Below are 922,746 nucleotides of genomic sequence, written 5' to 3' on the forward strand. Positions count from 1 at the left end.
TGAGCTACGTGAGGGCGAGTGTGTCTATCAAGAGGGCTGCCTTAGCGTACCTGGCTACTACGAGGACGTTAAGCGAAGTGAGGTCGTTAGCATCAAATTTCAAGACCGCTTTGGCAAAGAGCAGACCTTAAAAACTGACGGGCTACTAGCGATCGCTATCCAGCATGAAAACGACCACCTAGACGGACATCTTTTTATAGAAAAAATAGGCTTTAACAAACGTAAAAAATTCGACAAGGAATACAAAAAGCAAAAAAAAGAAAAAGCTTCATGAAGTCTTTAAGATGTGCTACTTACGGCGATGGGCTAAAGATAATTGACGTTGAGTCTATCTTCTCTCGTGGGCTTCCTGGCTTTAGTATTGTGGGTCTTGCAAGCACCAGTATCAAAGAGAGCACAGAGCGTGTAAAGGCGGCACTTTTAGCGCTTGACTTTGCCTTTCCGGCTCAGAAAATAACCATAAATTTATCTCCCTCAGACCTGCCAAAAAGTGGCTCACACTTTGATCTAAGTATCGCACTTCTCATCGCTCTTCAAAAGGCAAAAAGCTTAGAAAAAATTTTTGTTTTTGGCGAGCTTGGGCTTGATGGCAGCGTAAAAAGCACGGCAAATTTGTTTTCGATCCTACTTTTTTTAAGCACGCAGGTGCAAAAGGCAAAAATTTTAGTGCCTAGTGAGATAGCCGCAAAAGCCTCAATGATCCCAAATTTAGAGGTTTATGGCGTTAGCACACTAGAAGAGGCGATCAAGTTTTTTAGTGACGCAGAATTTGCTAAAAGCACGCATTTTAACGCTACGCACGAGCTATTTTCAAATGTGATAGAAGTTGGCGGCAAAAGATATGTTCCAAATTTAAATTACGAGCTTGATTTTAAGGACGTTTTGGGTCAGGATCGCGCCAAAAGAGCCTGCGTTATTGCAGCCGTTGGCATGCATAATATTTTATTTGAAGGCAGCCCAGGTAGCGGCAAGAGCATGTGCGCAAAACGCCTCGTCTATATCATGGCACCACAAAGCCTAGAAGAGGTGCTAAAGTCCGCCGCCTACCGCTCGCTAAACCTGCAAGATAGCGAATTTACAAGCACTAGAGCCTTTCGCTCGCCGCATCACACCTCGACTAAAAGCTCGATCTTTGGCGGAGGCTCAAACGTCGCAAAGATCGGTGAGATCGCACTTGCAAATGGCGGAGTGCTATTTTTTGATGAGTTCCCACACTTTGCTAAACAGGTGATAGAAAGCCTCAGAGAGCCACTTGAAGATAATCAAATCCACATCGCAAGGGTAAATTCAAAAGTGACTTATGAGACTAAATTTATCTTCGTCGCGGCGCAAAATCCCTGCCCATGTGGAAATTTATTCTCACGCAATTTAAACTGCAAATGCAGCGAAAATGAGATAAAAAACTACAAAGCCAAAATTTCAGCCCCAGTGCTTGACCGCATTGATCTAAAGGTCGCGATGGACGAGAGCTCTCCAAGCGAAAAGGCTAGTTTGAGCTCGCAGCAGATGAGCGAGATGGTTTTAAAAGCCTTTATATTTCAAAAAAAGCGTGATCAAGATGAGCTAAATGGCAAGCTTAGTGACGCGCAGGTGGCTAAATTTTGCACGCTAAATGCCGAGGCAAGTGAAATTTTACAAAAGGCCACCACGAAGTACAACCTCTCTCAAAGGGGCATAAAAAGGACGCTTAGAGTGGCTAGAAGCATCGCCGATCTTGATGAGAGTGAGCAAATTTTAAAGCCGCACATCCTAGAGGCGCTTAGTTTTAGGGCATAGAATGAAAAATTTATATTTAGACACGAGGCTTTTGGACGAGCGAGCAAGCGAGAAATTTGACCTTAGCGAAGAGCTTTTGATGGAAAATGCAGCCGCAGCCATAGCAAATTTCATCCGTAAGAAATTTAAAAAAGGCGTGAGAGTGCTTGGCGTTTGTGGCGCGGGAAACAACGGCGCTGACGTGCTTTGCGCTTTAAGGATGCTAGAGGGCGAGTTTGAATGCGAATTTATCTTAGCTAGTCAGAATTTAAAGCCACTAGCCATTAAGCAACTTGAGCGAGCTAAATCTGCTGGCGTGTGTGAGAGTAAAGATGTAGAAGATAGCTTAAATGGTGCAAAATGCCTCATAGACGGGCTTTTTGGCTCTGGTTTAAATAGAAATTTAGACGAAAAGCACATAGAGCTCATCTCAAAAATAAACGCCAGCACTGCCTATACCATCGCTTGCGATATGTCAAGTGGACTAAGTAGCGAGGGCAAGGTGCTTGGCGCTTGCGTAAAAGCAGATACTACGATCACGATGGGAGCTAGAAAGCTAGCTCTTTATAGTGACGCAGCAAAAGACTTTGTTGGCAAGATAAAGGTCGCTGATCTTGGCATAAGCGCGCAAAACTACGAATGCGAGAGTGACTATCATTTGCTTGAAAAATGCGACCTTATACTTCCAAATAGAAAAAATCAGTGTGTAAATAAGGGCGACTTTGGCCACGCATTTATTGTATCTGGCGAGCACATAGGAGCTAGCATGCTTTGCGCAAAGGCAGCATTTGCCTTTGGGACTGGGCTAGTTAGCGTGATAAGCAATGAGAGTCTAAATTTGCCAACGCAGATCATGCAAGTTAGCAAGATAAGCGAGAAAATGAACGCTGGAGCTCTTGGCATGGGGCTTGGCAAAAAGGGCATAGAAGAGCTTGATGCACAAATTTTAAAGGGTAAAAAGCTAGTGCTTGACGCTGATATCTTTTACAGCTCAAAAGTGCTTGATCTACTAAATGAAAACTGTGTTTTGACGCCACATCCAAAGGAATTTTGCTCACTTTTAAGGCTTTGCAATATAGCAGATATTGATGTAAAAACATTACAAGAAAATAGATTCGCTTATGCTAAGTCTTGGAGCGAGAAATGTAAGGCAGTACTTGTGCTAAAAGGTGCAAATACAATAATTGCGAAAGATGGAAAAATCTATATCATGCCTTATGGCAAAAACACGCTTGCAAAAGGTGGCAGTGGTGACGTGCTAAGTGGACTTGTACTTGCTCTTTTAGCTCAAGACTACGAGCCGCTGAGTGCTGCTATCTCGGCTACACTAGCTCATGCACTTAGCCTTAAAAATTTCAAGAAAAATAGCTATGCGCTTAGCCCAATAGACATTATAAAAGGAGTAAAATGCTTACGAAAAAAATAGCCGTACTTTTTAGCGGTAGTGGCTCAAATTTAGAAGCGATACTTAAAAAAGTTCATAATCAAATTTTTAATGGCATAAAGATAGAAGTTTGCCTTTGTATCTGTAACAAGCCAGGTGCATACGGTATAGAGCGTGCTAAGAAATTTGGGCTTGATACGACGATAATAGAGAGTGCTAAATTTGCAAATAGAGAAGAATTTGACGCTGCGGTTGTAGAGCAAATTTTAAAAAGCGGCGCTGAACTAACGGTGCTTGCTGGGTTTATGAGGATATTAACTCCTATTTTTACATCAAAGATAAAAGCCATAAATTTACATCCTTCTATATTGCCACTTTTTAAAGGCGCTCATGCGATAAAAGAGAGCTTTGAGAGCGATATGATGCTCGGCGGAGTTAGCGTGCACTACGTGAGCGAGGAGCTTGACGGAGGTAAACTCATCGCACAAAGAGCGTTTGAAAGAGAAGATGGTATGAGCTTAGAGGATTGGGAGAGCAAAATCCATGCGATAGAGCATGAAATTTTGCCTGAGAGCATAATAAAAATTTTAACAAAGGAAACAAATGTTTGAATGGATGACTTCGCCAGAAGCGTGGATATCACTACTTACGCTAACTGGCTTAGAGATAGTTTTGGGCATAGATAATATTATATTTATCGCTATTTTGGTGGGTAAACTACCGCCAGAACAGCGCGGCAGTGGTAGGATTGTTGGCCTAGGGCTAGCTATGGTGACTAGAATTTTACTTTTACTTTCATTGTTTTGGATCATGAAGCTAACAAAGCCACTTTTTACTATCGCAGAATTTAGCATAAGCGGCAGGGATTTGGTGCTTATACTAGGTGGTCTATTTTTACTTGTAAAATCAACCCTTGAAATACATTCTAGTGTTTCTGGCGAAAGCGAAGAGCATAAAAATAGCAAAAAATCACATGCAAATTTCTTGGTTATCGTAAGTGAGATAGCTGTTTTGGATATTGTTTTTTCACTTGATAGTGTTATCACAGCTGTCGGAATGGCTGAGCATATAGAGATAATGATCATAGCTGTTATTTTAGCAGTTGGTGTAATGATGATAGCGTCAAAAGGTATTTCTAATTTTGTAGATAATAACCCGACTATAAAAATTTTAGCACTTGCATTTTTGGTGCTTGTGGGTATGACGCTAGTTGCTGAAGGATTAGGATTTCATATTCCAAAGGGATATATCTATTTTGCGATGGCATTTTCATTGGCAGTGGAAAGTATAAATATATATGCTAAAAAGAAAAAATATGGTTTGTTGCACTAATATAAATTTAACAAAATGTAGATAAAAAATATTGACCATATTGTTATTGTAGTAAGCGATATAGAAAAAGCGATTAAATTTTACTGCGAAATTTTAGGGATGCAGCTTTGCAAAAATAGTGGTCGCATCTCCTTAAAATTTGGCTCACAAAAGATAAATTTACATAAATTTGAAGGTGAGTTTTTGCCATCTGCAAAATATCCCAAAAAAGCGGTACTGATATTTGTTTTGTTGTTGATGATCTTATAGAAAAAAACGTACGTGCAGAGCTGCTTAAAAAGGGTATAAAATTTGAACTTGATATCGCAGAGCGAAATGGAGCACTTGGCGCTATGAAGAGCTTGTATCTATATGATTTTGATGGAAATTTAATAGAACTTAGCTCATATAAAAAATAATTTTTCTAGTAAACGCCCATTTGTAATTTAAATAAGTCTCTTTTTTGCACTAAGAAAAAAAATATTAGTTTAAGTATTTTTTAATTGACATTAAAAAAAAATCTAGTTAAAATACGATTTTTTAATGAGGTAGTGGCATAAACTTACAAACACGACTCAGGCGGGGTGTAGCGCAGTCTGGTTAGCGCATCTGGTTTGGGACCAGAGGGCCGAAGGTTCGAATCCTTTCACCCCGACCATGTTAGATGGTGAGTGTAGCTCAGTCGGTTAGAGCATCAGATTGTGGTCCTGAGGGTCGTGGGTTCGATTCCCATCACTCACCCCATTTTGGGCGCTCGTAGCTCAATTGGATAGAGCGACAGACTTCGGATCTGTAGGTTATGGGTTCGACTCCTATCGGGCGCGCCACTTAAAATACTTTATGCGCTCATAGCTCAGCTGGATAGAGCAACGGCCTTCTAAGCCGTAGGCCTCAGGTTCGAATCCTGATGGGCGTACCACTTTATTATTGTTGTGCGGATGTGGTGAAATTGGCAGACACGCCAGACTTAGGATCTGGTGCCCCACGGCGTGAAGGTTCAAGTCCTTTCATCCGCACCATTCTTTTTTTATAATTTGAGATAAACTTATATTATTAAAAATTAAAGTTACCCTTTATTATAGAAAGTATTAGGTACTTTTCTTGTTTCTTGACATGTAATAATGTTTTTTGTATAATCTCAATTCTTTTTTAAGTAAATGTCTTGCTAGCTCAGTCGGTAGAGCATCTCACTTTTAATGAGGGGGCCGTTGGTTCGAATCCAACGCAGGACACCATTTTTGGGTTTATGACCCTTTCGTCTAGTGGCTCAGGACTCTACTTTCTCTGTGTAGAAACAGAGGTTCAAATCCTCTAAGGGTCGCCAGATATTTTTAAATTTTAGGTCGCTTAGCTCAGTTGGTAGAGCGCCACCCTTACAAGGTGGATGTCATAAGTTCGAGTCTTATAGCGACCACCATTTTAGGTGCAGCGGTAGTTCAGTTGGTTAGAATGCCGCCCTGTCACGGCGGAGGTCGCGGGTTCGAGCCCCGTCCGCTGCGCCATCCATTAAACCTTAGGTTAAGGTCGTGTCTAATAAAGCACCCATTATTGAGTGTCAAATTAAATTTTAAGATTATAAGTTCTAAGATAACACTTTAAGATTTATTATTACTATTTAATCTTGCCTCGTTAGCTCAGTTGGTAGAGCATATCACTCTTAATGATGGGGTCGTAGGTTCGAGGCCTACACGGGGCACCATCCATTTTGGCCCATTCGTCTAGCGGTTAGGACACCAGCCTCTCACGTTGGTAACACGAGTTCGAGTCTCGTATGGGTCACCATTTTTTCTAATCCTTTTTTCTTTTTAATTTGTTACACAGAAATTTTTTATAGAAAATTTCTTAAAAATGTGTACTTATTTGCTTAGCGAATTGCTACTAAAAACGTAAAAACCAATTTTTATAATGTTGTTTAATTAGTGTGTAGCAAGTGATAAATTTTAGAAGCTAATTTACAATTAAGCTAAAAAATCTTTATAAATATAATAAAAGTACATCATAGAAACGTGATTACAGAGCGTTACAAGTTGTTTTTTTGCTTTGATCTATTGGGTAAAACTCATTAAGTATTTTTAATTTTTAAGCTTATGAATCGTAAAACAGCCTACATTTAGTATTATTGATTTAATAAAATGGCCAATTCTCTTTATTTATGAGAAAGGTGCTTAAAATTTTTAAGATCATACTAGGGCTCATGCATTAAATCACATTAGGGCTTGCGATAAAATATAGCTCTTTTTATAATATAAAGAGCATTTGATAGCAATGCAAAAAAATAATTAAATACGTAAAAAAGTTCAACTTAAATAGCAAAAATAAAGGCTAAAATTTAAGCTTAAATATAAAACTTAGCAAGCAAGCTATTTCTTTGCTTTTAGCTTTTGCCTATCATGTCAAGCTTAGCTTTGCAAGCATCTTTATACGGGCTTACAAAATTTGAATCAGAGCACTCATTTAAATAAGGTCTAGCCAACTTAAACTGTTTTTGCCTTATATAGATTTCGCTTATCAGATTTAAAGCATGTAAGCGATCTTCTGGCTCAAGCTTCATGTTTAGTATAAATTTCGCCTCATCAAGTGCCTCACCTAGGTTATCTGTCTTTAGTGAAGCTTCTGAGTAGTTAAAATTTATCTTTGGTGAAAATGTATTTATCTTGGCTTTTGTTTGTAGCTCAAGAGCTTTTTTGGCATACGTTGTAGCGATGGCGTAATCATTACTTTTCATCGCATAGTCACTTATAGCTGTATATGCTTCGATGATCTTAAAGTCTTGGCCTCTTAGCTGCTCGATAGCACTAATGGTTGAGATCGCTTCCGTAAAGCGTTTTAATGCAAGCAATGAGTAAAACCTGTCAAAAAGAGATGGTGTTGGATCTGAGTATTCGACTGATGAGCCAAGTGAAAGCGCATCATTTGCGGCAATGATCGCATGCTCGTAGTCTTTATTTTTATATAAAATTTTACTCAAATTTACCAGCCACTCGACCCTATCTTCTAAATTTTCATCTTTTGCATGAGCTTTTGCGAGCTCAAGTGCATCGTTATAGCGGGCCGTTCTGTAATAGCAGTTAAAGAGATTAAATTGCGGTAATGAGATTTTGTTTATATCGTAGTTTTCAAGTAAATTTATAACAGCCGTGCAATCATCTTTTATAAAATACTCTTTTGTAAGCTCTAGCGCAGCTTCATTTATCAGCTCCATTGCCTTGCTTAAATTTCCATCTTTTGCCATGGTTTTGTAAGATAGTGCATCGGAGAATTTACGCTCTTTAATATCCAGCTCAAGCTCGCTTATTAGAGCCTTTTGGCTAATATTTGTCCCAGCATATTTTTCAATTAGCTCTTTATATCTAGCATGAAGTGCAGTAGCATTTTTATCTTTTTCTTCAAAAAATAACCCATCTTTTGCCTTAGTGACTTCATCGATATAATCACCATATTTAAACTCTGCCTCATATCTATTTAAGTATTCGTATGCTTTTTTCTCATCTTTTGTTTTGGCTAGATTTAGTGCTAAATTTTTTAAAGCAACTTCATAAAAATCTTTCGTTCTATCGCTATTATTTATCAAGATTTCATAAATTTTAGCAGCCACATCAGGCATATCTTTACTTGCAAATGTAGTTGCAAGATTCATCGACTTTGTTGGGTTATTCATAAAAAATTTTTCATTCGCATTTGCGATTTTTAGTATAAATTTCTTTGCTTCATCAAATTTTTCTTTATCGATATTTGCATCAGCTAGGCTTAGTGCTGCTCTACTTGCAAGGTCGATATCGTTTGTGGAGTAAAGCACCTTTTCATAGTCTTTTAGCGCCTCTTTTTGTCTGCCTATCTTGTAGAGATAATCAGCGTAATCAAGCGCTGCAAGTTTTGTAAATTTTGAGTTTGCGTGCTCTTCGTTTAAGATATCAAGCATATATTTTGCATCACTTGCGATGCTATCTTTTAGGTAGGCTCTAGCGATTAGATATAGCACTTCTGGATAGTTTTCATCAGATGGGAATTTTCTAATCCAAGCCCTACCTTCACTTACGATATCTTTTGGCTCGATCTCTTCAAACTCATTTTTTGTCTCAAAAATTTTATCAAGAGCCCTTAGACGAAATAGTAAAAATTCACTTGAAAAAAGGCTATTTGGATGCCTTTTTATCGCTGTTTGAGTATCTTTTACTACATTTTCATAAGCGCCCTTTTCATAAGCTCGTTTTATGCTTATATAGATATCAATGTCATTACTATCAAGTCCAGCAATAGGTGCTTTGTTAAGATCAAGCGCTCCGATACTAGGATTTAGCATATCTTTAAAATCAGGTTTAAAATTTAGCCCAGACTTTCTCTTGCTATTTTCACTGAGCGAAGTATCTATGATTATGCTAAAGTGTTTTGAAATGGTTGTTTTTGGGCTATCTTGTACGTTTTGGCTATTATAAAGCTCAGTTTTTATATTTAGCAGTTTTGACGGTGCTTTTGGCATTATGACGATAAAAAGCTTGCCATCTTGCTTTTTATATTTTATATCCATTAATGGCAGTGTCGTATCTTCAATTTTGGGCAAAATTTCATCATCAAGCATGCAGACATAGCGTTTGGTGTCGTAAGCTAAAATTTGCTCCACGCATTCAAATTCTTGCTCATCGCTTAGCTGAAGAACGCTATAAGGCTTATCACCATTTGCGCCGCTATTTAGGCTAAGATTAAAAGCGGTTAGATAAAGCGGAAAAAATAAAATAATTAAGAGCTTTTTCATGCCGCAATTATAGTTAAATTTTCTAAAATCCTGAAGCAAAGACAAAATGCTCAATAAATTCTAAAATCGCTCCAGAAAATAAAAACGAAAAGGCCGTTCCAGCTACCGCAATGCCAACAATTACTTTTAATGCCATCGATACGTTTGCGGTGTAGAGATTTTTATCTTTTACGATTGGCTCTTTTAAAAACATAAAGACGATTAGCTTTAAATAGTAATAAATCGCAATGGCAGAATTTATCATGATAATGACACTAAGTACGACGTAATCAGACTTGATAAGCGATGAGATAAGCACCATCTTGCCCCAAAATACGCTAAAAGGCGGAATGCCAGCAAGGGCGATCATGAAAATTCCCATTATCACGGCGTAGCTTGGCAAAATTTTAATAAGCCCTGAAAATTTCTCATACGGATGTTTAAAGCGCTTATCCCAGCAGACAACGTCGTCGCACCTTGCCACCCAGAGCATAGAAAATGCACCCAAATTTGCAAACAAAAACATGATCCAGTAAAAAAACAAGGCGACATTTGCCTCGTGAGAATTCGCCACAAGCGCGCAAAGCACAACACCAGCGTGAGCTATCGAGCTAAAAGCGAGCATCCTTTTAACGTCTTTTTGCACTAGCGCCATGATGTTTGCAAGGCTCATCGTAAGCACGGCGATGATGTAGAGCATATCTTTTATCCACAAAATTTGTGAGCCCTCAAGCATGGCAAAGACGCGAAGTGCGACGATAAAAGCTGCCACCTTTGGCACGATAGACATATAGCCTGCTAGTGGGGCATTTGAGCCTTCATAAACATCTGGTATCCATGTGTGAAAAGGTATGAGTGAGAGCTTAAAACCAATGGCAGAGGCTATGAAAACGCAGCCAAGCAAAATGATCAAATTTTGATTTAGGCTAAGATCTTTTATCACAATGCCGATACGAGCGATGTCTATTGAGTTTGTCGCTAGATAAAACATCGCTATTGCCATCGCAAAAAAGCCAGCTGAGAGCGAGCCCATAGCGAAGTATTTAATGGCGGCTTCGACGCTTTTTGCCTTATTGTGAAGGGCGATTAGGGTGTAGAGGCAAAGCGAGCTGATCTCAAGTCCTAAAAAGATGATGAGTAGGTTATTTGAACTCACCATAAACAAAAATCCAGCTATCATAAATAAAAATAGCGCGTAATATTCATAAATTTTGTACTCAAAATACTCTTTTGTGCTAAGTGCCAGCGGTATGAAAAGGGCTGATGCGATGAGGATGATGACTTGTGAGATGATAGAAACCCCGTCCACTAAAAGCATATCCCAAAAGCTAAGGCTAAGACCGTTAAAATCAAGTATTAGGCCCAAATTTACAAATATTGCGATGATACAAAATACGCAGTAGAAATTTCTTGAAAGATCTTTTTTTATGGTGCCAACGATTAAGATAAAAAGCGCAAAGATTATCATACTAAGCATCGGAGCAACCGAAGATAAAGAAATTTCTTTTAGATCTAAAAAGGCTATTTCATTCATAGTTTGCTCCCACCATTTAAAGATGAAATTTTATCCTTTGTGTCGCTATTTACGGCTCTAGTTTGCATTTTGCTTATGATATTTTGCACGCTTGGCTCAAGTGGTTTTAGTATCAAATTTGGTGCGATACCAAGAGCGATTATGAGCAAGCAAAGTGGCACAAGAGCGGCTAACTCTTTAAAATTTAGATCTTTCAGGCTCAAATTTTTCTCCTTGCATTCGCCAAAAAAGACCCTTTTATAAAGTACCAGCATATAAACAGCGCCCACGATGATACTAAAACCACCAAGTAGCGCAAAGAGCTTATTTAGTTTAAAGACGCCAAGCAAGCTCAAAAACTCGCCCACAAAGCCAATCGTTAGCGGCAAACCGATACTTGCAAGAGTTGCTATAAAAAATATAAGTGCGTACTTTGGCATCACCTTAGCAAGGCCACCAAATTCGCAAATTTCTTTGGTGTGAGCTCTCTCGTAGATGACGCCAACTAGCAAAAACAAAGCACCGCTAACGATACCGTGGCTTATCATCAAAAATATAGAGCCGCCAAGACCTATCAAATTTAATGAAAAGATGCCAAGCATGATGACACCCATGTGTGAAATGGAACTATAAGCGATCACTTGTTTCATGTCGCTTTGTGCGTAGGCAACGAGGGCTGCGTAGATGATCATAATAATGGCTATGACGCAGACAAAGCCGCTTAAAAGTAGGCTCGCGTCTGGAAAAAGCGGTAGTGAAAATCTCACAAAGCCGTAAGTGCCCATCTTTAAAAGCACGCTAGCAAGCAAAACTGAGCCGATAGTTGGAGCCTGTCCGTGCGCGTAAGGTAGCCACGTGTGAAATGGAAATAGCGGAGTTTTCACACCAAAGGCAAAGAAAAACGCTAAAAATAGCCAAATTTGAGCATTTTGCCCGATACCAAGCTTGTACCAATCAAGCAGATTAAAGCTAAAGACACCGCTTTTTTGATAGCACAAATAGCCGATAAAGATGATCGCTACTAGCATAAAGACAGAGCCTAAAAATGTATAGATGAAAAATTTAATCGCAGCGTAAATTCTATTTTTACTGCCAAATGCGCCGATGATGTAAAGAAGCGGTATGAGGCTAAGCTCCCAAAAGCTGTAAAACAAGATCATATCAAGTGCGCTAAAGACGCCCATCATCGTACTCTCTAAAAATAGCACGCTAATAATTAGGTGCTTTAAATTTCCATCATCGCTAAGTGCCGCGATAGAGATGAAACTCATAAATGCACTAAGTACGATAAGTGCTAGCGAAATGGTATCGATGCCGACAAAATAGCCGATATTTAGGCTTGGTATGAGCGAGACTTGATGCGTTAGAGCAAAGTCATAACCCTGAAAATCGACATTTACGCAGATAAAAATAGCTAGCAAAAGCTCGATAAGAGCGATGCTTGCTCCATAAAATTTGATGCTTTTATTTTCTATCAAGAAGCCTAGCATTGCGCTTATTGCAGGGAAAAATATGATTACACTTAGCATTATTTGGCTCCGTTTAATAAAAATATAAAGCTTAAAAGCAAGGCAAATCCTGCAACCATAAATCTAAGCATGATGCTTAAGTCGCCACTTTGCATTTTGTTTGCTAAAAATGCAAATTTATTTAGCGCTGTTGCGACTAGATCGACACTACGATCGATTATCATCTCGTCAATCTTTTTATAAATTTGTGAAACTAACGTATAGCCATTTATGAAAAATTTCTCGTAAAATTTTGGGATAAAGTAGGCATTTTGCAAAATTTTATAAAGCCTGCCCTCGCAAATGCTCTCTTTAAATATCTCTTTTTTATAAGCAAATACCGCAAAGCCGGCGCTTGCCAGCACTAGACTAAGTGTTAAAACGAGCAAGAAAATTTCGCTGCCGTGAGATAAATTTAGTGGAAAATCTTTTAAACTTTTTTCTAAAAACTCACTAAAGTTGCTCCAAAAAAAGCCACTTATGACTGAGAGAATTCCAAGTATGCCCATGCCAGCTAGCATGTAGTTTTTAGCTTCATGCGCGTGTTTCTCGCTCTTTGGCTTTGTAAAAAAGACGAGCATAACGAGCCTAAAGCTATAAAATGCCGTAAGTACGGCACCAAAGAGTAAAATAATCCATAAAAATTTATTCTCACTAAAAGCAACCTCTAAAATTTTATCTTTAGAGAAAAAGCCAGCAAATGGATAAAAGCCAGCCAGTGCGCAGCTTGCGATGATAGAAAGTAGCGCAGTTGGCTTCATAAATTTATAAAGTCCGCCCATTTTTTTGATATTTAGCTCGTCATTCATCGCGTGCATGACGTTGCCAGCGCATAAAAAGAGAAGCGATTTGAAAAATGCGTGCGTGACAAGGTGAAAAAGTGCGATCTTGTAAGCGCCAAGTCCAGCCGCTACAAACATATATCCAAGCTGCGAAAGCGTCGAGTAGGCGATGATTTTTTTAAGGTCATTATGCACAAGCGCGATACTGGCCGCAAAAACCGCTACAAATGTGCCAAGGTAGGCGATAAAGTGCGATACTTCAGGTGCGTTTGCAAAGATAAAATTTGCTCGCACGACTAGATAGACGCCAGCTGTTACCATGGTCGCAGCATGAATGAGCGCAGAAACTGGTGTTGGTCCCTCCATGGCGTTTGCAAGCCAAGTGTGAAATGGAAACTGTGCACTTTTGCCCATGGCACCTATAAAAAGAAGTGTGGCGATAATGCCTAAATTTAGCCCAGAAAAGTTGCTTCTAGCGTTAAAAACCTCGCTAAATTTAAGTGAGCCAAAGCTATAAAATATATAAAAAATACCAATAAGCATGGCCAGATCGGCTATTCTATTCATTATAAATGCTTCATTTGCAGCGATGTTCGCGCTAGGTCTTTTATACCAAAAGCCAATGAGTAGCCACGAGCAAAGTCCAACACCCTCCCAGCCGATGAAAAGTCCTATGAAATTATCGCTTGAGACAAGGACGTTCATGCAAAAGACAAAGAGCCCCAAGTAGCTAAAAAAGCGGTTAAAGCTTGCATCGTCTTTCATATAGCCAACTGAGTAGATATGCACGATGCTTGCCACGATACCAACGGTGCTAAGCATAACAAGGCTAATGGCATCAAGATAGAAGCCAAAATTTAAATCCAGACCGCCAAAATTTATAAATTTTTTTAGTGATAAATTTAGCGGTTCATCTATGCCAAGGCTAGCTGTTAGCATGAGTGAAGCGGTTGTGCTAATTATCATTAAAAGTGAGCAAAAGATACCAAGTAAAAAATTTTTACTACTATGTGAAAAAAGTCCAGAAACGATAAAGCTAAGAAGCGGGAAAAATAGTGAAATGCAAAATAAAGTCATCTCTTAGCCTTTCATATTTGTCATCGATTCTAGGCTAATGCTGCCAGTCTTTTTATACCAAAGCACGAGCAGGCCAAGCCCCACAGCGACCTCGCTAGCAGCGATGGCAACTATAAAAAATGCAACTATTTGCCCGGTTAGATCAAAGTGGTATTTTGAAATGGCAGCAAGTGCGATATTTGCCGAGTTTAGTAAAATTTCACTTGAGAAAAATAGCATGATCAAATTTCTTCTTCGCATTATGCCAATTAGCCCTATGACAAAGACCAGACTTGCAAGGATGAGGTAGTGAGTAAGCCCTATCATAGCATCTCCTCTAGCGTATTTTGAGTATTTAGGTCTTTATGTATCAAGATAATGCCAGCAACCATTGCCACGAGAAGCATTACAGCACACATCTCAAAAGCGATTAAATACTTGCTAAAAAGCAAAATTCCAATAGCCTCGATATTGCCAAGCTCGCTAGCAATGGGACTTAATCCATCAAATTTTGCACCATAAATAGGAGCTAAAAATATAAATATCAAAAGAAGCGCTATAAAGCTACTTAAAAGATAGATAGTGATCTTTGCTTTTTTGCTACTTTTTGGCTCACACTCTTTACTGCTATCAAAAAACATCATCGCAAATGCGTATAAAACGACCACAGCGCCTGTGTATACGATGATCTGCACTACGCCTAGAAATTCCGCTCCAAGTAAGAAAAATATAGCCGAGATAAAGACCATGCCAGCAGCTAGTGCAGATACTGCATTTAGTGCGTTTTTACAAAATACGCTAAAAGAAAAACTAACTAAAACCAAGGCGCTAAAAAGATAAAATGCAAAGCTCTCATACATCTTTTGCCCTTTTAAAATTTATACTACTCATCACTTTTTGTCTCATTTTCATTTTCGCCTATAAATGCATTTGGTGTCTTTTTGATTAAGCTATCAGAATTTTTAGGAAGTGCTCCGTATCCTTCAAACTCACTTTGATCTTTTAAAAATTTATCCTTTGTCAAAAATTCATCTTTTGTGCCAAATATAATCCTGCTCTCGCTTGCGACTTCGTACTCTTGTCCGCAAACTATCGCAAGCTCAGGACAAACATCAGCGCAAAATCCACAATACACGCATCTACTTAAATTTATTGAGTAGCTTGCGACCTTTTTGCGGCCATCTTCACCAAGTGAAGTCTTCATCGAAATACAGTTGCTAACGCAAATTTTCTCACATAGCCCGCACCCAATGCAACGTTCATTTTCACTTTCAACAAATTTTAAAAGCTTGTGAATACCCCTATATCTAGCATTTAGCTCCATCTTTTGCATAGGGTATTTTAAAGTATGCGACTTGCTAAAGAGCATCTGCTTTATCGTGACTTTTAGTCCGATCAAAAGATCAGGCTTAAATGTGGCAGCGATGAAGTGCTTAAATTTATCAAACGCGCTCTTTGGCTTTAACTTTTCATCTATTAAAATATATTTTTTCTCATTCATTTTTCGCCTTAGATTAGTAGCATAAAGCCAGTGATTACGATATTTAAAATTCCAAGCGGAAGCAAAATTTTCCAGCAAAATGTACTTAACTGATCAACTCTTAAATGTGCCCATGAAGCCCTTACCCAAATAAAAAAGAAAAAGACAATGCTTGATTTTAAGATGATCATCAAAGCACCTGGGATAAATAAAAATTCGTTAAATCCACCTAAAAATAAAATCGTAATGATGATGCTAGCGGCGATCATATTTGTGTACTCGCCGATGAAAAACATCGCCCATCTCATGCCGCTATACTCGGTGCCATAGCCTGCTACTATCTCTGTTTCGTTTTCTGTTAAGCAAAATGGCGTTCTGTTGCACTCCACGAAGCTTGCTATTAAAAAGAGTAAAAAGGCAAGGGGCTGCTTGAATATAAGCCAGCCAAAAATTCCTTTTTGATAGTTGTTTATATCCACAAGTGAGAGTGAGCTAGTTACCATTACGACGCTTAAAAGAGCCATGCCAGCGACTATTTCGAAACTAAGAAGTGAGACTACTGCGCGAGCTGCACTAATTAATGCAAATTTATTATAGCTTGCAAGACCTGCTGCAAGTGGAGAAAAGACGCAAACTGAAGCAACACCAGCGATGTATAAAATACCAACATTTATATCTGAGAGAATCGGACGTAATGTATGTCCAAAAATTTCAAACTCAGGCAAAAACGGCACAGGTGCAAGCGCTGCAAAGGCGGCAATGGCTGATATTAGTGGAGCTATTAAAAAGATAAATTTATTCGTATTTGCTGGTACGATGTCCTCTTTTGTAAAGAGTTTTATCATGTCAGCTACTATCTGTAAAATTCCAGCAGGTCCCACCATATCAGGTCCTACGCGGCGCTGCATGTAGGCTAGTACCTTTCTCTCAGCATAAGTTGCTAGTCCTGCAAGGCTTGCCATGACGGCTAAGATGACCACGGCTTTAACGATAGTGCTTAGCACAAAAAATAGTGTTTCACTCATCTTTTGCCTTTATGATTTTAACTGGGGCGTAGCTTTTGCCATTAAATATAACCCCTACATCAAGCTTATCGTCATAATCGCCTAAATACGCAGCGACTCCGCCAAGCTCGCTATCAAGCTCCACGCAAATGGCAAGCTTATGCTCATCTTTTTCTAAAATAATTGCTTCATTTTGTGAAATTTCAAATTTAGCCATAAATTCGCTACTTGCATAAAGCTTCGCTCTTTTAGCTGTTTGCGTGGCATAGTTTGCAAAAAATGATGGCAAATTTATAGGATTTGCAAGGCTAACTAGAGCTTCGCCATCTTTTAAATTTGGCTCATTTTTTTCTTTAAAAAGTGACTCTATGTCCTCTTTTGGCGTGAAATTTGAAATTTCAAGCTTATAGCCTCTGTGGCTTGTGCTGTCATTTGCGTAAAAATTTTCTAAATCATCAAATTTAATGCCTTTGTAACCCTTTTCTTTTGGTAAATTTGGCGTGTAATCAATCGTATCTTTAGCCATTGCCATTAGTCCAAGTGTATTTGCGATATCGTTTAGAAAATAACCTTTGTGCGGTATCGCCACATTTGTTGGCACTAAGGCGTTATTTATGCTTGTAAATGTGCCTTCTTGCTGATTTAGTGCGCTAGTATCGATGTCGCCTTCAAAAATGCTAAATTTATAATCGCCATTTTCGTTATAGCCAAGCGTCTTGCCAGGCTTTTTTTCGCTTGTAAGAGTGCAAATTTTAGCAACGCCAAGTGAGTTTGTGCGTGGTGGTATTAGCATCACACGAAATGGCGTAGCTCTTACGATCACTCCAGTAAGTGCGGCTAGTAAATTCGCATTTTCATCCGTGTAAAAATCGCTTCCTAAAATGAGCGTAAATTTGCTTTTGCCCTCACTTAAAGCCTGTATATCTAAGCCAAAATTTTCATCAAAATTTGTCAGTTTTGATGTAAGCGCGATAGGTAAATTTTCACCCCAGTTTTTAAGTATAAAAAGTAAAATTTGCTCTAACTCTCCAGCTTCATGCGTTACATAGATAAAATTTTTAGAATATTTTTTAACGATCTCATCAGCTATGTGATGAAAGTAAATTCCAGCTGCTTTATTCATTTTTAAAGCGTTATTTAACTTAAAGCTTGTCACTGGGCTTTCGTGTCTTAAGAAACTACCAGCAGTGATGATAAAATCGCTTTTTTTAATATCTTCATAGTCTGCATTATATGAGCTAAGCCCGCTAAATTCGCTAAATTTATTTAAAAATTTTTGATAATTTAGCGCCTCATTATTTATTAAATTTAGATCAAATTTCTCTCTTAAACGCTCTAAAATAAGGGCCTCTTCGTTCGTGATGAAGCTATTAAATTTTATATTTTTGATTGCGCCATTTTTAATATTTAAAACAATCTCTTCAAATTTCTCTTCATTCTTACAGGCAAGCTCGTTGTGAAAGTCATAGCCAAACCTAGCTGCTCCACTTATTTCGCCAAATGTAAAATCATTGCTGACGCGGTAAATTTGCTTACTTCTATCGCTAGTGCTCTTTTCTTTTACGTCATAGTAAATTAGCTCGCAATCGCTTTGATGTGGATTTGCTGCTGGGATAGGGTTTAGCTCCCAGATATTTGTGCTATATTGAAAATGCGAACTAATAAGCGCTCCAGTAGGGCAAACGCTGATACACTCGCCACAAAATGAGCAGTCAAGACTCTCGCCCACGCTTGGACCTATTAGGCTTTTTTGCATCTTACTAAAAACTGCGTAGGCATCTTTTGGCATACTCTCTTTTAGCTCTTTTGGCACTTCAACGCCCCTTGGTACGGTCTTTAGCGCACTCTCGCCGATCCTATCTTTACAAACAGTGACACATCTTTCGCAGACTATGCAAAGAGCTGGATCGTAGTTGATTAGCCCCCATTTTTTATGCGGTTTGTGTGTGTCAGTAATGGCAAAGCTTTGCTCTTTTACATTTAGATGCGCCGTTAAATTTTGCAATTCACATTCGCCACTTTTGTCACAAACGCCACATTGAATCGGATGATTTACGCAATAAGTCTGCATGATTGCATTTCGCTCGGCAGCGATTTCTGGCGTGTTTGTATAAATTTGCATATCCTCTTTTGCTTTGGCATTGCAGCTATAAACTACTTTGCCGTTTGCCTCGACCATGCAAAGCCTACAAGCAAGAGTTGGCGAGCAGCCGCTAAGATAGCAAAGAGCTGGGATATAAATTCCATTTGCTCTTGCGATATTTAGGATACTCTCGCCTTCATCTGCTTCTAAAATTTGATCATTTATGCTTATTTTCATTTACTAACTACTACTTGTTTAAATGCGTATCCATCAAACTCTTTTGCGCCAAATATCGCAACTGTGCCTTTTAGCGAATGGTCTAGTTTAAATTTTGCCGTCACGCTAAAATCTTTTGCTTTAAGCTCTAGCATATCGCCATCCTTTGCCTTTGCTACGATGCCAAATTGCACGCCGCCCACGATCTCATCGCTTGCGTTTTTGTTTAGATAAACGACCGCTCCGTCAAAATTTTCAAGCTCTTTTAGCTCGTCTATTTTGTGATAATCGTTAAATTCTTTCCTGCAACCACCAGCCAAAACGACATTTTTGCCTAAAATTTCAAGTAGCCAAAAGATCGCATCTTTATCTGGATGAGTAAAAAATGAATCATCAATAACGATGTTTTTAACGTCCTTTATCCACTCGCCTAGCTCTTCAAATTCCTCTTCACCAACATTGCACTCGCCACTTATCAGCCCATCATCAAGCTCGCTAAAAAACTCATCGCAAGATAAATTTGCGTATTTGCAAAGAAGAGCTAAGACGTAGCTTATTGAGCCTATTTCACAGCGGATTAAATTTTCGCCGCCAAGCTCGCTATCTTCGATGCAAGAGATGTACTTAAACTCGTGCTCTTTTATCTTTTTTGCTAAATTTTTATCGCTCAAGCTTAGTAAATTTGCGATGCTTAAGCTTTTGCCTGCTATTAAATCATTAAATTTCATATCTTGCCCTTTTTTATAGTTAATACCCAATCAACTTGGTTAAATTTAAGCGAGTTCATCACTTCGCAGTTTAGATTATAGGCTAAATTTACAGCCTTTGTCACACCACTAAAATCGCCTATCTCAAATAAAAATATAATCACTTCGCCAGCCTCGCCAGCCTTTATCTGCTGTCCAAGAGCGCTCAAAAACTCACTCTTTAAGTGCCTAAGATCGACCCTTCTCATCTATCGACCTCGCCTAAGATGATATTTGTGCTACCAATTATCGTAGCGACGTCAGCAACGTACTGGCCTATCAATAAATCTTCATAAATAGCGCAGTGCCAAAAGCTTGGCGTGCGAATTTTTAGGCGGTACGGGCTTGCGCTGCCGTCTGAGTTTATATAAATTCCAAGCTCGCCCTTTGGTGACTCACTAGCGAAGTAAATTTCGCCCTTTGGGGGCTTTAGCCCCTGAGTTATCAGCACAAAATGCTGCATTAATGAGTAGTTTTGGCTCATTATCTGCTCTTTTGAGGCGCTCACATACTCTGGCGCGTCGGCGATGATAGCGGGGCTACTTGTCTGATACTTGCTAACGCACTGCTTTAAAATTTTCACGCACTCGCGCATCTCTTTCATATAAAGTAGATATCTCGCGTAGCAGTCGCCCTTTGTTGCGTAAGGCACGTCAAATTCTAGCTCGTCGTAGATGAGATATGGCTCTTCTTTTCTGATGTCGCGCGCGATGCCACTTGCTCTTAGCATTACGCCAGAGCAGCCGCTACTAAGGGCTAGCTCTTTGCTAACTACGCCCACATCTATTAGCCTTGCTTGCCAAATTCTATTTTCACTTAGCAGATCTTCATAAAGCGTGATGTCGCTTGGAAATTTCTCGCAAAATTTAAGCAGCTCCTCGCACCAGCCATCAGGTAGATCAAGCGGAACGCCACCGATCCTTATGGAGCTATGAGTTAGCCTTGCGCCGCAGTATTTTTCTATGAGATCAAGGACATATTCGCGCTCTCTAAATGCGTATAAAAAGACGCTCATTGCCCCCACGTCAAGGGCATGCGTGGCTAAAAATAAAAGGTGCGAGCTGATGCGGTTTAGCTCTAATAGCATAACTCGGATGATCTGCGCACGGCGAGGCACTTCTATGGCGCAAAGCTTCTCCACAGCCGCGCAAAATGCGTAGTTATTCGCACTTGATGCGATGTAATCCACCCTGTCAGTCACTGGGATAAACTCCTGATAGGTCATATTTTCAGCCATTTTTTCAACGCCTCGGTGCATGAAGCCAACCTCTGGTAAGGCTTTTACGACCTTTTCGCCGTCAAGCTCAAGCACAAGCTTTAACTGACCATGTGCACTTGGGTGTTGTGGGCCAAAATTTAGTATCATCTTGCCGTCATTTTGCTCAAATTCTAAATTTTCAAAAAATGGTTTTAAGCGGTTTGGTGACTGACTCAAGGTCGTTCCTTTACTATCTGACTCTGACTAAATTTAGCCTTTTTGACAAATTTTACGCCGCCATCTTCTTGATACTCGTACTCTTCGCTAAACACCCTTGAAAATCCAAAGGTATCTTTCTCTTCAATATAGGCTGGATCGCGGTTCTCTTCGCCGATTTGCTCTCTAAACTCGCTTCCAAAAATTTTATCCACCTCGTACCATTTGGCAGCCTCGTCGCCAGTTAGCGGGTAGCTCTTTAAAAGTGGATGTGAGTGCCAGTCATCAGGCATGATGAGGCGCTTTAAATTTGGATGATCTTTGATTAAAACACCGCTTAGATCATACATCTCGCGCTCCGCCCAGTTTGCGCTTTTATAAAGCTCGCAGACGCTTTTTAGCATTTCGTCCTTTTTGACAAAGCACTTTACTCGCGTGCGCCTATTTTTGCTAACACTTAAAAGCTGATAAAAAACCTCATATCCATCTTTTTGATTTATGAAATCAAGCGCTGCGAGCTCGCTAAGTTGTTCATAGCCAAAGCTTTTTAGTGTCTCAAGAGCTTTAAAATTTTCACTAGAATTTATATAAAGTACAAGCTGATCAAACTCTATATAGCTAGATAAAATTTCTACTCCATTTTGCTCTAAGATGGCTAGCTCTTCATCAAATTTAGAACCACTTGCTACTTCTTTTGGCATCTGCTTGGCGATATAAAATTTCTCGCTATAGTACTGCTTTTTTTGTAGGTCTTTTTTTGGCTTATACTCTCTCATATGTCTAGCTTTCTTGGCTTTTGCGCCCTAAATGCACTTTGTTTTCTTATCTTTTTTTGAAGCATCATAAGTGCATATTGAAGCGTTTCTGGGCGCGGGGCACAGCCTGGAATGTAGATATCGACGGGGATTATGCGATCTACACCTTGAACGGTTGAATAGGTGTTAAACATGCCACCAGTATTTGCGCAGCTACCCATCGAGATGACCCACTTTGGCTCAGGCATTTGATCATAAAGGCGCCTTGTAAATTCAGCGTGTTTTTTAGTTAGTGTGCCAGCTATGATCATCACCTCTGAGTGTCTTGGACTGGCGCGAAAAATGGTGCCAAATCTATCAAAGTCATACCTACTAGCTCCGCTTGCCATCATCTCGATCGCACAGCAGGCAAGTCCATAACTAAGAGCCCAAAGCGAGTTGCTTCTACCCCACTGAACTAGCTTGTCAACCGTTGTTAAAACGACTGGCAAGCCACCATTTGCAGCGTAATTTATCTGATGCTTTGCCATTTAAAGACTCCTTTTTGCCAAGCATAAGCAAAGCCGATAAGTAAAATCGCCACAAAAAGCAACATTTCGATTAGTCCAAAAATTCCAAGTAGCCTAAAATCCACCGCCCACGGATACATAAAAATGACTTCAACATCAAACAAAATAAATAAAATTCCATAAAAAAAGTAGTGGATATTTATCTTATTTGGCTGTTTTACGGTGGTTGGACCACACTCATAAAAGCCAAGTTTTAGACGCTGGGTATTGCGGTTGGCTAGTTTTTTGCTTATTTTTGAAGATAAGAATGTTATTAAACAAAATGAACAAGTCGCTAGTAAAAGTATGATAAATGCACCAAAATAGGTACTTTCAAGCTCTGAATGTGACATACTTTGCCTTTTTTAATTTTTAAGATTCTACTAAATTTAAATTTATTTGAGCTTGAAACGGCTTAAGAGTAGGGTGAGTATTGTGCTTTTGTGTAAAAATTACTCCTATTTTATCTTCTCAACTGCATCTTTTGCAGCACTTATTCGCTCGCTCTCGTCTAGCTCACGCACAAAGCCATCTTTAACTAAAATGATCCTAGTTGCTACATCAAAATAGCTATCATCGTGACTAACAGCGATTATGCTGATGCCTTTACTTTGTAAAAATGGCAAAATTTCTTTGTAAAATTTACGCTTAAATAGCGGATCTTGGTCGGCCGCCCATTCATCTAGGATAAGGATAGAGCGGTGCTCTAAAATAGCTATTAAAAGACTTAGGCGTTTTCGCTGACCGGTTGAGAGTTGCGTGGTACTAAGCTTATTATCTATGACACTTACTTTTTTATCGATCTCAAGTAAGGCTAAAAGCTCGTCTATTTCGCTTTGGCTAGCAAAGCCATTATGAGAGAGCGTTTGTGAAAATAGATAAAAATCAGCAAAAATAGCGCTAATCTTTGCTTGATAGCTTTGTAAATTTGCTTCATCTATCTTTGTGCTATCAAGGTAAATTTCGCCACTACTTGGACGCATTAGTCCACAAAGTAAATTTATAAGTGTACTTTTACCACTACCATTTTTACCGATGATAAATGTTATCTCACCGCGTTTGATCTCTAAATTTACATCTTTTAGGCTAAATTTGCCGTGAGTGTAGTTGAAATTTATATCTTTTAGTTTTATGTTTTTCCACTCGCCATTTAGACTATCATCAAATTTAAAGCTTTCCTTAAATTTATTTAAATTTAAGCTCATGATCTTTTCTAAACTCACTTTTGCGCTAAGTGCAGCCGGTATGGAGCCAACCATACTCATAAACGAGCCTCTTAAAAATAGTATCGTTAGGCTGATGCTTAGTGCTGTTTGCAGGCTCGCCCAGTCAAATGCCACGCACAAAAATACACAAAGACCAACTGAGCCAAGAAGCATAATATTTGTGAAATTATCACTTAATGCGTGATAAATATCAGCTTTTACCATATTTTGACGTTTTTTATCGCCTGTAAAATTTAACTCATCAAAGCAGACACTTGCCCTTGCTCTATTTAAACTAAGCTCTCTATGCCCCTCTACGATATCGTCGTAGTGCTTTTGCAATGCGTCATCTTGAACTCTAGAATGCTTAAAATAAAGATGAATTTTTTTCATAAAAAGTGTATTTATAAAAAGAGTCGCACCGATCCAAATGGACAAAAAGATAAAAATTTTTGGAGCGATTACACAAAGATAGATGCTAGCGCAGACGATAAAAACTAGACTTTGTATAAAGCCAGTAGCGCTCATAAAAGCAAATGTGATCGTTTTTATGTCATTGTTTAGGCTAGCTATGATCTTTGCCTTGCCGATCTCATTTATCACGCTATTTGGCGTATCTAAAATTTGCTTTATGCTTTGATATCTAAGCTCGTAGATAAATTTATGCCCAAAATTTGTAAGCGATATATTTGCGGCGATGGCGCTTACAAAAAACAAGAGCAAAACCACTATAAATTTAACTGCTATAAAGGTGTCAAATTCTTTTAAATTTACAAGCTCATTATTTATAAATGAGAGGGTCCAAACACCAAGTCCGCTAAATACGAGTGTTAATAATACTATTTTAGAAATTTGGTAGATATTTTTTTTGATTAAATTTGCAAGCATTATATCGCAGCTCGTGGCTGAATGATATTTGGCTCATACTTTTGTTCAGTATTTTCGCTCATTATACGAAGTACCTTGCTTCGTTTTATCTTAGCGTCATCTTTAAATATCGCACGCACTTTGTCCATGCCAGCATAAAAATCACGCATAAGCACGATGCAGATATATTTGCCAAAAAATGTCGGCTTAATAATGCCATTTTCTTCATATATTGCATTTACAAGCTTAAGTAAGCTAAGCTCCATAAATAAGGCTTTGTTGATGTTTGTGTTATTTTCATCGTTATATCTTTTAATATCAACTCCGCCATCAAAAAGCCTTGTTAAAAATGTGTATTTAAGTCTCTCTTTCTCGCTAAAACCACATTTTGCGATGACTGGACTTTGCCTATTTTTTATCCTTTTGCCGTATTCAAGTAGATTAAATGCGTTTATTACAAGCTCACCGTTAAGAAAGCTAAATGCTCCGCTACCAACGCCAAGATACTCTAAATTTGAGCCAACATATTCGTCGCGAAGGTCGGCACTTTTTTCATTTGAAAACGCCCAGGCGTTGCTTTGTTTGTAGTTACTTTTGCTAAATTCTTCAGTGATTATCTCATAAAATTCACGCTCGTTATCTACGTTTGAAACACCAAGCGAGCGAGCTATATTCTCTCTTGTTAGCTCTGATTTCATAAGTGGATAGAAGGTGATCTGCTGCGGATAGATCGATTTTGCAGTATTTATGTCGTTTATGAGCTGCTCTTTTGTTTGATTTGGCAGGTTAAAAATAAGATCCAGGCTAATGACTGGAATTTTGCCAAGAGCGAGCTCAAGTTTTCTTTTTATCTCCTTGGCTGAGCCAAATTTTTCATATCTGCCAACTCTCTTTAACGTTTCATCATCAAAGCTTTGTACGCCAACACTTAAGCGATCAATTAATCCATCAAATCTGGCTAAACTCTCGGGTGAAATGTGATTTGGATCGCTTTCTGCTGAAATTTCATCTATACTAAAAAGATCTTTTGCAAGCTTAAGTGTTTTCTCAAGCTCAGGCTCATTTATAAGCGTCGTACCACCGCCAACATAAAGTGAATCAAAGTCAAATCCAGCCTCTTTAACCTGCCTCATCTCTTCACGTAAATTTTCAAAGTAAATTTTCGCAAGCTCTTGCTCATAGTGGTACTTATGAAACGAGCAATACGGGCAAAATGTGTGACAAAATGGTACATGTGCGTAGAGCATATACTTTTTGTCTTTTTTGGGAGTTTTGGTGTAGGTTGTGGTTAAAATGTCTATATTAAATTCATTATATAGTGATCTTTGAATAGAATTATGAGCGTAATTTACGGCAAAATTTTCGACAATATTTTTAAAGATCATAACTAATCGCCTTAAATAAGTTTGGTTTTAAATTGATGTGTTAGGATAGCTAACTTTTAATAAATTTAGCCTTGTGTTAAAGAAATTTTTAGGTAAGGCCAGCAAATTTGACTAAAAATTTTTAAAATTTAAAACCTTCAAATTTCACATATACACCAAAATTTAGCCCTAAAGCTTAAGGATTTTACTCCTTGGCTCTTGAGATGATCTTGCTTGAGTCAAGCTCAAATTTACCTTTCTTATTTCTCTCTTGAGATAATTTTACTTGCGTCAAGTTCAAATCTTATTGTCTCATTTTTTTCACAACCTATTGCTTCTAAATAATAAAACTTTCCTAGTGTTGATAGGGCTTTGATATTGTGAAGTTTTATAACTCCGCCTGTCTCGTTTTCATCATAATAAGTTTTACTATCATCACAACATTTGCCATTTTTGAAAATTTTTTCTGGTAAAGCTCCTGCTACACTTTTTTCAATAGATAAATATTTATATTCAATGTTTGTCATCCCGAGCCAATGCAAAATTGCACCTGAGGATAACAAATATAAAATTACTAGTACTACAGTTGACACGGTCACTAAGAGTAGTTTGTAATCATTTTGTTTATAAAAATATTCCAAACCTTTAAAATATGACAGTGTCATAATAGAGAATCCAAGCATTGTAGAATAAAACCATATATCAAGATTAGTCCATTCTATTTCAAAAGAGTAATTTATTATAAAAAATAAAATAAATAAAATAAATAAAATAGATATAGTAAATATAGTAGGTACAATATATCTAATAACTTTTGTAATAAGTCTATCAATTTTATCAGTGTTGTTTTTATCATCTTCTATAATAGTTTTATTAAGTATAGTGTATGCAAAACATACAACTAATTTATCATTATTGATTTTTTTATCCACTAAAATAACTAAAAACAAGTAGATGATAGAACCACCTAAAGAATAAACCATAATATTAAATGGCATTTTATTCGTATTGATGTAATTAAATGCCGCTGTAAGAACTAATATGAAAAGGGGAAGTAAGGAAAGCCCAAAACAAAACATCCAAGTTTTTGTTTTTTTATTTTTATAGTAGCCTGGATAAAATAGACATGGCAATATAATAAAGAGTGAAATAATAGTCAATATAAAAAAGAGCAATACACCAACGTATGCTACATCTGACCCGCCCAAGTCAGGAAAATATCTTAACTCAAACCCAAAATATACAAAATAACAGATCATGCCAACCACGCTAATACCAGATAGTATCAATGGGTGTAATCTTAAAAGGTTTTTTAAGACTTTATGTAAAAAATCTTTTTCCTCTTTTCTTTCTTCACTCATATTTTTTGACTCCATAAATTTCTTTTTAAGCCTTCTTCCGATACAAAGTAACTTTTTAAAATCACATGAGCTTTTTGTATTAGATCCTTTTTTACCATCCTTGCCCATATTATTTTCAGCTTTGTTACTATTTATGGAATTTGTTTTATTTCTTGGTATTCGCTTATTTTTTTGTTTCATAAGATCCTTTCATCTAAAATGTCTTGATAACTCAAATTTTGTTCCTAAATTTAATTTACAAATTTTGTTATTTAAGCACCTTTGCGATTTCGCTCCAGCCCAAATTCTCAGCAAATTCAGCTGCCGTTTTGCCGCTTTTTGTGCGGGCATTTTTATTAGCGCCATTTTCTAGCAAGAGATTTACAAGATTTAAATTTCCAGCGATCGCCTCGTGGTGAAGCTGTGTATAGCCAAATTCATCAGCGTCCGTGACCATATTTGGGTGCTCTTTTATATATTGCTTTACTTGCTCATACGTATTTTTGCTCATTGGATGCTCTATCAAATTTTCAGGGTGCTCTTTTTGCTCGTAAACTACCAAGATATCGTTAAAATCCCTAAAATCAAGCCCCCACTCTTTATCGTGCTCTTTTAGCTCTTTCTTTTGCATGCGTGAGCGCATCGCCTGCACGCTAAATCCGCCGTATGCGCGTCCATCTATCGAAAAGAGCCAGTCACTCATCTCGTCTATCTTTGCGCTTATTTGATCGCCTAATTTCACGTTTTGCACTGCATCAGGCTCATTTATGAGCGTGCCATATATCGTTTCGCCGTCAAATTCCACATCGTCTATCCACATGTGTTCTCCGACTTCTTCGCCATTTACGATATCTAAAAAGCAAATTTTTACCATTGCATAGTCAAGCATAGGTACGATCCTGCGGCGCTCCCAGTAAACCTCACGCCAAAAATATCTAAAGCTCTCTCTGGCCTGCTCAAACGCACGCTGCATATAGTCTTCGTCGCTACTTACAAAATAGATTGGCATTTGCTTGCCAAGATCGATTTGTTTGCCGAGAATTTTCTTAAAAAAGCTCATTTTTTGTCCTTAGTGAAATAAATTTAATTGTAAATTTGCAAAAAACTGCCAAATTTAGGCTAAATAGCTAAATTTTAAATGAAAAATCTAGTGGCTATTTCGCAAAATTAGGCGAGGCGATTTAAATTTTTGTGACGGGAGTTACCGAGCCGGTAATGACCGAGTAAAAATTTAAATCAACGACGCATAATAAAGCGAAAAAGTGCGTTATTTTAGGTTTTTGAAACTTATCGGAAGCTCTAAATTTAACCCCCGCACCAGCTTTATACACTCCTGCAGATCATCTATGCTTTTGCTTGTCACTCTGATCTCTTCACCCCTGATCTGCGCGCTCACCTTGATCTTTGAGTCTTTGATAGCTTTTGTGATCTTTTTTGAGTTTTCACCGTCAAGCGTATCGTTTAGTTTTAGCGTCGCTTTTAAATTTCCACCACTCGCTGGCTCTCTTTTTGTCTCTGTGATCGCTACTGGTGGGATATTGCGCTTGATGAGTTTTGAGATCACGATGTCTTTTAGCGCGTCGATCTTGTTGTCGCTTGAGCTAAGAAGCGTGATAAATTTTTCTTTTTCGTTTAGCTCGACTTCAGCTGCAAGCCCTTTAAAATCATATCTTGCTGCGATCTCTTTTTTTGCCGTCTCAAGAGCGTTTTTAACCTCCATCATATCGACCTCAGCACTTATATCAAAGCTATGTTCGGTTGCCATTTTTATCCTTTCAAAATTTATTTAAATAGCCCTTTGATCTTCTCAAAAATCGACTTTTTGTCAGTCTCTTCTTGCTCTACTGCCTCGCTAATCTGCTGCATCGCAGTTTGTGCGTAGATGATAGCTCCATTTGGATCGCAGTTAAAGAGATTTGAATATGAGCTTGATTTGTTTAGATCAAGTGGATTTGGCTCCACGACCTCAGTGGCCTCGAGCAGGCCTATTTCTAGCTCGCATGCATAGTTTAGCGCATCTAAAAATGCAGGTAAATTTTGAGCGTAAAAGCCATCAATCGCCTCTTTTATCTCGCCATCTGCTTCATAGTCAGCCTTTAGTTTAGCTACGTTTTTAGCGTTTACATAAGCTCCACAACAGTAGTTTTCGGTGATCTCATTATAAATTTCGCCACTAAATTTATCCAAAAACTCACTTGGTAAAATTTCTCGCCAGTTGCTGACGTAGTTTTTAAATTTCTCATTTTGCCGCGCCAAAGAGCTTAGCGATGTGCCACGAGTGTAGAAATACTTTCTAAAAAATCCTTGCGTGACGGCGATACAAAAGCCGTGAGTTTTGTTAAAAATTTCATCGTCTTTATACTGCAACGCAGCACTTAGCGTATCTTTGTACTTTTGGGCGTAAAATTCCTCTACGCCAGCCTTGCTAGCAAGTGCTAAAACCTCGTCAAATTTACCGGCCTTTGTAAGCTCAAGTGCCTCAAAATACCACTTTGAAATTTCATTTTCGCTAATGGCGTGATAGCTTATATCATAGCCCATTATCTGCTCTCATTGATGAAATTTTCGATGTTTGCGACGATCTTTGCGATGAGCGTCTTTCTAGCCTCCAGGCTGCCCCACGCTACGTGCGGCGTGATGAGCAGATTTGCTCTATTTTTTACCTTTAAAAATGGGCTATTTTTGCTCATTGGCTCGCTCTCCAAAACGTCCGTACCAAAGCGTAAATTTCTCTCATCTATCGCGCTTGCCATCGCAGCTTCATCTACTATGCCACCACGTCCTAAATTTAGCACTATCGCATCATCTTTTAGCAAATTTATCTCGTTTGCGCCCAGTAAATTTCTAGTCTTTTCATTTAGCGGTGCGTGGATGCTGATGATGTCGCTACTTCTTAGTAGCTCGTCTAAGCTTTTTTGCTTAAATTCACTGTTTTTATTTGCTCCGCTTGTCGAGTAGTAGCTCACGTTTGCGCCAAATGCACGCGCCACTGCCGCCACGCCACGTCCTATCTCGCCAAGTCCGATGATGCCAAATTCTTTGCCAGCGATCTCGCTGATATCCGCGCCAAGATAGGTGAAAATTTCACTCTTCACCCACTCTCCGCTTTTTACGTAGTGATCATAAAATTTGATGCGATTTGTTAGCTCAAAAAGCATGGCAAATGTGTGCTGCACAACGCTTGCGGTTGAGTAGCCAGCGACGTTTTTAACAGCTATATTTTTAACTTTTGCATACTCTAGATCGACATTATTCATGCCAGTTGCGCTTATACAAATGAGCTTTAAATTTGTCGCCTCCATCACGGCTTTGTCGATGATGACCTTGTTTGTGATGACCACATCAACGCCCTTTAGACGAGGCATGATCTCTTCGATTTTTGTTTTTTGATAGCTGGTAAACTCGCCAAATTTCTTAAAAACACTAAGATCTACGTTTTCTCCCAGCGTTGCCGCGTCTAAACAAACGATCTTCATCTTTAGTCCTTAATGAAATGTCCTACAAATTTAGAGTAATTATCTAAAATTTTGCCGCCCTTTCTATATCCAAGCGCACACGCCTCATAAGCGTAAAACACGCCTGCTTGGTAGTTATCGCCTCTCTCATCTTGGTTAAACTCGTAAAATTCTTGATAGATGGCTTTGTTTGAGTCGTATTCGCCGTCATTACTTGCTATTTGTGCGCCGTTTTCATCGTGTATCGAGACGTTTGCACCCTCTCTACCAAAGAGTGGTTTTTTCACATATTTTTTGCCTTTTAGTGGCTCATTTGAGGTCTCAAGCAAGAGTGGGTGATTAGGATATAGATCCCAAAGAATTTTTAAAATTCCCTTACTTTGGAAAAGTAGCGTGTAGGCTGGGTTTATGATGATGGCTTTTTGGTTTTTGATGATATTTGAAAGTATGAGTGCTAGCTCGCCCTCATCGATCGCTATGCTCTCCCAAGGAACGAGTTTAAACCAATACTCGAAATTTTCATCATTTTTAAAAATGCCCTCGTTATCGTTAAAAACGACCTCATCAACGTAAGCAAAGTCGGTTTTAAAGCCGGCTTCTTTTGCGATGTATTGTAGTAATTTTACGGTTTGCTCGTCCTCGATACTGCCAGCGATAGAGCTAAAGAGTATCCCCCAGCCCTCGTAAACATCCTCGAAATTTACATTATCGTCGCCAAGAGTAATTAGACGCTTGAAATTTTGTTTTAAAGCTTCGTAAAGGTTATTAAATTGCTCTGCTTCATCCATGTGATTTAGCTTTAGCATCGCCCACTGAATGATCGCCGTCTCAAAAACTGCCGTTGGCGTATCAGCGTTAAATTCGATCAGTTTTATCGGCTTGCCATCAAGCCCACCAGCAAGATCAAATCTGCCATAAAGGTGCCAGTGAACGTCATTTTCCCAGCTTTTTTTTATACTATCAACGAGATTAAACGGTATGCCTATCTCGTGAAAAAGGTTGTTGTCAATGACGTGCTGAGCGGCATTTACATACATATCATATAACTCGTTTGCTGCTTCATAATAAGCATCTGCCTCGCTTGCTTTCACCTGTACGATCTCATCTGCGATATATGAGCTGTTATCGTTATCTGTATGCCACGCAAAGCCGATTTTCTCCATAAATTCGTTATTTAATGGCGTAATTTTTCTTAAATTTATCATTTTTTAGCCTCCAAAGCTTGATGAGCTAGAGCTTGATTTTGAGCCACCACCGAAAAATCCACTCTTGCCACCACTACTTCTTGCGGCAGAATTTGCCGCTTTTTGCTTATTAAAGCTATCAACGCTTCTTGTGTATGCGCTTGGATTTTTGTAAGAATTTTGACGAGTAGCTTGGAAATTTTGATTTCCAAAAAGCTTGCTACCTATCCAGCTACCAAGTATCGCACCAGCAGCAGAGGCAAGTATCGTCTCACCAAGGCTTAGACCGCCGCTACTTAGCTGTGCGTCGCTCGTTTTTGTTAAATTTGAAGTGCCATTGTCAATATTTGCATTTGCTTGAGCTAGGAGCTTATCGATCTCGTCTTTGCTTAGCACACGCTCAGTACCGTTTATGTCTTTTAGTACAACTCTAGTTTCAGTACTTGGATACTCTTCTAAAATTTTATAAACTCCAGGCGCGCTCTCTTCGATGATGACAAAGGCACCATTTTTTTGTGCAACCTCATTTAGTGCGTTTTCATCACCGCCATTGTCACTGCCGCAACCAGCAAGACCTGCCATAACGATCGCACCAAATCCGCCCACCGCAGCATAAGTAGCTATTTTTTTAATGTGTTTCATATCTCTCCTATCAACTCTTTTAAATTTTTATGTTTTCTAACAAGTATCACGCCTCTTTTAAATTTTATAAATTTGGAGTGGTGTATGTTTTTTATTATCTTTTCACTGACCTTTTTTGTAGCTTTTGGCTTTAAATTTAGCTCCTTTAAGTACTCGCTTAAATTTATCCATTTTGATTCATTTTCTATTTCGGCCTCTATCGCTTCATTATTTGGTATATCGTCGTTTTTTTGTGCTAAAAGTGGCCTTTGCATAGCATTTAGAAACTGCATGAGCTTTTCATCTCTATCTTTATAAATTTGCAAAATTTCATTTTTTCGCTCGATTAGCATCTGCTCTTTTTCTTTAAAAAGCCTATCTTTATCGGCTTGCAAGTTTAAATTTAAGCTCTTTAGCTCGCTTAACTCATTTAGCAAATAATTTACAAACTCATCATTTTGGGATTTGGTTTTTATACTTTTTGGAGCGGATTTTGTGGCCTTTTCGCTACTTGGTTTTTCATCAAGGATGACAAATTTTGTGCCATTTTCAATGACTGTATTTATCGAACCACGGCGGATTCTATTATAGACTGCTTCTTTTGTTATGCCTAAAATTTCTGCAGCTTCGTTTATAGCTAGCTTTTGCATCGAATTTCCGTTTAAAATAAAATAAAAAATTTGCTTTGATTATAAAAAAATAAGGCTAAAAGAAGAGTTAAACAAAGAGAGCAAAGCCCTCTTTGTCTTGGTTTTAGAGTCTTGACTCGTAGCGTCTAAGCATATAAAGACGTTTAAGCATTTTCTTGCGAGCAGCAATTTTTTGTTTCTTGCGGATCTCAGTTTTAGGCTCAAAGAAGCGTCTAGCTCTTGCTTCAGTTACTACTAAGTTACGGTCAGTTTGTTTTTTAAACTTTCTGTAACCCTCGTCAAATGACTCGTTAGGATGTACCTTAATACCAGGCAACGTCCTCACCACCTTTCAGATTAAAATAAGCCGTGAGTATAGTTTAATTTTCATAAATTTAAGCTTTTAACTATTTTTTTTTAAAACTCTTTTAATGCCATAAGCTTTATAATCATAAAATTTCAAAAAAGGCTTATTATGTCAAAGGATTTTCATCTTAGCTACGCCAAGAGGCGTTATATTTTTTTCGCCTGTATCACGCTATTTGTCTTTGTTTTACCATTTATCAGGGTAAATGACGCGCAGCTATTTTTGCTAAGTTTTGATAAAAGTAGAGTTGATCTATTTTTTACAAAATTTGATATGCAAGAGCTTTATTTGCTGCCATTTTTATTTATCATTTTGTTCTTAAGCATATTTTTCCTAACGACACTTGCAGGGCGCGTTTGGTGCGGTTGGAGCTGTCCGCAAACTATTTTTAGAACGATATTTCGTGACCTTTTGCAAACTAAAATTTTAAAGATCAGAAAAAATATACAAAATAAGCAGAATGAGCCAAAAGGACAAATTTTAAAGCGTGCTTTAGCAGTTGGAATTTGGTGTATTTTAGCTCTTGTTATTTCGGCAAATTTTTTATGGTATTTTGTGCCACCGCTTGATTTTTTTACTTATTTAAAAGAGCCAAGCGAACATGGGGTTTTGCTTGCATTTTGGCTTGTTATCGCTACTTGGTTAGTTTATGATGTCGTCATTTTAAAAGAAAATTTTTGCATTTATGTTTGTCCTTACGCTAGGGTGCAATCAGTGATGTTTGATAACGATACGATCCAAGTTATTTACAACCAAAAAAGAGGCGGCGTAATCTATAATGGAAAAGAGAAATTTAAAAAGCCAAAAGAAGAGGGCGCGCTGTGCACGGGATGTGAAGCATGCGTGAGAATATGCCCAACGCACATTGATATAAGAAAAGGTATGCAGCTTGAATGTATAAATTGTCTAGAGTGTAGCGATGCTTGCGCTAAAGTGATGAAGCATTTTGATGAAAGCTCGCTTATTGAGTGGAGAAGTATAAATTCTATAAAAGAGCAAAAAAGAGTCAAAATTTTACGCTTTAGAACGGTTGCTTATCTTGTTATTTTGGGCATTGTTTTGACAGCTGGGGTATTGATGAGTGGCAAAAAAGAAAGTATGCTTTTAAACATAAATAGAACAAGTGAGCTTTATAAAATTTTAGGCGAAAATGAAGTCGAAAATTCTTACGTATTTTTGGTGCAAAATACACAAAATAAAGAGCATACCTTTTACTTTGAAGTAGATGATAAGAATATAGAAATTTCTCGTCCAAATAAGCCATTTATATTAAAAGCTGGCGCAAAACAGCGAGTAATCGTCACATTAAAATCAAAAAATGAAAATTTAAGCGATAAAGATCTTTTAAAACATATAAATATAAAAGCCTATGCCACTGACGAGCCAGCTATCAGCGTGCAAAGGCAAAGTACTTTTATATATCCTAAAAGATGATAAAATAGCAAAAATTTAATAGGAAGCAAGATGGCGATCTCGGAAAAGGGTAAAAAAAGATACGAACTTATCGTAAAAACAGCACTTGAGCTATTTTTAGAAAAAGGATACGAAAAGACAAGCTTAAGTGATATCGTAGCGATAAGTGGCGGATCGCTTTCTAGCATTTATACATTTTTTGAGAACAAAGAGGGGCTTTTTGAGGCGATCGTTGAGCAAGAGATAGATAGCCTTATAAAAGAGATCGATGAGAAAATAGATCTTAAAATTTCTCACAGTTTGGAGGAATTTTTAAACAAATTTGCGACCATAATATTTTCTATCGTTTGCAGCAAAAGGCATATCTCTCTTGGTAGAATAATGATGAGTGAGGGTTCTAAGAATGGTGGCAAACTTGGTAAGACATTTTTGGATCAAATTTTAAAAAAGATCGATCTTGTGCTTATAAATTTCTTTGAAAGAGACGAAGTAAAAGCCAAGCTTGACTCAAAATTTTCAGCCAAATTTGCTACAAAGTACTTTATACAAAGTGTGATAGGAGCTTATTACTACGATTCGCTTTTGATAAATGAAGAACCAAAGCTTAGTGAAAAAGAGCGTAAAAAGCATGTTGGCTTGTGTGTTGAGTTGTTTTTAAATGGAATTAGTAAAAAATAAAATTGACTTTTTATTTGTTTTCTAATAGAATCGAGAACTTTAAATTTTTATAACAATTATTACAAAAACTAAATATGATATTAAAATTTAAAATTAAGAGGGGTTTTTATGTTGAAATTTAAAAGTTTTCTTGTGCTTTCAGCTGCCGTTTTTTTATTTTCTGGGTGCTTTGAGAGTGGCGATAAAAAGGCTGCTGCAGGTCGCCAGATGCCGCTATCTCATGTGGATATTTTTACCGCACAAAAAACAGACATACCTATTAGTTTTGATTACACTGCAACGGTTGCAAGTAGTCAAGATGTTATTATCTATCCAAAAGTTGGCGGAACTATCATAAAGCAGTTTTTTAGGCCAGGAAGTAAAGTAAAAGCGGGTGATAAGTTATTTTTGATAGATCCAGAAAAATATCAAGCTAGCTTTGACTCACTTGATGCAGCTGTCGGCGTAGCGAATGCAAATTTAAAAAATGCCGAGACCGAGTTTAAAAGAATTTCTGCCCTTTATAAGAAAAATGCAGTCTCTCAAAAAGACTATGACGCAGCAGTTGCAGCTTATGACATTGCAAATGCGAATTTAGTAAGCGCAAAAGCAAATTTAAAAAATGCAAAAATAGATCTTGGCTACACGACTATCATAGCGCCATTTGACGGTGTAGTGGGCGATAACCAAGTAGATGTTGGCTCGCTTGTCATAGCAAACCAAACAAAACTTGTAAGGCTTACAAAAATAAATCCTATTGAAGCAGAATTTTATATCGCTGATGTGGATAATCTAACTAGAAAGACAAATTTGGATAATGGCTCATGGCAGCAGCTAAATAGTGACGCTGTGTTAAGTGTCAATGGCGAAAATTTTAATGGTAAAGTAAATTTTATAGATAATGTCGTAAATACCGCAACTGGCAGCGTTTTGGCAAAGGCTAGCTTTGATAATAGTGAAGGTAAAATTTTACCAGGTGCGTTTGGCCATATAAAGATGAGCGGATTTGTGCAAAAAAATGCCTTTAACATCCCTCAAGTTGCTCTTCAACAAAGCGCTACAAATTCTTATGTTTTAGTCGTAAAAGACGGCAAAGTAAGTCAGAAAAATGTAAAAACAGGATATCAAACAAAAAATATGGTAGCAGTCACTGAAGGCCTTGAAGACGGTGATAAGATAATCGTTAATAATTTCCTTAAAATTGGAGTTGGTGCACCAGTTGAAACTGATAAAGACCTAAGTGCGGAATTTATAAACGGCAAAGATACAAACGCTACAAGTAGCAAGTAAAGGCAGATAGATGTTTTCAAGATTTTTCATAAACCGCCCGATATTTGCGACTGTTATATCTATTATCATAGTTATAGCAGGTTTTATGGGTATCAAGGGGCTTCCAATAGAGGAGTATCCAAGTCTTACACCGCCTACTGTCTCTGTAAGTGCGACATATAGCGGTGCTGATGCGCAGACTATCGCTGATTCAGTCGCAAGTGCGATCGAAGATCAGATAAATGGCGTTGAAAATATGCTTTATATGCAAAGCACATCAAGCTCTGCTGGTACAATGAATATAAACGTATATTTTAAAATAGGCTCATCATCAAAACAAGCTACGATCGATGTAAATAACCGCGTTCAAGCCGCCCTTTCAAGATTGCCTCAAGAAGTGCAAAATATGGGCGTAACAGTGCGCGAAAGAAGTGGCTCGATCCTTCAAGTCGTTGGCTTTACAAATCCAAATATGGATTTGATCGAACTATATAACTATGTAAATTTAAATATTGCTGATGAGATAAAAAGGGTTAGTGGTATAGGTGATACAGTATTGATAGGTAATAAAGAGTATTCTATGAGAATTTGGCTAAAACCAGATAGACTAGCTCATTTTAAACTAACTCCAAGTGATGTCATTTCTCAAGTAAAAATTCAAAACTCGCAATACGCCGCTGGCAAGATCGGCGAGCAGCCATCAAAGGGTGAAAATCCTTATGTTTACTCAGTAGTTTCTGAAGGACGCTTTAAAGATCCAAAGCAGTTTGGCGAAATTTTGATAAAAAGCGAAGATGGCACAGTTGTTAAGCTAAAAGAGGTCGCCACAGTCGAGCTTGGAGCTGCTAGCTACGCATCAGATGCTATGCTAAATGGCAAGCCAGCAGTGCCACTTTTGCTATTTTTGCAAAATGACGCAAACGCACTTGCGACATCTGAAGCAGTAAAAGCAAAGCTTGAAGAGCTAAAGAAAACCTACCCAGTTGGCTTAGAGCACACCATAGCTTATAACCCAACTGAATTTATCACCGTCTCAATAGAAGAGGTCATAAAAACTTTCATAGAAGCGATGTTGCTCGTTCTTATCGTAATGTACTTCTTCTTAAAGAGCTTTAGAGCTACCATCATACCGATGCTTGCTGTGCCAGTTTCTATCATAGGCACATTTGGCGGGCTTTATGTGATGGGCTTTAGTATAAATTTGATCACACTTTTTGCCCTGATCCTAGCCATCGGTATCGTCGTGGACGACGCCATTATCGTTATAGAAAACGTCGAGAGAATTTTACATGAAGATAAAGAGATAAGCGTAAAAGATGCGACATTTAAGGCAATGGAGGAGGTGCAAACTCCAGTTATCTCTATCGTGCTCGTGCTTTGCGCAGTATTTGTGCCAGTTTCATTTATGGAGGGTTTTGTTGGCGTTATACAAAAGCAGTTTGCATTAACGCTTGTCGTTTCTGTTTGTATCTCAGGCTTTGTCGCTCTTACTCTTACGCCAGCACTTTGTGCGGTTATGCTTAAAAAGCAAGAGAGTAAGCCATTTTGGATAGTTCAGAAATTTAACGACTTTTTTGACTTTAGCACTAGGCTCTTTACAGCAGGTGTGGCAAAAATTTTAAAACACGTCATCATTAGCTTTATAGTCATTGGCATAATGGGATTTGCGACCTATACACTATTTCAAAGTGTGCCAAAAGGGCTTGTGCCTTCAGAAGACAAGGGTGCTTTGATGGCCATCACCTCACTACCCCCTTCAACAAATATGCTAAAGACTAAAGAAGAGGTAAACTCTATTAGTAACGCCATTTTGAGCAATCCAAATGTCGAATTTACCATGGGCTTTGCAGGTTATGATATGCTCGCTAGCTCTCTTAGAGAAAACTCAGCCATTAGCTTTGTCAAGCTAAAAGACTGGAATGAGAGAAAAGGCGCAACGGACGGCGCAGATGCTTTGGTAGGTCAGTTTAACGGCATGCTTTGGGGCTCTAAGAACTCGATGACCTTTGTCGTAAATGTGCCACCTATCATGGGTCTATCAATGACTGGCGGCTTTGAGATGTATCTACAAAACAAGAGTGGCAAGAGCTACAACGAGATAGAAGCAGATGCTAAAAAGGTCACTGCAGCAGCAAACGCAAGACCTGAGCTAACTGGTGTAAGAACGACGCTTGAGACAAACTACCGCCAGTTTAAAATAACGGTTGATAAAGAGAAAGCAAGGCTATTTGGCGTAAGCGAGAGCGAAATTTTTAGCACGATAGCAGCTAGCTTTGGCTCTTACTACATAAACGACTTCAACCTTGCGGGTAAATCTTACCGCGTATATGCAAGAGCAAGCGATAACTTTAGAAACAACCCTGAAGATCTAAGAAAAATTTTCGTTCGCTCAAATGATGGCGGCATGGTGCCATTAAATTCAGTAGCGACACTTACAAGATCGATCGGACCTGATATCGTTGATAGATTTAACCTATTCCCGTCAGCTAAGATCATGGGCGATCCAAAACCTGGCTACACATCAGGTGATGCGATAAGAGCGATCCAAGAGGTCGTAAATGACACGCTAAGCAGCGAGGACTACGCTATAAGCTGGGCAGGAACTGCGTATCAAGAGGTAAATTCTCAAGGAACAGGCACGGTTGCTTTTATCTTTGGTATGGTCTTTGTCTTTTTGATCCTTGCCGCTCAGTACGAAAGATGGCTCATCCCACTTGCAGTCATCACAGCCGTGCCGTTTGCGGTATTTGGCTCGTTGCTAGCTGTTTGGATAAGAGGGCTGACAAATGATATCTACTTTGAGATCGGACTCTTGCTACTCATCGGTCTGGCGGCTAAAAACGCCATCTTGATCGTAGAATTTGCTATGCAAGAGCGTGAGAGTGGAAAGAGCATATTTGAATCAGCTGTAAATGCGGCAAAACTTCGTTTTAGACCTATCGTCATGACATCTATCGCTTTTACACTAGGCGTTTTCCCGATGGTTATAAGCACAGGAGCAGGAGCTGCATCTCGCCACTCACTAGGAACTGGCGTGGTTGGTGGCATGATCGCTTCTACTACGATAGCGATATTTTTCGTGCCTATGTTTTACTATTTGCTTGAAACTTTAAATGAAAAATACTGGAAAAAGGGAGCAAAAAAAGATGAGAAATAAGGCGTTTATACTTATAACAGCGGCGTTTTTGGCTGGTTGCTCGTTTCGCCCAGATATGCCAAATGTGGATACAAATTTCACATCTACTTACACTTATGAGACAAGTGATATAAGAGATCTTTGGTGGAGAGAATTTAAAGATGAAAATTTAAATTCTCTAGTAGAAAATGCACTCGATAAAAATACAAATTTACGTGTTGCTTATTTAAATTTAGAGAAAGCAAAAGCAAGCCTTGGCGTAGCTGAGGCGGATTTGCTTCCTGGTATAAATTTAAATATAGGCTACGAAAAAGCAAAAAGTAGCGGGGAAACGTATACTAAACAACCACAAACTCGTTATAGAAAATCAGATATAAATTTAGGATTAAACTATGAGATCGATCTTTGGGGTAGAGTAAGAAATAATGTAGCAGCGGCCGAAGAAAGCCTAAATGCAACCAAATTTGACTACGATAGCGCAAGGCTTAGCCTTAGCTCAAGTGTTGCAAAAAGCTACTTTGCGTTAGTTTCATTAAATATGCAAGAAGCTGTGCTAAGAGAGACTTTAAAAACCTATGAAGACACGCTAGTGCTTCGCAAAACACAGCTTGATCTTGGAAGTATAAATGAGATGACTTATTTGCAAAGTAAGGCAGCAGTAGAAAGCGCTAAGACCAATCTTACTTCTATATTAAATGCAAAGTCAAAGGCTATTACCTCACTAGCTATCTTGACTGGTAAAAGTAATAATGAAATTTTAAATGGAGCTATTGCTAGCTCACAAAATTTACCAGCTTCTCCCGAGATAAGTGCTGGCATTAGCTCTGAAATTTTGCTAAGAAGAAGCGACGTGGCAAAGGCACTGGCTGATTTAAAAGCTACAAATGCTCTTGTTGGTGTTGCAAGGGCTGAGTATTTTCCAAGTATTTCACTGACTGGACTTTTTGGCTTTTCAAGTATTGATTTTGAAAATATCTTTGTTGGAAATGCCAATACATGGAGTATAGGGGGCTCTTTAGCTCAGAAAATTTTTGATTTTGGTAGGACAAAAAATAATGTAGCAGTGGCTAAAACAAATGAACAAATTGCCGCTGTTAATTATGAAGCAGCGGTAAAATCGGCTCTTGGTGAAGTAAGAGATGCGCTTATTTCAAGGCAAAATGCAAAAATTTCTTTGGAACAAGTGAAAAATTTGCTAAAATCCCAACAAAGAATTTACTCGCTTGCTAAAGAGCAATATGATGCTGGCTACATTGGACATTTAGAGCTTCTTGATGCGGAGAGAAATTTGCTTCAGGCAAAATTACAAGACGTCTCAGCAAAGCTTGATGAGGTCGATAGCGCAGTCGAAGTTTATAGAGCTTTTGGTGGCGGTTTTAAGTTAGAAAAATAATTAAAAAGGAGAGAAATTGGGAACTAAGATATTAAATTTCTTGTTTTCTTGGGGTTTTTTCGTTTTTGCTATCGCTCTTGGCGTAGCATTATGGTTTGCGATAAATTACGTGGATACATTTAGGCTTGAGTCAAGCTTTTATGATATCGGTGAGATATTTATGATGGCGGCTGTTTTTTGTATTGCTTTTTATGTGATCGCAGCAATATTTGTTATTCCTATTAGAGCGATCAAAAAATCTTAATCTTTCATCTAAGGACAAAATCCTTAGATGAACTCCTTGACTTCTTATGTAAAATTCTTAGATTTTTGATTATTTATTTTAAAAAATTATTTATGAAATTTACCGCATTTATATTACTATTTCTAACAAGTATATTTTTAATAGCTTGCTCAGCTAATCAAGCAAACAAAAAGATAAGTAACTCTGAACTAGAAAACTTAGCTAAACAATATGGTGGAGTATATATATTTAATCAAAAATTTGTTGATGAGATAGAGAGAAGAGAAAAAGAAAGAAGCGATTATATGGACGATTTCTTTAAAAATAACAAAAGAAATTTTAAAAGAGCTGACCTAGAAATCATGGATCAAAAACTCCCTCAAACCCTCTCAAATGGTAAAAGATACTATACTCGTTGGATAGATTATGAAAACCAAACTGGTAAAAAAGCTAAAACTTCTGAGGTCTATATAAATAAAATAATTGAGTTTATAGGTTTAGAAAATTTTAACAAAGAAAAACCATATTTAGATTTAGGAAAATTATATGTAGATGATAATGGAGAAATAGTTCCTATAAGCATAGATGTTTATTATGAAACATACAGTACTAAATATGGCTTATTTGGAGATGAAGGAATGGGAATAAGCTTTAGTAAAAAAAGTATAGTTCCAGTAAGCGGTGGAAACAAATTCATTCTAACAAACAACAAATTTATAAAAGCAAACAAGGACAAGTAAGTGCAAACTAAAAAATCAAATAAAGAGCTAATAAATTGCTTTAAAGACTATATTGATATAGCTGATGCAAGTTATGCAATGCTTCATAATGTATTTGAGAATGAAAGAAATGGACTTGATGAGCTTTATGATAAATTTGGTAAAGATAATGTCCCTGAAAACATTGTAAATTCTTATAGAGAAGATGAAAAGAAAAAACCTATTTGGAGATATGCAGATGATATTACTTTAGGTGATAAGATTGACAAAAGCAATGAAACAGATACATCACAAGCAAATAATAGAAATTTTGGCGATTCTACTGCTTATGCTCTTTGTATCGAAGCTAGATTTATGGCTGATAAGATTATCAAAAAGCCATATACTGGTAAAAAATTTATTAAGTTAGACAATGATGTTACAAATTTTATAGATACACCATTAGGTAAAGACGGTAGCTATCAAGAAGCAGAAATTTTCTACGCCCCTGAATCCCTCTCTCCTCGCACAAAACTATTTGTTAATCGCTATGAGCTAGTAAAGCACATACCTAATCAAAAATCAGGTTTTAGCTCAACTATATTTTATGACACGCTTAAGTCAAACTATATCATAGGCTTTAGAGGAACAGAGATGAAAATGAATGATCTCTTAGATGATGCCTTTATGGCTATCACATCAAGAGCGCTTATGCAAATATCTGCCTTAAAATCACTTCAATCCTCTATGCAAGAAGCTATAAATTCTCATAGTCAAAACTTAAGTGGTTTAGATAACACCGCCAAAGACATCATCCTATCAGGTCACTCATTAGGTGGTCATCTAGCTCAAATATATGCAGTAACCTTTAAAGATAGCGGAGTAAAGGAACTTTATACTTATAACGCTCCAGGAATTTATGGTGGCATATTAGCTTCAGCTTTTACTTGGAGCTTAAGGCTTCTTAGCTTTGTAGCCAAAGCCATAGCAAAAGGTGCAAGATGGATAGCAAGGGTCATAGATAAAGATGGCTTTATAGGAAAGATGGTAGGCTCAGTCTTTAATAAGATAAAAGGCATATTTGGCTTTAAAGATGATAAGAGCAGCATAGATGAATATGTAGATGTAGTTAAAAATAATGAACAGGCTCAAAAGACTCTTGCAGATAAAAAGGTGAGCTCTAATATAAATAAAGCTAGCAAAGAAAAAGACATAGACATAGAGATACATCACGTAGAGAGTGTTAAACAAAGTATCAATAGAGATGAAGATAGCTTTTCAAAAGATGTAGCTGTTTTGATAGAACCTACCTTTTCAGTCATATCTGATCTAGGCTATAAGCTAGGCATAGATACAACTGGCGAAGTAAAGTATGAAAATACCGAGAATAGACACTTGGTTAATATATTAATTAGATCTCACTTTTTAAAAGAGAGCGTTTTGGTTTTATATATGTTGTGCTATCTTTTAGAAAACAAAGAAAATGAAGCCAAGATAGAAGGCAAAGATATAGCTGAAGCGCTTGATTATCTAAATGAATATATCCAGTCGCTTAAATTTAAACTAAAATGCATAAGATCGAAGTTAAATTTAGATGTAAATATAGATGATATAAGTGATGCCTCTATGCTAGATACGCCTTTATATATCTTTTATGCTTATTTAAATCTCTTTTACGAATATGGTAAATTTGGTGATGAAAATTTTAAGCAAGATATGGTCGGGTATATAATAGAAAATTTAGGCAGCAACATAGATAAAAATAACAATAAAGAAGCACATCTAGTAAAGATACTAGATATAGATGACCTAGATAAACTAGATGCGACAAAGATAGTAAGTGATGCTAGAGCTGGCGATATAGATATGCTAGTGGCTATTTGTGCTTTGAATTTATTTGTATTTGAAAAAAATATAGATGTAAATGAGCTTGGTAAATACTTCTCTTATAATAAAAACATCTATAAAAATATAACGATACTACGAGATAATAGAGTAGATATAGCAGAGGCTAGCATCTTTGTAAAAGATAGAATAGATATGCTAAAGAGCATAATAAATCTAAAATATGCGGATCTAGCAAAGCTAAAAGAAAATGAAAATTTCTTGGCTAGCATAGACTCTAATGACATAAGCTCTAGCGATGAAGCCATAGTAATAGCTAATAATAAATCTGCTCAAAATAACGATGATGTAGCTTACAACAATAAAGTAGCAACCGATGATATAAAAGCCCTTATGAATGAGAGCGTGGGAAGTATCTTTTATAAAAATAACGATACTCTTAGTGTAAGTGCAGTAGATAAAAGTATAGTCGATGTTGAGGTATTAAAGGAGATATTTAAGCTAGATAGTAAAAATATGAATCAAAGAATATATCTAAACTCTGCCCTTTTGTCTAAAGCCAATGAAGAGGAGGATTATCCACTTTATTTTAAAGATGAAAAATATAATAGTGATGATAATATCCCTCTAAATTTTACTCATCAGCCAAGAGATGAGGATAAAGATATAGGAAGGCTAAATGTTGCTTATAGAAATTCTCAAGCAAATATATTAAATTATTCACTATTAAATAAGAGTCTAAATATCGATCTAAAACCAATGAGCAAAAAGACTAAAGAGGCTCTTTCAAATTTAAATCAAAGGCAAAATTTACAAAAAGATAATCAATCTAAAGAAATTTCATCTACTGCGACTTCATGCCCTGTCATAGAGGACGATACTATCATTTGCCCACATGGCGGTCATGTGATCTTAAAAAGTAGGGCAGGTAGGAGCATAAGATCAGACGATCAAGGCGTGGTACTTGATGTTGATTTTATAAACTCGCCAATAGTAGGCTGCTCAGCTAGGACCCCATGCGTCATAGTAGCTTATGTGCCAAGATCAGCACTTAGTCTAAAAAGCATGAATGATCACTACGCTGTAATGCAAGATCTAGTGCCAAACTGCCTAAGCAACACCGGCTCTTCGCTAAGATGCATAAAAAAAGAGAATAAACTAAAACTAGAGCATAGTTTAAGTAATCCTATGTTTGAGAATAATAACCTTGCCGTACAAAATCCAAATTTAAATAAGCCATTGATCAGACTTCATATAAAAGCTTTTGCTTCTCAAATAGATAATCTTTTGGTGACTACCTATTATCTATTTGATAAAAAATTTGAAGATAAAAATGGCTTTAGCAAGATCAAACTCAATTTAGATGAGGGAAGAGACGTAGAGGATAAGAATTTAAAGGCTCTTTTAGCGGATAATTATGACGATAAGCGTTATGACATCAAAGAATTTAAACTAAGATATGGAGTGGATAAACTGAATTTGATATTTGTAGTTCCAAAGAATTTTAGCTCTCTTGATAAAGAGAACTACAAAAAGGCAAATAGCCCGGAAAGTGGGGTAGGCTTTTTTGCCAGTTTAGATGAATTTAATAGTTCTAATATAGAAAAGAATAGACGTACTTACACTTATGTTTTTATGTCTCCAACTGGAGCTAAAAGCATAGAGCTTGAGATAGCTAAAGGGCTAGATAGTGGCTATACAAATGACATAAACACAACTAGCTTTGTAATGCTTGTTAGTTGATAAATTTAAAGAGAGGGATCGTTCTTGAGATTAGATAATACAAAAATTATTAGAAGCATAGAAGACTTGCTTGACGCATTTGATGTTTTTGCTGACAAATATCAAAACATAACATTTTATTGTCGCGATTTAAACCATTTTCATGATACCAATATATTAAATGGAGATGCTTTATATAACAAGACAATCGCGAGACTATACAATCACAAGAAAGCCAATAAAAATGTGCTTATAAAAACATATAAGTATTTAGAAAAGTCAAATTTATTTAAAAGCGAAAAAGCTGTTAACACAACCAATAAGATAACAATCAAAGATATTGATATAGATGTAGAGGTTCTTAGTAAAGAACAAGATGTAATAGCAGAATTCGTAAAAGAGCTAATAGAACTTGCAAACAATGGTAGAAGCAAAGACAATAAGATTAAAAATTTTGACGATGCATCTAGCCAGTTGGTATCTAACTATAAAAATATAGAGACAAATTTTGAGGCTATATTAGATAAGCTAAAAAATTCGCTAATCAACAAAACCAATACAATACTAAGTCGTGAAAATTTTGATAAAAGAGATGAAACCGTAAAGGCCATAGAAGAGAGCTTTAAAAATATAAAAGAAAATCTCAAAAAAGCTTCAGATGATGGCAATAAATATATTTTAAAAGAGATCACAAAATTTCTAATCAATCTTGTCGACATAAGCGATATAAAAGGATCGTTTAAGCCGCTAGCTTTATTGCTGGCAGCTCCAGAGGCGATAACTACTACTACAAATATAATTGACTTTTTAAACAAAAGGGGCTTTTACGCGTTTTCTGGTCCAGCCGCTAGCTTGCTAGCTACTAAATTTGGCTTTATACTAGGTCTATTAAACACAGTGTCATTTAATAATATATTGGTTTTTACAAATAACGATCAAAAAAGTGGAAAATTTATAGATTTTTCATGCTTTGATATAACAGCCACTAAAGCCAAGAGCAATTATGATGAGTATATTGGTATTTGTTCTGATTTTATTTTAGAGGGCGACGAGCAAAGCTTATTTGACGCTAGAGTAAGCAAAAATGAAAATGTAGACAAGTCTAAAAATATATCTATATGTAAAAACGACAAGAACAATAGCGAAGAGAGCTTACTTAAAAGGATAGAAGAGTGCGTGATCGCAAATAGAGCAAATTTTGTCTATATGCAATATCCATTTTTTAACTCTTTCAAATTTGCAAATCTCCTAAAAGACAAATCCCTAACAACAAAAGACGATACTCACAATACAAATAATAGTAGCGGCATCTCTAAAAACTATCTTGTCGTCTCAAACGCCCCCATGAAACTAAACGCAAAGCTAAACGAGCACCTTATACAAAACATCTTAAGCTATAAGATAGAAGATAGTATAAACAGAGTTAGCGGTAAAAAGATAGTTGATCCCAAAAATGTAGGCAATGTAAAAGACTATAGTCAGTACTCTATACAAATAGGTGCCAAAAACAATGAAGACCTTTATCTTTTAAGCTTAAGTCCTTTTACGAGAGTTATTAACTCTAGGCTTGCAAAATTTGAAAAGGATATAGAGGAGTATAACTCATATATGAAAGGTGTCAAAAATTTTCATGGAGGTGACGCAAAATCAGTAGAGGTTTTAAACACCACTTTTAACGCAAAATACAAAAAATTTAATGAGGCAAATTTATATCTAGGTCGCATAAATAGACACTTTAAAAACGCCAAAGATATGGAAGAGATAGTTAATAATGAAGAGGAATTTTTAAAAGCCAATATAAAGGAATTTGAAATTTTCTTTTCAGGCTTAAATTCAAACTTGAAACATGATAAAGTGGCTTATTTTTTAAACCAATACTTTAAAATGCCTAATGAAGGGATGGAGAGTTTTGAAGAAATAGCTGATGAATCTTACAATCAAGCTTCTATAAGGACACATTATTACTACCCTGCTACAAAAATATTTCTTCTAGTGATGGGCTATTATGTCATAAGGCAGATATTTGATAGCTCTATTATTGAGCAAAAAGGATTAAAATTTTCATATCTTTCATCAAACTATGAGACACTAGAGATATTTGGTGAAACACTTAATGTTCTTTACGAAAACACATATTATATACAAGAAAATAATGCTATTGTGCCTATTTACTTCTTCAAGCAAACAAAAGAAGCAAAAAAAGAACAAGATGCTATCTGCATAGAAGAGATAGTAGAAAAAATAGAGCAAAGCCATGTAAGAAATGGTGAAAATATACTAGACGATGACTCCTATAATGAGCTAAAAGAGCTTCTTAAAAATTCTACCGGCATAGACGGAGAAAGCATAGATGATAAGAATTTTGAAAAGTATATTAAACAGATAGATGATGATGAGTATAAATATACTATAGATATATCTTTAACATCAACATTAGATGATGCCCTATATGATATATTTCCATTTTATGGCTTTTTCATAGACAAGTCTGACGATATAATGAAAAAAGTAATTGACGCTGTGTTCTCAGGTGGTAAAGGCAATATCTTTAAGAATATTTTTATGGAGCTAATAGGAGAACTAAAAGTATTTAGTATGCTAGGCGAAGCGCCAGTTGCAAAACTAGTTAACGAAAACAATAAAAAAGCCTTGAAAAAAATCAAACAAACAGCATTTGCTGGAGTGGTCAAAGTAAAAGGCAACCAACTTCTCTATATATATGTAGATAACAAAAAAAAATCCAAACACAGCATAAAAAAAACAAAACAATGGATAGATGAATTTGAAGTAGGCATAAATGTAAAAAGACAAATAGCTATAAGTGCTGGTAAAAATTTTTTAAAAAATAGCTTAAAAACTTATGCAGAAACTTTAATACAAGCTGGATTTGGCTTTTTAGTAGATAGTTTTTTCATCAACACCTACGAACAACAAAAAAGATCTTATGAACTAATACTTCATAAGTATTTCACAAATAAATTTAATGATACCTATGCTGTTAAGAATATATCTTATGAACCAAATTCCACTAAAACAAGTGAATATACCTACTACCCTATAGAGATATACTCATCTTTTATAAATATAGATCTAAAAAGAACTATCATAGGAGGAAGACTATCTAGTGGAGGACTAGACTATCATAACTTCTTCTACTATGATATAAATACCACTACAAACAAACTAGACTCTAATCTATCTAAAGATATAAGCCTAGATACTATGATATCTTATCTATGTCTAGATGAGCTAAGAACAGATAATAAAACTGATGAAGAGTTCTTTAACAACCTAAACAAAAGAAACAAGAAACTAGCATATTCACCAAAAGAGCTTATGCTACAAGGAGTTAAAACATTGCTAACAATAAGTCCATCAAACTCAATAGATATAAAACAAAGAGATGAAATTTATGATTTATATAGTCAGGGTGTCGAAGAGGGTACTGACCTACCAATAGACAAATACAACGAAGCTATGGAGATACTAGAAGACTTTAAAAATGGAAATTTAAATACCAATGTATGTGAAGTAGATAATAAATCAAGAAGACTACTAAAAGCATTAGATGTGATAGGAAACAACAATGTAAAGGGTATGTATGTGGGGTGTAAGATAGAGCATAGCAAAAAAAATAAAAAAGATATGCCACCTCGCCTAATAGGTCGTCTAGCCACTACCATAGTTATGGAAGATGGTCTATATATAGGATAAGAGATGAAAAAGATCATATTTATCATCATAGCTCTTTTAGTAGCCGGATCACTATTAATAATCAATAAAGGAAATTTAATGAGTAAAGAAAATTTAATAGATAACACTAATACATATACGGTCATAGCTCCAAATGGAGAAGAAGTCTGGTTTGATAAAAATACAAATTTAATCGTGTCTAAAACTAAAGATGACAACACAACAAAGTATTTTAAGGAAAAATCCCAAATGCTCCTTGACTCCCGCTCCATCCTAGACTCATCTTTATATAAAAACTATAAACCACTATACTATAACCCTAAACCAAACTCTTTAGGTCAAACAGACTATCTATCATTTAAACCTTGGCTAGATATTAGCTATAAATCAAGTTCAAATAAGATAGCTCCTTGGACTAAATCAGAAAAAGCTTACTATGAAAGCTTAAAAGATAAGAGAGATAGATATATCTATCTAGTAAAAAGAAGTAATCTAAAATGCACTATGGTAGATATCCCTGAAGATGCTATAGGTAGAGTAGATAGCAATGGCAAACTAACAAAGCCTGAGTATGCTGAAATTTATGATGAAGTAGATAGAAATAAAAATACACTTAAATCAAGATTATTTAATGGTGAGTGGAATATATGTGCAGGTATATTAGGAGATAGACGATCATTTTCTTCAGCTACTGTATTAAATAACTCTGGCTTTAAAACAAGAGCTAGACAAGCAGTATTCTTAGCAGCCCAACTAGGAGAAGTAGATGCTTTAAAAGTGTTAGCTAGATACTTTTCTTCTTCGTCTTATATATCAGGCTCAAATAAAGACTTGCAAGCAAAAATAAAATTTGAGAATTTATTTAAAAATCCACCACTAGATGAATATGGCATGATGCCCTATCTTGATGAGATAGTGGGAAGTTACTTTGTGATGGATTTTAATAGGGGTGGTGTAGTGATTAACCCTACAGGATCAATGCATAGAGTTTTAAGAGAACTTGTGGAAGACGAAGGCAAACTACTTGATCCTAGAGACCTAGATGCAAATGAGACTACAAGGGAAGAATTTGTGGCGTATGTAAAAAAAGAACTGCCAGAATATGCAGAGATTTTTTCTGAAAAAGGCTATCCAGCTAATTATGAAGATAGAGACATAGACCTCTACATCGACTCCACTCTTCTAGAATCTAAAATAATGTCTCTAACTCCACCAGAAGGATATCCAAATGCACCATACTATAACACTCCAGAAGAGCTAACAAGACTATATGAGGCTGGTAAATTAGATAAAAAGCTAAACCCTCTAACACCAGTAATGTATAGAGAAAGCTTTCCTGAAGATCTTAGAGCTAAGATCCTAAGCTATGCTAAAGAGCATAATATAAAGGATTAGATAATAAATTTAATATCTATGGCTCCAAACGGAGCCAAATATAAATATATTAAGCCACTACAATCAAAGACATAGGCATCTCTATGATAACTGGCCTAATAGAACTTTAAAAAACCTCATACGAAAAACTAGAAGAAAACTATAAAAAGATAATTCGCGCAGGCAATATGTTTATCACACTATTAGCTTAAAAAAATAAATTAATTTTAGGAGATAATTAGACTTTTTTATAAGAAAAATCGCAAATAGCGATCTATACAAATTTTGATAAAGAATTTCAATATATTTTAATATCAAAATGAGCTGAATTTTGAAAAAATTAAAGCATATTTTTAAACTTGCTTTTAACTTTTTTGTTATAATATCCCATCAAAAATAAAAAGGATATTTTTTATCCTAATTAAGGTTTTAAATTTGAGAGTATATCTAGACAATAACGCTACAACAATGGTTGATCCTGAAGCTTTTGAGCTTATGAAACCATATTTTTGTGAAAAATACGGCAATCCAAACTCGCTTCATAAATTTGGCTCTGAAACACATCCAGCTTTAAGAACAGCGCTAGATCAGCTCTATACCGGACTAAACGCAAAAGATAGCGATGATATCGTTGTTACTTCATGCGCGACTGAGAGTAACAACTGGGTAGTAAAAGGCATCTATTTCGACAAAATAGCAACTGGCGAGAAAAAGCGTATCGTAACAACCGCAGTTGAGCATCCAGCTATTTTGGCGACTTGTAAATTTTTAGAAAAATATGGCGTAGAGCTTACTGTTTTAGATGTAAATAACGATGGCATAGTCACTCCAGAACAGCTAAGATCTGTAATGGATGAGAATGTAGCGCTTGTTTCTATAATGAGCGCGAATAACGAAACTGGCATGATCTTTCCTGTAAAAGAGCTTGCCAGTATCGCTCATGAATATGGAGCTTTATTTCACACGGATGCCGTTCAAGCAGTTGGTAAGATAAAGATAAATGTCCAAGACCTTGACGTTGATTTTTTAAGCTTTTCTGCGCATAAATTTCACGGACCAAAGGGTGTTGGAGCACTATTTATAAAAAATAGTATGCCACTAAGTAGCTTGCTTCATGGCGGCGAGCACATGGGCGGACGCAGAAGTGGCACACTCGATGTTCCTGGCATCATCGGCATGGGTAAAGCACTTGAACTGGCAAATAAATTTATGGATTATGAGCACTCTCATGTTCGCCGTTTGCGTGATAAGATTGAAGATGCAATTTTAAAAATTCCTGACGTTAGCGTCGTTGGTAAAAAAGAGCAACGTGTGCCAAATACCATTTTGGCTTCTATAAAAGGCGTTGAAGGCGAAGCGATGCTTTGGGATCTAAACAAAGCTGGCATAGCAGCATCTACTGGCTCAGCATGTGCAAGTGAAACATTAGAGAGTAACCCAATAATGGAGGCCATAGGGGCAGATAAAGAGCTGGCTCACACTGCACTTAGACTATCTCTTTCTAGATTTAATACAGAAGAAGAGATTGATTATGCGATCGAGCATATAACAAAAGCAGTAAATAGACTAAGAGGTATCTCTAGTACATTTGCCTACGCCCCAGAATGGCATAAGAGTGGATTATAAAATTTAAAGGAAAATAACATGGCAAAGAATAATTTGATCGGAGGCTCTATCTGGGATGAGTATTCTAAGGTAGTACAAGACAGGATGAATAATCCTAAATTTATGGGAGAGATAACCGAAGAAGATGCTAAAAAGGCAAACGCAAAGCTTATTGTGGCTGACTTTGGTGCAGAAAGCTGCGGTGATGCGGTTAGGCTATACTGGCTTGTTGATGAAAAGACAGACAAAATAATAGATGCTAAATTTAAAAGCTTTGGCTGTGGCACAGCGATAGCTAGCTCTGATACGATGGCTGAGCTTTGTATCGGCAAAACAGTTGATGAAGCTGTCAAGATCACAAACCTTGATGTCGAAAAGGCTATGCGCGATAATCCAGAAACACCGGCTGTCCCGCCTCAAAAGATGCACTGCTCAGTTATGGCATATGACGTTATAAAAGCAGCAGCTGCAAGCTATAAAGGCATAGACCCAGAGCATTTTGAAGATGAGATCATCGTTTGCGAGTGCGCTAGAGTAAGCCTTGGTACGATTAAAGAAGTGATAAGGCTAAATGACCTTCACACAGTTGAGGAAATCACGCAATACACCAAAGCTGGTGCATTTTGCAAGTCTTGTGTAAAGCCTGGTGGCCATGAAAAAAGAGAATATTATTTGGTAGATATTTTGCGTGATACTAGGGCTGAGATGGAGCGTGAGAAGATCGAAGCTCAGGCAAATGCCCAAGCAAATCACACTTTAGGCGACATTAGCTTTGAAAATATGACGATGGTAGGGCAGTTAAAAGCGGTAGAGTCTGTCATAGATAAGGAAATTCGCCCAATGCTCGAGATGGATGGCGGAAATTTAGAAATTTTAGATATCAGAAATGATAACGGCGAAAATACTGATATTTATATCCGCTATCTTGGTGCTTGCTCAGGCTGTGCGAGTGGCTCAACTGGCACTCTTTACGCGATTGAAAATGTCTTACAAGAGAGCTTAAGCCCAAAAATTAGGGTTATGCCTATTTGATTTATCAACTAGCCCTTGTGGGCTAGTTTTTATTCTCTTAAGAATTTTAAAATTTCACTTCTAATTTGATTCAAATCGCCCACAAATTTCTTCTCAAACTGCGATCGGTTAAAGGTTCTCTGACGCTTAGCAAGCTGGGCTGTGTGCGTGGCGATAAGCGTTTCTAGCTCACTTTTTGAAATTTCACCCTCCAAAAACTGCTTGCACTCTTTTAGACCTATTGATTTTAATGGCTTTGGCTCGCTTTTATACTTGTCAAATAAAAACTTCGCCTCATCTATCAAGCCCTCATCTAGCATATTTTTCGTTCGCTTTGCGATGCGAGTTCTAAGCTCATCTTTGTCCCATAAAATTTCAAATATCGCTAGCTCTTTTATGATACTCTCTTTAGTATTTTCTCTTAGCCAAATGCTTGGAATTTGGCTACTAAATTTATAAATTTGATACCACTTTTCGAGGCGATAAGAGTCGTTTTGGCTAAATTTGCTTGCAAACTCAGGATCGATTTTTACAGCTAGCTCATAAATTTCTTCATTGCTTAAATTTGGCTCACATTTTGGCACATCTGGTGCAAGTCCGCTAAGCATTGATTTTAGATAAAAGCCACTGCCTCCTGTAATGATGAGTGGGCAGTCTTGTAAGCGCGCAAAATTCTTTGCATTTTTATAAATTTCAAAAAATGCCCCAACGCTAAATTCTTCATCAGGATAAATTTCATCTACACCAAAGTGTTTTATGGCTTCAAGCTGCTCTTTATTTGGCTTTGCACTGGCGATATCTATCTCTTTATAAAGTGCAAGTGAATCAAGACTTAAGATGACGCCATTAAGCTTCTTTGCAAGCTCAAATGCAAGATCGCTTTTGCCACTTGCCGTGGTGCCAATTATTGCAAATTCTTTAAACAAGTCTAGCCCTCGTAAAACGAGCTAAAGAGTAAAATTTCATCATTTTCCTCGTTATTTTTGCTATCTTTTATAAGACTAGCCAAAACACCGGCAAAATACGGAGCAAAGCTAAGTTCATTTAGTCCATAAGCTTGGTTATAGATCAAGTTACTATATATGTTATCGCGTCCAAGAGCTGGTTTATCGTTTGAGCTAAGAAGTACGTAGTTTGCCCTAAAGCTAGGCTCTTTTAGCTCGCTTATACCAAGATGTATCTTTAGTTCATTTAAAAATGCATTAATCTTTTCAGTTTTAACAAGCGTATCGATAGCGCCGACTTGTAAATTTGTAATAATCATAACGCCATTTTTAGTTGGATAAATTTTGGCAAATAGATCATTTAAAATGATTGGTTTTTTAGGGATTTGCCCTTCGTTTAGGCTAAGATCAATGGTGTAAAATTTAGCCAAAATCGCATTTAAGCTCGTGCCTAGCTTATTTGAAAGCTCTAAATTTTTTGAAGCGATCACAAAGTTATCGGCCTCATATTCGCCGTTATTGCCGGTAGCTTTTTGCACTATTTGTCCTTGCGTTTTTAGCTCATAAATTTCATCATTTATAAATTTTACCCCAAGAGAATTTAGCTCGTTTATCAAAGCTTTTTTGAGCTCATTTGTATCAATGCTTGCGTTGTTGGCTAAATTTATAGCGCCTTTTATGTTTTTATTTATTAGCCCAAAATTTGCAAGCTCTTTATCTACGCTTAAAATTTCTTGCTCGCTATGGGCAACCTTTATCTCATCAAGTCTTTTTTTAAAGCTTTCGTCATTGCTAAAAAGTAGATAAACGCCGCTTTCATCGAAATTTATCTGCGGATATTTGTTGTTTAGCTCTCTTAAAATTTCAAAGCTTTTCTTACCAAATTTTGAAAACAAAATTTGCATCTTTTTGTCGTGAGCTTTGGTTGATTTAAGTGTAAAATTTGTCATCCAAGCTCTAAAATTTTCATTTAAGCAAATACTTATATCAAGCTTGCTTTTTTTGCTAACTAGCCCCATAAATGAGCTAGATATTGCTCCATCTTTTGCAAGAGCGTGTGTGCCAAAGGGTGCTAAAATTCCATTTGTAAAATCATCTTTTTGGCTGCTAATAATTAAAATTTCTTCACCCTTTTTAGCTAATTCGTAAGCCGTAAATAACGCACTAAAACTATCTCCAATAATCGCTACTTTGCCCATAATAACCCTTTGTTTTAAATTATTCTTGTAATGATAATATAAATTCAAATTTAAAGCAAAATGGTGTAAAATCAACCATTTTTAAAGAAAATGGAAATTTGTCAAATGATAGAAAAATTAAAAATTATTGCTGAACTTATCGTTTTTAAGCATTCTGTTTTTGCTTTGCCTTTTATTTTTGTTGCGATGATAGTTGCTAGCAAGATAGAAAGTGGCTCTGCTTGGTTTGGCTTAAAACTGCTTATCTTAGGTACTTTTTGTGCTGTTAGTGCTAGAAATTTTGCTATGGCTTTTAATAGATATAAAGACGAAGATATAGATAAACTAAATCCGCGAACCGCGAGCCGCCCGAGCGTTGATGGTCGTATCGGCAGGAGCAATATGCAGCTTTTTATTGCGGTAAATGCGTTTATTTTTATTGTATGCGCTTATTTTATAAATTCGCTCGCATTTTGGCTAAGTTTTCCTATTTTAGCTGTTCTTGGTGGATATTCGCTATTTAAACGCTTTAGCGAGCTAGCACACTTGGTGCTTGGACTTAGCCTAGGTCTTGCTCCCATCGCTGGCGTGGTCGCAGTGAGCGCTGCTATACCGCTTTGGAGCGTGCTACTTTGCCTTGGTGTGACATTTTGGGTAGCTGGATTTGACTTGCTTTACTCACTTCAGGATATGAAATTTGATAAAGAAAACAAGCTCTTTAGCATACCAGCTATTTACGGCGACAAGGCTACGCTGTTTCTATCGGCTATTTTTCACGCTTTAGCTTTTATATTTTGGCTACTTTTTGCTTGGGCAGCTGGGCTTGGAGCGATGACATTTTTTGGAATTTTAGTAAGTGGCGTTATTTTATTTTTTGAGCATAGGATCGTAAGACGCGACTTTAGCAAGATAGATAGAGCATTTTTTACATTAAATGGCTATTTGGGAATTTTATTTTTTATCTTTGTTTGGATTAGCGTATTATGAGTGAGATTAAGCTGTTTAAAGCACCTCTTGATATGGAATTTGAGTCTGATAAAGATGGGAGCGAGAAATTTAAAAGAGAGTTTGACTCTATCTTGCCGGGCGAAGAGGACGCGCTTGGGGCTTGGCTAAAACGAGCTAAATCACGTGGCGAAACCAAAGAGAGTGATCAAGTTTTATTAACTTTGCTGATCGAGCTTCACAGAAAAATTGATGCGCTGAGTGATTATATTAAAAACGAGCATAAGCAATATTTGCCACTAAAAGAGAGGGCAAGTATCGAAGAAATCGGCTTTACACATATAAAAATAAGCGAAGAAAAATTTATAAAAGATGAAATTTATTATGCAAGGATTGCTATGCCTATCTTTCCAAAGAGAAATTTGAGTCTTTATTTAAGAGCTGTTAGTGAAAACTTAGCAAAGATAGAAAATATGCACGAAGAGGATGAGGCTGACTGGAACGCTTACGTAACAGCTAGAGAGCGTGTAATGATAAGAGAAATGAGAGCGAATTCGTAAAGGAAAAATATGGAAATTTATATTTTTTTAGGCTTTGGTATCGTTTTGGCGATAATAGTAGCTTTGATGTTGATAAAAGATAGTGAGACAAATAAAAAATTTGCGAGATTTGAGCGAGCGATAGAAAGCGTTATGCAAGACAATTTCAATCTAAAAAAGCAAATTTCAATGCTTGAGGGCGAGGCGTTTAAAAATAGTGAACAATATGAGCCACTTAAAAAACAGATAAAAGAAAATATTGATTTGCAAATAAATGAGAAGATTGTGCCAATAATTCGTGCGATTAAGAGCATCGAGCGAGTAATTGATGATTTTGCAACAGAGCAAAAAGATAGGATAGTTAGTCTTGAAGAGCGAACAAGAGATATTAATAAAATCGCACCAAGTGTCATCAATGAAGAAGAGCAAATTTTAAAAATGTTTAAAGATGGAAAGAGTGCAGCTATGATCGCAAAAGACCTTCATGTTGGAATGGGGCGAGTCGAATTTGTGCTTAAATTTCATAAATTAGCCTAAATTTACAGGCTAATTTTAAAAAGACTAATCTACTCTTAAACTACAAAAATTGGCTTAAATTTTTATTTTGATTTAAATCTTTTAACATATAATTGAAAAAATTATAAAAAGCTCTAACCAAGCTTAAGAAGGTGCTTTATGCTAATCGATAAATATGGTCGGGTTGTTGATTATTTAAGGATTTCTGTAACTCAGCGTTGCAACTTTAGGTGTAGGTATTGCATGCCTACAACGCCATTTAGCTGGACGCCAAGAGAGAATTTATTAACCTTTGAAGAGCTATTTTTATTTGTAAAAGTGGCTATCGATGAAGGTATAAAAAAGATAAGAATCACTGGTGGTGAACCGCTTGTACGTAAGGATTTAGACGTTTTTATAAAGATGATAAGCGATTATAATCCAGAAATTGATCTAGCGCTTACTACAAATGGCTATATGCTTTCACACTTTGCCAAAAGGCTAAAAGACGCTGGACTAAAGCGCATAAATATGTCGCTTGATACACTAAATGAGCAAAAGGCTAAATTTATAGCACAAAAAAGCGTTTTACACGAAGTTCTAGCTGGCTTTGAAGCGGCTCATGATGCTGGATTAAAGGTAAAAATCAACACTGTCGCACTAAAAGGTGTAAATGATGATGAGCTTATAAATTTGCTTGAGTTTGCTAAATTTAGAGATTCTCAGATCAGATTTATTGAGTATATGGAAAATTCACACGCTAAAGATGATCTAAAAGGGCTAAGTAGCGATGAAATTTTAAAAATCATCTCACAAAAATATAATGTCACGAAAGATGGAAAACTACCAAATGCGCCTGCGTCTATTTATAGACTTGATGATGGTTATAAATTTGGTATCATTGATCCGCACAAGCACGACTTTTGCGAGAGTTGCAACCGCATCAGACTAAGTGCCGAGGGACTTTTGATACCTTGCCTTTACTTTGAAGAGGCTCTTAGCATCAAAAAAGCGGTTGAAAAAGGTGATATCGTAGCTGCAAGTGAAATTTTAAGGCAAGTACTAGCAAACAAACCAAAAGAGAACAAATGGGCAATAGGTGCTAGCAATGAAACCTCTTCGCGTGCCTTTTATCAAACTGGTGGTTGATGAGCAAAGAGCTAGAGCTAGTTGAGGCGTTTTTAAGTATTCAAGGCGAGGGAGCTTACCAAGGCAGGCTCGCCATATTTTTACGCTTTTTAGGTTGCAACCTAAACTGCTCTGGCTTTGGCGTGCAAACAAAGTCTTTAAAAACCGGTGAAAGCCTACTAGGATGCGATAGTATAAGGGCTGTTTTTAAAGGGCATTTTGATCACAAAACATACAACGCAGATGAAATTTTAAGCTTAGTTGATGGGCTTTGCAAAGGCCTAAAGCAAAAACCTATCATTGTTTTGACAGGTGGTGAACCGCTCATCTGGCATGAAAATGAAAATTTTATAAATTTGGTAAAGAAATTGCTTGAAGATTATGAAGTGCATTTTGAGACAAATGGCACGATTTTAGTTGATTTTACTAAATATGAAATTTATAAAAAATGCCATTTTGCACTTGGTGTAAAACTAGCAAATAGCGGAGTTAGCGAGCAAAAACGCATAAATTTAGATGCTATTTTGGCTATTAAAAATAATGCAAGAAGTAGCTTTTTAAAATTTGTCCTATCACACTTTGACAAAAGCGAGTTAGACGAAATTATAAATATAAAAAATCAAGTTGATTTGCCAGTTTGGTGTATGGCAATAGGGGCGAATAGAGCTGAGCTAAACGAAAATGCTTTAAAAACAGCAGAATTTGCCATAAAGTATGGATTTAACTACTCGGAGCGTATCCACATCAGGCTTTGGAGCGATAAAGAAGGTGTTTGATGATTATTAGAAAGCTTTTTAGATTTGAAAATGCACATATTGTGAGATTTTGTAGCTCAAAGCGTTGCAGGACTAGCATCCACGGACACAGCTATGTGGCTGAAATTTTACTTAGCTCAAATTTTCTTGATAACGCCGGCATGGTTTATGACTTTGGCTTAATGAAGCAAAATATAAAAACGATCATTGATAGTTTTGATCACGCTACGACAATATTTTCAGGCGATAATGATGAGTATAAAAATGATCTAAAAAAGCACTCGGCAAGATGGATCGAGATCCCGCTAAATCCAAGTGCAGAGCAGTTTTGTCGTATATTTTTTGTACTCATAGAAAGACTGCTTGAGCTTAGCGTGATGAACAACGGCGAGCGTGAAGTGAAGCTTCATAGCATTATCGTGCATGAGACTGATACGGGCTATGCGCAGTGCTTTAAAGAGGACGCCGTAAATGCACAAATGGGCGAGATAAGGCTAGATGAGATCAAATTTTCAGACGCTATCATAGAAGAGTGGGAAGATAAAAATTTATTCGAGAAAATGAAAAATAGGTTAAAAATAGAAATTCCAAAGGACGTTTGATGAAAAAAATTATAACTTCTTTTTTATTTATAGCCGGTCTATTTGTTGGTTGTGGAGATAAAGATGAGGCTAAAAATGATATTAGCGAGCCAGTGCCGAGTGACGTGACCATAGCCCAACCAGACGCAAATGTCACAATCGATGAACAACTCCCGCCTGAGCCAGTCGTTGAAGAGAACGAGCCTTCTAAAGATAAAAAATGAACGAACATCTCTCCTCACTTTTTGCATACACTTTACCTTTTCATGTGACATTTTTTTATATGCTTATTGCTTGCAATGTACTTTATTTGCTCATTAGTCAGTTTGGTAGCAATAGTAAAAACTATGTGCTTCGTATAAGATATTTTTTACCGATTTATCATATGCTACTTAGTTTTCTTACGCTTACTGGACTTATTTTATGGGCGTATTATGGATATGGGTTTAAATTTAATGCCATAAAAATGTTAGTCATCTTAATAATTTTAATCGCACTTAGTGCCATAGGTTTTAAAAGGCTAAAAATTTATGCAGCTAATGGCGACTTAGAAAAATTTAAAAAATTCGCCCTTATTAAGGGATTTTTTGATCTTGTTTTAGTTATAGTTGCAGGGATTTAGATGAAATTTTTATATGATAAAAATGCAGGTAATGAAAGCTTAAAGATAGTAAATGAAGCCTTTTTGCACCTAAAAGCTAGAAGAATGCAAGCTGGTGAGCGAATAAGTGTTAGAAATTTACGAGATTTTAAAGAGTATATTTATGAAATTGATGAGATTGATAGGCGAAGTGCGAGCTTAAGTCTTGTCTTTGCCAGCTTAAATGGCGAGCAAAAATTCGACTTTACGATCGCTTGGGCTATCGTCGATCCAAAGACGATTGAAAAGACATTGCCATTTTTAAACGAACTTGGTGTTGGTAAAATAGCTTTTGTCTATACTAAATTTTCTCAGGCAAATTTTAAGATAGATATCGAGAGGCTAAACTACATAAATGCTCTCTCTTGCGAGCAGTGTGGGCGAACTTCACTAATGGAGTTTGAAGTTTATAAAAATTTGGACGAGCTAATGAGTGTTTATAAAAATGTCTCAGCTATAAATTTTGGTGGTAAAAGTTTAAATGAGAAAAAAGATGATGAGCTTTTAATAATCGGTCCAGAGGGTGGATTTAGCGAGGATGAGACGGCTAAATTTAAAAATAGCTACTGCCTAAATACTAAAAATATCTTAAGATCACAGACTGCGGTTATCTCAGTAGCGGCAAAATTCCTAGCTTAATTTATTTGATTTTTAGATTTCTTTTTATATAATCAGCAACTTTTAATGTAGATAATTAGCCCAAAAATAATAAAGGAAAAATGATGAAAAAAGATATCCATCCAGAATACGTAGATTGCACTGTAACTTGTGCTTGCGGAAACACTTTTAAAACAAAGTCAAACAAAAGCGAGATCAGGATTGACATTTGCGACAAGTGCCACCCATTTTTCACAGGCAGCGAAAAGATAGTTGATAGTGCTGGCCGTGTTGAGAAATTTAAGAAAAAATACGCTCAAAAATAAGCCTTGCTCTACTTTATTCCTACTCCAATAGGAAATTTAGAAGATATCTCGCTTCGTGCGATTAGAATTTTGCGTGAATGCGAGATAGCTATTTGCGAAGATACAAGAGTCTGCAAAAGTCTTATAAACTTGCTAAATGAACGTTTTGACGCAAGTATAAATATATCAAAATTTATTCCACTTCACACCCATAACGAAGATGACTTTTTCACAAATTTAAGTGATGATTTTTTTAGCAGAAATGTAGCCTACATGAGCGATGCTGGTATGCCAGGTATCAGCGATCCTGGAGTAAGTCTAGTAAGATACGCTCAAAAAAATGATATCAAATACGAAATTTTAAGCGGAGCAAACGCCGCACTTCTAAGCGTGGTCGCAAGCGGGCTTTGCGATAAAGAATTTGTTTTCCTAGGCTTTTTACCAAATACCGGCAGAGACAGAGCTTTAGCTATACAAAATGCTTTAAATTTAGCCTATCCAGCCGTGATCTATGAAAGCCCAAAACGCATACTAGGCTTAGTACAAAGTATCGCAAATCTAGAGCCTGAGAGAGAAATTTTTGCCATAAAAGAGGCCACAAAAAAATTTGAGAGTAAGTTTAAAGATAGTGCTAAAAATTTAGTCCAAATTTTAGAAAAAGCAAATTTAAGTGGAGAGTGGGCGATTGTCATCTCAAAAAGTGACAAAACAGCCACTCAAAATATCACAAAAGATGAGATACTTTTGCTTGATCTTGCTCCAAAAGTAAAAGCAAAATTGCTTAACAAAATAACTGGAGAAGATGTAAAAAAGATATATGATGAACTTACGAAAGCTTAAATTATAGGCCGCAAAACTACTAAGTGACATTGAAACGAAAGTGTAAAATTTACTCTAGTTACATACAAAAATAAGTTAAATTTTAATTGACTTTAGCTACCATAAGTTACCATGATAATATACGGAAAACAACTATTTTTACATATTTTGAACAAGCGACCACAGATATTAGAAGAGATATATCTATCAAAAGAGTGTGACAAAAAACTCTTCTATAAAATTTGTGGTACGGGCAAAAAAATTATTCGCGTGGATAATCAAAAAGCGCAGTCTTTAGCTCGCGGTGGAAACCATCAAGGTTTTTTAGCGAATGTTAGTGAGTTTGAATTTTCAGATATTACTGAGCTTAAAAAGCTAAATTTTATCGCCATTCTTTACGGCATAAGCGATGTTGGCAATATCGGTGCTATCGCTAGAAGTGCTTATGCTCTAGGCTGCGAAGGTCTTGTGATAGTGGCAAAAAGTATAAATATGCAAGGCGTTTTAAGATCAAGTAGCGGCGCTGCCTATGAGATACCAATAGCGATTTTTGAAGATGGGCTTAGTTTGCTAAATGAACTAAAGCAATTTGGCTTTAAAATTTATGCAACAGCAAGTAATGGCAAAAACGTAAAAGAGATGAAGTTTGCCGGTAAAAGAGCTTTGGTGATGGGCTCAGAGGGCGAAGGCATACCGCAAAAAGCTCTAGCAAAGTGTGATGAGTGTATTGGTATAAAGTTAAAAGAGGGCTGGGACTCCTTAAATGTAAGTGCAGCTTTTGCAATAATTTGTGACAGGATGATAGATGAATGAATTAGAGAATTTAAAAGAGATAGGTATAAAGGAAATTTCACGTAAAACGCATATTGAGCCTACATTTTTACAATATATTTTTGATAAAAATTTTGAAAAATTATCACGTTTAAACATTAGAGGTTATGCCAAAATTTTACAACGTGAATATGATGTTGATTTGAGCGAATTGCTCGCTGAATATGATGCCTTTATGCAAGAAAACACTCCAGATGAGAGTCACAAAACTAAAGTTACTCCAAAAATTTCTTCTTACACTCCAAAAGATATTACCATACAAAAACAAAGCGGTAGTGGCGGTGCTGGATTTTTATTTTGGCTCATCATTTTAGCTATTATCGCTGGTGGGGCATATCATTTTGATGCTTACAAATATATCGAGAATTTTTTATCGTTTTTAAATGACGAGAATAAAAGCGTGAGCTATTCGCAGTCAAGTATAGTAAATGAGGTGAAGAAAAATATCATCGATACAAATATCACCATCTCTCAAAATAGCCCTAAAATAGAAGCAAACATATCAAACGTAAAAATTTCAGCTCCAGTTGAGCAAAATGTGACAACAAGTCCTGCAAACATGGAGCAAAATGTTGTGAAGCCAAGCATGGTAGCTCAGCCAGCTCCTAAGATAGAGCAAAACATTACAAAGCCACTAAATGAGGCGGTTATTACACCAAAACAACGTGTCTGGATAGGGATAATTAATCTTGAAAATGGTCAAAAAGTATCAAACGACACAAGTAAAAGCATAAATATAAATTTAGACCAAAGACAGCTCGTAGTTTGTGGAAATGGCAACATTGAGCTAAAGATCGGCGATAAGGTAACAAAATATAATCCAAGTCGTCCAGCTAGATTTTTAGTGGAAAATGGAGAGATGAAATTTGTGAGCTATGATGAGTTTGTAGAACTTAACAAGGGTAAATCTTGGTAAGAAAAATAGCGATTTTCACCGCTTTTAGTGTATTTGCCTATGCTTTTAGCTTACAAACTAGTGCAAGTGCTTTAAGCAATGTTGAAAATGTGCAAATCTCTTTAGAAAATTTAGACCAAAATGGCTCACTCAATGTCAATGAGCTAGTATTAAGATTAAAACAAAACTCAAGTTACGATAGCATTTCATTTGGTTCAAATAGTTTGAATTTAAAATTTATAAGCGAGCAAAAAGTTCCTTCTATATTATTTGTAAAATCAATAAATTCAACTCTGGATGATGCCAACATAAGTATCTCAAGGATAAATTCTCTAAAAAATGGAGATCAAATTTTTTATGGAATTTCAGCCATAAAAAATGGCGGAATAGATCCAAGTTTATTAAGCTTAGCGCTTAGTCAAAACGGTTTTAAAATTTTAGGATTTGATAGAGTTGATGGTAATTTAGAGATATTTTTAGATGCTCAGAATATGATTCTTAAGGCTACAAAGGTAAATTTTGACGAAGAGACGCCACTTTTAAAAAGCGGTGGTACTTATTTTGTTGATGTTGAGGGTGCAAGTAGTCTGGATATCGCATCAAAAGAGTCAAATAGATGGATGCCACTTGTTAGGATTTATGATAAAAATTTAAATCAGATCGACTCTATAAAAGAAGAGCAAGCAAAAACCGCCATTTCTATAAATTTAGCAATAGGCGCAAAATACGCATTAATTAGCGACAATGTTGATATAAATAATATAAAAAATGAGATAATTATTAAGCTTATAAAATAGGAGTAAGCAGTGTTTGATGAGATAAGATTTAATACAATTGAGCGTTTGCCAAACTACGTTTTTGCCGAAGTAAATGCAATAAAAATGGCTGCACGAAGAGCTGGCGAGGACATCATCGACTTTTCTATGGGTAATCCTGAGGGTAGAACGCCACAGCACATTGTCGATAAACTATGTGAAAGCGCGCAAAAGGACAAGACTCACGGCTACTCAGCCAGTGCTGGAATTTACAAGCTCCGCCTTGCCATTTGCAACTGGTACAAAAGAAAATACGGCGTAAATTTAGACCCAGATACCGAAGCAGTCGCCACGATGGGTAGCAAAGAGGGCTTTGTTCACTTAGCTCAAGCCGTGATAAACCCAGGCGATGTGGCTATCGTGCCTGATCCTGCTTATCCGATACACACGCAAGCGTTTTTATTTGCTGGCGGAAGTGTCGCAAAGATGCCACTTCACTACAATGATAAATTTGAGCTAGATGAGAATAAATTTTTTGAAAATTTGATCCAAACTATACATGCAAGCTCACCAAAGCCAAAATATGTAGTTGTAAATTTCCCTCACAATCCAACGACCGTGACAGTGCAAAAGAGCTTTTACGAGCGCCTTGTAAGCATCGCAAAACAAGAGAGATTTTACGTCATATCTGACATCGCCTACGCTGATCTTACATTTGATGGTTACAAAACGCCAAGTATCTTTGAAGTAGATGGCGCAAAAGATGTCGCAGTCGAGTGCTACACACTTTCAAAAAGCTATAACATGGCTGGCTGGAGAGTTGGCTTTATGTGCGGAAATAAAAGGCTTTGTGCTGCACTTAAAAAGATAAAATCATGGGTTGATTACGGTATGTTTACGCCGATACAGGTGGCTGCCACAGTTGCACTTGATGGCGATCAAAGCTGCGTTGAAGAGATACGCCAAATTTATGAAAAAAGAAGAGATGTGATGATAGAGGCCTTTGCCCAGGCTGGCTGGGAGCTTAAAAAACCAAGCTCTAGTATGTTTATCTGGGCAAAGCTACCATCAAAAGTTAGTCATCTGGGCAGCCTTGAGTTTTCAAAGCAGCTTCTTACAAAAGCATCGGTTGCCGTTAGCCCGGGTATTGGTTTTGGCGAGGGCGGAAACGACTATGTGCGTCTAGCTCTTATCGAAAATGAAAATAGAATAAGACAAGCAGCAAGAAATATAAAAAAATATTTGAAAGAATTTGAATGAATGTAGCGATATTAGGCGTTGGAACCGTCGGTGAGTCAGTTGCTAAAATTTTACTAAAAAATAAAAAGCTAATCGCAGCAAGAAGTGGCGAAGAGATAGTGCCAGTCATCGGAGTGGTTAGAAATTTAAATAAAAAAAGAGATGCTGACATCCCTTTAACTGACGATATAAATAGCGTCATAAACCGCGATGATATCGACGTTTTTGTCGAACTTATGGGTGGTGTGAAAGAGCCTTTTAGAGTTGTGAGTGAAATTTTAAAGCGAAAAAAAGCAGTTGTGACCGCAAACAAAGCACTTCTGGCCTATCATAGATACGCCCTACAAAATTTAGCCAAAAATATACCATTTGGTTTTGAGGCAAGTGTAGCTGGTGGCGTGCCGATCATTAGAGCCTTAAGGGAAGGCTTAAGCGCAAACCATATCGTTAGTATAAATGGCATACTAAACGGAACTAGTAACTTTATCCTAACCTCGATGATGGACGAGGGCTCAAATTTTAAAGACGCACTTAAAAAGGCGCAAGAGCTCGGATACGCTGAGGCTGATCCTACTTTTGACGTGGGAGGCTTTGATACGGCTCATAAGCTACTTATCTTAGCAAGCATCGCATACGGTGTGCATGGCGATCCAGAGGATATTTTGATCGAAGGAATAAAAGGTATTACACCTGAAGATATATTTTTTGCAAAAGATTTTGAATACTCAATAAAACTTCTGGCCATTGCCAAAAAAAGTGAGGGTAAAATCGAGCTACGCGTACATCCAGCACTTGTGCCACAAAATAAAATGATAGCAAAGGCAAGTGGCGTGACAAATGCGATCAGTGTCGTTGGCGAGGTCGTTGGTGAGACGATGTACTATGGACCTGGAGCTGGCGGCGATGCAACGGCAAGCGCGGTGATCAGCGATCTTATCGACATCGCAAGAGATAGCAAATCGCCGATGCTAGGATATAAAGCACCATTTGAATTAAATACGCTTGAGCTACTTGACCGCGATAGGATAAAGACAAAGTATTACTTTAGATTAAAAGTCGAAGATAAAATGGGTGTGCTAGCAAAGATTACAAATTTAATGAGCGAAAATAATTTATCGATTGATAGCATACTTCAAAAACCAAAAGATGAGAGCGAATTTGCGGTATTGTTTTTTACGACACATACGAGTCTTGAGGCTGATGTAAGAAGGACAATTGAAATTTTAAAAGAGCAAGAGTATATAAAAGAAGAGCCATTTATGATGAGGATCGAGGAGTAGCTTGGGGTTAAAAGAGTATCTCTTCGGTAAAAACTCAGAAGATAGGGCGTGTGAATTTTTACAAAAGCTTGGTTTTGTCATTTTAGAGAGAAATTTTTACTCTAAATTTGGCGAGATCGACATTATCGCGTTAAGTAGTGATAAAATTTTACACTTCATAGAGGTAAAAGCAACTAGCGGAGAATATGAAGTAGAATACCGATTAAATAAGACAAAATATATAAAAATTTTAAAAACTATAAATTTTTATATGATGAAAAATGAGTCAAAAAGAGATTTCCAAGTTGATTTGCTCGTCATAAAAAATGAAGATTTAGAACTGATAGAAAATATTAGTTTATAATAAAATTTATTATTTAGATAAAATTTAAATTTAATTTGTATAATTGCCACATTTTAAAAATAAGGAGAAAAAATGGGAAAATACATCGAACTTACAAAAGAAAATTTTGATGTTACAAAAGAAGGAGTTGCTTTAGTAGATTTTTGGGCTCCATGGTGCGGACCTTGCCGTATGCTAGCTCCAGTGATTGAAGAGCTTGCTGAAGACTTTGACGGCAAAGCAAAAATTTGCAAGGTAAACACTGATGAAGTGCAAGATCTTGCAGTTGAGTTTGGCATCAGATCGATCCCAACATTGCTATTTTTCAAAAATGGCGAGCTAGTTGAGCAAATGGTCGGTGCACAGTCAAAACAAGCCCTAACTGACAAACTAAATTCGCTTCTTTAATGAGCGAAAAAAGAAGAGGAAGCCTACTTCCTCTTACCTATATATTTGGTTCATTTTTTGGTGCAGCTATGATAGCAGCTGCATTTGCGTATAGTAACTATCGTTTTTCACAATATAAATTTGTTGATTTTGCGAAGCTGGTTTTCTACGAAAAAAGCGAAATTTTCACTCCAAAAGAGCCAAAATATACGCTTTTAATCTTCAGTTCAAATCAATCAAAATTAGATGAAATTTTAACACCCAAAAATGAAACAGTTGTGGCAATTGATATCTTTCAAAAAAGATATGAGTCAAACTCGACACTAAAGTATATAAGCTCAGATATAAATACAGTCTTGGAGCTGATGCGAAATTTGAGTATCACAAAGCTGCCAAGTAGTGTTGAGATAGTTCATCAAAGGGGCGAAATTTATAAACAAAATTCGTCCATAAATGTTTTAGAATAAAGGAAATTTATGCTTGATTTAGCGATCATCGGAGGCGGTCCGGCAGGACTAAGCGCCGGACTTTACGCCACTAGAGGCGGACTAAAAAATGTTGTAATGTTTGAAAAAGGCGAGCCTGGCGGTCAGATCACCTCTAGCTCAGAGATAGAAAACTACCCAGGCCAAAAAGCCCCTGGCGAGAGTGGCTTTGACTTTATGAGTACTTGGTGGAAGCAGTGTAGCGCATTTGGGCTAGTTCACAAATGGGCAAACGTCATTGGCGTTAGAAAAAATAGCAACGGTAGCTTTGAAATTTTACTTGAAGGCGGCAAAAGCGAGCAGGCAAAGGCTGTCATTGTAGCGACTGGCTCAATCCCAAGACGTGCTGGCTTTAAAGGCGAGGACGAGTTCTTTGGCAAAGGCGTTAGCACATGCGCAACATGCGATGGCTTCTTTTACAAAAACAAAGAGGTAGCCGTTCTTGGCGGTGGCGACACAGCTGTTGAAGAGGCACTTTATCTAGCAAATATCTGCTCAAAAGTTTATCTAGTGCATAGACGTGACGAGTTTAGAGCGGCACCAACTACGGTTGAAAAAGCTAGAAAAAATGAAAAGATTGAATTTATAACAAGTGCAACGATAAAAGAAGCACTTGGCGATAAAATGGGTCTCACAAAGATCGTGCTTGATACCAAAAATGGTGAGCGTGTGCTTGATGTGCCAGGAATTTTTACCTTTGTCGGACTAAATGTAAATAATGAAATTTTAAAAGATGAAAACGGCAAATTTATCTGCGATATGGTCGATGGTGGACAAGTAAAAACAAATCTTAAGATGCAAACCAGCCTGAATGGGCTCTTTGTAGCAGGTGACATCAGAGAGGACGCTCCAAAGCAAGTTATAGTAGCAGCAGGTGATGGCGCAGTGGCTGCACTTAGCGCTATGAGCTACATAGAAAGCTTGCATTAATACTCAAATTTAGCCAATTTTTTGGCTAAATTTCTCTTCTTTTTTTCTATCAAATTTTTGATTTTATACGCATTTTTAAAGCCTATTTGTAATCTATCTATAATAAATTTTATGTTAAATTTCAACCAAAAATCAAAGGATAAATTTTGGTAAAAATAGGCCTTTATGGTGCTAGTGGAAAGATGGCTCAAAGTATCATTTCTTGTTTAAAAGATGAAAAAGATGCCACTTTAAGCATCGCTTTTAGCCAAAAAAATCAGGTTGAAAATTTAAATAGCGAACTTTTAACAAATGACCTTGCTAAATTTTTTGAAGCGTGCGATGTGATAATCGACTTTAGTCAAAAAGAGGCGACCATGGCACTGCTAAACTACGCTAGAACCAATCCAAAACCATTAGTTATCGGTACGACCGGGCTAGATGATGACGAGAAAAATTTGCTCCACCTAGCATCAGGAACTATGCCTATTCTTTACGCAACAAATATGAGTTTGGGTGTGGCTGTACTAAACCGCCTTGCAAGGATTGCTTCAAAAACATTAAGAGAATTTGACATAGAGATCGTAGAGCAACACCACAGGCATAAAAAAGATGCTCCAAGTGGCACTGCGATGACACTTGCAGGAAGTGTAGCTGAGGCAAGAGATTTAAATTTAAAAGATGTTTTAGTAACTGGTAGAGCCGGCATGGTAGGGGCTAGGAGCAAAGACGAGATCGCAGTCATGGCGCTTCGTGGTGGCGATGTAGTCGGTCGCCATACGGTTGGCTTTTATAATGACGGCGAATTTATTGAGCTAAATCACACCGCAACGAGTAGGGCAACCTTTTCAAAAGGCGCGATCAGGGCTGCCATTTGGCTAAAAGATCAAAATAGTGGCCTTTACTCGATAGATGATAGTTTAGGGCTTGATGATTAAATTTGTGCTTGATGATGTAGAGAACTATAAGCTAGAATTTGGTGATAAATTCTACTTGCCGGAGCGTGAAAAGCGTCAAAATTTAAGAACTGGCGATATAGTAAAGCTTATATTTAGATTTGAAGATGATGAATTTGCTCAGGTTGAGCGCATGTGGGTGGTCGTTAGTGAGACAAATAACGGCGAATTTACCGGCATTTTAGACAATGAACCATTTACAAAAGGCTATTTAAATGCTGGCGATGAGATCAAGTTTAACTACAAAAATGTTCTTGAAATTTACAAAGATGATGAAAACTAAAGGAAAAAAATGTGTGCAATAGTTGGTATTATAAATTCTAAAGATGCAGCAAAGACTGCCTATTATGCGTTATTTTCTATGCAGCATCGCGGCCAAGAGGCGAGTGGTATTAGCGTTTGTGATGATGGAGAAATTTCTACTCACAAGGGTAATGGTCTGGTTACAGAGGTCTTTAATGAAGAAATTTTAAGATCACTAAAAGGCGATATGGCTATTGGTCACAACCGATATGCAACTGCTGGTAAAAACTCGGGTCGTGATGCCCAGCCAATAGCCGCTAACTACTCTTTGGGACAAATTTCGATCGTCCATAATGGAAATTTGGTAAATAAAGATGAGGTTAGAGATGAGCTTATTAAAGATGGCGCGATATTTCAGACAAATATGGATACTGAAAATATCATCCATCTAATCGCAAGAAACCATAGCAAACACTTGCAGGACCGTATTATCGCGGCACTTGATAAGATAAAAGGCGCTTATTGTCTGCTTATCCAATCACGCCATAAAACCTTTGCCATAAGAGATCGCTGGGGTGTTAGGCCACTAAGTCTTGGCAAGCTAAAAGATGGTGGATATATCGTAGCTAGCGAGACTTGCGCTTTTGATCTTGTGGAGGCTAGTTTTATAAGAGATATTAGGCCTGGTGAGATGATAGTCTTTGAACATGGAAAAAGTGAGTTTCAAAGCATTCAAATTTATGAGCCAGATCCTAGAATATGCGCATTTGAATATATCTATTTTGCTCGCCCAGATAGCGTGATAGAAGGTAAAAGCGTCTATGAAGTTAGAAAAAAAATGGGTGAAGTACTAGCTAAAAAGAGCAAAATTAAAGCAGATTTCGTCGTACCTGTACCAGATAGCGGAGTACCAGCAGCGCTTGGGTACGCAAATGAGAGCAAAATCCCATTTGAGCTAGCTATCACTAGAAACCACTATGTGGGTAGAACCTTCATCGAGCCAAGCCAAGAGATGAGGAATTTAAAAGTCAAACTAAAACTTAACCCGATGTCATCGGTTCTAAAAGGTAAAAGTATCGTTGTTATCGACGATAGTATCGTTCGCGGTACTACTTCAAAAAAGGTGGTTGATCTTTTAAGACATGCGGGCGCTAAAGAGATTCATTTTAGAGTCGCTTGTCCTGAGCTTAAATACCCTGAGCGATATGGTATCGATACGCCAAGCTTTGAAGAGTTAATAAGCTCTAAAAAAAATGCAGAAGAAGTAAGAGAATATATCGGTGCAGATAGCTTAGAATTTTTAAGCATAGATGAACTTAAAGAAAGTATCGGCAATGAGCGAAAATATTCGCTTGTAAGCTTTGATGGTGACTATTTCATAAAGTGAAAAATTTAGCCATTTTTTTGCTTGTTGCAATATTTTTTAGTGGTTGCTCACAAAAGAGTCCAAGCAAAAAAGATGAAATTTCTATTTACGTAAGCTACTATGAGATAAATGGCACAAAACAGCAGCTACAAATAAAAACCGTTCAAAATTTCGCAGAACAAAATGCTAGTGTGCCATTTTTTGGTGTAGTAAATTTTTTAGCAGAAGATAAAATTTTAAATGCTTATTCGCTTGCAAAGGGTACTATAAACGTACTTGAAGTAAATAACAACTCTATAAATTTAAATAAATCAAGTGATATTCTGGCTTTAAAAAAAACTAATGAGATAAAATTTTATGAGATAAGGCCTGATGTGCTTGAGAGTGTTAAATTTAGCTCACAAAATAGTGTTTGTGGCGATTTTTTGTTACAAAAGTCAGTGCATGTAAATGTAGCAACAAACTACTATTTAAGAGATGATAGTTTTTTTGCAAGCTTAATAGAGGCAAATTTCTTTTATAAAAAAGGTACAAAGATATTAAAAAAAGAGTTTGTTTATAATATAGCTGAGGCTAAAACCCTAAAAGAAGCAAAAGAATTTACGCAAAAGACAAAGCAGCTTTTTTTAAATGACTTACAAAAATTGGGAAGGCTACTTGATATACTTTGTACTTTTTAAATCTTTATCTTAAAAATTAGTGTTCATTGCAGATACTAAAAAGATAAAATTTACTCTAAAATCAAACTAATACTTAATGTTTTATCCTATAAAATTTATAAAAATTTGCTTTAAATTTGATTAGTAGCAATTTAGTTTTGTGATATTCATGCCGTTTTTAAAATAAGGCGGATATGGCATATATACGGTAAATGGTGTGCTTTTTTGCTTTGGTAAATTTTTGGCTACATCAAATTTATATTCAACTGTATTTGGCCTCTCGTCCTTATCTGTGCCAAGAACCCATGAGAAAAATGAAAGCCCACTTGGCTTAAAAAATGCTTCCCCACCAAGGTCATTTTTATTTAGTGGTTGATTGATTAGTTTGACTGTCAGTGTGCAGTTACTAATTGTAAATTTACCGATATTTCTCACTTGCCCTTTAAAAACGATACTCTCATTTCGTAAAATTCGCTCACTTTTTACATTTTCGAGCATGCCTTTTTTTGTATATTTGTCAAGCACTAGCATTAAAAATACTGCAAGTGTAGTTGAGACTAGAATGTTTGTAAAAAATAGTGATAAAAATAACTTTCGCTCAGCTCTAAGCGAGAGAACAAGAAATAAAATAGAAAGCAGAGCAATCGCAAAAAGAACGATAATATGAACGATCGTAAAATATGCTGAACTCATCAAAAACACTCCACTTTTTTAGAAATATTGTAGTCTATAAATGCAAAATCATTGACAAATTCTTTAACCTCTATGCTTTGCTTTGGTAAAAATTCCTCGTTTAAGATGATTCTTTTTCTAGCAAATGGATTAAGTGAGTTAAAAAAGTCTTTCGTATTTTGCCTCGAGCTTAGATAGAAGTCAAGCTCGATTTTACAGATACTAAGTGCATTATTTGAATTATTTGTAATATTAAAATCAACCATTAGCGCATCGACATATTGAAGCTGTTTGGTAGTTATTTTGCTTATGCTAACTGGTCTTAAATTTTCATTTATATATTTGTTCGCGTAGTAATTACCTATAAAAAGTCCAAAAAAATCAGCCAAAATAAATAAAAATCCTATCTGCCACCATGACTTTATCGCTATAAAAATCCCTAAAAGCACAATTAGTATAAATGCTAAAAATATCCAGCCATAGGTTAGAAAATCAATGAGCTTTGCATTTTGCAATACAAAAAGCAAGTTGTGCTTAATGCTATTTAACATCTCGCGATCTTTTCTCTTCAATGCCGCTTATGCCAAAACGCCTTGCAAGTTCGTTTTTTACAGCATCTGGATGGATATTATGGGCCGAAAGTGCTACAAGTGCATGAAAGCAAAGATCGGCTGCTTCATAGATCAGATCATCTTTTGCTTTTTGCTCATCTTGCTTTGAGTTTTCCGCGAAACTAAGATCCTTTGCGGCCATTATAAATTCTCCAGCCTCTTCGCCAACTTTCTTTAAAATTTGATTTTCACCTTTTTTAAAAAGATTTGCTACGTATGAAGTTTCAGGGTTGGCATTTAGCTTTCTATCTTCTATCACATGGTAAAGCTCATCAAGCACACCATAATTTATTTTTTTGACTTCAACTTTTGTATCTAAAATTTTGCCGTCATGCAAATTTATCTCATTAAAAAAGCACGACCTTGCTCCAGTGTGACAAGCAGCGCTTCCGTTTTGAATCACTTTTAAAAGCAAAGTATCGTTGTCGCAGTCTAAAAAAGCAGCCTTTATCTCCTGAGTGTTGCCACTTTCTTCGCCTTTTTTCCAAATTCTATTTTTGGTGCGTGAAAAGTAGTGAGCGTAACGGCTAGATAGACTTAAATTTAATGCTTCTTCGTTCATGTAAGCAAGCATTAAAACTTCATTTGTGGCATGATCGCAAACCACTACTGGAAGTAATCCACCAACCTTTTGCCAGTCTATACTTTTTGTTACGCTATTCATTTTTATCTCTCGCTTACTGAGCTAGCTCTTGCTTTATCTTTTGCATCTAGCCAGATGTTTGGCACAGCTCCACCAGGTGTTAAGAAAATTTTAGCATCTTTGTTTTCTTTTAGAGCCTCGTTAAATTTGTTTTGCGTCTCGATCTGCTTTAAATTTAGTAGATTTTGATCAACGCTTTTTGCAACCTCTTTATTTGCATACGCGGTTGCGTCAGCCTCGATTTTAATGGCATCAGCCTTACCTTTTGCTTCAATGATCGCAGCTTTAGCGGTACCTTCTGCAAGTGCAGCTTGTTTTAAGGCTTCTTGATTTGCTCTTTCTACTTCGTATTTTGTTCTTTCAGCTTCTTGTTTTGCGATTTGGACGCGCTCGATTTGCTCTTTTACCTTTGAAGGCAAGATGATCTCACGAAGTTGCACTGTTAAAAGCTCAACTGGCTTATTTGGCTGAGAGTCGATGTCTTTTCTTATGCCATCATCGATTTGTCTTGCTAGATCGTTTCTCTTTGTTGGAAGCTCTTCTGCTGTATATTTACCAGCGATACTGCGAACTACGTCACGAACGACAGGATCAACTATCTTGCTCTCCCAGCTAAGACCCCAAGAGGCAATAGTTTGAGGGGCATTTTCTGGATTTAAACGGTATTGCACAGTAATATCAATGCTAACTGGTAAATTTCTAGCATCAAGCACTGAAATAGAATTTTTACGTAAAATTCCAGCACCAACACCTTGATATGATTTTTGCATTGATTCGCCCATATCCTCGCCAGAAGTATAGTTTATGATCCTAACTCTGGTGTCCACGATGATGATATCTTGGATAAAAGGTAAAAAGAAGTGAAAGCCTGGTTGTAAAGGATTTGGCTCATATTTACCTGCTGTAGACTTGATGCCAACTTCACCTGAGTGAATCACTTTAAATGGCTGAGTGATAGCAAAAATAGCAATAATTGCAATTACAATGTAGGCAAGTGCTCCAAATTTACCAAATCCACTTGGTAAATTTGGCATTTTAAAGTCCTTTTTGAAAGGCGGCTCTTTGTCGCTATTTTGACTAGAGCCTCTGTTGTCATTACCTGGCTTTTTTTTATTGAAATAATCGTTTAAATCAGCGGGCATTTCGTTCCTTTAAATTTTTAAATATATGTTAAAAATGATTCATATTTTTTATTTAGTCCATAAACTACGTCAAAATAAGCTTTTTGTAGTCTCTTTGTCACTTCGCCTCTAGCTCCGTTGCCGATAATGCGGTTATCTATGCTATTTATCGGTGTTACTTCAGCTGCAGTGCCAGTAAAAAATGCCTCGTCAGCTGTGTATGCCTGATCTCTTGTGATGCGCTCTCTTCTTACTTCGATGTCAAGATCGTGAGCTAGTCTTATGACTGTATCTTGAGTGATGCTAAGTAGGCTGTTGTCGTTTGGTGGAGTGATTAAAACGCCGTTTTCAACGATAAAGAAGCACTCGCCTGGACCTTCAGCCACAAAGCCCTCGCTATCAAGAAGTAGTGCCTCGTCGTATCCAGCCTCTTTTGCCTCGTAGTTTGCCATTTGTGAGCTTAGGTAGTTTGAGCTAGCTTTTGCTCTATTCATTTGGGCAGCAGGTGCAAGTTTGGCAAAGCTTGAAATTTTAACTCTGATACCTTTTTCTAGGCCTTCATCGCCAAGATAAGCACCCCATTCCCATGAGGCGATAGCGGTTTGCACTGGTGCTTTTGTGTGAGCTACGCCCATTACGCCGTATCCTAAAAATATAAGTGGGCGGATATAAACATTGCCGTCATATTTGTTTGCGCGAAGAAGCTCTATTTGCGCTTTTTCAAGCTCTTCCTCAGTGTAAGGTACATTTAAAACAGTCATTTTTGCTGATCTTAAAAGCCTTTTTGTGTGATCTTGGAGTCTAAAAATAGCTAGACCTTTTTTTGTTTTATAAGCTCTTGTGCCCTCAAATACGGCATTAGCGTAGTGCAAAGAGTGAGTCAGAACGTGTACTTTTGCATCGTCCCATTTAACTAATTTTCCATCCATCCAGATAAATTCTGAAGCATTCATTGTTAAACCTTTCTTTTTTCTTAGAAATTTTGGTCTGAGTTTATCTAAAATTGCTTTAAATTTACATTTCTAAGACCAAAATTTGCAGATATTACCCGCCAAAACTACTTATCTAAAAGCTCTTGTATGATCTTTGCCATCTCATCTATTGATGAAGCTGCGTTTAAATTTATTAAGTATTTGCCGCTTACTACAAAAGCTGGCACACCGCTGATACTTGCAACATCATAAGAGGCGAACCATGCGTCTAAAAGCTCTTTTGCTCTTTCGCTATTTAGTGCTTTTTCGTAGTCGTCCTTGCTCACGTGAGCTGCTTTAAGGGCTAAATTTATAAATTTCTCTTTGTCTTTGCCATCACTAAAATCATCTTTTTCATCATGTCTTGCTTTATAGATCGCAAATTTTGCTTGCTTAAATTTTGACTCATCGCTTAGTAGATCAGTGCCATTTGCCTCATCTATCGATATAAGAGCGGCGAAAATTTTACTTGTTGTCTCGCCAAGCTTGCCTTTAGTGCTTAGGTGATATGGGATAAATTTAACCCCATCAAGCTTTGACATCAGCTTTCTTGTGATCGTTCGGTCAAATTTATAGCAGTGTGGGCAGTCGTAGCTAAAGACCTTAACTACCGAGTTTTTAGGCACATTAAGCGATTTTGCTAGAGTTTGATACTCCACACCTTCAGTTAGTGCTGATAAATTTAGCGCAAAAAACGCACTTAAAATTAGCATTTTTATAAGCTTCATCTTTGCTCCTTATTATTTTGTTATTTACCATTGCGGCTTTACATTTTTGATATTTTCGTAGTCAGTACCATTTACTAGGCGCTTTCTACTTACATTAAATTCACCACTTATTAAGCTTCTTGAGGCATTATATTCAAGTGGTTTTGTACCTACGATGTCAGCAAAAGTATTAATGATGTCATCGCTCATAAATTTATAATCTTTTGCCACTTCTAGTTTTTGCCAAATTTGTGGATATTTTGCTTTAAATTTATCAGTGCCTATAAAAATGAGCGGAATTTCTAAAACAAAGCGGTTTGTCATGCCATGGCCTCTTATGCTATCTATCTCAAAAAGAGCCTCACCATGGTCTGAGAGATAGACTATCAAAGCCTCATCGTCTTTGAAAATTTTATAAATTTCATTTATCACGTAGTCATTATAAAGTACGCTATTTAGATACCAAGCAAAGCTCTCTTTTTGTCCAGGATTCATTTTATTTTGTAGATCATTAGCTGTAAATTTTGCAAAATCTTTTGGATACCTTAGGTTGTATTTAAAGTGGTTTCCCATTAGGTGAATGATATAAAAATTTGACTCTCCAAGGCTTTGTTTTATCTTTGAAATTCCTGGCAAAAGTATACCATCTGTTTCTCTGCCGGCATAATTTGTAGCTGATGCAAATTTTTGTGTAAAAAATGTGATATCACTTCTATCTGCAACACTTTTTTGTGTTGTGGAGTATCCGCCGATATTGCTTTGATTGCTTATCCATGCTGTTTTGTATCCTACTAGACTAAACATATCAACGATGTTTAAACTCTTGCTCCAAGGCTCTTTGCTTTCATAGTTTGAGAAATTCAAAACCTTTGAAAGAGAACCATTTGTATATGTATCAGGAGCGGTAGTATCTGTATAGACTATAGCATTGCTACTTTGCTTTAAAGCCATTAAATTTGGTGTAGTTGGCAAGCCAAATCCATAAACGCTCATCTCGTTTCTTTGCAAGCTTTCACCGATCACAAAGACTACATTTGCTACTTTTTGCTCAGCTTTTATGTTTTGATTTGCTGCTTTAGATACGTCATAGTCTTTTAAAATTTGTTTATTGCTAGCTAAAAAATTATCATCTAAAAGATACTTTTTTAAAACAAAAGCGTAGTTTATCAGGATGTGTTCTGAGAGCTTGCTTATAGCTCTATCAGTTTTATTAGACGATATTCTCATTGCTGATTTTGTAAAAAATACAGCTGCAAAGGCTATATAAATTACCGAAAGGACAATGATGGTTTTTCGGCTAAATTCTTTTGTGCTAGATCTTTTATATCTTGTCATAAAATAAAAGATGATGCATAAAAGTATAGCAACTACTAGATATTTAGCTTCAAAAAATGTCTGAAAAAACTCACCGGCTTCATCCGGATTTGTGTGTAGTACACTATCTATTATTGCTATATTTATATCTGTTTTTAAACTAGTTAGTGTAAAAAAGTTTATAAAACATAGCACCAAAATAATAAGTGCATAAAATAAATAAACTCCTTTAAAAAGCCTACGACTTAGCAAATAAAGAACGTGTGTGATAACTAAATTTAATAAAAATATAGTAGTAAGGCTTCTAGCCATATGCATAAGAGCTATGCGGTCAGTTCCTTCAAAAAAGTAAATTTTATAGATATTTGCGATAAACATTACAAGCGTCGTAATCACAAATATATTTATAAATGGACTTTTTATAAGTGTGTTAAAAAATTTAGTCATTTTTTACCTTACTTCACCAGATCAGCTAGCACTTTTGCGGCATGGTCTTTAGCTTTTACGCTTTTGTAAATTTTTACTATTTTGCCGTCTTTGCCGATCACAAATGTACTTCTAGTGATGCCAAGATACTCTTTGCCGTAGTTTTTCTTAACTTGCCAAACGCCATAAAGCTTTGAAATTTCTTTATTCTCATCGCTTAATAGAATGTGCTTTAAATTTTGCTTTGCGATAAAGCCAACGTGTGACTTCACACTATCTGGGCTAACGCCGATGATAACAGTGTCATTTTTGATAAACTGATCGTAGTTCGCGCTAAATTCGCAAGCCTCAGTCGTGCAGCCTGGAGTGTTGTCTTTTGGATAAAAATAAAGCACTACATTTTTACCCACAAAGTCCTTTAGTGCGACCTTTACGCCGTCTTGATTTAGCGCCTCAAACTCTGGTGCTTTATCGCCAACTTCAAGCGTTATTTTTCGTTCAATATCTGCTTTGCTAAATTCGCTCATTTTATCCCCTTTCTCTTATCTTCTACGCTCTCGCCGCCTACACCGATGTTGTTAGCGTCGTGAGTTTCTATGAAAATCATAACTGCTTCTTTTTTCTTGCCAAGCACTCTTACAAGCGTCTCAGTCACCTCTTTAAAAACTTGATCTTTTTGTTCTTTTGTCGGCTCTGGGCCTGCTATTTTGATATTAACATAAGGCATTTTTGCTCCTTTTTAAGATGCAAAATATTAGCCAAAATGAGTGAAATTTCAGATTAAAGCCTTTATTTAAGAATTTGGCATTAAAATACAAAAACTTGTTACTAGGAGCGAAAAATGGACTACAACAAACATAACAAAGGCTTTGTTTGCTTTATGTATAGCTTTGGACGAAACAGAGCGGTTTATGCTGTTTTGATGGTTTTAGTCATATTTTTGCTTGGTTTTTTGACATTTGGCTCAAGTGCTCAAGCTGACGTTTCAAATTTACAAATAGCCCTTGGCATCATACTTTGTGGTCTTTTACTGATCCTTGTAAATCCTAAAATTTTCATCATCAAGCTAATTGGCTACTTAATCGCTTTAGCTGGCGTTATGATCGCCCTTCACAACGCAAATTTGCTCGGAGCTGATTTTAATTTATATTTTTACGCAAGCCTTATTTTTGGGGCATTTATGATGCTTATGCTTCTTAGCTGGTTTGTCTATAATGCAAGAAGCAGCGAAATAAATGAAATTTAGTTCGCCACTCCCATTAGCACGCTTGTGTAGGTGTTTTGCTTAGGCTCTGAGCTTGTTGCATCGTTTATATTTATGCGGCCAGCCTCAAGCCCAGCTTTTATAAGCGCCTCTTTTACCGCATTTGCACGCTCATTTGCAAGCTCTACTAGCTTTGCTTTATCGACTTCGATGCCCTTTAGCGCCTCTTCTCTTAAGGCTTTATCGCTTTTATCTTTAGCATTTGGAACGAGAGAATTTAGCACAGTGATATAATCTTTGCCACTTGAGGCAATTATTTGATTTATCTTTTGATCAAGCTTTTTTTCTTTAAAGTAGAGCACATCTATTTCAGAGTAAGTAGGTGTGATGCTAAGTTTCATCATAGGCTTTGCAGTAGTTAATTTTATAAAATCAGCTATTTTTGGTGCTTCTGAGCTTATCAGCTCGCTACTTCCAGCAAGAAAATCAATAGAGCTAAGATCCTTGCTACCAAGTCCTAGAGCATTACCCAAAAATCTAAATGGAGCTAACGTGATGTCTGCAAAGAGCTTTTTAACAGCAGCCCAAATGACACCGCCATATTTAAAGTCAGGATCGTCTAAATTTCCTTCAACTGGAAGGTCGATATTTATTTGATTATTTTGATCGCTTAATATCGATATAGCAAGCGAAAGTGGCAAATTTACAGCATCTTTTGAATCAACCTTTTCTCCAAGTGTGAGTGCGTCAAAATTTATAAGATTTGAGCCGTTTAGTTTTGAATCAACAACGCTATAATTTAGATTTAAATTTAACTTACCTTTTTTTATTTTATAGCCCAAAAATTGCCCGCTGTATGGTGTTATGTCGATTAGATCGATGTCTTTAAAATCAAGCTTAATATTGGTATTTTGCTTTAATTCAAAAGGAAATAATTTTGCTGTAATCTGAGAAAAGCCATTTTTGCCAACTGTGCCTTTAAACTCGCCCGAACTTGGACGTTTTTTATCGATGTCAGTTAGCTTGCCGTTTAGATTTGAAATTTTTGTAGCAAATGGCATAAATAGTGATGCATCTGAAAAATCAACCTCGCCGTTGTTAAGTGAGAAATTTTTGATACTAAAATTTAGCTCGTCATCTTTTTTACTAGCTATCTTTTTGCTCTCAGCTTTTTGCTCATTTTGGGCTTTGTTTTTATCTTCTTTTACGATTTTGCTTAGATTAAATTCGCGCTCTTTGCTTAGATGAGCCTTGATAAATGGCGAATTTAGAGCAACTCCAGTAATTTCAAGATTATTTTTAAAAAGTGAAATTTTATCTACATCTAAACTTTTAAATGCGATTAGCTTTTCTTTATTTTTATCATCTAATCTAATATCTTTTACGCTAAGCTTCGCATCCGCTTTTATATCTTTTGCATAGTGAAGTTCGGCATTTGCGCTCATCTCTCCACTTGAAAGGTCTGCCTCTAAAAATGGCTTTGCGTAGGCAAAATATTTTGGCAAATTTTTATCTTCAAGTTTTATTTTAGCAGTTATATCAAGTGGTTCAAGTTTGATCTTTGAAGTTAGGTCTAAATTTAGCTTTTGCGAGCTTTTCATATCCACTTTTGCGTCAAATGGCTTACTAAAATCACTACTTAAATTTGCTACTTTTACAAAAAGATTATCAAATTTATGAGCGATCTTCTCGCCTTCAAAAAGATGCGTCAAAGCGATACTAGCATTATTTACATTGATATTTTTTATGTCAAATTTAAACTCATTTTCTTTACTTTTTGAAGCTGGTGTATTCTCTTTTTTGATTTTATTGCGATGATTGGCTGTTTTTGCCGGCTCTTTCTCACCAAGTCCAAGCTGGTTTATCGCGCTTAAGCCGCTATCATTTAACTCTGAGTTAAATTTTGGTCTATTTATATCGATATTCTCAGCACTTAAAGCCATATTTAAAATATCAAATTTGATCGTTTTTGTAAGCACATTAGCGATACCTAAAATCTCTTTATTTTTTGCCTTTAAATTTATACCATTTACATTAATCTCATTAAGAGTTGCAAGGCTTTTATTGGCATCTTGAGCGAAGCTAATGTTTGAGATTTTAGCCCCTGCCACATTTGCATTCGCATTTTTACTAAGCGGGGCATTGATGCCATCAAACGTTATTTTTTCAAGTGTGAGAGCTGTTTTGTTATTTGCTAAATTTGCATTTAAATTTGAGGCATTTATATCTTTTAGATTTACTAAATTTTTACTGGTTTCGTCTATTTTTAGGGCGTTTGCATTTATACTATTTAGCGCAGCTGTCGCATTTAGCTCACTTTTTTCATTTAAATTTGCTAAAAACGAAATATTGCTTAAATTTAGTGATTTTAAGCTTGCTGTTATTGCATTTTTAAATGACACATCGCTTAAATGTATGGCATTTAACTCTAATTTAGCATCTATCTTGTCTGCTATTTTACTTGATAGATCAAATTTTGGAAGCTCTAGCTCACCAAGGCTTAGTTCGTTTTTGTCCTCATCTATGTTTAGTGATTTTACATTTAAAAAGCTATCCTTTAAATTTATATTTGTAGCGTTTTCATCGGCAATTAAAGCGTAATTTATTCCTAAATTTATGACCGCATTTTTAAGATTTAGTGTGTCGTTATCGATAAAGCTAATCGCGACTGGGTCGATACTAAAATCCTTTATGCTGATATTGCCCTCAATTTTTAGTGGATTTAGCTTGATATCGCCATTTAGATCTATCTTGTGAGCTAGAGTCGAGTTTGAGTCAAAAATATGGCTGCCTGCACTATTTTTCTTTGTATTTAGCGAGCTTAGCTCGTAGTTTATATCATCGAAATTTACGTTAAATGGTTTTGTTAAATTTTGATCGCTATATGAAAATATGCCTTTGATGATTTTTGCGTTATTTAGGGCAAAATTTATAGAGCTAGTGCTGTTATCTTCGGTAGTTGCGTTATCGTCGCTTATAAAATTACTAAAGTTAAATTTTGAATTTTTATATCGTAAAATTTTGACATTTGGCTCTTGAAGCCTAAAAATATCAACTTCAACTAATTTTTTAAAGATAGAAAATGGCTTTAGCTTGATGTCGATTTGCTTTGTGCTAAAAAGTGGCGAAGTAGTGTTTAGCTCAGCATTTGTGGCATTAAACTCAAAGGTAAATGGATTAAATTTAGCGCTCTCTACAAAAAGCGTTGCGTTGTAGTCTTTTAGATATTTTGGAGCGATATTTTTAATGCCATAAGGTACTCCAAAAAATCCAAGAATAGTATAAATAACTAAAAGTGAAACTACGCAGATGGCTGAAATAAGTGCTGTTTTTTTATTTTTATTCATTGTAAAATTTGCCTTGTTGTTATCTAAAATAGGGAGAGATTTTACTTCAAAAAAGGTTAAAAGATAGTTAGAAATTTAGAACTTCTATACTATAAATTTACATTTAGCTTAATAACACTTTTATACGATTCGTATTACTATGCAGAAATATTTTTAAACAAAGGGGATTGTGATGAAGAAAATTTTGCTTGTCTTTTTTTTGTTGTTTGGTACTCTTTCTTATGCAAATGAAAATGCCGTTGTGGTCGCTATCGAGGAGCAAACACCTCGTATAAATCCACTTTACGACGAGGATCACGATCCTACGCTTTCGTTGGTTTTCTCTGGCCTTACAAGCCACGATGAAAATAGCCATGTCGTGCCAGAGCTTACGAAGTCTTGGCAAGTAAGCAACGATGGGTTGGAGTATATTTTTGAGCTAAGAGATGATGCCTTTTGGCATGACGGGGTAAAATTTAGCTCAAAAGATGTGAAATTTACCATTGAAGCGGCTCAAGATAAGAAGCTAAACGCGCCTGCTATCTCAAATTATGAAGTCGTAAAAAGCGTTGAAATTTTAGGCGATTACAAAGTAAAGATTACGCTTAATGAGCCGTTTCCGCCATTTCTTGACGCACTTAGTTTTGGTGTTTTGCCTGAGCACATTTTAAAGGGCAAAGATATCTCAACCGATAAATTTAATGAGGCTCCAGTAGGAACTGGCGCATACAAGCTTGTAAAGTGGAAAAAAGATGAGAGCTTGGAATTCGCGGCAAATGAGAAATTTTACAAGGGTGAGCCAAAGATAAAAAAGGTATTTTTTAAAATTGTTGGTGATGAAAATTTAAGGCTCGTTGGGCTTAAAAGTGGTGAGATAGACGTTGCTCTCATTTCTCCAACTGGCGTAAATTTTATAAAAGATGATAAAAAATTAAGCCTGCTTAAATTTAAAAGTGCGGATTATCGGGCATTGATGTTTAACTTTGAAAATCCTATCTTTCAAGATAAAAATGTAAGGATAGCCCTAAATTACGCGGTAAATAAAGATGAAATAGTTAAAAATTTATTTCACGGATATGCAAGTGTGGCGAACAATCCGATAGAAAAAAGCTTTGCAAACGACGGCGAGTTTAAATTTAGCTACGATCCGCAAAAGGCTAGGGAGCTGCTTGAAAAAAGCGGCTTTAAGAAAAACAAGGCTGGCTTTTTTGAAAAGGACGGCAAAGAGCTTGGCTTCGATATCTACGCCTTTAATAACGACATTTTAAGGGTCAATCTAGCCAAAATTTTAAGCAGCGAGCTAAATAAATTTGGCGTGAGAGCCAAAGCCTACGCAAAGCCAAGAACAGCCTTTAGCATAAGCGAGGTTGATAGCTTTATTATTGGCTGGGGAAGCCCATTTGATCCAGACTTTCACACATATAGAATTTTTGGCGGATTTGCCGACATCGATCTCAATGAAAATGGCTGGAATTTTAGCCACTACAAGGACGCAAACGTCGATCTTGCCCTAAAAAACGCAAGATATACAAAGGACGTGGAGCTTAGAAAAAAATACTACAAAGAATTTCTAAAAGCGCTTTTTGAAAATCCACCTTACATTTTTATAGCCTATCTTGACTATCCGCTTGCCTTTAACAACAAAATTTCAGGCATAAAGACGCAAATTTTAGGCCACCATGGGGCTGGATTTTTATGGAACATAAGAGAGTGGCAAGTAAAATAGTGGATAAAAACTTTGTTTAGAGCCATTTTAAAAACAGCGATCTCAAGCCTTGGGTTGCTGTTTTTTATCTCATTTTTTCTATTTTTGCTCATATATTTTTTGCCAGGCAATGTCACTGATGCGATGTTTTTGCGAAGTGAGGCGGTGAGCGTGGCTGTAAAAGAGCAAATTTTAGAAAATTTGGGGCTAAAAGATAACTTTTTCGTGCAGTATTTTAGATGGCTGGCTCACTTTGTCACGGGGGACTTTGGCACTAGCTTTGTAAGTGGAGCAAGCATTTTTTTACTCATTAAAGAGAGACTTTTAAACTCGCTTATTTTGTTTTTTGCTTCGTTTTTTCTGATAGTTTTTTTGTCATTTTTCTTGGGACTTTTAAGCGCCATTTATAAGAATAAATTTGCCGATATCTTTATAAATTTTAGCTCCTTTTTGCTAGCTTCATTGCCACATTTTTACATCGCACTTGTGCTAATAGCGATCTTTAGCGTCTATCTAAACGTGCTGCCAAGCTCTGGCGCAAACGAGCTAGGATCTAGCGGAGTAGGAGCAAAATTTATCATCTTGCCAACGCTTGCCATCATATTGCCACACCTTGGCGCAAACGTGAAATTTGTAAGAGACAGGCTAAATCAAAGCCTAAATGCTGATTTTATTCAGACAGCTCACGCTAGAGGCTTGGGGCGTGGCAAAATTTATCTCTTTGCGATAAAGCACGCAAGCACCGATATAGTCTATTATTTTGCCACACTTGTGGCTGGCGTTTTTGCTGGCTCATACGTCATTGAGAGCATTTTTTCATTTCCTGGCATAGGCAAGCTTAGCCTTGATGCGGTCATCGCCAAAGACTATCCAGTTGCACTTGCGACCATTTTGCTAACGGCTGTTTTTGTCGTTTTTGCAAATTTACTGGCTAAAATTTTTGCCATCTTGGCAGATAAGAGAAATTTATGAGAAAAGTCATATTTTTCCTAGCCTGTTTTGTCTTTTTAGCTCTTGTCACATTTGCCTTTGTTACGCCATTTTTTTCTAAATTTGATCCAAATTTCACTGACTTTATGGCGGTAAATTTAGCCCCAAGTAGCGAACATATCTTTGGCACTGACATCCTAGGCAGGGACAATCTCATAAGAGTGGCCTACGCGCTTAAAAACTCGCTTATTATCTTGCTTTTAGCTGGCTTTTTAACGACGCTTTTCTCGCTCATCTACGCATATCTTGGCACAAGCAAGAGCAGAGTTTGTGAGAGCCTTTTTGACAAGGGACTTGATGCATTTTTAAGCATCCCAAACATCGTTTTTATCATGCTTTTTAGCTCATTTAGTAGCGGAGATCTACTTATCACCTCTTTTATCATCGCCATTTGCTCGTTTATGCAGGGCGCAAAAGTTTTTATGCAAAATTTTAGACTTAATAAAAAGTGCGACTACGCCGAGCAGGCCGTGATAAATGGGGCTAGCAAATTTAGCCTTATCTGCTTTGAAATTTTGCCAAATTTAAAGCATCTAATAGTTAGTATCTTTGGCATAAACGCGATAAACGCAGTCGTCATGGAGGCCACGCTTGGCTTTTTTGGCGTGGGTAGCGACGCAAATAAAATAAGCCTTGGCATCATGCTAAATGAGAGCAAAGAGGCACTTTTTCTTGGCTCTTGGTGGATGGTGCTTTTCCCTGGTGTGACGCTCTTTTTGCTCATCCTTGCAACCTCGATCATCACGTCAAATTCAAAAAATGGCAATATAAAAATATGATAGAGATTAAAAATTTAAACGTTTTTTATAAGGATAAGAAGCTTTTGCGTGAGCTTGATTTTGCCATGAGTGAGGGTAAATTTATAGGTATCACGGGTGCAAGTGGCAGTGGCAAATCGCTCTTTGCAAAGAGCTTAATAAGGCTTTTTGATGATGATTTTAGAGTGAGAGCGGATAAATTTAGCATTTATAAAAAAGATATCTTAAAACTTAGCCAAAATGAGCTAAAAGAGCACCGAAAAAAGGTCGCTGCGCTCGTTTTTCAAAACTCCGTTGCAAGCCTTCATCCGCTCTTAAACGTGGGTGATCACTTTAATGCCTATCTTAGCGGCGATAATAAATCAAATAAAGAGCTTGCATTTGCTTATTTTAGGGAGTTTGGGCTGGGTAATGCCAATCTCATCTGGCACAAATACTCATACGAGCTAAGTGGCGGCGAGGCGAGCCGTGTGCAGATCGCTCTGGCGCTTTGCCTGAAGCCAAAAATTTTAATCTGCGATGAGATAACAAGCGGGCTTGATAGCATTAGCGGTAGCCACGTGGCGGGCATCTTGGAGAGTTTAAAGGGCAAGATGAGCGTCGTTTTTATCTCGCACGATGAGGCGCTAACAAACTATCTTAGTGATGAAATTTGGCAGATGAGAGATGGGCGGCTAAATTTAAAGGAAAATGCGTGAAAATCAGGCTTGAAAACGTCTCAAAAAGTTTAAGCTTTAAGGAGCATTTTAACGCTAGAGCTGAAGTGCTGCACCTTTTAGAGGGGATAAGTTGCGAGCTTGATGATGGCGAAAATTTAGCCATTTTGGGGCAAAGTGGCAGTGGCAAAAGCACGCTTGCAAAGCTCATATCATTTAGCGAGCCAAAAAGTGGGGGCAAAATTTATATAAATAATGAAGAGATCACAGACAAAAATGAGCTCAAAAAAGATATCAGATATATCTTGCAAAACCAAAAACAAGCCCTAAATCCAGCGCTAAAAGTAAAAACCGCCATCGCTCATGTGAGGTCGTATCTTAAGCTTAGCTTTAGCGAAAACGAGCTCAAAGAGCTTTTAATAAATTTAAATTTAAAAGATGAAATTTTAGAAAAATATCCATCTCAGCTAAGTGGCGGCGAGGCGACGAGGGTCGGGATACTGCTAGCGCTTCTTTCAAAGCCAAAAATCTTAATCTGCGATGAGATAACAAGCGGACTTGACAACGAGACGAAGCAAAAGATCATAAATTTGCTTTTAAGCTTAGATGAAAAGATCAGCATAATTTTTATCACGCACGATATTTTAAGTGCGATGAAGATAGCACAAAAAGTGCTAATAATCGAGGCTGGCAAGCAGGTGGCGTGGGGTAAATTTGAAGATCTCATAAGCCAAAATGTCCTTAAAAAATACCTCAATGCTGCAAAAATTTATAAAAATAATCTTTGATATAATGCGAGCAAAAAAGGTCAAATTTGCTAGTTCATATCTGCTGCTCGGTCGATAGCCACTACTTTTTACAGCGCCTACGAAAAGACTATCCAAATGAACGAATAGTAGGCTATTTTTACGATCCAAACATACATCCATATAGCGAATTTTTACTGCGTTTTGAGGACGTGAAGCGAAGCTGCGAGAAGCTAGGTATCGAGCTAATATGTGGCGAATACGACTACGAAGCGTGGCTTGGTGGCACAAAGGGGCTTGAAGATGAGCCAGAAAAGGGCAAAAGGTGCGAATACTGCTTTGATTTTCGTATGAAAGACTCTGCTAAAAAGGCGCTTGAGCTAGGACTTAGTAAGATCACGACAACGCTTTTGATGAGCCCAAAAAAGGACTTTTCTCAGCTTAAAAAGGCGCTTGATGAGGCGGTGGCTGGCTCAAATTTAGAGGCGGTTGCGGTTGATTATAGAAAAAATGGTGGCACAAGCGAGCAGTTTATCCTCGCTAAAAAAGACAAGCTCTATCACCAAAACTACTGCGGCTGCGTCTTTGCGCTAAAAAAACAGCGCGACTCTCAAAATTTGCCCCAAAGTGAGCTAATGAGCGAGCTGCACGCAAGGGCACTTTATGGCAGCATTGAAGCTAGGCTTGAGCTTTACAAAAAGGTGCGCATTTGCGAGGCGAGAGGTGAGAAATTTCACATTTTTAGAAGGCGATTTTTAAACTACAGACTTTTGCGCGCTAGTGTTAAATTTGAAGCAGTTGTGGTGCCAAGCTACTTTGTGCTCTACTCTGGCTTTAAAAGAGAGAATTTAAAGCTAAATGTGGAGCGCGACTGCGAAATGGACGATGAGCTAAAAGAGGGCGTGGTTTTTATGAGCTTAAATCGATTTAATAAATTTACAAATAGTAATTTTGCAAGCATAGATGAGCTTTGCAAAAGACCGCTTGAGCTTAGTGATGAGATGAAATTTCGTCGCGATATAAGTGGGGAATTTTCACAAAATCCTATTATCATTTTAGATGAGATCAAAAAGGGTAGCTACGAAATTTATGCAAAGGCTGTTTTTTATTATGACAGCGAAGAAATTTTGGTTTTAGAGCACTAAATTTAAATTAATCAAAGCTAAATTTCAGAGATTTTTAAAAGAAGCTAATAATTTTTTTCTTAGTATAAATTTGTTACAATCGCCAAAAATTTACATTACTAAGGCTAAAACGTGATAGACGTCGTAGAAATTCAAAAAATTCTCCCACATAGATTTCCATTTTTACTTATAGATAGAGTTGTTGAGCTAGAGCCAGCTAAAAACATCGTTGCTTATAAAAATGTAACCATTGGTGAGCCGATATTTCAGGGGCATTTCCCAGGTCACCCAATATATCCTGGTGTTATGATAATCGAAGGCATGGCGCAAGCTGGCGGCGTGCTAGCGTTTAAGAGCATGAGCGACGAGCACCAAGCTGGTATCGAGAATAAAGTGGTCTATTTTATGAGTATAGACGGAGCAAAATTTCGCCATCCTGTCCGCCCTGGAGATAGACTAGAGTATAGACTAAATGTGCTAAAACACAAAGGAAATATCTGGGTACTTGAAGGCAAAGCATACGTCGATGAAGTACTTTGTGCCGAAGCTGAACTAAAAGCGATGATAGTCGATAAATAGGCTTTTGCTTAAGAAAAAGAGAAACAATGAAAAACATCCACCAAACAGCTGTAATAGAAGATGGAGCGATAATCGGAGATGACGCAAACATCGAGGCCTATGCATTTGTTAGCAAAGATGCAGTCCTTGGCAACAATGTCACGATAAAGCAAGGCGCAAGAGTGCTTGGCAAGACCAAGATTGGCGATAACTCTCGTGTATTTAGCTACGCGATAGTAGGTGACATCCCACAAGATATTAGTTATAAAGATGAGGTCGATACTGGTGTCATTATCGGTGAGCACGCAACTATACGTGAGTTTTGCACGATAAATTCTGGTACACACAAGGGTGATGGCATAACAAGGATCGGCGATAATGCTTTTATCATGGCGTATTCTCACATTGCACACGACTGCATAATAGGCAGTAACGTCATTTTGGCAAATAACGCAACTCTAGCAGGCCACGTCGAGCTTGGCGACTACGCTGTTGTAGGCGGCCTTACACCTATTCACCAGTTTGTTAGAGTGGGTGAGAGCTGCATGGTCGCAGGGGCTAGTGCGCTCAGCCAAGATGTAGTGCCATTTTGCCTAGCTGAGGGCAACAGAGCCTATATAAGAAGCTTAAATTTAGTTGGCATTAGGCGTAGATTTGACAAAGAGCAGGTTGAAGAGCTTGTTCGCGCTTATAAATTTTTGTTTAATCAAGGCATCAGCCTAAAAGATCAAGCAAACGAGCTGATCGCAAAAACCAGCGACGAAAATGTTAAAAAAATGTGTAAATTTATATTAGAAACGACAAGAGGAATTCCACTTGCAAAAGGAAGAGATTAATGGCTAGAAAGTGTAATTTTTGTGGCGAGGCTGAGTCTGCTGAGAGAAGATTACTCGCTGATATCGAAGGAAACGCCTATATATGCGAGTACTGTATCGCTGCTGCATACGATATGATACATGGAGATACTAGCGTAGAAGAGAGTAAAAATGACGAAACGATAGAGTATCAAAAGCTCACACCAAAGGAGCTAAAAGCGGTACTTGATAACTATGTGATCGGTCAAGACAGGGCTAAAAAGGTCTTTAGCGTCGGCGTATATAACCACTATAAGAGAATTTTTAAACAAAGCGACATCAAAGACGATACTGAAATTTCAAAATCAAATATCTTACTTGTTGGCCCAACTGGAAGTGGTAAGACGTTGATGGCTCAGACTTTAGCGAGATTTCTTGATGTGCCTATCGCGATTTGCGATGCAACAAGCCTAACTGAGGCTGGATATGTCGGTGAGGATGTTGAAAATATCCTAACAAGGCTCTTGCAAGCCGCAAATGGTGACGTGAAAAAGGCGGAGCAGGGCATTGTTTTTGTAGATGAGATCGATAAGATCGCTAGAATGAGTGAAAATAGAAGCATTACAAGGGATGTTTCAGGTGAAGGCGTACAGCAAGCACTTTTAAAGATCATCGAAGGAAGTGTTGTAAATATCCCACCAAAAGGTGGCAGAAAACATCCAAACCAAGACTTCATCCAGATAGATACGACAAATATTTTATTTGTTTGTGGCGGCGCATTTGATGGACTTCTTGATATCATCGAGAGAAGAGTTGGTAAAAACGTACTTGGATTTAACCAAGAAAAACGTGGCAAAAATGAAAAAGAAAATTTACTAAGCCTACTTGAGCCAGACGATCTTGTAAGATATGGCCTCATTCCAGAGCTTATTGGCAGACTTCACGTAGTAGCTACTTTGAACGAGATAACAAAAGAAGATATGGTAAAAATTTTAACCGAGCCAAAAAATGCGATATTAAAACAATACCAAAAGCTTTGTGCGATTGACGGCGCTACGCTTAAATTTGATGATGAAGCGCTTGAAGAGATAGCAAGTCTAGCTATTGAGCGAAAGACTGGAGCCAGAGGGCTTAGAAGTATAATGGAAGAGCTTATGACAGACATAATGTATGAGTTGCCAGAGCTAAAAGAATATGATATTGTTATCTCAAAAGAGACTGTAAAAGATAAGGCAAAGCCAATTTTAATAAAGCACGATAAGAAAATAGCGTAAAGGAAATAGATGTTTTTAGATCAGGTTATAGGTTTTTTCTCAAGTGATATGGGCATAGATCTCGGTACGGCAAATACACTTGTTTTGGTAAAGGATAAAGGCATAATAATAAATGAGCCTTCTGTTGTTGCGGTAAGGCGTGAGAAATATGGCAAACAAAAAATTTTAGCGGTCGGACATGCTGCAAAAGAGATGGTAGGAAAAACTCCAGGCGATATTGAGGCGATAAGGCCGATGAGAGATGGTGTTATTGCTGATTTTGATATGACTGAGCGCATGATACGCTATTTTATAGAAAAGACTCATAAAAGAAAAAGCTTTTTACGCCCAAGGATCATCATCTCAGTTCCTTATGGACTTACTCAGGTCGAAAGAAAGGCCGTTAGAGAGAGTGCCTTAAGTGCTGGTGCAAGAGAGGTATTTTTGATCGAAGAGCCTATGGCAGCAGCGATTGGTGCAAATTTACCAGTTCGTGAGCCACAAGGTAACCTAGTAGTTGATATCGGTGGTGGTACGACTGAGATAGGTGTTGTCTCGCTTGGTGGTCTAGTCATCTCAAAATCAATCCGCACAGCTGGCGATAAGATTGATATTAGCATTGTTAATTACATAAAAGAGAAATATAACCTACTAATAGGCGAGCGAACTGGCGAGGAGATAAAGATTGCCGTAGGTTCTGCTGTGCAGCTTGAAAAAGAGCTAAGCGTAGTGGTAAAAGGTCGCGACCAAGTGAGTGGCCTTTTGAGTAGAGTCGAGCTAACAAGCGAAGATGTAAGAGAGGCGATGAGAGAACCACTAAAAGAGATCGCAGATGCGCTTAAAACCGTGCTTGAGATGATGCCGCCTGATCTTGCGGGCGATATCGTGGAGACTGGTATCGTACTAACTGGTGGTGGAGCGCTTATTAGAGGACTTGATAAATTTTTATCTGATATCGTTAAACTTCCAGTTTTTGTAGCAGATGAGCCACTTCTCGCGGTTGCTAGAGGAACGGGCAAGGCACTTGAAGAGATTGGGCTTTTACAACAGCTGACAAATGAAGAGTAAGATTGTTCTTTTTGTTTTTATAGCATTGCTTGCTATGGCCTCAGTTTTCAAGGGAGAAATTTTAAGTAATCTTTCTATTGGGTTTAGTAACTATGCTACAAATTCATACGACAATTTTGCTAAAAGCGTGAAAGACTATATAAACGAATATTTTAGGCAGGCTAGCGAGATAGAAAAACTAAGAGCGCAAAATGAAGAGCTAGAGCGCTCAGCCACGCTTCTTTCTACTTTTGCGAACGAGCTAAATCAAATTTTAAAAGATAAAAACTCAACTGCCTACGCCCCAGCCATAAAGCTAGTAAAAGGGCTTAGCTACGTGCATATTGGGGATTATAATAAAATTTGGATAAGCGAGTTTGAAGGATACGATCCAAATAAAATTTACGGGCTCATCTATCAAGGAAATAGCGCTGGTATCGTCATCGCAAAAGATGGCAAGCCACTAGCTTACTTGCAAAATGACCCAAAAAGTATATTTGCAGTTTATATAGGAAATGACAAAATTCCAGGCGTCGCGCATGGAAATCAAGGCCAAATAATGGTGAAATTTATCCCACAATGGCTCAGCCCAAAAGAGGGCGACGAGGTCTTTACGAGCGGGCTTGACGGGATATTTTTTAGTGGGGTGCCAGTAGGGCGTGTGAGTAAAATTTTAAAAGAGAGCTCCTATCAAAGCGTGATAGTTGAGCCCTATGCGAAGCTAAACATACCAAACTATCTATACGTTGTAACAAAGGAAAAATGATGCCAAAAAGAACAGATATAAATACCATTTTGCTAATCGGCTCAGGCCCTATCGTCATCGGTCAAGCCTGCGAATTTGACTACTCAGGCACGCAAGCAGCCAAGACGCTAAAAGAGCTTGGATACCGCGTAGTGCTTATCAACTCAAACCCAGCCACCATCATGACTGACCCAAATTTTGCTGATGCAACGTATATTGAGCCGATCACAAAAGATAGCATTTTAAAGATCATCGAAAAAGAAAGCATTGATGCCATCTTGCCAACGATGGGTGGTCAAGTAGCGCTAAATGCTGCGATGGAGGTCTTTGAGAGCGGACTTTTAAAGGACGTAAAATTTCTTGGTGCAAACCCAGAAGCGATAAAAAAGGGCGAAGATAGGCAAATTTTTAAAGCGACTATGCAAAAGATCGGCATGGACTTACCTGAGAGTAGATATGCCTACAACATGGACGACGCGCTAAATGCGGCAAACGAGATAGGCTTTCCGCTCATCATAAGAGCTAGCTATACGCTTGGTGGTGCAGGAAGTGGCGTGGCTTATAATATGGATGAGTTTAAAGAGCTAGCCAACACCGGCCTTGACGCAAGCCCGATACATGAAATTTTGATAGAAGAGAGTTTGCTTGGCTGGAAAGAGTACGAGATGGAGGTTATTAGAGATAGAAATGATAACTGCATCATCGTCTGCTCTATTGAAAATTTTGACCCAATGGGCGTGCATACAGGCGATAGTATCACGGTCGCACCAGCACTAACACTCACAGATAAAGAGTATCAGGCTATGCGTGACGCTAGCTTTGCCATACTTCGTGAGATCGGCGTTGATACGGGCGGCAGCAACGTGCAGTTTGCCATAGACCCAAAAACAGGCCGTATGATCGTTATCGAGATGAACCCACGCGTTAGCCGAAGCTCTGCACTTGCTAGTAAAGCTACTGGCTATCCGATCGCAAAGGTCGCGACACTACTTGCAGTTGGTTTTAGCCTAGATGAGATCAAAAACGACATCACAGGCACGCCTGCTAGCTTTGAGCCGGTGATCGACTACATCGTGACAAAGATCCCGCGTTTTACATTTGAGAAATTCCCAGGATCAAACCCATATCTAGGCACTGCGATGAAGTCAGTCGGCGAGGTCATGGCGATAGGCAGGACATTTAAAGAGAGTATCCAAAAGGCTCTTTGCAGCCTAGAGCGTGATCTTTGCGGATTTAATAGCCTTAGCCTAGAGAAAAACGCTTTCATTTATGGCATCAGAAATGCAAATGAGAGGAGAATTTTATATCTAGCACAAGCCTTTAGAGATGGCTTTAGCGTGGCTGAGGTGCATGAGTTTAGTAAGATCGATCCATGGTTTTTAGAGCAAATTTATGAGATAGTTAAATTTGAAGATAAGATCGACATGGATATCTTAAATAACGAAGAGCTGCTGCGAGAGGCCAAAAGTATGGGCTTTTCAGACAAGATGATAGCTGTGCTTATAAATGAAAAAGACGATCTTGAGCTTAGCCAAAATGATATCTATTTTGCTAGGCAAAAGCTTGGCATCGAGCTTGAATACAACGAGGTTGATACTTGTGCGGGCGAGTTTAAGGCGCTAACGCCGTATCTTTACTCAACCACAAATATCACTAAATTTCCTAAAAAAGAGCTAGCAAAAGACGCTAAAAAGGTAATGATAATAGGCGGCGGTCCAAATAGGATCGGCCAGGGTATAGAGTTTGACTACTGCTGCGTGCATGCAAGCTATGCTCTAAGAGACCTTGGCATAAAAACGATAATGTACAACTGCAACCCAGAAACTGTCTCAACCGACTACGACACGAGCGATATTTTGTACTTTGAGCCGATTGATTTTGAGCATGTTAGATCAGTCATCGAGCGTGAAAAGCCAGACGGCGTGATCGTGCATTTCGGCGGCCAAACTCCGCTTAAATTTGCAAAACGCCTAAGCGTGATCGGCGCTAAGATCATCGGAACAACTGCGAGAGTGATCGATGTGGCCGAGGATAGAAAGAAATTTAGCGAATTTATAAATAAAATAGGCGTTCTTCAGCCTAAAAATGACACCGCCACTAGCCTAGAAGAAGCTTTGCAAAAAGCTGCTACTATCGGCTATCCAGTGCTAGTTCGCCCAAGCTACGTCCTTGGTGGCAGGGCGATGAGAAGGGTGCATAACGAGAGCGAGCTAAAAGAGTATATGAGCGAAGCGGTCAAAGTTAGTAATCACTCACCAGTACTACTTGATAAATTTTTACAAGATGCAAAAGAGCTCGACGTAGACGCGATATGTGATGGCAAAGAGGTCTATATTGGCGCGATAATGGAGCATATCGAGGAGGCTGGAATTCACTCTGGTGACTCAGCTTGCATACTGCCACCGATGAGTTTAAGCGCAGAAATGATAAAAAAAGTGGAGAAGCAAACTAGAGATATCGCGCTAAATTTAGGTGTTGTCGGCCTTATGAATATCCAGTTTGCCATCTATGAAAACGAGCTTTACATGATCGAGGTAAATCCTCGCGCGAGCAGGACTGTGCCATTTGTGAGCAAGGCTACTGGCGTGCCTATGGCAAAGGTGGCGACAAGAGTTATGTGGCAGGGAAATTTACGTGAGGCGCTTAAATTTTATGATGATTACAGAGTTGTTTATGAAGAGGGCGACATCTTAAAACCTCGCGTAAGTTCGCATATTTGTGTAAAAGAGTGTGTGTTGCCATTTAACAAGCTAAGTGGCGCCGATCTCATCCTTGGCCCTGAGATGAAAAGCACTGGCGAGGTAATGGGCATAAGCCACGATTTTGCAAGCTCATTTGCAAAGAGCCAGATCGCTGCTAGCAACACTTTGCCAAGCAAGGGCAGGGTATTTTTAACGCTAGCTGACGCTGATAAATCTTACGCGCCTGATCTTGCAAAAGAGCTAATAGCACTTGGTTTTAGTATCATCGCAACTGGCGGTACGCATAAAATTTTAAGCGAAGCTGGCGTTGAGGCTGAGTTTGTCTATAAGATAAGTGAGGGCAGACCAAACGTCGAAGATAGGCTCAAAAACGGCGATATCGCACTTGTCATCAATACAAGCGATACAAAATCAAGTGTGGATGATGGCAAAAAGATCCGCCAAAATGTACTTAGATTTAAAATTCCATATTTTACAACGATCCGCGCAGCACTCGCAGCTGCTAAGTCGCTAAGCACAGTTCAAACTGGTAAAGCACTTGAGGTAAAAAGTCTACAAGAGTATCTAAGCGAGAAATGAATCAAAAAGAGCGCGTAGTAGAAGCGTTGGCTAGCCTTGGTGGGATGGCAACGCTTTTTGATCTTTATCATAAAACTGATGTTAGCACTTGGGGTAGCAAAACTCCATTTGCTAGTATAAGACGGATAGTGCAGACTAATAAAGAATTTTATAAGATCAGAGCCGGACTTTGGGGACTTTGTGAGTTTAGAGATAAAAATTTAGCCAAAACAGGTGATAGTAAGAGTGAGCAAAATGAGAAATTTACACATTCTTATTTTCAAGGCGTTATCGTTGAGATAGGAAATTTAAGACATTTTCAAACATTCATCCCAGCTCAAGATAAGAACAAAATTTATAAATCAGATAAGAAACTTTGCGAACTTGCGAGCTTGAGTGAGATATATAAATTTAGTTATGAAGATATCGTTAAAAGAGCAAAAACAATAGATGCAATATGGTTTAATGAAAGAAATTTACCAAACTCATTTTATGAAGTTGAACATAGCACAGACTTTAAAAACTCACTAAACAAATTTTTTGAGCTTCAAGACTCTAATGCTAGGATGTTTATAGTCGCATACAAAAAGAGGCAAAGAGAGTATGAAAGCGTTTTAAGAGCTAGCATCTACGAGCAGATAGCCCAAAAGGTAAAATTTGCTAGTTATGAAGATATATCAAGGCAGCTTGAAAGAGAGAGAGCGAGCAAGCATCTATAAAAATGGGGATTTAATGAGTGAATTTGAAGTTGAGATAACTGAAATTTTAAGTAAAAAAATAAAGTTTAAAGCAAAAGATCAGCATGAGGCATGTAAGATCGCCAAAAAGGCTTATGAAAAGAGTGAGATCGTGCTTGGAGCTGATGATTTTACTGAGGTGAAATTTAAATCTTGTCCACAAGTAAGCCAAAAGATCAAGGTAAAAAATGAATAATATAACTCCTTTTGATGAATTTATGGCAAGTTTAAAAGAGACAAATGCTACACTTGGCTACTTTTGTGATTTTGAAAAATGTTCTAAGAACCTTGCGAAGGTCGCTATCAAACTTAATGCTTTAAATTCTTTGCTTGGTTCAAAAGATTTGAAAACAGATATTTTCACACTTTTTAGAGAATATCGAAGCTGCTTTGAGGTACTAAATTTACTAATTGCCGTTCGAGAAAGTGGTAGAAAAGTTGTGAGCTCAAGCGGTAATTTACTTGAGCTAAAGAGTTATTTTGATGAGCCAGAGAAAATTTACAGCTTTCTTTTAGAGACTGGGCTTGATGAAGTTTTCAAGGATAGAAAAATTAAAAATTTATGTGATTATGTATTTGGCGTGGAAGTTGGACTTGATACAAACGCTAGAAAAAACCGCAGTGGAGCAAATTTTGCGAATTTAATTTCAGAAAGGTTTCATTCTGAAAATATCTGCTTTCAAGCTGAAGTATCAAGCTCAAATTTTTCATTAAATTTAGGTAGTGATGTGAAGATATTTGATTTTGCGACTCGCATAGAAAATATCACTTATCTAATCGAAGCAAATTTTTATAGTGCCGGTGGCTCAAAATTAAACGAAGTAGCAAGAGCTTACATCGAAATAGCCAAAAGGATCTCCTATTTGCCAGAGTATAAATTTATCTGGATCACTGATGGCTGGGGTTGGCACGATGCTAGAAATAAGCTACAAGAGGCCTATAAGTGTGTGAGGATTTATAACCTTGCAAATTTGCACCTTTTTATAAATGAGCTTAAAAATGCATAACGATTTCAGGCTCATAAATGGCGACTGCTTTAGCGAACTAGCTAAATTTAAGGGAGAGTTTGATCTTATCTTTGCGGATCCACCATATTTTCTTTCAAATGGCGGACTTAGCATCCAAAACGGGCAGATAGTTAGCGTAAATAAAGGCAAGTGGGATGAGGGCACAAATATCGATGAAATTGATGAGTTTAACCTAGAATGGCTCAAACTCGCTAAAAACGCACTTAGTAATAACGGCAGCGTGATGATAAGTGGGACATATCACAACATCTTTTCTATAGGTAGAGCGCTTCAAAAGCTTGATTATAAAATTTTAAACATCATTACATGGCAAAAGACTAATCCTCCGCCAAATTTTAGCTGTAGGTATCTAACGCATAGTACTGAGCAGATCATTTGGGCTAGAAAAGATGAGAGACATAAACACATCTTTAACTATGAGCTTATGAAGCGAATAAATGGAGATAAACAGATGAAAGATGTGTGGAGTTTTGCTGCGATTTCTCCTTGGGAGAAAGCATGCGGTAAGCACCCTACACAAAAACCACTTTCGCTTTTGATAAGGCTTATTTTGATGGCAAGTAATGAAAATAGTGTCATTTGTGATCCATTTGCAGGCTCTGCAACAACTGGCATAGCTGCAAATTTGTTAGGTAGAGATTTTGTTGGTATCGAAAAAGAGCAGGGATTTATGGATATAGCACTTAAGCGAAAGGCTGAGCTAGAAGCAAATTCTATAAAATTTAGAGATAAATTTAGTGATATAAAGTTGCTAGACAGCTTAAAATTTGGTTAGATTCAAGATACCTTACTTTACAACGATCCGTGCAGCACTTGCTGCTGCTAAGTCGCTAAGTGCAGTTCAAACTGGCAAAGCACTTGAGGTAAAAAGCTTGCAAGAGTATTTATCTAAAAAGTAATAAATTTAAGGCAGTTTAGCTTATAGCTAAACTATTTTTTAAAGTATTATTAGAAGCAATAGATGTCCATATATGGCATTTTGCTTTGAATTTTAGTCTAGCTTTCATTAATCTAGTAATATTAAAGCTTATGTTTAATATAATCTCACTCAAAAGGAGAGATTATGAAAATTTTAAATGCTTTTTTTACGGGTATTATATTTGTCCTTGCTCCTATTTTTACGTTATTTGTTGGAATTTACAACAACTACTTTTCTTACTATGGTATAAGCGAGTATTTTAATGTTATTTTTGTTGATAACGTGCCTTTCTTATGGCTTTTGCCCGTATTTTTTATATTTGGGTATTGCTTTTTTTACGCACCTTTTAGAAAAATTTTTAGAGCCTTTTATTTAGTTTTGCTAATAGTTTGTGCTTTTAGTTGGTATCCTGACTTTGGACGCACTTTAGGAGAAAATTATTTTATGAGCAAATCGCTATCTTTAGATATTTCATCAAATTTAGAAAATGAGCAAAAGACTGATGGAAAGATACTTTATGAAGGACGAAGAGAAATTTATTTTTTAAGAAGCGATAATAATAAAGTCGTTAAAATTTCAAAGTAAAGTTTTACCTTTATTTAGTTAAAATGGCATAAAAATTTAAAGGTTTAAAATGCGTTTAAAACTCCCACACGTTCCGTATATTTCACATAAAATAGCAATAGATCTTCTAAATTGTGGTTTCGTAAGACTAAATAAAGGCATTGAGCCAATCGTAGCAAAAACAAGTGAAATTTTAACAGTCGATGTTCAAAAAGAAAGAGCTTTAGATGAGCGAGTAAATGAGCTTTTGGAGAAAAATGAAGACGAGATGCAAACTATGCAAATTGACCGCAAAAATATGTTTTGGCTCGTTAAAAAGAAGCTCGCAGGCGAATTTGATGTAATCTTAACCCACGAAGATAGATTTAGCAATATCGCTCACAAAGTGCTTGAAACTATTTGGAAGAGCGGTCTTGTTGATTATAATGTATCTGAAAATCGCGTAAAAAATGTGATTTATAACTCAATAGACGAGTACTTAAAAAGCTATGAGAAGATAGAAGATGATGTTTATGAAATGATACAAAATTATAAACATAAGCTAATCCCAGGAACTGATGAATATGATCTTGTTTTTGAGCGTTTGTATCAAGATGAGCTTAAAAAAAGAGGCATGCTTTAATGAAAGCTTACATTTATATTGAAAATGGTGTTTTTTTAGAAGCAAAAGCTTTTGGTACTCACGGCGAGTGTGCAGGTGAGCTCGTTTTTAATACCTCAATGACTGGCTATGAAGAGATCATGAGCGATCCAAGCTATGCTGGTCAGTTTATCGTCTTTACTATGCCAGAAATAGGCATAGTAGGTATAAATGAAGATGATATGGAGAGCCTTAGAATTCATGCAAGTGGCGTTATAATGAGAAGCTACAACGAGACCCCGTCAAACTACCGCTCGCAAAAATCTTTGGGAAAATTTTTCGAAGAGCAAGGTAAATTTGGCGTTTATGACGTTGATACTAGATACCTCACAAAGATGCTACGTGACGAGGGTGCGCTTATGGCCTATATCTCAACGCAGATAAGCGACAAAGATGAGCTAAAACGCAGGCTTGAAAGTAGCGGGCGCATCGAAAATATAAACTACGTAAAAACAGTTAGTGCGATGGATGAATATGAGCACAAAAGAGGTGCATGGGATAGAAATTTAAAGTCATATAAGCCGTTAAAAAGTATTGGTAAAAAGATAGCTGTTTTTGACTTTGGTGTAAAGAGAAATATCTTAAATGAGCTATGTGAAACTGGTCTTGAAGTCATTGTCGTGCCACACGACACTAAGGCTGAAATTTTGATAGAAAAATTTAAAAATGGCGAGATAAATGGGGTATTCTTATCAAATGGTCCTGGTGAGCCAAAAAATTTAAAGGCCGAAATAGGCGAGATCAAAAAGATGATTGAGGCTAGGATACCTATATTTGGCATTTGTCTTGGACATCAGCTACTATCAAACGCCTTTGGATACGAGACATATAAGCTTAAATTTGGTCAGCATGGAGCAAATCACCCAGTGCTAAATTTAGAGACAAAGGCGATCGAGATAACAACACAAAATCACAACTACAACGTACCTGAAAGTATCGCAGAAGTAGCAGTTGTGACGCATAGAAATTTATTTGACAACACGATCGAAGGTGTGAGATACAAAGAATATCCGATCTTTTCAGTTCAGCACCACCCAGAAGCAAGTGGTGGTCCAAGCGAGAGTAAATATATATTTAAGCAGTTTTTAGAAATTTTATAAGATGCAAAACATAAACCTTTACATGATTATCTCAGTTGCATTTTTAAGTAGCTTTAGTCATTGTGTAGGTATGTGCAGCGGATTTTTGAGTTTACAGACTCTATTTTTTAAAGGTAAGAATAAAATAGAAATTTTAATGCTAAGTACGCTTTATAGTCTAGCTAGAATTTTTGCTTATGTAGTTTTAGGAGCTTTACTTGGCACCTTTGGAGCTGTTATTAGCTTTAACATGCAAGCAAGAGGCGTGATATTTTTCATAGTTGGCTTAATGATCGCGTTTATCGGCATTGCCTTACTTTTTAGGGGTGAACTTTTAAAATTTGTAGAGAATCAAAAGGCGCTTAATTTTGTAGCAAGAATTGCAAAAACAAGGATTCAAAAGAAAAATTTAACAAATTTTTTATTACTTGGTTTTTTAAATGGCTTTTTGCCTTGTGGTGTGGTTTATTATTTTTTGGCACTTGGGATTTTAAGTGCAAATTTTATTGATTCGGTTTTTATAATGCTTGTATTTGGTCTTTGTACATTGCCAGCTATGCTTTTAGCTAGCTTTGTATTTGGAATTTTAAATGAAAAATTTAAAGACATAATGTTTAAGATCTCAGCTAGCATAATGATAATAAATGGAATTTATCTATCATTTTTAGGATATAGAGCAAATGCTTAAGATAGTTAAAGTAAGAGAGATAATTGTTAATTACGTCAAAATTTATGATGTTTGATAAATATAACCAAAAAGGAAGAATAAATGAGCAAGATTCTTAATAATCTAACTGTTCTTATCGTTGAGAATGAGGGAGATGGTAAAAAAATAGTACAAGAAGTTATGCGAGATAAATTCGAAAAAGTTATCACTGCTCAAAATGGCGATGAAGGACTTAAGAAATTTAAAAAATATAATCCAAATATGGTTATAACAGACGTTTTTATGCCTATAATGAATGGCCTTGATATGGCTAAATGCATTAAAGAAATTTCAAAAGATACACCTATTATAGTTTTTAGTACAAATAGTGAAAAAGAAACACTTCTAAAAGCGATAGATGTTGGTATTGATAAATACGTTTTAAAGCCGATTGATCTTGATGATTTTTTAGTTACGTTAGAAAATGTCGCTAAAAATAAGATAGAAACAGCAAATATTATTCAGGTTACAAATGGATATAGTTTTAATAAAATAAAACGTGTGCTTATCAGAGATGGTGTTGAAATTTCTCTTACAAAAAAAGAACTTGCTTTTATATCTTTACTCATAAAAAGACTTGGTACGCTTGTGCTTCACGATGAAATAAAAAATGTTGTTTGGGTTGGTGAGAGCGTGACAGAGGCTGCTATTAGGACCTTTGTTAAACGTGTTAGAGATAAAGTCGGTAGTAATTTTATAAAAAATGTTCCTGGACTTGGTTACAAAATAGATAGAAGACTCTCTTAGTAAAAGATAATTTATATTAATTAAGTCTTTTTATAGTTTTTCTACTCTAAAATAACCGAAAATTAATATAAATTTAACTAGGAGGAAAATTTATGCGACCATCCCAGTTGCTACATTATGATTATAGTGTGGCAAAACTCTTTATGTTTTCCACAATATTTTTTGGTATTGTTGGCATGGCTATTGGTGTTTTGGTGGCTTTTCAGCTTGCCTGTCCTGATCTAAACTATATAGCTGGTGAGTATTCGGCCTTTGGAAGGTTGCGTCCTCTTCATACCAATGGCATTATATTTGGTTTTATGCTTTCAGGTATTTTTTCTACTTGGTACTATATCGGACAGCGTGTTTTAAAAGTTTCAATGAGTGAGTCGCCATTTTTGATGTTCATTGGTAAGCTTCATTTTTGGCTTTATATATTTGTTATGATTCTAGCTGTTGTGACGCTTTTTATGGGCGAGAGTACATCTAAGGAGTATGCCGAGCTCGAGTGGCCAATAGATATTGCAGTAGTAGTAGTCTGGGTGCTTTGGGGCGTTAGTATATTTGGACTTATTGGTATACGCCGCGAGAAAACACTTTACATCTCAGTTTGGTATTACATTGCTACATTTCTTGGCGTTGCCATGCTTTATCTATTTAATAACATGGAAATTCCAACAAGGCTAGTTAGTGGATATGGCTCATGGCTACACTCAGTTTCGATGTATGCTGGCTCTAATGATGCTTTGGTTCAGTGGTGGTACGGTCACAACGCAGTTGCATTTGTATTTACAGTAGCGATCATTGCCCAAATTTATTATTTCTTACCAAAAGAGAGCGGACAGCCAATATTTTCTTATAAGCTTTCGTTATTTTCATTCTGGGGCCTTATGTTTATCTATCTTTGGGCTGGCGGTCACCACCTAATATATACTGCTGTGCCTGATTGGATGCAGACTATGGGTTCGGTTTTTTCTATTGTTTTGATTTTACCTTCTTGGGGTTCAGCTATTAATATGCTTCTTACAATGAAAGGCGAATGGACACAACTTCGCGAGAGCCCGCTTATTAAATTTATGATTCTAGCTTCAACTTTTTATATGTTTTCAACTCTTGAAGGCCCTATCTTAGCTATCAAATCTGTAAATGCACTAGCTCACTATACTGACTGGGTGCCAGGACACGTACATGATGGCGCACTTGGCTGGGTTGGTTTTATGACTATGGCAGCACTTTATCATATGACGCCACGTGTCTTTAAGCGTGAAATTTATTCAAAATCCTTAATGGAAGCTCAATTTTGGATACAAACAACAGGTATCGTTTTATACTTTGCTTCTATGTGGATTGCTGGTATTACGCAAGGTATGATGTGGAGAGCGACTGATAGTTATGGAAATTTACTCTACTCATTTATTGATACTGTTGTAGTGCTTATACCTTATTATTATATTAGAGCTATTGGTGGGCTTTTGTATTTGATTGGCTTTTTGATGTTTGCTTACAATATTTATAAATCAACTTCTGCTAAAGCTATTTTGGCAGAGCCAAAAAGTGCAACGCCTATGGGCGGTGCTAAAGCCAATGCGGAGGTGATGTGATGTTTGCTTGGTTAGAAAAAAATCCATTCTTTTTTGCAGTTTGCGTCTTTATCGTCATAGCTTATGCTGGCGTGGTAGAAATTTTACCTGATTTCGCAAATAGAGCTAGACCACTCGAGGGTACAAAACCTTATACAGTTTTAGAGCTTGCTGGAAAAAATATATATATACAAAATGGTTGCAACACCTGCCACTCACAGATGATACGTCCGTTTAAAGCTGAGACTGATAGATATGGCATGTATTCGCTAAGTGGCGAATTTGCTTATGATCGTCCGCATCTTTGGGGTTCAAAAAGAACGGGCCCAGATCTTATGCGTGTGGGTAATTATAGAACGACAGATTGGCATGAAAATCATATGTTAAACCCAGCCTCTGTTGTGCCAGGTTCGATCATGCCAGCATATCCATTTTTATTTAAGAAAAATGCTGACATAGAGACCGCTTACGCTGAAGCACTAACTGTTAAAAAGGTCTTTAACACGCCTTATGATGAGAAAGATATGCCAGCTCTTGGTACTTTTGAGCAAGCAAATGCCAACGTGAAAGAGCAGGCTGCAAGTATCGTTGAAAGTATGAAAGATGAGCAAGTAAAAAGTGCCTTTGCAAAGGGTGAAATTCGCCAGATCGTGGCACTTATCGCCTATCTAAATAGCCTAAAATAGGAGTTAATAATGGATATTAGAGAACTTCAAGCTTATGGCTATTTTATTTTGACAGCATTCTTAGCTATCACTTTGTATGCTTATTTTTTTCATCTTTACAAAAGTGAAAAGCAAGGTAGAAGAAATTATGAGAAATATTCGAAATTAGCCCTAGATGATGAGATCGGAAGTAAAATTTTAGAGCAAAAGGCTACAAAGGAGAGCGTATGCAATGGCTAAATTTAGAAGATAATATAAATTTACTTGCGTTAATAGGTGCCATCTTAATTATCGTACTAACTGTCGTTGTAGCTGGCAAGTATGTTGGTCAAATGAAAGTTAAAAAAGATGAAAGCGTAGAGCTTAGCGAGCACAACTGGGATGGGATAGGCGAGTATAAAAACCCAGTTCCATTTGGTTGGGCGATAGTTTTTTTACTAACTCTTGTTTGGGCTATTTGGTATTATTTACTTGGTTATCCACTAAATTCTTACTCACAAATCGGTGAATATAATAAAGAAGTAAAAGAAGCAAACGCTAAATTTGAAAAAGAGTATGCAAACCCAAGCAAAGAAACGCTTCATGCTATGGGAGAGAGCGTATTTTTGGTGCAATGCTCAGCATGTCATGGCATCACAGGCGATGGCATTGGTGGCAAAGCTGCAAATTTACAAATTTGGGGTAGCGAACAAGGAATAGTTGATACGATACTAAATGGCTCAAAGGGACTTGATTATCCTATGGGCGAGATGCCAGCAGGTCTAGCTGATGCTGATGGAGCAAAGGCCATTGCAGCTTATGTTGCAAAAGAGATAAGTGCTATAAAAAGTACAAAAAATGAAAATTTAGTAGCTATGGGAAAAGAGCTTTACGTAGCTTGTGCTGCTTGTCACGGAGATGATGGCAAAGGCATGGATGGTATGTCGGCTGATCTTAGTAAATATGGTTCAAGTGAGTTCATCGTAGATGTACTAAATCGTGGTAAAAACGGCAACATCGGTGTTATGCCTAAATTTAATGATGGCAGATTAAACGAGATACAACAAAAAGCAGTTGGCGAATATGTCATATCGCTATCAAAGGGCGAATAATGGAAAATAAAAATAGAAATATCTTTGCTTTAAATGGCATTAGCGGTTATTTGGTGGCAGTTTTGCTTTTGCTATCTATCCTTGGCGTACTTACTTATATTGGTATTGGCTTGCAAAAAGATGTAGCAACCAAACCTTACTCATTAAAAGATGCAAGTAGCATTGAGATGAAGAGCGTTGACAACGCTAAACACGTCATTATAAAGGAGTAGTGATGCTAGGCATAATAGAAAAAGCCATAATCTTGCTGATAGTTGTTGCAGGAGCTATTTGTGCGTGGTCAGTGCTTACATCAAACCACCTTTTTGTAGGCTAGGTGTGAGAAAATTTATACTCATTTTTATATTTTTGCTCTCACAAAGTTTGGCTTTGGGAGCAAATTTTGTGATAAATAATGATGAAATTTTAAGCCAAAAAGTAAGTGTAAAGCTAAATGAGATCGGCAGTGAGCTTTACGCAAAAAGCGGTATAAATTTAGTAGTTGGCGTATATAAAGATGGTGAGCTAGAAGCTCTTTTTAAAGAGCAAAACCTTAGCTCACCTTATGCTTTTTTACTGCTTATAAAGGATAAAAAGAAAGTAGAAATTTTTGCCGATTCTAATACTTCAAAGCTTTTTAATAAAGAACAAATTTTAAGTGTAAATCCAGAATCAGGAACGATAATTCCTATTTTAGTTTCTAAAAATGGCAAAGATATCTATAATGCCGCTATATTAAATGGCTACGCTGATATTGCCGAGCAAATCGCATCTAGCTTAAATTTACAGCTTGAAAGTAGTGTTGGAAATTCAAACAAAACTACGTTAAATTTTTTAAGATTTTTCATCTATGGCTTGGTTGCATTTTTTATAGTTGTTATCTTTTATAAAAAGGTAAAAAATGGATAAAAAAACCTTTTGGCCTTATGCTATCGTGCTTAGCTTCATTGCTATCATTATCGCTTGCGCAGTAACGATCATCATAGCACTGAAATATCCAGTCGAGATGGATAGCTCTTATATGCAAAGCTACCAAAATGTCGATGAAAATATAACCTTTATCAAAGAGAGTGAAAAACGCTTTGATGAGAAATTTGATCTAAAATTTGAGCCAAATTTTAATGCCCTAAATGCTAAGTTTAAATTTCATCTAACTCCCCAAAAAGGAGAAATTTCAGCTTTAAAATATGAAATTTTACTTACTCGCCCACAGACAAATAAAGAAAATAAAATTTTAAGAGCTTCATGGCAAGAAAATGATCTAGTAAGTGAAGAAACAAGTCTAAGAGAAGGTAGATGGCAGCTACTTTTAAGGCTAAGTGACACTAATGATACAAGGTATTATAAATTTGATCTTAATGTCACAAAATGATCTTAAAATCGCAGCTTTGGCATCTGGAAAAGATTTCAAAGCCGAGTTTAAATTTTAATAAACTAATCTTTTTAGCTAAATCTAAAACCAAAATACTAAGTTTTTATCAAATAAAACTATAAATCAAATCTCTTTAAATCCAAAATTTAATCCCAAACGCTCACAAGTACCGACATATTCTTTAAATTTATAGATTAATGGATGCCATTTTTGCGTATCTATCTTTTTATCTTTTAGTAAATTTTCATCTACAAAAATGCCTGTAATCTTGCAAGTAACTATGCTAAACCACTCTTTTAACTCTATCTTTTCTACAACCGTTTCTATCTGTATCTTACACTCTTTTATCCTGACGGTTTTTGCATTTATGCCAGGTTCTTTGCTGAGATTTGCTACCTTAAATTTATCGTGCTCGTAGGTGTAGCCAAGATTCTTTTTTTCTTCTGGCACGTCACTATCACCAGTTAGTTTTTCCATTTTTTGCACAGCTTCTAGCAGGCTTTCATCACATAAATTTAGCGTGATATCTGAACCGTTTTTAATATTTTTAAAGCCTTGATTTTCAATGCCTATGCCAAGCACTACTGTATTTCCTAACGTCCAAGAAGATGAAAGCACCGTGATATCATCGTTTGCATTTTTATCTTTTGTAGTGGCTAGCAAAACCGGAAAGCCGTAGTAAAAACCTTGTCTGTTTAACTCTTTATGCATTTTTGCTCCTTTTTTTGTGATTGTAGCTTTTGGCTCTTTAAGGCTTAAAATTTTAATGTATTTAGATGAAAATTTAAAGCTTTGGCTAAGCGTAAAAAGCGCTCTTTTATCAGCATTTAGCTATCATTGCTTAAAAATTTAAGAGAGAAAAATGCATAACCTAAACCAACTTTTTGTCTTTACGAACTCGCGTAAGATTCGTGAATTTAATGCAAGTTTTAATGATGAGCTAATCCCAAAAAGCCTAAGTATTGCCGAGTTTTATAAAAAGATAGTTTATGTAGATGGTAGATTTGAGATTGATAGCACCTATGCTTTAGTGCTTATGAATAGAGCCTGTGCCAGTGTCAAAAAGGCAAACTCGGTGCTTAAAATCCCAACTGAGTTTTTTGAATTTTTGAAAAATAATGACTATCTTTTTTCATTTTTTAAAGAGCTAGCTATTAGTAAAAAGAGTATCTCTGAGATCAAATTTAACGATATTTACGCTAATTTTGAGGAGCATTTAAACATACTTGAAGCGGTTTTAAAAGAGTATGAGAGCTTACTTGATAGAGAAAATCTCTACGATGATATAACCTTGCCAAAAATTTATAACATAAATGAAGCTTACATCAAAAGCTTTAGTGAAATTTCACTGCATATAGATGGAATTTTAAGTGAATTTGAGTGGGAAATTTTAGAGAAAATCTCAAAGCTAACTACGCTAAAAATTATCTTTCAAACCAGTGTTTTCAATGCAAAGCTAATCAATAAAATAAAGCAAATTTCAGCTATTAGCGAGATTGAAAGTTACAAAAAATATGAGTTAAATTTAAAGACAAATGAGCTAATTTGCTTAGAAAATATCAAAAAATTTGAGCCAGTCTTAGAGAAGCGATTTGCCACTAGAAGCCTGCAATGTGCCTATGCTATGGCAAAGGCGAGCGAGTTTGTGCGTGAGGGCATAAAGCCTGAAAACATCGCTGTTATATTGCCAGATGAGAGTTTTAGTGAAATTTTAAGGTTTCATGATAGAGATAAAATTTTTAACTACGCTATGGGCGAGAGCTTTAAAAATACAAGATTTTATGAGGCACTTTTTTACATTACAAGAGCGATAAACGAAGAGGTAAGGCCGGTTTTTGATCAAAGCAAGTGTGAGAGCTACGAGGAGCTTGGCTTTATCTTGAGCACGCTTGGCGTAAATGAAGAGCTTTTTAATAAATTTAAATCAAGCTATTTTGATCTTTGCGACTTTGCTAAATTTAAAGAGCTAATAGATGAGCTTTTGGTGCTTGAAAATGAGCCAAGATGCGAAGAGAAGCTCGCACTTGAGCTTTTTAGGATCGAGAATTTATGTAGGTATTTTAGCTTTAGCTTAAAGCAGTTAAGTGAAATTTTTTTGCTAAATATCTCGCGTCTTAGCATCGATGATGTGGGTGGCGGAAAGATCAGCGTCATGGGCATGCTAGAGAGCCGTGGAATGAAATTTGATGGTGTGATCATAGTTGATTTTAATGATAACTTCATCCCAGCAAGAAGTACAAATGAGATGTTTTTAAACTCGAAAGTGAGGCAAAAAGCAGGACTTATAAGCTACCTTGAGCGTGAAAATTTGCAGAGATTTTACTATGAAAGTCTTATAAACAATGCCAAAAAGGTCGCCATAAGCTGTGTTTTAAACGAAGAGGGTATTCCTTCAAGATTTCTAAAAAATTTCAAAACAATAAAAGACGAGAAATTTAGTGATGAGGCGTATTTAAAATTATTTTTAAAAGGAAGTACAAGCCTAAATTTAAGCGATGACGAGATCATCTTGGAGCATGATTTTTTCACTAAACCGCTATCATTTTCGACGCTAAATTTATTTCTAACTTGCCCAAGAAAGTATTATTATGCAAAGATAGCTGGCATAAGGCCTGCAAAAGGCGTAGCAACTGAGCCAGGATCTAAGCAAGGAAATAGCGTGCATAAGGCGCTTTATGAATACTACACGAGTGATTTTTATAGACAAAAAAATATATTTGATTTGGCTATTTTTAAAGAAATACTTGCAAAGCAAGATTTTTCTTCGCTTGAGCTTGAGATTTGGTCGCAGAAATTTAAAGAATACGCAGAGTTTGAAAATGAACGTTTAAGTGCTGGCTTTAGAGTGCTTGAGTGCGAAAAAGACATAGAGAGCAGTTTTTGTGATGCAAAGATAAAAGGCATTATCGATAGGATCGATGCTAGCCCTGATGGTGAACCTTTTATACTTGATTATAAAACTGGTGATGCAAATGCGAACTCACTTCAGCTTGCATTTTATGAAGCGCTTTATGGTAGCGAGGTAAAAAGTGCTTATTTTGCTCTAAAGAATGAACCTGTGCTTATTAGCTCAAAAAAAAGCGTAGATGATCTAAAGGTCGAGATAGAAAATCTAAAGAGCATAAATAACACTAAGATAAATTTTGAAAGAAAAAGCGGAGCTTGTAAATTTTGCGAGTATGCCATACTTTGTAGGAGAGAGTTATGAAAGATTTTTTAGCCCTAAAAGCAAGCGCTGGAAGCGGGAAAACATTCGCTTTAAGCGTTCGTTATATCGCTTTGGTACTTAGAGGCGAAAATATAAACGAGATCATCGCTCTAACCTTTACCAAAAAAGCGGCCAATGAGATGAAAGAGCGCATAATCGCAACTTTTTTGGACTTGCAAAACAAAAAAGACGAGCTTGATAAGCTTTGCAAAGAGCTTAGTTTGAGCCAAGATGAGGTCATAAAAAGACGCGATGAGAAGCTTTATAGGTTTTTGCAAAGTGAGTTAAAAATTTATACATTTGATGCATTTTTCTCTGGAATCCTAAAGAAATTTAGTCAAAATTTAGGGCTTAGTCCTGATTACAGCGTGCAAGATAGTCTGCAAGATCTGGCGTGGAAAAAATTTGTAAAAGAGGCAAGTAAAGATCAAAAGCTTCTTAGTGAGCTTGCACTCATGATGATAATCTCAAGTCAAAAAGAGGCGAGCTTTTCGCAGACTTTGGCTAAATTTTATGAGAGCTTTGGTGGTGAGCTAAAGGATAGTGGTGCAAGCTATCCAGATGATAGCAAGGTAAGAGCAGCGCAAAAGGAGATAAATGAGTATATAGCCTTGCAAAATGGTGCTAGCGATACGGCCAAAAAGACATTTAAAGAGCAAAATTTGTTTGAGCTTTTTAAAAATAAGGTCTTTGAAAGAGAGAGCCTGGATTACCGCACTTTTAGCAAAATTTATACAAGTGAGCTTGATAGGCTCTTTAACGAGCTAAAAGAGGCGGCAAAAGAGTATATTTTGGAGGTTGAAAGATACAGACTTAGCGGCTTTAGCAAGCTCTTAAACGTTTATAAATACTCAAATTTAGAGCTAAATAAAGAGATAAACGCTTTAAGTTTTGCTGATATAAATAAGCTGGTCTTTAAGCTTTTGGTTGAAAATTTTGATAAAGATGTGCTTTATTTCAGGCTTGATGGCCGCATAAATCACCTTTTGATAGATGAGTTTCAAGATACAAATGTGATCCAATATGAGATCATCTTGCCAATTATCAATGAAATTGTTTCGGGATACGGACAAAACGGGCTTGGAAGCTTTTTTTACGTTGGAGATACGAAGCAGAGTATCTATAAATTTAGGGGCGGTAAAAAAGAGCTTTTTGATAAGCTTGGAGAGAAATTTGAGCAAATTTTTGTGGAAAATTTACCTAGTAACTACCGCAGTTTAAAGGCTCTAGTGAAATTTAATAACGCTGTTTTTGAAGAAATTTATCATAGATATGGGCTTAGTTTTGAGCCACAAAAACCAGCTAAAAAAGATAAGGAACTAAGCTACAAAGTAAATGGCGAGTGTCCTTATTTTGAGGTCAATGAAGATGACTACGGCTACTTGCGTGTGCTAAGTTACGAAGATATCGCGGGTGCAGTCGTTTCACAAGTAAAAGAGCTACTTGCTGCTGGCGTAAATGCAAGCGAGATAACTGTGCTTTGCTGGAAAAATAGTGACATTAGCCTCATCTCAGAAGTGCTTAGCAGTGAGGGGATAAAAAGCATAAATGAAGGCACCTTGGAGCTAAAGCGAACGCCGTTTGTTGCAGCGATCATTGAGTATGCGAAATTTTGTCTTTTTGGTGAAGAAATTTATGAAAAAAATGTAAAAGCACTTGTAAATACAAATCCTAAAAAATTAAAAATAAAAGCCGAAGATAGTGCAACAAAAAGCCTATTTTATCTAGCTAAAAATTTATATATAAATATGGCTGATGTTGATATTTTAAGGCTTTTTGAGTTAAGCAGTGGCTATAAAAATTTAAGCGATTTTATCTTTAATCTTGAAAATTTTAGTTCTAAAATCAGTCCTAAAAATGCTGATGGCGTAAAGATAATGACTGTTCATAAGTCAAAAGGGCTCGAGTTTGCTCACGTGATAGTTTGCGATATGATGAGTAAGGGCAGGAGCGATGACTCAAGCTTTATAACCGAATATAGCGAAAAAGGCGAGTGGATAGTAAAAAGCCGAATTTCTGGCAGAGAAAATTTTGACCCTGAGTATGCTGGTGTGTTAGAGCAAATAAAAGAGCTTGAGAAGCAAGAAAATATCAATAAAATTTACGTCGCTTTCACTAGGGCTACAAAGTCGCTTATTATCATTAAACAAGCCGCTCCAAGTGGAAATAGTCCTAGCTTTTTTTCTTTTTATACTAGAAGTGATAAAAGCGAAGTAAACGACTATCTTGATCTAAAAGAGTTTAGCTTTGGTAAAATTTTACCTAGCAAGAGCGAGCAAAAAGAGGCTATAAAAGATGAAAAAATGCCTGAAATTTTAAAGATAGAAAGGCAAGATGTAGAGGCAAGAGAGCAAAAAACGAGCGGTAAAAATTTAGAGGCAATTTATTTTGGCTTAGCGTTTCACTATTTGCTTGAGATGAGTGAGAAATTTGATGAAAATTCGCTTTTAAAAGCCAAGAGTTTAATGCTAAATAAATTTTACAAATTTCTCTCACCTGATAGGCTTGAAGATGCCTTTAAACGGGCAAAAATGCTAATAAATGAGCCAAAATTTATAGAGTGCATAAAAGATAAAGAAATTTACAAAGAGCAGCCATTTAAAGTAAAAAATGAACTAAAACAGATGGACTTATTTTGTATTGGAGAGAGCGAAATTCGTGTGATTGACTATAAAACGACAGATAAAAATATTGAGGAAAATAAAAAACAAGTTGGAGAATACAAAGAGGCATTAAGTAAATTTTATCCAAAGCATAGTATAATCGCCGTCATCTTCTACGCTCTTGATGGAAAAATTTCATATATTGAAGTTTAAATGCTACTTAATTTAAGCTTTATAAAAGCATTGTTTAAATACAATCACAACTCAAAAATTAACTTGGCAAAGGTAAGAAAATGACAAAAATAACAAAGCCAAACGAAGTTAAGCGAGACTGGATCGTTGTTGATGCAGCTGGTAAACGTTTTGGTAGATTGCTAACTGAGGTAGCAACTATACTTCGTGGCAAAAACAAACCATGCTTCACGCCAAACGTAGATTGTGGCGACTATGTTATCATCATAAATGCTTCAAAAGTAGAATTTACTGGTAATAACAAAGCTGAAGATAAACTTTATCACAGACACTCAGGATACTTTGGTAGTGTAAAGAGTGAAAAATTTGGCGATTTGATAGCAAATAAGCCAGAAAAACTATTTAAATTAGCTGTTCGTGGAATGCTTCCAAAAACTAAACTTGGAAGAGAGATGATAAAAAAACTAAAAGTTTATGCTGGCAGTGAGCATCCTCATACGGCACAAATAGCTAAAAAAGAAGGAAAATAATTATGGCAAAAGTTTATGCAACTGGTAAAAGAAAAACTGCCGTAGCAAAGGTTTGGATAAAGTCTGGAAGCGGTAAAATCGTAGTAAATGGTATGGATCTTAATACTTGGCTTGGCGGACATGAAGCTATAAAGCTTAAAGTAATTCAGCCACTTCTAGTTACTAAACAAGAGAGTTTAATAGATGTAGTAGCCACAACTTTAGGTGGTGGTTATTCAGCACAAGCAGAGGCTCTAAGACACGGCATTTCACGTGCTTTAGCTGATATGGATGCTGATTTTAGAGCAGCACTTAAACCAAAAGGCTTGTTAACTAGAGATTCTCGTGTTGTTGAACGTAAGAAATTTGGTAGAAGAAAGGCAAGAAGAAGCCCACAATTCTCTAAACGTTAATGAATTTTTGCAAGTGCTTTTGCATTTGCAAAATTTAAGTTGTGTAAATTTCAAATTTACATTGTTAATTAAATTATGATTTAGAGTCGGTTAAATTTTATTCAGTTAAAATGTAACCACTTTAAAATAAATCCTAAGAAAGGAATTCTAAATATGAAAAAGATTGCTTTAGCTATGGTTGCCGCAACAGCGGTTTTTGCGTCTAACGCAGCATATAATTATGAAGTTACTCCAACTATTGGTGGTGTTCACCCAGAGGGAAATCTACGTGTAAAAGACCATAACTTCGTTGGTGTTAGAGCTGCTAGAAATCTTGAAGATTTTTTCTTTGATCAAGTAGAACTTGGTGTTGATTACACTCAAAAAGCAAAAGAAAAAACAGGTAGCTTAACAAGAGAAGGAAGAGTTCTTAGATATCATGCAAATCTTGTAAAAGATATAGTTGATTTTGGACCAGTTAGTCTGTATGGCTTAGTTGGTGCTGGTTATGAAGATGTTCCAGCTATTTTTGTTAAAAATGAAGATGGTGGTTTTGGTCAATATGGTCTTGGTTTAAGATATCAAGTAACTGATAGATTTGCTCTTAAAGCAGAGGCAAGAGATGCTATCAAATTTGAGCATGCTGATCACAACCTATTCTACTCACTAGGCTTTGGCATCGGTCTTGATTCAAAAGCAGCTCCAGTAGTTGCAGCTGCTCCTGTTGTAGTTGAGCAAGTAGCTGTTGTAGTTCTTGATGATGACAACGATGGCGTGCCAAACGATATCGATCAATGCCCTAACACTCCAGCTGGTGTAGTTGTTGATGAAAGAGGATGTGAAAAAGTTATCGTTCTTAGAGATCTAGATGTTAACTTCGCATTTGATAGCTACAAAGTCGGACCAAAATATGCAGCTGAGATCAAAAAAGTAGCTGACTTCATGGGCGAACACCCAGATTATAAAGTTGTACTTGCTGGTCACACTGATAGCGTAGGTGCAGAAGCTTATAACCAAAAACTATCTGAAAAAAGAGCAAAAGCTGTAGCTGATGTTCTTGCCGGCTATGGCGTAAGCGAGGATAAAATTTCAACAGTTGGCTACGGTGAGCTTAAACCAATTGCTACAAACAAAACTAAAGAAGGCCGCGCTCAAAATAGACGCGTTGAAGCTACTTTCAATAAATAATCTTATTATTTAAAGTTACTTCTTTTTGGGGCTTAGCTTCGGCTAGGCCCTTTTTTATTTCTACGGAGAAAATGATGAAAAAAACCATACTTTTTGATTTGGACGGTACGCTTATTGATTCAACTTCTGCTATTTTAAAAGGATTTGATAGAGCTTTCTTGTCTCATGGTAAAAAAGAGCCAGACCATAATGCATTAAAGTCTTTGGTTGGTCATCCGCTTGAAATAATGTTTGAAAGACTTGGTGCAAGCAAAAATTTAATTGATAGCTATATAAAAGAGTATAAAGCTTGCTACGAAAAAATTTATCTTGATGAGACGGTACTCTTAGATTATGCAAGTGAAGCATTGAAGGAGGCAAGTAGCTTTGCTAATGTTGGTATAGTTACTACGAAAACTTCAAAATTTTCTATTATCTTGCTTGAGCATTTAGGAGTTATGAAATATATAAAAACTGTTATTGGAAGAGACGATGTTACTGATCCAAAACCAAATCCAGAGCCAATAAATTTGGCTTTAGGTAGACTTAATAAAGATAAAAATAATGCATTTATGGTAGGTGACACCATTATGGATCTAATGGCTGCACAAGCTGCTTTTGTTACAGGCGTAGGTCTAACTTGTGGATATGGTCAAAAGAGTGATTTGGAGAAATTTAGTAAACATATTTTCTCAAACCCATTTGAAGCCGTTAGCTTTATAAAAGAAGTTTGATAATCTAATATTCCCGAGCTGCTTATATTTTAAATTAAATTCAACATAACGTTTAGCTTGCTTAGCTATAAAATTTATTCCAAAAATTCGTTGCTTTTGTTTGGCATAAAATCTTTTTAAAGTATTTATTATGAATTTTTAACATCTAAATTACTTAAATTGATTTTCTTAAAAGCCTACTTTCCTTTCATATTAAATCTATTTTATTTAAAATATGAAAATTTATCTAAAATTAGCTAATTTTAGGAGATCATAGATTTAAGACCCTAGCCACTTTTAGAGCGCTCGCAAATGCAAAATGCAAGTTGTATCCACCAAGCATACCAGTGATATCTAAAACTTCACCTATAAAGTAAAGCCCTTTTACGCTTTTGTACTCTAAATTTTCATCTAAAAAATTAGTTTTTACGCCACCTTTTGTAACTTCAGCCCTTTCAAAGCCAAATGTCCCAGCTGGGGCAAATTCGTAAGCAAAAAGCCTTTTTATGATACTTTTTTCATCATCACTAAATTCATAATAAGCTCTATCTTTTAAGCCAAAATTTCTTAAAAACTCCAGCACAAATCTCTTTGGTAAGGGCAAAACCGAACTAAGCTGCTTTTTGCCATTTATTAAATTTTTCTCACTAAATTTGGACAAAAAATTTATGCAAATTCGCCCCTTTTGCCAAAATAGCGAGGCATTTAGTATCGCTGGTCCGCTTATGCCCCTATGCGTAAAAAGCAGATTGTCACTAAAATTATGGCTTTCATTTTTGCTATTTATCTCCACCTCGGCGTTTAGGCTGATGCCACTAAGCTCTTTAAACCAAAACTCATCTTTTTGTACGCTAAATCCAACAAGTGCAGGCGCGAGAGTTGATGTTTCAATGCCAAAATCATTTGCTATTTTATAGCCAATATCGCTTGCGCCAAGGGCTTTGTAGCTTAGTCCGCCACTTGCGATGACTAAATTTATAGCTCTAAATTTCTCATCTTTTGTCAAAATTTCAAAAATTTCATCTATTTTTTTAGCGCCAAGAACTTCTTTGTTATAAAAAATATCTGCATTTTGCCTTTTTAAAAGTACGCTCAAGACGCTCTTTGCGCCGCTATCACAGAAAAATTGATTTTGCTTTTGCTCACTAAATCTAAGCTCGCAAAAAAAATTTAAAACTTGATCTGGAGTCAGCACTTTTAAAATTTGCTCTATAAATTTTTGCTTGCCAAGGTAGTTTTTAGCGCTTATGAAGCGGTTTGTGATGTTGCATCTGCCTCCACCGCTTGCTAGGATCTTTTTGCCAGCGCTGCTATTTTTTTCTAAGATGGCAACCTTTTTACCCTTTAAATTTGTCCCTAAAAAGAGCCCACTAGCGCCAGCACCAACGATGATGACGTCGTAGATCAAAACTTCAAGCTCTCTTTTAAAGCCGCCTCGCTTGTTAGGCGAGAGTCAAATTTGATTACTTGATTTTTCTCGTTTTTGTAATAATCCACCACGCCTTTTTGGCTATTTAGTAACTCTAAATTTAAGCTTACTTCAGGGCTTAAATAGATATTTTTAAAAATTCTTGGATCGCTTAGGCTAAAGAGCAAAACAAGCCAGATCACGCAAAGCACCACGCAGATGATTGCGAGTACTTTAAAGCCAAAGGCGTGCAAGATATACCCACCAAATGCACCTCCAACAAAGCTTCCTAGATAGCCAAATGAATTAAAGACACCAAGGGCTGAGCCTTTTTGTGAGGATTTTACAAATTTTGTTGCGGTTGATTGCATGATGGGCTCGTGAAGGTTAAATCCTATAAAAAATATAGCAACTCCCAAAACGAAGATAAAAAGTGTAAAGCTAATGGCAAAAATAGTGTAGGTTAGGGCAAAAAGTAGCGTACCAGATATCAAGATAACCTTGCTAAGTCCCTTGCCATCGCCCAAGGCGCCAGCTAGCCCCATAGCCAAAAAGCCAAGTACGGCACCAAGCGAATAGATCTTGTAAAGCTCACTACTTTCGTAACCATACTCTTTTACCAAAACGATAGGGATCACCAAAAATGCGATGCTTGCTAGCATCTTTTGCATAAAAGAGGTGAAATTTATGATCATGTAGTCTTTTTGTAAAAAAAGCTTACCAAATGGCACTTTTTCACTTTTAGCACTCACTTTTATCTCTTTTGGCACAACGGTGTAAAGAAGTACAATGCAAAGTAGGCTAAGAGCGGCACTTAGGTAAAAGAGGCTTGAAAGTCCATAGTCTTTGGCAAGAAGCGGCCCAAGTACCATAGAAAGTGTGAAACTAAGCCCTATAAAAGCACCCATTATCGCCATAGCTTTTGAGCGTTTTTCTTCTGTTATATAGTCACTTATCATCGCAGTTGCAACTGCTCCGATAGCACCTACGCCTTGTAAAAATCTACCAAATAGCATGGTAAAAATATCGCTTGTAAGTGCACAAATTATTGAGCCGATGATAAAAACCAAAAGTCCGATCGTTAATGTTTTTTTGCGTCCTATCCTATCCGAGAGCGCTCCAAAAGGCACTTGAAATATCATCTGTGAGATCGCATAGACGCCTACTATTAGCCCTACTAAAAACTCGTTTGCTCCGCGTAAATTTAAGGCATAAAGGCTAAGCACTGGCAAAACTATAAAAAGACCTAAAAACCTACTTGCTATGATAAAAGATAATGGTAAAACGCTTTTTAACATAAAATTTTCCTTATTTTTAAAAGGACTAAGTTTATCATTTTAACGCTAATTTAAATTTAAAAATTTAATCTACTTTTTTGTAAAATACGCCCAAAAATTAAGGAGCTCTTGCAATGAAGATCGTGCTTGCGACGTCAAATCTAGACAAAGTAAAAGAGATAAAAGAGTATTTAAAAGGCTATGAAATTTACGCCTTAAGCGAGGTTATAAAGCCATTTGAGATCGTTGAAGATGGCAGCACTTTTCAGCAAAATGCACTCATAAAGTCAAGAGCCGTCTTTGCAAAGCTTAAAGAGCAGGGACTTGATAGTGAGTTTATCGCACTTAGTGATGATAGTGGCATCAGCGTGGATGCACTTGGTGGCGAGCCAGGAATTTACTCAGCTCGTTATTTTGACCTTGATGAAAATGGCAAAGTATGCGGCAAAAACGCAAATGACGCAAACAATAGAGCAAAACTCATTAGCAAGCTAAAGGTTCTAAATTTAAAGAGTTCATCAGCGCACTATACTGCCTGTATCGCTATTAGCTCGAAATTTGGCGACTACACAACTCATGGCTTTATGTATGGCAAAGCGATAGATGAGGAGCGTGGTACAAATGGCTTTGGCTATGACGCACTTTTTATCCCAGATGGCTTTACTAAAACGCTTGGCGAGCTAGATAATGAGACGAAGCTTAAAATTTCTCACCGTTCAAAGGGACTTGAGCTTGCAAATTTTGTGCTAAAAAGTCTAAAGAAAAACTTTAGTTAAGCTCTTTTAGTCCTTTGTTGGCTCGCTCTAAAAGATCCCGTGCGCGAGGATTTTGCTCTTTTCCATTTAAAATTTCAAGCACTTTTTTGTAGTTTTTGGCGGCTTCGTCCTTTTGCTTAAGCTTTGCTAGGTCGTTAGCAAGCTCTACTAAAAGCTCTGATCGCACAAGCTCGTTGCTGCTTAACTCTGGCGTGATATCAAGTAAATTTAGCGCTAGAAGGTGGTTTTCATGGGCTTTGTCAAAGTCGTTTTTTAGGTAGTAGGTGCTAGCGATGCCTTTTATACAGATGAGTTCGTCGTGCATCGGAGCATTTGGCACGTCGTCATAAATTTTTAGAGCTTCTTGAAAATTAGCAAGCGCCTCGTAGTATCTGCCTAGCGCCTTTTGTGCCGCACCTAGGCTGTGATAAGAGCGCGCTAGCAGAAGTTTGTCACTAACGTTTGCTGCGAGCTCTAGGGCTTTTTGCGAGAGCTCTAGCGTCTTTTGTGGCTCTTTATTTACCATGCACATGCTAGCGCCATTTATGAGCGAAGTGATCGCCTGCTCAGTGTTGCCCTCTTTTAAGCAGACATCAGTCGCTTGCTCGGCTAAATTTATGGCTCTCTCCAAATTTCTATCGCTTTTATAAAACTCCCTCACACTCTCTTGTATTAGCTCGTCACAGCTACTTGCAAAGAGGCAAATAGGCGCTAAAAATGGCAAAATTTTCTTCATCTTTTTACCTTTAAATTTTTGCCTTATTTTACCTTTTAAAGCGAGAAATTTATATTAACTTCGCTAAAATCACTAAAATTTTAAGGAGCCAAAAATGTCAAATATCTTAATCATCGGAGCAGGTGGCGTTAGCCAAGTCGCAACCGTAAAATGTGCGATGAACTCGGACGTTTTTACAAATATCACCCTTGCAAGCCGCACAAAAAGCAAGTGCGACGCGATCGCTAAATTTATAAAAGATCGCCTAGGCGTGCAAATTGGCACCGCCCAGATTGACGCGGACGACACCGACGCGGTCGTAAATTTAATCAAAAAAACGGGCGCCGAGCTACTGCTAAACGTCGCGCTACCGTATCAAGACCTAACCCTCATGGACGCGTGCTCTCGCGCCGGTATCCCATACATCGACACCGCAAACTACGAGCACCCGGACACCGCCAAATTTGAATACAAGCTGCAGTGGGCGAAGGACGGCGAGTTTAAAGCCGCAAACACGATGGCGCTGCTGGGAAGCGGCTTTGATCCGGGCGTAACGAACGTATTTTGCGCCTACGCACAGCAAAATCTCTTTGACGAGATCCATGAGATCGACATCCTAGACTGCAACGCAGGAGATCACGGCTATCCGTTTGCGACAAATTTCAACCCAGAGATAAATTTACGCGAAGTTAGCGCAAAGGGTCGCTACTGGGAGCGCGGCGAGTGGAAAGAGACCGAGCCGATGCAGATAATGTTCAAATGGGACTATCCGAAAGTGGGCGTCAAAGATAGCTACCTGCTCTATCATGAGGAGCTAGAAAGCTTAGTAAAAAACATCAAGGGGCTAAAGAGAATCCGCTTTTTCATGACCTTTGGACAGAGCTACCTAACCCACATGAAATGCCTAGAAAACGTCGGTATGCTGCGCATCGACGAGGTAGAACACAACGGCGTAAAAATCGTGCCGATACAGTTTCTAAAGACCTTACTGCCTGATCCTGCGTCGCTAGGCCCTCGCACGAAAGGTAAAACCAACATCGGCTGCGTGATACGCGGCTTAAAAGACGGCAAAGAGCGTCAAGTCTACATCTACAACGTCTGCGACCACGAGGCTTGCTACGCCGAGACGGGCGCGCAGGCAGTAAGCTACACGACTGGCGTGCCTGCGATGATCGGCTCGATGATGGTTGCAAAGGGCATTTGGAGCGGCAAGGGCGTCTTTAATATGGAAAATTTCGATGCCAAGCCTTTCATGGATGAGCTAAATAAGCAGGGCTTGCCGTGGGAGATAATCGAAATGAAACCAGGCGAGAGGTATGAGGTAAGGTAAGAAATATTCTAACAAGATGGTAAAATTCTTTACCATCTTTTATTTTCTATTAAATATGCAATCTTCAAGCTCTTTGTAAACCAAAGTATCTGATAAAATAAAATTTGATAAATTTTCTTTAAAGATTTCAATATTAATAGGCGTCGTTATGCCACAACACTTTTTAATTTCTCCACCATTATCCTTCACATTGTTATTTACTACATCTGTTACTACAGCATCATACCTACTCTCATCAAATTGGTGCCCATTTTTGTCACAATAAGCCTTTAAAATCTCTTTATCAAATAAATAATTTTCTATTTCCCATCTTTTCATAACTCTAAAGCTATTTTCTTGACCATTAAGGTATTCTTGCCTATCAAATTCACTCACATTGCCGCCTGAAGCTATATCCCTATCTTTAAATACCCAAATTTCCAAGTCATTAAATACTTTTCCCAGTATGGCTATCGCTATTCTACTTCTATAGTCTAGCTCAGTATTCCCACCACTTGATACAAATAAAGTATCTGGATATTTTTTATTGAAAATATTATTTAATACCTTTGCATCCAATCCTTTTTCGTAGCTATCTTTTGATTCTGCTCTCCCTTCGCAATAAATTATTCTTTTGGGTGCAATTAAGCCTGTTAAATCGTCTAAGGCAGTTTCAAAAATTTCTTTCCATTCATTATAGTTTTTATCAATGGGTTTTAGTTCTATTTTATCGGATAGATTAATGTTTTTATGAAATTTAATAATTTGACTATTGCCTATAAAATCGTTTTGTAAAGCCCTTAAAAAACCTATGCTGTGCGTTGTTATCCAAATTTGACCTTCATCATCGATTAGATTATTTATCTCTTTCATAAGATTTCTTTGTATACATGTATTTATATGAAGCTCCGGTTCGTCTATCAAATAAATAGAGCCTTTATATTTTTCTTTTCTCAAAAATAAATCTAAAAGTATATCAACTACTTCTTTTTCGCCAGAAGATAAACTATTGAAAGAAAATTTTACATCAGAATCAGACTTTTTGAAAAATAAAGTGCCATTGCCACCTTCAACTTCTCCCATACTAACTATTTCTAAATCTAAACAGTTTTTAATTGAATTATTTAGTTGGTCTACAACATATTTTCTGGCTTCAGATGGTTTTAAATCATTGTCATCTCTATATGAATTAAAATATGCAAGCAGTCTCCTATAGTTTTCTTCTATTTTTCCATCAATACTAACGGAATAGCTAGCGCCATATTTATTTTCCTCTATTGGGTTGACCGCTCTAATTTCTTTAATATTTAAATCATTGTTATATCTATATGGGCTTCTAAACGAAAATAGACTATTTAGACTATTTTTATATTTTTCTATATTACGCAGTTCATTCTTTCTATAAACAATGCCATCTACAACAAAATCTATATCGATTAGTTCATAGAAATTTTTATTATTTGATCTAAAAAAATTATCCTTAACACTACCGTATGGATCTGCTCCTATATATGCACCCAAAGATGGGCCTAATGCGATAAAAGCGTCCAATACACTACTTTTACCACAACCATTTGGGCCGACAAGAGCAATGATTTTCTTTGGGCTATCTCCTAGATCAATAGTTAAGTCCTTAAAACGTTTAAATTCTTGTATACGCACTTTAGATATCTTCATTGTTAAACCTCATTATTTTTAATTACACTTCTCAAATTTCTGCTTTAAAATTTTAAAAATCTCGTGCTTTGAGAGCTCGTATTTGTCGTATATCACGGTGTCATCATCGCCGGTAGGCTGCATGAGGCCGTATGCTATCGCGCTCCAGCCCGCCTTTTTTAAATTTTACATTTAAAACGCTAATTTTGCGCTTAGCGTCTATCTCGCGGATGCCGATTTCATCGATATCTTTAAAATAAAATTTCGCATTCTTACCGCCTTTTTGTATGAAAAACCCGCCATCTTCGATTTTTCGGTATCACAGAATAAGAAACTAGGATAAAGAGGTAACTTCGGCGCAAGCTAACTTACTGGCGCCGAATTTGAAAGTTATTTTATCGCTGCTTCAAAGCCAACATCTACATCTGGATAGCTCTTTCCACCATGAAATGGTTTGGCAGCAGCGGCAAATTTATCAAAGCTCTCATTTAGCTTCAAATCATTTACAAGATCAACTAAAAATTTTGCCATTAGCTTGCCATTTTGCACTTCATATTTTGTTTTAAAAATTTTTGAGTTACCATTTATGCTAAGCTCAACATCCATTTCTCCGGCTTTATCATCGCCATTTACTGCTACGATCTTACCATCTACGGCCTTGCCATCGAAAATAATGCCAATCCTTTTATCGCGGTCAGGTAGCTTTGTGTCGATATCTTTTGGCTCTAGCTTAAATTCAAAGCTCTTTAAAAAATCAGCAAAATTTGCATTTTCTTGACTTTTAAAATTTATCGTCTTAAAAGTACCTGGTACGGCTGTTTTATTTGCTAGCTTGTAACCAGTAAATGTTACCTTTGGTTCACCTTCTACACTAAATGCAAGAGCTGAAACTGCAAAAAATGAAGCTGCTAAAGCAACAGAAGTAAGTTTGTTCATAAAGAATCCTTTTTATAATATTGATAATAAATATCGCAAATTATATATCCACTTACTTCAAAAAAGACTTAAAAACTCTTTTTAATTAATGAATAAATTTTTAATAGCTTCTTACTCTGGATCATCGCTAAAATCGTTATCCTTAAAGATCACATAAAAATTTATGAGCCAAAAAACAAAAGCGATTGCTATGAGTGTCGCTGGTAAATGAATGTAAAAGCCACCCCAAAAATAAGCCAAAATTCCTCTGCTAACACCAGCTAAAAGAACTAAAATAAAAGCAACCTTACTAAGACGTAAAAACTCAAGCTCTTGTCCGCTATGACGAAGTCCTGCGACATTAAATATAAGCATCACGCTAAAAATTACTGCATTTATTGCTATTAGATGCATAAAATTTGTTTCAAGATGGAGCCCAAAGATACCGCTAAAGCCGATTCCTAAAAACCCAACTGCTAAAAATAGCTGCATAAAATAGTATAAAAGCACAAAACTATGCCTAAAAAGCTCTTTATAGTGCCACTCTTTAAGCTTTGCAAGTACCGCGCTTCCACAAGCTATCGCAGCATAATAGACGCCCATGCTTGCTTCAAAAAATATATTTAAAAGTAAAAAGGCACAAACGCAGCAAATAGCGATATTTTTATAGATAAAATTTGGCACAAAAACAGCTTCATCCATGCCTTTTTCTCTTTTTAATGCTTCTTTTCCAAGTACGACACTAACGCGGTAGGAGATGAGTAAGATAGCGATTACGTGGATAAAAACTTGTAAATTTAGAAATTTTTCGTTGCCGCTTATTAGATAATAAATTTCAAAGCCTAAAATGCCAAACAAAAAGCCAAGTACGCCAAATTGATCATCATTTTTATCTCGCCAGATCATATAAAGGCAAAGCAAAACCAAGTAAAGCCAAAAAAGAGCGATAAAGCAGTGTGCTAAAAATAGGCTAAAAAATGCCAAGATAAAGCTTACGATAAAGAGTGAAAATAATATATAGGCGTGTATTTTTAGAGATGCTTGAAAATTTGTCCAATCAGTTAGTCCAGTTAGCAAAAATCCAGCATAAGCAAGCGCTAAAAAAAGTTGCAAAAATATAAATTTATGCAAACTCACAAAATCAGTTGGAGTAAAAAATACACTTGCGCCAAGCACCGCACAGGCGGCACTCATTAAGAAAAATATCCTCATAGGATGAGTAAAAAAGTTATTAATCATAATAAATTTGCCCTTTGAAATTTTCATCTATCATCTTGCTAATAAACGTAAAATCACGCTCTTTGAAATCTTTATCTATTTCAAGTTCTCTTTGTATGACTGCGCCTTTACTTGATAGGAAATAAATTCTATTTGACATCTTTACAGCTTCCATTCTATCGTGTGTGACAAGAACCACACTCATACCTTCGCTTACTCTTTGTCCAATAATCTCAATTAAAATTTCTTTCATATCATAATCAAGCCCAGAAAAAGGCTCATCCATCAAAAGTAGATCAGGTTTTGTTACGACCGCCCTTACAAAAGCGACCCTTTGTCTCATGCCACCGCTTAGCTCGCTTGGGTATTTTAAAATGTCTTTTTGGCTTAATCCAACCTTTTTAAAAAGCTCTAAAACAGCGTTAATGTCTGGTTTATCCATAACTAAAAGCACATTTTCAAGAGCATTTTTCCATGTTAGCAGGCGATTTTCTTGAAAAAAATATGTAATCTTTTTAAAATTATTAACAATTTTCCCTTTTCTAGGCTCATTTAGTCCGCTAATAAGCCGAAGTATCGTCGTTTTGCCACATCCTGATGGTCCAAAAAGCGTCACTACCTCGCCACCTTTTACATTTAGGCTAAAATTCCTTACGACCTTATCTCTTAAAATTTCATACTCTACATTTTTAAGCTCAAGCATCATCTTCTCCAAGGCATCAAAGCTATTTTTAGTGGCTCGATGATGAGGTATTCAAAAAGCATGATAAGAGTGATGCTTAAAAGAACATATGCCATTACCTCGGTTGTTTCAAGCATTGCCCTTGCATTTGCTATCTTTGCTCCCATGCCGTTATTTGCACCTAGTAGCTCAGCCATTATCACTATCTTTACACCCATTGCGACAGCTACGCTAATAGAGCTTATTATGTAGCTCGTAAGATGCGGGATGTAAAGGTGTCTTATCTTTTTTAAAATTCCTAGATTATAAGCGTCAAACATCTCTTTTAGCTCCTCATCTACGCTACTCATAGCAACTGCTGAGCTTGCAAAAGTAAGCGGTAAAACGGTTATAAAGATAGTAAAAACGGTGCTAAAATTTCCAAATCCAAACCAAAAAATAGCAAGTACTATCCAAATAATTGGTGGCATTGATAAAAGCAAGGTAATAACAGGCTTTAAAAAGGCTGCAAAACTTTTAAAACTACCTGCTATTAGCCCTAGAAATATACCAAAAAATGTTGCCGAGCAAACTCCGATCAGTGATCTGCAAAGCGTTATATTTATCTCGCTGTTTTTATAATCTTTTAAAATTTCACAGGCTTTTAAAAATACATCTTTTGGTGGCGGAAGCAAGAGTGGGGAGCTAAACTCGCTTCCCACTTGCCAAATGGCTAAGATCAAAAAAACTACGGCAAATCCACTAAATCCGCCCCAAAAATAGTCAATTATTTTTAAAAAGCTTGAGCGATCTTTTTTAATGCCATCGATTAGTATCATAAAAATAGACCTTTATCTGGCATCTTGCCACCTAGAAATTTTGGATTAAACTGATAAATTTCTTCAAAAAATGCCATGATCTCATTTTGTAGTTCATTTGCTTTTGTCACTGTTAGATTTGCCTTATCAAAAGCATTTGCAAGTGCTACTTCTGGAGCTGGCAAGTAGCTTGAGCCTATCTTTGCTGCACTTTGCTTGTTTTCAAGTATCCATGAAAGTGCATTTTTAAGATCGCTATGAAGCGTGTCAAATAGACTTAAGTTTTTCTCGTAAAAGCCTCTTTCTACGATGATTCCAGCCATTGGGATTATAGGTTTTGTACCAAAACTCTCGCCCCAAATTTTTGGAAAATCAACTGAATAATGCACGCTAACGCCTGCTTTTTTACCGCGCAAAATAGTCGCTTCGCCAAGAGGTTGTGGAACTATTAAAATGTCAAAATCTTTTTGTAAAAATAAAAGCAGAGCCTCAGGTGGTGTTGCTGTATAGGTAATGTCTATTTTGCTAACGTCTATGCCTCGCTTCTTGCAAAGCGCTCTTAAAACAAGATCAGGCATATCACCTCGAAATGGCATGATAAGCTTTTTGCCTAAAAAATCTTCTAAATTTTTGATCTTTTCATCCTTGACCATAGCGTTCATAACGCCAAGAGTCAGCAAATTTAACATCGCAAAATCAAGCCCTTGGTTTCTTAAATTTGCAGCGACATTTGATGGTGACATCGTGACCTTGATATCCCCACTAGCTACGCCTGCACGCAGCTGATCTGGTGTTTTCCATATATTTAGACTTACATCATAAGTTTTGTTTAGCTCGCCTTGCAGTGAAGCAACTGCCATGATAACGCTTGGGATCGCTGGTGCGCCCCACATAGTAAAGCTCTCTTTTGCAAATAAATTTGGCGCAAATGCGCTAACGCCTAAAGCTGTGCTAAGTCCTAAAAATTTTCTTCTATCTAACATCTTTTTCTCCTTTAAAAACTGCTGTGAAAGCTAATGAAAAATGTCCTGCCAGGGGCATGAACGACTACCGGATCAAGTGCTGCTACGTGATCGCCGCTGATAAATTCTGCATAATCTTTGTCAAATAAATTTGCTACGCCAAATCTTATGCCAACTTTATTTTTAAACTCTACACCACCATAAAGATCAAGCAAGCCAAATCCCTTTGCGGCCTCTTTTTTATCGATGCCTAGACCATTTTGCTTGCTAAAATCACCTCTAGTTTGCTTTGAAACTAGCCTTAGTGCAGTGCCTAGGTTGTAGCTACCAAAGCTTGCATAGTCTTTGTAGTCAAATGCAAAATTTGCCTCAAAAGGCCTTATCTGATAAAGTGACCTGCCATCAGTTTTGTTTTGTCCGTAGTTGTAGTAAAGTGAGCTTTTTAAGCCAAAGTGCCTTGCAAAGCTATATTCTGTATTGAAATTTACACTATAAAGCGTTGCATCAACGTTTCTTGAGATGACAGCATTTTTGTTTAGCGACATTGGGGCTTTTGAGTGGCGTCTATCAAAAATGATCAAATTTTTAACGCTATCAGCGATGAAATGCCCACTAAAGCTAAATGCATCTTTGTTTTGAAGCGAATTTAGATACTCTTTGTAAAACTCGCTGCCAAATTTAAAGCCAAGAACTGCTCTATTGTGCCTTTCTGGCTCTAAATTTGGATTTGCTATCCAGCCTTTATCGCCTGTGCCATAAAGTGCGTTAAAACGCTCCATATTACTTGGCAAGCGAGATAAACTCTCAAGTTTTGCAAAATAGCTATCCTTATCGTTTGGTGTAAATTTATATTTTAGGCTTGCACTAAAAGCGTCTTTTTTGATCTTATCACTTACGTCCTCACCATAAATTTGGCGAACTAATTTACGAGTGGTATTAGGTGCGATCGGATTTTGCACAAAAAATTTAGTGTCGATGCCATTTAATTTACTTCTTTGCTCTTCATATTTTAAGGCAAGAGAGGCTTCATTTGCTTCATTGAATTTATAAGCAAGTGTGTCAAAAAGCATAAATTTATCATTTCTGACATCAGCAAATCTGTATCCGTTAAAGACCCAGTTGTTGCCTTGCTTCATGTATCTTTTGCCGTCATGTTTATCTTTTTCAAAGCCAGCGCCTATTTGATTGTGAAAGCTTGCAAAGTCAGCGTCATACTTTAAATTTGCCTCAAATATATTTCTCTTTAAATCCACTTTTACATTTGGAGTAGCATCTCTTAGATGAAAATTATCAGCTTTTCGCTCAACCTTTTTTAGGATAAATTCAAAATTTAGCGTATTTGAAAGATCTTCTTCGCCTAATCTAATATTTAGCTTGCCAACTTTTCTTGTCGTTTTAAAGGCATCCATCACGTGCTCTGGCTGCTTGTCTTTATCGATATTATCCCTTAAAAACGTAAGTCTAAGCTCGCTAAGATCATTTGGCACGAAGCCTAAGATAGCGCTTTGGCCTTGCCTGTTGTAGCCATAGTCCCATTTTTTGCCACTTCCGTCTTTATAATTATTTGCTTTGGTGAAATTTGCATTTAAGATGGTGTAAAAATTTGCGCCACGATATTTAAAAAGTGATGAATTGTAAAAGCTTTTGCCATACATTCCAGCCGAGATATGAAACATATCAGCTGAGTTATCAAGTAAATTTGTAACAAATGGATATTCGTTTCTTTGAGTGCGGTCAAATTGATTTTCCACAAAGGCGCTTTGTGCAACGTTTGGCGTGATGACTGGCGGCGGAGCAAATTCTCTAATAGGCTTTATAATGTCTAAATTTGCTTCATTTGCTAGAAGCAGTGATGAAAGAACTGCTAGGCTTAAAATGGGCCTCATGTAAACTCCTTTTAAAGATATAATTATGATTTCTTTTATCATAATTATAGTAGCAAAACCATTTATAAAAGTTGATGTAAGTCATCCTTTAAATTTTTAATCCATAATTACGAGTCTATTGTAGATAAAATGCTTAATTTTATTTTTGCAAGAGTAGCTAAATGGTGTAAATTTAATGTGAAAAAATGTATAAAAATTTTGATAATTGTTATATAAAATTTTAAATCGTAGGTCGATTTAATTAGGCTCTAAAATTATTAAGCCTATCTCTTAGCTCTTTTGAAATGGTAAATTTTGAGAGTTCATATTTATCAAAAATGATGATCAAATCATCACCTAGTGGTTGCACTAACCCAAAGCAAACATCTCTATTAAGACGGTTTTTCTTAAATTTTACGCTTAAAGTTTCTACTTTTTTCTTATCGCCAAAGCTCTTAATGGCGATTTCGTCGATATCTTTAAAGTAAAATTTTATACTTTTTGAGCCTTTTGTGATAATAAATCCATCATCTTCAATACGTAAAAAGTTGTTTTGAAAAATTTTTCTAACACAAAAGAACGCTGAGAGAGCACCAATGATGATGCCAAAGAGAGACGCTGTGCCAAGAGCTAGATAAAAGTAGCCAAAAATGCTAAATATAAATAGTCCAACGCCAAACGCCAATGTTAAAAATAGATCTTTTTTACTCTCTTTTGTTGTCACCATATCTCCTTATTAAGCTAAAATACCAGCACCATTTATCGTTTGGCTGCGCTCTTTTGCATAAATTCTCTCGCCATTTATCACGTCATATTTCCAGATCGGCGCATTTGCCTTAAAGTCCTCGACAAACTCATTTATAAGCCTTAGTGCGACCTTTCTTTGAGGGCTTACTACACCTGCTACGTAAGAGCTCGTATGCACCGGCACGTCGCCTTTTGAGTGAGCAAAGAGCACGTAGGCATTTTCTTTTTTGGCTTGCTCCTGCCAAGCATCTAGCCATTTTTTAAGGATCGGCTCATAGATGTCAAAACTAAGCGCCGAAATGCCACCTTCTTCTCTTACGATTCCAACAAAAGTGATTAGCGCTCCGCAGTTTTTATCCTTAAAGCGTTCATACCACTCGTTTGTGATGCTTTGAACGTCCAAGCTTCCATTATAAATTTGCATCTTAGCCCCCACAAACTGGTGGTAAGATAGAAATTTTATCGCCTGATTTAAGAGCAAAATTTATATCGCTTACGATCTCGTCATTTACAGCCACAGCACAGATATTTAGCCATTTTTTAAGCTCTTCTTTCTGGCTTAAAGCCTCTTTTATCTCGCCTAAATTTTTTGCCTCTACTTTTATATTTTCAAGCCCGATAGGCCCAAGAAATTCGATCTCTATCACGTTTTATCCTTTGAGATTTTTGCTGATTTTACTTAAAAATAAATTTAGATATACTTATTTAAAAATTTAAAAAGCGAGCAAAAATGAACGAAATTTTAAAGAGCATAAAAACCCCAGCCTACGTTTGTGAAGAGGCAAAAGTACGTAAAAATTTAGAGCTTTTAAGGTATGTAAAAGAGCAAAGCGGAGCTAAAATTTTAGTCGCACTTAAGGGCTTTGCATTTAGCGGCGTGATGGATATGGTGGGCTCTTATCTTGACGGAGCGACTTGTAGTGGGCTTCATGAGGCAAAATTTGCAAGTGAATACGTAAAAGGCGAGATCCACACATATAGCCCAGCCTTTAAAGAGGAGGATTTTGATGAAATTTTAAAAATTTCAAAACACATCACATTTAACTCTTTTGCTCAGTGGCAAAAATTTAAAGGTATTACCCTGCAAAACGGCATCATCTGCGGCCTGCGCGTAAATCCTGAAGTCTCACTAGCCCCAACTGATAGCTACAACCCATGCGGTAAATTTAGCAGGCTTGGCATCACAAGGGCAAATTTTAAGCCAGAACTTCTTGACGGCATCACTGGGCTTCATTTTCACGCGCTTTGCGAGGAGAGTGCGAGTAGCTTGCAGACCGTGCTAGAGGCGTTTGAGGAGAAATTTGGCGAGTTTATCCCAAAGATGAAATGGATAAATATGGGCGGAGGACATCACATCACGAGGGCTGATTACGATGTGGAACTGCTTATAAAAATAATTAGGCGCTTCCGCGAAAAATACGGCGTAGAGGTCTATCTGGAGCCAGGCGAGGCTGTGGGCTGGCAAACTGGCTTTTTGATAAGCAGCGTGCTTGACATCGTGCACAACGAGAAAGATATCGCCATCCTTGATACCTCAGCCGAGGCGCACATGCCAGATACCGTGCTCATGCCTTACCGCCCAGCCGTTAGAGGCGAGAGTGAAAATGGCAAATTTGCTTATAGATTTGGCGGCAATACCTGCCTAGCTGGCGATATAGTGGGGCTTGAAGCGGGCGATGCGGAGTATAAATTTGATAGTGAGCTAAAAATCGGCGACCGCGTCATCTTTGAAGATCAAATTCACTACACCATCGTGAAAAACACGACATTTAACGGCATAAAACTGCCTGATCTTCTGCTTTTAAAAGAAAATGGCGAGATAAAGATGATCCGTGAATTTGGATACGAAGAGTATAGACGCAGAAACTAATCACTAGTGTTTTGGTTAGCTTTTGGTAGCTAAATACTAAAAGTTCATTTGTATGTTTGTATGTATATCTATAAAATTTTTATAGATTAATATCCATAAATTTTGGTAAATTTATCTATCTTTGCACTCTTTTGCCAGTTGTATTCGGTTTCATTTGCGATACTTTGAGCTAATTCTTTACCGAAATGATCACTTATGAAGCCAAGAGCCATATCCATGCCGGCAGCCACGCCTGAAGCTGTGTAAAATTTATCATCTTTTACCCACCTGGCGTGTGATTGCCATTTTACGGCATCACGGCACTGTTTTACCCATTCAAACGACTTTTTATTTGATGTGGCTTTTAGTCCATCAAGCACTTCGGCACGAGCTAGCAAAGCTGAGCCAGTGCAAACACTAAGGCAAAAATTTGAAGCCAAAACACACTCTTTAAGATGTGATATAAACTCGTTGTCTTTTACTAAAATCCTTGTGCCCTGACCACCAGGTACCAGCAAAATACTATTTTTTGGTAAAGTGACCAGCTTTTTTGTTTTTACTTCAAAGCCTTGCTTACTTTTTATTGCTTTACCATTAAACGATACAAAATTTAGATTTATTCCAGGTACTCTTGCTAAAAACTCTACAGGACCCATGAGATCAAGTGTCTCGTAATCATCAAAAAGAAGACAAAATAGATTCATCGCTCTGCCTTTTGGATAGAAATTTCAAAAATACTTTGATATTTTAGTTTAAATTTTTAAGAAATAAAGGGGAAAATATAAATTTTGAAAGAATTTTTATCTAAAAAATTGAGATAACTGAAAATTGTTTTTAAAATTTAGATAATAAATTTTTAGGTATATTCTAGTAAAAAATTAACAAAACTTAAATATATTTTATCAAATTATTAGTAATTTTTTTTACTAAGGTTTACTTGTGATTAGCTCTGATATAATAGCAACCAAAACAGCATAACTATGTGATTTTAGCATATTTAACTAAAAGCTCAAATCATTAAGTTTTATGCAAATAAAGGAATAAAATGACGAGAATTCTTACTCTACTTTTTACATTGTCTGTTGCGGCAATGGCCATTGAGGGACCAACTGGCGTCAATCAATTTGACAGCACCATTTGGGCAGCACAGAGGATAGAAAATATCAAGCCTTATGGGCATAGCTGGGGTCCGATATTTACTTTTATCCAAGGTAATGATTATTTTGCAATAGCAGCACTTTCTATCATTTTGGCTGTTATTGGAGCATTTGCATTACACTTTTTAATCATTGGACCAAAACATTTTAGTCATGATGGTAAAAAGGTATTTGCTTTTTCATTGATCATACGTATAGCTCATGGTTTGGCAGCTATCTCATGGATCATTTTAGTGCCAACTGGTATCATCATTATGTGGGGTGCAGAGCTTGGCGGTGGAACATTTGTGCGTTTCTGTAGATATTTGCACGATATAGCAACTGTGATCTTTGCTGTTTCTGTGCTTCCTATGTTATTTACCTGGACAAAGAGAATGCTTCCGGCAATTTATGATATCAGATGGATGATGATAGTTGGTGGCTATTTATCAAAGAAAAAGAGACCTGTTCCGGCTGGTAAATTTAATGCTGGTCAAAAAGCATGGTACTGGATCGCTATCCCTGGTGGTATCGTTATGATAATTACTGGTGCGATTATGTATTTCTTAGACTTCAAAGAGCCAGCAGTTGCTTCTTGGTTTGGTCTTACACAAATTGATCTTTTAAGATACAGCGTAATTATCCATAACTGTCTTGGCATCGCATGTGCAGTATTTTTCTTGGTTCATATTTATATGGCAGCTATTGCTATTCATGGTGCTATTTGGTCGATGATTACTGGATATAAAGAGGAAGAAGAAGTTTATGTTCTTCATCACTACTGGTATCAAGAGCTCGTTAGAGAGAATAAAATTCCAGTATCTGATTATGAAAAGTCTTATACAAATTTAAAATAATTAACTTTACTCTGACCTTGCTAGTAAGCGAGGTCAAAGCTCTCTTTTATCTCAAATTTATACATTAAAATTTTTAAAATAATTAATATTTTTTTAGCTATAATCTAAAACTAGTTTCAAGGTTTGAAATACTAATCATAAAAGGAAAAATAATGACAACAATTGATTGTAGAAATTTAGAATGTCCAAAGCCAGTCATCATGACTAAAAACGCGCTTGATAGTTTAAAAGAGGGTGAAAACTTAGAAATTTTAGTAAATGCATTAGCGCCAAAAGAGAATATCTCAAGATTTTTAAAAAATCAAAATATAAATTTTAGCCTTGAAAACAATGGCAACGAGACTAAAATTTTAGCTACAAAAGGTAAAAATGCGCTTGAGCTTACAAATTTTGATGAGTTTGTCTGCGACATAACACCAAAAAATAATAAAGTACTCTATCTGAATGAAGAGCGCGCGGGAAGTGGCGAAGTGGGAATAAATTTACTATCAAAATTCCTAGGAGCATTTCTTCAAGTTGAGAAAAAACCAAAGATAATAATATGTGTAAATAACGCTGTGAGAATGACAACAAATCGCTCACATCCAAGCTTTAAACCGCTTAAGGAGCTTGAAGCTGCTGGAGTGCAAATTTTAAGTTGTGGGAGCTGCTTAGAGTCATATAAACTAGTAAGTGATCTTGCAATTGGTGAAATTTCAAATGCCTATGAGATCATTGATATACTTTCAACTCACGAGCAGATCAGCCTATGATCTATCACGATAAAAAGCTTACGCAGTTTGTTAGAGCCGCTGGCTGAGCTGCTAAGCTTGACCCGTCGGGTCTACACAAAACTATTAGTAGTTTAAATTTATCTCATTCGAACCTACTCTCAAGCACTAACTCAAATGAGGATGCAAGTGTTTTTAAAATTTCAAGCGACCTTGCATTAGTTCAAACGCTTGATTTTATAACGCCTGTGGTAAACGATCCATTTATATATGGACAGATCGCAGCTGCAAATAGCTTAAGTGACGTCTTTGCAATGGGTGGTGAGGTGATAAATGCTCTAAACATCGTAGGCTTTGATAGTTGTAACTTGGCACCTGAAATTTTAGGTGAAATTTTGCAAGGCGGAGCCAATAAAGTAAAAGAGTGTGGTGGCATTATAGTTGGCGGGCATACGATCGAGACACAGCAGATGTATTATGGGCTTAGCGTCACTGGAAGGGTACATCCTGATAAATTTTGGGCAAATAATACAGCTATAAATGGCAATGTTTTGATACTTACAAAGCCCCTTGGAAGCGGCATTTTAAGCACAGCAATAAAGGCTGATTTATTAAGCATGGAGCAGATAAAAGAGGCTGCAACTATCATGGCACAGCTAAATTTTTATGCATTAAAGGCACTTGATGGCATCAAAGTTTATGCGGCTACTGATGTGACTGGATTTGGCTTTTTGGGACATTTAAGCGAAATGCTAAATGAAAAGATCAGTTTTGAAATTTATGAAAAAAACGTGCCAATCATTGTAAGTGCAAAGGAATTTGCCAATATGGGTATCATTCCAGAAGGAAGCTATAAAAACCGCGAATTTGCAAAGCATTTTATAGACAAAGAAGCTGATATTTTGCTATTTGATGCACAAACTTCAGGTGGACTTTTGCTTGCAGTTGGTGAAAAGGACGCGATGCTTGCAGTAAAACGCTTAAAAGAAGTAGGTTATGAAAGCTCGGCTATCGTTGGCTCTGCGGTATCAAAGAGCGAGTTTGGTATATTTTTAAGATAAATTTTTAAAAATAGCATGCTATCTCATTGCGTTAGAGAAATCTTTTAATTTACTTAACCATTCTATAATTTCAAAAACTATAAAGGAGAAATGATGAATTATCTTGAAATTTTAAAATTTCGTCATGCTTGCAAGGTTTTTGACGAAAGCAAAAAAATCGGTGCTGGAGAGTTTGATTTTATACTAGAAGCTGGTAGATTAAGCCCTAGTTCAACTGGTCTTGAGCAGTGGGATATCTTAGTCGTTCAAAATAAAGAGCTTAGAGAAAAAATAAAAGCTCTTTCATGGAATCAAGCACAAATCACATCTTGCTCGCATTTAGTTGTCGTTTTAGCTAAGATCAAAGAGGTAAAATTTGGAAGCACATACGTTAATAAAATGATCGCTAGAAATACCAATAAAGATCCTGAAGCCATTGTTGCAAGGCAAAAATTTTATCATGACTTTTTGCTAGCAAATTTTAAAAATGATGATGAGCTAACATTTCAGTGGTCGCATGAGCAGTGCATGATAATCGCCACAAATATGATGAATGCAGCTGCAAGTTTGGGCATTGATAGTTGCCCGATAGAAGGCTTTGATAGACTCGCTTTAAATGAGCTTTTAGGGCTTGATGAGAGCTTTCAAAGAGTGGCCATCATGGTGCCATTTGGCTACCGCCTAAATCCACAACCAAAAAAACTTCGTAGAGAAATTTCTGATATCGTTACTTGGATCTATTAAGATATTTGAGCCAAATTTTAAATAAATTTTTGGCTCAATTTTAAATAAATCAATAAATTCTAAATAAATACTTACCTTTATAAACCCAAATCAAGTAAAAATGGGATAAAATCAGAGCCAAAACCTAAACTAACGAGGTGTCTATCGTGCTTGAGAAACAAAAAACCAGCCTTCAAATAGTAAAAATGTTTTATACAAAGGCTATTTTACTTTTACTCTCATTTATATTTTTAGCATTATTTGTAGTTTGTGCCGGCACGAACGATATAAAGTATGATCTTAGCTCAACTAATTCAAATATAAAATCATCAATCTCAAATAGCTTTTTTATAATAAAAAACGATCTATTTTTAAAATCAAAAATGGTTGAAGCAGGTCTTAGCGATATGCTATTTGATAAAAATTCAACAAAAAACGATCTTTATATAGCTTTTTATGTTTTTGATAAAAATAGAAATTTAATCTATTCAAAGAGATTTTTAGGTGCTGATGACATAGCCGAAAAGGATCTATCTCAGCTAAGTTTAAACGAGACAGATGCCGGGAAATTTACAGTATCAGATCGAGTTTATAAAAACAATCGTTTTAGAGACATTTATGCATCTTATGGACTAAAAAATGGAGGCAGTATTTTAGTTCAAATTGATATAAAATTTTTGCAAAGTTACACCAATGTAGATTACGATGATAAAAGTAAAACTTATGCTTATTTGGTAGATAAATATGGAAATTTATCAAGAGATGAGTTTTATAAAAAATTTGATGAATCGATGTTTTTACCTTATGTGAGTCTTGGCGACGAGTTTAAAGAGGATAAAATAATATTTTCTTTAAGCCATATGAGCTTTTATCTCATAAGCTATATGCCAGAGTATAAAATTTTTGTTATTACTGCTTCAACGAAGCATTTTCATATCTTTATGCAGTTTGTGTTATTTTGGCTATCGATCTTTTGTTTTATATCTTCTTTAATTTTATGGGTTAGAGATGTAAAATTTGTAAAAAATAGAATAATGCCAGCTTTAAAAGAGGTAAGAGATACTTTAGATGGCGATGAATACGAGATAAGACGAAGCCTTAATGTAACAGAACTTGAAGATATAAAAAATGGAATAAACAAGCTAAAGATAGAAACCAAAAAAGCAACTGATGGACTAGAAGAATACAAAAGTAGATTCGGCTATATTTTTGAGCAAAGCTTTTTGAAAATAGTAGTTTATGATGCTTATAGCGGCGATATTATTGATGCTAGTAATGCATTTTTATCTTCCGTTGGCTACACAAAAGATGAGATTATAGAGCTAAATTTAAATGATTTAATAGATGGCGATTTTGCATTGTTTATGCAAATGAAACAAGACGCTCAAAATAGCGATATGAGTTTTAAAATCAAGCTAAGAACAAAAGATGGTAGCACTAAAGAGGGATTTTTACAAGAGTCGCAGATCGAGCTAAGGGATTCTAGGCTAAATTTTATGCTTATACACGAACTTGACGATGGAAAATTTACGAAAAAGGATAACGAAGCAATAAATGATTATTCGTTTTTATCGCCAAATGTAATAGCAGAAGCATTAAACAGCGATCCATTTTCTATCGTAAGAAGTACGCAAAATATCGATAGTGTCTTTAAAGTCCCGCAAGATAAGAAGCTTATAAATTTAAAAAATCTAATAAGCCCTGAAAGTTTAGATGAGTTTGCTGTAAATGTTTCTAATGAATCTAAAAAATTCTTTGAAAAAGGTAGCAAAAATAGCGAGATAAATCTCGTAGCCAATATGCAAACAAATGAAAACAACAAAACGCCATTTAAAATAAAAGTAAAATTTATAGATAATGGTGCTGATAAAGAGCGAAAGATCATCTACTTTTTTAATGACTTAAGCGATATAGCAAAGTTGCAAGAAAAATATGATGCTGAATTAAAATATTTTCAAAGCATACTTTGGGCAAGCCAAGCGCTTGTCTTTTCATGGGATAAAAAAAGCGATACCCTTTATATCCCAAATGCTATTGCCAAGTCGCTCGGATATGCATTAAATGGGGATATGAGTATAAATTTTGAACGCGCAAAAACTATATTTGTAGATGAATTTGTAAGCTTTAAGGACTTTTTTGACCTTATAAAAAAAGGTGAAGTATATGATGGCGAAGTGCGTTTTTATAGGGCTGATAAAGAGATTATTTATGTAAGGATTAGAGCAAAAGCAATAGCTTTTTATGATGGTGAAGTAAGCGTCATAAAGGGCGCAATGCAAGATCTTAGTGTGCAAAATAGCTTTTTTTCTTATCAAGACCTTTTAGCAAAAATTTTCTCATACGCAAAAGAGCAAATTATTATGCTTGATGATGAGTTTAGGATCATAGATGCTAATGACGCTTTTTTTGATACGCTTGATATTTCTAGAGATAAAAATTTTATAGAGAAAATTTACTCAAAAGATATAATAAATTTTAAAAACGGACTAAAAGATATTAAAGATGAAATTTTAAATTCACTTAAAATAACTAGCTTTTGGCAAGGTCTTATTCATGATGTTCGAAGCAGAAATAGACTCGAAGTCATAAGTATAAGCAAGCTTTTAAACACGTTTGGCGATCAAGAGGGATATATATTGTTAGCTTCAAGCGCAAATGATGATTGCTACAATAAAGAATATCTCGAATTTATCGCGTATCACGATACGCTAACCGGACTACCAAATAGATTTTTACTTTTTAATAAGCTAGAAAATCTACTAAAACAAGCGAAAAAAAGCTTAAAAATAGCAGCATTTTATGTTGATTTTGATAATTTTAAATCGATAAATGACGGATACGGACATCAAGTAGGCGATAAAATCCTAATAGAAATTTCAAAAAAAATAGATGAAATTTTTCCAAAACAAGGAATATTTGCAAGAATAGGCGGGGACGAGTTTATAGGTGCTATGCCTTATGAAAATTTGGGAGAAATTTACGAAACTGCTGAAAACATCTTAAGAGTGGGTCAGAGTAAAATTTCTATTGATGATGAGAAAAAATTTAGCGTAAGTATTGGTATTAGCTTAAGTAGCGATGCGCTTAGCGTTGATGATCTAATTGAAAGAGCCGATTGGGCTATGTATCAAGCAAAGCTTAATGGAAAAAATAAATATTATGTATTTAATTCGAAAAAAGATACATACTTTAAAAATGAATATAGAGACGACTCAAAGATCATTGAAGCTATCGATGCTGGCGAGATGTTCTTGCTTTATCAGCCTGAGATTGATATAAAAAGCGGGGAAGTTAGCAGTTTTGAGGCATTTATTAGATGGAAAAATGGCGATAAGATATTAAGACCATCAGACTTCTTGCCACTTGCAAAAGGCTCAAAAGCAGTTGTTGCTATCGCATTATTTACACTAAAAGATGCTTTAAAAGCTAGGGCTGTATGGCTAAAAGAGGGAATAAATGCAAAAGTTAGAGTAAATTTGTGCATTAAAAAGCTAATGACTTCTGAGTTTTTTGAGAAATTTAAAAAGCTTTTAGAAGATGAGCAGCTAGATGCAAATGGGCTAATCATAGATATCGTTGACTCCGCAAGTGGCGTAAATTTAGATGATGTTGTTAGATATATTGATGCTTATAAGGAGCTAGGCGTTAGCTTTTCACTTGATGATTTTGCATCTTATTCGGGCTCGGTAGAAGCTTTAGGTATGTTAAAAACAAATAGATTTAATATAGATAAAAGATTTTGTAAACAAATTTTTGATTCAGTAGAAGCGCTAAAGACCATACGCATGATAAAGTATGTATCAGATACATTTGATTTTGATGTCATGATAAAAAATTTAGAAGATAAAAGCATGCTTGAAATTTTTGTTGGATTTGGCTTTAGTAGATTTCAAGGACGGCTTTTTGCGCCAGAGCTTAGCCTGGATGATGTGCTCAAATTTAAATTCACTCTATCATCTCAGCTAAATGTAAGAAATTTTCAAGATGATGAGAACTACAATATGCTTTGCAAAATAGTAGGTGCAAAAGAGCTTATGACTCGTTTGATAAATTTGCTTAAATGCGATGAAAAAGTAAGCGAAAAATTAAAAGGCGAAATAGCAGATCAAGTAGATGATATCAGAATAATAAATGAAAAATTAGCTGAAATTTTAGATACGATCCTTATAAAAATAGACAAAGAGAACGTAATAAATTTAGCTAATGAGGCAATTTTGTTATGCGACAATGATCTAAATTTGAGTGGAGCGAATAAATAATGAATGAAAATGCTTTAAATGTTTATGAGCACGAAATCCCAAATGGAAGCAAGCTATACTTTGCCAGTAGCGCAAAGCTAAAGAGGCAGATCGAGCAAAAAGCTAGTGAAATTTTAGAAAATGAAGGCTTTAGCGAGATCGTAACGCCATTTTTCTCATATCACCAGCATTTAAGTGTAGATGCGACAAATCTTTTGCGTTTTAGCGATAGTCTAAATCACGAAATAAGTCTAAGAGCTGATAGCACGGTAGATACTGTAAGGATCGTGCTTAGAAGGCTAAAAGCAAACGAATCAAAAAGATGGTTTTATATCCAGCCAGTCTTTCGCTATCCAAGCCAAGAAATTTATCAAATCGGAGCCGAACTAATCGGTGAAAATGATGTTTTAAAAAGCATAAATATCGTAGCAAAGCTTCTTAATGAGCTAAAAATGGATACATTTTTGCAAGTAAGCAATATACAAATTCCAAGAGTGATTTGTGAAATTTTAAGCGTGCCTATTGAAATTTTTGAAAATGGACAAATGGAGAAAATTTTATCTCAAAATGTTCCATGGCTAAGCGCTCTTGCTCTTTTAAAGTCAGTTGATGAGTTGGATGAAGTGATTAAAATTTCTCCAAGCAAACTAAAAGAACCGCTTGAAAATTTGAGAAATTTAGCCAGTGCTTTAGAATATAAAAATTTAAGAATAGTTCCGCTATATTACTCGAAAATGAGATATTACGATAGTTTATTTTTTAGATTTTTAAGAAATAATAGCATAATAGCAAGTGGCGGCAGCTACGAAATAGACGGAAAGATAAATAGTGGTTTTGCTGTTTATACAGATGCATTGATAGAAGAAAAAATTAATTTAAGGAAGTAAGAATGAGAAAGGCTGATTTAGTAGTTGGAGTTCAATGGGGTGATGAGGGTAAAGGCAAGATAGTTGATATGCTAGGACTAAACTATGACATGATCTGTCGCTCACAAGGCGGCCACAATGCCGGCCATACGATCTGGGTTGATGGCGTTAGATACGCGCTTCACCTTGTTCCAAGTGGAATTTTGCATAAAAATATCATAAATATCATTGGCAATGGTGTTGTTGTTTGCCCAGAAGTATTAATCACTGAAATGGCTCAGTTTGAAAATTTGGAAGGAAGACTTTATATTAGCGATAAAGCACATTTAAATCTAAGCTATCATAGTCAAATCGATCAAGCAAAAGAGAGACTAAAAGGCGAAAAAGCAATCGGTACGACTGGCAAAGGCATAGGACCAACTTATGCTGATAAAATAAGTAGAAGTGGCCACAGAGTAGGCGAACTACTTGAGCCAGAGCGTTTGTGCGATGCTTTAATGCATGATTTTGAGACAAACAAATGCGTATTTGACGCACTTGGTGTAAAAATTCCTAATGAAAATGAATTGCTTGAAGAGCTAAAAAGATATAAAGAGGTTTTGGCTCCATTTATCGCAAATACTACAAATTTAGTTTGGAAAGCGCTAGATGAAGATAAAAAAGTCCTACTTGAAGGCGCTCAGGGCACACTTTTAGATATCGACCATGGCACATATCCATACGTAACTAGCTCAAATACTATAAGTGCAGGTGCTTGCACAGGTCTTGGACTAAATCCAAAAGAAATCGGTGAAGTAATAGGCGTCATAAAGGCCTATACGACTCGCGTTGGTTTTGGCCCTTTCCCAACAGAAGATAAAGGTACAAGTGGCGATAAGATGTGTGATATCGGTAAGGAATTTGGCACAACAACAGGCCGCCGTAGACGTTGTGGCTGGTTTGATGCTGTGAGTGTAAAATACGCATCAAGACTTGATGGTGTTGATACCTATGCACTTATGAAGCTTGATGTACTTGATGGATTTGAAGTGGTAAAAATTTGCAAAGCTTATCAATATAATGGTGAAACTATCGATTATATGCCGACAGATCTTGAAAATGCAACTCCTATCTATGAAGAACTAGCAGGCTGGGATAGCGTAAAAGGCATAAGCAAATATGAAGATCTGCCAGCAAATGCAAGAGCTTATATCGAGAGAATAGAAGAGCTAACTGGCGTAAAGATCGGCTACATCTCAACAAGCCCTGAAAGAAGTGATACAATCATTAGATGAAAAGCAAATTTACCTCTATTGTTCGTGTAAAAAAGCAAGAAATGGACAAAGTAGAGGCCAAGCTCGCCGTTGCCAGGCTTAATGTGAGAAATTTTGAAGAAAATTTATCGCGTTTAAGAGCTAAACTTGGCGAGTTTGTTTTGCCAAAAAGTGGCAATATAGGCGAACTAAAGGAAAATTTAGAGCTGATAAATATAACAAGGCAGGAGCTAAATGCTTGCAAAGAGAGCCTTGAAATAGCCAACAAAGAAGTTTTACACTACGAGCATAAATATAAAAATGTAAATTTAGAGTACGAAAAGATGAAATATCTAGAAAAAGAAGAGTTCAAAAAAGAGATAAAACGCATACAAAAGGCCGAAGCACTTGCACTTGACGAGTTTGCTGTGATGAAATTTGTTACTAAAAGTGAGCAGTGATGAGAGGGTTTTTATTATTTTTCGCGATCCTAAATTTTGCATTTTGCTACGAAGTGCCTGTTGACTGTACGCAAATTTTTGAAGCTAGAAAAGAAGAAATTTCAAAGGAACTTGAGATTATAGATGAACAGCGCCAAGCTTTAGAGGTATTTCGCGCAAGCTCGGCAGCAGCCTATGAAGAAAATAATAAAAAACTTACCAAAAAAGAAGCTGACCTAAATGCGACAATGAAAGTGATCGAGCAAAAACGCAAAGAGATCGATGAAGTGGTCGCCAAAAATGAAAAAATTTTAAAAGAACTTCGCACAATGACTAGCGATAAAGTCAATGAGTCGTATTCTAAGATGAAAGATGGCGCGGCAGCTGAGGTACTCTCTAAAATGCCTAGATCAAACGCAGCCACCATACTTTATGCCCTTGATGCCAAAAAGATATCAACCATCATGGCGAAAATGGATCCAAAAGTAGCATCTGAGATCACTACTTTGCTTCAAAAAGGACCACCATTTGCTGATGAAAAAGGCGATATGCCAACTCCAGCCGGTAGCATAAATATACAGTAATAAATTTTTGCACAAGCAAACAAAATTTTAAAAAATTTAGACACCAAAATATAAAGCACTTGCTTATAAATTTTTAATTTTAAGCTCACCTAACTTTAGCTTGTATACTTTTATGGTAGTTATTTTTTAACCAAACTTGCTAGGACACCAACTCCAAGGATGGCTAGAATGATAAAAAGGCTAATTTGTGCAGAAATTTCAAAACCGATATGAAAGATATGAGCAGTCGCATTTACAGCTAGCTTTGCTGCGATGAAAAACAAAAGCACGATCACAGAAATTTCTAAATACTTTAAAAAATTTTTGAGTGCTTCAAGCACAAAATAAAGCGTTCTTAGCCCAAGTATTGCAAATATCATCGCTGAATAAACAATCACAGGATCTTTACTCACAGCAATGACAACCGGAACGCTATCAAAAGCAAATATCACATCGCTTAGCTCAATCACGCAAAGACACAAGAATAATGGTGTTGCTATCCAAGTGGCTTTTAGCCTTAAAATTTGATCGTTAAGAGCAGTTTTTTGACTATCTGAAATTTGCTTAGAAATTTCGCTAAATTTAACAAAAAAACTATGTCCAAAAAGCCGTGGTAAAACCGGAAAGAAGCGATAAACTGCCCTATAAGCTATGTGGTTTGAATAATCTTTTATATCTTCATCACACTTATCTTTTTTTATCATCATTACGGCACTATATGCGACTATTGCTGCAAATATTAGCTCCATCCAAGGCGAGATGGCAAAAAGCATTGTACCTACGGCTACAAAGATGAGCCTAAATATCATAGCTCCTATAACGCCAAAATAAAGCACTCTGTGGCGGTAAATTTCAGGTATATTAAACCATGAAAAAATCGCCATCATCACAAAAAGATTATCTACTGAGAGCGACTTTTCTAGCGCATATCCTGCAAAATAAAGACTTGCTATTTCACTGCCTCGCTCAAAATATAAATATATGCCAAAAAGTACCGAAACTCCTATCCAAAAGATAGACCAAATACCAGCTTGTTTTAGTGAAATTTTCTCATCATGTTTATGAGCAAAAAGATCTATTCCAAAGGCAAGTGATGCCATTATAAGAAAAACTATAATTGTTTGAATTTCTAATGCGTTCACTTTTATCCTTAAAATTTTAACAAGGCATCATCAATACTTCTACTATCTCGCCTTTTGCGATAAATTCTGTTTCTTTTGGGATGATAAGCAACGCAGCCTCATTTGTTAGGTTGTTTACGATTGCTGAGCTACCAAGCTTTTTGCCATCTAAATTTACAAAAATTTTGCCCTCACGGTTTTCTAAATTTACAGCCGTAAATTCTAAAAATGGTGAGCGTTTTTTATAGTCTTCATCCATTATCGCCGTGATCTTTGGCTCTTCTTGACCAAACCACGCATTTATTAGGACTCTTACGTAAAGCACACACATAACCATTGCCGAGTACGGAAATCCTGGCAGTGCAAAGATATATTTATCACCTGACTTTGCTACTCTAATGTGGCGGCCTGGCTTGATAGCAGCGCCCTCAATAATGAGTCTGAAATTTTCATTTAAAGCGCCTTTTACAAAGTCATAGTCCCCCATACTTATGCCACCAGTCGTCACTAATATATCAGCTGATTTTAGCGCATTTATGATCGCTTTTTCGACAAGCTCAGCCTTATCTCTTACGATCTCACAAAGGACCGGCTCTGCGCCCATTTTGCGTATCTGCATAGCGATGCCTACGTGATTTGAGCTGTGAATTTGCGCTGGATTTTCTAATGGCTCGCCAAGGTCTTTTATCTCGCTACCAGTTGCAAGTATCGCCACTCTTGGGCGTATGAAAACGCTTACGTGAAAGACACCAAGCTCAGCAAGAAGTGCTATCTCAGCGTAGGTTAGACGTGTGCCTTTTTTGATCAAAATTTCACCTTTTTTGTAGCTTTCTCCTACTTCGCGCACGGCAAAACCCTTTGACACACTCTTTTTGATAAGTATTTTTGATCCGACAACCTCGACATTTTCTACCGGCACAAGAGTATCAGTGCCTTCACTCATTAGTGAGCCAGTGAAAGTTTTTACACATTTACTACCCTCTATGACTAGTCCTTTGTCGCTTCCAGCAGGCAGGTCTGTGATGAGCTCAAGCTCGTTTAGACCATCTTTAAAAGCAAAAGCGTAGCCGTCCATCGCTGAAACTGGCTTTGCTGGGTAATTTTCGGCGGCCGTCACGTCGTAGGCGATATTTCTATCAAGTGCGTCCGTGATAGCTACTTTTTCGACCTTTTCCCACGCATTTATTGTATCTTTTAGAATTTTTAGGCTATCTGCGTAACTCATAAAATCTTTCATTTTTATCCTTTTTATGAAATTTTTGCATATTCTATCCATTTCGCTCTTAAAAAATTAACCTTTGTTTTATTTAATGATTATTAAAATGTCGTTTAAGAAATCAGTTTGATTTTACCCTATACACAGGAATATTCATGAATAAAACAGTGCTTTACATCATTGCAGGTGCAAGCTTAGGCATTCTTGGCCCAGTGCTTGTTTATTTTGGCAACCCAGCAAATATGGGCGTTTGCGCGGCTTGCTTTTTAAGAGATAGCGTAGGTGCTCTTGGCTTTCACCAAGCTAAGGTCGTGCAGTATCTAAGGCCAGAAATTTTAGGGCTTATCATCGGGGGCTTTTTAGCAAGCCTGCTTTGGAGTAGAAATTTCACTCCAGTGTCAGGCAGTGCGGCATTTTCTAGATTTTTCTTAGGCGTGTTTGCTATGATTGGTTGCCTTATCTTTTTGGGTTGTCCATGGAGAGCGTTTTTGCGTCTTGGCGGAGGAGATATGACCGCCATTGCTGGTCTTGTCGGTCTATTTGCTGGAGTTTTTGTTGGACGATTTTTCAAGAAAAATGGTTACGTCATACCTGAAAATGATGCCACAACAAAACCAGTTGCGTTTTTGCCATTAATCATTGCTATTTTGCTTTTAATAGCCCTTGTTTTTGGTTTAAAGCTTGGCGATAATGGTGCATTATTTAGCTCAGAAAAAGGCCCAGGTTCAATGCATGCAAATATCTTTATCTCACTTGTTTGTGCTATTGTTATTGGTATTTTTATGCAAAGAAGTAAATTTTGCTCAGTTGGAGCGATTAGCAAAGTTTTTGAGCGTGATCTTTCAATGTTTTATGGCATTGTATCTATCATCGTTTTTGCAAGTATCACAAATTTAGCTCTTGGACAATATAAATTTGGCTTTGAAGCTCAACCTATCGCTCATAATGATGTTCTTTGGAATTTCTTAGGTATGAGCTTGGCTGGTCTTTGCTTTAGCCTAAGTTATGGCTGCCCAGGCAAACATTTAGTACAAATGGGAGCTGGAAATTTAAGCTCAGCTGTATTTGTTTTAGGTATGGGAGCAGGCGCTGCGATAAGCCATAACTTCATACTTGCAAGCTCATCAGCTGGCATCACTCCTTATGCTCCATATGCCGTAGCGATCGGCTTTATCTATGCTATTTATGTCGGAGTTTTTACTAAAAAAGCATAATATAAATTTGGCTGCTTTTGCAGTCAAATTTACTCACTTTTTATATCTATCACTTCATCAAAAGGTTTAAAAAGCTCGCGTTGGTGTGTGATCATTAAAATACTAGCCTTAATCTTAAAATTTTTTAGCGGCAATAGTAATGCATTTTGTTTTAAGATATGGCAAACGATAATTCTAAATCGAACTAAAATTTTAACAATGAATTGATAAAATTAATAAACATCAATATAAAGTAAATATTTTAAGCTATTTTGATATAGAATATCGATTTTAATTTTATCTAAAGGAATTCTATGAAGTTTAGTATACTTGCTTCATCACTGATCTTTAGCTCGCTGTGGGCTTTAGATACAAATAACAGTGATTATTCAGTTGTTTTACCAACTATCGAGGTGGAAGGTATCTCGGAGCAAAATACCCTAAAAGGTTATATCGCGTATGATAGCGCGGATATCAATAGGAATGGACTCAGTAACAAAGAGACGCCACAAACTATCGAAAATATAGATATACAAAAGAACAGAAACTACGGTACAAATGATCTCTCAAGTATCCTAGAAGGAAATGCTGGTATTGATGCAGGCTATGATATGAGAGGCGAGAGCATCAAGATAAGAGGCTTTAGTGTTGATGGCGGTGATATATATAGAGATGGTGTTAGAGACTCTGGTCAGATAAGACGTAGTACAGCAAATGTTGAGAGAGTTGAAATTTAAAAGGGCCAGCTTCGATCTTATATGGAAGAAGTGATGGCGGCGCAGTTGTAAATTTGGTTAGTAAAAAGGCAAATTTTATGCCTGTTTACAAGCTCTCAGGCAGGGTTGGTAGCTGGAGCAGATATGGCGGTGGTGTTGATATAAATCATGTAGTAAATAATCAATTAGCCGCAAGACTAACGACTGATATGGAGCGTGGAAAATCATGGAGAGAGGGCGTAAAATATAAAAATTTTATGATAAGTCCAAGTATTATTGTGACAAATGATGGTGGAACGGTGAGCTTTGAGGCGCAATACACATATGATAATGCTTGGCGCGTACCTGATAGAATGCCAACAAAAAGTGTCTATGACAAACTTGGTATCGACTATACAAAGGGATTTTCTCACGATGGAGACTTTGTTGAAGATAAGCTTCGTTTCTTCCGTACTGAGCTAAATGCGCAACTAGTAAAGGATATAAATTTAAAATGGGTTTTTGGATACAGAAAAGCTAGTCAAAATTTTGATCATTATTTTAGTGGTACCATCATGCCTGGAAATAGATTAAAGCAAAACTATGCTAAACAACAAACCGATAATGACACGCTCTCAAATGCCATAACGCTTACAAAAGAGCTTGAATTTACAAGATTTAAGCATAATCTTACTTTTGGATATGACAACAGCGTAGAAACTCGCCATCCAAGGCTTTGGTTTGATAGCGCAAAAAATGTAACTATAAATCCATATGCATCAAGATCAAGTTGGGGTAGTGTGGGCTACATACCACTTAATACTGATAATAAGCATAAAGCTACAAATAATGGAGTGTTTTTAGAAGATCTAATAAGCTTAGATGACAAATATAGGCTACTTCTTGGTGGCAGGTTTGACTTTTATAAATTTAAAACAAGAAATATTGCAGATATGACAAATAGCTACAAAGGGCACTCTTTTAGCCCAAGAGTTGGCTTGCTGTGGGACTTTTTACCAGAGCATACCGCGTATGCTTCATACTCAAAGAGTTTTGCCCCATACGGCGGTCGCGGGAATATAGGTATAAGTATAGGCGATACAACGATACTTGATCTAAAACCGCAGAACAATGAGCAATACGAAATCGGCTTAAAAAGCACATGGGCTGATAATAGATTTAGCTCAAACCTAGCGATATTTCAGATCGAGCATAACAATATAAGATATAGACCAGATCCTATAAATGATCCATATACTTGGGCGCAACGTGGTAAAGAGCGAAGTCGTGGTATAGAGCTAAATATCTTGGGTAAAATTTATGAAAATTTATATCTAAGAAGCTCTCTTGGATATATGAGGGCCATTATCGCAAGTGATAAATCAAATCCATTAAACGAAAGACTCAGTCTAAACAATACAACCAACTGGCAGGGCAATGTTTTTTTAAGATATGCTAAAAACGACAAATGGTATGTCGAAAGTGGCGTAACAGGATACTCTAAGCGATATAGCTACCGCACAAGTAATGGTAGAGTCATAGACGAACATCTTCCTGGTTTTGCTAGATTTGATGCAAGTGCTGGATATAACTTTAACGAACACGCTCAAATAACACTAGCGATAAATAATATCTTAAATAAAAAATACTGGCGTTCTGATTCAAGACCTGGCGACGAGAGATCGTTTATGCTAAATATGCACTACACTTTTTAACTAAAATTTACACCGCCTTCTATTTGGCGGTGTAATCTTTTGTCATGTGAAATTTGGAGAAATTTAGCCACCAAAGATGGCTAAATTTGAAGTTATCTTAAAATTTGAATCTTTGCTTTTGCGCGGAGTTTGTCAAAATAATCAGCCATAAGTTTTTCTTGCTCACCTTGATAAAGCTCGTTTATAACATTATCCTTAACATCTGCAAAGCTTGGTGTGTATGAGCCTATTTTCTCTTTTACATAAAACATATCAAAACTATCAGCGCCTTTTAGTATTTGGGTAAATTCGCCATTATTTGTGCCAGCTATGATAGCTGCTAGTCTTGGATCTATGCTTTGATAGTCTAAACTTAGCTCTTGTGTTTGTATGCTGCTAAGTAGTGATGGACTTGTTTTTTGAGCTTCTAGTTCTTCAGGATTTTTTGCCCTATAAAGGACCACTTTAGCAGTGCTAAAGACCTTAAATTTATCGGGATTAGCATCAAAATACATCTTTGCTTTTTGCTCATTTACATTTTTGCCAGCTTCAGCCAAGATGCTTTTATAAAGCTTTTCTTGAAGCATCTTTTTTTCTATGTTGTTTTTAAACTCCAAAAAGTCCATGCCTTGAGCTTGGATAGAGCTTCTAAACTGAGAATTTGTCATGCCATTTTGCTTTGCGATTGATTCGATTCTGTCGTTTAGCTCAAATGGTGTTACGCTAATGTTTAAATTTTTTATTTGAGCATCTTCGAGTCTATCCCTTATGAGTAAATTTAAAGCATCTTGTTCGCTAGCTCTTAACTGCTCTTTCAAGCTATAAACTTCATAAAGTGTGATGGGTTCGTTCTCTACAATGGCTGCGATACCATTTACCATCTGAGCTGAATATAAATTTAAAGCACTTAGCATACCAGCAGCCAAAAAGAGCATTTTTTTCATAATAAAACCTTTATTTAAGTATTTAGTAAATATAATTTTGGGCAATTATAACATAAAAATAAGGCACAAAATGATAGTTACTAGATTTGCTCCTTCGCCTACTGGATACCTACATATAGGTGGACTTAGGACAGCTCTTTATAATTATTTATACGCAAGAGCTAATAACGGAAAATTTTTACTTCGCATTGAAGATACTGACCTAAAACGAAATTCAGAAGAAGCCACACAGGCCATAAAGGAGGCTTTTGCTTGGTGTAAGCTAGATCATGACGGTGAAGTAACATATCAGTCAAAAAGATTTGATCTTTACAAGGAGTATGTAAAAAAGCTTCTTGAAGAGGGCAAAGCATATAAATGCTACATGAGCAAGGACGAGCTTGAAGAGCTTAGAGCTAGCCAAGAGGCCAGAAAAGAGCGCCCAAAATATGATAATAGATATAGAGACTTTACGGGCACTCCTCCAGCTGGTATCGAGCCAGTTATCCGTATAAAAGCCCCGCTTAGCGGCGAGATCGTGATAAATGACGGTATAAAAGGTGAAGTTAAATTTAGAGTTGAAGATATATTAGACGACTTCATCATCGCAAGAAGCGACGGCACACCGACCTATAACTTTACGGTCGTGATAGACGACGCACTAATGGGTGTAACGGACGTAATCCGCGGCGACGATCACCTCTCAAATACCCCAAAACAAATTGTGCTCTACGAGGCGCTTGGCTTTAAAACACCAAAATTTTATCACGTAGCGATGATAAACGGCGAGGACGGCAAAAAGCTTAGCAAGAGGCACGGCGCAACCGATGTCATGGAGTATAAAAAGATGGGCTATCTGCCTGAAGCGCTCTTAAATTTTCTCGTTCGTCTTGGCTGGAGTCATGGCGATGATGAAATTTTTAGCATTGATGATATGCTTAAATACTTTAATCCAAACGATATCAACAAAAGCTCAAGCACATACAATGCTCAAAAGCTTGACTGGCTAAATTCTCACTACATCAAGACTTTGTCTTATGAGAGACTAGCGCACGATATGCTTGAGTTTGGCGTTGATTTTAAGGCTTTGGTAAAAGGCGAGCTACTGCTAAATTTGCTCCGTGAGAGATCAAAGACATTAATTGAAATGGTAAATAGCGCAAACGCGATAATCAACGCTCCAAAAAGCTACGATGAGAAAGCTTGGGCTAAATTTATAAATGAAAATAGTAAAGAAATTTTGGCTAAATTTGCTCAAATTTTAGATCGTGACCTTGACGCAAAGGGCTACGAGGAGCTAACAAATAAATTTTTAGAGCAAAATAGCTTAAAGCTAAAAGACCTAGCTCAGGCTCTAAGAATAGCGCTAACTGGCTCAAGCGTGAGCCCAAGCATCTTTGAAGTGCTTGAAGTAGTGGGCAGTAGCGAGACGAAAAATAGAATACAAAATTTATTAAAGGAAGAGAAATGACACATGTAACTAAAGAAGAAGCACTAAACTACCACATAGGCGGTAAGATCGAGATAAAGGTAAAGACGCCTTGCGAGACGTCAAGAGACCTTTCAATGGCCTATACGCCTGGCGTTGCAGAGCCTTGCAAAGAGATAGAAGCTGACAATGAACTAGCTTATAAATATACAAATAAAGCAAATCTAGTAGCCGTTATCACTGACGGCACGGCTGTTCTTGGACTTGGAGACATCGGCGCCATTGCTGGTAAGCCAGTTATGGAAGGAAAGTCGGTCTTATTTAAAAAATTTGCAAACGTGGATGCCTTTGACATCGAGCTAGACGAGCATGATCCAGATAAGATCGTTGAGATTTGCAAGGCTCTTGCTCCGACATTTGGTGGTATAAATTTAGAAGATATCCGTGCTCCAAAATGCTTTGAGATAGAAAGAAAGCTTCAAGAAGCAGTCGATATCCCTGTAATGCACGATGATCAACACGGTACAGCGATGATAACAAGTGCTGGTATGATAAATGCGATGGAAATTTCTGGCAAAGATATATCTAAGATAAAAATCGTAGTTAGCGGCGCAGGTGCGGCTGGCATTGCATGCGCGAAGATGTATAAAGCGCTTGGTGCAAAACACATCGTGATGATAGATAGTAAAGGCGTAATTCACTCAAAAAGAACAGACCTAACACCTGAAAAGGTAGAGTTTGCGCTTGAGACTGAGGATAGGACTTTGGCTGATGCGATGAGGGGTGCTGATATGTTTTTAGGTCTTTCTAAGCCTGGTGTGCTTACAAAAGAGATGGTTACTTCAATGAATAAAGAGCCTATCATCTTTGCTTTGGCAAACCCAGTGCCTGAAATTTATCCAGAGGATGTTGAGGCTGTAAGAAGTGACGTTATGATGGGCACAGGCAGAAGCGACTATCCTAACCAAGTAAATAACGTTTTAGGTTTCCCTTTTATCTTTAGAGGTGCGCTTGACGTTAGAGCTAAAAAGATCACTGAAAATATGAAAATGGCTGCAGCTAGAGCACTTGCACAACTTGCAAAAGAGCCAGTGCCAGCTGAGGTTTTAAAGGCAAGTGGCGTTAGCGAGCTAAAATTTGGTAAAGAGTACATCATCCCAAAACCATTTGATAAACGTGTGCTAACAGCGGTTGCTCCAGCAGTTGCAAAAGCTGCGGTTGAAGATGGTGTAGCGAGAGTAAAAGATTTTGATGTTGAGGCTTATAGAGCCAAACTTGCAAAAGGATTTTAAAATTTAGCCCAAATTTTGGGCTAAACTCTTTTTGGCATTTTGTAAAGATAAACCCTGTAAAAATAGTAAATTTAAGGATAAAAAATGCAAAACGTGAAGCTCATCTCGCACCCACTGATCGAGCATAAATTAACCATTCTACGTGATAAAAACACCCAGCCTTTTCAGTTTCGCATGCTAGTTGATGAGATCAGTTATCTTATGATCTTTGAGGCAACTAGAAATTTAAAGGTAAAAGATGTAAAAGTCCAAACTCCAGTTGCGGTGGCAGATGCAAAGAGACTTACTACAAAAGTGATGATATGCCCCATCTTAAGGGCTGCTCTTGGTATGCTTGATAGCGTTTTTACCATCATTCCAGATGCGAGTGTGGGCTTTTTGGGCTTTCAGCGAAACGAAGAGACAGCACAGGCTGAGTTCTTCTACGCAAAGCTTCCAAAAGATGCAAAAGAGCGCATGGCGATCATCATCGATCCTATGTTTGCGACTGGTGGTACGGCGATAGACGCGGTCAAATTCTTGCGTGAAAAGGGCGTTAAAGAGATCAAATTTATCTCTATCATAGCTGCTCCTGAGGGGCTAAAGAGATTTAGTGAAATTTACCCGGACGTCGAGGTCTATACGGCATCGATTGATGAGAAACTAAACGAGAAAAACTACATCGTTCCAGGTCTTGGTGACGCTGGCGATAGAGTTTTTAACACGCTTTAAGGGCAAAATTTGAACAAAAGACTTTTGCCAGCCTTAGTCGCCTTTGTCATTGCTATTATTGTTGGCACTTTCTTTTTCTCAAATAATGGTAGTGAAGCAAATAAAAACGCTCAAATTTTACTTGAGCAGCTAAACAAAGAGGGACAAAAAAGCCAGAGCCTTGCAGAAAATGGCTCATACACTTCAAAAGATGAGGTCGCTCTTTATATCTATAAATTTAACAAGCTGCCAAAGAATTTCATAACCAAAAAAGAGGCACTTGAACTTGGCTGGGACGCAAAAAGCGGAAATTTATGGCAGATAAGCGGCGGCAAAAGTATCGGCGGGGATAGGTTTTCAAACAGAGAAAAGAAGCTACCTGAAGCTGATGGCAGAAAGTGGTTTGAGTGCGATGTAAATTACAATGGCGGCAGGCGCGGCGCTGAGAGAATTTTATACTCAAACGACGGACTTATCTACTACACGCCCGATCACTACGAGCATTTTTACCTGCTTTATGAGAAGAGGATGCAATGAAAAGCGTAATCCTAGATGCCAAAAAGATGTCTGAAAAAGAGAAGATGCATGAGTATTTTGCTAAGAAATTTGACCTGCCAGAGTACTACGGCAAAAATTTAGACGCGCTCTTTGACTCTCTTTGCGAAATAAATGAGCCAACTCTTATAAAGCTAAAAAATGAAAAATTTTTGGATGATAGTGCAAAAGAGAGCTTGACTCGGCTATTTCGCGATGTTTGCAACGAAAATGAGATGGTTAAATTTGAGCTTGTAAAAGATTAAAAATGATATTTGGAAAGATTGATTATCTAAATTTACTCCCATTTCACGTTTTTTTAAAATCAGCCCCACTAAGCTCTCAGATAAAAAAGGCGATCGAGTTTAAAAAGGGCGTGCCAAGCAAGTTAAATAGAGCCCTAAACGCTAGAAAAATCGACGCTGCGGTGATCTCAAGCATAGCTAGCAAAAAGGCAAATTTAAAGAAGCTAAATTTTGGAATAGTCGCCAAAAAAGATGTAAAAAGCGTGCTTGTGCGCAAGAACTCAGCCCCAAAGCCAGATCCTGCCTCAGCCAGCTCAAACGCCCTAGCCAAGGTGCTTAAACTAAATGGAGAGGTGATCATAGGCGACAGGGCGCTAAAGGCATACTTAAGCGAGGGTAAAGAGTGCTTTTATGATCTTGGTAAAATTTGGCACGAAAAGACAAATTTGCCCTTTGTTTTTGGGAGATTTTCTTACGTAAAAAATGGCTCGTTTTACAAAAAACTGGTCGCAAAATTTCTACAAAAAAATGTAAAAATTCCAAATTATATATTAGCCCAGTATGCCAAAAGTAGAGGCATAAGCGAGCAAGATATCAAGTGGTATCTTAAATTTATAAGCTACAAAATAGGACCAAAAGAGCAAAAATCACTCAGAAAATTTTTTAAAGAAAATAGATTATTAAAAGTAGCAAAAAAGAATTAATTTTTTATAGCTTCTTAGTAGCTGCCAAGAAGCTATAAAATTTAGTGGTGCATATGCATATTAGTTGAGTTATCATCACTCATATTTTGCATCATCATCTTGTGGTGATCGTGCATTGGCATATCTGCTGGCATGTTCATTGGCATATTCATATGCATACCCATCTCACCGTTTTCAGCCTTGTAGCCAGTTATGCTAGGATCAACCATGCCAAATATCATTGCGACGTGTGCGACGATCAAGGCAAATATGAGTAGGCAAAAGTGAAGCTTTAGCTTTGCCTTTTCGCTTGCGTTTTTGTAGATCAAATTTAGCTCTAAAAGCGCGATGCCAAGAAGTGGTATTACGCTGATGAGATATGAGTAGACAGCGATGACATCGGCATATCCACGCCATTTTATACTTGGATAAATTTTTGCCATAAAATAGATCACAAGAGCTGTAAAATAGACCCCAAGCACTATGCCAGCAAATTTGCCAACAGCCTTAAAGCCAGCATTTTTGCCGCTATCCATGTGATACATAGTGAGAAACTCCATCGCCACTAAAAGCTCCGTAAGCCCCACAGGTATCACCATGAAGAGGATTAGATTGTAAGGTTGATTGAGCGATAAAAGCTCCATGTAGTGTGTCATTACCATTGTAAGTCCTTTGTAAAAAATTTAAAGAAGATTAACGCCAAATTGCTAATAATTATAAAATATCAAGATAACAAATTTAAGCTAGTCTTTAAACTCGTGTGAGATGACTGGAGAAAATTCTTCCCAATGAAGTTTGGTTTTAAATGTTGGCATCTTGCTTTGAAATGGCTCTTTCTTAAGTGCTGCCATGGCGACACTATCGCCTTTTGGCTTAGCCGGTGCTTCTACGTTTAGTATAGAGCGTTCAAGATCGATGAAATCTTTTAAAATAATAGTATATGATTTAAAGAAATTTGCCTCTTTGTGAGCTAAAAGTAGCGAGCCAAACTCATCTACAAATAAATTTAAGGTCTCAGAAAATAGCTTATTGCTAATATTTTTTGCATCATTAAACTCATCTTTTAAAAATGTAGCCATCGCTAAAAATATAAATCCAACGTAGTCCTCGCTGTCTTTGCAAAGCTCGCTATCACGTCTATATGGGCTTAGTTTTAAACATTCAATAACCCTAAGCCTAGCTGCTCCGTTGTCTCTGCCTTCTTCATAAAATGAGGCACTTAAAGGGATATTTGTAAAGCCAAAAAGAACGTCATTTTGTTCTTTTGAAAATTCTTCAAAGCTAAATTTATCTAAATTTTTAAACGCAATATCACTATCCTCGCTTAAAGGATTTGCGCTTAAGTATTTTAGCTGCTCTTTCCACCTTGCAAATTTCTCATCATTTGTGTAAAAAAACATAGGATATGCTAGAAATTCGTAAAAATATGATCTTGCTTTTATAATGTTTTTATCCATTTAATAAATCCTCTTTCATCGCGTTTATTTGGGCTTGAACCATTAGTTTGGCCTTACAGTCAGCACAGCAGTAAAGCGCTTTTATCTTGACCCTATCGTTGCCAAATCTTGGTTGCATTATAGTTGCGATCTTTTCGACCGCTTTTTTAGTCGCAAACTCTTTTCCGCACTCAACACAGGCAAAAAGCTCATCTCGTGCCAGCTCATTATATGTAAAAAACTCAGGCTTAAGAGAAATTTTTCCAACCTCAAGGCTTATGGTATCTTTTTCAGCACAGCTTAGTTCGCAGTATCCGCAAGCTGTACAGACGCTTGGATTAAATAAAATCGAATTTGTCTTTTTATCAGCCACTAGCGCACTTACGTTACAAGCGCCAACGCAACTTAGACAAAGCGTACAGCTATCAGTGTTTATCTTGACATCGCCGTATCTTATCATCTCGCCGCTTTTTACCACGCCAAGATCTTCACTACCTACTAAAAACTCGAGCCTTTTTGCAAAAATTTCTCTTTTTGGTAAGGCATATTCGTTTATTGTGTGTTGTGAGTCAGCTATAAATTTTGCCTTTTTGAGTGTATCTTCAAGCTCATTTTTATCTTTAGCGTGATAGATCGCCGTCTCTTTAAATTTAAGCTCATAAATTTGATTTAAGATGCTAATGGCGTCTTTTTCGCCTTTGCCAAGAGTTTTGCTAAATAAAATCACACTCGCACCACTTTCTTGAAGCAATGTAAGAAGATGCGCTTGATTTAACATATGCGGTGCTGATATGAAAAAAGGTAGGACATTTTCAGGTAGGCTTATATTTAGCTCGTCTAAATTTGTTTCATTAGAGATTATTAGTGGAATTTTGCCTTTGTAAAGTTTGGCAATAGTAGCAAATGAGTTTTGTGGCATAAGTGTAGAGTCAAGAGATCCGCTAGGGCAGACGCTAATGCAGTTGCCACAATTTACACAATCAATTTGTGAGAAAACAAGATGCTTTGTCTCATCTTCTTTTAAAATGGCCACAGTTGGACAAACATCAACACAGCGTCCACAAATTTCATTTCTTCGTTCATGGTATTGGCAGATCGAAGAGTCATATTGAGTTAGACTTTTGTACTTAAATTTTGGAGTTTTTTCATTTAAAATTTTAAGCACAGCTTCATCTTCTAGCCCAGCTATCTCGTAACAGCCGCTTTGCTTTAGCATATAATCTCTTGCGTTTTCAACCAAGAAAAAGTCACAATCGACCTCAAATTCGTCATTTGCTCTAAGTATCAAAACACTAAGTTCGCCAGCTGCTCCATAAATAAATTTTACTTCAAAATGCGTTAATTCAATGACTTTATAGCCATTTTCTTTTAATAAATTTGCTAGTTCCTCACGGCCTGAGTTGCTTACTATTACGACATTTTTGCCGACTTCTTTTTCGTAATCAACATCCTTTGCCATATCAAATGCAGTTGCTCTTGCTTCATAAAGCAAAAGTGTATTTTTAGCTTTTTCTAATACGCTTGCAGTTGTATTTTTTAGATAAAAATTTATCTCAGGTGCGGTAATGTTTGATTTAAGCTTTGGTGAGTTAGAAACTAAATATTCTTCCTTTTCGTTATTTATTTCTATCTGTTCATTTAGCATTAAAGTATCGTCAAAATCGTTATAAAAGCCAAATTCTTTCATAATTTCTCCTATTATCAAAAACAGGCTTATTTTAATATTAATGAGATTAATGGACTCTGAATTTTATATGTTCCTTTTTGCTCTAAGTTTTAATTTATAATATTTTTTATGTTAAAATCACGGCTTGGTAAAACTAACTTACTAGGAGCACAAATTGAGCGATTTAAGAGATATCCCACAAGTTGATAAGATCATAAAAAACGAAGCATTTTCAGGATTTGATATAAATTTAGTCACATTGCTTGCAAGGCAAATTTTAAATGAAGTTAGAGCTAAAATTTTAAATGAAAATGCAAATTTTGCGTTACAAGAAATAATAGATTTAATCCTAAACGAATATCATAAATTTAATGAATCAAGTCTTCAAAGAGTGCTAAATTTAACTGGTGTGACCATACATACAAACCTCGCTAGAAGTGTCATCGATAAAGAAATTTTAAGCCGTGCAACTCCGGTAATCACAGGGTATTCAAACCTTGAATACAACCTAAAAACAGGCAGCCGCGGCAACAGATATGACTATATCGGTGAGATGATCGCAAGAGCATTTGGTTTTGAAGACGCTATCGTCGTAAATAATAACGCAAGTGCAGTATTTTTGGTGTTAAACACCTTTGCAAGAGGCAGAGAAGTCGTCGTTAGCAGAGGCGAACTAGTCGAGATCGGCGGTAGTTTTAGAGTGCCAGAAGTTATGGCAAATGCGGGCTGCTTTTTGAAAGAGGTTGGCACGACAAACAAAACTAAGCTAAAAGACTACGAAGAGGCGATTAGTGAAAATACGGCGATGCTTGTAAAGGTTCATCGCTCAAATTTTGACATTGTGGGTTTTAGCGAAGAGGTTGCAGCAAATGAACTAAGTAAATTGGGATGTGAGCAAAATTTGATAGATTATTTTGATCTTGGCAGTGGATTTTACGGAAATTTGCCGTTTAACTTAGATAAAAATGAGCCAGATCTAAAAAATTTAAAAGATGTTTCGCTAGTTAGCTTTAGTGGCGATAAGCTGCTTGGTGCGGTGCAGTGCGGAATCATTGTTGGCAAAAGAGAGCTCATCGCAAAGCTTAGAAAAAATCAGCTTTTAAGAATGCTTCGCGTAGATAAAGTGATCATCTCGCTTTTGGCTGAGAGCATGAAAGCTTATTTAAATAAAGAATTTGAGCTAATCACAACGCAAAAACTGCTTCACAAAAGCGTAAAAGAGCTTGAAATCTTAGCAAATTTTATAAATAAAAATCTAAAAACTCTGCTTGAGATAGTTCGCACACAAACCTTTGTGGGGGGCGGTGCGATGCCAAATAAAAAGATCCCAAGCGTGGCTTTGGCAGTTAGTGGAGATGCAGTTTTAAATGAGCAAAAATTTAGGCAAAAAAAGGTGATCGGCCGCATAGAAAATGATAAATTTTTACTTGATTTAAGAACACTTTTAGATGAAGATGTAAATGAACTAATAAAAATAATAAATGAAACGGAAGAAAAATGAGTCTAATAATAGGAACAGCAGGGCATATCGACCACGGAAAAACTGCACTCATAAAAGAGCTAAATGGCTTTGAGGGGGACAATCTTGAAGAGGAGAAAAAGCGTGGCATAACGATCAATCTAAGCTTTTCAAATTTAAGTAAAAATGATGAAAATATCGCATTTATCGACGTGCCAGGGCATGAAAATCTCATAAAAACGATGATAAGTGGCGCGTATGGCTTTGACGCGTGCTTGTTTGTGGTGGCGGCAAATGACGGACTTATGCCTCAAAGCTTGGAGCACCTTGAAATTTTAAATCTTCTTGGTGTGAAGTCTTTGATCGTGGCACTTACTAAGTGTGATCTCGTAGATGAAGCGACTATAAATTTAAGGAAAAAAGAGATAAGAGATGAAATTTCTAAATTTAAAAATCTGCAAATTTTAGAAATTTTTGCCGTTAGTATAAAGGATAAGGCAAGCATTGACGAGCTTAGAAACTACCTCTTTACGCTAAGAGCTAAAAAGCGCGATGAAGAGGGCGTTTTTAGATACTACATCGATAGGGTCTTTAGCCTAAAAGGTATCGGAAATGTCGTAACTGGCACCGTTATAGAGGGAAGCGTTAGTAAAAATGAGAAGCTTTTTAACTATGACGCTGGCAAAGAGGTGCTAGTAAGAAGCGTGCAAAGCCACGATAAATTCGTAGATAGCGCAGGGGTTAGCAGCCGTGTGGCGCTAAATCTAACTGGCATTGAGCTTAATGAGTTAAAAAAAGGGCAGCTACTTAGTAAAAAGGGCTATTTTAGGGGATTTAGAGAGGTTGATGCGGTCGTAACTGCTAAAAATCTCATTCACTCGCAAAGCGTAACCTTTTGTGTGGGTGCTAAAAACGTCCCTGCAAAGGTGCTTATACTAAGCCAAAAAGATGATAGCTACTTTGTTACCTTTAAATTTCAAAGCGATATGTTTTTGAAATTTGACGAGGCCTTTGTGCTTATCTCAGACGCACGCGTAATAGGCGGTGGCAAGGTGTTAAATCCTGTGCTTGAGCCACTGAAAAAAGCTGGCAAAATTCTCTTTTTGGCTGCACTTTTAAAGCATGATTTCATTGGGGCATTTTCTATACTTAAAGAAGCCCACAAAAATGGCTTTGGCATCATCTCGTCTTATCAAAGGTTTGGACTAAGTCACGAAGAGGCCGTAAATGTGGCTAAAAAAGTCTCAAATGTCTTTGTCGATGAAAAGGCTTTAAATATCTATGATCTAAGCGCGGTTGAGCGGATAAAGTCTGTGGTTAAATTTATGATAGAAAAAAATGAATTTGCCGTTTTCTCAGCTCAAAGTATAAGCCTAAAGCTTGCTTGGGCTAGTCAAAATTTAGCTCAAAAAGCACTTGATGAGCTTGAAAGTATAAACTTAATCTCTAAAAATGATGGCGTCTATACAAAAAAAGGCGTTGATATAAGCAAACTAAAGGTAAGGCTTGAAGAGAAAATTTATGAAATTTTAGAAAGCGGAAAGCTAGCTCCAACGGCACCTTATAATATATATGATGAGCTGGAAATAGATAGGCTAAGTGGCGATAATGCACTTAAAAAACTAACTGCAATGGGCAGAGTTGTAAGGCTGGAGCATAATCTTTTTATCACTAGAAATTCGCTAAAAATGGCACTTGATAAGCTAAGAGAGATCATCAAAAATCAAGGTTTTGTAAATGTTACAAACGCCAAGGATGCACTAAATTTAAGTAGAAAATATGTAATCGCTTATCTTGAGCAACTTGACCTTGAGAGTGACATAATGAAGCAAGGAAATGATAGAGTCTTTCGTGGTTAGTATTCATTTACAAAAAGTAAATATAATCCGCCAAATTTTTAAAAAGGAAAAAAATGAAAAAAGTGGTTTTGGCCTCAATAATAGCGGCAACTAGCCTAATGGCAGCTAGCAATAAGCAAATAGAAGATTTTTACTCAGAAGTTTTTAAAAATCAAAATATCGATGGTGTTAATGTAAAAGTCGTAGAACGCACTAAAATTTTAGATGATATAGAAAAAGTAAGCTTAAAATTTAGCAAAGGAGATATGTCTCAAGAAGATGTGACTTTTGTTAAGGGCGATCTTATGTTTCCTGATGTTGTAAATTTAAAGGAGCAAAAGTCTTATTTGGCTGAAGAAAAAAAGGTAATCGCAGAAAAAGCAGCACTTGATTTAGTAAAATCACTAGCTAAAATTTATAAAAATGAAGACAAGGCAAATGTTATAACTCTTGGTAATGATAGCAAAAAGCCAACTCTTATCATGTTTTCAGATCCTGAATGCCCATATTGTAGAGCCGAGCTAGCAAAGATTGAAACGACATTAAAAGACAATAACGTTGAAATCATCCTAACTCCAGTGCATGAACTATCGTCTTTGCAAAAAAGTGCTTTGATCTATAAAGATATAAAAAATGCAAAAAGTGATAGCGATAAGGTTAAAATTTTAAGAAAGTATTTTTCTGAAGATTATAACGTGGATGAAAAAAATGTTAGCAAAGAAGAGAGCGACAAGATCGATACTTTACGTAAAAAATATTTCTCAGCTGGCGTTAGATCAGTGCCATTTATCATAAACAAAAGTGATCTAAAATAATCTTTTCTAGGGAGCTCTCCCTAGAATTTCTTCTTTTAATAAAAATTCTTAAATTTTAAAATACATTTAACTATATTTTTAATAAATACTTAACAAATATAATTAATATTATATATTTACTTTTATTATTTTATAAATATGCTAAATTTACATAGTTTAATTCTAGGCTCTAAAAGCCCTGAAATATACTGTTTGCAATATTTTAGTATCTCTAAATATGCAAATTTTACATATTACGGAACCAAATTTCTCAAATTTTTAAGATTTGAGGGGCAAGGAGAAAAAATGCAAGGATCAAGAAGAGATTTTTTAAAGAAATCTCTAAAAGTTGGTACTGCTGGCGGAATACTCGCAGTTTCTGCAATAGCAAAAACAACTAGTGATGACTTAGCTCCTGATGGCAATGGCGTCGTCGTAGGTAAGTCAAACAAAAAAGAGGTGCTTTATAAAAAAAGCAAAAATTGGGAAACCTACTATAAAATCGCTTATTAAGGGAGAAAACCATGAGTGATGCACGTATAGGGAGACGTTCATTTTTAAAGCTAGCCGCACTTGGTGCTGGCACCACAATGGCTTTTGGAAAAAATGATACGATAAGAGAGGCGAGTGCGGAAGAGATAAAAGATCCTTTTCCTGGCTCAAAAAAGGTTAGGACTATTTGTTCTATTTGTTCAGCAGGCTGTGGTATCGAGGCTGAGGTAAAAGATGGTGTTTGGATCCGCCAAGATATGGCGATGTACCACCCAATATCTCAGGGCTCACACTGTTCAAAGGGTATCGATCAGATCGATCTTACACATAGCAAACAACGCATCAAGTATCCTATGAAAAAAGTTGATGGTAAATGGCAAAGAATTTCATGGGATCAAGCCGTAAATGAGATCGGTGATAAGATGCTTCAGATCCGCAAAGAAGACGGTCCTGATAGCGTTATATTCCTTGGATCTGCGAAATTTAACAACGAGCAAGCATATTACTTTAGAAAATTTGCTGCGTTTTGGGGCACAAACAGCAACGACCACGTAGCAAGAATTTGACATAGCGCAACAGTCGCCGGTGTGGCGAATACTTGGGGTTATGGCGCGATGACAAACCACTTTGGAGATATGGCTGCAAACTCAAAATGTATATTTATCATTGGAGCAAACCCAGCTGTGGCAAACCCAGTTGGTGGCATGAAGCACACTTTACAAGCAAAAGATAGAAACAATGCAAAAGTAATTGTAGCTGATCCAAATTTTACAAAGACAGCCGCACATGCTGATCTTTATTTGAGACAAAGATCAGGAACTGATATTGCACTTGTTTATGGTCTTATCCACATTATTCTTAAAAATGGCTGGGAAGATAAAGAATTTATAGAAAATAGAACTTACGGTATTGATGAGATAAGAAAAGAGGCTGAGCACTGGACACCAGAGGTCACATCTGACGTTACAGGCGTGCCAGTTGATAAGTTAATGGAAGCTGCAAATATCCTAGCTCATACAAAGCCAGGCACTGTGATCTGGGCACTTGGTATCACTCAGCACTCAGTTGGCAGCTCAAATACGAGAATTTTACCTATACTTCAATTAATCCTAGGCAACATGGGCAAACCAGGCGGTGGCTGTAACATCATCCGTGGTCACGACAACGTTCAAGGTTCAACCGACATGTGTAACCTCTCAGACAGCTTGCCGATGTATTACGGACTAACTGACGCATCTTGGAAATACTACTGTCAAGGCTGGGGCGTTGATTATGATGAGTTTGTAAAACGCTTTGCAGTCTCAACAAAAGAGCCAAAACAAGGCGGCACACCAGTTAAAAACACTGTTTTTGAAGAGTATTATTACCACGATCCTAAAAATCCAGAGGATAGAAACTGGAGAAATGAAAAAGGCTGGTCACTTTCAAAATGGTGGCAAGGCGTCTTAAAAGAGGAAAATACCTTTAGTAGTGGTGCATTAAGAGTTCTTTGGGTTCAAGGAACTGGTCTTACATCTATGGCGCACCTAGCTAAAATTCAAGAAGCAGCTTCAAAACTAGATATGATCGTTGTAGCCGAGCCATTTGTAAATGAAATTTCTATCCTTTCAGATAGAAAAGATGGCGTTTATATCTTGCCGGTGGCAACTGCCTTTGAAAATGAAGGTCACTTAAACGCTACAAACCGCTCAGGTCAGTGGAGAACAAAAGTCGTTGATCCACTTTATGAAAGCAAGGGCGATCATGAAGTAATGTTTGCATTTGCTAAGAAATTTGGCTTTTATGATGAGTACGTAAAAGGCATGAAGATGGCTGTCGTAAATAGAGAGTTAAAACAAGTAAAAGATGATTTTGTATGGCCTGATGATGCGACAAATGAGATAGCAAGGGTTGGAAATTCTATAGGTTATGGTGGTAGAACAGCTGAGATGTTTAGACGTCACCAAGCAAACTGGGATAAATTTGACCCAGATACGCTAATAGGTCTTGGCGGCGAGGTAAAAGGCGAGTACTACGGCAAGCCATGGCCAGCATGGGATGAAAAACACCCTGGCACACCGATACTATATGATATGAGCAAGCCTTACGCAGAGGGTGGCTCTGGCTTTAGAAACCGCTTTGGACTAGAGCATAACGGCGTTAGCCAGCTAGCTAGCGAAGAGAGCACACTTGTTGGCTCAGCTATAAAAGGTGGCTACCCACAAATCACAAAAGAGAATATAGAAAAAGTCTTAGGTATAACTCTAACTGAAGAAGAGAAAGCTAAGATGGGACCAAGCTGGAGCATGGATTATAGTGGTATTATCTTTGAAAAATGCCGTGAAAAAGGCGTAGTGCCGTATGGTAACGCAAGGGCTAGAGCTATCGTTTGGGAATTTCTTGACCCTATCCCAAAACATAGAGAGCCTATCCACTCACCACGTTGGGATCTTGTTCAAAAGTATCCGACATTTGATGATCAAGCTAGAAATTTCCGTGTTTCTACAAGATTTAAGTCAGAGCAACAAGCAAAAGATTGGTCAAAAGAATTCCCTATCGTGTTTAGCACTCAACGTGTCGTAAATTTAAGTGGTGCGGGAATGATAGAAAGAACAAGTAAATACCTCTCAGCTATCACACCTGAGATGTTTGCTAATGTTCACCCTGAGCTCGCTTTAAAATACGGCATAAAAGATCGCGATATGATGTGGATCCACAGTCCACAAGGCACGAAGATCAAAGTAAGGTGCTACCACAGCTACATGGTAACTCCAGATAGAATTTGTATGCCTTATAACTTCGCTGGCGTTATGCAAGGTGTCGATCTCTCAGCTCGTTACCCAGAGGGCACTAAGCCTTATGTTATCGGCGAGAGCTTTAACACAGTTACTAACTACGGATTTGACCCAGTTACTCAAATTTCAGAATTTAACGCAGGTCTTTGCCGCATAGAAAAAGCTGAAGAGAACACCTTTAAAACATCGTTTTATCACGAGTATGGCGAGAGAGACGCCTTAGGTAAAGAGTAAGGAGAGATAAGATGGCAAGAATGAAATTTTTTGTAGATACTAATAGATGTATCAGCTGCTATGGATGTCAAGTCGCCTGCTCTTCTGCTCACGAGCTTCCAGTGGGAATTTATAGAAGAAAGGTCATTACACTTCACGATGGTATCGAAGGTAAGGAGGTTTCAACTACCATTGCATGCCAACACTGTACTGATGCACCTTGTGAGCAAGTTTGCCCAGTTGATTGTTTCTACATTAGAGCTGATGGCATCGTGCTTCACGATAAAAATATATGTATAGGCTGTGGTTACTGCTTATATGCTTGTCCATTTGGTGCGCCACAGTTCCCTAAAGATGGAGCGTTTGGTGTAAAAGGCGTAATGGATAAATGTACTATGTGTGCAGGCGGTCCAGAGCCAACAAACTCACACGAGGAGAGAGAGCTTTACGGTCAAAATAGAATGGCCGAAGGAAAAGTGCCTATGTGTGCGGCTGTTTGTGCTACAAATGCACTTTTGGTTGGTGATGCGGCTGAAGTATCAAACGTATATCGCAAACGCGTTATGCTAAGAAATACAGGACTAAATGTCTAATATTCAGAGGAGGGCACTTTGCTCTCCTTTAAATTCTAAATTTTAAACTTAAAAACCTTTTCATTATTTTATAAAGTTGCTATTTTTTATTCAAAAGATAAATTTTAAATTTACATTAGAAAATTTCTAAAACTATTTAAAATTGGCTATTTGAATACAAATTTCTCTTTATTATCTCAATTTGCTCTATTTTATGATAATCGTTTTTATTTTAATCAAAGTAAAGCCTTGGTAATATTCCCTTGAAAAAAATCTCACAGGTGGTTTATTTAATGAATAAATTCTTAAAATTTATGCTAATTATGTTGTTGCCTATTTGGCTCGTGGCAAAAAATGACGACTATGAGCAGGTCGCAGCTCAGATAAAAGAGTCGCTACAAAAAGTAATAACAGAGTATAGAGCTGGCAATGTTGAACAAGCAGTCAGTGATACTCAAAATGCTTATTTTGGCTTATTTGAAGATGTTGAAGCTGGCATTAGAATAAATTTAGGTCAGAAAAAAGCTTACTCTATGGAGAAGCAATTTGGCGAGATCAGAAAGGCGATAAAAGCTGGCGAAGCACCAGATGACGTGCAAAAAAGAATAGACCAGATAAATAGCGAAATAGCTGAAGTTCTGCCAGTTATTTTAAATGGACATAAGCTTGTTGGCGAGTACTCAGACACCCCAGCACAAGCTGCTGCAAGTGGCTATGACACTTCTAAATTTATCCCTGAGTGGAAGGTGGCATTTGCAAATTTATCAGCCGATCTAGATAAAGCAATAGCAAGCTATGAGAGCGATAAACAAGATGACGCCAAAAGTGCTATTCAAGATGCCAAATTTACAGATTACAGAAATACTCAACTTGAAATCGCTATTCGCCAGCATATAGAAAATGGCAAAAGCATAGATGCTGACATCCAAAGAAAGATGGGCGAAGCGATCAGCGGCATCACAAATGGTATAAGCAAAGATGATTTTAAAACTAAGCTAGAAGAGATCAAAAAGCTAGCTTATGACGCTGTCTCAAAACTCCCAGCTGATACTGCAAAACTAGCAAAAGTTGATATGAGTGATGTAGAAGCAGCTTCTGAAGAAGATAGTGGTGTAGATTATACCAAAGTCGTTCAAAACATAAACGACAAAATTCAAGCTGCTATCACACTTTATAAAAATGGTGATGTAAAAAAAGCCATGGGCGATATCCAAGACATCTACTTTGATGAGTTTGAAGGTAGCGGCATGGAGAATAAAGTAGGCGCAATAGATGTAAATTTAAAAACAGCTATTGAAGCTACATTTGGCAATCTTGTAGCCCTTATGAAGTCAGGCGCAGACGAAAAAACACTTCAAGAAAGTGCAAGTAAGATGTCATCTCAGCTAGCAGCTGCACTTGAGAAAACTAGCAGTTCAAGCTCACCTTGGTCTTTATTTGTTTGGGCTTTGACTATCATCTTAAGAGAGGGCTTTGAGGCACTTATCATTGTTGCTGCTGTTGTTGCATATCTTGTAAAAACTGGTAATGCTAAAGCGATGGGCAAAGTTGTTTATAGCTCAGTTGGCGTGGCTGTTATCTTAAGTTTTGTCATGGCGTGGCTAATGAATGTCATTTTTGGCGAGGCAGCAGGTCAAAAAAGAGAGCTTATGGAAGGTATCACGATGCTTGTTGCAGTGGGACTTCTATTTTATGTTGGTTTCTGGCTTCTTTCAAATGCAGGTGCCAAAAAATGGAATGACTACATCAAATCACATGTATCTGAGTCTATCTCAAGTGGCTCAACCACAACACTTTGGTGGACTGTATTTTTAGCAGTATTTAGAGAGGGTGCTGAAACTGTACTATTTTATCAGGCGCTTATTTTTGGAGCTAAAGATTCAGCTAGTTACTCGATGATTGCAGCTGGCTTTGTGATAGGACTTGTCGTTCTTTTAATAGTCTATTTCTTATTTAAAATTTTTGCTGTTAAAATTCCTATTAAACCATTTTTTATATTTACGTCAGCTATTATCTTTTATATGTCGATCGTCTTTGTTGGCAAGGGTGTTGGCGAACTAGTTGAGGGCAAAATTTTCATCCCAACTATCATAAATGGACTTAGCTTCCCTGACTGGATGAGAGACTGGCTAGGACTTCAGCCATATTACGAGAGCTTAGTGCCTCAAATCATTATGGTGCTTGCCCTAGTTATAGGCATCGTTATCATGAAATCAAAACAAAATAAAAATTAATCTTATTTAAAGGAGAGAATATGAATAAAATTCTTAGTTCAGCTCTAGCACTTAGCCTAGCAGCTGGTTTTGCACTTGCTGGAGAGCACCCAATCGGCGAGCCTGTAGAGGCTAATGGTATGGAGATAGCTGCAGTTTATTTGCAACCAATCGACATGGAACCAAAGGGTATTGACCTAGCTCCAAGCCTAGCTGATTTTCACCTAGAAGCTGACATACACGCTATTGCTGGTAATAAAAACGGCTTTGGCGAAGGTGAGTGGATCCCATACCTAAAGATTAACTACGAGCTAAAAAACCTTGATAACGGCAAAGTTAAAAAAGGTACCTTTATGCCAATGGTTGCAAGCGATGGCCCACACTATGGTGCTAACGTAAAAATGGATACAGGCGTAGGCAACTATGAGCTTAAATTCCACATTGATAATCCAGAAAAACAAGGTTTTGGTCGTCACGCTGACAAAGAGAGCGGTGTTGGTAAATGGTTTGAGCCTTTCACAACAACTTATAAATTTCAATGGACAGGTGGTCCTGTTAAATAATCACCAGGGGCGTTCTCGCCCCTTTTAAAAAATTCTCACAGGGTTTAGTTATGTCAATTTATTTCTATCAGGTCTTTTTAGCCCTCCTTGGATTTACGCTTTTTGCTGCCTTAAATAACAAGGATAAAAGTTTAAAAACACTTTTTTTACCGTCACTTTTTGGAGTCGTAGCTGGCGTATTTATTTTTAAAGTCGTTCGTCACGCACTTATAGATGATCAGTTTAAAATTTTCATCGATTCAGTGACGCTAGTTTTTCTACTAATTAGCATTTTATGGATATTTCTTGAGCTTAAGATAGCAAAAATTGTAACGTTTTTTATTTTAGGCATCGGCTTTGGCTTTGGCTATAGTTCAAGCAGTGTGTTATTCCCGCTATTTGGTGGTGAGCTACTAGATACGCTTTCGGTCATTAGCTTCTTTCTAATGATATTTGCAATGATTTTGCTCGTATTTTTATTCTTTTTTATTTCGAATTTAAAATCTAGCATTTCTCCATTAATAGCTAAAATTTTAGCCCTTATCACTTTAGTTTTCTTACTAATCGATAGGAGCTCTCAGACAGCACTTGAGCTTTTGCGTGCTGGGGCTCTAAAAATAAGTAGTGAGTTAAACTCTCAGATTCTATCTATTAGTGCAAAAGGTATTTACGTATCAGAATTTGGTACTTATTTTTATATCTTTGTGATCTTACTTTTATGTATCACCACACTTTTCTTTATGCCAAAAAGTATTGATAAAAATAAATTTGGTTCTATCAAATACCGCTTTACGAAAGCCATTAGAGAAAATATTTCTGATAATGCAAAATTTGCATTTTGTAGTATTTTGATAGCACTTGGATTTTCGCTCTATTATGATCTTTACGCATCTCGTCCACCTGAAATTTCAGAGCCAGTGATAGTTGAGCCAGTAGGTGATAAGTTTATATTTGACGTAGAAATGTTAAAAGATAATGAGCTTCACAGATTTGCCTACATCACAGATGAGGGCAAGCAGATAAGATTTTTCTTACTAAACCGCTTTAGTGACCGTGTATCACCTGTTATCGTCTTTGACTCATGCATGATTTGTGGCGATATGGGCTATATAAAAAGAGGCAATGACCTTATTTGTATCTCTTGTAATGTTAGAATTTTCTTGCCGTCAGTTGGCAAAGAGGGCGGTTGCAACCCGATACCAATGCCATTTATCTTCGATGGCAAAAATATCATAGTTGATTATAAAACTATTACAGATGGAGCAAATTTCTTTAGTAAGGTTGTCGAAAAAATGGTGCTTGACCCAGTTAGTCGCAAAAAAGTGAGCAACCTTGATTCAAGATCATATTTATACTACGGACGCACATATTTCTTTGAAAATAATGAAACTCAGGCGAAATTTGAAGCAAATCCAGAAAAATATGTAGAAATAAATGGAACGTTAAAATGAAAAATATGCAACTAAGAATGATAAAAAGCTCGATCACGGGCTCAAAGGTGCAAAAGACGATGGCGTTTATCACTATCTTGCTAGCTGCTCTTTTGATAGCTTGCATGCTAAATATCACGCTTAAAATTGGCGATCAAGTGGCAAGTGAGCTTAGAGGATATGGCTCAAATATCGTCGTTTTACCACGTGGTGAGAGCCTAAGCATCGAGATCGAGGGTAAAAATTTCACTCCACTAAAATCACAAAATTTACTCCCAGAAGCTGATATCTATAAGATAAAAGAGATCTTTTGGAGAAATAACATCGTTGCTTTTGCGCCGTTTTTAGAGGCAAAAGTTAAAGATGAAAAAGGAATTGAATTTGCCTTTGAAGGAACCTATTTTGATAAAAATATCGGTCTAAAAGATGAGCCAGAATTTAGTACAGGCGTTAAGAGTTTGTATGGATTTTGGGGCGTTGAGGGTGTTTGGCCAAAAGATGAAAGTATGGATGAAATTTTAGTTGGCGAAGAACTTTCTAAGGCTAAAAATTTAAAGGTTGGCGACAAGCTTAGTCTTGTGGGCAAAAATGGTACAAGAGAGGTTAAAATAGTTGGAATTTTAAAAGGAGCTAGTGACGAGACACATAAGCTAGTTGGCTCACTAAAGCTTGCTGGAGATCTTTCTGGGCATGCAAACTCATACACAAAGGCTGAAGTCTCAGCTATGACGATCCCAGAAAATGACTTATCGCTAAAAGCAAGAAGAAATTTAGACAATCTTGATAGCGCAGAGTACGATAAATGGTACTGCTCAGCCTATGCAGGATCAATCGCATTTCAGATAGAAGAAAATTTACCAAATGTTAGCGCAAAGGCAAGCCTTCAAGTAAGCGATGCAGAGAGTAACATTGTAAAGAAAATCCAAAGCCTAATGGGCATCGTTAGCATCATCGCTCTTGTGGTTTCAGCTATTGGCATAACGTCGCTAATGACAAGTGAAATTTATCGCCGTAAAAAAGAGATCGGCCTTTTAAAAGCCATAGGTGCTAGTAACTTTGAAATTTATGCCCTTTTTGCTAGCGAGAGCCTTGTAGTAGCCTTTTTTGCAGGTATCACGGGAGCATTTTTAGGATACGCACTAAGCTACGTGATGTCTTACATCATCTTCTCTCACGGTATAGGCATAGCTTGGATAGTGCTGCCAATAAGCGTGGCATTTGCCCTGCTTATCTCAGTCGTTGGCTCGCTAATGCCAATGAGAAACGTCATAAATTTACTACCTGCGGAGGTGCTATATGACCGCAAATAGCAAATTCTTTTACAATACAATTTATAAAAGTTTAAAAAACGGCTCATCAAGAGTAATGGTCATCGTGATCTCTATCTTACTTGGAGCATGCGTGTGTGCTGCGTTTGTCAATGTCTATCTTGACATAGACTCTAAGGTCTCACGCGAGCTAAAAACTTATGGCGCAAATATGATCTTTGCTCCAAAAGATATGGCTACAAGCGATGATATGAGTGAAAAAACTTACAATGAAATGATCGCTAAAGTGCCAAAAGACAAGCTTCTTGGTGAGAGCGGTTATCTCTTTGCTCAGGCAAATATCGGTCCAACAAACGCTATCGTCATGGGAACAAAATTTAGCAATCTAAAAAAAGTTAAACCATTTTTAGATGTTAGAGATGGAACGATGATAAATGTTGATTTTGACGATAAAAATGTGCTAATAGGCGTCGATCTAGCTCGTCAGGCTGGCTTTAAAGCAGGCGATGATATAGAAATTCGCGCCATTGGCTCAAATGAGAGCATAAATGTAAAGATAAAAGGCGTAGTCGCAAGCGGCGATAAAGAGGATGCACTTTTGATCACGTCACTATCTTTGGCTCAAAAAATTTCAAATAAAGCTGGCAAAATAAACTATGCTGAAGCTGTTGTGCTTGGTAACTTTGACGAGATAACATCGCTCGCAAAGACTATTAGTAATGATGAAATAGCTGCAAAACCAGTGGCAAAGGTCTCAAAGTCTGAGGGCTATATTTTGGAGAAAATAAAGCTATTAATGGCACTTGTTAGCCTTGTTATTTTGCTCATTACTTCAATGTGCGTAAACACAACGCTTAGTGCTATCTTGCTCTCTCGCTCAAAGGAGATCGCACTTCTAAGAGCCATAGGTGCAAGCAAAAAAGATGTATTAAAGCTATTTGGCTTTGAGACATTTGTGACAGCGCTCATCTCAGCATTAGTTGGTGCATTTTTAGGATATTTACTAGCTCAAATTTTAGGTTATGCGATATTTGATTCTAGTATTGATTTTAGAATTTTAAGCATCCCAGTAGCTGTGATAATATCGCTTTTATTTGCAGCGATCGCAGCATTTTATCCGATCAAACGGGCACTTAATAATAAAATGGCAGATACATTAAGAGGAGAATGATATGCAAAATGCACTAGAATTAAAAAATATTTGTAAAATTTTTGGCGATGTTAAAGCACTTGATGATATAAATTTTGAGGTTAAAAAAGGCGAGTGGGTCAGCGTCATGGGACCAAGTGGTAGTGGTAAGAGCACGCTTGTAAATATCCTTTCACTAATGGATACTCCAAGTAGTGGTACTTATATGCTTGGTGGCGATGATGCGAGCAATCTAAATGCTGATGATACACTTAAATTTAGACGCGAGAAAATCGGTCTTATTTTTCAGCAGTTTCACTTAGTGCCATATCTTAGCGCACTTGAAAATGTGATGATCGCTCAGTACTATCACAGCTCAGTTGATGAAGAGGACGCTAAAAAGGCACTCGAGGCAGTTGGTCTTTCACATAGGCTAACGCACAGACCAAGTCAGCTAAGTGGTGGTGAGCAACAACGCCTTTGTATCGCACGCTCGCTCATAAACGATCCTGAAATTTTAATAGCAGATGAGCCAACTGGTAACCTTGATGAAGCAAATGAAAGAGTTATACTTGATCTATTTTGCAAGCTAAGAAAAGATGGAAAAACTATTCTTCTAGTAACTCACAACCCTGATCTCGGCGAGTATGGCGATAAGATCGTCTATCTAAGACATGGCAAGCTAGAGAAAATTCGCACTATTGAAAACCCAAAGGTACCAAATGAGATATAAAATTTTATTTTTATGTCTAGTCTCAGCCCTAGTTATGGGCTGCGTCAAGCAGTATGAGAAGCATCATATCACGCTAAATGACTCAAGCGGCATTGATACGCAATTTTTCCCAACAGAAAAGCGCCTAAAGATAGACGATAAGCCATATATGCTATTTTTCTTTGGCACTGACTGCGGAGTATGCAAGGCCGCAATACCTGATCTAAATACGCTTGAAAAAGAGTATGGTAAAGAGGTTCAATTCATAGGAATTTTGGGGCCTAGCAAGGGTTTTGATAAAGATATTGAGCTTTTAAAAGAGCACAACATTACATTTAAAACTACGAGTGACAAGGTTTCAGTTGATTACTTTAGCAAGGCAGTTGGTGGCGTCATGGGTGTGCCAGTTATCTATTTTTTTGATAAAGATGGTAAGATGCGATCAAAATTTATCGGTCTTACACCAAAAAGCGTACTTGAAAGTGCTATAAGATCGCTCTTGTAGGAGTGAATATGAAAAATTTCCTTTTGTTTGTCTTAGCGGTATTTTTTGTTGGATGTGCTAGTAGCACTCCAAATATCTCGGTTAAAACGAGTGATCCGATCTTTTTTACGCTTAATGAATCAAACAGAAGCGTCTATGTAAATTTTAAAAATAGTGCGACCGGGCAAGATGTAAATGCTGAAATTTTAAGCGAGTTTGCAAAGGCTGGCTTTAGAAACGAACCAAATATCAAAAATGCCGATTTCATCATTCTTGGCGATGTGCAAAGCTTTTCTAGGATAATCAAAAGAGATCCTAGATTTTCAATGGGGATGGGATATGGCTTTGGCAGACCAAGCTTTGGCTTTGGCTACTCGATGTTTTTTCCATTTGGCTATTACGATGATGATGACTTTAGCACGAATAGCTATACTTATCACATGCAAGTAAGCGTGCTAGTGCGTCCAAAAAATGGTGGAGAAAAGGCGACAAATATCTCGCTTATGCAAGTTGGCAATGTCTATTCACCAAGTTACATTTGGCCATTTTTTAAAGAACGTCTAGCAAAACAGATCGTTAGCTTTTTTTATAATGTCTCGCAAAAATAGGAGAAATTAGTAAATTTAAAAGGATTTAAATGCTAGTTGATGGAAGCTATGAAATTTCATCTTGTGATGATATTGAACTTGGTATAAAAAGAAGCTCTCCTCTCTCCTTTTATTCCTGTTATGACGATGCCAAGGACGCAAAAGCCCTCTTGGTGATTATTCCTGGGCTTGGAGAAGACTCTGATCTTGGATATAGAGCCAATCTTATTCGGACTATGGCAGAGAGTTATGATGTTGCATGCATTAGTGTGGATTATCACTGCATAGGCAACCGCCCACAGCTTGGGGCGAAATTTGGGCTTGATGATATAGATCGTGAAATCTTAACAAGAGAACTATCAAGTATAGGTATAAATTTACCAATTGATCTAAAAAGTATCGACTGCCACGAGAAGGTTGATTTGCTACTTAAATTTCTCAGCAAAGAGATTACTATTCGAAAAGAGAGAGATATTTTGCCGGCTGATTTTAGACTAAATGCTAGCATTACGATGGTGCCAACAAAAAATGAATATCAAAATTTTGGCGTTATGCAAGCAATGGATGTGCTAAATGCTGTGCTTTATACAAAAAAATATATAAATAATGCCAAATTTGAACATCTGCCAGTGATAATGGTAGGCAGCTCACATGGTGGATATCTGGCACATATGTGTGCTAAGATCGCTCCATGGCTAGTTGATGCCGTGATAGATAATAGCTCTTATGCCATATTTTTATGGCGTCTTATTGGCTTTGGTAAAGAGATAAATTTTACTAACTATTTTTGTTTTGGCACTGACACTTTGTATCAAAATTTATATATTTATTTTTTTGATAAGACCTACTGGACACTTAATGAAAAATCACCATACTATTTTATTGACGCAAGAGAAGAGATAAGAAACATCCTAAATTTAGATCATTTAAATGTTCAAAGCAGCTATAAAAAGCCAATTTACGTGAGCTATCACTGTATTTGTGATAAAGAAATAGCTCCAGCAAAGGATAAAATCGAGCTTTACGAGGCTCTTAAGAAGCTAAAATTTGACGCGACGCTTCATATGGTAAAAGATGAGAGTGAGGTTGATGGCAAATTTATAAAGTTTTTAGCGCATGGAATGGGGATGTCTTATAAACTACTTTTACAAAAAGAGCTTCCCAGTATGATGGAGAAAATTTTATCTCAAAAAAACAATAAGAGCAGCAAGAGTATTGAGTATAAATGCGGCGATACGATCTATAAATTTAGTGAAGTCTTAGATCAAATAAATCTTGAAATTTTAGATATTGCTTAGTATTTAACTAGGCTCATAAAGACCTAGTTTTTATCAGTCATTATCTATCTCAAAGTCGTAAAATTCGCTTTCATACTCAACATTTCCTATTTTGTTGTATTGTATAAGAGCTGCTTTTATGTTGTCTATCTGCTGATACATTAGGCCAAGAGCTATTCTATTTTCGATAGCACTAGCATCATTTAGTTTTGTTAGCTCTAAAAGTGCGATCGCGTTTGATACTTTTCCAGCTCCTGTTGCAGCCACAGATGCTAAAAATAATGTGCTAGCGTCATTTACTTTAAACTCATCGATTGCCTGATTATAAAGTTTATAGCTCTCTTCAAAGTCGTTTGTAAAGATATCGACATAGGCTAGAGTTTGGATTAAATTTATATTCTTTGGAGCATTTTTTAGCTCAGTTCTTAACTTATCACGCTCTCTTGTAAGTAGGCCCGAAATTTGAAGTAACTTGATGTATTGCTTTTTGATGATATCAGCGCCGTGATAGAAAGCGTTTGAATCAAGCTGCTTGCCATTAAAGTGAATTTGTATTGCTTTTGCATACTCTTTGACATTTTGCTCTTTGTTTTTCGAGATAAAATTTAAGATATTTGCAATAATATCATTTGGCAAAATTTTTAGTAGCTCATCAGCTTTTTTTACCATTAGCTCATCATTGTTTGTTATTTTTGCGATGATGATATCAAAGGCTAAATTTAGCATTGTCTGCTCTTTTGGCTCTTCAAGCCATCTTATCATCGCACTTTGGTTGCCGTTAACCAGGCTTAGAAGCGAGGCGTATAAATTTACAGGCTTTAAACTCTTGTCATTTTCTAAATTTTCGCCGATCTCTTCAATGAGTTTTGGGTTTAAATTTCTATTTATATCTAGACAAATCGCCCCAAAAATACCTGCAAGATGGTTATTTACATCCTGGTGATAGCTTGCTATGAAGTGCTTTGCTGCAAGGCTAAAATTTCCAAGCTGAGCGTAGCTTAGGGCGAGGTTGTATTGCAAGATAGAGTGATTTGGATAAGTGCTAGCTAGCTCTTCAAACTCTTTATTTGCTTCTTTTAAGCGGTAGCTTAGTGCTTTTGCAATAGCTTCACTAAGTTTTGCATTTACTTTTGAAGCAGCTGCACTTTGGCTAAGATAGTCGTTTGCTGCTGATGTATCGTCTAAAAAGACGCTAACGCCGCCTTTTCTTATCTGCTCGATGCTCTGTTTTGCGTCAAAGACCTTGTAGGGTGCGAAGTAGAAAAGCGTCTCATAGCGCCTTGTTCTATCAAAAAACATATCATCACTAAAGTGTGCCTGAGCTAGGCTGACATCAAAAAGATCAGGCTTTAGTATCGTTTTTATCTTATAAATTTTGCTTGGTAAAGAAGCATTGTAGTCGTAAACGTCTTTGATAAATGCCGCTGCATCGCCGTAGTCAGCAGTTTTTAGATCAATTAGCGCCTCAGTCATCTTGATAAGATCGATATTTGGCGTATTTTTAGAAGCTTTTGTTAGATAATCCCTTGCTTTATCGTATTTGCCAAGTCTTGCATAGAGCTGTGCTAGCGTGAAGTCGGCCTTAAACGCCTTTTGGCTCTCAAGCTTAGCTATTGCTCTCTCATCATCTCCAAGAAGTGATAAAATTTTTGCACTTAAATATGCATATTCGTTTTTATAATCTGCAGTATTTGGATGAGAAAGTGCTTGAAGCGCCTCGTAATAGTTGCCTTTATAGTAGTTTATAAGCGCGTAGTAATAGCTATAAAGTGGCGAGTTGTTTTCATACTGCAAAAATGAATCAGCAAGTCCTATATAGTAGTTAAAATTTTTAGTGTTATTTAGCTCAAGTGAGCAAACGGCTGCGTTTATCGCACTAACCGCCGTGTTTTCTCTATCGGTTATAGCTTTGTTAAAAGATACGATCGCCTCATCACATCTTTCTTGTTTCATCTGCGAAACACCGAGGTTGTAGTTTGAGAGAGACTGGTTATAAACAGCTACGTTTTCATAAATTTTTAACGCTTCAAATTTATTGCCACGCTCATAAAGCTGATTGGCTTTATTTATCATTTCATCGATCTTTGAAGCGCCAAAATTTTGCGTTTGGTAGTTGTTTTCTATATTTTTTACGATACTTGCAGTATCTATGTTCTCTTTTTTGTCTTTCTTTAGCAAGATAACTAGCAAAACCACTATCAAGATGATAAGCACTAGAGCGACCACGCCTGCTATTATAAAGAGCTTTTTATTGCTCTTTTTTACAGGGATTGGCTCTGGGATGCTCTCATCTTGTAGCACACCCTCACTTGCGATACTCTCAAGCGAGACGATCTCTTCAGGTGCTTCGGCTTTTGCCTCTTCAGGTGTTTCTTGCTCTGCTTGCTCGCCAGGTGGTTTTAAAACTACAACCTCTTCTTCAGCCACTACATATACCTTTTAAGAACTTCTGGAATTTTGATAGTGCCATCTGCTTTTTGGTAGTTTTCCATTATCGCTATTAGTGTCCTACCAACAGCTAGACTTGAGCCATTTAGCGTATTTACAAGCATATTTTTCTTACCATCTTTAAAACGAATTTTTGCACGCCTTGCTTGAAAATCACGAGTATTGGAAATAGAGCTTATCTCTCTATATTTACCTTGACCAGGCAACCAAACCTCAAGGTCTATCGTCTTTGCCGCGCTAAAGCCTAGGTCACCACTGCAAAGAAGCATATGGCGGTGAGGAAGTCCAAGGCTAGTTAGTAGATCGCTCGCGCATGCTACCATTTCATTTAGCACGTCTTCGCTTTGATCAGGTCTTGTGATGCTTACCAGCTCGACCTTTTCAAACTGGTGCTGGCGGATCATGCCTCTAGTGTCACGTCCTGCTGAGCCAGCCTCTTGACGGAAGCATGCTGAGTAGCAAGTCATCTTTATAGGCAACTGCTCAGCTTCAATGATCGTGTCATTGTATAAATTTGTCACAGGCACTTCGCTAGTTGGGATGAGATAGAGGTCCTCGTCGCGTACTTTGTAAAGGTCCTCTTCAAATTTAGGCAGCTGGCCAGTACCAAAAAGTGTATTTGAGCTTACTAGATAAGGGACATTTACAAGCTCAAAGCCTCGCGCGCTGTTAAAGTCGATCATGTAATTAACAAGCGCTCTACTAAGCCTTGCTCCCATACCACGAAGTACGGTAAAGCGAGATCCTGAGAGCTTTGCACCTCTTTCAAAGTCAAGCCAGCCAAGACTCTCACCTAACTCCCAGTGCTCTTTTGGTGTAAAGCTAAATTTAGTTGGCTCAAGCACCGTTTTTATGCAGACATTATCGTCCTCGTCCTTACCAAATGGCACATCATCATCGGTGATATTTGGCACGTTAAATGAAATTTGCTCAAGCTTTTCTTCATATTGTTTAACGATATCATCAGCATCAGAAAGTGCAGCTTTGTTTAAATTTAGCTCATTTTTAAGCTCACTTACGTCTTCACCTGCTCTTGCCTTTATGCCAAGCTCTTTACTCTTTGCGTTTTGGATCGCTTGAAAATTTTCAAGTGCTTTGCGCTTTTGTTTTAGCTCGTTAAAGGTTTGTAAAAGCTCGTCAAGTAGCCCAGCTTTTACATTTTTTCCCTCAAGTTTTTTTACAAATTCATCGTAATTTGTCTCGAGTAGTTTTAAATTTATCATTCCGTATCCTTAAACCATAAACATAACTTTTGCAAAAAGTACGATAAAAACTGCCGCTGTTAGCGCAAATGGGTGAATGTTGCCAAGTGGGCTAGGGCGTTTAAATATAAATTTGCAGCTTAAATTTGTTATAACCGCAGCTACGATTAGCATTGCTAAGAAAAATTTGATCATAAAAATGATTTGTAAATTTGTCTCAAAGTAGCCTCCAGCCTTTGATCCGACCCAGTTACTCATCATCATGCCTCCAGTTAATACCAAAAGCAAGATGCAAAGTGGCATTATCTTAATAGCAACTGAACCGATAGATTGCTTTGCCTTTTGAGCAAGCTCAGGTGGCATTTTTTTACAAGCTGCCTTAAAAATGATTACATCAAAAAAGAGGTAACCAACAAAGATGATTGCACAAAAAAGATGAACTATCTGTGCGTATGGATATAAATTTTGCATATTTTTCCTTTATTAATAAATTCCGACTGTTTCACGAACTTTTTTTATTGTTGTTTGAGCAACATTACTTGCCTTTTTGGCTCCTATTTCTAAAATTCCAGACACTTCGTCAGGATTATTTTGATAATGCTCAAATTTCTCTCTCGCATCTTTAAAATAGTCCCAAATAAGCTCATTTAGATAAGCTTTAAAGTGCCCATGTCCCTCGCCACCACGCTCATATCTAGCTTGAAGCTCTTTTTGCCCACTCTCGTCTAAGAAAAGTTTGGCGATATTATAGACGTTGCAGTTTTGCCACTGCTTTGGCTCTTCAAGCGGCGTGCCATCTGTCACGATGCTAGAAATTTGCTTTTTAAGCGTTTTAGCATCAGCAAAGATGTCGATTGTATTGCCGTAGCTTTTACTCATCTTTTCGCCATTTGTGCCAGGCACGGTGGCGACATTTTCATCGATCTTCGCCTCAGGCAATGTAAAAATTTCTCCATGCTCGTTGTTAAATTTTATCGCGATATCACGTGCGATTTCTACATGCTGGATCTGGTCTTTGCCCACGGGTACGACCTGTGCATTATAAAGCAAAATGTCAGCTGCCATCAAAACTGGATAGCTAAAGAGTCCGTGGTGCGAACTAAGACCTTTTGCGACTTTATCTTTGTAACTATGCGCGCGCTCAAGTAGGCCCATAGGCGTATGCTGGCTTAGCACCCAGTAAAGCTCAAGAACGTCTTTAACGTCACTTTGCACCCAAAATATGCTTTTATTTGGATCGATCCCAAGTGCCAAAAACGCACATGCAGCCTCAAAAGTGTTTTGTTTTAGGGCTTTGGCCTCACTAAGGCTCGTCATCGCGTGGTAGTTCGCTATAAACATAAACATCTCATTTTGCTCTTGCATATCAACCATCTGCTTTATCGAGGCAAAATAGTTGCCAAGGTGTAGTTTGCCGGAGGGTTGGAGGCCGGTTAATACTCTCATCTTATCCTTTCAAATTTTGGCTTTTTCTCGTGAGCGCTTTTGATAGAGATTTTAAATCTTAAGCTTTCGGCAGACTATGTGTCTAGCCTCGGCTTAAAATTTCTACACAACTATCAAAATCATCTCGCGATACTTCGCCAAAAATACTTTTTAAATTTTAACGTTACATTAGAGTTTTTGTATCTAATCTAATCTAATCTTAAAATTTAACTGGTAGACCATGCGTCTAGCCTTTGATTAAGAACAAAATTTTGCCTCGCCTAAACAAAAATTCTTTGCTAAAACGTCTAAATTTTTAACATCAGGTTAGACTTTTTTGGCATCTAGCCTGATCTTAAAATTTATCGTTGCAAGTAGCCCTTGCCACTTTACAACTAAATTTTTAAAAGCATCCTTATCTCTTTTACGATTTGCTTTGGAGTTTTACCCTCGACTTCGACGATGTAATCAGCCTTTTTCTCATAAAGCTCCTCTCGCTCCAGATGAAGTGCCTCGGCTCTTTTTAGATCACTTAAAAGTGGACGTTTGGCAAGTTTTTTCTCGCTATTTTTGCTATTTTTTAGCCTTTGCATGATCGCATCAAAACTAGCTTTTAGATAGATCACGGTGCCAATTTTCTTTAAATTTTTAACCTTCGCAAAGCCTCCGCCAGTTGAGATGATTGCATTTTTGACATTTGTTGCTAGAAATTTAGCCAGATCCTTTTCAAGCTGCCTAAAATACTCCTCCCCATACTCTTCAAAAATAGCTTTTATCTTCATATTTTGAGAGCTCTCTAGTAGGTCGTCGCAGTCAAGATTCATCGTCTTTAAAGCTTTGCTTAGCGCCCTTGCGGTCGTGCCTTTGCCAACGCCCATAAATCCTATCAAAACGATATTATTGTTCTTTGTTTTCATCACTCTCTCCACGTTTTTTAGGGATTAGCACGATAGGTACGCCAGTTAGATTAAAGCTCTCTCTAAGCTTATTTGTTAAATAGCGTTTGTAGCTAAAGTGCAGGCATTTTGGGCGGTTCATTATGAGCGCTATCATGATGGGTGCAGTCTTAAACTGTACTGCGTAGTAGATTTTCACGACCCTGCCTTTATCTCGTGGCAGCGGGTGCGCTTTGGTCGCTTCGCCGATCACTTCATTTAGCTTTGAAGTTTGGATTTTTTGAGTGTAGTTTTTATAAATTTCAACTATGAGTGGGTAAATTTTATGCACTCTTTTACCACCAAGTGCCGAAACGCTGATGATCGGTGCGTATGCTAGAAACTTAAACCTATCCTTTATCTCTTTACAGAGTTCGTCAAATTCTTCGCTACTTTTATCCCATTTGTTTAGCACGATGATGACGCCGAGCTCAAATTTAGAGGCGATGCCAGCGATACGCTCGTCAAGCTCAGTTAATGGCTCAGAGCTATCAAGCACTAGTAGCGCTACGTCCGTCTCTTCTAAAATTTTCTCAGTTCTATTTAACGCGTATCTCTCGATGCCCTCGATCTTGCCACGCTTTCTAATACCAGCAGTATCGACAAACTCAAAAACTCTGCCATCATGCTCGTAAATTTCATTAACTGGGTCGATCGTAGTGCCTGCCACGTCGCTAACGACGGCGCGACTCTCTTTTACAAGCGCGTTTAGAAGTGAGCTTTTGCCGACATTTACGCGACCTATTATGCCAACTCTTATGTTTTTGCTCTCATAGTCTATCTCGTCGCTTAGCTCGCCCTCGTCGTTGTAGTTTTCTAAAAAATCATCAAAATCTTCGCTTGTATCAGCCTTTATCTGCGCTTTATCTTCTATGTGCTTTGCTAGCCACATACTAAGCTCATCTATGCCTGTGTTGTGACTTACGGAAATTCCAAATGCATTTTTTGCACCAAAGCTTACAAATTCCCACTCTCTTTGCTCATCTTTTTTGCTGTCTATTTTATTAATGATAAGTGCGATTGGTAAATTTAGCTTGCTAAGCTCGTAAAAAATAGCTCTATCCTCGTCATCTGGCATCATTTTGCCATCGACCATGTATAAGATGACGTCTGAATTTCTAGCCTCTGCCAAGGTCTTTGCTTTTACATTTTTAAAAAGCTCGCTACTATCATCAAGACCGCCACTGTCGATTAAAATGCACTCTTTGCCCTCAACTTCAATCTTGGCTTTGTTCGTATCTCTTGTCGTTCCGCTAACATCGCTTGTTATGGCGATACGACGACCAGCTAAGCGGTTAAAAAGTGAGCTTTTGCCGACATTTGGCTTGCCTACTAATATTACTTTTTGCAAATTTTGTCCTTTTCGTGATGGCTGATTATACAAATTTTTGACTTATATAAAGTATAAAAATTTGCTTAAAAGCACTAAAATAAAAGAAAAAGAAACTGAAATTTAAGCCATTTTTTATTAAAATGCTTGCTTTAAAAATAAAGGTTTTTTGATGTTAAAAAGGTTTTATATTTCACATCTTGGCATCTTTTACATGCTATTTGCTTGCTTTATGTTTGCTGTAACTGGTGCATTTGCAAAATATCTTAGCAAAGATATGCCTTCGATCGAAGTAGTTTTTTTTAGAAATTTGATAGGCCTTTTTATCGTTATTTATGCCATTTATAGATTTCCATTTAAGCAAGCTGGCGGACATTTTTTCTTACTGATGTTTCGTGGTTTTGTCGGCACGGTGGCACTTTTTGCTTTTTTTTACAATGTCGCTCATGTAAATTTGGCCACAGCTTTTACATTTCAAAAGACAAATCCAATCTTTACGGCTATCCTTGCAGCTTTTATTTTCAAAGAGCGTCTAAGCTCACTTGGCTGGTTTGCTGTATTTTTGGGATTTGGCGGAATTTTGCTTGTTATACAGCCAAATTTAGGCATAAGCAAGACTGATATTATCGGCGTTTGGAGTGGCCTTGGTGCGGCGATCGCATATACGAGTGTAAAGGAGCTAAACAAGAGTTACGGCACGAATGTTATCGTACTAAGTTTCATGCTTTGGGGCTCATTTTTGCCGCTTATTTGCATGGGTCTGGCAGAATTTTTCACCTACGAGCCACTTGATTTTTTGTTTTCAAAATTTAGCATGCCAAGCTGGTATAACGTTGTTTTTATCTTGCTAATGGGGCTTAGTGGATATTTTTTTCAGTCGTACATGACAAAGGCGTTTGCGGTTGGCAAAAAGGCTGGAGTGATCGCTGCGGTTAGCTATGCAGACGTTATTTTTACGCTTATAATTGGCTATTTTATGGGTGATGTATTGCCAAATCAAACGGCACTTTTAGGCATCTTACTAGTAATAGTGAGTGGAATTTTAGTTGTGAAAGAAAAATAAAGGAGAAAAAATGATACTAATAGCAGGGCCTTGCGTCATCGAGAGCGAACAGCTCGTTTTCGACGTGGCAAAAAGGCTAGTTAAATTTAACGAAGATAAGCGGATAGATTTTTATTTCAAATCAAGCTTTGACAAGGCAAATCGCACGAGTATAAGCTCGTTTCGCGGGCCCGGACTTGAAAAAGGGTGCGAAATTTTAGCCAAGGTAAAAAAGGAATTCGGTTTTAAAATTTTAACCGATATCCACGAGAGTTATCAGGCCGCACCCGTAGGCGAAGTAGCCGACGTACTGCAAATACCTGCATTTTTATGCCGCCAGACTGATCTGCTCGTGGCCGCGGCTAAGACAAAAGCGGTCGTAAATATCAAAAAAGGGCAGTTTTTAGCGGCGTCTGCGATGAGGCACTCTGTTAAAAAAGTGCTAGAAACGCGCGGCGTAAAGGGCGACGGATACGAGATTGCTAAACAAAACGGCGTGTGGCTAACGGAGCGTGGAAGTACCTTTGGCTACGGAAATTTAGTCGTAGATATGCGAAATTTGGTGCTGATGAGAGAATTTGCGCCGGTGATTTTCGACGCTACTCACAGCGTGCAGATGCCAAGTGCTCTTGGCGAAAAAAGCGGCGGGGACGCGAAATTTGTGCCGTATTTGGCGCGTGCTGCGGCAGCTGCGGGCGTAGACGGATTTTTTTATGAGACGCACGTAAACCCTTGCGAGGCGCTTTGCGACGGGCCGAATATGCTAAATTTAGACGAGCTAAACGCAAATATCGCTCAAATTTTTAAGATAAAAGACGCCCTAGGCGATGCAAACTAAGGGCTTTTTGTGGGTGCTAGGCGGCGCGGTGGCTGAGTGTGGCTGGGCGTACGGGCTAAAACACGCCCAAAACGCCGTAGCATTCGCGCTTACCGCCGCGTTAGTCTGCGTTAGCTTCGTATCGTTTATGAAGGCTATGAAATACTTGCCCGTTAGCGTTGCATATACCGTATTTGTGGGATTTGGAGCATTTTTTATCGTGGTCGCCGAAAGCGTTAGCGAATACAGCTCAAGCGGCCAGATACCAGATGCTTTGCGGCTATTTTTCATAGCGACGCTGATCGCGGGAGTGCTGGGGCTAAAAAGGCTAAAATCTTGACGCATATTTTAGCTCTTTTGGCGGCCGGGTGCTGCGAGGTCTCGGGCGTATTTTTTCTAACCAAATTTCAAAAAAGCTTCGGCGTGAAAAAGGCGGCGAATTTTTTGATTTTGGTCGCAAATTTCGCCCTTTCGCTTTGGCTTCTTAGCTACGCGATGCAGGCGATGCCAATGTCGGTGGCGTACGCGATCTGGACGGGCATGGGAGCGGTCGGAGCCGTGAGCGTCGGGATAGTGTTTGATAAAGAAAAAATGAGCGCGCAAAAGGCGTTTTATCTATCGCTAATAACGTTAAGCGCGATAATGTTAAAAATAATCTAAGGGTTAGAAATGATAAATTTAAATGACACAAAATGTGCGATTAAATATAGACTAAAAACTGCAAAATAGGAAGACAATGCAATTTGGAACGCAAAGAGTTAGTGAAGACACCATAAGACAATATGCGGCAAATCTACTAAACTTTCAAGACGATAAAAACGCCAAGAGTGGTACTGGACAAATTACTACGTTTAACGAGCTAGGCTTTGACGGTATTTTAAAAAAGCCTGACGGTTGGTATTTTCCGCACAACGAAAACGATACTGCCATTATTTTAGAAACCAAGGCCTATGAACCCAATTCAAATTTAAGCTCAAATTTGCCGCAACTTCAAGAATATATAGAAATCGCTCAAACTAAATACAACCAAGTCGTCGGGATTTTATATAACGGTAATGAAGCGATAATTTATAAAAACGACAAATTTTACCGTGAGGATAATGAGCTTTTTAGCAAAGATTATTATCTGAAGCTTTTTACTCAAAGTAGTATAGATAAACCTAAAATTTATTCTTGTACCAAGTCGATAAATGATAATCTTCATGTAAATTTCGGCATAAACAATCTAAAACATCGGATGATTTTTACCGCTTGCGCTTTGGTGGCAGATAGAAAAGGCGCTAATTTAAAAGGCTTAAAAGGCAGAGATTTTGCGACTTTACAAAGCATTATTATTTCAACGCTTGAAAATTCGTACAGCGAACAAAAAGCCTTAAATTTAAAATTAGATATCATAAAAGAGCAGTTTAATCTAATCAGCTTTAACTATACGAAAAATCAAAAGGCTATTGATAGCTTTATCGATGATGTCGTGGCGATTTCGGACTACATAAAGGCTGAAAGCTGGAACGGCGAAGACGTGATGGGAATTTTCTTTAATGAATTTACCCGCTATAAAGGCAAAAGTGAAGCAGGACAGGTTTTTACGCCCGATCATATTACGAGCCTTATGTACCGTATCGCTAACGTAAATCATAAGGATAACATTCTTGACGCGTGTTGCGGGAGTGGTGCATTTTTAGTAAAGGCCATGAATAACATGATAAACGAAGTCGGCGGAAATTTTAACGAAAATGCCGTAAAGCGGATCCAAAACGAAAGGCTTTTCGGGATTGAATTCGATAAAGAGTTATTTGCCTTGGCTTGCGCTAATATGCTAATTCATAAAGACGGCAAGACAAATCTAACTCACGACGATGCAAGAAGCGAAGCGGCTTGCGAGTGGATAAAGAGTAAAAATATCACAAAAGTTTTGATGAATCCGCCGTATGAGAACAAATTCGGTTGTCTGACGATAGTAAAAAACGTACTTGATAATGTGGAAAGCGGTGCGACTTGTGCATTTTTACTACCGAGCAATAAACTTGAAGTAGGCAAAAAACAAGTTTTAAAATGGCTTAAAAAGCACTCTCTTTTAAAAATTATTAAACTTCCCAAAGAAGTTTTTGCTCGAATGAAAGGTGCAAACGAAACATCTATTTTTATTTTTAAAGCACACGAGCCGCAGGGAAGTAAGGAAATTTTCGGATGCTATATAAAAGAAGACGGACTAGAAACCGTTAAAAATCAAGGACGCCACGATTTAAAGGGCAAATGGCAAGAGCTTGAAGATTTTTGGGTTGATGTAATATACAAACAAAGTGGCGACGAAAGTTGCCAATGGATAAAACCGAATGAAAGCTTGCAATACAAAATGCCCGAGCCTAAATTTGAGATAACCGAGCAAGATTTTAAAAAAGTCGTACTTGATTATTTGCTTTTTGAAAACGGCATAGATAAAAAAGAATTTGAAAAAACGATTTTAGAGAGTGTTTTATTTGGAAGCGATATAAATTTAGATGATGATGAGATAAAGATTAAGGTTTAAAGTGCAAAAATTTGAGAATTTTAAATTTAAAGAAATATTTGAGCATATTATGCAAGGTAAAAGACTAAAAATATCCGATCATATAATCGGCAATACTCCGTTTGTAATGGCGGGATATGTAAATAGCGGAATTTGCGATTATATTTCGAATTCGGAAGCTAGACGTTTTCCGACCAATTCCATAACAATAGATATTTTCGGAAATTGTTTTTATAGAAGTTACGAATTTGCAGCAGGTGACGATGTTGGCGTTTTTTGGAGTGATAAAGAGATAAATAGTAAAGCAATGATGTATATTTGTGCCGTTATAGGCAAGTCATTGTCGAGCAAATTTGATTTTGGAAATAAATTAAGAGCCTCTCAGACTTATGATTTTGAAATACCTTTGCCAGTAATTAAAAACAAAGAAATAGATTTTTACTTTATGGAAAATTACATAACAAGCATAGAAGCTAAAATGCAAAAGTTGATTTTATATCATAGCGTGCTTACCCTTCGAGAGAGAGAATCGCGCGGCGATTTTAATCTTATTTTTAGCAAGGATTCTAGTATTTCAAACTTTATCAAAGAGGCTATTATGCAAATAGCTGCGAGCCTTTTTGGTAAATTGGGCGTGGAATGGGGTGAATTTAGACTTGTAGATTTATTTAAAATATTACTTGCCAAGGGTGATTTGCAAGCTAAAAAGTTAGAAGTCGGTGATAATATTTTAATAAGTTCCGGAAATTTTAATAATGGCGTCGTGGCATATGTACAAGATTGTGATGAATTTAGTGAAAAATTTGGATCAAACTCTTTAACTATCGATATGTTCGGCAAATGTTTTTATCAACCGAAACCTTTTTATGCGGTATCTCATGGACGGGTGAATATTTTAGAGCCAAAATTTAAGCTAAATATTTATGTAGGATTTTTTATAGCCGCTATTTTGAACAAAACACTGGAAAATAGATATTCTTTTAATAAAATGTGCTCCCAAACGGCCTTAAAAGCTGAAAATATCCAGCTTCCATTGAATGAATTTGATAAGCCGAATTTTTCTTTAATGGAAAATTTTATAAAAGATATAGAACGGAATAGTGCGCAAAAGTTAATAGACTACTATAAAAATTTAACTTATAGTAAAGATTAGTTTTAATCTGGTGCTCATAAAATAAAAAACTGCCTTTTATCAAGAAATGGGTCAATCTTGTAAATTCTTTAAATTTATTAAGTTTTTAGATAAAATCCTAAAAATTATGAGGAGAAATTAATGAAAATAATCGAAGGAAATTTGGCTTTAAAAGGCGGCGAGAAGATCGCTATAGTGGGCGCGAGATTTAACCACATCATCACCGATAGGCTGGTCGAGGGCGCGAGGGACGCGTTTTTGCGTCACGGCGGGGATGAGGCGAATTTGAGCCTCATTTTGGTGCCGGGCGCGTTTGAGATACCGATGGCGCTAGAAAAGGCGCTAGCCAGCGGTAAATTTGACGCGGTTTGCTGCGTGGGAGCGGTGATAAGAGGTTCAACTCCACACTTTGACTACGTGAGCGCCGAGACCACCAAAGGCATCGCAAATGTCACGCTAAAATACGGTAAACCGGTGACATTTGGCGTACTAACGGTAGATAGCATCGAGCAAGCCATCGAGCGAGCGGGCTCAAAGGCTGGGAACAAGGGCTTTGAGGCGATGACGGGCGTGATCGAGATGCTAAGCTTATATAAAAATTTGGAGGCGTAAAATGGCGACTCGTCATCAGGTTAGGCAGGCTGTCGTTTCGTTACTATACTCAAACGAGATAAATCCGGTAACTGCTGCATTTGAAGAGGAATTTCTAGAAGAGAAAAAGATAAGAAACGAGCGCAAACATGAGGCGCAGCAGACTTTTAAAGAGGTGCTCGCAAACAAAGAAAAACTAGATGAAATTTTAAAGCCATATCTAAAAGACGGCGATTTTAACAAGGTTGGTGCGACTGAGCTTGCCATTCTTAGACTTGGGCTTTATGAGATGAAATTTAGCCAAACTGATAAAGCTGTCATTATAAACGAAGCGATCGAGCTTGCGAAAGAGCTCGGAAGTGATCAGGCACCAAAATTTATAAACGGTGTACTTGATAAGCTAAAGGGCGATCTGTGAGGCTCTGTGTCGCACTTGATATGGCTAGTCGCGAAGAGAATTTAGCCCTTGCTAGAGAGCTAAAAGGGCTTGATCTTTGGCTAAAAGTTGGGCTTAGAAGCTACCTTAGGGATGGGGCAAAATTTATAGAAGAGCTAAAAGGGATTGAAGGTTTTAAAATTTTTCTTGATCTAAAACTTTATGACATACCGAACACGATGGCAGATGCGGCTGAAGTCGTCTCAAAAATCGGTGTAGATATGATAAATGTGCATGCTAGTGCTGGCGAGCGTGCGATGAAGACAGTTATGGATAGGCTAGCTGGTCTTAATAATCGCCCTTTGGTACTTGCAGTATCGGCACTTACTAGCTTTAGTGAGAGCGAGTTTGACGCTGTTTATAATGATACGATCGTAAGAGCTGTTAGAAAATTTAGCCAGATGAGTTTTGAAGCAGGACTTGATGGAATGGTCTGTTCTGTTTTTGAAAGCAAGCTCATTAAAGATGTAACAAATGAGAAATTTATCACCCTTTGCCCTGGTGTTAGGCCTTTTGGCGAGAGCGCTGGAGATCAAAAAAGAGTAGCAAACTTAATGAGCGCAAAGCAAGAAGGTAGCGACTTTATCGTTGTTGGCAGGCCGATTTATGAAAATGCAAATCCAAGAGAAATTTGTGAACGAATTTTGGTTAATATTTGAGCTTATGTAAAGTTGTTTTAATCATAGTTTTTATACAAAAATTTTTACAAAATGTTGCACATAGGTGCTTGGTCGCGGTAGCGATAAGCGTTTTTATATGTTTTATCGTATGATTTGCTACTACGCCAATACGCCGCGCTTAGACAAAAACCAAGCTAAAATGGTAGCCTTAGAAGGACTAAATTTATAAATTTTTATTTTTAGATTCTCTATCTGAGTGCTATAATTGTGAAATGCAAATTTAAGCAAGATATCAGCAGTATTCAATTATAATGCGATTTCTTTTTTATGGACAGATGGGTGAGCGGCTGAAACCACACCCCTGCTAAGGGTGCAGCTCTTAATCGGGGCTCGAGGGTTCAAATCCCTCTCTGTCCGCCACCACTTATAAATAATCACAAACTTTTATCAACTTTTGCAAACATTGAGCTGCGATTTTAACTTTATTTTAAAGTCTTTATCCATAAAATTGCAAACTATTACAAACAATAGCAAACTATTATTATCATAACTTTTTAGCTGACTTTTGGCTGATTGCCTTTAAAAAAGTAGCTAAAAAAATAAAAATAGTCAGCCAAAAAGGATTATAAATGCCTAAACTATCACGCCAACTCACGATCACGCAATTTAAAAATCTAAAAGCCAAAGAGAAGCCATATTTTGTCAGCGACGGCGATAACCTGCTAATTAAAATAATGCCAAACGGCACAAAATTTTTCATATATGAGTTTCGAGAAAATGGCAAACGTCACCGCCTAACTCTTGGCAAATATGATGAAATGAGCCTAAGCGAGGCAAGAGATAAAAGAAGCGAGCTAAGATTAAAACTCAATCAAGGCGAGAGCCTAACGCAAACAGCAGAAAAAACAAAATTTAAAGCAGTATTTGAAGCGTGGTATAAAACAAAAAGTAAGTTGAGTGAAAAGCAGCAGTTTTGGATGAAAAGGCGGTTTGAAGCGTTGTTATTACCAAAACTTGGCGAGATGGACATAAAAGAGATAAGCAGAAAAGACATAATAGCTGCCATTAGCCCCCTGCTCGAGGACGAAAAGCTAGAAACAGCCGATAGAGTGCTAAGTATATTAAGCGGCTTTTTCAAATATGCTCTATTACACGAGTATGTAGATCACAATATAATAGCGGATATTGACAAAAAGACACTATTGGGGCGTAGAGAAGTGAAACATTTTGCCTACCTAAAAAACGATGATGAGATAAGAGCCGTATTAATGGCGATAAGAGATTATTTTGGGGATATAAGGGTAAAAACTTGTGCGGTTTTTCAACTATATACCGCAGTAAGAGGGCAAAATGCCAGAAATGCCAAATGGTCGCAGATAGATTTTGAAAATTGCCTTTGGCATATCCCAGCTGACGAGATGAAAACGGCAAAGCCCCACGAAGTATTTTTAAGTAAAAGTGTAATCAACCTATTAAAAACATATCGTGAGCGCTTGCCTTTAAAAAGTGAGTTAATTTTTCCGTCCATAAAATCAAACATTGCCCCACTAAGTGACAACACTATCCGTGTAATGCTTAGAAATCTAGGTTTTAATAAGGATATGGTAACTCCACACGGCTTTAGAGCCACGTTTAGCACGATCGCCAACGAAAACATAGATAAGCACGGCTGCAATAGTGATGTTATTGAGCTTTGCCTAGCACACGTTGAGAACAACAAGGTTAAAGACGCATACAACCACGCCAAAAATTTAAAAGCAAGAGCTAAGCTTATGCAGTGGTGGAGTAATTATTTAGATAGTTTGGGCGGTTTTGCCTGATTTGTAGACACGGATAGATTTTAGCGAGTAGTAGATTACCCGCGAATTGACCTTATTTGCTACGATCACGCCTTGCTTCACTTTGTCATAAAGTGATCGTGCAGATATGCCTAGCTCTTTTAGGGCTTCATCTTTAGTTATAAATTTATCGCTCATTTCTTGTCCTTTATATAATCTTTCAAATCTCGCAAAGCGCGCCGTAAAAAACGGACGTCGCATTTAAATAAAAGAGCTTGTATTCGCTCAACTAAGCTCATCTTTTCATTGTGCTCCTCACAAAACGCTTCTAGGTTTGCAAGTGCTGCTAAATGTTTATCTCTTTCAGGGCTACTCATTTAGTAACCCCTTATTCTCATAGATATTGCCTAAGACTTCTAATTCATAAACATCATCAAGACACTCCATGTAATGCTCTTTAGTGATAAATCTTATGCAAAAGGTAAAAAAATGAGAATAGATAAAAATGTGAAGCAAATAGCGTTAGAAACTTTGTTTGGGTAGGTGTGGACGTAAGGTAAAAAATGAGAACCCGAAATGCAAAATTTAGGCATTTTTTTGCATTTTGAAAGTCAAAGCTTCAATCTACTTCAAAATTACTTCAAAACTTCAAAAAATATTTTAAAATAGCGTAAAATAGGCTTTATGCTAATATTAAACCCGATGGAAGAACTTTTTTAACGACGCCTACAATCCTAAGCTGGTCTAGCTCATCGTCTTCCTAAAGTTCATTCATAGAGGTTAAGCGAATACACTTTTTTATCGGGCCTTTAAGTAACTTTTTGACATATAGATCGCCACCGAGGTTTGCTATAACTATCTCACCGTTACTGGCCTCGTGTGTAGGTAAGACAAGCACCATATCGCCGTCTTTTAAAAACGGTTCCATACTGTTACCAAGCACTTTTATGACATCGTATTGTTTGGCCGGTATACGCAATATAGTCGTTAAAACCTTGAGCTTAAAGGAGAAACAAAGATCAAATTTAATGCACAAAATATCCTTGATATTACTGATAATCCTGATACGGTGCTTAAAATAAAAGGTGGTGATGTTGATGCTAATGGCAATAAAATCACAAAAGTTGATCTAGTTCATAAATGGGCCGCAGATCATTCATATGATACTGCTGGATTTAAAGGCTACTCAAGCATAGATCAAATAAATGGAAAAACTATCCATATCCAAATAGACGACAAAATCCATACCGATCTTTAATCCCCAAAATGAGTGCGTAAATTCGCACTCATTTCAAACTCAAACTCACATTATTTTTTAAGTCTTGTTTTACTAATATTTGCTCCTTAAAGGAGAAAATATGAAAAATTTAATAGCCGTTATTATAGTTATTGCTGCACTTGCTTTTGGTGCTTTTAAGTATATAAATTCATTTGTTGCACTTGATGAAAATGTAAATGCAAAGTGGTCGCAGGTGTTAAATCAATATAAAAGAAGAGCCGAGCTTGTACCAAATTTGGTTGAAACTGTAAAAGGCTACGCAGCTCATGAGCAAAAAATTTTTGAAGATGTGGCAAATGCTAGAAGCAAGAGCATGCAAGTAAGCGTTGATGCAAGTGGTCTTAGCGATGAAGCTAAGATGAAAGAATTTATGACAGCACAAAGTTCATTTGGCTTGGCACTTGGCAGGCTTATGGCAGTTAGCGAGAACTATCCAGAGCTAAAAGCAAATCAAAATTTCTTATCTCTTCAGAGTCAGCTTGAAGGTACGCAAAACCGCATAAGTGTAGCAATGCATGATTATATCGAAGCTGTAAAAGAGTATAACGTAGCCCTTAGAAGCTTTCCAAATAAATTTATAGCAAGTGCTTTTTATCCTGAGCTAAAGCCAAAACAAAATCTTGAAATAAGTAACGAAGAGAAGATAAATCCAAAAGTTTCATTTGAGAAATGATGAAGAAAATTTTTGCTCTTTTGTTTTTTACATTTTGCTTTTGTTTTGCCATAAATTTTAACGAGCAGATAAATGATGAGGCTCAAATTTTCTCTAAAAATGAGAAGGCTGAGCTTTTAAGTTTGGTGCAAAATTACGAGCAAAATAGTACGACGCAAATTGCTATCGTGACTCTTAAATCACTAGAAAATAAAAGCATAGAAGAGATCTCTCTTGAGATAGCTAGAGGCTACAAGCTGGGACAAAAACAAAGTAGTAATGGAGTGCTTTTAATAATCGCTCCAAACGAGAGAAAAATACGTATAGAAGTTGGTTATGGACTCGAAGGTGTGCTAACTGACGCTATATCAAGCCAGATCATAAATGATGTGATAGTGCCTAAATTTAAGCAAGGCGATATGGGCGGTGGCGTGATAGATGGCATAAGAGCCATCATAAAGGTAGCTAGTGGTGAAGAATTTGAAAGTGCGAGTGATGATGAAGAGATACCGTTTGGAATAGTTGCCTTTTTTGCTGGCATGATCTCGTGTTTTGTCTCTGGCTTTTTAGGTAAATTTTTTATGCGAGTTGGCTTTAGTGCGTGTTTTGCAGGACTGATATCTACGGTATTTGAGCAATTTTTTGGCGTGCAAAATTACTTCATTGTCTTTGCCATTGTGTTTGTAATATTTTTTATTATTTTAAAAAATGCTTTTAAAAGAAATACTCAAAGCAAAAATACACATAGTGATTTCGGGCGTGATAGATCAGACTCAAATAGCAGTGGCAGTGGCCATTCAAGCAGTTCAAGAGGTGGTGGCTTTAGTGGCGGCGGAGGCTGTTTTGGCGGAGGTGGAGCAAGTGGCAGTTGGTAAAATTTCATCAAAGATTAGCTTGTAAAGCTCAAACCCTTTAAAATATATAAAAACTTAGGAGCAAAGATGCTAGCTGGCGAGCTACTTAAAAGCCATTTTGCTAAATTTGATCTGGTGGCAGTGCTTAGTAAATTTTTGGAGCAAAGTCATTTTGATAAAGAAAAATTTGATCTGCTTAAACAAAATAACTTTAAAAATTTAGATAAAAATATAAAGCAAGAGATAGTTGGGACTGCTTGCTTTAAAGAGTTTTTTGACGATAAATTTCAGAGTTTTTTATGCGAGCTTATGCAAAGTAAAGTTTTGATTGTTTCTGGCAAAGAGTATAAATTTAGCGAGCTTGAAATTTATACTTGTTTTGACGCAAATACCTACAAAAGGCAGTGTGAAGCCGGAGAAATTTACTTTCATAATTTTGGCTTTGACATATCTTTTAAAAGTGAGCCATTGCTTTATGGTGGCATTTTAGTAAGAAGCCTAAAGCCCTTAAACGGGCAAAATTTTATCTTTGGGCCAAGAAAATGTGCCTTGCATATCTTAAATAGCAAAATGAGCAATTTAAACTTTGATCTAAAAGAGGCTGATTTTAGAAAAGATGGGATTACTTTTACGCCACGCATTAGATCATTTGGCGATGAAAACCAGCAAAAAAATGATCATCTTAGAGCATTTACTGCCGAGTTTGAAAAAGCCTTAGGGTTTGATGAAAATTATAAAAAGAGATTAAATGCCTATAAAAAGGGGTGAAATTCATCTTTTTATCAGCTTTTGTGGTGAGAAATTTAGCCCAAAAATGCTAGATAAAAAAGATCGCAGAAGAGTAAAAAAATACCCAAATTTAATAAAACAAAACTCATTTAAAATATCTCGCTACTTAAAATTTAAAGCAAAGATGCGAGGTAAAATCTGTCTTTCTCATAAAGAAAATATCGCAGTTTTAGCCATTTCAAAAGAAAAGGTCAGAGTCGAAAATTTAAAAAAGAAATTTTAGCTCTAAAATCAATGAAGGATTTTAATAAATTTGTCCTTGATGAAAATACTAGCGTAGCTTAAGTGAGCGGCTTTGTAAAGGGCTTGGCAAGTGATGAGGTGCTTGCTCGCCACAACGCTTTTAGCCTAAATTTTGCTGATTCGCTAAATGAGAGTCTAACTCAGGCAAAAGAGCTTGCTCTGAAGCTAAAAATGGCAGCACTTGTAGTCGCGTTTTTACTGCTATGGTTTTACTTTGGTGCGCTTATTTCGGCACTTGTGATGGGTGTCATCATCTTTGGTGTACTTCTTACGCTCTTTATCTTTGCCATTTTTGGCGTAAATTTAAGCATCTTTGGCGTCTTTGGGCTCATACTTGCAAGTGCTGTTGGGATTGATTACATGATATTTGCGCTAAATGATAGCCTTAGTGAAAAAGAGCGAATTTATGGGATATTTTGCTCATTTATCACGAGTTTTATCTCGTTTTTTACTCTTTCTTTTAGCCAGACCGCGGCTCTTAGCGTATTTGGACTAAGTGTTAGCCTTTGCGTGCTGATATATGGGCTATGTGCTAGCGTTTTATCTTGTAAAAAGATAAAAACTTAGTTTGATTTTCAGCCCCCAAGCGGCTTGTCTAGCTCGGGGCTTTGATGGTTTTTGTTATTTTAACTCATTAAATTGCGCGTAAGGGTTTTATAAAAGACAAAATTTATGCGAAAAATATCTCACTTTTTAGGCGAAGTAGACATAGATAGGCGCTCAGAACACTCTGCTCTCTAATGTAGTTGCGATCTCCTTTTAAAAGAAGTCTCTCAACCTCGATATTGCCGTTTCTATCGCCAGCTGCGACGTAGACCGTGCCAACTGGCTTACTAGCTGTCCCGCCGCCCGGTCCTGCGATACCGCTAATGGCAAGAGAAAAGTCCGCATTTGTTGTGCTTAGCGTACCTTTTACCATCGCCTTTACGCAAGGCTCGCTCACGGCGCCATAGGTATCTAAAATTTCATCCTCAACGCCTAGCCACTCGTGCTTTATATGGTTTGCGTAGGTTACCAAGGAGCCGTCAAAGCTAGCTGAAATACCACCATATCTTGCAAATTTTGCCGCCGCAAGCCCAGCCGTGCAAGACTCGGCAAATGAAATTTTAAGCCCCTTTTGCATGAGTCTTTTTGCTACAAAAGCGATCACATCTTTTTGCGGGATAAATTTTTGCGAAAATAGTGTTTTTACTCCCTGTAAAAAGCTCTCGATCTGGCCAAATTTATTACTTTTTGCCCTTACTAGTATCAAATTTGGCAGGGTCTGCGCAAGCGTGATATCGACCTCATAAGTTTTAGCAAGTGGCAGCATAAGGATCTTGGCGCTGTCAGTATCAATGTCTATTAGATGAAAGTAGCTAAAATCAGGCTTAAAATCAATCAAAAACTCGCCGAGTTCTTCATTTGGATTAGCTTTTATGAGATTTATTTGAGCGTTATTTAGCTTGACTAAAAAGCTATTTTTTGAGTAGTCTAAGCTATCTTTAAGTGCAAGTGTCGTGCTATCTTTTAGCTCAAGCGAGCCCCCAGTTAGAGTCGCTATAATCTTTGCCGCGATAGCAAAATTTTCATCCGAGCCAAAAATGCTTACAAAGTCGTAATCTTTTGATAAATTTTCGATTATAAAAGGTAGCTCTTTGCTATTTTTTGGAGCAAAACTAACCACTCCAAGCTCGCCAAAATGATCCTCGTAACTTTGAAAAATGTAGTTTAGAAATTCTCTATTTATCTCAAGATCTTCGCCTATTATTAAGATACTTTGTCTCATTTTTAAGCTCCTTTTTTTGCCTCATTATACTATTTTTCAGTGTGATTTAACCAGCACAGGTGTAAAATTAGCAAATTTTAAAATCAAGGTAAAAAATGGACTACAAAGAGACGCTTTTACTCCCAGAGACAAATTTCCCGATGCGCGGAAATCTCCCACAAAATGAACCACAAAGACTAAAATCATGGTACGAAGACCGCAAGGTTTACGAAAAAATGAAGAAAAATCGCCAAAACGCGGCTAAAAATTTCAACATCCACGACGGCCCTCCGTATGCAAACGGCCACCTTCACATCGGCCACGCGTTAAATAAAATTTTAAAAGATATCATCACAAAAACGCACTATTTTTATGGCGAAAACGTCCGCTATGTGCCAGGCTGGGACTGCCATGGCTTGCCGATCGAGCAGCAAGTCGAAGTAAAGCTTGGCGATAAGAAAAAAGATCTTAGCAAGGTCGAGATCAGAGAGCTTTGCAGACAGCACGCGAGAGAATTTATAGACATTCAGCGAAATGAATTTAAAAGCCTTGGCATCATCGGCGACTTTGAAAATCCATACATGACGATGAAATTTGAGTTTGAGGCTGACATCTACAAAGCGCTTTGCGAGATCGCTAAAAAAGGCCTTTTGGTAGAGCGAAGCAAGCCAGTTTACTGGAGCTGGGCGGCTAGATCGGCACTAGCTGAGGCTGAGGTTGAGTATGAGGAAAAAGAGGACTACTCGATATATGTAGCATTTGGCCTTGACACAGACGCACTTGAGAAGCTTGGCGTAAAAGAGGCAAGCGCTGTCATCTGGACGACCACGCCTTGGACACTTCCAGCAAATCAAGCCATAAGCCTAAAACCAGATGAAATTTACGTGCTAACGGCTGAAAATTTGATCTTTGCAAAGCCACTACTTGAAAGCGTTGTGCAAAGTGGCCTAAGCAAAGGCGAGATCAAAAAAGAGTTTAAATCAAGCCTACTTGAAAATACTCACGCGATAAATCCACTAAACGGCAGAAAATCGCGATTTTTACTAGGCGATCACGTCATGATGGACGGGGGTACTGGACTTGTTCATACAGCTCCAGGACACGGCGAGGACGACTACTACGTATGTTTAAAATATGGCTTTAGTGAAATTTTGATGCCAGTTGATGACGGCGGCTGCTACGATGAGAGCATAAAACATCACGGACTATTTAGAAGCGACGTGGTAGACGAGTTTGTCGGCATGCACATCTTTAAAGCAAATGAGAAAATTTTAGAGCTACTTGGCAAAAGCTTGCTTAGCGTCTCTAAATTTAGACACTCTTATCCATTTTGCTGGAGAACGCACAAGCCTGTCATTTATAGAGCCACAAAGCAGTGGTTTATAGCTATGGATGAGGCTAAACTTGGTGGCAAAACGCTTAGACAAACAGCGCTAGAAGAGCTTGAAAAGGTTAAATTTTATCCAAGCGTTGGCATAAAAAGAATAGGCTCGATGATAGAAAATCGCCCAGACTGGTGCATCTCTCGTCAGCGTGACTGGGGCGTGCCGATCGCGTTTTTCAGAGATAAAGCGACAAAAGAAGTTATATTTGATAGTGAAATTTTAGACCACATCGTGGCTATCTTTAAAGAAAAAGGCGCTGATGCGTGGTGGGCGCTAAGCATAGACGAGCTTTTGCCAAAAGGCTCAAAATACAAGGCTGAAAATTTAGAAAAAGTGATGGATATCCTTGATGTTTGGTTTGATAGCGGCTCGACATGGCATGCGGTCTTACAAAGTGACAACTACGACGCTGGCAAATACCCTTCAAGCATGTATCTTGAGGGCTCAGACCAGCACCGCGGCTGGTTTCAAAGCTCGCTTCTAGTAAGCACAGCTATAAATTCTCACGCACCTTATGAGAGCATATTAACTCACGGCTTTACTGTCGATGCTAAGGGCGAGAAAATGAGCAAGAGCAAGGGTAACGTCATCGCTCCGCAAGACGTGGCTAAGACTCACGGCGTGGAAATTTTACGCCTTTGGGTTGGCATGAGCGATTATTCAAGCGATCTAAAAATAAGCGAAGATATATTAAAGCAAATCAGCGAGCAATACCGCAAAATCCGTAACACTATACGCTTCTTGCTAGCAAACGTAAATGACCTTGAAAGCTTAAATACAGAGTTTAACATCCTTGATAAATGGATACTAGCACGCGCTAAAAAGGTCTTTGATGAGGCGAGCGCTTGCTTTAAAAACTACGACTTTTCAAAGGGCTTTAACATCCTTTTAAATTTCCTATCAGCCGATCTTAGCGGCGTATATCTTGACGTTTGCAAAGATAGACTCTACTGCGACGCAAAAGACGCCCCAAGAAGAAGATCAGCCCAAAGCGCAATGGCGATCATCACAAAAACACTACTTCCACTCATCGCTCCAACGCTTACTTACACCGTTGATGAGGTGATGGACTATGCTCCAAAGATCATCAAAGGCGATGCAAAAGACGCATTTGATCTAGTTTATGAGCCGATCAAATTTGATCTTAGCTTTGAAAATGAGCTACTTTTTGCCAGCAGGGAGAAATTTAACGAGATCGTGGATGTTCTTAAAAAGGATAAAAAGATAAAGTCAACCCTAGAGCTAAGCCTAGAGACCACAAGCCACAACATCACAAGCTACGACGAGCGAGAAGTGGCAGATCTTTACATGGTAAGCTCAGTTAGACCTTACGATGATAGCGAGCCATTAGCCGAGTTTGAGCTTGAGAATGATAAATTTAAGATCATAGCAAGCAACCTTCACAAATGCCCAAGATGCTGGAAATTTAACGCTAGCAAAGAAGATGCGCTATGCCCAAGATGTGAAGAGGTCATAAGTGCTAAGTGAGCCAGTAAGCGCAACTATCATAGTCGCAACGATCGCTGTGGTGGTCGTTGTTAGCTTGTTTGGCATATTTTTGGTTAATAAATTTAAAGGATAAAAATAGTGGTAACTTTAAAAGAAGCTTTAAAATTTTCAGCTGAAGAGATAAAAAATTTACGAGCTGAGCTTGAGGCAAAGATCATAAAAGAAAAAGAGCTTGGCGCTTATGTTGAGCAACTAGCAAATTTAGAGATCGCGAAACTAGGCGAGGGTGTACCAATTGCTATAAAAGACAACATCCAAGTAAAAGGCTGGAATGTAACAAGTGCCTCAAAAATTTTACAAGGCTACTTCGCACCTTATAACGCAACTGTCATCGAAAAGCTACTTGGTAAAAATTTAGCTCCATTTGGCCGCACAAATATGGACGAATTTGCGATGGGAAGCACAACTGAGAGCTCATTTTACGGCAAAACACTAAACCCACTAAATCACGCTCACGTCCCAGGCGGCAGTAGCGGTGGCTCAGCAGCAGCAGTCGCAGCTGGCCTTGCAGTCGCAGCACTTGGTAGCGATACTGGTGGCTCGATCCGTCAGCCAGCAGCATTTTGCGGATGCGTAGGACTTAAGCCAACTTACGGCAGAGTGAGCAGATACGGCCTTGGCGCATACTCAAGCAGCCTTGATCAAATAGGCCCTATCGCTCAAAACGTAGAAGACGCAGCCATTTTATATGACGCGATCGCTGGACACGACCCAAAAGATAGCACGAGCGCAGATGTGCCATTTGTGAGTATTAGCGACAAGATAGATGGCAACAAAAAGCTAAAAATTTGCGTCATCAAAAACTACGTCGAAAACGCAAACGAGCAGACAAAAGCTGCTTTAAATTTAGCGATCGAGAAGCTAAAATCACACGGTCACAGCATAACTTACACAAATTTTGAAGACTCAAAATACGACGTCGCAACCTACTACATAATAGCAACCGCAGAGGCAAGCGCAAATTTAAGCCGCTATGATGGCGTAAGATACGGCAGGCGTGCGGATGCTAAAAATTTAAAAGAGCTATATATAAACTCACGATCAGAAGGCTTTGGTGAAGAGGTAAAAAGAAGAATTTTGCTTGGTACGTTTGTATTAAGTAGCGGATATTACGATGCTTACTACATCAAAGCACAAAAAGCAAGAGCACATATAAAAGCTCAATACGAGAGAATTTTAGAAGAAAACGACCTTATATTTATGCCAGTAGCTCCGAGTACAGCCTATAAATTTGGAGCCCACAGTGATCCGCTTCAGGCCTATCTAAGCGATATCTACACGATCAGCGTAAATTTAGCAGGCCTACCAGCTATCTCTGTGCCAGTTGGCAAAGATGATCAAAATTTAAACGTGAGCGCCCAGCTCATCTCAAAAGCGTGGGACGAACAGACCTTGATAAATGGTGCCAAGAGCCTAGAAAATTTAATAAAAGGATAAAAATATGAAGATAGTAAAGAGAGCTTTAACATTTGAGGATGTGCTTCTTGTGCCGCAATACTCTGAAATTTTGCCAAAGCAAGTTGATGTCAAAACCAGAATCAGCAAAAACGTCACGCTAAATATCCCGATCGTCTCTGCTGCGATGGATACGGTGACTGAGCATAGAACTGCTATCATGATGGCAAGGCTGGGCGGTATCGGCGTCATCCACAAAAATATGGACGTCGAAAGCCAAGCAAAAGAGGTCAAACGCGTCAAAAAAAGCGAAAGTGGCGTCATCATCGATCCTATCTTTATAAATCCAGAAGCGACCGTGGCTGAAGCTCTAAGCCTTATGTCAGATCTTCATATTTCAGGCGTTCCAGTCATCGACAAAGACCGTAAACTAATAGGAATTTTAACAAACCGCGATTTGAGATTTGAGACAAATATGAGCACTTTGGTAAAAGACCGCATGACAAAAGCACCGCTTATCACTGCGCCAAAGGGCTGCACTCTTGATGATGCGGAGAAAATTTTCTCTCAAAACAGAGTTGAGAAGCTACCTATCGTCGATAAAGACGGCAGACTTGACGGACTTATCACTATAAAAGATCTAAAAAAACGCAAAGAGTATCCAAATGCGAACAAAGATAGCTACGGCAGACTTCGCGTGGCTGCGGCTATCGGTGTTGGTCAGCTTGATCGCGCCAAAGCACTTGTTGATGCTGGCGTAGATGTCATCGTCATCGACTCAGCTCACGGCCACTCAAAGGGTATTATTGATACTTTAAAAGAGGTAAAGGCAAATTTTAATGTCGATGTCGTAGCTGGCAATATCGCAAACCCAGCGGCTGTAAAAGACCTAGCAGGAGCAGGAGCAGACGGCATAAAAGTGGGCATCGGACCAGGATCTATTTGTACCACAAGGATCGTTGCTGGTGTTGGTGTGCCTCAAATTTCAGCGATTGACGACTGCGCAAGCGAAGCAGCGAAATATGGTATCCCAGTTATTGCTGATGGTGGTTTAAAATACTCAGGCGACGTAGCAAAAGCCCTTGCAGCAGGGGCAGCTTGCGTCATGGCAGGTAGCTTACTTGCAGGTTGCGAAGAGAGCCCAGGCGAGCTTATAACATTTCAAGGTCGCCAGTACAAAGTATATCGCGGTATGGGCTCAATAGGCGCTATGACAAAGGGCAGCTCGGATCGCTACTTCCAAGAGGGCACCGCTCAAGACAAGCTTGTACCTGAAGGCATCGAAGGCCGTGTGCCATTTGCTGGCAGCATAAAAGATGTGATCCATCAGCTAATAGGCGGCCTAAGAAGCGCTATGGGCTATGTAGGCGCAAAAGATATCCCAACTCTTCAAGAAAGAGCCGAATTTGTCGAGATAACAAGCGCAGGACTAAAAGAGAGCCACGTCCACGACGTAGTTATCACTCACGAGGCACCAAACTACAAAGTTAATTAGTGTTAGACCTGCAAACTAGAACTATTAAATTTAACGAGCCACTCTATCTTGAGAGTGGCCGTATGCTATCAAATTTCAAGCTTATTTATGAGACTTACGGCACGCTAAATGCTGATAAAAGCAACGTTATCGTGATCTGTCACGCCCTAACTGGCTCACACCACGCTGCTGGCACCTACGCAGGCGATGAGAAAGCTGGCTGGTGGGACGGGCTAATAGGCAACAAAAAGGCGGTCGATACCGATAAATTTTACGTTATTTGCGTAAATATCCTAGGCTCGTGCTTTGGCTCGACTTCGCCACTAAGTGTGGATAGAAGTAGCGGTAAAGAGTATAGACTAAATTTCCCAGTCCTTGCCATAAGCGACGTAGTAAAGGCGCAAATTAGGTTATTTAGCGAGCTTGGCATCACAAGGGCAAGAGCCGTGATAGGTGGCAGTCTTGGCGGTATGCAGGCACTTTGCTACGCTATCGAGTTTCCAGAATTTGCGCAAGATATCATAATGCTTGCAAGCACCTATCAGACTAAGCCTTGGGCGATAGCGTTTAACAAGATCGCCATTGAAGCCATTTTAAACGATGAAAATTTCAAAAACGGCGAATATGACGCGGAATTTATAAGAAAAAATGGTCTAAAAGGCATGGCTTACGGCAGGATGGCAGGGCATATCAGCTTTTTAAGCCCTGATAGCATGGATAAAAAATTTGGACGAAACTACGTAGAAACTGACGGCCTTTACGATCTTTTTGGGCATTTTCAGGTCGATCGCTACATGGAGTATAACGGCTACAACTTCCCAAAGAGGTTTGACCCGCTAAGCTACCTATACATCGTAAAAATGATGAACATCTTTGACTGCACAAGGCACTATGATAGCCTAAAAGACGCCCTTGCGCCGATCAAAGCAAATTTACACCTTATTGCATTTAAAGGCGATCTGCTATTTCCGCCAAGCTGCATGAGAGAAATTTATGACGCACTTTGCGAAATGGGCCGAGACGCAAAGACAAATTTTGTAGAGATAGATAGCAACTACGGCCACGACGCCTTTTTGGTCGAGATAGAAAAATTTGATGGATATATAAAAAATATATTAAAAGGATAGAAAATGGAGCAAAAAGAGCAAAGCTTTGAAGAAAAATTAGCCCTAGCAGATAAAATTTTAAACGATCTAAACAAAGATGATGTGAGCCTAGAAAATAGCATAAAGCTGCACGAGCAGGGCAAAAAGCTCTTAAATGAAGCAAGAGAAATTTTAGAAAACGCAAAACTTAGCATAAAGCAGGTGGATGATGAGTAGAATTTGCGCCCTTCAGCTACCAACTCAGCCTTTAAGTGAGGCAAGGCTGGATTACTACCTAAAAATTTGTGCTGACGAAAACGCAAGGCTGGTTGTGCTTGGTGAATATGTGCTAAATAGCTTTTTTAAAGAGCTCATTAGCATGCCAAAAAGCCTCATAAAAGAGCAGAGCGAGCGCAAGAAAGAGGCTCTTTTTGCAATGGCAAAAAAGTATGATCTAAATATTGTTGCACCCATTGTAAATCTAAAAGGCAAGGAAATTTTTAAAAGTCTAGCCAAATTTACCCCAACACAAGTCAAGCTATATGATCAGCAAATTCTCATGCCTTACGCTCACTGGAATGAGGCTAAATTCTTTAATAACACAAGCGATGAGCTAAATTTACCTATCTTTACATATGATAAATTTAAAGTTGGCGTTATGTTTGGCTATGAGGCGCACTTTGATGTGTGCTGGGCGTATATGAGTGCTAAAAAGGTTGATATCGTGCTCGTGCCAACGGCTTGTACATTTTTCTCGCAGGCGCGCTGGGAGGAGCTTTTAAAGGTTAGAGCCTTTACAAACAACGTCTATGTGCTACGCGTAAACCGCGTAGGAAGCCACAAGAGCGAAGATACTCAGTGGAGTTTTTACGGCGATTCGATGCTTATTAATCCGTTTGGTGAAGTTAAAAATAGACTCGGCAAGAACGAAGAGATGATGATCGATGAGCTTAGCAAAAAGGAGCTTAGCGAGGCTAGAAGCACTTGGGGCTTTATGCAGATAGAGGCTAAATTCAAAAGATAAAACGCTGCGACTAGGTAGAAAGAGCAAATTTAACAAAAGTTATCACGATTGTGAGTTGAGTAATGTGCCATCACAACTATGATAATGATCGCTTTTTAAAAGAATTTTGGAGTGAAATTTGAAACGAAGCGAAATTGAAAAATATATAAAAGAGAAATTTGACGTTTTTGGCGAGCAAATTTTTCCAAAGTATCCAAAAATTAATGTCTTTCGTCACAAGAAAAATGAGAAGTGGTTTGCGCTACTTATGCAGTTAAGCGCTAGCAAACTTGGGCTTGAAAGTGATGAAATGATAGAAGTTTTAAATCTAAAATGCAGCCCTGATCTAGCCATGGTGCTAGTTGATGAAGAGCAAATTTTTAAAGCATATCACATGAATAAAAAGCACTGGATAAGCGTAAATTTAAACTCCAAAATCTCACAAAAAATAGTTTTTGACCTGATAGATGAAAGTTTTGCCTTAAGCAAATAAAAGCCATTTTCAGCCTTAAATTTAGTAGTTTTTGTTAAAATCACAAAAAAATTTAAGGATAAAATTTGCAAGAGCTAAACAACGAGATCAGAAAAGTCCATTTCATAGGCATCGGCGGTATCGGCATCTCAGCCATCGCTAGATTTTTACACGAAAAAGGCCACAAGATAAGCGGCAGTGATATCAAAGAGAGCAAAACGACGCTTGAGCTTCAAAATGAAGGCATCGAGGTCATCACACCGCACTGTAAAGAGGCGATAAAAGACCAAGATTTCGTGGTCTACTCAGCCGCGATAAAAGAGGACAACATCGAGCTAGTGGAGGCCAGACGAAAGGGCATAAAGTGCTTTTCAAGAAAAGAAATTTTGCCTTATGTGCTTGAGGATAAGTGCGTTTTTGCAGTAGCTGGCGCGCACGGTAAGAGTACGACCTCTGCGATGTTAGCAAGCCTAATCGAGGGCTCAGTCATCATCGGCGCCATCTCAAAACAGTTTGGCTCAAATATGCGCTATGCTAAAAGCGATAACGTCGTATTTGAGGCGGATGAGAGCGACTCAAGCTTTCTAAACTCAAACCCATATCTAGCCATCGTCACAAACGCAGAGCCAGAGCACATGGAGCACTACGACTACGATCTAGCTAAATTTTACGCAGCCTACAAGGGCTTTTTGGAGCGCGCAAAGGTTAGAGTGATAAACGCTGAGGATGAGTTTTTAAGCACGCTTAAGCTTGATGCGATCAGGCTTTATCCAAGCACCGATATCACCGAGCTTACGATGGTTGTAAGAGACTATCAGCCATACACCAGCTTTAACCTTAAAAATTTAGGCAAATTTGAAGCCTTTGGTATGGGCGAGCACATCGCCATAGACGCCTCTTTGGCCATTCTTGCTGCTATGCATGAGACGCCGCTTAAAGACATAAGAGAAAATTTACTAAATTTTAAAGGGATCAAAAAGCGTTTTGACATACTTTGTGCAAACAAAAATTTTGTCCTAATAGACGACTACGCGCACCATCCAACTGAGATAAAAGCGACGCTAAAATCAGTCTTTGAATACGCCAAAATTTTAGGCATAAAGAGCGTCACAGCGATATTTCAGCCACACCGCTACACAAGGCTTAGTACAAATTTAGCTGGCTTTAAAGAGTGCTTTAAAGGCGTTGATGAGCTTGTCATCTTGCCAGTTTATGCAGCCGGAGAAAATCCGATCGAAGTTGATATGAAGAGCGAATTTAGCGAGTATAACCCGATCTTTACAGACAAGGTCGAGAGGGTTGAAGAGGGCATAGAATTTACAGATGAATTTGGCGTAAAAAATCGCCTAAGTGATGGCATCGTAGTTGGCTTTGGAGCGGGCGATATCAGCGTGCAGCTAAGGGGCGGATATTAATGGATCTAAGTACTTTTAAGCCTCAAGATGAAAATGAAATTTTAAAAGAGATAAATGAAAAAGAGTTAAGCGAGGATGAAATTTCAAGCCTTATAAATTTAGGCAAAAAAGATATCTTGATCGCTCTTGCAAGGTCGCAAAAGCTAAGTAGCGCTCAGATAAAAGAGATGCTGCCAAATGCCTCGTATATGGCTGTTTGCTTGTTAGTTGAAAAACAAGATATCAGTGAGGTTAAGGCTGAAATTTTAGAAAAGATCGAGCCTCATGCTGAGCTTTACAAAGAGCTCATCGCAAAATATAAGGGCGTAAAATGGTAAGAAATTTGATAATAATCGCCGGCGTGATGCTACTTTTTGGAGCGATCTGGGCGATAAAAGATGAAAAGATCAGCAAAGGCATAAAAGCGCTCGTTAGCGCGGTGCTTGTAGCGATCCTTATTTGCGTCTATTTTTACGAAGAGAATTTATCAAAGAACGAGGATGCCATCTCAAAGCTAGTTAGCGATTTTAAACAGGGCAAAACACTAAAATGTGGCGAATACAACGTGAGCTCTGAGAAATTTAACTACGAATTTGGCACGGCGTCATTTTTGGCTAAAAGAGAATTTAGTGATCTCTCAGGCGTCATCGTGCCTATAAAAAGTTGTGAGCAATGACTGAAGAGATATTTTTAAAGCTCGATCTAGGCGAGTATTTAGAGAAATTTAACTCCTTTTTAGCAAGGCAAAAACCGCTATTTTTACAAGGCGACAGCAAAATCCACTTTGAAAATATAAACGAGCTTTCAAAGTATGATTTTAAGGCGCCTGATGAGATAAAAGAGCTTGATGACGCGCTTATGAGACTTAGCAAGCAAGCAGTGCTTCACATCAGCGAAATTTACGAGTTTGCAAAGATCATTAAGTATTTTTCATATCTAAAAAAGCAAAAATTTGAAGGCAGGCTTGGCGAGTGGATCGCAAAGGTAGAGATCCCAGAAGCGATGAGCCAGATGGCAAACAGCTTTGATGAAAACGGCGAGTTTAGCGACAGCGTGGATGAGAGATTTGCTGCGATAAAGCAGGCATTTGGCGAGAAAAAGCGCCAGATCGACGCTGAGCTTAAAAAGCTCATCTACTCAAAGCACATCACGCCCTATCTAGTCGATACCCAGACGCACTACATCAACGCGCAAGAGGCACTTTTGGTGCGTGGCGGCTTTAATCACGCCCTAAAAGGCACCGTGATCGCTAGAAGCTCGGGCGGCTACTTCTACGTCGCACCTGCAAGCACCGAGCGCCTAAAAAAGGAGCAAAGCGAGCTGCTTGATAGAAAAGAGGAGATCATTTTTGAGCACTGCAAGAAATTTAGCCTGCAGATGAGCAAGAGCTTGCTCTTTTTGAAATTTATAAATAACGCTTTTGACCAGTTTGACGCATATCAGGCTCGTGTAAATTTGGCTAGGTCACGTGATTATGAGTTTGTTTTGCCAAATAGCTCGCATGTTATCAAGCTTGAGAAATTTGCCCATCCAGCGCTAAAAAACCCAAAGAGCGTGAGTGTGGATTTTAGCAAAAAGGTGCTTTTAATAACCGGCGTAAATGCTGGCGGTAAGTCGATGCTTTTAAAATCAATCATCTCAGCCACGTTGCTTGCAAAGTATTTACTACCTATGCGTATCGACGCAAACCGCTCAACGATCGGCTCTTTTAAAGAATTTGACGCGATCATCGAAGATCCGCAAAGTGTGAAAAACGACATCTCGACCTTTGCTGGCAGGATGGTGCATTTTGCAAGGCTTTTTACTAAAAAATCGATCATCATCGGCATCGACGAGATCGAGCTTGGCACCGACTTTGAGGAGGCTGCGAGCTTGTATGGCGTCATGATAGAGCGTCTCATCACTCAAGATATCAAAATGATCATCACGACCCACCACAAGCGCCTTGCAATGTTGCTAGCTAAAAACAAAGAGGTTGAGCTAGTGGCGGCACTTTACGACGAGGCGGCTCAAAGGCCTAAATTTGAGTTTTTAAAGGGCACGATCGGCAAGTCTTATGCCTTTGAAACTGCAGCAAGATACGGCATATCTCAAAATTTAGTGGCGCAGGCTAAGAAAATTTACGGCGAAGATAAAGAGAATTTAAACGAGATCATCACAAAGACGCTAAATTTACAAACCAAGCTTGACGAGGGCATAAAAGAGGTCACGGCAAAAGAGGAGCGGCTGGAGCGCTTACTTGAGGAGCAAAAAGAGCTAAAAGAGAAAAATGAGATCAGGCTAAATGCGACTATTTCGCGCCTCGAAAAAGAGTATTATGAAGCGATAAATGCGGCAAAAGCTGTTATAAATTTCAAGGATATAAAAGACAAGCAAAGGGCGCTAAACGTGGCAAATGAGAAAAAAGCTGCCATCGTTAAACCTAAAAAAACTGAGCGCGAGAGCCTAAAAGTAGGCGATAGAGTGAAGTATGAAAATATCAAAGGCACGGTTTTAAGCATCTCTAAAAATGACGCGATGATCGAGTCAAATGGTATAAATTTGCGCGTGCCACTCGAGCTTTTAAGAAAAAATGGCAACGAGGTAGTCTTGCCTAAAAAAGGCGGCGTAAGTTTAAGCGTAGATAAGCCAAAAACGGCCTCGTTCTCGCTTGATCTGCACGGCATGAGAGCTGACGAGGCGATAGCTAAGCTTGATAAATTTATCTCAGATAGTCTTGTTATGGGATTTGACGAGGTTAGCGTATTTCACGGTATCGGCACTGGCAAGCTTGCCTTTGCGGTTAAAAATTTCTTAAAAGAGCATCCAAGCGTGAAAGAATTTCACGATGCACCGGCAAATCAAGGCGGATATGGAGCTAAAATAGTCAGGCTTTAACTTCTTCCTAAAAGTTAAAATTTATTTTAAGGTTGATATAATCAGGGCAAGTACACAAAATAAGGGAAGTAACTTTTGAGTAACAAGGATGAGCAAACGGGCAAAAATCTACACATCACTAAAACGATTATAGGTTTAGTGTTTGTTTTGGGAAGTATTTTTTTAGTCGAAAACCTGGCAGTTTTTTATTTTAAATTTAATAATGCTTCTGCTGAAAATGGTTTTAATCTTCGAAAGAAAGTTGATTATTTGACATATCAATATGTTGATTATTTCAAAAATGTCAGCAAATATGATGTCGCAAATTTTCAATCTTACATTAACGATAGTGCTATGGGCGATGTCCTTTTATTAAAGGATGATAATAAAAATGGATACAAGGTCGTAGCGTCTTCAGATAAAAGAATAATAAATCAAGAATTTAACGACAAAAGCTGTGGAAATATCTTTGCTCATAATTTCCAAAAAGATTATTTTTGGGCAAAAATTTTGCCAGAAAATGCCGCTCAAGTTTGTATGTTTGTGCCAGTTGGAGAGTATATATTAGGCTTTAAAGGAAAGGTCGATCAACGTATTACTGGTACGCATGATGAGTACTTTTTTGAGTGGCTTTTAAATAATATGGCTTTAACATTCATCTTAAGCCTCATTGGTGCAATAGTTGCTTTGTCTACTTGTATATGGTATGCGGTTAAATATATAAAAGAAAAAAATAACTATAACGCATTAAAAACAGATGCTAAAAAACAGATAGAAGAGCTTGGAGAAAAGCTTTATATCGATCCGATGACTGGACTTTTAAATAAAACAGCATTGGTGCGTGATATTAATAGCTATGAAAATCCTAAAGTAGTGCTTATAGATATTGATGATTTTGGTAAGATGAATGACTTTTACGGTAAATTTGCATGTGATCAGATTTTGGTAAAGATGGCTGATTTGATCAGTGAATTTGCCAAAAATGAGAATATGAAAGCTTACTGCATAGAAGCAGATAGGTTTGCTCTGGTAGAAGATAGTGATAGCTTTATCGATAGATATGAAGATATGGTTGAAGATTTGATAGAAATTTTTAAAGGTCGTATGCTAAGTATAGTCGATGAAGATGGTAGAGAGATAGAAGGTATCGAGATACATAGTACAATAGGCTTTGCTCTTGATAGTGACCAAACACTAAGAAAAGCAACAATAGCATTAAAAACAGCAAAAGAGCAAGATAAAGACTATGTTTGTTATTTCAAAGGGCTAAATCAAAAAGAGGAATATGCAACTCAAATAGAACGCTCTAAACTGATACAATACGCCACTATAAATAACAATATTGTTCCTTATTTTCAGCCGATAGTTAATGATCAAAAGGTACCTGTAAAATATGAATGTTTGATAAGACTTTTAGATAGAGGCGACGTTATATCACCAAATGTCTTTTTAGATATCTCAAAGCGCATTAAGCGTTATGCTGATCTTGAGAAACAACTCATTAAAAAGTGTTTTAAGCAGCTTGTAGAGGATAAGAATTTAGTACTTTCTATAAATTTAAGCAGTAGAGATATGATTGATGGTGATGTTAGCTCACTTGTTTTAAATTTATTGAACAAGCACAATGTTGCTGGTAGAGTAGTATTTGAGATCGTTGAAGATGAAGAGCTTAAAAATTTAGAGAGAGTTTCAAATTTTATCGAGCGTGTAAAAAGCATGGGCGCAAAGATCGCTATCGATGATTTTGGCTCAGGATATTCAAATTTTTCTTACATCATAAAGATCAAGCCTGACTACGTGAAGATCGATGGCTCTATTATAAAAGATATAGACATAAATAAAGATTCACACTCTATCGCAAGTGCGATTGTGGCATTTGCAAAAGACCTTGGTATAAAAACTATTGCTGAATATGTGCATTCAAAAGAGATATTTGAAATCTGTAAAGAGATCGGCATAGATGAGTTTCAGGGCTTTTATTTTGGTGCGCCAGAGCGTGCCGGCTCATAAGGCCTTTAGTGGTAATTAGCTTTTTAAAAGAGCTTTTAAGCTTTCGCTCTATCACGCCTAATGATGCTGGAAGCTTAGAACTTATCGCTAAATTTTTGCCTGATTTTGAGGCGAAATTTATAGAAAAAAATGGCACCAAAAATATCATACTTTCTAAAATTTATGGTGATGGCGAGCATCTAGCTTTTGCTGGACACGTTGATGTCGTGCCTCCAGGAGATGGCTGGCAGAGTGAACCATTTACCCCGCTAGAAAAAGATGGCTACATCTACGCAAGAGGTGCACAGGATATGAAAAGTGGCGTGGCTGCTTTTGTTTGTGCTGCTAAAGATACGAAATTTAATGGTAAGCTAAGTCTTATTTTAACAAGCGACGAAGAGGGCGACGGCACATATGGCACGCCTTTAGCACTTGAATATTTACGCGAAATAAGTGATTTGCCAAAATTTTGCGTAGTGGCTGAGCCAACTTGTGATAAAGAATTTGGTGATAGCATAAAAGTTGGCAGACGTGGCTCTATAAATGGCAAGATCGTGATAAAGGGCGTTCAAGGGCACGTGGCGTATCCTGAAAAGTGTGTAAATCCGGTAAATTTAATAGCTCCACTTTTAAATAAGATAGCTGATCACGATATGGACGGTGGAAGCGAGTTTTTTAGTCCAAGCAAGATCGTGGTAACTGATATCAGAGGTGGCATGCAAGTTTGCAACGTCACGCCAAGCGAGCTTAGCATAATGTTTAATGTGAGAAACTCAAATTTAACTGACGTAAATGATGTTGAGAGCTATCTTAGAGAGGTCTTAAAAGCGCTTGATTACGAGCTTAGCATAAAACAAAGCTCAAAGAGATTTTTAACAAATAAAGATAGCAAAATCGTAAAAAATTTAATGGCTTCTGTCACAAAGTTTACAGGCGTTACACCGGTTCTAAATACAAAGGGCGGCACGAGCGATGCAAGGCACTTTGCTGAATTTGGTGTAGATGCGATAGAATTTGGCGTCATAAATGACCGCATACACGCCAAAAACGAACGAGTTAGCACCCACGAAGTAAATAAACTTTATGAAATTTTTAAAGATTTGATAGAAAAATTTTAATCCATAAATTTCATTATCCTTAAACCAAAAAGTTATTAAGTGTCTGAAAAATACTTTCAAAAGCTATTTTGATTGATATTTCTTGTCAAAGAATTTTAAAAATAAGAAATTTTCTTTATTTGGCAATATTGCTATTATCTGTTACAATTCATGAAATAGCTGGGTTTTGGCCATTTCAAGTAAAACCTAATGGAATGCTCTTTTTAACGAGCATATGGTAGAAGTTATAAATACATTTGTGGGCGAGAAATATATCCAGTATAATCCTGGCTTTAAAGATGGTATGGATATCATTTCTAATTTATAAAAAAGTAAAATTTCAAATAAATAAAAAAATGCAAGTAAAACGAAAAATATACAAATCTTTTCAATACGAGAAAATGAGACATAGCTTGCGAGCTAGATTGCTCTTTTTAGTCGTAGCAGTCGTGATTTTAGCAATCGAAATTTATATCGCAACTTTTGTTAAAGGTGGCTTCGTGCGACATTATTTGGGTGATGTGCTAGTTACGGTGATGCTTTACGCATTTGGACGAGCTATATTTAAAACTGCACCAAAAATTTTAGCATTTGAAATATTTATCTTCTCGCTATCTATAGAAATTTTACAATACTTTAAAGTACTTGAAATTTTAGATATTCATAATTTAATAATACGCATAGTCTTTGGCGGAACATTTGACGTTAGCGACATCGTATGTTACGCGTTGGGCTGCTTGCTGGCTTATTTGATTGATGTCATTTGCTTTCTGCAAAAGTATAAAAGTCCAAAGATATAGTGATAAATTACAATTTTATTTTTAAGTATAAAGCAGGAACTAATCATCTTAAAAGCTCTAGCAAAATTTATCTATCTATTTTAGCTCACCCCAGTTTTTGGCGATATTTAGCGATGTTTTAAGTGGCACGTTAAGGGTGTAAATTTCCTCCATCGTTTTTTGCGTCGCTCTGCCAAATTCCTCCGCAAATTCGTCTTTTACTTCAAAGATCAGCTCGTCGTGGATCTGAAGCAACATTCTCGCGTTTTCATCTAAATTTGCTCTAACTTTTACCATCGCCATCTTGACTAGATCGGCCGCAGAGCCTTGAAAGACCGTATTTACCGCCTCGCGCTCAAACATAGCTATTTGCATAGGTGTGGCACTTTTGAAGTCAAAGTAGCGCCTTCTGCCAAGTAGTGTCTGCACAAAGCCATCGTTTTTGGCTGAAATTTTTATGCTCTCCAAAAAGTCTTTTATCGTCTCAAATGCCTTAAAATAGCGCTCTATATACTCTTTTGCCTCGGCTCTTGTGATATTTACTTGATTTGCCAGCTTGCTTGAGCCCATGCCGTAAATGAGGCCAAAATTTATACTTTTTGCCACGGCTCTGTTTTGCCCGTCGCTGCTGCCAAATATGCTAATAGCCGTCCTTGCGTGGATATCCTCATCATTTTTAAATGCCTCAAGCAGCGCAGGATCTTGACTAAAGTGAGCTAGCAGTCTAAGCTCGATCTGGCTGTAGTCAAGCCCTACAAAGCTATACCCCTCGCGCGCCTCAAAGCACTCTCTAACATCCTTTGCAAGGCTACCACGAGCTGGGATATTTTGTAAATTTGGATTTTTACTTGAAAGTCTGCCAGTACTCGTGCCAGTTTGCAAAAAGCTCGTGTAAATTCGTGAGCCCTCATCCTTTTTCGCAAGTGCTAAAAGTGGCTCGCAGTAGGTGCTTTGCAGTTTATATAGCTCCCTGTAAGCTAAAATTTTCTCTATCACTGGGTGGGCATCTATGAGCTCAGCAAGCACGCTCTCATCGGTGCTATAGCCAGTTTTTGTCTTCTTTTTGGTTGGAAGCTTTAAGTGTTCAAAAAGTATGACGCCAAGCTGTTTTACGGAGTTTATGTTGAAATTTTCGCCGCTTAGCTCGTAAATTTCACTTGTTAGTGCCTTTAGTTTGGTGTCGTTTTCAAGGATGAGCTTTTGCATTTTGGCTTCATTTATCTTGATACCGTTTTGTTCCATGTCAAAGAGCGTGAGGATAAAAGGAAATTCGTGTGTATCGGCAAGGGCGAGTAAATTTTTATCAAGTGTGTTTTGAAAAGTTTTATAAAATTTAAGCGTTATCCAAGCATCCTCACTCGCGTATTTTGCGGCATTTTCTAGCGGCACATCGCCAAAAGTTTGCCCCTTTTTGACCACATCTTCAAATTTTATCGTGTCGTAGTCATAGAGCCTTTTTGCCAGCGCGTCCATGCCAACGCTCGAGTTTGGATCGCTAAGCCAAGCAAGTATCATCGTGTCTTTAAAATTTGCTGGAGGATTTAGACCTAGGTTATTTTTAACTATCTCAAAGTCATACTTCAAATTTTGTCCGATCACGCAGCCTTTATAAATTTGACCTATCGCCCAAGTTGCAAATTTTAGGCTGATTTGCTGCGGCACACCAAGGTAGTTGTGAGCTATCGGCACGTAGTAGGCGTCCTCGTCGTTAAAGCAAAAGCTAAAGCCAACGATCTTTGCGCTCCTGCTATCAACGCCCGTGGTCTCAGTGTCAAAGGCGACGATGGTCTCTGGTGTGACGTCTGATAAGAGCTTTTCAATGCTAGCTTTATCAAGGAGTAAATTTGCTCTAAAGCCAAGCTTAAATTCAGCATTTTCCTCTTTTTGCAAGCTCTTAAGAAGCCTATTTAGATCATACTCTTTTAAAATTTCTGAGATATTTATCAAAGGATTTTGCTCTGGAAATTTAGAGTGCTCAAGATCAAATGAACTAACTGCGTCATCAAATAAAGTGGCTAGCTTTTTGCTCAAAAATGCTTCGTCTTTTGCTGCGGCAAGCATATTTTTAGTGCGCTCGTTTCTAAGAAGGGCTAAATTTTCATAAATTCCCTCTAAGCTGCCATACTCAGCCAAAAGCTTTTTAGCTCCCACTGCGCCGATGCCTTTGACACCTGGGATGTTGTCCGAGCTATCGCCTGCGATCGCTAGAAAGTCCCTTACTTGTGCCGGATAAACTCCATACTTTTCAAAGCAGCTAGCACTGTCGTGATCGATCTTGCTTTGCGGGCTGTAGATGCTCACTTTGCCATCCTCTATGAGTTGATAAAGGTCTTTATCGTGGGTGACTATTCGCACAAATATATCTTTGTCTTTACAAAATTTAACCGCACTTGCGATGATATCATCGGCCTCGTAGCCCTCGCGGCTAAGGCTGTAAAGCCCCATTTTTTCTATCATATCTATGCAAACTGGAAGCTGTTCTTTTAGCTGAGCTGGTGGCTCGCTCCTGTTTGCTTTGTAATCACCTAAAATTTCGTGACGTAAGGTCTTGCCTTTGCTATCAAGTGCGAAGATGAGATAGTCACTTTGGTATTCATCCTTGAGGCTTGCTATAAAATTTGCAAAGCCACTTATCATACCGCTTGGCTTGCCCTCGCGGTTTTTAAGTCCGCTCATGGCGTAGTAGAGCCTAAAAAAGAAACCAAAAGTGTCAATAATCGTAAGTGTTTTCATTTTTATCCTTTGTGTAATTTTATGAAATTTAGGCAAAAAATAGGCTGATTTATAAAAATTTTTGATATTATGGCGGACATTACAAATAAAAAATCACAAAAATAAAAAGCTTTGAGGTCATGAAAAAAATAGTTTTTTTACGTATCAATCCAAACGCAGTCGGTGGTGCCGAACGCTATTTAAGAAGGCTTACTAAAGCCCTAAAAGACGTAGGTATAGACACATCTATACGCTCATATTTAGGAGAGGCTAGGACCTCGTCATGGAAAAAGGCTTTGAGATTTAACGCACAAGTAAGACGCCAAAAACAAAGCGATGAAGTATATTTTAGCTTGGAGCGAGTGAGTTGTGCGGATATTTATAGAGCAGGGGATGGCGTGCATAAAATTTATCGTGCCACAAAGCCATTTTGGTGGGTTAATCCTCTAAATTTTGTCTATCCATATCTAGAAAAACGCTGCTTTAAAAATTCTAAAAAGATAATCGCAAACTCAAACTACATAAAAGAGCAAATCATTTCAGCTTACGGTATCGATGAGTCAAAAATAGTTACCATTTACAACGGTATAAATTTGCCGCAAAAAGTAGAAAAAGGAGAAGCAAAACTTAGCGTATGCGAAGAATTTGGACTCGATTACAATTTACCAATTGTGCTATTTGTAGGAAACGGCTTTAAAAGAAAAGGAGCAAGGGATTTTTTGCTTCTTGTCTCAAAGCTAAAAACGCCAGTAAATGCGCTAATAGTAGGTAAAGATAAAAATTTAAATTCATATAAGAAGCTAGCAAAAAAGCTAAAGATAAAGGCATTTTTCACAGGTGAGCAAAAAATGACTGCAAAATTTTATGAAGCAAGCGATATTTTTATATTTCCAACACACTATGAGCCATTTTCAAATGTCGTTTTAGAGGCACTTAGCTTTAAAAATATTGTCTTTACAACGGCTCAAAATGGTGCAGCTGAAATTTTAGAAAATCGTTTTGTCATGCGTGAACCAAATGATGAAAGTATACTGGAGCTAGTGGAGCAGGTGCTTAATGATAATGAGATGATGAGAGAGCTGCAAGAGAAGTCATTTTTACTTTCACAAAAATTTAGTATAGAAAAAAATGCAAGCAAAACTCTTGAAATCATAAACGAAGTGCTAAATTTGGAGCAAAAGTGAGAGTGTTTATAGAGCTTCCAACTTGGCTTGGAGATGCTGTGATGGCGAGCGCAGCGATAGAAAATTTAAGTAAAAATGCTAAAAATATTGTATTTTTTGGCTCTTATGTGGCCTGTGAGCTTTATAAATCACATCCAAAGTGCGAAAAAGTAGTTATTGACAATAGTAAAAAGCAAAGCTCAAGATATTTAAGCCTTATAAAAACAGCTAGAAAGCTTGGAAAATTTGATATTGCTATTAGTTTTAGAAGCTCATTTGCTAGTAAATTTTTGCTATTTTTTCTAAAAGCAACGCAAAAATTTTGCTTTAAAAAGAGTGGTGAAGGCTTGCATCAGGTGCAAAAATATCTAAAATTTGTACAGCAAAGCCTAAATTTAAAAGAAATTTCAAACGAACTAAAAATTTACTATGATGCACAAAAAAGCGAGCAAAAGCTCCTCGTGCTAAATCCAGGTGCTAGCTACGGAAGTGCCAAAAGGTGGTACCCGCACTATTTTGCAGATGTTGCACTTCATTTTAAAGACGAATTTAATGTGAAGATCACTGGCTCAAAAGCTGAGCTTGAAATTTGTAATGAAATCGAGCAAATACTTACACAAAATGGTGCAAAATGTGAAAATTTAGCTGGAAAAACGAGTATAAAAGAGCTTTGTGAACTAATAGGCTCTATAAAAAATGGCATCTTTTTGACAAATGATAGTGGTCCTATGCATATCGCAGCTGCTTATAAAGTGCCACTTGTGGCTCTTTTTGGACCGACTAAATTTAAAGAGACTAGCCCATGGCAAGATGAAAGCGCAAAGATAGTGCATTTAAATTTAGAGTGTATGCCATGTATGAAGCGAGTGTGCCCTATAAAAACACATGCCTGTATGAAGGAGCTCACGCCAAAAATGGTTATTGCTGAAATAGAGCTATTAAGAAAGAAATTAAATTTTTGAAATTCTAAAAATATTAAACATATACATACAAAATTAAAAATTTTAGTTTTTATTTGACTACATTTTTACTAAATATTTGACATTGGTTATCAATATAGCTATAATCACGCAAAAATTTTTACTAAGAAGGTATTATGGAGCTAATTAAACATCACATTGATCATGTAATTATTGCGATTTTAGGCATTATGAGTTTTTTTGTACTTTGGTATACGATTGAGCGTATTATTTTTTATTCACGCGTTGATATAAAAGGCTATAAAAGTATCGAATCGCTTGAAGAAGCACTAACCAAAAATTTAACCACACTTTATATTATCTACTCAAATGCACCATATATAGGACTTCTTGGTACAGTTGCTGGAATTATGATCACATTTTATGATATGGGTATGGCAGGCGGAATCGATACTAAAAGCATAATGGTCGGCCTCTCTCTTGCGCTAAAAGCAACTGCTTTTGGACTACTTGTGGCGATACCAACTTTGATGATTTACAATGGTTTTGTCAGAAAAGTAGATGTAATGCTAAATAGATACAAGGCTGAAAATGCGTCTAAATAAAAAAGATGGGTTAAATATTGTCCCATTTATTGATATTATGCTTGTTTTGCTTGCTATCGTGCTTAGCATTTCGACTTTTATTGCTCAAGGCAAGATAGCTATTGATCTTCCAAGTGCAAACAGTGCTGAGCAAAGCAAAGAGGACGATAAAAATGTAAGCGTAGTAATTGATAAGGATAATAAATTTTTTATAGATGATGTAGAAATTTCTGAGAATGAACTCAAAGATAAGCTAAATGCTGTTGATATAAAGACATTGATCGAACTAAAAAGCGATAAAAATTCGAAATTTGATAGCTTTGTTAAAGTAATTGATATATTAAAAGAGAAGGGCCACGAAAATTTTGCAATCCAAACAATCTCTGAATAAAATTTCAAATTACAGCGGCTTAGCTGTTTCGCTTGTAGTGCATGGAGCAGCAGTATATTTTTTGCTTTCATATAATTTTGATGAGATAAAAATAGGTGAGCAAAAACCGATAAAAATAGCTCTTAATTCATTTACTCCAGTGCCACAAGTCTCAGCACCTCAAATAGCGGAGCAAATGCTTATCCCAGAGCCAACTCCACCAGCCCCACCACCACCGCCAGAGCCTCCAAAACCTGAGCCAAAGCCAGAACCAAAACCTGAACCTAAAAAGGTGGAGAAACCAAAGCGTGAAATAAAAAAGGTAGAGCCTAAAAAAGAGAAAAAAATAGAGCCCAAGCCTGAACCGATAATTGCTCAGCCAGTGCAGCCTATTGTACCGCCAGCCAGTGTAAATACAAATTTACCAGCCAATAACAAGTCTATCGCTGCAGCTCCAGCTCAAAATATAACACCTGAGCTAAATTTATCAAATTCACAAGGTGATGAAGATTTTACGAAGGTTATAATCGCAGTTAAGAGACATAAAAGTTACCCAAATAATGCTAGACGTATGAAGCATCAAGGTGTTGTAGAAGTTAGGTTTTTACTCAAGCAAGACGGCAGCATAGATGAACTTAAAGTTAGTAAAAGCTCTGGTTTTGAGTCGCTTGATAATGGTGCTTTAGAAAATATTCAAAGAGCAAGTTCTGAGTTTCCAAAGCCTAAACAAGATCGTTATCTGCGCTTTCCTATTTCATATACACTAAAATAAATTACAAGCTTATTTAAGCTCGTAATTTATTATTTGCTTTGTAGAATTTCTTTTGTATTTCAAGTCAAAATAGAAAAACATAACTTATTTTATTTAAAAAAGTGTGTATTTTAAACTTGCTTTAAATATTAAGCATGTATAATCTGACTTTCTTTAACGGGTGGTTGGATAGCTCAGTCGGTAGAGCAGCAGACTGAAAATCTGCGTGTCGGCAGTTCGATTCTGCCTCTAACCACCATTAACCTTTCCTTAAATATTAATCCCTTTCTCTTAGTTCTATTAAATTTCGTATTTACAAGACTTCTAGGTTATTTATAAAATTTAAATAAATTTTTGTTATTAATAAATTTAAAATATAACAATGCTATTTTTGTCTTATACATTCTAGGATTAATAAAATCTGCAAGGTCAAATAAATTTTTGCAAAAGACAATCTTATAAAAATTTACCCTAAATAAGCTTTTTAATCAAAATGTTATATTTGTATCAAATCATCCTTAAAATATAAGTTTAATCTAAATCCATAAGAGATATAATCTTGATTAAATTTATATTAACTTAGGAGGTTTCATGGATTTTCTCATGAATTTAAGTGAAGGCATGCAGTTTGCTATCCAGCTTCTCATCGTCCTTATCTGTTTGTTCTACGGAGCTAAAAAAGGCGGTATCGCACTTGGTATGCTAGGTGGTATCGGTCTTATAGTCCTCGTTTTTGGATTTAATATCGAGCCTGGTAAGCCAGCAATTGATGTTATGCTAACTATCCTCGCTGTTGTTGTGGCAAGTGCTACGCTTCAAGCCAGTGGTGGTCTTGATGTTATGCTTCAAATAGCAGAAACCATACTTAGAAAAAATCCAAAATATGTAAGTATCTTGGCTCCTTTTGTAACATGTACACTTACTATTTTATGCGGTACTGGACACGTTGTTTATACCGTGCTTCCTATCGTTTATGATATCGCTATCAAAAATGGCATCCGCCCAGAGCGACCAATGGCAGCAAGCTCGATAGCCTCACAAATGGGCATCATCGCTAGCCCAGTTTCAGTTGCTGTTGTAACTCTTACAAGCTTTCTTATTAATGCTAAAACTCACTTAGCTGGCTTTGATGGATATTTAGATCTTTTAAAGATTACTATCCCTTCGACATTTTGCGGTGTTTTGGCGGTAGGAATTTTTAGCTGGTTTAGAGGTAAAGATCTTGATAAAGATGAAGTATTTCAAACAAAGCTTCAAGATCCTGAGTTTAAAAAATATGTTTATGGCGATAGTGCGACACTTTTGGGCAAAAAGCTTCCTGGGTATCAATGGGCTGCAATGTGGATATTTTTAGGCTCTATTCTTGTAGTTGCGCTTCTTGGATATTTTAAAGATCTTCGTCCAAGCTGGACTACTTACAAAGACGCAACGGTCGTTCAAGTAATAGCTAACCTTCCAACTGAACAAAAAGTTTTAAAAACCTTAAAAATAAAAGACGCTAGCATCCAAACAGAGGCGGCTGAGCTAAAAGTAGCAAACGATAAGCTAAATGCCAATCAAAAAGCTCAATCAGTCAAAATCATCGGCAAAGATGCAAATCAAACTCTTACTCGCACAGCTGATGGTGCAGTAACATATATAAATGAAAAAGGCGCAAAAGAAGAATTCCAAGGTGCTTACATTAATATAAGCAACAAACAAGCATCTTCAAAAAGCCTAAGCATGGTTCATGTTATCCAAATTTTCATGCTTTTAACAGGCGCTATCATTTTAATCTTTACACCAACAGATGCTAGCAAGATCGGTAAAAACGAGATATTTAGATCAGGCATGATCGCTCTTGTTGCAGTATTTGGTATCTCTTGGATGGCTGAGACTATGTTTGCAGTGCATACTCCGATGATGAAAGAGGCGCTAGGAAGCATCGTAAAAGAGCACCCTTGGACTTATGCGGTTATGCTCTTGATTATCTCAAAATTTGTAAATTCTCAAGCTGCAGCCTTGGTTGCTTTTGTGCCATTAGCATTAAATATCGATGTTAATCCTGCTATCATTCTAGCTTTTGCGCCAGCTTGCTACGGATACTACATCCTACCAACATATCCAAGCGACCTTGCAGCTATTCAGTTTGATAGAAGTGGTACGACACATATTGGTAAATTTGTTATCAATCACAGCTTTATCATTCCGGGTCTTATTGGTGTTATATCCTCTTGTATATTTGGCTATATTTTTGCAACTGCTTTTGGATATCTATAATAGATAAATTCTCTTGCTGCTAGTAATTTCTAGTGGCAAGAGTAGAATTTATCAAAGCTTATCTTTAAATTTTTGTTTATTGCTCATATAAACGAAGCTTAGCACTTCGGCCACGGCCCTAAAAAGATGTGCTGGTATCGTATCATCGACTTCACAAATTTTATAAAGCTCTCTTGCGAGTGGTGGGTTTTCATAAATTTGCACACCATTTTCAACGGCTATTTTTTTGATTTGCAGTGCTAAAAAATCAACACCTTTGGCAAGTATTATCGGCGCCTCGTCGCGACTTTTATCATATCTTATCGCCACGGCGTAGTGAGTAGGGTTTGTGATGACTACGTCAGCTTGTGGGATATTTTGCATCATTCGACGCTTGGCTGCACGCATTTGCGCTTGACGAATTCTGCCTTTTACCTGAGGATCTCCTTCCATTTGCTTATACTCATCTTTTATCTCTTGCTTGCTCATACGAAGGTCTTTAAAGTATTGAAAACGCACGATGAGAAGGTCGATAAGTCCGATCACAAAAAGAATAAAAAGCATGACACTAACAAGAATGATGAGCTTTTCTTTTAGCCAAGCAAGCTGATCAAACATAGAAAAAAAGAGCGTGTGCGGTAGCTCCTTTATAAACTGCAAGAAAAAATAAAATCCAACACCAAAGACGATACTAACTTTTAGTACGATTTTAATGCTGTCTATCACTTTTTTCATCGAGAATAAATTTTTTAGCCCTTTTAGCGGGTTTATCTTGCCAAAATTTGGCATTATAGGTTTTGTGGTAAAGATAAATCCAAACTGCATTACATTTGCGATGACACCAGCGATCGCCACACAGATACAAACTGGAAGTATCATAAGAAGTGACCTTGCAAAGGTATTTACAACGATCATTTTTACAGTTGGTAAGGTAAGTGGCTGACCGATAAATTTTGAATAGTATATATAAAGTGAGATGATCTGTTCTTTCATAAAATTTAGCATCGCAAGTAGTACGCCAATAGCGATGACAAGGGTCACGAACCCAGCTAGGTCCTGACTTTTGGGTACGTTACCATCCTTTTTTGCATCTTCTATCTTTTTGGGGGTCGCTTCTTCGGTTTTTTCCTGATCTTCGCCTGCCATCTTTATCCTAAGCTTGCTTAAATTTGGGGCGATTATAGCCAAAATGCGGTTAAACTATCCGCTAAAACCACCTTTTGCATATAAAAAGAGCTAAGCTATCTTAGTCATTTTTAGCTAAAATCAACAAAAACAAGGGGTAAACAAGATATTGTCTTTAGAGTCAAAAAAGTACAAAAATTTTAGGTAAGTATGCAAAGATTTATGCTGAGCTAAATGGGAGAAAATCAAGTGATTACGACTATTTGTTTGAAAAGTGCCTAGAAGATGGCGATGTTGAGGTGTTGAATAATCTCCTCTTTTAGTATGCAAAGCTAAATTTACTCCCCAGGCTGCAACGGCGGATATAACCAGTGTGGGAGGCTCTTTCAAGAAGAAATTCCTAGGCCAAAACTCTATTTTGTTTTGCCACCTGAGTTTGAACTGATAAATATGATCTTAAATGCGCCAGTAGCTAAAACTCTGATACATCAGCCTTATTTACCAAATGACAAAACCTTTTTTCTGGATCATAGCTCTATGATAAGAAATTTAGCCGATGAGATCATAAAATCAGGGGCATTAAAGTAGAATTTATAAACTTTTGGCTAACATTCACACCTTACAACCAATAAAGCTCCATAAATCTTTTGCAAAAAAGTGCTTTTTGGTCTTACCAAATTTTAGAAAGGTAGAGTATGTCAAAATACGCTATATTTAAGCATGGTGGTAAGCAATATCGTGTTAGCGAGGGCGAGTACCTTAAGCTAGATCACTTTAGTGCTGAAGCTAAATCAACCGTTGAGATTACAGAAGTTTTGGCTGTAAATGACGGCGAAGTAAAGGTAGGTGCGCCATTTGTGAAGGGTGCAAAAGTTGTTCTTGAGGTCATTAATGAAGGCAAAGACAAAAAAGTAGTTATCTACAAAAAACGCAGACGTAAAGACTCAAAACTAAAACGCGGCTTTAGAAGACAATTTACACGTGTAAAAGTCGTAAGTATCGCAGCTTAAGGAGATAAGATATGGCACACAAAAAAGGTCAAGGTTCAACCCAAAATAACCGTGATAGTATCGGACGCCGATTAGGTGTTAAGAAATTTGGTGGCGAGTTCGTTCGTGCTGGAAATATAATCATCCGCCAAAGAGGAACAGCAACTCACGCTGGAAATAACGTAGGTCTTGGCAAAGATCACACTATTTTTGCATTAGTCGATGGCTTTGTAAAATTTGAAAGACTTGATAAAAACAGAAAAAAAGTATCTGTTTATCCAGCTGCATAATCTCAGGGGCAATCGCCCCTTTCTTTCTTGAAATTATTCAAAAATCAAAATTTTTATTTAGTGTTTAGAATTTTTCAAATAGCTATTTGGGAGAAATTTTAAATCAACCATAGCTTTATATTTTAGGCTTTATACTGATTGTCTTTGCTTTATTCTAGACAAGATATCACGATTTAATTTCAGTAAAGTTGGATATAATCCAAATAAAAAATTTAAGGTAAAAAATGTTTATAGATAGTGCAAGATTGACTCTAAGTTCGGGGCATGGTGGAGCTGGAGCTGTGAGTTTTCGCCGTGAAAAACACGTCATTTTAGGCGGTCCTGATGGCGGAGATGGCGGAGATGGCGGAGACGTTTATTTTGTTTGTGACAACAATACCCATACTTTAGCAAATTATAAGGGTAAAAGAGCCATGAAAGCTGGCAATGGTGAAGCTGGCATGGGCAAGCGAATGACTGGCAAAAAGGGCGAAAATTTAGAACTCATAGTCCCTCCTGGCACAGCTGTTTATGATGCACAGACAAATGAACTACTCTGTGATATAGTTAGCGAGGGTCAAAAGACGCTATTTTTAAAGGGCGGTAAAGGCGGACTCGGAAATTTTCACTTTAAAAGCTCTATCAACCAAGCTCCAGAATACGCACAAAAAGGTATGCCTGAAGAGAGCATTGAAGTAAGGCTCGAGTTAAAGCTCATTGCTGATGTTGGTTTGGTGGGCTTTCCAAATGTTGGTAAATCAACTCTTATTTCAACAGTATCAAATGCCAAACCACAGATCGCAAACTACGAATTTACAACGCTTACGCCAAAGCTTGGCCTTGTTGAGGTCGATGAGTTTAGTGGCTTTGTCATGGCTGACATCCCTGGTATCATCGAGGGGGCGAGCGATGGACGTGGCTTGGGCGTTAAATTTCTAAAGCACATCGAGAGAAATAAAATTTTGCTTTTCATGATAGATAGTGCGAATTATAGAAGCATGAGCGAGCAGTTTAGCGTGCTAAAAGAGGAGGTTGCTAAATTTTCAAGCGTACTTGCTAGCAGGGACTATGCGATCGCTATCACCAGAGTCGATGCGGCAGAAAATTTAGATGAAAACATAAAAGAATTTATGAAATTTTTAAAGCTAAAGCCAGAGCAAAACGGTAAATTTATCTACAAACAAGATTTACTCAGCTTTGATCATTCAAAACCATATTTTATTTTGCCGATCTCGTCAGCGACAAACGAGAACATCGACGAGCTTAAATTTGCACTGCTTGAGCTACTTAAAAATGAGCTTTGAGTTGCGACTTTTTAGCGCTTTGAACATAGAAATTTAAGAACATAAAATGAAGAAAATTTTTTGCATTATGCTATTTTACTTTAGCGCATATAGCTGTGATCCGGCGGATCCGGCGTATATGTTTTTGGATTACAATGACATAGATCGTGACGGCATGCTAAATTTAGATGAATGGATGGCTTGCGAGGTGCCACCAGGACTAAAAATAGCACCAGATCTATGCACTAGTGAGGAATTTAAAAGGCTGGATCTTGATCGTAGTGGCAAAGTTAACATTAATGAGCTAGGAAATTTGACATTTCAAAAGATTAACTGGCAAGAAGATCCATGCGCCTCTTGGTTGACTGGCAGTAAAAACGCAGATCAAAATAAAAGTCGTTGAAATTTAAAGGAAAAGTGATGAATGTAGTTTTTATGGGGACGCCTGATTATGCCGTTAGGATACTTAGGCATCTAAAAGAGGCTGGCTTTAATATAAAAGCAGTCTTTACCCAGCCTGATAAGCCAGTTGGCAGAAAGCAAATTTTAACCCCAAGCGAGGTGAAAATTTACGCTCAAAATGAGCTAGTAGGCGTGCCAGTGCTTACACCAAATACGCTAAAAGATGAGGCGGTGGTTGCCGAGCTAAAGGCATTTGAGCCTAAATTTATCGTGGTGGCAGCTTATGGCAAAATTTTGCCTGGGAGCGTGCTTGACGTGGCGACTTGTATAAATTTACACGCTTCTATCTTGCCAAAATATAGAGGTGCTAGCCCCATTCAAAGCGCGATCCTAGCAGGCGAGAAGCAAACTGGCGTCACAGCTATGCTAATGGATGCTGGGCTTGACACTGGCGATATGCTAGACTTCATCTACACGCCTTGCGAAAATAAGATGTCAAGCGAGCTTTTTAGTGAGCTAGGCGAGCTTGGCGGCGAGCTAATCGTAAAAGTGCTTAAAAATTTTGAAAATTTAAAGCCACAAAAGCAAGACAACACGCAGGCCTCGCACTGCAAAAAGATAAGTAAAAGCGACGGGCTTTTTAGCTTTGATGAAGAGGCGGGGCAAATTTATAATAAATTTCGCGCGCTCACACCTTGGCCAGGGCTTTATCTGGCAAGTGGGCTAAAAATTTTATCGCTTGAGCTAAGCGAAAAAAGTGGCAAAAGCGGAGAAATTTTAAGCATAGAAAAGGACCACATCGTGGTTGCTTGCAAGGGTGGGGCGGTCAAAATTTACGAGCTTCAAGAGCCAAGCAAAAAGCCAACAAACGCAAAAGCCTATATAAATGGTAAGCGCCTTAGCGTTGGCGATGAATTAAAATAAATTTAAAGGAGCGGTTATGAAAAATGCGTTAAGTATAGCAGGGGTTGATCCAAGTGGCGGAGCTGGAGTTTTAGCTGATATAAAGGTATTTATAGCACACGGCGTATATGCGATGGGAGCGATTACGGCGGTCACTGCTCAAAATACAAAGGGCATATTTGGCATGCAGCTAGTTGATACTAAGCTCATTGAGGATCAGATCAAGGCGATATTTGATGATATAAAAGTTGATGTGATAAAAATAGGCGTTGTCCCAAGCGTTGAGATCATAAAATGCGTCGCAAAAACGCTAAGAGAGATCAAAAATTTACCACCAGTAGTGCTTGACCCAGTTATGAGCTGTAAAAATGGCGACATCTGGCTAGAGGGCTCGGCAAAAGACGCGATCGTGGAGGAGCTTTTCCCACTTGCAAGCGTAATCACGCCAAATATCTTTGAAGCGCGCGAAATTTTAAAGCATGAGCTAAAGGGCGAGAGCGAGCTAAAAGAGGCTTGCAAGGAGCTTTTGAAATTTGGCACAAAGAGTGTTTATCTAAAGTGTGGCGAACTTGATGGCAAGTCACTTGATATATTTTATGATGGCAACGAGTATGAAATTTTTAGCGATGAGCGCATAAAAACGACTGCCACTCACGGCTCAGGCTGCTCGCTATCAAGCGCGATCGCTTCAAATTTAGCAAATGGCCATGGTCTAAAAGAAAGTGTAAAAAATGCGCATGATTATATCTTTAACGCTATCAAAAACGCGGTTATCATCGGTGGTGGACAAAATCCAGTAAATCACTTCTATAAATTTAAGGTGTGATTTGAAAGTAGAGTTTTTTCAAAGTTTGCCTTCGACGCAGGAATTTTTGATAGAGGCCCTAAAAAACGGCGATATAAAGCCACCGCACATGATCGTAGCGTACAATCAAACCAAAGGGGTCGGCAGCCGCGGCAACAGCTGGGAGGGACTTGGCGGAAATTTGTTTATGTCATTTTGCATAAGTAAAGATGAGCTGCCAAGCGATATACCTCCGCCCTCAATCTCGATATATTTTTCTATGTTGATGCGTGAAGTCTTGAGCGAACTTGGCTCAAAGTGCTGGCTAAAATGGCCAAATGATTTTTACGTAGATGATCGCAAAATAGGCGGTACCTTGACAAATAAAGTGGATGAAATTTACATCTGTGGTATAGGGATAAATTTAACGAGTGCGCCTGAAAATGCGGGCATTTTAGACATAAAAACTAGCGTAGATGAGCTAGTTTGGGGCTTTGTTAGCATGCTTGATAAAAAGATTTTATGGAAGCCAATTTTTAGCAAATTTAGGATAGACTTTTGCAAGTCAAAAAGTTTTATTACGCATATTGCAAATAAGGCTGTTTCGCTTCAAAATGCTGAAATTTGCGAAGATGGAGCGATCTTACTAAATGGGGAAAAGGTATATTCTTTAAGATGAGCGAGATAATAACAATAGCTAATCAAAAAGGCGGTGTTGGCAAGACTACAACAGCCGTAAATTTAGCCGCGTCACTGGCGGTTGCTGAGAAAAAAGTATTATTAATAGACATCGATCCGCAGGCAAACGCGACGACTGGACTTGGCTTTAGCAGAAGTGACTATGAGTTTAATATCTATCACGTCTTAACAGATAGAAAAAAGCTCTCGCAAATCGTATTAAAAACTGAGATCCCAACACTTTTTTTAGCTCCATCAAACATCGGACTTGTCGGTATTGAGCAAGAATTTAATGATCAAAATAAGGACTATAAACTAATCCTTAAAAATAAAATTTCAGAAGTTGTAAACGACTATGATTTTATTATCATTGATAGCCCTCCGGCACTTGGCAGCATCACGATAAATGCTCTTAGTGCAAGCGATAGCGTTATTATCCCGATTCAATGTGAATTTTATGCACTTGAGGGACTAGCGCAGATCCTAAATACAGTTAAGATCATCAAAAAAACGATAAATCCAAAGCTTAACATAAAGGGCTTTTTACCGACTATGTTTAGCTCGCAAAACAATCTCTCAAAAGAGACAATTGCTAATTTAAAGCAGCATTTTGAAAATAAGCTCTTTAAGAGTAAGGACAGCAAAGAGGAATTTGTGGTTGTTCCAAGAAATGTGAAACTTGCTGAAAGCCCAAGTTTTGGCAAGCCAGTCATACTTTATGATATAAAATCACCAGGCTCGATCGCGTATCAAAATTTGGCATATTGTATTTTAAACTAAAAAATAAGGAAAAAAATGGCTAAAAAAGGTGGATTAGGGCGCGGACTTAGTGCGATACTTGAAGATGTAGAGCAGGCCTACAGCAAAGAGATTGCAAATTTAAACGACTCTGAGATAGTCGAAGAGATAAATATAGATGAAATTTTACCAAACCCATACCAGCCAAGAACGCATTTTGACGAAGAAGCTTTAAAAGAGCTAAGTGCCAGCATCAAAAGGCACGGACTAATACAACCAATAATCGTCATCAAAAAAGATGATGGCTATATGCTAATAGCCGGTGAGCGAAGATATCGCGCTACAAAGATGCTTGGAGCAAGCAAGATAAAGGCGATCATCGCTGATATCAAGTCTCAAAATTTAAGAGAGCTTGCACTTATTGAAAATATCCAACGTGAAAATTTAAACCCAATCGAACTTGCAAAGTCGTATAAAGAGCTCATAAATGAGTATAAGATCACACAAGACGGCTTGGCAAATATCATTCATAAAAGTAGAACACAAATAACAAATACGATAAGGCTTTTACTTCTTAGCGACTATACGCAAAAACTTTTACAAGAAGACAAGCTCACACAAGGCCACGCTAAAGTTATAGTTGGGCTTAGCGCCGAAGAAGAAAAGATGGTTGTTGATACGATCATCGGTCAAAAGTTAAGCGTTAGAGACACAGAAATTTTAGTAAAAAAGATAAAAAATAAGGAAGAGATAAAAGACAAAAAGCCAAAAATTTCTGAGGAAATGAGTAAAAAACTATCAAATTTACAAGAAATTTTTAAAAATTTAAAGATAAAGACAAAAGTAAAATCTAGCAATCTAGTTTTAGAATTTAATAATATTTCACAGATAGAAGAATTTATTTCTAGGCTAAAATAGAATTACAAATTTATTTTTATTTTTAGTAATTTATTGTAAAATCAGACTTTAATTTGAATATTAAATAAAACTTAATGATAAAATAAGGAGAGTGGATGTTAGAAATAGATGTGCCATTGATGCTTTTAACGGCTGTCGTTTTCTTGGTATTGATCGCTATTTTGAATTCCTTGCTTTATAAGCCAATGCTCAAATTCATAGATGACAGAAATGCCTCTATAAAAAATGATGAAGAGAGTACTAGTAAAAATGCAAGTGATCTAAGTGTTCATGAAAAAGAGATTGAAGAGATTATATTAAACGCAAGGACTGAGGCCAATAAAATAAGACAAGAAGCCTTAAATTCGGCGATAGAAGAGTCTTTAAAAGAGGTTAATGCTGTAAAAAGTAGCCTAAAGGCTGACTATAATGAATTTCTAAACGCCTTAAGCTCTCAAAAAGATAGCCTAAAAGCAGACCTATCAGCTAAACTACCAGAACTTAGAGCTGCTTTAAATGCTAAACTCTCTAAAATATAAAGGAAATTTATGAAGATAAAAATTTTATTTTTTATAGCACTTCCATTTTTAGCATATGCGAGCGAGTATGGCGGAACAAACTATGATATAGTTGAGAGAACGCTAAACTTCTTACTTTTCTTTGGTATTTTGGTTTATTTTGCTGCTAAGCCACTTAGGGCTCTTTACCAAAGCAGGATTGATGGGATCGCAAATAAGCTTGAGAGTATCCAAGAAAAACTCCGTGATTCTAAGGCCAAAAAAGATGACGCTCTAAAACGTGTAGAAGAGGCTAAGCAAAATGCAAACTCTTTAATCGAAACTGCTAAAAAAGAGGCTTTAAATCTAGCTGCTAAGGTTAAAAAAGAGGCTCAAAATGATATCGCAAATATTGAAAAGGGTTATAAAGAGCAAAAAGAATTTGAAGAGCGCAAGATGACAAAAGGCGTTGTAAATGAAATTTTGAGCGACATTTTCTCAAGCGATAGCCTAAAAGTCGATCAAAAAGAGCTTGTAAATATCATACTTAAAAAGGTTAGCTAATGAATGAAGTAGTAGCCAAAAAATATGTTAAAGCGATCCTGAGCGATGCAAAGCCAGGTGAGCTAAATGCCTTTATCGAAAATTTAGTTGAGCTAGCTGCAGCTTTTAGAAGCGAAAAATTTAAAAGTATCATAAGCTTGCCAACTTTAAAAGCTGCAAAAAAGGTTGAATTTATACTTTCTTTAGTAAAAAATTCAGACGCCAAATTTGCAAATTTTATAAAGCTTCTTGGTGCAAATAAAAGACTAGAGCTTATCCCAGCGATCTTAAACGAGATGAAGATAGAGCAATCTTTGCTTGAAAATACATATCGTGGCGAGGTTATTGGAAATTTTGATCTAAGCGCTGATCAGTTAAAAGCTCTAGAAGAGAATTTCTCTAAGAAATTTAACTCTAAGATCAAGCTTGATGGCTCAAAGAGCGATTACAACGGCGTAAAAATTGAGTTAGATGATTTAGGTGTCGAGGTAAATTTCTCTATCGATAGACTAAAAAGTCAAATGAGTGAATATATATTAAAAGCAATTTAAAAAGGAGTGAAAGCGTGAGTGCAAAAATTAAAGCTGACGAAATTAGCACGATAATCAAAGAGCGTATTGAAAATTTTGATTTAAGTGTTGATGTAGAAGAGACCGGTAAAGTCATCTCAGTCGCTGATGGCGTTGCTAACGTTTATGGTTTGAAAAACGTTATGGCTGGTGAGATGGTTGAGTTTGAAAGCGGCGAAAAGGGTATGGCTCTTAACCTTGAAGAGAGCAGTGTTGGTATAGTTATCCTTGGAAAAACTAGCGGCATTACAGAAGGAAGCTCTGTAAAAAGACTTAAAAAACTTCTACGTGTTCCAGTTGGTGACGCATTGATCGGCCGTGTTGTAAATTCACTTGGTGAGCCAATCGACGCAAAAGGCCCAATTGAAGCTACCGAATCTCGCTTTGTTGAAGAAAAAGCAAAAGGTATTATGGCTAGAAAGAGTGTTCATGAGCCACTTCAAACAGGTATCAAAGCGATTGACGCACTTGTGCCAATCGGTAGAGGTCAAAGAGAACTAATTATCGGCGACCGCCAAACTGGTAAAACAACAGTTGCTATCGATACTATCATCAACCAAAAGGGTCAAGATGTTATTTGTATCTATGTAGCTATCGGTCAAAAACAATCAACCGTTGCTCAAGTCGTTAAAAAACTTGAAGAGTACGGCGCTATGGACTACACGATAGTTGTAAATGCTGGTGCTAGTGATGCAGCTGCACTTCAATACCTTGCTCCATACGCTGGTGTAACAATGGGTGAATACTTTAGAGATAACTCTCGCCACGCATTAATCATCTATGATGACTTATCAAAACACGCGGTTGCTTACCGTGAGATGTCTTTGATCTTAAGAAGACCACCAGGCCGTGAAGCTTATCCGGGCGATGTTTTCTATCTTCACTCAAGACTTCTAGAAAGAGCAAGTAAGCTAAATGACGCACTAGGTGCGGGATCTTTAACAGCTCTACCTATTATTGAGACTCAAGCAGGCGACGTTTCAGCTTATATTCCAACAAACGTTATTTCTATTACAGATGGTCAAATTTTCCTTGAGAGTGACTTATTTAACTCAGGTATCCGCCCAGCGATCAATGTTGGTCTTTCTGTTTCTCGTGTTGGTGGTGCAGCTCAGATCAAAGCTATCAAACAAGTTTCTGGCACACTAAGACTAGACCTTGCTCAGTATCGCGAACTACAAGCGTTTGCTCAATTTGCAAGCGACCTTGACGAGAGCTCCAGAAAACAACTAGAGCGTGGTCAAAAGATGGTTGAAGTACTAAAACAACCTCCATATTCTCCACTTCCAGTTGAGAATCAAGTAGTTATAATATTTGCTGGTGCTAAGGGTTATTTAGATGATGTTGCAACTGCAAATGTAACAAAATTTGAGGCTGAGCTATATCCATATATTGAGGCAAAATACCCTGAAATTTTTGAGCAAATCAGAACTAAAAAGGTTCTTGATAAAGAAGTAGAAGAAATTTTACATAAAGCGTTGAAAGATTTTAAAGCGACTTTTGCCGCTAACTAGGGCCAAGATATGTCAAATTTAAAAGATATAAAACGAAAGATTAAGAGCGTTCAGAATACTCAAAAGACGACGCGTGCGATGAAGCTTGTTTCTACAGCAAAGCTTCGCAAAGCTGAAGAGGCCGCACGCTACTCTAGAGTTTACGCACTTAAGATCAATGAGGTTTTATCGGAGATAGCTTATAAGATCAATCAATATGCTTCAGTTATGACTGAGAGTAAATTTTTTAACACAACAAAGAGTGTAGAAAAGGTTGATATTATATTTGTTACCGCTGATAAAGGGCTTTGTGGTGGCTTTAATGTCCAGACTATAAAGACAGTTAGGCGCATGATTGATGAGCTAAAAGCAAAAAAGATCAAAGTCAGACTAAGAGCTGTTGGTAAAAAGGGTATAGAATTTTTCAATTTCCAAGGCGTTGAACTACTTGAGACTTACGTCGGAGCTAGCTCTTCTCCTACATATGAAAAAGCTCAAAAAATCATAAAAGATGCCATCGATGACTTTACAAACGGCATAACTGATAAAGTCGTGCTAATACACAATGGCTATAAAAATATGATTTCTCAAGAGATTAGGGTAAATGATATTGTGCCTATTGAGCCGTCTAAGATAGTTGCAGTTGAGACAAAATCTTTGATGGAATTTGAGCCAGAAGACAATTATACTAAGATCATGGATGAATTGCTCAATAAATATTTTGAGTATAGTATGTATTATGCTTTAGTTGACTCTTTGGCGGCTGAGCACAGTGCTAGAATGCAAGCTATGGATAATGCAACAAACAATGCTAAAGAGCGCGTTAAACAGTTAAATCTTGCTTACAATAAAGCAAGACAAGAGTCTATTACCACTGAGCTTATTGAGATCATCAGTGGTGTTGAATCAATGAAATAAAAGGAGTATGAATGAAGGGTGTTATTAGTCAAGTTATGGGCCCTGTGGTCGATGTTGACTTTAATGACTACTTGCCGAAGATCAATGAAGCTATCGAAGTTTTCTTTGAGGTTGAGGGCAAGAAACATAAACTAATATTAGAAGTTGCTGCTCACCTAGGTGATAATAGAGTCAGAACTATTGCTATGGATATGAGCGAGGGTCTGACTCGTGGCTTAGAGGCTAAAGCACTTGGTACACCTATTAGTGTGCCAGTTGGTGAAAAAGTTTTGGGTAGAATTTTTAACGTAGTTGGTGATTTGATCGACGAGGGTGAGGGTATAAATTTTGATAAACGCTGGTCTATTCACCGCGATCCCCCTCCATTTGAAGAGCAAAGCACAAAAAGTGAAATTTTTGAAACTGGCATCAAGGTGGTTGATCTTTTAGCTCCTTACGCAAAGGGTGGTAAGGTAGGTCTATTTGGCGGTGCTGGTGTTGGTAAAACGGTTATTATTATGGAGCTTATCCACAACGTTGCGTTTAAACACAGCGGTTATTCTGTATTTGCAGGCGTTGGCGAGAGAACTCGTGAAGGAAATGACCTTTATCACGAAATGAAAGAAAGTAACGTTTTGGATAAAGTTGCCTTGTGCTACGGCCAAATGAACGAGCCACCAGGAGCAAGAAACCGTATCGCTCTAACTGGTCTTACAATGGCTGAGTACTTCCGTGATGAGATGGGGCTTGATGTTTTGATGTTTATCGATAATATCTTCCGTTTTTCTCAATCAGGCGCAGAAATGTCAGCTCTACTTGGACGTATCCCATCAGCTGTTGGTTATCAGCCAACTCTTGCAAGTGAGATGGGTAAATTCCAAGAAAGAATCACATCAACTAAAAAAGGTTCAATCACATCTGTTCAAGCTGTTTACGTTCCTGCGGACGACCTTACGGATCCAGCTCCTGCTACTGTTTTTGCTCACCTTGATGCTACAACGGTTCTTAATAGATCGATCGCAGAAAAAGGTATTTATCCGGCTGTTGATCCGCTTGATTCAACATCAAGAATGCTTGACCCACAAATTTTAGGAGCAGATCACTATAAGGTAGCTCGCGGCGTTCAAGCTGTGCTCCAAAAATATAAAGATCTTCAAGATATCATCGCTATCCTTGGTATGGACGAGCTTAGCGAAGAAGATAAGTTAACAGTTGATAGAGCAAGAAAGATCGAGAGATTTTTATCTCAGCCATTCTTTGTTGCTGAAGTATTTACAGGTAGCCCTGGTAAATATGTAAGTCTTGACGAAAATATAGCTGGCTTTAAGGGAATTTTAGAGGGTAAATATGATCACTTACCAGAAGTAGCATTTTATATGGTTGGAAATATAGATGAGGCTTTAGCTAAAGCTGAGAAACTTAAGGCTTAAATTTAAAAAGGAAGCGTAATGGATAAATTACATTTAGAGATCGTAACTCCTCAAGGTCAGATATTTAATGATGACGTGAGCAGTGTAGTGCTTCCAGGTAGTGAGGGTGAGTTTGGCGTTTTACCAAACCACGCCTCATTAATATCTCTTTTAAAAGCAGGTATTATAGATATAGAACATAAAAATAAAAAACATGATGTTGTTGCGATTAACTGGGGCTATGCAAAGATTGACGAAGGCAAGGTAGTAATACTTGCTGACGGTGCGGTTTACGTCTCTGGCGATAGTGAAAGCGAGCTTGCAAATTCATTGGAAGCTGCTAGAAATTTGATAGAGAGCATGAGCAGTGATACAAATGCTTTTGCAGCAACTATATCTAAAATGGAAAATGTAGTGAGAACTAGATAAGTGGGCGGCATAGATTTATTTTTAAATTACATTCAAAGAAGTAGTTTTATTACAATTATTGTTTTAACTTGGCTGTCAATATATTTTATAGTTAGTTTCACAATTCTTTTTTCAAGAATGGCTGGTATTGGAGCTTGGCAAAAACGTGAGCAAAATGCACTTGAAGCACTGCTTATGGGTGCTAAAAATATTCCAAATGATTCGTCTTTGAGAAAATGTGCAAATGGAAGAATCTCAAGAGAAAAACTAAATGTATGTATAAGCATAGCCGAGAAAAATGCTACAAGTGGACTAACGTGGCTAAGTGTCATAGCATCTACTTCGCCTTTTATCGGTCTTTTTGGAACCGTTGTTTCTATTTTAGAGACATTTTCACAGCTTGGAAATGGTGGAGGTTCATCACTTGGTATTATCGCTCCAGCTATTTCAGAGGCACTTGTTGCAACTGGTTGCGGAATTTTTGTTGCCATCCCAGCATATACATTTAACTTACTCATAAAAAGAAAAGCTTATGAATTAATGAGCGTTATTGAGCGTCAGGCTGATGTAATGATAGCACTTAAAAAAGATGATGAGATACTATAAATGGCCGTTAAATTTACCGATGAGACACCAGAGCTAAATATAACTCCTCTTGTTGATATTATGCTTGTTTTACTAGCCATTTTAATGGTTACTATGCCAACCATAACATATCAAGAGGATATTACTCTTCCAGATGGTTCAAAGGCAAAAACTTCAACATCTAAGCAAAAAGACCTTATAGTATCTATAAATTCGCAAGGACAAGTTAGAGTTGATCAAAGTACTATGAGCCTTGCTGAGTTTCCTGATAATATCGCATTAATGAGTACAAAATACGATAAAACCTCGCCTATCTATATAAAAGCTGATAAAAATTTAAAATACGATGATGTTATGTTTGTATTAAAGACTTTGAAAGGTGCTGGTTTTAATAAAGTAGCTTTAGAGACAAACGGTTAAAATGTCAAATAAAGTTAAATTTCCAACGCTTAGTTCGTTTCTTGTAGCATCTTGTATTTACGTTACAATTATACTTATTTTATTTATAAAGCTTACATTTTTTGTAGAACCTCCTAAGAAATATACCGATGATAAAGATGCTATTATGGATGTGGTTATGGTTGATAGAGAAGTTGATCAAACCATTAAAGCTCCAAAACAAGCAGATGAAGTAGTTAAAGAGACAAAGCCCGAACCAAAAAAGGAGTCTGAAGAAGATAAGCAAGAGACTACAAATAAGCCTGTTGTACCAGATGAACCATTACCTACCCCAAGCTTACCAACTCCTCCAAAAGAGGAACCAAAACCTGAGCCTAAAAAACCAGAACCAAAACCAGAAATTTTAAAACCAAGTGAAGAACCCAAAGAAGATGTTAAGCCAGAGCCAAAACCTGAGCCTAAGCCTACACCAAAACCAGTTGAAAAGCCAAAACCAAAAGAGCCAAATATAAAAGACCTCTTTAGTGACATAGATTCTACGAAACTTAAAAAAGATGATGGTATAAAAAAGGCCGAAAGTAAAGTGCAAAGCCGTAAAAAAAGCGAAGCTTCTAGTTCAAAAGCCGCAAAAGAAGCTAGTGATATAATAAAGAGTTTAAAGATAGATCAAAATCCAACTGCTCCAAAATCGCAAATGACAGGTACTTATGATAAATTATTTGGTGAGATAACAAAACAAATAGAAAGAAGATGGCAAAGCTATAAGGCCGACTCTGCAAATTTAGCTAAAGTTAAAGTTATGATAGATCAGAGCGGAAATTTTAGCTATGAAATTTTAGAGCTATCATATAATGAAGAATTTAACGCAAAAGTAAGAGAGTGCTTAGAGAAACTTACAACGGAGAAATTTCCATTCAATCCAGACAAAAGCACTACTTTTAATTTAAATTTAGAAGATAAAATAAACTAAAATTTATAAAATTATGGAGTAGAGATGAAGAAAATTTTTCTTTTTTTATGTGTTGCTCTAGGGCTTTATGCTGCTGATGCAACCATATCTGTTGTAAATCAAGGTATTGCCTTGCCAAAGATAGCTTTGCAAGATGCAACAACTGCTGTTAGCGATATGGGTTTTAAAGACAAATTCTTTAAAATCATGCTAGGAGATCTAAAGGTTAGTTCCGATTTTGAAGTAATCGAAGACCATGTGCCTTCTACCTATGAAGGGGATGCGACTACTAATACAATGAGTGATAAAGGCGTCGAGCTTATCTTTAGATATGCACTTGAAGGCTCTATGGGCTCACCTCTTACTTTAAGAGTAAAACTGATAAACGCTAAAACAGCAACTACAAGATATGAGAAGGTTTACACTATGCCAGACGGCGCAAAGTATCCGTTTTTGGCGCATAAAAGTATAGTTGAGCTTACTAATGAGCTAAATTTACCACCAGTTGGCTGGATGGAAAAATTTATTATTCTTTCAAAATATACTTCAGCTCGCCAAAGCTCTATCATAGTTGCTGATTATACACTTACATATCAAAAGACCATAGTAAGTGGCGGTCTAAACATTTTCCCAAAATGGGCAGGAGCCGATCAAAGTAAATTTTACTATACATCTTATGTGAATAATAAGCCAACTTTATTTAGATATGATCTAAATTCTGGTACAAAAACGAAGATAATTGATAGCATTGGCATGCTTATAGCCTCAGATGTTAGTAAGGATGGAAGTAAAATTCTATTAACTATGGCACCAAAAGATCAACCAGATATCTTTATCTATAATACAAATAGTAAAAATTTGACGCAGATTACTAATTATCCAGGTATAGATGTAAATGGAAATTTTGTAGATAATGATAGTAAGATAGTTTTTGTATCAGATAGACTTGGTTATCCTAACGTTTTTGCAACTCCTGCGATTTCTGGCGGAAGTGTTGAACAAATGGTATTTCATGGTAAAAATAACAACTCTGTAAGTACATTTGAAAATTATGTTGTTTATTCAAGTAGGGAAGCAAGCGGTAGTTTTAATATATATCTAATTTCAACTCAAACGGATTTTATACGCCAGCTTACAGCAAATGGCAAAAATAACTATCCAAGATTCTCAAGCGATGGGCAAAGTGTTGTCTTTATAAAAGAGCTTGGCGGTCAAAGTTCATTAGGGGTTGTTAGGCTAAATGAAAACAGAAGTTTTCAGTTTCCTTTAAAAGTAGGAAAAATTCAATCTATAGATTGGTAAGATTCTGATAAAATTTAAAATTTTTGTGATATAATTCGACCAAATTTCTAAAAAAGGATAAGGAATGAAAAAAGTAGTTCTAGCAAGTGTTGCAGTTGCAACTTTATTGTTGAGCGGTTGTAGCTCAAAAAACCCTGAAGTTGATATGAATTCAAATTCAAATCAATCTGCAGACAATTCAGGTAGCATGAGCGATGCTGATAGATTAGCAGCTCTTATTGCTAATATCGAGAGTCAAGTTAAAAGTGTATACTTCGACTTTGATAAATTTAACATAAAAGCTGATCAACAAGGTGTTGTTAGCTCAAATGCATCAGTATTCAACCAAGCTGACGCCCAAGCTCTTTCTATAAAAGTAGAAGGTAACTGCGATGAGTGGGGTACAGATGAGTATAACTATGCTCTTGGTTTAAAACGTGCTAAAAGTGCTAAAGATGCTCTTGTAAGAAATGGCGTTAGTGCTGATAGAATCGCTGTAGTTAGCTTTGGCGAAAGCAATCCAGTTTGCACAGATAAAACAAAAGCTTGCGATGCTCAAAATAGACGTGCAGATTTCAAAGTACTTCCATAATTTATAATTAAATAATAATGAACAAAAAATCAATTATAGTGGCTCTGATTGGAGCCACTATCTCCGCTACCCTTGGCCAAGAGATTTCAGCTTTTGATGCTGGCAATATGGATAGTGCGAATCCATATGGTCTAACTGACAATGAAAAAGTTACCTTAAATAATAAGCGAAGTGTTCAAAATATTGAAGAGAATATGAATAGTGTTTTAGAACAACTTCAAGGTTTGCAAAGCTTGTTTGAAAGCATGAGTGCTAGAATGAATAAGCTTGAGCAAAGAATAAATGATATAGAGACGAAGGTAAATGGTGGCATAAGTGATTCTGGTGTAAGTTTGACATCACTAAAGGCTTATGTTGATGAAACTAGAGATATACAAGACAAAAACTACAAAAATATTACTGCTGCCTTAAATAAATTAGGTGCAATAATGGATAAAAATGCTGCCCAACCAAAGCAAAATGCAAATCAAAAACAACAAAATAAGCCAACTTCAAATTTTAGTGGAAAAAGCGATAAAGATATTTTGGCTGATGGCATTAAACTTTTAAATTCTGGCAATAGCACAGAAGCAGCTGAATATTTTGAATATTTAAATAAAAAAGGCTATAAAACTGGTGCAACAAATTATTATTTAGGTGAAGTTGCTTACAGTCAAAAATCATACAGCACAGCTATACAATACTACAAAAAAAGCATACAGGACGAAGATAAGGCTGACTATACACCAAAACTTCTATATCACACAGCTATAAGCTTTGATAAGATAGGTGATACGCAAAGTGCAAATAGATTTTATAAGGCTTTAAAAGTCGGTTATCCAGATAGCAAAGAAGCCAAAGCCTCTCCCAATAGAAACTAAATTTTAATCTTTTTTAGATATAATCCCACATTAATCAAAAAACCAAATCTAAGGAGATTATTGTGAGTAAAGATCAAGTTATAACTATGTTTTACGAACTAAAAGATGCTAACACTGGTGAAATTTTAGAGTCAAACATGCAAGAAGGTGGCCAAATTTCATTTATAACAGGGCATGGCCATATTATAGAAAAGCTTGAAGAAGAAGTAAGCAAATTAAAATCAGGCGAAAGAGCAACTATAAGTGTAAAGGCAGCAGAGGGTTGTGGTGAATATAATAATGAAGCCATTCAGTCGTTACCAAAAGAGCAATTTGCTGGTATAGATTTGCATGAAGGAATGGAACTTTTTGGTCAAAATGAGGATGGCTCAAGCGTTCGTGTTATTGTTAAAGAGATCAGAGATGATGAAGTGACAGTTGATTTTAATCATCCATATGCTGGTAAAGATTTACTATTTAATGTTGAAGTTTTAGAAGTTAGAGATGCGACAGAAGATGAAAAAGCAACAGGCATGGTGGCTGGGGCTCATACTTGCGGTTGCGGTGGTCACGATCACGATCACGATCATGAGCATGAGTGCTGCGGGGGTCATGGACACGGGCATGGACACGGACACGAGGATGGTGGTTGCGGTTGCGGTGGACATGGACATCACCATCACTAAGAAGCTAAAATGAAAAAATTTGCTTTTGTTTTTGCGGGCCAAGGCTCGCAAAGTATTGGTATGGGAAAAGACTTTTACGAAAATTTTTCTACTGCTAAGTTACTTTTAAATGATGCTTGTAATGACACTGGCATTGATTACAAAGAGCTTTTATTTACACAAAACGATAAGTTAGATAAAACAGAATTTACTCAGCCAGCTATCGTCTTAAACTCGCTAATGACTTATTTGGCTTTTTCAAATTTTATTAAAGAAAAACCAGAATTTAGTCTTGGGCACTCACTTGGAGAATTTACCGCTCTTGCAGTTAGTGGAGCATTTAATTTTATTGATGCGATTAGGCTTGTGAATTTACGTGGTAAATTTATGCAAGAAGCCTGCGTTGGCAAAGATGCTGGCATGATGGTAGTTCTTGGACTTAGTGATGAAGTGGTTGAAGAAATTTGTAAAAAAGCAAGAGAAGAAGGTTTACAAAATTATGCTGCAAACTACAACTGCGATGGACAAATCGTTGTCGCTGGTGTAAGAGCTGATCTTGCTAGCTATGAAACAAAATTTAAAGAAGCTGGCGCAAAAAGAGCAATGCTTTTAAATATGTCGGTGGCAAGCCATTGTCCGATACTTGAACCAGCTAGTGTTAGGCTGGCAAGCGAGCTTGAGAGTACTTTGGCTACCAAATTTTCTCCAGTTGTCTCAAATGTAAATGCTAAAATTTATACCGATAAAAGCGAAGCACTAGTCCTACTAAAAGAGCAGCTAATAAAACCAGTTTGCTATAAACAAAGCATTAAAAACTATGAAAATGATGTTGATTGTTTTATCGAGCTTGGTGCTGCGACGTTAAAGGGCATCAATAAAAAAATTACTGAAAAGCCAACTTATAGTATTACTGATATGGCAAGTCTTGAAGAAGTTGTGAAAATTTTGGAGGAGAGATGATAGCGATACTAGGAGCTATGCAAGAAGAGATAACGCCGATCCTTGAAATGGTCGGTGAATATAAAACTATTCAATATGCAAATAATAAATTTTACTTAGCAAACTATAAAGGAAAAGAGCTAGTCATTGCCTATTCAAAGATAGGCAAAGTAAATGCAGCTATAACAGCAACTTTAATGGTAGAAAAATTTAAGGCCTCAAAGTTACTCTTTACCGGCGTAGCTGGCTCTCTTGATGAGAGTTTAAAAATAGGCGATATGCTTTATGCTACTAGCTTAGTACAACATGATCTTGATATTACGGCTTTTGGCCATCCTTATGGCTATGTGCCAGGCACAAGTATTTTTGTCAAAAGCGATGAAGGGCTAAATGAACTGGCAAAAAAGATAGCTGATAAAAAAGATATGAGCTTAAGTGCTGGTATTATTGCAACCGGAGATCAGTTTATCTGCGATAATGAAAAGAAAGTTTGGATTAAAAAGATATTTAATGCGAGCGTTACCGAGATGGAAGGTGCTAGCGTTGCACTAGTTTGCGAAACACTTGGTGTGCCATTTTTTATACTAAGAGCTATCAGCGATGGAGCTGGTGATGCAGCAGAGTTTGACTTTGATAAATTTTTGCAAGATTCAGCAAATGTTAGTGCAAAATTTATACTTGAAATGGTAGAAAATTTATGATAGAGCTTAGTAAAAGGCTTCTTAGGCAAGTTGGTCAGACAAATGCCAGATACAAGATGATAGAGGGCGGAGATAAGATCTTGCTTGGTCTTAGCGGTGGTAAAGATAGCCTCGCACTCGCTCACGTACTAAAGCATATCCAAAACGTCACACCTGAGAAATTTGAGTTTAAAGCAGTAACACTAAGCTACGGCATGGGTGAGGACTACGCTTATCTTACGAAGCATTGCAATGAGCACGGAATAGAGCATGAAGTAATAGATAGCTCAATCTTTGAAATTTCAAAAGAGAAAATCCGTAAGAATTCTAGTTTTTGTAGTTTCTTTTCTCGTATGAGAAGAGGTTATCTTTATACTTACGCCTTAAAGCATGGTTTTAATAAACTTGCGATTGCTCATCATTTAGACGATGCAGTGGAGAGCTTTTTTATGAACTTTACATATAATGGTGCACTAAGGACGCTTGCTCCAAAATATACTGCAAAAAATGGTATCACGATTATTAGGCCATTTATCTTCGTTCGCGAGAGACAGCTTCGCGAAAATGCTATCAAAAATGAATTAAGAGTTATCGGTGATGAAGCATGTCCTGCAATGAGATTTGACGTAAAGATGCCGCATGCTAGATATGAAACCAAACAGCTTTTAGCGACTTTAGAAAAAGAAAATCCAAAACTTTTTACTTCGCTAAAAGCAGCATTTGAAAATATCCATACTGATACTTTTTTTGCTCTCAATAGCAGTAGTGAAGAGTAAAATTTTACTTGCTTTTTGGGACTAATCCCAAAAAGCAAGCTATAAATATTTCTATTTTAATCTTCTTTTTAAAAATTTTTGCCTTTGGTTATAATTTTATAACTTAGAAAATTTAAGCTTAAAAAAATAGTCATGTGTTTTAAACATTAAGAAATAGCTATTTAAAATAGCAAGCTATAGCCTAAAGTCCATCAAGTAAAATTTTATAAAGTCGGTTTATCTCATCGTCATTTAGCTCGATCGTGCTTTTTGTATCAAACAAATTTTTGATCTTGCTAGTGTCAAATTCGCTCCTGTCAAGGCAGTGCTTATGAGAGGGCAAAAAGCCACGAGTTAGGCAAAGCTCGTTTTCTATCTCCTCATCGCAGATAAAGCACTCAAGCTCGCTGTGAAGCCTACCTTCATACTCTAAAATTTTAGCGTAGCTTTCGATGATAAGGCGCTTTGGATTTTGTAGCTGCATCTGTTTGGCGCAGCGATCAAGCTCGTTAAAATAAATTTCATCGAGCTGCTCGACCTCTTTTAGATGATCATAAAGTAGGCGCATGAACTGCTGCCAAATAATGAGTTTGTCGCGCTCTAGCAGCCATTTAAAGCCAAGATGAAGTATGCTTCTAAGCTTTGGTAGAAATTTTGCCTCTTGCTCTAGCTCAAAGTCGATCTTGTAGCCGGTCATGATATTTGAGTGGCGTGCGCCAAAAAATCTATATGACTTTACGAGCAAATTTGGCGTTAGCACAAAGACTAAAAGGTCCTCGTCTCTGACCTTTTGCACGCGCAGGATATAGCCTTGCATCTAGGCAAAAAACTCCCTTATACGCTCTCTCATCGCTGTCACATCTTTGATGAAATTTATATTGTTTCTAAAGGTTGTTGCACCGTCGATGCCTTTGCTGTATTGATGTAAGTGTTTTCTAAATATGCAAAGTCCGTGCTCACCGTAGTGCTCAATCATCGCATCAAAGTGAGCTAGGATGATCTTTTGTTTTAGCGCCTTATCCACGCTACTTTTGGTCTTTATCTCGTGAAATATCCAAGGATTGCCTATGCTTGCTCTGCCGATCATTAGGGCGTCACACTTTGTAAGGTTTAAAATTTCATCTGCATTTTGTGCATTTATATCACCATTTGCGACGACTGGAATTTTTACACTAGCCTTTACTCTAGCGATCGCTTCGTAATCAACCTTTGCACTGTATCCGCCAGCTCTTGTACGCCCATGCACTGCGATGTAGTCTGCGCCGGCTTCTTCGCAGGCTTTTGCTATCTTTTCTTCATTTTTATCGTTAAAGCCAAGTCTAAATTTAACACTTAGGCTCTCTTTGTTTGAGACGCTTTTTATGGCTGAGATTATATTTTGAAGTTTGTTAAGATCGTTTAGTAAAGCAGAACCCGCTCCTTGTCTAACGACCTTTGGTACGGGGCAGCCACAGTTTAGATCGAGCCCATAAATTCCATCAAATTTATTGATGATTTGCACAGCTTTTTTTATATTTTCTGTGTCATTACCAGCTATTTGAACGATATAAGGCTCTTCGTTTGAGGATTTTTTAATCATTTCAAACGTTTTTTCACTGCTCTCATAGACCAAGGCGTTTGCACTGATCATTTCGCTAATAGTGACATCACAGCCAAATTTTTTAACTACGCTTCTTAGTGGCAAGTCAGAAAAGCCAGCAAGAGGTGCTAAGAAAAGTGGCTTTTTGCTAAAGTCTATCATTTAAAAAATAGTGAGCTAGGCACCATTTTGCCGTTATCTCGTAAAAACAGCAAGACCTTTATCTCTTTAAACTCATCTGGGTCGCTACCTTCGATAGCCTCTCTTACTTTATCAAGCATCTGAAGCTCAAATAGCGCATATACGTAAGCCTCATCAGCGTCAGCATGGATGCTTTTTAGCTTCTCAAAGATGCCGATAAATGCATCTGGTTTTAGCTTATTTTTAAGCATTATAGCTACTTTGTCGTATTGTGCTTTTGTCACTTTTGCGTTGTTTAAAAGATCAAAAATTTCATCACTGCTTAGATCGATCTCGTCATTTACAAAGCGGGTAATAATAAGCATTATATCTTCACTCGCTAGTTCAAAATTTAATCTTTTGATCTCGCTAAAAGAAGCTACTTTTATGAGTTTATCAAATGCGGCTTTTTTAAGGCTCTCGTTTTGATCTTGATTTTTAAGTATGTCAAGATAGTAAGTAGGTAGTTGCTCGATTTTATTTAGCTCATTTAGGATATTTAACTTGCTATCTTTTGCTAGTCTAAATTTCTTTAGATCGACAATCTCTTTATTTTTTATACTTTTTATAGTTTGTAAGATATTGTTTATCTCGGCATCATCTACACCGACATCTTTAAGCTCGCCTACTGGTGAGATAGAACGAGTAAGCTGTGAGGCGATCTTGTAAGTATCGGTTTTAAAGTCTTTGTTGCTCTCAAAGCCAAGAAGTGTCTCTTTGGCTAAATCTTTATAAAGCTGGCTATCTTTTTTGATCCATTTTTTATATCTATAAAAAGCATATCCATGATAAGCGATATGAAGTAGAGCAAGAAGTGCTAAAACAGCTACTGGAAGAGCGACCCAAATAGCAATTGGCAAAGTTATAGTTTGGCCTAAAAGCTCAAATGTGTAATCAGAACTATTAAGAGAATAAGCAAGTCCTGCAACAACTACTATATAGATTATGCAATAGACGAGAAATTTTCTAGTTTTCATATTTTCTCCTTAGTTTTTTGCTGTTTTTTCGATTATTTCACGGCAAGTTATGCAGTATTTTGCATGCGGTTTTACCTTTAGTCGCGGTATGCTGATCTCCTCTTCGCACATATCACAAATTCCATAAGTTTTATTTGCTATCTTCTCTAGTGCTTCATCTATCTCTGATAGCTCCGCTCTTTGTTGTGTCGAGATCGAATGCTCTATTAGCTGGTCTGTATTCACTGAAGCTATATCAAACTCATCGCTTACACCACTATCTCTTAAGCCATTTACTTCAACAGATGAATCATAGATATTTTTTTTGATCTGTAATTTTCTTTCTTCAAGTAATTTTTTAAAAAAATTTAGCTCAGTTTGTGTCATTTATATTCCTTTATTTGTGATATGGATGGTTTGCATTTATGCAAAGTGCTCTAAAAATTTGCTCAAAAAGTACAAGCTTGGCAACCTTATGCGCCATCGTCATCTTGCTCAAACTTACGACTTTTTGTGCTTTATTTTTTAAATTTTGGCTAAGGCCATAAGCTCCACCTATGAAAAAGTTAATTTGTGAATTTGAGTTTAAAATTTGTGCAAATTCTTGGCTGTCAAGTTGCAAACCATTTTCATCAAGTATTACGCAAAATCCTTTTAAATTTGGCTCGTAAATTTCATCATAAGCTCTTAGCGCATCGCTTCTGCCAATACTTTGAGCTTTTGCTATTTTTTCATTGAAAAAGACTTTATCGTTTATCTTGGCAAATTTTGTACTCATTTTTATATATTCTTGTATTTCGTTTTCAAAGTTGTCACGTGATGATTTTTGAATGCTAAAAACTGAAATTTCCAAATTTAGCCTTTGGTTTTTAGCTTTAGTTCAAAGTTGTTTCCACTCTCATCTTGGTTATCTTTTTGATGTATTGTCTTATTATTTGTGAGAAATTTAACCATATCGCTTATATATTTTTTATGTTCGCTTCTTGGCACAATAGCATCGATTAAGCCATGTTCTAATAAAAACTCGGCTCTTTGAAATCCCTCTGGAAGGTCAGCACCAATGGTTTGTTTGATGACCCTTTGACCAGCAAAGCCTATCAATGCGCCAGGTTCAGCGATTATTAGATCTCCAAGCCAAGCAAAAGAGGCACTAACACCACCCATCGTCGGATCAGTAAGTATTGAGATATAAGGTAACTTTGCTTCATCGAGTAGTTTTAAAGCAGCTGATGTCTTTGACATTTGCATCAAAGAGAATGTACTCTCTTGCATTCTAGCTCCACCTGAAGCACTCACTATGACTAAAGCTTGGCATTTTTCTATTGCTCGTTTTATCGCTCTTACGATCTTTTCACCCTCAACTGAAGCTAGCGAACCACCCATGAAGCCAAAGTCAAAAACAACTAGCTGGATCTCTTGTCCGTCGCATTTACCTTCGCCACATATCACTGAGCTTGTGCGTCCTGTTTTTTCTTTATTTTCTGTGATTCTTTTTTTGTATGATTTTTTATCAACAAAATTTAGTGGATCTACCGGTTTTAAATTCGCGTCAAATTCTACAAAGCTATCTTCATCACAGATTAAATTTATACGATCGGTAGCTTTTAATCTCATATGATAGCCACATTTCGGACATACATTAAAACAAGCTTCAACTTCTTTGTAGTACATCAGTGAGTGACAATTGTCGCATTTTACCCAGTGTGTAGGCGCTTCTTCTGGACGAGGTTGAGCTTTTCTTATCTTTGAAAAAATATCTGAGAAATTCATATTTTTACCCACTTATATTAAAAATTGTGGGATTATATCTAATGTTTGCCTTGCTTTTTCTTATATGACTTAAAGTTTGTTTATTTGTAGAGGTTTAAAGGGGTAAGTTGGCCCCTTTAAAAAATATCTTGTTAGAAGCGTCTTCCGATAGTAAATTCAAATGTATTTGTATCATCGCCCTCTTTAGGTTTAAGAGCTTTTGCAAAGATTAGTTGAAGTGGTCCAATAGGAGTTATCCATTCTATGCCGGTTCCAACTGAAGATCTTTTTATCTCATTTAGGCTATTCTCACCGATCATGCCGTAGTCATAAAATACAACACCACGCATTTTGACACGATCTATTATAGGGAAGCTTATTTCAGCTGAATTATTAAACGAAGTTTCGCCACCATATTCGTAGTAGTCGCCATTATATTTTACCTTTGGAGATACGGTTCTACTCTCGTAACCACGTAAGCTTCTTATACCACCAAGGTAAAGTCTTTCGTTGATTGGAGTATATCCTCTTTCCCAAATTTTGCCAAAGCTTGCTTTGTATCTTAAGATAAGATCGTAGTCGATGTATTCTCTAAGACCTAGATAATAGTTGAAATTTGTGCGATTTTTGATAAAGTCTATATCGCCACCAAGTCCAGCTATCTCAAATGATGTACTAGCTATGATGCCACGTCTTGGCAAGTAATAATCATCGGTGCTATTATATGTTAAAGCCGGAGTTATAGCGCTTTTTATAGCCTTGCCTTCTCTATAAATTTCTTTTCCAGTTTTTTCGTTGATATTTTTTAGCTCATCATCTTTTAGAGTAACTTTACTTTGCTCGATATTATAAGTAAGTGATGCACTTAAATTTCTAGTTAATTTTCTACCAAGTGTTGTGCTAAAGCCGTAGCTTCTCTCTTTATATGTTCTCCAGTCATAGTCATTTGCGTAAAGTGTTCCACCAAGGCTATACTCTGAGTCAAAAATTCTTGGGTTTGTAAGACTTATCTGGCCTGAAAGCTCTCTGTCGCTCTTATCTACGCTTACTTGTCCTTGAAGACCAGAGCCAAAGATATTTGTATCAGAAAGTGCTGCATTTAGTAGTAGTCCGTCACTGCTGCCGTATCCGATACCGCCGCTTATTGAGCCAGTTGAGGCTTCTTTTACTTTTACTTTTAGATCGACTGTATTTTTATCGACTGGATCTTCTTCTATCTCGACATCGTCAAAGTAGCTTGTTCTTTTTAGCGCATCTTTTGAGTCTTGAAGGTCGGTTCTACTATATAAATTTCCTTCAGTTAGATAAAGTTCGCGTCTTACAACGCGGTCAACAGTCCTATCGTTTCCTGAAATTTGAACATTTCTTATATATACTTTTTCTCCAGGATCGACTTCATAGTCAATATCGACAGTTTTATTTTCATCAAATTTATCAGTCTTTGGATAGACTTTTACAAATGCATAACCTTTATCAGCAACCATATCATCGAGCTTTTTCATATCTTGGCGAAGCCTTGCTGAGTTCATCGTATCGCCAGCCTCAAGTCTAAAGTCATCTATGATCTTTTTAGTATCAAGTCCTAGCTCTTCAGGTGCTGTGATGCTTACATTTGAAACCTTATAAGGCTCGCCCTCGTGGATGTAGTATGTAAGATCAGCTGTGTAGTTATCAAATGACGCATTTAGGTAAGGTGATGAAACTGTCGCATCTAGATAACCTTTTTGAAAATATTTATCTTGAATCCTTGCTGGGTCGTTTTCAAGTTCAAAAAGTTTAACTTTTCCGTCGTTTCTGCCCCAAAGCCAGCCCATAAATTCTCTACTTTTGTTTGCAACTACTGGCTCGATATCGTCATAGTCAAATTCTTTTGCCCCGACTAAATTTACATTTTTGATTATCATATTTTCGCCGCGGTTTATGTTGAGTGTTATAAAAAGTGAGCTGTCGTTATCTGCAACTGGTTGTTTTTCTACGTCTACAACGGTATCAAAATAACCCTTTGACTCATAATACTGACGAATTCTCTCTTTAGTTTTTTCTATTGTAAGCTCATCATACATATTGCCTGGTTTGATGTTGATTAGCGACTCGATCGCAGTTTTATCATTTGTTACAACACCTTTTAGATCAACTCTCGCAACACTTGGCTTCTCTTTTACAGCTACTAAAAGATTGCCATTGCCTGTATCTTCTATGTAGATATCGTCGAAATAATTTTGTTTGTATAAATTTGTGATCGCCTTATCGCTAAGCTTTGGAGTCAGATCCTGACCGACTTTTAAGCCCATTATTTGGCTTGCTACTTCAGGCGAAAGGTGAATTAGGCCTTTAAAATTTATTGACTGGATTGTTTGTGCACTTAGGCCGCTGAAAGCTAATGCTAATAAAAATAATTTCTTTTTCATTAAATTTAACCTAGAGTTTTAGTATAAATGCGTATAATATCATATTTTATTTTTAATAAATTTAAATTTTATAATTTTGAAGGTTTTTTATGAAAATAGGTATCATCGGACTTGGTCTTATGGGTGGCTCACTTGGGCTAGCATTAAAAGATGAAAAATTAATCTCTTGTGTTAGTGGATATGACAAAGATGAAAATCATAGCAAAAAGGCCTTAGAGCTTGGCTTGGTGCATGAAATTTTAAGCATTGACGAGATGAAAAAGAAGTGTGACATCATCTTTTTGGCTGTGCCAGTCGAGGCTATCGTGAGCATCGTGCAAAATTTAACCGATATTAGCGAAGATACAACTATCATTGATTTTGGCTCAACCAAACAAAAGATAATAGAAGCTGTGCCAGAAAAAATTCGTAAAAATTTCATCCCAGCTCATCCAATGGCAGGTACTGAGTATTCTGGTCCAGAGGCTGCCTTTAAATCACTTTACACAGGAGCAACTGTTATCGTTTGTGACTTTGCAGAAAGTTCAGAAAAGCATGTCAAAAGAAGCGTTGAGCTATTTTCTTGCCTTGGTATGAAAATCATTTTTATGAGTGCGAAAGAGCATGATCATCACGTGGGTCTTATTTCGCATTTGCCGCATGCTATTGCGTTTTCGCTTGCTAGTGGGATTTTAAAAGAGGAAGACAAAAGACACATCGTAGCGCTTGGCGGACCTACATTTAAGGGCATGATACGTGTCGCAAAGAGTTCGCCTTTTATGTGGAGCGATATTTTTAAGCAAAATAAAAATAATGTTGTTGAAGCCATAAATATGTTTGAAAAAGAGCTAAATTTGTGCAAAGATCTCATCAAAGATGAACGCTGGGATGAGCTTTTTGCATGGATGAGCGATGCTAGAGCTGTAAGAGAAATTTTGTAATTAACTAAAAATTTATTGATTTACGTGTAAAATTTTGCAAATTGAATTTAAGGTAAAAATATATGTATAGACGTGGAATTGGCGGTTTTGGTATTGTTGTGCTTTTGCTAATTTTAATCTTAGCCGGTGGTTTTGGCTATGCTTTGATGTCAAAAGATTTTGAGCGAAATGAACCGATAATCGGTGTTGCTGATAAAGTTTATTGGAATCTTAGAACCCCAATGAATATCAAATTTAAAGACGATAGTGGTATAAAATTTGTACGAATTAGTATGAATGATGGGAAAAATGATCTAAATTTGTTAAATCAAATCATACAAAATCCAAGTACTGAGCTTGATGTAAATTTAACCTTTCCAAAGACTGGCTTTTTTGCTCAAAAAGATACCTATGAGATGAATATCGAAGCTGTAGATACTAGCAAATGGAGTTTTTTTACTGGCAATAAAGCTAGTAAAAAGGTTGAAGTGGTGCTTGATACTTCAAAGCCTGATCTTTACGTGCTTTCGCAGTCTTATTCTATCTCAAAAGGTGGTAGTGCGGTTGTGGTCTTTAGAGCGACTGATAATCAGCTAAAAGAGGTTTATGTGCAGACAAATTTTGGTAAGAAATTTAAAGCTGTCCCATTTTATAAAGAGGGCTTTTATGCAGCACTCGTTGCTTGGCCAGTTCAGGTTGAAAATTTTAGTGCTGAGGTCATTGCAAGAGACTTTGCAGGCAATGAAAGCAAGTCACATGTCAGATATTTTTACGAAAATGTAAAGTATAAAACTTCAACTATTGCATTAAATGATAGATTTTTAGATGGTAAGATAGTTGATCTAACTGATCAATATGCAAAAGATCCAAGTGCACTTTCAAGACTTGAGAAAATGAGATTTGTCAATGAAACGCTTAGAAATTCAAACGAAGAAAAAATAACAGCACTTACTACAAATCCTGGTGATGAGATGTTAACTGACTTTAGTGTGACACCATTTTATCCACTAAGAAATGGTAAAAAAGTGGCTGACTTCGCCGATCACCGATACTACACATATAATAACGAGCAAGTAAGCGAATCTTGGCATATGGGAATAGACTTTGCAAGTGTGGCAGCAGCTCCTATAATAGCTAGTAATGCTGGTCGTGTCGTACTAGCATCTGAAAATGGAATTTATGGATTAAATATTGTGATCGATCATGGATTTGGGCTTTATTCGCTTTATGGACACTGCTCAAGCGCTAGAGTAAAAGAGGGCGATATGGTGGCAGCTGGCGATCAGATAGGTACTACTGGAACTAGTGGTCTTGCACTTGGCGATCACCTTCACTTTGGAATTTTGGTTCAAGGCGAAGAGGTAAGACCACAACAATGGATGGACAAAAAGTGGATAAAAGACAATATCACAAGTGTCTTAGATGCTGCAAAAGCGATGATAGACAAGAACTAAAAATTTGCAAAATTGATTTTTTAGTGCTATCATAAGCGCATTAAAAATATAAGGAAAATTCTTGAAACAAACTACTATCGCAAGACGCGTTGAGACCGTTGGTATAGGGCTTCATAAAGGTGAGCCGATAAGACTTATACTAGAACCTCTTGATGCAAATTCTGGTATTATTTTGCACCGCGAAGATCTTGGTATTAGTTTTAAAGCTGAACCTAAAAATGTTATAAATACGCAAATGGCAACCGTTGTTGGTAACGAAAAGGGCTTTATTAGTACGATCGAACACCTGATGTCAGCCATAAATGGTTATGGCATTGATAATATTAGAATCTCTGTTGATGCAAATGAAATTCCAGTGATGGATGGCAGTGCAATAAGCTTTTGCATGCTACTTGATGAAGCTGGCATAAGATATCTTGATGCTGGCAAAAAAGTAATTCTTGTTAGGCGCGAAGTTGAAGTCGTTGAGGGTTCTAAATTTGTACGAACTTCACCTTCAAGAAGTCCAAAATTTGACTATACGATAAAATTTGATCATCCAGTTATTGGTGAACAAAGATATGTTTTTGATTTTAGTAAAAGCTCTTTTATAAAAAATATAGCTCGTGCTAGAACTTTTGGCTTTTTAAAAGATTTACAACGTTTACAAGCTCAAAATTTAGCCCTTGGTGCATCACTTGATAATGCCGTGGCAATCGATGATACGCATATTCTAAATCCAGAAGGTTTGAGATTTGAAAATGAGTTTGTAAGGCACAAAATTTTAGATGCGATTGGTGATTTAAGCTTGCTTGGAGCGCCTTTATTGGGCGATTATACAGCATTTGCTGGAAGTCACGATCTAAATCACAAATTAACTCTTGCTTTGATGGCCGATGAGAAAAGCTACGAGATCGCAACTCTAAATGGCGAACTTTTAAAAGAGTATCAAAAGGTATTTGCATAGAAAATATTGAAATTTTAGTTGTCTCTTTATCGACTCCGCTCTTGGTTGGAGTTTATAAAGACGGCGTAAAATTTGATGAAATTATGACTGATGAACATGTCAGTGAAGCTTTGATAAAAATCTTAGAAAATTTATCCTCTAAATTTAATATCACAAAAATTATCTATGCAAATACGCCAGGAAGCTTTATGGGGCTAAAGGTGGCCTATGTCATTTTAAAGACTTTCTCTTTAGCAAAGGGTTGCGAATTTTATGCGGTTAGCGGCTTTAGCTTAAATGGCAGCCAAGCGATCAGAGCAAATAAAAATTTAAGCTTTGTTTTAAAAGATGGCAAAATTTTACTTGAAAAAGTAGGGCCAGTAGGATTTATTTTGCCTTTAAATTTAGATGAATTAAAACTAAATTCAGATACACTTCCAGATTATATCATCCAAGCAGTTTAGGAGAAATTTTGAATATCTTAGTGCCTGCAACAAGTGCAAATTTGGGTCCTGGTTTCGATGCTTTGGGGCTTAGTCTGAAGCTTTTTAATAGCGTGAAAATCGAGCCAGCAAAATTTAGCTCAGTATCGATAAACGGCGAAGGCAGTGAAAGTGTAAATTTAAAGAGAAATAATATATTCTTAAGTATTTTTAATGAAATTTTTTTTGAGCTAACTGGTAAAAATGAAAATTTTAGAGTCGTTTTTGAAAATAATATCCCATTTTCAAGGGGGCTTGGCAGTAGCTCCGCTGTTATCGTTGGAGCCATTGCTTCAGCCTACGAAATGGCTGGCTTTAAGGCAAGTAAAGAGGCAGTTTTAAATAAAGCTATCATCTATGAAACCCATCCTGATAATATCTCGCCAGCAGTTCACGGTGGATTTATCAGCGCAATCGTAAAAAATGGTAATGTTTACGCAAATAAAATAAATTTAAGTGATGAGATAAAAGCAGTAGTTGTCATCCCAAATAAACCGATGAGTACATCCTCGTCGAGACAAATTTTACCAAAGAACTATACGATGAAAGAGTGTGTAAATAACTTATCTCATGCTGCTTTTTTAACATCTTGTTTTTATGAAAAAAAGTATGACCTCTTAAAAATAGCAAGCAAAGATTTGATGCATGAAGAGCGTAGAATGCACACTTTAGAAGAACTTTTTGAAGTTAGAAAAGTAGCTTATGAAAATGGTGCTTTAATGAGTACGCTTTCAGGCTCAGGCTCAAGCTTTTTAAATATCGCTTACAAAGATGATGCTAAAAATTTACAAGATATTTTAAAGAGTAAATTTAGTGATTTTAGGGCTGAGGTTTTTTCATTTGATAACGATGGATACGAAATTACGCAAAGCTAAAAACAAGTTTAAAAAGATATAATGAACAAAAACAATCCTGTAAGGACATGTGTCGCTTGTAAAATTAAAATTTCTCAGAGCTTGCTAAAAAGATACCGCTTGGTAGGTAAAAATTTAGAGCATGGCAAAGGAAATGGTCGTAGCTTTTATCTGTGCGACAAATGTATGCAAAAAGATATAAAAATTTTAAAAAAAATAATTGATAAACAAACTAAAGGTGCTTTTATTTGTGATGCACCTAAGTTAAAGGAGATACTCTTAAATGAGCAATGTTAGGATTTCAGAGATCGCAAACGAGCTTGGCTATCCAAGTAAAGAGATAGTAGAAAAAGCTCAAGAGTTAGGATTAAAAGTCAAAACTCACTCAAATGCAGTTAGCCTTGAAGAGGCCGAAGCTATATATGAATATGTTCAAACTGGTGTGATACCAGATAAATTTAAAAAGAAAAAGAGTGAACCTAAACCAAAAAAAGAGCCTAAAAAAGAAGTAGAAAAAGAGTCAGTAAAAAAAGAAGAAAAACAAAAAAGTGAACCTAAAAAAGCTACTACTAAAACTGAGTCAAAGTCGGTAAAAGCTGAGCCTAAGAAAGAGGCACAAATTTTAGAAGAAAAACAAAAAATTGAACCTAAAAAAGAAGAAATCAAAGTAGAGCAAAAACAAGTCGAAGCTCCAAGACCAAAAGAGAGCTTGGCTGATGTGACTCAAAAAAGACGTGGTCTTGTGATAGTAAAAAAGAAAAAAGATTATGAGGCGCCAATTGCTACAAAAGAAGAGAAAAAGCCTGAACCAAGCATAGCTAATATAAGCGATTTTAAAAGTATGTTTTCAGCAAGTGATGAAAATTTAGCTAAGAAAAAGAAAAAAGATAAAAAAGTAGTTGTTGCAAGTAAAAAGGATAGCGCCCAGAAGATGGACCTGCTTGGTGGAAGTGATTTTGGTGACATCGTACTAGAAGATGAAGATGTAGTCGTTCTTCCTGATTTTAGTTTTAAAACCCCAATACCAGCACCTGTACAAAAGACAAAACAGCCAAATGTTATGAGAACTACAGTCAACAATACGATAAATTCATTTGGCGAAGGCGGCATTCAAAGAAGAGCTAGAAAAAAACACAAAAAGCCTGAAAATAAACAAAACAATGAAGCTGTGACGTCTATAAATATTCCAAAAGAAATTCGTGTTTATGAATTTGCTGAAAAGCTAAACAAACAGCCAAGTGAGATTATTGGTAAGCTTTTTATGCTTGGTATGATGACAACAAAAAATGACTTTTTGGATGAAGATGCGATAGAAATTTTGGCCGATGAGTTTAATGTAGAGGTTAATATCATCGACGATCAAAAAGAATTTGACTACGTAGCAGCCTATGAAGAAGAGATAAAAGACGATGAAAATCTACAGCCAAGAGCACCAGTCATAACCATTATGGGTCACGTTGATCATGGTAAAACTTCATTGCTTGATTACATAAGAAAATCACGCGTAGCAGCAGGAGAGGCTGGTGGTATCACTCAGCATGTCGGTGCTTACATGGTAAACAAAAACGGCAAAAATATCACATTTATCGACACTCCAGGTCACGAAGCGTTTACTGCTATGCGTGCAAGGGGTGCTGGCGTAACTGATATAGTTATCATCGTTGTTGCGGCAGATGACGGCGTAAAACCACAAACAAAAGAGGCGGTTAGCCACGCAAAAGCCGCTGGCGTACCGATAATCATCGCTATAAATAAAATGGATAAAGAGTCGGCAAATCCTGACCTAGTAAAGACTGGTCTTGCTGAGCTTGATGTCATGCCAACAGAGTGGGGCGGAAAGTATGAATTTGTGCCAATCTCTGCAAAAACAGGCATGGGTATAGATGATCTACTTGAGATCGTACTTTTACAAGCTGACCTTCTAGAACTAAAGGCAAATCCAAAGGCAAATGCAAAAGCAACTGTTATCGAGAGCTCACTTCAAAAAGGCCGTGGTCCAGTAGCTACTATTATCGTTGAAAATGGCACACTTCATGTTGGAGATACTGTCGTAGCTGGCGTTGCATATGGAAAGATAAGAAGCTTACTTGATGACCAAGGTAAACCTTTGCAAGATATAAAACCAGGCGAATGCGGTGTTATAGTAGGTCTTAGCGAGATAGCAGAGGCAGGCGAGACGCTAATAGGTGTAAAAACTGATAAAGAGGCTCGTGAATACGCACAGAAAAAGGCTGAATATATCCGCCAAAAAGAGCTTAGCAAGAGCACAAAAGTTAGTATTGATGAGCTTAGTGCTAAGATCGCTGAGGGTGAGTTAAAGACGCTTCCAGTCATCATCAAAGCTGACGTTGGTGGCTCACTTGAGGCACTAAAAGCAAGCTTAGAAAAACTAGCAAATGATGAGATCAGAGTAAATGTCATCCATTCTGGTGTTGGCGGCATCACGCAAAGCGACGTAGCACTTGCTAGTGCGAGCGAAGATTGTATAATCCTTGGTTTTAACATAAGACCAACTGGCGAGATAAAAGAAAAGGCAAAAGAGAGCGGCGTTGAGATTAAAACTTACAACGTTATTTATAATCTAATTGACGATGTGAAAGCGATCTTGGGCGGACTAATGTCACCGATAATTAGAGAAGAGCAGCTTGGTCAAGCTCAGGTTCGCCAAGTGATCCATGTGCCAAAAGTTGGTGCTATTGCTGGATGTATCGTCACTGAGGGCACGATAAACAGAGGGGCAAAAATTCGCCTTATTAGAGAAGGTGTGGTTGTTTATGAGGGCTCGGTAAGCTCACTAAAACGCTTCAAAGATGACGTTAAAGAGGTTGCTAAAGGCTACGAGTGTGGCGTTGGTATCGAAAATTTCAATGACATTAGAGAAAACGACTATATCGAAAGCTTCAAAGAAGTCAAGGAGAAAGCTACTCTATGAACGCTAATGAAATAAAGCGTATGAGAACAGAGAGTGTGCTAAAAGAGCTCATCCCAGAGGCTCTAGCTACTCTTGAAGATGGTATTTTAAAGGGGCTTTGTGTCACTGATGTCGAATGTAAAAAGGGCAGATACGACGCCTTTGTTTATCTTGACAAAATGGCATTTGATGAGCGTGAACAAGAGTATATTTTGGGGCATTTAAAGCGAGTTTGTAGGCATTTGCAAAACCACTGCATGGCAGCTGAGGGCTGGTATAGATGTCCAAATTTTCACTTTAAATTTGACGATAGATTAGAGTATCAAAACCATATGGATAAGTTGTTTGATAAAATTTCAAAGGATTTAAACAAAAATGGATAATTTAGACAAACTAGTACGCGAATGCGGTGTAGAGCTTTACGACAGCGAGATCGCAAATGAAAATGGCAGGACTATTTTTAGAGTTTACATCACAAAAAATGGCGGAGTGAGTCTTGATGACTGCGAAAAAGTAAGCCGTCTACTCTCGCCCATCTTTGACGTGACACCGCCAGTTAGCGGGGATTATAACCTAGAGGTTAGCTCGCCTGGTCTTGAGAGAAAGCTTAGCAAGCCATCTCACTTTAAAGCGAGCGTTGGTGAGCTAGTTAAAGTTCAAACCGAGGCTGAGAAATTTGCAGGAAGGCTTGTAAAAGCAGACGAAGATGGCATCGCAGTTGAAAACGAAGAGGGAATCTTTGAGATCAACATCAGTGAGATAAAAAAAGCAAAAACATATTTGGAGTGGTAAATGCTAAGCGACATCGAGATAACTCACCAAACGAAACTAGAACACATCAGTAAAGTTGCTGCAAGACTAGGCTTAAGTGAAGACGAGCTTGAACTTTACGGCAAATATAAGGCAAAAATTTCTCCAAGGCTTGAGCCATCAAACTCAAAGCTTATCTTGGTTACTGCGACTAATCCAACCCCATACGGTGAGGGCAAAACGACTATGTCTATCGGTCTAGCCGACGCACTAAATTCGCTTAATAAAAAGGTTTGCCTAGCGCTTCGTGAGCCATCTCTTGGGCCAGTTTTTGGTATAAAGGGTGGAGCAGCAGGTGGCGGCTACTCGCAGCTTGCGCCGATGGAGGATCTAAATTTACACTTCACTGGCGATTTTCATGCTATAACATCGGCAAATAACCTTATTTCAGCGATGATAGATAATAGCCTCTATCAAGAAAACCCGCTAAAAATCGAGAAAATTTTATGGAAGCGCTGTATGGATATGAACGACCGCGCGCTTAGGTTTATCACTGTGGGTCAGGGTGGCAGGACGGATGGCGTGCCAAGAGAAGATGGCTTTAATATCACCGCTGCAAGCGAGATCATGGCTGTGCTTTGTCTAGCAACAAGCCTTTCTGATCTAAAAAAGCGCGTGGCAAATATTATGGTCGCCTACGATAGTGATAAAAAGCCTATCTATGTGCGTGATCTAGGCTGTCAAGACGCTGTTTGTATACTTTTAAAAGATGCAATTAAGCCAAATTTATTTCAAACACTAGAGCACACACCTACACTCGTGCATGGTGGCCCATTTGCAAACATCGCGCACGGCTGCAACTCCGTTATCGCAACTAAAACAGCTCTAAATTTAGCTGACTACGTCATCACTGAAGCTGGCTTTGGCTCTGAGCTTGGTGCGGAGAAATTTTTAGATATAAAATGCAGGGTTGCTGATATCAGACCAAGCGCTGTGGTGCTTGTAAGTACGATCAGATCGCTAAAATATAACGGCGAAGCAAATAAAGACGAGATCACAAAACCAGACATGAACGCTCTTAAAAAAGGTATCGAAAACCTTGGTGGCCACATCGAGAATTTAAAAGGTAAATTTGGTCAAAACGTGGTTGTGGCGCTTAATAAATTTGGCTTTGACACCGATGAAGAGATAAATTTCGTAAAAGAGTATTGCCGTGAGCTTGGCGTAGAAGTGGCTGTTTGTGAGAATTTCTTAAAAGGTGGCAAAGGTGCGCTTGAGCTTGCCGAGCTAGTTTTAAAAGCGTGCGATAAACCAAGCAAGATAAATTTCACATACGAGATGAGCGATGATACAAAAACTAAAATAGAAAAGGTCGCTAAGGAGATTTATGGAGCTGGCGAGGTGGTCTTTGAAGAGGCCGCTCTTAAAAAGCTTGAGATGATAAAAGAGCTAAATTTGAGCCATTTGCCAGTTTGTATCGCAAAAACTCAGTACTCATTTAGTGACGATGCGAAGCTTTTGGGTAGAGCAAAGGGCTTTACTTTTAGCGTAAAAGATCTTGACATTAGAACGGGAGCTGGCTTTATCGTCGCGGTTTGCGGTAAGATCATGCTGATGCCAGGACTTCCAAAAGTGCCAGCTGCGGTCAATATGAGGATAGACGCAGAGGGCAAGATTGACGGCTTGTCGTAAATTTATGAAAACACACTGGCAAACGCTGGTGTGTTTTTTAAAGAGGCATGGATGAACGACGAATTTTACATGGGTCTTGCTTTAAGCGAGGCTTGGAAATTTCAGATCCTGACCTATCCAAATCCAGCCGTTGGATGCCTTGTCCTTGATGAAAATGGGCAAATTTTATCTTGCAAGGCTCATGAAAAAGCTGGATATTTACACGCTGAACCGACAGCGATACTCTTTGCGCTTTGCAAAAAAAGTGAAAAATTTAAAGATGATTTTATAAAAGCATATAACGCTAAATTTAGCTCTAATATAAAAGAGGACGAATTTGGCCTTTTGGAGCCAAAATTTACCTATGAATTTATACTAAAAAATCACTCAAATTTACTAAAAAATGCAAAAGCTTACGTTACGCTAGAGCCTTGCTCGCATCATGGTAAAACGCCACCTTGTGCAAATTTACTAAAAGAGCTTGGTTTTAGAGATGTGATAATAGGCAGTCATGATGAAAATCAAATAGCAAGTGGTGGTAGTAATTTGCTTAAAAGCGCTGGTATAAAAGTTAAATTTGGCGTTTTAAAAGAGCGCTGCGATAAGCTGCTTGAACCATTTTTGGCATATCAAAATGGTGGTTTTAGTTTTTTAAAAATCGCAATTAGTAAAAATGGCGTAGCAAGTGGTGGCATCATCACAAATGAGCTTAGCCGCACGCACGTCCATAAACTAAGAAGCATCATAGATACGCTAGTGATCGGCGGCAACACAGTGCGAGTTGATCGCCCAAAGCTTGATAGCAGGCTAGTAAGTGGTGGCAAAAATCCAGATGTCTTAATCTACTCAAGAAGTGATAAATTTGATAAAACTATACCGCTTTTTAGCGTGCCAGGGCGCAAAGTTAGTATTCAAAAAAAGCTTATCTTAACAGGACTTAGTATGTTTGAAGGTGCTGGCGAGTTTTTAAAACTTGCAAAAGATGGCAAGCTAGCAAACGTAAAATGGCTACTTATCTATCAAAGCTCAAATTTTAAGGATGGTAAAAGCTTGAGCCTTGATCTAAATTTAAAGCCACTATTTAGTGGGAATTTTGGAAACGATAGCTACACTTGGTATGAAATTTTGGATTAAATATCTAGGCCAAAATAGTGCTTAACTAAAAAGCCAATGCCAAATGAAATGATCGCAACACCAAAAGTTATCACACACATTTCAATCACTCTTGGCAAAAATTTAAGCTCTTTTGCCACGCTTATGTAAAAGTTGTAAGTGATAATGGCAATAAAGGCAAAGAAAAACATCGATAAGACAGCGTAAAGACCACTTGAAAAGATGAAAAATGGAAGTATCAAAAACGCCGTTGTTATGATGTATGAACCACCTGTGTAGAGCGAATAGGTAAGCGGTTTGATCTCGTCACTTGGATTTTCTTTTGACTCAAGATATGCTGAGCCAGCCATGGAAAGAGCAGCTGCAATACCCATGATAAGGCCTGTTGCGCCAACTGATTTTGTATTTGAAAAAGCTAGAGCGATACCACTTAGTGTGCCAGTTAACTCAACTAATGCGTCATTCATACCAAGAACAATGCCACCGGCATTGACTAGTTTCATATCTTTTAACATAGAGATTAAATTGTTTTCATGATTTACTTCTTCTTCATAAATATCTCTAGCTTCAGGATACTCATCAACAATACCAAGATAAAATTGCTCTGCGTCTTCTTCGCGTGACTCCATAAATTTTAAAGTAAAAGATGTACCAAAAATTTTAACGAGTATCGTATAGAAGATAACTTTGAATAAATTTGCAGTTCTACTCTCACCTGTTATCTTTTGGCAAAAAGCATAGTGTCGTTTTTCTTCAGTGATTAATTTACGAAGTATTTTTTTATTTTCTTCATTTTTTTCACTAGCTTCAAGTAACGTATAGATAGCGGTATCATCTGCTTCATTTTGTAGCTGTTTTAAAGCACGTTTTTTATCTAGCATAAATTCCCCTTTTTTTAATTTTGTAAGATTTTGGATTTTGAAGTGTAAGATTAGATGGTGCGATCAGCGAGACTCGAACTCGCACACCTAGCGGCACTACCCCCTCAAGATAGCGTGTCTACCAATTCCACCATGATCGCAAAAAGAGTAAAAGCCCCAAAGAGGGGCCAAATTTAAGCTTTACGCTTAGCCAAGCATTGGGTTTGCGTAAAGAACGATAAGCGTAATAACAAGTGCATAGATAACTTGTGCTTCGATCATCGCAAGAGCGATAAACATTGTAGTCATAAGTTTGCTACCAACACCTGGGTTTCTAGCTGTTCCGCTAATTGTTGCAGCAGCTGTATTGCCCATACCAATAGCGCCACCAAGGGCTGCAAGGCCAAGGCCAATACCACCAGCGATAACTGAATATGATCTAATCATCTCGCCATCAGCGCCAAATGCAAATGCAGCAAGACCAAGAATTAAAAACACGATCTTTTTCATCGTTGCTCCTTTAAAAATTTTAAAGCTCTTTCGGATCTGTCCCCTACTTAAACTTTATGAGCCGTAATATTACAAAAACAAAACTTTGTTTCAAATAAAAACACTAAAAATTTAAATTGCCCATAAAAAATTCTTGGCTTAGAAAAATAAAAGTTTTTTTATGTTATCTTTGAAAAAATTAATTTATTCTTAATCTCAGGTAATCAATGATAAATGAAAAATTTTCAAAAATAGGCTTTGTTCTTGCGATGGCAGGATCGGCTGTTGGACTTGGTAATGCATGGAAATTTCCAACAATGGTGGGAAACAACGGTGGTTCAGCGTTTATAGTTTTATATTTGCTTCTTACGTTTGCTATCGCTTTTGTGGCGTTTTTAGCAGAGCTTAGCATTGGTAAGCTTGGTGAGAGTGACGTTGTAAGCTCTATTTATAAACTTGCTCCAAAACATAAAAAAATATGGTCCCTTTCAGGCTTTTTTATGATAGGAGCGATACTTATTGCTTCATTTTATATGGTTGTCATTGGCTGGATATTAAAGTATATCTATCTTAGTTTTTCGCCACTTTTGGCTGATACTAAAGAAGCAGCAGCGCAGTTTAATACACTTTTGGCAAATGATCTAACCAGTGCCGTGCTTTGCTTTAGTCTAGTCTTTTTAATGGTATTTTTTGCTGTTTCAAAAGGTGTGAAAAGTGGTATTGAAAAGCTAAATATCTGGATGATGCCGGGTCTTTTTATACTGCTTGTTTGTATACTTTTTTATGCAATTAGTATGGGTGATGGTTTTGTTAAGGCGGCTAAATTTTTATTTGTACCAAATTTTAGCGCGATCACGCCAGATGTTGTTTTGCAAGCTCTTGGACTTGCGTTTTTCTCGCTATCTATGGGTGTTGGCGTCATACCGACATACGCTGCAAATTTACCGGAGCAGACAAATCTTATAAAATCAACGCTTTCTATCATCTTTATAAACATATTAATAGGCATTATGATGGGGCTTGTGGTCTTTACATTTATATTTGCTTATGGGGCTGATAGTACGGCAAGTGGACCAGGGCTTATTTTTATCTCACTTGTTACGCTTTTTGCAAAGCTTGGGATAGTTGGCAATATTATGGCTATCGCATTTTTTGTTTCGCTTTTATTTGCTGGTGTTACAAGTGCTGTTTCGATGATAGAACCATTTGCTTACTATTTGGTTAGAAAATTTGAAATTTCACGTAAAATGGCTCTTATTTATATTGGAATTTTTGTCTATATTTTAGGCCTTTTTTGTATTTTTTCATACTATTCTGATACGGCTAGCACATTTAGTATATTTGGCAAGCCAGTATTTGACGCACTTGATTTTCTTACTTCAAATATAATGATGCCAATAGGTGCCATAATTTTTAGTTTTTTTGTTGGCTATAAACTTAAAAAAGAGAGCTTATATCTACTCTTTGGTGAATTTATGGGAAAAGTATTTTTTGAAATTTGGTACTTTACTCTAAGATATATAGTGCCAATTGCAATTTGCGCCATCATGATCTATCAAATAGCAGGTAAATGATGGATAGATTTAGTAAAGTTGGTTTTGTTCTTTCTATCATTGGAGCGGCTATTGGCCTTGGTAATGCATGGAAATTTCCATATATGGTCGGTAGTAATGGCGGTTCAGCATTTATTCTTATATATCTATTTTTTGCTTTTGTTGTTGGGCTTAGCATATTTTTTGCTGAGATGGCAATGGGAAAAATTTCACGCCTTGATACGGTTGGGGCATTTAAAAGTCTAGCTACAAAGGGGGCAAATTCTTGGAAATTTGCTGGTGTTGTGATGGTGACCGGGATATTCATCGCATCTTTTTATACGCTCATTATCGGCTGGGTTTTAAAATACGTTATCTTAAGTCTTGGTGAGCTTCCAAAAGATATGGCAAGCTCAGAAGCGCTTTTTGTAAATTTTACTTCAAAGGGAATAGAGGAGCAAATTTTATATTTTAGCATCGCTTTTTTTGCATACTTTTTTATACTTACAAAAGGTATAAAAAGTGGAATAGAACGTATAAATGTATATCTTATTCCAGCACTTTTTATTTTGCTTTTGCTTATGCTTGGCTACTCTTTTGGCATGAATGGATTTGATGAGGCGGCTAAATTTTTACTAGTACCAGACTTTTCAAAGATAGATCAAGGCGCTATCTTAAATGCTCTTGGGTTAGCTTTTTTTACGATGTGTATTGGCATTGGCTGCATTTTAACCTACTCATCAAGCCTAGGCAATGATACAAATTTGTTCACTTCATCGCTTTATGTGGTCTTTGCAAATATAATCATTAGCGTAATTATAGGACTTATAGTTTTTACATTCACCTATGAATTTGGCTCAGAGCCATCAAAGGGTGCAGGGTTAGCATTTATCTCGCTTCCAACGCTTTTTGCAAAGCTTGGTTTGCTTGGAAATTTCTTAGCTTTTGCATTTTTTACATCTTTATTTTTTGCTGGTATAACATCGGTCATTTCGCTAGTTGAGCCATTTATATTTTTCTTAAATAAAAGCTTGGGATTTATTAGAAATAGATCAATTATTATTGTCGGTGCCGTAGTTTATGTTTTAGGGATTTTATGTGCATTAAGCGGTATTGGCGATTTTAAAGAAGCACTTACATTTTTTGGCAAGAGCTTTTTTGATTTGCTTGATTATCTTAGCTCAAACATTATGCTCCCACTTGGTGGCATTATATTTGCCATTTTTGTTGGGTACTTTATGAAATTTGAGCTTTTAAAAGAACTATTTTTGCCTTATATGGGTGAGATTGTTTTTAAAATTTGGTATTTTTTAATAAGGTTTGTGGCACCAGTTCTAGTTTTTGTGGTGTTAGTAAGGGAGATTGCATAATGGCAAAAGAACAGTTTTCTAAAATAGGTTATGTTTTAGCAGTTGCAGGGTCAGCTGTTGGACTTGGCAATGCGTGGAAATTTCCATATATGGTCGGTGAAAATGGCGGATCAGCATTTGTTATTTTATATCTTTTGATAACGTTTTTAGTTGGCATACCTATCTTTATGGCAGAGCTAAGTATCGGCAAGCTTAGCGAAAGCGATAGTGTAAATGCCTTTAGAAAGTTGGCGGATAAAAATAAAAATTTATGGCAACTAGTTGGAATTTTAGCTATGGTAACCGCAGCTATAATCTCATCTTACTACATTGTGATCATCGGCTGGGTCTTTAAGTATTTCACACTATCTTTTGCCGGTCTTCCAAACGATATAGAAAGTTCAAAAGTAATATTTAACGAGCTTCTTACGCATGGTCTTGGCGAGCAGACGCTTTATTTTGTTATAGCATTTGTAGCTTGCTTTTTTATCCTTTCAAAAGGAGTGAAAAGTGGCATTGAAAAGCTAAATGTTTGGATGATGCCAAGCCTATTTATCATGGTTTTAATCATGCTTATCTTTTCTATGACAATGAATGGCTTTACAAAATCTGCTGAGTTTTTACTTGTTCCTGATTTTAGTAAAATTTCATTTAACTCACTCTTGCTTGCTCTTGGGCTTGCTTTTTGGACACTATCTCTTGGTATGGCAGCGATCATTACATATTCAGCTAGCCTAAGCGATGATACAAATTTAGCCACCTCTACGCTAAGTATCGTCTTTATAAATATCGTCTTAGCCATCATGATGGGTCTTGTTATCTTTACATTTATATTTGAATTTGGTGCCGAGCCGTCTCAAGGACCAGGACTTGTCTTTATCTCGCTTCCAACGCTCTTTGCTAAGCTTGGCGTGATAGGTCAAATTTTAGCTGTAGCATTTTTTGCTGCACTTATCTTTGCTGGTATTACTTCAGCTATCTCTATTGTAGAGCCGTTTGTATTTTTCTTGATCAGAGAGTATGGCATTAGCAGGATAAAAGCTCTTAGTATAGTTGGAGTTGGTGTTTTTGTTTTAGGATTTTTATGTCTTTTATCAAATATAGAAAATGTTGGCGACAAATTTATGCTCTTTGGTAAAAATTTCTTTGATTTTCTTGACTTTACCGCTTCAAATGTTCTGCTTCCAATTAGTGGTATTGGTGGAGCGATATTTGTTGGATATTTTATGAAAAGAGAAGCACTTTATGTGCTATTTAGTCCATATATGAACGACTTTGTATTTAGTGCATGGTATTTTTTATTAAGATATGTGGCGCCAGTTTGCGTATTTATCATCATGATAAATAAATTGTTTTTTTAAGGGTTGTTTATGCAAAAAGTTGAGAAATTTTTTGATAAGGTCGGTGATATAGTCGGCTATATTTGCATGTTTATTATGGCTTTGATGATAATAGATGTTTTTTTTAACGTTGTGGCAAGATATTTTTTCTCTTATGGAAACGTTGCATTTCAGGAGCTTGAGTGGCATTTTTTTGCTGTGATATTTTTGCTTGGCATGAGCTATGCATTAAAAGAAGATGCGCACGTTAGAGTTGATATCTTTTATGCTAAATTTTCACCAAAAAATAAAGCTCTTGTAAATATGATAGGAACTGTTATTTTTGTAATACCATTTGCACTTTTAGTTTCAAATTTATCATTTGAATTTGTGAGTGACGCTTATACTTCAGCTGAAGCTAGTGCAGATCCAGGTGGTCTTACTCACAGATGGATCATAAAAGCACTTATTCCTTTTTCTTTTTATCTGCTTGTATTTTTTGCGACTGGCTTTTTTATAAGAAATTTTAATCTTTACAAAAAAGCTAAAAAGGGGGAATAATGGCTGGCTTGATAATGTTTATAGCTGCACTTTTGATGCTAGGTATTGGCTTTCCAGTAGCCTTTACCTTTGGTGCGGTTTCTATGATATTTGGCATGATTGGTAGTATTGTTGAGAGTATTGGAGACGGAGATGGGCTACTTGGAAGCATCGAAGTTTTTAAAGATATGTTTAACTTCATGCCTTATAGAATTTTCTCTATCATGGAGAGTAGAATTTTTATAGCAGTTCCACTTTTTGTCTTTATGGGCGTTGTGCTTCAAAAGTCAAAACTAGCTGAGAGGCTACTTGAGAGCATGGGTATGCTTTTTGGAGAAATTCGCGGAGGTATTGCTATTAGCACTATCTTGGTTGGAGCACTTCTTGCAGCTTCAACCGGTGTTGTAGGTGCAAGTGTCGTTGCAATGGGCGTTATAAGCTTGCCTGTCATGCTAAAGTATAAATACGACCAAGCGCTAGGTTGTGGCACTATATGTGCCGCTGGTACGCTTGGGCAGATCATTCCACCTTCTATCGTGCTGATTATTTTGGGTGATATATTTTCAGTGCCAGTTGGTGAGCTTTTTCATCAAGCCATCATCCCAGGACTCACACTTGTAGCAGTTTATATCATTTATATTTTGATTATTGCTTATTTGAAACCAGATACTGCACCGGTAGTAAAAGATGAGAGCGGTGTTAGTAAATTTAAGCAGATCATGAGAGCGCTAATCGCTATCTTTCCGCCGCTTTTGCTGGTTATTTGTGTATTGGGTTCTATATTTGCAGGTATCGCTACACCAACTGAAAGTTCAGCTTTTGGCTGCGTTGGAGCCATTATTTTAGCTATTTTTTATAGGACATTTTCATTTTCTATGATAAAAGAGGCATTGGCAGAAAGCGTAAAAACCACAGCACTTGTCTTTGCCATACTTGTTGGTGCGACAGCCTTTTCTATGGTATTTAGTTACACTGGTGGCGATGAGATTGTTGAAAAATTTATGACAAATTTGCCAGGCGAGAAGTGGGGCTTTATTATTTTTAGTATGGTTGTCATCTTTGTGCTTGGCTTTTTTATCGACTTTGTTGAAATTTCATACATTGTGCTTCCTATCTTGGTGCCAATAGCCGCAAAGCTTGGTATAAATCCAATTTATCTAGCAATCTTAGTTGCGATGAATTTGCAAACTTCATTCCTAACGCCGCCATTTGGTTTTAGCTTATTTTTCCTAAGATCAGTCGCACCAGCTGAGATAAAAACGACTGCTATTTATAAAGGTGTTGTGCCTTATATTTTTATTCAGCTTGCTGTACTTGTATTTTTCTGCGTCTTTCTAATGGAATTAAAGCCAATGCTTGATGTGAGCCACGGCGGATTATTTAACTTCTTGCTCTCACTTTTTAAATGATATAAAAGTTTTTGGTTGTAAAATACCAAGAAATAAGCAAAGTGGCTAATTTGAGTTTCTAACCAGATTAGCCATTTTCTATGAATTCTTTAAATAAATTTATAAATTTAATGAGGTGAAATATGGCAAAGAAATTTATCGATGTTATGGATACGACCTTTAGAGATGGCATTCAGTCGGTTTATGGCGCTAGAGTGCTTATGAACGACTTTTTACCCGCGCTTGAAGCAGCCAAAGAGGCTGGCATAGAGCATTTTGAATTTGGCGGTGGGGCTAGATTTCAAAGCCTTTATTTTTACCTAAATGAGGACGCTTTTGCGATGATGGATAAATTTAGAAGCATCGTAGGACCAAAAGCAAACCTTCAAACCCTAAGCAGGGGCGTAAATACTGTAACACTTGACACCGGTAGTCGCGAGCTAATCGACCTTCACGCAAAACTTTTCAAAAAACACGGAACTACTACCATTAGAAATTTTGACGCACTAAATGATGTTGAAAACTTAAAATATTCAGGCGAGAGGATCGCTCATCACGGACTAAAACACGAAGTCGTCGTTACTATGATGGATCTGCCTAGTGGCTGTGTGGGAGCTCATGACGTTAAATTTTATGAGAAAATTTTAAGAGAAATTTTAGATGCAAATATCCCTTATCACAGCGTTTGCTTTAAAGACGCAAGTGGCACAAGTAGCCCACAAAAGGTCTATGAAACCATAAAAATGGCTAGAAAATTGTTACCAGAAAAAACTCATATCAGACTTCACACACATGAAACCGCAGGTGTAAGTGTCGCTTGCTATCTTGCAGCGCTTGAGGCTGGTGTCGATGGTATAGATCTAGCCGCAAGCCCAGTAAGTGGTGGTACAAGTCAGCCAGATATCCTAACCATGCTTCACGCAGTAAAAGGCAAAGACTACGATCTTGGCGGACTTGATGTGGAGAAAATTTTAAAATACGAAAGCGTTTTGAATGATTGTTTAAAAGAGTATTTCTTGCCACCTGAAGCTGTGCAAGTAAGCCCACTCATACCATTTTCACCGATGCCTGGTGGCGCGCTCACTGCAAATACCCAGATGATGAGAGATAACAACATTTTAGATAAATTCCCAGAGGTCATCCTTGCTATGCGCGAAGTGGTGCAAAAGGGCGGATACGGCACTTCAGTAACTCCTGTTAGCCAGTTTTACTTCCAACAAGCATTTAATAATGTAATGTTTGGCAAGTGGAAAAAGATCGCTGAGGGATATGGCAAAATGGTGCTTGGCTACTTTGGCAAGACCCCAGTTACGCCTGATAAAGAGATCATTAAGCTTGCTAGTGAGCAACTAGGCTTAAAACCAACTACAAAACATGCAGTTGATATAGCTGATAAAGATGAGAGTAAGTCGCTTGCTCACGTAGAAGAAATTCTAAAGCAAAACAATATAAAAATCACTGAAGAAAATATATTTATAGCAGCAGCTTGTAAAGAAAAGGGTATCGCATTCTTAAAAGGCGAAGCCAAAGTAAATGTAAGAAAGATCGATCCAAACGCTAAGGCAAATGAATGCAGACAAACTCAAAGTGGCAGATATAGTGTCGTTGTAAATGGTAGCCGCTACAATGTCGAAGTAAGCGAAGGCTTTAACGATAGCATCCAAGTAAAATCGATCACTGAAGTTGAAGGCAAGAGCGTAAAAAATGCTAAAAGTGCAGCAGCAGGCATAACAGCAAATGATATCGTTGCTAGCTTGCCAGGCACTGTGCATAAAATTTTAGTAAGTCCTGGCGATCAAGTCAAAAAAGGGCAAGCTGTAGTCGTGCTTGAGGCGATGAAGATGGAGATAGAGGTCAAAGCCCCAAAAGATGGTGTGATAGGCTCTATTGAGGTTAGTAAAGGTCAAAGCGTTGCGAACAATCAAGTAGTGGCTAAATTTAAATAAATTTGCCACTTTTAAAAAGATAGTGTTAAGCGAAATTTGATTAACATTTTGATGACTTTTAGGTCAGAATTTATAAAGAAATGAAAATTTTAAAGGAAACAACATGATAAATAAACTAGACGAGCTAGGTCTAAAAGAGATCAAAAAGATAAATCACAATCTAAGTTACAACGATCTTTTTGAGCTTGAAAAGGCAAACAACGAGGGCAGGGTTTCAAGCAACGGCACATTTATGGTTGATACAGGAATTTTTACTGGAAGAAGCCCAAAAGATAAGTATTTCGTCAAGCAAGACCCAAGCCAAAAATATATCGCTTGGGGCAAGATAAATCAGCCTATCACAAAAGAGCTATTTGACAAGCTTCTTAAAAAAGCAAAAGAGCAGCTAAGTGGCAAGGAAATTTTTATCCAAGACGCATTTTGTGGAGCTAGCAAAAAGAGTAAAAAATCAGTCCGCTTTGTCACCGAAGTAGCGTGGCAAGCGCACTTTGTAAAAAATATGTTCATCCGCCCAAGTGAAGCGGAGCTGGCTAAATTTGAGCCTGATTTTGTAGTATATAACGCTTGCAAGACAAAAAATGAGGACTACAAGGCCGATGGGCTGCATTCAGAGGTCTTTGTCATCTTTAACGTCGAGGAAAATGTCGCGGTGATCGGCGGCACATGGTATGGTGGCGAGATGAAAAAGGGCATTTTCTCTATGATGAACTACTGGTTGCCACTTGAGGGCAAGCTAAGCATGCACTGCTCTGCAAACGTAGGTGAGAAGGGCGATACAGCGCTATTTTTTGGCCTATCTGGCACTGGTAAAACGACACTTTCAACCGATCCAAAACGCAAACTAATAGGCGATGATGAGCACGGCTGGGACGATGATGGCGTGTTTAACTTTGAGGGCGGCTGCTACGCAAAATGCATCAACCTTGATCCAAGTAGCGAGCCAGAAATTTACGCAGCGATCAGGCGTGACGCACTACTTGAAAACGTTGTGGCTGACGAAAACGGCGTGGTTGATTACAAAGATGGTTCAAAGACTGAAAACACACGCGTGAGCTATCCGATCTATCACATCGACAACTACGAGCCAAGCTCAAGCGCTGGCCATCCAAAAAATATCATCTTTTTAAGCGCTGACGCTTTTGGCGTGCTCCCTCCAGTTGCAAAGCTGACAAAAGAGCAGGCGATGTATTATTTTCTAAGTGGCTACACAGCAAAAGTTGCTGGCACAGAGCGTGGTATAACAGAGCCAGTCGCTACTTTTAGCGCTTGCTTTGGCGAGCCATTTATGCCACTTCACCCAACTGTCTATGCAAAACTACTAGGCGAGAAGATCGATGAACACGGCGTTAATGTCTATCTTGTAAATACAGGCTGGAGCGGCGGTGCTTACGGTGTTGGCAAGCGTATGAGCATAAAAGCGACACGTGCTTGCATAAATGCGATCCTTGATGGCAGCATCACAAAATGCGAATTTGAAAATTTTGATAAATTTAACTTCGCTATCCCAAAAGAGCTTGATGGCGTCGAGACAAAGCTACTAAATCCTATAAACACATGGACGCATCCGGCTGAGTATAACGCTTCACGTGACAAGCTAGCTAAAATGTTTGTTGAAAATTTCAAACGTTACGAAGATGTAAAAGAGGGCGTTGAGTACGCTAAAGCTGGTCCAAAAGCTTAATTTGCATAGCCTTGCAAAAAATTTTGCAAGGCTAGTTTTTTTAGTTGGCATTTTTGATATTAAAGTATCTTTCTTCTAAATTCCAAGTTCAATTGTTACATTTGTAAATTTATTCTAGTAAGTAACAAAATATTAGATATTGCCAAATATATGAGTTGCTAATAAAATTTTCCTATTACACTTAGCCTAGTTTTTTCTGTGCTTGAACCAAGTATCAAATATCATTTATTGTGCTACTGTTTTCTAAAAATTTTTATAGGTTTGAGGAGGAGATAGATTGCATAAATTTAGGGTAAAAAGAAAAAATAAGGGCAAAGTTGCCCTTATAGTTATAAATGTATATTATGAGTGAAAGTGAAATTCTTCTGGATGATCTAGCGCATATCTAAATTTATCCATATCGACTTTTTTATCCCAGATAGAAACTATCATGCAGCCAACCGCGTTACCGCAGAGATTACCAACTGCACGCATCTCTGACATAAATTTATCAACGCCAAGTAGTACGGCCACGGTTACGACTGGTATGCCAGTGCTTGGGAGTGCGCTTAGTGTGCCTGCAAGGACGACAAAACCAGATCCCGTAACGCCAACAGCGCCTTTACTTGTGATCATTAGTACGATTAGTATACTTATTAGATGCTCAAAACTTAGTGGGATGTTAAATGCTTGAGCTAGGAAAATAACACTTAGACTTAGATAGATGTTGGTGCAGTCAAGGTTAAATGAGTAGCCAGTCGGGATAATAAGTCCAACTGCGCCTCTATTTATACCAGCTGATTCTAGCTTTTGCATAAGTGGCGCAAGAGCTGTTTCGCTCGAGCTTGTCGCAAAGACTACCAATACCTCTTTTGAAATAAAACGCATAAATTTAAAGACATTGATTTTTGCAAAATAGCAAATAATGCCAAGCACGACAAAGATAAAAAAGCAGCTCGCAAGTGCCATAACAACCAAAAGCTCCATCATGCCAAGAAGCGTTCCGATACCAAATTTGCCGATTAGATAAGCCATAGCTGAAAATGCAGCCACTGGGCTAAAGAGCATAAGCCAACTAAGAAGTTTTAAGACATAGTGCTGGATAAATTCAAGTGGCTTTAGGCAAGCTTGTTTTTTATCATGAGCTAGCAGCGAAAGCACGATGGCAACGATAATAGCCATAAAAAGTACTTGAAGTGTGTTTGATTTTATAAATGGATCAAGTATATGCACGTATGGGAAAATGTCATCTACTGGCACTGCACCTCTTAAAAGATGAAGTGTATGTGCTACAAACCCACTATTTGCGTCCATATTTGCAGCTTGAGATGTAAATTTAGCTACGCTTGAGGCATCAAGCTGAGTATAGTCAAGATTCATACCATGTCCTGGACGAAGTGTCTCGCCAAAGATGATACCGACAGCAAGTGCAAGTGTGCTAACTATCTCAAAATAGATAAATGCCTTTAATCCAATAGACCCAAGATCTTTTAAACTCTCAAGCCCAACGATACCTGAAACGATCGTTAAAAAGATAATAGGGCCGATTAAAATTTTAAGTGCTTTTATAAAATAATCAATGCCTGGCTTGCTTGCTATACCAAGCTCAGGTGCGACCATGCCAACGATAACGCCACCAACAATACCGATCACAACCCAAAAGGCAAGATTGGTAAATAATCTTACAGCAAGATTTCCTTGCTTTTTAGTATTATTCATAAATTTCCCCTTTACAGGCTTTCTCTGATCTTAGCAGAGATGATCTTATCGCCTTGTCTTATAGCGTCAAGCACCTTTAGGCTCTCTTCATCAACGCATTTTCCAAAGACTGTATGTACGCCATCAAGATGAGGTTGTTTGCTATGACAGATGAAAAACTGTGATCCGCCAGTATCACGCCCCGCGTGAGCCATGCTTAGGCTACCGCGCTCGTGTTTTACCTTTTGGTTGTCGCATTCGCATTTTATTCTCCAGCCAGGACCGCCTGTACCTGTGCCATTTGGACAACCGCCTTGGATGACAAAATTTGGTATAACTCTGTGAAAATTTAGACCATTATAAAAGCCTGATTTTATCAAATGGATAAAATTTGCGACAGCTTGTGGAGCTTCCTCGGCAAAAAGTTCAAGTCTGATCTCGCCTTTGTCTGTCTCTAAAACTACAAATTTATCTTTTTTAAGCTCGTCTAAATTTATATCATAAACTTTTAATTCATCAAAACGCATGTATTTCCCTTTTATTCGATATTTGTATAAACTGCTTGAACATCATCATCATCTTCTAGCTTATCAAGAAGTCTCTCAACCTCAAGCATTTGCTCTTCGCTTAGATTCACGGTTTGATTTGGTAAGTATTGAAGTGAAGCTTTTTTAACCACTAAATTTAGCTTTTCGATACCTTCATGAAGTGTGCCAAAATTTGCATAATCACCGTATACAAATAGCGTCTCATCGTCAGCCTCGATATCGCTTAGACCATAATCTATCAGCTCAAGCTCGATCTCTTCAATGTCTACGCTTGGTTTTTCAAGCTCAAAAACGCTCTTTCTTGTAAACATAAAGCTAAGGCTGCCACTTGGTAAAATTTCTCCACCATTTTTGCTAAATATCGCTTTAACATTGGCAACCGTTCTTGTTGGATTGTCGGTCGCACACTCAACGATAATTTGCACGCCGTGAGCTGCTTTGCCGTCATAAAAAATAGTCTTAATATCGGCGCTATCTTTGCCATTTGCTCTTTTTATAGCTGCATCGATGTTATCTTTTGGCATATTTTCAGCTTTTGCCGCTGCGATAGCTGCGCGAAGTTTAGGGTTCATATCCGGATCACATCCGCCATCTTTTGCCGCTACTGTTATAGCCTTTGCAAGTTTTGGAAATACCTTGCTCATCTTATCCCATCTAGCTTCTTTTGCCGCTCTTCGGTACTCAAATGCTCGTCCCATAAATATCCTTAAATAAATTTTTTACGGATTATAACTAAAAAAATTTTATACTTTTTTAAAACATTTTTAGTTTGCCTATTGGGGATTATTTATTTGTAAATCGCAGGTTGATATTTGGTAAAAATTTAAGCTAGAGTTTTATAATGACGCACATGATACAAAATGCTCAAAAACAAGATGCAAAAAGATGCATAAAGCTACTAAATCTAGCAATGGAGGATATCGCCTACAAGCTAAGTGGCTACGATGATCCTATTAAAAGTGATGAAATTTTAGAAATTTTTTTCAAAAGTGAGACAAATAGACTTAGCTATAAAAATGTCTTTGTTTATAAATATAATGAGGAAATTATCGCTGCGATGTGTGCTTACTTTGGTGGCGATGCGGCAATGCTTGATAGAGAAATTTCACAACATTTAGTGGCTCTTGGCAAAGACGCTCAAGTAGAAAAAGAGTGTTTTGATGATGAGTTTTATATAGATAGTATCGCTGTTGATGAAAATTTTAGAGGCCAAGGGCTTGCAAAAGAGCTTATAAGGCATTCATTTGTCAAGGCAAAAGAGCTAGGGCATAAAAAGGTTTCATTAATAGTAGATACAAACAAGCCAAAAGTTCGTAAATTTTACGAGAGTTTGGGCTTTAAATTTAATGTTAAGAAAATTGTAAATTTACATGAATACGACCATATGATAAAGGAGATAATATGAAAACATTTGAAGCAAACAATATCCACTGCCAAAACTGCGCAAACACTATAAAAAACGCACTTGAAGATTACTTTGGCGAGATAAAAGTTGATCTTAGCAAAGAGCCAAGACAAGTTAGTCTTGATATAAAAGATAGCGATGTTGAGAAATTTAAGTCTGAAATGGCTGATTTGGGATTTGATATAATAAAAGAGCTCTGATATGTCTTTAAAAGTCAAGCTAAATATAGCGGGAATGAGCTGCGTAAACTGCTCAAATGCTATCGAAAAGGTTTCAAAAAAGATAGATGGAGTACTTGAAGCAAATGTAAATTTTGCAAACGCAAGCGGCGAGTTTGTCCTAAAAGACGCGAGTGTGCGTGAAATTTTAGAGCAAAAGATAAAGAAGCTTGGCTATTTTGTGGCAACTGATATTGATGAGTTTGAAGCAAAAAGAAAAGCTCACATTAGAAATATTAGAAATAAATTTATATTTGCATTTATCGCAAGTATCGTAATAATGGCACTTGAGATGTTTGCACCTCACAGCATGCTAGTAAATTTAGCTATGCTAGCTTTGGCATTTTTAGTTCTTATTTTTAGCGGCAAAGGCTTTTTTACTCATGCCTACGAAGCGGTAAAAAATAGAAATTACGATATGAATGTGCTTGTCGCTCTTGGAAGTGGTAGTGCGTTTTTATACTCGCTTTTTGTAGTGCTTTTTGAAAAATTTCTACCAAATGATCTAAAAAATATCTATGTTTCAGGCGTAGCGATGATAATAGCTTTTGTGCTTCTTGGCAAGTATCTTGAAGAGCGTTCAAAGGCAAAAGCAGGGGATTATCTAAAGAGACTACTTAAAATTTCTCCAAAAACTGCATTTTTACTTATGCCAGATGGAAGAAGCAAAGAAGTACCAGTAAATGAGCTAAAAATAGGAGATATCGTCGTTGTAAAGAATGGCTACAATGTTCCATGTGACGGTGTGATAGTCCAAGGCGGAGCTGAAATCGATGCTTCGATGCTAACGGGCGAGAGCCTGCCAGTTTATAAAGAAGTGGGCGACAATGTATTTGCAGGTACATTAAATACAAATGGCTATATAAGTGTCAAGATGGCAAAAAGCTCGTTTGAAAGCTTGCTATCTCAAATTTTAAGCTTACTAAATGATGCTAGTACGAAAAAGATGCCAATAGGCAGGCTCGCTGATAAGATAGCAAATATCTTTGTGCCAAGCGTGGTAGCGATATCGGTGCTTACGTTTTTGGCTTGGATCATTTTTGATGGAAATTTTGCTTATGCGATCTCTTGTGCGATCTGCGTTTTAATAATCTCATGCCCATGCGCTCTTGGACTTGCTACGCCAATAGCAATAGTAAGCTCGCTTGCACGTGGTGCAAAAGCTGGAATTTTAGTAAAAAATCCAGAAGTTTTAGAGCTAATAAAAGATGCTAAATTTGTAGCATTTGACAAAACTGGCACACTTAGTAAAGGGCAAATCAGCGTCAAAAGCTCAAATTTAAGCGAGCAAGATTTAGCTCTTATCGCTTCTGCTGAAAATTTAAGTGAGCATCTCATCTCAAAAGCTATCGTTAGATATGCAAAACAAAAATGTATAGATTTACAAAAGCTAAATGGTAAATTTCAAAATATTGTCGGGCAAGGCATCATCTATGAGGATGAGAATAATCAGATAATAATCGGAAACGAAAAGCTGCTTTTGGCAAATGAAGTGAGTTTAAATCCGGATGAAAGTAAAGCTATAAAAGGGGCTACAAATGATGGAAGTGGCATCATACTTTGTGCTATAAATAAAAAATTTGTTGGTTTTTTAACGCTTAGTGATGAGCTAAAAGACGAAGCAAGCGATGTTATAAACGAGCTTAGTAGTCTAAATTTACAAAGTGTGATCCTCTCAGGCGATGACAAGAAAGTAGTTGCAAGTATCGCCAAGAAGCTAAATGTAAGCAAATATCACGCAAATATGTTGCCTGAAGATAAATTTAATGAGATAAAAGAGCTTGCAAGCCACGGTGGCGTTATCTTTGTTGGAGATGGCGTAAATGACTCACCATCACTTAAAGAAGCAAGTGTTGGTATCGCTATGAACTCAGGCTCAGATATAGCAAAAGGTGCTGGAGATATCGTGCTTGTTAAAAATGATTTGCATGGTGTGACAGGACTGGTTAGACTGGCAAATGCTACTATAGCAAACATAAAAGAAAATTTGTTTTGGGCGTTTATGTATAACGCTATTTGCATCCCAGTTGCTGCTGGTGTGTTTTATCCAGTCTTTGGACTACTTTTAAATCCAGTTTATGGCTCAATGGCGATGTGTTTTAGCTCAGTCACAGTGGTTTTAAACGCACTTAGACTTAGATATCTACGACTTAAGGATTAAAATTTGAAACTTGGAGAACTTTATAGTGTTGTAGCGGCTGCACTTGCTACAAATTTTAGTGGCATTTTAGATGTTTCATCTTTTATGCGTATCAAAAAGACAAATGCGTGGATAACGCAGACAAATAGCGAAGCAAATAAAAAAGGTAACGAGCTTTATGCCAAATTTATCAAAGATGAAAGTAGTGCGGCTTTATGTGATGATTTTGTCATTTTAAAGTCAAAATTTGAGGCAAGTTACTATTTTTCTTCTGCAAAAGATGATCTAGCTCAATTTTATAAAGCTATAAATTTTCAGCCAAAAATTGGCGAGGTTGATAGCATCTCAAATCAGCTAATTTTAATAGCAAATATTTTAAAAAGTGAAGCATCTAAGGAGTCTATGAAGCTTCTTGCAGCTTTTAGTGTCTCATTTTTCTTGCCTTATGCTAAACAGCTTTCAAAAGATATCCAAAAAGACGCAACTAGCAATTTTTATAAATCAATGGGATATTTTTTAGAGGATTTTTGCTTAGTTCTAGAAACTATTATTGGTAAGGCTTAGTTTTAAGCCTGTGCCATCTCTATCATTTGAGTTTTAATACTTAAAATGTTATTTTGAATGGTTGACTGCTCTAAATTTAAGTAATGAAGCATTTGCATAGAATTACGATCTTTTAGGCTTTGGATGCTTGAAATTTGATGTGAGATATCTAGCTTTTGATCTTGTAATTTTTCTAAGTCTTTTTGTAACTGTGTGGCACTCGCCTTATTAATAATTATAGAGGAAATTTTAGCATCTTCTCTTTGTTCTACATGTACTTCATTGCTTCTAACAATATTTTTCTTGTCATAGCCAGAAGATACTAGCATGCTTGTTTTTGAGCTATTTGAAGAGATAGATGTATAGCCATCATGATAGAAAATATTTGAGTTCATGTTCGCATCTATTTGCATATCATCCTTCCTCTTATAGATTATTTTTATTTTAAACTATATTCAATAGAAAATTAAAATAGTTTTTAAAAAGTTATATTTTGAATTATATTTCTATATCCTTAAAGATAAATTATATTTATAACTTTTTTGCAACTTTATAGTTAAAATACCCAGTTAAGTGCTATTTTGTTAAAATCACGCAAAACTAATCAAAGGTAAAGCTATGAAAAAAGATGAAAACGCACATAAAAAGATGTGGGAGGGTAGATTTAGCGAGGCTAGCTCGAAGCTGCTTGAGGAATTTAATGCCTCTATAAATTTTGATAAAAATCTTTTTGAAGAAGATATTGCCGGTAGCAAGGCTCACGCAAAGATGCTTGGGGTTTGCGGAATTTTGAAAAAAGATGAGTCAGAGGCAATCATAAGGGGGCTTGATGAGGTTTTATCTGAGATAAGAGCAGGTAAATTTGAGTTTAAGTTAGAAGATGAAGATATACATATGGCAGTTGAGAAGCGCCTTAGCCAGATCATCGGAGCTGAGCTTGGTGGTAGATTGCACACAGCTAGAAGCAGAAACGACCAAGTTGCGCTTGATTTTAAATTTTACGTTTTGAAGAAAAATTTAGAAATTTCTTCATGTATAAAAGAGCTCATCGCCACGCTTACAAATTTGGCAAAAAACCACAAAGATACGCTAATGCCAGGCTACACACATCTTCAACACGCTCAGCCAGTAAGCCTTAGCTATCACTTGCTAGCATATGCATTTATGTTTAAAAGAGATTTCGAGCGTTTTGTTGGCTCATATGAGCGAAACAACCTAAGTCCGCTTGGTTCAGCAGCCCTTGCAGGCACTCCTCATAAGATAGATAGAACTATCGTTGCAAGTGAGCTTGGCTTTGCAGGTTGCACGCAAAATGCGATGGATAGCGTGAGCGACCGTGATTTTGCGCTGGAAATTTTATTTAACATTAGCGTTTTTATGACGCACGCTTCTAGGCTTTGCGAGGAGCTCATACTTTGGAGCTCGCAAGAATTTGGCTTTGTAAGCATCAGTGACGCTTATAGTACAGGAAGCTCTATCATGCCACAGAAGAAAAACCCTGATGTAGCCGAACTCATACGCGGTAAAACTGGACGTGTAAATGGAAATTTAGTAGCGCTACTAACTACGATGAAGGGTCTGCCGCTTGCTTATAATAAAGATATGCAAGAAGATAAAGAGGGTGTGTTTGACAGCGTCTCAACCATTTTAAGCTCGGCTACCATCCTAAATGAGATGATAAAAACGGCTAAATTTAATGAAAAAAACATGTTAAAAGCGACAAAAACTGGACATCTAAGTGCCACTGATTTGGCGGATTATTTAGTGCGTGAAAAAAATATTCCATTTAGAACGGCGCATTTTATCACAGGCAAAGCTGTCGCAAAGGCTGAAAACTTGGGACTTGATTTAAGTGAATTAAACGAAGAGCAGCTAAAAAGTGTGGATGAAAATTTAGATGCAAATGCTATTAAATTTTTAGATCTTTATGCTTCCAAAGAGGCACGCACTTCAAAAGGCGGCACGGCAAATAAAAGCGTTGATGAGCAGATAGAAATTTTAGATTACTGGCTCTAAGAAAAAAGAGTTATAATTACGCAAAATCTACAAATTTTAAAGGATGAAAAATGTTTTTTGATGGCAAAAATAAAGAGCTTTCTAGTAAAAACGAAGCTTTAGAGAGAGAAAATGAAGCTTTAAAGGCTGAAATTTTAGCACTTAAAAATGAGCTAAAAAACGTTAAAATTTGCGAACCAAAAGAACAAGCTAAGGATAAGCAAGAGGCTGTAAATTTATTGCTTTCAAGTTATCAAGATGGTATAAATTTCTTGCAATTAACAATGGAAGAAAATCTAAAAATGCTTGAAAGTATAAATGGACTAAATGAAAAGACTTTCAAAGAGACGGGCGAACTCAAGTCGCAAACGGCTGAAATTTTAAACTCGATCGAGCAAGTAAGCCAGATGAGCAATGACCTTTCAAATGACGCTTCTTCGCTTAATGGAAGCGTAAATTCGATTGCTGAGATTATAAATCTGATTAAAGATATCTCAGATCAGACAAATTTACTAGCTTTAAATGCTGCTATCGAGGCGGCCCGTGCTGGTGAGCATGGACGAGGTTTTGCTGTCGTGGCAGATGAGGTTAGAAAGCTAGCTGAGCGCACTCAAAAAGCGACACTTGAAGTAGAAGTAAATATAAATGGCCTTAAGCAAAGTGCGAACACGATGATCGAAATGAGTGAGAATTTTTCAAAAATTTCTGCAAATGCTATGAAAATTTTAGGTGGATTTGAAGGAAATATCTCAAGCGTAAACTCAAATACGCAAAATATCCTAAATCAGGCTCTAAATGTTACAAATGAAGTCTATGTAAGTAATGGAAAAATAGATCATATAAATATGAAGCTAAATGGATATAGAGGCGTACTTTTAAATGAGTTTAATAAGATTCAAGATGTTCATGAGTGTAGATTTGGCAAATGGTATGAAAAAGATGTGAAAAATACTCTTGTAAAAGATGCCAAAATTCTCTCAAGTATCGCAGCTCATCATGAAAATGTTCATCATGGACTAGAAAAAGCGATGGTTATTTTTGCTGATAAAGACAAAGGAAATCTACCTGGCGTTGAAATATTAAAAGATGTCGAAAACTCAAGTAAAGTAGGTTTTGAAGAGTTGCTTGAAGCTATTAAGTCTGCAAGAAAATAAAATTTTAGACTCATGCTTTGAGTCTAAAATTTAGAAGTTATTAAAATGTGCTTTGTGGATCAGCTACGCCTTCGCTCCAGCCAAGCTTAGCTCCGCCAAGCAGGTGAAAATGTAGATGCATAACTTCTTGACCGCCGTTTTCACCGCAGTTTGTTATAAGGCGGTATCCGCTCTTATCAACGCCCATTAAGGTCGCCACTTCTTGGATAAATTTTGTCATCTCTCCCATTAAAATCGGATCCATCTCTTGGAAATTTTTATAGTGTTTTTTTGGGATGATTAGGATGTGGATCGGCGCTTTTGGATTAATGTCGTTAAAAGCTAGAAATTTCTCGCTTTCAAGCACTTTGTTGCAAGGGATTTCACCAGCTACGATCTTTTCAAATATGGTCATTTTAGCTCCTTTGAAATTTTGCAAAATTATATCAAAGTGTGCTTAAATTTCGTGCTCTTTATCTTGATTTTAACTCTTTTTCTATAAAATCGACTCAAAAATTTATAAAGGCAAAAAATTGCAAGATTTCGTTAATAAAATCAAAAATGAAATTTCAACGCTTGATGATTTGGAAAAAGTCAGGGTAGAAATTTTTGGCAAAAAGGGCATCTTGGCGCAAGGCTTTGCAAAGCTAAAAGAGCTTGGCGAGGACGAGAAAAAGGAATTTGCAGCAAATTTAAATAAGCAAAGAGATGAGCTTGGCGCGCTAATAGAAGCTAAAAAGGCTGAGCTTAGCGAGCAAGAGATAGATAACAAGATGAAAAAAGAAGCTGCTGATATCACGCTCTTTAACGAGCCTGTTGCTAGTGGGGCGCTGCACCCTGTAATGGCCACGATGGATAAGATAATTGAATATTTTTTAGCTCTAAATTTCTCACTTGAAACTGGGCCGCTTATAGAAGATGATTTTCACAACTTTGAGGCGCTAAATTTACCAAAATACCACCCAGCAAGGGACATGCAAGATACATTTTACCTAGATGATTTTAGACTTTTAAGGACTCATACAAGCCCAGTTCAGGTGCGAACCATGTTAAATCAAAAGCCGCCTATTCGCATGATAGCGCCTGGCACCGTCTTTAGACGCGATATGGACTTAACGCATACACCGATGTTTCACCAGGTCGAGGCCCTTGTGGTTGAGGATGCTGAGAAAGTTAGCTTTGCAAATTTAAAATCAATGCTAGAAGGCTTTTTAAAGCATATGTTTGGCGATGTTGAAGTACGTTTTCGCCCTAGCTTCTTTCCATTTACGGAGCCTAGCGCAGAGGTTGATATTAGTTGTATATTCTGCCATGGCAAGGGCTGCAGAGTGTGCAAGCAGACCACTTGGCTTGAGGTACTTGGATGTGGCGTCGTTGATCCAAATGTATTTAAGGCAGTTGGTTATAAAAATGTAAGTGGATACGCCTTTGGCCTTGGCGTTGAGAGATTTGCGATGTTGCTTCATAGAGTGCCTGATCTAAGGTCGCTTTTTGAGGGAGATTTAAGATTGTTGGAGCAGTTTAAATGATAATTTCAAAGCATTGGTTAAACGAGTGGATCGACCTTAGCGACGTTAGCGGCGAGACACTTTCAAAGACATTAAATTCTATCGGGCTGGAGGTTGATAGCTATAAAGAGATAAATTTACCAAAGAGTATTGTGGTTGGCTACATAAAAAGTAGAGAGAAACACCCAGATGCTGATAAACTAAGCATTTGTCAAGTGGATGTTGGTGGAGAGACGCTTCAGATCGTGTGTGGGGCTAAAAACGTTGAAGCTGGCCAGTTTGTGCCAGTTGCACTTATTGGCACGACTATGCCAAATGGTCTTGAGATAAAAAAAGCAAAGCTAAGAGGTATCGAGTCAAGTGGTATGATCTGCTCTTCAAGTGAGCTGGGACTTCCAAAGGTAAACGATGGAATTTTACCGCTTGATGAGAGTATCGGCAAGCTAAAACTTGGTACAAGTCTTAGCGAATTTGAGATATTTAAAGATACGATAATCGAAGTTGATGTCACAGCAAACAGGGGTGATTGCCAAAATTTACATGGCATCGCAAGAGAAATTTGTGCAGCGCTTGATTTAAATATGAAAGATAGCCACGAAGACGATGAAAGCGAAAATTTACTAGGTATTGGCAGAATAGCTTCTGTGCGAGCAGAGGATAAAGTAAATGGGTCATTTTTGTATAAGGCTTTTGAGCTAAAAGAGGGACTATATGAAAATCTAATAACTCGCATGCGTCTAGCATTAATAGAGTGCCAAAAGACAAATTTAGTTGAGAGATTGCTTGAATACGCGATATTTTGCACGGGTGTTTTATTTAGGGCTTATGATCACGCTAAATTAGTAAGTGAAGGCGAAAAAGCTGTTTTTGATATAAAAAATGGCGAAAATGGCGAATGTGTCGTTTATTGCGGGGATAAAAATTTAGGCATTGCTGGAATTTACCAAAGTGACGTAGCAAGGGTAGATGAGAAGTCAAAAGTGATCCTAGTAGAAGCTAGCTACGTAAAGCCAGATGTTGTTTCAAAAGCTATTTTTGAAAATAAAAATTTACCAAAGGGTGATCAAATTTATCGCTCAAGTCGTGGTAGCGAGCCAAATTTAGCTTATGGAGCGGATTATTTATTTAAAAGACTTGCTAATTTTAAAGATACTCTAAATCTCTTTGCTGGCTCACAGCAGTCGCTTTTAAACACCGAGCCTATAACACTAAGCATCTCTCTTTTTGAGCTTAAAAATATGATCGGTCAAGATATTGCTAGAAATGACGTCGTTAAAATTTTAAAGAAACTTGGCTTTGAGATCGCAGTAAATGTTGAGCAAGAGAGTTTTAATGTAAAAGTACCGTTATTTCGCCATGATATAGTAAATTCTCACGATGTTTGCGAGGAGATTGTAAGGATAGTAGGCATAGACAATATCGCCTCAAAACCACTAAATTTCTCTGAGAAAAATAGGCTAAATAAGACATATTTTGACTATAAAAACGCCCTAAATTTAAGACGCCGTGCAGCTGATAATGGCTTTTTTGAAAGTGTGCACTATGTCTTTGATAGTGAGGACGAGCTTAGTGAGCTAAATTTTAAGCCATGCAAAGTCAAGATACTAAATCCTATAAATAACGAGTTAAACACGCTTAGACCGACACTTGTTAATCACCTTCTAAGCTCAAGCGAGAAAAATATCAAAAACTCGAAACGCTCAGTTAGACTATTTGAGCTTGGAGAAATCTTTGATGAAAATGCAAATCAGGGCTTAAATTTAGGCTTTGTTGTGTCTGGACTTTTGAAAGAGCCGACTCTGATAAACGGCGCAAAAGGTGAGGAGGCAAATTTCTACGCATTTGCATCGATGGTGCAAAACGTCATAAGTAAATTTGAGCTAAAACCTTGCCAGGGCATCTCATATCTTAGCCCATACGAGCAAGCACACATCTATCAAAATGGCGAAAATATCGGCTATATCGGTAGAGTTGATGCAAGAGTTGAGGCAAAGAGAGATCTGCCAAGAACTTACGTCTGTGAGATTGATTTTGCTAAGCTTAAATTTGAGCCAATTTTGGCAGTGCCATACTCTAAATTTCAAAGCACAACAAGGAATCTTAGCCTCATTGTGCCTGAAAATTTTGAGGCTGGACGAATTTATGAGTGCATAAGAGGACTAAATTTAAAAGAGCTAAAAGAATTTTTACCAGTTGATATTTATAAAGATGCGAAGCTAAATGGCTCGATCAGTCTTAGTTTGAAATTTACATTTCAGGATATGGAAAAAACGCTTGAAGATGATGATATAAACGCACTTATGGATAAAATTTTAAATGAGCTAAAAGATAAACTAAATATCGGAATAAGATGAGAATTTATCCATTAGAAAAAAGTCTAAATTTAACTATCAACGATATTGCAGCGGATAAATCAATATCGCATAGATGTGCGATTTTTTCGCTTTTGAGCGATAAGCCATCTCGCATTAGAAACTATCTAAGAGCAGGCGACACGCTAAATACTCTAAAAATAGTCGAGCTTTTAGGCGCAAAAGTTGAGGACAATGGTTTCGAAATAACAATCACACCGCCGCAAAAGATAAAAGAGCCAAATGAAATTTTAGAGTGTGGCAACTCAGGCACAGCGATGAGGCTTTTTATGGGATTACTAGCCGTACAGGATGGCTTTTTCGTACTAAGTGGCGATAGATATTTAAACTCACGTCCAATGGCTAGAATAGCAAAACCTCTAAACGATATGGGTGCAAAGATAGATGGTGCAAACAACGCAAGCAACGCTCCACTTTGCATAAGAGGGACGAAATTTGAAAGATTTAGTTTTGAAAGCAAGATTGCCTCAGCCCAGGTAAAAAGTGCGCTTTTGCTGGCAGCTCTTTACTCAAATGGTTGCAAATTTAGTGAGCCAGAACTAAGTAGGGATCATACTGAGCGCATGCTTGCTGGCATGGGAGCTGATATAAAGCGTGACGGCCTAGAGATCAAGCTAGAGCCGATGAAAGCCTCACTTGCGCCACTTGATATAGACGTACCAAATGATCCAAGCTCGGCATTTTTCTTTGCAGTCGCAGCACTTATCATTCCGGACTCGCACATTATTTTAAAAAATATCTTACTAAATAAAACTCGCATCGAAGCTTACAAGATTTTAGAAAAAATGGGTGCTGAGATAAAATTTCACAAAACTTCAAGCAAATACGAAGATATCGGTGATATCGAGGTCAAATACTCACCAAACTTAAAAGGTGTAGAGGTTAGCGAAAATATCTCATGGCTCATCGATGAAGCTCCAGCTTTGGCCATCGTATTTACCTGTGCCAAAGGCCAAAGCAAGCTAACAAATGCAAAAGAGCTTCGTGTAAAAGAGAGCGACAGGATAGCTGTCACGATAAATGCGTTAAAGCAGTGCGGCGTTGATGCTAGCGAGCTTGAAGATGGCTTTATCATAAATGGTTCAGAGGCTAAATTTGCCACGATAGATAGTCACGGGGATCACAGGATCGCGATGAGTTTTGCTGTGCTTGGGCTAAAGTGTGGCATGCAGATAGAGAAGAGTGAATTTATCACCACTTCATTTCCAAATTTTGCTGAAATTTTAAAGAAAATGGGAGCTAGAGTTGAAGATTGAGCTTGCTAGTAGTTATGGATTTTGCTTTGGTGTAAAAAGGGCGATAAAGATTGCTGAAAATGCAGGAGATGCTGCAACTATTGGGCCACTCATTCATAATAATGAAGAGATAAACAGGCTTGAGAAAAACTACAATGTAAAAACACTTGAGGGCATAGACGAGCTAAAAGATGAGAAAAAGGCGATCATCCGCACTCATGGCATCACCAAAAACGACCTTGCAGAGCTAAAAAAGAGCGATATAAAAGTGATAGATGCAACTTGCCCATTTGTGACAAAGCCACAGCAAATTTGTGAAAAAATGAGTGAAGAGGGCTACGATGTGGTGATCTATGGTGACATGCACCACCCTGAGGTAAAGGGCGTGAAGTCATATGCCAAGGGTAACGTCTATGTCGTGCTTGAAGAGAGCGAGCTGGAGGGCATTAAATTTAAGCAAAAGGTCGCACTTGTTAGCCAAACGACTAGAAAAGTCGAGAAATTTATGCAGATCGCAAACTACCTTATGCTTCACGTAAAAGAGGTGCGTGTTTTTAATACGATTTGCAACGCAACATTTGAAAACCAAGAGGCTGCTAAAAATTTAGCAAAAAGGGCTGACGTGATGATAATCATCGGCGGAAAAAATAGCTCAAACACAAAACAACTCTATCTAATATCTAAAAATTTCTGCGAAGATAGCTACCTGATAGAAAGCGAAGAAGAGCTTGAAAAATCATGGTTTGATGGCAAAAATTTGTGTGGCATAAGTGCGGGTGCAAGTACGCCTGACTGGATCATACAAAAAGTCGTTGACAGAATCAAAAAAGTATAAAATTTATCCTAGCTAAAGCCACAATTAACTATAATAAGCCAATTTGCCTCTACTGGCATAATAAAATTTAAAGGATCAAGATGGCTGTGAACAAAAGTGTTCAATTAGGAAAAGCAAAAGACGAAGATATCGAAGATATTGATTTTGCTGCGATGTTAGAGGAGTCTTTTAAAAAGACTGAAGAAGATAGTGACGCAAAGATCGTCAGTATCAATGGCGATGAGGTTTTGATTGACGTTGGCAAGAAGTCAGAAGGCATTTTAAATGTTTCTGAGATCACTGATGCAAACGGCAACCTGACACATAAAGTTGGCGATACGATCAAAGTTGTAATAACTGGATCAAGAAATGGAAGACCTATAGTGTCGCACAAAAAAGCACTTAGAAAAGAGAAAGTTAAAGCTTTCATCGAAGCTTACGATCCTGAAAATTCTGGCGAAATCGACGTAAAAGTAGTTGGAAAAAATAAAGGTGGCTTTATAACTCAAGATGCAAATGGGGTGGAATTTTTCTTACCAAAAACTCACAGCGGCTTTAAAAACGCTGAAGGCGTAATTGGTAAAACATATAAAGTAAGAGTTATAAAAATTGATAAAGAAGAAAATAGCATAGTTGTCTCTAGAAAGAAAATTTTAGATGACGACCGCAAAAAGCGTAAAGAAGCTCTATCAAGCATAGTAGAAAATGATAGCGTTATAGAGGGTACAGTTAAAAAAATTACAACTTATGGTATGTTTGTTGATGTTGGCGGTGTTGATGGGCTTGTGCATTACAGCGAGATAAGTTATAAAGGCCCAGTAAACCCTAGCTCACTATATAAAGAAGGCGATAAAGTTTTAGTTAAAGTTATCAGTTATGACAACGAAAAACGCCACCTATCTTTATCTATCAAGGCAGCTACTCCAGATCCTTGGGAAGAGATCATAAATGATGGACTAGAGGTTGGTGACACTATCAAAGTTACAGTTAGCAATATCGAGCCTTATGGCGCATTTGTTGATCTTGGAAATGATATTGAAGGATTTTTACATATATCTGAAATTTCATGGGATAAAAATATCAAAAATCCAAAAGATCACATCAATGAAGGTCAAGAGATTGATGTTGAAGTTATTGAAATTGATGCTAAAGGACACCGCCTAAGAGTAAGCCTTAAAAATTTACTTCCAAAGCCATTTGATGAGTTTAAGGCAAAACACAAAGAGGGCGACGTAGTAAAAGGCGTTGTGACAACTATCACAAATTTTGGTGCATTTGTTAGAGTGGGTTGCGTTGAAGGCTTACTACATAATGAAGACGCGTCTTGGGATAGAAACGATAAATGCAAAGATATGTTTAAAGCTGGTGACGAGCTTGAAGTAAAAATAATCAAAATCGATAGTGCTGAACAAAAAGTTTCACTTAGCCTAAAAGACCTAAAACAAAGTCCAGTTCAAGCATTCGCTGATAAATTTAATGTAGGTGATATCGTAAAAGGAACAATTCGCGACATTAAAGACTTTGGCGTATTTGTAGAGCTTGGTGATAACGTTGATGCGCTGATCCGCAAAGAAGATTTAGGTAGTGTAGACGTTAGTACACTTAAGATTGGCGATGATATCGAAGCAGCTATCGCATTTATCGATGAGAAGAAAAATAGAATTCGCCTGAGCATACGCCGTTTAGCAAAACAAAAAGAGCGTGAAGTGTTAAATGAGATCAATGATAACGATGATAAAGTAACACTTGGCGATATTATAAAAGAACAATTACTTTAGTTTAAATGGGCAGACGCATACTTTTATTAGTAGTTGTCCTGCTATTTGTAATATTGGGTTTGGTTGGAATTTCTCTTGTTAAATTTGCAAGTGTAAATTTCAGCCAGATATATGAAGAAAATATCACAAATGAGCAAACTTTAACCAAAAATACGACCAGCAATACCAACTGGATGAGTGAGCTAGCAACTATTAGAAAAAGAGATTATGTGCTGCCTGTAAATGAAATTTTTATAGAATACAACCGACCCAAAATAGAAAAGCCAAAGATTACTGCATATGAGCTTTTGATAGATAAAAATGATATCTATTCAATGTTTTGTTTGATGCAGACTTTAAGAAAAAGTGAGGTCGATTTTACTGTTGTAAAAGATGGTGCAAAAAGCCAGATATTTTTAAATACTCAAGACTCTAAACTTCTACAAAATATCATTTTAGAACTAAGAGCTTATGATATCCATTCAAGTGTGAGAGAGGTAAAATTATGAAAACTATCATTGTTTGCGATGCGATACATCCAGTAGGTTTTGAACTTTTAAAAAAAGAGCAAGATATAAACGTAATAGATGCAGTTAATACTCCCAAAGATGAACTTTTAAAAATTTTAGGCGAGGCTGATGTTGCTATAACAAGAAGCTCAACTGAAGTAAACGAGGCCTTTTTAAACGCTGGTAAAAAACTAAAAGCCATCGTTAGAGCTGGTGTTGGTGTAGATAATGTCGATATAGAAGGATGCTCAAGGCGTGGCATAATAGCTATGAACGTTCCAACTGCAAACACTATTGCTGCAGTTGAGCTAACAATGGCGCATATGCTAGCTTCAGCTAGATCTCTTGAATACGCTCACAACGATCTAAAACTAGATAGAATTTGGAAACGCGAGAAGTGGTATGGGGTTGAGCTTTTTAAGAAAAAGCTTGGCGTGATCGGCTTTGGAAATATTGGCTCAAGGGTAGCCGTTCGTGCAAAAGCTTTTGGTATGGAGATCATTGCTTATGATCCATATATTGACCCATCTAAAGTTATCGATATGGGCGGTACTTACACTAAAAATTTTGATGATATTTTAGCATGTGATTTTATCACGATCCATACGCCAAAGACTAAAGAGACAACCAATATGATCGGCGCCAAAGAGATCGCAAAAATGAAAGATGGTGTAAGACTTATAAACTGTGCTAGAGGTGGTCTTTATAATGAAGAAGCGCTTTATGAAGGACTAAAAAGTGGCAAGATAGCATTTGCTGGTATTGATGTTTTCACAAGAGAGCCAGCAACTGATCATCCACTTCTTGATCTAAACAATGTAAGTGTCACCCCACACCTTGGAGCAAATACGCTTGAATCGCAGCGAAATATCGCAGTAGAGGCAGTCGAGCAAGCTATTTTAGCAGCTCGTGGTATAAGCTATCCAAATGCGTTAAATTTACCTATAAAAACAGAAGATCTACCGCCATTTGTTGAGCCTTATATCGATCTTACAAGCAAGATGGCATTTCTTGCTGCACAGATAAATAAAAGCGCTATCAAGGCTATCCGTATAGAAACTCATGGTCAAATCAGCGAATATGCAAATTCAATGCTAACTTTTGCAATCGTAGGTGCTTTAAAAGAGAGTCTTGGTGATGCGATAAATTATGTAAATGCTAAATTTTTATGCGATGAAAAAGGTATAGTGACCGAAACTAGTCTTGGCGGAGATAGTATTTTTAAAAATAAAATCACCGTTCGCTTAACTACTGAAAATGGCATTGTAACCGTAGGTGGAACGGTGTTTGGTGAAAATCAGCAACGCATCGTAACGATAAATGGTTTTAAGACCGACTTTAAGCCAAAAGGTAAGATGATCATCTTTAAAAACCATGACGTGCCAGGCGTTATTGCTCAAATCAGTAAAATTTTAGCTGACGAGAAGATAAACATTGCAGACTTCCGCCTTGGTAGAGATGATCACAATATGGCACTTGCTGTAATCTTGGTTGATGAACATATAAAAGCAGAAACGTTAGAGAGACTAAACGCACTTGAAGCTTGCGTTTGGGCTCAATACGCAGTTATATAAAATTTTGAAAGGATAAAAAATGGCTTCATATTCAATGGGCGATCTAAAAAAAGGGCTAAAGATCGAGATCGATGGCGTTCCTTATAAAATCGTAGAATATCAACACGTTAAACCGGGCAAGGGTGCAGCTTTTGTTCGTGCGAAAATCAAATCTTTTATCGACGGAAAAGTGCTTGAAAAGACTTTTCACGCAGGCGATAAATGCGAGCAACCACATCTTGAAGAAAAAGAGATGCAGTATCTTTATGATGATGGTGAGTATTGTCAGTTTATGGATACGGTTACTTATGAACAAGTTGCTATTAGCGATGAGGATGTGGGTGATGTAAAAAAATGGATGATCGATGGCATGATGGTTGAAATTTTATTTCACAATGGCAATGCGATCGGCGTTGAAGTGCCACAAGTAGTTGAGCTAAAGATAGTTGAGACTCCACCAAATTTCAAGGGCGATACGCAAGGCGGTAAAAAGCCAGCTACTCTTGAGAGCGGCGCGGTAGTTCAGATACCATTCCATGTACTTGAGGGCGAAGTTATCCGTGTGGATACTGTTCGCGGCGAGTATATCGAGCGTGCAAATAAATAAAGCAGCTTAATCTTTCTTGCTAAATTTACGTTTAGTAAGCCCAATGCTTAGCTAAAGTCACTATTTAAAAAAAGTATTGGCTTTAGCAAAAACTTCATTTCATATATTGTAAAATTTTAAGTAGCACTAGTATAGAATGCATAAAATTTTTATGCTCGATAAAAATCAAATATGGCCAAACATCAGCTAGTAAAATCTTTAAGAATCAAAAAATATATAAAAAAATGAAAATTCTTAGCGAGATAGACTAATGTTTTAATTATAAAATTTTTATATCAAGATAGTAGAATTGCAAGTTAAAAATGGGAAAAAACGAGACGGTTTCCCGTCTCGGTAGCTAGCATTAAGCCGACTTTTCTTTAAGATATTTGTTTATAAGAGTTGTGATCTCTTCACCGTGAGGAAATCTCGCTTCATCATTTCCGATGCGATCTTTCTTAGAAAATATAACATCTCCATCAACCTCGACGATGAAATTTCCACCATCACCTATAACCTTTTCGACTCTTGCATCACTAAAGTTCGCTTTTATTTCATCTTCTACACGAGAAGCTACCGGACGATAGTTTCAAGAGTTGCAGTAAATAATTTTTACTTGCATGCTCTGTCCTTTCTTGTGAAATAAGCCAAAATTATATAGAATTTTACTTAACAAACAGGCAATACTACTTCAAAGGAAAAGTCATGAAAAAAATAGCTGTGATTTTGGCTGACGGATTTGAGGAGATAGAGGCGCTAACTTCTGTTGATGTTTTGCGTAGAGCCGGGGCGATAGCTTCTATTGTCGGGCTAAATGATGTAAATATCAAGGGATGTCACAATATATACGTAAAAGCCGATGTGACGCTTCGTGAAATGAGAGAGCTAGACTATGATGCGATCATCCTTCCTGGTGGACTCCCAGGAGCTAGTAACCTAGCAAATGACGCAAGACTTAAAGAAATTTTGCAAAATTTTGATAAAAGTAATAAACTTATTTGTGCTATTTGCGCTGCTCCTATGGTGCTTGAGCATGCTGGTGTACTCAAAGATCGTTTTGTTTGCTATCCTGGATTTGAAGAAAATGTAAGAAGCGACAAAAGAGGCTACGTGAGCGATAAAAACGTGCTAAAAGATCAAAACATCATCACAGGAAAGGGTCCTGCATTTTCAATGGAATTTGCACTTTTTATAGTTAAAAATTTACTTGGCGATGAAGCCTATCTTCAAGTAAAGAATGATTTACTTTATAAATAGCTTATAAAGATAAAATAGTTTTTTATTTAATTATTCTTTTTAAACTTAAGATTAGATTTTGTTTAGCGATAGTTATAGAAGCTCTATATATACGAGTTTGTAGCTTTTAAGAATATTTTTCAAAAAAATATAATAAATTTTTGATTTTTTACATCTTTTTGACGAAAATTAGCTATTATCACACTAACCGAATAAATCGGTAATTTTTTTAAGGAATACTCCTGTGAATATTTATGTAGGAAATTTGTCGTATAGGACGACAGAGGCAGAATTAAAGGAAGCCTTTGCACAATTTGGTGAAGTAAGGCGAGCAAAAATAGTAAAAGATAGAGAAACTGATCGCTCAAAAGGCTTTGGCTTTGTTGAAATGGACGATGCAAATGAGGGACAAAAAGCTATAGACGCGCTAAATGAAAAAGAACTAGGCGGACGTACTTTAAGGGTAAATGAGGCTAGACCAAGAGATTAATGACTATTTGCCACCAAGTGGTGGCATAGTATCCCGTATAGCTCCTACGCCTAGTGGGTTTTTGCATGCTGGCAATGCTTATAACTTCATCTTAACTTATCTCTTGACACGTTCGGCAAATGGCGTTTTGTACTTACGTATCGATGATTATGATCTTAGTAGATACCGGCAAGAATTTGTTCAAAATATCTTTGATGTTTTAGATTTTTTGGGGCTTGAATACGATAAAGGCCCAATTAGCTTAAGTGACTTTGAGCGTAATTTTAGCTTTAAAGTAAGAGCTAAAAGATACGAAGACGTACTTGAAAAACTAGATGAAATTTATATCTGTGAATGTTCAAGGACTACAAAAGGTGCCTACAAAAACGGCATTTACACTAAAATATGCAAAAATAAAAATCTAAAATTTATAAAAGACAGGACCGCCATTAGACTAAGCGTGGATGAGGGTGATCCTCTTGGTAAGCTTGTGGCAGAGCAAATGGGCGATTTTGTGATTTACAAAAAAGATTTTACTCCTGCTTACAACTTTGCAAGCGTGATAGATGACGAGGATATGGGTATAAATTTGGTTGTTAGAGGTGAGGATTTAAAGGCTTGCACGCTAGCTCAAAGATACCTTGCAAAAAGGCTAAATCTTAACTTTTATAATGCTAATTTTATTCATCATAAGCTACTTTTAAAAGATGGCAAAAAGCTCTCAAAAAGCTCAAAATCACCACCAATTAATCTAAAAGATAGCCCGCAAATTTATTACAAAATTTTAGCAAATGATCTTGGTTTATATATAAAATCAGCAGACAAAATCCAAAATCTACTTTATGAGTTTAAGCTAAAAAATATAGCCAAAAAATTTTTGCAAAGCATGAGCTAAATTTATACTATATATGCAGTTTATCGCCGCCCTGATCTTTTGCTTTGATTAGCCATGTGTTGCTTTGATTATTTAAGCTTTGTCTCGAAAAATGCGTTAAAAAGCGAGTTTATGCCTTGCTTTGTAAATTTCTCCATTATCTTTTCGATCTGCGGTTTTTCTTGCCAGACTGGCTCATCTACGAGGCTCATTTTAGCTAGCTCGTTTTGAGCGTCTATGTAGCTGCCAAGGCTATCAATTAGCCCCATTTTTAGGGCATTGTGCGCTAAAAAGACCCTTGCATTTGCCCATTCATCTTTTTTATTGATATCTAAATTTCTAGCCTCCGTCACGTCACTTACAAAGAGCATATAAGCGTCATTTACGAGCCCTTGCAAGCTCTCACGCTCCTGCTTACTCCAGCTCCTCATAAAGGTGCCAGCCTCTTTAAACTCGCCAGCCTTCACCACCTGCTCGCTCACGCCTAAATTTTTGGCTAAATTTTCGATGTTTGCCCCTTGCATGATGACGCCTATCGAGCCGATGAAAGCGCCAGGGTTTGCGATGATGGCGTCGGCATTTACGCCAGCGTAGTAGCTACCACTCGCCATGTTGCCAGCTGCGTATGCGAGCACTTTTTTGCTCTCCTTTAGCCGCTTGACCGCCATGGCTAGCTCCACACTGGGGCTTAGTGAGCCGCCTGGGCTGTCGATGTAGAGCAGTACGCCTTTGATGTTGTTATCAAGCCTTGCTTTTTCTAGCGACTCTAAGATCTCGCTTGTGTCAAGTATTGTGCCGACGATGTCTATGCGGGCTAAATTTGGCTCTTGCATCTTGCCATTTGGCGCAAATACGAAAAATAGGATCAGTAAAAATATGAGCGCCTTAAAGTAGTTGTTGATAAATTTAAAAATTCCCAAAATTCCTCTAAAAATAAGCCTTAAAATTTGCAAATTTTGCCTCCGATATATAGTTTTTTAGCCTCGTTTGTGTGAAGTATGAGTTGCAGTATTAGCTCGTTATCATCGCACTCTAGGTCGCTATAGATTGCGATATCAGCTGCGCGTCCTGCCTTTATCTCACCGTTATTTGTCCTAAGCGCCTTTGCGCCCCCGTGCGTTGCAGCGACAAAAAGCCTCGTGGCAAGCTCGTTTAGATCAAGGCTTGTATGGGTAAATAGGGCGGCTCTTAGCTCATGCCAGAAATTTAGGCTGATATTTGAGCTAAGGCCGTCTGTGCCGATGTTTAGGCTAACGTTGTTTTTAAAAATTTCTTTTAAATTTAGCGCCTTTTTGCCAAGCAGTCTATTTGAAACGGCACAGTGCGTCACGCTGTGATGGGGCTTAAATTTAGCGAAATCACTCACATAAACACAGTGTATAAACAGCGTATTTATCTCACGAAACATCGCAAAATAGCCCTCCGCGTCATACATCGGCTTTGGATCTGGGCTAAATCTTAAAAGATGCTTTTTAAAGCCACCACTGCCGTGCTCTAGCCACTGCTTTTCAGCCTTGCTCTCTAAAAAGTGCGTGCTAACTAGCAAGTCATCTTTTTTGGCTATCTCAAGGGCAGCTTTAGCTAGCTTTGGGTGCACAGAGTAGGGCGAGTGCAGCGAGATGGCTGGGGTGAAATTTTTACTTTTATAGCCCTTTGTTTTTTCAAATTTAGCTAAGAAATTTTGCAAATTTTGATCAATCATCTGCTCGCTTGAGCCTAAAATTTCACTAAAAAGCACGACTTTTAGAGGGCTAGCGGCTAAAATTTCAAGATCACTGCCAAAGCTAGATATCTCGCCAATGGTGCAAACTCCACTTTTAAGCAGTGAATTTATAGCTTCGCTCATCGCTTTTTTAGCGTCTATTTTGGCTAGATCACCACCTTTATCGATGATAGAGCCAAGCCATTTTATGAAGTCGCCGTATTTTAGGGTGCTGATGTTTGAGCTAAACTCTAAATGAATGTGAGTATTTACGAAGGCCGGGGTGATCACGCTGTCACCAAAGTCGCAAATTTTAGCCTCTTTAAATTTCTCAATCGCTGCTTTTTCGCTTAAAATTTCTAAAATTTTATCGTCATCGATGACAACACAAGAATTTCTTAAAATTTTTGGATTTTCTCCGCCAGTGATGATCTTTTTTGCTTTTAGAATTTCCATTTTTGGCCTTAAATTTTTGTTATTGTAGCGAAAATTTAGGAACGAAAATGTATAATTTAGGTTATTTAATCAAAAAGGAGTGACATGGATAAGAAGCTAAAAATAATGGTTATCCAAGGCCCAAATATCAACATGCTTGGCGCTAGAGAGCCTGGAATTTACGGCGTTATGAAGATGGAGGACATCCACTCTCAAATGAAGATTGTCGCCGATCAAAATGACGTCGAGATCGAGTTTTTTCAAAGCAACCTTGAGGGCGAGCTAGTTGATAAGATACAAGAGTGCTTGGGCGATGCTGATGGCATCATCATAAACCCAGCCGCTTACACTCACACGTCAATAGCTATCCGTGATGCGCTAAGTGCGGTCGCTTTACCGGTTATCGAGGTGCATATCAGCAATGTTTATAGAAGAGAAGAGTTCCGCCACAAAAGTCTTATCGCGCCAGTTGCAGCAGGTCAGATCGTGGGCTTTGGACCAGTTGGCTATCATTTAGCAATGATAGGAATGCTTCAAATTTTTGAGCAAATAAAAGCAGTAAGAGCAAATCAAAACGCACAATGAATTTCATCTTAAAGGACGAAAACGCCGTATATTACGAGTGTGGATATAGCTGCGATAATGAGTTTTTGCTATGTCTTGATGGCGTGAAATACTTTTTCACGGACGCGAGGTATTATTTTGAGGCAAAAAGCTGCGCAAATGCTGGTGTAGTCGTTCTTTTGGCGCAGAGAAATTTAATAAGCGAGGTCAGGGCTTTTTTAAGAAAGATGAAACCAAAAAGCCTTGTTTTTAATCCTGATGAGCTAAGTTTGAGCGAGTATAACGCACTTAGCAAAGGTTTTAAGATAAATTTTAAGCCAAAGGCAAATTTTTCTAGACTAAATAGAATTTGCAAGAGCGAAGATGAGATAAAAATTTTAAAAAAAGCTAGTGAATTTGGAGTAAAATGCTTTGATGAATTTGCTAAATTTGTGCGTGAAAATGGCGAAGGAATGAGCGAAAAAGAGCTTCATTTTAACGCAACGCTTATTTTTAGGCAAAAAAACGAGCTAGGTCTTAGCTTTGATCCGATCGTGGCGATAAACGAAAATGCCGCAAAGGCGCATGCGCTACCTGGGGATAAAATTTTAAAAAGAGATGATTTGCTGCTACTTGACGCTGGGGTTAAATTTAAGCGTTACTGCTCTGATCGCACCAGAACTGCTTGCTTTGATGAAAATTTTAACTTCTCAAAGGAGCAAAAATTTACAAACGCCAAAATGCAAGAAATTTACGAGATCGTAAAAGAGGCTCAGGCTGCTGCGATAAAGGTCGCAATGGCTGGAGTTAGGGCGTGCGAGATAGATCTTGCAGCAAGAAATGTGATAGCAAAGGCTGGATATGAAAAAGCCTTTTTTCACTCGACAGGGCACGGCGTGGGTGTCGATATACACGAGCTTCCAGTCATCTCAGCAAGGAGCGAAACGCTTATAAAAGAGGGCATGGTCTTTAGTATAGAGCCTGGAATTTATCTAGAAAATGAATTTGGCGTACGCATCGAGGACGTGGTGGTCGCAAGAGAAGGTGGGTGCGAAATTTTATGAGGCTAGCTGGAGCAAGAAAGATCGTAAAAAGCCGTTTTTGCCCTAGTTTTTTTCATAAAAGAAATGAGTTTAAGTATGAGGCGCTAGTTGGCATGGGTGGCAACATCGGCGAAAGCGCAAAGAGGTTTGATAGATTTATAAGAGCGATTACAAGTGATAGCAGATTTCATGTAGTTGAAGTTTCGCCGATCCTTATAAATGCGGCGTTTGGCTACGAAGCGCAGGATGATTTTAGTAACGCTGTTATAAATTTACAAACATCTCTGGGGTCTAGAAATTTACTAAAAATTTTAAGGCACTATGAGAGTAAATTTAAGCGTATCAGGACATTTAAAAATGCCCCACGTACGCTTGATCTGGATATTTTGTATTTTAGTAAAAAAGTCTATAAGACGCCGCGCCTTATCGTTCCGCACCCAGGAGCTAGCAAGAGGCTTAGCGTGATCGTGCCACTAGGGCTTATGAGAGGTTAAAAGGATATAAATGGCTACAAAATTTCATACTTTTACAGGCGAGAGCACCATTGAGGCTTTAAAAAAGGCTCAAGAAATGTGCGGCGAAAAGGCCATACTAGTTACTACAAAACAGATTCAAGCCAAAACTATAAATAAAAAACCGCTTTATGAAATTTTAGTAAGCGTCGAAGAAGACGACGTAAAGCAGCCCGCAAAACCAAATACAAAAGCCATAAACTACGAAAATGCCTACTCTAAATTTAATAAAAACTATGAACCTGCTAAGCCAAAATTTGAGATAAAAGAAGAGCCAGCTAAATTTGAGGCAAAGACAGCGTCGCCCGAGCCTTACGATCCAAATGAGAGCGTGCTTTTAAATATCTCAGCTGCTGCAAAAGAGATAAGTACGATCGCAAATGTAAATATCGATGATGTCAAAGATAAGGAGTCAAGCATACCAAATGGTATGAATAAAAAAATAGACGATGTGGCAAAGCAAGTAAGCATGCTAAGCGAAAAAATAGGGCTGATAACTGACATGATCTGGGACGAAAAAGCCCCAAATCGAAACAATCTTTCGATCCCACCTGAGTTTGCCAGCATCTATAAGCTCGCAAAACAAAGCGGCATGAAAGATGAGCATTTAGAGGCTATCATGCAAACGACGCTTGAAAATTTGCCAGTCTCGATGAAGAGCAATCCAACCGCAGTAAAAAGATATTTTTACTCGCTTTTGCGAAATATGCTACCTTGCAGAAAAGAGCCAAACGATAAAAAACAACGTATTATGATGCTAGTTGGTCCAACTGGAGTTGGTAAGACGACGACTCTTGCAAAGCTAGCGGCTCGTTTTGCTTACGGCAATGAAAAGCGGTATAAAACAGGCATCATCACGCTTGATACGTACCGTATCGGAGCGGTTGAGCAGCTATTTCAATACGCTAAAATGATGAAGCTGCCTATTCTCGATGTTATCGAGATAGATGACTTTCAAAATGCTATCAAACAGCTTAATTATTGTGATGTGGTACTTATTGATACGACTGGAAATTCACAGTATGACAAAGAAAAGCTTGAAAGGCTTGATAAATTTTTAAAGCATAGCGGTGCAAAGATTGATGTAAATTTGGTCCTTTCGGCTGGTTCAAAAGTTGAGGATCTGATAGAAATTTATAATGGATTTTCGTTTTTAGACATCGACACACTTATAATAACCAAATTTGATGAGACAAAAATTTTTGGCAATGTCTTTTCGCTGATATATGAGACAAATACGCCAGTTAGCTATTTTAGTGTGGGCCAAGAGGTGCCTGATGATCTTGTGGAGGCAAAGAGCGAATTTTTAGTAGAGTGCGTGTTTGACGGCTTTACAAAGCAAAAGGCTAGCGATGAATAATCAAGCACAAAAACTACAAAATTTAGTCCAATCTCAAAACAAGAGCAAAAATACGCATTTTATAGCGATCACAAGCGGCAAAGGTGGCGTTGGTAAGAGCACAATAAGTGCAAATTTGGCAAATGTTTTGTCGCAAAATGGCTATAAAGTAGGGCTTTTTGACGCTGACATCGGCCTTGCAAACCTTGATGTGATCCTAAATGTAAAAATGGGTAAAAACCTGCTTCACGTGCTAAAAGGCGAGTGCAATTTAAAAGATATCTTGATACCTATAAATAAAAATTTGATCCTGATCCCTGGCGAGAGCGGTGATGAAATTTTGAAATTTAACAACCAATTTTTATTTGAAAGATTTTTAGACGAGGCGAGCGAGCTTGATGAGCTTGACTTTTTGATAATTGATACTGGAGCTGGCATAGGCGGCAGTACGCAGCTCTTTTTAGAAGCGGCTGATGAGGTAGTTGTGGTGACTGTGCCTGACCCTGCGGCGATAACTGACGCGTACGCTGTTATAAAGATCGTTTCAAGGTTTAAAAATAGCGAGCTTTTACTGCTAAATATGGTAAAAAATGAGGCTGAGGCGATTAGAATTTATGAAAATATAAAGCGAGTGGCAAATGCAAATATCGGACCTAGCTTAAATTTAGAGCTTATAGGATTTGTGGCTTCTGATAAGAATGTTTCAAGAAGCATAAAGCAACGAACGCTTTTTACAGACGACGCTGCTTATGCTGAGCCTAGCGCTCAGATAAAACAGATAGCTTCGAATTTGCTTTATAGGTTGGAACGAAAAGTGCTTAACAATGAGCAAAGCAGGAGCTTTGGGGGCTTCTTTAAGCGTTTGATAGAACAATTTTGATGGAGATTGAGCTTTGCGTGCAGAAAATTTTATAGCATTTTTTACGGTTTGTGGTTTTTTTGTAGGTATAGTTTTTACCTTGCTAAAGGTGAGTGAGCCTATCGAAATGCTTGTTTATACACTAGTTATTACTTTGTTTTTTTATCTTATAATTCACATTGTTATCATGAACTACATCGATGTGAAAAGGGCTTTAACTAAAATTTTTGACAAACAAAAACACGAAGAGATCGCAGACTATCTCATCTCTGAGCTAAATACTAGAGAAAAGCGTATGGAAAATATAATGGTAAAAATGACTGCTGAAAATTTTGATTCTGGTAAACGAAATGCACGAGTTAAAGCAAAAGCAGCTTAACGCTTATAAAAACACGATAAAAAAAGAACAAGACGAGATCGTCTTAAAATACATGCCAGCACTGCGTGCAATGGCGTTTAGACTTAAAGAGAGGTTGCCATCAAGTATAGATACAAATGACCTAATAAGCATTGGTGTTGAAGAGATGATAAAACTTAGCAGGAAGTATGACAAGGAGCAAAATGACTCTTTTTGGGGTTATGGCAAAAAGAGAATTTATGGCTCTATGCTTGATTATCTAAGGACGCTTGATGTTGTTAGCAGAAGTGATAGAAAGCTGGTAAAGAGTATAAATAGCGAGATAGATAACTACTTTAACGAATTTGAAGAAGAGCCAAGCGATGAGTATTTGGCCGAAAAGCTTAATGAAGATATTGAGAAGATAAGAGAGGCAAGAGGCGTTAGCGGTATCATTACTATTTTGCCAATAGACGAGCAAATGGAGCTAATTGGTCAAAATGATGTCGAGAAAAGTATTGAGAGAGAGGATCTCATTTTAAAAATAGAAGAGGCTTTAAAAGATTTTGACGAAAGAGATCAGATGTTGGTTCAGCTTTATTATTATGAAGAGCTAAATTTAAAAGAGATAAGCCAGATCATGAATATCAGCGAGAGTAGAATTTCACAAATTCATAAACGTTTGCTTGATCGTATCAGGCGTAGCTTGGGGGTTTAATGGCTGATATTTTAAGTCAAGAAGAGATAGACGCGCTACTTGAAGTTGTTGATGAAGACGGCGATACGAGTAATATCGAGGTTGAAGAGAGATCGCAAGGCGAACAAAAACAGATTATTATTTATGATTTTAAGCGTCCAAACCGCGTTAGTAAAGAGCAACTCCGTGCGATAAAAGGCATCCATGATAAGCTTGCTAGAAATTTGGCTAGTCAAATTTCTAGTGTGATGAGAAGTATTGTTGAGATCAGACTTCACAGTGTCGATCAAATGACTTATGGCGAATTTTTGATGAGTTTGCCAAGTCCAACTAGTTTTAATGTCTTTTCTATAAAGCCGCTTGATGGAAACTGTGTTTTGGAGATAAATCCAAGCATTGCCTTTCCGATGATAGATCGTTTGCTCGGCGGAACTGGTGAAAATTTCGAGGCAAATAGAGAATTAACTGACATCGAGGTAAATTTACTCGATGCAGTGCTTAGAATGATCATGCAGCGTCTTAAAGAGAGCTGGTCGATGATAACTGATATGTACCCAAATGTGGAAGCAAAAGAGAGCAGTCCAAATGTCGTACAGATCGTCTCTCAAAATGAGATCGTCATCATGGTCGTTATGGAGATCATAGTTGGTGGCTCAAGCGGTATGATAAATTTATGCTATCCGGTTATCTACCTAGAACCGATACTCTCACGCCTTGCAAACAGAGACATTATGCTTGGCGAAACGAGTGCAAAAAAAAGTAGAAACAAAGAGCTAAAAACACTTATCGGACGAGCAGAAATTTTATATGAAGCCATACTTGGCAAATCGATCATCAGCGTAAATGAGTTTTTAAATTTAAAAGAAGGCGATATTTTAAGGCTTGATAGAGGAGCTGATGATAAGGCGATCGTTTGTATCGATAAAAAAGAAGTTTTCTTAGCTGAAGTTGGGCTTCATAGATTTAGAAAATCTATAAGGATTGAGCAATTAATACGCTCTGATAAAGACGAGATCAAAAATATCTTAGAAAAATATGAAGAAGAGCGAAAAGCAAAGCTGATGGCGTATGAAGCTAATGAGCGCAAAATGGAAGAAGAAGAGGACGACGAAGATGATGAATGATTTTTTTAATATATTTTCTAACGAATTAAAAGCTACTATCGAAGGACTTACGGGCAGAGCTCCAGAGGTTGGTGAAAGAAATGAGTTTGACGCGCCAACGCAAAATGGCATAAAGCCGCCGGTAGTGATGGCCAATATCTCTTTAAGTGGCGATATCAATGCTAAAACAGAGATAGTATGCACTCCGGTTTTAATAAGTGCCATTAGCGAATGGATGATGGGCGAAGAGGAAATTTCAAAGAATGAAAATTTAGGCAGTGATGAGCTTGACGCCGCAAAAGAGATATTTTCAAACCTTTTTAGTGCTTTTAGTACATCCTTGGGTGCTCAAAAGGGCATGCCAAAGATAAATTTTGAAGTAATAAATGTAAATTTTTTAGATGAAAATTCTTCGCTTGATTTTAGTGTTTATGAAAAGTTATTTTTATTTAATGTCAAAATCGAAGATCTAAGTGAGCATATCGGTTTTGCTTGCGATCATTCGCTGATGAAATTTTTTGAGCCAACAAAGACCGAAGCACCAGCTGCACCAGCGAGCACTCCTCACGTAGCTAAGGGCGATTTTAGCGCTGAAGAGATGAGAAATATCGGTCTTATAATGGATGTTAGGCTGCCTATTCGTGTTCGTATCGGCTCAAAAAGAATGCTTTTAAAAGATGTGCTTACCATGGATATTGGCTCAGTTATCGAGTTAAATCAATTAGCAAATGATCCGCTTGAAATTTTGATCGGCGATAAGGTAATAGCTCTTGGCGAAGTTGTCATAATCGATGGAAACTTTGGCATCCAGATCACTCAGATAGGCTCAAAACGCGAGAGGCTTCAACAGTTAAAATAATGAATAATGAATTAGTTAGTGATCTTTTAAATTTTCCAAACGTCTTAAAATATAAAAATAAAAATGTTACCTTCTTTGGCTCGGCTAGATTTGATGAAGAAAATTTCTACTGCAAAAAGGCTTATGAACTAGCTTATAAGCTAAACGAGCTGGGATATGCCATCTTAACTGGTGGCGGAGACGGCATAATGAGAGCCGCAAACAAGGGCGCGTTTGACAGTGCAAAATCGCCAAGCATAGCTCTAAATGTAAGACTTCCGTTTGAACAAAATACAAACCCTTACGTCACAGCAAAATATCTCTTTTCAAATTTAAGCCCAAGAAAATTTGCACTCACCGATCGTTCAGTCGCATTTGTTGTCTTTCCAGGTGGCTTTGGCACTCTTGATGAACTTTTTGAAATTTTAGTACTTGCTCAAGTTGGTAGTAAAAAAGTAAAAATTTTTCTTTTTGGGAGCGAATTTTGGCAAGGGCTTGATGAGTTTATAAAAAATACGCTAGTTAGCCAAAAAACAATAAAAAAAGAAGATGTAAATTTATACAAAATCACCGATGATTTAGAGCTTATTGTAGATGAAATTTTGGCTATTTAAAAATAAGATATAAAATATCCCCTTTTAAATTTCAAAGAGGTAAAAAATATGAAAATAATGGTTGCAATGAGCGGTGGTGTAGATAGCACTATGACTGCTAAATTTCTGCAAGAAGCTGGTCATGAAGTGCAAGGTTGCTATATGATGCTGCATCAAAAGCCAGGATATCACGAAGAAAATATCAGAAAAGTGAAAAAAGTAGGCGAGTATCTTGGCATAAAGGTGCATATTTTGGATCTGCAGGATAAATTTAACGAGTTTGTCTATGATCCTTTTGTGAAGCTCTATAAAGAGGGCAAGACGCCAAATCCTTGTGCTTTGTGCAATAAATTTATAAAACTTGGTGCACTGCTTGATTTTGCAAAGGCAAATGGCTGTGAGAAGCTTGCTACTGGGCATTATGTGCAAGTTATTGATGGATTTATCACATGTGCAAAAGATCCTAGTAAGGATCAAAGCTACTTTTTAGCCCAAGTGCCAAAAGAGATACTAAAAGATGTTATTTTCCCGCTTGGGGATAAATTTAAAAAAGATATAAAAGAGCTTGCAAGAAGTGTAAAAGTGCTTGAAGAATTTGCTACGCAGGCAGAAAGTAGTGAAATTTGCTTTGTGGAAGATACTTATATCGAAGTTTTAAATAAGCATTACAATACAAATTTACCAGGAAACGTAGTTGATAAAGATGGCAAAATAATCGGCCGTCACCAAGGCTATATGCACTATACTATCGGTAAGCGCCGTGGTTTTGAAGTTTTTGGCGCCCATGAGCCACACTTTGTTATAAAGATAAATGCCGACAAAAATGAGATCGTTGTAGGAACAAAAGATGACTTGGCTCAAAAGGTAGTCGAGCTTGAAAACGTAAATTTATTTATAGATAAAGATAAATTTGAGTGCGAAACCAAGATAAGATATAGAAGCCCTAAACTTGATGCTTTTGTTGAGGTTGATAAAGAGAATAAAACAGCGAAACTAACGCTAAATCAAAATGCACTTGGTGTGGCGCAAGGCCAGCTTTGTGTTATGTATGATGGCGATAAGGTTATTGCAAGTGGATTTATAAAAGGCTAGTTTTGGCCTTTTATAAAAATTTATTGAGCTCTGTGCGATTTTTTCTAAATTAAGCTAAAATTTATTGACAAAACATATCTTTTCGTCTATAATACGAACTCTTTTCAAGTGTTCCGGATTAGCTCAGCGGTAGAGTAGGTGACTGTTAATCACTTGGTCGCTGGTTCGAACCCAGCATCCGGAGCCATATATACCCAAAAATCCCTTTCAAATTCCGATTTTACCGATATTTCAAGAACTTTAAGTTTTCTTAGTTTTATAAAATTTGTTCCCTATTTGTTCCCGAAATTTTTTAATATTCCAATTTCTCGTCATGTTTTCTAAGTCAACCTAAGATGCTTTATTTTTGTTTTTAAAAACAAGAAAACAATTTTTTTACTCTCGACTACTCTAAAATACTCTAAGGAACCATAGGGTATTAAAAATTTTTCAAAAACTATCCAAAAACTACTCAAAATAGCAAAAGTAAATGAAAAGTTGCCGTAATTAGTTATGTAAGAACTAAGCAAAAGGAGAAAAATAAAATACTTAATGATTTATTTTACTAACACGGAATACAAAGTGCTTCTTGAGCACATATCTAGCCAATATAAAGGAAAGGTGGTTTTAGACAGAAAGCAAACCGCAGCGGTTCTTGGTATTGGTATATCCACTCTTGATCTTCGCATATCGCAGGGCAGGAATATTCCGCGTTATATCAAAATGGGAGATGCAAATAATTCTCGCATGGCGTTTGCGATAACCGATATTGCAGCTTATATTTTTTAAAAAAGGGTTAAAACATGCTCTTAATTTCTATAGTAGATAATAAAGAAAAGGATCAAAAATGAGTAATGCCCTTCAAATAGGCGGACACAGCCTAGTGTTTTGCGTGAGAAGCGAATTCTTGACGCTCAAAAAGGCTACTATAAGGTATGAGCACAATGTTAGAGAGGCTAAGCATGCCTCTAAAATCGGATATCTTAGAGGTAACAGCCGAAATAATAGATACATAGTGCTTAGTGAGTATAACAACAACGGCCACATGCGAGAGATCGCAGTCGGAGATAAAGAATTTAACGATAAGAAATATATAAAAGCGATATTGCGAGAATATCACGAAAAAATGAAAGCCGACTACGAAGCCCAAACTAAAATTGATAAAAACGGCAAGGCGGTAAAGAATCGTTGGCGTGAAAATATGGTCGGATTTTCAGAGATAGTTATTAGCTTTGGTACTCAAAGGCCAAAAGAACCCAAAGAAGGTTTAAGCCAAACCGAGACAAATTTTATCAACGCCCAAGTCTCGCTTGATAGAGTCCTTAAATTTGCGAGATCATACTGTGCAAAATACGGCGTAAAGTGTTTATTGATTAGCGAGCACAACGACGAAAAGACTAAACATTATCAGCTTATTTTTACGAATTATCTCTTTAAAGAACATAGAAATTTAAGATTCGACGGAAAAGGAAATACGAGTAAATTCGGTAGAAGCATGCAAGAAATGGGCGGTATAGTATTTGACGGCATCGCTCTAAGAGGCAAAATCGGCAGTAAGGCAAGACATAAAAATCTAAAGCAAATGCACCTAGACGAAAAAGAGTTTAACGACAAGCAAGAGCTAAAAAATTAAAGGCTCAATTAAACTTAAGCGGATTCTCTCTTATCAATTTTAATAGTTTTTGATAAGTTTTCCTGTGTAGTTTTAGTATTATATCTAAATTCGCACTCTTTAAGATGAAGCAAGAAATTCTCTTTCTTAATGCCTTTAAATTTAGATAATCTATGTTTGGCATATCCCCAAAAGTTTTCTATACCGTTGATATGATTTTTATCATTTGCTAATTCATTTTTAGAGTGCTTCACTCTATAATGCGCTTTGGCTCCGTAATCAACCAAGCCATCATAAGCCTTCCAACAATCAGAGTAAATAACGCTCTCGTCCAGATCACTAAACTCCGATAATATCGATATCAGTTCATTAGCAGAACAGTTTTTAACTATTTGGGTATAGACCTTACCGTCACGCTTTAACATTTCGAACGCCGGTGTTTTATTTGCCGCGCTTCTGCCTCTTTTCTCAAAGAGAGCGCAAGCGCAAGACCTCTTACTCTCTTAGCTCCAAAGTAGCTTTCGTCAATCTCTATCTCGCCTGAAAACTTAGATATCTTCTCGCGCTCTTTAGACATAAGAATTCTTATTTCTCTAAAGATTTTACATAGGGTTGCTTCTGAAATTTTAGTTAAATTCGATATCTTTGATGCTTCTATATCTTCCGCGAAGTACTTTAGAATTTCTCTAAATTTCTTCTCTGAAATTCGGGAACGGATTATATATTTGTTTTTCATCGAACTCATCGTAACTTAATGCTCCTTTGCGTGAGCTTAAGTTAAAGAGAGCTAAAAATTATAAAGAAAAAATGCTGAAAGAACACACTCTTTTAGCAGTATTTTCTTTGCCTTCGGATGTCTTTCATTCCGACTCTTCTTTAGTAGCGTGTTGTATGGTTTTTGAATTGGGTGTTAGGTATTCTTACACCCATAAAACATTTTTTGGATATTATAAAGATGATGCTTTTCAAAAAAGAAAAAAATTAGGTAGAGTAGAGAAGGCTGAGGGCTCGTGGGCTTAAAAAAAAATTAAAAAGACGGAATCCCTGTTTTAAAAACAATAAATGCAAATGACGAATGGTTGGCTGAAGCATATATGAAAACAAACTATTCTAGTATATCAATAAAGAATTTTGAAAAAACCGTAAGAGAATATGCGTCTTTTGTCGTAAAATTAGGAAAAGCAAATCTGAGCAATACTGCACCTAAGATGCAAAAAATAAATAAAAATTTAAATATTTCTAATTGGAAGTATTTTGAATTGGGAACTTTATTTAAAATTGAATCAACAAAAGGAAATAATACTAATAATTTAATAGAGGGGGGGGGCGAGACATTGCGTATATAGCCGCAAAAAAGAATCAAACGGATACGAATTTATGTGGTCGCTTAATGACAATAAAGAATACATTTCAAGGGGCAATTGTATTTATTCATACAACTTGAGCAAGGAAGCGCAGACTACTCGCTGTATCAAGGATATGATTTTATCGGAATGAGTGGAAAGACTTCCTGTGGATACAGTGAACGCCTAAATAAATATAATGGATTGTTTTTAACCACTATATTAGACTTAGAAAGAAATAAATTTTCATACGGTAGAAGTTGGACAGGCGATAGGCTCCTAAAAACAAACATTTTGTTGCCAGCCATAAAAATAGACGAAACCGATTTTGAGCCAGATTGGGATTTTATGGAAAATTACATAAAAACACTAAAATTTGCGAACATTATTTAGATTTAATAAAAAAATGAATTTGTGCGGATACTACATAATGCCGAAAAATATCGGAGCCGAAAGAAGAAGCAAAAGTTAAAGACGAAACGATAGAAAATTTACAGGATAAGTTAACTATATCAGAAAACTTTAAAACGAAAGTTATTAATTTTATCTTAAAAATAAGCAATTTAACACCGAATTTTAGTAAGCTGCTGGATGACGAGCCTACGGAGATAAAAAATGAGATAAAAGGCAAGTATAGTAGGGATAGGATGGAGATATAATCAAGTTATCGGCAGCGAGAAATTTTTAATAGATTGTTATAGAGTGGTACCGGTGGGACAAATTTTACCAAAATGACTAATATGTTATTTTATTTTCAAAATACGATTTTAAAGACAAATTTAGCCAAAAGAGTAATATGCTAAATTTGCATATTACTTAAATAATTCTTAAAAAAATATATTAATTTTAAAATTAAATTTATATTTGCCATTGTATAATAATCTCATAATTTTCAGTAATACCAGAAAGGAGCAAAAATGGAAGAGATCGTAAAGACCACCTGTCCATATTGCGGTACGGGCTGCGGCATCGATCTTATCGTGCAAAATGGTAGAATCGTAGATGCCAAACCCAGTAAAGACCATCACGTAAACGACGGCGAGCTTTGCTTGAAAGGAATGTTCGGATGGGAGTTCGTAAACTCTCCTAAACGCTTAAACCGACCGATGATGAGAAAGCTAAACGGCGTCTACGACAAGCACGGAGAGCTTGAAGAAGTGAGTTTTGAGGAGGTTTATGATTTCCTCGCGGATAAATTTAAATCCACCGTCGCAAAATACGGCCCAAGCTCGATCATGGGCTTTAGCTCCGCGCGCTCAAATAACGAAGACAACTACGTTTTCCAGAAATTTTTCCGCGCCCAGGGCAGCAACAACGTCGATCACTGCGCTCGTCTTTGACACGCTCCTACAGTGGCAGGTCTTGCCAGCACGTTAGGAAACGGAACGATGACGAACGATTTAGTCGAATTTGCGACCGATACGGACGTGTTTTTACTCATCGGTACCAACACGAGCGAGTGCCACCCGATTATCGCTATGCAGATGCAGCGCGGCCTTCAGCGCGGCGCAAAGATGATCGTCGTGGATCCGAAGCGCACTGATATGGCCAAAAAAGCCGATATTTTCTTGCAAATCCCGATCGGAGCGAATATCAAAACGCTAAATACGATGATGCACGTCATAATCGCCGAAAATTTGCAAGATAGCGAGTTTATCGAGAAGTACTCCGAGGGATTTGAATATCTAAAAGAAGCGGTTAAGGACTTTACGCCTGAGCGTTTCGAGCGAGAAACCGGTATAAAAAAAGAGCTCATCATAGAGGCAGCTAGAATGTATGCTAAAGCAGGCGCGGCGGCGATTTGCTACACGATGGGTATCACGCAGTTTAGCGACGGCACGTCAAACGTCTTTTCGCTATCAAATTTAGCCGTTCTAACGGGAAATTTGGGTAAAAAGGGCGCGGGCGTAAATCCTCTGCGCGGTCAAAACAACGTCCAAGGCGCATGCGATATGGGTGCGCTGCCTAACGTCATCCCGGCCGGCGCGGTAAACAGCCCTTACGCACAGGAGCAAGCGCGCAAAGTATGGCACTTTGAGCTAAATCCGGTTCCGGGCTTTAAGCTAACGCAAGCGCCCGATAAAATGGATAGCGGCGAGCTAAAAGTCCTCTATGTCTACGGCGAAAACCCCGTAATGAGCGATCCTTGGACCGAGCACTTCGTCCACGCCGTGCACCATCTAGACTGCTTTATCGTGCAGGATTTGTTTTTCACAGAAAGCGCGCACAAGGCCGACGTCGTATTACCTGCCGCTGGCTGGGGCGAAAAGGACGGAACGTTTATCAACACCTCTCGCCGCGTCCAACGCACGCGAAAGGCTAGCGAGCCCGTTAGCGGCGTGGAGCCTGACTGGAAAGTCGTTTGCAACATCGCAAACCGCATGGGACTAGAGGGATTTGACTTTGCGAGCCCTGAGCAAATTTGGAACGAGCTAAGGGAGCTCATGCCTAAATTTTTCGGCGGCATAAGCTATTATAGACTAGGCAAACTAGGCGGTATCAGCTGGCCGTGCCCAGACGAGGAACACCCTGGCACGCCGGTACTTTACGCAGATCACAAGTCCATGCTGCCGGGCGGTAAATTCCGCTTTGCGCCGGTGCTTTACTTAGACGATAAAAACGAACGCGCAAAAGCAGAAGCCGAATTTAGAGCCAAGATGAATATCCCGGAGGGCTATCCGGTCGGTAGCGGCGCGCTTAGCGAAGTGCCCGACGAGGTATATCCGTGCCTATTTACGACCGGACGCAAGGTCTATCACTACCACACGGGTACTATGACTAGAGAGTGTCCGGCTCTTGAATACGGTGCGGGCATCGAGGGCGCGCTCATAGAGGTAAGTCCCGATATCGCTCGCGAGAGAGAGCTGGAGGAAGGCTGCTACGCGCTCGTGCAAAACAAACGCGGCCAGATCGCGGCCAAGCTTCGCGTAAATCCGGATCTAAAAGAAGGCACGATATTTACGACCTTCCACTATAGCGAGGCCGACGGTAACGAGCTAGCCAACGCGGGCGATCCCGATCCGCTCTCAGGCATCACGCCGCTAAAGATGACGATAGCAAACATCAGGCGTCTAAGCGAAGAGGAATTTATCAAATTCAGAGAGCAAAACGAGATGTCGATGCACTCGGCAAATCCTTATTTGTCGCCTGTTAGGGCTTAAATTTAGGGCGGGAGACCGCCCTTTTTCTACTTAAATTTTATCTACTTTTTGATTTCAAATTTACCCGTACCACAAATTTAACGCTCAAATTTAATAAACCGTTCGCGCAAAATTTGATTAAATTTAAAGAGCTAAAGTGGGAGAAATTTGATGAAGTTTTAAAACCAAGTCGAGCAGGATTTAAATTTGAGTCAAATTTGACGCAGACAAACCGCGTCAAATTTGATGAGATTATCCGCCGTCGAAGCGAGCGGAGCGGATAAATTTAGAAGCTGTATTTTAGCCTATCGCCTGCGTAATAAGCAAGCTTCCAGGTCGGAGTTTGTTTTAGGTCTTTAAAGCCGTAGCCGCGAGCCTTTACTCTGTCGCCGTAGATTTTCTCTATCATTGCAGATTCGCCTACTAGCAGAGCCTTTGTAGAGCACATAGCCGCACAGACCGGCACTTTGCCCTCGGAAATTCTATTTTGACCGTATTCCTCGCGCTCTACTTCGCTATTTGTAGCCTCCGGACCGCCGGCGCACATCGTGCACTTATCCATCGAACCTTTGGCACCGAACACTCCCTCGCGCGGGAACTGAGGCGCGCCGAACGGACACGCGTATAGACAGTATCCGCAGCCGATGCAGATATCTTTGTCGTGTAGCACGACGCCGTCGGCTCTGATGTAAAAACAATCAACCGGGCAAACCAGCGAGCACGGAGCGTCCTCGCAGTGCATGCAGGCTATCGAGGTTGATATCTCTTTACCTGGCACGCCCTCGTTTAGCGTGATGACGCGGCGGCGGCGGATGCCAAGAGGCAGCTCGTGAGCCTCGTCGCAAGCTACCGCGCAGCCGTTACAGTCGATACATCTATCGTCGTCGCAGTAAAATTTAAGTCTATTATTATCGTTAAATTCGCTCATTTTACGCCTTTTCTATGCGGCATAGACCGCCTTTTGTTTCTGGAATTTGAGTGACTATATCGTAGCCGTAGTTGGTGACGGTATTTGCGCTCTCGCCTACCGTATAAGGCTTCGTGCCGTCAGGGAAATTGCCCGTCATATCGACGCCCTGCATGTATCCAGCCCAGTGAAACGGCAAGAAAATCATATCAGGCTTGACCGACGGTACGATTCTAGCGCGTACCTTGATTTTAGTGCCTTCAGGCGAATGAATCCATACGAAATCCCAGTTTTTAATGTCGTGTTTAGCCGCAAGCTCAGGGTGGATATCCGCAAACATCTCAGGCGTGATACGCGACAAATACATACTAGCACGCGTCTCCATGCCCGCGCCGCTAAAGTTTACGAGACGAGCCGTGACTAGATTTATCGGGAATTCTTTCGAGAAGTCCTTACTTAACTGCAAGCTCTTATATTTCGTAAATACGCGGTAGTGGTTCGGCTTATCCTCAAAGCTCGGATACTTCTGCGCAAGGTCTTGGCGCTGCGAGTGGATAGGCTCTCTGTGCTGCGGTATCTGATCGACGAAGGTCCAAACTACCGCTCTAGCTCTTGCGTTGCCGTACGGAGCGATGCCCTTTTCCATGCATTTTTCGGCGATTATGTTGCTAGCGTCGGTTGCCCACGTCGCTCCCATTTTTTCGCGCTCTTCATCAGTTAGCGTGATGCCTAGTATCTTTTCGATGTTATCTTTTTTGATCTCCGGATATCCGCCGCTTTGAGCGCCGCCTACAGGCGCGCTACCGTCGGCCGCTAGCTGATTTACGCCGTTATGCTCTAGGCCAAAGCGGTTTCTAAAGCCCATGCCGCCTTGCATTACCGGTTTATTTATATCGTATAAATTTGGACTGCCCGGGTGCTTTTCCGTCCAGCAAGGCCACGGCAAGCCGTAGTATTCGCCGGCTACCTCGGTACCCTCTTTGCCCATTAGCGTTTTTTCGTCAAATTTATCCCAGTTAGCTTGATGGCGTTTTAGGCGCTCCGGCGTCCAGCCCGTTAAACCGATGCTTTTTACGATGCTAGCGATCTCGCGAGTAGCTGCTTCAGGCCACTCGATCTTGCCTTCAGAGTCTCTGATCGTGCGAGTTAGCTCATCGTAAAAGCCTATTCTCTTTGCAAGCTCAAATAAAATTTCTTGATCGGGCATACTCTCAAACAAAGGCTCTACAACCTGGCTTCTCCACTGGCCGCTGCGGTTTGTAGCTACGACCGTGCCGCCACCCTCAAACTGCGTTGCCGCAGGTAGTAGATAGACGTCGTCTTTTTTATTTGTTATAACGCCGGCATCGTTTACAAACGGGTCAGCCAAAACCAAAAGTTCGAGCCCGTCAAGGCCCTCTTGTACTTTTGCTTGTTGCGCTGTTGAAGTTATACCATTGCCGATGACGATTAGCGCTTTTAGGCTATCGCCTGCGTTTTCTATCGCATCGTTTCCGTTTTTACCGTCAAGTACGCCAGCCCACCAACGAGCTAGCGTAAATCCAGGCTTCGTCATCCACTCTGGTTTTACGTAGTTGCCCTTTAGCCACTCGTAATCCACCTGCCACATTTTGGCGAAATATTTCCACGTAGCTTCGTTTTTAGGATAGTATCCGGGCAAGCTATCGGGCGCGTTTGCCATATCGCTAGCACCTTGTACGTTATCATGACCGCGCAAGATGTTACAGCCACCGCCGCTTACGCCCATATTTCCTAGTATTAGTTGCAGGATCGGAGCGATACGAGTGTTTGAGCTACCTATGGTGTGCTGAGTTAAACCCATCGCCCAAACAACTGATCCCGGTCGGTTTTTTGCAAAAACTTCGGTTATTTCTTTTAGCGTCGCAGCAGGTACGCCGGTGACATTCTCGACCACTTCAGGCGTCCATTTTGCGGCCTCTTTACGGATCTCGTCAATGCCGTATGTGCGGTCTTCTATAAATTTCTTATCTTCCCAGCCGTTTTCAAAGATGAGATTCATCATACCGTACATAAAAGGTATGTCCGTGCCCGGGCGAATTTGAGCGAAATAATCAGCCTTAGCCGCAGTTCTCGTGTATCTTGGATCAACCACGATTAGCTTCGCGCCGTTATTTTCCTTCGCTTTTAGAAAATGTCTGAATCCTACCGGGTGATTTACAGCCGGATTTGCGCCGATTATAAAGATAGACTTCGCGTTTTGGATATCTCCAAGGTGATTAGTCATAGCTCCATAACCCCACGTATTCGCCACACCGGCGACTGTTGCGCTATGTCAAATTCTTGCTTGGTGATCTAGGTTGTTCGTCCCAAACATCGCAGAGAATTTACTGATGTAATAGCTCTGCTCGTTGCTATCTTTTGCTGAGCCCAGAAACATAACTTGCTCCGGGTTTTTTTCGCGGTAAGCTTTTAGTTTGGCGCCGATCTCGTCAAGCGCGTCTTTGTAGCTGATACGTTTCCATTTGCCGCCTACTTTTTTCATCGGGTATTTTACGCGGCAATGAGAGCGCACCATATCGATGACATCGCTGCCCTTACAGCAGTGACCGCCCGCGCTCACCGGGTGATCTTGAGCTACCTCTTGGCGTACCCAAACGCCATTTTCTACCTCGGCTAGCACTCCGCATCCCACGGAACAAACCGTACAGATAGTTTTTACGATTTTAGAGTTTGGAAACGGATTTGCCATCTCTTCTTTGGTCGCGCTTCTAGTTACGCCGCTAGCAGCCAGTCCGCTCATGCTGCCCGCAACGCCCGCTAGCGCGGCCATTTTTAAAAACGATCTTCGCCCGACTGCGTTTGAGTGGGGCATAAGACGTAAATTTGCCTCAGACATATTTATCCTTTCTTAAATTTTATTATTTTGCTTGTTCGTAGTATAGATCCCAGTTTTTGCTTCTTTTATAAAGCACTTCGGTCTTTTTGCTTTTACCGTATTTTAGGTTTGACGCCGCTGCCGTCGCTACTCCGGCCGTAGCCGCTACCGCTCCGACTAGCCCCGCCTTTTTTAAAAATTCTCGCCTATTTTTTTGCATTTTCTTCCTCCATAGCTTTTAGCTTTCTCACTCGGTTTTTTTGTCTTCTTATAGCCTCAGATCTTGAAACTCCGTCCAAAGTCTTTTTGTTTTCGCCGTGATTTACAGGACGCGGCGCGCTTAAAACTACGCGCTCAAACTCGATAAATCCTTGCAGTAGTACTGCGACGTCTTTGTAAATTTCGCTACTTTCGTGATTAAAAAGACTCTCTATAAACTCATCGACGTTTGGATTTATGACCTCTTTAAAAAGCTGCTCCTCAAGCTCGCCGTATAGCTCCAGCTCGCTCTCTCGCGCGATAAATTCACTCATCAGCGCAAATAGAAAGCCCACGTTGTCTTCGTTTTCTTTAAATTTAGCCTCGTCGCGTCTAAGGTCGGTGCGGGCTAAAATTTTACGCACTTTCGCGCAGGCATGCCCGACCTCATAACCCTCGTCGTAGTACGATAGCGAGTTTCTAAGCGGACTTGGCGGAGCGTGGAAAATTTCATCGAATTCATCCACTAAATTTTGCGGATTTTTCTCGTCGAATTTTGCCTGTATGCGCATTATGGCAGCGGCCGATTCCTCGTTTAGAGCGTGCGCTGCGGCAAGGCCTAGCATCGCGTTTACGCCTGCAAATCTATCGGCGTCTTGGCTAAAAACAAAAAAACGCGAAAACAGCGAGTAGTAAAGCCCGCGTCCCGCCGCAAATTCGCCCTTGCTAGTCATCGCCTTCCTTTATCATTTTTGTCTATTTTTTGATATTTTTTTCGATCATGAAACTATACTACTTTTTGGCTTACTTCTTATACTTAAAAAAAAATAAATTAAAAAAATTAATATATGCTTAAATATGCCTTAGTTGCATATTACTTACGGCGAATTTTAGGGGATAAAATAAATATGAAATTTCCGCATATATATTGTATTTACGCTTCATTTTGATATTTACTTTTAACTAGGCTCTTTTAACGGGCGTTAAACGAGTCTAAATTTAAAATTTGAAGCGAAATTTGCAAAATTTCGGGGCTCACTCAAGCCCCAAAAACGCTTCCTCGTCAAATTTAAAATAAATATTTTCGCCGACGTTAAAATTTTGCGAATTTGCCGCCAGCGTTTTAATCAAAAAGTCGCCGACTCTGATTTTCACCAAAAGCTCTTTGCCAAGATAGAGCGAAACCGAGTGCAAAATACCTTCAAGATAGCCTTCTATCGGCGTTTTACTCAGCATTATTTTGCCTGGGTTTATGGCGATCTTTACGGCGCTACGCAAATTTGGCGGCAAATTTACGATCGCGTTTTCGTCAAATTTCAAAACCCCGTCTCGCGCGTCGAATATATTTTTGTATTCGAATTCGCACACGCGCCCCTTGTGCAAAAAGACGTTTTCTTCGGCGATCGCGGTTAGCCATTTATCGTCGTGACTAGCGATCACAAAGCCGCAGCCGTATCTTTGCCGCATGTAAAGCACCGCCTTGCCGAAAAGCTTTGATGTGCCCACGTCCACACTATTTGTCGGCTCGTCGAGTAGATAAAGACGCGATCTAAGCGCCAAATTTAGCGCAAAACTAACGCGCTGCGTCTGTCCCGAGCTAAGCTCAAAGTGACGCTTGTTTAAAAAGCTCTCGTCAAGCCCGACCAAATTTAACGCCTCGCTCGCCCTTTGCTCAAATTCCGCCAGCACTCCGCGGCTTTTTAAAACGGCCCTAAAGTTTTCCCTCACGGAGCGTTTTAAAAGCGCGGGTTCTGGTAGCAAAACGCTAATGTCGCGCAGTAAATTTAAGCTAGGCGCACTGCTTCCCCACAGCCGCACTTCGCCGCTAGTTGGCTTTTGTAAAAACGACATAACTCGCATCAGCGTGCTTTTGCCGCTGCCGTTGCTGCCCGTTAGCGCGGTGATTTTGGTGACGTCGATATCAAGGCGCGGGATGTTTAAAATCTCGCTCGCGCCGTAGTTTAGGCGTAAATTTCTAACGTTTATCACTTTGCGCCTTTCTCGTTAAATTTAAATAAAAGGCTCAAATTTGACGCGCCCAGCCCGCTTTTTACGAGCTTAAAATTTTCAAATTTATCAAATTTCATTTATCCAGCCTTTTTAGCGCGTGTATCGCCAAATTTACCGCAAATGCGATAAAGATGAGCACCAAAGCCAGCGCGATACCCATCGCAAACTCGCCTTTGTTCGTCTCTAGCGACACCGCGGTCGTGATCGTGCGGGTAAAATATTTGATGTTGCCACCTATCATCATCGCAATGCCCACTTCAGCCACGATTCTGCCGTAGGCTGTGGCGATAACTACCATGAGAGCGTAGCGCAACTCATAAAGCACGCAAAAAACTAGCTTTGCTGGCGCAAGGCGTAAATTTAGGATAGTTAGATAGTGCTTTGTCTCCATATTTTCAACCACGCTTGCAGTAAGCGAGATGATGATAGGAAGGGCTAGCACAAACTGGCCTAGCATGACCGCTTTTAGTGTAAAGAGTAAATTTAAGCTGCCAAGCGGTCCATTTCTCGTGATAAACGCATATAAAATAAGGCCGATCGCAACCGTTGGCATGGCAAGAGCTGTGTCACTTAGAAGGCGTAAAATTTTGCGGCCTTTAAAGTCGTAAAATCCAAGTGAAAAACCAAGTGGAAAGCCCACTAGAACGGCAAAAAGTATCGACACGCTTGATGTGTAAAGGGTAGCCTTGATGGCTGAATATGTTTCAAGATTGCCGTTTAAAAGTAGATTAAAGGCTTCTGCAAAGCCGTGAAGTAAAAAATCCAATTATTCTTTCCTAGCATATTTCTTAAGATTATTTTAAATGTGCTATAATATCACAATTTTTTAAAGGAGAAAAATGAAAAAGATTATTTTAGGCTCACTAGCAGCCGCAGTTTTGGCGTTTGGCGCTGATAATGAACTAATCATGGCGACTACAACAAGTACAGATAACACTGGCTTGCTTGACGCGATCTATCCAGTTTATAAGGCAAAAACAGGCGTTGATATAAAATGGACAGCTGTTGGCACAGGCGCTGCACTAAAGCTTGGCGAAGACTGCAACGCTGACATACTTTTCGTTCACTCACCAAAAGTTGAGAAAGAATTTGTAGAAAAAGGTTTTGGCTTAAAAAGAAATGCCGTAATGTATAATGACTTCGTCGTTATCGCTGATAAATCAATCGCTGATAAATTTAAAGGTAAAGATATAAAAGAGAGCTTTGAGCTTATCAAAAAAGATGGTATCAAATTCTTCTCACGTGGCGATAAATCAGGCACAGACAATAAAGAAAAAGGCATCTGGAAAAAGATCGCTGGTGAAGTCCCTGAAAAAGACGGCTGGTATATGCAAACAGGCCAAGGTATGCTAGCTACGATAAATGCTGCTGCTGAGCAAAAAGGCGTTACATTTACTGATCGTGGTACTTACATTAAATATGAAGCAAACCAAAAAGGTCATCCTGAGATGGTCATCATCAACGAGGGCGACAACGATCTTAAAAACTTCTACTCTCTAATCGCAGTAAATCCAAAACACTGCCCTAAAACTGACATCGAAAATGCAGAGAAATTCATAAAATGGGCTACAAGCGAAGAGGGTCAGAAATTTATAGGTGACTTTAAGCTACTAGATAAGCCGCTTTTCACGCCTGACGCAAACAGTCGCAAAAACTAATTTTCGCGCGTTTAGGTCAAATTTGACTCTACTCGCGCAAATTCAGGTGCGCTTTGCGCCCTTTTCTTATGGAAGCATCTTAATAGCTTAAAATATTAAATAAATTTGAATGTACGCTATCTCTAGCTTCGTTAATATTTTTAATCGCCAAATTGGCGTATTTTTCCATTTTTTCAATTCCTATAAAATTTCTATCTGTTTGTATGGCGGCTACAGCTGTTGTTCCGCTTCCAAGAAAAGGATCGAGAACAATATCGTTTCTGTCAGTGTATAGTTTAATTACGCGTTTAGCTAACTCAAGCGGAAACATAGCCGGATGATCGCTATTTTTTCTTACGCTTGATATTTCCCAAATTTGCCTGTAACCCCACTCCTTCCATTCTTTTTCAGACAACCTATCTCGATTTACGGTATATTCGCCAGGTTTCCAAAATACATACAAATCCTCACTTTCGCTTACAGCCTTCAAAGTATTAGTCGTCCAGCGGCTATTTGCCCATGCTGGATCCTTTTTCCAAATTCTTTTATCGTATAAATACAGACCTACTTCATAAGCATAATCCTCCAATCTAGCGCCGGATAATTTCACTCTTGTTCCTGTAGAATATCTTCCCCCACGGATGTTATTACCGTTCAGTCTTCTATCTATAGTTTGCTCGCTACAGTTTAGAAGCGCGGCTAGTTGGTTTCGATTATAATCAGGATAATTCGACTTAGCTTCAAGAATCATCTCTAAGGTAACGGCACATTTGCGGTTAGACGGGTTTAGTCCCATGATTTTAGGCATATTTACATCTTTAAAAGCAAGAATATCCGCAATATTAATAACTAAAAAGCCGCCGGGCTTTAAAATATCAAAATGGAGCTCTATTACAGATTTTAATAAAGATTGCCAGTCATCATATGTTAGCCCTTCTTCATAGTCTTTACCTAAAAAATATGGAGGCGACCAAAACGATAGGGATATAGACTCTGGAGAAATTTTTTTTAATAATTTACATGAATCTCCGCAATATACAGAATTAATATGCAATTTATTCATATTTTAAATTTCTACTTCAGAGACACGCCAGTTGTCAATTTGTTTCAATATATCAAAAGAAACTCTGGCTCTAATTTTTCTAGTGTCTTTGTTTTTGTCATCTTTGCCTGGAAAAAATAACTGCGGATACTTTTTTAAATAATTTGGCTGATGAGTTAAAAGTATGCCATTTGGAATTGATGCAATTTTTATCTTATGTATAGGTTGGCCTATGTTATTCCCTTTATCAAATATCATTTTATATACTGGCTTAATTACAAATGTAATCAATGGAGCGACCGTTCCGTCGCTTAGGACATAAATTGGAGACAAGGAACATGAGAAATTATGTGCTTTTCTATTGCCTTTGGCTACAATATTATTATTTATTAAACCAATATCGATCGCATTCCAGTTTCCCGATCCGGATATTTGATTGGGAGACATAACCGCATGATTAAAATCATCTCTTGGGCCTGCAGATTTTATATCAACAAATACCCAAATAGAATCGGTGAAATTTAAAATTTGCTCAATTTTTGGGCTAGAAATAATACAGCGATCATCTGACCCTGACGGTATCCCAGAATCTTTTATTCTAAAATTTGCAGAAAAATACCTTAAGAGTTTATTGCCAAAAACTTGCTCTCCAACTTCAATCCAAGGATATTGATCACCCTTTGGAGAGCGTCCACGATCTAAAGGTGGGTAATTTTTCCAAAATGAGTATAAATAAGACGCTTCATTGTAATCTCTCTGAATTTCAGGTAAATATAGATCAATAAAATGACATATTTCCTTCATAATAAAATACTCTATATTTATTAAATTTTTATAATTTTTTTTATAAAAATCGACAGCGCGTTGATATAAATCAAATTGATCTCTTGCATACTGCGTAAACATTACTAAACCTTCCTAAATTTTAATATTTCACTATTATATCGTTTTTTTAATGGCAATATATATTAAATCTTCCCGCCAAACATCTCATACATCGCCTTTTCCTCGCCCCAAAACTCGCGGTGCTTTTTGATGCAGGATTTTATCGCGCCTACCAGATAACGCACGTCTTGCTCGATATGCGTGTAGTGCAGGCTCACGCGCACGAAGCCGGGCTTGGCTTCTGGCATGCGCCCCTCCTTGATACCCAGCAGATCGTGAGCGTAGGGCCCAGCGCACATCACGCCCGCACGCGTCTGGATGCCGAAGTCGTTGCTAAGGCTCGCGGCGAAATCATACGCCGAGACGCCGCGCACGTTAAAGGAGATTATCGGCAGCCGCGGCGTGCCCTTTGGAGCGTAGTTTATGACCTCGTCTACGCCCGCTAGCTCGCTCTCAAAAAGCCGCGCTAGCTCGTCCTCGGCACTTTTTATTTGCTCGAAGCCCACCTCGTTTCGCAGCGCATATGCCAAATTTGCCCGCATAAGCCCGATAATAGGCGGCGTACCACCTTCTTCTAGCTGCTCTGGATTTTTCAAAAACACGTGGCCCTCGCGGTTAGCGTAGGCGACCGTCCCGCCCGCGGCAAAGGTCGGTACGTCGCTGTTAAACAGCTTCTTTTTGATCGCCAAAAGCCCGCAGCTAGCAGGTCCGCCGAGCAATTTATGAGGCGAGAGGAAAATCGCGTCAAAGTAATCGCAATCTAAATTTGCGTGTGAGCTCAGCGCCGCGCAGTCAAAGGCCACGATGCCACCCGCAGCTCTGATTAGCTCGCTGATCTTTTTATAGTCGCTAATGACGCCCGTGACGTTTGAGGCGGCGCTAAACGAGCCGATGATGCGGCGTCCGGCATTTAGCTTCAGGATGCGCTCAAGCGCTAGCAGATCGATCTCGCCGCCCTCGCTAAGAGGTACGCGCAGGTAGTCGCAAAGCCCCTCGCGATAGCTAAGCTCGTTTGAGTGGTGTTCGTAGGGCGAAACGAGCACGAGCGGAAGCTGCGCGGTGCGTAAATTTGCCTCGCCGATCGCACTTCTGGTCGCAGGCGGCAGGTAGATACCTAGCAGCTCCTGAAATTTCTTGATCGCGGCCGTCGCGCCATGTCCGCAGGCGATGAGACAAAACCGCTCGTCAAGCCCAAGTAGCTTTTTTAGACTCTCTCTCGCACCCTCGTAGCGCCGCTGCGTGATGATAGCGCTGGAGCTACTGTCGGAGTGTGTGTTGGCGTAGGTTTTTAAAACGTCCGCTATCTCGCGCTCTACGGGCTCATAAGCAAGCCCCGAAGCAGTGTAATCAAAATAGTGCACGCCTTGTTTTAGGATGATATTTTTTCTTATTTCGTCTAAATTTGCCATTTTTACTCTTTAAATTTGATACGGTAATTATAGTAAATTTTCGCAAATTTGGGACTTTTGCGTTGGAAATGATTTAGTAAATTTGGAGATTAAATTTGAGCAAGTTAAATTTAACCGCAAAGCGGCAAATTTAACTTGATAAAGCATAGAAGCGCGAGACACAGAGGCTCACAACCATTTTATTATTTGTTTATAAAATTTTTCTCTAGCCACTCGATAGCTTTTGCTTCGGTTTCAAAGCGTCCGCTTTTAGCGACTTGATTTTGCCCCTCGTAGAAGCGGATCCTGATACCGTCTTGGACGCTATCTACCTTTATTCTAGTGATCTTGTCTTTGTTTAGATAGACCCTATCGTTTAGTTTTACGTACATTTTTTCTCCCTTAAATTTGATGTGGTTTTATTTATTTTTATCGTTTGTCTCGTCTTTTTTCTCGCCGTCTTTTTTCAAAAACAACTCCTTAAAGCGCTTATCCGCAAAGTCCTCGATATCGTTTTGTAGCTGTCTATAGGCGTTTATGAGCTCATGCGCGCGTTCATTTAGCGTCGTGCCGGCGTTTTCGCCGCCGCCTTGTTTGGTGGTAAAGAGCTCCTCTTTTAGATTTTTTTGCAAAATTTGCAGATGATTCCAGCATTTTTTATAGTTCATGCCTAGGATTTCGGCGGCCTTTGAGATCGAGCCGACCTCGGCGATGACGTCCAGGACTTCGGTTTTGCCCTTACCGAATATCAGCTCGCCCTCGTCGTTTTCTATCCAAGTTTTGGTTTTTACTCTCATCTTTTTTCCTTTCTTCTCCTTAAAACACCCCAGCTGGCAGTATTTTACGTCGATTTTATAGTCTTTTAGCGTCGATCGGATCGTCTTTAGTCCCACGCCCGCAGCCGCGTCTCTAGCGTCTTTGCACAGTATCCTGTCCTTTTCGTCGGTCATCTGCTTTAGCTGCGTCATCACGGTGTATTTGCCGCGTCCGTTTTCCAGCCTGCCAAACTGCCCTAGCTCGCAGTTGTCGATCTTTACGCCCATTTTTTCGGCCTCGTCGCTAACCAGCCCGACCTCTACGCCTAGCTTTGCAGCGATCTTAAACGCCGCGCCGCAGTCTAGCCTACCCTTTGGATTTAGAAGTTTTGCGATCAGTTCTCGGATTTGCTCACTCATGGATTCTCTCCGCGCCGCTATACACGTTTATGTTTTCGCCGCGAGCAAAGCCGCATAGCGTGAGGTTAAATTTACGCGCTATCACGACGCCTAGGCTAGTCGGAGCCGTGCGCGAGACGAGCACGGGGATGCCGTGCATGACGGCTTTTGCGACCATCTCGGAGCTGAGCCTGCCGCTCACCATCAAAAACGAATTTTGTAGCTGCGAGCCTGCTAGTACCGCTTTGCCGACGGCTTTGTCTATGGTGTTGTGCTGAGCGATATCCTCGCCGATGTAAAACTGCTCGCCGCTCACGAAAAGCTTGGCCGTGTGCACGCAGCCAGTCATCTCGTAAAGCTCGCACTGCGTGTAAAATTGCCCCATCTGGCGTAAAATTTCGTCTTTGTTAAATTTAACCTCGCCCTTTATCGAGCGCGCCGCCATAGCCTCAGGATCGATATTTGCCGTCGAGCTGCGTCCGCAGCCGCTGATTATCACCTTTTCCTCGTCAAACTGCTCGAGGCGCTTTTCGTTGATTTTGGCCTTGACCTGCACGCTTAAAGCGTCGTCTGAGAGCTCGATACTCTCGATATCCTCAGGACTCTCGATCAAATTTTCGCTGATGAGATAGCCTGCAGCTAGTGCCTCCTGATCGGTCGGAGTTGCCATGAGCGCGCCGAAACGCTTGCCGTTTATGTAGATCTCAAGCTTGATCTCACGCACCAAAATATCATCCACGGCGCTTTTTTGCGCGCCTTTAAATTTGATGATTTGCGTCGTAAAAATAGGTTGCATGATTTTCCTTAATTTTTGCGAAATGATAGCTTGAAAATCTAAATTTAGGATTTGATTGTAGTGAAATCTTGCTTAAATCAAGCAAAAACTTAAACTATTTTTAGTACGATTTTATCGGTATCTGATGATGATTTATATATGCAAATTTAGCATATATCTTAAGATATTTTTTGACTAAGATTTTATCATTATCTATTATTTGTATAAGAAATAAAAGAATAGTAAAAAATAGTATAAGGCTAGAATTGGATCGCACATAACTTGCTATATATAGGTTAAATCTTGAAAAATTATAAATATAATTTGCGGCCTGACGTAAGACCGAGAAGGAAATTTATATTATAGAGTCAAGTTAAAAAAACTAATTTTTATCAAGCTGTATTTTACTGTTATATGGCCCGTGCACGACTCAAGCACGCCGACCGTATATAAAAAGCCCTTAATTATATTCATTAAGGGCTTTTTATATGAAAACTTAGACATTTTGCCGATGAAAAATCATTTTCGAGCGATAAGGTTTCGTCTAAGTTTTTATATTTTTCTTTTGCTCGGCCAAAGAAAAATATCGGCCGTCTGCCAAGACCTTATAGCAAACTCATTTGAGTTTGCTAAGTAAGTATTAACATATTGTTCTATGTAGAGGTTATTTGTTCTTAATATTTTGATAAATGATATTAAGTTCTAAGACTATACGACGGAATTAGAAGCTGTTATTTTTTATTAAGTTAAAGTAAATTTTGGTTTATAGGGAAATTTACTTTTGTTTTTTTATTTGGTATTTTAGCACAAATTTTAAAAATTGAGATTTTGTTGGTTTTTATATAGCATAAATAAAGATTAAAGTAGAGATTGTTTTTTGAGCAAGAAATAAAAATCAAAAAGAAGAGTATTTTTGTGCGGGATTAAGATTATTTAATAAAACAAGCGTCGCTATAATATAGCCGTATTCGTTTTCGCAGTCGTATTAACCCCTCGATTTAGTTGCGTTTTGAATATGCCCATGTTATAAGAGCCTTATTTTTCCAAATCCTAACTATCGTATCCGCAAGAATCCCGTCTTGAGAATCGACAAAGCTTAATACTTTTCTCCTGTGTCGGCTTGAGTATTTATTAGATAATTAGTCTCACTCAAACTATCGCCACTCTTTTACCGCAAGCTTTTATGTAGTTAAAGAATGTTTTATACTTGATATTATACGCTCCGCTTTCTATCCTAGCTACGGCAGACTGAGTTATGCCCATCCTTTTAGCTACTTCGCTTTGAGTTAGTCTGGCCTCGTTTCTGGCGTCTATTAAAGCTTATATGGCTTTATATTCGTCCTCTAGCGCATCGTATTGCGCTTTAAATTCTGGGTCTTTTAGCTCCTCTTTTAAAACTTCTCTAAAATTAACGGTTCCCATCTTTAAACTCCTTTAATCTTCGTTCCGCCAAATTTAGTATGCTTTTTGGTGTCTTTTGCATTTTTTAACAAAAGTTAACAGGATTATTATCCTTTTACCCATTTCATAACAATATATACTTCTAGCTATACCTTCATCAGACTTTATGCGTATCTCAAACAGTCCGCCTTTTAGGCTTTTAGTATACGGCTCTCCTAAGGTATTGCCCCTAGCCTCTAAGAGCTCGAACATTTTATAACCTCTTTGCCTGAGACCGGTCGGTAGCTCCAAGAACTCATCTTTTATGGCTTCGTTTGCAAATTTTACGCTCCGCATCGTAACCATTTTATGCGACTAAGTCTTATTGTGCCATATATGATATAAAATGCAGTTTGTTTTATATGCTTATTGCTGAATAAACAACTTGATATAAACCTATTCATACAAAGATTCCACCATCTCTCGTCCGCTGTCGGGCATCAGCTTAGCGTATCTTAGGGTGTGATTGATGTCTGAGTGATTCATGAGCTTTTTTATCGTTAGTATAGGAGTGCCTTTTATAGCAAGATGCGAAGCGAACGTATGCCTAAGGGTATGAATAACTACTCTATTGGTTGCGTCGCTTATATCTAAATTTTGATTAAAAAGCTTATTTAGTAACGGCTGTAAGACGTTTTGGATAGTGGCTTTTGGCTTATTTACTAAAAAATCGTTCGGGGATAGGGCGGTATAAATTTGATTTATCATTTCTAACGCCATTTTGCTTAAAAACCCTGTATACGTGCTCTTTGTCTTAAAGTCGCTTATAGCGACCGACTTGGTCGATAGCGCTAAATCCTTTTTCTTGATATTTAAAATTCCTTCTAACCTAGCTCCCGTACATAAAGCAAGCTCAACAAACAGCCCTAGGGCGAAGTCTTTCTTGTCCGCTACTTCTTTGCGTAAAAGTTCTATCTCGATAAGCTCCAAAAACCTTTCTCGCTTGTTGTTTGGTTTTTTTAGCTCTATTTTGTACGGGCTAATATGATCGATAAGGTCATTTTTTATAGCGTGATTAAAAATCGTCCTAACTATACCCATTATGGCATTTATGCGAGATTGCGATAATTTACGTTTGGTTTTAGGAGAGATGATTTGAGAGATATCCTTATGGTGCTCGCTTATCGTCTCGGGCGTTATCTGCGTCGTGGCTAGACCACCTAACTTATCCTTATGGTAAATTTCATAATCTCGCCTTTGCTCTTTTATATTGATGGCGTTATCAGGTTCTTTTTCTAGTTTAAAATTAAAAAAGGCGTCTGCGATCTCATCAAATTTAAGCGAGTTTTTGTTATTCTTGGCAGCTATTTTCTTGGATATGCTATCGGGAAGCTCTCCGTTTCTTTGCTTTGCGTCGAATTCTTTCTTTTTGTTATATGCGTAGGTTATATTTACACCTTCGGATTTCGATCCGATTTTGACGTTTGCCTTTTTACCATCAAGCGTAACTCTCATATAAAAAACTACGTCGCCGCTAGCTAGATTATTAAAGAAAATTCCCGGGTATTTATTGACTCCGAACGATGAGTTGTAATTTTTAAGTTTTCCTGCCATAATACCCCCTAAATTTGTTCCCTGTTTATTCCCAAAATTTGTAAAAATGCATGATATTTTAGGGATTTATAGAGTATTTTGGAGTGTTTAAGAATTATATATTTTTGAACCAGCATCCGGAGCCATTTATATTCAAAAATTCCTTTTAAACCCACGATTTTAATGATGTTTCAAGAGCTTTAAGTTTTCTTGTTTTTTGTATTTTTCCTCTTTATTTCCCTTCAGATTTATTTGCTGTTTCAAAGTATATTATTTTATTTGCTGTCAAAATGCAATTAGATATTCATATTTAAACGAAGTTAAAATAAATTTTCCTTTATTCATCCTAGCTTCATTTAAGACTTTTATAATGCGCTCATCCAAACAAAGAGTTGGAAATAAAAAATAAAAAGGACAAACAATGAACAAAGTATTAAGCGCAGCTGTTTTAGCAGCGATTTTAGGTGCCACAGGCTTACAAGCGGCTATCACATATAATGATGCCTTAAACATAGCGGAGAAAAACTTCCCAGGCTCAAGCGTCAAGGATATCTCAGTAGATGTTAAAAAAGGAACGACATTTTATGAGATAGAGTCTTTTAAAGATAATGTAAAAAAAGAGATCAAGATCGACGCAAACAGCGGTCAGATCGTAAAACAAAAGGATAAAAATAAAAAATTGATCCTACCAAATGAGGCGATAGACTTTTCAAAGCTCACCCTCAATATCGACGAGGCCGTAAATAAAGCGCTCGCCCTTGAGGCTGGCTGGAGTCTTGATGAGGCAGATCTTGATAATAAAAACGGCACTTGGATCTACAAGGTCGAGCTTAAAAAAGGCATGAGCGAGAAAAAGGTGATAATAAACGCTCAAACAGGCGAGATCATCGGCAACTACACGAAGTGATCTTGTGCGCCCAGAGAAATTTGGGCGCTAAATTTAACTAAGGAAAAAAGATGAACGAGAATGTAAATAAAAACTTAGACGAAAATTTAGATGTTGAGATGGCTACTGCAAGCAAAAACGAAAACCAAATTTTAGATGAAAATGCTAGCCAGACTTTAGATAAAACAGAGCAAAGAAGAGAAAATTTAGAAGAAAATATTAAAAAAATAAGCTGCGGCGCTAACTGGGCTCTTAATTTAGCCAAAAAGACATTAGAAGTTTCACTCCAAAGCGCCGGTGGCGTGCTAGCTTGTGCCGGTAAGGCTGGAGAGTGGTTGGGAAATTTAGCAAACGAGCTAAAAGATGAGGCCAAAAAGGCGAAGCTTTCAAAGGTAAATGAAGAGCAGGCTAAATTTGACGGCGCACAGATCATCTCAAGTGATCTAGTCAAAGATATCGTCGCTAAACGCTTAAAAACAGAGGCTGACAATGTTGAATTTAGTCAAATTTACCTAGGCAAGATGGAGGCGTTTAACAAAGCTAGCAGGGAGTATTTTTACGAGGCGAAGGCTAAATTTAACGACTTTTTATATTGTTTTAAAATAGCAGCCGGCAACGGAGAGATACTTAGCCTAAAAATAAAGAGTTAAATTTGATAAAATAGCGAGCAAAACCAAAAAGAGGCAAAGATGAAAATTTTAGTCGTTGAAGACGAGATAGACCTAAACAACGTCATCACAAAGCACCTTAAGAAAAACGGATATAGCGTCGATAGTGCGTTTAACGGCGAGGAGGCGATGGACTTTACCGCCGTGGCGCACTACGACCTCATAGTGCTTGATATCATGATGCCGGTGATGGACGGCCTTACATTTTTGCAAAGATCGCGCGCCGCAAAGCTTGCGACACCTGTGCTGATACTAACGGCAAAAGACGATGTGGACGACGTCGTAAAGGGGCTCGATGCGGGCGCGGATGATTATTTGGTAAAGCCATTTGACTTTAAGGAGCTACTAGCTAGGGTACGCACGCTCATTCGCCGAAATAGCGGCAATACGGCTAATGAAATTTATGCAGGCGAGCTAAAGGTCGATCTTTCTAAAAAGTCAGTTGAATTTGGTGGTGAGCAGATAGAGCTAACTGGCAAAGAGTATGAAATTTTAGAGTTTTTGATGTTAAATAAGGGCAGAATTTTAACCCGCGATCAGATCAAAGAGCACGTCTGGGACTTCGACTACACGGGCGGCTCAAACGTCATCGACGTGCTTATTAAAAATATCAGAAAGAAGCTCGGCGAGTGCGAAATAATCCAAACCAAAAGAGGGCTTGGCTATGTTGTTAAGGATTAAACAAGCGCTTGCAAACATACCAATAACGGCGCGCGTAACGCTTTGGTACTCGTTTTTTATCATCGCTATCGTGGCGGCGCTCATCGCTATCTCAGCGGTTGTTGCGGATGAAATTTTTGAAGATGTGAGCCAAAAAAAGCTAGCTAAATCAGTCACTAAAATCGCCAATGATACGGAAGAATTTGAACCTTATGATGATGGGATATTTTTTATAAAATACAGCGCAAACAGCGAAGTGCTGGGCGGTTTAGTGCCTAAAAATTTTGATGGCTCGCTTAAGATGGATAGTGGCGAGGTGAGATACTATGAAAACGGCGAAAACCGCTTTTACTACTACGACATCGCGGCCAAAGGCAAAAAGGTCTGGATCAGAGGCATCATAAATGCGGAGAGATTTTTCAAAAAAGAGGGGCTATTTTTGCTGGCCCTTGGCGTCTTTGTGCCGGTTTTATTTGCCTTTGTACTTTATGGTGGCTACAAAACGATAAAAAATGCCCTAAAACCAGTCGCCACGATGTCTAAAACTGCGCTTGAGATAGGCAGCAGCCGGGACTTTTCAAAGCGTATCGACCTGCCTGCTGGCAAAGACGAGCTGCACGCGCTTGCGAGCGTTTTTAACCAGATGCTTGACTCCCTTGAGAAGGTCTATCAAAGCGAAAAACAGCTCACCTCAGACGTCTCGCACGAGCTGCGAACGCCGCTATCTGTCATCATGGCTGAGAGCGACTACGCTAAAAACTACTCACAAAATTTGGACGAGGCCAAAGAGTCACTGGAGGTCATCTCTAGGCAGTCAAGGAAAATAACTTCGCTTATAGATCAAATTTTGGAGCTCTCAAGACTGGAGGCTGGCAGAAATTTAGAGCTAAAACGCATAAATTTAAGCTCTATCTTGCAAAATTTAGCCACCGACTATGAGAAGCTAGCAGACGCAAAGGGGCTAAAATTTAACTGCGTGGTAGCACTAGGTGCCGTAATCCTCGGCGATGAGCTGATGATATCAAGGCTGGTGGATAACTTTTTAAGCAACGCACTAAAATTTGCCTTAACCAAAATAGAACTAAATTTAAGCATGTCAAAAACACACGTACTTTTGTCTGTAAAAGACGATGGTGCGGGTATCTCTAAAAAAGATAGCGAGCTAATCTGGAATAAATTTTATCAAGCTGATAGCTCAAGAAATAAAAGCCTAAACACAGGTAGTGGTCTTGGCCTAGCTATTGCTGCAAACATCGCTAAAATTCACGGCGCAAAGCTTGGCTTAAAAAGTGAAGCTGGAGCTGGGAGCGAATTTTGGGCTGAATTTGAGCTTGTAAATTTAAAAGAAGTGAAAATTTAGGCAGTTTGTTAAGACAAAATTTACGCAATAGCAAACAAATATGAGCATAAATTTAAACGCCGCATAAAATGATGTCTATATTTTTAAAGCAAAGTTAAATTTATAAACTTTTTACAGAAATTTCATGGTTAGGTTGCTTCAAAAGAGCTCTGAGAGCGTACTCATATCATAAGCATTAACAAAGACTTCAAAGCTACGAGATAGATGAAGATAGTAGCGGTTGAGGTCTATATAGTAAGTAAAGCATTAAGATGTCTGATTTAAAGCTCACTTAAATGGCTTTTAAAAGAATTTGTAAAAAGATGTTTTGCAAAGTAATGTAAAGAATTTTTGTCACTTTGTTTTTGAGCAAAGCTTGCTCTAACTGCAAATTAACCGCACTTCTCAGTGCCTTTTTATAACTTTGATATCTAACAAAATTTACAAAATTTGGCAGAGAGCTACAAGTAAAAACAAAAAAACAAAAATGCAGAAGGCACTAAATTCAGTGCCTTCCTTTTATCTCTATCTTTCGCCAAGTTTGCCACATGCATCAGCACGACATCTACTGCAATGCGACATTTGATTTATGTCACTACCTATTGATCTACGGATGCGGTGGATCTCATCAGTTGAAGGGGATTTTAAATTTTCAAAAGGCGTATCATGCACCGGTATCATCGCCATGCAGTTCATTATGTCAGCTCCCCACTGCTTTGCCTTTGCCGAGATGCTTTGGACGTGGTCCATATTGACACCAGGGATGACAACGGTGTTTATCTTTACTAACATGCCAGCCTCTTTTAGCTTGCGGATGCCCTCGTCCTGGCGCGCTAGCAGTATCCTAGCAGCCTCCTCGCCGTAGTAGTTTTTATCCTCATACCTTACCCACGAATATACCTTCGAGCCAACATCTGGCGTCACGGCATTAACCGTCACTGTCACGTGGCTCACGCCAAGACGCACGATCTCATCCACATGCTCAGGCAGCGCTAAGCCATTAGTTGAGAGGCAGAGTAGGGCGTTTGGGAAGTAGGACTTGCACTTTTCAAAGGTTGCTAGCGTCTTGTCAGCGTCACACATCGGATCGCCAGGACCAGCGATGCCGATGGCGGAGATGTCTTGTCTAAATTTAAAGAGCTTTTCTAAAAATTTCACCGATTCATCTGGCGTTTGCACCTTTGCCGTTACGCCAGGGCGATTTTCATTAGCGCAGTCATATATGCGGTTGCAGAAGTTGCACTGGATGTCGCAGTGAGGGGCAACTGGCAGATGCACGCGTCCGTAGTTGGCGGATGCTTTTTTGTTAAAGCATGGGTGGTTGTCTAGTTCAGCCTTAGTGCGAAAGATCATTAGCTCTTTTTCCTTCCAAATTTAATAGCATTTGCATGGCAGACATTGAGGCAGTCACCGCAGTTTGTGCAGTTTATCTCATCAGGTCTCGTCCCCATTTCGCACTTACGCAAGCACGCGTCACAGTCGTCACAGGCACTTGTTTTATAGACGAGAAATATCGAAAATTTACGCAAAATTTCAAGCACGCCACCTGATGGACAGACAAAACGACACCAAAGGTTAGCTACGATCAGTGAGGCTAGCATGACCGAGATGATGATCACCGTGCGAGTGACCCACTCCCATTCGCCAAAGCGAAGTGACAAAGTAAGAGCGGTTAGGTACTCATCGCTCGTTCTTATAGGTATCATCATGCGAGGATTACCCCAGATGAAATAGACCCAAAGGCTGATTGCTATGGCAATTAGCATGCCTATTTGAGCGATTATCAGCTTTTTGCTGCGAATTTTTAGCTTGAAAAAGGCAAATTTACCAAGCATTTGATTGACAGAGCCTGCTGGACAGGCCCAGCCACAAAATGCCCTACCAAAGAGGATGACAAGCGCTGGGATAAATAGCCAAAATCCAAAAAACAGCGATGTGATCCGCCCCCAACAGGTGATGATAGGGCAGTTTTGGCAATTTACAAATGGCACTACAAAAGGGCATCTAAAAATGCCGTAATACGTCCATTGACCGATGCCTGCTATGAAGATGATCTGCACTAGGCGTCTTATCTTTGTTGTGGGAGAGTTTTAAATTTACATTGCCGCATGCACTGCTATTAGAGCATGCGCTATTACAGCTACTACACATCTTTTACACCAAACCTTTCTATAAGCTCTAGCCCACGCGCTGAATAAATGGAGGTAAAGCCATGTTTTTCAAAAATTTCTTGCCCTTCAGTGCCGCAAACAAAGTCTGCAAAGTCATTTGCGAGCCTTTCATCTTTTACATATTTCATTATATTTAGCGTAAAAATGAGCGGTCCAGGCGGGATGAGCTTTTCATCGATGGGCATATACTCGATCTTGTCTTTGAACCTATCGTGTGTTGTTAGGCGCTTTTCGATGATCGAGGCATCGCCCTTGCCATCAACTAGCTCGCGCATAATATTTATGACGCATGATCCGTTTGCGACTAGGTTTTTCATCACCGCATCAGTAAGGTTTGAGTTTTTAAGATCCCTTTGACGGGGCCACTGCCAGGGGGCGATGATCTAAGAGGCAGCATCACTCTAACTCCTGGCTCAGCAAGGTCTTTTAAGTCGCGAATGCCAGCAGGGTTTCCTTTTGGCACGACTAGGACGTAGTCGGTAAAGCATAGTGGCCTAAAGTGAAGGCTAAGGTCAGCTTTGCGAAGTTTTTTAGAAAGCTCTAAAACCCTTGCTCCAAAGAGCTCGGTCGTGCTTTGAAGTGCTAAAAGCGACTTGCCAAGAGCACCAGCAAATGCGCCAGTGTATTGGATATTGTGCCCTGTTCTTGCCTCGTAAATGGCATTTAGCTCATTAAATGCTTCAGATAGGCCACCGCACGACCAAACTTGAAGCGAGTCAGACTTAAAGGGCGTAAAGCCAGCTAGCATCGTTTGCGGAGTGGCAACAGCAGCTGTGGCTAAAGCACCTTTTAAAAAGCCACGGCGTGATATACCGGTTTGTTTTAATTCCATGAAATCTCCTTTTGGGATTTAAGAAATGTAAATTTGATATTTTCGGCACGCGAAACTTGTGAAATTTGACTTTTGAAATTTGCAAAAATGGTAGTTGAAGGTAAATTTATGCAAATGTAAATCGCAACTGCGACCAAATTTGGTGTAATTATAACCAAAAGTAAGTTTAAAAAGCGAGATAATTTTAATGAGATAAAAAATTTATATTGTAAATTTAATGTCTAAAAAATAATTAAGGTTTTAATTATTAAATCGTAAAAAATATTGTAAAATACTTCCTTTATTTTAAATGGAATTATATTCACAAAATGGAGGTTTATCTTGAAAAATAACAAATTCGGTATTTCTATCGCTTTGGCAAGCATTTTATGCGCTTGTGCAAATGCGCAGGTTATGGATATAGGAACGAATTATTATAGGGATTATCTTGATTTCGCGCAAAATAAGGGAGCTTTTGCTCCACAAGACGCTCCGCTAGAATTTGCGCAAAGAAACGGCGACAAATTCACGTTTGATAAAATCCCAAATAGCGGCGCTAGGAATAATAAAGGAAATTTTACTTCACTCGGACGAAATTTCGTCGTAACGGCGAACCATACGTTAGATGCTGCCGCGGCTAGTAATTTTAACGAAAATAGGGGATGGTTTGGTAATACTAAATACGAATATCTAACATCACATATGGCAACTTCTACGGAAAAATTATACAACTCCGATACCACTTATATGCGAACGACTAAATACATCGTAGAGGGACAAATAGATCCGATAGACGTACCGAATTTAGATATTTCAGGTGATAGCAGGGCGACTGATGAGGCTAATATAGATAAAATACAAAACTATTTAAATGATATAAAAAATAGCGGCGGCGCTAGAGGCGATAACGTTCTTGCCTATCAGGCGGGTACCGGAGCGCTCGGGCTAGAAAAACCGAAAATAGATACCGATGGATATAGCGACGTCGTAAGCGCAAGAGAATTTGAAGATCAAAATATCGTTAATCAGGCTTTGGGCGGAAGCGTAAACGAAATAAGCACGCATTATTCGGCTAATTATAAAACGCATATCTCGAGTATAAATAGGCCCGGCATTTATATGTTTATGACCTCTGATAGGGTTTTTAGGAACAGGCTTTTGCCCGGCGATAGCGGTTCTGGATTTTTCGTATACGATACGGTAGCGCAAAAATGGGTTTTAGTAGGGGTTTTATCGGCGGTCGCCGATAATAGCAATCACGCCTCAATCGTAACAATGAGAGATTTTAGCGACTATAGGAGAAATTATGAAAATTTAGTCAGCGGTTTAAACGTCTCAAATGCCCAACTCGTAAGAAATAAAGATAATATATTTAACGCCGCAAACGGTTCAAACATTACGCTAAATTCTAACCTTGACTTAGGCCACGGCGGAATCGTCGTAAATAGCGGAAATTTTACCCTTCTAAACGGTATCGGAAGCAATAAAATAACTAGACTTGCTGGATTTGACGTAGCTAGCGGCGCAAGTTTGAGCTTAAACGTAGCGGCCGATACTAGCGTACATAAAATCGGCAAAGGAAGTTTAATCGTAAATTCTAGCGGTAATAAAACCTTAAGATTAGGCGACGGTATCGTGGATATAAGAGCCGTAAACGCTTTTGAAAAAATTTATTTAACGAGCGGTAGAGGCTTATTAAGACTCGGCGTAGACGATAGTTTAAACGATAAAATTTTCTTTGGAAACGGCGGAGGAAAGCTTGATTTAAACGGATTCGATCAAATTTTTAGTAACGTTTCGGCTAATTCAAACGCCGCTAAAATCACGAATTTATCCGCTCAAAAAGCAACGCTTAAAATAAACGGCGAAAGCGACAAGGATACTATATTTCATGCGAGCGTAGATAAAAATATAGACGTAAAACACGATGGACAGGGACGAGAGCTTGTATTTGACGGCGGTTTTGATATAGACGGAAGCCTGACTCTAAACAACGCCAATGTGACTTTGCAAGGGCACCCGACCGCTCATGCTACGGCAGATAATAGCATTTTAACGCAAACGGTAAAGGATAAAATAGCCGCCGCCGGTTTAAGCGAACCTTCGTATATGGATTTAACTCGCCCCTCTACGCTATCGCAGCCTGATTGGGATAAACGAAAATTTAATGCGAAAGAGGGCATAAAAATAAACTCTTCAGAACTTACGATAGGTAAGGACGCGGACGTAAATAGCGATATAGAGGCGAAAAATTCCGTTATAAATTTAAGCGGCGAATTAACTCACTATATCGATAAATTCGACGGCTCAAATACTTATGACGACGGCTTAAAATACCGCCAAGACGTAGAAAAAGGAAATTTGCTAGTTAAAGACGTAAGCTTTAAAAATAAAATCGTCATGGATAGCGACAGCATGCTAAAAGTAGGCGGCACGACTACAAAGCTAAGAGAGCTTGTAGTAAACGGCAAAAATACGGCTCCTGCTCGTAGCATAGCGGCTGGAAGCGGTAAATTAGAAATAGAAGATTTAGAGGTTAGCGGAGCAAATAAACTAACCTTTGACCCCGATACGACCGTAACAAAAAATTTAAATATTAAAGATTTCGGCAACGCAAACGAGCCGATTTTGGACTTTAAAAAGGTTTTGACGCTTGGCGCTGGGATGAAATTTAATATCGACTTTACGGCTGCTTTGGAAGGGCAAATGACGGCCGATAAAACCTATACGCTAGTAAGCGCTACAAATATCGTAAATGAAGGTGCAATATTTAATACCGAGCAAAAAATCGGTGATCTTTTTACAACTTATACTATAAAAGACAATAAAGTCTTGATGAGTTTAAATAAAACTGAAAAGCCTGAAACAAAGCCTGAAACAAAGCCTGAAACAAAGCCTGAAACAAAGCCTGAAACAAAGCCTGAAACAAAGCCTGAAACAAAGCCTGAAACAAAGCCTGAAACAAAGCCAAACGATAATAATCATCATAATTTACGAAACGGGCTTCGTGTGGTAAATTTTAGCGAAAGACAAAACAAGATCCTAAATATGCTAAAAAATACGCCTGAATACGAAAATGCCGTTCAAAGCGGCGATATGGAAACGATAAAGGGTATGGCGCTAAAGGCGGAATCCGATATGAATGAAATTTCGGCTTCGTCTTTAAAAATCAGCGCTAAGGCTCTGCAAAGCAACAACGATCTAATCAACTCAAGATTGTCGCGAATTATACAATTAAGAGCAAGGGCCGATATCTCTCGATTTAGTCTGGCTGGGCTTGAGAGCGACTTTAAACCGACTGCTGCGATGGCTTATGAGGCGGCTGAGGCGGATAGGCCGAGAAATAACTTCTGGGCGAACGTAAACGGAGCGTACTTTAAAGATAAAGATAGCAGCGGAGATTTAAAATTTTACGGTACTAATATCGGCTACGACAGGAGCTACGACGAATTTATTTTGGGCGCTAGTGCGGGCGTGAGCAAGGCTAAATTTAACTCTGGCGCCATGAGCGACGATGCTAAAATTTACAGTTTTGGAGCGTATGGAGTTTTTGAGCGAGACGCTCACGAGATACAGAGCAATTTAAATTTAGCCTTCGTAAACTCTAAGCGCAGCTTAAATGATTTACAAAAGGCTAGCGTAAGAAGCACGGGTATCCTTTCGAGCAACTACTATAAATATAAAATTTCGCTCGGATCAAACGGCGAATACGCTCAGGCTATCAAGCCCGTACTTGCGCTAGAATTTGGCGCAAACGGCGCAAACGGCTTTAAAAACGATAGATACGATCAAAAAGACATAAACGACTTTAACGTAGCTTTGGGAGTCGGCGTCGAGTATGTGTTAAATAGCGATAAAAATGCATTTGCGGTACAATTTTTGTTAAAACAAAATGTCTATAACTCTGACGATAAATCTTACATTTCGCTAAATAACTCAAACGAATACGTCGACTACAAGCTCAACAACAACAAACCGGTCTATAAACTAAATTTAGCGGCAAGCACGGAGTTTAGCAAAAATTTTGCAGTTTCTTATCAGCTTAGCGGGATGCTAGATAACGATAGAAGCTACGGCGTAAGCGGCGGTATGAAACTAGAATATAAATTTTAAGATATTAGATCAAGGTGAATAAAAGTTCACTTTGATTCTTAAATCAAAAGCAAAATAGTCTCAAAGTTTAGATTTTAGAAGATTAAAGATTATAAATAAAATAAAAAGTGGTGGGTTCACCAGACTTCAAATTTATTCATATAATGCCATATTTACCGCCATTTTATGCAATATTTTAATAAACCACATTAAAGCAACCACACGATTAAGTTGTGATATAACCTTAAAAATATAATAACAAATCTAAGCCACGCTAAACACCAGATAATCCCTAAAAATCGTAGTTTTTTAGTATTTTATAGTTTTTACACTTTTTTATAGTTTTTTAACTCCTTTAAAAAAACTAAAATACCCCCGTATTATGGCTTTTAAGAATTATATTTATAAGAGTTTGTTAAATTTTTTATTTGTATATGCTAAGTAAATTTTAAGCTATATAAAATCTCGTAAAAAGTCCTATAAGTCGGACTAGACCACTCATTAATTAAAGCTATTTAAGTTTTAGACATATCCTTAAAAATAAAAGTTAATTTTAACCACTTCTTTTATGAAATCTAACAAAATTTTAAAAATTACCAACAGCTCGCACACAGCTTAGTAGAGTTAGTATTACAGAGTTTTAAAACCAAAAATCACATTAGAAAAAGGAGAGCCGATGTATATCACACAAATCGAAAATGATGAATTTTTAACTCCAACACAGCTTAAAAGTCTTTTAGGGCTTAGCATACCCACACAAGCAAAAATGAGAGCTAGACGCGGTTGCTTTGCAAAAGATACCAATCCACTCCCGTTTTTAAAGTTAGGTGCTAGGGTGCTTTATCGCAAAAGCTCAATTGAGGAGTGGCTAAAATCAAAAGAGAGTAGTAAAAAGGTGGATGAAAATGAAGGATGAAATGGGGGCAAATGCCCCACTTAAAAGCAGTGATGACATTATAACAAAAGTAGCTAAAAATGCCATAAAACTAAGCAAAAACAAGCTTTTGGCTCACGAAGTTTCGTGGCTCGTGCCAAATTTCTTATACAAAAATAGCCTTGTGATGATTTATGCTGCAGCTGGCAGTGGCAAGAGCTGGTTTGCCTACGCTCTTGCAAACTTAATCGCTAAAAATAGCACTATAAATGTCTGCTATATTGATGCTGATAATGGACTAACAACGCTTAAAAATCGCAATGTCACGCAAATTCTAGACAAGCAGAATTTTAAACTCATAATGCTAAATGGTGCTGAGAATAGCGATATATTTAAAAAGCTAAAAACGCATGATTTAAGCGATACTTTCATTGTGATTGATAGCATTCGCAACTTTATGAGCCGTGTTAATCTAATCTCAGATAGTGAAGTTTTAGCCTTTTTAAATGACTTGCAACAGATGAGAAACAACGGAGCCACTATCGTTTTTTTACATCATCAGCCAAAGCAAACGCAAGGCGAGAATAACAAACTTTACAAAGGTGCAACCGCTTTTGCTGATAGTGTTGATGAAGCATACTATCTTTGTAATGTCGGCAGTGATAAAAATGAGTTTTTGTTTTACCTAGAGCCACAAAAGTGTCGCGATGAGACGAAACAAACAGCTTTTAGGCTCACGCCAAATGATTTTTGTCTAAGTGTTTTAGAACAAAGAGATATTGAAATTTTAACGCTTAATGACAAAGAAAAAATCACACTCTCTCTCGTGCGTGAAGTGATAAACTCATGCAAACAGATAAATCAAAGCACATTAGCTAAAAAAATTTTAGCTCTAGCAAATGAGCGGTCTTATGAGACGATAGGTAAAAACTCACTTTGGAGTTTGCTAAATAAATTTGACGGAGTTTATTTTAAAATCACTCACGACGCAAACAAAAATCAAAAAAATTTCACGCAAATTTTATAGAGAAATTTTAAAACTTTTTGCAACTTTTTTAAAAGAGCGTAAAAAGTTTTTCCCTTTTTTTAAAAAAACTTGTTTTTTTAAAAAATCTTTATCTAACGCCCAAATCTGGGGCTTTTGATAAAAAAGTGATATATAAAAGGGGTTATCCTGCCACTTTACACGTTATCTTTTTTTACGCTAATATCTTTTTTGGTTACGCAAAAATATTTTTACAAAATTTAGGAGCTAGTTTGAATTTTAAAAATTATGATGATGAACTTAAAAAAATAAAAGCAGGTAAGACTCGCAGTGAAAAATCATTTCATCAGCATATATTTTTTGGAGGCTCGACTAAATTTTCAAGCTCTCAGGTAAAAAATGCAACTAATCCACGAGGCAGTAAGCAAGTTGTTGTTAAAATGATTTCAAACTTACCTAAGAGCTCAGTAAAAGGTGTATCGACTACACTTTGCAAAACGCACACGATGGCTTATGTGTAAATGAAAAAGGGGAGAGAGTTGGCAGTGATAAAGTCATGCGTGAGTGGGGCAAGGACTTTGACACAAATAAAAACTTACGTGACGCTTGGCATTTGGTTTTTTCTATAAAAGAGCCAATTGACTATGAGCGAAAGTTAAAGGCTTTGGAGGCTAGTGTGCGTGAGACTATGGGGACAAATTTCTTTGGGCATAAGTACGTCTGTGTGCTTCACACTCATCAAAACAATCCGCACGTGCATGTGGTACTAAATAAGCGAAGCAATTTTACAAAGAAAAAACTACACTTTGACAGCAGGTCTGAGATAAGTGAATTTTTTGATAATGTTTGCACTAGCTTTGCCGTCTCTCTTGACTCTCGTGGGCTTGATTATGACAATAAGCACTCACTGCAAAAGGATTTAAAGCAGGAGTTTAACCGCCTTAAAACTAGCGTGAAGCTTGAGACTGACGAATACACTACAAAGGATAAAATTAACGATTATTAAGATAAAAATAGCGAAATGATGACGGCTAGTGCGAAGCGTTTGCAAGTTTATCGTGATGAGTTTTTAGAAGCTAGTAAAAAGCACAATGAGCTATTTGAGCTGTTTTTGCTCGAGTATAGAAAAATAGCAAGAAGCGATTTAAGCTCGGTTGTGAGGTCAAGGCTTTAAAGCAGGAGCTTCGTGAGAAAGAAATTTTATTAAAGCGAGAGATGAGAAACTATAAACGCCTTGAGTTTCGCTCTAAGCAAACTGAAAAAGCACAGCTTGAAAATTTTGCGGATATGTCAAAGTCTTTGGCTCTGCTTGAAAATTTTACTTACAACTACACAAAGCTTTTTCCAAAAAATAGGGGCGCGAGCAAGTCTGATGTGATGATGTTTAAAAGTGCCAAGCGTAGCATTGCTGTGCTTAGAGAATGCAAGGATGATCTATCACGCAAATACTTTGATGATAGCTTGGTTACTACTCGTTTGGTCGGTGGGTCGCAGAGCTTGTTTAAGCTTTCTGAAAAACTAGAAATTTTAGACAAAAACTTGCAAATTTTAGCTAGTTCAGGGCTTGGTGCTGACGAGGCTAGTGCGTTTGAGAAGCGACTAAAATCAAATCAAGAGTTTATAACTGAGCTTTGCAAGGACAGGCTTGGCTATGTCGAGCGAACGCTTTTAAAAGGGGATGAAAAAGCTAAAAATGATTTTTTAGTGCGTGAGTATTTTAAGGGCGTAGAGGTGCTTGGCATTAAGCCTGATGAACGGCTCGTGGCTTTAAAACCGAAGCCAAAACTAATGAGCGAGAGGCTGTCAAATTCTAGGGTAAATACTCAAGCAAAGTCTATCGAGAGCGGTAAAAATAAGGGATTTGAGCATGAATTTTAAAGTATTTTGCTTTCATCTACACCCAAGCCCTTAAAAAATTCTATCCCCTTTTGCTTAAATTCTTCTGGGCTTAATGACTCAATTTCGCCACGCTCGTATCGTTCCATTAACTCTAAAAAGTCCTTAGCTTCTGCTTCGTTTAATTCTGCGTCTTGACGTGCAGTGTCATATAGCTCGATATCTGTGTGTGGAGCTAGGCTTTTGATTTCACCGAGTTATTGTATATGGACTGCGTTTCTTGCGGTGTCAACTCTTCTTTTATGCTTATTCTTACTTCCATCATAGATTGTCCTTTGTTTGTTTTTGCGCAGTCTTCTCTATGTCTATTTTGGCATTGCTATTTTGCATTTCCTTTGACAGTAATTTAAAATTATAGCATATTTTACTATGTTTTCTTTTATGCTTTTTGCACATTTTGAACTTTAAAAGAGCATTTTAAGACATAATAACGTATTAAGAGTAGAGTAACTTTTTAATCTACTAAGAAAATTTTAAAAAAATGAGCACTTTTTGATTTGTTTTTGATTGGTTATTTTGATTAAGAAATAATAAAAGTGTTTAAAACAAAATATCATATTAAATAAAAATATATAAAAATAAAAATATTAAAACAAGTAAAAAAGCATTAATTTTTTACATATACTTTTTCATTTCTTAATAATTATTTCAGATTGAGCTATTTTTGTAACCTTAAAGCTTGTTCTAAAAACTCTCTTGCTTTTTTTGTTTATTTACATAATCAATAAACTTCTTTTTCATCCATCAACTCTAGCTCTCCACGCTTGTACTTAGATAAAATTTCAGTCAAATCGGCTTTGTCGTTTTCACTTAAATAATCTCCGCAATCTTGCCAATCTACGCTCATCTCAGGATCTAGCTTGGCTACTTCTATGAGTGCGTTTTGCAGTATTTCTTCTATTTCTATGGTTGCTTTGCAGTTTATTGTTATTGTCATTTTAGTCCTTTATAGTTTTTCAACTATATATTTTTGATACCACTCATCAGCTTCTAATTCATTCAAATCCGCCTTATATGCTTCATCAAATATAGAGTATAGCTCACTATACTTCTTGTCTTTTTGTATGATAGTTTTTATCTCTGTGGTTTGTAAAGATGTTATTTTCATGCCTTTTACACGATTAGATCTATTATTTGCATTATAATTTGCACCATAAAAAGCATAACTTCTGCGATTTATAAAATCACTTAGTGTATTTATATCCAACCGAGTTGTGGCAAATACACAATATGAGTTTAAATTATCACTTTCTAACAGGTGCTGTCCCAAGTGTCTTGTAACAGGCTCTAATTCCATTTGTCTTTGACCTGCTTTATTTGAAAGTGTAGCTTCAAGTAATAGCGTGTGTTTTGGATAGTGTTTGGTTTTTTCATATTCATAAACAATATCTGCTTTGCCACCACCTGCGTGGGATTTTGGTAATAAATTTGCATCAAGACTTAATTTCATATAGTCTAAAATTTTGCCCTTTCTTTCGCTGATTTTATACCATACAATCCCTAAAACATACTCAAACAAAGTATAAACTTCGGCATTATCTGTGATATACTCTTTAATTTTGCTATCATCTCTATTTTCAAAATTATCTAACAATTCTATCAGGTTTATATCACTAAATTTCTCATCAATTAACTTATTAAACCTAGCGTAACGCTCTTTTTCAAGCTCGTTTATAGCATCACTAAGATTATCGATACTTAGCCCTAACTCGCTGTTAATTGAGCCAATAATTGTATCATCATCTATTATTAACACTGATGAAATCTCATTTAATTCACAGTCATCTTGCAATAAATCACTCTTTTTATAAGCATCATTATATAGTTCATCAATTACACTATTAAAAAAATGTTTTGGAACAATATCGAGTTCTATTTTGCTATCTCTAAACAAAAATATATCACTAAGCCCCATATATCTGCGATTTAAATCAAAGTAATCATAAAGTGTGGCTTTTGCTTTAAACAGGTGCATTGTTTTAAAAAATGCTGTTTTTAGGTCGGCTTCATTTGCAATATCGTTAAAGATAGTAAAATTTAAGACTTCATCAAGCTCTTTTTTAATCTTATTCTCTGTTGTTCTAGGTTTAAAAATATAGCTATTCCACCACTTTTTTAAGTTTAGTTTTTGTATAGACAAAAATAATTCTGTAAGGGAATTTTCATCTTTATTACCATCTAAAAAGACATTTTTTAAAGCCAAAAATACTCTAAAATATGGCAAATCAAATGTAGCACTTTTTCTGTTCATACCTATTTCAATAATAGCGTTTTTGCTAACACTGGAACAATTTAAAAACCACTCTAATGCATCTTTGTAATTTTGCATTGAAAGAAGCCTGTTTATAATAATTTCATCAATGCTAATTTTATTTTTTCGCAGTCGTGAAATTTGATTAGAGATAAAATCTGTATATTCGGCATTAGTGCAAAGTGGCAATAAATATGCAAATTCATCATCACTTAAATATTCGTGGCGACTTAGCATATATAAAGTAACAATAAAAGGCCTTACTACGCTATTTTCTATTTTATAGTTGTTGGTTTTTAAAAGTTGTTTTAGATAGACAAAGCTATCTTTTGAAATCTGTAAGGCATTGTCTATGCTAAAATCTCCGTCCTTACTAATCTGCAAAACTCTAATCCCAGCATTTGTTAGCTTTCTATTATTTGTAATAAGCCCCAATTCAACTAGTCCTGATGTTTTTTCTCTTGCATCCTTATCTTTTCTTGTTGCACTTCCATCTACAAATTCGTTTTGTTTTAAAAAGTCATAATATCTATCTTGCAAAGAACTATTTCCATTCCAAACTTCTTTTTGATTTTGTGGTAGTTGCCAAAATTTATCTAGCAAATCAAGTTGAATTTCAATAGTCCTATTAAATTTTTCAGTCCTAAAACTTGTAGTTCCCAAGTTCCAACAATAGCTTTTATATGCAAATTTCCCCATTTTTATCCCTAATAATTTGTTATTAAAACTTCATCACTAAAACCGCTTTTATCTTTTATTTGGTAATTTGAATTTGAATATTTGTGCCTTAAATGGTGCGTACTAAACTGCCTTTTTTCTAGCCAAGATAGCAAAATTTTATTTGTTTTCCCTTTGCTTGTTAATACATTTGAAATGGCAAATTTTATCCCCTTTTTATCTAAGTTATCAATAAATTTAAGCAAATCAAGCTCGTCTTTTTCGCTCCAACCGCCATTTTCGTTATAACTAGCACAAGTTATTAAATATGGTGGGTCGATATATACAAAATCATCTTCGCCAAGTCTTTTAGTGTCAAAATTTCTAAAATCAAGACAAGAAAACTCACGACTTTGCTCTTGTAATCTAGTCATAAACCTAAGTAGCTTTTCTTGCATTTTAGCGTTAAAATCACGTTTGCCAACAGGTAGGTTAAACTCACCATTTGCGTTAAATCTTATTTGGTTATTAAAGGCATAAACTATTGCAACATAAAGCATTATGCAGTAGGCTTCATCTATTATATTCTTGTCGTTTAACTCATTTCTAAGCCTCAAAAAACCATTTTTGTTATACTCTCCAAGCCCCTTGTTGCTCGTGCTTTTATAAAATTCATAGCCATTTTTGCTACTTAGCGAAAGGTTGTATTTTTCTATTATTTTATAGACCGAACTTAGTAAAATTTCAGGCTTTTGAGTGCTAAAAATTTTATAAAGTTCGTGTAGTTGTGGGCTAATGTCATTATAAATTACTTTGTGGCTTTTAACATTTATGCCGACATTTGCTCCACCGCAAAATAAATCTATAAATGTGTTTATTTTTTTTGGAAAAAGAGGGAGAAGTTGTGGGAGTAGCTTAAATTTACCGCCTGTATAGTTAAGCGGTGAAGCTATGAGACTTCGCACAAAAATAGCCTTTCAGCATTGTCTTTTATCTCTGATTTGCCTGTGCTAAACGCCTTATATTTTTGTAAAAATACCAAGACCTTGCCTTTTTTGCCAAGTGTATCCATAATGACTTCGTCGCTGATTTTTGCATTTGAGCGATCGTTTCCTTTATTTGCCATGTTATTGTATGAAAACAAGATGTATTTTGCTTGGGTATTTTCTATTAAATCCGCAAAAGCTTCATTTGCATTAGCTCCGCAATATTGGCTTTTTATCGCCAATCTATCCATCTTTTTTGCGACACCACTTACCTTTGGCTTCTGCCATGTTGCTACATTTTCTAGCAGGTGGTAGCTGTCGCTGTATTGTCTTGAGTTATAAGGTGGGTCTATATAGACAAGGTCTGCACTAATCTGCCTAGCAAGTTTGTTTGCATCTTCATTAAAACAGCGATTTTTAGGGTTGTTTTTGCTATTTACAAGTGGTATAGCTAGGGTTATGTTGTCTGTTAAAATCGCCCCTTTTCTATATGCATCATAATGTCCGCAAGTAGCTGCAATTTTGTCCATTGCGTAAAGTAAAGAAGTGATTAAAATCGCTCTTTCTCGTTCATTTATTTCGCCATTTTTAAATTTATTCTCAATATTTTCACGAATGTAACCTATTTTAGAACAGACTTTTTTGCTAAAATATGTGTTGCTAAAATTTTCACTCATATAGTTGCTTTCTAACTCGTTATAGTTGTTAAATTCTTTTAAAATTTTAGCTATTTTTGTCTTGTCAAATGGTTCTGAGCCAAACCAAGCTAGGTTGCAAATAAAGTTGCTTTGCATTAGGTCGTTTGTTATGATAATTTTGTCGTTAAAAGCAGAGGCAACTGATCCAGTCCCAGCAAAAATGTCCGCTACAACGTCTATTTTGCCACAGTTTTGACGGACTACGTCCAGTATAAAAGGCCTCAGTTTGGACTTATTACCTAGATACCTGCGGTTTTGTATATTAAATGTGCTTAAATTTTTCAACTATCACTTCTTTTTGGTTTTATCTTACATTATAGCAAATTTTGTATTTACCATAATTTAAATCCATTGTTCTTGAAGGCCTTAATAAATACTAAAATAATTTTTATTAAAAAAATTTAAATATTTTATTATTTTTTTGTTGTATTAAGTGGTTATAAAAAAAGTTTAAAAAAATATCTTAAAAAAATAATATGATTTTTTTCTGTCTGTAAGAAAGTTTTAAAAAGTAATATTTAATATTTTATTAAAAAAATAATAAAAAGATTAAATATGCAAGTAAAAATAACAAATAAAAAAATAATAAATGAAAAAAAGTAAAGTAAAAAAATAAAAAAACGCTAATTTTTTTCGCATATAATTTTTAAATTTTTAATGATTGTTTAAGATTAGAGCACTTTTTACTTTTTATACTTATTGAAAAAAATACTAAAAATCAAGTTACAAAAAAACGATATTTATTTGAGTATTTTTTTGGTATATTTATCATTTAATAAAAAGATATAAAAAAACATATTAAAAAAATACAATATATCATAAGAAAAATTTTTAAGAAAAAAATGTATTCTTTTTTTGATTTAACTTTAAATTGGCTATTTTGATTAAAAAAATAATAAAGATATTTAAAAATAAAAATAACATATTAAATAAAAAAATACATTAAAAATAAAAAGTATTAAAATAAGTAAAAAAAACGATAAATTTTCGCATATATGTATCAGAAATTTTTAAGTTTTTGATAGCCATTTCGCTAAATCTATTTTCTTCCCTTTTAGGGGTCTGGGGTGCCCCCAGTGTTAAGTAAAAGTTCAAAATCAGCTTTAGCTGATTTTGATTTACCTATGCAAATTTTGGTCTTTTTTTATAAAAAGACACTATTTGCCTTTCCTTTATACTTTCGTAAGTTTTAATTTTAGAGTAGAAAATAATCCTAATGATACCTTTTTAAAATAAACTACAATTAAATAAAATCAACTATATTGCATAAATAATTGGCATACCACTGCATTAAAGCCCTATTTTGCTCTATTGTAGCCATTTGTCTTTCGTATGCGAATTTTACGTTGTTACGCTCTTTGTGAGCTAGTGCGTTTTCTACTGCTTTTTCGCCTATACCAAGTGATAAAAGTTCGGCTTCGTTTATAGAACAAATCGTCTTAAATGTCGCTCTAAAACCGTGAGCCGTTGCTTTGTTTGAGTATTTGCCATTACCGCCTAGATTTCGTATCGCCTTGCCCATGCTGTCCCTATGCAAATGTCCGTCTTGGCTAAATGTTGGGAATATAAATTTGCTCTCTATGGGACAATAAAGCTTTTGTTCTTTTAAGATTCTTATGGCTTGTGTTGGTAGTGCGATTTGGTGTGAAAAGCCCATTTTCATCTCGTTTGCAGGTATGCTCCAAATACCGTTTTCTAGGTCTATATGCTCCCATTTGGCACTGACTGTATTCATAGGGCGATTTACACATAGTATGTGTAGTTTTAAAGCTCTTTTGGTTTGTAAATCCATCTTATTATCATCTCTTAGGTCGGTCAAAAACTCCTTTAGCTCTACTTCGTTCGTTAATGCCTGATACCTTGTGTCTATGCCATTTTTAGTATTAAAACTGCTTGACGTTGGGAACTGCTTATGCAGTGCTTTTCTAGGGTTGTAGTCGATGTAGCGATCGTAGTTGGCTAGATCAAAAATTTCACCTATATAGTTTATTAGACGGTGTATTGTCTCTAGGTGCGATTTTTGGGGATTATGTGGGTTAAAAAGTGGTTCTAGAACTTCTAAAATATCGCTAAATTTTATCTTTGCTATATCGATGTTAGCAAACCTTGGCAGGATGTACTTTTGCATTTGGCTTTCAATTTTTATAGTGTATGAGGGTGCTAATTTTAGCTTCTTTGTCCTGATGTAGCGACTATATAATACGCCGAAGTTATACTTGTTTTGCTTAAGTTCAGGGTTGTCTTTAAGCCACTTTACCTTTTTAAAGGCATCTTCTCTTGCTTGTTCTATGCCGTATTTGCCCTGTTCGAACCTTTCAAGTTTATGTGCTTTTTGATTAAAAAGAACAAAAAATGTCTTTATACTGCTTGGATTTACCATAATATAAAGCTCTTTTGGGTTACCTACGGCTTTTCGGTATTGCTTCTCTTTTGGCTCTAGCTCTCTTATAATTTTATCAGTTAGGTTTGCCTTTGACACATTAGCCATTTTTTGCTCCATTTTTAAAAACCGCACTAATTTTTTATAACCACATTATTTAACCGCACGGATTTAATGGATTATATCAGATTTTAAAAAAAATTGTAGAGCATTGAAATTGTATCAAAAGACCATATATCAAGACTTTGTAGAGTTTTTGATTTCTATTTGGAGAGTATGAAAAATAAAAAGTGGTGGGTTCACCAGGACTCGAACCTGGGACCATCCGGTTATGAGCCGGATGCTCTAACCAACTGAGCTATGAACCCACAGTTGAAAGAAAATCGTATTATACAAGAAAAAGCTTATCTAAATATAAAAATGATCTTTTTTATGTGGCTCATAAAACAAATAAATTTAAAAGAAAAAGCCCTAACATAGAGCTTGTAAGTTATTTATAATTTTTTATCGCAGCGTCTAAAATCTCTTTTGCAGCATTTGCGTCTTTAAATTCTTTGACTTTAACCCATTTGTTTGGCTCAAGAATTTTATAAGTTTCAAAGAAATTTTTGATCTTATTTAGTGTCGCAGTTGGCAAGTCTTCGTAGCTTTTTATCGCCTCATATCTTGGATCGATCTTTGTAATTGGCACAGCTAAAAGCTTCTCGTCCATACCTGCTTCATCCTCCATCACCAAAACGCCTATCAAGCGGCAAGGGATGACGCTACCAGCTTGGAGCGGATACTCATTTAGCACCAAAATATCAGCTGGATCGCCGTCGGCTGCAAGTGTGTTTGGCACAAAGCCGTAGTTTGCTGGGTAGAACATCGCTGAGTAAAGCACGCGATCAACTACGACTGCACCGCTATCTTTGTCGATCTCGTATTTGATATTTGAGCCATAAGGTATTTCAATTACGGCATTGATTTTGTCTGGGTTTGAGCCAGATTTTATCTTTGAAACGTCCATTTTAATCCTTTGTAAAGCTCCTATCTCGCCAAAAAGTTTTGAGATAATTGCCTAGAAATTTAAGTAAGGGATTATATAAAATCTCGGCTAAATTTGGAGTAAAACGAGAACTTTTGTAAGCTAAATTTTGACTGGCTTATGGCAATAAATTTACTTTATTAAAATTTGGCAGCGATATTTATCGACTGTAAAAATTTAAAGGTGGTATTCGCGTAGTGGTGCTGTTTTTAGATTTTAACCGACTTTAACGAACGACGGATTTTGGTTGCGCGGGAAAAATTAGAATTTTGCTAGTTAAATTTACGTTTTGGAGGATTAAATTTAGAGCGGTAAATTTAAGATAAATTCGGGCGGCGAACCGCCCTAAAACTATTTGATTATTTCGATAGTTTTTATATCGACAGAGGTTTTAAGAAGGTCTTTATCGATCTTACCGAAGATGCGCACCAGGCGTAGTTTCATTGACGCTTATGCCTCTCCAGTCCTCGTTGTTGATCTCGACTTCGATAGCGTCACCATTTTTATCGACGAACTGATAGTGGTCAGGACGAAACTCGGCAACGATCTTGCCCTCAAGCACGACGCGAGCGTCATCGGGTAGCTCTAGGGCTTGTTTTACGGTACTTGCACTTCATGGTGCCTTTGCCGACGAAGCCGCCTGCAGCAAACATAGCGCTTGCAAGAGCTGCTGATAAAAATATTTTTTTAAGCATTGTGTGTCCTTTAAATTTGATGTGATTCTCGAGAATTGTTGAGCGGATTATAATGATATTTTGTAATTTTTTATCAATTTTGACTTATGGGAAGCTTAAATTTAGAGCCTAGCTTGAGGCTCTAAATAATGTTTATAGGCTATTTATGAGAGCTTTGATATCAGCTACGATCTCGTCTATACCGCGTTCACCGTTTACTACATAAAGTAGTTCTTTTTTGCTGTAAAATTCACGGATAGGCACGATCGGATCAAGATATACTTTCATGCGGTTATTAAACACTTCGTTGTTGTCATCAGCGCCTCTTGCACGGCCGAGTACTCTTGCTCTTGCTACATCTTCACTAACGTCTACTTCGATGACGCCTTTAAGAGAAATTTCTTTTTGCTCACTTAATACCTTGTCAAGCTCTGTCATTTGCTCAACGCTTCTTGGATATCCGTCTATTATGATGTTTGATTTTTCTGAGCCTTTAATGGCTGATACGATCGCATTTACGACAACATCAAGCGGAACCAAATTTCCTTTTGAGATAAAGCCATCTATAAGTTTGCCAAGCTCGCTACCGCTAGCAACCTCAGCTCTTAAAAGATCGCCAGTTGAAAAGTGTGCAAATTTCTCATCTTGTTGTGAGATGATCGATGCATCTGTTGTTTTGCCGGAGCCTGGAGCGCCGATGATTAAAAATAAATTTTTCATTCTTTCCCTTTTTATATTTTTTGAGCGCCTTTGAATGAGTTTGAAAATTTCACCCTGCAGCAGACTATATGTCTAACTTTGGGATGAAATTTTCTGTACAACATCCAAAATCATCTCAAAAATTTAATCTTTAAATAAAATAACTCAAATTTAGACATCTAAAAGTCTAAATTTATTGCAAAAATTTTAATTTTTTTGCTCTTTTTCTCTTATCCTTAGTCCTAGCTCCCTAAGCTGTTCGTTGCTAGCGTGGCTTGGTGCCTTTGTTAGTGGGCACTGAGCACGTTGTGTTTTAGGAAAGGCTATAACATCGCGGATCGAGCTTGCTTTATTTACGAGCATATTTAGCCTATCAAAGCCGATCGCGATACCACCATGTGGAGGCGCACCAAATGTCAATGCATCAAGCAAGAAGCCAAATTTCTCACGCTGCTCCTCTTCATCTATGCCAAGAAGCTTAAAGACTTTTTGTTGGATATCGTTTTTATGAATTCTTATACTTCCGCCGCCAAGCTCAAAGCCGTTTAGTACGACGTCGTGAGCGATAGAGAGGATATCCTCAAGATCAGGCTCGTCTATATTTTTTGGCATAGTAAATGGATGGTGCATCGCAGAGTAACTGCCATCGTCGTTTTGCTCAAACATTGGGAAGTCAAGCACCCATAAAAACTCAAGCTTGTCTTGATCGATGATACCCATTTGTTCAGCTAGGAAAATTCTAAATCTTCCCATATAATCAAGCACGATTTTTTTCTTGCCAGCGCCAAAGAATACGACGTCACCAACTTTTAGCTCACATCTTGAGACTATCTCATCAAGATCGCTTTGCTCAAAAAATTTACAAAGTGGTCCTTTTAGTCCTTCTTCTTTCATTTGGAAGTAGCCAAGACCTTGCGCACCAAATTTACGTACAAATTCCTCAAATCTATTCATCTCGCGCTTACTAAAGATGTTGTCGCCATTTGGCACTTTTAGCGCTTTGATACGGTTTTTCTTCTTATCTTTTGCGATAGAGCTAAAAATTTCATTGCTTGAGCGCTCGAAAATATCGATCACATCGACCATTTTGAGGTCATATCTAAGGTCTGGCTTGTCTGAGCCGTAAGTCTCGGTAGCCTCTTTGTAGCTCATGCGTCTAAATGGCGTTTTGATGTCGTATCCGCAGGCTTTAAAGATATCTTTTAGCATCGTCTCGGCCATATTTATGATATCTTTTTGTTCTACAAAGCTCATTTCGATGTCTATTTGAGTAAATTCTGGTTGTCGATCAGCCCTTAAGTCTTCGTCGCGGAAGCATTTTGCTATCTGGAAATATTTATCAAAGCCAGAACACATCAAAAGCTGTTTAAATAGCTGTGGGCTTTGTGGGAGCGCGTAAAACTGACCCGGATATACACGGCTTGGCACTAGATAGTCTCTCGCTCCTTCTGGAGTTGCGCGTGTTAAAACCGGAGTTTCAAACTCGATAAAGCCCATTTTATCTAGGCTGTTTCTAGCCGCTATCGCTGCACGAGAACGCATTTTAAAGATATTTTGCAAGCGTTCGCTTCTAAGGTCTAAAAAGCGGTATTTTAGCCTGATGTCCTCGTTTACGCTCTCATCACCTATCATAAATGGCAATGCCTCGCTTGGATTTTCGATGATTAGCTCACTTACTATTACTTCTATCTCGCCAGTTTTTAGCTTTGGATTGGTTAGCCCTTCGCCTCTAGCCCTTACTTTTCCTTTTGCTTTTAAGACATATTCATCTCTTACTTTTGCAGCCACGTCGTGTGCTTCTTTGCTGTCAGCAGGGTCACAGACTAACTGTATAAGCCCACTAACATCTCTTAAGTCGATGAAAACAACGCCACCGTGGTCTCTATACGTGTTTGCCCAGCCACAAAGTATTACTTCTTTGCCGATATCAGCTTTACTAAGATCGGTGCAATAATGACTTCGCATAAAATGCTCCTTTGCAATGTTTTTTAGGCAATTATAGTCGCTTTTTTCTTTTGAAAAGCTTTGTTAAAATAAAATATGTTACAATCATTTCTATGAAAAATGAACAAAAATTTAATACCACAAACGCCAAAAAAGTGGGACTTATTGCCAAAGATTATCCATTGTTTAGGCAAGATTTAAAAAAGCTAGAAAAAATTTTATCAAAGTATAACGCAGAAATTTTGCTTGAAAAAAATTGTGCCAAGCGTATAGAAAAAGATGGTTTTGAGCTTATAAAATTAGCTAAAGAGTGTGAATTTTTGATCACACTTGGCGGTGATGGCACTATAATCTCGACTTGTAGAAAACTAGCTCATATCTCGCCACTTGTCCTTGGCATACACGCTGGTAAGCTAGGCTTTTTGACGGATATCACGATAAATGAGAGTGAGAAATTTTTTAAAGACTTTTTTGATAATAAATTTGAGGTAGAAACGCCTTTTATGCTTGATGTGACGCTTCACAAAAATGATGGCAAAACTGAGCAAAAGATAGCATTTAACGACGCAGTCATCGTTAGTAAAAATGGCGGCTCGATGACGCATATCGAGGCGTTTTTAAATGAAAAATACTTTAACTCATATTATGGTGACGGCGTTATAGTAGCGACACCTGCTGGAACAACGGCATATAACATGAGCGCAAATGGCCCTATTATCTATCCATTAAGCGAAGTTTTTACAGTAACTCCCATCTGCTCGCACTCACTTACACAGCGCCCAGTTGTACTTACAAAAAATCACACGGTTAAATTTAGAACAAATAGCGACGCCATTTTAGTAATAGACGGACAAGATAGATTTGATATGAGTAAAATTTCAGCCGTTAGCATGAGCCTTAGCAACAAAAAAGCGAGGCTGATACGCCACATCGGCAGGGATTATTTTCAAATTTTAAAAGAGAAACTTCACTGGGGTTATAATGATTGATCGAATTTTGATTAAAGATTATCTAAATTTTAAAAATGTCGAGCTAAATTTCAAAGAGGGTCTTAGCGTATTTACGGGCGTTAGCGGCGCTGGTAAGTCGGTGCTAATGAGCGCGATAATGGCTGTTTTTGGGCTAAAAGATAGCGAGGCAAGGCTAATAGAAGCTGATGTGGAGCATAAATTTGAGCTTGATGAGTTTGGCATAGAAAACGAAGAGGTTAATATTTTTAAGCTTTTAAAAGATAAGAGCACGAGATATTTTATAAATCAGCAAGCCATTTCAAAGAAAAATTTAGCCCAAGTGGCGCGCGAGCATATCAAATATCTCTCGGCAAAAGAGGCAAACGAGTTTGAAAATGAGAAATTTCTAAATTTGCTTGATAGGCTAGAAATTTCGAAAAATGAGAAATTTAAAGAAACAAAGCAGGAATTTGAAGAGGTCTTTTTGGAATTTTCTAAAATTTCAAAAGAGCTAGCCACTATAAAAGAGGAAGAGAAAAAGGTCGAGGAGCTAAAGGAGCTTGCTAGCTTTGAGATCGAGAAGATAAAAAGTGTAGGGCCTAAAAAAGGTGAGTTTGAAGAGCTTATGGAAACTAAAAAGAGGCTTAGTAAAAAGGATAAGATAAATGAGGCGTGGGCTAGAGCTGATCGGATATTTGAGCTAGAGCATAGCGTAAATGAGGCACTAAATATCAGCGACCTTGATAGCGGCTTTTTTGAAGATGCGATGAACGAGCTAAGGGTCGCAAGAGATAGCCTAAATATGGAGGAGCTTGACGATGTCGACGTGGAGAGCGTGCTTGATAGGATAGAAGCGCTAAATGCCATCATCAGGCGCTATGGCAGCGAGGAGGAGGCGTTAGAAGCGCTTTCTAAAAAAGAAAAAGAGCTTGCCAGATATGAAAATTTAAGCTTTGAAAAGAGCGAGCTAGAGAAGAAATTTGAAATTTTAAGCAAAAAGGCAAATGAGCTAGCCAGTGCTTTAAGCAAGGCAAGGAGCGTAAATTTAAAAGAGCTTGAGGCGATGATAAATTTATACCTAAAAGAGCTTTATATGCCAGATATTACGCTGAGTATTGAGGCTAAAAAGCTTGATATCTTGGGGCTTGATGAGGTTTATCTAAATTTAAATGAGACCTCACTTAAAAATTTAAGCTCAGGCGAGCTAAACCGCCTAAGGCTGGCCTTCATAGCTGCCTCTAGCGAGATCACAAAAACTGGTGGTGATGTCATTATTTTAGATGAAATAGATGCAAATTTAAGTGGAAAAGAGGCGATGAGTATCGCAAATGTCTTGCTTAAGCTCGCAAATTTTTATCAAATTTTTGCCATTTCACATCAGCCACAGCTTAGCTCAAAGGCAAATTCACACTTTTTGGTAGAGCGTCACGGAGAAAACTCGGTCGTAAGAGAGCTCGATAAAGAGGAGCGTGTAAACGAGCTTGCGCGTATGATAAGCGGCGAACATATAAGCGAAGAAGCAATAAATTTTGCTAAAGGGCTTTTAAAGTAGCTTAATTTAAATTATTAATTTAAGCTTTGTAAATAAATTTATTTGATAAAATCGCCACTAATTTGATAAAAATTTTTGTAGGAATAATATGGAAAGAATCCTTGTAGTTGATGATAATAAGGCGTTAGCAAAGCTGATTGTTATGCAAATGGAAAAGACTATTGATGAGATGGCAATTGATGTCGCATATAGTTTTGCCGAGGCTAAGACATTAATTAGCGAGCATGACAAAGATTATTTTATGACTATTTTGGATTTAAATTTACCAGATGCTCCAAATGGAGAGATCGTTGATTATGCGCTTTCCAAAGGACTTTCGGCTATCGTTTTAACAGGTAGCATTGACGATGAAACAAGGCAAAATTTTATAAATAAAGATATTGTGGATTATGTTTATAAAGGGAATATGGACGATATCAACTATATCTTTCAAATGATAAATAGACTGAGCAAAAATAGACAATACAATGTTTTGGTTGTTGAAGACTCGCTTCCTTTTAGAAATATGATAAAAAAGATATTAACCAGCCTTCAGTTTAAAGTCTTGGCCGCAGCTCACGGCGAAGAGGCGATGAATTATTTTGCGGATAATCCTGATATAAATCTTATAATAACTGATTATAGAATGCCAGTAAAAGATGGCCTTGAAGTTTTAAAAGAGGTCAGAAAAGAAAAAGATAAAAATAGTCTTGGCGTAATTGTTATGACATCGCCTAGCGAAAAGACTGACGCATCAATATTTTTAAAAAATGGTGCGAGCGATTTTATAGCAAAGCCATTTTCAAAAGAAGAGCTAATATGCCGCGTTAATAATACGATCGAAGCTATGGAAAATATAAACAAAATAGCAAATTTTGCAAATCGCGACTTCTTAACCGGAGTTTATAATAGAAGATTTTTTTATTCTGACGTAGAAGAGTATGTTCAAGTAGCTGAAGAGGCTAATGAGCCTTACGCTTTTGCAATGATTGATGTTGATTATTTTAAGAAGATAAATGATAAATATGGCCATGATGGCGGAGATAAGGTACTAAAATCAATCGCAAAAATTTTAAATGACAATACAAAAGGAAGCGATATCGTTGCTAGATTTGGCGGTGAAGAATTTTGCGTTGTCCTTAAAAAGATAAATAAAGAAGAAGCTGTTAAATTTTTTGTAAATTTACGAGCCAAAGTGGCTGAAAATGAAGTAACTATAAAAAAGGAAAAAGTAAAAGTTACTATATCAATAGGTGTATCTTTTGGCAATGGGCATTGCGAGATAGACGATATGCTTGAGGCTTGCGATTCAGCACTTTACACCGCAAAAGAAAATGGTAGAAATAGAGTAGAAATAGCTTTATGATTATAGATACGCATTGTCATTTAGATAGTAAAGTTTATGATCCTGACCTTGATAAAATTTTAGATGAAGCTAGAAATTTAGGGCTAAAAGGCTTTATTATCCCGGGAGCTGATATCAATGATTTACCAAAAGCGGCTAAAATAGCGCATGAAAATTCTGACATTTTCTTTGCTGCTGGAGTTCATCCATATGATAAAGAGAGTTTTAGTATTGAAATTTTAAGAAATTTTGCTAAAGATGAAAAGTGTGTGGCGATTGGTGAATGTGGTCTAGACTACTTTCGCTTACCAAAAGATGAAAATGAAAAGATAAAAGAAAAAGAGGATCAAAAACGTATTTTTTTAGCTCAACTTGATTTAGCTGTTGAGTTAAAAAAACCCGTTATTCTTCACATTAGGGAGGCTAATGAGGACTCTTTTAATATCTTAAAAGAGTATGCACCAAAGCTTGAAGCTGGAGCGATTTTGCACTGTTATAATGCTTCGCCACTTCTTTTAGAGCTTTGTAAATTTGGGAATTTTTACTTTGGCATAGGCGGTGTTTTAACATTTAAAAATGCTAAAAATTTAGTCGAAATTTTGCCAAAAATCCCATTTGACAGGATAGTTATTGAAACTGACGCTCCTTATCTCACGCCAGAACCAAATCGTGGTAAGAGAAATGAGCCGGCGTTTACGACATTTGTTGCTAAAAAGATAGCTGAAATTTTAAACCTTGAGTTTGAAGTTGTTTGTGAAAAAACTTCGAATAATGCCAAAAGGTTGTTTAAGTGCTTTGCTTAAATTTTGAGCGTTGCACTTGTTTAAGATGCTAGCATCTTAAGTTTTGACACGAAAAAGGATAGAAATGAAAGCAATGCTTAAAATATTTTTAATATTTGCATGTAGTACCTTGCTACTGGCAAATACGCCTGAAAAGAGCTCATACGATACTCAGGTAAAAATTTTAAAAGAGCTGGATATTGACGCTAGCTTTATGAAGACTTCTCACTATGCAAAGATGAGGCAAGGTATCAAACAATCACAACTTGAAACATTTACAGAAGCTCTAAAAAATGGTTATATGTATATACCGATGGTAAAAGAGCAGATCAAAAAATCAGGCGTACCTGAGTCATTCTTTTATCTAGCTATGATAGAATCAGGCTTTTCAAATCACACAGTCTCAAACGCAAAAGCTACTGGCATGTGGCAGTTTATGGAGCAAACGGCTAGACTGCATGGTCTAAAGGTAGGACAGTATGTCGATGAGAGAAAAGATCCAGTAGAGTCTACTGTTGCAGCTACAAATTATCTAAGATCACTGAAAAATCAATTTGGTAAGTGGTATCTAGCAGCTATGGCTTATAACTGCGGCGATGGTGCGTTAAAAAGAGCTATACAAAAAGCTGGCACAGATGATCTTGTAACACTTCTTGATGCGGAGAAAAAATACCTTCCAGCCGAAACTAGAAATTTTGTTATTAAAATTTTAAGAGCAGCGTATACCGCAAAAGACGCGGACTTCTTGATGTCTAAAGATTCATCTTTGTTAAACATAAACGGAGGACTAAAGCTTGTAAAAGTAAAAGTACCTGGCGGTACAAATTTAGCTCAAATAGGCGATAGTATCGGCCTTAGTACAAAAAAGATGAAAAATAACAACCCGCATTTAAAATTTGTATTTACTCCACCAACTCTAAAAGATTATTATGTTTATATCCCTGAAAATAAAAAGCAGCTTTTTGCAGAAAATTTCAAGCCATTTAACGGTAAAAATAATTTTTATACCTACGTTGTAAAAAAAGGCGAAACATTACTTTCTATCTCTAAAAAAACAGGTGTTAGTCATAGAGCGATCAAGGACTACAACGAGCTTAGCACAAATGCCGTAAGCTATAATCAAAAACTAATTATTCCATTTTCTGCCCAAAATAAATCTCAAAACTATATAGTTCAAACTGGTGATACGATAGCTTCTTTATCTAAAAAATTTAATGTAAGCGAAAAAGATTTAAAAGATGCAAATTCTTTTGCTAGTTCAAATTTAAATGTTGGAGCAAATATTGTCATACCATAAGAGCCTAAAATTTTATATAGGGCTAAGTTTTACTCTTCTAGTTACTGGTTGCTCTTGGAACGGGGCACCATTTACACCAAGTGGCCCAACTAATGTAAAGGGCAACAATTCAGCTTCTATCCAAAAAGCAACAATGAGACCTTACACTATAAATGGCAAAACATACTACCCAACCGTTGTAAGCGTGGGTGATAAGGCAAGTGGTACGGCAAGCTGGTATGGTCCAAATTTTCATGGCAAAACAACCTCAAACGGCGAAATTTATAATATGTACAACATGACTGCAGCACACAAAACTTTGCCGATGAATACGATCCTTAAAGTAACAAATTTAAGAAATCAAAAAAGCGTCATTGTTCGTGTAAATGATCGCGGACCTTTTGTGGCTGATAGAGTTTTAGACCTTTCAAAGGCGGCTGCAACTAAACTTGATATTATCGGTACAGGCACGGCTCCGGTCAGTATGGAAGTCATAGGCTTTAATGAAGATATTAATGCTGTTGCAAGCATTAATACTCAAGTAAAACCAACAAGCACTGGCATAAAAGTGCCAAATCCAGTCTCTCCGACAGCTCCAACTGGAGGCATTATTATTTCGTCAGAGCAACGAGTCGTAGGTGGAGATTTTATGGTGCAAATTGGCTCATTTAAAAACCTTGAGGGCGCAAACAGATATCAAAGAGAACATCAAAGCATAGATGGCTATAAGTCGGTAGTTAAGACATTTACTATAGATGGATCTACCATTTATAGAGTATTTTTAAATGGCTTTAGAAGTGAGGACGAGGCCAGGGATTATGCAAGAAGCGGTAAATTCCAAGGTGCATTTATAGTAAGAGGCTAGGGCGTGAGAGAAGAAATTTTAGAATTAACTAGAAATACAAAAGAGACACAAATCTCAATGAAACTTAAAATTTATGGCTCTGGTGTTGCAAAGATAGATACTGGCATTGGTTTTTTTGACCATATGCTTGAAGCTTTTACAAAGCATTCTTTGCTTGATCTTGAAATTTCATGCAAGGGCGACACGCATGTGGATTTTCACCACAGCGTTGAGGATGTTGGCATAGTTTTGGGTCAGCTTTTAAAAGAGGCCTTGTACCCTTTAAGTGGCGTTGAGAGATTTGGTGAGGCAAGCGTTGTTATGGATGAGGCGGCTGTTTTTTGTGCGTTAGATCTTAGCAACAGAGCCTACCTCGTATATGAAAATTTTAATGAAAATGCCAAAGTAGGGGAGTTTGACACTGAGCTTGTGGAAGAGTTTTTTAGGGCAGTTGCTATAAATTCTGGTATCACGCTTCATCTAAATCAAATTCGTGGTAAAAACACTCACCACATCATCGAAGCAACGTTTAAATCATTCGCCGTCGCACTTCGTAGAGCGCTTGCTAAAAACGCAAGAATAGGCACGCCAAGCACAAAGGGTGTTTTATGATAGAGATTATATTTTTAGATGTTGATGGCTGCCTGACTGATGGCAAGATCATCTACAATGCAAACGGCGAAGAGCTTAAATTTTTTGATGTAAAAGATGGCTATGCGATAGAAAGCTGGCTAAAGCTTGGTAAAAAAGTAGCTATCATCACTGGCAGAAAGTCAGCCATCGTTGAGCGAAGGGCTGAAGATCTAAAGATAAATCACGTCTATCAAGGTGTTGGTGATAAATTTGAAGTGGCGAGCGAGATATTAAAATTTGAAGGGCTTAGCTTTAAAAACGCAGCAGCTATCGGCGATGACTACAATGACCATAAAATTTTAGACGCTGTTGCTTGGAGTTTTAAGCCAAAAGACGCGATAAAAGAGCTTGATGTAAAGACAAAACTAAAGCACAAAGGTGGCAATGGCGCGGTTAGAGAGATGATCGAGCTTATTATAAAATCAGAAAATTTATATGACGAGTGGTCGAAGCGTTGGTTGTAAAAATTTTCTACTTCGTCGTGGCTATTTTTAGTGTCGTGATGATATTTTTGGCAGCTCAAGATCCATACCTTGCAAATGTTTTAAAGATCGACACAAAGATATCAAATATGCAAATAAATGATGTGATAGATTATGAGATAAATTCCACAAAAATAAGCGGAGTCTACGAGGCTGATGAGCTAAATAGATACAATGATAAAGATGAATTTTTGAGTTTTAAAGCAAAAATTTTAAGAGGAAATTTAAAACATTTTCTAAGCTCAGACAAAGCAATCTCACAAAATGATGAAATCATCTTTCAAAAGAATGCGAACTATGAAAACAACGATAGTTTGAGATTTATAAGTGACGAAGTGATATATGGAACAAAAACAAAAATAGTAAGATCTGAAGCAAATTTCACGCTCATAAGAAATAATGATAAGGCACTGGGTGAGAGTGGAAGCTATGATCTTGGCAAAAAACAAACGCAGGTAAAAGGGTTAAGGGCATGGGTAGAAGAAAATCAGCGATTTTAGCGGTGATATTGGGTTTTACATTTTTAAATGCAGAGCAAGTTGAAATCACATCAAATGATTTTTTTGCAGATGAGAATAAGCAAACTAGTGAATTTATAGGTAATGTAAATATCAAAAAGGGTTCATTTGATGAGCTTAAGGCAGACAAAGTGGTCGTCTATTTTGACAAAAAACGCCAACCTATAAAATATATAGCCACAGGCAATGCTACGGCAAAAATTTTTATGAAAGATAAACACTACGAAGGCAAGGGAAATACACTTACGTATGAGCCAGCAAAGCAGACTTATACGGTTGTTGGAAATGGCTATTTGCACGAGATAGAAACTGATAAAAATGTTTATGGCGAGAAGATCGTTGTAAATCAAAAAGATGGTACATATAGCGTAAACAGCGACGATAAAAAGCCTGTCAAATTTATCTTTCAAATCGAGGATAAAAACAAGTGATAAGAGCACTGGGTGCTAAATTTATTACATCTTGCCCAAGTATAAAAGAGGCTCCAAGTTTTGTGACAAGTGAGATTGTCTTTTTGGGTAGGTCAAATGTTGGTAAAAGTAGCCTTATTAATGCCCTTGTCAATCAAAAAAATCTTGCCAAGAGTTCATCAACTCCAGGTAAAACACAGCTTATAAATTTTTTCGAAGCAGAGTTCTGCGAGCAAAAAGAAGATCAAGATGAAAAAGAGAAATTTAAGCTCATTTTGGTTGATTTGCCAGGCTTTGGCTATGCAAAAGTGGCAAAGTCAAAACATGATGAATGGCGTAAAAATTTAGATGAGTTTTTGAAATTTAGAAGCGATATAAGGCTTTTTATACATCTAATTGATGCTAGACATTTTGATTTAGATATAGACGCAAATGTGGATGCTTATCTAAAAAGCTTTTTAAGGGCTGATCAGAAAATTTTAAATTTATATACAAAAAGCGATAAGCTAAATCAAAGCCAAAAGAGTGCGGTAATGAAATTTGATCCAAGTGGCATCTTGGTCTCAACTCTTAATAAAAGCGGTATCGAAAAGGCTAGAGAAGCTATCATAAATAACGCTCTTGGTAGATAAAATGCAAACCATAAGCAGCTTAGATATTAAAATTTTTAAAGAATTTTGGTGGGCTGTTTTTTTATTCTCGTATGAGATCGCAACTACGCAATTTGGCTTTTTGCCGCCACTCATTGGCATTTTTTTTACTTATATGATTTTGGAGTATTCAAGAAAACAAAAGCAATACGACGAGTTTAAGCATAATTGGTACTTTGCGATAATTTTTATAATATTTGCTGAGCAAATCCATGGATTTCATCTTTTTTCAACGATTATTGCTTTTTTACTTTTTTATAATTTTATTCTAGACTGGCTATATACCACGATGAAGTGGCGAAACTGCCTACTTATCATCTTTGTAGCAGCTGGATACGCTTTAACCTTTCTTGTAAATAATCTATTTGCTTACGTTTTAAATGAGCAAAATTTAGCATTTTCGACTGAATATCTATTTTTTATAGCATTTGAAAGTATCCTTGCTATCGTTCTTTTTAGGGATAAAGTGCTATGAGGATGCGCATCGTCTTTAGTGTAATCGCTCTTTTTTGGATTATACTTTTGGGACGAATTTATCACCTAAGCATCAACTCAAATACTTACTACAACGAGATTGCAGAACAAAATGCGATAAAGACTATTTATATTCCGCCAGTTAGGGGTATTATTTTTGACGCACATGATAAGCCAATGGCTGTTAATCGTCTTGGCTTTTCAGTATCCATTAGACCTCATTTAAGTGCTAATAAAAAGGTAAAAATTTTAGATGATGAGCTAGCTTACATTGGCTCACTATTTAGTGATCTAAATGTCACTAAACTTAAAAATGAATACATAAAAAATGATTCAGCTTATAACCAAGATTTTATAAATGTGGTCGAATTTATTGATTATGATAAATTTTTACCATTTTTTGCATCACTTTCTTTGCGTGAAAATTTAGAGATAAGACCCGCCTCAAAGCGCCACTATCCATATAACGATCTAGCTTCTCACATCATCGGCTACGTTGGTAGGGCAAATCAAAAAGATATGGATAATGATCCTTTGACAAAGCTTACAAATTACATTGGAAGAAGTGGCGTGGAGCGGTTTTATAATCCGATCTTACAAGGAATTCAAGGGTTTAAAAAGATAAAGGTAAATGCCTTAAATGAAGAGATCGAGCAGATAAACTATCAAGCGCCACAAAGTCAAAATATCAAGCTTGCAGTCGATCTTGAGCTTCAGCAGTTTGTGGCTGATGTCTTTGGCAAAGATGCAGGAAGCGTCATAGTCATGAGTCTAAAAGATGGCGCTATCATAGCTGCTGGTAGCTTTCCAGAGTATGATCTAAATCCATTTGTACTTGGAATTTCTCAGCCTGAATGGGAAGAGCTTGTAAAAAACGTCGATCATCCTTTTACAAACAAGCTAATAAACGGCCTTTATCCGCCAGGTTCGGTCGTAAAAATGGGTATGGCGCTTGCGTTTTTGGATAATGGCATGAGTAAATACGATAGCTTTTTTTGTAGTGGCTCGTATGAGCTTGGAGGACGTAAATTTCGCTGCTGGAACTCTCACGGACATGGAAATGTTAATATGAATACGGCAATTAGAGAGAGCTGTGATGATTATTTTTATAAAGGTAGTCAAAAGATAGGGATCGACGCTATTGTGCCGATACTTGAACGTATGGGTTTTGGTAGAAAAACAGAGGTTGATTTGCCAAATGAGTTTGTGGGGACTTTACCAAGTAGAGAGTGGAAGATGAGGAAGTATGGCAAAGCGTGGTTTCAAGGCGAGACCCTCATCACTTCTATCGGCCAGGGAAATTTCTTGGTCACGCCTATGCAAGTGGCAAAATATACAGCGGGCCTTGCAACTGGGCTAAATGTGACTCCACATTTTTTAAAGAGCATTGATGGCAAGGATGTTGATTTTACGCCAACAGATGATGCTTTTACGCCGTTTGAGAAGTCGCAGTTACCAGCCATTAGGCATGCAATGTATGAAGTGGCAAACCACCCAAGAGGAACGGCAAATAGGCATTTTATTGGAAGCCTAGTTAAAGTTGCTGCAAAGACCGGTACTGCCCAGGTCGTTGGAATTTCTCAAACTGAAAAGAAACGTATGAAAGAGGAGGATATGGCGTATTTGCAAAGATCTCATGCATGGATGACCACATATGCGCCTTATGAAGATCCGCAATATGTCATCACAATGGTTATCGAGCATGGTGGCCATGGTGGAAGTGCGGCTGGGCCAAAAATTGCTCAAATTTATAATAAACTCGTTGAAATGGGATATATAAATTTAGAAAAAATCCAAAGCGATCAAAATAAGAAACAAGATAATAAGAAAAAATAAAGATCACTAAAAAGTCGTGGTAGCGATCGCTTACTTAGAAATTTTTACTGTACCCTTGGCTAAATTTATTAACTACTTTTCAATCCTCCTTATTAAATTTTTGGCAAGCTTGATCGAGAATTTATGTTTTTGGTAGCTAGCAAGAGTCTAAGCGTTGATATATCTTTAAATTTGTTAAATACCCTTGTTTTAGAGGCTCATAAGGAAAATTTTTGATTTTTATATGCGATTTTATCAGTGGCGTTTGCCTTTTTAAAGCCATTTAGCCTTAGCCTGCAGCTATCGCAAAGTCCGCATGCCTCGTCATCGCTCTCGTAGCAACTCCAGGTTAACTCTAATGGCGAGCCAAGCTCAAGCGATTTTGCTACGATGTCAGCCTTACTTAAATTTACAAGTGGAGTAATTATCTCACACGAAAAACTAGGCGATGTGCCTAAATTTATAGCCTCGTTTATGCTTTTTATGAAGCTTTCTTTGCAATCAGGATAGCCTGAACTATCTTCTTCTACGACACCGATATAGATAGCTTGTGCATTTTCTTTTTCAGCAAGTGCGGCAGCAACCGAGATAAAAATACCATTTCGAAAAGGCACATAGGTATTTGGCACATCTTTTTCCACTCCATCTTTTCTTATTTGCAAGCTTTCATCAGTTAAAGAATTCCCGCCTATTTGGGCAATAAAACTAACATCTAAACTCATCTTTTTTGTAATGCCTAGTCTTTCGCAAATTTCGTTAAATGCACGTTTTTCACGTTTCATCGTTCTTTGGCCATAGTCAAAATGAAGTGCTACGATATCATATCCAGCCTTTTTTGCCATTACAGCACAAAGCGTACTATCCATACCACCGCTCATTATGCAAACTGCTTTTTTCATATTTTGCCTTTTATTTTTGCTAGAATTATACAAAAAAGTTACTAAGGAGAGAGCCTAAAATGATACTTTGCGAAGAGAGCTATCCAAAAATTTTAGATGAAATTTGCGAATATTTGACACTGGGAGAAATCGAGCTAGTTTTTGTCGATAAGGAAGAAATGAGAGAACTAAATAAAACTGAGCGAGGCATTGATAAAACGACAGATGTTTTAAGCTTTCCACTTGAGCTTGTCATTCACGCCCCACTTGGCTCAATCGTTATAAACAAAGATATGGTAAAAGAGAAAGCTGCTGAGCTAAATCATAGTGAAGAGGCCGAAACCGCACTACTTTTTACACATGGATTGCTTCATATCTTGGGATTTGATCATGAAAAAGATGATGGCGAAATGAGAGAAAAAGAGTGCGAGGTTATCAAGAAATTTGAGCTGCCTAAAAGTCTAATAGTAAGAAGCGAGGATGTTAGGCTGATTGATCTTATAAATAATAAAAACTAAAAGAGTAGATTTTCTTCAGATGTTTTGTGAAGCTCTTCTAAAAGCTCCTCTTTTTGGCATAAAATCAATATGTAGATAAAATTTTTAAGCTTTTTTATCTCGCTTAAATTTTTAAAGTAGATTGCGTTTTGTACTTTTAACAAAGAGCCTTCTGGCAAGCAAATTTTTATCTCATCAGGGCTAAATTTTTTATTTAAAAATATACTTTGGCTTATGAATAAATCTTCATCGCTTTCAGTAATTATGGCTCTAAAGCTATTTCCAAAACTAGTAGGAATAAAATTTTTATCTATAAAAATCGGGTCAAAATGCCCGTGAATCCTACCTTCGTAAGGCTTAAATGAAATTTTATTGCTATCAAGAAATTTTAAAAGCCCATAAAACATTCCAGCAAAAACTCGTGGTATGTTTAAGTTTTGATAGTATGTTTGCTTAAAGACTGTGCTTGTAAAAAATATCGAGCTTGGATTTATCTCGTGCATAGTCGTATCTGTGTAAATGGTCTCAAAAAGAGGCGATATTCGCTGAAGTGTTCTTGTATCATCGCCGAAAAAGACATCAAAGACCTTTGCGTGAAAAATTTGATTAAAAAGCTCAGTGATATTTTTTGACATGACGTGTGCGTTAGAGCCAAGTTTTGATTTTTCTAAAAAATCATTTATAAAAGGATTTACGGCGCAAAATTTTAGATCTTTGTGAGTTGACTCAAATCTCATAAGCTTTATCATGGCAGTTTGTAAGCTACTAACTTTTAAAAAAGCGATCTCTTTATCGATAATTGGCACATTATCTTCGCTAATTATGGCGTATGCACCTTGTTTGATTGCCGTTTCTATATCGCTATCGTTTGCATTCAAGCAAATATATGCAAAGCCACGCCTTACGTGTTTTAGCTCAAAAACAAACTCACTTACGCTAGTTATTGTTGGTGCGTTTAGAGCCTGGGCATTTATGAGGCGAGTTAAGTTTTCTATTGTCATTTAGCCAACGATCGCACCATTTTTGACCTTGCCCTGTGTGCCAAGTAGAGTTAATGAGCCATCAGATGCACTTAGGATCATGCCTTGAGAGACATATTTTTTCATCATAGTTCGTTCTTTTAAATTTGCTAAAACGCAAACTTGTTTGCCAATAAGTGAGCTAGGCTCGTAGTATTTGGCGATTCCAGAAAGAATTTGACGCGGCTGCTCCTCGCCAAGATCTATCTTAAATTTAAGCAGTTTCTCACTACCCTCGACTCTCTCGCACTCGAGCACTTCACCTACTTTTATCACAATCTTGGCAAAGTCATCGATGCTAATGGTTTCGTCCTCTTTTTTCTCCTCTTTTGGCTCAGCTTTCGTCTCAACCTTTGGCTCATTTGCCTCGCTCATTAGCTCTTTTTCTATCCTTGGAAATAGCGGCTCGGTAGCTTTTGCTACAAAATTTGAAATTTCATTTTTCAAAACAAGACTTTCATAAGATGCCGTATCTATGCTAAAGCCAAGCGTGTCAGCTATCTTAGTACAAGTTTTTGGCATAGCTGGGCTAAGTAGTATCGCTACTTTTGCAAGTAAATTCGCGCAAAGTGCCACAAGCGCATTTGCCTCGTCAGTTTTACCAGCTTTTACAAGCGACCATGGCTCATACTTCGCAACGGCTGCGTTTGCAAGCGTTACGACCTTCCAAAGATCCTCTAAGTAGCGGTTTGTAGCTAAATTTTCTAAATTTTTAATAGCCTCATCAAGATAACCTTTTGCCTCATTAAGCTCGGCGCTGTGAAGTCTTGAGACATCTTTCGAGTTGATTTTATAGTCGCTATACTTTGCGCTCATGCCCACTATTCGGCTTAGCAGGTTGCCAAGACCGTTGCCAAGTTCTGAGTTTATGCGCTCGATCAAAGCCTTTTGGCTGTAGTCGCCATCTTGTCCAAACGGCACTTCTCTAAGTAAAAAGTATCTGAAATTTTCAAGTCCATAAGCGTTTGCGACCTCTCTTGGGTTTATAACATTACCTTTGCTTTTGCTCATCTTTTCGCCATTTATCGTCCACCAGCCGTGTGCTGCGACGTGTTTTGGTAGTGGCAATCCAAGGCTCATCAAAAATGCTGGCCAATAGACCGCATGAAAACGCAAAATATCCTTGCCGACAATGTGTGTTGTGCTTGGCCAAAAGTCCATTTTAGCGTTATCTCTTGAGTATCCTAATGTTGTTAGGTAGTTTATGAGCGCATCAAGCCATACGTACATAACGTGCTTGTCGTCGTTTGCGCTCTTTGGTAGTTTTATGCCCCAGTCAAAGCTCGTTCTCGTCACAGAAAGATCTTTTAGTCCACCTTTTACAAAGCTTACGACCTCATTTTTCTTTCCCTTCGGGATAACACAAAGCTCGTCGTTTTCGTACCATTTTAAAAGCGCATCTTCATATTTTGAAAGCTTAAAAAAGTAGCTTTCTTCTTTGACCAAGGATGTCACACGGCCGCAGTCTGGACAGCAGTTGTTTTCTAGTAGATCTCTTTGATTGAAAAATGTTTCGCAGCTAACACAGTAAAAGCCCTCGTACTCACCCTTGTATATATCGCCATTGGCTTGCATTTTTTCAAAGATATTTTGCACGGTTTGTTTGTGCTCTTCGTCGGTTGTCCTTATAAAATGGTCGTAGCTTATCTCAAACTCATCCCAAAGTGATCTAAATTTTGCACTGATCTCGTCAGCATACTCTTTTGGAGTTTTGCCTCTAGCATGTGCTGCTTGCTCGATCTTTTGTCCATGCTCATCTGTGCCTGTCATAAAGTATGTATCTTTTCCTTGTAAGCGATTAAATCTAGCAAGTGTATCGGCGATGATGGTCGTATATGCATGACCAATGTGTGGCACGTCGTTTACATAGTATATTGGGGTCGTTATATAAGCTTTTTCTTTCATATTTTTATCCTTTAAATTTTTAGAAATCAAATCCACCGTCGTTGCCAGTATTGCCTTTTGACATCGAGTTATAGCAACTGTTTACATATTCTTTTCTTGTCTCGCAGTCAAAAAATACTTCGCAGTTAAAGCAGCTTTTTTGCCCTTTTTGTTCTTGGCATTCTTGTAGGATCTTTGCCTTTTGCTTCAAGGCTAGTTCAAATGCGTCCAATTGCTCGTTTTCTTGCATTATTTTTGCTCGTAAAATTTATGCAAAAGAGAAATTTCATCACGTGAGCCAAAAAAGCATGGCGTTGTTTGGTGAATTTTTTCTATTTTTATATCAAAAAGCGTTTGGTTTTTACCGTTTGTCGTTGCGCCCTTTGCGTTTTCATATATGAAGGCAAATGGCAATACCTCAAAGACTACTCTTAGCTTGCCATTTGGATGATCGCTAGTTGCTGGATAGCTAAAAAGGCCGCCACCTTTTAGTAAAATTTGATGTAGGTCGCTCACCATAGCACCTGAGTATCTTAGCCTATAGCCCTCGTTAAATAGCTCATTTATAAAATTTCTATGCGTTTGGCTCCAGCCTTTTTGCGTAGCTCCCGTGGCATTTAGCTTACCTTTTTCTTTTAGCTCAAGCTCTTTTACAAATTTAAACTCGCCATCTTTGCCAAGTCTATAAAATTTAGGCAAAGCGCCCTTTTTCTCAGCAATTACCAGCTCAAGTCTTGGGCCATATATACTGTAAGCTGCGGCTATTAAATTTTCTGGTTTTACTTCATTTTCATAGATACCAAAGATCGAGCCAACGGCGAAATTTACATCAACTAGGCTTGAGCCATCAAGCGGATCATAGGCGATGATAAAATTTGCATTTTTGTTTATCTCAAGCGCGTCCTCTTTTTCTTCGCTGATCAGCGCTTTTACGCAAGCAAGCTGCTTAAATTTAGCTGTGATGATCTCGTCGCTTTTGACATCAAGTTTTAGTTGCGTGTCGCCAGTCGCGTTTTCATGGGTTGTGTAGCCAAGATCGGCGTATTTTATCACTTCGCTTATCTCTTTTGCGATCTCTTTTATGGTGTTAAAAATTTGGTTTAATTCTTGCATTATACAGCCTTTGCATTTTCTAATATCCACGCACAAATGGCGTTTGTATCGTCTAAATTGAGATTTTTTATTTCGTAGGGAATTTGCTCTTTATAAGTGGCGATCGCGTCTGAAAAGCTAAGATAAGATTCGTCGATCTCACCTTTAAAAACGCTTAGCCTTGGTAGTGGCAGAGTCTTTAGCCCCTCGACTAAGAGCATGTCAAACTCGCCGAGCATTTTAATAACATCGCTAATTTCTTGTGAGTTTTGTGAAAAATAAGTTGTTCTAGTTGGGCTCATTACAACAACATCAGCCCCAGTTTGAGAAAATTTAAAGCTATCCTTGCCTTCAACGTCAAATTTAGCCTTGTCGCCCGGGTCGTGTTTTACTATCGCGACTTTCAAACCATCATCTATAAATTTTTTTGCTACCTTTAAAATAAGAGTCGTTTTTCCGCTATTTGAAGGGCCAGAAAAAGCGATAGCAAGTCTTTTCATAAGAACCTTTTTTGTTAAAATTTCTCGCGATTATAACTTATGTTGGCTTTAAAATTTATGAGTGAAATTTAAAAATTAAAATGCTAAAATGGCAGAAATTTTAAAAATTTAAGAGTTTTTATGAGTAAATTTATATCGTTTTTTGTATTTATTTTGATGATATTTGGCTGTGCTGGTGAAAAAGTAATTGTACATGAGCCGTTAAAAAATGAGCTTTTGGCTTACACAAGCAAGAGCGAGATTATTGATGGTGCTGACAGGACGCTCATTATCGCTACCTATTTAAATCCGATCTACAATTCAAATTTAGACCAGAGCAAAGAGCATTTTTTGGTTGCCATAAATCCAAAAGAACATGCACAAAATTTAAAGAACATAAAAGTAAATGGTGACTCAAATGCCACAAATGCAAGGCTGCTTGATGAAAATGACGAGATGCTAAAATTTGCTGGATTTTCTATGCCTTGGGCGCTCTATTATGAAGTGACCGCACCAAGTAAGCAAAGTGACGATCTCGCGCTTAGTTTCGAAATTTATCAGTCAAAGCCGGTTTTGTTAAATTTTCGAAAAGTTGCGAAATCTTTATATTGGAACCAGTAAGTGCCATATAAATCACGTAGTTTGCAAGCACCTTTTTGCCGTAGTTTCTAGTCTCTGCCACAGGGACAAATTCTAGTGATAAAAATGGCTCAAATTTTCCCTCTTTAAACATATCATCTCTTGTGATAAGCTTTTTGGTAAAGCCGATACCGCCATTATATGCATAGGCTGTAAATAGCGGATGGTAGAGAAATTTATCAAGATAGTTTAGGTGGTGATTTGCAAATTTAAATGCAATATCTGTTTTAAAAAGATCATCCTCATCAAAATTTGGGATTTTTAACTCTTTTTTACCGATCGCATTTGCAAGAAACGGCATAAACTGCATCATACCAAGGGCGTATGAAGTAGAAACTACGCTTGGGATAAAGAGACTCTCTTGTCTAGCCAGAGCGTAGATCATTGACTTTCTCTCGTTGCTGATGCCCTCAAACTCAGGAGAGCTTGGCATCAAGAAGTATTGCTTCTCCCAGCCATGTGCCTTTTGCATGAAGTATGCATAAGCGCCGATACTTTCGTTTGTATAAAATTTCTTCGCAAATTCGCTTGCTTGCGTGGCATTCATATCTTTTGCAAGGGCTACAGTTTTGTTCCATAAAAACGGATCGCTCACGTCAAAATTTTCGATATTTTGCTTATTAGGCCTTGGCACGATGACTTCAAGTGGTTCGCCACCGATCAAATCTCTTGCGTAAAGCGAGTAGATATTTGCATCCTTGCTGGCACTTAGCTCTTTTAAAAAGCTTTCGTTTTTGCTTATCTGGTACTGCCAAAAGGTCGCATTATCTCTTTGCCAAGCTCTTTCAAATGTGCTCTTGGCTCTTGCAAAAAGACTAAAAGCGATATCGTCTTGTCCTAGTAAAATCGCATTTAATCCAAGCGTAAAAGCGTCATTTTTTTCAGTGACAGCTGGATCGATGCTTAGCAAATTTCTCCTAAAGCCTTCATATTTTTTATTAAAAACAATATCGTTTAATAAATTTGTAAAACCCTTTTGTGAGTAGAGCTTGGTCATGAAATTTGCATCAAAACTTTCGCTAAAAAGTATACTTTTATTTTGCGGGCTAGAGGCGTTAAATAGCTCTAAAAAGCTCTTTGTATCGTTTAAATTTTCAAAAGCTTTAGCCGGATTTGCTTCATTTAATACGAGTAAAATTTTTGATTTTTCTGGATTTGTCTTTGCAAGATTGGCTGCTAAAATTTCACGAGTGTGATTATCAAGCTTTAAGCTAAAAGAAATGGATGTTAGCAAATTTTGGCAGGTTAGATTTGCCTGGGTGATATTTTTTGTATTTACACCAGGGCATTTGCTAGGAGCCGCTTTTGGAGGTAAAATTTTATCGATTGATTTTTGAACAAGGCCCGCTTTTCTAAATACATCACGCGAAAGATCTGCAATCTGTTCTTTTGTATAACTACCCTCGTTAATAAGACGGTTGATGTAGTAGTCTTTTGCTAGGCTTTTTGGCTCGTTTTTTAGCTCTTCGTAGGTATAAATTTTAGCTAAAAGAGCAACGCAGGCAAGAGAGAGAATACTAAAGTGACGCAGCAAAACCAAATAAAAGCCTTATTAAAAATTGATCTAAAAATTGAAGTGCTAAAAGCACAATAAGCGGAGTAAAGTCGATGCCGCTAAAATTTGTCTTTATATAGCGTCTAATAAAGCTATAAACCGGCTCAGTTAGCCTATAAAGTAGCTGCACGACCGGCGAGCTAGGATCAGGTCTGACCCAGCTAATCAGAGCTGCTGCGATGATGACCCAAGTATAGACCGTGATAATAAGGTGCAAAATGTTTGCGATCGCTGAAAATAGAGTGGAAAGTATCATTTTTGCTCCTAGATTAAAATTTTGGCCAGATCATCTTTGATAAGAGGATAGAGCTCGCTTAGCTCAGGACCGTGAAGGTCGTTTGTAAGAAGCGCACGTAGCGGCATGAAAAAGTTTTTGCCTTTTAAATTTGTAGCGTCCATAAGCTCTTTTTTAAACTCATCAAAAGTTTCGCAAGCTTTTAAATTACGAGCTGCTTTTTTGATGATCTCAAATTCGTTTTTGTACTCATCTGGAGCTATTTTTGGTGAGTATATAGCCTCTACTTTTGCCTTTATCTCAGGCACTAATGAGCTTTCTTGAGTGTAAAATTTAACTAACTCAGCCTTACTCTCATCTACGCCAAAAATTTCTTTTATACGCTCTTTTGAAGCAAGCTTGATGTGTTCTCTATTTATTTGCTCAAGTTTTTTCACGTCAAATCTAGCCGGCGAGCGTGAAATTTTGGTTATATCAAACCACTTCACCGCCTCTTCGATGGTAAAAATTTCAGTCGGAGTTTTGTTACCAAGAAGTATCAAATAGTTTGCGATCGCCTCAGGCAAAAATCCCTGCTCAAAGAGCCATTTTACACTTGACTCATTCTCACGCTTGCTCATTTTTTTACCTTCAATATTTAAAAGTATAGGCAAATGCGCGTAGTTCATCTTACCGGTATAGCCAAGGCCCTCGCGTATGAGGTCTTGCTTTGGTGTATTGCTCACGTGGTCCTCGCCGCGTATGACAAAGGTTACGCCCTCAAGCATATCATCAACTGCGCAGGCGAAGTTGTAAGTTGGAGTTTTGTCCGCTCTCATGATGACAAAGCTATCAACAGCGTCTGGCTCGAAGCTTAGCTCGCCTTTGATCGCATCTGTAAAGCTCATAGTGCGTGTTGGCTTTTTCATGCGGATGACAAATGGCTTCTCGCAGTTTAAAACTTCGGCGTCACTTAATCTCTCGCAGGTACCGTCATATCTATATGCCACGCCTTGTTCTTTTGCTTTTTGTTTTTTTGCCTCAAGTTCTTCTTCGGTGCAAAAGCAAGCAAAAGCTTTTTTGTCGATGAGGAGCTTTGAAGCTAGCTGTCTGTGGAATTTTAAATTTTCACTTTGGATGTAAATTTGCTCTGGCTTTATACCAAATTTGCTTAAAATTTCTAAGATATCTTTCTCTTTTCCCTCGATATTTCGCTCTTTGTCGGTATCTTCTATGCGTAAAATAAAGCCACTTTTATCTTGTAAAGAACAAATATAATTAAAAATAGCGGCACGTAAATTTCCTATGTGCATATCTCCTGTTGGAGAGGGTGCAAAACGATACATAAGCTCATTCCTTACGTTAAATTTTGAGCTTGGATTATAACACCAGCTTGATAAATTTAAAGTTATGTAATTTGATTTTTTTAGCCGAAGCAAAGCATTTCTTGAATAAAATCCGAACAAAAATTTAACATTTTTAGGAGAAACAATGAGTTTTATAAGCGAATTTAAAGAATTTGCGATGCGCGGAAATGTCATAGATATGGCTGTTGGCGTTGTTATAGGCGGCGCGTTTGGAAAGATCGTTTCATCACTAGTTGGTGATGTTATAATGCCAGCTGTTGGAGTTTTAACTGGCGGTGTAAATTTCACTGATCTTAAGCTTACACTAAAGGAAGCGGCAGAGGGAGCGCCTGCTGTTACGATAAACTATGGCTCATTTATACAAACAATGGTTGATTTTTTAATAATCGCATTTTGTATTTTCTGCGTTATCAAAGCTTTAAATACACTTAAAAATAAATTACCAAAAGAGGAGCCAGCTACAGCAGAGCCTGAAACTCCAGCTGACATTGCACTTTTAACTGAGATTAGAGATCTACTTAAAAAATAATTTCATACAATTCGAAGGGAGAATTCCCTTTGAAAATCTATTAAAATTTATCTTATTTTTATATGCTAAAATGTTTTTTATTTTAAAAAGGCGAGTAAAAATATGATAGAGAAAATCCCGTTTTTTCAAGGCTTAAACGAAGAAGATTTAGCCAAACTTGAAGCCATAAGTGTCGTAAAAAAGTATAAAAAAGGTGAATTTTTATTTATAGAAGGCGAGGAGCCAAAATGGTTAATATTTTTGATAAGTGGCTCTGTTAAGCTTTATAAAACCACGGCAAACGGAAAAGAAATTTTTATTCATCAGTTAGCACCTATGAATTTTGTAGCTGAAGTCGTAAATTTTGAAAATATTGTCTACCCAGCTAGTGCTATTTTTACCATATCTGGCGAGGTATTAAAGATAAATTATGAAAAATTCGCGGCAGAATTTTTAATAAAACCAGAAATTTGTATGAAATTTTTAAAGTCAATGTCTGAAAAGATAAGAATCACAACAAATCTACTTCATCAAGAGTTAATTTTAAGCTCAGAAGAAAAAGTGGCTAGGTTTATTTTAGACCATGAAGATTTATTTAATGAGCTAAAACATACAAAAATTTCATCAATACTTAATATGACTCCAGAAACTTTTTCAAGAATTTTAAATAAATTTAAAACAAATGGATTGGTTAAACTTGACGAAAAGAACCAAATTTTGGAAAAATATGTAGGTGGACTGCAAGAAATTTATTCTTATTGAAAGTTAATATCAAATAAATATTTTTATTTACTTAAAGAAAAAATTTATATATTTTTTGATAGTATTCACTTAAAATTTTAGTAAAAATTTACGATATATTGATAAATTCAGGAGGAAGTTTTGGCTGAAGTTAAGAAGAAATTTTTTGTTTGGTCATCTGTGATAATAGGCATCGTAATCGGCCTTATCGCTTCTATGGGCATAGCTGATGCACTTCATGCGACTGGTAGTGGCTACATCTGTACCATTTGTCACACGATGGATCCTATGAATGCTGCATATCATGAAGATGTACACGGCGGCAATAACAAGCTTGGCATAAAAGCTGAATGTTCAGCCTGTCACCTAAATCATACAAGTGCCTATACCTATGTACTTACAAAGCTTAAAGTATCGATAAATGATGGTTATAAGACATTTTTTACAGATACGGACAAGATCGACTGGCGTAAAAAACGCGAGCATGCATCTCACTTTGTCTATGATAGTGGATGTTTGACTTGCCACTCAAATTTAAAAAATGTTATTCAAGCTGGTAAATCATTCTTACCACATAGAGATTATTTCGTTCTTGGAAATCCTAATAAAAAATCATGTGTTGACTGCCACGAGCACGTTGGTCACAAGAATTTAGGACTACAAATCGATAAATTTGAAGCAATTAAAAAACAAGAAAACAATAAAACCAAGTAAGGAGGAGAGATGTTTAAAAAGTCGCTAATGTTATTAGCCTGTCTAATGTCTTTTGGCTTTGCCTCAAACATGGATGCAAATAAATCTGACGCTTTAAACCTTAATGTTGTAAAAAACATTAAAGTTGCTCACAAAATGTCAGACTTATCAAAAAGCTGTGTTGAGTGCCACGCTGAAAAGACACCTGGTATAGTTGCCGATTGGAAAAATAGTCGCCACGCTCACGTTGGCGTAAGTTGTATGGATTGCCACTCTGTAAATGCAGATAATCCTATGGCTTCAGTTAAGGTGCATCCAAAAGATTCTAACAACCATGTTTCAATGCTAGTTAGCCCAAAAACTTGTGCTAAGTGCCACGAGAATGAGGTTGAAGAATTTGTTAAGAGTGGTCACGCAAGAGGTGCTATGCAAATGTATGCTAACCCTGCGATGGTAAAACTAATGTATCACTATGAAGGTATGGATCATCCAGAATACAAAATGGCTCCAGACGCTACTGGTTGTACACAGTGCCACGGAACCGTCATCAAACTAGACGCTGATCACAAACCTACAAAAGAGACTTGGCCAAACTACGGTATAGGTAATGTTTATCCTGATGGTGGCGTAGGCGGATGTAAATCATGCCACAGCGCACACACATTTAGCATAGCTGAAGCTAGAAAACCAGCTGCTTGTGCATCTTGCCACCTTGGACCTGATCACCCAGATATTGAGATCTTTAACAACTCAATGCACGGACATATCTATAATAGCGAAGCTCACAAATGGAATTTTGATGCTGCTCCTGATACATGGGATGTACCAGACTTTAGAGCTCCAACTTGTGCAGCTTGCCACATGAGTGGTGTTGGTGAAACAACAACAACTCACAATGTTTCAAGAAGACTAAAATGGAACCTATGGGGCGTCAGCAGTAAGCTAAGAACAGCTGGTGATGAACAAGCTGCTGTTGTTTACGAAAAAACTGGCAAACTAACCATAGGAACGCCACTTGCAGGTCATCCAAATGGACCAGAAGCAGCAAGAGCTGAGATGAAGCTAGTTTGTAAAGCTTGCCATACATCAACTCATACAGATAACTTCTTCATTATGGGTGATAAGCAAGTAGAGCTTTATAACGTTTACAATGCTGAAGCAACTAAGATGCTTGAAGAGTTGAAAGCTAAAAACTTACTACTCGCAGACGCTTGGGAAGATGAATTCCAAGATGTTTACTATCATATGTGGCACCACGAAGGTCGCCGTATGAGACAAGGTGCTCTAATGGGTGGTCCTGACTATTCACACTGGCATGGAGTATTTGAAGTTAAGAACGACATTAGAAAACTTCGTGAGATCTATAAACAAAGAATTGAGACTGGTAAAGTTAAATAATTCTTTATAAGGTGGGTTTTCTCCCACCTTACTTTCTTAAATAACTATTAGATTTACTCAACTTAAATCATTTTTTATACGTTCAAAACTATACAATTTTTAAGACTAATAACATTAAAAGTAAGATATTAATTTTTATAGTACAAATTTAAAAATATAAAATATAATTTTTTATTTTTACAAGGAGAATTTTTGGGACTTTTGAGAATTATTATTGGAGCATTTATATTTAGTTTTCTTATAAATTTTTATTCATATAACCGTTTCATAAAAAAGGTTTCATTTTTTATACCACATCTTGCAAAAATCAGGATACTTTTATATGTTATTTGTATTCTTGAGTTTATATTTGTTCTTCAGATCAGGTTTTCATTCTTAAGCATTGAGCTTTATTTGATCGCTGGTACGCTCATAGGTTTTTCACTATTTTTGTTTGCTGTTAGTCTATTTTACGATATTTTACGTAGCATTTTTTCTAAAAGTAGCTTTAGTCCAACAAGACGAAAATTTATAAAATTTTGCTTTGATATTACATTTGTCATTTTTGTAATTGCTTGTTTTTTAAAAGGTATTTTCAATGCTTTAATGCCACCAAAGATAAGGCAAGTAGATATAAAAATAAAAAATTTACAAAGCAGCCTAAAAATAGCCATGATAACGGACGTGCATATAGGAGAATTTTTACAGAAAGACTTTATTAAAAAACTCGTCAATGACATAAATTTGGCAAATCCTGACATCGTAGTGATAGTGGGTGACTTAGTTGATGTAAATGCCGCTTTTATAGAAGATTTTCTAGAGCCATTAAAAAGTCTTAAAAGTACTTATGGGACTTTTTATGTACCTGGCAATCATGAATATTATCACGGAATAGATGGCATTTTAGAAAAGATCAGTTCTCTTGGCATAGAAATTTTAGGTAATAAAAACAAAAAAATTGCGAGTATAAATCTAGCTGGCGTTTACGATTTGGCTGGCATTAGGTTTAAACATTTAGAGCCAAATTTAGATGAGGCATTGACAGGACGTGATCCATCGCTACCTACTATCTTGCTCTCTCATCAGCCAAAATTTATAAAATCAATGCAGCAAGACGTTGATCTAGTGCTTTGCGGACATACACACGCTGGTCAAATTTTTCCTTTTGGTCTTTTGGTTTTACTTGATCAGGGATTTTTACATGGCCTTTATAAGATTAATGATAAAATGCAAGCTTATGTTAGCAGTGGTGCTGGATTTTGGGGGCCTCCTGTTAGAATTTTTGCTCCAAGCGAGATTGCAATATTAAATTTAAGTAAGGAATAAAATGAATAAAGACAATCTATTTTCTCAAATTTTTGGAAAGGTTGCAAAGATTAGCTTTTTCAAACCACTTCAAGAGACCATAAATTCTTTTTATGTAAGACTATTTAAGATAGATATGAGCGAGTTTAAACCAGCAAATGAATATAAAAATTTAAATGAGCTTTTTACTAGAAGGCTCATAAAACCAAGAGATTTTGATACAGTAGATGAGATGTTTATAAGCCCAGTTGATGGTATTTGTCTTAGTTTTGGCAGCACAAAGGAACTAAAGGCCTTTAGTATAAAAGGCATGGAGTATAGTGTAAGTGAACTATTGGGGCAGAGTGAGCTTGAGGGCGAATATGACTTTGCAAATATCTATCTTAGCCCAAAAGATTATCATCATTATCATGCGCCTTGCGATATTGCCATTAAAAAAGCCATATACATTCCGGGTAAGCTTTACAGCGTGGCTGCAAAATGGCTTGCAAAAGTAGACAGCCTTTATACAAAGAATGAACGCGTAGCGCTATCTTGTGAGATAAAAAATGGTAAGAAACTTTGGCTTGTTTTTGTAGGTGCGTTAAATGTCGGAAAGATGAAATTTTGTTTTGATGAGCGTATACAGACAAATGCGATGGCAAATTTTACACAAATTTACGAGTATGAAAATTTACATATCAAAAAGGGCGAGCGCCTTGGGAATTTTGAGCTTGGCTCAACTATCGTGATACTTAGCGAAAAAGATGCAATTGAATACAATCTCTTTGAAAATAAAGAGCTTAAATTTGCCGAGACCATTGGAATAATAAAATAAATACGCTAGGTATATAAGTAAAATTTTTATACCCTACTTGGCCGGTGTCTTATTTGCTCAGACTTTGGTGGTTTTTCATATATTCATTATAATATGAGCTTAAAAAAGTATCATGTTTTTTATAGTCATAAGCTCATAGGCTTCAAAATATTATAGATATGAAAGCTTGTAAAATATAATGAGTGTATTATTTTATCTATCGAAATCTTTCTTGCTTTAATTGTGTTCTTCATTAAACCATCAACCTCTGCAACTAAGAGCTATTATCTTTACTTATAAAACCCATATTGATATCACAGAGCTGATAACTTTTACATCATTGCTTGTATAGAAAAGCTTATGTATCAATAAAGATATTAATAAGACGATATAGCTTAGTATATTTTTCAAAAGAATTTTTATCAACTATAATAAGGAAGTTTTAATTTACCTTATGCAGCCCAAGGATTAAATATTTTTTAACTATTTAGCCCAAAAGAGGGCTAAATTTAAACATTAAACCTAAAGTGCATAACATCGCCATCTTGTACGATGTAGTCTTTGCCCTCAAGTCTCATCTTGCCAGCCTCTTTGGCTCCGTTTTCGCCGCCATGTGCGATGTAGTCATCATAGCTTATCACTTCAGCTCTGATAAATCCTCTCTCAAAGTCATTGTGTATGACGCTTGCTGCTTTTGGCGCTTTCCAGCCATTTGTGATCGTCCAAGCCCTAACTTCAACGACGCCAGCGGTGAAATAGCTTATCAAATTTAGCTTCGCAAAAGATGTTTTGATGATCTTTTCAAGACCGCTCTCGTTCGTGCCAAGAGATGCCAAAAACTCGTGTGCCTCTTCGTCGCTTAGGCCGATTAGCTCCTCTTCAACCTTGGCGCAAAGCTTGATCACCTCGTGGTCTGAGGCTTTTGCGTACTCTCTTAGTGCTTTTACAAATTTATTATCTTCGCTAAGCCCTTCTTCATCGACGTTTGCACCATAAACTACCTCTTTGGCGCTTAAAAGCCTTAGCTCTCTATTAAGCGCTAAAAACGCCTCACTATCTTTTTGCTCAAAGCTACTTGCGCTTTTGCCGTCGTTTAGGTGAGCCAAAAGTAAATTTGCCACCTCAAGCGCTTCTTTTGCGCCTTTTGCGTTTGCTTTCGCCTCTCTTGTGAGCTTTTCTATCTTTTTGTTTAGCTGCTCGATGTCGGCTAGTATCAGTTCGGTTTGAATGATCTCGATGTCTCTTACTGGATCGACGCTGCCCTCGACGTGAGTAATATTTTCATCTTCAAAGCAGCGAACGATGTGTAAGATAAGCTCGGTTTCTCTGATGTTTGATAAAAATTTATTGCCAAGCCCCTCGCCTGAGCTTGCACCCTTTACAAGGCCTGCGATATCAACAAATTCTATGGTTGAGTATTGAATTTTATTTGGACTTACTATCTTTGCAAGCTCATTTAGACGCTTATCAGGCACTGGCACGATGGCTTTATTTGGCTCGATCGTACAAAACGGATAGTTTGCACTCTCAGCGTTTTGCGCCTTTGTAAGCGCGTTAAATGTCGTTGATTTGCCCACATTTGGTAGGCCTACTATTCCAACTGAAAGTCCCATCAATTCTCCTTGCTAAGTGCTTGTAAAAAGTATAAATTCATCCTAACGCCAGCTCCGCTTGCACCTGCTTGGTTGTATCCCCAAGCCTTTTCGCGGTATGCTGGACCTGCAATGTCGAGGTGTAGCCACTTATCTTTGTACTCTTCTTTTATAAATTTAGCTAAAAACATGCCAGCTGTGATCGCGCCGCCATATCTACTTGATGCACAATTACTAACGTCTGCGATCTGGCTTTTGATAAGCTCGCTAAGATAAGGGTTAAAATCAAGCGTAGTTGCTAGCTCACCACTGTCTTTTATCTTGTTTTTAAACTCACTTTTTAGGCTCTCGCTGTTGCCCATGATGCCTGTTGTGTACTCGCCAAGCCCCACGACGCAAGCGCCAGTTAGGGTTGCCATATCTATTAAAATGTCTGGCTTAAAGTCCTGTGCGTAACTTAGGCAGTCAGCTAGCACTAAACGTCCTTCTGCATCGGTGTTTCTAACCTCTATGCTAACGCCACTTCTTGAAATTAGCACATCATCAGGCTTATAAGCGTTGCCGCCGATCATATTTTCAGTAGCGCCTAAAATGGCATGAATTTCAAATGGTAAATTTAACTCCGCTGCGCCTTTTATGATGCCAAGAGCCGCTGCTGCACCGCTTTTGTCTGATTTCATAGTGAGCATATAATCAGCCGGCTTTAAGCTAAGGCCACCGCTATCGTATGTTAGGCCTTTGCCGACAAAGATTATGCGTTTTTTAGACTTTTTAGATTTGTAGGTTAGGTGAATGAGCCTTGGCTTATGCACGCTTGCACGATTTACCGCCAAAAATGCGTTCATATTCTCTTTTGCTAGAAATTTCTCGTCATAGACCTCGCATTTGATACTAGCGTGGCTCTTGGCCAAATTTTGCGCGTCCTCGGCCATCTTTTGTGGTGTATAAATTTCTGGGATTTCATTTACGATATCTTTTGCAAAATTTGTAGCATTTGCTATTACCTCTGCCTCTTTAAAGCTCTCATTTGCTGCCTTTAGATCGACCTTTTTGCCAGCAAATTCTTCAGTAGAAAAGATGATCTCTTTAAGGGTGTATTTCTCTTTTTTTTCTTTATACTTGTTAAATTCATAGCTTCCAAGCAAAAAGCCCTCAGCTAGCGCCTCAAAGCTTAGTTTTGGACAATCTGCTATGTATGAAGCTAGCTTAATACTCTTAATATTTAGCGATTTTAGCGCGTTATAGGCCTTTGCTGCCGCAAGCCTTAGTTCATCAAATTCTAGCTTAGCAAGTGGTACGTAAGCCCTTTTTACCTCGCTTAGAATGAGGACGCTCTCACCTTTATAATTATTAAATTTAATAGCCTCTTTATCGCTTACGAATTTATGTTTTAAGTCCTTATCTACTACGAAAATTAGTTCAATATCAGCTTTTATATCTTTTAACTTTTTATCAACTATTTGAAACTGCATGTCTTCTGTCTCTCCTTTCGTTTAAAATTTTATTTTCAATGCGCTTAAATGCATAGATCAAAAGCCCCATAAATATAGCAACTACTGGGATAGCGACGTACCAGTGCTCTTTTGCTTTTTGAAGTAGCACAAGTATATGCTCGCCAAGTATCCAAGCAGGTATGGTGGTGATCGCCGCCCAGCACCAGGCGCTGATCAAATTTATAAAGGCGTATTTTTTAGCATCATAGCCGGTAAGTCCTATGCAAAGCGGTATGATGACACGAAAGCCGTACATGTAGCGCTGTAAAAAGATGATCGGCCAGCCGTATTTTTTCAGCATTATGTGCGCCACTGCAAATTTTCTCCGCTGCGCGTGGAGCCTTTTTGCGATGTATTTTTTATTGTAACGGCCAAGATAGAAGTAAATTTGATCTCCCACAAAGCCTCCAAGTCCAGCCACAAAGATAGCAAGCGCGATGTGCATATGAGTGGTGTGAGCGAGAATTCCAGCCATTATTAAGGCCATTTCGCCTTCCATGATACACCAGACAAAAAGTATGATGTAGCCGTACTCTTTAAGCAGTTCTATAAAAAACTCTTCCATTCTAAACCTCTAAAACGCTGTAAATTTTAGTAAGCGACTTTAGCTTTTCGCTACCTTTTAGATCAACTAGATCTACGATAAAGCACGCTTCTACGCAGGTTGCGTTAGTTTGATTGATAAGCTCGACTGAAGCCTTTGCAGTGCCTCCAGTGGCTATGAGATCGTCCATCAAAAGCACTCTAGCGCCCACTTTTTCTCCAAAAGCATCGATGTGAATTTGCACTTCATCGACGCCATACTCTAGGCTATATTTTTGAGAAAGCGTGATAAAAGGCAGTTTTTTTGGCTTGCGTATCGGCACAAAAGGAAGCCTTAGCCTTGCTGCAAGCGCTGCGCCAAAGATGAAGCCACGAGACTCGATACCAGCGATGTAGTCGATCTTTGCATCCTCATATCTAGCCACTAAATGATCTATCAAAAAGTTAAATGCTTCTTTGTTGTTTAGTAGTGTCGTGATGTCGCGAAAGACTATGCCAGGCTTTGGAAAGTCGTTTATGCAGCGAATAGAGTTTATTAAAAATTCTTTGCCTTTTTGATCTAAAATTTTCATAATTTTCCTTAAATTTGATCTTATAGCAACGCTTCGATCTTGCCCTCAAGCTCACGAATGCGCTGTCTTAGCTTATCGTTTTCTAAACGGTACTGGGAATTTCTTGTGCGAAGCGAGGTCACGTCGTTTTTAGTTTTGTTTAGCTCGTCTGTTAAGATGTCGATGTTGCCTAGACTTCGTTGAAGTTGGATCTGAAATTTTCTTATGACGACCTCGGTGTCTTGGAGGTTATTTTTCATAAAATCTTTTGTTGCACGCTCTTTTTTTAGAAGCGTTTTGAAGTAAAAAACCATGACAGTTAGGTAGATCGCAGCACAAACAAGAGCGGTAAAAACGATCCACTCGCCTATCATTTGGCTTCCTCAAGCTCTATTTTTTTGACTCTTCTTTCGTGTCTGCCGCCTGTAAACTCTGTCTTTAAAAATGTTTCAAGTGCTGCTGCAGCCACGCCAGCTCCAATAACCCTTGCTCCAAAAGCGATAACGTTTGCGTCGTTGTGTTCTCTTGCAAGTCTAGCGGTAAATTCGTCGTGACAAAGGGCACACCTTACGTTTTCATGCCTGTTTGCAGCGATTGATATGCCAATACCTGTGCCACAAATGAGCACGCCGTAGCAGTTAGGCTCAAGCTTGCTCGCTAGCAAATGCGCATAGTCAGGGTAATCAACGCTATTTTTGTCATTCGTACCAAGGTCAATGGCTTCATGTCCAAGCTTTTCTATGACTTCTTTTAGCTCTGCCTTAAGCTCTACTCCAGCGTGATCGCAAGCGATAAAAATTTTATCTATTTTCATGAAAAATCCAATAAATTTTTTGCAGATTATAGTCAAAGTTGCATTAAAATAAAATTTTGCTTGCATGTGAGAAAAGGCTATAATTTTAGAAATTTTTAAAAGGGAAAAATATGAAAAAGACGCTCTTTTTAATGGCTTCAGTGCTAGCCTTTGCAAATGAAAATCTAATAGAGATCTACACAGATCAAACCATCATCACTCAAAAATTTAGTGACGCAAACAGCTCTTTTAGCGCCTTTGTGCCAGAGGGTGTGGAGAGTGAGAGCATCACTATAAATGGGGATTGTGACGCGAATGCTAATCTAAAAAAGATCAGCGAAGAAAATAACCCAAGTTATATAAAATGGAAGCAAGAAGTTGTAAATTTAAATAATAAACTTGAGGCGCTAAATGCAAGAGGTAGGTTTATAGAGCAAGCTTTGATAGGAGAAAATAAAAGTAACGATGTGACAAAAAGAGCTGAGGAGTTTTATAAATTTAGCCTAGAAAATATCGAGAAAATTTCAGCTGCTAAAAGTGAGCTTGAAGCGCTTAAAGAAAATGAGCCAAAGAGCGAAATGGCTGGATTTTTGCAGCTTGATATGAAATTTGCTTGCAGCCCAAAAGAGGCGACGCTTTCATATATGGATGATGAGGCGCCAAAGACGCTAAATGAAATTTATGCGGATACAAAAAACAAAAATATCTTAATAAAACAAGAAATTTTGCTCACTAACCCATATGCTAGTGAAGTTAAAAATTTAAAGCTCGCTATCTATCCAACCAGATATCAAAAGGCTCTTGCGCCAAATAGTTTTTATCCTTGGTACGAGGAGAGCGAGGCAGAGGCTGCTAGTTACGGCGCTTCAAAAAATATGCTAAGAGCTGCAAAAGTCACTGCTGAGGTCGCTGATATGCGTGTGCAAAGAGATGAGAATGAATTTGCCAAAATTTGGAAGATAGATGGGATAAATTTAGCAAAAGGCGAGAGTAAATATATAACTTACGATACACAAAAAATGGATGCAAATTTTAGCGTTTTTGCTGATTTTTACGGCTCACTAAAGGCATATAACGTAGCTAGCTTTAAGCTAAATGACGATCTAACTCCAGCTAAAACGCAGTTTTACGTTAATGGTGTGAGTGTTGGTAGTCCTAGCGAGTTTGAGATGAAAGCAAAAGATGAGCCAGTGCAGTTATTCTTAGGACAAAACGAGCTAATTGAGCTTAAAAAAGAGCGATTAAATAAATTTAAAAAGAGCTCGCTTCTTGGCAAAGACCGCATAAGCGAAGAGGGCTATAAGATAAGTGTCAAAAATAGTTCAAGTAAAAGTGTCGATGTCACCTTGGTTGATCGCGTGCCAGTATCTGCTGACGAGGCGGTAAAGGTCGAGATAAAGGGCTTTGATAAAAAAGATATCAGCAAAGATGGCAAGGTGGAGCTTAAATTTAGCCTTGCACCAAAAGAGGAATTTAAAAAAGAGTACTATTATAAGATCACAAAGCCAAAAATTTAGAGCAAATTTGCTCTAAATTTAGCCATTTATAAAGGCGCTTGCGATATCTAAAACGTATCTTGTCGGATAAAAGATAGTATCTTTTAAAGGCGAAATTAGGATGATGATAAGGATGACAAAGCCATATCTTGAGATGCCCTCAAGCTTTTCTGCCAGTGCGTGAAAGCCAAAATTTCTAAGCGCATACTCGAGCGCGTGAAAGCCGTCAAGTGGTGGGATCGGATAGAGGTTAAAGATGGCTAACATCAAATTTAAAAGCGCAAGCGTAAATAAAAACTGAAGTAAAATTTCAAAGGTTTCTATGTTTAGCAAAGCTTTTAACACAAAAAGCGACAAGATGCCTAGGATTATGTTGTAGCAAATGCCAGCTAGACTTACGTAGATAGCTGCCTTGTATCCGCCATTTCGCACGACTGTGTAGGTATTTACAGGCACTGGTTTTGCCCAGCCAAACATCATGCCAGTGCTTAGATAAAGCACCAGTGGCACGATGATAGTGCCAACAAGATCGATGTGTTTTATAGGATTTATGCTAAGTCTGCCAAGGCTTTTTGCGGTGTTGTCGCCAAATTTATAAGCGACATAGCCATGAGCGATCTCGTGGCCTACGATGGCGATTATTAAAGAGATGACGATAGTTGCGACTTTTATGGGATCAAAATTAGTGAAGTCCATCAACTTCTCCCTCTTTTAGAGCTTGTTTTGTGAAAAACTCATCATTTTCTATCGTATCTACAAAGCGTCCGATACGCTCCCAGCGCACATTGTAGTTGCTATCCCAGCTAAAATAAATAAACCAAGGCTGACCGACTATGTCCTTGTAAGCCACGCTTCCCCAAAAACGGCTGTCGTTTGAGTGATCGCGGTTGTCACCTATCATAAAGTATTCATTTTTTGGCACTTTTACGTAAAATGCATTAAAGTTAAAATTTGGATTTTGCGGTAGTGAGCTAATGAGCGCTGGCTTCATAAAAACGTTTGATTTGTTTGTATTTAGCATGAAAACCATCTGCTCAAATAAATTTACATTTTCATCGTAATGGATGCCACTAAATCTATATGGCTCTTTTATGAAAAGTTTGCCATCAAGCTCGGCTACATCGCTGCATGAGTAGCCAAATTTACTCTCTTTGCCATTTAAATTCTCTCGGCAGTTTGCCTTTATGAAGCTATCCCCCTCTTTTGGACGCAAATACAAGGCTTTTTCGGTAAATACTATCTCATCTTCGCTTGTGGCAAAGCAGCGTTTTACAAAGTGGGTCTTTTCGTCTTTTGGATAACGAAAGACGACTATATCTCCTCTTTCTGGGCCACTGCCTGTGACAAGATGTCCGTTGTCATTTAACTCAGGTAAAATTTTTACTTCAAGCCACGGAATTCTTGGTGTTGGTATGCCATAAACAAATTTTTTTGCAAATAAAAAATCACCAACCAAAAGCGTATTTTTCATCGAACCAGACGGGATAACAAAGGCTTGAGCTATGAAAAATATAACAAAAAGCACGATGATGACAGTGCCTGTCCAGCTCGAGCAAAAGTCATAAAATTTAGTAAAAAATTTTTTCATTATTACGCTCTTTTGTGGCTAGCTATCTTAGCTTGGGCTGCAAGGATTGTGTTGTTTAAAAGCATAGCAATCGTCATAGGACCCACGCCACCAGGAACTGGTGTGATGTATGAGCATTTTGGTGCGACCTCGTCAAAATCCACATCGCCTACAAGTCTGCCATCATCGAGTCTATTTATGCCCACATCAACGACTACTGCGCCATCTTTTACCATGTCAGCCTTTAAGAAAAATGGCTTGCCAATGGCCGCGACGATGAGGTCGGCATTTTTGCAAATTTCTTTTAAATTTTTAGTCTTGCTGTGAGTCACGGTAACGGTTGCTGAAGCGTTTAAAAGCAAATTTGCCATAGGCTTGCCAACGATATTACTTCTACCTATAACAACCGCGTTTAGTCCAGTCACATCAATGTCATACTCTTTTAAAATTTCCATTACGCCAAGCGGTGTGCAAGGCACAAAGCCATCTAATCCACTAACAAGTTTGCCGACATTTACAGCGTGAAAGCCATCTACGTCTTTTGCTGGATCGATCGTTGCCAAAACGGTATTTGTATCTATATGTTTTGGAAGTGGCAACTGCACCAAGATGCCGTGGATACTATCGTCTAAATTTAGCACATTTATAAGTGCTAGAAGCTCTGCTTGGGTTGTATTTTCGCTTAGACGGTGAGCCACGCTTTTTATGCCGTATTCGTTGCAGGCTTTTTCTTTGGCTCTAACGTATGTTTGAGATGCTTTGTCTTCGCCTACTAAGATAACAGCTAGGGTTGGTTCTACGCCAAATTTTTTTAGTTCTTCAGCTCTTACTTTTACGCTTTCTTTGACCTTTAAAGATACGGCTTTGCCGTCTAAAATTTTCATATTGGATCCTTATTTAAAAGCTTTTTTAATCACAAGGGTGGTATCATACCTAAAATTAAATTAAATTTTTAAAAGAGAGGTTTATGCGGTCTGTTTTTTTGATTTTGCTTTTTTGTGTGGCGATTTTTAGTGCTGATTTTATTACAAAGACCGAGTACGCCAAGATGCTATACCTAAATCCACGTGGCATAGGATGTGACAAATGTCACGGTACAAAGGGCGAGGGCAGTCTCATATCTAAATACAAACACTTTGACAAAAAAGCAAACAAAACAGTTGACGATGAGCTTAGAGCGCCAAAGATAAATGATATAGATTTTGAGAGCTTTAAAGCCGCTTTAACAAAGCCAAAAGGTGTCATGCCAAGCTACTTTTTGACAGATGAGGAGACAACCATCCTTTATGAGTACATCACAAATAAGATGAAAACTCCTGCAAAGGCGGCAAAAGCGCAAAATTTAGCCAAGCCCACAGTACCTGAAGCTACACAAAAACAGCCAGAGCAATCTGCCAAAGCCGCCCCTTCTACAAAACCAGCAGAGCCAGCTAAGACTACCACGGCTAAGCCAGCTGAGTCAGCAAAAACTGCTACTACGCAAGCACCAAAGTCGCCAGCAAAACCAGCTGCAAACCCAAAAGATAATCAAAAGACAAATTTAAAACCACAAAATCAAAAGGATAAAAAATGACAAATAAAGAGGCATTTAGCGAAGCCAAAAAATATATCCCAGGTGGCGTAAATTCGCCTGTTCGTGCATTTGGAAGCGTTGGTGGTGAGCCTGTGATGATAGACCACGCAAAGGGCGCTTATCTATACGACGTCGAGGGCAAAAAATACCTTGATTTCATCCAAAGCTGGGGACCGCTCATATTTGGCCACTGTGACAAAGATATCGAAGAAGCTATCATCTCTGCTGTAAAACAAGGCGTATCTTACGGCGCGCCATCTCCAAAAGAGACCGCTCTAGCAAAGCTAATATGTGATGAGTTTAAACAAATAGATAAAATTCGCTTCGTAAGCTCTGGCACAGAGGCTACCATGAGCGCTATCAGAGTGGCTAGAGGATATTCTAAAAAAGATGGACTAATAAAATTTGAAGGCTGCTATCACGGACACAGCGATGCACTTCTTATCAAAGCAGGAAGTGGCGCAACGACATACGGCAATGCTTCAAGCAGCGGCGTGCCACAAGACGTTGTGAAAAACACCTATTTAGCAGTTTATAACGATATCGAGAGCGTAAAAGCTATCTTTGAAAATAATAAAGACAAAATAGGCGTCGTCATAATCGAGCCTATCGCTGGAAATATGGGGCTTGTGCCAGCTGATAAGAAATTTTTAGAGGAGCTTAGAGCGCTTTGCGATAAATTTGGCGCTGTGCTTATCCTTGATGAGGTTATGAGTGGCTTTAGAGCCTCACGCCTTGGCTCATATCCATTTCATGAGGTGGACGCTGATCTCATCACATTTGGCAAGGTTATAGGCGGAGGCATGAACGTCGCTGCATTTGGTGGCAAGGCTAAGATCATGGACTGCTTAAGCCCAGATGGTGCTGTCTATCAAGCAGGCACGCTAAGTGGCAACCCAGTGGCTATGAGCGCTGGTATAGCAGCGATTTCAAAGATAAATAGTGATCCAAATTTATACGCTAGACTCGAAAAACTTGCCACAAAACTGATGGCTGGCTTTAAAGAAGCTGCAAAAAGCGTTGGCATCACCATCCAAACTGATGTTCGTGGCTCGATGTTTGGCTACTTTTTTACAGATCATGCCGTGAAAAACTACGACGATGCGTTAAAGAGTGATACAAAGCTATTTGCTAAATTTCACCAAGCTATGCTTAAGCGTGGAATTTATCTAGCGCCAAGTCAGTTTGAGACTGGATTTGTCTGCGATGCGATGAGTGAGGCGGATATCGATCTGGCGGTAAATGCAGCTAAAGAGGCATTTTTGGAGATAAAAGCTTAATGGCAAAAATTAAGATAAAAGATATCGTAGCAGGTGCTGAGCAACTAAGTCTTGGCGTTTCAATCGTAGTTGCGATTTTGCTTGGCACCGGACTTGGGTATTTTATAAAAAAGGCTACAAATTTTACGCCAGCTCTTTGGATAGGCTTTGCTATTGGCATCGCAGCTGCTATTTTAAATGTCTATAAAGCTTACAAAGCACAGATAAAAAGCTTAGATGAGCTAAAAGATGAAAGCAGATATAAAGGCTACACAAAAGGCGATGATGAGGACGATTAGTAGGCTTTTGATTTGCTATTTTGTGCTTTGGTTAGCTCTTAGCGTGGTTGGCAAATTTATATCAAATCAATTTTTCATAAGCTCACAAATTTCATTTTTTGCCTCGCTTATCATCTTAACAGCTAGTTTTTTTGCCTATAAAAACCGCATAAATTCTCGGCTAGAAAATGCAAGAGAGGAAATTTTAGCCAAGATAGAAGAAGAGGATGATGAAGATGATGAAAATTTGGTGCAAAATGAGGCAAAAGAATTTAGCCTAAAAGAAGAAAAAGCAAGGCTAAAAAAGCAGAAATTTTCATTTAAAGATAAGAGTTTTTTAGCAGCCTTTATGCCTTACCGCTTGGTCGCTTACGCGATACTTTTTTTTGGATTCATTTTTTTAAAAAATGAAAATTTACTAAATGTGTCTGGTTTTTTAGTTGGGCTTGCTCCGATGCCTATTGGTGCATTTATTTTTGGGCTTATGGAGAATAAATTTAATACCGCAAAGGACACTGATGGCAAGTAGCTTTAGGATCATCCGCTCGATGGGACCGCTATTTTTGGGCATGAGTTTACTTTTTATCGGAAATGGCCTAGTCATCGCATCTTGTAGCGCACTTCTTAAGCAAAATGGAGTGGGTGAGCTAGAGATCGGATTAATTAACACGGGCTTTTTTGTGGGTGCGTTAATTAGCACCATTACAGCTCACAGAGTCATCTCAACTACTGGCCACATCAGAGCATTTGCCATCTTTTCAGCCATTTTTGCAGTCTCAGCTATGCTTCATGCGGTAAATCAAAATTTAGTATTCTGGGCGATATTGCGTGCATTTTTGGGATATTGCTACTACGCGCTTTTGATGGTTATAGAAAGCTGGCTAAATGCAAAAATTCCAAATAAAATAAGATCTCGTGTGATAGCCTTTTATGAAGGCGTTTTTTACACAAGTTTTGGACTTGGCATTTTGATCTTAGCGCTTGATCTTAATACCTTTGAAATTTTCATCATAAGTGCAGCTTTTATCATGCTCTCAAGCATTCCATTAAATTTGATCCGTATAAATCAGCCTCAAATCCCAGAGCGTCAGCCCATAAATATCCCAAAAATTTTTGGTATCGTCCCGCTCGCTCTTGTTGGTGCGCTCATTGCAGGCTTAGCAATAAATGGCTTTTTTTCGATGGCAAGCCTTTTTGTCTTGCTTCAAGGATACGGCACAAAAGAGGCGTCATTTTTTATGACGGTTGCGATGATCGGAGGCTTTTTAGCTCAAGTTTTTATCGGTAGTTTCTCTGATAGATATGGCAGAAGGCCAGCTATTTTGCTTTGTAGTAGCGTGGCTTTAATAAGTGCGGTTTTGTTTTTGCTAAATGGCAAAAATTTAACGATTGAATATCTACTTTCATTCTTTTTTGGGGCTGGAATTTTTTGCACATATGGACTTTCTTTAGCTAGAGCAAATGATGAGATCACAGACAAGACAAAGAGCGTGCAAGTTGCACGTGCTTTGTTATTTAGCTACTCTTTGGCTTCGCTTTTCTCGCCGCTTCTTATGAGTTATGCGATGAAAATTTTTGGAGCATTTGGCTTTATCTATGTTTATTTGGTACTTTTTGCTGGGCTTATTTTATTTGCACTAACGCAAAAGACAATACCGCAGCACATGAGAAAAGAGTACAACGACAGGCTCGTTGCAAGGACGGCTGGCATCGCTACTATTGAGCAAAATGGAAATTTTGCCGATAGAAAAAATAAAAAGTAAAAAATGGACGTAGGAAATTCTTTGAATATATCAAACACTTCGGTTCAAACCGGGCAAAATACTACTCAAAATGTGCCAGTTCGTAAAAATGAAGGCTCGCTTTTTAAAAATCAGCCAAGCGTACAAACGCCTAATGAGCAGAGCATTTCAGAGACACTTGATAATGTTGGAAAACTCGTTGCAAGAGTGCTTGATGATCTAAAAAGCGCTTCAAGTCTTAGCAAGGCTGAACAAATTTTATCTCAGGCAAAAGACACGAAAATCGCTCCAAATTTAGCAGGCGAGCTATCAGACCTTGCAAAAAGTTTAGAAGCAGAAGCAATCCAAAATGAAAGCCCTGAGATAAAGAGCCTTGCACTAAAGCTAAAAGAATTTCTAAAACCAATAGCCGATCTAAAAGCCGGCTCACTAAATGACCAGATCAAAAACTCAGGCGTAATGCTTGAAGCAAATTTAAAAGATGCACTCAGTCCAGAGAAGCTTCCAAGCTCGGTTCAGAAGCTACTAAGTGATATAAAAAATCTCTCAAGCGGGAATTTGCTAAATCAAATTTTAACCCTAAATGATGAAAAATTAGACAATCAAAATTCTTTTTCAAAGCTTGCTTCTATACTTGAAAAAGCGAGTAGTGACGCAAAAAATATCCTTGATAACTCAAACATAAAAACGCTTTTAAAAGATGTTGATAAGCTTGATAGTGTGGTTAAATTTTTAGATAAAAATTTTTCAAAAGATCAAAATGGCGAGCTAGTAAAAAATCAAATAAACAAAATGCAAAATTTCATCTCAAATTTAAGCGAGAAAGTCGCAAGCCTAGCAAATGAAAAGCTAAATCAAAATTTTGGTTTTAGCCAAAATCACAAAGAGCTAAAAACTATCCTTGATAGCATAAAAAATGATCTAAAAACGCTAAATAACATAGGCGATGAAGTGGGGCTTGTAAAAGCGTTTAATGAGATGAGTGATGTTTCAAAGGATGGCAGCTTACAAGATAAGCTCCAAAGTGCAGCGAGGCGTCTTGCTCATAGCCTAAGTCTTGCTGATGCTAAGGCAAGTTTGGCTAAAAACGAGCTAAGTGAGAGCAAGGCGCTTTTAAAGCAGCTAAATCTCGCTACAAACGATATAAATAACATTACAACTAAAAATAGTGGCGAAATTTCAAAGGTGCTAAGCCAAGATATAAAAAGTACGCTTTTAAATATTAGTGAAAAGAGTCAAAACCAGCAAAGTGTAAATGCTGCAAATAAGATGATTTCACAGATCGAGATGCATCAAATGATATCAAGCCTTCAAGGCGGGATCCAAACTTATATGCCTTATATTTGGGACGGCGTTGAGGGTGGAAATATCGCATTTAAGCAAGGTAAAAAGGATAAATTTTACGCTCAGATCGATCTAAATTTTAAGAAATTTGGACAGATAAATGTGATGATTGGACTTATTGATAAAAGGTACATTGATCTCTCGGTAGCTACGCAAACAAATGAGTTTAAGGAGCTAATCCTCACAAACTCTAGCGAATTAAAGCAAGCAATATCAAAGCTTGGACTCATAGTTTCAAACTTTAATATCAAGACTTTATCAAAAGTAAAGCTAAATGATAGATTTAAAAAATTTGGCGGCCTTGATGTGGGCTTTGATAAGAAAATTTAATGCAAGTAAATAAGAAAAAAGCAGTAGCTCTTGGTTACAACAGATCTAAAGACAATGCTCCAAGAGTGCTGGCTAGTGGCGCTGGCGAGATAGCAAATAGAATAATTGATCTAGCAAAAGAGCATGATATACCGATCAAAGAGGATCCTGATCTTATTGAAATTTTAAGCAAAGTTGAAGTTGATCAAGAAATTCCACCAAATTTATATAAAGCTGTTGCTGAAATTTTTAGCTTTTTATATAAGATCACAAAGAAATGATCTATAAATTTGCTTAAAAATTAGCAAGGCATATAAAGAGTGGCAAGGATATTGACGATATACAAAAAGTGGTGTAAGCTAAATATTAAATTAAAATTTTAAAGGCTATTTGTGGCACAAAAATTAATATTAATAGGGGCGTCTACTGGCGGGCCTGGGCATTTAAAAAAGTTACTAAAAAACGTAAAACTAAATGGAGCTATCATCGTGATAGCCCAGCACATGAATAAAATGTTTATAAACTCTTTTGCTATGCAAATCGGAAAAGAGTGTGGCTTAGATGTTGAAATTTTAAATGAGAGGAAAATTTTAAAAGAAAATACCGTATATGTCTGCGAACAAAATGTAGTGGTATCACCAAATTTACCAATCAGCGCAAAACCAAATACAGAAGAAAAGACTATATATACGCCAAATGTTGATGTGTTGTTTAAATCTGGAGTTGGAATTTGCAAAAGTGCAAATGTCTTAGCTATCTTGCTAACTGGCATCGGAGACGATGGTGCATCTGGGCTTGATAAGCTTTATAAGGCTGGAGCAAAATGTATAGCTGAAAATGAAGAGAGCGCGATAGTTTATGGTATGCCAAAACGTGCAAAAGAGCTAAATCAAAGCTTAAAATCATTAAATCTAACTATGATAAAAAAAGAGCTGGAGGATTTTTTAAATGCTACTAACTAATGACGCAAAAGATACAAAAACAATGCAAACAAATACTCCACAAGATATGGATAGTTTTAATGAATTTATGAACGTTATCAAAACCCTTTGCGGAGTTGATCTGGAGCCAAAAAGAGATATTACGTTGCAGCGAATTACCATTTTTATTAGAGATCGCCAGATAAAAAGCTTTAAAGATCTTGTTTCGATGATAAGATATAACACAAGCTTACGACAAGATATTTTAAATCTAGTAACTGTAAATGAGACTTATTTTTATAGAGAGTTGCCTCAACTTAAAGATGTGATCTATTACGCAAAGGAGCTTGGAGGAGCTAGGATTTTGTGTGCTCCTTGCTCTACTGGAGATGAGTCATATTCGCTTGCAATGCTTGCTTATGAGATGGGATTTAAACAGCATGAAATTTCAATCGTAGGTATAGATATAAACTCAGAAGCCATAGCAAGCTGTCAAAATGGTATTTTTAGTGAGAGGAGCTTGCATAGGTTAAGCGATTTTCAAAAAGAGAGATTTTTTACAAAAGTCGATGATAAATTTAAGATAAAAAAAGAAAACTTACCGAGGTGTGAGTTTAAAATTTTAAATGTTTTTGATGATGCTATTTTTAACCTAGGAAAATTTGATATCGTACTTTCAAGAAATATGATGATCTATTTTGATGATGATTTTAGATTAAAATGTGTTGAGAGGCTTCATAAATTGCTTAAGCCAGATGGTAGGCTTTACGCTGGGCACGCCGATCTTGTGCCTTACACTCCAGCTTATGAAAAACGCTTTTCAAATGGAACTACCTACTATCTAAAAAAATAAAAATTTACCAAGTCGCCTTTTAACTTAGGCGACTTAATTTAAAATTAATCACCTTATTTTGTAGCTTTTTAATACTACGTGATAGTAAAAGGCCCCTATAAAAAAGAGACTTCCCATAAAACTCGCAATCATCTCAACACTAAGTCCAATATCATAAAGCAGACCAATGATAAATGAAATGAGAGCGCTAAAGCCAAGAAAAACCATATCGTTATATGCAATCACTCGGCCATAAAATTCTTTTTTGCAGTTTTGCTGAAGCATCGTATAGGTGTAGCTCCAAAGACTTGATGTGCAAAATCCAGCAAAGATAATGCCAATAAGCGATAGATAAAAATTCCAAAGCGATAAAGCCCAAATGATAATACCAAGACCTTGACCGATATATACGAAAATAAGCGTGTTTTTATTTATAAATTTACTAAGTATGGCTGGAGCAAACATAAGTGAAATGGATCTTGAAGTATTTAATAGTCCTATAATTAATGATGTCGAGAGTAAATTTGCATATTTGTAATCAGCCAAAAGTGCGATCAATGCGTCATAAGCGGTAATGCCAACAAAGGCGTGCAAAAATATAAGATGCACGATGAGTCTATTTTCTTTTAAATACACAAGGCCATTTTTTAGCATTTTTAGTGGTTTTTCTATAAATTCTGGCTTTAGACCTTGCAAATTTAAAAAATATAAAAATCCAAAGCTAAAAATGTATAGTATACCATCAAGCAAAAAGGCGCTTTTTATCCCAAAAAAGTGTATATAAACTCCAGCAAGCCCCATGCCAGCAGTGTATGAGACTGCCCAGATGATAGAGTGGATCTCGTTTGCGAGTTTGAGATTTTCTTTGCTTAAAATTTTTGGCAGCACGCTCATCTCTACTTGAAAATACATTCCACCAGTGCCATTTCTAATAAAAATGATAAGTAAAAGTAACCATAAAAAATCAAGTGAGTCTATAAAAAGAAGCATAAAAACGCTTATCGTCTCAACTGCCATCATGATGACAAGCATTGGTTTTGGGCTAAATTTATCAACTAAAATTCCACTAAATGGAGCTATGACAACACCTGGGATAAATGCCATCGCTGCACTTAGCGTAATCGCCCAAACAGGAGCGTCAAGCTTGATAAGAAGGGTAAAAATACCTGTGTGCGAAAACCATACGCCAAAATAGCATATAAGCTGAATGATGCTTAAGAGGCGAAAATTTTTCTCCTCTTTTAAAAGTTTAAGATATTCTTTCAACTTATTGATTCCACATTAGCGTTATTTGCTCTATCTTTGTTTCATCTGGGATATCGTTTAGGCTTGTTATATCTTTGGCAAGTGGATTTTTTAGTGTGATTAGCATATCGTGGCTATCTATTTTTAGATAGATATTGTTTTTGTCACTACTAAATTTAGAGATAACAAGAGAATTTTTTATATCTTTGAAATTTGATTTAAGGCTGATATTTTCTGGAGTTTTAAACTCGTTTGAGTAAATTTCAATGCTTGTGATAATGCCATTTAGTAAGGTGTATTCAAAAATTCTTTCATTTTTGTTTGTTACGATGTAGCTGTTTTCTTTTTTTGTGTTATCCCGTTTTATGTTTTTTGAGCCATAAATTTTTATCACATCTCTATTTGCTAATTCGTTTGTCAGCTCTGCAAAAAAGCCTTTGCCAAAGAGATTTTTTTGATCTTTATCTTTTTTATATCGTCCGCTTATGTGAGCATTTTTACAAATTTTATCGTTTGCTACTAGAAAAATTGCATTATTTATCCTGTGTATGCTTAGAGCAATGCCTTTTTCATCTAAAAGGTAAAAAATTCCCTTGTCGTAAAGTAGCTCCGAACTAAACTCGCAAAGTGGTGAGCCATTTTTTAATGATGAATAAAAACTTATTTTCGCGCCATTTTTACTTGGCACGATTACGATATCTAAAAAGTTATCTTTGTTTTTAAATTTATAAAATTTAGCAAAAAAACTATCTTTGTAAGCTTTATTTACTGGCTCGAAATTATAAATTTGAGCTAGCACGCCAACTCGCTTATTTTTCTTATCATCAAGCTGAAGAAGTGAGTTTTTATTTGGCGCGAAATAGCTAAGATTGCCATTTTCATCTTTTAAAATGATAGCACTATCATCAACATCAAATGTACCATTTTTTTCAACCAAGCTTACTTCTTTATCCATAGTAAGCATTGTTTTTGTGTAGGTTTTATCTTTATTTAGCGTAATGATAGTTTTTATGCCTTCGCAATTTGGGCAAGGCAAAATAGTGTGAAAACTACTATAAATTGAGTTTGGAAGTATTAGCTTTTCTGGCTTTTTGGGCGTATTTGCCTGAACTAGTGGTTTGTCTTCTTTTACTGTATTTTGTGTGTTTTGTTTTGGCTCTAAATTTTCATTTTTTGCGCAGCCAAGGATGAAAAATGAGATAAGTATGGCAAAAAGATATTTCATTTGCAACTCCTTAAAAATTGCAAAATTATATCATTTTGCCTTTAAAATTTATTTTACGCGTTTAAAGATGTATTTATCTTTTAGCTCGCCAGTGACCTCTTTTTGATCCATGTCAAGCATCTTTAGGCTCTCTCCCTCGATCTTATAAAAGCTCTTCTCTTTATACTCATCAACGGTTGTGATAATGCCATTATTGAGTGAGTATTTGCCCTTGCTAACGGCTTTGTAGTTGTCTTTTGACTTGTAGTTCATTACACTTTCAAATGTGCCGTCCTTTTTTAGTGTGAGGGTTGAGTCTATACCCATGCAGCTAGCGCAAGGTAAAAACGCCTTATAAGTGCCTTCGATGCTGCTTACTGGAGCCATGCAACTACCTTTTACTTCACATTTGCCTTGTGGGACGCTCGCGCTTTGGTTTGACGTAGCGCAACCTGCTAAAAGTAGAGCCGCACTTAGTGCAAAGATAAAATTTTTCATGCTGATCCTTTTTGAAAATAAAATTTAAAATGTATTATAATACTTAAGAAAATAACAAATTATAAATTAAAGGAGAGAAGATGCAAGTTGAGACATTTGGCGTTTTAGTCGTTGTTTTGGTCATTTTTGCATTTTTGTTTTTAAAAGCTGGCATCAAGATCGTGTCGCAAGCAGATAACTTGCTGATCGAGCGACTTGGTAAATTTCACAAGGTGCTTGACGGGGGATTTCACATTATCATCCCATTCGTAGATCAGATAAGGGCGATCATAACTATAAAAGAGCAGCTTGTTGATATCACAAAACAGCAAGTCATCACAAAAGATAACGTTAATATTAGCGTCGATGGGATCGTCTTTTTAAAGGTTTTTGACGCAAAAATGGCGGTTTATAATGTTGATAACTACAAACGCGCCATTGCAAATTTAGCCATGACAACGCTTCGTGGCGAGATAGGTGCGATGAACCTTGATGATACACTAAGCTCACGTGACCGCCTAAATGCTGCACTTCAAGTGGCTCTTGGCGATGCAGCTGGCAACTGGGGCGTAAAGATCATGAGGGTTGAAATTTCTGAAATTTCTGTCCCACTTGGCATCGAAGAGGCGATGAATATGCAGATGAAAGCCGAGCGTGAAAAGCGCGCTATCGAGCTAAAAGCCTTGGCTGAAAAAGAGGCACTAATACGCAACGCAGAGGCGCTAAAGCAAGAAAAAGTGCTTCAAGCAGAGGCGATCGAGCGTATGGCTGATGCGAAAAAATACGAGCAAATCGCCATCGCAACGGCTCAAAAAGAGGCTATGGATATGATAAATGACAGCATGAGCAAAAACGCAAATGCGGCTGAATTTTTGCTTGCGCGTGACAGGGTCGGGGCATTTAGCGAGCTAGCTAAAAATAGCTCAAAAGATAAAATTTTAGTCCCTTATGAAGCGGCTGAGCTAATTGGCTCGCTTAGCGTTTTAAAAAATTTCTTAGCTAAGGATAAGGCGTGATAAGTCCTTTTATAATGATAGCCATCGGCGCGCTCTTGTGCGCGGCTGAGCTTATGCTATTTTCATTTTATCTGCTATTTTTTGGCTTAGCTTTTATCATCGTTGGAGCGGTAAATTTTGGCTTTAATTTTGAGTGGAGCTTTCAAATTTTAGCTGTCTTAGTGCTTGCATTTATCTTGCTTGCGCTCTTAAAGGCGCCGTTAAAGAGTAAATTTATGGCTAAAAAAGAGAGCTTTAACGAGGAGTTTTTAGATGAGCCAGGAGTTGGCGAGATCAGAGAAAATATGGTCTATTTTAAAGGCACTCTTTGGAAGTATGACGGAGCGCTAAAAAACGGCGAGAAAGTGCAGGTTTTAGGCACTAAGGGAGATAAGGTTATATTAAAATAAAGTGCCATTTGGCACTTTATCTATTTTGCGTGAGCTGGGCAGCCTGCTGGCATTTGCTCATGCATTGCACCTTGCATGCCATGATGAGGGCAGCTTGGCATATTTTCTTGCATCATTTTTTGATGATGAGCACATCCGCAACTTGCACCTTGAGGCTCAGCTGGCTTTGGCTCATTTTTAGCACAACCAACTAAAAATAGACCGCAGATAACGGCAAATATAACCTTTTTCATAACTCGCTCCTTTAAAGAATTTCTCACATTTTAGCCTTTAAAAATTAATTTTTCATAACGCCTGATTTATCATATTTAAAAGCATTTTTGGCTAAACTCTCGCCCAAAAATAAGCAAAATAAAAGGTTAAATTTGAAAAGACTTAGTGTAAATGAAGCCATCGATCTTATAGAAAATGCACCGCTTCACGAGCTTGGCAAGATGGCGCTAGCTAGAAAAAAAGAGCTTCATCCAGAAGGCATTACGACCTTCATCGTAGATCGCAACATCAACTATACAAATGTCTGCTGGGTGGATTGTAAATTTTGCGCATTTTACCGCCACGCAAAAGAGGAAGACGCTTATGTGCTAAGTTTTGAGGAGATTGGCAAGAAGATCGAGGAGCTTATCGCCATTGGCGGCACGCAAATTTTATTTCAAGGTGGCGTTCATCCAAAGCTAAAGATCGAGTGGTACGAGGAGCTTGTAAGCTACATCAGCAAGCACTATCCAAGCATCACGATACATGGTTTTTCGGCCGTTGAGATCGACTACATCGCAAGAGTTTCAAAAATTTCTACAAAAGAGGTCCTAAGACGCCTAAACGAAAAGGGCTTATACTCGATGCCAGGGGCTGGAGCAGAGATTTTAAGCGACCGCGTTCGTGACATCATCGCCCCAAAAAAATGCGACACCACAGACTGGCTTCGCATACACAAAGAGGCGCACGAGCTTGGCATAAAGACAACTGCTACTATGATGTTTGGCACGGTTGAGAGCACTCGTGAGATCGTAGAGCACTGGGAGCACATCAGAAATTTACAAGATGAAACAGCTGGGTTTAGGGCATTTATACTTTGGAGTTTTCAAGGGCTAAACACAAAGCTCATGCAAGAATTCCCTGAGATCAAAAAGCAAAGCTCAAACGTCTATCTAAGACTTCTTGCGGTCTCAAGGCTCTTTTTGGATAACTTTAAAAATATCCAAAGCAGCTGGGTCACACAGGGCAGCTACGTTGGTCAGCTAGCGCTTCTTTTTGGCGCAAACGACCTTGGTAGCACTATGATGGAGGAAAACGTCGTAAAGGCCGCAGGGGCTAGCTTTAGGATGAATCAAGACCAGATGATCGAGCTTATAAAAGATGTCGGAGAAATTCCAGCTAAGCGCAACACAAACTACGATATTTTGGAGAAATTTTAGATGAAAATTTTAGATATCAATGTAAAAAATGTAAAAATTCCAGTCGTTTTTGAAAGCTCAAAAGTGATGCCAGTAGTGAGCCTCAGACTTGTTTTCAAAGCAGCTGGTAGCTCACAAAATGGCAAGCTAGCAGGCCTTGCAAGACTAAGTGCAAATTTACTAAACGAGGGCGATATGAAGCTAGGCTCGGCTAAATTTGCCAAAGAGCTTGAAGTAAGGGCGATTAGCCTAAATGCAAGCTGTGGCTTTGAGACATTTTGCATAGATCTAAACTGCCTAAAAGAGCACTTTGCCTTTGCGTGCGGCAAGCTAAAAGAGCTTATAAGCGCTCCAAATTTAACTGATGAAATTCTAAATAGGTGCAAAACCGTCACACTTGGCGAGATCGCAGCAAATGAAAACGACTTTGACTACTTAGCAAGGCAGGGGCTTTTTGAGCTTTTGTACCCAGAAAGCGTGCTTGCCATGCCAAGTATCGGCACTAAAAAGAGCATAAAAGCTATAACGCTTGAAGACGTAAGGAAATTTTTAAACGAGCATTTAGACCTTTCAAATTTGCTTTGCGTGCTAGGCGGCGACATCGACGAGAAACAGACAAAAGAGCTTGCTAGTGTTTTAGAAATTTTAAAACCTGGTAAAGCTCGAAAGTTAGAGCACTTTAGCCCAAGCGATAAGTGCGAAAGCAGCGAGATCATCAGGCAAAGCGAGCAGGCATACATCTACTTTGGTGCACCATTTAACGTAAAACCTGAGGAGAAATACAAAGCTGCAGTGGCGACATTTATCCTGGGTGAGGGTGGCTTTGGCTCGAGGCTCATGGAGGAGATCCGCGTAAAAAGAGGGCTTGCATATAGCGCCTATGCTAGAAATTTGCTAAATCTCTCTTACAGCCAGCTCTACGGCTATATGCAGACAAAAAATGAAAAAAAAGATGAGGCTATCGCCGTTATAAAAGAGGAAATTTTAAAATTTAGCAAAAAAGGCGTTAGCAAGGCCGAGCTTGATCAGGCGAAGAAATTCTTACTTGGCTCTTTGCCACTTAGGCTTGAGACGCTATTTAAACGCCTTGATATCGCGCAAAGCGAGTTTTATGAGCATGGCGAGCTTGGGGCATTTTTAAAGGATCTTGATAAAATTTCAGTCCTTTCGCTAAACGAGCTAAATAGCTTCATAAAAGCCCACGCAGAGATCAATCAGCTAAGTTTTTACGTCCTAAAAAATGAAATTTGAAGCAAGCGATAGAGTAAAACTTCTAAAAATAGGCGTGCTTAGCCTACTTGACCTTGCTCTTGTGCTACCAAAGGGCTTTGAGGATACGACGATCGCTAAGAGTCCAAGAGAAGGGCAGATCTGCATAAATGTAAAGATCACATCACTCGCCTCGCGCCCTGGCATGCTAACGGCGCTTGCCTTTTGTGAGCAGTGGCAAAGTAGCGTAAAGATCATCATTTTTAACGCAAAGTCTTGGCACTACGGCACTTTTAAGATCGGCAAAGAGATGGCGATATATGGGCTTTGCTCCTACGCCTTTGGCTCTTGGCAGATCGTAAATCCAAAAATCACCACAAAAATAGGCCAGATAGTGCCTAGATTTAAGACCGAGCTAAAAGACGAAGAGCTAAAAAAACTCATCTTAAAATATCTAAATTTACAAAATTTACTAGCCGAGGGCTTAAATGAAAAAGAGGCTAAATTTCTAGCTGATTTGCAGCGGCTAGACGAGCAAAGCGTGCAAATTTTATACCGCCTAAAAAATGATGGCGAGGGTACGCACATTTTAAAATTTGTAGAAATTTTTAACTATATAAAAAAGCTAAGTGCGAAAAAAACCTACTTTAAAAGCCCAAAAATCAAGCTTTTTGATATAGACTCTTGGCTTAAGAGCCTGCCATTTACGCCGACAAACGACCAGATAAATGCTGTAAATGACATCAGAGACGACCTTAGCGCTGTGCAGGCAAAAAGGCGCGTCATAATGGGCGACGTGGGAAGTGGCAAGACGCTAGTGATCCTAGCAGCAGCACTCAGTGTCTATCCTCAAAGTGCCATTTTGATGGCTCCAACAAGCATCTTAAGCGAGCAAATTTATAATGAAGCAAAGAGACTGCTACCGCCTTTTATGAATGTGATGCTCGTGCGAAGCGGGGAGAAAAAGATAGACTTTAGTGGGGTAAATTTGATCGTTGGTACGCATGCGCTGCTCTTTCACGAGCTACCAAATTCGCCGCTTGTCATGGTCGATGAGCAACACCGCTTTGGCTCAAATCAGCGCAAAAAGATAGAAGAGCTTGCCTCAAACGAGGACGAGCGAGCAAATTTCGTGCAGTTTTCAGCTACGCCCATACCAAGGACGTTAAGTTTAATTCAGTCTGAGATCGTAAATTTTAGCTTTTTAAAGCAGATGCCATTTAAGAAAAATATAATGAGCCAAATTTTGGGTGCTAGCGAGTTTGGCTATCTGCTCGCTCACATCAAAAAGCAGCTAGAAAACGGCTTTCAAGTAGCCATCATCTATCCATTAGTTGAGAGCAGCGAGAGCTCAAACTATCAAAGCCTAAACGAGGCGCAGGGCTTTTGGCTAAAGAATTTCAAAAATGTCTTCGTCACGCACGGCAAGGATAAGGAAAAAGAGGAAATTTTAAGGCGATTTAGAGAAGAGGGCGAAATTTTACTCTCGACCACCGTTGTTGAGGTTGGAATCTCACTGCCAAGGCTAAATACGATAGTGATTGTAGGGGCTGAGCGGCTCGGCCTTGCCACGCTTCATCAGCTAAGGGGTAGAGTAGGGCGAAACGGTGGCGATGGATACTGCTTTTTATTTACCAAGCTAAAAGAGACACCAGCTAGACTAAAAGAATTTTGCGCGACAAATGACGGCTTTAAGGTGGCCGAGCTTGATCTGAAAAACCGCCAAAGTGGCGACATACTAAATGGCTTTTTCCAGCACGGAGCGACATTTAACTTCTACGACTACGAGGATGATATCACACAGGCTGCAAAGGCTAGAGTAGCAGTACTTGCTAAAAATAATACCCAGTTGCTTTTAACTTAACTTAAAATTTTTGATTTTCTTTTACTGGCTCTTTTGACTTGTTTAAATTTTTATAATTTATCGAATTTGAAGTGAGTGGCAAGGCTAAGCTTTGTAAAATTTATAAAATTATTTTTCTATTCTGCGCTCTTTGCATACATTTTCGCATGGTATGCCGTCACGATCACGGTCAAATCCACTGCGTCCGCATTTTCTTAGATAGTGATATGCTTCTTCACAACTCTTCATCTCTTTGCAGTAGCGTTTAGAGCAATCAAATTTATCAGCCGCATTTGCTATTAATGCAAAAAATAAAATCAAAATTAACTTTTTCATTTTTACTCCAAAGGCAGTATGTGTGAAATAACAAAAAGTACAAAAAGTGCTTTCAAAAGAATTTATCCTTTTGAAAGCAGATAAATTTAAAGAGGATATGTTAGGCAGCACTCTCTTTGCACTTCGTCGATGTAGCTCACGTTTAAATTTAGTCCGTAAAGCTGGCTTAAATTCTCACTTCTGATGATCTCATCAACCGTGCCAAATCCAACCTCGCCATCACCTTTTACAAGTGCGACATATCCGCCAAGAAGCACAGCAAAGTCAGGGTTGTGAGTGGTTAGCACGACCGAGTAGCCAAGCTCTTTTAGCCACTTGACGGTGCGTAGGAATTTATACTGGTTGCCAAAATCAAGCGCGCTCGTTGGCTCGTCAAATATAATCATCTTTGGTTGCGCAGCCATCGCACGAGCGATCATACACATCTGCTTTTGACCGCCACTCATCTGCGTGATGAAGCGATCCTCAAGATACTCGATCTCAAGCTTTTTGGTGTAAATTCTAGCGATCTCTTCGTCCTCTTTGCTAGGTCTTGCAAAGATACCAAGGTGCGCCGCACGGCCCATCGTGATAAACTCAAGCCCGGTGTAGTCATACTCAGTAACCTCGCTTTGAGCGACGTATGCCATGATCTTAGCGCGCTCTTTGTTGCTTAGGCTATCTACATTTTTGCCATCAAGAAAGATCTCTCCAGAAACTGGCTTTAGTGAGCCGCTTATCAGCCCAAGGGTGGTTGATTTACCAGCTCCGTTTCGTCCAAGTATGGTTAAAATTTCACCTGCACCTATCTTTAAATTTACATTTTCTAGTTTGCCAGCTCCATTTGAGTAGCTAAAGTTTAAATTTCTAACTTCAAGCATCACGCAACCTTTTTATTTCGCCACAATACCCAGACGAAAAATACTGTGCCGATAAAGCCAGTAAGTACGCCAAGAGGCACTTCACTTACGCTTATACTACGAGCCAAAGTGTCCACAAAGAGTAAAAACATCGCACCCATAAATATGCTTGCTGGCATGCTTTTTATGTTGTTTGCACCAACTAGCATACGAGCCAGGTGTGGCATGAGGAGCCCCACCCAAGCGACTATTCCGCTTATGCAGACGCTGCATGCTGTAAGAAGCGTAGCGCAAATGATAACGATAGCACGTTCAAAAGCCACATTTACGCCAAGTCTAGCCGCGCTCTCGTCGCCAAGAGATAGCAAATTTATACGCCAGCTCATGGCTATTAGCAAAATGGCACAGATGATCATTACTGGGGCTATAAATTTTAAATTTTCGCTATCAAGCTTTGCAAGGCTGCCAAGCTGCCAGTAAACGATGTCAGGTAGCTTTGTTTCAGGATCAGCGACATATTTTAAAAAGCCGATCACCGAGCCCATAAGACCGCTTACGATGATACCAGAAAGAACTAGCATAAGCGTGCTTGTGCGCCCCATCATCTTTGGTATGGCTAGAGTGATAGCAACGGCTGCTAGGCCAAAGCCAAAAGCAAAAGCCTGCACCCAAAATAGCGATAGATCAAAGATAATGGCAGTTGCAGCTCCTACGCAGGCACCTGCTGATACGCCAAGAAGATCAGGGCTTACTAGCTGGTTTTTAAAGACGCCTTGATAGGCTGCACCACTCACGCTAAGAGCAGCTCCAACAAGGATGGCTGCGATGATACGTGGGATGCGTAAATTTTCTATCACGTTTGTGATGTTGCTAGCTGTACCCTCGCCAAAGCCAAAGCCGTGAGCAAGCACGCTAAAGACATCGCTAAATGGTATGTAAAATCTACCAACGCCAAGTGCGACAAAGGCGCAAACAAGCGTTAGTAGAGCTAAAAAGATAACAACTATTGAAAAATTTGTGTTTTTCATAATCTTACTTGCTGCTACCGTCTGGATTTAGAGCTTTTAAGATATAGCCATACTCTTTGTCACTAAGATCGTGATTTAAAAACTCTTTATAAAACTCTTTTGTTTTTACTTTCATATCGACATCTTTAAATAGATCTGGTTGGATAGTTTTTGCTGCCCATAAAATTTGAAGTACGTTTTCAGCACCATATCTATCCCAGCTAAATACACCTTTTGGGTTACCATAAATTTTGCCGTTTTTAACAGCGTTTGAGCCAGAGAATGCAGGGTGCTCTTTTATCTTTTTGATCTGTGCGTCTGTGTCATTACCACCAACGATGATGATATCAGGATTTGCATTGATGATCTCTTCAGCGCTAACTTCGATCATTGAACCCTCAGTATTGATAGCATTTACACCGCCACCTAGCTTGATCCAAGTGTTTTGGATGGTGTTTGTACCATCAACTTTTAGCAAATTTGCACCACCAAGAAGGTGAAGTACTTTTGGACGTTTAGCATCAGGGATGTTTTTTGTTCTTGCTGTTACAAACTCAGAGTTATCGTGGATTTTATTAGCAAGTTTTTCAGCTTTTTTTCTAGCATCATCAGTGCCTATGACTTCAGCTGTTGCATAGATGCTTTTCTCCATATCTGGATAATCTCTAAAGATCAAATTTACCGCGCTAAAGCCATTTTTGATAAGTTCATCTTGAAAATTTTTGTTATACACTATGATAACGTCAGGTGCAAGTTTAACAAGCTCTTCGATCTGAAGGTCTTTGCCATTTAGTGCAGCTGGTAAATTTTTAAGTTTTGGATAGACGTGCTCAAACCACTTGTTGTTTTTGATCAGATCAGTTGTGGCTACAACCTTATCCATACCGCCAAGTGCTAGGATGATCTCGTTGTTTGCATTCCACAGTGCAGCGATCTTTTCTACCTTTTCAGGTACGCTTACTTTGACACCTTGCATATCAGTGATGCTTCTTGCAGACTCAGCTGCGTTTAGACTAAGAGCCATAAATAGTGAAGCAACAAGGCTAAATTTGGTTACTTTATGCATAAAATTTGTTTGCATATTTTTTCCTTTATTTTTGAAGTATAAACATGTATATTAATAATATTTATATTAATTCTATGTAAATTTTGCATATATATTATGAAGAATTTGCATATATTGTAAATTCTTATAAAACTAATAGGATAAATTCTCTCCTTTTGTTGACATATGTCATTATTTGCTTTTTTAAAATGAGATAAACTTCGCCTTAAAATTTTTAAAAAAAGGAGAATCAATGCGTGAATACAAAAAGTATTGGCTAGCACTTGTTGCAGTACTAGTAATTTGCTTTAGTATTTTAGGCTACTACGGCGTTGAGGTTTATAGAAGCTCGCCACCAGTTGTAAATTTTACAGATGAGAATGGCAATGTCGTGATCGACAAAGAGAGCATCTATAAAGGTCAAGAGGCCTGGCAAAGCATAGGAGGTATGCAAGTTGGCTCTGTTTGGGGACACGGCGCATATCAAGCACCTGATTGGAGTGCGGACTGGCTTCACAAAGAGTTAGTTATATTTTTAGAGTTAAAAGCAGATGAAATTTATCACTCAAAATATGCTGACTTAAATGATGAGCAAAAGGCAAATCTAAAAGTTCTACTTAAAAAAGAGTACCGAGAAAATGGCGTAAAAGACGATAAGATCGTACTTAGCAGCGATAGATTAAAGGCTATGAAACAAGTAAGCCAAGAGTATTCATCACTTTTTGGAAATGACCCTAAGTTTAAATCTTTAAGAGAAGCTTATGCGATGAAAGAAAATACTCTTCCAAATGCTTCTGATAGAGATGATCTTAATAACTTTTTCTTCTGGTCGGCCTGGGCAACCGCAGCAAACAGACCTAATAGCGATGCTACATACACAAACAACTGGCCACATGAGCCACTAATCGATAATGTACCAACAAGCGAAAATATCTTTTGGTCAATCGCAAGCGTTGTAATACTTATTGCTGGTATTGGATTTCTTGTTTGGTTTAGCTCTTTTTATGGCAAAAAAGATGATGAAAAGTTAGAAGCTATTAGCGAAGATCCACTTAGTAAATTAAGCCTAACTCCATCTCAAAAAGCTCTTAAAAAATATCTTTTTGTGACTTTGGCTCTTTTTGCATTCCAAATTTTAATAGGCGGCTTTACAGCTCACTATACAGTAGAAGGACAAGAATTTTACGGTATAAATTTATCAGCTTATATTCCTTATTCACTTGCTAGAACATGGCACATTCAGGCTAGTATCTTCTGGATTGCGACAGGATTTTTAGCAGGCGGTCTTTTCCTAGCGCCTATTATAAATGGCGGTAAAGATCCAAAATTCCAAAAGCTTGGCGTAGATTTATTATTTTACGCATTACTAATCCTTGTGGTTGGCAGTTTTGCTGGTGAGTATTTAGCAATCGCAAATATTATGCCTATAAATTTAAGCTTCTGGTTTGGACACCAAGGATATGAATATATCGAGCTTGGACGTGTTTGGCAAATTATTTTATTTGTTGGCCTTGTTATTTGGATGCTACTTTTACTTCGCGGATTTATCGGTGGATTTAAGAATAAAGGTGATAAAAATTTACTTGCTATCTTTGCAGCTTCAGCTGTTGCAGTTGGATTATTTTACGGAGCAGGATTATTTTACGGCCAAAGAAGTCCGCTTCCAGTGATGGAATACTGGCGCTGGTGGGTTGTACACCTTTGGGTTGAAGGCTTTTTTGAGGTCTTTGCTACCGCTTCACTTGCTTTTGTATTTGTTAGTCTTGGTCTTGTTTCAAAGAGATTTGCTACGTTTTCAACACTTGCGAGTGCATCACTTTTCTTAGTGGGCGGAATTCCAGGAACTTTCCACCACTTATATTTTGCGGGTACTACAACACCTATAATGGCAGTTGGCGCTAGCTTCTCAGCACTTGAGGTAGTTCCTCTTGTATTGCTTGGCGCTGAAGCTTATGAGCATTATAGACTTCAGTTTGCTCAAACTTGGGCTAAGACATTAAAATGGCCACTTTACTGCTTTATCGCAGTTGCTTTCTGGAATATGCTAGGTGCTGGTGTATTTGGATTTTTAATCAATCCTCCAATTTCACTATTTTATATCCAAGGCCTAAATACGACTCCAGTTCACGGACATGCTGCGCTATTTGGTGTTTATGGATTTTTAGCACTTGGATTTGTTTGGCTAGTAGCTACTTATCTATTTAAAGGTCAAGAATTTGACGAGAAACTTATGAAAGTAGGCTTTTGGGGCTTAAATATAGGCCTTATGCTAATGATCGTGCTTTCACTACTTCCAATAGGAATTTATCAAGCATTTGCAAGCCTAGAGCAAGGCATGTGGTATGCAAGAAGCGCTGAGCTTTTACAACAATCACACTTACAAAATTTAAGATGGGTAAGAATGATTGGCGATACGATTTTAATAATCGGTGGAATCAGCTTCCTTGCACAACTTCTAAAATTTATGCTTAATAAAAAAGCTTAAAACTAAAGGGGTATTTTGCCCCTTTATTAAGCTATCTTTTCATAAAATAACGCAAATTTAAAAGGAAAGAAATGATTACATTTTTTAAAAGAATTTGCGTTATTTTTATCGTACTCTTACACTCTTTTTTGGCTCTTGTAGTTGATTATTCGTTTCCACACTATGCAAATGTGCAAATCACAGGTGGCGATGTCAAACGTATGGACAAAGATGGTATCATCGACGCTAAAAATCCGGCAGATGGCCCTACCAGAGATGTTTATTTTATCTACACTAAAGATTCTAATAATTCAAATAAAGTCATGGCTTATAGAAATGAAGATACTGCATGGGGTTTTCCGTTTTATTTTAAATTTAACTCAGCTGATGTACAAGCCAAGGCTCAAGGCTTTGCAAATAGCGATAAAAACGTAACTGTAAAATATTATGGATATAGAATTTCTATGCTTCAAGAGTTTAGAAATGTCATCTCACTAAAAGAAAGTGGCACTGGTACTAGTTGGCCGGTAGCTAGCTATGTATTTTACTTTATCTTATTTATCTCGCTAATCATTTGGATAAGAAAGATAAATAAGGCCTTTAGACCAAAAACTAGTGAAAATTTAGAGAAATAGATAGTGTTTATTAGCTATTTGATATTTTAAAAATCAAAAAGAGAGCTTTGTTTCTCTTTTATTTTTAAAAATTTCTAGTACTATCAAGCATTTTTAGCTCGTTTGCTCTGCTATATTATTTACCACATTCATCTACGTTTTTCCAGCTTGTAAAGTAAAATTCCACATCTTGATGCTTGCAATTATTTTTAAGAAAATCACCTACTTTTTTTATGGCATGTAATTCTTTGCCTTGCCATTCATCGGTTGTGACCTAGTTTAGTTCGCCAAGATCTTCTTAAAATGGCTTACAGGGAAGCCTTCTTGTATCTAGATCTATCTTATACAGGGATATCTATTCCGTAAAATTTTAGGTACTTTTTGACTTTAAAGTTCTCTTTCATTATATTTGGACGTTGAGTTAAAAACCAAAATTGATAATTTGATAAGTTTTGCAACCTTAATAATCTCATAAACAAAGCTAAATAAAAATTGCTCATAAAATTTATAAAAATATAGTTGGATTTTTAATACTGAAAGGTTCGCTCAGACGCTTGGGTAAAATTTTAAATTTAAAGCCATTTGCTGGCGTAGTAGTCTTTGTAAGTAGGGTTTTGGACTCTAGGAAAAAAATTTATAGTAGATTAGCATAAATTTTAGGGGCAAAGCTGCCCCTATTTTTAGTAAAGACCAAAAGTTCCGTCTGTTCTTTTGTAGATGACGCGCATTTTGGCATCAACATCGTTAAATACGTAAAATTGTTTATCGCTTGATTTTAGTTTATCAAGTGCTTCTTCGACTTCAAGTGGTTTATAAATTTCAAGCTCCATAGGCACGATCTCCTCGACACCTTCGATCTTTTCTTCGCCTATTCTTGAGCGAAATTCTTTATCGTCAGCCTTGCCTTTAACAGTAAATTTCTTATCATGCTCTCTTCTTAAAACTTTTGATGCTTTTTCGATGGCAAGATCGATCGCAGCGTAAAGATCTTTATCTTTTTGGCGAACGACTATGGTGTCTTTATGGGCCATATTTAGAGAAAATTCTGCATTAAAGCCCTTTTTTCCTTGTTTTTCATCGGCTGCTACAACACATCTTGCTGAGATGATGTCGAGATTGTATTTGCCAAGCGTATCAAAAGCGTCTTGGATATAGTTTTTGATTGGCTCTGTTAGCTCAAATTGTTTTCCTACAATGCTTATGTTCATCGTAATCTCCTTTATAGAAAGTAAGATGATTATAACACGCTAAAACTAAAAACAAATTAAACTAAAATCTTTATAAAATTTTAAAGTTTCTGAAGAGTTCGTTTGTGAAAATTTATAGGATTTGGTGTTTTTTTATCTTTTGATTTTACAAAAACATCAAAGATCATGTTGCCAGTACTTGCGACTCCGTTTGTTCCTGGCATGATGGTCGGTGGAGTGCATATGCCGATATCGCCAAAGTAAGTTATTGTTACATTAAAGTCGAACATATCGTTAAATTCTCCATCTACTTTATCTAAGCATTTGTTTGAGAAATCAGTTCTAAAAATTTCAAACATTGCATACTCTGCTGCTGCTTGAGCAACGAGTTGTGCTTGCTCTCTTAGATAAATTTCACTGCTTTGTCTAGCTGATGTGCTAGCTATCGAAAGGGCAAGAGTACTGATAGAAGCTGCTACAACTAGAAAAAATATCGCTGCTATTAACGTAAATCCTTTTCTCATCAATAAACCGCCTTTGACTTGCAAATGGTTATTTCTGATTTTTCTGCTTTAAGGCAGAGCTTTAGCGCGATGACTCCATTTTTTTCTGTAAAGACAAATCTTGTTACGTGTTTAGCTAGTGTTGCACTTTCGGCTTTGATATCCTTTGTAGATGTTGAGCTAAATTTTTTAAAGCCTTCGTTTAGCCATGGCCTATAGTTGTAGTAAATTTTAAGGTCAAAAGAGCCGTTTTGTACATCCTCGGCACTTTGCTCAGCTGGTGCTATGGCAATGGCTGTATAAGCTAGTTTATACTGTTCTGAAATTTTTTTATTTTTAAAATCACTTGAAATCTTAAGCGTGTCGATTGATTGTATGCCAACTTTTGCGATATCTAAGTGCCTTTGGTCTAAATTTTCTTGATAGCCAAAGCTACTACCAACTCTATAAAGTATGCTAGAAAATATTGCTACTAAACCACCATTTTCATTATCGGCGTTTATACACCTAGAGCCGCTATTTACATCTTCTTCATTGCTATCATTTTCGCAGGTCAAGTCCATTACGCCGTTTCTAAAAGCATCATTAAATTTGCTTCCAGGGCTTTTTAATCCATTTGCAATAGAGCTATTTGCAAGATCTACATATCCGCTATATATGCCTTCTTCGATGATAGGATCTCCGTTAGTATCGTCTCCTTTATATTCGTTTATGCCATCAAATAGCTCATATGCAGCTGGGATAAATTCTAAAATTTCAAAGTCGCTACTTAAATTTACGCCACTATCATTTAGAGCTAGGTAATCTCCATTTTTTTTCCTAGCGATAACGCTTTGTTTGATTCTGTGGCTAAGTAGCATTGAAATTTGCTCTAGAGCGATTTCGCTTTGTGTTTCTAGTTCGTTTATTACTTTGCTTTGAAAATAGTTTTGATATAAATTCATAAGCGTGTTAAAGCTCATAAGTGAGATAACGCCAAGCACGGTGATGACTATTATTAGCTCAATTAATGTAAAAGCTTTTTTTGTTTTTTTCATTTCCATTCTTTTACACTTAGAGTACTGCTTTCACCTATGTTAAAGGCATATCCATAAAGTACGCTTTTACTCTCTTTTGTAGTTTTCATAGTCGTATCTAACTTTATCTGTAAAACGTCACTATCATTTAAAGGAGAGCTAACTACAAATTTATCAGCTCCATTTGTTATGGTTGGAGTCGTTTCTGTATCTATGATAAAGTCACGTTTAGTGGTGCTAGCAGTTGGCGAGATGGATTTTTGGGTATTGAAATTTTTGATAGATTTTACTTTAAAATTTACGCTTTTGATTGATTCTGGAAGCTTTGAATCACTAGGCCTTGTGGCACATGCAGATGAATTTTGCACCGGATACGCAAGTATCCTATGTCCTTCTCCTTTTACACCGCTTTTTTCATAAAAATCTGGATTTGCCCCTTGGTTGCAGATAATAAGAGGAAAAATTATAGCCTCTTGAGTCGTTATAGAAGATGGCATGGTATTTTTACCGGCTATTAAGACTTGATCACTAAATGGTGCTTTTAATATTAATGACATATAAGTTTTAGCATTCATTAGTCCTTCTTGCATTAAGGATTGCTCGCTTAAATTTGAAGTAGTTCTTACCGCTAGTGGCAGGCTTGCACTTACTATGGCTACTACAAGTACTGACAAGATAAGCTCTATCAATGAAAAGCCACCTCTTTTTACCACTCTATTCTCCTGTTTGTCTTGTCACTTATATCTAGGTTACTATCACTATTAGATTTTACTCCTATAAAACCTCCAACTGCACCGCTTGTCTTATCTTCTATGTTATTGCTTTTTAGGACTTTACCAGCCCATTCGCCATTTGGTACTAGAAAATTTAGATTAAAATTATTTGTTTCAGTTTTTTCATCAAATTCACTATAAAGAAGCCAACTAGGTGCTCTCATTTTAGCCACATCAGTAACTGCCGAAGGGTTTCTTATAAAAATTATTTGCTCACCATTGCTTATGTTACTTACATCATTTCTTAAAACAGTACCGCTGTAAGTGTTTGTAAAGCTAAAGTCGTGATAGTTAAGTACTCCTGCGCTATGTTTTGGATTGGTAGCCCAAAATGGTGCAGCTGGAAAGTCTTGCCATAGTTTGCCATTATCTTTCATATAGATATTTTTATTGCACCCATCGCAGTAGGCACCATAATAAATTTTGGCATAAAAGCCACTATAAAGCCCTTCATAAAATGGTGCATAAACCCTACCAAAGTAAAATTTTGCTGTCGTTTCTGTTGCTGGTTTTTCATATTTTTTTACTGTATCGGTGCTATCTGACATGCCGCTAAAGCTAAAATCATTACTTGAAATAGTAAAAGGATTTTTAGCATGATTTACTTTTCTTTCAAAATTAAAATATACTTCACCTTTGCCTACGCCATTTACAAAAGTATTTTTCTCTACATAAAATGTTGATTTTGTAGCACTTGGATCTATTGCTTTTCTAGTATTTGAGCCAGGAATTTCAAAAAACAAAATTTCTTCATTTGCTTTTGCTAATGTACCGGCATTGCCATCATTATCTGTAAAATTTAAAGGAACTCTATCTAGCTTTATGTCAAAGTTCATATTTTTTGCATAGCAATCTTCATTATAAAGTTTTGCAGGATCATCGTTAAACAACCTAGCAGTTACTTCAAAGTCAAGCTTTGCTTTTTGTATGCCTTCATTATCAAGGTATGTTATATCGCTATCTTTTGTTATCTTTAACTTGCTTATTTGTATATCTTTTGGCCTAAACAAATAATCTCTATTACCTTCTAGCTTTATACTACATCCGATCCTTCCTTCTTGAGCAGTGTCTTGTGACGGATCGTTGCTAATTGAGTTTTTTACACAATCATCAGCTCTTGATGGTGTATGTTGATCAGTTGCTGTATAGTCTTTGTCTAATACATAAAAATATGTATCGCCTATATCTGAGTAAGAGAAGCCAACAGGTCCACTTGATGTGTGACGGAAAATTTTACCCAATGCTTTATTTGGATCGTTAAAATCTACGCTTAGTTTGTTCTCGCTATCTATAATGCTAGGATCGCAAGTCGCACTATATGCTGGTACAAGTTTTATCTCTCCATTTGAGCCACTTATGTTATTTATATAACCATTTGCTAAGCCACTATCAAGAGGTTTCATAGCTGCAAGAGCAATGTTATTATAAACTTTGCCGCCTATTAAAACATTGTTATTATTTATCGTATTCTTGTCAGTATCCCATAGCCTAAAGTGACTTGGTCTTATAGCAAAATCATCTAATTTTTCGCATTCAACCTTTGTAGTATTTGTTACTGGATCAAGATGAGAAATTCTAAATTTTACGCTTTTATAGGCTCTGTCAATACTAATGCCTGACAACAAAATAACAGTTACACCATTAAATGTTATATCTTGTTCATATAAATTTGTTGGAGCACTGCAAGACTCGACCAACTCTACTTTTACATCTACTGGGGCATCTGGTACTTTTTTGTTGCCATCTGTATCATAGTTCGTGATATAGACATTAAATGGCGTAGAAACGATTTTAGTTAGAAGTCTATTTTTAAATTTAGTTTTAAAAGTTACTGAACCATCGTCTTGTCTATTACTTGCGACGAAATTATTTGGACTGGCACTAACGCCTAAAGTAATGTTGTAATTTTGATTGCTACATCTTCTTATATATGTATCATAGGGCTGTAAATTTATATCAGCATTTGCGACCGTGGCTTTGTAGCTATTTGGCTCAAATTTAGATTTAAGGGTAGTTTCATATATGGCATAAGCGTAGTTGCCTTGATGAATTAGCATTTCTCCACCCTTATTTGCAGCCGCACCTTGTCCTAAATAAAAAGTTAAGTCATTTCCGCTTAATTGCTGTAAGCCTGTGTTGTCGTTATAGTGTACTTGTCCTGACATAGTGAGCAGATCGCTAGGCCCTTGTGATGCTTTATCTGCGTAAATGTAAGTTGAGTTTGGATTATAAATTTGGCTTGGATCTATTGTGGCTTTTAGTGCAAAGTCTTGGGCAGCTTCATTGGTATTGTTTGTAACTTCAACGAAAGTTTTTAAAATAGTATTTGCTGGCACTACCGTTGGGGTATTTTCTTGCACCTTTGTAAAAGTACTATCGCTAGGTTTTTTCGCATAAATATATTCCATATAACAAACATCTGGCTTATATATACGAGTAGAAAAGCCAACTAGAGCTAAATTTATACGGTCAGCACTTACGACATTGGCACCGCCTGAATTTTTAATTGTTGTAACTGTAAATTTTATATCTACTTCTTTTTGGGAATGTGACATTTTGTCTGATATATCAAATATATCCAAGTCTGCTTGGGAGTGAAATTTTTTACCTGGATTTATAAGTTGTCCAAATTTTGTCATAGTTGAGTTAAACTGATCGCCTTGAGCATTATATCCGCTGGTAATACTCTGATAGCTGCCACCATTTTTTATCTTGATATCTTCACCTTTTGTTTCTGGCTTGCCGCCAAAGGAAAACATTGTAAACGAAGCATCTATATTTCCTGCTTTTGGCGTATAGATGTTTTCAAATTTTACATCTACGGTTGAGCTTTTTACAGTACCAAATGGATCGCTTGACTTCATCCAATCTGCTGCAAGCCTTTCTAGCCCATCAAATATACTAACAAGCTTTGGCTCTATATTGTTTGCTGCGGCAGTTTTATCATCAAAGTCATAAATGATGACCAAACTCCAAGCTGCAAATTGTGGTGCGATGGATTGTATCCAGTAACCGTTTTGCCCTTGAACTGGTGAGAATAGTAGCGTACCGTATGTTTTTTTTAGTTTTCTATTAGTAGAGTTGTTTACCTTATATATGCCATCATTTGGGTCTATAAATTCATCACTAAAGGGAATCGTAGTTGATCTGATATTACCGGCATAGAATGTCCTATCTGACTCACTAGTACCAAGAGAGTCTCTAACTATATCTGTTACATCAGCGCTTGCTACATATTGGTAGTTTATTCCAGCCTTTACATAGTAGCTATTAGACTCGTTTTGATTATATGATTCAAGAGTCATTGATTTTGGTTTATACTCACTAAATGAACCAAACCAAAAGACATCTTTTGGATCAGCATCTATTGTGATTACACTCTTTCCAGGAGCTTTAAAATCAATCCTGCTATATCCTTTTATGTAATTTAAGGCGCTTACATATAAATTTGACCCTAGATTTTTTATTGCCCAGTTTTGATAAAGAGAGCCACCCCAGTAAAGTCTGGCATAGACTACGTTTTTACCTTTTAAATTATTTTGTATAAAGGTATTTTTCTCACTAAAATCAAATGTGGAAGAGGATGAATTTTTACAATAAGGATGCTTGCTAGGATTATAAATATATGTTGTTTGACAAAGTGTGTAATTGCTAGACGCAAAACTACCAGTATTTAAAAATATTCTATCGGCTGTAGATGATGTTTTTGTTACGTTAGATGGATCTGGAACAAAATTATATCCAGTGTATTGTGGAATCATAATAGTAGCACCAATGGTAGCTATATCGCCATTTACTCTAGTATTTAGATTGCCATTTATTGACCTCTGTCTTAAGCCTTTAGAGTGATCATCCCACATACCAATTAATGGTTCATACCCCCATGGAGAAGATTGTCTTGCATAAATGTGATAATGATCTTGTGCTACACCGGAAACAAAGTTGTTAGTATCTATCGTCCAAGTTCTATCAGATTTTCTTATACAATGTGGGATATTTTTAGAAGAGCTGTCTTGGTACTCTTCAGCGTCTATAAAGCAAGAATAATTTGCTCCACTACAACCAATAGATGCTGCTTCTGCTGTCGTACAAGCTCTGGGTGCACAAAAACCAAACGTGACAATGAAACAGAGTAAGTATGCTATCTTCACAACAAATCCTCTAAATAACAATAAAAAATCTCTCCTTAGATTTTTAAAAGCTTTTAGCTACTATTTTTGTATAAAATTTTCTATCATTTCAGCTTGCCCGTATTGAGGATATTTGGCAATGTCTAAAACGACTTGAGATAAGGTCATATTGTCCATATTGCAAACGATAGGAGCTATAAAATTTACAGTTGATTTTTCAAGCGGGAGTGCAACAACGATAATGTTATAAATTCTAAGTTGAGAGCTTTCTTTAATCTCCATAAGATCTTCATAATAGCTTGGAATATCGAATTCGTAGCTTCTTAATGCAAAAGGATTTATCATTGTAAAAGATGTCTCATCATCTTTGCTTGCTAGCTTAACAAAAAATTTATCAAGTTCAATTAACTCCATCGTCTTAATATGCTCAAAGCCTAAAATAGGGCTTTTAACACTAAAAATCATACTAACTCCTATTTTGTAAAGTTGCCGTATTTTATCATAGTTTTAAAAAATTTATACAAAAATAATAGCAAAAAATGTAGAATACGAGGATTTAAATTTTTTAAGGAAAAGCATGAAAAGATTTTCTAAATTTCTAGCAGTTGTAGCTCTTTTGGGGCTTTTTAGTGGTTGTGCTGAAAAATATACCGAGCTTTACAATCTAACTCCTGATGAGTGGTATGCTCAGGTTATAGCTGATATAAAAGATGGCGATCTTGAAGCGGCCGATAAACACTATGTCTCAATGGCAAGCGAACACGTAGCAAGCCCACTTTTAGAGCAAATTTTACTTATCCTTGCCCAAGCTCACGCAAATGATGAAGAGTATCTAATGGCAAATCACTATCTTGACGAGTACATCAAAAGATATGGTGACAACGGTCCAAAAACAGAATTTGCCCAGTATCTAAAGATAAAAGCAAATTTTGACTCATTTACTCAGCCAAACCGCAACCAAAAGCTTATGGAAGATAGCGTAACAGAGATCGAGAAATTTCTTTATATGTATCCAAATACTGAATATAAGCCACTTATTGAGACTATGCTTATTAAATTCAAACTCGCGCTTTACTTCCTAGATATGCAAATAGCTGATCTTTACAATAGGACTGGTCGTGACGTTTCGGCTAAAATTTACGAGCAAAAGCTTGAAGAGTCGCCGTTTAAAAACTCAGATCTTATCAAACCTGACGTAGCATGGTATAGAAAACTGTTTGAATAGGAGAAATTTTGCAAATAAACGAAAATAAAGGCTTCCCAACTGAAATTCCTATTATCGTTGAGGACGAGCTATTTTTATATCCATTTATGATAACTCCGCTTTTTTTAAGCGACGATGAAAATTTAAAGGCACTTGAGCTTGCCATACAAGAAGAGACTCCGATCCTTGTAGTGCCTACAAAGCCTCAGCAAGACGGCGCTAGAGACTTTGATGGTATCTATGATGCTGGTGTGATCGGCACGATAATGCGCCGTGTGCCACTACCTGATGGACGCGTAAAAGTACTATTTCAGGGCATCGACAAAGGTAAAATTTTAAAACAATCAGGCATAAATCCACTCCGTGGTATCGTCGATATGCTCCACGTCAAGCGCCCATCGCAGGTCAAAACAGACGCTCTTATCGTGGTTTTAAGAGAAAAAGTAAGAGAGCTTTCGCAGTTTAGCCACTTTTTCCCGCCTGATCTTTTAAAAACGATCGAAGAGAGCGCTGAAGCGATCAGGGTTTGTGACCTAGTCTCAAGCGCGCTTCGCTTAAAAAAACAGATCGCTTATGGCTTTTTTGTCGAGGAAAATTTAGAGCAACGCCTACTAAAGCTCATCGACTACGTTATCGAAGAGATAGAGGCAAATAAGCTTCAAAAAGAGATAAAAAATAAAGTCCATTCAAAGATCGATAAGACAAATAAAGAGTACTTTTTAAAAGAGCAGCTAAAGCAAATTCAAGCTGAGCTTGGAGCAGATACGAGCCGTGAAGAGGAGCTTGAAGAGTACCACAAAAAGCTTGATGCGAAGAAGAAATTTATGGCCGAGGACGCCTACAAAGAGATTAAAAAGCAAATAGATAAACTTTCGCGCATGCACCCAGACTCAGCTGACGCAAACACCTTGCAAAGCTACCTTGACTGGGTACTTGAAATTCCATTTGAAAATATAGCTAAGAAAAAATCATCCATCACCGAAGTGAGCAAGCATTTAAATGCCGATCATTACAGCTTAGAGAAGCCAAAAGAGCGCATAGAGGAGTATTTTGCTTTGCGTGAACTTTTGGAGCTTAGAGGAGTTGGCGAAAAGGTAAATAATGGCGCCATTTTATGCTTTGCAGGCCCTCCAGGTGTGGGCAAAACAAGCCTTGCAAACTCGATCGCAAAGGCGCTAAAGCGTGAGCTAGTTAGGATCGCTCTTGGCGGACTTGAGGACGTAAACGAGCTAAGGGGTCATCGCCGCACCTATATAGGCGCTATGCCAGGCCGCATCGTGCAAGGGCTCATAGAAGCCAAGCAGATGAACCCAGTGGTTGTTTTAGACGAGATCGACAAGGTTGGCAGAAGCTATAGAGGCGATCCGACCGCTGTTTTACTTGAAATTTTAGACCCAGAGCAAAATAATAAATTTAGAGACTACTATCTAAATTTCAACATCGATCTTAGCAAGATTGTCTTCATCGCCACAGCAAATGACGTGAGTATGATCCCAGCCGCACTTCGCGACAGGATGGAGTTTATCGAGCTTAGCTCATACACACCACAAGAAAAATTTGAGATCGCTAAAAAATATCTATTGCCTCAGGAGCTTAAGAAACACGGCCTAAAACCAAGTGATGTAAGTATCAGCAAAGAGGCGCTTGAGCTAATCATCAGCGACTACACAAGAGAGAGTGGCGTGCGAAATTTACGTCGTAGGATCGCTGATATATTAAGAAAAGTCGCTAAAAATATCCTCACCAAAAAGAATGATGGCAAGATCAGTGTCACAGCTAAAAATTTGAAAGAATTTTTAGAGAAAAAGGTTTATGAGATTGAGCCGGCGGATAAAAAAGATCAGATCGGCTTAGTAAATGGCCTTGCGTGGACGAGTGTAGGTGGCGACGTGCTAAGGATAGAGGCTATCAGGATCCAGGGCAAAGGCAATATGCAGATCACTGGCCAGCTAGGCGACGTGATGAAAGAGAGCGCGCAGATCGCGTTTAGCGTGGTAAAAGTGCTAATCGATAACAAAAAACTCAAAGTACCTATGGCGATCGTGCCAAAACTAGATGACGATAAGCGTAAACTCGAAGCCAGCGATGTTTATAGGCGCTATGACCTTCACTTACACGTGCCAGAGGGCGCGGTGCCAAAAGACGGACCAAGCGCTGGCATCACGATGGCAACTGCGATCGCATCGATATTAACCGATACAAAGGTAAGACACGACATAGCAATGACTGGTGAGATCACGCTAACTGGTAGAGTGCTACCGATCGGTGGTCTAAAAGAGAAGCTCATTGCTGCTCACAAAGCCGGTATCAAAACAGCTCTGATACCTCGTAAAAACTACGACCGCGATCTTGTAGATATACCAGCTGAAGTAAAGGGTGATATGAAGATCATTGCCGTAGATACGATAGAGGATGTTTTGAAAAACGCTCTTGTAGCTAAAAAATAATTTTTCTCTAGTCCTAAGTAAGATTAGGGCTAGAGAAATTTATAAATTTTGACGATTCTAAAATCCAAACAAAAAGCCATATAACGCATAAAAGCAATTAATAATTTAAACATTATAAGCACATGCAGCACACTAGAGAAAAACAAATTTTAAAATTTATGAGCGAGCATATCACGCTTCGATTTCAGTGACAAGCAAATAATGAAAACTGAATTTGGTAAGTTGCTAAGATAAGTGCGTAAAGTTTTAAAATTTGTAAAGACAGCTTGATTAAATTTGTAAATTCCTTTTGATTCAAAAGAGAGACAATGGGGCTTGAATTACGAGCCCGTCCTCTTATTTTCCTTTTTAAATCTGCTAGATTCCTCACGTTCAAGGTGCATTCAATGGCGCTAAAACGTAGCATGTGGTTTAAAACTCTAGTAAGCTTAAATTTGGAGATGTGATATACTCGTTCATAAATTTTAAAATTTGCCGGACTTTTATTTTGCTGTAAATTTTTAGCTATTTATGCTTTGCTTCATGCTCTAAAAGCCAAATTTTAGTTGGCAAGCCCTCGCCGCCCGAGTATCCGCCAAGCCCACTGCTAGCTAGCACTCTGTGACAAGGGACGATGATAGGCACTGGATTTTTAGCATTGGCCGATCCTGCTGCTCGGTAGGCATTTTTGTGACCTATAGCAAGTGCTAAGGCCGCGTATGTGGTCGTTTCTCCATATGGTACTTTTTGTAAAGCCTCGTAAATTTTTGCTCTAAAATTAGTTGTTTTTATATCAAGCCTTACGCTAAATTTTTTAAGCTTGCCATTAAAATAAGCCTCTAGCTCATCAAGGCAAAGCCTTAAATTTTCATCTTTTACTGCAATTTTTTCAAATTTATCTACAAAATTTATCTCACAAATTCCATTTTTACTGGCAACGATCTCCAAAATTCCAATGGGAGATTTTAGGTAAGCTTTTGACACATTTGCTCCTTGAAATTTGAAATTTTGGGCAAATTTTACTTTAGTTTGTTTTGCTTTTTGATAAAATGCAAGCAAAACTAGCGATTTTAGACTAAAAATAACGAGCAAAAACCACAAAGGAATTTCATGAGCTTTTTTACCGACTACGAAAAACACGTGAGCGAGCGAGAAAAAGAGGGCGTGCCACCGCTTGCGCTAAATGCCAAGCAAACAAGCGAAGTTTGCGAGCTAATAAAGCTTGCCAGCAAGTCTAGTGGCGACGAAAAGGCGCAAAGCGAGCTAAAATTTCTTATAAGTTTGCTTGAAACTCGTATCAATCCAGGCGTTGATGACGCAGCGAAGATAAAGGCAGAATTTCTTGGTGAAGTGATAGACGGACTTACTGTTAGCGGTCTTGACGCGATGCGTGCTATTAAAATTTTAGGCAAGATGCTTGGCGGATATAACGTGGAAATTTTAGTACGAGCTCTAAAAAGTAGCGATGAAAATATCGCTCGCGCTTCGACAAATGAGCTAAAAAATATCATCCTGGTGCATGAATATTTTGACGAGATCGCAAAGCTAAGTAGTAACAATAAATTTGCAAAAGAGGTGCTTACTTCTTGGGCAAATGCGGAGTGGTTTACGCATAAAAAGCCAATCGAAACCTGTATAAACGCAGTCGTTTTTAAAGTACCTGGTGAGACAAATACTGACGACCTAAGTCCAGCGAGTGAGGCCTATACAAGGGCCGATATACCACTTCACGCAAAAGCAATGCTTGTTAAAAAGATGCCTGAGGGTCTAGAAATTTTAAAAGAACTTAAAGCTCGTGGTAAAAAAGTGGCGTATGTTGGCGACGTGGTTGGCACTGGCAGCAGCAGAAAGAGCGGTATAAACTCGATCCAGTGGCATTTGGGCGATGAGATAGAGGGTGTGCCAAACAAAAAAACGAGCGGCATCGTGATAGGTACGACCATAGCTCCGATATTTTTTAACACTGCCGAAGATAGCGGTGCAATGCCAATAGTTGCAAATGTAAATGAGCTTGAGATGGGCGATGAGATAGAGATTTATCCATTTAAAGGCGAAATTTATAAGCTTATTGGCAGCGAGAAAAAGCTCGTGGCAAATTTCAAACTAAACCCAAATACTCTAAGCGATGAGATAAGAGCAGGTGGCAGGATACCGCTTATAATAGGACGCCAAGTGACCAAAAAGGCCAGAGAGGCTCTAGAGCTTGGCGAGGAGCAAATTTTTATAAAGCCAGATCAGCCAAAAGAGCAGGGCGGTGGCTATACGCTGGCTCAAAAGATGGTCGGCAAGGCTTGTGGTAAGGCTGGAGTGAGAGCTGGAGCTTATGTGGAGCCAGAAATTTTAACTGTTGGCTCGCAAGATACAACAGGGCCGATGACTAGAGATGAGGTAAAAGAGCTTGCTAGCCTTAGTTTTGGCGCGGATTTTGTTCTGCAAAGCTTTTGCCACACGGCCGCTTATCCAAAGCCAAGTGATCTTGTGATGCATGAGAGCCTGCCAAAATTTATAAATTTACGTGGTGGCGTGAGCCTAAAACCAGGTGATGGCGTCATCCACTCGTGGCTAAACCGCATGGTGTTGCCTGATACAGTGGGTACTGGTGGCGATAGTCACACGAGATTTCCTATCGGCATTAGTTTTCCAGCAGGAAGTGGTCTAGTGGCGTTTGCAGCGGTGCTTGGAATGATGCCACTAAATATGCCAGAGTCGGTTTTGATCAAATTTAAAGGCAAGCTAAAAGAGGGCGTGACGCTTAGGGATCTTGTAAATGCGATACCTTATTTTGCGATTAAAAAAGGGCTTTTAAGCGTTGAAAAGAAAAATAAAAAAAACATTTTTGCGGGTAAAATTTTAGAGATAGAAGGGCTTGAGAGCTTAAAAGTAGAGCAGGCGTTTGAGCTAAGTGATGCTTCGGCTGAACGCTCGGCGGCTGCTTGCGTGGTAAATTTAAGCGTTGATAGTGTCGTGGAGTATGTTCGATCAAACGTTGCGCTAATTGATGCGATGATAAAAGCTGGTTACGAGAGCCGTGAGACCCTGCTTAGACGAAAAGAAAAAATGCAAAAATGGCTAGAAAATCCAACGCTTTTAAGAGCCGATAAGGACGCAAGCTATGCTGAAATTTTGGAGATCGATCTAGCTCAGATAGATGAGCCGATTTTGGCGTGTCCAAATGACCCAGACGATGTGGCAACGCTAAGTAAAATTTTAGCTGATAACAAAAGAGTGCATAATATCGATGAAGTTTTTGTGGGAAGCTGTATGACAAATATCGGCCATTACAGGGCGCTTGCTAGAATTTTGGAGCATGAGAGCAAGCTTACAACTAGGCTTTGGATCGCACCGCCAACAAAGATGGATAAAAGCACGCTTGAAGATGAGGGCGTTTATGAAATTTTTAAAAGATTAAATGCGAGGACAGAGGTGCCAGGTTGTTCGCTTTGTATGGGCAATCAAGCAAGAGTAAACGACAATGCAGTGGTGTTTTCTACATCAACTAGAAATTTTGATAACAGAATGGGCATGGGTGCGAAGGTCTATCTAGGAAGTGCCGAGCTAGCTGCCGTTTGTGCTCTGCTTGGGCGTTTACCAAGCGTAGATGAATATAAAAAGATAGTAAAAGATAGTCTTAGCTTAAATAAAGATGAAATTTATAAATATCTAAATTTTAATGAAATAAGCGAGTTTAGTATATAAATTTGTTACAATATCGCGAAATTTTAAGGAGCTTTGATGAAAAAAGTAGTTTTTTTTCTCTTTTTTAGCGTTTGTTTTTTGATAAATTTACACGCTTTAGAGTGCAGTGATCTTGCTAAAAAAGAGAGCTTTAAAACTACTCCAAACGGGCTTGCATATATAAATGAAAGTCTATTTTATTGCGATGGCTCACTTATAAATTTACAAGAGATAAAAGAGCTTTTTGATGCTAGCATGGCTGTGAGAAGCGAGTCTCAAAGCTGTGTTGGTGATGGCGTTTATAAAGAAAATTTAAATAAGCTTAGATGGCTTTTGCTAAAAGCATCATTTGCACCTGAATTTTACGCAAAAGAGCTTGCAAAGCCTGATATTGCTGAAGAGCAAAAAGACGCCAGGATGGAGTATTTTAGATACTGGGCAAACGAAAGTTTGTTTAATTTTTTAAAATATAAAAAATTTTTAGAAGCCTATAAAAACGCCCAAACTCCGCTTGTGAAATTTTATGAAAGCCTTGGACTTGATACCGCAAGTGCTGCGTATTACGCAACTAGTGTGGTAAATGAGTTTTTGACATTTAGTGTTGGCAAAAATGTAAATAAGGCTAAAATTTTAACTCCTGAACAAAAGATGATCGCTCAAAAGATAAGTTTTGATGAGCTGGCAAATTTGCTTTACTCGAAAAATTTCAGTACCGCTGAGCTTACAAATTTGCTTAATATTGTACTTTTGAATGAAAAGAGTGGCGATATGATAAAAGAGATCATAAGGCGTGGAGCGGATGTAAATTTAGGTGATGAGACGCCGCTATTTTTTGCGCTAAAAAATATAGAAAATGTAAAAATTTTACTTGCAAATAAAGCTGATGTAAATCATAAAAATTTCTTTGGAAAAAGTGTGCTTTTTTATGCTGTGCAGTTTAGCGATAAGCCACTTTGTGAGCTTTTGCTAAAAAATGGTGCCAATGTAAACGAGAGTTACATAGACGAAAATGCCAAGATGAATATGATAAATTTGGGTATGACTCAAGTTGAAGATACATGTGGGTTGGAGCATACAAACAGAAGCGTTTTTATGCACGCAGCAGCTCACGCAACGCCAGAAATTTTAAAGCTTTTGATAGATAACGGCGCTGATATCAATGCCACTGATGACGCTGGATTTAACGCGCTTGACTATGCCATGAAAGAACAAAACGAAAATACGATCAAATTTTTAGAAAATTTGGGTTTAAAACCAAATTTCAATTAGGAAAAATCATGAAAAAGACAGCTTTTGTAACCGGTGCAACATCTGGATTTGGCGAGGCGATCGCCAGAAGACTCTCAAAAGAGGGCTACAAGATAGTCGCTCTTGCAAGGCGAGAAGATAGGCTAAAGAAGCTTGCAGGTGAGCTTGGCGATACACATATCATTGTAGCTGACATACGCGATAAAGAAGCTGTTTTTAAAGCGGTAGAGAGCCTGCCTGATAAATTTAAGGACATTGAAGTGCTCGTAAATAACGCTGGCATGGCACTTGGGTTTGAAAAGACGATAGATGCGAAGGTGGAGGACTTTGAGGCGATGATAGACACCAACGTCAAGGGTCTTATCTACTCGACAAAGGCGGTTTTGCCGCTACTTTACAAACAGGAAAAGGGCTATATATTTAACTTAGGCTCGACAGCTGGCTCATGGCCATATCCTGGAAGCAACGTTTATGGTGCCACAAAGGCCTTTGTAAAGCAGTTTAGTTTAAATCTAAGAAACGATCTAGTCGGTACAAATATCAGGGTGACAAACATCGAGCCAGGGCTTTGCAAGACTGAATTTAGTGAGGTTAGATTTAGGGGAGATAAGGCAAAGGCAGATAGCCTTTATGAAAATACAAATTTCATCACATCTGAGGATATCGCGACGATTTTGGTAAATTGTCTAAATATGCCCGGAAGCGTCAATATAAACAGAGTCGAAGTCATGGCAAATACGCAGACTTGGGCTGGGCTTGCGATAGAAAAATTTTAAGGAGTTCTTGTGAGACAAATTTTATTATTACTTTTTTTTAGCGTTGCTCTTTTTGGTGTCGATCCAGAAGTGGCAAAGAGAAACGCTGAAATTTATGGTGTATTTACGCTTATACCGCCTGTTGTGGCAATAGCACTTGCTTTTATCACAAAAGACGTCATCTTGTCGCTATTTATAGGCGTTTTTAGCGGAACATTTCTCATAAATATCATCAATGAAAACATCTTTATGGGTATCGTAAAAGGCTTTACAGGTATTGTTTCAAGAGTCGTTGAATCAATGGCGGATAAGACTGATTCAGGTATTTTGCTTCAAGTGCTTTGTATCGGTGGTGTGGTCGCACTCATTACAAAAATGGGTGGTACAAAGGCGGTTGCTCTTTGGCTTAGTAAAAAGGCAAAAAGTGGCATTTCAGCTCAAATTTCAACATGGCTGATGGGAATTTTTGTGTTTTTTGATGACTATGCAAATGCCCTAATCGTAGGTCCTATCATGAGACCAATAAGCGATAAATTTAAAATAAGCCGCGAAAAGCTAGCTTTTATCATTGATGCTACTGCGGCACCGATCGCTGGTATTGCTATCATCTCGACATGGGTTGGCCTTGAGGTTTCACTCATTGAAAAGGGCTATGAGCTAGTTGGAGAGACTGGAATTAACGCTTATTCTATATTTATCGAGACAATTCCATATAGATTTTACAACCTTTTTATACTATTTTTTATAGTTTGTACTGCCTTGATGCAACGTGAATACGGCCCAATGCTATTAGCTGAAAGACGTGCCAGAAAGGGCGAACTTCACTCTGGCAAAACTCAGATCCAAGACCTTGAAGACAAAACACTTGAGCCAAAAGAAGGCGTAAAACTAAGCGCCTCAAACGCTGTCGTGCCACTTCTTGTGCTAGTTATTGGTGCTTTTACTAGTTTTTATTTTAGTGGTCTTGCTGCACTTGAGGGCGATGCTCTTAAAAATGCACTTGCTAATCCGCTTTCATTTTCTACATTTAAAGATACTTTTGGTGAGGCAGACTCAGCTACGTCGCTATTTCAAGCAGCATTACTTGCTAGTATCGTAGCTATCACAATGGGCGTTTGGCGTAAAATTTTTGACGTAAAAGAGGCTATCAGCACATGGGTAAAAGGCTGGAAAACTATGATAATTACAGTTGTGATTTTGCTTCTTGCGTGGAGTCTTAGTGCTGTTATAAAAGAGCTTGGCACATCAAGATATTTGGTTGATCTATTAAGCTCATCAACACCTAAATTTATCCTACCAGTGGCTGTTTTTATCCTTGGTTCATTTATAAGCTTCTCAACAGGAACAAGCTACGGCACGATGGGTATTTTGATGCCTTTAGCTATTCCACTAGCTTACGCTGTTGGTAAAAATTACGGCTTAGACGGAGATGCTATGCATGCATATATGATTGTAAATATATCAGGCGTACTTACAGGTGCGATCTTTGGTGATCACTGCTCTCCGATCTCGGATACTACGATACTTTCATCAATGGGTGCAGGATGTAACCACATCGACCACGTCTCTACACAAATGGTCTATGCTTTAAGCGTTTGTGCGGTGAGTGTTTTAGTCGGCTATCTACCTGTTGCATTTGGCGTTAGCGTTTGGATAGCACTTCCATGCGGATTTTTAGCGATTTGGGCATTAGTTAGATTTATCGGTAAAAAGGTGGAAGCATAAATTTGGATTGCAATTATCTAAAAGAGTGCGGCTCTTGCACTCTTTTTACTCCTTATGATGAGCAAATTTTATTTAAAACTGATCTTGTAAAACAAAATTTTTCAGAGTTTTATGATGGCGAATTTGATGTGTTTGGCTCCAATCCAAAGCACTACCGCACGAGAGCTGAGTTTGGCATCTGGCACGATGGCAGCGAGCTTAGTTATACCATGCATGCAAGTGAGAAGGGCAAGAGAATTTTTATAGATGAGTGCCCAAAGGTCTGCGAGCAAATTTCTTCTCTTATGCCAAGTTTACTTAAAAGTTTGCAAGAGAGTGAGATGTTGCGTACAAAGCTTTTTGGAGTAGAATTTATCTCTTGTAAAAGCGGCACTTTAGTCACGTTGCTTTATCATAAAAAGCTTGATAGTGAGTTTGAAGTAGAGATTAAAAATTTAGCCAATAAGCTTAATATCACCATACTTGCTAGATCTCGCGGACAAAAGCTGCTAAGTGGCGAGCTAAATCTGATCGATGAGCTAGATGTTGGAGGTCAAATTTATAAATTTAGCCTCTCTGAGAATGCCTTTATCCAGCCAAATAGAGCCGTAAATGAAAAGATGATAGCTTGGGCAAAAGAGTTCGTAGAGGCTGGCGCTGACCTCCTTGAGCTCTACTGCGGACATGGAAATTTTACTATCCCGCTTTCGTTTAAATTTAAAAACGTTCTCGCCACTGAAATTTCAAAAAGCTCGATCGCAAATGCCATTAAAAACTGCGAGCTAAATGGGGTTAAAAATATCAAATTTCTACGTATGGACGCTGACGAGCTTATGAGTGCATTTGCTGGCGTTAGGGAATTTAACAGGCTAAAAGATATAAATTTAAGCGACTTTAATTTCTCGCATGTCCTTGTTGATCCGCCTCGCGCAGGACTAAGCGAAAATGTTGTAAATTTCATCAAAAATTTCAAAAATATCATCTATATATCGTGCAACCCAGAGACATTGAAAGAAAATTTAAAAGAGCTTTGTAAAAGCCATAAAGTGATAAAATTTGCCATTTTTGATCAGTTTGCAAACACTCATCACATTGAGTGTGGCGTTCTACTAAGGGCAAAAGAATAATTTTAAAAAGGAAAATTTGAAAAAATGGTTTCACTAAATAAAATCATCCAAGCAAAGATCACGATCGGTCATTTTGTGACTAAGACCCCATTTGCGCTAAGTGCAAAGCTTAGTAAAATTTTAGGCGCAAGTGTTTACCTGAAAGAAGAAAATTTACAAAGAACCGGCGCATATAAGATAAGAGGCGCATACAATAAAATAGCTAGCCTAAGTGATGAGGAGAGAAAACGTGGCGTTGTGGCTGCAAGTGCTGGCAACCACGCTCAAGGCGTAGCTATAAGCGCAAAGGAATTTGGCGTGCATGCTTGCATCATCATGCCAGAGTCTACGCCACTTCTAAAGGTTGCTGGCACAAAGGACCTTGGCGCAGAGGTCATCTTAAAGGGCGACAACTTTGATGAGGCATACGCTTTTGCGATAAACTACGCCAAAGAAAAGGGCATGACCTTTGTTCATCCATTTAACGACGAGTACGTCATGGCAGGGCAGGGCACTGTGGGGCTTGAGATGCTTGATGAGATAAGTGACCTTGATATGGTCATCGTCCCAGTTGGTGGCGGCGGATTAGCTAGTGGTGTGGCTAGTTGTATAAAGCAGGTCAATCCAAAGACAAAAGTGGTCTGTGTTGGTGCAAAGGGTGCTCCAGCTATGTTTAATAGCTACGGCGCTAAAAAGAGCATAAACTCAAAATCAGTCCGCACCATAGCTGACGGCATCGCTGTGCGTGATGCGAGTGAGATCACACTAGCAAATATCGTTGAGTGCGTAGATGAGTTTGTGCAAGTCGATGACGAGGAGATCGCGACTGCGATTTTGTTTTTGCTAGAGACTCAAAAGATCGTTGTGGAAGGAGCTGGCGCAGCAGGTGTGGCAGCACTCATGCATGATAAGATAAAATTTAAAAAAGGTGCAAAGATAGGCGTGGTGCTAAGTGGTGGAAATATCGACGTTCAGGTACTTTCTATCATTATCGAAAAGGGTCTTATCAAGTCTCACCGCAAGATGACACTACAAATAACGCTTGTGGATAAGCCAGGAGCGCTCATGAGCCTAACAGATAGCCTCAAATCAGCAAATGCAAACATCGTAAAGATCGACTACGATCGCTTCTCGACAAGGCTTGATTATGGTGATGCAAGTATTACGATTACACTTGAGACAAAGGGTCTTGAGCATCAAGAAAAGATTAAAGAAGTGCTTGAAAAAAGTGGTTTTTCATTTTCTCAATTGTTTTAAAAATTTTTGCTATTTTGTGGATTTCAAGATAGCAAAAACAAGCTAAAATTCCTTTTACTTTACAAAATTAAGCTAAAATAGCAAGCTTTAAAGGAGAAAGAATGAGTGAATATATAAATTTGATATTAGCCCTTTTACTTGCAGTTCTTGTATTTGCATTTTATAGGGCAAACAAGGCTTTAAAAAAGGCTAAAGATGAGAGTCAAAATTTATCTGTAAGTACTGAAATTTCACAGCTAAAAAGTATCGGTGAGCTATCTGTTTTTCAAGTATATAGCAAAGAGATCGTCACAAAAACCGACCATGCGTTTGGAAATTTTGGCAAAGAGTATCTAAGGTGGCTGGTAAGCGAGAAGAAGCTTTCAATGATATTTGAGTTTGAGATAAATTTCATCTACGATCTAACTAGCCCAAAACTTGAGATCATGCAGATCGCAAACTCTAGCTACAAGATAAAAATGCCCCCATGTAAGTATAAATTCTCAATCGCCGATATGAAATTTTATGATGAGAAAAACGGTAAATTTATACCATTTTTGCTGCCTGATTCGCTAAATGGCTTTTTTGGAAGCACTTTTACAGAAGAAGATAAAAATAGGCTAATAGAAGAAGCTAGAAACGAAGTCAAAAAGATGAGCGTTCGTCTTATCTCACAGCTTCAATGTAAGATACATAAATCGGCTCGCGACACGCTTGAAGCGATAGCAAAGAGCTTTGGGGCAAACAAGGTCGAATTTGTTTTTGATGATAACGATGAGCAGATAAATTCACAGCTAAATTTAGAAAATATCGCATAAATTTAAAGGAGAAAAAATGAGTTTTAATTCACAAGAGGTTACACAAACTCCAGGAAATAACACCGTCTTTCAAACTTGGGTTTTAAAATATGATAAAAAGGCGTGTAAAGAGGGTTTTGCTAGGCTTTGCGCTTTGGTTATAAATTTAAACAAAACTGCAAAGGTTAGATTTGGTGCGGGTGAAAATGTAAACTGTGTCCTTGGTGTCGGACACGATGCATGGAAAAAACTTGCTATCACAAAGAGCCTACCAAAAGAGCTTGTAACTTTTAAAGCGATAAAGGGCGACAAACACGAGGCCGTTAGCACAAAGGGTGATATACACATCCACATTCGTGCGCTAAATGCTGCTGACTGCTTTGACATGGCACAAAGTGTAAAGGATGTGCTATATAAATTTGCTGATCTTGTAGATGAGGTGCAAGGCTTTAAATACCACGACGGCAGGGCGATCATAGGCTTTGTTGATGGCACTGAAAATCCTGATGGCGAGGATAGAGACCATTTTGCAAAAGTGGGCGACGAGGATGCTGAATTTAAGGGTGGAAGCTACGTTTTTGTGCAAAAATACTTTCATAAAATGCAAGAGTGGAACGCCACAAGCGTTAGTGAACAAGAAAAGGTTATAGGCCGCTCAAAGCAGCTTGATATCGAGATGAGCGAGGATGAAAAGCCTAGCAACTCACACTCAGCTGCAGCAAATGTTGGCGATGATAAAAAGGTCGTACGCGGCAATATGCCTTTTACTGAGGGCAGCAAGAGTGGCACCTACTTTATCGCCTATGCGAGCACATTTTCTACCGTTGAGGCGATGCTTAAAAAGATGTTCATAGGCGAGCCAAAAGGCAACTCAGATAGACTACTTGACTTTAGCACTCCAGTAACTGGTGCACTATTTTTTGCACCGACTATCGATATGCTAAGCGAGTATGAGGGTTAAATTTATAGTGGGGCAAAGCAAATTTGCCCCTTTAAATTTATAAGGAAAAAGATGCCAGAGTGGTTTATCTACGCAGCCCTTTCGGCTATATTTGCCGCACTTACGGCGATCTTTGCAAAGCTTGGTGTAAGGGATATCGACAGCGATTTTGCAACATTTGTGCGAACGATTGTTGTAGTTTTTATGCTTGTTTTGCTTTTAAGCGTGGCTAAAAAATGGCAGCCTTTAAGCTCACTAAGCCCTAAAAACTGGCTCTTTCTCATACTAAGTGGCATAGCAACTGGACTTTCTTGGCTTATGTATTTTAAAGCGATGCAAGTTGGCAAAGTTTATCAAGTGGCGCTGGTTGATAAATTTAGCGTTGTGCTTGCTATTATTTTGGCTGTTATTTTTCTTGGCGAGAGGTTAAATTTAAAAGAAATTTTAGCCATTTGTCTTATCGTGTCTGGCGTGTTTTTACTCATTTTTAAATAAAATTTCCTGCATTATTCTTAAATTATATTTTTAATTTTAATTTGTAATTAATTAAAAAGCTCCTAAAATTTGAACAATTTCATTTTGAAGGGAGAAATATGAAAGAAATCATTCTATCAACCATCGTGGCTTGTGCGGCATTTGGTGCTAGTGTAAACTACACAGATGTTGTAAAAGATGTTTACGGTGATGCTAGCTCAACAAAAAGTATAGGCAGACTGCTACCAACCAACGCAGTTGAAATTTTACAAACAAGCGGTGACAGAGCGCAAATTAAAGTAAAAGGCTATCAAAACCCAGCTGTTAGCAACGTAGTTTATTTTGCTGATGGCGCGAGGATTATCTCGGTGGCATTTGCAAAAACTGCACCTTTTGATATTAAAGTGATCAAAGAGGGCAAAAACGGCAAATGGAACGAGGTAGAAACAACAGTTTTTGTTCAAAAAGATGGTTTTAGCACTGACGTAAACGCGATGTTTGCAAAAGCTGACAAGATGTATAAGGAGAGTTGTGGTGTTTGCCATGCGTTGCCTCAAACCACACATTTCAACGCTAACCAATGGCCGTCACTTCTAAAATCAATGATCGGCAGAACCGCAATAGAGAAAAAAGACGAGTGGTTGGTTGTTGAATACCTTCAAAAACACTCATCTGACGTAAACCTAGGTAAATAAGCAAAACTTTTGTAGCGGCGAGTAAAAACAAATATTAAAGTTTAGCTTATTCAAAAGAAAACTTAAAAATGAAAGGGAGATAAGATGAACGAGAACAGACGAGAATTTCTAAAAAGAGGTGCTACAGCAATTGCAGCGACACCTTTGCTTTCAAGCGTAACAGCATCAAATTTATTTGCTGATGGCGTAAAAAAGAGTGTTTTAAGAGATGGCGAGGTCATCACAGCCGCTCACTGGGGGATGTTAAAAGTGACAACCAAAAACGGCGTTGCAGTAAAGTCAGAGCCTATCCAAAAAACAAGTGAAATTTACAACCCACTTCAGTACTACACACCAGATATGATCTACAAAAGTCGTATCAAACGCCCAGCAGTTAGAAAGAGCTACCTTGAAAATCCAGATAATCCAAAGCCAGAGCTTCGCGGCAAGGATGAGTGGGTTGAGGTGCCTTACGAAGAGGCGATCAAACTAGTTGCAAGAGAGCTTAAAAAGACAAGAGCACAAAAAGGCTTGCAAAGCGTATTTGCGGGTAGCTATGGCTGGAAATCAAGCGGCAACGTGCATAACTCAAGAATTTTGCTTCATAGATTTATGAATTTAAGCGGTGGCTTCGTTGGCTCTCTAGGGGACTACTCAACAGGTGCTAGCCAGATCATCATGCCTCACGTTGTTGGTAGTATCGAGGTCTATGAGCAGCAAACTAGCTGGCCAGTCGTACTTGAAAACTCAAAAGTCGTAGTCATCTGGGGTGCAAATCCACTTGCGACACTTCGCATAGCTTGGACATCGACTGATGAGCAGGGCTTTAAATATTTTGAAGAGCTCAAAAACAAAAAAGATATCAAAGTGATCATTATCGACCCTATCAAGAGTGACACAGCGCAATACTTTGACAACGCTCAGTGGATCGCCCCAGTGCCAAACACCGACACAGCGATGATGCTTGGTATGATACACTACTTATATGAAAGCGGCAAGTATGATAAAAATTTTATCGAGACCTACACAACTGGCTTTGATAAATTTCTCCCATATCTACTTGGCAAGACAGACAACACTCCTAAAAATTTAAAGTGGGCGAGTAAAATTTGTGGTATCGATAAAGACGCTTTAAAAGAGCTAGCCGATACATTTGTTGCAAACCGCACTATGATAATGAGTGGTTGGGGTATGCAGCGCGCTCACCATGGCGAGCAACCACACTGGGCGATGGTGACACTAGCAGCTATGATCGGTCAGATAGGACTTCCAGGTGGAGGATTTGGCTTAAGCTATCACTACTCAAACGGTGGCGCACCAACATGCAAGGGCGCAGTCATTGGCGGCGTAAATAGCGCAAGTGTGGGTAAATTTAACGATAAAGGCGAGTTTATCGGCACAGACACAGGCGAGTTTGACAAACGCGGTCGCTTCGTCGCAAAGGCAGCTGCAGCAGCAGGTACAGGCCAAAGTTGGCTACAAAAAGCAACCAATTATGCCTTTCCAGTAGCAAGGATTGCTGATGCGTTGCTACATCCTGGTAAAGTGATCGACCACGACGGCAAAAAGATCACCTATCCAGATATCGACTTTATCTACTGGGTCGGCGGCAACCCACTTGTGCACCACCAAGATACAAATACAAATTTAAAAGCGTGGAGAAAGCCAAGAACGGTTGTCGTACATGAATCATACTGGACACCGACAGCAAAAATGGCTGATATTGTATTTCCAATCACTACAGAGTATGAGAGAAACGACATTACCATGACTGGTGACTACTCAAATATGAACATCGTACCGATGAAACAAGTCGTTGAAAAATACCACGAGGCAAGAGACGACTACCAAATTTTCATCGATCTTTGTAAGGCTTATGCTAAAAATTTAGTCGTTGCCTACACAGATAACGGCAAGGATGAGTTTGACTGGATTAAAGAGTACTATGACGCAGCCTACGCTCAGGTCAAGGCTGTGCCAGAGCTCACAACTGATATAAAGCCATTTGAAGAGTTTTGGAACGAGAACAAGCCAGTTACATTTGCCTCATCTCAAGATAGCGATAGCTGGGTGAGATTTGGCGAATTTAGAGAAGATCCCGTATTAAATGCTCTTGGAACCCCAAGCGGTCTTATAGAAATTTACTCAGAGACTATCGAGAAAATGGGTTATGACGACTGCAAGGCGCACCCAATGTGGTTTGAGCCGATCGAGTGGCTAGGCATGAAAGATAAGCCAGCTAAATTCCACATGATAAGCGCTCACCCAACTGACCGCTTGCACTCACAGCTAAGCCAAACTTCACTTCGTGACAAATACGCTATCGCAAATCGCGAGCCTATCTGGATCAACGAAAAAGACGCAAAAGAGCTTGGCGTACAAAGTGGCGACTTGGTGCGTGTATTTAATGCACGTGGCGAGGTTTTAGCAGGTGCTCATGTCACTAAAAACATCAAAGAGGGCGTTGTAAAACTAGCTGAGGGCGCTTGGTATGATGGCTTTGATAGTGGAATTTGCAAAAACGGCGGTGCAAACGTGCTAACTATAGATATCCCAACAAGTAAGCTAGCAAATGGTAACATAAGCCATACAGCTCTTGTAAATATCGAGAAATATAAAGGTGGCGAGGCATTAAAGCTTACAGCTTTTGCTGAGCCAAAATTTTCTAAATAATTTCAAAGCAGGGGAGCGATCTCCTGCTTTTGAACTTAAAGTTTAAAATAAATCTACTACTCACAAAAGCTTAAATTTATATTAAAGCTTATAGCTTTATAAATTTTTATTTTGCAATGGATGTTGAGGTGATAGGTATAATTTTTGTTGATTGTTAAATAAAAATTTTTACATTTGAATGACTAGTTATAAATTTTTATAAAGCCTTTTTAAAAGCCAAGCTACCGGACTTTTAAAGATAAAATAATCACTAAAAAAACTCGCTTTTTTACCTTAATGAATACAATTTTTGATTAATTGTTTAAAAGGCGTTAAATGTAGTATAAAATTAATTTTAGTTTTAATTCTTTTTCGATAAATTAAAGCGATTTTAACTTTTTAAAGGAGGAAAGATGAAGTCCATAACTTCAAAGATAGCGATGATTATCATCTCATTGCTAGTTATTTCGTTTGCTGCTATTTCAGCAGTCAGCTACTATACAGCGGAAAGTAAGGTAGTAGAGTTGGTCAGCCAGACCCAGGATCAGATTCTAAGTGATATCAAAGCAACCACGGATTCTTTTTTTGAAGATTATTTAGAAGTTGCCAAAAAGTCTGCTTCAGATATAGCACAAATACCAAATAATGATGACTCGTACATGGAAAAAACAAAAATGCAAAAAGAAAGCGTTAGTCATCTAGTTACTGATATTTTTTATGGTCGCGAGAGTGATGGACATTTTTTCCAGTCTGACGGCACTAGAACAACTCCAGCCGATAACTACGATCCTAGAACTAGAGGCTGGTATAAAGCAGCAAAGAGTGCAAATGGTGCTATATATACCGAACCTTACAAAGCTGCCTTGTCTAATGCTTTAGTAATTAGCTTTGCCGCTCCAGTAAATAAAAATGGAAATTTTGATGGTGTTTTGGGGCTTGATTTAAATATAGATGCTTTAAGTAAAAAAATCCTTGAAATGGGTAAAACAAAATACGGCTATGTTTATCTAATGAATAAAGACGGCCTAATACTAATGCATAACGACCCAAACAACGTCGGTAAAACCGTTCCCGCAAGCAAATATCTAGCCGAGGCGTTTGCAGCTAAAAAATTTGACGAAAACGGGCTAATCCCTTACACCAACTATAAGGGCGAAAACGTAACAGCAAAAGTAATGGCCATAAACGATCAAGGCTGGCTAGCCGTAGCCGCTATCGGAGCAGATACTTTTTCGTCTAATACTTTACCTTTATTAAAAGCTCAAATAATCCTAGCCGTAGCTTTTATAGTCATACTTTCGGCTATCGTATTTACTCTTCTTAAAAAATCCCTTAGCCCTATTAGAACTATTCAAACCAAGCTTGAAGACGCGTTTAAATTCATCACCTACGAAACCCCTAACGCTCCGGAAAAGCTAGTAGTAACTACCAAAGACGAATTCGGCAGAATGAGCGAATCTATTAACGATAATATAGAAAAAGTCCTTAACGGCGTTAAAAAAGACAGCGCCTTAATAGAGGAGATGAACGGTATAGCAAATCTCATGATAAAAGGACACATGGGGGCTAAGATTAACTCCGTCCCTAATAATCCGGCTTTAGTTCAGTTAAAAGATTTGTTAAATAAATTCTTTGCGTCAATTTCTGAAAATTTAAAAGGAATAGCCGTAGTTTTAGCTTCTTACAATAAAAACGACTACACTCCTAAACTAGAGCTAAAACCGGAGCTTGAAAGCGATCTAAGAGATATGATAGTAGGCCTTCAAAGCGCGGGCGACGCCGTAAGCAATATGCTAAGGGAAAATTTAAAAGAAGCTCAGGTCCTAGAAGAAAAAGCCAAAATCCTAGCAGAATCTATGAGAACCCTAACCGACGGAGCCCATAAGCAAGCCGACTCCATACAAGAAAGCGCGGCGGCTATAGAAGAGATGAGCAGTTCTATGAACGCTATTAGCCAAAAGGCTAGCGACGTAACTAGACAAAGCGAAGAGATTAAAAATATCATCGTTATTATTAGAGATATAGCCGATCAAACCAATCTACTTGCTCTAAACGCCGCTATCGAGGCAGCTAGAGCGGGTGAACACGGCAGAGGCTTTGCCGTAGTTGCCGACGAGGTTAGAAAACTAGCAGAGCGAACTCAAAAATCACTTGGTGAGATCGAAGCTAACGCAAATGTTCTAGCTCAAAGCATCAATGAGATGAGTGAGAGCATTAGAGAGCAAAGCGAAGGCATAAATATGATAAATCAAAGTGTAAGTCAGATCGACAGTATTACAAAACAAAATATAAATATTGTTGGTACAACAAACGAAATTACTGATCAAATAGACGACATGGCTAAGACGATAGTAGCCGACGTTAGAAAGAATAAATTTTAATCTTAGACCGAATTTAGGGGTTTGCTTCCCCTAAATTCTAATTTTATATCGCTGATTTTAACTACCTAGAATGAAAAAATAATTCAAAATTATTATTTAATGTATACATCACTATTTTGTAATTAATATTATTTAATACTATTTAATATAAAAAAATATAGAATCGCATCTTAAAAATTTTTGTAAAAGGAAAGTAAATGCGATCAATTGCAAACAAAATATCTTTAATGCTTATACTGGCATTATTCATATCATTCTCGCTAATATCTTTAGCTAGCTATAACACAGCTCATGATAAAGCCATTGAGTTAGTAATACAAACTCAAAAGCAAATCTTAAAAGATGTGAAAATCGCACTAAATAGCTTTTTTACTAATAATCAGTATGCTATAGAAAAAATGGCTGAGACTCTTAGTAAAATAAGCGAGAAAAGTGATGGCTCGATGAATGCTGATGGTATAAATTTAGCTTTATCTCAAGCAAAAGCTATATCTGGAAAAGAGATCACTCTTGTTTATGCTGGATATGAGAATGGGGCTATGTTTAGATCAAATGGGCAAAATAAAGCTGGGTATGATCCAAGAGTTAGAGGATGGTATAAACAAGCTAAAGCCGAGAATAAACCAATATATACTGATCCATATATGGCAGCTTCATTAAATGCGATGGTTATAACTTTTGCTGCACCTATTAAAAATATTGGAGTTACGGGTATAGATGCATCTATTGAGGAGTTGAGCAATAATATATCGCAAATTAGTAAAACTGAATACAGCTATGCTTTTGTTACAGATCAAAATGGCAACGTTATAATGCACCCAAATAAAGAATTAGTCGGCAAACCTCACGAGATCGCAAAGAGTCTAATAAAACAATATAATGAAAAGAAATTTGATGAAAATGGATTGATAGCATATAAAAATACAAAAGGCGAAGATGTCTATGCTTATATGTTAGAGATAAATGACAAAGGTTGGTTGGCAATAACAGCAATGGATCAAAATATCTTTAGCTCGCATACTTTGCCTATTTTAAAAGTTCAGATTATTTTAGCCTTTATATTTATAGTTGTCTTGTCTGCGTTTGTATATTTCTTGCTAAAAAGATCGCTTAATCCTATTAAAACTATTACAGATGCTTTGGTTAGTTTCTTTAGATTTTTAAATTTTGAGATAAAAGAGCCAGTTGTTTCAAAGGTGGCAACAAAAGATGAATTTGGCGTAATGAGCAAACTAATAAATGATAATATTGCTAAAATTTTTGACAATGCCGATCAAGACTCTAGAGTGGTATCTCAATCTGTTGAGACTGCAAAGGCGATAGAAAATGGAAATTTAAAAGCAAGGATAGTAGATGTTCCAGCTAATCCAAAGCTAATCGAATTAAAAGATGTCTTAAATAAAATGCTAGATGTTTTGGAAAAAAGAGTCGGTAGCGATTTAAATATGATCCAAAAAACTTTTAATGATTTTAGAAATTCTGATTTTACTTCAAGAATTTTGGATGCCAAAGGCAATGTCGAACTAGTAACAAATGAGCTTGGCGAAGAGATAGCTAATATGCTTGCGTTTAATCTAAAACAAGCACAATTCTTAGAAGAAAAAGCCAAAAATTTAGATGCATCAATGAAGCAAGTAACTCAAGGTGCTAGCACACAGGCAAATTCTCTCCAGGAAAGTGCTGCTGCGATCGAACAAATGAGTAGCTCAATGAGCGCAATTAGCCAAAAGACTGTAGATGTTATAAAACAATCTGAAGAGATTAAAAACATCATCGTTATTATTAGAGATATAGCCGATCAAACAAATCTACTTGCTCTAAACGCTGCTATCGAAGCAGCACGTGCTGGTGAGCATGGACGAGGCTTTGCCGTAGTTGCCGACGAGGTTAGAAAACTAGCTGAGCGAACTCAAAAATCACTTGGTGAGATCGAAACTAACGCAAATATACTTACTCAAAGTATCAATGAGATGAGCGAGAGCATCAGAGAGCAAAGCGAAGGCATAAATATGATAAATCAAAGCGTAAGCCAGATTGATAGCATTACAAAGCAAAATGTTGATATAGTGAGCTCAACGAATGAAATCACTGCTCAAATAGATGAAATGGCTAAGACAATAGTAGCTGATGTTAAAAAGAATAAATTTTAACCTTGCGGCTTGATATTTAAAATTTCATTAATATTTCATCCTCAAAATTTGAGGATGAAAATAACTCCTTTTTATCTCTAATCTTAAAATTATTTTTTGTTTTTTAAATATAATAAAATTTTTAAAAATAATCTAATATTTATAGCTTTATAGTGATATTGCTAGTTAAATTTTTATAGATTATGTTTGTCGTAATGTAATAAAAATTATTAGAATTTATTCTTACAATTATTGCTATTTCAGTAAGGAGATAAAATTTTTAATAATACTTTATGTTACTTTTTTACTCAAATATTTAAAAACAATTTTACTTTGTTTTCTTTAGCTTTTTTGATAACTACTCTAAAATTTTTAAATTTTATTAAATAGTATTTTCTTTTAAAATCGTACTTTGTGAGAAAATTAATATTTTTATGTAGAAAAATATTTACATTTTTAGCTTAAGTTTTTTGAAATTTTTGTAAATGTAAATCAGTTGTAAATAAGTTTTGCAAGGTTAATATCAATTAAATTTGTTTTAAATCTTTAAAGGAGAAAGAATGAATCGACGAGAATTCATAAAAAGTGCTGCGGCTAGTGCTGCTTGTGCTAGTGCTGGTATAGCCGTACCAAGCTCGCTAAGCGCGGCAAATGAAGCTGAAAAAGGCTGGCGTTGGGATAAGGCTGCCTGTAGATTTTGTGGAACCGGATGTGGCATCATGGTCGCTACAAAAGAGGGCAAGATAGTAGCTGTAAAAGGCGATCCAGAAGCACCAGTAAATCGTGGTCTAAACTGCATTAAAGGCTATTTTAATGCTAAGATCATGTACGGCGAGGACAGGATCACTCATCCGCTTTTACGTGTAAATGAAAAAGGAGAATTTGATAAAAAGGGTAAATTTAAGCAAGTAAGCTGGAAGCAAGCATTTGATGTTATGGAGGCTCAGTTTAGAAAAGCATATGATGAGCTAGGACCTCATGGTATCGGAGTTCTAGGCTCTGGTCAATATACAATTCCAGAAGGTTACGCTGCTGTTAAGCTTATAAAAGGTGGCTTTAGAAGCAATAGCATCGATCCAAACGCAAGACACTGCATGGCAAGCGCGGTTGTTGGCTTTATGCAAGTTTTTGGTATAGACGAGCCATCAGGCTGTTTTGATGATATCGAACTAACTGATACTATCGTGGCTTGGGGCGCAAATATGGCTGAGATGCACCCGATCCTTTGGGCACGTGTGAGCGATAGAAAGCTTAGCGATCCTGATAGAGTAAAGGTCGTAAATTTAAGCACCTACTCAACTAGAACATCAAATTTAGCTGACATCGAGATCATTTTTGCTCCGTCATCTGACCTTGCTATCTGGAACTACATCGCTCGCGAGATAGTTTATAACCACCCAGAGATGATCGATGAAGAATTTGTTAAAAAGCACTGTGTCTTCACAGCTGGCCCAGTTGATATCGGATATGGTCTGCGCCCAGACATTCATCACAAAAAATATGCTCCAAGCGAGCTAGATACTGCTGCGACTGAGAAGTCAAAGGTACTAAGCGAGGCTGAGGGCGTTACGCTTTCTTATCTTGGACTAAAAGCTGGTGATACACTTGAAAATAAAAATGCTGCAAAGGCTGGCGATCACTGGCAAATAACATTTGAAGAGTTTAAAAAAGCTCTTGATCCTTACACGCTTGACTTTACTGCAAAGGTGGCAAAGGGCGATCCAAACGAAGATATAGAAGAATTTAAGAAAAAACTAAAAGCACTTGCTGATCTTTATATCGAAAAAAACCGCAAAGTTGTAAGTTTCTGGACTATGGGCTTTAACCAACACCAACGTGGCACATGGGTAAATGAGCAAGCTTATATGGTTCACTTCTTACTTGGCAAACAAGCACTTCCAGGCTCAGGTGCTTTTTCTCTAACTGGACAACCAAGTGCATGTGGCACTGCAAGAGAGGTTGGAACATTCGTTCACCGCTTGCCAGCTGATATGGTTGTCGCCAATCCAAAACACAGAGAGACAACTGAAAAAATTTGGAAACTACCTGCTGGAACACTAAATGCCGTTCCAGGCTCACACTACGTAAAAATGATGCGTGACGTTGAGGATGGCAAGGTTAAATTTATCTGGGTTCAGGTAAATAACCCATGGCAAAATACTGCAAACGCAAACCACTGGATCAAAGCGGCTCGCGAGATGGACAACTTTATCGTCGTAAGCGACCCTTATCCAGGAATTTCTGCAAAAGTGGCTGACCTTATCCTTCCAACTGCGATGATATATGAAAAATGGGGCGCATACGGTAATGCTGAAAGAAGGACACAACACTGGAGACAGCAAGTGCTTCCAGTTGGTGAAGCGATGCCCGATATTTGGCAAATGATGGAATTTAGTAAGCGCTTTAAGCTAAAAGACGTTTGGGGCGAGAAAAAACTAAACGACAAAGTGACACTTCCAAGCGTGCTTGAAGAGGCAAAAGCTATGGGATACAGCGAAGAAGATACGCTATTTGACGTGCTTTTTGCAAACGAGGAGGCTAAGAAATTTAGCGCAAACGATCCGATCATGGAAAACTACGACAATACAGAAGTATTTGGCGATAGCAGAAAAGTGATCGGCTCAGATGGTAAAGAATTTAAAGGATATGGATTTTTCATCCATAAATATCTTTGGGAAGAGTATAGAAAATTTGGCGTTGGACATGGTCACGACCTAGCTGACTTTGACACTTACCACAGAGTAAGAGGTCTTAGATGGCCAGTAGTTGATGGCAAAGAGACTCAGTGGAGATTTAATACTAAATTTGACCCATACGCTAAAAAAGCTGCCCCAAATGAGAAATTTGCGTTCTATGGCAACAAAAATGCAGCACTTCCAACAGGTGATCTAAAAGGCGTGAAAAATCAAGAGAAAACTCCTCTTGCAAACAAAGCGAAAATTTTCTTCCGTCCTTACATGGATCCATGCGAGATGCCAAGCAAAGATTATCCATTCTGGCTATGTACTGGCCGTGTTCTAGAGCACTGGCATACAGGTACGATGACTATGCGTGTTCCTGAGCTTTATAGAGCGGTTCCAGAGGCGCTTTGCTATATGCACGAAGATGATGCTAAAAATCTTGGCGTAATGCAAAACGAGATCGTTTGGGTCGAGTCACGCCGTGGCAAGGTAAAAGCAAGAGTAGATCTAAAAGGTAGAAATAAGCCGCCAGTAGGTCTTGTTTATGTGCCTTTCTTTGATGAAAACGTATATATAAACAAAGTATGTCTTGACGCTACTTGCCCAATCTCAAAAGAGACTGATTATAAAAAGTGTGCGGTTAAAATTTACAAAGCATAGGTGAGCGATATGGGATTTTCAAGTAGGCGAGAGGCTTTAAAATTTGGAGCAAAAGTAGCACTTTTAGCTCTTGGCGGAGGCTTTGTTTGGTCGCTTAGCGCTAAAGCTTCGCCACTTATGCTTCTTAGGCCTCCTGGTGCAAAGGAAGAGAAGCAATTTTTACAAAGCTGCATTAGGTGTGGACTTTGCGTAGAGGCTTGTCCATTTGATACGCTAAAGCTCTCATCGCTAGAAGATGGCATAAGCATTGGAACGCCTTATTTTGAGCCTAGAAAAATTCCTTGCTATATGTGTGAAAATATCCCTTGTGTGCCAGCCTGTCCGACTGGAGCTTTGGACGTAAATTTAGTAAGCACAAAAGGTAAGCTTGACATAAATAAGGCCAAAATGGGTGTTGCGGTGGTCGATATGAAAAACTGCGTGGCGCACTGGGGCATACAGTGCGATGCTTGTTACAGGGCTTGTCCTCTTTTGGATAAAGCCTTATATCTTGAGTATCGCCGCAACGAAAGGACGCAAAAGCATGCCTTTTTACTTCCAGTGGTCGATAGCGACATCTGCACCGGATGTGGCCTATGCGAGCGAGCCTGTATCACTAAAAAAGCGGCCATTACCGTGCTAAATCGTGACGCGGTGCTTGGCAAAGTAGGCGATAACTACGTCAAAGGCTGGATAAAAGAAGATGAAAGACGCATAGACGATGCAGACAGCAAAATAAAGCTTGACATTAAAAAAGCGACTGATTATCTAAATGGTGGTGAGCTATGAAATTTTTAATCTTAAGACGAATAACTCAAATTTCTATCCTAGCACTATTTGTCCTAGGAAATTTTTACGGAGTTAAGATACTTAGTGGAAATTTAAGCTCATCTTTGCTTTTTGGAAAAATTCCACTAAGCGATCCATTTGCTTTGGTTCAAATTTTACTTGCAAGCTTTAGTGCTGGCATAAATGCAATTATTGGAGCTGGCATTATCTTTGCATTTTACGCGCTAGTTGCTCCAAGAGCGTTTTGTTCGTGGATATGCCCAATAAATTTACTAACCGATATCGCTTTTAAACTAAGAGGGAAATTTGGCTTTAAGGGCGAAAAAGTCTTAAATGTGAGTAAAAATTTACGTTATTACTTGCTGGCTCTTGCTCTTATATTAAGCCTTGCTTTGTCTTATCCAGTATTTGAGAGCGTTAGCTATATTGGCATTATTCAGCGTGGCATTATTTACGGCTCAGCTAGTGCTTTAGGCATAGCAGTTGCGATCATTGCTTTTGATATGTTTGTGTTAAAGCGTGGCATTTGCTCGCACGTTTGTCCACTTGGTGCCTTTTATGCCATTATCTCAAAATTTGCCCTAATTAGAGTAAAACATGATGCCCAGGCTTGCACAAAATGTATGAAATGTAAGCTTATTTGCCCAGAAATGCAAGTGCTTGACATGATCGGTAAAGAGAGCCGCTCAGTTAGCTCAAGTGAGTGCATAAGCTGTGGCAGGTGCATTGATGTTTGTGGAGACGGGGCTTTGAAATTTAGTATTAGAAATTTAAGGAGAGAAAAATGAAAATAAAAATAATGATGCTTGGAGGATTGTGTGCTGCGTTTTTTGCGGCATGTACTTTTAATAATCCAAGTATTAGTGATTCGCAAATCGGCCTTAGAAATATCGATTTGCTAGACGATAAAGACGTTGTATTAAAAGATGTGAACTACACAAAAGAGCCAGCTGGTATGTCAAAGAAATTTGATAGGTCTTTTGAAAATGCACCACCATTTATCCCACACGATACTGAGGGTTTAGTACCTATCACAAAAGATATGAATATGTGCGTAACCTGCCATATGCCTGAGTTTGCAAAAGATAGTGGAGCAACACCGATACCATCATCTCACTTTTATGATATCAGAAACAAAAAAGATCTTGCAGGCAAGCTTGATGATGAAAGATATAACTGCACAACATGCCACGTTGAGCAACAAAATGGTGTAACGCAGCTCGTTGGTAATAAATTTAAGCCTGATTTTAGAGATAAAAACGGCACTCATAAGTCAAACTTGCTAGATGTTTTAAACGATGGTGTTAAATAATGCAAAGCAGGCGAGAGCTTTTTAGTAAAATTTTGGGGGCAAAATCTGCTCCCAAATTTATAACTCCGCCATTTTTTAGCGGAGAGTTTGACTGCGGTGGATGCGATGCTAGCTGTGTAAATGCTTGTAAAAAAGAGCTTCTTAGCTTTGAAAATGAAAGGGTAGTTTTTAAAGTTAAAAAGCTGGGCTGTGACTTTTGCGAAGAGTGTGCAAAGGCTTGTGAGAGTCTTGGTAAAAAGACATTAAGCCCAAGCTCACCAAAGAGTATAAATGCAAAAGTTAGCATCGATGTTTCTAGCTGTCTAGCATGGAACGATACAATCTGCTACAACTGCCTTGATGCTTGTAAATTTAAAGCAGTCGAATTTCTTGGCGTTTTTCGTCCTATTGTTAATCAAAAATGCGTAAGTTGCGGCGAATGCTTTGATGTTTGCTTTAAAAATTCACTTCAAATGGAGGCCTTATGAGAGCTTTGTTTTTTATTTTTTGTTTATTAAATTTTATCTTTGCAAGCGAGATCACCACTCCATACAAGCAAATAGAGGCTAGTGCAAATGTGCTAAGCACAACGCTAATAAATGGCAAACTCTTTATCGCGACTGATGGAGGGACGGTTGAAATTTATGATCCTAAAGAGTCTAAATTTGAAGAGATCATTAAGATGGATGATATAAAAACCTACGTTAGTGATCATGAAAGACCAAAAATTTTAAGCATTGATGAATTTGATGGCAAAACTCTTATACTTAGCGAAGGTGACTATGCTACAAAGGTGCTTCATCTAAGAGAAAATGGACAGATGAGAAGCATAAAAATGGATAATCAAGCGATAAAAAAGGCATTATTTTTAGATAATGAGCATGTTGTGCTTGCTTCAATTAGCAATGAAATTTACTTTTTAAACCTAAAAAGTGGCGAAATTTATGATAGTTTTAAGATCTCTATCGCGATGCTCTCAGATATGGAGATAAACGAAGATAGAAGCACTCTAGCTATCGCTTGTGAGAGCGGGAAGGTCTACTTTTATAATATAAAAGCTAAAAAAATGGATCAAATTTTAGACATTCATACAGACAATATCTACGACATCTCATATAAAAATGGAGTCATGATCAGCGGAGGTACCGACAGGATCGTGGGGATATTTTCAGCTGGAAGCCTAAAAAAGATAAATACCGGCTTTTTGGTCTATGGTGTCGGCCTTAGCGATGATGGTAGAGTGGCAGCTTATATGAGCGATGAGATGAGCGATGTAAATTTAGTTGATAGCAAAAGCTTAGAAAATATCGCAATGCTAAAAACTGGACAAAGTACGATAAATAGCATAGTTTTTATAAGCGATAACGAAGTCGTAACTTCAGCCTATGAGAATAAAATTTTGTTTTGGAGAATTAAATGAATATTTCAAGTTTAATAGTTTATACGGATAATAAAAATGAAAGTGTAAAAAATGAGATAAAAAAGCTAAAAGAGTGTGAAATAATAACCGATGCAGACGATAGAATCGTAGTGGTAGTTAGTTCAGATAGCATTGAGGATGAGATAAAAAATTTTAAAAAGATAGAAGCTATCAGTGGAGTGGTGAGCGTTGCGATGGTTTACAGCTATCAAGAAGATGCCGAAGAAAATAGGAAAAAACTAGAAGAAAATGGCAAGATAAGTGAAATTTTAACAAGTGATGAGGTAAAAGCTGAAGATATTACTTATGGCGGTAGCGTGCATTATAGAGTGAAATAGTAAAACTTAAATTTTTTAGCTTTTGCATTATCATTAAAATTTATAGTGCAAAAGCCTACTTTTCGTACAGATCTTCTTAATAAATTCGTTGCTAGTACTACTATCGCTTAATCAACTTTATTTGGTTTGTAGATTTAAATTTATGTTCAATGGCTTAATTTAGATTTTTGGTGAAAAATCACTCAGTAAGCATTAAAATCAAAAAACATAACAAGTGAATTAAATTTTAGCTTAGAAGATCTTGAGATGATGCTTGCATAAAGAATTTTAGTAGGCCAGTTTTGGCTTACTAAATTTATAGCCTAAGGTCTATCTTTAATCAAATTTAATAAATTTTCTCTAATGTTTTCATTTGTTAGATTTGAAATTTCTTTATAAAAATTTCCTTTTTTGTCTATTAAATATATTGAAGAGCTGTGAGCAACAGAGTAGCCCATGGCTGAGTTTTCAAGACGGACTTTTTGAAATTTTACACCATAGGTTTTTGCCACTTCTCTTAAGGCATTTAGTTTTAATCCATCGGCATCTTTATAGAAATTTTTTGCCATTAGAGTTAAATTTTCAGGAGTGTCGCGTTCAGGATCAAGCGTAATAAAAAGTAACTCAAAGTCATCTCTTTTTAGCTTGTTTAGTTCATCGCCAATCAAAGAGAGCGCAGTAGGGCAGACATCGGGGCAAAAAAGATAACCAAAATATATAACTTTGTACTTTCCGTCGTAATTTTTAAGACTTACTTCACCATTTTGCGAAAGTGCCTTAAAATCATACTTGTTTGGCTTTATCAGCAAAAGTGCAACACCTATACAAATTAAGATTATTATTAAGCCCCAAAATGCCTTTTTCATCGTTACCCTCTATAATTTTAGATCAAGATCTACAAAAAAACCAGTTTCTTTTTCATCATCAAGCACTTTAAATCGATATCTCATAAGCTCGACAACACAAGCACTTAGCACTACTTGAGCAGTTAAGTTATCACCTCTTGGCTCAAGTCTTGCTTTGATTGATCCCATGTTCATGTTTATGCCGTCTATCTCAAGACTAGGATTTTTTAGCCCTAAATTTTTACCGTTAATGATTTTAAAGCTAAAAGGTCTCATAGCATAAATAGGTCTTGGCGAGATGTCTATTTTTAGCTTTACGCCTTTAAATTCCATCTCACAAGATTTATTGTTTAGATCACATTTTAAAGGATCTAGCGATGTGTTTACATCGGCAAATTCAGGTGGATCTTCTTTACTTGTTGTCATAAGCTTATAGCCTATCGAAAAAGCACCTAGAACAATAAAGATAAATGAAAAAATAATTATGATTTTTTTCATTATTTAAAGTTTTTAGTTACTCCGATATTATCAAGCTTTATACTCTCGCCATTGCTAAATTTTAGCTCTAAATCAACTTTATCACCATCTTTTAATGGTTTATTTAGATCCATAAGCATAATGTGTAAACCGCCAGGAGCTAGTTTTGTTTCGCCATTTTTTGGAATCACTGCATCTTCGATTTGAACCATAGCCATCATACCATCATTCATTTTGTGTGTATGAATTTCTGTACTTTTGCAAACGCTTGAATGAGCACCAATAAGCTTTACATCAGAATTTGAAGCATTTTTTATATCCATAAAAATTGCACTATTGTTTGTGCCAGGTTTTGTATCTCTAGCTCTAACATTTTCTAGGCTGATATCAGCCGCCATAAGAGTAGAAGCTACAAGCATCGCACCAAAAACGATTTTCTTCATATTTTTCCTTTGTGATAAAATTAATAATGGTTTTCACATTATACATTTAAAACTACTTAATTTACCTTTAAAATCTAAAAATATAAATTTTTAGGATATAATTACGGACTAAATTTTACTTTTTGGGACATTTCACTTGAAAAAAATTATATTTTTCTTCATTGCGTTATCGCCTTGTCTTTTTGCCCAAAATTACGAAGAAATTTACTTAAAAAATGGCTCAGCTGCTGTTATTGACGCCATCGAAAAAAATATTTTAAGTAAGGATTACTGGCTAAAAAAGCTTGAGGGCAAGGATGTAAGATATGGATATTATGACAATGAGATACTTCTAAGTGTAGTTGATAAAACTAAAAAGAAGCTTGAAGTGATCTCTTATAATGGTGGCATTACAAAAAAGCTTTTTAGCTCAAGCGTTATAGTTGGCAAAAATGGTGATAAGCTTCTTGAAGGCGATCTAAAAACACCGGTTGGAGTGTATCAGCTTACACGTAGATTTACGCCAAATGATAGATATCTTGGCCCACTCGCATTTTCGCTTTCATATCCAAATTTACTTGATAAACTTGCAAAGCGAAATGGTGGCGGTATTTGGATACATGGCTATCCACTTGATGGTCAAAGGACAGATGAGCTAAAAACAAAAGGCTGCGTGGCTATGCAAAATGATACTTTGATGAAATTTGATGATGTAGTGGATCACAAAAAAACACTTGCATTTATCTATGAAGATAAGCGTCCAGAAGCTAGCGCAAAAGATATTGCAGTTATCATTTCTGGACTTTTGGGCTGGAAAAAGACATGGAGTGAGAGCGACATTGAAAACTATCTTAAATTTTACGATAAAAACTTTGAGCGATACGATGGTATGAGCTTGGAAAAATTTAAAAGTATGAAGCGGGCTATTTTTTCTAAAAAAGAGAAAAAACGCATTTCTTTTTCAAATTTTCTCATCACGCCTTATCCAAATCTTAAAAATGATAGGCTTTTTCGTGTGAGTTTTTATGAAGATTATGTTTCAGATACACATAAATTTGCTGGTCAAAAGACGCTTTATGTGAAGCTTTATAACGATGATATGAAAATTTTTATAGAGGAGTAAAAGTGGAAAAATCTCAAGAAGTAAAAGAAAAAATCGAAAAAATTTTAGAGGCAAGGAGTGCGTTTTTTGCTGAGCTTGACCGCCAAGTTCCAAAGAAAGATGGTACTGATGTTTTTGATTTTAGCAAAGTAAAAGAGGCTGATCTGAAAGAAATTTACGCTAAATTTTATGCATTTGATTACAACGTAAGAAAACTTTTACCGGATGTTTATACTGCTTTTAATGTGAATTTTAATGTCTGAAATACGCCTAAATAAAGCTTCATATATCCATAACCTCACTCAAATTTGTACTAAAGCTGGTGGCAAAGAGAAAGTAATAGTTGTATTAAAAGACAATGCTTATGGTCATGGCGCAAGGCTTATTGCAAATGAAGCTAAAAAATTTGGCATAGAAATTTGTGCTGTAAAAAGTGAGTTTGAGGCAGATGAAATTTCTGACATATTTGAAAATATTCTCATTCTCTCACATATCCCAACCGGAAATGAAAGTAGTAAATTTATCTATGCGATAAATGACATAGAGGCGCTTTTAAAGATAAAAGGTGGCTCAAAAATCAACCTTGCAATCGACACTGGTATGCATAGAAATGGGCTTGATATTAGCGAGCTTGATTACGCCTTTGAAATTTTAACAAGAAGGAATTTGGAGCTTCTTGGAGCTTATACTCATTTTCGTGCAAGTGATGAGCTAAATGCTGATTATTTCGTGCAAAGAGAAAATTTTAGGGCAGCAAAAGAGAAAATTTTGGCTCTTTGCGATGAGTTTGGTATAAAAAAACCGATCTTTCACTCTCACAACTCAGCTGCGCTTGAAAGAGCAAGCAAAATCGATGATGATATGGTGCGTGTTGGCATCGCTCAGTATGGATACACTCAGTTTGGTGATAGTTTGGACTTAAAGCCAGTACTTTCACTATGGGCAAAAAGAGTTAGCAGGCGTATTTTAAAAAGTGGTCAAGGTGTTGGATATGGTGCTAAATTTAGTGCAAAAGAAGATATAAAAGTAGCTACTTATGATCTTGGATATGGTGATGGATTGCTAAGATACAATGGATGTGGCGAACTAAGACTTGCTAATAATGAGCCAATATTAGGCAAAATTTCAATGGATAGCTTTAGCTGCAAAGATAGCGGCGAATGTGTCTGTGTCTTTGAGGATGCAAATATTTGGGCGAAATTTTTTGATACGATAAATTATGATATTTTAGTAAAGCTCTCGCCAAACATCACTAGGAAATTTATATAAAGGTAATATGTGAAAAAGATCGTTTTATTAGCTTTTGCTAGCCTTGCTTTTGGTGTGCAAGAGAGTGAGTTTAAAATTTATGAGCAGATATTAAATCAGCTTGATACTAAGCAGATCCCAGCTTTTGTCGTCCAAACTACAAAGCCAAATTTGCCAAGCAGAGTCGATGAGATGATTACGCTAAAAGATGTGAGTAGCAGCGGGCTAAACATACATGGCGAGTTTGTTTTAAACGAGACTAAGACAAAGAAGATAAAAGGCTACAACAAAGCTCAAATTTTAGCTTTAAAAGATGAGTTTTATAAAAACGGAAAAGATGCGCTTTGCAATTCAGGTATGGCTAGAGCTGTGCTAAATCGTGGCATCACGCTAAGTGGTAGTTACGGCTTTGAAGGCAGGCATTTTTTTGATATAAATTTGGATAAAAGTAGTTGCGAGTAGTCATTTTTTTACTGTTTTTTTACTCGCTTGCCCTGGCTCTTACGCCAGATATGGCAGCGAAAAATCATGCAACTTACTACAAAAAAAAGCTTCCATTTATCTGCACACCAACACTTATACTAAACGATATCCTAAATGTCGGCGATACGCTCGTTTATAGATATGCCATCAAACACGCAAGAAAACAAGAGATCAAAAGGCTTGAAGAGAAAGAGCTTTTGGAATTTATCGAAGCTATCAAAAAGGAAAATTTACGAACCGCTTGCAAAGATAAAGAAATCTTAAATATGCTGAGTATAGGTGTTACCTTGGACGAGCTTTTTTATTCAGAAAATGGTGAGCTGATCTTTGAGTACACTATAGAAGATCGCGACTGCAAGAAATTGCAGTGAAATTTGGAATTAAATTTCGGTTTTTTGGTTACAAATTTGATCCTTTACAATTTTAAAATTCTATTTACTCACAAGAATCGACTACTAAAATTTGATTTCGCTTGCTGATTGTCTCAAATTTTAGAGTCGCGATATACTCACTCGTAAATTACAAAATTTGCCATGGTCTTTTAATCGCATTCAGTACATTAGTAAGTTTGCATGCCCCTTGAGAGTGTCAGGGGTAGAGTGATTATTAAGGGGGAAGAGAGTTCTTTTGCTTCGCGAGCTCACAACTGCAAGCAGACCGTAATTCAGGCTTCTTCCTTCTAGCAATAGAATTTATATTTATGTTGTGTAATTACAAGCTTGCAAAGTATAATTCAAGTTTCCTTTTTCTTGAACAAACAAATTTGTAAATTTTGAAATCTTATTCATTTGTCTTAGCAGACTATTAAACTTAATTCTCATGGATACTTGCCACTAAATTTATAGTCGTTATATACTCGCTCATAAAATTTAAAATTTCTTGAAAATGTCTATATTTAAAGCCAAAAAAAGATGGTAAAAAGAAGAAGTTTAGCCCAAATTTTACTAGAACTAAATTTTTACATGCCTCTTTTTATCTCTTGTTTAAGTCTTTCAAGCTCAGCGATCCTGTCGCTTGTGCTTGGATGCGTTCTAAAAAGCACGCTAAGCTTGTCGGTAAGCGAACCAAATGGATTTACAATAAACATATGAGCACTTTGTTCACTTGCGTTTTGCATGACGTAAGAATTTGAGTAGTTTTCAAGCTTGGTTAGTGCGCTTGCAAGCCACTCTGGATGCCCAGTTAGCAGTGCTGCGCCCTTGTCGGCCTTGTACTCGCGCTCCCTTGAGATTGCCATTTGTACGATAGTGGCAGCTATTGGCATTACGACCGCTATGATTAGCATAACTATGCCATTACTATTTCGCTGTGAGTTTTGATTTTGACCGGCTATGGTACCTATTTTGGCAAAATTTGCGACCATTGCTATTGCGCCAGCTAGTATGGCTGCGACTGAGCCAGTTAGTATGTCGTAGTGCCTTACGTGGCTTAGTTCATGAGCCAACACACCTTCGATCTCGTTTTCGTTTAAAATTTTTAAAAGCCCTTCAGTTACTGCTACGGCCGCATGGCTTGGATTTCTGCCTGTAGCAAAGGCGTTTGGTACTTGCTCTGGGATAATATAGATTTTTGGCATCGGCAAATTCGCCTTTTGCGTGAGGCGAGAGACGATCTCGTAAAGGCCGTGAGCGTTGCTTTCGTTAACAGGGATGGCGTTATATCTTTTGAGCACCAGCTTGTCGCTAAAAAAGTATGAAAAAATGTTTGTACCAGTCGCTATCAAAAAGGCGATCATCATGCCATGCTCACCGCCAATATATCCGCCAACAGCGATAAAAATCAGCATTAAAGTAACCATTAAAAAAGCAGTTTTAAAAATTTCCATTTCTTTCCTTATTGTTTTATGGCGTTTGGCAAGATCGCAGCGTCTATGTTAAATTTTGCAAGTTGTGTCAGCTCGATTTCATCTTTTATCAAAACAGCTATAAGCGCGTCAAATAAATAACTCTCAGCAATCTTTGCTAAATCTTTTGCAATGTCAATATCGGCAATAATAAATTTTGCTCCAGCGGCGTTTGCGACTATCGCTTCGTTTAAATTTTCTGCAAAAACGCTAAAGCTAGCACCAAGACTTAACGCTTTTTTTATCAAATTTCTATCAAATTTAAAGAGATTTTGCCTACCACTTAGCACGTCTGCCTCGCTCTTGCAAAGAAACAGTGGCTCAAATTTGATCAGTTCATCACCTAAAATTTTCATCTCTCACTCTTTATGCACTCTTTGCAGATGTATTTTCCATCTCGTAGCACCATTTGGTCAATGTCTGTAAAGACACCGCATTTGCTGCACTCTTCGAAGTTGCTGCTGCTTACCTTGTCACTATTTTTTCTATTTTTAAAAAATATAATGTAAATCGCAACTAAAATCGCCGCAAAAAGCAAGTATTTCAATGTTTTTCTCCATGGTTTTTTAGATTAAAAAATATGTAGTTTCTATTTTTTTCATTATAAATTTGCGCGTTGATGCCTGAAATTTCATCCATGACGCTTGAGCCCTTGTAGATGAGAAATTTAGTGCTCTCATCATAAAATCCCTCACAAATTTTTATAAGCTCTTTTGTCTTACTAAGCGCCCTTGAGGTGATGAGATCAGCCGTAAATTTATCTGCAAGCTCGATCTTTTGGCTATGAACTTCTAAATTTTGCAAGCCAAGCTCGATCTTAGCGTAGCTTAGAAATGATGACTTTTTGACTATCGGCTCAAAAAGGTGCCATTTCGTTTGTGGCATTGCGAGTGCTAAAAATATCGCTGGAAAGCCAGCCCCACTTCCAACATCGATCGCAGTTTTGGCACTTAGATCAAAAATTTCAAGTGGCCTAATGCTATCAAACACCTGCTCGCTTATATCTTTATAGTTGCTTAAACTATGAACTCGGTTAAATTTAGCAAAAATTTGAGCGTAAGCCTTTACTTTTTCGTCAAACATAGCTAGCAAACAAAACTCATTTTTCATCACAGGATGTGTCCCATTTGCTCTTTTTTTACTTTCAAGTAGCCTTCGTTAAATTTGTTTGGTTTTATGATAATAGGCACGCGTTTTACGATCTTTACTGAGCTTAGTCCGTGAAGTTTTAAAGGGTTATTTGTGAGTAAATTTACCTCTTTTATGCCGTAGTGATTTAGGATAAAATCAACCACTTCGTAAGTCCTCTCATCAGCCTTAAAACCTAGCTGGTGGTTGGCTTCAATGGTATCAAAGCCTTTATCTTGTAGGCTGTAAGCGTTTATCTTGTTTAAAAGCCCGATATTTCTGCCCTCTTGACGCAGGTAGATGACCATGCCGCCATTTTCTTCGATATATTTTAGGCTCGCTTCAAGTTGGTCGCGACAGTCGCACTTTAGGCTCCCGATCGCATCTCCAGTTAGGCATTCGGAGTGAATTCTAAGATTTACCACCTCGCTTAAAGGCTCTTTGTAGATCACGAGGTGCTCTTTTGCCCCTTCTTTGAAGGCTTGAACCTTATAAGTGCCAAATCTTGAAGGTAGATTTGCCGCATTTGAAATTTCTATTTTCATTTTAAATTTACTCCAACTGTGCTAAACTAGCTAAAAATCACGCATTTTAACAAAGAAAAGGCAAAAATATGTTTAAACGTTTTAGAAGATTAAGAATAAATCCAGCTTTGAGAGACATGGTGCGAGAGACTAGCCTTAGCGTAAATGACTTCATTTATCCGCTCTTTGTGGTCGAAGGTAAAAACATTAAAAACGAAATTTCTTCGATGCCAGGCGTTTATCAAATGAGTATTGATGAAATTTTAAAAGAGTGTGAGGAGATAGTAAATTTGGGCATAAAATCGATCATTTTATTTGGCATACCAAGCCTAAAAGATAGCGTTGGCAGTGACGCACTAAGTAATGACGGTATTATCGCAACTGCGCTTAGAGCCATAAAAGATAAATTTCCAAATTTGGTAGTCGTCACTGATCTTTGCTTTTGCGAATATACAGACCACGGCCACTGCGGCATAATCGACCACGTACATAACACCATCGACAACGACGCAACGCTTGAAATTTCAGCTAAACAAGCCTTGATACACGCTAAAAATGGCTCTGATATGATCGCACCAAGCGGTATGATGGATGGCATCATCGCAACGCTAAGAGAGACGCTTGATAGCAATGGCTTTGAGAATTTGCCAGTGATGGCATACTCGACTAAATTTGCTTCAGCATACTACGGACCATTTCGCGATGTGGCACAAAGCGCACCAAGCTTTGGCGATAGAAAGAGCTACCAAATGGACAGCGCAAACCGCCTAGAGGCGATCAACGAGAGCTTGCAAGACGAGGCACAAGGCGCTGATATCTTGATGGTAAAGCCAGCACTTGCCTATCTTGACGTCGTTAGAGAGCTTAGAAATTTAACACTTCTGCCTATCTGCGTCTATAACGTAAGCGGCGAGTACGCACTGCTAAAAGCTGGCGCAAAAGCTGGCATCATTGACTACGAGCGCGTTATGATGGAGACATTAATCGGCTTTAAAAGAGCAGGGGCAAATTTGATCATCACATATCATGCAAAAGAAGCAGCCAAAATTTTAAGGGGCTAAGATGAGGCACTTTTTGACGCTAAATGACTTTAGCAAAGATGAAATCGAGCAGATGGTAAATTTAGCTCGCAAGATCAAAAAAGAGGCGAAGGCTAGAGAATTTAAGCCATATCTTAAAGACCAAAAGCTTGCGATGATATTTGAAAAAAGCTCAACTAGAACTAGAGTAAGCTTTGATGTTGGTATGCATGAGCTTGGCGGATATGCGCTATTTTTAAGTAAAAATGATATACAAATAGGCCGCGGTGAGCCAATCCGTGACACCGCTAGAGTTATAAGCAGGATGTGCGACATGGCTATGCTAAGGGTCGATAAGCATGAGACGCTAGAAGAATTTGCTAAATTTTCAAGCGTGCCAGTTATAAATGGCCTAAGTGATAAATTTCACCCAGTGCAGCTCATGGCGGACTATCTAACTATGCTAGAATTTAGCGCGGGCGAGAAGGTCGCGTACGTAGGGGACGGCAACAACATGACTCACTCGTGGCTCATGCTAGCTAGCAAACTTGGGCTTGAGCTAAGGGTCGCCACGCCAAAAGGCTATGAGGTAGACGCTGAAATTTTAAAGATAGCTAATGAAAACGCAAAAATTTCAGGTGCAAAAATTTTTATCACAAATGATATAAAAGAAGCGGTAGATGGTGCCGATGTGGTAACTACGGATACTTGGGTATCGATGGGGCAAGAAGCCGAGAAAGAGAAGAGACTAAAAGACTTTGCTGGATACTGCGTGGATGAAAATTTGATGAGCCTAGCTAAAAAAGATGCGATATTTTTGCACTGCTTGCCAGCTTATAGAGGCTATGAGGTGAGTGAGGCAGTTTTTGAAAAGCACGCGGATGAAATTTTTAGCGAGGCAGAAAATAGGCTTCATGCGCAAAAAGGCGTTATGGTCTGGCTAGATGAGAGAAGAATATGAGCAAAGAGAAAAGTATATATGATGAGATAGATGAGATCGGCAATAGTCTTGGGCTAAGTAGTCCTGAAAAGACGATCTTTGAGATAGTTTCAACCAAAAATCCAAATGAGCATATTTTAAATTTAAAAAGTGGCTCTTGGGACTCAAAAGAACCATGGTTTGGCATTGATGAAAATCAAAATTTACACACAGTAATCTCTGTAAAATCGCTTTCGGCTTTGATTGAGGCTTATAAAGAGTCTCAAAAAGAAAATTTTGATCTAAGGCTTGAAAAGACGATCTGGCAAAATATACCGGTTGATTTTAGTGATGTTTGGGTAGTTGCTATGGATGAGATAAAAAAGATCGCAAGCGATAAAAAGAGCAGGCAGTTTAACATCGACCTTGATAAGCTGGTAAAAAATATCAAAAAAGAGCATCCAAATTTATTTGTAGACATAAAAGAGGTGATTCAAATGGCAAGGAGTAGGGCAGATGATTGATTTTAGTGCTTATGTGAAGTATTCAAGGCCAGGGCCAAGATATACTAGCTATCCGACAGCACCAGAGTTTAGTGATAAATTTAGCTATGAGGCATATATAAAAGAGCTTGAAGGCCGTGATCTAAAGCGACCGCTTTCATTATATTTGCACTTGCCATTTTGCAGAAGTGCTTGTTATTTTTGCGGCTGTAATGTCATTTACACTAGCAAAGAGGACCGTAAAGAGAGATATATAAGATATATAGAAAAAGAGCTTGAAATTTTAGCTCGCCACCTGGACACCAGTGCCGAGGTCTTACAGATGCACTTTGGTGGCGGTACTCCGACATTTTATAATGCCGCACAGCTTGATGAGATCATAAAACTAATCAAATCTAAATTTAAAAATTTCTCAAAAGAGGCTGAGATAAGTTGCGAGATAGATCCAAGATTTTTAACAAGAGAGCAGCTTGATGTACTTGTTTCTCATGGATTTAACCGCATAAGCTACGGCGTGCAAGATTTTGACGAAAAGGTGCAAAAAGAAATTCACAGAATTCAGCCCTATGAGATCACTCAAAATGCTGTAAAAATGGCTAGAGAAAAGGGCATAAAGTCGATAAATATGGACCTAATCTACGGTCTGCCGTATCAAAGTCTAGATAGCTTTAAAAAGACACTCGAGCTAGCTCTCACGCTTGATCCTGACAGACTTGCAGTCTTTAACTATGCTCATGTGCCATGGATAAAAAAATCAATGCGTAAATTTGATGAGATGACATTGCCAGATCCTGAAGTAAAGCTTGAGATTTTGAAATTTACAGCTGAGTTTTTAACTAAAAATGGCTATAAAATGATAGGCATGGATCACTTTGCAAAACCAAATGACGAGCTCTTTGGCGCTTTAGCAAATGGCACTTTACATAGAAATTTTCAAGGTTACACAACAAAAGGTGGCGCTGATCTTATTGGTATAGGCGTGACAAGTATTGGTGAGTGTAAAAGACACTACGCACAAAATCATAAAGATATGGACGAGTATGAAAAGGCGATTGATAGTGGAAAGTTGCCATATGCAAAGGGAATTTATCTAAATGATGAAGATCTACTTAGAAAGAGTGTGATTATGAACTTAATGAGTAATTTTGGGCTTGATATCAAAGCCATCGAGAATGAATTCCATATAAATTTCTTTGAACACTTTAAGGACGAGCTTGAGGAGCTTAAAAATTTAAGCGAATTTATCAATGTTACAGCAGATAAAATTAGCGTAAATGAAACTGGAACATTGATAATACGAAATATTGCAATGTGTTTTGATGAATATCTAAAGAAAATTCCCGAGAATTTAAGGCGTTTTTCTAAAACTATATAAAAATTATTTTTTTGTCATAAGATATTTAAAATGCATTTAATATTTCTTGGTGTATAATTCGTGTCAAAATTTAAGTATAGACTTAATAATAAAAATAAGGTAAAAGGATCTTAGTTTATGAAAAAGATGTTAGCAATTAGTGCTTTGGCAGCAACTGTACTGTCAGCTCAAGATGCTCCTTATAGGATTTTTCTAGCTTCATTTGCACAAGATGATAATCAGGCTAGAATCGACAGTGCTATTAATAAAGTCAATAGCAAAATCTCTGACAGCAGACTAACTACAGGTATCTATGAGGTTGGTGGACGAAAATTTTTATATGTTGACACAACTCCAGTCTCTGAGGATGAAGCTAATAGTCTATTAGTTAAAGTTCAAAACGAATCAGGCTATAAGGATGCTTTAATGAGACCAAAAGCACCTGTAGCTGATACTCAAACAACAAAAAAATCTAATATAGAACAAGCTATATCAACTGAAGTAAAACCAGTAGCACAAGTTGATGATGGAGTTTTGACTTTAGATCAAGTTATAAAGACTATTTTAAATGAAAATCCAAGTTTAAAAGCTACAGAATTTAACTATCTACAAGTTGGTAAAGATCTAAAAATAGCAAAGAATGCCTATTATCCAACACTTGACGCTGCTGCTAGAGTGGGATATGAGAAAAAACGCCTTGATGATGGAGTTTCTACAAGAAGAGGAGATGGAAGAATTTCTGGTACATCTCTAACCTTGGTTGAAAATTTATACAATGGTGGTGCTGATAAAAATAGAATAAATTCTCAAAGTGCAAGACTTGATTCAGCTGCTTATTCAGTAGCACAAGCTGCAGATAGACTTACATTAAATGCTGCAAATGCTTACTTGCAAGTTCTTCAAACTAAGAAAATTTTAGACATTGAAGAAGAAAACGTAAAGAGTCATGAGGAAATTTATAGCCAAATTAAAGATAGAGCAAGATCAGGTTATGGCGTAGCTTCTGAAGAGAGACAAGCTGGATCACGCTATACTTTAGCTCAATCAAACTATACAGCTGCTAAAAATAACTATGAAGATGCACTTTCTACATTTGAGAAATTATATGGAAAAAAAGTTGCAGCTAAAAATTTAGTAATGCCTGAGTTTAGCCTTCCTTTGCCTAGCACAAAAGAAGCTGTTTACAACAAAGCAATTCTTTGCAACCCATCACTTTTAGTTCAAAAATCAAATATTGCTATGGCAGAGTCAGTTGTAAAAGAGAAAAATGCGCCATTCTTACCAAAATTAGATCTTGTTGTATCTGGTGCATATGATCATTCAAATGTTTTATATGACAATTATGAAGAACAAACGTTTGACGCACTTTTAAGACTAAACTATAATCTTTACAATAAAGGTAATGATAAACTAGATAAAGAAAAAAGCCAACTTGCCGTTCAACAAGAGCAACAAACTTTGGATAATCTTGTAAGGGAGCTCAAAGAATCTTTGGAATTTTCATGGCAAAATTATGTTCTTAACCAAGAAAAAATGGGATACTTAAATCAACACGTTGAATATGCTAAAGCTACACTTGATGCTTATCAGGATGAATTTAGAATCGGTCGTCGTGATCTTATAAACTTGCTTGATGCTGAAAATGAATATAACTCTGCATTAAAAGAGATCGCTACAACCGAGACAGCACTATCTTATGCAAAATACAGACTATTAGATAATATGGGAATGATCTCAGATAGCTTTGAACCAGGTTTTGCAAAAAGATACATTCAAGGTGCTTGCAGCATTCAAAACGATTTAAGATAAAGATGTAAAAAGTAATGACCATGAGGGTCAAGATAAATTTTTGGACGCTTATTGTAAGCGTCTTTTTTTTATTATTAGCAAGTGCTATTGGAGATTTTATAAAATCAACAACTATAGCAAAGGTAGCTAAAATTTATGGAGAAGATGCAAGAAGAAGGGCTTCTGCTCTAAATTCTTTAATGACTTCATTGCAAGATGCAACTGAACAAGAGAAATTAATAAAAGTAAATGACTTTTTTAACTCTTTTAGATGGGTTGATGATATGCAGCTTTGGCACAAAAAGGATTATTGGGCTACTAGAATGGAATTTATAGGAAAAGGTGCTGGTGACTGCGAAGACTACGTTATTGCAAAATATTTTACACTAAAGCAGCTAGGAATTCCAACTCAAAAATTATACTTCACATATGTTAAAGCCTTAAGATACAATCAAGCTCATATGGTTTTAGCATACTACGATACACCAAAATCTATTCCATTAATTTTAGATAACATAAATGGTAAAATAAAAATCGCAACTCAAAGAACAGACCTTGTTCCGGTTTATAGTTTTAATGGTGATTCGCTATACTTGGCAAAACAAGAAGGTCTTGGTCAAGCAATACCAGGTGGAAATAAAAAACAAAATCCTAAGTGGATGGAACTAATAGATAGGATAGGAAAAGAGGATTTATGACGCTATTTAAACAAATTATGATCGCCGTGATAACTTTTGGTATCATGATTTTTATGGCTGTTGGCTACTTAAATTTTAAGAGCCTAAATGGATATATTAATGACCAGCTTGGTGAAAACGCAAGGCATACAGCAAATTCGCTTGGACTTGCTTTAAAGCCTATTATCGATCCAGATGACATGTCCTTGGCTCAAACAATGATAAATTCTATGTTTGACAGCGGCAGATACAAGCTTATCAAGCTTGAAGATGTTGATGGCAAGGTTCTTATTGAAAATTCTCAACAAACTGTTGTTAAAGATATTCCTGAATGGTTTTACAAAATAGCCAAGTTCGAAGCGCCAATAGCAGATAGCGAGATTATGACTGGCTGGGCAAAATTTGGCACGCTTTATGTTCAAGGTAGCACCGCACTTGCCTACAATGAGCTTTATACTAACTCAAAAAATATTTTTAATTTTCTTCTTCTAATGATAATTGTCACTCTCGTGGTGGCATATTTCGCTCTAAAAGCTATTTTTAGGCCGCTTATGAAGGTTCAAGATCAGGCTGAGGCCATACTTGATAATAAATTTATTATTCAGAAAAGAATTCCATTTACAGCCGATCTTAAAAAAATGGTTCTGGCTATGAACTCTATGGTTAGCAAGGTAAAAGACATTTTTGAGAGAGAGGCAGCCACACTCAGTAAATATCAAGAGCTTTTATATAAAGATACAATGAGTGGCGCTAATAATAGAAGATTTTTTCAAACTAAATTTAGTGAGTATCTAGCTAGTGAAGAATATTCAAGTGGAGTTACTTTGCTTGTTAGTTTTAAAGATCTAATAAATTTAAAAAGTACGCTTGGCTTTGAGAAATGGCAAAGCGTTGTAATGAAAATAGCTCAAATTTTACAAGAAAAATCAATTCATAATGATAAAAATGCGATTGTTGCAAGGCTCAACGATAATGATTTCATCGTACTTTCGTATGGTAGAAATTCATCAAATTTCTTGGCTCTATGTGATGAAATTATGAACGAGTTTAAAAAGCTTTATGCAAATTTTGCACTAAATGATAGCGAGTATCCAGTAAATGCTGCGATAGTAGAGTATTCACCAAATACTGATATCAAGACACTTCTTACTTCAGCTGACGTTACATTGGCTAGCTCAAGACTTGCTGGTAGCTTTACATACAAGGTATTTAATGAAAATCAAAATACTTTAGTGATTGGTAAAGAGAAGTATAAAGAACTTATTTTTGACTCAATAAAAGAAGATGAATTTAAATTTGCAGCTCAAAAAGTGATTGATCTTAATTCAAATTTTGAGCAGTATGAGCTTTATTTGAGGCTTGTTGATAAAGATGGCGTATGGCGTATGGCCTCATATTTCATGCCGATGGTAAATGAGCTAAATTTAGGTGCAATGCTTGATCTTCATATCTTAAATAGGGTAGCTAGAATTTTACCGGAAAATATCTTACCAAGTGGCAATTTAGCCATAAATTTGGGAAAAGAGATATTAAATTCAGATGAAAATTTTTCAAAACTTGAAGCTACACTTAAAAAGATAAGTCAAATTTCGAAATATAAAAACTATATAGAAATTCCAAATAAAGACGATATTAGCATAGAAAGTATAGTTAAGCTTACTAAAAAATTAAAAGAACTTGGCTTTGGCTTTGGATTTGACCACTTTGAGCTTAACGCAAAAGGTATCGAGAAACTAAAAGAATTTAACCCTGATTATGTAAAAATTCAGTCAAATGTTTTGATTGACTTCTTAAGTGATAAGTCAGGAGTAAATACAAAACAATCACTTGATGTTGTCTTGAGTTCAAAAGATATTATTTTGATCGCAATCGGTGTTGAAGGCGAAGAGCAGAAGAAAAAGTTAATCGATCTTGGCATTAAAAATATGCAAGGAATTTATATAGATGAAATCAAGAACATTGGATGATAGATGCATAGTGATAAGATAAAAGATGAGCTGCTTCAATGTTTGGTTATTTTTACCAAGCTTCATAATAATCCATACAGTGCCGATGCTTTAACTATTGGCTTGCCAGTAAAAGATGGCGATGAGATTGAGCTTTTTTCACTTAAAAGCTCAAGGTCTTTATTTTCTCGTGCTGCTTCTCGTGCCGGCTTTGCTTCTACCCTTGTAAGAAAAGATCTTGAACAAATCTCTCCTTTAGTTTTACCTTGCATTTTAATGCTTAGAGGCAAAAAAGCTTGCATCTTGCAATCTTTTAGTAAAGATAAAAAGACAGCAAATATCATAACACCAGAACTTTCAACTGGTACTAGCGCGATAGAAATAAGTAAATTAAAAGAAGAATATTTGGGCTATGCGTACTATTTAAAGCGCGAGTTTGTTCCAGAGGATACTAGCTCAACAAAGCTAATTGATGCGGGCAATGATCATTGGTTTTGGGGAACTCTAAAACGTTCAAAAAAGATTTATTTTGATGTTGTTCTTGCAAGTTTTATTATAAATTTATTTGTTCTTGCTAGTCCGCTTTTTACGATGAACGTATATGACCGTGTTGTGCCAAATAATGCGGTTGAGACGCTTTGGGTCTTAGCACTTGGCGTAAGTGTAGTTTATGGCATAGATCTTTTTTTAAAATTTGTAAGATCATATTTTCTTGAGATTGCTGGCAAAAAGAGCGATATCATAATGAGCTCTATTTTATTTGAGCGCGTTATGGATATGAAATTTAGCAATAAACCAAAATCTGTTGGCTCATTTGCTAGTAATCTAAAAGAGTTTGATACGGTTAGAAATTTCTTCTCATCAGCCTCATTGGCAGCTATTGTCGATCTTCCATTTGCGATCATTTTCTTGATAGTTACTTATTTTATAGGAAGCTATATCGTACTCGTGCCAATTGTTATCATGATAGCTATTTTATGCTATACATTTTTTATAAAAGATCCACTTCAAAATGCTATTAAAAGTACATTTGAGGCTTCGGCTATAAAAAATGGAATTTTAATAGAGAGCCTTAGTAGTCTTGAGACTATCAAAACTCTTGGTGCTAGTGGCCATATACAATGGAACTGGGAAGAGGCAACTGGTGAGATAGCAAATAGAAGCATTAAATCAAAAATTATTACAACTTCGATAACGACTGTTACATCTTTTTTAGTGCAATTAAATACTATTGCCATCATCGTTCTTGGCGTTTATATGATACAAGATACGCATCTTACAATGGGTGGTCTTATCGCTGCGGTTATGCTTAGCTCTCGTGCTATCGCTCCTATGGGGCAGGTAGCTTCACTAGCTGCAAATTTTGAGCAGACAAAAACAGCCTATCAAAGTCTTAGTAAGATTATGCAAATGCCTGTTGAAAGGCCAGAAGGTAAAAAATTTGTTAGAAGAAATTCTTTTGATGGAAAGATCGAGTTTAAAAATGTAAGCTTTACTTATCCAGATACCACAAAAGGTTCGCTTGATAGGATAAATTTTGTTATTCAGTCAGGTGAAAAAGTTGGCATTATAGGCAAAAATGGCTCTGGAAAAACTACTTTACAAAAGCTCATTTTGGGACTTTACTCACCAACTGAAGGCTCAGTGCTAATTGATGGTATTGATATTAATCAAATCGACCCAGCTGACCTTAGGCGAAACATTGGCTACGTTCCACAAGATGTTGTGCTTTTTAAAGGAACGGTTAGAGAAAATATTGTTCAAAAAGCACCATATGTTGATGATATTCAGATTATAAAAGCAGCTAAAGTAAGCGGAGTTGATGAGTATGTAAATGCCCATCCACTTGGATTTGATATGCCAGTCTTTGAAAGAGGTGACGGCATAAGTGGCGGACAGCGTCAAAGTATAGCTGTGGCTAGGGCATTTTTGCTAGATAGTCCTATTATTTTGCTTGATGAGCCAACAAATTCTCTTGATAATACAGTTGAAAATAAGTTAAAAATAAATTTAAAGACAAATACAGCAAATAAAACGATGCTGCTTGTCACGCATAGGACGTCGATGCTAGATCTTGTTGATAGACTTATAGTTATGGACAATGGCAAAATTTTATTGGACGGACCAAGAGATGAAGTTTTAGCAAGACTTAGTGGGAAGTGATCATGCAAGAAGATATCAAGAATAAACAAAGTGAAAATCAAAAAAATGAAAAAAGATTAATTTCTGAAAATAACATAAAAGAACAAGAGGAAGCTAGTAATAAAATTTTAAATAGTGTAGATGACATAAAGTCTAATCTTCAAACAAAAAATTATGATGCTTATGATTTGAAATTTATGTCAAGTCTTTCTGAGGCTGTCTTGGCTAAAGCTCCATCTACATCTAAAAAGATACTCTATACAGTTGCTATAACTATGTTTTGGCTTCTTATTTGGGCCTCTTGGGCACAAATAGATGAGATCACAAGAGGTAGTGGCAAGATCATCCCGTCTGGAAAAAACCAAGCGATACAAAATCTCGAAGGCGGTATAGTCGATCAAATTTTTGTAAAAGAGGGTGATGAAGTCAAGAAAGATCAAATTCTAATAAGGCTAGATAATAAAAATTTTACGAGTAGCTATGGTGAGTCAAAACTAAGACTTGATGAACTTCAAGCAAAATTTATGAGACTTGATGCTGAGGCGAATGATAAGGAATTTGACTACGATGAAGCTAGAGATGCGAACAATAGCAAAGCCATAAGATATGAGCTAAGTTTGCATAATTCAAATATCGATCACTTAAATGAACAGATAGGAATTTTAACAGAGCAAATTCATCAACGCCAGAGTGAATTAGTCGAATTAAAAAATAAAATTTCTCAAACTCAAAATAGCTATAATCTTGTTCTAAAAGAAAAGGCCATTATGGAGCCAATCTTTAAAAAAGGTCTTGTTAGTGAGGTTGAATACATCCAGCTTCAAAGGCGTGTAAATGATTTAAGAGGCGAGCTTGACGCCGCTGTTCTTGCTGTGCCAAGAGTTGAGTCAACTATAAAAGAAGCAAAAAATAAGATTGAAGAAGCAAAGCTTGCTTTTAAAAATAATGCAAAAAAAGAGCTTAACGAAGTTTCGGCAGAGATTGCAAGGATAAATGAGTCTCAGATCAGCCTAAGTGATAGAGTGGAAAGAACATATGTAAGATCTCCAGTAAACGGTATTGTTAGTAAAATGATGGTTCATACAGTATCAGGAGTTATCAAGCCTGGCGAAAATATTGCCGAGATCGTTCCTCTTGAGGATAAATTGGTTGCTGAAGTAAAAGTAAAACCAGCTGATGTTGCATTTTTGAGGCCTGGACTTGATACGATGGTTAAATTTACGGCTTATGATTTTAGTATTTACGGTGGTTTAAAAGGCAAAGTAACGCAGATTAGTGCCGATACGGAGACTAATGAAAAAACTGGCGAGAGCTATTATTTAGTCAGGATAGAAACTGAGAAAAATTATCTTGGTAGCGAAGAAAAACCGCTTAGAATAAAAGTAGGTATGATAGTCTCAGCTGATATCATTACCGGCAAAAAGACAATACTTGATTATTTATTAAAGCCTATTTTAAAGGCAAAGCAAAATGCCTTAACGGAGAGGTAATGGGCAAGATCGCTTTTTATGATAAGAAATTTGGTGAATATGAGATCGAAAAATTTCAAAATTTACAAAATTTCTATCTCATAAAAGATGATCATTACTGCGATATAGTTAATGATGAAATTGAACGATTTAAATTTAGTGATTGTGAAATAGATTTTTTACAATTAGTAGATGTTGCTAGTAGACATAAAAAACTATTTGAAAATATAAAAATTCAAGATGATATAGTAAGAAGCATTAAAATTTTAATAAAAGGCTGTGACCAGAGTTTGGATAAGTTTGACTTTGATCCTGGAATTTTAAATTTAAATGCTCCTTATAAATATGCTATATCACAAGATTTTTTCGAAATGACCATTCTTTTAGAAGAAAAACCTTCTGTGGTTACTAAATTTTTCTCATCAATAGATTACAAGATATACAAAAATGGCGAAAGTCGTCATATAGAATTCTTTATAAATAGTAAAAAAATTTATGAAAGAATCATATAAATAATCCAAGGAAAGGTAATGCAAGTTATTTTATTTACACAAAATAGTGCATTAAACAATATTTGGAGAAGCTATTTTACTGGCAATAGAGATGTGAAATTTATACATAATAGAAAAGAGTTTTTTTCTCATATAAATGATGATGTTGATATTATAGGTATTGATATTGATGTTTTTAAAGATAATATTGATGATGTTATAAAAAATATAATTGAAAATTCCCCAAATATAAAAATACTCATACTCTCAAATAGACCAACGATAAACGAAGGCAAGCATCTGCTTACACTTGGAATCAAGGGCTATGCAAATTCCCACATGAGAAAGACTCACTTTGAAGATGCTTTTGAAACTATTTTTAATGGAAATATATGGCTTTACCAAGAATTCGTTCAGGCAATGATTAGTGAGCTAACCGGTTCATATATTAATAGTGAAAGTGAAAAGGTAGACAAAAAGACCGACCTCTCTGAACTTAGTTCAAGGGAAAGAGAAATTGCAGATTTAATCTATCATGGTCTAACAAATAATGAAATTTCAGAAAAAACAGGTATTACACTAAGGACGGTCAAAGCGCATACAAGCTCGATTTATAGTAAGCTAAATGTAAAAGATAGAATAGGGCTTGTGCTTTTAATGAAGCAGCTTGACGCATAAAATCTTGATTTATTTTTGTGAGAAATTTAAGATCCTTCTCCAAAAACTATAAATTTTTTATACATGCACCCATAAGAAATATATACATAACTTTTACTAGCTGAAGAATACAATAAATATAAAATTTTCAAATAAAAAATGATTTGCTAAAATCTTAAATAAAAAATTCTAGCAAATTTATTAATAGCCGAGATAAGAAATCAGAAACTTTAGTCTTCCAAATCGATATCTACTTTTTCAACATTTGTTATGATGTCTTTTGTATTTTTTTCGATATCGTGTTTATTTTTTTCAATAAGTGATCTATTTTGTCCAATCAAATCCCTATTTTCTTTAATGCCATCACTATTTTGTTCAATTAATTTGCTAAGAGTCGATATTCTTTTCTCATAACGTATCATTAGAAAATAAATTACGTAAATTAGTAATAAAATTATCGCCCAAGGTAAAAATTGCATATTAAATCCTTATATATTTTTTGTAATTATAGAAATTTTAGCTTTTAAAAAAAATAAAACCATAAAAATTATACATATTTTATAAATACTTAATAATGCATTACGGATTTAAATGTAATAAAAATTTGTATTCTTAAATGGTTATATTTTATGATTTTAATTTTTATGAAAATTTTTTAAATTTCCCTTGACTTTTACCTTGTTTTGATATATAATTGCCACTTCACAAAACAGGTGCTGGTGTAGCTCAGTTGGTAGAGCTACTGCCTTGTAAGCAGTGGGTCGGCGGTTCAAGTCCGTTCACCAGCTCCATTTTTGTAACAGTGTTTGACCAGAAAATACCAAAATAGTTTATTAATGTTTAAGGTGAGATACTCAAGCGGCCAACGAGGGCAGACTGTAAATCTGCTGACTATGTCTTCCGTGGTTCGAATCCACGTCTCACCACCATTGTTATGCGGGAGTAGCTCAGTTGGCTAGAGCATCAGCCTTCCAAGCTGAGGGTCGCGGGTTCGAGCCCCGTTTCCCGCTCCAAAATTTGGGAAAATAAACTGGGAGCTGTATCTAGATTTTACTAAACACAGTTATTCCTTACTTTATTTTCAAAATTTTTAGTTGTTTGTATTATTTAATTGAAATCATCTCTGCCAAGCGTTTTTCGCTCATATGGCTCAGAGGTAGAGCACTTCCTTGGTAAGGAAGAGGTCGCGGGTTCAAGTCCCGCTATGAGCTCCACTGGTTAATATGATTTTATTATGATTATACAAATTTGGTATGAAAAAAGACATATATCACATACGGAGGAAAAGATGGCTAAAGAAAAATTTTCACGTAACAAGCCGCACGTAAACATAGGTACTATTGGTCACGTAGATCATGGTAAAACTACATTAACAGCTGCAATATCTGCTGTTCTTTCACGCAAAGGACTTGCTGAGCTAAAAGATTATGATAATATTGATAATGCTCCAGAAGAAAAAGAGCGTGGTATTACAATTGCTACTTCACATATTGAGTACGAGACAGAGAAACGCCACTATGCTCACGTTGACTGCCCAGGTCACGCCGACTATGTTAAAAACATGATTACAGGTGCTGCTCAAATGGATGGCGCCATTCTAGTTGTTTCTGCAGCAGACGGTCCAATGCCACAAACTAGAGAGCACATCTTGCTATCTCGCCAAGTTGGTGTTCCTTATATTGTTGTTTTCATGAACAAAGCTGATATGGTTGACGACGCTGAGCTACTTGAGCTAGTTGAGATGGAAATCCGCGAACTACTTAATGAGTATAACTTCCCAGGCGATGACACTCCAATTGTTGCTGGTTCAGCTCTTCAAGCTTTAAATGAAGCAAAAGCTGGACAAGATGGCGAATGGTCAGCAAAAATTATGGAACTAATGGATGCAGTTGATAGCTATATTCCAACTCCAGTTCGTGCTACAGATAAAGATCTTCTTATGCCAATCGAAGACGTTTTCTCAATCTCAGGTCGTGGTACAGTTGTAACAGGTAGAATCGAGAAAGGTGTTGTTAAAGTTGGTGACACAATAGAAATCGTTGGTATCAAACCTACACAAACAACAACAGTTACTGGTGTTGAGATGTTTAGAAAAGAGATGGATCAAGGCGAGGCTGGCGACAACGTCGGTGTTCTTTTAAGAGGCACTAAAAAAGAAGACGTTGAGCGCGGCATGGTTCTTTGTAAGCCAAAATCAATCACACCCCATACAAAATTTGAGGGTGAGGTTTATATCCTAACTAAAGAAGAGGGTGGTCGCCATACTCCTTTCTTTAATAATTATAGACCACAATTTTATGTAAGAACAACTGACGTTACTGGTTCTATTACTCTTCCAGAGGGTACAGAAATGGTTATGCCAGGTGATAACATAAGAATTTCTGTTGAGCTAATCGCTCCAGTTGCACTTGAAGAAGGTACTCGTTTTGCTATCCGTGAGGGTGGTAGAACAGTTGGTTCAGGTGTTGTTTCAAAAATACTTGGTTAATTTATAAAATTTTGCCAAAGGGAATTCCCTTTGGCTTTCTATAATAAGGAATATATATGAGAATTAAAATCGGTTTAAAATGCTCTGAGAGTGGTGATATAAATTATACTACAACAAAAAATAGTAAAACTACTACAGAAAAGGTTGAGCTCAAAAAATATTGCCCAAGATTAAAAAAACATACTGTTCACAAAGAAGTTAAATTAAAAAGCTAATTAAGAATAAGTAGCTATTAGGGCAATAGCTCCAACGGTAGAGCGCTGGATTCCAAATCCAATGGTTGGGGGTTCGAATCCCTCTTGCCCTGCCACAACTAAGGTTAAGTTTATGGAAAAATTTATAAATTATATTAAGCTTTCTAAATTGGAAATAATGAAGGTTATTTACCCTACAAAAGAACAAATTAGAAATGCTTTTTTTGCAGTTTTTATCGTAGTTGCTGTTGTTTCACTTTTTTTAGCTCTTGTTGATGTTATTATGTCCTTTGTTTTATCTAAAGTTATATGAGATAAGGAAAAGTAATGTCACATAAATGGTATGCTATACAGACTTACGCTGGAAGCGAAATGGCAGTAAAAAGAGGAATTGAAAACTTAGTAAAAGATCATGGAATAGAAGATCAACTAAAAGAAGTTATAGTTCCTACAGAAGATGTAATAGAAATAAAAAATGGCAAGCAAAAAATCAACGAAAGAACTCTTTACCCAGGCTATGCTTTTGCATTCTTAGATCTTGATACAGCTCTTTGGCATAGAATTCAGTCTTTGCCAAAAGTTGGACGTTTTATCGGTGAAGCTAAAAAGCCTACACCATTATCTGAAAAAGATATAAATACTATTTTAGAAAAAGTTCAAAAAAGAGCTGCACCAAAACCTAAGATATTCTTTGAAGATGGCGAGAGTGTTCGCATAACAGAAGGTCCTTTTGCTAACTTTACAGGTATTGTTGAAGAATATGACATGATACATGGCAAACTTAGACTAAATGTTTCTATTTTTGGTAGAAGCACCCCTGTTGATATTTTGTATTCGCAAGTTGAAAAGATAATTTAAGGAGCAAGAAATGGCTAAAAAAGTTATAGGTGAAATAAAATTACAAATTGCCGCAACAAAAGCAAATCCTAGCCCTCCAGTTGGTCCAGCACTTGGACAAAAGGGTGTTAACATTATGGAATTTTGTAAAGCCTTTAATGAGAGAACAAAAGATATGGTCGGATTTAATATCCCAGTTGTTATTACAGTTTATGCTGATAAAAGTTTTACATTTATCACAAAGCAACCACCTGCGACTGACCTTATTAAAAAGGCTGCAGGTATAACAAAGGGAACTGATAATCCTTTGAAAAACAAAGTAGGTAAATTAACTAAAGCTCAGGTTCTTGAGATAGTTGAGAAAAAACTTGTTGATTTAAATACAAATGATAAAGAGCAAGCAGCTAAGATCATTGCTGGTTCAGCTCGCTCAATGGGTGTCGAAGTAATAGACTAAAACCTTTACCGTCAGGTTGATTAGCAAAAGACGGAAGCAATTTATATGCGGAGAAATTTATGGGAAAAACTAGTAAGAGATTTCAAGAATTGCTCAAAAAAGTAGAGCAAGATAAAATTTATAACCTTAGCGAAGCTATTGACACAGTTAAATCTTTGGCTTCTGCTAAATTTAATGAAACAGTTGAGATCGCATTAAAATTAAATGTTGATCCAAGACATGCTGATCAAATGGTTCGTGGTTCAGTTGTTTTGCCGGCCGGTACAGGTAAAACTGTAAGAGTTGCTGTTATTGCTAAAGATGCTAAAGCTGATGAGGCAAAGGCAGCTGGTGCTGATATTATTGGTGCAGATGATTTAATTGAAGATATACAAAAAGGTATAATGAATTTTGATGTTCTTATAGCTACTCCAAACTTAATGGGTCTAGTAGGTAAAGTCGGTAGAATTTTAGGACCAAAAGGTTTGATGCCAAACCCAAAAACTGGAACAGTTACAATGGACGTTGCTCAAGCTGTAAATAATGCAAAGAGCGGTCAAGTAAATTTCCGTGTTGACAAACAAGGAAATATCCATGCTGGCCTTGGCAAAGTAAACTTTACTAAAGAACAACTTAGTGAAAATATTTCAACATTTATAAAAGCAATAAATAAACATAAACCAGCTGCTGCAAAAGGCAGATATGTTAAAAATGCTTCATTGTCTTTAACAATGAGCCCATCTATATCTCTTGATACTCAAGAAGTTATGGATTTAAAATAAAAATTTAGACAAAATTTATATCTTAGATTGGAGATAGCCGAGGCCTTTGGGCTTAATCGATTCGACCCGCTCTGCTTGAAATCACCGGTCGGAAAGGAGAAAAAGTGACACGTAACGAAAAATCTGAAGTTGTTGCAAAATTAGAGAGTGAATTTAAAACTGCTGAAGCTGTTGTAGTTTGTGACTATCGTGGTCTTTCAGTCAAAAAACTTGAAGTTTTAAGAAATTCTGCAAAAGAACAAAATGTAAAAGTTCAGGTGATTAAAAATACTCTTGCAAATATTGCTCTTAAAAATTCTGATAAAGTCGGAATGGAACTCAAAGATACAAATATCTATCTTTGGAGCGAAGATCAATTAGCAGTAACTAAAGTAGCCGCAAAATTTGAAGAGTCTAATGCTGATCTTTTCAAAATAAAAACAGCTTATATTGATGGCGAAGTTGCTAGCGTTGATAAAGTTAAAGCTCTATCTAAAATGCCTAGCCGTGATGAGCTTATTGCGATGCTTTTACAAGTTTGGAATGCGCCAATTCAAAATTTCACAATTGGTTTGAATGCGCTTAAAGAGAAAAAAGAACAATCAGCTTAATTTAAATTAAAAAAATAATAAGGATTAAAAATGGCAATTACTAAAGAAGATGTGTTAGAGTTTATATCTAATCTTTCTGTACTTGAACTTAGTGAACTTGTAAAAGAGTTCGAAGAGAAATTTGGTGTTAGCGCAGCTCCTGTAATGGTAGCTGGTGGTGCTGTTGCAGCAGGCGGTGCAGCAGCTGCAGCAGAGGAAAAAACAGAATTTAACATTGTCTTGGTTGATTCTGGTGATAAGAAAATTAACGTTATTAAAGTTGTTAGAGCGCTTACTGGTCTTGGCCTTAAAGAGGCCAAAGACGCAGTTGAGGGAACACCATCTGTTCTTAAAGAAGGCGTTAGCAAAGATGAGGCTGAGGCAGCTAAAAAAGAGCTTGAGGAAGCTGGTGCTAAGGTTGAACTTAAATAATTTTTTATTATTTGAGCTTAATATTTCAAGAGAGGGCACAGGCTCTCTCTTTTTTAAATTTTAGATGCCTTGTTAAAAGGCTATACTTTTCTTTCAAAATTACCACGAGGTAGATGCAATGTTAAATAGCTTATACTCAGGAAATCGTCTTAGGGTTGACTTCTCTAATGTCGTTAAGGAGATAGACGTTCCGAACCTACTACAACTACAAAAAAAGAGCTTTGATAATTTTTTAAATCTAAATAACAATCAAACAGAAAGCGGTATAGAAAAAGTTTTCAAATCAATCTTTCCAATACATGATCCGCAAAATCGTTTGACTTTAGAATATGTTGGCTCAGAAATTGGAAAACCAAAATATACGATCAGAGAGTGTATAGAAAGAGGTCTTACATACTCTGTAAATTTAAAGATGAAAATACGTCTTATCGTTCATGAGAAAGATGATAAGACAGGTGATAAAGTCGGTGTTAAAGATATAAAAGAACAAGAAATTTTTATACGCGAAATTCCACTAATGACTGATAGAATTTCATTTATTATAAATGGTGTTGAGCGTGTTGTTGTAAATCAACTCCATAGAAGTCCAGGTGTTATTTTTAAACAAGAAGAGAGTGCGACTGTTGCAAATAAATTAATTTATACAGCTCAAATAATACCTGATCGTGGCTCTTGGCTACATTTCGAATATGACACAAAAGATATTTTATATGTTAGGATAAATAAACGTAGAAAAGTGCCAGTAACTATATTATTTAGGGCGCTTGGATATAAAAAACAAGACATTATTAAGTTGTTTTATCCAATACAAAATTTAATTATTAAAAATAACAAATTTTTAACTCTTTTTAATCCTGAAGATTACTTGGGAAGAGTTGAATATGATATAAAAAACGAAGATGGAGAAATCCTTCATCAGGCAGGCAAACGTCTTACTAAGAAAAAAGCTGACAAGTTGATCGAGGATGGAGTAAAATTTGTTGAATACCCAGTTGAAGCACTTATTGGTAGATATTTGGCAAACCCTGTAATAAATACAGAGAGTGGAGAAATTTTATATGATATGTTATCTGCTCTTGACGAGAATAAACTTGCGAAGATTTTAGCTGAGCATGAAAGTATTGAGATTATAAATAACTCTGCTGCTGGTGTTGATGATGCGATTATAAATTCTTTTATAGCTGACAACGATATGCTTAAGGTTTTAAAACAAACTGAGGGCGTGGATGATGAAAACGATCTTGCAGCTATTAGAATTTATAAGGTTATGAGACCAGGAGAGCCAGTTGTAAAAGAGGCTGCAAAGAGTTTTGTAAATGATATGTTATTTAATCCTGAGAGATACGATTTAACAAAAGTTGGTCGTATGAAAATGAATCATAAGCTCTCTCTTGATGTACCAGAATATGTTACTTTACTAACAAGTGAAGATATCATAAAAACTGCAAAATATCTTATAAAAGTTAAAAATGGACAAGGTCACATTGATGACCGAGATCACCTTGGCAACCGCCGTATAAGATCAATCGGCGAGCTACTTGCTAGCGAACTTCACCTTGGTTTTGTAAAGATGCAAAAGGCTATCCGCGATAAATTTACAAGTTTAAGTAATAATACCGAAGAGATTATGCCATACGACCTCATTAATCCAAAAATGATTACTGCAACAATTATGGAATTTTTCACAGGTGGACAGTTAAGCCAGTTTATGGATCAGACAAACCCACTTAGTGAAGTTACTCACAAGCGCCGTCTGTCTGCGCTTGGCGAGGGTGGCTTAGTAAAAGAGCGTGCTGGCTTTGAGGTGCGTGACGTTCACCCAACCCACTACGGCAGAATTTGTCCGGTTGAGACTCCAGAAGGTCAAAATATTGGTCTTATCAATACGCTTTCAACCTATGCAAAAGTGAATGATCTTGGCTTTGTTGAAGCTCCTTACAAAAAAGTTATAGATGGCAAAGTGACTGATGAGATAGTTTATTTAACCGCAACTCAAGAAGAGGGCAATGTTATAGCTCCAGCATCAACTAAACTTGATGAAAATGGACACATCGTTGAGGATTTGATTGAGGTTAGAAAAGATGGCGAGATGATGCTTGCGCGTAGAGAAGATGTTACTCTGATTGACCTTTGTTCTGGTATGATAGCTGGTGTTGCGGCTTCACTTATTCCATTCCTAGAGCATGATGATGCTAACCGTGCTCTCATGGGCTCAAACATGCAACGTCAGGCAGTGCCACTACTTCGCTCAACTGCTCCTATTGTTGGAACAGGTATGGAAAGCGTTATCGCAAGAGATGCATGGGAAAGCGTAAAAGCAAAACGTAGTGGTGTGGTTGAAAAGGTTGATAATAAAAATATATTCATTTTAGGCGAAGACGAAGCTGGTCCATATATCGATCATTACTCTTTGGAGAAAAACTTAAGAACAAACCAAAATACGACTTTTTCTCAACATTCGATAGTTAAAAAAGGTGATGAGATCGTTGCTGGTCAAATAATTGCTGACGGTCCAAGCATGGAAAAAGGCGAGCTAGCTATCGGTAAAAACGCACTAATCGCGTTTATGCCTTGGAATGGCTACAACTACGAGGATGCGATCGTTATTAGTGAAAAAATGATACGTGAAGACGCCTTTACGAGCGTTCATATCTATGAAAAAGAGATCGAGGCTCGTGAGCTAAAAGATGGTGTTGAAGAGATAACAAAAGATATACCAAACGTCAAAGAAGAGGAGCTTATGCATCTTGATGAAAGCGGTATCGTTAAAATTGGTACAGAGATCAAGCCTGGCATGATCCTTGTTGGCAAAGTATCTCCAAAAGGCGAGGTTAAACCAACTCCAGAAGAAAGACTTTTGCGTGCAATCTTTGGCGAAAAAGCTGGCCACGTTGTAAATAAATCGCTCTATGCTTCAGCTTCGATGGAAGGCGTTGTTGTTGATGTTAAAATTTTTACCAAAAAAGGTTATGAAAAAGATAGCAGAACAAACAAGGCTTACGAAGAAGAGAAAACTCTTTTAGAAAAAGAACATCATGATAGACTACTTATGCTAGACCGCGAAGAGATGCTAAAAGTTACAGCACTTCTTTCTAAAAATCCACTAGCAAGCGATCAAGAGGTAAATAAAAAAGAGTATAAGAAGGGCTCAAAGATCAATAAGGCTGATCTTGAAAATATAAATAGGTTTACTCTAAATGCTATCGTTAAAAGCTTTTCAAAAGATATCCAAAAGAAATATGACGAGCTAAAAAATTACTTCCAAAACGAAAAGAAAAAGCTCAAAGAAGAGCACGATGCTAAAATAGAAATTTTAGAAAAAGATGACATTTTACCAAGCGGTGTTGTAAAACTTGTAAAAGTTTACATAGCTACAAAACGCAAACTAAAAGTCGGCGATAAAATGGCTGGACGTCACGGAAACAAAGGTATCGTTTCAAATATAGTAAGAGAAGTCGACATGCCGTATCTTCCAAGTGGTCAGATCGTAGACATTGTGCTAAACCCACTTGGTGTTCCAAGCCGTATGAATATCGGTCAAATTTTAGAGAGCCACCTTGGTCTTGTTGGCTACCGCTTAGGTGAGCAGATCAATGAAATTTTTGAAACTAAAAAAGGCGAGTGGATAAAAGAGCTAAGAGCTAAGATGATAGAGATAGCAGGTGTTGCTAAGCTAATGGACGCTAAAAAAGCTCTTGGTAAGATGAGCGATGAGAAGCTTCTTGAATATGCAAAAGATTGGAGTAATGGCGTAAGATTTGCAACTCCGATTTTTGAAGGCGTTAAGGCTGACGAATTTGCAAAACTATTTGAGATGGCAAAGATAGATAGCGACGGCAAAACTGAGCTATACGATGGACGCACAGGCTCAAAGATAAGAGAACGCGTTAATGTTGGTTGTATGTATATGCTAAAACTTCACCACTTGGTTGATGAGAAAGTTCACGCAAGAAGTACTGGACCATACAGTCTTGTTACGCAGCAACCTGTCGGTGGTAAGGCACTATTTGGTGGTCAAAGGTTTGGTGAGATGGAGGTTTGGGCACTTGAGGCTTATGGTGCTGCTCATACACTAAGAGAGATGCTAACTGTAAAATCAGACGATGTTGAGGGAAGACTTTCTGCTTACAAAGCTTTAACAAGAGGTGAAAACGTTCCTGAGACTGGTATCCCTGAGACGTTCTTTGTTCTAACAAACGAGCTAAAATCACTAGCTCTTGATGTGGAAGTATATGATGAGGATGAGACAAATGAAACTAACTAATTTAAAACCAGTTGAGATAAAAGAAGAGCATAGGCCTCGTGATTTTGAAGCTTTTCAACTTCGTTTAGCAAGTCCTGAGAAGATAAAATCTTGGAGTTATGGCGAGGTTAAAAAGCCAGAAACTATCAATTACCGCACGCTTAAACCTGAGCGTGACGGCTTGTTTTGTGCGAAAATTTTTGGACCGATCCGTGACTATGAGTGCCTTTGTGGTAAATATAAAAAGATGCGATATAAAGGCATCAAATGTGAAAAGTGCGGTGTTGAAGTAACGACATCTAAAGTTCGTCGCTCTCGCATGGGTCACATCGAGCTTGTAACTCCAGTGGCTCACATCTGGTATGTAAATTTCTTGCCAAGCCGTATCGGTGCACTTCTTGGTATTAAGATGAAAGATCTTGAGCGCGTACTTTACTATGAGGCATACATTGTTGATAATGCTGGCGAGGCTTATTACGACAATGAAAATTCTAAAAAAGTTGAAAAATACGACGTTTTAAACGAGGAGCAATATCAAAGCCTAGCTTCAAGATATGAGGATACTGGCTTTACAGCTAGAATGGGTGGCGAAGTTATCTATGATATGCTAGCTGAGCTTGATTTGATGCAAATCCTAAATCAACTAAAAGAAGAGATGGAGTCTACAAATTCTGAGGCTAAGAAAAAGACTATCGTAAAACGCCTAAAAGTTATCGAGAGCTTTTTAAATTCAGGTAACCGCCCAGAGTGGATGATGATAACAAATTTACCAGTTCTTCCACCTGATCTTAGACCGCTAGTCAGCCTTGATGGTGGTAAATTTGCTGTTTCAGACGTAAACGACTTATATCGCCGTGTAATAAATAGAAATAGCCGTCTAAAACGTCTACTTGAACTTGACGCACCTGAGATCATTATCAGAAATGAAAAGAGAATGCTTCAAGAAGCAGTTGATGCGCTATTTGACAATGGCCGCAGAGCAAATGCAGTAAAAGGCGCAAACAAACGTCCACTAAAATCACTAAGTGAGATCATCAAAGGTAAGCAAGGTCGCTTCCGCCAGAATTTGCTAGGTAAGCGTGTTGACTTCTCTGGACGTTCTGTTATCGTTGTTGGTCCAAAACTAAAGATGGATCAGTGCGGTCTTCCAAAGAAGATGGCCCTTGAGCTATTTAAGCCACATTTGCTTGCTCGCCTTGAAGAAAAAGGATATGCGACGACTGTTAAACAAGCTAAAAAGATGATAGAAGATAAGACAAATGAGGTTTGGGAGTGCTTAGAGGAGGTCGTTAAAGACTATCCAGTTATGCTAAACCGTGCTCCGACACTTCACAAGCTTTCTATCCAAGCGTTTCACCCAGTGCTTGTTGAGGGCAAGGCTATCCAACTTCACCCACTAGTTTGTGCGGCGTTCAATGCAGACTTTGACGGTGACCAAATGGCTGTTCACGTGCCACTATCTCAAGAGGCTATCGCTGAGTGCAAAATTTTAATGCTTAGCTCAATGAACATCTTGCTTCCTGCAAGTGGTAAGGCTATTACAGTTCCTTCACAAGACATGGTTTTAGGAATTTACTACCTAAGCTTGGAGAGAAATGAAGAAAAAGGTGCAAATAAAATTTTCTCAAGCGTCGATGAAGTTATGATCGCTGAAGAGGCTAATACACTTGGCCTTCACGCTAAAATCAAAACAATGGTTGATAACAAGATCATCTTTACGACTGCTGGTCGCTTGATTTTAAGAGCTATACTTCCTGATTTTGTTCCTGAAAATATGTGGAATAAGATTATGAAGAAAAAAGATATCGCAAATTTGGTTGATTATGTTTATAGAAATGGTGGCCTTGAAGTAACGGCCGATTTTCTTGATAAGCTTAAAAATTTAGGCTTTAGATATGCTACAAAAGCGGGAATTTCTATCTCTATCGCAGATATCATAGTGCCAGATAGCAAGCAAAAATATATCGACGAAGCTAAGAAAAAAGTTCGTGAAATTCAAAAGCAATATGGCGCTGGTCTTTTAACAGACAGTGAGAGATACAACAAGATCATCGATATCTGGACAGATACAAACAACAGTGTTGCAAGCGAGATGATGAAGCTTATCCAAAATGATAAAGGCGGATTTAACTCAATTTATATGATGGCAGACTCAGGTGCGAGAGGTAGTGCAGCACAAATTCGCCAGCTAGCTGGTATGCGTGGTCTTATGGCAAAACCTGATGGCTCAATTATTGAAACACCGATTATTTCAAATTTCCGTGAAGGTCTAAATATAATGGAGTACTTTAACTCTACCCACGGAGCTAGAAAAGGTCTTGCGGATACCGCGCTAAAAACCGCTAACGCCGGTTACTTAACAAGAAAACTAATCGACGTTGCTCAAAACGTTAAAGTAACAATGCACGACTGCGGTACGCACGAGGGTGTTGAAATCACAGATATTACAGAGAGTGGAGAGCTAATAGAAAGCCTTGAAGAAAGAGTATTAGGCCGTGTTTTAGCAGATGATGTGATCGATCCTATAACAAATGAAATTTTATTTAGCGAAGGTACGCTACTTGATGAAGAAAAAGCTAGAGCTATAACTGAGGCTGGTATAAAATCAGTGAGCATCAGAACGCCTATCACGTGCAAGGCACCAAAAGGCGTTTGTGCAAAATGCTACGGCTTAAACTTGGGTGAGGGCAAACTTGTAAAACCAGGTGAAGCAGTTGGTATTATCTCAGCTCAGTCTATCGGCGAGCCAGGTACACAGCTAACGCTAAGAACATTCCACATCGGTGGTACGGCTTCTACTGAGCAACAAGATCGTCAAGTAATCGCCCAAAAAGAGGGCTTTATTAGATATTACAACCTTAGCACATACGAAAATAACGGCAAAAAGATTGTTGCGAACAGAAGAAGTGCTGCCGTGCTACTAGTAGAGCCAAAGATAAAATCAACAATCGATGGCAAAATAGAGATCGAATATGCCCACGAAGATGTAAATATCATAATAAAAGGTAAAAAAGAAGAGGTTAAATATACAATTAGAAGAAACGATCTTGCTAAGCCAAATGAATTAGCTGGTGTTAGCGGAAAGATCGAAGGAAAGATGTATATACCTTATGTAAGTGGCGATAAGGTAAAAGAGAATGAAAGTATCGTTGAGATCATAAAAGAGGGTTGGAATATCCCAAATCGTATCCCATACGCTAGTGAACTTAAAATTTCAGACGGAGATCCTGTAACTCGTAAAATTTTAGCCGACGCAAATGGTGTGGTTAAATTTTTCATATTAAAAGGTGATTATCTTGATAGGGTTAAAGATATCAAAAAAGGTCACAAAGTAACTGAAAAAGGTTTCTTTGTAGTTGTTTCTGATAAAGATGGACGTGAGGCGGTTCGCCATTATATCCCAAGAAATTCTATCATTCAAGTTTCTGATAATGATGCAGTTGAGAGAGCGACAGTAGTCTCATTGCCTGAAAAAGATGACAAGTTGATTATTGCTGAGTGGGATCCATACTCAACTCCAACTATTGCTGAAGAAGCCGGTGTGGTTAGTTTTGAGGATATTGAGCCAGGATACAGCGCTACTGAGCAAGCAGATGAGGCGACTGGACAAAGACGTCTTGTTATCAACGAGTATTTGCCAAGCGGTGTAAAACCTGCGATTATTATCGCTACTAAAAAAGGAAATTTAATCAAGTATCCGCTTGATCCAAAAACTGCGATCTTTGTCTCAAGTGGTGATGAAGTAGCTCAGGCTGATATTTTGGCCAAGACCCCAAAAGCTGTTGCTAAGTCAAAAGATATTACTGGCGGTCTTCCAAGAGTTAGTGAGCTATTTGAAGCAAGACGCCCTAAAAATACAGCTATCGTTGCAGAGATCGACGGCGTTGTTAGATTTGACAAGCCACTTCGCTCAAAAGAGCGCATTATCATCCAAGCAGAAGATGGCACGACAGCTGAGTACTTGATCGAAAAGAGCCGCCAGATCCAAGTAAGAGACGGCGAATTTGTTCATGCTGGTGAAAAACTAACAGACGGACTTATCTCAAGCCACGATATCTTAAGAATTCTTGGTGAAAAGGCACTTCACTACTATTTGATCAGCGAAATTCAGCAAGTTTATCGTCGCCAAGGTGTTGCGATCGCAGATAAACATATCGAGATCATCGTCTCTCAAATGCTTCGCCAAGTTAAAATCGTTGATAGCGGAAATACAAATTTCATCGTTGGCGATATGGTATCAAGAAATAAATTTAAAGAAGAGAACGAGCGCATCATGAACATGGGTGGCGAGCCAGCTATCGCTGAACCGATCCTCCTTGGCGTTACAAGAGCAGCTATCGGAAGTGATAGCGTGATCTCTGCTGCATCGTTCCAAGAGACAACTAAAGTCTTAACAGAAGCATCGATTGCTGCTAAATTTGACTATCTTGAGGATCTAAAAGAGAATGTCATCCTTGGACGTATGATCCCAGTTGGAACTGGTTTTTATAAAGATAAAAAGATAAAGATCAAAGAAAACTAATATATTAAGCCCCTATTTTTGGGGCTTAACCTCTTTATAGAATTAAATCAATTAAAAATTTATAAGCTATTAACTATCACCTAATAAAATCCTTATATTTGAAAACATATCATGGAGAATTTATGAAAAACGTTGATCTTGGACTTTTATTTATACGTTTAGGACTTGGTATCTGTCTTTTTATGCATGGTTTTGGTAAAATTTTACATGGACTTAGTATGGTAAAAGGTATATTAGTAAGTGCTGGTTTGCCTGGATTTTTGGTATATTTTTCTTACCTTGGAGAGGTCTTAGCACCCATTATGCTAATTATTGGTTTTTATTCAAGAGTAGGCGCTATCCTAGTTTTAGGTACTAGTATTACTATTTTATACTCGTACTATGGATTTGCAAATTTATTTGCATTAAATGAGGTTAATGGCTTTAAATCGGAACTTATCTATCTTTATATTGCTATTTCACTTTGTATTCTTTTGATAGGTAGTGGCAAATATGCTGTCAAACAAGACTAATACAAAATAAAGACGGCAGAGTTTTTATAAAATCAAGAATTAGATGAGTAAGTCTAACTTATTAACCGTTATTTAAGTTTATTTTAAATAAAATTAGGTCTTTTTAATAAATTTAGTTGAAAGGAATTATTGTGCCAACCATAAATCAATTGGTCAGAAAAGAACGCAAGAAAGTGACTGTTAAGTCAAAATCTCCAGCGTTAAAAGAGTGCCCTCAAAGAAGAGGAGTTTGCACTAGGGTTTATACTACAACTCCTAAAAAACCAAACTCAGCTTTGAGGAAAGTTGCCAAAGTCAGGCTAACAAGTGGTTTTGAAGTCATCAGCTATATCGGTGGTGAAGGTCACAACCTACAAGAACACAGTATCGTTTTAGTTCGCGGCGGTAGGGTTAAAGACTTACCAGGTGTTAAATATCACATCGTTCGTGGTGCACTTGATACTGCTGGTGTTGCAAAAAGAACAGTTTCTCGTTCTAAATATGGTGCGAAACGCCCTAAAGCTGGTGCTGCAGCTGCAACAAAAAAGTAAAAATTTAGGTTCGCAGACGTTGCTAAAATTTGCAAACGTTTGAGTAAAATTTCATAAAAATTTGAAGGAAAGATCAAAATGAGAAGAAGAAAAGCCCCTGTAAGGGAAGTCTTACCTGATCCGATTTACGGAAATAAAATAATCACTAAATTTATTAATTCTCTTATGTATGATGGCAAAAAAAGCGTCGCTACTGAGATAATGTATGGTGCTATTAAAGCCATAGAAAAGAAAAATGCTGAGGTTAAAGGCATCGACGTTTTTAACGATGCTATTGAAAATGTAAAACCTATTTTAGAAGTTAAATCACGCCGTGTTGGTGGTGCCACTTATCAAGTACCAGTTGAGGTTCGCCCAGCTCGCCAACAAGCTCTTGCTATTCGCTGGCTTATAACTTACGCTAGAAAGAGAAGCGAAAGAACTATGATAGATAAACTAGCGAATGAGCTCTTAGATGCGGCAAACTCAAAAGGTGCATCTTTCAAGAAGAAGGAAGATACTTACAAGATGGCAGAGGCTAATAAAGCATTTGCTCACTACCGCTGGTAAGAAAGAATTAGTATGGCAGAGAGAAAAACGCCTTTACATAAGGTAAGAAATATCGGTATTGCGGCTCACATTGATGCTGGAAAGACAACTACTAGTGAGAGAATTTTATTTTTTACTGGCATGAGCCATAAAATAGGTGAGGTTCATGATGGTGCTGCTACCATGGACTGGATGGAACAAGAAAAAGAGCGTGGTATTACTATTACTTCAGCTGCAACTACGGCATTTTGGAAGGGTTATCAAATAAACCTAATCGACACTCCGGGACACGTTGACTTTACTATCGAAGTTGAGCGTTCTATGCGTGTTCTTGACGGTGCTGTTTCAGTATTTTGTTCTGTTGGAGGTGTTCAACCACAATCAGAAACTGTTTGGAGACAAGCAAATAAATATCACGTACCAAGAATTGTTTTTGTTAATAAAATGGACAGAATTGGTGCAAATTTCTTTAGAGTTGAAGAGCAGATCAGGGAAAGACTAAAAGCAAACCCAATTCCTATTCAAATTCCTATAGGTGCCGAGGATAACTTTAGAGGTGTGGTTGACCTTGTAAGAATGAAAGCTTATGTTTGGAATGATGAGAAAAAACCAACTGACTATGTTGAAGAAGAAATTCCAGCTGAAGTTAAAGAAAAAGCAGAGGAATACCGTGCAAAACTAATCGAAGCAGTTTCAGAGACAGATGATAGCTTGATGGAGAAATTTTTTGCTGGTGAAGAGCTAAGTGAAGAAGAGATCAAAAAAGGCATAAAAGCAGGCTGCTTGAGAATGACTATCACGCCTATGCTTTGCGGAACTGCGTTTAAGAACAAAGGTATCCAACCTCTACTTGATGCTGTTGTTGATTATTTACCAGCTCCAGATGAGATCGCAGCAATAAATGGTGTTTATGAAGATGGCGCTGAAGTAACTGTTGAAAGTACAGATGATGGCGAATTTGCCGCTCTTGCGTTTAAGATTATGACTGACCCATTTGTTGGACAGCTAACATTTATCCGTGTTTATAGAGGAAGCCTTGAAAGTGGTAGCTATGCTTACAACACAGTTCAAGACTGCAAAGAGAGAATCGGTCGTTTGCTAAAAATGCACTCAAATAAACGTGAAGAGATTACTGAGCTTTTTGCTGGTGAGATCGGCGCTGTTGTTGGTCTAAAAAATACTCTAACAGGCGATACTCTAGCAAGTGAAAAAGATAAAGTTATCCTTGAAAGAATGGACTTCCCAGAGCCAGTTATTAGTGTTGCAGTTGAACCAAAAACAAAAGCAGATCAAGAAAAAATGGCGATCGCTCTTCAAAAACTAGCTCAAGAAGATCCAAGCTTTAGAGTTAGCACTGATGAAGAGAGTGGTCAAACTATTATTAGCGGTATGGGTGAGCTTCACTTGGAGATCATAGTTGATCGTATGCTTCGTGAATTTAAAGTTGATGCTGAAGTTGGTCAACCACAAGTTGCTTATCGCGAAACTATTCGTAAGACGGTTGAGCAGGAATATAAGTATGCTAAACAATCAGGCGGTCGTGGTCAATATGGTCACGTATTTTTACGTATTGAGCCGCTCCCAGCTGCTAGTGGATTTGAGTTTGTCAATGATATCAAAGGTGGTGTTGTTCCAAAAGAATATATTCCAGCTGTTGAAAAAGGTTGTAAAGAAGCGCTTCAAAGCGGTGTTCTTGCTGGATATCCAGTTGAAGATGTTAAAGTTACGCTTTTTGATGGTAGCTACCACGAAGTTGACTCATCTGAGATGGCGTTTAAACTTGCTGCTTCAATGGGCTTTAAGGAAGGTGCTAGAAAAGCAGGTGCGGTTATCCTTGAACCTATGATGAAGGTTGAAGTAGAAACTCCAGAAGAGTATATGGGTGATGTTATAGGTGACCTTAATAAACGCCGTGGCCAAGTAAATTCAATGGATGATAGAAATGGTGTGAAGATCATTGCAGCTTATTGTCCATTAGCTCAAATGTTTGGCTATTCAACAGATCTTCGCTCAATGACTCAAGGCCGTGCAACTTATTCAATGGAATTTGATCACTACGAAGAAGTTCCTAAAAATGTAAGTGATGAGATCATTAAAAAGAGAAATGGCTAATTAACCAAAGAAGGGCAGAGTAATCTGTCCTTCAAAAATTATTTATTCTGATAAAATCTATCTACAAAATATATGAATTGTCCTCATAGCTCAGCTGGATAGAGCGTAGAATTCCTAATTCTAAGGCCACAGGTTCGAACCCTGTTGGGGACACCATCCATCATGCAATCATCTTTGTAAAATACAAAGTATCCAAACAAGTATTTTTAAAATATACTAAAATGTGTAATAAGATATAGCAATTTATAAAAATACTCTTATGCTGATCAGTAAATAGAGTAAAAGGAAAAATACAAAGAATAGACTTTTAAAAATAAGATCATAAGTGATATACAAATAAGATAACTAAAATCAAAGAAAAATTTTTATAAAAAATGTGTAATGGTAAGCAGATATATTTTTTATCAATCTAGTCGGTTTATCTATAGATGTATTTGTAGTAGATTTAGTTTTTATTAACACGTTATATTATTAATTTTTATCTAAACTAATAAATTTTATCAACAAAAATTTTTATATATTTAATAATTCGTGCTAATATTTCAAAAATTTATTTAAGGAGAGTAGATGAAAAAAATTTTACTTTTAGGAGCTGTTTGTTGTATGTTGTCAGCTGATGTTAAAACTGTTAATATAAGCCCAGATGAGATCAAAAAATATGATCAGATTATCGATATAAGAACTCCATCTGAGTGGCAAGAGACTGGCGTTATCGCAGGTGCAAAGACTATAACTTTTAATCCAAACGATAAGAGTGCATTTTTAGAGGAGCTTTCAAAGGCAGTTGATATCAAAAAACCTATTGCTCTTGTTTGCAGAAGTGGCAGAAGAAGCACAGCAGCAGCCGCAGCGATAGATAGTTCAGATCTTAAGATAATAAATTTAGATGGAGGCATGAGTAGCTTGATCGAGCAAGGCTACAAAACTACACCCTATAAAAAATAGACAAATTTTATAATTCTATATTTGACTACAAGATAATTTTATTTTGTAGTCAAATTTTATATCAAGTAATAAAATTTATTATTTGATTAACTACCGATTAACTCTAACTATATATAATTTCATCATATTTATAATAAAAAAGGAGACAAAATGTCAAAAGTTATTTTACAGTTAAATGTTATTCAGGCTGATGCAAATGCACTTTATATTAAATTTCACGACCTTCACTGGAATGTAAAAGGTATTCAATTTTTTAGCGTTCATGAATACACAGAAAAAGCTTATGAAGATATGAGTGAGATATTTGACGATGCAGCTGAGAGAGCTCTTATGCTTGGTGGCAGACCTATCGTCAAGGCTGAGGAGCTAGCAAAAGTTACTCATATCAAACACGAGCCAAAAGAAATTTACACTCCAACTGAGGTTTTAGAGATTGTCTTGGCTGATTATAAACACCTTTTGGGTGAGTTTAAAAAGCTTGACGAGCTTGCAGAAGGCGATACAACAACTCAAATGTATGCACAAGATCAAATCGCAAAATTTGAAAAAGCGATCTGGATGCTAAACGCAACGCTTAGCAAATAACTACTAGCGGGAGTTTTCCCGCTCTATCTAAATAAATTCTACTTTTTGGCGATATTGATTTTATAAAATTTAAGGAGCCAAAATGAAGATTTCTCAAATCGCAAACTCATATAATAGTTCAAGTCTAAAAGAAAATGTAAAATCAGAAATTTCACTTCATAAAGATGAAAAGGATATCTCTAAAAAAGAGTCTGAAATTACAAATTTAACAGCCAAAGATATTTCAAATAGCTACTTTTTGCAGTATCAAAAAGAGATCGTTAAAAGCAGTAGTTCAAATTTATTAGCCCAAGGTGGCTTAAGCTTTAATGCGCCTAAAAATTTATCAGAAATTTTATCAGGACTTGATCTTGTAAGTATCGGCTATAACGGTAAATCTTTAAACGAGCTAAGTAGTGACGAGGCAAATGATCTTATTAGCGAGAATGGATTTTTTGGTATCACAAATACGGTTGATAGGATAGCTAGCTTTGTGTTAAATGGTGCAGGTGATGACATAGAAAAACTAAAAGCTGGTAGAGAGGGTGTGGCAAAGGGTTTTGAGGATGCGAAGAAAATTTGGGGAGGCGAGCTTCCTGAAATTTCACAAAAAACTATCGAAAAGACTCTTGAGACACTTGATAAAAAGATCGCTGAGCTTGGCGGTAACGTTTTAAATGTTTCAGCTTAACTATATTTAGGCAGGCTCGCCTAAGATAAATTTGTATGATCGTGTATATAAATTTAGATACGAGCCTTTAATTTTCCGCAAAATTTATTTAATCTTAAAAGTTATACTTCGCCGTTTTACACTAAGGAGAAGAGATGAAAGCTAAAATTTTACTTCCACTGGCAACTGCTATCATGTTTTTGGGTTGCTCATTTTTTGAAGACAATCCACCAGTGCGAAAACAGCCAAGACAGGTCATGCAAAATGCACCAGCAAAAAGCTCGATCAAAGGTTTTATAAAAGAGGTTACTTATAAAGATTCAAAATACTGCTATGAAATAGTGGCGAGCGATACAAAAAACCACAAACTTAATAAAGCAAATTTTTGTGCAAATAGATACTATTATGATAAAGGTGACTTGGTCTATGCGACCTTTTATGCAGATAAACTTATAGATATGTTGCTTATAAAAGAGGGTGGCTCTAGTGGCTTATATAATGGTATAAAAAAGCCGCAAAATGAAGTGGTTATTAAAAGAAAAAATGTAAAAACAAATATCGAAGTGCCAAAAGAGGAAAAAATTTCTTTTTAATTACCGTTGATTTACTGCTTGCTTATATAATTTCAACAGCAATCAAAACTAGAACTCCTTTTAAGGGGCAAAGCAATAGCCCCTTTTTCTTTTTACTCATTTTAATTTTTATCCTTAGTCTGTTTAAAATTATCAACTTTTATCTATTCTTGATTAATTACGGTAAACGATCGGTAACTGAAATTAAAAATTTTAAGCTTCATATTAAATTTTATTGATTATAATCGTCAGCACAAAAACCTTAAAAGGAGAAAAAATGAAACTAACAAAAATTAGTTTAGCCGCTTTGGTTGCTTTAGGTGCGTTTTCAAGCGTAGCAAGTGCTACTCCACTTGAAGAAGCTATAAAAAATGTAGATCTTTCAGGATTTGCAAGATATAGATATACAAATACTAGAGATAAAAGTGCTGATGCTTCAGCAACTCCTTCAGAAAATAGAAGTGATGCAAAACACAACTTTAAAATGATCACAAATTTTAAGGCTGCCATCGATGATAATTTCTTTGGTGTTGTTGGTCTAAGATATAATGCAAATGACGGTTCAGGCGATAATGCTAAAGCTGGAACAGATAAAACAAATACAACTGATTCATTTAAAGTTTATCAATTTTATCTAGGCTACAAAGTAGGTGCTACTACTATAACAGCTGGTAAACAAGTTATAGGTTCATACTTTACTGATGATGCTGTCGGTACTGGTGTAAGAGTAGTAAATGAAGATATCGAAGGTCTTACTCTAACAGCTTTAGCTTTTGATGCGATTGAGGGTAATAATATTGAGAGCGATGGTGATCTATATGATGCTATAGGTAAAGATAAAGATAAAGGAATAAATAAATACGACGTTGGTAATCTATATGCAGCTGGTATCGCTGGCTCATATGATCCTATCAATTTCCAACTATGGTATGCTAGCCTAACAAATCTAGCTGATCTACTTGCAGCTGACGTTTCAGCAAATTTTGCTATTAATGATGATGTTAGTTTAGGTGGTAGAGTTAACTATATAAATACTACTGTAGATAAAAGTGCAAAAGCACATCTTTATAAAGATATAGATGAATCTAATGGCGTTGCAAACTATAATGATGGTAACTTCTATGCTGGCGAACTTACAGCTTCATTATTTGGCTTTGATTTGAGAGCTGGTTATATGGGTTGGAAAGTTGATAATAAAGGTGTAACATCATTTGCTCTTGAAGATAAAGGTAGTCTAATAGATGTTGGTGAGCTTACACTTGATCCAACTTGGGCTGATGGAAAAGCAAACCTAGTATATGGAACAGCTGGATATACATTTGATAAATTTACAGTTGGTGTTGATTACATAAAAGGCCACATTAAACACGCTGCAGCTCCTGACAAAAATGGCAAAGAAAAAGTTGAAGAGGTTACTCCAAGATTTGCATATGAATATAGCAAAAAGCTAACATTTAGCTCATACTATGCATTCAAAACTTCAAAATTTGCTGATGAGGCTAAAAACAAAGAAGATCAATTCAGATTTGAGGCTAAATACTCATTCTAATCGTAGCTCATTAATCAACTTATGATATAATCCCGGGTCGGAGCAATCTGATCCGGGATTTTTAAATTTAGAGCAAAATTTCAAGGAAAATTATGAAAAATATTAAAATTTCTTTTTTGGCGTGTTTTTTGGTGGCAAATGCCTTTGCAGCTTCGCAAGTTTACTATATAGAAGCTCGTGGTGAGTTTGGTAAAGAACTTGTAGAAATGGCAAAAAAGCAGGCCAATGATAGAAATGAAAAAGTAAATGTCTATGTTGATGAAGATCCAAGACGTTATAAAGATAATAGAATTTTAAAATTAGGCGTTGATAGAAAGGGCAGATATAGTGTTTCTTTGGGTAAGGAGCTTTATGAAAAGCAATGTGCTAGCTGTCATGGCGAGAATGCTGATAAAAGGCCATTTGGTTCAATGCCTCTAAAAAATATGGATGCTAAAGATATTGAAGATAGTATCATCTCTTATAGAAGTGACTCAAGTTTTGGTGGAAGCGGTAAAAATGTAATGCAAAACCAAGCCAAAATTCTTTCAAATAATGATCTTGGCGCGATTATCGCCTATCTAAAAGGCAAAGATGCATTTGCTGAACAAGACACAAATGAAAATAAACCGGTCTCTACTCAAACAAAGCAAGGTAGTTATTTAAGATAAGTTTCGCTTTGGTAGCTTTGTCATATTATAAACAAAAGGAAACAGATGTTAAATCCAAAATCATTATTTTTAAGTATGGGCTCAGCTATCGTTTTGATGATAATCTTTGCCATAGCTAGTGGAGCCGCTACGATAATAGAAAGTAAAACTAGCACAGAAGCTGCATGGTACTATGTTTATGGTGCCAGCTGGTTTGCGCTCATTCAACTACTTCTTGGTATAAATTTGACCTATAATATCTTTAGATATAACTTAATAGATCCCAAAAAACTCCCTTCGCTTACCTTTCACCTTGGTTTTATCGTTATCTTAATCGGTGCTGGAATAACAAGATATCTTGGCTTTGAGGCTGATATGCATATAAGAGAAAAAACTCAGTCAAATATCGTTACGACAAAAATATCCTATTTAAATTTAACCGCATTAAACGATAATGGAGAAGAGATAAACGCTGCTTTGCCACTAGGACTTTCTGATGCAAAAAAAGGTTTTGATCTAAAGCTAAAAATAGCAGATAATGAAGCTAATTTAAAATTTAAAGAATTTGTGCCAAATGCAAGTTATAAGTTTGTGGATGATAAAAACGGGCAACCAGTAGTGGAATTTGTGGTTTCAAACGAGAGTGAAAGTGAAGAAATCTTCTTGTTAGAAGAAGAGGAAGCAAGAGTTGCAGATATTAGTTTTATCTTTAATGCTAAGCCAGACGAGAGTAAAAAATATGTACTTTTTAAATTAGTGGACGGAAATTTCACAGTTACTTCAAATACCGATCTTTCAAAATTTACAATGAGTGATAGCTCAAAAACTGAGTTAAAAGCTGGTAGTGTAAATGATTTTGGCATAGGCAGTCTTTATACTATTTCAAATATAAATTTTGCTCCAAGATTAGTTTCTGCTTATGCCTCAAGGAAGCTAGTTAGTACAAAAGATAGCGAATTTAACGCCTTGATAGCTGAATTAAATTATAAAGGCGAGAGTAAAGAGATGCATATTTTTTATAACCTAACAGAGCCTTCACGCTTGGCTGTGGCTGGACAAAAATTTAACGCTTCATGGGGCGCACAGCAAGTTAAACTTCCGTTTAGCTTATACTTAAAAGACTTTGAACTTAAAAGATATCCTGGTTCAAATTCGCCTATGAGCTATTCAAGTGAAGTTATTGTAAAAGATGATACAAATATGTCGGGGCTTGACTATAAAATTTATATGAATCATGTGCTTGACTATGATGGTTATAGATTTTTTCAAAGTTCATACGATACAGATGAAAAAGGAACGATTCTCTCTGTCAATAAAGATCCAGGTAAGATACCAACTTATATCGGGTACTTTTTACTTGGGCTTGGCTTTGTGTTAAATGTTGTAAATCCTGGTAGTCGTTTTAGAAAGCTAGCTAAGTTAATCGATAATGAATCAACAAAAGGCGGTAAAAAGGTTATTGCTATCATTGCCATTATGCTTTTAAGTTTAAATTCTAGCTCATTAAAGGCTGAAGACTTTTTGCCTAATATCAGCAAAGAGCACACACAAAAGCTTTCTAGACTTATTGTGCAAAGCTCAGATGGTAGAATGAAGCCATTTGATACTCTTAGCAAAGAAATTTTAAATAAAATACATAGAAGTGAGAACATAAATAGCCTAAACTCAAATCAAGCAATGCTTTCAATAATGGTAACACCTGATTTTTGGCGAAGTGAAAAAATTATCTCACTTGGGCAAAGTAAAGAGCTAAAAAAAGAGCTTGGCATAGATGAAAATGCAAAGTATGCAAGTTTTAATGACTTTTTTAGAGCCACAAAAGATGGCGGAAGTGAATATAAACTCACAAAATTTGCCGAAATTGCTAATCGTAAGCACCCTGGATCACGCAATACATTTGATAAAGATGTGATAAAGATCGACGAGAGATTGAATGTTTTTTATATGATATTTATTGGTGAAATTTTTAAAATTTTTCCAAAACAAGATGACCCATCAAACTCTTGGTATTCGCCTGCTAGTGCAATGATGTACTTTCCGCCTAAGGAGGCCGATCTAGTCATTAATATGATGAGAGAGTATTTTGCAGCAGTTGATGCAGCAACAAAAGATAGTGATTGGAACAAGGCTGATGCTGCACTTGATAAAATTTCAGCCTATCAGCAAAAGTACGGCTCTGCTGTAATGCCAAGTGAAGAAAAGATAAATATAGAAATTTTGTTTAATAAAATTCAAATTTTTGAGCGATTGACACCGGTTTATCTTTTGGCTGGCCTTGCGCTTTTATTTTTTGTTTTTGTCAAAATGCTAGCTCCAAAAGTTCAGATAAATGGCATTGTAAGAGTTGTATACATTATAAATTTACTAGCTTTTCTTGCTCATACTGTCGGACTTGGGCTTCGTTGGTACATTGCTGAGCATGCGCCTTGGAGTAACGCTTATGAATCGATGGTCTATATCGCTTGGGCTCTAGGATTTTCTGGTATCGTCTTTGCAAAACGTAGCCCTATCGCTCTTGCTCTTACGTCTATATTGGCTGGTGTTACATTATTTGTTGCGCACCTTAGCTGGATGGATCCACAGATCACTACACTTGTGCCAGTGCTTCAAAGCTACTGGCTAACAATACACGTTTCTGTCATTACTGCAAGTTATGGATTTTTAGGGCTTTGCGCGTTACTTGGTGGCTTTACACTATTGCTTATCATTTTACAAAATAAGAAAAAGCCAAATCCAGAAATTTCTCGCAATATCCTCGAAGCTACCCGTATAAATGAGATGGCTATGATACTAGGACTTAGCTTGCTTACTCTTGGAAATTTCCTGGGCGGTGTTTGGGCGAACGAGAGTTGGGGTAGATATTGGGGCTGGGATAGTAAGGAGACTTGGGCGCTAGTTTCGATACTTGTTTATGCCGCAGTTCTTCATATAAGATTTATCCCAAAACTAAACAACCAGTATGCATTTGCAGTGGCTTCGTTCTTTGCCTATTGGTCGATTATTATGACTTATTTTGGTGTAAATTTTTATTTAGCTGGCATGCACTCGTATGCAGCTGGCGATCCATTACCAGTGCCTGATTTTGTCTGGATTAGTATCATGATAATGGTGCTTATGAGTGTTTTAGCATTTACAAAGCGATCACTTTGCTCAAGGCTTTAGATGCTAATAAAAGGCCTAATAGTTTTCTTTATTGTATTGCTTTTAATCGCAATTTGTGCGTTAATCTATTTACTTTTAAGAAATAGAGATTATAGCGCCGAAATAAAGGACCTTGCATTAGAAAAAGAAGAGATAACGATTGAAAAGCTTGAAAAGCTTGCTGGTGATAATAGCCTAAGTAAAAACGAGCTTTTCGAACTTATTCAAATCTTTGTAGGAAATTTTAGTATACCAGCCAAAAATAACCAAATCATGCCAAAAGAAGCAAATAACTATATAAATTTCATAATTTTAATCTGCTCTCATAAAAATTCTGATGCAAAGCTCATTAGTTTTTTAGACAAAGAGGCTAAAAAGAAAAATCCAAGCTACATTGTTGAAATAGAAGAGAGTGAGAAAATTGGCATAGAAAATCGTAAAAATCGTAGATAAATTTATTCAAAAAAGTGTAGTTAAAATATCTTAAAATTAAATTTGGTATAAAAATGAGTTCTTATGATTTTGATTCTATGTACGTGATATTTCTTATTTTATTTTCAATCGTATTGCCTATATTTTCGATAATCCCTGCAGGTAGATATAATATAAAGGTTTATACGAGTAAATTTGATCTAATTGGACTTCATCTAATTTTTCCAATTATTATATTGCCTGCTTTGGTAGGTACTTTTATTTTAGTTTGTAGCTTTTTAAATATTTCAGATTATGCTGGTTTAGGCTTTATATTCTATGCTTTTTTGATTCTAATGATAGCTTATATAATTTATGGTTTTTATGTTTGCATCAAATATAACTACGGCTTTTTTCATTGCATTGTAGCGCTTTTTTTAAGATTTAATTATGTTACCCCGCTTATTTATCTGCTCTTTTTAGGCGGAAAAAACTACAAAGATGACAAAGAGATAACCTCTAAAAATATTAAAGACTTAAATCTTTTCGATCAGTTTAGATTTTCTATTTATAATTTAATTGCTATTAGAAACTAAAAGTATTTTAAGGGCATTAAAGGTTTTGCAATTAGAGAAAATGCCAAAAAGCAAGAGAAATTTTACATTTAGTTTTTGCTTAGTTTTTAGGTCTTTTTTGTTTTTAAAATTTTAGTCCAAAGCAGGTTTTTGTTTTGTCTTGTCGTTTTTAAGTTTATCTTTTTTGGCTTCAAACTCAGCTATTACATTTGCATCAGGAAATAAATATCCATCCTCAACCATCAGATCAACTGCTTTTTTAAACATAGGCAAGGCACTTTGAGCACCAAAGTAGTAGTAAGGTCTTTTAGGATCCCTTGCTAAAACGCCTATTGTGTAGCTATTGCCTCTTGTGTCATTTACAAAGCCAAAAAATGAGCCATTGTAGGTATTGCTGTATCCACCACTACCTGAGGCAATGTGTGCAGTTCCAGTCTTGCCACCTATCTCAAGTCCTGGCGTAAAGGCTTTTAGTCCAGTACCTTTCTCAACCGTTTTTATTAAAATTCTCTTCATTATCTTTGCGGTCTCTTGTGATACAACTTGAGCTGGCTCGGACTTTGGCAAATCGTATCTTTTTCCATTTCTCTCTAAGTATGCAACCATGTGAGGAGTAACTTCAATGCCTTTATTATTAAATGTATTATAGGCTTTTAAAAGCTGCATAAATGTAGCTTGCAATCCGTATCCATAGCTCACAGTTGCCTTATATGTCGATGAGTTTAGCTTTGTAACTGTTGGCATCATACCTACTTGCTCGTAAGGTAGATCTATGCCAGTCTTTCTTGAAAAGCCAAAATTTAAAAGTCCTTGATAAATTTGTGGACCATTTAAACGTTCAACAAGTTGAATCATACCGATGTTTGAGCTATGTACGATTATATCTTCAGCACTCATAAAAGGCTCTGGATGGGTATCTTTAATTATCCTTTTACCAAGTTGATATCGGCCACTATAGGTATTTACAAGCTCAAATGGATTTACTTTCTTCTCCTGAAGTAAGATGGAAAATATAAATGGCTTAAAAACTGAGCCAACTTCATAAGCATATTCACTAACGGTCGAATTTAGAGCGCTATAATCTTGCTTTCTTATGTTTGAAGGATCATATCTTGAGCTAGAGGCTAGAGCTAAAATTTCTCCATTTTTGCTATTCATTATACAGATGACTAGCTCTTTTGCATCTAGAAATTCACGCTTTTCATCTAAAATTTGCTCTAGTTTGGTTTGAAATTTTAATGGTATAGAAAGCACCGCATTGTAGCCATCTACTCTTGTTGCTAAATTCGAGTCACTTGTTAAAATGATATTGTTTCCAATATCACGAGGCCCTAAAATTTTTGCATTTTGTATAGGAGCTAAATAATCTTCATAATATCTCTCAAGACCTTTTACGCCTTTGCTTTTTGTAAGTGTGTCACTTTCGGTTTTGCTCACGTAGCCAATAGCTGGTGTGAGAGCATCTTTTGACATAAATTTACGATTTTGTCCGCTCTCCATTACTCTCATACCCTGAAATGAAGCAAGGCCTGTTTTTGGGTCAAGATATGAAACCAAAATACTCTTGCGATTTAGCTTTCTTGAGAGCTCTTGAAGGTAGGTAGCACCCTTTGCATCAATACTATATGAGAGTGTAACGATACCTTTTGTACCATTTATGATCTTTCTTACTTTGTTTGGATCGTCGCCGCTGTAAAGCGAATATAGCTTGATAAACATCTCTTTTTTATTAGGATCAATATTTCTAGTGTCAAGCATTACTTTGTAGAGTTTTTGACTTGAAGAGATGCTAAAGCCATCTTTTGTGATTATATTACCACGAATTGCTGTGTTTATATCGCTTGTTTGAAGTCTAGGAAGCTTTCGCTCGATACTTGCTCTATAAAATATGACAAGCACAAATATTGAAATTCCAAAAGTAATTAATAAAAAAAGTATGGTTATTTTTGATTTTCTGGAATTCATTAATGACTTAAATTTGTGTTCTAGAAATTTCTTTATAAGCACTTAGTGCTTTGTTGCGAATTTCTAGCATAAGCTTCATGCTAGTCTCTGCTTTACCTATCGCAATAGCAGCTTGGTGAAGATCTTTTACCTCGCCAGTTGCAAGATCAGCTATGGCTTTATCAGCGTTTATTTGGACTTTATTTAGCTCTTTTAAAGAGTCGTTTAAAGCATTTTCGAAGCCACCTTGTTCGCCTGCTTTTGCTATTTTATTTGAATTTTCATTTTTATTTATTTTGTCTAAATTTATACTATTTATCATTATGCTTGTCCTGAAATAAGTGATATTGCACTTTGTGCTATTGTTTTTGCGTTTTGAAAGGCTGCCACGTTTGCTTGATATGCTCTTGTTGCTTCAAGTAGGTCAGACATCTCAATAACCGGATTTATATTTGGAAATGCGACGTAGCCATTTGCATTTGCGTCTGGATGGCTCGGGTCATATTTTAGCTGAAAGTCCTTATCGTCACGCACCACTTTATCTACGATCACGCTAGTTAGAGCAGGGTGAGCGTTTCTTGGTGAGCTTGGGTCGTCGAGTGGATTTTCATACTCGAGTAGACTTTGTGAGCTTTTAAGCTGATCGTTTAAAATTTTATCAAAGTTCATCTCCTTAAAGATGACCTCTTGCCTTCTATAAGGGCCACCTTCAGCTGTTCTTGTGGTTTGAGCATTTGCTATGTTTGAGCTGATGACGTTCATCCTGAAGCGTTGTGCGCTTAGTCCGTATCCGCTAATATCAAAATCATTTAAGTATGACATCATCTCTCCTAGTTCTTAGCACTTGCGTCTATTACGCTTTTAAAGATATTGCCCTGAGCCTTGTAGGCGTTATCAAGAGCGTTTATCATAACTGTATTTTTGCCCATTTCTGTTGTCTCAACATCAAGATCAACTGTGTTTGCGTCATTTCTAGCCATGTGACCATCACGCAAGAAAATTTGAGCTGTGTCGCTTTTTGGAAAATCAACCACAGCCATATGCGCTTCGTTTGTCTTAGCAAGCTGTAGCCTTTTTTGGCTTGAAGTGTTATAAATTTCATTTGCTTTTTCTTTTAAGACATCTTCAAATCTTATATCTCTAGCTTTATAAAATGGTGTATCAACATTTGCAAGATTGCCAGAGATTAGTTTTTGGCGTAGTTCTCTGCCTGCAAGAGCTGATTCAACAAGTGGGCTAGATTTTGATTTATCTAAAACAAACATTTAAAATCCTTATGAAATTTCACATTTTTATAAGCAAACGATGTTCCAAATATAGGGCAAATTTATTTTGTCTCATAAATTTTTGCCAGATCTTCTTTCATTTTTGTGACTTTTATACCACCAAGATAGTATTTTACTCCGTATTGTCCGCTATCTACGTCTGTTAAAATTTGATATTCGCCATTTTTTATCACGACCTTAAAAGGTAGTGCGATCTCGTGTTTGTATTCGATGTCTCTTACGATCTGCTCGGCAAGTCTGTCATTTATCTTTTGATCGTTTGTTATGAAGTAGTAGGCGTTAAATTTTTGCATAAATTCGTGCAAAACATACTCATTTGTGACATTTTCAAAATGAGTTAGTCCAATTAGTGTAAATTTATCTTTGTTTTCAAGCTGATATTTTGTAAGCTCAGCTGCCTCTTTTTGGCAAGGTGGGCAAAATGTACCAAAAATATCGATCATTAAAACTTTATTTTCATCATTTTTGATAGCAAAGCCATGATTTTTTCGAACTAAAGTAAGCTCCTTGCCGCTTACATCTACAAGCTTAACCTCTTCATTTGGACTAAATTCTTTAAAATTTACACTACTGCTCTCATCGTCACCACAGCCAAAAAAAGCAAATAAAGTGATTATTAAAACAAGCAAATTCTTCATCTTATCCCTTAAACATATCTTTTTATGGCAGCTCTTGCCTCTTTGTCTGCCTCGCGTCTTTTTAGAGTCTCGCGCTTGTCGTGTAAATTTTTACCTTTTGCGAGTGCAAGCCTTGCTTTTACGATGTTTTTATCACTCAAATAAAGTGCTAAAACAACTAGTGCTAGTCCATCTTGTGAGACTTGACCGAAAATTTTATCGATCTGCTTTCTATGCATCAAAAGTTTTCTGGCTGCTCGCTCATTTGGACGAAATGCGCTATGTGTAGTCTCAAGATAGCTAATGTGGGCGTTTAATAAAAAAAGCTCACCCTTTATGACACGCACAAAGCTATCTTTTAAATTTGCTCTACCAGCCCTTAGTGCTTTGACTTCGCTACCTTTTAATACAATGCCAGCCTCGAAGGTCTCAAGTATACTAAAGTCGTGCAGAGCTTTCTTGTTTTTTGCTAGATCTTTTATCAAAATTTTACCTTTTAATTTACGCTAAATACGCTACTGCCACTGCCACTTAGAAATTTATCTCTAAACTCATTCATCTGTGGATAGAGGTTAAAACATGGCGCAAAAAGATCGTTTAGCTCCTCGTTTTTATAAATTTCAAGTAGCTTTTTGCTCTTTAAATTTTGCATCTTTTTTGCAGCATTAACGTCTATGTATTGTAAGAAATTGCTTCTAAATTCTTGATAAACCATCGGTGTGGAGCAAAAAACATTTGGTGTGAAAATATTTAAATTTGGCACTTCGTCATCAAATTCTTCTATGATCTCGCCTATGCCGCTTGCATTTGCTGCCTTGTAGCCACTTACGAAAAAAGCTACATCTGCGCCGATTTTAGACGCTATTTGCATCAAATTTTCGCGTTTTATATTTAAATTTAGCTCGTCATTTACCATAAGTAAAAAGGTGGCAGCGTTTGAACTACCTCCACCAAGACCAGCACCAATTGGAATATTTTTGTTGATGATGATTTTATGAGAGCTAAAAAACTCATCAAGCTCGTTTGAAAAGCCGGCTTTTTTTAGCTCATCTACCGCTTTTTGGATGATGTTATCTTTTATATCGTGGTTATTGCATTCTATGGCAAAAGAATCTGACTTTTCAAAATAAATTTCGTCAAAAAGCTGCTCACAGAGGATAAAGCGCGATAAAATTTCGTGGTAGCTGCCTCTAGTGCCAACTATCTTTAAAAATATATTTATCTTTGCAAAGCTTTTCATTTCTCAATTTTTTTAGCTAGCTCATGAATATCGGCTTCACTTGCAGTTTTTGTGGCATGGATATTTTCGTTTTTGATATCGTTTGCTAGTTCGCTTCTTAGTATCATTGTATTTCGTGGCGCTTCGATACCGAGTTTAACAGTATTTTTTGAAATATTTACTATGACAACTTTTATGTCATTTCCTATTAAAATTTCTTCATTTTCTTTTCTTGCGAGGATTAACATTTTTCAACCTTATTTAGAGTGTAATTTATAGTATCATCCGTGATTTGGATTACGCTCATAAATTTATCATAATTTAGCAAATAAATTCCTTGCTTTTGTGTTTCAAAATCGTTAATTTTTAATTTCTTACCATCAAGAATATCATTTATTTCCCCAAAGTATGTATTCTTCTGAATGTTTAAAAAATCGCAAATATTCAAAAATTTTTCATTTTCGTAGCAAAATTTGCCTTCACTTATCCTTTTTAATGAGCTTAAAGTTACATTATAACCAAACTTTTTTCCAAAAATTTCTGCATAAGAGCGGATGTAACTACCCTCACTTACACTTAAACGAAGTGTCAAAAAAGGGTGTGAATAATTCAAAATTTCACTCTCATAAATTTCCATTATCTCTGGCTTTAGCTCAAATTCCTCGCCGCTTCTTGCTAACTTGTAGGCTCTTATGCCATTTACATGTTTGGCGCTAAATTTTGGCGGGACATAGCTTATCTTGCCTGTTAGCTCGCCTCTTATGGCTTCAAGTCTTTCTAAACTTAGCTCTTTTACATTTGAAATTTCAGTGATATTTTCATTATCCATGCTAGGACTGCTCGCCCCAAGCCATATAGTAGCCTCATAGACTTTTGGACTTTTATCTAAAAATCTAAAAAATTTTGTATACGAGCCAAAAGCGACTATTAGACAACCGCTTGCAAATGGATCAAGTGTGCCAGAAAATCCAGCTTTTTTAACACCATATTTTCTTTTAAGCTTTCCTAAAAAGTGATTTGAGCTCATGCCGGCAGGCTTGTTTGCCACAAAAATGGCGTTCATACAGCTTTTTCCACGAAGCTTGACATGATCTCTCTTACGTTACCACCAAAATTTATAGTTAGTTTAAACTCTTTTTTGATCTTACTGACCGCGCTCACCCTGCCTATACCAAAAATTTTATGCTTAACAAGGTCGCCTTTTTTAAATTCATTGCTCTGTTCGATAACTAGCGAGCCATGCGTGATACCGCTCTCGCTTAGAAATCTACTTTTATTTAGTCTTGTTCGCTGACCCTTATAAAAGCGCGAGTTTGCAAAGCTTAGACTAAGTGTTTTTTTGGCCCTTGTGATCGCCACGTATGCAAGCCTGCGTTCTTCTTCGATATCGCTGCCGTCGCCAATGAGTGGAAAAAATCCCTCTTCAAGGCCGATCACAAAAAGGTGCTCAAACTCAAGACCCTTGCTCGCATGCACGCTCATAATGCTAATAGCCTCGTCGCTAATGCCGTCTTGCTCGCTTGTTAGCGTGATTTCGTTTAAAAACTCCTCCAGATCAAAGCTAGGATTTTGCTTAATCTGATCTTTTAAAACAGCGTAAAACTCGTCGATGTTCGCCGCTCTTTCAGCGCCATCTGGCAAGCTCTCATAGTACTTTTTCACGCCAAATTTAGCTTCAAATTTATCTATGAGGTCAAAAACCGAGCTACTTTCTTGAAGCTCTTTTAGGTTGTTTGCAAACTCAACAAGAGCTGATTTTACCTTTTTGCTAAAGGCTTCGTCGTTATCAGAGATGTTTGAGATCGCCTCAAAGATGGAAATTTTGCTATCAAATGCCATTTTTTCAAGCTTATCAAGGCTTACTTTACCAAGGCCGCGTTTTGGGCGGTTGATGATGCGCCTTATTGAAAAGTCATCATTTGGATTGTTTATCAGCCTTAGGTAGCTTATGATATCTTTGATCTCGGCTCTTTCATAAAATTTAACGCCACCGACCATTTTATAGGCGATCTGCTCTTTGTTTAGTCCATCTTCAAGCGAGCGAGAAAGTGCGTTTATGCGGTATAAGATCGCGATATCTTTTGCTTGCACGCCTTTGCTTAAAAGCTCTTTTATGCATTTTGCTATCTTACCAGCCTCGACGCTCTCATCAAAGCTCTCTATCAAATTTACAGCCTCGCCTTCGCCTTTTGTGCCCACAAGCTTCTTGCCAAGGCGGTTGCGGTTGTGGTCTATTAGCTCGTTTGCTGCTTTGAGTATTGCATTGCTTGAGCGGTAGTTTTTCTCAAGTCTAATGATCTTTACATCTTTAAATTGATCTTTAAAATTTAAGATATTATCTATTTTTGCACCGCGCCAGCCGTAGATACTTTGGTCATCGTCGCCCACGACACAGATATTTTCGTGGCACAAGCAGAGCTTTTTTAGGAGTTTGTACTGAAGGTCGTTTGTATCTTGATACTCATCGACCATTATGTATTTGTAGCGATTTGAAATTTCTCTCGCAAGATCTTCGTTTTCATCTAAAATTTTATATGTAAGGCCTAGTAGATCGTCAAAATCAACAAGATTATTTGTTTTGAGATAATCTTCATATTTTTCATAAATTTGAGCTGCTTGCTTGTAAAAATTATCTTTGTTTTTATCAAATGATGAAAAATTTGCGTTTTTATAGACCTCTTCAACGCTTAAAAGTGAGTTTTTGTAGTTTGAAATTTCACTTGAAAGTATCGCTGTTGCAACCGGACTTTCAAAGCTTTTGATGATGCGTTTTTTGTCGTCTGTGTCTATAATTACGAAATTATTTTTTCTGCCAAGCTTTTCAATATATAGCTTTAAAAACAAAAGCCCAAATTTATGAAATGTACAAAGTAGTGGCGAGTAGTTTTTGCCACTTTGGCTGAGCATTGCCATGGCTCTACTTCGCATCTCGTTGGCGGCTTTGTTTGTAAAAGTAAGAGTTAGTGTATTTGCTGCGTCTATACCGACCTCGCCGATGAGGTAGGCGAGTCTAGTAGTGATCGTCTTTGTCTTACCGCTTCCAGCTCCTGCAAGTATGAGCATCGGACCATCTATATGAGTGGCTGCTTCGCATTGGGCTTCGTTTAAATTTGATAGTAGTTTTTCCATTTTTTACTTTTTAAATTTTCTTTTGATTTTAGCCAAAAATGCTTAAAACTACTATTTTTTCTTAAATATATCTTTATTTTTTGGGTTTTGTAAAAAAACAGAAGCCGATTTTTTTGTGCGGTCCGCTTGCTTCTCTTTTGGCTTATGAATAGAAAAATTTACAAGGATCGGGCTATTTTCAACCAAAATTTGAACCACTGCACCGAGTGGAAAGGAGACCACTGAGGCAAAATTTTCACTACCAAAGCCAGCCTCAAAACTAAGCTCATCTTGCGTTAACTTTGCACTCTCAAGCGTATAGCCACCAAGTGAAAACATAATGACAGGCATGCTAAAGCTTCTACTTATCTCATCTGGCAAGCTTGGCTCAAAGCTAACTAGCGGCAAATTTGCCATAACTGAGAAATTTACCCCTTTTTCAAGCAAAAAATCAATGCACTCATAAACGTGCATTTTCATCAAAAGCGCAAATTTCTCATCATCTAAAATTTCATCTAACATCTTATTCCTTTTGAAATTTCTAAAAACTCATCTACTAACTTTTTAACTTCATTTATGCCTATCTGCCAGAAATTTTTATCATCTATGTCAAAGCCGAATTTGCCTACAAGCTCCCTTGGGCTAAGACTGCCGCCAAGACTCAAAAACTCGGTGTAAATTTCGACAAAATTTTTGCATTTGCCGCTTTTGTAAAGTCCAAAAAGTGCAAGTACTAGAAGCTGCGCGTAAGAGTAGGCGTAGCAGTAAAACGGCGTGTGGATGAAGTGCGGGATGTAGCTCCACCAAATTTTATAGTAGTCATTTAGCGTGACGCTTTTACCAAACATCTTTTTACTTTCTCTTAGCCAAATTCTATTTAGCTCATCTAAACTGATCTCGCCCTCATGTGCGTGCACAGCTCGCTCAAATGTGGTGAAATTTATCTGGCGGTAAAGTGTGGCAAATATATCCTCGATCTTGCCAGCAAGCAGTGAAATTTTATCTTTTTTGCTAAGACCATCTTTTATGTGGTCAAAAACTAACATCTCACAAAAGACTGAAGCCGTCTCAGCCGTGGTTAGCGGAGTGTCTGAGTTTAGGTAGCTTACGTTATATGAGAGCTTTTGATGCACGGCATGGCCAAGCTCGTGAGCAAGCGTAAAAAGGTCTCTTCGTTGATTTGTGTGATTTAGCAAAACATAAGGATGCGTGTCGCTTGATCCAGAGTGAGAAAATGCCCCGCCTCGCTTGTTTGGCGCTGGATAAACGTCGATCCAGCCGTCAATAAAGGCACTTTTAGCGATTTCACCAAACTTGCTTGAGAAATTTGAAAATGCTTTTAAAACTATCTTTTTACACTCATCAAATTTATACTCACCCTCACTGCTAAGAGGCGCATATCTATCGTAATCATAAAGCCTTTTAAGGCCTAAAATTTCTCTTTTGCGCTCGTAAAATTTAGCAACCAGGTCAAAATTTTTCTCAGTTACAGCAATGAGCGAGTCAACGCTTTTTTTGGTGATTTGATTTTCAAGGTGTCTTGGCTCTTCTGGTAACTTAAAATTTCGCAGCTCGCAGCTAGTTTTTAGATCAGTTTTTATCATATTATATATATAGCCTAGCAGGTGCTGGTGCTTACTAAGCTCATTTGAAAGGCTTTTGGCAGCTAGTTTTCGCATGCTCTGATCATTATCATGAAGCTTAGCTAAAATTTCCTCTTCGCTTAAAAGCTCGCCTTTAAATTTAAACCTCATCTTGCTCATGCTCTCATCAAAAAGCCTCGAAAACCCATCAGCTCCGGTACTAGCTGTGCGTAGCAAGACCTTTTCTTCAGCTATGCTTAGCTGGTGCGGTTTTGCTTTGGCAAGATTGCTTAGATAGTAGCCATATTTTTTGGAGCTTTTGATGATCTCTTCTTGTTTTTCAGGGCTAAGCTCATTAAATTTGATCTCAAAAAATATCAAATTTTCATTTGCTTTTGTCGCTATCTCATCGATCTTTGCATAAAACGCTCCCTTGCTTGTATCTTTAGCAAAATTTAAAAAAGCGTAAGTCATTACTTTTGAAATTTTAGCGATTAAATTTTCATATTCGCCAAATGCCTTTAAAAACTCGTCTGTTTTTAAATTTTCATAATTTTCTAGGTATTTATCTTTAAATTTCTCGCACTCTTTTTGTAAATTTAGTGCGTTTTGCTCGCACTCTTTTTCGTTTGCAAAAAGTGCCTTTAGATCCCAAATTTGCATATTTATCCTTTAAATTTTTGGGACATTTTACAAAAAAATGGATAAAAGTAAAATTTCAGCCAAAATTTAGCTGAAATTTTATGAAGATTAGTTTGAAGTCTCTGAAGCTACGGCTGTAAAAAGCACGTCTGATGAGCTATTTAGCGCAGTTTCAACTGAGTCTTGGATGACGCCAATCGTAAAGCCAACTGTTACAAACTGCATAGCGATATCATTACTGATACCAAAAAGACCGCACGCTAATGGCACTAGAAGAAGTGAGCCGCCAGCCACACCAGATGCGCCGCACGCACCAAGAGCTGAGATGAAGCAAAGAAGTAGCGCATCGCCAAATGTAACTGTGATAGATGGGATAGAATTTACCGCAGTAAGCGCTAGGATGCTGATGGTAACTGCTGCACCGCCCATGTTTATGGTAGCTCCAAGTGGGATCGAGATCGAGTAAAGCTCCTCTTTTAAACCAAGCTTTTTGCAAAGTGCCATATTTACAGGGATATTTGCGGCTGAGCTTCTTGTAAAAAATGCCGAAATAGCACTCTCTTTTAAACAGATCATTACAAGTGGATAAGGATTTTTTCTAGTTAATACAAAAACCATGGCTGGATAGATGATAAATGCGACAACAAGCATTGCTCCAACAAGAACTAAAATCAGTTTTAGATATCCTGCAAGTACTTCAAATCCAGTTTCATGAATGCTAATAGCTACCATGCCAAAAATACCAAATGGAGCTAGTCTAATGATAAATTTAACAATATGAGTTACACCATCGCTTATGTCTTTAAATACTTTTTTGGTCTCAGCTGTGGAATTTCTAAGTGCTATACCGCTACCAACTGCCCAGGTGATGATGCCTATATAGTTACCATTTGCAAGGGCGTTTATCGGATTTTCGACCATTTTATAAATGAGATCTTTTAAAACATTGGTAATCCCTTGAGGTGCTGACATATCAGCACTTGCAAGACCTTTTAAAGAAAGCTCCACTGGAAATAAGAAACTAGCAACAACTGCAACAACGGCTGCTAAAAATGTACCAATTAGATAGAGTGTAATGATCTTTTGCATACCTTTTGTATGACCAAAATCTCTTAAAATGATAGATGTTGCTACTAAAACAAAGACAAGAATAGGTGCGATCGCTTTTAGAGCACCTTTAAACAAATCTCCTAAAACCGAAGCTGAAGTTGCAATAGAATCGGCTGAACTAGCTTTTTCTTTGGCTTCGTTTAGCTGCTTGGCTTCATCTTGACTAAGGCGAGTTTTTATAACTTCATCTACACTCAAACCACTCTCGTTTTGAATAGTTTGAATTTTAGCTGAGATCTTGCTATAAGGAGTAGCTTCGTAGTGTGTGTAAAAGCCAACTAGGGCACCTAGAATGATACCAACTAAAATTTGAACGATCAAATTTCCGTCAGCGTATCTTCTTGCAATGTTTTTAAACATATTCATTTGACACCTTAATAAATTAGTTTTTGTCGATTTTAGCTAAACAATTTTTAAATATAAAGAATTTGATAAAGATTAATTAGCCTTTTAAATAGATTTGTTACAATTGCACAAAATTTAGTCAAGAAAAAAGGATGAAAATGTATCTATTTACCTCTGAAGTTGTAAGTCCAGGTCATCCAGATAAATGTGCTGATATAATCGCTGATAGCATAGTGGATACTATTTTAACACAAGATCCAAATGGGCGTGTTGCAAGTGAAGTCTTTGTGGCTGGAAAAAACATAGTAATAGGTGGAGAGATAAACTCAAAGGTGAAACTCTCTTATAAAGACTACGAAAAGATCGTAAAAGATGCTCTTGCGCACATTGGGTATGATGGTAAGAGCAACTTTACAAAAGAGCAGTGTTTGCACCCAGACGATATCGAGGTCAAAGTTTGTTTAAATCAACAAAGCCCAGATATAAATCAAGGCGTCGATCAAAGTGACGGTGAGATCGGAGCAGGTGATCAAGGCATCATGTTTGGTTTTGCAAGCTGCGAAGCGAAAGAATTTATGCCAGCAGCTATAACTTACGCAAGAATGCTTTGTGAAAAAGTCTATAAATTTGCCAAAGCAAACCCTGATAAACTTGGCGTTGATATAAAAACACAAGTTACGATTGATTATGGCAGCAAAGATAACTTTGAAAACTGCAAACCTCAAAGCATCCACACTATCGTCGTCTCTGTGCCTTGCGTGGAGAGCATGAAGATAGAAGAGCTTCGCGCACTAATACAAAATTTAATAGATGAAACTGGCCTTCCAAAAGAGCTATATAATAAAGAAAAAACGATCATCTATATAAACCCAACAGGCAGATATGTAAATCACAGCTCACTTCACGATAGCGGCCTAACAGGCAGAAAACTAATCGTCGATAGCTTTGGCGGATATAGCCCGATAGGTGGCGGTGCTCAGTCAAGCAAGGACTACACGAAGGTTGATCGCAGCGGACTTTACGCAGCGCGCTGGATAGCCAAAAATATCGTCGCAGCTGGTCTTGCTAAAAAATGTATCGTTCAGATAAGCTACGCTATTGGCGTTGCAAAGCCAACCTCGGTTAGCGTTGATACGATGGGAACTCATGCAAATGGCGTAAATGACGATATGCTTTCAAATTTTGTAAGCGAGCATTTCGCACTAACTCCTCGCTGGATAACAAATAAATTTGGTCTTGATAAACCGAGCAAAGATACGTTTTTATACGCAAAAGTAGCTGCAAAAGGTCAAGTGGGAAATGCAAAATACCCTTGGGAAAAGCTTGATGCGGTCGATACTTTCAAGGCTTTACTAAAAAAATAATCAAAAAAGTGGCTTTATTTTAAAAGCCACTTTAAATTTCTTTTAGAACTCATTCCAAAACACTTTTTTTGGCTTTATTATCTCACTTTTTGAGCCATTTACGCTGTGATAGACTGCTTTATTGTATTTTGTGGCAAGGTGCTTTATAAGCAACTTTTGAAGCACAGGCTCACTGCTTGGCACAAACCAGCCATTATTTGTGATAGCTACAACCACATCAAATTCGCCCTTGTAAAGCTCTTCTCTTGTCGCCTCGTAGCAGATAGCATTTCTGATTTTAACTCCGTCTATCTCATAGTCACTAAAATTTTCAGCCTTTTTAAAGTCACTAGCTCCACCAAAAAATAGTTTATTTACTGCGTCTTGCATAAATTTTGGCAAAGGAATTTCTTCACCAAATGGCACTAAAAATTTTTTATCCATTCGTCTAAGAGTGCCATCTTGAAACAAAAATGCAGAGTTATAAATTTGCTTATTTTCATAGGCAAGTGCGCCAGCTACGATGGTTATCTTTTTTGAAAGCTCTTTTAGCTCATCAACAAGCAGAGGCTCATTTGTCATAAATAGTGGAAATGCGCTCTCTGGTAGTACGATAAGGCGTTTTTGCTCGGCTATAGCGTTATTTATTAAGTCTAAATTGTCATTTGTAAATTTCATGCGTAAGCTTTTATCCCAGCGCACCCTTTGAGCGATGTCAGTATTTATTAGCTCCACGTCAAATGGCAAAGTTTTTGCCTCGCTACTTTTAAACTGCAAAGCGGCGATTATGCAGATAAAAGCTAGGATAAATTTCAAAATTTTACCCTTTAGGCTTAAAAAAATAGCTGCTAAAAATATAAATATCAGCCCTCTTGTGCTTGGCTCAAAAGCCCCCAAAACAAGCGTTGCTTCAAGATTAAACCAGTTAAAGCCAAATGGATGAACGTAGCTTACTAAAAATAGCAAAACAGCCCTAAGCGATATAAAGCTTGGGAAAGAGGCCACCCAGAACATAAACCCATAAACAAGGGCTACAAAGAGAATGACAAAAGGTATAAGCCAGATCAGATCGTAGTAGATAAAACTAAAGCTGATCCAATAAAACCATAAAATTCCAGTGAAAAATCCAGCTGCAAAAAATCCAGCCCTGCTTAAATTTATGATGATGCCAATTCCAGTCAAAGTTAGAAACGGTGAGATGAAATTTAATAGCAAATTCTCGAAGAAACTTAAAAAAATAAAGTTGGAAAGCAAAAAAGCACCGACAAAGGCTTTTATTATAATTTTAGTGCTAAAATGCCCATTTAAAAATCTTACAAATAAGGAAATCCATGCAAAACGCTGATTTTTTAACATCATTACTACCTCTTGTTGTGCTTTTCGCCATATTTTACTTTTTGGTTATTAGACCTCAACAAAAACAACAAAAGGCCCATGCAGCAATGCTCGCTGCTCTTGATAAAGGTGATAAGATAATAACTAATGGCGGACTTATCTGCGAAGTGATTAAAGCCGAAAATGATTTTATCAAAGTTAAACTTAACGATGATGTAATCGTTCGCATAGCACGCGAGTTTGTAGCTAAAAAGATTGAAGATAAATAATGCGTAACGCAAGAGTCACGTATAGGCTAATTATCTTAATATTAGCCTTGATTTTTGGTTTTGGCTTTTCGGTGCCATCTTTTTTTCAGACTCAAAATGGGGCTAAAATTTCACTTGGCCTTGATCTTCAAGGCGGCCTTCATATGCTGCTTGGTGTTGAAACGAGCGAAGCTATTCACTCAAAAATAAAATCAATAGCCGGAAGTATAAATTATTATGCTAAAAAAGAAGATGTGTTAATTGATAAATTTAAGATTAAAGAAGAGAACATTGACTTTACTCTCCTTGATGGCGACGAGGCTCCAAAAGTAGATAAAGCACTAGCCGAGATAAAGGGGCTTAATATTAAAAAAGATGGTTTAAATTACAGCATATCTTTAACCGAGCAAGAAAGAACGGATACGATCGAATATGCGATCTCGCAAGCTGTTGAAACCATCAGAAACAGACTTGATCAGTTTGGTCTAGCTGAGCCAACTGTTGCCAGACAGGGCAAAGATAATATCCTAGTTGAGCTTCCTGGTATAAAAACTGAAGAGGATGAACAAAGAGCAAGAGATCTCATCGCAAAGGCTGCTCACTTGCAGCTTATGGCAGTTGATGATAAAAGACAAGATCAGGCTAATGCAATGAGCGAGGCTGAAGCTGAAAGCTACGGCGATGTGATCTTTAAAGATGCTAAAAATGACCGCGTGAAATACGTCGTTAAAAATATCCCAGTGCTTGACGGCTCGATGCTAACTGATGCAAAAGTCGCATTTTCTCAGCAAAATAACTTGCCTATTATAAATTTCACTCTTAACTCAGAAGGCGCTAGAATTTTTGGTGATTTTACTGGCGCAAATGTCGGCAAAAGGCTTGCTATTGTACTTGATGGCAAGGTTTATTCAGCTCCTGTTATAAATGAAAGAATAGGTGGCGGAAGTGGTCAGATCAGCGGCGGTTTTACTCTTGATGAGGCTCACGATGTAGCGATCGCACTTAGAAGTGGCGCACTTTTAGCACCTGTGAAGATGCTAGAAAAAAGAAGCGTTGGTCCATCTTTAGGCCAAGAGAGCATCAATCAAAGCATGGTTGCTCTTGCTGCTGGATCTATCTTGGTTGTGCTATTTATGCTAGTTTATTATGGAATTTCTGGAATTTTTGCAAATATCGCGCTAGTTGCGGATGTCGTTATATTAGTTGCTGTCATGGCACTTTTTGGAGCTACGCTTACCTTGCCAGGTATGGCTGGTATCGTGCTAACGATTGGTATGGCAGTTGATGCAAACGTCATCATAAACGAGCGTATACGTGAGCTTTTACGTGAAGGTGTTGCGATAAGGACAGCTGTCCAAAAGGGCTATGAGCACGCCATGAGTGCGATCATTGACTCAAACTTAACTACTATCATTACAGTTGCTGTGCTTTATGCTTATGGTACTGGCCCAGTTAAAGGCTTTGCTGTGACAATGGCCATAGGTATCATGGCTTCGATGCTAACAGCCATTTTAGGCACACATGGCATGTTTGATGCAGTCATGGACAAGATAGAAAAAAGCGGAAATACCAGACTTTGGTTTGGTTATAAAAGGAGCTAGGGATGCAAATTTTTACTAAGGCAAAAGTTTATGATTTTATGCGGTTTAGATTTGCTTCACTAGCATTTTCTATATTTTTATTTGTTGGCTCTATTGTTTTACTTACTACAAAGGGGTTAAACTACGGCATTGATTTCTCTGGCGGTACGCTTATTCAGCTAAAATACGACACCAAAGCGCCACTTGATAAAATTCGTGATGCTTTTGGCACAAATGAAGTGTTAAAAAATGCTTCAGTTACTGAGTTTGGGAGTGACGATGAGGTGGTTATTAGATTTTCAGGTTCAAGCTCAAATTTAACTGGTGACATCGGCACTGAGATAAAACAATTTTTAAAAGATACTGGAAATTTTGAAGTAAGACGTGTTGATATCGTTGGTCCAAAGGTTGGTGACGAGCTTAGGCAAAAGGGTTTGATGGCTCTTGGAATTTCACTAATTGGCGTGCTTCTTTATATCACATTTAGATTTGAATGGCGTTTTGCGCTAGCTGCGATCGCAACTGAAATTCACGATATAGTTATAACTGTAGGTGCTATTTCGCTATTTAATATTGATGTAAATTTGGACACGCTAGCGGCTGTTTTAACGGTGCTTGGCTACTCTCTAAATGATACGATTATTATCTTTGATAGGATAAGAGAAGGTATCAAAGAGAGCAAGCGAACTGATATTGAAGGTGTTATAAACGAGTCAGTTTCTGCTACGCTTTCAAGAACTATCTTAACTTCAGCCACTACGATGATGACAGTTCTTGTGTTATTTTTATTTGGTGGAGATATGATACATGGATTTTCATTTATTCTTATCGTTGGTATTGTCATAGGAACGATCAGCTCGATCTACATCTCTTCGCCATTTCTTATCTGGTTTAAATTTAGCATCGAGCATTTTAGAAGCAGAGAGGCTGAAAAACAAAAGATAAAAAAAGAGCGCGAAAAAGAGCGTGCTATGTTTGAGAAAGGCGTTGTGTAAGGAGGGATAATGAACTGGGGAAAAGTTATCTACATATTTTTTGCGCTGATGAGTCTTACGACTACGGCAGAATTTTTATATGATAAAAATGAGATTGCGCTCTTTGTGGCGGCTAGTATAAATTTGGTTTCAACGTTACTTAAGATCGGTGTTAAAAATTTACTCTCAGCTGAGCTTTTTGCAAGCTCGCTGGTTGCTGATTTGCACCTTATACCAGCTTTTGTTATTTTGCAAGTCTCTGAAAATATAACACTTAGCTATTCACTAGCTATCGGTGCAGTCATCGCAAATATATTTTCACTAGCCTTGGTTTTAATAGAATCAGGTAAAGCTCAAGAAGAATTTTAGGAGAAAAAATGGCTGAAAAGAGAAAATATGAGCCTTTAAAGATAGAAAAAAAATGGCAAGAAATTTGGGATAAAAATGAGGAATTTGAACCAAAAGACGATCTAAGTTTGCCAAAAAAATATATCCTAAGTATGTTTCCTTATCCAAGCGGACGCATACATATGGGGCATGTAAGAAACTACTCTATCGGTGATGCACTTGCTAGATCATATAGAAAAAGCGGATATAACGTGCTTCATCCTATTGGCTTTGATAGCTTTGGCATGCCAGCTGAAAACGCAGCCATAAAACATAAAATTCACCCTAAAATTTGGACCTACGAAAACATCGATTATATGAAAAAAGAGCTTGCAAGCCTTGGCTTTTCATTCTCTAAAAAGAGAATTTTAGCCACATCTGATCCACTTTACACAAAGTGGGAGCAAAGCTTTTTTATAAAGATGTTTGAAAAAGGACTTGTATATAGAAAAAGTGCCGTTGTAAACTGGTGCGAATACGATCAAACTGTGCTTGCAAACGAGCAAGTAGAGGACGGCAAATGCTGGAGATGCGGCAACGAGGTTGTACAAAAAGAGCTTCCAGGATATTACTTTAACATCACAAAATATGCTAGCGAGCTACTAGATGATCTAAAAACGCTTGAAGGTAAATGGCCAAATCAAGTCATCACAATGCAAGAAAACTGGATCGGTAGAAGCTACGGCTTGGAGTTTAAATTTAGCCTTGATGAGGCATCAAAAGAGACTTTGGGTGGTAAATTTGATGGCTTTGAAGTATTTACAACAAGGCCTGATACGATTTACGGCGTTAGCTACACAGCCCTTGCGCCAGAGCATCCTATCGTAAAAGCACTACTTGAAAATGCTAAATTTGATGAAAATAAAAAGGCAAAGATAAAAGCCATACTTAATCAAAGCCCAAGAGAGCGTCAAGTTAGTGAAAAGGATGGAGAGTTTTTAGGAATTTACGTCATTCATCCGCTCACAAATGAAAAGATTCCAGTTTGGGTGGCAAATTTCATCTTAGCTGACTACGGTAGCGGTGCTATCATGGCTGTACCTGCTCACGATCAAAGAGACTTTGAGTTTGCAACTAAATTTAATCTACCTATAAAACCAGTCGTAAAGCCACTTGAGGGCGAGAGCGACGGCTCTAAGGCATATTCAGAGTATGGAATTTCCATAAATTCTGAGCTGATAAACGGTCTTGCTTCAGAGGAAGCTAAAAGCTTTATAATAGAGAAATTTGAAAAAGATGGTTTAGGCAAAAGGATCACAAACTATAAGCTAAGAGACTGGGGAATTTCTCGCCAAAGATACTGGGGTGCGCCAATACCTGTCGTGCATTGCAAATGCTGCGGCGTAGTGCCAGAAAAAGAGGAAAATTTGCCTATTGCACTGCCTGAAGATGTTGAGATCACAGGCGAGGGCAACCCACTTGACAAACACCCAACTTGGAAATTTACAAAGTGCCCAAAATGTGGCAAAGACGCGATCAGAGAGACTGATACGATGGATACATTTGTGGAGAGTAGCTGGTATTTTGCTAGATTTGCAAGTGATGAGAAGACGTGGGAGCAAAAAGCGCTTGATGAAAAGAGCGTGAACTACTGGATGAACGTAGATCAGTATATCGGCGGCATCGAGCACGCGATATTGCACCTTTTATACGCTAGATTTTTCCAAAAGGTCTTAAGAGATCTTGGCTATCTAAGAGACGACGAGCCATTTGAAAATTTGCTAACTCAAGGCATGGTCTTAAAAGATGGCAAAAAGATGAGTAAAAGCAAGGGCAACGTCGTAGATCCTGACGATATTATTAATAAATATGGCGCCGATACGGCAAGGCTTTTTATACTTTTTGCTGCTCCTCCTCAAAAAGAGCTTGAGTGGAATGACAGTGCAGTTGAGGGTGCATTTAGATTTTTAAATAGACTTTGGGAAAAGGCACAAACTATCAAAAAGATGGATAAAATCCCAACTATAGACCATGAGAGTTTAAGCAAAGATGAGAAATTTGCAAGGCTAAAAATTTATGAAGCGCTTAAAAAATCAACCGAGGTTTTTGGCGATACATTTGCTTTTAACACGTTGATTGCAGCATGCATGGAGGCACTAAATGCGCTAAACGCACAAGATAATGAAGACGTAAATACTGAAGGCTTTTTCATCATCTTAAATTTACTAGAGCCTATCGTGCCGCACATTGCAAATGAGCTTAGTGAGGAGCTTTTTGGTAGAAAAAATTTCACAAAGATAGCTGTAAAAGAAGAGGTCTTTGTAAAAGATAGCATTGCTCTTGCAGTTACAGTAAATGGCAAAAAAAGAGCCGAGTTTGAAGTGGCAGCGAGCGAGAGCGAGGATGAAATTTTAAAACTAGCTAAGCAAAACGTAGCTAAATGGCTTGAAGGAAAAGAAATTTTAAAAGAGATTTATATAAAAGGCAAATTAGTAAATTTTGTCATTAAAGGATAAATTTTGAGATATTTTTTAGCGTTTTTTATTGCGATATTTATCTGCGGATGTGGTTATAAACCAGTTTCAAAGATCACACATGATCTAGTTGGCGATAAAATTTACGTTGATGTGATTATCAGCAAAGAAGAACCAAAAAATAGCGTTTGGATAAAGGACGCTGTTAAAGAGGGCATGGTCGCAAGGCTAAATAAAAATTTATCAAGTAAAGAGAGTGCTGATACTTCGATAATTATTTCGGTAAAAGATTTAAATTACGAAGCAATTATTTATGATGAATTTGGCTACATTACGTCATACAAAGCACATCTTAGCTTAAATTATAAGACTAAATTTAAAGATGGTAGCGTAGTTGATATTCCAGCCACTGGCGAGTATGACTTTAGTGTCGCAAGACGTCAAAAAGATGTAAGATTTGCTGACAGCGTTCTTAGTGATACTCAAAAATACGAAGCTATCAAAGAGGCATCAAAAGAGGCCTTTGATGAGTATATCGCAAGTTTAGCTGTAAAAGGATATAGAAATGGCAGCAGTAACCGTTAGTCAAATAGTCAAGGAGGCCTTAAATGAGATCAAAGATCGTCATTTGATGCTAACGCCAGAGAATTACACTGAAGTATATAATGAAATTTCTAAAAAATATGGCTTTACAACAGAAGAGAGTAAAAAGATAGAAAAATATATCTCAAGGCTTGGCGATGAATATAAAAATCAAGCCCTAAGCCTTCATATAAAGACGGTCGATGAGTTTGTCGCTTTTATGACTGCCAGGCTCTCTAGAGGTGCTCAACAGGGAGCAGGACTTGCGACTGATGATAAAAAACTACAATCACTAAACGCATTTGCTAGAAGAATTCTACAAGCTATCTCAATGCTTCACAATAAAGATGCAAAAAGCTTAGCAGAGCAAAGTATGCAGCTACTTGCTAGAAGATATGATGAGAAAAATCTTGAAGAAATGTGCCTTAGATGGTTTGATTTTGTTAGCTCGTACGACACTGAATTTTTAAAATTTTTGAAATATTATGGTGTTAGAAATTTTGATGATTTAAGGACGATGAGTTCTGAACTTGAGAAATTTCTTACACAAAAAGATGAAGATGGCGAAGAAGATGTTTTGATTCAGCTTTTAAGCCTTACTCTTGAACCTTCTATTACAAAGGATCTTGATGAAGAGCTTAGCACGATAAGAAGTACTTTGAAGCAAAATCCTAAAACCTTAAATAGCAAAGAATTTCAAGAAAAGGTAAAGGCATTTGTTGATCGAAGAATAGAAGAAGATAGAACAGAAATCATAGAAAAAGTTGGTTCGCTAAATAATGTCTTGCAAAATATAAGCGAGAGAATTTCTGATATTGCAGTTAGCTCGCAAAGTAGTTCTGATAAAGTAAAAAGCATTAAAAATGATCTAAAAAATGTAAATTTAAATACAAATAGCATTGATCAAGTAAGAAGCATGCTTATTGAGATCGCTGGTGCTTTGGAGATCGAGAGTAAAGAGCTTGGTATCGAGATGCACAATAGACAAGCTACTATTTTAGAGCTTCAAAATAGAGTGAACAGCCTTGAAAAAGAGCTTGAGGAAGCTAAACTGGAGAGCAAAGAGGACTTTTTGACAAAAGTATCTACTAAGCGTGCTTTGATGAACGAGATTCAACGCATTGAAGAGGCATATAAACGCTATGGGACTGATTACTCTATATGCTTTGTTGATATTGACTTTTTCAAAAGTATAAACGATACTTATGGGCATGAGGCTGGAGATGTTATACTTTCGGCGGTAGCTCAAGTACTTAAGAAAAACGCTAGAAAGGTTGATTTCGTTGGTAGATATGGTGGCGAAGAATTTGTAATCTTACTTCCAAGTACTGGCTTAAAAGATAGTGTTAAATTTGGAGATAAGCTAAGAAGTATGATAGAAAATTTTAAATTTATCTATAAAAATGAGCGTATCAAGGTTACTATAAGCTCCGGCATAGCGACAAGAAGTGCAAATTTAAGTGAGACGATGACGCTTGAAGCTGCTGATAAGATGCTTTATCTCTCAAAAGAAAATGGCAGAAATCAAGTAATGCCAAAGATAATCGAGGAAAAATGAGCCTAGCGAAATTTCTTGATGGCAAGCCACTTTACTACAAAGAGATCGACTATGGTAGGATCATAAGGGCTTATGATACGATCAAAGGTCATCTAAAACCTTTTAAGATAATCCACATCATCGGCACAAATGGCAAAGGTAGCACAGGCCGCTTTTTAGCACAAATTTTAAGCCAAAAAGGGGCAAAAGTAGGGCATTACACGAGCCCACATATATTTAAATTTAACGAGCGATTTTGGCTAAATGGCGAAGTCGCTAGCGATGAAATTTTAGAGGTGGCTCACGAGCGATTACAAGCTCTTTTAAGTGATGAATACAAGATAAAAACGAGCTATTTTGAGTATATGACGCTGCTTTCTGCGGTGCTTTTTGAGGGTTGTGACTACTTTGTCTGTGAGGCTGGCATGGGTGGCGTGCTGGATGCTACAAATGTCTTTGAAAAAGAGTTAAGCATTTTTACACCTATTGGGCTCGATCATACTGCAGTTCTTGGAGATAGCTTGGAAGAAATTTCACGCACGAAATTTGAAGCTATGGGCAAAAGAGCTATTTTAAATGATGAGATGAACGAGATAAGCGTTGCTATCGCAAAAGAGATTGCAAGCGAGAGGGGCACAATTTTGAGCTTCCCAAGAGAAATTTTAACCAAAGAAAATTTAAACGAGATCGCAAACTATGCAGATAAATTTAATCTACCAGAGTTTTTACGCTCAAATTTAACTCTAGCCTACGCTGCGGCTAAAATTTTAGATAGCAGTATAGACATAAAAAAGCTTGGTGCTCTTACGCTTCGTGGCAGATGTGAAAAGATCGCTTCAAATTTATACGTTGATGTCGGTCACAACGAGCTTGGCGCAAAGGCTGTGGCTAATAAATTTAGCTCTGATGAATTTAACGGCAAGAAGATAACGCTAGTTTATAACTCATTTTTGGATAAAGATTTCAAGGCAGTTTTGGCAGCTCTAAAGCCAGTCATCGAGGGCGTGCTGCTTTATCACTACCACTGCGAGGGCAGGGAGCTTGGTGGAGAGCTCATAAACAAAGCGCTAAACGAGCTTGAAATTTCTCATAGAGAGTTTGAGTCAAGCGATATGAACGATATAAAAGAGGCAAAAAACGGCAAAATTTACTTAGCTTTTGGCTCATTTCATCTAGTTGAAGCCTTTTTAAAAGAGTACTATGCAAGCAAAGGTCTATGAGTATCTCTTAACACACGCTCCGCAAATTCTTATCTGTGAAGATGATAAGGAGGCAGCTCTTTGCACTGATGCGGCTAGTTTTGCTGGTTTTAGTGCATTTAGGTTGCCTGATTTTAGAGCTAAAAAGGGAGATGATCTAAGAAGTTTTAACGAAGAGCTCTTTGAAATTTCATCCGTTCTTAGCAAATACTATAAATTTGATGGCAAAAAGATCATCATAAGCCCATTTAGCACCCTTTTAAACCCACTTCCAACGCAAAAAAACCTAGAAAGCTCAACAATCAAGCTAAAAGACAGTCTAAATTTAAACGAATTTGCCGACTTGCTCATACGCTTTGGCTACGAGTGCGTCGATATCGTTGAGAGCGTTGGCGAGTTTAGCATACGTGGCGAAGTCGTGGACATTTACGGCGTAAATATGGATGATCCTGTTAGAATTTTACTCTTTGGCGATGAGGTAGAGAGCATTAGAAACTATAACACCGCCACGCAAATTAGCAACAAAAATGAGCTAAGCGAAGCCGAGATCGTGCCATTTATCGCAAATCTAAGCAAAGATGAGTTTGAAAAAGTGAGCCAAAAGATCGAGGATATGCAAAGCGACGCCTTGGTGAGCGACCTAAATTCGCTTGGATTTTGGGCGATAGATAGCTTTAGCGACTATTTAAAAGTTTTTGACTCAAAGCTGGTTAAGAAGATCGATTTTGAAATTTATGACGCATCTGAGGAGAAATTTAAGGGCATTGAAATTTTGCCTGAGCCAAAGGTCTATAAAGACCTAGAAGTTACTTTAAATTTTGACTTTTTTGAACTAAATAAGAGCAAAAATATAACCGTTCTTTCAAGAAACGAGGGGCTTTTTAAGGGCTATGAGCTTGATGGCTTTACAAATGTAAAGCTTGAAATTTCGCCCCTTGTGGTAAATTTAACCTCAAGCGACAAGATCGTAGTCTCACTAAATAAATTTGAGAAAAAAAGGCGAGTTAAACGCTCAAGCCTCGTGGTGGATGAGCTAAAAGTAAATGACTATGTCGTGCATGAAGAGTATGGCATAGGCCGTTTTTTGGGGCTTGAAAAGATCAAGGTTTTGGGTGCTACGAAAGAATTTGTGGTTATCGCCTATCAAAATGACGACAAGCTTCTTTTGCCAGTTGAGCATCTAAATTTGATAGATCGCTATATCGCGCAAAATGGCTCTATGGCGGTGCTTGATCGCCTTGGCAAGGCAAATTTTGCCAAGATAAAAGAGAAGGTTAGAGAAAAACTCTTCGCGATCGCCTCAAAGATCGTAGCGATGGCGGCAAAAAGGGAGCTAATCGCAGGCAAGATTTTACAAAAAGAGGACATCTCTTATCTAAATTTCGTCCAAGATGCTGGCTTTTCATATACGAGTGATCAGCAAAAGGCGGTAAATGATATAAAAGATGAGCTAAAAAGCGGAAAAGTTATGGATAGGCTGCTTAGCGGAGATGTTGGCTTTGGTAAGACTGAAGTTGCGATGAATGCCATTTTTACCTGCATAAAATCAGGCTTTAGCGCATTTTTCTTCGTGCCAACGACACTTCTTAGCTCGCAGCACTACAAGACGCTAAGCCAAAGATTTAGCAAATTTGGCATAAAGGTCTTTAGGCTAGATCGCTTCTCAAGCGCTAAAGAAAAGGCAAGCTTGCAAAAAGCACTAAAAGAAAATGAGCCCATAGTTTGCGTGGGTACGCATGCGCTTCTTGGGGTAAAGGCTGAAAATTTAGGGCTTATCGTCGTTGATGAGGAGCATAAATTTGGCGTTAAGCAAAAAGAGCAGCTAAAAGAAATTTCTCAGCACTCACACATCTTAAGCATGAGCGCCACGCCGATACCAAGAAGCCTAAATATGGCGCTTAGCAAGATAAAAACATATAGCATTTTAGCCACTCCGCCAAGCTCAAGGCTGGATGTGAGAACAAGCGTGAGAGAGTGGGACGAAAAGGTCGTCAAAGAGGCGATCATGCGTGAGCTAAGACGCGGCGGTCAGACCTTTTACATCCACAACCACATCGCAGACATCGAGCAGACGGCAAATGATCTAAGAAAAATTTTGCCAAAGCTTAGAATTTTGATACTTCACTCAAAGGTAAATGCGAAAGTCACCGAAGATGAGATGATGAAATTTGAGCGGGGCGAGTATGACCTACTACTTTGCACCAGCATCGTTGAAAGCGGTATCCACTTGCCAAATGCAAACACCATAATCGTAGAAAATGCCAATAAATTTGGCATGGCTGACCTGCATCAGCTGCGCGGACGCGTGGGTAGAAGCGACAAGCAGGCCTACTGCTACTTTTTGGTGGAAGACAAAAACGCCATTAGCAAAGACGCACTAAAACGACTTGTCGCACTTGAGGGCAACTCATTTTTGGGCGCTGGCTCGGTGTTAGCCTATCACGACCTTGAGATAAGGGGTGGTGGTAATATCATCGGCGAGGCACAAAGTGGCCACATCGAGGCTATCGGCTACTCGCTATATCTAAAAATGCTAGAAGATGAAATAAACAAACTGCTAAATCAAGACTCTGCAAAGCTTGACAAGATCGATCTAAAGCTTAGTGTGAGCGCCTTTTTAAATCAAGAATTTATAAGAGAAGATAGACTACGACTTGAAATTTATAGACGTCTTAGTAAATGTAAAGAGGTGGGTGAAGTCTATGAAATTCAGAGCGAGCTTGAGGATAGATTTGGCAAGATAGATACGTTTACAAAGCAGTTTTTAGACGTCATTATCATCAAAATTTTAGCTCTAAAAGCTGGCATAAAAACGATCTTAAATAGCGAGCAAAATATACTAATAACAAAAAATGATGATGAGAAGATCAGGTTAAAGTCACGTAGCAAGGATGATGACGATGTATTGGCTGAAATTCTGGTCTATCTAAGAAAGGATAAGAAGTGATAGATTGGGGCGTGAAGTATGCAGCGATTTACAGAAGTACAAAAGGCATGCTAAAACCAGTTGATGATATTAATTTTGTTGATATCGACTCACTTTATGGGCTGGAAAAACAAAAAGAAATTTTACTAAAAAATACTCTAAATTTTATCGAAGGCAAGGATGCAAACCACGTGCTTCTTTGGGGTGAGAGAGGATGTGGCAAGTCAAGTCTCGTAAGGGCTGTTTTTACTAAATTTTATAAAGCAGGACTTCGCATAGTTGAGCTCGGATGCGAAGATCTAAAATACCTTGGCGACATCATCGACGAGATTAGAAAAAGTGAGTTTAAATTTATTATTTTTTGCGATGATCTAAGCTTTGAAAATGGCAGCAATGAGTATAAATTTCTAAAGCCTATCATGGACGGCTCTATCCAAAAGCCTCCAAAAAACGTGCTTTTATACGCCACATCAAACCGCAGACATCTAATAAGCGAGTTTAAAAGTGAAAATGAAAACTCAGAGCTAATAGACGGCGAAATCCACTATAGCGACGCAACTCAGGAGAAAATTTCACTCTCAGATCGCTTTGGTCTTTGGATTAGTTTTTATCAGGGTAACTACGATGAGTACCTAAAAATGGTCGATTTTTACTTTAAAGATTACACTGGCAACAAAGACGAGCTTCACACACTTGCTAAAAATTTCGCCACCCTTAGAGCTAGCAGAAGTGGCAGGACTGCAAAGCAGTTTTATCTCACATTTAAAGAAAATTTAAAATGAGATCAACTGATCTGTTTTTAGCTCTGCTAAATCACAAAAAGAGAAATTTAGACGAGCTAAAATGGCCGGGCGAGGGCACTTTTGAGGTTGTTTTGGGAGCTATCTTGGTGCAAAATACCAACTGGAAAAATGTAGAAAAAGCGCTAGATAATCTAAAAAAAGCGAGCAAAGATAGCCTGCAAGGCATTTGTGCGCTTGAAAACAGCGAGCTTGCCACGCTCATAAAGCCAAGTGGCTTTTATAACACAAAGGCCAAACGGCTAAAAACGCTTTGTCTAGCCATAAAAAACGAGTTTGGCGATTTTGAAAATTTTAAAGAAAATGCCAGTCGCGAGTGGCTAATAAATGTAAAAGGCGTTGGGGCTGAGACTTGTGATGCGATACTGGCATATGCTTGCGGCAAGCCTTATATGGTCGTTGATGCTTACGCGCTTAGGATAGTGGCGTATTTTGACTATAATTTCGAGTGCTATGACGAGGCGGCTGAGTGGCTTAGCTCGCTTGATTATGATGAAATTTATAAATTTCTTGATAGCGAGGAATTTGATGAAGTTGAAATTTTAAAGCTCTATCATGCTCTTATTTTGGAGTTTTGTAAAGAAAATTTCAAAGGTAAAATTTTAAGCCAAAATGGTCAAAAAATATTAAGTAGCATTAAAAATTAAACTACTAATATGTAACAACTCTTTATAAATTTGCCAAAGATTGGGGCTTTTTATAGTCTATTTTAAAATTCTGTGCTAAATTTACACAAAATTTATCTTATTTAATTTAGGAGGAGTGATGATTTACGATAACATCGTTAAAACGATTGGTAATACACCTATTGTAAAGATAAAAACAGGTGCTGATGAAGCCGAAATTTATGTAAAATTAGAGTTTTTTAACCCAGGTGGCTCTGTAAAAGATAGGATCGCATTTAATATGATAACTAAAATGCTAGCTGACGGTACGCTAAAATATGGTGATACTATCGTTGAGCCAACGAGTGGAAATACTGGCATTGGTGTAGCGATGTGCGGTGCTGCACTTGGTTTTAAAGTGATACTTTGCATGCCAGAGAGCATGAGTATCGAAAGACGCAAAATAGTGGCTGCTTATGGCGCACAGCTTGAGCTTACTCCAGCGTCTGGTGGTATGAAAGCAGCGATCGCAAGAGCTACAGAGCTAGCAGCTCAGCCAAATCATATAATGCTAAGCCAGTTTGAAAACAAGTATAACCCACAAGCTCACGAACTAACAACAGCTGCTGAAATTGTGGCTGATTTTAGTAAGCTTGATGCATTTGTAGCTGGTGTTGGCACAGGTGGTACAATAAGTGGCGTAGCAAAGATTTTAAAAGAAAAGGGCTATGATACTAAGATCATCGCAGTTGAGCCTGAAGCATCGCCGGTTTTAAGTGGTGGCAACCCAGGACCACATAAAATTCAAGGCATTGGAGCCGGATTTTTACCAAATACTATGAATATGAGCCTAGTTAGCGAGGTAGAAAAAGTAAGCAACGATGACGCACTAAACGCAGCTAGAGCAATCGCTAAAAGTGATGGACTCATGATAGGTATAAGCGGTGGTGCTGCTTACGTGGCTGCAAAAAGAGTGGCTAAAAGACTTGGCGCTGGCAAAAAAGTACTTTTCATAGCTCCAGATAATGGCGAAAGATACTTAAGCACAGAGCTTTACGGAGCATAAAAATATGTGGGAGAGTCTAAAAGAGCTAGTTCAAACCGTCCGTGAAAAAGACCCATCGGTACATAAGTGTTGCTTTTTAGCAATACTTATAAACACTCCTGGCATCCATGCGGTTTTGTTTCATAAAATTTCTCATTTTTTATATAAAAAAGAACATTTTTTTCTAGCTAGACTCATCTCACAAATTGCAAGATTTTTAACAGGCATCGAGATCCACCCTGGCGCAAAGATCGGTAGGAGATTTTTTATAGATCATGGCATGGGTGTGGTTATCGGTGAGACAGCTGAGATAGGCGATGATGTAATGATGTATCATCAAGTAACACTTGGAGGCACTGGAAAAGAGTGTGGCAAAAGGCATCCGACTGTAAAAAATGGCGTGACTATCGCAGCTGGCTCAAAGATACTAGGTGCCATAACTATCGGTGAAAATGCTAAGATCGGCGCAAACTCAGTCGTGTTAAAAAATGTCCCAGCAAACGCGACAGTCGTTGGTATACCAGCGAGAATAGTTCGAGTAAATGGGACAAAATTTGAACCAGAGTTTATTATCTAATCTCAAAGACTAGATAAATTTATTCTTACTTTTTATGCTTTAAAATTTGAGCATAAATTTCGTCTTTTAGTTTTAACTTCTCTTTCTTTAAATTATCAATTTCAGATGGTTTTGCCAGATTGTCGTCTATTTTTTTATTTAGTTCATCATGCTTTTTGCAAAGAGCAGCAAAACGAGCATCTGTTTTCTTTAGCTCATTTATAAGGTCTGTATATTCATGTAACATATCGGCTCCTATAAAAATTTGAGAAATTTTATCAAGACTTTGTAAATACTTGGATATAAAAAAGGCGCTAAGCTATTGCTTAAATTTTTAAAAAGAGCGAGTAGAAAAATTTATTTTATACGTATTTAAATTCTTCAGGTTTGTGTTTGCTTTTTACAACACGCTTGGTTAGACGTATTCCATCAACGGTACCGATAACCAAAAGTTTTGATCCTGTCCCCACTAATGTATCGCCATTTGGCATTGGTACAAAATTATTATTTATATCTCTAATGCCCACTATGTCTGCATTTGTTATATTTCGTAGATGAGTTTCTTTTAATCTTTTAAATCTTATCCAAGAATAATCAGGCACAAGAATTTCTTCTATATCGATAGGTGAATTTTTTGTATACAAAAACTGCTCTAATAAATTTTCCATGTCCGGCCTTACGCTCATAGCACTTAACCGCTGTGCGACTAAGCGAGATGGGCTTACCACATTGTCAGCGCCTAATTTTTTTAATCTTTGCGTATCGTCTTCTGTCTCTGCATTTGTGATGATATGATAAGGCTTTCTGCGACCTATCTCTTTTTCATAAAGTCTTACAGATGCTATAAGGGCGATGTTATCAGCAATATTTGAGCTAAGAGTTATAAGACCTTTTGCGCTTGATAGATGTGTTTTTAAAAAGGCAATTTGTGTATGTGGCTGAGCTTTTATGAAATATGGATATTTATAAATTTGAGCTAGCTCTGCGATATCTTCTCTGTCATCGACCACTACAAAAGGTATATGATTTTCGCGAAATTGAGCACTAAGTTCTATTGTGTATAGATTGTGATAACAAATAACGAAGTGATTTTTTAGTCTTGCGATCCTATAAAGCATGCGTCGTTCCTTTAAAATGCTAATTAATGTACCTCTTTTTAAAACCTCAACCACAATACCGATCGATAGTGTAAATATAATAAAACCAATAAGTATAAACGTGATAGTAAAAATTCTGCCCTTTGGAGTTATTGGAGCAACTTCGGTAAAGCCAACTGTTGTAAAAGTCATACCAGCTTGGTAAAAGGCATCTATTAGCGAGAAATTATCTATTAAGACATAACCTAATGTTCCAAAAAGTAACAGCAATACGACTGAAATTAGTGGAAATCTAAAAGGTTTTAATTGTTCGTAAAGCTCAGTATCTAGGCTTATTTCTGGTTTTGTAGAGTTTGACCAGTTGAGGAATTTTAAAAGTCTTGAGAGAAAAGACATAAATTCCTCTTCATTTTATATTCTTAGTTTGATTGTTTTTTCATCGTTCTTAGAGTAGAAGCAGCAACTTTTATCTTTCTTGTAGTACCATCTTCTAGTGTAACGCGAATCGTTCTAAGATTTGGCAAGAATCTTCTTTTAGTTTTATTGTTAGCGTGGCTCACATTGTTGCCTATCATCGGTCCTTTGCCTGTTATCGCACATCTTTTTGACATTTTTTTTCCTTATAAACAAAAATTTCTGCTGATTTTATCTAAAACAAACAAAAGTAATGCTTAAATAGATTCTTTTTTAAAAGAATTGATTTTTATTAATAATCTAGATAAAATAACACCTTTGCCTATAATTATAAATAGCAAAAATATTTAGAAATCTTGAGTGATATAAAATGCTTAGTAAAGAGTTGATCGAAAAAAATGTTGATTTTGTTTTACAGATGCCAACTCTTTTTGAAAAGGTCGAGCGTTTTTTATTAGCTGGTAATCTAACTGAGGCAGTTACTACTTTACAAAATATAGCATCTTTTAAAACTTATTTTAACTCCATTTTTAAACGTGCAAAATTTGATATTCCTTATGATGGCAACGATTTGGTAGTAATAGTAAATATGCTTGGCATTGATACTTTTAGAGCGATAGTGCTTTCTTATTTTATATTTTTAAAATCCCCAAAAATTTATAAGGTATTTAATTTTAAAATAGTCGATTTGATAGAGCTTAATGCTAAAATTTTATCAGATTGGCTAAAGGTATTAAATTCTTTTAAAGAAAAGCACTATAACTATTTATCGCTTGCTCCGTATTCTATAGCCTGTATTATAGTGTGTGAGAATTTATTTTCGAAATTTCCATCTTATATGTCAGATGTTATTTCGTATTCTGATGTAAGCTATAATAAAATTTTACAAAAAAAATATGGCTTTAGTCTTTGGGATATTTTTTTAAAAGCAATGAATATGAGTAAGCAATCATTAAGCAAGATTGATAAAGAGATGCTTTGTTTTTTTAAAATTTTACTCTCTTATGAGTCCAGCAGGTCTGAATTTTATGATTTTGGAGTTGATAAAATTTTAGATATCAATGTTTATCCAGAGATGCAAACCATTATATTTATTAAAAAAGCTCTACAAAAATGAAATTAACTTTTAATGGTTCTATGGCAATTATAAGGCCTTTTGGTTTTTTGGAAGCAGAGAATGTTCCATTAAAATTAAGTGAAAAATATATAAACCAAATTTCATCGCGTGATATCAGTGCTATACTGCTTTCACTAAAAAATGTTACATTTTTTAGCCCTATTTGGCTTGGTAGAGTAATTGAAAATTTAAGCGAAGAAGCGCAAAAACTTGGCGTGGTATTTGCGATTTGCGATTACAATGAAATTTTTTATGAATTGATGATGAGAACAGTTAAGAATATTTTAAATATTTCAATGTTTGAAAGTGAAAATATCGCAAGCTTGTTTTTAAATAAATTTCTAAACAATGCAAATGACAAAGTATTCATTTATAACTCAACTGAGCAGTACAAGCACTATTTAGCTAATTATCTCAAAAATCGCTCATTTAATGTGGTTGAGGCTAGAGATGCGACCGAGTTTAATAAAAAAAAGAATTTATATAGTTATGCAGTATCACAGCTAAATCATGTAAGATTAAGACAAAATCAGATAGATACTTTTATAAAAGATGGTGTCGTTATTTATGCCATAAAAAGTTTTATGGACTCAGATTTTATTGAAGATTTTGATATGTCAGCTCATGACATTATGCTAAAAATCGGATATAAATTTTTTATTTTATGGGTAAATATTTCCGGTGCTCTAAATATAAGGGGTGCAAAATTTCTAATCAAACTTGCTAGCATTAGCAAAAGATCAGGTGCATTTATTTCGCTTTGTGGCATAAACGAATCAAATTTATCTATTGAATTAGTAACGTATCTTAAAGATGCAAATATATTTATCTATAAAAATTTAAATGACTTTTACAAAGACGACACTATTTTTTATCTTAAAAAAAGAGACTTTGATGCAGAGCCGGTAGATATTAACAAGAGCGTTGCTCAAATTTCATTTTATGTGACGCAAATTGCGAGCAAAATTATCTCACAATTAGCAGAAGAAGAAATTTTGTGTGTTGATACCAAAGTTAGTGCACTTGACATAGAGGATGAGTGCGATTATTTGCGTATTTGTGTTCAGTATTATGGTGATATTTACGCAAGAGTGCTATTTGGAGTAAAAAAAGATAAATTAGACAAAATTTGCTCTATTTTTATGCCTGAAGGCAATGATTCAAATGATTATTTAAGTGGATATTCTCAAATTTTTAGTATCATTACAGATAAATTTTTGACTCATCTTTGGCAAAAAGGCATAAAAGTAAAAGTTAGCTTGCCTAAAATTTTATCTGATGATGTTTTTTTCGATCACAATAGTGTAGGCATCATGAATAGACTAGATGTAAAAGATGATGAAATAGGCTTTGTATTTGTAACCAAGTGAGGAGAAGAAATGTATGTTGCACCTAGTATTTTATCGGCTGATTTTGGAAATTTGGCAGCTGAGATAAGAGCCATTTGCGAGGCTGGGTGCGATCTGGTGCATGTTGATGTTATGGATGGGCATTTTGTGCCAAATCTAACCATCGGACCAGTTGTGGTAAATGCCGTTGCAAAGGCCGCTACAAAGCCGCTTGATATACATTTGATGGTTGAAAATAACTCATTTTTTGCTGACCTTTTCTTACCGCTAAAGCCAAAATTTCTAACCTTTCACATCGAAGAAGAGAAGCACCCAATGAGACTCATTGATCACATCAGGAAAAATGACGTTAGCCCTGGCATCGTGCTAAATCCACACACGCCAGTTAGTGCGATTGAGCATATCATTGATGAAGTCGATATGGTGCTTTTGATGAGTGTAAATCCTGGCTTTGGCGGTCAGAAATTTATGCCAGTTGTGCTTGAAAAAACAAGGGCGCTAAGAGAGCTAATAGAGCGTAAAAACGCCAAGTGTCTCATTGAAGTGGACGGCGGCGTAAATGGACTAAATGCACCTGATCTTGAAGAGGCCGGAGCTGATATTTTGGTGGCTGGCAACTACATCTTCTCATCAAATTCTTACGAACAAGCCATCCGCGCCATAAAGCTTGAGTTTTGAAACCAAAAAAACAGCGTTTAGAAAATAGCATTGAAATTTTAGCTAGGCAAAATTTAAGCTATCATGAGTTTATTTTAAGATTTAGTGATATTGAAGAAATTTCGTCGCTCATTGACGTTCGTGATCTTGATATGTGGCGAACCCTTGGGCTTGACATCACCAGAAATGAAGAGAATGAGATCGAGCTTGGCACGAGATTTAGAGATATTAGTGAGCAGGAATTTTGCGTGGTTGATATCGAAACGACTGGTGGTACGACGAGCGGACAGATCATTGAAATCGGTGCAATAAAAATGAAAAATGGCATTGAGATAGGGCGTTTTGAAAGCTTTGTAGCAGCTAATGTGGTGCCTGAAAATATCACCGAGCTAACCGGCATAAAGGCGAGCGATCTAGTTGGCGCTCCAAATTTACTAAATGTACTTGAGCGGTTCAAAATTTTTCTTGGAACTAGCGCCTTTATCGCGCACAACGTAAATTTTGACTACGGATTTATCTCTCATAGCCTAAATGAGATCGGCCTTGGCGTGTTGCTAAATAGAAAGCTTTGTACCATCGATCTTAGTCGCCGCACTATTGCTTCGCAAAAATACGGACTTGGCTCGCTAAAAGAGCTTCTTGGCATAAACAATACCCACCACAGAGCGTTAAATGACGCAATAGCAGCAGCTGAAATTTTTAAAGTCTGCCTCACACGCCTACCTTTTAGTATCCAAACTACAGAGGATCTCATAAGCTTTAGCAAAACAGCTCCAAGTGTGAAGCTAAAACCTGAACCAGTTTTGTGTGCGAATTAGCGGTAAAAAATTATCCATAATCCTAAATTTAATCATTAATTTTTATGCGATCTTTGTTTTTAAAGGATTGTGGGCAGTTTGCTAAATTTTACAAAAAAGGAGGCAAATGAGCCAGAAAAATTTAGTTTCAAATTTTATCTCAGCTGACGATGAGATACTCGCTTTTTTATCAAATTTTAGCAATAAGTGGTGCGTGAGTAACGATGGGGCGAAATTTATAGAGCAAAATTTTACCTTCATTGGCTCAAAGCCAGTTTTGCAAAATTTAAAAGATTACAAAACGGCTGAATATAAAAATTTTGCAGACATTAAAAAATTCCTCAGCTCAAATCTAAGCATCAAAAGTAAAATTTTAAGTGGCGATATAAACTACATCGGCGACAACTTAACAAATATAGAGATTAAATTTACACCTGAGGATTTTTACGATTTTTTAAAATTTATAGTTGAAAATATCCCAGAGCATCACTATTTTTGTAGTCCCAAGGAGGGCTGGATATTGTTTATTGCGATGGAGGGATATGTGGAATTTGGTGTTTTGCACTAATAAATTTATTTTTAAGCAGTTGTCTAAAATTGTTCATAAAAACAAAACGTGAAAGAAAAATTATTCGTAAAAATTCTTAAAATTAACAAAAAACTGGGCTTGCATCCTAACACCGCTTGTTGCTAGCAAAATTTAATCAATTTTTTTATATAATCCCTATTTTTCATAAAGGCAAAAAGATGGATAGAAAATCTTGGAGTTCAAGGCTCACATACATTTTAGCTGTTGCAGGAGCTACGGTCGGCTTTGGTGCGACGTGGCGTTTTCCGTATTTGGTGGGGCAAAATGGTGGTGGTGCCTATGTGCTCGTGTTTTGTATCGCGATGATCGTGATTGGCATACCGATGATTTTAGTTGAAAACGCGATCGGTAGACGTCTAAAATGCAACGCTGTGGATGCTTTTGGTGGATCAATAAATGGCAAAAAGATCAGCAAAAAGTGGCAGATCGTTGGCTGGATGGGGCTTGTTGGTGCTTTTGGTATCATGGCTTACTATATGGTTATTGGCGGCTGGGTGCTAAACTATATCGCCCAAATTTCATTTGGTTTACTTGATCTCTCACATGTGGTTAGTTTTGAGGAGACAAGTGCGTTTTATGAGCAAAATATCGTAAGCAATCCACTTGCTATCAGCTTTGCGACTCTTGTTTTTGTGCTAGTTAATTACGCTATTTTGGTACAAGGTGCGGTCGGTGGTATCGAGCGATCAGCGAAATTTTTAATGCCGCTACTTTTTATTTTAATGCTTATTATGATCGCTAAAAATATCACACTTGATGGTGCAATAGAGGGCGTAAAATTTTACTTAACACCTAATTTCTCAAAGATAAATTTAAAGCTTTTTGTTGATGTTTTGGGGCAGGTCTTTTTTGCTCTTTCGCTTGGATTTGGTGTGATGATCACGCTTTCTAGCTTTGTGAAAAAGGATGAGGGTTTGGTTAAAATTTCTATCATTACAGGTATTTTAAATACGGTAATTGCCGTGCTTGCAGGATTTATGATTTTTCCTTCTCTTTTTAGCTACGGTGTATCGCCAGATAGCGGCCCAAGCCTCGTGTTTAAGAGCCTGCCGATCGTTTTTTCACACATGCCATTTGGTGGTTTTTTCGCGGTTGCGTTTTTCGCACTATTAATGATCGCTGCACTTACAACATCGCTACCAATATATGAAGTAATAATCACAACACTTCAAGAAAAATTTAAAATAAAACGCAAGAAAGCAATATTTTTAGTCCTTGGAGGTATATTTATTTTAGGAAATTTGCCTTCGCTGATGGCTACAAACATACTAAGTCACGTAAGCATTTTTGGTAAGAATATTTTTGATGCATATGATGCAATAAGCGCAACAATATTTTTTGTATTTACATCATTTGGTTGTGCAATATTCGTAGGTTGGGTGCTAAAAGATGATGCAAAAAAAGAGATTTTGCAAGGTAGTGAAAAACATGCAAAACTAATAAATATCTGGTTTTGGTATATCAAATTCGTCGTACCGTTTATCATTTTGGTGCTTTTTATCAGCTCGTTTTACGATAATTTTTTGAAATAGGGCGTAAAAATATGTTTTATTTTTTACTCGGTATTTACTTTTTTTACGTCGCCGCAAAGGCGATTTTGGCAATTTTGCAGATAAATTTTATACGCGCAGAGGCTAAAAAGCCGGCCGTCGTGCTAGAGCAGGGGGAGTATAAAACCGCCGCCACCGTAGCGATAAGCAATCAAAAATTTGAGCTAATTAGCCTTCTCTATCACGCCGCGATATTTATGATGTGGGCGTGCTGGGGGCTTGGCACGATATCAGGGCATGCCTATAAAACGGGAGATATAGGCGATAACGTCTTTATGGTTATGGTATTTTTGCTCGTTTCGTCGCTGCTAGAACTACCGCTAAATATTTACGAAACCTTCGTCAAAGATAAAAGGCTCGGCTTTTCAAACGTAACGCCCAAAATTTTCGTGCTCGATCTACTTAAAACGCTCGCACTAACGCTGGTTTTTGGCGCGCTATTTGTGTGGCTGGTGCTGCTTTGTATTAGATTTTTGGGCGATTTTTGGTGGTTTTGGGCGTTTTTGCTTAGCTTTGCGGTCGCGCTTGTGATAAATCTCATCTACCCAACGCTCATCGCGCCTATCTTTAATAAGATGCAGTCACTGGAAGAGGGCGAGCTAAAAAGCCGCATAGAAGGGCTTTTAGCGCGGTGCGGATTTAAAAGTAGCGGCGTTTTTACGATAGACGCCAGTAAGCGCGATAACCGCTTAAACGCCTATTTCGGCGGCCTTGGCGCAACTAAACGCGTGGTGCTTTTCGACACGCTCGTTAAAAAACTAAGCTTAGATGAGATAATCGCCGTTTTGGGGCACGAGCTGGGGCATTTTAAGCACAAAGATATCCTAAAAATGATCGCCCTAAGCGCGGTTATGCTTTTTGCGATGTTTTTTATATTCGGCAACATCCCAGACGCGGCGTATCAGGCGCTGGGGCTTCATAGCGGAGGCGGCGGAGTGATCGTGTTTTTGCTACTTTTTTCGCCGATTTTCGGATTTTTATTTTCGCCGGTGAGCTCGTATTTTAGCCGCGCGAACGAATTTGACGCCGATAAATTCTCAGGCGAGGTTTCAAACAAAGCCGACATGATAAGCGCGCTAAAAAAGCTAGGCTCCGAAAACAAGGCCTTTCCGAAGGCTCATCCGCTCTACGCGTTTGTCTATCACTCGCACCCAAGCCTCTTTGAGCGTATAAACGAGCTGGAAAATGAAAATTGAAGAAGCTCTTAAAGAGGTTAGTTTAAGGCTAAGCTCGCTTTGCCAAAATCCAAGTAGAGTGGCTAAAATTTTGCTTATGAACTATCTTGATGTGAGCATTGAATGGATATTTTTAAATCAAAAAAATGAATTTGACGAGAGCGGCTATTTTGCTCTAGTTAAAAGGTATGAAAACTACGAGCCTCTTGAATATATAACTGGTAAAGCTAGCTTTTATGGGCTTGATTTTTACGTGGAAAGTGGAGTACTTATCCCAAGACCTGAAACAGAAATTTTAGTGGATAAAGTAATAGAAATTTCACGCGAATATAATGAACCAAAGATCGCAGAAATAGGCACAGGAAGCGGAATTATTAGTATCATGCTAGCTCTAAAAACAAATGCAAATATTGTAGCGACAGACATCAATGAAAAGGCTTTGATGCTTGCTAAAAAAAATGCAGATAAATTTGATGTAGGTGGGAGGATCAAATTTTTAAACTGCTCTTATGTGGATGAAATTTTAGAAGATATTGATATTTTGGTTTCAAATCCACCATATATTGCAAAAGGCTATAAACTTAGTAAATTTGTACTAAATGAGCCAGAAAGTGCGCTCTTTGGAGGCGAAGTAGGAGATGAAATCTTAAAAGACATTATTCTCATAGCCAAAGATCGCAATATCAAAAACGTTGCTTGTGAGATGGGGTACGATCAAAAAGCAAGTATGCAAAAATTCTTAGAGGCCAATGGTTTTGAATATAGCTTTTACAAGGATTTGGCTGGCTTTGATAGAGGCTTTTGCGCGAAGTTAAAAATATAAAGGAGAGAGTTTGAGAGGAGTTTATTTTTTGCTTTTGGCAGTACTTATAGGAGCTGAGCTAACGCTTGGTATTTTGGTGGCGCCAGTCATATTTTTCCCACAAAGCATCATAGGAGATGGCATACTTACGCATTTTATGAGCGGCCAAATGATGACAAAGATATTTTTGAAATTTAATTATATTTTGCTTTTTGTAAGTATAGTTATAATGATTGGCGAGCTATTTGATCTTAGAAAAAAGCTTATTTTTTCACTAAAATTTAGCATGTTAATGCTTGCTTTTTTAAATTTGGCTTTAGCTTTGAGTTTTGTATTTTTCTTTACGCCTTTTATAGTTTACGCTCAAAATTTGGGTATTGACGCGACACAGACGGCTGAATTTGCCAAAATGCATAGTGCGAGTGAATATGTGATGAAAATCATGCTTGTTTTGCAAATCATTTTATTTTTTGTGAAATTTAAGATTAGCCAAAATGAACGCAAAGCCTGATATTCAAGTTTTAACAAATTTTTTAGCCGAATACACGACGGCGATGGTGAGTGCTGGCACCTACACAGCGCGCGTAGAAAAGTGCGTAGATCGCATAGCTAAACACTACGGCTACGACATTAGCGTGACGATTTTCGTGAAGTATTTTACCATTAGCGTCATGGACTCGGCCGACAACTCCCTGCGCCGAACCTACGTGAAGAAGATCCCTCTGGGGCAGGTGAGCTTTAACCGTATTTCCGAGCTTTCGTCGCTTAGTTGGAGGATCTTGGATGAAAATTTAAGCTTAAACGAGGCCAAAGAGCAGTTTGAGGGCGTCATGCGTATCGGCGCGAATAAATTTGCAAGTTCGCTTATTTTAATAAGCCTTGCAAATGCGGCGTTTTGCAAGCTTTTTGGCGGCGATATGGGCTCGGTCGTATGCGTATTTTTCGCTACGCTCGTGGGGTATAGCCTTAGATTTGCGCTTGCTAAAATGGGCGTAAATTTAAAAATCCAGTACGTTCTAGTCTCGTTTGCGGTCTCTTTTATCGCCTATCTTGGCGTATTTTACGGCTTTACGCACACTAGCGACGTGGCTATCGGCTCGTCGATACTATTTTTGATGCCGGGCGTTTTTCTCATAAACTCGGTCTTTGATATCCTAAACGACAACACACTCGTAGGCATCAGCAGGGCCGTGAGCACTGGCATCCTGATACTTTGCATAGCAGTGGGCGTCTATATCACGCTCTCGCTTAGCAATGCGGAGATTTTACATGTTTGAGCTTTTTACTGCGACTCTTATAGACGGCGCTTTTGCCGCGGTGGCGGGGCTTGGCTTTGCCTACGCTAGCTCGCCGCCTAAAAGGACTCTCGCATTTTGTGCGCTGCTTGCGGCGTTTGCGCACGCTAGCCGCTTTTGGATCATGCAGATGGGATTTTTTAACATCAGCGTCGCCACGCTTATCGTCTCGTTTTTAAGCGGGATTTTAGGTATGCTCTTTGCCAAACGGCTAAAAGTGCCCGCCGAGATCATCGCATTTCCCGCGCTTTTGCCGATGGTGCCGGGAGTTTACGCGTATAAGGGCATTTTGGCGCTGTTTTCGTTTCTAAACGAGACTGATATCGCTAAGAAAAACGAATATCTAATCATATTTTTCGATAACGCGATCACGACCACGACGGTCTCGCTAGCCCTTGGCGTCGGGGTTTCTGTGGTGCTTATTTTATTTTACGATCAGTCCTTGATGATTACTCGCGGTGCTAGGTGCGATCTGGCGACGAGAAAGATGCGCGAGTAATTTTAACTTTCGGCATAGAAATTTTGTATGGCTTTTTGATAGTTTTTATTATTTTTACTAGATATTTTTTAATTTTTGCCGATATAGCTTAAAACGAAATTTTAAAAGGATTTATGATGTTAAGCGGTATCGGCGGATTTTCGAGTGTCGCTAAAAATTTTCAGCTAAACGAAAAACATAGCATAAAGAGTCAAATCATATATAAAAATGAAATCTCGCAGCCGGATACGGTCGAGCACAAATTTAACGAAGTTTTAGGCTATAAAGTTGATGAGGACGGATATTTTACGTCCAAATTTAACGAAGCCGCAGGTATCCCAAAGGACTACAAAATCCACTCAGATACCTTAAAATCGCTCGTGAACGTAAATACTAATTCGGGAATTTTAAAAGCCGATTTTAAAAACATAGATATAACCAAAACAGTCGGCAATGCATATAAAATTTTATCCCAAGTAGTCGGCGAGGACGTTTTAAATTCCAAAGAAAGTTTTAACAAAGAAGACCTCGCTAAATTTCCTCAAGGATACGAATACGACAATAAAACGCTCAAGGTATTAAAGCTTCATAGCAAAATATCAGACTATATGGGAGCCGATAGTAGCTTTCAAAGAAATGAACGAACTAGCATAACGACTACTTTTTATAATAGCTCCACGATTGGTTACTACTCAGAGCATAAGAGCTTAAAACCATCTACTGATATATTAAACAGCAACAGCGGCGGCAAAGAGGATATAAACAGCGGGATGTATTTTGATACTACAAAAGACAAATATACCGATAAAGACGGCAATATAACCAAAGGCGGGCTTTTGGTAGGCATTTTAAACAAAAATAGTCACGCCATAGAAGGTGAAACCACCTATCACGGCAAGATTAACGGTCTGGACAAAAACATATCCTCACAAGAGTACCAAGCAAAAATTAAAGCCTTTACCGACTTGCACGGGCATAAATACGATAAATACTCGCAATCTTTAGTAGATTCATTGCCTCAAGATTTAAAAGATTTTGTAGATTTTGCGAGGAGTTTAAAATTTGTCGGCGAGATAAACGTCAGTGACGACGGCAAAGAATCAAAAAGCCTCTTTGAAATAATGCAAGAGGATATGAAAGAGGCGCAAAAACGCCTAGAAAAGCTAATAGAGCGAGAAAAGCGAACGCAAAAGATGCTGGGTAAAAACAGAAAATACGACAAAGAGCTAGAGCAAAATACTAGAAAAAATTTAGAAGAACTTGAAGCGATAATAAAATTTAATGCTAAGGGCGTGGATATAAAGGCTTAAAAGGATTAATATGATAAGCGGCGTAAACGGATTTAACGCAAATGCAAATCTTGATTTTAGCGGCGCTCGCAGGCAAAATTTAAAAGCACGCGAGGAAAAAGAGGCGGATATAATGGGGTTTTTAAGAAAATTCAGTAAAATTGGGCTTAATGTAAAAGCCTAAGGAGCGGCCTTGAAAATACGAATCTACTACGAAGATACCGATGCGGGCGGCATAGTCTATCATACAAACTATATTAAATTTTGTGAGCGAGCCAGAAGTGAAGCATTTTTTCAGGCTGGATTAAACTTCACAAAAGAGGGCGGATACTTTGTAGTTTCGTCGCTGGAGGCTAAATTTATAGCTTCTGCTGTGCTTGGCGATGAAGTATTTGTTAGAACCAAAATTTTAGAGCTTAAAAAAGCTAGTCTTGTTTTGGAGCAAGAAATTTATAAATTTGATGACAAAAATGCCGAAAAGCTACTTTTTAAAGCGACGATTACGTTAGCCTTTATGAAAGAAGAGAGACTTGCAAAGATAAATGACGAGATAAGGAAATTCTTGGAGAATTCTAAATTTTAGATCGTGGCTAAGTTTAGAAATTTGACTTTAGCCACTTTGTGCTTTTACATCGAGCTATTTTGATCGAGCAAAATTTCTTGATTTGCTTCGTCAAAGTGGTCGCCTTTTGCGTTATAAATTTTAACTCCATATAAAACTTGTGAGTTTTCAACTCTTTCGGTAAAAATTCTATCAGCACTTTTATCTATAAAATTTGTATATATATACTCGGCACCAAAAGCACTTGAATAACCGATCTGAGAATATCTAAAATCCACATCAAAAAGATCACCAAGCCCCAAAAATAAGTCGTTAATAGGATTTAGTGAGTTTGCGATGAAAAGATTTTGTCTATCTCTTTGTGCGATGGCATTAAAGATATTTGGTAAAAAATTTATCTGCGTGCTTAAAAGTGCGTATGGTTTTATCTCAAAGCCTCTCATCTGCGTTGCTACAAGAGAAGCTTTGACGATTGGGATGTTTAAAAATATACTTGCATCATTAAATTTGGATTTTTTGCTTAAAGTATCATTTAAATTTATATCTTTGGCTACGATAGAGGCTTCATGATAATCGCTACTTTGCATGCGGACATATTCATTTAACTTTTGTCCTAATGAACTACCGTCGTCAAATGCAACTATCTTTTCATTCGAGTAAGCTAGCAAAGCTGAAATTTGCTCTTTATAATCAATGCCACCAAAGATCAAATTTGGCTTTGGATTTATGATAAAAGAGCTATGAACACTTGGAATGTAGATAAGCTCATTTGATAGAACTAGCGAATTTATAATGTTTGCACCATTTGATGTAAGGGCTGCGATAAAATAATTAAAGCCTTGGACTCTAGCCGTTTGCATAGCATTTGTAAGACTTTGTGGGCTTTCATCGTTGCTATTTATAAATTTGATTTCAATATCTGCGTCTTGCTTTAAGACATAGCTTAAGACTGCATTTGATACAACATTTGCATAAGATTTTATAATCTTTTGTGGGATGATTACAGCGATTTTGCCGTTTTTATTAACTTTTAAAATAGCTTCACCGCCAAGAGAGATATAAAGCTCTAAAAGAGCGTTATCGTCTATTTTTGCTGGCTCAAATCTTGCCATAAAACTAGCCAGTAAATCAGACTTAATAAGCTCATTTAAGCAGGCATTATCACAAAATTCTGGTTCTAAATTTATATAAGTAATCTTTGCTGGAGATATGCTTGATAGACTTTGGTCTTTTGTAACATTACTCTCAAAATTTATCTCATCTTGCGATGCAAAAATAGTCGAAAAAATGGCTAAAAAAAGTAAAATTTTTCTCATATCACTCCTTTGATCTTTCTTAAATCATCTATAAAAATATTTTCAAAACTAGGATTTTTGCTGATCCACTCTGGCGAAAACGTTGGTAAAATAAGGCTATTTTCATTTTTTAAAATACTGCCTCTTATGCTTGAAAATCCGCCTTTTAGCAATAAATTTGGATATAAATGCATAAAGGCTTTCTCTCCTAAAGTCACAATTATCTTTGGCTTTATCAGCCTAATCTCTTCAAACAAATAAGGACGACAAAGTTCAATAGAACGGCTTAAAATCGGACTTTTATCATCATTTTGTGAAATTTCACACCGAAGTAGAGAACTTATATAAATTTCTTTTATATCTAAATTTAAACTTTTTTTTATGGCATTTTCTAAAAAAATTTTACTATTATTTTCATAAGGGCCACTTTTTTTAGAAAATAATATAAACATGATTTTGCTATTTTCATTGCCGATGCCAGCTGTTACGCCTTTTGAGCTATTTCGCAAAGGGCAAAGAGAACATTTTTTTATCTCGCGGTTTAGCTCATCAACATTGTTGTAATCATGATAATTGCTTAGACTAAGAAAATTTTTATCAATAAACTTATAACCAATTAGTTTTAAGAAAAATAATTTTTTTAAAAGCCTATTATCTTCATTAAAATTCATTTTTGGATTATAACTTGATTTGCTTAAAGTTTGAGTTATGGCTTTTTAAGCTAAGTTATTCAAAGGAATTTAAGTATTGCTTTGATAAAATCCCACTTTTTATATTAACTTTAAGGATAGAAATGAAAAGGACTTATCAACCTCATAAAACCCCTAAAAAACGCACTCACGGCTTTCGCTTAAGAATGAAAACTAAAAATGGCCGAAAGGTAATAAACGCTAGACGTGCCAAAGGTAGAAAAAGATTGGCTGCTTAGCTGGTTTTGAGTCGTTAAGCGGCTCAAAAGAATTCTCTCAAGTTTATAAAGAGGCTAGCAAGTGGCATTGTGATGCTTGCATTGTTTTTTATAAACCAACAAATGAAAAAAAAATAGCAGTAGTTGCTAGTAAAAAAGTAGGAAAAGCGGTAGTTAGAAATAGAGCAAAAAGACTTTTGAGAGCCGCTTTTTTTAACATTTCTAGTGAATTAAAAGATGGCACATATATTATGATCGCAAAAAATGGAATTACAGAGATTTCATTTGAAAAAATTTGTAAAAATTTAAGTTGGTCTACAAAAAAAATGGGATGTTTAAAATGAAAAAAATTGCGATTAAAGCTATCGCTTTTTATCAAAAATATATTTCCATACTTCTACCAAAAAGCTGTCGCTATTACCCGACTTGTTCACAATACGCGATTTGGGAATTTCAAACAAATAGTTTTTTTTCTGCTTTTTTTGCAACCTTCATGCGAATTTTAAAATGTAATCAGCTTTTTAAAGGCGGTATCAATTACCCAATCATCTACAAAAAATTTAACTTATGTTTTATATCTCAAAAAAGTGATACCAAAAATGTAAATTTTTGGTTTGTCCCTTGTCGGAATAGTAAATTTTATGTCGTAAAAGTATTAGATAAATTAAAGGAAAAAATATAAAATGGAACAGATGTCTATGCAAAAAAGGTTGCTTCTTGCAGCGCTTTTATCTATTGTTTTTTTTATAGTGTATGATTTTTTTATGCCAAAAAGGGTGATACCTGAGCAAAACCAAACTACAATGTCTCAAACAATAGATCAAAATAAAGCTCCAAATATAAATCAAAATACACCAAAATCAAATGAAAATTTGGCTTCAAATGAGATAATCGCTACTATCAAAGGCCAAAGCTACGAAGCAAAGATAGATAAGCTAGGAAGAATTTCAAAATTCTATTTAACTGAAGAGAAGTATAAAACTGAAGATGGTAACAAAATCGAGCTTGTTTCACAAAATCCATTGCCACTTGAGCTTAGGTTTAACGATAGTATGCTAAATGCCGATGCTTTTAAGGTTGCATATAGTAGCGATGCTAGCGAGATAGATGTCAGTAGCGAGCCTAAAACTATAAAACTTACTCAAAATTTAGATGGCATTACAATTACAAAAAATATCAAATTTTACCCAAATGGTAGATATGAAGTTGAAGTAAATTTAAGTAAAAATGTTGATTATTTCATCACTCCTGGCTTTAGACCAAATATCGCGATAGATAGCTACACAGTTCATGGCGTTATGCTTAGAAACACGGATGATAGCCTAAATATTATTGAAGATGGCGACGCTAAAGAGGTTAAAAACTATGCAAATACCACAATAGCAGCCGCATCTGATAGATACTATACGACGCTATTTTACTCATTTGAAAAGCCATTTGAAGTAGCCGTAGATAAAGATTCTAACAATAATCCTATTCTTTTTGTAAAGGCAAATGATAATTTAAAATTAGGCGCATATATCGGACCAAAAGAGCATAAAATTTTAAGCTCAATGGACGAGAGACTAAACGACGTTATTGAGTATGGTTGGTTTACATTTATAGCAAAACCGATGTTTGCATTTTTGAATTTCTTACATAACTACATTGGCAACTGGGGTTGGGCGATAGTTGTGCTAACGCTTGTTATAAGGATAGTTTTATTCCCGCTTACATATAAGGGTATGCTATCCATGAATAAGCTTAAAGAGCTTGCTCCAAAGGTAAAAGAGCTTCAGACAAAATATAAAGATGATAAGCAAAAAATGCAAGTTCATATGATGGAGCTTTATAAAAAGCATGGCGCAAATCCAATGGGTGGATGCTTGCCGATCTTGCTTCAAATCCCAGTATTTTTTGCGATCTACCGCGTCTTACTAAATGCGATCGAGCTAAAAGGTGCTCCTTGGATACTTTGGATACACGATCTTTCAGTAATGGATCCATATTTTGTACTACCTATTTTGATGGGTCTTACGATGTTTTTGCAGCAAAAGCTTACACCAACGACATTTACTGATCCTATGCAAGAAAAGGTGATGAAATTTTTACCTCTTATCTTTACATTTTTCTTCGTGACATTCCCAGCAGGTCTTACGCTTTACTGGTTTGTAAATAACGTTTGCTCGGTCGTTCAACAAGTCTTTGTAAATAAACTTTTTGAAAAACATAAAAAAGCTGCGGAGGTAAAGGCTTAATGAAAATAGAAGCAAATACCCTTCAAGAGGCATTTCAAAAGGCAGCTGAGCAGCTTAACTGCTCAGTAACTCAGCTTGATATAAAAGTTTTACAGCATCCAAGCAGTGGCTTTTTTGGATTTTTTAAAAGAAGTGCGATCATCGAAGCAAATTTAGAAAATCAGCCAAAACCACAACACAAGCCAAAAAATGATAAAAATTTTGTTAAAAAAAATGATGAGAATGAGGCTGTAAAAGAAGATAAAAAGCAAGCTAAAAAATACGATCATAGCGATAAAAAGCGAGGCTCTAAAAAACATAGAGATGAAAAAAACGAAACTAAATTTGAGCAAAAAGAGCATAAAAATGAAAAGTCAAATTTAAGTGAAAAAAATGAAGCTCTAGCTAAAGATGCGTTTGCTCAAAAGAGTGAAGAAGAAGCTGAACCAGGATATGTGATAAAGAGACTTGATGAGCCAAAAGAAATAAAGGAGCCACAAGCTGGTAAAAATGCTCCTAAAAATATTTTAGATAATTCTATTATTGAAAATTTTAACCAAACTGATGAAGAGAGTGCGGCTCAAGCTTTACAAAAAGAAAAAAAAGAAAAAGCAACAATCGACTTTGATAAAATTTTACCTGAGATCAAAGATGGCATGAACCGTCTTTTTAAGGCAAGTTGTTTTGATATTAGTAAAATTGAAGTTAGCAAATTTGACGATGAAACGGTGCTTATAGAGCTTGATGGTGCTGACGCGGCGCTACTTATCGGCAAAGAGGGTTATAGATATAAAGCGATATCTTACATGCTTTATAACTGGTTAAATTCAAAATACAACCTCGCTATCCGCCTTGAGATCGCGCAATTTTTGCAAAATCAAGAAGCGATGATGGATCAATATCTAAATGGCGTGATCGAGCGTGTGCAAAATAGTGGCAGAGCTCAAACAAAGCCACTTGACGGGGTTTTGGTCAAGATCGCGCTTGAGAAGCTTCGCGAGAAATTCCCAGATAAATATGTCGGCATAAAAAGCGGCAATGACGGCAAATTTGTCGTTGTAAATGACTTTTTCAAAAAATGAGTGAAACCATTGCAGCCATTGCCACAGCTTATGGCATCGGCTCAGTTTCTATCGTAAGGCTTAGCGGCAAGGACGCCCTAGCCATCTCTTTAAAACTCCTTAAACTTTCAAATTTGGAGCCAAGATACGCAAAACTAGCCAAAATTTACTCCCTTGATGATGAAATTTTAGACGAGGGTATAGTTATGTATTTTAAAGGCCCAGCAAGCTTTACAGGTGAGGATATTGTCGAGTTTCAAACTCATGGCGGCGTTATGGTGAGTGAGAGAATTTTAAATGAGCTAATAAGAGCTGGTGCAAGGCTTGCTATGCCAGGTGAGTTTAGCAAGAGAGCGTTTTTAAATGGCAAGATGGATCTAGCTAAGGTTGAGGCGATGCAAGGGCTCATCACTTCCAAAAGTGAGATCGCAGCTAAAATTTTGACCCGCCAGATGCAGGGCGATCTTAGTAAATTTGTAGGTGAGATCAGGGGCGAAGTGGTCAAGACTCTTGCTTTTGTTGAGACAATGATTGATTATGCTGATGATGATTTGCCTGCAAATTTACTAGAGCAGACTAAGCAGATGCTTTTAAAAAATAGCGAGAAGCTAGAGCGTATAGCCACTCTTAGCGAGCAAAGAAGAGGGCTGATTGATGGCTTTAAGATCGCTATCGTTGGTAAGCCAAATGTTGGCAAAAGCTCCATTTTAAACTCGTTTTTGGCATACGAGAGAGCGATCGTTAGCGACGAGGCTGGCACGACCAGAGATAGGATAGAAGAAAATTTCAAGATCGGCTCGCATCTAGTTCGTATAATAGACACCGCAGGCATCAGAAAAGATGCTGGAAAGATCGAGCAAATCGGCATAAACTACTCAATCTCAGCCATAAACGAGGCCGACATCATCCTAGCTGTTTTTGACGGCTCTTGTCCAAGTGACGAGCAAGACAAAGAGATAATCAAGCTCGTTTTAGACTCAAATAAAAAAGCCTTTTTTATACTAAACAAAAGCGATCTGGCATTTAAATTTGATACTGAGTTAGAGGATGCGATCAAAATTTCAGCAAAAACCGATACGAGCGTAGTTTTAAAAGAGCTTGAGAGCTACCTCAAGACACAAGATACCGACGAGATCATGCTAAGCTCAAACCGCCAAATTTTAAGCTGCAAAGAGGCGAGCGAGGCTTTAAAAAGAGCGTTTTTAAGGCTAAACGAAGATGAACTAGAAATTTTCGCTTACGAGCTAAATACTGCTATAAAGGCACTTGCAAGTATCACAAAGCCATTTGAGAGAAGTGAAATTTTAGACGAGATGTTTAGCCATTTTTGTTTAGGAAAATGATAGTTTTTTTGGTTAAAATTTTCGTTTTTTAAAGGAGATACGATGAAAATTTTACTTATAAATGGTGGTAAAAAATTTGCCCACTCAGATGGCAGACTAAATCAAACACTTCACGACCTTGCATGCGAGAAGCTCGCAAAAATGGGTCACGAGATAAAACAAACTACAATAGATCATGGCTATGATATCGAGGCTGAAGTTGAGAAATTTCTCTGGATGGAAGCGGTAGTTTGGCAGATGCCAGCTTGGTGGATGGGCGAGCCTTGGATAGTGAAAAAATATATCGATGAGGTCTTTACTGCAGGCCACGGCAAGCTTTATACGAGCGATGGCAGGCATAGGGTGGATCCAACTAAAAACTATGGCAAGGGTGGCTTGCTAAATGAAAAGAAATTTATGCTAAGCCTTACTTGGAATGCCCCAGCTGAGGCATTTAGCGATCCAAGCGAGTTTTTTGATGCGCGCGGGATCGATGGGGTTTATTTTCATTTTAGAAAGGCAAATGAGTTTTTGGGCATGAAGCCACTTCCATATTTTATGTGCAATGATGTGATCAAGATGCCAGATGTACCAAGATACATAAAAGAGTATGAAGCGCATCTTGAAAAAGTTTTTAAAAATACGAAATAGAAATTTAAAATAGAAACAAAACTGCAAATATGAATAAAAGTGGCAACAAAATAGCTACGAGCTAGGTTTGAAAATTTTGCCACTTTTTATTACCATGCTAGCAAAAATAAAACACTGGCATAAATTTTAAAATGCTAATATAAAAAGGCCTTATCAAAGTAGGCAAAATTCTCTCAATAATGCTTTATTCTGCTAAATTTCAAAAGGCTTTTTAGTAACTTTTTATAAGCAAGATTGTAAAATGGCTTAAAATTCTTAAAAGGTTACATCAATGGATAAAGCTACCATACAAGCACATAAAATTAGCGACGAAGAGTATGAAGAGATCTTAAAAATTTTAGGCCGTGAGCCAAATTTACTAGAGCTTGGTATATTTTCAGCGATGTGGAGCGAGCACTGCAGTTACAAATCAAGTAAAAAATACCTAAACGGCTTTCCGACAAAAGCTCCTTGGGTCATCCAAGGACCTGGCGAAAATGCTGGCGTCATCGATGTTGGCGATGGGGTTGCCGCTGTTTTTAAGATGGAGAGTCACAATCACCCAAGCTTTATCGAGCCGTTTCAGGGCGCTGCAACTGGCGTTGGTGGAATTTTAAGAGATGTCTTTACGATGGGCGCAAGAGTTGTTGCGAACATGAACTCACTTCGTTTTGGCGAGATAAGAGGCGAGAGCGAGCTAGCAAAAAAGCATAGATATTTGTTAAAAGGAAGTGTCGCAGGTATCGGGCACTATGGTAACTGCATGGGTATTCCAACTATCGGCGGCGAAACTACGTTTGATCCTAGCTTTAATGGCAATATCCTAATCAACGCCTTTGCGCTTGGGCTTTGTAAAAGTGATGAAATTTTCTACGGCAAGGCCGAAGGTGTAGGCAACCCAGTCATTTACGTGGGCTCAAAGACCGGTAGAGACGGACTTGGAGGCGCCGTGATGGCGAGCGATAGCTTTAACGACGAGAATAAATCGCTTCGCCCAACGGTGCAAGTGGGCGATCCATTTGCCGAGAAGCTGCTTATGGAGGCGTGCTTAGAGCTCTTTAAAAAAGACTACATCATCGGCATCCAAGACATGGGCGCAGCAGGGCTAACAAGCTCTAGCTTTGAGATGGCTGGTAGAAGCGGCAGCGGTATGAAGATGTATCTAGACCGCGTGCCGATGCGCGAAGTTGGCATGACGCCTTATGAGCTAATGCTAAGCGAGTCTCAAGAGCGTATGCTAATATGCGCAAAAAAGGGCTATGAGCAAAAGGTGCTTGAAATTTTTAGGAAGTGGGACCTTGATGCTGAGATCATCGGTGAGGTCACAAGTAGCGGTGTGATGCAGCTTTACTGGCATGGTGAGCTTGCAGGCGAAATCCCTATCGGCCCACTTAGCGAGGCAGCTCCAGTGCTTGATCGTCCAGTCGCATGTCCAAAATACCTTGATGAGATAGCAAATTTAAAAATCCCAAATAATGTTGATAACAAAACCGCATTTTTTAAGCTTTTAAAAGAGCCAGAGGTGCTAAATAAAAGCTTTATCTACGATCAATACGATGCAAATATTCAGACAAATACTATAAAACAGCCAGGTTGCTTGGGTGCTGCAAGTATTAGGGTAAAAGGCACTAAAAAGGCCGTCTCTATGGCTGCGCAGTGCGATCCTAGAGCAAATTTCGTTGATCCAAAAATTGGCGCTGCAAGAGCAGTTGCTGCAGCTGGCAGAAAGGTAGCGATGAGTGGCGCTGTGCCACTTGCGATCACCGACTGCCTAAACTACGGCAACCCACAAAATCCAGAGGTAATGTGGCAGTTTAAAGAGGGATGTGAAGGTATAAAAGAGGCTTGCCGTGAGCTAAATACGCCAGTTGTTAGCGGTAACGTGAGCCTTTATAACGACACTGACGGCGTTAGCGTCTATCCGACACCAGCCATCGTCACAGTTGGTGTAAATGAGGATGCAAACTTAAATCTAAAAAGCACATTTTTAAGCGAGGGCAGGGCGATTTACCTACTTGGTGAGACAAGCGGGGAATTTGCTGCCTCACTTTACGCAAAGGCGCTATTTAACGTGGTTGGCGGAAAGCTAAAAGAGGTTGATTATAAAGCTGAGCGAGCCCTTTGGGATCTAGTGATAGAAGCAAATAAAGATCAAATTTTAGAGTTTGCAAATAGCGTAGGTGTGGGCGGTCTTGCTATTACACTAGCAAAAATGGCTAGTATCTCAAATATCGGCGTAAACTGCGAGGCGAAATTTAAAGAGTCAAATTTTATATTTGACGAGAGCTTTTCAAGAGCAGTTGTGGGTGTGAAAGATGAGGCTAAATTTGAAGCGCTTGCTGCTAAATTTGGTGTAAAATTTGAAAAGATCGGTGTTAGTGACGGTAGAAGATTTAAACTAAATGATATCGATGAGAGCGTGGATGAGATAAGAGAAATTTATCTAAATGAGTTTGCAAAAATCGTTAGAAAAGAGGATTAAGAAATGGCTTTAAAAAAGAGCAAGGTTGCTGAGGCTGAAAATGAGCAAAAGGAAGCAGAACAAGTTGAAAAACGAGGCGTAGCAAAGCCGCCAGTACTTTTTAGTAAGACACAAAATTTAATAAAATCAATCGAAAAAAGACTAAACGCTACTTTGATAACTTACTATAATTCAAACGCTGGTAGTGTTTGCGGCAACGATGCAAGTGCTATGTATGAAATTTTAAAGGGTAAAAAGATAGATACTGCTTATCTTTTTATAAAAAGTGACGGCGGAAGTGGTATTGCCGCTCTTAGGATCATCACTACACTTAGAAATTACTGCAAAAATTTAATAGCTCTAATACCTGCAAACTGCGCCTCGGCTGCTACCATGATGGCACTTGGTGCAAATGAGATCGTCATGGGGCCACTTGCCTATCTAACGCCTGTCGATACCTCGCTCAAACACGAGCTTAGTCCGACGAACAAAGGCAATGAGCTTGTGAGCGTTTCGATGGATGAACTTAGTCGTGTGGTCAAGCTTTGGAAAGAGCAAGATAAAGATAGGCCAAACGATACAAACCCTTATAACTCACTTTATGAGTATATCCATCCGCTAGTATTTGGTGCGGTTGATCGTGCTAGCTCGCTATCTCTTAAAATTTGTACCGAGCTTCTTAGGTATCACATTGAGGACGATAAAAAGATCGCAGAAATTTCTGAAAGACTAAATGGCGACTACCCAGCTCATGAATATCCAATCCTCTTTAGGGAGGCGCACGAGATCGGCCTTCATGTAAAAAAGATGGATGATGATCTAAACGAGATGCTTCAAGAGCTAACGCTACTTTACTCTGAGATGGGACAGCGAGCTTTTACTGACTATGATGAAAATAGCTACCACGATAACAATATCGCAAATATTATTGAAACAAATGGCAAGCAAATTTACTATCAGATAGATAAGGACTGGTTTTATCGCCCTGAAGAGCGTCGCTGGAATGTGATGAATGACGAGAGCTCTTGGCGTAAAAACGAGCTAGTAAATGGCAAAATAAAAAATACCATCTATCACTTGTGGTAACATGTCTGGTATCTTATTTTTATTGATACTAGGTGGTGCTATATTTTTGCTGCTAAAGGTACAGTTAAGCAATAACCGCAGAAAACAAGCAAACGTAAATGAGGCCAAATTTTTAGTCTCACTCTTGGCAAAAGTGGCTAAGAGTGACGGTAGAGTTAGCGAGCTAGAGGCTAGGCTGATCACTCAAGTGCTTGATGATCTAAGCCAGAAAGTTAGCGGCGTTAGCGGCGTGCGTGAGTATCTAAAAGAGGTTTATAACAGCCAAAAAGAAAATGTAGATAACGCCTATGAAACCGCCAGAAACTACAAGCGCGAGTTTAATCTAAACTACGATACCTGCGTGGCTAGGCTCACTTTTTTTCTAAATTTAGCCTACATCGATGGAGAATTTAACAAAAGCGAGCAAGATGTTATAAGAAACATCGCTTATGGATTTGGCATAGATAAAGAGACGCTTGATGAGATAATCTATAAATTTGATAGCTTTTATGGCTCAAGATTTGGGGCAGACCGCGATGAGATGAGCCAAGAAAACGATGCATTTGAGGTTTTGGGACTTAGTAAAAATGCAAGCCTTGATGAGGTAAAGGCTCGCTACAAAGAGCTTGTGAGGCAGTATCATCCTGACATTTTGATGGGTAGGGGCGAGAGCAAAGAGGTGATAGAGCGCTCGACTAAGAAGCTTCAGGAGATAAACGAGGCTTATGGGCGATTAAAAGAGAAATTTGGAGTTTAGATGAAGAAATTTATTATTTTGCTGCTAGCGGTGGCTGGCTTTTGTAATGATTTTAAAGTGGTAAATGTCGATGGAAAAGAGATAAAATTTAAGCTTACGCAAAGCGAGCTTTATCAAGATCAAAGGTTGGTCATCAGTAACTACGATGTTAAAGATAGCAATGTGAGCATAATATTTGTTGATAAAGATGGCAACAAGAGCGACATTATGTCAGTTCAAGCAAAAAAAATAAATGAAATTAGTGAGTATATCTTTTCGTATGATCGCGGCATAAAGGTGATGAAATTTAGCTCAAAAAAGCCGATATGCGAGGCGCTTGAGAAAGAGGAATCTGTAAATTTAAGCGTATTAGATGCACGTTATTTTGATGGCAATCAAATTTCAAGCTATGCCTTTAGCGTTGATATTGTTGGTCAAAAGCGTGAAAACTTTATAGAGAGAAAAGACTATTATATAGATGTAGCTACAAATGTTATGGTTACGCTAGAAGCCTTATCTATAAAGAATATCGCAAAGGATATAAAAATGGGGCAGCTTTTGCTTGTAAAAGGTATGTGTTTAACAAAAAGATAAAAAATTTAATAAAGGAGAAAAAATGAGAGCATTGCTTAGCGTTAGCGATAAAGAGGGCATTGTAGAGTTTGCAAAGGGGCTGGAAGAGCTTGGCTGGCAGATACTTTCAACCGGCGGCACCTATAAACTTTTAAAGAGCGAGGGTGTCAAAGCTACTGAAGTTAGTGAATTTACAGCTTCACCTGAGATGTTTGAGGGCAGGGTAAAGACGCTTCATCCAAAGATACATGGTGGCATTTTGCACAAACGTGACGACGATACGCACATGGCTCAGGCAAAGGAGTATGGCATCGAGGGCATAGACCTAGTTTGCGTAAATTTATATCCATTTAAAGAGACTACCATCAGGACTGATGACTTTGCCGAGATCATCGAAAATATCGACATTGGTGGCCCAGCCATGGTAAGAAGTGCGGCTAAAAATTTTAAAGACGTGCTAATTGTCACAAATGTGCTTGACTACGACGAAATTTTAAAGCGTCTAAGAGAAAAAAGCGATGATTTTGAGTTTAGAAGATCGCTGATGATAAAGGCTTACGAGCACACAGCGGCCTACGACAGCACGATCGCAAACTATATGAATGATAGATTTAATGGCGGTTTTGGCGATGCTAGATTTATCGTGGGAAGTAAGGTTTTTGATACAAGATACGGTGAAAACCCTCACCAAAAAGGGGCACTTTATGAGTTTGATTATTTCTTCACAAACAACTTTAGAGCCTTAAAAGGCGAGGCAAGTTTCAATAATATGACCGATATAAATGGCGCCTTGATGCTTGCAACTAGTTTTGATGACGCGCCAGCTGTGGCTATTATCAAGCACGCTAACCCTTGCGGCTTTGCAGTAAAAGATACTTTGCTTGATAGCTACGAGGCCGCACTTAAATGCGATCCGATCTCAGCTTACGGCGGTGTAGTCGCAATAAATGGCACACTTGATGAAAAACTAGCTAAAAAGATAAATGAAATTTATGTTGAGGTAATAATTGCTGCAAATGTTGATGAAGCAGCTCTTAAAGTATTTGAGAGTAAAAAACGTATCAAAATTTTCACTCAAGACAATAAATTTTTAGTTCGCTCAAATGATAAATTTGACTTTAAGCACGTTGATGGCGGATTTGTATTTCAAGAAAGAGACTATGTAAAAGACGAAGAGCTTGAAAATATGAAGCAAATGAGTAAGAAATTTGCAACTGGTAGCGAGCTAAAAGATGCTCAGATCGCGTGGAAAGTAGCTGCGCTAACGAAGAGCAACTGCGTGGTTTATGTAAAAGATGGCGCAATGGTGGCTATTGGCATGGGTATGACAAGCCGCGTTGATGCTGCTCGTGCGGCCGTGGCAAAGGCAAAAGAACTAAAGATCGATCTAAACGGCTGCGTACTTGCAAGCGAAGCGTTCTTCCCATTTAGAGATAGTATCGATATCGCTAGTAAGGTCGGCGTAAAATGCGTCATCGAGCCAGGTGGTAGCATCAGAGATGATGAGGTGATAGAGGCTGCCAATGAGCATGGCATGTCACTATACTTCACTGGCGTTAGACACTTTTTACACTAAAATTTAGGGGCGCTTGCCCCTTTCTTCACACTTTATAACTTTAAATTTCATATAATCTTTCAAAACGAAAGGAGATAGAATGAAAAAGATCTTAAAATTTATCTTAATGGCGGCAGTACTTTTTGGTCTAAATTTGATGGCAAAAGATGAGCTTATAAAGGAGCAGACGATGGCAGGGCAAAATTTAAAAGAAATTTATCTAGCAGGTGGTTGCTTTTGGGGTATGCAGGGATATTTTAAAAAGATATTTGGCGTAGTGGATACAAAGGTAGGCTATGCAAATGGCAAGAGCGAAAATACTAGCTACCGCGAGCTTCATGAGAGCGATCATGCTGAGACACTTTATGTAAAATACGACGAAAACAGAGTCGCTTTGGCTGAAATTTTGGCTCATTTTTTTAGAGTGATCGACCCGACCTCATTAAATAAACAAGGCAATGACGTTGGTAGGCAATATAGAAGTGGAATTTACTATGTGAGCGAAAGTGATCTGCCAACGATAGAGAGCTTTATGAAAATAGAGCAAAAGAAATTTAAAGATAAGATCGTGGTTGAGGTGGCACCACTTAAAAATTTCGTCTTAGGTGAGGAGTATCATCAAGACTATCTTGATAAAAATCCTTTTGGATATTGTCACATTGACCTAGATTTAGCTAATAAACCGCTTTACGATGAGGCAAAATTTAAGCCACTCAGTAAAGACGAGTTAAAGAAAAATTTAAGTAGCGAGCAGTATGCCGTGACACAAGAAGCGGCGACTGAGAGGCCATTTAGCAGCGAGTATGATAAATTCGATAAAAAAGGAATTTATGTAGATATAACGAGTGGAAAGCCACTTTTCTCAAGTGCAGATAAATTTGATGCAGGATGTGGCTGGCCAAGCTTTACAAAGCCTATCACGACAACAGCTCTTTCATATAAGGAGGACAACTCGTTTATGATGAAAAGGGTCGAAGTTAAGTCGCAAAATAGTGACGCGCACCTTGGGCATGTTTTTGACGATGGCCCAAGCGATAAGGGTGGGCTAAGATATTGCATAAACGGCGCGAGTCTTAAATTTATACCGCTTGAAGATATGGCAAGACTAGGGTATGAGGAATTTATACCTTATGTAAAATAGCTTTTGTTGAAGCAAATCAATAGTTTAAAAAGTTTAATCAGAGTATAATTCTCCAAAATTAAAAGGAGAAGAAATGAGTGATTTTTTCAAAAATGCGGAGCAGTTTAATGTCGATGGTGCAACCGTGCCATTTTATAAATTTAATGAAAATGGTGTAAATTTTGTTGGCTTTGACTCACGTCCTTGCGTGCCGCCAGAGCCGATGGTCAATGCATTAATCGCTATTAAATTTGCTGATAAAAACACAAAAATTATGATGCTAAATCATAAATTTCCAGCTGGTCTTATACCAAAGATAGACAAGAGCTTTGATATAGAGCGTGAAGATATAGATGGTGGGGCTGTAAAGATGATTTTTAGCCTAAAAGACGGCGCAAATATAGAAGACGTAGATACGAGTCTTTGCCACTAAGATGCTTTTAAATACTTACGCACCACCATTTAAGTTAGTCGGTGGATATTTTATTGCTGGAATTTTGTTTTTGGCATTAAGTGTGCCGGCATTCTTTTATGCAGATTTTGATGCGATTAGCTCACTAAACACAGCTGGTTTTTTGCATATATTTTTTGTTGGCTTTGTTATGAGCATTATCATCGGAGCGCTCTATCAGCTAACCTCAGTAATTTTAGAAAAGCCATTTTTTACCGCAAAAGGTGCTATTTTAAATTTGGTTATTTTTTGTCTATCGTTGCTGGGCATGTGCTACGGGATGTTATTTGCTGAGGCTAAAATTTTACAAATTAGTGGAGTTTTGCTTTTTTGCTCGCTCGCTTTTTTTGCAACGACTTACGCATTAAGCTTTATGGATAATGAAAAAAAGAGCTTTGCGGCCTTTGCACTTTTTGTTTCAGCTATCTTTTTGCTAATTGGAATAACGCTTGGTTTTTGCTTGCTTATGATACTTAGTGGCACGCTGATGCTTGATTTTGAGATGACACTAAAATTTCACGTTTATTTTGTGCTGGGATTTGTATTTCTTGTGATACTTGGAGCTGCTAGCGTACTCCTACCTATGTTTGCATTGGCTCACGATCTAAAATTTACACTTAGCAAGGCCTCACTAGCATGCTATATTTTGGGTGGTATCTTGCTAGCTTTTAATGAAAATTTATCTATTTTGTCAATATGTGTGGCAGCTTTACTTTTTATAGCTCAAGCGCTTTATATTTTAAAAAAACGCATTAGAAAGGCGTATGATTACTGGAATGTAAATATCGTACTTTCACTGCTGGCTTTACTTGGTGCTGCTGTTTTTATAGCTTTGGATAAATTAAATTTAGCTGCATATTTTTTAATATATGGCTTTTTGTTTGCTTTTATCGTAGCTCATCTTTACAAGATCGCACCATTTCTCATATGGTATCACTACGTAGCACCTTTTGTTGGAAAGGTAAAAGTGCCACTTCTTGATGCCATGATACTAAAAAAGATAGCTTATTTTGGTATAGCTTTTAATGCTATCTCGCTTCTTTGCTATCTTTTCTCAACTTGCTTTGAACTAGAAATTTTAGTACATGTAGGTATGATTTTTATAGCTCTTAGTATAGTTTTGCTATCAATCAATATAATAAATATTTTTAGATTTACTGGTTTTAAAGGATAAAAAATGAAAGAAAAAATTTATAACGCACTGTCAAATATCGTTGATCCAGAAGTTGGCTTTGATATCGTTTCGCTCGGACTTATATATGATGCGAGCTGCGATGAGAATGGCAAAGCAAAAGTTACTATGACGCTTTCAACTAAATCTTGCCCACTGCACGAAATGATACTTGGCTGGGTAGAAACAGCCGTGCTTGATATAGAAGGTGTCAAAGAGTGCGAGATCGACCTTGTTTGGGAGCCTGAGTGGAATATACAAATGGCAAGTGATTTTGTAAAAGCACAACTTGGAGTTTAATTTTTAAGTTTTTAGATTTGAAAGTTTGTAAATTTTTATAAGCTAGAGAGCAAAAGCTCTCTAGAAATTTTAAGGAGTTTGTTTTTTATTAGTCCATTTGATGGCGCATAAATGATGGCACATCAAGCTGTGACATATAGTCTTCGTCATATCCACCACTAACTTTTTTAAGTCTTAATATACGCTCTTTTTTTATGATATCGTTTGCATTAGAAGTTTGTACTTCATCTTTTTTCTCAGCTTCTTTTTGTGAGCTTTGAAAACCTGTGGCTATTATTGTAACTTCAACTTTATTGTCTTCTATTTTGTCATCAGTTGTTGTACCAAATATAATTTCAGCATCTTCATCCGCTGCCTCATGAATAATACTCATCGCATTATTGATATCAGCTAGTGGGCAACTAGGGCTTATTCTAAAATGAACTAAAATACCAAATGCACCATTTATTGTCATGTTATCAAGAAGTGGTGATTGTATAGCATTTTTTATAGCTTCTTGCGCTGCATCCTCGCCACTTGCTTCGCCAACACCCATTAAAGCTAGTCCTCTATGGCTCATAATCGTTCTAACATCTGCAAAGTCTAGATTTATATCGCTTTTTCCTGAATCAAGTACGATCGTACTCATGCCATTGACGGCTCTTGCAAGTACTTCATCGACCATTTCGAAGCTTTCTTTTATACCAGCATTTTTATCAATTAATGTTAGGAGTTTATCGTTTGGAATGACAACAATAGAATCGCTTTCTTTTCTAAGTTCCTCAAGGCCACAATCAGCCAATTTTCTACGTTTTTTTCCTTCAAACATAAAAGGCATAGTAACAACTGCAACTGTTAGTGCACCAATATCTTTTGCAGCTTGAGCAACAACTGGAGCAGCACCAGTACCAGTTCCGCCACCGAGTCCTGTACCAATGAAAACTATATCTGATGTCTCAAGTGCACTTTTTACTTCATCGTAGCTCTCTTCAGCAGCAGCTTTTCCTATTTCAGGTCTCATGCCTGCACCTAGGCCTTTTGTTGTCTTTTCTCCAAGCTGTATTTTTGTATGTGCAAGAGAATTTTCAAGAGCCTTAGCATCTGTATTGGCAACAATAAGATCTATATTTAAATTTGGATTAACTCTTATTATGTGGTTGACCATATTGCCACCACCTCCACCTACACCTACGACCTTTATCTTTGCACCATAGATGCTTTTATTTTCTTCTACTGTGAAGCTACTCATTTTTGAAATTCTCCTTAAAATAATTGTGTAATACTATACCAAAATTTTGCAAAAGCATTTGGCTTTTTTTCTTGTTTGCTAATATCTGCAATATTGGCAAGCTCTTCTTTGTTTTTTGATTTATTTGCTACCTCTAATTCAAAATCTTTATCTGAAAAACTATCCTCTTTTTCATTTGGATCCTGCACCTCTTGTCCAAAATTTTGTACATTTTCCTCTTCTACAAAAACATTTCTAAAATTTGCTTTTGGTTTTGAGGCTATTTCCCCTTGGTATCTCATTTTTTTCTCAGAATCAATCTCGTATGGGCTAAAGTTGCCAGCACCATATAAACAAAGCCCTATAGCACAAGAATTTGCTGGATCTCTTAAAATTTCAAATAATCCATCCATTTCTTTTGTTTTTGCTATACGAACTGGCATTTTATCAAATATCGCAGATGCAAGATCTCTAATACCTTCTAACTTAGTCATACCGCCAGTAAGTATTATTCCAGCACCAATGCTATCTTTATAGCCGCTATCTTCTAGCATCTTAGCAAGTACCATAAGGGTTTCTTCTGCTCTGGCATATATAACATTTGATATTATGTCTAGTGAAACTTCATGACTTTTTGTTTCATCTCCAAGGATCGGAAGCTCTATTAAATCAACTGACTTATTTATTAAAGCACCATAACCTAATTTTATCTCTTCTGCCTTTGGAAGAGGTGTATGCAGAGCCATAGAAAGATCATTTGTAATATTTGCTGAGCCAACAGGTAAAAATTCATTGTATCTTATAGAATTTCCAGAATGTACTACAAGATTACAAGTAGCGCCACCCATATCAACAAGTGCAGCACCAAGCTCTTTCTCATCTTTTGTTAATGTTGCTATCGCAGAAGCATATCCTGAAAGGACTATGTTATCTAGTTGAACACCTGCTAAATTTGCGGCTTTTCTTAGGTTGCTAATAGATGACTTTTGTACTGTAACAATATGTGTTTGAACTTCTAGCCTGCTACCATTCATGCCTATTGGATCTTCAATATGTTCTTGTCCATCTACTTTAAAATTGTAAGGAAGAACATGTAGCTTTTCATACTCATGAGGTATATCAGCTGTATGATCGGCCATTTGCATAGCACGTTCGATCTCTTTTATACCTATTTCATGATTTGGTATATTTACTACACCACTACTGTCAACGCTTTTTGTATACGCACCAGAAATAGAAACTATGACTTTTTCATAGCGTGTTCCTGCAACTCTTTGTGCTTCTATTAATGCATTTTTTATTGACTTTGCAGCTTGCTCAATATTGGTTATAACACCTTTTCTTATTCCTTGTGTTTTTTCAGTTCCAATTCCAATTATCTTAATACCATTTTCATCATGTTGTGCTATTACTGCACAAATCTGGAAAGAGCCGATATCTATACCTAAAATTTTTGTACTCAAGATAAATTACCTTTTGATATATTCTTTAATTTCATAGTATTTTTTCAGTTTGTTTGTTAAATCTTTTATTAACTCATTATTTTTAAGCATTGTAACGTTTTGCTGTGTTATTTGCTTATAGTTATTATCCATATTATCTACAAGCAACCTTTGTTCCAAAATATCGTATATAACGGCCTTATCCTCTAATATAACATAATCTTTTTTATTGTTAGTTTCAAAAAGTTGAGAAACAAAAGCTCTAGTCTCACTTTCATTTAGTCCTGAGATAGAGCTATTTATATCTCTACTAATAAAGCCTATATCAGTTCCTTTGAAATTTTGTAAAGACTCTTTTGCCATAGTTGTTAAGTTTTCTTTTTTCTTTTTATCTTTGTAAATTTCAAGTACCATTACTCTTGCTTGTTCAAAACTCATAGGTTGTGGAGGAGTTATGCTTTTTACTCTAACTATCAAATATCCATCTTTATATGTAAATGGTTTTATAATCTCACCAACTTTTGCCCCTTTTATTTCATCAAGTGAGAATGTCGCATTATCTTCATTTACACTAACAAATTCATTTGTTGCAAGCTCGGCTTTTTTGATAGAGGTATATTTTTTTAAAGCATCAGTCTTGCTTTTCTCGATATTGTAGTCTTTAATAACTTCAGTCTTTACTTCGTCAAATGATTTGATTTTATCATCAGAGCCTTTATATCTCTCCTTATTTTCGTTATAGTAGTCACTCAAAGTAGTTTGATTTACATCATTTTTATTTGACTCTATAAAGTATGTTTCTAGACCGTATATGGTCTTTGTCATATAGTTGTTTTTATTTGTTTCCCAAAGATCCTTTAGCTCTTTTTCATCTATTTTTATATCACTTTGATTAGCATTTATTATCTGTATTGCTAATTTGTCTTGCATAAAAAAGCTTGCTTCCATCATTGCAATGTCTTCTTTGTTGGCTGGTAAATTTAAAATAGTTCTAAGTTTATCAAGTAGTATTGTTAGTTTTAAATTTTCTTCAAAATCAGTTGGATTTATTCTAGCTCTTCTTAAAATATCGTAGTATAAATTTTTATCAAAAGCACCATCTTTTTGAAATGTTGGATCCGCGATTATATATTTTAAAATATCATCTTTGCTAACACTAAGACCTATATCGTCTGCAAAATTTAATAGTAAATTCTCTTGAATTGTAGCCTGAAGTGCAGCATTTTGTAATCCTAACTCATTAGCCTTTTCTTGTGTTAATTTGCCATCGAAAAGATTGTTATAGTATTGATATAAGCTATCGTATTTTTGTTGTAGTTCTTGAATGCTTATATTTCTGTGTCCTACTTTTGCTACTGAGGTGGCTCGATTGCTGTTTAAATCATATGCTCCCCAGCCTACAAAGCCTGCTCCAACAAAGGCTATTGTACTTACCCAAATGGTAACAACTAGGTATTTTTTATGTTTTTGCATCCAAGACAACATTAAATTTTCCTTTAAAAGACTAACGAAATTTGTATGATATATTATATAAAATTGCCTTAAATAAGCTTAAAATAGGGCTTTAAAAATACCTTTGTGAAGAATTTTGCTAACAATTTTTTAGCATTGTTAGCAAAATTTTTAAATACTATAATCGCTATAACCACTAGTTAAATGAAGCAATTTGCAGCTATTTTCTAGCAAAGCTATCTCTTTTGCAAGAAGCTGAGGGCTTCTACTGTATGCGTAAATGCCATATCCTTTAACGATAATAATGTTTGTGTTTTTTTCTAGCATATATCTATAAATTTCAGTTTCTGCACGTTCATACCAGTCATCATATTGTTTTGGATCATAAACAGAAATTTTATCAAATCTCATATACCCAAAATAATCTTTCGGTACAATTTTTTCATGTTTCATCGCGTAGGCAGTTGCGTATGGTGGTATCGCGTAGCAAACAAATCTTGCCTCATTTATATTTTTATAAATATTTAAGTGTATATCAGCATCAAGACTAGCTTCATTCCAACGATAGTCTTTTTTTGATGAAAGAAGTGTCAAATCATCATCTTTTAAATTATCAAAAATGGCATTTTGTTTATTGATTATAAATTGATTTTTTTCGACTCTTGCCGAAATCGAGCCATGAAAGACGCCAAAAAAATTCTTTCTAAACATAGAAAGTGATATCGTTTTTATCTCATTTATTGAGTGTTCTAGCTCCATTTTTCCTCCTACGTTTAAGCGATTATATTTAAGCTATCTTAAAATTTATGTAAAATTTTGTGTAATGATAGCTTTTTAAGTAAAATTTCGATAAATTTTCCACACTATTTACTATAAAGAGGCAGTGTTGCAAAGTCCACATATCAGTGTTTTACTTGATGAAGTTCTATCCTTTTTTAAAAATTTAAATGGAAATTTTATAGATTGCACGCTTGGATATGCTGGACACTCTAGTGCTATTTTGTCTCAAAATGAAAATTTAAATTTGATCGCTTGCGATAGAGACAACGAAGCTATAAATTTCTCACTCAAAAAACTTGAGCCATTTGGCAGCAGAGTGAAAATTTATAAGAGCAATTTCTCTGAGCTTATTAGCAAGCTTAGTGGCGATGAAATTTCAAATGTTAGAGCAATTTTAGCTGATATTGGCGTTAGCTCTTTGCAGATAGATAAAGATGATAGAGGCTTTAGTATCGGCTCAAACACACTTGATATGCGTATGGATAAAGAGCGAAGTTTTAGTGCATATGACGTGGTAAATGGCTACTCTTTTGATGAGTTAGTTAGGATTTTTAGGGATTATGGTGAGCTAAAAAATGCCTCTGGGATCGCAAACAAGATAATAAATGCTAGAAATTTAGCCAAGATAACAAGCGCAAAAGAGCTAGCAAATTTGATCGGCACGGCTCAGATAAAAGGACGAGGAGTTAGCCCTGCGATACTGGCTTTTCAGGCGATCAGGATAGAGGTAAATGGCGAGCTAGACGAGCTAACAAATTTGCTTGATAGTATAGAAAAGGGCGGTTTTAAAGATTGCTTAGTGGCGATCATAACATTTCACTCACTTGAAGACAGGATCGTAAAAGAGCGCTTCAAAAAGTGGGCAAACAGCTGTATCTGCCCGCCTGGTATCTACCGATGTGAGTGCGGAAATAACCACGAGTTAGGCGAAATTTTAACCAAAAAGCCACTAACAGCAAGCCAAAGTGAGCTAGCGCAAAACTCACGAAGCAAGAGCGCAAAACTGCGTGTTTTTAAGATAATAAGATAAAGGGATAAAGATGCAAGAAAAAGAAGAGCTGCTAACACTTCACGACGAGGAGCAAAAACGTGAGGTAAATTTAAGCTTTAAGACGCTAGTGATGGTCTATCTTGCGGTTTTTATAGCACTAGCTCTATTTTTGCCAAAAATTTACATAGCAAATCAAATTTATTATATAAGTAGAGATATCGCCGACATCAGTGGCAAACGAGATATGCTTCTTGAAGAGAACAGAGCTCTTAGCATAAAGCTTGAAAATTTACGTTATAAAAATCAAATTTTAAACAATATGCAAGAGCGTCAATGGAAATAATCAAGAAATTTAAAAGCTTCATCCACTACTACGACCCTGCAAATTTCCAGCTCATTTACTCGCTAAAAGCTGCCACAACCATAGCTTTTAACTGTTTTTTGTGCTTTCACTTCTTTCATCTAAGTGGCGCCATCATGGCTGTAAATATCACGATGGGTATCTTCTTTCTTGGCGAGCTTGAGTGTAAAGATAGGAGTAAATTCGCATTTTTACTACTCTATATCGCGCTTTCTTGCGCTTTTATGCCATTTGTTGATCCATTTATCAGCCTTGGCGTTTGGCTCTCGCTTATCGTATTTGTCTGGATATTTATGGTCGGCATTAGCCAAATTTATAGTTCAAATTTAAACAAAATTTTACTTGCCGTAAATGCAACAGGGCTAGTTGCCTTTGTGACAAAGGCTGCAGTTGGGCTAAATGTGGTTGAAAGCATCGGCGGTCTGGTGCTTGCAGGCGTGCTAAGCATCATCATAAAATTTGAAAACTTTGGCAAATACGGTAAATTTACTAAAAAGAGCATCAGCTTTTTACTAGACAACGCCATCTTATCGAGCAAAGCACTTGGCACGAGCCATTTTTACGCAAGTATCGCAGATTTGATGAGTTTGATCGACAAATCAAAAGAAATTTTCGCAAATAAAAGCCTAAAGATAAAAGATGTTAAGTTAGTTAGAAATCAAGCCAAGGCTCTATTTTATTTTTATAAAGTTGAAGAGATCGCTGTTTTGCTTCGAACATTAGGCGCTTCGTTTGAAAGGATCGATGACAAAGCGCTTTTAAATGAGGTAAAAAATGAGATCGCTTACAATCTTTTTGAACTTAAAAATATCTTTAAAAATCAAACTCCAAAGCTAAAATTTGAAGCGCTAAATTTAGCTAAAAACTCAAATTTTAAAATTTTTGCAAGCTCGCTTGGTGTGCTTTATGATAAATTTTTGCTTATAAAAGAGGGCGGCGAGGATAAGCTCTCTTTTAATAATACAAAAAAGATCACGCTAAAAGAGGCATTTAAAAAGATAAATTTAAAAAATGAAATATTAAAAGAGTCTTTAAGGCTTGCCATTTGTATGTCGCTAGCCATTTTTATAGCGCAGGCCATGCATATAAATCATGGAATTTGGATCGCCATAGCTGTGATGAGCCTAAACAAAAGCGACGAAGATGCTTTAAAAAATGCTGGCAGAGATAGCCTTCTTGGCGGAGTTATCGGCTTTTTTATCGCACTTGTTTTTGTGAAATTTATGGGTGAATCATACGCATTTTACGTGGTTGTCTTTATCGGTATGTTTTTGGTTTATTACCTTAAAGCCTATAAGCAAATTGTCTTTGCAACGGCTTTTATGTTTGAATTTACAGCCATTTTTTCGCTTATAAAAAGAGACTTTTTAGCTCTTATGGTTGATAGATTACTTGATGTGGCGGCTGGTTTTGTGATAGTTTTTGTCACATATTTGCTAACTAGGAAAAATGACTATACAACTATAAAAGATAGCTTAAGCAGTGCCTTGATGTGTTTTAGAAATTTAGTGCAAATTTCTCTAAATGAATCAAACAAAGATGCTTTTAGCACGGATGAAAAAGGGGTTTTGGGATCGTTAAATGAGCTAAACTACGCTATCAAAGTTAGTAAAAATTTAGACAATGATAGTATGAAAAATGCAAAATTTATAGCTAGCAAGCTTGATGATATAAATAGCGATCTGGTTAAACTTAGAAATTATTTAAACTTAGACGAGTTAAAAGAGAAAAACACCTTGCAAAATGATGTAAAAATCATCTCAGATAGATTTTTAATGCTAGATAAAAAGATCAAGAAGCTTCCATATTACTTTATAAGTGATATAGAAGCGAAACTACTTTGCAAAGACGAAAACGCTAAAAAGTTAATTTTACGAGTTACTTTAGGGCAAAATGAAATTTACTCAGCGCTCTCTTTTTGAGAAATTAGCTTTTCATATATATATTGTTCTAAATCTTTTTTTGAAACATCATTTTTAAGAGCGGTGTTATAAATTTCTTCAACCTTGCTTGAATATTTTTCGTAGGCAAAATATGGAAAATGCACGCTCCAAGCCTTTTTTATAAGCTCTTCACTCATCTCTCTTCTGGCCCAGACTTTAAACATATCAAAGCCAATAAAAACGGCTGATGTGACGACAGCAGTCGCTATTATCGATATATGCGCATCAGTTTTTGCTAAAAAATGATGCGTGATGATTAACAATGGAAATAAAATGACAAAACAGATAAGTGCGTAAATCTGATAGAGTTTGATGTGATTAAATCTAAAATTTAACTTTGCTCCATCTATTAGCATACCTTCGTTAAAAAGGGCATTTGCTTCAAGTAGATCCCTGAATAAAACTGGCTGTTTTGAAACAAAAAAAACGTTTTTTATGATTCTATCTTTTAAAGTTTCTTGCATTTTTTATAAACTTTTTACCTTTGAAATTTTGACTAATTATATCTAAGAATCTATAAATTCAAACAAAATTAGATACAATTTGCCCAAAATTTAAGGAGCTAAAAATGGCAGATCAAGCTTTACAAACCGTCTTTTTAAATGGAGAATTTTTGCAAAAAAACGAGGCAAAAGTTAGTGCTTTTGATAGAGGATTTATATTTGGCGATGGAATTTATGAGGTTGTGCCTGTGATAAATTCAAAAATGGTTGATAAAGATGGATTTTGGGCGAGATTTGAAAGAAGCTTAAATGAAATAGATATAAGTTTGCCCTACGAAAAGGAAAAAATTGAAGCGATCTTAAGCGAGATAATCTCCAAAAACGCCTTGAAAGAGGGCGGAATTTACATGCAAGTAACAAGAGGCGTGGCGTTTAGAAATTTCTATTTTATAGAAAATTTAACACCAAGTGTCTTTATTTTCTGTTACGAGAGTGAAATTTTAAACAATCCTGCTGCAAAAACTGGCATAAAAGTCGTGAGTGTCGAGGATATCAGGTGGAAAAGGCGTGACATCAAGTCTATCTCACTTCTGGCTCAGTGCTACGCTAAAAATGAAGCTCACAAAAAAGGTGCAGATGAGGGCTTTATGGTGGAAAATGGCTTTGTGACAGAGGGTTGTAGCTCGAGCGCTTTTATCATCAAGGATAAAACTTTAATCACAAAACCGCTTTCAAATGAAATTTTGCCAGGAATTCGCCGAATGAGACTTTTAAAGATCGCTAAAGATATCGGCCTTAAGATAGAGGAGCGAAAATTTAGCATGGATGAAGTTTATAGTGCTGATGAAGTCTTTATCTCGGCTGCTACACTCATACTCTTACCAGTCGTTTATGCTGATGGCAAGGCGATAAATGGCGCAAAAGTAGGAGAAATTTCAAGCAAACTTCGTGAAATTTATGCTAGTGAACTTTTAAAAGAAGCTGGACTTTGAGAGAAAAAATCCTAATAAGTGCTTGCCTAGTTGGTATAAATTGTAAATTTAACGGCGAAAATAATCTTTTAAATAAAGATGTTTTGGATGAAATTTCAAAGAGATATCATCTGCTTTTTGTTTGTCCTGAAGTTTATGGTGGACTTAGCACGCCAAGAGAACCGGCTGAGATGAAAAATGGTGTGGTTATTTGTAAATTTTCAGGTAAAGACGTGAGCAAAAATTTCAAAAAAGGAGCAGAAATTTGCCTAAAGATAGCCAAACTAAATGGTTGTAAAAAGGCTATTTTAAAATCAAAAAGTCCAAGTTGTGGAAGTGGGCAAATTTATGACGGAAGCTTTAGTAAGAGGCTTATTTTAGGTGATGGCATCACAGCAAAACTGCTAAAAGAAAATGAAATTTTAGTTTACAGCGAAGATGAGATAGTAGGGTTTGATGTTTGATAGGCTAAAAGACAACATTATGCTTGAGGTGATTTTTAAGTACATCATCTTGTTGCTACTTTTTATCTGTGTGATCGGTCTTTTTATGAGCGGCGTTCTTTTCTTAAATGGGGAGATGAGTGAAAATTCGCTGAATTTACACATTTTCTTTGGTTTTAGTTTGGTTGTTTTGACGATTGTTCATAGTTATGTTAAGAAGAAAAAGTTAAAGAAGCTAAGCCTTGAGTTTAAAAATATCTTAAATCATAAGCCGGTGCAGATGGATTGTAACACTACTAGATTTTTAAACGCTTTAAACGATGTAAAGGTTGGCGAGTTATCAAAGAAATTTGGCTCTGATATTGTAGAAATTTTAAAATCAAATGATATAAAAATAAAAAGCGAGAATGAGACGATGAAGCAAATTTGTAAAAATAACGATGAAAAGATGTTTTACATTTTTGTTTTGATTGTAGAAGCTATTTTTAAGGATAAGGAAAAAAATTGAAAAAGGGTATATTTTTAGCATTTAGTGTTGCTTTGTTTTTGGGATGTTCGCAGACCCAGCCAAAGCCAAGTGTGCAAAATTCTTTACCAGATGAAAATGTATATAAGCCAAATGAACGCATTAGTTTGCTTGATTTTGAAATGAAACAAGATGCCTCGTCGTTACCGCAAAATATACAAAGTGCAAGCTTTGACCAAGAAGAAATTTTACAAAGAAGGTTTAAGGTTTTTACATTAAGGGGCGTAAAATTTAATCCAAACGATGTTTTTTGGGCATTTAATATATATAAACCAAGCGAGAAGAGAAAGTATTTTGGCTCAAATTTTAGACAGATACCTAAAAGCTGGTTTGACGCACAAAAGGACAATGCAAATTTTTCAGCTCTTTCAAGCATCTCTGCTTATGCTTTAACTTCGGCAAACACAGCTGTAAGAAATTTCCCAACCGACGAGCCGATATTTTTAAATCCACAAACTCCAGGCGAGGGCTATCCGTTTGATTATCTGCAAGAATCAATCCTAAGCATCGCTCATCCGCTCTTTGTATCACACCTCTCAAAGGATAGGGCATGGGCGTTTGTGAGTGATGATGCGGTTTGGGGCTGGGTGAAGGTTGAGGATATCAAATTTATAAGCGACGATGAGGCAAATGCCTATCAAAAGTCAAGTTTTGTGACTATAAAAACGGATAAAATGCCAGTTTATGACAAGGCTAGAAATTTCTTGTTTTATTCAAGAGTTGGAGCGATACTGCCTGTTTTGGCGCAGGATAGTAAAAACTACTACGGCAAAATTTATGTAAGAAATATGCTTAGGGAGTTTGTCCTCCCAAAGTCTTTTAGCGCCCTTTTTCCACTTAAATTTAATGACTCAAATTTAAAAACAATTCTTAGCTCGCTTCTTACTCAGCCTTATGGCTGGGGCGGGGTGGATAAGCTAAGAGACTGCTCGCTTTTTACAAAAGACTTGCTAGCAAGCTTTGGCGTGTGGTTACCTAGAAATTCAAGGGCTCAAGCAAATATGGGACAAAAATTTGATCTAAAAGGACTTAGTAACGCTGCTAAGACAAAAGAGATAAAAGAAAAGGGTGTGCCATATCTTACGCTTGTGCATCTGCCAGGACATATCATGCTTTATGCTGGATATAAGGGCGATGATATATATGTGGTGCATGATGCTTGGGGGTTAAAAACCGAAAATAACGGCAGAGCGTTAATCGGTGCTACGGCAGTAACTACGTTAAACATCGGACAAAACAGAAACGACATACAAAACTCAAATTTGCTCATTTCAAAAGTCGATTCTATAAATGTGATAAAGCCAGAAAATGTAATAAGCGATAAAGCTAGAAAAATTTCAGCTTTACAAAGGGCTTATGGTGTTAAGGTTGAGGATAATTTGGTCAAATTCGGTGATGGAACAATATTTGTCTATGATGACTTTAAACAAAAAGATGATGAGTGTAGTATTGGTGCTGATATAGAGGATATGAATGCGCTTGATTACGCTGCATTTTCGCCACTTAGCACCGCACTAAGTGATGCTGGCAGATGTAGAAACTACGAGCTTTTAGGCAAAATTTATGGCTCAAGCGAGAGCGAGGTAAAAGCAAATTTGGTAGATGTTGTTTGGCTAAAAGATAGCCTTGCGCTAAAGTTGCCATTTAACTCTAAAAATGGAGCCGCAGCTGCTTTGCAAGACGTAAGCAATGAGCTAAACGATATGGTAAAGAGCGATCCAGCCTTGCTTGAATACCTAAAAGATCCAGGCGGGACATTTAAGTGGCGAGTGATCGCTGGTACAAACCGCTTGAGTCCGCACAGCTACGGCATTGCGATCGATATAAATGTGAAAAAGAGCCACTACTGGCAGTGGAGCAATGGCTACCAAAACCTCATCCCTGAAAAGATAGTGCGTGTTTTTGAAAAACATAAATTTATCTGGGGTGGACGCTGGAAGCACTTTGATACGATGCACTTTGAGTATCGCCCAGAGATGTTTGAGTAGATGAAAGAGCAAATTTTAGAAATTTTATCTCACTCAAACGTCTTTTTAACAGGTGGCGGGGGTGTTGGCAAGAGCTATCTAACTGCCTCCATCATCAGACACTACAAAGAAAATTTTAAAAACGTCATAATCCTTGGCTCAACTGGCATAAGTGCCGTTAGTCTTGGAGGAGTTAGCTTGCATAGTTTTTTTAAATTTGGCTATTGCAAAGACTATGAGGAGCTAAGGCGCTTTGACTATCATCAAAAAGACAAACTAAGCAAGCTAAGAAGTATGCTTGATGCATGTGATCTGCTTGTAATTGATGAAATTTCAATGGTGAGCTCAAATCTAATGGAGATGATAAGATACCGACTACTTACTTCCAAATTTAAAGGTAGGGCGCTTATAGTGGGTGATTTTTATCAGCTTCCACCAGTGCAAAAGGAGCAAAATGAAAATAGACTTTTTAATTTTTTATACGCTTTTAACTCCAGTGCGTGGGAGGAGATGAAATTTACAAATGTTGAACTACTAATCTCAAAACGTACAAACGATCTTAAATTTTATGAAATTCTCTCTCGTCTTAGAGTAGGCGAGCTAGATGATGAGATAATGAGCTATATAGAGAGTTTAAGAGTGACCAAGATAGAGCCAGATGATGATACGAGCGTGCTTTTTGGCAGAAATGCCGAGGCTGAAATGCTAAATCAAAAAAGGCTTTCAGAGCTTAGCACGCCACTTGAAATTTCAAACTCAGATGTAAGCATTTTGGATGAAAATTTAGATAAAAAAGAGTTTGAGAAATGGGCAAATACGCTAAATATCTCAAGGGATTTGGAGATGAAGATAGGCGCTAAGATTATCTTTACGTCAAATAAGTGGGGCGAGTACTATAACGGCGAGCAAGGCAAGATCATACAAATTTTAAAAGAAAACGGAGTCATTTCAAGCGTGATTGTAAAAAAAGATAGCGGCGAAATTTGTGAGATAGAAAAAGCCGCTTATATATTTAGTTCGTTAAATTTAAATGAAGATGAGATCGAAGAAAATGTACAGGCATCGCTCCATCAGTTTCCATTTAAGCTTGCTTACGCTCTAACTATCCACAAGTCTCAAGGTATGAGCATAAACTCGCTCATTTGTAATATCAACCACATTTTTGCCAAAGGACAACTCTATGTCGCACTTTCTCGTGCAGTAAGTCCTAAAAATTTAAAACTTTTTTATGATAAAAAAAGTGATTTTAGGCAGCATTTAAGAAAAGTGGTTAAAATTGACGACGAAGTTAAGAAATTTTACCAAGAAAACGTATTTTTGCATATTAAGGAGAATTTATGAAAAAGCTATTTTTAAGCCTTGCTTTTTGTATTTTTGCATTTGCAGACGTGCTAAAAGTAAGAGATTTTCAAACAGATATCTACTCAAAAGCTGGACAAAATTTAACAAAAAAGATAAATATGAACCTTGAGGTTGTCGGACGTGATGTTGAAGAAAATGAAGCGTATGTGCTTGATGCTTTAAACATAATAGTTGGTAGCTTTTACGTGGAAGATATTTTAACCTCAATGGGAAAAGAGAAATTTAAAGAGCTTTTCATAAAATACGCAGCCAAAAAGCACTCTCTTGACATCGATGATGTGCTTATCTTAAATATAAAAGTGATAAATAATCTTGAGCTAAGCGAGATCATAAAAGCAATAAAAAGCCAAAATTTATGCTCCGATCCAAGTGTTAATGAAGAGATTGTAACAAAACCAGAAAAGAAGAAAAAAGGCAATGAGATCATCATCTCACCAGATCCAAATGACGTAGTTCAAAAGCCTATTGATCTAAATAATGTTCAAGAATTTGGAAAAGACTTTGGAGAGAAGTGAGTAAATTTGGCTAAAGCTAGCCAAATTTATTGATTTACAATGTCATAACCTTGAGGAATGACAGGAGTTAGCGTTTCTTGTGGTATGAGCGCATCTTTTACTGGATTGCTTAGAGTTATTTTAATTTTATTTGAAAGTTTATCTTTATAGTCAATCGTCGTTGGAAGCGTGTTTTTAATAGTTATAAAATACTCAACTCCGTCGTATATCGCTTTGTAAAGTGTTGGTTGGATTTGCTCCGCATGGGCTAAGATTTGTGTCAAATTTGGCGTATCATCAAGTTTTGAAATGATAGCTTGCTCAAGCTCATCCTCAATCACGATCACACGCTCTTTGTTAAAATAAATTCTCTTTGGCGTTGGACTTTCATATATCCAAAGCGCAGTATTGTCGTTTTTTGCGTAAAATCTACCTTTGTAATTTATGCTTTTGCCTTCGCTAAATACAGTTTGCGTAAAGTCACTTTGCAGGCTTTTGAAATTTAAGCCAGCACCAAATGAGCAAACTGCAACGAGAGATGCAACTAGAAATTTTCTCATTTTTTATCCTTTTTTAGCGTATTCTAGCCCAGTTTAATTAAATAAATAGTTAAACTATGCTAAGATCCAAAGTTTAAAAATTTAGGAAGGTAAAATAATGATTTCATCGGTATTTAGAAAGATTTTTGGCACCAAAAACGATAGAGAAGTCAAAAAATACATAAAACGTGTGGCGCAGATAAATGCACTTGAGTCAACTTATGAAAAGATGAGCGACGATGAGCTTAAGAGTAAATTTAATGAGCTAAAAGCCCAAGTAGTAGAAGAAAAAGTCACTTTAGATGAAATTTTAAATGATGTTTTTGCGATCGTTAGAGAGGCTAGCAAAAGGGTGCTTAAGATGCGCCATTTTGACGTACAGCTAATAGGCGGCATGGTGCTAAACGAGGGTAGGATCGCTGAGATGAAAACTGGCGAGGGTAAGACCTTGGTGGCGACTTTGCCAGTTATCTTAAATGCGATGAGTGGCAAGGGCGTGCACGTAGTAACCGTAAACGACTACCTTGCAAAGCGTGACGCTACGCAAATGGGCGAGCTTTATAACTTTTTAGGCTTAAGCGTCGATGTGATACTAAGCGGTGGATACGATGATAACGTAAGACAAGCTGCTTATAACGCTGACATAACATACGGCACAAATTCAGAATTTGGCTTTGACTATCTGCGTGACAATATGAAATTTGAAGCTGGTCAAAAGGTACAAAGAGGCCATAATTTTGTTATCGTGGACGAGGTCGATAGTATCTTGATAGACGAGGCTAGAACTCCGCTTATAATCTCTGGCCCAACAAACCGCACACTCGATGGCTATATAAGAGCCGATCAGGTCGCAAAACAGCTTACCAGAGGCACTCCAGCTGATCCAAATGTGCCAGGCTCAAAGCCAACGGGAGACTTTATAGTAGATGAAAAAAATAGAACGATAATGATCACAGAAGCTGGCATAAGTAAGGCTGAAAAATTATTTGGTGTTGAAAATTTATATAACCTTGAAAATGCTATACTAAGTCACCACCTAGATCAAGCTCTAAAAGCTCACAATCTCTTTGAAAAAGACGTTCACTACGTTGTAAAAGAGGGCGAAGTTGTTATAGTTGATGAATTTACCGGGCGTCTAAGCGAGGGCAGACGCTTTAGTGAGGGACTTCACCAAGCACTTGAAGCGAAAGAGGGCGTGAAAATTCAAGAAGAGAGCCAAACGCTAGCCGATACAACATATCAAAACTACTTTAGGATGTATAAAAAGCTTGCAGGTATGACTGGTACGGCCCAGACAGAGGCTACTGAGTTTTCTCAAATTTACAACCTTGACGTTATCTCGATCCCTACAAACGTTCCGGTTATAAGGATCGACTCAAATGACCTTATCTATAAAACCCAAAACGAGAAATTTAAAGCAGTCATTGACGAAATCAAAAAAGCTCATGAAAAGGGCCAGCCAGTGCTCGTAGGAACTGCAAGTATCGAGCGTAGTGAGGTGCTTCACGAGATGCTTAAAAAAGTTGGCATCCCACACTCTGTGCTAAATGCTAAAAACCACGAAAAAGAGGCTGAGATCATCGCACAAGCTGGTGTAAAAGGTGCTGTAACTATCGCTACAAATATGGCTGGACGTGGTGTTGATATCAGGATCAACGACGAGGTTAGAGACCTTGGCGGTCTATATATCATAGGTACCGAAAGGCACGAAAGTAGAAGGATAGATAATCAGCTGCGTGGCCGTGCTGGACGTCAGGGGGATCCTGGTATGAGTAGATTTTATCTAAGTCTTGAAGATAATCTTTTAAGAATTTTTGGTAGTGACCGCATAAAAGCGATCATGGATAGGCTTGGTATCGACGAGGGCGAGAGTATTGAGAGTCGCATGGTGACAAGAGCGGTTGAAAATGCTCAAAAGAAAGTTGAGAGCTTGCACTTTGAGGCTAGAAAGCATTTGCTTGAGTATGATGATGTGGCGAACGAGCAAAGAAAGACTATTTATAAATACCGCGACGAGCTACTTGATAAGAGCTACGATATGAGCGAAAAGATTGCCCAAAATAGAGTCGAATACGTTACAAATTTACTTGACACGGCTGAAATTTTCCATGGTGGCTTAAAAGATGACTTTGATATTAAAAATTTATGCTCTATCATCCTTGCTGACTGTGGCGAAGAGATCGACGAGAGTGAGCTAAAAGGACTAGAATACAATGAGCTTATCGACAAGCTTGTTGAAATTTTTAGTGCAAGATATAACGAAAAGATGAGCGTGCTAAACGAGGAGCAAAGAAGAGATATAGAGAAAATTTTATACCTTCAAGTGCTTGATAATGCGTGGAGAGAGCACCTTTATCAGATGGATATATTAAAAACTGGTATCGGCCTTAGAGGGTATAACCAAAAAGATCCGCTTGTGGAGTATAAAAAAGAGAGCTACAACCTCTTTATGGAGCTAGTAAATAGGCTAAAAACTGAGAGTGTTAAGACACTTCAAGTAGTGAGATTTAAGAGCCGTGAGGAGCAAGAAGAGCAAGCCAGAATGATGATCGAGGCTAACCAAAATGATGAAAATGAGCGTTTAAGCTACAACGACCAGGACGAGAAATTTACACCAGAGAAAAAGATTCCAAGAAATTCGCCTTGCCCTTGTGGAAGCGGAAAAAAATATAAAGATTGCCACGGCAAAAGTGGCCCTAAAAAAGGCATATTTGCTTAAAATTTCTACTTTTAAGGCGCCAAAGCGCCTTAATCTTTTAAAGGCTATTTGATGACAAGCTTACCAAAGTACCTACTTTTTAAATATTTAAGATTTGATAAAACTCAGCCATTTATCGCCCTAAGCGCTTTGCTCGCCTTTCTTGGTGTGAGCATAGGGCTTATGGTTTTGATCGTTGCTATGGCTATTATGAATGGATTTGACAAAGAATTTGAGCGTAAACTTTTTACGATGAACTATCCAATAACTATTCAAAGTGCCTTTAAAGGCTCCATTGATGACAACTTTGTAGATGAGCTAAAGGCTAAATTTAGCGATCTTAAATTTAGTCCATTTATTAGCACGCAGGTGATCTACCGCTCGGCAAATGCGCTTGAGGGTGGGCTGGTTTATGGCGTAAATTTTAAAGACGAAAAGCAGATAAACTCAGTCGTAAACGAAGCCTTAAAAGATAAGGAGCTAAGCGGCTTTGAGATACTTGTGGGAAGTGGCATCGCAAATGAATTTAGACTAAGAAATGATGAGAAACTAACACTCATTTTTACAAAGGCTGACCCAGCTGGTTTTTCATTAACGCCAAAGATGAAGCGATTCGATATCGGTGGCTCATTTACATCTGGGCTTATCGCCTATGACAAGGCATTCTCATATACTTCGGTCGAGGCTTTGAGGAAAATTTTGGACTATCCAAATGGTGTGTATGATGGTATTCATATCTTTTCAAGTAAGCCATTTGATGATATAAAAAGAGTGCGCGAAGGGCTTCCGGCTGGCACTGTAGCCATTGGCTGGTGGGAGCAAAATGGCAACTTTTTCTCAGCGCTCGCACTTGAAAAAAGAGCGCTTTTTATCGTTTTGATGCTTATTATCCTTGTGGCGTCGCTAAATATCATAAGCTCACTACTAATGACTGTGATGAACCGCAGGCAGGAGATCGCCTTGCTTTTAGCGCTTGGTGCTAGTAAAAGTGAGATAAAAAGAAGCTTTTTCTATCAAGGGCTAGTAATCGGGGGCGGTGGCATTATATTTGGCTTGATACTTGGCTTTTTAGGGCTATTTTTACTTGGAAATTTTAATATCATAGACCTACCAGCTGATGTCTATGGCTCAAGTAAACTGCCACTAGAACTTTCTTTGATTGACTTTGTTCTTATAATAGTTGGGGCTATTTTTATCGTTGCTATATCGTCTTATTACCCAGCTAAAAAAGCCACGGAAGTAAATGTGCTTCAAACTTTAAGAAATGAGTAGAGCCTAGAGACTTAGGCTTGCTCGTTGCTTGTAAAAGTTATTTTTAAAAGATTATTTTAAAACCGAACATAAACTCGTAAAATTCTAGGATAAATTTATACTTTTATGCTCTTATATCATGATCGATTTTGCATTGAAGAGCCTCGTGTACGAGTATTTTTGCCATGACGCGCTCTTCGCTTATTAGGTGGAAATTTGCACCTAGCTCGCCAAAGATATCTTTGTTGCCCTCGCCATTTGCTTTGATGATAGTCTGGATATTTGCTCCGTAGTCTTTGATCTTTTGTGCGATTAGCTCAACTCTTTGCTCGTTGCTAACTGTTATGATAACGGCTGCTGCATCGCTTAGGCAGGCATTTTCAAGAGTGTCGCTTTGCAGCACGTTTCCTAAAAATACATTTTCCCCGCGACTCCTACCAAGCTCAACTAGGCTGATGTCATTATCAAGCACGATGTATAAAAGCTTTGTCTCTTTTAGTCTTAAAACCACCTCTTGACCAAGCCTATCATAGCCAAAGACTACGATATGATTTTTTAGTTTTTGTGGCTTTAAGGTCTCGTTTGACTCGACTACCACCTCGCGCTCTACAAGATCAGCTAAGACGTCAAGCTTTTTAAGTATAAAAGGTGTCGCAAACATCGATATAACAGAGGCTGCGATGAAAATTTGAGCAGTTTGGACATCTAGTAAATTTCTAGTAGTCATCAACCCAAAGACAGCCAGTGCAAATTCGCCGATCTGACAGACGCTAAGTGCGGTTTTAGCAGCGACCCTGCGTTTTAAGTAGATATTTAAAACGGCAAAAACGACGATAGCTTTTACGACCATTATGCTAAAGACTAGACCTAGAACTAGCCAGATATTTGAGAGCACGACTACAAAATTTATCTGCATGCCAACGGTTATGAAAAATAGTCCAAGAAGTAGATCTCTAAAAGGTATGAGATCGACCTCGATCTGGTGCTTATACTGCGTCTCTGCCATCATCATGCCAGCTAAGAACGCACCAAGAGAGTATGAAAAGCCAAAGAAGTGAGCTAGCGTGCTGGCGCCAACTACTAAAAAGAGGATCGTAGCTATAAAGACCTCTTGAGAGTTTGTCTGAACGACTTTGTAAAATATCCAGTTGATGACATATTTGCCGAGCAAAAATAGCACAACGATAAGGATAAACGCGCTTGTAAATGTCTTTAGTAAAAGCTCATTTATCGAGGCATCTTGCGAGCTAAACATATCTATCATAAGAAGGATTGGGATGACGGCAATATCTTGAAATAGTAAAATTCCAAGCGCCTTTCTACCATAAATTTTACTTACATCGCCATTGTCATTTAGCGTTTTTAGCACGATCGCAGTTGAAGATAGAGCAAAGGCAAGACCAGCGATAAGCGCTGTCTCGTCCTTTAGATGAAGCGCGTAATAAAGCATCACGCCCATCACAAAGCCACTTAAGCAAACTTGCAGACCGCCATTTAGAAAGACCTCTTTTTTCATGCTCATCAGGTGTTTAAAGCTAAACTCAAGTCCGATCGTAAACATCAAAAATGCGATACCAAACTCAGCTATATGAGAAATTTCATTGTTGCTTTTTAGGTTGAAAAACTCAGATATAAGCGTGCCTGTTACGATGTAGCCGATGATGGTTGGTATCTGAAATTTCTTAAAAATGACATTTAACGCGACTGAGATCGCAGCGACAAGCAAGAAGCCTTCTAAAATTTGTTCCATATATTATTTTTTGCCTTCGTAAAATACAAGATCAAAGCTACTTTTTCTCTTCACAAGCGATCTTTTGGTGCTAGTTTGACTGGTAGCTTCGTGTAATTTTTTATTTAACTCATCAATAGTCGATTCTAAATCGTCAATTTTCTCTTTTAGCTGAAGTATCACATCAACGCCTGCTAAATTTACACCAAGTTCTCTGGTTAAATTTAGTATCGTTTTGACGCGATCAACGTCTTTTTGTGAGTAGAGCCTCATCTTGCCATCTGTTCTTGATGGCTCTACTAGCCCCTCTCTTTCGTACTGCCTTAAAGTTTGTGGATGTATGCTTAAAACCTTTGCTACAACGCTTATTAAAAAAAGTGGTTCTTCATAATTTTGCATTTTTTACTCCGGTAATTTTTCTTTTAACTCTTTTACTAAGCCTTCATCAAGCTCACTAATATTTGGAAGTTTTACTCTGGCTTTTAAGTAAAGATCGCCATAAATTCCGCTCTTTCTATTTTGCACGCCATATCCTTTTAAACGGATCTTTGTGCCTGTTTTTGAGTTTTCGGCTATTTTAATGGTGACATCTTTTTTGTAAGTATGCACATCGACTTTTCCGCCAAAAAGCATAGTTTTTAGTGGAATTTCTATATCTTTATAAAGATCGTCTCCGACTCTTTCATATTCGTCGCTTGGCTCAACGCTAATAGCAAGTATAAGATCGCCTTTTTGACCACCAGCACTCTTGCCTTTGCCTTTTACGCGAAGCTTCTCGCCGCCTTCTATGCCACTTGGAATTTTTATCTTAATGCTTTCGCCATTAAAATTTATCTTATGTTCGCCGCCAGTTACAGCTACGTCAAATGGTATAGAAATTTTTGCATTTACGTCTAAATCAGCTCCGCCAAAGCCAAATCCACCACTACTAAATCCGTCAAAGCCTCCAAAATTACTACCAAATCCACTGCTAAATTTAGCTCCACCGCCGCCAAAGCCACCTGAGAAGATATTCTTTAAAATTTCATTTAGATCGCCCATATCGGCTGAGCTACTAGCAAAGTCGTGGAAATTTTGACCACCAAACATAGTATCGCCGTACTGGTCGTATTGAGCTCGTTTTTTATCGTCGCTTAAAATTTCATAAGCGGCATTTATCTCTTTAAATTTATCTTCTGCTCCAGGGTCTTTATTGATGTCTGGATGGTATTTTCTTGCAAGTTTTCTATAAGCTTTTTTTATCTCGTCGCTTGAGGCACCCTTTGAAACCCCTAAAGTCTCATATAAGCTTTCACTCATATATTCTCCTTATATTTTTTTGATACGGATTATATCACAAAGCTTTAGTCTATGCAAGTCAAGTTTATTTTTGTTTAATAACAAGAAAAAGTGTTAAGATTTTATTTTTTCACTATATTTATAATTTGCAAGAAATTTTAGATTAAAGGAAAAAAATGAAAAAGATTGTGCTAATTTCATTAGTAGCAGCTTCTTTTTTAGTGGGGGCTGATATTAAATTTAATGAAGCTAACTCTAATATCACGAGAGTCTCGCCACTTAGCGATAAAAATAGCGTACTTTCTTATTATGACTCGATCGCTCAGGCAAAGCTTTCAGTTGTAAATATTTCAACTACAAAAACTGTAAATAATGCTGGTATTGAGCAGATGTTTAACGACCCTTTTTTCAATGAATTTTTTGGATTTAATTTTGCAAAACCAAAAGAAAAAGAAAAAGAAAAAACTACTTCGCTTGGTTCTGGCGTTATTATCTCAAATGATGGATATATCGTTACAAACAACCACGTGATCGAAGATAGTGATCAAATAGTCGTAACTCTTGCAAATGGCGGCAAAGAGTATAAAGCAAAGCTAATAGGAAGTGATCCAAAAACCGATTTAGCCGTCGTAAAGATAGAAGCAAACGGACTAAATGCAATTACTTTTGCAGACTCATCAAAACTACTTGATGCAGACGTTGTATTTGCTATAGGAAATCCATTTGGCGTTGGTGAGAGTATCACTCAAGGCATCGTCTCAGGTCTAAATAAAGATAATATAGGCCTTAATCAATATGAAAATTTTATCCAAACAGACGCCTCTATAAATCCTGGCAACTCAGGCGGTGCTTTGGTTGATAGTAGGGGCTATTTAGTTGGTATAAACTCGGCCATTCTTTCAAAAAGTGGCGGCAATAACGGCATTGGCTTTGCAATCCCATCAAACATGGTAAAAGACATAGCTAAAAAACTAATCGTCGATGGCAAAATAGAGCGTGGCTTTATCGGCGTTACGATTGCAAATTTAACAGATGAGCAAAAAGAGCTTTATACAAACAAAGAAGGTGCGCTAATAAGCGGTGTAGAGCAGGGTATGCCAGCAGATGAGGCTGGACTAAAAAGAGGCGATTTGGTTATATCGGCTAATGATAAAGTTATCAAAAATGCAAATGATCTTAAAAATTTCATCGGCTCACTAACTCCAAATAGCGGCGTTGATATAACTTACGAGCGATCAAATAAAATAATGAATGCAAAAATTAAGCTTGCAAACGCTGATCACAATTCAAAAGACATAGCAAAAAGCATTATCATCGAAGGACTTAGCGTTAGTAATCTAAGCGATGAGATAAGATATAAATACAAAATTAGCCCAGATACTCAAGGCGTGCTAGTAACTGATGTGAAATCTGGCTCAAAAGCTGAAGACTTTGGCTTTGAAAGAGGTGATGTGATCGTGCAAGTTGGCGAAGAGAGTATAAAAGATCTTCAAACATTTGCAAATACTGTCAAAAATACAAAAGGCAAAAAGACACTAGTGTGGATAAATCGCGGCGGTATCATACAAGGCCTTGTTATAAAATAATCATCCAAGAGCTGAAATTTCAGCTCTTAACCCTTTTAAATTTTTAAAATCTTAATCTGCTATAATCCTTAAAAATAAATTTACAACAGGAAAGATCATGACTAGAATTTTAATGATAGAAGATGATATGGAGCTTGCTGAAATTTTAACCGAATATCTAGAAAACTATGATGTTGAAGTGGTGACTGCTGAAGAGCCATATATCGGACTTTCTACGCTAAATACAAGTAAATTTGACCTAGTTATACTAGATCTTACATTGCCTGGTATGGATGGATTAGAAGTTTGTAAAGAGATCAGGAAAAATCACAATATTCCTATTATCATATCAAGTGCAAGGCATGATATAACAGATAAGGTAAATGCTCTTGATAACGGCGCTGATGACTATTTACCAAAGCCATATGACCCACAAGAGCTTTTAGCTCGTATCAAAAGTCATCTAAGAAGGCAGAGTATCACCCCAGCAAATGAGGCGAGAAATTTAAATAAAGACTTGGTTTTAAAAGAGTTTGAGCGTGAAATTTTATTCAAAGGAAATGTGCTAAATTTAACTGCCGCAGAATACGATATCTTAAAATATCTACTTTTAAAAGAGGGTGGAGCAGTTACTAGAGAGGAGCTTATCTATAACTGTGAAAGCATAAATGAAGATAGCTCAAACAAAAGTATAGATGTTATCATTGGTAGGATTCGCCAAAAACTAAATGAAAATCCAAAAGAGCCAAAATATATCCATGCGATCCGTGGTATCGGCTACAAATTGGTTCTTTAATGCCAAGATCGTCTATTTTTATAACCATAACTTTTATCTTTGCTCTTGCGCTCGTTTCGATATTTCTAGCTTTTTTGTGGCTTATGGGCTTTGATAAGCAAAACTATACAAGAGAGCTAAACAACAAATACTCAAACGTTGCTAGGACAAATTTGTTTTATATGGGTGGCATCATAAATAAAACTCAGTATGACCGCCAGCTTTCAAACATTGATATGCCAGAGATCAAAGATGAGAAGAAAAAAGATGAAATTTTAAAGCAAGCAACCGTTTTAGAAGAAATTTCAAGCGATCTAGGCTCAAGTGCGATCTTGCTTTATGATAAGCATCATTACTTAAGGATTGAGCATTTAGATGAGCTAAAGCTTTTAATGGATAAAGAATTTCAACCTTACAGATACGAGGTGATAAAGGCTGTCTTTCTGGTGGTTGCGGTTATTTTGCTAGGTGCTTACATTTTTGTCATCTATAAAATAAAACCGCTTAGAAAACTAAAGCGTCAGATCGTAAAATTTGCAAATGGTGAGCTTGAGGGTGTGCAAAATGTCGGCAATGGCAAGGATGAAATTTCTGAAGTTTCAGAGGCATTTTATGAGGCAGTTTGTCAGATCAAGGCACTTAATGACTCAAGGCATCTTTTTTTAAGAAATATAATGCACGAGCTAAAAACCCCTATCACAAAAGGCCTAATAGCTGCTCAAATGATAGAAAAAAGTAAAAATCAAGAGAGGCTGATCTCTGTCTTTCACAAGCTTGAAAATTTGATAAACGAGCTTGCAGCAATAGAACAGATAACATCAAAAATAGGGCTTAGTAATAAAACGCCATGTTTTATGAGGGATCTCATCGATGAGGCAATCGATATAGCGATGGTCGAAAAAGAGTGTGTTGGTGTCAGTGAGCTTGATGAGGTTAGAGTGCTTGTTGATTTCAAGCTATTTTCAGTTGCTATAAAAAATATGATAGACAATGGCATAAAATATTCAACTGATAAGCACGTAAATATCGTTGTTAGCAAGGATCATATGAAATTTATAACTCAAGGCGAGAAGCTAAAAAATGATCTTGACTTTTATATCCAGCCATTTATCAAAGGAGAGGATACGCAAAAGAGTTTTGGCCTAGGTTTATATATAGTTAGCAATATACTTGATGCTCATGGACTCAAATTCAGATACGAATATAAAAATGGAATGAATGTCTTTGTTTTTGAAAATTTACAAGATATAATAGTGACTTAAATAAAACATAATAAACAAAAGAGGGCTAAAAATGGCAGCAAAAATTTTCTCACCAGTTGATATCTTATCAATAATAGATCTTGAAATAGCTTTTATAAATCGTTATAAAAATGTAAAAGATTATGCAAAAAATTTATCTTTGATATATTTTTCTTTGCCAAGTACTAAAGAGTATAGTGAACTATTTGAAAAATTTTTAAGACAAACTGATGTTGTTGTAAGAGAGAATGAACATTATGTGGTCGTGCTTCATGGAACAAATGAAAGAGGAGCTAGCGAACTATTATCAGGTATTCAAGAGTTTTTAAACGCTGAGCCAATTGATTTGATAGTAAGCTATCCAAAAGACGGAAGAAACGCTAAAGAGCTTACTACTAAGCTTCAAGATGAGATAAAAGACAATTATGGCGTATTGCTTGAAATGCTTTCAAATCAAGAAAGATTTGAAGCTTTTGAAAGTATGATTTAATATAATTTTGTGGAGTTTATTTGGAGAATTTACTACTATTTTTTGCAGTTTTGCTTATAACTAGCATTCTTTTAAGTAAGATCTCTGATAAATTTGGAATTCCATCTTTAATAATATTTTTAGGTGTTGGTATGCTAGCTGGCTCAGACGGCTTGCTTGGTGTAAATTTTGATGATCAAATGATCGCTCAAAATGTCGGCATGCTAGCACTTATTTTTATACTTTACGCTGGCGGGCTAGATACTGATTTTGCAGCGATTAAGCCTATTTTTGGTAGAGGTTTAGCGCTTGCTACACTTGGCGTTTTCTTAACCGCGCTAGCCATCGCTCCAGTAGCAAAATATCTGCTTGATTTTACTTGGGCAGAGGCATTTTTGCTAGGTTCCATCATCTCTTCGACAGATGCAGCAGCAGTATTTGCCATACTAAGAGCCAAGAAAATTTCACTTAAAAATAGCATTGCGCCATTGCTTGAACTTGAATCTGGCTCAAACGATCCAATGGCGATATTTCTAACTATGACGATCATTCAAATGATCTCACTAAATACCACGCCGACAGTATCTGAGTGGGCTATTACACTAGTTAAGCAGTTTGGCATAGGTATCGCTATGGGCTATTTATTTGGCGTCACTTTGCCAGCTATCTTTAATAGACTTCGCCTAAAAAGCTGGGGCCTTTATCCAGTTTTTTCTATCGCTTGGATATTGCTTTTATACACACTTTGCTTTAAGGTTGGCGGCAATGGCTATTTGGCTGTTTACATAGCTGGAATTTTTATAAATAAAAAAGAGTTTTCTCATAAGAAAAATTTAGTCGGTTTTCACGATGGCATCGCTTGGACTATGCAAATAGTTGTCTTTTTGACACTTGGTCTTTTGGTAAATCCTTCCGAGCTTCCAGCAACGGCACTAATGGCGCTTGTTTTGGCCTTATGGCTTATGTTTTTTGCAAGGCCACTTGGTGTTTTCGCATCGCTTGCATTTTCAAAATTTAAGATAAATGAGCAAATTTTTATCTCCTGGGTTGGGCTAAGAGGCGTCGTGCCAGTGGTGCTAGCTACCTATGTTTATGTAGATGGCGTGCGTGATGCGGATATGATTTTTAACATTATATTTTTTATGGTTTTGATTTCGATTTTGATACAGGGTATGTCACTTGGCTTTGCGGCTGATAAATTTAAGGTTAAAGAGAGCGAGCAAGAGGATGTTAAGGCAGTAGAAAACTCCCCGATCCTAAGCTACACACTTCGTCAGCATACCATTCACTATGGCTCAAAACTAATTGGCAAAGATTTGGCTCAGCTTGAGCTTCCAACTGAGTTTTTAATCATCCTAATAAAGCGTAAAAACGAGTATCAAAAGCCGACTGGTTCAACAATCTTTGAAGAAAATGATCTGCTACTGATACAATGCGAAAATCAAGTGCTGTATCAAGATACGGTTAAGTATTTGACATATTAAATTTATGCTATTTTACCAATAAAATTTTATAAAACACATGCGGTAAAAAGCGCAACCGTATAACCTCTATAATGGGCGGTAGATTTTTAATTTGAATTTGTCTTGCAGCCAAGTTTAGACAAGGTATTTAAAGTTAGACTAAAATTTAAATTTCTAGCCCAAAATGAGCTAGAAATTTGATTATTCTAAAGCTTGAGCTAGATCAGCGATCAGATCCTCTGCGTTTTCAAGGCCTATGCTAACTCTTATTAGCTCTTTTGTGATGCCGGCTTTGATTAGCTCTTCACTGCTTAGCTGTTGGTGAGTCGTTGAGGCTGGATGCGTGATGAGCGACTTTGTATCGCCGATATTTACCACTATCTTAAATAGTTTTACACGCTCTAACATCTTTTTTGCGCGCTCAAAGCTATCAGTCTCAAAGCAAAATAACCCATTTGCCATGCCATCTTTAAAGTATTTTTGCGCCTTTGCGTGATCTGCGTTGTCAGCAAGCCCTGGATATGCCACGCTTTTTATATGCTTGTGTGAGTTTAAAAATTTAGCTACCTTTAGGGCATTTTGCGAGTGTCTTTCAACTCTAACAGCAAGCGTTTCAAGCCCTTGTATAAGCTGCCAAGAGTTAAACGGAGAGATCACGGCGCCGATGTCGCGCACGATAGCAAGTCTCATTCTTAGCGTATAGATGTCAAAACGATCCGTCATATCAGCGTATACGATGTCGTGATAGCTCGCGTCTGGCACGTTAAAATGCTCATATCGTTTGTTGCCTTTTAGCTTTTCGTTTAGGTGATTTGCACTTACGACCACACCTGCTAGGCTAAGGCCCTGACCACTCATATATTTGCTCGCACTATGCACGCAAACATCGACACCGTGGCGAAGTGGCTGAAAGATGATAGGCGTTGGCACGGTGTTATCAGTGATGCTGATGATGCCATATTTGTTTGCGATTTCTACGATTTTTTCGATATTTGGGATAGAAATTTGCGGATTTGAGAGCGTTTCAAAAAATATAGCCCTAGTTTTATCATCTATCAAACTCTCCAGATCACCAGCTGTATCGCTGTCAAAGACTCTAGCCTCTATGCCAAATCTTTTTAGCGTGTGTGTAAAAAGCACCGTCGTACCGCCGTAAATTTTCTTAGCAATGATGATGTTATCGCCTGCTTGGGCTAAATTTATGATGCTGTAAAACAAAGCTGACTGACCGCTCGCAGTCGCTATCGCAGCGGCTCCGCCCTCAAGTGCGGCGACCCTTTTTTCAAAGATATCTGTCGTTGGATTGCCAAGTCTTGTGTAGATGTGGCCGCCATCTTTTAGATCAAACCTTGCTGCCGCAGTTTCGGCGCTTCCAAAGTCGTAAGCCGTGCTTTGAAAAATAGGCACAGCCATCGTGCCAAAGCCCTCGTGTGTATCGTAGCCTACGTGAATCGCAGCGGTTTCTTGCCTCATTTTTGCTCCTTTTAAGGTAATTTTGGCGTAAATTATACATTAGCAAAGCCAAAATTTAGGGGATAAAATCAATTTTTGATATAATTTGCCAAAAAAAAGGAAAAATTTGAACCAAGTTACGGACAAATTTAAACGTGTAAAATATCTTCGTGCGCTAGAAAAATTTGCAAAATCAGCGATAAATGGGCTAAAAAGAGATGACTTTGACGAGGCTGAATTTCGCCAAAGAGTGGAGAAAAACGCGAAAGTCATCGAAAAAGTCGAAGCTGTCTATCTTGATCAGCCATACTCAAAGGCACTAGAAAATTTTATAAATTTGCTTATCAAAAATGCCCCAAAAGAGGAGCTTTTAAAGGCGGCAAACCTACTTGATAAGCTCAAAAATCAAAAGACATATAAAAAAGAAAAACATAAAAATAAATTTAAGGATGAGGATTGAAAGTAGTTATTTTCGATATGGATGGTACCGTGATCGATAGCGGCGAGGCGATATATAAAACGGTAAATGAAGTAAGAGATGAGCTAAATTTGCCGCCACTTGAAAAAGAATTTATCATAAAAGCGATCAATGAGCCAGGTAGAAATTTACCCCTTGAGTTTTACGGCATCGACACACCAAGCAGGAGCTTAAAAGAGGGCTTTGAAGAGAAATTTAAGAAATTTTACGATGAGTGTGCGACTACATATGAGGGCGTAAAAGAGCTTTTGCAAAAGTGCAAAGAGGCTCATTACAAAGTCGTTTTGGCAAGCAATGCACCACACGATACGCTAGAGAAAATTTTAAAGAAAAATGAAATTTATGAGCTATTTGACGAGGTTATCGGCGCTAGCAAAGAGATACCGCAAAAGCCAGATCCTGCGATGCTTCACCTAGCTGTTAGTAAAACTAAAGCTAACAAGGCGATCTTTGTTGGGGATAGCCTAAAAGACGAGCTAGCGGCTAAAAATGCAAATATGCCTTTCTTGCAAGTTAGCTGGGGATTTGGCGAGGAGAGCAAAACTGCGACCTATAATGCCAAAAATGTTAGCGAGGCGTGGGAGATAATATTAAATTTCTAACTTAGTTTTAATTGGCTATAATCTTAAGAAATTTTCAAAGAAACAGCGATGATAGATATATTTGAGGGCAGTGCGAGAGATAAATTTTATGACATTTTGTTTAACGCAAATGCCGTTTTGGTTAAAAACGAGATAGATAAAATTTTTGAGAAATTTGTGGCTATGAGCGAGCTTTGCGAAAAGCATGGCATTAGCGAGGGCGAGATCAGAAATTTTATAGTCTCAGAGCAAGATAAAGTTTATAACGGGGTAAATGACCTATATATCGAGCTTAGCGGAGAAATTTTAAGCCAAAATGAGTAGAATTTTTGCGCTCATTGCTTTGCTAGCCGCTCTTCTTTTTGCAAAAGAGCCAAATTTCGACCCAAATTCGGTGCATACATTTGAGCTTAAAAAAGATGAGTGGGCGAGGGTCTTTATAACTGAAAAGCGAACTCAAAGGGTTGAAACGTTTGACTTTCGCTGGACGCTATTTGATAGTACAAATATCACCGTGCAAAGCTTTTTTAGGCGCTATCCAAGGCAGATGGTCTTTTCGCTAAGACAAGGACAAAACACCTACATGCAGCGAGTTTTGCCTGATTTTATGATGCCGCCAAACGAGAGTGTGAGCCTTTATATATCATTTATTGATTTTAAGGATAAAAAGGCGCATTTTAGGGTGGCGCTGCTAGATGAGAGCAAGCGTGTGGATGTGGGTTTTAGAGATCCGCACGAGGATAAATAGAAGGATAAAAATGGATAAAATCGATGAAATAATGGGTAAATTTATAAGCGAGCTTGGCTATAAAGAGGCGTTTGAGATGTTTTTAAAGATAAGCTCAGGCAAGAAGCTGCGCTCAAAACTTCTTTTAAAGATCGCAGGAGAGAGCGAAATTTCGCTTAAGCTTTGCGCTATCATCGAGCTCATCCACCTTGCAAGCTTACTGCACGACGACGTCATAGACGAGGCAAACATAAGACGAGGCAAGCCAAGTATAAACGCACTTTTTGGCAGTAAAAACTCAGTAATGCTAGGTGACATCCTCTACTCAAAGGCATTTTTTGAACTAACTAAATTTGAGCCAAGCATCGCAGCTGTCGTTTCAGATGCAGTTAGCAAGCTAAGCATCGGTGAGATGATGGATGTAAAAATGGCTGAAAATTTTAATGAAAACGAGCAAGAATATTTAAAGATGATTTATTATAAAACAGCTGTTTTGATAGAAGCCACGGCTATTTGCGGGGCAAAGCTAGCTAGCAAGGATAGCGAGAAATTTGGAATTTATGGCAAAAATTTAGGTATTGCATTTCAGATCGTTGATGATATATTAGACATAACTCAAGATGAAAAAACGCTTGGCAAACCAGCATTAAACGACTTTGTCGAGGGCAAAACGACACTTCCTTACATTTATCTTTATAAGAGCTTAGACGAAGCTGGTAAGACAAAGCTTAGATCGCTTTGGGCAAAGAAGCTAAACGTGAGTGAAATTTCATGGCTAAAAGAAAATTTTGATAAAACTAGCTCGGTTAGCAAAGCTATAAGCGAGGCAAAAAGGCTTGGGACTGAAGCGATAGAAGCGATAAGAGAGTATAAAAACGCCGAGCTTGAAGGGATCATAAAAAGCATGATAGATAGGGAATTTTAATGCACTATTTAGATATAAGTTTTACATATAAAAATACTGATATTTCAGTTAGAGAAAAGCTTGCATTTGATAGCGATGAGAAAAAAGAGCAAATTTTAAAACTACTAAGATCAAACAAAAGTATAAACGAATGTATGGTTTTAAATACATGCAACCGCGTCGAGATAATTGCAAGCGTTAGTGATCTAGAAAGTGCAACGACGCATGCATTTAGGTGTATGTCTGTATTTTCAGGTGTTTTTGAAGATGAGCTTTATGAAAGGGCTGATATTTATGAAGATAGCGGAGCCGTGCACCACCTCTTTGCCGTGGCAAGCTCACTTGATAGCCTAGTCGTCGGCGAAACACAGATCGTTGGCCAGTTAAAGAATGCCTTTAAATTTGCTTACGATAGCTCAGCTTGCGGCGAACAAATCAGTAAAATCATCCACTATGCATGTAAATGCGCTGCTAAAGTCAGAAACGAAACTCAAATTTCTAAAAACCCGATCTCTGTTTCAAGCGTTGCTGTGGCAAAAGCAAAAGAAATTTTTGGTACGCTTGAAGGCAAAACCGCTATCGTCGTAGGAGCTGGCGAAATGGGCGAGCTAGCAGCAAAGCACCTCATATCAAGCGGTGCAAATGTCATCATCGTAAATAGAAGCTCTGAGCGTGTTGAGCAGCTAGTTGATAGTCTAGGAGATAACGCTAGCTGGGATAGCATTTTAAAATTAAAAGAGTATGTAAATAATTACGATCTAATATTTTCAAGCACCGCAGCCCCACACGCTATCATCACAAACGCCATAATCGAACCAAGAGAATTTCATAGATACTTTTTTGATATTGCCGTACCAAGGGATATTGATCTTATAAATACGGAATTTATTAGCGTCTATACGGTCGATAGTTTAGAGGAGATAGTAAGGAAAAATTTAGCCCTAAGAGAGGAGCAAGCACAAAAGGCTTATTCGATCGTAGGTCAAGGCACAAGCGAATTTTTAAAAATTTTAAAAGAAGATATGAGCGTTCCACTCATAAAATCGATCCGCAAACAAGCTGAAATTTGCGCTAAAAACGAGCTAGAAAAAGCGATAAAAAAAGGCTATTTAAAGCATAGTGATTATGAGGAGGCACAAAAGCTCATTCATCAAGTTTTTAAAGCATTTTTGCACCAGCCAACGATGAAGCTAAAAGGGCTTGCGGATGAGGAGAGAGCGAGTGAGCTTTCAAATGGAGTTAAATTTTTATTTGACATACAAGATGAACAAAATTTTCAAGCAGGAGATATAGATGAAATTTAGTAAATTTTACGCCCCAACGACCAAAGAAGCACCAAAAGACGCATCTTTGCCAAGTCATCAGTTTTTGATCAGGGGTGGATTTGTCGAGCAATTTGGCTCCGGACTTTACAACTATCTGCCGCTTGGAAAGATCATGCACGATAAAATTTCACATGTGGTAAAAGAGGAGATGGACGAGGCTGGCGCGCTAGAGGTAAGCTTTAGCGTGGTTACTTCAAGCGAGCTTTGGAAACAAAGTGGCCGCTACAATGTCTTTGGCAAGGAGCTTTTACGCTTTAAAGATAGAAAAGAAAATGACTTTGTACTAAGCCCAACAAACGAAGAGGCAGCCGTTGCCTTGGTGCGTGGTAAGGTTACTAGCTATAAGCAGCTGCCATTAAATTTATATCAGATAAATACTAAATTTCGTGACGAGGCAAGACCACGCTTTGGCTTACTAAGAGGGCGTGAATTTACTATGAAAGATGGCTATAGCTTTCACTCGAGCAAAGAGGATCTAAAGCGTGAGTTTGACCTTATGGAGGCAACTTATAGTAAAATTTTCACTCGTTTGGGGCTAAATTTTAGAGCCGTTGAGGCTGATAGTGGAGCTATCGGGGGTAGCGGCAGTAAAGAATTTATGGTGCTTGCAAGTAATGGCGAAGATGACATCCTTTGCTGTGAGGCTTGCAAATACGCTGCAAATATAGAGGCTGCTAGAAGAAAAGCAAGAACAACCGATGCTGAGGCACCAGAGGCTGACGCGGCTAAATTTAAAACGCCAGATACAAAGACTATAAAAGGTGTGGCTGAGTTTTTCAAAGTTAGCGAGTTTTACTGCATAAAAGCCGTTATAAAAAAAGCAATCTACGAGGACAAGGAAGAAGTTGTGGTCTTTTTTGTAAGGGGCGATGACGAGCTTCAAGAAACAAAGGCGCAAAATGCTTGCAAGGCGCTCGAGCTTGTCGATGCTAGCGAAGAAGAGATTATAAAAGCTGGGCTTGTGGCTGGATTTTGCGGACCAGTTGGGCTAAAAGATGTAAAATTTTACATAGACAACGAGCTAAAAGGCGCAAATAATATGATATGTGGTGCCAACGAAAAGGATTACCACTTTGTTGGCGTTAGCGTTAGCGGATTTAACGAAGAGAGATTTAAAGACCTTGTAAAGGTAAAAGAGGGCGATAAATGCCCAGTTTGCGGCGGAAATTTAAAACTTAGCAAAGGCATAGAAGTCGGTCATATCTTTCAGCTAGGCGATAAATATTCAGCTGCGATGAATGCGACATATCTTGATGAAAACGGCAAGGCTAAGCCATTTTTGATGGGCTGCTACGGCATCGGCATCAGTAGGCTGATCGCTGTGATGATAGAGGCTAGCCACGATGAGAAGGGCTGCATCTGGAAAAAAGAGTGCGCGCCATTTGATGTGGAGATCATCATCTCAAATTTAAAAGATGAAGCTGGCGTAAAATTTGCATTTGAGCTTTATGAGAGCCTTAAAAAAGCTGGCGTTAGTGTTATCATCGACGATAGAAACGAGAGATTTGGCGTTAAGATGAATGATTTTGAACTCATCGGCTTCCCTTATGCGTTGCTTGTGGGTAAAGAATTTGCAAATGGCAAGGTCGAGTTTATAACAAGAGATGGTTTAAGCAAAGAAACGATCGACGCAAATGAAGCCTTTAAAAAGATAAAAGAAAGCTTATGAGATTTTTTGCATTTTTGTTTTTTTTGATAGAAGCGATATTTATCTATCTTTTTGTTGATAAATTTGGCTTCTTAAACTATTTTCTCGAGGTGCTTGTTTCTGGATTTGTAGGCATTGCACTTCTTTTAAATGCTGGATTTTCTAGCTTAAATTCGCCTCAAGTGGCGTTTAAAAGCTTTCTTGGTGGAAATTTATTTAGCCAGCTAGGGCTTAGCTTTGGCGGAATGCTTTTGTTTCTGCCAGGAATTTTAACAGATGTTTTTGGTATAGCCGTAGTCGTTTTTTCTTTGATATTTAAGAAAAATGTAGCGAAAAATGAGAGCTATCAGGAGTTTAAATTTCAAAACTTTAGCGAGCAGGGCAGTAAAAAAGATGATGGCGAGATCATCGACGTTGAGGTCGTTGAAGAGCCAAAAAGAGTAAATTAGGAGTGATGATGAAAGAGATAAAAATAGCAACTAGAAAGAGTATCTTAGCGCTTTGGCAAAGCGAGCATATCAAGGCTAGGATCGAGGCGCAGCACAAGGGCATGAAGGTCGTGCTTGAGGGCATGAAGACAAAGGGTGACGTGATCCTTGACACACCACTAGCTAAGATCGGAGGTAAGGGGCTTTTTACAAAAGAGCTTGAAGATAGCATGCTAAAAGGCGAGACCGATATCGCGGTACATAGCCTAAAAGACGTGCCTGTCGTATTTCCAGAAGGGCTTAAACTAGCGGTCATTTGCTCACGCGAGGATACTAGAGATGCGATGATAAGTGAGAAATTTGCTAAATTTAGCGACCTACCGAACGGTGCAAAGGTTGGCACAACGAGCCTGCGCCGCAAGATGCAGCTACTTATCATGAGGCCTGATCTTGAGATCATCTCGCTTAGAGGTAATGTGCAAACTAGACTTAGAAAGCTAAAAGAGGGCGAATTTGACGCGATAATTTTGGCGATGGCTGGCATAAACCGCCTAAATTTAAAGGCTGAAGTGGCGCACATCTACACATTTGGCTTTGACGAGATGATACCTGCGATGGGTCAGGGCGCTCTTGGTGTCGAGGCTAGAGATGAGAAGCAAATTTTAGATGAGATCTCTTTTTTAAATGATGAAAATGCAGTCATAGAAACGACTATAGAGCGTGACTTTGTAAGCGTTTTGGAGGGTGGCTGCCAAGTGCCAATAGGCATAAGCGCAAGGCTAAAAGGAGATGAAATTTCTATCGATGCGATCGTTGGCCTATCTGATGGAAGCGAGTTTATAAAAGATAGCTTAAAAACCAGTAAGGATAAATTTCAAAGTGTCGGCAAGGAGCTAGCGCATAAATTTATAGAAAAAGGGGCGAGAGAGCTGCTAAAACGTGCCGAGGAGATGGTGTAGTGTATATCTCTGAAAATAAGGAGTAATTTATGCAAATAGATATAAAAAATATAGGGTTAATAAAAAATGCTTCTATAAATCTTAATGGATTAACTATTATAGCTGGTGAAAATGATAGTGGAAAAAGTACAATAGGAAAGATTTTATTTTCAATAGTAAAGGCTGTTAGTAGACACAAGGAGGAGTTTGAAGAAGATAGAGAAAATAATATTAGAAACATAGTAGAAAACATATATTTTATATTAAGGCGTGAAACTAATTTTGAAGAAAATATCAAAATAAGAGAGTTGTTTTATCCAACATATTTTCTTGATGATATAAATTCGAGAGGTGTCGATGCAGTAAACGATAGAATACGTGAAGTTGAAAAAGATAACACTAAAAAATTAATGTATGACTTACTTATTAAATTAGCTAGTGTTTTATTGCAAGAAGATAATATAATTGAGAATATTAAGCGTGCCTTTAAAAAAATAATTTATTCTGAATTTTTAGATGATGTTATTAATAGAAAAAGTAAAGAAGCAAATATTGTAATAACTGAGAATGCAAATAGTATATTAGAGATAAAAATGTTCAGTAATAGTTTGTGTGATATTTTTGTATATGATGATTTATTTTTTAATGACGCAACAATTATTGAAACTCCAATGATGTTAAATTACCAAGAAAGCATATATAAAGCAAGAACTTTTTTTGAACCTAGAAACAGGGCTGAAATGTTGAGAAGATTAGGAACTGCCAATATTCAATTACACACAAAGGATCTTGATATGAAATTAAGAGAATCTATTTATGGTGGTGATCCAAGCAACAACAATATAAGTAGTATTATAAAAGGAAAAATAAACTATAATCGCAATAGTAGAGAATTTGAATTTGCAAAAAAAAATAATGATATTTATAAAATTCTCAATGTTGCTAGTGGAATTAAAGCTTTTGGCATTTTACAAATGCTTATCAACGGTAATTTTATGGATAGTCGAAGTTTGCTGATTATTGACGAGCCAGAAGTGCATTTGCACCCTAAATGGCAACTCGAGTATGTTAAAGTAATAGTTGAAATTTGTAAAATTTATGATTCTAAAGTTATCATAACTACTCATAGCCCTTATATAGTTGATGCTTTTGAAACATATTCTAAAGAAAATACGGAATTTTACACCTCAATAAGAAATGAAGACGGTAGCTATAATATTGAAAAGGTAGATAATATGGATATTATATATAAAAAGCTACATGAGCCTTTTTTAAAGCTAGAAAAAGACTCTTTGAGAGATTTTGAATGGTAGCCAATATAAAACAAATATTTAATAATAATTTTTTTAAAGAATTAAATAATGTTAGTGATGGTATATGCAACGACAATGGCAAACAATATTTAAAATTTGATAGTTTTGTAAAATCATTGCAATATCATGGGGATACGGTATGTTCTTGCGATACGATACTTTTTAATTGTATTCAAGAGCATATTATTTTTGTTGAATTTAAGGATATGAATTGTGTAAATAGTTTAGATGATTTAAAAGTTTGGATGAATAAAAAAGAGGATAATTTGTGTTTAAAGATTGCAGAAACACTGCTAGTTTTTATGCATGAGATTAGACAACATGGTCTTTACTGTAATGATTTTGTAGATTTATCTAAAAGCTTCTTTTATGTATACAAGTCTGATAGTTATAAAAAGGCAATTAAAGACCATATTGGCAACAAGTTATCAAGATATAATTTTATTTTCAAGAATACTAACACTTTAGATGCCTCAATTTTTGAAAGTTTTTTACAAAAACATAATTTGTAGAAGTAGGTTTTAATGGACTACATCAAGCTTTTAAAAGAAAATAATCTACTTCGTGTTATCGACGAGCCAACAGATATTGATCTTGAGATCGCGCATGCAAGCTATATCGAGGTCAAGCGCGAGGGTTCGCAAGCGCTACTTTTTAAAAACCCAGTTTGCAAAAAAACTGGGCGTAAATTTGCCCCAGTGCTTACAAATATCTATGGCTCAAAACGCGCGCTTGAGCTTATCTTTGGGCTAAATCCTGATGAGATCGCAGCCGAGATAGAAAAGCTTTTAAAGCCCAGAAAACCTCGTAATTTCAAAGAAAAGCTTGATTTTTTAGCCTATCTTTTTAATATGAGAAAAATTTTTACTAAGAGATTAAAAGGTGAGGGTGAGTGCCAGCAGGTGAAATTTATAGGTGAGGATGCTGATTTGCTATCGCTTCCGGCGCTAAAGACATGGCCGCATGACGGAGGTGCTTTTATCACTATGGGCCAGGTTTATACGCAAAGCTTGGATGGAAATTTGCAAAATTTAGGCATGTACCGCCTACAAATTTATGATAAAAATCGCCTTGGCATGCACTGGCAGATCCACAAAGACGGTGCAAATTTCTTTCACGAGTACAAGCGTGCAGGCAAAAAAATGCCAGTCTCTATAGCCATTGGCGGCGATCCGCTTTATATTTGGTGCGGACAAGCGCCGCTTCCAAAGGGAGTTTTTGAACTTTTGCTTTATGGCTTTATCCGTAAAGAGCCAGCCAAACTTGTAAAATCCTTAACGAATGAAATTTACGTTCCGCACGATGCGGACTACGTGATAGAAGGTTTCATGGATACGGCTAAGTGCGAGCTTGAAGGGCCATTTGGCGATCACACTGGCTTTTATACACCTATCGAGCCTTTCCCAGTGATGGATGTAACGGCGATAACTAGCAAGCGTAAACCAGTATTTCACGCGACTGTGGTTGGAAAGCCGCCACTTGAGGATAAATATATGGGCTGGGCGACTGAGCGGGTTTTTTTGCCGCTTTTGCGAACGACCGTGCCTGAGCTTTTAGACTACAATATGCCTGAAAATGGTGTTTTTCACAACCTAATCTTAGCCAAGATAAATACGCTTTATCCAGCTCATGCAAAGCAGGCCATGCACGCATTTTGGGGCGTTGGGCAGATGAGCTTTGTAAAACATGCTATTTTTGTTGGAGCCGATGCGCCTGAGCTTAAAGATTATGATGAATTTACTAGCTTTGTTTTAAATCGTTTTGGTAGCCAAAGTGTGCTAATAAGCCAAGGTGTGTGCGATCAGCTTGATCATGCTAGTCCAAATTCGTGTTTTGGTGGCAAACTCGGCGTAGATGCAACGCAGGACTTTTGTAAATTTAACCCTATGGTTTTAAGCGACAGTGAGCTTTTAGCTAAGTTTCAAAGTATATCGCCAAATGTAAAAGAGCTTAAGCAGTTTAAAACGGATACTAAAACGCCTATTTGTGTGGTGAAATTTGAAAAAGATTATGTGGTAAAAGAGCTTTTTGACAAGCTTTTGACATTTAGAGAATTTTTTAAACTCCTTATCGTTGTGGATATGCAAAATCATCTTGAAAACCCATATATGCTACTTTGGCGTGTGACAAATAATATCGATGCGTTGCGTGATATTTTCATAGATGGTGAAAATTTCTGCGTAGATGCCACTAGCAAAGATGAGCGTGAGGGATATACACGTGGCTGGCCGCTACAAACGGATTGTGACCGTGAAGTAGTTGCTGATCTAGTTAAGCGCGGCATAGTAAAAGATGAGCCAGAGTTATTTAAAAAATTTGAAATATTTGGCTAGCTTTAAGGTACTCAAGTAAATTTATAAATTTTGCTTTTTGCTGTGGATTTGAAATTTTTAATAAGACTTGCTTAATCAAATGCTAGTGTTTTTATGCTAATTTAAAAATAGCTTTTAGACTATAGGTCTAAAAGCTTAATTTATTTTTAGCTCTCTTTTAAGAGCTTGCTTGCGAGCATATCGGCTTTTGCTTTGTCGGTGTCTTTTTTTACGGATTTATAAATTTTAGATATATAATTTTCCAAAACTTCGTGGCAAGATATTACTTTTTCATTTTCGTTTCTTGCTACTTTTACGTATTCACCGCTATTTTGTAGCTCAAAAGCTAGGTCATTATCGCTTAGCTGAAGCTCTAAAATTTCAAGCAACCTCTCTTGAAGTCTTGGCTCAAAAATAGGTGTCATAAGCTCCAAGCGACGCTCTAGATTTCGCGGCATCCAGTCAGCACTTGAGATATAAATTTTTGGCTGAGCATGTTTAAAATATAAAATTCTAGCGTGCTCTAAGTATTTGCCGATTATTGAGCGAACTTTTATATTTTCACTTTTGCCTTTTATGCCAGGCCTTAGTCCGCACACACCACGAACTATAAGGTCGATCTTCACACCTGCGTTTGATGCGCGGCTAAGCTCATTTATCACATCTTCGTCGATTAGCGCATTCATTTTGGCAATGATCCTACCCTCGCTGCCTTTGCTTGCTTCCACTCTTATCTTTTCGATGATACGCTCTTTTATCTGAAAAGGCGACATGCTAAGAGCGTTTAGACGGCGGTTTTTATTATATCCTGAGAGGATGTGAAAAAATGAGGTCGTATCCTGGCTAAATTCTTCTTTGCTTGTAAATAGGCTCACGTCGGTGTAAATTTTAGCCGAACTGCCGTTGTAGTTGCCTGTACCAAAGTGCATATAAAATTTAAGCTTATCGCCGATTTGGCGAATGACCTGGCTAACTTTTGCATGTACCTTAAAGCCTGTGATGCCATATATCACGTGCGCGCCTGCGTCTTCAAGCGCCTTTGCCCAGTGCAGGTTATTTTCTTCATCAAACCTTGCTTTTAGCTCAACCATCACAGTTACTTGTTTGCCATCACTTGCGGCGTCTATTAGGCTTTGAATTATTGGTGAGCTTTTATCGACTCTATAAAGTGTCATTCGAATAGATATGACTTTTGGATCTTTGCTGGCTTCTTTTATAAAGCTTACAACTGGATCAAAGCTCTCAAATGGATGCACTAAGAGCACATCTTCTTTATCTATGGCGTCAAATACCGAGATACCATTGCCAAATGGTGGTAGTGTCTTTGGAACGTAAGGCGCATTTGCTAGGTGGGTAAAATTTTTACTTCCAGCTATCTCCCAAAGTGAGCTAAGAGTGAGCGGAATACTTGAAAAATAGACATCTTTATGAAAAATTTTCATATGAAAATTTAAGAAGTCCAAGATGTCAGCATCTACGTTTTTATCGATTTGCATACGAACAAAAGCTCCTTTTCTGCGAAGCTTTAGCCCTTGCTCAAGTATCATCATAAAATCATCCGCTTCTTCTTCTTCGATGACGATATCAGCGTTTCTCGTCACTCTAAAAGCAGCCGAGCTAAGTAGCTTATACCCTGGAAAAATTTCTTCTGCATGGCGGTGTACGATCGTTTCAATCGGCACAAAAACATTGCTACTTGGCTGTGTAAAACGTGGCAAGACTCTTGAAATTCTTATCATGCCGTATTTTAAAATTTCTGGATGTTCGATATCAGCAAGTTTCACGGCAAGTGAAAAGCTAAGGTTGTTTAGGTGCGGAAATGGATGAGTTGCATCGACAGCGATAGGAACGATGACTGGTAAGATATTTGAGAAAAAGTATTCGTCACACTTTTGCTTCAAGCTATCATCAAGCTCGTCATAATTTTTTATAAAAAGCCCCTCTTTGCTAAGAGCATTTACTGTTTTTTTATAGTGATCTTCTACTAAATTTTGCTCATTTTGTAGATATTTTCTAATCTCTCTTAGCTGATCAAGTGGGCTCATTCCATCGCCACTGCTTGTAGTAGCTCCAGCTGCGAAAAGCTGCTTTAGGCCAGCGACTCTGATCATATAAAACTCGTCTAGATTTGTCATATAAATGGCTATAAATTTTAGCTTTTCAAGTAAAGGAATTTCCTTTTCACACTGAGCGAGCACCCTTGAATTAAAGCGTAGCCAGCTTAATTCTCGGTTTATAAAAATAGTTCCATTTTCGCTCATCTTTTCTCCTTGTGCGTTTTTGAGTTATTTTATGATATGTGCGGTTATAAAGTTCTTACTTTATTTAAAATTTTGGTTACAATAAGCCAAAACTTAAATTTAAAGGCTTGTTATGTCTGATTATGTGATATTGGTTGGTATCTTTTTAGTGGCAGTCATTTTTTTGCGCTTATTAAAAAGATATCGTTTTAGCTTTTAAATTTCTCCCACCACAAATAAGCAAAGATAAGCCCAAAACCCTTGACTTTGCTCTCGTCAAAGGCAAATTTCATCATGTCTTCTCGTTTTATAAAAACAAGCTCTATATCTTCGCCATCGACGCCACCGCCAGAATTTACCTTCATGCTCTCATCGATCTTTGCGTAAAACATCGTTTGCATATTGCCTCCAAAGCCAAAAGCACCGTATGTCATCGTGATACGCTCTATCTCTTTTAGCTCATAGCCCACTTCTTCGATCGCTTCTTCTCTAGCTGTTTGCTCTTCGCTTAGTCCTTTATCCATAAGCCCTGCGCAAAGCTCATAAGTAAAGCCTTGCTCATTTGTTTTTAAATTTTCTTTCTCTTGCGAGTACCAAACAGCCGGGCGAAACTGCTTTACAAACAAAAAGGCATCCTTTTGCTCGTGATATAAAAAAATACTAACGCTATTCATCACTTTTACGCAGTCCCAGTCTCTTTTAACCCCATTTTGCTCAAATTTAATCTTAAAGGGCTTTAGATATTTTGACTCGCCCAGTGGTAAAATTTCTAAATTCGTTATAGTAGTATCCATTTTGCAAGTCCTAAAAAGCTAAAAAATCCTATCGCATCAGTAAAAGTAGTAAGAATGACGGCTGAGCCAACAGCTGGATCGATATTAAAACGCCTTAGTGTAAGAGGTATGATCGTGCCAAAAAATCCAGCAAAGAATAAATTCGTAACCATACTAAGTCCGATAACAACGCCAAGCATACCTTTGTCAAACCAAACAGAGGCGATTATACCCATTACTACACCAAAGATTAGTCCATTTATGAGTGAAATACTAACCTCACGTTTTAGAACATGTTTGGCATCTTTAAACTCTATCTCGCCAAGTGCTAGACGGCGAACCGTAACGGCAAGTGCTTGTGTGCCGGTATTTCCACCCATTGATGCAACTATTGGCATTAAAACAGCAAGAGCGACGTAGGCTGCTATTGTCTCATCAAAAAGTCCGATTATAGACGAGCTAAAAAGAGCTGTTAGTAAATTTACACCAAGCCAAACCGCACGACCACGACCAGCCTTAAAAAGTGTATCGTCCTCTTCTGACTCGTCATCAACGCCGGCTAGGTTGTAAATTTGCTCCGTTGCACTCTCTTGAATGTAGTCGTGGATGTCATCAGACGTGATACGACCAAGCAAAATTCCAGTGCTACTAGTAACAGCGATAACGTTTAGATCGTACTCTTGAAACATATCAGCGACATTTTGCATAAGGTCCATATCATTTGCAACGTGTGGTTTGTAGTGATCGATCTGCGCTGACTCGATATTTTGCTTTAGTGTCTTTGTAAAATCAAAAAGTATAAGATCTTCAAGTGGGATAGCGTATTGTAAAACGCCATTTTTATCGATGATAAAAAGCTGAGAGATATTTTCTAGCTTGCCTTCTTGCTTTTCTCGTCTAAGTCTTGCTACTGCATTGCCAAGCTTTTCTTCAAGGTGAGCCGAAAAAAGCTCTGTTTGCATGTGAGCACCAGCTCTATCTTCTTCGTAGCTTCTAAGTCTTAAAATTTCATTTTGGTTTTCTCTATCAAGCTCGTTAAAAAGCTCTCTAGCTTTATCCTCATCGATATCCTCGATGTATTGAAGCAAATCAGTCGCATCATCGCTCTCTAGCTCTTCAAGAGCTTCTACGATCTTTTCAGCTGGAAGTTGTTCGATCACATCTTTTAGCATGTGATCAGGTAGCTCGATAGCAACATCACCTAAAATTTCAGGATCTAGCTTCTCAAGATACTGAGCAAAGAGCTCTTCGTCGTGTTTCTTTAGCGTTTTTAGGTGTTGGGCTAGCTCGTAAGGTGAGAGTTCATTATCTTCTAAATTTTCATCTAAATGCTGATCTATCAGCTCTTTTGCTTCTTCTAGTTCTTGGCTCAAGTTTTACCTTTAAAATTCTATTACATTAGGAAAAAATTCCACTTTGTGGTACTCTTTTTCATTATTTAAAGCATTTTTTATTAGCTCATCATTTTTACTAACAACTGCTTTAAATTTAGCTGATTCTTTCTTATCCTCTAGGCTTTTAACGACCTTTATTGCACTTTCTGGATTGATAGGCTTATTGTCCCTATAAAGACCAAAATGAAGATGTGGCCCTGTGCTCATACCGCTTGTGCCAACGTAGGCTATAAGCGTGCCTTGCTTGACTTTTAGTCCGCCTTTTATGCCTTTAGCAAAGCCATTTAGATGAGCATAAAGCGTCTCGTAGCCACCAGCGTGAGAGATGATAACGGTTCTGCCATATCCGCTTTTTTGTCCGACAAATTTAACTGTACCATCGCCTGCTGCCTTGATAGGTGTGCCTTTTGGAGCACCGTAGTCAACACCAAGATGCGCTCTATATCTTTGGAGAATGGGGTGCCATCTTTTTAGGGTAAAAGCTGATGTGATTCTAGCGTTTGCAAGAGGGCGGACTAGTAAAAATTTATCATTTTTCTTGCCATTTTTATCATAAAATTTATCTTCAAATTTATACATAACATATCGTTTATTTTTCGTTTCTATCATCGCAGCATAAATTTCTGGAGTGCCAAAAGAGCGGCCCATACGTATTTTTTGATTATAAACGATAGCAATCGTATCGCCTTTGTTTATCTTTTTAAAATCAATGCCACTTCCTTTAAAAATTTCTTTAAAGCCAAGAGCTAGAGTGCCAGAGCCAGTGTAGTCAAAAATGTCTTCAGAGACTGATTTGTCCACCTTTAAGGCTAAAAATTTATCCTCGCTTTGATAAGAGATAGGAAGAAATTCGAGTTTAAATTTATCATTATCATCTCTAAAAATATGCATTTGAAGTTCGTCACTAACAGGGATTAATACTTGTTTGGTGTTGCCATTGTCGTCTTTGTAAATTTGATATTTTGTGCCAGCGATGATCTCTTCTGTTAGCTCTTGATCTTCGGTTGTTAAGTTGTAGTAAAGTGAAAGTGGGATTTTGTTTGTCTCTAAGAAATTTAAAAAATTGCTACCATTTGGCCAACTGAGCTCTTCGACACTTGGTTTTATAGCGTATAAATTTATAGATAATATTACAAAAATTATAAAAATACGAGGCATTAATGTCCTTTTAAAAAGCTGGTGGGATTTTAACTAAAACTTGCTTTAATTTTGCAAAAGATAAAGCATTTTAGGCTATAATCGCTCTAAAAATTTAAACTTAGGAGATATTTTTGAAACGTATATTTGTGATTTTATCGCTAGTTTTTGGCTTTGCTTTTGGGGCTGATTTTTCTTTAAATGAGTATAGAACTCCTATAATTAGCGTCGATAGTGATGGCACAGCGACGATAGTTGATAGTCCAGAAATTTTAATCGGCTCAAGTGGTGTCGTACTTCATAAATTTGATACTGATAGCTCTATCATCGCAAGAGTTAGTGTTATCTCAAAAAATTCTGGCTTTGCTAAGATTAGATTTGAGGTGTTTGATCTGCTTGAGCAAAAGGCACTCCCACTTCCAGGCATTGCGCCTGCAAATGGCGATATGGTCGTGCTAAACTATCTTTATAACCGCTCATTAATTATCGTGCCAAATAAAGAAATTTATGAAGAGATCACATCTGCGTTTCCAAATATGATATTTATTCATCCAGATATTATAGGAGCGTATCTAAGCTACGAATACAAGCCAAATCCAAGCAGAGATGACTTTAGAAAAATGTGTGCTCAAAGTGCAGCTGGTTTAATTTTCGTAGCGATGGATGGCAGAAGTGTTTTTGCTGATTGCCAAAGTTTTAAAGTGCTAAAAGAATTTAAAAGTGGCGAGGTTGAGTACTATCAGCTACCATTTTATACAAGAGTTAGCGACATAGACACCGTGTTTTGGAAGCTAAATAGCGAGCACATTAACAACTACGACGCTCACTACGAAAAACTTTTCGAAGAAGACAACTGATAAATGAGCCGTTTGTCCTTAAGTAAGCAAAGCTTAAAAGAGTTTTTAAATTTGCTCCCAACGCTTAAGGACAAAGAGCTCTTTCACTATGCCTCAAGCCTTAGTTTTCATACGATTTTATCGATCATTCCGATACTTCTTATATCGTTTTCTATCTTTACAAAACTGCCTAGTTTTGAGGATTATTACGCCAAGATTCAAGATTTTATATTTTCAGCTCTTTTGCCAAGTAACCAAGAGATCATCTCAAACTACTTGCAAAATTTCTTAAAAAATAGTGGAAATTTAGGTATAGTTGGCTTTGTAGCGATGATATTTACATCGGCTATGTTTTTTAGCGACTACGAGTATGTAGTTTTGAAAGTGACACGTGCAAATAAGGCTAGAGGATTTTGGTCAGCACTTAGCTCGTATTGGACGCTTATCACGCTTGCGCCACTTGGTCTTGCTGGTAGTTTTTATCTCTCAAGCCTTATTCAAGAGATGCTAAACTCAAACGTTATCACAAGCTCTATAAATTTTTTAAGCATATTTCCATATATCATCATTTGGGCGATATTTTGTGTCACATATCTCATCTCAGTAAATGACGAGATAAAATTTAAAAGCGCACTTTTTAGCTCATTTGCAGCCTCGCTTATTTGGTATCTTGGTAAGTCAGCGTTTGTCTACTACGTTCTTTATAACAAAACCTATCTAAGCGTTTATGGCTCGTTTTCGGCTGTGCTTTTCTTCTTTGTCTGGATCTACATATCGTGGATCATCTTTTTATATGGGCTAAAACTTTGTGCTTATCTTTCAAATAGCTCAAAATTTAAAAGATAAATTGAATAGTTTGTGCCAGCTGGTAATATATTTTTATAAATTTACCAGCTAGCGTGATTTGTATTATTTTATGTAAAAATTTTATGTGGATCAGCGTTTAAACTCGCAAATTTCTATCTTTATACCAAGCTCTTTGCTAAATTTACTAGCAGTCTTGGCTAGTTCATCTTTATCAAAACAGATAAGATCTATGTAAGATCGCATCTCGCCATTTGCTTCACCTATGATCTCGCAAATTTCACTCTCTTGTAGTGCGTCTGATATTTTGTTTTTGCTATCAACACCAAACTGTACGTCGCCACCGTGAGATAGGGCTAAAAAGCAAAAATTTATGCCAAGTTCAAAAGCTTCGTTGTAAGTATCGCTTATGCCGTCGTAGTACTCGTTTAGTAGCTCGCTAAGAGATGTATATCCTGTAAAAACGTCGTCACGTAGTTCATTTGAACGAGGCTCTAGCTCATAGACCATAAAATTCTTAAGCGGCTCGTTTGAGGCTTCTTTACCAAATTTATCATCTATAAGATCGGCAAAGTCGATCAGCGGCACGCCTTTTTCTCTTGGCTCGTCCACGATCTCAAACTCTCCAAGCATATTTATCATGATCATCTCACCAACTACGTTGTCACAAAGTATGAGCGATAATGTATAAGCCTTATTTTCATCTTCGCTTTTAAGCTTGCTTAGAGTTTCGTTATAGAGACACATATCTACGCTTTTGTCATTGAAATTTGCATAGACTATGATATCATTTGCATCAACACTTACGCCATACATTTGTATAGTAGCGACGTTTCGTGGTACACGTGGCTTGCCAAGTGTGCAAGTAAGTTTTGCTTCATACTCTTTTGGCATACGCGACTTTATAAATTTAAGCCACAAAAGTCTATGCTTAAGTCCTTCTGGAGTGAGTACTAGATCGATCTTTCCATCAATAAGCCCAATCATAAAGTTAGGATCAACCAAACATAAATTTAGCGCCTCTTCGGTCATTTTGCTTGCGGCTTCAAAGTTTTTATCTTCTAAATTTTGTTTGATGGCGTCTAAATTTTTGCCAAATTCGCTCCAAAATTTATCAACTCTGCTTGCAAAGCTAGAGCTCTTTTTAGAAAACCACATTTTTATCCTTGTTTATTAAATTTTTCAATATTTTTTTGCGTATAAATTTTCATCGATGGAAATTCTAAGGCACTTAGCTTATCATATCCTTCTTCGTTAAAAACACATCCTGTATCGATATTGGCGCTATTTGTATAGAGCTTAGCCTCACGCACTGGCGTGTGTCCGTAGACGTTAAATACGCCTTCTACTTGCGTCATATCGCCTCTGCCTGATAGTACATGCCTTCTAAACTCGTCTCTTGATCTATCATCATCTCTTAAGTCCCAAAATTTACCAACGGCCGAGTGCGAAACAACCAAATGCTCGCCGTTTTGGTTTTTGTGATCTTTAAACTCTAAATATACTGGAATACTCTCTAAAAATTCTATGTGTTTTTCTCTGAAATTTATGCTTTGAATTAGATATGATCTGTATGTTTCTTCGCCGCCATTATTGTAAAACCAACTTGTATCAAATGGTATTTTGTTTTTTAAAAAGAAATCTTTGTTGCTTAGCAGCCTGCGCTCATGATTTCCCATTACCATTTTGTAGCCATTTTGTATGATTAGCTCGACTGTCTCACAGCTATAAGGCCCTCTATCTATCACATCTCCTACAAAGCAAATTTGTGATTTTTCTTTGTTTGGAAACTGGTCGATAAGCTTTAAGAGTGTATTAAAACAGCCGTGCACATCGCCTATAATATAAATTTGCTCGCTCAAATTTTCTCCCTTGCGCCAAATTTTAGTCTATTAAGCCTAAAAATGAAGTGAAAATCGTTATAAAGTGATAAGTTGAAATTTAAGTAGAATTTTTTAAAGCAAAATTAGAAATTTAAAGCAGAAGGGAGCCTAAGCTCCCTAAAATCATTGTGCGTAAAAGCCGCTAACCTTGCCGGTGAGATCGATCATGATGTTTTTCATCTGAGTGTAGTGCTCAAGGATGATCTTGTGCGTTTCACGGCCGATACCTGAGTTTTTATATCCGCCAAATGGGCTACCTGCTGGGATTTGGTTGTAGGTGTTGATCCAGACCCTGCCAGTCTCCATCGACCTTGCAACGCGAAGTGCTTTTGTGATGTCTTGCGTGAAAATTCCACCACCTAGGCCATATTCACTATCATTTACCATTTTGATAAGCTCGGCTTCATCTTTAAATTTGATGACAACGCCAACTGGTCCAAAGATCTCTTCTTGAGCCACTCTCATATCATTTGTCACATCAACTAGCAACGTTGGCTCTACAAATGCGCCCTTGTCGCAACCATTTGCGGTGTAGGCTTTACCACCAACTGCCACTTTTGCGCCTTCTTTTTTGCCGATCTCGACGTAGTTTAGAATTTGCTCAGCTTGTTTTTTATTGATTTGTGAGCCCATTTGAGTGCTAGGATCTAACGGATCGCCAACCTTTATAGTGCTAAATTTCTTAACCGCAGCCTCTATAAATTTGTCATAAAAGCTCTCTTCTACGAAAATTCTTGAACCTGCGCAGCAAACTTGACCTTGGTTAAACAAAATTCCAAGCTGAAGGCCGTCAAGCGCTTTGTCTAAATTTGCGTCGCTAAAGAAGATATTTGCGCTCTTGCCGCCAAGCTCAAGTGTAGCTGGGATGATACGGCGAGCAGCAGCTATGGCGATATCGCGGCCGATCTCGGTTGAGCCAGTAAATGCTAGCTTATCAAGGCCTGGATGGTTTTTAATCCACTCGCCGCTCTTGCTACCTTTTCCAGTTATTATGTTGATAAGACCTTTTGGCAAAATTTTATCTATCAGCCTAAATAGCTCAAGCACGCTTAGGCTTGTCTCGCTTGATGGCTTAAATACACTCGCATCGCCTGCTGCGATCACTGGAGCTAGCTTCCAAGCTGCCATCAAAAATGGAAAATTCCAAGGCACTATCTGACCCACGACGCCTATTGGCTCGCGTAAAACGATAGAGAGTTGCTTCTCGTCAAGCACGTTTGCGCTGCCTTCTTCGCCTATGATAACGCCAGCAAAGTATCTAAAATGCTCTGCTGCAAAAGGGATATCAACATTTAGCGTCTCGCGGATCGGCTTGCCGTTATCCATGCTCTCAACTTTTGCCAAGTGCTCTTTGTTTTCATCAATGATGTCAGCGATCTTGTTTAAAAGCTTTGCACGCTCGCTAGTTGTGGTGTGTTTAAATTTCTTAAAAGCCTCACGTGCAGCACGAACTGCGTCATTTACATCTTCTTCGGTAGCATCAGCGATCTTTGCAAGGTGCTCGCCGTTTGCTGGATTTTTTGCATCAAGTGTAGCGCCGTCTTTTGCGTCACGCCACTCACCATTTATGAAAAGCCCATATTTTTCTAGTAGTTTCATACTTTTCTCCTTGATTAAGATTTTGTAAAAGGATTATAATATTAATAAAATTTATCAAAAATAAATTTTGGACATAAATTATCTTTTTTAATAAATTTTATTATTTAAAGTAGGATTATTTTAAAATTTAACTCTGCCAAGAGAGCAAAAACGTAGTCTCGCCATCAAGTTCGCTTTGGCATTTTACGACGATATCATTTTTCTTACAGCACTCTTTAACTAAATTTAGCCCTATGCCAAAGCCGCCTTGATCGTCGTTAAATCTCGTGTAACGATCAAAAATTTGAAGTTGCTGCTCTTTGCTGATGCCTCGACCGGTGTTACTTATGCTAAAGAAATTTGGCTCTAAAGTGATGCGTACTTTTGAATTTGGCGCTGCATATTTGGAGGCGTTGCTAAGAAGGTTGTCTAAAATTTTGCTCACATCCCCAAGATCTGCATTTATAAAGCTTGGCTTTAGGCTAGTATCTATCTCAAGTCCACGTTTGGCAAAAAATGGCGAGAAATAGTTCAGTCTTTGTGTGGTTAGTAAATTTAGATCTATGAGCTCCTTTTTGCTAGGCTTATCTAGGTTAAAGCTTAGATGAACGAGCGCGTCATAAATGTTATTTAGGCTCTTTGCGGCAAGGCTGATATTGTTAAAACGCTTTAAATTTCGCTCATTTAGGTTGTCAAGATCGGCCGTTTCTATACTCATCGAGATGACGCTTAGAGGCGTTTTTATCTCGTGTGTTGAGTCTTTTATGAAGCGGTTTAGCGTATCTATCTTTTCATAAAGCGGTCTTAGGCTTAGTTTTGCTAGGTAAAAGGCGACAAAGAGCAGGGCAAAAAAGAAAAAGAGTGCCTTTAGCGTGGTTGAAATTTGTAAAGACAAAATTTCAGCCTTGATATCTTTGCCAACTAGAAAAATATCTGCGTGTGAGAGCTCGTCTGTGGTGTTGTCGTCCATGTACTGGATCTTTTCAAATATCGCAACCTTGCCGCCGATCAAATTTACATTTTTACTTTTGTCGATTTTTTGGCAGTCAAAGTCTTTATAAATTTTCTCGCCATTTTTTAGCACGATGCAAGCATGCACGCCTTTTTCTTTTGTTAGACTTGAAATTGAGTCAAGTCCATTCATTCTAGCTTTCATGTAAATGCCCATTTTTATCTCTTTTAAAGACTTCGCCTCGTTTAAAATGAGCGTTTCTTTTTTGTTTTTATAGTCGTGTATGAAAAAATATCCTAAAAATAGCACAGTGCTAACAAGATAGAGGGATAAAATTTTAAATAAAATTTGCGTCTTTTCAGACATAGACATAGCCGTCCCCACGCCTATTTAAAATGGCATCTTTGCCTAAAATTTGGCGTAAATTTTTGATATAGACACGAAGGCTAAGTTCGCTTGGTTCCTCGTCAAATTTCCAAATTTTATTAAAAATTTCATCTTTGGTTAAAATTTTGCCTTTGTTTTGCAAAAATAGCGCGAGTAGGTCGCTCTCTTTACTCGAGATATTTACATTTTTGCCATCTTTGCTTAGTGTTTTGCTCTGCGGATGAAAGCTAAATTCACTTGAAATTTTGATCGCATCGCCGCTATGATGTGAGAAATTTCTCTTTAGAAGTGCTTGTATACGTATGAGTAGTTCTTTTAGCTCAAATGGCTTTTTTAGATAGTCGTCGCAACCACTTTTGTAGCCTTTTTCAAGATCATCTATGGTATTTAGCGAGGTGGTAAAGATGCTAGGTGCGCTAACACCTAGCTCTCTTAAGGAAGAAAGAAGTGAAAAGCCATCTCCTTGTGGGAGTTTGACGTCAAGTATAAGCAGGTCGAAATTTTGCTCGTAGGCGAGATCAAGCGCTTCTTTGGCGTTATCTGAAGTGGTTACTTCATAGCCATTTTCAACTAGATACTCACTGATGAGATCAAGTAAAATTTCATCATCTTCAACGAGCAAAATTCTAACCATTAAGCACCTTTACATGCCTTTTTTCATTTCGTCTTTTTTCATACCCATGTCGTCTTTTTTCATTTCGTCTTTCATGCCCATGTCATCTTTTTTCATCTCATCTTTTTTTATCATGGGTTTTTTGCCCATGTCATCTTTCATCATCTGCTCTTTCTTCATCATCTCGTCTTTGCCCATGTCATCTTTTTTCATCATTTCAGTAGCATTTGCAAGACCACCAAGCATAAACATAGCACCAAGTGCAACTAGTAGTAATTTCTTCATAACGTCTCCTTTAAATGAAATATGATGAAATACTATCTCTTTAGTGTTAAGTGAGTGTGAATTTACGCAAATACAAAATATATAACTGGAAGCGTGATAAATGAAAAAAGCACGCCTATGGCCACTGATGAGATGGCTAGCGAGCTATCAAGGCCAGCTTTTATGACCATCGCACTTGCAAGGGCTGATGTTGGCATTGCACATTGAAAAAGACCAACTACCCATGTTCTATTCATTTGGATACCTGAAAATTTTAATATGATGAAAAATACGATAGCTGGCAAGATCATCTTACACAAAAGCACAACGCTAACGCCTTTATATGAGCTTGTGATGCTGCTAAAGTTAAGTCCAACACCAATCGCAAAAAGTGCTACCGGAGTAACGCTACCTTCAAACATCCTAAGTGGAGCAAAGATAAACTCAGGCAAAGGGACTTCTTTTAAGATAAGAGCCATAATAAGCGCGATAAATGGCGGAAATTTTAAAATTTTCATCGTATTTTGAAATAATGAAACCTTCTCTGGTGCAGCAAAAGAGAGAATAAGCGGCCCAAGGATCGAAAGCGGAATACCAGTGGCTATTTGATCGTAAAAGATGACTTCATTTACCATCGCATCACCAAAGAAGCCCTGAATGACAGGCATACCAACAAATAGGGTATTACCAAAAAGGCTTAGCATGACCATACTAACAGTTGTTACTTTAGTAAATTTAAAGATCTTGCCAAGCACCAATGCTATGACAGCACTGATAGCTGTTGAGCCAAAGCCAATTAAAATTGTATTTATAAGCGAAACGTCGACGTTTACGTGATAAATTTTGTCAAAGATTAGCGCAGGCATTGCAAAACAAAGGACAAAATCCACAAATGGGATCGAGTGCTTTTGCTCAACAATGCCGACTTTTTTAGCAAAAAAACCAGTTGCGATTATGAAAAAAATTGCAAAAAGTGGAGTGAAGTTCATAGCATTCTCTTTATAAATCTAAATTTTTACGGAAAATTGATTATAGGACCCATAAGATTAAATTACAATAAACCTTTTTTAAAATTTGCTCTTAAAATTTATACCTTAATATCAACCTTTTTATAAAATTTATCTCTCTCATCTATCTTTTCTTTGCTCTTTAAATCATTCTCAAGATAGCTGATATTATAAATTTCTCTTGTAGATATGCTTTTACCATTATTTAGACTGATTAAAAATTTACTCTCAAATTTATTAGATAGATTGGCAATAGCGATCGCTCCAGCATCTTTTAGGCTTACGATTTTATCACCTTGCATGAAGCCAATATCTTTAAAATCCAAGCTATTTAACTGCACATTATTCATCTCTTTTGCCTCTAAATTTATGCTAGTTTTTAGCTCACTTGATGTATTTAGCTTGCCAGTATCGTTATAGAGCTCTTTTACGTCTATCTCTCTACCACTATCAAATTTTAGCCTTATGGTGCCATCTTTGTTTAGCTTCATAGCTATAACGCTATCGCTATCTTGCAAAGATGCAGCAGCTGTGGCTTCATTTGTTATAAAAGCCTTTTTTACTTTTTTTAAATTTGAGATACTAAACTCAAGTCCAGTTGCTTGCTTAAATTCATTTTCCATCGCGATCATTTTGGCTGATTTTGTATTCTCAAGCTTTGATATATAAGCGTCTGCATTTTCTTCAAATTTCTTTAAATTATTGCCAAGATTTTCTATCATTTTGTTGTATGCGTCAAACTCAGCGTTATAATCTTTGTAAAATTTCATAAAACTATCTTTTTGAAATTTTGTATATGAGAAATTTTCATCTTTTTTGTGCTCTTTGCTTGGCTCAATGATCGGATTAAACTCGCTTAGTCTTGCAGTATCATCAAAACCCACTTTAAGATAGGCAAAATTTTTAAAAGAGCTATCTTTGCCAAAGATATTATTGCGTCTTAGATCGACCCAGCCGTCATTTTGGGCATATTTTTTAAAGAAATTATTTATATCATTTTTCTCTATCTTTTCATATCTGTTTTCTGCAGCAAACAAAGTATTTGGATCTGAGGCGTAGTAAGAGTGCCTATAATCAATATCTTTTGTATCCACATAAAGATCGGGATTATTTGTGATCGTTGCTTTACGATTTAACTCTTCTCTTTTTATTTGATTGTGATTTATGACATTTGTGCTGATAAACTGCCTAAGATCAACCCTTGGCATCACATCGCTTAAATTTGCTATTTTTTCATTTCCATCTTTGTCGTAACCCCTTACTTTTAGCTTATCAAAGAGTATATCTTTTTGGTCTAGCACACCATCACTATTACTATCAAAGCTAAAAAGATAACTATTATTTTCTAATTTTGTAGTGCCAAGTTTATCGTTATCGCCGTAAATATCTAAAAATACTTCTACTTCGCCATATTTTGTTTTTAGAGTGTTTGAATAGGCGTAATCATTTAAATTTTTAAATTTTGTATTTTCTAAGTATCCACTTTTTAGTGTAGATAACATGCTGCTACTATCTGAAGCTTTTATATTTTTAAAGTAGGCATTTTCACTAAAATGATAGCCTCTAGAAAGTTCATCGGAGTGGATTTTATTGTTACTGTAGATGAGATTTTTTGAGTAGTTATTTAAAATTTCTTCTACTTTTTGTAGGATTTTGTGTCTGTTTTGCTCTTTTATCTCGGCATCAGTAACATTTATAACTTTGCTTGCTTCTATACTTTCTTTTAAATTTGAAATTTGTTCGTTGTTTATCTCTAAATCTTGTTTATCCTTAAAGGCATGGAGCATATCTGTAGGATTTTTTAAATCTTTTAAATTTATAAAGTTATATTTTAAAGGTGCAATATTCATCTAAAATCCTTTTTAAAGATGTTGCAGACAATATCGGATAAATTTAGAAATTATTTAGGTATATAATGGTGCCCGAGGTCGGACTCGAACCGACACAAGGTTGCCCTTACCAGATTTTGAGTCTGGCGCGTCTACCAGTTTCACCACTCGGGCTAAGTTAAGATTGAAATTTTATATTTGTGAGAAGAAAGAAAAAAGGGGAGACTTGCTCCCCTAAAAAGAAATTATTTCTTTTTACCTTTTTTAGCAGCACCAGCAGCAACTGCTTCTTTAAGTTTTTTGCCAACTTTGAATTTAACTGCTTTGCTAGCAGGAACATCGATAACTTTTTTAGTTCCAGGAACTCTAGCTTTTCTTGCAGCTCTGTCAGCAGTACCAAAAGTACCAAAGCCTATAAAGCTAATTGTATCGCCTTTTTCAAGAACTGCTTGGATTGTCTCCAAAGTAGCATCAACAACTTTTAGAGTATCTTTTTTTGAAAGACCAGCCTTATCGGCAACAGCTTGAATAAATTCAGCTTTTTTCATGAACCATCCTTTTAAGAAGTTATGTGGCTATATTACACTCTTTTAAAAAAAAATACAATACTTTTTCCCTAAATTTAGCTCTTTTTTACATTTTTTTAACAAAAAATACAATTTTTTAAAAATTTACTCGCAAATTTCAAACATAAGCTCGGTCTTTAGACCAAACTTTTTCATATCAATAAGCTTTAAATTTTTAAAATTTAAGCTCAATAATTCATCTTTATTTTTTACAAGCTTATTTGCTATCTGGCGCAAGACTTCGCCTCTATACGCTTTTGCGTGATGACTCACTATTTTTTTATTTTTTACAAAACAAAAAGTTATGTATTCTTTTTTTATAGTGTAAAATTTTTCATAAAACTTAGCTCTAAGGTCTAAAATCTCATCATTTTGCAAAAAATCATTAACCGCTTTACTAAAATTTTTTTCATAAAATTTTGAAATTTCAAAGCCACCTAGCTTTTCACCTTGCTTTAGTTTGTACTCTGGTATCTCATCTTTTGCTAAGATAGGTCCAAATAAATTTGAAAATATTAAAACATTATTATCTATATATTTTTGTGCCTCATTGTCTAAACCACGATAGTTTAGATGTTTATAAGCCACTCCATCATACCTTAAAATAGCTTTTATACTGCCTTTTTGAGATAGGCTTTCTCGCAGCTGCTTACTCTCTTCAAGTTCTTTTAGCCCAAAAAGCTTTTTTATCTCGTCTAAATTTGCGTTTTTTAAAAACTCATCGTATTTATTTAAAATTTCAACTCTTTTATCAAAAAGCTCTGGAAATATCAAATCTTTGCCATTAAATTTATTATTTGTATTTAGAGAAATTTTACTTTCGCTTGGAGAAAAGAGAATTTTTAGTGCCATTTTTTTCTTACCTATTTTTTTATATAAATTTTTGTTGGATTATACAATAAACTTTTTTTATGCTAAAAAAATCAAATTTTTACCGATATAAAAAAACAAGCGGAATCATTTTTGCTTAGAGTGAATAAAAATTTAGGAAAAAATTATGAGAATAACAAACCAACTACGTTTTAGTCAGACTTTGCATGACTACCAAAAAAACATGACCGGTGTAAATAAAAGCTATAAGCAGCTCTCAAATGGTTTGAAAATTCAAGATCCATACGATGGTGCTGCGACTTATAATGATGCAATGAGGCTTGATTATGAAGCGACTACTCTCACTCAAGTAGTTGATGCCACTGGTAAATCTGTAAATTTCTCAAAAAATACAGATAATGCGTTGCAAGAGTTTGAAAAACAGCTTGAAAATTTTAAGACAAAAGTAGTCCAAGCAGCTAGCAGTGTGCATAGTAAGACATCGCTAGAAGCTTTGGCAAATGATCTTCAAGGTATAAAAAATCACCTTGTAAATATTGCAAACACTTCGGTTAATGGGCAGTTCTTGTTTTCTGGAAGCGCTGTTGATACAAAGCCAATAGACGGTGCAGGAAAGTATCAAGGCAACCGTGATTATATGAAAACATCAGCTGGAGCACAAGTCGAGCTTCCTTATAATATCCCAGGATATGATCTATTTTTAGGAAAAGACGGTGATTACAGTAAAATTTTGACAACAAATGTTCGTTTGGCTGATCAAACTAGAACCGACATCGCTTATGCGCCAAAATTTTTAAACGATAACAGCAAGATAAAAAGTATGATCGGACTAAATTACGCTAGTGATTCAGTGGTTAGAAGTGACGGCTCTTACAATGGAACAATAAATCCAGATTATGATTTTTTAGATAATTCAAATGTAAATTTTCCAGATACATATTTTTTCATGCAAGGCAAAAAGCCAGACGGCACGACATTTACCAGTAAATTTAAGATGAGTGCAAATACAACCATGGCTGGACTTATGGAAAAAATCGGCATGGAATTTGGCAATACAAAAACAACAAAAGTTGTTGATGTAAGCATAAATAACGATGGACAATTTAATATAAAAGATCTTACTAAAGGTAATCAAACTATTGACTTTCATATGGTTGCAGCTACTTCTGTCGCGGCAAATCGTGATACTATCGCTCCAAGCACAGCGCTTGATACCGTAAATTCGCTAGAGGCGCTTGAAAATATGGCAAATGCTGTGCCAAAAACGGTTCATATCACTGAGTTTGTAAAGAGCAAATATACTGATAAAGATGGAAACGCGACAAATGCATTTGACTATGATAAGGTTAGATTTGAAAGAAAAGATAATGAGCTAATCGCAAATTTACCTCAAGTAGCTAGAAGAACGGGCGAATATGCAACAGATCAGACAAAGCTAAGTGAAGTCTCTGGTACAAAAGAGAGTTACGATAGAAATTTATATCCAAAAGATGTTGACGCTAGAAAGAGAGAACTTTTTAATATCGACGACCAAGAGATAAATTTACAAGTAAAGTCAATAACTGGCACAAAATATGACATAAAGGTAAAAATGGGCACAGCAGGGGGCACAAATACTCCAGTGCAATTTGAAATAACATCTACACCACCAGGTGGCACACCTTCTGCAACTAGAACTTTAACAGTTTATAACTCAGATGAGTTTGGAAGTTACAGAACTTATGCTAGCGATTTTACTTATAGGCAGCTCATGGATATCGTTGCTATGGCAGCAAGTGATAATATCCCAAATCCTCCACATGCAGAAAACGCAAATTTTGATACAGATATTGAAAAAGTAAAAAGAGATCAAAACTATAATGCCTATAAAGAGGCTTTATCAAAGACAAAGGGTGCAGTAGAGACGACTTTAGATGATAAAGGTAGAATGGTTTTAACCGATAAGACAAAATCAGTAACAAACATAGAAGTAACTATGCATGATGCAAAAAATAGCGATAAATTTGATGGCGATAGTACTGGTAGAGATACAGCTGGTAATGCTGGTCACCCTCAAGGAAAGGGTTCTGTCTTTAGCTTTAATGAAAATAATGCTTTAACTATTGATGAGCCAAGTACGAGCGTTTTTCAAGACCTTGATAATATGATAGAGGCTGTTAGAAAGGGATATTATAGAGCTGATGCAAATAGCAATGACCCACGAAATACCGGCATGCAAGGCGCATTACAAAGGCTTGATCATCTAATAGATCATGCGAATAAAGAGCTTACAAAGATCGGCTCTCAATCAAAACTTTTAACAGCTACAAAAGAGCGAGCCGAAGTAATGAAAGTGAATGTGCTAACTGTTAAAAATGATGTAATTGACGCAGACTATGCGGAGTCATATCTGAAATTTACGCAGCTTTCACTATCTTATCAAGCAACTCTACAAGCAAGCGCAAAGATAAATCAACTAAGCTTACTAAATTATTTAAATTAAAATTTAAATCAGCAGGCCACCTAGCTTGCTGATTTTTTAAAATTAAACTCAAGCGTGCTATAATAAGCCTTTTTTATAAAGGATCTAAAATTTTACGACATATCTTATTTACAATTTTTGTTTGCATTTTTATATATTTTGGTATCGCTACAGCTGCTCCAACTGCTGATTTTGTTGGCTTGCTTGGACAAAGCCTTGGTATTTTAAATATCAAATATTTTGGACTTATAGCGTATGTTTATCCATTTTTATTGATCATTTTGGGCTATTTTGTCTATAAAAATTTTAAGAAATTTGACTTTGATTTTGCTCAGTTTTTGGTAGGAATTTTTCTCTTTTTTATAGCTTTTTTAATGTTTCAAGCCTTGAGTGCTTCGAGCATAAATGGCGGTATAATTGGAAATTTTATAGTTAGTGCCTTAAAAGAGGTGATCGGCTCTATCGGCACTGCGGTTGCTATACTTATGATGTTTATTATTTCACTTGGGCTTGCTTTTAGGGAAAATTTTATCATTGTTTTAAGAAAGGCTTTTGTAGATAAAGAGATAAAAGTCCATGAAGAGAGAAATTTAAAAGAGATAAAACAAAAGCAACTTCCAAAAATCGAACGCAAAAGACAAAAGAATAATGATATAAAAGAAGAAGAGCTTATAGAAGCTCAGGTACTAAATGATGATGAGCAGAATTTAGATGAAGAGATAGAGCCTGAGTTAGAAAAAGAGAGTAAGGCCTCGACTATAAACGGAGTTGAAATTTTAAACGAAGTGGCTGAAAACAAGAAGTTGCTTGATCAAATAGAACGAGGAAATGTGGAAAAGCCAAAGAATTTTGTCTTGCCACCGCTTAAATTTTTAAACGATCCGCCAAAACGCTCGCATAGTGTCAATGAAACGGAAATCGATCAGCAAATTTCTAATTTGCTTGATAAACTCCGTAAGTTTAAAATAGATGGCGATGTGGTTAGAACTTATACTGGACCTATAGTCACGACATTTGAGTTTCGTCCAGCCCCACATATCAAGGTAAGTAAAATTTTAACACTTCAAGATGACCTAGCGATGGCACTAAAGGCTCAAACGATCCGTATCCAAGCGCCGATCCCTGGTAAAGATGTGGTAGGCATCGAGGTGCCAAATCAAAATTTAGAAACTATATATCTAAAAGAAATTTTAGAGAGTGAAGTCTTTAAAAATGCAAGTAGCCCGCTAACTATGGCACTTGGTAAAGATATTGTTGGTGCCCCTTTTGTGACAGACCTTAAAAAACTACCTCATTTGTTAATCGCTGGAACGACGGGATCAGGCAAGAGTGTTGGTATAAACGCGATGCTTTTAAGCTTACTTTATAGAAATAGCCCACAAACTTTACGTCTAATGATGATAGATCCAAAAATGCTTGAATTTAGCATATATAACGATATCCCACATCTTCTAACTCCAGTTATCACAGAGGCTAAAAAGGCGATCACAGCGCTTGCCAATATGGTCGCTGAGATGGAGCGAAGATATAAGATAATGAGCCAAACTCGTACGAAAAATATAGAGAGCTACAATGAAAAGATGAAAGAGGAGGGCGGCGAGCAGTTCCCATACATCGTTGTGATCATCGATGAGCTTGCTGATCTCATGATGACTAGCGGGAAGGATGTTGAGCTTTATATTGGACGCTTAGCGCAGATGGCAAGAGCTAGCGGCATACACTTGATAGTGGCAACTCAGCGCCCAAGTGTCGATGTCGTGACTGGCCTTATAAAAGCAAATTTGCCAAGTAGGATAAGTTACAGGGTAGGGCAGAGGATCGATAGCAAGGTCATCTTGGATCAAATGGGAGCTGAGAGCTTGCTTGGACGAGGAGATATGTTATTTACACCTCCAGGAAGCCCTGGAGTGATCAGACTGCATGCGCCATTTGCTAGCGAAAAAGAGATAGAAATGGTTGTAAATTTCTTAAAAGAGCAACAAGATGTAGTTTATGATGAGAAATTCTTAATAGAAGAAGGCACAAGCGGAAGTGTGGCTGCTGGTACTCTAGGAGAAGATGAACTTGATGAGCTTTATGAAGAGGCCAAAGAGATCATTTTAAGTGAGCAAAAAACGTCAATAAGCTACTTGCAAAGACGTCTAAAAATAGGCTATAACAAAGCTGCAAATATAATCGAGCAAATGGAGAAAATGGGTGTTTTAAGCCCAGTGAATGCAAAAGGACAAAGAGAAATTTTATAGCTAAAGTCATAAATTATTTTAATTTTAGAATTTTAATTTTTATTAAAATTCTAAAAAGCCTTGACAAAGCACATTAAAATCTATATAATTACAACTCTTAAAAACATTGGGGTATCGCCAAGCGGTAAGGCAACTGGTTTTGGTCCAGTCATTCAGAGGTTCGAATCCTCTTACCCCATCCACTTTTTGAATCCAAAATAATACTTATCGCGGAGTAGAGCAGTGGTAGCTCGTCGGGCTCATAACCCGAAGGTCGGCGGTTCAAATCCGTCCTCCGCAACCAAATGCCCATTTCATCGATATTTGAAACACTTTTTAAAATGCTTAAATTATTCTGAAATTGATTTTAGTAAATTTTCGATAGTTTCTTTTGATTTTTTGACGTTTGCAGTAATATATTTTTGTGTTGTAGTTATATTTGTATGACCTAAAGTAAATGATACTTGCTCGATAGGAATTTTTAAATAATTTATTGAATATGTGCCAATTAGATGCCTTATATCGTGAAGTCTGATTTTAGGTAAGTTATTCTTTTTAAGAAGTGAAGCCCAGCTTTTACGCAAATCTTTAAATTTATCGTTAGTCATAGGATTAATAAAGACGTAATCATTTAGCTTATTTTCTTTCTTAGCTATCAAAAATCTTTTATAAAGACGATTAAAAAGCTCATCACTCATTTTATAAATCATATTTCTTTTGGCCTTATTGATTTTAAAGGGGATAATGTAAGTCCTGGTCTTAAAATTTATATCACTAAATTTTAAGCTTAATACTTCGTTTTTTCGTCTGCCATGAAGTAGAAAAAAGAATATATCAGAGCTTGGATCTGTATTTTCACTAATAGCCTTAATAAAGCGTTTTTGAATAGTGATCGAGTAATCAAAATACCTTTTGTTATCAAACTTTGGCAGCTCAATAAAATCGCAAGGATTTTTATTTATTAACTCCAACTTTATACCCAGTTTGAAAATAACCTTTAGCTTTGCAACGATATTCTTAATAGTCTTTATCTTGTAGTTTTGCTTGATAAGATCATTGCAAAACTTTTGAATATCGATAAAACTTATATCTTTTATCTCTTTTAAGCCAAGAGAGTTTTTAAAATGCTTATTATAAGTAGCTATATCGCTTCTTAGAGTGGTTGGACTTAAAATAAGCTCATAAAAGCTAATGTAATTATTAAAAAGCTCATTTAGTGTCATTAAATATGCTCAAAACTATCATAATCAAATTTTTTAGCAAAGGAATCAAGAAGATCATCAAAACTAGAAAAATCACATAAACCATATTTAGAAAAAGAATAATAAGTTTTAAAAAAAGTAGTATCAAATTCTTCATAATTATATAAATCAAATTCTTCTACAGAAATGCCTAAATCTAATTGTGGAAAATAACAAAAAGGATAGTGAGAACAATCAACTAATAAATTTTTCATAATATACTCCTTAAAACTCATTACATATCAAAAATCTATCTACAAAGCTATCAATATCAGGGGCGTTAAGATCGTGCCTTTCATGATAGTGTGTAAAATTATCTAAATTTCTATCAAGCATTAAATTTTCAACATAGGCTAAATGCTGGGCATTTACATCACCGCCCAAGCTTTGATAATAATTGACTAACTCGTAATCTTTCATTCTACTCACTGGTTTAGACTTTTCATCGCTTTTAAAAAGCTCATCGCAAAGCTTTAAAATTTGCCTTTGTTTTAAAGAGTTGCCAAAGCTCTTTATTTCATCGCTTGCATCTTCATATCGTTTAATAGTGTTGCTATCTTTAATTATTCTAGTCTTTTGCCAAAGTTCGCCAAATTCATCAAATATTTTTAAAGGCTTCCTGGTATTAGGATCAACGACAACAGTAACCAAGCCTTTATTATAATTTTTAGTAAGAGATATTAGGTCAATACTGCCGTTTAGCTTTCTATAAATTTCAAGACTTACAAACGTTTTTGACATTGTAAAACGTCTAATTTTATGCTTTAAATACCAGTAGCTAATATCGGTTAAGTTATCTAAATCAGGGTTTTGGCGTAAATCATCAAGAGTTTTAAAAATATACTTCATAACATACGAAGTAGCATTTTTAATATCAGTTTCAACCCTGCTATGAGTATCTAAAAAACGATCTTTAATAGCAGAAACGCACTTATCCAAATTTTCTTTAGGGACAAAAACAAGCAAATTTAAATGACAAGTTCCGTCCAAATGCGGTTCTTTAGTAGTTATATAACATCTTTGATTTTGTGATAGACTTCTAAAATGCAATGAATTCATAATACTTCTAACTAAGGATTGAAGCTTACTAGCACCTGCGCTAACGCTATGATCTTCATCATCGATATACTTTTTATTATAAACAAGCTTTTTCTTGCCACTCTTAAGAGTTATAAGCTTTTGTTTATGATACTCACTAGGCAAGGTAAAAACTGCGAAAATAGGACAAAGCCCTTGACTTTGAGCATAATCATTAAGGCTGGCTACTCGGTTATTAAGTTCAGCAATGTATCTATTCGAGTTATGCCAGCTGGAAAAATAAAAATTTGAGTAAGGGACATACTCGCCATTTATCATAAAGAAATTGCTATCAAGAAATTTCTTTTGATTTTCTAGTTTAGTTTTTAAAAAGATTTTATCAGTTTCACTAATTCCATACATCTTATTCCTTTAGGTTACACACTTATATTATATATAGCCAAGAGCGCACGCTCATTCCCCACTACGTGGGGCCCCTTTTGCGTTGCGCGCTGCGCTCGTCAAGTAGCGTTCTAAGGCAAGGTGTTTATCTTTTGGATCATAATAAAACTCAGAAAAAATATCTTTTTCAGACGGAAGCATTGTAATAAATATACTAAAACTATAATCAGTTGTCTTTTCGCTCTTATATGTAGTTATATCGCCAAGAATAGGGATATTTTCAACAAAAGGAATAGTTTTCGTTGATTTTATTGTTTCTTTGCTATTAATACCACCAATAAGAAAAGAATTTGAATCAGTAAGATATACATTTGTTTTTAAATGCCTACTAGAAATTCTAGGAGTCAATGTATCATCAAGCAAACTTTCTATATATAAATCCAAAGTAAAGCTAACGCTATCATTAGTAATTAAGACATTTGTAATATAAAGCTTTAAGCCAACATCTTGGTAATCAACTTGGTTTGTAGTCATTCTTTGGTTGTTCTGAATTTCGATTGATGATTTTTGAATAGGAGTCTTTATAACGCTCTCAATTACACTATCTTTATTATCAATAAGGGTAACTCTAGGATTATAAAGTAGATCAGATACACCCTTTTCTTTAAGTAAATTTATAAGACTGGTGACAGAATCTTTATTGACTTTGGTGCTATCGACCGTAAGAACGTTGGTAATAATTTTAAAATAAAAATGATCTAGTGGATTTAAAAGTGATTCTATACGTGGGCCAATTTCTTTAAGTTTTGTGTTATCTGTGCTAATAATTGTAAAGCTAAGTTGCCTTAATTGATAGCTAGTGTCAAGCCCATTAATAAGATTATTAATAATCTCATACTGGCTTTCAGTAGTAATAAGCAGTATCCTATCACTATAAACAGTGTATTTTATGTTTTCACTAAATAAAGAAAGAGCAGATACAACATCTTCTTTGGAAACGTGCTTAAATTTGATTATATAATCATTCAATACTGGCTTATCTTCAGTAGTTGGATTATATATCAACAAGACACTATCTTGTATCAAATAATCAAGACCATTAACATTTAAAATATCTTTTAGCAACTTAGAAAAAGTATCAGTATTGCTTAGATCAAGCGTAGGTAAAAATACATCAAAGTTGGTATCAACATTACCACTAATAACAATATTTTTGCCAGTTATAGAACTAATCTCGCCTAAGAAATCGTTAAAGGTAATGTTACGATATTCTAAGGCAGATAAACTACTTGAGAGTAGGAAGCATAGGACTAGAATCAGTCTTTGGAGATTTTTCATTTGCAAACCCTTGTGATGAATTTTCTAAGCTTTTTAAAACCCTTTCAAAATCTGCATGGCAAGAAACAAAATAATCAATGTAGTTGCCTGACTTCTTATCTTGTAAGAATATATGGCAGTTTGAGAAAGAAAGAAGTTCTAAGAAGCTATCTAAAGATAAATCAATGGCGTAATTTCTAAATTTACAACCATTCGGAAAGCAAGTTATCTTTAGATAGATTCTATTGTTATTAAAAATAGTGGTGTTTATGTCTGAATTATCCAAGCTATTTGAAATTGTTTTAGGCTTTTTAGAATCAGAAGTATTTAAATCAACAAACCTGGTATCTTGAATAGATGACTGATCTGGCTCATGCTTAGGCTCTAAAAATTTATAAAGTAAATAAGAAAAAACTATAAAAGCTAATAAAAATAGGATTTTTTTAGTCGCATAGCTTTTATAAATTTCTTTTGAGCCACTACTATATAAATCTGATACTTTTTGATTAAATTTTAGATTTTCAGAGCGAATAAGATTATAATTAAAATTAGATGAAGTGCTATAAACTTTATATTTAAAAAGACTACTAAAGAGCCTTTTGCCACTAGGCTGGGCCATATACATTAATTCAGTATGAACTAAATATTCTCTATTTGTCTGACGTTTAGACTGAAATAAAAAAATAATATCAATGCCAAAATGTCCGTGATAACTTAAAAACCTACCAAGACTATCGTTAAATGTTTTTGTAAAGGTGTTGTAAGCTTCATCAAGAACTATCAAGCAATGATGATAATTTTCATAGATGCCATTTTTTAAAGCATACTCATCATAATTGTCTATATTATCTAAAAAGCCATTTTCATATTGAGAGTTAAGCGTATATTCTTGACTAACCGCAGTAAGAAAATCATTTTTATCATATTGCTTTACAAAGCCATCAAAATGATCAAATTTTAAGCCGTTAATATTAGTATAAATAAATCTATACTTTGATTCATCTTTTAAATGTAATTCATATTCATCATTTATTATATGAACGGCTTTGTAAGTTTTACCAGAACGTGGCGGACCTATAATCAAACTTAACATTTTATCTACTCATCAATGTTAATAGATCAGTTATGATCTTAGTAATGTTGGCTCTAACATACAAGATAACCCTATAAAGCTGCAAAGCAAAGAAAAGACTAAGAATAGAAATAAATAAAGTCATAGCAGTTGAAAAAGCAGAAGCTAAACCACTTTGATGTAAAAACTCCATAGCAGAGTTTAAAACAGTCTGAGTAGGTAAACCGCTAAAAGAACCGCTAACACTAGAGCCATAATCAAACATCTTAGGGATATATTCTCTTAGCAAATTCCAAATTTTCATAATAAATAAAATGGCATAGCCAGCAAATGCAATAAGAAAAGCTACAAAAGAAGCATAAATAGGCACAACAAAAGCTAAAATGGTATTTCTTATACCAATTTTCTTGACTAGAAATTCAATAAAATTAACTATAAAACCGCCAACGGCACCGATTAACCATTTCATGAATCACCACCCACCCTAAAGAGATATTTCAAAGAAAACATAATAATCTCAAAGCTAAACCAAATCGTAAAAAATAGAGTAAGAATAGACCTATAAGGAGTAACAATACGACAAGGATCAATCACAAATAAATTATTTTTCTGACTACCAGGAGTTGGACCGCTAATAGTAAAAGGACAAGTACCTTTAGGAATTTCTGGAGTATCTATGCCATTCTTAAAGACTTCTAGCGACTCATTGAAATTATTCATTAAATTGTCAATATCGCTTTTAAAATTATTCAAAAAATTAAAAGCGTCATTAACAGACACATCAAATTTAGCAAGCTCGCTTTGTAAAGCTGAAAAAGAAGTAGCAGTATTAATATTAGGATCATAATTCCATTGCTCTTGCTGTTGATTCTTTATAGAGGTTAAAGTATCGTTTATAGTATCAAGCTTAGCACCATTTCTATTTATAGCTTGCTCTAAAGAGCTCAAATCAATAGACTGGGAGGGCTGGGAAGGTGTGGTAGTAGATGAACCACTACCGCCATTACCTGAACCAGACGAGTTTCCACCTGAACTTGACGTACCGTCTTTAGGGATAGAATTAGTAACTTTATTATCAGAAGTAATAGTATTGACATAACCAGTTGAAAATTTACTACTGCCTTTTGGAGTTTTATAAGTATAAGAATAAGTTACATCTTGAACCCTTGAACCAGTTTGTGTGGTAGTTTCTACAACATCAACATCTATAATACTTTGATCAGGTGTAACAATATTACCTTTGTAGGTTGCTTTATTGCCAGTATTGCTAGTTTGCTTAATTGTCATCGGCAAATTAGGAGTAGGTTTATCGGAAGTTTTAAACATAGTATTTAGATCATAATCGAGATTTATATTTTTAACTTCGTTTGGAACAGTTATTTCTTTTGTAGGGATAGGCTTAGACATATCCTTTAGCTTTGCAGTAACAACAGTATTGTTTTCAATTTTAGAAACAGAGGCATCTTTTGGCAAATCAAATTTTCTTAAATTTGGAGAAACATCGGCTAGTTTTTGTGGAGTTTTTATAATATTTGATGAAGTTGAAATAGTAGAATCAATCTTGCCAGTTTCTCTAAAGGTATTATTTAAAGCAATAGCGGAATCATCAACTGGCTTAAAATCAAAAACTGGCTCAGGGCCAGCCTTAGTAGCTTTAATATCAACTAATTGAGGTCTATACTCTAATAAATTTATCTTAGGCGCTTTTGAGCCACTAGCAAACAAACCTTTAAAAAAATTAGATAAAGAAGTAAGACCATTTTTTATAGAATTAATAGGCAACGGAATCATAAAACCGCCCATAAGAAAAAGATCACTTTCGAGCTGTTGCTCGGCTTCAAGTTTATAAAGGGTAGAAGTTGTATAACAACCTTCAGGGAAGCTCATACAAGCAGTTAATTCAAGACCATAAAGATCAGCACAATCATGATAAACCATGCCAAATGATTTACACTTATCCCTATCAATGTTAGGATCAGGAAGACACTCTTCAACAATTTTATCTCTTAAAAGAAGCTCCACCTTTCTTTCATTGTAGATCATAGGAGAAGGACACCAATCAGGACGTTTAAGTTTAGGCTCACATTTACCAGTTTCTTTATTGAAAATTTGATCAGCTGGACAAGTATCAACGCAAGTATTTTTTTCAACGTCCCATTTTTGACCAACTGGACAAGAATCAACGCACTGCATAGTTTCGGTGTTAAATTCTTGATTTAGCTTACATCTTGCAACGCTCTTGGTATTAAATTCAAGATAAGTATAATAAGTAAAAATAGGGTCTTTTGGATTATCAGAAGCAACATAATATTCATAATCGCCAGCACCACCACGTTGACCAAAACGGCCAGTTTTAGCAGGACCGCCTATATAATAAAGAGAATAACCAGAATCTCGATAAAATCCTGGAGATTTTGAGCCAGCAAAATAATAGGCATCTCGTCTAATAGTAACAGAAATAATTTCATATAAATCCCAAACTGGCATTCTAAAGCCAATGAGATTATCCCCTTTTAAAAATTTAGCATCAGCTGGAACAAATGTGCTAGGTAAGTTATAGTCACGCATAACATCATAAAGGCCGTTATCGCCGTTTTTAGAAAAAGCAAGAGAGTATAAAAGAGATAAGAAAATGAAAGATCTAACTAGAAATTTCATATAAAATCCTTAAATAAATTTTTATTCATAAATATTTATCTCCTATAAATTACTGACGCCCTTCGGTTGTCGCTTCATTTTTTCAGGAAAAAATGAAGTTTAAAATTTAATATCCAGCGTCTTTAAAAATTAAAACCTACTTGACAAAAGAAAGAGCTATAACGTAAATAAAAATAGGAACGAAAAAGAGAGAAAAAACGTTTAAAAAATAGTTAAATACATCGTTGTTAAATACTTCAATCATCGTGTAGCTCCGACTATGATTAAGCCAATAAGGAAAGAAAATGCTATAAGTATCGCAGAAAGACCCATTAAAAAATTAAATTGATGTTCATATATACCTAAATTTGGAATTAAATCATTTTTTTGTATGTAGCAAATATTAGTTTCAGTGTTAAATATATAGTTTGTTTGAAAATTAGAAAGAGAATAATAAGAAGTAAAAACACTATCATCAAAATTTACAAAAAATACTTTTTTATCTTTTATGTAGAAATCTTTAACGCAGATATTTAAATTAGGGATATATATAGCATTTTCTTTCATTATTATGCACCTTTAAAGGGGCAAGAAGCCCCTAAAACTACTTGATGAAAGACTTAACTCTGCCAGCAATCATAAAGATGAAAGCAACAGCGATAACACCAGCAAATACGTAGTCAAATAAAGCATAGTCAGCTTTTAACGGCGTAGTTGGAATAACTGGAGCATCTCCAGCGAAAAGAGCAGGAGCTGAAAGCAATGCAGAGCTAACAGCAGCAACTTTAACCTTAGTAGATTCTAGAAAATTTTTAGTTTTTTCCATATCTAACTCCTTTTTATAAAATTATGAGTTTTAAACTCTAGAAAATCTATAAAAATAAACTTTCTAGAGATTAATGCGGGAGAGTGGTTTGCTACTCACATTAAGGCATAGCCCCCGCTTTTTATTATTTAGATGGCTTTGTTTCCTTTAAAAAAGGGTTTTCATTGAAAACTTGGAAACTCAAACTCTCATCAGGGAACATATAAGCGCCATTACGAGTATTTAAGAAACGATATGGAACGGCAATATATTTGCCTTTGACAGAATCAAATTTTGGCTTAAGAGAAAAGTCATAATTGATAGTTTCGGTTGATTTGACAAGATAACCATGCTGGTCACGACTTTCAAAGGTAATAGTTACATCAATAGATGATGAAACTTCGCCGGTCTTTTTGTCGATACGAGAAATCGGACGAACTTCGTCACAAAAGCCTAAAAGGTAAGTGTACATGTGTAGCTCCTTAAGAAATATTTGTTTGTAGCTTAGTATTTTAGGGGCAGAGCTACACCACCCCCAACAGTTTTACAACGTATTAAGGTTGTAACAACTAAGCCCCAAAACATCTTCACTCTGTTGCGGGCAGTCAGTTAAGTTATAAATTTATAAGATATTGCTAAAATCCTTTTGCCTAATTAGAATTAATGCAATTTCTTAAAAGGAATTATTGCATAATAATTATAAAACAAATCTTAAATATTGGAATAATTTCGAGAAATGAATAAAAAAAACGTAGCCGAATTTATCGGCAAAGATGTAAAAACTATCTACAACTGGGAAAAAACTAACCCCAACCTATACAAAATACTAGAATTTTATTTCCAGGAAGAAAAAGAAATAAATCCAAGGCATAAAGAGCTAGTAGAACTATTTGATAAGTTAAGTGAAATGGAACAACAATTTTATTTATCAGATATAAGAGCAAGAATATTAAAAAAAGAGATAGGATAATAAAGTGAGAATACTAAAAACTTTATTATTGCTTTGCATTTTTTTAATAGCAGACCCCATAGAAATACACATAGAAAAAAAGAACAACCAAGAAAAATATATAAAAGATTTAAATTTAGTAGGAGAGTGGAGCATTGAAACGGAAAAATACTTTACAGATTTTATAATGACTGCAGGGAATAAATGGAACGTAAGTTTTGAAAAAAATCAAGAAATTTTACTTGATAATCGACCAAGACAAATGTTTTGGGATTATGATAACGAAAAAGGCAAAATTAATATTTATAATAAAAAGTTGATTACTTTTTATAATGGAGATGAGATAATTTTAAAAGAATATATAGGGAATAAATGTTTTAAAGCTGATCTAAACAAAGATGTAAGAGTAAAGATATGTAAAATAAAGGGGAAAATAGTAAATAACACAAAAGAATTAATAAAAATAGAAATGAAGTAAAGTATATAGTATTCAAATACCTAACTATTTGCCACAACCCAATTTTTTAAGGCAAATTTTTCAATAACTTTTGATTTTACTATATAGAATAAGGCTCTTTTAAATTCTTCGATATCGCCATCAGACAAAACCTGATTTAAATACTCTTTTCTTAATTCATCGGTTGCTAAATAGTCTTCTAGATTAAATTTTGTAAATTCTTCTTTCAAGATCAAACCTTAGATATTTTTACACCAGCCCAAGTTACTAAAACAGCAAAAACAACTATTAAGAATAAACCAAATATTGACATTATAATAATCCTTTCATTTCTTTTAATACGTCTAAACACGCTTTCAAAAGATAACAAAATAAAATACTTACTAAAAAGATTGCAATGGTAGAGCAAAAATTTAAAATAAACCCATTTTTATCAAAATTAAGAAAGATAAAACCTATTAAACCAGCATCTAAAAGTAAAAGCGTGGTAAGAAAAGGCTTTAAGAAATCGAGTTTAATTTTTAAAAACTCCCATAAATTCTTATTTTCCATAACTATCCTTTGCAAACATTATAACATAAAATAAGAGCATAACGCTCATAACCCGAAGGTCGGCGGTTCAAATCCGTCCTCCGCAACCAAATGCTCATTACTTTTACCATCTTTTTACTAAGCACCAACCACCCCCCCCACACCATCACGTATATCATCAACATTGAGATTGGACATAATGCAAGCTACTTTTAATATCTGTATGACCCATAAAAGCCATCAGTTTATGAGCATTAAATCCCTTCAAGCTCACTAACCTAGAAGCCACTGTATGGCGTAATATATATAGTCCGTGAGTGTTGTTTTCTCCCTTATATCCTAGATGGTTTCTTACAGCCCACCACATACGATTTGCTGTATCGTGGTTTAGATGAGTTATATAGGGCACTTGTTTAAGGGTAGGTCTTTGCAGTTAGCATAAGCACCTTGAGATACCCAGTAGTAAGCCATACGAAGCACTTGGTCGTCTTTTGTTTCAGTAAAGAGTTTACGAACCTCTATTTTACTTACGTTCTTAGCTATCTCTAAGCATTGTTTTATGGCTTTGAAGATTAGAATAGTTTTGTTTTAATATGCAAAAAGAAAGATTAGTAAATAGGTTTCATAACTTTTAAATATAAAAAGATAAATTCCTACCTAGTATTGTTTTATGGATTATTAGTATAAATTTAAAATGTAGGAGGGGCGAATGCCCCTAATTATTATTTTAAAGTTTGGATGTATTCAGCTACTGCTTTTGCATCTTCGTCGCTCATTGGAGTAGCGATTGGTTTCATCATAGCGCCAAGACCAAATTTATTTGCTCCTGTTTTATAACCCTTTAGTGCCTCTTCGATAGCTGCTGCATCAAGAGATGTTAAAGCTGGAACTTTATTATTGAACATTTTTTCAGCTTTTGCACCATGACAGGCGATGCATTTTTTGTAGATAGCAGCACCATCTGCAGCAAAGGCAGCAGTTGAAAGTAGAGCCGCAACGCTAGAAACAATTAGTAATTTTTTCATTTTTCATCCTTTGTAAAAAAGTTTATGCATTATAGTACAAAAAGGTAAATTCGCAAGAAGCTAGTTAAAATATTTTGGCTATAATCACCAAATGAATAAAAATGAGCCTATTAAAGCACTTTTTCTGGATCGAGACGGCGTAATAAACGAAGATGCTGGATATGTTTACGAGATAAAAGATTTTAAATTTATTGATGGCATTTTTGACGCATTGAGAGAATTTAGCGATGCTGGCTATAAGCTCTTTGTCGTGACAAATCAATCAGGTATAGGTAGAGGCTACTACACGCAGGAGCAGTTTGACGCTTTAAGCAAATTTATGTTAGAAAGCTTGAAAAAAGAGCAAATTTTTATCACTAAAGTCTACTTTTGCCCACATGCCCCAGAGTCAGATTGTGCTTGCAGAAAACCAAATCCAAAAATGATACTTGATGCTTGCGATGAGTTTAATATAGACCTTGAAAACTCGCTCATGATAGGCGATAAGCCAAGTGACGTCGAGGCTGGCAAAAGGGCAGGCGTTGGTAGAAATTTCTTGCTTGATGGGATAAATTTTAAAGATGTAAGAGATGTTTTAAATAAGCTAAAAAAGGAAAAATCACTATGAATTTAAATGGAAAAAAGATAGTTATAACTGGCGGTGCTGGCTTTATCGGCTCAGCCTTAGCGCACTATTTTGACGAAAATTTTAAAGATGCTCACGTGCTTGTCGTGGATAAATTTAGAAACGACGAGACATTTAGCAATGGCAACCTAAAAAGCTTTGGCCATTTTAAAAATTTACTTGGCTTTAAGGGTGAAATTTACGCCGGCGACATCAACGATGAGAGCACACTTGAAAAGATAAGGAGCTTTCGTCCAGACGTTATCTACCACGAGGCAGCGATCTCAGACACGACTGTAAAAGAGCAAGATGAACTAATAAAAACAAATGTAAATGCCTTTGTAAATTTGCTTGATATCTGCGAGAGTTTGGGCGCAAAGATGATTTACGCTAGCTCAGGGGCGACTTATGGCAACGCAAAGAGCCCACAGACCGTTGGCGAGTGTGAAGCACCAAACAACGTCTATGGCTTTAGTAAACTAAGCATGGATAATATCAATAAAATTTACGCAAAGTGTGGCGTGAGCGTGGTTGGACTAAGATATTTTAACGTTTTTGGCAAGGGCGAGTTTTTCAAAAACAAAACCGCCTCGATGGTGCTTCAGTTTGGACTTCAAATTTTAGCCGGCAAGACCCCAAGGCTCTTTGAGGGTAGCGACCAGATCAAGCGTGACTTTGTCTATATAAAAGATATCATTGACGCAAACATAAAAGCACTTGACGCACCAAGTGGCGTCTATAACGCAGCTACTGGCAAGGCTAGAAGCTTTCAAGATATCGCAGACATCTTGCAGCGTGAGATCGGCGTAAATTTAGGCAACGAATATATAAAAAACCCATTTATCGGCTCATATCAGTTTCATACCGAGGCTGACGTGGCCCCAGCTAGAGAGGCATTTGGTTTTAGCGCGACTTGGAGCTTGGAAGAGGCGATAAAAGACTACTTGCCAGAAATAAAGAGAATTTACAAGGAAGAGATAAATGGCTAAGAGAGTTAAAATTTTAGTCGTCGGCGACCTCATGCTGGATCACTATATCTGGGGCAGCTGCGACCGTATCTCTCCTGAAGCGCCAGTGCAGGTAGTAAAGATAAATAACGAAACCTACACACTTGGAGGTGCTGGCAACGTGGTGAGAAATTTGCTTTCCCTTGGCGCAAATGTGAGCGTAGCTAGCGTTTTGGGAGATGATGAGGCTGGTAAAAAGATAAAAGAAAGACTTGCTGAGCTAAAAGTAAAAGATGAACTGATCCTTACTGAAAGAGGACGCGAAAGCTCGATAAAAAGCCGTATCATGGCATCGCACCAGCAAGTTGTTAGGATCGATAAAGAGAGCGTTGTCAAGATAAATTTAGAAGATGAGTTCGTCTCAAAAGTAAAAGAAAACCTTGCAAATTTTAAGGCTGTCTTGCTAAGCGACTACGGCAAAGGCGTGCTTAGCAAAAAGGTTTGTCAAGAGATCATAAACGAGTGCGTGAGGCTAAATATCCCAGTGCTCATAGACCCAAAAGGCAGCGACTACTCAAAATACAAAAACGCGACCCTTCTAACGCCAAATAAAAAAGAGGCGAGCGAGGCTACAAATTTAAAGATAAAAGACAAAGCCGAGCTTGAAAAGGCGATAAAGCAGCTAAAAGACGAGCTAAATTTGACCTATTCGATCATCACGATCTCAGAAGAGGGTATCGCGCTTTATGACGACAAGCTACACATCTTTGCTGCTAAGGCAAAAGAGGTCTTTGATGTCACTGGTGCTGGAGATACGGTGCTGGCTACACTTGGCTATATGCTAGCAAACGGAGCTGATATAAAAGAGGCGATAAAGATAGCAAACCTCGCAGCAGCCGTCGTAGTGGCTAAAATAGGCAGTGCAACGGCTAGCTTTAGCGAGATCGAGCAGCTGCTAAATAGCTCATTTGGGGCAAATTTCGAGCACAAGCTAAAGAGCCTTGATGAGCTTGAGGAGATTTTGAGCCAAAAGGGCAAGAAAAGGGTCGTTTTCACAAATGGCTGCTTTGATATCTTGCACGCTGGGCACGTAAAATACCTAGCGCGCGCAAGGGAGCTTGGCGATCTTTTGGTCGTTGGGTTAAACTCGGACGCTTCGGTTAAGAGGCTAAAAGGGGATGCTAGGCCTATAAACTCGCAAGATGATAGAGCCTGCGTGCTAAGCGGGCTTGGATTTGTTGATTATGTCGTCATTTTTGATGAGGATACGCCATTAAATTTGATAACAAAGATAAAGCCTGACGTGCTTGTAAAAGGGGCTGATTATAAAGGCAAAGAGGTCGTTGGCAGCGATATCGTAAAAGAGGTTAGGCTCATCGACTTTGTCGAGGGTAAAAGTACGACAGGGATAATAAAAAGGATAAAAGATGTTAAAAACGATGATAAAAAATGAGCTCGAGGCTCACCAAAAGACCTTTAACGAGCATGTAAATTTGCTAGATAGCCTAGAGCGTGCTTGCCAGATGGTAGCTGATACGCTAAAAAATGGAAAAAAGGTGCTAATATGTGGCAACGGCGGTTCTGCGGCGGACGCACAGCACTTTGCAGCCGAGCTAACTGGCAGATATAAAAGCGAACGTCAAGCACTACCAGGCATCGCGCTAACTACCGACACTTCGGCACTTACGGCCATTGGCAACGACTACGGCTTTGACTATGTTTTCTCACGTCAGCTTGAGGCTTTAGCTCAGCCAGGCGACTTGCTCGTGGCGATCTCAACTAGTGGCAACAGCAAAAATGTCCTTGAGGCTATAAAAAGTGCTAAGAAAATGGGTGCATTGGTGCTTGGACTTAGCGGCAAAGGCGGCGGTGCGATGAATGAAGGATGTGATCTAAATTTAGTCGTTAGCTCAAGCGACACTGCAAGGATACAAGAGTCGCACATATTTTTCATTCACACGATATGTCAGGCTGTAGACGAAGCTTTTAGGGGTTAATATGCAAGAAGTGATGGATAAATTTTTAAAAGAGCCTAACCAACAAAATGAGGTAAATTTGATAGCGGCTTTAAAAAAGGCTAGCTTTTTTGCTCCGGTGCTTTTAAACCAAGCGCTCGCAAAGCCTGATGGTGGTGTGGTTTATGAAGAAGAGGGCTCAAATATCAAATTTATCCTGCTTGAAGATGAGGGCGATAAGCTTAGCTATTTTCCGGCATTTACTAGCAAAGAAGCGATGAGGCTTTGGCGAAACGACAGTGAGCAAGAAAGCATAGAGATAGGGCTAAAAGAGTATCTTGCGATGCTAAAAGAGAGCAGTTACGCTGGCGTCGTGGTTGATGCATTTAGCTATGATTTTATTCTTAAAAAAGAGCAGATAGCAAGAATTTTAGACTAAAATTTTCATCACACTATTGCCAAAGTCGCTGATTTGCTATTTAGCAAGTTTTTATTAATTTTAAGCTAAAATCAGCCAAGCTAAATTTAAGGAAAAAAATGAAAGACAATCTACTTGAATTAACCCAAGATATCGCGTCTGTTGATATCGAAGAGTCTATAAAAACTAGCTATCTTGACTACTCCATGAGTGTCATTGTGGGACGTGCTTTGCCTGATGCTAGAGACGGACTAAAGCCAGTTCACAGAAGAATTTTATACGCTATGGACAATCTTGGCGTTGGTAGCAGAAGTGCCTATATGAAGTCAGCTCGTATCGTTGGTGAAGTTATTGGTAAGTACCACCCACACGGCGACACAGCGGTTTATGACGCACTTGTTCGTATGGCCCAGAAATTTTCTATGCGTTATCCAGTCGTTGATGGACAAGGAAACTTTGGCTCGATAGATGGCGACAGCGCAGCTGCGATGCGTTATACCGAAGCTAGAATGACAATGCTTACTGAAGAGCTTTTAAAAGATATCGATAAAGATACGGTTGATTTTGTGCCAAACTACGATGATAGAGAGGTCGAACCAGACGTACTTCCAAGCCGTGTACCAAATTTATTGCTAAACGGCTCAAGCGGTATCGCGGTTGGTATGGCGACAAATATCCCACCACACAGTCTTGATGAGCTTATAGATGGTCTTTTACTACTTCTTGAAAACAAAGAGGCGACACTTGAAGAGGTGATGGAATTTATCAAAGGTCCAGACTTTCCAACTGGCGGTATCATCTTTGGCAAAAAGGGTATCATAGAGGCCTACCGCACAGGTCGTGGCAGGGTCAAACTAAGAGCCAAAACTCACATAGAAAAAAAGCCAAACAAAGATGTCATCGTCATTGATGAGCTACCATATCAAACAAACAAAGCAAGGCTTATCGAGCAGATCGCTGAGCTTGTAAAAGATAAGCAGATAGATGGCATCAGCGAGGTTAGAGATGAGTCTGATAAAGACGGCATCCGCGTAGTCATCGAGCTAAAACGCGACGCTATGAGCGACATCGTGCTAAACAACCTCTTTAAATCAACCACGATGGAGAGCACTTTTGGCGTTATTATGCTTGCTATTAACAACAAAGAGCCAAAGGTGTTTAACCTTATCGAACTACTTAAGCTATTTTTAAATCACAGAAAAACGGTCATTATTAGAAGAACGATATTTGAGCTTGAAAAAGCGCGCGCAAGAGCCCACATTTTAGAGGGTTTAAAGATCGCACTTGATAATATCGATGAGGTGATCGAACTTATTAGAAATAGTGCCGATACAGCGGTTGCCAGAGAAGGCTTGATGAGTAAATTTAACCTCTCAGAACTTCAAGCAAACGCTATCCTTGATATGCGTCTAAGCAAGCTTACAGGCCTAGAGAGAGAAAAACTAGAGGCCGAGCTAGCCGAGCTTATGGCTGAGATCGCAAGACTTGATGAAATTTTAAAGAGTGAGACATTGCTTGAAAATTTGATCAAAGAAGAGCTTCTTGAGATCAAAAATAAATTTAAAGTACCAAGAGTGACTGAGATCGTTGATGACTACGATGATATTGACATTGAAGATCTCATACCAAATGAAAATATGGTCGTAACTATAACCCACCGAGGTTACATCAAGCGTGTGCCAAGCAAGCAGTACGAGAAGCAAAAACGTGGTGGCAAGGGCAAAGTAGCGGTCACGACATACGATGATGACTTTATAGAGAGTTTCTTTACTTCAAATACCCACGATACGCTTATGTTTGTGACTGATCGCGGACAGCTATACTGGCTAAAAGTCTATAAGATCCCAGAGGGAAGCCGCACGGCAAAGGGCAAAGCAGTTGTAAATTTGATCCAGTTGCAGCCTGATGAGAAGATCAAAGCGATCATCCCAACGACTGACTTTGACGAGAGCAAATCGCTAGCGTTCTTTACTAAAAATGGCATCGTAAAACGCACAAATTTAAGCGAGTTTAAAAATATCCGCTCAGTTGGTGTAAGAGCTATAAGCCTCGATGAGAACGACGAGCTAGTAACTGCGCTCATCGCTCAAACATACGATGATATGCCAGTGACTGACCCTGAAAATGAGCTAAGCGTAGAGACAGAGGTGCTTGAAGTTGAAGAGCTTCAAAATGAGATCGACGAAGATAGTGCAAATGCTGAAGAGGACGCAAACTCAAGCGATGAGATAATGCTATTTGTCGTTACTAAAAAGGGTATGTGCCTTAAATTTAAGATCAGCAAAGTTCGCCAAATGGGTAGAACTGCACGCGGCGTAACTGGCATCAAATTTAAAGAGCCAGGCGATGAGGTCGTAGGCGCAGCAGTCATCGAAAGCAATGATCAAGAAATTTTAAGCATATCTCAAAAAGGTATCGGCAAACGCACAACTGCTGATGAGTACCGCTTGACAAACCGCGGTGGTAAAGGCGTAATCTGCATGAAACTAACAAACAGAACGGGTGATCTAATCGGTGTTGTGATGGTTGACGAAGAGCAAGATCTAATGGCCCTAACATCAAGCGGCAAAATGATTAGAGTAGATATGCAAAGCATCCGCAAAGCAGGACGTAATACAAGTGGCGTGATCGTTGTAAATGTAGATGGCGATGATGTTGTAAGTATCGCAAGATGCCCTAAGGCCGAAGATGGTGATGATGAAGAAGCATCAAGCGAAGATATGGGGCTTTTGGAATAAATTTTGCTGTTAAATTTTAAATAAAAGCATAAAAAGGTTGTTTATGAAGATTAAAATTTTATTTTTTGCTGTAATGGCGACACTTTTTAGTGGTTGTACATTTAACGGCTTTATGGGCGAGCCGACAAGCACATCAAATCGCAATGTAGTCATCCAAAAGGTCGATAAAGACGATCTTAGAGAGGTGATGAAAAAAGAGAAGATGATATATGATAGCGCTCCAAGAGAGACTACTTTTAGGGCTACAGGTGAGGGTATAGCTCCGTTAAATTCGCTCTCTTATGCTCAGTCTGTAACTTTAGCAAAAAGAGCGGCGATGGCTGATGCTTATTCGCAGCTTGCTGGTAAGCTTTATGGCGTAAAGATCAACGCTGAAGACACCGTAAGAGACGCGATGCTAAACGACTCATCTATCACTTCAAAGGTTCAAGGCCTTGTCAAAAACGCAAGGATCGTGAATGAAAATTTCAAAGACGGGCTTTATAAGGTAAATATGGAGCTTAAGATAGACGAAGATAAGTGGCGAGAAGTCTTTTCTTACTAACGATACTTTTAAATTTTGCCTTTTGCTTGGAAGAGTTTATCTTCTGGGCGAAGGTTGATACGAAAAATCAAATAGTTGCCTTTGAAGAAATTTCATTTTCAAAGGCGATGACTTTAACACCAAACCCAAAACCAAAATTTCTTTGCCAGATAGACGCTTTTAAAGATGAAAACACCACAACTCTTGGCTTTTTAAATTTACACAAAGATGAAATTTTTGACTGCTTTGCCTTAAAAAAAGTGATGATAAAAAATGAGCTAAATGTCAAAAATGCACAGATCTCAAACGCTTCAAATTTGAAAATTTTGCCAGTTAGATTTATGGTGGAATTTAAGCCAAAATCCGCTATCATCGGCACACTTCAATAAAAAAGAGATCAAATGAATATCGTCATAGTAGAAGATGACATCAATATGCGAAAGTCGCTTGAGATCGCACTTGGCGAGTATGAAGAGCTAAATATAAAAAGCTATAAGAGTGCAGTTGAAGCCCTAAAAAAACTAAGCGATGACACTGATCTAATCATCACCGATATAAACATGCCAAAGATGGATGGACTTGAGTTTATTAAGGAGTTAAATGGCAAATTTGACGTCATCATAATGACAGGAAATGCGACACTTAATAAGGCGATTGAGAGCGTTAGGCTCGGCGTGAAGGACTTTTTAACAAAGCCATTTGACGTCTCAACTCTATATGAAGCGATAAAAAGGGTAGAGACGCTAAAACAAAAGACTCCAAAAAGCATAAAAAAAGTTGAAACTAAAAGCGAAAATAACGGCTTTTTAGCCACTTCAAAGGCGCTTGAAGCTACGCTAAATATCGCGCTAAAAGCCGCGAGGACTGACGCTTCAATAATGCTTAGTGGCGAAAGTGGCGTTGGCAAGGAGGTCTTTGCTAAATTTATCCACGCAAACTCACCTAGAAAAGATGCTGTATTTGTTGCTTTAAATATGGCAGCGATCCCTGAAAATTTGATAGAAAGTGAGCTTTTTGGCTTTGAAAAGGGCGCATTTACTGACGCTGCGACTACCAAAAAAGGGCAGTTTGAGCTAGCAAATGGTGGAACGCTATTTTTAGATGAGATCGGCGAGATGCCTATAAATTTACAACCAAAGCTGCTTCGTGCCTTGCAGGAGCGCGAGATAACAAGACTTGGCGCTACAAAGAGCGAAAAGATAGATGTTCGCATCATCTGCGCTACAAACGCAAATTTAGAGCTTGCGATGAAGGAGGGCAGGTTTAGGGAGGATCTTTTCTACCGCCTAAACACGATCCCGCTTTTCATCCCGCCACTTCGTGAGCGAAAAGATGAAATTTTACCTATCGCGCAGGATACTTTGGAAAAATGTTGCAAAGAGTATGGCTTTGAGGCTAAAAATTTCTCAAAAGCGGCAAAAGAGGAGCTTTTGAGCTACGACTATCCAGGCAACATAAGAGAGCTCATTTCAGTCGTGCAGCGTGCAGCGATACTAAGTGAGGGTGATGAAATTTTGCCAAATGATCTATTTTTACAAGCTAGAAGCAAAAAATAGCCATAAATTTAAGTAAAATTACGAAAATTAAAAAAAGATAAGGAGAGCAGATGAGAAAATTTAACGTAGCTGTCGTTGGTGCTACTGGAGCGGTCGGCGAAGAGCTTTTTAGAGTGATGGAAGAGGTTGAGTTTCCAGTTGGAGAGCTTTTGCCGCTTGCTAGTGCAAAAAGTGCTGGTAGTGAGATCGAATTTAATGGTAAATATTACAAAGTAAAAGAGCTAACCGAAAAGGTTTTTAGCGAGCATGAGATAGATATTGCTTTTTTTAGTGCGGGCGGTTCAGTCTCAGAGAAATTTGCCAAATTTGCAGCTGATAGTGGTGCAGTAGTCATCGATAACACCAGCCATTTTAGGATGGATAAAGATATCCCTCTTGTTGTGCCAGAGTGCAATCCAAGCGACATTGCTATGTGGAAAAACCGCGGCATCATCGCAAATCCAAACTGCTCGACTATCCAAATGGTGCAAATTTTAAAACCATTAAACGACGCTTTTAGTATCAACAGAGTCGATGTTTCTACCTATCAAGCAGCAAGCGGTGCTGGCAAAGAGGGCATGGAAGAGCTTGTCGTTCAGATGCAAAAATTCTTTGAGTTTAAGCTTGATGAGTGCGAGCCAAAGGTATTTGCACACCGCCTAGCACTAAATGTGATCCCTCACATCGATGTTTTTTTGGATAACGACTACACAAAAGAAGAGATGAAAATGGTCAATGAAACGCAAAAAATTCTTCACAAAGATATCGAAGTTAGCGCTACCTGTGTGCGTGTGCCAGTGCTTAGAAGTCACTCAGAGGCGATCACTATCCACTTTGACAAAGATGTGAGCGCAGATGCAGCAAGAGAAATTTTAAGCAAAGCTCCAAGCGTCGTTGTAGTCGATAATCCGGCAAATAAAGAGTATCCGATGCCTATCATTTCAAGCGATACAAATGAGACTTATGTCGGTAGGATCAGAGTTGATAATTACAGACCTAATGTGCTTCACCTTTGGTGCAGTGCCGATCAGATCCGCGTAGGGGCTGCGACAAATGCCGTCAGGATCGCACAAAAGTGGATCGCGATGCAAGAGTAAATAAAAAGGATTTTTATTGCGTAAGATATTTGAAAAAATTTTGCTTGCTAGCAACAGCTTTACACTTTTTCCAGTAGTTTTTGGACTTTTAGGTGCGATCGTACTTTTTATCATTGCAAGCTATGACGTCGGCAAGGTACTTTTAGAGGTTTATAAATATTTTTTTGCTGCAGATTTTCACGTTGAAAATTTTCACTCAGAAGTCGTTGGCGAGATCGTTGGAGCGTTGGAGCGATCGATCTATACTTGATGGCGCTTGTTCTTTATATATTTAGCTTCGGAATTTACGAGCTTTTCATCTCAGAGATCACACAGCTAAAGCAGTCAAAGCAGAGCAAAGTCTTAGAGGTTCACTCTCTTGATGAGCTAAAAGACAAGCTTGGCAAAGTGATCGTCATGGTCTTAATCGTAAATTTCTTCCAAAGAGTGCTTCACGCAAACTTTACAACTCCGCTTGAGATGGCATACCTTGCGGCTTCTATCCTTGCACTTTGTCTTGGACTTTATTTCCTCCACAAGGGAGATCACTAAAATTTTAAGCGTTTTTACGCTTAAAATTTCTTCTATATCTTTTCTTTAGCTATTTTTAGGTAATATCCCTTTAAAAATTTAAAGGAAATTTAATGATTTTTATAGACGCTTGTCTTAAAAAACCTACCCCTTATACGCCTGTTTGGATGATGCGCCAAGCCGGTAGATATTTGCCAGAGTATATGCGAGTACGCGCGCAAGCAGGGGATTTTTTATCTCTTTGCAAAGACTACAAAAAGGCTAGCGAAGTTACGCTTCAACCAGTTGAAATTCTTGGCGTTGATGCGGCGATTTTATTTAGCGACATTCTCGTTGTGCCTCTTGAAATGGGCATGGATCTACGTTTTGAAAAAGGCGAGGGACCAGTTTTTACAAAGCCCTTGCGTGATAAAGCCGCACTTGACGCGCTAAGTATCGAAAAATCGACTAAAAATTTAGCATACGTCTATGACACGATCAAGCTCACAAGAGAAAATTTAGCCAAAGATAAGGCTCTCATTGGCTTTTGTGGCGCACCCTGGACGATAGCTACATATATGATCGAGGGTGGTGGCAGTAAAACTTATGCGATCTGCAAAAAAATGCTCTATCAAAATCCAGAATTTTTACATCAAATTTTAGAAAAAGTGACGCAAGCACTCATCCTTTACGTCAAAGAGCAGATAAGAGCAGGCGTAAATGCCGTGCAAATTTTTGATAGCTGGGCGGCTGCGCTTGAAGAGCAGGCATATTTTGAGTTTGGATTTAACTACATTAATAAAATAGTTGATAGCGTTAAGGCTGAATTTCCAGAAATTCCGGTCATTGTTTTCCCAAAAGGAATAAGTGGCTATCTGGATAAAATTTCAGGTAAATTTGATGTTTTTGGCGTTGACTGGAGCACACCAATTGAGCTAGCAAAAGAAAAACTTAGCCCTAGATACGTCCTTCAAGGTAATATGGAGCCAACAAGGCTTTATAGCAAAAAAGCGATAGATGAAGGCGTGGATAAAATTTTAAGCACGATGAAAGGCACGCCACATATTTTCAACCTCGGTCATGGAATTTTGCCTGATGTGCCAGTTGAGAATGCAAAATATTTTATAAAACAGGTACAAACAAAAAGTGCAAGGTAATAAGCCTTGCATCGTCTTTGGACCGATAAATTCTCGCCGTTTTGGCATGAGCCTAGGCATCGATCTAAGCCCAAATCAAAAATCATGTAATTTTGACTGTGTTTATTGTGAGCTAAGCGGTTCAAAGACTGTTGAAACAATAGAAAATCCGCCAAGCATTGATGAGATCATAAACGCTTTAAAAGAAGCATTAAAAACTCATCAAAACATCGATGTCATCACACTTACAGCAAATGGCGAACCAACTCTTTACCCGTACTTAAAAGAGCTGATAGCAAAAGTAAATGAGCTAAAAGGTAGTGCAAAAACACTCATTCTAAGCAATGGCTCAGGTGTAAGAGATCAAAAAATTTGTGAAGCCTTGCAAGGGCTTGATATAGTGAAATTTAGCCTTGATAGCGCGGTGCAAAGCACTTTTAAAAAGATAGACCGCAATAAAAGTGGTATAGAAGTAAATGAACTTATAAAAGCAATGGCTAAATTTTGCAAGGAATTTAAAGGCGAACTTGTGCTTGAAATTTTGGTCGTGGCTGGATTTAACGACGAAGAAGAGGAATTTATAGCGCTCAATGCTGCGATAAATGAGATAGCTCCGCACCGAGTGGATATTTGCACGATAGATCGCCCACCAGCTTACAATGTAAAGGGTGTAGACGCCAAAAAACTAGAGGAGCTAGCCAAGCAGATAAGTGGCGTACCGGTTAATATAGCTAAAGCTCACAAAATAGAGCAAAAGTATAACTTTAGTGAGGATGAAATTCTAGAAATGCTAAGACGTCGTCCGCAAACTATCGCAAATGTTGAAGAAAATTTTTCTGACTCTTCAAAGCAAACTCTAGCAAAATTCTTGCAAGATGATATGGTTTATCTAGCCGATGTTGCTGGAGTAAAATTTTATAAACTAAGAGCATAAATGAAAAGAATCCTTACAATACAAGATATCTCGTGTGTTGGCAAATGTTCCCTTACTGTTGCACTTCCCATAATAAGTGCTCAAGGCATTGAGGCGTGCATATTGCCTACTGCGCTACTTTCGACTCACACTGGCTTTAAAAATTTCACATTTTGTGATCTGACTGATGAATTTGACGAGATAACACAAGTATGGCACAAAGAAAATATCACATTTGATGGAATTTATACCGGATTTTTGGGTAGTTTTAGCCAGCTTGAGCTGATAGAGAAAATTTTTAATGAGTTTAATAGCTCTGCTCCGCTAATACTTGTAGATCCTTGCATGGGTGACAATGGCAAGCTTTATCACGGCTTTGATGAGAAATTTGTGGCAAAGATGAGGGAGCTTTGCACAAAGGCTCACGTCATCACGCCAAACATAACTGAGGCAAGTTTTATGTGCGAAAAGTCATTTTTAAGCGAGGGATACGGCGAGGATTACATTTTGGAGTTGCTTAAGGGCTTGGCTAGTTTTGGTGCGCGAAAGATCGTTTTAAAGGGCATTAGGTATAGGCAAAATGAGTGTGGCATCATAGCATATGACGCAAAGACGAAAGAAAAAGTGGAGTATTTCCATGAGTATTTGCCATTTCATGCAAGTGGCACTGGGGATATTTTCGCTTCAGTGCTTTTTGGCTCTTTGATAAATGGCGAAAGTATGCAAAATGCTATCAAAAAGGCAGCAAATTTTGTGCTTAGTAGCATTAAAATCACGCTAAAAGATAAGAACCGCACATGGTATGGTGTGCAGTTTGAAAAGGTACTTGGCACTCTTGCAAAATAGGCGGGCAAACTACTTATTTAAAATTTTTAATAACACAATGATATGGCAAAGATTTATATCTTTGCTAGCTGTTAGAAGTGCTATATCGCCATGCTCTTTTTCTAGTTTTTTTAGCATTTTAAAGCAAGATTGCGCTTTTTCATTATCAAGCTCGAGCTCAAATTTCTCACAAAACTCATCAAATCTAGCTTCTCTATCTTCATGAAACCACTCTCTTAAAGTAGTGCTTGGTGTGATATCTTTTAACCAAAGAAAATTTGAAAATATCTCTTTTCTTATGCCTCTTGGATAGAGTCTATCAACAAAAGCCGCCCTCATATCCAAACTATCATCTTTGATAAAATCATAAATTCTATAAGCTTTAAACATGTTGTGATTGTAATCCTATAACGTTTATAAATAAAAAAATATTCTTAGTTATCTTATATTTTTTATTCTTGTTTAAATTTTAAGGTTTGTAAAATTAAAGCTCAAATTTTTGATTGTGGCGATAAGAGTTAAACTAGGGCTAGAAAATAGTCCTAAAAAGAATAAATTTAAATTAAAGCTCGTTTTGATAAAATCCCAACATAAAAATCACTAAAAAGGTTATCATTATGAGAGGCTATAAAATTTTCTCAGGAACGGCTAATATTGAGCTTTCAAAGAAAATTTCGCAATATCTTTCACTTCCTCTTAGCGAGGCAAGTATAAAAAGATTTAGCGATGGAGAGATTAGCGTGCAAATCGGCGAGAGCGTGCGCGGAAAAGATGTTTTTGTCATTCAGCCAACATGTGCACCGACAAATACAAATTTAATGGAGCTACTTATTTTAACTGACGCTTTAAAACGCAGTAGTGCAAGCTCTATAACAGCGATTGTGCCGTATTTTGGCTACGCTAGACAAGATAGAAAAGCAGCTCCTAGAGTGCCGATCACTGCAAAACTAGTGGCAAACATGATGCAAACAGCAGGTATTGATAGAGTCGTCACTATGGATCTTCATGCAGGACAAATTCAAGGATTTTTTGATATTCCAGTTGATAACCTTTATGGAAGTATCATTTTTAATGACTACGTAAGAGCTAAAAATTTACCAAATCCAATCGTTGCAAGTCCTGATGTAGGCGGCGTGGCTCGTGCTAGAGCCTTGGCTAAAAATCTAAATCTTGACATGGTTATCGTAGATAAGCGCCGCGAAAAAGCAAACGAGAGCGAAGTGATGAATATAATCGGCGACGTAAATGGTAAAGATGTGATTTTGGTTGATGATATGATCGATACAGCTGGTACTATTGTAAAAGCAGCTGAAATTTTTAAAGAGCGTGGTGCAACTAGTGTTATGGCTTTTTGTACGCACCCAGTCCTTAGTGGACCAGCTTACGATAGGTTAAAACTAGGCTTTTTGGATGAGTTAGTTGTTACTGATACGATACCTTTAGCAGAGGAACTTCCTTGTATAAAAGTGCTAAGTGCGGCTTCATTGTTTGGCGAAGTGATACGCCGTGTATATCACAATGAAAGCGTAAATAGCTTATTTTAATTAATCTTGGCTTTTGCTTTGAGTGTTTCAGGCAAAAGCCAAATCTTTCAATATTTATTAGAATTTAATTTTTGATAAATCAAAATTTGTAGCAAAAAGATAGCCTCTATTTATAGCTGGAATTTTTAAAATTCTAGCCTTCTCTTTAAAAATTTTTGGCATTATGGCTTTGCAAAATGGAGTTACTAAAAGGTAAGTGTCTGCGTATCCGACAGCGATCTTGCCGCTTAGCACCACGCTTGTTTGCTTTGCTAAATTTGTGCTTAGCTCATCTTTTTGAGCTTTGCTTAGAAGCACGTTTAGCTCTTTTGCGACCATGTCGACGCCTCGTATCGCATTACTATCATTTTTTATGATAAAAATTTCATCACTTATTTTTGTGATATTTGGCATTAAAATTTGTCTATCGGCTTCTAAAAACTCAAAGCTTTTTTTTACGCCATTAAAATAATTATCTAAAAATGGCTCACTAAAATTTAGCCTCATGAAGCTTCTTTTAAACTCACCTTTTAAATTTGTCTCATCGATAAAATAGTGTAAATTTCTCTCGTCAAGATAGCTTTGAAGCTCTTTTTTGCGTAAATTTAAAAGCGGCCTAACTAGCCAGAAGTGCTTTCTTTTTTCAAGCTCACTCATGCCAAAGAGCTCTTTTAGTCCAGCACCCTTACTAAGCTGCATCAAAAACCACTCAAATTTATCGTCAAACTGATGAGCTAGGATTAAATTTTCGTAGCCAAATTTTTGGCAAATCTCTCCAAAAAACTCATATCTTACCTCGCGCGCGTTTTTTTCAAAATTTGACTTATCTAAAAAAACGCTTTTGGTATAAATTTTTTTACCAAATTTATCTGCGAGCTCTTTTGCGCTTTTTATCTCGTTTTTGCTTTGTTCTCGCACATTATAATCAACCATCGCTAGATCAAATTTGATCCCAGCTTCGTCTAAAATGTAAAAAAGAGCAGTGCTGTCTATACCGTGCGAGAAGGCAAGTAGGTTTGTACCAAGGCCCAGTCTTTCTCGCACATTTTTGCTTATCATTTTACTTTTTTGATGATTCGTGCGATTAGCTTTTGATCGACCGTGTCGCTTACTTCGCAGAGATAAAGCGAGCCGATCTCAAGCTCTTTGACATCGCTTTCATTGATCAAGATCTCGCCGTCTATATCTTTGTCCCAGATATCTTTTTTGGCTGCGTAAAACATTTCGCCCTCACTACTGATGCCCTCAAGGGAGGCAAAAATTTCTTTGCCGATCTCTTTTTGTAGGCTTTCATTGATTGATTTTTTGGTTATCTTTTCTATTTTGGTTAGTCTTTTTGAGATGACCTTGGCTGGAACCTGCTCCATGTCAAAAGATGCAGTGTCCTCCTCTTTTGAGTAGGCAAAGGCTGAAATTCTATCAAATTTAAACTTTTCTAAAAATTCGCAAAGTTCCTCAAAATCCTCCTCGCTCTCTCCTGGATGGCCCACGATGACACCGGTTCGTAAGAATGAATTCTTGGCATTTCTCATTAAATTTAAAAGCTCTTTGATCTTTTTAGCGCCACTTCCACGCTTCATTATCTTTAGCATGTCTTCGCTGATGTGTTGGATCGGCATGTCAAAGTAGTTGTGAAAGACAGATGAGGCGATGATACGTTCAATTAGCTCTTTACTGGTTGTGCTTGGGTAGAGGTAGAGTATCCTAGCACTTCTTACGCCCTTTATCTTTTCTATCTCGTCTATTAAATTTATTAGCCCATCGCTAATGCCGTGATCGCGCATATATGAGCTTGAGTCTTGAGATAAAAAGCTAAAGTCGTAGTAGCCTTTTTTGACTAAATTTTTAACCTCATTTACGATGTTTTCGAGCGAGCGTGATTTTAGCTTGCCTTTAAATGTCGGTATCGCGCAAAAACTGCATTTTTGGTTGCAGCCCTCTGAAATTTTGATGTAGGCATGGTAGTTTGAGCCAGTTATCACACGCTCTTCGTTTGCTTGCAGATATGTCTCTGGGCTAAATAAATTTTGCTTTTTTAGAATGATCTCATCAATCTTGTCATAGTCAGCCACGCCGGTAAATAGATCAACCTCAGGCAGCTCCTTCATAAGCTCGTCTTTATAGCGTTGCATAAGACAGCCAGTCACCACGAGTAATGAGCCATTTTTACGAGCTTCGTGCATCTCAAGTATGGTTTGTATGCTCTCTTCTTTGGCGGATTTGATAAAGCCACAGGTATTTACGATGATAACATCGGCATCGCTGATATCGTCAGTGATATCGTAGTTTTGCAATCTGCCAAGCATTATTTCCGAATCAACTAAATTTTTGTTACAGCCAAGTGAAATTAAGTGAAGTTTTGGCATTTTTAGATCCAGATGTTGTCTATTAGCCTAGTTTTACCAACGTAAGCTGCTACTAAAATGATGGTGTTATTTTTTTCTACTTTAGAAATTTCATTTAAATTTTTATCTGTAATAGCAACATAATCAACCTTTAGTGGCTCTAGCACTTCAAGTATCTTTGTTTTGATCTCACTTGCATCTTCCTCGCCATTTTGGATCAAATTTTGTGCTTTATTTAGCGATCTTGAAAGCCTTAGCGCGTTGCACTTATCTTCGTCGCAGATATAGACGTTTCTGCTTGAAAGCGCTAAACCGTCTGGCTCTCTAACGATATCGCAGCCAACTAGCTCGATGTTTAGGAAAAATGTCTTTATCATATTTTGCACGATGATTAGTTGTTGCGTATCTTTTTTGCCCATATAGACGCTATTTGCACGAGTTAGTCGAAATAGCTTGTTTAGCACCCTTAAGACGCCATCAAAGTGTCCTGGTCTAGTTTTGCCCTCTAAAATGGTTGAAAATTTCTTTGGAGCGATAATTAGTGGTTCATCTTCAAAGTAAAGTTCATTAGCATCCGGAATAAAAATAGCACTAACGCCATTTTGCTCGCAAATTTTAATGTCATTTTGCTCGTTTCTTGGGTATTTATCTAGATCTTCACCTGGTAAAAATTGTGTTGGATTTACAAAAGTTGAAACGATACTTGTTTCGTTTTGGCTGACACATTTTTTGATAAGGCTAACGTGTCCGTCATGAAGTGCACCCATGGTTGGTACGAAACCTATCTTTGCACTTGCGTTTGAGACGAAATTTTGAAGTTCTTTTATAGTTCTTATGATTTGCATTTTGACTCTTTTTGTTTGAAATTTTAACTTGGCATTGTAACAAAAAAGGATTAAAAGGGCGTAAATTTAAAAATGTAAGCAACTTTTGGTTAAAATCGGCAAAAATTTTTGGAGAAAAACTTGGATAGTTACGAATACAACGAGCTTTTAAAGAAGCTACAAACAAAAGTTGAAAACATAGGCTCTATCGTAAAGCCTGAAGAGATCAAGGCTAGGCTAAAAGAGATCGAGGCCACTGAGCAAGACCCTGACTTTTGGCAAGATATCGCTAAAGCTGGGGCGCTAAATAAAGAAAAAACTAAAATTTCAAATATGCTTGCAAAATTTAACGACGCTAATCAGGCAGTAAGTGATGCAAAGGAGCTTTTTGAGCTAGCAAATTCTGAAAATGATGAGGATACTATAAATTCTTTATTTGATGACGCTAAAAATTTAGATGAAAAGATAGTAAATCTTGAAATTTCTATGCTTTTAAGCGGTGAAGATGACGGCAAAAATGCGATCGTATCGATCCATCCTGGAGCTGGTGGCACTGAGAGCAACGACTGGGCGAGCATGCTTTATAGGATGTATCTTAGATTTTGTGAGAGAGAAGGTTTTAAGGTCGAGACTCTTGACTTTCAAGAGGGCGATGAGGCAGGGCTAAAAGACGTGAGCTTTATCGTAAAAGGCGAAAACGCTTATGGATATTTCAAAGCAGAAAATGGCATCCACAGGCTCGTTCGCACAAGCCCATTTGATAGCGCAGGACGCCGCCACACAAGCTTTTCTAGTGTCATGGTAAGCCCTGAAGTAGATGATGATATAGAGATCGAGATCGAAGAAAAAGATCTAAAGATAGATACTTATAGAGCAAGTGGTGCTGGTGGTCAGCATGTAAATAAAACAGAATCAGCCATTCGTATCACGCACATACCAACAGGTATCGTCGTGCAGTGTCAAAACGACCGCAGTCAGCATAAAAACAGAGCCACAGCAATGAAGATGCTAAAGTCTCGCCTTTATGAGCTTGAGCTGATGAAACAACAAGAAGCTAGCAATAGCGTAGAAAAAAGCGAAATCGGCTGGGGGCACCAGATAAGATCGTATGTACTTTTCCCATATCAGCAGGTAAAAGACAACCGCAGCGGCGAGGCCTACTCACAAACTGATGCGATACTTGACGGAGATATCAAAAAGATGATAGAAGGCGTTTTGATTGCTCAAAAGGCTGAGGCGTAATAAATTTATAAAAAGAGATGAGAGCTAAAATTTCATCTCTTTTAGCTTCGTGCAGGCTTCTTCTTTGCTATGGTAACAAGCCTCGTCAAGATAAATTCTCGCTTTTTTATAGTCATTTTTGTCTAGGTAGATGAGCCCAAGATCGTAGCTAGCTTCGTTTGAGCCAAGACTTACGGCTTTTTCATAAAAATATATCGCTTTTTCTAAATTTTTGTTTACACCAAGGCCGTACTCGTAGATATATCCGGCACTTCTTAGGCCGTCTATGTTGCCGTATCTGCCAGCTGTTTCAAACCAAAAGAGTGCTCTTAAGATATCTTTGCTAAAGCCTTTGCCGTCACGAAAACAAACGCCAGTTTGTTGCATGGCTAGGACATTGCCATCTTTTGCATAGTCGTAAAATCTCTTGCAAGCTTTTGGATAGTTGCCCTCGTTATATAGATAGATGGCGTCTGCGATCTGCTCGACTTCAGGATCAAGTGGTGGCTCGCTAAGGCCAAAATTTTGTGAAATTTGCTCTAACGAACATCCCCAAAATAGCAAAACACTAAACACAAAAATGATAAATTTTTTCATATTTGTCCTTGAAAATTTAGGCGATTTTATCCAATTTTATCTTATAATGCCCGCAAATTTTAAGCAAAAGGAACGATATGGATCATAATGCACTTTTAATCCAGCTTGGCTATAACGTCAATGAAACGACCACTGCTCAAATGTGTAGAATTTTAAACAATACTGATGGTCTTTTGCCAAAGAGCATAATTGAACTAAACGATCATTTAAAGCCGCATCTTTGTTTTGTGGCTATGAGTGGAAGTGAAGATAGACTAAAGATAAAAAATGTAGCTACCGTTAATGAAATAAAAGAGCGAGTTGATGAGATCATAAAAAACTGGGCTAATAAATATAAAATGGAGCTAAAAAAGATAAATGAAACAACTTACTATGTAATGGGAAAGATAAGGGACTGAAAATGAAATATGATATTGTAATTATTGGTTTTGGAAAAGCTGGCAAAACGCTAGCGGTTAAAGCTGCCGCACTTGGCAAAAAAGTGGCTCTTGTAGAGAGATCGCCAAAGATGTATGGAGGCACTTGCATAAATGTTGGCTGCATACCAACCAAACGTCTAATAACAGCCGCTAAAGAGGCAAAATTTGTAAATAATAGCGTTGAAAGCGAATATTACACGCTTAGTGTGGAAAATAAGAATAAACTAATCTCAGCTTTGAATGCTAAAAACTATGCGATGCTAAATGATAAAGAAAATATCGATGTGATCGATGGTGTTGGCTCATTTGCTAGTGAAAATAGCGTACTTGTAACAACGCCAAGCGGCGAGAAAAAGATAATAGAGGGCGATTTTATTATCATAAATAGCGGCTCAAAAGAGGCAGATACTCCTTTTGAGGTTGTAAGCTCAAATGTATTTTCAAGCCAAACTTTGCTTGATATAAAAAATTTACCAAAGCATTTTGTCATTATCGGTAGTGGTTTTATCGGTATAGAGTTTGCATCAATGTTTGCAAATTTTGGCTCAAAAGTGACTATTATAGGGCGTTCAAAACTACTTAAAAACGAAGATGATGATATAGCTAATAGCGTAAAAGAAGCTCTTAGAGTCCAAGGCGTTGAAATTTTAGAGGGTTGCGAGATAGAGTGCATTAAAGAAAATGTATTAAATTTCAAGCAAAATGGCGAGCAAAGATGCCTTAGGGCTGATGCATTTTTGATCGCACTTGGCAGAGTAGCAAATGTAGATGATTTAAATTTAAAAGCTGCTGGAGTTGAGCTAAATGAAAAAGGCTTTATAAAGACAAATGAAAATCTTCAAACAAATATGCCAAACATCTATGCGGTAGGCGACGTGCGCGGCGGAGAGCTTTTTACCTACACGAGCTTGGATGATTTTAGGATAGTTTATTCACAAATTTTTGGTGATAAAAAGAGAAATACTAAAAATAGAAGCATTCATGCAAATGTGCTGTTCACCGACACTCCACTAGCAAGAGTTGGAATAAACGCCAAAGAAGCAAGTAAATTTGGGCTAAATTTTAAAGAGCTAAAGCTTAGCATGGCAACAGTACCAGGCGCAAAAGTACTAAATCACGATGTAGGCATGCTAAAAGCTATCGTTGATGCACAAAGTGGAGAAATTTTAGGAGCTAGCTTTCACTGCATCTATGCAAATGAGCTGATAAATGAAATTGCAATTGCTATGAATTTAAAAGCAAATGCAAATTTCTTTAAAAATCAAATTTTCACTCATCCAAGTATCAGTGAAGCACTAAATGACTTATTTGGACAATTTTAAAAGGAAAAGAATGAAAAAATATTTATTGCTTTTATCGGCTTTATTTTTCACTGGCTGCTTAAACGTGATTGGTGTAGGACAAAAACAAGATGATTCGTGGCAGCAACCAAAGGATGAAAAAATAGTGCAAAATAAAGAGCAAATTTCAAGAAATGCGATCGAAATTTTAATACCAAAATGCGAAGAAGGCGATACGGAAGCTTGCAACGATTTGGGTGTAAATTACGAGCTTTTAAAAGAATATGAAAATGCTTTAACAAATTATAAAAAGGCTTGCGATGCTAAGGTGCAAGTCGGTTGTGCAAATTTGGGCACTCTTTATGAGCTTGGACTCGGAGTCAAAAAAAATCCAAAAAAGGCAATTTCGATTTATAAAGAAAGTTGCAATGGCGGAGGCATGCAAGCTTGCTATCATTTAGGCAATGCTTATAGAAAAGGTGAGATCGTTAAGCAAGATTATTACTTAGCAATGCAAGCTTATACAAATGCATGCAATGCTGGCGATTTGCCAAGTTGTGCTAATATCGGAGCGATGTATGAGCTTGGTCTTGGTGTCAATAAAGACGAAAAAAGGGCTTATGGAATTTATAAAGTCGCTTGCTTTCGTGGGCTAAGCAAGGCATGCCCGCAGATGAAAAGACTAGGCACAAAGCTAGGAATGTAAGTGAAAAAGGTCTTAAATTTTGGTCTTATTTTGGCTATGTGCTTTATGCTTAGTGGTTGCTGGTCGTGGCAAAAGATGGTAAGCTTTGGCTTTTGGCAAAGTGATGAAGAGGCGAGGGCAGAGCGTCTTGAGCTTGAAAAAGAGAAGATGGTGCAAAACTGCGAGAGCGGAAATAGCATCGACTGCAACAATTTAGCCGTAAATTTTAGCAACGAAAAGGACTTTGTAAAAGCAAAAGGCTACTACGAAAAGGCTTGCAATGCTGGTCTTGCGACGGCTTGTTCTAATTTGGGTCAAATTTATGAGCAAGGGCTTGTTGATGAGCAAAAAGATCTAGAAAAGGCTCTAAAACTTTATAAACTAGCTTGTGATAGTGGCGATGGCGTTGGCTGCTATAACGAGGCAATGGGGCTAAAATCCTACATCGAAAGCGAAAATTTAAAGACTCATAAGATAGATAGAACTAAGGCTGAGGCTAGAGTTTTAAAGCTTTTGGCAAAGAGCTGTGAGCTTGAGTATGCTCAGTCGTGCTTTTTGCTTGCAAAGCTAAGCGGCGATGAAGCAAAGGCAAATGCTCTTTACAAAAGAGCTTGCCAGCTTGGCAAATGTGTGGATAAAAAGTAATACTAGTTAAAATACTATTCTAAAAATTCGTAATAAATCAACAAAGGCTCTTCTTGAGTCTTTTAAAATTTTATGTTTTAATCGAGAAATTCTAAAAATACCTTCAAACTTGTGCGGATCTGGCCAACATACATTTTGTTTGGAGTAGTCAGTTTCAAGACTCATATAGCTTACACCAGCTTCTTTGCTGCTTCTTTTATCTTGTTTGTTTCTATTGCATAAGTGTGACAGCCACTTAAAACGATATCTGTTGCACCATCTGCTTTATATTCATCTACAAATTTTTAATAGCATCAGATATTGCGTCGTTTTTGTACATTACAGAAGAGGGGCGTCTTTAAGTAACGTTTGGCGATATTTTCTACAAGGTTACCTTGTGTACTCATATTATTTTTAAATTTTTAGTTCCTGTACAGTTTTCAAAAACTACTACATCCTTGCCAAGTTCTTCTATTTGTTTTATCGATTTTTTTATATGTCCTGGGCATTCTTTAATGATAATGTGCTTTTTATGGTTTGCTTTAGACACATATCTTTTTTGTTTTAAAGCTTATATGTATGAGTGAAACATTTTTATCTTTTCTTTTTTATCATATATAAAATCACTTGCAAATAGCACTTGGTGCATCTCTTTCTTTATTAAAAATTTCTATTGTCTCTTTTAGCTTTTCGTCTGTATTTTTTACACCAAGACATTTCTCAAGATAGTCTTTAAAATTACTCATCTCATCTATTCAAAACTCCAAACTACGCTTCTTTGTCATATTTGGAAGTTCTAGGGCATGCACTTCTAAAAAGCTTATATATCTTGTTCTTGCCATCACAGGTTATCTCACCTATGATAATATCACTAGCATTCATATATGGATATTTTTTGGTTACAGTATATCCGTAGCTTGCTTTTATAAGCGAGCAAAGATTTCGTGGAAACTCAGCGTGAGTAGTATTTATAGGACTTTCACCATAGGTTAAAGGCTAATTAGCACAGTACCAGTAACATAAATCAACTCCTTTGGAGAGTATATACAAAATGTGCCAATTACGTTTTTCTATTTTAATGGCTTTTGTATCTTATCTGCCGACATCTATAACTATGCAGTCTGGCTTAAATAAATGGTGAGCTTCAAACCCCTGACAAAGTATTTCGCTTGCACCAATATTTGCGTATTCTACACTTGCTCTTCCATATTCAGTAGCTACGATCGAGGCATATTGATAGCTTTTTTGTTCTAAAAATTCTTTTATATCGCGTACTATTTTTATGGCACTAAAACTACTTGATAACAAAAAAATAGATCACAAAAATTATCTTGATTATCTAGTATTGTTACTTTTGTAGATGTTGAGCTTATATCAATACTGATGAAATACATAAATTTATGTCCATAAAAATATGATTTCTATAACTAAGAACTTGAGAGAAATGTTATCTATTTGTAGCTTTTTATTAAATGAAATCTAAAATTTTACTTCAACCCAAAAACTTTTATATTAAAAGTAGTATGGATTTTATCCTTTTCGCCTTTCATGACGATAGGAAATTCTGTCTTTACGATACTATCATAGCTGCTAAGCGCATCTAAAAAGTCATAAAATTTTTGTGGTGTCCTTAGAGAGCTAGTTACATTTAGGCGAAATCTAAAAAATTTCTCACTAGCGTTATTATCACTTTCTTCTATTTTACTAAGGCTCACTTCACTGAAAAATTTAGAGGCAAAATCTATAAATTTATCTTTATCAAATTTAGCCTCAAAAGCTGAAATGATAGCTCCATCTTTTTGTTTAGTTGCTTCAAGAGCTTTAAATTTGGCTTCAAATTCATTTTTTACTTTTGTGTAAGATGAGGTCTGTGAATAATTTTGTCTAGTTAGGCTTTTAAATTCTTTTATATTTGGCACGATAAAACCAAATATCATAATGAAGCAAACTATAATAAAAGCAAATATAAAAAGTAAAAGCTTGACGGGATCTATTTTTTCTAAGCTCGTATCTTTTTTACTCATTATATCCCTCAGAATTATCAATTTTGTTTGTGCTTATAAAGCCGTACCAGCCGTTTTTACTTTGATAAAAGCTAGTATTTGAAGTCGTAAAAATAGATCTTAAAGGTGAAGCTAGAAGCTGATTAAATACATCTTTTGTCGGCGTTATACCACGAATGATAAGTGAGTTTTTATCCATAAAAACCTCTTCAAGTGTTATGCTGTCAGGCACTAGATCAAAAAGATTGTGCAAGCTTTGCTTGAGAATAGAATTTGAAGTGAAAATATCATTTGCAGATTCTATTTGTACGGCTAGTTTAGCCAAAATTTCATCTGTTGTGACTATTTTTTGACTAAGTTCTTTTTGCTCATTTGATAAAAAATTTATATTTTTTTCGATTGAATAATTTTTATAGAGTATAAAAAAATTTGTTGCCAAAAGAGCTACAAAAACAAAGCTTATAAGGCTTAGCCAAATTTTGCTAAAGATAGATATAAGTGGTCTTGGTTCTGGAACAATAAAGCTAAATCTCATAATATTATCTCTTCTTGCATGATTTCATTCATAATATGATTTGTATTCACTGGATACACCGAAGTCTCCACTAAAAGCTCGGATTGCAGATATTGTAAAAAGGTTGCACTTGTTTTTGTATTTTCAAAAACAATGATTTGCTCAATAAAATCACCGCCATATAGAGGATTTTCGTAAAATTCTTTTACAGCTTTTACGATGTAATCAAACATCTTCATGTCATACCCAAAAATAGCAACCGATTTTTCCACATTTGTAGAAGCTGGCATATTTAGTTCATAATTTAGATCTTCAAATTCTTTTGGCTTATCATCACTTAAAAAATCATCTAAACTTTTAAAATCATCAAGCGATGTTGCGTCATTTTCTTCTTTAATGATTAAGTTGTCAATATCTGTTATATCTTCTTCTTTTAGGCTTTCAGCTTCCTGGTTGGTTTCCTCAATGCCAGACATATTTAAAAAAGTGGATAACTTCATTTGTTTATCTTTAAAGATCGCAAGCGTAAACGAATGTGCATGGATATAAAGATAAAGTGTAGTTTTTGGAGAAATTCCGCGTTTTAAAAGCTCGTGAAAGAGTAGGGCAATAGGTGAGTAGATGAGATCTACACTATCTTGTCCAAATAAATTTTTATATTTTTTTATAGCATTTAAATTTGCATAAATACTCCAGCTATCTTGCATGATAAGGCTTGTAAGATTTTTAGTATTTATATTAAATTTTTTGTATTCGTCAAAGCTAACACTAGGAAGCGCGCCTTGCGAGTCGTCGTTAAAAAAAACTGAGACATATACGCCAAAATATGTTTTTTCTTGCTCTTCTATATATTTTATGATTTTTTCATCGATATTATCGATATTTATATCTGTAAATTTGGCATTTATGGTTTTTAAAAGTTTGCCATTTCTAAAGACTTGACCGAAGAATATGCACTCATTGCCCTCCAACACGACGCTTAAAAAAAGGTTAGAAAAAAGCTTTTTAACGCTAAAAGACATAAATCTCCTAAATTTAGTGCATAATTTTCGTTATGGTAGCTAAAAAGGGATTAAATAAGTTTAAAACAGCTCGTTTTTAAGTTTAACGAAAATTTCTTTTGTATTTAAAGCTTCATTTTTTAGTTCATTATCAAGTAGGGCCGAGTTTTTAAGGTCGTCAAAATCCTCTATCATCACATCACACATCATCTTAATGCGTTCGCTATCAGCCTTGCTTACGCTACTTTGGCTCATTTTTTTGATACGCTCAAGATACTCTTTGCCGTTTTTTATGTATGAGCTAAATTTGATAGCAACCTTGCTTTGGTTTAGTACAGTATTTGCCATTTTGTTATAAATATCTATATCAAGTGCTTTTTGGCTTAAATTCAAGGCTTTTTCATATTCTTTATTTTCGTATAAAAATTTTGCTTCAAGGGCGAGCTTGTAGGAGTTGTCGCTATAAAAAAATAGTCCAAATAAAACAATTAGAAAGATGGCTATAAAAATAGATAGTTTATTTTTCATAAATTTCGTCCAAAATTTCTCTTATCTCGTTGCTGATTTGCGGATTTTTATGCGCATATTTTTTCCACCAAATTTTTAAATTTGATTTAAAATCATCTTTGTTTTGCTCTGCGCTCTTGCCGCCATCATTTTGTGAGGCTTGCCAAAGTTCGTTTTGTATCTTCTCTTTTGCATCTTTTTGCTCCAAATTTTCCACATTAAAAGGAGCTGAGAGGCTAAAATTTATAGTTGAAAATGGCTTAGGAAGTATCATCTTATCCCAGCTTTTAAACTCCCAAAACGAGCTTGCTTCAAAATTTAGAGCATAAATTTCGCAAGATGACTTTTGTGCGATCACCGTAGCTCCGTCTGCCACGCTGTGCCTTGGTCCTCTTGGGCCATCTGGCGTGATGATGACGTCGTGGCCTTGTTTTATCTCTCTTAAAGCTTCTATTAGTGCTCTTGCACCGCCTTTTGAGCTACTGCCTCTAATAGTGCCGATACCAAACAATTTGATTATTCTGGTGATTAGCTCGCCATCTTTGTGGTCGCTGATTATCACCTTGCCTTGTTTTCTATTTTGTCTGCTCCACCACTGCCTGTAAGCAAAGCTCATAAAGCTAAGTCTGCCGTGCCAAAAGACGACGACGCAGCCATTTTGTGGTAAGAAATTTGGAGTGTAGCTCTTTTTGCAGGTTAGAAAAATGAGCCACATCAAAATGTAGATGAAAAAAACGCCCACGTTTAGGGCGAGCTTTTCAAAGGTGTTTTTAAATTTGCAGCTCGCCATACAAAACCATTCTTTTTGGGTTTGTAATCTTTACTTTTTGCGTAGTGCCAAGAAGCTCTTCGCTGCCATCAACTTGAACTAAAAAGTTGTTAAAACTTCGCCCAGCAATGCCGCCATTTGCCCTTAGCTCTTCAAAATAGACATCAAAAATTTTATCTTTTTGCGCCGCCACGATCTCGTCTAAAATTTCGCTGTGGCGATTTTGCAGGCGTGTTAGCCTAGCTGAAGCGGTTTTGTCATCTATTTGATTTGTAAAAGTAGCTGCCTTTGTGAGCGGACGAGGTGAATATTTAAAGCTAAAAATTTGCTCAAACCTAACTTGCTCAAGCACGTCCATCGTATCTTCAAACTCACTATCGCTCTCACCTGGAAATGCGACGATGATGTCAGTTGAGATGCTAACATCTGGGCACATTTTTCTAAGTCTTAGCGCGCGGTCTAAAAACCACTCTTTTGTGTATCCGCGCTTCATCTCGCGCAAAACTTTGGTGTTTCCGCTTTGAAGTGGCATGTGCATAGACTTGCAAATTTTAGGATTATTAGTGAAAATTTCAAGAAATTTATCATCCATATGAAGTGGGTGTGGACTTGTAAATCTTATCCTTTCAACGCCATCTATCTCGCTTATCTTTACTAAAAGATCGCTAAAATCAATATTTTCTTGCACGCCTGAAAATCTTTTACCGTAGTTATTGACATTTTGTCCTAGTAGAAATATCTCTTTTGCGCCGCTTTTTGCAGCCTTTTCTACCTCTTTTAAGATGAGACTTGAAGGGATGGAAATTTCATCGCCTCTAGTGTGCGGGACGATGCAGTAGGTGCATTTTTTATCGCAGCCGATCGAGATGTTGATGTGGCTTTTATATGGCGAGCCTCTAAACTCGCCAAATGCGTATTCGCTCTCGTCGTGGTTGATGTCGGTTGAGATAAATTTAGGCGTATTTACCGCCTTTGTAATCTTGCTGACATTTCTTGCGCCAAGGACAAAATCAACATAAGGTGCGCGCTTAAAAATTTCACTTCCTAAATGGCTTGCAGTGCAGCCGCAAACGCCTATTTTTGCCCCTCTTTTTTTGGCTTTTTCAAAGGCTCCAACCTCGCTAAAGAGCTTATGAACTGGCTTTTCGCGAACCGAGCAGGTATTTATAAGGATTAAATCAGCTTCTTCGATGTTTTGTGTTAAGGAGTAGTCTTCTTTTTGTGAGAGCTCGGCTATGATATGCTCGCTGTCACGAACATTCATAGCACAGCCTAGAGTTTGTATAAAAAGTTTTTTACTCATTAAAGTATATGCACTTCATACATGTAATCACTCTCATCAAGGCCGTATTTCACGGTTCTGTGATAAACACTAAGCCCTTTTTCTTCAAAATGCTCGACTAAGGCGATTAGTTGTTTGTGTGTGTTTTCTTTATCAAAATAGAAAATTTTCTGACCCTCTTTTTCGACAGCTGTCTCTATCTTTTCTAGTGAAATCGTTTTTGGTTTTGCGTCTAATTCGGCTCTTGCAAGTTTTAGCTCCATTTTTAATCCTTTCAAAATCTAAAATTTTAATCGGTCAATATACCCAAATCATCATAAAAAAAGGATTAAATAGAAGTTAATAACAAGCTTAAAGTTATTAAAAGTATGGCTTATGTATAATTTCAAAACTTCACGAAAAATCCCCGAAATTTATCGTCACAATGGAGAAAAAATGGAAAGAATTTCAGATATTATTGAGTCAATTGCAAATGAGAAAAATTTAGAGATAGAAGATGTAAAAGAGCGCGTTATAAGAGCCTTGATAAACACTGCAAAAAGAGTTTATGGTGAAAATTATGAGTATGATGTGAGCATTGATGCTAATAAAAATTTAAAGCTTTATCAAAAAATTTCAATAGTAGCAAACGACGATGAGAGGCTTGAAGAGGACAACGAGCACTTTTTGAGCTTAAAAGAGGCAAAGAAAATAGACAGTGGTGTTGAAATCGGCGATGAACTAACTTACGAGCTAAGTCTTGATAACCTTGGAAGAACCGCAGCCCAAACGCTTCATAAGGAGCTTGAATACCACATCCAGCGCCTAGTCGAAGAGAAAATTTTACAAAAATATAATGAGATGAGCGGTCACATGGTCTTTGGTCCAGTTGTTAGAGTTGATAATGACGAAAATACATTTATTGAAATAGATGAGCTTCGTGCTGTTTTACCACGTAAAAACCGTATAAAAGGCGAGAAATTTAAAGTAGGAGACGTCGTAAAAGCTGTTATTAGAAAAGTCTTTACAGATAAAAATTTAGGCATAAAAGTAGAACTCTCAAGAACTTCACCAAAATTTCTTGAAGCACTGCTGATTTCAGAAGTGCCTGAGATAAAAGATGGCGGTATTATCATCCAAGGAAGTGCTAGGATACCTGGCGAAAGGGCTAAAGTAGCGCTCATTTCAACTACTCCAAACATCGATCCAGTCGGTGCAACAGTCGGCACAAAGGGCGTTAGGATAAATGCCGTAAGCAAAGAGCTTCATAACGAAAGCATCGATGCGATCGAATATGCCACCGAACCAGCGATATTTGTCGCTCGTGCGATGGGACCAGCTATCATCACATCGGTAAAGATAGAGGAAAACAAAGCGATTGTTACACTTGCAAGTGAGCAAAAGAGCAAAGCGATCGGTAAAAACGGCATAAATATCCGCCTTGCAAGCATGCTAACAGGCTATGAGATCGAGCTAAACGAGCTTGGCTCAAAAACCAGCAGTGGCGATAGCGACGGTGGCATGATCAAGGATCTAAAAGCACTTTTTGGCGATAACTAATGAAATTTCAAATAAGAAAAGCAACTAGAGACGACATAGACGTGATCTGTGAGCTTGTAAGAGAACTTGCAAGCTATGAAAATCTGAGTGATCAAGTCACTTTTACAAATGAAATTTTTGCAGACTCCATCTTTAATAAAAACCATGCAAAAGCTCTTATCTGCGAGATTGAGAACGGGGTGATAGGATATGCTATCTATTTTTACACATTTTCTACATTTTTGGGGCTTGGTGGGATCTATCTTGAGGACATTTACGTAAAAAAAGAGTTTAGAAATCAAGGTGTCGGCAAGGCATTTTTTAAATTTTTAGCTCAAATTTGCAAGGATGAAAATTTAAAAAGGCTTGAGTGGTGCTGCCTAAACTGGAATGAGCCAAGTATTAAATTTTATGAAAGTATGGGTGCTACAAATCAATCTCTTGAGTGGAGAAATTATCGCTTAGACGGCGAAAATCTAGAAAAGCTAGTAAATTTATAGCTTATTTTTTGAAATTAAAAGCTCAAATTTCCTTTTGAATTTGAGCTTTTTGAACACTAAAATTTATATGTATATCCCAAATAAAGACCAACGTTTGTCTCTTTTGTTTTTGCATTGTCATATTTTGTTATAGAACTATATTTAGTTCTATCTGCTTTTACGCCAAACTCAACTGCATTGTTTTCGTTGATAGAGTATTCAGCGCCGACTTTTGCTCCAATTATCCAGCCATTTGTACTGGCATTTTCCATTGGATTTTCAGCATCGCCACCTTTTATTTTTAGTTTTGAAAAACCAGTATAGCCACCAAGAACTAGTTTAAGATCTTTTGCTACGCTTGGAGTGTAGTCAGCTCCAACTATAAATTTATGAGTTTTCCACTCAGCTACGCTCTTATCTTCATCATTTGCTGTTTTTTTTAACCTTAAAGTCGTATATGTAAGCTCCATAAACTCTAGCAATGTCAAAGTCATAACTAGCTTTTATACCAAGACCTGGCTGTGCTTTTTTAAATTTGATCTTTGAGCCATCATCACCTTTTAAAGTAAGCTTTGAACCAAAAGAGTAATCTCCTTCGATCCCAATGAACGCTCCTTGTGCTAAAGCAGCTGTACTAGCTAGGCTTAAGCCTAAAGCAACTTTTAAAACTACATTTTTCATTTTTACTCCTTATTTAAAAAATGTTTGACTGGTATTCTAAATTTTATTGGATTAAATAAAGTTTAAATATTCAATTAAATATATAAAAAACATAAAATAATTCAATTGTTTTCTTATCAGAATAAAATTTATAAAATCACTCGAAAAAAGGAGTGTAAAGTGGCTAAGATGACAAAACGTGATATGGCTTATCATTTAGACGTTGATGTCGCGACGCTTTACAACTGGCGAAAACACAAGCCCAACCTTTATCGTATTGTGATGCTTGGATTTAAATTTGATGAGCTTATAGAGCAGAGCAAAAAGACTTGTAATGAGCTTTGCGAATATGAAAATTTGATCAATCAAGACATAGAAAAATTTAGTAAATAATCGTTTAAAAATCGTAAATTCTTTTATAATTGCAAGAGCTAGAAAATTTAAAATTTCTAAGATATTTTTAGCTGGATATTTTAAGTGAAGAAATTTGAGCTCAAAGCAACTGCTTCAAGCTCGGTAAATTTACTCGTTTAGGATAGAGAGAAGCTCTTTGTTGTCTTTTGTCTTTAGCATTTTTGCATACAAGAATTTAAGCGCTTCGACATCGTCCATTGTAGCGATCGCAGAGCGGATAGCCCAAATTTTTTGAAGCTCATCAGGCTTTTGAAGTAGCTCTTCTTTTCTGGTGCCTGATTTTAAAACGTTGATAGCTGGGTAAATTCTGCGGTCTGAGATGTTGCGATCAAGCACGATCTCGCTGTTTCCAGTGCCTTTAAACTCTTCAAATATCACTTCATCCATGCGTGAGCCAGTGTCTATTAGTGCGGTTGCGATGATAGTTAGTGAGCCACCATGCTCGATATTTCTAGCTGCACCAAAGAAGCGCTTTGGTTTATGAAGCGCATTTGCGTCAACACCACCTGTTAGTACCTTGCCGCTTGGCGGGGTCACTGTGTTGTAGGCACGCGCTAGACGGGTTATGCTATCAAGTAAGATGATGACGTCTTTGCCCATCTCAACTAGACGTTTTGCCTTTTCGATGACAAGCTCTGCGACGCGGACGTGATTAAGCGCTGGAAGGTCAAATGTCGAGCTAAAAACCTCGCCTTTTACGCAGCGCTGCATATCGGTAACTTCTTCTGGTCTCTCATCGACCAAAAGCACCATGAGCTGGGCTTCTGGGTGATTTTTAGCGATACCGTGAGCTAGCTCTTTCATAAGTTCAGTTTTACCACTTCTTGGAGGTGCGACGATGAGGCCACGTTGACCCTTGCCAATAGGCGTAAAAAGGTCAAGCACACGGCCTGTTAGCTTCATCGGATCATACTCCAAATTTAGCTTTTCAGTTGGAAAAAGCGGGGTTAGGTTGTCAAATAATGGCCTCTCTTTTGCGTCTGCTAGAGGCATATAATTTACCGCTTCGATCTTTAAAAGAGCGTAGTATTTTTCTTGATCTTTTGGCTCTCTTACTTGGCCGGTGATGATGTCGCCCACGCGAAGTGCAAATTTGCGGATCTGTGAGTTTGAGACGTATGCATCGTTTGAACTGTCGCTTAAATTCGCATCAACAGCTCTTAAAAAGCCGTAGCCCTCGTTTGTGATCTCTAAAATTCCAGTAAATAGTATAAAGCCGCCTTGTTTTGTCTGGGTTTTTAGTATCTCAAATATCAAATCCTGCCTACGAAATTCTCGTGGATTTTCGACACCAACGCTATTTGCGATCTGTACTAGCTCATCTAAACTAAGCGTTCTTAGCTCTTCGATCTTGTGTCCGTCTACTGGTATGTGTGTTCTTGATGCTTGATGCTTTTTTGTAGTTTTTGTGTTTTGAGCAGCACTTTGCTCGGTTTGGTTATTTTCCATATTTCCTCTTTAAATGCGGGGATAATTTTGCAGAATTTCTAGGTTTCAAAAAGAAGTTTTTGAAAGTTTTGGCATTTTATAAAAATAAAACTTTGTTGTCAAGAAATGGCATAAAATAAAATTTTTGCTCAAAAATGGTTGATTTGCTATAATCTCGCCATTTTATAACGATAATAAAAGAAGAAATTTGTGCCTATTTTTGTAGTTTGCCTACCATAAATTTATATGGTGCGTAATAGGCATGTGATGCAATAATATTGGTAAAAATTTTAGATAAAAGAAAGTAAAAATGCCACAAAGTAGATGTGCTCATTGTAGATTAAAATTTGATGAAAGCGTGATGATCTCAAATGAAAGCGGACTTAAATTTTGCTGTGTTGGTTGCAAAGGTGTTTATGAAATTTTAAATGAAAATGGGCTTAGTGAGTTTTATGAGCGTCTTGGTAAAAATACGCTAAATCCTGCAAGTAGCGGAGCAAATATCAAAAATTTAGCGGCAAATTTTAGTGAGCTTGTGACAAAAGAGGGCGACTTTAGTCAAATTTCATTTTTAATCGATGGTATCACTTGCTCAGCTTGCATCTGGCTACTTGAAAAGGCACTTTTTAGCTTGTCTGGAGTCTTGGAGGTAAATATCAACTCACTTAATCAAAAAGCGGTTATTGTTTTTGATGAGCAAGAGCTTTTGGTAGAGCAAATAATTGAAAAAATTTATGCCGTTGGCTACGTCCCAAAGCCATATGCTACGAGTCAAAAAGAGGACGAGCTAGCTAAGAAAAGAAGGAAATTTTACACAAAAGCGCTAGTTGGTATCTTTGCTACGATGAACATTATGTGGCTAGCCATTGCTCAGTATAGCGGGTATTTTAGTGGTATAAGAGGCGATATAAAAGATATTTTAAGCTTTGCGCAGTTTGTATTAGCAACGCCTGTACTTTTTTATACTGGTAGCGAGTTTTTCAAAGGAGCAAAGATAGCCATAAAAAACGCTTCGCCAAATATGGATCTGCTTGTTATCACCGGAGCTAGCATAACATATATCTACTCGATTTATGCGATGTTTACGAGGAGTGGCGAGAGCTATTTTGACTCGGTTGCAATGATCATCACCTTTGTTTTTATCGGTAAATTTTTAGAAATTTTGGGTAAGAAAAAGGCACTTGAGACTTCAAATTTCTTAAATGATATGCTGCTTGCAAAGGTATGTATTTTAGAAGATGGTAAGGATGTTTTAAAAGAGCCAAGAGATGTAAATTTGGGCGAAAAGATCGTGCTTAGATCTGGCGAGAGGGCGCTACTTGATGGAGTAGTGCTTAGTGGTGAGGCAAGTGTGGATAGCTCAAGTCTAACTGGAGAGAGCCTGCCTGTGACCTTGGGAGTGGGGCAAGAGGTAAAAAGTGGCGTCATTTGTCAAAATGGACAAATCATCTACGAAGCAAAGGAAATTTTTAAAAATTCTTATCTAAATCAGCTTATAAATTTACTCCAAAATGCAGAGCTAAAAAAGCCAAATATCGAGCTAGTAGTCAATAAAATCGCTTCTAAATTTTCTCTTAGCGTGCTGACTTTGGCATTTTTTACATTTTGGTTTTGGTACTTTAAATATGGCTTTTCAGAGGCTATTGTCACGGCTGTTAGCGTCATCGTGATCGCTTGCCCTTGTGCGCTTGCGCTTGCCACGCCAGTTAGTAGTGTCTGTGCCCTTGGTGTGGCCTTTAAAAATAGAGTACTTTTTAAAGAGGCTAAATTTTTTGAAAGCCTTGCAAAGTGCGATGTAGCGGTATTTGACAAGACTGGCACGCTCACAAAGGCGGAATTTGAAGTTAGTGATTTTTTCATAAAAGAGAGCATAAGTTTAGATGAAATTTATTCGCTAGCTCTTATATCAAATCATCAAATAAGCGTGGCAGTGGCTAAATTTCTAAAGCAAAAAGGCGCAAGGAAAATAGAGCTTAAAAATATAAATTTAAGCGTGGCAAAGGGTGTTGAGGCTGAAATTTCAGGTAAAAAATTTTATGCAGGAAGCAAGCGATTTTTAGTTGAAAATGGTATTAGCTTTGATGAAACTGAAGAAAATGTGAGCTTTTTTGTGGGGCTTAATGGTGAGTTAGTGGCGAAATTTTATCTAAAAGATAGTGTAAAGCCCGAGGCAAAGACCTTGATAGACGAGCTAAAGAGCGCTGGCATGAAAGTGTGTATCTTAAGTGGCGACGTGCAAAAAGTGGTAAAAAACGTGGCAGATGAGCTTGGCGTGAGTGAGTTTAGAGCAGAGATGTTGCCTGAAACGAAAGCTAAATTTATAAGCGAACTAAAAGAGCAGGGCAAAAAGGTGCTAATGGTAGGGGATGGCATAAACGACGCAGCAGCGCTTAGCCTTGCTCATGTTGCCATTTGTATGGGAAGCGGGGCGGCAATAAGCTTAGAAAGAAGCGATGTAGTGCTACTTGATGATAGTTTAAAAAGTCTAGCGAAGGCCATAAAAATCTCGAAATTTACTTACAAAACGATAAAGCAAAATTTGCTCTTTTGTCTTCTTTATAATGTTCTTGCTCTGCCATTTGCCGTATGTGGCTATGTCATACCGCTATTTGCTGCACTTTTTATGTCGCTTAGCTCGCTAAGTGTTATCTTAAACTCGCTTTATATTGTTAGAAAATTTAAGGAAAAATAATGGATAGTGCGACACTTGCGATACTAGTTTTTATCTCAGTTTTGATGGGAGCATTTTTGCTTTTTGGCGTGCTTTGGGGGATAAAAAATAAGCAATTTGAGGACTACCGAAAATTTTTAGACGGAGCAAATTTGGACGATGAAGATGCACTAAATGAAGCTTACGAGTTAGAGCTTCGCAAAAAAGAAGCTCTAAAAAAAAGAGCAAAATCTAATAAAGATAAAATTTAGCTCTCAATCGTTGGCTCACCAAAAAGTCTATTAGCCTCTTTTAGCACACCTTGTTCTCTTTGCCTTTGAAGCTCTTCTGGCGTTTTTGGCTCTTTATTTAGCATCAAAGCAAAGTTATTTTTTTCGTTTTGTAGCTCGGTTTTTATCTCGGTTTTTGGCTCATTTTTAGTTTCAATGTTATTTGCATTTAGTCTTGAAATTTCCTCATCAAGCTCGTCTAATTCGCTTTTTTCATTATTTTCTAAAGAGGCTTTAGGCGTCTTAGTTTGTGCTTTTTGCTCATCGCTCTTTGCATTTACTATCTTCGCATTTTGTCCAAAAAGCGTATGCAATATCTCATTTAAAATTTTCCAATTTTTCTTAAAATATTTAAGATTTTCATCTTTTGCATTTACTATCAGTCCAAGCTCATTATTATTAAAGAAGCTAAATTCTACAAATTCTTTAAAAAACTCGCCAAGATCGTAATTTCTATCATAAATTTTTGTTAAGAAGAGTTCGTATGGACCTTGCATTTTAGCAGGAGCTGCTTGGCTTTTTTGAGTGATGACTTCTGTGATTTGAGTGGAATTTTCGCTATTTTTTGAGATCACTTCATTTATAGCGTCATCAATGTCTTGTAAATTTAACGCTTCTATCATCATAAAAAGCATTAGCATTAGCACAAAGCCATTGTCACTACTTATGTTTAACATGCCCTTAGCTTGAGCCAAGATCCTAAAAAACCTTTCGTAAACCAGTAGAGAAATTTTGGAGTCATTTTCTAAAAATTTTTGTTTTAAATTTGCCAAAATTTCATCTATTATCATCTCTGGATCATAGCTTTCAAGTTTGCTTACGAGCACTCTGATAGCATTTTTATCGTGATTTAAAACATGAGCTATTATCTCTTCGATCTTTTCTGGGTCAAGAAGCCCTAGCATCGATGCTACGCCATTTGCCGTGACATTATTTGCGCCGTAAATGATAGCTTGATCAAGAAGCGTCAAAGTATCTCTTAGCGATCCTCCGCCGCTTCTTGCTAAAATTTCAAGTGCCTCTTTTTCGTAGCTAATGCCTTCTTTGCTTAAAATAAACTCAAGATGTTTAATGATGCTATATCTGCTTATTTGCTTAAACCTAAAATGCTGTGTTCTTGAAAGCACCGTTGTTGGGAGTTTTAATGGATCAGTCGTCGCTAGGATAAATTTTACATAGCTTGGTGGCTCTTCAAGTGTTTTTAAAAGAGCGTTAAATGCCTCTTTGGTTAGCATATGCACTTCATCGATTATAAAAATTTTATATCTTGCCATTGCTGGAGCATATTTTGTTTGCTCTATTAGCTCTCTTATATCATCTATCTTTCTGTGGCTAGCTGCGTCCATTTCGATGATGTCCATATGTCTTGACTCATTTGCCATTATGCATTGTGGGCATACTTCACATGGTTTTGAGGTAGGTCCTTTTTCGCATACTAAAGCTTTTGAAAATATCCTAGCACTTGAAGTTTTACCACTGCCTCTAAGCCCAGAAAATAGATATGCGTGGCTTATACGACCCTCGTCAAGTGCGTGTATAAGACTTTTACTAACTGCTTCTTGACCGATAAGTTCATCAAAATTTTTAGGGCGATATTTTAAAGCTAGTGCTTGCAATGCGGTATCCTTTTTATAAAGTTCAAGGATTTTATAAAAAAAGGCATAAATTTATGATTATTTATCCTTTTCATATAGTTAAAATTTTCGATCTTTTAGATTGCTTTTAGTTAAATTTTAGATAATTGGTAATTTAAAAAGGATGAAAATGTCTGCATTTTGGAGTGGTTTTTTTACTAGTTTATCGTTGATATTGGCCATCGGTGCACAAAACGCGTTTGTTTTAAAACAAGGAATAAAAAAGGGGCATATTTTTGTAGTTTGCTTGATATGTGCATTATCCGATGCCTTACTTATATTTGCTGGTGTTTTTGGCATTGGACAAGTGATACAAAAATTTACTTTTATAAAACAAGTCGCCATATATGGTGGTTTTGCTTTTTTGTTTGTATATGGTTTTAAAAGTTTGTATAGTGCTTTTAAAAACCATAAAAGCCTAATCCCAAACACAAATTATGAACATAAATTTGGCAAAATAGTACTTTTAACGCTTGCATTTACTTGGCTAAATCCACATGTATATCTTGATACGATGCTTTTAATAGGATCGGTTTCAATAAAATTTGGTGGTGAAAACATAATTTTTGGCATCGGTGCTAGTCTCGCATCATTAGTCTTTTTCTTTTCTTTGGGATACGGCGCTAGAGTCTTAGCACCAATTTTTGCCAAAGAAATTTCATGGAAAATTTTAGAAATTTTTGTTGGAATTGTTATGTTGGTAATAGCTTTTAGTTTACTATTTGTCAAGGTATAAGGATAAAATACATAAAATTTTATGTTAAATATTTTGTATTTTTGTATGAATTTTTAAAAATGCCTTGGCGTGTGTGCCAAGGCAAAATTTACTAGATTAGCAAGAGAAACAAGTTTTAAACTCATAAGCGGTTGGACGCGCTTCATAAGGCCAAACCTGAGTTTCAAATTTCACGTGCTGATATGTGTCGATGAAATCATCTGACATTATCGGTTTTAGATATTCGTTGTCACGAATTAGTGCTTCTAAGCTACCACGAAGCGTGTGTGGAAGCTGCTCTATGCCACGCTCTCTGATCTCATCAAGATGAAGTTTAAATAAATTTTCATCCATTGGACCAACTGGCTCGTATTTGTGTTTAACGCCATCAAGGCCAGCCATTAGCATCGCTGAAAAAGCTAGATAAGGGTTTGCTGTGCTATCAGGAAATCTCATCTCAGCTCTTACTGAGTTTTCGCCTGCACCATAAGGTATACGTATGCTAGCTGAGCGGTTTTGACTTGAATATGTCAGGATAGACGGTGCTTCAAAGCCTGGGATTAGGCGTTTGTAGCTGTTTGTGCTTGGGTTAGTAAAGGCTGCGACGCTTCTTGCGTGTTTTAAAACACCGCCGATGTAGTACCTCGCAAAGTCGCTTAAATTCGCATATCCGCCATCTTTATAAAATAAATTTTTGCCATCTTTCCAGACTGACTGGTGCACGTGCATGCCGCTTCCGTTGTCGCCATAAAGTGGTTTTGGCATAAATGTAACTGTCTTGCCGTTTAGGTGAGCGACCATGCGAACGACGTATTTATAAATTTGGACATTATCGGCGGCTTCGACTAAGTTACCAAATTTTACGCCGATCTCACCTTGTCCTTGAGCGACTTCGTGGTGTCCTAAAAAGACTTCAAGACCAACTTGCTCTAGAACTTGCATCATCTCGGCTCTTAGATCTACCATGCTGTCGATTGGCTGAGTCATCAAGTAACCGCCTTTTCTGCGTGGGCGATGACCTGTGTTGTAGCTATCTTTGAAGTCAGTAGCATCGTTCCACTCGCCTTCCTCGCTATCTACTTGATACATCGCACAGTTTGGGCTATCGATGATTTTGACGTTGTCAAAGACAAAAAATTCATTCTCAGGGCCAAAATACGCCTCGTCACCAAGACCGCTATCTTTTACGTACTGCATTGCTCTTTTGGCTATTGAGCGAGGGCATTTCTCATAAATTTGACCTTTGTAAATGTCGTAAATATCGCAAAAAACAACGACTGTAATATCAGAAGTAAATGGGTCTAAAAATGCGGTTGTAGCTTCTGGCTTCATTATCATGTCGCTCTTATCAATTGGTTGCCAGCCATGCATAGAACTAGCGTCCATCGGGATACCATTTATAAAATTTTCTTTCGTAACAGCTTTTATGTTGTAGCTAATGCTATGCCAAGCACCACCTAAATCAGTAAACCTAAAATCTACAAATTTGACTTCATTTTCTTTACAAAAATCAAAAAAATGATCTATATTTTGGACGAATTTTCCCACTTTTTCTCCTTTTAATTTTTAAATTTTTCGTATTCTATCATAAAACCTAATATTTAAGATTAAATTTATATTCTATTTGAACCCAATCTAAAATTTTACTAATTCTCTATCTCTGTTTTTGAAAATAGCACATTTTGAATAGCCTAAATCTCTAGCTATTTGCTCGCAAATTTCGCCATTTTTACCGATATCTTCTTTTGTGTGGGCATCTGAGCCAAAAGTGATAGCTATATCTTTTTCACCTATAAGCTCTAGTAAATTTACGCTTGGATATTGCTCGCCGATAGGCTTTCTAAAGCCAGCTGTATTTATCTCAACTACTAAATTTGCCTCTTTTATCGCATTTATCGCATCACGCGCTAAAATTCTAATATCTTTTTTGGGTAAAAATTTAAAAATTTTAAGTAGATCAATATGCCCCATTATGTCAAATTTGCCAAGCTTGGCTGATCTTTTAACATGATCAAAATACTCTTGCCAAATTTGATCTAAATCCTTGCCAGCATATCCTCCTATAAATTCAGGATTGTCAAATGCCCATCCATTAAAAAAATGCACAGAGCCTATTAGATAATCAACCTTTCTACTAAAAACTCGCTCGTCCATAAAACCATCTAAAAAATCCATCTCATAGCCAAGTAAAATTTCTATCTCACCACTAAATTCATCTCTTAAATGTAAAATTTTATCTTCATAGCCTTGCATTTCATCAAAGCTCATTCTGTAAGCTTCATCGTAGTTCATCGGTGCGTGATCGCTAAAGCCAAAGTATTTTGTGCCAGCTTTTATTGCATTTTGTACATACTCTCTTGGCTTGCCAACTGCGTGTTTGCAAAGTGGCGTGTGGTTGTGAAGATCGACGGTCATTTTTAGCCTTTTAAGGTCGTTTATTTTTAAAAATGCTATCTAAAAATTTATAAATTTAAAGATAAAAGCATTGCCTTTAAACTTACTTTTTATTTAAATCCTATATAATCAAGCCAAATTTTATTAGGAGCTTTTATGACCCAAGAGGAACTTGACGCACTTATGGCAGGTGGGCTAGATGATGAGTTAGATAATGCTAAAGAAGATGCTGGCCAAGAGGTTGCGGACGTCAAAGAGGATACGGACGAGGTAACAGAAGTTGCAGAAGCAATTGATACTAAAGATGAGACACAGTCAAAACCAGAAAGTAATTCAAAGAATGCAGAAAATTACAGAGTAAGTGCAGATGGCGTTTGGCCACCACCACCACCAACGGAAGATCACAAAATGGTTCATCAGCTTGATGACGTAACAAGAGATAGCGAAGAAAAAGCTACTCAGATGTTTGATAAGCTTGAAACGATAAATAACTTTTTTATGGACGCTGAGAGCGACTCAAATAGCCTAAAAGACACAATAAACTCAAATATCGAGCTATTTACGACACTAAGTGAGAAATTTCCAAATATTGTTGCATTTAGCGAAGCTTTAGAGAAAAACAACTCACTTCTTGGCACGATCGATAATATTATCGGAAATTTACAAATGGGACAAGATGAGATAATGATGGCTATGGATATGATGCAGTATCAAGACATCCATAGGCAAAAGATCGAGCGTGTTATCAACGTTATGAGAGCACTTAGCAAATATATGAATACCTTGTTTGAAGGTAAAATCGACGATGATAAGCGTGTTAGCTCTGCTGTTCACATCGCTGGTGATACAACGACTGAAAATCTTGTCAGCAACGACGATATCGAAGCCTTGATAGAAAGTTTGGGTAAAAAATAGTGCTAAAAAGGCCTGAGCTTTTATCCCCAGCTGGAAATTTAACAAAACTCAAAATCGCCCTTGAGTACGGGGCTGATGCCGTTTATGGCTCAGTGGCTAGTTTTTCACTAAGGACTAGATCAGCAAGGGAATTTAACCTTGAAACATTCAAAGAGGCGATAGACTACACACATGCAAAGGGAAAGAAATTTTATGCGACCATAAATGCTTTTCCTTTTAACTCTCAGATTGAGCCACTAAAAAGGCACTTGCAGACTATCTCGGCAATGAAGCCAGATGCCTTTATCATCGCAACTCCAGGAGTCATGAGTCTAGCAAAAGCCATCGCTCCTGATATCGAGATACACCTCTCAACTCAGGCAAATGTCATGAATGTGCTTGATGCAAAAATTTATCACGATATGGGTGCAAAACGTATCGTCGTAGCACGCGAGATGAACTTAAAAGATGTCATAAAGATAAAAGAAGAAATTCCAACTCTTGATATCGAAATTTTTGTACATGGCTCAATGTGCTTTGCTTATTCTGGTAGGTGCTTAGTAAGCTCAGTGCAAAGCGGGCGTATGTCAAATCGCGGCAGCTGTGCCAACGACTGCAGGTTTAAGTATGAACTCTATGCCAAAAACGAAGAGAGTGGCGTGCTTTTCCGCTTAGAAGAGGATGAAAATGGCACTCATATTATGAACTCAAAAGATCTTTGCCTCATCTCTCACATTAAAGAGATCGTTGATAGTGGCGTGATAGATAGCCTAAAAATAGAAGGTCGCACAAAGAGCGAGTACTACGCAGCTTGCACAGCAAGAGCTTATAAAATGGCGATAGATGATGCCATGGACGATAAATTTGACGCACAAATTTATGAAAATGAGATAAATACACTAAAAAATCGCGGCTTTACGGATGGCTACTTGGTGCATAGACCTTATGAACGAACCGATACACAAAATCACGTTAGCAGCCTAGAAGAGGGCACACATCAGGTAAATGCAATAAGCGAAGATGGAGAATTTTTTAAGTGTAAATATAAAATTTTTCCAGGCAACAGCTATGAGATCGTGGCTCCTACCGGCTCACATATAGATGATAGCGAGAATGAAATTTCAAAGGTTTATTCACAAGAGGGCAAGAAATTTATCAAATTTAAGCAGCTCATCACCAAAAAAGGCAAGGTCATGAGCGAAATTCACAGTGGCAATGAAAATGAGATAAACCTCGGCGTTAAGCTGCCAAAATTTAGTTTTTTAAGGGAGAAAATATGAAATTTGTTTCTATTATAATGGGAAGTAAAAGTGACTATGAGATCGTTAGCGAGGCGGCAAAGACTCTGGAGAAATTTGGCGTAAAATATGAACTGATAATCAGCTCAGCCCACAGAAGCCCAAAAAGAACTAGTGAGTACGTCGCAAATGCTGAGAAAAAGGGCGCAAAAGTGTTTATCGCAGCTGCTGGTATGGCGGCTCACCTAGCTGGTGCAATCGCAGCAAATACAACAAAACCAGTTATCGGCATACCAATGGCAGGCTCAGCTCTAAGCGGCGTTGACGCTTTATACTCCACCGTGCAGATGCCAGGTGGCATGCCTGTGGGCACCGTGGCGATCGGTAAAGCCGGCGCGGTAAACGCAGCCTATCTGGCGGTGCAAATTTTAGCTCTTGAAGATGATAGTCTGGCAAGTGCCTTAAAAGCCGATAGAGAGGCGAAAGTAAAGGCCTTAGAGGAAGACTCTTCAAAGGTTGAAGTGATACTGTAAAAAGGAGAAGCGGTGCAGACCTATCTTGGTGTTGATGAATTTTGCAAACTTGTACACTTGGAGCGTGAAGTTATCGAAGATATGATAAATCGTGGCGTTTTGAAAACCAAAGAGGAAAATGGAGAAACTTTGATAGAAGCGAGCGAAGGAACGATGAGCGTGGTGCCTAGTGTTTCGCAAAATTTATCCTTGCAGCCGCAAAGCCAAGATGGTATCAGCTTTGTTGAAAAGACGATTGGAACGATATTAAATTTACACGAAAAAGTGCTTGACGCAAAGGATGAGACGCTTGAAACCCTAAGAAATGAGAATAAATTTTTAAAAGAGGCGCTTATTTCGATGCAAGAGCTCTATGACGAGGATAGAAAAACGGTCGAGACGCTCACAAAACAGCTTAAAATTTCACAAGATGAAGTTGAATTTCTAAAACGAAAATACAAGCTCATGTGGAACCAAGCGGTTGAAAATTTTAACGGACAAAAGTAGTTTATGAAGATTATAAATTTAGAGGATAGCTTTGAAATTTACGGAGTAAAAACTCGCACTAAAAATGAAGATGAGATAGGTGGCAAGGGTAAAATTCCAGCTTTATGGTCTAAATTTATGAGTGAGCACTACGATGGCAAGAGTGAAATTTATAGCATTTACTGCAACTATGAAAGCGATCTGAATGGATATTACGATAACTTCATCGGCACAAGATCAAGCCACAAAAGTGATGAAATTCTAGGGATAAAAAGTGGCAAATATGCCGTTTTTACTTTTGCAAGAGAGCCGCAAAACGTAGGAAAATTTTGGGGTAAAATTTGGAAGTATTTTGAAAATAGTGAGCTAAAAAGAGCCTATGAAACGGACTTTGAGCTTTACGGCAGCGATGAGATAAAAATTTTTATATCTATTTTAGGTTAGAAAAAATGAATAAAAAAAACAATAGTTCAATCTTAAGTTTTATTGAAAATTTTGGTAATAAATTACCAAATCCAACTATGCTTTTTATCTATCTTTCGATTATTACGATAATAATATCGTTTGTATTAGAAAAGATGGACATTGGTGTAAGCTATCAGGCTATCAAAGACGGACAAATATCACAGCTTAATGCAAATGTTATAAATTTGCTTTCTGCTGATAGTCTTAGATCTTTTGTTTCGTCTGTGCTTAAAAATTTTACTAGTTTTTATCCTTTGGGAGTAGTCTTTGCAATTATTCTAGGTATTGGTATTGCAGACAAGTCTGGACTTTTATCAGCACTTATGACAAAGATTGCCTTAAAATCTTCCAAAATATGGGTAACTCCAATCGTTATTTTTCTTGGCGTAATGTCAAATGTTGCTTCCTCAGTTGGCTATGTTGTACTAATCCCGCTTGGAGCTATTTTATTTGCTGGATTTGGTCGCCATCCAATTGCTGGACTAGCTGCTGTTTTTGCTGGTGTTAGCGGTGGCTGGTCGGCAAATTTATTAATCGGTACAAATGACCCTATGTTTGCGGCATTTTCTATGCAAGCAGCTAGCGTGTTAAATCCAGATTATGTAGTGTTAGCAACTGCAAATTGGTACTTTATGATCGCTTCGACATTTTTGATCGTATTTGTTGGCTGGTTTGTAACAGATAAAATCGTAGAGCCTAGGCTTGGTAAATTTGATTTTTTAGGTGATTTTAGTCTAAAAGAGCATAGCGAGATAAGTGCAGAGCAAAAACGTGGCTTAAAATTTTCACTAATAGCGTTGATTGTTTTTGTGATTTTACTGCTTGTGGCTATTTTACCTTCAGGCTCTTTATTTGGAGCAAAAGGCAATGAAAGCTTTATGAAATCTACTTTTATGCATTCTATTGTTGTTTTTATGATGTTGCTTTTTATAGTGGTAGGTGTAGCTTACGGTGTAGGTGCTAGGACTATAAAAAGTAGTAATGACGCCATAAAATTTATGGAACAATCTATCTCTGAGCTATCAGGATTTTTGGTTTTGATATTTTTTGCAGCCCAATTTACATATCTTTTTAATACCTCAAATATTGGGCTAGTGCTTTCTATAAAAGGTTCTATTTTTCTAAAAGAGATTGGATTAACCGGACTTAGCCTTATTATAGTTTTTATTTTCTTGATCGCTTTTATAAATTTATTTATAGCTGTTGATTCTGCAAAGTGGGCGATGATGGCTCCGATTTTTGTACCAATGTTTATGAATCTTGGACTCTCGCCAGAGCTTACACAGGCTGCTTTTAGAATAGGCGACTCTACTACAAATATCATAACGCCTTTGATGCCGTTTTTTGTTTTGATAGTAGCTTTTATGCAAAAATACAATAAAGAGTTAAAAATCGGATCAGTTGTTTCTATTATGCTTCCTTATACGGTTGCATTTTTAATTTCTTGGACAGCGCTAATGTCATTTTGGTACATTTTTGATCTACCACTAGGACCTGGTGCAGTTATACACTATGTAAAGTAAAATTTTAAAAGGAAAGCAATGACATTTTCACAAATAATATTAACCCTTCAAAACTATTGGCAAGAGCAAGGTTGTGTTATACTTCAGCCATACGATATGCCTGCGGGCGCGGGCACTTATCATCAGGCGACATTTTTAAGAAGCCTTGGACCAAAGCCGTGGGCTACTGCATACGTTGCCCCATCTCGCCGCCCGACTGATGGTAGATACGGTGAAAACCCAAACCGCCTAGGAGCTTATTATCAGTTTCAGGTGCTTATAAAACCAAGCCCAGAAAACATACAAGAGCTTTATCTAAAAAGCCTTGAAAAGCTCGGGTTAAATTTGAAAAATCACGACATTCGTTTCGTCGAGGATAACTGGGAGAGCCCGACTCTGGGCGCTTGGGGGTTAGGCTGGGAGGTCTGGCTAGATGGTATGGAAGTGACGCAGTTTACCTATTTTCAGCAAGTAGGTGGCATCGCATGCGAGTTGATCTCTGGCGAGATAACATACGGGCTTGAGCGTTTAGCTATGTATCTACAAGATGTAAATAGTGTTTATGACATCGCTTGGGACGATAGGGGTGGCAATATCGTAACCTACGCCGACGTTCACAAACAAGGTGAGTACGAGTGGAGTAAATATAACTTTGAAGTAGCAAATGTTGATATGCTTTTTAACCAGTTTGAAAATGCATTTGGCGAGTGTAAGCGTTGCTTGGAGGCTAAAATTTCACTGCCTGCGTATGATTACTGCATGCTTGCAGCTCATACATTTAACGTCCTTGATGCGCGTGGAGCGATTAGTGTTACGCAAAGACAAGACTACATCCTAAAAATTCGAGAGCTTGCAAAAGAGTGTGCACTAACCTATAAAGAAAGCCTAGAGCAAAAGTAAAATTTTATGAAAATAGCTGAAATTTATAAAATTTTAGATGAAATTTGCCCATTTGCGAGCCAAGAGTCTTGGGACAATAGTGGCCTACAAGTTGGCTCATTTGATAGCGAATTTGAGCGAATTTATCTAAGTCTTGATTTAGATGGCAAACTTTTGCAAAATGTCTTGCCAAATTCGCTTATTATCACTCACCATCCACTCATTTTTAAAGGGCTAAAAAGCCTAGACTACAGCCTTTATCCAAGCTCACTCATAAGAGAGATGATGATAAAAAATATCTCGCTCATCTCGCTTCATACAAACGCTGACCTTGTATTTTTAAATGAAAAATTTGTAACGCAGGTTTTGGGGCTTGAAATTTTAAGCAAAGAGGGCTTTTTGATCTACGCTGATGTGAAGATGAAATTTAGCGAGCTTTGTGAATTTGTAAAAGAAAAACTTGGTCTAGAAAATTTAAGAGTGGTTCATGCAAAAGATGAAATTTCTAAAATTTGTATCTGCACTGGAAGTGGCGGAGATCTCATCCAAGATGTAAAAGCAGACGTCTTTTTAACGGGTGATCTAAAATATCACCAAGCTCTTTATGCAAAGGAAAATGGGCTAAATTTAATCGATATAAATCACTATGAAAGTGAACGTTATTTTGGCGATTTTTTAGCAAAATATTTGCAAAATCTGAAAATTGAAGTTATAATACGCAATTCTAAAAATCCATTTACATATTGCTAACAAAAAAAGGAAACATTATGAATAAATACTTACAACAATTAGTTGAATTATCTGATCTTGATAAACAAATAGATGGCTTTATACCACGCATTCAAGACATAGAAAAGGCTTATAAAAATATAGAAGAAGAGTGCGAAACCATAGTGGTTAATATAGAAAGACTAGATGAAGAGGTAAGCGACTTAAAGTCTCAAAAATCAGGCACAAATGCTCATATTGCCGAGTTTAGTGCAAAGATAAAAGATGTAGCTAAAAAAAGCTCAAGTGCAAAAAGCGAAAAGGAGATAAAAGCTCTAAGTCTTGAAGAAGATATTGCAAAAGAGCAACTTGAGGCTGCAAATGAGGAGATCGCTAGACTTGAGAAACTAATAGATAGTAAAAATAGTCAAAAAGATGAGCTTGGTTCAAAAAAAGCTGAACTTGAAGAGAATTTAAAAAATATAAAAAGCAAAACTTCATCTGAGCTTGAAAATATCGAAAAAGAACGTAAAGAAGTTTATGCTAAAAAAGACAAGCTTATCGCCACTATGAATCAAAAAATTCTCGCATTTTATGAAAAAATTAGAAAATGGGCTCATAACACAGCCGTTGTTCCTGTAAAAAAACAAGCTTGTTATGGTTGTTTTATGCAGATAAATGACAAAACTTTCTCTGCTGTTATCAAGGGCGAAGATATCGTTACATGTCCGCATTGTGGCAGAATTTTATACAAACAAGAGCAATAACACATTTCGTGATAATAATATATTACTTTCTAGCCTCAATACTCTATCTATTTGGGGCTATCTTTTTATTTTTTTTAAGTTTTAAAAAAAAGTATCATAAGTCGATTCCGGCACGTTTTTTTCTATTTAATAATCCTAAATTTCAAGATGCAGATGTACATTTTCACGCTTGCTCATTTGGCGAGGTGCAAGCACTCAAACCTTTGATACAAAAATTTGATAGTAAAGCCATAAGTGTGGTGACAAATACAGGCTTTGAAGCGGCAAGTAAAATTTGCTCTAACACGAGATTTTTGCCATTTGAAATTTTTTTGCCATTTTGGCTAAAAAAGAGCAAAATTTTAGTTATTTTTGAGGCTGAGCTTTGGCTTATGCTAGTTTTCATGGCAAAGCTAAAAGGCAGCCGCGTGATCCTCATAAACGCTAGAATTTCAGATAGAAGTTACAAAAGCTACTTGAAATTTGGCTTTTTTTATAGATATCTTTTTAAATTTATAGATAAGATTTACGCCCAAAGCGAGCTTGATAAAGAGCGGCTAAAGTCGCTTGGAGCAGGCGAAATAGCGGTTGCTGGCAACATAAAAGCTGCGTTTTTGCCAAGTGTGAGTAGAGTTTATGAAAAGCCAAAAGCTAGAGTGATCGTGCTAGCAAGTACTCACGCTGGCGAAGAAGAGATGATTTTAGAAAATTTAAATTTAAAAGAAAACGATCTTTTAATTATCGCACCACGCCATCCTGAGAGGTTTGCAGAGGTGGAAAAGCTAGCGAGCGATTACGCTAAAAAGCATGATTTTAGCTTTGCTAAATTTAGCCAAATGCATAAATTTGAAGCTAAAGTAAATTTACTTGATACTTTAGGCGAACTTGTAAATGTCTATACTATTAGCGACATAGTCGTGCTTGGAGGCAGTTTTGTGCCAAATATCGGCGGGCATAATCCAATCGAGTGCGCGCAATTTAACCCAGTGGTAATTAGTGGTGAGTTTATATTTAACCAAAAGGCGCTATTTAGCCTAGTTGAAAACATCTATATCGCAAAGGCTAGCGAGATAGACGGCATAATAGATAGTGGTGCTAAGAAGAGTAAGATCGCCGTGCAAGCAAGCGCTGATGCGATTATAGAAGATATAAGGAGCACTTTATGAGTGAAGAAAAAGCGTATAAAATTTTAGCCAAACAAAAAAATATCTCAAACAACGAGGCAAAGGAGCTTATCGACAGTGGGCTAGTCTATGCCAAGGGACAAAAGGTGATGATCGCTCGTGCGCTAATGAGCGAAAATACTAAATTTAACGTCGAAGAGATGCCAAGGCCAAGCGTTATCTTTGAAGATGAAAATTTAATAGCCATTAATAAGCCTGCTGCCATAACTAGTGAAAAAATCAGTCAAATTTATAAATTTCCACTACTTCACAGACTCGATAAAGATACGAGCGGGGTGCTACTTCTTGTAAAAAATGACGAATTTGCGAACCTTGCCGTAAATGAGTTTAAAAAGATGAAGGTTGAGAAAATTTACGTGGCAGCAGTTAGGGGCATCATGAGCGAGGAAGTGGTCGTAAATGAGCCGATCTTAACGATAAAAAATAAAAATGGTGCCATTTCAAAGATATCAAAAGATGGCAAAGAGGCGATCAGTGAAATTTCACCTCTCATGGTTGTTGGCAAAAAAACGCTGGTAAAAGTTGCCATAAAAACAGGCAGAACGCACCAGATAAGAGTACATTTGGCTAGTTTAAATTTACCTATCGTTGGTGATGAGAAGTACGGCAAAAATAGGGCAAATAGAATGTTTTTGCATGCCTATTCTATCTCTCTTTTAAACTATAAATTTAAAGCGCCGATTCCAAAAGAATTTAACTCCCTTGGATTTGAGCTATCTAATAAATTTGAAATTTAAAGAGCAATAAAGAAATTATTTAGTAATATACGCCCTTTAATAACAACTTAGAAAGGTGATTAGTGTTTGAACAAATTAGCGAGTCTTTTAGATTAGCCGTTAGCAAGATACGTTTTGTAGATGACGAAAAAGCTCTAAAAAACGCACTTGACGTGCTTAAAAAAGCTCTTTTAAAAGCTGATGTTCACCATAAAGTCACCAAAGATCTACTCGCATCTATCGAAAGCGAGCTAAAACAAACTGGCGTTGGTCAAAAGAATTTCTTAGATGCGATCAAGTCAAATTTAACGACTATCTTAACAGCTCCTGGCAACCAAGGCTTTGTTTATGCGCCAGTTGCACCGACCATTGTTTTGATGGCTGGTTTGCAAGGTAGTGGTAAAACAACGACAACTATCAAGCTTGCAAGCTATCTAAAACTAAGAAAGAAAAAAGTTTTAGTTGCGGCTTGTGATTTGCAAAGATTAGCGGCAGTTGAGCAGCTAAGACAGCTCTGCGTTGCAAACGAGATCGATCTTTTTTATATAGAAAATGAAAACAACCCTATAAAAGTAGCAAAAGAGGCATTAGAAAAAGCAAAAAGTGGTCTTTATGACGTGCTTTTAGTGGATACCGCTGGTCGTCTTGCGATCGATGAAAAGTTGATGCAAGAGATAAAAGATGTAAAAAATGCGATAAATCCGCATGAAATTTTCTACGTAGCTGACGCTATGAGTGGTCAAGACGCCGTAAAAACAGCTACAAGTTTTAATGAAATTTTGGGAATTTCTGGAGTTATCCTTTCTAAATTTGATTCTGACTCAAAGGGTGGCGTAGCTATTAGTATCGCAAAACAGCTAAATATCCCACTTAGATTTGTCGGTACTGGTGAAAAAGTTGCTGATATCGAGAGTTTTATACCAGACCGTATCGTAAGCCGTATAATGGGCGAGGGTGACTTAGCTACTTTGGTTGAGAAAACATCGACTATTATAGATGAAAAAGAGGCAAAACGCCTAAATCAAAAGATAAAAAAAGGTCAGTTTAACTTTAATGACTTTTTAGATCAGATGGAGAGTGTTAAAAAGCTTGGCAGTATGAAGTCTTTAATGGGAATGATACCTGGACTTTCAAATATTGCAAATCAGATAAAAGATATAGACCTTGATAATTCAAAAGAAATTTTGCACATTAAAGCTATGATAAACTCTATGACGCAAAAAGAGCGTGAAAATCCTGAACTTTTAAACAATAGCAGAAAAAGACGTTTAGCGGCTGGTTCTGGACTTTCTCAGATAGAGGTAAATCGATTTTTAAAGCAGTTTGAAAATGCCTCAAAACTTGCTAAGAAATTTTCAGGAAAAGGTGGAGCAAAAGGACTTGCAAATATGCTTTCTCAAGCAAATTTTAAAAGACCTGTTTGATAAAAGGGTTTAAATTTGGATATTTGTTATCCAAATTTAAGCTTTATTTAAAAACAAGAGGAGAATATAATATGGCAACAGTAGTAAGACTAACAAGAATGGGACGTAAGAAAAGACCTTTTTATCGTATAGTTGTTACAGATAGTAGAAAAAGACGTGATAGTGGCTGGATAGAAAGTATTGGCTATTACAACCCTATGGTTGAGCCAAATGTTATAAATTTCAACAAAGAGAGATTGGATTACTGGAAAAGCGTCGGTGCTAAACTTAGCGATAGAGTTGCACAAATTACAAAATAATGGTTAAAAATTTTTTATACGAATATGCCAAGTTGATTGCTGATTTTCCTAATAAAGTAAGTGTTGATCGTCAGGAACTTGGTGAAAATTTTGCTGAGATAATTATAAGTGCCGATAAGGTTGATACAGGAAAACTTATCGGTAAAGATGGCAAAATGATAAACGCTATAAAGACCGTTATTATTGGTTGTAAAGCCAAAGATAATACAAGTTATAGAGTAACGGTAAAAGCTATTGAATAGTGATATTGTTGAAGTCGCTACCATCGGAAGATGTGTTGGTTTAAAGGGCTACTTAAAGCTTCACAATAAGAGCGACTTCCCAGAACAGTTTAAAAAAGGTGCAACCTTTTTTGATAAAAACAATGATCAGCTGACCATAAAAGACTACAATAGACAAAAAGAGCTGGTTTTATTTGAAAAATTTGATGACTTAGATCTTGCTAAAACGCTTGTAAATAGAACTATATATACCACAAAAGAGCTCACTAGAAAAAACTGCAAATTAAAAAAAAATGAATTTTTTCAGTTTGATATTATTGGTTTAAAAGTTATAGAAAATGGTGAAATTTTGGGTATTGTAGAAGATATCCAAGATAATTTTGCAAATTCACTTTTATGCATAAAAACAGACGAAGAGCTTACCTTGGGTGGTAAACCAAAGAATTTTTACATTCCATATTTAGAGCATTTTATTATAAGTGTAAATTTGAATAGTGAAGAGATTTTGGTAAAAGGTGCTAGAGACATTTTAGAAAATTCATGAAATTTACATTTATTACGCTTTTTGAAAATTTAGTTAAACCTTATTTTTGTGATTCTATTTTAAAACGTGCGATTAATAATAAATTTATAGAAATTGATTTCATAAATCCAAGAAATTTTACTAACGATAAACACAATAAAGTTGATGATTATATGATCGGAGGTGGAGCAGGGCTTTTGATGTTTCCACAGCCTTTGGATGAGTCGATCAAATTTCTAAAAGAAAAAGATAAAAATGTTCATGTGATATTTTTAACGCCAGCTGGTAAAAAATTTAATCAAAATGACGCAAAGAGGCTTTCTAAAAAAGATCACATTTGTTTTGTTTGCAGTAGATATGAAGGCCTTGATGAACGAGTTGTTGAGCTTTGGGCAGATGAAGTTTTTTGTATAGGTGATTTTGTTTTAACTGGTGGAGAGCTTCCTGCGCTTTGTATGAGCGATGCAATATCAAGAAATATACCTGGAGTTTTAGGAAACGATATAAGCCTTGAAGTTGAGAGTTTTGAGGATAATTTGCTTGAAGCCCCATCTTTTACAAAGCCTGATAATTTTAGATCAATCTTTGTGGTTTCAGAGTTTTTAAAGGGTAACCATGCTAAAATCCACACTTTAAAAAATAAGATGGCTCACTGCAAAACAAGGTTCTTTCGCCCTGATTTATATCAAAAGCTTAAGCCACATAAATAAGGAAAAACATGAGAAATAAATACATTGAAGCATTTGAAAATGCTCAAATTGCTAGTAAAAATATTCCTGACTTCCGTGCAGGAGATACATTACGCGTTGCTACTCGTATTCACGAAGGCGATAAAACTAGAATTCAAAATTTTGAAGGTATTTGTATAGCTAGACGTGGTAGCGGTACCGGCGAAACATTTATCATTAGAAAAATTAGCGCTAATAGTGTTGGCGTTGAGAGAATTTTTCCAATCTTTAGTGACTCAATCGAAGAGATAAAAGTTCTTAGAAAAGGTCGTGTTAGAAGAGCTAAATTATTCTATCTACGTGACCTTCGTGGTAAAGCTGCTAAAATCCGCGAACTTAGAAAATAATCTTACTATCTGTCCTGAAGTCTATTCAGGACTTTTAATCTTCTTTTTAAATTTAATTTTTTTAAATATTTTTTTGTTTTTTAATATTAAAAAAATCTATTTATTTTTATTGTTTTTGCCACTAGTCTATAAAAATTTAAAATATATAAAAAATTTCTATATAAAGTTTCAGATACCTCATATACTAAATTTATTTATTTTCTACTTCTTCTTATTTGTATACCAAAATAAAAAAATAACACAACAAAGAATTACTCCAAACATTATTGATACAACTATTATAGTAGCATTTTTAGTTTCATTAAATGGCAGGCCTTGTGTATTCATACCAAAAAACCCAGTTATCAGATTTAGTGGTAGCATTACAGCCGATATCATTGTTAAAATGTAAATGTTTTGATTGATTTTGTCGTTTTTTATACTTTGTATAAATGTATAAATATCATCGATTCTGCAGGCATATTCATTAGCCATTGTTCTAAAAACATTTGCCTCATGAGTACTATTTTTAAGCTCTTTTTTTAAATTTTGTTGCTCGCTTTGACAAATCGAAAGGGTTTCATAAAAATGAGATATCTTGTTTTGAAATTTTCTAATCTCGTATTTTAAAAAGTGGTGTCTTTTGATAAATTGATTAAAGTTTTTTCGACTAGCATAAATTTTTTCATACTCGTTTAGCTCTTCTTGATGCTCTAAAATTTTATTTGCATATTCATTACATAGTTTTTTAAGGGCCGCTTCAAACTCGTTTTTATCGCATTCGTGATCAAGATCTTCTTTATAAATCTTGCCATTTTTAAATAAAAATTTATAGCTTTGCTTTTGTGTGAAAGAAACAAGCAAAATATAGTCGTATTCATCGCCATAAAAATATCCACAAACTGAACTTTTATAGCTCATTTTTTACCCTTTTAGCATAAAAATTTTTCTTAAATTTGGCAAATTCGCCTCTTTCTATCGCCTCTCTCATCTCTTTCATTAAATTTAGATAGTAGTGCAGGTTGTGAAGGCTTGCTAGTCTAAAAAACGTGAGCTCTCTGGCCTTAAAAAGGTGGTTTAGATAGCCTCTGGAGTAGCGCTTGCAGGTGTAGCACTGGCAGGCTGGATCGATCGGCGAGTGGTCGTTTATGAAGCGGGCTGATTTTATATTTATCTTGCCAAAGCTAGTAAAAAGCGTGCCGTTTCTTGCGTTTCTTGTTGGCATAACGCAGTCAAACATATCAACGCCTCGCTCCACGTTTTCTACAAGATCTTCAGGCGTGCCAACGCCCATTAGATAGCGTGGTCTAAGCTCATCCATAAATGGCATAACCGCCTCAACCGTGTCATACATCGTCTCGTTGCTCTCACCGACACTTAGACCACCGATCGCAAGGCCGTCAAATGGCATTTCATTTAGTGCCTGCGCGCAAAATTTACGTGCCTCGTAGTCGGTGCCGCCTTGAACGATACCAAAGATATTTTGCTGCAAGCCAACGCCCTTGCTCTGCATAAATTTATGATAGTCTATCGCCTCTTTTGCCCATTTTATCGTCCGTTTTATGCTTAGATCTATCCTTTTTGGCTCAGCAGGTAAAGCCACTAGGTCATCAAGTATCATCATGATGTCGCTGCCCAGGTCATACTGCGTGTCAAGGACGGATCTTGGCGTGAAGTAGTGCGTGCTGCCGTCTATGTGGCTTTTAAATTTTATCCCGCCATCGTCGTTTTTAGTGTTTGACCTAAGTGAAAACGCCTGAAAGCCGCCGCTATCAGTTAAAAACGAGCGCTCAAATTTAGAAAATCCATGCAGTCCGCCAAACTCACGCACGACCTTGCTGCCAGGGCGCAGATACATGTGGTAGGTGTTTGCTAAAATTATCTTTGCGTCTAAAATTTCACTCATATCAAAGGCATCTAGGCTTTTAACTACGCCAACCGTGCCAACTGGCATGAAAACTGGCGTTTGTATCACGCTGTGAGCGGTTGCTAGGACGCCTCGCCTTGCATTGCCATCTTTTTTTATAACTTCAAATTTCATCTAAGTCCTTAAAATTCTTGATTTTTTATTTTAACAAAAATTATAATATAATACAGAAATTTTAAGGCAAAGGAACTTTTTGCAAAAGAGAAATGATATCGTTTTTACCGAAGCAAACGGCACTGCGACCATAAAATTTGCAGGCGAGTTTAGCTATAAAGACGCAAAAAATTTACAAAGCATTTTTAAAAAAATCCAAAAGCTTAAAGGCAATGTTAAATTTGACTTTAGCGAGCTAAAGAGCATTGATTATGCTGTTTTGATCCTTTTAAAAAACACGCTAAATGGCAAGAAATTTGAGATCATAACAAATGATGAGAAGATAAAGGCGATGAGCGATCTTTTAAATGACGAGAAGATCGACTTTAACTACATGCCACCTCACAATAGCTTAAATTTCTTCTCACGTCTCGGTGAGAAAATTTGCGAGGGATTTGTAAATTTGCTTGAGTTTGGCTCGTTTTTGGGCGAGTTTTTGATAAAGAGTGTGAGGATTTTATTTAATCCTGCAAATTTAAGATTTAGAGAATTTAGCAACTACATAAAAGATGGCGGTGTAAATGCCGTTTTTATCGTATCACTCACCGCTTTTTTGATAGGCGTCGTGCTTGCATACCTTGGTAGTGCGATGCTTGCAAGCTTTGGGGCAAGTATATTTATAGTTGAGATCATGGGCATGCTAACGCTTAGAGAGGTGGCCCCGCTCATCGCTGCTATCGTCGTGGCTGGCAGGTCGGCCTCTAGCTTTACCGCGCAAATTGGCGCTATGAAGCTAACTGAGGAGATAGACGCGATGAAGACGATGGGCTTTGAGCCTTTTAACTTCTTGGTGCTGCCGCGCATCATCGCCATGGTGCTTTGCGTGCCTGTCATCATCTTTATAGCTGATAGCATAAGCATCTTAGGGCAGATGATCATTTGTCAAACGATACTTGATATCAGCTTTAGCGACTATCTCAATAGATTTCGCGAGATGGTCGAGCTTAGGCACTTTGCTGTTGGTATGATAAAGGCTCCGTTTTTTGGCGCGGTGATAGCGATCATTGGCTGCATGAGGGGGTTTGGCGTGAGTCAAAATGCTCAGAGTCTTGGAGCAATGACAACTGTTAGCGTTGTAAATGCGATATTTTGGGTCATCGCGCTTGATGCTTTTTTTGCGATAATTTTTATGTGGTTAAAAATATGAATGAGATAATAGTTGGAAAAAATATAACTACAAGTTATGGCGATAAGATCATGCACGATAACGTGAGCTGGAGTGTAAAAGAGGCAGAAATTTATGGCTTTTTAGGTGGTAGCGGCACTGGTAAAACGACGCTCATGAAGACGATGATATATCTAAAAAAGCCAAATAAGGGCGATATAACCTTTGATGGCGTCAATATGTGGAAAAGTAACCCCAAAGAACAGCAAGAGATAAAGCTAAAAAGTGGGACAATGTTTCAGTTTGGTGCACTTTATAGCTCTATGACAATTCTTGATAACGTAGGTGTTTTACTGCATGAGTACTCTAAATTTAGCAAGCGCCAGATCGATGAGATAGCGATGTTTTGGATACAAAAAGTTGGACTTAAAAAAGAGGTTTCTATGCTTTATCCAAGTGAGCTAAGTGGCGGTATGAAAAAGCGTGCTGCGCTAGCAAGAGCCTTGGTGCTAAGTCCTAGGGTGCTATTTTTAGATGAGCCAAATAGCGGCCTTGATCCTGTTAGTTCACGCCAGATGGATGCACTCATAAAAGAGCTTCGTGATAGCATCGGCGTGACCGTTGTCATGGTGACACATGATGCGGATAGTATTTTTGATATTTTGGATAGATTTTTGATAATAGATAACAAAAAAATAGCCTTTGAGGGAAATATAAAAGAGCTTGAATATCTTAAAAACAACCCACTTGAAGAGCTATTTAAAATGAGGAAAAAGTAGATGGAAAATAGAAATTCTTATACTATTGTTGGCATGTTTTTTATGGCTTGCCTTACAGCATTTGCGATATTTATCTGGTGGATGACTAGTAAAAATAATACAAAGGTTGATTTTAAAGAGTATTACATCCACACGACTGAGCTACCAAGCGGTCTAAAGGTTGATTCAACAGTTAAATTTATCGGTGTGCCAGCCGGAAGTGTTAGTGATATAAATTTTGTCGATGATAAAAACGCTCTTATAAACATTACGATGAAGATAAGAGAAGATCTGCCGATAAAGGCCGATAGTGTGGCAAGTATAGAAGTTCAGGCTATTAGCGGTGTGGCTAGTATAAATATAAGCCGTGGCACAAAAGACTTTACATCAGGTCAAAAGCCTATCTTGCAGCTTGAAGAGAGCCTCTTTTCAAAGCTTGGAAACAACGCTGAAAACATCACCTTAAAGATAAATCAAACACTTGATAAAGTCGATAACTTTTTTTCACCTGAAAATATTGCTCACGTAGAGTCAGTCCTTAAAAATATTGATAAATTTACACAAGTTTTAACAGACGAAGAGGGGCTAAGTGAGGTTGATAGTATCGTTAAAAATGTGAAAAATTTTACAGATACTTTAAACAAAACCGACACAAAAGAACTGGTTAAAAATTTAAATAGACTAATTTCAAATGCAAACCAAGTTTTTATATCGGCAAATTCGGCTATCACCGGATATAATTCGCTGCAAGAGCTCATCACTAAAAAAGCTAAAGATGGTGAATACGACCTTAGAAATACGGTTGGTCCGTTATTAAGAGAAGCGAGTGATTTTTTAAATGGATTTGACAAGACACTTCGTGAATTTAGAGGCGCGCTTCAAAGGCTTGAAGATAATCCTTACGAGTTTTTCTTCACAAATCCAGTGCCAAATGACAAAGGAGATAAAAAATGAGAAATTTAATCTTTCTAACGGCTACGCTTTTATTTCTTGGCTGTTCGCTAAAGACGGATGTGCCAGTTGCAACGATGTATGAAATTCACTATTCAAATAAGGCTTGCTCAGCTGAAAATAAACAAAAAGAGCTAAAAAATGTCTTCATCGAAAATGTAAGCGCTCTTGATATGGTCGATACTAGAAAAATTTTGATCGTAGCTGAAAATAATAAAATCAGATATCTAACAGATGCTAAATTTGTCTCTGAGCCAAGCGAAATGGTTTATAAATCGCTTGTAAAAGGGTTTTATTCAAACTGTGCTGCAAAGCCGATATTTTCACCAAATGCAAAAGATCTTAGACTAAAAGTAAGCATCATCTCTCTTCAAATAAGAGGCGACAAAGCCGAAGTCTCGCTAGCTTACGAGCTGTTTAATGCAAACACTTCGCTAAAATCAGGCATGATCACAAAAGAAATTTTTTGTCCAGATCCAAGCTCAAGTACTATTTTTGATACGATAAATAAGGCTACAAATTTAGCAATCGATACGCTAATCTCTGAAATAATCTCTTAAATTTTCTTGGCTGTAAATTTCTAAATTTATAGCCAAAATAGCTTATTTTAAAGACCTTTTGTTATAATGTGAGCTTTAAAATACGGAGAATTGATGAAGAAAATTTTAATAATCGCAGATGGAACTTTCGCAAGAAATTTTTTAAACAGACTACTTGAAACAAAATCAAATTTACATCACTATATCGTTGTTTCAAGTGAAGATTACAGCCAAAAATCAAATTATGAAAATTTTACATTTTACCAGTTTGATCCAACCAGTCTTTCAAGGCTAAAAAGCGTGAGTGATGGCTATTTTAGTCAGTTTTGTATAGTTTGCGATGATAAAAATGAGGCGGTTGCTGTTTATGAAAATTTAAGACAGATCAGCACAAAGACCGAGACTGTTTTTATGAGCTCATGGGAGCTTGATGAAAAATGCAAAGAAACATTTGCAAGCGATAAACACTTAAGTGTAGTTGATATCAGAGATATTGCAGCATCAAGACTTATGGACTATTTACCAGATTTGCCAGTTTTAGCCGATAATATCGGACTTAGTGAGGGCGAGATCATGGAAGTTAAGGTGCCAATAGGTAGCTCTTATATGTATCGTCACATTAGCTCAGTAGCTCAAAAAAAATGGCGAATAGCTCTCATATATCGAGGCAGCGAGATCATCTTGCCAAAGCCAAATGTAATGATACAGCCAAGCGATATACTACTAATCGTTGGTGATCCAAATGTGCTTCAAAATGTTTACCGCTCGATCAAGCGTGAAAGTGGGCAGTTTCCAAGTCCATTTGGTAGCAACATCTATGTGCTGATCGATATGATCTCAATGGATAAAGAACGTGTTAGCAAGCTCATAAAGGATAGCTTGTATTTGCATTCAAAGCTAAATAATAAACGCCTTTTTTTTAGAGTGATAAATCCAACTTTAGGTGAAAATTTAGATACTTTAAAAGCGATAAAAGAGAAAAATATCATTGTTTTGATGGATTATTTTAATAGTGATAACAAATCTATAAAATATGATGTTTTAAAGCACGATATCGGCCTAATCTTAAGCGATGATAAATACTTTTTTAAATTTAAAAAGCTATTTTATGAGCTAAAACTTCCAGTGCTAAAAACGGGTAAAATTTTGCTCTCGAATATAAAAGAGGGCGTTATACTAGGCGATCAAAGTCAAGAAGTGGAGAATCAATCAGCTGTGATAACAGACTGCTGTGCACAGCTTGATTTGGAGATGAAATTTTACTATTTTGATAATAAGCATAGCGATGATGAGGCGTTAAGAGAGCATTTTGAGAGCATTAGCGCGCTATTTTCTAAGCGTATAAAGATAGAAAATCACAATCTTAAAAATCCGCTTGTAAAACTAAAAAATACAAAAGATTTGCTTCATTTTGTAATGTTTAGCAAAAGCGTGGCAAATGGTGGGGCATTTGCCTTTTTATCGACAAATTTAAATAGGCTTTATAAAAAACTAAGCCAAAATGCACAGCTTTTTGTGCCAGTAAGTGAGTAAAAATGCAGATAAACTTAAACCTTAAAGAAAAAGCATCAAACTATAAAATTTATATAAACGAGCTTCAAAGACTAGAGCTAAAAGGCAAGGTTGGCATCGTCACAAACGCTAAAGTAGCGGGGCTTCATCTTAAAAAGCTACTTAGTGTTTTGAAGTGTGATGAGAAATTTATCATAAGTGTGCCTGACGGCGAAGAGTATAAAAATCTTGAAACGGTAGAGCAAATTTTGGAGCAGCTTTTTGTCAGCAAATTTGATCGCTCATCTACGTTAATCGCCTTTGGTGGTGGCGTCATAAGCGATATGACTGGCTTTGCGGCGAGTATCTATGAAAGAGGAATAAATTTCATAAATATCCCAACTACGCTTCTAGCGCAAGTTGATGCGAGTGTGGGTGGAAAGACCGGAGTAAATAATAAATTTGGTAAAAATTTAATAGGATCATTTTATCAGCCAAAGGCGGTTTTTTGTGAGATAAATTTCTTAAAGACATTACCAAAGAGAGAATTTGCAGCTGGTGTGGCTGAAGCTTTAAAGATGGCGATAACTTTTGATAAAGAGATGTTTGATTGGTTAAAAAGCATAAATTTAGACGATGAAAATTTAGCTAAGCTGGTTGAAAAGTCTATAAATTTAAAAGCAAAAGTGGTTGAGCAAGATGAGAAGGAAAAGGGGCTAAGAGCCATCCTAAACTACGGCCATACCTTCGCTCACGTTATAGAAAATGAGACAAATTATAAAGAATTTTTACACGGCGAAGCAGTAGCAATAGGTATGAATATAGCAAATCGCTTAAGTGTAAAACTAGGGCTCATGAGCGAGGCAGAAGCAGAGGATATCAAACAGGTTTTAGTGAAATTTGGCCTTCCAGTAAACTACAAAATAGAAAATGAATATGCATTTTACGAGGCATTTTTTATGGATAAAAAGACAAAAGATGATAAGATAAATTTCATCATTGCAGATAAAATCGGCAGTGCGATCATAAAAAATGACGTCAAAAAAGAAGACGTTTTAAAAATTTTAAGAGAATTTAAATGAAAAAGATCCTAGTTTTAATACTTTTTTGCTTTACCCTTTATGCCGAAGAAAACGTTACGCTTGAGCAAAATGGCTCACAAAATTTACAAAATAACGAGCTTGTAAAAGATATTTCAAATCTAGATAACTCCCTAAAAAACAATATCTGGATCACAAGATATGCTAACTATAACACTTATCAAAGGCTTATTGATGAGCTTGAAAAAAATGAAAATGAACTAAAAAAGCTAGACAAAAGCTCAAGAAGAGGCAGTGATATTATAAAGAGAATCCAAACTCTAAAAGAGCAGATAAATTTACTAAAAGAGTATGAAAAAACGCCATTTTCAAATATGCTAGCAGCCCCTGAAATGGATACTCCACCAAGGATAACAAGTCCTGTTGCACTTATATCTGGCTTTTCGTATATCAAAAAGATAAAGAGTGATAAGATCGAGTATCAAAGGCATATAAAAGAGCTTGATACGCTTTTAGAAAAGCTTGAAACAAAAGAAAATTTACTAAATAGACTAAATTTGATTGAAGAAAATGAGCAAAATAGGGAAAGCCTAAACTTGTTAAAACAAGAAATAGGCGACTTTAAAGCGGCAAAACAGATCGCTGATACAACTTATAATGTCTATGAAAAAAGAGCTGATGAGGCTATAAATTTAACCACCTCTGATATAAAAGCTCAGTTTTTAAGTATGGGCTATACAGCTATCATCATTCTTTTGACGATTGGACTAACATTTATCGCTAAATTTATCGTTAAAAGAACGATTACTGATAATGAGAGATTTTACACAGTCAATAAATTTTTAAACGTTTTAAATATCACTGTTATCATCATAATCTTACTTTTTTCGTATATCGAAAACGTCACATATCTAGTAACCGTGTTAGGTTTTGCTTCAGCTGGTATCGCCATTGCGATGAAAGATATGTTTATGAGTATGCTTGGCTGGATGGTGATCATGTTTGGTGGCTCTATACATGTGGGTGATAGGATAAGGGTGCTTCATGATGGTAGTGAATTTGTGGGCGATGTGATCGATATCTCTTTGCTTAGGTTGACCGTTTTTGAGGATGTTAGCTACTCGACTTATAAGACAAACCGCCGTGCAGGTAGAATCATCTTTGTGCCAAATAACTATATCTTTACTGACCTCATCGCAAACTATGCTCATTATGGTATGAAGACCGTTTGGGATGGTATAGATATCGTTATAAGCTTTGATAGCAATCATAAAAAAGCTGTGTATCTAGCAAGAAATGTCGTTAAAAAATATTCAAAAGGCTATACCGATATCGCAAAACGCCAGATGAATAAACTAAGAAGTCAATACAGCATCAAAAATCCAAACGTCGAGCCAAGAATTTATACATTTTTTGAGCCTTATGGCATAAATGTCTCATGCTGGTATATGGCAAATTCTTATGCGACTTTGGCTCTTAGAAGCACTATTAGCGCTGAGATTATAGAAGCATTTTTAGCTCAAGATGATATAAAGATCGCTTATCCAACACAAACCATGTTTATAGGCAAAAAAGAAAATCCAAGCGACCATACCGCTCACAGTGAGCAAGAGAGTGAAAATATTTGATGCAAAAGATATTTTTTAAAACATTTGGATGTCGTACAAATATCTATGATACCGAGCTTTTAAAAAGCTACATCAAAGACTACGAGATCACAAATGATGAAGATGCTGCTGATATTGTCGTGATAAACTCTTGCACAGTCACAAATTCTGCCGATAGCGGTGTCAGAAACTACATAAACGGTGTAAAAAGGCGTGGAGCGAAGGTGGTGCTAACTGGGTGTGGTGCGGTTAGCAAGGGTAAAGAGCTATTTAATAGCGGTATATTTGGCGTGCTTGGGGCTAGTAAAAAGAGCGATTTAAATGAGCTTTTAAAGCAAGAAAAACCATTTTTTGAGCTTGGAAATTTAAACTCGGTCGATAGAAATATAGTTACAAATTACGAAAATCACACAAAGGCTTTTATAAAAATTCAGGAAGGTTGTAATTTTAACTGCAGCTACTGTATCATCCCTTCAGTGCGTGGTAAGGCTAGAAGCATGGATGAGGCTATGATATTAAAAGAGGCAAGAATTTTAGCCCAAAACGGCTATAATGAGCTTGTCCTAACTGGCACAAATATAGGCAGTTACGGTAAAGACACAAATAGCTCTCTTGGTAAGCTTTTGGCAAGCTTGGGTAAAATTTCTGGCATTAGACGTATTAGGCTCGGAAGTATTGAGCCAAGCCAGATAGATGAGAGCTTTAGAGAAATTTTAAAAGAAGAGTGGCTAGAACGTCATCTTCATATCGCACTTCAGCACACGAGTCAGGCGATGCTAAAGATCATGCGAAGACGCAACGATGCATTTAGTGATCTGGAGCTTTTTAATGAGCTTGGCTCACTTGGCTTTGCGCTTGGTACGGACTACATCGTGGGACATCCGGGCGAGAGTGAGGAGATATGGGCAGAGGCTGTGGAAAATTTTAAGAAATTTCCTATCACGCATCTGCATGCTTTTGTCTATTCACCAAGGCGTGATACGTATTCAGCGACACTAAAGAGTGATGTTAGCGGTGATGTGGCAAAAAGTAGGCTAAAAATTTTACAAGGTATAGCTTTGCAAAATAATGAAAATTTTAGAAAAAAACATTATGGGGCTTTAAAAATTTTAGTCGAGCAAAAAAACGGTGACCTTTACGAGGGCTTTGATCAGTTTTACAATAAAGCTAAAATTTTTAGCGAAAAAGACATAACTAAAGAGTGGGTGGAGGTAAGCGAATATGAAATTAAGCCAGATGCCAATTATGCAAAAATTTAAATTTAACAGAAAAAATATCCTAATAATCGCCGCTATCGCTTTAATAGGTGTGCTACTTTTTGCCGTTAGCAAAGAGCCACGAAATATCACATACTCTCAGTATATGCAGCTCATGGAGGGAAATTTTGTCGATAGAGCAGTGATAGACGGTGATGAAGTCATACTTTATGCACAAAACAATCGCTTTTCTATCATAAAAGAGGGCATTGATTTAAAAGAGCTTATCAAAAAAGTGCCTGTTGAAAAGACTAAGCAATACATCACTCCTGGTATGGTTTGGGGATTTATCATCTTTGTTTGTTTTATTCTTTGGTACGCTTACATTTTTAGGAGTATTAACAAAAAAAACGAGAGCCTTTTTAGTAAAAAAGATGGTGCTTTAGAGATAGAAAGCGTGCTAAATCAAAATGTGATGCCAGTTATTTCAAATGTTAGATTTAGTGATGTGGCTGGCATTAGCGAAGTCAAGAGCGAGCTTAGTGAGATAGTTGACTTTTTGAAAAACCCACAAAAATACAGAAATTTTGGTATCAAAATGCCAAAAGGTGTGCTAATGGTAGGTCCTCCAGGTGTTGGCAAGACACTTGTTGCAAAGGCCGTTGCAGGCGAGGCAAATGTACCATTTTTCTACCAAAATGGTGCTAGCTTTGTGCAAATTTATGTTGGTATGGGCGCAAAAAGAGTAAGAGAGCTTTTTAGCAAAGCTAAGTCTTATGCTCCGTCTATTATATTTATTGACGAGATAGATGCTGTTGGTAAGAGTAGGGGCGGTACGAGAAACGATGAGAGAGAGGCTACACTAAATCAGCTATTAACAGAAATGGACGGCTTTGAGGATAACTCAGGCGTCATTGTTATAGCTGCAACAAATAGAATCGAGATGATCGATGAGGCACTGCTTAGATCGGGTCGCTTTGATAGGAGAATTTTTCTTTCGATGCCTGATTTCAACGACAGAGTGGCTATTTTAAATACCTATTTAAAAGATAAAAAATGCGATGTTTCAGCCGAAGACATCGCTAGGATGAGCGTTGGTTTTTCAGGTGCGGCACTTAGCACACTTGTAAATGAAGCTGCGATAAATGCTCTAAGAAATAATGAGAGCGTACTAAAAATAAGAGACTTTGAAGCTGTTTTAAACAAGGTTTTGCTTGGTAAGAAAAAGGTTCTAAGCTACAGCGAAAGTGAGAAAAAAATCCAAGCCGTCTATCAAGGTGCAAAGGCACTTAGTGCTTATTGGTTTGATGTAAAATTTGAAAAAATTTCACTCATTGAAGACCGCTTCATGGCAACAGAGCAAGAGATCGAGTCAAAATCACAGATGATCTCTCGCATTAAAGTATTAATCTCTGGCATGTGTAAGCTTGAAATAGATGAAAATGATATTTTTTCAAACTCGAGCAGTGATCTAAATTTAGCCAAAGAGATCGCATCAAAGATGGTTTATGAATACGGCATGGGAAGTTCATTTGTCCCTAATCCAAATGATGTAGAAGAAATTTTAAAACAAGCAAAAGAAGAGATAATGTCCTTTTTAAAGGGTACAAACGAGCAGATCGCAAAGATCAGCTCATATCTGCTGGCCTACGAGAGTGTAGATAAAGAGACGCTGGCAAAAATTTTAAGCGAAAACTATTAAAGGAGAAAAAGTGAAAGCAAAAATAGGTATATTAACCCTTTCTGACCGTGCAAGCGAAGGTACATACGAGGACAAATCAGGCCCAGCGATCAAAGAGGTGCTTGATAGCTGGATAGTGAGCGAGCGTGAGTACTTTTACGAGGTTATACCAGATGAGTTTGAGCTGATAAAAGAGAGGCTTGTGCACATGGTAGACGTGCTTGGCTGCGACCTTGTGCTAACTACCGGTGGTACTGGGCCAGCTCTTAGAGATGTGACACCAGAGGCAACAGAGGCAGTTTGTGAGAAGATGATGCCAGGCTTTGGCGAGCTGATGAGAGCAGCAAGCTTAAAATACGTCCCAACAGCGATCCTATCACGCCAAACAGCAGGCATCAGAGGCCACGCGCTCATCATAAATTTACCAGGTCAACCAAAGGCGATAAAAGAGTGCTTGGAGCCAGTATTTCCAGCGGTGCCATACTGCATCGATCTCATAGAGGGTGCATTTATCGAGACTGATGAAAACGTGATGAAAGTTTTCCGCCCAAAACAAAAGAAAATCTCGTAAATGGGTTTGACAGATAGCCTAAATTTAAAAGCCACTGCCTTTGCAAATAGGTGGCGACTTGTTATTAAAATTTGGCTTGTTTTTTCTTTTTTATCCTATGCGCTAGCATATTATTTTGGGTTAGAGGTTTTTGGCTTTATCTCGGCCACTTCTATCTTTGGCTGTGTTTGCCTGCTAGCCTTTAGCTCACTTCTTTGGTTTATCGCTAGCCTTGTATTTTTGCAACCCTTGGTATTTTTACTACTTGAAAAATTTGATGAAAGCATTACTGTTTATGCTTTAGCCTGCGCAATTTGGCTGCTTGGATGGATCACTTTGTCGATTGTGGTCGATGATAAATTTGCAAGACTGGGAAATGACATCTTGCTAAAGGTCTCTCGCATAGTTCTTGTTGGCGACTTTGCCTTGCTATATTTTTTAAACTACAACAACAGCTTTGACATAGAGACTTTAATAAAGTCAAATTTGACAAAGTCGCTGCTTTTAGTGCTAAACTCCTATATGCTGCCATCGCTTGTGACGCTACTTATATTTGATATAAAAACATATATCGCTAGCAAAAATGAGTAAAATTTTACGTATTATTTTATGTAATTTATACTAAATTTAGCCGTTTTTGCTCTCTACTATCTTTTTTATAAGCTCTATATCGCCGCTCATTGCTAGGCTCATGAAGCAAATGCCATTTGCGCCAGCTTTTATGGCCTCTTTGTAGTTCCCACTATCTAGTCCGCCAAGTGCGTAAATTTTTTTATCAAAGCTTTTTAGTTCGCTTATAAAATTTACCCCTTTTGGCTCTAAGTCTTCCTTACAAGAAGTGGCAAATATATGAGAGGCCACTAGTGTGTCAGCAATAGCGGCTGAAATTTTAGCCTGCTCTAGGTCGTGAGCTGGGGCGTAAATTTTAGCTGTTTTTCTAAATTCATCTAAAAAAACGCCGTGATTTTTAAAAAACTCAAGCTGCGCCGAAGTGAGCCAAAAGTCGCCTTTTAGCTTGCAAGCTACGTCAAAAAATTGATTAATGATAAATTTCTTGCGGTAGTTTTCACAAATTTGAGCCACAACCCTGGCAAGATCGTAAAAATTAGCCTCGTTTAGACCCTTTGCACGAAGCAAAATTTCATCCACGCCAGCCTTGCAAAGTAGCTGAATTCTCTTTAAAAAGTCATCACCTTTATAGCTTTCAAAGTCGGCCACGCAGAGAATTTTAAACATAGACATACTCGCTCATCAAGGGCTCTAGGCCGTTTGCTTTTATCATAGCTTTGATCTCGTCCACGCTTCTGTCGTCGCTTATCTCAAACTGCTCGTCGCCCTTTTTCTCTTCGCCGTGAGCGCCGATGCTCACTTTTACGCCAGCGCTTATCTTATTTGCAGCGATCTTTACGGCGTTGTCGCGAAATTTCGCCTTTTCTCTGGTTGAGATCGTTATGCTAGCTGTTGGCATAAAAATTCTATAAGCGCAGATCACTTGTAAAAGCTCGCGCTCGCCCACGTCACGTGGATTGATGCGGTCGTTGTTGATGATAGGGCGAAGTCTTGGGCACGAAAATGCGATCTCAGCGTGCGGATACTTTTTTTGAACTAAGCTTGCGTGAAGTGCCGTAGCAAAGGCGTCAAGTCTAAATTCATCTATGCCAAGAAGTGCGGCAAAGCCAACCCCTCTCATGCCTCCAAGAAGCGCTCGCTCTTGCGCATTTATGCGGTATGGGAAAATTCTCTTGTTGCCGCCAAGGTGGATTTTCTCGTATTTTGTGGGATTGTAGGTCTCTTGAAAGACGGTCACGTAGTCCACGCCGCTTTTGTGAAGCAGGGTGTAGTCGTCCGAATTTAGCGGGTAAATTTCAACCCCAACGACTTTAAAAAATTTCTTTGCCAAAGCGCAGGCATTTGCGATGTAAGCGACACTTGAATTAGTCTCGCTCTCGCCAGTTAGTATTAAAATTTCTTCTAAGCCGCTCTTTGAAATTTCTCTTAGCTCCCTTATGATCTCCTCGTCGCTTAGCTTTGCCCTTTTTATATTATTTTTAGCATTAAAACCGCAATAAACGCAGAGGTTATCGCAGTAGTTTGCTATATAAAGCGGAGTAAAAAGCGTGATGTTTGAGCCAAAATTTGCCCTTGTTTTTGCTTGGGCGAGCTGGGCGATTTGCTCTAAAAATGGCGCTGCAGCAGGCGAGAGTAGGGCTTTTAGATTTTCAAGTGAGCAGTGCTTTGCATTAAGAGCGGCTTTTACGTCTTCTTCTGTGTAAATTTCTGGCTTGTAGCTCGCGCGCTCTTTTAAAATTTCATCCATGATCTCGCTGCCAACATCTTGCATGTGAGGTAGCAGCTGCATGTGATTAGTTCTTGTAAATTTCATCAGTCTAAAAAACCAGTGAGCGGCGATGAGGCGTTTGCGCTTTTGCTCTTTGTACCAAGGCCTGCTAGATAGGCGTTGCGACCAGCGATGATCGCCTCTTTAAAGGCTCTTGCCATGAGTGGGATGTTTTTAGATGAGGCGATAGCTGTGTTTGCCATTATTGCAGCCGCTCCCATCTCCATTGCTTCGCATGCTTGTGAAGGCCTGCCAATGCCAGCATCAACTATGATCTGCGTATCAAGCTCGTTTATCAAAATTTCAATAATATCTTTAAAAACTAGCCCTTGGTTTGAGCCAATTGGTGCAGCTAGAGGCATTATGCAGCTTGCTCCTGCACTTAGCATCGCTCTTGCGGCGTTTAGATCCGGAAACATATATGGCATCGGCACAAAGCCGTCATTTGCCAAAGCTTCGCAAGCTTTTATCGTTTCAGCGTTGTCTGGAAAGAGAAATTTAGAGTCAGTTATGATCTCTATCTTAACAAGCTCGCCGCATCCAAGCTCACGTGCGAGCTGGGCGATACGAACAGCCTCTTTGGCGTTTCTGGCGCCACTTGTGTTTGGCAAAAGCGTCACGCCTTTTGGGATAAAGTCAAGTATATTTCGCTCTTTGCTCTCGTTTATGCGCCTAAGAGCAAGGGTTAGGATCTGCGCTCTAGCCTCGTTTATGGCTGAGTCGATGAGCTCGTGCGAGTACTTGCCAGAGCCAAGGATAAAGCGGCTTTGAAATTCCTTGCCGCCAAGGATCAAACTATCACTTTGCAACTTACGCCTCCAAACCCATAAGTAGTCTAATGGCTAAATTTGCCTCATGATTTGCGCAGATCGCAACACGTGGCGCCATGAGCCCTTGACCGATCTTCGCCTCGTTTGTGAGGTCGCCACAAAGATAGACATTTTTGGCAAATTTCATGGTTTTTATGAGATTTGAGCTAAAGTATCCTGCCATGCCAGAGGCGCCGATGATCTTTTTATATTTTAAGCTAGCTCCTGCTTCGTTTAGTATCATCGCCTTGCCAGCTACATTATCAAAGGCTTCGCATAAAATTTCGCACTCGCCAAAGACACTAGCCACGTTTTTTTCATCCAAAAATATATCGTGAGTTTCGACCTCGACAAAGGGATTGACGTCATTTATCAGCTCTTTAAGCGCCTGCGTCTTTTTTAAGCCGATGTGGCGGACGAAATACTGCTGGCGGTTTAGATTGCTTGGCTCAACGACGTCAAAGTCAGCAAGCACTAGCTTTTTTACGCCAACTCTTGCAAGACTTAGCGCGATATTTGAGCCAAGTCCGCCAAGTCCAGCCACGCCGACCACGGCTTTACTTAGGGCTAAATTTAGCTCAGGGCTGTTTCTTGAAGCGATCATCGAGCGTAAAACTTCACGCTCAGGCATCACGCCACGCCTTATAAATACGACATTTGAGCCATCTTTTAGCTCGCTATCTTCTTTTATAGCAAAGCCATCAACGATAAAAATGTCCGGCTTTGTTGCGTTAAATTTCTCTAAAAATTTATAAATTTCACTCTCTTTATCGCCAAGAGCAAGCTCTTTTAGCTCGCTAAGGCTTTTTGCTGGCACTTTAAATTTTGTGCCATTTAAAACTATCTCTATCATTTTCTCCTCATCCACCGCCAACTAAAGTGACGATCTCATAAGCTTTGGCCTCGCTCATAAAGTGCTCACTCCAAAGCTTTTTTGGCAAAATTTCTCCGTCTCGCTCAAGGGCTATAAATTTAAGCTCATAGCCATTTTGAGCTAAAAAATCATAAACGCTCATATCGTTTTCAAGCTCGAAAATTTTGCCATTTAGTATAAATTTGATCATTAAATTTTGTAGCTTTTTACAAAATTTTCGATCCTCTCGATCGCTTTTTTTATGCTCTCGATGTCTGTCGCAAAGGAAATTCTAAAGTATCCCTCCATGCCAAAGCCCACACCTGGCACGGTCGCTACGTTCGCCTCTTCAAGCATTTTTTTGCAAAATCTAAGCGAGTCACTATCTACATCTTTGCATTTTACAAATAGATAAAACGCGCCATCAGGCTTAACTACGCTTAGCCCAGGGATGGCATTTATCATCTCAACTGCCACGTCGCGTCTTCTCTCATACTCTTTTCTCATGTTTTCGATATCGTCGTCGGTTTCTCCAAGAAGTGATGGGATAGCACCTATTTGCACGATCGAGCTAATGTTGCTTGTGCTTTGGCTTTGAAGCTTTTTGATGCCAGCAATTAGCCAGTCCATCGAGCTTGCTATATAGCCAAATCTCCAGCCAGGCATCGCGCCACACTTGCTTAGTCCATTTATCGTGACTGTTCTTTTGAAAAGATCCTCGCTCACTGAGGCTACTGCGTGAAATTCTTTGCCGTAGATCACTTTTTCATAAATTTCATCGCTTGTAATGATGATGTCAGTGCCCTTTAAAACCTCGCCAAATGCCGCGATCTCCTCTTTTGTATAGACAGCTCCAGTTGGATTTGTCGGGTGATTTAGTGAAAATACTTTTGTTTTTGGTGTGATCGCTTTTTTTAGCTGCTCGGCTGTGACTTTGAAATTTGTGCTCTCGTCTGCCTCAATAAAGACAGGCACGCCACCACAAAATTTAACTATCTCAGGGTAGCTCACCCAGTATGGAGATGGGATGATGACCTCGTCGCCTGGGTTGATAAGCGCTTGAAATACATTAAAAAGTGAGTGTTTTGCGCCGATGTTTGTGACGATTTGATTTGCTTTGTAGTCAAGTCCGTTATCTCTTTTTAGCTTTGCTCTAATGGCATCTATAACCTCAGGCAGGCCCGGCACTGGTGTGTATTTGCCGCTTTTGCTATCGTTATCAAGTGCGTTTTTTACAGTTTCTCTTATCTTTTTTGGAGTCATAAAGTCAGGCTCACCAGCTGAAAGCGAGATCACGTCGATGCCAGCAGCCTTCATCTCTTTGGCCTTTGTGCTGATAGCGATTGTGATTGATTCGCTCAATGTTTGCATTCTGTTTGCTAGTTGCATTTTCGTCCTTTTTTAGTTGATTGTCTTTAAGTAGCTATTATCATTTAAAAATAGATAAAGTTCGCCCAAAATTTGCTTCTTTTGTGTTTCGTTTATCAGAGTTGATTTCTCTAAGCGCTCATTTAGAGTGTCTTGGATCTCGTAGATATCGTAGTCCATGTCCTCCATGATATCAAGGATCGACTGGCTCTCTAGTAAATTTGTAACCTTGTAGCCGTCACTTGTTATCTCCACGGTAGCTTCTGTTGGATGAGTAAAGAGATTGTGCTTCATGCCGATCACCTCTTGATATGCGCCAACTAGGAAAAATCCCAAGAAATAATCCTCCTTCTCCACATCCACGTCGTGCAAAAGCAGTGGATTTTTCTCGTCATCATAGCTGATCTCACCGTCGCTATCGCATGTGATATCCCAGATCGAAGCTGGCAGGGTAGGGCGCTCATCGAGCCTGTCAAGTGGCATGATAGGGAAATTTTGCTTTAGCCCCCAAAAGTCTGGCAAGCTTTGAAAGATTGAGAAATTTAGCAGGTATCTCTCTTGAACCTCTTTTTGAATTTTGGTTAGATCGCTTGAGTTGCTCTTGTTGCCAAGCATCACGACAGCCTTTTTGCTAATGAGCCTTAAAAGCACCTCTGCGTTTGATCTATCTTGCAGATCGACATAGCCTAGATCAAAGAGCGTGAGGATGCTCTCGGTGTGGTGGATGGCGTCATGCAGGTATTCTAGAGCGTTTGAAGGCTTGATTGACTTGTAAAGATCAACTAGCTCGGTTATCAAATTTGGATTGTTTTTCTTTAAATTTAGCTTCTCTTCGGTGTATTCTTGAGAAAATAGCTCAAGCACGGGAGCAACCAAAAGTGCATGAGAAGCGGCGATGTAGCGACCTGACTCGATGAAAATATCTGGCTCGATCTCCTTTTTTTGCTCGCTTATGGTTTTAAGCATATAAACAACGTCGTTTGCGTATTCGTTTAGCGTATAGTTTCTGCTGCTCTCCTCTTTAAACTGCGAGTACTCGATCGCTAGACCACCACCTAAATTTATCGCTTTTAAATTTGAGGCGCCCATTTTTCTAAGCTCAGCGTAGATGTTGCCAGCCTCGATGAGTGCTTTTTTGAGCGGATGGATTTCGCTTATTTGAGAGCCGATATGAAAGTGTATCATCGTGAAATTTTCAAGTAAATTTGCCTTTTTTAGCATCTTTACAGCTTCTATTAGCTCAGTTGATGTTAGTCCAAATTTAGAGTGTATGCCTCCACTTTTTGCCCAGAGCCCCGATCCTGTCGAGTGCAGTCTTACTCTAAGTCCGATCTTTGGTTTTGGTTTAAAACGCTCTTTTGCGATGGCGATTATCGCTTCAAGCTCGTTTAAGCCCTCGATCGTTAGCGTGATATTATGACCCATTTCAGCGGCGATAAAGCCTATGTTTATCATCTCTTTATCTTTAAAGCCATTTACTGTTATAGGCGCTTTGTCGTTGTTATAAGCCATAGTTAGAAGTAGCTCAGCCTTACTACCAGCCTCAAGGCCGTAGTTGTAGGGCTTGCCAAGGCGAACTAGGTTTTTTACAAAGCCTGGATATTGATTGACCTTAAGCGGAAAGACGGCATTAAAGCTGCCTTTGTAGGCAAATTCTTTCTTTGCCTTTGCAAAGCTTGCGTGGATCTGCTCGATCTGCTTTTGGATAAGGTGCGGAAATCGAAGCAGCAGCGGCCCTCTGTAGCCATCGTCTCTGATCTCTTTAACGATGTCGATGATCGCTGGCTTGCTAGCTTCGTTTATGCAGACTTTGCCATCTTCTATCACAAAATTTGAATTGCCCCAAATGCTAAGTCCAAAATCATTCATCCCAGCTCCTTTTCAAGCTCATCTAAATTTATTGTTTTTTCGTCTTTGGTCTCTAAATTTTTATACCAAATTTTATTCTCTTTCATCTCATTTTCGCCCACGCAAAGGAAAATTTTTGCATTTTTATTGTCGGCATTTTGCAGATGTTTTTGAAGCTTTTTAGCTTCATATGAAATTTCAACCTGATATTTTTTGCGAAGCTTTGAGCCAAGCGCATAGACAAAGTCCAAATTTGGCGCATCAAGCGCGCAAAGATAAACCCCAGCTCGCTCATCTTCAGCTTCGCCTAAAATTTCCATTATCCTCTCAACTCCCATCGCAAAGCCAACGCCATAGCTTGCTCTACCGCCAAGATACTCAACGAGCCTGTCGTATCTACCACCACCTGCGACCGCGCTTTGTGAGCCGATCTCGTTGCTGATAAACTCAAACGCCGTCTTACAGTAGTAGTCTAGGCCACGAACTAGCTTAGTGTCTATCTCAAATTTGACGCCATTTGCGGTTAAAATTTCTTGAAGTTTTGTAAAGTCAGCCTGCGCCTCATCGCTTAGACTATCAGTAATGACTGGAGCATTTTTATAAATTTCTTGGCAGCTCTCGACCTTGCAGTCAAGCACACGGATAGGGTTTAAAAGCTTGCGTCTTTTGCAGTCTTCGCAAATTTTTTCGTCGTTTTCATCTAGAAATTTGACAAGCTTCTCTTTGTACGACTTCATCGAGCTCTCGTCGCCAAGCGAGTTTATTTTTAGGGTTGTTTTTATATTGAGCCTGTTAAAAATTTCGCTCACCATCAAAATAATGCTCGCATCCTCATATATGCTGCCCTCGCCAAAGCACTCACAGCCAAACTGGTGAAACTCTCTTAAACGGCCTTTTTGTGGGCGCTCGTAACGAAACATCGAGCCGTGATAAAAGCAGCGTTTTGTCACATTTGCCCTATCAAGCTTCGCCTCGATAAACGCTCTAACCACGCCAGCAGTGCCCTCAGGACGTAAGCAAACGTCGTTGCCACCTTTGTCTTCAAACTGATACATCTCTTTGCCCACGATGTCGCTACTCTCGCCAACACTTCTTTTAAAAAGCGCCGTCTCTTCGAGGTGCGGAGTTAAAATTTGCTCATATCCGTAGTTTTTTGCGACTTCCTCGCAGGTTTTGATTATTTGTGCATAAAGTTTCGCACGAGCTGGAAGCATATCTTTCATGCCACGAAGTGCCGTTATCATCGCATTATCCTTTTTTTATTTTTTGTGATTTTACTTAAAATTTATAAAATTTTCTATCTCTTTTGAAATTAGCTCTATGCTTTTAGAAGCATCTATAAAAAGTGTATCAAAGTAGTTTTTGATAAGAATTTGCTTCATTAGGCTTTGCACTTTTAAAAGATATTCTAGGCCGCGAGCCTCGATCTTATCGCTTGTACCTCTACTTTTTAGGCGTGTACCTATTAGCTCATAGCTCGCCTCAAAAAAGATGATCTTATCTGCAAATTTATTATTTAGTGCAAATTTATTAAGCTCTAAAAGCACGTTCTCATCTAAGTTTTCATCATTTGCCAAAGCGTAGGCGATGCCAGAGATAAAGCCTCTGTCGCTTAAAATGAGCCTACCTAAATTTGGTTGGATCAGCTTTTCAAAATGCTCAGCTCTGTCAGCCAAAAAGAGTAAAATTTCAGCCCTTTTGCCTATTTTTATGCTCGAGCTTAGCAAAATTTCTCGCAGATTTTCACCTAGCTGCGTGCCACCTGGCTCTTTTGTGACAATGGCGTCAGGAAATTTAGAAGCTAAAATTTCTATCTGCGTGCTCTTGCCAACGCCATCTATGCCTTCAAACAAAACATACATTTTTACGCCTTTAAATTTTTAAGAATTTTTGCTGGCACTAGGTTGCTCACGTCGCCGTCGTGGCGTAAGACTGAGCGGACGATCGAGCTTGAGATGAAGGCGTTATTTAAGCTTGGCATAAGATAAACCGTCTCAAATTCGTCCCAAAGTGCTGCGTTTGCGTAGCCTATTTGTAGCTCATACTCAAAGTCACTAACCGCTCTAAGGCCCCTGATTACGGTGTTTATGCCGTGTGATTTAGCAAAATCAACAAGCAAGTTATCAAAGCCAAGCACGCTTACATTGTCAAGCTCACAAACTGCTTCTTTTGCCATCTCGATGCGTTTTTCATGTGTAAACATCGGCTGCTTGCTGTCACTTTTTGCAACTGCGACGATTACCTTATCAAAAATTTTCGTAGCCCTTATGATAACGTCTAAATGGCCGTTTGTGATGGGGTCAAAGGTCCCTGGATAGATGCAAGATTTTTTCAAATTTGCCACCTTTTGTAAAGATTATTTTCGATTTTTAAGGCATCAAGCCACTTGCCGATGATAAAATTTTCCATATCAAGAAGGCTCTTTATCTCTGCGTAGTAGCCTAAAACTGGGGGTGCGATGATAGCTCCAAGAGACGAGAGTAGCTGCATTTGAGAAAGCGCGATCGTAGAAAATGGCATCTCTCTAACGCCTAAAACAAGACCCTGTCTCTCTTTTAGTGCGACACTTGCGGCTCTTGTGATGAGCGTGTCGCTTATGCCGTTTGCAACTTTTGCTAGGGTGTTGGTAGAACAGGGCGCTATGATCATCGCCTCCGTGCCAAACGAGCCAGAAGCCGGGCCTGCACCAAGGTCTTGATCATCATAAATTTTCACACCAATATCATCTAAATTTAACTTCAAATTTTCCTCAGCCTCCAAGACTTTCATGGCATTTTTACTAACTATGACATGCGCCTCACAGCTATCTTTTGCAGCATTTATTAGCTTTAGAAAAAGCCCAGCCCCACTTGCTCCGGTGGCTGCAAAAACTACCTTTTTCATCTTATAACTGCCTCATCTTTGCCTGAAACTGTGGCCTGTAAAATTTTATTATCTTTTGTTCTTATCTTTATCATATCACCTAGATTTCCATCCTCAAGAGCCTTTACCTCAGCAATTATGTTAACTCCATCCTCGCTTAAAACTGCATTTAGCATTTGACCTTTTTTGACTAAGCTTATGGCGTTAAACTGACGCTTGGTTAAAATTTCACCACTTTTTATCTGCACTTTTGTTATAAGAGCTAAGCTATTTGAGCTAGAAAGTGCATCTTTTGGCCATTTGCCAAACTCGATCATCGTTGGCTGATAGTCAAGCAGGCTTAAAATGTGGTTTGTATTCATTGAATTTATTGCTATGAAGGCTGGCATCTTAGCGTTAAAGCTAAATTTAAAATAGATGCTTTTTAGACTCAGATCAACATCCTCAAATGATGCTCTAAATGTACCTTTTTGACTATTTTGATCACCTAAAAAGATATTTTTTAGGACAAGTTCTTTGAAATTTGCTGGAAGTTTATTTTGTGGACTGATGCTAAGATCGCTTATGCTGATACCAGGATATTCATCGCTAATTGATCTTAAAAATCGCATTTGAATCTCATCCATAATAGAGCAGTTTTTTACAAAAGCAACGCTTCCACCGCTTTTGTCATTATATGTTTTAAAATTTGCTGTTAGAATTTCATAGAGTTTTTTGCTATCTATCTTGGCTGCTCTTTTGCCCTCTAGGTTTAAAATTTCATTGTCTTCGCCTTCAAAGCCAAAAGTACTAAGTGAAATTTGGTCATTTACAACGCAATACATTGGATAGATGCTGACTTCATTTGCAAAAAGTTTTGTGGAAAGTAAAAAAATGAGCATAAAAAAGATGGAGCGGGAAACGAGATTCGAACTCGCGACCCCAACCTTGGCAAGGTTGTGCTCTACCCCTGAGCTATTCCCGCAATCAAAATGAAGTCCGCATTTTAACAGATTGTTTTTCATTTGTCAAGGATTATGGAAGTTTTATTAGTGAAATTTCATCATTTTTCAAAATTTCACTTTGATCTGGGCTGGTTATCAACACAAAATCACTCTTTAAGATATGTTTTATCATGCCTGAGCCATATTTTCCGCCGTCAGTTGCTTTAAATTTACCATCAGTTACATTGCCAAATACCGCATTTGCTCTGCCAGATTTTACCTTTAAATTTTCACCATTTACTGCTTTTTGCGTCACAAAACATTCGTCTTTTAAAAGTGGTAAAACAAGCATCATTAGGCATAGATATGCTGCCATTGGATTTCCAGGGAGCACAAAGACAAGCTTGCCATCTTTTTCATAAGCCTTACAAGGTCTGCCAGGTCTTATGTCAAGATGTGAGAAAATTTCGCTGTATCCAAGCTCGCTTAGAGCTATTTTCATAAAGTCGGCCTCACCAGCGCTTGCTCCGCCAGAGCAGATAACAATATCGTAGTGCGCAGCGTTTAAAAATGCCTCTTTTACGGCGCTAAGTTCATCTTTTATGATGCCAATATATGAGCTTTTTTGACTTATGGAGCTTAAAAGTGCGGTTATGCCAAAGGCATTTGCGTTGTAAATTTCATCTTCGCTCGCTCTTTGCCAAGGCTCAATGATCTCATTTCCGCTTGAGTAAACTGCAATGCTTGGCTGCTTTTTTACATCTATAAAGCTTATGCCCTGAGCCGCTAACATCATCACGCTTCTTGTATTTAAAATCTCACCACTTTTTAGGAGAATTTCGCCTATTTTCGCCTCTTCGCCTTTAAAGCGGTAGGCATCACCTTTTTTAAGCTTCTCTGGCGCTTTTACAAACTCGCCCTCAACGATGCAGTCTTCAAACCTCATGACCGTGTCAGCACCCTTTGGCATCTTAGCACCTGTCATTATCTTCACGCACTCATTTTTGCCGATGCTTAGCTGCTCTTTGTCGCCTGCAAAGGCGCTTGCGATGATCTTGTAAGGCTTATCTTTTTCATAAAATTTGACCGCAAATCCATCAAGCGCTGAGTTGTCAAAGCAAGGCAAGTCTTTGACTGCTATCACGTCATTTGCTAATGTTTTACCAAGAGCCTCACTAAGAGGTAAAATTTCACTCTCATTTTTTGGTTTAAATTTAGCTTTTAAAGCTTCAAGTGCATCATTTGCAAGCATTTTTACTCCTCAAGCCTAACAATATTTGCTCCAAGGCTTTTAAATTTCTCTTCCAGCCTCTCATAGCCTCTATCAAGGTGGTAAATTCTATGCACCAAGCTCTCGCCATTTGCGATGAGAGCGGCTAGTATTAGGGCTGAGCTAGCTCTAAGGTCAGTCGCCATCACGTCTGCTGCATTTAAATTTGCAGGGGCGTAAACGCTTGCGATATGTCCATTTAGGCGGATGTCAGCGCCCATTCTAGCTAGTTCACTAACGTGCATAAAGCGGTTTTCAAAAAGTCTCTCATCTATCGTGCTAACGCCATTTGCCGCAAGGCAAAGCGCCATAAATTGAGCTTGCATATCTGTCGGAAAGCCCGGATACTCGGTGGTTCTTATCTCTACTGGTTTTATCTCTTTTGCTGGCAATATCGTGATCTTGTCGCCATCTACTTCGATACCAAAGCCCATCTCTTCAAATTTATTTAAAATGGCTGTCATATGGGTTGCATTTGCCTTTGTGACTGAAATTTTGCTATTTGTTATAGCTCCAGCACAAAGGTATGTGCCAGCTTCGATCCTATCAGGGATGACCTCGATATCGCAAATTTCAAGTAACTTTTGACCGCTGCCAGTGATCTTTAGCTCGCTCGTGCCGATGCCTTCTATTTTAACGCCACTTTTTGCCAAAATTTCACAAATTTGCACCACTTCAGGCTCAAGTGCTACGTTAAAAAGCTCTGTCGTGCCGTGAGCTAGGGCTGCTGCCATGATGATATTTTCGCTGCCAGTTACGGTGATCTTATCAAAAACGATCTTTGCTCCTTTTAGTCCATTTGGTGCTGTTGCAACGACGTAGCCTTGCTTTATTTCGATATTTGCTCCCATTTTTTCGAGTGCATTTAGATGCAGATCAATAGGTCTTTGTCCGATCGCACATCCTCCAGGTAGGCTCACTTCGCAGTGTCCAAAGCGCGCTAGAAGCGGACCAAGTGTCAAGATAGAAGCGCGCATCTTTCTAACAATGTCGTAGTTTGCCGTTGTCGAATTTACACTGCTAGTGTCGATACTTAGCGAGTTTTCATCTTTAAATTCACACTTTGCTCCTAGATTAGTTAGCAGTTGGCAAAGCGTTTTTATATCAGCGACATTTGGGATATTTGTTAAATTTACACTTTTTTTTGCAAGTAAGGTTAGGGCGATAATCGGTAGAGCAGCATTTTTGGCACCGCTTATTTTTACTTCGCCACTTAATTTTGCATTTCCTTTTATCTTTAAATAGTGCATCATTGTTTTTTTGCCTTAAGAAAATATATTTTTTGCCGATATTATATTGCTTTTTAACTTAGAATAAAGAAAGCAAAGCACTATTTCCGGTTCATTTACGTTTAAAAGTTAAAATTGCAAACACTAAAATTTTGGATATAAATATGTCAAATTCAATAAATAAAAAAATCTTTTTTATGCTTAGTATTATATTTTTTACAGGTTGTTCTTTTACCTCTAATCAACCGACAACTCCGCAAAATGAAACAAATCAAACCGTAACTTCAAGTGTTGATTTTAGTGAGCAAATGATTGGTGAAATCATAGATGAAGATAATGATAGAGAAGATAAAAAATTTGGTTCTTTTTTTAAAAAATACCTAAATACAAGAGCTGGTGGTGATTGCTCAGGATTCGTTTCTATCGTAAATGCAAAGTATCAAAATATGTATTTTGATGAAAAGACAATAAATCGCTACTACGATAATGGCGGTAGAAAGTCAAAAGCGATCTATAATTTTTATGAAAGTAAGAATTTAATTACTCATAAAAATCCAAAAATAGGTGATCTTGTATTTTTCTCAAATACTCTTGGCAAGGGCGTTCAAAAAAATAAAGATAAGAAAAATATCACTCATGTTGGTATAGTTACGGCTGTTCTTGGCGATGAGACAGTAAAATTTATACATAATTCTGGCGGAAAGATAATTCATAGCTATATGAATCTAAAACAAAAAAATGTGCATCTAAAAGGAAATCAAGAGATAAATAGCTACCTTGTAAGATGTTCAAATTCAAGTTGCTTGGCAGCAAATAGATTTGCTGGATATGGCAAAGCAAAATAAACAGGAATTTTTACTAAAAACCTTTAAAAACAAATACTAGGCTCAAATTTTAAGCATTATTTATATAAATTTACACTTGTAAATGCAGATTTAAATAAAGAGAAAATATGAATTTTTTTGATGAAATTTGGGAAATTTTAAATGAAGGCGAGATTGGGCTTAAATTTTTAAAATTTGAGCTATTTTATGAGAAATTTAAACGAGATTTTAATATAAATTTTTACGAAAGCTCTAAGCCAAACGAGCTAATAACGCCTAGCTATGCAAAATTTTGTGAAGTAGTTAGCATGAAAGAGCTAAACAAAAAAGTAAAGCCAAAAGATAAAAATTTAAATTTTATCCATTCGGTAGCTCATATTGAATTTAGTGCTATTGATATCGCGCTTGATGCTTGTTATAGATTTAGAAATTTGCCAAGAGAATTTTATGAAGACTGGCTAGAAGTAGCTGAAGATGAGATCAGACACTTTTGTATGATAGAAAATTTGCTCTTAAAGCATGGCAGTAGATACGGCGAGCTAAGTGTGCATGATGGGCTTTTTATCGCACTTCAAAAGACTTCAAGTAGTCTAACTAGCCGTATGGCGCTACTGCCAAGATATATGGAGGCAAACGGCCTTGATGCAAACGCTCATATTATAAAAAGGCTAGAAGCTGAAGGCGGGCAAAAAGATCTAATAGAGTGCCTAAAAGTCATCTTAAAAGAGGAAGTCTCTCACGTTTATAAGGGTGATAAGTGGTTTAAATTTGCTTGCAAAAAAGAGGGCATAGACGAGAAAAGCTACTTTGATATTATCTTAAGTTTGTATCCAAATTCATTTAAAAATGTTAGAGAGATCAATGAACAAGATCGCTTAAAAGCTGGATTTAGCAAAGAAGAGCTTTGCTTGATAAAGAATTTCTCAAAGGAGAGATAGTGAGTAAAATTTATTTCATAAGACATTCAAAAGCGGTTGATGAGAATAAGGACGGAGCTAAAGATGCCTTAAGGGAGCTTAGTCAAAAAGGCAAAGAAGACGCTAAATTTATGGCAAATAGACTAAAAATGTATGATGTGATGCCAGGGGCTATCTTTTCAAGCAGCGCTAAAAGGTGCGAGCAAACGGCAAAGATTATCGCTAAAACTTTAAAATTTAAAGAAGAAATCGATCTTATAGATGAGCTTTATGATATAAGCTTTGAAGATCTTTTAAAATTTGTCAAAAATATAGATGAGAGTTTGGATGAGATTTTTATCATTACACATAACCCGAGCATTACCGAAATTTGCGAGTATTTAAGCGATTCATCAATAGACAATATCCCAACTTCTGGAATATTTTGCGTTGAGTTTGGATGTAAATTTAGTGAGTTAAAAGAGGGTAGTGCAAAAGCGTTATTTTTTGACCACCCCAAAAAACATCAAAGATAATTTAACACTTTAGTTTTTATCTTTAAAAATTTCGTTATATGAAGTAAAAATTTGCTCGCTTAGATCTTCTATTTTTTTAGACTTATCAACAAAATAATTTAAATTTTGTTCGTTGTAGCCAGAGGCTGACTTCTCGAGCAAGGGTTTGATTTCATTATTTAGCGACGCTGTAAGCTCTTTTGACTTATCAAAATTTTTATTTTGCTTGTGTTCGCTTATACTCTCGTTCTCGTACCAATCTAGCAGGCTTTGCGCTAAATCACGTATTTCTTCACTATATCCTTGTTCGTTTATAAGATCAGAGTACACTTTAGTTTTGTAGGCAATTTGCGAAATTTTTGCAATTATGGCAAAGGTTTTATTTTCGACATATTTTGATGTTTGAGCAGTATTTTGTGCGTTTGCATTAAACTCGCTCAATACCTTTTTGAAATTTTCTACATTTTGTGTTGTTAGTTTAGAAATTTCATCAATTTTTTTAGAATTTTCATCGATATCATTTACCTCTTGCTGAAGTGTTTTTATATTGACTTCTATGTCGCTTGCGGCTTTTTGTGTGTTTTCAGCTAGCTTTCTTACCTCATCAGCAACTACCGCAAAACCACGTCCGTGCTCTCCTGCACGAGCAGCTTCAATGGCGGCATTAAGAGCAAGCAGATTTGTCTGATCGGCAATATCTTTTATTAAATTTAAAACAGAGCTTATTTCAGAAGCCCTAGCGCTTAGCATGCCAGTAGCATTTGAGCAGCTTTGTACTAGACCATCAAGCTCTCCCATGTTTTGACTAAGCTCGACGATGTTTGACATATTTTCTCTTGCTATTTGTGCAGTTTGTCTAGCATCTGTTGCTGTTTGGCTTAGGTTTTTGATACTTTCATTTAGATCATCTCTTACATAATTTATACCACTTATACCGTTTCCAAGTTTGTCAAGCTCGCTTGATAGAAGACCTCTAACCTTGCTTTTTTGGCCGTCTTTTATACCTGTGACACCCTTGCTCATAGATATGGCATTTCGTTTAAATAAACCCCTAAACCCTTCTACAAATATATTTCTATATGTTTTCGAGTTTTGTGCAGCTTGGACTGAGGTTGAAATTTCACGTTGAAGCGCCTCAACTTGATCTAATAGATCATTTATGCCAAGGGCGACTTCATACATCTCGTCCTTTTCTCCAACATTTACAATGCGAGGCTCTAGTATGCCATTGCTTGCCGATTTGACAACACTTAAAATCTCATTTATTGCATTTGATTTTTTCTTAAACATATCTAGAACCTTTGCAAGTTATTTATAAATTCATCATAGCTTGTTGATTTTTCCTCAAGGAAATTTAACAGATACTTTTTAGATGCCTCGATACCGCCATCACGCTCTAGCTCAAGTAGTTTTGCATAAAGCGGTTTTATGATCTCTATTGCTTTTGCATTTGGTTTACGTCTAACAGAATAATATCCAACTACATTATCTTGTTGATCTAAAGAGGCGGTGATATTTCCAAATACCCAGTAGTATCCGCCATTAAGAGTTTTATTTTTAATAAAAGCAAACATTTCTTCTTTGTTTTGTATACGTTCCCAAAGTAGCTTAAAAATAACCCTTGGCATATCTGGGTGTCTTATGATGTTGTGCGGTTTGCCCAAAACATCGCCTTGTTTTACACCTACGATTTCTAAAAATGGCTCGTTGCAATAAGTGATTCTTCCTTTTGGATCAGTTTTTGAAACTAAAAATGCGTTCTCATCAACGCCATATTCTCTTTCTATAGGCATTTTACTCCTTTAAATGTTGATTTAATTTTTAACAGCTTTTGCCATATCCCACATTGGCATAAATATACCAAGGGCGAGCAAAAGCACCATAGCTGCGATAAATATTAGTAGTATCGGCTCAATATAGTTTGAAATATTATCAATAATATCATTAAATTTCACTCTATAATAATCAGTAACTTTTTGTGTCATGTCGTCTAAGCTACCACTTTGTTCGCCAGCACCTATCATCTGTATAAGCATACCCTCATAAAGTCCAGTTTGCCTAAAGGCCTCGGTTAAGCTTATGCCGCGGCCAACCAGTACTTTTACAGCAGTTAGCTTATTTCTTATGTCTTGATTTGAAACAGTTACAACGGCAGTATCTAGCGCATCAGCGATAGGAAGTCCCGCACGAACAAGCTCTGTAAAGATTAGATTAAACCTACTCATATTTGCAAAAAATATTATTTTGCCCACAAGATAGACTTTTAGTAGATATTTATCGACCTTATCCCTAAAATTTTCATCATTTGAATATTGCCTTTTTAGCAAAAAAGCAAATGCGACAAGAACAACTATTATGTATATACCATAATTGCTCATAATGTATTCAATGTTTAGTAAAATTTTAGTAGGAAGGGGGAGGTCAGCATTAAGCTGGCTAAAAATTTCTCGAAATTGTGGAACAACTGATGTCATAAGCACAATAAAAGCCAAAATTATAGAGCATATTACGGTTATTGGATACCTTATGGCTTTTTTAAATTTTTGCTGGTTATCCCAGACTTCTTGCAAGATAGAAGCTAGCTTTGATAATGCATCAGCCATATTACCAGTACTCTCTCCAAGCCTTACCATAGCGACAGTGACATCGCCTAGCTCTTCTTGAAAATTTTCTATACTTTGAGTTAAGCTAGCACCTTGATTTAGGTCTTCATCTAGTGTTTGAAATATTGTTTTTAGCCTTTTATCCTCAGTAGCATTTGCTGTCTCTTTTATGCCATCATGTATCGATATACCAGCATTAGTCATAACGCTAAGTTGCCTTATGGTAGCAACTAGAGCTGGAATTTTTACTTTTGAAGAAGAGAAAATTTTGTTAAATTTTTCTTGCAAGTCCAAAAAATCATTGTTGATGCTTGAGACCTGAGTTTCTTTTATCTTTACTATCATGCCTTGAATATTTGCACGATTTTTTACATCATTTTTGCTATTGGCCTTTAGGCTCATCTTTTGGCGTTTGCCATCTTTTATATATTCTATTTCGTAAAATTTCATATCTTGGCAACTCTATATACTTCTTCGATGGTTGTTACACCATTTGCTGCGCGTATAACGCCATCATGGAACATATCTATAAAGCCTTCGTCATAGGCGGCCTTTTTAAGCTCTTCTTTTGAAGCGTTATTTGCTACGATACTTGCTATGTGATCACTGATAGATAATATTTCGCTTATCATTTCACGCCCTAGATATCCGGTTTGTGAGCAGTGTTGGCAACCTACGCTTTTATAAAACTGATAATCTTCAGGGAGAAATTTCTTAATCTCATCAAGAGCTTTTTGAGATAGCGTGACTTTTTGTTTGCAATACGGACAAAGCTTTCTTACAAGCCTTTGAGCCTCAATGCAAACTAGTGCACCACTTACTAGATATGGCTCAATGCCCATATCAACCATACGAGGCAAAGCGCTAATAGCGTCATTTGTATGAAGTGTGGAAAAGACTAAGTGACCAGTTAGTGCCGCTTGAATCGCGATCCTAAGCGTCTCTTGATCTCTGATCTCACCTATCATAATAATGTCTGGATCTTGCCTTAAAATAGAGCGAAGAGCCGAGATAAAAGTAAGCCCAGCCTTTTCATTGACATGTACTTGTTGGATCATATTTAGCTGATACTCGACTGGATCTTCAACGGTAATAATCTTAGTTTTTACACTTTTTATATCATTTAATGCACCATAAAGTGTAGTCGTTTTTCCTGATCCTGTCGGACCAGTAACCAGGATAATGCCATAAGGTGCTTTCATACTCTTTTTAAATTTAGCAAAGTTATCTGGATGCATACCAAGGTCTTCAATGTTTATGATAACCTTTGATTTGTCCAAAATTCTTAAAACTATGCTTTCGCCGTTTAAAATAGGTAGCGTAGAGATACGAAAATCATACTCTTTATCTAAAATTTGAGCTGAAAATCTACCATCTTGTGGGCGGCGGCGCTCCGCGATGTCCATATTTGAAAGTAGCTTCATTCGGCTTACCATCGGCGGATAAATATCTTTATCAAATATAAATGTCTCACTTAGCATACCATCTATTCTGCTTCTTACGATACAGTTTGTCTCGGTTGGCTCGATATGAATATCGCTCGCTCTGCTTTGAATAGATGTTTTTAAAATTATCTCAATTAGTTTTAAAATTCCAGAGCTTTCTGTGCTTTGCCCTTGGCTGCTAGAGCTTGAAAGCTCTTTTCTGATCTCTGTAATAACGTCTTTAATGCTTTCATTAAGAGCTATTTTATTTATATATTTCTCTATCTGGGCTGGATCGGCGCAAGCTACTTTTAATAGCTTTCTGTTAAATAAATTTTGAACTTTATCTTGAATGATCACATCAAAAGGATTTTTAAAAGCTACATAAACGCTTATCTCATCTTCTTTTACGGGTATGGCGTTATATGATTTTAGCTGTGAGGTGCTTAACTTTTCACTGATACGGTAGTCGATATCTATATCATCAAGATCAAAAAATGTAATTTTAAATTTATCACATACATATTGAATAAAGCGCTTTTGATCTATCTGAAGACTAGTCGAAATTTCATCAATGTCAGTGTGTCCTCTTCTATAAATATCAGATAGAATTTCAAAAAAAATCTCTTCTTCTAGCATATTTTCTTCAAGCAAAATAGCCAAAAGACTTTTTTTATTTATCTTTTTTATCTCTATAATCTTTAAAATTTGCTCATCATTTAGTTTATTAAGTTGCTCTAATGTTTTTAGCGTTAAATTTTCTAAATTATTCATCTCTTCTCTTTATCTATACTCAATCTGCGAAGTAAGATCGTCATTTTTAAAAATTTTTAAAATCATTTTTGCAAAATTTGGGCTAACGATTGTACTAAGTTCATATCTTGTGTCTGAATTTGGCTCTTCAAAAATAAATACGCCAAGCTCCTCAACGTATTCTTTTTTTACAAATTTATCAAATATAAATGAAAGAATGTAATCGCTCTTTGGAAGTCTAATATAGCTTATATCAGCCCCATCCAAGATAGCATGAAGCAGTAACTTTTTTTTAAGCAATATATCTGCAAAATATGCTGCATTCTCTCTCGAGCTTTGTGTTTTTGATAGTTTGCTTGCTGGAAGAGCGAGCCTATCTATATCATTTGTTTTTAAGCAAGATATACCAAAGATATTAAGAAATTCTTCATTTTGTGAATCTTTTAATAGATCTTGTATTTTTTGATTACAAATTTTAGGATATTCAGCTTTTTCAAAATAACTTTTAATGTCAGCCATCCCAAGTGCAAAGGCATTTAATGATAAAAATATAACAAGCAAAAATTTCACAACGTATCGCTTTTTATCTTATTTATTAGCTCATTTATCTCGGGCTTATTTTTATTTTTATTATATTCTTCTAATGCGCGCAATGCGTCATCTTTTTGTTTTAGCATATATTTTGCCTTAGCAAACATGACCCAAGACTCCTCAATGCTACTATCTAAATTATTTGCCGATAGTGCCCATTTTATAGTGTCGCTATATCTTTTATCTTGATAGCATTTTCTTGCTATTTTAAGGGCGATTTCTGGATTTTTATTTTTATTAAAATCTTCTTTTAGCATAGAAATTTCATTGTTTTCACTTGAAATTTGAATATCAATTTTTGGCTTTGCCTTTGGTTCTAGTTCTATTACCTCTTCATTTGGTAGAGGCTGTCCATTTTGTATATTTTCATTTTCAGTTGGTAAATTTAGCTTTAGCCAACCGCCACCACTTCTTTGTTTTTTATCTGATGCCTGCCCTTTATTGTCTTCATTTAGTTTTATGGATTGTTCTAGCTTTTTAGCTATTTTCTCAGCAAGCTCATCTTGTTTTTTATCTGATTCAAACCTCTCTTTTGCCTGCTCGCTTTTTTGTTTGCCATCTTCCAAAATATTTTTGCTGACATTAGTTTCAGCAAAGGTTATGTTTTTTTCTTTTATATCTGTTTGTATTGTCAAATTTTTCTCAACTAAAGTTGGAGTATTGGTTGTCTCTTTTTTGTTTTTAACATTTGAGAAAAATAAAAAAGCACTAAAGATAAAAACAATTAGCAAGATCGTAATTATTAAAAGGCTTAGCTTTTTATGTGATAACAATTTTAAAAGGCTATTTTTATTCTTTTTTTCGTACTCTTCATAGAGCTTTTCTAGTCTTTGAATTTCTTGTAATTCAAGCATGAATTATTCCTGTATCAAGTGCAGACATTGTTAAAATTTTAATATTTGCGTCCTCGCTACTTAATTTTGATGGCTGATTTTGTTCATAATATTCACAAATTTCATAAAATTTATACATAATTTTATTTAGTGTGCGTAGATTTCCACAACAAAGCTCATAGACTTTGTCATAGTCTTTTTTCTGAAAATTTAGGTATTTATCGTAGCCTTTTTGTCCTATTTTTCTTTGTAAATAAACTATGATTTCATTCGTGTTTGCACTTCCAAGCTCTATGCTCTCCCAAATCCTAGTTTGAAAATAGTCCTTTGCTAACACATCTTCGTTTTCAGTTTTATGAATCGTAAATAAAAATTTAAATAATCTTGTATCGGCCATCAGCCTTATTTTTTCGATCAATTCAGTAGGATAAAGTTGTGCTTCATCCAAGATAACGACTATTTGGTTTTGTAAAATTTCATCTTTATTTTTAAATTCTTTTGAGTAGTGTGCAACAAAACTTTCAAAATTATTTATATTATCAAGTTTATTTCTGTATATATCTTCACAAAGAGCTTCTATAAATGTAGCCTCGCTAAAAAAAGGATGTGGGAAAAAAATTAATTTTTTATCCTTTTGAAGATCAGAGGCTATCTTGTTTAACAAAAAGGTCTTTCCACTACCAGGCTTGCCATAAAAAAGTATAAGCTTTAATGGCTTTTTTAGAGCCGAGACAATCTTATTGTAACAAGTGATTGAGTTATCTAGATTAACAAAATCAGCTACTTCGTCTTCGTTGATAAAGATATCTTTTATATCTGTATAAATATTCTTGTTATTCATAGATCGTTTTAGAAAAACCTAAGTCTTTTAATGATTGATTAAGTGGCTTTTTTTTGTCAAAATCAACCACATGAGGAGTGATGACAAAGATAAGCTCTGTTGTTTTTATATTGTCTCTTGTGCTTTTAAAGACACCACCTATAAGTGGGATATCAGAAAGAAGAGGTACAGAAGTATTATTTTTACCCTTTGTCTGGCCTATTAATCCACCAAGAATAATAGTATCACCGCTATCAACTTGAACAACAGTTGAAAGCTTCTTTTGCACTGTATCCGGAGCAATCTCTCTTAACGCATTTTGTCTTGTGTCGTCTTCAGCGTATTTAAAGTTACTAAGCGATGGATTGATTCGAAGCATGATTTTATTATTATCAGAAACTTCTGGTAGTAAATTTAATAATATGCCTATAAAAACAGAGTATTGTTTATAAGTAGTTGTTAGCCTATCACTATTGCTGTTTCCATTGTCAGTTTTTTGTTGAACACGGTAGTTTATGTTATCACCAACTGAGATTAGCGCTTGCTGATTATTAAGTGTTGTTACTTTTGGACTTGATATAACCTTTGTCTTTCCATTTGTTTCAAGAAAATTTATCATTCCATCAAGGCTAAAATTTAAATTAGCTGCAATATTTAATGTACGTCCAAATCCATCACTTAGGCTATTTCCTTTATTTGTCCAAGTAGCACTTGAGCTCGGATTGTTTCTTGAATTACCAATGTATGTATTAAACCCAAGTTCAAATTTACTCCAATCAACGCCTTGCTTGTATTCATTATTTAACTCAACTGAAATAATAGAAACATCAATAATTACTTGTTTTTTTAGTCTTTTTTGCATTTCATCTATATATTTCTCAACTCGCTTAAGTTGAGAAGGAGTGGCCGTAACAGTGATAAGGCCCGCATTTTGATTTATGATAGGATCAGGCGCTGTGATATGTTCGCTACTATTATTTAAAATAGCTTTAAGCTCAGCATCTAGTTTTTCCCAAAAGTCAAACCTTTCAGTAGTTTTTATAAGGTTGCTTGAGCCTTGAGAACTATCATCTTGGGAATTATCGCTACTACTTGAACCACTAGAAATTTCAGATGGAGTGGCATCCACTGAAGCTTGGGTGACAGCAGTTCCTTCTCTAATAGAAGTTATATAATCTAGTTTAAAAATTTGAGTTTTTAAAGATGAAATTTTTAATACATTATTTGAAAACTCGTAGCTTAAATTTTTCTCACTTAAAAGCAGGTCAAAAACTTCGCTAAGACTCATATTTCTGATATTAACGCCGAAAACTTTATCTTTTAGCTCTGTTTTGCTATAAGTATCCTTTGCAACAATACTAAAGTTACACATTTCTGAAAGCTGATTTAACACATCTACTAGCGCAACATCATCTGAAATTTTCATATTAAAATTATTGCTTAAACAACTACTCTCATTAGCACTAGCATAATTCATATTCAAGCAAATGAGTGCACCCATTATTAATATTTTACTTAATCTTAATCTCAACATTTTTACTTCCATTTTTTAAAATTAGCTCTTGTTTCTCATCACCTTTTACTAAAAAAACACTATTTTTAGTAATATTGGCTATTTTGTAACCATCAACAATATCACCGACAGCATACCACTTGGAATCAATATTTGCTTTGTTTAATAAAATTGCTTTTAAACTAAGCCCTTTTGAAGCCTGAGGGGCAATTGATAAATTTTGATCTGTTACCGTCTTGATAGGTTCTTGTTTAAAAGGATTTTTTATACTAGAAAGCTCAATATCGCTAAGACCGCTTCTTTTTTCCTTTATTTTTTCAAAAATTTTATCATAAGAGTCCATTTCCTCTTGAAGCTGATTAGCAAAAGCAATATTTAAAAATAAAAAAGCCAATAAGATTTTTATTTTCATTAGTATTTCATCCCCCAAACAGATATTGAGATCTTAGCGCCAAGCTCTTTTTGGGTAGAATTTACATCCATTTTATGAAGATCAACTACTAGCTTTGATTCTTCAAGGCCATTTATATATGAAATCATATCTTTAAAACCTCCCAAAAATGTCAAGTCAATATTTAAAATTTGCTCAATCTTTTGGAAATTTGGCTCTTTTATATCGCTTTTTAACTCTAAAATTTTTATATTATTTTGCTTTGCTAAAGATACGATGTTGTCTAAAAAATTTGCCCAATTTTGATCGTTAAATAATAAAAACGATAGTTCTTTTAGCTTTGAATCAAAATGAGCATTAAATTTTAAAACGCTAGAATATTTGCCTTTTAGCGCTTCAAGTATTTTGAACTCTTCATTTATTTTAAAATTTTTATCCCCACTAGGTGAGCTAGTCGATCTTAAATAATCTCTTGCTCTTGAAAGATCATTGCTAATTTTAGTATGCGAATTAAATCTTTCATCATAAAAATCTTGCGACGGATCAAAGCAAAGCATATAAACAATATAAATAATAATTAAAGCTGAACCCAAAAAAATTATATTTGTTTCACTTTGTTTTTTTGCGTCAAAATACTTATCTATTTTACTTAAAACGTCTTGTCTCATTGTCTAATCTCTATACTTATATTGCTTTCATACTCGTTGTTTTGCCTATCTTCTTTAATTTTTTTTGTATTTACTGAATATTTAGGCATCTTGCTAATATCTTTTATTAGCTGCGTAATCCTTTTTTCATTATCGCTAACAACTGTTACTGTTAAATTTTTATCGTTGTTTTTAATATTTGTTATAAAAATGCTATTGTTGTTTATCATATCTGTAATTTCAAAAAGATTTAAACCTTTCATTACGTAGTGATCTTTTTTGTTTTCAATTTCTTGAAGCAACCCTTTTCTAAAATTTAACTTCTCTTCCTCTTTATCAGTTAATCCTTTTATATCATTTTGCTCTTTTTTTAGTCTTTCAAGAGTACTTCTTATTTGTGCTGCTTGCGCATTAAGCACATCAAGCTCATCACTTAGTCTTTGCGAATCTGCCTCTAAAATACTGCCAGCTATATAATTATAAAGAGGATAGGACATGCTTAGGCAAAAAGTAGCGGCACACGTCAGTATAAATTTACCGCTTTTTCTTTTTGTAAACGGATCAGGCCTAAGCAAATTTGAGAAGTTAAAATCAGCATTAAAGGACTCTTTTTTATAAAAATTTGCATACAAAGCCATCATATTATGTCGTTCACTAATGGCTAAATTTTTAGAATTTATTACAGTGCTTGTATTTAATTTCGTAGCATTTGTGCCGAGCTTTGTATTGATAAATTTTTCAAAACGTTCTATTTTATAGTCACAGTCAATATAGATATTTTTTATATTTATGCTGTAAATTCTATTAACAACATTTATCGTGTCATTTACGTAAAATATATAGTCCTCAAAAACAGTATTTAGATCGTAGCTAAAGCCTTCTTCATTGCTATCTAAAAGCCCTCTTGTTTTTAGGATATTTGAAAAGCTTTCTAGACTTACTCTTTCGCCACTTTGCTCTATAAATTTATCTTTTAGATAATTTAGTGTGTATCTTAAACCTCTTGATGTAAGATATTCTCCATTTACATAAATGCTTATAAATGCTTCATCGGCCCTAAATGTCAAAAAACAATCACTCTGAGTGCTAGGAAGTAAGCCTTTTTTATATATAGCACTATATAAAAGCGGTTCTACAACGACATAATCTATAAAAGGGACTCTTTTAGAAATATTTTTAAAAATTTTATTTATCGTTTCATTTGTAGCAATAAAAACATTAAAAATTCTATCTTCTTTTTCAACATTGCTTTCAAAATAAACTATTTTATAGTCAATCGCAGGATCAAGAGAGAGCTCTTCGTAAATTTTGATAGAGATATTGTTTTCAATATCCTCATCATCTATTGTTCTTGAGATGTTTATGGTGGCTGTTATTATATCTTTGTACTCGATATAAGATATAAAAAAGTCTCGCTTTAGAATATTCTTTGAAAGACTTAGTGTATCAACATTGCTATTAGAAAATCTAAAACCTTCGTATTCATAAGGATTTAGCGTAACAATGGGAGTATCGTTAATTTTTTTAAGTTTTAGCACAAATTTACCTCATACAGCTCTAATTGGATCGTATTTTAATGTTTTTCAAACAAAAAATCAATAGCCAATTATTTTATTAAGGCTCTTTTCTTCTTTACTCCAGCCTTTCTTAACGACTACATCGAGTTTTAAAAAGACCTTTGATCCGGTTAAATTTTGTATTAACTTTCTTGCAAAAATTCCTATTCGTTTTATCGTTTCACCATTTTTACCGATGATCATACTTTTATGGATTTCACGCTCAGTGATGATAATTGCAAAAATTTCAGTAATGCATGGCTTTTCTTTTACACTTTTTATTATTGCTTCGCTAAGATATGGGATCTCGTCGCTTAAATTTTCATAGATCGCTTCAAGTATAAATTCTCTAAAAATTTCCTTCTCATTTGTTGAAGTAAGAAATTCTGGATCGTAAAAATACTCATGCTCTGGCAACAGCTTGCAAATTTCATCAAGAAGTGGCTTTTTATAGGTAGGCTGCTTGGTACTAAAAGTAAGCAGGGCTGCAAATTTATCTTGAAATTTTTGATATTGGGTGATCTTTTCTAAGACTTTCGCATTTGAGCTCTCATCGACTTTTGTTAGCACTAAGATGTGTGGTTTTTCAGGATTTAGAGCTAGAAATTTCTTATAGTCACTTGTATCATCATGAATAGGCGCTAAAAATACGATGAGATCGCAGTCTCCCATCGATTTTATCGCTTGACTAATTAGTAGTTGATTTATCGCCTTGTTGCTTTCATGAAGTCCTGGCGTGTCGGTGAAGATGATTTGATCTTTACCATTCATAACTATACCATTTATCTTTCTACGAGTCGCATTTTGTTTGTGCGAGACGATAGCGATCTTTTCGTTCAACAAGGCATTTAAAAATGAGCTTTTGCCAGCATTTGTGCGTCCTATGATGCTAACAAAGCCTGATTTCAAAGTATGTACCTCGCTAGATCTTGATCTTCTACTACATCTTTTAGGCGCTCTTTTACGAGCTCTTTTGTCACACTTATCTTCTCGCCGCTCTTTTCGCTAGCCTCAAAGCTGATATCTTCTATCACGCGCTCGATCACCGTATGAAGGCGTCTAGCACCGATATCTTCCATCTTTTCATTTGCAGCGTGAGCTATCCTAGCTATCTCTTTTATCGCTTCATCGTCAAATTCTAGCTCAACATTTTCAGTTGAAAGAAGTGCGATATATTGTTTTAAAAGCGAATTTTTTGGCTGGGTTAAAATTTGATAAAGCGCGTCCTCATCAAGGCTATCAAGCTCGACTCTTAGCGGGAAACGGCCTTGAAGCTCAGGGATTAGATCGCTTGGTTTGCTTATGTGAAAGGCACCAGCAGCGATAAATAAAATATGATCTGTCTTTAAATTTCCAAATTTGGTATTTACATTTGAGCCCTCAACGATAGGTAGCAAGTCTCTTTGTACGCCTTCTTTGCTAGGATCTTGCCTGTTTGAGCTACCCGAACCAACAGCTACTTTATCTATCTCATCTATAAAGATGATGCCTTCGTTTTCGGCTCTTCTTAAAGCCTCAGTTTTTATGCTCTCGATATCTAAAATTTTATCATTTGCCTCGCTTTGAAGGGCTTTTTTGGCGTCTTTTACCTTCATCTCTTTTTTGATGTTTTTACCACCGATGCCAATTATCTTTATAAAGCTCTCTTGCATCTGCGCCATATCAGGTGGTACGTTTGAGCCAGCTTCAAGCGGATTTTGCTGTACCTCGATCTCGATGCTTAGCTCGTTAAGCTCGCCATTTCTTAGCCTATTTAGCATCTTCTCATAGCTCTTAGCGTATTCTGCTTGCTTCTCCTCGCTTGCCCCTTTTGGAAGTGGCGGAAGTAGTTTTGAGACGATCTTTTCTTCGATGTAGGCGTTGATTTTGTCTTGATTTTTCTCGCTTTGCTCATTTTTTACGAGATTATATGAGGCCATAGCAAGGTCTCTTACCATGCTCTCAACATCGCGACCAACAAAGCCAACTTCAGTATATTTGCTAGCCTCGACCTTTATAAATGGCAGTCCCATCATCTTTGAAAGACGCCTTGCGATCTCAGTTTTACCAACGCCAGTTGAGCCGATCATCAAGATATTTTTTGGCATGATGTCATCTTGCAAGCTCTTTTCAAGCTTCATACGGCGGTAGCGGTTGCGAAGTGCGATAGCTATGATCTTTTTGGCATCCTTTTGACCGATCACATAGTCATCTAAAAATTTAACAATTTCTCTTGGTATTAAGTTCATTCTCTCTCTTATTCTAAAACATAAGTTTTGATGTTTGTATTTGTATAGATGCAAATTTCGCCGGCGATCTTGAGGCTCTCTTTGACTAGCTCCTCTTCGTCGATATCGGCAAATTTATCTAAAGCACGGGCTGCTGAAAGAGCGTAGTTGCCGCCACTTCCGATAGCTGCTATCTTGCCATCTTCAGGTTCTACTACATCTCCAGTGCCACTAAGTAAGAAAATTTTATCCCTATCAAGCACGAGCATCATAGCTTCAAGCTTCCTTAGATACTTGTCTTTACGCCACTCTTTGCTAAATTCTATCACCGCCTTTAGCAAATCGCCCTTTGTATGCTCTAAATTTTTCTCAAACATATCAAAGAGATTAAACGCGTCAGCGGTGCTACCAGCAAAGCCAGCTAGAACTTTGCCATTATGAATTTTACGAATTTTTACGGCATTGCCTTTTAAGACGGTATTTCCAAAGCTCACCTGTCCGTCGCCGCCGATGACTGACTTGTTTTTGCCTTTGTAGGCTAAGATGGTTGTAGCATGAAACATCTACTCTCCTTGCACATCAACCTTTAAGCTCGCATTTATCGAGTGTCCAAGCTTTACATGAACGTCATAAAGACCTACCGCTTTTAGATGCGTATCCATATCGATCGCTTTTTTCTCGACAACTAAATGATGCGTTTTTTCAAGCTCTGCTGCGATCTCCTCTTTTGAGACCGAACCAAAAAGCGAGCCATTTGCGCCAAGAGTTTTTTTGATGACGACTGTCACTTTTGCAAGCTCTTCTTTTAGTTTTTCTAAATTTGCGATCTCATATTTTAGCTCTTCAGCCTTTCTTTTTTGAGCTGCTTCATATTGACGAAGAACATCTGGAGTGGCTGCTTTTGCAAAGCCTTTGCCGATTAAGAAGTTATTACCGTAGCCGTCTTTTACCTCTTTTATCTCGCCAGCTTTTCCAAGTCCTTTTACATCTTTTATTAATAATACTTTCATTTTTATCCTTTTTAAATTTTATTATTAGTCAAATTTTCGCCCATTTTTGCGTGCGATTATAAAGCGAAGTGCATTTAGCTTGATAAATCCCTCTGCATCTTTTTGGTCATAAACGCTGTCCTCTTCAAACGTGCAGTATGCCTCGCTAAATAGATTATCATTTTTGCTGCTTCTGCCAAGGATGATCACATTGCCTTTATAAAGCTCAACTTTTACAGAGCCATTTACGTGCTCTTGGCTCTTGTCGATGAGCGCTTGGAGCATATTTCGCTCAGGTGACCACCAGTAGCCGTTATAGACTAGCTCGGCGTATTTTGGCATGATCTCATCTTTTAAGTGAGCCGCACCGCGGTCAAGCGTGATGCTCTCGATCGCGCGGTGAGCTTTTAGCATTATCGTACCGCCTGGAGTTTCGTAGCAGCCGCGGCTCTTCATACCAACTGAGCGGTTTTCTACTATGTCAAGTCTGCCGATACCGTGTTTTGCGCCAAGGCGGTTTAGCTCGGTTAAAATTTCAGCTGGGCTCATTTTTTTACCATTTATGCTTACTGGATCGCCTTTTTCATAGCCGATCTCAATAATCTCGCTCTTGTCTGGGGCATTTTTAGGGTCAACACTCCATCTCCACATATCATCTTCTGGTGCGTGGCTCGGATCTTCGAGCACTAGACCTTCGTAGCTTATGTGAAGTAAATTTGCGTCCATTGAGTATGGGCTCTTGCCTGGTTTTTTAGTGATATCTATGCCGTTTTTCTCAGCGTATGCTAAAAGTTTTTCACGGCTATTTAGATCCCACTCGCGCCATGGAGCGATGATGGTTAGATTATCGCCAAGTGCGTAGTATCCAAGCTCAAAGCGAACTTGGTCGTTGCCTTTGCCTGTTGCCCCGTGACTCACACCATCAGCGCCAACAAGTCTTGCGATCTCGCTTTGGCGTTTTGCTATTAGCGGGCGCGCTATCGATGTGCCAAGCAGATACTCACCCTCATAGACTGCGTTTGCTCTAAACATTGGAAATACATAATCACGTACAAATTCTTCTCTTAAATCTTCTATAAAAATATTTTCAGGCTTTACACCAAGCGCTAAGGCTTTTTTACGTGCAGGCTCTAGCTCTTCGCCTTGTCCGATGTCAGCTGTAAATGTAACTACTTCGCAGTTATATTCATCTTGAAGCCATTTTAAAATGATACTTGTGTCAAGTCCGCCAGAGTATGCTAAAACCACTTTTTTTACGTCTTTTTTCATAGCTCTTCCTTTTGTTAAAATGGTCGTATTTTAGCCTAAATTGATTAATCTTTAATAAATTAATTTAATAAATAATTTAAGATTTTACTAGAAATTTTTACAAAAAAGGTTATTGTTTAAAATTATGATAATTAATATTATTTTTATATACACTTTGTTAAATTTTTTGGTTTTAAAATTTAAAAAAGGAATAGTCATGAGAAAAACAAATTTTATTGCCATTTGCCTTAGTGTTTGTGTGGCAAATTCTCTTTTTGGAGCAGAGCATAAAGACAATAACGAAACAAAACTTGATGGCATTGTAGTAAGTGCTAGTGGTTTTTCACAGGAGATTAAAGAAGCTCCTGCAAGTATCAGCGTAATAAAAGGCGATGAGCTTACAAAAGATAGCTTTACTTCGCTCCACTCTATCGCTCAAAAGGTGCCAGGCGTAAATGTCGTTGGCGGCGAGGACGGAGCAGCTAGTGGTATCTCGATACGTGGCATGGAAAAATCTCAAACTCTAGTTTTAATTGATGGCAAAAGAGTAAACTCAAGCAGCGCAAACCCAAAAGGCGGAGCAGGGGATATGAACTCAAATTTCATCCCACCAGCTGAAGCGATCGAGCGTATAGAGGTTATCCGTGGCCCTATGAGCTCGCTTTATGGTAGCGACGCGGTTGGAGGCGTTATCAACATCATCACCAAAAAAGACTTTTCAAAATTTAGCGGCAACGTCGGCATCTCAACCACGATAAACACACATAAAGGCATAGGAGACGGCAGGCAGGGCGACTTTTATCTAAATTTACCTCTTTATAAAGAGTTTTTAGCGCTTCAGCTTTGGGGATACAAAAAGCTAAGAGACGAGGATAACTATAAAGGCGGTTATCAAAAGAGTGATAAGAGAAATTTAAGTGCAAAGCTCTGGATCACACCAGATGAACACAATAAATTCTTCATCCTTGGTTCAAACGAAAGACACGACTACTCACGCACCGTCGGCAAAACAGCCACTATAAAGACAAATAAGCTTTTAAACGCTTACGACTACGAGAAAAAGAGCTACGGAGCGGGCTACCTTGGCGAATTTGATAATCTAAATGCCGATCTTAGTTACATTTATGATGAGACGCAAAGAACGAGTCTTTTTGACAGCCTCATACCTGCAAAAGCTAAAAATCACAACTTTAACTCCAAATTTACAACGTTTTTCGGCGCACACACTCTAACTTTTGGCTATGACTTTAGCAAGCAAAATGTCGGCACTACCTTCATCGTCTCAAACGCCTCAAAAAATGGCCTTAAAAGCCCAAAAAGCTACTCGATGAGCGAGCATGCAGGATTTATCGAAGATGAGTGGCAAATTTTAGACGAGAAACTATTTTTAACGCTTGGTTCAAGGCTCACGCACAACGAATTTTTTGGCAACCACCTCTCGCCAAGAGCCTATCTAGTCTATAACGCTACAGATACATTAAGCTTAAAAGGTGGCGTAGCAACTGGCTATAAAACGCCAAATGTCAATCAAATCTCCCCAGAAGTAGGCACTATTCAAAATGCTTGGAGAATAGTTGATTTTGGCAACAAAGATCTAAAGCCAGAAAAGAGCACGACTTATGAAGTTGGAGCATATTATGACGATCAGGCTGATTTTAGAGGCTCGGTAACGCTTTTTAGAAATGAGTTTAAAAATAAGATCCTAGACACCGACGGTAGTAATGTCAATAATATATCAGCCTTTGGCACTTGCCCAGCGGGCTTAACAGTAAAAAAAGTGGGTTGCCCTGGCTGGGGAACTTACTTTAACATAGAAGGTGCGACCGTTTGGGGCGTAGAGTTAAGCGGAGACTACGACATCCTTTCAAATCTAAATTTAAGCTCAAACTATACCTATAATAAGTCAAAGATAAAAACTGGCAACCCAACAATAAACACGCCAAGAGGCCCTATGAAATTTAGCCAAACTGGGCTTAACAGACTTGATGGCAAAAGCCTAACAGCAACGCCAGAGCATGTATTTCACACTACGCTTACATATAAGCCTGTAAAAAGCGTCAAGACATTTTTTGGCGCAAACTACGAGAGTAAGCTAACAAGCGTAAATTTTGGTGCTGGTAATAGTATAAGAGAGAACACAAAAGACCTGCTTACCTTTGATACAGGTGTCAGCTGGGACGCAAACAAGCACCTAACTCTTAGCCTAAATGCCTACAACATCTTTGATAATGTAAGATACGATGAGGCGCTAGCAGACGACGACAAATATTACTTTTATCCGCAAGAGGGCAGGAGATTTTGGTTTAAGGTCGCTGCAAAATGGTAAAAGCGTTTAAATTTTTGCTTTTTACGCTTGGCGTGACGCAAATTTTACAAGCAGCTCCGCAACAAACGCCTGAGCCACTTAGCCAAAAAGCTGCTAGTAAATTTGAAATTTCAACCTTTAAAATGAGTGCAAATGATGAAATTTATAAAATTTTCACAGCCAAGCTAAAGGGGCAAAATGAGTTTAAAAATGTGCTTTTCTTACTTGACGCAAACGCCCAGTTTAACATGCTTTTAAATGAATTTGATGGCAAGGCTGCACCGCTAATAATAGGCATAGGATATGACACGAACAAAAGCTACGAAGTAGAAAAACGCACAAGAGATCTCACGCCAAAGGCAGATGGTGAGGAGTTTAGCAAGGGTGGTGGCTCGGATGCGTTTTACCACTTTTTAACTAAAAATTTAGTGCCGTTAATTGATGAGAAATTTAACGTACAAAATAGCCAAAAAAGCCTTTATGGACACTCTTTTGGCGGCCTTTTTACGCTCTATGCCATGCTTAAAAATGAGGGCATATTTTCAAATTTCTTTATCGCTTCACCATCTCTTTGGTGGGGCGAGTCTGAAATTTTAAAGCAAAATGTGAGCGAGGGTAAATTTAAAGAGAAAATAAAAGCCAAATTTGTCTTTCTTAGCGTTGGCGAGCTTGAAAAGAGAAAGGGCAAAACTGACAAAGCTGGCATTTTAAAGGCGAGCGATCTAGCCCAAATTTTAAAGCAAAGTGGGGTAAAATCTCACTTTGAGCTTTTTAAAAATGAAACCCATGGCAGCGTCATACCTCTAAATTTAAAAGAGCTTTTAAAATATCTAAAGGATTAAAAATTTAAGGCTATTTTTGTTAAAATCCGCCGCATGAGAGTAGATAAATTTTTAAACGTAGTAAATATCACTAAAAGGCGTGCCGTTAGCGAAGATATGTGCAAAAGCGGCGTTGTGAGCATCAACGGCGTGCAGGCAAAAGCGGCAAAAGATGTTAAGATCGGCGACGTGATCACCATCAAATTTCTAACGCGAGAGGCGAGATATGAAGTGCTAGCGATCCCAACTACAAAAAGCATACCAAAAAGCGCTCAAAGCGAATATGTAAAAGAGCTTTGATGGTTTTTGAGCTTTTAGAAAATGAGCTTGATGAGCTTGTGCGAGTGCTTCCAAAAAGTGGCGTGGTGCTACTAAGTGGCGATCTAGCAAGTGGCAAAACGACGCTTGTAAAGGCGATCATCAAGGCGCACGGCATAGACGAGAGCGTGACGTCGCCGACATTTTCTTTGATGCAAATTTATGGTAAAGATATCTACCACTACGACATTTACCAGATAGGATTTGAAGGGATGGCAAAAAATGGCCTTTTTGAAAATTTGTTTGAAGAGGGGCTTCATCTAGTAGAATGGGGCGATGAAAATTTAGAAAAAGCTCTAAAGAAAAACGGCGAGAGCTATACGTTAGTAAAAATTTCTCCTTGCAAAAATGGCAGAAAATACGAGGTTATAAGTGCATAAACTAGAAGTAAAAGATCTAAAAAAGACGATCAAAAAAACTGAGATCATAAAAGGCATATCTTTAGAGGTAAATAGTGGCGAAGTGGTGGGGCTTCTTGGGCCAAATGGTGCTGGAAAGACGACTACTTTTTATATGATTTGCGGACTCATCTCACCAACTAGTGGAGATGTCTTTTTGGATGATCAAAAGATTACAAGCGTTCCGCTTCACAAAAGAGCTCACCTTGGCATTGGCTATTTGCCGCAAGAATCAAGCATATTTAAAGAGTTAAGCGTCGAAGAAAATTTGCTCCTTGGGGCTGAAATTTTAAATCAAAGTGAAGAAGAGATAGCAAAAAGAGTAAATGAGATGCTAAATATGCTAAATATCGAGCCTATCCGCCTAAGAAAGGGCGTTAGTCTAAGTGGCGGCGAGCGTAGACGCTGTGAGATCGCTAGAAGCCTCATCATAAAGCCAAAATTTTTGCTGCTTGATGAGCCATTTGCAGGCGTCGATCCTATCGCAGTTAGCGATATCCAAAGCATCGTTAGAGACCTTAAAAAGCTAGGTATCGGTGTTTTGATAACTGACCACAACGTCCGTGAGACGCTAGCCATTTGTGACAGAGCCTACGTCATCAAAGATGGCTCGCTGCTAGCAAGCGGCAGTTCGAGCGAAGTGGCAAACAACAAGCTCGTTAGAACGCACTATCTTGGCGAAGAATTTAAGCTGCTTGAGTAGATGATGCTAAGGCAAAAGCAAACTTTAGCGCCAAAGATCAAACTAAACCAAACGCTAAGAAGCTGGCTTCCTATCCTTCAAAGCGGGCTTGATGAGCTAAAAGAGACGCTTGAGCCTTTTATAAAAGAGAATCCATTTGCCACGATTGAGCATAAAAATTTAGAAAAAAGCGAAAAAAAGCGAAATTTTTTCGAGCAAGTTGGCAAAAATTCTGTTACTGAGAGTATCGAGGCTTTAAGTATTTACAAAGAAAGCCTCTATGAAAAGCTCGTTAGCCAGATAAATCCACCACTTTTCCCCACACAAAAGTCCCAAGATATCGCATATAAGATCATTGAGTGTTTAGACGATGAGGGGTATTTTTCTTATGATGATGAAATTTTTGCGGGTTTTAATGAGAATGAGGTAGAGCGAGTTAGGGCGAGATTTGCCTATCTTGAGCCCTGTGGCGTGGGTGCAAAGGATATCAAAGAGAGCTTTTTGTTTCAGCTTGGCGAGGCAGAGGCGAGTGATGAGATCATAGAGTGCGCTAAAAAGATCATCTTAAATTTTGAAAATATAGAGAAGCTTAGAAAGCTTAAATTTTACGACGACGCGCTAAAGATCATAAAGAAATTTAAAAATCCCCCAGCCATTGAGTATCTAGAAGAGGCGAACCAAAAGGTCCCTGACATCTTCGTGCTAAGCACAAGTAGTGGCATAAGCGTGCAGATAAATGACGACTATTATCCTGAAATTTCTATCGACACCGAGGGGCTAGACGAGAAAGAGGCCTTTGTAAGCTCACGCATAAAAGAGGCTAGCGAGCTCATAGACGCCCTTGAGATGAGAAAGGCGACACTTTATAAGATAGGGCTCATGATAGTTGAGTATCAGTATGACTACTTTTTGGGTGGCGACATAAAGCCTATGAAGCTAAAAGACCTAGCTGACGAGCTTGGGCGCAACCCTTCAACCATCTCAAGAGCGATCGCGAACAAATATCTAAGCTCTCCAAGAGGCACGGTCGCGCTTAAAAATTTCTTCGCAACTGGCTTTGACGAGGAGACTTCAAATGCTGCGATAAAGGAATTTTTGCTAGAGCTTATCAAAAATGAAGACCACAAAAAGCCACTTTCTGATCTAAAAATTCAAGAGCTAATCCAAGCTAAATTTAACATCCAAATCGTTCGCCGAACTATCACAAAATACCGCAAAATTCTAAACATCGGCAGCTCAAGCCAGCGAAAAAGGGTCTATCAGATAAACGGCTAACTACCACTCATTTACAGCAAAAAGTATGGCCTTACGCATCTGTGTAAAAAGCTCGCTACTAAGCTCTTCGTACTCTTTGCCACGTTTTTTATATTGTGCCATGCCCGCTGCATCGTCGTTCCAAGAGCCCATACCGCCAAAGACATCAGCCAAGCTTGCCGCATCAAAAAGGGCTAAATTTTTCTTTGGCATAAGCGGTGCATTAAATATCTTTTGATCATTATTGCTTGAAGATCTAAGTGATTTTAATGCCCTGCGAAAACACTCACCAAAATTCTCACACTCTATCTCATCTGCAAAGGTCGCTATCTTAGTAAGTATGGCCATAAAAGCCTCTGTGTTGTCGCTAAAATTTTCTAAATTTACATCTTTTTCAAGACCAAATTCTTTATATATTATGTCCCAGCCTCTTTGATTTTTGTTGTATTTCCAGTAGGGCACGAAGCAGCTCATGTGCTCTTTAAAAATGCAGATGATCGATTTTTTGGTAGAGTTTGAAAAGCTAAGCAATAAACGTTCATCTGATGAGCCAGTTAAATTTGCAGTAAGTTTTACATCGCTTAATCCAAGTTTTAACGCGTGCTCAAACCACTCATTTACGCCATTTGCCCTATGGCCTGAGAGAAAGTGAAAATTTATACTATTTTCGTAGCTAGTGCCATTATACAGGATAGGAGAATCTGACTTTATGGCCTGCTTTGTGGCAACAATAATGGCGCATATATTAAACATTTCACCATTCATTTTTGCTCTCTTTAATAGCTCTCGTGGTAAGCCGTGCTCTAGCCAACCATCACAAAATTTTCTTGATTTTTAAAGTATGGTTTTAGACTCTCATAAGCAGATTGAATATTTTTAAATTTCTTTGCGTATTCTTCTTGTATGAGAGGATTTTTGTTGGCGTGCCTATCTGGGTGATAGATATTTACGAGTGAAAGATAACTTTGTCTAATAGTTTCAAAGTCATCATCTTTTTTGCAACCCAAAATCCCAAAATTTTCCTCAAGTAAATTTGCAAGCACAGAAAATCTACTTACAAATTTAGATGAACTTTTTATTTTTATGCCTTGTTTAAAGGCTTTGTAGTCTTTTTCATCATAGATAAAATTTACGCTAAATTTTGGATAGCTTCTTTTGTAGAGCAGTTTGTTTAATGTGTTTATGTCGTTGTCGTTTGAGATGGTGATGTTTAAAAAATCATCATTTTTGCTAAAAGTAACATTGCTTTTTACTAGACTCTCGCTGATGTAGCTAGCAAAATCTCTGCAAAGTACATCTTTTAGTTCAAATTTGACTTCATTTTTTACAAAATTTACGTTTAGGCTAATGACTGGAGTTAGGGTATTTTTTTGAACAAAGCCAAGTTTTATGGTTTTATAGTTTGCAAAACGAATATCGAGCTTATCATCACTTTGCTTTTCATAAAGTTTTTTTATAAATTTTAAGAAGCACTTGCGTTGTGGGATCTCGCTCTCTTCGTAAAACGAAATAACCTTATTTTTATTAGATAAAATTTTTGTAAAATTTCTGCTTATCATATCTCTAAGCTCACGAAACAAAGCGTCATTATCAGTTAAAATGCTTAGAGATTCTAATGTTTGCGTAACTTTCATTGCCTACTCCACATAAAATATTACATGTTTTAGCAATAAGCATTCCAAATTTATATTTTTCTTATATCTTGGCCTTTAATGTACTCTGCAAATTCGTTTTTTAGTTTATTTTCTTTATATGAGATCGCCTCTTCTTTTGTATGAGAAACGGCTTCTTTTTGAGTTTTTTTGATCTCACCTTGTTCTTTAGTAAGTTCTTTTTTTATCTCTTTTAAACTATCGAAAAAATCATTCATTTTTACTCCTTTTGTTTTATTGGATTTTACTAAAACAGTTATAAAATTAAAATGAATACAATTTTTCTTTAAGGAAAGTTTGGCTAATATCTCGACTTAACTTTCTTGTGCGCTCGTAGCTCAGCTGGATAGAGCATTTGATTGCGGTTCAAAAGGTCAGAGATTCGAATTCTCTCGGGCGCACCATCTTAATGACAAACTTCATAATTTTTATAGTAAAATAAGCAAAAAAATTAAAAGAGAAAAAATGGATTTTCAAAATATTCAAAAACAAATTTCGGTACTAAAAGAAAGTTTGACAGCATTAGAACAAAATAGTGAGCACGAGATCGGCTTGGCAGTTGGGGTTGTTGAGTTTAATAAAAATGCTGATGAACTTAAAAAAAAGCTTACAAATTTAAAAGGTGAAAGCGATTTCTTTAAAAGTGTCTTCAATACAGAAGACTATTATGAAAACATTAGTACTTATTTGGAGCAGATAAAGAGAAGCTTAAATTATAAAATTGAAAAAAATGGTGTGAGTTTTAAGGCAAATGAAAATTTACAAGAAAGCTATGTCGCCATTTTAAATATAATAGAAATTTTGGTAGCAGAGTATCAAATACAAAACAAAAATAAAGCGAAAAATCTCTTTTCTAGGACAACAGATACTACTCAAATAAAATCACTACTTGCAGAGCTAAATACTCTACAAGAGCGTATACATAATGTTTTACATATTCATTCTAGGATAGTTTCAAATGTTATTTTGCAAAATTTTAAGATAATTTATACGTTCTTTTATAATTGTATTAAGGCTGCAAAGCAACGCAAAGATGAACTTTTACTGGTGGAGATCGCGGGTATAACTGATAAGATAATAACTATGATAAAACCAGTCTTTAGTGCAAAAATTTTAAACACAAATGAGCTTATTTATCATTACTTGATCTTTGAGCTAAAAGAACTAAAATCTTGTGCGATAGGCGAGGAACTAGTTTAAAATTTTATCAATTATCTCTTTTGCTCCATTTGGCAAAAGGATCTCTTTTAGAGCTTTACTGCTTTTGTTTAGATCAAAATTTTCTATCATTTTTATAACTTCGTCTTTGTCTAAATTTTCTCCATTTTGCAAGCAAATTTCAGCAATGCCCTTATCTTTTAAAAAATTTGCATTGTAGTATTGATGATTACCAGCAGCATAAGGAAATGGCACAAAGATAGATGGAAGGGCGTTTGCGCAAAGCTCCCAAAGCGAGCTAGCTCCTGCTCTTGATATGGCAAGGTCAGCCTTGCTCATCTTATTTTCTATCTCTTTACTAAATTCAAAAATTTCTAAATTCGTTTCATTAAAGCCAAGTTCATCATATCTTTTTTTAAGTTCATCAAAGCCGTTTTTACCACATTGATGAATTATATTTATGCCTTTTTCTTTAAGATATGGAGCTAAATTTATAGCTAGCTCGTTTATCGCTTTTGCACCTTGCGAGCCGCCCAAAAACAAAATAGTCTTTAGCTCCTCTCTCACTCTTGCACTATCAAAAAATTTCTTTGCTACGGGATAAGGGTATGGCGAAGCTTCATCATAAGAGCTAAAAAAGCCTTTCGCATAAGGCTTTAAAATTTTATTTAGTTTGCCCATTACAGCATTTTGTTCGTGGATGAAAAGCGGCACTTTTGAGATAATGGCTGCAATGGCTGCTGGAGCTGCTGAATAGCCACCAACGCTAATGACTGCCTTAACGTCATTTTGCTTAAAAATTTTTCTACATTTTAAAGCAAGATTTACGATATTTGTTAGTGATTTTAGTTTAGCAAAACCTCTCTTATTTACCACGCCACTGCTTGGTAAGAAAAATTTTTGTAAAAAATTCTCGTCATTTTCAAACCAAAATTTATCTTGACCGCTAGTTGAACCAATAAAAATGGGCTTGATACCACGAGTATTAAGCTCCTCACAAAAGCTCTTTGCAATCGCTAAATGCCCACCAGTGCCTCCACCGCAAATAACAATCATAATTTTGCCCTTTTACTAACCATCAAAACCATGCCGATACCGATACAAATCGCAAGCACGGAGCTACCGCCGTAACTAAGAAATGGCACAGCAATACCCTTGATAGGCGTGATCGATGTGATGCCATAGCTATTCATTAAAAATGAAAACGATAAGATAAGCCCGACACCAAGTGTAAATAGATGATAGACCTTATTTTCGCTTCTGGCTGAAATTCTAAAAATTCTATAAAGTAGCGTTATAAATATAGCTACGATACACAAAATACCAAATACACCGACCTCTTCAGCGATACCAGCTAATACAAAGTCAGTATGGACCTCACTTAAAAAGCCGAGCTTAAAGATACCAGCACCAAGTCCTTCTCCAAAAAATTCGCCATGCTTTATAGCATTTAATGAGTGAGAAATTTGATATGGCTCTGGTGCATCAGCCACTCTTAATACATCTGCAACGCTGTCAGGCAAGAAAGAAAGTACCATATTTTGTATCGTACCCCACCATGATTTTATACGTAAAATTCTATGCTCAGAGCTGATTATCGCTACTGTCATAACAAAAGCGGCCCCTAAGATACCGATACTAAAAAGTCTTGCACTTGCTCCTGCGAAAAGCGCCATCGTCACAAATGTAAGTGCCAGCACGACCACTTGACCAAGGTCATTTTGCATAACAGCAATAAGAAAGATAGCAACACCAAAAAGAATAATATAAGGCATAAGTATCTTAATCTCATCTAGCAGGGTCCTTTTGCCTTCACTAAATTTTCTAGTAAAACTCCAAGCCAAGAAGTAGACAAAACCGATTTTAAAAAACTCAACTGGAGCTAGTGAAAAGCCAGGTAACCTGATCCAACGCCTAGCACCACCAGCATCAGTCACCATAGAAGCTGGCAATGCATGCATTAGCCCCATGGCAATACCGCAAGATATAAGAAGGCCAAACCCTATCCAAACAAGCGTTTTTTCGGGATTGAGCCTAGAGAGCCACCACATAATGAAAATTCCGATACAACCAACAACAAACTGGCGGATGAAAAAGTGAAACTCGTCGTAATTAAAAAATAAAACTGTAAAAACTGGCAAAGATAGTGAAAAAATAATGCTTATAGCGATCAAAGTCGAACAAAGATAGAAAATGATCTTATCAACTGCCAAAATTTAACTCCAAGTTTAAAAAGTGCCAAAGTATAATAAAAAACGGCTTACAAAGATATTATTTGCTATAATTGCAGGCTTTAAGGATGGGCATGAAGATAGGTATATTTGACTCAGGACTTGGCGGACTGAGTGTCTTAAATGAAGCTTTAAGCAAGCTTAGCGAGCATGAATTTTTATATTACGCAGACGTTAAAAATGTCCCATACGGACAAAAGAGCAGGGATGAGATCTTAAAATTTAGCTTTGATGCGGTGAAATTTCTCATAGAAAATGGCGCAAACGCCGTTGTAGTAGCTTGTAATACGGCAACAAGCGTGGCGATAAAAGAGCTTAGAGCAAATTTAAATGTACCCATAATCGGCATGGAGCCAGCTGTAAAAAAAGCTCATGACTTAAGCCATAATGATGCCTTAAAGACGCTTGTCATAGCCACTCCGGTCACCGTAAATGGTGCAAAACTAAAAGAGCTGATCGCAAATTTACACGCAAAAGATAAAACTGAGCTGCTCGCTCTACCACGCCTTGTAAATTTTGCTGAAAATGGGGAATTTGACACCGAGAATGTAAAATCATATCTAAAAGAAGAGTTAGCTAAATTTGATCTAAGCAAATTTAGCTTTTTGGTGCTTGGCTGCACGCACTTTAACTATTTTAAAGATAGTCTAAGAGAAATTTTGCCGCCAAATATAAGCATAATTGATGGCAACGAAGGGACAATAAACCGCCTTATAAGTGAGCTTGGAATAAAAATTTCTACTTTAAATAAAGCCCCAAAAGTTAGATTTTTCTATTCTGGTGATGAAGTATTCAGTAAATTTGAGCTAGATAAAATTTCAAGGAATTTAGCTAGATTAGAGAAGATGAGGGCGATTTGTTAGGTTAAATCTAACTAAATATCACAAGTAAAAATTTTATAAAATACACTAAATTTTACATATTTTTATATGTATTTAGGCTTTTCTTTGCCTTATTATATAAACCACACTTATTACTGCAACAACAGCCAAAAGAGCGATCGTGATTATTAAAAGTGTTTGTTTGCTAGGATTTGAACCTAGAAAATAGCCAACTCCAAGCAAAACAGCACACCAAATCCCAGCTCCAAGTGTGGTAAATAGACAAAATCTAAATATATTCATCTTAGCAAGTCCGGCTGGTAGGCTGATGTATTGGCGAATGCCAGGAATCAGACGTGAGTTAAATGTAGAAATTTCGCCGTGTTTATTGAAAAATGCTTCAAATTTATCCATTTTTTCGTGAGTAATTCCCACAAATTTGCCGTATTTTAAAACGATCTCACGTCCAAAAAAGTAGCAAAGATAATAGTTAAAAATAGCTCCAAGTAAGCTACCGAGCGTACCTGCAAGAAAGGCCAAAATTAAACTCATTTCACCTTTATGTGCCAAATAACCAGCTGGTATCATCGCTACCTCGCTTGGAAATGGAAAAAATGAGCTTTCTAAAAACATCATCACAAATATGCCAGCATAACCCCAGCTACTTACGCTCGCAACTATAAAATCAATAACATCATGCAGCATTTAAATTCCTGAAAAATTTTAAAGTGAGCCATTTTAGCAAAGCATAGCTTAAGCTTTTTGACAAAAATAAAGAGAGTTTGTAGCTTGTAAAACAAAATAAAATTAGAAACAAAATAGGGCGAAAGCTCGCCCCATTTTTAAAATGCAGGTATAACTTCACCTTTATAGCGAGTAATGATGAAATTTTTAGTATCAGGGCTAAGTACCGCATCAATCAAAGCTTTGATCTTAGGGTTATTTTCGTTGCCAGCCTTTGTGACGATGATGTTAGCGTAAGGACTATTGGCGTCTTCAAGCAAAAGTGCATCTTTTGCCACACTCATACCAAGATCAAGGACGAAATTTGTACTAATGGCAGCGATATCGACATCGTCAAGCGTTCTTGGTATCTGAGCACCCTCAAGCTCTACAAATTGTAAATTTTTAGGATTTTTAGTTATGTCATTTATAGTTGCGACTTTTACGTTTTTATCGATCTCAATAAGACCAGCCTTTTCTAAAATTCTAAGCGCTCTATTGCCATTTGATGGATCATAAGCGATCGCAACTTTTGCACCATCTTTTAACTCTTTTATGTTTTTTATCTTTTTAGAATAAAAGCCAAGTGGCTCAACATGGACATTTGCAACACTTACAAGATGCAAGCCTCTAGCCTTGTTTTGCTCCTCAAGATATGGTAAATGCTGAAAGAAATTTGCATCCAAACTGCCATCTTCTGTCGCGACATTTGGGATAGAGTAGTCTGAAATTTCAGAGATAACAAGGTCGTAGCCTTTATCTTTTAGCTTTGGCTTTACAAATTCTAAAATTTCAGCGTGTGGTACTGGCGAGACGCCGACTACGATAGTGTGGTCTTTGTCGGCTGCGTGAAGGCTTAGAGCAACTAAAGATGCGGTTAAAAGTTTGATAAATTTCATTGTTTTTCCTTTTTTGATTTGATTTGAAGCGACGCTAAAAAGGTAAAAGCTTTTACGTCGCTTTTTTATAAATTTGACTAAAACGCTGGGATGATAGCGCCATTATATTTTGTCTCGATAAATTTTTTAACCTCTGGTGAGTTTATCGCTTTATCAAGCGCTTTAGTTTTAGGGCTATTTTCATTACCAGCTTTTACAACTACGTAGTTTACGTATGGGCTATCTTTGCTCTCGATCACAAGCGCGTCTTTTGTTGGATTGAGATTTGCATTTAGAGCGTAGTTTGTGTTGATAACTGCGATAGTAACGTCATCAAGCGTTCTTGGCACTTGAGCAGTCTCGATCTCTTCAAATTTAAGCTTTTTAGGGTTATCAACTATATCAAGCGGAGTTTTTAGCGGATTATCGTTTAGCTTAATAAGTCCAGCATTTGCAAGAATATCTAAAGCACGGCTTTCATTTGTCGGATCATTTGGGATAGATACGGTCGAACCATCTTTTAGATCTTTGATGTCTTTTATCTTTTTAGAATAAACTCCCATTGGCTCAAGATGAACGCCAACTGTTTTTATAAGGTGAGTGCCTTTGTTTTTGTTAAATTCTTCAAGATATGGGATGTGCTGAAAGAAGTTTGCGTCAAGGTCGCCGTCCTCTGTTGCAAGGTTTGGTGTGGTGTAGTCGTTAAATTCTTTAATCTCAAGCGTATAGCCATCTTTTGCCAAAATAGGCTTTACAACCTCTAAAATTTCAGCATGTGGAATAGGTGTAGCACCAACGATTATTGTTTTTGATTTATCAGCTGCATTTGCACTTACACTAAGACCAAGAGCAACTAAAGAAGTGAGAAGTAGTTTTTTCATTTATTATCCTTTTAAAATTTGCTAAGCACTAAAAAAGGATAAATTTAAGCTAGAGGGTTAAATTTCTTTTTAAGCGCTTAAGCTAGTTCTAAGCACTTAAAAAGAAATTTGTGCTTAGAGATTAGTCTTTCGACAACGCGTTTTTTAGTAGGCGGCACATGTGGCACATATCTGATTTCATCTTTTATCCTTTCAGCTAAAAATTAATTCGGGCAATTTTAAGAAAAAAAGCTTAAAATCAGATAAAAACAAAGACCTATTTTTTAGAAATTTTATATAAATAGTTACCTAAAACTTGAAAAATTTGAACCATAATGATAAGAATAACCACGGTGTAGAGCATGATATCTGGGCGAAATCTTTGATATCCGTAGTTTATAGCGACAGATCCTAGTCCGCCGCCACCAACTGCTCCAGCCATCGCTGAAAAGCCGATATTTACGATAAGCGTTAGTGTAAAAGCCGAGATGATGCCAGGAAGCGCCTCTACAAACATCACGCGAAAGATGATCTGAAATTTCGAGCTACCAAAGCTTTGAGCAGCTTCGATGATACCTTTATCAACCTCTTTTAGCGCATTTTCAATGAGTCTTGCCACAAATGGAGCTGCTCCGATAGTTAGCGGAACGATCGCAGCTGTGGTACCGATACTTGTACCTACGATCATTTTTGTGACTGGAAATAGCACGATGATGAGGATGATAAACGGAAAGCTTCTAAGTACGTTTATAACGATATCAAGGATAAAGTAAAGCTGTTTGTTTGGCTTTAGTCCATCTTTATCTGAAAGGATGAGCAAAACCGCAGGTATAAGGCCTATGGCAAAGGCAAGTAGGGTGGAGACGATGCTCATATATAGCGTTTCGCCGATAGCTGGCAAAAGTATCCTAGAAAAAACATCTGGAAATTTAGAAAAATCAATACCAAACATCAAGCAACCTCCCATAAAACGCCACTTTGCTTGATGTAGTTAAGTACGTTTTCTTTATCTTTTTCATCTATGTTTATGACAAGCGAGCCAAGAACATTTTCGTTTAGCTTCTCAAGCTTACCCCATACTATGTTAAAGTCGATATTTAGACTTCTAGCCATGTGCGTGATCACGCTATTTTGAGCCACTTCTTTTGGAAAAAATAGCCTAATATTTGTACCAGTGCTCGGCAAAATTTCCACTTCACCCAAAAACTCTTTCATCTTATCATCTGGCTTTAAAAATAGCTCTTCAATGCTTCCAGAGCCTATTATCTTGCCGCCTTCAAGTAAAATCGCGCGTTTTGCGATCGATTTTACTACCTCCATCTCGTGCGTGACGATGACGACGCTGATGTCTAGCTCTTTGTTTATCTTTTCAAGCAATTCTAAAATTTGATTTGTCGTGTTTGGATCAAGAGCCGAAGTCGCCTCGTCGCTTAGTAAAATTTTAGGATTTAAAGCAAGCGCTCTAGCGATGGCGACACGCTGTTTTTGACCGCCGCTTAGCTCACTTGGATAGCTTTTTGCCTTGCTTTCAAGACCGACTAAATTTAAAAGCTCTCTCACTCTTTTTTCGGTTTCATCGCTTTTATAGCCCCAAAATTTAAGCGGAGTAGCGACGTTTTCAAAGACATTTTTTCTAGCCATCAAGGCAAAATGCTGAAATATCATCCCAACATCCCGCCTTAAATGTCTCTGCTGCGTCTCATCTAAATTTTTTATCTCTTTATCAAAGACTTTTAAGCTGCCACCTTGATAGCTTTCAAGCCCGTTTATGCACCTTAAAAGCGTTGATTTACCAGCGCCACTGTGTCCAACGATAGCAAAAATTTCACCCTTTTTAACCTCTAAATTTATATCAAAAAGGATCTGCGTATCACCATAAAATTTACTTAAATTTTCTATTTTTATCACTATTTTTCTCCAAGAGCTTCTAATTCTTCACATACTTTTTTAATTTTAGCCTCAGCGCTATCTAAAGCCTCTTTGTTTGCCTCTATAACTTCTTTTGGTGCATTTGCCACGAAATTTTGATTATTTAGCATGCCTGAGAGCTTAGCTATCTCTTTTTCAAGCTTCGTCTTTTGAGACTTGAGCCTTATGATAATACCGCTCATATCAAGCCCTTCAAGCGGGACAAATGCCTCTAAATTTTCGCTCACATCTCTGATAGAATTTTCTATTTTCTCATCTACAAAGCCGATCTCTTCGCATTTTGCAAGCAGCTTGATATACTCTTTTACTTCGTCTAGATCTATTTTTTCATTAAATTTAACAAAGGCTTTTGCTATCTTTGAGTTGCCAAGATCGATGGTCGCTTTTGCACGGCGAATAGCCACGATCGCTTCGATAACTAGCTCAAATTTTTTCTCAACCTCTAAATTTCTCTCTTTTATCTCTGGGTAGCTCATCACCATTATAGATTTTGCATTTTCAAGCTGTGTGCCACTAAGCTCTTGAAATAGATACTCTGAGAGAAACGGCATGAAAGGATTTATCAGTTTCATCGCCTCTTTAAATATGCTTCCAAGCTCTTTTACGCTCGCTTTGTCAGCCTTGCTAAGCTCGATGCCCCAGTCACAAAACTCATCCCAAAAGAATTTATAAAGTGTGTTTGCAGCGTCATTGAAGCGGTAAGCGTCAATATTTTCGCGCACCTCTCTCACGCACTCATTAAAGCGGCTATTCATATAAATTCCAAGCTTTGTTTGAAGCTTGATATCCTCTAAATTTGGGAATTTACCCTCATTTAGCATGAGGTATTTGTTTGCGTTATAAAGCTTGTTTGTGAAATTTCTTACTTGCTTCATCTTGGCGTCGCTTAGCTTGATATCGCGTCCTTGAACGGCTAGAAGTGTTAGCGTAAAGCGCAATATATCGGCGCTATATTCATTTATGCTATCAAGCGGATCGATGACGTTACCAAGACTCTTGCTCATCTTTCTGCCGAATTCATCCTTTACAAGTGCATGCAGGTAGATGTCGTCAAATGGCAACTTACCAAGGGCATTTTCACCCTGAAACATCATCCTAGCAACCCAGAAAAATAATATATCAAAGCCAGTTATAAGAAGGTTGTTTGGATAAAACTCAGCCAAATCGCCTTCAAACCATTTTTCATTTTTTAGCTCATTTTCATTACCCCAACCAAGCGTACTAAATGGCCAAAGACCAGAGCTAAACCACGTATCTAGCACGTCTGGATCTTGGTGGATGTTTTTACTTTTACACTTTTTGCACTCGCACGGCTCACCCTCGTCAGCCCACATATGACCGCAATCATCGCAGTAAAATACTGGAATTTGGTGTCCCCACCAAAGCTGGCGTGAGATACACCAGTCTCTTAACTCTCTCATCCATGCGTTAAAGCTGTTTATCCAGTGCGGCGGATAAAATTTAGCAAGGCCTTCTGATACTTTTTGTATCGCTTCGTCTGCGATCTCTTTTTTGACAAACCACTGCTTTGAGATGTATGGCTCGACGACGTTTTTGCAGCGGTAGCAGTAGCCTACTTGGTTTTCGTAGTCTTCTATCTTTTCGACATTGCCAAGTTTTTCAAGCTCGGCCACGACGATATCTCTAGCCTCAAGCCTCTCAAGACCTGCAAATTTATCGCACTTGTCGTTTAAAATACCTTTTTCATCAAATACAGTGATAAACTCAAGGTCATGCCTTTTGCCAACCTCGTAGTCGTTTTGATCGTGCGCAGGAGTGACCTTAACAAGGCCCGTTCCAAACTCCATATCGACGTGCTCGTCTGCGATGATCTCGATCTCTCTATTTATGATAGGTAGCACCACCTTTTTGCCGATTAAATTTTTATAGCGCTCGTCGTTTGGATTTACCATTACGGCAGTGTCACCAAAGTAGGTTTCTGGACGAGTTGTTGCAACAACAACAAATTCACTTGGCTTATCTGCGAAGTAGTATCTCAAATGATAAAGTTTGCCTTTGTTCTCCTTGTGTTCGACCTCGATATCAGAAAGCGCCCCATCATGCGTACACCAGTTTATCATATAGTTTTTCTGAACGATCAGTCCTTTGTCGTATAAATTTACAAAGGCTTTTTTTACAGCTTTTCTTAAACCCTCATCCATAGTAAATCTCTGGCGAGACCAAGCCGGAGTGATGCCAAGCTTGCGCATCTGATGGACGATCATGCCGCCGCTTTTCTCCTTCCACTCCCACACTTTTTCTACAAATTTCTCGCGTCCAAGCTCTTCTTTTTTGATGCCTTGAGCTAAAAGCTGCTTTTCAACGACATTTTGAGTGGCGATACCAGCGTGGTCAAGTCCTGGCTGCCAAAGCGTCTTGTAGCCGTCCATTCTCTTGTAACGAGTCATGATGTCTTGGAGCGTGAAGGTTAGGGCGTGTCCGATGTGAAGCGAGCCAGTCACATTTGGAGGTGGCATCATAATGCAAAATTTACGTCCATCTTTTTGGATATCTTTGTTCGCGTCTATCTCGAAGTACCCGCGTTCTTCCCAAATTTTATAAAATTTATCTTCTATCTCTTTTGCATTGTAAAATTCTGCCACTTTTGTCTCCTCAGTTTCGTTTAAAAAATGCTTAATGTTATCTAAAATTTGTTTAAAAAAATCTTTGCAAAAGTGGGAAATATGGGCTTGGGGCGTTTACCGCCCCGGAGTTTAAATAGCCTATTTGACGTTAAAGCTTCGCTGAGCTAGGTCGTAGTCGTTTTGTCTTTCGTTGTACATATTTTCAGTTGTGACTGCACCAAGTGAGCATTTGCCACCAAGTCTTACACGATAAGGTGTGTAAAACACAGCCTCTCTCTTGTCACTATCTAGTGCATAAAAGCTTAAAACGCGATCATCTTTTATGCTCTGATATTCAAGCTCAATGCTATCTTTAAGGCTCTTATTAAAGCCACTTAAATTTTCATTTATCGGCTCAAAGCAGCTACTTACTATCTCGTTTATTACGCCATTTTTAACCATAGCTTTAGAATTTATCACTATTTTTGAATAGATAACATCATTTACTCTTAGGCTGTCAAGACCTAGCTCTTTGCCTTTTTCATCGACAAACGTTCTATAAATATCAAGCTCTTTTGGCTCTATTTTGTGTTTGATCTCAAGTGGCACATAAGCGTAGCTTAATATAGTTGCATATAACTTGTTTTCGCCAAGTGGTGTAATGGTGAAATTTCCATCCTTTGTTGTAAAAGATACGCCTAAAAGGCCATCAAATTCTTTACTTGAACCGTTGTAGGAAAGCTTAAATTTATTGTTTTTCTCGCCACTATCTTTGCCAAAGTAGGCATTTAGCGCTCTAAGTGTAAAAGCGCGCTCCTGCGTTGAGCTAAGCTCATTTAAATTTGTTATCAAGAAATTTGCAAGATCATCTGAGTAGTCGTTTTTCTCAAAATATTTTGCGTGCAGATACAAGATAAATGCATTGTCTCTCATCTTTGAGCCAAAGCTAGAATAATCCCTGCTGTAATCAGCTATCTGAGCTTTTTTAATATCTTTTAGCGCCACTTTTGCTTCGTCATTTAAGCCGTTTAGTTTTAAAGCTGCTGCCATTAGATATTTATTAAGCGCGGTTGTATTGTAAGCTTGGTGATCATAAATTTTATTTAGCACCGATTTATCAGCAACATTTGCGCGGGAGCTTACATAAATAGCATATAGGGCTTCAATATCTGTGTTTGTATATTTTAAGAGCGAATTTAATGCTCTTTGCTTTACATTTTTATTTAGCTCATATCCAGCCTCTTCAAGATCAAGCAACACATCAGTTGCATAGATCGAAGCAAATGCATTTGTGCTACCTAGATCGCTCCAGTAACCAAAGCTACCATCTGGTTTTTGCATCTTAATTAGCTCGCTCATTCCGCTTGTAATAAACCTCTTTTGATCATTTTTTTCAAGCTCATCTTTTGGCTTTAAATTTAAAAGCGCAAGTAATCTTGAGCTCCTTTGCTCCGCACATCCGTAAGGGTACTCGACTAAATTTTTAGAAGCTGCTAATAGCACGCTTGAGACTGAGCTTGACGCATCTATACTAACATTGTGAAAGCCTTTTGGAAGAGAGATCATGCTCTCTTTGTCAAAGACGCTACTTTTTGCATAGGTGCTTATCGTATAAGGATTAACTACATCAAGTAAATTTTGAGCAGTTTTTGAGCTATTTTTGTCACTTATTGTTATATTGTATTCGCCAGCTCCAGCTTCAAGAGCTGAAATTTTAAATGTAAAGGCTTTATTTTCAAGCGGCTTTAAATTTACATTTTCTTTTGTTTTGATGTTTAAATTTTTACTGCTAGCCACTTTTATGGTTAAATTTTTATCCTCATTTGTTGTGTTTATGAGCCTTAAGTTTGCATTTAGCTCATCGCCTTTTAACAGATAAACTAACACACTTGGCTTAATAATCACATCATCTTTTACTAAAATTTCTTTATTTACCGCATTCATGCTATTTTCATTATTTGCCACGACATCTACTCTAATGGCAGAGTTAAAGCCATTTGGCGTTTTAAACTCGTATAAAATTTCACCATTATCGTCAGCTTGAAGGCTTACTAAATTTGCGTATGTTTTTATATTTTTGCTATCGACCGGGCTAGCATGTTTTGCCATTTTTGCCTCCATAGCAAGTGCTGCCATATCGCCACCAAAGCTTAAAGTTTTGCCCTCAACTTTATAGTTTGTGAGCATATTATAAATGTCATAGTCAAAAACGCCATCTGGTAAAATTTTGTCAAAAAATTTAAGTGGGTCGGCTGGCTTTTGTGACGTTATATCAAGCACGCCAACATCTGTGATAAATAAATTAACATAAGCTTTTGGCTTTGTTTTTAGCGAAATTTTTATATTTTCATCGCTTTTTGCTGTATTTGGTGCATCAACGCTTAGATCAAGTATCCTTGATGACTTATCAGCCTTAGCATAAACCTTGCCATAAGTCCTAAACGGAGTTAATCCACCATCTGTCATGCGGTAGATATTTGCACTCACGTAAAGTCCGCTAAAATCAAAGTCAAGTTTAAATTTCACATTTGCTGAGTTGTTTTTTATCTTAACAACTTTGTAAGCTTTCACGCCACCATCTTCAAGTGTAACAAGGGCGATACCTTCTTTTATAGCTGAGCTTATATCAGCACTTAGTTCATCGCCTTTTTTGTAGATATTTTTATTTAGTTTGATTTGAGATTTGCTAAGCTCTTTTGTAGGCGCTAGAGTCGAGTAGTTGTAGCCACTTACGTCCATATCAAGGCTTGTGCTTGCTCCACTTACTAGATTTGTAGCGATGATCACATATGAGCCACTTTGTGTAAATTTATAGCTAAACTCGCCATTGTCTTTATAAAAATTATCCACATCTTCTAGCGTTTGAAACCACTTTATATAGCCATTTGCATCTCTTTGGTATTGCCAAGTAACACGTTTTATATCAAATTTTAAATTTGATTTTACGGCCTTTTGACTTGACATATCTACTACAACCGTTCTTATTTTTACATCTTCGTTTGGCTCAGCAAATGTCGTGCTTGCTGCGATACCGACCATATCTTTGTAAGGATAGAGCGTAAAGCTTTTTGTATCGCTTACGTTTTTGCCATCATCATTTACATTAAAATTTATCACGCCTGTTATGATAGAAGAGGCATTTTTAGTGCTAAAGCTAAGATCTATCATTTGGCTTGATTTACCATCTTTTGAAAGAGTGAGATCGTTTTCAAAAGATGGATAAGCGCTCGGCTTTAGCGTATTGTTTTTAAATTTATACTCTTTAAACTCGCTATTTTTATATTCATCATCAAAAAAGCTAACCTGCATGCTGCCATCAAGCTCGCTAGCAGCGCCACCAAAGAGATAGTTACTAGCTAGATTTGCTCTAATAAGCTCATTTGCGAAAAATTTATCCCTCTCAAGCGTTATCTCATTTTTTATCCTATTTGGTATAAAACTCTCAACAAAAAATGGCACATTTGAGATCACTTTGCTTGCATAAATTACTTGCATATTAAATCTACCGCTAAGATCGCTTAGTATCTCTTTTTCAAAATTTACCATGCCAACGTCATTTGTATTTTTTGAAATTTCAGCACTACTTTTGCCTTGTGGATCGAAAAATTTTATCTTTATAGGCATATTTTTTAAAGGATTAAAATCTCTATCCCTTAGATAGATTGCACCCTTTAAACTCTCATTTGGTCTTATGATATTTGAAGCAAAATGAACGTACGCATCGATACTCTCACTGGCATTTTGGCTCATAAAATTCGCTTCATTTAGCGCTTCATCTTCTTTTAAAATAAGAAAATTTTGCTCTTTTCCAAGAGAGACAACTACTGAAGAGATATCTTTGTAAATATCTTTTTTGTTAAATTTAAAAACGCCTATATCATTTGTCGCACCAACTGCGATCTCTTCGTTTTTCTTGCCATAAATTTTCACATTTGCATTTGGCAGCATTGTATTTTCGCCAAGACGATTTGCAAATACGAAAATTTCATCCTTGCCAAGCTTTGCATTTACGGCGATATCGCTTAGATAGACAACCTTTGAGACGCTCTTATCTTTGCCGTAGTTTAAATTGATCTTATAAACGCCGTCTCCAGCTCCGGCAAAGTCGAGTTTGATTTTATTTAGCGAAATTTCATTTAATGCGCCATCAAGCTTATAACTTTTGCTTGCTACTTTTGTGCTGAAATTGCTTAACTCTTCGTTATTGTCATTAAAATTTAAGAAATATCTAAAATTTTGATCGCTTAGCTTTTCAATGCTTACATTTAGCTCAGGCAAATTTGCACTTCTGATACCGATTTCGCCAACACTTGAGATATATGGCTCATTATTTATAAAATTTGCAAATGGAGTGAAATTGCCAGCTACTACTTCATAGCTACTTTCTTCTCTTACTACATTTCTATCGTCGCCAAAACCGGGCTTAATGGTGATTTCATAACTATTTTGTGGCTTAAAATCGTCACTTGTAATATCAATGTAGTAATAATACTCGCTAAGCTCTGAGTTTTCTTCATAGTTGTCACTATATTTAACGTCACTAATGCTAAAGTTTTTTACACCTTTAATGTTTATAAATTTTTTTAAGTTAATGTCGTCATCAAGCCAATTTTTTAGATAAATTCTAAAGCCCAAGATACCATTATCAAGGCTCACTGGATAAATTTCTGGTATCTCAAGACTCTTTGCATTATCATTTATATTTACGCTTTCTTCGCTTATTTCATCGGCAAAATTTACTATCGTTTCACCTGAAAGCGTTGCACCAAATTTGCTCTCAAATTTTTCACCAAAATCAAAAACTGGATTGCTTAAATTTTTATCAAGATTAAGCTCAAAGCTATTGTTAGAAAGCTCAATTGCTTTAAATTTTGCATCTTTTACGGCAATATTTTTGATAGCTTCAATATTTACTTCATCATTAAATTTAAGTATATATTTGCTATCACTTATTTTTTCTATCTTTGTTAGCTCAAATTCTTTCGTGGCAAAACTAGCAGTGCTTCCATTTTCAAGCTTGCAGCTATAATCCAAACCAGCATGCATATCTTTTGTAAAAAGCAGCAAGCTTTGATTATTAAATCTAACCGTACCATTTAATGCTGGTTGGCACAAAAGTAGCTTTTTATCGCTTAGCATACCAACAAAATTTTTATCTACTTTATCTTCTAGTCCAAACTCTACGCTTAGGGACGATTTTATCTGCGCAGCGCCATTTAGGCTCAAAGCATATAAATTTGTCATTCCCAAAAGTGCTAGAAGTGCTACTTTTTGCCACATTTTATCTCCTTATTTTTATTGTTATTTCACTTTGATTTGAGTTTTGATCAAGGCATTTTATATTGTGCTCGCCAAGAGTTAGATCAAACTTTTTTTCGCTTGCATTTTCTATCTTAGAAAAGTTCAAATCATCTATTTTTAGGTAAATTTCATCGCCTAAAAACGCGTAGCATTTTACCATAACTTGTGTAATATTTTCATCTGTCACTATCTCTTCATTGTCATACGGATAGGCAAAAACTGGCTTTTTATCTTTAAAAATTTCAGCACAAGGGCTTTTTTGTATCTCATCTTTATCCAAAAGCTCATTTTTAACCAAAAAATCAAGCTCTTCGCCTCTTAAACTTTCACATTTATCCTTTAAATCTACACCCTTTATCCTATCATCAAGCGCCATTTTTTTACACTTTTCATAGTTAAAGGCATCGAGGCAGGTTGGTAGCTTTTCTATGCCATCTGGCTCACTCATAAATCTTAATTTCTCTTTTTGAGCGATTATCTTAAACATATCAAAAAGACTCTTTGATACGTCATTTAGTCCTGTTAATTTATCAGTTTTGCTGGCATTAAAATTTCCAATCCAAATAGCAATTGTGTAATTTTCATCAACGCCTATGGCATAAAGATCACGTGAGTTTGCGCTTGTACCAGTTTTAAAGGCTATTTTAGGCGTATTTTGGGCGTACTGCCAAGCATTTTTTAGATATGATCTTGAGGCTTCGCTCATCATTTTAGCAGTGAGGTAGGCACTTTGAGGTGAAATAAGAGTTAAGTTTTTGTCTAAATTTTTATAGTTTTTGCCTGCAAACTCAAGTGGCATAAAAATGCCACCATTTGCATATATAGTATATAGATGTGCAAGTTCTAGTAAACTCATCTCAGCGCTGCCAAGCGTTATAGAAGCTCCATAATACTCTTTATCTTCATCTACTAAATTTACCTTTTCAAGTAGTTCGTAAAGCGAATTGTCTTTTAGTTTTAAGTTTAAATTTATAACTGGGATATTTAGGCTAAAATTTAGAGCATCTTTCGCACTTACGATACCTAAAAAATCATTACTAAAATTTTTTGGAGCATACTCTTTTATATAAATTTGAATGTCTATTAACTGCGAATTTGGCGTAATGAGGCCACTATCAAGAGCAAGCGAATAAATAAAAGGCTTTAGCGTACTGCCGGTGTTTCGCTTCATATTTAGAGCTGAGTTCTTGCCGTCACGCGCATGCTCATCATGTGAGCCTATAAAGGCAACAACACTCATTTTTTTATTATCAATGACCACGGCTGCTGCGTTGTTTGCATTTTTAGCCTTTAGCGAAAACATCGTATCTTTTAAAATTTTAAGCATATCTTTTTGTAAATTTAGATCCAAGCTCGCCTTTGAAATTTGGTTTTTAAAAGCGACATTTGCATAATCTTCTGCAGTTACGATAGCTTTTGCTCTTACATTTTTAAATGGCTCAGCCTGCGCTCTTTTAAAAGCACTTAGATCTATCAACTTTGCCTTGTAAAGCATCTTTATGACTCTGTTTTTTAGAGCATTTATGTTTGAAACGCGGTCCAGTCTATTTTTATTTGGATTTTTAGGGATCGTGCTTAAAAGTGCGGCCTGAGCGTAGCTAAGCTCGTTTAGCTCCTTGCCAAAGTAAAAAAAACTAGCCGCCTTTGCACCCTCGATATTGCCGCCATATGGGGCTAAATTTAGATAAAAATTTAAAATTTCATCCTTGCTAAAGTGAAGCTCGAGCTGAAATGCTCTAAAAATTTCTTTTATCTTATTTTTATAGCTCCTATCACTTGGCTCAAGCATTCTTGCCACTTGCATCGTGATAGTGCTAGCGCCTATGCGGTTGTCACTTCTTAGGTTGTGGAAAAATGCTCTAAAAATGGAGGCAAAATTTACGCCAAAATGGTAGTAAAAGTACCTATCTTCAAAGAGAACGACGCATTGTTTTAGCGAGTTTGGGAAGCTTTGCTCGTGAAATCTCCAAATTCCATCGCTACTAAGCTTCATATTTATGATCTCGCCATTTTTATCAAGCAAAATTTTGGCTTCGTCTTTTTTAAGCGCGTCTAAATTTAGTGGATAAATTTGATCAAATATCAAAAAAATAGCGACCACTAAAGCCAAAAATAGGGCAATAAATTTTAGAAATTTAAACTTTTTCATCCGCGTGATTATAGCTGTTAAAGTTTAAGTAGCTATAATTAGCCCTTTTTAAAAAAGAGGAAGACATGCCCTTATCTAGGTTAAACAAAGAACAATACACCGCCGCAACTGCGCCATTTGGACACAATCTCATCATTGCTTCAGCTGGCACTGGCAAGACTAGCACTATAGTGGCACGCATAGCTCATCTACTAAATTTAGGCGTTGCGCCAGATAAAATTTTACTACTTACATTTACAAATAAGGCCGCAAGCGAGATGATAGAGCGACTAAATAGATACTTTGACAAATCAGTCACCTCTAAAATCACCGCAGGCACCTTCCACTCAGTCTCGTTTTCACTTTTAAAAAGCCTTGATAAAGGCGTCACGCTAAAGCAACCAAGCGAGCTAAAGACGCTTTTAAAAAGTCTTGTTGAGAGACGAAAATTTTACCATTTAAGCGACGTCAAACCTTATGGCGGAGCTTATCTATACGACCTTTACTCGCTCTTTCAAAACAGCGAGCAGGGCACTACTTTTGGCAAATGGATAAGCGATAAGAGTGAAGAGCAGGGCGTTTATGCTGAAATTTATGAAGATGTGCTAGAAGAGTTTGAGGCTGAAAAGGCTAAATTTGCCTACGCTGATTTTAACGATCTGCTCATAAAAATACGCGACGAGCTAAAAAAGGGTGCAAATTTAGCTTATGATGAAATTTTGATTGATGAGTATCAAGACACAAATACACTTCAAGGTAGCCTCATAGACGCATTTGCGACGAAGAGCCTATTTTGCGTGGGCGATTTTGACCAGAGCATTTACGCATTTAACGGCGCAAATATCGAGATCATTGGCTCGTTTAAAGATCGCTTCCCAAACGCAAATATCTACGCTTTAAATGTAAACTATCGCTCAAGCTCAAGCATACTTGCCCTTGCAAATAAAGTCATCAACAATAACCCAAGGCTTTATGAAAAGCACCTAACCGTAAGCCGCGAGGGAAATTTCAAGCCTCCAAGACTGCTTGTTTATAACGAGCTTTTTGATCAGTATCAAAACATCGCTGATATCATCTCGCTTTCGCCATTTAACAGAGAAAACATCGCCATCATCTTTAGAAACAACTCATCAGCTGACGGCATCGAGGTCGCGCTAAAAGAGCGAGGCATCAGCTCAAAGCGAAAGGGTGGAGTGAGCTTTTTTGAGAGCCGTGAGATCAAGGCGCTCATCGACATAATGGGAATTTATGTCAATCCAAAAGATATAATGGCATTTATCCACATCTGCGAATACGCAAAGGGTGTTGGTAGCGCAGTTAGCAAAGAAATTTTTGATGCACTACTTAAGCTTGGGCATGGAAATTTGATAAAAGGGATAGTTGAGCCAGACGAGAGTGCAAATATCTCATCAAATAAAAGGCGAAACTACCAGCTGGGACTTTTTGACGACCTTGACGAATTTGCCGAGGTTTCAAGGTTTTCTAAGCTTGGCTTTAGCGATAAATTCCTAGGCCATCCAGTGCTAAAACTACAAAAGCTAAGCGAGAGTGGGGCGCAGTTTTTATATGAAATTTACAACTTTTTAAGAGGCATGAGAAATATCTCAAAGCCAGCCACGATGATAAATGAGATAAAAACTAGCAAAATTTACTCGCTAATCGTCGAAAACATCAGCACAAAAAGGGCAACTCTAAAAAATGGCAACGTCGATCTAGCTCTAAAAGAAGAGGTCAAAGAGCGCATAATGGCAAAGAGCGTGGTGCTAAGCGAGCTAGCTAAAAAATATCAAGACATCAGTAAATTTTACAACTTCTTAGCCCTTGGAAGCAACGAAATGAGCGAAGGGCAGGGCGTTAGCTTGCTTAGCGTGCATGCGAGCAAGGGGCTTGAGTTTGACCAAGTCTTTATCGTCGATCTCGCGCAAAACCGCTTTCCAAATTTAAAACTAATGAGCATGGGTGGCAGCCTAGAAGAGGAGAGGCGACTCTTTTACGTAGCAGTGACCAGAGCAAAAGATGAGCTATATCTAAGTTATGCAAAATACGACAAGATAAAGAAGGTGAATTATCAGCCAAGTAGGTTTTTGATAGAGGCTGGCATGGCAAAAGAGGAAGTTTAAAGAGAATTTTAATCTTATTAAGTAAAATTGACTAATTTTTTACAAAGAGAAGCAATGAAAAAATCTAAAATTTTAATAATCCTGCTTATTTTAGGCGTCGGTGGATACTTTATCTATGATAAATTTTTTAAGATAAAAGATGAAAAGGTGGAGTTTATCACCAAAAAGGCAAAGAAAGGTTCATTTAGCAAAAAAGTCGATGCGACTGGAGAAATTTTCGCTACCGAGCTAGTTGATGTGGGTGCGCAGGTGAGCGGCCAGATAAAAAAGCTCTACGTTAAGCTTGGAGATCAGGTCAAAAAGGGCGATATGATCGCAAGTATCGATAGCTCGACCCAGCAAAATAACATCGATAATAAAGAGGCGCAACTAGCTATCTACAAAGCTCAGCTTGAAAGCGCAAAAGTGGCTCTAAATATCGCTAAAACGCAGTTTGATAGAGAAAATGCACTCTTTGCTAAAAACGCCACTTCAAAGCAAGAATTTGAAAGCGCAAAAAACACTTTTAGCTCAAATAGTGCCAAGATAAAGGAGCTCGAGGCTCAGATCAAGCAGACAAATATCGAGCTAAGCACCGCTAAGATAAATTTAGGCTACACAAAGATCACCGCTCCAAGAGATGGCATAATAGTAAGCGTGCAGGTCGAAGAGGGACAAACCGTAAATGCCAATCAAACTACGCCAACCATCGTAAAGATCGCAGATCTTGCCTATGTCAAGATGAAGATGCAAATAGCCGAGGGCGACATCACAAAGATAAAAGTTGGCACGCCAGTTGAATACTCGATCCTCTCTGAGCCAACGAAAAAATTTCAAACGACGGTTAGCTCAATCGACCCTGGCTTAACGACATTAAGCGATGGTAGCTACGGCTCTAGCAGTAGTAGCAAATCCACAAGCTCAAGCACTTCAAGCAACTCAGCTGTTTATTATTATGCTCAAAGCATAGTTGAAAATAAAGATAAAATTTTAAGAATAGGCATGACAACACAAAATGAGCTTTTAATAGCAAATGTAAAGGACGCTATCATCGTACCAAGCATCGGCATCAAAAAAGATGAAAACGGCACTTTTGTCTATATTTTAAAAGACGGCAAAGCGGTAAAAACAGCGGTCAAAACTGGCATAAAAGACAACCTTGATACGCAGATCATTAGCGGCGTGAAAGATGGCGACGAGATCATCACATCACAAGGCTCAGCAAGCGAGATAGCCAAGATGATCGAAAAAGAAAATAAGAAGTTTTAAGTGATAAGCCTAAAAAATATCACAAAAAGCTTTAAGCTTGGCGATAATGAGATAGAAATTCTTCATGGCATAAATTTAGAGATAAAAAAGGGCGAATTTATAGCCATTATCGGTCAGTCTGGCTCTGGCAAATCAACGCTTATGAATATCCTTGGCTGCTTAGATAGCCCAAGTGGCGGACAGTACTTGCTAGATGGCAAAGATATATCAAAATTTGATAGTGACGCACTTGCTAAGCTTAGACGAGATAAATTTGGCTTTATCTTTCAAAGATATAACCTTCTTAGCACAATGAATGCTCTTGAAAACGTCGCACTTCCAAGCATTTACGCAGGGGCAAATAAGAGCGACCGAGAAAAAAGAGGAATGGAGATTTTAGACTCTCTTGGCCTTAGCGAAAAGGCTAAAAATTTACCAAATAAACTCTCAGGCGGACAGCAGCAAAGGGTCTCCATAGCAAGGGCGCTGATGAATGGTGGCGAGATCATCTTGGCTGATGAGCCAACAGGCGCGCTTGATAGCAAAAGTGGTCTAAGAGTGATGGAAATTTTAGTGGATCTTTACAAAAAAGGTCACACCATCATCATCGTCACGCACGACCCAAAGATCGCCGAGTACGCGAGTAGAGTGATCGAGATAAAAGATGGCAACATCGTAAGTGATAATATAAAAAATAGTGAAATTTTTGAGGCCACAAAGCAAACTCAGCCAGAAAAAAGTAAATTTACCTACTATAAAGATCAGCTAATTGAAAGCTTTAAAATGTCGGTAAATGCGATGCTAGCTCATAAATTAAGATCGCTTCTTACTATGCTTGGCATTATAATTGGCATCACGGCGGTCATTAGCGTCGTAGCTCTTGGCAAAGGCTCACAGGAGCAAATTTTAGCTGGCATTAGAAAGATCGGCACAAATACGATCGATATAATGCCAGGAAAAGGCTTTGGCGATATGCTCTCAGGCAGGGTAAAAACGCTCTCTATAAGTGACGCAAATATGCTCTCAAAGCAGTCGTTTCTTGACTCAGTCACTCCAAATACAAGTACTTCAGGCGTACTAACATATGAAAATATCTCCTTAACAGCGACACTAAAAGGCGGTGGAGTAGGGAGCTTTGACGTAAATGGACTAAAGCTAGAAGAGGGTAGAATTTATGATGATGACGAGGTTTTAAACTCTGATTCAGTTGCTCTAATCGATCAAAACACCAAAAATAGTATCTTTAAAAATGATGACCCTATCGGCAAGATCATACTTTTTAACAAAAAGCCGCTCCGTATTATCGGCGTTTTGCAAAAGGATGATTTTAAGATGGGCGACGCCAGCACGCTTAAAATTTACGCCCCTTACACGACTGTGCTAAACAAGGTCACAGGGGATAAATTTATAAGCTCGATCACAGCTAAAGTAAATGAAGGTGTCAATGCGCAAATCGCCGAAAAGAGTATAAGCGAGCTTTTAGAGATCAAGCACGGCAAAAAGGACTTTTTTACAAGAAACTCAGACAGCATAAAGCAAACGATCGAAGAGACCATCTCAACCATGCGCCTTCTCATCTCAAGTATCGCCGTCGTCTCGCTCGTAGTTGGGGGCATAGGCGTCATGAACATCATGCTAGTCTCAGTCACCGAGCGCACCAAAGAGATAGGCATAAAAATGGCGATCGGAGCCAGACAGAGCAACATCTTGCAGCAGTTTTTGATAGAGGCGGTGCTACTTTGCCTTATCGGCGGAGCCATCGGCATAGGATTTTCTTACGCGATCGGCTACATATTTAATAACTTTTTAGATGGCTTTAGCATGATCTTTTCAAATGGCTCGATCATACTTGCACTTGTTACGTCGATGGCTATTGGCATCATCTTTGGCTACATGCCTGCCAAAAATGCCTCAAAACTAAACCCAATAGATGCGCTTTCAAGGGAGTAATATGAAATTTCTTAGCCTAGCTTTAGTGCTCGTTTTAAGCGGCTGCGCTGTTAAAAATATAGATGAAAATTACAAGCAAATTTTACTTGAAGATAACGCTAGCAGGGAGTTAAATTTAAACACTTCTTGGTGGAAAGAGTATCATCAAAGCTACCTTGATGAGCTTGTAGAACTTGCGCTTAAAAACAATACCGACCTTACAAAAGCAGCAATAAATGTAAATAAAGCACTCGCTCAAGCTGGTATTTTGGAGGCAAATCTTATCCCAAACTTTAACGCTGGTTTCGAGGCTGGAAGTAGTAAAAATATAAAAGAGGGTGGTGCTTCTAGTAGAAATTTTAGCTCAAATATAGGGCTTAGCTACGAGCTTGATCTTTGGCAAAAGCTAGCAAATAGCAAAGACGCAGCGATGTTTGAGACAAAAGCAACTAAATTTGATCTGGAAGCTAGCAAACTAAGCGTGATAAACTCTGTGGCAGACGCGTATTTTCAGATATTATATCTAAATGAGAGCATTAAAACTTATAAGCAAATTTTAGAAATTTATAATGAACTAAATGAGATAGTTAGGTTTAAATTTGAGCTTGGCAAAGAGGAGGCGCTAAGCTTAAAACAGATAAACTCACAGCTTTTAAGCGCTCAAAACAAGATAGAAAATGCCAAAAAAGAGCTAGTCGTAGCCAAGAAAATGCTTAGGATTTTGCTAAATGAGAGGCCGGATTTTGAGCTTAAATTTGAGGGCCTCACGCTAAGTCCTGTAAAAAAAGTGGGCGTTGATCTAGATGTGCCAACAAGTGCCATAGCAAACCGCCCTGATATAAGAGCGGCCATTTACCGCATAGAAGAGGGCATCCTAAACTATAAAGCTAGTCAAAAAGATTTTTATCCAAGCATCACGCTAGGAGCTAGCCTAAAAAGTAGTACCAACAAAAAAGAGGAAGCGTTTAGCCTTAAATTCCTAAATGGCAACATAGCTTTAAATTTACCATTTTTAAACTACCACAAACTAAAGTCAAATTTAAAGGTCAGCGAGGCAAATTTTGAGCTTGCAAAACTAAACTACATAAGCACTCTAAATAGTGCATTAAACGAGATAGACGCATTTTACAAAGGCTACTTAAACGACGAAGCACTACTTACAAACTACCGAGAGCAGATAAAAAACTACGAGGAAATTTCAAAAATTTACGAGCTAAAATACTCTTATGGCAAGATTGAGTTAAAGCAGTTTTTGGAGGCAAAAAATAGCGAGCTAGAAGCCAAAATAGGGCTATTAAAGGCAAAATATACTCTCTTACAAGACGAGCTAAATATCTACAAAGCCATGGCTGGTAAATTTAATAGGTAAATTTCTTAGTTTGGAGCTATGAGACAAACGAGTTTAGCGCAGATAAAACTAAAACAAGCAAAAAAAGTTGTGAAATTTCTCTCATTTATGAGAAGATATGCTAGAAATTTTAGACTCACCAATCTTTATACTAAAGAATATACACTGAATGTCCGTATATTCTTTCTTTAGTTAAATTTAAAAAATAGGTTAGCTAAATTTCTTTCTACCACAATCGCTTAAATTTCTTAAACTACAACAAAAAAATCTATTATTTTTTTTAAAAAAATTGTAAATTTTTAACTGATTTTTTTACAAATATTTTTTTACATCAAATTTAATGGATAAATTAAATCATACAAAAGATAAAATCCAAAATAAGCCTATAAATCAATATTTAAATTTATTTAAAAGAAAAAACAAGAAAATTAAAATAATAATTTGAAAATTATAGTTTTCAATACAAATATATAAAAAAGCTTGTATTTTACCCTTTAACATATTCATATAAGTATTATGCTTTTAAAATTATCTTTTTAAAATGAAAGTCGTATTTGTTTTTTTGAAAACTTACAAGTAAGTTTTCAAAATTAAAATTTTTATAAGATTGTAGATTTTAAGCCAAAAGCTCTTTTGCGATCATGCTTATGCGTTTTGCCTCAGCACTCGCTCCGATTTCATCTTTTGCCATTTTCATCACAGCACCAAGGTTTTTACCAGTTTTTTGGATGATAGTCTCGATCTTTGCCTTTAGCTCCTCATCGCTTAGTTGCGCTGGTAAATATGTCTTAATCAGCTCAATCTCACCCTGCTCTTTTTTAGCCAAATCCTCTCTAGCACCTTTTATATAAAGTTCAACCGAGTCAGCCCTCTTTTTGATCTCCCTTTGAAGTAGCGGAAGTACCACTTCATCAGTCATTTCAATCCTTTGATCGACTTCAACTTGCTTAAGTGCTGCATTTAGCGTTCTTAAAGTATCTCTTTTAAACTCATCTTTTGCCTTCATAGCCTCTTTTATGTCAGCTAAAATTTGCCCTCTTATGCTCATTTTCTCTCCTTTAAATTTTTGAAATATTAACTAAAAATTTGTGATAATTTCTTGAAATTTTCCTTGCAGATAGGTCACCCCAACACCCTCTCTAAGCCCATCATCTATCACTATAAATTTCGCTTTTTGCCCTATTAGTAGCTCTTTTAAGAGCAGTGTCCCAGCTATGAGCGGATACTTTCTACTTCTTCCAACCACCACGTCAGCGCTCTTATCGTCCATCTTTAAGAGCTCATTTACAAACCAAGCAAGATCGTCGTTTTTAAGCTCAAATCCGCTTACTTTTTTTGGATCATAGTTCTCGTAGTTAAGTCCAAGTCGTAGCGCTGCGATAGTAGTTGGTACACCGGAAGTCAGTACGATAAATTTATTTTTTAAGCTATTTAAAAATTCTCTTGCATCTTTTGTATAAAATTTTGCATTTTCTTGCATTAAATCAAGTGTTTTAAATTTTTCAAAAAATGTAATAATGCCAAATTTAAAGCTCATAAAATTTCCATCTTCGCCGATCTCTGAGCTTGCTCCACCAATGTCAATGACGCTAAAATTTTCATTGATTCCAAGCTTTTTAAAAGCATTTTGAACACCCAAAAATGTAAGCTTTGCTTCTACTTTACCACTGATGATATGAAAATTTATGCCAAATTTCTCTCTTATCTCGCTAAAAATTTCCTCGCTATTTGACGCTACCCTAAAAGCCTCAGTCGCGACTGCTATGCATGTAAATTTATCAAAATCAAATTTATTTTTAGCCTCTGCTATCGCCTTAAAGAGCCTATTTTTGGACTCATCTGCTATCTTGCCACTTTCATTTAGCCTTCTAGCAGCTCCTACTATCTTTTCATAAATTTGCTCATTACTAAAACCATTTTGCTCTTTTTTGACAAGCGCTACGCGAAATGTGTTTGAGCCAAGATCGATCGCTATAACCAAAATTTATCCTTAAAAATTTTTGCAGATTCTAACATATGATAATTTAGTATCATTTAAAGTTGAAAAATTCTAAAAACTTTAATATTTTTCAAGATATAATCCATATCAAAAACCTTATAAGGGGGCTTGATTGCTTCGAGATAACTTATTGGCATTTGTTATTTTCGCAATTTGTAGCGTTGGATTTTTCGTTTGGGGCTATCAATACATCCCGACAAATAACTACTTTTTATTCTTGATCGCCAGCATGTTTGGTCTTTTTATGGCCTTTAATATCGGTGGAAATGACGTTGCAAACAGCTTTGGCACAAGCGTTGGCGCTAAGACTCTTACGCTTAAGCAAGCTCTCATCATTGCAGCCATTTTTGAGCTTAGCGGTGCTATATTTGCAGGATCAGAGGTTACAAATACGATTAGAAACGAGATCGTGAAATTTCCAAGCGATCTAAATCCGATGAAATTTGTCATCATCATGATCTCAGCCCTTCTTAGCTCAGGCCTTTGGCTATTTTACGCATCCAAAAAAGGTCTACCAGTCTCGACCACCCACTCGATCGTTGGCGGCATCGTTGGTGCAGGACTTGCTATGGGCTTTATGATAAAAGATCCAGAACCATTTAGCATGGTCTCATGGGGTGAGATTGGCAGGATTGCCGTAAGTTGGGTTATCTCACCACTGCTTGGAGGTGTGATGTCTTACATTATATTTGGCTACGTAAAAAGTAAGATTATTGAGCCAACACATGAACTTAAAATGAATCTAAAAGCTCTAAAAGCTGAGCGAAAAGCTTATAAAGAAAGCTTTATAAAGGCACTAAAAACGAAGCCGGCTGAGGAGCAAATAGCTACTCTTTCAAAGATCGCAGTTATCGATGAGGACGAGATCGAAACCACTGAATACAGCGAGTACCGTTCAAAAATTCGCATTATGAAAGATGGTGAAAAAGAGATAGACACTTTTAAGGCAATGAAAAAACATATCCCAATCATCGCTGGATTTGCCGCAATGGTGATCTCATCGATGATGCTTTTTAAAGGGCTTGAGCATATAAATTTAGCCTTTAGCATCATCCAAACTATCTGGATTATCTTTGTTATCGGAGCTCTAGCATATCTTGCAAGCCTTGCTATCATAAACGTCATGAGTAAAAACGATAGCGAAAAGAGCATCAATAGAATTTTTTCATGGTTTCAAATTTTTACAGCTTCATCTTTTGCGTTTTCACACGGCGCAAACGACATCGCAAATGCAGTTGGACCATTTGCAGCTGTACTTGACGTGCTAAAAACTGGCTCTATAAACGAAAGCTCACCGATACCTAGCATCGCAATGGTAACCTTTGGTATCTCACTTGTCGTTGGACTTTGGTTTTTAGGTAAAGAGGTGATCACTACCATCGGCTCAAAACTAGCTGAAATTTTGCCTACAACTGGTTTTAGTGCCGAGCTTGCGTCAAGTATCGTCATACTTCTAGCCACAAAGCTTGGCATACCAGTTAGCTCAACTCATATCCTAATAGGCGCAGTTTTAGGCATCGGCATCGTAAATAAAAATGCAAACTGGAAAATGGTAAGACCAATCATTCTTGCTTGGCTCATCACGCTCCCAGCAGCTGCTATCTCATCAGCTATATTTTATTTTGCCCTTGCTAAATTTTTAGGCGTTTAGTCATATTTTTAAGTAGCAAAAACCGCCCTATTTTTTAGATATTTTTTGTATAAATTTTATATGAGAGCTTGGCAAGTTGATCCAACCTGCCAAGTAAATTTGAAGTTATTTTTTCTTAATGATGATCTTCTCGCCATCGCTATCAATGGTGATCTCATCGCCACTTTCAAGCCCATCTTTTAAGATCATATCAGCGATCTTATCTTCAACTAGCTCATAAAGCGCTCTTCTAAGAGGCCTTGCACCATAAACTATGTCAAAGCCAGCTTTTGCGATAAATTTCTTAGCCTCTTCGCTCAAAATTGCCTTGATACCGCGGTTATGAAGAGTTTTTTCAAGCTCTTTAAACATGATCTCAACGATAGAGATTAGGCCTTGCTCATTTAGAGGATTAAAAATGATAGTATCATCAAGCCTATTTAAAAACTCAGGTTTAAAGTAGTTTTTAAGCTCGTTTTTAACAGCCACATCACGATCTTCGCCCTTTAGCTCCATTATGAAATTTGAAGCGATGTTTGAAGTTAAAATGATGATAGTATTTTTAAAATCAACCGTTACACCCTTGTTATCAGTAGCGCGTCCATCATCTAAAATCCCCAAAAGTATGTTAAACACATCCTTATGTGCCTTTTCAACCTCGTCAAAAAGTATGACTGAGTAAGGTCTTCTACGAACTGCCTCTGTTAGCTGACCACCCTCATCGTATCCTACATATCCTGGAGGCGCACCAAGTAGCCTGCTCACGCTGTGTTTTTCCATATATTCGCTCATATCAAAGCGGATAAGTGCCTTCTCATCGTCAAATAAAAACTTGGCCAAAGCCTTAGCAGACTGAGTTTTACCAACGCCTGTTGGTCCAAGAAATAAAAACGAACCAATCGGCCTTTGACCCTCATTTAGCCCTGCTTTGTTTCTCTTAACAGCACGTGCAAGTGCGTGTAGTGCGTCATCTTGACCGACAACACTCTCTCTTAGATGCTCTTCAATGCGCAGATATTTCTCTTTTTCGCTTGTTAGCATCTTTTTAACTGAAATTCCAGTCCATTTGCTCAAAATTTCAGCCACAAGCTCTTCATCAACTTGATTTTTAAGAAGCACGCCCTCTTTTTTCATGCTCTCCCATTTTTCTTCAAGCTCGTGTTTGTGCTTTTTAGCGTCAGCTATCTTGCCGTATTCTATCTCGGCAGCCTTTTGAAGATCGCCATTTCTTTTAGCTATCTCAGCTTGTGATTTTAAGCTATCGATCTCTTTTGTAGCTTTTGAAATTCCGCCGAAAACTGCCTTTTCATTTTCAAATTTAGTATCAAGCGCTAGCTTTTTCTCGTTCAGGTCAGCTATCTCTTTTTCGATCTCGCCAAGTCTTTCTTTGTTTTTATCAGCATTCTCCATCTTTAGAGCTTCTTTTTCTACTTGAAGTGTTACGATCTCGCGTTTTATCTTTGAAAGCTCGTATGGCTCGCTCTCTATTTGCATCTTAAGCTCAGCTGCTGCCTCATCTATAAGGTCGATCGCCTTATCTGGCAAGAAGCGGTTTGCGATGTAGCGGTCACTTAACCTTGCTGCGGCAACTAGCGCACTATCTGTTATCGTGATGCCGTGATGAACTTCAAGGCGCTCTTTTATGCCACGTAAAATTTGAAGTGCCTCATTTACGCTTGGCTCTTTGACGTCTATTGGCTGGAAGCGCCTTTGAAGTGCCGCATCTTTTTCAAAGTACTTTCTATACTCTTTTAATGTCGTCGCACCAACAGCGTGAAGCTCGCCACGTGCAAGAGCTGGTTTTAGGATATTTGCAGCGTCCATTCCGCCCTCGCTCGCACCAGCTCCTACTATGGTGTGAATCTCATCTATAAAAAGTATGATATTACCAGCTTTTTTGACCTCGTCGATGACAGCTTTTAGCCTGTCTTCAAACTCACCCCTATACTTTGCGCCAGCTACAACTGCGCTCATATCAAGCGCGATGACACGCTTGTTTGCAAGACTTGTTGGCACATCGCGAGCCACTATCTTTTGAGCTAGCCCCTCAACGATGGCAGTTTTACCAACACCTGGCTCACCAAGCAAGATAGGGTTGTTTTTGCTCTTTCTTATTAAAATTTGCATCATCCTAGTGATCTCTTCATCGCGGCCGATGACTGGATCAAGCTCTTTATTTAGGGCTTTTTGCGTTAGATCGATACCAAATTTCTCTAAGCTATCAAGGGTATCATCGCCAGTTTGGCTATCTATCTTTTTACCGCCTCTTATGCTTTCAAGGTTCTTTTTAATCTCTAAGATGTCGCAAAATTTGCTTAAAATTTGTTTGATCTCACTAAGCTCAAGAGCCGAGATGATCCATGTATCAACAGCTATGTAGCTATCGCCCATACTTACCATCAAAGCTTTTGCGTTTTCAAGCGAATTTATAAGCTCTCTTGAAACCGAAACGTTATCTTTTGTGACATTTGAGCTACTTGGAAGTGAAGAAATTTTACTTTTTACTTCAAGCTCGACAGCATCTTTACTTACATTCATTTTATTAAACACTTGGTTTAAAATGGAATTGCTATCTGCAAGCAAAGCCCAAAAAATATGAAGCGGAACAACTTGCGGATTTTTAGAAAATATCGCTAAACTAATACCTTTTTCAAGAGTTTCTTGCATCTGAGCTGTTAAATTTTCTGTTATATCAGCCATTAAATCTCCTTGGATTATTTTATATGGTCGCCATTATATAACTTTAGTCTTATATTGTCAAGTATTTTTATAATGCTTGTCACTCTTTTTATTTAATTGCTAAAATTCGCTGTTATAAATTTGTATCAAAAACTATTTAAAAGCAAAAATATAAGCTTAAATTTATACTTTTTTTAGCCAAAAGCTAATAGAATTGAGCCAAAAAATATAGGAGATAGTTTGAATAAATTTACTAGATCTTTTGCGCTAAAAATAACAGGCGCCTTACTCATCTCAAGCGTAGCAGTAAATGCACTTTTTGCTAAAACTGAAGATGAGGCGAGTGCAAAACTTGAAGCACTTTCAAAACTTACAAAAACCATCTCAACTGTTGAAAAATACTACGTTGATGACATTAAATTTAAAGAGATAATTGACAAAGCCATCGCTGGTTTGATGCAAAATTTAGATGCTCACTCAAGCTTTTTAAATGAAAAAGCATATAAAGATATGCAGGTGCAAACAAGCGGCGAATTTGGCGGACTTGGCATAACAGTTGGCATGAAAGATAGCGCACTAACCGTTATCTCGCCTATCGAGGACACTCCAGCTGATAAAGCAGGCATAAAAGCAGGCGATATCATTTTAAGGATCGATGGCAACTCGACTATCGGCACAACGATAGATGAAGCCGTAAATAAGATGCGCGGCAAGCCAAAAACTCCAATAACTATCACAATTTTGCGAAAAGGCGAGCAAAAGCCATTTGACGCAAAGATCATAAGAGATCTTATAAAGGTTGAGTCTGTCTATGCAAAAATGATAGAAAACGATAACATCCTTTATATACGCGTCACAAATTTTGACAAAAACGTCGTTACAAAGGTAAAAGATGCTATCAAAGAGCATCCAAAAGCAAATGGCATCATACTTGATCTTAGAAACAACCCTGGTGGTCTTTTAAATCAAGCTGTCGATCTAGTGGATCTTTTCGTAGATAATGGCATCATAGTATCTCAAAAAGGTCGTGATGCATCTGAAAATGTAGAGTATAAAGCAAGTGCTAGCAAAACCTTATCAAAACTCCCACTTGTTGTCCTTGTAAATGGCGGAAGCGCAAGTGCTAGCGAGATAGTAAGTGGCTCACTGCAAGATCACAAGCGTGCGGTGATAATTGGCGAAAACACATTTGGTAAAGGCAGCGTTCAGGTAATCTTGCCAATAGACGACACTGAAGCGCTAAGACTAACCATTGCAAGATACTACTTGCCAAGTGGCAGAACTATCCAAGCAGTTGGCGTAACGCCTGATGTAATAGTACATCCAGGCAAAGTGCCACAAAGCGATGATAGTGCATTTAGCATCAAAGAGAGCGAACTAAAAGCACACCTAAAGAGCGAACTAAACAAGATAAATCCAACAAGTGAAGGCAATAAAACTGAAGCAAAAGATGATAAAAACATAATCACACAGAAAAAAGTCGATGAGGATATTCAGTTAAAAACAGCGATTGATACGATCAAAATTTTAAAGATAAAACAACAATAATCTAAAGGAGAACAACATGCAAAAAAGAGAGCTTATCTATGAGGGAAAAGGCAAGAAAATGTACGCCACAGATGATCCAAATCTACTTGTGGCTGAATTTAAAGACGATCTAACAGCATTTGACGCTCAAAAAAGAGGCAACGAAGCTGGCAAAGGCGCACTAAATAACAAAATCTCTACTCAGCTTTTTAAACTGCTAGAGAGCAAAGGTATCGTGACTGACCTAGTTGAGACAATAAGCGACACTGAGCAAGTGGTGAAAAAATGCGAGATTATACCTCTTGAAGTTGTTGTGAGAAATATTGCAACTGGCTCACTTAGCAAAAGGCTTGGCATAAAAGAAGGCACAGTTCTACCTTTTACACTTGTTGAGTTCTACTACAAAAATGACGATTTGCACGATCCACTAGTTACTGACGAGCACTGCATCATCATGGGTCTAGTAAAGAGCGAAAAAGATCTTCAAACTCTAAGACACACAGCAAGAGAGATCAACTCTATCTTATTTAAATTCTTTGCAGAGAGAAATTTAAAACTAGTTGATTTCAAAGTCGAATTTGGTATAGACAAAGATGGCAACATCATCTTAGCTGACGAGATAAGCCCTGATAGCTGCAGATTTTGGGATGCTACAACAAACGAAAAACTTGACAAAGATAGATTTAGACAAGACCTTGGTAGCGTAAAAGTAGCTTACGAAGAAGTTTTAAGAAGAATTCTTTCTTAAGGACAAAGATGAAAGCTGTCGTAAATATAGCATTAAGAAGTGGGGTCTTAGACCCTGCTGGTAAGGCAGTGGAGCACGCGCTAAATTCGCTTGGATTTAGCGGTGTTTCAAATGTCAGGATAGGCAAACAAATCGTTTTAGACATCGACGAGAGCGATAAAAACAAAGCAAAAGAGCAGCTAAAAGTGATGTGTGAAGAGCTTCTAGCAAACACTGTCATCGAAGACTACGAGATCGTGCTATGAAAGTAGCGATCATACTTTTTCCTGGCACAAACTGCGAAGAAGACACAGCTCACGCTTTTAAACTACTTGGCTGCCAAACGCAGATCATCTGGCACAAAGAAGATAAGATCGAAGCTGATCTAGTCGTTTTGCCTGGTGGTTTTAGCTACGGCGATTACCTAAGAACGGCTGCGATAGCTAAATTTAGCCCAGCGATGCAAGCTGTAAAAGAGCATGCGAAAAAAGGCGGCTACATCCTAGGAATTTGCAATGGCTTTCAGATGCTTCTTGAGCTTGGACTTTTAAAAGGTGCAATGAGAAGAAATAAAAATTTAAATTTCGTCTCAAAATATCACCATCTAAAAGTGATCTCAAATAGCAATAAATTCCTAGCAAATTTAGCCAAAAACGAAGTAGTAAATATCCCTATCGCTCATGGCGAGGGCAACTATTATACTGATGAAAACACTCTAAAAAGCCTTTACGACAACGATCAAGTACTACTAAAATACTGTGATGCTAAAGGTAACGAAATAAATCCAAATGGCTCAGTCGATAGCATAGCTGGAATTTGTGATGAGAGCAAAAAGATTTTTGGTCTTATGCCTCATCCTGAGCGTGCTTGTGAGAAAATTTTAGGTACAGATGATGGTATGAAGATGCTAAAAGGTCTAGTTTGGTAAAACATTTTCTTTTTATCTCCCTACTCGTACTAAATTTATTTGCTGTAAATACCGACGAGGTAAGCGTTTTTGACATGATGGACGAAGCTAGGGAGGATAAATTTGTAAATAGCCCTACTTCAAATCCAAAAACTCAAAAACCGCCAAAAGAACAAGATTTTTCAAGAAAATTTGTGTCACCACAGCCAGAACGTATCACTCCAGAGCAGATGCGAAACATTGTGCCAACAAACGAGCCAGACATTAGCGTTCCAGACAATCAAGTATATGACAAGATCAAAGTAAAAGAGCTTCTTTTAAAAGCCACAAATGTGCCAAAAAATGTTGTTATAGGAGAAATTTTTAGTATTGAGATAGTGGCTGATACGCAAAATGACTTTGAGTTTGAGTTTGAGACACAGCTTGATGAAACAAATATCAAATGGCTAAATAAGAAAAATTTTCAATGGGTAAAAAGTGAAGACAACAAATATGTAGGTACTTTTTATCTTGAGGCAACAAGCATTGACGCAAAGACTTTAAAAGTTAGCTTAACCCTAAAAAGAAATGGCGAAAACTATCAGAGCTCAAGCATAAATATCTTTTTGCCGAAGTTAAAAGAGCTTAGAAGTGATGAGAACTACAACCATATCGTGGCTGATAATCTTGAAGTTAAGAAATTTAAGACAACAAAATTTGATGATATAAACAATATCATGGTTGTAGAAATTTATGGCAACAATGTCGATCTAAGCGCCTTTAATATTGAAAATAAAACGATATTAAAGCAAGGCGTAGATACTATAAATGGCGACTTTAACTCACAAAGTGCATATTATTTTGCAGTATTTAAGCCAAACAAAAAATCGCTTGACTTTAATTATTACAACCTAAAAAAGGCTAAATTTGAAAGCTTTTCTTTACCAGTTAGTGTCGAAGATGACGATGTCAGCACACAAATCGGACTAAACCCAAAACAAAGCGAGTTTAGCACCTATAAAGATGTCACGATCTACTCTTGTGCGGTAATTTTTATATTATTAGCTATTTGGCGCAGAAGGCTTAGCTACTTTTTCGTAGCAACCATTTTTATAGCACTTGGAATTTATACCTACAACCCTTTTGGTAAGGCTGTTCTAAAACCAGATATTAGCGTTTCGATCTTGCCTACAAAAAACTCAACCATCTTTTACACATCCCGTAAAAATGAAAATGTAGAAATTTTAGACACTAAAGGTGACTACTCTAAAATTTTATTTGCTGATGGTAAGATTGGCTGGGTAAAAAAGGATAATCTTGTCAAAAATTAGAGCTTTATTTTTTGCTATTGAGTTTGTTATCAGCGTTATTCTAGTCGTCTTTTTTATGTGGCTATTTAATGATAAAAATAGAGACATAAGAAAATTTTGGGGAAGGTCGCAAAGATTTTTTGGTGGATATAAACTTGAAGTGATAGGCGATTTTAGTGATGAGGCAAATATCTTGCTCATAAACCACCAAAGTATGCTTGATATTATTGTCCTTGAAGAGGTTCATCCAAAAAATCTTTGCTGGATAGCAAAGGTACAAATTGGCAAGATTCCTATAATTGGTAAAATTTTAAGCTTACCAAAAATGATAGCGGTTGAGCGTGAAAATAAACATTCACTAATAAAGCTTTTAAGTGAAGCAAAAGATAGGGTTGAAAATGGTCGCGTTTTAGCCATATTTCCCGAAGGAACTAGATCTCAAACCAATAAGCTTTTGCCTTTTAAGGGTGGTGCAAAATTATTAGTTGAAAAACTAAATTTAAAAGTCCAGCCTATCGTTATCGTAGGAAGCGATGCGATGAAAGTAAAAGAATTTAGCTTTAAAAAAGCAGATATCAAGCTCTTTTGCCTTGATCTAGTCGATACTTCAAAAGAAAACTGGTTAGAGACAACTAGAGAGAGTATGCAAAAAGTCCTAGACGAAAATAGAAAATAAATTTAGTTTTGCAAATTTGCAAAGCCCCTACTCTATATCATTATCTATAAAAATTTGACTTTATATACTAGAAATTTTTATCAATAAATTTAAAAAGGTCTAGCGGAGAGCTAGACCTAAAAATATTAGTTTTGTAGATAAGTTCTTAAGTTCTAAAGACACTAAGTTTTGAATTTAATGCATCTGTCATCTTGTTTAGATGTTCTGCCGCTGAAGCTATCTCTTCGACACTTCTAGCATTTTCGGATGAAATTTGGTTGATATTTGAGATACCTTCCATGATTTCATTTACATTTTTGCCAGTTGCGATGTAGTCTTGCATAGTCTTATCAGACATTGCTATAGCGTTATTCATCGTTTCACTCATAACATTTATAGTTTTTTCAACGTCGCTTGCCACGTGAGTTAGCTCTTGGATCTGTTTAGAGTTGATACCCATTTGCTCACTGCTATCATTAATCGCTTGAACAATAACATTGATAGTTGCATTTATCTCAGTTAAACTCTTTTGAGTCCTCTCAGCCAACTGTCTAACTTCATCAGCAACGACGGCAAAGCCTCGTCCATGCTCACCTGCTCTTGCAGCCTCTATAGCTGCGTTAAGAGCAAGTAAATTTGTTTGATCAGCTATATCATTGATAACAACAAGGACTGATTTTACCTGCTCGGCATCACGGCTAAGCTGATTGATCTTATCAGCCATTTGATTTTCAACATTAGCAGAGTCAATAATCTGTGTCGATAGCGATCTTATGGCTTCAGTTGCCGTTTTTATATGCGTGCTTGCCTTTTGAAGGTCATCTTTACCAGCTTGAGCTACTGCTAAAGATTCTTTCATATTTTCTTGCATTACTTTACATCTTTGATTTGTCTCTTCCACTATTTCAGTTGATTTTTCTACACGTTTGCCTGTTTGAAGAGATGTAGAACTAAGCTCATTTGCAACGGAGCTATTTTCACTTGAAAGGTGCTTTGTATCACTTATTAATACCCTTATTCTTTCAATAAAATCATTTATGTCTTTACTTATCTTAGCTATTTCATCTTTACCATAAATAGGAATTTTAATTGTAAAATCAGATGTTATCGCATTTAAATTTGTTCCTAGCCTATCGATAGGATTTGCAACCATCTTCTTAAGCAAGAACATCGAAACAACTATCAAAAGTAAGGTAACTATGATACTTGCTATGATGAAATTTTTACTAACTACTTTTAATGGTGTTAAAAAATCATCAGTAACAGCTGAACCTAAAACCATCCAGTCTAGTTTATCAAATGACTCAAAAGCAACTATGCAGTCAACCCCATCAATTATAATGGGCTCAACACCTTTTCCTTTTTTAACAATATTATCCATAGTAGTTTTTAGCTCACCACTTAGCTCTTGATTTGCCTTGGTTGGATGGAAGTCAAATTTACCAGTTTTAGTATTGTACAGAGAAAAATATCCATGCTTACCAAGTTTCATCTCAGAAAAAGTCTTTTTCATATTGTTTAATCCCTCGGTAGGATCATAGCCAACAAATAAAATTCCTATTACCTCGTTATTTTCAATAATAGGATCATAAACGCTCATATAGTTGCGTCCAAATAAATTTACAACACCTATATACCTATCTTTATTCATGATATTTTTATAGGCTTGACCGCTTTTGTCAAGCATTGTACCAACAGCTCTACTACCATCAGCCTTCGTCACCGATGTACTAACTCTTAAAAAATTATCACCTGATTTTGCAAAAATCGTTGAAATTCCGCCTTTTGTAGCGTTGTTAAATTTATCTAGAATATCGTAGTTATTGTTTAAAATACCATTTTGAGATATTAGTTCTATCGCTTCGTATTTACCAGTCTTACTCATCTGGTGATTGGTTGAAATTTTTCCGATCATCTCTTTAAAAACACTCATTATTAGCTCTGCACTACTTGCATTATCTTTCTCAAATAATTTAACCGTATTCATAGCAAGCTGGACGTTTTGTTCTACTGTCGTAAGCACACCATCTTTTATCTCGCGCTTTAAAATATTTGATGTATATATGACAAAACATGTCATAGATACAGCCAAAACCGTAGCAATCGTTGCTGAAACTTTTACCAAAATGCTTCGTAAATTCATTTTGTCTCCTTTTTCCAAAAAATTTTCGCCTTGATTATAGCACTATTTTAAATAAACTTTATACAAGAATGCATAATTAATAATAATTAATAAATTATCATTATTATTTTATTTATAAATTATAACTTTTTTGAAATTATTTTAAAAAATTAATTTAAAAACCTTGATAGTATTACTATCAAGGTTAAGTATATTTTTATCACTTTGTGTTATAATCTGCCAAAAATTTAAAAAAAGGAAATCAAAATGGCAGATAAATTTGAATTTCAAACCGAGGTTAATGACCTTCTAAATTTAATGATTCACTCTCTTTACTCAAACAAAGAGATATTTTTAAGAGAGCTCATCTCAAACTCAAATGACGCTCTTGACAAGCTAAACTACCTTTGCTTGACTGATGAAAAGTATAAAAGTCTAAGCTACACTCCAAGGATAGACATCAAAGTAGATGATAAGGCTAAGACTTTAACCATCAGTGACAATGGTATTGGTATGGATAAGGACGAGCTTATTGAAAATTTAGGCACGATAGCAAGAAGTGGCACAAAAGGTTTTATGAAAAATTTAAGCGGCGATGCAAAAAAAGATAGTTCGCTAATAGGCCAGTTTGGTGTTGGCTTTTACTCAGCCTTTATGGTAGCAAACAAGATCGAAGTCATCAGCCAAAGAGCACTTGGCGATAAGGCCTACAAATGGACATCTGATGCAAAAAGCTACGAGATAGAAGAGGCCAGCAAAGAGAGCTTTGGTACTGATATCACTTTGTATCTAAATGACGATGAGTTTGCAAATTCTTGGCGCATTGAAGAGATAGTCAAGAAGTATTCAAACCACATTCCTTATCCTATATTTATGGATAAGCAAAGCTATGTTGCTCCAAAAGAAGGTGAAAAAGAAGGCACTTATGAGACCAAAAACGAGCAAATAAATAAGGCAAATGCGCTTTGGAGGCTAAATAAAGCTAGCCTTAAAGAGCAAGATTATAACGACTTTTATAAGCAAATTTCTCACGACAGTAGCGATCCTCTCCTTTATATTCATACAAAGGCTGAAGGCAAGATCGAGTACTCGACGCTATTTTATGTGCCAAGCTCTGAGCCATTTGATCTATTTAGGGTTGATTATCAAAGTGGCGTAAAACTTTATGTAAAAAGAGTTTTTATCACAGATGATGCAAAAGAACTCTTGCCGCCATATTTAAGATTTATCAAGGGTATCATTGATGTTGAGGATCTGCCATTAAATGTGAGCCGTGAAATTTTACAAGAAAATGCGATCATGAGAAGTGTCAAAGAACAAAGCGTGAAGAAAATTTTAAGCGAGCTTGCAAAGCTAAAAGATAATGACCGTGAAAAATACATAAAATTTTACAAACTATTTGGTAAGGTTTTAAAAGAAGGTCTTTATGGATTTAGTGCTGAAAAAGAGCAAATTTTGGATCTTTGTCTATTTAAAAGCTCAAAAAGAGATGGTTTAATTAGCCTAAAAGAGTACAAAGAAGCAATGAAAGATGATCAAAAGTCGATCTATTATATCAGTGGCAACAACGAAAATATGCTAAGAAATTCTCCACTTCTTGAGAGCTTTAAGAAAAATGATATTGAGGTTCTTATTATGGATGAAGAGATAGATACGATCGTTATGCCAATGGTGAATGAATTCGACAAAACTCCTATAAAATCTATCTCGCACGCTGATATTAATGACGAGATAAAAAGCGATAAAAAGGTAGATGAGAGTAAAGTTGCAAATACACTTGTTAAAATGAAAGAAATTTTAAAAGATGAAGTTAAAGACGTAAAACTTAGCTCAAGACTCTCAAGCTCTGCTGCGGTGCTTATCTATGATAAAAACGATCCTGACTTTGCTATGCAAGAGATGCTAAAACAAATGGGACAAGGTGCAAACGCTCCAAAAGTTAAGCCGATCTTGGAAATCAATGCTGATCATGAAATTTTTGCAAAACTAGAGAAGAATGAGGCTATGATTTACGAGATCGCGCCTTTACTTCTTGATATGGCAAGGTTAAATGAAGGCATGAGCCTAGAAAATCCAGTTAAATTTTCAGAGCTACTAACGAAAGTTATGCTAAAAGCTATCTAAATTTATAAAGCCCAAGAGAAATTTTGGGCTTTAACCTACTTCTATAAATTTAATTTCTTATATTTATTGTTTTTATTGTAGTAAAAATTTAATTGTGTAAGCTAAATTTCCCACGCCAAAAGACGTGGGGTAAAATTTACGCTATCTTGGTAGCGTCGATGATGTTTAGATCAAGTCCAAGATCTTCAACAGATAGTCCAAGTGCAAGACCTACAAGCTGAGATAGGTGAATGATTGGCTTTCTCACGTTTGAGTGGTTCTCATCTTGATATCTCTCTTGGTAGATGTCAAGTTGCATTTGACAAAGCGGGCATGGTGTGACAACTACGTCAGCGCCGTTTTCATCGGCGTTATTTACGATCTGACTTGACATTTTTCTTACAGATGTGCCAGCTGGATAACTAGCGTGGAAACCACAGCAATCAAGTCTTTTCTCAAATGGCACGATAGTAGCACCAAGTGCGCCTACAACAGTTTCAAAGCTCTTTGGATTGACTGAGCTTTCTCTATTGTGCAGATCTTTTTCAGGCCTTAGACTGTGGCAGCCGTAAAATAGCGCTACTTTTAGCCCGCTAAGTGGTTTAACAACCTTTGCTCTTAGCGTTTCTACGTTTTGATAAAGCACCCAAAGAAGGCTTGTGATCTCGGTTGAACCATTGTATTTCATATTACCCTCAGCCAAGAAAGTATTTATGCGGTCCTTTGCACCCTTATCAAGCGTAGTTTTAGCTCTTGTTAGAGTTAGCATGCAAGTTGAGCATGTCGTAAGCATAGGCATATTCATCTGTTCAGCAAGCGCTATATTTCTAGCATTTGCCACAAGCGTAGCGATAGGATCGACGTCTTGTGCTTGTTGGGCACCACAGCAGCTCCAGCCCTTTATCTCGTGAAGCTTCCAGCCAAGTATCGGAGCGATAGCCTCAAGCGACATCTTAGCCTCTTTAGCTGCTTGAGAGAGTACGCATCCTGGGAAAAAAGCGAATTCGTTTTGCATAATTACTCCTTACTAGCAGCTTTGCGAGCCGCATTTATCATTTTTACTAGATCATCATGTCCTTCTATGTCCTCTTCGCCGAAAATATGAAGCGGATTCATCTTACCTGCAAGCATTAAATTTGCAGCGATATCCATTTTGCCCATATTTCTAAACACTCCCTCAGAGCGAAGTGCAAGCTTGATCTCATTTAGTCTGCCTGAGCCATCAACTAGATCGGTTAAAAACGCCTCAGCATGATCTGGTCCCATACCATCATCAAAGCCTTTTTGTATAGCCATAATGCGAAGATCAGTTATATCTTTGCATGCGCTTATGCCTTTTGGACAGCGATCAGCGCACTCTTGGCATTTTACACACATCCAAAGCCCATTATCTATAGCTGGTTTTAGGTGCGGCATAGGATCTTTACTACGTGAATCAAAGGCCGCTCTATAAGCATGAACAAATACAAATGGCTGCATATAATCGCTCGCATCAGCTTCAAGTTTATTACACTCGCTAGCGCACGCACCGCAAAGTATGCAGTCCCATTCAAGCGCTACTTTTTCATACTCTTTTTGGCTTTGCTTACAGCCTTTTTCTGCGCTAAATTCTGACTTAGCAGTGATGCTAGGCCTAATCTTGCGTAAATTTTCGATACTTGGCTCCCAGTCCACCATAAGATCAGATATAACCCTGAAATTTCCAAGTGGAGAAATTCTTATGCTCTCTGGATTGTCATACTCCGCCAAAAGCTCATTCATCTTCGTATCACAGGCTAGATATGAGTGGCCATTTACTCTAACAGCGCACGCACCGCATATCGCTGAGCGGCAAGATGCTGTGAAATTTAGCGTCGCATCCTTTTTTTGTTTGATATCAAGAAGCACTGTTAAAAGAGTTTTCCCTGCGATCTCTTCATTTGTTAGTTCATAAGTTGATTCATATTTTTTAGTTCCGTCAAAACGGTCGATAATAATTTTCATCCTAGCTCCTTACTCTGGCTTCTTGCCGTCAAGTGAAAATATGCCTGTCACAACGTCTTTGTAGCTAAGTTCAAGCTTGCCGTCTTTTAGTGTGACTATGCTGTGTTTTAAGAAATTTACATCATCTCTTTTTGGATAGTCCTCTCTTGTGTGAGCGCCACGGCTCTCAAGACGATTTTGCGCTGCAAGGCATGCTGCACGAGAAAGAAGTATAAGGTTGCCAAGCTCGACATAGTCAGTAAATGCTGTGTTCATGACTGGGTTTTGATTTGGCACTTTAAGGGTGTCATATTTTGCTTGGATAGCTTCTAAATTTTTAGAGAGCTGATCTAATTTTGCGCCAGTTCTAAAGATACCCATTAGATCCCAGTTGTTTTTACCAAGCTCTTCACGAAGTGCGTACATGTCGTTCACACCGCCCTCGCCTGTTGCTATGGCTTTAAATTTATCCTGCCACATTTTTGCTAGCTCAGAAGTCTTTTTGCCGCTTGCAAATTTTGCATTTTGAGCGTAAGCACCAGCACCTTTGCCAGCTAGATCGCCAGTTACAACTGCATCAGTTAGGCTGTTTCCGCCAAGGCGGTTTGCACCGTGGATAGACACGCATGAAGCCTCACCACCTACATAAATTCCAGGAATTTTTGTGCTCATATCATCAAATTTAGCTACCTCTATACCGCCCATTGAGTAGTGAGCTGTTGGACGGATAGGCACTGGTTGCTCGATTAGATCGATATTTTGGAAAAGCATAGCTGTGTGGCGAATTTTTGGAAGCTTTTTCATAATAGTATCTTTGCCAAGGTGGCGAACGTCACAAAGTACGTAAGCGCTCATGCCCTCACCAAAGCCTCTGCCTTCGCGAATTTCTGTCTCGATCGCACGAGCGACAACATCACGTGGAGCTAGCTCCATCTTTTCGTGATAGTTTTTCATAAAGCGCTCGCCCTTGTTGTTTAACAAGTATCCACCCTCGCCGCGAGCAGCTTCTGTGATTAATGTGCCACCATTTTGAACGCCAGTTGGGTGAAACTGAAGCATCTCAGGGTCTTCAAAACCAAGACCTGCTTTAAGCGCAGCAGCGATGCCATCACCAGTTGCTATAAATGGAACTGATGTGCGGTTATAAAAAATTCTAGTGTATCCGCCAGTTGCGATAACAAGAGATTTGCAAAGAACTGGGTAAATTTGACCATCTTGGATGTTGCGAAGAACGACGCCCTCAACCTTGCCATCTTCAAGACCGATCTCAAGCAGCTCGTGATCCATTAGAAATTTAACGCCAGCTGTGATAGCGTCATCAAGACAAGCATGCATCAAAATGTGACCAGTTTTATCAGCTGCGTAGTTACAGCGCTTTTTGCTAGCGCCACCCATGAAGCGAAACGCAACATCACCATTATCTTTACGGGACACATCGCCATTGTCTATACGAGAAAAGAGCATACCATTGTGATCTAGCTCATGTATGACTGCGCCTGCTGCCTCGCAAAATTTCACAACTGCATCTTGATCGGCAAGATAAGCCGCACCTTTAACTGTGTCATAAGCGTGAAGCTTGAAGCTATCACCATTACTAAAGTCAGTAACGCCGTTTATGCCACCCTCCGCCATACAGGTTGCATTGCGAGATGGCATCATCTTTGTAGTGACAACGACGGTTGAGTTTGGATATTGCTTGCGAACGGCTGTTGCTGCACGAAGTCCAGCACCACCAGAGCCGATTATTAGCACATCAACAGATGGTAAGCCATTTTCATTACCTTTTGGCAACTCACCAGCAAAAACATTGGTCGCACCAGCTGTTGTAGCTAGCGCACCTACGCTGATACAGGCACTTTGTAGAAATTCTCTTCTGGTAAATTTTTCACTCATTGATAACTTCCTATCTTAGTAAATTTTTAGCGTTTAAAACGCACCGCCAGTTCATTTCTTAATATTTTTTAAAACAACTACATTAATTAAATAATTAATAATGAAACATTACATTAAATTTACTTAAAAGAAACATAAAGATTTATTTTAGATTAAGAAATGAGAGCTGATATTAAAATCAAAAAGGATAAAATAGGCTTTTAAAGGTAATTTATATAAATATAATGGTAGAAAAATTTATAAGATATATAAAAATTTCTACCGATTTGAAGTTTATTTTTATTTTTGAGTTTTTAAGCTTTAAAAGCTCTTTTTTAGGATATTTTAAAGATAAATTTACTTTTTATACTTAAATAAATATATTAAATATAATAAATAACCTTATTTTTGTCCTATTATCAAAATTCACCCTTTGGGTGCAAAATTTCTTTTAGCTCGCTATCACTTAGCTTGTAGTTATAAAATCTCTCGTAAAACTCTCTTGTTTTTTGCTCTAAATTTAGATCACTAAATTGCTCTGGGTAAAATGTCTTAGCCAGCCAAAGCGGATATAACGCACCTTCAGCACTTCTTACATTCCAAAGATAAACACCACTTGGCACTACAAAAATTTCTCCATTTTGCACAGCTTTTAGCTTAGCAAATGATGCGTTTTTGGCGATAGCATCGGCACTTTTTTGTGAATTTGTGATGATGATATCTGGGTTAAAGATGATGACTTGCTCTTCGTTTATCGCTTTTGAAATTTTAAAATCATCATCACTTAGCTCTGAGCTTAAATTTATACCACCGGCCACGCTAATATACTCTGCGCCGATATCTTTTGAGCTGATGGTATTAAAGTTTCCTGAGTTGTAGTTAAGCACCAAAACTCTCTTTTTTGGCGTTAAATTTGCTATTTTTTGACTTACAAATTTTATGTTGTCGTTAAAATAGTCATTAAACTCATGCGCCCTTTTTACGCTCTTTTCACCCCAAATTTCAGCGATCTTGCTAAAGCTATCTTATATCTCTTTGATGCTTTGAAATTTATCTATCTTCACAACTGCGATGCCAGCGCTCTCTAACTGAACCTTGCTATTTTCATCAAACATCATACCAATTGGCCCAAAAACAACTTGCGTTTTTGACGCGATGATAGTCTCGACGCTGCTACTTAGCATGCCGCTTTTATTGTCGTTGCTCTTTATTTTTGGAAAAATTTTTGACATAAGTGGAGGCAGTTTTGGCGCACCGCTAATTATATGATCTTCGTTGCCAAGCATCGCAGAGACCTGCACAAAAGCCCCTATCAAAGGTGTCGCACGCTCGATCACGTCAGGCACTTCTACCTTTTTATTGTCGCTATCAAGCACCACTCTTGCTTGCAAACTAACAAGCAAAAAAGCCAAAAGTAAAATTTTCTTAAACATATATTCTCCTTTTAATCCACCATCACGCAAGAGTAATGCTCGCGCTCATCGATGATATTTTTCACCACTCGTATATCTACGCCGTAAATTTTCTTTAAATTTTCGCTACTCATCACCTCGCTAGCCTCGCTGTAGATGTAGTTTTTATCACGCCCAAGCATCGCAACTTTTGCGTTTAGATAAAAGACCTGCTCTGGCTGATGTGAGGTCAGGATGATAATGTAGCCTTGCTTTGCGAGCTTTTTTATCTCTTTTAAAACTCGCATTTGGTTGCCAAAGTCTAAATTTGCCGTTGGCTCGTCAAGTAGCATCACCTTTGAGCGTTGCGCTAATGCCCTAGCTATGAGCACCATTTGCCGCTCGCCGCCACTTAGATCGGTATAAATTTTATCTTTAAAGCTCTCTAAATTTAGCGTCTTTAACGCATCTAACGCTATTTCTTCATCCTTTTTGCTAGGCCGCTCAAATATACCAAGCCTTGCATTTGCACTCATCATCACCACGTCAAAAACGCTAAAGGCAAATGGCGGAGTGTGAGCTTGCGGGACGTAGCTTATAAAGCTTGCTCGCTCTTTCTCGCTCATCTTTAGCGCGTCTTTGCCGTCTATTAAAATTTCTCCCCCAAGTGGCTTTAAAAAGCCAAGTATCGTCTTAAACGTCGTCGTTTTGCTAACACCGTTGCTACCAAGCAGGCAAAAGATGTCGCCATCTTGTAAATTTGCATTGAAATTTTCTATAACGACCTTTTTATCGTAGCCGCAGCTTAAATTTTTGATCTTAAATTTCACGCAAAACCCTTTTTGCTCTTATAGAGCAGATAGACAAAAACAGGCGCGCCAACTAGCGAAGTGATGAAGCCAAGTGGGATCTCACTTGCCATTAAGCTGCGTGAAGTGGTATCAACTATCAGTAAAAACAGCCCTCCGCCAAGCAGCGAAGCTGGAAAGAGCGTGATGAAATTTGCTCCCACGACAAAGCGCATAATGTGAGGGATGACGAGCCCCGCCCAGCCCACGATACCGCAAAATGAGACGCAAGTAGCGGTTAGAAGCGTTGAGGCGATGATGATTATGATGTTGTAAAATTTGACATTTAGCCCCATAGCCCTAGCCTCTTCTTCGCCAAAACTAAGCGTATTTAGCTTGAAGCGAAGCATGAAAAGTGGCACAAGGCAGATCATGACTACGCAAAAAAGTAGAGCTAAATTTTTATATCCGCCACTTCTTACAAGGCTTCCCATCAGCCAAAAAGTAACTTCAGGCAGCTTATCTTCGCTGTCAGCTAGAAATTTTATGAGCGAGCTAAGCGCTCCAAAAAGAGATGAGATGACGATGCCAGTTAGCACCATCACGAGTAAATCTAGCCTACCCTTTGCGATGACGCTGCTTATAAAAACAACGGCAAAAACAGCAAAAAGACCGCAGGCAAAGGCGCTAAGCTGCAAGCCTATGTAGTTGAAATTTAAGATGATAGCCACGCTCGCTCCCACAGCTGCACCACTTGAGACGCCAAGGATGTCAGGCGAGACTAGATGGTTTTTAAAAAGACCTTGATAGACCGCTCCGGAGCTAGCAAGCGCTGCTCCAACTAGAATGGCAAAAAGCACCCTTGGTAAGCGAATGAGCGTAAAGACCGTATATCCTTGCTCGTCGCTTGGCTGCTCGTTTAAAATGGCTGATCTTATAAACTCAAAAATTTGAGCGTAACTTATCTCGTAGCGTCCGATGCCTAGAGAAAAAAGAGCACCAGCAAAAGTAGCGCAAATAATGCGAAAATGATCTTTTGACTACTCAAATTTCATCTCCCGTACGTCCCACCAGATGAGATAGCTCTTGGTTTCTCTTTTAAATTTATATCCGTCATTTGTTTTAGTAAGATACTTTTCTACGTTTCGTTTGTAGATTTCTTCTTTTTCGGGCGCGATCTCGCCGACAAATCTAAAATAAGAAAACGCCTCTTCAAGGCTAGCAAAATCTCTCTCGTAAGTGGTATCTATTATCTTTAAATTTGGATTTGCTCCCATGTCATAGACGATATTAAAGATAAAGTTATAGCCAAATCTCCTGTCGCTTAGACCTGTCTCGTTTTCATTTTTTATCCCTTTTAAGAAGTCTTACCAGATATCTTTAAGGCTTGGATGATCCATTAAAAAAGAGGTCATCACGACATATTTTTTAGCAAATTTGCAAAGCTTTCTTATATCAAAAAGTCTAACTGAGCGTGATGCTAGCACGATATCGTGTTTTGGCAAGTCTTTTAAGCCCTGCTCATCACTCCAGTCTTTTTGGATGAAATTTATATTTTTTACTCCAGCCTCTTTTGCATTTTTTTAGCGTATTCAAGCATTTTCGCAAACGGATCTAGCGCGCTTACACTCTTTGCTAGCTTTGCAAGTGGCACGCTAAGCCTTGCTGGACCACATCCCACGTCAAGCACGCTGTCATCTTTTGTGATAGGTAAATTTGAGAGTAAATTTAGCGTAGAAGCCGTCTCCATGCCGGTCATCTCGTTATACATATCTGCATAATCATCCCAGTTTACGCCGCCATCTTTGCCTTTTACTTTTTGCAAAGTAGGCGAAAACACTCGCTCCAAAATCGCTTGATAATCAACCAACCCTTGCATCTTTCTCCCTTTGGTTATTTAAATCTGCCCTACGAAAAGGGCAAATTTAAAGAGCCTAAAGCCAAAATAAATTTGGCTTTGGTTTTAGAATTTAACCTGAGCTGAAAGCATGAAGGTTCTTCCGTAGCCCCTAAACATGCTTGCGCCAGAATAACTGCTTGGAACAGATCCATCAAGATCGCCAGAGAAGATGCTGACCCAGTATTTTTTATCAAATACGTTATTTACATTAAATCTAATAGATGTCTCTTTACCTATCCAAGCTTTTGTAGTGTATCTAACACCAAGATCGGTTGTAAAGTATCCACTTACGCTTGCAGTATTCATCTCATCAACATAGCGTTTGCCTGTGTAGTGGAAATTTGTTGTAAATGCAAGTTTATTTGTGCCTGGCACAGCGTAATCAAATAACATATTTGCTTGAACTTTTGGTTTACCAACGATAGTTTTTCAAACTACTTTTTGATTTGCTGACTTATTCATTTTTGGATCTATAAATGTTATACCACCATAAGCGCTTAAACTATCTACTATTTTTCCGCCAGTTGTAAATTCTATTCCTCTATTTCTTTGATCACCTTGTCTTCCAAATATTCCATTAACTTCATAATAAGTTGGTCTTGTTATTTGGAACACAGCAGCACTAAAGTCGATCTCATTTACTCTAGTTTTTACACCTAACTCATATTGTGTGCTTCTATAAGGATTAAAGCTAATAGTTTGTCCATATAGAGGATGAGAAGGAAAATAATCAGCTGGATCATAGAATTTAGAAGCACCATCTTTTAAGCTATCAGCATATGTAAAATATACATTAAAATCGGGCACGATTTTATACACTACGCTTCCGGCCCAGCTTATGCCATCTTTTTTATAATCAGTCTTTTTAAACCAAGTATTTGAAGCTGAAAGTATGACATTTAAACTATCATTAAGAGCGATATCATCGACTACTGAGATATTTTTCATATCTGTTAGCAAAGATTTAGTTTTACCACTTGACCATCTATATCCATTTAGCTCAGTAGCAAAGTTATGTTTGATGCTTCCGGTATTAAAATCAGTCTGAGCTTTTAAAAATGCACTAGGTACAGTAAATACACTATCGCCATTTCTGCTTCTAATAGCCTTTTGCCATTGATAGCCGCCTTCAAGATACCATCTATCAGTTGGAGCATATTTAAATTTACCACTAGCTGTTATGGTCCTCATAAATCTCTCACCATTAGTTTCTGTAGTTACATCTGAAAAACTAGGCATACCATGATACTTAACACCAATTATTTGTCCTCTTCGTCTAACAGGAGAGTATCCTTGATATATTCCATCTTTACTTGCAAAACTAACACCATTGTAATAGCCACCCATAGTGTGTTTGTAGTAGCTAAAATTTGTCTCAAATGTTAAGTCATCAGTTGGATAAAAATCAAGTCCTATAGAAGCTAAGCGGCGTGAAGTTTTACTATCTTTTGGCTCTCTTTCTCCATCTGTATAATAAAATACTCCACGGTAGCCTATTTTTTCAAATTTATTTGATGTATCAAATCCTACACCCAAATTTCCACGAGAGATATAATCTGTCCAAATAGCGTTGTAATCAGTAACAGGACGTTTGCGAGAGTAGCTAAAAATACCTGCTGGATCTTGTCCGCCATATAGTGAGCCAGCAAGTCCGTTTTGAATTTGTAAGCTCTCAAACATTACCATAGGTATAGCTGTCGTAGAAACTGCGTAAAAGCCGTCCCAAAGGACGTTACCTACGACTGAGCCTTGAAAACCGCGAGTTTGTGGGCGACCCATTTCGCCACCGCCTCTATATTGAAGTTGTGCTGATGGAAAATATTTAACAGCTTCATCAAAAGCTTGAACGCCTTGGTTATCAAGAACCTCTTTTGAGATCGTATTTACTTGATAAGGCATATCTATAACTTTTTTGTCAGCCAAAGGACCAGCGGCTACTCTTTTGTTTAAAATTCCCTCGTCGATACCACTCTCGCTTATGTTATCGCCAACTGAATTTACTTCAATGCCCTCAAGCTTTGTCGTTTAAACAGCAAAAACTTGACTTAAAAAACCACTGCACATCAAAAGCGCAGCACATGTTGCAACTGAGATTTTATAACTCAATTTTTACTCCTTTTATAAAAATTTTACGTCTGAAATGTTACTAAAACAAATCTTAAATATAATTTATTAATTTATTAAATATTTAAAAATATATTTTATTTAAAAAAGGTAAAATAAGGCATTGTGAGAACGATTTTTAAAAATTTCATAGCTTTGACAAGATAAATAAATACTATAAATATAATCTTTTATATCGATAAATAATGCTTTAGATTTTAAGAAAAGTAATAATTGATAAAAATATAATAAAGGCTGATTTTTTTATTTTTAGTAGAAATTTTGGCTAAAAATTAGCCAAAATTTATTTTAAAAGCTCTTTTGCGTATTTTAGGCCTAGCTCATAAGCTTTGGCATTTGCCTCTTTGACTTTCTCAGGCACACTTGCTAGCATCTCTTCACGCACTAAATTTTCATCCATACACTTGCTCATCGCCACAGCCACGCCAAGAGCCACAACGCTTTGAGTGATAACATTTCCGACCTCGTCTTTTGCGATAGAAATGATAGGAATTTCATAAATTTTCCAACGCTTTTTGTCTTCATCGCTCACCTTTACCAAATTTGGCTCAACAACGATCGCGCCGCCATCTTTTACGCCGCTTTTAAAGGCATCGTAGCTTATCTGCGCGGTAGCAAGCATAAAGTCTATCTCGCCCTCGTTTGCATAAGGGTATAAAATTTCCTTCTCATCAAGGATGATATCGACCTTTGTTGGTCCGCCACGTACCTGAGACGTGTATGTAGAAGCCTTGACGCCGTATCCGCCTGCCTTTATTTTGGCAGCTGAGAGGATCTCACCTGCTAGTATGACGCCCTGTCCACCAACGCCGACAAATCTTAATTGTGACTTCATGCTAGCTCCTTAAAATCGATCGCTTGGCCGCTCATAGCAGCCCTTCTTACCATGTCGTAAGCCTTGGTATATTCAATCTTTTCTTCATCTTTATGAAGTACACCAAGTGGGAAAATACCCTTTTTCTCCTCATCACTTAACATGTCAAATTTAACCTTGCTCGTCGTGCGGCCCTTTATCCACTCTAAATTTTTCACCGCCTCGCCCATTTTGTTCTTGCGACCTAAATTTATATGGCAGTTTGAAAATACATCAAAAAAGCTGTATCCATCGTGGCTAAAGCCCTCTACAAAGAGCTTTGTAAGCTTCTCTGGCTCGATGACGCTTCCGCGCGCGACGAAGCTAGCACCTGCGGCGGTTGCGAGCTTACAGGCGTCAAAGCTAGGATCGATGTTGCCGTATTGCGCTGTGACCGTCCACATGCCCTTTGGCGTAGTTGGGCTGGTTTGCGAGTTTGTTAGTGCGTAGATGAAGTTATTTATTAGGATGTGATTTAGCCCGATATTTCGGCGGCATCCGTGTATCGTGTGGTTGCCTCCGATCGCTAGCCCGTCGCCATCGCCAGTTACCACGATGACGTGCTTATCTGGATTTGCCATCTTTACACCAGTGGCGTAGGCTACGGCTCTACCGTGAGTTGTGTGGATGGTATTGCAGTCAAGATATCCGCTAAAACGGCCAGAGCAGCCTATGCCTGATACCACGCAAACATCATTCATATCCCAGCCCATAGTGTCGATCGCGCGGATGAGCGCCTTTAGTATGACGCCGTCACCACAGCCCCAGCACCAAAGAGTAGGCATTTTATCTGTTCGTAAGTATTTATCATAATTAAAAGCCATAAATTTCTCCTATCTTCGCCTCGATCTCGCTTGGGCTTATCGGTCTGCCGTTTGCTTTTAGCAGTTTTGCAAAGTCATCTCTTAAGATGATCTTTGAAATTTCACCGCTATATTGACCTAAATTTAGCTCGCAAACTAAAATTTTATTAAATTTATTTGATATCTCTTTTAGCTTTTTAGCTGGAGCTGGGAAAAGTGTAAGTGGCTTAAATAGCCCTACTTTTAGCCCTTTTTCACGTAAATTTAATATCGCTTGCTTGGCTGAGAGAGCCACACTACCAAAAGCGATGATACAAATTTCTGCGTCATTTAGCATAAACTCTTCATAACTCTCGCACTCATCGGTGTGTAAATTTATCTTATCAAATAGCCTATTCATTGAGTATTCAACGATTTTTCCATCTTCTGTTGGAAAGCCAGTTGCTCCGTGATGAAGCCCAGTGATATGGTAGTGGTAGCCTTTAAAGAAAGGATTTAGCGTGGCTGGCTCATCTGGTGCGGCCTCATAAGGTTTATACTCTTTTGGCTCACCGCCAAATTCTCTTCTTTTATAAATTTCTAGCTCGCTAATCTCTGGCAAACGCACCTTTGCTTGCATGTGTCCTATCGTCTCATCAAGTAGCAGCATAACTGGCGTCATAAACCTAGCTGCAAGATTAAACGCTCGAACCGTTTGCGTATAGCACTCCTCTAGGCTGCTAGGTGCTAGCACTATCATATTTACATCGCCGTGAGTTGGGTTTTTAGCCTGCAAGATATCGCCTTGTGCGACGCGGGTTGGCAAGCCAGTTGAAGGGCCGCCGCGCATTACGTTTACGATGACAAGCGGTATCTCAGCGATAAAGCCAAGGCCTATTTGCTCAGCCTTTAGTGAAATTCCAGGTCCTGAGCTAGCAGTCATCGCCTTAGCACCACTCGCACTTGCGCCAAGAGAAACTGAAATCCCAGCTATCTCATCTTCCATTTGTATAAATGTGCCACCATGTTTTGGCAAAAGCACGCTTAGCTCGTGGGCGATCTCGCTACTTGGAGTGATCGGATATCCTCCAAAGAAGTTACAGCCACACTCGACAGCAGCCCTTGCTACTAGGGCATTTCCAGTTGATACTAGCTCTCTCATGCGCTCTCTCCAAGCTTTGCAAATTTATTTGCCTTTACGGCAGCAGCCTGCTCTTTGCTCTCAGCGGTTAGTTTTGCAAATTTAAAGCCTTTTTCAGCCACATAAATGGCAAAATCAGGACAGTGAAGCTCGCAGTCGCGACAGCCTATACATGAGTCAGCATAGACGACCTCTATCATCTTACCAAGCACCGCCTTTGGCTCAAGCCTCATCGCTAGCACGCCTGCTGGGCAGTAGCTCACGCAGACATCACAGGCTTTACACCTGCTCTCATCGACCCAAACAGGTACGTTTTCTTTTACTATCATCTATATTCCTAATCCAAATTTTCTTTTAAAAATTTAATGTTTTTTCTAATATCAGCTTCGCTTTTACTTAGCTGCTCTTGCTCACTTTCATTTATATTTAGCTCTAAAATTTCTTTTAAGCCCTCACGTCCAAGCCTTACTAGCCTTCCGCAGCTTAGCTCATCATCAAGTATCACGCTAGCGCTTAGTATTTCATCACTCTTGCCCATGATCGCTTCACACATTTTCACAACTGCAGCCGCTGGTGCGTAGTAAGCTGAAGTACCAAGGAGCTTAACGATCTTTGCACCACCTGTGCTTGTCTCTTTTTTAAGAGTTGTAAGCTCATTTTCGTTTAAATTTTCGCTAATGTTGCTAGCAGATACGATCATCTCGTCGTTGTGAGCGCCAATTATCTTTGTCTTTAGCCCTTTTGCATCCTTGTCTTTTAAAAGTGCTAGCTCATATCTGCATCTTGCACCATCCAGCTCACCAGCCATGCCGATCACTTTATTTTTGCTAAAACCACTAAATTTATGAGCCGTCCAGACCATCACATCAAGCGGATTTGTTACGACGATTATCACCGCATTTGGTGCAAATTTTGCAATATTTTGAGCTGTTTGTTTTACAACTACGGCGTTTTTAAGTAGCAGATCCTCTCTAGTTTGACCATCTTTTCTAGGGCTTCCAGCAGTTACCACTACGATATCACTGCCCTCTATTAGCATAAAGTCATCGCCACCACAAACGATAGTTTTTGCATTAAAAACGCAACTTGACTGTGCTAGATCGATCGCTTTTGCACGTGCCACATCACCAAATATATCCACAAGCGCGATCTCATCGCAAATTTCTCTCATACAAAGTGCATAAGCTATGCTTGCACCGACGTTTCCAGCTCCAACTATACTTATTTTCATTTTCTCATCCTATTATTTGATTTAAAATTTTACTTGGTCTCATGACCTCATTTGCCCTCACTTCATCTGGCAAATAATATCCGCCAAATTCCACGCTTGCACCATCATTTTGTCTTAACTCTTTTAGAATCTCATTCTCATTTTTCTCTAGCTTGTCTGCTAAATTTTCAAAAATTTTACTTAAATTCACGCCACTTTTTGCCATCTCTCTTGCCCAAAAAAGCGCTAGATAAAAGTGCGATTCTCTGGTATCAAGAGTGGCATTTGGCGTTTTATTTTCATCTAGATAGCTAGCAACCGCTCTATTTAGCGCATCACTTAGCTCTTTTGCCTCTTTTTTTTGCTTAACAAATGCCAAATGCTCGAGCGAAGCACTAAGCGCTAAAAACTCGCCGAGACTATCCCAAAGTAAGTGATTTTTCTCTTTTAGCTCTTTTACAAGCGTTGGGGCCGTTCCACCAGCACCTGTTTCAAACATCGCTCCACCAGCAAGTAGCGGCACAACTGAGAGCATTTTCGAGCTACCACCTAACTCAAAGATCGGGAAAAGATCGGTTAAATAATCTCTTAAAACGTTACCAGTTACGCTTATAACGTTTTTGCCAGCTCTTATCAAGCTAAGCGTTTTTGTAGTCGCTTGCTCGTAGTTTAAAATTTCAAATTTTACGTCAGCTCTAACAAATTTATCTCTAAATTTTTCAAATTTAGCTATCAAATTTCTATCATGTGCACGGCTGCTATCTAGCCAAAATATAAGCTCATCTTTTGAAATTTCGCCTCTTTTTAAAGCAAGCTCAAACCACGCATTTATTGCGTCGTCTTTAGCCTGCGTCATCCTAAAAATATCGCCACTTTTAACACTAAATTTAAAGACGCTCTTGCCCGCTTCGTCAAAAACTACAAATTCTCCGTCCTCTTTTGCGATAAAAGTCTTATCGTGACTGCCATATTCCTCAGCCTTTTTAGCCATTAGCCCCACGTTTGCTACGCTGCCTATGCTGCTCACATCAAGCGCACCATGCTCTTTAAAGTCCGCCACACAAGCCTCATAAACCCTAGCATAGGTCCTATCTGGGATCATGCAAAGTGAGAAATTTAGCTCGCCGCTTCTATCTTTTACCTTGCCAGAGTTTCTAATTAGCGCAGGCACTGAGGCGTCTATTATGACGTCATTTGGCACGTCAAAGTTGCTGGCATTTTCATTTAATGCCCAAATTTTTGCCTTTTTGCTCAAAATTTCATCAAATTTAGCCAAAATTTCATCTTTGTTTTTAAGCTGCGAAATTTTAGAAAACATATCTTTTAAGCCGTTTTTTGCCTCCACGCCGTGAGCTTTAAACTCCTCACCAAATAGCTCAAAAACCTCTTTAAAATAGCTTTTTATCGCATGCGCAAAGATGACTGGATCGCTAACCTTCATCATTGTGCATTTTAGGTGCAGGCTCAAGGTTAAATTCTCTTTTTTTGCCTCTTCAAAACAGCTTTCATAAAATTTATCTAGCTCATCTACACTTAAATATGTAGCATCAACTATCTCACCACTTTGAACGGCAAGCTCTTTTAAAAGCTCTTTTTTACCATCCAAACTTATGAAATTTACATAAAATTTCTCATCTTTACTGGCGATAATTGAGCGCTCATTCTCATAAAAGTCGCCCTTTTGCATGTAGTAAATTTTTGTCTTATTTGTCTTGTCCCAGTCGCCATTGCTGTGAGGATGCTTTTTGGCAAATTCTTTAACCGGAGGCAAGACTCTTCTATCTGAGTTTCCTTGCCTAAGCACTGGATTTACCGCGCTTCCTAGCACTTTTTGGTATTTTTTAGCGATCTCTTCGTCGTAGTCTGTGATGATCTCATCTGGATAAAAAGGCACATTTATGCCCTTACTTCTAAGCTCCTCTATCGCTGCTTTTAGCTGAACAAGCGTGGCTGAGATGTTTGGCAGTTTTATGATATTTGCCTCTTTGTGACTAGTCAGCTCACCCAAAAGCTCTAGCTCATCGGCCTTATTTAGCCCAAGCTCTTTGCTAAAAAGAGATAAAATTCTCCCAGCTAGGCTAATATCGGCCCTAGTTATGCTAATGTCAGCACGTGATAAAAAGCTCTTTACGATAGGAAAGAGAGAGTAGCTTGCAAATAGCGGTGCTTCGTCAGTTTTGGTCCAGATAATGTCACTCATTTTAGCCCTTTTAGTTTTTTAAAATTTATCACTTTCTTTATTAAATCTCGTTGTATTTTAGGCATTTGCCGAAAATTCTAGCTCTATTTTCCTATATTTTGGTTGTGCTCGCTTAAGGTTTTTGAAAAAATGTGTTTTTTCGCCTTTTTATCAAGCACAAAGTATAAATAATCGCTCTTTGCAGGATTTATCGCCGCTTTGATCGCACTTATCGAGACCGAGCAGACTGGACTTGGCGGGATACCATCGTTTAGATATGTGTTAAACTCGCTCATATCGCTTCTTATGCGCTCAGCCGTGATCACATCGTGTGAATAAATTCCGTAGTTTAATGTGCCGTCCATTTGCAGCCTCATGCCCTTATTTAGGCGGTTATATATAACTGAAGCAACTAGTGGCATTTCAGCATCATTTGCAGCTTCTTTTTGAATTATCGAAGCAATCGTTAAAATTTTAAACCATTTTTTCTCGTTGTATTCGCCAAAAATTTTATTGCTGATCTCGCTTTGAGCCTTTCTTGATGAATTAACAAGATAAAAAGCAAGGTGCCTTTCACTGATACCTATTGGGATTTTGTATGTATTTGGCATCAAAAAGCCATCACTCACTGGAGCAAGGGCGTTATATTCGCTATTTAATTTGACTGGATCAAGTCCTAGCTGGGCGGCGATCTGGTTTAAAAAAACAATAGTTGTTTCGCCTGGTATTAGCGTTATCTCGGTTAAAGCCGCTTTCGATTTTGCAAGTTTTTTTAAAAAATCAACCCTTGAAATTTTATCTTGGCCGATCTCTATCCAGCCAGATTGCGGAGAGCCGATAAAAAGTATGGCGTATTTGTCTATCACGCTTAAGTTAAAGTTGCGATTAGCTAAATAAGATATAATCTCGCCCACACTTCCCTTTGGTATAAAAACGACCTTGCTTGTGTTTATAGGGCGTGCCAAATAGACAAAAATACTTAGGAAAATTATGGCTACGATATCAAAAAAAATGTCTAAATATGGCTTTTTCATAAAATTTTTTATCATCTTGATTCTTTCATTTATCTTACTTTTAAAATACGGCATAAAAATTAACGATTTCGAGTTTTACGGCGTAAAATTGGAGCAATTATATATAAAATTAGATAAAAAAATAATTGCAAGAGCAAAGCAGATAAGGCTTCCAAATTTTAAGAAAGAGAGCAAGCAAAAAAGCAGCGACGAGCGCCTTTTAAACCTTAGTAAAAGCGTAGATTTTATAGATACTATTTTTCAAGAAATTTCACTTGAAAATGTGCAAATAGGAGATGATTTTAAACTAAAAATTCTATTTTTAGATGATATATTTTTTGTTGATAGTCCTTATTTAAATGTAGATATCAAATTCCAAAACGAACAGCAAGACGGAATAGATCTTTTTAGCGTTAGAAATTTAAGCTTTAAGGATTTTAACGTCAGCATTAGCGGCGAAGGGAGTGCAAATTTTGATAAAAATGACTATAAATTTGAGGGAAATTTTACCTCTCATGAGCTGCATGGTAAGCTAAATTTTGCCCTAAAAGATACATTTTTAACCTACAAAGCTTACGATGTCGAGGCTGGAAGCATTAAAAACTTCATTGATGAGCTTGATAGACGCATAGAGCTAAATAGTGAAGTTAAAAACTGGATATATGGATACATCGTTGCTGATGATTACGAGCTTAAAGAGATAAATGGCAAGGCTGATCTAGCTAAAAATAACTTTTATCTAAATGATCTAAATGCCACCGCAAATACTAAAAATTTGCTCGTTAAATTTGAAAAAGGCTTGCCAGCCATAAATGTAGGTGAGGCAAATATCACGCTTAAAAACTCAAAGCTTAAATTTGATCTTATTTCGCCTATTTACAAGGGCAAAAAGCTTGATGGCTCAAGCGTTGTGATAAATAATATCTTTGATGAAAAAAGCGCAAATTTAGAGCTACTTATAAAGACAAAATCGATCTATGATGAAGCTATAAATGAGATATTAAAAGCTTATAAAATCATCGTGCCAGTAAGGCAGCTTAGCGGAAAAATGGATGCTAGCTTAAAAATTTTGATAAAGCTTGATGAGAAAAGCTTAGAAAATTTTGATGAAAAAAGCGTCATTGCAAATGGAGAATTTAAGCTAAGTGACGCAGTTTTAGAGATTGCTGGAAGTAAATTTAATACCAAAAATGCTCTCATAAAGCTTATAAATACGACGAATTTAAACATCGATGCTACTGGCTTTGGACTTGAGTTTTTTAAAGCAAATGCCAAGGCCGATATAAATTTACAAAAAAGTACTGGCGAGATAAAAGGCGTGATAGAAAGCTTTGATCTAAAAGAGAAAAATGATGAAATTTTAACTTTTAAAAATGAGCCATTTAACGCATTTTTAGACTTTAGCAAAGCTGGTGAAACTTTGCTTAAGATAGAGCCATTTGGGCTTGATATGAGCTTTGGCAATGAAAGCAAAATAACAACAAAAAATAGTAAATTTTTCATAGAAAGCTCGCCTGTTTTAAAGGAAAACGGCGTGTATGGTTTTGATGAGCTTAGCATAAAAAGTAAGGATTTTACTGATCTTGAAATTTTTGCCAAAGAGGCAAACTTTGATTTGCCGTTTTTAGATAAAAATGGCTCAAAATATGAAAACGATGATCTTAAAATTTTAGTCTCAAAAGCTGGTGTGAAGGTAGATAGCGCAAGTAAAAAGCTAAGCCTAGACATAAAAGAAAAAGTCATAAGCGTAAAAACTAAAGATCTAAATTTGCTAGTGCTTGATGATAACAAAACCAGCGAACAAAGCACGCCGCTTGAGCTTTTAGCAAAAAATGGCGATATCATTTTAAGGGATCTAAACAAGACCTTGCCATTTGCTAGCTTTAGTGCCGAGAAAAAGGGCAAAAGCACCTCGCTAAATGGGCTGGCGCAGCAAGGAAGAGTTGGCTATTTTAATGATGAAAAGAGTATAAATTTAGACGCAACCGACATAAGCGGAGAATTTATCAACGACCTTTTTGGCATCAAGAGCTTTGAGGGTGGTAAATTTCGCCTAAAAATGCTTGGAGAAAACTCAAAGAATTTCAAGGCAGAGGTGAGATTTTTTGATACTTTTTTAAAGGATTATATCTTTTATCAAAGACTACTTAGCTTTTTAAACTCAGTTCCATCGCTTCTTAGCCTTAAAACACCTGATTTTAACGACAGGGGCTTTACTGTTAAAAATGGTAAAATCTTACTCACTAGAAATGGCGATATGATCGAATTTTTAGCGATTGAAATGATAGGCACAAGCGCTGATATCGGTGGACGTGGTACGATCGATCTAAAGAGCAAAAAGATAAATATCGACCTTGAGCTAAAGCTACTAAAAGACGCTAGCAGTATCATTGATAAAATTCCACTGGTAAATCAAATAATCCTTGGCAAGGACCGCTCGCTCTCAACTGTCATCGCCATACGAGGCACTACCGATAAGCCTGAGTACTCGACGCAGATCCTGCAAGATGCCCTGCTCTCGCCACTAAAGATAATAAGAAACGTGATTCAGACTCCGTTTTTGATATTTGAGTAGTTTAAATCTGCAACGCATGGAAATTATAGAAAAATTATTGACTGCTTCTAAAGCTAAGAGTGGTGCTCATTTTTGATTATATATATTATCCTCGGCTCGCAAAGCGCGTAAAAAGGATATCAAAAGCTAAAGATTAAGGCTTTGATAGCTCTATTTTTTGATACTACAACTATTAAAATATTTTGATAAAAAACATAAAATTTTACATATAAAAATATGTAAAATTTACTTCATCTCAAGGCGCATAAGATACATATCCTCGCCATCAGTCACCTTTAAATTTTGGCTCTTGCACTTTGGGCAAGTAAAGTCATTTTCGCTAAGTTCCCCACCAAATCCGCAATCCAAGCACTCAATAACCACGGCTTGTAAATTTATCACAAGCTCGGCGTTTTCGCAGATCGTACCAGCCTTATAAACATCAAAGGCACTCTCTAAATAGTGTGGCTCAACACTGCTTAAACGACCGACCTTTATCTCTATCTTGCTTATCTCTTTGGCGTTTTCTTTGGTGGCATTTTTCTCGCAAAGGCTAACTAAATTTTGAACGATACTAAGCTCGTGCATTAGCAGATCCTTGGTAGTAGCTCGCCTTTTGGCGGCTCGAGAAATCTTCTTGATTTATAGGCGTTTTCGATGATGACACGCTCGTTTTTAGCTTCCATTACCTCGCCTATTATCATCGCGTTTTTATCAAATTCTCTTAAAATTTTAAGCGCGTCCTCGGCCTCGCTCTCATCGACAGCCATCACAAAAGTACCCTCATTTGCAAGCTCATAAGGCTCAAATCCAAATAGCTCACAAACACCCATCACTTCGTTTGCAACCTTGATATTTTCTTCAAAAACCAAGATGTCAAATTTACTAAATTTAGCCCACTCATTTAGCACGGCACTTAGTCCGCCCCTTGTCGCATCACGCATGCACTGTGGCTTTATGCCAGCGCTAAATAGCTTTAAGGCAACCTCTTTTAGGCTCTTGCAGTCACTTTTCAGATCAAGCCCAAGCTCAAATTCTTCTCTTGCTGCAAGCACCACGCCGCCGTGTCTGCCAACATCTCCAGAGATTAAAATTTTTGCCCCTGCTTTTAAATTTTTAAGCTCCACGCCTTCGCAAACTATCTCGCCGATGCCTGCTGTGTTTATGAAAATTTTATCGCATTTGCCCTTTGGTACGACCTTTGTATCGCCACAAACTACGCTTACACCGCTCTCTTTGCAAGTTTTTGCAAGCGAGCCAAGCACGTGCTCAAGCTCCTCTATACTTAGCCCCTCTTCAATGATGAGCGAACAGCTTAGGTATTTAGCGCTTGCACCAACCATCGCAAGGTCGTTTATCGTGCCGCAAGCTGCGATCTTACCGATGTCGCCACCATTAAAAAAAATGGGAGTTACCACAAAGCTATCAGAGCTAAATGCGATCTTGCCGTTTAAATTTAATATCGCTGAGTCGTTACTCTGTCTTAAAATTTCGTTATCAAAAATTTTAAATATCGTCTCGTTTATAAGCGAGTTCATCTCCTCGCCGCCGCCGCCGTGGCTTAGCATTATCTTTTTCATTAAATTCCTTAACCAACTCTTGCGTATTTAAAATATGCCGCACAAGCGCCCTCGCTTGAGACCATGCACGATCCTATCGGATTTTGCGGGTTACAGACCTTGCCAAAGACTTTACACTCTGTTGGCTTTGCTAGCCCTCTTAAAATTTGCCCACAAATGCAAGCCTTGCTCTCGCCCGCGCTCTCTACACTGCAGTCAAACTGCACTCTGGCGTCAAGGTAAGCAAACTCGTCTCTTAGCTTCATGCCACTTTGTGCTATCTCGCCAAGGCCTCTCCAGACAAAATCGCACGGCTCAAAGTACTTAGCTATGAGCTCTTTTGCCTTAACATTACCCTCTTCTTTGACAGCCCTCGCGTACTCGTTGTAGACTTCATGTGTGCCTGCATTTTGCTGACGGACTAAATTTAAGACACTTGCCATGATGTCAAGCGGCTCAAAACCGCTAATGGCAATCGGTCTTTTAAACTCATCTGCTAGCTCTTTGTAAATTTTACTACCAGTGATGACGCTCACGTGACTTGGGCCTAAAAATGCGTCTATTCTTACATTTTCATCGCCCATTATCGCTCTAACTGGAGCTGGGACGGTTACGTGATTTATATGAAAGTATAAATTTTTAATGCCCTGCTCAACTACTTTTTCAACCAAATTTGCGCTCATCGGAGTCGTCGTCTCAAAGCCTATGGCAAAAAATATGACCTTTTTATCTGGATTTTGTTGTGCTATATTTAGCGCATCAAGTGGCGTGTAAAGTGCTCTTATGTCGTGCCCTTCGCCACGAAGCTTTTGCAGGCTAGTCTTTGAACCAGGCACTCTTAGCATGTCAGCTAGCGTGCAAAAGATCACATTATCCATGCTAGCTAGCTTACAGGCCTCATCTATGCGACTCTTTGGCATCACGCAGACCGGACAGCCTGGGCCGTGGATGAAATTTATATGCTCTCCAACCAAGCTTGGCAGTGCAAATTTCATAATGCTATGCGTGTGACCACCACAAATTTCCATGATATTTAGGGGCTTTGTGCTCTCTTTTTGGATGAGTTTTGAAAGGGCTAGGATTAAATTTTTATCGCGAAAGTCATTGATAAGATCCATCAAATTTTCCCCGCGTTCATATCATCAGCGATCTTTTGATAGACCTCTAAGCTCTCAAGCGCAAACTGCGTATCGATCTTTTGCATAGCGTATCCTACGTGGATTAGCACGTATTCGCCCACTTTTACCTCTTCAGAGATGAGATCTAGGCTTACCTTTCTAGTAACGCCCAGAGTCTCAACGGTGGCAACGTTATTTTCATCTATTTCTATTACTTTTGAAGGGATTGAGAGGCACATTATCTTAGCTCTTTTTTAAATTCCAAATAACTTATCCATTTATCAATGCCTTCACCAGTTTTGCTATCTATCACAAAGATATCGACCTTTGGATTTAGCTTTCTAGCGTCGTTTTTCACTCGCTCGATGTCAAAGTCAAAGTGTGGCGCAAGCGAAGCTTTTGTGATGAGAAGCACGTCAGCAGCCCTAAACATCACTGGATATTTGCTCACCTTGTCATCACCCTCTGGCACTGAAAGAAGCACAGCGTTAAAGTGTGAGCCAACGTCGTAGCTTGCAGGACAGACTAAATTTCCAACATTTTCTATAAAGACTAGATCAAGCTCGTTTAGCGGCAAATAATGAAGCCCTTCATGCACCATAAATGCGTCCAAGTGACAGGTCTGACCTGTGCTTATCTGATGAGCCTTTGCACCAGCTTTTACTATGCGATCAGCATCTTGATTTGTCTCCAAATCGCCCTCAACAACGCCTATTTTAAATTTACCAGCCTTTATCGTAGCCTCTAAAAGCGTCGTCTTACCAGCGCCTGGGCTACTCATCAAATTTACACAAAGTATCTTTTTTTCATCAAGATGAGCTCTGTTGTGAGCAGCTTCTTTATCATTTTCACAGAGAATTTTCTCTATCACGTCTATGGTTTTGCTCTCGTTTAGCACAGGGTGTGCATGAGCCTCATGGCTATGCTCATGTGCGTCATGAGCGTGATCCGTATGCCCATCATGAGTATGTGGGTGCGAGTGAGTGGTGCCATCTACATGAGTGTGGGCATGGGCGTGATTACCCATTGAGCAACCGCAATCTTTGCACATTTTTTTATCCTTTTTTATTAATTTATGGAGATTTTAACTCTTAAATTTAAAAATAAAATTAAAATTTAGGAGTTTAGCGTTAATAAAATAAAACTAATTAATTTTTTAAATTTTTATTTAAATTTACTTTACTCTTTTTGCCTAATATCATCCAGCTTATCAAAATTTTCATTACCAAATAATTTTTTACTATTCTTTCCGGCACTCTTTTGAATTATTAGATCCTTTAATCTAGCCTTGCCATTATCCATCACCATCAAAACCGCATATGCATTAACATCTTCTTCTCTCATTTCATTTTCTGCCTTAGCCGCACTATCAGGTGACATATAAAACTGCTCTATGCCGTATTTTACGAGTGAGTAGCCGTCATATCTACCAGCTAAAAACACTCCATTGTCTGGCTTGCTTATACTAAATTTAGCAAAGCTGTAAGTGCCATTAACATCTGGTTTTAAAACAGCATAAACTCTAGCCCCATCTCTTACTCTCTCATCGTATTGGTCGATATAGCGGTCATCTTCATCATTTTCGTCAAAATTTCTTGAATGGAAATTTGAAAATTCATAGTTTAAATCAACATAGTTTCCACGAAAAAGATCTCTTGGATCATAAAGATTAACCCTTACTCTTACCTCTTGCCCAAAATAAAGTGGCATAAGTGCGTAGCCAAGCATAATGCCAATAAGTGAAATTTGAAAAACTACAGCTACTATTAATACTTTTATCTTCATTTTTTACATCCTTTTCTAGCGACAACTAGCACTATGAAAGCAAACACCATAAATAGCGCCGTAGCACCAATATAATCACCTATGAGTTGGAAATACCTCACGGCTGCAACCAAAAATATCATACAAAGACCGAGTTTTAACTCACCCTTTTTGATAAGAACCGCAGCTGTTATGATATTTGCGAGCGAAAAAAATATATTTGCGTAGCCAGGACCGTAGCTAAAGACAAAGGGTAACGACACGAGCAGTGCCCCAAGCAGCAATCCACTCTTGTTTTTTTCTTTAAAAAACAGTGCAAAATAAGCAACACTAAATAAAATAAAGACAAAGCCAAAATTGCTTTTAAAAAACGACTTCACAAACCAAAGCTCTTCATCTCCAACCTCAAATAAATTTCTTTCTTCAAATAAAAATAGACAAAATAACAACACAAAAACGCCAAAATTTTTACCAAATTCTTTCGTAAATGCGCCAAGCCCTACTCTAAATTTATCTAGTAGCGGCGAAATACCAATAAGCAAAAGTGCATAAGATAGCGATACGATCGCAACCATAGGAAGTCCAAACAAAAAGTCATAATCAAATATCGCCCTAAGACCACTAATGTAGCCGCAAAATGAAATGATGTATATAAAAATATCTACAAAAAGCACAAAAGCAAGCCATTTCGAGTCGTCTTTGTAAAGCGTATATGCGCCAAGTGCTATAAAAATGATAAAGCCAAAACCAAAGTCGCCCTGATAGCCCACCATAAAAAACCAAACTGTCGCAAAGATAAGGCTTTGGGCTACCAACACACCTTTTTTACTAGCAAAAGAAACTGCAAACGCTCCGATACTCCAAAGCAAAATACCACCGCTTGGCTCATCGCTAATGTTATAAATTTGAGCAATAAGAGCAATCGCCGCACCAAAGCAGAAATTTCCAAGAAAAAACATCGCCGTTGATAGATTTTCCTTTCCCTTTGCGAGATAGTAAATTCCACCAAAATTTACAAGCCCAAGTACAAACAATACAAGTGCTAAACGTCCTAGTCTTGGTATCTCTTCCCAGTTTGCACCAACGAGCGTAAAAAAAGCTAGCGCAAAAAATAGATATGCTACGAGCTTTAAGACAAAACTTATCTTGTCGCTATGAGCATCAGGGTCGATGTCATATAAATTTGCTATTTTTATAGCGGTCTCTTTATCGACTATACCGTCACTTTGCCACCGATCCAGCTCTTTTGCTAGAAAAATTTTATTTAAAAAGTTCAACAACAACTCCTTTGCAAGCTCATTAAAACATAAGAAGCCTATTAGCCAGCGTAGAAATGTGGTAATAAGGATCAAATTTTTGTTGTTATTATATAAAAATATAATTTAAATGCTAAGAAGAATTACTTGTATGAAATTTGAGCTTATCTTTTATAAATTCTAGCCTTAAACTAAGCTCAAGAAAAAGACTACAAACTATATTTTATTTAAAAGATATGGAGTTTGCACGAGCAAATCAGCAAAAACTCCATATCGATTTACAAAAACCACAAAAACCGCTTAAAAACTATTTTGAAAGACAAATACAATAAACAACGCAACTATGAGAAACCAACTGCTTGCTATACTTGTTAAAAACTCCTAAATTTCCTACCACCGCAAAGACTTTAGCGCGCTAAAATTTAGGAACAGCAGCCTTTGTGAGTTTAGAAAATTTTACACCCTTTAAGCCGGCGATCCTTTCAGCAAAGCGTTCAATTTTGCCAGCCTCGCCTCTTATTGAAATCGTTTCTAAGCAGTTATGATGATCGACATGAACATGGTTTGTACAGATGATTTTCACATCAGAGCTATGCTCTATATCCATCTTTTTATTCACCAAATCGTTGTGATGATGCATATAAATGAGCGTCAAAACCCCGATCAACTCCTCACTAGCGTCCTTCCAGCTATCACTTACGATCTTTTCGCGTATCAGATCCCTCGTAAATTCGCTCCTAGAAGCGTAGCCTTGTTCGCTAACCTTTTTATCTAGTTCGTCTAGTAACTGACTAGGTAAAGAAACACTAAAACGTATAACACTATCCATTTTCTGCTCCTTTCTCGTTTGATTACCGTTTATAATCATTATACATCACTTATTAGAAAATGTGGATAAATAATAATAAATTTGCCCTAAATTTACGTTAGAATCGTTGCTACAGAATTTTTTATTGATATAGAATTTCAAATTTGATTTAGTAAATTTTTTGTAAATAAGTTCGAGTAAAGTCTTATTTTGAAAAACTCCACCGCTTAGCAAAATTTCTATTTTTTCTTTTTTTGAAATTTCAAAAATAATATCAGCCAAGCCATTTATAAATGCCGTTGCAGCCGCTCTTGGCTCATCTTTTAAAGCACTTTTAAAAGCTTCTTCAAAGCCGATCACTCCATCATCTAGGCTAAATTTATAACACACATCTAAATTTTTATCATAAAGTGATTCAAGTCTCATACCACTCTCGCCCTCAAAACTCGAGTGAAAAAGCCCACAAATAATCGCTCCAAATGCGTCAAATATCCTACCAACTGAGCTAGTCTTTACTAAGTTTAATCCTTTTTGCTCCATTTTTTTAAAATTTGCAAGCATTTTTTCATCAAAATTTACTAAAAATTTACTAGCTTCGTCCTCAAGAGAGTATTTTAAAATAATAGAATATGCGATTAGATAAATATTTTTGATGCTGTTTTCGCCCCCAAATAGACTAAATTCATCAAAATGATAAACTCGCTCGTAACTCTTTTTATCAAGCCTAAAGACCTCGCCACCCCAAATTTTACCATCCTCCCCGTATCCAGTGCCGTCAAAACAAAATCCAAGATACTTTTTATCTGCTAGATCGTTTTCAAGGATCACGCTTAGCAAATGCGCGTAGTGGTGCTGCAAATGAACTAGCTCAAAGCCCTGATCCTTTGCCCATTTTGTATTTAAAAAATTTGGATGCAGATCGGCTATGACCTTGTCTATTTTTAGGTTGTAAGTCTTATAAAAAAGGGTAAAAATATCTTTAAATCTATCAAAAGTCGCTACGTTTTTTAGATCACCAATATACGGGCTAATCATCAAAAGCCCGTCTTTATAGATACAAAATGAGCTTTTTAGCTCCGCTCCAAGGGCTAAAAATGTCCCTTTTTGCTTGAAATTTGTATGAATGAAATTTGGATTTAGCCCACGGCTTGTCCTTGTAAAAATCGTCTCATCACCAGCACAAAATGCGATACTATCGTCACTTGGCGAGTAAATTTCTCGGTCGTGATCAAGGTAAAAGTCTATGACGTCACCTAGCTTTTCTCTTAGCTCACCCTCATCTTTTATTACAACTTCGCCTGATATGTTTGCGCTAGTTGCAATGATGTCGTGCAAAAGATAGTCAAATAGCAAAAGATGTATGCCACTAAATGCAAGCATAACGCCAAGCTTGTTTAAATTTGGAGCGACACTTTTTGCGATATTTGAGCCATTTTTTGCTTCAAGCAAGACGATGGGTTTTAAATTTGAGTTAAGTAGCTTCGCCTCTGCCTCTGAAATTTGCGCTATTTTTCTGGCGTTTTGTAAATTTTTACTCATCAGCGCAAAAGGCTTACTTGGGCGGTGTTTTCTGGCTCTTAGCTCGCAAACTGCGTCTTCGTTTGTCGCGTCGCAAACTAGATGAAAGCCACCAAGCCCTTTAATGGCTAAAATTTTGCCCTCGTTTATGAGCTTAGCTGCCTCTTTGGCTGCTTCGTTTTTACTAGCCAAGACTTTGCCAAATTTATCTTTTAGATAGAGTTTTGGTCCGCAGTTTGGGCAAGAGATCGGCTCTGCGTGATAGCGGCGATTAAGCGGATCTTTGTACTCGCTCTCGCAAAATTTGCACATTTTAAACTCATTCATCGTCGTATTCACCCGGTCATAAGGCAACGCTTTGATGATCGAAAATCTAGGCCCGCAGTTGGTGCAGTTTATAAATGGATATTTGTAGCGTGGATTTGTGGGGTCATAAAACTCGCACAAGCAGTCATCACAAAGTGCGTAATCAGGCAAAATAGGCGCTTGTTTGGTGGCTGACTTTGAAGCGATGATCTCAAGCTTTTCATAAATTTTATCTATTTTAATCTTCTTTAGCTCATCAATCCTAGCAAGGGCTGGCAGCTTCTCATAAAGCTCTTTTTCAAAAGCCAAAAAGTTAGCCTCTTCGCCGCTAAAATTTAGCTTCACACCCTCGTCGTCGTTGTAAATTTCACCAACTAGCTTAAATTTATCCGCCAAAGTATAGACAAAAGGTCTAAAGCCCACACCTTGAACTAAGCCTTTGATCTCATATCTAAAGCTTGATCTCAACGCCAAATCCGGGGTCAAAATTTGTTTTTATATTTGGGTTTAGGTGCTTTTTTATCAAGTTGCTAACTACCTTATTATAAAATAAATCCCCGCTTAAAGTAATATTTTTGATGTTAAATTTATCTCGTTTTTCATAGCTAAAATCGCTCAAAAAATGTGCCAAAGACTCGGTGCAACCAAAGCTGATGTTCTTCTCTCCAGCGCCAGCAAGGATGAATGAAATGATACTTTTTACAAACTTAACCCCGTCTAAACCAAACTCATCTTTCATCTTGTAATCAATCCTAACTCCCTTTTGACCGCTAAAATCAGCTGCCATAAGAAGCAAATTCTCCCCTGCTTTTTTAAAGTCATCGCCTAAGCCAAGTATGCGCCCAGCTATGCAAAATATCGAGAAAAAGCTAGCATTTGAACTAAAATTTCCACTTGGTAAAGTATGCTCTTTGCTGAAATTTTCAAGTAGCCTTTCGCCGCCCTCATCAGCTCTTATGAGCTCATAAATTTCTTCAAAGCTACTAAATTTTGGCAAAAATAGAAGCTGCGTTTTGCTTGATTTTGAAAGCAGGCAAATTTCGTCATCACTAAATTTGCTAAATTTTAACCCCAAAGCTATATCGCTAAAATTACTAAGCTCAAATTCCTCGTTTTTTGCATAGAAAAATGGGCTTAAAACTGCGCTACTTTCAAGCAAAGTAAGCCTTGAAAGAGCATTTTTTTGCTCCTTTACTTTAACGCTTAAAAAGCTAAAGCTCTCTTTGTTTAGCTGCTCGCAAAGGGCGTAAAGAAAAAGATCATTTGGCGCCATCACGTCAAAAAATAGTGGTGCATCCTCGTGATTTTGTCTATAAATGGCTGTCGTCTTTAGAGCTAAAAGTGGCTTTTCAAAGCTAGCTAAAAATGTCAAAACTCTATCATCGGCAATAAAAATTTTTGGTAGATGCTTTAAATTTACAGGCATCAAGAAATTTGCGTCAAAATTTACGCCAAGAGAAATTTCATATAAATTTTCATCCTGTTCTATACAAACACTCTTGCCGTTTTTTAACAAATTTAGGCAAGCTTTTAGCTTTTCATTAAAATTACCAAGCGTTATCTCGCTCTCAAATTTACTCTCACATAGCACGCCACTTTCATTTAAGATAGCCTTTTCGCTAGCCAAAAAAGCGCTCGCTTGAGTCGGAGTTAGGCCGCCAAATTTTATCTCATTTATCTTGCTATCTTCATCAAGCTCACTTACAGCCAAGACCTCACTGTGCTTTATAAAAAGACTAAAAGGCAAGAGCGTACTTGCTTTATTTGCCACGCTCTCAAGCTCGCTGGCATTACCACTTACCTTTAGACAAATTTCATCTTCTTTGCACTTTATACTATGAGCTAGATCGCCAGCAAGCAAGCGTAAAAATGGCGCTAGAAACGAAGCGTCTTTGTGGCAAGTAAATTTAAAAGCAAGTATCATTTTAAACCTTTTTTAGCGTATTCATCAACGATATCATTTAGGGTAAAATTTGCCACCTTTTCACACTCAAAATCAAGCTCTTTTAAGTGTTCAAGCAGCGTTTTTTCTAAAATATTAGAAGCTTTTATAACCTCATCTGAGAGGCTAAAATTTGATGATTCTATGCGGCTAGGCACGATGCCTAAGATTTTGGTTGTCGGCCTGTCGCCTGCAAGCTCCATTAGATGAAGGGTTTGAAGCATCTCGATCTCGTGAGCCGAGCCGTCCCAACTGATAAAATTTGGCACGTTTAGAAAGTCGAAAAAATAAACATCGCCCACGCTTGCGCCATTTGCGCTAATGCAATCAACGACGATAAGATAGTCAAATTCGCTTATTATGTGAGTTAGAGCGAGGGCTAAAGTGCCCCCGTCCATTAGAGTAAGCTCGTTTTTAGAACTTGTAAAGTTATAGTTTTTAGCCATCAAATTTACAAAATGAACACCTATGCCCTCATCGGCAAACATCACGTTGCCGATACCAAGAACCAGCACTCTCATCAGTGTTCTTTTACAAATTTATAGCCACTAACGATAGCGTCCATCGCTCCATTTTTGCCTTTAACAGCGTTAAATACCGCCATATAAACATGAATAGGCACAAATATCATGATGATCCACATGCAAATTCTATGTATCGTTCTAACATTTGCTAGTCCGCCCATAAGCTCTTCAAAAAACCTAGCTGGCTCATAAAGCGCTCCGCCAAGTCCCTCATGATAAACATGAACATAAAGCACAAGACCGCTTAGGCAAATAAGAGTCAAAATAAGATAAAAGAAGAAGTATGAGGCAAACTGCAAAGGATTATAAACGCCCCTTAAATGCGGATGCGGCCCCATAAAAAGATAGTATTTGATCTGTGCGATCCAAATTTTTGGATTTAGAAAATCGACCACACTCATCCACTCTTTTTTACTATGTTTATCAAAGACAAATAGATAAAATTTAAAGATAAACGCCGCTATTAGCACAAAGCCAGCGATCTGGTGAGTCATACGCCACTTTGCTTGCATAAAATTTGTAGGCTCGCTCGTGATCTCTGGACTCACAAAAACGTATGAGATATAGTAGCCACTCACAACCAAAAGTGTGATCGCTGCAAATCTAATCCAGTGTGTCAGCCTAACGCCGATGGAGAATTCATATTCGCTGATCCTGTCAGGATTTTTATGTGACATCTTTTCTCCTTACAAATTTGGATTTATCTTATAAGTACTCAAATCATTTCCCTTTGTATCCATAACATGCACAGCGCATGCGATGCAAGGATCGTAAGAGTGAATTTTTCGTATTATCTCGAGTGGTTTTGAAAGATCAGCGATCTTTAAACCAACTAAGCACGCCTCATAGCTTCCCATTTGATTTTGCGCATCTTTTGGAGAGGCGTTCCATGTGCTTGGTACGACTGCTTGCCAGTTTGTGATAACACCATCTTTTATGCGGCACCAGTGGCTAAGCGCACCTCTTGGAGCATTGCCTTGAAAATTTCCTTTGTACTCTTTTTTGTTATCGATTACATATTTTGCGCAAGTCTCTTGATCTGATTTTAAATTTTCTACCAAGGCATTAAATGCATCCATTGTGTGCTCTGCTACTACTTTTGCCTCAAGCATACGAGTAGCGGTTCTGCCTAGAGTTGAGAAAACTGCGCTTAGCGGTAAGCCACTCTTTGCTAAAAATTCATCAACTACTTTTTTAACTCTCTCGTTACCTCTAGCGTAGTTTATAACGATACTTGCTATTGGACCTACTTGCATAGGCATGCCATCATATCTTGGTGCTTTGATCCAGCTATATTTGCCTTTTGTATTAAAAAGCTTACTGTGAGCTAGTTTACCCTCGGCGTCTACGCTCTCGCCGTCAATAAGACCTGTGTAGTTCGCCTCAGTCTCGCCGTCATATGGGTGAAGCGCTTTGTCGTTTTTATACCAAGACCTAGTAGCTTCTTCGGTGATTTTATTTTCATCGATATCATAAACCTTGTTAAGATCGCCATTTAAGATATAGCCACCTTTAAATAGATGATCATTTTTGCCTATCAAAAACTCATCGTAGCAGAGTAAATTTGCCACACCAACGTCGTTTAGAACGCTTGGCTCATTACCATAAGCTTTAGCTGCCATCAAGATATCTGGATAGTAAGCTCTATCTACAAATTCTTTGATCTCGGCAAATTTGCTCATATATTCGCCCATTCTAGCTGGATCCATAAGGTCCATCACGCAGGTCACACCGCCAACTGTTAGGCTTTGTGGATGTGGGTTTTTTGCGCCAAAGATAGCCATCATCTGAGCTGCTGTTCTTTGAATTCTTAAACACTCTAGATAGTGCGAGAGGACGATTAAATTTTGCTCTGGAGTAAATTTATATGTACTATGTCCCCAGTATGCGTTGGCAAATGGTCCAAGGTTGCCCTTTTTAACAAAGGCTTCAACTCTCTCTTTTACCTCTTTTAGCTTGTCAGCTCCTGTGGCAAATGGCAAATCAGTATATTTAAACGCCTCTTCGCTAGCTTTATGCACGTCTGCGCTTAGTGCAGAGACCACGTCCGCCCAATCCATGCCATGAAGCTGATAGAAATGCACGATGTGATCGTGAAGATATAAAGCTGCGTTCATAAGCGTTCTAGTTAGCTCTGCATTTAACGGAGGCTTGATACCAAGAGCATTTTCAACTGCGATAATGCCTGCTCGGTAGTGTGAGTATGTACAAACGCCACAAATTCTTTGCATGAAAAAGCCAGCATCTCTTGGGTCTCTACCTTTTACGATCTGCTCTAAGCCACGCCAAAGAGTTGAGCCAGAATACGCCTCTTTTACGACATTATTTTCATCTACGACAACTTCTATTCTTAAGTGTCCCTCGATACGTGTTATAGGGTCTATTACTATTCTTTTTTCACTCATTTTTTCGCCTTATTCTTTATCTTTACTCATAGAAGCTATAACAGCGTGAGCTGCTATACCAATGCCTGTAAGAGCTAAAATTCCAATGCCAACTTTATCGCTGACGTTATCAGCTCCAAGACCTAAAACAGTATCAAAGAGTCTATCTGCCATAGGCTCTTCAAATGGTCCCATTGTATCCCAGAAGTCTGGCTCTGAGCAGCCTATACAGCCGTGGCCTGCTTGAACTGGCCATGATGTGTGCTGGTTAAATCTCTCGCGTGAGCAGTTATTAAATGTATATGGACCTTTACAGCCTACTTTGTATAAGCAGTAGCCATTTTTTGCACCTTCATCGCCGAAGTTTTGGACAAACTCGCCAGCGTCAAAGTGACCACGTCTTTCGCAAAGATCGTGAATTCTTAAGCCATAAGCCCATTTTGGCCTATTATAAACATCAAGCGCTGGAAGTGTGCCAAAAAGTAAGAAGTGAAGCACGTTGCCAACGATATTTTTCTCACTTGGTGGACAGCCCGCAACATTAATAACTGGCTTATCAGTGACCTTTGAAAGTCCCACTGAATTTGATGGATTTGGCCTTGCTGCTTGAATGCCACCAAAGCTAGAACAGGTGCCGATCGCAAAGATAGCAGCTGCGTCTTTTGAAGCATTTACAGCATGAGTTTTACCTGTTGTGCCATGAGGTCCAACAGTTAGAAAATTTTCAGTCGCACCAGTTGGGATACCGCCCTCAACTAGCAAAATGTATCTGCCTTTGTATTTTTCGATCGCACTCTCTAAATTTTCTTCAGCCTGCCAACCAGAAGCTGCCATGATAGTTTCGTGGTATTCAAGGCTTATGTAGTCAAATATAAGACTATCTATGCTTGGAGCATCGGTTCTTAGTAAGCTCTCGCTACAGCCTGTACATTCTGCCATATGAAGCCATATCACAGGAAGCCTATCGCTAAGCTCAGCAGCACGAGCAACCATCGGTGTCATCGCACTTGGTAGAGCCATAAAAGCTGTCATCGCACCAGCCCACTTCATAAAATCACGCCTCGTAAAGCCCTTCTCTTTTAAAAGTTGCGCAATACTCGAGTCGCTTTTCATCTTAGGCAACGCACTAAGCTCACTTAAGCGTCTATCTATCTTTTGACGCAAGTCATTATTCATATAAGCTCCTTTGCTTGAAAATTTTACTTTTGTTAATAATATCTTTGTTTAAAGAAGTAAAAAATTATTTTATAAAATTAATATTTGTAATTAAATAAATTTTAACTAAAAAATTTAAAATCCCTTTTTTTGCGATATATTTTCAAAATATAAAAAATAATATTTTGAGAAATTTTATTTTATTTTGATGAATCTTCAATATTTTAAGCATATTATTCTGAAAGTAAATATCAACTATAATTTTTAATAATTTCTAAAAATTTAGCATATTTAAGGCGAGAGAAATTTTTGAGATAAAAATTTTTAAAAGCCCAAATGGATGAAATTTAGGCTTTTAAAGTTGCATTAAAATGGCCAGATAGCTTCCATAAGCCTTGTGCCCCAAGGTTTTTTGGTAGATTTGTCTAGCTCGCCCTCGGTTTTATACAAAATTTTGGCATCAGCTATATATTTTGAGTCGATTTCGTTGTTTTGTGAGATGTCGTAAGGTCTGATAACGCCACTTACTTGCATGATCTGCTTTTCGCCGTTTATAAGTAGCTCGCGGCTACCTTCTATGAAATAGTTGCCGTTATTTAGGATTTTTATGATCCTAGCTGAAATGGTTGCGGTAAATTTCTCGCTTCTATTACTCGTACCACTTCCTGTAAATTTATTGCCACCACCTGCTTTAAAGCCGATGTCGCCGTATTTGTTTAGATTATCAGCTATATTTGAAAGTGGAGCGGCTCCAGCCGTAAATACACCTCCACCAAGCGAGATGGTGCTATCTTTATTTGTGCTTTTGCTACCAGTTGAAGTTTGGCTTGCATTTTCTGAGATAACGATAGTCACGATATCATTTACATTCATCGCTTTTCTATCTGAAAATAGCGGATTCTCGCCCTTGCCAAAGAGGCTGCCAGCATTGCTTTGTCCGGTTCCACTATCTTTTGAAGGGAGTTGCTCGACATAAACTGGGGGTTTCATATTGATATGAGGATCAGCACTTGGCGTGCAGCCAGTGCAAATAATGCCCGCAGATAAGACGAGCCAAATCGTTTTATGGTTCATAAAAAATGCCTTAAAATAAGTATCTTTGTGCTAGAATTAAGCAATTTAAGTTCCTAAAAAGGTCGCAAATGAAAAGTTGTTACGTTTTTACAGACAAAAATTTAGCACATCTGCAAGAAATTATAGCTACAAAATTCAAAAAAGTTGAGATTTTTAAGATAATCCCAGATGAAAACGATAAAAATAACTTAATAAATTCAAATGAAAAAGAGTTTTTTCTAAAATTTATAGATAAATATGAAGATTTAAAAGCCAAAAGCGACTTTGTCATAGTTCTTGGCTGTGAGGACTTTAGCGTCTTTGGCAAAAGCGAGCTAAATTTAAAGCTAGCAAGAAATTTAAACGCTCCAGTTTTTGACGAAAATGCAAGCGAGCTAAGGGCACTAAATCCAAACTCAAAGCTTCTAATCACCGATAAATTTGATAAAATTTTGAGCTACAAAGCTGACATCATCACACCATTTAAATTTCAAAGCCTGCTTCTAAAAAGAGCTAAAGCTGCAAACAAGACCGTCGTTTTACCAGAGAGTGACGATGAGAGAATTTTAAAAGCAGCTCACATCGTGCTAGAAAAAGATGCGGCAAATATCATATTGCTAGGACTTGAAGATGAAATTTCAAAAAAAGCGGCCGCTTTGGGGCTAAATCTAAGCAAAGCCAAAGTGATCAATCCAGAACAAAATGAGCTGACAGATGAATTTGCAAAGAAAATTTATGAGCTAAGAAAACATAAAGGCGTTGATGAAGCCAAGGCAAACGCGCTTGCAAAAGATAAAATTTACTTTGCTACGATGCTAATTCACGAAGGCTTAGCCGATGCCTTGGTAAGTGGCGCTACGATGAGCACGGCTGATACGATCCGCCCAGCTTTGCAGATCATAAAAACAAAGCCAAATGTAAGCGTGGTAAGTGGGGCATTTTTTATGGCGCTTGAAGAAGAAATTTTGCTTTTTGCCGACTGCGCCGTCACGCCAAATCCAAGTGCAGATGAGCTAGCTAGCATCACACTAAGTAGCGCTCAAACGGCAAGTGCCTTTGGTCTTAACCCAAAGATCGCTATGCTGAGCTACTCTACGGCTGATAGTGGAAGTGGGCCTGATGTGGAATTTATAAAAGAAGCTGCCAAAAAGGTGAGCGAGCTTGATGCAAATTTAAAAATCGCAGCACCTATTCAGTTTGACGCAGCCGTTGATCTAAGCGTGGCTAGTAAAAAGATGCCAAACTCAGAGGTTGCTGGGCATGCAAATGTCTTTATCTTTCCAAATTTAAACTGCGGAAATATCTGTTATAAAGCAGTTCAGCGAAGCGCAAACGCTCTAGCTGTGGGTCCAATACTTCAAGGGCTAAAAAAGCCAGTTAATGACCTAAGCCGCGGTTGCCTCGTTGAAGACGTGGTAAATACTATCTTAATCAGTGCCATACAAGCAGGAGAATAATATGAGAATTTTGGTTTTAAACTCGGGTAGTAGCTCAATAAAATTTCAACTTTTTGCAATGGATACCAAAACCAGTCTAGCAAGCGGTCTAGTCGAGCAAATCGGCAGCTCCAGCTCAAGAGCGGTGTTAAAAGCAAATGGCGAAACCTACGAGATAAAACGCTTTATAAAAGACCACCATGACGGACTTGAGGCGATGAACGAGCTCTTTGTCACATCACACACCTTGCACGATCTAAGCGAGCTTGATGGTATCGGACACAGGATAGTTCACGGCGGAGAGAGCTTTTTTAGCTCAATGATCGTTGATGAGAGCGTCATCAAAAAGATCGAGGAGATAAGTCCACTTGCCCCTCTTCATAACCCAGGGCACCTTGCTGGCATCAAAAATGCGATGAAAGAGAGCAAAAACGTGCCTCACGTGGTTGTTTTTGACACGGTATTTCATCAAAGCATGCCAGAGTATGCCTACCGCTACGCTCTACCTTATGACGTTTGCAAGACTCATCACATCAGAAAATACGGCTTTCACGGCACTTCGCATAGATACGTCTGCAAGCAAGCGGCCAAAATGCTTGGCATAGAATTTGATAAATTTAACGCTATCTCGCTTCATCTAGGCAACGGCGCCTCAGCCTGTGCGGTACAAAACGGCAAAAGTATCGATACCTCGATGGGTCTAAGTCCACTTGAAGGGCTCATAATGGGTACAAGAAGTGGCGATATGGACCCAGCAGTGGTTATCTACCTCCTAAATATCGGTGTTTTAAAATGGAACGAGATAGATAACTTTTTAAACAAAAAAAGCGGACTTTTTGGAATTTGTGGCTCAAGTGACATGAGAGAGGTCGTAGCCAAGATGCAAAACGACGAGCGAGCCAAGCTTGCTTTTGAGATGTTTTGCTACCGAGTAAAAAAATATATTGGCTCATATTACGCCATTTTAGGACGCGTTGATGCACTTATATTTACTGGCGGTATTGGCGAAAATGCACCAAATACAAGGCAAAAAATTTGTGATGATCTAAAACATCTTGGCATTCACATAAATCACGATCTAAATTTCCAAGACATGCGAGGCGAGAGATGCATAGACGGGGATCACGCTAAGATAAAAACGCTCATCATCCCAACAAACGAAGAGCTAGAAATCGCGATAGAAACGGCTAGAGTAATAAAAGAGAGCAAAGCCAAATAAATAGATGTTTAAGCCAGACTTGATATATAAATTTTAAGCCTAATTAGTTTTAAAATAGAATTAGCATTATTTTTAGGTTATAAGATAAAAAGCTTTTGCGATTTTAAGCTCGCAAAAGCTTGCAATCAATTTTTCTTAAAAAATCTCAAAATTTTTGCTTGGAGTTTAAACTGATCTGAAAGCTCCATTATTGGATAAGCTCCGGCGTATTTTTTGCCGCCAGGCAGGTCTTTGCTAACACCGCCGCGTGCAGCGATCTGTGCAAAGTCACCCACTTTTACATGACCAGCTGAGCCGCTTTGACCGCCCATTACGACGTTTCTGCCTAGCACTGTTGAGCCAGCAAGGCCAGTTTGTGAGACGATTAGGCAGCCATTTCCAAGCTCGCAGTTGTGGCCTATTTGAACGAGATTGTCTATCTTTGTGTAGTTTGCGATCATCGTGCTTTCAAAAACGCCACGATCTATCGTCGTGCAAGCGCCGATCTCAACAAAATCACCTAAAACAACATTGCCATTGTGATAAATTTTTACATGCTCGCCAGTTTTTGTATGTGCATAGCCAAAGCCATCGCTGCCTATAACGCAGTTTGCCAGCAGATGGCACTCATTGCCGATGACGCAGTCGTTGTAGATGACGACATTTGGATGGATGATGCAGTTTTTGCCTATAGTTACGTTATCGCCCAAAAATGCTCCAGCCATTACTACCGTATTTTCGCCAACACTAACATTTGAGCCTATGTAGACATTTGGCATTATCTTTGCACTCTTAGCGATATTTGATGGCTTTGGCTCGCAAAAAAGCGGCTTAGCATAATCTTTACTAAGCAAGGCAAATGCAAGGTGTGGATTATCACACACAAGTGCAACCATGCCAGCTGGTACCAAGCCTAAAAGCGATTTTGTCACCAATATGGCTCCAGCGTTTGATGTGCTTATAAATTTTGCATTCTTCTCGCCATCGCAGTATGTTAGCTCAGCTTTATTTGCATTTTTTAAAGAATTTAAGGCAAAAATTTCTATATCTTCTCCACTAAAAGTAGCATTTACTTTTGAGGCTATTTCACTTAGTTTCATCATATATCCATTATCACAGATCCGCCACGTACGACGTCAACTGGGTTAAATTTCTTTATCGATTTTAAAAAGCTCTCGATCCTACTCGCATCGTCAGCCACCATGACAACGATGTAGTTTTCGTTTGTATTTGTGACGATGCCATTGTACGACTTTAGTATCGCCTCAAGACCGGCAAAATTTTCACCAAGTGGAATTTTCACAAGAGCCATCTCTTTTTCGACAAATTCGCCACTTTCTATGACTTTATACGTTGGTATGAGCTTGTGAAGCTGTTTTACGATCTGCTCTAAAACTCTCTCATCGCCACTTGTTACGATACTTAGCCTTGAGAAGTTGCTCTCAGGTATTGGAGCAACGGTTAGTGTATCGATATTGTAGCCCCTGCCCGCAAAAAGTCCAGAAATTCTAGCCAAAACACCGTGTTCATTTAAAACTATAACCGAAATCGTTCTTCTGATACTCATTTATCTTCCTTGCTCTTTAATATCATATTATAAATCGCAGCTCCAGCTGGAACCATAGGAAGCACATCCTCAAAGCGGTCGATCCTAACGTCGATCATCGCTGATTTTTTGCTATCGATCGCTTCTTTTAAAGCCTTTCTAAACTCATCCTTACTCTTGCAAACAAAGCCAACTCCGCCAAATCCTTCAGCGATCTTTACAAAATCAGGCTGCAAGCTAAGATCAGTCGATGAGTAGCGTTTTTCATAAAAAAATGTCTGCCACTGGCGCACCATGCCCAAGAAGTTGTTGTTTAAAATGATGTTTATAACAGGCATATTTATCTCATGAGCCGTCATTAACTCTTGGATATTCATAAGTATTGAGCCATCGCCTGTAAAATTTATAACAAGATTGTCTGGTTTTGCACATTTTGCGCCGATCGCTGCAGGGAGGCCAAATCCCATTGTGCCAAGTCCGCCACTTGTAACAAGCTGTCTTGCTCGGTTAAACGGATAAAACTGCGCCACCCACATTTGGTGCTGACCGACGTCTGTTGAGATTATCGCATCAGCTCCTGCTATCTTTGCGGTCTCTTTGATGACCCATTGTGGTTTTAAGACCTTGTCGCTATCTGTGTAGCCAAGTGGATTTAGTTTAGAATATCTATCTAAAATTTCTCTCCAAGGTGCGTAGTTTTCAGGCTTTGCATTGACTTCTTCATAAAGCTCAGTTAGCACGTTTGTAAGATCACCAACTATCGGATAGTGAGCGTTTATAATCTTTGAGATAGAGCTTGGATCGATATCTATGTGAATTATCTTTGCATGTTTGGCAAACTCATCCGTCCTGCCAGTGATCCTGTCACAAAACCTAGCTCCAAGTGATATAAGAAGGTCGCACTCGCTAAGTGCCATATTTGAAGCGTAGCTACCATGCATGCCTGCCATGCCTAAATTTAGCTCATCTTTTGCGTCAAGTACACCAAGAGCCATCAGTGTCTCAACCGCTGGGATGCCAGTTTTTTTCATAAATTTACGTATGATCTCGCTTGCTCCAGATGCGACCGCACCACCACCGATGTAAAGAAGCGGCCTTTTAGCTTCATTTATCACAACTGCTGCTTTTTTTATCTGTTTTGAGTTGCCCTTATAGGTCGGTTTGTAACTTGGAATAGAAATTTCTTTTGGATAGACAAAGTCGCCAAGTCTTGATGTGATATTTTTTGGGATATCGATATGAACTGGTCCTGGACGGCCTGATCTTGCGATGTAAAAAGCCTCTTTTATGATGCGAGGTAGCTCTTCAACGCTATTAACTAAAAAGTTGTGTTTGACACAGGGGCGTGAAATGCCAACTGCATCGATCTCTTGAAAAGCATCTGTACCGATCATAAATGTTGGTACTTGACCACTTATAAGCACGATCGGAATACTATCACTATAAGCTGTTGCAAGGCCAGTGACAGCATTTGTAAAGCCGGGGCCACTTGTCACAAAAGCAACGCCAACTTTACCACTAACTCTAGCGTATCCATCGGCCGCATGAACGGCTGCTTGCTCGTGGCGAACCAAAACGTGTTTAAAATAAGTCTGCTTGTATGTTTCGTCGTAGATATTTAAAGCTGCACCGCCAGGATAGCCAAAAACTATCTCAACGCCCTCTTCGTGCAAGGCCTCGCTTATCATCTGTGAACCAGAAATCTGTTTTATCATCACTTTAGCCTTTTGATAAATTTATCGCAGATTATATCCCAAAGCATTTTAAATCCATTTTAACTTTCTAGCGAAATTTAGGTATTGCTTTGATTTCCTTGAAAAATTTTTAACTAGTTTAGAAGAATAATACAAAATATTTTACATAAAATTAAACATATTATTTTTAGTAAAATTAATAAATTTAAGTGAGCAAAGGCTATAAAATTTTAAGAGCTAAAACTCATTTGTATAAATTCTAGGCTTAATTTTTTAATTAAAATAAGCCTAAAATTTTGCTTCATTTTTTATATTATTTAGCTTTTTAACGGCCTCGTCAAAGTTATCAGAATTTATAAAAACATTAATATTTTCATTTTTCTTATAGACTTTATCGTAGTATTTTGTGAGTAAAATTTCAGCTACTTTAGCAATATCATTTTCATTAAATTTAACCACAGCTTCATCTCTAGCTTTTTTATCGATAAATGGCGAAATTTTCTTCATACATTCGTCAAAAAAGGCTTTATCCACACTTTTATAGTCATCTACTATACAAGAAATTCTTTTTTCTAAACTTGCGCTCACTTCGACATTTATGCCACTACGCATCGCATCATAAAGGCTCTTTGGCAAGCTTAATGAGCCTATTCTTCTACTTTCGCCCTCAATAAAGCAAATTTTATCTTTTAGCGTTATGAGCTTTTCAAACAACGCATCTTCAAAGCTTTTTTGGCTTGGCTGCGCGCCATTTATCGCCCCAAAGACAGAGCCTAAATGATTTGCCATAGCTTCAAGGTCTATTGACGGGCTTAGAGACCTTATGAGCTTACTTTTATAGCAGCCAGTATTTCCAAAAAGAGTGATAAATTTTGTACTTAAAGGTCGATTTAGAAATTCTAAAACATGATTTCTATAAGCTTTATAGCCACCACTAAGCCTAAAAACTCTATATCCTATCATGCTTAGAACATAGCCAATAGAATTTGATCTAAGCCCGCCTTTAGCGCAGTAGATGCCAATAGCTGAACCAACCTTGGCTCTTTTATAAACCTCATCAATGATATTTTGTAAATTTTTGCAGATATATTTTGCGCCAAGGCTCTTTGCTAGGGATCTATCGCTTTTATAGAGTGTGCCTACCTCTTTATGTTCTGCATCATTTAAAGCGTATAAATTTATAGCATCTTTTATGTGTGAATATAAAAATTCATGCGGCGATCTTGCGTCTATTAAAATTTCAAAAGAGCTTCTTTTCTCTAGCCACTGCTCTACATCAAGCTCAAATAACGGCACTAAATGCCTTTTTTAGTTTCTCAAAAAGTGGATGAAATGGCGTGCCATTTACTCTCACATCAGAGATGGTGGTTATAAAATTTGTATCCCCGCTCCACCTTGGCACAAGGTGATAATGCACATGCTCAGCTATGCCAGCTCCTGCTGCTTTGCCTAAATTCATACCTATATTCACGCCATTGGCATAAAGCTCTTTTTTTAAAATTTCAACTCCAAGCCTTACAAATTTACTCATCTCAAACCAAGTCTGCTCATCAAGCTCTTCGATCTTGTCGGTATGCTGATTTGGTATTATCATAAAATGACCTGGAGAATACGGATATAAATTCATAATCCCAAAACAATGTTTAGCTCGAAAAAGTACGCCGTTTTTCTCATCATCATTTGAGTTTATAACATCACAAAAAACACAGCTATCTTTTTTAGCGCTAAAGTATTCGCTTCTCCAAGGGGCACAAAGGTGCTGCATTACTCGCCCTCCTTTATCTTTTTGACGGCATTTTTTATATCGTCTTGCCTCATAAAATGCTCTCCTATCAAGAAAGCATCTACGCCTATTTTGCTTAGCTGCCTAAGCTGTTCATGCTCGTAAAGACCACTTTCAGCTACTATTATCTTGCCATTTGGCAAAAGTGGTATGAGCTTCTCACAAAGGCTCATATCCATCGTAAAATCATCTAAATTTCTGTGATTTATGCCTATTATATTTGCTCCTGCAAAGATAGCCTTTTTCACATCACTCGCGTCGTGAGTTTCAACCAAAACTTCAAGCCCTAAGTGATGAGCGTAGTCTAAAAGCTCTTTTAGCTCATTTAGAGTTAACGCTTTTGCGATGAGCAAGATAAAATCTGCCCCGTAAACAAGAGCTTCAAGAATTTGATACTTGTCAACGATAAAATCTTTTCTAAGGATCGGCCTTGATGCATAGCGCCTAACTTGAGTGATATACTCGATGCTACCTTTAAACCAATGTGGCTCAGTTAAAATACTAAAGGCATTTGCGTATGGCTCGTATTCCTGAGCGATTTTTATAGGCTCAAAGTCTTCTCTTATCACACCCTTACTTGGGCTTGCTTTTTTGATCTCTGCTATGATTTTTATAGGCTCATTTTGACTTGCTCTAAGTGCATTTAAAACATCTCTTGGCACGTATGGATTATACGCGAGCGAGCGACCAAGCCACTCCTCAGGGAAGTCTGCTTTTCTTTTTTCAAGATCATCTTTAGTTTTTTTAATTATCTCATCAAGTATCATTTTTTAAGCCTTTTGTTTAGATTTATTATACAGCGCTCTATTAGGTGCAAATGCTCTTTTGCCTCTTTTGAAGTCCTAAAATCAATATCTTTCATCGCGTGCTGCATAATGCTTTTTGCCTTTTTGCACTCACCAAGCTTAAAATATCCCCACGCTAGCGAATCCTCATAATAAGGCGACTCAGGCGAGATGGCAAGCGCCTTTTGCACAAGCTCTATACCCTTTCTAGGATCAATATCATGATCTATCAGCAAGTAGCCATAATAGTTAAAAAACATATCATTTTCTAGTTTTGGCACACTAGCTTCAAATTTATCTAAAATTTCAGCCATTTTTTGTTCGTTCAAGGCATCTTTATTCATCTCGTATTCGTAAATCGCGGCTTTTGCTAAAAAATTTAAATCCCTGCTATCATTATAAATTTTAACAGCAAGTATGTATGCGTCACCAAAATTACTAGTCGCCGCATAAAGATCCATAAGAGCTATATCGTTGTAGCTATATTTTTTTAAAATTTCAATTGCTGCTTTGTAATTTTTATCATAGATAAAAAACTGCACGATCTTATCAATATACGAAGTATCGTGATTTAGCTCATAAAGCTCTTCAAAGAGTTCGATCACTTTTGGGAAATTTCTTTGCTGGGAGTAAATTTCAGCCAAAAGCTCGCAAGTCTTTAGCGTGCAGCCTTGTTCATCTCTAAATTTTTCAAGATATTTTGTAGCGTCTTTTATCTTATCCATACGATTTATCAAAATATCAACGATACGGAGCAAGTTTTCTTCTTCTTGCTTTAGTGAGTATGCCTCTTCAAAGTATTTTAGTGCAGTCGTTGTTTCATTTTGCATCATACAAATTGTGCCAAGCATGAGTAAATTTTGGGCATTTGGCTCTTTTGTAGCAAGCTCTTGCATTAAACTTTTAGCCTCATTTAGCTTTGAAAGATTTACTAAATTTGCCACCTTTATACGGATAAAATCGCTATCGTCTTTTAAGCTTTTTTCGCCTTCACTTATCAAAGTGTCTAAATTTTCATTTTTTGTAGCAAAGGCGAGTTTGATCGCCTCTTTTAAATAAGCTTTTTGATTTGTATCTTTAAAAATGTTTGAGTAAGCTTGAATGCTAGCATTCACATCTCCGCTATCTTGAAACAATAAAGCCTGCATTAGACGTAAATTTATACTTTTATTATCGTCAGCCAAAAGTAGCTGCGAGTTAAAAAATATGCTCATAAAAAATACTAAAATTTTACGCCAATACATTCTGCTTTTAGCTCCTTTAAATTTTTTTTAAAATAATTCCAAAACGGAAAAGTCCTACATTGCTGTGGCCTTAGCTCATAAACTGAGCAGTTTTTATTTTTTTCATCAAAAAATACACAAGCAAAGCCATCTTCATAAGGCTTCTCTTTTATGCTACACCTTAGCCCAACTCTTATTAAAAACTGCTTTTCAAACTCATCTTTACTCATATGAAATGCGGTGCAAAATTTTGAAATTTCTTCTTCATTTATCCAGATGTAGCCACTCTCTCCAGTGCAACACTTACCGCCACAGCTCTCGCAAAAGCTGGCATCAAACTCATAATTAAAGCCTTGCACCCTCACGCTAGCTCCTGATAATCGACGCTATTTGTATCAGCTTTTTTAAAAATTTCAATCGCCTCTTTTGTATGTGAGCCATTTTTACTCATCACTAAAGGCGGCAAAATTTTTAGCTTTGAGTTTGAATTATTTCTTACCTCAAATAAGGCCAAATTTGCTGGTTTATCAGCCTTTGTATGAATAAATTTTAGGCTTACTAAATTTAGCTTAAACTCTTTTAGGCACGCTACAATCTGACCAAGATCATCAGGTGCATAGCAAAAAAATGCCCTTTTGTGAGGCTTTAAATTTAGACTTATACCTTTTATAAAGTATTTTAAATCCAAAGAGCTTGTGTATCTACTAGCCTTTATATGCTCATCTTCGCTTTGTTTCGTACCCTCGTGATAAAATGGAGGATTTGATACGATGAGGTCAAATTTCTCGCTATCTTTAAATTTTGCAAAGTCAGTATTTATAATTTCTGCTTTCAGGTTATTTTGGCTGGCATTAAATTTAGAAATTTCACCATTTATCTGCAAGATATCAAGAGAACAAAGAGTCGCTTTTTCAAAGTCGCGTTTAAGCAAAAGCCCAAGTATCCCACATCCTGCGCCAACGTCTAAAATCCTACCTGAAAAATTTTTCAAACTTGATCTTATAAAATCATAAAGTACCAGCGTATCGCTGTTGTAGCGATAGCCACTTTTTAGCTGAGCCAAGATCATCTATAAACCTTGATGATAAAGCCACGCGTGACATCTTTTACGATCACTTCGGAGCTAAAGCTGATCCTTGCAAAATCGCCAAATTCCTCTTTTATAAGCTCAGCTGCTGCCTTTGCACGCTCTTTACCAACGCCGTAATTTACATAGTTATTTAGCCTGCCAAGATCATCTTTTTTGATACTTTGAGCTACATTTGATGGGATAACAAAATTTTTCTTATCTACGATCGGAATTATCTCATAAAGATAGTTTGAGTTAAATCTTTGCAAAAATTCGCTCACTCTATTCTTGCACATCACGCTAATCTTATCTTTTGCGTCCATGTCATCACACTCAAGGCTAGAGATCAAAACTAGCTTTGTTGGCGTCTCTGGCTTAGTTGTCGCCTGTAAGATATTTTTTAAATTTACATTTTCATTTTCAAGCTCATCTTGCCTATTTAAATTTTGCTCGATATCTTTTTGAAGTTCGATGATCTTGGCATTTACTGGACTTCCTTTTACGCTAGATGAGCTAAGTTCATTTATTTTAGAATTTAACCTCTCAATCGTCTTATTACTCTCATTTAACTTATGTTTTGCGCTTTCAAGCTCATTTTGTAAGCTTAGTAAATTTTTACCACCGCTTTTATTGCTATCAGCAAAAAGAGCCGACGTATCAGCTATCTTTTTTTGCAAAATATTTATTTGCTGACGCAAAATTTCATAGTTTTGCATATCGATCTTTAGCGTCCTTTTTTGAGCTTCTAGCTCACTTTGCTTTGCTGCTAGCATTTGGCTTGTTTGCGTGAGATTATTTTCCAGCTCTTTTATCTTTTCATCTTTTAAGTTTATCTTTGCACCTAAATTTTTCAACTCGCTGTCATTTAACCCAAGCTTTTGGGTCTGCAAAGAGATAGTTTGATTTTGCTCAAACAAAGTTTTTAAAAATTTATTCGTCTTTGTATCAAGCGTCTTTAGCTCATCTCGTGTATTTTTAAGGCTCTCTTCACTTAAATTTAGCTTTTTATTTAGCTCACTTAAACTTGCATTTGCATCTAAATTTTGCTTCTCTAGCTTTTTATTTATCAAATTTACCCGTTCAAGCTCTTTTTTAAGCAAATTTATATTTTCATTTGCGAGTTTATTTTCCTGCTCGCTTTTAAGATTTTTTTCTTTTAAATCATTAAAACTTTTATGAAGTGCCGCAAGAGAGGCATTTAGCTCTAAATTTTTACCATTATAGTTTTCAACTGCCAAATCTTTTGAGTTTAAATTTTTCTTTATCTCATCAAGTTCATAAATTCTATCTTTTAAGGCAGTCTTGCTTGACTCAAGAGCCTCCTCAAGATCAATTATCTTATTTGCCTTTTTTGAAAGCTCATCCTCCATAGCACTCTTTTGCGTTTCAAAGCCGTCAGTTAGTGCATTTATCTCTTTTTCGTAGCTAAATTTTTGTGTATTAGCGTCATTTTTTGCTCGCTCGATCTCCTCTTTTAAAAGCAAAATTTCTTTTTTTTCGTTTTTATCTTTTTCATTTTGAGTATTTTCATACTCTTTTATTAGTGCGTCTTTTTGAGCCAGTGTCGTATTTAGCTCTATATTTTGCTCTTTTAAAGCCGTGTAATTTGCCTCAGCTGCCTCTTTAAATTTAGCAAAATTTGCTTCGATATCTTTTACCTTACTTTCATCGCCATTTTTTGCCTCATTTATCGCATTTTCAAGGTCTATTATCTTTTTTTCATAGGCTTTTGAGCTCTCTATCATATCAGCTTGAGCTTCATTTAGTCGTTTTGTGAGAGTTTGTATATTTTCAAAGTGTTGTGCTTCAAGCTCGCCAAGCGTCTTTTGATTTTTTTCAACTATCTCATTTTTTTCATTTTCGATATTTTTTTTCATCTCTGAAATTTTGCTTATAAAGTCTAAATTCTTCTCGCTGATATCGACATTATCAGTAGCTAAAATTTTATTTTTTTTACTTAGCTCACGAACTTGTTCTTGAAGTTCATTTACATCATTTGATAAATTTTGATCGTTCGTTTCAGTAAAATTTTGGATATAGCTTTTTGGAGTTATATATCCGCCATATTCGTAAAGATCGTCTTTGCTGATGTACTTTTGTCTCTCTTCTTCTGGCAAATTGTCAAAATTTATAGAATAAATCGTTTGATTAGTATCTTTTGGTGTCTCATCTTCTTTTGGAGATTTAAAAAACGATAGGCAAAAGCCAACTATCAAACAAAAAATAGCTAGTAAAATTTTATTTATCAAGCTTATGCCTTGCCCTTTAAAATGTCTTTTATGACGTGATGAGCGTGATTTAGAGCAACGACTATTGAGCCGCCATTTTTTAGCACGATGTCACCGCCTACATAAAGTCCTGGCACGCTACTTTGGTAGTTACTATCAACTATTGGAGTGCCTTTTTCATCAATTTTTATCTGACATTTTTGTAAAAAATCAACCGGACTTGAGCCACCTATTGCATAGACAACTCTGTCATAAACGCGAATTTTGCCATTTTCGTAATGCACTCTAACTTTGCCTGATTCGTTATCTATCTCTTTTATATCGTGATTTAGCCTAACTTTTATCTTACCGTGCTTTTCTAGCTCCCAAAGCGCGCTTAAATTTGTCTCATTTACACGGCTAAAATTATCTTTTCTATAAGCGATTGTGGTTTTATTGTATTGGCAAAGCTCGATCGCATACTCAACTGCTGAGTTTCCGCCACCTACGACAAGCACCTTTTCGCCGTTTGTACAGCTATCAAGGTTAAAATTTACAACCGAGTTTAGTGAAGGTGGGATTTTATAATCAGGCTTATTTGGTCGTCCCATTTTGCCAATTGATATCATCACATTTTTAGCTTCATAGACGGCTTTTGAGGTAGTTACTTTAAAAATTTCTCCATCTTTTTTCACGCTCTCTACTTCAGAATTAAAAAAAGCTTCAATCTTTTCAGTATCAAGTAGCTTATCAAAATAATCAAGCGTACTCTCTTTCGTGCCATCTTCAAACGAAACTACACCATGTATTGTACTATCTTGCCCTTTATACTCTTTATCTACGCGTTTATTATCTTTATAAAATTTTCTTATCGTTTGGCTGTGATTATCGCCTTTTTCAAGAAGCAAAACGTTGTTTAAGCCATTTCGTTTTGCCTCGACTACGCTAGCAATTCCACAAGGTCCGCCACCAACAACAATTAGATCATAAACATTTACCATCTTCTTCTCCAAATTTTATAAATTCTAAGCTTTTTTAACTAGATCAGCCATCAAAAATGCAAGCTCAAGTGCCTGATCAGCATTTAGCCTTGGATCACATTGTGTTTCATATCTTTGCTCAAGCGAGCTTTCAGTGATGTTTAATGCCCCACCCGTGCACTCAGTCACGTCTTGACCCGTCATCTCAAGATGCACGCCACCAGCTCTTGTACCCTCAGCTTTGTGAATTTCAAAAAAGCTTCTAACTTCACTTATTATCTTGTCAAATTCTCTGGTTTTGTAGTTATTTGATGTTTTTACAGTGTTGCCATGCATCGGATCTATACTATAAACGATACTTAGCCCTTCTCGCTTTAGCTCTCTTAAAATTTTTGGTAAATTTTCGCCTATCTTATCAGCACCCATTCTGATTATCACGTTTAGTCTGCCAGCTTCATTTTCTGGATTTAGTTTATTTGCAAGAGCGACGACATCTTCAGCCTTTGCACTTGGTCCGATCTTTACACCGATAGGATTTTTCACACCACTTAAAAAATGTACGTGAGCGTCGTTTATACCACGTGTTCTTTCGCCTATCCAAAGCATATGAGCCGAGCAGTCGTACCACTCACCACTAAGACTATCAACCCTAGTCAATGCCTCCTCATAAGGTAGCAAAAGCGCCTCGTGAGATGTATAAACCGCAGTTTGATTTATGACTGGCGTATTTGCTGAAGTGATGCCACAAGCTGCCATAAATGAAAGCGTCTTTGTTAGCTCATCAGCTAGTTTTGCGTATTTCTCGCCGATCTCTGGCTTTTTGACAAAGCCTAAATTCCACTTATGTACTTGATGAAGGTCGGCCAAACCGCCTCTTGAAAAGGCTCTAAGTAAGTTCATCGTAGATGCACTTTGATAATACGCCTCGATCATGCGTTTTGGATCAGGCACTCTTGCCTTTTCGTCAAATTCAAAGCCATTTATGATGTCACCTCTATAGCTTGGAAGCTTAACGCCATTTACCTCTTCAAAATCGCTACTTCTAGGCTTTGCAAACTGCCCTGCCACGCGGCCCACTTTAACCACTGGATAGCCACCAGCAAAGGTTAAAACTATCGCCATTTGAAGTAAAACCTTAAACATATCTCTGATGTTGTTTGCATTAAAATTTGTAAAGCTCTCAGCGCAGTCGCCACCTTGAAGCAAAAATGCCTCGCCATTGCAAACTTTTGCAAGTTCTTCTTTTAAACTTCTAGCCTCGCCAGCAAAGACCAAAGGAGGAAGCGATTTTAATTTTTCTTCGACCTCTTTAAGCTCTTTTAAATCTGGGTATTTTGGTTGTTGCAAGATATTAAATTCTCTCCAGCTATCGCGGTTCCAAGTCATTTATTTTCCTATCTTTTTTGCCTTAAATTAGACGCTGATTATATCACGGCAAACTTAAAAAATAAAAGCCATTAATGGGTTATTAAAGATATTTTGCATACAATCGCTACTTTAAATTTACCCAAAAAGGAGCAGAATTTTTTCATGATAAAAGGCATATTTTATTCGCTTTTGGCATCTGTTTTGTTTAACTGCATCTACTACATGTCAGTGCTCATGAACCCCATCAGCACGCAAGCTCTTGTTGGATACCGCATGATCTTTGCCATGCCTTTTGTCATCGCAGCCATTTTTTTGTTAAAACAGCAGCGAAATTTCAAATTTTTACTTCTAAAAATAAAGCTAAAACCTAAAATTTTACTAGTTTTACTAGCTACCTCGCTCATTGTCTCATTTCAGATGTGGCTCTACCTCTGGGCTCCAAGCAACGGATCAGCGCTAAAAGTCTCTATCGGCTACCTCATCATGCCAATAGTCATGGTCCTTTTTGGACGGATATTTTTTAAAGAGCACCTCTCTAAAACAAAGCTAGCCTCGATATTTTTTGCAGCCCTTGGCGTCTTTAGCACAGCTATACTAAGCGGCGGCATCTCGTGGGAGAGCGCTGTAGTTTTTTGCCTTTATCCAGTCTATTTTGCCATTAGAAAGTACTACAACCTTGCAAATTTCTCAAGCTTTGTTATAGAGATAATTTTTATGTTTTTATTCTCATTTTATTTTGCGCTCACAGCCGATATGAACTACGTGATGAGCCAAAATCCAAACATCTACTATCTGCTCATCTTGCTTGGTGCTATCAGCGGCATAGCCCTCATCGCCCAGATCCTCTCAAGCACGCTCGTGCCGATAAATGTACTAGGTTTGCTTACATATTTTGAGCCTATAATGATGCTTTTTGTCTCATTTGCTATCGGCGAGAGACTGGAGAAAAGCTCATACTTTTTAATGATCTGCCTAGCCATCTCGGTCACACTTTTGATGATAGATAGTATAAATTCTATAAAAGGCGACAAAAATACCAAGACTAAATGAGAGCCAAAAAGGCGTTATTCTCGCGCTTAGCGCCTTTTTTATGTGGGGGTTTTTGGCGGTTTATTTCAACCTCTTTAGCAAAGATGTCGATGCTTATGAAATTTTAGCCCACAGAGTCATTTGGTCATTTTTCTTAATGGCTGGAGTGCTTTATTTTAGTGGCAGAATGGGCGAAATTTTTGCGCTTCTTAAAGATATCCACTCGCTAAAGGCTCTATTTTTAAGTGGTATTTTTATCACCATAAACTGGGGCGTTTATGTCTATGCGGTGGGTAGCGGTAAAATTTTAGACACGAGTTTGGGATATTTTATAAATCCCTTGATAAGCATGCTCCTTGGCGTCATCATCTTTAAAGAGCGCCTGAGCAAAGCTGGCGCCATAGCTGTTTGTATCGTCATCGCAGCCGTTTGCGTGCAAATTTATGCCAAAGGCGGTCTGCCACTTGTCTCTATCATCTTGCCACTTTCATTTGGTTTCTACGCGATGGTTAGAAAGATGGCGAAGATTAGCGCATTTAATGGGCTTTTTATCGAAACATTTTTTATGTTTCCATTTGCGCTTGGCTACGTTTTTTACATAGCATTTTTAGGCAAAAGCCACTTTGGACTAAACGAAGACTCGCTTTTAATGATCGCTTCAAGCATCGTCACTATCGTGCCGCTTGTCGCATTTAACGCAGCTGCTACAAGGATAAATTTAACGACGATTGGCTACTTGCAATACATCTCGCCAACCATCGCGATCCTTTGCGCGGTCTTTATTTATGGCGAAATTTTAGACGGCTACAAAGTCGTCTCATTTTGTATGATCTGGCTGGCTTTAGCGATAATTAGCATGGATAAATTTAGAAAAAGGAGTAAAAATGAATAGCGTTACGATTTATTTGCTGCTTGCGTTTTTTGCAGCGCTTATTTTATATTTTCAGATACAAAAACTAACCAAAAAACTTGACGATGAAGGAGCGGTGCCAGCCTGCCAAAAAGCCGTTCAAGAGGCCATAGAAAGCTTAAACAACAGTGAAAAATATCCTAAATTTTGCGGCATTATCCTAAAAAAGATAAATGGCTTAAGACAAGATATTTTATTTGAAGATGCGCTAAATAGTGAGTCTGATAAAGATAAAGCATTAGATGCCTTAGAGCAAATAAGAGAAAAACTGGAAACTTTATCAAAGCAAGAAAATTTAAGCTGGGAGAGTGAGCTCTTTGCGATCTTGGACGATCTAGATGGCTTTATAAAGATAAATTTCAAAAACGGCGAAGATAGAGCTGAAGAGCTAAGAGACGAACTAAAAAAAGAATTTGATGGGTTGTGATATCAACTCAAATAAATTTTAGATTTAAAGGAATAAGTATGTTTGAAGATATAGATTATGACAGTTTTAAAGATTATTGTAAAAAAACTTTAAGTAAAAATACGGTTCAACAATATCAAACCTATTTAAGAAATTTTATTAGTTTTTTAGAAAACAATAAAATTTACTCAATTTTTGACTATTATGATGCAAAGAGCAAAAATCCAAAATATCTAGAAGAAGAGTTTATAAAATCAGGAAGACCTAAAAAACATTTTTATAATTATAACTCTGCAGTAAACAAATACATAGAATTTAAAAATGGCAAAGGAGATACAATGCCAATAGAAAACAATGGACAACAAAAAGCTAAGGTAAATTTTCCACTTAATCAAATTTTATATGGCCCTCCAGGAACTGGAAAGACATACAGTACAGTGACAAAAGCTATCGAGATAATAGAAGAAAGAGAAGTTGATAGAAGTAAACAAGAGATGATCTAAAAAATAATTTTAATGAATACATTCAAATCGGACAGATAAAATTTGTAACATTTCATCAAAGCTATGGATATGAGGAATTTATTGAGGGCATAAGGCCTGTTTTTGATGGTGAAAACAAAAACAACGAAATATCTTATAGGATAGAAAAAGGTATTTTTTATCAGTGCTGTGAGGATGCTTTGCACTTGGCTGGATACAAGGATGGACTCAATAAATTTTGTTCTTTATCAAAGAGCGAGCGGATATACTTAACGACAATGTGCCAAAGTATGTTATTTTGATCGACGAAATAAACCGAGGCAATATATCTAAAATTTTTGGTGAGCTTATAACTCTTATAGAGCCGTCAAAAAGGCTCGGAGCAGATGACGAGATAATAGTGGAGCTACCATACTCAAAAGAAAAATTTGGAGTGCCGTCAAATTTATACATAATAGGCACGATGAATACAGCAGATCGCAGCATAGCCCTTATGGATACGGCTCTTAGAAGAAGGTTTGAGTTTGTGGAGATGATGCCAGAATATGACAACCTAAACGAAATAAATATCGAAGGCATAAATATAGGTGAAATGCTAAAAACGATAAACGAACGCATAGAGTATCTTTACGACAGAGACCACACGATAGGACATGCTTATTTTATAAATGTGTCAGACATTAAAACGCTTGCAAATGTCTTTAAAAACAAAATTTTACCGCTACTACAAGAGTATTTTTATGACGACTGGGAGAAAATAAGACTAGTTCTGGGCGATAATCAAAAAGATGAGGATTTGCAGTTTATTAAAGTCAAGAAAAATATTGCAAAAGAAAAACTATTTGGAGGAAAAATCGACAATATAGACGATAAAGTCTTATACGAGATAAACAATCGAGAAAATTTCAACAACCCTCAAAGCTATATAAAAATTTACGAATGAAACAAAACGCAAAGCAATGACCAAATACTTAATAGAGTTTGAAAAATTTCGCCCGGAAGACGACCAAGACCTATTTAACGCAGTAGATGCATTTACTAGAGAAAATTTTGCCACAGTAGAGTTTCTAAGGCCCGGCAGAGACAAAAAGGGAGATTTTTTACAAGCTCAAAACTATGTCGGTATCATCCAGACAAAAAGTGGCAATAGTCTTGAGATACTTCCAAAAATCCATGATAATGACAATGGCAACAATAAAGAAGCGGTAGAAAATTCTAAAAGAATTTTACTAAGAATGTTAAAAACTTTAAAAAACCATCCATTTAAAAATATAAACATAGCGAATTTAAAAAGCTTGAATCTACCACTTCTTGAAATTTTTATATCAATGTTCTTAGATGAAGTATCAAAACTCATAAAAATAGGCATAAAAAGCGACTATGTGGAACTGGAAGATAATCTAAAATTTTTAAAAGGAAAGCTAAAAATCTCGGAGCAAATACGTAAAAATATCGTGCATAAAGAGAGATTTTATGTTTGCTATCAGGAATTTTCCATAGATAAAGCCGAAAATCGCCTCATAAAAAGTACGCTCGAGTTTTTATATAGACGCTCAAAATCAAGCAAAAATCAACGACTTATTAGGGAATATTTATTTATTTTTGATGAAATTTCATCTAGCTCCGATATAAACGCAGACTTTAGCCGATTAAAACTAAATCGCCAAACAAAACACTATGAACAAGCGCTTTTATGGAGCAAGATATTTTTACAAAATAAGTCGTTTAGTCCGTATAAAGGTAGCGATGTGGCTTTTGCTTTGCTGTTTGATATGAATACGCTTTTTGAAAACTATGTTGGAAATTTTATAAAGAAAAAGCTTCCAGATATTATATTGCAGCATCGAGGAAAATATCTTATTGAAGAACCAAGAAGAGACTTCGGGTTAAAACCAGATATATTTTTAAGATATAAAAACCAAAATTATATAGCCGACACAAAATGGAAGATCGTCAAGTCAAAAGACGATATTTCACAAGCCGACTTATATCAGCTATATGCTTATGGTAAAAAATATAATTGCAGCAGGCTCTATCTAATATATCCAAAAATAGATGGGGTAAAACAAGAGTCTATGGGTTTTAAATACAACGATGAAATGCGGCTTGAAATTTTATACTTTGATTTAGAAAAAGACGAGATTGCTAGAAATTTACTAGTCTGAAGTACTTTTTAAAGTCTCTTTAAATTCCACTCTCATTTTCTATTTCTTAATAAGTGGATTGTAACTCATCAGAGCAACTCTTAAAGCTTTGCCTTTAGAGCCATTATCCTCTTATATGAAGCGTCGATTCGCTCTTTGCTGATCTTTTTTTCATTTACTGCATCGACTATGATCCGAGTGACTAGATCAGCCGTTCTTTGGTTGTTTATCTTAAACTCGCTAAAAAGTAAGATATCGCCTCCAGCATTTATAAATTTCACCACCTTTTGTGCTAAAGACTCGTCGCCAACGCCTTTCATCAGCATATCATCGCTGATAACCACGCCATTAAATTTAAGTTCATTTCGCAAAAGATCGGTTATTATTTTTTTAGAAAGCGTGGCTGGATTGTCCTCGTCTATGCCTTTTACAAAAAGGTGCCCGACCATGATGATCTGCGCTCTACCCGTGCTTATAGCGTCTTTGTATGGCAGCAGCGCATCTTTACTTAGCGTGACTTCGCTCTTATTTTTATGCGAGTCCTCTTTTGAGCTGCCGTGTCCCGGAAAATGCTTAAGCGTCGTTAGAATGCCCTGCTCTTTAAATGCGTCCATAAAAGCATCAGCATAGATCACCACCTTGCTTGCATACTCACTAAACGCCCTTTGCTTAGCAGCAATGATCGGCGAGTTTTCGTCGTGCAGATCGACCACTGGAGCGAAATCTAAATTTATGCCGCACTCTTTTAAATTTATAGCCATTTTTGAGTAGAGATCATATGCGCTTTTGATGTCAAGCGTACTTGCTACCTCGTATGCGCTAGGATATGGGCCATCAAAGCTCTTATCCTTCATTCGGCTCACATTTCCACCCTCTTCGTCTATAGCGATAAAAATTTTAGGACTTTTTTCTTTGATTGCTTTTATGCTAGCTTTTAGCTGAGCTTTGTTGGTGATGTTTCTGCCAAGTAGCATCACACCGCCAAATCTCTCATATCCAGCGTCGCTTAGCATAGCGCGAAACGCAGCGTCTTTTGTACTAGCTCCATTAAAGCCAACCATTATCATCTGCGAGACTTTGGCTCTTAGGCTCACTTCTGCGCCGTTTAGCCCGAGAGTAAAAATAGTCATAAAAAGTATAAATTTAAAAGCTCTCATCTTCTTCCCAAAAGCGATTTTACGCTCTCAAAAACATCTTTACCATTTAGCATGTTTTCGACCTCGCTAGCGATGGGCACATATATGTCCTTTTCTTTAGCGATCTTGCTAATAGCCCTTGCAGTATCCACACCCTCTGCCACTTCACCAAGCTCATTTAAAATTTTCTCTAATCTCTCGTGCCTTGCGATGCCTAGACCTACGCGGTAGTTGCGTGAAAGTATCGATGAGGCAGTCAAAAAAAGATCTCCTGCGCCACTTAGCCCCATAAATGTCTCATCTTTTGCGCCAAAAAATTTGCCAAATCTAGCCATCTCGACAAGCCCACGTGAAATGAGGCTTGCTCTTGCATTGTTACCAAGACCAAGTCCGTCACAGATACCGCCAGCTATGGCGATCACGTTTTTATAAGCCCCACATACTTCAGCTCCGATCACATCATCTGAGGTGTAGGCTTTCATGTAGCTTGGGAAAAATGAAGCAAATTTTAAAGCTAAATTTTGATTTTTAGAATTTACCACCAAAGCGCAAGGCAGCTTCTGCATGATCTCTTTTGCAAAGGTCGGTCCTGAAAGAAAGGCTAAATTTTCACTATCCACAAAATCCTCATAAATTTCATTTAAAAATTTAAGATTTGTCGTGTCTATGCCTTTGCTAGCGACTAGGATCTTTTGACCTTTGTTTTTGTAGTTTTGCTTTAGCCATAAATTTGTAGCTTGCGTTGGGATCGTGCAGACTAGATATTCGCACTCCAAAGCCTCTTCTAAGCTTACAAAATTTGGCATCTCTCTTGGCGTTCTTGAGCTGATGACGCACTCGTTATTTTCACTAAATGCGTGAAATAGCGCACTGCCCCACTTGCCAGCTCCGATGACTGCTATGCTCATTTTAGCCCTTTTTTAGCCTATTTTGGCCTTTAAAAGCTCATTGACCTTGCCTGGGTTAAAGGCACCCTTGCCCTCTTTCATTACTTGACCGACAAAGAAGCCAAACATCTTATCTTTGCCGTTTTTATACTCTTCGACTTTGTCGGCATTTGCAGCTAAAATTTGATCTATGATCGCGATGATCGCTGAGTCGTCACTCACTTGTTTCAAGCCAAGTTTTTCGATGACACTATCGACGTCCGCGTCATTTTCCATAAGGTAGTCTAGCACCTCTTTTGCAGCCTTGCCGCTTATCGTGCCATCTTCTATGCGTTTTAGTAAATTTATCATTTTGACACTATTAACTGGGCTAGTCTCGATCGTTACGCCGTTATTTAAACGACCAAGAAGCTCAACTATGAGCCACGTAGTAGCAAGCTTTGGTTGAATTCCAGCGGCGATCAGCTCTTCAAAATATCTAGCCATCTCAACACTTTGAGTTAAATTTAGAGCATCACTCTCTTTTACGCCTAGCTCACTAACATATCTTGCGACCTTTTGCTCGGCAAGCTCTGGAATTTTTATCGCCTCTTCATACATCTGCTCTGACACTTCAACAGGCAGCAAGTCAGGATCAGGGAAGTATCTATACTCCGCACTATCCTCTTTGCCACGCATAGATCTTGTCACTAAATTTGTCGTGTCAAACAGCCTTGTCTCTTGATAGACTTCTTGGTCGTATTTGCCATCTTCCCAAGCTGCACTTTGGCGCTCCACCTCGTAATCGATCGCTTTTTGGATAAATTTAAATGAGTTTAGATTTTTTATCTCAACTCTTGTATAAAGCTTGGTATCGCCTTTTGGACGGATAGAGACGTTTGCGTCGCAGCGGAAGCTACCTTCCTGCATATTTGCGTCGCTGATATTTAAAAAGCGAAGGATTGAGTGCAGTTTTTTAAGATAAGCCACCGCCTCGTCGCTACTTCTAAGGTCTGGCTCGCTAACTATCTCAAGAAGCGGCGTACCGGCTCTGTTTAGATCAACCAAACTCTCAGTTTCTTCATGGATGTTCTTTCCAGCGTCCTCTTCAAGGTGCGCTCTAGTTACGCCGATGCGCTTTTTAGTGCCGTTTACGTCGATGATAAGTTCGCCACCTTCAACGATAGGTATCTCAAACTGTGAAATTTGATAGGCCTTTGGAAGATCTGGGTAAAAATAGTTTTTTCTATTAAATACTGATTTTTTATTTATCTTAGCGTTTATCGCTGTACCAAAGCTGATCGCCTTTTTGACTGCCTCTTTGTTTAGCACAGGTAGCGCTCCAGGCAGAGCTAGGCAGGTCGGACAAACGTGGGTGTTTGCCTCGTCGCCAAAGCTAGTCGAGCAAGAGCAGAAAATTTTAGTTTTTGTATTAAGCTGAGTGTGAACTTCTAAACCGATAACGACTTCAAACATATTTTTACCTTTAAATTTATACAAATTTTTAAGGCGTATTTTAGCGATACTTTCTTTTAAAATATCTAAAAATGAGCGTTTTGACTGGAAAAATAAAGAATGTGATTTAAAAATTTAAATAGTTTTAAAAAGGAAAAAGCCATATAAAAATATGGCTTTAAATTTTAATGCTCGTGCTCACTAATAGCAACGGCACCAGCTAGATAAACGTAAGTTAGCATCATGAAAATAAATGTTTGCAAAACAGCCATAAGCGTTAGAAGTGCGAAAGCTGGAAGCGGAGCAAACCAAGGTGCAAGTGTAAGCATCGCTAGTAAGAATAGATCATCGCCCTTGATATTACCAAAAAGACGAAATGATAGCGAAACTACGCGTGAAAGATGTGAGATGACTTCGACTGGAAACATTATCGGAGCTAGAAATTTGTTTGGTCCCATAAAGTGTCCAAAGTATTTAAAAAATCCATTTTCTCTAATGCCCTCAAAGTTGTAATAAACAAATACAACTAAAGCCAAAACTAGAGTTAAATTTAGACTTGATGTTGGTGACTCAAATCCAGGAATAATACCTACAACATTTGAAAAAAATACGATAAAACCGATAGTTGCAACAAGTGGAAGATATTTCCTAGCTAGTTTTTCACTGCCTAAAGTATCTCTTCCCATCGATATAACGCCCTCCAAATAAGCTTCAACTATATTTTGAAGACCTCTTGGTACAAGTTGCATCTTACTCCTTGCTATATAAGCAACTATGATAACAATCAAAGCTACAAGCAGAAAGTGAAACGCATAGATAAAGGCGTGGGAGCTATTTAGGAAATTTGAAAATAGAAACAAATCTTTCATTAATTTACCTTGGATTTAGAATTTTGCGTGATTGTAACAAAATTATTGTTAAAACATTTTTAATTTTAAACTCTGAAATAATCGAAAATCAATTTACAAATAGTCACTGCAACTACCATTAGAAACATTGTTCTAATAAATTTGACCTCTTTTTTAATGACAAGATTTGATCCAAAATATGCGCCTAAAATTTGACCAACTGCCATCAAAAGTCCAACAACCCAAAGCATCTGTCCGCCAGCTATAAAAATGCCAAGAGCAACGATATTGCTAGTAAAATTTAAGAGTTTCGTATGGGCAACAGCTTTTTTTAAATTTAGCCCAATTAATGCCACTATCGCAAATGTCCAAAAAGAGCCTGTTCCTGGACCAAAAAAACCATCATAAAAGCCAAGTATTAGCCCAAAAACTACATAAAATAGCTTTTCATTCATCTTTGCAGCTCTATCATTTTCGCCGACTTTTGGCATAAAAAGCGTATAGATAAAAATAGAAATCAGTAAAAATGGGATAATTATCTTTAAAAAATTTGTATTTAAAAATAGAATAACCACTGCTCCGATGATAGCTCCAATGAAAGTAAAAACGATACCTACAAAGCACTCTTTATAATTAATTAATCCCCGTTTTGTGAAATTTAGAGTCGCTGTAAAGCTACCAAAAACTCCTTGGAGCTTATTTGTACCAAGTGCAAGGTGTGGCGGCACACCCATCGCCATAATAGCTGGAAGCGTTATAAGCCCACCTCCACCAGCGATAGAATCGATAAAACCACCTAAAAACGCAGCTACAAAAAAAACGACATAGCTAAGTAGATCAAATTCCATTTTTTGCTCTTTTGATAATTGAAATAAAAGCAGATTGTAATTTATTTGTACTTATCTTTTTGTAAAATTTTTATATTTGAAATGAGAGATTTTTAAAATTTATAAATTTTAACGAGCCTTTAGATCTAGCTCAAAGACTCGTTTATTAAAGTGATTACTTAATAACGCCACAAAGCATTCTAGCACCGCCACCGCCAAGTGCTTTTGGATTGTCGCTGTGATTATCGCCACCAACATGAACCATTAGTGAGTGACCTTTTAGCTCGTCAAGATTTTTTATCTTTGGGGCTAGCACTGGATAGTTCGCATTGCCCTCAGCATCTACGTAAAGTGCTGGCAAATCGCCTTTGTGGCCCTTGTCGTCCCATGCAAAAGAGTGCATCTTTGTGCCAGCTGGATCCCAGTGACCGCCTGCTTTCATGCCAAGGCCTTTTTCAGTCGCACCACAGTCAGCATTTTCATGGATGTGAAAGCCGTGTAGTCCTGCAGTAAGTCCCTTTAAATTTGGAAAAAATGCAACGCCGTAGTTTGTCTTAACAGCTACTACTTCGCCGACACTCTTATCGCCCTTCTCACTTAGTTCATTAACAGGTATAACTAGATGCTCTCCAGCTTTTGCATCAAAGTGATGACCTTCGTGAGCAAAAAGCAAAGTTCCTAAAACTGCACTTAGTAAAACGATTTTTTTCATACAAGCTCCTTATGGATAAAATTGTATGGCAAGTCTACCCTAAATTTAAAAATTTAGCAATAATTTTTATTTTTTAAGATTTTTTACGATAGTTTCTAGCTCTTTGCTCTGCCCTATTCTATAAAGCGCAAAGTCGTATTTTATCGGATCAAACTCGTCAAATTCTCTAAGTTTTTTTGTAAGATCCATGACTGCTTTGAAATCGTAGCTCTTTCTGTTTATAAGTCCTAAATTTAAAGAAACTCTATGTGTATGCACGTCAAGCGGTATCAAAAGCCTATCTTTTGGCAAATTTTTAAATAGTCCAAGGTCAATATCACTATCCCTTACCATCCAGCGAAGATACATGTTATAGCGTTTATATGGGCTTTGTGGCTCTTTGTCAAAACTCTTACCAAAGAAAAACTCATATCCGTCCGAGCGGTAAGAATTTAGCTTATATATAAATTTGATAAGCTCATTTACGCCCTCTATCATCTCGCCATTTTTTGCAAGACCTTGGCGTAAAATTTCCTCTATCTCGCCCTCTTTTTTAAGGCGTGAAAGAGTGATAAAAATTTCTCTTACATCATTTTCATTTTGAAAGCGGTATTTGAAATTTGATAAATTTTTTTTGATATTTTGCTCACTCTCATCAAGCAAACCAAAATCAAGCGAATTTAGAAATTTTACTATCATTTTTGCATTACCATAAGCAAATAACGCACAAATGAGCGCTATGTTTGGCTCTTTAAATTTAGTGGCTACTTGAAGTGGATCTGGGGCTTCAAACAGCCCCAAATTTGTATTTTTGCTAAGTACGTGTGAGTCTAAAAGGCTCTTTAGCTCACTCATTGTTTTAGCGAAAGAAGCGTGTCAAGCATTTGATCAACTGTCGTGATGATCTTTGCCGCTGCGCCGTAACTTGCTTGAAAGCGGATCAAATTTGTAAGCTCTTCATTGGTATCTACGCCACTTGTTGATTGAAATTCCTCTTCAGCTGTCTTTTGCAAAGACGTATTTGTATCGTGGATCGTATTATTCGCCTCTGTATCACTCGCCATATCAGTCGTAAGATAGCGGTAATATCCCTCAATCGTCTCATCTCTATCAAGCGCTATACCACTTGAGTAAAAGGTCTGCTTTTGATACTGAAGCTGGATCATTTTATTAGCAACTTCATTATTTCCGATAACTGGCTTTGAGTAGGCACGAAGCTTTGTGTGGTCTTGGGTAAAATTTTGATTTATGCCGATACTATTTGAGTCAGTACCTGAAAAAAATCTATTTATGCCAACAGCGCCTGGAAAATTTGTGCCGTGATCGACTATCGATATGCTATAAAGCCCTTGAGCTTGTTTTGGAATGAGAGAAAATGTGCCTTTTTTAGTATTTTTATCATAAAAATATGACGCCTCAAAAAAGTCATCAACGTCATTTAGCATATTATTGTCTTTATTGTCATCTGAGTTTGAGTTAAAGTCTTTGACGATAGAGTTGCCATATCTTGTATCATTCATCGTCGTCGTGCCATTTACATTTATAGTTTTTCTGGCCACGACATTGCCTTTGTTATCATAAACAATAGCTTCAAAACTTCCGTTTCTTATACTATTATCATGATTCATCAACGTCTTATCGCCTTCTAAATAACTTATCGGATCTGAGTTAGAAATTTCAACTGCGGATTCGGCATAGATATTATTTGTACTTGTTATCAAGGTTTTACTAAATGTATTTAGATTATCAATGTATTTTTGGATCGTTCCGTCGCTAAATTTATCATTATCTGGCTCGTAGTTTCGGCCTCTAAGATCAAGTGCTGCTCCGATTTTACCGCCTGTAATCTTTTCTTCCATTGGGATTCTTCTGCCATCTTCTCTTTCATAATAAATTTTTGTATATCTTCCACTTTCAGTTGAACTCATAGAAATTTCATGAAAATTTACACCATCAACGATACTTACACCGCCAATGTTTAGATTGTAGTATTTTCCTTGATCTGTTATTCCTGTATCTACCCTAGAATTGCTCTTTAGATCACTTTTATAAACTGCTGTATTCACTAGCTTTGACATAGCAAGCTCAAGCTCATCACGTTTATCACGAAGATCATTTGCATTTATTTTTATACCAGCGTCTGCGCCTGATTCTATTCTTTGGATTTGCTTATTGATATTTGCTATTTGTCTGCCTAGAGAATTTATCTCTTTTATATTTATTTTTATCGTTTCATCAATCTTTTCATGCATATCATAAAGCATCTTTGATGAGCGGTTGATACTTGCAGTCAATACACTTGCTTTATTTATCAAATTTACTTTCTGAGCACCTGCATTAGGGTTTGAAGCAAAGTTATTCCACGCGGAAAAATACTCCTGAATATCCTTCACCATTCCATTATCTTTTAGATCAGGAAAATATTTTGTAGCTTCTTGCAAAATTCTTTGTTTATAGGCTGTATTTTCTAAATTTGACGATGAGTACTTTAGTCTTGAGTAGGCAAACTCATCATGAAGCCTTGTTATAGTATCTACTTGTGTACCTGTGCCAACTCCACCAGGGACTGTATTCATCGCTGGAGATGCGGATTGGACAACACGCTGTCTTGTATAGTAGTTGCTATCAGCGTTTGCGATATTATTTCCGGTTGTACTTATTTGAAGCTGGGCCGCATTTAGCCCTGAAACACCAGTGCCTAATGACATAAAGATATTAGCCATTTTTTAAACCCTTGATTTATAAAAATTATTATCTATGCTATTTCCATCTTGGCCGTATTCACTTGTTTTAGTTCCAAAAATTTTTTCATTAAGTGAGTCAAAAAATTCTTTAACAGCAACAACATGTCTTGCATATTCTTTATTGACTTTATGTAAATTTTCAAGCTTTGAACGCATAAGTACAAGCTTTGACTTCACTTCATCGTCTAAAACACTAGCAAGTGTAGTCGTACCGCTCTCTTTTGATACCTTTAAAAGCTCTTTATCTAGTACTCTTTTTGTATCTTCAAATGCACGAACTAAGGCATTTTTTTTCTTTACACTCTCATCAACACTTGAGTGTTTAGCCTCTTTTATATTTGCGATATCTTGTATGGTTAAAGTTATAAGCTCATCAAGCTCGCCTATAGCCTCGTCCAAAAGCTTTTTTATCATTTAAATTCCTTAATTACAGCAACGCATCAGCCACAGCCCTAGCCGTTTTTGAGATATCAACCTGATAAGTGCCATTTGCTATGGCATCAGCTATCTCTTTTAGCTTTGCGTTTTCGTTTGTTCTTACTTCTTTACTCTGAGTTTCGACCTTGGCATCGCTATTTTTATTTAGCGTATTTGCCTGAAAATTTGGTCTTTGATTCAAAGGCCTTATCATATTCATACCTCTTAAAATAAAATATTTATATCACTACATCGGCAGAATATAAATTTACTTAAGAGTCTCTCTTTAAAAAATCGTACAAAAGTTCTGAAAAACCAAGATTTCCGCTCAATGCTTTACTAATTGCATCGTTATACATCGACCTATAAATGTCGCTACCAGCAGCCTTTGGATATAGCGAGTTGTGCTCATCTTCTTTTAAAGCAATATCAAGCACAGCCTTTACCATATATGCCTCAAATGCATCAGTTTGCTCTTTTAAAAGTGCATCTTGTTTAGCATTTGCGTTTTTTATCTTATTTGTAGAAATTTCATTGTATGAATTTAGCGCTAAGGTGTTATCTATTTGCATTATATTATCTCCAGATCGACTTGTATCGCGCCAACTCGTTTTAAATTTTCAAGTATCGAGATGATGTCACTTGGTGTTGCTCCAAGCTTATTTAAGGCCCTTGTGACATTCGCAACGGTTGTTTTTTCACCTGAAATTTTAAGTAAATTTTGACTAGGTGCGACTGATGTGTCACTTCCTATGTTTATATCATTTTGCGCTGCCTCATCATAGCTATTTGGCTCTATTTTTATTGTAATTGCACCGTGAGTTAATACAACTGGACTAACCACAGCATTTATACCACTTACTATTGTGCCGGTTCTTTCGTCAACCACTATCTTTTCATCTGGCTTATACTCCACATCAAGATCAAGCACAGCGCTTGCAAGCTCGATAATGCTAACATCATCTGGCTTTTTAACGATAACCGTTCTTGGATCGATCGCCTTTGCGGCATCATCAGAGATATTTGCATTTATAGCATTTTGGATATCAAGAGCGGTTTTAAAATTTGTATCTTTTAGGCTTAGTCTTATGCTATCTTGATTGTAAATATCATAAGTCACTTCTCGTTCAACCAAAGCTCCATTTAGGATAGAGCCAACGGTTGGGTGGTTGCCACCTGATCTACCCATGCTTTTTCCGCCGATGCTTAAAGCACCCTGAGCCAAAGCGTAAATATCACCATCAACACCTTTTAGTGGCGTCATGAGAAGGGTGCCACCTTGCAAACTTTTTGCATCGCCGATAGATGAGATCACGACATCGAGTTTATCACCATGCCTTGCAAATGCAGGAAGCTTGGCTGTTACCATAACAGCAGCTGCATTTTTTGACTTGATATCATCTGGGTTTATCTTTACGTTTACGCCTTGAAGCATGTTTGATAAAGACTGGATCGTAAATTTTGACGTTGAGCCATCACCTGTGCCGTTTAGTCCTACAACTAGGCCGTAGCCTATTAGCTGGTTATCCCTTACGCCAACGATGTTTGCAAGCTCTTTTATCTGCGTAGCAAAGGCTGAAGTAGCTATCACTGAAGCTGCTACAAAAGATAAAAATTTTTTCATATTTTTTCCTAAAATTTAGCTATTTTAGGTTTTTAAAGCAAAAGATGTTCCAAATTTTACTATAAATTTTTATTGAAAATAAGAGAGCGAAGTAGCTCCAAATTTTTTAAATTTTACAAGTTTATATGTAGAAATTTCATCGCAAAATTTAAAGTCGCTGTTGTGTTCAAAAACTATCATATAAATTTTCTCTTTTTTTAGCTGTGAGATTAAATTTACAAGCTTTTCGTAGATCCCATCAAAGCCAGCTCTTATGTCAAATGGTGGATCAAGGTAGAGCAACACCTTGCCACTTTGAGAATTTATAAGATCAGGCAAGACAGAAAAGGTATCGCCATTTATCGCTTTTAAATTTGAGCACCCTAGGCTAGCAAGATTGCTTTGTGTGATCTTAAAAGCGGCTCTATCTTTTTCGATAGCGATAGCCTCACGTGCTCCGTTGCTAATGGCCTCGCTTGCCATCACGCCACTTCCACCAAAGCCCTCTATAAATGTAAGCGAGTAAATTTCATCTCTAATGACGTTAAAGAAGGACTCTTTTACGATGCTTTTTGTGCTTCTAGTCGTGCTTAGGCTTGGCAGTTCAAGCCTTTTACCTTTAAATTTACCACTTGAGATTTTAGTGTAGAGTTTCACTGGTTTGCCCTTAGAATTTCAAGAAGATCAGCTTTAAATTTATCTATCAAAAGTGAAATTTTCTCTTCTAAGCCCTTTTCATTTTTAGCTTCATTTAGCTCATTTGCTTTTGAAATTTGCATAGCTGAGTAAAATTCTTCAAGCGTATCAAGAAGTGTCGTCTTGGTAAAAGGATGAGAAAGATGAGCATTTTTACCTATTATAAATAGTGGTTTTTTTGTCGCAATCTCGCGGTCACTCACTACAAAATCACAATCCTTATGATGAGCAGCCAAATTTCCACAAAAAAGCAGCAGTGTCTTTTGAAGTAAAATACACTCGCACTCAAATGAAATTTTCATATCTCTTCCTATAAATTTTTGCTTGATTTTAGCCTAAATAATCAAAAATTTATATAAACACTAAAGGATTTTAAAATTTTACCGATGTAGAAGTTAACGTAAGTTTTAAGGAGTAAAACTATGGAAATCTTTAAGGCAGCAGCAAATCAGGTACTAGATACGAGCATGAGTACATCTGCTCAGCGTCAAATAGATAGCAGACCTATCGAGCATTCTGATGTTAAATTAAGTGCTGATAAAAACAATGAAACAAAAGACATTAACGAGCTAGACGGACTTAGCAACGAAGAGCTTGCCAAAAGAACAAGAGAGGTCACTGACAGACTAAACTATCAAATGCAGCAACTCGATACTAATGTAAGGTTTGCTTACAATGAGAAGCTAAATTTAATGGTTGTGCAAGTAAAAGATGCTAAAACTGGCGAAGAGATAACACAACTTCCAAGTAAGGAAGCTATAAGAATAAGTGAGTATTTCAAAGAAAGTATCGGAATACTTTTTGACAAGGAGAGTTAAAAATGGCAGTAGGTAACGTAACAAATTTAGGCATTGGTACAAAAAATAGCGGACTAAATGATGATCTTATCAAAAAGCTAAAAGAAGCAGATGAAGCAGGACAGATCAAGCCTTTAACAAAAAGACTAGAAAGAAATGATCTAAAGCAAAAAGACCTTGCAGCACTAAAAACTCTAGTTAGCAACGTAAATGTAAGTGGCAAAACACTTGGTGGAGAGGCACTTTATCTAAAAAGAACTACAAATAATGCTGGCAAAAGCGTAACAGCCTCAGCGGCAAATGGCGTTAGCGTGCAAAATTTTAGTATCGATGTGCAAAAACTTGCCCAAAAAGATACATTTCAAAGCTCAAATTTCAAAAACACTTCAAACTTAGTAGGTGCGACAAATAACGGCTCTTTTGATGTTGAGATCGATGGACAAAAATTTTCTATTAGCGTAACTAGATCAACCACATATCAAGATATTGTAGACAAGATAAATGATATCAGTGGTGGTAAATTACAAGCTAGAATTTTAAATGTTGGCGGAGATAAGCCAAATCAAATCATGCTTCAATCAGGTAACACTGGCGCAACACAGACTATTAAATTTTCAAATGATACGGCTGGTATTTTAGATAAGCTTGGCTGGGATAGTACGCAGTTTCAAGATAAAGATGCAAACGGCACTCTACTAACAAATCCTGATGGCACACCAAAGATGACATCAAATTTTGAAAAGAATAGAATTTTAAAGGCGCAAGATGCGGAATTTACATATAACGGAGTAAATGTAAAAAGAAGCAAAAACACCTTCAACGACTTAAGGCCGGGAATTTCTATTACATTAAATGAAACTGGTAAAACAAACGTAAGCGTCTCTCAAGATACAAAAGAAGTAATAAAAGCGGTTGAAGAATTTATCAAAGACTACAACCTAATGACCATGAACCTTGGTATAGCTACAAAATATGACGAGGAAAAAGGAGCTGGCACTTTCCAAGGCGTTAGCGAAATTTCAAGCTTAAGATCAAACATTGGTCGTCTTGTAAATGGACAAGATAGCGAAGGCAAAGCATTAAGCAAATATGGCATAGTGCCTGATAAAGACGGACAGCTTCAGCTTGATCTAAATAAACTAAATGCAGCTCTTAGCAAAGATCCTGAAGAGATTCAGAAATTTTTCATGGGATCAAGCAAGATCGAGCCAATAAGCTATATGGGAGCATCGACTGTTAGCGCTGGAGCACTAGACATAAAAGCTGGTGATCTTACGATAAACGGCAAGTCAGTTACATTCTCAACTACAGCCACAGCCACAGCCGAAGAGAACGCACTAAAGCTTCAACAAGCTATAAATGATGCTGGCATAACTGGAGTTACAGCTAGTCTTGATAAAAGTGGCAAAAGAATCGTTTTAAAAAGAAGCGATGGCGAAAATATCGAGGTAAAAGGTAAAAATTCAGCCTTAACAGCTCTAGGTATGAATGAAGCTACTATAAATCCAGTAACCAAAAAGACAGATGGGCTATTTACAAAGCTAGCTAAAATGCTTGATGGTGTCGTTGGCAAAAGTGGTACGATGGTTGCTATGCAAAATCAGTTAAAAGACGAAAATGAGTCGATCACAAAAAACAAAGAGAGCACACAAAAGCTTTTAGATGAGAAATATACAACAATGCAAGAGCGTTTTATCAAGTATAACGCTATCATCGCAAGCTTAGAAAATCAGTTCTCGACACTAAAATCAATGATCGATGCAGAGATAAATAGCAGAAAATAAGAGAGAAAGATGAATCAAAGTGCATATAGTGCATACGCACAATCTAGTTTTGGGGGCATTGAGTCCCCAACTAAATTAATAGAAATGCTTTATGACGGAATTTTAAAATTTATATTTCGTACAAAAAAGGCGATAGAAGCTGGAGATATAGAGAAAAAAGTTTATTATATAAATAGGACAAACGCTATTTTTGTTGAGCTTTTAAATTCACTTGATTATTCTCAAGGCGATGTAGCGCACTATCTTAGCGGCCTTTATACAAGACAGATGCAGCTTCTTGCTATGGCAAATATACAAAACGATATCGCAGCTTTAAATGAAGTAACCAATGTTGTAAAGCAACTATCTGAAGCATGGAGAGAGGTAACGTCAGGTGAATAGTTGGATCAATGAATTTAAATTAGCATTGATAAACGAAGACACAGGCAAGATAGCTGCTTTATCACAAAATTTTAGTGAGGATATGTTTACGAGCCTAGCTTCAGCACAAGAAGCACAAGCATTAATCGGCGGAGCAATAGAGCTTTTAAAAAACAAGTCTTCGCACATCCAAAATGAGCTTATAAAGCTACAAAAAGCTCAAAAATACGTAACAAACTAATCTAGTAAATTTAAAGGCACGGCGTTAAGCCGAGTTCTGTCTTGAGCGATCATTTATCTACGCTTGCTTTTACAAACAAGCTCTAGCGAAGGGTTTTAATATAAGACCAAAACCATCCCTTCTTGCTGCAGGTTGGGTTTATATGGCCACGCAAGTTACCAAGCGTGCCGGTGGGCTCTTACTCCGCCGTTTCACCTTTACCGCCGAAGCGGAAGTCTACTTTCTGTTACACTATCCCTTAGGTTTCCCTAGCCATCCGTTAGATGGAACCTTGTCTTATCGCAGCTCGGACTTTCCTCTTTTGCAAAAATCAAAAGCGATCGCTTACCGTGCCAGAGTGAAATTATAGCGGCTTTGGCTTAAATTTCTAGTTTTTAAAACTTTAAACTTTATGTTCTTTTATTTAAAAGGCAGATTTGCAAACAGATAGAGTACTTTGAGTAAATATTTAGCGTATGCTTTTATAAAAGAACGTATAAAATTTTATCTCAAAGCGCGATAAATTCAGCATTATTTATAGGTCGTAAATCGTACAAGTTCCCAAATTTCTCCATTATCTCGTGCGTGGCCTGCGTAAAAGGCTCACAGCCAAAGTGCGGCACGACGCAAAAATCAACCAAATTTAACCCTGTAAAATCGCTCGTTTTCGCGCTATTTTCATCCATTAGCGTAGCATATCTCGTATCTGGTGCAGCCACGATCGCTCCCGCCGACTCGCCGACGTAAATTTTACCTACTTTGACCGCGTCTTTTATGGCTTGCCAGGCGCGCGATTTTCGCAGCTCGTTAAGCAGATAAAACGTATTTCCACCACTAATGTAAATGATGTCGCACTGACTAATGGCAGATAAAATTTTATCTTCACAAGATGGCTCATCTTGGCTAGATACTAGCGCTGCCGAATCCTTGGCGCAAGAGACATCAAGGTGTCTTAGCTTCGCACCAAAATTTTCTAAAATCTCCGCCGCTTCGCCGACGTAGAAATTTACCTCTTCAAATTTTGCTGCCGTATCGATAAAAGCAACATGCTTACCTTGAAAATCTACCACTTCATTGATCTTACTCGCAACCTCCGCAAAATAAGAGCAAAGAAAAATATTTGCCATTTTTAATCCTTTTAAAATATAAATTTGCAAACCCATTATATCCAAACGAGCCTAGAAACGATTGTATTTCGCGCCGTCAGCGCCTTGCTCCACAGATAAATTTTAGCGATTTAAGATATGGATCTTGGTATAAAAATTTGATAAATTTTTCCTCAAATTTGAGCTTAAAACGATAAGGTAAAGTTTTTGCACCGCTTGGCTCACAGCTTTTAAAGAGCATTAGGCGAGGCGGATTTTGATTTACAAAATTTAAGAAAGTTAAGGCAAAGTCTTGCGAGATGGTTTTAAGTGTTTTCTGTGTCACTATGCTCGTAGCCAAACAAAAGAAGTAAAATTCGTCCCAAGATAAGGCATATAGCCTATCACGGAGCGAAATTTACGTTTTGCTTGTAGTTGCGAATGCAACGAAGTAAAGCGCTCGCAAGACAAGCCGCCGCCCTACTCAAAGATGTTTTTATGCAAGATTTCTTCTAACACCACCGTCGCATAGCTTCCTTTTTGCAGCGTAAAATTTATCGTAAAGTGCGCTTTTTCCTCGTTGTATTTGTAGCTTGTATCCTCCAAGTAGCACCACGCAAAGCGCCTAGATCCCGTCATTTTAGCCTTGTATTCATTTGCCTGCGCGAAAATTTGATCCTCTACTGCCCTCGCCGCACCCTGCGCCTCATACGCCTTTGCGCCCGCGATCAGCCCGCAGCTAGTGATATCTCTAGCGTCAAAGCGCGCGCCCTCTGCGTCCAAATCCTCGCACAAAAAGCACTTTCCGTGCGGGTAGTGACCCAAAACTTCGCCCTCTATCAGCTTAAAAAATCTCTTTTGCGATTTTAAATTTTTCAAAATCGCGCCGTCAAGATACGGGTAAATTTGAGCTAGCTCAGAAAGGCTAAAGTCCTGTACAAACCTCGAAATCTCCACGCGTTTGCTAAGCCAGCGGTTAAAAAGATCGCTTTGATATGCTGAGATCAAAAAGTCGTTTAGCTTTACATTTTTACTCTTTTTGCCGTTTATCGTCCCGTTTTTAAGAAGCTCCAGTCCAGTTGCAGCGTTGTCGCCAAATTTACCAAAACGCTGATAGCCAAAGTAGTTTGCATAGCCCGCCTCGTCAATGTTTTGCACGGCTTGCTCGAGTTTAGCAGCCTCGCTAGGCATCACTTTTTTTAGGCGGATGAAAAAACTATTACCCTTTAAATGTCCGATGCGAAGTTTATTGTCATGGGCGGCGAGGCTTAAGATTTTCATCTTTTCGTGGCTAAAATTTGCAAGTGTGGCCTCAAATTTGCGCGGCATCGAGATAAACTGCGTCGTCATGCCCTGCTTGTCTTTTAGCCCCGCGTAGCCGAAATCCCGCATCTTTACGCCGCTAACCTCGCTTAGAACGTGCAAGACTTCTTGCGTCGTCATATCTTTTTTACAAATTTCAACGATGAGGTGCTCCCCCTGCCCGCTAAATGCGTAAAGCGGAATCTCGCGCACGACAAAATCGTCCGAGTTTTTACTAAAATACGCGTTGATGGGCGCATGAGTGAGTGCATAAAGTGGCTTAAAAGTGATGGTTTCTTGCATTTTGTTTTAACCTTTTATTTGAAATTTTTGCAAAGACGCTAATCTTTGTCCGTGTTTTTGCGGCAATCCTTTTAATGGCATTTAATTTTTTAGGACAAAAAGTAAATAAAATTTCATACTCTTCGCCGCTACTAAGCTCAAATTTACTTAGTTTTTTTGTAAATTTAGCACCCTTTTTGGTAGCCTTTAAAAGCTTAGCAAGATCGGTATTTAGCCCATCTGAGATATCCATAGCGGAGTTTATAAGATGAGCTGCTTTGTAGAAAAAATTATCTCTTAAAGTAGGCTTTTTAAATCGTGAGTTTTTTGAAATTTTAGCTAGCCTTAGAAGCGAATTTAGCCCTTTTTTGCTACCTCCAAGCTCGCCAGTAAAAGCCACCAGATCGCCGTATCTTGCATTTTTTCTAAGCACAGCTTTGCCATTTAGCTCGCCAATTACACTAACACTTATATTTAAAATTTTGCTACTTATCGTGTCGCCACCGATTATCTTTACGCCAAACTCCTCGCACGCTCTGTTTATGCCGGCGCTTAGCTCTTTGATTTGCTGCGGCGAAAAATTCTTTGGCAAACTAAGTCCAAGAAGCGCAAATTTTGGCCTAGCATTCATCACGATCGTATCTGAAAAATTTACGATCATCGCCTTGTAGCCGATCTCTTCAAGGCTTAGCCAGCCATGCTTAAAGTGCGAATTTTCAGCAAAGATGTCCTTGCTAAAGACCTGCTTGCCAAGCACAGCCGCATCATCGCCAATATAAGCGTTACCAAAGCATTCAATCGTGAAATTTTCTTTATCCATCGGGCCATTATAATGAAACTCCTTTTAATTTTAGGATAAAATAAGCCAAAAAAGGAGTCAAATGCAAAAAATAGAAATTTTTAGATTTAATGCAAAAAAGGATATTTTGTCGTATTTTAAACCATATTTTTTAGAAATTTTAGATTACGCAAACCTTGACGAGCTATTTTTGCATATTAAAAAAATTGATCCCTATTTTCAGCCAACAACTGGCTTTGTGAAAGTAAATGATGTCGTAGTGAGCACTACTGAACCATTAGTAAATTTATATGAGAAATTTGTAGGCGAGCTTGTGATTTCGCCACTTGATGAAAAAAGAGCGGTTTTGGATCTTGAGACAAATGATGACGACTTTTGGGAGAAATTTAAGCCGTTTGATAAATTTTGCGATCAAGCAGACAAAGAATTTTATGCAAGCTTAAAGCCATATTTTTATGCTGATTTTGTGAAAGAATACGAGTCAAATTTTATAGGTGCAGCGGCCATCATACTGGCTCATCATCTTTATAAAAAAGAAAAAAATGATGAGATCATGAGGCTTATCAACAATGAAAATGGTATTTTGATAGCTTGTAAGATTGATGATTTTATCTTTGGTGAAAGCGAAATTTATACCGAAGCGATTAGGTTTTTTAAAGAAATTTTAGGGATAAAAGAGGATGAAACCTCAAAAAATGAGCTTGAAAAAATAAAGAGCTTGGATAAATTTAAAGAGTTCAAAATAGCCGTAAGCGATAAAATCTCTGAAAATTTAGATAAATTTAGAGCAAATTTTATAAATCTAAACAATAAATTTCCTTGTGGATTTGAGCTTTTAAAAGTAAACGAAAAGCTTGCATTTGCACTTGCAAGCAAGACCATCTTTAATGCGTTTGATAGCGGAGCTGATTTTTTACTAGCTAGCAATGATACTGAGTTTTATATGTTTGACACACTTTCAAAAAAGCTTGAAAAATTTGCAAACAGAAGTTTGCAGGATTTTTATATTTTAAGAGTTAGCGAACTGATAGAGCTTGAAAATGGCAAAATTCCAGCAAGCCTAAAAGAGCATACGCTAAAAGTAAATCTAGTCTAAAACTAGAGAATTTATTTTTGCAAAGTCACATTTTGCTCGCTTAAGGCTTCTTCTTTTTCGTCTTCTTGCCTTATCTCATCGTACCTTGCTTTGGCATTTTCATAAACACCAGCTGGAAGGCTTATGTTTAAATCATCCCTTAAGCTCATCACATCATCACAAGCATTTTGGTAGCCAAGGTCGCAGCTTTTCATATAATAACTCACACCAAGCTCGATATTTGAGTGCTTTTTTAGATCACTATCCATTTGCTCATTTATCTCTTCATTTACAAACATATCGCCCAAAGCTTCGCACGAAAGCACATCTTTTTGCTCACAGCCATCATAAAAAATTTCATACGCAGTTGCGTAATCTCCGGCATTTAGCGCCTCAATGCCTCTGTCATAATCATCGATGTCAAAGCTAAATGCTAAATTTAAAGCTAGGATTAAAAAAACTATTTTTTTCATATAAAGCTCGGTGCGTCGTTTGAAAATAGTATAAGATCGCCAGCACGCGTATTTTGAGCTAGAATTTCTTGCATTTTATTTTTATCCTTTAAGATGATGATCTTTGGCTTTACGATGTGCTTTAGTAAAACTTCAGCATTTAGTGAGCTTGTGATGATGACAAGATCAAAAATTTCATTTATCACCTTGGCTAAATTTGCATTTTGCTCCGCATCACTCTCGACGATGCCTGGTGTTAGTAGCACTTTTCTGCCAGCATATGTACTTACAAGCTCGTAGCTTGCACTCATACCTGAGAAATTCCCATTAAAACTATCATCAATTATCAGCTTGCCGCCAGCCTCGATCTTGCTTAGGCGGTGCTCGACGTTTTTCATCTTAGATAGCGCTCTATCTACCGCCTCATCGCTCATTTTTAGGTATTTTGCCACCTTGATGCAAACGGCTAAATTTGTAGCGTTAAATTTGCCAAGTAGCGGTGAAGCATAGTTTTTGCCATCAAGCGTAAATGAAATTCCATCTAAATTTGCATTTATATCTTTTAGGCTCTCATCGTAAATTTCTAAATTTTGGCTTGGCTCTTTCTTTGTCGAGCTATGTAAAAATGCCATTTGCAAACGGTTGCTTTGAAGTGCTTCAAGCTTGGTAGAGCGGATATTATCAAGTGTTTTAAAGTACTCAATGTGTTGCGCGCCAATCTCGCCTACAATTACGATTTGTGGATTTAAAAATCTAGTGATCTCTAGGATGTCGCCCTTTAGCCTAGCGCCTGCTTCAGCGATGTAAATTTGCGTTTGCTCGTTTAAATTTTCATTGATATCTTTGATGATGCCAGCCATTGTATTTACGCTGCGAGGCGTCTTGTAGCAGACGAAGCTATCTTTTAAAATTTCAAAAAGAAAATTTTTGATGCTAGTTTTGCCGTAGCTTGCTGTGATCAAGATGATTTTTAGATCTTTATTTGCACCCAGTTTTTTAAGTGCCTTATTTTTAAAGCCTTGAAATTTTATCTTTTCTAAAATTTCACTAAAAAATAGGCTCACGACCAAGACAAAAAGTGGCATAGGAGCCAAAAACGCCTTGTGGATGATGAAATTTAAAGCGTAGTTTAAGATGATAGCACAAGCAAGGATCACAAAAAAATGCTTGATCCTAGCAGTAAAAACTAACTTTTTATCAAGTTTTTTATGCCACATATAAAGTGCTGGCAAAAGTGCAAAGTAAAAATAGATAAAAAACCACTTGCCAGTCGTGTAAAATAGCACCAAAGGCACGATGAAGAAAAAGACGTGCCAAGCGGGCTTTGTGAAGTGAAAGAGTACGCGCTCAGGCTTATATGAAAACCACTGAAAGCAAGTAATCACATAAAAAGTGAGCGCAAAGATAAATAAAACTGTGCTTATGCTTAAAAATATATTCATCTTATCTCCTCGATCCCGCTCTCATCGTCATCTATCACGACATTTTTAGCCTCATTTAGCTCAAAATTTATCCCTTTTTCTATCTCTTCGCTTATAAATTTAGCGTGAAGCAAAAAGAAAAAATGATCACCACTAAGCGGAAAAAATGAACTATTTTTTATGAGCTTATGTATACTCTCCCCGCTTGTTATAGGCGTTGCCTTGTCATTTTCGCCCCAGAATATCAAAGCCTTGCCACTAAAGTCAGCAAAATGCTTCGTAAAATCCTCATCAACTACGTTTTTTAGGGTCTCATACATCACTCTACTCATACCGCTCACATCTTTTGTGGCAAAGAGTTTATAAAATTTTCCAAATCCAAAAAGCTTAAAAATTTTAAAAATAACGATCTTTGCGCGCACGATAAATGGCTTTTTGACAACTATGCCAGCTGAGCTCAAAAGCACAAGATATGGCGGCTTTAGAAGCGTTGCGACCTTGCCACCAAAGCTATGACCTACTATAATATCTGGCTTTATGCCAAGCTCAGCGCAAAAATTTTCAACGATTTTTGCATAATCACTTGTTTTTAAAGGATCAGTAATTGAGCTTTTACCAAAACCTGGCATATCGATATAAACGTGGCAAAACTCGTTTAGATAGTGCCCAAAAGCCTTTTTCATTATCTCTTTGTTTGCACCCCAGCCGTGCAAGAAAAGCACTATTTTTTTGCATTTCGGATTTACTACTTCGTAGCTGATCTCATACTCGTCTGAGCCGTACTTTACCGCCCTACTCGCCATCGTTCTCTCTTTTTTTTGCAGTATAAATGCTCTCAAGCACACTCACTGCTTCGCAAAGGCGCTCATACTCTTCCATATTTAAAAGCACTGCTTCAAATTTATTATTTTTTACAATAACCGCTCTTTTTAATTCATTAGCTCCCACACGAGAGAGTACCGAACTAAAATTTCTAACCACTTCAGTTGCTGTATAAATTTCATCTTTTGTAAAAGTTACCATTGTCGCTCTTTGTGTAAAATTTTACGTAAAATATCACAAACTACTTTATAATCTACTAAATGGTCTAAATTTTCCCACGACCTTTTACTGAAGTGATCGAGTTTATAAAGCTATAATCGATCTTTATATTACGCTCTCTTGGAAGTGAGTTTGCAAGAGCATTTAAAGTACTCTCAAAATCCTCAAATAGATAGTTTGCAAGGCTTCCTGGGTTTGGATTTATCTCATTTAGATAGACCTCATCATCTATCACAAAGAAGTCGCATCTAATGATCGCTCCGTCAAAACCGCAATCATAAATTTTTGAAAAGTTAAATTTAAGCTTTTGTTTTAGCTCCTCAGAAATTTCAGCCTCTTTTACCTTGTTTTCATTTGAAAAGCTAAGATATTTTTGCTCGTAGTCAAGAAATTCTTTCTTTTTTGGCTCTTCGATGATAGAAAATTTTATCTTTCCATCTATCTTACAGCCTGCAAGGTTATACTCTTTTACTCCCTTTATAAAAGGCTCGACAAGCACATCTTTATCAAACTCAAATGCTATGTCTTTTGCATAAGCTAGCTCGCTGGCGTCATGCACTATATTTACGCCGATACTACTTCCAAGTCTTGCTGGCTTTAAAATAATAGGATAGTGAAATTTTGGCTGGCTCTCACGAGTTAGCATCTCATAGTCAAGCGCCTTTACGCCAGCTTTTTGCGCTAGAAATTTAGTAAGCTCTTTGTTGTAGCTAAGCGCACTTACTTCAAGCCTTGGACCTATATATTTTATGCCGTAAAAGTCAAAAAGCGCTGCTATCTTGCCATCTTCGCCGTCCATGCCATGGATCAAATTTATAATAACATCACACTCTACTTTTTTATCGCCAAAAAGAGAGTGTATGAAAAATCCGCCTTTAGATAAAATGAGCTTTTTTGAATTTTTGTATTTACCAGAGCTAAAAAAATTTGCTCTCATATCTTTTTGCTCGATAAGATAAAAGTCTCTATTTGCGTCGCAAAATATAAATTTTAGCTCTTGTTTTAGGACATTTTTTAAAACTATCGCACTAACTATGCTTATCTCATGTTCATAGCTCTTTGCTCCAAATATCACACCTAAATTCATCTTTTTAATCCTTATCCTAATTTCTTTAATGCTTCTTTTATAAGATCACTCGTATTTTCACTCTTACACTCAGGCAAAATTTTCACTATCTTCTCACGTTTAAAGCCAAGCGCCTCAAGTGCCAAAAGTGCCTCATTTTGGTAGCTTGGCACACTCTCGTCACTTATTAGCTTTGCGTCACTTAGCTCGGCTATAATGCGTCTAGCAGTCTTTGGTCCGATGCCTGGCACGCTTTTAAAAGTATCTGCATCGCCGCTTATTATGGCGTTTGTAAATGCTTGCGAGCTAAGGCTTGAGCAAACCGCCATTGCTGTGCTAGCTCCGATACCATTTAATTTAATAAGCATCTCAAACATCTTTTGCTCATTTGCATCCAAAAAGCCGTAAAGTAAATTTGCATCCTCTCTTATGATCTGCGTTATGGCAAGCTCGACTTTTTCGCTCTTGCTAAGCTTGGCTGAGCAAAAAAGTGAGATAAAAATTCCATAGCTTACACCGCTATTTGTCTTTAACACCACAAATGCAGGGTCTTTTTTGCTGACGACACCTTCGATCGCTTTTATCATCATTTAACCTTTTATTCTTAGAAATTTGTATCTGTGTAGTCTTCTAATTTATTTGACTTTTTGATCTTATACTCAGCCTCATCGCCATCGCCGATCTTCTCCAAAGTAATGGCATGAGCGGTTTCATTTTGCTTTGAGATATAAGTGACATTTTGTGGAGGATCAACGATAACAAATCTAATCTCATTTAGTTCAACCCAGTTGCCTCTATTTATCACTTTTGCAGAAAATATTCCATTTTGCATGATTTCAAGCTCATCTTTTAGAGTAGCTAGCAACTCTTTTTTATCTTTAAAAATTTTTAACAAAGTGTTGTATTCATTGACTAGACCTTGATACTCTTTTAGCTTTTTCATAAAGGTAACTGGCGGTATCACTTTAGCTTTTGAGAGCTCTTCTACCTTTGCTTTTATGGTATAAATCGAGTCTTTATTTTCATTTATGACATTTTTCTTTGTTTCAATATTTTTTAGAAGAGAGGCAAGCTCTGCTTTTGTATTTTCGATCTTATTTAATTGCTCTTGCGTAGCCTCAGCACTTTCAGGCATTTTGCTAGTATCGATTATAAATTTATTGTCAGTGCCTCTTAGATATCTTACGTCTATTAAGTGTGAAGCTGTGATAGTGCAGTTTGAGCCAAGCGTATTTATTTGGATATTTTGAGCGGTTATAGAGCCACCAACGACGCTATTTATCTTAACTCTTTTTGCTACGACATTTCCGCCTTCTAGCCTATCTATCTCGACATTTTCAGCTTCAACCTTACCGATATGGATAGAAATTTTTGCATTCTTTGCATAAATTTTAGCCTTTTGGTGTGTTTGACCGCCGATTATTACTTCATTTGCTTTAACCATCGCATTTGCACCGACGTTTCCTTTAACCTCGATCTCGTCAGCCTCCACGATGATGCCAGTGCCAATGGCATCTTTTATAGTATCAGTTTCCCTAACCACCAAAGTTACATTTGTATCAGTACCTGCTTGAATAGAGCCAGTTGTTTTAAAATTTGCTTCATTTATCTCTATACGCTCTTCAATATCAAATGAGCCATTTTTCTCAACTACATATCCTGATTTTTTAGCGATATATATTATGCTATCGTCATTTTCTACTCTCTCTATATTTTCGCTTATACTTATCTCTTTGCCAGTATCTTCTTTTGGCTTTTCTACTGCTAATAATTTGCCTCTCGCATCACGGCCATTTTGCCCTTCGTGAGACTTTTTCTCTTCCATTATCACTTCATCTTGTGCCACGCCAAAAACAAAACCTCTATCAGCGTAATCAATCTTATCTTCCTCTTTTATCGCATCAAGTTTATCTTTGTAGTAGTAAAGTATCTTTGCATCGGTAGCTTTTTTTGGATTTATACCTTGTGTTATGTTTAGTATGTAGTCTTTATCAAGTTCGCCCTTTACATGCACAACTGAGGCGATTTGTTTTAACTCGTCTTTTAGTTTGCCGATTCTTATACCTATTAAAATTTGAGCTTTCATAAGCTGTTTGGCGATATATTCAAAAAGTTTATCTTCGTAATGCTGTTCGTATTCACAATCTTTTGTGGCTTTTACCTTTGCGACTACTTTTGTAACCGTTGAATTTACACCGATTTCTATCTTTGGAAGCTTTGGTACAGCATTTAGCCTAACATCAAAAAATTCCACGTCATAGACCTGCTCGATCTCTAGTGTCTCGTCAAGATAAAATGCATTATCATCAAAAAAGTCTAAATTTTCTTCAGGGACAAAAACTAGCTCTTCATTATCTTTATTTTTATAATAAGTCAAAATATCTAAAATTTTAAAATCTATAAATTCTACCGGTACGCTGTGTTGCTTGCTTAGTTCTTTAAGCGATATATAAGGCGTTGAAGTTTGAATTTGCGTTGGCGGTAAAAATCTCTCGTTTTCTTGCACGTTCTCGCTCAAAATTGATCCATTTCACATAAAATTTGGCTCTTATTATCGCCAAAATTTTATTAAATTTAGGTTATGTAAGCTTTAAAGCATCTTTTGTTACTATTGCGTTTTCAAATTTAATTTAGGCGAGCGATGTTTATAAAAGGTTTTTTTTCAAACTCAGTTGGCATTATGGTTTCAAGAATTCTTGGACTTATAAGAGACCTTTTAACAGCTTCCATCCTTGGAGCTGGCATATTTAGCGATCTTTTTTTTATCGCTTTTAAAATACCAAATTTATTTCGCCGTATCTTTGGAGAAGGTGCCTTTACACAGGCATTTTTACCAAATTTTACAAACAGCAAGAAAAAAGCGATCTTTCAGGCTGAAATTTTCATCAAATTTCTACTTTTTATAGGCGCATTAACGCTTCTTGTAAATTTATTTACGCCCTACTTTATAAAGATCATCGCAAGCGGCCTAAGCGAGCAAAATATCATGGACGCAGTGCCGCTTGTGCGTATAAATTTCTACTATCTAGCTCTTGTTTATATTGTCACATTTATGGGTGCTCTGCTTCAGTATAAAGGGCACTTTGCCACGACTGCGTTTTCTACTGCACTGCTAAATTTAGCCATGATCGCATCGCTACTTTTGGCTCGTGGCAAGAGCGAGAGCGTGGTCGCACTTTATCTTAGCTTTGGCGTCGTTGCAGGCGGCATTTTGCAGGTTTTGGTGCATCTAATTGCTATGAAATTTAACACCTTAAATAAAATTTTTTGGGGCGGTCTAAGCGGATATTTTAAAGGCAAAAGAGCGCAAAGCAAAGGCTTTTTTATAAATTTCTACCATGGCTTACTTGGCTCAAGTGCGATGCAAATAAGCGCATTTATGGACACTTGGCTAGCTAGCTTTTTAGTAAGCGGCTCGATAAGCTACCTCTTTTATGCAAATAGAATTTTTCAGCTTCCGCTTGCCATCTTTGCGATCGCGCTCTCTCAGGCACTCTTTCCAAAGATCACTAGACTTTTAAAGCAAAAAGACGAAGCCAACGCCCTAGTTTGGACAAAAAAGAGCTTTTACTTGCTACTTTGCGCCCTACTTGCAGCCACGATCACAGGCGTTGTGCTAAGTGAATTTATCATCTGGCTATTGTTTGAGAGAGGAAATTTCGTAAGGGCAAACACCATTGAGTGTGCGAAGGTGCTAAGTGCCTATTTGGTGGGGCTTACGCCATTTGGACTGGCTAAAATTTTCTCACTTTGGCTCTATGCAAATATGAAACAAAAAGAGGCAGCCAAAATTTCTATCATCTGCCTTGTGATAAATTTGATCCTAGCTGTCATTTTAATGCAGAAATTTGGAGCTGCTGGCCTTGCATTTGCAAGCTCGCTTGGGGGATTTTTGCAGCTTATTTTATATATAAGAGCCTTTGGAGCTAAGCGATTTTTAGCTATAATCAAGCCTAAATTTATAGCCGCTATCACTGTTGCGGCGGTTTTGCTCTATTTTAGTTTAACATTTTTAAAGGATATATTTAATGCGAATTTTTGATACTTCTAAAAGAGAAAAGGTTGAGTTTAGCCCGATAAGAGAAGGTGAAGTTAGCATCTATCTGTGTGGTCCAACGGTCTATGACGACGCACATTTGGGGCATGCAAAGTCAGCCGTTAGCTTTGATCTTTTAAGAAGGGTCTTAAAAGCGCTTGGCTACAAGGTCAAATTTGCAAGAAACTACACCGACATTGACGATAAAATTTTAAACAAGATGGCGCAGACTGGCCAAAGCCTAGAGGAGATCACAAACAAATATATAGCGCACTACGAGAGCGATATGGGCGCTTTAAACGTGCTTGATCCAGACTTTAAACCAAAGGCTACGCAGTGCTTGGAGGCGATCATTAGCTACATCAAAGTGCTTATGGATAGAGGCGTGGCGTATAAAACGAGCGATGGAATTTACTTTGACACGAGCAAGGATAGTGGCTATTTTAGCATTAGCGGCAAGTATAATAACACCGATCTAATCGCCAGAGTGGCAAGTTTTGGCGAAAAAAGAGATGAAAAAGACTTTGTGCTTTGGAAATTTGATGAAAAATGGTACGAGAGCCCATTTGGCAAGGGTCGCCCTGGCTGGCACACCGAGTGCGTGGCGATGATAAGGGAGTTTTTAAGCGATAAAGAAAATGATAAATTTGAGATCGACATCCACGCTGGCGGCATCGACCTGCTCTTTCCACACCACGAAAATGAAGCTAGCCAGTGCAGATGTGCTTATCATAAAAATTTAAGCAAATACTGGATGCACAACGGATTTATAAAAGTAAATAACGAAAAGATGAGCAAGAGCTTAAATAACAGCTTTTTTGTAAAAGACGCCCTAAAAAACGTTCATGGTGAAGTACTTAGATATTACTTGCTTACGAGCCATTACAGGGCTCATTTTAATTATTCAGATGAAGACTTAGTGGCTTCAAAAAAGAGGCTAGATAAAATTTATCGCCTTAAAAAAAGAGTTGATGGCGTGCAAGCAGGCGCAATAAATGAGAGCTTTAAAAATGAGCTACTTGAGGCACTAAGTGATGATCTAAACGCTTCAAAAGCACTTGCAAGCGTCGATGAGTTTGTAAAAACGGCAAATGAAAGACTTGATAATAATCCAAAAGATAAAACCTACAAAGCCGAAGTAGTGGCAAATTTGGAGCTTATAAGTGAAATTTTAGGTATTGCCAGCACAAACTATGTGGAGTATTTTCAATTTGGTGTAAGCAACGAGCAAAAGGAGCAAATTAAAAGGCTTCTTGATGAGCGCGCATTTGCCAAAAAAGAGAGAAATTTTGCAAGAGCTGATGAGATAAGAGACGAGCTAGAAAAGATGAATATCTCTATCATGGATACACCAAATGGCGCAGTTTGGGAGAAAAACAATGACTAACTTTGGCTTAAAAGATGTACTAAAACGCTTTGGTCCATATTTTAAAGACTACATTCCGCACTTCATCCTAGCCTTCATTGGCATGGGGCTTGCAAGTGGTGGAACAGCGGTCAGTGCGTATTTGGTGGAGCCAGTATTAAATAAAATTTTCGTTGAAAAAAACGAAACACTGCTTTATTTGTTACCATGTGCGATCATTGCTATTTATCTGTTAAAAAATGTTGGAACTTTTATGCAGGCCTATTTTACCGCGTATATTGGTCAAGATACGATTAGAAGATTTCGCGAAAAGATGGTCGAAAATTTACTAAATTTGGACATGAAATTTTTTAATGATTTTAGAACAGGCGAGCTAATAAGCAGAACTACGAACGACATAGAGCGCATAAGATCTATTGTTTCAAGCATCATACCTGAGCTTATTAGAGAGCTTGTAACTATCATAGGTCTGCTTTGTGTAGTTATATATCAAAGCCCTAAATTAGCCTTTTTTGCACTTGTTATTATGCCATTAGCGATTTATCCGATCTCGCGCCTTGCTAAAAAGATGAAAAAAATTTCAAAGCAGTCACAAGAAAAGACATCTGATATCACCTCAGCATTGAGTGAAATTTTTACAAATATCGAGATCATCAAGGCAAATAATGCCCAAAAATACGAGCACTCACGTTTCGTTGAAGAAAATAACAAATTTTTTAAGTTAAACCTTAAAACCGTAAAAATTGAGCAACTATTAAGCCCACTAATGGAAACAATTGGCTCAATTGGCGTGGCAGCTGTCATCATAATAGGTGGCAAAGACGTCATCGACGGAAATATAAACATGGGTGCTTTTTTTTCATTTTTAACTGCACTTTTCATGCTCTACACCCCACTAAAGCGTATCGTAAATATATACAATAAAATGCAAGATGCGATCGCCGCAAGTGAGAGAACCTTTTTCTTGATGGATAAAGTAAGCCAGATAAAAGATGGCGAAAAAGAGTTAAGTGAAGAGATAAATCTGATCAAATTTAAGGGTGTCTGTCTAAGTTACGGCGACAAAGAGGTCTTAAAAGGTATAAATTTGGAGGCCCGCAAGTCAGAATTTATAGCCCTGGTTGGTTCAAGCGGTGGCGGAAAAACCTCGCTCATGAATTTGCTTATGAGATTTTACGACGTAAATAGCGGAGAAATTTTAATAAATGAGACAAATTTAAAAGATATCAAAATCCATTCACTTCGCCAAAACATCGGTCTTGTCACGCAGCGTGTCTATATCTTTAACGACACGATCGCTAAAAACGTGGCTTACGGCAGAGAGTTTAACGAAGATGCCGTAATAAATGCACTAAAAATGGCAAATGCTTATGAGTTTGTAAGCAAACTAGATGATGGTATCCACTCTATCTTAAATGAATTTGGTACAAACCTTTCGGGCGGTCAAAGACAGCGTATAGCAATAGCCAGAGCACTTTATCAAAATCCACAAATTCTTATCTTTGACGAGGCCACTTCAGCACTTGATAATGAGAGTGAAAAAGAGATCACAAAGGCGATAAACAATCTAAGAAGCAAAAAGATCATCTTTGTCATCGCTCACCGTCTAAGTACGGTTGAGAGTGCTGACAAGATCGCGCTTTTGTGCGATGGAAAGATAGTTGATATCGGAAGCGATGAAGAGCTTAGCAAGAGAAATGAAATTTATGCAAAACTTAAAGGCAAAGCCTTAGTTTAAGGCGATTTTTGCTAAGATTTGCACAAATTTTTAGGCATTTTAAAGAGGTTAAAATGAGCTTAAACTACGATACTTTAAAATCTATATTTTTTAAATTCGATCCTGAAACTGCCCATAAAATCGCAGAATTTTTAATGATCGGAGTAAATAAAATTTTTCCAGGATCATTAAGCTTTGTAGCAAATAAGTGCGTGGTCGATGACAATGCGCTAAAACAAAATTTATTCTCAAGCACTTATCACAATCCAGTTGGCATAGCTGGGGGCTTTGATAAAAATGCCACAATGTTTGAAGCACTCACGGCTCTTGGCTTTGGGTATTTAGAATTTGGCACATTTACTCCAAAACCTCAACCTGGCAACAACAAACCAAGACTTTTTAGGCTCATAGACGAAGAGAGCATCCAAAATGCGATGGGCTTTAACAACGATGGTTGCGAGGCTATTAAAAATAGAGTCAAAAAACTTTATCCTTATACTTTACCTATCTGGGCAAATATCGGTAAAAATAAGGTCACACCAAATGAAAATGCGATAAAAGACTATGAAATTTTAGTAAAAGAATTTAGTGAAATTTGCGACACATTTGTCATAAACGTCTCATCGCCAAATACTCCAAATTTAAGAGCTTTGCAAGATAAAAATTTTATAAAAGAGCTTTTTAGTGTCATTTTACCACTTACCAAAAAACCAATCATCTTTAAAATCGCTCCTGATATGAGCCACGAATATGCGATCAAGCTTTGCACCTGCGCGGTAGAAAATGGCGCTAGCGGCGTGCTTGTCTCAAATACAAGCGTTGATTATACACTTTCTCACTCATCAAATTTAAAGGATTTTGGCGGACTAAGCGGCAAAGTGATAACTCAAAAGTCAAAAGATATTTTTAAAGCCGTTGCAGACGAACTTTACGGCAAGACGACGCTTATAGCGTGTGGTGGCATAGATAGCGGTGCAGAGGCATATGAGCGCATAAAAATGGGAGCAAATTTGGTCCAAATTTTTACAAGTTTTATCTTTAAAGGGCCAATGATCGCAAGAGATATAAATTTAGAAATTTTAGAGCTCTTAAAGAGAGATGGCTTTGCTTCTATTAGCGAAGCAGTCGGCATAGATGTTAAAAAATAAAAGGCAAAAGATTGATAAAATTTAATAAAACAAAACTAGAAAACGGACTAGAAATTTATCACGTACCAGTAAATCCTGGCTCAAAAGTGATAAGTGTCGATGTATTTTATAAGGTTGGCTCCAGAAACGAAGTAATGGGCAAAAGCGGCATAGCTCACATGCTAGAGCATCTAAATTTCAAGTCAACCAAAAATTTACGTGCTGGCGAATTTGACGAGATAGTAAAGGGGTTTGGTGGCGTAAATAACGCAAGTACAGGCTTTGACTACACCCACTACTTTATAAAAGCTTCAAATGAAAATTTAGATAAAACGCTTGGTCTTTTTGCTGAGCTTATGAAAAATTTAAGCCTAAAAGACAAAGAATTTCAGCCAGAGCGAGAGGTGGTGCACGAGGAGCGTAGGTGGCGAACAGACAACAACCCTATGGGATACCTCTACTTTAGACTCTACAATCACGCATTTATCTACCATCCATACCACTGGACTCCGATAGGCTTTATAAAAGATATCGAAAACTGGAACATCAACGATATAAAAGAATTTCATGCTACTTTTTATCAGCCAAAAAATGCCATTTTGATGATAAGTGGCGACATTGACAAGGATGAGGCATTTAAGCTAGCTAAGAAAAATTTTGGTGGCATAAAAAACAAAAGAGCCATCCCAAAATCCCACTGTAAAGAACCTGAGCAAGACGGCGCAAGAAGAGCTATCATCTACAAAGATAGCCAAACGCAAATGCTAGCTATCGCTTATAAAATTCCAGACTTTAGGCATGCTGATCAAGTAGGGCTAAATGCGATAAGTGAATATTTAGCCACTGGTAAAAGCTCAGTTTTACAGCAACACCTTGTCGATGAACTCATGCTTGTAAATCAAATTTATGCTTACAATATGAGCTGCGTTGATGAAAATTTATTTATATTTTTAGCAGTTTGCAACCCAGATGTCGAGGCAACTGCGGTTGAGGCTGAAATTTTAAAGATTATAGAGGATATTAAAAGCAAACCTATCGACAAAAACGATGTTTTGCGAGTTAAAAATTTAATCAAAAGCGACTTTATATATTCGTTTGAAAGTGCAAGTAAGGTTGCAAATTTATACGGCTCGTACCTTGCTAGAGGCGACATAAAGCCACTTTATGAACTTGAAAAAAATATCGATAAAATCGATGCAAAACTTTTAAAAGATATAGCAAATAGATATTTTAATGAAAAAACTAGCACGACAATAATTTTAAAAAAGGAATAAATGTGGAAAATTCGCTTCAAGGTGCGATGACAGCACTCATTACGCCATTTAAAAATCAAAAATTAGACGAAGCTGGCTTTGAGAAACTGATAAAAAGACAGATAAAACATGGCATCGATGTAGTCGTACCAGTAGGAACCACTGGCGAGAGCGCAACTCTAACTCATGATGAGCATAGAATTTGTATCGAAATAGCCGTTAATGCATGTAAAGGCACAAACGTTAAAGTGCTTGCTGGTGCTGGTAGTAACGCCACTCACGAGGCTATTGGTATCGCTAAATTTGCTCAAGCTCATGGAGCTGATGGCATCCTTTCAGTTGCGCCTTATTATAACAAACCAACTCAAGAAGGACTTTATGAGCATTACAAGGCCATTGCGAATAGTATTGAAATTCCTGTGCTTCTTTATAATGTTCCAGGTAGAGTTGGCGTGGATATCTTGCCATCTACCGTTTTTAGGCTTTTTAAAGAGTGTAAAAATATCTACGGTATCAAAGAGGCTACAGGCAGTATCGATAGATGCGTAGATCTGCTAGCTCACGAGCCAAATTTAGTAGTCATTAGCGGCGAAGATGCGATCAACTATCCTATCATATCAAATGGGGGTAAAGGCGTTATCTCAGTTACTGCAAACCTCTTGCCAGATCAAATTTCACAGCTTACGCACCTTGCGATGAACGAAGAGTACAAAAAAGCAAAACTAATAAACGATAATCTATATACGATAAATAAAACACTCTTTTGCGAAAGCAACCCGATACCGATCAAAGCAGCGATGTATCTAGCCGGACTCATCGACTCTTTAGAGTATCGCTTACCACTTTGCAAACCAAGTAAAGAGAATTTTAAAAAAATCGAAGAAGTAATAAAAAATCATGAAATAAAGGGATTTTAATGAAGGACACACTAAACGAATTTAAAGGTAAAACGCTAGTTATCAGTGGTGGCACTAGAGGTATCGGTAGAGCCATAGTTGAAGAATTCGCAAAAGCTGGTGTAAATATAGCATTTACCTACAACTCAAACGAAGAGCTTGCAAAAGAACAAGCAAAAGAGCTTGAGACTACTTACAAGATAAAAGCCAGAGCCTACGCGCTAAATATTCTCGAGCCAGAGACTTATAAAGAGCTATTTTTAAAGATAGACGAGGATTTTGATAGGATTGATTTTTTCATCTCAAATGCTATCATCTCAGGTCGCGCAGTAGCTGGCGGATACACTAAATTTATGAAGCTAAAACCAAGAGGCATAAACAATATCTTTACAGCAACAGTAAATGCCTTTGTAGTAGGCACTCAAGAAGCTGCAAAACGCATGGAAAAAGTGGGTGGTGGTAGCATCATTAGCCTAAGCTCAACTGGAAATTTAGTCTATATCGAAAACTATGCAGGTCACGGCACAGCAAAAGCAGCCGTTGAAGCGATGGCAAGATACGCTGCGACCGAGCTTGGAGAGAAAAACATCCGCGTAAACGTCGTAAGTGGTGGCCCTATCGAGACAGACGCACTAAGAGCCTTTACCAACTACGAAGAGGTGCGCGATATGACAGCAAAGCTTAGCCCACTAAACCGCATGGGACAGCCGACTGACCTAGCCGGAGCATGTCTATTTTTATGCTCATCTAAGGCTAGCTGGGTAACTGGACATACATTTATAATAGATGGCGGCACGACTTTTAAATGAGAAGATTAAAAATTTTAAGCATAAAGGCATATTTGTGAGTTTAAATTTACCAAACGCATTAGCATTTTTTAGGATACTACTGGCTCCACTTATGTTTTTTATGCTTGTAAATGCGCCAGGAATTTTTACGCAAATTCACATGAGCTGGATAAACTACTTCGCAGCTCTTATCTTTGTGATCGCCTCGGTAACTGACTTTTTTGACGGCTACATCGCAAGAAGCTGGGATCAAAAGACCAAACTTGGAGCGATCCTTGACCCACTGGCAGACAAGATGCTAATTCTTGCTGCATTTTTAGGGCTCATGATGCTTGAAAGGGCTAGTGCTTGGGCTGTTTATCTCATCTTGGTGAGGGAATTTTTCATAACTGGCTTTCGTGTCGTGATGGCAAGTGATGGCGTCGAAGTCGCTGCATCAATGGCTGGCAAGGTAAAGACAGTTTCACAGATGTTTGCGATTGGATTTTTACTGATGAGCTGGCCTGGTGGCGAACTTTTGCTCTGGATAGCTGTTGCGCTTACACTTTATTCTGGGTTTGAGTACATTTTTGCCTATGTAAAGGCGATGAAAAAGAGTTAAAATTTCTTTCACTCGTAAGACCAAAAGTTTTTACTTGCAAATTCTTATATAAAATAATCAAATCTTCATTTTCAAAATAAGTAAAATCAAGTTAAAAATTTCTCCTAGCTAAAAGAAATTTTTAGATAAATGCCGTTTGAGAGTAAATTTATAAATTTTGGCTAAAATCTCATCAATTTTTCAAAAAAGGTAAGTTTTGAAAGGTATTCTCTTCACGCTAGTCCTACTTTGTCTTGGGCTTTATGCATATTCGTTTTATTTTTTAGTGACTGTTTTAGCCATTAGTTTTCTTATATTTTTTCACGAGCTTGGCCACTTTTTGGCAGCAAGATCGCTAGGCGTCAAAGTAAATACCTTTAGTATCGGCTTTGGCGAGAAAATTTATACCAAAAATGTTGACGGCACCGACTACTGTCTAAGTGCGATCCCGCTTGGTGGATACGTACAGCTAAAAGGTCAAGACGACACCGACCCAAAAGCCAGAAACTACGACCGTGATAGCTACAACGTGCTAAGCCCTATAAAGCGAATTTACATCCTCTTTGCAGGGCCTTTTTTTAACTTTATCTTGGCATTTTTTATATACATTTTGCTTGGATTTATCGGAATTGAAAAACAAGCACCAAGTATTGGCTACATAGTTAAAGGCTCGGCTGCTGAGAGTGCTGGACTAGTTAAAAACGATAAAATTTTAGAGATAAATGGCGTAAAAATAACCGAGTGGGATGAGATCAGCAAAAATGTAAAACTCGAGCCTAGTACTATTTTGATAGATAGAAACGGCTCAATTTTAAGCATAAATTTAACACCAAAGATAGGTGAAACGATAAATATATTTAATGAAAAGATCCAGCACCCACTAATCGGCATTAGGTCAAACGGCGAAGTGATAAAAATTTATCACACAGGCTTTAGTAGCCTAAAATTTGCTTATGATGAAACTCTAAAGGCTTCAATGCTCATCTTTAAAAGTCTTGAAAAGCTAATCATTGGAGACATATCACCAAAAGAGGTTAGCGGTATCCTACAAATCACTGATATAACCTCAAAAGCCGCAAAGATCGGCATCAGCGTACTCCTAACCATCATGGCATTCATCTCTGCAAATTTAGGTGTATTTAATCTACTCCCTATCCCTGCACTTGATGGTGGCCACATACTTTTTAACTTATATGAGCTGATTTTTAGACGCGAGGTAAATGAGCGAGTGCTCATCATGCTCACCTACTGCGGTTGGGCACTACTGCTTGGCATAATGGTACTTGCGACTTTTAATGACATTATGAGATTAAGCGGAGGTTTATGATGATAGTTTTAAAAGATCTACTTAAAAAGATAGAAAATTTAAGCAAAGACGTGACACTAATCGCTGTTAGCAAAAATGTCACAAGTGCCGAAGTAAGAGAGCTTTACGCACAAGGGCAAAGAAATTTTGGCGAAAACAGAGTCCAAGAGCTATCTAAAAAAGAGCTAGAACTGCAAAATTTTACTGATATAAAATGGCATATGATCGGCCGCTTGCAAAATAACAAAATAAATCAAATGATAAGTTTAAAGCCAACACTTTGGCAAAGTTGCGATAGCTTTGAAAGGGCCGTAGAGGTCGATAAAAGACTCAGCTACAAGCTCGATACCTTGCTTCAAATAAACTCGGCTGATGAAGATACAAAGCAAGGTGTAAGCGTAGCAAATGCGGCAGAAATTTATGAGCGTATCCAAAACGAGTGCAAAAATATCAATCTAAAAGGTGTGATGAGTATCGGAGCGCATGTGGATGAGCCAAAAGAGATTCAAAAAAGCTTTGAACTAACTTATAAAATTTTTGAGAGCCTAAAGCCAAAAGGTGCAGCTATATGCTCGATGGGTATGAGTAGTGACTTCGAGCTAGCGATAAAATGCGGCTCAAATATGATCCGCCTTGGCACTATGCTTTATCTATAAATTTATCGCTTTTGCATGCCCCTACTGCTAACGAAATAAATTACTGCTGGAGCTATGTAAATTTCTACCCAAAGAGACTTGAGAAAAATTAAAATTTAATATTTAGCATCAGCCAAAACTAGAGCAAAAAGTACTTTTACGCCAGCTTTTTCTAGAGTATTTCTAGCCTCAAGTATCGTAGTGCCAGTAGTTACGATATCATCTACTAAAATAACTGGAGCAGTGATCTTTTTTAGGATTTTAAAATTTCTTGGGTTATTTTGTCTAAATTGCAAATCCCTACCACTATAACTGGTCTTGCTGGTTGCATGCAGTGCGTGAAATATAGGCTTTAGATTTTTAGCCCTTAGTGCATTTGCCAAAATAGCCGTGTGTGAGTAGCCAAAATGAACTCTATCATCTATAGGAAGAGCATAGACTTGCTCCGAAAAGCTAAAACTTTTGGCAAATTTCTTAAATGCAAATTTGGCTAAGTTTTTATATATAAAATATCCGTGCATTTGATGCTTGGAGTGGATAAGTTCTTTTATTTCAGAGTAGCCGTAAAAGCTGTAAATTTTAAAGCCCTCTAGTTCTCTTACTATTGGGCTTGGTTCGCTTAAAATTTGTGAGCAAATTTTACAAAATGTATTTAGCGTAAAGCTCTTGCAAAATGCACAAAACATTAGCTATTTAAAATAGCAATTGCTGTGCGTTTGACTGCATCGTTTATAATATCAGTTAAAAATGGCTTAAATGCTCCGCCTGTACGAATCAACTCAAATTTGGTTTGATTATTTGAAATATTTTTAACGATACTTTGATCGCCTTTTTGGATCTTAAGTGTAATCTTAATATTACCTTTTGTATTATCAGTGCCGTATCCGCTCATATTTGCTTCAAACTCGTTGATAAAAATTTCAACCACAACTCCACCCATGCCATTTACATTTGCACCGCGCGCCATAAGCTCTTTTTTGAGCGAATCGCTAAAATAAGTAGCAAGATCGTTTTGAAGCACGACATATTCTTTTACAGTGCCTTTACTATCAGTGATCGTAGCAATGGTACTTTTGTTTTTGCGGTTGTCATGCACCGCACTTATATAGGCCTCAAAGCCGCTATTTTGATGGCTAGCAGCAGCCTTATATGGATCAAATGCGACAACACTTTGACTTGGTGCACAACCAGTTAAAAACAAAACAAAAAGTCCAAAAATAGCTAAAAATTTAAATTTATTCATCGTTTTTCCTTTTAAAGTTTAGTGATCTCATCGGCTACTTTTATCGCAGCTTGCTTAACTAAAAGTGCGATAAAAAAGTCAAACTGACTAGACTCTGAAGCCTCTAGCTTCTCCACATGGTGCCTAGTCGAGATAGGTAACGTTTTTTTGAAATTTATATTTGAAAGCACAAGAAGACCATTTAGATGACCATTTAAAATTTCTGAAGCTCCTGAGTAACTTCCTCTAAGCTCGTCAAATCTAAAATCAAGTCTATATGTATATGGCGATGTTTGTGTATCAACAACAACGATTCCGCGAGAATTTAACTCACGCTGTAAAAACATGTAAAAAAGCACTTCAAGGCGTGGGTTTGAGTTAAAAACTGCGGTATTTCCTTCAACGCCCGTGTAATATATCGATCTTGCACTACTTCTAGCATCGACAATCCTGTGAAAATAAACTTTTTTTAGCCCAACATTAGTATCGATCATATTTTTTTCCAAGCAGCAGTTTATTGCTACATCACTTTTATATTTGACACCATTTATAAAAAGACCATCACCCCTGCCTTTACAAGCACTACAATCAGCCGGTATCCTCATAACCTCTTCAAAGTACATCTTATCTTCACTATTTATGCTCGCACTTTGCACACCGTCTATACCCTCACATGAGAGGCAAAGGCTGGCTTTAGCCATACAGCCCGTCATAAAAATAGCCATAAGTACCGTTAGTAGTGTTGTTTTTAGCATTTCACTTCCTTTTGCTCGTTTTGTTTTTTACGAAGATTTTTCACACTCTCTCCTGCTATACCGTAATTATTAGTGTCTATCTCTTCAATGATAACAACAGTATTTTGAGCATTTCTTCCTAAAATTTCGCTTATTAGTTTAGTGACTCCGCTTATCATCTTCTCTTTTTGCTCTACACTCGGACTATCGCCCTCTTTTGTCACACAAATTTTCACAAACGGCATAGCGCTCCTTTTTACAAATTTAGCATTTGGGATTTAATCAAAACCTATCCACCAAAATAATATCCTTGCTGCGGCAGTATCGCAAAGTCAGACGAGGCCTGGGTAAAATTTACGACGGGAGTTACCATGGTAGGTAATGACCGAGTAAATTTTAGACACAACAAAGTATGACAAAGCGAGACAACGCATTAGTCTATTTTTAAGACAGATAAAAACGCCTCCTGCGGCAAATTCACCTTTCCTATCGCCTTCATCCGCTTTTTACCCTCTTTTTGTTTTTCGAGCAACTTTCTCTTACGCGTGATATCGCCGCCGTAGCACTTAGCGGTGACGTTTTTTCCCATTGATTTTACGGTTTCTCTAGCAATGATTTTGTTGCCAATGCTCGCTTGTATCGCCACTTCAAAAAGCTGGCGTGGCACGATCTCTTTCATCGCCTTTACAAAGTCCCTACCCTTTGTCTGCGCCTTACTCTCAGGCACGATGATAGAGAGTGCATCAACAGTCTCGCCAGCTACTTTGACGTCAAGCTTTACTAGATCGCCCACGCGGTAGTCACTAGGCTCATAATCAAAACTTGCGTAGCCTTTTGTGCTTGACTTTAGCTTGTCGTAAAAGTCCATCACGATCTCGTTCATCGGTATATCATATTCAAGCAAAACACGATCAGTCGTGATGTAGTCCATCTTTGTTTGTATGCCACGGCGATTGTTTAAGAGCGTGATGATGTTGCCCAAAAACTCGCTTGGCGTGATGATAGTCGCTTTCACATATGGCTCAAGGATTGAGTCTATTTTATTTACTGGTGGCAGCTGGCTTGGGTTTTGAATCTTTAAATTTAGCCCATCTGTTTGAATGACTTCGTAAGTCACAGTTGGCGCTGTGGCGATGAGATCAAGGTCAAACTCACGCTCCAGCCTCTCTTTAACTACCTCCATATGAAGAAGACCTAAAAAGCCAACCCTAAAGCCAAATCCAAGTGCGACCGAAGTCTCTGGTTCGTAGCTTATAGAGCTGTCATTTAGCTTTAGTTTATCCAGCGCATCACGTAGATCTTCAAATTTATCAGTTTCAATAGGATAAAGTCCCGCAAATACAAACGGTTTAGCCCTCTCAAAGCCGCCAACTGGCTCTTTTAGGGGATTTCTTGACTGCGTTATCGTATCACCAACCTGCACGTCACTAACGTTTTTAAGTCCTAAAACCACGATACCGACTTCGCCAGCGCTAAGCGTTTTGGTCTTGATCGGTGCGATAGGATTTGGATACATTAGGTCAAGCACAATATGTTTTTTACCTGTGCCCATAACTAAAATTTCATTATTTTTTGAAATTTCACCATCATAAACACGCACAAGTGCAAGCGCACCAAGGTAGTTGTCAAACCAGCTATCGTAAATAAGCGCCTTTGTAGGCTTGCTTACGTCGCCATTTGGTGCAGGGATCCTCGTGATGATCGCCTCAAGTAGCTCTTTTATGCCAACGCCTGTTTTTGCGCTCACTTCGACCGCTCCTGAGCAGTCAAGGCCGATGATGTGCTCGATCTCGTCTTTTACCCTAGCAGGGTCAGCCGCCGGCAGATCGATCTTGTTGATGACTGGTATGATCTCTAGGTTGTTTTCAAGTGCGATATAGACGTTTGCGATGGTTTGTGCCTCTACGCCCTGGCTAGCATCCACGACAAGCAGCGCGCCCTCGCAACTAGCCAAAGAGCGGCTCACCTCGTAGCTAAAATCAACGTGTCCTGGGGTGTCTATCAAATTTAGAACAAAATTTTGCCCATTTAGTGCGTAGTTTAGGCGGACAGACTGAGCTTTGATCGTGATGCCACGCTCTTTTTCTATATCCATCGTGTCCATGATCTGCGAGCTCATCTCACGGTCACTTACGGCGCCACACTCCTGAATGAGACGATCAGCAAGTGTACTTTTGCCATGGTCGATGTGAGCGATGATGCTAAAATTTCTAATATTTTTCATTTACTCTTTTACTTTTTTGTTAAATTTTTGGCTTTTATTTTGCCTAAAATTGATTTAAAATTTGCATAAGAAAAGCGATGTTAATGCTTGTGACCAAAGTGTTTGTGCTCATCTTTGCTCTTTAGCTCACAGATGAGATCATCTTTATGCCCGTGGCCGCTACCCTCAAACTGAAGCGTGACATGACCAATGCCAACATGAGATAGCTCGTGTTCGATCTGCTTTATCATCTTTGATATCTCACCCACGCTTAGCTCATCATCCACCACCACATGAGCAATGAGTGCATTTGAACCGGCACTTATCGCCCAAATATGCAGATCATGCACCTGTCTAACGCCATCTACGCCCTTTATAATATCTAAAATTTCATCCGTATTAAGCTCGAGCGGCACGGCTTCGATAAGGATATTAAAGCTATCCTTTAGCAAGCCAAAGCCACTTTTTATGATAAGTATCGAAACAAATATACTTGCAATACTATCAGCCTGCGTAAGGCCAAATTTCATGATGACTAGTGCTGCAATGATCGCTCCAACCGAACCAAGCGTATCACCAAGGACGTGAAGATAAGCTCCTTTTATATTCAAATTCTCTTTTATATCGCCACTTTTATGCATATAAATAGCTACGATCAAATTTATAATAAGCCCCAAAATACTAATAACAAGCATCGTTTCGGCTTCGATCTGCGGCTCGCTAAAAAATCTCACAAACGCTTCAATTATCACAAAAATACCTAGAGCAACAAGAGCCGAGGCATTTACAAAAGCAGCGATGATCTCAACTCTTTTATAGCCAAAGGTCTTTTTTAAATTTGCCTTTTTTTCTGAAATTTCAAACGCCAAGAGCGACAAAAATAGTGCAGCTGCGTCTGAGAGCATGTGAAATGCGTCGCCGATGAGCGCCAGAGAGTTTGATAGGAAGCCAAAGATAGCCTCGACCACCATAAACGCAAAAATAAGTAAAAACGAATTTCTAAGAACGCTCTTGTTGTGCATTATTGTCCTTTTTTTTGGGCGTCGATCCTCTTACCGATATCTTTTAAATTTGAAAATTCCTCGATAAGTTTTGGTGAGTCGTCAAGACTGATGACAAAATTCCAGGCATAAGTCATCACAGAGTAGATATGGCCAGCATTTGTCTGCTGCGAGCTTAACACTATTATCGCTACCAAAAAGAGCAGCGAAGCGCTAATGCCGATGATAAAATAGCTCATCGCCTCCCTGTTTGAGATCGCTATGCGAAATTTAGAAACGACGCCATAGTGCCTATCTAGCGTGCTTTTGTTAAAAACGCCTATAACTTTCGCCTCTTTTTCTAATCGGTCATTTAAGCGAAGATAAAGATTATCATTTTTCTTAACATATCTTGGCAAAAATATAAGAAAAAAGACCATCACTCCAAAACACGCCACAGCCACCTTTGGCTCGACAAAGATGAGCATAAATGCTGAGCCAATGATAGAAACAACAGAGGTAAAAAACATCGGAAAGTGCGTCTCAAAGAAATTTACAAACTCTCGCGAGAGCGCTACTCTGGCGATGATGGCGGAGTCGTCTTTGGCGTTTTGCTTTTCATTCATGATGACATTTACAGCAAGCTTTGCATAGATACTTGCAAAAACTTGCGTATCCACGCGGCGCCTAATGGCTCCTACAAGCCACGCTATGAGCACAAAAAGTGCGTAAATGAGAGCATTTAACGTATTTCCTTGCATAATTGCGTTGATCGCAAAGCCTGCAAATATCGGATAAGCTAGAAAAAGCCCGTTCTCAGCTAGCACAAAGGCAAAGGTCAAAATGAGCTTTTTGTTATGCTCGGTCGCTATGCTCTTTAGCGTTTTAAAGGCGTTATTTTGCAAATTTACTCCTAAAAATTTTGCGAATTTTAGCTCAAATTTATAAATTTTGAAAAATTTTTATTGTAACTCTTGACATTACAACAAAAAATAAATATACTTCGCTCATCGGTTGTAAATAAAAATATTACAACACAAAAACAAGGAGAACAAAATGAAAAATTATCAGGTTGCAAAGATCACAAACGAGCCAAGAGTTGAGCTAAAAGAGGCTTTAAATTTAACTGGCTGTGAGGTATCTATAAACGAACTTCCAGCCAATGTGGGCGTGCCATTTGTCCATGCGCACAAACAAAACGAGGAACTTTACATTATCTTAGATGGTGATGGTGAGCTTTTTATCGACGGTGAAATGCTAAAAGTAAGCAAAGGAGACACACTACGCATAGACCCAGAAGGCAAAAGGTGCTTTAGAGCTGGCAAAAGTGGTATAAAAATGATGTGTATCCAAAGCAAAAAAGGTAGCCTAGAACAATACACTATGAGCGATGGTGTGATGGTTACAGACATCAAGCCAAGCTGGCTATAATCTCAAAAACGTTGTTGCCTAGTAGTCAAAAAACAAAAATTTAAAGGAGAAATGATGAAAATAGCAATCATAGGTGCAAATGGTAAAAGTGGTACAAATTTGGTGAACGAGGCTTTAAAACAAGGCTACGATGTCACAGCGATAGTTAGAAACAAAGAGTATAAAAATGACAACGTTAAAGTCATATATAAAGATATTTTTGATCTAGCTAAGTCCGATCTAGCAGGCTTTGATGCAGTTATCAGTGCATTTGCCGCTTGGACACCAGAGACCTTCCCACTCCACAAAAAGGTTGCTGCTCATCTTGCAAATTTGCTAGAGGGTATCGGCACAAGACTACTTGTAGTTGGTGGCGCTGGTACATTATTTGTAGATGATAAGGGCACAATGGTGATGGATACGCCAGACTTCCCAGCTGCATATATGGGTGTGGCAAAGGCGACTGCAGAGTCTTATTTTGAGCTAAAAGGCAAGAGTGATTTGCTTTGGACATATGTAAGTCCAGCAGGTGACTACGACGCAAATGGTGCTCGTACTGGTAAATACGTGCTTGGTGGAGATAATCTCATCTTAAACTCAAAAAATGAGAGTTATATAAGCTATGCAGACCTTGCGCTTGCGATCATAGACGAGCTAAAAAACAAAAAATTTATACAAAAACGCTTCACAGGAGTTAGTGAGCGAGCATAAAATTATAGTTTTGACATAGCTGGCAAAAAAGCCGGCTTGTCAAATCTAAACTAAAAAACTGCTTTTAGTAAAAATTTAAAGTATAATCAGAGAAAATTTCAAGGACGATTGTGCAAGTAGGGATTAAGTTTTCAACCGCGGTTCATGTAGTTTTAGCAGCTTGTTTTTTTAAAGACGAAAAAGTCACGAGCGAATTTATAGCAGGTAGTATAAACACAAATCCTGTCATAGTTAGGCGTCTGCTTGGCACTCTAAAGGCTGCGGGACTTGTGAATGTCGTAGCTGGAGTTGGTGGTGTGAGTCTTGCGAAAGAGCCAAAAGATATAACCCTCCTTCAAATTTTTAACGCAGTAAATGATAAAGAAAAACTTTTCAAGATCCACTCTGACTCACCTAAAGCCTGCCCACTTGGTGGCAAGATCGAGGGACTTTTAACCGGTCACTTCCTAAAAGCACAAGAAGCTTTAGAAGATAGTTTAAGAAGCATTACTTTACAAGATCTATTAGATGAACTTATTAATTAAAAGCAGGTAAACTAAGTTATAGAATTTAAAAAGCAGGCAGATATATAAAAAACCAATCTATTTTATTAGTTAGAAGCACCATACACTCCTAACTATTTTTATATACTTTATGTAAGAATTTTTATAAATTTCTAGCTTTTATTACTCTTTACTCTTCTCTTTTTTAGCTTTACTCTTTTTCTCTGTTTTATCTTTTAGGCTTTCTTTCTTATCTTTTATCTCTTTTATACTATCATCTTTAGCACTATCTTTTTTCTCTTTTACTTCATCACTCTTTTTACTTGCTTTTTCTTTTATCTCATCTTTTTTAGATTTTATTTTTGATTTTGTGTCATCTATCTTTGTAGTACCTGATACTGATATATCTGATTTTAAATTTTCAAATGTCTTATCACCTATACCATTTACATTTTTTATGTCTTCTATTGAGTTAAATTTATTTGCTTTTCTATACTCTATTATTGCATCTGCCTTTGAAGATCCTATACCATCTAAACTCATTAACTCTTCTTTTGTAGCTGTGTTTAAATTTATGGCTGCTAGTAATGTAGAAGCTGCTACTAATAGTGAGAATACAATCTTTTTCATTTTTGTCCTTTTTGGGTAAATTTGGGTTTGGAGTCTATCATATTTGGTGTTTTTAGTCAACACTCGTATAAAAGCATAAACTAAAAGATATTTATAAATGTAAAGATAAAAAGTCTAATTATTTAAAAATATAAATAAATATAAGATTTGATATTTTGTTATAAATTAAGAAATAATATTTTAAAAGATAATTGTTTAGATAAAGAATATTAAAAATTAACAAAGCCCGCAACGACCTACTTTTCCAACATCCCAGTAAGGGAGAGTATCATCAGCCAGGACGAGCTTAGCTTCTTGGTTCGAGATGGAGCAAGGCGTTTCCTCGTCTGTATAGTCACGGGCAGTGTTAAATAAAAGATATATTAGATAAATCTCTTATTTAACACTACTTGATAAAGTTAAAAGTCATAAACAAAGTTTTATAAAAACATATCTTATTAAGTTTTTATCCTTAACAAGGAAGTGATGCTTATTAAAAGATAAGCAGACGAGCTATTAGTACTGGTCAGCTAAAGGACTTTCATCCATTACACACCCAGCCTATCAAACACATAGTCTATATGAGCTCTTAAAAGAAGATTCATCTTGGAGTTGGCTTCCTGCTTAGATGCTTTCAGCAGTTATCACATCCCAACATAGCTACCGAGCGGTGCTCTTGGCAGAACAACTCGTACACCAGTGGTTGGTTCGACCCGGTCCTCTCGTACTAGGGTCAACTCTCCTCAATCTTCTTGCGCCCACGGCAGATAGGGACCGAACTGTCTCACGACGTTCTGAACCCAGCTCGCGTACCGCTTTAAATGGCGAACAGCCATACCCTTGGGACCTGCTCCAGCCCCAGGATGCGATGAGCCGACATCGAGGTGCCAAACCTCCCCGTCGATGTGAGCTCTTGGGGGAGATCAGCCTGTTATCCCCGGGGTACCTTTTATCCTTTGAGCGATGGCCCTTCCACACAGAACCACCGGATCACTAAGACCGACTTTCGTCTCTGCTTGACGTGTATGTCTCGCAGTTAAGCTGGCTTATGCCTTTATACTCTACGAACGATTTCCAACCGTTCTGAGCCAACCTTTGTAAGCCTCCGTTACATTTTGGGAGGCGACCGCCCCAGTCAAACTACCCACCAGACATTGTCCTACTTGAGGATAACTCAAGCTAGTTAGCTATCAGAATAAAAAAGAGTGGTATCTCAACAACGGCTCACCATAAACTGGCGTCTATGGATCAAAGCCTCCCACCTATCCTGCACATTTTTATCCCAATAGCAGTGTCAAGCTGTAGTAAAGGTCCACGGGGTCTTTCCGTCTTGCCGCGGGTAGGAGGAATTTTCACCTCCACTACAATTTCACTGGATCCCTCTTCGAGACAGCTCCCATCTCGTTACGCCATTCATGCAGGTCGATATTTAATCGACAAGGAATTTCGCTACCTTAGGACCGTTATAGTTACGGCCGCCGTTTACTCGGGCTTCGATCAAACGCTTCGCAGAGCTAACGTCATCAATTAACCTTCGAGCACCGGGCAGGCGTCACACCCTATACATCCTCTTACGAGTTAGCAGAGTGCTGTGTTTTTGGTAAACAGTCGGGAGGGACTCTTTGTTGTAACCTTCAATGCTTACGGAGTAAATCCTTCACAAAGTTAGGCACACCTTATACCGAAGATACGGTGCTATTTTGCAGAGTTCCTTGAAGAGAGTTCTTCCACGCGCCTTAGAATACTCATCCCACCCACCTGTGTCGGTTTACGGTACGGGCAACTATAACTAAACTTAGAAACTTTTCTTGGCTCGACAGTATCAGCAATTCGCTATCCATTCCGAAGAACTTCAAACGCCTGTGGGGTCTCGGCTTAAAAAGATCCGGATTTGCCTGGATCTTAACCTACACCTTTCGACTAGCACTACCATCCGCTAGCTTGCTTAACTCTAAGCGTCCTTCCATCGCACATTATAGTTGGCATTGGAATATTAACCAATTTTCCATCGCATACCCCTTTCGGACTTTGCTTAGGACCCGGCTAACCCTACGATGACGAGCATCGCGTAGGAAACCTTGGGTTTACGGCGTTGGGGATTCTCACCCCAATTATCGCTACTCATGCCTGCATGCTCACTTGTATTCGCTCCAGCACTCCTTACCGGTATACCTTCGACGCAAATACAACGCTCTCCTACCACTTAGTAAAACTAAGTCTAAAGCTTCGGTACTCATTTTAGCCCCGTTATATTTTCCGCGCAGAATCACTAGACCAGTGAGCTATTACGCTTTCTTTAAAGGATGGCTGCTTCTAAGCCAACCTCCTGGTTGTTTAAGTAACTCCACATCGTTTTCCACTTAAATGAGATTTAGGGACCTTAGCTGTTAGTCTGGGTTGTTCCCCTCTCGACGACGGATTTTATCACTCGCCGCCTGACTGCCATGATTACACACTAGGTATTCGGAGTTTGATAGGGTTTGGTACATTGGTGTATGCCCTAGCCCATTCAGTGCTCTACCCCCTAGTGTTACTACATGACGCTATACCTAAATATATTTCGGAGAGAACCAGCTATCACGATGTTTGATTGGCCTTTCACCCCTATCCACAAGTCATCCCATAGCTTTTCAACGCTAGCGGGTTCGGTCCTCCACCGGCTCTTACACCGGTTTCAACCTGCTCATGGATAGATCACATCGTTTCGGGTCTGCAACGTCTGACTAAACGCCCTATTAAGACTCGCTTTCGCTATGGCTCCGTGTTTCCTTAACCTTGCCAGACATCACAACTCGCAGGCTCATTATGCAAAAGGCAGTCCATCACCCTGATAAATCATAGGGCTCTGAATGATTGTAAGCAAATGGTTTCAGGTTCTATTTCACTCTGATCACCTCAGTTCTTTTCACCTTTCCCTCACGGTACTTGTGCACTATCGGTCTAGTAGTAGTATTTAGGGTTGGATAGTGGTCTACCCAGCTTCAGACAGAATATCACGTGTTCCGCCCTACTCAGGATACTGCTAAGTAAAACAAAGCTTTCATATACGGGAGTATCACCCTCTACGCTTAATCTTTCCAGATTATTCTATTAGCTAAGTTTAGTCTATATTGCAGTCCTACAACCCCGTTAGTAAACTAACGGTTTGCCCTCTTACGCGTTCGCTCGCCGCTACTAGCGTAATCTCTTTTGATTTCTTTTCCTGAGGGTACTAAGATGTTTCAATTCCCCTCGTTCGCTCCGTTATACGGTAACTAATATCTCTATTAGTTGGGTTGCCCCATTCAGAAATTCCCGGATCAAAGCCCCTTGACGGCTCCCCGAGACTTATCGCAGCCTGGCACGTCTTTCATCGCCTCTACTAGCCAAGGCATCCACCACTTGCTCTTTGTAGCTTACCTTTTCTATATTAGATTATTCTAATTCGCATCACTTCCTTGTTAAAGATAACTTTAATGTTATTACATTTAAATTCTAGCTCTCAAGACGGAAAGCATTGACTACTATTTAGATAAGTTTTAAATCCTAATTAGATTGTGATGTCAAACTTTTGCATTAAATGCAAAGAGAATAGAAATTTAAATCTTTAACAAGTCCTGTAAAATTGTTTTTAAAACTTGCTTGTGACTATTAACAATATTAATTAAAAGAACATTTAGACAAAAGTCTAATTAGAAAGTTTAAATTTTTAAGCTCTCTAATTAGACTTAATATAGTTAAACTATTTTATGGTGGAGAATAGCGGGATCGAACCGCTGACCTCCTGCGTGCAAAGCAGGCGCTCTCCCAGCTGAGCTAATTCCCCAATTAAATTCTCTGGTGGGCCTAACAAGACTTGAACTTGTGACCTCACCCTTATCAGGGGTGCACTCTAACCAGCTGAGCTATAGGCCCCTATAGGTCTATCAATCTTTCAAAACTAAACAAGGATGATTGAGAATATCTTTCTTATAGATATCTTGTGAGAGAATATCTATATGTACTCTAGAAAGGAGGTGATCCAACCGCAGGTTCTCCTACGGTTACCTTGTTACGACTTCACCCCAGTCGCTGATTCCACTGTGGACGGTAACTAATCTAGTATTCCGGCTTCGAGTGAAATCAACTCCCATGGTGTGACGGGCGGTGAGTACAAGACCCGGGAACGTATTCACCGTAGCATGGCTGATCTACGATTACTAGCGATTCCGGCTTCATGGAGTCGAGTTGCAGACTCCAATCCGAACTGGGACATATTTTATAGATTTGCTCCATCTCGCGATATTGCTTCTCATTGTATATGCCATTGTAGCACGTGTGTCGCCCCGGACATAAGGGCCATGATGACTTGACGTCGTCCACACCTTCCTCCTCCTTACGAAGGCAGTCTCATTAGAGTGCTCAGCCGAACTGTTAGCAACTAATGACGTGGGTTGCGCTCGTTGCGGGACTTAACCCAACATCTCACGACACGAGCTGACGACAGCCGTGCAGCACCTGTCTTAACATTTCTGCAAGCAGACACTCTTCTATCTCTAGATGATTTGTTAGATATCAAGTCCGGGTAAGGTTCTTCGCGTATCTTCGAATTAAACCACATGCTCCACCGCTTGTGCGGGTCCCCGTCTATTCCTTTGAGTTTTAATCTTGCGACCGTACTCCCCAGGCGGTATACTTAATCCGTTAGGTGCATTACTGCCAAGACTAGCTTAGCAACAACTAGTATACATCGTTTAGGGCGTGGACTACCAGGGTATCTAATCCTGTTTGCTCCCCACGCTTTCACGCATTAGCGTCAGTTGAGTTCCAGCAGATCGCCTTCGCAATGGGTATTCCTGGTGATCTCTACGGATTTTACCCCTACACCACCAATTCCATCTGCCTCTCCCTCACTCTAGATTATCAGTTTCCCAAGCAGTTCTATGGTTAAGCCATAGGATTTCACAAGAGACTTGATAATCCGCCTACGCGTCCTTTACGCCCAGTGATTCCGAGTAACGCTTGCACCCTCCGTATTACCGCGGCTGCTGGCACGGAGTTAGCCGGTGCTTATTCGTTAGGTACCGTCATTATTCTTCCCTAACAAAAGGAGTTTACGCTCCGAAAAGTGTCATCCTCCACGCGGCGTTGCTGCTTCAGGGTTTCCCCCATTGAGCAATATTCCCTACTGCTGCCTCCCGTAGGAGTCTGGACCGTGTCTCAGTTCCAGTGTGACTGATCATCCTCTCAGACCAGTTATGCGTCATAGCCTTGGTGAGCCATTACCTCACCAACTAGCTGATACAATATAGCCTCATCCTACACCGAAAAACTTTCCCTATCTAACTTATGTAAGACAGGAGTATAGAGTATTAGCAGCCGTTTCCAACTGTTGTCCTCTAGTGTAGGGCAGATTAGCTATACATTACTCACCCGTGCGCCACTAACTCATAAGAGCAAGCTCTTACTTGTCCGTTCGACTTGCATGTATTAGGCACGCCGCCAGCGTTCACTCTGAGCCAGGATCAAACTCTCCATATTAATTACCTAGCAAAATTTATTTTGATAGGATTTTATTATGAAGTTTTTAATCAAAAAAACTTTTAGTTTTATTTATTAGTTTGTCTAATCTATTATAAATTATAAAATAATAGACTGGCTCAATCGATCACTTGTTTAGATTTCAAAGATTGACTAATAGTTTAACAATTGTAAGTTAAAAGAACTTTCTGCTCTGCGTTTTGCAAAACAGAAAGTGAAGTATATAGAAGTGATGCTTAAATACAGATAAAAATCAGGCTAATTTTTAAAAACCCATAAAGAAATTTTGAAGTCCAACTTTTCCATTAAATATAATATCTTTTTTATTTGGATCATATTTAAATTCGCTTATTACTTTTTTATCCTCTTCTTTAAAATATCCAGCAGATATCAAAGTAGGCTCAACAAAAGCTACTTCTGGTACTAATGTATCAAAAAAATTCGTCAGACTTTCATCGACACTTATTTTTCCACCAAGAGATAATTTATCAAAAATTTCTGACTGATTTGTTCCCTTTTTAAAGCCATTTACTGCTGCATCCAAATTTAGCTTTAAAGCCTTATCTCCTTTTTTAAAGCTTAATGTATCTATTTTTATACTTGGATTCTTTTCTAAGATTTGATCTATTATCTCATCAAAATTTAATCCAGCTAAAACATTATAATTTTCTTCATTATTTAAATTATTAAGCTTGTCTAATACATTATTTAATGCAGGCACATTGATATTTGCGATTTTGCTATCAAAGACAAAATCTGTATATTTTACTTTATCAACTGCTACTATACCTATTTTTATAACATCGTCTGATCTTCCAAGATCATTTGAGATTTCAAATTTTGAGTCATACTTAAAGTCATCTATCAAAATATTACTTACATCATTAGATGCGAAAGACACCCTTTTAAATTTAACTTTTGCTAGATAAGGTACAAGCTGACTCTCTAAAATTTTTGAAATCTTAACTGGCTCTTTATAACTTGAGTCAACATAAAATCCTTCGATATTTAGATCAACTTTGTTGTACTCACTAAAATCTTTCAAAACAATCTTGTCTGCTTCAACCTTTAAGCTGTTTATACTATCTTTTGAATCAAGCGTCATACCAATCTTTATATCTTTTGTATTAACGGCGGTTTTTTGCTTATCATTAAATTCAATATTGCTAAATTTAATATCCACATCTTTATCGCCAGTTAAGCTAACTTTTGTTTTAGTTGTTGCAATAACATTTGAACCCATAAATGTTGCGATAATGTTTTTAATCATATCGTTTTGAATAGAAATTTTTGAGTCTATTTCAAAGCCATCTATAAAAGCAAGCGCTGTATGAGAAATTTCATTTTCTACTTTAAAAACCAAATCCTCATTTACATTTTTACCAAATATATTTTCCAAAAGATCTTTTGAAACACTAAAATCAAATGATCCTTTTGAGCCAAAAAAACCTTTTTTGTAATTGTTATTAGAAATTTTAAAGCCCTTAATATTATTTAGATCATTCACTATCCTTTGATAGTTTTTCTCCACCTCATTTGAAGCAAAATAAACCGCTCCAATGACTACCACGATAACTACGATTAAAGCAGATATCACCTTTTTCATGCTTTTCTCCTTTTTGTAATATGTTGTAAAAAAAACCAAATTCCAAGCAACAAACAAACCATGGCAAGAGGCATAATATATCCATGCTCGCCAAGATAGTCGCTTGCACCTACAAAATAATCACCCGCTTTAAAGCTGGCAAATCCGATAATGACCGCCCAAAGCACTGACGAGATCGAATTTATAATGCTAAATTTATAAAATGAATACTTCGTAAGTCCAAGCGCGATAGGAACCAAAGTTTTGACGCCGTAGATAAATTTCTTGATAAATATTATCTTATCGCCGTGTTTCTTGGCCAAAATTCCTGCATAAGCAAGCTTTCTTTTATGATTTTTGATATAAGGCATAAGTGAGTTTTTATTAAATCTTGCGACATAAAAAATTAGCGTGTCGCCGATTGTATTTGCCACAGCAGCGACAATTATACTAAGAGTGATATCCATCTTGCCAGTAAAACTTAAAATTCCAGCGGCGATTAGTGCAACCATGCCGCCACCAAGGCTATAAAAAAACAATACAATATAGCCGTATGTTGAAACTGAGTTTATGATATCTTGCATTAATCTCCTAAAAGTTTAGATGCAGAGGCTATTAGCTGTTCATAGGCATAGCCACTTTGCTTTAAAATTTCTTCCCTTGCACTGATGACTGCTCCACCAAAGCTAGCTCCCGCAAAAAACCCATCATTTGCGGCATATGCGTAGATATCACTTGAAAATTTAAAATCGCTTACTTTACTGTAATTGCGTCCAATGTCACCAAAAGCTACTGAAAGCTTCGTATCAAGCGTGATCTTGGCATCTTTAATATCGTGGATAATGCTATCTTTAAATATAAAAAGCACAAGCGAACTATCTTCATATCCAAGCTGTATACCGATGCTACCGCCACTTATGCTAACTGGTAAAATTTCACTTGGCGAGTTAATGTTACCAACAACCATGATGCCATCTCCACCCATACCACCAACTACAAAACCGACCTTTTTAACACTTGGAAAGATGATCGTTGCTTTTGACTGCTCGATTAGCTCTTTTATAGGAGCGTTTCTAGCGCCTCTCATCGTTGTTATAAACGAGTTTGCCGAGTCCAGCACGAGCTCCTCGCTGGCAAAGCCAATTGAGAAAAATAATAAAATTGAAAAAAGAAATTTCATATCTTGCCGTTATTTTGCAAAATCAACAGCACGAGTCTCTCTGATGACGCTTACTTTTATCTCGCCAGGATACTGCACCTTGCTCTCGATCTCTTGAGCTATCTCTTTTGCTACAAGCACTGCTTCATCGTCGTTTATGAGTTTAGCATTTGCTATGACACGAATTTCACGGCCAGCGTTGATCGCATAAGCTTGCTTGATGCCATCTTTGCTTTTTGCGATGTTTTCGATCTCTTCGACACGCTTTAAGAAGCTCTCAAGTACCTCACGCCTTGCACCTGGACGAGCCGCACTTAGTGCATCAGCTGCGCAAACAGCTGCACTTTCTATACTTGTCGCCTCTTCGTGGCCGTGGTGAGCGTAGATAGCGTTAATGACAACTGGATGCTCTTTGTAGCGCTTACAAATTTCTGCTCCAAGATCAACGTGACTGCCCTCGTACTCGTGAGTTAGCGCCTTACCGATATCGTGAAGTATGCCAGCTCTTTTTGCAAGCTTCTCATCTCCGCCACACTCAGCTGCAATGATGCCAGCAAGGTGAGCCACTTCAAGGCTGTGTGCAAGGGCATTTTGTCCGTAGCTTGCTCTAAATTTAAGCTTACCTATCAGTTTTACGATCTCTGGATGAATTTTATTTAGACCAAGATCCATGACGATATTTTCGCCCTCTTCTTGTATACTTTGCTCAAATTCTTCAGTCACTTTTTTGTGAAGATCTTCTATCCTCGCAGGTTGGATTCTTCCATCCTCTACCAAAAGCTCGATCACTCTTGTTGCGATCGCACGTCTGTAAAGATTGAAGCTGCTTAGTATGATCGCGTGAGGCGTATCGTCGATGATGATATCAACGCCAAGCACCATTTCAAGGGTCTTGATATTACGTCCCTCTTTGCCAATGATCCTACCTTTTAGCTCATCGTTTTTAATATTTACGACATTTATCAGACGCTCAGCCGCAAATTCTCCAGCAAATCTTGACGTAGCCTGCGCCAAGATGTAATTAACTCTCTTTTTAGCCTCTCTTTTAGCCTCTTCTTCATATTTTCTGACGATGTGAGCGATATCTGCACGAGATTTTTCCTCTACTTTTTTTAGCACAACTTCTCTAGCCTCTTCTTCTGTTAAGCCAGCTGCGTGCTCAAGTACCCTAATAGCCTCTTCTACTTTATTTTGATAAGCAGCCTTTAAATTTAACCCCTCTTCGTAAGTTATCTTTGCGTCTTGCTTATCTTTTTCAAAAAGCTCTTTACTTTCGTTTAAAAGCTCTTGCTCATTTAGCAAAATTTTCTCTTTTTTGGCTAGTTCATCAAATTTACTCGCATACTCTTTTTGAAGCTTTGTTGTTTTGTCATCGTATCTTTTTTTAGCCTCAAATTCAGCCTCTTGTACTGAAATTTTAGAATTTTTAAGCGTTAGTTCAGCTTCGTACTCGATAGCTTTTGCCTTTGCTTTTGCTTGTTCTAAGAAGATGTTGTAGTTTGCATCATTTATCTTTTTAGCGTATAGATACCCTGCTCCAACGCCCGCCACACCGGCTCCTAAGCCTATTAAAACCTCTATCATTTATTCCTCTTTTTATATAATTTTTATTTGGGGTTATATAAAAGTCTGCTACCGCGTCTTGTGCATTTGAAAGCACATCTTTGGTGTAAAAGTCTTTTATCTCAAGAAAAACTATCCGTTTTGGCTTAATAGGCAAAGAGTCAAAAAATCTATCATAAAATCCTTTTCCATGCCCTATCCTAGCCATAGCTCCATCCACCCCAATCGCTGGAACTACTGCCATATCAAGTCTAACATTATCCATTTTTTTGCCAGATGGCTGTCTGACGTTAAATTTATAAGTTATAAATGGCAATCGCAATCTTACCATCTTTAAGCTAAGACCTACCATAAAAGGGGCAAAAATTTCACATTTACGTAATAAATTTCGTTTGATTTTAAGCACATCGACCTCGTAGTTAAGCGGCAAATAAAACAATACTTTCTTGGAATTTGTAAAATTTATCAAATTTAAAAGAGTTTTTGTAGCTTTATAATGTGAGCATTTAGCCTTAAATTTAGTAAGTTGTATCAAATTTGCTCTTGCATTTTTTCTAAATTCATTTTTTTCTAAATTAACGCTCATTTTATGCTCTTTCTTGTATAATCCTGAAATCTTATTCAAAAGGAAATTTATGACATTAAAACGAGCAATTATAACATCACTTTGCCTTTTTGCCTTTTTTGGATGTGGCGACGAGAACAAGCAAAAAAACGAGCAAAATACAAGCGAACAAACGCAAGGCAAAATTTTAGATAAAAATGCTAGCAAAGATGAAAATTTAAGCAAAGACTCACTCACTCCAAAAATGAGTGAAAATGCCCAAGAAAACGAGATAAAAGAGATAAATCTAAAGCTGCTAAGTGGCACAACTATGCAGATTACAAAAAGAAGCAATGGCTTTGACGTAAAAGATGGTAAAAAAGCGACTCTTTACGTATTTTTCGCCACTTGGTGCCCTCCTTGCAAGGCTGAGATCCCACACTTAAATAACCTAAGCGAGAAATTTAAAAACGAACTAGATATCGTTGGTGTGCTACTTGAAGACAAAAGTGAAGATGAGGTGAAAGATTTTGCTCAAAAATATAAAATCAAATACGAAGTCGCAGTTGGTGAGGGAAATTTTTTATTTGAAAAAGCGATGGGCGGCATAAAAGGCTTGCCTGCGTCAGCACTTTTTAAAGCAAATGGCGACTACGTTCAAGGCTACATCGGTCTTGTACCTGAAGAGATGCTTGAAAATGACATAAATAGGGCAACAAAATAATGCTTGATTTTCTAAAAAAAGGCTTTGAGAAGACTTTTGGAGCGATAAGCTCAGCGAAGAAGTCAAAAAAGATAGACAAAGAGAGCTTAGAAGAAATTTTACTTGAAGCTGACGTAGCTTACGAGATCGTGGAAGAAATTTTATACTACTTGCCGCCACAAGATGAAGTAAGTAGAGCCGATCTTAGACGCGTTATGAGTAGCTATTTCATCTACGAAAACGAGCGTGTGATCGAGCCTGATAAGCCATTTGTCGATCTCATCCTTGGCGTAAATGGCGCTGGCAAGACGACAACGATCGCAAAGCTTGCAAATTTATATAAAAATAACGGCAAAAGCGTCATTTTAGGCGCTTGTGATACATTTAGAGCTGGAGCGATCGAGCAGCTACGCCAGTGGTCAATTAGGCTAAATGTGCCAATAGTCGCCACCCAGCAAGGGCATGATCCTTCAGCTGTTGCTTACGATACGATTAGCTCAGCCCTTGCAAAAGGCATCGACCGCGTTATCCTTGACACAGCCGGCAGACTTCAAAACCAGACAAATTTAGCAAACGAGCTAGAAAAGATCGTTCGTATTAGCAAAAAAGCTTACGAAAAAGCGCCTCACCGCAAAATTTTGATTCTTGATGGCACGCAAGGCAATGCCGGAGTTGCGCAAGCGAAAGCGTTTAACGATATCATCTCGCTTGATGGTGTCATCATCACAAAGCTTGATGGCACTGCAAAGGGTGGAGCGCTATTTGGCGTGGCAAGAGAGCTTGAGCTACCTATATTTTATATAGGCGTTGGCGAAAGCATGGATGATATCATCAAATTTAACCCAGATGAATTTTTAGACGAGCTGATGGACGCTATTTTTGAGTAGAGTGAAATTTCTTAGTAAAATTTGCTTTTTTATTGCTCTTTTGGCGATCGATTTTCTTGCATTTACTCCAAAAAGTCCTGCGATCATCGAAAATTCGTGGGACAAAGCAAACTATTTTTTAGCTTTTTGCGTCCTATACATCCTGCTCTATCTTGGCTATGAGTTTAAAATTTTTAAAAATTTAGCCCTGCTTTTAGCCTTTGGTGTGCAAATAGAACTCGTTCAAGCATTTTTACCAAACAGGAGCTTTAGCTTGCTTGACATCGTGGCTGACATGATTGGAGCAGCTTTTGGAGTGATAGTAGTTGAAATTTAAAAAGGATAATTTATGGCAAAAGCAAAGCCAGTTTTTGAGTGTCAAGCCTGCGGTAATCAACAGGCAAAGTGGCTAGGCAAATGCCCACAATGTGGGGCTTGGGATAGCTTTGTCGAGCTTAGCCAGCAAGAGATAAAGATAAGCAAAGAGATAGCAAAAAGTAGTGGCGCACCTAGCAAAGCCATAAGCATAGACGAAGTTGAAATTCAAAATTTTACGAGATTTAGCACCAAAGATAGCGAGCTAGACCTTGTTCTTGGTGGTGGCGTTGTTGAGGGCTCGCTTGTTTTAATAGGCGGTAGCCCTGGCATTGGCAAATCAACATTGCTTCTAAAAATCGGCTCAAATTTAGCAAAAGACGGTAAAAAAACGCTCTATGTAAGCGGCGAAGAGAGCCAAAGCCAGATAAAAATGAGAGCTGATAGGCTAAATGCTGTGGATAAAAATTTATACCTATTAACTGAAATTTGCCTAGAAGATATCATGCTAGAGGTGCAAAAGAGCGACTACAAGGTGCTAGTCATTGACTCCATTCAAACGCTTTATAGCCAAAATATAACCTCCGCGCCAGGCTCGATCACGCAGGTTCGTGAGATCACGTTTGAGCTAATGAGGCTTGCAAAGAGCCAAAACATCTGCGTTTTCATCATCGGTCACATAACCAAAGAGGGCTCGATCGCAGGGCCTAGAGTGCTTGAACACATGGTCGATGTGGTACTTTATTTCGAGGGCGACGCGAGCAGAGAGTTAAGAATTTTGCGTGGATTTAAAAACCGCTTTGGATCGACAAGCGAGGTTGGCATATTTGAGATGAGCCAGCACGGACTCGTGAGCGCAAACGAGGTTTCTAGTAAATTTTTCACGCGTGGCGGAGCGATGAGCGGCAGTGCGATCACCATCATAATGGAGGGCTCAAGGGCGCTTAGCATCGAAATTCAGGCACTTGTTTGCGAAAGCGCCTACCCAAAACGAAGCTCAACTGGCTTTGAAAGAAACCGCCTAGATATGCTGCTAGCACTTCTTGAGCGAAAGCTAGAAATTCCACTTGGGCACTACGACGTCTTTATAAACGTTTCAGGTGGCGTTAAGATAAGCGAAACTGCAGCCGATCTAGCCGTCATTGCAGCGATAATCAGCAGCTTCAAAAACCGCCCTATCAGCAAGGACAGTGTATTCATCGGCGAGCTAAGTCTAAACGGCGAGATAAGAGAAATTTTCAACCTCGATCAGCGCCTAAAAGAGGCAAAAATGCAGAAATTTAAAAATGCGATCATCCCAAACAAACCGCTTGACACGCAAGGGCTAAAATGCTTTTACGCAAAAGATATCACGCAAGTGCTTGAGTGGATGTAAATTTATCTTGCCAGCAACTTAATATCAATACTTTGCTGGCTAGTCCATGTTTTTTGAAATTTATCTTTTGTATAGGTCTGAGAGCATCTATGCTTTTTCTTTGAAATTTAAATTATAAAAATTCTATTCTTTGCTTATAAAATACCTATGCCCTCTTATCTACTTTAAGCTTTGCCACTTTTTCTAAAATTTCAAACATACTCTTGCCGCTATCAAATTCACTCTTTATAAATTTATAAAGCTCTTTAAATCTCTCATCAGCTTCAAGCTTATAGGTGTAAGATTTTTTAGTAACTTGTATAGGTGTAAATTTCTTCTCTTTGGCATTGTCTTCTTTTTCAAGATTATCTATATTCTGAATACCTTTTTCATTCATCTCTTTTAGTATATTGACAGCATTTTTAGTATCTTCGCCAGATAAAGTTATATTAAACCGCTCTTTTAATACATATTTAGCCCACTCCTCTTTAAACTCATCAATGCTCATATCGCTATCAAGCAGATCAATAGTCCTTGAGTTTTGCATAAATAGCAAATCGCTATCGCCACGATATTCATTTAAAAATTCATTTACAGTGTATGGGGTATCTCTTAAAATTTTTGGCTTATCATTGTCTGGTTTTGCTTGCTGACCTTGTATATACTCTACAAATAAACCCTTGCTTTCATTTATGAAATTTTTAAGATCTGATAGCTGCTCACTTGTAAAGCCAGGATCATAACCTCTAAGCTTTCCTATGATAGTGACTTTTGCTTCATCGCCCTTTGTAAAGCCAGATAGTGGATATATGTGCCTATCATAGCCGCAGCTTGAGCTTTTCTATCAAGCCTTGCATATTCAGGAAAGCTCATACCATATCCCATATCGTTACTAAGTATCTCGTTTATATCGTTAAATTTAAACCCCATCTCTCTTGCTATGTTCTCTCTTGAGAGGTAGTTAGTAGTTGGGAGGTTATTAGAAATTCGCATTTTACTATCCTTAGTCTCTTTAGCTCCACTCAATCTTAATTAAAGATATCGTCTTTTCTTTAAAAAATTTTATAAAAATACGTTTTTTAAATTTATCAGAAGTAGTTAAAAGATATTAAAAAGCTTTGTAAAAATGTATAAATTTTAGACAATCATCACTGCAGCTACAGCAAAACCACCGTCGTGAGTTATGCTAAGGCTTGCTTCTTTGATATTAAAATTTGTATAAATTTTTGGGCTAAATTTTATCTTTGGTGCATTTTTTGTATCTTTACTTATAGTTATGTCTAAAAAGCCACACTCTTTGCTGATGCCCACACCAAGGGCTTTGCTAGCTGCTTCTTTGGCTGCCCAAAATCCAGCCAAAGTTGCATCCTTTTTTGCTAGTGCGATCTCATCATCGCTTAAAAATCTTTTTAGAAAAAGCTCGCCATAACGAGCTTTAAGTCTAGAAATTCTATCTATTTTAATGATATCAATACCTATCATTGAACCACAAAATCAGTAAAAAATATGTTTTTGATGTAGCCATCATTTAGCACTTCATTTAGCTTGCCCACGATCTCGTCTTTTAGCCTATCTTTGCCTTTTGCAGTGCTTACTTCTTCGTAGGTTTTTGACGAAAGTGTTCTTATAATAATATCTCTTAAAAGTGCTTTTTTCTTATCAAGCTCAGGAGTTAGCAACTCATCGCTTTGCTCCATATCAATCTTGGTTTTAAGAAATCTTGAGCCATTTTCGCTAAGCAAATTTACAATAAACTGATCAAGCGGATATATCGGCCCCATATTTGAATAGTCATTACTACCATGCTTTGCCTTATTTTGAGCTGGCATGGACTGCGTTTGAGTCTGAGCTGGTGCTTGCATCATGTTTGCCTCTTTTGGCTCGTCAGAACTAAGCATCAAAAACGCAACTAGCCCTCCAATAACTAGCAGCAAAACAAATATCGCAATGATAATTATCATTAATGCACCATTGCCACCTTTTTTTGCTTTTTTCTCTTCAACTTCTTCAGCCATCTTTCCTCCTTTAAGTTTTGGCTATAATTATACAAAAAATTCGCAAAAATGAGAAAAAATGATACATAAAACAAATGCTGCTAGAGCTTTAGACAAGCTAAAAATTAATTATGAAATTTTAGAGTATGAAGTTGATTTGAACGATCTTTCAGCCCTCCACGTAGCAGCTAGCACCAAGCAAGATATAAAGCAAATTTATAAAACTATCGTTTGTGAGTGTGAGCCTAAAAATTTCGTTGTTGCTTGCTTGCAAGGCGATTTGGAGCTTGATCTAAAAGCACTTGCTCACGCGTGTGGCGCCAAACGCTGCGAGCTTATAAATTTAAAAGACTTAGAAAAGATCACTGGCTACATCAGGGGTGGCTGCTCGCCGCTTGCTATGAAAAAACACTTTGCAACATTTATCGATGAACGTGCAAAAGAGCAAGAATACGTGTTAGTAAGTGCTGGAGTGAGAGGCAAACAAATCAAAATAGCACCAAACGATCTTTTAAAGGCTTGTGAAGCCAAATTTGCACCTATCGCTAGGCTAGCTCTTTAAAAACTCTATAAATTTAAATTTCTCTCCCAAAAACTCAGGTGAAAGTAGAAATTTTGCTTGTTTAACTGCATTTTCATAGGCTTGCTTGCTACCTTTTTCAAGCACCAAAGATAAAATTTCATCCACACCAAAATCACAGACTAAAGCTTCATTTTGTTTTTTAAATTTAAGCATCTTAAAGCCAGCCTCACAAAAAGCCTCTTTTACTTGCTTAAAGCAAAGGCTATATGTTAGATCCGATCTTTTAAAGTATAACGCGAGGTTTGAAATTTCAAATAAAGAAAATACTTGATGGTTTTTAAAAATTCTTAGGCTAAACTCATTTTTTGGCTCAAATTCGCCGTAATCAAAGCTTAAAAATCTCACCTTTTTTGCTGCATTTGCAAGCTGGGTTGCAAATTTAGCGTAGCTAGTTGATATCTCGCCCTTTTTTATGCCAAATTTCTTTGCAAGAGCTAGCAAGTTTTGATCTGCTTTTTGCCAGTGAAATTTTAGATCACTATCCACAAAAAGCATATTTTGCCCCTCTATCACCTCACAGCTAAATGCGTCAAGTAGCTCATTTGAGATGACAAAAATTTCATCAAACGAGCACTCGTCTAAATTTTTATAATGTCTTATTTTGACATCATTGCCAAAGCGCTTTGTAAAAGTTTCAAGCTGCTTTTTCCTTAAATTTTCGTGAGGCTCAATGATAATAAACTCTAAATTTTTTAAGATCTCTGGCTCAAGCGTAAAAATTCCTTGCGCAAAATCAGCAATCGTATCGCCAGAGTTTGTGCCGATCTCTACGACCTTGCAAGAGCTAGAAATTTCGCCGTTTCTAAGCAGCTTTAAAAAGTAGTTCGCAAGGCAAACACCAAAAAGATAGCCAACGCTTACATTTGTGTAAAAATCGCCCTTTTTGCCGATATCTACGCCAAACTTATAGTAGTTTTCATTGACCCAGATATCAAAAAACTCGCTAAATTTCATAGATCAGGTAGCTTCCAGCCTCTATAAAATGCAAACATCCTAACCGTAATGCCAGCAGCAAGCAAGAGCATAGTAAAAAAGATATTACTAAGCCCAAGATGATATAGCACAAAGTAAGCAAGCCCCACACCAAGGCTTATAGTGCCGTAAAGCCCAGTGCGTAAAAACCATGGAATTTCATTTAGCAAAATATCTCTTAAGATACCGCCACCAACGCCGTTAAAAAAGGCGATCATCATCACGCCAAAGATGTTATAGTTGTACTCAATAGCAACCATTGCTCCAACGATCGAAAAACAGATAACATCGATCGCATCGGCGAAGATGAATACAAATTTTCGCTCCAAACCTTCTCTTTTTATGTGTAAATTTGCCACTCTTGAAACAATCAACATAAAAATAACAACACTTACTGGCATATAGTGCGTAAATGAATAAACTGCCCTACCAACAAGCATATCACGCATGATACCGCCACCAAGTGCGGTCAAAAATGCAGACAAAAAGACTCCAAGCCAGTCGCACTCCTTTTTTACTGCAAATAAAAACCCACTAAGTGCAGCTGATGCGATACCGACGTATTCGACAAAAAGTATCAAACTCATATTTTTCCCTTAAAAGGTCGCATTTTATAATGAACTCTCATAAAAAATCATTAATAATATTTTTACCATTAGTTTATTTTAGGCTATAATAACGAAAAATTTAAGGAAGGAATTTTAATGAAAAGACTATTAATCATATTTCTTGCTGGTTTATTTTTCACGCCATGCTTAAATGCTGATGTGATCCAAAATCAAAAGCTAAAAAATGCAATAAATATTTTAAACGCTTTTGGTACAAGAAATTTAAAGCCAAACACTAAATTTGAAGGCATAAAAGCGATTGCCATAATCCCTGATGTGACAAAAGCAGGCGCTATCGTTACTGGCTCAACAGGTAAAGGCGTTTTTATCGCTAAAAACGATGATGGTGAATGGTCAAGCCCATTTTTTGTAAATTACACATCTGGTAGCATAGGCTTACAGCTTGGTTACAGCTCAGCTGACATGATTATATTATTTAAAAATTCAGAAGCTTATGCAAATTTATTTAATGCAAAAGATACGATCAGTCTAAAAGCAGAAGCAACTGGTGGCATTGGTAACGAAGTAGCGATCACAAGTGATTTGCCTGAAATTTCAGCATTTGCTGAGGAGCGTGGCAAGACAAGTGGTGCTTTTGTAGGAGTTAGCTTAGATGTGGCAAGACTAAAAATAAATAGACAAGACACAAATGATTACTATGAGCGAATGTATGATTTTGAAAATATCTACAATAATAGCCCAAAAGCTAGTAAATACACACTAAAATTTAAAGAAATAATCTCAAAATACTTCTTATAGCTCAAATTTCTTGGCTCATTAAGTGGGTCAAGGGCTCTTTTTATTTTTACTTTTTTGATTAATTTTATAGAAGTTATGGCTTAGCTTTTTGCTAAACCATAAATAGTGAAACAAAGCGTTTTTTAGGGATTGGAGAAAATTGGGTCATATACTCAAACGCTTCTTCGTAATCGCCATCTGTATATTGTGCAACTTGCTCGATAAGCTCATAAAGCTCCTCGTCATCCATAGAATCAAAACTGCCTCTATTTTCTAAAACCTCTAACAAAACGGCGTCTAATTCAAGCTCGTCGTAAGTCATTTTATTCCTTAATTCTGATTTAAAAAATGCGACACTATACCAAAACAATCTTATAAAATACTTTACTTGTATTTCGTATTAAATTTTATGCTTTTTTTATATGTAAGGTTGTAAAATCCTAACATTCATTATCATTTTAATTGGGTTTTTGTGGAAAATTTTGAACTATTTTATAAGCATTTTAAAGAGTTTTTAGAAGCCTTTGGGCAAAAAAAATCAGATATAAAAGAGCAAATTTTATATGTGCTTTTTACCAGCAACTCTCATCTAAGTGCTCAAGAAATTTCTTCAGAAATTTATAAAATATATAAAAATGAAATTTCAATGACTTCTATCTACTTATTTTTAAATTTTCTCGAAACCCACCATCTAGCAAATTCCTTTGAGGAAAATGGTGTAAAGAAATTTGAGTTAAATTTAAAATCCTCTCACGATCATTTGATATGTGAAATTTGTGAGAAGATAGTTGATTTTGAAGATGAGATGATAGAGCAAAGGCAAGAGCAAATTTGCAAAGAAAAAAATTTTAGCGAGCAGTCGCATACCATGATACTTTATGGCATTTGCAGTGATTGCCAAAAGAAAAATGGAAATTAAATTTTATCATTTCATTTTACTTTTTGATAATGAAAAACAAAAAAATTTCAGATTTATTTAAGCTGTGAAATAGATAATACGCAATTAAAAAAAGGATGAAAATGGATATAAAAACACAAACTTTAGCACAAGTTGCAAGCTATTTTTCAATGATAGCTCACACAAACGGCAGACTAAGAGTAAGAGTTAGCCCAAAGATAAAAGAGCTAAGTAGTAGCGTAAATTTAGCTAGTCTAGATGATGTTATAGCTCAGATAAATGGTATAAAAAATGTAAAATTTAACAAGCTAATCGGCTCTGTAACGATCGAATATGATCATGAAATTTTTCCAAAAAACCTTTGGGAAGATCTCTTAAAAGGGCAAAATTTAGAAGAGATCTCAACTAGGGTAAATGAAGTTGCAAAAGAAGTGAAATATGCTTAATGAACTTTTAAATGCATCATATACCAGCGAAAAGAATGCACTTAGCTTATATGAAAATTTAGCTTCATTTGGTGATGTTTTTAACGAGATCGCAAATATCAGAAAAAATGCGATCATCTTGATAGAAAAATTTGCGAGTGCTCATGATTATGAGCTTGCTTGCGAAAATGAAGCTATATTTTTGCCAGCAAAAAATAAAGAAGATGCGCTGATACAAGCTTTAAACTATGAGTTAGAACTAAATAAAATGTATGAAAAATTTTGTGAAAGCTTAGATGATGAAGAGCTAAAAGATCTATTTTTTAGACTTTGGGCTACTTCAAATAATGAATATGTCACCTCTTTAAAACAACGCTTAAAAGAAATTTATAGTGGCTGCGAAATAAAAAATGAGCTAAATTTAAATGAAATTTCACAAAATTTTGAGCAAAATGGCATAACAAATATTTTAGAAAACTATCAAAACGACTTTAATGAGATAACTAAAAGCTTGCAAAATATCGCAAGTGGCAAAGCTGATAAAAGCGAGTTAGCAAAGATAACCAATAATCCAAATTTCTCGTTTTTTAGCGGACTTGCGCTTGGGGCATTAGGCATTTCAGTAGTTAGCAAAAATTTTAATAAGGATGAAGAAAATGAATAATTTACAAAATCAAACAAAGAAAGGATTTAAAATGGCATTACCATTTTTAGCAGGTTTAGCAGTAGGCGGTTTAGCAATAGCTGCTTGGAATAAAAGAGATAAGATCAAAGAGTACGCCCAAGATGGCTTTGATAAAGGCAAAGAGGCCGCAAAAGATCTTTACAAAAAAGGTAAAAGTGTTGCAAAAGATGCAAAAGACTTTATAGTAAAAGAAGAAAAAAAAGCAAAACGTGGTGCTAAAAAAGTAGAAAAAGAGGCTGAAAATGTGGTAAAGAAAACAAGAAAACCACGCGCTAAAAAGCCAGCCGCTCCAAAAGCTATCACACCAAACGATATAGCTTAAGGATAGAGAATGCAAGAAAATAGTCTTTTTACACTTTCAAGCACAAGACTTCCATTTGATCACTTCATCAGCGGTGCTTTAATCGCTGGTATGGGTGCAGCTGCACTTGGCTTTAGCGACTATCTAAATAATAGAGCGACTAAAAAAGATGTCGCTAAAAAGATAGCAAAATACGCTGTAACAGGTGGTTTTGTAGGTGCTGTTGGCATTCATGCTTCAAATTTAATAGCACAAAAAAAATATCTAAATGCGGCAGCTTTTACAGCAGCTGGCATCGGCGGTCTTTTGATAGCAGAAAAACTAATAAAATTGGAGAGTAAATAATGAATAACCCTTACATCAACGAAGAAAACGTAGCAAGTGAAACTGCAGCTAACAATGTAGCAGCTACTCAGCCAAGTGCAATCGATAATGCAATAAACAATGCAGCTCAAAATTTACCATTTGTACCTGAAAATTTTAATGCTGCTGGCTTTGTAAAAGGCCTAGTTTTAGGCGGTATCGCAGCTTATGTACTAACTAATCCAAAAGCACAAGAGTGCGTATTTAAAGCGATTATCAAAGGTGGCGAGCTTATAAATGCTGGCATAGAAGAACTAAAAGAGCGTTTTGAAGATGTCAAAGCAGAACTTGACTCACAAAAATAAGATCACTCTAGCTCACAAGAGTAAAAATAGAGCGAGGTTTATTTGCGAGAGCCTAAACGCTAGAAGCGACGTCAGCGCTATCGAGGCTGCGATCTCAGAGCGAACTGATGCACTAAGTGTTCGTGTAAATAAATACGCAAAAAGCATTATCGTTGAATACGATAAAAACTACGATAAAATTTTAAACTTTATCAAGAGCTATGAATTTCCAACAAAGGCAAAAGATCCAAATTTGCCAAGCAAGGCAAATATCTATAAGGCTGCTGCTGCACTTGGCATAACGCCATTTATGAGTAACAAAACTCTAAAATCAGCCGTGACTCTTTACGCCACAGCTCCAAATCTAATAGAAGGTGCAAAAGAGCTAAGGCATGAGGGTATCACTTCAAAAGTGCTTGAGGCAACTGCCATTGGTACTAGCCTAGCAATGGGCGATCATTTAGCAGCAAATAGCACAAATTTGATGATAAATATCGGCGAATATATGGAAGAAAGTGCTAGCCACAGAAGTGATGATCTCATCAAAGAGCTAGCAAAACCAAATATCGAAGAAGTCTGGGTCGAGAGAAATTTAAATGGTGAAAAGACGCTTGAAAAAGTAAAAACCGAAAATTTAAAAAAGGGCGACATCGTAGTAGTTGGAGCTGGTGAGACGATAGGTGTTGATGGTTATATCGTTGAAGGTAATGCCGATGTAAATCAAGTCTCAATGACCGGAGAGGCTGAGCCTATACCAAAAGCTAGAGGCGACCGTGTTATAAGTGGCACCGTGGTTGATGAAGGTAGGATAAAAATTTGGGCTGAAAATGTAGGCAGCGACACAGCGACAGCTAGGATCAAAGAGTACATACAAACTTCACTCAATGAAAAATCAGCCATTGGTGTAAAAGCGTTAAAACTAGCTGATAAACTTGTGCCTGTTACGCTCTCGCTTGCTGGACTTTCATACATTATAAATAAAAATATGAATAGCGTTGCTAGCGTACTTCAAGCGGACTACTCTTGCGCATTAAAGCTTGCTACACCAGTTGCTTTTAAATCAAGTATCTCAAAAGCTGGTAGAAATGGCATTCTTGTAAAAGGTGCAAAGGCGATCGAGGCTTTAAGTTCAGTTGATACTTTTGTATTTGACAAAACTGGCACTCTGACACATGGACGCCTAAGTGTAGTTGAAATTTACTCATTTAAAGAGGGCTTTTCTCAAAATGATATATTAAATTTAACTGCAAGTGCTGAGGAACACTACTTTCATCCAGTAGCCGAAGCAATAGTTGAAGCTGCAAATAAGCGTGGTTTCCACCATATTCATCACGATGAAGTTGAATTTATTGTAGCTCATGGCGTAAAAACTGCGATGCACGGCAAAGAGGTAGTTATCGGCAGTAGACACTTCTTAGAAGATGACGAGATGATAAGCTTTAAAGCTCATGAAGCTTTAATAAGCGAAGCATTAAATAGCGGTTTAACCTTACTCTACGTAGGATATGATAAGGAGCTGGTCGGCGTCATTGCTATGAAAGATGATATGAGAGAAAACGCAAAAGACATGGTGGCAAAACTACGCAGTCTTGGCGTAAAAGAGGTCGTCATGCTAAGCGGCGACATCAAAAGCAAGGCTGAAGAAGTAGCACGTGAGCTTGGACTTGATAGGGTCTATGCGGAGTGCTTACCAACAGATAAAGCAGCTATTATCGAAGAGCTAAAGAGTGAGGGCAAAAAAGTAGCCTTTGTGGGAGATGGCATAAATGATGCTCCAAGCCTAACTAAAGCAAATGTGGGCATAAGTATGCACAAAGGTGCTGATATAGCTAAAGCGACGGCTGACATAAGTCTTTTAAAAGACGATATCATGAGCGTAGCTCTCGTAAAAGAGCTAGCAAATAAAACAATGGATTTAATTAGCTCAAATTTCCGCTCAACCGTTGGCGTAAACACAGCTATACTAAGTGCTGCGACACTTGGTATGTTAAATCCAATAGCAACTGCCATGCTTCATAATGGCACAACGATTTGGCTTTTATTAAATTCAATGAAGGGTGTAAAATTCAAATCAAAATAAATTTGAAAGGGTAGATGGTGCTTGATAGTTTCTTAAGTTTTTTAAACGGCAAAATGGACGTAGCCAACGACTTTTTATATGGATATTTTTTAGTCATTATTCTTGTGGCTACGGGAATTTATTTTAGTTATTTGACTCGTTTTGTGCAGTTTAGGATGTTTTTTGAGGCTTGCAGAGTCTTAGTAGAAAAAAAAGACAAGTACAACAAGCACCATTTAACGCCATTTCAAGCACTTATGATCTCGACTGCTTCGCGCGTTGGTATAGGCAATATCGCTGGAATTTCAGCAGCTATCGTCGCGGGCGGTCCGGGTGCTCTTTTTTGGATGTGCTTGATGGCATTTTTAGGATCAGCTTCAGCTTTTATAGAGAGTACACTTGCGCAAATTTATAAGACAAAAGACGTTTTTGGGTTTAAAGGCGGTCCAGCTTATTACATCAAAAATGGTCTTGGTATAAAATGGCTGGCTTCGCTTTTTGCGGTAATTCTCATCATCACCTACGCATACGGCTTTAACGGACTTCAAAGCTATACAATGACATCAGCTTTTGAAATTTACTACGACAAAGCTGGTAGCAACGTTAGCTTTGCACAAAGCGGACTACCTGTTGGCATCGGCCTTATACTTACGGCATTTGCGGCGGTTATGTTTTTTAGCAAAAGCCACATCATCGGTAAAGTAAGCTCATACATCGTGCCTTTCATGGCACTTGCCTACATCTCGCTAGCACTTATTGCTATCGTTTTAAATTTCAAAGAAATTCCTGATGTTGTTAAGATGATTTTAGAAAATGCCTTTGATTTTAAAGCGATATTTGGCGGATTTGCTGGCAGCGTGATCGTAATAGGCATCAAAAGAGGCCTTTTCTCAAACGAAGCCGGTATGGGTTCAGCTCCAAACGCAGCAGCCGCAGCACATACTAGCCACCCAGTAAAACAAGGCCTAGTTCAAGCAATGGCAGTCTTTATAGACATGACGATATGTATCGCTTCTGGTATGATCGTGCTATTTTCACAGGCCTATCTTACGAAGCAGACTGGCTCAAGTGGCGAGGTGCTAACAGCACTTCCTCTCGTTCAAGCCGCAATGAAAGAGTATTTTGGTGAATTTGGAGTTCATTTTACCACTCTTGCAGTCGTACTTTTTGCCATCACTTCGCTTATTGGCAACTACTACTACGCTCAGGCAAATATGAAATTTTTAACCAAAAACCACAAGCTTACGTTGCTATTTAAGATAACAGCTGTCGTTATGATATTTATTGGTGCTCAGATGAATTTAAAGCTCGCTTGGAATATCGCTGATATCACAATGGCTGCAATGGCAACTATTAATATTATCGCTATATTCCTACTTTCAAAAGTAGTGATAATAGCAGTCAAAGACTACGAAGCTCAAAGAAAAGCTGGGCAAAATCCAGAATTTGACCCAGAAAGTCTTGGTATAAAAAATACAAGTTGCTGGAATAAAAACTAAATGGAGAAGAATTTGAAAAACGAAACAAAAATAAGTGGCAAACTACTTGATATAAACACTCATAGACAAGTATCAAAAGTCGGTATGGGCATCACTTTAGCCTCAGTTTGCTTAAGTGCCCTTTTTATGAAAAAAAATAAAAGCATTAAGAAATTTCACGTTGCTTCAGGCATTGCATTTACTTGTTTTGCCCTTTATCATGCTGGGCTTTATGACAATGGAATCTTTAAAAAAATGATAATAAAAGCAAAAAATGAGGTAAAAAAGGCATAAAATGATACTTAGCGACGCAGAAATTCTAAGCTATATAAATGAAGATATACCTTACTTTGATCTTACTACGTCGCTTCAAAATATCGATAAAAAAGCCTCACTTGAAATTTATTCACGTGATGAAATTTGTGTTAGCTGCGTTGATGTGGCCGCAAGTGTTGCAAGGCTACTTGGGTGTGAGAGTGAAATTTTTGTGCAAAATTCTCAAATTTGCAAAGCTGGTGATGTAATCATAAAAATTTGTGGTAGCTATGAAAATGTGCATAAAACTTGGAAACTAGCTCAAGTCGCACTAGAATATGCCAGCGCCATCGCAACTTATACAAACAAAATGGTAAATGCCGCAAAGTGCGTAAATAAAAAATGCGAAGTGTTGGCAACTAGAAAGAGTTTTCCATTTGCTAAGAAATTTTGCGTAAAAGCCGTACTTGAAGGTGGTGGTGGCATCCATAGACTTGGGCTTAGCGATAGCATTTTATTTTTTAAAAACCACATGAAAGCCTATGGTAGCTTTGATAAATTTTTATCACATTTGCCAGAGTTTAAAGCAAAAATGGCCGAGCGAAAAGTATGCATCGAAGCTGAAAATTTAGACGAAGCAAATAAGCTTTTAAAAGTAAACTGCGACGTCGTGCAGTGCGATAAATTTAGTCCAGAGCTCATCGAAAATGTACTCTCTTTAAGAGATGAGATTTCGCCAAATAGCATTATCCTAGCAGCTGGCGGCATAAATTTAGCAAATGTAAAAGAATACGCAAATGCCGATACGATAGTAACATCAGCGATGTATTCAAAAGGCGTTGCTGATATCAGCACCAGACTTGAGATTTTATAAATTTTTACAATGACCGATACAGCAAAACATCTATCAAAGTTAAAAATTTACAGAAAATGCATTTTGGCTCTGGAATTTGAACGATACGCAACAAAAAATTAACATTTTTTATTTAAAATTTATCTCATAGCTACAAGCAAAAATACAAACCAATAAAGTTAAATTTTCTAATTTGTTTTCTCTAAAAAATAAGGACACTCATATCTTGCTTTACACCACGTGCATAAAACTCAATCAAATTTTAAAATTTACAAACAAGTATATCACGCTTTTAAATTCAGTAACAAACGATAACGAGTGAGTAAAATTTAGAATTTGCCTAGAAATTTTCAAATTCCAGGCAAATTTCACTCAAATTTACTCTCTAACAACATGTAAAAACTGCATGTGTTTGCGGTATTGCTCGATGACGTCGTTTATCAGCGTGGCTTCGCTCCAGCCAAGCACGTCGTAGTCCTGACCGCCCTCTTTTAGATAGACTTCAGCTCTATAGTAAAGATCATCGCCGTCAAGCTCTCTGGTGTAGTCTGGGCTCTGGCTTTTGGTGAGATAGACGCCATATCTAAAGTCCATCTCATCGCCAAGTCCAACGTTTAAATTTACAAAATTTTCACCATTTGTGACCTTTGCTTCAAGCCCATTTTTGGCAAATTCCTCTTTTAGCTCGTTAAACGCTTTTAGTACGACTTCGTTTAAAAATTTCTTGCCATCTTTCTTGCCTGGAAGCGTGATGATCGCGCTTAGTCGCTCCTGCCAAGGTTTTGAAAGATCGCTAAGAGGCATGTTACTAAAGTTATTTGTCTCTTTTTTGGTTAGATCCACACGTAGCGCCTTAAATAGCCCGTAAATAGCGCCAAGTAGCACGATCGCAAATGGCAGTGCTGTGGTGATAGTAAGCGCTTGAAGTGAGGCAAGTCCGCCAGCTAGCATCAAAAATGCCGCCACAATGCCCACTGCAACGCCCCAAAATACCTTTTGCCAAACTGGCGTATCGTCTTTGCCGTTTGAGCAAAGCATGTTCACAACGATCGCTGCTGAGTCAGCAGAAGTTACAAAAAATATGACGATCATAAAGACTGCGATCACGCTTAGCACGCCTGAGAAGCTAAATTTTTCTAAAAACATAAATAGCGCTGAGGCTGAGTCAGAATTTACGGTCGTTGCTAGCTGGCTAAAGCCATTTTGCACGAGCGAGATCGCTGAGTTGCCAAAGAAACTCATCCAAGCAAAAGTAAAGCCAGTCGGCACTAAAAGCACGCCTATGACAAATTCTCTTATCGTTCTGCCTTTTGAAATTTTAGCGATAAATAGCCCCACAAACGGCGACCAAGAGAGCCACCAAGACCAGTATAGCAGCGTCCAGCCACCAAGCCAGCTATCATTTTGCTTCTCGTAGGCGTAGAGGTTAAATGTGTTTGAAATAAGCGTAGAGACGTAGTCGCCGCTATTTTGTACAAATGACTTTAAAAGCTGCGTCGTATCGCCCAAAAATAGTATGAAAAACATAAAACAAATAGCTAGTGCGATGTTTGCGTTTGATAAGATTTTGATGCCCTTATCCACGCCACTTGCCGCTGAGATGGTTGCAGCTAGGCAAAGCACTATTAAAAGCGTGATATGCATGGTTGGCAGCCCAAAAACGTGTGTAAGACCCGCATTTACCTGAAGTACGCCATATCCAAGCGAGGTCGCCACGCCAAAAAGCGTCGCCACGACGGCAAATGTATCGATAGCATTGCCTATCTTGCCATAAATTTTATCGCCAATTATCGGATAAAACGCCGATCTAAGCGTGAGTGGCAAGCCGTGCCTATACGAGAAAAAAGCAAGTATTAGCGCCACGATAGCATAAACTGACCATGCCCCCATGCCCCAATGAAAGAAAGTGATATTCATCGCAAGCTTTGCTGCAGCGATGCTTTGCGGGTCACCAACTGGTGGGTTTAGATAGTGCATAAGCGGCTCAGCCACACCAAAAAATACTAGACCTATGCCCATACCAGCGGCAAAAAGCATAGAAAACCACGAGATATTTTTATGCTCTGGCTTTACGTGATCGGCTCCTAGTTTGATCTCGCCAAGCTTGCTAAAGCCAAGGATGATGACGCTAAGAAGTATGACGGCAACAGCAAGGATGTAAAACCAGCCAAATTTTGCCGAGATGTAATCTTGCATACCCTTAAAAAATTCATTTGAGAAATTTGGAAATACCGCTGCAAATGCTGTTATTAAAACTATCACAATAAGTGATGGGATAAATACTGAATTATTAAATTTTGATCTTTGAAATTTGATCATTTTTCCTCCTTTTTGTAATGTCAGCTTGCTTTCAAACTAACAAAAAAGAGTAAATAGGTCAAATTTTCTCTTTAAATTTTTTATGAAATTTTAAGCTTCAGCCACCAAAAATAGCCACTTTGAAATTTATCTCAAGTCTCTTTCATCTCTCTTTGGTTTTGCAAGAGTTGTTAGCACTATGACGACAAAAGCAATGCCAAATGTGATATACAAGATGATCTTTGGCGAGTCAAACTCTATCCTAGATCTCGCGACCTCTTCGCCGCTTGCCTCCACTAGCTCGCCGCGCTTTATCATCTGGCTGATATCTTTTGCGCTAAGCTCTTTAGACGCTCTTGTTAAAATTTCAATTACGCTAAGATCAGCCACCTCATAAACGCTATGTCTAATGCCATAAAATGGCTTTATATTGCTAAAAAAATAGACCTTATCGCCGTTTGCATAGACTGCGCCATACTCGCCATCTTTTACCAGTCCTATCTCACGCCAAGAGCCATTTGGGGCAAATTTATATAAAGAGACAGTTTGTGCCACTAAGTGCCTACCATGCTTTGAGCGTTGCCACTCTTCGCCTTGCTGTAAAAAATACGCTGAGCCCTCATCTACAAAAACGTCAGCATAGAGCCTTTTTAGCTCGCCTTTTAGCTGATAGTCTGAAATTTTAACTTGTTCGTTTTTACTGCTATCCCAAAAGTAAATTCCATCTTTGCTGGCAAAAAGAGGCCAAAACGAGTGCACGTTATCCACGCTATAAATGGCGCTATAAGGCATATTTTGGGCGCTAAATTTGAGCTCATTTGCAAACACCGCCCCACTTTTTGGCTCAAAAAGATATTCTATATCGTGCTTTGGGTCATAACATATACGGCGCGTCTCATCTGAGTAGCTCGCATCAAGCCTATAAAAGCCCATAAACAAGCTTTTGCCATCTGTGTAATATCCGCTAGCAGCGCCATTTTCTGTCGTGATGTATCTTAGCTCGCTAGGCTGCGCGTCAAGCTTTTCGCCCTTGTAGTAAAGCGTGCTGCCGTCTCTTGCAAAGCCAGCGTCAAAGATAGGCTCTAAATTTGTGCTTTCAACCCTTTTTATCCTGTAAAAATAAGGGCTATCATCGTAGCTTTTTATAAAAACGTGAACAAGGTTTTTCATAATGGCGCTAAATTCGCTAAATCCCGCCTCTTTCTCGCTTCTAGTGGCGCAATAATAGCTTATCTTGCCATCACTTAGATAGCCATTGCCAAGCACTTTGGTGCTGTTTGGATCAAGACCAGGCAAAATTTCTCTAGCGCAATAGACACTGTTTTTATCAGCCGCCACATTTGAGTAGTCGTATGCGTGTTTTAGCTTTAAAACCCTAAAACTAGCTTCATCAACGCCTTTTAGCTCATACTTGCCACTGCCTGAAATTTGAACATAAATTTTACCATCTGGCGAGCGGTAAAACTCGCTATTATCAATGTTTGCAAAGCTTCTTTGATACTCGCCCTCATGCCACAGATAAAGCATCGCCAAAACAAAAAATAATGTCAAAATGACAAAAAGATAAAGTATCTTAGTCGCAATTTTTCTCATAATCTATAATCATCTACCCTTTTTTTAAGCTTGTTTGCTTGCTTTTTATTTTTAAAAATAGAGCCAACCACCGAGACAATAAATGCGATGGCTAAAAATATCCAGTAGGCATATTTTTGCGAGTAATCATCAAAGTCGCTTATCGCATCGATCACCACCTCGCCTTCAGTCGGCGTCATAGCGCCTTGATCTACCATTTTTACTATCTCATCAAGTTTTAAATTCTTAACATTTGGGCCATAAGGACGAGTGAGAATTTCAACCACGCCAAGGTCGTTTATATTATAAACGCTGCTGTTAAAATGCCAGCCGTAGCCGACGTTATCAAAATAATATGTCTTATCTCCGTTTGCATAAACCGCTCCGTAACCATCGTTTCTTACAAGCCCTATCTTTCGCCACTGCTCTTTTGTATCAAGCCTTACAATACACGTGTGGCGTGAGCTTAGGCTGTGGTCATTTTTTGTGTTGTGCCAAATTTCATAGGTTTTTAGAAAATATGTCTTGCCATCACTTATCACCACATCGCCATATAGCGGCGTTATCTCGCCTTTAAAAGGATCGTCGCCGTCTCTTACAAACTCGCCCTCATCTATGCTGTTATACCACTGCCACTTTCGCTCCCAGTGATAGATACCGCCTTTACCACGAAAGAGCGCATGATAGGAGTGCTCATCTTTTAGGTTAAAAAGTGGCTCGTATGGGGCAAATTTGGGGTCAAATTCGTGATCGTTTGCATAGACCATGCCAGAATTTGGCTCATAAAGATAGTGAATGCGCCATATCTCGCCGATATCACGCATTTGCGGGTTAAATTTAATCCCTAGTTTTGAGCTGTCATAATAGACATTTTCTCCGTCAGTCGTAAAATGCACGCTCTTTCTGCCAGATGCCTGCTCGATGTAGCGCATTTTGCTGGCATTTGCGCCCTCTAGCTCTTTGCCATCATGATAGACCTTAACGCCGTCACTTGCGTAGCCAAAGCCCAATATCGCTGCTAAATTTACGTTATCAACCTCTCTAAATTTATAGATGTGAGTTTGCGCTTTTGGAGTGTTAAACATTTTATGTGAGACGATGTCCCAAAACTCTTTAAATGCGGATATTTCGAGGTTTGTCTCGCTTACGCTATCGCAAAAATATGTGATCTTGCCATCGCCAAAGTAGCCATTGCCAAGCGCTCTAACGCCATTTGGATCAAGCCCACTCATCACGAGATTACCGCAATATACCGCCTTATCGCTAGCGCCAACGTTTCTGTTGTCGTATTTGCCGGTGTCAATGTATCTAAATTTACTGGCCCTCACGCCTATTAGCTCAAATTTACCACCACTTGGTACCATGGCATAGACCTTGTCGTCTTTGACGTAAAAAAAGCTATTATTTAGCTCTTTACTATCGCCAATGTCGTCATCTAAAATAGTAGTCAAACCAAAGATAAAAAAATAGACAGCAAAAAATATCACAACAATAGCGATCACTACAGAGATTAGCGGATGTTTTTTTAGCATTTTAGCCCCATTTCAAACAAATTTAGCGACCTCATCAAGCCGCAAAACCTCATACATTTAAATTTCAAAGTCCTATACAAATATAAAATATCTAAATATCAAAAACTTAAGATATGCAAATTTACCCATCAAAAACAGAAAACAAGCGACTGCTAATGTAATAATAAGCCTAATAATATTAAATTCCAGCGTAACCCCATAATAAATAAAGACTGACGCAATAAAGCATAAATAAAAATAACTAAGCATGAAGATCAAATTTTTAATCCTTGCAAAAAGCCCTAACTCCTCGCTGCTTTTTGCGATTAGCCTAATGGTCTCTATATTATTTAAAAATCCAACCTTGTTATATTAGATCGCCTACTTCATATTTTTCTATCTCTGGTGAAAACACCCCGCTAAATCTCTCTTTACCTATCAAAAGGCTCATGCTTGTGGCTAAATTTTGCCTAACAACTCTTCTATTTAGCGCGCTTATCCTACCGATCTTTTTCAAGCTACTCGAGCTCCTCAGCGATCTCAAGCACTTCAAAATAGTCATTTTCTAGGCTTTCAAGCTCGGCTTTTGCCTTTTCTAGCTCTTCATAAAGCTTAGTAAGCCCCACTTCTTGATAAATTTTAGGATCGCTAAGCCCCTCGTTTAGCTCGGCTACTCTTGCTTCAAGGGTTGAAATTTTATCTGGATATGTGTTTAAAATTTTCGTCTGTTTATAGCTCAGCTTTGCGCCAGATTTGCTCTTTTGTTTGGTTTCATTTTGGCTATTTGAGAGCTCTTTTTCAAATTTATCAAGCTCTTTTAGTTCATCTTCAAGCTCCAAATAGACGCTATACTCTTCATGTAAGACATTTATCTTTGTGCCCTCAAACGCCCAGAGCTTATTTGCCATCTTATCGACAAAATATCTATCGTGGCTTACTAGCAAGATAGCCCCCTCAAAGCTTTGCAAGTAGTCTTCTAAAATGTTGATAGTTGCGATATCAAGGTCGTTTGTCGGCTCGTCAAGCACCAGCACATCGTAAGTTTTGGTAAAAAGCATCGCAAGTGCGACACGGTTTTTCTCGCCGCCACTTAAAACGCCTATCTTTTTATCCAGAAATTCCTTTGGAAAGAGGAAATTTTTAAGATAGCCATAAACGTGCATATTTCGCCCACGAACAAGCACGTGATCGCCGCCGTTTGGGCAAAAGGTCTCTATAAGGCTCTTTTCATCGTCAAGGACATTTCTAGCTTGATCAAAGTAGCCGATACTCACCTCGCCTCTTTTTATCTCGCCGCTACTTGGCTTTTCAAGTCCTAGCAAAATTTTAAGTAGCGTGCTTTTGCCGCTACCATTTCGCCCCACTATGGCGATCCTCTCGCCTTGTAATACCCTTGCGTCAAATTTTTCAAAAAGCACCTTGCCGTCTATGCTTTTGCTTAAATTTTTAAACTCAAAGAGCATTTTTTTGCGGTTTTGGCTCTGCGTTTGGTTGAAATTTTTACTCGCACGCTCTAGCTCAAGTCTCACACGCCTTATCACGCCTGGGTTTTTCTTGGCTTCTTCTCGCATAGCAAGCACCCGCTCTTTTCTACCCTCGTTTCGCTTTAGCCTAGCTTTCACGCCTCTTCTTAACCACTCCTCTTCAGCCTTTAGCTGTTTTAGCAGAGTCTCATGCGACTTTGCAAGGCTTGCTAAAATTTCCTCTTTTTTGGTTAGATAGTTTGCATATCCACCCTCGAAATTTTTTAAGCTTGCATCCTCAACCTCAACGCACCTGGTTGCCAGCGCATCGATAAAATACCTATCGTGGCTTATAAAAACTATGCTTTGATTTGAGCTTTTAAGCATATCTTCAAGAAATTTGACCATATAGACATCAAGGTGGTTTGTTGGCTCATCAAGTAGCAGCACATCTGGCTTTTTAAGGATGAGCGCACCCAGTGCCACGCGTCTGATCTCGCCGCCACTTAGCGAGCAAATGGGTCTGTTCTCATACTCTTTTAGCTTAAATTCTTGCAAAATTCGCTCGATCTTATGCTCGATATTCCAGCCGTCCTTTGCCTCTATAAATTTTAAAAGCCTCTCTTGCTCTTTTAAAATTTCTTTGTTTTCAGGATCATTTGCTAGCAAAACACCGCTCTTTTCATATTCGCTTATCGCGTCAAATATCTCTTTTAGCTCGTTATTTAGTGCCTGCCTTACGGTAAAAGTTGCGTTAAAATTTGGAGTTTGAGCTAGCATCTCTACGCTTATTAGGTTTTGCACTATGCGTCTGCCACTATCTACTGCCACCTCGCCAGAGATGATCTTCATAAGCGTGCTTTTACCGCTGCCATTTTTGCCGATGATAGCTATTTTCTCATTTTCATTTACACTAAAATTTACAGCGTTTAAAATCTCGTTTGCGCCAAATTTTTTACTTACGTCTATCAGGTCGATTAATGCCATTTTTCTCTCATTTTTTAAATTTCTCGCGATTATATCAAAAGGGAGCTAAAACCTAATTTTGGCTATAATCGCCAAAATTTTTAAAATAATTAAGGAAAATTTAATGAACTTATCTATGAGAAAACTCGTAGTTCCGATATTTTTAGATATGTTTTTACACTTCATTACGCTCATTATCAACACCTACATGGTGACAAAAGTGAGTGTGCATCTAGTTGGTGCAATGGGTGCTGGTAATCAAGTGATGGATCTTTTTATGACCATTTTTAACTTCCTAAGCATTGGCTGCTCGGTTGTCGTCGCCCAAGCACTGGGAGCTAAAAAGAACGATCTTGCCTCAAACGTCATACACGCAAGTATCACGTCAAATACACTCTTTGGTATCTTCTCAGCTATCATTATCTACGTCTTTGGCTACAACATCTTAAATTTACTAAACGTGCCAAAAGAGCTTATAAATGATAGCTTCTTATATCTTCATATCCTTGGCTTTGCCCTACTTTTTGATGGTATCGGTATGGTGCTAGCTGCTGTGCTTCGTGTTTATAACCTAGCAACTGCTGTTATGCTAACTTCGGTTTTAATGAACGTAATTACGATTTTAGGCAATGCTATCTCCCTTTTTGGCTGGTTTAATCTGCCAAATTTAGGCCTACAAGGAGTCGCTATCTCGACACTTGTTGGCAGATTAGTAGGCATTTTTGTGCTAGCTTATATGCTGAGTCAAAAGGCAAAAGTTAAAATTTATTTTAAAAAGCTACTTGTCGTACCATTTGAAATTTTAAAGAAAATCCTCTCAATCGGCCTTCCAAGCGCAGGCGAAAATTTACTCTGGATGGCGCAATACATGGTCGCTTTTGGCTTTGTGGCAAGTATGGGTGAGGCTAGCCTTAGCGTACAGACCATTTACTTTCAGATCACGCTTCTTATCTTGCTTTGTGGAGCGAGCATTAGCGTGGCAAACGAGGTCATTGTAGGACATTTAGTTGGAGCAAGCGAGTTTAACGAGGCCTATACAAGGACATTTAGGGCGTTAAGACTTGGAGTTTTTATAACGCTTGTAGTCGTGCTTATAGCTTATGCGCTAAAGTATCAGATCATGGACGCACTAAATTTAAACGAAAATTTACGTGCGATCATGCTACCACTTTTTACACTTTCGATATTTCTTGAAGCGGGCAGAACCTTTAACATAGTCATCGTAAATGCCCTTCGTGCAAGCGGTGATGCAAAATTTCCTCTTGCGACTGGCCTTATCTTTATGTGGGGGCTTTCGCTGCCACTTGGATATTTCTTAGGCATCTATCTTGGCTGGGGAATTATCGGCGTTTGGATAGGGTTTTGTGCTGATGAATGGCTAAGAGGCCTTGCAAATACATGGCGTTGGAGAAGCAAAAAATGGCAAGAAAAACGCCTAGTTTAAAGCAAAAAATGGCAAGAAAAACGCCTAGTTTAAAGCAAAAGAGCATAAATTTAGACTTTTATGGGCTAAGCATTTTAATAAATTTTAAAACAAATGTAAAATCCATGCGTTTAAGAGTTGGTAAGGACGCTAAGATCACGCTATCTATGCCATTTTACAGCACACAAAAGATGGCTCTTAGCTTTCTTGAGATGCATAAAATTTGGCTTGAAAATACTTACAAAAAAGCTCTTGTAAATTTGCCAAAAGATAATGAGATGAAATTTCTTGGACAAGTTTATAAGATAAAATTTGATGAAAATTTTAAAGAGCCATTTTTTGATGGCGAGTTTGTCTTTACGCCAAATTTAAAAAGCCTTGAGTGTTTTAAAAAAGTAAGAGCAAAAGAGCTGTTTTTAGAGCTTGTAAGCCATTTTCAGCCTTTTATAAATAAGCCAATCAAGCGCATCGTCATACGAAATAGCAAAACTCGCTGGGGCAGCTGCAATCATAAAAAAGGCTATATAAACCTAAGCCTAAGACTCATAGAAAAGCCACTCTCAGCCGTGCGCTACGTCGTTCTTCACGAACTAACACACATGCTCTATCCACATCATCAAAAAAGTTTTTACGATTTTATAGAAAAAATCATGCCTAATTATAAAAAACAAGAGCAAATTTTAAAAGCGTAATTATTTTTCATCAAGTAAGTGTAAAAATTAATATGCTAAAATTGCATGTTAATTCACAAAAAAGGGAATTTCAATGAAAAAAATGATTTTTATCTCAATCTTAGCTGCTTGTGCTTTTGCAGGTAACTTTGAAGATGGCCTAAAGGCATATGGGAGCTCGAATTTCAAAGAAGCTTTAGCTAAATTTGAAGCAGGATGTGCAGAAAATGATGTAAAATCATGTGTAAAAACTGGCGCCATTTACCAACTAGGAAAAACGGCTCTGCCTAATCCAAGCAAGGCCTTGGAGTACTATAACAAAGCTTGCGAAGCTGGCGAGGTTGAAGGTTGCTCGGCAGCTGGTGGACTTTATCTAAATACTGAGCCACAAAAAGCAAGAGAACTTTTTAATAAAGCTTGTGAGAAGAATGATGGATATTCTTGCGAGATGGTAGGTTCTATCTTGATAGAGGCTAAAGAATTTAAAAAAGCTTATGAATTTTTAGTAAAAGGCTGCGAATTAGGCGATAAGATGTCTTGCGAATTTGCAGGCGATCTAAGACGCTCAAAACAACTATAATTTTTAGGCTTACGAGCCTAAAAATTTCTTAAAACAAAAAAATCCAAAAAATACTTATTTTAAATAAAAATTACCCAAAGTATAAAGGTAGTCTAAAAATTTATATTAGAAATTTAGGCAAGAATGCTCTTGCCTAAGATTAGATTATTTTTATTTGATCAAGTGGTTTATCTTTAATGCCCCATTGAGTCATAAAAACAAATCCATAAAGTACAGCAGCTACGATATAAGCAGTGTATTCGTTTGGTATAAGATTAAATTTCGCACATATATTTGGTACAAGAGCTAGTGGCACAACCGGAATCAAAAGAATACGCTCCCAAATTCTAAGCTTTGTGACATAGTAGCCTTGAAGTAAGCTTGAAAATGCAAACATTCCCACGATCGCCATACCAAAGACAAGTAAAATTTCAAGCGGATTACTCATCCAGACTATTCCTTTTGAATCAAGCGGATCGCCCTCATTTACGCTATCTATTAGCATAAGTTTGTTGTTAAAGAAAAAAGCAAATGGTAAGATCGCTGTTCTTAGATCATAAAAGAATCCTTGAACGCCAACAGTTATAGGATTTGCTTTAGCGATACCAGCTGCTGCATAAGCTGCGATACCAACTGGTGGTGTATCATCGGCTAAAATTCCAAAGTAAAAGACAAAAAGATGCACAGCAATGGCTGGGATCAAAAAGCCATTTTTGTGTGCCAAAAATAAAATAACAGGTGCCACAAGACTTGAAACTACGATGTAGTTCGCTGTTGTTGGAAGGCCCATTCCTAGTATAAGTGACATCATCGCAGTAAGAAGCAATATCATAACTATATTATCACCAGCAAGTAACTCAACTAAATCTGAAAGTACTTGGCCAAGGCCAGTTAAAGAGATAGAGCCCACGATGATGCCAGCAAGCGCTGTTGCGATGGCAATAGTAGTCATACTTTTTGCGGCTGTAACCATCGCCCAAAATATATCCTCAAAGCCAATAAGTACGTCATTTATACCAACTTTTTCGCCACTTGCTAGCTTTTTAGTTGGCTCTTGAAAGATCATTATTAAAAATAAAAATCCAATCGCATTAAAAGCCGCCGAGATAGCTGATTCTTTTGCGATTAGCAATGTATAAAGTAAAATCAAGATCGGCGTTATGTAGTGAAGACCGCTCACAAAAATTTTAAATCTTGAGTGAAATTCGCTCTGATCTATGCCTTTTAGCCCAAGCTTTACGCTCTCTAAATGCACGATAAAAAATAGCGACAAATAGCATGCAAATGCAGGAATTACCGCTGCCATCATAACATTTGTATATGTCATGCCTAAAAACTCAGCGATAATAAAAGCAGCCGCACCCATGATAGGTGGCATGAGCTGTCCATTTACACCGGCTGCAACCTCGATAGCACCAGCTTTTGTGCGCGAAAGACCAGCTTTTTTCATAAGCGGTATGGTAAATGTACCAACAGTTACGACATTTGCTGTTGAGCTACCTGAAACCATGCCTGTTAGGCCACTTGCGATGACTGAGGCTTTGGCTGGGCCACCTCTATATTTGCCAAGAAGCGAGAAGGCTAAATTTATGAAGTATTGTCCAGCTCCTGCCCTTTCAAGCAATGAGCCAAAAAGAACGAAAAGGTAGATAAAACTAACGCTAACGCCGATAGGCACACCAAAGACACCCTCTGTTGTTAAAAACATATGTCCTGCGATCTTTTCTAGGCTAGCACCCTGATGAGCGATGATGTCTGGCATATAAGGGCCAAAGTGATCGTATATCAAAAATATAGCACAGATGATACCAAGAGCTGGCCCCATCACGCGTCTACCACCCTCAAGCAAGATAAAAATAGCGATAAATGAGATGATCACATCTTGCTTGATATAGTCCCCCGTCCTATCAGCAAGCTCGTAGAAATATACTGCTGGATAAAGCACGGCAACAACGCCTATCACGCAAAAAACTAGATCGTAAAACGGCAAACTTGAGTGAGCCTTTTTATGAAAAGTGACTGGATAGAGCAAAAATACAAGCCCAACCGCAAAAGCTAGGTGCACTGAGCGTGAAATGTTAGTATTTAGCGGGAAATACGCTATATAAAGCTGAAAAACCGACCAAGAAAAGCATACAATCGCAATGAAATAGTTGTAAAAATTGCTATTTATCTCCCTTGTTTTTACCTCGACAAATTGTTCTTCATTGTCTTTAACTTCGTTCATCTCTCTCCTTTAAAATTTAAATATATAAATTTAAAAGAATTTGCATATTTAAATTTTATCCAGAGGCAAAAGCCCCTGGAAATGGACTATTTTAAGATACCAGCCTCTTTAAACGCAGCCTCTGCAGCTGGGTGAAGCGGAGCTGAAAGACCTTGAACGAGATCTTCTTTTTTAACTGATTTTAGTGCTGGGTGAAGAGTTTTATACTCATCAAAGTTGTCTAAAATAGCTTTTATCACAGCTTTTACAGCCTCATCTTTTGTGTCTTTGCTAGTTACTAAAACAGCTTTTACGCCAATAGTATTTACATCGTGATCGACGCCATCATAAGAGCCTTTTGGGATGACGCCTTTTGCAAAGTATGGTTTCTCTTTAAGAAGCTTATCGATCTCACTACCTTCGATATTTAGGATATCAATCGGCAAAGATGTCGCAGCATCAGTGATGTTTGCAGTTGGATGGCCGACGACAAAGCTATATCCGTCTATCTTTTTATCTTTTAGTGCGTGTGGGCATTCGCCAACTGTTAAAACGCCGCGGTATCCTAGTTTTGAAACGTCAAAGCCTTTTGCTTTAAAGACTTCAAGTGTGCTCACTTCGTTGCCGCTGCCTGGGTTGCCAACGTTGTATTTTTTACCTGCAAATGAAGCAAGATCGCTTGTCAGACCGCTATCTTTTGCTACAACAAATGCAAGAAGTTCTGGATAGATCGCAACTACTGAGCGTAAATTTTCATCTTTTGCTCCGTCAAATTTGCCAGTGCCGTTAAATTTATCATAGACAACGTCACTTTGAACAAAGCCAAATGTGAGCTCTTTTTTCAAAACGTTATTTACGTTATAAACAGAGCCGCCAGTTGATTGGACTGAGCATTTTACATTAGTATTTTTGTTTGCTAAACGGCAAATCGCTCCACCTATCGGATAATAAGTGCCTGTCATGCCGCCAGTGCCGATACTGATAAATTCTTTTGCTGAAAGAGTTGTTGCTAAAAGCAAGCCAGCAAGTGCCAAAGAAGTAGTTTTCATCTAAGATCCTTTCAAGAAATTTAAGGCTATTTTATTCTATAAATTTAGCTTTTTACCTTATTTAATATGATATTTTCATGCCGTTTTGGTAAAGTTGCAACCATTCTACACAATCAAGACTTAAAAAAATATTTTCTTAAGATTAATTTTATATTTCTTTATCAGCCAAAATAAATTTGATAAATCAGCTATTTAAATATCATTTTTTATTGTATAATCCACCGCAGTTCTAAGTTTTAGAAAAACTGTTGCAAATTTACAACTAACCAATAGCTTTTATAAATGTTAATAATAATCAAATTTTGGAGGTTTTTATGAAAAAATCACTTATGTTGGCCGCTTCTATGCTGCTTTTATCTTTAAATTTCGCTTCTGGCGCGGATGAGAAAACGCAAGTTAGCTTTAGTGGCTCATCTACTCTAGCTCCGGTCATCGCTAAAATTTCAACTGACTTTATCGAAAAATACGAGACTTGGGATAAAGTAGATAGCACTTTACCAAACAAAAATATCACCATTTTTGTCTCAGCTGGTGGCTCTGGCGCTGGCGTAAAAGCTGTGCTTGATCATGTCGCTGACTTTGGCATGCTAGCTCGCGACATAAAAGATAGCGAAAAAGCAAAGATCAAGGATATGAAAGCCTATACACTTGGTATAGACGCACTTTGCGTGGCTGTAAACCCAGAAAATGAGGTAATAAAGCTAAAGGGCGGAAATTTGAGTAAAGATGAGATTATCAAAATTTTCTCAGGCGAGTACAAAAAGTGGAGCGACCTTGACAAATCTCTACCAAATGACGAAATAGTCGTAGTTACAAGAGATCTTGGCGGCGGTGCTCACGAGGTATTTCAAAAAAAGATCATGAAAGATGTAAAAGTTAGCAAAAACGTCATCCAATCACCTTCCATGGGCGCACTTGTCTCAAAAATAATCGAAAATAAAAACGCAATTGGCTACGCTTCTTTTGGTATCACAAATCAAAACAAAGGCAAACTAATACCGCTAAATGTTGACGGTGTAGAGCCAACTGTGAAAAATATAGTTGACGGCAAATACTACATCTCTCGTCCACTCATCATCGTAAAAAGTGGCGATCTAAGCAAGAGCGAGCAAATTTTTGTTGATGTGCTAAATTCAGCCGAAGGTCAAAAGACTATCGAAAAAATGGGATTTATACCAGTAAAATAGTCTAATGACAGGGCAAATTTTTAAAGGCGGGGTATATGCTTTCACACTTTTATCCGCCGTGCTTTTGCTTTTACTCGTGGGGTTTTTACTACTAAATTCCACGAGTTTTTTTGCAGAAGTAAACCTTTTTGACTTCTTGCTAAATGACGACTGGGACGTTAGCACAGAGCCATTTAGCTTTGGGCTGTTTAATATCCTAATCGCAAATTTCGCAGTCGCATTTTTAGCTTGCATATTTTCATTTTTTATCTCGCTTGGCGTTACTATCTTTATCTGCTTTTTTGCAAGTGCTTGGCTTAGGCATGTGCTAGACTGGATGATAAGAATTCTAGCTGGCATACCCTCTATCATATATGGATTTTTCGCGCTTTACACGGTTGTAAAAATTTTAGAGTCAGAGCTAAAAATGTCCGCTGGCGAGTCAGTCTTGGCAGCTAGCCTCATCCTTAGCGTCATGATACTGCCCTTTTTTACTTCGCACTTGCTCCAAAGCGTGGGTCTACTAAAACAAAATTTCAAAACAAACTCAGACGCGCTTGGCGTAAGCACTGGATACTTTATACGTAAGGTCATTTTAAGAAAATCGATCAAAGCAAGCATTTCAGGCTTTATACTCGCATTTTCAAGAGCAGCTGGCGAGACTATGGCTGTGATGATGGTCATAGGCAACACCCCACTTTTTCCGCACCTGCTCTCAAAAGCTCAGACCATACCATCTCTAATAGCCCTTGAAATGGGTATGAGCGAGGCTGGCAGCTTGCACTATCACGCTCTTATTGCAAGCGGATTTATCCTGCTTGTTTTTATATTTATGCTAAATATTTTTATCTTTAAATTTGAGAAAAACAATGAACACTTTTAAAGATCATCTAGTCAAATTTTATGCTTATCTTTGCGTATTTATAGTGGTTGCGGTGATATTTTGGATATTTTATTTCATCTTTGTAAATGGCATCTCTCAGATAAATTTAGACTTTCTGACCAAAAACCCGCAAGGTTTAAATTTAGGTGAGAGTGGTGGCATAAAAGACGCCATCATAGGCTCATTTTTGCTGATGATACTATCTATGATATTTTCTGCGCTTCTTGGCGTTAGCTGCGCCATTTATAGGCAAATTTACTGCGCTTCTAGCACGATCAAGCTTGGGCTTAAATTTATCATCCAAACGATGGCCTCCATACCTTCTATCTTACTTGGGATGTTTGTTTATGGGCTTTTTATCGTTAGTCTTGATATCCCTAAAAGCCTGCTAACAGCTAGCATTACGCTTGCCTTGATGGTCTTTCCATTTGTTGAAGTAAGCACAGAAAAGGTGATCTCGCAGATCGATGAAAAGATCTTAAGAGATAGCTTCGCGCTTGGCGTTGATAAAAATTTCATGGCTAGAAAGCTGGTTTTGCCAACTATTAGAAAAAATATAATATCTATCTTGATACTTGCTGGCAGCTACGCCATAGGGGCTACCGCACCGCTACTTTTAACAGGGGTCGTTTTTATGGCAAAGGCAGAAGGCCTGCTCTCGCCAGTTATGGCACTGCCTTTTCACCTGCACATGCTCCTAAGCCAGTCAGTCGCAACGCAAAATGCATATGCCACGGCGCTCGTGCTAATTTTTATTTTGATCATTTTGCACCTACTTTCAGCTGTAGTTTTATTTGATATAGGAGAGAAAATTGCCAGATATTTTAAACATAAAAAATCTTAGT

921 protein-coding genes, 29 tRNA genes, 3 rRNA genes, 1 other RNA gene and 16 pseudogenes (2 of these 970 only partly in view) are annotated in these 922,746 nt (G+C 37.5%); 574 read left to right on the top strand and 396 right to left on the bottom strand.

From position 1 onward, the window contains the following. From def to CVT15_RS00875, 17 genes are all read left to right on the top strand, one after another. Positions 1–274: the 3' portion of a peptide deformylase gene (gene def, locus CVT15_RS00795; RefSeq protein ID WP_087586756.1), read on the top strand. Its footprint begins 245 nt before the window's first position; the window shows 274 of its 519 coding nt (coding positions 246–519); its start codon lies beyond the left edge, outside the window; it ends in the stop codon at positions 272–274. Further along, positions 271–1,776: a YifB family Mg chelatase-like AAA ATPase gene (locus CVT15_RS00800; RefSeq protein ID WP_107898198.1), complete on the top strand. Its 1,506-nt coding sequence runs from the start codon at positions 271–273 to the stop codon at positions 1,774–1,776. Before def ends, CVT15_RS00800 begins: the two co-directional genes overlap by 4 nt. A gap of 1 nt (position 1,777) precedes the next feature. Next, positions 1,778–3,181 carry an NAD(P)H-hydrate dehydratase gene (locus CVT15_RS00805; protein ID WP_103577226.1) on the top strand — a complete coding sequence of 468 codons (1,404 nt, stop codon included), beginning with the start codon at positions 1,778–1,780 and terminating at the stop codon, positions 3,179–3,181. After that, the gene (purN, locus tag CVT15_RS00810; RefSeq protein WP_103577227.1) at positions 3,163–3,750 is read left to right on the top strand and encodes a phosphoribosylglycinamide formyltransferase; all 588 of its coding nucleotides are present in this window, start codon (positions 3,163–3,165) and stop codon (positions 3,748–3,750) included. The genes CVT15_RS00805 and purN overlap by 19 nt, the downstream gene beginning before the upstream one ends. Then, the gene (locus CVT15_RS00815) at positions 3,743–4,471 is read left to right on the top strand and encodes a TerC family protein (protein WP_103577228.1); all 729 of its coding nucleotides are present in this window, start codon (positions 3,743–3,745) and stop codon (positions 4,469–4,471) included. The genes purN and CVT15_RS00815 overlap by 8 nt, the downstream gene beginning before the upstream one ends. Positions 4,472–4,570: 99 nt before the next feature. Next, positions 4,571–4,720, top strand: coding sequence for a hypothetical protein (locus CVT15_RS09880; RefSeq protein WP_230853956.1), 150 nt, complete (start codon positions 4,571–4,573; stop codon positions 4,718–4,720). A 310-nt stretch (positions 4,721–5,030) separates the two neighbouring features. After that, positions 5,031–5,108, top strand: a tRNA-Pro gene (locus tag CVT15_RS00825). Positions 5,109–5,117: 9 nt separating this feature from the next. After that, a tRNA-His gene (locus CVT15_RS00830) sits at positions 5,118–5,194 on the top strand. Positions 5,195–5,200: 6 nt separating this feature from the next. Then, a tRNA-Arg gene (locus CVT15_RS00835) sits at positions 5,201–5,277 on the top strand. Positions 5,278–5,292: 15 nt separating this feature from the next. Continuing rightward, positions 5,293–5,369: transfer RNA gene (locus CVT15_RS00840), tRNA-Arg, on the top strand. A gap of 15 nt (positions 5,370–5,384) precedes the next feature. After that, positions 5,385–5,469 (top strand) — tRNA-Leu (locus CVT15_RS00845). A 140-nt stretch (positions 5,470–5,609) separates the two neighbouring features. After that, a tRNA-Lys gene (locus CVT15_RS00850) sits at positions 5,610–5,685 on the top strand. A gap of 13 nt (positions 5,686–5,698) precedes the next feature. Further along, a tRNA-Glu gene (locus CVT15_RS00855) sits at positions 5,699–5,774 on the top strand. A gap of 17 nt (positions 5,775–5,791) precedes the next feature. Continuing rightward, a tRNA-Val gene (locus CVT15_RS00860) sits at positions 5,792–5,867 on the top strand. Positions 5,868–5,875: 8 nt separating this feature from the next. Further along, a tRNA-Asp gene (locus CVT15_RS00865) sits at positions 5,876–5,952 on the top strand. A 121-nt stretch (positions 5,953–6,073) separates the two neighbouring features. Continuing rightward, positions 6,074–6,149: transfer RNA gene (locus CVT15_RS00870), tRNA-Lys, on the top strand. A gap of 8 nt (positions 6,150–6,157) precedes the next feature. Further along, positions 6,158–6,232: transfer RNA gene (locus CVT15_RS00875), tRNA-Glu, on the top strand. Between the two features lie 592 nt (positions 6,233–6,824). Here the strand turns inward: CVT15_RS00875 and CVT15_RS00880 are convergent. The 26 genes from CVT15_RS00880 to rpsU form a co-directional block, all read right to left on the bottom strand. Continuing rightward, on the bottom strand, positions 6,825–9,200 hold the full coding sequence (locus CVT15_RS00880; RefSeq protein WP_103577229.1) for a tetratricopeptide repeat protein: 2,376 nt from the start codon (positions 9,198–9,200) through the stop codon (positions 6,825–6,827). A gap of 22 nt (positions 9,201–9,222) precedes the next feature. Beyond that, positions 9,223–10,713 (bottom strand): NADH-quinone oxidoreductase subunit NuoN, encoded by a 1,491-nt coding sequence (gene nuoN, locus CVT15_RS00885; protein ID WP_103577230.1) that lies wholly within the window; start codon positions 10,711–10,713, stop codon positions 9,223–9,225. Beyond that, positions 10,710–12,221 carry an NADH-quinone oxidoreductase subunit M gene (locus tag CVT15_RS00890; protein ID WP_103577231.1) on the bottom strand — a complete coding sequence of 504 codons (1,512 nt, stop codon included), beginning with the start codon at positions 12,219–12,221 and terminating at the stop codon, positions 10,710–10,712. The genes nuoN and CVT15_RS00890 overlap by 4 nt, the downstream gene beginning before the upstream one ends. Beyond that, positions 12,221–14,059 carry an NADH-quinone oxidoreductase subunit L gene (nuoL, locus tag CVT15_RS00895; protein ID WP_103577232.1) on the bottom strand — a complete coding sequence of 613 codons (1,839 nt, stop codon included), beginning with the start codon at positions 14,057–14,059 and terminating at the stop codon, positions 12,221–12,223. Before nuoL ends, CVT15_RS00890 begins: the two co-directional genes overlap by 1 nt. A gap of 3 nt (positions 14,060–14,062) precedes the next feature. Continuing rightward, complete coding sequence (gene nuoK / locus CVT15_RS00900; protein WP_103577233.1) at positions 14,063–14,365, bottom strand: NADH-quinone oxidoreductase subunit NuoK; 303 nt, start codon at positions 14,363–14,365, stop codon at positions 14,063–14,065. Continuing rightward, positions 14,362–14,898, bottom strand: coding sequence for an NADH-quinone oxidoreductase subunit J (locus CVT15_RS00905; RefSeq protein WP_103577234.1), 537 nt, complete (start codon positions 14,896–14,898; stop codon positions 14,362–14,364). Before CVT15_RS00905 ends, nuoK begins: the two co-directional genes overlap by 4 nt. A gap of 23 nt (positions 14,899–14,921) precedes the next feature. After that, positions 14,922–15,539, bottom strand: coding sequence for an NADH-quinone oxidoreductase subunit NuoI (nuoI, locus tag CVT15_RS00910; protein WP_103577235.1), 618 nt, complete (start codon positions 15,537–15,539; stop codon positions 14,922–14,924). An 8-nt stretch (positions 15,540–15,547) separates the two neighbouring features. Further along, a complete protein-coding gene (nuoH, locus tag CVT15_RS00915) occupies positions 15,548–16,543 on the bottom strand; it encodes an NADH-quinone oxidoreductase subunit NuoH (protein ID WP_103577236.1) in 996 nt (331 codons plus the stop codon). After that, the gene (locus tag CVT15_RS00920; protein WP_107898259.1) at positions 16,536–18,842 is read right to left on the bottom strand and encodes an NADH-quinone oxidoreductase subunit G; all 2,307 of its coding nucleotides are present in this window, start codon (positions 18,840–18,842) and stop codon (positions 16,536–16,538) included. The genes nuoH and CVT15_RS00920 overlap by 8 nt, the downstream gene beginning before the upstream one ends. Next, positions 18,839–19,549 carry a hypothetical protein gene (locus CVT15_RS00925; protein ID WP_103577238.1) on the bottom strand — a complete coding sequence of 237 codons (711 nt, stop codon included), beginning with the start codon at positions 19,547–19,549 and terminating at the stop codon, positions 18,839–18,841. The genes CVT15_RS00920 and CVT15_RS00925 overlap by 4 nt, the downstream gene beginning before the upstream one ends. Continuing rightward, the gene (locus CVT15_RS00930; RefSeq protein WP_087579452.1) at positions 19,546–19,776 is read right to left on the bottom strand and encodes an NADH-ubiquinone oxidoreductase subunit E family protein; all 231 of its coding nucleotides are present in this window, start codon (positions 19,774–19,776) and stop codon (positions 19,546–19,548) included. Before CVT15_RS00930 ends, CVT15_RS00925 begins: the two co-directional genes overlap by 4 nt. Then, positions 19,773–21,002, bottom strand: a complete 1,230-nt coding sequence (gene nuoD, locus CVT15_RS00935; protein ID WP_087586770.1) for an NADH dehydrogenase (quinone) subunit D — start codon at positions 21,000–21,002, stop codon at positions 19,773–19,775. The genes CVT15_RS00930 and nuoD overlap by 4 nt, the downstream gene beginning before the upstream one ends. Further along, positions 20,999–21,757, bottom strand: a complete 759-nt coding sequence (locus CVT15_RS00940; RefSeq protein WP_107898260.1) for an NADH-quinone oxidoreductase subunit C — start codon at positions 21,755–21,757, stop codon at positions 20,999–21,001. Before CVT15_RS00940 ends, nuoD begins: the two co-directional genes overlap by 4 nt. After that, positions 21,754–22,266, bottom strand: coding sequence for a NuoB/complex I 20 kDa subunit family protein (locus CVT15_RS00945; protein WP_021083979.1), 513 nt, complete (start codon positions 22,264–22,266; stop codon positions 21,754–21,756). Before CVT15_RS00945 ends, CVT15_RS00940 begins: the two co-directional genes overlap by 4 nt. Beyond that, positions 22,248–22,637 (bottom strand): NAD(P)H-quinone oxidoreductase subunit 3, encoded by a 390-nt coding sequence (locus CVT15_RS00950; RefSeq protein ID WP_021090439.1) that lies wholly within the window; start codon positions 22,635–22,637, stop codon positions 22,248–22,250. Before CVT15_RS00950 ends, CVT15_RS00945 begins: the two co-directional genes overlap by 19 nt. A 105-nt stretch (positions 22,638–22,742) precedes the next feature. Next, positions 22,743–24,377 (bottom strand): multidrug ABC transporter permease/ATP-binding protein, encoded by a 1,635-nt coding sequence (locus CVT15_RS00955; RefSeq protein ID WP_107898261.1) that lies wholly within the window; start codon positions 24,375–24,377, stop codon positions 22,743–22,745. After that, entirely contained in the window at positions 24,377–25,741 is a 1,365-nt protein-coding gene (locus CVT15_RS00960; RefSeq protein WP_103576631.1) for a coproporphyrinogen III oxidase family protein, read from the bottom strand. The genes CVT15_RS00955 and CVT15_RS00960 overlap by 1 nt, the downstream gene beginning before the upstream one ends. A gap of 239 nt (positions 25,742–25,980) precedes the next feature. Then, on the bottom strand, positions 25,981–27,261 hold the full coding sequence (locus CVT15_RS00965) for a hypothetical protein (protein WP_087586775.1): 1,281 nt from the start codon (positions 27,259–27,261) through the stop codon (positions 25,981–25,983). 67 nt (positions 27,262–27,328) lie between these two features. Then, positions 27,329–28,120, bottom strand: coding sequence for a YegJ family protein (locus CVT15_RS00970; protein ID WP_107898262.1), 792 nt, complete (start codon positions 28,118–28,120; stop codon positions 27,329–27,331). 207 nt (positions 28,121–28,327) lie between these two features. Beyond that, positions 28,328–28,825, bottom strand: coding sequence for a YajQ family cyclic di-GMP-binding protein (locus CVT15_RS00975; protein WP_021089472.1), 498 nt, complete (start codon positions 28,823–28,825; stop codon positions 28,328–28,330). 17 nt (positions 28,826–28,842) lie between these two features. Continuing rightward, positions 28,843–29,601, bottom strand: coding sequence for a hypothetical protein (locus CVT15_RS00980; RefSeq protein ID WP_103576547.1), 759 nt, complete (start codon positions 29,599–29,601; stop codon positions 28,843–28,845). Next, the gene (locus CVT15_RS00985; protein WP_103576546.1) at positions 29,601–30,536 is read right to left on the bottom strand and encodes a D-2-hydroxyacid dehydrogenase; all 936 of its coding nucleotides are present in this window, start codon (positions 30,534–30,536) and stop codon (positions 29,601–29,603) included. Before CVT15_RS00985 ends, CVT15_RS00980 begins: the two co-directional genes overlap by 1 nt. Positions 30,537–30,538: 2 nt before the next feature. Continuing rightward, positions 30,539–31,720: a glutathionylspermidine synthase family protein gene (locus CVT15_RS00990; RefSeq protein ID WP_103576545.1), complete on the bottom strand. Its 1,182-nt coding sequence runs from the start codon at positions 31,718–31,720 to the stop codon at positions 30,539–30,541. 3 nt (positions 31,721–31,723) lie between these two features. Then, entirely contained in the window at positions 31,724–32,341 is a 618-nt protein-coding gene (locus CVT15_RS00995; protein WP_054196034.1) for a UPF0323 family lipoprotein, read from the bottom strand. Then, complete coding sequence (locus tag CVT15_RS01000) at positions 32,338–32,970, bottom strand: DNA-binding protein (protein WP_103576544.1); 633 nt, start codon at positions 32,968–32,970, stop codon at positions 32,338–32,340. Before CVT15_RS01000 ends, CVT15_RS00995 begins: the two co-directional genes overlap by 4 nt. Positions 32,971–33,073: 103 nt before the next feature. Next, positions 33,074–33,286 carry a 30S ribosomal protein S21 gene (gene rpsU / locus CVT15_RS01005; protein WP_009294994.1) on the bottom strand — a complete coding sequence of 71 codons (213 nt, stop codon included), beginning with the start codon at positions 33,284–33,286 and terminating at the stop codon, positions 33,074–33,076. Positions 33,287–33,424: 138 nt separating this feature from the next. Between rpsU and ccoG the strand changes: the two genes are divergently transcribed. From ccoG to CVT15_RS01065, 12 genes are all read left to right on the top strand, one after another. Beyond that, positions 33,425–34,750, top strand: a complete 1,326-nt coding sequence (gene ccoG, locus CVT15_RS01010; protein ID WP_103576543.1) for a cytochrome c oxidase accessory protein CcoG — start codon at positions 33,425–33,427, stop codon at positions 34,748–34,750. A 30-nt stretch (positions 34,751–34,780) separates the two neighbouring features. After that, a complete protein-coding gene (locus tag CVT15_RS01015) occupies positions 34,781–35,407 on the top strand; it encodes a TetR/AcrR family transcriptional regulator (RefSeq protein ID WP_103576542.1) in 627 nt (208 codons plus the stop codon). Positions 35,408–35,515: 108 nt separating this feature from the next. Continuing rightward, positions 35,516–36,676, top strand: a complete 1,161-nt coding sequence (locus tag CVT15_RS01020; RefSeq protein WP_103576541.1) for an efflux RND transporter periplasmic adaptor subunit — start codon at positions 35,516–35,518, stop codon at positions 36,674–36,676. Positions 36,677–36,686: 10 nt separating this feature from the next. Further along, on the top strand, positions 36,687–39,812 hold the full coding sequence (locus CVT15_RS01025; RefSeq protein ID WP_103576540.1) for an efflux RND transporter permease subunit: 3,126 nt from the start codon (positions 36,687–36,689) through the stop codon (positions 39,810–39,812). Then, positions 39,802–41,184, top strand: coding sequence for an efflux transporter outer membrane subunit (locus CVT15_RS01030; protein ID WP_103576539.1), 1,383 nt, complete (start codon positions 39,802–39,804; stop codon positions 41,182–41,184). The genes CVT15_RS01025 and CVT15_RS01030 overlap by 11 nt, the downstream gene beginning before the upstream one ends. A 16-nt stretch (positions 41,185–41,200) precedes the next feature. Continuing rightward, entirely contained in the window at positions 41,201–41,428 is a 228-nt protein-coding gene (locus tag CVT15_RS01035) for a hypothetical protein (RefSeq protein WP_021090435.1), read from the top strand. Between the two features lie 92 nt (positions 41,429–41,520). Further along, the gene (locus CVT15_RS01040; protein ID WP_103576538.1) at positions 41,521–42,147 is read left to right on the top strand and encodes a tRNA 2-selenouridine synthase; all 627 of its coding nucleotides are present in this window, start codon (positions 41,521–41,523) and stop codon (positions 42,145–42,147) included. After that, the gene (locus tag CVT15_RS01045; RefSeq protein ID WP_159070263.1) at positions 42,148–45,693 is read left to right on the top strand and encodes an Mbeg1-like protein; all 3,546 of its coding nucleotides are present in this window, start codon (positions 42,148–42,150) and stop codon (positions 45,691–45,693) included. It begins immediately after the preceding gene. Between the two features lie 24 nt (positions 45,694–45,717). Continuing rightward, positions 45,718–49,386, top strand: a complete 3,669-nt coding sequence (locus CVT15_RS01050) for a hypothetical protein (RefSeq protein ID WP_180998514.1) — start codon at positions 45,718–45,720, stop codon at positions 49,384–49,386. A gap of 3 nt (positions 49,387–49,389) precedes the next feature. Beyond that, positions 49,390–50,760: a thioredoxin reductase gene (locus CVT15_RS01055; RefSeq protein WP_196088049.1), complete on the top strand. Its 1,371-nt coding sequence runs from the start codon at positions 49,390–49,392 to the stop codon at positions 50,758–50,760. Between the two features lie 414 nt (positions 50,761–51,174). After that, positions 51,175–52,365, top strand: coding sequence for a NifS family cysteine desulfurase (locus CVT15_RS01060; protein ID WP_107898103.1), 1,191 nt, complete (start codon positions 51,175–51,177; stop codon positions 52,363–52,365). Between the two features lie 18 nt (positions 52,366–52,383). Next, positions 52,384–53,376, top strand: coding sequence for an iron-sulfur cluster assembly scaffold protein NifU (locus CVT15_RS01065; protein ID WP_054196048.1), 993 nt, complete (start codon positions 52,384–52,386; stop codon positions 53,374–53,376). Positions 53,377–53,405: 29 nt separating this feature from the next. Here the strand turns inward: CVT15_RS01065 and miaA are convergent, their stop codons facing one another. Continuing rightward, positions 53,406–54,281, bottom strand: coding sequence for a tRNA (adenosine(37)-N6)-dimethylallyltransferase MiaA (gene miaA, locus CVT15_RS01070; protein WP_103577351.1), 876 nt, complete (start codon positions 54,279–54,281; stop codon positions 53,406–53,408). Between the two features lie 2 nt (positions 54,282–54,283). Next, positions 54,284–55,498: an FAD-dependent oxidoreductase gene (locus tag CVT15_RS01075; RefSeq protein ID WP_087586856.1), complete on the bottom strand. Its 1,215-nt coding sequence runs from the start codon at positions 55,496–55,498 to the stop codon at positions 54,284–54,286. Between the two features lie 105 nt (positions 55,499–55,603). Between CVT15_RS01075 and mqnP the strand changes: the two genes are divergently transcribed. The 20 genes from mqnP to CVT15_RS01175 all read left to right on the top strand — a co-directional run bounded on the left by mqnP (position 55,604) and on the right by CVT15_RS01175 (position 69,405). Continuing rightward, positions 55,604–56,464 carry a menaquinone biosynthesis prenyltransferase MqnP gene (gene mqnP / locus CVT15_RS01080; RefSeq protein ID WP_087586855.1) on the top strand — a complete coding sequence of 287 codons (861 nt, stop codon included), beginning with the start codon at positions 55,604–55,606 and terminating at the stop codon, positions 56,462–56,464. After that, the gene (locus tag CVT15_RS01085; protein ID WP_087586854.1) at positions 56,461–56,982 is read left to right on the top strand and encodes a hypothetical protein; all 522 of its coding nucleotides are present in this window, start codon (positions 56,461–56,463) and stop codon (positions 56,980–56,982) included. The genes mqnP and CVT15_RS01085 overlap by 4 nt, the downstream gene beginning before the upstream one ends. 9 nt (positions 56,983–56,991) lie before the next feature. Continuing rightward, positions 56,992–57,498: a DUF6115 domain-containing protein gene (locus tag CVT15_RS01090; protein ID WP_103577350.1), complete on the top strand. Its 507-nt coding sequence runs from the start codon at positions 56,992–56,994 to the stop codon at positions 57,496–57,498. 138 nt (positions 57,499–57,636) lie between these two features. Next, positions 57,637–58,605 carry a GTP 3',8-cyclase MoaA gene (gene moaA / locus CVT15_RS01095; protein ID WP_103577349.1) on the top strand — a complete coding sequence of 323 codons (969 nt, stop codon included), beginning with the start codon at positions 57,637–57,639 and terminating at the stop codon, positions 58,603–58,605. After that, the gene (locus CVT15_RS01100) at positions 58,605–59,360 is read left to right on the top strand and encodes a 7-carboxy-7-deazaguanine synthase QueE (protein WP_103577348.1); all 756 of its coding nucleotides are present in this window, start codon (positions 58,605–58,607) and stop codon (positions 59,358–59,360) included. The genes moaA and CVT15_RS01100 overlap by 1 nt, the downstream gene beginning before the upstream one ends. Next, positions 59,360–59,941 (top strand): 6-pyruvoyl trahydropterin synthase family protein, encoded by a 582-nt coding sequence (locus tag CVT15_RS01105; RefSeq protein ID WP_103577347.1) that lies wholly within the window; start codon positions 59,360–59,362, stop codon positions 59,939–59,941. Before CVT15_RS01100 ends, CVT15_RS01105 begins: the two co-directional genes overlap by 1 nt. Further along, a complete protein-coding gene (locus CVT15_RS01110) occupies positions 59,941–60,144 on the top strand; it encodes a hypothetical protein (RefSeq protein WP_021090529.1) in 204 nt (67 codons plus the stop codon). The genes CVT15_RS01105 and CVT15_RS01110 overlap by 1 nt, the downstream gene beginning before the upstream one ends. Continuing rightward, the gene (locus CVT15_RS01115) at positions 60,141–60,542 is read left to right on the top strand and encodes a hypothetical protein (RefSeq protein ID WP_087586850.1); all 402 of its coding nucleotides are present in this window, start codon (positions 60,141–60,143) and stop codon (positions 60,540–60,542) included. The genes CVT15_RS01110 and CVT15_RS01115 overlap by 4 nt, the downstream gene beginning before the upstream one ends. Then, positions 60,543–61,199 (top strand): 16S rRNA (uracil(1498)-N(3))-methyltransferase, encoded by a 657-nt coding sequence (locus CVT15_RS01120; RefSeq protein ID WP_087586849.1) that lies wholly within the window; start codon positions 60,543–60,545, stop codon positions 61,197–61,199. Between the two features lie 83 nt (positions 61,200–61,282). Further along, positions 61,283–61,483 carry a 50S ribosomal protein L31 gene (rpmE, locus tag CVT15_RS01125; protein ID WP_002942443.1) on the top strand — a complete coding sequence of 67 codons (201 nt, stop codon included), beginning with the start codon at positions 61,283–61,285 and terminating at the stop codon, positions 61,481–61,483. A 3-nt stretch (positions 61,484–61,486) separates the two neighbouring features. Continuing rightward, positions 61,487–62,302: a 16S rRNA (cytidine(1402)-2'-O)-methyltransferase gene (gene rsmI / locus CVT15_RS01130; protein WP_087586848.1), complete on the top strand. Its 816-nt coding sequence runs from the start codon at positions 61,487–61,489 to the stop codon at positions 62,300–62,302. A gap of 111 nt (positions 62,303–62,413) precedes the next feature. Continuing rightward, positions 62,414–63,094, top strand: a complete 681-nt coding sequence (gene rlmB / locus CVT15_RS01135) for a 23S rRNA (guanosine(2251)-2'-O)-methyltransferase RlmB (protein ID WP_087586847.1) — start codon at positions 62,414–62,416, stop codon at positions 63,092–63,094. Continuing rightward, positions 63,087–64,028 carry a phosphatidylglycerophosphate synthase gene (locus CVT15_RS01140; RefSeq protein ID WP_103577346.1) on the top strand — a complete coding sequence of 314 codons (942 nt, stop codon included), beginning with the start codon at positions 63,087–63,089 and terminating at the stop codon, positions 64,026–64,028. The genes rlmB and CVT15_RS01140 overlap by 8 nt, the downstream gene beginning before the upstream one ends. Beyond that, the gene (locus CVT15_RS01145; RefSeq protein WP_103577345.1) at positions 64,022–64,804 is read left to right on the top strand and encodes a hypothetical protein; all 783 of its coding nucleotides are present in this window, start codon (positions 64,022–64,024) and stop codon (positions 64,802–64,804) included. Before CVT15_RS01140 ends, CVT15_RS01145 begins: the two co-directional genes overlap by 7 nt. Before the next feature lie 9 nt (positions 64,805–64,813). Next, positions 64,814–66,022 (top strand): LL-diaminopimelate aminotransferase, encoded by a 1,209-nt coding sequence (locus tag CVT15_RS01150; protein WP_103577344.1) that lies wholly within the window; start codon positions 64,814–64,816, stop codon positions 66,020–66,022. Further along, positions 66,019–67,281 carry a homoserine dehydrogenase gene (locus CVT15_RS01155; protein ID WP_103577343.1) on the top strand — a complete coding sequence of 421 codons (1,263 nt, stop codon included), beginning with the start codon at positions 66,019–66,021 and terminating at the stop codon, positions 67,279–67,281. The genes CVT15_RS01150 and CVT15_RS01155 overlap by 4 nt, the downstream gene beginning before the upstream one ends. A 1-nt stretch (position 67,282) precedes the next feature. Further along, entirely contained in the window at positions 67,283–67,624 is a 342-nt protein-coding gene (locus tag CVT15_RS01160; protein ID WP_103577342.1) for a YraN family protein, read from the top strand. A 72-nt stretch (positions 67,625–67,696) separates the two neighbouring features. Continuing rightward, positions 67,697–68,011 carry a thioredoxin gene (gene trxA / locus CVT15_RS01165; protein ID WP_012001054.1) on the top strand — a complete coding sequence of 105 codons (315 nt, stop codon included), beginning with the start codon at positions 67,697–67,699 and terminating at the stop codon, positions 68,009–68,011. Further along, positions 68,011–68,457: a hypothetical protein gene (locus tag CVT15_RS01170; RefSeq protein WP_103577341.1), complete on the top strand. Its 447-nt coding sequence runs from the start codon at positions 68,011–68,013 to the stop codon at positions 68,455–68,457. Before trxA ends, CVT15_RS01170 begins: the two co-directional genes overlap by 1 nt. Before the next feature lie 9 nt (positions 68,458–68,466). Next, entirely contained in the window at positions 68,467–69,405 is a 939-nt protein-coding gene (locus CVT15_RS01175; RefSeq protein ID WP_103577340.1) for an NAD(P)/FAD-dependent oxidoreductase, read from the top strand. Here CVT15_RS01175 and CVT15_RS10135 read toward each other — a convergent pair. Continuing rightward, a complete protein-coding gene (locus CVT15_RS10135; RefSeq protein WP_269059539.1) occupies positions 69,402–69,530 on the bottom strand; it encodes a hypothetical protein in 129 nt (42 codons plus the stop codon). The two genes, CVT15_RS01175 and CVT15_RS10135, sit on opposite strands and share 4 nt — an antisense overlap. Before the next feature lie 21 nt (positions 69,531–69,551). Here CVT15_RS10135 and dapB point away from each other — a divergent pair, with 21 nt between their 5' ends. The 4 genes from dapB to CVT15_RS01195 are packed head-to-tail and all read left to right on the top strand — an operon-like array spanning position 69,552 to position 72,629. Continuing rightward, positions 69,552–70,322: a 4-hydroxy-tetrahydrodipicolinate reductase gene (dapB, locus tag CVT15_RS01180; protein ID WP_103577338.1), complete on the top strand. Its 771-nt coding sequence runs from the start codon at positions 69,552–69,554 to the stop codon at positions 70,320–70,322. Then, entirely contained in the window at positions 70,315–70,623 is a 309-nt protein-coding gene (locus CVT15_RS01185) for a DUF2314 domain-containing protein (protein WP_087576539.1), read from the top strand. The genes dapB and CVT15_RS01185 overlap by 8 nt, the downstream gene beginning before the upstream one ends. 9 nt (positions 70,624–70,632) lie before the next feature. Next, positions 70,633–71,970, top strand: a complete 1,338-nt coding sequence (gene purF / locus CVT15_RS01190; protein ID WP_103577337.1) for an amidophosphoribosyltransferase — start codon at positions 70,633–70,635, stop codon at positions 71,968–71,970. Positions 71,971–71,987: 17 nt separating this feature from the next. Beyond that, on the top strand, positions 71,988–72,629 hold the full coding sequence (locus tag CVT15_RS01195; RefSeq protein ID WP_196088051.1) for a hypothetical protein: 642 nt from the start codon (positions 71,988–71,990) through the stop codon (positions 72,627–72,629). Positions 72,630–72,749: 120 nt separating this feature from the next. Here the strand turns inward: CVT15_RS01195 and CVT15_RS01200 are convergent, their stop codons facing one another. The 9 genes from CVT15_RS01200 to CVT15_RS01240 form a co-directional block, all read right to left on the bottom strand. Continuing rightward, positions 72,750–73,301 (bottom strand): DUF2393 family protein, encoded by a 552-nt coding sequence (locus tag CVT15_RS01200; RefSeq protein WP_021090969.1) that lies wholly within the window; start codon positions 73,299–73,301, stop codon positions 72,750–72,752. Continuing rightward, the gene (locus CVT15_RS01205; protein ID WP_103577335.1) at positions 73,301–73,831 is read right to left on the bottom strand and encodes a DUF2393 family protein; all 531 of its coding nucleotides are present in this window, start codon (positions 73,829–73,831) and stop codon (positions 73,301–73,303) included. The genes CVT15_RS01200 and CVT15_RS01205 overlap by 1 nt, the downstream gene beginning before the upstream one ends. After that, positions 73,821–74,555, bottom strand: a complete 735-nt coding sequence (hisIE, locus tag CVT15_RS01210; RefSeq protein WP_103577334.1) for a bifunctional phosphoribosyl-AMP cyclohydrolase/phosphoribosyl-ATP diphosphatase HisIE — start codon at positions 74,553–74,555, stop codon at positions 73,821–73,823. Before hisIE ends, CVT15_RS01205 begins: the two co-directional genes overlap by 11 nt. 2 nt (positions 74,556–74,557) lie before the next feature. Continuing rightward, the gene (locus CVT15_RS01215; protein ID WP_021090685.1) at positions 74,558–75,676 is read right to left on the bottom strand and encodes a prohibitin family protein; all 1,119 of its coding nucleotides are present in this window, start codon (positions 75,674–75,676) and stop codon (positions 74,558–74,560) included. Positions 75,677–75,693: 17 nt separating this feature from the next. Beyond that, positions 75,694–76,608: a branched-chain amino acid transaminase gene (locus tag CVT15_RS01220; RefSeq protein WP_021090882.1), complete on the bottom strand. Its 915-nt coding sequence runs from the start codon at positions 76,606–76,608 to the stop codon at positions 75,694–75,696. A gap of 104 nt (positions 76,609–76,712) precedes the next feature. Further along, positions 76,713–77,354, bottom strand: coding sequence for a thiol:disulfide interchange protein DsbA/DsbL (locus tag CVT15_RS01225; RefSeq protein WP_103577332.1), 642 nt, complete (start codon positions 77,352–77,354; stop codon positions 76,713–76,715). A gap of 24 nt (positions 77,355–77,378) precedes the next feature. After that, complete coding sequence (locus CVT15_RS01230; RefSeq protein ID WP_087586831.1) at positions 77,379–79,094, bottom strand: phosphoethanolamine transferase; 1,716 nt, start codon at positions 79,092–79,094, stop codon at positions 77,379–77,381. An 8-nt stretch (positions 79,095–79,102) separates the two neighbouring features. Beyond that, positions 79,103–79,600 (bottom strand): thioredoxin-dependent thiol peroxidase, encoded by a 498-nt coding sequence (bcp, locus tag CVT15_RS01235; protein ID WP_103577331.1) that lies wholly within the window; start codon positions 79,598–79,600, stop codon positions 79,103–79,105. Next, a complete protein-coding gene (locus tag CVT15_RS01240) occupies positions 79,597–79,800 on the bottom strand; it encodes a tautomerase family protein (protein WP_103577330.1) in 204 nt (67 codons plus the stop codon). The genes bcp and CVT15_RS01240 overlap by 4 nt, the downstream gene beginning before the upstream one ends. Before the next feature lie 114 nt (positions 79,801–79,914). Between CVT15_RS01240 and CVT15_RS01245 the strand changes: the two genes are divergently transcribed. Then, on the top strand, positions 79,915–80,319 hold the full coding sequence (locus CVT15_RS01245) for a hypothetical protein (protein WP_103577329.1): 405 nt from the start codon (positions 79,915–79,917) through the stop codon (positions 80,317–80,319). On the opposite strand, the gene CVT15_RS01250 is transcribed toward CVT15_RS01245, so the two are convergent. Then, positions 80,316–83,624 carry a DUF748 domain-containing protein gene (locus tag CVT15_RS01250; RefSeq protein WP_107898102.1) on the bottom strand — a complete coding sequence of 1,103 codons (3,309 nt, stop codon included), beginning with the start codon at positions 83,622–83,624 and terminating at the stop codon, positions 80,316–80,318. The two genes, CVT15_RS01245 and CVT15_RS01250, sit on opposite strands and share 4 nt — an antisense overlap. 172 nt (positions 83,625–83,796) lie before the next feature. Here CVT15_RS01250 and CVT15_RS01255 point away from each other — a divergent pair, with 172 nt between their 5' ends. The 29 genes and pseudogenes from CVT15_RS01255 to CVT15_RS01390 all read left to right on the top strand — a co-directional run bounded on the left by CVT15_RS01255 (position 83,797) and on the right by CVT15_RS01390 (position 108,325). After that, positions 83,797–85,329, top strand: a complete 1,533-nt coding sequence (locus CVT15_RS01255) for an ABC transporter substrate-binding protein (RefSeq protein ID WP_107898101.1) — start codon at positions 83,797–83,799, stop codon at positions 85,327–85,329. A 12-nt stretch (positions 85,330–85,341) separates the two neighbouring features. Next, the gene (locus tag CVT15_RS01260) at positions 85,342–86,280 is read left to right on the top strand and encodes an ABC transporter permease (RefSeq protein WP_107898100.1); all 939 of its coding nucleotides are present in this window, start codon (positions 85,342–85,344) and stop codon (positions 86,278–86,280) included. Beyond that, the gene (locus CVT15_RS01265; protein ID WP_107898099.1) at positions 86,277–87,077 is read left to right on the top strand and encodes an ABC transporter permease; all 801 of its coding nucleotides are present in this window, start codon (positions 86,277–86,279) and stop codon (positions 87,075–87,077) included. Before CVT15_RS01260 ends, CVT15_RS01265 begins: the two co-directional genes overlap by 4 nt. Then, on the top strand, positions 87,074–87,754 hold the full coding sequence (locus tag CVT15_RS01270; RefSeq protein WP_103576865.1) for an ATP-binding cassette domain-containing protein: 681 nt from the start codon (positions 87,074–87,076) through the stop codon (positions 87,752–87,754). Before CVT15_RS01265 ends, CVT15_RS01270 begins: the two co-directional genes overlap by 4 nt. After that, positions 87,751–88,500, top strand: a complete 750-nt coding sequence (locus CVT15_RS01275; RefSeq protein ID WP_103576866.1) for an ATP-binding cassette domain-containing protein — start codon at positions 87,751–87,753, stop codon at positions 88,498–88,500. Before CVT15_RS01270 ends, CVT15_RS01275 begins: the two co-directional genes overlap by 4 nt. Positions 88,501–88,526: 26 nt before the next feature. After that, positions 88,527–89,603 carry an epoxyqueuosine reductase QueH gene (locus CVT15_RS01280; protein WP_103576867.1) on the top strand — a complete coding sequence of 359 codons (1,077 nt, stop codon included), beginning with the start codon at positions 88,527–88,529 and terminating at the stop codon, positions 89,601–89,603. Positions 89,604–89,714: 111 nt separating this feature from the next. Continuing rightward, entirely contained in the window at positions 89,715–90,161 is a 447-nt protein-coding gene (fabZ, locus tag CVT15_RS01285; RefSeq protein ID WP_087578292.1) for a 3-hydroxyacyl-ACP dehydratase FabZ, read from the top strand. 26 nt (positions 90,162–90,187) lie between these two features. Beyond that, on the top strand, positions 90,188–90,976 hold the full coding sequence (gene lpxA, locus CVT15_RS01290) for an acyl-ACP--UDP-N-acetylglucosamine O-acyltransferase (RefSeq protein ID WP_103576868.1): 789 nt from the start codon (positions 90,188–90,190) through the stop codon (positions 90,974–90,976). Further along, entirely contained in the window at positions 90,976–92,208 is a 1,233-nt protein-coding gene (gene clpX / locus CVT15_RS01295; protein WP_021090629.1) for an ATP-dependent Clp protease ATP-binding subunit ClpX, read from the top strand. Before lpxA ends, clpX begins: the two co-directional genes overlap by 1 nt. 9 nt (positions 92,209–92,217) lie before the next feature. Then, the gene (locus CVT15_RS01300; RefSeq protein WP_021090637.1) at positions 92,218–93,255 is read left to right on the top strand and encodes a rod shape-determining protein; all 1,038 of its coding nucleotides are present in this window, start codon (positions 92,218–92,220) and stop codon (positions 93,253–93,255) included. Further along, positions 93,245–94,000, top strand: coding sequence for a rod shape-determining protein MreC (gene mreC, locus CVT15_RS01305; protein ID WP_103576869.1), 756 nt, complete (start codon positions 93,245–93,247; stop codon positions 93,998–94,000). The genes CVT15_RS01300 and mreC overlap by 11 nt, the downstream gene beginning before the upstream one ends. Beyond that, the gene (gene carB / locus CVT15_RS01310; protein ID WP_103576870.1) at positions 94,000–97,260 is read left to right on the top strand and encodes a carbamoyl-phosphate synthase large subunit; all 3,261 of its coding nucleotides are present in this window, start codon (positions 94,000–94,002) and stop codon (positions 97,258–97,260) included. Before mreC ends, carB begins: the two co-directional genes overlap by 1 nt. Beyond that, the gene (locus CVT15_RS01315; protein WP_103576871.1) at positions 97,257–97,958 is read left to right on the top strand and encodes a hypothetical protein; all 702 of its coding nucleotides are present in this window, start codon (positions 97,257–97,259) and stop codon (positions 97,956–97,958) included. Before carB ends, CVT15_RS01315 begins: the two co-directional genes overlap by 4 nt. Positions 97,959–97,971: 13 nt before the next feature. After that, positions 97,972–98,172: a DpnD/PcfM family protein gene (locus tag CVT15_RS01320; protein ID WP_103576874.1), complete on the top strand. Its 201-nt coding sequence runs from the start codon at positions 97,972–97,974 to the stop codon at positions 98,170–98,172. Then, positions 98,165–98,983, top strand: a complete 819-nt coding sequence (locus CVT15_RS01325; protein WP_107898098.1) for a type II restriction endonuclease — start codon at positions 98,165–98,167, stop codon at positions 98,981–98,983. The genes CVT15_RS01320 and CVT15_RS01325 overlap by 8 nt, the downstream gene beginning before the upstream one ends. Next, positions 98,976–99,779: a DNA-methyltransferase gene (locus CVT15_RS01330; protein WP_230853957.1), complete on the top strand. Its 804-nt coding sequence runs from the start codon at positions 98,976–98,978 to the stop codon at positions 99,777–99,779. The genes CVT15_RS01325 and CVT15_RS01330 overlap by 8 nt, the downstream gene beginning before the upstream one ends. Beyond that, a pseudogene (locus tag CVT15_RS10140) lies at positions 99,769–99,903 on the top strand (hypothetical protein); the annotation flags it as partial. The gene CVT15_RS01330 and the pseudogene CVT15_RS10140, both read left to right, overlap by 11 nt. Before the next feature lie 164 nt (positions 99,904–100,067). Next, positions 100,068–100,508, top strand: coding sequence for a hypothetical protein (locus CVT15_RS01335; protein ID WP_021090558.1), 441 nt, complete (start codon positions 100,068–100,070; stop codon positions 100,506–100,508). Between the two features lie 49 nt (positions 100,509–100,557). Continuing rightward, on the top strand, positions 100,558–101,109 hold the full coding sequence (locus CVT15_RS01340; RefSeq protein ID WP_103576744.1) for a DUF507 family protein: 552 nt from the start codon (positions 100,558–100,560) through the stop codon (positions 101,107–101,109). Continuing rightward, positions 101,109–102,227, top strand: coding sequence for a glutamine-hydrolyzing carbamoyl-phosphate synthase small subunit (carA, locus tag CVT15_RS01345; protein WP_103576745.1), 1,119 nt, complete (start codon positions 101,109–101,111; stop codon positions 102,225–102,227). The genes CVT15_RS01340 and carA overlap by 1 nt, the downstream gene beginning before the upstream one ends. Before the next feature lies 1 nt (position 102,228). Next, complete coding sequence (locus tag CVT15_RS01350; RefSeq protein WP_230853958.1) at positions 102,229–102,894, top strand: sulfite exporter TauE/SafE family protein; 666 nt, start codon at positions 102,229–102,231, stop codon at positions 102,892–102,894. A gap of 81 nt (positions 102,895–102,975) precedes the next feature. Beyond that, positions 102,976–103,659 carry a response regulator transcription factor gene (locus tag CVT15_RS01355; RefSeq protein ID WP_084041627.1) on the top strand — a complete coding sequence of 228 codons (684 nt, stop codon included), beginning with the start codon at positions 102,976–102,978 and terminating at the stop codon, positions 103,657–103,659. A 92-nt stretch (positions 103,660–103,751) separates the two neighbouring features. Next, positions 103,752–105,239, top strand: coding sequence for a cytochrome-c oxidase, cbb3-type subunit I (gene ccoN, locus CVT15_RS01360; RefSeq protein WP_103576746.1), 1,488 nt, complete (start codon positions 103,752–103,754; stop codon positions 105,237–105,239). Next, a complete protein-coding gene (gene ccoO, locus CVT15_RS01365; protein WP_084041629.1) occupies positions 105,239–105,904 on the top strand; it encodes a cytochrome-c oxidase, cbb3-type subunit II in 666 nt (221 codons plus the stop codon). The genes ccoN and ccoO overlap by 1 nt, the downstream gene beginning before the upstream one ends. 6 nt (positions 105,905–105,910) lie before the next feature. After that, positions 105,911–106,123, top strand: coding sequence for a cytochrome c oxidase, cbb3-type, CcoQ subunit (locus CVT15_RS01370; protein ID WP_081004420.1), 213 nt, complete (start codon positions 105,911–105,913; stop codon positions 106,121–106,123). Next, positions 106,111–106,974 (top strand): cbb3-type cytochrome c oxidase N-terminal domain-containing protein, encoded by an 864-nt coding sequence (locus tag CVT15_RS01375; RefSeq protein ID WP_103576747.1) that lies wholly within the window; start codon positions 106,111–106,113, stop codon positions 106,972–106,974. The genes CVT15_RS01370 and CVT15_RS01375 overlap by 13 nt, the downstream gene beginning before the upstream one ends. Beyond that, positions 106,974–107,186, top strand: coding sequence for a DUF4006 family protein (locus CVT15_RS01380; protein ID WP_021090794.1), 213 nt, complete (start codon positions 106,974–106,976; stop codon positions 107,184–107,186). The genes CVT15_RS01375 and CVT15_RS01380 overlap by 1 nt, the downstream gene beginning before the upstream one ends. Positions 107,187–107,292: 106 nt before the next feature. Continuing rightward, the gene (locus CVT15_RS01385) at positions 107,293–107,862 is read left to right on the top strand and encodes a hypothetical protein (protein ID WP_103576748.1); all 570 of its coding nucleotides are present in this window, start codon (positions 107,293–107,295) and stop codon (positions 107,860–107,862) included. Then, entirely contained in the window at positions 107,855–108,325 is a 471-nt protein-coding gene (locus CVT15_RS01390) for a FixH family protein (RefSeq protein ID WP_103576749.1), read from the top strand. The genes CVT15_RS01385 and CVT15_RS01390 overlap by 8 nt, the downstream gene beginning before the upstream one ends. A 123-nt stretch (positions 108,326–108,448) precedes the next feature. On the opposite strand, the gene CVT15_RS01395 is transcribed toward CVT15_RS01390, so the two are convergent. Beyond that, positions 108,449–109,036 carry a flavin reductase gene (locus CVT15_RS01395; RefSeq protein ID WP_103629025.1) on the bottom strand — a complete coding sequence of 196 codons (588 nt, stop codon included), beginning with the start codon at positions 109,034–109,036 and terminating at the stop codon, positions 108,449–108,451. A 151-nt stretch (positions 109,037–109,187) separates the two neighbouring features. Here CVT15_RS01395 and CVT15_RS01400 point away from each other — a divergent pair, with 151 nt between their 5' ends. The 6 genes from CVT15_RS01400 to CVT15_RS01425 all read left to right on the top strand — a co-directional run bounded on the left by CVT15_RS01400 (position 109,188) and on the right by CVT15_RS01425 (position 117,130). Beyond that, on the top strand, positions 109,188–111,533 hold the full coding sequence (locus tag CVT15_RS01400; protein ID WP_107898097.1) for a PD-(D/E)XK nuclease family protein: 2,346 nt from the start codon (positions 109,188–109,190) through the stop codon (positions 111,531–111,533). Then, entirely contained in the window at positions 111,530–114,349 is a 2,820-nt protein-coding gene (locus tag CVT15_RS01405; RefSeq protein ID WP_103577064.1) for a RecB-like helicase, read from the top strand. Before CVT15_RS01400 ends, CVT15_RS01405 begins: the two co-directional genes overlap by 4 nt. An 80-nt stretch (positions 114,350–114,429) precedes the next feature. Further along, positions 114,430–114,858 carry a 50S ribosomal protein L13 gene (gene rplM / locus CVT15_RS01410; protein WP_002939292.1) on the top strand — a complete coding sequence of 143 codons (429 nt, stop codon included), beginning with the start codon at positions 114,430–114,432 and terminating at the stop codon, positions 114,856–114,858. 2 nt (positions 114,859–114,860) lie between these two features. Beyond that, positions 114,861–115,250, top strand: coding sequence for a 30S ribosomal protein S9 (gene rpsI / locus CVT15_RS01415; RefSeq protein ID WP_002939337.1), 390 nt, complete (start codon positions 114,861–114,863; stop codon positions 115,248–115,250). Positions 115,251–115,403: 153 nt separating this feature from the next. Next, positions 115,404–116,417: an OmpA family protein gene (locus CVT15_RS01420; protein ID WP_103577063.1), complete on the top strand. Its 1,014-nt coding sequence runs from the start codon at positions 115,404–115,406 to the stop codon at positions 116,415–116,417. 74 nt (positions 116,418–116,491) lie between these two features. Further along, on the top strand, positions 116,492–117,130 hold the full coding sequence (locus CVT15_RS01425; RefSeq protein WP_107898096.1) for an HAD family hydrolase: 639 nt from the start codon (positions 116,492–116,494) through the stop codon (positions 117,128–117,130). Between the two features lie 250 nt (positions 117,131–117,380). Here CVT15_RS01425 and CVT15_RS01430 read toward each other — a convergent pair whose 3' ends face one another. Continuing rightward, positions 117,381–118,517 carry an NAD(P)/FAD-dependent oxidoreductase gene (locus CVT15_RS01430; protein ID WP_103577061.1) on the bottom strand — a complete coding sequence of 379 codons (1,137 nt, stop codon included), beginning with the start codon at positions 118,515–118,517 and terminating at the stop codon, positions 117,381–117,383. Then, entirely contained in the window at positions 118,514–119,815 is a 1,302-nt protein-coding gene (locus CVT15_RS01435; RefSeq protein WP_103577060.1) for an MFS transporter, read from the bottom strand. Before CVT15_RS01435 ends, CVT15_RS01430 begins: the two co-directional genes overlap by 4 nt. A 113-nt stretch (positions 119,816–119,928) precedes the next feature. On the opposite strand from CVT15_RS01435, the gene CVT15_RS01440 reads away from it, so the two are divergent. Then, positions 119,929–120,570, top strand: coding sequence for a non-canonical purine NTP pyrophosphatase (locus CVT15_RS01440; protein ID WP_103577059.1), 642 nt, complete (start codon positions 119,929–119,931; stop codon positions 120,568–120,570). On the opposite strand, the gene CVT15_RS01445 is transcribed toward CVT15_RS01440, so the two are convergent. Beyond that, the gene (locus tag CVT15_RS01445) at positions 120,563–121,285 is read right to left on the bottom strand and encodes a tetratricopeptide repeat protein (RefSeq protein ID WP_103577058.1); all 723 of its coding nucleotides are present in this window, start codon (positions 121,283–121,285) and stop codon (positions 120,563–120,565) included. The genes CVT15_RS01440 and CVT15_RS01445 overlap by 8 nt on opposite strands. Positions 121,286–121,379: 94 nt before the next feature. Here CVT15_RS01445 and CVT15_RS01450 point away from each other — a divergent pair, with 94 nt between their 5' ends. Continuing rightward, positions 121,380–122,594, top strand: a complete 1,215-nt coding sequence (locus CVT15_RS01450; protein ID WP_107898095.1) for a saccharopine dehydrogenase family protein — start codon at positions 121,380–121,382, stop codon at positions 122,592–122,594. A gap of 39 nt (positions 122,595–122,633) precedes the next feature. Here CVT15_RS01450 and CVT15_RS01455 read toward each other — a convergent pair whose 3' ends face one another. The 10 genes from CVT15_RS01455 to CVT15_RS01500 form a co-directional block, all read right to left on the bottom strand. Next, the gene (locus tag CVT15_RS01455) at positions 122,634–124,250 is read right to left on the bottom strand and encodes an AAA family ATPase (RefSeq protein ID WP_107898094.1); all 1,617 of its coding nucleotides are present in this window, start codon (positions 124,248–124,250) and stop codon (positions 122,634–122,636) included. A gap of 369 nt (positions 124,251–124,619) precedes the next feature. Beyond that, entirely contained in the window at positions 124,620–125,165 is a 546-nt protein-coding gene (locus CVT15_RS01460) for a hypothetical protein (protein ID WP_103577055.1), read from the bottom strand. Between the two features lie 111 nt (positions 125,166–125,276). Then, on the bottom strand, positions 125,277–126,383 hold the full coding sequence (locus CVT15_RS01465; RefSeq protein WP_103577067.1) for an NnrS family protein: 1,107 nt from the start codon (positions 126,381–126,383) through the stop codon (positions 125,277–125,279). After that, complete coding sequence (locus tag CVT15_RS01470; protein WP_103577054.1) at positions 126,376–127,065, bottom strand: ABC transporter ATP-binding protein; 690 nt, start codon at positions 127,063–127,065, stop codon at positions 126,376–126,378. The genes CVT15_RS01465 and CVT15_RS01470 overlap by 8 nt, the downstream gene beginning before the upstream one ends. Continuing rightward, the gene (locus CVT15_RS01475; protein WP_054196111.1) at positions 127,065–127,862 is read right to left on the bottom strand and encodes an ABC transporter permease; all 798 of its coding nucleotides are present in this window, start codon (positions 127,860–127,862) and stop codon (positions 127,065–127,067) included. Before CVT15_RS01475 ends, CVT15_RS01470 begins: the two co-directional genes overlap by 1 nt. Continuing rightward, positions 127,859–128,824 carry an ABC transporter substrate-binding protein gene (locus tag CVT15_RS01480; RefSeq protein WP_103577053.1) on the bottom strand — a complete coding sequence of 322 codons (966 nt, stop codon included), beginning with the start codon at positions 128,822–128,824 and terminating at the stop codon, positions 127,859–127,861. Before CVT15_RS01480 ends, CVT15_RS01475 begins: the two co-directional genes overlap by 4 nt. An 11-nt stretch (positions 128,825–128,835) precedes the next feature. Further along, positions 128,836–130,689 (bottom strand): TonB-dependent receptor domain-containing protein, encoded by a 1,854-nt coding sequence (locus CVT15_RS01485; RefSeq protein ID WP_107898093.1) that lies wholly within the window; start codon positions 130,687–130,689, stop codon positions 128,836–128,838. A gap of 241 nt (positions 130,690–130,930) precedes the next feature. Beyond that, the gene (locus CVT15_RS01490; protein ID WP_103577052.1) at positions 130,931–131,392 is read right to left on the bottom strand and encodes a molybdate transport repressor; all 462 of its coding nucleotides are present in this window, start codon (positions 131,390–131,392) and stop codon (positions 130,931–130,933) included. A 12-nt stretch (positions 131,393–131,404) separates the two neighbouring features. Continuing rightward, entirely contained in the window at positions 131,405–131,839 is a 435-nt protein-coding gene (locus tag CVT15_RS01495) for a molybdopterin synthase catalytic subunit (protein ID WP_103577051.1), read from the bottom strand. A gap of 1 nt (position 131,840) precedes the next feature. After that, positions 131,841–132,062: a MoaD/ThiS family protein gene (locus tag CVT15_RS01500; RefSeq protein ID WP_087585430.1), complete on the bottom strand. Its 222-nt coding sequence runs from the start codon at positions 132,060–132,062 to the stop codon at positions 131,841–131,843. An 83-nt stretch (positions 132,063–132,145) separates the two neighbouring features. On the opposite strand from CVT15_RS01500, the gene nspC reads away from it, so the two are divergent. Next, positions 132,146–133,285: a carboxynorspermidine decarboxylase gene (nspC, locus tag CVT15_RS01505; RefSeq protein WP_103577050.1), complete on the top strand. Its 1,140-nt coding sequence runs from the start codon at positions 132,146–132,148 to the stop codon at positions 133,283–133,285. A gap of 86 nt (positions 133,286–133,371) precedes the next feature. On the opposite strand, the gene CVT15_RS01510 is transcribed toward nspC, so the two are convergent. After that, on the bottom strand, positions 133,372–133,968 hold the full coding sequence (locus CVT15_RS01510) for a DJ-1/PfpI family protein (RefSeq protein ID WP_107898092.1): 597 nt from the start codon (positions 133,966–133,968) through the stop codon (positions 133,372–133,374). A gap of 341 nt (positions 133,969–134,309) precedes the next feature. Here CVT15_RS01510 and CVT15_RS01515 point away from each other — a divergent pair, with 341 nt between their 5' ends. The 9 genes from CVT15_RS01515 to CVT15_RS01555 all read left to right on the top strand — a co-directional run bounded on the left by CVT15_RS01515 (position 134,310) and on the right by CVT15_RS01555 (position 145,090). Beyond that, positions 134,310–135,257 carry a formate dehydrogenase subunit gamma gene (locus CVT15_RS01515; protein ID WP_087585433.1) on the top strand — a complete coding sequence of 316 codons (948 nt, stop codon included), beginning with the start codon at positions 134,310–134,312 and terminating at the stop codon, positions 135,255–135,257. A 152-nt stretch (positions 135,258–135,409) separates the two neighbouring features. Next, positions 135,410–136,009 (top strand): sulfurtransferase-like selenium metabolism protein YedF, encoded by a 600-nt coding sequence (gene yedF, locus CVT15_RS01520; protein ID WP_087585434.1) that lies wholly within the window; start codon positions 135,410–135,412, stop codon positions 136,007–136,009. Beyond that, positions 136,006–137,028 carry a selenide, water dikinase SelD gene (selD, locus tag CVT15_RS01525; protein WP_430516346.1) on the top strand — a complete coding sequence of 341 codons (1,023 nt, stop codon included), beginning with the start codon at positions 136,006–136,008 and terminating at the stop codon, positions 137,026–137,028. Before yedF ends, selD begins: the two co-directional genes overlap by 4 nt. A gap of 93 nt (positions 137,029–137,121) precedes the next feature. Further along, on the top strand, positions 137,122–137,751 hold the full coding sequence (locus tag CVT15_RS01530; RefSeq protein WP_107898091.1) for an NAD(P)H-dependent oxidoreductase: 630 nt from the start codon (positions 137,122–137,124) through the stop codon (positions 137,749–137,751). A gap of 146 nt (positions 137,752–137,897) precedes the next feature. Continuing rightward, a complete protein-coding gene (locus CVT15_RS01535; protein WP_107898090.1) occupies positions 137,898–141,989 on the top strand; it encodes a diguanylate cyclase domain-containing protein in 4,092 nt (1,363 codons plus the stop codon). Further along, a complete protein-coding gene (locus CVT15_RS01540) occupies positions 141,989–142,855 on the top strand; it encodes an ATP phosphoribosyltransferase regulatory subunit (protein ID WP_021090725.1) in 867 nt (288 codons plus the stop codon). Before CVT15_RS01535 ends, CVT15_RS01540 begins: the two co-directional genes overlap by 1 nt. A 2-nt stretch (positions 142,856–142,857) precedes the next feature. After that, entirely contained in the window at positions 142,858–144,108 is a 1,251-nt protein-coding gene (locus tag CVT15_RS01545) for an adenylosuccinate synthase (protein ID WP_072593906.1), read from the top strand. A 41-nt stretch (positions 144,109–144,149) separates the two neighbouring features. Then, positions 144,150–144,527 (top strand): flagellar export protein FliJ, encoded by a 378-nt coding sequence (locus CVT15_RS01550; protein ID WP_230853959.1) that lies wholly within the window; start codon positions 144,150–144,152, stop codon positions 144,525–144,527. Next, positions 144,527–145,090 (top strand): MotE family protein, encoded by a 564-nt coding sequence (locus tag CVT15_RS01555; RefSeq protein WP_103577221.1) that lies wholly within the window; start codon positions 144,527–144,529, stop codon positions 145,088–145,090. Before CVT15_RS01550 ends, CVT15_RS01555 begins: the two co-directional genes overlap by 1 nt. A gap of 119 nt (positions 145,091–145,209) precedes the next feature. Here CVT15_RS01555 and CVT15_RS01560 read toward each other — a convergent pair whose 3' ends face one another. Together CVT15_RS01560 and CVT15_RS01565 are read right to left on the bottom strand one after the other, a co-directional pair. Further along, positions 145,210–146,211: a TerC/Alx family metal homeostasis membrane protein gene (locus tag CVT15_RS01560; protein ID WP_103577220.1), complete on the bottom strand. Its 1,002-nt coding sequence runs from the start codon at positions 146,209–146,211 to the stop codon at positions 145,210–145,212. Positions 146,212–146,227: 16 nt separating this feature from the next. Further along, positions 146,228–147,427, bottom strand: a complete 1,200-nt coding sequence (locus tag CVT15_RS01565; RefSeq protein ID WP_103577219.1) for a molybdopterin molybdotransferase MoeA — start codon at positions 147,425–147,427, stop codon at positions 146,228–146,230. A 134-nt stretch (positions 147,428–147,561) separates the two neighbouring features. Between CVT15_RS01565 and yedE the strand changes: the two genes are divergently transcribed. From yedE to CVT15_RS01575, 3 genes are all read left to right on the top strand, one after another. After that, entirely contained in the window at positions 147,562–148,620 is a 1,059-nt protein-coding gene (gene yedE / locus CVT15_RS01570; RefSeq protein WP_103577218.1) for a YedE family putative selenium transporter, read from the top strand. 293 nt (positions 148,621–148,913) lie between these two features. Then, the gene (locus CVT15_RS09890) at positions 148,914–149,336 is read left to right on the top strand and encodes a TonB-dependent receptor plug domain-containing protein (RefSeq protein ID WP_230853960.1); all 423 of its coding nucleotides are present in this window, start codon (positions 148,914–148,916) and stop codon (positions 149,334–149,336) included. A gap of 77 nt (positions 149,337–149,413) precedes the next feature. Beyond that, entirely contained in the window at positions 149,414–151,009 is a 1,596-nt protein-coding gene (locus CVT15_RS01575; protein ID WP_230853961.1) for a TonB-dependent receptor, read from the top strand. 92 nt (positions 151,010–151,101) lie between these two features. Here the strand turns inward: CVT15_RS01575 and CVT15_RS01580 are convergent, their stop codons facing one another. Further along, positions 151,102–151,932 (bottom strand): peptidylprolyl isomerase, encoded by an 831-nt coding sequence (locus CVT15_RS01580; protein ID WP_103577217.1) that lies wholly within the window; start codon positions 151,930–151,932, stop codon positions 151,102–151,104. A 70-nt stretch (positions 151,933–152,002) separates the two neighbouring features. Between CVT15_RS01580 and gltX (CVT15_RS01585) the strand changes: the two genes are divergently transcribed. The 6 genes from gltX (CVT15_RS01585) (at position 152,003) to CVT15_RS01610 (ending at position 156,805) form a co-directional block, all read left to right on the top strand. Further along, on the top strand, positions 152,003–153,382 hold the full coding sequence (gltX, locus tag CVT15_RS01585) for a glutamate--tRNA ligase (protein ID WP_107898089.1): 1,380 nt from the start codon (positions 152,003–152,005) through the stop codon (positions 153,380–153,382). Continuing rightward, a complete protein-coding gene (locus tag CVT15_RS01590) occupies positions 153,379–154,632 on the top strand; it encodes a malic enzyme-like NAD(P)-binding protein (RefSeq protein ID WP_103577215.1) in 1,254 nt (417 codons plus the stop codon). The genes gltX (CVT15_RS01585) and CVT15_RS01590 overlap by 4 nt, the downstream gene beginning before the upstream one ends. 84 nt (positions 154,633–154,716) lie before the next feature. Beyond that, complete coding sequence (gene upp / locus CVT15_RS01595; protein ID WP_004317747.1) at positions 154,717–155,343, top strand: uracil phosphoribosyltransferase; 627 nt, start codon at positions 154,717–154,719, stop codon at positions 155,341–155,343. Between the two features lie 9 nt (positions 155,344–155,352). After that, entirely contained in the window at positions 155,353–155,859 is a 507-nt protein-coding gene (locus CVT15_RS01600; protein ID WP_103577214.1) for a ribonuclease domain-containing protein, read from the top strand. Continuing rightward, complete coding sequence (locus CVT15_RS01605; RefSeq protein WP_103577213.1) at positions 155,856–156,122, top strand: barstar family protein; 267 nt, start codon at positions 155,856–155,858, stop codon at positions 156,120–156,122. Before CVT15_RS01600 ends, CVT15_RS01605 begins: the two co-directional genes overlap by 4 nt. A 2-nt stretch (positions 156,123–156,124) precedes the next feature. Beyond that, positions 156,125–156,805 carry an MqnA/MqnD/SBP family protein gene (locus CVT15_RS01610; RefSeq protein ID WP_103577212.1) on the top strand — a complete coding sequence of 227 codons (681 nt, stop codon included), beginning with the start codon at positions 156,125–156,127 and terminating at the stop codon, positions 156,803–156,805. A gap of 41 nt (positions 156,806–156,846) precedes the next feature. Here CVT15_RS01610 and CVT15_RS01615 read toward each other — a convergent pair whose 3' ends face one another. The 3 genes from CVT15_RS01615 to CVT15_RS01625 form a co-directional block, all read right to left on the bottom strand. Then, positions 156,847–157,446, bottom strand: a complete 600-nt coding sequence (locus CVT15_RS01615; RefSeq protein WP_103577211.1) for a DUF6803 family protein — start codon at positions 157,444–157,446, stop codon at positions 156,847–156,849. 81 nt (positions 157,447–157,527) lie between these two features. Then, positions 157,528–158,241 (bottom strand): hypothetical protein, encoded by a 714-nt coding sequence (locus tag CVT15_RS01620; protein WP_021090953.1) that lies wholly within the window; start codon positions 158,239–158,241, stop codon positions 157,528–157,530. Continuing rightward, positions 158,234–159,907, bottom strand: coding sequence for a 4Fe-4S binding protein (locus CVT15_RS01625; protein WP_103577210.1), 1,674 nt, complete (start codon positions 159,905–159,907; stop codon positions 158,234–158,236). Before CVT15_RS01625 ends, CVT15_RS01620 begins: the two co-directional genes overlap by 8 nt. Positions 159,908–160,061: 154 nt before the next feature. Between CVT15_RS01625 and selA the strand changes: the two genes are divergently transcribed. From selA to CVT15_RS01705, 16 genes and pseudogenes are all read left to right on the top strand, one after another. After that, the gene (selA, locus tag CVT15_RS01630; protein ID WP_103577209.1) at positions 160,062–161,387 is read left to right on the top strand and encodes an L-seryl-tRNA(Sec) selenium transferase; all 1,326 of its coding nucleotides are present in this window, start codon (positions 160,062–160,064) and stop codon (positions 161,385–161,387) included. After that, positions 161,384–163,204, top strand: a complete 1,821-nt coding sequence (gene selB, locus CVT15_RS01635) for a selenocysteine-specific translation elongation factor (RefSeq protein ID WP_103577208.1) — start codon at positions 161,384–161,386, stop codon at positions 163,202–163,204. The genes selA and selB overlap by 4 nt, the downstream gene beginning before the upstream one ends. A gap of 53 nt (positions 163,205–163,257) precedes the next feature. Next, positions 163,258–163,998 carry a thioredoxin domain-containing protein gene (locus tag CVT15_RS01640; protein ID WP_087585452.1) on the top strand — a complete coding sequence of 247 codons (741 nt, stop codon included), beginning with the start codon at positions 163,258–163,260 and terminating at the stop codon, positions 163,996–163,998. A 285-nt stretch (positions 163,999–164,283) separates the two neighbouring features. Then, a complete protein-coding gene (locus CVT15_RS01645; RefSeq protein ID WP_087579573.1) occupies positions 164,284–164,490 on the top strand; it encodes a twin-arginine translocation signal domain-containing protein in 207 nt (68 codons plus the stop codon). Between the two features lie 77 nt (positions 164,491–164,567). Next, positions 164,568–164,762: pseudogene (locus CVT15_RS10265) on the top strand (hypothetical protein); the annotation flags it as partial. A 60-nt stretch (positions 164,763–164,822) separates the two neighbouring features. Further along, on the top strand, positions 164,823–167,477 hold the full coding sequence (locus CVT15_RS01655; protein ID WP_230853981.1) for a formate dehydrogenase subunit alpha: 2,655 nt from the start codon (positions 164,823–164,825) through the stop codon (positions 167,475–167,477). An 11-nt stretch (positions 167,478–167,488) separates the two neighbouring features. After that, complete coding sequence (gene fdh3B / locus CVT15_RS01660) at positions 167,489–168,049, top strand: formate dehydrogenase FDH3 subunit beta (protein ID WP_103577006.1); 561 nt, start codon at positions 167,489–167,491, stop codon at positions 168,047–168,049. 272 nt (positions 168,050–168,321) lie between these two features. Next, on the top strand, positions 168,322–170,262 hold the full coding sequence (locus CVT15_RS01665; RefSeq protein WP_107898088.1) for an FTR1 family iron permease: 1,941 nt from the start codon (positions 168,322–168,324) through the stop codon (positions 170,260–170,262). Between the two features lie 20 nt (positions 170,263–170,282). Continuing rightward, complete coding sequence (locus CVT15_RS01670) at positions 170,283–170,804, top strand: iron transporter (RefSeq protein WP_084041674.1); 522 nt, start codon at positions 170,283–170,285, stop codon at positions 170,802–170,804. A 50-nt stretch (positions 170,805–170,854) separates the two neighbouring features. Continuing rightward, complete coding sequence (locus CVT15_RS01675) at positions 170,855–172,234, top strand: Fe-S-containing protein (protein WP_103577008.1); 1,380 nt, start codon at positions 170,855–170,857, stop codon at positions 172,232–172,234. Continuing rightward, complete coding sequence (locus tag CVT15_RS01680) at positions 172,231–173,523, top strand: ABC transporter permease (protein WP_103577009.1); 1,293 nt, start codon at positions 172,231–172,233, stop codon at positions 173,521–173,523. Before CVT15_RS01675 ends, CVT15_RS01680 begins: the two co-directional genes overlap by 4 nt. Next, positions 173,510–174,652 carry an ABC transporter permease gene (locus CVT15_RS01685; protein ID WP_072593884.1) on the top strand — a complete coding sequence of 381 codons (1,143 nt, stop codon included), beginning with the start codon at positions 173,510–173,512 and terminating at the stop codon, positions 174,650–174,652. Before CVT15_RS01680 ends, CVT15_RS01685 begins: the two co-directional genes overlap by 14 nt. Before the next feature lies 1 nt (position 174,653). Further along, positions 174,654–175,343, top strand: a complete 690-nt coding sequence (locus tag CVT15_RS01690; RefSeq protein WP_054196145.1) for an ABC transporter ATP-binding protein — start codon at positions 174,654–174,656, stop codon at positions 175,341–175,343. Next, positions 175,333–175,827 (top strand): TlpA family protein disulfide reductase, encoded by a 495-nt coding sequence (locus CVT15_RS01695; RefSeq protein WP_103577010.1) that lies wholly within the window; start codon positions 175,333–175,335, stop codon positions 175,825–175,827. Before CVT15_RS01690 ends, CVT15_RS01695 begins: the two co-directional genes overlap by 11 nt. Positions 175,828–175,835: 8 nt before the next feature. Continuing rightward, on the top strand, positions 175,836–176,414 hold the full coding sequence (locus CVT15_RS01700; RefSeq protein WP_103577011.1) for a hypothetical protein: 579 nt from the start codon (positions 175,836–175,838) through the stop codon (positions 176,412–176,414). Positions 176,415–176,443: 29 nt separating this feature from the next. Beyond that, complete coding sequence (locus tag CVT15_RS01705) at positions 176,444–177,691, top strand: DUF2920 family protein (RefSeq protein WP_103577012.1); 1,248 nt, start codon at positions 176,444–176,446, stop codon at positions 177,689–177,691. Between the two features lie 33 nt (positions 177,692–177,724). Here the strand turns inward: CVT15_RS01705 and CVT15_RS01710 are convergent, their stop codons facing one another. The 6 genes from CVT15_RS01710 to der all read right to left on the bottom strand — a co-directional run bounded on the left by CVT15_RS01710 (position 177,725) and on the right by der (position 185,031). Next, on the bottom strand, positions 177,725–180,097 hold the full coding sequence (locus CVT15_RS01710) for a tetratricopeptide repeat protein (RefSeq protein WP_103577013.1): 2,373 nt from the start codon (positions 180,095–180,097) through the stop codon (positions 177,725–177,727). Continuing rightward, positions 180,097–181,341 carry a serine--tRNA ligase gene (gene serS / locus CVT15_RS01715; protein WP_103577014.1) on the bottom strand — a complete coding sequence of 415 codons (1,245 nt, stop codon included), beginning with the start codon at positions 181,339–181,341 and terminating at the stop codon, positions 180,097–180,099. The genes CVT15_RS01710 and serS overlap by 1 nt, the downstream gene beginning before the upstream one ends. Positions 181,342–181,350: 9 nt before the next feature. Further along, entirely contained in the window at positions 181,351–181,791 is a 441-nt protein-coding gene (locus CVT15_RS01720; RefSeq protein WP_103577015.1) for a copper resistance protein CopD, read from the bottom strand. 12 nt (positions 181,792–181,803) lie between these two features. Beyond that, a complete protein-coding gene (trpS, locus tag CVT15_RS01725) occupies positions 181,804–182,766 on the bottom strand; it encodes a tryptophan--tRNA ligase (protein WP_103577016.1) in 963 nt (320 codons plus the stop codon). 374 nt (positions 182,767–183,140) lie between these two features. Then, complete coding sequence (locus CVT15_RS01730) at positions 183,141–183,662, bottom strand: shikimate kinase (protein ID WP_103577017.1); 522 nt, start codon at positions 183,660–183,662, stop codon at positions 183,141–183,143. Continuing rightward, positions 183,643–185,031, bottom strand: a complete 1,389-nt coding sequence (der, locus tag CVT15_RS01735; RefSeq protein WP_103577018.1) for a ribosome biogenesis GTPase Der — start codon at positions 185,029–185,031, stop codon at positions 183,643–183,645. Before der ends, CVT15_RS01730 begins: the two co-directional genes overlap by 20 nt. Before the next feature lie 151 nt (positions 185,032–185,182). Here der and CVT15_RS01740 point away from each other — a divergent pair, with 151 nt between their 5' ends. The 12 genes from CVT15_RS01740 (at position 185,183) to CVT15_RS01790 (ending at position 193,974) form a co-directional block, all read left to right on the top strand. Beyond that, positions 185,183–186,073 (top strand): DMT family transporter, encoded by an 891-nt coding sequence (locus tag CVT15_RS01740; RefSeq protein ID WP_072593874.1) that lies wholly within the window; start codon positions 185,183–185,185, stop codon positions 186,071–186,073. Positions 186,074–186,083: 10 nt separating this feature from the next. Beyond that, on the top strand, positions 186,084–186,890 hold the full coding sequence (gene kdsA, locus CVT15_RS01745; RefSeq protein ID WP_103577019.1) for a 3-deoxy-8-phosphooctulonate synthase: 807 nt from the start codon (positions 186,084–186,086) through the stop codon (positions 186,888–186,890). Next, on the top strand, positions 186,880–187,209 hold the full coding sequence (locus CVT15_RS01750) for a DMT family transporter (RefSeq protein WP_103577020.1): 330 nt from the start codon (positions 186,880–186,882) through the stop codon (positions 187,207–187,209). The genes kdsA and CVT15_RS01750 overlap by 11 nt, the downstream gene beginning before the upstream one ends. Next, positions 187,206–187,529 (top strand): DMT family transporter, encoded by a 324-nt coding sequence (locus CVT15_RS01755; RefSeq protein ID WP_103577021.1) that lies wholly within the window; start codon positions 187,206–187,208, stop codon positions 187,527–187,529. Before CVT15_RS01750 ends, CVT15_RS01755 begins: the two co-directional genes overlap by 4 nt. Before the next feature lie 76 nt (positions 187,530–187,605). Next, a complete protein-coding gene (locus CVT15_RS01760; protein ID WP_103577022.1) occupies positions 187,606–189,396 on the top strand; it encodes an HsdM family class I SAM-dependent methyltransferase in 1,791 nt (596 codons plus the stop codon). A gap of 1 nt (position 189,397) precedes the next feature. Then, the gene (locus CVT15_RS01765; protein ID WP_107898087.1) at positions 189,398–190,528 is read left to right on the top strand and encodes a restriction endonuclease subunit S; all 1,131 of its coding nucleotides are present in this window, start codon (positions 189,398–189,400) and stop codon (positions 190,526–190,528) included. A gap of 120 nt (positions 190,529–190,648) precedes the next feature. Continuing rightward, positions 190,649–191,119, top strand: coding sequence for a 6,7-dimethyl-8-ribityllumazine synthase (ribH, locus tag CVT15_RS01770; protein ID WP_103576413.1), 471 nt, complete (start codon positions 190,649–190,651; stop codon positions 191,117–191,119). Between the two features lies 1 nt (position 191,120). Further along, positions 191,121–191,516 (top strand): transcription antitermination factor NusB, encoded by a 396-nt coding sequence (gene nusB / locus CVT15_RS01775; RefSeq protein WP_103576414.1) that lies wholly within the window; start codon positions 191,121–191,123, stop codon positions 191,514–191,516. Beyond that, positions 191,513–192,193: an orotidine-5'-phosphate decarboxylase gene (gene pyrF / locus CVT15_RS01780; RefSeq protein WP_103576415.1), complete on the top strand. Its 681-nt coding sequence runs from the start codon at positions 191,513–191,515 to the stop codon at positions 192,191–192,193. Before nusB ends, pyrF begins: the two co-directional genes overlap by 4 nt. A gap of 64 nt (positions 192,194–192,257) precedes the next feature. Then, positions 192,258–192,383, top strand: coding sequence for a hypothetical protein (locus tag CVT15_RS10145; protein WP_269059540.1), 126 nt, complete (start codon positions 192,258–192,260; stop codon positions 192,381–192,383). Positions 192,384–192,483: 100 nt separating this feature from the next. Further along, positions 192,484–192,574 (top strand) — tRNA-Ser (locus CVT15_RS01785). A gap of 209 nt (positions 192,575–192,783) precedes the next feature. Beyond that, complete coding sequence (locus CVT15_RS01790) at positions 192,784–193,974, top strand: tyrosine-type recombinase/integrase (RefSeq protein WP_107898328.1); 1,191 nt, start codon at positions 192,784–192,786, stop codon at positions 193,972–193,974. On the opposite strand, the gene CVT15_RS01795 is transcribed toward CVT15_RS01790, so the two are convergent. The 3 genes from CVT15_RS01795 to CVT15_RS01805 form a co-directional block, all read right to left on the bottom strand. After that, positions 193,948–194,130, bottom strand: a complete 183-nt coding sequence (locus tag CVT15_RS01795; protein ID WP_107898327.1) for a hypothetical protein — start codon at positions 194,128–194,130, stop codon at positions 193,948–193,950. The two genes, CVT15_RS01790 and CVT15_RS01795, sit on opposite strands and share 27 nt — an antisense overlap. Continuing rightward, entirely contained in the window at positions 194,127–194,309 is a 183-nt protein-coding gene (locus tag CVT15_RS01800; RefSeq protein ID WP_196373524.1) for a hypothetical protein, read from the bottom strand. The genes CVT15_RS01795 and CVT15_RS01800 overlap by 4 nt, the downstream gene beginning before the upstream one ends. A 383-nt stretch (positions 194,310–194,692) precedes the next feature. After that, the gene (locus tag CVT15_RS01805) at positions 194,693–194,911 is read right to left on the bottom strand and encodes a S24 family peptidase (protein WP_141083202.1); all 219 of its coding nucleotides are present in this window, start codon (positions 194,909–194,911) and stop codon (positions 194,693–194,695) included. A gap of 90 nt (positions 194,912–195,001) precedes the next feature. Here CVT15_RS01805 and CVT15_RS01810 point away from each other — a divergent pair, with 90 nt between their 5' ends. The 6 genes from CVT15_RS01810 to CVT15_RS01835 all read left to right on the top strand — a co-directional run bounded on the left by CVT15_RS01810 (position 195,002) and on the right by CVT15_RS01835 (position 198,316). Next, the gene (locus CVT15_RS01810) at positions 195,002–195,190 is read left to right on the top strand and encodes a hypothetical protein (RefSeq protein ID WP_087585479.1); all 189 of its coding nucleotides are present in this window, start codon (positions 195,002–195,004) and stop codon (positions 195,188–195,190) included. 100 nt (positions 195,191–195,290) lie between these two features. Continuing rightward, a complete protein-coding gene (locus CVT15_RS01815; RefSeq protein WP_054196173.1) occupies positions 195,291–195,884 on the top strand; it encodes a LemA family protein in 594 nt (197 codons plus the stop codon). Continuing rightward, on the top strand, positions 195,884–196,738 hold the full coding sequence (locus CVT15_RS01820; RefSeq protein WP_159070247.1) for a TPM domain-containing protein: 855 nt from the start codon (positions 195,884–195,886) through the stop codon (positions 196,736–196,738). Before CVT15_RS01815 ends, CVT15_RS01820 begins: the two co-directional genes overlap by 1 nt. A 66-nt stretch (positions 196,739–196,804) precedes the next feature. Next, complete coding sequence (locus CVT15_RS01825) at positions 196,805–197,485, top strand: ABC transporter substrate-binding protein (protein ID WP_103577026.1); 681 nt, start codon at positions 196,805–196,807, stop codon at positions 197,483–197,485. Continuing rightward, complete coding sequence (locus CVT15_RS01830; RefSeq protein ID WP_103577027.1) at positions 197,466–197,729, top strand: hypothetical protein; 264 nt, start codon at positions 197,466–197,468, stop codon at positions 197,727–197,729. Before CVT15_RS01825 ends, CVT15_RS01830 begins: the two co-directional genes overlap by 20 nt. Positions 197,730–197,791: 62 nt before the next feature. After that, on the top strand, positions 197,792–198,316 hold the full coding sequence (locus CVT15_RS01835) for a hypothetical protein (RefSeq protein WP_103577028.1): 525 nt from the start codon (positions 197,792–197,794) through the stop codon (positions 198,314–198,316). Between the two features lie 103 nt (positions 198,317–198,419). Here the strand turns inward: CVT15_RS01835 and CVT15_RS01840 are convergent, their stop codons facing one another. After that, positions 198,420–199,517: a CinA family protein gene (locus CVT15_RS01840; protein ID WP_103577029.1), complete on the bottom strand. Its 1,098-nt coding sequence runs from the start codon at positions 199,515–199,517 to the stop codon at positions 198,420–198,422. A gap of 95 nt (positions 199,518–199,612) precedes the next feature. On the opposite strand from CVT15_RS01840, the gene ileS reads away from it, so the two are divergent. From ileS to CVT15_RS01910, 14 genes are all read left to right on the top strand, one after another. After that, the gene (ileS, locus tag CVT15_RS01845) at positions 199,613–202,369 is read left to right on the top strand and encodes an isoleucine--tRNA ligase (protein ID WP_103577030.1); all 2,757 of its coding nucleotides are present in this window, start codon (positions 199,613–199,615) and stop codon (positions 202,367–202,369) included. A 99-nt stretch (positions 202,370–202,468) separates the two neighbouring features. Next, the gene (gene gatA / locus CVT15_RS01850; RefSeq protein WP_103577031.1) at positions 202,469–203,827 is read left to right on the top strand and encodes an Asp-tRNA(Asn)/Glu-tRNA(Gln) amidotransferase subunit GatA; all 1,359 of its coding nucleotides are present in this window, start codon (positions 202,469–202,471) and stop codon (positions 203,825–203,827) included. 4 nt (positions 203,828–203,831) lie between these two features. After that, positions 203,832–205,280, top strand: a complete 1,449-nt coding sequence (gene guaB, locus CVT15_RS01855; protein WP_103577032.1) for an IMP dehydrogenase — start codon at positions 203,832–203,834, stop codon at positions 205,278–205,280. Continuing rightward, on the top strand, positions 205,280–206,386 hold the full coding sequence (gene metX, locus CVT15_RS01860) for a homoserine O-acetyltransferase MetX (RefSeq protein ID WP_103577033.1): 1,107 nt from the start codon (positions 205,280–205,282) through the stop codon (positions 206,384–206,386). The genes guaB and metX overlap by 1 nt, the downstream gene beginning before the upstream one ends. A gap of 3 nt (positions 206,387–206,389) precedes the next feature. Next, the gene (xseB, locus tag CVT15_RS01865) at positions 206,390–206,581 is read left to right on the top strand and encodes an exodeoxyribonuclease VII small subunit (protein ID WP_004317712.1); all 192 of its coding nucleotides are present in this window, start codon (positions 206,390–206,392) and stop codon (positions 206,579–206,581) included. Continuing rightward, positions 206,574–207,368: a carbon-nitrogen hydrolase family protein gene (locus CVT15_RS01870; protein ID WP_103577047.1), complete on the top strand. Its 795-nt coding sequence runs from the start codon at positions 206,574–206,576 to the stop codon at positions 207,366–207,368. The genes xseB and CVT15_RS01870 overlap by 8 nt, the downstream gene beginning before the upstream one ends. 118 nt (positions 207,369–207,486) lie before the next feature. Beyond that, entirely contained in the window at positions 207,487–207,840 is a 354-nt protein-coding gene (locus CVT15_RS01875; RefSeq protein WP_103577034.1) for an MmcQ/YjbR family DNA-binding protein, read from the top strand. Between the two features lie 86 nt (positions 207,841–207,926). Beyond that, the gene (gene murC / locus CVT15_RS01880; RefSeq protein WP_103577048.1) at positions 207,927–209,234 is read left to right on the top strand and encodes a UDP-N-acetylmuramate--L-alanine ligase; all 1,308 of its coding nucleotides are present in this window, start codon (positions 207,927–207,929) and stop codon (positions 209,232–209,234) included. Further along, on the top strand, positions 209,234–209,551 hold the full coding sequence (locus CVT15_RS01885; RefSeq protein WP_103577035.1) for a hypothetical protein: 318 nt from the start codon (positions 209,234–209,236) through the stop codon (positions 209,549–209,551). The genes murC and CVT15_RS01885 overlap by 1 nt, the downstream gene beginning before the upstream one ends. Beyond that, a complete protein-coding gene (locus tag CVT15_RS01890; protein WP_103577036.1) occupies positions 209,545–209,889 on the top strand; it encodes a hypothetical protein in 345 nt (114 codons plus the stop codon). Before CVT15_RS01885 ends, CVT15_RS01890 begins: the two co-directional genes overlap by 7 nt. Continuing rightward, positions 209,886–212,090, top strand: a complete 2,205-nt coding sequence (locus CVT15_RS01895; protein ID WP_107898057.1) for an endonuclease MutS2 — start codon at positions 209,886–209,888, stop codon at positions 212,088–212,090. Before CVT15_RS01890 ends, CVT15_RS01895 begins: the two co-directional genes overlap by 4 nt. Before the next feature lie 75 nt (positions 212,091–212,165). Continuing rightward, positions 212,166–214,079 (top strand): EAL domain-containing protein, encoded by a 1,914-nt coding sequence (locus CVT15_RS01900; protein WP_107898056.1) that lies wholly within the window; start codon positions 212,166–212,168, stop codon positions 214,077–214,079. A gap of 8 nt (positions 214,080–214,087) precedes the next feature. Further along, positions 214,088–215,176 carry a succinyl-diaminopimelate desuccinylase gene (dapE, locus tag CVT15_RS01905; protein WP_107898055.1) on the top strand — a complete coding sequence of 363 codons (1,089 nt, stop codon included), beginning with the start codon at positions 214,088–214,090 and terminating at the stop codon, positions 215,174–215,176. Positions 215,177–215,556: 380 nt separating this feature from the next. Next, the gene (locus tag CVT15_RS01910) at positions 215,557–215,955 is read left to right on the top strand and encodes a DUF2809 domain-containing protein (RefSeq protein ID WP_230853962.1); all 399 of its coding nucleotides are present in this window, start codon (positions 215,557–215,559) and stop codon (positions 215,953–215,955) included. Between the two features lie 75 nt (positions 215,956–216,030). Here CVT15_RS01910 and polA read toward each other — a convergent pair whose 3' ends face one another. After that, the gene (gene polA / locus CVT15_RS01915) at positions 216,031–218,667 is read right to left on the bottom strand and encodes a DNA polymerase I (RefSeq protein WP_103577041.1); all 2,637 of its coding nucleotides are present in this window, start codon (positions 218,665–218,667) and stop codon (positions 216,031–216,033) included. A gap of 119 nt (positions 218,668–218,786) precedes the next feature. Here polA and CVT15_RS01920 point away from each other — a divergent pair, with 119 nt between their 5' ends. The 7 genes from CVT15_RS01920 to CVT15_RS01950 all read left to right on the top strand — a co-directional run bounded on the left by CVT15_RS01920 (position 218,787) and on the right by CVT15_RS01950 (position 224,693). Continuing rightward, on the top strand, positions 218,787–219,830 hold the full coding sequence (locus CVT15_RS01920; protein ID WP_103577042.1) for a glycosyltransferase family 4 protein: 1,044 nt from the start codon (positions 218,787–218,789) through the stop codon (positions 219,828–219,830). Then, a complete protein-coding gene (waaF, locus tag CVT15_RS01925; RefSeq protein WP_103577043.1) occupies positions 219,827–220,771 on the top strand; it encodes a lipopolysaccharide heptosyltransferase II in 945 nt (314 codons plus the stop codon). Before CVT15_RS01920 ends, waaF begins: the two co-directional genes overlap by 4 nt. 134 nt (positions 220,772–220,905) lie before the next feature. Then, entirely contained in the window at positions 220,906–221,334 is a 429-nt protein-coding gene (exbB, locus tag CVT15_RS01930; protein WP_103577044.1) for a TonB-system energizer ExbB, read from the top strand. Next, entirely contained in the window at positions 221,321–221,704 is a 384-nt protein-coding gene (gene exbD, locus CVT15_RS01935; RefSeq protein WP_103577045.1) for a TonB system transport protein ExbD, read from the top strand. Before exbB ends, exbD begins: the two co-directional genes overlap by 14 nt. Further along, positions 221,679–222,455, top strand: coding sequence for an energy transducer TonB (locus CVT15_RS01940; protein ID WP_103577046.1), 777 nt, complete (start codon positions 221,679–221,681; stop codon positions 222,453–222,455). The genes exbD and CVT15_RS01940 overlap by 26 nt, the downstream gene beginning before the upstream one ends. A gap of 162 nt (positions 222,456–222,617) precedes the next feature. After that, positions 222,618–222,693, top strand: a tRNA-Phe gene (locus tag CVT15_RS01945). Positions 222,694–223,025: 332 nt separating this feature from the next. Beyond that, positions 223,026–224,693 (top strand): anaerobic C4-dicarboxylate transporter, encoded by a 1,668-nt coding sequence (locus CVT15_RS01950; RefSeq protein ID WP_087585498.1) that lies wholly within the window; start codon positions 223,026–223,028, stop codon positions 224,691–224,693. A 51-nt stretch (positions 224,694–224,744) separates the two neighbouring features. Here CVT15_RS01950 and flhB read toward each other — a convergent pair whose 3' ends face one another. Then, the gene (flhB, locus tag CVT15_RS01955; RefSeq protein WP_035167257.1) at positions 224,745–225,818 is read right to left on the bottom strand and encodes a flagellar biosynthesis protein FlhB; all 1,074 of its coding nucleotides are present in this window, start codon (positions 225,816–225,818) and stop codon (positions 224,745–224,747) included. 429 nt (positions 225,819–226,247) lie between these two features. Here flhB and CVT15_RS09900 point away from each other — a divergent pair, with 429 nt between their 5' ends. From CVT15_RS09900 to CVT15_RS02090, 27 genes are all read left to right on the top strand, one after another. After that, entirely contained in the window at positions 226,248–226,385 is a 138-nt protein-coding gene (locus tag CVT15_RS09900; protein WP_230853963.1) for a hypothetical protein, read from the top strand. A 107-nt stretch (positions 226,386–226,492) separates the two neighbouring features. Continuing rightward, positions 226,493–226,807 carry a 50S ribosomal protein L21 gene (gene rplU / locus CVT15_RS01965; protein ID WP_054196211.1) on the top strand — a complete coding sequence of 105 codons (315 nt, stop codon included), beginning with the start codon at positions 226,493–226,495 and terminating at the stop codon, positions 226,805–226,807. 11 nt (positions 226,808–226,818) lie between these two features. After that, entirely contained in the window at positions 226,819–227,076 is a 258-nt protein-coding gene (rpmA, locus tag CVT15_RS01970; RefSeq protein WP_002942569.1) for a 50S ribosomal protein L27, read from the top strand. 224 nt (positions 227,077–227,300) lie between these two features. Continuing rightward, positions 227,301–228,359, top strand: a complete 1,059-nt coding sequence (gene obgE, locus CVT15_RS01975; RefSeq protein WP_107898054.1) for a GTPase ObgE — start codon at positions 227,301–227,303, stop codon at positions 228,357–228,359. A 46-nt stretch (positions 228,360–228,405) separates the two neighbouring features. Next, entirely contained in the window at positions 228,406–228,741 is a 336-nt protein-coding gene (locus CVT15_RS01980; protein WP_103576912.1) for a GDP-mannose dehydrogenase, read from the top strand. Positions 228,742–228,758: 17 nt separating this feature from the next. Next, complete coding sequence (fmt, locus tag CVT15_RS01985; RefSeq protein WP_103576911.1) at positions 228,759–229,664, top strand: methionyl-tRNA formyltransferase; 906 nt, start codon at positions 228,759–228,761, stop codon at positions 229,662–229,664. A gap of 16 nt (positions 229,665–229,680) precedes the next feature. Continuing rightward, the gene (thiD, locus tag CVT15_RS01990; RefSeq protein ID WP_087585504.1) at positions 229,681–230,469 is read left to right on the top strand and encodes a bifunctional hydroxymethylpyrimidine kinase/phosphomethylpyrimidine kinase; all 789 of its coding nucleotides are present in this window, start codon (positions 229,681–229,683) and stop codon (positions 230,467–230,469) included. A gap of 1 nt (position 230,470) precedes the next feature. Continuing rightward, positions 230,471–231,106, top strand: coding sequence for a biotin--[acetyl-CoA-carboxylase] ligase (locus CVT15_RS01995; protein ID WP_087585505.1), 636 nt, complete (start codon positions 230,471–230,473; stop codon positions 231,104–231,106). Further along, positions 231,103–231,885: a ParA family protein gene (locus CVT15_RS02000; protein ID WP_021090449.1), complete on the top strand. Its 783-nt coding sequence runs from the start codon at positions 231,103–231,105 to the stop codon at positions 231,883–231,885. Before CVT15_RS01995 ends, CVT15_RS02000 begins: the two co-directional genes overlap by 4 nt. Before the next feature lie 15 nt (positions 231,886–231,900). Next, entirely contained in the window at positions 231,901–232,761 is an 861-nt protein-coding gene (locus tag CVT15_RS02005; protein ID WP_103576910.1) for a ParB/RepB/Spo0J family partition protein, read from the top strand. Between the two features lie 95 nt (positions 232,762–232,856). After that, entirely contained in the window at positions 232,857–233,279 is a 423-nt protein-coding gene (locus CVT15_RS02010; RefSeq protein WP_103576909.1) for a FoF1 ATP synthase subunit B', read from the top strand. Between the two features lie 9 nt (positions 233,280–233,288). Further along, positions 233,289–233,801, top strand: a complete 513-nt coding sequence (locus CVT15_RS02015; RefSeq protein ID WP_103576908.1) for a F0F1 ATP synthase subunit B — start codon at positions 233,289–233,291, stop codon at positions 233,799–233,801. Beyond that, entirely contained in the window at positions 233,801–234,331 is a 531-nt protein-coding gene (locus CVT15_RS02020; protein WP_087585509.1) for a F0F1 ATP synthase subunit delta, read from the top strand. The genes CVT15_RS02015 and CVT15_RS02020 overlap by 1 nt, the downstream gene beginning before the upstream one ends. Positions 234,332–234,345: 14 nt before the next feature. Next, the gene (gene atpA, locus CVT15_RS02025; protein WP_009294343.1) at positions 234,346–235,863 is read left to right on the top strand and encodes a F0F1 ATP synthase subunit alpha; all 1,518 of its coding nucleotides are present in this window, start codon (positions 234,346–234,348) and stop codon (positions 235,861–235,863) included. Positions 235,864–235,872: 9 nt separating this feature from the next. Further along, on the top strand, positions 235,873–236,760 hold the full coding sequence (atpG, locus tag CVT15_RS02030; protein WP_087585510.1) for an ATP synthase F1 subunit gamma: 888 nt from the start codon (positions 235,873–235,875) through the stop codon (positions 236,758–236,760). 11 nt (positions 236,761–236,771) lie between these two features. Further along, positions 236,772–238,169: a F0F1 ATP synthase subunit beta gene (gene atpD / locus CVT15_RS02035; RefSeq protein WP_103576907.1), complete on the top strand. Its 1,398-nt coding sequence runs from the start codon at positions 236,772–236,774 to the stop codon at positions 238,167–238,169. Positions 238,170–238,187: 18 nt separating this feature from the next. After that, on the top strand, positions 238,188–238,577 hold the full coding sequence (atpC, locus tag CVT15_RS02040) for an ATP synthase F1 subunit epsilon (RefSeq protein ID WP_021090667.1): 390 nt from the start codon (positions 238,188–238,190) through the stop codon (positions 238,575–238,577). Continuing rightward, positions 238,578–239,162 (top strand): MotA/TolQ/ExbB proton channel family protein, encoded by a 585-nt coding sequence (locus tag CVT15_RS02045; RefSeq protein ID WP_051288435.1) that lies wholly within the window; start codon positions 238,578–238,580, stop codon positions 239,160–239,162. Next, on the top strand, positions 239,163–239,561 hold the full coding sequence (locus tag CVT15_RS02050; protein WP_021090535.1) for a biopolymer transporter ExbD: 399 nt from the start codon (positions 239,163–239,165) through the stop codon (positions 239,559–239,561). A 1-nt stretch (position 239,562) separates the two neighbouring features. Then, positions 239,563–240,510, top strand: a complete 948-nt coding sequence (locus CVT15_RS02055) for a TonB C-terminal domain-containing protein (protein ID WP_107898053.1) — start codon at positions 239,563–239,565, stop codon at positions 240,508–240,510. Positions 240,511–240,534: 24 nt separating this feature from the next. Beyond that, on the top strand, positions 240,535–241,791 hold the full coding sequence (tolB, locus tag CVT15_RS02060; RefSeq protein WP_084041265.1) for a Tol-Pal system protein TolB: 1,257 nt from the start codon (positions 240,535–240,537) through the stop codon (positions 241,789–241,791). Between the two features lie 64 nt (positions 241,792–241,855). Beyond that, positions 241,856–242,362 carry an OmpA family protein gene (locus tag CVT15_RS02065; RefSeq protein WP_021090913.1) on the top strand — a complete coding sequence of 169 codons (507 nt, stop codon included), beginning with the start codon at positions 241,856–241,858 and terminating at the stop codon, positions 242,360–242,362. Positions 242,363–242,379: 17 nt separating this feature from the next. Then, positions 242,380–243,222, top strand: coding sequence for a tetratricopeptide repeat protein (locus CVT15_RS02070; protein ID WP_087585513.1), 843 nt, complete (start codon positions 242,380–242,382; stop codon positions 243,220–243,222). 56 nt (positions 243,223–243,278) lie between these two features. Beyond that, positions 243,279–243,887: an FKBP-type peptidyl-prolyl cis-trans isomerase gene (locus tag CVT15_RS02075; RefSeq protein ID WP_230853982.1), complete on the top strand. Its 609-nt coding sequence runs from the start codon at positions 243,279–243,281 to the stop codon at positions 243,885–243,887. A gap of 9 nt (positions 243,888–243,896) precedes the next feature. Beyond that, positions 243,897–244,826, top strand: coding sequence for an ACP S-malonyltransferase (gene fabD, locus CVT15_RS02080; protein WP_103576904.1), 930 nt, complete (start codon positions 243,897–243,899; stop codon positions 244,824–244,826). Next, positions 244,823–245,506, top strand: coding sequence for a 5'-methylthioadenosine/adenosylhomocysteine nucleosidase (locus CVT15_RS02085; protein ID WP_103576903.1), 684 nt, complete (start codon positions 244,823–244,825; stop codon positions 245,504–245,506). The genes fabD and CVT15_RS02085 overlap by 4 nt, the downstream gene beginning before the upstream one ends. Then, complete coding sequence (locus CVT15_RS02090; RefSeq protein WP_103576902.1) at positions 245,503–246,261, top strand: tRNA 2-thiocytidine biosynthesis TtcA family protein; 759 nt, start codon at positions 245,503–245,505, stop codon at positions 246,259–246,261. Before CVT15_RS02085 ends, CVT15_RS02090 begins: the two co-directional genes overlap by 4 nt. Positions 246,262–246,442: 181 nt before the next feature. Here CVT15_RS02090 and recO read toward each other — a convergent pair whose 3' ends face one another. The 7 genes from recO to bamA form a co-directional block, all read right to left on the bottom strand. Beyond that, entirely contained in the window at positions 246,443–247,057 is a 615-nt protein-coding gene (recO, locus tag CVT15_RS02095) for a recombination protein RecO (protein ID WP_087585518.1), read from the bottom strand. Further along, positions 247,058–247,981, bottom strand: coding sequence for a tRNA dihydrouridine synthase (locus tag CVT15_RS02100; protein WP_103576901.1), 924 nt, complete (start codon positions 247,979–247,981; stop codon positions 247,058–247,060). After that, a complete protein-coding gene (locus tag CVT15_RS02105; protein WP_103576900.1) occupies positions 247,978–248,976 on the bottom strand; it encodes a uroporphyrinogen III synthase HEM4 in 999 nt (332 codons plus the stop codon). Before CVT15_RS02105 ends, CVT15_RS02100 begins: the two co-directional genes overlap by 4 nt. Positions 248,977–248,985: 9 nt before the next feature. Further along, a complete protein-coding gene (gene dksA, locus CVT15_RS02110) occupies positions 248,986–249,342 on the bottom strand; it encodes an RNA polymerase-binding protein DksA (protein WP_035167251.1) in 357 nt (118 codons plus the stop codon). 10 nt (positions 249,343–249,352) lie between these two features. Then, entirely contained in the window at positions 249,353–249,808 is a 456-nt protein-coding gene (locus CVT15_RS02115; protein WP_103576899.1) for a 23S rRNA (pseudouridine(1915)-N(3))-methyltransferase RlmH, read from the bottom strand. A gap of 2 nt (positions 249,809–249,810) precedes the next feature. After that, positions 249,811–250,725, bottom strand: coding sequence for an acetyl-CoA carboxylase, carboxyltransferase subunit beta (accD, locus tag CVT15_RS02120; protein ID WP_103576913.1), 915 nt, complete (start codon positions 250,723–250,725; stop codon positions 249,811–249,813). A 131-nt stretch (positions 250,726–250,856) separates the two neighbouring features. Further along, positions 250,857–253,112, bottom strand: coding sequence for an outer membrane protein assembly factor BamA (bamA, locus tag CVT15_RS02125; protein WP_103576898.1), 2,256 nt, complete (start codon positions 253,110–253,112; stop codon positions 250,857–250,859). Between the two features lie 89 nt (positions 253,113–253,201). Between bamA and CVT15_RS02130 the strand changes: the two genes are divergently transcribed. From CVT15_RS02130 to ribD, 11 genes are all read left to right on the top strand, one after another. Further along, on the top strand, positions 253,202–254,032 hold the full coding sequence (locus CVT15_RS02130; protein ID WP_087585523.1) for a prephenate dehydrogenase: 831 nt from the start codon (positions 253,202–253,204) through the stop codon (positions 254,030–254,032). Positions 254,033–254,094: 62 nt separating this feature from the next. After that, on the top strand, positions 254,095–255,465 hold the full coding sequence (locus CVT15_RS02135; RefSeq protein ID WP_103576897.1) for a M23 family metallopeptidase: 1,371 nt from the start codon (positions 254,095–254,097) through the stop codon (positions 255,463–255,465). A 61-nt stretch (positions 255,466–255,526) separates the two neighbouring features. Continuing rightward, positions 255,527–256,411, top strand: coding sequence for a UDP-3-O-acyl-N-acetylglucosamine deacetylase (gene lpxC / locus CVT15_RS02140; RefSeq protein WP_103576896.1), 885 nt, complete (start codon positions 255,527–255,529; stop codon positions 256,409–256,411). Positions 256,412–256,494: 83 nt separating this feature from the next. Further along, a complete protein-coding gene (locus tag CVT15_RS02145; RefSeq protein WP_087585590.1) occupies positions 256,495–256,854 on the top strand; it encodes a glycoprotease in 360 nt (119 codons plus the stop codon). Between the two features lie 8 nt (positions 256,855–256,862). Next, the gene (thrB, locus tag CVT15_RS02150) at positions 256,863–257,747 is read left to right on the top strand and encodes a homoserine kinase (protein ID WP_087585526.1); all 885 of its coding nucleotides are present in this window, start codon (positions 256,863–256,865) and stop codon (positions 257,745–257,747) included. A gap of 99 nt (positions 257,748–257,846) precedes the next feature. Beyond that, the gene (locus CVT15_RS02155) at positions 257,847–258,023 is read left to right on the top strand and encodes a hypothetical protein (RefSeq protein WP_223154486.1); all 177 of its coding nucleotides are present in this window, start codon (positions 257,847–257,849) and stop codon (positions 258,021–258,023) included. Further along, entirely contained in the window at positions 258,010–260,658 is a 2,649-nt protein-coding gene (gene infB, locus CVT15_RS02160) for a translation initiation factor IF-2 (protein WP_087585527.1), read from the top strand. Before CVT15_RS02155 ends, infB begins: the two co-directional genes overlap by 14 nt. Next, positions 260,655–261,020: a 30S ribosome-binding factor RbfA gene (rbfA, locus tag CVT15_RS02165; RefSeq protein ID WP_084108756.1), complete on the top strand. Its 366-nt coding sequence runs from the start codon at positions 260,655–260,657 to the stop codon at positions 261,018–261,020. The genes infB and rbfA overlap by 4 nt, the downstream gene beginning before the upstream one ends. Beyond that, positions 261,013–261,429 (top strand): ribosome maturation factor RimP, encoded by a 417-nt coding sequence (gene rimP, locus CVT15_RS02170; RefSeq protein WP_103576895.1) that lies wholly within the window; start codon positions 261,013–261,015, stop codon positions 261,427–261,429. Before rbfA ends, rimP begins: the two co-directional genes overlap by 8 nt. Continuing rightward, entirely contained in the window at positions 261,430–263,079 is a 1,650-nt protein-coding gene (locus tag CVT15_RS02175) for a formate--tetrahydrofolate ligase (protein ID WP_103576894.1), read from the top strand. Positions 263,080–263,130: 51 nt separating this feature from the next. Next, entirely contained in the window at positions 263,131–264,192 is a 1,062-nt protein-coding gene (gene ribD / locus CVT15_RS02180) for a bifunctional diaminohydroxyphosphoribosylaminopyrimidine deaminase/5-amino-6-(5-phosphoribosylamino)uracil reductase RibD (protein ID WP_103576893.1), read from the top strand. Here ribD and CVT15_RS02185 read toward each other — a convergent pair. The 3 genes from CVT15_RS02185 to CVT15_RS02195 form a co-directional block, all read right to left on the bottom strand. Next, positions 264,189–265,052: a VIT1/CCC1 transporter family protein gene (locus tag CVT15_RS02185; protein WP_103576892.1), complete on the bottom strand. Its 864-nt coding sequence runs from the start codon at positions 265,050–265,052 to the stop codon at positions 264,189–264,191. The two genes, ribD and CVT15_RS02185, sit on opposite strands and share 4 nt — an antisense overlap. 55 nt (positions 265,053–265,107) lie before the next feature. Further along, positions 265,108–265,192 (bottom strand) — tRNA-Leu (locus CVT15_RS02190). A 46-nt stretch (positions 265,193–265,238) separates the two neighbouring features. Further along, on the bottom strand, positions 265,239–265,541 hold the full coding sequence (locus CVT15_RS02195) for a F0F1 ATP synthase subunit C (RefSeq protein ID WP_004317263.1): 303 nt from the start codon (positions 265,539–265,541) through the stop codon (positions 265,239–265,241). A 206-nt stretch (positions 265,542–265,747) separates the two neighbouring features. On the opposite strand from CVT15_RS02195, the gene CVT15_RS02200 reads away from it, so the two are divergent. From CVT15_RS02200 to pckA, 7 genes are all read left to right on the top strand, one after another. Further along, a complete protein-coding gene (locus tag CVT15_RS02200; protein WP_103576891.1) occupies positions 265,748–267,094 on the top strand; it encodes a sodium-dependent transporter in 1,347 nt (448 codons plus the stop codon). Continuing rightward, entirely contained in the window at positions 267,091–268,422 is a 1,332-nt protein-coding gene (locus CVT15_RS02205; protein WP_107898052.1) for a sodium-dependent transporter, read from the top strand. The genes CVT15_RS02200 and CVT15_RS02205 overlap by 4 nt, the downstream gene beginning before the upstream one ends. Then, positions 268,422–269,762, top strand: a complete 1,341-nt coding sequence (locus tag CVT15_RS02210; protein ID WP_103576889.1) for a sodium-dependent transporter — start codon at positions 268,422–268,424, stop codon at positions 269,760–269,762. Before CVT15_RS02205 ends, CVT15_RS02210 begins: the two co-directional genes overlap by 1 nt. A gap of 9 nt (positions 269,763–269,771) precedes the next feature. Next, positions 269,772–270,281 carry a TRAP transporter small permease subunit gene (locus CVT15_RS02215; protein WP_087585537.1) on the top strand — a complete coding sequence of 170 codons (510 nt, stop codon included), beginning with the start codon at positions 269,772–269,774 and terminating at the stop codon, positions 270,279–270,281. Beyond that, positions 270,281–271,669, top strand: a complete 1,389-nt coding sequence (locus CVT15_RS02220; protein ID WP_103576888.1) for a TRAP transporter large permease — start codon at positions 270,281–270,283, stop codon at positions 271,667–271,669. Before CVT15_RS02215 ends, CVT15_RS02220 begins: the two co-directional genes overlap by 1 nt. A 122-nt stretch (positions 271,670–271,791) precedes the next feature. Continuing rightward, positions 271,792–273,594, top strand: a complete 1,803-nt coding sequence (locus CVT15_RS02225) for a biotin/lipoyl-containing protein (RefSeq protein WP_103576887.1) — start codon at positions 271,792–271,794, stop codon at positions 273,592–273,594. Between the two features lie 106 nt (positions 273,595–273,700). Next, positions 273,701–275,275 carry a phosphoenolpyruvate carboxykinase (ATP) gene (gene pckA, locus CVT15_RS02230; protein ID WP_180998539.1) on the top strand — a complete coding sequence of 525 codons (1,575 nt, stop codon included), beginning with the start codon at positions 273,701–273,703 and terminating at the stop codon, positions 275,273–275,275. A gap of 342 nt (positions 275,276–275,617) precedes the next feature. On the opposite strand, the gene CVT15_RS02235 is transcribed toward pckA, so the two are convergent. Genes CVT15_RS02235 through CVT15_RS02245 form a run of 3 tightly spaced genes read right to left on the bottom strand, consistent with a single transcriptional unit; the run spans position 275,618 to position 278,198 of the window. Beyond that, positions 275,618–276,973 (bottom strand): cation:dicarboxylate symporter family transporter, encoded by a 1,356-nt coding sequence (locus tag CVT15_RS02235; RefSeq protein WP_103559637.1) that lies wholly within the window; start codon positions 276,971–276,973, stop codon positions 275,618–275,620. A gap of 11 nt (positions 276,974–276,984) precedes the next feature. Next, positions 276,985–277,479 carry a peptidylprolyl isomerase gene (locus CVT15_RS02240; RefSeq protein ID WP_103576885.1) on the bottom strand — a complete coding sequence of 165 codons (495 nt, stop codon included), beginning with the start codon at positions 277,477–277,479 and terminating at the stop codon, positions 276,985–276,987. Between the two features lie 11 nt (positions 277,480–277,490). Beyond that, complete coding sequence (locus CVT15_RS02245; protein WP_103576884.1) at positions 277,491–278,198, bottom strand: YebC/PmpR family DNA-binding transcriptional regulator; 708 nt, start codon at positions 278,196–278,198, stop codon at positions 277,491–277,493. A gap of 152 nt (positions 278,199–278,350) precedes the next feature. Between CVT15_RS02245 and CVT15_RS02250 the strand changes: the two genes are divergently transcribed. Genes CVT15_RS02250 through CVT15_RS02265 form a run of 4 tightly spaced genes read left to right on the top strand, consistent with a single transcriptional unit; the run spans position 278,351 to position 281,827 of the window. Continuing rightward, entirely contained in the window at positions 278,351–278,905 is a 555-nt protein-coding gene (locus CVT15_RS02250; RefSeq protein ID WP_103576883.1) for a GNAT family N-acetyltransferase, read from the top strand. Continuing rightward, positions 278,902–279,105, top strand: a complete 204-nt coding sequence (locus tag CVT15_RS02255; protein ID WP_103576882.1) for a heavy-metal-associated domain-containing protein — start codon at positions 278,902–278,904, stop codon at positions 279,103–279,105. Before CVT15_RS02250 ends, CVT15_RS02255 begins: the two co-directional genes overlap by 4 nt. A 1-nt stretch (position 279,106) precedes the next feature. Further along, positions 279,107–281,284: a heavy metal translocating P-type ATPase gene (locus CVT15_RS02260; RefSeq protein WP_103576881.1), complete on the top strand. Its 2,178-nt coding sequence runs from the start codon at positions 279,107–279,109 to the stop codon at positions 281,282–281,284. A 3-nt stretch (positions 281,285–281,287) separates the two neighbouring features. Next, the gene (locus CVT15_RS02265; protein WP_087585544.1) at positions 281,288–281,827 is read left to right on the top strand and encodes an oxidoreductase; all 540 of its coding nucleotides are present in this window, start codon (positions 281,288–281,290) and stop codon (positions 281,825–281,827) included. A 2-nt stretch (positions 281,828–281,829) separates the two neighbouring features. On the opposite strand, the gene CVT15_RS02270 is transcribed toward CVT15_RS02265, so the two are convergent. Beyond that, entirely contained in the window at positions 281,830–282,219 is a 390-nt protein-coding gene (locus CVT15_RS02270) for a hypothetical protein (protein ID WP_087585545.1), read from the bottom strand. Positions 282,220–282,424: 205 nt separating this feature from the next. Here CVT15_RS02270 and argH point away from each other — a divergent pair, with 205 nt between their 5' ends. The 3 genes and pseudogenes from argH to CVT15_RS10275 all read left to right on the top strand — a co-directional run bounded on the left by argH (position 282,425) and on the right by CVT15_RS10275 (position 284,955). Then, on the top strand, positions 282,425–283,822 hold the full coding sequence (argH, locus tag CVT15_RS02275) for an argininosuccinate lyase (RefSeq protein ID WP_087585546.1): 1,398 nt from the start codon (positions 282,425–282,427) through the stop codon (positions 283,820–283,822). 461 nt (positions 283,823–284,283) lie between these two features. Beyond that, positions 284,284–284,577, top strand: a pseudogene (locus tag CVT15_RS10270) (methyl-accepting chemotaxis protein); the annotation flags it as partial. Positions 284,578–284,646: 69 nt separating this feature from the next. Beyond that, complete coding sequence (locus CVT15_RS10275) at positions 284,647–284,955, top strand: CZB domain-containing protein (protein WP_374048490.1); 309 nt, start codon at positions 284,647–284,649, stop codon at positions 284,953–284,955. 40 nt (positions 284,956–284,995) lie between these two features. Here the strand turns inward: CVT15_RS10275 and CVT15_RS02285 are convergent, their stop codons facing one another. Further along, on the bottom strand, positions 284,996–285,349 hold the full coding sequence (locus CVT15_RS02285) for a histidine triad nucleotide-binding protein (RefSeq protein WP_072594719.1): 354 nt from the start codon (positions 285,347–285,349) through the stop codon (positions 284,996–284,998). A 118-nt stretch (positions 285,350–285,467) separates the two neighbouring features. On the opposite strand from CVT15_RS02285, the gene pheS reads away from it, so the two are divergent. From pheS to efp, 8 genes are all read left to right on the top strand, one after another. Then, positions 285,468–286,463 (top strand): phenylalanine--tRNA ligase subunit alpha, encoded by a 996-nt coding sequence (gene pheS / locus CVT15_RS02290; protein WP_087579706.1) that lies wholly within the window; start codon positions 285,468–285,470, stop codon positions 286,461–286,463. Next, positions 286,460–288,796, top strand: a complete 2,337-nt coding sequence (pheT, locus tag CVT15_RS02295; protein WP_107898051.1) for a phenylalanine--tRNA ligase subunit beta — start codon at positions 286,460–286,462, stop codon at positions 288,794–288,796. The genes pheS and pheT overlap by 4 nt, the downstream gene beginning before the upstream one ends. Continuing rightward, a complete protein-coding gene (aroA, locus tag CVT15_RS02300; protein WP_087585550.1) occupies positions 288,793–290,070 on the top strand; it encodes a 3-phosphoshikimate 1-carboxyvinyltransferase in 1,278 nt (425 codons plus the stop codon). Before pheT ends, aroA begins: the two co-directional genes overlap by 4 nt. Further along, positions 290,060–290,884, top strand: coding sequence for a 4-hydroxy-3-methylbut-2-enyl diphosphate reductase (locus CVT15_RS02305; protein WP_087585551.1), 825 nt, complete (start codon positions 290,060–290,062; stop codon positions 290,882–290,884). The genes aroA and CVT15_RS02305 overlap by 11 nt, the downstream gene beginning before the upstream one ends. 80 nt (positions 290,885–290,964) lie before the next feature. Continuing rightward, positions 290,965–292,641 (top strand): 30S ribosomal protein S1, encoded by a 1,677-nt coding sequence (locus CVT15_RS02310; RefSeq protein ID WP_103576878.1) that lies wholly within the window; start codon positions 290,965–290,967, stop codon positions 292,639–292,641. A gap of 5 nt (positions 292,642–292,646) precedes the next feature. After that, positions 292,647–293,129: a hypothetical protein gene (locus tag CVT15_RS02315; protein ID WP_103576877.1), complete on the top strand. Its 483-nt coding sequence runs from the start codon at positions 292,647–292,649 to the stop codon at positions 293,127–293,129. Further along, positions 293,123–294,703: a phosphoglycerate dehydrogenase gene (gene serA, locus CVT15_RS02320; protein ID WP_230853983.1), complete on the top strand. Its 1,581-nt coding sequence runs from the start codon at positions 293,123–293,125 to the stop codon at positions 294,701–294,703. The genes CVT15_RS02315 and serA overlap by 7 nt, the downstream gene beginning before the upstream one ends. Before the next feature lie 19 nt (positions 294,704–294,722). Then, on the top strand, positions 294,723–295,289 hold the full coding sequence (gene efp / locus CVT15_RS02325; protein ID WP_021090997.1) for an elongation factor P: 567 nt from the start codon (positions 294,723–294,725) through the stop codon (positions 295,287–295,289). Positions 295,290–295,632: 343 nt separating this feature from the next. Here efp and CVT15_RS10150 read toward each other — a convergent pair whose 3' ends face one another. Further along, a complete protein-coding gene (locus CVT15_RS10150; RefSeq protein WP_255349566.1) occupies positions 295,633–295,890 on the bottom strand; it encodes a SelT/SelW/SelH family (seleno)protein in 258 nt (85 codons plus the stop codon). An 83-nt stretch (positions 295,891–295,973) separates the two neighbouring features. Between CVT15_RS10150 and CVT15_RS02335 the strand changes: the two genes are divergently transcribed. The 3 genes from CVT15_RS02335 to CVT15_RS02345 all read left to right on the top strand — a co-directional run bounded on the left by CVT15_RS02335 (position 295,974) and on the right by CVT15_RS02345 (position 297,868). Then, entirely contained in the window at positions 295,974–296,525 is a 552-nt protein-coding gene (locus CVT15_RS02335) for a DJ-1 family glyoxalase III (RefSeq protein WP_103576876.1), read from the top strand. Between the two features lie 223 nt (positions 296,526–296,748). After that, the gene (locus CVT15_RS02340) at positions 296,749–296,994 is read left to right on the top strand and encodes an RNA recognition motif domain-containing protein (RefSeq protein ID WP_009294719.1); all 246 of its coding nucleotides are present in this window, start codon (positions 296,749–296,751) and stop codon (positions 296,992–296,994) included. Continuing rightward, positions 296,972–297,868, top strand: coding sequence for a glutamate--tRNA ligase family protein (locus tag CVT15_RS02345; protein ID WP_103576875.1), 897 nt, complete (start codon positions 296,972–296,974; stop codon positions 297,866–297,868). Before CVT15_RS02340 ends, CVT15_RS02345 begins: the two co-directional genes overlap by 23 nt. Before the next feature lie 68 nt (positions 297,869–297,936). Here the strand turns inward: CVT15_RS02345 and sppA are convergent, their stop codons facing one another. Next, positions 297,937–298,800, bottom strand: a complete 864-nt coding sequence (sppA, locus tag CVT15_RS02350; RefSeq protein ID WP_103577309.1) for a signal peptide peptidase SppA — start codon at positions 298,798–298,800, stop codon at positions 297,937–297,939. Then, entirely contained in the window at positions 298,788–300,005 is a 1,218-nt protein-coding gene (gene mqnF / locus CVT15_RS02355) for an aminofutalosine deaminase family hydrolase (protein ID WP_103577308.1), read from the bottom strand. The genes sppA and mqnF overlap by 13 nt, the downstream gene beginning before the upstream one ends. 84 nt (positions 300,006–300,089) lie before the next feature. Between mqnF and aroQ the strand changes: the two genes are divergently transcribed. From aroQ to CVT15_RS02420, 13 genes are all read left to right on the top strand, one after another. Then, entirely contained in the window at positions 300,090–300,569 is a 480-nt protein-coding gene (gene aroQ, locus CVT15_RS02360; RefSeq protein ID WP_009294223.1) for a type II 3-dehydroquinate dehydratase, read from the top strand. After that, the gene (locus CVT15_RS02365; RefSeq protein WP_103577307.1) at positions 300,566–301,591 is read left to right on the top strand and encodes a M24 family metallopeptidase; all 1,026 of its coding nucleotides are present in this window, start codon (positions 300,566–300,568) and stop codon (positions 301,589–301,591) included. The genes aroQ and CVT15_RS02365 overlap by 4 nt, the downstream gene beginning before the upstream one ends. Beyond that, positions 301,588–302,064: a 2-amino-4-hydroxy-6-hydroxymethyldihydropteridine diphosphokinase gene (gene folK / locus CVT15_RS02370; RefSeq protein ID WP_103577306.1), complete on the top strand. Its 477-nt coding sequence runs from the start codon at positions 301,588–301,590 to the stop codon at positions 302,062–302,064. Before CVT15_RS02365 ends, folK begins: the two co-directional genes overlap by 4 nt. A 10-nt stretch (positions 302,065–302,074) precedes the next feature. Then, positions 302,075–303,442, top strand: a complete 1,368-nt coding sequence (gene flhF / locus CVT15_RS02375; protein WP_103577305.1) for a flagellar biosynthesis protein FlhF — start codon at positions 302,075–302,077, stop codon at positions 303,440–303,442. Continuing rightward, positions 303,435–304,301: a P-loop NTPase gene (locus tag CVT15_RS02380; protein ID WP_103577304.1), complete on the top strand. Its 867-nt coding sequence runs from the start codon at positions 303,435–303,437 to the stop codon at positions 304,299–304,301. The genes flhF and CVT15_RS02380 overlap by 8 nt, the downstream gene beginning before the upstream one ends. A 13-nt stretch (positions 304,302–304,314) precedes the next feature. Then, on the top strand, positions 304,315–304,659 hold the full coding sequence (locus tag CVT15_RS02385) for a hypothetical protein (protein WP_021090750.1): 345 nt from the start codon (positions 304,315–304,317) through the stop codon (positions 304,657–304,659). Beyond that, positions 304,631–305,335, top strand: a complete 705-nt coding sequence (locus CVT15_RS02390) for an RNA polymerase sigma factor FliA (protein ID WP_021090868.1) — start codon at positions 304,631–304,633, stop codon at positions 305,333–305,335. The genes CVT15_RS02385 and CVT15_RS02390 overlap by 29 nt, the downstream gene beginning before the upstream one ends. Beyond that, positions 305,335–306,438: a flagellar motor switch protein FliM gene (gene fliM, locus CVT15_RS02395; protein ID WP_054196277.1), complete on the top strand. Its 1,104-nt coding sequence runs from the start codon at positions 305,335–305,337 to the stop codon at positions 306,436–306,438. Before CVT15_RS02390 ends, fliM begins: the two co-directional genes overlap by 1 nt. Beyond that, the gene (gene fliY / locus CVT15_RS02400) at positions 306,428–307,276 is read left to right on the top strand and encodes a flagellar motor switch protein FliY (protein ID WP_072594737.1); all 849 of its coding nucleotides are present in this window, start codon (positions 306,428–306,430) and stop codon (positions 307,274–307,276) included. The genes fliM and fliY overlap by 11 nt, the downstream gene beginning before the upstream one ends. Continuing rightward, entirely contained in the window at positions 307,276–307,869 is a 594-nt protein-coding gene (locus CVT15_RS02405) for a TIGR00730 family Rossman fold protein (protein WP_103577147.1), read from the top strand. Before fliY ends, CVT15_RS02405 begins: the two co-directional genes overlap by 1 nt. Before the next feature lie 48 nt (positions 307,870–307,917). After that, positions 307,918–308,940 carry a tRNA 2-thiouridine(34) synthase MnmA gene (gene mnmA, locus CVT15_RS02410; protein ID WP_087576724.1) on the top strand — a complete coding sequence of 341 codons (1,023 nt, stop codon included), beginning with the start codon at positions 307,918–307,920 and terminating at the stop codon, positions 308,938–308,940. Positions 308,941–309,052: 112 nt separating this feature from the next. Further along, a tRNA-Asn gene (locus tag CVT15_RS02415) sits at positions 309,053–309,127 on the top strand. A gap of 639 nt (positions 309,128–309,766) precedes the next feature. Beyond that, positions 309,767–310,552, top strand: coding sequence for a hypothetical protein (locus tag CVT15_RS02420; RefSeq protein ID WP_230853964.1), 786 nt, complete (start codon positions 309,767–309,769; stop codon positions 310,550–310,552). A gap of 4 nt (positions 310,553–310,556) precedes the next feature. Here the strand turns inward: CVT15_RS02420 and CVT15_RS02425 are convergent. Further along, a pseudogene (locus CVT15_RS02425) lies at positions 310,557–311,276 on the bottom strand (IS1595 family transposase). Between the two features lie 17 nt (positions 311,277–311,293). Here CVT15_RS02425 and CVT15_RS02430 point away from each other — a divergent pair. The 5 genes from CVT15_RS02430 to CVT15_RS02455 all read left to right on the top strand — a co-directional run bounded on the left by CVT15_RS02430 (position 311,294) and on the right by CVT15_RS02455 (position 315,298). Then, entirely contained in the window at positions 311,294–311,551 is a 258-nt protein-coding gene (locus CVT15_RS02430; RefSeq protein ID WP_141089756.1) for a hypothetical protein, read from the top strand. Between the two features lie 59 nt (positions 311,552–311,610). Further along, entirely contained in the window at positions 311,611–311,877 is a 267-nt protein-coding gene (locus tag CVT15_RS02435) for a hypothetical protein (RefSeq protein ID WP_103648878.1), read from the top strand. A gap of 75 nt (positions 311,878–311,952) precedes the next feature. Then, the gene (locus tag CVT15_RS02440; RefSeq protein WP_107898050.1) at positions 311,953–312,267 is read left to right on the top strand and encodes a hypothetical protein; all 315 of its coding nucleotides are present in this window, start codon (positions 311,953–311,955) and stop codon (positions 312,265–312,267) included. 524 nt (positions 312,268–312,791) lie between these two features. Beyond that, positions 312,792–315,035, top strand: coding sequence for a molybdopterin oxidoreductase family protein (locus tag CVT15_RS10220; protein ID WP_343219219.1), 2,244 nt, complete (start codon positions 312,792–312,794; stop codon positions 315,033–315,035). 113 nt (positions 315,036–315,148) lie between these two features. Beyond that, entirely contained in the window at positions 315,149–315,298 is a 150-nt protein-coding gene (locus tag CVT15_RS02455; RefSeq protein WP_159070245.1) for a hypothetical protein, read from the top strand. Positions 315,299–315,300: 2 nt separating this feature from the next. On the opposite strand, the gene fdh3B (CVT15_RS02460) is transcribed toward CVT15_RS02455, so the two are convergent. The 6 genes from fdh3B (CVT15_RS02460) to tupB form a co-directional block, all read right to left on the bottom strand. Continuing rightward, a complete protein-coding gene (gene fdh3B / locus CVT15_RS02460; protein ID WP_107898048.1) occupies positions 315,301–315,942 on the bottom strand; it encodes a formate dehydrogenase FDH3 subunit beta in 642 nt (213 codons plus the stop codon). Position 315,943: 1 nt separating this feature from the next. After that, positions 315,944–318,754, bottom strand: coding sequence for a formate dehydrogenase subunit alpha (locus CVT15_RS02465; protein WP_196373547.1), 2,811 nt, complete (start codon positions 318,752–318,754; stop codon positions 315,944–315,946). A gap of 46 nt (positions 318,755–318,800) precedes the next feature. Further along, complete coding sequence (locus CVT15_RS02470) at positions 318,801–318,977, bottom strand: twin-arginine translocation signal domain-containing protein (protein ID WP_009496297.1); 177 nt, start codon at positions 318,975–318,977, stop codon at positions 318,801–318,803. Beyond that, positions 318,964–319,689, bottom strand: a complete 726-nt coding sequence (locus CVT15_RS02475) for a TorD/DmsD family molecular chaperone (protein WP_103577138.1) — start codon at positions 319,687–319,689, stop codon at positions 318,964–318,966. The genes CVT15_RS02470 and CVT15_RS02475 overlap by 14 nt, the downstream gene beginning before the upstream one ends. A gap of 301 nt (positions 319,690–319,990) precedes the next feature. Further along, positions 319,991–320,944, bottom strand: coding sequence for a tungstate ABC transporter ATP-binding protein TupC (gene tupC, locus CVT15_RS02480; protein ID WP_103577137.1), 954 nt, complete (start codon positions 320,942–320,944; stop codon positions 319,991–319,993). A 94-nt stretch (positions 320,945–321,038) separates the two neighbouring features. Beyond that, positions 321,039–321,731, bottom strand: coding sequence for a tungstate ABC transporter permease TupB (gene tupB, locus CVT15_RS02485; RefSeq protein WP_103577136.1), 693 nt, complete (start codon positions 321,729–321,731; stop codon positions 321,039–321,041). Positions 321,732–321,804: 73 nt separating this feature from the next. Between tupB and tupA the strand changes: the two genes are divergently transcribed. Continuing rightward, entirely contained in the window at positions 321,805–322,623 is an 819-nt protein-coding gene (gene tupA / locus CVT15_RS02490; RefSeq protein ID WP_103577135.1) for a tungstate ABC transporter substrate-binding protein TupA, read from the top strand. Between the two features lie 79 nt (positions 322,624–322,702). Here tupA and CVT15_RS02495 read toward each other — a convergent pair whose 3' ends face one another. From CVT15_RS02495 to CVT15_RS02535, 9 genes are all read right to left on the bottom strand, one after another. Next, positions 322,703–323,665, bottom strand: coding sequence for a DNA-methyltransferase (locus tag CVT15_RS02495; RefSeq protein WP_103577134.1), 963 nt, complete (start codon positions 323,663–323,665; stop codon positions 322,703–322,705). 3 nt (positions 323,666–323,668) lie between these two features. Beyond that, positions 323,669–324,550, bottom strand: coding sequence for a BglI family type II restriction endonuclease (locus tag CVT15_RS02500; protein WP_107898046.1), 882 nt, complete (start codon positions 324,548–324,550; stop codon positions 323,669–323,671). A 62-nt stretch (positions 324,551–324,612) separates the two neighbouring features. Next, complete coding sequence (locus CVT15_RS02505) at positions 324,613–325,938, bottom strand: aminotransferase class V-fold PLP-dependent enzyme (RefSeq protein ID WP_103576242.1); 1,326 nt, start codon at positions 325,936–325,938, stop codon at positions 324,613–324,615. A gap of 182 nt (positions 325,939–326,120) precedes the next feature. Beyond that, positions 326,121–326,309: a hypothetical protein gene (locus tag CVT15_RS02510; RefSeq protein ID WP_002951016.1), complete on the bottom strand. Its 189-nt coding sequence runs from the start codon at positions 326,307–326,309 to the stop codon at positions 326,121–326,123. A 27-nt stretch (positions 326,310–326,336) separates the two neighbouring features. Beyond that, a complete protein-coding gene (locus CVT15_RS02515; RefSeq protein WP_103576241.1) occupies positions 326,337–327,092 on the bottom strand; it encodes a winged helix-turn-helix domain-containing protein in 756 nt (251 codons plus the stop codon). After that, a complete protein-coding gene (fdhD, locus tag CVT15_RS02520; RefSeq protein WP_103576240.1) occupies positions 327,085–327,867 on the bottom strand; it encodes a formate dehydrogenase accessory sulfurtransferase FdhD in 783 nt (260 codons plus the stop codon). Before fdhD ends, CVT15_RS02515 begins: the two co-directional genes overlap by 8 nt. 1,128 nt (positions 327,868–328,995) lie before the next feature. Beyond that, positions 328,996–329,160 (bottom strand): helix-turn-helix domain-containing protein, encoded by a 165-nt coding sequence (locus CVT15_RS09920; protein ID WP_198426216.1) that lies wholly within the window; start codon positions 329,158–329,160, stop codon positions 328,996–328,998. A gap of 141 nt (positions 329,161–329,301) precedes the next feature. Beyond that, entirely contained in the window at positions 329,302–329,592 is a 291-nt protein-coding gene (locus CVT15_RS09925; RefSeq protein ID WP_343219220.1) for a type II toxin-antitoxin system RelE/ParE family toxin, read from the bottom strand. 90 nt (positions 329,593–329,682) lie between these two features. Beyond that, positions 329,683–330,840, bottom strand: coding sequence for a tyrosine-type recombinase/integrase (locus CVT15_RS02535; protein ID WP_103576239.1), 1,158 nt, complete (start codon positions 330,838–330,840; stop codon positions 329,683–329,685). Between the two features lie 400 nt (positions 330,841–331,240). Between CVT15_RS02535 and CVT15_RS02540 the strand changes: the two genes are divergently transcribed. Genes CVT15_RS02540 through CVT15_RS02555 form a run of 4 tightly spaced genes read left to right on the top strand, consistent with a single transcriptional unit; the run spans position 331,241 to position 334,393 of the window. Then, positions 331,241–331,726: a PepSY domain-containing protein gene (locus CVT15_RS02540; RefSeq protein ID WP_103576238.1), complete on the top strand. Its 486-nt coding sequence runs from the start codon at positions 331,241–331,243 to the stop codon at positions 331,724–331,726. A 50-nt stretch (positions 331,727–331,776) separates the two neighbouring features. Then, complete coding sequence (locus tag CVT15_RS02545; protein WP_103576237.1) at positions 331,777–332,355, top strand: hypothetical protein; 579 nt, start codon at positions 331,777–331,779, stop codon at positions 332,353–332,355. Positions 332,356–332,394: 39 nt separating this feature from the next. Further along, entirely contained in the window at positions 332,395–333,054 is a 660-nt protein-coding gene (locus CVT15_RS02550; RefSeq protein ID WP_103576236.1) for a response regulator transcription factor, read from the top strand. Then, on the top strand, positions 333,038–334,393 hold the full coding sequence (locus CVT15_RS02555; protein ID WP_103576235.1) for a sensor histidine kinase: 1,356 nt from the start codon (positions 333,038–333,040) through the stop codon (positions 334,391–334,393). The genes CVT15_RS02550 and CVT15_RS02555 overlap by 17 nt, the downstream gene beginning before the upstream one ends. Before the next feature lie 504 nt (positions 334,394–334,897). On the opposite strand, the gene CVT15_RS02560 is transcribed toward CVT15_RS02555, so the two are convergent. The 4 genes and pseudogenes from CVT15_RS02560 to CVT15_RS02575 form a co-directional block, all read right to left on the bottom strand. Next, on the bottom strand, positions 334,898–335,725 hold the full coding sequence (locus CVT15_RS02560; protein ID WP_103576234.1) for a radical SAM protein: 828 nt from the start codon (positions 335,723–335,725) through the stop codon (positions 334,898–334,900). Next, positions 335,725–336,432 (bottom strand): 4Fe-4S binding protein, encoded by a 708-nt coding sequence (locus CVT15_RS02565; RefSeq protein ID WP_230853966.1) that lies wholly within the window; start codon positions 336,430–336,432, stop codon positions 335,725–335,727. The genes CVT15_RS02560 and CVT15_RS02565 overlap by 1 nt, the downstream gene beginning before the upstream one ends. 83 nt (positions 336,433–336,515) lie before the next feature. After that, positions 336,516–337,375 (bottom strand): annotated as a pseudogene (locus tag CVT15_RS10280) (substrate-binding domain-containing protein). Further along, positions 337,366–337,533 (bottom strand): hypothetical protein, encoded by a 168-nt coding sequence (locus tag CVT15_RS02575; RefSeq protein ID WP_196373539.1) that lies wholly within the window; start codon positions 337,531–337,533, stop codon positions 337,366–337,368. Before CVT15_RS02575 ends, CVT15_RS10280 begins: the two are co-directional and overlap by 10 nt. Before the next feature lie 163 nt (positions 337,534–337,696). Between CVT15_RS02575 and CVT15_RS02580 the strand changes: the two genes are divergently transcribed. From CVT15_RS02580 to CVT15_RS02610, 7 genes are all read left to right on the top strand, one after another. After that, positions 337,697–341,467 carry a S6 family peptidase gene (locus CVT15_RS02580; RefSeq protein ID WP_196373540.1) on the top strand — a complete coding sequence of 1,257 codons (3,771 nt, stop codon included), beginning with the start codon at positions 337,697–337,699 and terminating at the stop codon, positions 341,465–341,467. 655 nt (positions 341,468–342,122) lie between these two features. Next, positions 342,123–342,362 carry a helix-turn-helix transcriptional regulator gene (locus tag CVT15_RS02585; RefSeq protein ID WP_103576231.1) on the top strand — a complete coding sequence of 80 codons (240 nt, stop codon included), beginning with the start codon at positions 342,123–342,125 and terminating at the stop codon, positions 342,360–342,362. Continuing rightward, positions 342,352–343,347 (top strand): AAA family ATPase, encoded by a 996-nt coding sequence (locus CVT15_RS02590; protein ID WP_159070244.1) that lies wholly within the window; start codon positions 342,352–342,354, stop codon positions 343,345–343,347. Before CVT15_RS02585 ends, CVT15_RS02590 begins: the two co-directional genes overlap by 11 nt. Positions 343,348–343,577: 230 nt before the next feature. Further along, positions 343,578–343,826 carry a hypothetical protein gene (locus CVT15_RS02595; protein WP_103576229.1) on the top strand — a complete coding sequence of 83 codons (249 nt, stop codon included), beginning with the start codon at positions 343,578–343,580 and terminating at the stop codon, positions 343,824–343,826. Further along, positions 343,796–344,311, top strand: coding sequence for a relaxase/mobilization nuclease domain-containing protein (locus CVT15_RS02600; protein ID WP_103576228.1), 516 nt, complete (start codon positions 343,796–343,798; stop codon positions 344,309–344,311). Before CVT15_RS02595 ends, CVT15_RS02600 begins: the two co-directional genes overlap by 31 nt. An 18-nt stretch (positions 344,312–344,329) precedes the next feature. Beyond that, positions 344,330–344,479 carry a hypothetical protein gene (locus CVT15_RS02605; protein ID WP_159070243.1) on the top strand — a complete coding sequence of 50 codons (150 nt, stop codon included), beginning with the start codon at positions 344,330–344,332 and terminating at the stop codon, positions 344,477–344,479. Between the two features lie 41 nt (positions 344,480–344,520). After that, the gene (locus CVT15_RS02610) at positions 344,521–345,183 is read left to right on the top strand and encodes a hypothetical protein (protein ID WP_107898044.1); all 663 of its coding nucleotides are present in this window, start codon (positions 344,521–344,523) and stop codon (positions 345,181–345,183) included. A 739-nt stretch (positions 345,184–345,922) separates the two neighbouring features. Here the strand turns inward: CVT15_RS02610 and CVT15_RS02615 are convergent. The 10 genes from CVT15_RS02615 to aspS form a co-directional block, all read right to left on the bottom strand. After that, positions 345,923–346,138: a hypothetical protein gene (locus tag CVT15_RS02615; protein WP_103577071.1), complete on the bottom strand. Its 216-nt coding sequence runs from the start codon at positions 346,136–346,138 to the stop codon at positions 345,923–345,925. A 9-nt stretch (positions 346,139–346,147) separates the two neighbouring features. After that, the gene (locus CVT15_RS02620; protein ID WP_103577070.1) at positions 346,148–348,151 is read right to left on the bottom strand and encodes an AlwI family type II restriction endonuclease; all 2,004 of its coding nucleotides are present in this window, start codon (positions 348,149–348,151) and stop codon (positions 346,148–346,150) included. 8 nt (positions 348,152–348,159) lie between these two features. Further along, positions 348,160–349,074: a Dam family site-specific DNA-(adenine-N6)-methyltransferase gene (locus CVT15_RS09930; protein ID WP_198426212.1), complete on the bottom strand. Its 915-nt coding sequence runs from the start codon at positions 349,072–349,074 to the stop codon at positions 348,160–348,162. Continuing rightward, a complete protein-coding gene (locus tag CVT15_RS09935) occupies positions 349,059–350,078 on the bottom strand; it encodes a DNA adenine methylase (protein WP_103577068.1) in 1,020 nt (339 codons plus the stop codon). Before CVT15_RS09935 ends, CVT15_RS09930 begins: the two co-directional genes overlap by 16 nt. Positions 350,079–351,036: 958 nt before the next feature. Then, complete coding sequence (locus tag CVT15_RS02630; RefSeq protein WP_103577105.1) at positions 351,037–352,281, bottom strand: tyrosine-type recombinase/integrase; 1,245 nt, start codon at positions 352,279–352,281, stop codon at positions 351,037–351,039. A gap of 183 nt (positions 352,282–352,464) precedes the next feature. Beyond that, positions 352,465–352,541, bottom strand: a tRNA-Ile gene (locus tag CVT15_RS02635). A 122-nt stretch (positions 352,542–352,663) separates the two neighbouring features. Beyond that, entirely contained in the window at positions 352,664–353,182 is a 519-nt protein-coding gene (gene ppa, locus CVT15_RS02640) for an inorganic diphosphatase (RefSeq protein ID WP_103577106.1), read from the bottom strand. 430 nt (positions 353,183–353,612) lie between these two features. Then, on the bottom strand, positions 353,613–353,762 hold the full coding sequence (locus CVT15_RS09940; protein ID WP_230853967.1) for a NirD/YgiW/YdeI family stress tolerance protein: 150 nt from the start codon (positions 353,760–353,762) through the stop codon (positions 353,613–353,615). Between the two features lie 265 nt (positions 353,763–354,027). Beyond that, entirely contained in the window at positions 354,028–354,594 is a 567-nt protein-coding gene (locus tag CVT15_RS02650; RefSeq protein ID WP_103577107.1) for an adenylate kinase, read from the bottom strand. Positions 354,595–354,780: 186 nt separating this feature from the next. After that, a complete protein-coding gene (aspS, locus tag CVT15_RS02655) occupies positions 354,781–356,538 on the bottom strand; it encodes an aspartate--tRNA ligase (protein ID WP_107897999.1) in 1,758 nt (585 codons plus the stop codon). 92 nt (positions 356,539–356,630) lie between these two features. Between aspS and CVT15_RS02660 the strand changes: the two genes are divergently transcribed. From CVT15_RS02660 to mrdA, 13 genes and pseudogenes are all read left to right on the top strand, one after another. After that, positions 356,631–357,506, top strand: a complete 876-nt coding sequence (locus tag CVT15_RS02660; protein WP_103577109.1) for an NAD(+) kinase — start codon at positions 356,631–356,633, stop codon at positions 357,504–357,506. Next, on the top strand, positions 357,499–359,019 hold the full coding sequence (locus CVT15_RS02665) for an AAA family ATPase (RefSeq protein ID WP_180998542.1): 1,521 nt from the start codon (positions 357,499–357,501) through the stop codon (positions 359,017–359,019). Before CVT15_RS02660 ends, CVT15_RS02665 begins: the two co-directional genes overlap by 8 nt. Before the next feature lie 88 nt (positions 359,020–359,107). After that, positions 359,108–360,364, top strand: coding sequence for a GGDEF domain-containing response regulator (locus CVT15_RS02670; RefSeq protein ID WP_103577110.1), 1,257 nt, complete (start codon positions 359,108–359,110; stop codon positions 360,362–360,364). Then, positions 360,361–361,146 carry a TatD family hydrolase gene (locus CVT15_RS02675; RefSeq protein ID WP_087585603.1) on the top strand — a complete coding sequence of 262 codons (786 nt, stop codon included), beginning with the start codon at positions 360,361–360,363 and terminating at the stop codon, positions 361,144–361,146. The genes CVT15_RS02670 and CVT15_RS02675 overlap by 4 nt, the downstream gene beginning before the upstream one ends. Positions 361,147–361,210: 64 nt before the next feature. Further along, a complete protein-coding gene (locus CVT15_RS02680) occupies positions 361,211–362,422 on the top strand; it encodes a lytic transglycosylase domain-containing protein (RefSeq protein ID WP_087585604.1) in 1,212 nt (403 codons plus the stop codon). 127 nt (positions 362,423–362,549) lie between these two features. Next, positions 362,550–363,266, top strand: a pseudogene (locus CVT15_RS02685) (septal ring lytic transglycosylase RlpA family protein); the annotation flags it as partial. Between the two features lie 15 nt (positions 363,267–363,281). Continuing rightward, positions 363,282–363,857 carry an imidazoleglycerol-phosphate dehydratase HisB gene (hisB, locus tag CVT15_RS02690; protein WP_072594985.1) on the top strand — a complete coding sequence of 192 codons (576 nt, stop codon included), beginning with the start codon at positions 363,282–363,284 and terminating at the stop codon, positions 363,855–363,857. Beyond that, positions 363,854–364,342, top strand: coding sequence for a KdsC family phosphatase (locus CVT15_RS02695; protein ID WP_103577112.1), 489 nt, complete (start codon positions 363,854–363,856; stop codon positions 364,340–364,342). Before hisB ends, CVT15_RS02695 begins: the two co-directional genes overlap by 4 nt. Further along, complete coding sequence (locus CVT15_RS02700; protein ID WP_230853968.1) at positions 364,321–364,860, top strand: LPS export ABC transporter periplasmic protein LptC; 540 nt, start codon at positions 364,321–364,323, stop codon at positions 364,858–364,860. The genes CVT15_RS02695 and CVT15_RS02700 overlap by 22 nt, the downstream gene beginning before the upstream one ends. Next, entirely contained in the window at positions 364,833–365,309 is a 477-nt protein-coding gene (lptA, locus tag CVT15_RS02705; RefSeq protein ID WP_087585607.1) for a lipopolysaccharide transport periplasmic protein LptA, read from the top strand. Before CVT15_RS02700 ends, lptA begins: the two co-directional genes overlap by 28 nt. Further along, positions 365,306–365,920 carry a ribosome biogenesis GTP-binding protein YihA/YsxC gene (gene yihA / locus CVT15_RS02710; protein ID WP_103577113.1) on the top strand — a complete coding sequence of 205 codons (615 nt, stop codon included), beginning with the start codon at positions 365,306–365,308 and terminating at the stop codon, positions 365,918–365,920. The genes lptA and yihA overlap by 4 nt, the downstream gene beginning before the upstream one ends. A gap of 1 nt (position 365,921) precedes the next feature. After that, positions 365,922–366,413: a hypothetical protein gene (locus tag CVT15_RS02715; RefSeq protein WP_084109265.1), complete on the top strand. Its 492-nt coding sequence runs from the start codon at positions 365,922–365,924 to the stop codon at positions 366,411–366,413. Then, positions 366,410–368,248: a penicillin-binding protein 2 gene (mrdA, locus tag CVT15_RS02720; RefSeq protein ID WP_054196312.1), complete on the top strand. Its 1,839-nt coding sequence runs from the start codon at positions 366,410–366,412 to the stop codon at positions 368,246–368,248. Before CVT15_RS02715 ends, mrdA begins: the two co-directional genes overlap by 4 nt. 197 nt (positions 368,249–368,445) lie before the next feature. Here mrdA and queC read toward each other — a convergent pair whose 3' ends face one another. After that, positions 368,446–369,159 (bottom strand): 7-cyano-7-deazaguanine synthase QueC, encoded by a 714-nt coding sequence (gene queC, locus CVT15_RS02725; RefSeq protein ID WP_258033307.1) that lies wholly within the window; start codon positions 369,157–369,159, stop codon positions 368,446–368,448. 26 nt (positions 369,160–369,185) lie between these two features. On the opposite strand from queC, the gene ybeY reads away from it, so the two are divergent. After that, complete coding sequence (ybeY, locus tag CVT15_RS02730; protein WP_103577114.1) at positions 369,186–369,623, top strand: rRNA maturation RNase YbeY; 438 nt, start codon at positions 369,186–369,188, stop codon at positions 369,621–369,623. Here ybeY and CVT15_RS02735 read toward each other — a convergent pair. From CVT15_RS02735 to mobB, 5 genes are read right to left on the bottom strand one after another with little or no spacing between them, the layout of a single operon-like run. Beyond that, positions 369,620–370,603 (bottom strand): ferrochelatase, encoded by a 984-nt coding sequence (locus CVT15_RS02735; RefSeq protein WP_107897998.1) that lies wholly within the window; start codon positions 370,601–370,603, stop codon positions 369,620–369,622. The two genes, ybeY and CVT15_RS02735, sit on opposite strands and share 4 nt — an antisense overlap. Beyond that, positions 370,604–372,526, bottom strand: a complete 1,923-nt coding sequence (gene metG, locus CVT15_RS02740; protein ID WP_103577116.1) for a methionine--tRNA ligase — start codon at positions 372,524–372,526, stop codon at positions 370,604–370,606. It lies immediately after the preceding gene. 19 nt (positions 372,527–372,545) lie between these two features. Next, positions 372,546–372,755 carry a hypothetical protein gene (locus CVT15_RS02745; RefSeq protein ID WP_087585614.1) on the bottom strand — a complete coding sequence of 70 codons (210 nt, stop codon included), beginning with the start codon at positions 372,753–372,755 and terminating at the stop codon, positions 372,546–372,548. Continuing rightward, entirely contained in the window at positions 372,755–373,618 is an 864-nt protein-coding gene (locus CVT15_RS02750) for a class 1 fructose-bisphosphatase (protein WP_103577117.1), read from the bottom strand. The genes CVT15_RS02745 and CVT15_RS02750 overlap by 1 nt, the downstream gene beginning before the upstream one ends. Continuing rightward, entirely contained in the window at positions 373,618–374,097 is a 480-nt protein-coding gene (gene mobB / locus CVT15_RS02755) for a molybdopterin-guanine dinucleotide biosynthesis protein B (RefSeq protein ID WP_103577118.1), read from the bottom strand. The genes CVT15_RS02750 and mobB overlap by 1 nt, the downstream gene beginning before the upstream one ends. A 120-nt stretch (positions 374,098–374,217) precedes the next feature. Here mobB and CVT15_RS02760 point away from each other — a divergent pair, with 120 nt between their 5' ends. After that, positions 374,218–374,697, top strand: coding sequence for a hypothetical protein (locus CVT15_RS02760; RefSeq protein ID WP_103577119.1), 480 nt, complete (start codon positions 374,218–374,220; stop codon positions 374,695–374,697). Here CVT15_RS02760 and CVT15_RS02765 read toward each other — a convergent pair. The 3 genes from CVT15_RS02765 to gltX (CVT15_RS02775) are packed head-to-tail and all read right to left on the bottom strand — an operon-like array spanning position 374,618 to position 377,830. Continuing rightward, a complete protein-coding gene (locus CVT15_RS02765) occupies positions 374,618–376,255 on the bottom strand; it encodes a lytic transglycosylase domain-containing protein (protein WP_103577120.1) in 1,638 nt (545 codons plus the stop codon). The two genes, CVT15_RS02760 and CVT15_RS02765, sit on opposite strands and share 80 nt — an antisense overlap. Continuing rightward, positions 376,233–376,526 (bottom strand): YggT family protein, encoded by a 294-nt coding sequence (locus CVT15_RS02770; RefSeq protein WP_021090481.1) that lies wholly within the window; start codon positions 376,524–376,526, stop codon positions 376,233–376,235. The genes CVT15_RS02765 and CVT15_RS02770 overlap by 23 nt, the downstream gene beginning before the upstream one ends. A gap of 8 nt (positions 376,527–376,534) precedes the next feature. Next, entirely contained in the window at positions 376,535–377,830 is a 1,296-nt protein-coding gene (gene gltX / locus CVT15_RS02775) for a glutamate--tRNA ligase (protein ID WP_103577121.1), read from the bottom strand. Between the two features lie 145 nt (positions 377,831–377,975). On the opposite strand from gltX (CVT15_RS02775), the gene mscL reads away from it, so the two are divergent. The 6 genes from mscL to CVT15_RS02805 all read left to right on the top strand — a co-directional run bounded on the left by mscL (position 377,976) and on the right by CVT15_RS02805 (position 383,292). Next, entirely contained in the window at positions 377,976–378,380 is a 405-nt protein-coding gene (gene mscL / locus CVT15_RS02780; protein WP_103577122.1) for a large-conductance mechanosensitive channel protein MscL, read from the top strand. Between the two features lie 102 nt (positions 378,381–378,482). Next, a complete protein-coding gene (locus CVT15_RS02785; RefSeq protein WP_103577123.1) occupies positions 378,483–379,121 on the top strand; it encodes a Crp/Fnr family transcriptional regulator in 639 nt (212 codons plus the stop codon). Positions 379,122–379,241: 120 nt separating this feature from the next. Continuing rightward, positions 379,242–379,814 (top strand): cytochrome c3 family protein, encoded by a 573-nt coding sequence (locus CVT15_RS02790; protein WP_009294580.1) that lies wholly within the window; start codon positions 379,242–379,244, stop codon positions 379,812–379,814. A gap of 9 nt (positions 379,815–379,823) precedes the next feature. Further along, positions 379,824–381,191, top strand: a complete 1,368-nt coding sequence (locus tag CVT15_RS02795) for a multiheme c-type cytochrome (protein ID WP_103577124.1) — start codon at positions 379,824–379,826, stop codon at positions 381,189–381,191. A 192-nt stretch (positions 381,192–381,383) separates the two neighbouring features. Continuing rightward, positions 381,384–382,496 (top strand): metallophosphoesterase, encoded by a 1,113-nt coding sequence (locus tag CVT15_RS02800; RefSeq protein WP_103624070.1) that lies wholly within the window; start codon positions 381,384–381,386, stop codon positions 382,494–382,496. 1 nt (position 382,497) lies between these two features. Continuing rightward, a complete protein-coding gene (locus CVT15_RS02805; RefSeq protein WP_107897997.1) occupies positions 382,498–383,292 on the top strand; it encodes a phosphatidylserine decarboxylase in 795 nt (264 codons plus the stop codon). 488 nt (positions 383,293–383,780) lie between these two features. Here the strand turns inward: CVT15_RS02805 and ychF are convergent, their stop codons facing one another. From ychF to rpiB, 6 genes are read right to left on the bottom strand one after another with little or no spacing between them, the layout of a single operon-like run. Continuing rightward, a complete protein-coding gene (ychF, locus tag CVT15_RS02810; protein WP_103576451.1) occupies positions 383,781–384,884 on the bottom strand; it encodes a redox-regulated ATPase YchF in 1,104 nt (367 codons plus the stop codon). Beyond that, positions 384,884–386,335: a leucyl aminopeptidase gene (locus CVT15_RS02815; protein WP_103576452.1), complete on the bottom strand. Its 1,452-nt coding sequence runs from the start codon at positions 386,333–386,335 to the stop codon at positions 384,884–384,886. Before CVT15_RS02815 ends, ychF begins: the two co-directional genes overlap by 1 nt. After that, positions 386,316–386,921, bottom strand: coding sequence for a DedA family protein (locus CVT15_RS02820; RefSeq protein ID WP_103576453.1), 606 nt, complete (start codon positions 386,919–386,921; stop codon positions 386,316–386,318). Before CVT15_RS02820 ends, CVT15_RS02815 begins: the two co-directional genes overlap by 20 nt. 1 nt (position 386,922) lies before the next feature. Then, positions 386,923–387,471: an adenine phosphoribosyltransferase gene (gene apt / locus CVT15_RS02825; protein WP_103576454.1), complete on the bottom strand. Its 549-nt coding sequence runs from the start codon at positions 387,469–387,471 to the stop codon at positions 386,923–386,925. A 20-nt stretch (positions 387,472–387,491) separates the two neighbouring features. Next, positions 387,492–387,824 (bottom strand): hypothetical protein, encoded by a 333-nt coding sequence (locus CVT15_RS02830; protein ID WP_002939538.1) that lies wholly within the window; start codon positions 387,822–387,824, stop codon positions 387,492–387,494. Next, positions 387,821–388,264: a ribose 5-phosphate isomerase B gene (rpiB, locus tag CVT15_RS02835; protein ID WP_107898001.1), complete on the bottom strand. Its 444-nt coding sequence runs from the start codon at positions 388,262–388,264 to the stop codon at positions 387,821–387,823. The genes CVT15_RS02830 and rpiB overlap by 4 nt, the downstream gene beginning before the upstream one ends. Positions 388,265–388,374: 110 nt before the next feature. Between rpiB and CVT15_RS02840 the strand changes: the two genes are divergently transcribed. After that, positions 388,375–389,760 carry a DUF4139 domain-containing protein gene (locus CVT15_RS02840; protein ID WP_107897996.1) on the top strand — a complete coding sequence of 462 codons (1,386 nt, stop codon included), beginning with the start codon at positions 388,375–388,377 and terminating at the stop codon, positions 389,758–389,760. Positions 389,761–389,778: 18 nt separating this feature from the next. Here the strand turns inward: CVT15_RS02840 and CVT15_RS02845 are convergent, their stop codons facing one another. From CVT15_RS02845 to folD, 3 genes are read right to left on the bottom strand one after another with little or no spacing between them, the layout of a single operon-like run. After that, the gene (locus tag CVT15_RS02845; RefSeq protein ID WP_103577295.1) at positions 389,779–390,435 is read right to left on the bottom strand and encodes a site-2 protease family protein; all 657 of its coding nucleotides are present in this window, start codon (positions 390,433–390,435) and stop codon (positions 389,779–389,781) included. Further along, complete coding sequence (gene lepB / locus CVT15_RS02850; protein ID WP_103577296.1) at positions 390,422–391,327, bottom strand: signal peptidase I; 906 nt, start codon at positions 391,325–391,327, stop codon at positions 390,422–390,424. Before lepB ends, CVT15_RS02845 begins: the two co-directional genes overlap by 14 nt. A 2-nt stretch (positions 391,328–391,329) precedes the next feature. After that, entirely contained in the window at positions 391,330–392,190 is an 861-nt protein-coding gene (folD, locus tag CVT15_RS02855; protein WP_103577297.1) for a bifunctional methylenetetrahydrofolate dehydrogenase/methenyltetrahydrofolate cyclohydrolase FolD, read from the bottom strand. Between the two features lie 83 nt (positions 392,191–392,273). Here folD and CVT15_RS10225 point away from each other — a divergent pair. From CVT15_RS10225 to CVT15_RS02900, 9 genes and pseudogenes are all read left to right on the top strand, one after another. Beyond that, positions 392,274–392,609, top strand: a pseudogene (locus CVT15_RS10225) (c-type cytochrome); the annotation flags it as partial. 266 nt (positions 392,610–392,875) lie between these two features. Beyond that, positions 392,876–394,159: a glutamate-1-semialdehyde 2,1-aminomutase gene (hemL, locus tag CVT15_RS02865; RefSeq protein ID WP_103577299.1), complete on the top strand. Its 1,284-nt coding sequence runs from the start codon at positions 392,876–392,878 to the stop codon at positions 394,157–394,159. Beyond that, entirely contained in the window at positions 394,159–394,437 is a 279-nt protein-coding gene (locus CVT15_RS02870; RefSeq protein WP_103577300.1) for an AtpZ/AtpI family protein, read from the top strand. Before hemL ends, CVT15_RS02870 begins: the two co-directional genes overlap by 1 nt. Further along, positions 394,388–394,945 carry a hypothetical protein gene (locus CVT15_RS02875; RefSeq protein WP_230853969.1) on the top strand — a complete coding sequence of 186 codons (558 nt, stop codon included), beginning with the start codon at positions 394,388–394,390 and terminating at the stop codon, positions 394,943–394,945. Before CVT15_RS02870 ends, CVT15_RS02875 begins: the two co-directional genes overlap by 50 nt. After that, positions 394,935–396,179 (top strand): MFS transporter, encoded by a 1,245-nt coding sequence (locus CVT15_RS02880; RefSeq protein WP_084040818.1) that lies wholly within the window; start codon positions 394,935–394,937, stop codon positions 396,177–396,179. Before CVT15_RS02875 ends, CVT15_RS02880 begins: the two co-directional genes overlap by 11 nt. 21 nt (positions 396,180–396,200) lie before the next feature. Next, positions 396,201–397,832, top strand: coding sequence for a flagellar hook-length control protein FliK (locus CVT15_RS02885; protein WP_196088073.1), 1,632 nt, complete (start codon positions 396,201–396,203; stop codon positions 397,830–397,832). Further along, the gene (locus CVT15_RS02890) at positions 397,832–398,092 is read left to right on the top strand and encodes a FlhB-like flagellar biosynthesis protein (RefSeq protein WP_021090972.1); all 261 of its coding nucleotides are present in this window, start codon (positions 397,832–397,834) and stop codon (positions 398,090–398,092) included. The genes CVT15_RS02885 and CVT15_RS02890 overlap by 1 nt, the downstream gene beginning before the upstream one ends. Before the next feature lie 111 nt (positions 398,093–398,203). Beyond that, on the top strand, positions 398,204–398,773 hold the full coding sequence (locus CVT15_RS02895; RefSeq protein ID WP_103576374.1) for a CheB methylesterase domain-containing protein: 570 nt from the start codon (positions 398,204–398,206) through the stop codon (positions 398,771–398,773). Next, entirely contained in the window at positions 398,760–399,584 is an 825-nt protein-coding gene (locus tag CVT15_RS02900; RefSeq protein WP_103576375.1) for a CheR family methyltransferase, read from the top strand. The genes CVT15_RS02895 and CVT15_RS02900 overlap by 14 nt, the downstream gene beginning before the upstream one ends. A gap of 48 nt (positions 399,585–399,632) precedes the next feature. On the opposite strand, the gene CVT15_RS02905 is transcribed toward CVT15_RS02900, so the two are convergent. The 3 genes from CVT15_RS02905 to CVT15_RS02915 are packed head-to-tail and all read right to left on the bottom strand — an operon-like array spanning position 399,633 to position 402,510. Then, positions 399,633–400,829 (bottom strand): MFS transporter, encoded by a 1,197-nt coding sequence (locus tag CVT15_RS02905; RefSeq protein ID WP_103576376.1) that lies wholly within the window; start codon positions 400,827–400,829, stop codon positions 399,633–399,635. Between the two features lies 1 nt (position 400,830). Then, entirely contained in the window at positions 400,831–402,033 is a 1,203-nt protein-coding gene (locus CVT15_RS02910; protein ID WP_107897995.1) for a copper resistance protein NlpE, read from the bottom strand. Between the two features lie 48 nt (positions 402,034–402,081). Then, positions 402,082–402,510, bottom strand: coding sequence for a copper resistance protein NlpE (locus CVT15_RS02915; protein WP_103576762.1), 429 nt, complete (start codon positions 402,508–402,510; stop codon positions 402,082–402,084). An 80-nt stretch (positions 402,511–402,590) separates the two neighbouring features. Here CVT15_RS02915 and CVT15_RS02920 point away from each other — a divergent pair, with 80 nt between their 5' ends. Further along, positions 402,591–403,505, top strand: coding sequence for an SPFH domain-containing protein (locus CVT15_RS02920; protein ID WP_021089647.1), 915 nt, complete (start codon positions 402,591–402,593; stop codon positions 403,503–403,505). Continuing rightward, on the top strand, positions 403,502–403,894 hold the full coding sequence (locus CVT15_RS02925) for an NfeD family protein (RefSeq protein WP_103576761.1): 393 nt from the start codon (positions 403,502–403,504) through the stop codon (positions 403,892–403,894). Before CVT15_RS02920 ends, CVT15_RS02925 begins: the two co-directional genes overlap by 4 nt. A 20-nt stretch (positions 403,895–403,914) precedes the next feature. Here the strand turns inward: CVT15_RS02925 and CVT15_RS02930 are convergent, their stop codons facing one another. Then, a complete protein-coding gene (locus tag CVT15_RS02930) occupies positions 403,915–404,127 on the bottom strand; it encodes a hypothetical protein (RefSeq protein WP_087581098.1) in 213 nt (70 codons plus the stop codon). A 132-nt stretch (positions 404,128–404,259) separates the two neighbouring features. On the opposite strand from CVT15_RS02930, the gene CVT15_RS02935 reads away from it, so the two are divergent. Genes CVT15_RS02935 through recG form a run of 3 tightly spaced genes read left to right on the top strand, consistent with a single transcriptional unit; the run spans position 404,260 to position 408,358 of the window. Beyond that, positions 404,260–405,306 (top strand): dehypoxanthine futalosine cyclase, encoded by a 1,047-nt coding sequence (locus CVT15_RS02935; protein WP_107897994.1) that lies wholly within the window; start codon positions 404,260–404,262, stop codon positions 405,304–405,306. Further along, positions 405,307–406,536: a M16 family metallopeptidase gene (locus CVT15_RS02940; protein ID WP_107897993.1), complete on the top strand. Its 1,230-nt coding sequence runs from the start codon at positions 405,307–405,309 to the stop codon at positions 406,534–406,536. Continuing rightward, positions 406,526–408,358 carry an ATP-dependent DNA helicase RecG gene (recG, locus tag CVT15_RS02945; RefSeq protein WP_103576758.1) on the top strand — a complete coding sequence of 611 codons (1,833 nt, stop codon included), beginning with the start codon at positions 406,526–406,528 and terminating at the stop codon, positions 408,356–408,358. The genes CVT15_RS02940 and recG overlap by 11 nt, the downstream gene beginning before the upstream one ends. Before the next feature lie 108 nt (positions 408,359–408,466). On the opposite strand, the gene CVT15_RS02950 is transcribed toward recG, so the two are convergent. The 4 genes from CVT15_RS02950 to CVT15_RS02965 all read right to left on the bottom strand — a co-directional run bounded on the left by CVT15_RS02950 (position 408,467) and on the right by CVT15_RS02965 (position 411,600). Further along, positions 408,467–408,673 carry an excalibur calcium-binding domain-containing protein gene (locus CVT15_RS02950; protein ID WP_103576757.1) on the bottom strand — a complete coding sequence of 69 codons (207 nt, stop codon included), beginning with the start codon at positions 408,671–408,673 and terminating at the stop codon, positions 408,467–408,469. An 86-nt stretch (positions 408,674–408,759) separates the two neighbouring features. Then, a complete protein-coding gene (locus tag CVT15_RS02955; protein WP_103576756.1) occupies positions 408,760–409,533 on the bottom strand; it encodes an ABC transporter ATP-binding protein in 774 nt (257 codons plus the stop codon). After that, positions 409,533–410,540 carry a FecCD family ABC transporter permease gene (locus tag CVT15_RS02960; protein ID WP_103576755.1) on the bottom strand — a complete coding sequence of 336 codons (1,008 nt, stop codon included), beginning with the start codon at positions 410,538–410,540 and terminating at the stop codon, positions 409,533–409,535. The genes CVT15_RS02955 and CVT15_RS02960 overlap by 1 nt, the downstream gene beginning before the upstream one ends. A 4-nt stretch (positions 410,541–410,544) precedes the next feature. Then, positions 410,545–411,600 (bottom strand): ABC transporter substrate-binding protein, encoded by a 1,056-nt coding sequence (locus tag CVT15_RS02965; RefSeq protein ID WP_103576754.1) that lies wholly within the window; start codon positions 411,598–411,600, stop codon positions 410,545–410,547. Between the two features lie 217 nt (positions 411,601–411,817). Here CVT15_RS02965 and CVT15_RS02970 point away from each other — a divergent pair, with 217 nt between their 5' ends. Continuing rightward, on the top strand, positions 411,818–414,049 hold the full coding sequence (locus tag CVT15_RS02970; RefSeq protein WP_103576753.1) for a nitric-oxide reductase large subunit: 2,232 nt from the start codon (positions 411,818–411,820) through the stop codon (positions 414,047–414,049). A gap of 71 nt (positions 414,050–414,120) precedes the next feature. Next, entirely contained in the window at positions 414,121–414,663 is a 543-nt protein-coding gene (locus CVT15_RS02975; RefSeq protein WP_107897992.1) for a DUF1523 family protein, read from the top strand. A gap of 659 nt (positions 414,664–415,322) precedes the next feature. Here the strand turns inward: CVT15_RS02975 and hpf are convergent. The 6 genes from hpf to fliW form a co-directional block, all read right to left on the bottom strand. After that, a complete protein-coding gene (hpf, locus tag CVT15_RS02980) occupies positions 415,323–415,850 on the bottom strand; it encodes a ribosome hibernation-promoting factor, HPF/YfiA family (RefSeq protein WP_087579818.1) in 528 nt (175 codons plus the stop codon). An 80-nt stretch (positions 415,851–415,930) separates the two neighbouring features. Continuing rightward, a complete protein-coding gene (locus CVT15_RS02985) occupies positions 415,931–416,353 on the bottom strand; it encodes a hypothetical protein (protein WP_103576256.1) in 423 nt (140 codons plus the stop codon). After that, positions 416,353–417,369, bottom strand: coding sequence for a type II secretion system protein (locus tag CVT15_RS02990; protein WP_230853970.1), 1,017 nt, complete (start codon positions 417,367–417,369; stop codon positions 416,353–416,355). Before CVT15_RS02990 ends, CVT15_RS02985 begins: the two co-directional genes overlap by 1 nt. Then, complete coding sequence (locus tag CVT15_RS02995) at positions 417,366–418,061, bottom strand: type II secretion system protein (protein WP_103576244.1); 696 nt, start codon at positions 418,059–418,061, stop codon at positions 417,366–417,368. The genes CVT15_RS02990 and CVT15_RS02995 overlap by 4 nt, the downstream gene beginning before the upstream one ends. After that, on the bottom strand, positions 418,055–422,272 hold the full coding sequence (locus tag CVT15_RS03000) for a hypothetical protein (protein WP_141089727.1): 4,218 nt from the start codon (positions 422,270–422,272) through the stop codon (positions 418,055–418,057). The genes CVT15_RS02995 and CVT15_RS03000 overlap by 7 nt, the downstream gene beginning before the upstream one ends. Positions 422,273–422,332: 60 nt before the next feature. Then, positions 422,333–422,716 (bottom strand): flagellar assembly protein FliW, encoded by a 384-nt coding sequence (gene fliW / locus CVT15_RS03005; protein WP_054196362.1) that lies wholly within the window; start codon positions 422,714–422,716, stop codon positions 422,333–422,335. A gap of 112 nt (positions 422,717–422,828) precedes the next feature. Between fliW and CVT15_RS03010 the strand changes: the two genes are divergently transcribed. Further along, positions 422,829–423,476 (top strand): outer membrane protein assembly factor BamD, encoded by a 648-nt coding sequence (locus CVT15_RS03010; protein ID WP_021091013.1) that lies wholly within the window; start codon positions 422,829–422,831, stop codon positions 423,474–423,476. A gap of 8 nt (positions 423,477–423,484) precedes the next feature. After that, positions 423,485–425,902, top strand: a complete 2,418-nt coding sequence (lon, locus tag CVT15_RS03015) for an endopeptidase La (RefSeq protein WP_103576246.1) — start codon at positions 423,485–423,487, stop codon at positions 425,900–425,902. A gap of 504 nt (positions 425,903–426,406) precedes the next feature. Here lon and CVT15_RS03020 read toward each other — a convergent pair. Next, positions 426,407–426,865 carry a methylated-DNA--[protein]-cysteine S-methyltransferase gene (locus tag CVT15_RS03020; protein ID WP_103576257.1) on the bottom strand — a complete coding sequence of 153 codons (459 nt, stop codon included), beginning with the start codon at positions 426,863–426,865 and terminating at the stop codon, positions 426,407–426,409. Positions 426,866–426,991: 126 nt separating this feature from the next. Here CVT15_RS03020 and CVT15_RS03025 point away from each other — a divergent pair, with 126 nt between their 5' ends. The 22 genes and pseudogenes from CVT15_RS03025 to CVT15_RS03120 all read left to right on the top strand — a co-directional run bounded on the left by CVT15_RS03025 (position 426,992) and on the right by CVT15_RS03120 (position 452,810). Further along, a complete protein-coding gene (locus tag CVT15_RS03025; RefSeq protein WP_103576247.1) occupies positions 426,992–429,577 on the top strand; it encodes a bifunctional aconitate hydratase 2/2-methylisocitrate dehydratase in 2,586 nt (861 codons plus the stop codon). Between the two features lie 36 nt (positions 429,578–429,613). Then, a complete protein-coding gene (locus tag CVT15_RS03030; protein ID WP_103576248.1) occupies positions 429,614–430,825 on the top strand; it encodes an ankyrin repeat domain-containing protein in 1,212 nt (403 codons plus the stop codon). Positions 430,826–430,833: 8 nt separating this feature from the next. Beyond that, positions 430,834–431,580, top strand: coding sequence for an SDR family NAD(P)-dependent oxidoreductase (locus CVT15_RS03035; protein WP_103576249.1), 747 nt, complete (start codon positions 430,834–430,836; stop codon positions 431,578–431,580). Positions 431,581–431,589: 9 nt separating this feature from the next. Beyond that, complete coding sequence (locus tag CVT15_RS03040; RefSeq protein ID WP_103576250.1) at positions 431,590–433,284, top strand: Na+/H+ antiporter NhaC family protein; 1,695 nt, start codon at positions 431,590–431,592, stop codon at positions 433,282–433,284. Between the two features lie 2 nt (positions 433,285–433,286). After that, the gene (trmA, locus tag CVT15_RS03045) at positions 433,287–434,390 is read left to right on the top strand and encodes a tRNA (uridine(54)-C5)-methyltransferase TrmA (RefSeq protein ID WP_107897991.1); all 1,104 of its coding nucleotides are present in this window, start codon (positions 433,287–433,289) and stop codon (positions 434,388–434,390) included. Between the two features lie 24 nt (positions 434,391–434,414). Then, complete coding sequence (gene ilvA / locus CVT15_RS03050; RefSeq protein ID WP_107897990.1) at positions 434,415–435,626, top strand: threonine ammonia-lyase; 1,212 nt, start codon at positions 434,415–434,417, stop codon at positions 435,624–435,626. Positions 435,627–435,727: 101 nt separating this feature from the next. After that, positions 435,728–436,423: a DUF4230 domain-containing protein gene (locus CVT15_RS03055; protein WP_087585657.1), complete on the top strand. Its 696-nt coding sequence runs from the start codon at positions 435,728–435,730 to the stop codon at positions 436,421–436,423. 16 nt (positions 436,424–436,439) lie between these two features. Beyond that, positions 436,440–437,363: a Dyp-type peroxidase gene (locus tag CVT15_RS03060; protein ID WP_103576253.1), complete on the top strand. Its 924-nt coding sequence runs from the start codon at positions 436,440–436,442 to the stop codon at positions 437,361–437,363. Between the two features lie 51 nt (positions 437,364–437,414). Then, positions 437,415–437,837 (top strand): EamA family transporter, encoded by a 423-nt coding sequence (locus CVT15_RS03065; protein WP_107897989.1) that lies wholly within the window; start codon positions 437,415–437,417, stop codon positions 437,835–437,837. Between the two features lie 98 nt (positions 437,838–437,935). Then, positions 437,936–438,511 carry a cytochrome C gene (locus CVT15_RS03070; protein WP_087578577.1) on the top strand — a complete coding sequence of 192 codons (576 nt, stop codon included), beginning with the start codon at positions 437,936–437,938 and terminating at the stop codon, positions 438,509–438,511. Positions 438,512–438,595: 84 nt separating this feature from the next. Continuing rightward, positions 438,596–441,163: a molybdopterin-dependent oxidoreductase gene (locus CVT15_RS03075; RefSeq protein ID WP_107897988.1), complete on the top strand. Its 2,568-nt coding sequence runs from the start codon at positions 438,596–438,598 to the stop codon at positions 441,161–441,163. Positions 441,164–441,582: 419 nt separating this feature from the next. Beyond that, a pseudogene (locus CVT15_RS10285) lies at positions 441,583–442,287 on the top strand (cache domain-containing protein); the annotation flags it as partial. Between the two features lie 795 nt (positions 442,288–443,082). After that, on the top strand, positions 443,083–443,523 hold the full coding sequence (locus tag CVT15_RS10290) for a methyl-accepting chemotaxis protein (RefSeq protein WP_374048479.1): 441 nt from the start codon (positions 443,083–443,085) through the stop codon (positions 443,521–443,523). A 227-nt stretch (positions 443,524–443,750) separates the two neighbouring features. Then, a pseudogene (locus tag CVT15_RS10295) lies at positions 443,751–444,491 on the top strand (cache domain-containing protein); the annotation flags it as partial. A gap of 657 nt (positions 444,492–445,148) precedes the next feature. Continuing rightward, on the top strand, positions 445,149–445,673 hold the full coding sequence (locus CVT15_RS10300; protein ID WP_159070040.1) for a methyl-accepting chemotaxis protein: 525 nt from the start codon (positions 445,149–445,151) through the stop codon (positions 445,671–445,673). 539 nt (positions 445,674–446,212) lie between these two features. Beyond that, positions 446,213–448,993: a nitrate reductase catalytic subunit NapA gene (napA, locus tag CVT15_RS03090; RefSeq protein ID WP_103577088.1), complete on the top strand. Its 2,781-nt coding sequence runs from the start codon at positions 446,213–446,215 to the stop codon at positions 448,991–448,993. 9 nt (positions 448,994–449,002) lie between these two features. After that, the gene (gene napG / locus CVT15_RS03095) at positions 449,003–449,761 is read left to right on the top strand and encodes a ferredoxin-type protein NapG (protein ID WP_087577164.1); all 759 of its coding nucleotides are present in this window, start codon (positions 449,003–449,005) and stop codon (positions 449,759–449,761) included. Then, positions 449,758–450,549, top strand: coding sequence for a quinol dehydrogenase ferredoxin subunit NapH (gene napH, locus CVT15_RS03100; RefSeq protein ID WP_054196377.1), 792 nt, complete (start codon positions 449,758–449,760; stop codon positions 450,547–450,549). Before napG ends, napH begins: the two co-directional genes overlap by 4 nt. Continuing rightward, positions 450,546–451,073 (top strand): nitrate reductase cytochrome c-type subunit, encoded by a 528-nt coding sequence (locus tag CVT15_RS03105; protein ID WP_054196378.1) that lies wholly within the window; start codon positions 450,546–450,548, stop codon positions 451,071–451,073. The genes napH and CVT15_RS03105 overlap by 4 nt, the downstream gene beginning before the upstream one ends. Next, positions 451,073–451,540: a 4Fe-4S ferredoxin gene (locus CVT15_RS03110; RefSeq protein ID WP_103577087.1), complete on the top strand. Its 468-nt coding sequence runs from the start codon at positions 451,073–451,075 to the stop codon at positions 451,538–451,540. Before CVT15_RS03105 ends, CVT15_RS03110 begins: the two co-directional genes overlap by 1 nt. Continuing rightward, positions 451,537–452,472: a WD40 repeat domain-containing protein gene (locus CVT15_RS03115; protein WP_103577086.1), complete on the top strand. Its 936-nt coding sequence runs from the start codon at positions 451,537–451,539 to the stop codon at positions 452,470–452,472. The genes CVT15_RS03110 and CVT15_RS03115 overlap by 4 nt, the downstream gene beginning before the upstream one ends. After that, positions 452,469–452,810 (top strand): chaperone NapD, encoded by a 342-nt coding sequence (locus CVT15_RS03120; RefSeq protein WP_103577085.1) that lies wholly within the window; start codon positions 452,469–452,471, stop codon positions 452,808–452,810. The genes CVT15_RS03115 and CVT15_RS03120 overlap by 4 nt, the downstream gene beginning before the upstream one ends. A 302-nt stretch (positions 452,811–453,112) precedes the next feature. On the opposite strand, the gene CVT15_RS03125 is transcribed toward CVT15_RS03120, so the two are convergent. Genes CVT15_RS03125 through CVT15_RS03135 form a run of 3 tightly spaced genes read right to left on the bottom strand, consistent with a single transcriptional unit; the run spans position 453,113 to position 454,554 of the window. Further along, positions 453,113–453,655 (bottom strand): SCO family protein, encoded by a 543-nt coding sequence (locus tag CVT15_RS03125; protein ID WP_107897985.1) that lies wholly within the window; start codon positions 453,653–453,655, stop codon positions 453,113–453,115. A gap of 9 nt (positions 453,656–453,664) precedes the next feature. Beyond that, positions 453,665–454,132 (bottom strand): hypothetical protein, encoded by a 468-nt coding sequence (locus CVT15_RS03130; protein WP_035167203.1) that lies wholly within the window; start codon positions 454,130–454,132, stop codon positions 453,665–453,667. Continuing rightward, positions 454,132–454,554 carry a copper chaperone PCu(A)C gene (locus tag CVT15_RS03135; RefSeq protein ID WP_103576483.1) on the bottom strand — a complete coding sequence of 141 codons (423 nt, stop codon included), beginning with the start codon at positions 454,552–454,554 and terminating at the stop codon, positions 454,132–454,134. Before CVT15_RS03135 ends, CVT15_RS03130 begins: the two co-directional genes overlap by 1 nt. 136 nt (positions 454,555–454,690) lie before the next feature. On the opposite strand from CVT15_RS03135, the gene CVT15_RS03140 reads away from it, so the two are divergent. The 5 genes from CVT15_RS03140 to CVT15_RS03160 are packed head-to-tail and all read left to right on the top strand — an operon-like array spanning position 454,691 to position 457,737. Further along, entirely contained in the window at positions 454,691–455,656 is a 966-nt protein-coding gene (locus tag CVT15_RS03140; protein WP_021090919.1) for a L,D-transpeptidase family protein, read from the top strand. Positions 455,657–455,658: 2 nt separating this feature from the next. Next, positions 455,659–455,898 (top strand): CmeU family protein, encoded by a 240-nt coding sequence (gene cmeU / locus CVT15_RS03145; protein WP_103576484.1) that lies wholly within the window; start codon positions 455,659–455,661, stop codon positions 455,896–455,898. Continuing rightward, the gene (locus CVT15_RS03150; protein WP_103576485.1) at positions 455,891–456,904 is read left to right on the top strand and encodes an alanine racemase; all 1,014 of its coding nucleotides are present in this window, start codon (positions 455,891–455,893) and stop codon (positions 456,902–456,904) included. Before cmeU ends, CVT15_RS03150 begins: the two co-directional genes overlap by 8 nt. Positions 456,905–456,913: 9 nt before the next feature. Further along, positions 456,914–457,345: a peptide deformylase gene (locus CVT15_RS03155; protein ID WP_107897984.1), complete on the top strand. Its 432-nt coding sequence runs from the start codon at positions 456,914–456,916 to the stop codon at positions 457,343–457,345. Continuing rightward, entirely contained in the window at positions 457,336–457,737 is a 402-nt protein-coding gene (locus tag CVT15_RS03160; RefSeq protein WP_103576487.1) for a flagellar protein FlaH, read from the top strand. Before CVT15_RS03155 ends, CVT15_RS03160 begins: the two co-directional genes overlap by 10 nt. A gap of 587 nt (positions 457,738–458,324) precedes the next feature. Here the strand turns inward: CVT15_RS03160 and htpX are convergent. Genes htpX through ribA form a run of 5 tightly spaced genes read right to left on the bottom strand, consistent with a single transcriptional unit; the run spans position 458,325 to position 460,882 of the window. Next, entirely contained in the window at positions 458,325–459,191 is an 867-nt protein-coding gene (gene htpX, locus CVT15_RS03165) for a zinc metalloprotease HtpX (protein ID WP_103576488.1), read from the bottom strand. 8 nt (positions 459,192–459,199) lie between these two features. Further along, positions 459,200–459,565, bottom strand: a complete 366-nt coding sequence (locus CVT15_RS03170) for a hypothetical protein (protein ID WP_103576489.1) — start codon at positions 459,563–459,565, stop codon at positions 459,200–459,202. Further along, positions 459,562–459,756: a hypothetical protein gene (locus CVT15_RS03175; RefSeq protein ID WP_087585674.1), complete on the bottom strand. Its 195-nt coding sequence runs from the start codon at positions 459,754–459,756 to the stop codon at positions 459,562–459,564. Before CVT15_RS03175 ends, CVT15_RS03170 begins: the two co-directional genes overlap by 4 nt. Further along, positions 459,753–460,319, bottom strand: a complete 567-nt coding sequence (gene rsmG, locus CVT15_RS03180) for a 16S rRNA (guanine(527)-N(7))-methyltransferase RsmG (protein ID WP_103576490.1) — start codon at positions 460,317–460,319, stop codon at positions 459,753–459,755. The genes CVT15_RS03175 and rsmG overlap by 4 nt, the downstream gene beginning before the upstream one ends. Beyond that, positions 460,319–460,882: a GTP cyclohydrolase II gene (gene ribA / locus CVT15_RS03185; protein WP_103576491.1), complete on the bottom strand. Its 564-nt coding sequence runs from the start codon at positions 460,880–460,882 to the stop codon at positions 460,319–460,321. Before ribA ends, rsmG begins: the two co-directional genes overlap by 1 nt. Positions 460,883–460,950: 68 nt before the next feature. Between ribA and hemB the strand changes: the two genes are divergently transcribed. The 11 genes from hemB (at position 460,951) to CVT15_RS03240 (ending at position 473,847) form a co-directional block, all read left to right on the top strand. After that, complete coding sequence (hemB, locus tag CVT15_RS03190; RefSeq protein ID WP_103576492.1) at positions 460,951–461,922, top strand: porphobilinogen synthase; 972 nt, start codon at positions 460,951–460,953, stop codon at positions 461,920–461,922. A 1-nt stretch (position 461,923) separates the two neighbouring features. Continuing rightward, complete coding sequence (gene argF, locus CVT15_RS03195; protein ID WP_107897983.1) at positions 461,924–462,841, top strand: ornithine carbamoyltransferase; 918 nt, start codon at positions 461,924–461,926, stop codon at positions 462,839–462,841. Next, complete coding sequence (locus CVT15_RS03200) at positions 462,838–463,323, top strand: DUF2603 domain-containing protein (protein WP_103605032.1); 486 nt, start codon at positions 462,838–462,840, stop codon at positions 463,321–463,323. Before argF ends, CVT15_RS03200 begins: the two co-directional genes overlap by 4 nt. Next, entirely contained in the window at positions 463,316–464,677 is a 1,362-nt protein-coding gene (gene hemN / locus CVT15_RS03205; RefSeq protein WP_103576494.1) for an oxygen-independent coproporphyrinogen III oxidase, read from the top strand. Before CVT15_RS03200 ends, hemN begins: the two co-directional genes overlap by 8 nt. A gap of 117 nt (positions 464,678–464,794) precedes the next feature. After that, positions 464,795–466,465 (top strand): TolC family outer membrane protein, encoded by a 1,671-nt coding sequence (locus CVT15_RS03210; protein ID WP_087585681.1) that lies wholly within the window; start codon positions 464,795–464,797, stop codon positions 466,463–466,465. Between the two features lie 20 nt (positions 466,466–466,485). Next, entirely contained in the window at positions 466,486–467,142 is a 657-nt protein-coding gene (locus CVT15_RS03215; protein WP_103577489.1) for a transglutaminase-like cysteine peptidase, read from the top strand. Next, positions 467,139–469,088 carry a bifunctional diguanylate cyclase/phosphodiesterase gene (locus CVT15_RS03220; protein WP_087585682.1) on the top strand — a complete coding sequence of 650 codons (1,950 nt, stop codon included), beginning with the start codon at positions 467,139–467,141 and terminating at the stop codon, positions 469,086–469,088. Before CVT15_RS03215 ends, CVT15_RS03220 begins: the two co-directional genes overlap by 4 nt. 3 nt (positions 469,089–469,091) lie before the next feature. Further along, the gene (locus CVT15_RS03225; protein ID WP_103577131.1) at positions 469,092–471,230 is read left to right on the top strand and encodes a type I secretion system permease/ATPase; all 2,139 of its coding nucleotides are present in this window, start codon (positions 469,092–469,094) and stop codon (positions 471,228–471,230) included. 2 nt (positions 471,231–471,232) lie between these two features. Then, entirely contained in the window at positions 471,233–472,699 is a 1,467-nt protein-coding gene (locus CVT15_RS03230; RefSeq protein WP_103577130.1) for an HlyD family type I secretion periplasmic adaptor subunit, read from the top strand. After that, positions 472,699–473,190, top strand: coding sequence for a DUF5416 family protein (locus tag CVT15_RS03235; RefSeq protein ID WP_103577129.1), 492 nt, complete (start codon positions 472,699–472,701; stop codon positions 473,188–473,190). The genes CVT15_RS03230 and CVT15_RS03235 overlap by 1 nt, the downstream gene beginning before the upstream one ends. 18 nt (positions 473,191–473,208) lie before the next feature. Next, positions 473,209–473,847, top strand: a complete 639-nt coding sequence (locus CVT15_RS03240; protein WP_103577128.1) for a response regulator transcription factor — start codon at positions 473,209–473,211, stop codon at positions 473,845–473,847. Positions 473,848–474,056: 209 nt separating this feature from the next. On the opposite strand, the gene CVT15_RS03245 is transcribed toward CVT15_RS03240, so the two are convergent. Then, complete coding sequence (locus CVT15_RS03245) at positions 474,057–474,305, bottom strand: hypothetical protein (protein WP_021090800.1); 249 nt, start codon at positions 474,303–474,305, stop codon at positions 474,057–474,059. Positions 474,306–474,541: 236 nt separating this feature from the next. Between CVT15_RS03245 and CVT15_RS03250 the strand changes: the two genes are divergently transcribed. The 29 genes from CVT15_RS03250 (at position 474,542) to CVT15_RS03390 (ending at position 501,088) form a co-directional block, all read left to right on the top strand. After that, positions 474,542–474,617, top strand: a tRNA-Thr gene (locus tag CVT15_RS03250). Between the two features lie 53 nt (positions 474,618–474,670). Then, positions 474,671–474,755, top strand: a tRNA-Tyr gene (locus CVT15_RS03255). A 7-nt stretch (positions 474,756–474,762) separates the two neighbouring features. Continuing rightward, positions 474,763–474,839: transfer RNA gene (locus CVT15_RS03260), tRNA-Gly, on the top strand. 126 nt (positions 474,840–474,965) lie between these two features. Beyond that, positions 474,966–475,040, top strand: a tRNA-Thr gene (locus CVT15_RS03265). Between the two features lie 74 nt (positions 475,041–475,114). Continuing rightward, positions 475,115–476,314 carry an elongation factor Tu gene (tuf, locus tag CVT15_RS03270; protein ID WP_087585685.1) on the top strand — a complete coding sequence of 400 codons (1,200 nt, stop codon included), beginning with the start codon at positions 475,115–475,117 and terminating at the stop codon, positions 476,312–476,314. 56 nt (positions 476,315–476,370) lie between these two features. Next, positions 476,371–476,529 (top strand): 50S ribosomal protein L33, encoded by a 159-nt coding sequence (rpmG, locus tag CVT15_RS03275; protein WP_087585686.1) that lies wholly within the window; start codon positions 476,371–476,373, stop codon positions 476,527–476,529. A gap of 19 nt (positions 476,530–476,548) precedes the next feature. Next, positions 476,549–476,624 (top strand) — tRNA-Trp (locus tag CVT15_RS03280). 17 nt (positions 476,625–476,641) lie between these two features. Next, positions 476,642–476,821 (top strand): preprotein translocase subunit SecE, encoded by a 180-nt coding sequence (gene secE / locus CVT15_RS03285; RefSeq protein WP_087585687.1) that lies wholly within the window; start codon positions 476,642–476,644, stop codon positions 476,819–476,821. 14 nt (positions 476,822–476,835) lie between these two features. Beyond that, the gene (gene nusG / locus CVT15_RS03290; protein WP_087585688.1) at positions 476,836–477,366 is read left to right on the top strand and encodes a transcription termination/antitermination protein NusG; all 531 of its coding nucleotides are present in this window, start codon (positions 476,836–476,838) and stop codon (positions 477,364–477,366) included. 10 nt (positions 477,367–477,376) lie between these two features. Next, positions 477,377–477,802, top strand: a complete 426-nt coding sequence (gene rplK, locus CVT15_RS03295; RefSeq protein ID WP_084040690.1) for a 50S ribosomal protein L11 — start codon at positions 477,377–477,379, stop codon at positions 477,800–477,802. Between the two features lie 59 nt (positions 477,803–477,861). Then, complete coding sequence (gene rplA / locus CVT15_RS03300; protein WP_087585689.1) at positions 477,862–478,563, top strand: 50S ribosomal protein L1; 702 nt, start codon at positions 477,862–477,864, stop codon at positions 478,561–478,563. Between the two features lie 104 nt (positions 478,564–478,667). Beyond that, a complete protein-coding gene (gene rplJ / locus CVT15_RS03305; protein ID WP_087585690.1) occupies positions 478,668–479,153 on the top strand; it encodes a 50S ribosomal protein L10 in 486 nt (161 codons plus the stop codon). Positions 479,154–479,183: 30 nt separating this feature from the next. After that, a complete protein-coding gene (gene rplL / locus CVT15_RS03310; RefSeq protein ID WP_021090592.1) occupies positions 479,184–479,564 on the top strand; it encodes a 50S ribosomal protein L7/L12 in 381 nt (126 codons plus the stop codon). 118 nt (positions 479,565–479,682) lie between these two features. After that, positions 479,683–483,828, top strand: coding sequence for a DNA-directed RNA polymerase subunit beta (gene rpoB / locus CVT15_RS03315; protein WP_103577484.1), 4,146 nt, complete (start codon positions 479,683–479,685; stop codon positions 483,826–483,828). After that, positions 483,815–488,329, top strand: coding sequence for a DNA-directed RNA polymerase subunit beta' (rpoC, locus tag CVT15_RS03320; RefSeq protein ID WP_107897982.1), 4,515 nt, complete (start codon positions 483,815–483,817; stop codon positions 488,327–488,329). Before rpoB ends, rpoC begins: the two co-directional genes overlap by 14 nt. Before the next feature lie 122 nt (positions 488,330–488,451). Next, positions 488,452–488,841: a DoxX family protein gene (locus tag CVT15_RS03325; RefSeq protein ID WP_103576750.1), complete on the top strand. Its 390-nt coding sequence runs from the start codon at positions 488,452–488,454 to the stop codon at positions 488,839–488,841. 131 nt (positions 488,842–488,972) lie between these two features. Next, complete coding sequence (gene rpsL, locus CVT15_RS03330) at positions 488,973–489,371, top strand: 30S ribosomal protein S12 (protein WP_021090705.1); 399 nt, start codon at positions 488,973–488,975, stop codon at positions 489,369–489,371. A gap of 78 nt (positions 489,372–489,449) precedes the next feature. Beyond that, on the top strand, positions 489,450–489,920 hold the full coding sequence (rpsG, locus tag CVT15_RS03335; protein WP_021090980.1) for a 30S ribosomal protein S7: 471 nt from the start codon (positions 489,450–489,452) through the stop codon (positions 489,918–489,920). Positions 489,921–489,932: 12 nt separating this feature from the next. Continuing rightward, on the top strand, positions 489,933–492,011 hold the full coding sequence (gene fusA / locus CVT15_RS03340) for an elongation factor G (protein WP_087576841.1): 2,079 nt from the start codon (positions 489,933–489,935) through the stop codon (positions 492,009–492,011). Between the two features lie 79 nt (positions 492,012–492,090). Next, positions 492,091–492,167, top strand: a tRNA-Arg gene (locus CVT15_RS03345). 411 nt (positions 492,168–492,578) lie between these two features. Continuing rightward, entirely contained in the window at positions 492,579–492,956 is a 378-nt protein-coding gene (locus tag CVT15_RS03350) for a rhodanese-like domain-containing protein (RefSeq protein WP_021090898.1), read from the top strand. 150 nt (positions 492,957–493,106) lie between these two features. Further along, entirely contained in the window at positions 493,107–493,541 is a 435-nt protein-coding gene (locus CVT15_RS03355) for a Dps family protein (RefSeq protein WP_021090517.1), read from the top strand. Positions 493,542–493,623: 82 nt separating this feature from the next. Continuing rightward, a complete protein-coding gene (locus CVT15_RS03360; protein WP_103576464.1) occupies positions 493,624–494,211 on the top strand; it encodes a hydrogenase-4 component G in 588 nt (195 codons plus the stop codon). 134 nt (positions 494,212–494,345) lie between these two features. Next, positions 494,346–494,783, top strand: a complete 438-nt coding sequence (locus CVT15_RS03365) for a hypothetical protein (protein ID WP_107897981.1) — start codon at positions 494,346–494,348, stop codon at positions 494,781–494,783. Positions 494,784–495,039: 256 nt separating this feature from the next. Beyond that, entirely contained in the window at positions 495,040–496,311 is a 1,272-nt protein-coding gene (locus tag CVT15_RS03370) for a major outer membrane protein (protein ID WP_107897980.1), read from the top strand. Between the two features lie 92 nt (positions 496,312–496,403). Continuing rightward, positions 496,404–496,961, top strand: a complete 558-nt coding sequence (locus CVT15_RS03375) for a c-type cytochrome (RefSeq protein ID WP_107897979.1) — start codon at positions 496,404–496,406, stop codon at positions 496,959–496,961. Positions 496,962–497,006: 45 nt separating this feature from the next. Then, positions 497,007–500,102 (top strand): cytochrome c biogenesis protein CcsA, encoded by a 3,096-nt coding sequence (ccsA, locus tag CVT15_RS03380; RefSeq protein ID WP_103576467.1) that lies wholly within the window; start codon positions 497,007–497,009, stop codon positions 500,100–500,102. Beyond that, complete coding sequence (locus CVT15_RS03385) at positions 500,103–500,534, top strand: fatty-acid--CoA ligase (protein WP_103576468.1); 432 nt, start codon at positions 500,103–500,105, stop codon at positions 500,532–500,534. A gap of 53 nt (positions 500,535–500,587) precedes the next feature. Beyond that, positions 500,588–501,088, top strand: a complete 501-nt coding sequence (locus tag CVT15_RS03390) for a hypothetical protein (protein WP_230853971.1) — start codon at positions 500,588–500,590, stop codon at positions 501,086–501,088. A 111-nt stretch (positions 501,089–501,199) separates the two neighbouring features. On the opposite strand, the gene CVT15_RS03395 is transcribed toward CVT15_RS03390, so the two are convergent. The 13 genes from CVT15_RS03395 to sstT all read right to left on the bottom strand — a co-directional run bounded on the left by CVT15_RS03395 (position 501,200) and on the right by sstT (position 512,936). Beyond that, on the bottom strand, positions 501,200–503,032 hold the full coding sequence (locus CVT15_RS03395; protein WP_103576481.1) for a peptidoglycan D,D-transpeptidase FtsI family protein: 1,833 nt from the start codon (positions 503,030–503,032) through the stop codon (positions 501,200–501,202). A gap of 7 nt (positions 503,033–503,039) precedes the next feature. Further along, positions 503,040–503,333, bottom strand: a complete 294-nt coding sequence (gene fliE / locus CVT15_RS03400) for a flagellar hook-basal body complex protein FliE (protein WP_054196419.1) — start codon at positions 503,331–503,333, stop codon at positions 503,040–503,042. Beyond that, on the bottom strand, positions 503,333–503,833 hold the full coding sequence (gene flgC / locus CVT15_RS03405) for a flagellar basal body rod protein FlgC (RefSeq protein WP_054196420.1): 501 nt from the start codon (positions 503,831–503,833) through the stop codon (positions 503,333–503,335). The genes fliE and flgC overlap by 1 nt, the downstream gene beginning before the upstream one ends. Before the next feature lie 8 nt (positions 503,834–503,841). Further along, complete coding sequence (gene flgB, locus CVT15_RS03410) at positions 503,842–504,276, bottom strand: flagellar basal body rod protein FlgB (RefSeq protein WP_103576469.1); 435 nt, start codon at positions 504,274–504,276, stop codon at positions 503,842–503,844. Between the two features lie 62 nt (positions 504,277–504,338). Next, on the bottom strand, positions 504,339–504,935 hold the full coding sequence (locus CVT15_RS03415) for a thioredoxin (protein WP_103576470.1): 597 nt from the start codon (positions 504,933–504,935) through the stop codon (positions 504,339–504,341). A gap of 8 nt (positions 504,936–504,943) precedes the next feature. Beyond that, positions 504,944–505,396: an SsrA-binding protein SmpB gene (smpB, locus tag CVT15_RS03420; RefSeq protein WP_035170093.1), complete on the bottom strand. Its 453-nt coding sequence runs from the start codon at positions 505,394–505,396 to the stop codon at positions 504,944–504,946. Between the two features lie 14 nt (positions 505,397–505,410). Beyond that, positions 505,411–506,154, bottom strand: coding sequence for a 4-(cytidine 5'-diphospho)-2-C-methyl-D-erythritol kinase (locus CVT15_RS03425; protein WP_103576471.1), 744 nt, complete (start codon positions 506,152–506,154; stop codon positions 505,411–505,413). After that, complete coding sequence (gene csrA / locus CVT15_RS03430) at positions 506,151–506,381, bottom strand: carbon storage regulator CsrA (RefSeq protein ID WP_021090864.1); 231 nt, start codon at positions 506,379–506,381, stop codon at positions 506,151–506,153. The genes CVT15_RS03425 and csrA overlap by 4 nt, the downstream gene beginning before the upstream one ends. Further along, positions 506,375–507,196, bottom strand: coding sequence for a tRNA pseudouridine(55) synthase TruB (gene truB, locus CVT15_RS03435; RefSeq protein ID WP_087585706.1), 822 nt, complete (start codon positions 507,194–507,196; stop codon positions 506,375–506,377). The genes csrA and truB overlap by 7 nt, the downstream gene beginning before the upstream one ends. Then, on the bottom strand, positions 507,193–509,262 hold the full coding sequence (locus tag CVT15_RS03440) for an ATP-dependent helicase (RefSeq protein WP_103576472.1): 2,070 nt from the start codon (positions 509,260–509,262) through the stop codon (positions 507,193–507,195). The genes truB and CVT15_RS03440 overlap by 4 nt, the downstream gene beginning before the upstream one ends. Before the next feature lie 51 nt (positions 509,263–509,313). Next, positions 509,314–509,763, bottom strand: coding sequence for a hypothetical protein (locus CVT15_RS03445; RefSeq protein WP_103576473.1), 450 nt, complete (start codon positions 509,761–509,763; stop codon positions 509,314–509,316). Continuing rightward, entirely contained in the window at positions 509,757–511,487 is a 1,731-nt protein-coding gene (locus tag CVT15_RS03450) for a M3 family oligoendopeptidase (protein WP_103576474.1), read from the bottom strand. Before CVT15_RS03450 ends, CVT15_RS03445 begins: the two co-directional genes overlap by 7 nt. 87 nt (positions 511,488–511,574) lie before the next feature. Then, positions 511,575–512,936, bottom strand: coding sequence for a serine/threonine transporter SstT (gene sstT, locus CVT15_RS03455; protein ID WP_107898000.1), 1,362 nt, complete (start codon positions 512,934–512,936; stop codon positions 511,575–511,577). Positions 512,937–513,079: 143 nt separating this feature from the next. On the opposite strand from sstT, the gene metK reads away from it, so the two are divergent. Then, positions 513,080–514,285, top strand: a complete 1,206-nt coding sequence (gene metK / locus CVT15_RS03460) for a methionine adenosyltransferase (RefSeq protein WP_103576475.1) — start codon at positions 513,080–513,082, stop codon at positions 514,283–514,285. Positions 514,286–514,327: 42 nt separating this feature from the next. On the opposite strand, the gene CVT15_RS03465 is transcribed toward metK, so the two are convergent. Then, on the bottom strand, positions 514,328–515,620 hold the full coding sequence (locus tag CVT15_RS03465; RefSeq protein WP_180998509.1) for an apolipoprotein N-acyltransferase: 1,293 nt from the start codon (positions 515,618–515,620) through the stop codon (positions 514,328–514,330). Between CVT15_RS03465 and yajC the strand changes: the two genes are divergently transcribed. From yajC to epsC, 13 genes are all read left to right on the top strand, one after another. Continuing rightward, positions 515,596–515,868: a preprotein translocase subunit YajC gene (yajC, locus tag CVT15_RS03470; RefSeq protein WP_021090619.1), complete on the top strand. Its 273-nt coding sequence runs from the start codon at positions 515,596–515,598 to the stop codon at positions 515,866–515,868. The genes CVT15_RS03465 and yajC overlap by 25 nt on opposite strands. Continuing rightward, positions 515,868–517,448, top strand: a complete 1,581-nt coding sequence (secD, locus tag CVT15_RS03475) for a protein translocase subunit SecD (protein WP_087585712.1) — start codon at positions 515,868–515,870, stop codon at positions 517,446–517,448. The genes yajC and secD overlap by 1 nt, the downstream gene beginning before the upstream one ends. Positions 517,449–517,450: 2 nt before the next feature. Then, positions 517,451–518,422, top strand: coding sequence for a protein translocase subunit SecF (gene secF, locus CVT15_RS03480; RefSeq protein WP_103576477.1), 972 nt, complete (start codon positions 517,451–517,453; stop codon positions 518,420–518,422). 9 nt (positions 518,423–518,431) lie between these two features. Further along, entirely contained in the window at positions 518,432–518,770 is a 339-nt protein-coding gene (locus CVT15_RS03485; RefSeq protein WP_103576478.1) for a DUF6394 family protein, read from the top strand. An 8-nt stretch (positions 518,771–518,778) separates the two neighbouring features. Continuing rightward, positions 518,779–521,244, top strand: a complete 2,466-nt coding sequence (gene leuS / locus CVT15_RS03490; RefSeq protein ID WP_107897978.1) for a leucine--tRNA ligase — start codon at positions 518,779–518,781, stop codon at positions 521,242–521,244. A gap of 3 nt (positions 521,245–521,247) precedes the next feature. Further along, on the top strand, positions 521,248–521,787 hold the full coding sequence (gene lptE / locus CVT15_RS03495; RefSeq protein ID WP_072594887.1) for an LPS assembly lipoprotein LptE: 540 nt from the start codon (positions 521,248–521,250) through the stop codon (positions 521,785–521,787). Then, the gene (locus CVT15_RS03500; protein ID WP_107897977.1) at positions 521,768–523,342 is read left to right on the top strand and encodes a GGDEF domain-containing protein; all 1,575 of its coding nucleotides are present in this window, start codon (positions 521,768–521,770) and stop codon (positions 523,340–523,342) included. Before lptE ends, CVT15_RS03500 begins: the two co-directional genes overlap by 20 nt. After that, positions 523,339–524,541, top strand: coding sequence for a Mur ligase family protein (locus tag CVT15_RS03505; protein WP_103576445.1), 1,203 nt, complete (start codon positions 523,339–523,341; stop codon positions 524,539–524,541). Before CVT15_RS03500 ends, CVT15_RS03505 begins: the two co-directional genes overlap by 4 nt. Continuing rightward, on the top strand, positions 524,522–527,467 hold the full coding sequence (mfd, locus tag CVT15_RS03510; RefSeq protein WP_103576446.1) for a transcription-repair coupling factor: 2,946 nt from the start codon (positions 524,522–524,524) through the stop codon (positions 527,465–527,467). Before CVT15_RS03505 ends, mfd begins: the two co-directional genes overlap by 20 nt. Beyond that, a complete protein-coding gene (locus tag CVT15_RS03515; RefSeq protein ID WP_103576447.1) occupies positions 527,464–528,228 on the top strand; it encodes an ATP-binding protein in 765 nt (254 codons plus the stop codon). The genes mfd and CVT15_RS03515 overlap by 4 nt, the downstream gene beginning before the upstream one ends. Next, positions 528,225–528,893, top strand: coding sequence for an endonuclease III domain-containing protein (locus CVT15_RS03520; RefSeq protein ID WP_103576448.1), 669 nt, complete (start codon positions 528,225–528,227; stop codon positions 528,891–528,893). The genes CVT15_RS03515 and CVT15_RS03520 overlap by 4 nt, the downstream gene beginning before the upstream one ends. Positions 528,894–529,011: 118 nt before the next feature. After that, entirely contained in the window at positions 529,012–529,917 is a 906-nt protein-coding gene (gene cysK, locus CVT15_RS03525; protein ID WP_072594893.1) for a cysteine synthase A, read from the top strand. Between the two features lie 4 nt (positions 529,918–529,921). Then, positions 529,922–530,473, top strand: a complete 552-nt coding sequence (gene epsC, locus CVT15_RS03530; RefSeq protein WP_084041512.1) for a serine O-acetyltransferase EpsC — start codon at positions 529,922–529,924, stop codon at positions 530,471–530,473. A gap of 25 nt (positions 530,474–530,498) precedes the next feature. Here the strand turns inward: epsC and CVT15_RS03535 are convergent, their stop codons facing one another. The 3 genes from CVT15_RS03535 to rpmB all read right to left on the bottom strand — a co-directional run bounded on the left by CVT15_RS03535 (position 530,499) and on the right by rpmB (position 532,160). After that, positions 530,499–530,699, bottom strand: a complete 201-nt coding sequence (locus CVT15_RS03535; protein WP_021091004.1) for a YdcH family protein — start codon at positions 530,697–530,699, stop codon at positions 530,499–530,501. 115 nt (positions 530,700–530,814) lie between these two features. After that, positions 530,815–531,945, bottom strand: coding sequence for a potassium channel family protein (locus CVT15_RS03540; protein ID WP_021090478.1), 1,131 nt, complete (start codon positions 531,943–531,945; stop codon positions 530,815–530,817). A 23-nt stretch (positions 531,946–531,968) separates the two neighbouring features. Then, a complete protein-coding gene (gene rpmB / locus CVT15_RS03545) occupies positions 531,969–532,160 on the bottom strand; it encodes a 50S ribosomal protein L28 (RefSeq protein ID WP_021090707.1) in 192 nt (63 codons plus the stop codon). A gap of 173 nt (positions 532,161–532,333) precedes the next feature. Between rpmB and CVT15_RS03550 the strand changes: the two genes are divergently transcribed. From CVT15_RS03550 to CVT15_RS03615, 14 genes are all read left to right on the top strand, one after another. Then, positions 532,334–533,080 carry a hypothetical protein gene (locus CVT15_RS03550; RefSeq protein WP_107897976.1) on the top strand — a complete coding sequence of 249 codons (747 nt, stop codon included), beginning with the start codon at positions 532,334–532,336 and terminating at the stop codon, positions 533,078–533,080. A gap of 47 nt (positions 533,081–533,127) precedes the next feature. Further along, positions 533,128–534,450, top strand: coding sequence for a hypothetical protein (locus CVT15_RS03555; protein WP_196088086.1), 1,323 nt, complete (start codon positions 533,128–533,130; stop codon positions 534,448–534,450). Positions 534,451–534,459: 9 nt separating this feature from the next. Next, positions 534,460–535,107, top strand: coding sequence for a ribulose-phosphate 3-epimerase (gene rpe / locus CVT15_RS03560; RefSeq protein WP_103576678.1), 648 nt, complete (start codon positions 534,460–534,462; stop codon positions 535,105–535,107). Then, positions 535,104–535,904 (top strand): 3'-5' exonuclease, encoded by an 801-nt coding sequence (locus tag CVT15_RS03565; RefSeq protein ID WP_103576679.1) that lies wholly within the window; start codon positions 535,104–535,106, stop codon positions 535,902–535,904. The genes rpe and CVT15_RS03565 overlap by 4 nt, the downstream gene beginning before the upstream one ends. A gap of 106 nt (positions 535,905–536,010) precedes the next feature. After that, complete coding sequence (locus tag CVT15_RS03570; RefSeq protein WP_103576680.1) at positions 536,011–536,451, top strand: hypothetical protein; 441 nt, start codon at positions 536,011–536,013, stop codon at positions 536,449–536,451. Between the two features lie 179 nt (positions 536,452–536,630). Then, positions 536,631–538,004, top strand: a complete 1,374-nt coding sequence (locus CVT15_RS03575; protein WP_103576681.1) for a sodium-dependent transporter — start codon at positions 536,631–536,633, stop codon at positions 538,002–538,004. 11 nt (positions 538,005–538,015) lie between these two features. Next, positions 538,016–539,218, top strand: a complete 1,203-nt coding sequence (locus CVT15_RS03580) for a M48 family metallopeptidase (protein WP_103576682.1) — start codon at positions 538,016–538,018, stop codon at positions 539,216–539,218. After that, positions 539,208–540,020 (top strand): peptide chain release factor N(5)-glutamine methyltransferase, encoded by an 813-nt coding sequence (prmC, locus tag CVT15_RS03585; RefSeq protein ID WP_103576683.1) that lies wholly within the window; start codon positions 539,208–539,210, stop codon positions 540,018–540,020. The genes CVT15_RS03580 and prmC overlap by 11 nt, the downstream gene beginning before the upstream one ends. A 10-nt stretch (positions 540,021–540,030) precedes the next feature. Continuing rightward, positions 540,031–540,510 carry a DUF4149 domain-containing protein gene (locus CVT15_RS03590; RefSeq protein WP_103576684.1) on the top strand — a complete coding sequence of 160 codons (480 nt, stop codon included), beginning with the start codon at positions 540,031–540,033 and terminating at the stop codon, positions 540,508–540,510. Next, complete coding sequence (locus CVT15_RS03595) at positions 540,494–541,276, top strand: threonine/serine exporter family protein (RefSeq protein ID WP_103576685.1); 783 nt, start codon at positions 540,494–540,496, stop codon at positions 541,274–541,276. The genes CVT15_RS03590 and CVT15_RS03595 overlap by 17 nt, the downstream gene beginning before the upstream one ends. Continuing rightward, positions 541,269–541,793 (top strand): threonine/serine exporter family protein, encoded by a 525-nt coding sequence (locus CVT15_RS03600; RefSeq protein WP_103576686.1) that lies wholly within the window; start codon positions 541,269–541,271, stop codon positions 541,791–541,793. Before CVT15_RS03595 ends, CVT15_RS03600 begins: the two co-directional genes overlap by 8 nt. Positions 541,794–541,909: 116 nt before the next feature. After that, positions 541,910–543,082, top strand: a complete 1,173-nt coding sequence (locus CVT15_RS03605) for a Cj0814 family flagellar-dependent secreted protein (protein ID WP_103576687.1) — start codon at positions 541,910–541,912, stop codon at positions 543,080–543,082. A gap of 10 nt (positions 543,083–543,092) precedes the next feature. After that, complete coding sequence (locus CVT15_RS03610; protein ID WP_159070237.1) at positions 543,093–543,245, top strand: hypothetical protein; 153 nt, start codon at positions 543,093–543,095, stop codon at positions 543,243–543,245. Between the two features lie 9 nt (positions 543,246–543,254). Further along, positions 543,255–543,644 carry a YbgC/FadM family acyl-CoA thioesterase gene (locus CVT15_RS03615; RefSeq protein ID WP_103576688.1) on the top strand — a complete coding sequence of 130 codons (390 nt, stop codon included), beginning with the start codon at positions 543,255–543,257 and terminating at the stop codon, positions 543,642–543,644. 44 nt (positions 543,645–543,688) lie between these two features. Here the strand turns inward: CVT15_RS03615 and CVT15_RS03620 are convergent, their stop codons facing one another. Continuing rightward, positions 543,689–544,939, bottom strand: a complete 1,251-nt coding sequence (locus CVT15_RS03620) for a hypothetical protein (RefSeq protein ID WP_107897974.1) — start codon at positions 544,937–544,939, stop codon at positions 543,689–543,691. Then, complete coding sequence (locus CVT15_RS03625) at positions 544,936–545,589, bottom strand: uracil-DNA glycosylase (protein ID WP_107897973.1); 654 nt, start codon at positions 545,587–545,589, stop codon at positions 544,936–544,938. The genes CVT15_RS03620 and CVT15_RS03625 overlap by 4 nt, the downstream gene beginning before the upstream one ends. A gap of 122 nt (positions 545,590–545,711) precedes the next feature. Here CVT15_RS03625 and rpmH point away from each other — a divergent pair, with 122 nt between their 5' ends. From rpmH to CVT15_RS03705, 16 genes are all read left to right on the top strand, one after another. Next, a complete protein-coding gene (gene rpmH, locus CVT15_RS03630; protein ID WP_002940373.1) occupies positions 545,712–545,846 on the top strand; it encodes a 50S ribosomal protein L34 in 135 nt (44 codons plus the stop codon). Beyond that, positions 545,834–546,169 carry a ribonuclease P protein component gene (rnpA, locus tag CVT15_RS03635; RefSeq protein ID WP_072594909.1) on the top strand — a complete coding sequence of 112 codons (336 nt, stop codon included), beginning with the start codon at positions 545,834–545,836 and terminating at the stop codon, positions 546,167–546,169. Before rpmH ends, rnpA begins: the two co-directional genes overlap by 13 nt. Continuing rightward, positions 546,166–546,507, top strand: a complete 342-nt coding sequence (gene yidD / locus CVT15_RS03640) for a membrane protein insertion efficiency factor YidD (RefSeq protein WP_107897972.1) — start codon at positions 546,166–546,168, stop codon at positions 546,505–546,507. Before rnpA ends, yidD begins: the two co-directional genes overlap by 4 nt. 1 nt (position 546,508) lies before the next feature. After that, a complete protein-coding gene (gene yidC / locus CVT15_RS03645; protein ID WP_107897971.1) occupies positions 546,509–548,062 on the top strand; it encodes a membrane protein insertase YidC in 1,554 nt (517 codons plus the stop codon). Further along, a complete protein-coding gene (locus tag CVT15_RS03650; RefSeq protein ID WP_107897970.1) occupies positions 548,062–549,123 on the top strand; it encodes a Jag N-terminal domain-containing protein in 1,062 nt (353 codons plus the stop codon). Before yidC ends, CVT15_RS03650 begins: the two co-directional genes overlap by 1 nt. Continuing rightward, positions 549,120–550,445 carry a tRNA uridine-5-carboxymethylaminomethyl(34) synthesis GTPase MnmE gene (mnmE, locus tag CVT15_RS03655; protein ID WP_107897969.1) on the top strand — a complete coding sequence of 442 codons (1,326 nt, stop codon included), beginning with the start codon at positions 549,120–549,122 and terminating at the stop codon, positions 550,443–550,445. Before CVT15_RS03650 ends, mnmE begins: the two co-directional genes overlap by 4 nt. Before the next feature lie 42 nt (positions 550,446–550,487). Then, positions 550,488–551,075: an NAD(P)H-dependent oxidoreductase gene (locus CVT15_RS03660; RefSeq protein ID WP_054196461.1), complete on the top strand. Its 588-nt coding sequence runs from the start codon at positions 550,488–550,490 to the stop codon at positions 551,073–551,075. A gap of 271 nt (positions 551,076–551,346) precedes the next feature. Further along, positions 551,347–553,536 (top strand): phosphoribosylformylglycinamidine synthase subunit PurL, encoded by a 2,190-nt coding sequence (gene purL, locus CVT15_RS03665; RefSeq protein WP_107897968.1) that lies wholly within the window; start codon positions 551,347–551,349, stop codon positions 553,534–553,536. A gap of 3 nt (positions 553,537–553,539) precedes the next feature. Further along, on the top strand, positions 553,540–554,601 hold the full coding sequence (locus CVT15_RS03670; protein ID WP_087578654.1) for an SDH family Clp fold serine proteinase: 1,062 nt from the start codon (positions 553,540–553,542) through the stop codon (positions 554,599–554,601). Between the two features lies 1 nt (position 554,602). Beyond that, the gene (locus CVT15_RS03675; RefSeq protein ID WP_107897967.1) at positions 554,603–555,337 is read left to right on the top strand and encodes a TerB family tellurite resistance protein; all 735 of its coding nucleotides are present in this window, start codon (positions 554,603–554,605) and stop codon (positions 555,335–555,337) included. Next, positions 555,338–555,910 carry a hypothetical protein gene (locus tag CVT15_RS03680; protein ID WP_107897966.1) on the top strand — a complete coding sequence of 191 codons (573 nt, stop codon included), beginning with the start codon at positions 555,338–555,340 and terminating at the stop codon, positions 555,908–555,910. A 22-nt stretch (positions 555,911–555,932) separates the two neighbouring features. Further along, the gene (gene purH, locus CVT15_RS03685; protein WP_107897965.1) at positions 555,933–557,465 is read left to right on the top strand and encodes a bifunctional phosphoribosylaminoimidazolecarboxamide formyltransferase/IMP cyclohydrolase; all 1,533 of its coding nucleotides are present in this window, start codon (positions 555,933–555,935) and stop codon (positions 557,463–557,465) included. A gap of 79 nt (positions 557,466–557,544) precedes the next feature. Then, a complete protein-coding gene (gene msrB / locus CVT15_RS03690) occupies positions 557,545–558,585 on the top strand; it encodes a peptide-methionine (R)-S-oxide reductase MsrB (protein WP_107897964.1) in 1,041 nt (346 codons plus the stop codon). Positions 558,586–558,658: 73 nt separating this feature from the next. Continuing rightward, positions 558,659–558,997 (top strand): hypothetical protein, encoded by a 339-nt coding sequence (locus CVT15_RS03695; protein ID WP_021090578.1) that lies wholly within the window; start codon positions 558,659–558,661, stop codon positions 558,995–558,997. Position 558,998: 1 nt separating this feature from the next. After that, the gene (locus CVT15_RS03700) at positions 558,999–560,189 is read left to right on the top strand and encodes a peptidase M50 (protein ID WP_087585747.1); all 1,191 of its coding nucleotides are present in this window, start codon (positions 558,999–559,001) and stop codon (positions 560,187–560,189) included. A 3-nt stretch (positions 560,190–560,192) separates the two neighbouring features. Then, positions 560,193–560,486 (top strand): metal-sulfur cluster assembly factor, encoded by a 294-nt coding sequence (locus tag CVT15_RS03705; RefSeq protein WP_021091019.1) that lies wholly within the window; start codon positions 560,193–560,195, stop codon positions 560,484–560,486. Positions 560,487–560,574: 88 nt separating this feature from the next. On the opposite strand, the gene ftsZ is transcribed toward CVT15_RS03705, so the two are convergent. The 4 genes from ftsZ to CVT15_RS03725 form a co-directional block, all read right to left on the bottom strand. Then, on the bottom strand, positions 560,575–561,714 hold the full coding sequence (gene ftsZ, locus CVT15_RS03710; protein ID WP_087584329.1) for a cell division protein FtsZ: 1,140 nt from the start codon (positions 561,712–561,714) through the stop codon (positions 560,575–560,577). A gap of 14 nt (positions 561,715–561,728) precedes the next feature. Further along, positions 561,729–563,156 (bottom strand): cell division protein FtsA, encoded by a 1,428-nt coding sequence (gene ftsA / locus CVT15_RS03715; RefSeq protein ID WP_107897963.1) that lies wholly within the window; start codon positions 563,154–563,156, stop codon positions 561,729–561,731. A gap of 6 nt (positions 563,157–563,162) precedes the next feature. After that, a complete protein-coding gene (locus tag CVT15_RS03720; RefSeq protein WP_087585749.1) occupies positions 563,163–564,620 on the bottom strand; it encodes a peptidylprolyl isomerase in 1,458 nt (485 codons plus the stop codon). A 138-nt stretch (positions 564,621–564,758) separates the two neighbouring features. Further along, positions 564,759–565,346, bottom strand: coding sequence for a class II aldolase and adducin N-terminal domain-containing protein (locus tag CVT15_RS03725; RefSeq protein ID WP_103576612.1), 588 nt, complete (start codon positions 565,344–565,346; stop codon positions 564,759–564,761). Between the two features lie 127 nt (positions 565,347–565,473). Between CVT15_RS03725 and rsmH the strand changes: the two genes are divergently transcribed. From rsmH to CVT15_RS03740, 3 genes are read left to right on the top strand one after another with little or no spacing between them, the layout of a single operon-like run. Beyond that, a complete protein-coding gene (gene rsmH, locus CVT15_RS03730; RefSeq protein WP_103576611.1) occupies positions 565,474–566,397 on the top strand; it encodes a 16S rRNA (cytosine(1402)-N(4))-methyltransferase RsmH in 924 nt (307 codons plus the stop codon). Between the two features lie 10 nt (positions 566,398–566,407). Next, positions 566,408–566,701, top strand: a complete 294-nt coding sequence (locus CVT15_RS03735) for a hypothetical protein (RefSeq protein WP_002940285.1) — start codon at positions 566,408–566,410, stop codon at positions 566,699–566,701. Beyond that, positions 566,692–568,641 carry an FUSC family protein gene (locus tag CVT15_RS03740; RefSeq protein ID WP_107897962.1) on the top strand — a complete coding sequence of 650 codons (1,950 nt, stop codon included), beginning with the start codon at positions 566,692–566,694 and terminating at the stop codon, positions 568,639–568,641. The genes CVT15_RS03735 and CVT15_RS03740 overlap by 10 nt, the downstream gene beginning before the upstream one ends. On the opposite strand, the gene CVT15_RS03745 is transcribed toward CVT15_RS03740, so the two are convergent. Then, complete coding sequence (locus CVT15_RS03745) at positions 568,620–569,126, bottom strand: hypothetical protein (protein ID WP_054196475.1); 507 nt, start codon at positions 569,124–569,126, stop codon at positions 568,620–568,622. The two genes, CVT15_RS03740 and CVT15_RS03745, sit on opposite strands and share 22 nt — an antisense overlap. A gap of 104 nt (positions 569,127–569,230) precedes the next feature. Here CVT15_RS03745 and CVT15_RS03750 point away from each other — a divergent pair, with 104 nt between their 5' ends. Genes CVT15_RS03750 through CVT15_RS03775 form a run of 6 tightly spaced genes read left to right on the top strand, consistent with a single transcriptional unit; the run spans position 569,231 to position 574,889 of the window. Further along, on the top strand, positions 569,231–570,097 hold the full coding sequence (locus CVT15_RS03750; protein ID WP_103576609.1) for a D-amino-acid transaminase: 867 nt from the start codon (positions 569,231–569,233) through the stop codon (positions 570,095–570,097). Further along, complete coding sequence (locus CVT15_RS03755) at positions 570,094–570,540, top strand: DUF523 domain-containing protein (RefSeq protein ID WP_087585753.1); 447 nt, start codon at positions 570,094–570,096, stop codon at positions 570,538–570,540. Before CVT15_RS03750 ends, CVT15_RS03755 begins: the two co-directional genes overlap by 4 nt. Then, positions 570,533–571,027 carry a chemotaxis protein gene (locus CVT15_RS03760; RefSeq protein WP_087585754.1) on the top strand — a complete coding sequence of 165 codons (495 nt, stop codon included), beginning with the start codon at positions 570,533–570,535 and terminating at the stop codon, positions 571,025–571,027. Before CVT15_RS03755 ends, CVT15_RS03760 begins: the two co-directional genes overlap by 8 nt. Continuing rightward, the gene (locus CVT15_RS03765) at positions 571,024–573,033 is read left to right on the top strand and encodes an SH3 domain-containing protein (RefSeq protein ID WP_103576812.1); all 2,010 of its coding nucleotides are present in this window, start codon (positions 571,024–571,026) and stop codon (positions 573,031–573,033) included. Before CVT15_RS03760 ends, CVT15_RS03765 begins: the two co-directional genes overlap by 4 nt. Further along, positions 573,034–574,353, top strand: a complete 1,320-nt coding sequence (locus CVT15_RS03770) for an ATP-dependent DNA helicase (protein WP_103576813.1) — start codon at positions 573,034–573,036, stop codon at positions 574,351–574,353. Next, positions 574,350–574,889, top strand: a complete 540-nt coding sequence (locus CVT15_RS03775; RefSeq protein ID WP_087584339.1) for a hypothetical protein — start codon at positions 574,350–574,352, stop codon at positions 574,887–574,889. Before CVT15_RS03770 ends, CVT15_RS03775 begins: the two co-directional genes overlap by 4 nt. A gap of 26 nt (positions 574,890–574,915) precedes the next feature. On the opposite strand, the gene lolA is transcribed toward CVT15_RS03775, so the two are convergent. After that, on the bottom strand, positions 574,916–575,428 hold the full coding sequence (lolA, locus tag CVT15_RS03780; RefSeq protein ID WP_054196481.1) for a LolA-like outer membrane lipoprotein chaperone: 513 nt from the start codon (positions 575,426–575,428) through the stop codon (positions 574,916–574,918). Between the two features lie 97 nt (positions 575,429–575,525). On the opposite strand from lolA, the pseudogene secA reads away from it, so the two are divergent. From secA to CVT15_RS03790, 3 genes and pseudogenes are all read left to right on the top strand, one after another. Next, a pseudogene (secA, locus tag CVT15_RS03785) lies at positions 575,526–577,922 on the top strand (preprotein translocase subunit SecA); the annotation flags it as partial. A 102-nt stretch (positions 577,923–578,024) separates the two neighbouring features. Next, positions 578,025–578,126 (top strand): annotated as a pseudogene (locus CVT15_RS10305) (SEC-C metal-binding domain-containing protein); the annotation flags it as partial. 51 nt (positions 578,127–578,177) lie between these two features. Next, the gene (locus CVT15_RS03790; RefSeq protein WP_087585759.1) at positions 578,178–579,377 is read left to right on the top strand and encodes an ABC transporter permease; all 1,200 of its coding nucleotides are present in this window, start codon (positions 578,178–578,180) and stop codon (positions 579,375–579,377) included. Positions 579,378–579,480: 103 nt separating this feature from the next. Here the strand turns inward: CVT15_RS03790 and CVT15_RS03795 are convergent, their stop codons facing one another. The 3 genes from CVT15_RS03795 to CVT15_RS03805 are packed head-to-tail and all read right to left on the bottom strand — an operon-like array spanning position 579,481 to position 582,384. Next, entirely contained in the window at positions 579,481–581,106 is a 1,626-nt protein-coding gene (locus CVT15_RS03795; RefSeq protein WP_103576814.1) for a cation:proton antiporter, read from the bottom strand. A gap of 3 nt (positions 581,107–581,109) precedes the next feature. Continuing rightward, positions 581,110–581,484 carry a heat shock protein transcriptional repressor HspR gene (locus CVT15_RS03800; protein WP_103559065.1) on the bottom strand — a complete coding sequence of 125 codons (375 nt, stop codon included), beginning with the start codon at positions 581,482–581,484 and terminating at the stop codon, positions 581,110–581,112. A 3-nt stretch (positions 581,485–581,487) separates the two neighbouring features. Continuing rightward, positions 581,488–582,384: a DnaJ family protein gene (locus tag CVT15_RS03805; RefSeq protein WP_054196486.1), complete on the bottom strand. Its 897-nt coding sequence runs from the start codon at positions 582,382–582,384 to the stop codon at positions 581,488–581,490. A gap of 155 nt (positions 582,385–582,539) precedes the next feature. On the opposite strand from CVT15_RS03805, the gene CVT15_RS03810 reads away from it, so the two are divergent. The 5 genes from CVT15_RS03810 (at position 582,540) to CVT15_RS03830 (ending at position 587,897) form a co-directional block, all read left to right on the top strand. After that, positions 582,540–583,949, top strand: coding sequence for a Do family serine endopeptidase (locus CVT15_RS03810; protein ID WP_103576815.1), 1,410 nt, complete (start codon positions 582,540–582,542; stop codon positions 583,947–583,949). Positions 583,950–584,046: 97 nt separating this feature from the next. Beyond that, complete coding sequence (locus CVT15_RS03815; protein WP_103576816.1) at positions 584,047–584,724, top strand: response regulator transcription factor; 678 nt, start codon at positions 584,047–584,049, stop codon at positions 584,722–584,724. Then, entirely contained in the window at positions 584,724–585,965 is a 1,242-nt protein-coding gene (locus CVT15_RS03820; protein WP_107897961.1) for an ArsS family sensor histidine kinase, read from the top strand. The genes CVT15_RS03815 and CVT15_RS03820 overlap by 1 nt, the downstream gene beginning before the upstream one ends. Before the next feature lie 31 nt (positions 585,966–585,996). Next, positions 585,997–586,434 carry a pyridoxal-5'-phosphate-dependent protein gene (locus CVT15_RS03825; protein WP_107897960.1) on the top strand — a complete coding sequence of 146 codons (438 nt, stop codon included), beginning with the start codon at positions 585,997–585,999 and terminating at the stop codon, positions 586,432–586,434. Between the two features lie 20 nt (positions 586,435–586,454). Next, a complete protein-coding gene (locus CVT15_RS03830; protein WP_107897959.1) occupies positions 586,455–587,897 on the top strand; it encodes a potassium/proton antiporter in 1,443 nt (480 codons plus the stop codon). Positions 587,898–588,077: 180 nt separating this feature from the next. On the opposite strand, the gene CVT15_RS03835 is transcribed toward CVT15_RS03830, so the two are convergent. Beyond that, the gene (locus tag CVT15_RS03835) at positions 588,078–589,349 is read right to left on the bottom strand and encodes an O-acetylhomoserine aminocarboxypropyltransferase/cysteine synthase family protein (RefSeq protein ID WP_103576819.1); all 1,272 of its coding nucleotides are present in this window, start codon (positions 589,347–589,349) and stop codon (positions 588,078–588,080) included. A gap of 106 nt (positions 589,350–589,455) precedes the next feature. Here CVT15_RS03835 and CVT15_RS03840 point away from each other — a divergent pair, with 106 nt between their 5' ends. Genes CVT15_RS03840 through CVT15_RS03895 form a run of 12 tightly spaced genes read left to right on the top strand, consistent with a single transcriptional unit; the run spans position 589,456 to position 600,003 of the window. After that, on the top strand, positions 589,456–589,788 hold the full coding sequence (locus CVT15_RS03840) for a hypothetical protein (RefSeq protein ID WP_072594946.1): 333 nt from the start codon (positions 589,456–589,458) through the stop codon (positions 589,786–589,788). Then, positions 589,785–590,408, top strand: a complete 624-nt coding sequence (locus tag CVT15_RS03845; protein WP_103576820.1) for an HAD family hydrolase — start codon at positions 589,785–589,787, stop codon at positions 590,406–590,408. Before CVT15_RS03840 ends, CVT15_RS03845 begins: the two co-directional genes overlap by 4 nt. A 48-nt stretch (positions 590,409–590,456) precedes the next feature. Then, the gene (locus CVT15_RS03850) at positions 590,457–590,711 is read left to right on the top strand and encodes a DUF2018 family protein (RefSeq protein ID WP_103576821.1); all 255 of its coding nucleotides are present in this window, start codon (positions 590,457–590,459) and stop codon (positions 590,709–590,711) included. Then, positions 590,704–591,135 (top strand): hypothetical protein, encoded by a 432-nt coding sequence (locus CVT15_RS03855; protein ID WP_103576822.1) that lies wholly within the window; start codon positions 590,704–590,706, stop codon positions 591,133–591,135. The genes CVT15_RS03850 and CVT15_RS03855 overlap by 8 nt, the downstream gene beginning before the upstream one ends. 10 nt (positions 591,136–591,145) lie before the next feature. Continuing rightward, positions 591,146–592,039: a polyprenyl synthetase family protein gene (locus tag CVT15_RS03860; RefSeq protein ID WP_103576823.1), complete on the top strand. Its 894-nt coding sequence runs from the start codon at positions 591,146–591,148 to the stop codon at positions 592,037–592,039. Continuing rightward, positions 592,039–593,322 carry a glutamyl-tRNA reductase gene (gene hemA / locus CVT15_RS03865; RefSeq protein WP_103576824.1) on the top strand — a complete coding sequence of 428 codons (1,284 nt, stop codon included), beginning with the start codon at positions 592,039–592,041 and terminating at the stop codon, positions 593,320–593,322. The genes CVT15_RS03860 and hemA overlap by 1 nt, the downstream gene beginning before the upstream one ends. Then, complete coding sequence (locus CVT15_RS03870) at positions 593,312–595,012, top strand: proline--tRNA ligase (RefSeq protein ID WP_103576825.1); 1,701 nt, start codon at positions 593,312–593,314, stop codon at positions 595,010–595,012. Before hemA ends, CVT15_RS03870 begins: the two co-directional genes overlap by 11 nt. Beyond that, the gene (locus tag CVT15_RS03875) at positions 595,009–595,440 is read left to right on the top strand and encodes an FxsA family protein (protein ID WP_103576826.1); all 432 of its coding nucleotides are present in this window, start codon (positions 595,009–595,011) and stop codon (positions 595,438–595,440) included. The genes CVT15_RS03870 and CVT15_RS03875 overlap by 4 nt, the downstream gene beginning before the upstream one ends. Positions 595,441–595,448: 8 nt before the next feature. Beyond that, positions 595,449–596,378 carry a hydroxymethylbilane synthase gene (gene hemC / locus CVT15_RS03880; RefSeq protein WP_103576827.1) on the top strand — a complete coding sequence of 310 codons (930 nt, stop codon included), beginning with the start codon at positions 595,449–595,451 and terminating at the stop codon, positions 596,376–596,378. 29 nt (positions 596,379–596,407) lie between these two features. Then, on the top strand, positions 596,408–597,670 hold the full coding sequence (locus tag CVT15_RS03885) for an AAA family ATPase (protein ID WP_107897958.1): 1,263 nt from the start codon (positions 596,408–596,410) through the stop codon (positions 597,668–597,670). After that, a complete protein-coding gene (locus CVT15_RS03890) occupies positions 597,664–598,182 on the top strand; it encodes a hypothetical protein (protein WP_087585778.1) in 519 nt (172 codons plus the stop codon). The genes CVT15_RS03885 and CVT15_RS03890 overlap by 7 nt, the downstream gene beginning before the upstream one ends. 12 nt (positions 598,183–598,194) lie before the next feature. Further along, the gene (locus CVT15_RS03895) at positions 598,195–600,003 is read left to right on the top strand and encodes a menaquinone biosynthesis decarboxylase (protein ID WP_107897957.1); all 1,809 of its coding nucleotides are present in this window, start codon (positions 598,195–598,197) and stop codon (positions 600,001–600,003) included. Between the two features lie 146 nt (positions 600,004–600,149). Here CVT15_RS03895 and CVT15_RS03900 read toward each other — a convergent pair whose 3' ends face one another. The 4 genes from CVT15_RS03900 to CVT15_RS03915 all read right to left on the bottom strand — a co-directional run bounded on the left by CVT15_RS03900 (position 600,150) and on the right by CVT15_RS03915 (position 605,547). Continuing rightward, a complete protein-coding gene (locus CVT15_RS03900; protein WP_103576976.1) occupies positions 600,150–602,243 on the bottom strand; it encodes an RNA degradosome polyphosphate kinase in 2,094 nt (697 codons plus the stop codon). Positions 602,244–602,431: 188 nt separating this feature from the next. Further along, positions 602,432–603,016, bottom strand: a complete 585-nt coding sequence (locus CVT15_RS03905; RefSeq protein WP_103576977.1) for an NUDIX domain-containing protein — start codon at positions 603,014–603,016, stop codon at positions 602,432–602,434. Next, the gene (gene mgtE / locus CVT15_RS03910) at positions 603,001–604,368 is read right to left on the bottom strand and encodes a magnesium transporter (RefSeq protein WP_103576978.1); all 1,368 of its coding nucleotides are present in this window, start codon (positions 604,366–604,368) and stop codon (positions 603,001–603,003) included. Before mgtE ends, CVT15_RS03905 begins: the two co-directional genes overlap by 16 nt. Before the next feature lie 9 nt (positions 604,369–604,377). After that, positions 604,378–605,547: a peptidoglycan DD-metalloendopeptidase family protein gene (locus CVT15_RS03915; RefSeq protein ID WP_103576979.1), complete on the bottom strand. Its 1,170-nt coding sequence runs from the start codon at positions 605,545–605,547 to the stop codon at positions 604,378–604,380. Between the two features lie 113 nt (positions 605,548–605,660). On the opposite strand from CVT15_RS03915, the gene CVT15_RS03920 reads away from it, so the two are divergent. After that, positions 605,661–606,383, top strand: a complete 723-nt coding sequence (locus CVT15_RS03920; RefSeq protein WP_021090557.1) for a plasminogen-binding N-terminal domain-containing protein — start codon at positions 605,661–605,663, stop codon at positions 606,381–606,383. 3 nt (positions 606,384–606,386) lie between these two features. Continuing rightward, positions 606,387–607,208 carry a YihY family inner membrane protein gene (locus CVT15_RS03925; RefSeq protein ID WP_103576980.1) on the top strand — a complete coding sequence of 274 codons (822 nt, stop codon included), beginning with the start codon at positions 606,387–606,389 and terminating at the stop codon, positions 607,206–607,208. Between the two features lie 90 nt (positions 607,209–607,298). On the opposite strand, the gene CVT15_RS03930 is transcribed toward CVT15_RS03925, so the two are convergent. The 11 genes from CVT15_RS03930 to CVT15_RS03980 form a co-directional block, all read right to left on the bottom strand. Continuing rightward, positions 607,299–608,324: a hypothetical protein gene (locus CVT15_RS03930; RefSeq protein WP_103576981.1), complete on the bottom strand. Its 1,026-nt coding sequence runs from the start codon at positions 608,322–608,324 to the stop codon at positions 607,299–607,301. Positions 608,325–608,326: 2 nt separating this feature from the next. Further along, positions 608,327–609,028, bottom strand: coding sequence for a metallophosphoesterase (locus CVT15_RS03935; protein WP_087585787.1), 702 nt, complete (start codon positions 609,026–609,028; stop codon positions 608,327–608,329). Positions 609,029–609,172: 144 nt separating this feature from the next. Beyond that, entirely contained in the window at positions 609,173–610,648 is a 1,476-nt protein-coding gene (locus CVT15_RS03940) for an aldehyde dehydrogenase family protein (protein ID WP_107897956.1), read from the bottom strand. A gap of 127 nt (positions 610,649–610,775) precedes the next feature. After that, positions 610,776–611,945 (bottom strand): sensor histidine kinase, encoded by a 1,170-nt coding sequence (locus CVT15_RS03945; RefSeq protein WP_107897955.1) that lies wholly within the window; start codon positions 611,943–611,945, stop codon positions 610,776–610,778. Beyond that, entirely contained in the window at positions 611,938–612,600 is a 663-nt protein-coding gene (locus CVT15_RS03950; protein WP_084108128.1) for a response regulator transcription factor, read from the bottom strand. The genes CVT15_RS03945 and CVT15_RS03950 overlap by 8 nt, the downstream gene beginning before the upstream one ends. Before the next feature lie 9 nt (positions 612,601–612,609). Then, positions 612,610–612,864: a pyruvate kinase gene (locus CVT15_RS03955; protein WP_054196512.1), complete on the bottom strand. Its 255-nt coding sequence runs from the start codon at positions 612,862–612,864 to the stop codon at positions 612,610–612,612. A gap of 62 nt (positions 612,865–612,926) precedes the next feature. Continuing rightward, a complete protein-coding gene (locus CVT15_RS03960) occupies positions 612,927–613,832 on the bottom strand; it encodes an AEC family transporter (protein WP_103576985.1) in 906 nt (301 codons plus the stop codon). A gap of 98 nt (positions 613,833–613,930) precedes the next feature. After that, positions 613,931–615,700, bottom strand: a complete 1,770-nt coding sequence (locus tag CVT15_RS03965) for a response regulator (protein WP_107897954.1) — start codon at positions 615,698–615,700, stop codon at positions 613,931–613,933. A gap of 66 nt (positions 615,701–615,766) precedes the next feature. After that, positions 615,767–615,853 (bottom strand) — tRNA-Leu (locus tag CVT15_RS03970). 71 nt (positions 615,854–615,924) lie between these two features. Next, a complete protein-coding gene (locus tag CVT15_RS03975) occupies positions 615,925–616,227 on the bottom strand; it encodes an HU family DNA-binding protein (protein ID WP_012001719.1) in 303 nt (100 codons plus the stop codon). A gap of 123 nt (positions 616,228–616,350) precedes the next feature. After that, positions 616,351–617,097 carry a YaaA family protein gene (locus CVT15_RS03980; RefSeq protein ID WP_107897953.1) on the bottom strand — a complete coding sequence of 249 codons (747 nt, stop codon included), beginning with the start codon at positions 617,095–617,097 and terminating at the stop codon, positions 616,351–616,353. A gap of 145 nt (positions 617,098–617,242) precedes the next feature. On the opposite strand from CVT15_RS03980, the gene flgL reads away from it, so the two are divergent. The 4 genes from flgL to CVT15_RS04000 all read left to right on the top strand — a co-directional run bounded on the left by flgL (position 617,243) and on the right by CVT15_RS04000 (position 622,063). Next, on the top strand, positions 617,243–619,558 hold the full coding sequence (gene flgL / locus CVT15_RS03985) for a flagellar hook-associated protein FlgL (protein ID WP_107898085.1): 2,316 nt from the start codon (positions 617,243–617,245) through the stop codon (positions 619,556–619,558). A gap of 131 nt (positions 619,559–619,689) precedes the next feature. Next, positions 619,690–621,780: an FtsK/SpoIIIE family DNA translocase gene (locus CVT15_RS03990; RefSeq protein WP_103577287.1), complete on the top strand. Its 2,091-nt coding sequence runs from the start codon at positions 619,690–619,692 to the stop codon at positions 621,778–621,780. A gap of 107 nt (positions 621,781–621,887) precedes the next feature. Then, positions 621,888–621,962 (top strand) — tRNA-Gln (locus tag CVT15_RS03995). Between the two features lie 26 nt (positions 621,963–621,988). Further along, positions 621,989–622,063 (top strand) — tRNA-Met (locus CVT15_RS04000). A 46-nt stretch (positions 622,064–622,109) separates the two neighbouring features. Here the strand turns inward: CVT15_RS04000 and CVT15_RS04005 are convergent. From CVT15_RS04005 to CVT15_RS04050, 10 genes are all read right to left on the bottom strand, one after another. Then, positions 622,110–622,982 carry a tyrosine-type recombinase/integrase gene (locus CVT15_RS04005; protein WP_103644434.1) on the bottom strand — a complete coding sequence of 291 codons (873 nt, stop codon included), beginning with the start codon at positions 622,980–622,982 and terminating at the stop codon, positions 622,110–622,112. Then, positions 622,982–623,215 carry a hypothetical protein gene (locus tag CVT15_RS04010; RefSeq protein ID WP_103644433.1) on the bottom strand — a complete coding sequence of 78 codons (234 nt, stop codon included), beginning with the start codon at positions 623,213–623,215 and terminating at the stop codon, positions 622,982–622,984. Before CVT15_RS04010 ends, CVT15_RS04005 begins: the two co-directional genes overlap by 1 nt. A 10-nt stretch (positions 623,216–623,225) precedes the next feature. Then, positions 623,226–624,440 carry a replication endonuclease gene (locus CVT15_RS04015; RefSeq protein ID WP_107898084.1) on the bottom strand — a complete coding sequence of 405 codons (1,215 nt, stop codon included), beginning with the start codon at positions 624,438–624,440 and terminating at the stop codon, positions 623,226–623,228. Positions 624,441–624,491: 51 nt separating this feature from the next. Then, entirely contained in the window at positions 624,492–625,757 is a 1,266-nt protein-coding gene (locus tag CVT15_RS04020; protein ID WP_196373541.1) for a type II secretion system protein GspD, read from the bottom strand. Further along, a complete protein-coding gene (locus CVT15_RS04025) occupies positions 625,705–626,829 on the bottom strand; it encodes a zonular occludens toxin domain-containing protein (RefSeq protein ID WP_107898083.1) in 1,125 nt (374 codons plus the stop codon). The genes CVT15_RS04020 and CVT15_RS04025 overlap by 53 nt, the downstream gene beginning before the upstream one ends. A 1-nt stretch (position 626,830) precedes the next feature. Then, the gene (locus tag CVT15_RS04030; RefSeq protein ID WP_103576420.1) at positions 626,831–627,277 is read right to left on the bottom strand and encodes a hypothetical protein; all 447 of its coding nucleotides are present in this window, start codon (positions 627,275–627,277) and stop codon (positions 626,831–626,833) included. Beyond that, positions 627,274–629,466 (bottom strand): hypothetical protein, encoded by a 2,193-nt coding sequence (locus CVT15_RS04035; protein WP_103576419.1) that lies wholly within the window; start codon positions 629,464–629,466, stop codon positions 627,274–627,276. Before CVT15_RS04035 ends, CVT15_RS04030 begins: the two co-directional genes overlap by 4 nt. Positions 629,467–629,706: 240 nt before the next feature. After that, positions 629,707–630,012: a hypothetical protein gene (locus CVT15_RS04040; protein WP_107898082.1), complete on the bottom strand. Its 306-nt coding sequence runs from the start codon at positions 630,010–630,012 to the stop codon at positions 629,707–629,709. 37 nt (positions 630,013–630,049) lie between these two features. After that, entirely contained in the window at positions 630,050–630,271 is a 222-nt protein-coding gene (locus CVT15_RS04045) for a phosphonate transporter (protein WP_087585149.1), read from the bottom strand. 124 nt (positions 630,272–630,395) lie between these two features. Further along, positions 630,396–630,722: a hypothetical protein gene (locus tag CVT15_RS04050; RefSeq protein WP_103640294.1), complete on the bottom strand. Its 327-nt coding sequence runs from the start codon at positions 630,720–630,722 to the stop codon at positions 630,396–630,398. A 264-nt stretch (positions 630,723–630,986) separates the two neighbouring features. Here CVT15_RS04050 and CVT15_RS04055 point away from each other — a divergent pair, with 264 nt between their 5' ends. Both CVT15_RS04055 and CVT15_RS04060 read left to right on the top strand, forming a co-directional pair. Further along, positions 630,987–631,220, top strand: coding sequence for a histidine kinase (locus CVT15_RS04055; protein ID WP_107898081.1), 234 nt, complete (start codon positions 630,987–630,989; stop codon positions 631,218–631,220). 4 nt (positions 631,221–631,224) lie between these two features. Next, positions 631,225–631,677: a hypothetical protein gene (locus CVT15_RS04060; RefSeq protein WP_107898080.1), complete on the top strand. Its 453-nt coding sequence runs from the start codon at positions 631,225–631,227 to the stop codon at positions 631,675–631,677. 20 nt (positions 631,678–631,697) lie between these two features. Here the strand turns inward: CVT15_RS04060 and CVT15_RS04065 are convergent, their stop codons facing one another. From CVT15_RS04065 to CVT15_RS04080, 4 genes are all read right to left on the bottom strand, one after another. Further along, positions 631,698–631,886 carry a DNA-binding protein gene (locus CVT15_RS04065; RefSeq protein ID WP_230853973.1) on the bottom strand — a complete coding sequence of 63 codons (189 nt, stop codon included), beginning with the start codon at positions 631,884–631,886 and terminating at the stop codon, positions 631,698–631,700. Positions 631,887–631,968: 82 nt separating this feature from the next. Next, positions 631,969–632,208: a hypothetical protein gene (locus CVT15_RS04070; RefSeq protein WP_072594132.1), complete on the bottom strand. Its 240-nt coding sequence runs from the start codon at positions 632,206–632,208 to the stop codon at positions 631,969–631,971. A 157-nt stretch (positions 632,209–632,365) separates the two neighbouring features. Next, on the bottom strand, positions 632,366–632,596 hold the full coding sequence (locus CVT15_RS10310; protein WP_087585796.1) for a tyrosine-type recombinase/integrase: 231 nt from the start codon (positions 632,594–632,596) through the stop codon (positions 632,366–632,368). Between the two features lie 313 nt (positions 632,597–632,909). Next, on the bottom strand, positions 632,910–633,212 hold the full coding sequence (locus CVT15_RS04080) for a c-type cytochrome (RefSeq protein WP_072594134.1): 303 nt from the start codon (positions 633,210–633,212) through the stop codon (positions 632,910–632,912). Positions 633,213–633,303: 91 nt separating this feature from the next. Here CVT15_RS04080 and gmhB point away from each other — a divergent pair, with 91 nt between their 5' ends. From gmhB to CVT15_RS04150, 14 genes and pseudogenes are all read left to right on the top strand, one after another. Continuing rightward, on the top strand, positions 633,304–633,819 hold the full coding sequence (gene gmhB / locus CVT15_RS04085; protein WP_087585797.1) for a D-glycero-beta-D-manno-heptose 1,7-bisphosphate 7-phosphatase: 516 nt from the start codon (positions 633,304–633,306) through the stop codon (positions 633,817–633,819). Next, positions 633,816–634,805 (top strand): ADP-glyceromanno-heptose 6-epimerase, encoded by a 990-nt coding sequence (gene rfaD, locus CVT15_RS04090; RefSeq protein ID WP_103577278.1) that lies wholly within the window; start codon positions 633,816–633,818, stop codon positions 634,803–634,805. The genes gmhB and rfaD overlap by 4 nt, the downstream gene beginning before the upstream one ends. Further along, positions 634,798–636,216 (top strand): D-glycero-beta-D-manno-heptose-7-phosphate kinase, encoded by a 1,419-nt coding sequence (rfaE1, locus tag CVT15_RS04095; RefSeq protein ID WP_103577277.1) that lies wholly within the window; start codon positions 634,798–634,800, stop codon positions 636,214–636,216. The genes rfaD and rfaE1 overlap by 8 nt, the downstream gene beginning before the upstream one ends. Continuing rightward, a complete protein-coding gene (gmhA, locus tag CVT15_RS04100) occupies positions 636,191–636,760 on the top strand; it encodes a D-sedoheptulose 7-phosphate isomerase (RefSeq protein ID WP_087585800.1) in 570 nt (189 codons plus the stop codon). Before rfaE1 ends, gmhA begins: the two co-directional genes overlap by 26 nt. 1 nt (position 636,761) lies before the next feature. After that, positions 636,762–637,157, top strand: a complete 396-nt coding sequence (locus CVT15_RS04105; RefSeq protein WP_103577276.1) for an SseB family protein — start codon at positions 636,762–636,764, stop codon at positions 637,155–637,157. A gap of 98 nt (positions 637,158–637,255) precedes the next feature. Then, positions 637,256–639,874, top strand: coding sequence for a DNA gyrase subunit A (gyrA, locus tag CVT15_RS04110; protein WP_103577275.1), 2,619 nt, complete (start codon positions 637,256–637,258; stop codon positions 639,872–639,874). Positions 639,875–639,917: 43 nt separating this feature from the next. Beyond that, positions 639,918–640,418: an LPP20 family lipoprotein gene (locus tag CVT15_RS04115; RefSeq protein WP_103577274.1), complete on the top strand. Its 501-nt coding sequence runs from the start codon at positions 639,918–639,920 to the stop codon at positions 640,416–640,418. After that, positions 640,394–640,786 (top strand): hypothetical protein, encoded by a 393-nt coding sequence (locus CVT15_RS04120; protein ID WP_103577273.1) that lies wholly within the window; start codon positions 640,394–640,396, stop codon positions 640,784–640,786. Before CVT15_RS04115 ends, CVT15_RS04120 begins: the two co-directional genes overlap by 25 nt. Positions 640,787–640,798: 12 nt before the next feature. After that, a complete protein-coding gene (locus tag CVT15_RS04125; RefSeq protein ID WP_103577272.1) occupies positions 640,799–641,953 on the top strand; it encodes a sigma-54-dependent transcriptional regulator in 1,155 nt (384 codons plus the stop codon). A gap of 50 nt (positions 641,954–642,003) precedes the next feature. Then, complete coding sequence (locus CVT15_RS04130; RefSeq protein ID WP_085657435.1) at positions 642,004–643,029, top strand: aspartate-semialdehyde dehydrogenase; 1,026 nt, start codon at positions 642,004–642,006, stop codon at positions 643,027–643,029. Positions 643,030–643,045: 16 nt separating this feature from the next. Continuing rightward, positions 643,046–643,560, top strand: a pseudogene (locus CVT15_RS04135) (YqhA family protein). Between the two features lie 92 nt (positions 643,561–643,652). Continuing rightward, positions 643,653–644,675, top strand: a complete 1,023-nt coding sequence (gene hemE, locus CVT15_RS04140; RefSeq protein WP_103577271.1) for a uroporphyrinogen decarboxylase — start codon at positions 643,653–643,655, stop codon at positions 644,673–644,675. 46 nt (positions 644,676–644,721) lie between these two features. Next, a complete protein-coding gene (locus CVT15_RS04145) occupies positions 644,722–645,588 on the top strand; it encodes a radical SAM protein (RefSeq protein ID WP_103577282.1) in 867 nt (288 codons plus the stop codon). Beyond that, a complete protein-coding gene (locus tag CVT15_RS04150) occupies positions 645,589–646,413 on the top strand; it encodes a pyridoxamine kinase (RefSeq protein WP_103577270.1) in 825 nt (274 codons plus the stop codon). A 9-nt stretch (positions 646,414–646,422) separates the two neighbouring features. Here CVT15_RS04150 and CVT15_RS04155 read toward each other — a convergent pair whose 3' ends face one another. Then, positions 646,423–646,782, bottom strand: a complete 360-nt coding sequence (locus tag CVT15_RS04155; protein WP_103577269.1) for a DUF488 domain-containing protein — start codon at positions 646,780–646,782, stop codon at positions 646,423–646,425. Between the two features lie 227 nt (positions 646,783–647,009). Between CVT15_RS04155 and CVT15_RS04160 the strand changes: the two genes are divergently transcribed. Then, entirely contained in the window at positions 647,010–647,936 is a 927-nt protein-coding gene (locus CVT15_RS04160) for a ribose-phosphate pyrophosphokinase (protein WP_087576962.1), read from the top strand. Positions 647,937–647,993: 57 nt separating this feature from the next. On the opposite strand, the gene tilS is transcribed toward CVT15_RS04160, so the two are convergent. The 3 genes from tilS to panC are packed head-to-tail and all read right to left on the bottom strand — an operon-like array spanning position 647,994 to position 651,105. After that, complete coding sequence (gene tilS, locus CVT15_RS04165) at positions 647,994–648,974, bottom strand: tRNA lysidine(34) synthetase TilS (RefSeq protein ID WP_103577268.1); 981 nt, start codon at positions 648,972–648,974, stop codon at positions 647,994–647,996. Then, positions 648,971–650,281, bottom strand: a complete 1,311-nt coding sequence (gene rimO, locus CVT15_RS04170) for a 30S ribosomal protein S12 methylthiotransferase RimO (protein WP_103577267.1) — start codon at positions 650,279–650,281, stop codon at positions 648,971–648,973. Before rimO ends, tilS begins: the two co-directional genes overlap by 4 nt. A 2-nt stretch (positions 650,282–650,283) precedes the next feature. After that, positions 650,284–651,105, bottom strand: a complete 822-nt coding sequence (panC, locus tag CVT15_RS04175; protein ID WP_103577266.1) for a pantoate--beta-alanine ligase — start codon at positions 651,103–651,105, stop codon at positions 650,284–650,286. A gap of 120 nt (positions 651,106–651,225) precedes the next feature. On the opposite strand from panC, the gene prfB reads away from it, so the two are divergent. Further along, positions 651,226–652,326 (top strand): peptide chain release factor 2, encoded by a 1,101-nt coding sequence (gene prfB, locus CVT15_RS04180; protein ID WP_103577265.1) that lies wholly within the window; start codon positions 651,226–651,228, stop codon positions 652,324–652,326. Between the two features lie 24 nt (positions 652,327–652,350). Here the strand turns inward: prfB and CVT15_RS04185 are convergent, their stop codons facing one another. Further along, positions 652,351–652,902, bottom strand: coding sequence for a tetratricopeptide repeat protein (locus CVT15_RS04185; RefSeq protein ID WP_103577264.1), 552 nt, complete (start codon positions 652,900–652,902; stop codon positions 652,351–652,353). 77 nt (positions 652,903–652,979) lie between these two features. On the opposite strand from CVT15_RS04185, the gene CVT15_RS04190 reads away from it, so the two are divergent. The 4 genes from CVT15_RS04190 to CVT15_RS04205 are packed head-to-tail and all read left to right on the top strand — an operon-like array spanning position 652,980 to position 655,931. Beyond that, positions 652,980–653,300, top strand: a complete 321-nt coding sequence (locus tag CVT15_RS04190; protein WP_021090811.1) for a hypothetical protein — start codon at positions 652,980–652,982, stop codon at positions 653,298–653,300. 2 nt (positions 653,301–653,302) lie between these two features. Continuing rightward, positions 653,303–654,643, top strand: coding sequence for a dihydrolipoyl dehydrogenase family protein (locus tag CVT15_RS04195; protein WP_103577263.1), 1,341 nt, complete (start codon positions 653,303–653,305; stop codon positions 654,641–654,643). 10 nt (positions 654,644–654,653) lie between these two features. After that, positions 654,654–655,307, top strand: a complete 654-nt coding sequence (locus CVT15_RS04200; RefSeq protein ID WP_103577262.1) for a tetratricopeptide repeat protein — start codon at positions 654,654–654,656, stop codon at positions 655,305–655,307. Next, positions 655,308–655,931: a tetratricopeptide repeat protein gene (locus CVT15_RS04205; RefSeq protein ID WP_103577261.1), complete on the top strand. Its 624-nt coding sequence runs from the start codon at positions 655,308–655,310 to the stop codon at positions 655,929–655,931. Positions 655,932–656,313: 382 nt separating this feature from the next. On the opposite strand, the gene CVT15_RS04210 is transcribed toward CVT15_RS04205, so the two are convergent. The 11 genes from CVT15_RS04210 to CVT15_RS04260 form a co-directional block, all read right to left on the bottom strand. Beyond that, positions 656,314–656,460, bottom strand: a complete 147-nt coding sequence (locus CVT15_RS04210) for a hypothetical protein (RefSeq protein WP_180998550.1) — start codon at positions 656,458–656,460, stop codon at positions 656,314–656,316. 73 nt (positions 656,461–656,533) lie between these two features. Then, positions 656,534–656,656: a 2-hydroxyacyl-CoA dehydratase family protein gene (locus CVT15_RS04215; protein ID WP_141083682.1), complete on the bottom strand. Its 123-nt coding sequence runs from the start codon at positions 656,654–656,656 to the stop codon at positions 656,534–656,536. A 22-nt stretch (positions 656,657–656,678) separates the two neighbouring features. After that, positions 656,679–656,882: a 2-hydroxyacyl-CoA dehydratase gene (locus CVT15_RS04220; protein ID WP_141083685.1), complete on the bottom strand. Its 204-nt coding sequence runs from the start codon at positions 656,880–656,882 to the stop codon at positions 656,679–656,681. Between the two features lie 120 nt (positions 656,883–657,002). Continuing rightward, positions 657,003–657,218 carry a hypothetical protein gene (locus CVT15_RS04225; protein ID WP_180998549.1) on the bottom strand — a complete coding sequence of 72 codons (216 nt, stop codon included), beginning with the start codon at positions 657,216–657,218 and terminating at the stop codon, positions 657,003–657,005. A gap of 179 nt (positions 657,219–657,397) precedes the next feature. Continuing rightward, positions 657,398–657,934: a hypothetical protein gene (locus tag CVT15_RS04230; protein ID WP_084041406.1), complete on the bottom strand. Its 537-nt coding sequence runs from the start codon at positions 657,932–657,934 to the stop codon at positions 657,398–657,400. Next, a complete protein-coding gene (locus tag CVT15_RS04235) occupies positions 657,927–658,448 on the bottom strand; it encodes a hypothetical protein (protein WP_107898079.1) in 522 nt (173 codons plus the stop codon). Before CVT15_RS04235 ends, CVT15_RS04230 begins: the two co-directional genes overlap by 8 nt. Continuing rightward, positions 658,445–659,449 (bottom strand): hypothetical protein, encoded by a 1,005-nt coding sequence (locus CVT15_RS04240; RefSeq protein WP_107898078.1) that lies wholly within the window; start codon positions 659,447–659,449, stop codon positions 658,445–658,447. Before CVT15_RS04240 ends, CVT15_RS04235 begins: the two co-directional genes overlap by 4 nt. Before the next feature lie 60 nt (positions 659,450–659,509). After that, positions 659,510–659,956, bottom strand: a complete 447-nt coding sequence (locus CVT15_RS04245; protein WP_107898077.1) for a hypothetical protein — start codon at positions 659,954–659,956, stop codon at positions 659,510–659,512. Further along, entirely contained in the window at positions 659,946–660,725 is a 780-nt protein-coding gene (locus CVT15_RS04250) for a lysophospholipid acyltransferase family protein (protein WP_107898076.1), read from the bottom strand. Before CVT15_RS04250 ends, CVT15_RS04245 begins: the two co-directional genes overlap by 11 nt. Continuing rightward, positions 660,706–662,007, bottom strand: a complete 1,302-nt coding sequence (gene miaB / locus CVT15_RS04255) for a tRNA (N6-isopentenyl adenosine(37)-C2)-methylthiotransferase MiaB (RefSeq protein ID WP_107898075.1) — start codon at positions 662,005–662,007, stop codon at positions 660,706–660,708. Before miaB ends, CVT15_RS04250 begins: the two co-directional genes overlap by 20 nt. Continuing rightward, the gene (locus CVT15_RS04260) at positions 662,007–662,249 is read right to left on the bottom strand and encodes an HP0268 family nuclease (protein ID WP_087585823.1); all 243 of its coding nucleotides are present in this window, start codon (positions 662,247–662,249) and stop codon (positions 662,007–662,009) included. The genes miaB and CVT15_RS04260 overlap by 1 nt, the downstream gene beginning before the upstream one ends. Positions 662,250–662,421: 172 nt before the next feature. Here CVT15_RS04260 and nusA point away from each other — a divergent pair, with 172 nt between their 5' ends. After that, entirely contained in the window at positions 662,422–663,525 is a 1,104-nt protein-coding gene (gene nusA / locus CVT15_RS04265; RefSeq protein ID WP_107898074.1) for a transcription termination factor NusA, read from the top strand. Then, positions 663,525–664,004 carry a GNAT family N-acetyltransferase gene (locus CVT15_RS04270; protein ID WP_103576343.1) on the top strand — a complete coding sequence of 160 codons (480 nt, stop codon included), beginning with the start codon at positions 663,525–663,527 and terminating at the stop codon, positions 664,002–664,004. The genes nusA and CVT15_RS04270 overlap by 1 nt, the downstream gene beginning before the upstream one ends. 56 nt (positions 664,005–664,060) lie before the next feature. Here CVT15_RS04270 and CVT15_RS04275 read toward each other — a convergent pair whose 3' ends face one another. Continuing rightward, a complete protein-coding gene (locus CVT15_RS04275; RefSeq protein ID WP_230853974.1) occupies positions 664,061–664,453 on the bottom strand; it encodes an outer membrane beta-barrel protein in 393 nt (130 codons plus the stop codon). Then, complete coding sequence (locus tag CVT15_RS09950; RefSeq protein ID WP_230853975.1) at positions 664,407–664,664, bottom strand: hypothetical protein; 258 nt, start codon at positions 664,662–664,664, stop codon at positions 664,407–664,409. The genes CVT15_RS04275 and CVT15_RS09950 overlap by 47 nt, the downstream gene beginning before the upstream one ends. Positions 664,665–664,823: 159 nt before the next feature. Here CVT15_RS09950 and CVT15_RS04280 point away from each other — a divergent pair, with 159 nt between their 5' ends. After that, positions 664,824–665,036: a transcriptional regulator gene (locus CVT15_RS04280; protein WP_002941953.1), complete on the top strand. Its 213-nt coding sequence runs from the start codon at positions 664,824–664,826 to the stop codon at positions 665,034–665,036. Positions 665,037–665,165: 129 nt separating this feature from the next. Here CVT15_RS04280 and rho read toward each other — a convergent pair whose 3' ends face one another. Continuing rightward, a complete protein-coding gene (gene rho / locus CVT15_RS04285) occupies positions 665,166–666,506 on the bottom strand; it encodes a transcription termination factor Rho (protein ID WP_021090510.1) in 1,341 nt (446 codons plus the stop codon). A gap of 289 nt (positions 666,507–666,795) precedes the next feature. Between rho and CVT15_RS04290 the strand changes: the two genes are divergently transcribed. Together CVT15_RS04290 and ccoS are read left to right on the top strand one after the other, a co-directional pair. Beyond that, complete coding sequence (locus tag CVT15_RS04290; protein WP_103576342.1) at positions 666,796–669,177, top strand: heavy metal translocating P-type ATPase; 2,382 nt, start codon at positions 666,796–666,798, stop codon at positions 669,175–669,177. After that, positions 669,177–669,407: a cbb3-type cytochrome oxidase assembly protein CcoS gene (gene ccoS, locus CVT15_RS04295; protein ID WP_103576341.1), complete on the top strand. Its 231-nt coding sequence runs from the start codon at positions 669,177–669,179 to the stop codon at positions 669,405–669,407. Before CVT15_RS04290 ends, ccoS begins: the two co-directional genes overlap by 1 nt. Here ccoS and CVT15_RS04300 read toward each other — a convergent pair. Next, the gene (locus CVT15_RS04300) at positions 669,404–671,041 is read right to left on the bottom strand and encodes a DNA polymerase III subunit gamma/tau (protein ID WP_103576347.1); all 1,638 of its coding nucleotides are present in this window, start codon (positions 671,039–671,041) and stop codon (positions 669,404–669,406) included. The genes ccoS and CVT15_RS04300 overlap by 4 nt on opposite strands. A 148-nt stretch (positions 671,042–671,189) precedes the next feature. Here CVT15_RS04300 and CVT15_RS04305 point away from each other — a divergent pair, with 148 nt between their 5' ends. Beyond that, entirely contained in the window at positions 671,190–671,795 is a 606-nt protein-coding gene (locus CVT15_RS04305) for a LysE/ArgO family amino acid transporter (protein ID WP_103577072.1), read from the top strand. 96 nt (positions 671,796–671,891) lie between these two features. Here the strand turns inward: CVT15_RS04305 and glnA are convergent, their stop codons facing one another. Continuing rightward, the gene (gene glnA / locus CVT15_RS04310; protein ID WP_087585831.1) at positions 671,892–673,322 is read right to left on the bottom strand and encodes a type I glutamate--ammonia ligase; all 1,431 of its coding nucleotides are present in this window, start codon (positions 673,320–673,322) and stop codon (positions 671,892–671,894) included. An 87-nt stretch (positions 673,323–673,409) separates the two neighbouring features. Beyond that, positions 673,410–674,189, bottom strand: coding sequence for a histidinol-phosphatase (locus tag CVT15_RS04315; RefSeq protein ID WP_103577073.1), 780 nt, complete (start codon positions 674,187–674,189; stop codon positions 673,410–673,412). Between the two features lie 135 nt (positions 674,190–674,324). Here CVT15_RS04315 and CVT15_RS04320 point away from each other — a divergent pair, with 135 nt between their 5' ends. From CVT15_RS04320 to rplS, 17 genes are all read left to right on the top strand, one after another. Beyond that, a complete protein-coding gene (locus tag CVT15_RS04320; protein ID WP_103577074.1) occupies positions 674,325–675,083 on the top strand; it encodes a chemotaxis protein in 759 nt (252 codons plus the stop codon). Next, a complete protein-coding gene (locus CVT15_RS04325) occupies positions 675,083–676,342 on the top strand; it encodes a peptidase U32 family protein (protein WP_103577075.1) in 1,260 nt (419 codons plus the stop codon). The genes CVT15_RS04320 and CVT15_RS04325 overlap by 1 nt, the downstream gene beginning before the upstream one ends. Next, positions 676,339–676,833, top strand: coding sequence for a 5-(carboxyamino)imidazole ribonucleotide mutase (purE, locus tag CVT15_RS04330; RefSeq protein WP_103577076.1), 495 nt, complete (start codon positions 676,339–676,341; stop codon positions 676,831–676,833). The genes CVT15_RS04325 and purE overlap by 4 nt, the downstream gene beginning before the upstream one ends. Before the next feature lie 12 nt (positions 676,834–676,845). Next, positions 676,846–677,319, top strand: a complete 474-nt coding sequence (locus tag CVT15_RS04335; RefSeq protein WP_103577077.1) for a DUF3972 domain-containing protein — start codon at positions 676,846–676,848, stop codon at positions 677,317–677,319. Positions 677,320–677,322: 3 nt separating this feature from the next. Continuing rightward, positions 677,323–677,742 carry a GyrI-like domain-containing protein gene (locus CVT15_RS04340; protein WP_103577078.1) on the top strand — a complete coding sequence of 140 codons (420 nt, stop codon included), beginning with the start codon at positions 677,323–677,325 and terminating at the stop codon, positions 677,740–677,742. Between the two features lie 5 nt (positions 677,743–677,747). Continuing rightward, positions 677,748–679,286 carry an AbgT family transporter gene (locus tag CVT15_RS04345; RefSeq protein ID WP_107898073.1) on the top strand — a complete coding sequence of 513 codons (1,539 nt, stop codon included), beginning with the start codon at positions 677,748–677,750 and terminating at the stop codon, positions 679,284–679,286. 18 nt (positions 679,287–679,304) lie between these two features. Next, positions 679,305–680,165: a glycine--tRNA ligase subunit alpha gene (glyQ, locus tag CVT15_RS04350; RefSeq protein WP_087585838.1), complete on the top strand. Its 861-nt coding sequence runs from the start codon at positions 679,305–679,307 to the stop codon at positions 680,163–680,165. 6 nt (positions 680,166–680,171) lie between these two features. Further along, entirely contained in the window at positions 680,172–680,894 is a 723-nt protein-coding gene (locus CVT15_RS04355) for a Nif3-like dinuclear metal center hexameric protein (protein ID WP_087585839.1), read from the top strand. Positions 680,895–680,911: 17 nt separating this feature from the next. Further along, positions 680,912–681,619 (top strand): zinc ribbon domain-containing protein, encoded by a 708-nt coding sequence (locus CVT15_RS04360; RefSeq protein ID WP_087585840.1) that lies wholly within the window; start codon positions 680,912–680,914, stop codon positions 681,617–681,619. Between the two features lie 8 nt (positions 681,620–681,627). Further along, positions 681,628–682,764 (top strand): lipid IV(A) 3-deoxy-D-manno-octulosonic acid transferase, encoded by a 1,137-nt coding sequence (gene waaA, locus CVT15_RS04365; protein WP_087586010.1) that lies wholly within the window; start codon positions 681,628–681,630, stop codon positions 682,762–682,764. Next, positions 682,761–683,519, top strand: coding sequence for an RluA family pseudouridine synthase (locus CVT15_RS04370; protein WP_087585841.1), 759 nt, complete (start codon positions 682,761–682,763; stop codon positions 683,517–683,519). Before waaA ends, CVT15_RS04370 begins: the two co-directional genes overlap by 4 nt. 62 nt (positions 683,520–683,581) lie before the next feature. Beyond that, positions 683,582–684,922, top strand: a complete 1,341-nt coding sequence (gene ffh, locus CVT15_RS04375; protein WP_087585842.1) for a signal recognition particle protein — start codon at positions 683,582–683,584, stop codon at positions 684,920–684,922. A gap of 71 nt (positions 684,923–684,993) precedes the next feature. Then, positions 684,994–685,221: a 30S ribosomal protein S16 gene (rpsP, locus tag CVT15_RS04380; RefSeq protein WP_009293992.1), complete on the top strand. Its 228-nt coding sequence runs from the start codon at positions 684,994–684,996 to the stop codon at positions 685,219–685,221. Beyond that, a complete protein-coding gene (locus CVT15_RS04385; RefSeq protein ID WP_103576741.1) occupies positions 685,221–685,463 on the top strand; it encodes a KH domain-containing protein in 243 nt (80 codons plus the stop codon). Before rpsP ends, CVT15_RS04385 begins: the two co-directional genes overlap by 1 nt. Then, entirely contained in the window at positions 685,456–685,986 is a 531-nt protein-coding gene (gene rimM / locus CVT15_RS04390) for a ribosome maturation factor RimM (protein WP_103576740.1), read from the top strand. The genes CVT15_RS04385 and rimM overlap by 8 nt, the downstream gene beginning before the upstream one ends. Then, positions 685,983–686,675, top strand: coding sequence for a tRNA (guanosine(37)-N1)-methyltransferase TrmD (gene trmD / locus CVT15_RS04395; RefSeq protein WP_103576739.1), 693 nt, complete (start codon positions 685,983–685,985; stop codon positions 686,673–686,675). The genes rimM and trmD overlap by 4 nt, the downstream gene beginning before the upstream one ends. Before the next feature lie 8 nt (positions 686,676–686,683). Beyond that, entirely contained in the window at positions 686,684–687,040 is a 357-nt protein-coding gene (rplS, locus tag CVT15_RS04400) for a 50S ribosomal protein L19 (RefSeq protein ID WP_103576738.1), read from the top strand. 201 nt (positions 687,041–687,241) lie between these two features. Here the strand turns inward: rplS and CVT15_RS04405 are convergent, their stop codons facing one another. Together CVT15_RS04405 and tgt are read right to left on the bottom strand one after the other, a co-directional pair. Further along, a complete protein-coding gene (locus CVT15_RS04405; RefSeq protein ID WP_107898072.1) occupies positions 687,242–687,940 on the bottom strand; it encodes a CorA family divalent cation transporter in 699 nt (232 codons plus the stop codon). After that, positions 687,930–689,060, bottom strand: a complete 1,131-nt coding sequence (gene tgt / locus CVT15_RS04410; RefSeq protein ID WP_107898071.1) for a tRNA guanosine(34) transglycosylase Tgt — start codon at positions 689,058–689,060, stop codon at positions 687,930–687,932. Before tgt ends, CVT15_RS04405 begins: the two co-directional genes overlap by 11 nt. 79 nt (positions 689,061–689,139) lie before the next feature. On the opposite strand from tgt, the gene CVT15_RS04415 reads away from it, so the two are divergent. From CVT15_RS04415 to CVT15_RS04465, 11 genes are all read left to right on the top strand, one after another. Further along, positions 689,140–690,246: an MlaE family ABC transporter permease gene (locus tag CVT15_RS04415; RefSeq protein ID WP_021086221.1), complete on the top strand. Its 1,107-nt coding sequence runs from the start codon at positions 689,140–689,142 to the stop codon at positions 690,244–690,246. Beyond that, a complete protein-coding gene (locus tag CVT15_RS04420) occupies positions 690,243–690,983 on the top strand; it encodes an ABC transporter ATP-binding protein (RefSeq protein WP_072594189.1) in 741 nt (246 codons plus the stop codon). The genes CVT15_RS04415 and CVT15_RS04420 overlap by 4 nt, the downstream gene beginning before the upstream one ends. Then, positions 690,984–691,916, top strand: a complete 933-nt coding sequence (locus tag CVT15_RS04425) for an MlaD family protein (protein ID WP_103577186.1) — start codon at positions 690,984–690,986, stop codon at positions 691,914–691,916. Beyond that, entirely contained in the window at positions 691,913–692,473 is a 561-nt protein-coding gene (locus CVT15_RS04430) for an ABC-type transport auxiliary lipoprotein family protein (protein WP_103577187.1), read from the top strand. The genes CVT15_RS04425 and CVT15_RS04430 overlap by 4 nt, the downstream gene beginning before the upstream one ends. Before the next feature lie 93 nt (positions 692,474–692,566). After that, positions 692,567–693,985, top strand: a complete 1,419-nt coding sequence (locus CVT15_RS04435; RefSeq protein ID WP_107898070.1) for a COG3400 family protein — start codon at positions 692,567–692,569, stop codon at positions 693,983–693,985. A 2-nt stretch (positions 693,986–693,987) separates the two neighbouring features. After that, positions 693,988–695,025, top strand: coding sequence for a 3-dehydroquinate synthase (gene aroB, locus CVT15_RS04440; protein WP_107898069.1), 1,038 nt, complete (start codon positions 693,988–693,990; stop codon positions 695,023–695,025). Beyond that, a complete protein-coding gene (locus CVT15_RS04445; RefSeq protein ID WP_103576847.1) occupies positions 695,022–696,611 on the top strand; it encodes a mechanosensitive ion channel domain-containing protein in 1,590 nt (529 codons plus the stop codon). Before aroB ends, CVT15_RS04445 begins: the two co-directional genes overlap by 4 nt. Continuing rightward, positions 696,608–697,849, top strand: coding sequence for a tRNA (N(6)-L-threonylcarbamoyladenosine(37)-C(2))-methylthiotransferase MtaB (mtaB, locus tag CVT15_RS04450; protein ID WP_180998537.1), 1,242 nt, complete (start codon positions 696,608–696,610; stop codon positions 697,847–697,849). The genes CVT15_RS04445 and mtaB overlap by 4 nt, the downstream gene beginning before the upstream one ends. Next, positions 697,812–699,488 carry an ATP-dependent metallopeptidase FtsH/Yme1/Tma family protein gene (locus tag CVT15_RS04455; RefSeq protein WP_430516347.1) on the top strand — a complete coding sequence of 559 codons (1,677 nt, stop codon included), beginning with the start codon at positions 697,812–697,814 and terminating at the stop codon, positions 699,486–699,488. The genes mtaB and CVT15_RS04455 overlap by 38 nt, the downstream gene beginning before the upstream one ends. A 10-nt stretch (positions 699,489–699,498) precedes the next feature. Beyond that, positions 699,499–700,038 (top strand): molybdopterin adenylyltransferase, encoded by a 540-nt coding sequence (gene mog, locus CVT15_RS04460; RefSeq protein WP_103576845.1) that lies wholly within the window; start codon positions 699,499–699,501, stop codon positions 700,036–700,038. Continuing rightward, on the top strand, positions 700,039–700,608 hold the full coding sequence (locus CVT15_RS04465; RefSeq protein ID WP_103576844.1) for a nitrogen fixation protein NifR: 570 nt from the start codon (positions 700,039–700,041) through the stop codon (positions 700,606–700,608). It abuts the gene before it with no gap. A gap of 36 nt (positions 700,609–700,644) precedes the next feature. Here CVT15_RS04465 and CVT15_RS04470 read toward each other — a convergent pair whose 3' ends face one another. The 15 genes from CVT15_RS04470 to murA form a co-directional block, all read right to left on the bottom strand. Next, positions 700,645–701,259 carry a thiamine phosphate synthase gene (locus tag CVT15_RS04470; protein WP_223155388.1) on the bottom strand — a complete coding sequence of 205 codons (615 nt, stop codon included), beginning with the start codon at positions 701,257–701,259 and terminating at the stop codon, positions 700,645–700,647. Continuing rightward, complete coding sequence (gene thiH / locus CVT15_RS04475) at positions 701,246–702,400, bottom strand: 2-iminoacetate synthase ThiH (RefSeq protein WP_103576842.1); 1,155 nt, start codon at positions 702,398–702,400, stop codon at positions 701,246–701,248. Before thiH ends, CVT15_RS04470 begins: the two co-directional genes overlap by 14 nt. After that, positions 702,400–703,164 (bottom strand): thiazole synthase, encoded by a 765-nt coding sequence (locus CVT15_RS04480; protein WP_103576841.1) that lies wholly within the window; start codon positions 703,162–703,164, stop codon positions 702,400–702,402. Before CVT15_RS04480 ends, thiH begins: the two co-directional genes overlap by 1 nt. Before the next feature lies 1 nt (position 703,165). Further along, positions 703,166–704,017, bottom strand: coding sequence for a sulfur carrier protein ThiS adenylyltransferase ThiF (gene thiF, locus CVT15_RS04485; RefSeq protein ID WP_087585858.1), 852 nt, complete (start codon positions 704,015–704,017; stop codon positions 703,166–703,168). A gap of 7 nt (positions 704,018–704,024) precedes the next feature. Then, entirely contained in the window at positions 704,025–704,228 is a 204-nt protein-coding gene (gene thiS / locus CVT15_RS04490) for a sulfur carrier protein ThiS (protein WP_087585859.1), read from the bottom strand. Further along, positions 704,228–705,406, bottom strand: coding sequence for a pyridoxal phosphate-dependent aminotransferase (locus CVT15_RS04495; protein ID WP_103576839.1), 1,179 nt, complete (start codon positions 705,404–705,406; stop codon positions 704,228–704,230). The genes thiS and CVT15_RS04495 overlap by 1 nt, the downstream gene beginning before the upstream one ends. Positions 705,407–705,418: 12 nt before the next feature. After that, entirely contained in the window at positions 705,419–707,254 is a 1,836-nt protein-coding gene (speA, locus tag CVT15_RS04500; protein ID WP_002940876.1) for a biosynthetic arginine decarboxylase, read from the bottom strand. Beyond that, positions 707,251–708,477 carry a histidine--tRNA ligase gene (gene hisS / locus CVT15_RS04505; protein WP_103576838.1) on the bottom strand — a complete coding sequence of 409 codons (1,227 nt, stop codon included), beginning with the start codon at positions 708,475–708,477 and terminating at the stop codon, positions 707,251–707,253. Before hisS ends, speA begins: the two co-directional genes overlap by 4 nt. 30 nt (positions 708,478–708,507) lie before the next feature. Continuing rightward, the gene (gene tmk, locus CVT15_RS04510; RefSeq protein ID WP_103576837.1) at positions 708,508–709,095 is read right to left on the bottom strand and encodes a dTMP kinase; all 588 of its coding nucleotides are present in this window, start codon (positions 709,093–709,095) and stop codon (positions 708,508–708,510) included. 2 nt (positions 709,096–709,097) lie between these two features. Continuing rightward, positions 709,098–709,568: a pantetheine-phosphate adenylyltransferase gene (gene coaD, locus CVT15_RS04515; RefSeq protein WP_103576836.1), complete on the bottom strand. Its 471-nt coding sequence runs from the start codon at positions 709,566–709,568 to the stop codon at positions 709,098–709,100. Beyond that, the gene (locus CVT15_RS04520; RefSeq protein WP_103576835.1) at positions 709,565–710,116 is read right to left on the bottom strand and encodes a UbiX family flavin prenyltransferase; all 552 of its coding nucleotides are present in this window, start codon (positions 710,114–710,116) and stop codon (positions 709,565–709,567) included. Before CVT15_RS04520 ends, coaD begins: the two co-directional genes overlap by 4 nt. Continuing rightward, complete coding sequence (gene flgA / locus CVT15_RS04525; RefSeq protein ID WP_103576849.1) at positions 710,113–710,919, bottom strand: flagellar basal body P-ring formation chaperone FlgA; 807 nt, start codon at positions 710,917–710,919, stop codon at positions 710,113–710,115. The genes CVT15_RS04520 and flgA overlap by 4 nt, the downstream gene beginning before the upstream one ends. Before the next feature lie 65 nt (positions 710,920–710,984). Next, positions 710,985–711,059 (bottom strand) — tRNA-Gly (locus CVT15_RS04530). A gap of 50 nt (positions 711,060–711,109) precedes the next feature. Next, a complete protein-coding gene (locus tag CVT15_RS04535; RefSeq protein WP_103576834.1) occupies positions 711,110–712,270 on the bottom strand; it encodes a molybdopterin molybdotransferase MoeA in 1,161 nt (386 codons plus the stop codon). A gap of 2 nt (positions 712,271–712,272) precedes the next feature. Then, the gene (murA, locus tag CVT15_RS04540; protein WP_103576833.1) at positions 712,273–713,541 is read right to left on the bottom strand and encodes a UDP-N-acetylglucosamine 1-carboxyvinyltransferase; all 1,269 of its coding nucleotides are present in this window, start codon (positions 713,539–713,541) and stop codon (positions 712,273–712,275) included. A 173-nt stretch (positions 713,542–713,714) separates the two neighbouring features. Here murA and CVT15_RS04545 point away from each other — a divergent pair, with 173 nt between their 5' ends. The 3 genes from CVT15_RS04545 (at position 713,715) to CVT15_RS04555 (ending at position 715,773) form a co-directional block, all read left to right on the top strand. Further along, positions 713,715–714,362 (top strand): NlpC/P60 family protein, encoded by a 648-nt coding sequence (locus CVT15_RS04545; protein WP_180998536.1) that lies wholly within the window; start codon positions 713,715–713,717, stop codon positions 714,360–714,362. A 107-nt stretch (positions 714,363–714,469) separates the two neighbouring features. Then, on the top strand, positions 714,470–715,279 hold the full coding sequence (locus CVT15_RS04550; protein ID WP_103576831.1) for a ferritin-like domain-containing protein: 810 nt from the start codon (positions 714,470–714,472) through the stop codon (positions 715,277–715,279). Continuing rightward, positions 715,279–715,773, top strand: a complete 495-nt coding sequence (locus CVT15_RS04555; RefSeq protein WP_103576830.1) for a SixA phosphatase family protein — start codon at positions 715,279–715,281, stop codon at positions 715,771–715,773. Before CVT15_RS04550 ends, CVT15_RS04555 begins: the two co-directional genes overlap by 1 nt. 9 nt (positions 715,774–715,782) lie before the next feature. Here CVT15_RS04555 and CVT15_RS04560 read toward each other — a convergent pair whose 3' ends face one another. From CVT15_RS04560 to CVT15_RS04635, 16 genes are read right to left on the bottom strand one after another with little or no spacing between them, the layout of a single operon-like run. Further along, on the bottom strand, positions 715,783–717,042 hold the full coding sequence (locus tag CVT15_RS04560) for a methyl-accepting chemotaxis protein (protein WP_103576829.1): 1,260 nt from the start codon (positions 717,040–717,042) through the stop codon (positions 715,783–715,785). Positions 717,043–717,044: 2 nt separating this feature from the next. Beyond that, positions 717,045–717,545, bottom strand: a complete 501-nt coding sequence (locus tag CVT15_RS04565; RefSeq protein ID WP_107898068.1) for a PAS domain-containing protein — start codon at positions 717,543–717,545, stop codon at positions 717,045–717,047. 21 nt (positions 717,546–717,566) lie between these two features. After that, positions 717,567–718,805, bottom strand: a complete 1,239-nt coding sequence (locus CVT15_RS04570) for a type II secretion system F family protein (protein ID WP_072594213.1) — start codon at positions 718,803–718,805, stop codon at positions 717,567–717,569. Then, positions 718,802–720,553, bottom strand: coding sequence for a GspE/PulE family protein (locus tag CVT15_RS04575; RefSeq protein WP_087580060.1), 1,752 nt, complete (start codon positions 720,551–720,553; stop codon positions 718,802–718,804). The genes CVT15_RS04570 and CVT15_RS04575 overlap by 4 nt, the downstream gene beginning before the upstream one ends. A 9-nt stretch (positions 720,554–720,562) precedes the next feature. Next, positions 720,563–721,102, bottom strand: coding sequence for a hypothetical protein (locus tag CVT15_RS04580; protein WP_107898067.1), 540 nt, complete (start codon positions 721,100–721,102; stop codon positions 720,563–720,565). Further along, a complete protein-coding gene (locus tag CVT15_RS04585; protein ID WP_107898066.1) occupies positions 721,099–721,977 on the bottom strand; it encodes a transformation system protein in 879 nt (292 codons plus the stop codon). The genes CVT15_RS04580 and CVT15_RS04585 overlap by 4 nt, the downstream gene beginning before the upstream one ends. Continuing rightward, complete coding sequence (locus CVT15_RS04590; protein WP_107898065.1) at positions 721,970–722,797, bottom strand: ATP-binding protein; 828 nt, start codon at positions 722,795–722,797, stop codon at positions 721,970–721,972. Before CVT15_RS04590 ends, CVT15_RS04585 begins: the two co-directional genes overlap by 8 nt. Continuing rightward, positions 722,790–724,310: a pilus (MSHA type) biogenesis protein MshL gene (mshL, locus tag CVT15_RS04595; protein WP_103577494.1), complete on the bottom strand. Its 1,521-nt coding sequence runs from the start codon at positions 724,308–724,310 to the stop codon at positions 722,790–722,792. The genes CVT15_RS04590 and mshL overlap by 8 nt, the downstream gene beginning before the upstream one ends. Beyond that, on the bottom strand, positions 724,288–724,701 hold the full coding sequence (locus tag CVT15_RS04600) for a hypothetical protein (RefSeq protein ID WP_180998646.1): 414 nt from the start codon (positions 724,699–724,701) through the stop codon (positions 724,288–724,290). The genes mshL and CVT15_RS04600 overlap by 23 nt, the downstream gene beginning before the upstream one ends. Beyond that, positions 724,701–725,348: a pilus assembly protein PilO gene (locus CVT15_RS04605; protein ID WP_103576313.1), complete on the bottom strand. Its 648-nt coding sequence runs from the start codon at positions 725,346–725,348 to the stop codon at positions 724,701–724,703. Before CVT15_RS04605 ends, CVT15_RS04600 begins: the two co-directional genes overlap by 1 nt. Then, complete coding sequence (locus CVT15_RS04610) at positions 725,345–726,865, bottom strand: C4-dicarboxylate ABC transporter (RefSeq protein ID WP_103576312.1); 1,521 nt, start codon at positions 726,863–726,865, stop codon at positions 725,345–725,347. Before CVT15_RS04610 ends, CVT15_RS04605 begins: the two co-directional genes overlap by 4 nt. Before the next feature lie 57 nt (positions 726,866–726,922). Next, complete coding sequence (era, locus tag CVT15_RS04615; RefSeq protein WP_087585880.1) at positions 726,923–727,792, bottom strand: GTPase Era; 870 nt, start codon at positions 727,790–727,792, stop codon at positions 726,923–726,925. Continuing rightward, positions 727,789–729,111, bottom strand: coding sequence for an HslU--HslV peptidase ATPase subunit (gene hslU / locus CVT15_RS04620; RefSeq protein ID WP_107898064.1), 1,323 nt, complete (start codon positions 729,109–729,111; stop codon positions 727,789–727,791). Before hslU ends, era begins: the two co-directional genes overlap by 4 nt. A gap of 8 nt (positions 729,112–729,119) precedes the next feature. Beyond that, complete coding sequence (gene hslV / locus CVT15_RS04625) at positions 729,120–729,653, bottom strand: ATP-dependent protease subunit HslV (protein WP_021084582.1); 534 nt, start codon at positions 729,651–729,653, stop codon at positions 729,120–729,122. Next, on the bottom strand, positions 729,654–730,100 hold the full coding sequence (gene rplI, locus CVT15_RS04630; protein WP_103576310.1) for a 50S ribosomal protein L9: 447 nt from the start codon (positions 730,098–730,100) through the stop codon (positions 729,654–729,656). A 24-nt stretch (positions 730,101–730,124) separates the two neighbouring features. Beyond that, complete coding sequence (locus tag CVT15_RS04635; protein ID WP_103576309.1) at positions 730,125–731,348, bottom strand: argininosuccinate synthase; 1,224 nt, start codon at positions 731,346–731,348, stop codon at positions 730,125–730,127. A gap of 196 nt (positions 731,349–731,544) precedes the next feature. Here CVT15_RS04635 and CVT15_RS04640 point away from each other — a divergent pair, with 196 nt between their 5' ends. Genes CVT15_RS04640 through CVT15_RS04665 form a run of 6 tightly spaced genes read left to right on the top strand, consistent with a single transcriptional unit; the run spans position 731,545 to position 737,126 of the window. After that, positions 731,545–733,653, top strand: a complete 2,109-nt coding sequence (locus CVT15_RS04640; protein WP_103576308.1) for a TonB-dependent receptor domain-containing protein — start codon at positions 731,545–731,547, stop codon at positions 733,651–733,653. Continuing rightward, positions 733,647–734,474: an alpha/beta hydrolase gene (locus CVT15_RS04645; RefSeq protein WP_103576307.1), complete on the top strand. Its 828-nt coding sequence runs from the start codon at positions 733,647–733,649 to the stop codon at positions 734,472–734,474. Before CVT15_RS04640 ends, CVT15_RS04645 begins: the two co-directional genes overlap by 7 nt. A gap of 33 nt (positions 734,475–734,507) precedes the next feature. Beyond that, complete coding sequence (locus CVT15_RS04650) at positions 734,508–734,753, top strand: RNA-binding S4 domain-containing protein (protein WP_087585885.1); 246 nt, start codon at positions 734,508–734,510, stop codon at positions 734,751–734,753. Beyond that, complete coding sequence (tsaE, locus tag CVT15_RS04655; RefSeq protein WP_103576306.1) at positions 734,753–735,151, top strand: tRNA (adenosine(37)-N6)-threonylcarbamoyltransferase complex ATPase subunit type 1 TsaE; 399 nt, start codon at positions 734,753–734,755, stop codon at positions 735,149–735,151. Before CVT15_RS04650 ends, tsaE begins: the two co-directional genes overlap by 1 nt. Beyond that, complete coding sequence (lptB, locus tag CVT15_RS04660; protein ID WP_107898063.1) at positions 735,144–735,872, top strand: LPS export ABC transporter ATP-binding protein; 729 nt, start codon at positions 735,144–735,146, stop codon at positions 735,870–735,872. Before tsaE ends, lptB begins: the two co-directional genes overlap by 8 nt. 3 nt (positions 735,873–735,875) lie before the next feature. Then, on the top strand, positions 735,876–737,126 hold the full coding sequence (locus CVT15_RS04665; RefSeq protein ID WP_230853986.1) for an RNA polymerase factor sigma-54: 1,251 nt from the start codon (positions 735,876–735,878) through the stop codon (positions 737,124–737,126). Here the strand turns inward: CVT15_RS04665 and CVT15_RS04670 are convergent, their stop codons facing one another. The 3 genes from CVT15_RS04670 to CVT15_RS04680 are packed head-to-tail and all read right to left on the bottom strand — an operon-like array spanning position 737,127 to position 738,975. Further along, positions 737,127–737,870 (bottom strand): hypothetical protein, encoded by a 744-nt coding sequence (locus tag CVT15_RS04670; protein WP_107898061.1) that lies wholly within the window; start codon positions 737,868–737,870, stop codon positions 737,127–737,129. A 38-nt stretch (positions 737,871–737,908) separates the two neighbouring features. After that, positions 737,909–738,739: an adenylosuccinate lyase gene (locus CVT15_RS04675; RefSeq protein WP_107898060.1), complete on the bottom strand. Its 831-nt coding sequence runs from the start codon at positions 738,737–738,739 to the stop codon at positions 737,909–737,911. 50 nt (positions 738,740–738,789) lie between these two features. After that, positions 738,790–738,975 carry a hypothetical protein gene (locus CVT15_RS04680; RefSeq protein ID WP_054196631.1) on the bottom strand — a complete coding sequence of 62 codons (186 nt, stop codon included), beginning with the start codon at positions 738,973–738,975 and terminating at the stop codon, positions 738,790–738,792. Positions 738,976–739,084: 109 nt separating this feature from the next. Between CVT15_RS04680 and CVT15_RS04685 the strand changes: the two genes are divergently transcribed. Together CVT15_RS04685 and CVT15_RS04690 are read left to right on the top strand one after the other, a co-directional pair. Then, positions 739,085–739,161, top strand: a tRNA-Arg gene (locus CVT15_RS04685). Positions 739,162–739,222: 61 nt separating this feature from the next. After that, positions 739,223–739,957, top strand: a complete 735-nt coding sequence (locus CVT15_RS04690; RefSeq protein WP_107898059.1) for an imidazole glycerol phosphate synthase — start codon at positions 739,223–739,225, stop codon at positions 739,955–739,957. Here CVT15_RS04690 and murG read toward each other — a convergent pair. Then, entirely contained in the window at positions 739,949–740,971 is a 1,023-nt protein-coding gene (gene murG, locus CVT15_RS04695) for an undecaprenyldiphospho-muramoylpentapeptide beta-N-acetylglucosaminyltransferase (RefSeq protein WP_103577397.1), read from the bottom strand. The two genes, CVT15_RS04690 and murG, sit on opposite strands and share 9 nt — an antisense overlap. Beyond that, entirely contained in the window at positions 740,968–742,128 is a 1,161-nt protein-coding gene (locus tag CVT15_RS04700) for an FtsW/RodA/SpoVE family cell cycle protein (RefSeq protein WP_103577398.1), read from the bottom strand. Before CVT15_RS04700 ends, murG begins: the two co-directional genes overlap by 4 nt. A 92-nt stretch (positions 742,129–742,220) precedes the next feature. Here CVT15_RS04700 and murI point away from each other — a divergent pair, with 92 nt between their 5' ends. Next, complete coding sequence (gene murI / locus CVT15_RS04705; RefSeq protein ID WP_084107935.1) at positions 742,221–743,009, top strand: glutamate racemase; 789 nt, start codon at positions 742,221–742,223, stop codon at positions 743,007–743,009. Positions 743,010–743,081: 72 nt separating this feature from the next. On the opposite strand, the gene CVT15_RS04710 is transcribed toward murI, so the two are convergent. From CVT15_RS04710 to pbpC, 8 genes are all read right to left on the bottom strand, one after another. Next, positions 743,082–743,672, bottom strand: a complete 591-nt coding sequence (locus tag CVT15_RS04710; protein ID WP_084107934.1) for a DedA family protein — start codon at positions 743,670–743,672, stop codon at positions 743,082–743,084. Positions 743,673–743,809: 137 nt separating this feature from the next. Next, complete coding sequence (locus CVT15_RS04715; protein WP_084107933.1) at positions 743,810–744,589, bottom strand: MetQ/NlpA family ABC transporter substrate-binding protein; 780 nt, start codon at positions 744,587–744,589, stop codon at positions 743,810–743,812. Positions 744,590–744,666: 77 nt separating this feature from the next. Further along, positions 744,667–745,449, bottom strand: a complete 783-nt coding sequence (locus CVT15_RS04720) for a MetQ/NlpA family ABC transporter substrate-binding protein (RefSeq protein WP_103577399.1) — start codon at positions 745,447–745,449, stop codon at positions 744,667–744,669. 256 nt (positions 745,450–745,705) lie between these two features. Next, entirely contained in the window at positions 745,706–746,380 is a 675-nt protein-coding gene (locus CVT15_RS04725; protein ID WP_087585899.1) for a methionine ABC transporter permease, read from the bottom strand. Next, positions 746,380–747,336 carry a methionine ABC transporter ATP-binding protein gene (locus CVT15_RS04730; protein WP_103577400.1) on the bottom strand — a complete coding sequence of 319 codons (957 nt, stop codon included), beginning with the start codon at positions 747,334–747,336 and terminating at the stop codon, positions 746,380–746,382. Before CVT15_RS04730 ends, CVT15_RS04725 begins: the two co-directional genes overlap by 1 nt. Beyond that, positions 747,336–749,960: a valine--tRNA ligase gene (locus CVT15_RS04735; protein ID WP_103577401.1), complete on the bottom strand. Its 2,625-nt coding sequence runs from the start codon at positions 749,958–749,960 to the stop codon at positions 747,336–747,338. Before CVT15_RS04735 ends, CVT15_RS04730 begins: the two co-directional genes overlap by 1 nt. A gap of 120 nt (positions 749,961–750,080) precedes the next feature. After that, a complete protein-coding gene (locus CVT15_RS04740; protein WP_103577402.1) occupies positions 750,081–755,201 on the bottom strand; it encodes an alpha-2-macroglobulin family protein in 5,121 nt (1,706 codons plus the stop codon). Position 755,202: 1 nt separating this feature from the next. Then, positions 755,203–757,371 (bottom strand): penicillin-binding protein 1C, encoded by a 2,169-nt coding sequence (gene pbpC, locus CVT15_RS04745; RefSeq protein ID WP_103577403.1) that lies wholly within the window; start codon positions 757,369–757,371, stop codon positions 755,203–755,205. Positions 757,372–757,436: 65 nt separating this feature from the next. Between pbpC and CVT15_RS04750 the strand changes: the two genes are divergently transcribed. From CVT15_RS04750 to CVT15_RS04765, 4 genes are read left to right on the top strand one after another with little or no spacing between them, the layout of a single operon-like run. Next, complete coding sequence (locus CVT15_RS04750; protein ID WP_103577404.1) at positions 757,437–759,470, top strand: ATP-dependent helicase; 2,034 nt, start codon at positions 757,437–757,439, stop codon at positions 759,468–759,470. A 54-nt stretch (positions 759,471–759,524) separates the two neighbouring features. After that, a complete protein-coding gene (locus tag CVT15_RS04755) occupies positions 759,525–760,718 on the top strand; it encodes an efflux RND transporter periplasmic adaptor subunit (RefSeq protein ID WP_103577405.1) in 1,194 nt (397 codons plus the stop codon). Further along, complete coding sequence (locus CVT15_RS04760) at positions 760,719–762,647, top strand: MacB family efflux pump subunit (protein ID WP_103577406.1); 1,929 nt, start codon at positions 760,719–760,721, stop codon at positions 762,645–762,647. Between the two features lies 1 nt (position 762,648). After that, positions 762,649–763,995, top strand: coding sequence for a TolC family protein (locus CVT15_RS04765; RefSeq protein WP_103577407.1), 1,347 nt, complete (start codon positions 762,649–762,651; stop codon positions 763,993–763,995). A gap of 595 nt (positions 763,996–764,590) precedes the next feature. Here the strand turns inward: CVT15_RS04765 and CVT15_RS04770 are convergent. Both CVT15_RS04770 and CVT15_RS04775 read right to left on the bottom strand, forming a co-directional pair. Then, a complete protein-coding gene (locus CVT15_RS04770; RefSeq protein ID WP_103577024.1) occupies positions 764,591–765,022 on the bottom strand; it encodes a GatB/YqeY domain-containing protein in 432 nt (143 codons plus the stop codon). A gap of 30 nt (positions 765,023–765,052) precedes the next feature. Further along, entirely contained in the window at positions 765,053–765,955 is a 903-nt protein-coding gene (locus CVT15_RS04775) for a disulfide bond formation protein DsbA (protein ID WP_107898137.1), read from the bottom strand. 130 nt (positions 765,956–766,085) lie between these two features. Here CVT15_RS04775 and CVT15_RS04780 point away from each other — a divergent pair, with 130 nt between their 5' ends. Further along, positions 766,086–767,624: an inorganic phosphate transporter gene (locus CVT15_RS04780; protein ID WP_103577206.1), complete on the top strand. Its 1,539-nt coding sequence runs from the start codon at positions 766,086–766,088 to the stop codon at positions 767,622–767,624. A 105-nt stretch (positions 767,625–767,729) separates the two neighbouring features. Here the strand turns inward: CVT15_RS04780 and CVT15_RS04785 are convergent, their stop codons facing one another. After that, entirely contained in the window at positions 767,730–770,303 is a 2,574-nt protein-coding gene (locus CVT15_RS04785; RefSeq protein ID WP_103577205.1) for an ATP-dependent Clp protease ATP-binding subunit, read from the bottom strand. A gap of 252 nt (positions 770,304–770,555) precedes the next feature. Between CVT15_RS04785 and CVT15_RS04790 the strand changes: the two genes are divergently transcribed. The 6 genes from CVT15_RS04790 to CVT15_RS04815 are packed head-to-tail and all read left to right on the top strand — an operon-like array spanning position 770,556 to position 775,408. Continuing rightward, positions 770,556–771,830 (top strand): S41 family peptidase, encoded by a 1,275-nt coding sequence (locus CVT15_RS04790; protein ID WP_230853987.1) that lies wholly within the window; start codon positions 770,556–770,558, stop codon positions 771,828–771,830. 16 nt (positions 771,831–771,846) lie between these two features. After that, the gene (gene purC / locus CVT15_RS04795) at positions 771,847–772,557 is read left to right on the top strand and encodes a phosphoribosylaminoimidazolesuccinocarboxamide synthase (protein ID WP_009293856.1); all 711 of its coding nucleotides are present in this window, start codon (positions 771,847–771,849) and stop codon (positions 772,555–772,557) included. Between the two features lie 8 nt (positions 772,558–772,565). Beyond that, positions 772,566–772,802, top strand: coding sequence for a phosphoribosylformylglycinamidine synthase subunit PurS (gene purS, locus CVT15_RS04800; RefSeq protein WP_009293857.1), 237 nt, complete (start codon positions 772,566–772,568; stop codon positions 772,800–772,802). Next, on the top strand, positions 772,799–773,464 hold the full coding sequence (purQ, locus tag CVT15_RS04805) for a phosphoribosylformylglycinamidine synthase I (RefSeq protein ID WP_087585912.1): 666 nt from the start codon (positions 772,799–772,801) through the stop codon (positions 773,462–773,464). The genes purS and purQ overlap by 4 nt, the downstream gene beginning before the upstream one ends. Next, the gene (locus tag CVT15_RS04810; RefSeq protein ID WP_087585913.1) at positions 773,458–774,753 is read left to right on the top strand and encodes an SH3 domain-containing protein; all 1,296 of its coding nucleotides are present in this window, start codon (positions 773,458–773,460) and stop codon (positions 774,751–774,753) included. Before purQ ends, CVT15_RS04810 begins: the two co-directional genes overlap by 7 nt. After that, positions 774,734–775,408 (top strand): lysophospholipid acyltransferase family protein, encoded by a 675-nt coding sequence (locus tag CVT15_RS04815; protein ID WP_230853988.1) that lies wholly within the window; start codon positions 774,734–774,736, stop codon positions 775,406–775,408. The genes CVT15_RS04810 and CVT15_RS04815 overlap by 20 nt, the downstream gene beginning before the upstream one ends. A 145-nt stretch (positions 775,409–775,553) precedes the next feature. Here the strand turns inward: CVT15_RS04815 and CVT15_RS10315 are convergent. Both CVT15_RS10315 and CVT15_RS10320 read right to left on the bottom strand, forming a co-directional pair. Further along, a pseudogene (locus CVT15_RS10315) lies at positions 775,554–776,609 on the bottom strand (methyl-accepting chemotaxis protein); the annotation flags it as partial. Positions 776,610–776,633: 24 nt separating this feature from the next. Further along, a pseudogene (locus tag CVT15_RS10320) lies at positions 776,634–777,530 on the bottom strand (Cache 3/Cache 2 fusion domain-containing protein); the annotation flags it as partial. A gap of 246 nt (positions 777,531–777,776) precedes the next feature. Between CVT15_RS10320 and htpG the strand changes: the two are divergent. After that, complete coding sequence (gene htpG / locus CVT15_RS04825) at positions 777,777–779,633, top strand: molecular chaperone HtpG (RefSeq protein WP_103576321.1); 1,857 nt, start codon at positions 777,777–777,779, stop codon at positions 779,631–779,633. Positions 779,634–779,769: 136 nt separating this feature from the next. On the opposite strand, the gene sdhE is transcribed toward htpG, so the two are convergent. The 18 genes and pseudogenes from sdhE to mltG all read right to left on the bottom strand — a co-directional run bounded on the left by sdhE (position 779,770) and on the right by mltG (position 796,863). Continuing rightward, positions 779,770–780,627 (bottom strand): 8-methylmenaquinol:fumarate reductase membrane anchor subunit, encoded by an 858-nt coding sequence (gene sdhE / locus CVT15_RS04830; protein ID WP_087585917.1) that lies wholly within the window; start codon positions 780,625–780,627, stop codon positions 779,770–779,772. Positions 780,628–780,629: 2 nt separating this feature from the next. After that, positions 780,630–781,595 (bottom strand): 8-methylmenaquinol:fumarate reductase iron-sulfur subunit, encoded by a 966-nt coding sequence (gene sdhB, locus CVT15_RS04835; RefSeq protein WP_103576320.1) that lies wholly within the window; start codon positions 781,593–781,595, stop codon positions 780,630–780,632. A 9-nt stretch (positions 781,596–781,604) separates the two neighbouring features. After that, positions 781,605–783,467 (bottom strand): 8-methylmenaquinol:fumarate reductase flavoprotein subunit, encoded by a 1,863-nt coding sequence (gene sdhA / locus CVT15_RS04840; RefSeq protein WP_103576319.1) that lies wholly within the window; start codon positions 783,465–783,467, stop codon positions 781,605–781,607. A gap of 398 nt (positions 783,468–783,865) precedes the next feature. Then, complete coding sequence (locus CVT15_RS09960) at positions 783,866–784,456, bottom strand: ABC transporter substrate-binding protein (protein ID WP_258033171.1); 591 nt, start codon at positions 784,454–784,456, stop codon at positions 783,866–783,868. A 15-nt stretch (positions 784,457–784,471) separates the two neighbouring features. Continuing rightward, complete coding sequence (locus CVT15_RS09965; RefSeq protein WP_230853882.1) at positions 784,472–784,879, bottom strand: hypothetical protein; 408 nt, start codon at positions 784,877–784,879, stop codon at positions 784,472–784,474. An 11-nt stretch (positions 784,880–784,890) separates the two neighbouring features. Continuing rightward, complete coding sequence (locus CVT15_RS04850) at positions 784,891–785,667, bottom strand: ABC transporter ATP-binding protein (RefSeq protein ID WP_103576318.1); 777 nt, start codon at positions 785,665–785,667, stop codon at positions 784,891–784,893. After that, positions 785,664–786,647 carry a FecCD family ABC transporter permease gene (locus CVT15_RS04855; protein ID WP_103576317.1) on the bottom strand — a complete coding sequence of 328 codons (984 nt, stop codon included), beginning with the start codon at positions 786,645–786,647 and terminating at the stop codon, positions 785,664–785,666. The genes CVT15_RS04850 and CVT15_RS04855 overlap by 4 nt, the downstream gene beginning before the upstream one ends. Before the next feature lie 18 nt (positions 786,648–786,665). Continuing rightward, on the bottom strand, positions 786,666–786,902 hold the full coding sequence (locus tag CVT15_RS09970; protein WP_230853883.1) for a hypothetical protein: 237 nt from the start codon (positions 786,900–786,902) through the stop codon (positions 786,666–786,668). Positions 786,903–786,992: 90 nt separating this feature from the next. Then, a complete protein-coding gene (locus CVT15_RS09975) occupies positions 786,993–787,130 on the bottom strand; it encodes a hypothetical protein (RefSeq protein ID WP_230853884.1) in 138 nt (45 codons plus the stop codon). Positions 787,131–787,183: 53 nt separating this feature from the next. After that, positions 787,184–787,504 (bottom strand): class I SAM-dependent methyltransferase, encoded by a 321-nt coding sequence (locus tag CVT15_RS09980; protein WP_230853888.1) that lies wholly within the window; start codon positions 787,502–787,504, stop codon positions 787,184–787,186. A gap of 84 nt (positions 787,505–787,588) precedes the next feature. Next, positions 787,589–789,532 (bottom strand): annotated as a pseudogene (locus tag CVT15_RS04865) (TonB-dependent receptor). A 400-nt stretch (positions 789,533–789,932) separates the two neighbouring features. Beyond that, positions 789,933–790,484, bottom strand: a complete 552-nt coding sequence (locus CVT15_RS04870) for a 2-oxoacid:acceptor oxidoreductase family protein (protein WP_103576524.1) — start codon at positions 790,482–790,484, stop codon at positions 789,933–789,935. Beyond that, positions 790,481–791,326 (bottom strand): 2-oxoglutarate ferredoxin oxidoreductase subunit beta, encoded by an 846-nt coding sequence (locus CVT15_RS04875; RefSeq protein ID WP_103576523.1) that lies wholly within the window; start codon positions 791,324–791,326, stop codon positions 790,481–790,483. Before CVT15_RS04875 ends, CVT15_RS04870 begins: the two co-directional genes overlap by 4 nt. After that, positions 791,316–792,446: a 2-oxoglutarate synthase subunit alpha gene (locus CVT15_RS04880; protein ID WP_103576522.1), complete on the bottom strand. Its 1,131-nt coding sequence runs from the start codon at positions 792,444–792,446 to the stop codon at positions 791,316–791,318. The genes CVT15_RS04875 and CVT15_RS04880 overlap by 11 nt, the downstream gene beginning before the upstream one ends. After that, positions 792,443–792,754 (bottom strand): 4Fe-4S dicluster domain-containing protein, encoded by a 312-nt coding sequence (locus CVT15_RS04885; RefSeq protein ID WP_103576521.1) that lies wholly within the window; start codon positions 792,752–792,754, stop codon positions 792,443–792,445. Before CVT15_RS04885 ends, CVT15_RS04880 begins: the two co-directional genes overlap by 4 nt. Before the next feature lie 8 nt (positions 792,755–792,762). Further along, a complete protein-coding gene (locus tag CVT15_RS04890; protein WP_103576520.1) occupies positions 792,763–793,656 on the bottom strand; it encodes a lactate/malate family dehydrogenase in 894 nt (297 codons plus the stop codon). Positions 793,657–793,660: 4 nt separating this feature from the next. Continuing rightward, complete coding sequence (locus CVT15_RS04895; RefSeq protein ID WP_103576519.1) at positions 793,661–795,835, bottom strand: NADP-dependent isocitrate dehydrogenase; 2,175 nt, start codon at positions 795,833–795,835, stop codon at positions 793,661–793,663. Between the two features lie 83 nt (positions 795,836–795,918). Beyond that, positions 795,919–796,863 carry an endolytic transglycosylase MltG gene (gene mltG / locus CVT15_RS04900; RefSeq protein ID WP_087585928.1) on the bottom strand — a complete coding sequence of 315 codons (945 nt, stop codon included), beginning with the start codon at positions 796,861–796,863 and terminating at the stop codon, positions 795,919–795,921. Here mltG and CVT15_RS04905 point away from each other — a divergent pair. Next, positions 796,826–799,402, top strand: coding sequence for an AsmA-like C-terminal domain-containing protein (locus CVT15_RS04905; RefSeq protein ID WP_180998560.1), 2,577 nt, complete (start codon positions 796,826–796,828; stop codon positions 799,400–799,402). The genes mltG and CVT15_RS04905 overlap by 38 nt on opposite strands. A gap of 225 nt (positions 799,403–799,627) precedes the next feature. Here the strand turns inward: CVT15_RS04905 and hypA are convergent, their stop codons facing one another. The 15 genes from hypA to flgH form a co-directional block, all read right to left on the bottom strand. Further along, on the bottom strand, positions 799,628–799,969 hold the full coding sequence (gene hypA / locus CVT15_RS04910) for a hydrogenase maturation nickel metallochaperone HypA (RefSeq protein WP_103577419.1): 342 nt from the start codon (positions 799,967–799,969) through the stop codon (positions 799,628–799,630). Then, complete coding sequence (hypE, locus tag CVT15_RS04915) at positions 799,969–800,961, bottom strand: hydrogenase expression/formation protein HypE (protein ID WP_103577420.1); 993 nt, start codon at positions 800,959–800,961, stop codon at positions 799,969–799,971. Before hypE ends, hypA begins: the two co-directional genes overlap by 1 nt. 8 nt (positions 800,962–800,969) lie before the next feature. Then, positions 800,970–802,058: a hydrogenase formation protein HypD gene (hypD, locus tag CVT15_RS04920; RefSeq protein WP_103577421.1), complete on the bottom strand. Its 1,089-nt coding sequence runs from the start codon at positions 802,056–802,058 to the stop codon at positions 800,970–800,972. After that, complete coding sequence (locus tag CVT15_RS04925) at positions 802,058–802,297, bottom strand: HypC/HybG/HupF family hydrogenase formation chaperone (protein WP_054196671.1); 240 nt, start codon at positions 802,295–802,297, stop codon at positions 802,058–802,060. The genes hypD and CVT15_RS04925 overlap by 1 nt, the downstream gene beginning before the upstream one ends. Next, a complete protein-coding gene (gene hypB, locus CVT15_RS04930) occupies positions 802,297–803,109 on the bottom strand; it encodes a hydrogenase nickel incorporation protein HypB (RefSeq protein WP_103577422.1) in 813 nt (270 codons plus the stop codon). The genes CVT15_RS04925 and hypB overlap by 1 nt, the downstream gene beginning before the upstream one ends. 128 nt (positions 803,110–803,237) lie before the next feature. Beyond that, complete coding sequence (locus CVT15_RS04935) at positions 803,238–803,843, bottom strand: GDYXXLXY domain-containing protein (RefSeq protein WP_103577423.1); 606 nt, start codon at positions 803,841–803,843, stop codon at positions 803,238–803,240. Beyond that, complete coding sequence (locus CVT15_RS04940) at positions 803,840–805,099, bottom strand: DUF2157 domain-containing protein (RefSeq protein ID WP_103577424.1); 1,260 nt, start codon at positions 805,097–805,099, stop codon at positions 803,840–803,842. The genes CVT15_RS04935 and CVT15_RS04940 overlap by 4 nt, the downstream gene beginning before the upstream one ends. A gap of 394 nt (positions 805,100–805,493) precedes the next feature. Then, complete coding sequence (nikR, locus tag CVT15_RS04945) at positions 805,494–805,907, bottom strand: nickel-responsive transcriptional regulator NikR (protein WP_103577425.1); 414 nt, start codon at positions 805,905–805,907, stop codon at positions 805,494–805,496. A gap of 45 nt (positions 805,908–805,952) precedes the next feature. Next, positions 805,953–808,178, bottom strand: coding sequence for a carbamoyltransferase HypF (hypF, locus tag CVT15_RS04950; RefSeq protein ID WP_107898138.1), 2,226 nt, complete (start codon positions 808,176–808,178; stop codon positions 805,953–805,955). Then, positions 808,162–809,634 (bottom strand): hypothetical protein, encoded by a 1,473-nt coding sequence (locus tag CVT15_RS04955; protein ID WP_103577427.1) that lies wholly within the window; start codon positions 809,632–809,634, stop codon positions 808,162–808,164. The genes hypF and CVT15_RS04955 overlap by 17 nt, the downstream gene beginning before the upstream one ends. Next, a complete protein-coding gene (locus tag CVT15_RS04960; protein ID WP_103577428.1) occupies positions 809,631–810,173 on the bottom strand; it encodes a HyaD/HybD family hydrogenase maturation endopeptidase in 543 nt (180 codons plus the stop codon). The genes CVT15_RS04955 and CVT15_RS04960 overlap by 4 nt, the downstream gene beginning before the upstream one ends. Then, complete coding sequence (gene cybH, locus CVT15_RS04965) at positions 810,173–810,853, bottom strand: Ni/Fe-hydrogenase, b-type cytochrome subunit (RefSeq protein ID WP_103577429.1); 681 nt, start codon at positions 810,851–810,853, stop codon at positions 810,173–810,175. The genes CVT15_RS04960 and cybH overlap by 1 nt, the downstream gene beginning before the upstream one ends. Before the next feature lie 9 nt (positions 810,854–810,862). After that, the gene (locus CVT15_RS04970) at positions 810,863–812,581 is read right to left on the bottom strand and encodes a nickel-dependent hydrogenase large subunit (RefSeq protein WP_103577430.1); all 1,719 of its coding nucleotides are present in this window, start codon (positions 812,579–812,581) and stop codon (positions 810,863–810,865) included. A gap of 9 nt (positions 812,582–812,590) precedes the next feature. Continuing rightward, positions 812,591–813,736, bottom strand: coding sequence for a hydrogenase small subunit (locus CVT15_RS04975; protein ID WP_084041138.1), 1,146 nt, complete (start codon positions 813,734–813,736; stop codon positions 812,591–812,593). A gap of 345 nt (positions 813,737–814,081) precedes the next feature. After that, positions 814,082–814,789 (bottom strand): flagellar basal body L-ring protein FlgH, encoded by a 708-nt coding sequence (flgH, locus tag CVT15_RS04980; protein WP_072594280.1) that lies wholly within the window; start codon positions 814,787–814,789, stop codon positions 814,082–814,084. Between the two features lie 68 nt (positions 814,790–814,857). Here flgH and pta point away from each other — a divergent pair, with 68 nt between their 5' ends. Continuing rightward, positions 814,858–816,225, top strand: coding sequence for a phosphate acetyltransferase (pta, locus tag CVT15_RS04985; RefSeq protein ID WP_103577486.1), 1,368 nt, complete (start codon positions 814,858–814,860; stop codon positions 816,223–816,225). Position 816,226: 1 nt separating this feature from the next. Continuing rightward, a complete protein-coding gene (locus CVT15_RS04990) occupies positions 816,227–817,423 on the top strand; it encodes an acetate kinase (protein WP_103577487.1) in 1,197 nt (398 codons plus the stop codon). 125 nt (positions 817,424–817,548) lie between these two features. Here CVT15_RS04990 and lpxD read toward each other — a convergent pair whose 3' ends face one another. The 12 genes from lpxD to CVT15_RS05050 all read right to left on the bottom strand — a co-directional run bounded on the left by lpxD (position 817,549) and on the right by CVT15_RS05050 (position 830,075). Further along, positions 817,549–818,502: a UDP-3-O-(3-hydroxymyristoyl)glucosamine N-acyltransferase gene (gene lpxD, locus CVT15_RS04995; protein WP_054196684.1), complete on the bottom strand. Its 954-nt coding sequence runs from the start codon at positions 818,500–818,502 to the stop codon at positions 817,549–817,551. Next, the gene (ilvN, locus tag CVT15_RS05000; RefSeq protein ID WP_223154204.1) at positions 818,502–818,963 is read right to left on the bottom strand and encodes an acetolactate synthase small subunit; all 462 of its coding nucleotides are present in this window, start codon (positions 818,961–818,963) and stop codon (positions 818,502–818,504) included. Before ilvN ends, lpxD begins: the two co-directional genes overlap by 1 nt. 2 nt (positions 818,964–818,965) lie before the next feature. Then, complete coding sequence (locus CVT15_RS05005) at positions 818,966–820,660, bottom strand: acetolactate synthase large subunit (protein WP_230853991.1); 1,695 nt, start codon at positions 820,658–820,660, stop codon at positions 818,966–818,968. Positions 820,661–820,930: 270 nt separating this feature from the next. Then, positions 820,931–821,938, bottom strand: a complete 1,008-nt coding sequence (mnmH, locus tag CVT15_RS05010; RefSeq protein ID WP_107898139.1) for a tRNA 2-selenouridine(34) synthase MnmH — start codon at positions 821,936–821,938, stop codon at positions 820,931–820,933. Next, positions 821,925–822,407: an HIT family protein gene (locus CVT15_RS05015; RefSeq protein WP_107898140.1), complete on the bottom strand. Its 483-nt coding sequence runs from the start codon at positions 822,405–822,407 to the stop codon at positions 821,925–821,927. Before CVT15_RS05015 ends, mnmH begins: the two co-directional genes overlap by 14 nt. Further along, a complete protein-coding gene (gene trpC, locus CVT15_RS05020; protein ID WP_107898141.1) occupies positions 822,407–823,192 on the bottom strand; it encodes an indole-3-glycerol phosphate synthase TrpC in 786 nt (261 codons plus the stop codon). Before trpC ends, CVT15_RS05015 begins: the two co-directional genes overlap by 1 nt. Then, positions 823,189–824,424: a tetratricopeptide repeat protein gene (locus CVT15_RS05025; protein ID WP_196373512.1), complete on the bottom strand. Its 1,236-nt coding sequence runs from the start codon at positions 824,422–824,424 to the stop codon at positions 823,189–823,191. Before CVT15_RS05025 ends, trpC begins: the two co-directional genes overlap by 4 nt. Before the next feature lie 8 nt (positions 824,425–824,432). Then, a complete protein-coding gene (locus tag CVT15_RS05030; RefSeq protein WP_084107877.1) occupies positions 824,433–824,798 on the bottom strand; it encodes a YkgJ family cysteine cluster protein in 366 nt (121 codons plus the stop codon). Further along, positions 824,795–825,502 (bottom strand): tRNA1(Val) (adenine(37)-N6)-methyltransferase, encoded by a 708-nt coding sequence (locus tag CVT15_RS05035; protein WP_107898143.1) that lies wholly within the window; start codon positions 825,500–825,502, stop codon positions 824,795–824,797. The genes CVT15_RS05030 and CVT15_RS05035 overlap by 4 nt, the downstream gene beginning before the upstream one ends. Further along, complete coding sequence (locus CVT15_RS05040) at positions 825,499–827,751, bottom strand: vesicular transport factor Uso1p (protein ID WP_107898144.1); 2,253 nt, start codon at positions 827,749–827,751, stop codon at positions 825,499–825,501. Before CVT15_RS05040 ends, CVT15_RS05035 begins: the two co-directional genes overlap by 4 nt. Positions 827,752–827,753: 2 nt before the next feature. Then, positions 827,754–828,710 (bottom strand): NAD(P)/FAD-dependent oxidoreductase, encoded by a 957-nt coding sequence (locus CVT15_RS05045; protein WP_072594292.1) that lies wholly within the window; start codon positions 828,708–828,710, stop codon positions 827,754–827,756. 24 nt (positions 828,711–828,734) lie between these two features. After that, positions 828,735–830,075, bottom strand: a complete 1,341-nt coding sequence (locus CVT15_RS05050; RefSeq protein ID WP_107898145.1) for a class II 3-deoxy-7-phosphoheptulonate synthase — start codon at positions 830,073–830,075, stop codon at positions 828,735–828,737. 144 nt (positions 830,076–830,219) lie between these two features. Here CVT15_RS05050 and rarD (CVT15_RS05055) point away from each other — a divergent pair, with 144 nt between their 5' ends. The 6 genes and pseudogenes from rarD (CVT15_RS05055) to CVT15_RS05075 all read left to right on the top strand — a co-directional run bounded on the left by rarD (CVT15_RS05055) (position 830,220) and on the right by CVT15_RS05075 (position 835,049). After that, positions 830,220–831,107 carry an EamA family transporter RarD gene (rarD, locus tag CVT15_RS05055; protein WP_021091407.1) on the top strand — a complete coding sequence of 296 codons (888 nt, stop codon included), beginning with the start codon at positions 830,220–830,222 and terminating at the stop codon, positions 831,105–831,107. A gap of 16 nt (positions 831,108–831,123) precedes the next feature. After that, complete coding sequence (rarD, locus tag CVT15_RS05060; RefSeq protein WP_269059541.1) at positions 831,124–831,978, top strand: EamA family transporter RarD; 855 nt, start codon at positions 831,124–831,126, stop codon at positions 831,976–831,978. Continuing rightward, positions 831,971–832,423, top strand: coding sequence for an aryl-sulfate sulfotransferase (locus CVT15_RS05065; RefSeq protein ID WP_103579600.1), 453 nt, complete (start codon positions 831,971–831,973; stop codon positions 832,421–832,423). The genes rarD (CVT15_RS05060) and CVT15_RS05065 overlap by 8 nt, the downstream gene beginning before the upstream one ends. A gap of 38 nt (positions 832,424–832,461) precedes the next feature. Next, positions 832,462–832,905: a hypothetical protein gene (locus tag CVT15_RS09985; RefSeq protein WP_230853892.1), complete on the top strand. Its 444-nt coding sequence runs from the start codon at positions 832,462–832,464 to the stop codon at positions 832,903–832,905. A 32-nt stretch (positions 832,906–832,937) separates the two neighbouring features. After that, a pseudogene (locus tag CVT15_RS09990) lies at positions 832,938–833,827 on the top strand (McrB family protein); the annotation flags it as partial. Positions 833,828–833,843: 16 nt separating this feature from the next. Then, a complete protein-coding gene (locus tag CVT15_RS05075; protein WP_103577482.1) occupies positions 833,844–835,049 on the top strand; it encodes an McrC family protein in 1,206 nt (401 codons plus the stop codon). An 80-nt stretch (positions 835,050–835,129) separates the two neighbouring features. Here the strand turns inward: CVT15_RS05075 and CVT15_RS05080 are convergent, their stop codons facing one another. The 14 genes from CVT15_RS05080 to CVT15_RS05145 form a co-directional block, all read right to left on the bottom strand. After that, entirely contained in the window at positions 835,130–836,185 is a 1,056-nt protein-coding gene (locus CVT15_RS05080; protein ID WP_103577481.1) for a glycoside hydrolase family 3 N-terminal domain-containing protein, read from the bottom strand. Continuing rightward, positions 836,182–837,072, bottom strand: coding sequence for an NAD(P)H-dependent glycerol-3-phosphate dehydrogenase (locus CVT15_RS05085; protein ID WP_103577480.1), 891 nt, complete (start codon positions 837,070–837,072; stop codon positions 836,182–836,184). The genes CVT15_RS05080 and CVT15_RS05085 overlap by 4 nt, the downstream gene beginning before the upstream one ends. Positions 837,073–837,084: 12 nt before the next feature. Continuing rightward, entirely contained in the window at positions 837,085–838,506 is a 1,422-nt protein-coding gene (gene gatB / locus CVT15_RS05090; protein WP_103577479.1) for an Asp-tRNA(Asn)/Glu-tRNA(Gln) amidotransferase subunit GatB, read from the bottom strand. 164 nt (positions 838,507–838,670) lie between these two features. After that, positions 838,671–839,354, bottom strand: a complete 684-nt coding sequence (locus tag CVT15_RS05095) for a F0F1 ATP synthase subunit A (RefSeq protein WP_054196701.1) — start codon at positions 839,352–839,354, stop codon at positions 838,671–838,673. Positions 839,355–839,419: 65 nt separating this feature from the next. Continuing rightward, complete coding sequence (locus CVT15_RS05100; RefSeq protein ID WP_103577478.1) at positions 839,420–840,181, bottom strand: TSUP family transporter; 762 nt, start codon at positions 840,179–840,181, stop codon at positions 839,420–839,422. A gap of 154 nt (positions 840,182–840,335) precedes the next feature. Continuing rightward, a complete protein-coding gene (locus CVT15_RS05105) occupies positions 840,336–840,872 on the bottom strand; it encodes a superoxide dismutase family protein (RefSeq protein ID WP_103577477.1) in 537 nt (178 codons plus the stop codon). A 66-nt stretch (positions 840,873–840,938) separates the two neighbouring features. Beyond that, positions 840,939–841,706, bottom strand: coding sequence for a TIGR02757 family protein (locus CVT15_RS05110; protein WP_103577476.1), 768 nt, complete (start codon positions 841,704–841,706; stop codon positions 840,939–840,941). Continuing rightward, entirely contained in the window at positions 841,703–843,574 is a 1,872-nt protein-coding gene (gene flgK, locus CVT15_RS05115) for a flagellar hook-associated protein FlgK (protein ID WP_087580149.1), read from the bottom strand. Before flgK ends, CVT15_RS05110 begins: the two co-directional genes overlap by 4 nt. Before the next feature lie 3 nt (positions 843,575–843,577). Beyond that, entirely contained in the window at positions 843,578–844,009 is a 432-nt protein-coding gene (gene flgN, locus CVT15_RS05120; RefSeq protein ID WP_103577474.1) for a flagellar export chaperone FlgN, read from the bottom strand. A 13-nt stretch (positions 844,010–844,022) separates the two neighbouring features. Continuing rightward, positions 844,023–844,226 (bottom strand): flagellar biosynthesis anti-sigma factor FlgM, encoded by a 204-nt coding sequence (locus CVT15_RS05125; protein WP_072594307.1) that lies wholly within the window; start codon positions 844,224–844,226, stop codon positions 844,023–844,025. Between the two features lie 58 nt (positions 844,227–844,284). Next, positions 844,285–844,584: a rod-binding protein gene (locus CVT15_RS05130; protein ID WP_103577473.1), complete on the bottom strand. Its 300-nt coding sequence runs from the start codon at positions 844,582–844,584 to the stop codon at positions 844,285–844,287. Continuing rightward, the gene (locus CVT15_RS05135) at positions 844,584–845,636 is read right to left on the bottom strand and encodes a flagellar basal body P-ring protein FlgI (protein ID WP_107898147.1); all 1,053 of its coding nucleotides are present in this window, start codon (positions 845,634–845,636) and stop codon (positions 844,584–844,586) included. The genes CVT15_RS05130 and CVT15_RS05135 overlap by 1 nt, the downstream gene beginning before the upstream one ends. A gap of 69 nt (positions 845,637–845,705) precedes the next feature. Beyond that, positions 845,706–846,272: a 16S rRNA (guanine(966)-N(2))-methyltransferase RsmD gene (gene rsmD, locus CVT15_RS05140; protein WP_107898148.1), complete on the bottom strand. Its 567-nt coding sequence runs from the start codon at positions 846,270–846,272 to the stop codon at positions 845,706–845,708. Continuing rightward, positions 846,269–846,613: an ornithine carbamoyltransferase gene (locus CVT15_RS05145; protein ID WP_084041075.1), complete on the bottom strand. Its 345-nt coding sequence runs from the start codon at positions 846,611–846,613 to the stop codon at positions 846,269–846,271. The genes rsmD and CVT15_RS05145 overlap by 4 nt, the downstream gene beginning before the upstream one ends. A gap of 120 nt (positions 846,614–846,733) precedes the next feature. On the opposite strand from CVT15_RS05145, the gene CVT15_RS05150 reads away from it, so the two are divergent. From CVT15_RS05150 to CVT15_RS05165, 4 genes are read left to right on the top strand one after another with little or no spacing between them, the layout of a single operon-like run. Further along, positions 846,734–847,129 carry a FlaG family protein gene (locus CVT15_RS05150; RefSeq protein WP_072594311.1) on the top strand — a complete coding sequence of 132 codons (396 nt, stop codon included), beginning with the start codon at positions 846,734–846,736 and terminating at the stop codon, positions 847,127–847,129. Between the two features lie 2 nt (positions 847,130–847,131). Next, positions 847,132–848,892, top strand: a complete 1,761-nt coding sequence (fliD, locus tag CVT15_RS05155) for a flagellar filament capping protein FliD (protein WP_103576710.1) — start codon at positions 847,132–847,134, stop codon at positions 848,890–848,892. Between the two features lie 9 nt (positions 848,893–848,901). Then, positions 848,902–849,273, top strand: coding sequence for a flagellar export chaperone FliS (gene fliS, locus CVT15_RS05160; protein WP_035167483.1), 372 nt, complete (start codon positions 848,902–848,904; stop codon positions 849,271–849,273). Continuing rightward, complete coding sequence (locus CVT15_RS05165) at positions 849,266–849,493, top strand: hypothetical protein (protein ID WP_087578886.1); 228 nt, start codon at positions 849,266–849,268, stop codon at positions 849,491–849,493. The genes fliS and CVT15_RS05165 overlap by 8 nt, the downstream gene beginning before the upstream one ends. A 9-nt stretch (positions 849,494–849,502) precedes the next feature. Here the strand turns inward: CVT15_RS05165 and rnpB are convergent. The 5 genes from rnpB to CVT15_RS05190 all read right to left on the bottom strand — a co-directional run bounded on the left by rnpB (position 849,503) and on the right by CVT15_RS05190 (position 852,961). Next, an RNA gene (gene rnpB, locus CVT15_RS05170) (RNase P RNA component class A) lies at positions 849,503–849,829 on the bottom strand. Positions 849,830–849,981: 152 nt separating this feature from the next. Next, the gene (locus CVT15_RS05175) at positions 849,982–850,599 is read right to left on the bottom strand and encodes a Type 1 glutamine amidotransferase-like domain-containing protein (protein ID WP_159070251.1); all 618 of its coding nucleotides are present in this window, start codon (positions 850,597–850,599) and stop codon (positions 849,982–849,984) included. A 76-nt stretch (positions 850,600–850,675) separates the two neighbouring features. Further along, positions 850,676–850,903, bottom strand: coding sequence for a hypothetical protein (locus CVT15_RS05180; protein WP_087578888.1), 228 nt, complete (start codon positions 850,901–850,903; stop codon positions 850,676–850,678). Between the two features lie 134 nt (positions 850,904–851,037). Further along, the gene (truD, locus tag CVT15_RS05185; RefSeq protein WP_103576712.1) at positions 851,038–852,162 is read right to left on the bottom strand and encodes a tRNA pseudouridine(13) synthase TruD; all 1,125 of its coding nucleotides are present in this window, start codon (positions 852,160–852,162) and stop codon (positions 851,038–851,040) included. Then, on the bottom strand, positions 852,140–852,961 hold the full coding sequence (locus CVT15_RS05190; protein ID WP_103576713.1) for a thiamine-phosphate kinase: 822 nt from the start codon (positions 852,959–852,961) through the stop codon (positions 852,140–852,142). The genes truD and CVT15_RS05190 overlap by 23 nt, the downstream gene beginning before the upstream one ends. Positions 852,962–853,022: 61 nt before the next feature. Between CVT15_RS05190 and CVT15_RS05195 the strand changes: the two genes are divergently transcribed. Then, positions 853,023–854,036 (top strand): hypothetical protein, encoded by a 1,014-nt coding sequence (locus CVT15_RS05195; protein WP_103576714.1) that lies wholly within the window; start codon positions 853,023–853,025, stop codon positions 854,034–854,036. Positions 854,037–854,047: 11 nt separating this feature from the next. Here CVT15_RS05195 and CVT15_RS05200 read toward each other — a convergent pair whose 3' ends face one another. From CVT15_RS05200 to CVT15_RS05230, 7 genes are all read right to left on the bottom strand, one after another. Then, positions 854,048–854,488, bottom strand: a complete 441-nt coding sequence (locus CVT15_RS05200) for a hypothetical protein (RefSeq protein ID WP_087577125.1) — start codon at positions 854,486–854,488, stop codon at positions 854,048–854,050. Continuing rightward, a complete protein-coding gene (locus tag CVT15_RS05205) occupies positions 854,485–855,909 on the bottom strand; it encodes a Mur ligase family protein (RefSeq protein WP_107898150.1) in 1,425 nt (474 codons plus the stop codon). Before CVT15_RS05205 ends, CVT15_RS05200 begins: the two co-directional genes overlap by 4 nt. Further along, positions 855,906–856,691 carry an alpha/beta fold hydrolase gene (locus CVT15_RS05210; RefSeq protein ID WP_107898151.1) on the bottom strand — a complete coding sequence of 262 codons (786 nt, stop codon included), beginning with the start codon at positions 856,689–856,691 and terminating at the stop codon, positions 855,906–855,908. Before CVT15_RS05210 ends, CVT15_RS05205 begins: the two co-directional genes overlap by 4 nt. Further along, positions 856,681–856,911, bottom strand: a complete 231-nt coding sequence (locus tag CVT15_RS05215) for a type II toxin-antitoxin system Phd/YefM family antitoxin (RefSeq protein ID WP_021091404.1) — start codon at positions 856,909–856,911, stop codon at positions 856,681–856,683. Before CVT15_RS05215 ends, CVT15_RS05210 begins: the two co-directional genes overlap by 11 nt. 64 nt (positions 856,912–856,975) lie before the next feature. Beyond that, positions 856,976–858,016, bottom strand: coding sequence for a D-alanine--D-alanine ligase (locus CVT15_RS05220; RefSeq protein ID WP_107898152.1), 1,041 nt, complete (start codon positions 858,014–858,016; stop codon positions 856,976–856,978). A gap of 11 nt (positions 858,017–858,027) precedes the next feature. After that, the gene (gene ruvA / locus CVT15_RS05225; protein ID WP_107898153.1) at positions 858,028–858,582 is read right to left on the bottom strand and encodes a Holliday junction branch migration protein RuvA; all 555 of its coding nucleotides are present in this window, start codon (positions 858,580–858,582) and stop codon (positions 858,028–858,030) included. Positions 858,583–858,599: 17 nt separating this feature from the next. After that, positions 858,600–860,513: a flagellar assembly protein A gene (locus CVT15_RS05230; RefSeq protein WP_107898154.1), complete on the bottom strand. Its 1,914-nt coding sequence runs from the start codon at positions 860,511–860,513 to the stop codon at positions 858,600–858,602. Between the two features lie 123 nt (positions 860,514–860,636). On the opposite strand from CVT15_RS05230, the gene murJ reads away from it, so the two are divergent. The 10 genes from murJ to CVT15_RS05280 all read left to right on the top strand — a co-directional run bounded on the left by murJ (position 860,637) and on the right by CVT15_RS05280 (position 871,720). Next, on the top strand, positions 860,637–862,037 hold the full coding sequence (gene murJ / locus CVT15_RS05235; RefSeq protein ID WP_103576721.1) for a murein biosynthesis integral membrane protein MurJ: 1,401 nt from the start codon (positions 860,637–860,639) through the stop codon (positions 862,035–862,037). Continuing rightward, positions 862,024–863,418, top strand: coding sequence for a cysteine--tRNA ligase (gene cysS / locus CVT15_RS05240; RefSeq protein ID WP_103576722.1), 1,395 nt, complete (start codon positions 862,024–862,026; stop codon positions 863,416–863,418). The genes murJ and cysS overlap by 14 nt, the downstream gene beginning before the upstream one ends. Further along, positions 863,411–865,135, top strand: coding sequence for an ABC transporter ATP-binding protein (locus tag CVT15_RS05245; protein WP_103576735.1), 1,725 nt, complete (start codon positions 863,411–863,413; stop codon positions 865,133–865,135). Before cysS ends, CVT15_RS05245 begins: the two co-directional genes overlap by 8 nt. A gap of 53 nt (positions 865,136–865,188) precedes the next feature. After that, positions 865,189–866,262 carry a quinone-dependent dihydroorotate dehydrogenase gene (locus CVT15_RS05250; RefSeq protein ID WP_103576736.1) on the top strand — a complete coding sequence of 358 codons (1,074 nt, stop codon included), beginning with the start codon at positions 865,189–865,191 and terminating at the stop codon, positions 866,260–866,262. Between the two features lie 11 nt (positions 866,263–866,273). Then, on the top strand, positions 866,274–867,515 hold the full coding sequence (locus CVT15_RS05255) for a M16 family metallopeptidase (RefSeq protein ID WP_103576723.1): 1,242 nt from the start codon (positions 866,274–866,276) through the stop codon (positions 867,513–867,515). A gap of 26 nt (positions 867,516–867,541) precedes the next feature. Further along, a complete protein-coding gene (gene dapA / locus CVT15_RS05260; RefSeq protein ID WP_219809344.1) occupies positions 867,542–868,411 on the top strand; it encodes a 4-hydroxy-tetrahydrodipicolinate synthase in 870 nt (289 codons plus the stop codon). Next, complete coding sequence (locus tag CVT15_RS05265) at positions 868,411–869,199, top strand: enoyl-ACP reductase (protein ID WP_021091937.1); 789 nt, start codon at positions 868,411–868,413, stop codon at positions 869,197–869,199. Before dapA ends, CVT15_RS05265 begins: the two co-directional genes overlap by 1 nt. 34 nt (positions 869,200–869,233) lie before the next feature. Continuing rightward, entirely contained in the window at positions 869,234–869,779 is a 546-nt protein-coding gene (gene pgsA, locus CVT15_RS05270) for a CDP-diacylglycerol--glycerol-3-phosphate 3-phosphatidyltransferase (RefSeq protein WP_107898160.1), read from the top strand. Positions 869,780–869,975: 196 nt separating this feature from the next. Then, a complete protein-coding gene (gene rseP / locus CVT15_RS05275; protein WP_107898155.1) occupies positions 869,976–871,085 on the top strand; it encodes an RIP metalloprotease RseP in 1,110 nt (369 codons plus the stop codon). Then, positions 871,082–871,720, top strand: coding sequence for a YggS family pyridoxal phosphate-dependent enzyme (locus CVT15_RS05280; RefSeq protein WP_196373513.1), 639 nt, complete (start codon positions 871,082–871,084; stop codon positions 871,718–871,720). Before rseP ends, CVT15_RS05280 begins: the two co-directional genes overlap by 4 nt. A gap of 95 nt (positions 871,721–871,815) precedes the next feature. On the opposite strand, the gene CVT15_RS05285 is transcribed toward CVT15_RS05280, so the two are convergent. From CVT15_RS05285 to CVT15_RS05315, 7 genes are all read right to left on the bottom strand, one after another. After that, positions 871,816–872,385: a phosphoribosyltransferase family protein gene (locus CVT15_RS05285; RefSeq protein WP_107898156.1), complete on the bottom strand. Its 570-nt coding sequence runs from the start codon at positions 872,383–872,385 to the stop codon at positions 871,816–871,818. Then, positions 872,385–872,942, bottom strand: a complete 558-nt coding sequence (locus CVT15_RS05290) for a YajG family lipoprotein (protein WP_107898157.1) — start codon at positions 872,940–872,942, stop codon at positions 872,385–872,387. Before CVT15_RS05290 ends, CVT15_RS05285 begins: the two co-directional genes overlap by 1 nt. Before the next feature lie 11 nt (positions 872,943–872,953). Then, a complete protein-coding gene (locus CVT15_RS05295) occupies positions 872,954–873,676 on the bottom strand; it encodes a hypothetical protein (RefSeq protein WP_107898158.1) in 723 nt (240 codons plus the stop codon). Next, on the bottom strand, positions 873,670–873,900 hold the full coding sequence (locus CVT15_RS05300) for a 2-hydroxymuconate tautomerase family protein (RefSeq protein WP_103576730.1): 231 nt from the start codon (positions 873,898–873,900) through the stop codon (positions 873,670–873,672). The genes CVT15_RS05295 and CVT15_RS05300 overlap by 7 nt, the downstream gene beginning before the upstream one ends. Before the next feature lie 188 nt (positions 873,901–874,088). Next, positions 874,089–875,879, bottom strand: a complete 1,791-nt coding sequence (lepA, locus tag CVT15_RS05305) for a translation elongation factor 4 (RefSeq protein WP_087585996.1) — start codon at positions 875,877–875,879, stop codon at positions 874,089–874,091. An 80-nt stretch (positions 875,880–875,959) separates the two neighbouring features. Continuing rightward, the gene (locus CVT15_RS05310; RefSeq protein ID WP_103576731.1) at positions 875,960–876,880 is read right to left on the bottom strand and encodes a cation diffusion facilitator family transporter; all 921 of its coding nucleotides are present in this window, start codon (positions 876,878–876,880) and stop codon (positions 875,960–875,962) included. Continuing rightward, positions 876,880–877,743: an ABC transporter six-transmembrane domain-containing protein gene (locus CVT15_RS05315; protein WP_103576732.1), complete on the bottom strand. Its 864-nt coding sequence runs from the start codon at positions 877,741–877,743 to the stop codon at positions 876,880–876,882. Before CVT15_RS05315 ends, CVT15_RS05310 begins: the two co-directional genes overlap by 1 nt. A gap of 151 nt (positions 877,744–877,894) precedes the next feature. Between CVT15_RS05315 and CVT15_RS05320 the strand changes: the two genes are divergently transcribed. From CVT15_RS05320 to CVT15_RS05330, 3 genes are all read left to right on the top strand, one after another. After that, positions 877,895–878,269 (top strand): cupin domain-containing protein, encoded by a 375-nt coding sequence (locus CVT15_RS05320; RefSeq protein WP_103576733.1) that lies wholly within the window; start codon positions 877,895–877,897, stop codon positions 878,267–878,269. 54 nt (positions 878,270–878,323) lie between these two features. Then, positions 878,324–878,959 carry an NAD(P)-dependent oxidoreductase gene (locus CVT15_RS05325; RefSeq protein WP_087586000.1) on the top strand — a complete coding sequence of 212 codons (636 nt, stop codon included), beginning with the start codon at positions 878,324–878,326 and terminating at the stop codon, positions 878,957–878,959. Between the two features lie 110 nt (positions 878,960–879,069). Beyond that, the gene (locus CVT15_RS05330) at positions 879,070–879,483 is read left to right on the top strand and encodes an Rrf2 family transcriptional regulator (RefSeq protein ID WP_103576734.1); all 414 of its coding nucleotides are present in this window, start codon (positions 879,070–879,072) and stop codon (positions 879,481–879,483) included. A gap of 141 nt (positions 879,484–879,624) precedes the next feature. Here the strand turns inward: CVT15_RS05330 and CVT15_RS10325 are convergent, their stop codons facing one another. The 11 genes from CVT15_RS10325 to CVT15_RS05385 form a co-directional block, all read right to left on the bottom strand. Further along, positions 879,625–880,071: a ComEA family DNA-binding protein gene (locus CVT15_RS10325; protein WP_087586583.1), complete on the bottom strand. Its 447-nt coding sequence runs from the start codon at positions 880,069–880,071 to the stop codon at positions 879,625–879,627. 223 nt (positions 880,072–880,294) lie between these two features. Next, positions 880,295–880,413 (bottom strand): 5S ribosomal RNA (gene rrf / locus CVT15_RS05340). 133 nt (positions 880,414–880,546) lie between these two features. Continuing rightward, positions 880,547–883,451: ribosomal RNA gene (locus CVT15_RS05345) — 23S ribosomal RNA — on the bottom strand. 328 nt (positions 883,452–883,779) lie between these two features. Continuing rightward, a tRNA-Ala gene (locus tag CVT15_RS05350) sits at positions 883,780–883,855 on the bottom strand. 12 nt (positions 883,856–883,867) lie between these two features. Then, a tRNA-Ile gene (locus tag CVT15_RS05355) sits at positions 883,868–883,944 on the bottom strand. Positions 883,945–884,038: 94 nt separating this feature from the next. Continuing rightward, positions 884,039–885,549, bottom strand: a 16S ribosomal RNA gene (locus CVT15_RS05360). Together the 16S, 23S and 5S rRNA genes with 2 tRNA genes alongside form the textbook arrangement of a ribosomal RNA operon. A 265-nt stretch (positions 885,550–885,814) precedes the next feature. Beyond that, positions 885,815–887,155 (bottom strand): DUF945 family protein, encoded by a 1,341-nt coding sequence (locus CVT15_RS05365; protein ID WP_107898321.1) that lies wholly within the window; start codon positions 887,153–887,155, stop codon positions 885,815–885,817. After that, on the bottom strand, positions 887,152–887,718 hold the full coding sequence (locus tag CVT15_RS05370) for a DedA family protein (protein ID WP_103577200.1): 567 nt from the start codon (positions 887,716–887,718) through the stop codon (positions 887,152–887,154). The genes CVT15_RS05365 and CVT15_RS05370 overlap by 4 nt, the downstream gene beginning before the upstream one ends. Beyond that, positions 887,718–888,314 carry a lipid-binding SYLF domain-containing protein gene (locus CVT15_RS05375; RefSeq protein ID WP_103559257.1) on the bottom strand — a complete coding sequence of 199 codons (597 nt, stop codon included), beginning with the start codon at positions 888,312–888,314 and terminating at the stop codon, positions 887,718–887,720. Before CVT15_RS05375 ends, CVT15_RS05370 begins: the two co-directional genes overlap by 1 nt. 9 nt (positions 888,315–888,323) lie before the next feature. Further along, positions 888,324–889,877: a ribonuclease Y gene (gene rny / locus CVT15_RS05380; protein WP_103577199.1), complete on the bottom strand. Its 1,554-nt coding sequence runs from the start codon at positions 889,875–889,877 to the stop codon at positions 888,324–888,326. Beyond that, entirely contained in the window at positions 889,810–890,442 is a 633-nt protein-coding gene (locus CVT15_RS05385; RefSeq protein WP_103577198.1) for a 5-formyltetrahydrofolate cyclo-ligase, read from the bottom strand. Before CVT15_RS05385 ends, rny begins: the two co-directional genes overlap by 68 nt. Positions 890,443–890,491: 49 nt before the next feature. Between CVT15_RS05385 and CVT15_RS05390 the strand changes: the two genes are divergently transcribed. Genes CVT15_RS05390 through radA form a run of 4 tightly spaced genes read left to right on the top strand, consistent with a single transcriptional unit; the run spans position 890,492 to position 893,659 of the window. Next, entirely contained in the window at positions 890,492–891,124 is a 633-nt protein-coding gene (locus tag CVT15_RS05390) for a TlpA family protein disulfide reductase (protein WP_103577197.1), read from the top strand. Continuing rightward, complete coding sequence (gene ftsY, locus CVT15_RS05395; protein WP_103577196.1) at positions 891,124–891,990, top strand: signal recognition particle-docking protein FtsY; 867 nt, start codon at positions 891,124–891,126, stop codon at positions 891,988–891,990. The genes CVT15_RS05390 and ftsY overlap by 1 nt, the downstream gene beginning before the upstream one ends. A gap of 40 nt (positions 891,991–892,030) precedes the next feature. After that, entirely contained in the window at positions 892,031–892,306 is a 276-nt protein-coding gene (locus CVT15_RS05400) for a VanZ family protein (RefSeq protein ID WP_230853900.1), read from the top strand. 12 nt (positions 892,307–892,318) lie between these two features. Beyond that, positions 892,319–893,659, top strand: coding sequence for a DNA repair protein RadA (gene radA, locus CVT15_RS05405; protein ID WP_103577195.1), 1,341 nt, complete (start codon positions 892,319–892,321; stop codon positions 893,657–893,659). A 145-nt stretch (positions 893,660–893,804) separates the two neighbouring features. Here the strand turns inward: radA and CVT15_RS10000 are convergent, their stop codons facing one another. The 4 genes from CVT15_RS10000 to fliL form a co-directional block, all read right to left on the bottom strand. Further along, a complete protein-coding gene (locus CVT15_RS10000) occupies positions 893,805–894,185 on the bottom strand; it encodes a hypothetical protein (RefSeq protein WP_230853901.1) in 381 nt (126 codons plus the stop codon). A 209-nt stretch (positions 894,186–894,394) separates the two neighbouring features. Beyond that, a complete protein-coding gene (locus CVT15_RS05415; protein ID WP_196087873.1) occupies positions 894,395–894,631 on the bottom strand; it encodes a hypothetical protein in 237 nt (78 codons plus the stop codon). 144 nt (positions 894,632–894,775) lie between these two features. Next, complete coding sequence (gene acpS, locus CVT15_RS05420; RefSeq protein ID WP_107898196.1) at positions 894,776–895,120, bottom strand: holo-ACP synthase; 345 nt, start codon at positions 895,118–895,120, stop codon at positions 894,776–894,778. Next, positions 895,117–895,653, bottom strand: coding sequence for a flagellar basal body-associated protein FliL (gene fliL / locus CVT15_RS05425; protein ID WP_084042196.1), 537 nt, complete (start codon positions 895,651–895,653; stop codon positions 895,117–895,119). Before fliL ends, acpS begins: the two co-directional genes overlap by 4 nt. Before the next feature lie 58 nt (positions 895,654–895,711). Here fliL and ybaK point away from each other — a divergent pair, with 58 nt between their 5' ends. Next, positions 895,712–896,194 carry a Cys-tRNA(Pro) deacylase gene (gene ybaK, locus CVT15_RS05430; protein WP_107898195.1) on the top strand — a complete coding sequence of 161 codons (483 nt, stop codon included), beginning with the start codon at positions 895,712–895,714 and terminating at the stop codon, positions 896,192–896,194. Here ybaK and CVT15_RS05435 read toward each other — a convergent pair. Next, a complete protein-coding gene (locus CVT15_RS05435; protein WP_107898194.1) occupies positions 896,183–897,169 on the bottom strand; it encodes an SAM-dependent methyltransferase in 987 nt (328 codons plus the stop codon). The two genes, ybaK and CVT15_RS05435, sit on opposite strands and share 12 nt — an antisense overlap. Next, positions 897,166–897,774 (bottom strand): trimeric intracellular cation channel family protein, encoded by a 609-nt coding sequence (locus tag CVT15_RS05440; protein WP_107898193.1) that lies wholly within the window; start codon positions 897,772–897,774, stop codon positions 897,166–897,168. The genes CVT15_RS05435 and CVT15_RS05440 overlap by 4 nt, the downstream gene beginning before the upstream one ends. A gap of 117 nt (positions 897,775–897,891) precedes the next feature. Here CVT15_RS05440 and CVT15_RS05445 point away from each other — a divergent pair, with 117 nt between their 5' ends. Further along, entirely contained in the window at positions 897,892–898,554 is a 663-nt protein-coding gene (locus CVT15_RS05445) for a lipid-binding SYLF domain-containing protein (RefSeq protein ID WP_107898192.1), read from the top strand. A 91-nt stretch (positions 898,555–898,645) separates the two neighbouring features. Here the strand turns inward: CVT15_RS05445 and CVT15_RS05450 are convergent, their stop codons facing one another. After that, on the bottom strand, positions 898,646–898,855 hold the full coding sequence (locus CVT15_RS05450; protein ID WP_002942234.1) for a hypothetical protein: 210 nt from the start codon (positions 898,853–898,855) through the stop codon (positions 898,646–898,648). Positions 898,856–899,005: 150 nt separating this feature from the next. Here CVT15_RS05450 and CVT15_RS05455 point away from each other — a divergent pair, with 150 nt between their 5' ends. The 10 genes from CVT15_RS05455 (at position 899,006) to modD (ending at position 906,155) form a co-directional block, all read left to right on the top strand. Further along, on the top strand, positions 899,006–899,452 hold the full coding sequence (locus CVT15_RS05455) for a Fur family transcriptional regulator (RefSeq protein WP_107898191.1): 447 nt from the start codon (positions 899,006–899,008) through the stop codon (positions 899,450–899,452). Positions 899,453–899,553: 101 nt separating this feature from the next. Beyond that, complete coding sequence (locus CVT15_RS05460) at positions 899,554–899,877, top strand: HMA2 domain-containing protein (RefSeq protein WP_021091233.1); 324 nt, start codon at positions 899,554–899,556, stop codon at positions 899,875–899,877. Then, complete coding sequence (locus CVT15_RS05465) at positions 899,870–900,520, top strand: ferritin-like domain-containing protein (protein WP_087579348.1); 651 nt, start codon at positions 899,870–899,872, stop codon at positions 900,518–900,520. The genes CVT15_RS05460 and CVT15_RS05465 overlap by 8 nt, the downstream gene beginning before the upstream one ends. After that, positions 900,513–900,863, top strand: coding sequence for a hypothetical protein (locus CVT15_RS05470; protein ID WP_103576352.1), 351 nt, complete (start codon positions 900,513–900,515; stop codon positions 900,861–900,863). Before CVT15_RS05465 ends, CVT15_RS05470 begins: the two co-directional genes overlap by 8 nt. Before the next feature lie 9 nt (positions 900,864–900,872). Beyond that, positions 900,873–901,187: a hypothetical protein gene (locus CVT15_RS05475; RefSeq protein WP_021091246.1), complete on the top strand. Its 315-nt coding sequence runs from the start codon at positions 900,873–900,875 to the stop codon at positions 901,185–901,187. Then, positions 901,187–901,510: an oxidoreductase gene (locus CVT15_RS05480; protein WP_085658618.1), complete on the top strand. Its 324-nt coding sequence runs from the start codon at positions 901,187–901,189 to the stop codon at positions 901,508–901,510. The genes CVT15_RS05475 and CVT15_RS05480 overlap by 1 nt, the downstream gene beginning before the upstream one ends. Next, positions 901,494–903,569 (top strand): heavy metal translocating P-type ATPase, encoded by a 2,076-nt coding sequence (locus CVT15_RS05485; RefSeq protein WP_103576353.1) that lies wholly within the window; start codon positions 901,494–901,496, stop codon positions 903,567–903,569. Before CVT15_RS05480 ends, CVT15_RS05485 begins: the two co-directional genes overlap by 17 nt. A gap of 14 nt (positions 903,570–903,583) precedes the next feature. Then, positions 903,584–905,047, top strand: coding sequence for an alanine/glycine:cation symporter family protein (locus CVT15_RS05490; protein WP_230853902.1), 1,464 nt, complete (start codon positions 903,584–903,586; stop codon positions 905,045–905,047). Between the two features lie 12 nt (positions 905,048–905,059). Then, positions 905,060–905,320 carry a helicase gene (locus CVT15_RS05495; protein WP_103576355.1) on the top strand — a complete coding sequence of 87 codons (261 nt, stop codon included), beginning with the start codon at positions 905,060–905,062 and terminating at the stop codon, positions 905,318–905,320. Position 905,321: 1 nt separating this feature from the next. Beyond that, positions 905,322–906,155 carry a ModD protein gene (gene modD / locus CVT15_RS05500; RefSeq protein ID WP_103576356.1) on the top strand — a complete coding sequence of 278 codons (834 nt, stop codon included), beginning with the start codon at positions 905,322–905,324 and terminating at the stop codon, positions 906,153–906,155. 357 nt (positions 906,156–906,512) lie between these two features. On the opposite strand, the gene CVT15_RS05505 is transcribed toward modD, so the two are convergent. The 5 genes from CVT15_RS05505 to abc-f form a co-directional block, all read right to left on the bottom strand. Further along, a complete protein-coding gene (locus CVT15_RS05505) occupies positions 906,513–908,453 on the bottom strand; it encodes a BCCT family transporter (protein WP_103576358.1) in 1,941 nt (646 codons plus the stop codon). Positions 908,454–908,579: 126 nt separating this feature from the next. Continuing rightward, complete coding sequence (locus CVT15_RS05510) at positions 908,580–910,025, bottom strand: DKNYY domain-containing protein (protein WP_103576359.1); 1,446 nt, start codon at positions 910,023–910,025, stop codon at positions 908,580–908,582. Further along, the gene (locus tag CVT15_RS05515; protein WP_103576360.1) at positions 910,022–911,536 is read right to left on the bottom strand and encodes a DKNYY domain-containing protein; all 1,515 of its coding nucleotides are present in this window, start codon (positions 911,534–911,536) and stop codon (positions 910,022–910,024) included. The genes CVT15_RS05510 and CVT15_RS05515 overlap by 4 nt, the downstream gene beginning before the upstream one ends. A gap of 346 nt (positions 911,537–911,882) precedes the next feature. Beyond that, entirely contained in the window at positions 911,883–912,032 is a 150-nt protein-coding gene (locus tag CVT15_RS05520) for a hypothetical protein (protein WP_180998498.1), read from the bottom strand. A 1-nt stretch (position 912,033) separates the two neighbouring features. Then, positions 912,034–913,965, bottom strand: coding sequence for a ribosomal protection-like ABC-F family protein (gene abc-f, locus CVT15_RS05525; protein WP_103576361.1), 1,932 nt, complete (start codon positions 913,963–913,965; stop codon positions 912,034–912,036). 103 nt (positions 913,966–914,068) lie between these two features. On the opposite strand from abc-f, the gene CVT15_RS05530 reads away from it, so the two are divergent. The 3 genes from CVT15_RS05530 to CVT15_RS05540 all read left to right on the top strand — a co-directional run bounded on the left by CVT15_RS05530 (position 914,069) and on the right by CVT15_RS05540 (position 916,618). Then, positions 914,069–915,388 (top strand): MATE family efflux transporter, encoded by a 1,320-nt coding sequence (locus CVT15_RS05530; RefSeq protein WP_103576362.1) that lies wholly within the window; start codon positions 914,069–914,071, stop codon positions 915,386–915,388. Continuing rightward, entirely contained in the window at positions 915,364–916,059 is a 696-nt protein-coding gene (locus CVT15_RS05535) for a M48 family metallopeptidase (protein ID WP_230853903.1), read from the top strand. Before CVT15_RS05530 ends, CVT15_RS05535 begins: the two co-directional genes overlap by 25 nt. 73 nt (positions 916,060–916,132) lie before the next feature. Further along, positions 916,133–916,618, top strand: a complete 486-nt coding sequence (locus CVT15_RS05540) for a tetratricopeptide repeat protein (protein ID WP_107898190.1) — start codon at positions 916,133–916,135, stop codon at positions 916,616–916,618. 139 nt (positions 916,619–916,757) lie between these two features. On the opposite strand, the gene CVT15_RS05545 is transcribed toward CVT15_RS05540, so the two are convergent. Together CVT15_RS05545 and CVT15_RS05550 are read right to left on the bottom strand one after the other, a co-directional pair. Further along, positions 916,758–918,824 carry a TRAP transporter permease gene (locus tag CVT15_RS05545; RefSeq protein WP_107898189.1) on the bottom strand — a complete coding sequence of 689 codons (2,067 nt, stop codon included), beginning with the start codon at positions 918,822–918,824 and terminating at the stop codon, positions 916,758–916,760. Between the two features lie 86 nt (positions 918,825–918,910). Further along, entirely contained in the window at positions 918,911–919,852 is a 942-nt protein-coding gene (locus CVT15_RS05550; protein WP_107698543.1) for a TAXI family TRAP transporter solute-binding subunit, read from the bottom strand. A 314-nt stretch (positions 919,853–920,166) separates the two neighbouring features. On the opposite strand from CVT15_RS05550, the gene CVT15_RS05555 reads away from it, so the two are divergent. The 4 genes in view from CVT15_RS05555 to CVT15_RS05570 are tightly spaced (at most 4 nt apart) and all read left to right on the top strand, a layout consistent with a single transcriptional unit that may run on beyond the window. Then, on the top strand, positions 920,167–921,039 hold the full coding sequence (locus CVT15_RS05555; RefSeq protein ID WP_103576677.1) for a phosphate ABC transporter substrate-binding protein: 873 nt from the start codon (positions 920,167–920,169) through the stop codon (positions 921,037–921,039). Between the two features lie 4 nt (positions 921,040–921,043). Continuing rightward, positions 921,044–921,901, top strand: a complete 858-nt coding sequence (pstC, locus tag CVT15_RS05560) for a phosphate ABC transporter permease subunit PstC (protein WP_103576676.1) — start codon at positions 921,044–921,046, stop codon at positions 921,899–921,901. Then, the gene (locus CVT15_RS05565; RefSeq protein ID WP_103576675.1) at positions 921,888–922,745 is read left to right on the top strand and encodes a PstA family ABC transporter permease; all 858 of its coding nucleotides are present in this window, start codon (positions 921,888–921,890) and stop codon (positions 922,743–922,745) included. Before pstC ends, CVT15_RS05565 begins: the two co-directional genes overlap by 14 nt. Continuing rightward, positions 922,714–922,746, top strand: the 5' end (the start) of a protein-coding gene (locus CVT15_RS05570; protein WP_103576674.1) for a phosphate ABC transporter ATP-binding protein. 633 nt of this gene lie beyond the right edge of the window; the window shows 33 of its 666 coding nt (coding positions 1–33); its start codon is at positions 922,714–922,716; the stop codon falls past the right edge of the window. Before CVT15_RS05565 ends, CVT15_RS05570 begins: the two co-directional genes overlap by 32 nt.

The sequence above is a fragment of the Campylobacter concisus genome, from assembly GCF_003048595.2.
Lineage (GTDB): Bacteria > Campylobacterota > Campylobacteria > Campylobacterales > Campylobacteraceae > Campylobacter_A > Campylobacter_A concisus_L.

What these genes read in the sequence shown, in the direction of transcription:
- purQ (WP_087585912.1), top strand. Translation starts at nt 772,799, where the DNA reads ATGAAAGTAGCGATCATACTTTTTCCTGGCACAAACTGCGAAGAAGAC.
- CVT15_RS03980 (WP_107897953.1), bottom strand. Translation starts at nt 617,097, where the DNA reads ATGGCACTAAAAATTCTCTTTTCTCCAAGCGAAAGTAAAATTTCTCTA.
- CVT15_RS02065 (WP_021090913.1), top strand. Translation starts at nt 241,856, where the DNA reads ATGAAAAAAGTAGTTCTAGCAAGTGTTGCAGTTGCAACTTTATTGTTG.
- rpsI (WP_002939337.1), top strand. Translation starts at nt 114,861, where the DNA reads ATGGCAAAAGTTTATGCAACTGGTAAAAGAAAAACTGCCGTAGCAAAG.
- CVT15_RS02715 (WP_084109265.1), top strand. Translation starts at nt 365,922, where the DNA reads ATGCAAACCATAAGCAGCTTAGATATTAAAATTTTTAAAGAATTTTGG.
- rpoC (WP_107897982.1), top strand. Translation starts at nt 483,815, where the DNA reads ATGAAACTAACTAATTTAAAACCAGTTGAGATAAAAGAAGAGCATAGG.
- CVT15_RS10290 (WP_374048479.1), top strand. Translation starts at nt 443,083, where the DNA reads ATGAACGCTATTAGCCAAAAGGCTAGCGACGTAACTAGACAAAGCGAA.
- CVT15_RS04190 (WP_021090811.1), top strand. Translation starts at nt 652,980, where the DNA reads ATGGATCATAATGCACTTTTAATCCAGCTTGGCTATAACGTCAATGAA.
- CVT15_RS03215 (WP_103577489.1), top strand. Translation starts at nt 466,486, where the DNA reads ATGAGGGTCAAGATAAATTTTTGGACGCTTATTGTAAGCGTCTTTTTT.
- CVT15_RS03450 (WP_103576474.1), bottom strand. Translation starts at nt 511,487, where the DNA reads ATGCAAATTTGGGATCTAAAGGCACTTTTTGCAAACGAAAAAGAGTGC.
- upp (WP_004317747.1), top strand. Translation starts at nt 154,717, where the DNA reads ATGCAAAACGTGAAGCTCATCTCGCACCCACTGATCGAGCATAAATTA.
- CVT15_RS03605 (WP_103576687.1), top strand. Translation starts at nt 541,910, where the DNA reads ATGTTAAGCGGTATCGGCGGATTTTCGAGTGTCGCTAAAAATTTTCAG.
- CVT15_RS02185 (WP_103576892.1), bottom strand. Translation starts at nt 265,052, where the DNA reads ATGCTAGATAAAAAACGTGCTTTAAAACAGCTACAAAATGAAGCAGAT.
- CVT15_RS04670 (WP_107898061.1), bottom strand. Translation starts at nt 737,870, where the DNA reads ATGAATGGTGAAATGTTTAATATATGCGCCATTATTGTTGCCACAAAG.
- CVT15_RS01090 (WP_103577350.1), top strand. Translation starts at nt 56,992, where the DNA reads ATGGAAATTTATATTTTTTTAGGCTTTGGTATCGTTTTGGCGATAATA.
- CVT15_RS04445 (WP_103576847.1), top strand. Translation starts at nt 695,022, where the DNA reads ATGAAAAAGATCCTAGTTTTAATACTTTTTTGCTTTACCCTTTATGCC.
- CVT15_RS02390 (WP_021090868.1), top strand. Translation starts at nt 304,631, where the DNA reads ATGCACGAGTTAAAGCAAAAGCAGCTTAACGCTTATAAAAACACGATA.
- CVT15_RS01330 (WP_230853957.1), top strand. Translation starts at nt 98,976, where the DNA reads ATGCATAACGATTTCAGGCTCATAAATGGCGACTGCTTTAGCGAACTA.
- rplI (WP_103576310.1), bottom strand. Translation starts at nt 730,100, where the DNA reads ATGAAAGTATTATTAATAAAAGATGTAAAAGGACTTGGAAAAGCTGGC.
- CVT15_RS03750 (WP_103576609.1), top strand. Translation starts at nt 569,231, where the DNA reads ATGGCAGATCAAGCTTTACAAACCGTCTTTTTAAATGGAGAATTTTTG.
- CVT15_RS01615 (WP_103577211.1), bottom strand. Translation starts at nt 157,446, where the DNA reads ATGGTAATGACACACTACATGGAGCTTTTATCGCTCAATCAACCTTAC.
- rimP (WP_103576895.1), top strand. Translation starts at nt 261,013, where the DNA reads ATGGATAATTTAGACAAACTAGTACGCGAATGCGGTGTAGAGCTTTAC.
- CVT15_RS02670 (WP_103577110.1), top strand. Translation starts at nt 359,108, where the DNA reads ATGGAAAGAATCCTTGTAGTTGATGATAATAAGGCGTTAGCAAAGCTG.
- aroA (WP_087585550.1), top strand. Translation starts at nt 288,793, where the DNA reads ATGAGAATTTATCCATTAGAAAAAAGTCTAAATTTAACTATCAACGAT.
- CVT15_RS04590 (WP_107898065.1), bottom strand. Translation starts at nt 722,797, where the DNA reads ATGAATAACAAGAATATTTATACAGATATAAAAGATATCTTTATCAAC.
- CVT15_RS03350 (WP_021090898.1), top strand. Translation starts at nt 492,579, where the DNA reads ATGAAAAAAATTTTACTTTTAGGAGCTGTTTGTTGTATGTTGTCAGCT.
- CVT15_RS04925 (WP_054196671.1), bottom strand. Translation starts at nt 802,297, where the DNA reads ATGTGCCTCTCAATCCCTTCAAAAGTAATAGAAATAGATGAAAATAAC.
- CVT15_RS02010 (WP_103576909.1), top strand. Translation starts at nt 232,857, where the DNA reads ATGTTAGAAATAGATGTGCCATTGATGCTTTTAACGGCTGTCGTTTTC.
- CVT15_RS03120 (WP_103577085.1), top strand. Translation starts at nt 452,469, where the DNA reads ATGAATATTTCAAGTTTAATAGTTTATACGGATAATAAAAATGAAAGT.
- rpmA (WP_002942569.1), top strand. Translation starts at nt 226,819, where the DNA reads ATGGCACACAAAAAAGGTCAAGGTTCAACCCAAAATAACCGTGATAGT.
- lptA (WP_087585607.1), top strand. Translation starts at nt 364,833, where the DNA reads ATGGGTAGAAGAAAATCAGCGATTTTAGCGGTGATATTGGGTTTTACA.
- metG (WP_103577116.1), bottom strand. Translation starts at nt 372,526, where the DNA reads ATGAAAGAAAAAGCTTATATAACGACCCCAATATACTATGTAAACGAC.
- CVT15_RS03625 (WP_107897973.1), bottom strand. Translation starts at nt 545,589, where the DNA reads ATGAATTTTAATGAAGATAATAGGCTTTTAAAAAAATTATTTTTCTTA.
- CVT15_RS01115 (WP_087586850.1), top strand. Translation starts at nt 60,141, where the DNA reads ATGAACGAACATCTCTCCTCACTTTTTGCATACACTTTACCTTTTCAT.
- CVT15_RS03860 (WP_103576823.1), top strand. Translation starts at nt 591,146, where the DNA reads ATGGATAAAATCGATGAAATAATGGGTAAATTTATAAGCGAGCTTGGC.
- CVT15_RS01155 (WP_103577343.1), top strand. Translation starts at nt 66,019, where the DNA reads ATGAATGTAGCGATATTAGGCGTTGGAACCGTCGGTGAGTCAGTTGCT.
- CVT15_RS03025 (WP_103576247.1), top strand. Translation starts at nt 426,992, where the DNA reads ATGAGCTTTTTTACCGACTACGAAAAACACGTGAGCGAGCGAGAAAAA.
- CVT15_RS03680 (WP_107897966.1), top strand. Translation starts at nt 555,338, where the DNA reads ATGAAGAAATTTATTATTTTGCTGCTAGCGGTGGCTGGCTTTTGTAAT.
- flgA (WP_103576849.1), bottom strand. Translation starts at nt 710,919, where the DNA reads ATGTATTGCGTTGTAAATGACCAAATTTCACTTAGTACTTTTGGCTTT.
- CVT15_RS02585 (WP_103576231.1), top strand. Translation starts at nt 342,123, where the DNA reads ATGTATATCACACAAATCGAAAATGATGAATTTTTAACTCCAACACAG.
- sdhA (WP_103576319.1), bottom strand. Translation starts at nt 783,467, where the DNA reads ATGAGTGAAAAATTTACCAGAAGAGAATTTCTACAAAGTGCCTGTATC.
- CVT15_RS01750 (WP_103577020.1), top strand. Translation starts at nt 186,880, where the DNA reads ATGCAAACTAAGGGCTTTTTGTGGGTGCTAGGCGGCGCGGTGGCTGAG.
- CVT15_RS03150 (WP_103576485.1), top strand. Translation starts at nt 455,891, where the DNA reads ATGTCTGAAATACGCCTAAATAAAGCTTCATATATCCATAACCTCACT.
- CVT15_RS05285 (WP_107898156.1), bottom strand. Translation starts at nt 872,385, where the DNA reads ATGTTTTGTGCATTTTGCAAGAGCTTTACGCTAAATACATTTTGTAAA.
- CVT15_RS00985 (WP_103576546.1), bottom strand. Translation starts at nt 30,536, where the DNA reads ATGAAGATCGTTTGTTTAGACGCGGCAACGCTGGGAGAAAACGTAGAT.
- nusA (WP_107898074.1), top strand. Translation starts at nt 662,422, where the DNA reads ATGGAAAGAATTTCAGATATTATTGAGTCAATTGCAAATGAGAAAAAT.
- CVT15_RS03955 (WP_054196512.1), bottom strand. Translation starts at nt 612,864, where the DNA reads ATGAAGAAATTACTACTAGTTGCACTTGGTGCTATGTTTATGCTTGGT.
- CVT15_RS02100 (WP_103576901.1), bottom strand. Translation starts at nt 247,981, where the DNA reads ATGATAGACTTTAGCAAAAAGCCACTTTTCTTAGCACCTCTTGCTGGC.
- CVT15_RS02020 (WP_087585509.1), top strand. Translation starts at nt 233,801, where the DNA reads ATGAATGAAGTAGTAGCCAAAAAATATGTTAAAGCGATCCTGAGCGAT.
- CVT15_RS05445 (WP_107898192.1), top strand. Translation starts at nt 897,892, where the DNA reads ATGAAAAGACTATTAATCATATTTCTTGCTGGTTTATTTTTCACGCCA.
- CVT15_RS03070 (WP_087578577.1), top strand. Translation starts at nt 437,936, where the DNA reads ATGAAAGAAATCATTCTATCAACCATCGTGGCTTGTGCGGCATTTGGT.
- CVT15_RS05265 (WP_021091937.1), top strand. Translation starts at nt 868,411, where the DNA reads ATGAAGGACACACTAAACGAATTTAAAGGTAAAACGCTAGTTATCAGT.
- CVT15_RS01340 (WP_103576744.1), top strand. Translation starts at nt 100,558, where the DNA reads ATGCGTTTAAAACTCCCACACGTTCCGTATATTTCACATAAAATAGCA.
- CVT15_RS03375 (WP_107897979.1), top strand. Translation starts at nt 496,404, where the DNA reads ATGAAAAATATTAAAATTTCTTTTTTGGCGTGTTTTTTGGTGGCAAAT.
- CVT15_RS00955 (WP_107898261.1), bottom strand. Translation starts at nt 24,377, where the DNA reads ATGCTTGCAAATTTAATCAAAAAAAATATCTACCAAATTTCTAAAATA.
- CVT15_RS09900 (WP_230853963.1), top strand. Translation starts at nt 226,248, where the DNA reads ATGATCTTAAATGCGCCAGTAGCTAAAACTCTGATACATCAGCCTTAT.
- CVT15_RS01485 (WP_107898093.1), bottom strand. Translation starts at nt 130,689, where the DNA reads ATGAGGCCCATTTTAAGCCTAGCAGTTCTTTCATCACTGCTTCTAGCA.
- CVT15_RS02950 (WP_103576757.1), bottom strand. Translation starts at nt 408,673, where the DNA reads ATGAAAAAGTTAATTTTGATTTTATTTTTTGCATTAATAGCAAATGCG.
- lepB (WP_103577296.1), bottom strand. Translation starts at nt 391,327, where the DNA reads ATGAAAAAATTTTTTACTAAATTTTATGACTTTTGCTCGAGCTGGACA.
- CVT15_RS03660 (WP_054196461.1), top strand. Translation starts at nt 550,488, where the DNA reads ATGAAAATTTTACTTATAAATGGTGGTAAAAAATTTGCCCACTCAGAT.
- CVT15_RS02005 (WP_103576910.1), top strand. Translation starts at nt 231,901, where the DNA reads ATGGCTAAAAAAGGTGGATTAGGGCGCGGACTTAGTGCGATACTTGAA.
- yedE (WP_103577218.1), top strand. Translation starts at nt 147,562, where the DNA reads ATGAATAAAACAGTGCTTTACATCATTGCAGGTGCAAGCTTAGGCATT.
- modD (WP_103576356.1), top strand. Translation starts at nt 905,322, where the DNA reads ATGATACTTAGCGACGCAGAAATTCTAAGCTATATAAATGAAGATATA.
- CVT15_RS05375 (WP_103559257.1), bottom strand. Translation starts at nt 888,314, where the DNA reads ATGAAATTTCTTTTTTCAATTTTATTATTTTTCTCAATTGGCTTTGCC.
- CVT15_RS03500 (WP_107897977.1), top strand. Translation starts at nt 521,768, where the DNA reads ATGGCAGCAGTAACCGTTAGTCAAATAGTCAAGGAGGCCTTAAATGAG.
- CVT15_RS02590 (WP_159070244.1), top strand. Translation starts at nt 342,352, where the DNA reads ATGAAGGATGAAATGGGGGCAAATGCCCCACTTAAAAGCAGTGATGAC.
- CVT15_RS01700 (WP_103577011.1), top strand. Translation starts at nt 175,836, where the DNA reads ATGAAAAATTTCCTTTTGTTTGTCTTAGCGGTATTTTTTGTTGGATGT.
- CVT15_RS02940 (WP_107897993.1), top strand. Translation starts at nt 405,307, where the DNA reads ATGAAAATTTTAGATATCAATGTAAAAAATGTAAAAATTCCAGTCGTT.
- hypB (WP_103577422.1), bottom strand. Translation starts at nt 803,109, where the DNA reads ATGTGCAAAGATTGCGGTTGCTCAATGGGTAATCACGCCCATGCCCAC.
- CVT15_RS05220 (WP_107898152.1), bottom strand. Translation starts at nt 858,016, where the DNA reads ATGAATTTAGGTGTGATATTTGGAGCAAAGAGCTATGAACATGAGATA.
- CVT15_RS04315 (WP_103577073.1), bottom strand. Translation starts at nt 674,189, where the DNA reads ATGACCGTCGATCTTCACAACCACACGCCACTTTGCAAACACGCAGTT.
- CVT15_RS01325 (WP_107898098.1), top strand. Translation starts at nt 98,165, where the DNA reads ATGAATAATATAACTCCTTTTGATGAATTTATGGCAAGTTTAAAAGAG.
- flgH (WP_072594280.1), bottom strand. Translation starts at nt 814,789, where the DNA reads ATGAACCATAAAACGATTTGGCTCGTCTTATCTGCGGGCATTATTTGC.
- gyrA (WP_103577275.1), top strand. Translation starts at nt 637,256, where the DNA reads ATGAAAGACAATCTACTTGAATTAACCCAAGATATCGCGTCTGTTGAT.
- atpC (WP_021090667.1), top strand. Translation starts at nt 238,188, where the DNA reads ATGGATAAATTACATTTAGAGATCGTAACTCCTCAAGGTCAGATATTT.
- hisS (WP_103576838.1), bottom strand. Translation starts at nt 708,477, where the DNA reads ATGATAACGGCACTTCGTGGCATGAAAGATATGCTTCCAGCTCGTGCG.
- CVT15_RS03740 (WP_107897962.1), top strand. Translation starts at nt 566,692, where the DNA reads ATGGAAATAATCAAGAAATTTAAAAGCTTCATCCACTACTACGACCCT.
- CVT15_RS01885 (WP_103577035.1), top strand. Translation starts at nt 209,234, where the DNA reads ATGGATCTAAGTACTTTTAAGCCTCAAGATGAAAATGAAATTTTAAAA.
- CVT15_RS01400 (WP_107898097.1), top strand. Translation starts at nt 109,188, where the DNA reads ATGCATAACCTAAACCAACTTTTTGTCTTTACGAACTCGCGTAAGATT.
- rpsP (WP_009293992.1), top strand. Translation starts at nt 684,994, where the DNA reads ATGGCAACAGTAGTAAGACTAACAAGAATGGGACGTAAGAAAAGACCT.
- CVT15_RS05250 (WP_103576736.1), top strand. Translation starts at nt 865,189, where the DNA reads ATGAGCTTAAACTACGATACTTTAAAATCTATATTTTTTAAATTCGAT.
- CVT15_RS01140 (WP_103577346.1), top strand. Translation starts at nt 63,087, where the DNA reads ATGAATGAATTAGAGAATTTAAAAGAGATAGGTATAAAGGAAATTTCA.
- hypA (WP_103577419.1), bottom strand. Translation starts at nt 799,969, where the DNA reads ATGCACGAGCTTAGTATCGTTCAAAATTTAGTTAGCCTTTGCGAGAAA.
- trpS (WP_103577016.1), bottom strand. Translation starts at nt 182,766, where the DNA reads ATGAGAGTATTAACCGGCCTCCAACCCTCCGGCAAACTACACCTTGGC.
- CVT15_RS03745 (WP_054196475.1), bottom strand. Translation starts at nt 569,126, where the DNA reads ATGCAAGAAACTTTAAAAGATAGAATCATAAAAAACGTTTTTTTTGTT.
- mrdA (WP_054196312.1), top strand. Translation starts at nt 366,410, where the DNA reads ATGAGGATGCGCATCGTCTTTAGTGTAATCGCTCTTTTTTGGATTATA.
- purS (WP_009293857.1), top strand. Translation starts at nt 772,566, where the DNA reads ATGAAAGCTGTCGTAAATATAGCATTAAGAAGTGGGGTCTTAGACCCT.
- CVT15_RS03905 (WP_103576977.1), bottom strand. Translation starts at nt 603,016, where the DNA reads ATGGATACTACTATAACGAATTTAGAAATTTTACCACTGGGCGAGTCA.
- kdsA (WP_103577019.1), top strand. Translation starts at nt 186,084, where the DNA reads ATGATACTAATAGCAGGGCCTTGCGTCATCGAGAGCGAACAGCTCGTT.
- CVT15_RS01030 (WP_103576539.1), top strand. Translation starts at nt 39,802, where the DNA reads ATGAGAAATAAGGCGTTTATACTTATAACAGCGGCGTTTTTGGCTGGT.
- CVT15_RS02285 (WP_072594719.1), bottom strand. Translation starts at nt 285,349, where the DNA reads ATGACCATATTTGAAAAGATCGTAGCTGGTGAAATCCCTTGCAACAAA.
- CVT15_RS02870 (WP_103577300.1), top strand. Translation starts at nt 394,159, where the DNA reads ATGGCAAAAATTAAGATAAAAGATATCGTAGCAGGTGCTGAGCAACTA.
- CVT15_RS00800 (WP_107898198.1), top strand. Translation starts at nt 271, where the DNA reads ATGAAGTCTTTAAGATGTGCTACTTACGGCGATGGGCTAAAGATAATT.
- CVT15_RS04405 (WP_107898072.1), bottom strand. Translation starts at nt 687,940, where the DNA reads ATGAGCTATAAAAGTTCAGTTTGTGGATATTTTTATGGCGATGAATAC.
- gatB (WP_103577479.1), bottom strand. Translation starts at nt 838,506, where the DNA reads ATGTTTGAAGTCGTTATCGGTTTAGAAGTTCACACTCAGCTTAATACA.
- rplU (WP_054196211.1), top strand. Translation starts at nt 226,493, where the DNA reads ATGTCAAAATACGCTATATTTAAGCATGGTGGTAAGCAATATCGTGTT.
- lpxA (WP_103576868.1), top strand. Translation starts at nt 90,188, where the DNA reads ATGAAAAACATCCACCAAACAGCTGTAATAGAAGATGGAGCGATAATC.
- CVT15_RS02260 (WP_103576881.1), top strand. Translation starts at nt 279,107, where the DNA reads ATGTCTTTAAAAGTCAAGCTAAATATAGCGGGAATGAGCTGCGTAAAC.
- truD (WP_103576712.1), bottom strand. Translation starts at nt 852,162, where the DNA reads ATGCAAGAAACCATCACTTTTAAGCCACTTTATGCACTCACTCATGCG.
- CVT15_RS04355 (WP_087585839.1), top strand. Translation starts at nt 680,172, where the DNA reads ATGAAAATAGCTGAAATTTATAAAATTTTAGATGAAATTTGCCCATTT.
- CVT15_RS04040 (WP_107898082.1), bottom strand. Translation starts at nt 630,012, where the DNA reads ATGAAAGAAAATGCTATATATATCCCTAATTTAAATATCTGCGTTAAA.
- ccoG (WP_103576543.1), top strand. Translation starts at nt 33,425, where the DNA reads ATGTCAAAGGATTTTCATCTTAGCTACGCCAAGAGGCGTTATATTTTT.
- CVT15_RS04960 (WP_103577428.1), bottom strand. Translation starts at nt 810,173, where the DNA reads ATGAGAGTGCTGGTTCTTGGTATCGGCAACGTGATGTTTGCCGATGAG.
- CVT15_RS01730 (WP_103577017.1), bottom strand. Translation starts at nt 183,662, where the DNA reads ATGAAAACAAAGAACAATAATATCGTTTTGATAGGATTTATGGGCGTT.
- hemN (WP_103576494.1), top strand. Translation starts at nt 463,316, where the DNA reads ATGATTGATTTTAGTGCTTATGTGAAGTATTCAAGGCCAGGGCCAAGA.
- hemE (WP_103577271.1), top strand. Translation starts at nt 643,653, where the DNA reads ATGATTTTTATAGACGCTTGTCTTAAAAAACCTACCCCTTATACGCCT.
- murI (WP_084107935.1), top strand. Translation starts at nt 742,221, where the DNA reads ATGAAGATAGGTATATTTGACTCAGGACTTGGCGGACTGAGTGTCTTA.
- CVT15_RS02145 (WP_087585590.1), top strand. Translation starts at nt 256,495, where the DNA reads ATGACTGATGAACATGTCAGTGAAGCTTTGATAAAAATCTTAGAAAAT.
- CVT15_RS02815 (WP_103576452.1), bottom strand. Translation starts at nt 386,335, where the DNA reads ATGCAGTTTCAAATAGTTGATAAAAAGTTAAAAGATATAAAAGCTGAT.
- CVT15_RS01055 (WP_196088049.1), top strand. Translation starts at nt 49,390, where the DNA reads ATGAAAAAGATCATATTTATCATCATAGCTCTTTTAGTAGCCGGATCA.
- CVT15_RS01540 (WP_021090725.1), top strand. Translation starts at nt 141,989, where the DNA reads ATGAATGAAAATGCTTTAAATGTTTATGAGCACGAAATCCCAAATGGA.
- CVT15_RS04495 (WP_103576839.1), bottom strand. Translation starts at nt 705,406, where the DNA reads ATGCAACTAGCAAACAGAATGCAAACATTGAGCGAATCAATCACAATC.
- rpmB (WP_021090707.1), bottom strand. Translation starts at nt 532,160, where the DNA reads ATGTCAAAAAGATGTGCGATAACAGGCAAAGGACCGATGATAGGCAAC.
- epsC (WP_084041512.1), top strand. Translation starts at nt 529,922, where the DNA reads ATGTGGGAGAGTCTAAAAGAGCTAGTTCAAACCGTCCGTGAAAAAGAC.
- CVT15_RS01085 (WP_087586854.1), top strand. Translation starts at nt 56,461, where the DNA reads ATGAGTGAGATTAAGCTGTTTAAAGCACCTCTTGATATGGAATTTGAG.
- exbD (WP_103577045.1), top strand. Translation starts at nt 221,321, where the DNA reads ATGCGTCTAAATAAAAAAGATGGGTTAAATATTGTCCCATTTATTGAT.
- secF (WP_103576477.1), top strand. Translation starts at nt 517,451, where the DNA reads ATGCAAATTTTTACTAAGGCAAAAGTTTATGATTTTATGCGGTTTAGA.
- CVT15_RS02055 (WP_107898053.1), top strand. Translation starts at nt 239,563, where the DNA reads ATGTCAAATAAAGTTAAATTTCCAACGCTTAGTTCGTTTCTTGTAGCA.
- purL (WP_107897968.1), top strand. Translation starts at nt 551,347, where the DNA reads ATGGATAAAGCTACCATACAAGCACATAAAATTAGCGACGAAGAGTAT.
- mfd (WP_103576446.1), top strand. Translation starts at nt 524,522, where the DNA reads ATGCAAGCAAAGGTCTATGAGTATCTCTTAACACACGCTCCGCAAATT.
- nuoH (WP_103577236.1), bottom strand. Translation starts at nt 16,543, where the DNA reads ATGAGTGAAACACTATTTTTTGTGCTAAGCACTATCGTTAAAGCCGTG.
- CVT15_RS03425 (WP_103576471.1), bottom strand. Translation starts at nt 506,154, where the DNA reads ATGAAAAGCTTTGCAAAGATAAATATATTTTTAAAGATAGTTGGCACT.
- speA (WP_002940876.1), bottom strand. Translation starts at nt 707,254, where the DNA reads ATGAATGATTTTGGACTTAGCATTTGGGGCAATTCAAATTTTGTGATA.
- CVT15_RS01685 (WP_072593884.1), top strand. Translation starts at nt 173,510, where the DNA reads ATGACCGCAAATAGCAAATTCTTTTACAATACAATTTATAAAAGTTTA.
- CVT15_RS01420 (WP_103577063.1), top strand. Translation starts at nt 115,404, where the DNA reads ATGAAAAAGATTGCTTTAGCTATGGTTGCCGCAACAGCGGTTTTTGCG.
- CVT15_RS02770 (WP_021090481.1), bottom strand. Translation starts at nt 376,526, where the DNA reads ATGATACTTTCCACTCTATTTTCAGCGATCGCAAACATTTTGCACCTT.
- hemB (WP_103576492.1), top strand. Translation starts at nt 460,951, where the DNA reads ATGTTTAAACGTTTTAGAAGATTAAGAATAAATCCAGCTTTGAGAGAC.
- CVT15_RS04105 (WP_103577276.1), top strand. Translation starts at nt 636,762, where the DNA reads ATGCAAGAAGTGATGGATAAATTTTTAAAAGAGCCTAACCAACAAAAT.
- atpG (WP_087585510.1), top strand. Translation starts at nt 235,873, where the DNA reads ATGTCAAATTTAAAAGATATAAAACGAAAGATTAAGAGCGTTCAGAAT.
- CVT15_RS05105 (WP_103577477.1), bottom strand. Translation starts at nt 840,872, where the DNA reads ATGAAAAAAATCGTTTTACTAAGTGCAGTTTTAGGAACTTTGCTTTTT.
- rplA (WP_087585689.1), top strand. Translation starts at nt 477,862, where the DNA reads ATGGGAAAAACTAGTAAGAGATTTCAAGAATTGCTCAAAAAAGTAGAG.
- hypD (WP_103577421.1), bottom strand. Translation starts at nt 802,058, where the DNA reads ATGGATCTTATCAATGACTTTCGCGATAAAAATTTAATCCTAGCCCTT.
- CVT15_RS05135 (WP_107898147.1), bottom strand. Translation starts at nt 845,636, where the DNA reads ATGAAAAAATTTTTATCTTTTGTAGCAGCTTCAGTGATAGCTACTTCA.
- mreC (WP_103576869.1), top strand. Translation starts at nt 93,245, where the DNA reads ATGAAGAGTAAGATTGTTCTTTTTGTTTTTATAGCATTGCTTGCTATG.
- CVT15_RS00905 (WP_103577234.1), bottom strand. Translation starts at nt 14,898, where the DNA reads ATGTATGAGAGCTTTGCATTTTATCTTTTTAGCGCCTTGGTTTTAGTT.
- CVT15_RS01380 (WP_021090794.1), top strand. Translation starts at nt 106,974, where the DNA reads ATGGAAAATAAAAATAGAAATATCTTTGCTTTAAATGGCATTAGCGGT.
- fdh3B (WP_103577006.1), top strand. Translation starts at nt 167,489, where the DNA reads ATGGCAAGAATGAAATTTTTTGTAGATACTAATAGATGTATCAGCTGC.
- CVT15_RS05190 (WP_103576713.1), bottom strand. Translation starts at nt 852,961, where the DNA reads ATGGATAAAGAAAATTTCACGATTGAATGCTTTGGTAACGCTTATATT.
- CVT15_RS03360 (WP_103576464.1), top strand. Translation starts at nt 493,624, where the DNA reads ATGAAGATTTCTCAAATCGCAAACTCATATAATAGTTCAAGTCTAAAA.
- glyQ (WP_087585838.1), top strand. Translation starts at nt 679,305, where the DNA reads ATGACATTTTCACAAATAATATTAACCCTTCAAAACTATTGGCAAGAG.
- CVT15_RS04895 (WP_103576519.1), bottom strand. Translation starts at nt 795,835, where the DNA reads ATGAGTGACATTATCTGGACCAAAACTGACGAAGCACCGCTATTTGCA.
- CVT15_RS03075 (WP_107897988.1), top strand. Translation starts at nt 438,596, where the DNA reads ATGAACGAGAACAGACGAGAATTTCTAAAAAGAGGTGCTACAGCAATT.
- CVT15_RS01645 (WP_087579573.1), top strand. Translation starts at nt 164,284, where the DNA reads ATGCAAGGATCAAGAAGAGATTTTTTAAAGAAATCTCTAAAAGTTGGT.
- mscL (WP_103577122.1), top strand. Translation starts at nt 377,976, where the DNA reads ATGAGTTTTATAAGCGAATTTAAAGAATTTGCGATGCGCGGAAATGTC.
- CVT15_RS01105 (WP_103577347.1), top strand. Translation starts at nt 59,360, where the DNA reads ATGATTATTAGAAAGCTTTTTAGATTTGAAAATGCACATATTGTGAGA.
- trpC (WP_107898141.1), bottom strand. Translation starts at nt 823,192, where the DNA reads ATGATACTTGATGAGATAATTAAAAAAACTAAAGATGATCTTGAAAAA.
- CVT15_RS00965 (WP_087586775.1), bottom strand. Translation starts at nt 27,261, where the DNA reads ATGAAACAAAAAAATAAGCGAATACCAAGAAATAAAACAAATTCCATA.
- CVT15_RS01815 (WP_054196173.1), top strand. Translation starts at nt 195,291, where the DNA reads ATGAAAAATTTAATAGCCGTTATTATAGTTATTGCTGCACTTGCTTTT.
- rplM (WP_002939292.1), top strand. Translation starts at nt 114,430, where the DNA reads ATGACAAAAATAACAAAGCCAAACGAAGTTAAGCGAGACTGGATCGTT.
- bcp (WP_103577331.1), bottom strand. Translation starts at nt 79,600, where the DNA reads ATGAGCGAATTTAGCAAAGCAGATATTGAACGAAAAATAACGCTTGAA.
- CVT15_RS05100 (WP_103577478.1), bottom strand. Translation starts at nt 840,181, where the DNA reads ATGGAATTTGATCTACTTAGCTATGTCGTTTTTTTTGTAGCTGCGTTT.
- CVT15_RS03010 (WP_021091013.1), top strand. Translation starts at nt 422,829, where the DNA reads ATGAAAAGATTTTCTAAATTTCTAGCAGTTGTAGCTCTTTTGGGGCTT.
- CVT15_RS03945 (WP_107897955.1), bottom strand. Translation starts at nt 611,945, where the DNA reads ATGTCTGAAAAGACGCAAATTTTATTTAAAATTTTATCCCTCTATCTT.
- CVT15_RS02085 (WP_103576903.1), top strand. Translation starts at nt 244,823, where the DNA reads ATGATAGCGATACTAGGAGCTATGCAAGAAGAGATAACGCCGATCCTT.
- CVT15_RS03225 (WP_103577131.1), top strand. Translation starts at nt 469,092, where the DNA reads ATGCATAGTGATAAGATAAAAGATGAGCTGCTTCAATGTTTGGTTATT.
- nspC (WP_103577050.1), top strand. Translation starts at nt 132,146, where the DNA reads ATGAACGAAATTTTAAAGAGCATAAAAACCCCAGCCTACGTTTGTGAA.
- nuoN (WP_103577230.1), bottom strand. Translation starts at nt 10,713, where the DNA reads ATGAATGAAATAGCCTTTTTAGATCTAAAAGAAATTTCTTTATCTTCG.
- CVT15_RS05390 (WP_103577197.1), top strand. Translation starts at nt 890,492, where the DNA reads ATGACATTAAAACGAGCAATTATAACATCACTTTGCCTTTTTGCCTTT.
- CVT15_RS03675 (WP_107897967.1), top strand. Translation starts at nt 554,603, where the DNA reads ATGTCTGGTATCTTATTTTTATTGATACTAGGTGGTGCTATATTTTTG.
- ccoO (WP_084041629.1), top strand. Translation starts at nt 105,239, where the DNA reads ATGTTTGCTTGGTTAGAAAAAAATCCATTCTTTTTTGCAGTTTGCGTC.
- CVT15_RS02745 (WP_087585614.1), bottom strand. Translation starts at nt 372,755, where the DNA reads ATGCAAGAAAACGAGCAATTGGACGCATTTGAACTAGCCTTGAAGCAA.
- CVT15_RS00805 (WP_103577226.1), top strand. Translation starts at nt 1,778, where the DNA reads ATGAAAAATTTATATTTAGACACGAGGCTTTTGGACGAGCGAGCAAGC.
- fmt (WP_103576911.1), top strand. Translation starts at nt 228,759, where the DNA reads ATGAATGTAGTTTTTATGGGGACGCCTGATTATGCCGTTAGGATACTT.
- CVT15_RS00970 (WP_107898262.1), bottom strand. Translation starts at nt 28,120, where the DNA reads ATGAGCTTTTTTAAGAAAATTCTCGGCAAACAAATCGATCTTGGCAAG.
- CVT15_RS00940 (WP_107898260.1), bottom strand. Translation starts at nt 21,757, where the DNA reads ATGAGAGAGTATAAGCCAAAAAAAGACCTACAAAAAAAGCAGTACTAT.
- CVT15_RS02475 (WP_103577138.1), bottom strand. Translation starts at nt 319,689, where the DNA reads ATGACTAGCAAGGGCGAATTTGCGGCGGGACGCGGGCTTTACTACTCG.
- mnmA (WP_087576724.1), top strand. Translation starts at nt 307,918, where the DNA reads ATGAAAATAATGGTTGCAATGAGCGGTGGTGTAGATAGCACTATGACT.
- CVT15_RS02915 (WP_103576762.1), bottom strand. Translation starts at nt 402,510, where the DNA reads ATGAAAAATTTTATCTTTGCACTAAGTGCGGCTCTACTTTTAGCAGGT.
- CVT15_RS03125 (WP_107897985.1), bottom strand. Translation starts at nt 453,655, where the DNA reads ATGAAAAAGGCATTTTGGGGCTTAATAATAATCTTAATTTGTATAGGT.
- lepA (WP_087585996.1), bottom strand. Translation starts at nt 875,879, where the DNA reads ATGAAAAATATTAGAAATTTTAGCATCATCGCTCACATCGACCATGGC.
- CVT15_RS04520 (WP_103576835.1), bottom strand. Translation starts at nt 710,116, where the DNA reads ATGAAAAAGGTAGTTTTTGCAGCCACCGGAGCAAGTGGGGCTGGGCTT.
- CVT15_RS03485 (WP_103576478.1), top strand. Translation starts at nt 518,432, where the DNA reads ATGAACTGGGGAAAAGTTATCTACATATTTTTTGCGCTGATGAGTCTT.
- truB (WP_087585706.1), bottom strand. Translation starts at nt 507,196, where the DNA reads ATGAACGCCATTTTTGTGGCAAACAAGCCTGCCGGCATGAGCTCAAAT.
- rplL (WP_021090592.1), top strand. Translation starts at nt 479,184, where the DNA reads ATGGCAATTACTAAAGAAGATGTGTTAGAGTTTATATCTAATCTTTCT.
- CVT15_RS03115 (WP_103577086.1), top strand. Translation starts at nt 451,537, where the DNA reads ATGAGAGCTTTGTTTTTTATTTTTTGTTTATTAAATTTTATCTTTGCA.
- CVT15_RS04420 (WP_072594189.1), top strand. Translation starts at nt 690,243, where the DNA reads ATGAATGAGATAATAGTTGGAAAAAATATAACTACAAGTTATGGCGAT.
- CVT15_RS05095 (WP_054196701.1), bottom strand. Translation starts at nt 839,354, where the DNA reads ATGAAAGATTTGTTTCTATTTTCAAATTTCCTAAATAGCTCCCACGCC.
- leuS (WP_107897978.1), top strand. Translation starts at nt 518,779, where the DNA reads ATGGCTGAAAAGAGAAAATATGAGCCTTTAAAGATAGAAAAAAAATGG.
- CVT15_RS03370 (WP_107897980.1), top strand. Translation starts at nt 495,040, where the DNA reads ATGAAACTAACAAAAATTAGTTTAGCCGCTTTGGTTGCTTTAGGTGCG.
- infB (WP_087585527.1), top strand. Translation starts at nt 258,010, where the DNA reads ATGAGCAATGTTAGGATTTCAGAGATCGCAAACGAGCTTGGCTATCCA.
- dksA (WP_035167251.1), bottom strand. Translation starts at nt 249,342, where the DNA reads ATGACACAAACTGAGCTAAATTTTTTTAAAAAATTACTTGAAGAAAGA.
- CVT15_RS01895 (WP_107898057.1), top strand. Translation starts at nt 209,886, where the DNA reads ATGACTGAAGAGATATTTTTAAAGCTCGATCTAGGCGAGTATTTAGAG.
- CVT15_RS04115 (WP_103577274.1), top strand. Translation starts at nt 639,918, where the DNA reads ATGAAGATTAAAATTTTATTTTTTGCTGTAATGGCGACACTTTTTAGT.
- CVT15_RS05075 (WP_103577482.1), top strand. Translation starts at nt 833,844, where the DNA reads ATGACCAAATACTTAATAGAGTTTGAAAAATTTCGCCCGGAAGACGAC.
- exbB (WP_103577044.1), top strand. Translation starts at nt 220,906, where the DNA reads ATGGAGCTAATTAAACATCACATTGATCATGTAATTATTGCGATTTTA.
- CVT15_RS01220 (WP_021090882.1), bottom strand. Translation starts at nt 76,608, where the DNA reads ATGAATGCTTCAGAATTTATCTGGATGGATGGAAAATTAGTTAAATGG.
- flgC (WP_054196420.1), bottom strand. Translation starts at nt 503,833, where the DNA reads ATGTCATACTTAAATGATTTTGATATTAGCGGATACGGACTAAGCGCA.
- CVT15_RS03535 (WP_021091004.1), bottom strand. Translation starts at nt 530,699, where the DNA reads ATGTTACATGAATATACAGACCTTATAAATGAGCTAAAGAAAACAGAT.
- CVT15_RS03895 (WP_107897957.1), top strand. Translation starts at nt 598,195, where the DNA reads ATGGACTACATCAAGCTTTTAAAAGAAAATAATCTACTTCGTGTTATC.
- CVT15_RS01265 (WP_107898099.1), top strand. Translation starts at nt 86,277, where the DNA reads ATGAGAAAAGTCATATTTTTCCTAGCCTGTTTTGTCTTTTTAGCTCTT.
- CVT15_RS03520 (WP_103576448.1), top strand. Translation starts at nt 528,225, where the DNA reads ATGAGATCAACTGATCTGTTTTTAGCTCTGCTAAATCACAAAAAGAGA.
- CVT15_RS04650 (WP_087585885.1), top strand. Translation starts at nt 734,508, where the DNA reads ATGAGAGTAGATAAATTTTTAAACGTAGTAAATATCACTAAAAGGCGT.
- rplS (WP_103576738.1), top strand. Translation starts at nt 686,684, where the DNA reads ATGAGAAATAAATACATTGAAGCATTTGAAAATGCTCAAATTGCTAGT.
- ftsZ (WP_087584329.1), bottom strand. Translation starts at nt 561,714, where the DNA reads ATGAGTAGCTTCACAGTAGAAGAAAATAAAAGCATCTATGGTGCAAAG.
- CVT15_RS01425 (WP_107898096.1), top strand. Translation starts at nt 116,492, where the DNA reads ATGAAAAAAACCATACTTTTTGATTTGGACGGTACGCTTATTGATTCA.
- napA (WP_103577088.1), top strand. Translation starts at nt 446,213, where the DNA reads ATGAATCGACGAGAATTCATAAAAAGTGCTGCGGCTAGTGCTGCTTGT.
- nikR (WP_103577425.1), bottom strand. Translation starts at nt 805,907, where the DNA reads ATGGATAGTGTTATACGTTTTAGTGTTTCTTTACCTAGTCAGTTACTA.
- thiS (WP_087585859.1), bottom strand. Translation starts at nt 704,228, where the DNA reads ATGATCAAATTTATACTAAATGGCAAAATTTTCGAGCTTGAAAACGAT.
- CVT15_RS01840 (WP_103577029.1), bottom strand. Translation starts at nt 199,517, where the DNA reads ATGAGACAAAGTATCTTAATAATAGGCGAAGATCTTGAGATAAATAGA.
- CVT15_RS01200 (WP_021090969.1), bottom strand. Translation starts at nt 73,301, where the DNA reads ATGAGTTCAGCATATTTTACGATCGTTCATATTATCGTTCTTTTTGCG.
- guaB (WP_103577032.1), top strand. Translation starts at nt 203,832, where the DNA reads ATGAAGATAGTAAAGAGAGCTTTAACATTTGAGGATGTGCTTCTTGTG.
- purE (WP_103577076.1), top strand. Translation starts at nt 676,339, where the DNA reads ATGAAATTTGTTTCTATTATAATGGGAAGTAAAAGTGACTATGAGATC.
- CVT15_RS05290 (WP_107898157.1), bottom strand. Translation starts at nt 872,942, where the DNA reads ATGAATAAATTTAAATTTTTAGCTATTTTTGGACTTTTTGTTTTGTTT.
- CVT15_RS01225 (WP_103577332.1), bottom strand. Translation starts at nt 77,354, where the DNA reads ATGAAGCTTATAAAAATGCTAATTTTAAGTGCGTTTTTTGCGCTAAAT.
- CVT15_RS05365 (WP_107898321.1), bottom strand. Translation starts at nt 887,155, where the DNA reads ATGAAAAAGGTGATATCTGCTTTAATCGTAGTTATCGTGGTAGTCATT.
- CVT15_RS03960 (WP_103576985.1), bottom strand. Translation starts at nt 613,832, where the DNA reads ATGAACTTCACTCCACTTTTTGCAATTTTTTTCATAATCGCAACTGGT.
- CVT15_RS02965 (WP_103576754.1), bottom strand. Translation starts at nt 411,600, where the DNA reads ATGCAAACAAATTTTATGCATAAAGTAACCAAATTTAGCCTTGTTGCT.
- rpe (WP_103576678.1), top strand. Translation starts at nt 534,460, where the DNA reads ATGTATGTTGCACCTAGTATTTTATCGGCTGATTTTGGAAATTTGGCA.
- CVT15_RS05110 (WP_103577476.1), bottom strand. Translation starts at nt 841,706, where the DNA reads ATGAGTGAGCTAAAGAGCCTTTTAGACTCACACGTACTTAGCAAAAAT.
- msrB (WP_107897964.1), top strand. Translation starts at nt 557,545, where the DNA reads ATGAAAAAGATCTTAAAATTTATCTTAATGGCGGCAGTACTTTTTGGT.
- CVT15_RS02270 (WP_087585545.1), bottom strand. Translation starts at nt 282,219, where the DNA reads ATGCAAATAGATGCGAACATGAACTCAAATATTTTCTATCATGATGGC.
- CVT15_RS03695 (WP_021090578.1), top strand. Translation starts at nt 558,659, where the DNA reads ATGAGTGATTTTTTCAAAAATGCGGAGCAGTTTAATGTCGATGGTGCA.
- CVT15_RS04250 (WP_107898076.1), bottom strand. Translation starts at nt 660,725, where the DNA reads ATGGCGAGCTGCAAATTTAAAAACACCTTTGAAAAGCTCGCCCTAAAC.
- CVT15_RS04990 (WP_103577487.1), top strand. Translation starts at nt 816,227, where the DNA reads ATGAGAATTTTGGTTTTAAACTCGGGTAGTAGCTCAATAAAATTTCAA.
- hemA (WP_103576824.1), top strand. Translation starts at nt 592,039, where the DNA reads ATGCACTATTTAGATATAAGTTTTACATATAAAAATACTGATATTTCA.
- CVT15_RS03885 (WP_107897958.1), top strand. Translation starts at nt 596,408, where the DNA reads ATGCAAATAGATATAAAAAATATAGGGTTAATAAAAAATGCTTCTATA.
- CVT15_RS02695 (WP_103577112.1), top strand. Translation starts at nt 363,854, where the DNA reads ATGATAGAGATTATATTTTTAGATGTTGATGGCTGCCTGACTGATGGC.
- CVT15_RS03610 (WP_159070237.1), top strand. Translation starts at nt 543,093, where the DNA reads ATGATAAGCGGCGTAAACGGATTTAACGCAAATGCAAATCTTGATTTT.
- CVT15_RS04150 (WP_103577270.1), top strand. Translation starts at nt 645,589, where the DNA reads ATGAAAAGAATCCTTACAATACAAGATATCTCGTGTGTTGGCAAATGT.
- CVT15_RS05470 (WP_103576352.1), top strand. Translation starts at nt 900,513, where the DNA reads ATGAATAATTTACAAAATCAAACAAAGAAAGGATTTAAAATGGCATTA.
- acpS (WP_107898196.1), bottom strand. Translation starts at nt 895,120, where the DNA reads ATGATAGGTATTGATATCATTAAAATAGATAGAATTTCTAGACTTAAA.
- CVT15_RS02105 (WP_103576900.1), bottom strand. Translation starts at nt 248,976, where the DNA reads ATGAAAACTAGAAAATTTCTCGTCTATTGCATAATCTATATAGTAGTT.
- folK (WP_103577306.1), top strand. Translation starts at nt 301,588, where the DNA reads ATGAGGCTAGCTGGAGCAAGAAAGATCGTAAAAAGCCGTTTTTGCCCT.
- pstC (WP_103576676.1), top strand. Translation starts at nt 921,044, where the DNA reads ATGACAGGGCAAATTTTTAAAGGCGGGGTATATGCTTTCACACTTTTA.
- CVT15_RS02380 (WP_103577304.1), top strand. Translation starts at nt 303,435, where the DNA reads ATGAATAATCAAGCACAAAAACTACAAAATTTAGTCCAATCTCAAAAC.
- CVT15_RS04125 (WP_103577272.1), top strand. Translation starts at nt 640,799, where the DNA reads ATGAATATCGTCATAGTAGAAGATGACATCAATATGCGAAAGTCGCTT.
- gltX (WP_103577121.1), bottom strand. Translation starts at nt 377,830, where the DNA reads ATGTATCGTTTTGCACCCTCTCCAACAGGAGATATGCACATAGGAAAT.
- polA (WP_103577041.1), bottom strand. Translation starts at nt 218,667, where the DNA reads ATGAAAACACTTACGATTATTGACACTTTTGGTTTCTTTTTTAGGCTC.
- CVT15_RS02660 (WP_103577109.1), top strand. Translation starts at nt 356,631, where the DNA reads ATGAAAAATGAACAAAAATTTAATACCACAAACGCCAAAAAAGTGGGA.
- CVT15_RS02240 (WP_103576885.1), bottom strand. Translation starts at nt 277,479, where the DNA reads ATGCGTTTTGATGAATTAAAAGTTTATGATATAAATTTAGACGAGCTT.
- cysS (WP_103576722.1), top strand. Translation starts at nt 862,024, where the DNA reads ATGCGAATTTTTGATACTTCTAAAAGAGAAAAGGTTGAGTTTAGCCCG.
- CVT15_RS01510 (WP_107898092.1), bottom strand. Translation starts at nt 133,968, where the DNA reads ATGAATCTATTTTGTCTTCTTTTTGATGATTACGAGACACTTGATCTC.
- CVT15_RS05320 (WP_103576733.1), top strand. Translation starts at nt 877,895, where the DNA reads ATGAAAAATTATCAGGTTGCAAAGATCACAAACGAGCCAAGAGTTGAG.
- CVT15_RS03235 (WP_103577129.1), top strand. Translation starts at nt 472,699, where the DNA reads ATGGGCAAGATCGCTTTTTATGATAAGAAATTTGGTGAATATGAGATC.
- yidC (WP_107897971.1), top strand. Translation starts at nt 546,509, where the DNA reads ATGGAACAGATGTCTATGCAAAAAAGGTTGCTTCTTGCAGCGCTTTTA.
- CVT15_RS03850 (WP_103576821.1), top strand. Translation starts at nt 590,457, where the DNA reads ATGATAGATATATTTGAGGGCAGTGCGAGAGATAAATTTTATGACATT.
- fliD (WP_103576710.1), top strand. Translation starts at nt 847,132, where the DNA reads ATGGCAGTAGGTAACGTAACAAATTTAGGCATTGGTACAAAAAATAGC.
- flhB (WP_035167257.1), bottom strand. Translation starts at nt 225,818, where the DNA reads ATGGCAGGCGAAGATCAGGAAAAAACCGAAGAAGCGACCCCCAAAAAG.
- flgB (WP_103576469.1), bottom strand. Translation starts at nt 504,276, where the DNA reads ATGTTTGTTTTAGATAAATCAAAATCTAGCCCACTTGTTGAATCAGCT.
- CVT15_RS04645 (WP_103576307.1), top strand. Translation starts at nt 733,647, where the DNA reads ATGGTAAAAGCGTTTAAATTTTTGCTTTTTACGCTTGGCGTGACGCAA.
- yidD (WP_107897972.1), top strand. Translation starts at nt 546,166, where the DNA reads ATGAAAAAAATTGCGATTAAAGCTATCGCTTTTTATCAAAAATATATT.
- CVT15_RS04145 (WP_103577282.1), top strand. Translation starts at nt 644,722, where the DNA reads ATGAGCCTAGGCATCGATCTAAGCCCAAATCAAAAATCATGTAATTTT.
- rpiB (WP_107898001.1), bottom strand. Translation starts at nt 388,264, where the DNA reads ATGAAAATAGATAAAATTTTTATCGCTTGCGATCACGCTGGAGTAGAG.
- rpmH (WP_002940373.1), top strand. Translation starts at nt 545,712, where the DNA reads ATGAAAAGGACTTATCAACCTCATAAAACCCCTAAAAAACGCACTCAC.
- CVT15_RS03835 (WP_103576819.1), bottom strand. Translation starts at nt 589,349, where the DNA reads ATGAGGCAAGAAACCGCTGCGATTCACGTAGGCTACGATACACACGAG.
- CVT15_RS03705 (WP_021091019.1), top strand. Translation starts at nt 560,193, where the DNA reads ATGAAAGAAAAAATTTATAACGCACTGTCAAATATCGTTGATCCAGAA.
- CVT15_RS04575 (WP_087580060.1), bottom strand. Translation starts at nt 720,553, where the DNA reads ATGAATAATTTAGAAAATTTAACGCTAAAAACATTAGAGCAACTTAAT.
- CVT15_RS04560 (WP_103576829.1), bottom strand. Translation starts at nt 717,042, where the DNA reads ATGTTTAAGAAAAAATCAAATGCAATAAATGAGATTTTAAGTGTTGTC.
- CVT15_RS00880 (WP_103577229.1), bottom strand. Translation starts at nt 9,200, where the DNA reads ATGAAAAAGCTCTTAATTATTTTATTTTTTCCGCTTTATCTAACCGCT.
- CVT15_RS02130 (WP_087585523.1), top strand. Translation starts at nt 253,202, where the DNA reads ATGAAAATAGGTATCATCGGACTTGGTCTTATGGGTGGCTCACTTGGG.
- CVT15_RS03900 (WP_103576976.1), bottom strand. Translation starts at nt 602,243, where the DNA reads ATGAGCGAAAATGGAACTATTTTTATAAACCGAGAATTAAGCTGGCTA.
- CVT15_RS01440 (WP_103577059.1), top strand. Translation starts at nt 119,929, where the DNA reads ATGAAGATCGTGCTTGCGACGTCAAATCTAGACAAAGTAAAAGAGATA.
- lolA (WP_054196481.1), bottom strand. Translation starts at nt 575,428, where the DNA reads ATGAGAAAATTTCTAGTTGCATCTCTCGTTGCAGTTTGCTCATTTGGT.
- hslV (WP_021084582.1), bottom strand. Translation starts at nt 729,653, where the DNA reads ATGTTTCATGCTACAACCATCTTAGCCTACAAAGGCAAAAACAAGTCA.
- CVT15_RS03440 (WP_103576472.1), bottom strand. Translation starts at nt 509,262, where the DNA reads ATGGAAAAACTACTATCAAATTTAAACGAAGCCCAATGCGAAGCAGCC.
- CVT15_RS04185 (WP_103577264.1), bottom strand. Translation starts at nt 652,902, where the DNA reads ATGAAAAAATTTATCATTTTTGTGTTTAGTGTTTTGCTATTTTGGGGA.
- ftsY (WP_103577196.1), top strand. Translation starts at nt 891,124, where the DNA reads ATGCTTGATTTTCTAAAAAAAGGCTTTGAGAAGACTTTTGGAGCGATA.
- CVT15_RS02235 (WP_103559637.1), bottom strand. Translation starts at nt 276,973, where the DNA reads ATGAATAATACTAAAAAGCAAGGAAATCTTGCTGTAAGATTATTTACC.
- CVT15_RS03930 (WP_103576981.1), bottom strand. Translation starts at nt 608,324, where the DNA reads ATGTGGTTTTCTAAAAAGAGCTCTAGCTTTGCAAGCAGAGTTGATAAA.
- CVT15_RS02405 (WP_103577147.1), top strand. Translation starts at nt 307,276, where the DNA reads ATGAATAATGAATTAGTTAGTGATCTTTTAAATTTTCCAAACGTCTTA.
- CVT15_RS03130 (WP_035167203.1), bottom strand. Translation starts at nt 454,132, where the DNA reads ATGAAAAAAATCATAATTATTTTTTCATTTATCTTTATTGTTCTAGGT.
- CVT15_RS02795 (WP_103577124.1), top strand. Translation starts at nt 379,824, where the DNA reads ATGTTTAAAAAGTCGCTAATGTTATTAGCCTGTCTAATGTCTTTTGGC.
- CVT15_RS04030 (WP_103576420.1), bottom strand. Translation starts at nt 627,277, where the DNA reads ATGAAATGGTTAATCGGTGCCGTTGGCGGTTTTATAGTTAATTTTATT.
- CVT15_RS03240 (WP_103577128.1), top strand. Translation starts at nt 473,209, where the DNA reads ATGCAAGTTATTTTATTTACACAAAATAGTGCATTAAACAATATTTGG.
- fdh3B (WP_107898048.1), bottom strand. Translation starts at nt 315,942, where the DNA reads ATGAGCGAATTTAACGATAATAATAGACTTAAATTTTACTGCGACGAC.
- CVT15_RS02665 (WP_180998542.1), top strand. Translation starts at nt 357,499, where the DNA reads ATGATTGATCGAATTTTGATTAAAGATTATCTAAATTTTAAAAATGTC.
- rbfA (WP_084108756.1), top strand. Translation starts at nt 260,655, where the DNA reads ATGAACGCTAATGAAATAAAGCGTATGAGAACAGAGAGTGTGCTAAAA.
- selB (WP_103577208.1), top strand. Translation starts at nt 161,384, where the DNA reads ATGAGTCTAATAATAGGAACAGCAGGGCATATCGACCACGGAAAAACT.
- CVT15_RS04975 (WP_084041138.1), bottom strand. Translation starts at nt 813,736, where the DNA reads ATGAATAATGACTTGCGTCAAAAGATAGATAGACGCTTAAGTGAGCTT.
- CVT15_RS04550 (WP_103576831.1), top strand. Translation starts at nt 714,470, where the DNA reads ATGAATTTTTTTGATGAAATTTGGGAAATTTTAAATGAAGGCGAGATT.
- CVT15_RS05325 (WP_087586000.1), top strand. Translation starts at nt 878,324, where the DNA reads ATGAAAATAGCAATCATAGGTGCAAATGGTAAAAGTGGTACAAATTTG.
- CVT15_RS03395 (WP_103576481.1), bottom strand. Translation starts at nt 503,032, where the DNA reads ATGAATTCCAGAAAATCAAAAATAACCATACTTTTTTTATTAATTACT.
- CVT15_RS03580 (WP_103576682.1), top strand. Translation starts at nt 538,016, where the DNA reads ATGTTTTATTTTTTACTCGGTATTTACTTTTTTTACGTCGCCGCAAAG.
- panC (WP_103577266.1), bottom strand. Translation starts at nt 651,105, where the DNA reads ATGCAAATCATAAGAACTATAAAAGAACTTCAAAATTTCGTCTCAAAC.
- CVT15_RS01890 (WP_103577036.1), top strand. Translation starts at nt 209,545, where the DNA reads ATGGTAAGAAATTTGATAATAATCGCCGGCGTGATGCTACTTTTTGGA.
- CVT15_RS01405 (WP_103577064.1), top strand. Translation starts at nt 111,530, where the DNA reads ATGAAAGATTTTTTAGCCCTAAAAGCAAGCGCTGGAAGCGGGAAAACA.
- CVT15_RS04605 (WP_103576313.1), bottom strand. Translation starts at nt 725,348, where the DNA reads ATGAGACAAGACGTTTTAAGTAAAATAGATAAGTATTTTGACGCAAAA.
- CVT15_RS01395 (WP_103629025.1), bottom strand. Translation starts at nt 109,036, where the DNA reads ATGCATAAAGAGTTAAACAGACAAGGTTTTTACTACGGCTTTCCGGTT.
- CVT15_RS05035 (WP_107898143.1), bottom strand. Translation starts at nt 825,502, where the DNA reads ATGATCTTGGCTCAGCTAAAAAGTGGCTATCGCTACAACAGCGATACG.
- rpsG (WP_021090980.1), top strand. Translation starts at nt 489,450, where the DNA reads ATGAGAAGAAGAAAAGCCCCTGTAAGGGAAGTCTTACCTGATCCGATT.
- tolB (WP_084041265.1), top strand. Translation starts at nt 240,535, where the DNA reads ATGAAGAAAATTTTTCTTTTTTTATGTGTTGCTCTAGGGCTTTATGCT.
- CVT15_RS04675 (WP_107898060.1), bottom strand. Translation starts at nt 738,739, where the DNA reads ATGAAAGTTACGCAAACATTAGAATCTCTAAGCATTTTAACTGATAAT.
- lpxD (WP_054196684.1), bottom strand. Translation starts at nt 818,502, where the DNA reads ATGAAACTAAGTGAAATAGCCTCAAAAGTAAATGCTACTTTTAGTGGA.
- CVT15_RS05510 (WP_103576359.1), bottom strand. Translation starts at nt 910,025, where the DNA reads ATGAGAAAAATTGCGACTAAGATACTTTATCTTTTTGTCATTTTGACA.
- CVT15_RS01470 (WP_103577054.1), bottom strand. Translation starts at nt 127,065, where the DNA reads ATGCTTGAGCTTAAAAATGTAGAGTATGAAATTTTAAGAGATAAGGTC.
- CVT15_RS04765 (WP_103577407.1), top strand. Translation starts at nt 762,649, where the DNA reads ATGAAATTTCTTAGCCTAGCTTTAGTGCTCGTTTTAAGCGGCTGCGCT.
- CVT15_RS05145 (WP_084041075.1), bottom strand. Translation starts at nt 846,613, where the DNA reads ATGAAAATTTCATTTGAGTGCGAGTGTATTTTACTTCAAAAGACACTG.
- CVT15_RS02310 (WP_103576878.1), top strand. Translation starts at nt 290,965, where the DNA reads ATGGCTGTGAACAAAAGTGTTCAATTAGGAAAAGCAAAAGACGAAGAT.
- CVT15_RS01760 (WP_103577022.1), top strand. Translation starts at nt 187,606, where the DNA reads ATGCAATTTGGAACGCAAAGAGTTAGTGAAGACACCATAAGACAATAT.
- CVT15_RS04270 (WP_103576343.1), top strand. Translation starts at nt 663,525, where the DNA reads ATGAAATTTCAAATAAGAAAAGCAACTAGAGACGACATAGACGTGATC.
- CVT15_RS04470 (WP_223155388.1), bottom strand. Translation starts at nt 701,259, where the DNA reads ATGTCTATGTTTAAAATTCTCTGCGTGGCCGACTTTGAAAGCTATAAA.
- CVT15_RS02610 (WP_107898044.1), top strand. Translation starts at nt 344,521, where the DNA reads ATGAGAAACTATAAACGCCTTGAGTTTCGCTCTAAGCAAACTGAAAAA.
- CVT15_RS02470 (WP_009496297.1), bottom strand. Translation starts at nt 318,977, where the DNA reads ATGCAAAAAAATAGGCGAGAATTTTTAAAAAAGGCGGGGCTAGTCGGA.
- CVT15_RS01910 (WP_230853962.1), top strand. Translation starts at nt 215,557, where the DNA reads ATGAGACATAGCTTGCGAGCTAGATTGCTCTTTTTAGTCGTAGCAGTC.
- CVT15_RS03105 (WP_054196378.1), top strand. Translation starts at nt 450,546, where the DNA reads ATGAAAATAAAAATAATGATGCTTGGAGGATTGTGTGCTGCGTTTTTT.
- CVT15_RS02210 (WP_103576889.1), top strand. Translation starts at nt 268,422, where the DNA reads ATGGCAAAAGAACAGTTTTCTAAAATAGGTTATGTTTTAGCAGTTGCA.
- CVT15_RS05460 (WP_021091233.1), top strand. Translation starts at nt 899,554, where the DNA reads ATGGATATAAAAACACAAACTTTAGCACAAGTTGCAAGCTATTTTTCA.
- mnmE (WP_107897969.1), top strand. Translation starts at nt 549,120, where the DNA reads ATGAGTGAAACCATTGCAGCCATTGCCACAGCTTATGGCATCGGCTCA.
- CVT15_RS02090 (WP_103576902.1), top strand. Translation starts at nt 245,503, where the DNA reads ATGATAGAGCTTAGTAAAAGGCTTCTTAGGCAAGTTGGTCAGACAAAT.
- CVT15_RS03445 (WP_103576473.1), bottom strand. Translation starts at nt 509,763, where the DNA reads ATGTTAGATGAAATTTTAGATGATGAGAAATTTGCGCTTTTGATGAAA.
- argF (WP_107897983.1), top strand. Translation starts at nt 461,924, where the DNA reads ATGAGGCACTTTTTGACGCTAAATGACTTTAGCAAAGATGAAATCGAG.
- ruvA (WP_107898153.1), bottom strand. Translation starts at nt 858,582, where the DNA reads ATGATAAAAGCGATCGAAGGTGTCGTCAGCAAAAAAGACCCTGCATTT.
- CVT15_RS02930 (WP_087581098.1), bottom strand. Translation starts at nt 404,127, where the DNA reads ATGAAAAAGGTTATATTTGCCGTTATCTGCGGTCTATTTTTAGTTGGT.
- CVT15_RS01670 (WP_084041674.1), top strand. Translation starts at nt 170,283, where the DNA reads ATGAATAAAATTCTTAGTTCAGCTCTAGCACTTAGCCTAGCAGCTGGT.
- CVT15_RS03385 (WP_103576468.1), top strand. Translation starts at nt 500,103, where the DNA reads ATGCTAATAAAAGGCCTAATAGTTTTCTTTATTGTATTGCTTTTAATC.
- rny (WP_103577199.1), bottom strand. Translation starts at nt 889,877, where the DNA reads ATGATAGAGGTTTTAATAGGCTTAGGAGCCGGTGTGGCGGGCGTTGGA.
- CVT15_RS05025 (WP_196373512.1), bottom strand. Translation starts at nt 824,424, where the DNA reads ATGAGCATATTTTTTAACTCGCAGCTACTTTTGGCTGACGATAATAAA.
- CVT15_RS02220 (WP_103576888.1), top strand. Translation starts at nt 270,281, where the DNA reads ATGGCTGGCTTGATAATGTTTATAGCTGCACTTTTGATGCTAGGTATT.
- CVT15_RS02555 (WP_103576235.1), top strand. Translation starts at nt 333,038, where the DNA reads ATGTTGTTAAGGATTAAACAAGCGCTTGCAAACATACCAATAACGGCG.
- CVT15_RS03505 (WP_103576445.1), top strand. Translation starts at nt 523,339, where the DNA reads ATGAGCCTAGCGAAATTTCTTGATGGCAAGCCACTTTACTACAAAGAG.
- CVT15_RS01120 (WP_087586849.1), top strand. Translation starts at nt 60,543, where the DNA reads ATGAAATTTTTATATGATAAAAATGCAGGTAATGAAAGCTTAAAGATA.
- CVT15_RS02015 (WP_103576908.1), top strand. Translation starts at nt 233,289, where the DNA reads ATGAAGATAAAAATTTTATTTTTTATAGCACTTCCATTTTTAGCATAT.
- fdhD (WP_103576240.1), bottom strand. Translation starts at nt 327,867, where the DNA reads ATGCAACCTATTTTTACGACGCAAATCATCAAATTTAAAGGCGCGCAA.
- CVT15_RS01245 (WP_103577329.1), top strand. Translation starts at nt 79,915, where the DNA reads ATGGACTACAACAAACATAACAAAGGCTTTGTTTGCTTTATGTATAGC.
- efp (WP_021090997.1), top strand. Translation starts at nt 294,723, where the DNA reads ATGGCTTCATATTCAATGGGCGATCTAAAAAAAGGGCTAAAGATCGAG.
- CVT15_RS01460 (WP_103577055.1), bottom strand. Translation starts at nt 125,165, where the DNA reads ATGAACAAACTTACTTCTGTTGCTTTAGCAGCTTCATTTTTTGCAGTT.
- ribD (WP_103576893.1), top strand. Translation starts at nt 263,131, where the DNA reads ATGAACGACGAATTTTACATGGGTCTTGCTTTAAGCGAGGCTTGGAAA.
- CVT15_RS02255 (WP_103576882.1), top strand. Translation starts at nt 278,902, where the DNA reads ATGAAAACATTTGAAGCAAACAATATCCACTGCCAAAACTGCGCAAAC.
- murG (WP_103577397.1), bottom strand. Translation starts at nt 740,971, where the DNA reads ATGATTGTTATTTGCGGTGGAGGCACTGGTGGGCATTTAGCGATTGCA.
- CVT15_RS03795 (WP_103576814.1), bottom strand. Translation starts at nt 581,106, where the DNA reads ATGGAACAAATTTTAGAAGGCTTCTTGCTTGTCGCTGCGATCTCAGTC.
- CVT15_RS02605 (WP_159070243.1), top strand. Translation starts at nt 344,330, where the DNA reads ATGACGGCTAGTGCGAAGCGTTTGCAAGTTTATCGTGATGAGTTTTTA.
- fliM (WP_054196277.1), top strand. Translation starts at nt 305,335, where the DNA reads ATGGCTGATATTTTAAGTCAAGAAGAGATAGACGCGCTACTTGAAGTT.
- atpD (WP_103576907.1), top strand. Translation starts at nt 236,772, where the DNA reads ATGAAGGGTGTTATTAGTCAAGTTATGGGCCCTGTGGTCGATGTTGAC.
- CVT15_RS04785 (WP_103577205.1), bottom strand. Translation starts at nt 770,303, where the DNA reads ATGGCTGATATAACAGAAAATTTAACAGCTCAGATGCAAGAAACTCTT.
- apt (WP_103576454.1), bottom strand. Translation starts at nt 387,471, where the DNA reads ATGAAAATTTTAGATCAAAAAGGCAAAGAATTTTTAATAAACTCTATT.
- murA (WP_103576833.1), bottom strand. Translation starts at nt 713,541, where the DNA reads ATGATGCACTATTTAAAGATAAAAGGAAATGCAAAATTAAGTGGCGAA.
- CVT15_RS05480 (WP_085658618.1), top strand. Translation starts at nt 901,187, where the DNA reads ATGAATAACCCTTACATCAACGAAGAAAACGTAGCAAGTGAAACTGCA.
- CVT15_RS02175 (WP_103576894.1), top strand. Translation starts at nt 261,430, where the DNA reads ATGCTAAGCGACATCGAGATAACTCACCAAACGAAACTAGAACACATC.
- CVT15_RS03760 (WP_087585754.1), top strand. Translation starts at nt 570,533, where the DNA reads ATGTTTGATAGGCTAAAAGACAACATTATGCTTGAGGTGATTTTTAAG.
- CVT15_RS02875 (WP_230853969.1), top strand. Translation starts at nt 394,388, where the DNA reads ATGAAAGCAGATATAAAGGCTACACAAAAGGCGATGATGAGGACGATT.
- CVT15_RS03055 (WP_087585657.1), top strand. Translation starts at nt 435,728, where the DNA reads ATGAGTGAATATATAAATTTGATATTAGCCCTTTTACTTGCAGTTCTT.
- hemC (WP_103576827.1), top strand. Translation starts at nt 595,449, where the DNA reads ATGAAAGAGATAAAAATAGCAACTAGAAAGAGTATCTTAGCGCTTTGG.
- CVT15_RS04755 (WP_103577405.1), top strand. Translation starts at nt 759,525, where the DNA reads ATGAAAAAATCTAAAATTTTAATAATCCTGCTTATTTTAGGCGTCGGT.
- CVT15_RS01025 (WP_103576540.1), top strand. Translation starts at nt 36,687, where the DNA reads ATGTTTTCAAGATTTTTCATAAACCGCCCGATATTTGCGACTGTTATA.
- CVT15_RS02200 (WP_103576891.1), top strand. Translation starts at nt 265,748, where the DNA reads ATGATAAATGAAAAATTTTCAAAAATAGGCTTTGTTCTTGCGATGGCA.
- CVT15_RS04680 (WP_054196631.1), bottom strand. Translation starts at nt 738,975, where the DNA reads ATGAATGATTTTTTCGATAGTTTAAAAGAGATAAAAAAAGAACTTACT.
- CVT15_RS02420 (WP_230853964.1), top strand. Translation starts at nt 309,767, where the DNA reads ATGAGTAATGCCCTTCAAATAGGCGGACACAGCCTAGTGTTTTGCGTG.
- CVT15_RS04155 (WP_103577269.1), bottom strand. Translation starts at nt 646,782, where the DNA reads ATGTTTAAAGCTTATAGAATTTATGATTTTATCAAAGATGATAGTTTG.
- CVT15_RS03925 (WP_103576980.1), top strand. Translation starts at nt 606,387, where the DNA reads ATGAGCCGTTTGTCCTTAAGTAAGCAAAGCTTAAAAGAGTTTTTAAAT.
- CVT15_RS04200 (WP_103577262.1), top strand. Translation starts at nt 654,654, where the DNA reads ATGAAAAAATATTTATTGCTTTTATCGGCTTTATTTTTCACTGGCTGC.
- tmk (WP_103576837.1), bottom strand. Translation starts at nt 709,095, where the DNA reads ATGTATGTTTTGTTTGAAGGCATAGATGGCGTTGGCAAGAGCACGCAG.
- purH (WP_107897965.1), top strand. Translation starts at nt 555,933, where the DNA reads ATGAGAGCATTGCTTAGCGTTAGCGATAAAGAGGGCATTGTAGAGTTT.
- CVT15_RS04640 (WP_103576308.1), top strand. Translation starts at nt 731,545, where the DNA reads ATGAGAAAAACAAATTTTATTGCCATTTGCCTTAGTGTTTGTGTGGCA.
- CVT15_RS09970 (WP_230853883.1), bottom strand. Translation starts at nt 786,902, where the DNA reads ATGGGAGCAAATCCAAATTTAAAGATAATAGATACCACTTACGAGAGA.
- abc-f (WP_103576361.1), bottom strand. Translation starts at nt 913,965, where the DNA reads ATGGCATTAATCGACCTGATAGACGTAAGTAAAAAATTTGGCGCAAAC.
- CVT15_RS00980 (WP_103576547.1), bottom strand. Translation starts at nt 29,601, where the DNA reads ATGGGCTATGATATAAGCTATCACGCCATTAGCGAAAATGAAATTTCA.
- CVT15_RS01515 (WP_087585433.1), top strand. Translation starts at nt 134,310, where the DNA reads ATGACGAGAATTCTTACTCTACTTTTTACATTGTCTGTTGCGGCAATG.
- CVT15_RS02215 (WP_087585537.1), top strand. Translation starts at nt 269,772, where the DNA reads ATGCAAAAAGTTGAGAAATTTTTTGATAAGGTCGGTGATATAGTCGGC.
- CVT15_RS02680 (WP_087585604.1), top strand. Translation starts at nt 361,211, where the DNA reads ATGAAAGCAATGCTTAAAATATTTTTAATATTTGCATGTAGTACCTTG.
- CVT15_RS02365 (WP_103577307.1), top strand. Translation starts at nt 300,566, where the DNA reads ATGAATTTCATCTTAAAGGACGAAAACGCCGTATATTACGAGTGTGGA.
- CVT15_RS05385 (WP_103577198.1), bottom strand. Translation starts at nt 890,442, where the DNA reads ATGAGCGTTAATTTAGAAAAAAATGAATTTAGAAAAAATGCAAGAGCA.
- sdhB (WP_103576320.1), bottom strand. Translation starts at nt 781,595, where the DNA reads ATGAAAATTATTATCGACCGTTTTGACGGAACTAAAAAATATGAATCA.
- CVT15_RS02785 (WP_103577123.1), top strand. Translation starts at nt 378,483, where the DNA reads ATGATAGAGAAAATCCCGTTTTTTCAAGGCTTAAACGAAGAAGATTTA.
- CVT15_RS03230 (WP_103577130.1), top strand. Translation starts at nt 471,233, where the DNA reads ATGCAAGAAGATATCAAGAATAAACAAAGTGAAAATCAAAAAAATGAA.
- CVT15_RS01530 (WP_107898091.1), top strand. Translation starts at nt 137,122, where the DNA reads ATGAATTATCTTGAAATTTTAAAATTTCGTCATGCTTGCAAGGTTTTT.
- CVT15_RS04015 (WP_107898084.1), bottom strand. Translation starts at nt 624,440, where the DNA reads ATGTATGGAATTAGTGAAACTGATAAAATCTTTTTAAAAACTAAACTA.
- CVT15_RS02840 (WP_107897996.1), top strand. Translation starts at nt 388,375, where the DNA reads ATGAAAAAGACGCTCTTTTTAATGGCTTCAGTGCTAGCCTTTGCAAAT.
- ccsA (WP_103576467.1), top strand. Translation starts at nt 497,007, where the DNA reads ATGTTAAATCCAAAATCATTATTTTTAAGTATGGGCTCAGCTATCGTT.
- CVT15_RS05535 (WP_230853903.1), top strand. Translation starts at nt 915,364, where the DNA reads ATGGCAAGAAAAACGCCTAGTTTAAAGCAAAAAATGGCAAGAAAAACG.
- CVT15_RS02735 (WP_107897998.1), bottom strand. Translation starts at nt 370,603, where the DNA reads ATGACAATAGAAAACTTAACTCGCCTCATAAATGCCCAGGCTCTAAAC.
- CVT15_RS05050 (WP_107898145.1), bottom strand. Translation starts at nt 830,075, where the DNA reads ATGACTTGGAACCGCGATAGCTGGAGAGAATTTAATATCTTGCAACAA.
- CVT15_RS02960 (WP_103576755.1), bottom strand. Translation starts at nt 410,540, where the DNA reads ATGAAAAACACAAATTTTTCAATAGTTGTTATCTTTTTAGCTCTACTA.
- CVT15_RS00920 (WP_107898259.1), bottom strand. Translation starts at nt 18,842, where the DNA reads ATGAAAATAAGCATAAATGATCAAATTTTAGAAGCAGATGAAGGCGAG.
- CVT15_RS01215 (WP_021090685.1), bottom strand. Translation starts at nt 75,676, where the DNA reads ATGCCCGCTGATTTAAACGATTATTTCAATAAAAAAAAGCCAGGTAAT.
- CVT15_RS05310 (WP_103576731.1), bottom strand. Translation starts at nt 876,880, where the DNA reads ATGCACAACAAGAGCGTTCTTAGAAATTCGTTTTTACTTATTTTTGCG.
- CVT15_RS01450 (WP_107898095.1), top strand. Translation starts at nt 121,380, where the DNA reads ATGTCAAATATCTTAATCATCGGAGCAGGTGGCGTTAGCCAAGTCGCA.
- CVT15_RS01705 (WP_103577012.1), top strand. Translation starts at nt 176,444, where the DNA reads ATGCTAGTTGATGGAAGCTATGAAATTTCATCTTGTGATGATATTGAA.
- CVT15_RS05515 (WP_103576360.1), bottom strand. Translation starts at nt 911,536, where the DNA reads ATGCTAAAAAAACATCCGCTAATCTCTGTAGTGATCGCTATTGTTGTG.
- CVT15_RS05215 (WP_021091404.1), bottom strand. Translation starts at nt 856,911, where the DNA reads ATGGTAACTTTTACAAAAGATGAAATTTATACAGCAACTGAAGTGGTT.
- CVT15_RS01040 (WP_103576538.1), top strand. Translation starts at nt 41,521, where the DNA reads ATGAAATTTACCGCATTTATATTACTATTTCTAACAAGTATATTTTTA.
- CVT15_RS03390 (WP_230853971.1), top strand. Translation starts at nt 500,588, where the DNA reads ATGAGTTCTTATGATTTTGATTCTATGTACGTGATATTTCTTATTTTA.
- rpoB (WP_103577484.1), top strand. Translation starts at nt 479,683, where the DNA reads ATGTTAAATAGCTTATACTCAGGAAATCGTCTTAGGGTTGACTTCTCT.
- CVT15_RS02545 (WP_103576237.1), top strand. Translation starts at nt 331,777, where the DNA reads ATGAACGAGAATGTAAATAAAAACTTAGACGAAAATTTAGATGTTGAG.
- trxA (WP_012001054.1), top strand. Translation starts at nt 67,697, where the DNA reads ATGGGAAAATACATCGAACTTACAAAAGAAAATTTTGATGTTACAAAA.
- CVT15_RS05205 (WP_107898150.1), bottom strand. Translation starts at nt 855,909, where the DNA reads ATGAATATATTTTTAAGCATAAGCACAGTTTTATTTATCTTTGCGCTC.
- CVT15_RS10275 (WP_374048490.1), top strand. Translation starts at nt 284,647, where the DNA reads ATGAAGCTAAATGGATATAGAGGCGTACTTTTAAATGAGTTTAATAAG.
- CVT15_RS04385 (WP_103576741.1), top strand. Translation starts at nt 685,221, where the DNA reads ATGGTTAAAAATTTTTTATACGAATATGCCAAGTTGATTGCTGATTTT.
- CVT15_RS03035 (WP_103576249.1), top strand. Translation starts at nt 430,834, where the DNA reads ATGAAAAAGACAGCTTTTGTAACCGGTGCAACATCTGGATTTGGCGAG.
- CVT15_RS00975 (WP_021089472.1), bottom strand. Translation starts at nt 28,825, where the DNA reads ATGGCAACCGAACATAGCTTTGATATAAGTGCTGAGGTCGATATGATG.
- CVT15_RS00815 (WP_103577228.1), top strand. Translation starts at nt 3,743, where the DNA reads ATGTTTGAATGGATGACTTCGCCAGAAGCGTGGATATCACTACTTACG.
- CVT15_RS04880 (WP_103576522.1), bottom strand. Translation starts at nt 792,446, where the DNA reads ATGAGAGAGCTAGTATCAACTGGAAATGCCCTAGTAGCAAGGGCTGCT.
- CVT15_RS00990 (WP_103576545.1), bottom strand. Translation starts at nt 31,720, where the DNA reads ATGATAAATTTAAGAAAAATTACGCCATTAAATAACGAATTTATGGAG.
- CVT15_RS03875 (WP_103576826.1), top strand. Translation starts at nt 595,009, where the DNA reads ATGAGATTTTTTGCATTTTTGTTTTTTTTGATAGAAGCGATATTTATC.
- CVT15_RS04045 (WP_087585149.1), bottom strand. Translation starts at nt 630,271, where the DNA reads ATGGAAAAAACTAAAAATTTTCTAGAATCTACTAAGGTTAAAGTTGCT.
- CVT15_RS04455 (WP_430516347.1), top strand. Translation starts at nt 697,812, where the DNA reads ATGAAATTAAGCCAGATGCCAATTATGCAAAAATTTAAATTTAACAGA.
- CVT15_RS03940 (WP_107897956.1), bottom strand. Translation starts at nt 610,648, where the DNA reads ATGAAACTACTAGAAAAATATGGGCTTTTCATAAATGGTGAGTGGCGT.
- ppa (WP_103577106.1), bottom strand. Translation starts at nt 353,182, where the DNA reads ATGGACGTTTCAAAGATAAAATCTGGCTCAAACCCAGACAAAATCAAT.
- CVT15_RS02890 (WP_021090972.1), top strand. Translation starts at nt 397,832, where the DNA reads ATGCAAGTAAATAAGAAAAAAGCAGTAGCTCTTGGTTACAACAGATCT.
- aroB (WP_107898069.1), top strand. Translation starts at nt 693,988, where the DNA reads ATGCAGATAAACTTAAACCTTAAAGAAAAAGCATCAAACTATAAAATT.
- htpG (WP_103576321.1), top strand. Translation starts at nt 777,777, where the DNA reads ATGGCAGATAAATTTGAATTTCAAACCGAGGTTAATGACCTTCTAAAT.
- CVT15_RS02505 (WP_103576242.1), bottom strand. Translation starts at nt 325,938, where the DNA reads ATGGCAAATTTAGACGAAATAAGAAAAAATATCATCCTAAAACAAGGC.
- hslU (WP_107898064.1), bottom strand. Translation starts at nt 729,111, where the DNA reads ATGAACTTAATACCAAGAGAAATTGTTAAATTTTTAGATGACTATGTG.
- flgN (WP_103577474.1), bottom strand. Translation starts at nt 844,009, where the DNA reads ATGATAAAAAAGCTTTTGGACGAGGCTATAGGCGAGCTTGATGAGCTT.
- CVT15_RS00925 (WP_103577238.1), bottom strand. Translation starts at nt 19,549, where the DNA reads ATGAAATTTAATGATTTAATAGCAGGCAAAAGCTTAAGCATCGCAAAT.
- secD (WP_087585712.1), top strand. Translation starts at nt 515,868, where the DNA reads ATGCGTAACGCAAGAGTCACGTATAGGCTAATTATCTTAATATTAGCC.
- CVT15_RS01100 (WP_103577348.1), top strand. Translation starts at nt 58,605, where the DNA reads ATGAGCAAAGAGCTAGAGCTAGTTGAGGCGTTTTTAAGTATTCAAGGC.
- nusG (WP_087585688.1), top strand. Translation starts at nt 476,836, where the DNA reads ATGTCACATAAATGGTATGCTATACAGACTTACGCTGGAAGCGAAATG.
- CVT15_RS02750 (WP_103577117.1), bottom strand. Translation starts at nt 373,618, where the DNA reads ATGCAAGAATTAAACCAAATTTTTAACACCATAAAAGAGATCGCAAAA.
- CVT15_RS00950 (WP_021090439.1), bottom strand. Translation starts at nt 22,637, where the DNA reads ATGTCACATTCAGAGCTTGAAAGTACCTATTTTGGTGCATTTATCATA.
- obgE (WP_107898054.1), top strand. Translation starts at nt 227,301, where the DNA reads ATGTTTATAGATAGTGCAAGATTGACTCTAAGTTCGGGGCATGGTGGA.
- CVT15_RS03550 (WP_107897976.1), top strand. Translation starts at nt 532,334, where the DNA reads ATGCTTAGTAAAGAGTTGATCGAAAAAAATGTTGATTTTGTTTTACAG.
- CVT15_RS04425 (WP_103577186.1), top strand. Translation starts at nt 690,984, where the DNA reads ATGGAAAATAGAAATTCTTATACTATTGTTGGCATGTTTTTTATGGCT.
- hisIE (WP_103577334.1), bottom strand. Translation starts at nt 74,555, where the DNA reads ATGAATAGCGTAACAAAAAGTATAGACTGGCAAAAGGTTGGTGGATTA.
- CVT15_RS01335 (WP_021090558.1), top strand. Translation starts at nt 100,068, where the DNA reads ATGAAAATTTTAAATGCTTTTTTTACGGGTATTATATTTGTCCTTGCT.
- CVT15_RS01250 (WP_107898102.1), bottom strand. Translation starts at nt 83,624, where the DNA reads ATGAATAAAAATAAAAAAACAGCACTTATTTCAGCCATCTGCGTAGTT.
- pta (WP_103577486.1), top strand. Translation starts at nt 814,858, where the DNA reads ATGAAAAGTTGTTACGTTTTTACAGACAAAAATTTAGCACATCTGCAA.
- CVT15_RS02900 (WP_103576375.1), top strand. Translation starts at nt 398,760, where the DNA reads ATGCTACTAACTAATGACGCAAAAGATACAAAAACAATGCAAACAAAT.
- CVT15_RS03595 (WP_103576685.1), top strand. Translation starts at nt 540,494, where the DNA reads ATGAACGCAAAGCCTGATATTCAAGTTTTAACAAATTTTTTAGCCGAA.
- pbpC (WP_103577403.1), bottom strand. Translation starts at nt 757,371, where the DNA reads ATGAAAAAGTTTAAATTTCTAAAATTTATTGCCCTATTTTTGGCTTTA.
- purF (WP_103577337.1), top strand. Translation starts at nt 70,633, where the DNA reads ATGTGTGCAATAGTTGGTATTATAAATTCTAAAGATGCAGCAAAGACT.
- cybH (WP_103577429.1), bottom strand. Translation starts at nt 810,853, where the DNA reads ATGTCACATAAAAATCCTGACAGGATCAGCGAATATGAATTCTCCATC.
- CVT15_RS03700 (WP_087585747.1), top strand. Translation starts at nt 558,999, where the DNA reads ATGCTTTTAAATACTTACGCACCACCATTTAAGTTAGTCGGTGGATAT.
- CVT15_RS02315 (WP_103576877.1), top strand. Translation starts at nt 292,647, where the DNA reads ATGGGCAGACGCATACTTTTATTAGTAGTTGTCCTGCTATTTGTAATA.
- CVT15_RS03110 (WP_103577087.1), top strand. Translation starts at nt 451,073, where the DNA reads ATGCAAAGCAGGCGAGAGCTTTTTAGTAAAATTTTGGGGGCAAAATCT.
- CVT15_RS02135 (WP_103576897.1), top strand. Translation starts at nt 254,095, where the DNA reads ATGTATAGACGTGGAATTGGCGGTTTTGGTATTGTTGTGCTTTTGCTA.
- mltG (WP_087585928.1), bottom strand. Translation starts at nt 796,863, where the DNA reads ATGATAAAAAATTTTATGAAAAAGCCATATTTAGACATTTTTTTTGAT.
- CVT15_RS09965 (WP_230853882.1), bottom strand. Translation starts at nt 784,879, where the DNA reads ATGTTTAAGAAAATTTTACTTTTGGCTTTTTTGCTTGTTAGTTTGCAA.
- folD (WP_103577297.1), bottom strand. Translation starts at nt 392,190, where the DNA reads ATGAAAATTTTAGACGGCAAAGCCGTATCTTTAAAGGTCAAAGAAAGC.
- CVT15_RS01665 (WP_107898088.1), top strand. Translation starts at nt 168,322, where the DNA reads ATGAATAAATTCTTAAAATTTATGCTAATTATGTTGTTGCCTATTTGG.
- CVT15_RS01255 (WP_107898101.1), top strand. Translation starts at nt 83,797, where the DNA reads ATGAAGAAAATTTTGCTTGTCTTTTTTTTGTTGTTTGGTACTCTTTCT.
- CVT15_RS09880 (WP_230853956.1), top strand. Translation starts at nt 4,571, where the DNA reads ATGCAGCTTTGCAAAAATAGTGGTCGCATCTCCTTAAAATTTGGCTCA.
- rfaD (WP_103577278.1), top strand. Translation starts at nt 633,816, where the DNA reads ATGAATTTAAATGGAAAAAAGATAGTTATAACTGGCGGTGCTGGCTTT.
- CVT15_RS01800 (WP_196373524.1), bottom strand. Translation starts at nt 194,309, where the DNA reads ATGAGTAGCCCTGAAAGAGATAAACATTTAGCAGCACTTGCAAACCTA.
- CVT15_RS02225 (WP_103576887.1), top strand. Translation starts at nt 271,792, where the DNA reads ATGGCAAAGAAATTTATCGATGTTATGGATACGACCTTTAGAGATGGC.
- CVT15_RS01575 (WP_230853961.1), top strand. Translation starts at nt 149,414, where the DNA reads ATGCCTGTTTACAAGCTCTCAGGCAGGGTTGGTAGCTGGAGCAGATAT.
- CVT15_RS02910 (WP_107897995.1), bottom strand. Translation starts at nt 402,033, where the DNA reads ATGAAATATCTTTTTGCCATACTTATCTCATTTTTCATCCTTGGCTGC.
- CVT15_RS03065 (WP_107897989.1), top strand. Translation starts at nt 437,415, where the DNA reads ATGCCAGAGTGGTTTATCTACGCAGCCCTTTCGGCTATATTTGCCGCA.
- CVT15_RS01565 (WP_103577219.1), bottom strand. Translation starts at nt 147,427, where the DNA reads ATGAAAGATTTTATGAGTTACGCAGATAGCCTAAAAATTCTAAAAGAT.
- aspS (WP_107897999.1), bottom strand. Translation starts at nt 356,538, where the DNA reads ATGCGAAGTCATTATTGCACCGATCTTAGTAAAGCTGATATCGGCAAA.
- miaB (WP_107898075.1), bottom strand. Translation starts at nt 662,007, where the DNA reads ATGAGTAAAAAACTTTTTATACAAACTCTAGGCTGTGCTATGAATGTT.
- csrA (WP_021090864.1), bottom strand. Translation starts at nt 506,381, where the DNA reads ATGTTAATCCTCGCAAGAAAAGAAAATGAAGAAATTTTAATAGGAAAT.
- CVT15_RS09925 (WP_343219220.1), bottom strand. Translation starts at nt 329,592, where the DNA reads ATGGTTACGATGCGGAGCGTAAAATTTGCAAACGAAGCCATAAAAGAT.
- CVT15_RS05490 (WP_230853902.1), top strand. Translation starts at nt 903,584, where the DNA reads ATGGTGCTTGATAGTTTCTTAAGTTTTTTAAACGGCAAAATGGACGTA.
- CVT15_RS04970 (WP_103577430.1), bottom strand. Translation starts at nt 812,581, where the DNA reads ATGAGTGAAAAAAGAATAGTAATAGACCCTATAACACGTATCGAGGGA.
- CVT15_RS04020 (WP_196373541.1), bottom strand. Translation starts at nt 625,757, where the DNA reads ATGAAAAATCTCCAAAGACTGATTCTAGTCCTATGCTTCCTACTCTCA.
- CVT15_RS03060 (WP_103576253.1), top strand. Translation starts at nt 436,440, where the DNA reads ATGAGTTTTAATTCACAAGAGGTTACACAAACTCCAGGAAATAACACC.
- secE (WP_087585687.1), top strand. Translation starts at nt 476,642, where the DNA reads ATGGAAAAATTTATAAATTATATTAAGCTTTCTAAATTGGAAATAATG.
- napG (WP_087577164.1), top strand. Translation starts at nt 449,003, where the DNA reads ATGGGATTTTCAAGTAGGCGAGAGGCTTTAAAATTTGGAGCAAAAGTA.
- CVT15_RS04035 (WP_103576419.1), bottom strand. Translation starts at nt 629,466, where the DNA reads ATGAAATTTCTAGTTAGATCTTTCATTTTCTTATCTCTTTTATACTCT.
- rpmE (WP_002942443.1), top strand. Translation starts at nt 61,283, where the DNA reads ATGAAAAAAGATATCCATCCAGAATACGTAGATTGCACTGTAACTTGT.
- CVT15_RS04050 (WP_103640294.1), bottom strand. Translation starts at nt 630,722, where the DNA reads ATGTACACTTACCTTTTAGGCTTTTGTGACGAAGTTCGTCCGATTTCT.
- CVT15_RS00945 (WP_021083979.1), bottom strand. Translation starts at nt 22,266, where the DNA reads ATGGCAAAGCATCAGATAAATTACGCTGCAAATGGTGGCTTGCCAGTC.
- CVT15_RS03915 (WP_103576979.1), bottom strand. Translation starts at nt 605,547, where the DNA reads ATGCCTCGTATTTTTATAATTTTTGTAATATTATCTATAAATTTATAC.
- CVT15_RS02345 (WP_103576875.1), top strand. Translation starts at nt 296,972, where the DNA reads ATGAGGCTAGACCAAGAGATTAATGACTATTTGCCACCAAGTGGTGGC.
- CVT15_RS05175 (WP_159070251.1), bottom strand. Translation starts at nt 850,599, where the DNA reads ATGGCAAATATTTTTCTTTGCTCTTATTTTGCGGAGGTTGCGAGTAAG.
- CVT15_RS10300 (WP_159070040.1), top strand. Translation starts at nt 445,149, where the DNA reads ATGAAGCAAGTAACTCAAGGTGCTAGCACACAGGCAAATTCTCTCCAG.
- CVT15_RS03775 (WP_087584339.1), top strand. Translation starts at nt 574,350, where the DNA reads ATGAAAAAGCTATTTTTAAGCCTTGCTTTTTGTATTTTTGCATTTGCA.
- argH (WP_087585546.1), top strand. Translation starts at nt 282,425, where the DNA reads ATGAAAAAAGATGAAAACGCACATAAAAAGATGTGGGAGGGTAGATTT.
- CVT15_RS09950 (WP_230853975.1), bottom strand. Translation starts at nt 664,664, where the DNA reads ATGAAAAATGTAGTTTTAAAAGTTGCTTTAGGCTTAAGCCTAGCTAGT.
- CVT15_RS01550 (WP_230853959.1), top strand. Translation starts at nt 144,150, where the DNA reads ATGGACAAAGTAGAGGCCAAGCTCGCCGTTGCCAGGCTTAATGTGAGA.
- CVT15_RS01015 (WP_103576542.1), top strand. Translation starts at nt 34,781, where the DNA reads ATGGCGATCTCGGAAAAGGGTAAAAAAAGATACGAACTTATCGTAAAA.
- fusA (WP_087576841.1), top strand. Translation starts at nt 489,933, where the DNA reads ATGGCAGAGAGAAAAACGCCTTTACATAAGGTAAGAAATATCGGTATT.
- clpX (WP_021090629.1), top strand. Translation starts at nt 90,976, where the DNA reads ATGGCTAGAAAGTGTAATTTTTGTGGCGAGGCTGAGTCTGCTGAGAGA.
- CVT15_RS02650 (WP_103577107.1), bottom strand. Translation starts at nt 354,594, where the DNA reads ATGAAAAATTTATTTTTAATCATCGGCGCTCCAGGCTCCGGCAAAACA.
- CVT15_RS03770 (WP_103576813.1), top strand. Translation starts at nt 573,034, where the DNA reads ATGAAAGAGCAAATTTTAGAAATTTTATCTCACTCAAACGTCTTTTTA.
- CVT15_RS01920 (WP_103577042.1), top strand. Translation starts at nt 218,787, where the DNA reads ATGAAAAAAATAGTTTTTTTACGTATCAATCCAAACGCAGTCGGTGGT.
- aroQ (WP_009294223.1), top strand. Translation starts at nt 300,090, where the DNA reads ATGGATAAGAAGCTAAAAATAATGGTTATCCAAGGCCCAAATATCAAC.
- CVT15_RS02535 (WP_103576239.1), bottom strand. Translation starts at nt 330,840, where the DNA reads ATGGCAGGAAAACTTAAAAATTACAACTCATCGTTCGGAGTCAATAAA.
- CVT15_RS01605 (WP_103577213.1), top strand. Translation starts at nt 155,856, where the DNA reads ATGAAAAGCGTAATCCTAGATGCCAAAAAGATGTCTGAAAAAGAGAAG.
- CVT15_RS05065 (WP_103579600.1), top strand. Translation starts at nt 831,971, where the DNA reads ATGAATAGCGTTACGATTTATTTGCTGCTTGCGTTTTTTGCAGCGCTT.
- purC (WP_009293856.1), top strand. Translation starts at nt 771,847, where the DNA reads ATGCAAAAAAGAGAGCTTATCTATGAGGGAAAAGGCAAGAAAATGTAC.
- CVT15_RS05125 (WP_072594307.1), bottom strand. Translation starts at nt 844,226, where the DNA reads ATGATAAGGCCTTTGAATCAAAGACCAAATTTTCAGGCAAATACGCTA.
- CVT15_RS01020 (WP_103576541.1), top strand. Translation starts at nt 35,516, where the DNA reads ATGTTGAAATTTAAAAGTTTTCTTGTGCTTTCAGCTGCCGTTTTTTTA.
- CVT15_RS10325 (WP_087586583.1), bottom strand. Translation starts at nt 880,071, where the DNA reads ATGAAAAAGATTGTATTCTCACTATTAGTAGCAGCTTCTACATTACTA.
- CVT15_RS03965 (WP_107897954.1), bottom strand. Translation starts at nt 615,700, where the DNA reads ATGAATATTGCACCTTTAAAATATAACTTTATAAATTTAAAAGATTTA.
- cysK (WP_072594893.1), top strand. Translation starts at nt 529,012, where the DNA reads ATGATTTACGATAACATCGTTAAAACGATTGGTAATACACCTATTGTA.
- fabD (WP_103576904.1), top strand. Translation starts at nt 243,897, where the DNA reads ATGAAAAAATTTGCTTTTGTTTTTGCGGGCCAAGGCTCGCAAAGTATT.
- CVT15_RS02990 (WP_230853970.1), bottom strand. Translation starts at nt 417,369, where the DNA reads ATGAAAAAAACAAAAAAAGCTTTTACATTAATTGAGCTAATAATAGTC.
- CVT15_RS03600 (WP_103576686.1), top strand. Translation starts at nt 541,269, where the DNA reads ATGTTTGAGCTTTTTACTGCGACTCTTATAGACGGCGCTTTTGCCGCG.
- moaA (WP_103577349.1), top strand. Translation starts at nt 57,637, where the DNA reads ATGCTAATCGATAAATATGGTCGGGTTGTTGATTATTTAAGGATTTCT.
- thiH (WP_103576842.1), bottom strand. Translation starts at nt 702,400, where the DNA reads ATGAAATTTACAAGAACTAATCACATGCAGCTGCTACCTCACATGCAA.
- CVT15_RS01475 (WP_054196111.1), bottom strand. Translation starts at nt 127,862, where the DNA reads ATGATACTAATCGATGGCATTAAAAAAGATCGCTCAAGCTTTTTAAAA.
- ribA (WP_103576491.1), bottom strand. Translation starts at nt 460,882, where the DNA reads ATGAAAATAGAAATTTCAAATGCGGCAAATCTACCTTCAAGATTTGGC.
- rplK (WP_084040690.1), top strand. Translation starts at nt 477,377, where the DNA reads ATGGCTAAAAAAGTTATAGGTGAAATAAAATTACAAATTGCCGCAACA.
- CVT15_RS02540 (WP_103576238.1), top strand. Translation starts at nt 331,241, where the DNA reads ATGAACAAAGTATTAAGCGCAGCTGTTTTAGCAGCGATTTTAGGTGCC.
- CVT15_RS04770 (WP_103577024.1), bottom strand. Translation starts at nt 765,022, where the DNA reads ATGAGCATAAGAGGGCAAATTTTAGCTGACATAAAAGAGGCTATGAAG.
- CVT15_RS05210 (WP_107898151.1), bottom strand. Translation starts at nt 856,691, where the DNA reads ATGGCGAGTAGGGCGGTAAAGTACGGCTCAGACGAGTATGAGATCAGC.
- nuoL (WP_103577232.1), bottom strand. Translation starts at nt 14,059, where the DNA reads ATGACTTTATTTTGCATTTCACTATTTTTCCCGCTTCTTAGCTTTATC.
- CVT15_RS05150 (WP_072594311.1), top strand. Translation starts at nt 846,734, where the DNA reads ATGGAAATCTTTAAGGCAGCAGCAAATCAGGTACTAGATACGAGCATG.
- CVT15_RS01315 (WP_103576871.1), top strand. Translation starts at nt 97,257, where the DNA reads ATGAATCAAAAAGAGCGCGTAGTAGAAGCGTTGGCTAGCCTTGGTGGG.
- CVT15_RS03805 (WP_054196486.1), bottom strand. Translation starts at nt 582,384, where the DNA reads ATGAGTGAAAGCTTATATGAGACTTTAGGGGTTTCAAAGGGTGCCTCA.
- CVT15_RS04370 (WP_087585841.1), top strand. Translation starts at nt 682,761, where the DNA reads ATGAGTGAAGAAAAAGCGTATAAAATTTTAGCCAAACAAAAAAATATC.
- CVT15_RS04435 (WP_107898070.1), top strand. Translation starts at nt 692,567, where the DNA reads ATGAAGAAAATTTTAATAATCGCAGATGGAACTTTCGCAAGAAATTTT.
- yedF (WP_087585434.1), top strand. Translation starts at nt 135,410, where the DNA reads ATGACAACAATTGATTGTAGAAATTTAGAATGTCCAAAGCCAGTCATC.
- CVT15_RS05280 (WP_196373513.1), top strand. Translation starts at nt 871,082, where the DNA reads ATGATGATAGTTTTAAAAGATCTACTTAAAAAGATAGAAAATTTAAGC.
- CVT15_RS03415 (WP_103576470.1), bottom strand. Translation starts at nt 504,935, where the DNA reads ATGAAGAATTTGCTTGTTTTAATAATCACTTTATTTGCTTTTTTTGGC.
- CVT15_RS01355 (WP_084041627.1), top strand. Translation starts at nt 102,976, where the DNA reads ATGAGCAAGATTCTTAATAATCTAACTGTTCTTATCGTTGAGAATGAG.
- CVT15_RS03975 (WP_012001719.1), bottom strand. Translation starts at nt 616,227, where the DNA reads ATGAAAAAAGCTGAATTTATTCAAGCTGTTGCCGATAAGGCTGGTCTT.
- nuoK (WP_103577233.1), bottom strand. Translation starts at nt 14,365, where the DNA reads ATGATAGGGCTTACTCACTACCTCATCCTTGCAAGTCTGGTCTTTGTC.
- flgL (WP_107898085.1), top strand. Translation starts at nt 617,243, where the DNA reads ATGAGAATAACAAACCAACTACGTTTTAGTCAGACTTTGCATGACTAC.
- CVT15_RS04725 (WP_087585899.1), bottom strand. Translation starts at nt 746,380, where the DNA reads ATGTTTGGTATTGATTTTTCTAAATTTCCAGATGTTTTTTCTAGGATA.
- CVT15_RS03245 (WP_021090800.1), bottom strand. Translation starts at nt 474,305, where the DNA reads ATGCAATTTTTACCTTGGGCGATAATTTTATTACTAATTTACGTAATT.
- CVT15_RS01230 (WP_087586831.1), bottom strand. Translation starts at nt 79,094, where the DNA reads ATGACTAAATTTTTTAACACACTTATAAAAAGTCCATTTATAAATATA.
- CVT15_RS03325 (WP_103576750.1), top strand. Translation starts at nt 488,452, where the DNA reads ATGAAAAACGTTGATCTTGGACTTTTATTTATACGTTTAGGACTTGGT.
- CVT15_RS02050 (WP_021090535.1), top strand. Translation starts at nt 239,163, where the DNA reads ATGGCCGTTAAATTTACCGATGAGACACCAGAGCTAAATATAACTCCT.
- rho (WP_021090510.1), bottom strand. Translation starts at nt 666,506, where the DNA reads ATGGAAAATAACCAAACCGAGCAAAGTGCTGCTCAAAACACAAAAACT.
- CVT15_RS04715 (WP_084107933.1), bottom strand. Translation starts at nt 744,589, where the DNA reads ATGAAATTTATCAAACTTTTAACCGCATCTTTAGTTGCTCTAAGCCTT.
- CVT15_RS05475 (WP_021091246.1), top strand. Translation starts at nt 900,873, where the DNA reads ATGCAAGAAAATAGTCTTTTTACACTTTCAAGCACAAGACTTCCATTT.
- rarD (WP_021091407.1), top strand. Translation starts at nt 830,220, where the DNA reads ATGATAAAAGGCATATTTTATTCGCTTTTGGCATCTGTTTTGTTTAAC.
- recG (WP_103576758.1), top strand. Translation starts at nt 406,526, where the DNA reads ATGAAATTTGAAGCAAGCGATAGAGTAAAACTTCTAAAAATAGGCGTG.
- CVT15_RS03135 (WP_103576483.1), bottom strand. Translation starts at nt 454,554, where the DNA reads ATGAAGAAAATCGTTTTTGGTGCGATGCTTGTAGCTTCTACTCTTATG.
- gmhA (WP_087585800.1), top strand. Translation starts at nt 636,191, where the DNA reads ATGTTAAAAACGATGATAAAAAATGAGCTCGAGGCTCACCAAAAGACC.
- CVT15_RS05565 (WP_103576675.1), top strand. Translation starts at nt 921,888, where the DNA reads ATGAACACTTTTAAAGATCATCTAGTCAAATTTTATGCTTATCTTTGC.
- CVT15_RS03790 (WP_087585759.1), top strand. Translation starts at nt 578,178, where the DNA reads ATGACAAGCTTACCAAAGTACCTACTTTTTAAATATTTAAGATTTGAT.
- CVT15_RS02620 (WP_103577070.1), bottom strand. Translation starts at nt 348,151, where the DNA reads ATGGGGAAATTTGCATATAAAAGCTATTGTTGGAACTTGGGAACTACA.
- CVT15_RS01320 (WP_103576874.1), top strand. Translation starts at nt 97,972, where the DNA reads ATGAGTGAATTTGAAGTTGAGATAACTGAAATTTTAAGTAAAAAAATA.
- CVT15_RS03030 (WP_103576248.1), top strand. Translation starts at nt 429,614, where the DNA reads ATGAAAAAAGTAGTTTTTTTTCTCTTTTTTAGCGTTTGTTTTTTGATA.
- gmhB (WP_087585797.1), top strand. Translation starts at nt 633,304, where the DNA reads ATGAATAAAAATGAGCCTATTAAAGCACTTTTTCTGGATCGAGACGGC.
- CVT15_RS01205 (WP_103577335.1), bottom strand. Translation starts at nt 73,831, where the DNA reads ATGTTAAATAGCATTAAGCACAACTTGCTTTTTGTATTGCAAAATGCA.
- CVT15_RS02615 (WP_103577071.1), bottom strand. Translation starts at nt 346,138, where the DNA reads ATGACAATAACAATAAACTGCAAAGCAACCATAGAAATAGAAGAAATA.
- CVT15_RS04690 (WP_107898059.1), top strand. Translation starts at nt 739,223, where the DNA reads ATGGATTTTCAAAATATTCAAAAACAAATTTCGGTACTAAAAGAAAGT.
- CVT15_RS02245 (WP_103576884.1), bottom strand. Translation starts at nt 278,198, where the DNA reads ATGGGACGAGCATTTGAGTACCGAAGAGCGGCAAAAGAAGCTAGATGG.
- CVT15_RS02920 (WP_021089647.1), top strand. Translation starts at nt 402,591, where the DNA reads ATGCAAGTTGAGACATTTGGCGTTTTAGTCGTTGTTTTGGTCATTTTT.
- CVT15_RS05555 (WP_103576677.1), top strand. Translation starts at nt 920,167, where the DNA reads ATGAAAAAATCACTTATGTTGGCCGCTTCTATGCTGCTTTTATCTTTA.
- CVT15_RS02510 (WP_002951016.1), bottom strand. Translation starts at nt 326,309, where the DNA reads ATGTACGTAAAACTAAACGATAGGGTCTATCTAAACAAAGACAAGATC.
- CVT15_RS05540 (WP_107898190.1), top strand. Translation starts at nt 916,133, where the DNA reads ATGAAAAAAATGATTTTTATCTCAATCTTAGCTGCTTGTGCTTTTGCA.
- accD (WP_103576913.1), bottom strand. Translation starts at nt 250,725, where the DNA reads ATGAATTTCTCAGATATTTTTTCAAAGATAAGAAAAGCTCAACCTCGT.
- ilvA (WP_107897990.1), top strand. Translation starts at nt 434,415, where the DNA reads ATGGTTTCACTAAATAAAATCATCCAAGCAAAGATCACGATCGGTCAT.
- ychF (WP_103576451.1), bottom strand. Translation starts at nt 384,884, where the DNA reads ATGGGACTTTCAGTTGGAATAGTAGGCCTACCAAATGTGGGCAAATCA.
- rimO (WP_103577267.1), bottom strand. Translation starts at nt 650,281, where the DNA reads ATGCCAAAACTTCACTTAATTTCACTTGGCTGTAACAAAAATTTAGTT.
- sstT (WP_107898000.1), bottom strand. Translation starts at nt 512,936, where the DNA reads ATGTTTAAAAACATTGCAAGAAGATACGCTGACGGAAATTTGATCGTT.
- CVT15_RS03725 (WP_103576612.1), bottom strand. Translation starts at nt 565,346, where the DNA reads ATGGAGCTAGAACACTCAATAAATGAGATAAAAACGATATCACTTTCT.
- CVT15_RS03670 (WP_087578654.1), top strand. Translation starts at nt 553,540, where the DNA reads ATGGCTTTAAAAAAGAGCAAGGTTGCTGAGGCTGAAAATGAGCAAAAG.
- rsmG (WP_103576490.1), bottom strand. Translation starts at nt 460,319, where the DNA reads ATGAAAAATGAGTTTTGTTTGCTAGCTATGTTTGACGAAAAAGTAAAG.
- CVT15_RS05530 (WP_103576362.1), top strand. Translation starts at nt 914,069, where the DNA reads ATGAACTTATCTATGAGAAAACTCGTAGTTCCGATATTTTTAGATATG.
- CVT15_RS01620 (WP_021090953.1), bottom strand. Translation starts at nt 158,241, where the DNA reads ATGGATAAAAACATTATAAAAGCAAGATCATATTTTTACGAATTTCTA.
- CVT15_RS04875 (WP_103576523.1), bottom strand. Translation starts at nt 791,326, where the DNA reads ATGGCTTTTAATTATGATAAATACTTACGAACAGATAAAATGCCTACT.
- tuf (WP_087585685.1), top strand. Translation starts at nt 475,115, where the DNA reads ATGGCTAAAGAAAAATTTTCACGTAACAAGCCGCACGTAAACATAGGT.
- gltX (WP_107898089.1), top strand. Translation starts at nt 152,003, where the DNA reads ATGATAGTTACTAGATTTGCTCCTTCGCCTACTGGATACCTACATATA.
- flgK (WP_087580149.1), bottom strand. Translation starts at nt 843,574, where the DNA reads ATGGCTAATATCTTTATGTCATTAGGCACTGGTGTTTCAGGGCTAAAT.
- hpf (WP_087579818.1), bottom strand. Translation starts at nt 415,850, where the DNA reads ATGAACATAAGCATTGTAGGAAAACAATTTGAGCTAACAGAGCCAATC.
- CVT15_RS04565 (WP_107898068.1), bottom strand. Translation starts at nt 717,545, where the DNA reads ATGCCTATAGAAAGAGAATATGGCGTTGATGAGAACGCATTTTTAGTT.
- nusB (WP_103576414.1), top strand. Translation starts at nt 191,121, where the DNA reads ATGGCGACTCGTCATCAGGTTAGGCAGGCTGTCGTTTCGTTACTATAC.
- CVT15_RS01545 (WP_072593906.1), top strand. Translation starts at nt 142,858, where the DNA reads ATGAGAAAGGCTGATTTAGTAGTTGGAGTTCAATGGGGTGATGAGGGT.
- CVT15_RS02830 (WP_002939538.1), bottom strand. Translation starts at nt 387,824, where the DNA reads ATGATAGGCGAGTGGATCGTTTTTACCGCTCTTGTTTGTGCTGCGATC.
- CVT15_RS04545 (WP_180998536.1), top strand. Translation starts at nt 713,715, where the DNA reads ATGCTTAGTATTATATTTTTTACAGGTTGTTCTTTTACCTCTAATCAA.
- CVT15_RS04245 (WP_107898077.1), bottom strand. Translation starts at nt 659,956, where the DNA reads ATGAAAAATAAACTATCTATTTTTATAGCCATCTTTCTAATTGTTTTA.
- CVT15_RS02500 (WP_107898046.1), bottom strand. Translation starts at nt 324,550, where the DNA reads ATGTTTACGCAGTATGCAAGAGATCAATTTGATTTATATCAACGCGCT.
- CVT15_RS01480 (WP_103577053.1), bottom strand. Translation starts at nt 128,824, where the DNA reads ATGTTAGATAGAAGAAAATTTTTAGGACTTAGCACAGCTTTAGGCGTT.
- yajC (WP_021090619.1), top strand. Translation starts at nt 515,596, where the DNA reads ATGCAAAACGCTGATTTTTTAACATCATTACTACCTCTTGTTGTGCTT.
- CVT15_RS05465 (WP_087579348.1), top strand. Translation starts at nt 899,870, where the DNA reads ATGCTTAATGAACTTTTAAATGCATCATATACCAGCGAAAAGAATGCA.
- CVT15_RS02250 (WP_103576883.1), top strand. Translation starts at nt 278,351, where the DNA reads ATGATACAAAATGCTCAAAAACAAGATGCAAAAAGATGCATAAAGCTA.
- CVT15_RS01175 (WP_103577340.1), top strand. Translation starts at nt 68,467, where the DNA reads ATGCTTGATTTAGCGATCATCGGAGGCGGTCCGGCAGGACTAAGCGCC.
- metK (WP_103576475.1), top strand. Translation starts at nt 513,080, where the DNA reads ATGTATCTATTTACCTCTGAAGTTGTAAGTCCAGGTCATCCAGATAAA.
- CVT15_RS01640 (WP_087585452.1), top strand. Translation starts at nt 163,258, where the DNA reads ATGAAAAAAGTGGTTTTGGCCTCAATAATAGCGGCAACTAGCCTAATG.
- CVT15_RS03870 (WP_103576825.1), top strand. Translation starts at nt 593,312, where the DNA reads ATGAAATTTAGTAAATTTTACGCCCCAACGACCAAAGAAGCACCAAAA.
- CVT15_RS01625 (WP_103577210.1), bottom strand. Translation starts at nt 159,907, where the DNA reads ATGAAAGAATTTGGCTTTTATAACGATTTTGACGATACTTTAATGCTA.
- CVT15_RS01680 (WP_103577009.1), top strand. Translation starts at nt 172,231, where the DNA reads ATGAAAAATATGCAACTAAGAATGATAAAAAGCTCGATCACGGGCTCA.
- ybeY (WP_103577114.1), top strand. Translation starts at nt 369,186, where the DNA reads ATGATACTTTGCGAAGAGAGCTATCCAAAAATTTTAGATGAAATTTGC.
- CVT15_RS03575 (WP_103576681.1), top strand. Translation starts at nt 536,631, where the DNA reads ATGGATAGAAAATCTTGGAGTTCAAGGCTCACATACATTTTAGCTGTT.
- flhF (WP_103577305.1), top strand. Translation starts at nt 302,075, where the DNA reads ATGGCTACAAAATTTCATACTTTTACAGGCGAGAGCACCATTGAGGCT.
- CVT15_RS01610 (WP_103577212.1), top strand. Translation starts at nt 156,125, where the DNA reads ATGATATTTGGAAAGATTGATTATCTAAATTTACTCCCATTTCACGTT.
- tilS (WP_103577268.1), bottom strand. Translation starts at nt 648,974, where the DNA reads ATGATAAGCAAAAATGTGCGAGAAAGACTGGGCCTTGGTACAAACCTA.
- fliE (WP_054196419.1), bottom strand. Translation starts at nt 503,333, where the DNA reads ATGATAAATAGTATAAATTTAGACAAAATAAATAAAAATGAAAATTCA.
- CVT15_RS02205 (WP_107898052.1), top strand. Translation starts at nt 267,091, where the DNA reads ATGATGGATAGATTTAGTAAAGTTGGTTTTGTTCTTTCTATCATTGGA.
- CVT15_RS03720 (WP_087585749.1), bottom strand. Translation starts at nt 564,620, where the DNA reads ATGTTGTCTTGGATGCAAAAACATAAAAAATACCTAGTTGTTACCATT.
- CVT15_RS01240 (WP_103577330.1), bottom strand. Translation starts at nt 79,800, where the DNA reads ATGCCTTATGTTAATATCAAAATAGCAGGCCCAGAGCCGACAAAAGAA.
- xseB (WP_004317712.1), top strand. Translation starts at nt 206,390, where the DNA reads ATGGAGCAAAAAGAGCAAAGCTTTGAAGAAAAATTAGCCCTAGCAGAT.
- CVT15_RS03825 (WP_107897960.1), top strand. Translation starts at nt 585,997, where the DNA reads ATGGCAGCAAAAATTTTCTCACCAGTTGATATCTTATCAATAATAGAT.
- CVT15_RS02630 (WP_103577105.1), bottom strand. Translation starts at nt 352,281, where the DNA reads ATGGCTAATGTGTCAAAGGCAAACCTAACTGATAAAATTATAAGAGAG.
- CVT15_RS02970 (WP_103576753.1), top strand. Translation starts at nt 411,818, where the DNA reads ATGCGTGAATACAAAAAGTATTGGCTAGCACTTGTTGCAGTACTAGTA.
- CVT15_RS03220 (WP_087585682.1), top strand. Translation starts at nt 467,139, where the DNA reads ATGACGCTATTTAAACAAATTATGATCGCCGTGATAACTTTTGGTATC.
- CVT15_RS05370 (WP_103577200.1), bottom strand. Translation starts at nt 887,718, where the DNA reads ATGCAAGATATCATAAACTCAGTTTCAACATACGGCTATATTGTATTG.
- CVT15_RS02550 (WP_103576236.1), top strand. Translation starts at nt 332,395, where the DNA reads ATGAAAATTTTAGTCGTTGAAGACGAGATAGACCTAAACAACGTCATC.
- CVT15_RS04195 (WP_103577263.1), top strand. Translation starts at nt 653,303, where the DNA reads ATGAAATATGATATTGTAATTATTGGTTTTGGAAAAGCTGGCAAAACG.
- CVT15_RS02195 (WP_004317263.1), bottom strand. Translation starts at nt 265,541, where the DNA reads ATGAAAAAGATCGTGTTTTTAATTCTTGGTCTTGCTGCATTTGCATTT.
- CVT15_RS01980 (WP_103576912.1), top strand. Translation starts at nt 228,406, where the DNA reads ATGAAGAAAATTTTTTGCATTATGCTATTTTACTTTAGCGCATATAGC.
- CVT15_RS04360 (WP_087585840.1), top strand. Translation starts at nt 680,912, where the DNA reads ATGAATAAATACTTACAACAATTAGTTGAATTATCTGATCTTGATAAA.
- CVT15_RS01555 (WP_103577221.1), top strand. Translation starts at nt 144,527, where the DNA reads ATGAGAGGGTTTTTATTATTTTTCGCGATCCTAAATTTTGCATTTTGC.
- fliY (WP_072594737.1), top strand. Translation starts at nt 306,428, where the DNA reads ATGATGAATGATTTTTTTAATATATTTTCTAACGAATTAAAAGCTACT.
- recO (WP_087585518.1), bottom strand. Translation starts at nt 247,057, where the DNA reads ATGCAAGGCTATATCCTGCGCGTGCAAAAGGTCAGAGACGAGGACCTT.
- CVT15_RS01390 (WP_103576749.1), top strand. Translation starts at nt 107,855, where the DNA reads ATGGATAAAAAAACCTTTTGGCCTTATGCTATCGTGCTTAGCTTCATT.
- CVT15_RS04340 (WP_103577078.1), top strand. Translation starts at nt 677,323, where the DNA reads ATGAAGATTATAAATTTAGAGGATAGCTTTGAAATTTACGGAGTAAAA.
- CVT15_RS10000 (WP_230853901.1), bottom strand. Translation starts at nt 894,185, where the DNA reads ATGCAAAACTCAAGGACTATTGATCTGCTTGATAGCGATATGAGCATT.
- CVT15_RS03800 (WP_103559065.1), bottom strand. Translation starts at nt 581,484, where the DNA reads ATGCAAAATTATGAAGAACCACTTTTTTTAATAAGCGTTGTAGCAAAG.
- CVT15_RS03855 (WP_103576822.1), top strand. Translation starts at nt 590,704, where the DNA reads ATGAGTAGAATTTTTGCGCTCATTGCTTTGCTAGCCGCTCTTCTTTTT.
- CVT15_RS04320 (WP_103577074.1), top strand. Translation starts at nt 674,325, where the DNA reads ATGACCCAAGAGGAACTTGACGCACTTATGGCAGGTGGGCTAGATGAT.
- CVT15_RS04570 (WP_072594213.1), bottom strand. Translation starts at nt 718,805, where the DNA reads ATGAAATTTTACGAAATAGAATATATAAAAGATGGCAAACGCCAAAAG.
- CVT15_RS02560 (WP_103576234.1), bottom strand. Translation starts at nt 335,725, where the DNA reads ATGATCTTTCGCACTAAGGCTGAACTAGACAACCACCCATGCTTTAAC.
- CVT15_RS04010 (WP_103644433.1), bottom strand. Translation starts at nt 623,215, where the DNA reads ATGAAAAATTTATTAGTTGATTGTTCTCACTATCCTTTTTGTTATTTT.
- CVT15_RS03200 (WP_103605032.1), top strand. Translation starts at nt 462,838, where the DNA reads ATGAGCAAAGAGAAAAGTATATATGATGAGATAGATGAGATCGGCAAT.
- pheT (WP_107898051.1), top strand. Translation starts at nt 286,460, where the DNA reads ATGATAATTTCAAAGCATTGGTTAAACGAGTGGATCGACCTTAGCGAC.
- CVT15_RS05245 (WP_103576735.1), top strand. Translation starts at nt 863,411, where the DNA reads ATGACTAACTTTGGCTTAAAAGATGTACTAAAACGCTTTGGTCCATAT.
- rfaE1 (WP_103577277.1), top strand. Translation starts at nt 634,798, where the DNA reads ATGGCTAAGAGAGTTAAAATTTTAGTCGTCGGCGACCTCATGCTGGAT.
- CVT15_RS01300 (WP_021090637.1), top strand. Translation starts at nt 92,218, where the DNA reads ATGTTTTTAGATCAGGTTATAGGTTTTTTCTCAAGTGATATGGGCATA.
- CVT15_RS04935 (WP_103577423.1), bottom strand. Translation starts at nt 803,843, where the DNA reads ATGAAGATAAAAGTATTAATAGTAGCTGTAGTTTTTCAAATTTCACTT.
- carA (WP_103576745.1), top strand. Translation starts at nt 101,109, where the DNA reads ATGAAAGCTTACATTTATATTGAAAATGGTGTTTTTTTAGAAGCAAAA.
- CVT15_RS02845 (WP_103577295.1), bottom strand. Translation starts at nt 390,435, where the DNA reads ATGGACTTCACTAATTTTGATCCCATAAAAGTCGCAACTATCGTCATC.
- hypE (WP_103577420.1), bottom strand. Translation starts at nt 800,961, where the DNA reads ATGAAAAAGATAATGCTAAGCCACGGCGGCGGCGGCGAGGAGATGAAC.
- CVT15_RS01790 (WP_107898328.1), top strand. Translation starts at nt 192,784, where the DNA reads ATGCCTAAACTATCACGCCAACTCACGATCACGCAATTTAAAAATCTA.
- CVT15_RS02805 (WP_107897997.1), top strand. Translation starts at nt 382,498, where the DNA reads ATGAATAAAGACAATCTATTTTCTCAAATTTTTGGAAAGGTTGCAAAG.
- CVT15_RS03570 (WP_103576680.1), top strand. Translation starts at nt 536,011, where the DNA reads ATGAGCCAGAAAAATTTAGTTTCAAATTTTATCTCAGCTGACGATGAG.
- CVT15_RS04585 (WP_107898066.1), bottom strand. Translation starts at nt 721,977, where the DNA reads ATGCTTGAATTACAAGAAATTCAAAGACTAGAAAAGCTCTATGAAGAG.
- ccoS (WP_103576341.1), top strand. Translation starts at nt 669,177, where the DNA reads ATGGATAGTGCGACACTTGCGATACTAGTTTTTATCTCAGTTTTGATG.
- fliS (WP_035167483.1), top strand. Translation starts at nt 848,902, where the DNA reads ATGAATCAAAGTGCATATAGTGCATACGCACAATCTAGTTTTGGGGGC.
- CVT15_RS03465 (WP_180998509.1), bottom strand. Translation starts at nt 515,620, where the DNA reads ATGTTAAAAAATCAGCGTTTTGCATGGATTTCCTTATTTGTAAGATTT.
- CVT15_RS02070 (WP_087585513.1), top strand. Translation starts at nt 242,380, where the DNA reads ATGAACAAAAAATCAATTATAGTGGCTCTGATTGGAGCCACTATCTCC.
- CVT15_RS03540 (WP_021090478.1), bottom strand. Translation starts at nt 531,945, where the DNA reads ATGTCTTTTCTCTCAAGACTTTTAAAATTCCTCAACTGGTCAAACTCT.
- CVT15_RS01270 (WP_103576865.1), top strand. Translation starts at nt 87,074, where the DNA reads ATGATAGAGATTAAAAATTTAAACGTTTTTTATAAGGATAAGAAGCTT.
- CVT15_RS09985 (WP_230853892.1), top strand. Translation starts at nt 832,462, where the DNA reads ATGTTTGAAGATATAGATTATGACAGTTTTAAAGATTATTGTAAAAAA.
- CVT15_RS05300 (WP_103576730.1), bottom strand. Translation starts at nt 873,900, where the DNA reads ATGCCGTTTGTGAAAATTTGTGTGACAAAAGAGGGCGATAGTCCGAGT.
- CVT15_RS03355 (WP_021090517.1), top strand. Translation starts at nt 493,107, where the DNA reads ATGTCAAAAGTTATTTTACAGTTAAATGTTATTCAGGCTGATGCAAAT.
- CVT15_RS03170 (WP_103576489.1), bottom strand. Translation starts at nt 459,565, where the DNA reads ATGAAAATTTTAGGTGATGAACTGATCAAATTTGAGCCACTGTTTCTT.
- ccoN (WP_103576746.1), top strand. Translation starts at nt 103,752, where the DNA reads ATGCGACCATCCCAGTTGCTACATTATGATTATAGTGTGGCAAAACTC.
- CVT15_RS03815 (WP_103576816.1), top strand. Translation starts at nt 584,047, where the DNA reads ATGACTAGAATTTTAATGATAGAAGATGATATGGAGCTTGCTGAAATT.
- rlmB (WP_087586847.1), top strand. Translation starts at nt 62,414, where the DNA reads ATGATAATATACGGAAAACAACTATTTTTACATATTTTGAACAAGCGA.
- napH (WP_054196377.1), top strand. Translation starts at nt 449,758, where the DNA reads ATGAAATTTTTAATCTTAAGACGAATAACTCAAATTTCTATCCTAGCA.
- murJ (WP_103576721.1), top strand. Translation starts at nt 860,637, where the DNA reads ATGTTTATAAAAGGTTTTTTTTCAAACTCAGTTGGCATTATGGTTTCA.
- CVT15_RS02335 (WP_103576876.1), top strand. Translation starts at nt 295,974, where the DNA reads ATGAAAAAAATAGCTGTGATTTTGGCTGACGGATTTGAGGAGATAGAG.
- CVT15_RS05085 (WP_103577480.1), bottom strand. Translation starts at nt 837,072, where the DNA reads ATGAGCATAGCAGTCATCGGAGCTGGCAAGTGGGGCAGTGCGCTATTT.
- CVT15_RS01675 (WP_103577008.1), top strand. Translation starts at nt 170,855, where the DNA reads ATGTCAATTTATTTCTATCAGGTCTTTTTAGCCCTCCTTGGATTTACG.
- carB (WP_103576870.1), top strand. Translation starts at nt 94,000, where the DNA reads ATGCCAAAAAGAACAGATATAAATACCATTTTGCTAATCGGCTCAGGC.
- fliW (WP_054196362.1), bottom strand. Translation starts at nt 422,716, where the DNA reads ATGATTTTTAGTGTTAAAAGCCCTATTTTAGGCTTTGAGCATATTAAG.
- CVT15_RS01495 (WP_103577051.1), bottom strand. Translation starts at nt 131,839, where the DNA reads ATGCAAATTTATAATGGAAGCTTGGACGTTCAAAGCATCACAAACGAG.
- CVT15_RS01435 (WP_103577060.1), bottom strand. Translation starts at nt 119,815, where the DNA reads ATGTTAAAAAGCGTTTTACCATTATCTTTTATCATAGCAAGTAGGTTT.
- CVT15_RS04955 (WP_103577427.1), bottom strand. Translation starts at nt 809,634, where the DNA reads ATGATACTTGCTTTTAAATTTACTTGCCACAAAGACGCTTCGTTTCTA.
- CVT15_RS03650 (WP_107897970.1), top strand. Translation starts at nt 548,062, where the DNA reads ATGAAAATAGAAGCAAATACCCTTCAAGAGGCATTTCAAAAGGCAGCT.
- CVT15_RS03210 (WP_087585681.1), top strand. Translation starts at nt 464,795, where the DNA reads ATGAAAAAGATGTTAGCAATTAGTGCTTTGGCAGCAACTGTACTGTCA.
- bamA (WP_103576898.1), bottom strand. Translation starts at nt 253,112, where the DNA reads ATGAAAAAGAAATTATTTTTATTAGCATTAGCTTTCAGCGGCCTAAGT.
- CVT15_RS04070 (WP_072594132.1), bottom strand. Translation starts at nt 632,208, where the DNA reads ATGGAAAATAAGAATTTATGGGAGTTTTTAAAAATTAAACTCGATTTC.
- CVT15_RS01950 (WP_087585498.1), top strand. Translation starts at nt 223,026, where the DNA reads ATGGATTTTCTCATGAATTTAAGTGAAGGCATGCAGTTTGCTATCCAG.
- CVT15_RS09980 (WP_230853888.1), bottom strand. Translation starts at nt 787,504, where the DNA reads ATGCAAGGGTTGGTTGATTATCAAGCGATTTTGGAGCGAGTGTTTTCG.
- CVT15_RS04345 (WP_107898073.1), top strand. Translation starts at nt 677,748, where the DNA reads ATGAATAAAAAAAACAATAGTTCAATCTTAAGTTTTATTGAAAATTTT.
- CVT15_RS04535 (WP_103576834.1), bottom strand. Translation starts at nt 712,270, where the DNA reads ATGCTTGCAAATGATGCACTTGAAGCTTTAAAAGCTAAATTTAAACCA.
- CVT15_RS05435 (WP_107898194.1), bottom strand. Translation starts at nt 897,169, where the DNA reads ATGAAATTTAGCGAGTTTTTTGATATCTGGGTCAATGAAAACTACTAT.
- serS (WP_103577014.1), bottom strand. Translation starts at nt 181,341, where the DNA reads ATGATAAATTTAAAACTACTCGAGACAAATTACGATGAATTTGTAAAA.
- CVT15_RS02985 (WP_103576256.1), bottom strand. Translation starts at nt 416,353, where the DNA reads ATGAGAAAAGGATTTACGTTAATAGCAGCGATATTTTTTCTAGTTGTA.
- CVT15_RS04665 (WP_230853986.1), top strand. Translation starts at nt 735,876, where the DNA reads ATGCTAAGGCAAAAGCAAACTTTAGCGCCAAAGATCAAACTAAACCAA.
- CVT15_RS04740 (WP_103577402.1), bottom strand. Translation starts at nt 755,201, where the DNA reads ATGTGGCAAAAAGTAGCACTTCTAGCACTTTTGGGAATGACAAATTTA.
- CVT15_RS05295 (WP_107898158.1), bottom strand. Translation starts at nt 873,676, where the DNA reads ATGCTAAAAACAACACTACTAACGGTACTTATGGCTATTTTTATGACG.
- CVT15_RS03620 (WP_107897974.1), bottom strand. Translation starts at nt 544,939, where the DNA reads ATGAGAAAAATTTTACTTTTTTTAGCCATTTTTTCGACTATTTTTGCA.
- CVT15_RS04160 (WP_087576962.1), top strand. Translation starts at nt 647,010, where the DNA reads ATGAGAGGCTATAAAATTTTCTCAGGAACGGCTAATATTGAGCTTTCA.
- CVT15_RS04430 (WP_103577187.1), top strand. Translation starts at nt 691,913, where the DNA reads ATGAGAAATTTAATCTTTCTAACGGCTACGCTTTTATTTCTTGGCTGT.
- CVT15_RS01820 (WP_159070247.1), top strand. Translation starts at nt 195,884, where the DNA reads ATGAAGAAAATTTTTGCTCTTTTGTTTTTTACATTTTGCTTTTGTTTT.
- purN (WP_103577227.1), top strand. Translation starts at nt 3,163, where the DNA reads ATGCTTACGAAAAAAATAGCCGTACTTTTTAGCGGTAGTGGCTCAAAT.
- CVT15_RS04275 (WP_230853974.1), bottom strand. Translation starts at nt 664,453, where the DNA reads ATGGAGCTTACATATACGACTTTAAGGTTAAAAAAAACAGCAAATGAT.
- CVT15_RS01795 (WP_107898327.1), bottom strand. Translation starts at nt 194,130, where the DNA reads ATGAGCGATAAATTTATAACTAAAGATGAAGCCCTAAAAGAGCTAGGC.
- CVT15_RS05015 (WP_107898140.1), bottom strand. Translation starts at nt 822,407, where the DNA reads ATGCAGCACCTTTGTGCCCCTTGGAGAAGCGAATACTTTAGCGCTAAA.
- CVT15_RS01350 (WP_230853958.1), top strand. Translation starts at nt 102,229, where the DNA reads ATGCAAAACATAAACCTTTACATGATTATCTCAGTTGCATTTTTAAGT.
- ileS (WP_103577030.1), top strand. Translation starts at nt 199,613, where the DNA reads ATGGACTACAAAGAGACGCTTTTACTCCCAGAGACAAATTTCCCGATG.
- CVT15_RS05080 (WP_103577481.1), bottom strand. Translation starts at nt 836,185, where the DNA reads ATGAGAGCTTTTAAATTTATACTTTTTATGACTATTTTTACTCTCGGG.
- CVT15_RS04055 (WP_107898081.1), top strand. Translation starts at nt 630,987, where the DNA reads ATGAATAAAAAAAACGTAGCCGAATTTATCGGCAAAGATGTAAAAACT.
- CVT15_RS04890 (WP_103576520.1), bottom strand. Translation starts at nt 793,656, where the DNA reads ATGAAAATAAGTATAGTTGGAGCTGGAAACGTCGGTGCAAGCATAGCT.
- CVT15_RS04290 (WP_103576342.1), top strand. Translation starts at nt 666,796, where the DNA reads ATGCCACAAAGTAGATGTGCTCATTGTAGATTAAAATTTGATGAAAGC.
- CVT15_RS01590 (WP_103577215.1), top strand. Translation starts at nt 153,379, where the DNA reads ATGACACATGTAACTAAAGAAGAAGCACTAAACTACCACATAGGCGGT.
- CVT15_RS00930 (WP_087579452.1), bottom strand. Translation starts at nt 19,776, where the DNA reads ATGAGAAGGGTCGATCTTAGGCACTTAAAGAGTGAGTTTTTGAGCGCT.
- mobB (WP_103577118.1), bottom strand. Translation starts at nt 374,097, where the DNA reads ATGAAAAGACTTGCTATCGCTTTTTCTGGCCCTTCAAATAGCGGAAAA.
- tsaE (WP_103576306.1), top strand. Translation starts at nt 734,753, where the DNA reads ATGGTTTTTGAGCTTTTAGAAAATGAGCTTGATGAGCTTGTGCGAGTG.
- CVT15_RS01690 (WP_054196145.1), top strand. Translation starts at nt 174,654, where the DNA reads ATGCAAAATGCACTAGAATTAAAAAATATTTGTAAAATTTTTGGCGAT.
- CVT15_RS03890 (WP_087585778.1), top strand. Translation starts at nt 597,664, where the DNA reads ATGGTAGCCAATATAAAACAAATATTTAATAATAATTTTTTTAAAGAA.
- ybaK (WP_107898195.1), top strand. Translation starts at nt 895,712, where the DNA reads ATGATACATAAAACAAATGCTGCTAGAGCTTTAGACAAGCTAAAAATT.
- sdhE (WP_087585917.1), bottom strand. Translation starts at nt 780,627, where the DNA reads ATGCAAAACGAATTCGCTTTTTTCCCAGGATGCGTACTCTCTCAAGCA.
- CVT15_RS04635 (WP_103576309.1), bottom strand. Translation starts at nt 731,348, where the DNA reads ATGAAAAAAGACGTAAAAAAAGTGGTTTTAGCATACTCTGGCGGACTT.
- CVT15_RS05440 (WP_107898193.1), bottom strand. Translation starts at nt 897,774, where the DNA reads ATGAGTTTGATACTTTTTGTCGAATACGTCGGTATCGCATCAGCTGCA.
- radA (WP_103577195.1), top strand. Translation starts at nt 892,319, where the DNA reads ATGGCAAAAGCAAAGCCAGTTTTTGAGTGTCAAGCCTGCGGTAATCAA.
- CVT15_RS01825 (WP_103577026.1), top strand. Translation starts at nt 196,805, where the DNA reads ATGCTAGCTGGCGAGCTACTTAAAAGCCATTTTGCTAAATTTGATCTG.
- CVT15_RS01170 (WP_103577341.1), top strand. Translation starts at nt 68,011, where the DNA reads ATGAGCGAAAAAAGAAGAGGAAGCCTACTTCCTCTTACCTATATATTT.
- thiF (WP_087585858.1), bottom strand. Translation starts at nt 704,017, where the DNA reads ATGATAGAGATAGTTTTAAATGGCACAAAATTTAAAGTGCCAGCAAAA.
- CVT15_RS01830 (WP_103577027.1), top strand. Translation starts at nt 197,466, where the DNA reads ATGCCTATAAAAAGGGGTGAAATTCATCTTTTTATCAGCTTTTGTGGT.
- CVT15_RS05130 (WP_103577473.1), bottom strand. Translation starts at nt 844,584, where the DNA reads ATGCAAATAGATAACACCTTAGCGCTAAATTCATACAATGAAATTTCT.
- mshL (WP_103577494.1), bottom strand. Translation starts at nt 724,310, where the DNA reads ATGTTGAGATTAAGATTAAGTAAAATATTAATAATGGGTGCACTCATT.
- CVT15_RS03365 (WP_107897981.1), top strand. Translation starts at nt 494,346, where the DNA reads ATGAAAGCTAAAATTTTACTTCCACTGGCAACTGCTATCATGTTTTTG.
- CVT15_RS04305 (WP_103577072.1), top strand. Translation starts at nt 671,190, where the DNA reads ATGTCTGCATTTTGGAGTGGTTTTTTTACTAGTTTATCGTTGATATTG.
- nuoI (WP_103577235.1), bottom strand. Translation starts at nt 15,539, where the DNA reads ATGAATGAGAAAAAATATATTTTAATAGATGAAAAGTTAAAGCCAAAG.
- CVT15_RS04905 (WP_180998560.1), top strand. Translation starts at nt 796,826, where the DNA reads ATGTCTAAATATGGCTTTTTCATAAAATTTTTTATCATCTTGATTCTT.
- htpX (WP_103576488.1), bottom strand. Translation starts at nt 459,191, where the DNA reads ATGGAAATTTTTAAAACTGCTTTTTTAATGGTTACTTTAATGCTGATT.
- CVT15_RS04025 (WP_107898083.1), bottom strand. Translation starts at nt 626,829, where the DNA reads ATGTTAAGTTTGATTATAGGTCCGCCACGTTCTGGTAAAACTTACAAA.
- CVT15_RS02880 (WP_084040818.1), top strand. Translation starts at nt 394,935, where the DNA reads ATGGCAAGTAGCTTTAGGATCATCCGCTCGATGGGACCGCTATTTTTG.
- CVT15_RS00890 (WP_103577231.1), bottom strand. Translation starts at nt 12,221, where the DNA reads ATGCTAAGTGTAATCATATTTTTCCCTGCAATAAGCGCAATGCTAGGC.
- CVT15_RS04080 (WP_072594134.1), bottom strand. Translation starts at nt 633,212, where the DNA reads ATGAAAAAATTACTAATTGTTTCTAGCGTTGCGGCTCTACTTTCAACT.
- CVT15_RS05545 (WP_107898189.1), bottom strand. Translation starts at nt 918,824, where the DNA reads ATGAACGAAGTTAAAGACAATGAAGAACAATTTGTCGAGGTAAAAACA.
- thiD (WP_087585504.1), top strand. Translation starts at nt 229,681, where the DNA reads ATGAAAAATGCGTTAAGTATAGCAGGGGTTGATCCAAGTGGCGGAGCT.
- CVT15_RS04465 (WP_103576844.1), top strand. Translation starts at nt 700,039, where the DNA reads ATGGGTTTGACAGATAGCCTAAATTTAAAAGCCACTGCCTTTGCAAAT.
- CVT15_RS03950 (WP_084108128.1), bottom strand. Translation starts at nt 612,600, where the DNA reads ATGGTTAGAATTTTGCTCGTTGAAGATGATGAAATTTTACTTGATCTC.
- CVT15_RS04215 (WP_141083682.1), bottom strand. Translation starts at nt 656,656, where the DNA reads ATGAGTAATTTTAAAGACTATCTTGAGAAATGTCTTGGTGTAAAAAAT.
- CVT15_RS01185 (WP_087576539.1), top strand. Translation starts at nt 70,315, where the DNA reads ATGATTAAATTTGTGCTTGATGATGTAGAGAACTATAAGCTAGAATTT.
- CVT15_RS04005 (WP_103644434.1), bottom strand. Translation starts at nt 622,982, where the DNA reads ATGACACTAAATGAGCTTTTTAATAATTACATTAGCTTTTATGAGCTT.
- CVT15_RS04750 (WP_103577404.1), top strand. Translation starts at nt 757,437, where the DNA reads ATGCCCTTATCTAGGTTAAACAAAGAACAATACACCGCCGCAACTGCG.
- CVT15_RS04130 (WP_085657435.1), top strand. Translation starts at nt 642,004, where the DNA reads ATGAGAAAATTTAACGTAGCTGTCGTTGGTGCTACTGGAGCGGTCGGC.
- CVT15_RS05450 (WP_002942234.1), bottom strand. Translation starts at nt 898,855, where the DNA reads ATGACTTACGACGAGCTTGAATTAGACGCCGTTTTGTTAGAGGTTTTA.
- CVT15_RS02675 (WP_087585603.1), top strand. Translation starts at nt 360,361, where the DNA reads ATGATTATAGATACGCATTGTCATTTAGATAGTAAAGTTTATGATCCT.
- CVT15_RS02760 (WP_103577119.1), top strand. Translation starts at nt 374,218, where the DNA reads ATGAGTAAATTTATATCGTTTTTTGTATTTATTTTGATGATATTTGGC.
- CVT15_RS05550 (WP_107698543.1), bottom strand. Translation starts at nt 919,852, where the DNA reads ATGAAAACTACTTCTTTGGCACTTGCTGGCTTGCTTTTAGCAACAACT.
- ribH (WP_103576413.1), top strand. Translation starts at nt 190,649, where the DNA reads ATGAAAATAATCGAAGGAAATTTGGCTTTAAAAGGCGGCGAGAAGATC.
- CVT15_RS01110 (WP_021090529.1), top strand. Translation starts at nt 59,941, where the DNA reads ATGAAAAAAATTATAACTTCTTTTTTATTTATAGCCGGTCTATTTGTT.
- CVT15_RS04235 (WP_107898079.1), bottom strand. Translation starts at nt 658,448, where the DNA reads ATGAGATTTAGCTTTATTGTTCCAGAACCAAGACCACTTATATCTATC.
- CVT15_RS04240 (WP_107898078.1), bottom strand. Translation starts at nt 659,449, where the DNA reads ATGTCTTTTAGCGTTAAAAAGCTTTTTTCTAACCTTTTTTTAAGCGTC.
- CVT15_RS01065 (WP_054196048.1), top strand. Translation starts at nt 52,384, where the DNA reads ATGGCAAAGAATAATTTGATCGGAGGCTCTATCTGGGATGAGTATTCT.
- CVT15_RS05200 (WP_087577125.1), bottom strand. Translation starts at nt 854,488, where the DNA reads ATGAAAAAAATAGTTTTTTTAATCCTAGCTTTAAATTTAGCATTTAGC.
- hemL (WP_103577299.1), top strand. Translation starts at nt 392,876, where the DNA reads ATGACAAATAAAGAGGCATTTAGCGAAGCCAAAAAATATATCCCAGGT.
- CVT15_RS02515 (WP_103576241.1), bottom strand. Translation starts at nt 327,092, where the DNA reads ATGAGTGAGCAAATCCGAGAACTGATCGCAAAACTTCTAAATCCAAAG.
- CVT15_RS04230 (WP_084041406.1), bottom strand. Translation starts at nt 657,934, where the DNA reads ATGAGTAAAAAAGATACGAGCTTAGAAAAAATAGATCCCGTCAAGCTT.
- CVT15_RS05195 (WP_103576714.1), top strand. Translation starts at nt 853,023, where the DNA reads ATGCAAAAAATAGAAATTTTTAGATTTAATGCAAAAAAGGATATTTTG.
- CVT15_RS01740 (WP_072593874.1), top strand. Translation starts at nt 185,183, where the DNA reads ATGTTAAAAAGGTTTTATATTTCACATCTTGGCATCTTTTACATGCTA.
- CVT15_RS04600 (WP_180998646.1), bottom strand. Translation starts at nt 724,701, where the DNA reads ATGAAAATAAAAATCTTATTGGCTTTTTTATTTTTAAATATTGCTTTT.
- CVT15_RS01000 (WP_103576544.1), bottom strand. Translation starts at nt 32,970, where the DNA reads ATGCAAAAGCTAGCTATAAACGAAGCTGCAGAAATTTTAGGCATAACA.
- CVT15_RS05505 (WP_103576358.1), bottom strand. Translation starts at nt 908,453, where the DNA reads ATGATCAAATTTCAAAGATCAAAATTTAATAATTCAGTATTTATCCCA.
- CVT15_RS01465 (WP_103577067.1), bottom strand. Translation starts at nt 126,383, where the DNA reads ATGATTAATAACTTTTTTACTCATCCTATGAGGATATTTTTCTTAATG.
- CVT15_RS02820 (WP_103576453.1), bottom strand. Translation starts at nt 386,921, where the DNA reads ATGGAAGAGTTTTTTATAGAACTGCTTAAAGAGTACGGCTACATCATA.
- trmD (WP_103576739.1), top strand. Translation starts at nt 685,983, where the DNA reads ATGAAATTTACATTTATTACGCTTTTTGAAAATTTAGTTAAACCTTAT.
- CVT15_RS00960 (WP_103576631.1), bottom strand. Translation starts at nt 25,741, where the DNA reads ATGATCTTTAAAAATATTGTCGAAAATTTTGCCGTAAATTACGCTCAT.
- CVT15_RS01375 (WP_103576747.1), top strand. Translation starts at nt 106,111, where the DNA reads ATGCAATGGCTAAATTTAGAAGATAATATAAATTTACTTGCGTTAATA.
- CVT15_RS03735 (WP_002940285.1), top strand. Translation starts at nt 566,408, where the DNA reads ATGCAAGAAAAAGAAGAGCTGCTAACACTTCACGACGAGGAGCAAAAA.
- prmC (WP_103576683.1), top strand. Translation starts at nt 539,208, where the DNA reads ATGAAAATTGAAGAAGCTCTTAAAGAGGTTAGTTTAAGGCTAAGCTCG.
- CVT15_RS01695 (WP_103577010.1), top strand. Translation starts at nt 175,333, where the DNA reads ATGAGATATAAAATTTTATTTTTATGTCTAGTCTCAGCCCTAGTTATG.
- CVT15_RS00995 (WP_054196034.1), bottom strand. Translation starts at nt 32,341, where the DNA reads ATGAAACACATTAAAAAAATAGCTACTTATGCTGCGGTGGGCGGATTT.
- CVT15_RS04260 (WP_087585823.1), bottom strand. Translation starts at nt 662,249, where the DNA reads ATGGAGCTAAAACTTGCAAGAGCCGAATTAGACGCAAAACCAAAAACG.
- tgt (WP_107898071.1), bottom strand. Translation starts at nt 689,060, where the DNA reads ATGAAATTTGAAGTTATAAAAAAAGATGGCAATGCAAGGCGAGGCGTC.
- CVT15_RS01075 (WP_087586856.1), bottom strand. Translation starts at nt 55,498, where the DNA reads ATGGGCAAAGTAGCGATTATTGGAGATAGTTTTAGTGCGTTATTTACG.
- CVT15_RS02955 (WP_103576756.1), bottom strand. Translation starts at nt 409,533, where the DNA reads ATGCTTGAAGTTAGAAATTTAAACTTTAGCTACTCAAATGGAGCTGGC.
- fliL (WP_084042196.1), bottom strand. Translation starts at nt 895,653, where the DNA reads ATGGCTGAAGAAGTTGAAGAGAAAAAAGCAAAAAAAGGTGGCAATGGT.
- tupA (WP_103577135.1), top strand. Translation starts at nt 321,805, where the DNA reads ATGAAAAAGATTATTTTAGGCTCACTAGCAGCCGCAGTTTTGGCGTTT.
- CVT15_RS04870 (WP_103576524.1), bottom strand. Translation starts at nt 790,484, where the DNA reads ATGAAGTCACAATTAAGATTTGTCGGCGTTGGTGGACAGGGCGTCATA.
- rpmG (WP_087585686.1), top strand. Translation starts at nt 476,371, where the DNA reads ATGAGAATTAAAATCGGTTTAAAATGCTCTGAGAGTGGTGATATAAAT.
- CVT15_RS02000 (WP_021090449.1), top strand. Translation starts at nt 231,103, where the DNA reads ATGAGCGAGATAATAACAATAGCTAATCAAAAAGGCGGTGTTGGCAAG.
- CVT15_RS01580 (WP_103577217.1), bottom strand. Translation starts at nt 151,932, where the DNA reads ATGAAAAAAATGCTCTTTTTGGCTGCTGGTATGCTAAGTGCTTTAAAT.
- CVT15_RS05415 (WP_196087873.1), bottom strand. Translation starts at nt 894,631, where the DNA reads ATGCGAATTTCTAATAACCTCCCAACTACTAACTACCTCTCAAGAGAG.
- CVT15_RS09890 (WP_230853960.1), top strand. Translation starts at nt 148,914, where the DNA reads ATGAAGTTTAGTATACTTGCTTCATCACTGATCTTTAGCTCGCTGTGG.
- CVT15_RS05045 (WP_072594292.1), bottom strand. Translation starts at nt 828,710, where the DNA reads ATGGTAAATGTTTATGATCTAATTGTTGTTGGTGGCGGACCTTGTGGA.
- mqnP (WP_087586855.1), top strand. Translation starts at nt 55,604, where the DNA reads ATGATAGAAAAATTAAAAATTATTGCTGAACTTATCGTTTTTAAGCAT.
- CVT15_RS02975 (WP_107897992.1), top strand. Translation starts at nt 414,121, where the DNA reads ATGATTACATTTTTTAAAAGAATTTGCGTTATTTTTATCGTACTCTTA.
- CVT15_RS03820 (WP_107897961.1), top strand. Translation starts at nt 584,724, where the DNA reads ATGCCAAGATCGTCTATTTTTATAACCATAACTTTTATCTTTGCTCTT.
- CVT15_RS04885 (WP_103576521.1), bottom strand. Translation starts at nt 792,754, where the DNA reads ATGATAGTAAAAGAAAACGTACCTGTTTGGGTCGATGAGAGCAGGTGT.
- CVT15_RS01870 (WP_103577047.1), top strand. Translation starts at nt 206,574, where the DNA reads ATGAGTAGAATTTGCGCCCTTCAGCTACCAACTCAGCCTTTAAGTGAG.
- mqnF (WP_103577308.1), bottom strand. Translation starts at nt 300,005, where the DNA reads ATGGAAATTCTAAAAGCAAAAAAGATCATCACTGGCGGAGAAAATCCA.
- dapA (WP_219809344.1), top strand. Translation starts at nt 867,542, where the DNA reads ATGACAGCACTCATTACGCCATTTAAAAATCAAAAATTAGACGAAGCT.
- CVT15_RS01720 (WP_103577015.1), bottom strand. Translation starts at nt 181,791, where the DNA reads ATGCAAAATTTATATCCATACGCACAGATAGTTCATCTTTTTTGTGCA.
- CVT15_RS04710 (WP_084107934.1), bottom strand. Translation starts at nt 743,672, where the DNA reads ATGCTGCATGATGTTATTGATTTTATAGTTGCGAGCGTAAGTAGCTGG.
- CVT15_RS04720 (WP_103577399.1), bottom strand. Translation starts at nt 745,449, where the DNA reads ATGAAAAAACTACTTCTCACTTCTTTAGTTGCTCTTGGTCTTAGTGTA.
- CVT15_RS01455 (WP_107898094.1), bottom strand. Translation starts at nt 124,250, where the DNA reads ATGAAGATATCTAAAGTGCGTATACAAGAATTTAAACGTTTTAAGGAC.
- CVT15_RS03810 (WP_103576815.1), top strand. Translation starts at nt 582,540, where the DNA reads ATGAAAAAGATTGTGCTAATTTCATTAGTAGCAGCTTCTTTTTTAGTG.
- CVT15_RS01445 (WP_103577058.1), bottom strand. Translation starts at nt 121,285, where the DNA reads ATGAAGAAAATTTTGCCATTTTTAGCGCCTATTTGCCTCTTTGCAAGT.
- CVT15_RS02495 (WP_103577134.1), bottom strand. Translation starts at nt 323,665, where the DNA reads ATGAATAAATTGCATATTAATTCTGTATATTGCGGAGATTCATGTAAA.